687 protein-coding genes, 5 tRNA genes, 27 pseudogenes and 2 riboswitches (1 of these 721 only partly in view) are annotated in these 796,943 nt (G+C 58.8%); of the genes and pseudogenes, 414 read left to right on the plus strand and 305 right to left on the minus strand.

Annotation, left to right across the window (positions count from 1 at the left end; all coding sequences use genetic code 11):
- From AC07V0_RS00225 to AC07V0_RS00235, 3 genes are all read left to right on the plus strand, one after another.
- Positions 1–41 carry the 3' end of a fumarylacetoacetate hydrolase family protein gene (locus AC07V0_RS00225; protein ID WP_495019211.1) on the plus strand. Its footprint begins 811 nt before the window's first position, so the window shows 41 of its 852 coding nt (coding positions 812–852); the start codon falls outside the window, past its left edge; it ends in the stop codon at positions 39–41.
- Positions 42–81: 40 nt separating this feature from the next.
- The gene (locus AC07V0_RS00230; RefSeq protein ID WP_223545249.1) at positions 82–642 is read left to right on the plus strand and encodes a VOC family protein; all 561 of its coding nucleotides are present in this window, start codon (positions 82–84) and stop codon (positions 640–642) included.
- Between the two features lie 124 nt (positions 643–766).
- On the plus strand, positions 767–2,404 hold the full coding sequence (locus AC07V0_RS00235) for a bifunctional 3-(3-hydroxy-phenyl)propionate/3-hydroxycinnamic acid hydroxylase (RefSeq protein ID WP_495019212.1): 1,638 nt from the start codon (positions 767–769) through the stop codon (positions 2,402–2,404).
- Between the two features lie 140 nt (positions 2,405–2,544).
- Here the strand turns inward: AC07V0_RS00235 and AC07V0_RS00240 are convergent, their stop codons facing one another.
- Positions 2,545–3,231 carry a GntR family transcriptional regulator gene (locus AC07V0_RS00240; RefSeq protein ID WP_116264904.1) on the minus strand — a complete coding sequence of 229 codons (687 nt, stop codon included), beginning with the start codon at positions 3,229–3,231 and terminating at the stop codon, positions 2,545–2,547.
- Positions 3,232–3,665: 434 nt separating this feature from the next.
- Between AC07V0_RS00240 and AC07V0_RS00245 the strand changes: the two genes are divergently transcribed.
- The 5 genes from AC07V0_RS00245 to AC07V0_RS00265 all read left to right on the plus strand — a co-directional run bounded on the left by AC07V0_RS00245 (position 3,666) and on the right by AC07V0_RS00265 (position 10,828).
- Positions 3,666–4,082, plus strand: a complete 417-nt coding sequence (locus AC07V0_RS00245; protein ID WP_495019213.1) for a GlcG/HbpS family heme-binding protein — start codon at positions 3,666–3,668, stop codon at positions 4,080–4,082.
- 107 nt (positions 4,083–4,189) lie between these two features.
- Entirely contained in the window at positions 4,190–5,842 is a 1,653-nt protein-coding gene (locus AC07V0_RS00250) for a DUF1302 domain-containing protein (RefSeq protein ID WP_495019214.1), read from the plus strand.
- A gap of 24 nt (positions 5,843–5,866) precedes the next feature.
- Complete coding sequence (locus AC07V0_RS00255) at positions 5,867–7,216, plus strand: DUF1329 domain-containing protein (RefSeq protein WP_495019215.1); 1,350 nt, start codon at positions 5,867–5,869, stop codon at positions 7,214–7,216.
- Between the two features lie 157 nt (positions 7,217–7,373).
- On the plus strand, positions 7,374–8,429 hold the full coding sequence (locus tag AC07V0_RS00260; protein ID WP_495019216.1) for a WD40/YVTN/BNR-like repeat-containing protein: 1,056 nt from the start codon (positions 7,374–7,376) through the stop codon (positions 8,427–8,429).
- Complete coding sequence (locus tag AC07V0_RS00265) at positions 8,426–10,828, plus strand: efflux RND transporter permease subunit (protein WP_495019217.1); 2,403 nt, start codon at positions 8,426–8,428, stop codon at positions 10,826–10,828. The genes AC07V0_RS00260 and AC07V0_RS00265 overlap by 4 nt, the downstream gene beginning before the upstream one ends.
- Positions 10,829–11,207: 379 nt before the next feature.
- On the opposite strand, the gene AC07V0_RS00270 is transcribed toward AC07V0_RS00265, so the two are convergent.
- Genes AC07V0_RS00270 through AC07V0_RS00280 form a run of 3 tightly spaced genes read right to left on the minus strand, consistent with a single transcriptional unit; the run spans position 11,208 to position 13,216 of the window.
- Positions 11,208–11,699 (minus strand): MaoC family dehydratase, encoded by a 492-nt coding sequence (locus AC07V0_RS00270; protein ID WP_495019218.1) that lies wholly within the window; start codon positions 11,697–11,699, stop codon positions 11,208–11,210.
- A gap of 30 nt (positions 11,700–11,729) precedes the next feature.
- Entirely contained in the window at positions 11,730–12,572 is an 843-nt protein-coding gene (gene panB, locus AC07V0_RS00275) for a 3-methyl-2-oxobutanoate hydroxymethyltransferase (RefSeq protein ID WP_495019219.1), read from the minus strand.
- Between the two features lie 26 nt (positions 12,573–12,598).
- Positions 12,599–13,216 (minus strand): LysE family translocator, encoded by a 618-nt coding sequence (locus tag AC07V0_RS00280; RefSeq protein ID WP_495019220.1) that lies wholly within the window; start codon positions 13,214–13,216, stop codon positions 12,599–12,601.
- Positions 13,217–13,363: 147 nt separating this feature from the next.
- Here AC07V0_RS00280 and AC07V0_RS00285 point away from each other — a divergent pair, with 147 nt between their 5' ends.
- Complete coding sequence (locus AC07V0_RS00285; protein WP_008004522.1) at positions 13,364–13,816, plus strand: Lrp/AsnC family transcriptional regulator; 453 nt, start codon at positions 13,364–13,366, stop codon at positions 13,814–13,816.
- Between the two features lie 14 nt (positions 13,817–13,830).
- Here AC07V0_RS00285 and AC07V0_RS00290 read toward each other — a convergent pair whose 3' ends face one another.
- Positions 13,831–15,045: an MFS transporter gene (locus AC07V0_RS00290; protein ID WP_495019390.1), complete on the minus strand. Its 1,215-nt coding sequence runs from the start codon at positions 15,043–15,045 to the stop codon at positions 13,831–13,833.
- Between the two features lie 125 nt (positions 15,046–15,170).
- On the minus strand, positions 15,171–16,343 hold the full coding sequence (locus tag AC07V0_RS00295; RefSeq protein ID WP_495019221.1) for an NAD(P)/FAD-dependent oxidoreductase: 1,173 nt from the start codon (positions 16,341–16,343) through the stop codon (positions 15,171–15,173).
- 345 nt (positions 16,344–16,688) lie between these two features.
- Here AC07V0_RS00295 and AC07V0_RS00300 point away from each other — a divergent pair, with 345 nt between their 5' ends.
- From AC07V0_RS00300 to AC07V0_RS00395, 20 genes are all read left to right on the plus strand, one after another.
- Positions 16,689–17,426, plus strand: a complete 738-nt coding sequence (locus AC07V0_RS00300; RefSeq protein ID WP_495019222.1) for a helix-turn-helix domain-containing protein — start codon at positions 16,689–16,691, stop codon at positions 17,424–17,426.
- 338 nt (positions 17,427–17,764) lie between these two features.
- Entirely contained in the window at positions 17,765–18,880 is a 1,116-nt protein-coding gene (locus AC07V0_RS00305) for a branched-chain amino acid ABC transporter substrate-binding protein (protein ID WP_495019223.1), read from the plus strand.
- An 80-nt stretch (positions 18,881–18,960) separates the two neighbouring features.
- On the plus strand, positions 18,961–19,875 hold the full coding sequence (locus AC07V0_RS00310; RefSeq protein ID WP_495019224.1) for an ABC transporter permease subunit: 915 nt from the start codon (positions 18,961–18,963) through the stop codon (positions 19,873–19,875).
- 2 nt (positions 19,876–19,877) lie between these two features.
- Positions 19,878–21,209 (plus strand): high-affinity branched-chain amino acid ABC transporter permease LivM, encoded by a 1,332-nt coding sequence (gene livM / locus AC07V0_RS00315; RefSeq protein ID WP_495019225.1) that lies wholly within the window; start codon positions 19,878–19,880, stop codon positions 21,207–21,209.
- Entirely contained in the window at positions 21,209–22,084 is an 876-nt protein-coding gene (locus AC07V0_RS00320) for an ABC transporter ATP-binding protein (RefSeq protein WP_495019226.1), read from the plus strand. The genes livM and AC07V0_RS00320 overlap by 1 nt, the downstream gene beginning before the upstream one ends.
- Positions 22,081–22,797 (plus strand): ABC transporter ATP-binding protein, encoded by a 717-nt coding sequence (locus AC07V0_RS00325; RefSeq protein WP_492583416.1) that lies wholly within the window; start codon positions 22,081–22,083, stop codon positions 22,795–22,797. Before AC07V0_RS00320 ends, AC07V0_RS00325 begins: the two co-directional genes overlap by 4 nt.
- 95 nt (positions 22,798–22,892) lie before the next feature.
- Positions 22,893–23,669 (plus strand): SDR family NAD(P)-dependent oxidoreductase, encoded by a 777-nt coding sequence (locus tag AC07V0_RS00330; protein ID WP_492583414.1) that lies wholly within the window; start codon positions 22,893–22,895, stop codon positions 23,667–23,669.
- A gap of 9 nt (positions 23,670–23,678) precedes the next feature.
- On the plus strand, positions 23,679–24,347 hold the full coding sequence (pxpB, locus tag AC07V0_RS00335) for a 5-oxoprolinase subunit PxpB (RefSeq protein ID WP_495019227.1): 669 nt from the start codon (positions 23,679–23,681) through the stop codon (positions 24,345–24,347).
- Positions 24,344–25,294: a 5-oxoprolinase subunit C family protein gene (locus AC07V0_RS00340; RefSeq protein WP_495019228.1), complete on the plus strand. Its 951-nt coding sequence runs from the start codon at positions 24,344–24,346 to the stop codon at positions 25,292–25,294. The genes pxpB and AC07V0_RS00340 overlap by 4 nt, the downstream gene beginning before the upstream one ends.
- A complete protein-coding gene (locus AC07V0_RS00345) occupies positions 25,294–26,103 on the plus strand; it encodes a LamB/YcsF family protein (protein ID WP_492583408.1) in 810 nt (269 codons plus the stop codon). Before AC07V0_RS00340 ends, AC07V0_RS00345 begins: the two co-directional genes overlap by 1 nt.
- A gap of 11 nt (positions 26,104–26,114) precedes the next feature.
- Positions 26,115–26,621: an acetyl-CoA carboxylase biotin carboxyl carrier protein gene (accB, locus tag AC07V0_RS00350; RefSeq protein WP_492583406.1), complete on the plus strand. Its 507-nt coding sequence runs from the start codon at positions 26,115–26,117 to the stop codon at positions 26,619–26,621.
- Positions 26,622–26,625: 4 nt separating this feature from the next.
- Positions 26,626–27,984 (plus strand): acetyl-CoA carboxylase biotin carboxylase subunit, encoded by a 1,359-nt coding sequence (gene accC, locus AC07V0_RS00355; RefSeq protein WP_492587431.1) that lies wholly within the window; start codon positions 26,626–26,628, stop codon positions 27,982–27,984.
- Entirely contained in the window at positions 27,981–28,376 is a 396-nt protein-coding gene (locus AC07V0_RS00360; RefSeq protein ID WP_495019229.1) for a biotin/lipoyl-containing protein, read from the plus strand. The genes accC and AC07V0_RS00360 overlap by 4 nt, the downstream gene beginning before the upstream one ends.
- Before the next feature lie 18 nt (positions 28,377–28,394).
- Positions 28,395–29,000 (plus strand): TetR/AcrR family transcriptional regulator, encoded by a 606-nt coding sequence (locus tag AC07V0_RS00365; protein ID WP_495019230.1) that lies wholly within the window; start codon positions 28,395–28,397, stop codon positions 28,998–29,000.
- The gene (locus AC07V0_RS00370; protein WP_495019231.1) at positions 28,997–30,274 is read left to right on the plus strand and encodes an aspartate aminotransferase type Ic; all 1,278 of its coding nucleotides are present in this window, start codon (positions 28,997–28,999) and stop codon (positions 30,272–30,274) included. Before AC07V0_RS00365 ends, AC07V0_RS00370 begins: the two co-directional genes overlap by 4 nt.
- Before the next feature lie 29 nt (positions 30,275–30,303).
- Positions 30,304–30,879 (plus strand): adenine nucleotide alpha hydrolase family protein, encoded by a 576-nt coding sequence (locus AC07V0_RS00375; protein ID WP_495019232.1) that lies wholly within the window; start codon positions 30,304–30,306, stop codon positions 30,877–30,879.
- Between the two features lie 86 nt (positions 30,880–30,965).
- Positions 30,966–31,760: an NAD(P)H-dependent oxidoreductase gene (locus AC07V0_RS00380; protein ID WP_495019233.1), complete on the plus strand. Its 795-nt coding sequence runs from the start codon at positions 30,966–30,968 to the stop codon at positions 31,758–31,760.
- Complete coding sequence (locus AC07V0_RS00385; RefSeq protein ID WP_492583394.1) at positions 31,760–32,212, plus strand: VOC family protein; 453 nt, start codon at positions 31,760–31,762, stop codon at positions 32,210–32,212. Before AC07V0_RS00380 ends, AC07V0_RS00385 begins: the two co-directional genes overlap by 1 nt.
- 231 nt (positions 32,213–32,443) lie before the next feature.
- Positions 32,444–32,959 (plus strand): thiamine pyrophosphate-binding protein, encoded by a 516-nt coding sequence (locus AC07V0_RS00390; protein WP_415769031.1) that lies wholly within the window; start codon positions 32,444–32,446, stop codon positions 32,957–32,959.
- 8 nt (positions 32,960–32,967) lie between these two features.
- Positions 32,968–33,573 (plus strand): thiamine pyrophosphate-dependent enzyme, encoded by a 606-nt coding sequence (locus tag AC07V0_RS00395; RefSeq protein WP_492583392.1) that lies wholly within the window; start codon positions 32,968–32,970, stop codon positions 33,571–33,573.
- Between the two features lie 329 nt (positions 33,574–33,902).
- On the opposite strand, the gene AC07V0_RS00400 is transcribed toward AC07V0_RS00395, so the two are convergent.
- Entirely contained in the window at positions 33,903–34,670 is a 768-nt protein-coding gene (locus AC07V0_RS00400) for a helix-turn-helix domain-containing protein (RefSeq protein WP_492583390.1), read from the minus strand.
- Between the two features lie 753 nt (positions 34,671–35,423).
- Here AC07V0_RS00400 and can point away from each other — a divergent pair.
- The gene (gene can, locus AC07V0_RS00405) at positions 35,424–36,062 is read left to right on the plus strand and encodes a carbonate dehydratase (protein ID WP_492583388.1); all 639 of its coding nucleotides are present in this window, start codon (positions 35,424–35,426) and stop codon (positions 36,060–36,062) included.
- Positions 36,063–36,353: 291 nt separating this feature from the next.
- On the opposite strand, the gene AC07V0_RS00410 is transcribed toward can, so the two are convergent.
- Positions 36,354–37,931, minus strand: coding sequence for an APC family permease (locus AC07V0_RS00410; protein ID WP_492583386.1), 1,578 nt, complete (start codon positions 37,929–37,931; stop codon positions 36,354–36,356).
- A gap of 628 nt (positions 37,932–38,559) precedes the next feature.
- On the opposite strand from AC07V0_RS00410, the gene gabD reads away from it, so the two are divergent.
- The 3 genes and pseudogenes from gabD (at position 38,560) to AC07V0_RS00425 (ending at position 41,073) form a co-directional block, all read left to right on the plus strand.
- A complete protein-coding gene (gene gabD, locus AC07V0_RS00415) occupies positions 38,560–40,002 on the plus strand; it encodes an NADP-dependent succinate-semialdehyde dehydrogenase (protein ID WP_495019234.1) in 1,443 nt (480 codons plus the stop codon).
- 169 nt (positions 40,003–40,171) lie between these two features.
- A pseudogene (locus tag AC07V0_RS00420) lies at positions 40,172–40,289 on the plus strand (DUF7740 domain-containing protein); the annotation flags it as partial.
- Between the two features lie 151 nt (positions 40,290–40,440).
- Positions 40,441–41,073 (plus strand): alpha/beta hydrolase, encoded by a 633-nt coding sequence (locus tag AC07V0_RS00425; RefSeq protein WP_495019235.1) that lies wholly within the window; start codon positions 40,441–40,443, stop codon positions 41,071–41,073.
- Positions 41,074–41,212: 139 nt separating this feature from the next.
- On the opposite strand, the gene AC07V0_RS00430 is transcribed toward AC07V0_RS00425, so the two are convergent.
- The 5 genes from AC07V0_RS00430 to AC07V0_RS00450 all read right to left on the minus strand — a co-directional run bounded on the left by AC07V0_RS00430 (position 41,213) and on the right by AC07V0_RS00450 (position 46,889).
- Positions 41,213–42,049 carry an HpcH/HpaI aldolase/citrate lyase family protein gene (locus AC07V0_RS00430; RefSeq protein WP_495019236.1) on the minus strand — a complete coding sequence of 279 codons (837 nt, stop codon included), beginning with the start codon at positions 42,047–42,049 and terminating at the stop codon, positions 41,213–41,215.
- Positions 42,050–42,177: 128 nt separating this feature from the next.
- Positions 42,178–43,380, minus strand: a complete 1,203-nt coding sequence (locus AC07V0_RS00435; protein ID WP_495019237.1) for a CaiB/BaiF CoA transferase family protein — start codon at positions 43,378–43,380, stop codon at positions 42,178–42,180.
- A 102-nt stretch (positions 43,381–43,482) separates the two neighbouring features.
- Positions 43,483–44,832 carry an MmgE/PrpD family protein gene (locus AC07V0_RS00440; RefSeq protein WP_492583376.1) on the minus strand — a complete coding sequence of 450 codons (1,350 nt, stop codon included), beginning with the start codon at positions 44,830–44,832 and terminating at the stop codon, positions 43,483–43,485.
- A gap of 10 nt (positions 44,833–44,842) precedes the next feature.
- On the minus strand, positions 44,843–46,006 hold the full coding sequence (locus AC07V0_RS00445) for an acyl-CoA dehydrogenase family protein (RefSeq protein ID WP_495019238.1): 1,164 nt from the start codon (positions 46,004–46,006) through the stop codon (positions 44,843–44,845).
- Positions 46,007–46,061: 55 nt separating this feature from the next.
- Positions 46,062–46,889 carry an HTD2 family dehydratase gene (locus AC07V0_RS00450; RefSeq protein WP_495019239.1) on the minus strand — a complete coding sequence of 276 codons (828 nt, stop codon included), beginning with the start codon at positions 46,887–46,889 and terminating at the stop codon, positions 46,062–46,064.
- Between the two features lie 127 nt (positions 46,890–47,016).
- Between AC07V0_RS00450 and AC07V0_RS00455 the strand changes: the two genes are divergently transcribed.
- Complete coding sequence (locus AC07V0_RS00455; protein ID WP_495019240.1) at positions 47,017–47,940, plus strand: LysR family transcriptional regulator; 924 nt, start codon at positions 47,017–47,019, stop codon at positions 47,938–47,940.
- 314 nt (positions 47,941–48,254) lie between these two features.
- Here the strand turns inward: AC07V0_RS00455 and AC07V0_RS00460 are convergent, their stop codons facing one another.
- From AC07V0_RS00460 to AC07V0_RS00475, 4 genes are all read right to left on the minus strand, one after another.
- On the minus strand, positions 48,255–48,464 hold the full coding sequence (locus AC07V0_RS00460; protein WP_495019241.1) for a hypothetical protein: 210 nt from the start codon (positions 48,462–48,464) through the stop codon (positions 48,255–48,257).
- Between the two features lie 267 nt (positions 48,465–48,731).
- Complete coding sequence (locus AC07V0_RS00465) at positions 48,732–49,991, minus strand: cation:dicarboxylate symporter family transporter (protein ID WP_495019242.1); 1,260 nt, start codon at positions 49,989–49,991, stop codon at positions 48,732–48,734.
- Between the two features lie 93 nt (positions 49,992–50,084).
- Positions 50,085–51,293 carry a pyridoxal phosphate-dependent aminotransferase gene (locus tag AC07V0_RS00470; protein WP_495019243.1) on the minus strand — a complete coding sequence of 403 codons (1,209 nt, stop codon included), beginning with the start codon at positions 51,291–51,293 and terminating at the stop codon, positions 50,085–50,087.
- Positions 51,294–51,303: 10 nt separating this feature from the next.
- Positions 51,304–51,969 (minus strand): RraA family protein, encoded by a 666-nt coding sequence (locus AC07V0_RS00475; RefSeq protein WP_495019244.1) that lies wholly within the window; start codon positions 51,967–51,969, stop codon positions 51,304–51,306.
- 128 nt (positions 51,970–52,097) lie between these two features.
- Between AC07V0_RS00475 and AC07V0_RS00480 the strand changes: the two genes are divergently transcribed.
- The gene (locus tag AC07V0_RS00480) at positions 52,098–52,994 is read left to right on the plus strand and encodes a LysR family transcriptional regulator (RefSeq protein WP_495019245.1); all 897 of its coding nucleotides are present in this window, start codon (positions 52,098–52,100) and stop codon (positions 52,992–52,994) included.
- Between the two features lie 34 nt (positions 52,995–53,028).
- Here the strand turns inward: AC07V0_RS00480 and AC07V0_RS00485 are convergent, their stop codons facing one another.
- Positions 53,029–53,238: a hypothetical protein gene (locus AC07V0_RS00485; RefSeq protein WP_495019246.1), complete on the minus strand. Its 210-nt coding sequence runs from the start codon at positions 53,236–53,238 to the stop codon at positions 53,029–53,031.
- 469 nt (positions 53,239–53,707) lie between these two features.
- On the opposite strand from AC07V0_RS00485, the gene AC07V0_RS00490 reads away from it, so the two are divergent.
- Positions 53,708–55,093: a hypothetical protein gene (locus tag AC07V0_RS00490; protein WP_495019247.1), complete on the plus strand. Its 1,386-nt coding sequence runs from the start codon at positions 53,708–53,710 to the stop codon at positions 55,091–55,093.
- Between the two features lie 242 nt (positions 55,094–55,335).
- Here the strand turns inward: AC07V0_RS00490 and AC07V0_RS00495 are convergent, their stop codons facing one another.
- Entirely contained in the window at positions 55,336–55,527 is a 192-nt protein-coding gene (locus AC07V0_RS00495) for an antitoxin Xre/MbcA/ParS toxin-binding domain-containing protein (RefSeq protein WP_495019248.1), read from the minus strand.
- Positions 55,528–55,748: 221 nt separating this feature from the next.
- Positions 55,749–56,894: a hypothetical protein gene (locus tag AC07V0_RS00500; RefSeq protein ID WP_495019249.1), complete on the minus strand. Its 1,146-nt coding sequence runs from the start codon at positions 56,892–56,894 to the stop codon at positions 55,749–55,751.
- Between the two features lie 270 nt (positions 56,895–57,164).
- Here AC07V0_RS00500 and AC07V0_RS00505 point away from each other — a divergent pair, with 270 nt between their 5' ends.
- Positions 57,165–57,617, plus strand: coding sequence for a hypothetical protein (locus tag AC07V0_RS00505; RefSeq protein ID WP_495019250.1), 453 nt, complete (start codon positions 57,165–57,167; stop codon positions 57,615–57,617).
- A 707-nt stretch (positions 57,618–58,324) separates the two neighbouring features.
- Here the strand turns inward: AC07V0_RS00505 and AC07V0_RS00510 are convergent.
- Positions 58,325–58,618 (minus strand): hypothetical protein, encoded by a 294-nt coding sequence (locus AC07V0_RS00510; protein ID WP_495019251.1) that lies wholly within the window; start codon positions 58,616–58,618, stop codon positions 58,325–58,327.
- 469 nt (positions 58,619–59,087) lie between these two features.
- On the opposite strand from AC07V0_RS00510, the gene AC07V0_RS00515 reads away from it, so the two are divergent.
- From AC07V0_RS00515 to AC07V0_RS00525, 3 genes are all read left to right on the plus strand, one after another.
- Positions 59,088–61,157 carry an ATP-dependent nuclease gene (locus tag AC07V0_RS00515; RefSeq protein ID WP_495019252.1) on the plus strand — a complete coding sequence of 690 codons (2,070 nt, stop codon included), beginning with the start codon at positions 59,088–59,090 and terminating at the stop codon, positions 61,155–61,157.
- Positions 61,154–63,157 (plus strand): UvrD-helicase domain-containing protein, encoded by a 2,004-nt coding sequence (locus AC07V0_RS00520; RefSeq protein ID WP_495019253.1) that lies wholly within the window; start codon positions 61,154–61,156, stop codon positions 63,155–63,157. The genes AC07V0_RS00515 and AC07V0_RS00520 overlap by 4 nt, the downstream gene beginning before the upstream one ends.
- Positions 63,158–63,546: 389 nt before the next feature.
- Positions 63,547–63,762, plus strand: a complete 216-nt coding sequence (locus AC07V0_RS00525; protein WP_495019254.1) for a hypothetical protein — start codon at positions 63,547–63,549, stop codon at positions 63,760–63,762.
- Positions 63,763–63,806: 44 nt separating this feature from the next.
- On the opposite strand, the gene AC07V0_RS00530 is transcribed toward AC07V0_RS00525, so the two are convergent.
- Both AC07V0_RS00530 and AC07V0_RS00535 read right to left on the minus strand, forming a co-directional pair.
- The gene (locus AC07V0_RS00530; protein ID WP_495019255.1) at positions 63,807–64,229 is read right to left on the minus strand and encodes a hypothetical protein; all 423 of its coding nucleotides are present in this window, start codon (positions 64,227–64,229) and stop codon (positions 63,807–63,809) included.
- Positions 64,230–64,255: 26 nt separating this feature from the next.
- Positions 64,256–64,708 carry a hypothetical protein gene (locus AC07V0_RS00535; protein ID WP_495019256.1) on the minus strand — a complete coding sequence of 151 codons (453 nt, stop codon included), beginning with the start codon at positions 64,706–64,708 and terminating at the stop codon, positions 64,256–64,258.
- Between the two features lie 196 nt (positions 64,709–64,904).
- Between AC07V0_RS00535 and AC07V0_RS00540 the strand changes: the two genes are divergently transcribed.
- Both AC07V0_RS00540 and AC07V0_RS00545 read left to right on the plus strand, forming a co-directional pair.
- The gene (locus AC07V0_RS00540) at positions 64,905–65,882 is read left to right on the plus strand and encodes a 5'-nucleotidase (RefSeq protein WP_495019257.1); all 978 of its coding nucleotides are present in this window, start codon (positions 64,905–64,907) and stop codon (positions 65,880–65,882) included.
- 100 nt (positions 65,883–65,982) lie between these two features.
- Positions 65,983–66,612 carry a DCL family protein gene (locus tag AC07V0_RS00545; protein ID WP_495019258.1) on the plus strand — a complete coding sequence of 210 codons (630 nt, stop codon included), beginning with the start codon at positions 65,983–65,985 and terminating at the stop codon, positions 66,610–66,612.
- Between the two features lie 367 nt (positions 66,613–66,979).
- On the opposite strand, the gene AC07V0_RS00550 is transcribed toward AC07V0_RS00545, so the two are convergent.
- Complete coding sequence (locus AC07V0_RS00550; protein ID WP_495019259.1) at positions 66,980–68,611, minus strand: hypothetical protein; 1,632 nt, start codon at positions 68,609–68,611, stop codon at positions 66,980–66,982.
- A 667-nt stretch (positions 68,612–69,278) separates the two neighbouring features.
- Positions 69,279–69,461 (minus strand): ATP-binding protein, encoded by a 183-nt coding sequence (locus AC07V0_RS00555; protein WP_495019391.1) that lies wholly within the window; start codon positions 69,459–69,461, stop codon positions 69,279–69,281.
- Between the two features lie 177 nt (positions 69,462–69,638).
- On the opposite strand from AC07V0_RS00555, the pseudogene AC07V0_RS00560 reads away from it, so the two are divergent.
- Positions 69,639–69,765, plus strand: a pseudogene (locus tag AC07V0_RS00560) (hypothetical protein); the annotation flags it as partial.
- Positions 69,766–69,898: 133 nt separating this feature from the next.
- Here AC07V0_RS00560 and AC07V0_RS00565 read toward each other — a convergent pair.
- From AC07V0_RS00565 to AC07V0_RS00590, 6 genes and pseudogenes are all read right to left on the minus strand, one after another.
- Positions 69,899–70,018 (minus strand): annotated as a pseudogene (locus tag AC07V0_RS00565) (hypothetical protein); the annotation flags it as partial.
- Between the two features lie 108 nt (positions 70,019–70,126).
- Complete coding sequence (locus tag AC07V0_RS00570) at positions 70,127–71,512, minus strand: GntP family permease (protein WP_032833722.1); 1,386 nt, start codon at positions 71,510–71,512, stop codon at positions 70,127–70,129.
- Positions 71,509–71,652: a hypothetical protein gene (locus AC07V0_RS00575; protein ID WP_155944795.1), complete on the minus strand. Its 144-nt coding sequence runs from the start codon at positions 71,650–71,652 to the stop codon at positions 71,509–71,511. Before AC07V0_RS00575 ends, AC07V0_RS00570 begins: the two co-directional genes overlap by 4 nt.
- Before the next feature lie 156 nt (positions 71,653–71,808).
- Positions 71,809–72,654: an amidohydrolase family protein gene (locus AC07V0_RS00580; protein WP_495019260.1), complete on the minus strand. Its 846-nt coding sequence runs from the start codon at positions 72,652–72,654 to the stop codon at positions 71,809–71,811.
- A gap of 28 nt (positions 72,655–72,682) precedes the next feature.
- On the minus strand, positions 72,683–73,972 hold the full coding sequence (locus tag AC07V0_RS00585) for an MFS transporter (RefSeq protein ID WP_495019261.1): 1,290 nt from the start codon (positions 73,970–73,972) through the stop codon (positions 72,683–72,685).
- Between the two features lie 136 nt (positions 73,973–74,108).
- On the minus strand, positions 74,109–74,840 hold the full coding sequence (locus AC07V0_RS00590; RefSeq protein ID WP_495019262.1) for a GntR family transcriptional regulator: 732 nt from the start codon (positions 74,838–74,840) through the stop codon (positions 74,109–74,111).
- A 216-nt stretch (positions 74,841–75,056) separates the two neighbouring features.
- Here AC07V0_RS00590 and AC07V0_RS00595 point away from each other — a divergent pair.
- A pseudogene (locus AC07V0_RS00595) lies at positions 75,057–75,191 on the plus strand (OprD family outer membrane porin); the annotation flags it as partial.
- An 80-nt stretch (positions 75,192–75,271) separates the two neighbouring features.
- Here AC07V0_RS00595 and AC07V0_RS00600 read toward each other — a convergent pair.
- From AC07V0_RS00600 to AC07V0_RS00645, 10 genes and pseudogenes are all read right to left on the minus strand, one after another.
- Positions 75,272–76,015, minus strand: a complete 744-nt coding sequence (locus AC07V0_RS00600; RefSeq protein ID WP_495019263.1) for a proteasome-type protease — start codon at positions 76,013–76,015, stop codon at positions 75,272–75,274.
- An 80-nt stretch (positions 76,016–76,095) separates the two neighbouring features.
- A complete protein-coding gene (locus AC07V0_RS00605; RefSeq protein WP_495019264.1) occupies positions 76,096–76,893 on the minus strand; it encodes a transglutaminase family protein in 798 nt (265 codons plus the stop codon).
- Positions 76,890–77,840 (minus strand): alpha-E domain-containing protein, encoded by a 951-nt coding sequence (locus AC07V0_RS00610; RefSeq protein ID WP_019578892.1) that lies wholly within the window; start codon positions 77,838–77,840, stop codon positions 76,890–76,892. Before AC07V0_RS00610 ends, AC07V0_RS00605 begins: the two co-directional genes overlap by 4 nt.
- Before the next feature lie 3 nt (positions 77,841–77,843).
- On the minus strand, positions 77,844–79,253 hold the full coding sequence (locus tag AC07V0_RS00615; protein ID WP_007938225.1) for a circularly permuted type 2 ATP-grasp protein: 1,410 nt from the start codon (positions 79,251–79,253) through the stop codon (positions 77,844–77,846).
- A 939-nt stretch (positions 79,254–80,192) separates the two neighbouring features.
- Positions 80,193–80,951, minus strand: coding sequence for a phosphoenolpyruvate mutase (gene aepX, locus AC07V0_RS00620; protein WP_026331642.1), 759 nt, complete (start codon positions 80,949–80,951; stop codon positions 80,193–80,195).
- Positions 80,935–81,084 (minus strand): hypothetical protein, encoded by a 150-nt coding sequence (locus AC07V0_RS00625; protein ID WP_231380574.1) that lies wholly within the window; start codon positions 81,082–81,084, stop codon positions 80,935–80,937. Before AC07V0_RS00625 ends, aepX begins: the two co-directional genes overlap by 17 nt.
- 69 nt (positions 81,085–81,153) lie before the next feature.
- Positions 81,154–82,396: pseudogene (locus tag AC07V0_RS00630) on the minus strand (MFS transporter).
- A gap of 64 nt (positions 82,397–82,460) precedes the next feature.
- Entirely contained in the window at positions 82,461–82,694 is a 234-nt protein-coding gene (locus AC07V0_RS00635; protein ID WP_156043939.1) for a hypothetical protein, read from the minus strand.
- Between the two features lie 17 nt (positions 82,695–82,711).
- Positions 82,712–82,948: pseudogene (locus AC07V0_RS00640) on the minus strand (hypothetical protein); the annotation flags it as partial.
- A gap of 34 nt (positions 82,949–82,982) precedes the next feature.
- Positions 82,983–84,194, minus strand: coding sequence for an MFS transporter (locus tag AC07V0_RS00645; RefSeq protein ID WP_495019265.1), 1,212 nt, complete (start codon positions 84,192–84,194; stop codon positions 82,983–82,985).
- 95 nt (positions 84,195–84,289) lie between these two features.
- On the opposite strand from AC07V0_RS00645, the gene AC07V0_RS00650 reads away from it, so the two are divergent.
- Positions 84,290–85,189 carry a LysR family transcriptional regulator gene (locus tag AC07V0_RS00650; protein ID WP_495019266.1) on the plus strand — a complete coding sequence of 300 codons (900 nt, stop codon included), beginning with the start codon at positions 84,290–84,292 and terminating at the stop codon, positions 85,187–85,189.
- A 129-nt stretch (positions 85,190–85,318) separates the two neighbouring features.
- Here AC07V0_RS00650 and AC07V0_RS00655 read toward each other — a convergent pair whose 3' ends face one another.
- Positions 85,319–85,516 carry a YbdD/YjiX family protein gene (locus tag AC07V0_RS00655; RefSeq protein ID WP_007938220.1) on the minus strand — a complete coding sequence of 66 codons (198 nt, stop codon included), beginning with the start codon at positions 85,514–85,516 and terminating at the stop codon, positions 85,319–85,321.
- Between the two features lie 14 nt (positions 85,517–85,530).
- Entirely contained in the window at positions 85,531–87,588 is a 2,058-nt protein-coding gene (locus AC07V0_RS00660) for a carbon starvation CstA family protein (protein ID WP_495019267.1), read from the minus strand.
- A 242-nt stretch (positions 87,589–87,830) separates the two neighbouring features.
- Here AC07V0_RS00660 and AC07V0_RS00665 point away from each other — a divergent pair, with 242 nt between their 5' ends.
- Both AC07V0_RS00665 and AC07V0_RS00670 read left to right on the plus strand, forming a co-directional pair.
- Positions 87,831–89,192 (plus strand): cache domain-containing protein, encoded by a 1,362-nt coding sequence (locus AC07V0_RS00665; RefSeq protein WP_018925860.1) that lies wholly within the window; start codon positions 87,831–87,833, stop codon positions 89,190–89,192.
- Positions 89,193–89,225: 33 nt separating this feature from the next.
- The gene (locus AC07V0_RS00670; protein WP_018925859.1) at positions 89,226–89,858 is read left to right on the plus strand and encodes a response regulator; all 633 of its coding nucleotides are present in this window, start codon (positions 89,226–89,228) and stop codon (positions 89,856–89,858) included.
- A gap of 6 nt (positions 89,859–89,864) precedes the next feature.
- Here AC07V0_RS00670 and AC07V0_RS00675 read toward each other — a convergent pair whose 3' ends face one another.
- Positions 89,865–90,386 carry a transporter suffix domain-containing protein gene (locus tag AC07V0_RS00675; protein ID WP_019578884.1) on the minus strand — a complete coding sequence of 174 codons (522 nt, stop codon included), beginning with the start codon at positions 90,384–90,386 and terminating at the stop codon, positions 89,865–89,867.
- 203 nt (positions 90,387–90,589) lie between these two features.
- On the opposite strand from AC07V0_RS00675, the gene AC07V0_RS00680 reads away from it, so the two are divergent.
- From AC07V0_RS00680 to AC07V0_RS00690, 3 genes are read left to right on the plus strand one after another with little or no spacing between them, the layout of a single operon-like run.
- Positions 90,590–92,128, plus strand: a complete 1,539-nt coding sequence (locus tag AC07V0_RS00680) for an efflux transporter outer membrane subunit (RefSeq protein ID WP_495019268.1) — start codon at positions 90,590–90,592, stop codon at positions 92,126–92,128.
- On the plus strand, positions 92,121–93,260 hold the full coding sequence (locus tag AC07V0_RS00685; protein WP_018925856.1) for an HlyD family secretion protein: 1,140 nt from the start codon (positions 92,121–92,123) through the stop codon (positions 93,258–93,260). Before AC07V0_RS00680 ends, AC07V0_RS00685 begins: the two co-directional genes overlap by 8 nt.
- Positions 93,250–94,281: a DUF2955 domain-containing protein gene (locus tag AC07V0_RS00690; protein WP_495019269.1), complete on the plus strand. Its 1,032-nt coding sequence runs from the start codon at positions 93,250–93,252 to the stop codon at positions 94,279–94,281. Before AC07V0_RS00685 ends, AC07V0_RS00690 begins: the two co-directional genes overlap by 11 nt.
- Here AC07V0_RS00690 and AC07V0_RS00695 read toward each other — a convergent pair.
- A complete protein-coding gene (locus tag AC07V0_RS00695; protein WP_064617823.1) occupies positions 94,266–94,718 on the minus strand; it encodes a YMGG-like glycine zipper-containing protein in 453 nt (150 codons plus the stop codon). The genes AC07V0_RS00690 and AC07V0_RS00695 overlap by 16 nt on opposite strands.
- Positions 94,715–95,641, minus strand: coding sequence for a helix-turn-helix domain-containing protein (locus AC07V0_RS00700; protein ID WP_019578879.1), 927 nt, complete (start codon positions 95,639–95,641; stop codon positions 94,715–94,717). Before AC07V0_RS00700 ends, AC07V0_RS00695 begins: the two co-directional genes overlap by 4 nt.
- Before the next feature lie 162 nt (positions 95,642–95,803).
- Between AC07V0_RS00700 and AC07V0_RS00705 the strand changes: the two genes are divergently transcribed.
- The 7 genes from AC07V0_RS00705 (at position 95,804) to AC07V0_RS00735 (ending at position 103,241) form a co-directional block, all read left to right on the plus strand.
- The gene (locus AC07V0_RS00705) at positions 95,804–97,162 is read left to right on the plus strand and encodes a glutamine synthetase family protein (protein WP_018925852.1); all 1,359 of its coding nucleotides are present in this window, start codon (positions 95,804–95,806) and stop codon (positions 97,160–97,162) included.
- Positions 97,163–97,212: 50 nt separating this feature from the next.
- Positions 97,213–98,301: a polyamine ABC transporter substrate-binding protein gene (locus AC07V0_RS00710; protein ID WP_018925851.1), complete on the plus strand. Its 1,089-nt coding sequence runs from the start codon at positions 97,213–97,215 to the stop codon at positions 98,299–98,301.
- A complete protein-coding gene (locus AC07V0_RS00715) occupies positions 98,298–99,599 on the plus strand; it encodes an NAD(P)/FAD-dependent oxidoreductase (RefSeq protein ID WP_495019270.1) in 1,302 nt (433 codons plus the stop codon). Before AC07V0_RS00710 ends, AC07V0_RS00715 begins: the two co-directional genes overlap by 4 nt.
- 174 nt (positions 99,600–99,773) lie before the next feature.
- The gene (locus AC07V0_RS00720) at positions 99,774–100,370 is read left to right on the plus strand and encodes a paraquat-inducible protein A (protein WP_019578875.1); all 597 of its coding nucleotides are present in this window, start codon (positions 99,774–99,776) and stop codon (positions 100,368–100,370) included.
- Entirely contained in the window at positions 100,367–101,035 is a 669-nt protein-coding gene (locus AC07V0_RS00725; RefSeq protein WP_086944304.1) for a paraquat-inducible protein A, read from the plus strand. The genes AC07V0_RS00720 and AC07V0_RS00725 overlap by 4 nt, the downstream gene beginning before the upstream one ends.
- On the plus strand, positions 101,016–102,671 hold the full coding sequence (locus AC07V0_RS00730; RefSeq protein WP_064617817.1) for a PqiB family protein: 1,656 nt from the start codon (positions 101,016–101,018) through the stop codon (positions 102,669–102,671). The genes AC07V0_RS00725 and AC07V0_RS00730 overlap by 20 nt, the downstream gene beginning before the upstream one ends.
- A 15-nt stretch (positions 102,672–102,686) precedes the next feature.
- Positions 102,687–103,241 (plus strand): PqiC family protein, encoded by a 555-nt coding sequence (locus AC07V0_RS00735; protein ID WP_495019271.1) that lies wholly within the window; start codon positions 102,687–102,689, stop codon positions 103,239–103,241.
- 7 nt (positions 103,242–103,248) lie between these two features.
- Here the strand turns inward: AC07V0_RS00735 and AC07V0_RS00740 are convergent, their stop codons facing one another.
- Positions 103,249–104,520 (minus strand): sensor histidine kinase, encoded by a 1,272-nt coding sequence (locus AC07V0_RS00740; protein ID WP_064621274.1) that lies wholly within the window; start codon positions 104,518–104,520, stop codon positions 103,249–103,251.
- Between the two features lie 298 nt (positions 104,521–104,818).
- Here AC07V0_RS00740 and pmrG point away from each other — a divergent pair, with 298 nt between their 5' ends.
- The 3 genes from pmrG to AC07V0_RS00755 all read left to right on the plus strand — a co-directional run bounded on the left by pmrG (position 104,819) and on the right by AC07V0_RS00755 (position 108,965).
- Positions 104,819–105,499 (plus strand): lipopolysaccharide core heptose(II)-phosphate phosphatase PmrG, encoded by a 681-nt coding sequence (gene pmrG / locus AC07V0_RS00745; RefSeq protein WP_495019272.1) that lies wholly within the window; start codon positions 104,819–104,821, stop codon positions 105,497–105,499.
- Positions 105,500–105,686: 187 nt separating this feature from the next.
- The gene (gene arnT / locus AC07V0_RS00750; RefSeq protein WP_064617811.1) at positions 105,687–107,408 is read left to right on the plus strand and encodes a lipid IV(A) 4-amino-4-deoxy-L-arabinosyltransferase; all 1,722 of its coding nucleotides are present in this window, start codon (positions 105,687–105,689) and stop codon (positions 107,406–107,408) included.
- 27 nt (positions 107,409–107,435) lie between these two features.
- The gene (locus AC07V0_RS00755) at positions 107,436–108,965 is read left to right on the plus strand and encodes an ArnT family glycosyltransferase (protein WP_495019273.1); all 1,530 of its coding nucleotides are present in this window, start codon (positions 107,436–107,438) and stop codon (positions 108,963–108,965) included.
- Between the two features lie 3 nt (positions 108,966–108,968).
- Here the strand turns inward: AC07V0_RS00755 and secF are convergent, their stop codons facing one another.
- The gene (secF, locus tag AC07V0_RS00760; RefSeq protein ID WP_495019274.1) at positions 108,969–111,542 is read right to left on the minus strand and encodes a protein translocase subunit SecF; all 2,574 of its coding nucleotides are present in this window, start codon (positions 111,540–111,542) and stop codon (positions 108,969–108,971) included.
- A 188-nt stretch (positions 111,543–111,730) separates the two neighbouring features.
- Between secF and AC07V0_RS00765 the strand changes: the two genes are divergently transcribed.
- The 14 genes from AC07V0_RS00765 (at position 111,731) to AC07V0_RS00830 (ending at position 128,581) form a co-directional block, all read left to right on the plus strand.
- Positions 111,731–112,396 carry a response regulator transcription factor gene (locus AC07V0_RS00765; RefSeq protein WP_495019275.1) on the plus strand — a complete coding sequence of 222 codons (666 nt, stop codon included), beginning with the start codon at positions 111,731–111,733 and terminating at the stop codon, positions 112,394–112,396.
- Positions 112,386–113,801, plus strand: a complete 1,416-nt coding sequence (locus tag AC07V0_RS00770; RefSeq protein WP_495019276.1) for a sensor histidine kinase — start codon at positions 112,386–112,388, stop codon at positions 113,799–113,801. Before AC07V0_RS00765 ends, AC07V0_RS00770 begins: the two co-directional genes overlap by 11 nt.
- Before the next feature lie 265 nt (positions 113,802–114,066).
- Positions 114,067–115,083: an iron ABC transporter substrate-binding protein gene (locus AC07V0_RS00775; protein ID WP_495019277.1), complete on the plus strand. Its 1,017-nt coding sequence runs from the start codon at positions 114,067–114,069 to the stop codon at positions 115,081–115,083.
- 3 nt (positions 115,084–115,086) lie between these two features.
- Positions 115,087–116,685 (plus strand): ABC transporter permease, encoded by a 1,599-nt coding sequence (locus tag AC07V0_RS00780; RefSeq protein ID WP_111453405.1) that lies wholly within the window; start codon positions 115,087–115,089, stop codon positions 116,683–116,685.
- A complete protein-coding gene (locus AC07V0_RS00785) occupies positions 116,682–117,752 on the plus strand; it encodes an ABC transporter ATP-binding protein (protein ID WP_018925836.1) in 1,071 nt (356 codons plus the stop codon). Before AC07V0_RS00780 ends, AC07V0_RS00785 begins: the two co-directional genes overlap by 4 nt.
- Before the next feature lie 415 nt (positions 117,753–118,167).
- The gene (gene arnB, locus AC07V0_RS00790; RefSeq protein ID WP_018925835.1) at positions 118,168–119,316 is read left to right on the plus strand and encodes a UDP-4-amino-4-deoxy-L-arabinose aminotransferase; all 1,149 of its coding nucleotides are present in this window, start codon (positions 118,168–118,170) and stop codon (positions 119,314–119,316) included.
- Complete coding sequence (gene arnC, locus AC07V0_RS00795) at positions 119,313–120,332, plus strand: undecaprenyl-phosphate 4-deoxy-4-formamido-L-arabinose transferase (RefSeq protein ID WP_018925834.1); 1,020 nt, start codon at positions 119,313–119,315, stop codon at positions 120,330–120,332. Before arnB ends, arnC begins: the two co-directional genes overlap by 4 nt.
- Positions 120,329–122,323 (plus strand): bifunctional UDP-4-amino-4-deoxy-L-arabinose formyltransferase/UDP-glucuronic acid oxidase ArnA, encoded by a 1,995-nt coding sequence (gene arnA / locus AC07V0_RS00800; protein ID WP_018925833.1) that lies wholly within the window; start codon positions 120,329–120,331, stop codon positions 122,321–122,323. Before arnC ends, arnA begins: the two co-directional genes overlap by 4 nt.
- Positions 122,323–123,207, plus strand: a complete 885-nt coding sequence (gene arnD, locus AC07V0_RS00805) for a 4-deoxy-4-formamido-L-arabinose-phosphoundecaprenol deformylase (protein WP_064617800.1) — start codon at positions 122,323–122,325, stop codon at positions 123,205–123,207. Before arnA ends, arnD begins: the two co-directional genes overlap by 1 nt.
- Complete coding sequence (arnT, locus tag AC07V0_RS00810) at positions 123,204–124,859, plus strand: lipid IV(A) 4-amino-4-deoxy-L-arabinosyltransferase (protein WP_495019278.1); 1,656 nt, start codon at positions 123,204–123,206, stop codon at positions 124,857–124,859. The genes arnD and arnT (AC07V0_RS00810) overlap by 4 nt, the downstream gene beginning before the upstream one ends.
- Complete coding sequence (arnE, locus tag AC07V0_RS00815; protein ID WP_018925830.1) at positions 124,856–125,200, plus strand: 4-amino-4-deoxy-L-arabinose-phosphoundecaprenol flippase subunit ArnE; 345 nt, start codon at positions 124,856–124,858, stop codon at positions 125,198–125,200. The genes arnT (AC07V0_RS00810) and arnE overlap by 4 nt, the downstream gene beginning before the upstream one ends.
- Complete coding sequence (gene arnF / locus AC07V0_RS00820; protein ID WP_019578860.1) at positions 125,197–125,610, plus strand: 4-amino-4-deoxy-L-arabinose-phosphoundecaprenol flippase subunit ArnF; 414 nt, start codon at positions 125,197–125,199, stop codon at positions 125,608–125,610. The genes arnE and arnF overlap by 4 nt, the downstream gene beginning before the upstream one ends.
- Entirely contained in the window at positions 125,607–126,986 is a 1,380-nt protein-coding gene (locus tag AC07V0_RS00825) for a UDP-glucose dehydrogenase family protein (protein ID WP_018925828.1), read from the plus strand. The genes arnF and AC07V0_RS00825 overlap by 4 nt, the downstream gene beginning before the upstream one ends.
- A complete protein-coding gene (locus AC07V0_RS00830; protein WP_495019279.1) occupies positions 126,959–128,581 on the plus strand; it encodes an ArnT family glycosyltransferase in 1,623 nt (540 codons plus the stop codon). The genes AC07V0_RS00825 and AC07V0_RS00830 overlap by 28 nt, the downstream gene beginning before the upstream one ends.
- Positions 128,582–128,723: 142 nt before the next feature.
- On the opposite strand, the gene AC07V0_RS00835 is transcribed toward AC07V0_RS00830, so the two are convergent.
- Complete coding sequence (locus AC07V0_RS00835; protein WP_495019280.1) at positions 128,724–129,689, minus strand: LysR family transcriptional regulator; 966 nt, start codon at positions 129,687–129,689, stop codon at positions 128,724–128,726.
- 296 nt (positions 129,690–129,985) lie between these two features.
- Here AC07V0_RS00835 and argH point away from each other — a divergent pair, with 296 nt between their 5' ends.
- The 11 genes from argH to AC07V0_RS00890 all read left to right on the plus strand — a co-directional run bounded on the left by argH (position 129,986) and on the right by AC07V0_RS00890 (position 141,955).
- Positions 129,986–131,413: an argininosuccinate lyase gene (argH, locus tag AC07V0_RS00840; protein WP_138867517.1), complete on the plus strand. Its 1,428-nt coding sequence runs from the start codon at positions 129,986–129,988 to the stop codon at positions 131,411–131,413.
- Positions 131,414–131,558: 145 nt separating this feature from the next.
- Positions 131,559–132,437 carry an amino acid ABC transporter permease gene (locus AC07V0_RS00845; protein WP_105346141.1) on the plus strand — a complete coding sequence of 293 codons (879 nt, stop codon included), beginning with the start codon at positions 131,559–131,561 and terminating at the stop codon, positions 132,435–132,437.
- Positions 132,438–132,447: 10 nt separating this feature from the next.
- Positions 132,448–133,212, plus strand: coding sequence for an amino acid ABC transporter ATP-binding protein (locus tag AC07V0_RS00850; RefSeq protein ID WP_018929141.1), 765 nt, complete (start codon positions 132,448–132,450; stop codon positions 133,210–133,212).
- A gap of 39 nt (positions 133,213–133,251) precedes the next feature.
- On the plus strand, positions 133,252–134,076 hold the full coding sequence (locus tag AC07V0_RS00855) for an ABC transporter substrate-binding protein (RefSeq protein ID WP_028940620.1): 825 nt from the start codon (positions 133,252–133,254) through the stop codon (positions 134,074–134,076).
- A 77-nt stretch (positions 134,077–134,153) separates the two neighbouring features.
- Entirely contained in the window at positions 134,154–135,002 is an 849-nt protein-coding gene (locus tag AC07V0_RS00860) for a polysaccharide deacetylase family protein (RefSeq protein ID WP_495019281.1), read from the plus strand.
- On the plus strand, positions 134,995–135,882 hold the full coding sequence (locus AC07V0_RS00865) for a polysaccharide deacetylase family protein (protein WP_495019282.1): 888 nt from the start codon (positions 134,995–134,997) through the stop codon (positions 135,880–135,882). The genes AC07V0_RS00860 and AC07V0_RS00865 overlap by 8 nt, the downstream gene beginning before the upstream one ends.
- Positions 135,883–135,899: 17 nt before the next feature.
- Positions 135,900–137,258 carry an MmgE/PrpD family protein gene (locus AC07V0_RS00870; RefSeq protein WP_495019283.1) on the plus strand — a complete coding sequence of 453 codons (1,359 nt, stop codon included), beginning with the start codon at positions 135,900–135,902 and terminating at the stop codon, positions 137,256–137,258.
- A gap of 55 nt (positions 137,259–137,313) precedes the next feature.
- Complete coding sequence (locus AC07V0_RS00875) at positions 137,314–138,492, plus strand: MFS transporter (protein WP_495019284.1); 1,179 nt, start codon at positions 137,314–137,316, stop codon at positions 138,490–138,492.
- A gap of 160 nt (positions 138,493–138,652) precedes the next feature.
- Positions 138,653–139,348: an HPP family protein gene (locus tag AC07V0_RS00880; RefSeq protein WP_026286646.1), complete on the plus strand. Its 696-nt coding sequence runs from the start codon at positions 138,653–138,655 to the stop codon at positions 139,346–139,348.
- A gap of 345 nt (positions 139,349–139,693) precedes the next feature.
- The gene (locus tag AC07V0_RS00885; RefSeq protein WP_477743127.1) at positions 139,694–140,800 is read left to right on the plus strand and encodes an enoyl-CoA hydratase/isomerase family protein; all 1,107 of its coding nucleotides are present in this window, start codon (positions 139,694–139,696) and stop codon (positions 140,798–140,800) included.
- Positions 140,801–140,803: 3 nt separating this feature from the next.
- Complete coding sequence (locus AC07V0_RS00890; RefSeq protein ID WP_018929133.1) at positions 140,804–141,955, plus strand: acyl-CoA dehydrogenase family protein; 1,152 nt, start codon at positions 140,804–140,806, stop codon at positions 141,953–141,955.
- A 108-nt stretch (positions 141,956–142,063) separates the two neighbouring features.
- On the opposite strand, the gene AC07V0_RS00895 is transcribed toward AC07V0_RS00890, so the two are convergent.
- The 6 genes from AC07V0_RS00895 to AC07V0_RS00920 all read right to left on the minus strand — a co-directional run bounded on the left by AC07V0_RS00895 (position 142,064) and on the right by AC07V0_RS00920 (position 149,009).
- The gene (locus AC07V0_RS00895; protein WP_028940625.1) at positions 142,064–142,837 is read right to left on the minus strand and encodes an enoyl-CoA hydratase; all 774 of its coding nucleotides are present in this window, start codon (positions 142,835–142,837) and stop codon (positions 142,064–142,066) included.
- A gap of 30 nt (positions 142,838–142,867) precedes the next feature.
- Positions 142,868–143,995, minus strand: coding sequence for an acyl-CoA dehydrogenase (locus AC07V0_RS00900; RefSeq protein ID WP_019649660.1), 1,128 nt, complete (start codon positions 143,993–143,995; stop codon positions 142,868–142,870).
- 180 nt (positions 143,996–144,175) lie between these two features.
- Positions 144,176–145,369 (minus strand): acetyl-CoA C-acyltransferase, encoded by a 1,194-nt coding sequence (locus tag AC07V0_RS00905; protein WP_018929130.1) that lies wholly within the window; start codon positions 145,367–145,369, stop codon positions 144,176–144,178.
- Between the two features lie 12 nt (positions 145,370–145,381).
- A complete protein-coding gene (locus AC07V0_RS00910) occupies positions 145,382–146,143 on the minus strand; it encodes an SDR family NAD(P)-dependent oxidoreductase (protein ID WP_018929129.1) in 762 nt (253 codons plus the stop codon).
- Positions 146,144–146,159: 16 nt separating this feature from the next.
- Positions 146,160–147,824 (minus strand): AMP-binding protein, encoded by a 1,665-nt coding sequence (locus AC07V0_RS00915; protein WP_018929128.1) that lies wholly within the window; start codon positions 147,822–147,824, stop codon positions 146,160–146,162.
- A gap of 168 nt (positions 147,825–147,992) precedes the next feature.
- Positions 147,993–149,009, minus strand: a complete 1,017-nt coding sequence (locus AC07V0_RS00920; protein WP_064617772.1) for an AraC family transcriptional regulator — start codon at positions 149,007–149,009, stop codon at positions 147,993–147,995.
- Between the two features lie 182 nt (positions 149,010–149,191).
- Here AC07V0_RS00920 and efeU point away from each other — a divergent pair, with 182 nt between their 5' ends.
- From efeU to efeO (AC07V0_RS00940), 4 genes are read left to right on the plus strand one after another with little or no spacing between them, the layout of a single operon-like run.
- Positions 149,192–150,037 (plus strand): iron uptake transporter permease EfeU, encoded by an 846-nt coding sequence (gene efeU, locus AC07V0_RS00925; protein ID WP_064617770.1) that lies wholly within the window; start codon positions 149,192–149,194, stop codon positions 150,035–150,037.
- A gap of 8 nt (positions 150,038–150,045) precedes the next feature.
- The gene (gene efeO / locus AC07V0_RS00930) at positions 150,046–151,245 is read left to right on the plus strand and encodes an iron uptake system protein EfeO (protein WP_495019285.1); all 1,200 of its coding nucleotides are present in this window, start codon (positions 150,046–150,048) and stop codon (positions 151,243–151,245) included.
- Positions 151,246–151,263: 18 nt separating this feature from the next.
- Positions 151,264–152,562, plus strand: a complete 1,299-nt coding sequence (efeB, locus tag AC07V0_RS00935; RefSeq protein ID WP_495019286.1) for an iron uptake transporter deferrochelatase/peroxidase subunit — start codon at positions 151,264–151,266, stop codon at positions 152,560–152,562.
- Positions 152,563–152,588: 26 nt separating this feature from the next.
- On the plus strand, positions 152,589–153,413 hold the full coding sequence (efeO, locus tag AC07V0_RS00940; protein WP_495019287.1) for an iron uptake system protein EfeO: 825 nt from the start codon (positions 152,589–152,591) through the stop codon (positions 153,411–153,413).
- 89 nt (positions 153,414–153,502) lie between these two features.
- Here efeO (AC07V0_RS00940) and pssA read toward each other — a convergent pair whose 3' ends face one another.
- Entirely contained in the window at positions 153,503–154,846 is a 1,344-nt protein-coding gene (gene pssA, locus AC07V0_RS00945; protein ID WP_495019288.1) for a CDP-diacylglycerol--serine O-phosphatidyltransferase, read from the minus strand.
- 228 nt (positions 154,847–155,074) lie between these two features.
- On the opposite strand from pssA, the gene AC07V0_RS00950 reads away from it, so the two are divergent.
- From AC07V0_RS00950 to AC07V0_RS00960, 3 genes are all read left to right on the plus strand, one after another.
- Entirely contained in the window at positions 155,075–155,638 is a 564-nt protein-coding gene (locus AC07V0_RS00950; RefSeq protein WP_495019289.1) for a TetR/AcrR family transcriptional regulator, read from the plus strand.
- 56 nt (positions 155,639–155,694) lie between these two features.
- Complete coding sequence (locus AC07V0_RS00955) at positions 155,695–156,171, plus strand: nuclear transport factor 2 family protein (RefSeq protein ID WP_018929120.1); 477 nt, start codon at positions 155,695–155,697, stop codon at positions 156,169–156,171.
- Between the two features lie 133 nt (positions 156,172–156,304).
- A complete protein-coding gene (locus AC07V0_RS00960; RefSeq protein WP_019578834.1) occupies positions 156,305–157,084 on the plus strand; it encodes a TSUP family transporter in 780 nt (259 codons plus the stop codon).
- On the opposite strand, the gene nudC is transcribed toward AC07V0_RS00960, so the two are convergent.
- Complete coding sequence (gene nudC / locus AC07V0_RS00965) at positions 157,052–157,882, minus strand: NAD(+) diphosphatase (protein WP_018929118.1); 831 nt, start codon at positions 157,880–157,882, stop codon at positions 157,052–157,054. The genes AC07V0_RS00960 and nudC overlap by 33 nt on opposite strands.
- Positions 157,883–157,888: 6 nt before the next feature.
- Positions 157,889–158,701, minus strand: a complete 813-nt coding sequence (locus AC07V0_RS00970) for a crotonase/enoyl-CoA hydratase family protein (RefSeq protein WP_018929117.1) — start codon at positions 158,699–158,701, stop codon at positions 157,889–157,891.
- A 229-nt stretch (positions 158,702–158,930) separates the two neighbouring features.
- Here AC07V0_RS00970 and pncA point away from each other — a divergent pair, with 229 nt between their 5' ends.
- Positions 158,931–159,560, plus strand: coding sequence for a bifunctional nicotinamidase/pyrazinamidase (gene pncA, locus AC07V0_RS00975; protein WP_111453290.1), 630 nt, complete (start codon positions 158,931–158,933; stop codon positions 159,558–159,560).
- Between the two features lie 182 nt (positions 159,561–159,742).
- On the opposite strand, the gene AC07V0_RS00980 is transcribed toward pncA, so the two are convergent.
- Both AC07V0_RS00980 and AC07V0_RS00985 read right to left on the minus strand, forming a co-directional pair.
- Positions 159,743–161,044 (minus strand): ATP-binding protein, encoded by a 1,302-nt coding sequence (locus AC07V0_RS00980; RefSeq protein ID WP_018929114.1) that lies wholly within the window; start codon positions 161,042–161,044, stop codon positions 159,743–159,745.
- 3 nt (positions 161,045–161,047) lie between these two features.
- Positions 161,048–161,749 carry a response regulator gene (locus AC07V0_RS00985; protein WP_018929113.1) on the minus strand — a complete coding sequence of 234 codons (702 nt, stop codon included), beginning with the start codon at positions 161,747–161,749 and terminating at the stop codon, positions 161,048–161,050.
- 222 nt (positions 161,750–161,971) lie between these two features.
- On the opposite strand from AC07V0_RS00985, the gene AC07V0_RS00990 reads away from it, so the two are divergent.
- From AC07V0_RS00990 to AC07V0_RS01005, 4 genes are all read left to right on the plus strand, one after another.
- Positions 161,972–163,129 carry an efflux RND transporter periplasmic adaptor subunit gene (locus AC07V0_RS00990; protein WP_138867501.1) on the plus strand — a complete coding sequence of 386 codons (1,158 nt, stop codon included), beginning with the start codon at positions 161,972–161,974 and terminating at the stop codon, positions 163,127–163,129.
- Between the two features lie 14 nt (positions 163,130–163,143).
- Positions 163,144–166,242, plus strand: a complete 3,099-nt coding sequence (locus AC07V0_RS00995) for a multidrug efflux RND transporter permease subunit (RefSeq protein WP_495019290.1) — start codon at positions 163,144–163,146, stop codon at positions 166,240–166,242.
- 160 nt (positions 166,243–166,402) lie between these two features.
- Entirely contained in the window at positions 166,403–167,044 is a 642-nt protein-coding gene (locus AC07V0_RS01000) for a DUF1345 domain-containing protein (RefSeq protein WP_019649642.1), read from the plus strand.
- A 200-nt stretch (positions 167,045–167,244) separates the two neighbouring features.
- A complete protein-coding gene (locus tag AC07V0_RS01005) occupies positions 167,245–167,697 on the plus strand; it encodes a hypothetical protein (RefSeq protein ID WP_111453287.1) in 453 nt (150 codons plus the stop codon).
- Positions 167,698–167,773: 76 nt separating this feature from the next.
- Here AC07V0_RS01005 and AC07V0_RS01010 read toward each other — a convergent pair whose 3' ends face one another.
- The 3 genes from AC07V0_RS01010 to AC07V0_RS01020 all read right to left on the minus strand — a co-directional run bounded on the left by AC07V0_RS01010 (position 167,774) and on the right by AC07V0_RS01020 (position 173,081).
- Positions 167,774–169,981, minus strand: coding sequence for an autotransporter outer membrane beta-barrel domain-containing protein (locus tag AC07V0_RS01010; RefSeq protein WP_495019291.1), 2,208 nt, complete (start codon positions 169,979–169,981; stop codon positions 167,774–167,776).
- 492 nt (positions 169,982–170,473) lie between these two features.
- The gene (locus AC07V0_RS01015) at positions 170,474–172,603 is read right to left on the minus strand and encodes a hypothetical protein (RefSeq protein WP_495019292.1); all 2,130 of its coding nucleotides are present in this window, start codon (positions 172,601–172,603) and stop codon (positions 170,474–170,476) included.
- On the minus strand, positions 172,587–173,081 hold the full coding sequence (locus tag AC07V0_RS01020) for a hypothetical protein (protein ID WP_495019293.1): 495 nt from the start codon (positions 173,079–173,081) through the stop codon (positions 172,587–172,589). Before AC07V0_RS01020 ends, AC07V0_RS01015 begins: the two co-directional genes overlap by 17 nt.
- A 240-nt stretch (positions 173,082–173,321) precedes the next feature.
- Here AC07V0_RS01020 and AC07V0_RS01025 point away from each other — a divergent pair, with 240 nt between their 5' ends.
- From AC07V0_RS01025 to AC07V0_RS01045, 5 genes are all read left to right on the plus strand, one after another.
- Positions 173,322–174,347, plus strand: a complete 1,026-nt coding sequence (locus tag AC07V0_RS01025) for a LacI family DNA-binding transcriptional regulator (RefSeq protein ID WP_495019294.1) — start codon at positions 173,322–173,324, stop codon at positions 174,345–174,347.
- Positions 174,348–174,429: 82 nt separating this feature from the next.
- On the plus strand, positions 174,430–175,212 hold the full coding sequence (locus tag AC07V0_RS01030) for a sugar phosphate isomerase/epimerase family protein (protein ID WP_495019295.1): 783 nt from the start codon (positions 174,430–174,432) through the stop codon (positions 175,210–175,212).
- Positions 175,205–176,245 (plus strand): sugar kinase, encoded by a 1,041-nt coding sequence (locus tag AC07V0_RS01035; RefSeq protein WP_495019296.1) that lies wholly within the window; start codon positions 175,205–175,207, stop codon positions 176,243–176,245. Before AC07V0_RS01030 ends, AC07V0_RS01035 begins: the two co-directional genes overlap by 8 nt.
- 52 nt (positions 176,246–176,297) lie before the next feature.
- The gene (locus AC07V0_RS01040) at positions 176,298–177,596 is read left to right on the plus strand and encodes an MFS transporter (RefSeq protein ID WP_192350449.1); all 1,299 of its coding nucleotides are present in this window, start codon (positions 176,298–176,300) and stop codon (positions 177,594–177,596) included.
- A 12-nt stretch (positions 177,597–177,608) separates the two neighbouring features.
- The gene (locus AC07V0_RS01045; RefSeq protein ID WP_495019297.1) at positions 177,609–178,586 is read left to right on the plus strand and encodes a 2-hydroxyacid dehydrogenase; all 978 of its coding nucleotides are present in this window, start codon (positions 177,609–177,611) and stop codon (positions 178,584–178,586) included.
- Between the two features lie 50 nt (positions 178,587–178,636).
- Here the strand turns inward: AC07V0_RS01045 and AC07V0_RS01050 are convergent, their stop codons facing one another.
- From AC07V0_RS01050 to AC07V0_RS01065, 4 genes are all read right to left on the minus strand, one after another.
- Entirely contained in the window at positions 178,637–179,824 is a 1,188-nt protein-coding gene (locus tag AC07V0_RS01050) for a pyridoxal phosphate-dependent aminotransferase (RefSeq protein WP_018929091.1), read from the minus strand.
- 40 nt (positions 179,825–179,864) lie between these two features.
- Positions 179,865–181,490, minus strand: a complete 1,626-nt coding sequence (locus tag AC07V0_RS01055) for a methyl-accepting chemotaxis protein (RefSeq protein WP_495019298.1) — start codon at positions 181,488–181,490, stop codon at positions 179,865–179,867.
- A 359-nt stretch (positions 181,491–181,849) separates the two neighbouring features.
- Positions 181,850–182,992 (minus strand): glycerate kinase, encoded by a 1,143-nt coding sequence (locus AC07V0_RS01060; RefSeq protein WP_495019299.1) that lies wholly within the window; start codon positions 182,990–182,992, stop codon positions 181,850–181,852.
- A 258-nt stretch (positions 182,993–183,250) separates the two neighbouring features.
- Positions 183,251–184,381, minus strand: coding sequence for a sugar diacid recognition domain-containing protein (locus AC07V0_RS01065; RefSeq protein ID WP_064617724.1), 1,131 nt, complete (start codon positions 184,379–184,381; stop codon positions 183,251–183,253).
- A gap of 169 nt (positions 184,382–184,550) precedes the next feature.
- Here AC07V0_RS01065 and AC07V0_RS01070 point away from each other — a divergent pair, with 169 nt between their 5' ends.
- Positions 184,551–185,861: an MFS transporter gene (locus AC07V0_RS01070; protein ID WP_495019300.1), complete on the plus strand. Its 1,311-nt coding sequence runs from the start codon at positions 184,551–184,553 to the stop codon at positions 185,859–185,861.
- Positions 185,862–186,085: 224 nt separating this feature from the next.
- Here AC07V0_RS01070 and AC07V0_RS01075 read toward each other — a convergent pair whose 3' ends face one another.
- The 3 genes from AC07V0_RS01075 to AC07V0_RS01085 all read right to left on the minus strand — a co-directional run bounded on the left by AC07V0_RS01075 (position 186,086) and on the right by AC07V0_RS01085 (position 187,876).
- Complete coding sequence (locus AC07V0_RS01075; protein WP_495019301.1) at positions 186,086–186,445, minus strand: DUF6124 family protein; 360 nt, start codon at positions 186,443–186,445, stop codon at positions 186,086–186,088.
- A gap of 343 nt (positions 186,446–186,788) precedes the next feature.
- Positions 186,789–187,163, minus strand: a complete 375-nt coding sequence (locus tag AC07V0_RS01080) for a VOC family protein (protein WP_495019302.1) — start codon at positions 187,161–187,163, stop codon at positions 186,789–186,791.
- Positions 187,160–187,876 (minus strand): SDR family oxidoreductase, encoded by a 717-nt coding sequence (locus tag AC07V0_RS01085; protein WP_495019303.1) that lies wholly within the window; start codon positions 187,874–187,876, stop codon positions 187,160–187,162. The genes AC07V0_RS01080 and AC07V0_RS01085 overlap by 4 nt, the downstream gene beginning before the upstream one ends.
- 100 nt (positions 187,877–187,976) lie before the next feature.
- Between AC07V0_RS01085 and AC07V0_RS01090 the strand changes: the two genes are divergently transcribed.
- From AC07V0_RS01090 to rarD, 3 genes are all read left to right on the plus strand, one after another.
- On the plus strand, positions 187,977–188,876 hold the full coding sequence (locus tag AC07V0_RS01090) for a LysR family transcriptional regulator (RefSeq protein ID WP_018929083.1): 900 nt from the start codon (positions 187,977–187,979) through the stop codon (positions 188,874–188,876).
- Between the two features lie 68 nt (positions 188,877–188,944).
- Positions 188,945–189,958: an aldo/keto reductase gene (locus tag AC07V0_RS01095; RefSeq protein WP_018929082.1), complete on the plus strand. Its 1,014-nt coding sequence runs from the start codon at positions 188,945–188,947 to the stop codon at positions 189,956–189,958.
- Between the two features lie 206 nt (positions 189,959–190,164).
- Entirely contained in the window at positions 190,165–191,052 is an 888-nt protein-coding gene (rarD, locus tag AC07V0_RS01100; protein ID WP_026286642.1) for an EamA family transporter RarD, read from the plus strand.
- A 67-nt stretch (positions 191,053–191,119) separates the two neighbouring features.
- On the opposite strand, the gene hppD is transcribed toward rarD, so the two are convergent.
- Positions 191,120–192,196, minus strand: a complete 1,077-nt coding sequence (gene hppD / locus AC07V0_RS01105) for a 4-hydroxyphenylpyruvate dioxygenase (RefSeq protein ID WP_007935668.1) — start codon at positions 192,194–192,196, stop codon at positions 191,120–191,122.
- Between the two features lie 246 nt (positions 192,197–192,442).
- Positions 192,443–193,390 (minus strand): DMT family transporter, encoded by a 948-nt coding sequence (locus AC07V0_RS01110; protein ID WP_018929079.1) that lies wholly within the window; start codon positions 193,388–193,390, stop codon positions 192,443–192,445.
- A 78-nt stretch (positions 193,391–193,468) separates the two neighbouring features.
- On the opposite strand from AC07V0_RS01110, the gene AC07V0_RS01115 reads away from it, so the two are divergent.
- The 3 genes from AC07V0_RS01115 (at position 193,469) to AC07V0_RS01125 (ending at position 196,579) form a co-directional block, all read left to right on the plus strand.
- Complete coding sequence (locus AC07V0_RS01115) at positions 193,469–194,341, plus strand: LysR family transcriptional regulator (RefSeq protein ID WP_495019304.1); 873 nt, start codon at positions 193,469–193,471, stop codon at positions 194,339–194,341.
- A 103-nt stretch (positions 194,342–194,444) separates the two neighbouring features.
- Positions 194,445–195,980, plus strand: coding sequence for an EAL domain-containing protein (locus tag AC07V0_RS01120; protein WP_495019305.1), 1,536 nt, complete (start codon positions 194,445–194,447; stop codon positions 195,978–195,980).
- Between the two features lie 233 nt (positions 195,981–196,213).
- Entirely contained in the window at positions 196,214–196,579 is a 366-nt protein-coding gene (locus AC07V0_RS01125) for a histone-like nucleoid-structuring protein, MvaT/MvaU family (protein ID WP_007935661.1), read from the plus strand.
- A 174-nt stretch (positions 196,580–196,753) separates the two neighbouring features.
- Here AC07V0_RS01125 and AC07V0_RS01130 read toward each other — a convergent pair whose 3' ends face one another.
- Positions 196,754–197,278, minus strand: a complete 525-nt coding sequence (locus AC07V0_RS01130) for a DUF4946 domain-containing protein (RefSeq protein WP_495019306.1) — start codon at positions 197,276–197,278, stop codon at positions 196,754–196,756.
- Positions 197,279–197,412: 134 nt separating this feature from the next.
- Between AC07V0_RS01130 and gloA the strand changes: the two genes are divergently transcribed.
- Positions 197,413–197,934, plus strand: coding sequence for a lactoylglutathione lyase (gene gloA, locus AC07V0_RS01135; protein ID WP_007935657.1), 522 nt, complete (start codon positions 197,413–197,415; stop codon positions 197,932–197,934).
- 107 nt (positions 197,935–198,041) lie between these two features.
- Here gloA and ahpF read toward each other — a convergent pair whose 3' ends face one another.
- From ahpF to AC07V0_RS01150, 3 genes are all read right to left on the minus strand, one after another.
- A complete protein-coding gene (ahpF, locus tag AC07V0_RS01140; protein WP_064617701.1) occupies positions 198,042–199,604 on the minus strand; it encodes an alkyl hydroperoxide reductase subunit F in 1,563 nt (520 codons plus the stop codon).
- A 145-nt stretch (positions 199,605–199,749) separates the two neighbouring features.
- Positions 199,750–200,313 (minus strand): alkyl hydroperoxide reductase subunit C, encoded by a 564-nt coding sequence (ahpC, locus tag AC07V0_RS01145; protein ID WP_105345993.1) that lies wholly within the window; start codon positions 200,311–200,313, stop codon positions 199,750–199,752.
- Between the two features lie 138 nt (positions 200,314–200,451).
- Positions 200,452–201,390 carry a site-specific integrase gene (locus tag AC07V0_RS01150; protein WP_018929072.1) on the minus strand — a complete coding sequence of 313 codons (939 nt, stop codon included), beginning with the start codon at positions 201,388–201,390 and terminating at the stop codon, positions 200,452–200,454.
- A gap of 178 nt (positions 201,391–201,568) precedes the next feature.
- On the opposite strand from AC07V0_RS01150, the gene AC07V0_RS01155 reads away from it, so the two are divergent.
- A complete protein-coding gene (locus AC07V0_RS01155) occupies positions 201,569–202,588 on the plus strand; it encodes a DNA-binding protein (protein ID WP_086945543.1) in 1,020 nt (339 codons plus the stop codon).
- On the opposite strand, the gene gorA is transcribed toward AC07V0_RS01155, so the two are convergent.
- Together gorA and galU are read right to left on the minus strand one after the other, a co-directional pair.
- Positions 202,585–203,943 (minus strand): glutathione-disulfide reductase, encoded by a 1,359-nt coding sequence (gorA, locus tag AC07V0_RS01160; protein WP_086945542.1) that lies wholly within the window; start codon positions 203,941–203,943, stop codon positions 202,585–202,587. The genes AC07V0_RS01155 and gorA overlap by 4 nt on opposite strands.
- A 129-nt stretch (positions 203,944–204,072) precedes the next feature.
- The gene (gene galU / locus AC07V0_RS01165; RefSeq protein WP_003182953.1) at positions 204,073–204,912 is read right to left on the minus strand and encodes a UTP--glucose-1-phosphate uridylyltransferase GalU; all 840 of its coding nucleotides are present in this window, start codon (positions 204,910–204,912) and stop codon (positions 204,073–204,075) included.
- A 280-nt stretch (positions 204,913–205,192) separates the two neighbouring features.
- Between galU and AC07V0_RS01170 the strand changes: the two genes are divergently transcribed.
- Positions 205,193–205,381: a hypothetical protein gene (locus AC07V0_RS01170; protein WP_258614270.1), complete on the plus strand. Its 189-nt coding sequence runs from the start codon at positions 205,193–205,195 to the stop codon at positions 205,379–205,381.
- A gap of 140 nt (positions 205,382–205,521) precedes the next feature.
- The gene (locus AC07V0_RS01175) at positions 205,522–205,803 is read left to right on the plus strand and encodes a hypothetical protein (protein WP_018929069.1); all 282 of its coding nucleotides are present in this window, start codon (positions 205,522–205,524) and stop codon (positions 205,801–205,803) included.
- Positions 205,804–205,816: 13 nt separating this feature from the next.
- Here the strand turns inward: AC07V0_RS01175 and AC07V0_RS01180 are convergent, their stop codons facing one another.
- Positions 205,817–206,047 carry a hypothetical protein gene (locus AC07V0_RS01180; protein ID WP_007935641.1) on the minus strand — a complete coding sequence of 77 codons (231 nt, stop codon included), beginning with the start codon at positions 206,045–206,047 and terminating at the stop codon, positions 205,817–205,819.
- 72 nt (positions 206,048–206,119) lie between these two features.
- Complete coding sequence (locus tag AC07V0_RS01185; RefSeq protein ID WP_018929068.1) at positions 206,120–206,476, minus strand: hypothetical protein; 357 nt, start codon at positions 206,474–206,476, stop codon at positions 206,120–206,122.
- A gap of 212 nt (positions 206,477–206,688) precedes the next feature.
- Here AC07V0_RS01185 and AC07V0_RS01190 point away from each other — a divergent pair, with 212 nt between their 5' ends.
- The 5 genes from AC07V0_RS01190 to ada all read left to right on the plus strand — a co-directional run bounded on the left by AC07V0_RS01190 (position 206,689) and on the right by ada (position 209,861).
- The gene (locus AC07V0_RS01190; RefSeq protein ID WP_007900033.1) at positions 206,689–206,991 is read left to right on the plus strand and encodes a DUF1883 domain-containing protein; all 303 of its coding nucleotides are present in this window, start codon (positions 206,689–206,691) and stop codon (positions 206,989–206,991) included.
- Positions 206,992–207,019: 28 nt separating this feature from the next.
- On the plus strand, positions 207,020–207,190 hold the full coding sequence (locus AC07V0_RS01195; RefSeq protein WP_086945763.1) for a hypothetical protein: 171 nt from the start codon (positions 207,020–207,022) through the stop codon (positions 207,188–207,190).
- Between the two features lie 129 nt (positions 207,191–207,319).
- Positions 207,320–208,030 carry a 2OG-Fe(II) oxygenase gene (locus AC07V0_RS01200; protein ID WP_018929065.1) on the plus strand — a complete coding sequence of 237 codons (711 nt, stop codon included), beginning with the start codon at positions 207,320–207,322 and terminating at the stop codon, positions 208,028–208,030.
- Positions 208,020–208,700, plus strand: coding sequence for a DNA oxidative demethylase AlkB (gene alkB / locus AC07V0_RS01205; protein WP_495019307.1), 681 nt, complete (start codon positions 208,020–208,022; stop codon positions 208,698–208,700). The genes AC07V0_RS01200 and alkB overlap by 11 nt, the downstream gene beginning before the upstream one ends.
- An 87-nt stretch (positions 208,701–208,787) precedes the next feature.
- Entirely contained in the window at positions 208,788–209,861 is a 1,074-nt protein-coding gene (gene ada / locus AC07V0_RS01210) for a bifunctional DNA-binding transcriptional regulator/O6-methylguanine-DNA methyltransferase Ada (RefSeq protein ID WP_495019308.1), read from the plus strand.
- Here the strand turns inward: ada and AC07V0_RS01215 are convergent.
- Both AC07V0_RS01215 and acuI read right to left on the minus strand, forming a co-directional pair.
- Positions 209,825–210,313 (minus strand): GyrI-like domain-containing protein, encoded by a 489-nt coding sequence (locus tag AC07V0_RS01215; RefSeq protein WP_086945548.1) that lies wholly within the window; start codon positions 210,311–210,313, stop codon positions 209,825–209,827. The two genes, ada and AC07V0_RS01215, sit on opposite strands and share 37 nt — an antisense overlap.
- A gap of 61 nt (positions 210,314–210,374) precedes the next feature.
- Entirely contained in the window at positions 210,375–211,358 is a 984-nt protein-coding gene (acuI, locus tag AC07V0_RS01220; RefSeq protein ID WP_086945549.1) for an acrylyl-CoA reductase (NADPH), read from the minus strand.
- Positions 211,359–211,572: 214 nt separating this feature from the next.
- Here acuI and AC07V0_RS01225 point away from each other — a divergent pair, with 214 nt between their 5' ends.
- From AC07V0_RS01225 to AC07V0_RS01255, 7 genes are all read left to right on the plus strand, one after another.
- Positions 211,573–212,637 carry an NAD(P)H-dependent flavin oxidoreductase gene (locus AC07V0_RS01225; protein WP_495019309.1) on the plus strand — a complete coding sequence of 355 codons (1,065 nt, stop codon included), beginning with the start codon at positions 211,573–211,575 and terminating at the stop codon, positions 212,635–212,637.
- Positions 212,638–212,788: 151 nt separating this feature from the next.
- The gene (modA, locus tag AC07V0_RS01230) at positions 212,789–213,541 is read left to right on the plus strand and encodes a molybdate ABC transporter substrate-binding protein (protein WP_370741127.1); all 753 of its coding nucleotides are present in this window, start codon (positions 212,789–212,791) and stop codon (positions 213,539–213,541) included.
- The gene (gene modB / locus AC07V0_RS01235; protein WP_018929058.1) at positions 213,542–214,222 is read left to right on the plus strand and encodes a molybdate ABC transporter permease subunit; all 681 of its coding nucleotides are present in this window, start codon (positions 213,542–213,544) and stop codon (positions 214,220–214,222) included.
- Between the two features lie 3 nt (positions 214,223–214,225).
- Entirely contained in the window at positions 214,226–215,305 is a 1,080-nt protein-coding gene (gene modC, locus AC07V0_RS01240) for a molybdenum ABC transporter ATP-binding protein (RefSeq protein ID WP_086945552.1), read from the plus strand.
- 81 nt (positions 215,306–215,386) lie between these two features.
- Positions 215,387–215,647 (plus strand): hypothetical protein, encoded by a 261-nt coding sequence (locus AC07V0_RS01245; RefSeq protein WP_018929056.1) that lies wholly within the window; start codon positions 215,387–215,389, stop codon positions 215,645–215,647.
- A 132-nt stretch (positions 215,648–215,779) separates the two neighbouring features.
- On the plus strand, positions 215,780–216,028 hold the full coding sequence (locus tag AC07V0_RS01250) for a hypothetical protein (RefSeq protein WP_018929055.1): 249 nt from the start codon (positions 215,780–215,782) through the stop codon (positions 216,026–216,028).
- 298 nt (positions 216,029–216,326) lie between these two features.
- Positions 216,327–216,611: a hypothetical protein gene (locus tag AC07V0_RS01255; protein WP_018929054.1), complete on the plus strand. Its 285-nt coding sequence runs from the start codon at positions 216,327–216,329 to the stop codon at positions 216,609–216,611.
- Here the strand turns inward: AC07V0_RS01255 and AC07V0_RS01260 are convergent.
- Together AC07V0_RS01260 and AC07V0_RS01265 are read right to left on the minus strand one after the other, a co-directional pair.
- Positions 216,589–217,518, minus strand: a complete 930-nt coding sequence (locus AC07V0_RS01260) for a LysR family transcriptional regulator (RefSeq protein WP_086945553.1) — start codon at positions 217,516–217,518, stop codon at positions 216,589–216,591. The genes AC07V0_RS01255 and AC07V0_RS01260 overlap by 23 nt on opposite strands.
- A gap of 100 nt (positions 217,519–217,618) precedes the next feature.
- Positions 217,619–218,818: an MFS transporter gene (locus AC07V0_RS01265; protein WP_495019310.1), complete on the minus strand. Its 1,200-nt coding sequence runs from the start codon at positions 218,816–218,818 to the stop codon at positions 217,619–217,621.
- A 377-nt stretch (positions 218,819–219,195) separates the two neighbouring features.
- On the opposite strand from AC07V0_RS01265, the gene AC07V0_RS01270 reads away from it, so the two are divergent.
- The 4 genes from AC07V0_RS01270 to AC07V0_RS01285 all read left to right on the plus strand — a co-directional run bounded on the left by AC07V0_RS01270 (position 219,196) and on the right by AC07V0_RS01285 (position 224,362).
- Positions 219,196–220,395, plus strand: coding sequence for a cytochrome c (locus tag AC07V0_RS01270; RefSeq protein ID WP_245846265.1), 1,200 nt, complete (start codon positions 219,196–219,198; stop codon positions 220,393–220,395).
- Positions 220,392–220,865 (plus strand): (2Fe-2S)-binding protein, encoded by a 474-nt coding sequence (locus tag AC07V0_RS01275; protein ID WP_086945556.1) that lies wholly within the window; start codon positions 220,392–220,394, stop codon positions 220,863–220,865. The genes AC07V0_RS01270 and AC07V0_RS01275 overlap by 4 nt, the downstream gene beginning before the upstream one ends.
- A complete protein-coding gene (locus AC07V0_RS01280) occupies positions 220,862–223,099 on the plus strand; it encodes a xanthine dehydrogenase family protein molybdopterin-binding subunit (protein ID WP_495019311.1) in 2,238 nt (745 codons plus the stop codon). The genes AC07V0_RS01275 and AC07V0_RS01280 overlap by 4 nt, the downstream gene beginning before the upstream one ends.
- Before the next feature lie 150 nt (positions 223,100–223,249).
- Positions 223,250–224,362, plus strand: a complete 1,113-nt coding sequence (locus AC07V0_RS01285; protein WP_495019312.1) for an alkene reductase — start codon at positions 223,250–223,252, stop codon at positions 224,360–224,362.
- A gap of 114 nt (positions 224,363–224,476) precedes the next feature.
- On the opposite strand, the gene ydiJ is transcribed toward AC07V0_RS01285, so the two are convergent.
- Entirely contained in the window at positions 224,477–227,506 is a 3,030-nt protein-coding gene (gene ydiJ, locus AC07V0_RS01290; protein WP_495019313.1) for a D-2-hydroxyglutarate dehydrogenase YdiJ, read from the minus strand.
- 159 nt (positions 227,507–227,665) lie between these two features.
- On the opposite strand from ydiJ, the gene AC07V0_RS01295 reads away from it, so the two are divergent.
- On the plus strand, positions 227,666–228,550 hold the full coding sequence (locus AC07V0_RS01295; RefSeq protein ID WP_086945559.1) for a LysR substrate-binding domain-containing protein: 885 nt from the start codon (positions 227,666–227,668) through the stop codon (positions 228,548–228,550).
- Positions 228,551–228,658: 108 nt separating this feature from the next.
- Entirely contained in the window at positions 228,659–229,345 is a 687-nt protein-coding gene (locus AC07V0_RS01300; protein WP_086945560.1) for a phytanoyl-CoA dioxygenase family protein, read from the plus strand.
- Positions 229,346–229,461: 116 nt separating this feature from the next.
- Here AC07V0_RS01300 and AC07V0_RS01305 read toward each other — a convergent pair whose 3' ends face one another.
- Both AC07V0_RS01305 and AC07V0_RS01310 read right to left on the minus strand, forming a co-directional pair.
- Positions 229,462–229,953 (minus strand): helix-turn-helix domain-containing protein, encoded by a 492-nt coding sequence (locus tag AC07V0_RS01305; protein WP_064617675.1) that lies wholly within the window; start codon positions 229,951–229,953, stop codon positions 229,462–229,464.
- A gap of 99 nt (positions 229,954–230,052) precedes the next feature.
- Positions 230,053–230,889 carry an AraC family transcriptional regulator gene (locus AC07V0_RS01310; RefSeq protein WP_495019314.1) on the minus strand — a complete coding sequence of 279 codons (837 nt, stop codon included), beginning with the start codon at positions 230,887–230,889 and terminating at the stop codon, positions 230,053–230,055.
- A 382-nt stretch (positions 230,890–231,271) separates the two neighbouring features.
- Between AC07V0_RS01310 and AC07V0_RS01315 the strand changes: the two genes are divergently transcribed.
- Together AC07V0_RS01315 and AC07V0_RS01320 are read left to right on the plus strand one after the other, a co-directional pair.
- Positions 231,272–231,985, plus strand: a complete 714-nt coding sequence (locus tag AC07V0_RS01315) for a class I SAM-dependent methyltransferase (protein WP_064617671.1) — start codon at positions 231,272–231,274, stop codon at positions 231,983–231,985.
- 168 nt (positions 231,986–232,153) lie between these two features.
- Complete coding sequence (locus AC07V0_RS01320) at positions 232,154–232,321, plus strand: hypothetical protein (protein ID WP_488175612.1); 168 nt, start codon at positions 232,154–232,156, stop codon at positions 232,319–232,321.
- Between the two features lie 166 nt (positions 232,322–232,487).
- On the opposite strand, the gene AC07V0_RS01325 is transcribed toward AC07V0_RS01320, so the two are convergent.
- Positions 232,488–233,423: an AraC-like ligand-binding domain-containing protein gene (locus AC07V0_RS01325; RefSeq protein ID WP_018929040.1), complete on the minus strand. Its 936-nt coding sequence runs from the start codon at positions 233,421–233,423 to the stop codon at positions 232,488–232,490.
- Between the two features lie 352 nt (positions 233,424–233,775).
- Between AC07V0_RS01325 and AC07V0_RS01330 the strand changes: the two genes are divergently transcribed.
- The 8 genes from AC07V0_RS01330 (at position 233,776) to AC07V0_RS01365 (ending at position 240,606) form a co-directional block, all read left to right on the plus strand.
- Positions 233,776–233,955 carry a hypothetical protein gene (locus tag AC07V0_RS01330; protein ID WP_192350397.1) on the plus strand — a complete coding sequence of 60 codons (180 nt, stop codon included), beginning with the start codon at positions 233,776–233,778 and terminating at the stop codon, positions 233,953–233,955.
- A 21-nt stretch (positions 233,956–233,976) separates the two neighbouring features.
- A complete protein-coding gene (gene oxdA, locus AC07V0_RS01335; protein WP_086945563.1) occupies positions 233,977–235,035 on the plus strand; it encodes an aliphatic aldoxime dehydratase in 1,059 nt (352 codons plus the stop codon).
- Between the two features lie 85 nt (positions 235,036–235,120).
- Positions 235,121–235,987 carry a transporter gene (locus AC07V0_RS01340; RefSeq protein WP_477743167.1) on the plus strand — a complete coding sequence of 289 codons (867 nt, stop codon included), beginning with the start codon at positions 235,121–235,123 and terminating at the stop codon, positions 235,985–235,987.
- Between the two features lie 153 nt (positions 235,988–236,140).
- Positions 236,141–237,655: an amidase gene (locus tag AC07V0_RS01345; protein WP_495019315.1), complete on the plus strand. Its 1,515-nt coding sequence runs from the start codon at positions 236,141–236,143 to the stop codon at positions 237,653–237,655.
- Positions 237,656–237,732: 77 nt separating this feature from the next.
- On the plus strand, positions 237,733–238,326 hold the full coding sequence (gene nthA, locus AC07V0_RS01350) for a nitrile hydratase subunit alpha (protein ID WP_086945566.1): 594 nt from the start codon (positions 237,733–237,735) through the stop codon (positions 238,324–238,326).
- 41 nt (positions 238,327–238,367) lie between these two features.
- Positions 238,368–239,030 carry a nitrile hydratase subunit beta gene (gene nthB, locus AC07V0_RS01355; protein ID WP_018929034.1) on the plus strand — a complete coding sequence of 221 codons (663 nt, stop codon included), beginning with the start codon at positions 238,368–238,370 and terminating at the stop codon, positions 239,028–239,030.
- On the plus strand, positions 239,027–240,295 hold the full coding sequence (locus AC07V0_RS01360; RefSeq protein WP_495019316.1) for a GTP-binding protein: 1,269 nt from the start codon (positions 239,027–239,029) through the stop codon (positions 240,293–240,295). Before nthB ends, AC07V0_RS01360 begins: the two co-directional genes overlap by 4 nt.
- 92 nt (positions 240,296–240,387) lie before the next feature.
- The gene (locus tag AC07V0_RS01365; RefSeq protein ID WP_237229614.1) at positions 240,388–240,606 is read left to right on the plus strand and encodes a hypothetical protein; all 219 of its coding nucleotides are present in this window, start codon (positions 240,388–240,390) and stop codon (positions 240,604–240,606) included.
- A 112-nt stretch (positions 240,607–240,718) separates the two neighbouring features.
- On the opposite strand, the gene AC07V0_RS01370 is transcribed toward AC07V0_RS01365, so the two are convergent.
- Positions 240,719–241,570 carry an amidohydrolase family protein gene (locus AC07V0_RS01370; RefSeq protein WP_495019317.1) on the minus strand — a complete coding sequence of 284 codons (852 nt, stop codon included), beginning with the start codon at positions 241,568–241,570 and terminating at the stop codon, positions 240,719–240,721.
- Positions 241,567–242,706, minus strand: coding sequence for an FMNH2-dependent alkanesulfonate monooxygenase (ssuD, locus tag AC07V0_RS01375; RefSeq protein WP_495019318.1), 1,140 nt, complete (start codon positions 242,704–242,706; stop codon positions 241,567–241,569). Before ssuD ends, AC07V0_RS01370 begins: the two co-directional genes overlap by 4 nt.
- A gap of 635 nt (positions 242,707–243,341) precedes the next feature.
- On the opposite strand from ssuD, the gene msuE (AC07V0_RS01380) reads away from it, so the two are divergent.
- From msuE (AC07V0_RS01380) to AC07V0_RS01390, 3 genes are read left to right on the plus strand one after another with little or no spacing between them, the layout of a single operon-like run.
- On the plus strand, positions 243,342–243,905 hold the full coding sequence (msuE, locus tag AC07V0_RS01380; RefSeq protein WP_495019319.1) for an FMN reductase: 564 nt from the start codon (positions 243,342–243,344) through the stop codon (positions 243,903–243,905).
- Positions 243,906–243,915: 10 nt separating this feature from the next.
- Positions 243,916–245,103, plus strand: a complete 1,188-nt coding sequence (locus AC07V0_RS01385) for an acyl-CoA dehydrogenase family protein (RefSeq protein WP_018929028.1) — start codon at positions 243,916–243,918, stop codon at positions 245,101–245,103.
- 8 nt (positions 245,104–245,111) lie between these two features.
- Positions 245,112–246,215 (plus strand): sigma-54 interaction domain-containing protein, encoded by a 1,104-nt coding sequence (locus AC07V0_RS01390; RefSeq protein WP_018929027.1) that lies wholly within the window; start codon positions 245,112–245,114, stop codon positions 246,213–246,215.
- Between the two features lie 10 nt (positions 246,216–246,225).
- Here AC07V0_RS01390 and AC07V0_RS01395 read toward each other — a convergent pair whose 3' ends face one another.
- The 8 genes from AC07V0_RS01395 to msuE (AC07V0_RS01430) form a co-directional block, all read right to left on the minus strand.
- The gene (locus AC07V0_RS01395) at positions 246,226–246,996 is read right to left on the minus strand and encodes an ABC transporter ATP-binding protein (RefSeq protein ID WP_018929026.1); all 771 of its coding nucleotides are present in this window, start codon (positions 246,994–246,996) and stop codon (positions 246,226–246,228) included.
- A 148-nt stretch (positions 246,997–247,144) separates the two neighbouring features.
- Positions 247,145–248,470, minus strand: a complete 1,326-nt coding sequence (locus tag AC07V0_RS01400) for an ABC transporter substrate-binding protein (RefSeq protein WP_018929025.1) — start codon at positions 248,468–248,470, stop codon at positions 247,145–247,147.
- 80 nt (positions 248,471–248,550) lie between these two features.
- Positions 248,551–249,618, minus strand: a complete 1,068-nt coding sequence (locus tag AC07V0_RS01405; protein ID WP_018929024.1) for a branched-chain amino acid ABC transporter permease — start codon at positions 249,616–249,618, stop codon at positions 248,551–248,553.
- An 11-nt stretch (positions 249,619–249,629) separates the two neighbouring features.
- Positions 249,630–250,511: a branched-chain amino acid ABC transporter permease gene (locus AC07V0_RS01410; protein ID WP_428633328.1), complete on the minus strand. Its 882-nt coding sequence runs from the start codon at positions 250,509–250,511 to the stop codon at positions 249,630–249,632.
- A gap of 69 nt (positions 250,512–250,580) precedes the next feature.
- Entirely contained in the window at positions 250,581–251,372 is a 792-nt protein-coding gene (locus AC07V0_RS01415; protein WP_086945573.1) for an ABC transporter ATP-binding protein, read from the minus strand.
- A 14-nt stretch (positions 251,373–251,386) separates the two neighbouring features.
- Positions 251,387–252,541, minus strand: coding sequence for an AMP-binding protein (locus AC07V0_RS01420; RefSeq protein ID WP_495019320.1), 1,155 nt, complete (start codon positions 252,539–252,541; stop codon positions 251,387–251,389).
- A 15-nt stretch (positions 252,542–252,556) separates the two neighbouring features.
- Positions 252,557–253,657, minus strand: a complete 1,101-nt coding sequence (gene sfnG / locus AC07V0_RS01425) for a dimethylsulfone monooxygenase SfnG (RefSeq protein WP_086945575.1) — start codon at positions 253,655–253,657, stop codon at positions 252,557–252,559.
- A gap of 46 nt (positions 253,658–253,703) precedes the next feature.
- Entirely contained in the window at positions 253,704–254,267 is a 564-nt protein-coding gene (gene msuE, locus AC07V0_RS01430) for an FMN reductase (protein WP_018929019.1), read from the minus strand.
- Positions 254,268–254,659: 392 nt separating this feature from the next.
- On the opposite strand from msuE (AC07V0_RS01430), the gene AC07V0_RS01435 reads away from it, so the two are divergent.
- Positions 254,660–255,898, plus strand: coding sequence for an acyl-CoA dehydrogenase family protein (locus AC07V0_RS01435; RefSeq protein WP_086945576.1), 1,239 nt, complete (start codon positions 254,660–254,662; stop codon positions 255,896–255,898).
- A 103-nt stretch (positions 255,899–256,001) separates the two neighbouring features.
- Here the strand turns inward: AC07V0_RS01435 and AC07V0_RS01440 are convergent, their stop codons facing one another.
- Together AC07V0_RS01440 and AC07V0_RS01445 are read right to left on the minus strand one after the other, a co-directional pair.
- Positions 256,002–256,235, minus strand: a complete 234-nt coding sequence (locus tag AC07V0_RS01440; RefSeq protein ID WP_225609182.1) for an NIL domain-containing protein — start codon at positions 256,233–256,235, stop codon at positions 256,002–256,004.
- A gap of 104 nt (positions 256,236–256,339) precedes the next feature.
- Entirely contained in the window at positions 256,340–258,466 is a 2,127-nt protein-coding gene (locus tag AC07V0_RS01445; RefSeq protein ID WP_495019321.1) for a TonB-dependent siderophore receptor, read from the minus strand.
- Between the two features lie 215 nt (positions 258,467–258,681).
- Here AC07V0_RS01445 and AC07V0_RS01450 point away from each other — a divergent pair, with 215 nt between their 5' ends.
- Entirely contained in the window at positions 258,682–258,906 is a 225-nt protein-coding gene (locus AC07V0_RS01450) for a site-specific integrase (protein WP_477743175.1), read from the plus strand.
- On the opposite strand, the gene AC07V0_RS01455 is transcribed toward AC07V0_RS01450, so the two are convergent.
- Together AC07V0_RS01455 and AC07V0_RS01460 are read right to left on the minus strand one after the other, a co-directional pair.
- On the minus strand, positions 258,890–259,117 hold the full coding sequence (locus AC07V0_RS01455) for an RHS repeat domain-containing protein (protein WP_237229612.1): 228 nt from the start codon (positions 259,115–259,117) through the stop codon (positions 258,890–258,892). The two genes, AC07V0_RS01450 and AC07V0_RS01455, sit on opposite strands and share 17 nt — an antisense overlap.
- Positions 259,112–259,195 (minus strand): annotated as a pseudogene (locus AC07V0_RS01460) (terminase small subunit); the annotation flags it as partial. The gene AC07V0_RS01455 and the pseudogene AC07V0_RS01460, both read right to left, overlap by 6 nt.
- 314 nt (positions 259,196–259,509) lie before the next feature.
- Between AC07V0_RS01460 and AC07V0_RS01465 the strand changes: the two are divergent.
- Together AC07V0_RS01465 and AC07V0_RS01470 are read left to right on the plus strand one after the other, a co-directional pair.
- Entirely contained in the window at positions 259,510–260,031 is a 522-nt protein-coding gene (locus AC07V0_RS01465) for a GNAT family N-acetyltransferase (RefSeq protein WP_495019322.1), read from the plus strand.
- A gap of 183 nt (positions 260,032–260,214) precedes the next feature.
- Positions 260,215–260,790: pseudogene (locus AC07V0_RS01470) on the plus strand (tyrosine-type recombinase/integrase); the annotation flags it as partial.
- Positions 260,791–260,920: 130 nt separating this feature from the next.
- On the opposite strand, the pseudogene AC07V0_RS01475 reads toward AC07V0_RS01470, so the two are convergent.
- Positions 260,921–261,160, minus strand: a pseudogene (locus AC07V0_RS01475) (VOC family protein); the annotation flags it as partial.
- Positions 261,161–261,173: 13 nt separating this feature from the next.
- Here AC07V0_RS01475 and AC07V0_RS01480 point away from each other — a divergent pair.
- The 3 genes and pseudogenes from AC07V0_RS01480 to AC07V0_RS01490 form a co-directional block, all read left to right on the plus strand.
- A pseudogene (locus tag AC07V0_RS01480) lies at positions 261,174–261,338 on the plus strand (GNAT family N-acetyltransferase); the annotation flags it as partial.
- A gap of 2 nt (positions 261,339–261,340) precedes the next feature.
- Complete coding sequence (locus AC07V0_RS01485) at positions 261,341–261,826, plus strand: proline dehydrogenase family protein (RefSeq protein WP_495019323.1); 486 nt, start codon at positions 261,341–261,343, stop codon at positions 261,824–261,826.
- Positions 261,827–262,014: 188 nt separating this feature from the next.
- Positions 262,015–262,821, plus strand: a pseudogene (locus tag AC07V0_RS01490) (site-specific integrase); the annotation flags it as partial.
- A 93-nt stretch (positions 262,822–262,914) separates the two neighbouring features.
- Here AC07V0_RS01490 and AC07V0_RS01495 read toward each other — a convergent pair.
- The 3 genes from AC07V0_RS01495 to AC07V0_RS01505 all read right to left on the minus strand — a co-directional run bounded on the left by AC07V0_RS01495 (position 262,915) and on the right by AC07V0_RS01505 (position 264,414).
- A tRNA-Leu gene (locus AC07V0_RS01495) sits at positions 262,915–263,001 on the minus strand.
- A 195-nt stretch (positions 263,002–263,196) separates the two neighbouring features.
- Positions 263,197–263,270 (minus strand) — tRNA-Cys (locus tag AC07V0_RS01500).
- 241 nt (positions 263,271–263,511) lie between these two features.
- Positions 263,512–264,414 carry a helix-turn-helix domain-containing protein gene (locus AC07V0_RS01505; RefSeq protein ID WP_018929012.1) on the minus strand — a complete coding sequence of 301 codons (903 nt, stop codon included), beginning with the start codon at positions 264,412–264,414 and terminating at the stop codon, positions 263,512–263,514.
- A gap of 300 nt (positions 264,415–264,714) precedes the next feature.
- On the opposite strand from AC07V0_RS01505, the gene AC07V0_RS01510 reads away from it, so the two are divergent.
- Positions 264,715–266,025 (plus strand): ABC transporter substrate-binding protein, encoded by a 1,311-nt coding sequence (locus AC07V0_RS01510; protein ID WP_086945579.1) that lies wholly within the window; start codon positions 264,715–264,717, stop codon positions 266,023–266,025.
- A 100-nt stretch (positions 266,026–266,125) separates the two neighbouring features.
- A complete protein-coding gene (locus AC07V0_RS01515) occupies positions 266,126–266,899 on the plus strand; it encodes an L-iditol 2-dehydrogenase (RefSeq protein ID WP_086945580.1) in 774 nt (257 codons plus the stop codon).
- Between the two features lie 30 nt (positions 266,900–266,929).
- Here the strand turns inward: AC07V0_RS01515 and AC07V0_RS01520 are convergent, their stop codons facing one another.
- The 5 genes and pseudogenes from AC07V0_RS01520 to nirB form a co-directional block, all read right to left on the minus strand.
- A complete protein-coding gene (locus AC07V0_RS01520) occupies positions 266,930–267,916 on the minus strand; it encodes a methyl-accepting chemotaxis protein (RefSeq protein WP_370741128.1) in 987 nt (328 codons plus the stop codon).
- Positions 267,917–268,033: 117 nt separating this feature from the next.
- Positions 268,034–268,543: pseudogene (locus AC07V0_RS01525) on the minus strand (MCP four helix bundle domain-containing protein); the annotation flags it as partial.
- Positions 268,544–268,718: 175 nt separating this feature from the next.
- Positions 268,719–269,114, minus strand: a pseudogene (locus AC07V0_RS01530) (CBS domain-containing protein).
- Between the two features lie 31 nt (positions 269,115–269,145).
- Positions 269,146–269,532 (minus strand): nitrite reductase small subunit NirD, encoded by a 387-nt coding sequence (gene nirD, locus AC07V0_RS01535; protein WP_018929007.1) that lies wholly within the window; start codon positions 269,530–269,532, stop codon positions 269,146–269,148.
- Positions 269,532–272,093 (minus strand): nitrite reductase large subunit NirB, encoded by a 2,562-nt coding sequence (gene nirB / locus AC07V0_RS01540; protein WP_495019324.1) that lies wholly within the window; start codon positions 272,091–272,093, stop codon positions 269,532–269,534. Before nirB ends, nirD begins: the two co-directional genes overlap by 1 nt.
- A gap of 863 nt (positions 272,094–272,956) precedes the next feature.
- Between nirB and AC07V0_RS01545 the strand changes: the two genes are divergently transcribed.
- The 3 genes from AC07V0_RS01545 to AC07V0_RS01555 all read left to right on the plus strand — a co-directional run bounded on the left by AC07V0_RS01545 (position 272,957) and on the right by AC07V0_RS01555 (position 275,145).
- Complete coding sequence (locus tag AC07V0_RS01545; RefSeq protein ID WP_086945583.1) at positions 272,957–273,562, plus strand: SCO family protein; 606 nt, start codon at positions 272,957–272,959, stop codon at positions 273,560–273,562.
- Entirely contained in the window at positions 273,562–274,050 is a 489-nt protein-coding gene (locus tag AC07V0_RS01550; protein WP_018929004.1) for a copper chaperone PCu(A)C, read from the plus strand. The genes AC07V0_RS01545 and AC07V0_RS01550 overlap by 1 nt, the downstream gene beginning before the upstream one ends.
- 168 nt (positions 274,051–274,218) lie before the next feature.
- Entirely contained in the window at positions 274,219–275,145 is a 927-nt protein-coding gene (locus tag AC07V0_RS01555) for a bifunctional 5,10-methylenetetrahydrofolate dehydrogenase/5,10-methenyltetrahydrofolate cyclohydrolase (protein WP_495019325.1), read from the plus strand.
- A 162-nt stretch (positions 275,146–275,307) separates the two neighbouring features.
- Here the strand turns inward: AC07V0_RS01555 and AC07V0_RS01560 are convergent, their stop codons facing one another.
- Positions 275,308–275,826, minus strand: coding sequence for an SgcJ/EcaC family oxidoreductase (locus AC07V0_RS01560; protein WP_064617629.1), 519 nt, complete (start codon positions 275,824–275,826; stop codon positions 275,308–275,310).
- A 172-nt stretch (positions 275,827–275,998) separates the two neighbouring features.
- On the opposite strand from AC07V0_RS01560, the gene AC07V0_RS01565 reads away from it, so the two are divergent.
- Genes AC07V0_RS01565 through AC07V0_RS01580 form a run of 4 tightly spaced genes read left to right on the plus strand, consistent with a single transcriptional unit; the run spans position 275,999 to position 280,615 of the window.
- A complete protein-coding gene (locus AC07V0_RS01565) occupies positions 275,999–277,183 on the plus strand; it encodes a sensor histidine kinase (RefSeq protein WP_086945585.1) in 1,185 nt (394 codons plus the stop codon).
- Complete coding sequence (locus AC07V0_RS01570) at positions 277,180–277,830, plus strand: response regulator (protein ID WP_086945586.1); 651 nt, start codon at positions 277,180–277,182, stop codon at positions 277,828–277,830. Before AC07V0_RS01565 ends, AC07V0_RS01570 begins: the two co-directional genes overlap by 4 nt.
- Positions 277,827–280,154 carry an ATP-binding protein gene (locus tag AC07V0_RS01575; RefSeq protein WP_086945587.1) on the plus strand — a complete coding sequence of 776 codons (2,328 nt, stop codon included), beginning with the start codon at positions 277,827–277,829 and terminating at the stop codon, positions 280,152–280,154. The genes AC07V0_RS01570 and AC07V0_RS01575 overlap by 4 nt, the downstream gene beginning before the upstream one ends.
- Positions 280,151–280,615, plus strand: a complete 465-nt coding sequence (locus AC07V0_RS01580; RefSeq protein WP_018928998.1) for a response regulator — start codon at positions 280,151–280,153, stop codon at positions 280,613–280,615. Before AC07V0_RS01575 ends, AC07V0_RS01580 begins: the two co-directional genes overlap by 4 nt.
- On the opposite strand, the gene AC07V0_RS01585 is transcribed toward AC07V0_RS01580, so the two are convergent.
- Positions 280,592–281,512 carry an alpha/beta fold hydrolase gene (locus AC07V0_RS01585; protein ID WP_086945588.1) on the minus strand — a complete coding sequence of 307 codons (921 nt, stop codon included), beginning with the start codon at positions 281,510–281,512 and terminating at the stop codon, positions 280,592–280,594. The genes AC07V0_RS01580 and AC07V0_RS01585 overlap by 24 nt on opposite strands.
- Before the next feature lie 285 nt (positions 281,513–281,797).
- Here AC07V0_RS01585 and AC07V0_RS01590 point away from each other — a divergent pair, with 285 nt between their 5' ends.
- Positions 281,798–282,478, plus strand: coding sequence for a glutathione S-transferase family protein (locus AC07V0_RS01590; protein ID WP_018928996.1), 681 nt, complete (start codon positions 281,798–281,800; stop codon positions 282,476–282,478).
- Between the two features lie 120 nt (positions 282,479–282,598).
- Here AC07V0_RS01590 and AC07V0_RS01595 read toward each other — a convergent pair whose 3' ends face one another.
- From AC07V0_RS01595 to AC07V0_RS01605, 3 genes are all read right to left on the minus strand, one after another.
- On the minus strand, positions 282,599–282,928 hold the full coding sequence (locus tag AC07V0_RS01595; protein ID WP_018928995.1) for a hypothetical protein: 330 nt from the start codon (positions 282,926–282,928) through the stop codon (positions 282,599–282,601).
- Positions 282,929–283,003: 75 nt separating this feature from the next.
- Complete coding sequence (locus tag AC07V0_RS01600) at positions 283,004–283,684, minus strand: phosphoribosyltransferase (RefSeq protein WP_086945590.1); 681 nt, start codon at positions 283,682–283,684, stop codon at positions 283,004–283,006.
- Between the two features lie 65 nt (positions 283,685–283,749).
- Positions 283,750–284,637, minus strand: coding sequence for a universal stress protein (locus AC07V0_RS01605; RefSeq protein ID WP_018928993.1), 888 nt, complete (start codon positions 284,635–284,637; stop codon positions 283,750–283,752).
- A 261-nt stretch (positions 284,638–284,898) separates the two neighbouring features.
- Here AC07V0_RS01605 and AC07V0_RS01610 point away from each other — a divergent pair, with 261 nt between their 5' ends.
- Positions 284,899–286,122 carry a DUF3422 domain-containing protein gene (locus AC07V0_RS01610; RefSeq protein WP_495019326.1) on the plus strand — a complete coding sequence of 408 codons (1,224 nt, stop codon included), beginning with the start codon at positions 284,899–284,901 and terminating at the stop codon, positions 286,120–286,122.
- Between the two features lie 18 nt (positions 286,123–286,140).
- Here AC07V0_RS01610 and cobF read toward each other — a convergent pair whose 3' ends face one another.
- Together cobF and AC07V0_RS01620 are read right to left on the minus strand one after the other, a co-directional pair.
- Complete coding sequence (gene cobF, locus AC07V0_RS01615) at positions 286,141–286,896, minus strand: precorrin-6A synthase (deacetylating) (RefSeq protein ID WP_495019327.1); 756 nt, start codon at positions 286,894–286,896, stop codon at positions 286,141–286,143.
- Positions 286,896–287,468, minus strand: coding sequence for a histidine phosphatase family protein (locus AC07V0_RS01620; RefSeq protein WP_495019328.1), 573 nt, complete (start codon positions 287,466–287,468; stop codon positions 286,896–286,898). The genes cobF and AC07V0_RS01620 overlap by 1 nt, the downstream gene beginning before the upstream one ends.
- A 514-nt stretch (positions 287,469–287,982) precedes the next feature.
- On the opposite strand from AC07V0_RS01620, the gene AC07V0_RS01625 reads away from it, so the two are divergent.
- The 8 genes from AC07V0_RS01625 to AC07V0_RS01660 all read left to right on the plus strand — a co-directional run bounded on the left by AC07V0_RS01625 (position 287,983) and on the right by AC07V0_RS01660 (position 296,187).
- Entirely contained in the window at positions 287,983–288,837 is an 855-nt protein-coding gene (locus AC07V0_RS01625) for a MurR/RpiR family transcriptional regulator (RefSeq protein ID WP_018928989.1), read from the plus strand.
- A 2-nt stretch (positions 288,838–288,839) separates the two neighbouring features.
- Positions 288,840–289,484: a cysteine hydrolase family protein gene (locus tag AC07V0_RS01630; RefSeq protein WP_064617612.1), complete on the plus strand. Its 645-nt coding sequence runs from the start codon at positions 288,840–288,842 to the stop codon at positions 289,482–289,484.
- A complete protein-coding gene (locus tag AC07V0_RS01635) occupies positions 289,481–290,812 on the plus strand; it encodes a type I glutamate--ammonia ligase (RefSeq protein WP_495019329.1) in 1,332 nt (443 codons plus the stop codon). The genes AC07V0_RS01630 and AC07V0_RS01635 overlap by 4 nt, the downstream gene beginning before the upstream one ends.
- Entirely contained in the window at positions 290,796–291,548 is a 753-nt protein-coding gene (locus AC07V0_RS01640; protein WP_086945595.1) for an N-formylglutamate amidohydrolase, read from the plus strand. Before AC07V0_RS01635 ends, AC07V0_RS01640 begins: the two co-directional genes overlap by 17 nt.
- A 53-nt stretch (positions 291,549–291,601) precedes the next feature.
- Positions 291,602–292,951: an APC family permease gene (locus AC07V0_RS01645; RefSeq protein ID WP_495019330.1), complete on the plus strand. Its 1,350-nt coding sequence runs from the start codon at positions 291,602–291,604 to the stop codon at positions 292,949–292,951.
- 119 nt (positions 292,952–293,070) lie between these two features.
- Positions 293,071–294,087: an arginine N-succinyltransferase gene (locus AC07V0_RS01650; RefSeq protein ID WP_064617605.1), complete on the plus strand. Its 1,017-nt coding sequence runs from the start codon at positions 293,071–293,073 to the stop codon at positions 294,085–294,087.
- 61 nt (positions 294,088–294,148) lie between these two features.
- Positions 294,149–295,183, plus strand: a complete 1,035-nt coding sequence (gene astA, locus AC07V0_RS01655) for an arginine N-succinyltransferase (protein WP_086945598.1) — start codon at positions 294,149–294,151, stop codon at positions 295,181–295,183.
- Positions 295,184–295,317: 134 nt separating this feature from the next.
- A complete protein-coding gene (locus AC07V0_RS01660; protein WP_018928982.1) occupies positions 295,318–296,187 on the plus strand; it encodes an isocitrate lyase/PEP mutase family protein in 870 nt (289 codons plus the stop codon).
- 51 nt (positions 296,188–296,238) lie between these two features.
- Here AC07V0_RS01660 and hcnC read toward each other — a convergent pair whose 3' ends face one another.
- From hcnC to AC07V0_RS01680, 4 genes are all read right to left on the minus strand, one after another.
- On the minus strand, positions 296,239–297,498 hold the full coding sequence (gene hcnC / locus AC07V0_RS01665) for a cyanide-forming glycine dehydrogenase subunit HcnC (protein WP_018928981.1): 1,260 nt from the start codon (positions 297,496–297,498) through the stop codon (positions 296,239–296,241).
- Complete coding sequence (gene hcnB / locus AC07V0_RS01670; RefSeq protein WP_086945599.1) at positions 297,491–298,900, minus strand: cyanide-forming glycine dehydrogenase subunit HcnB; 1,410 nt, start codon at positions 298,898–298,900, stop codon at positions 297,491–297,493. Before hcnB ends, hcnC begins: the two co-directional genes overlap by 8 nt.
- Positions 298,897–299,211: a (2Fe-2S)-binding protein gene (locus AC07V0_RS01675; RefSeq protein ID WP_018928979.1), complete on the minus strand. Its 315-nt coding sequence runs from the start codon at positions 299,209–299,211 to the stop codon at positions 298,897–298,899. The genes hcnB and AC07V0_RS01675 overlap by 4 nt, the downstream gene beginning before the upstream one ends.
- Positions 299,212–299,498: 287 nt before the next feature.
- Positions 299,499–299,819: a YdcA family protein gene (locus AC07V0_RS01680; protein ID WP_018928978.1), complete on the minus strand. Its 321-nt coding sequence runs from the start codon at positions 299,817–299,819 to the stop codon at positions 299,499–299,501.
- Positions 299,820–299,979: 160 nt separating this feature from the next.
- On the opposite strand from AC07V0_RS01680, the gene AC07V0_RS01685 reads away from it, so the two are divergent.
- Both AC07V0_RS01685 and AC07V0_RS01690 read left to right on the plus strand, forming a co-directional pair.
- On the plus strand, positions 299,980–300,663 hold the full coding sequence (locus AC07V0_RS01685) for a response regulator transcription factor (protein ID WP_064617594.1): 684 nt from the start codon (positions 299,980–299,982) through the stop codon (positions 300,661–300,663).
- A complete protein-coding gene (locus AC07V0_RS01690) occupies positions 300,641–302,035 on the plus strand; it encodes a sensor histidine kinase (RefSeq protein ID WP_018928976.1) in 1,395 nt (464 codons plus the stop codon). The genes AC07V0_RS01685 and AC07V0_RS01690 overlap by 23 nt, the downstream gene beginning before the upstream one ends.
- A gap of 100 nt (positions 302,036–302,135) precedes the next feature.
- Here the strand turns inward: AC07V0_RS01690 and AC07V0_RS01695 are convergent, their stop codons facing one another.
- Both AC07V0_RS01695 and AC07V0_RS01700 read right to left on the minus strand, forming a co-directional pair.
- Positions 302,136–302,642 carry a DinB family protein gene (locus AC07V0_RS01695; RefSeq protein ID WP_018928975.1) on the minus strand — a complete coding sequence of 169 codons (507 nt, stop codon included), beginning with the start codon at positions 302,640–302,642 and terminating at the stop codon, positions 302,136–302,138.
- Between the two features lie 223 nt (positions 302,643–302,865).
- Positions 302,866–303,984 carry an NAD(P)/FAD-dependent oxidoreductase gene (locus AC07V0_RS01700; protein ID WP_495019331.1) on the minus strand — a complete coding sequence of 373 codons (1,119 nt, stop codon included), beginning with the start codon at positions 303,982–303,984 and terminating at the stop codon, positions 302,866–302,868.
- Positions 303,985–304,436: 452 nt separating this feature from the next.
- Between AC07V0_RS01700 and AC07V0_RS01705 the strand changes: the two genes are divergently transcribed.
- The 3 genes from AC07V0_RS01705 (at position 304,437) to AC07V0_RS01715 (ending at position 307,016) form a co-directional block, all read left to right on the plus strand.
- Entirely contained in the window at positions 304,437–304,733 is a 297-nt protein-coding gene (locus tag AC07V0_RS01705) for a hypothetical protein (RefSeq protein WP_018928973.1), read from the plus strand.
- A gap of 199 nt (positions 304,734–304,932) precedes the next feature.
- On the plus strand, positions 304,933–306,603 hold the full coding sequence (locus AC07V0_RS01710) for a Na/Pi cotransporter family protein (protein ID WP_086945601.1): 1,671 nt from the start codon (positions 304,933–304,935) through the stop codon (positions 306,601–306,603).
- A gap of 95 nt (positions 306,604–306,698) precedes the next feature.
- Positions 306,699–307,016 carry a DUF2388 domain-containing protein gene (locus AC07V0_RS01715; protein ID WP_026286632.1) on the plus strand — a complete coding sequence of 106 codons (318 nt, stop codon included), beginning with the start codon at positions 306,699–306,701 and terminating at the stop codon, positions 307,014–307,016.
- A 35-nt stretch (positions 307,017–307,051) separates the two neighbouring features.
- Here AC07V0_RS01715 and AC07V0_RS01720 read toward each other — a convergent pair whose 3' ends face one another.
- Entirely contained in the window at positions 307,052–307,999 is a 948-nt protein-coding gene (locus AC07V0_RS01720) for a pyridoxal-phosphate dependent enzyme (protein ID WP_064617590.1), read from the minus strand.
- Positions 308,000–308,165: 166 nt separating this feature from the next.
- Here AC07V0_RS01720 and AC07V0_RS01725 point away from each other — a divergent pair, with 166 nt between their 5' ends.
- Entirely contained in the window at positions 308,166–308,825 is a 660-nt protein-coding gene (locus AC07V0_RS01725; protein ID WP_086945602.1) for a methyltransferase family protein, read from the plus strand.
- A gap of 25 nt (positions 308,826–308,850) precedes the next feature.
- Here the strand turns inward: AC07V0_RS01725 and AC07V0_RS01730 are convergent, their stop codons facing one another.
- Together AC07V0_RS01730 and AC07V0_RS01735 are read right to left on the minus strand one after the other, a co-directional pair.
- The gene (locus tag AC07V0_RS01730; RefSeq protein WP_018928968.1) at positions 308,851–309,519 is read right to left on the minus strand and encodes an HAD-IA family hydrolase; all 669 of its coding nucleotides are present in this window, start codon (positions 309,517–309,519) and stop codon (positions 308,851–308,853) included.
- 58 nt (positions 309,520–309,577) lie between these two features.
- Positions 309,578–309,985, minus strand: coding sequence for a response regulator (locus AC07V0_RS01735; protein WP_018928967.1), 408 nt, complete (start codon positions 309,983–309,985; stop codon positions 309,578–309,580).
- A gap of 204 nt (positions 309,986–310,189) precedes the next feature.
- Here AC07V0_RS01735 and AC07V0_RS01740 point away from each other — a divergent pair, with 204 nt between their 5' ends.
- Positions 310,190–311,128, plus strand: a complete 939-nt coding sequence (locus AC07V0_RS01740; RefSeq protein ID WP_086945603.1) for a class I SAM-dependent methyltransferase — start codon at positions 310,190–310,192, stop codon at positions 311,126–311,128.
- A gap of 242 nt (positions 311,129–311,370) precedes the next feature.
- Here AC07V0_RS01740 and AC07V0_RS01745 read toward each other — a convergent pair whose 3' ends face one another.
- Entirely contained in the window at positions 311,371–312,024 is a 654-nt protein-coding gene (locus AC07V0_RS01745) for an NAD(P)H-dependent oxidoreductase (protein WP_086945604.1), read from the minus strand.
- A gap of 100 nt (positions 312,025–312,124) precedes the next feature.
- Between AC07V0_RS01745 and AC07V0_RS01750 the strand changes: the two genes are divergently transcribed.
- Together AC07V0_RS01750 and AC07V0_RS01755 are read left to right on the plus strand one after the other, a co-directional pair.
- A complete protein-coding gene (locus AC07V0_RS01750; protein WP_086945605.1) occupies positions 312,125–312,757 on the plus strand; it encodes a TetR/AcrR family transcriptional regulator in 633 nt (210 codons plus the stop codon).
- Between the two features lie 113 nt (positions 312,758–312,870).
- Positions 312,871–314,634 carry an L-lactate permease gene (locus AC07V0_RS01755; RefSeq protein ID WP_495019332.1) on the plus strand — a complete coding sequence of 588 codons (1,764 nt, stop codon included), beginning with the start codon at positions 312,871–312,873 and terminating at the stop codon, positions 314,632–314,634.
- Between the two features lie 28 nt (positions 314,635–314,662).
- On the opposite strand, the gene AC07V0_RS01760 is transcribed toward AC07V0_RS01755, so the two are convergent.
- The 3 genes from AC07V0_RS01760 to AC07V0_RS01770 are packed head-to-tail and all read right to left on the minus strand — an operon-like array spanning position 314,663 to position 320,390.
- Complete coding sequence (locus tag AC07V0_RS01760; protein ID WP_086945607.1) at positions 314,663–316,048, minus strand: efflux transporter outer membrane subunit; 1,386 nt, start codon at positions 316,046–316,048, stop codon at positions 314,663–314,665.
- The gene (locus AC07V0_RS01765; RefSeq protein WP_495019333.1) at positions 316,045–319,191 is read right to left on the minus strand and encodes an efflux RND transporter permease subunit; all 3,147 of its coding nucleotides are present in this window, start codon (positions 319,189–319,191) and stop codon (positions 316,045–316,047) included. Before AC07V0_RS01765 ends, AC07V0_RS01760 begins: the two co-directional genes overlap by 4 nt.
- A gap of 2 nt (positions 319,192–319,193) precedes the next feature.
- A complete protein-coding gene (locus AC07V0_RS01770; protein ID WP_086945609.1) occupies positions 319,194–320,390 on the minus strand; it encodes an efflux RND transporter periplasmic adaptor subunit in 1,197 nt (398 codons plus the stop codon).
- A 113-nt stretch (positions 320,391–320,503) separates the two neighbouring features.
- On the opposite strand from AC07V0_RS01770, the gene baeS reads away from it, so the two are divergent.
- Positions 320,504–321,922: a sensor histidine kinase efflux regulator BaeS gene (baeS, locus tag AC07V0_RS01775; protein WP_086945610.1), complete on the plus strand. Its 1,419-nt coding sequence runs from the start codon at positions 320,504–320,506 to the stop codon at positions 321,920–321,922.
- A 3-nt stretch (positions 321,923–321,925) separates the two neighbouring features.
- Complete coding sequence (locus tag AC07V0_RS01780) at positions 321,926–322,609, plus strand: response regulator (protein WP_018928958.1); 684 nt, start codon at positions 321,926–321,928, stop codon at positions 322,607–322,609.
- A gap of 74 nt (positions 322,610–322,683) precedes the next feature.
- Here AC07V0_RS01780 and AC07V0_RS01785 read toward each other — a convergent pair whose 3' ends face one another.
- The 4 genes from AC07V0_RS01785 to AC07V0_RS01800 all read right to left on the minus strand — a co-directional run bounded on the left by AC07V0_RS01785 (position 322,684) and on the right by AC07V0_RS01800 (position 327,401).
- Positions 322,684–324,810, minus strand: a complete 2,127-nt coding sequence (locus tag AC07V0_RS01785; protein WP_086945611.1) for a TonB-dependent siderophore receptor — start codon at positions 324,808–324,810, stop codon at positions 322,684–322,686.
- Positions 324,811–324,901: 91 nt separating this feature from the next.
- Complete coding sequence (locus tag AC07V0_RS01790; protein ID WP_086945612.1) at positions 324,902–325,351, minus strand: hypothetical protein; 450 nt, start codon at positions 325,349–325,351, stop codon at positions 324,902–324,904.
- A 107-nt stretch (positions 325,352–325,458) separates the two neighbouring features.
- Positions 325,459–326,721: a HAMP domain-containing sensor histidine kinase gene (locus AC07V0_RS01795; RefSeq protein WP_018928955.1), complete on the minus strand. Its 1,263-nt coding sequence runs from the start codon at positions 326,719–326,721 to the stop codon at positions 325,459–325,461.
- Complete coding sequence (locus AC07V0_RS01800; protein ID WP_018928954.1) at positions 326,718–327,401, minus strand: response regulator transcription factor; 684 nt, start codon at positions 327,399–327,401, stop codon at positions 326,718–326,720. The genes AC07V0_RS01795 and AC07V0_RS01800 overlap by 4 nt, the downstream gene beginning before the upstream one ends.
- Before the next feature lie 223 nt (positions 327,402–327,624).
- Here AC07V0_RS01800 and bamA point away from each other — a divergent pair, with 223 nt between their 5' ends.
- The 11 genes from bamA (at position 327,625) to AC07V0_RS01855 (ending at position 342,094) form a co-directional block, all read left to right on the plus strand.
- Positions 327,625–329,991: an outer membrane protein assembly factor BamA gene (gene bamA / locus AC07V0_RS01805; protein ID WP_064617559.1), complete on the plus strand. Its 2,367-nt coding sequence runs from the start codon at positions 327,625–327,627 to the stop codon at positions 329,989–329,991.
- Positions 329,992–330,211: 220 nt separating this feature from the next.
- On the plus strand, positions 330,212–331,204 hold the full coding sequence (locus tag AC07V0_RS01810) for a SphA family protein (protein ID WP_495019334.1): 993 nt from the start codon (positions 330,212–330,214) through the stop codon (positions 331,202–331,204).
- Between the two features lie 54 nt (positions 331,205–331,258).
- Complete coding sequence (locus tag AC07V0_RS01815) at positions 331,259–332,440, plus strand: MFS transporter (protein WP_495019335.1); 1,182 nt, start codon at positions 331,259–331,261, stop codon at positions 332,438–332,440.
- A 62-nt stretch (positions 332,441–332,502) separates the two neighbouring features.
- Positions 332,503–333,954 (plus strand): carotenoid oxygenase family protein, encoded by a 1,452-nt coding sequence (locus AC07V0_RS01820; RefSeq protein WP_064621263.1) that lies wholly within the window; start codon positions 332,503–332,505, stop codon positions 333,952–333,954.
- A gap of 317 nt (positions 333,955–334,271) precedes the next feature.
- Positions 334,272–335,123: a fumarylacetoacetate hydrolase family protein gene (locus AC07V0_RS01825; RefSeq protein WP_086945614.1), complete on the plus strand. Its 852-nt coding sequence runs from the start codon at positions 334,272–334,274 to the stop codon at positions 335,121–335,123.
- 3 nt (positions 335,124–335,126) lie between these two features.
- Positions 335,127–335,948, plus strand: a complete 822-nt coding sequence (locus AC07V0_RS01830; RefSeq protein WP_018928948.1) for an IclR family transcriptional regulator — start codon at positions 335,127–335,129, stop codon at positions 335,946–335,948.
- 24 nt (positions 335,949–335,972) lie between these two features.
- Positions 335,973–337,619, plus strand: coding sequence for a bifunctional 3-(3-hydroxy-phenyl)propionate/3-hydroxycinnamic acid hydroxylase (locus AC07V0_RS01835; protein ID WP_086945615.1), 1,647 nt, complete (start codon positions 335,973–335,975; stop codon positions 337,617–337,619).
- A 24-nt stretch (positions 337,620–337,643) separates the two neighbouring features.
- Positions 337,644–338,492 (plus strand): VOC family protein, encoded by an 849-nt coding sequence (locus AC07V0_RS01840; RefSeq protein ID WP_086945616.1) that lies wholly within the window; start codon positions 337,644–337,646, stop codon positions 338,490–338,492.
- A 76-nt stretch (positions 338,493–338,568) separates the two neighbouring features.
- A complete protein-coding gene (locus AC07V0_RS01845; protein ID WP_086945617.1) occupies positions 338,569–340,047 on the plus strand; it encodes an aldehyde dehydrogenase family protein in 1,479 nt (492 codons plus the stop codon).
- A gap of 88 nt (positions 340,048–340,135) precedes the next feature.
- Positions 340,136–341,113, plus strand: a complete 978-nt coding sequence (locus AC07V0_RS01850) for a helix-turn-helix domain-containing protein (RefSeq protein WP_495019336.1) — start codon at positions 340,136–340,138, stop codon at positions 341,111–341,113.
- A 216-nt stretch (positions 341,114–341,329) separates the two neighbouring features.
- Positions 341,330–342,094: a substrate-binding periplasmic protein gene (locus AC07V0_RS01855; RefSeq protein ID WP_495019337.1), complete on the plus strand. Its 765-nt coding sequence runs from the start codon at positions 341,330–341,332 to the stop codon at positions 342,092–342,094.
- Between the two features lie 29 nt (positions 342,095–342,123).
- On the opposite strand, the gene AC07V0_RS01860 is transcribed toward AC07V0_RS01855, so the two are convergent.
- The 4 genes from AC07V0_RS01860 to AC07V0_RS01875 are packed head-to-tail and all read right to left on the minus strand — an operon-like array spanning position 342,124 to position 346,432.
- Positions 342,124–343,659 carry an amino acid ABC transporter permease/ATP-binding protein gene (locus AC07V0_RS01860; RefSeq protein ID WP_086945619.1) on the minus strand — a complete coding sequence of 512 codons (1,536 nt, stop codon included), beginning with the start codon at positions 343,657–343,659 and terminating at the stop codon, positions 342,124–342,126.
- A gap of 49 nt (positions 343,660–343,708) precedes the next feature.
- Positions 343,709–344,506 (minus strand): transporter substrate-binding domain-containing protein, encoded by a 798-nt coding sequence (locus AC07V0_RS01865; protein WP_018928941.1) that lies wholly within the window; start codon positions 344,504–344,506, stop codon positions 343,709–343,711.
- Positions 344,507–344,532: 26 nt separating this feature from the next.
- Positions 344,533–345,582 carry an isopenicillin N synthase family dioxygenase gene (locus tag AC07V0_RS01870; RefSeq protein WP_192350314.1) on the minus strand — a complete coding sequence of 350 codons (1,050 nt, stop codon included), beginning with the start codon at positions 345,580–345,582 and terminating at the stop codon, positions 344,533–344,535.
- Positions 345,575–346,432, minus strand: a complete 858-nt coding sequence (locus tag AC07V0_RS01875; protein ID WP_230139083.1) for a sugar phosphate isomerase/epimerase family protein — start codon at positions 346,430–346,432, stop codon at positions 345,575–345,577. The genes AC07V0_RS01870 and AC07V0_RS01875 overlap by 8 nt, the downstream gene beginning before the upstream one ends.
- Positions 346,433–347,681: 1,249 nt before the next feature.
- On the opposite strand from AC07V0_RS01875, the gene AC07V0_RS01880 reads away from it, so the two are divergent.
- The 3 genes from AC07V0_RS01880 to AC07V0_RS01890 all read left to right on the plus strand — a co-directional run bounded on the left by AC07V0_RS01880 (position 347,682) and on the right by AC07V0_RS01890 (position 349,822).
- Positions 347,682–348,248 carry a methyl-accepting chemotaxis protein gene (locus AC07V0_RS01880; protein WP_495019392.1) on the plus strand — a complete coding sequence of 189 codons (567 nt, stop codon included), beginning with the start codon at positions 347,682–347,684 and terminating at the stop codon, positions 348,246–348,248.
- A gap of 86 nt (positions 348,249–348,334) precedes the next feature.
- Positions 348,335–348,892, plus strand: coding sequence for a hypothetical protein (locus AC07V0_RS01885; RefSeq protein WP_064621261.1), 558 nt, complete (start codon positions 348,335–348,337; stop codon positions 348,890–348,892).
- Positions 348,893–349,003: 111 nt separating this feature from the next.
- The gene (locus AC07V0_RS01890) at positions 349,004–349,822 is read left to right on the plus strand and encodes a DeoR/GlpR family DNA-binding transcription regulator (protein WP_018928936.1); all 819 of its coding nucleotides are present in this window, start codon (positions 349,004–349,006) and stop codon (positions 349,820–349,822) included.
- Positions 349,823–349,826: 4 nt separating this feature from the next.
- On the opposite strand, the gene otnI is transcribed toward AC07V0_RS01890, so the two are convergent.
- The 6 genes from otnI to AC07V0_RS01920 form a co-directional block, all read right to left on the minus strand.
- Positions 349,827–350,609 (minus strand): 2-oxo-tetronate isomerase, encoded by a 783-nt coding sequence (otnI, locus tag AC07V0_RS01895; RefSeq protein WP_064617537.1) that lies wholly within the window; start codon positions 350,607–350,609, stop codon positions 349,827–349,829.
- A 103-nt stretch (positions 350,610–350,712) separates the two neighbouring features.
- Positions 350,713–352,173 (minus strand): GntP family transporter, encoded by a 1,461-nt coding sequence (locus tag AC07V0_RS01900; RefSeq protein WP_018928934.1) that lies wholly within the window; start codon positions 352,171–352,173, stop codon positions 350,713–350,715.
- A gap of 204 nt (positions 352,174–352,377) precedes the next feature.
- Positions 352,378–353,016, minus strand: coding sequence for a 3-oxo-tetronate 4-phosphate decarboxylase (gene otnC, locus AC07V0_RS01905; protein WP_007941469.1), 639 nt, complete (start codon positions 353,014–353,016; stop codon positions 352,378–352,380).
- Positions 353,013–354,311, minus strand: a complete 1,299-nt coding sequence (gene otnK, locus AC07V0_RS01910) for a 3-oxo-tetronate kinase (protein WP_495019338.1) — start codon at positions 354,309–354,311, stop codon at positions 353,013–353,015. Before otnK ends, otnC begins: the two co-directional genes overlap by 4 nt.
- Before the next feature lie 10 nt (positions 354,312–354,321).
- Entirely contained in the window at positions 354,322–355,227 is a 906-nt protein-coding gene (ltnD, locus tag AC07V0_RS01915) for an L-threonate dehydrogenase (RefSeq protein ID WP_018928932.1), read from the minus strand.
- Between the two features lie 165 nt (positions 355,228–355,392).
- On the minus strand, positions 355,393–355,725 hold the full coding sequence (locus tag AC07V0_RS01920) for a hypothetical protein (RefSeq protein ID WP_018928931.1): 333 nt from the start codon (positions 355,723–355,725) through the stop codon (positions 355,393–355,395).
- 103 nt (positions 355,726–355,828) lie between these two features.
- On the opposite strand from AC07V0_RS01920, the gene AC07V0_RS01925 reads away from it, so the two are divergent.
- The 12 genes from AC07V0_RS01925 (at position 355,829) to AC07V0_RS01980 (ending at position 371,682) form a co-directional block, all read left to right on the plus strand.
- Positions 355,829–357,715, plus strand: a complete 1,887-nt coding sequence (locus AC07V0_RS01925; protein WP_495019339.1) for a 3-dehydroquinate synthase — start codon at positions 355,829–355,831, stop codon at positions 357,713–357,715.
- Positions 357,712–358,602, plus strand: a complete 891-nt coding sequence (locus AC07V0_RS01930; protein ID WP_086945626.1) for a UbiA family prenyltransferase — start codon at positions 357,712–357,714, stop codon at positions 358,600–358,602. Before AC07V0_RS01925 ends, AC07V0_RS01930 begins: the two co-directional genes overlap by 4 nt.
- Positions 358,599–359,372: an EboA domain-containing protein gene (locus AC07V0_RS01935; RefSeq protein WP_019651673.1), complete on the plus strand. Its 774-nt coding sequence runs from the start codon at positions 358,599–358,601 to the stop codon at positions 359,370–359,372. Before AC07V0_RS01930 ends, AC07V0_RS01935 begins: the two co-directional genes overlap by 4 nt.
- Before the next feature lie 36 nt (positions 359,373–359,408).
- A complete protein-coding gene (locus AC07V0_RS01940) occupies positions 359,409–360,293 on the plus strand; it encodes a TatD family hydrolase (protein WP_064617525.1) in 885 nt (294 codons plus the stop codon).
- A complete protein-coding gene (gene eboE, locus AC07V0_RS01945; RefSeq protein ID WP_086945627.1) occupies positions 360,290–361,522 on the plus strand; it encodes a metabolite traffic protein EboE in 1,233 nt (410 codons plus the stop codon). The genes AC07V0_RS01940 and eboE overlap by 4 nt, the downstream gene beginning before the upstream one ends.
- Positions 361,512–362,957 carry an alkaline phosphatase family protein gene (locus AC07V0_RS01950; protein ID WP_086945628.1) on the plus strand — a complete coding sequence of 482 codons (1,446 nt, stop codon included), beginning with the start codon at positions 361,512–361,514 and terminating at the stop codon, positions 362,955–362,957. The genes eboE and AC07V0_RS01950 overlap by 11 nt, the downstream gene beginning before the upstream one ends.
- Positions 362,936–364,075 (plus strand): hypothetical protein, encoded by a 1,140-nt coding sequence (locus AC07V0_RS01955; protein WP_019578685.1) that lies wholly within the window; start codon positions 362,936–362,938, stop codon positions 364,073–364,075. Before AC07V0_RS01950 ends, AC07V0_RS01955 begins: the two co-directional genes overlap by 22 nt.
- Before the next feature lie 12 nt (positions 364,076–364,087).
- Positions 364,088–366,472 carry a hypothetical protein gene (locus tag AC07V0_RS01960; protein ID WP_086945630.1) on the plus strand — a complete coding sequence of 795 codons (2,385 nt, stop codon included), beginning with the start codon at positions 364,088–364,090 and terminating at the stop codon, positions 366,470–366,472.
- Between the two features lie 61 nt (positions 366,473–366,533).
- Positions 366,534–367,451, plus strand: a complete 918-nt coding sequence (locus AC07V0_RS01965; RefSeq protein WP_028940750.1) for a hypothetical protein — start codon at positions 366,534–366,536, stop codon at positions 367,449–367,451.
- A 19-nt stretch (positions 367,452–367,470) separates the two neighbouring features.
- Complete coding sequence (locus tag AC07V0_RS01970; RefSeq protein ID WP_086945631.1) at positions 367,471–368,781, plus strand: hypothetical protein; 1,311 nt, start codon at positions 367,471–367,473, stop codon at positions 368,779–368,781.
- A 3-nt stretch (positions 368,782–368,784) separates the two neighbouring features.
- Positions 368,785–370,593, plus strand: a complete 1,809-nt coding sequence (locus AC07V0_RS01975; protein WP_495019340.1) for a hypothetical protein — start codon at positions 368,785–368,787, stop codon at positions 370,591–370,593.
- 33 nt (positions 370,594–370,626) lie between these two features.
- Positions 370,627–371,682, plus strand: a complete 1,056-nt coding sequence (locus tag AC07V0_RS01980; protein WP_064617515.1) for a hypothetical protein — start codon at positions 370,627–370,629, stop codon at positions 371,680–371,682.
- 71 nt (positions 371,683–371,753) lie between these two features.
- Here the strand turns inward: AC07V0_RS01980 and AC07V0_RS01985 are convergent, their stop codons facing one another.
- From AC07V0_RS01985 to AC07V0_RS02005, 5 genes are all read right to left on the minus strand, one after another.
- Positions 371,754–372,839, minus strand: coding sequence for a 2,3-butanediol dehydrogenase (locus AC07V0_RS01985; RefSeq protein ID WP_225602761.1), 1,086 nt, complete (start codon positions 372,837–372,839; stop codon positions 371,754–371,756).
- Positions 372,840–372,933: 94 nt separating this feature from the next.
- Positions 372,934–374,046, minus strand: coding sequence for an acetoin dehydrogenase dihydrolipoyllysine-residue acetyltransferase subunit (locus AC07V0_RS01990; RefSeq protein ID WP_086945634.1), 1,113 nt, complete (start codon positions 374,044–374,046; stop codon positions 372,934–372,936).
- On the minus strand, positions 374,043–375,062 hold the full coding sequence (locus tag AC07V0_RS01995; protein ID WP_018928915.1) for an alpha-ketoacid dehydrogenase subunit beta: 1,020 nt from the start codon (positions 375,060–375,062) through the stop codon (positions 374,043–374,045). The genes AC07V0_RS01990 and AC07V0_RS01995 overlap by 4 nt, the downstream gene beginning before the upstream one ends.
- 32 nt (positions 375,063–375,094) lie before the next feature.
- A complete protein-coding gene (locus AC07V0_RS02000; RefSeq protein ID WP_018928914.1) occupies positions 375,095–376,072 on the minus strand; it encodes a thiamine pyrophosphate-dependent dehydrogenase E1 component subunit alpha in 978 nt (325 codons plus the stop codon).
- Between the two features lie 33 nt (positions 376,073–376,105).
- The gene (locus AC07V0_RS02005; RefSeq protein WP_086945636.1) at positions 376,106–377,164 is read right to left on the minus strand and encodes an ATP-NAD kinase family protein; all 1,059 of its coding nucleotides are present in this window, start codon (positions 377,162–377,164) and stop codon (positions 376,106–376,108) included.
- A gap of 346 nt (positions 377,165–377,510) precedes the next feature.
- Between AC07V0_RS02005 and AC07V0_RS02010 the strand changes: the two genes are divergently transcribed.
- Positions 377,511–379,397, plus strand: coding sequence for a sigma-54-dependent Fis family transcriptional regulator (locus AC07V0_RS02010; protein WP_086945637.1), 1,887 nt, complete (start codon positions 377,511–377,513; stop codon positions 379,395–379,397).
- A 120-nt stretch (positions 379,398–379,517) separates the two neighbouring features.
- On the opposite strand, the gene AC07V0_RS02015 is transcribed toward AC07V0_RS02010, so the two are convergent.
- Complete coding sequence (locus tag AC07V0_RS02015) at positions 379,518–381,071, minus strand: carbohydrate porin (protein ID WP_086945638.1); 1,554 nt, start codon at positions 381,069–381,071, stop codon at positions 379,518–379,520.
- 167 nt (positions 381,072–381,238) lie between these two features.
- Here AC07V0_RS02015 and AC07V0_RS02020 point away from each other — a divergent pair, with 167 nt between their 5' ends.
- The 6 genes from AC07V0_RS02020 to AC07V0_RS02045 all read left to right on the plus strand — a co-directional run bounded on the left by AC07V0_RS02020 (position 381,239) and on the right by AC07V0_RS02045 (position 388,064).
- The gene (locus AC07V0_RS02020; RefSeq protein WP_086945639.1) at positions 381,239–382,513 is read left to right on the plus strand and encodes an ABC transporter substrate-binding protein; all 1,275 of its coding nucleotides are present in this window, start codon (positions 381,239–381,241) and stop codon (positions 382,511–382,513) included.
- Positions 382,514–382,534: 21 nt separating this feature from the next.
- Entirely contained in the window at positions 382,535–383,497 is a 963-nt protein-coding gene (locus tag AC07V0_RS02025; RefSeq protein ID WP_086945640.1) for a carbohydrate ABC transporter permease, read from the plus strand.
- Complete coding sequence (locus AC07V0_RS02030) at positions 383,494–384,336, plus strand: carbohydrate ABC transporter permease (protein WP_086945641.1); 843 nt, start codon at positions 383,494–383,496, stop codon at positions 384,334–384,336. The genes AC07V0_RS02025 and AC07V0_RS02030 overlap by 4 nt, the downstream gene beginning before the upstream one ends.
- Before the next feature lie 27 nt (positions 384,337–384,363).
- Entirely contained in the window at positions 384,364–385,497 is a 1,134-nt protein-coding gene (locus tag AC07V0_RS02035; protein ID WP_086945642.1) for an ABC transporter ATP-binding protein, read from the plus strand.
- Positions 385,494–386,996 (plus strand): glycoside hydrolase family 32 protein, encoded by a 1,503-nt coding sequence (locus AC07V0_RS02040; RefSeq protein ID WP_495019341.1) that lies wholly within the window; start codon positions 385,494–385,496, stop codon positions 386,994–386,996. Before AC07V0_RS02035 ends, AC07V0_RS02040 begins: the two co-directional genes overlap by 4 nt.
- A 75-nt stretch (positions 386,997–387,071) precedes the next feature.
- Positions 387,072–388,064, plus strand: a complete 993-nt coding sequence (locus AC07V0_RS02045) for a LacI family DNA-binding transcriptional regulator (protein ID WP_086945644.1) — start codon at positions 387,072–387,074, stop codon at positions 388,062–388,064.
- Between the two features lie 37 nt (positions 388,065–388,101).
- On the opposite strand, the gene AC07V0_RS02050 is transcribed toward AC07V0_RS02045, so the two are convergent.
- A complete protein-coding gene (locus AC07V0_RS02050; protein ID WP_018928904.1) occupies positions 388,102–388,737 on the minus strand; it encodes an FMN-binding negative transcriptional regulator in 636 nt (211 codons plus the stop codon).
- Between the two features lie 109 nt (positions 388,738–388,846).
- Here AC07V0_RS02050 and pdxR point away from each other — a divergent pair, with 109 nt between their 5' ends.
- The 15 genes from pdxR to AC07V0_RS02125 all read left to right on the plus strand — a co-directional run bounded on the left by pdxR (position 388,847) and on the right by AC07V0_RS02125 (position 408,575).
- Complete coding sequence (gene pdxR / locus AC07V0_RS02055; RefSeq protein WP_086945645.1) at positions 388,847–390,400, plus strand: MocR-like pyridoxine biosynthesis transcription factor PdxR; 1,554 nt, start codon at positions 388,847–388,849, stop codon at positions 390,398–390,400.
- Positions 390,401–390,865: 465 nt separating this feature from the next.
- A complete protein-coding gene (gene rfaH, locus AC07V0_RS02060; protein WP_086945646.1) occupies positions 390,866–391,387 on the plus strand; it encodes a transcription/translation regulatory transformer protein RfaH in 522 nt (173 codons plus the stop codon).
- 235 nt (positions 391,388–391,622) lie between these two features.
- Positions 391,623–392,783 carry an outer membrane beta-barrel protein gene (locus AC07V0_RS02065; protein WP_026286627.1) on the plus strand — a complete coding sequence of 387 codons (1,161 nt, stop codon included), beginning with the start codon at positions 391,623–391,625 and terminating at the stop codon, positions 392,781–392,783.
- Between the two features lie 11 nt (positions 392,784–392,794).
- On the plus strand, positions 392,795–393,328 hold the full coding sequence (locus AC07V0_RS02070; RefSeq protein ID WP_028940768.1) for a polysaccharide biosynthesis/export family protein: 534 nt from the start codon (positions 392,795–392,797) through the stop codon (positions 393,326–393,328).
- Between the two features lie 3 nt (positions 393,329–393,331).
- Positions 393,332–395,578, plus strand: coding sequence for a GumC family protein (locus AC07V0_RS02075; RefSeq protein ID WP_086945647.1), 2,247 nt, complete (start codon positions 393,332–393,334; stop codon positions 395,576–395,578).
- A gap of 142 nt (positions 395,579–395,720) precedes the next feature.
- The gene (locus AC07V0_RS02080; protein ID WP_086945648.1) at positions 395,721–397,112 is read left to right on the plus strand and encodes an undecaprenyl-phosphate glucose phosphotransferase; all 1,392 of its coding nucleotides are present in this window, start codon (positions 395,721–395,723) and stop codon (positions 397,110–397,112) included.
- Positions 397,113–397,122: 10 nt separating this feature from the next.
- A complete protein-coding gene (locus AC07V0_RS02085) occupies positions 397,123–397,830 on the plus strand; it encodes a WecB/TagA/CpsF family glycosyltransferase (RefSeq protein ID WP_018928897.1) in 708 nt (235 codons plus the stop codon).
- Positions 397,831–397,839: 9 nt separating this feature from the next.
- Positions 397,840–398,919: a glycosyltransferase gene (locus tag AC07V0_RS02090; RefSeq protein ID WP_086945649.1), complete on the plus strand. Its 1,080-nt coding sequence runs from the start codon at positions 397,840–397,842 to the stop codon at positions 398,917–398,919.
- Positions 398,916–400,025: a glycosyltransferase gene (locus AC07V0_RS02095; protein WP_086945650.1), complete on the plus strand. Its 1,110-nt coding sequence runs from the start codon at positions 398,916–398,918 to the stop codon at positions 400,023–400,025. Before AC07V0_RS02090 ends, AC07V0_RS02095 begins: the two co-directional genes overlap by 4 nt.
- Positions 400,025–401,338: an O-antigen ligase family protein gene (locus AC07V0_RS02100; RefSeq protein WP_086945651.1), complete on the plus strand. Its 1,314-nt coding sequence runs from the start codon at positions 400,025–400,027 to the stop codon at positions 401,336–401,338. The genes AC07V0_RS02095 and AC07V0_RS02100 overlap by 1 nt, the downstream gene beginning before the upstream one ends.
- A gap of 17 nt (positions 401,339–401,355) precedes the next feature.
- Complete coding sequence (locus tag AC07V0_RS02105) at positions 401,356–402,309, plus strand: glycosyltransferase family 2 protein (protein ID WP_086945652.1); 954 nt, start codon at positions 401,356–401,358, stop codon at positions 402,307–402,309.
- Between the two features lie 13 nt (positions 402,310–402,322).
- Positions 402,323–403,741 (plus strand): oligosaccharide flippase family protein, encoded by a 1,419-nt coding sequence (locus AC07V0_RS02110; RefSeq protein ID WP_086945653.1) that lies wholly within the window; start codon positions 402,323–402,325, stop codon positions 403,739–403,741.
- A gap of 83 nt (positions 403,742–403,824) precedes the next feature.
- Positions 403,825–404,889, plus strand: a complete 1,065-nt coding sequence (galE, locus tag AC07V0_RS02115; protein ID WP_064617481.1) for a UDP-glucose 4-epimerase GalE — start codon at positions 403,825–403,827, stop codon at positions 404,887–404,889.
- The gene (locus AC07V0_RS02120; RefSeq protein WP_495019342.1) at positions 404,886–406,358 is read left to right on the plus strand and encodes a family 16 glycosylhydrolase; all 1,473 of its coding nucleotides are present in this window, start codon (positions 404,886–404,888) and stop codon (positions 406,356–406,358) included. Before galE ends, AC07V0_RS02120 begins: the two co-directional genes overlap by 4 nt.
- A 219-nt stretch (positions 406,359–406,577) precedes the next feature.
- Positions 406,578–408,575, plus strand: coding sequence for a peptidase U32 family protein (locus tag AC07V0_RS02125; RefSeq protein WP_086945655.1), 1,998 nt, complete (start codon positions 406,578–406,580; stop codon positions 408,573–408,575).
- Between the two features lie 171 nt (positions 408,576–408,746).
- Here the strand turns inward: AC07V0_RS02125 and AC07V0_RS02130 are convergent.
- Positions 408,747–408,821 (minus strand) — tRNA-Gln (locus AC07V0_RS02130).
- 224 nt (positions 408,822–409,045) lie between these two features.
- Between AC07V0_RS02130 and AC07V0_RS02135 the strand changes: the two genes are divergently transcribed.
- From AC07V0_RS02135 to AC07V0_RS02160, 6 genes are all read left to right on the plus strand, one after another.
- Complete coding sequence (locus tag AC07V0_RS02135; protein ID WP_086945656.1) at positions 409,046–410,158, plus strand: CapA family protein; 1,113 nt, start codon at positions 409,046–409,048, stop codon at positions 410,156–410,158.
- A gap of 154 nt (positions 410,159–410,312) precedes the next feature.
- Entirely contained in the window at positions 410,313–412,052 is a 1,740-nt protein-coding gene (locus AC07V0_RS02140; protein ID WP_495019343.1) for a dipeptidase, read from the plus strand.
- Between the two features lie 157 nt (positions 412,053–412,209).
- Complete coding sequence (locus AC07V0_RS02145) at positions 412,210–414,186, plus strand: metallophosphoesterase (RefSeq protein WP_086945658.1); 1,977 nt, start codon at positions 412,210–412,212, stop codon at positions 414,184–414,186.
- A gap of 211 nt (positions 414,187–414,397) precedes the next feature.
- Positions 414,398–418,594 carry a DUF5801 repeats-in-toxin domain-containing protein gene (locus AC07V0_RS02150; RefSeq protein WP_495019393.1) on the plus strand — a complete coding sequence of 1,399 codons (4,197 nt, stop codon included), beginning with the start codon at positions 414,398–414,400 and terminating at the stop codon, positions 418,592–418,594.
- Positions 418,595–418,900: 306 nt separating this feature from the next.
- Positions 418,901–424,930, plus strand: a complete 6,030-nt coding sequence (locus AC07V0_RS02155) for a DUF5801 repeats-in-toxin domain-containing protein (RefSeq protein WP_495019344.1) — start codon at positions 418,901–418,903, stop codon at positions 424,928–424,930.
- A 287-nt stretch (positions 424,931–425,217) separates the two neighbouring features.
- Complete coding sequence (locus AC07V0_RS02160; protein ID WP_495019345.1) at positions 425,218–431,277, plus strand: DUF5801 repeats-in-toxin domain-containing protein; 6,060 nt, start codon at positions 425,218–425,220, stop codon at positions 431,275–431,277.
- 119 nt (positions 431,278–431,396) lie between these two features.
- Here the strand turns inward: AC07V0_RS02160 and AC07V0_RS02165 are convergent, their stop codons facing one another.
- The 4 genes from AC07V0_RS02165 to AC07V0_RS02180 all read right to left on the minus strand — a co-directional run bounded on the left by AC07V0_RS02165 (position 431,397) and on the right by AC07V0_RS02180 (position 437,188).
- Complete coding sequence (locus AC07V0_RS02165) at positions 431,397–432,113, minus strand: response regulator transcription factor (RefSeq protein WP_086945660.1); 717 nt, start codon at positions 432,111–432,113, stop codon at positions 431,397–431,399.
- 623 nt (positions 432,114–432,736) lie between these two features.
- On the minus strand, positions 432,737–434,116 hold the full coding sequence (locus AC07V0_RS02170) for a TolC family outer membrane protein (RefSeq protein ID WP_018927964.1): 1,380 nt from the start codon (positions 434,114–434,116) through the stop codon (positions 432,737–432,739).
- A 2-nt stretch (positions 434,117–434,118) separates the two neighbouring features.
- Positions 434,119–435,432, minus strand: coding sequence for an HlyD family type I secretion periplasmic adaptor subunit (locus AC07V0_RS02175; RefSeq protein WP_018927963.1), 1,314 nt, complete (start codon positions 435,430–435,432; stop codon positions 434,119–434,121).
- A complete protein-coding gene (locus AC07V0_RS02180; protein ID WP_086945661.1) occupies positions 435,410–437,188 on the minus strand; it encodes a type I secretion system permease/ATPase in 1,779 nt (592 codons plus the stop codon). The genes AC07V0_RS02175 and AC07V0_RS02180 overlap by 23 nt, the downstream gene beginning before the upstream one ends.
- Before the next feature lie 199 nt (positions 437,189–437,387).
- On the opposite strand from AC07V0_RS02180, the gene AC07V0_RS02185 reads away from it, so the two are divergent.
- The 3 genes from AC07V0_RS02185 (at position 437,388) to AC07V0_RS02195 (ending at position 440,876) form a co-directional block, all read left to right on the plus strand.
- The gene (locus tag AC07V0_RS02185; RefSeq protein WP_495019346.1) at positions 437,388–438,101 is read left to right on the plus strand and encodes a class I SAM-dependent methyltransferase; all 714 of its coding nucleotides are present in this window, start codon (positions 437,388–437,390) and stop codon (positions 438,099–438,101) included.
- 32 nt (positions 438,102–438,133) lie between these two features.
- Positions 438,134–439,543 (plus strand): FAD-binding oxidoreductase, encoded by a 1,410-nt coding sequence (locus AC07V0_RS02190; protein ID WP_495019347.1) that lies wholly within the window; start codon positions 438,134–438,136, stop codon positions 439,541–439,543.
- 292 nt (positions 439,544–439,835) lie between these two features.
- The gene (locus AC07V0_RS02195) at positions 439,836–440,876 is read left to right on the plus strand and encodes an ABC transporter substrate-binding protein (protein WP_102667182.1); all 1,041 of its coding nucleotides are present in this window, start codon (positions 439,836–439,838) and stop codon (positions 440,874–440,876) included.
- Positions 440,877–441,058: 182 nt separating this feature from the next.
- Here AC07V0_RS02195 and AC07V0_RS02200 read toward each other — a convergent pair whose 3' ends face one another.
- Positions 441,059–441,931: a DNA/RNA non-specific endonuclease gene (locus AC07V0_RS02200; protein ID WP_018927953.1), complete on the minus strand. Its 873-nt coding sequence runs from the start codon at positions 441,929–441,931 to the stop codon at positions 441,059–441,061.
- Between the two features lie 370 nt (positions 441,932–442,301).
- Here AC07V0_RS02200 and AC07V0_RS02205 point away from each other — a divergent pair, with 370 nt between their 5' ends.
- Complete coding sequence (locus AC07V0_RS02205; protein ID WP_086945662.1) at positions 442,302–442,922, plus strand: glutathione S-transferase family protein; 621 nt, start codon at positions 442,302–442,304, stop codon at positions 442,920–442,922.
- 117 nt (positions 442,923–443,039) lie between these two features.
- On the opposite strand, the gene AC07V0_RS02210 is transcribed toward AC07V0_RS02205, so the two are convergent.
- Complete coding sequence (locus tag AC07V0_RS02210) at positions 443,040–443,636, minus strand: TetR/AcrR family transcriptional regulator (protein ID WP_018927951.1); 597 nt, start codon at positions 443,634–443,636, stop codon at positions 443,040–443,042.
- A 532-nt stretch (positions 443,637–444,168) separates the two neighbouring features.
- On the opposite strand from AC07V0_RS02210, the gene AC07V0_RS02215 reads away from it, so the two are divergent.
- The 8 genes from AC07V0_RS02215 to AC07V0_RS02250 all read left to right on the plus strand — a co-directional run bounded on the left by AC07V0_RS02215 (position 444,169) and on the right by AC07V0_RS02250 (position 455,168).
- Positions 444,169–445,182 (plus strand): SDR family oxidoreductase, encoded by a 1,014-nt coding sequence (locus AC07V0_RS02215; RefSeq protein ID WP_086945663.1) that lies wholly within the window; start codon positions 444,169–444,171, stop codon positions 445,180–445,182.
- Positions 445,183–445,262: 80 nt separating this feature from the next.
- A complete protein-coding gene (locus tag AC07V0_RS02220) occupies positions 445,263–446,783 on the plus strand; it encodes a class I adenylate-forming enzyme family protein (RefSeq protein ID WP_064617441.1) in 1,521 nt (506 codons plus the stop codon).
- Positions 446,773–447,384, plus strand: a complete 612-nt coding sequence (locus AC07V0_RS02225) for an HAD-IB family hydrolase (protein ID WP_018927948.1) — start codon at positions 446,773–446,775, stop codon at positions 447,382–447,384. Before AC07V0_RS02220 ends, AC07V0_RS02225 begins: the two co-directional genes overlap by 11 nt.
- A gap of 3 nt (positions 447,385–447,387) precedes the next feature.
- Positions 447,388–449,151, plus strand: a complete 1,764-nt coding sequence (locus tag AC07V0_RS02230; RefSeq protein ID WP_018927947.1) for an FAD-dependent monooxygenase — start codon at positions 447,388–447,390, stop codon at positions 449,149–449,151.
- A 118-nt stretch (positions 449,152–449,269) separates the two neighbouring features.
- Entirely contained in the window at positions 449,270–450,355 is a 1,086-nt protein-coding gene (locus AC07V0_RS02235; RefSeq protein ID WP_018927946.1) for an acyl carrier protein, read from the plus strand.
- A gap of 83 nt (positions 450,356–450,438) precedes the next feature.
- A complete protein-coding gene (locus AC07V0_RS02240) occupies positions 450,439–453,849 on the plus strand; it encodes a beta-ketoacyl synthase N-terminal-like domain-containing protein (RefSeq protein WP_495019348.1) in 3,411 nt (1,136 codons plus the stop codon).
- Positions 453,850–453,908: 59 nt separating this feature from the next.
- Entirely contained in the window at positions 453,909–454,385 is a 477-nt protein-coding gene (locus tag AC07V0_RS02245; protein ID WP_019020906.1) for an SRPBCC family protein, read from the plus strand.
- A gap of 84 nt (positions 454,386–454,469) precedes the next feature.
- On the plus strand, positions 454,470–455,168 hold the full coding sequence (locus AC07V0_RS02250; protein WP_086945666.1) for an outer membrane protein: 699 nt from the start codon (positions 454,470–454,472) through the stop codon (positions 455,166–455,168).
- A 74-nt stretch (positions 455,169–455,242) separates the two neighbouring features.
- On the opposite strand, the gene AC07V0_RS02255 is transcribed toward AC07V0_RS02250, so the two are convergent.
- From AC07V0_RS02255 to AC07V0_RS02305, 11 genes are all read right to left on the minus strand, one after another.
- On the minus strand, positions 455,243–455,941 hold the full coding sequence (locus AC07V0_RS02255; protein WP_086945667.1) for a lysophospholipid acyltransferase family protein: 699 nt from the start codon (positions 455,939–455,941) through the stop codon (positions 455,243–455,245).
- Positions 455,938–456,975: a hypothetical protein gene (locus AC07V0_RS02260; RefSeq protein WP_086945668.1), complete on the minus strand. Its 1,038-nt coding sequence runs from the start codon at positions 456,973–456,975 to the stop codon at positions 455,938–455,940. Before AC07V0_RS02260 ends, AC07V0_RS02255 begins: the two co-directional genes overlap by 4 nt.
- Positions 456,972–458,183 carry a beta-ketoacyl-[acyl-carrier-protein] synthase family protein gene (locus AC07V0_RS02265; RefSeq protein WP_086945669.1) on the minus strand — a complete coding sequence of 404 codons (1,212 nt, stop codon included), beginning with the start codon at positions 458,181–458,183 and terminating at the stop codon, positions 456,972–456,974. The genes AC07V0_RS02260 and AC07V0_RS02265 overlap by 4 nt, the downstream gene beginning before the upstream one ends.
- A complete protein-coding gene (locus AC07V0_RS02270; protein ID WP_086945670.1) occupies positions 458,180–458,434 on the minus strand; it encodes an acyl carrier protein in 255 nt (84 codons plus the stop codon). The genes AC07V0_RS02265 and AC07V0_RS02270 overlap by 4 nt, the downstream gene beginning before the upstream one ends.
- Before the next feature lie 22 nt (positions 458,435–458,456).
- On the minus strand, positions 458,457–459,071 hold the full coding sequence (locus AC07V0_RS02275) for a methyltransferase family protein (RefSeq protein WP_192351282.1): 615 nt from the start codon (positions 459,069–459,071) through the stop codon (positions 458,457–458,459).
- Positions 459,052–459,957: an NAD-dependent epimerase/dehydratase family protein gene (locus tag AC07V0_RS02280; RefSeq protein WP_086945672.1), complete on the minus strand. Its 906-nt coding sequence runs from the start codon at positions 459,955–459,957 to the stop codon at positions 459,052–459,054. The genes AC07V0_RS02275 and AC07V0_RS02280 overlap by 20 nt, the downstream gene beginning before the upstream one ends.
- 16 nt (positions 459,958–459,973) lie before the next feature.
- Positions 459,974–460,546, minus strand: coding sequence for a histidine phosphatase family protein (locus tag AC07V0_RS02285; protein ID WP_086945673.1), 573 nt, complete (start codon positions 460,544–460,546; stop codon positions 459,974–459,976).
- Positions 460,543–461,271 carry a diacylglycerol/polyprenol kinase family protein gene (locus AC07V0_RS02290; protein WP_207247653.1) on the minus strand — a complete coding sequence of 243 codons (729 nt, stop codon included), beginning with the start codon at positions 461,269–461,271 and terminating at the stop codon, positions 460,543–460,545. Before AC07V0_RS02290 ends, AC07V0_RS02285 begins: the two co-directional genes overlap by 4 nt.
- A 90-nt stretch (positions 461,272–461,361) precedes the next feature.
- Entirely contained in the window at positions 461,362–462,516 is a 1,155-nt protein-coding gene (locus tag AC07V0_RS02295) for an aminotransferase class I/II-fold pyridoxal phosphate-dependent enzyme (protein WP_086945675.1), read from the minus strand.
- 7 nt (positions 462,517–462,523) lie between these two features.
- Positions 462,524–463,570 (minus strand): GNAT family N-acetyltransferase, encoded by a 1,047-nt coding sequence (locus AC07V0_RS02300; RefSeq protein ID WP_158245719.1) that lies wholly within the window; start codon positions 463,568–463,570, stop codon positions 462,524–462,526.
- A gap of 33 nt (positions 463,571–463,603) precedes the next feature.
- Complete coding sequence (locus AC07V0_RS02305; RefSeq protein ID WP_173861140.1) at positions 463,604–464,380, minus strand: acyl-homoserine-lactone synthase; 777 nt, start codon at positions 464,378–464,380, stop codon at positions 463,604–463,606.
- A 223-nt stretch (positions 464,381–464,603) separates the two neighbouring features.
- Here AC07V0_RS02305 and AC07V0_RS02310 point away from each other — a divergent pair, with 223 nt between their 5' ends.
- From AC07V0_RS02310 to AC07V0_RS02360, 11 genes are all read left to right on the plus strand, one after another.
- Positions 464,604–465,317, plus strand: coding sequence for a LuxR family transcriptional regulator (locus AC07V0_RS02310; RefSeq protein WP_495019349.1), 714 nt, complete (start codon positions 464,604–464,606; stop codon positions 465,315–465,317).
- Between the two features lie 385 nt (positions 465,318–465,702).
- On the plus strand, positions 465,703–466,872 hold the full coding sequence (bcsQ, locus tag AC07V0_RS02315; RefSeq protein WP_086945679.1) for a cellulose biosynthesis protein BcsQ: 1,170 nt from the start codon (positions 465,703–465,705) through the stop codon (positions 466,870–466,872).
- Entirely contained in the window at positions 466,869–469,100 is a 2,232-nt protein-coding gene (bcsA, locus tag AC07V0_RS02320) for a UDP-forming cellulose synthase catalytic subunit (RefSeq protein WP_018927940.1), read from the plus strand. The genes bcsQ and bcsA overlap by 4 nt, the downstream gene beginning before the upstream one ends.
- The gene (gene bcsB / locus AC07V0_RS02325; RefSeq protein ID WP_256580704.1) at positions 469,097–471,400 is read left to right on the plus strand and encodes a cellulose biosynthesis cyclic di-GMP-binding regulatory protein BcsB; all 2,304 of its coding nucleotides are present in this window, start codon (positions 469,097–469,099) and stop codon (positions 471,398–471,400) included. Before bcsA ends, bcsB begins: the two co-directional genes overlap by 4 nt.
- Before the next feature lie 7 nt (positions 471,401–471,407).
- On the plus strand, positions 471,408–472,649 hold the full coding sequence (gene bcsZ / locus AC07V0_RS02330) for a cellulose synthase complex periplasmic endoglucanase BcsZ (RefSeq protein ID WP_086945681.1): 1,242 nt from the start codon (positions 471,408–471,410) through the stop codon (positions 472,647–472,649).
- Positions 472,625–476,485, plus strand: coding sequence for a cellulose biosynthesis protein BcsC (locus AC07V0_RS02335; RefSeq protein WP_495019350.1), 3,861 nt, complete (start codon positions 472,625–472,627; stop codon positions 476,483–476,485). The genes bcsZ and AC07V0_RS02335 overlap by 25 nt, the downstream gene beginning before the upstream one ends.
- Before the next feature lie 17 nt (positions 476,486–476,502).
- Entirely contained in the window at positions 476,503–477,171 is a 669-nt protein-coding gene (locus AC07V0_RS02340; RefSeq protein ID WP_026286561.1) for an SGNH/GDSL hydrolase family protein, read from the plus strand.
- The gene (locus tag AC07V0_RS02345; RefSeq protein ID WP_018927935.1) at positions 477,168–477,842 is read left to right on the plus strand and encodes an alginate O-acetyltransferase AlgF; all 675 of its coding nucleotides are present in this window, start codon (positions 477,168–477,170) and stop codon (positions 477,840–477,842) included. Before AC07V0_RS02340 ends, AC07V0_RS02345 begins: the two co-directional genes overlap by 4 nt.
- 18 nt (positions 477,843–477,860) lie before the next feature.
- Complete coding sequence (locus AC07V0_RS02350; protein WP_086945683.1) at positions 477,861–479,270, plus strand: MBOAT family O-acyltransferase; 1,410 nt, start codon at positions 477,861–477,863, stop codon at positions 479,268–479,270.
- Positions 479,270–480,424: an alginate O-acetyltransferase AlgX-related protein gene (locus AC07V0_RS02355; protein WP_064617408.1), complete on the plus strand. Its 1,155-nt coding sequence runs from the start codon at positions 479,270–479,272 to the stop codon at positions 480,422–480,424. The genes AC07V0_RS02350 and AC07V0_RS02355 overlap by 1 nt, the downstream gene beginning before the upstream one ends.
- A 244-nt stretch (positions 480,425–480,668) precedes the next feature.
- Positions 480,669–483,092, plus strand: coding sequence for a glucose/quinate/shikimate family membrane-bound PQQ-dependent dehydrogenase (locus tag AC07V0_RS02360; protein WP_086945684.1), 2,424 nt, complete (start codon positions 480,669–480,671; stop codon positions 483,090–483,092).
- A gap of 104 nt (positions 483,093–483,196) precedes the next feature.
- On the opposite strand, the gene pcaG is transcribed toward AC07V0_RS02360, so the two are convergent.
- The 4 genes from pcaG to hpaR (AC07V0_RS02380) all read right to left on the minus strand — a co-directional run bounded on the left by pcaG (position 483,197) and on the right by hpaR (AC07V0_RS02380) (position 486,136).
- A complete protein-coding gene (gene pcaG / locus AC07V0_RS02365; RefSeq protein ID WP_018927931.1) occupies positions 483,197–483,802 on the minus strand; it encodes a protocatechuate 3,4-dioxygenase subunit alpha in 606 nt (201 codons plus the stop codon).
- A gap of 11 nt (positions 483,803–483,813) precedes the next feature.
- The gene (pcaH, locus tag AC07V0_RS02370) at positions 483,814–484,533 is read right to left on the minus strand and encodes a protocatechuate 3,4-dioxygenase subunit beta (RefSeq protein WP_018927930.1); all 720 of its coding nucleotides are present in this window, start codon (positions 484,531–484,533) and stop codon (positions 483,814–483,816) included.
- A 103-nt stretch (positions 484,534–484,636) separates the two neighbouring features.
- Positions 484,637–485,566: a pca operon transcription factor PcaQ gene (gene pcaQ, locus AC07V0_RS02375; RefSeq protein WP_086945685.1), complete on the minus strand. Its 930-nt coding sequence runs from the start codon at positions 485,564–485,566 to the stop codon at positions 484,637–484,639.
- Positions 485,567–485,713: 147 nt separating this feature from the next.
- A complete protein-coding gene (gene hpaR, locus AC07V0_RS02380) occupies positions 485,714–486,136 on the minus strand; it encodes a homoprotocatechuate degradation operon regulator HpaR (RefSeq protein WP_026286558.1) in 423 nt (140 codons plus the stop codon).
- Between the two features lie 254 nt (positions 486,137–486,390).
- Between hpaR (AC07V0_RS02380) and AC07V0_RS02385 the strand changes: the two genes are divergently transcribed.
- Positions 486,391–487,647, plus strand: a complete 1,257-nt coding sequence (locus tag AC07V0_RS02385; RefSeq protein WP_018927926.1) for an OprD family porin — start codon at positions 486,391–486,393, stop codon at positions 487,645–487,647.
- Between the two features lie 115 nt (positions 487,648–487,762).
- Here the strand turns inward: AC07V0_RS02385 and hpaA are convergent, their stop codons facing one another.
- Positions 487,763–488,665, minus strand: a complete 903-nt coding sequence (gene hpaA / locus AC07V0_RS02390) for a 4-hydroxyphenylacetate catabolism regulatory protein HpaA (RefSeq protein WP_018927925.1) — start codon at positions 488,663–488,665, stop codon at positions 487,763–487,765.
- 189 nt (positions 488,666–488,854) lie between these two features.
- On the opposite strand from hpaA, the gene AC07V0_RS02395 reads away from it, so the two are divergent.
- The 9 genes from AC07V0_RS02395 (at position 488,855) to AC07V0_RS02435 (ending at position 497,779) form a co-directional block, all read left to right on the plus strand.
- Entirely contained in the window at positions 488,855–489,511 is a 657-nt protein-coding gene (locus AC07V0_RS02395; RefSeq protein WP_028940811.1) for a fumarylacetoacetate hydrolase family protein, read from the plus strand.
- 11 nt (positions 489,512–489,522) lie between these two features.
- Complete coding sequence (locus tag AC07V0_RS02400) at positions 489,523–490,293, plus strand: fumarylacetoacetate hydrolase family protein (protein ID WP_018927923.1); 771 nt, start codon at positions 489,523–489,525, stop codon at positions 490,291–490,293.
- Between the two features lie 5 nt (positions 490,294–490,298).
- Complete coding sequence (hpaE, locus tag AC07V0_RS02405) at positions 490,299–491,759, plus strand: 5-carboxymethyl-2-hydroxymuconate semialdehyde dehydrogenase (RefSeq protein ID WP_064617391.1); 1,461 nt, start codon at positions 490,299–490,301, stop codon at positions 491,757–491,759.
- A gap of 108 nt (positions 491,760–491,867) precedes the next feature.
- Positions 491,868–492,725, plus strand: coding sequence for a 3,4-dihydroxyphenylacetate 2,3-dioxygenase (hpaD, locus tag AC07V0_RS02410; protein ID WP_018927921.1), 858 nt, complete (start codon positions 491,868–491,870; stop codon positions 492,723–492,725).
- 201 nt (positions 492,726–492,926) lie between these two features.
- Positions 492,927–493,319, plus strand: a complete 393-nt coding sequence (locus AC07V0_RS02415; protein WP_018927920.1) for a tautomerase family protein — start codon at positions 492,927–492,929, stop codon at positions 493,317–493,319.
- A 49-nt stretch (positions 493,320–493,368) separates the two neighbouring features.
- Entirely contained in the window at positions 493,369–494,673 is a 1,305-nt protein-coding gene (locus tag AC07V0_RS02420; RefSeq protein WP_018927919.1) for an MFS transporter, read from the plus strand.
- 12 nt (positions 494,674–494,685) lie between these two features.
- Positions 494,686–495,489, plus strand: coding sequence for a 2-oxo-hept-4-ene-1,7-dioate hydratase (hpaH, locus tag AC07V0_RS02425; protein ID WP_018927918.1), 804 nt, complete (start codon positions 494,686–494,688; stop codon positions 495,487–495,489).
- An 18-nt stretch (positions 495,490–495,507) separates the two neighbouring features.
- Positions 495,508–496,308, plus strand: a complete 801-nt coding sequence (gene hpaI, locus AC07V0_RS02430; RefSeq protein WP_086945686.1) for a 4-hydroxy-2-oxoheptanedioate aldolase — start codon at positions 495,508–495,510, stop codon at positions 496,306–496,308.
- A 16-nt stretch (positions 496,309–496,324) separates the two neighbouring features.
- Complete coding sequence (locus tag AC07V0_RS02435; protein ID WP_086945687.1) at positions 496,325–497,779, plus strand: NAD-dependent succinate-semialdehyde dehydrogenase; 1,455 nt, start codon at positions 496,325–496,327, stop codon at positions 497,777–497,779.
- A 63-nt stretch (positions 497,780–497,842) separates the two neighbouring features.
- Here AC07V0_RS02435 and hpaR (AC07V0_RS02440) read toward each other — a convergent pair whose 3' ends face one another.
- Complete coding sequence (hpaR, locus tag AC07V0_RS02440; RefSeq protein WP_495019394.1) at positions 497,843–498,265, minus strand: homoprotocatechuate degradation operon regulator HpaR; 423 nt, start codon at positions 498,263–498,265, stop codon at positions 497,843–497,845.
- 232 nt (positions 498,266–498,497) lie between these two features.
- On the opposite strand from hpaR (AC07V0_RS02440), the gene AC07V0_RS02445 reads away from it, so the two are divergent.
- The 6 genes from AC07V0_RS02445 to AC07V0_RS02470 all read left to right on the plus strand — a co-directional run bounded on the left by AC07V0_RS02445 (position 498,498) and on the right by AC07V0_RS02470 (position 503,416).
- Positions 498,498–499,796: an NAD(P)/FAD-dependent oxidoreductase gene (locus AC07V0_RS02445; RefSeq protein WP_018927914.1), complete on the plus strand. Its 1,299-nt coding sequence runs from the start codon at positions 498,498–498,500 to the stop codon at positions 499,794–499,796.
- 53 nt (positions 499,797–499,849) lie between these two features.
- Entirely contained in the window at positions 499,850–500,215 is a 366-nt protein-coding gene (locus AC07V0_RS02450) for a cupin domain-containing protein (protein WP_018927913.1), read from the plus strand.
- A gap of 52 nt (positions 500,216–500,267) precedes the next feature.
- Positions 500,268–500,933, plus strand: a complete 666-nt coding sequence (locus tag AC07V0_RS02455) for a helix-turn-helix transcriptional regulator (protein ID WP_018927912.1) — start codon at positions 500,268–500,270, stop codon at positions 500,931–500,933.
- Between the two features lie 93 nt (positions 500,934–501,026).
- Complete coding sequence (locus AC07V0_RS02460) at positions 501,027–501,848, plus strand: molybdenum cofactor biosynthesis F family protein (RefSeq protein ID WP_086945688.1); 822 nt, start codon at positions 501,027–501,029, stop codon at positions 501,846–501,848.
- A complete protein-coding gene (locus AC07V0_RS02465; protein WP_086945689.1) occupies positions 501,841–502,641 on the plus strand; it encodes an SDR family NAD(P)-dependent oxidoreductase in 801 nt (266 codons plus the stop codon). The genes AC07V0_RS02460 and AC07V0_RS02465 overlap by 8 nt, the downstream gene beginning before the upstream one ends.
- On the plus strand, positions 502,634–503,416 hold the full coding sequence (locus AC07V0_RS02470; protein WP_028940817.1) for an SDR family oxidoreductase: 783 nt from the start codon (positions 502,634–502,636) through the stop codon (positions 503,414–503,416). Before AC07V0_RS02465 ends, AC07V0_RS02470 begins: the two co-directional genes overlap by 8 nt.
- A 59-nt stretch (positions 503,417–503,475) precedes the next feature.
- Here AC07V0_RS02470 and feaR read toward each other — a convergent pair whose 3' ends face one another.
- The 3 genes from feaR to AC07V0_RS02485 all read right to left on the minus strand — a co-directional run bounded on the left by feaR (position 503,476) and on the right by AC07V0_RS02485 (position 506,634).
- The gene (gene feaR / locus AC07V0_RS02475; protein ID WP_495019351.1) at positions 503,476–504,438 is read right to left on the minus strand and encodes a transcriptional regulator FeaR; all 963 of its coding nucleotides are present in this window, start codon (positions 504,436–504,438) and stop codon (positions 503,476–503,478) included.
- Positions 504,439–504,557: 119 nt separating this feature from the next.
- Positions 504,558–505,154: a DUF3156 family protein gene (locus AC07V0_RS02480; RefSeq protein WP_495019352.1), complete on the minus strand. Its 597-nt coding sequence runs from the start codon at positions 505,152–505,154 to the stop codon at positions 504,558–504,560.
- Positions 505,135–506,634 (minus strand): APC family permease, encoded by a 1,500-nt coding sequence (locus tag AC07V0_RS02485; protein ID WP_018927906.1) that lies wholly within the window; start codon positions 506,632–506,634, stop codon positions 505,135–505,137. The genes AC07V0_RS02480 and AC07V0_RS02485 overlap by 20 nt, the downstream gene beginning before the upstream one ends.
- Before the next feature lie 305 nt (positions 506,635–506,939).
- Here AC07V0_RS02485 and AC07V0_RS02490 point away from each other — a divergent pair, with 305 nt between their 5' ends.
- Positions 506,940–508,268 (plus strand): alginate export family protein, encoded by a 1,329-nt coding sequence (locus AC07V0_RS02490; RefSeq protein WP_086945692.1) that lies wholly within the window; start codon positions 506,940–506,942, stop codon positions 508,266–508,268.
- A gap of 39 nt (positions 508,269–508,307) precedes the next feature.
- On the opposite strand, the gene AC07V0_RS02495 is transcribed toward AC07V0_RS02490, so the two are convergent.
- The 3 genes from AC07V0_RS02495 to AC07V0_RS02505 form a co-directional block, all read right to left on the minus strand.
- Positions 508,308–509,213, minus strand: a complete 906-nt coding sequence (locus tag AC07V0_RS02495; RefSeq protein WP_495019353.1) for a methyl-accepting chemotaxis protein — start codon at positions 509,211–509,213, stop codon at positions 508,308–508,310.
- 145 nt (positions 509,214–509,358) lie between these two features.
- The gene (locus tag AC07V0_RS02500; RefSeq protein ID WP_086945694.1) at positions 509,359–510,315 is read right to left on the minus strand and encodes a p-hydroxyphenylacetate 3-hydroxylase reductase component; all 957 of its coding nucleotides are present in this window, start codon (positions 510,313–510,315) and stop codon (positions 509,359–509,361) included.
- Positions 510,316–510,383: 68 nt separating this feature from the next.
- Entirely contained in the window at positions 510,384–511,553 is a 1,170-nt protein-coding gene (locus AC07V0_RS02505; protein WP_495019354.1) for a p-hydroxyphenylacetate 3-hydroxylase oxygenase component, read from the minus strand.
- Between the two features lie 274 nt (positions 511,554–511,827).
- Between AC07V0_RS02505 and AC07V0_RS02510 the strand changes: the two genes are divergently transcribed.
- The 3 genes from AC07V0_RS02510 (at position 511,828) to AC07V0_RS02520 (ending at position 515,437) form a co-directional block, all read left to right on the plus strand.
- Entirely contained in the window at positions 511,828–513,315 is a 1,488-nt protein-coding gene (locus tag AC07V0_RS02510) for an aldehyde dehydrogenase family protein (protein ID WP_086945697.1), read from the plus strand.
- A gap of 128 nt (positions 513,316–513,443) precedes the next feature.
- Positions 513,444–514,490, plus strand: a complete 1,047-nt coding sequence (locus AC07V0_RS02515) for a Rieske 2Fe-2S domain-containing protein (RefSeq protein ID WP_086945698.1) — start codon at positions 513,444–513,446, stop codon at positions 514,488–514,490.
- A complete protein-coding gene (locus AC07V0_RS02520) occupies positions 514,487–515,437 on the plus strand; it encodes a PDR/VanB family oxidoreductase (protein WP_086945699.1) in 951 nt (316 codons plus the stop codon). Before AC07V0_RS02515 ends, AC07V0_RS02520 begins: the two co-directional genes overlap by 4 nt.
- 10 nt (positions 515,438–515,447) lie before the next feature.
- Here the strand turns inward: AC07V0_RS02520 and AC07V0_RS02525 are convergent, their stop codons facing one another.
- From AC07V0_RS02525 to AC07V0_RS02545, 5 genes are all read right to left on the minus strand, one after another.
- Positions 515,448–516,161, minus strand: a complete 714-nt coding sequence (locus AC07V0_RS02525) for a GntR family transcriptional regulator (RefSeq protein ID WP_018927894.1) — start codon at positions 516,159–516,161, stop codon at positions 515,448–515,450.
- A 77-nt stretch (positions 516,162–516,238) separates the two neighbouring features.
- Complete coding sequence (locus AC07V0_RS02530; protein ID WP_064617348.1) at positions 516,239–517,480, minus strand: thiolase family protein; 1,242 nt, start codon at positions 517,478–517,480, stop codon at positions 516,239–516,241.
- The gene (locus AC07V0_RS02535) at positions 517,477–519,360 is read right to left on the minus strand and encodes a feruloyl-CoA synthase (RefSeq protein WP_086945767.1); all 1,884 of its coding nucleotides are present in this window, start codon (positions 519,358–519,360) and stop codon (positions 517,477–517,479) included. The genes AC07V0_RS02530 and AC07V0_RS02535 overlap by 4 nt, the downstream gene beginning before the upstream one ends.
- A gap of 143 nt (positions 519,361–519,503) precedes the next feature.
- Positions 519,504–520,952 (minus strand): aldehyde dehydrogenase, encoded by a 1,449-nt coding sequence (locus AC07V0_RS02540; RefSeq protein ID WP_019578622.1) that lies wholly within the window; start codon positions 520,950–520,952, stop codon positions 519,504–519,506.
- A gap of 129 nt (positions 520,953–521,081) precedes the next feature.
- Positions 521,082–521,912 carry a p-hydroxycinnamoyl CoA hydratase/lyase gene (locus AC07V0_RS02545; protein ID WP_086945701.1) on the minus strand — a complete coding sequence of 277 codons (831 nt, stop codon included), beginning with the start codon at positions 521,910–521,912 and terminating at the stop codon, positions 521,082–521,084.
- Positions 521,913–522,124: 212 nt separating this feature from the next.
- Between AC07V0_RS02545 and AC07V0_RS02550 the strand changes: the two genes are divergently transcribed.
- A complete protein-coding gene (locus tag AC07V0_RS02550) occupies positions 522,125–522,613 on the plus strand; it encodes a MarR family winged helix-turn-helix transcriptional regulator (protein ID WP_018927890.1) in 489 nt (162 codons plus the stop codon).
- A gap of 6 nt (positions 522,614–522,619) precedes the next feature.
- Here AC07V0_RS02550 and AC07V0_RS02555 read toward each other — a convergent pair whose 3' ends face one another.
- Positions 522,620–523,930, minus strand: a complete 1,311-nt coding sequence (locus AC07V0_RS02555) for an OprD family porin (protein ID WP_495019355.1) — start codon at positions 523,928–523,930, stop codon at positions 522,620–522,622.
- Between the two features lie 332 nt (positions 523,931–524,262).
- On the opposite strand from AC07V0_RS02555, the gene mhpT reads away from it, so the two are divergent.
- Entirely contained in the window at positions 524,263–525,489 is a 1,227-nt protein-coding gene (gene mhpT / locus AC07V0_RS02560; protein WP_495019356.1) for a 3-(3-hydroxy-phenyl)propionate transporter MhpT, read from the plus strand.
- Positions 525,490–525,547: 58 nt separating this feature from the next.
- On the opposite strand, the gene AC07V0_RS02565 is transcribed toward mhpT, so the two are convergent.
- The 10 genes from AC07V0_RS02565 to AC07V0_RS02610 form a co-directional block, all read right to left on the minus strand.
- Positions 525,548–527,008 carry an amidase gene (locus AC07V0_RS02565; protein WP_086945703.1) on the minus strand — a complete coding sequence of 487 codons (1,461 nt, stop codon included), beginning with the start codon at positions 527,006–527,008 and terminating at the stop codon, positions 525,548–525,550.
- 16 nt (positions 527,009–527,024) lie between these two features.
- Positions 527,025–528,272, minus strand: coding sequence for an MFS transporter (locus AC07V0_RS02570; protein WP_086945704.1), 1,248 nt, complete (start codon positions 528,270–528,272; stop codon positions 527,025–527,027).
- A 10-nt stretch (positions 528,273–528,282) separates the two neighbouring features.
- Entirely contained in the window at positions 528,283–529,218 is a 936-nt protein-coding gene (locus AC07V0_RS02575) for a SphA family protein (protein ID WP_495019357.1), read from the minus strand.
- Between the two features lie 78 nt (positions 529,219–529,296).
- The gene (locus AC07V0_RS02580) at positions 529,297–530,280 is read right to left on the minus strand and encodes a helix-turn-helix domain-containing protein (protein ID WP_064617340.1); all 984 of its coding nucleotides are present in this window, start codon (positions 530,278–530,280) and stop codon (positions 529,297–529,299) included.
- A gap of 144 nt (positions 530,281–530,424) precedes the next feature.
- The gene (locus tag AC07V0_RS02585; RefSeq protein ID WP_086945706.1) at positions 530,425–532,848 is read right to left on the minus strand and encodes an efflux RND transporter permease subunit; all 2,424 of its coding nucleotides are present in this window, start codon (positions 532,846–532,848) and stop codon (positions 530,425–530,427) included.
- Positions 532,849–532,900: 52 nt separating this feature from the next.
- Positions 532,901–534,001, minus strand: a complete 1,101-nt coding sequence (locus tag AC07V0_RS02590) for a WD40/YVTN/BNR-like repeat-containing protein (RefSeq protein ID WP_086945707.1) — start codon at positions 533,999–534,001, stop codon at positions 532,901–532,903.
- A 70-nt stretch (positions 534,002–534,071) separates the two neighbouring features.
- Positions 534,072–535,433, minus strand: a complete 1,362-nt coding sequence (locus tag AC07V0_RS02595; RefSeq protein ID WP_018927881.1) for a DUF1329 domain-containing protein — start codon at positions 535,431–535,433, stop codon at positions 534,072–534,074.
- 15 nt (positions 535,434–535,448) lie between these two features.
- Positions 535,449–537,098: a DUF1302 domain-containing protein gene (locus tag AC07V0_RS02600; protein WP_018927880.1), complete on the minus strand. Its 1,650-nt coding sequence runs from the start codon at positions 537,096–537,098 to the stop codon at positions 535,449–535,451.
- A 185-nt stretch (positions 537,099–537,283) separates the two neighbouring features.
- Complete coding sequence (locus AC07V0_RS02605) at positions 537,284–538,051, minus strand: coniferyl-alcohol dehydrogenase (RefSeq protein ID WP_086945708.1); 768 nt, start codon at positions 538,049–538,051, stop codon at positions 537,284–537,286.
- 71 nt (positions 538,052–538,122) lie between these two features.
- Positions 538,123–539,598 carry a benzaldehyde dehydrogenase gene (locus tag AC07V0_RS02610; protein ID WP_018927878.1) on the minus strand — a complete coding sequence of 492 codons (1,476 nt, stop codon included), beginning with the start codon at positions 539,596–539,598 and terminating at the stop codon, positions 538,123–538,125.
- A 293-nt stretch (positions 539,599–539,891) separates the two neighbouring features.
- Here AC07V0_RS02610 and AC07V0_RS02615 point away from each other — a divergent pair, with 293 nt between their 5' ends.
- Together AC07V0_RS02615 and AC07V0_RS02620 are read left to right on the plus strand one after the other, a co-directional pair.
- Complete coding sequence (locus tag AC07V0_RS02615) at positions 539,892–541,667, plus strand: sigma-54-dependent Fis family transcriptional regulator (protein ID WP_086945709.1); 1,776 nt, start codon at positions 539,892–539,894, stop codon at positions 541,665–541,667.
- A gap of 217 nt (positions 541,668–541,884) precedes the next feature.
- Entirely contained in the window at positions 541,885–542,496 is a 612-nt protein-coding gene (locus AC07V0_RS02620; protein WP_028940835.1) for a TetR/AcrR family transcriptional regulator, read from the plus strand.
- A 91-nt stretch (positions 542,497–542,587) separates the two neighbouring features.
- On the opposite strand, the gene AC07V0_RS02625 is transcribed toward AC07V0_RS02620, so the two are convergent.
- From AC07V0_RS02625 to AC07V0_RS02635, 3 genes are all read right to left on the minus strand, one after another.
- Entirely contained in the window at positions 542,588–543,691 is a 1,104-nt protein-coding gene (locus AC07V0_RS02625) for a polyamine ABC transporter substrate-binding protein (protein WP_495019358.1), read from the minus strand.
- Positions 543,692–543,730: 39 nt separating this feature from the next.
- Entirely contained in the window at positions 543,731–545,068 is a 1,338-nt protein-coding gene (locus AC07V0_RS02630; RefSeq protein WP_018927874.1) for an alginate export family protein, read from the minus strand.
- A 117-nt stretch (positions 545,069–545,185) separates the two neighbouring features.
- Positions 545,186–546,448 (minus strand): serine hydrolase domain-containing protein, encoded by a 1,263-nt coding sequence (locus AC07V0_RS02635; RefSeq protein ID WP_086945711.1) that lies wholly within the window; start codon positions 546,446–546,448, stop codon positions 545,186–545,188.
- 388 nt (positions 546,449–546,836) lie between these two features.
- Here AC07V0_RS02635 and fdhA point away from each other — a divergent pair, with 388 nt between their 5' ends.
- Positions 546,837–548,036, plus strand: coding sequence for a formaldehyde dehydrogenase, glutathione-independent (gene fdhA / locus AC07V0_RS02640; protein WP_018927872.1), 1,200 nt, complete (start codon positions 546,837–546,839; stop codon positions 548,034–548,036).
- 50 nt (positions 548,037–548,086) lie between these two features.
- Here fdhA and AC07V0_RS02645 read toward each other — a convergent pair whose 3' ends face one another.
- Entirely contained in the window at positions 548,087–550,456 is a 2,370-nt protein-coding gene (locus tag AC07V0_RS02645; protein WP_086945712.1) for a hypothetical protein, read from the minus strand.
- A 61-nt stretch (positions 550,457–550,517) separates the two neighbouring features.
- Positions 550,518–551,093: pseudogene (locus AC07V0_RS02650) on the minus strand (ABC transporter permease); the annotation flags it as partial.
- Between the two features lie 123 nt (positions 551,094–551,216).
- Here AC07V0_RS02650 and AC07V0_RS02655 point away from each other — a divergent pair.
- The 5 genes from AC07V0_RS02655 (at position 551,217) to antC (ending at position 555,474) form a co-directional block, all read left to right on the plus strand.
- On the plus strand, positions 551,217–551,558 hold the full coding sequence (locus AC07V0_RS02655; RefSeq protein ID WP_086945713.1) for a hypothetical protein: 342 nt from the start codon (positions 551,217–551,219) through the stop codon (positions 551,556–551,558).
- An 8-nt stretch (positions 551,559–551,566) separates the two neighbouring features.
- Complete coding sequence (locus AC07V0_RS02660) at positions 551,567–552,391, plus strand: DUF4198 domain-containing protein (protein WP_086945714.1); 825 nt, start codon at positions 551,567–551,569, stop codon at positions 552,389–552,391.
- Positions 552,392–552,548: 157 nt separating this feature from the next.
- The gene (antA, locus tag AC07V0_RS02665) at positions 552,549–553,934 is read left to right on the plus strand and encodes an anthranilate 1,2-dioxygenase large subunit (RefSeq protein WP_086945715.1); all 1,386 of its coding nucleotides are present in this window, start codon (positions 552,549–552,551) and stop codon (positions 553,932–553,934) included.
- Between the two features lies 1 nt (position 553,935).
- Positions 553,936–554,424: an anthranilate 1,2-dioxygenase small subunit gene (gene antB / locus AC07V0_RS02670; protein WP_018927825.1), complete on the plus strand. Its 489-nt coding sequence runs from the start codon at positions 553,936–553,938 to the stop codon at positions 554,422–554,424.
- Positions 554,425–554,442: 18 nt separating this feature from the next.
- Positions 554,443–555,474, plus strand: coding sequence for an anthranilate 1,2-dioxygenase electron transfer component AntC (gene antC, locus AC07V0_RS02675; RefSeq protein WP_086945716.1), 1,032 nt, complete (start codon positions 554,443–554,445; stop codon positions 555,472–555,474).
- Between the two features lie 112 nt (positions 555,475–555,586).
- Here antC and AC07V0_RS02680 read toward each other — a convergent pair whose 3' ends face one another.
- On the minus strand, positions 555,587–555,799 hold the full coding sequence (locus AC07V0_RS02680; RefSeq protein ID WP_018927823.1) for a DUF3079 domain-containing protein: 213 nt from the start codon (positions 555,797–555,799) through the stop codon (positions 555,587–555,589).
- Positions 555,800–556,023: 224 nt separating this feature from the next.
- On the opposite strand from AC07V0_RS02680, the gene AC07V0_RS02685 reads away from it, so the two are divergent.
- From AC07V0_RS02685 to AC07V0_RS02700, 4 genes are read left to right on the plus strand one after another with little or no spacing between them, the layout of a single operon-like run.
- Positions 556,024–556,548 (plus strand): iron transporter, encoded by a 525-nt coding sequence (locus tag AC07V0_RS02685; protein ID WP_018927822.1) that lies wholly within the window; start codon positions 556,024–556,026, stop codon positions 556,546–556,548.
- Positions 556,549–556,881: a cupredoxin domain-containing protein gene (locus tag AC07V0_RS02690; protein ID WP_018927821.1), complete on the plus strand. Its 333-nt coding sequence runs from the start codon at positions 556,549–556,551 to the stop codon at positions 556,879–556,881.
- Between the two features lie 22 nt (positions 556,882–556,903).
- Positions 556,904–557,758 (plus strand): FTR1 family iron permease, encoded by an 855-nt coding sequence (locus tag AC07V0_RS02695; RefSeq protein WP_086945718.1) that lies wholly within the window; start codon positions 556,904–556,906, stop codon positions 557,756–557,758.
- On the plus strand, positions 557,746–559,125 hold the full coding sequence (locus AC07V0_RS02700) for a 4Fe-4S binding protein (RefSeq protein ID WP_086945719.1): 1,380 nt from the start codon (positions 557,746–557,748) through the stop codon (positions 559,123–559,125). The genes AC07V0_RS02695 and AC07V0_RS02700 overlap by 13 nt, the downstream gene beginning before the upstream one ends.
- A gap of 16 nt (positions 559,126–559,141) precedes the next feature.
- Here the strand turns inward: AC07V0_RS02700 and AC07V0_RS02705 are convergent, their stop codons facing one another.
- The 11 genes from AC07V0_RS02705 to AC07V0_RS02755 all read right to left on the minus strand — a co-directional run bounded on the left by AC07V0_RS02705 (position 559,142) and on the right by AC07V0_RS02755 (position 573,860).
- On the minus strand, positions 559,142–559,837 hold the full coding sequence (locus AC07V0_RS02705) for an anaerobic ribonucleoside-triphosphate reductase activating protein (RefSeq protein ID WP_173861141.1): 696 nt from the start codon (positions 559,835–559,837) through the stop codon (positions 559,142–559,144).
- The gene (nrdD, locus tag AC07V0_RS02710; protein WP_495019359.1) at positions 559,834–560,001 is read right to left on the minus strand and encodes an anaerobic ribonucleoside-triphosphate reductase; all 168 of its coding nucleotides are present in this window, start codon (positions 559,999–560,001) and stop codon (positions 559,834–559,836) included. The genes AC07V0_RS02705 and nrdD overlap by 4 nt, the downstream gene beginning before the upstream one ends.
- Before the next feature lie 32 nt (positions 560,002–560,033).
- Positions 560,034–562,049, minus strand: a complete 2,016-nt coding sequence (locus AC07V0_RS02715; protein ID WP_495019360.1) for a ribonucleoside triphosphate reductase — start codon at positions 562,047–562,049, stop codon at positions 560,034–560,036.
- Between the two features lie 327 nt (positions 562,050–562,376).
- On the minus strand, positions 562,377–563,369 hold the full coding sequence (gene moaA, locus AC07V0_RS02720; RefSeq protein ID WP_086945721.1) for a GTP 3',8-cyclase MoaA: 993 nt from the start codon (positions 563,367–563,369) through the stop codon (positions 562,377–562,379).
- Positions 563,370–563,394: 25 nt separating this feature from the next.
- The gene (locus AC07V0_RS02725; protein ID WP_495019361.1) at positions 563,395–564,357 is read right to left on the minus strand and encodes a peptidylprolyl isomerase; all 963 of its coding nucleotides are present in this window, start codon (positions 564,355–564,357) and stop codon (positions 563,395–563,397) included.
- Positions 564,358–564,367: 10 nt separating this feature from the next.
- A complete protein-coding gene (narI, locus tag AC07V0_RS02730; RefSeq protein WP_018927813.1) occupies positions 564,368–565,048 on the minus strand; it encodes a respiratory nitrate reductase subunit gamma in 681 nt (226 codons plus the stop codon).
- On the minus strand, positions 565,041–565,796 hold the full coding sequence (gene narJ, locus AC07V0_RS02735; protein ID WP_018927812.1) for a nitrate reductase molybdenum cofactor assembly chaperone: 756 nt from the start codon (positions 565,794–565,796) through the stop codon (positions 565,041–565,043). Before narJ ends, narI begins: the two co-directional genes overlap by 8 nt.
- Before the next feature lie 2 nt (positions 565,797–565,798).
- Positions 565,799–567,337, minus strand: coding sequence for a nitrate reductase subunit beta (gene narH, locus AC07V0_RS02740; RefSeq protein ID WP_028940869.1), 1,539 nt, complete (start codon positions 567,335–567,337; stop codon positions 565,799–565,801).
- 1 nt (position 567,338) lies between these two features.
- Entirely contained in the window at positions 567,339–571,112 is a 3,774-nt protein-coding gene (locus AC07V0_RS02745) for a nitrate reductase subunit alpha (RefSeq protein WP_086945723.1), read from the minus strand.
- A gap of 68 nt (positions 571,113–571,180) precedes the next feature.
- Positions 571,181–572,578, minus strand: coding sequence for a NarK family nitrate/nitrite MFS transporter (locus AC07V0_RS02750; RefSeq protein ID WP_064617234.1), 1,398 nt, complete (start codon positions 572,576–572,578; stop codon positions 571,181–571,183).
- On the minus strand, positions 572,556–573,860 hold the full coding sequence (locus AC07V0_RS02755; RefSeq protein WP_018927808.1) for an MFS transporter: 1,305 nt from the start codon (positions 573,858–573,860) through the stop codon (positions 572,556–572,558). The genes AC07V0_RS02750 and AC07V0_RS02755 overlap by 23 nt, the downstream gene beginning before the upstream one ends.
- A gap of 303 nt (positions 573,861–574,163) precedes the next feature.
- Here AC07V0_RS02755 and AC07V0_RS02760 point away from each other — a divergent pair, with 303 nt between their 5' ends.
- The 4 genes from AC07V0_RS02760 (at position 574,164) to AC07V0_RS02775 (ending at position 577,832) form a co-directional block, all read left to right on the plus strand.
- The gene (locus tag AC07V0_RS02760; protein ID WP_086945724.1) at positions 574,164–575,966 is read left to right on the plus strand and encodes a HAMP domain-containing protein; all 1,803 of its coding nucleotides are present in this window, start codon (positions 574,164–574,166) and stop codon (positions 575,964–575,966) included.
- Positions 575,963–576,610: a two-component system response regulator NarL gene (narL, locus tag AC07V0_RS02765; RefSeq protein ID WP_018927806.1), complete on the plus strand. Its 648-nt coding sequence runs from the start codon at positions 575,963–575,965 to the stop codon at positions 576,608–576,610. Before AC07V0_RS02760 ends, narL begins: the two co-directional genes overlap by 4 nt.
- An 86-nt stretch (positions 576,611–576,696) precedes the next feature.
- Positions 576,697–577,371: a Crp/Fnr family transcriptional regulator gene (locus tag AC07V0_RS02770; protein WP_064617229.1), complete on the plus strand. Its 675-nt coding sequence runs from the start codon at positions 576,697–576,699 to the stop codon at positions 577,369–577,371.
- Positions 577,372–577,445: 74 nt separating this feature from the next.
- Positions 577,446–577,832 (plus strand): putative zinc-binding protein, encoded by a 387-nt coding sequence (locus AC07V0_RS02775; RefSeq protein ID WP_064617227.1) that lies wholly within the window; start codon positions 577,446–577,448, stop codon positions 577,830–577,832.
- Positions 577,833–578,145: 313 nt separating this feature from the next.
- On the opposite strand, the gene ubiT is transcribed toward AC07V0_RS02775, so the two are convergent.
- The 7 genes from ubiT to norR all read right to left on the minus strand — a co-directional run bounded on the left by ubiT (position 578,146) and on the right by norR (position 584,851).
- The gene (ubiT, locus tag AC07V0_RS02780; protein WP_018927803.1) at positions 578,146–578,616 is read right to left on the minus strand and encodes a ubiquinone anaerobic biosynthesis accessory factor UbiT; all 471 of its coding nucleotides are present in this window, start codon (positions 578,614–578,616) and stop codon (positions 578,146–578,148) included.
- Positions 578,610–579,500 carry a U32 family peptidase gene (locus tag AC07V0_RS02785; RefSeq protein ID WP_018927802.1) on the minus strand — a complete coding sequence of 297 codons (891 nt, stop codon included), beginning with the start codon at positions 579,498–579,500 and terminating at the stop codon, positions 578,610–578,612. Before AC07V0_RS02785 ends, ubiT begins: the two co-directional genes overlap by 7 nt.
- 10 nt (positions 579,501–579,510) lie before the next feature.
- Positions 579,511–580,506: a ubiquinone anaerobic biosynthesis protein UbiU gene (ubiU, locus tag AC07V0_RS02790; RefSeq protein ID WP_018927801.1), complete on the minus strand. Its 996-nt coding sequence runs from the start codon at positions 580,504–580,506 to the stop codon at positions 579,511–579,513.
- Between the two features lie 122 nt (positions 580,507–580,628).
- Entirely contained in the window at positions 580,629–581,861 is a 1,233-nt protein-coding gene (locus AC07V0_RS02795) for a molybdopterin molybdotransferase MoeA (protein ID WP_495019362.1), read from the minus strand.
- Complete coding sequence (gene moaB / locus AC07V0_RS02800) at positions 581,858–582,412, minus strand: molybdenum cofactor biosynthesis protein B (protein ID WP_018927799.1); 555 nt, start codon at positions 582,410–582,412, stop codon at positions 581,858–581,860. Before moaB ends, AC07V0_RS02795 begins: the two co-directional genes overlap by 4 nt.
- Positions 582,413–582,574: 162 nt before the next feature.
- Positions 582,575–583,222 (minus strand): pyridoxamine 5'-phosphate oxidase, encoded by a 648-nt coding sequence (pdxH, locus tag AC07V0_RS02805; RefSeq protein ID WP_086945768.1) that lies wholly within the window; start codon positions 583,220–583,222, stop codon positions 582,575–582,577.
- A 99-nt stretch (positions 583,223–583,321) separates the two neighbouring features.
- Positions 583,322–584,851, minus strand: coding sequence for a nitric oxide reductase transcriptional regulator NorR (norR, locus tag AC07V0_RS02810; protein ID WP_086945769.1), 1,530 nt, complete (start codon positions 584,849–584,851; stop codon positions 583,322–583,324).
- Between the two features lie 154 nt (positions 584,852–585,005).
- Here norR and ytfE point away from each other — a divergent pair, with 154 nt between their 5' ends.
- Complete coding sequence (gene ytfE, locus AC07V0_RS02815) at positions 585,006–585,680, plus strand: iron-sulfur cluster repair protein YtfE (RefSeq protein ID WP_086945726.1); 675 nt, start codon at positions 585,006–585,008, stop codon at positions 585,678–585,680.
- A gap of 75 nt (positions 585,681–585,755) precedes the next feature.
- On the opposite strand, the gene AC07V0_RS02820 is transcribed toward ytfE, so the two are convergent.
- A complete protein-coding gene (locus tag AC07V0_RS02820; protein ID WP_086945727.1) occupies positions 585,756–586,193 on the minus strand; it encodes a hypothetical protein in 438 nt (145 codons plus the stop codon).
- A gap of 28 nt (positions 586,194–586,221) precedes the next feature.
- The gene (locus AC07V0_RS02825) at positions 586,222–587,412 is read right to left on the minus strand and encodes an NnrS family protein (RefSeq protein ID WP_086945728.1); all 1,191 of its coding nucleotides are present in this window, start codon (positions 587,410–587,412) and stop codon (positions 586,222–586,224) included.
- A gap of 584 nt (positions 587,413–587,996) precedes the next feature.
- Between AC07V0_RS02825 and AC07V0_RS02830 the strand changes: the two genes are divergently transcribed.
- On the plus strand, positions 587,997–588,680 hold the full coding sequence (locus AC07V0_RS02830; protein ID WP_018927791.1) for a Crp/Fnr family transcriptional regulator: 684 nt from the start codon (positions 587,997–587,999) through the stop codon (positions 588,678–588,680).
- Positions 588,677–588,871 (plus strand): hypothetical protein, encoded by a 195-nt coding sequence (locus AC07V0_RS02835; protein ID WP_018927790.1) that lies wholly within the window; start codon positions 588,677–588,679, stop codon positions 588,869–588,871. The genes AC07V0_RS02830 and AC07V0_RS02835 overlap by 4 nt, the downstream gene beginning before the upstream one ends.
- Before the next feature lie 77 nt (positions 588,872–588,948).
- Here AC07V0_RS02835 and AC07V0_RS02840 read toward each other — a convergent pair whose 3' ends face one another.
- From AC07V0_RS02840 to AC07V0_RS02865, 6 genes are all read right to left on the minus strand, one after another.
- Entirely contained in the window at positions 588,949–590,790 is a 1,842-nt protein-coding gene (locus tag AC07V0_RS02840; protein WP_495019363.1) for a nitric oxide reductase activation protein NorD, read from the minus strand.
- Between the two features lie 78 nt (positions 590,791–590,868).
- Positions 590,869–592,296 carry a cbb3-type cytochrome c oxidase subunit I gene (locus AC07V0_RS02845; protein WP_018927788.1) on the minus strand — a complete coding sequence of 476 codons (1,428 nt, stop codon included), beginning with the start codon at positions 592,294–592,296 and terminating at the stop codon, positions 590,869–590,871.
- A 3-nt stretch (positions 592,297–592,299) separates the two neighbouring features.
- Positions 592,300–592,740, minus strand: coding sequence for a c-type cytochrome (locus tag AC07V0_RS02850; protein ID WP_018927787.1), 441 nt, complete (start codon positions 592,738–592,740; stop codon positions 592,300–592,302).
- 258 nt (positions 592,741–592,998) lie between these two features.
- Positions 592,999–593,256 carry a cytochrome C oxidase subunit IV family protein gene (locus AC07V0_RS02855; RefSeq protein ID WP_064617215.1) on the minus strand — a complete coding sequence of 86 codons (258 nt, stop codon included), beginning with the start codon at positions 593,254–593,256 and terminating at the stop codon, positions 592,999–593,001.
- An 11-nt stretch (positions 593,257–593,267) separates the two neighbouring features.
- Positions 593,268–593,855, minus strand: a complete 588-nt coding sequence (locus tag AC07V0_RS02860) for a cytochrome c oxidase subunit 3 (protein ID WP_064617213.1) — start codon at positions 593,853–593,855, stop codon at positions 593,268–593,270.
- Positions 593,839–594,621, minus strand: a complete 783-nt coding sequence (locus tag AC07V0_RS02865; protein WP_370695265.1) for a CbbQ/NirQ/NorQ/GpvN family protein — start codon at positions 594,619–594,621, stop codon at positions 593,839–593,841. The genes AC07V0_RS02860 and AC07V0_RS02865 overlap by 17 nt, the downstream gene beginning before the upstream one ends.
- Before the next feature lie 7 nt (positions 594,622–594,628).
- Here AC07V0_RS02865 and AC07V0_RS02870 point away from each other — a divergent pair, with 7 nt between their 5' ends.
- The 12 genes from AC07V0_RS02870 to AC07V0_RS02925 all read left to right on the plus strand — a co-directional run bounded on the left by AC07V0_RS02870 (position 594,629) and on the right by AC07V0_RS02925 (position 604,064).
- Complete coding sequence (locus AC07V0_RS02870) at positions 594,629–594,847, plus strand: hypothetical protein (RefSeq protein WP_064617208.1); 219 nt, start codon at positions 594,629–594,631, stop codon at positions 594,845–594,847.
- Positions 594,831–596,522: a cytochrome D1 domain-containing protein gene (locus AC07V0_RS02875; RefSeq protein ID WP_495019364.1), complete on the plus strand. Its 1,692-nt coding sequence runs from the start codon at positions 594,831–594,833 to the stop codon at positions 596,520–596,522. Before AC07V0_RS02870 ends, AC07V0_RS02875 begins: the two co-directional genes overlap by 17 nt.
- Positions 596,523–596,546: 24 nt before the next feature.
- Positions 596,547–596,861 carry a c-type cytochrome gene (locus AC07V0_RS02880; RefSeq protein WP_019649087.1) on the plus strand — a complete coding sequence of 105 codons (315 nt, stop codon included), beginning with the start codon at positions 596,547–596,549 and terminating at the stop codon, positions 596,859–596,861.
- Positions 596,862–596,876: 15 nt separating this feature from the next.
- On the plus strand, positions 596,877–597,203 hold the full coding sequence (locus AC07V0_RS02885; protein WP_018927781.1) for a c-type cytochrome: 327 nt from the start codon (positions 596,877–596,879) through the stop codon (positions 597,201–597,203).
- Positions 597,200–598,378 (plus strand): cytochrome D1 domain-containing protein, encoded by a 1,179-nt coding sequence (locus AC07V0_RS02890; protein ID WP_495019365.1) that lies wholly within the window; start codon positions 597,200–597,202, stop codon positions 598,376–598,378. Before AC07V0_RS02885 ends, AC07V0_RS02890 begins: the two co-directional genes overlap by 4 nt.
- A gap of 1 nt (position 598,379) precedes the next feature.
- Positions 598,380–598,838: an Lrp/AsnC family transcriptional regulator gene (locus AC07V0_RS02895; RefSeq protein ID WP_086945732.1), complete on the plus strand. Its 459-nt coding sequence runs from the start codon at positions 598,380–598,382 to the stop codon at positions 598,836–598,838.
- Positions 598,835–599,350, plus strand: coding sequence for a siroheme decarboxylase subunit beta (ahbB, locus tag AC07V0_RS02900; RefSeq protein WP_086945733.1), 516 nt, complete (start codon positions 598,835–598,837; stop codon positions 599,348–599,350). The genes AC07V0_RS02895 and ahbB (AC07V0_RS02900) overlap by 4 nt, the downstream gene beginning before the upstream one ends.
- Positions 599,343–599,786, plus strand: a complete 444-nt coding sequence (locus AC07V0_RS02905) for an Lrp/AsnC family transcriptional regulator (RefSeq protein ID WP_086945734.1) — start codon at positions 599,343–599,345, stop codon at positions 599,784–599,786. Before ahbB (AC07V0_RS02900) ends, AC07V0_RS02905 begins: the two co-directional genes overlap by 8 nt.
- Positions 599,761–600,276: a siroheme decarboxylase subunit beta gene (ahbB, locus tag AC07V0_RS02910; RefSeq protein ID WP_018927776.1), complete on the plus strand. Its 516-nt coding sequence runs from the start codon at positions 599,761–599,763 to the stop codon at positions 600,274–600,276. The genes AC07V0_RS02905 and ahbB (AC07V0_RS02910) overlap by 26 nt, the downstream gene beginning before the upstream one ends.
- Positions 600,277–600,488: 212 nt before the next feature.
- The gene (nirJ, locus tag AC07V0_RS02915; RefSeq protein ID WP_086945736.1) at positions 600,489–601,667 is read left to right on the plus strand and encodes a heme d1 biosynthesis radical SAM protein NirJ; all 1,179 of its coding nucleotides are present in this window, start codon (positions 600,489–600,491) and stop codon (positions 601,665–601,667) included.
- 70 nt (positions 601,668–601,737) lie between these two features.
- Positions 601,738–602,574, plus strand: coding sequence for a uroporphyrinogen-III C-methyltransferase (gene cobA / locus AC07V0_RS02920; RefSeq protein WP_018927774.1), 837 nt, complete (start codon positions 601,738–601,740; stop codon positions 602,572–602,574).
- On the plus strand, positions 602,571–604,064 hold the full coding sequence (locus tag AC07V0_RS02925) for a cytochrome D1 domain-containing protein (protein ID WP_086945737.1): 1,494 nt from the start codon (positions 602,571–602,573) through the stop codon (positions 604,062–604,064). The genes cobA and AC07V0_RS02925 overlap by 4 nt, the downstream gene beginning before the upstream one ends.
- Before the next feature lie 186 nt (positions 604,065–604,250).
- Here AC07V0_RS02925 and AC07V0_RS02930 read toward each other — a convergent pair whose 3' ends face one another.
- From AC07V0_RS02930 to moaC, 7 genes are all read right to left on the minus strand, one after another.
- Positions 604,251–604,994, minus strand: a complete 744-nt coding sequence (locus AC07V0_RS02930) for an SDR family NAD(P)-dependent oxidoreductase (protein WP_018927772.1) — start codon at positions 604,992–604,994, stop codon at positions 604,251–604,253.
- A 39-nt stretch (positions 604,995–605,033) separates the two neighbouring features.
- Positions 605,034–606,422, minus strand: coding sequence for an oxygen-independent coproporphyrinogen III oxidase (gene hemN, locus AC07V0_RS02935; RefSeq protein WP_086945738.1), 1,389 nt, complete (start codon positions 606,420–606,422; stop codon positions 605,034–605,036).
- The gene (locus tag AC07V0_RS02940) at positions 606,406–607,791 is read right to left on the minus strand and encodes an oxygen-independent coproporphyrinogen III oxidase (protein WP_086945739.1); all 1,386 of its coding nucleotides are present in this window, start codon (positions 607,789–607,791) and stop codon (positions 606,406–606,408) included. The genes hemN and AC07V0_RS02940 overlap by 17 nt, the downstream gene beginning before the upstream one ends.
- Before the next feature lie 119 nt (positions 607,792–607,910).
- Positions 607,911–608,354, minus strand: coding sequence for a CopD family copper resistance protein (locus AC07V0_RS02945; protein ID WP_018927767.1), 444 nt, complete (start codon positions 608,352–608,354; stop codon positions 607,911–607,913).
- Between the two features lie 54 nt (positions 608,355–608,408).
- Complete coding sequence (gene moaE / locus AC07V0_RS02950) at positions 608,409–608,855, minus strand: molybdopterin synthase catalytic subunit MoaE (RefSeq protein ID WP_018927766.1); 447 nt, start codon at positions 608,853–608,855, stop codon at positions 608,409–608,411.
- Between the two features lie 4 nt (positions 608,856–608,859).
- Positions 608,860–609,105 (minus strand): MoaD/ThiS family protein, encoded by a 246-nt coding sequence (locus AC07V0_RS02955; RefSeq protein WP_018927765.1) that lies wholly within the window; start codon positions 609,103–609,105, stop codon positions 608,860–608,862.
- On the minus strand, positions 609,102–609,575 hold the full coding sequence (gene moaC, locus AC07V0_RS02960; protein WP_026286545.1) for a cyclic pyranopterin monophosphate synthase MoaC: 474 nt from the start codon (positions 609,573–609,575) through the stop codon (positions 609,102–609,104). Before moaC ends, AC07V0_RS02955 begins: the two co-directional genes overlap by 4 nt.
- Before the next feature lie 296 nt (positions 609,576–609,871).
- Between moaC and AC07V0_RS02965 the strand changes: the two are divergent.
- The 3 genes and pseudogenes from AC07V0_RS02965 to AC07V0_RS02975 form a co-directional block, all read left to right on the plus strand.
- A pseudogene (locus AC07V0_RS02965) lies at positions 609,872–610,144 on the plus strand (PAS domain-containing protein); the annotation flags it as partial.
- Between the two features lie 219 nt (positions 610,145–610,363).
- Complete coding sequence (locus tag AC07V0_RS02970) at positions 610,364–611,437, plus strand: methyl-accepting chemotaxis protein (protein ID WP_419554981.1); 1,074 nt, start codon at positions 610,364–610,366, stop codon at positions 611,435–611,437.
- Positions 611,438–611,591: 154 nt separating this feature from the next.
- Positions 611,592–611,804, plus strand: a complete 213-nt coding sequence (locus AC07V0_RS02975) for a hypothetical protein (protein WP_018927761.1) — start codon at positions 611,592–611,594, stop codon at positions 611,802–611,804.
- On the opposite strand, the gene AC07V0_RS02980 is transcribed toward AC07V0_RS02975, so the two are convergent.
- Together AC07V0_RS02980 and AC07V0_RS02985 are read right to left on the minus strand one after the other, a co-directional pair.
- Complete coding sequence (locus AC07V0_RS02980) at positions 611,801–614,821, minus strand: EAL domain-containing protein (RefSeq protein WP_495019366.1); 3,021 nt, start codon at positions 614,819–614,821, stop codon at positions 611,801–611,803. The two genes, AC07V0_RS02975 and AC07V0_RS02980, sit on opposite strands and share 4 nt — an antisense overlap.
- Positions 614,809–615,828, minus strand: a complete 1,020-nt coding sequence (locus AC07V0_RS02985) for a substrate-binding domain-containing protein (protein ID WP_018927759.1) — start codon at positions 615,826–615,828, stop codon at positions 614,809–614,811. Before AC07V0_RS02985 ends, AC07V0_RS02980 begins: the two co-directional genes overlap by 13 nt.
- 657 nt (positions 615,829–616,485) lie before the next feature.
- Here AC07V0_RS02985 and AC07V0_RS02990 point away from each other — a divergent pair.
- The 8 genes and pseudogenes from AC07V0_RS02990 (at position 616,486) to AC07V0_RS03025 (ending at position 625,138) form a co-directional block, all read left to right on the plus strand.
- A complete protein-coding gene (locus tag AC07V0_RS02990) occupies positions 616,486–618,687 on the plus strand; it encodes a type VI secretion system Vgr family protein (protein ID WP_018927758.1) in 2,202 nt (733 codons plus the stop codon).
- A gap of 11 nt (positions 618,688–618,698) precedes the next feature.
- Complete coding sequence (locus AC07V0_RS02995; RefSeq protein ID WP_028940907.1) at positions 618,699–619,145, plus strand: DUF6484 domain-containing protein; 447 nt, start codon at positions 618,699–618,701, stop codon at positions 619,143–619,145.
- Positions 619,146–619,160: 15 nt separating this feature from the next.
- A complete protein-coding gene (locus AC07V0_RS03000) occupies positions 619,161–620,273 on the plus strand; it encodes a DUF2169 family type VI secretion system accessory protein (protein ID WP_086945742.1) in 1,113 nt (370 codons plus the stop codon).
- Complete coding sequence (locus AC07V0_RS03005; protein ID WP_086945743.1) at positions 620,273–621,310, plus strand: 3-oxoacyl-ACP synthase; 1,038 nt, start codon at positions 620,273–620,275, stop codon at positions 621,308–621,310. Before AC07V0_RS03000 ends, AC07V0_RS03005 begins: the two co-directional genes overlap by 1 nt.
- Positions 621,310–622,464, plus strand: a complete 1,155-nt coding sequence (locus AC07V0_RS03010) for a PAAR-like domain-containing protein (RefSeq protein ID WP_086945744.1) — start codon at positions 621,310–621,312, stop codon at positions 622,462–622,464. The genes AC07V0_RS03005 and AC07V0_RS03010 overlap by 1 nt, the downstream gene beginning before the upstream one ends.
- 18 nt (positions 622,465–622,482) lie before the next feature.
- Positions 622,483–623,412: a WD40/YVTN/BNR-like repeat-containing protein gene (locus AC07V0_RS03015; RefSeq protein ID WP_495019367.1), complete on the plus strand. Its 930-nt coding sequence runs from the start codon at positions 622,483–622,485 to the stop codon at positions 623,410–623,412.
- Positions 623,413–623,649: 237 nt separating this feature from the next.
- Positions 623,650–623,796: pseudogene (locus AC07V0_RS03020) on the plus strand (IS5/IS1182 family transposase); the annotation flags it as partial.
- Between the two features lie 79 nt (positions 623,797–623,875).
- Positions 623,876–625,138 (plus strand): TIGR02270 family protein, encoded by a 1,263-nt coding sequence (locus AC07V0_RS03025; RefSeq protein WP_086945746.1) that lies wholly within the window; start codon positions 623,876–623,878, stop codon positions 625,136–625,138.
- A gap of 139 nt (positions 625,139–625,277) precedes the next feature.
- Here the strand turns inward: AC07V0_RS03025 and AC07V0_RS03030 are convergent, their stop codons facing one another.
- Positions 625,278–626,210: a helix-turn-helix transcriptional regulator gene (locus AC07V0_RS03030; RefSeq protein ID WP_495019368.1), complete on the minus strand. Its 933-nt coding sequence runs from the start codon at positions 626,208–626,210 to the stop codon at positions 625,278–625,280.
- 584 nt (positions 626,211–626,794) lie between these two features.
- On the opposite strand from AC07V0_RS03030, the gene AC07V0_RS03035 reads away from it, so the two are divergent.
- The 4 genes from AC07V0_RS03035 (at position 626,795) to AC07V0_RS03050 (ending at position 630,728) form a co-directional block, all read left to right on the plus strand.
- Positions 626,795–628,144: an MFS transporter gene (locus tag AC07V0_RS03035; protein WP_019649133.1), complete on the plus strand. Its 1,350-nt coding sequence runs from the start codon at positions 626,795–626,797 to the stop codon at positions 628,142–628,144.
- Positions 628,145–628,242: 98 nt separating this feature from the next.
- Positions 628,243–628,935 (plus strand): fumarylacetoacetate hydrolase family protein, encoded by a 693-nt coding sequence (locus tag AC07V0_RS03040; protein ID WP_086945747.1) that lies wholly within the window; start codon positions 628,243–628,245, stop codon positions 628,933–628,935.
- 43 nt (positions 628,936–628,978) lie between these two features.
- Entirely contained in the window at positions 628,979–629,737 is a 759-nt protein-coding gene (locus AC07V0_RS03045; RefSeq protein WP_019578530.1) for an SDR family oxidoreductase, read from the plus strand.
- Positions 629,738–629,771: 34 nt separating this feature from the next.
- Positions 629,772–630,728 carry a 2-hydroxyacid dehydrogenase gene (locus AC07V0_RS03050; protein WP_086945748.1) on the plus strand — a complete coding sequence of 319 codons (957 nt, stop codon included), beginning with the start codon at positions 629,772–629,774 and terminating at the stop codon, positions 630,726–630,728.
- Between the two features lie 98 nt (positions 630,729–630,826).
- Here AC07V0_RS03050 and AC07V0_RS03055 read toward each other — a convergent pair whose 3' ends face one another.
- Both AC07V0_RS03055 and AC07V0_RS03060 read right to left on the minus strand, forming a co-directional pair.
- Entirely contained in the window at positions 630,827–633,976 is a 3,150-nt protein-coding gene (locus AC07V0_RS03055; RefSeq protein ID WP_495019369.1) for an efflux RND transporter permease subunit, read from the minus strand.
- Positions 633,973–635,082, minus strand: a complete 1,110-nt coding sequence (locus AC07V0_RS03060; RefSeq protein WP_495019370.1) for an efflux RND transporter periplasmic adaptor subunit — start codon at positions 635,080–635,082, stop codon at positions 633,973–633,975. Before AC07V0_RS03060 ends, AC07V0_RS03055 begins: the two co-directional genes overlap by 4 nt.
- Before the next feature lie 219 nt (positions 635,083–635,301).
- Between AC07V0_RS03060 and AC07V0_RS03065 the strand changes: the two genes are divergently transcribed.
- The gene (locus AC07V0_RS03065) at positions 635,302–636,762 is read left to right on the plus strand and encodes an efflux transporter outer membrane subunit (protein ID WP_495019371.1); all 1,461 of its coding nucleotides are present in this window, start codon (positions 635,302–635,304) and stop codon (positions 636,760–636,762) included.
- Positions 636,763–636,900: 138 nt separating this feature from the next.
- Positions 636,901–637,686 (plus strand): SDR family NAD(P)-dependent oxidoreductase, encoded by a 786-nt coding sequence (locus tag AC07V0_RS03070; protein WP_138867303.1) that lies wholly within the window; start codon positions 636,901–636,903, stop codon positions 637,684–637,686.
- A gap of 111 nt (positions 637,687–637,797) precedes the next feature.
- On the opposite strand, the gene AC07V0_RS03075 is transcribed toward AC07V0_RS03070, so the two are convergent.
- Entirely contained in the window at positions 637,798–639,069 is a 1,272-nt protein-coding gene (locus tag AC07V0_RS03075; RefSeq protein WP_495019372.1) for an OmpP1/FadL family transporter, read from the minus strand.
- Positions 639,070–639,267: 198 nt separating this feature from the next.
- Entirely contained in the window at positions 639,268–639,894 is a 627-nt protein-coding gene (locus tag AC07V0_RS03080) for a TetR/AcrR family transcriptional regulator (RefSeq protein WP_018927737.1), read from the minus strand.
- 38 nt (positions 639,895–639,932) lie between these two features.
- On the opposite strand from AC07V0_RS03080, the gene AC07V0_RS03085 reads away from it, so the two are divergent.
- The gene (locus AC07V0_RS03085) at positions 639,933–640,274 is read left to right on the plus strand and encodes a hypothetical protein (RefSeq protein ID WP_140393613.1); all 342 of its coding nucleotides are present in this window, start codon (positions 639,933–639,935) and stop codon (positions 640,272–640,274) included.
- Positions 640,275–640,280: 6 nt separating this feature from the next.
- Positions 640,281–641,456, plus strand: coding sequence for a PAS domain-containing sensor histidine kinase (locus AC07V0_RS03090; protein WP_096480413.1), 1,176 nt, complete (start codon positions 640,281–640,283; stop codon positions 641,454–641,456).
- Positions 641,457–641,937: 481 nt separating this feature from the next.
- Here AC07V0_RS03090 and AC07V0_RS03095 read toward each other — a convergent pair whose 3' ends face one another.
- The gene (locus tag AC07V0_RS03095) at positions 641,938–642,864 is read right to left on the minus strand and encodes an AraC family transcriptional regulator (protein WP_086945770.1); all 927 of its coding nucleotides are present in this window, start codon (positions 642,862–642,864) and stop codon (positions 641,938–641,940) included.
- 166 nt (positions 642,865–643,030) lie between these two features.
- Between AC07V0_RS03095 and AC07V0_RS03100 the strand changes: the two genes are divergently transcribed.
- From AC07V0_RS03100 to AC07V0_RS03110, 3 genes are all read left to right on the plus strand, one after another.
- Positions 643,031–644,080, plus strand: a complete 1,050-nt coding sequence (locus AC07V0_RS03100) for an NAD(P)-dependent alcohol dehydrogenase (RefSeq protein WP_086945755.1) — start codon at positions 643,031–643,033, stop codon at positions 644,078–644,080.
- A 44-nt stretch (positions 644,081–644,124) separates the two neighbouring features.
- The gene (locus AC07V0_RS03105; RefSeq protein WP_086945756.1) at positions 644,125–645,147 is read left to right on the plus strand and encodes an alpha/beta hydrolase; all 1,023 of its coding nucleotides are present in this window, start codon (positions 644,125–644,127) and stop codon (positions 645,145–645,147) included.
- An 89-nt stretch (positions 645,148–645,236) separates the two neighbouring features.
- Positions 645,237–646,415 carry an MFS transporter gene (locus tag AC07V0_RS03110; protein ID WP_495019373.1) on the plus strand — a complete coding sequence of 393 codons (1,179 nt, stop codon included), beginning with the start codon at positions 645,237–645,239 and terminating at the stop codon, positions 646,413–646,415.
- Positions 646,416–646,517: 102 nt separating this feature from the next.
- On the opposite strand, the gene AC07V0_RS03115 is transcribed toward AC07V0_RS03110, so the two are convergent.
- Together AC07V0_RS03115 and AC07V0_RS03120 are read right to left on the minus strand one after the other, a co-directional pair.
- Complete coding sequence (locus AC07V0_RS03115; protein ID WP_018927732.1) at positions 646,518–646,706, minus strand: hypothetical protein; 189 nt, start codon at positions 646,704–646,706, stop codon at positions 646,518–646,520.
- Between the two features lie 139 nt (positions 646,707–646,845).
- Complete coding sequence (locus tag AC07V0_RS03120; protein ID WP_019578517.1) at positions 646,846–647,277, minus strand: Lrp/AsnC family transcriptional regulator; 432 nt, start codon at positions 647,275–647,277, stop codon at positions 646,846–646,848.
- Positions 647,278–647,477: 200 nt separating this feature from the next.
- On the opposite strand from AC07V0_RS03120, the gene AC07V0_RS03125 reads away from it, so the two are divergent.
- The 4 genes from AC07V0_RS03125 (at position 647,478) to AC07V0_RS03140 (ending at position 652,242) form a co-directional block, all read left to right on the plus strand.
- Complete coding sequence (locus AC07V0_RS03125; protein ID WP_018927730.1) at positions 647,478–648,197, plus strand: YczE/YyaS/YitT family protein; 720 nt, start codon at positions 647,478–647,480, stop codon at positions 648,195–648,197.
- A gap of 100 nt (positions 648,198–648,297) precedes the next feature.
- Complete coding sequence (amrS, locus tag AC07V0_RS03130) at positions 648,298–649,782, plus strand: AmmeMemoRadiSam system radical SAM enzyme (protein ID WP_258673617.1); 1,485 nt, start codon at positions 648,298–648,300, stop codon at positions 649,780–649,782.
- A complete protein-coding gene (locus AC07V0_RS03135; protein WP_018927728.1) occupies positions 649,779–650,924 on the plus strand; it encodes a trans-sulfuration enzyme family protein in 1,146 nt (381 codons plus the stop codon). Before amrS ends, AC07V0_RS03135 begins: the two co-directional genes overlap by 4 nt.
- Positions 650,925–650,985: 61 nt before the next feature.
- A complete protein-coding gene (locus AC07V0_RS03140) occupies positions 650,986–652,242 on the plus strand; it encodes an aminotransferase-like domain-containing protein (RefSeq protein ID WP_495019374.1) in 1,257 nt (418 codons plus the stop codon).
- A gap of 84 nt (positions 652,243–652,326) precedes the next feature.
- Here AC07V0_RS03140 and AC07V0_RS03145 read toward each other — a convergent pair whose 3' ends face one another.
- Positions 652,327–652,959, minus strand: a complete 633-nt coding sequence (locus AC07V0_RS03145) for a LysE family translocator (protein WP_018927726.1) — start codon at positions 652,957–652,959, stop codon at positions 652,327–652,329.
- 337 nt (positions 652,960–653,296) lie between these two features.
- On the opposite strand from AC07V0_RS03145, the gene AC07V0_RS03150 reads away from it, so the two are divergent.
- The 13 genes and pseudogenes from AC07V0_RS03150 to AC07V0_RS03210 form a co-directional block, all read left to right on the plus strand.
- Positions 653,297–653,518: a hypothetical protein gene (locus AC07V0_RS03150; protein ID WP_018927725.1), complete on the plus strand. Its 222-nt coding sequence runs from the start codon at positions 653,297–653,299 to the stop codon at positions 653,516–653,518.
- Positions 653,502–654,902, plus strand: coding sequence for an MATE family efflux transporter (locus AC07V0_RS03155; protein ID WP_495019375.1), 1,401 nt, complete (start codon positions 653,502–653,504; stop codon positions 654,900–654,902). The genes AC07V0_RS03150 and AC07V0_RS03155 overlap by 17 nt, the downstream gene beginning before the upstream one ends.
- Positions 654,899–655,171, plus strand: coding sequence for a hypothetical protein (locus tag AC07V0_RS03160; protein WP_457327035.1), 273 nt, complete (start codon positions 654,899–654,901; stop codon positions 655,169–655,171). The genes AC07V0_RS03155 and AC07V0_RS03160 overlap by 4 nt, the downstream gene beginning before the upstream one ends.
- Before the next feature lie 20 nt (positions 655,172–655,191).
- Positions 655,192–655,497: a hypothetical protein gene (locus AC07V0_RS03165; protein WP_495019376.1), complete on the plus strand. Its 306-nt coding sequence runs from the start codon at positions 655,192–655,194 to the stop codon at positions 655,495–655,497.
- 60 nt (positions 655,498–655,557) lie between these two features.
- Entirely contained in the window at positions 655,558–656,046 is a 489-nt protein-coding gene (locus tag AC07V0_RS03170; RefSeq protein ID WP_457327033.1) for a hypothetical protein, read from the plus strand.
- 310 nt (positions 656,047–656,356) lie between these two features.
- Complete coding sequence (locus AC07V0_RS03175) at positions 656,357–656,845, plus strand: hypothetical protein (protein WP_457327032.1); 489 nt, start codon at positions 656,357–656,359, stop codon at positions 656,843–656,845.
- A 335-nt stretch (positions 656,846–657,180) separates the two neighbouring features.
- A complete protein-coding gene (locus tag AC07V0_RS03180; RefSeq protein ID WP_457327031.1) occupies positions 657,181–657,846 on the plus strand; it encodes an RHS repeat-associated core domain-containing protein in 666 nt (221 codons plus the stop codon).
- Entirely contained in the window at positions 657,803–658,375 is a 573-nt protein-coding gene (locus tag AC07V0_RS03185) for a hypothetical protein (protein WP_495019377.1), read from the plus strand. The genes AC07V0_RS03180 and AC07V0_RS03185 overlap by 44 nt, the downstream gene beginning before the upstream one ends.
- A gap of 280 nt (positions 658,376–658,655) precedes the next feature.
- Positions 658,656–658,709 (plus strand): annotated as a pseudogene (locus tag AC07V0_RS03190) (hypothetical protein); the annotation flags it as partial.
- Between the two features lie 6 nt (positions 658,710–658,715).
- A complete protein-coding gene (locus AC07V0_RS03195) occupies positions 658,716–658,967 on the plus strand; it encodes an NlpC/P60 family protein (protein WP_495019395.1) in 252 nt (83 codons plus the stop codon).
- A gap of 103 nt (positions 658,968–659,070) precedes the next feature.
- Positions 659,071–659,487: a hypothetical protein gene (locus tag AC07V0_RS03200; protein ID WP_018927722.1), complete on the plus strand. Its 417-nt coding sequence runs from the start codon at positions 659,071–659,073 to the stop codon at positions 659,485–659,487.
- 373 nt (positions 659,488–659,860) lie between these two features.
- Positions 659,861–660,466 carry a hypothetical protein gene (locus AC07V0_RS03205; protein WP_457327029.1) on the plus strand — a complete coding sequence of 202 codons (606 nt, stop codon included), beginning with the start codon at positions 659,861–659,863 and terminating at the stop codon, positions 660,464–660,466.
- An 892-nt stretch (positions 660,467–661,358) separates the two neighbouring features.
- A pseudogene (locus tag AC07V0_RS03210) lies at positions 661,359–661,805 on the plus strand (AraC family transcriptional regulator); the annotation flags it as partial.
- Between the two features lie 18 nt (positions 661,806–661,823).
- Here AC07V0_RS03210 and AC07V0_RS03215 read toward each other — a convergent pair.
- Entirely contained in the window at positions 661,824–662,567 is a 744-nt protein-coding gene (locus AC07V0_RS03215) for a YkgJ family cysteine cluster protein (RefSeq protein WP_086946335.1), read from the minus strand.
- 496 nt (positions 662,568–663,063) lie between these two features.
- Here AC07V0_RS03215 and AC07V0_RS03220 point away from each other — a divergent pair, with 496 nt between their 5' ends.
- The 4 genes and pseudogenes from AC07V0_RS03220 (at position 663,064) to AC07V0_RS03235 (ending at position 666,952) form a co-directional block, all read left to right on the plus strand.
- Complete coding sequence (locus AC07V0_RS03220; protein ID WP_086946329.1) at positions 663,064–664,131, plus strand: alkene reductase; 1,068 nt, start codon at positions 663,064–663,066, stop codon at positions 664,129–664,131.
- 241 nt (positions 664,132–664,372) lie between these two features.
- Positions 664,373–665,746 (plus strand): annotated as a pseudogene (locus tag AC07V0_RS03225) (transposase).
- Between the two features lie 312 nt (positions 665,747–666,058).
- Positions 666,059–666,324 (plus strand): annotated as a pseudogene (locus AC07V0_RS03230) (site-specific integrase); the annotation flags it as partial.
- A gap of 253 nt (positions 666,325–666,577) precedes the next feature.
- Entirely contained in the window at positions 666,578–666,952 is a 375-nt protein-coding gene (locus AC07V0_RS03235; protein WP_086946327.1) for a winged helix-turn-helix transcriptional regulator, read from the plus strand.
- Positions 666,953–667,156: 204 nt separating this feature from the next.
- Here AC07V0_RS03235 and AC07V0_RS03240 read toward each other — a convergent pair whose 3' ends face one another.
- The 6 genes from AC07V0_RS03240 to AC07V0_RS03265 form a co-directional block, all read right to left on the minus strand.
- The gene (locus AC07V0_RS03240; protein WP_102667178.1) at positions 667,157–668,452 is read right to left on the minus strand and encodes an OprD family porin; all 1,296 of its coding nucleotides are present in this window, start codon (positions 668,450–668,452) and stop codon (positions 667,157–667,159) included.
- Positions 668,453–668,735: 283 nt separating this feature from the next.
- Positions 668,736–669,431 (minus strand): DUF4286 family protein, encoded by a 696-nt coding sequence (locus AC07V0_RS03245; RefSeq protein WP_086946326.1) that lies wholly within the window; start codon positions 669,429–669,431, stop codon positions 668,736–668,738.
- A 21-nt stretch (positions 669,432–669,452) separates the two neighbouring features.
- The gene (locus AC07V0_RS03250) at positions 669,453–670,346 is read right to left on the minus strand and encodes a fumarylacetoacetate hydrolase family protein (RefSeq protein WP_495019378.1); all 894 of its coding nucleotides are present in this window, start codon (positions 670,344–670,346) and stop codon (positions 669,453–669,455) included.
- A 3-nt stretch (positions 670,347–670,349) separates the two neighbouring features.
- A complete protein-coding gene (locus AC07V0_RS03255; RefSeq protein ID WP_086946324.1) occupies positions 670,350–671,150 on the minus strand; it encodes a 2-keto-4-pentenoate hydratase in 801 nt (266 codons plus the stop codon).
- Positions 671,147–671,953: an IclR family transcriptional regulator gene (locus tag AC07V0_RS03260; protein ID WP_086946323.1), complete on the minus strand. Its 807-nt coding sequence runs from the start codon at positions 671,951–671,953 to the stop codon at positions 671,147–671,149. Before AC07V0_RS03260 ends, AC07V0_RS03255 begins: the two co-directional genes overlap by 4 nt.
- Positions 671,954–672,240: 287 nt before the next feature.
- Positions 672,241–673,419: a fumarylacetoacetate hydrolase family protein gene (locus AC07V0_RS03265; RefSeq protein ID WP_086946322.1), complete on the minus strand. Its 1,179-nt coding sequence runs from the start codon at positions 673,417–673,419 to the stop codon at positions 672,241–672,243.
- A gap of 120 nt (positions 673,420–673,539) precedes the next feature.
- Between AC07V0_RS03265 and AC07V0_RS03270 the strand changes: the two genes are divergently transcribed.
- The 7 genes from AC07V0_RS03270 to AC07V0_RS03300 all read left to right on the plus strand — a co-directional run bounded on the left by AC07V0_RS03270 (position 673,540) and on the right by AC07V0_RS03300 (position 682,734).
- Positions 673,540–674,517, plus strand: coding sequence for a LysR family transcriptional regulator (locus tag AC07V0_RS03270; protein ID WP_086946321.1), 978 nt, complete (start codon positions 673,540–673,542; stop codon positions 674,515–674,517).
- Positions 674,518–674,650: 133 nt separating this feature from the next.
- Positions 674,651–676,198: a UxaA family hydrolase gene (locus AC07V0_RS03275; protein WP_086946320.1), complete on the plus strand. Its 1,548-nt coding sequence runs from the start codon at positions 674,651–674,653 to the stop codon at positions 676,196–676,198.
- Between the two features lie 60 nt (positions 676,199–676,258).
- Positions 676,259–677,839: an aldehyde dehydrogenase (NADP(+)) gene (locus AC07V0_RS03280; protein ID WP_086946319.1), complete on the plus strand. Its 1,581-nt coding sequence runs from the start codon at positions 676,259–676,261 to the stop codon at positions 677,837–677,839.
- 307 nt (positions 677,840–678,146) lie between these two features.
- On the plus strand, positions 678,147–679,589 hold the full coding sequence (locus tag AC07V0_RS03285) for an MFS transporter (protein ID WP_086946318.1): 1,443 nt from the start codon (positions 678,147–678,149) through the stop codon (positions 679,587–679,589).
- A 151-nt stretch (positions 679,590–679,740) separates the two neighbouring features.
- Positions 679,741–680,565, plus strand: a complete 825-nt coding sequence (locus AC07V0_RS03290) for a shikimate dehydrogenase family protein (protein ID WP_086946317.1) — start codon at positions 679,741–679,743, stop codon at positions 680,563–680,565.
- 309 nt (positions 680,566–680,874) lie between these two features.
- Positions 680,875–681,882 carry a Gfo/Idh/MocA family protein gene (locus AC07V0_RS03295; RefSeq protein ID WP_086946316.1) on the plus strand — a complete coding sequence of 336 codons (1,008 nt, stop codon included), beginning with the start codon at positions 680,875–680,877 and terminating at the stop codon, positions 681,880–681,882.
- A 45-nt stretch (positions 681,883–681,927) separates the two neighbouring features.
- Positions 681,928–682,734, plus strand: coding sequence for an IclR family transcriptional regulator (locus tag AC07V0_RS03300; protein WP_086946315.1), 807 nt, complete (start codon positions 681,928–681,930; stop codon positions 682,732–682,734).
- Positions 682,735–682,908: 174 nt separating this feature from the next.
- On the opposite strand, the gene AC07V0_RS03305 is transcribed toward AC07V0_RS03300, so the two are convergent.
- The gene (locus tag AC07V0_RS03305) at positions 682,909–683,718 is read right to left on the minus strand and encodes a sugar phosphate isomerase/epimerase family protein (protein WP_457327026.1); all 810 of its coding nucleotides are present in this window, start codon (positions 683,716–683,718) and stop codon (positions 682,909–682,911) included.
- A gap of 274 nt (positions 683,719–683,992) precedes the next feature.
- Between AC07V0_RS03305 and AC07V0_RS03310 the strand changes: the two genes are divergently transcribed.
- Positions 683,993–684,784: an SDR family NAD(P)-dependent oxidoreductase gene (locus AC07V0_RS03310; protein WP_086946313.1), complete on the plus strand. Its 792-nt coding sequence runs from the start codon at positions 683,993–683,995 to the stop codon at positions 684,782–684,784.
- A gap of 624 nt (positions 684,785–685,408) precedes the next feature.
- Here AC07V0_RS03310 and AC07V0_RS03315 read toward each other — a convergent pair.
- The 7 genes from AC07V0_RS03315 to AC07V0_RS03345 all read right to left on the minus strand — a co-directional run bounded on the left by AC07V0_RS03315 (position 685,409) and on the right by AC07V0_RS03345 (position 691,630).
- Positions 685,409–685,663 carry a substrate-binding domain-containing protein gene (locus AC07V0_RS03315; RefSeq protein WP_086946312.1) on the minus strand — a complete coding sequence of 85 codons (255 nt, stop codon included), beginning with the start codon at positions 685,661–685,663 and terminating at the stop codon, positions 685,409–685,411.
- A gap of 331 nt (positions 685,664–685,994) precedes the next feature.
- Complete coding sequence (locus AC07V0_RS03320) at positions 685,995–687,323, minus strand: LLM class flavin-dependent oxidoreductase (protein ID WP_495019379.1); 1,329 nt, start codon at positions 687,321–687,323, stop codon at positions 685,995–685,997.
- 36 nt (positions 687,324–687,359) lie between these two features.
- On the minus strand, positions 687,360–688,199 hold the full coding sequence (locus AC07V0_RS03325) for an ABC transporter substrate-binding protein (protein WP_495019380.1): 840 nt from the start codon (positions 688,197–688,199) through the stop codon (positions 687,360–687,362).
- A gap of 115 nt (positions 688,200–688,314) precedes the next feature.
- Complete coding sequence (locus AC07V0_RS03330; RefSeq protein ID WP_495019381.1) at positions 688,315–688,998, minus strand: ABC transporter permease; 684 nt, start codon at positions 688,996–688,998, stop codon at positions 688,315–688,317.
- Positions 688,998–689,627: an ABC transporter permease gene (locus AC07V0_RS03335; protein ID WP_086946308.1), complete on the minus strand. Its 630-nt coding sequence runs from the start codon at positions 689,625–689,627 to the stop codon at positions 688,998–689,000. Before AC07V0_RS03335 ends, AC07V0_RS03330 begins: the two co-directional genes overlap by 1 nt.
- Positions 689,624–690,655 (minus strand): ABC transporter ATP-binding protein, encoded by a 1,032-nt coding sequence (locus AC07V0_RS03340; RefSeq protein WP_086946307.1) that lies wholly within the window; start codon positions 690,653–690,655, stop codon positions 689,624–689,626. The genes AC07V0_RS03335 and AC07V0_RS03340 overlap by 4 nt, the downstream gene beginning before the upstream one ends.
- A 30-nt stretch (positions 690,656–690,685) precedes the next feature.
- A complete protein-coding gene (locus AC07V0_RS03345; protein WP_086946306.1) occupies positions 690,686–691,630 on the minus strand; it encodes a fatty acid desaturase in 945 nt (314 codons plus the stop codon).
- Positions 691,631–692,151: 521 nt separating this feature from the next.
- Between AC07V0_RS03345 and AC07V0_RS03350 the strand changes: the two genes are divergently transcribed.
- From AC07V0_RS03350 to AC07V0_RS03360, 3 genes and pseudogenes are all read left to right on the plus strand, one after another.
- Positions 692,152–692,526, plus strand: coding sequence for a LysR substrate-binding domain-containing protein (locus AC07V0_RS03350; protein ID WP_495019382.1), 375 nt, complete (start codon positions 692,152–692,154; stop codon positions 692,524–692,526).
- 302 nt (positions 692,527–692,828) lie between these two features.
- Positions 692,829–693,138 (plus strand): annotated as a pseudogene (locus AC07V0_RS03355) (DUF3158 family protein); the annotation flags it as partial.
- Positions 693,135–693,570, plus strand: a pseudogene (locus AC07V0_RS03360) (single-stranded DNA-binding protein). The pseudogenes AC07V0_RS03355 and AC07V0_RS03360, both read left to right, overlap by 4 nt.
- A 380-nt stretch (positions 693,571–693,950) precedes the next feature.
- On the opposite strand, the pseudogene AC07V0_RS03365 reads toward AC07V0_RS03360, so the two are convergent.
- Positions 693,951–694,049, minus strand: a pseudogene (locus AC07V0_RS03365) (Tn3 family transposase); the annotation flags it as partial.
- A 56-nt stretch (positions 694,050–694,105) separates the two neighbouring features.
- A complete protein-coding gene (locus AC07V0_RS03370) occupies positions 694,106–694,591 on the minus strand; it encodes a winged helix-turn-helix transcriptional regulator (RefSeq protein ID WP_457327024.1) in 486 nt (161 codons plus the stop codon).
- A 304-nt stretch (positions 694,592–694,895) separates the two neighbouring features.
- Between AC07V0_RS03370 and AC07V0_RS03375 the strand changes: the two genes are divergently transcribed.
- The 6 genes from AC07V0_RS03375 to AC07V0_RS03400 all read left to right on the plus strand — a co-directional run bounded on the left by AC07V0_RS03375 (position 694,896) and on the right by AC07V0_RS03400 (position 698,982).
- Positions 694,896–695,291, plus strand: coding sequence for a nuclear transport factor 2 family protein (locus AC07V0_RS03375; protein ID WP_192343066.1), 396 nt, complete (start codon positions 694,896–694,898; stop codon positions 695,289–695,291).
- Between the two features lie 54 nt (positions 695,292–695,345).
- Complete coding sequence (locus tag AC07V0_RS03380) at positions 695,346–695,813, plus strand: nuclear transport factor 2 family protein (RefSeq protein WP_457327023.1); 468 nt, start codon at positions 695,346–695,348, stop codon at positions 695,811–695,813.
- 87 nt (positions 695,814–695,900) lie between these two features.
- Positions 695,901–696,314: a tautomerase family protein gene (locus AC07V0_RS03385; RefSeq protein ID WP_123585015.1), complete on the plus strand. Its 414-nt coding sequence runs from the start codon at positions 695,901–695,903 to the stop codon at positions 696,312–696,314.
- Positions 696,315–696,544: 230 nt separating this feature from the next.
- On the plus strand, positions 696,545–697,165 hold the full coding sequence (locus AC07V0_RS03390) for a flavin reductase family protein (protein WP_086946296.1): 621 nt from the start codon (positions 696,545–696,547) through the stop codon (positions 697,163–697,165).
- A gap of 101 nt (positions 697,166–697,266) precedes the next feature.
- Positions 697,267–698,163, plus strand: coding sequence for an alpha/beta hydrolase (locus AC07V0_RS03395; RefSeq protein ID WP_495019383.1), 897 nt, complete (start codon positions 697,267–697,269; stop codon positions 698,161–698,163).
- Positions 698,164–698,193: 30 nt separating this feature from the next.
- Positions 698,194–698,982: an enoyl-CoA hydratase/isomerase family protein gene (locus tag AC07V0_RS03400; protein ID WP_495019384.1), complete on the plus strand. Its 789-nt coding sequence runs from the start codon at positions 698,194–698,196 to the stop codon at positions 698,980–698,982.
- Between the two features lie 539 nt (positions 698,983–699,521).
- On the opposite strand, the pseudogene AC07V0_RS03405 reads toward AC07V0_RS03400, so the two are convergent.
- From AC07V0_RS03405 to AC07V0_RS03435, 7 genes and pseudogenes are all read right to left on the minus strand, one after another.
- Positions 699,522–700,345, minus strand: a pseudogene (locus tag AC07V0_RS03405) (tyrosine-type recombinase/integrase); the annotation flags it as partial.
- Between the two features lie 285 nt (positions 700,346–700,630).
- Positions 700,631–700,706 (minus strand) — tRNA-Gly (locus tag AC07V0_RS03410).
- Positions 700,707–700,769: 63 nt separating this feature from the next.
- Positions 700,770–701,330 carry a CDP-diacylglycerol--glycerol-3-phosphate 3-phosphatidyltransferase gene (pgsA, locus tag AC07V0_RS03415; RefSeq protein WP_007933765.1) on the minus strand — a complete coding sequence of 187 codons (561 nt, stop codon included), beginning with the start codon at positions 701,328–701,330 and terminating at the stop codon, positions 700,770–700,772.
- A 33-nt stretch (positions 701,331–701,363) separates the two neighbouring features.
- Positions 701,364–703,187 carry an excinuclease ABC subunit UvrC gene (gene uvrC, locus AC07V0_RS03420; RefSeq protein ID WP_007933764.1) on the minus strand — a complete coding sequence of 608 codons (1,824 nt, stop codon included), beginning with the start codon at positions 703,185–703,187 and terminating at the stop codon, positions 701,364–701,366.
- A gap of 2 nt (positions 703,188–703,189) precedes the next feature.
- Positions 703,190–703,831 carry a response regulator transcription factor GacA gene (gene gacA, locus AC07V0_RS03425; protein ID WP_008015884.1) on the minus strand — a complete coding sequence of 214 codons (642 nt, stop codon included), beginning with the start codon at positions 703,829–703,831 and terminating at the stop codon, positions 703,190–703,192.
- A gap of 127 nt (positions 703,832–703,958) precedes the next feature.
- On the minus strand, positions 703,959–704,402 hold the full coding sequence (locus AC07V0_RS03430) for a GNAT family N-acetyltransferase (protein WP_018927675.1): 444 nt from the start codon (positions 704,400–704,402) through the stop codon (positions 703,959–703,961).
- Positions 704,403–705,161: a carbon-nitrogen hydrolase family protein gene (locus AC07V0_RS03435; RefSeq protein ID WP_457327019.1), complete on the minus strand. Its 759-nt coding sequence runs from the start codon at positions 705,159–705,161 to the stop codon at positions 704,403–704,405.
- 645 nt (positions 705,162–705,806) lie between these two features.
- Between AC07V0_RS03435 and AC07V0_RS03440 the strand changes: the two genes are divergently transcribed.
- The 11 genes from AC07V0_RS03440 to AC07V0_RS03490 all read left to right on the plus strand — a co-directional run bounded on the left by AC07V0_RS03440 (position 705,807) and on the right by AC07V0_RS03490 (position 720,140).
- Entirely contained in the window at positions 705,807–706,886 is a 1,080-nt protein-coding gene (locus AC07V0_RS03440; RefSeq protein WP_064617101.1) for a 3-deoxy-7-phosphoheptulonate synthase, read from the plus strand.
- 285 nt (positions 706,887–707,171) lie between these two features.
- A complete protein-coding gene (locus AC07V0_RS03445; protein WP_018927672.1) occupies positions 707,172–708,053 on the plus strand; it encodes an esterase/lipase family protein in 882 nt (293 codons plus the stop codon).
- Between the two features lie 95 nt (positions 708,054–708,148).
- On the plus strand, positions 708,149–708,430 hold the full coding sequence (locus AC07V0_RS03450; protein WP_007933754.1) for a peptidylprolyl isomerase: 282 nt from the start codon (positions 708,149–708,151) through the stop codon (positions 708,428–708,430).
- 135 nt (positions 708,431–708,565) lie between these two features.
- Positions 708,566–710,434 carry an extracellular solute-binding protein gene (locus tag AC07V0_RS03455; protein ID WP_192351078.1) on the plus strand — a complete coding sequence of 623 codons (1,869 nt, stop codon included), beginning with the start codon at positions 708,566–708,568 and terminating at the stop codon, positions 710,432–710,434.
- Positions 710,434–711,495 (plus strand): microcin C ABC transporter permease YejB, encoded by a 1,062-nt coding sequence (locus tag AC07V0_RS03460; protein ID WP_018927670.1) that lies wholly within the window; start codon positions 710,434–710,436, stop codon positions 711,493–711,495. Before AC07V0_RS03455 ends, AC07V0_RS03460 begins: the two co-directional genes overlap by 1 nt.
- Positions 711,495–712,517, plus strand: coding sequence for an ABC transporter permease (locus AC07V0_RS03465; protein ID WP_258613852.1), 1,023 nt, complete (start codon positions 711,495–711,497; stop codon positions 712,515–712,517). The genes AC07V0_RS03460 and AC07V0_RS03465 overlap by 1 nt, the downstream gene beginning before the upstream one ends.
- A 14-nt stretch (positions 712,518–712,531) precedes the next feature.
- Complete coding sequence (locus AC07V0_RS03470; RefSeq protein ID WP_018927668.1) at positions 712,532–714,112, plus strand: ABC transporter ATP-binding protein; 1,581 nt, start codon at positions 712,532–712,534, stop codon at positions 714,110–714,112.
- A gap of 44 nt (positions 714,113–714,156) precedes the next feature.
- Complete coding sequence (locus tag AC07V0_RS03475; protein ID WP_258613851.1) at positions 714,157–715,572, plus strand: sigma-54 interaction domain-containing protein; 1,416 nt, start codon at positions 714,157–714,159, stop codon at positions 715,570–715,572.
- 287 nt (positions 715,573–715,859) lie between these two features.
- On the plus strand, positions 715,860–717,251 hold the full coding sequence (locus tag AC07V0_RS03480; protein ID WP_495019385.1) for a GntP family permease: 1,392 nt from the start codon (positions 715,860–715,862) through the stop codon (positions 717,249–717,251).
- Positions 717,252–717,258: 7 nt separating this feature from the next.
- A complete protein-coding gene (gene hbdH, locus AC07V0_RS03485) occupies positions 717,259–718,032 on the plus strand; it encodes a 3-hydroxybutyrate dehydrogenase (protein WP_018927665.1) in 774 nt (257 codons plus the stop codon).
- Between the two features lie 152 nt (positions 718,033–718,184).
- Positions 718,185–720,140 (plus strand): acetoacetate--CoA ligase, encoded by a 1,956-nt coding sequence (locus AC07V0_RS03490; RefSeq protein ID WP_457327016.1) that lies wholly within the window; start codon positions 718,185–718,187, stop codon positions 720,138–720,140.
- 60 nt (positions 720,141–720,200) lie between these two features.
- On the opposite strand, the gene AC07V0_RS03495 is transcribed toward AC07V0_RS03490, so the two are convergent.
- Positions 720,201–721,310: a PilT/PilU family type 4a pilus ATPase gene (locus AC07V0_RS03495; RefSeq protein ID WP_086946288.1), complete on the minus strand. Its 1,110-nt coding sequence runs from the start codon at positions 721,308–721,310 to the stop codon at positions 720,201–720,203.
- Between the two features lie 119 nt (positions 721,311–721,429).
- On the opposite strand from AC07V0_RS03495, the gene AC07V0_RS03500 reads away from it, so the two are divergent.
- Together AC07V0_RS03500 and AC07V0_RS03505 are read left to right on the plus strand one after the other, a co-directional pair.
- Positions 721,430–723,967, plus strand: coding sequence for a PAS domain-containing hybrid sensor histidine kinase/response regulator (locus AC07V0_RS03500; RefSeq protein ID WP_064617094.1), 2,538 nt, complete (start codon positions 721,430–721,432; stop codon positions 723,965–723,967).
- A gap of 66 nt (positions 723,968–724,033) precedes the next feature.
- Positions 724,034–724,309 carry a peptidylprolyl isomerase gene (locus AC07V0_RS03505; RefSeq protein WP_007933743.1) on the plus strand — a complete coding sequence of 92 codons (276 nt, stop codon included), beginning with the start codon at positions 724,034–724,036 and terminating at the stop codon, positions 724,307–724,309.
- A 94-nt stretch (positions 724,310–724,403) separates the two neighbouring features.
- On the opposite strand, the gene AC07V0_RS03510 is transcribed toward AC07V0_RS03505, so the two are convergent.
- The 8 genes from AC07V0_RS03510 to AC07V0_RS03545 all read right to left on the minus strand — a co-directional run bounded on the left by AC07V0_RS03510 (position 724,404) and on the right by AC07V0_RS03545 (position 730,941).
- Positions 724,404–725,339, minus strand: a complete 936-nt coding sequence (locus tag AC07V0_RS03510; protein ID WP_457327015.1) for a sugar kinase — start codon at positions 725,337–725,339, stop codon at positions 724,404–724,406.
- 13 nt (positions 725,340–725,352) lie between these two features.
- A complete protein-coding gene (locus AC07V0_RS03515; protein ID WP_018927660.1) occupies positions 725,353–726,570 on the minus strand; it encodes an amino acid deaminase in 1,218 nt (405 codons plus the stop codon).
- Between the two features lie 37 nt (positions 726,571–726,607).
- The gene (locus AC07V0_RS03520; RefSeq protein WP_258613847.1) at positions 726,608–727,372 is read right to left on the minus strand and encodes an IclR family transcriptional regulator; all 765 of its coding nucleotides are present in this window, start codon (positions 727,370–727,372) and stop codon (positions 726,608–726,610) included.
- A 126-nt stretch (positions 727,373–727,498) separates the two neighbouring features.
- Positions 727,499–727,888: a RidA family protein gene (locus AC07V0_RS03525; RefSeq protein WP_305477914.1), complete on the minus strand. Its 390-nt coding sequence runs from the start codon at positions 727,886–727,888 to the stop codon at positions 727,499–727,501.
- 30 nt (positions 727,889–727,918) lie between these two features.
- On the minus strand, positions 727,919–728,710 hold the full coding sequence (locus AC07V0_RS03530; protein ID WP_457327014.1) for an amino acid ABC transporter ATP-binding protein: 792 nt from the start codon (positions 728,708–728,710) through the stop codon (positions 727,919–727,921).
- The gene (locus AC07V0_RS03535; RefSeq protein ID WP_018927656.1) at positions 728,707–729,369 is read right to left on the minus strand and encodes an amino acid ABC transporter permease; all 663 of its coding nucleotides are present in this window, start codon (positions 729,367–729,369) and stop codon (positions 728,707–728,709) included. Before AC07V0_RS03535 ends, AC07V0_RS03530 begins: the two co-directional genes overlap by 4 nt.
- A gap of 8 nt (positions 729,370–729,377) precedes the next feature.
- Complete coding sequence (locus tag AC07V0_RS03540) at positions 729,378–730,040, minus strand: amino acid ABC transporter permease (protein ID WP_018927655.1); 663 nt, start codon at positions 730,038–730,040, stop codon at positions 729,378–729,380.
- 52 nt (positions 730,041–730,092) lie between these two features.
- A complete protein-coding gene (locus AC07V0_RS03545; RefSeq protein WP_018927654.1) occupies positions 730,093–730,941 on the minus strand; it encodes a transporter substrate-binding protein in 849 nt (282 codons plus the stop codon).
- A gap of 340 nt (positions 730,942–731,281) precedes the next feature.
- Between AC07V0_RS03545 and AC07V0_RS03550 the strand changes: the two genes are divergently transcribed.
- Positions 731,282–731,737, plus strand: a complete 456-nt coding sequence (locus tag AC07V0_RS03550; protein ID WP_086946285.1) for a thioredoxin family protein — start codon at positions 731,282–731,284, stop codon at positions 731,735–731,737.
- Positions 731,738–731,800: 63 nt separating this feature from the next.
- On the opposite strand, the gene AC07V0_RS03555 is transcribed toward AC07V0_RS03550, so the two are convergent.
- The 5 genes from AC07V0_RS03555 to cobW all read right to left on the minus strand — a co-directional run bounded on the left by AC07V0_RS03555 (position 731,801) and on the right by cobW (position 740,225).
- Positions 731,801–733,447 carry a phospholipase D-like domain-containing protein gene (locus tag AC07V0_RS03555; protein ID WP_457327013.1) on the minus strand — a complete coding sequence of 549 codons (1,647 nt, stop codon included), beginning with the start codon at positions 733,445–733,447 and terminating at the stop codon, positions 731,801–731,803.
- Between the two features lie 82 nt (positions 733,448–733,529).
- On the minus strand, positions 733,530–734,069 hold the full coding sequence (locus AC07V0_RS03560; RefSeq protein WP_064617089.1) for a vWA domain-containing protein: 540 nt from the start codon (positions 734,067–734,069) through the stop codon (positions 733,530–733,532).
- A 119-nt stretch (positions 734,070–734,188) separates the two neighbouring features.
- The gene (locus AC07V0_RS03565) at positions 734,189–735,196 is read right to left on the minus strand and encodes a magnesium chelatase ATPase subunit I (RefSeq protein ID WP_495019386.1); all 1,008 of its coding nucleotides are present in this window, start codon (positions 735,194–735,196) and stop codon (positions 734,189–734,191) included.
- A gap of 184 nt (positions 735,197–735,380) precedes the next feature.
- Positions 735,381–739,154, minus strand: a complete 3,774-nt coding sequence (cobN, locus tag AC07V0_RS03570; RefSeq protein WP_457327011.1) for a cobaltochelatase subunit CobN — start codon at positions 739,152–739,154, stop codon at positions 735,381–735,383.
- Positions 739,155–739,157: 3 nt separating this feature from the next.
- Positions 739,158–740,225, minus strand: coding sequence for a cobalamin biosynthesis protein CobW (gene cobW, locus AC07V0_RS03575; RefSeq protein ID WP_026286539.1), 1,068 nt, complete (start codon positions 740,223–740,225; stop codon positions 739,158–739,160).
- Positions 740,226–740,327: 102 nt separating this feature from the next.
- Positions 740,328–740,540, minus strand: a riboswitch (cobalamin riboswitch).
- Positions 740,541–740,796: 256 nt separating this feature from the next.
- Positions 740,797–741,024, plus strand: a riboswitch (cobalamin riboswitch).
- 122 nt (positions 741,025–741,146) lie between these two features.
- Here cobW and AC07V0_RS03580 point away from each other — a divergent pair.
- From AC07V0_RS03580 to cobM, 4 genes are all read left to right on the plus strand, one after another.
- Positions 741,147–741,350: a CbtB domain-containing protein gene (locus AC07V0_RS03580; protein WP_018927647.1), complete on the plus strand. Its 204-nt coding sequence runs from the start codon at positions 741,147–741,149 to the stop codon at positions 741,348–741,350.
- An 11-nt stretch (positions 741,351–741,361) separates the two neighbouring features.
- Positions 741,362–742,066: a CbtA family protein gene (locus tag AC07V0_RS03585; RefSeq protein WP_111454625.1), complete on the plus strand. Its 705-nt coding sequence runs from the start codon at positions 741,362–741,364 to the stop codon at positions 742,064–742,066.
- Positions 742,063–742,476 (plus strand): cobalamin biosynthesis protein, encoded by a 414-nt coding sequence (locus AC07V0_RS03590; protein ID WP_064617086.1) that lies wholly within the window; start codon positions 742,063–742,065, stop codon positions 742,474–742,476. Before AC07V0_RS03585 ends, AC07V0_RS03590 begins: the two co-directional genes overlap by 4 nt.
- A gap of 82 nt (positions 742,477–742,558) precedes the next feature.
- Positions 742,559–743,305 carry a precorrin-4 C(11)-methyltransferase gene (cobM, locus tag AC07V0_RS03595; RefSeq protein ID WP_064617085.1) on the plus strand — a complete coding sequence of 249 codons (747 nt, stop codon included), beginning with the start codon at positions 742,559–742,561 and terminating at the stop codon, positions 743,303–743,305.
- A gap of 204 nt (positions 743,306–743,509) precedes the next feature.
- On the opposite strand, the gene nfuA is transcribed toward cobM, so the two are convergent.
- Entirely contained in the window at positions 743,510–744,094 is a 585-nt protein-coding gene (gene nfuA, locus AC07V0_RS03600; RefSeq protein ID WP_007946504.1) for a Fe-S biogenesis protein NfuA, read from the minus strand.
- A gap of 106 nt (positions 744,095–744,200) precedes the next feature.
- Positions 744,201–746,486, minus strand: a complete 2,286-nt coding sequence (locus AC07V0_RS03605; protein ID WP_018927644.1) for a fatty acid cis/trans isomerase — start codon at positions 746,484–746,486, stop codon at positions 744,201–744,203.
- Positions 746,487–746,641: 155 nt separating this feature from the next.
- Between AC07V0_RS03605 and metH the strand changes: the two genes are divergently transcribed.
- The gene (gene metH / locus AC07V0_RS03610) at positions 746,642–750,352 is read left to right on the plus strand and encodes a methionine synthase (RefSeq protein WP_018927643.1); all 3,711 of its coding nucleotides are present in this window, start codon (positions 746,642–746,644) and stop codon (positions 750,350–750,352) included.
- A gap of 185 nt (positions 750,353–750,537) precedes the next feature.
- The gene (locus tag AC07V0_RS03615) at positions 750,538–750,768 is read left to right on the plus strand and encodes a DUF2970 domain-containing protein (RefSeq protein WP_018927642.1); all 231 of its coding nucleotides are present in this window, start codon (positions 750,538–750,540) and stop codon (positions 750,766–750,768) included.
- A gap of 6 nt (positions 750,769–750,774) precedes the next feature.
- Here the strand turns inward: AC07V0_RS03615 and AC07V0_RS03620 are convergent, their stop codons facing one another.
- A complete protein-coding gene (locus AC07V0_RS03620) occupies positions 750,775–751,860 on the minus strand; it encodes an ABC transporter substrate-binding protein (protein ID WP_457327492.1) in 1,086 nt (361 codons plus the stop codon).
- A gap of 522 nt (positions 751,861–752,382) precedes the next feature.
- On the opposite strand from AC07V0_RS03620, the gene AC07V0_RS03625 reads away from it, so the two are divergent.
- Together AC07V0_RS03625 and AC07V0_RS03630 are read left to right on the plus strand one after the other, a co-directional pair.
- Positions 752,383–754,041, plus strand: a complete 1,659-nt coding sequence (locus AC07V0_RS03625; RefSeq protein WP_018927640.1) for a nitrite/sulfite reductase — start codon at positions 752,383–752,385, stop codon at positions 754,039–754,041.
- The gene (locus AC07V0_RS03630) at positions 754,025–754,519 is read left to right on the plus strand and encodes a DUF934 domain-containing protein (protein WP_018927639.1); all 495 of its coding nucleotides are present in this window, start codon (positions 754,025–754,027) and stop codon (positions 754,517–754,519) included. The genes AC07V0_RS03625 and AC07V0_RS03630 overlap by 17 nt, the downstream gene beginning before the upstream one ends.
- A gap of 42 nt (positions 754,520–754,561) precedes the next feature.
- Here the strand turns inward: AC07V0_RS03630 and AC07V0_RS03635 are convergent.
- Together AC07V0_RS03635 and sohB are read right to left on the minus strand one after the other, a co-directional pair.
- A pseudogene (locus tag AC07V0_RS03635) lies at positions 754,562–758,394 on the minus strand (leucine-rich repeat domain-containing protein).
- Between the two features lie 189 nt (positions 758,395–758,583).
- Positions 758,584–759,606 carry a protease SohB gene (sohB, locus tag AC07V0_RS03640; RefSeq protein WP_018927637.1) on the minus strand — a complete coding sequence of 341 codons (1,023 nt, stop codon included), beginning with the start codon at positions 759,604–759,606 and terminating at the stop codon, positions 758,584–758,586.
- Positions 759,607–759,936: 330 nt separating this feature from the next.
- Here sohB and AC07V0_RS03645 point away from each other — a divergent pair, with 330 nt between their 5' ends.
- The 7 genes from AC07V0_RS03645 (at position 759,937) to AC07V0_RS03675 (ending at position 768,462) form a co-directional block, all read left to right on the plus strand.
- Positions 759,937–760,647 carry a histidine phosphatase family protein gene (locus AC07V0_RS03645; protein ID WP_457327493.1) on the plus strand — a complete coding sequence of 237 codons (711 nt, stop codon included), beginning with the start codon at positions 759,937–759,939 and terminating at the stop codon, positions 760,645–760,647.
- 64 nt (positions 760,648–760,711) lie between these two features.
- Complete coding sequence (locus AC07V0_RS03650) at positions 760,712–761,026, plus strand: SCP2 sterol-binding domain-containing protein (protein WP_007941766.1); 315 nt, start codon at positions 760,712–760,714, stop codon at positions 761,024–761,026.
- 305 nt (positions 761,027–761,331) lie between these two features.
- On the plus strand, positions 761,332–763,179 hold the full coding sequence (locus tag AC07V0_RS03655; RefSeq protein ID WP_064621239.1) for an amidohydrolase: 1,848 nt from the start codon (positions 761,332–761,334) through the stop codon (positions 763,177–763,179).
- 198 nt (positions 763,180–763,377) lie between these two features.
- Positions 763,378–765,096, plus strand: a complete 1,719-nt coding sequence (locus tag AC07V0_RS03660; protein ID WP_457327494.1) for a hydrogenase maturation protein — start codon at positions 763,378–763,380, stop codon at positions 765,094–765,096.
- Between the two features lie 157 nt (positions 765,097–765,253).
- Complete coding sequence (locus tag AC07V0_RS03665; protein WP_007941771.1) at positions 765,254–766,117, plus strand: LysR family transcriptional regulator; 864 nt, start codon at positions 765,254–765,256, stop codon at positions 766,115–766,117.
- 114 nt (positions 766,118–766,231) lie between these two features.
- Positions 766,232–767,377, plus strand: a complete 1,146-nt coding sequence (locus AC07V0_RS03670; RefSeq protein ID WP_457327495.1) for an SRPBCC family protein — start codon at positions 766,232–766,234, stop codon at positions 767,375–767,377.
- Complete coding sequence (locus tag AC07V0_RS03675) at positions 767,374–768,462, plus strand: SMP-30/gluconolactonase/LRE family protein (RefSeq protein ID WP_018927631.1); 1,089 nt, start codon at positions 767,374–767,376, stop codon at positions 768,460–768,462. Before AC07V0_RS03670 ends, AC07V0_RS03675 begins: the two co-directional genes overlap by 4 nt.
- 136 nt (positions 768,463–768,598) lie before the next feature.
- Here the strand turns inward: AC07V0_RS03675 and AC07V0_RS03680 are convergent, their stop codons facing one another.
- From AC07V0_RS03680 to AC07V0_RS03710, 7 genes are all read right to left on the minus strand, one after another.
- Complete coding sequence (locus AC07V0_RS03680; RefSeq protein ID WP_019649197.1) at positions 768,599–768,841, minus strand: DUF465 domain-containing protein; 243 nt, start codon at positions 768,839–768,841, stop codon at positions 768,599–768,601.
- A gap of 175 nt (positions 768,842–769,016) precedes the next feature.
- Positions 769,017–771,128, minus strand: a complete 2,112-nt coding sequence (locus tag AC07V0_RS03685) for a hybrid sensor histidine kinase/response regulator (protein WP_495019387.1) — start codon at positions 771,126–771,128, stop codon at positions 769,017–769,019.
- A 180-nt stretch (positions 771,129–771,308) separates the two neighbouring features.
- Positions 771,309–774,407: an error-prone DNA polymerase gene (locus tag AC07V0_RS03690; protein WP_495019388.1), complete on the minus strand. Its 3,099-nt coding sequence runs from the start codon at positions 774,405–774,407 to the stop codon at positions 771,309–771,311.
- On the minus strand, positions 774,383–775,798 hold the full coding sequence (locus tag AC07V0_RS03695; RefSeq protein ID WP_457327497.1) for a Y-family DNA polymerase: 1,416 nt from the start codon (positions 775,796–775,798) through the stop codon (positions 774,383–774,385). The genes AC07V0_RS03690 and AC07V0_RS03695 overlap by 25 nt, the downstream gene beginning before the upstream one ends.
- A 7-nt stretch (positions 775,799–775,805) precedes the next feature.
- Entirely contained in the window at positions 775,806–776,423 is a 618-nt protein-coding gene (imuA, locus tag AC07V0_RS03700; protein ID WP_457327498.1) for a translesion DNA synthesis-associated protein ImuA, read from the minus strand.
- Positions 776,423–777,040, minus strand: coding sequence for a transcriptional repressor LexA (gene lexA, locus AC07V0_RS03705; RefSeq protein WP_018927624.1), 618 nt, complete (start codon positions 777,038–777,040; stop codon positions 776,423–776,425). The genes imuA and lexA overlap by 1 nt, the downstream gene beginning before the upstream one ends.
- 38 nt (positions 777,041–777,078) lie before the next feature.
- Positions 777,079–777,996 (minus strand): LysR family transcriptional regulator, encoded by a 918-nt coding sequence (locus AC07V0_RS03710; RefSeq protein WP_018927623.1) that lies wholly within the window; start codon positions 777,994–777,996, stop codon positions 777,079–777,081.
- 103 nt (positions 777,997–778,099) lie between these two features.
- Between AC07V0_RS03710 and AC07V0_RS03715 the strand changes: the two genes are divergently transcribed.
- On the plus strand, positions 778,100–779,842 hold the full coding sequence (locus tag AC07V0_RS03715; protein ID WP_457327499.1) for an amidohydrolase: 1,743 nt from the start codon (positions 778,100–778,102) through the stop codon (positions 779,840–779,842).
- Between the two features lie 104 nt (positions 779,843–779,946).
- Complete coding sequence (locus AC07V0_RS03720; protein ID WP_019649203.1) at positions 779,947–780,684, plus strand: TorF family putative porin; 738 nt, start codon at positions 779,947–779,949, stop codon at positions 780,682–780,684.
- A gap of 100 nt (positions 780,685–780,784) precedes the next feature.
- Here the strand turns inward: AC07V0_RS03720 and AC07V0_RS03725 are convergent, their stop codons facing one another.
- Entirely contained in the window at positions 780,785–781,672 is an 888-nt protein-coding gene (locus AC07V0_RS03725; RefSeq protein ID WP_457327500.1) for a Dyp-type peroxidase, read from the minus strand.
- A gap of 230 nt (positions 781,673–781,902) precedes the next feature.
- On the opposite strand from AC07V0_RS03725, the gene AC07V0_RS03730 reads away from it, so the two are divergent.
- Both AC07V0_RS03730 and AC07V0_RS03735 read left to right on the plus strand, forming a co-directional pair.
- Positions 781,903–783,528: an NADP-dependent glyceraldehyde-3-phosphate dehydrogenase gene (locus AC07V0_RS03730; RefSeq protein ID WP_457327501.1), complete on the plus strand. Its 1,626-nt coding sequence runs from the start codon at positions 781,903–781,905 to the stop codon at positions 783,526–783,528.
- An 87-nt stretch (positions 783,529–783,615) separates the two neighbouring features.
- Positions 783,616–784,635, plus strand: a complete 1,020-nt coding sequence (locus AC07V0_RS03735; protein WP_019578458.1) for an FUSC family protein — start codon at positions 783,616–783,618, stop codon at positions 784,633–784,635.
- 8 nt (positions 784,636–784,643) lie between these two features.
- Here the strand turns inward: AC07V0_RS03735 and AC07V0_RS03740 are convergent, their stop codons facing one another.
- A complete protein-coding gene (locus AC07V0_RS03740; protein WP_258613782.1) occupies positions 784,644–785,537 on the minus strand; it encodes a DMT family transporter in 894 nt (297 codons plus the stop codon).
- Positions 785,538–785,672: 135 nt separating this feature from the next.
- On the opposite strand from AC07V0_RS03740, the gene AC07V0_RS03745 reads away from it, so the two are divergent.
- Positions 785,673–786,110: an Lrp/AsnC family transcriptional regulator gene (locus AC07V0_RS03745; RefSeq protein ID WP_007941786.1), complete on the plus strand. Its 438-nt coding sequence runs from the start codon at positions 785,673–785,675 to the stop codon at positions 786,108–786,110.
- 88 nt (positions 786,111–786,198) lie between these two features.
- Here AC07V0_RS03745 and AC07V0_RS03750 read toward each other — a convergent pair whose 3' ends face one another.
- A complete protein-coding gene (locus AC07V0_RS03750; RefSeq protein WP_018927616.1) occupies positions 786,199–786,870 on the minus strand; it encodes a Bax inhibitor-1/YccA family protein in 672 nt (223 codons plus the stop codon).
- Between the two features lie 123 nt (positions 786,871–786,993).
- Between AC07V0_RS03750 and AC07V0_RS03755 the strand changes: the two genes are divergently transcribed.
- From AC07V0_RS03755 to AC07V0_RS03770, 4 genes and pseudogenes are all read left to right on the plus strand, one after another.
- Positions 786,994–787,081: transfer RNA gene (locus AC07V0_RS03755), tRNA-Ser, on the plus strand.
- Between the two features lie 205 nt (positions 787,082–787,286).
- A pseudogene (locus AC07V0_RS03760) lies at positions 787,287–787,495 on the plus strand (hypothetical protein).
- 418 nt (positions 787,496–787,913) lie between these two features.
- Entirely contained in the window at positions 787,914–788,306 is a 393-nt protein-coding gene (locus AC07V0_RS03765) for a winged helix-turn-helix domain-containing protein (protein ID WP_477748916.1), read from the plus strand.
- A 22-nt stretch (positions 788,307–788,328) separates the two neighbouring features.
- Positions 788,329–788,517: pseudogene (locus AC07V0_RS03770) on the plus strand (integrase); the annotation flags it as partial.
- A 1,118-nt stretch (positions 788,518–789,635) separates the two neighbouring features.
- Here the strand turns inward: AC07V0_RS03770 and AC07V0_RS03775 are convergent.
- The 3 genes from AC07V0_RS03775 to AC07V0_RS03785 form a co-directional block, all read right to left on the minus strand.
- On the minus strand, positions 789,636–789,803 hold the full coding sequence (locus AC07V0_RS03775; protein ID WP_158245530.1) for a hypothetical protein: 168 nt from the start codon (positions 789,801–789,803) through the stop codon (positions 789,636–789,638).
- Positions 789,804–790,042: 239 nt separating this feature from the next.
- Positions 790,043–790,579, minus strand: coding sequence for a dihydrofolate reductase family protein (locus AC07V0_RS03780; protein WP_457327502.1), 537 nt, complete (start codon positions 790,577–790,579; stop codon positions 790,043–790,045).
- Between the two features lie 167 nt (positions 790,580–790,746).
- Positions 790,747–791,346, minus strand: coding sequence for a TetR/AcrR family transcriptional regulator (locus AC07V0_RS03785; protein WP_457327503.1), 600 nt, complete (start codon positions 791,344–791,346; stop codon positions 790,747–790,749).
- Positions 791,347–791,495: 149 nt separating this feature from the next.
- Here AC07V0_RS03785 and AC07V0_RS03790 point away from each other — a divergent pair, with 149 nt between their 5' ends.
- From AC07V0_RS03790 to AC07V0_RS03810, 5 genes are all read left to right on the plus strand, one after another.
- Positions 791,496–792,596 carry an alkene reductase gene (locus tag AC07V0_RS03790; RefSeq protein WP_086946261.1) on the plus strand — a complete coding sequence of 367 codons (1,101 nt, stop codon included), beginning with the start codon at positions 791,496–791,498 and terminating at the stop codon, positions 792,594–792,596.
- 52 nt (positions 792,597–792,648) lie between these two features.
- Positions 792,649–793,437, plus strand: coding sequence for an SDR family NAD(P)-dependent oxidoreductase (locus AC07V0_RS03795; RefSeq protein WP_019649210.1), 789 nt, complete (start codon positions 792,649–792,651; stop codon positions 793,435–793,437).
- Positions 793,438–793,518: 81 nt separating this feature from the next.
- Positions 793,519–794,388 (plus strand): alpha/beta fold hydrolase, encoded by an 870-nt coding sequence (locus tag AC07V0_RS03800; protein WP_457327504.1) that lies wholly within the window; start codon positions 793,519–793,521, stop codon positions 794,386–794,388.
- Positions 794,389–794,447: 59 nt separating this feature from the next.
- Complete coding sequence (locus AC07V0_RS03805) at positions 794,448–795,446, plus strand: NADP-dependent oxidoreductase (RefSeq protein WP_457327505.1); 999 nt, start codon at positions 794,448–794,450, stop codon at positions 795,444–795,446.
- A 349-nt stretch (positions 795,447–795,795) separates the two neighbouring features.
- Positions 795,796–795,957, plus strand: coding sequence for a hypothetical protein (locus tag AC07V0_RS03810; RefSeq protein ID WP_018927603.1), 162 nt, complete (start codon positions 795,796–795,798; stop codon positions 795,955–795,957).
- 269 nt (positions 795,958–796,226) lie between these two features.
- Here the strand turns inward: AC07V0_RS03810 and AC07V0_RS03815 are convergent, their stop codons facing one another.
- Positions 796,227–796,796 carry a DJ-1/PfpI family protein gene (locus AC07V0_RS03815; RefSeq protein WP_082920838.1) on the minus strand — a complete coding sequence of 190 codons (570 nt, stop codon included), beginning with the start codon at positions 796,794–796,796 and terminating at the stop codon, positions 796,227–796,229.
- Positions 796,797–796,943 lie beyond the last annotated feature (147 nt).

A 796,943-nucleotide genomic window follows, 5' to 3' on the forward strand; every position in this document is an offset into this window, starting at 1 on the left:
AGATCGGGACGCTATCGAACGGCGTTATTGACGAAGCCTAAGCGTTGTCCTCTACACAATCATAAAAACCGGAGGTTCCATATGCCCGCATTACCCACTATCAATTTCACCCACACCGGCGTGTTTTGCGCAGACCTTGATCGTATGGTCGATTTTTACTGCCGTACCCTGGGCTTCATCGTCAGTGACAAAGGTGTCGCTTCTACAGGGCATCGGTTGTTTTTTATGACGCAGAACCCCGAATTGCATCACCAGGTTGTGCTCTTCGACGGTAAGCCTGTCGACCTACCATTCAACCCGATCAACCAGCTTTCGTTTCTGCTGAACTCTCTGGATGACCTGAAGGCCTATTATCAATTCGCCAAAAAGAGCGGCATCGAAGGGATTGCTCAGGTGGATCACGGCAACGCCTGGTCGATGTACTTCAAAGACCCTGAAGGCAACCCCGTCGAAATGTATGTCGATGCGCCGTTCTACACCGCACAGCCTTGCAAGGAACCACTAGATCTCGAGTTGCCGACTGAAGTCATCCTGGCCCAGACCGAAGCCATGTGTAAGCGTCGTCCCGGTTTCCAGACACGAGAGCAATGGATGGACTCCATTCGGGCGAGGATCGAAGAGCAACGGGTTCGAATCGGTTAGTCGTGTAGGGAAGGGCCATCGGGCCGTTCTGAATGTTGGATGCCGAGGTCTGGTGGGTGAGCGTGCGAAAGTCGGTTCATCGGCCAGACGTTGCGATAGATAAAAACAAAAAGCGGAGTAGACGATGGACTACGATGTCATCATTGTTGGAATGGGGCCGGTCGGTGCTCTGTGCGCGAATCTCGCCGGCATGTGGGGGCTGAAGGCTCTCGTCGTGGACAAGTCCGAAACGGTGTACACCAATCCAAGGGCTATGGGCTTTGACCACGAGGTGATGCGTGTCTTCGGCAACATTGGCTTGGCCGATGACATTGCCGAACATGTCATGCCTTATCGTCCCTCTGAGTACCGTACTACCGGTTCTCAGCTGATCAAACGCATTGATGCCGCCAAACCTCCATTTCCGTTGGGTTGGGCACCAAACTACGTGTTCTCGCAGCCACCTGTAGAGCGTGCGCTGCGTAAAAAAATTTCGAGCTTCAAGTCTGTAACGGTAGAACTCGGCTCAGAGGTTTTATCGGTTGACTCCAAAGATGTACAAGCTGATGTTCGCATCCAAGCTAAGGATGGAACTGAGCGCACTGTGTCTGCGGACTATGTCTTGGCATGTGATGGGGGCACCAGCCCGATCCGAACCCGTCTAGGGTTAAAAATGGAGGATCTCGCATTCGATGAGCCGTGGCTCGTCGTCGACGTAATCCTGAATGAAGGGGCGGGTGAGCACCTGCCAAAGACGAACGTGCAGTTTTGCGAGCTGGCCAGACCTTGCACCTTTGTCGTAGGCCCGGGTCAACATCGGCGTTGGGAGTTCATGATCAATCCTGACGAGCAACCGACGGAAATTTCCCAGCCCGAAGTGATCAAGACGTTGATCTCCCGCTGGTTGCCTCAGGGCGACTATCAGCTATGGCGAGCCTCTGCTTACCGATTCCATGCACTGATTTTGGAGCAGTGGAAGTCCGATCGAGTATTTTTTCTAGGGGACGCCGCGCACATGACGCCTCCATTCCTGGCTCAAGGCATGTGTCAGGGAATCCGCGATGCGCTGAACCTGGTCTGGAAGCTCGCGCTGGTAAAAGGAGGTCTGGCAGCACCGGCATTCCTGAATACCTACCAAACTGAACGGATTCCTCACGTCCGCCAAACCACCCTGGCAGCCAAAGAATTTGGTGTAGTGATCTGTGAGCGTGATAACGAGAGAGCAGCGATCCGGGATACGCGATTAATCCAGCAGATGACGGAAAATCCGGGAGGTACGATCAGACAATCGCTGATTCCTGGGCTGTCGCGAGGCTTTGTCTCGCAAGTCGCTCCTGCCGGTGAGCTGTTTCCTCAGCCAATGGTCATCAACCATACGGGTAAAAAAGCACTGCTGGATGAATTTACCGGGCAATCCTTTCGAGTGGTGGTTGCGCCTGGATTCGACGCTAGCGCGTTACTGAGATGTCTGCGCAGTAGCCAATCCCTTAAAGGTCTGCCCATTCAGGTCGTGCGATTGGTCAGCCCTCAGCAGACTGCTGCTCGCACTGTTGATGATTATGAAGAGGTCGACGGCGTACTGACACAATGGCTTGAGAGTCGAGGCTGCAATGTGGTCATCGTGCGGCCGGATCACTACGTGTACGGCGGGGCAGTCACTGTCGCCTGGGCGATGGAACTGCTAGAGGGAATGGAGCTTGCCTTGTGGTGCAAGGAACCTGAACAGGCTAGGCAGAGTAGCGGCGGAGCGTGCGACACGACAAACAGGTTTGCGCAGGTGTAAACCTACAAGGGGCTGTAGAGCCTTCGCATTGCACTGTCCACGAAAGCAGTTGCGATGCGAAGGTTTTTTTGAGTTTGAATTGGACGCGGAGAACATCGAGTGTCGCCCCGAATGGGGGGGGCGACAGGCTATCGATTTAGTTATTGGAGCGTGGCTTGTTGGCGTTCGATAGCTTCGACAGTTCGGCCCAAAGTCCCTTGGATGTGATTGCGCAAGAGCGTCACCGCTTTGTCTGAATCGCGTGCAAGCGCAGCATCCATTAACTCTTGATGTTCATTTCCCTTGTGCCTTGGAGTCTGCCGCTGCTTGGCTGAGAAGCGTCTGTAGCGCTCTGCTCTGTCGAACAGGGAGTCAACCATCTTCAACATCAACGGTGACGGGCAGGCCGCGAACAGCGCAAAGTGGAAAGCCTTATGCCGGATAGACCACTCATCATCGAGTACGAGCACGCCGCTACCAAGTTTTTTCTCAATCAGATTCAGGCGGTGAAATGCACCCAGCACATCGGCTTCCCAGGCATCGTCGCCATACTGGATGGCATCGCTTAGCGCTTCGCACTCGAGCAGGCAGCGCAATCGCGTAATGTCGCGAAAGTCTGTCGTGGAAATCGGAGCGACCCTGAACCCCTTGTTGTCGCTGGCTTCGACGACACCGTCCTGAGTCAGTCGATTGAGGGCTTCACGAATAGGGGAGCTACTGAGCCCATACGTTTTGGACAGTTCGGCCACTTTGAGTTTTTCGCCCGGGGCCAGCTCGCAACAAACAATCGCTTTTTTCATCTTCGTCAGCGCGACATCGATCAGCGGACTGCCGGGTGAGGTGATCATGGTCGGAGTCATCCTAAAATTTGCACTAAATCAATTTTATGCGCAAAACCTTCTTTAGTGCAAAGGTTGAATGTCAGAATTGCGCATAATTTTTAACGGGCCGCAAGCAGGAAAACGTTGACCATTCTTTCAACGGCTTTGATTCGCCGTTCGCCCTATAACTGCTAGCTGTTCCCCCCCTCCAGATTCACCTCTCCTGTTGCTTTCAGCGCTCTCCGTCCTTTGAGCCCCCCAGACGGCTGATACCGGATGCCCATTTACGTCTCACCCGAATCGATGCGTAGAAATGCTTGCGCTCGAGAATCTCCTTGACTTTAAATTTGCCCAGGATTACGTTTTGTGCACAAAGTAATTTGTAGTGCAGTAAATGTATTTTTACGCACGATAACCCCATGTGTCGGCTGACCACAAACCATAGGCTCAAGAGGTGCGTGATGAAAACGAAGCGGGTACTCGAGCTGGCCGACGCCGAATTGATGCTTGTGGCCTCCATGGAAAAAGCCACCCGGGAAAACTGGAAGGTTTCCATGGCCGTGGTGGATGAGGCGGGCTGCCTCATGTCGTTCAGAAAGCTTGATGGCGCATCCGTCTCGTCCGTCCAAACGGCCATTGGAAAAGCCCGCAGTGCAGCTGTCACACGCCGACCGACGAAGTTTTTTGAGGACATGGTCGCCGAAGGCAGATCTGGCACTTCGATGATCCACGGGGTCTTTCCCATCGAAGGCGGGCTTCCGATCGTTGTCGAGGGTGAGGTCGTAGGAGGTTTTGCTGTCAGCGGGTTGAAGTCTCAGCTGGACATCGTCCTTGTGGAGACCGGCTTACAAGCGCTGGCAGCTCATCAGGAACGGTAGGTGGGTAAGGAAGAAGCCGAGAGCGTCACGCAGTACGCGGATGTATTCGCAGCTGATGCTGCGAGTTGAAGACCTTTTACAAAAACAAAAAAATCAGGAACATCTTCATGAAAACAGCTAACCAGCGGCTCTGCCCGTTGCCGGTTTCAAGCATTGCCTGTGCAGTCAGCGCAATGGCGCTGTTGAGCCTTTCTGCTCAATCGCAAGCCTTTCAGATCGATACTGGTAACCCCGATCTTTCGGCGACTTGGGACAACACGATCAAGTACAGCAATGCATGGCGCGTGAACAAGCTTGATCACAAGGTCGCGGCTGGCCCAGGCTCTTCCAACAGTAATCCCAACCTGGATGACGGCGATCGAAACTTTGATCGTGGGCTCATTTCAAATCGCCTGGATCTCCTGTCCGAGTTCGACATCAAGTACAAAGATGTTGGTGCCCGTCTCAGCGCGGCCTCCTGGTACGACAATATCTACAGTCATGACAACGATAACGACTCACCGGGCACCGCCAACCCGGTGAGCGTCGACCACGATCAGTTCACCAGCGACACACGTCGGATCCACGAAACGAACACTGAAATCCTCGATGCCTTCGTCTATGGCTCGAAGGAAGTCGGCAGTACTTCGTTGTCTGGCAGATTGGGGCAGTTCACCCAAATTTACGGCGAAAGTCTTTTCTTCGGTGCCAACGGTATTGCGAATGCGCAATCCACCGTTGACCTGGTGAAGCTGCAGTCAGTACCCAGTTCCCAGTTCAAAGAGATTCTGATGCCAACAAAGCAGGTCTCGGGCAACTGGCAGTTGAGCGATACGGTCAGTATCGGTGCCTATTACCAATTCGAGTGGAACAAAACCCGTCTTCCTGCAGCGGGAAGCTACTTCAGCGGTGCGGACTTCGTCGGCGACGGAGGCGAACGCGTGTTTTTCCCTACCGGTGCGCTACGTCACGGCAAGGACATTGATGCCAAGGACTCAGGCCAGTTTGGTGCTCAGCTGAAGTTCGCTATCGAGGACTGGGAGTTCGGTCTATACGCCGCCAAGTATCACGAAAAAACTCCGGTTTTTTACTTCCGGCCAGCGGCACTGGTGCCTGGAGCAGATGACACTTTCGTCAACGTTTATCCCGAGGACATCAAAGTCTTTGGCGCAAGCTTCAGTACTTTGGTCGGCGAAGCCAACATTGCCGGCGAAACGTCGATCAGGGTCGATACACCGCTGGCAGGTGTCGGTGGCACCATCATTACCGGCCTGGATTCCGACAACGACTCCAATCCGGCTTACCCTATTGGTCGCTCGTGGCATGCCCAGGTGTCGATGGTCAATGTCTATGGCGGAACGGCACTTTGGGATGGTGCTTCATTCGTCGGCGAGCTTGCATTCAACCGTCGGTTGAGCGTGACCAAAAATGCCGATCAGCTGGATCCCAACACAACGCGTGATGCCTTCGCACTGCGGTTCACCTTTGAACCTCAGTACTTTCAGGTCTTCCCTGGCATCGACGTTCAAGCCCCAATCACCATTGGTTACAACCCGTCCGGGCGCTCTTCAGTCACACCTCAGGCATTTGGCCCAGAGCATGGTGGGGATCTGACACTAGGTCTCAAGGCTGACTACAAGAAGCAATGGTACGCGTCCCTGAGCTACACCACTTTCTTCGGTGAGGCGGGGCCTGTCATCAACTCTTCCAACTCGTTTACCTACCAGCAAAACATGAAAGACAGAGATTTCGTGGCGTTTTCGATCCAGCGAACCTTTTAAGCAAAGAAGAGGCGGGCCCTGATAATGACAAAAATTAAACTGCTGCTTTCCACCCTGTCTATCTCAATGTGTGCCAGCACCGTGTTCGCCGCGGTGCCCCCCGACGAGGCGGCAAAGCTCAAGACTACATTGACTCCCATGGGCGCCGAAAAAGCCGGCAATGCCGATGGCTCCATTCCTGCCTGGACAGGCGGATTGACCAAGGATGTCGCCGGGAAAAAGATTGGCGATATGCCGGCTGATCCATTCCCCGGTGAGAAGTCTGTACTGCAGATCACCGCTAAAAACGCTGCGCAGTACGCGGACAAATTGAGCGAAGGTACAAAGGCACTGCTGGCCAAATATCCAGACACCTTCCATTTGGATATTTACCCAACCCACCGTACTGCTGCAGCACCGGATAGCGTGTATCAAAATACATTCGCCAATGCGACCCGTTGCAAGACAACCAGCAACGGTTTGTCAGTGGAAGGGTGTTACGGTGGCATTCCGTTTCCTATTCCAAAAACCGGTAATGAGGTCATCTGGAATTTCCTTCTGCGCGTAGAGGCGGAATCAATTCAGATGGGGTACGCCAACGTCATTGGTAATGCTGACGGAACCAGGACGTTAGCAAGCCGTGGGGTCGAAAATTGGCAGTACCCGTATTACTTCAAAGACGGAAGTGCTGATAAATGGTCAGGGCAGTATGCGCTGCTGCGCTTTTTGACCAACGAGCCACCGTTTAAAGCGGGTGAGTCGCTTGTGACGCACGACAGTATCAATGTCCAGGAGCCACGAGAGGCCTGGCAGTATCTAGTCGGTCAACGCCGTGTGCGACGTGCTCCCACTGTCGGCTATGACACCCCCGATTTTGTAGCCTCGGGCGCTAACTACTTTGATGAGGTGCATGGCTTCATCGGCCATCCGGATCGCTATGACTGGAAGCTCGTTGGCAAAAAAGAAATGTACATCCCTTACAACGACAACCAATTCAACGCAGAAAAACGAGACGACGCCTTCGTGGCCAATCACCTCAATCCAGACAAATTGCGCTGGGAGCTGCATCGCGTCTGGGAGTTGGAGGCCACGGTTGCACCGGGCAAACGCCATGCAGTACCCAAGCGTAAATTCTTCATTGATGAAGACAGCTGGACGGTGTCGCTAGTAGACGGATATGACGCTGAGGGCAAACTGTGGCGTGTCTCACAAGTGCTGCCATTTGTTGTGCCTTCCATTCCGGCGGTGGTGGTGAAACCGGTGGTGATTTACAACCTGCAAGCCAAGACGTACAGCGTCGTGCAGGGCCTGAACGGCGAAACCTATAGCATTATCCCGCGCAAACCAGAGAACTTTTTTACTGGTAATGCGGTAGCGTCCGGGTCGGTGCGCTGAACCTCGAAACAGCTTATTCACACATAGGTTCCATGGACGCTGGGGCACTGACGCGGCGTCCACTGAACTGCATCATCGAGGCTCGCAAATGCGTAATCAAACACCAAAGTTTTTCGCTGGTCATCCGCTCAAGGCACTGCTGTTGAGCGCGTCGGTCATGGCGGCGTTCCTGAGCACTTCAGCATCCGCACAAACCGATGGTTTGCCAATGCAACCATCGATCATCAGTTCAATGGCCACCCAATCGGTCATGCTCAGCGTTGCGCGCGCTGGGCATCGTTTGGTGGCTGTCGGCGAACGCGGGTTCATCATTGTCTCCGATGACAATGGCACCACCTGGAAGCAAATCAGTTCCCCGGTCAGCATGACGCTGGTCAAGGTTCGCTTCATTGATGAGCGCCAAGGCTGGGCGGTCGGGCATGCCGGGGTTGTCTTGCACAGCCAGGATGGCGGCCTGAGCTGGCGCAAACAGCTGGATGGCGTCCTGGCGGCCGAAATCGAATTACAGGAAGCCAGGCAGGCCACTGAAGGTTCCGAGGACACTGAAAAGGCGCAAGAGCGTTTAGCTCAAGCACAGCAACTCGTGGACGATGGCCCCGACAAACCGCTGCTCGATCTTCTCTTCCTGGATGCTAAAAACGGACTGGTGGTGGGCGCTTACGGTCTGGCGTTTGTCACCCATGATGGCGGGCTCAGCTGGCAATCGATCCGTTCCCGTCTCGATAACCCGAACGGATTGCATCTCTACAGCATCGAGCGGGTAGGGACGGATCTGTTCCTCGCCGGCGAACAGGGCACGCTGTTGCGCTCCAGTGACGAGGGACAAACCTTCGAGGCGCTGGCGTCGCCTTATGAGGGCACGACCTTCGGGCTTCAGGCGACCGGCAGCGGGGCGGTTGTGGCATTCGGGCTTCGTGGCAAAGCCTTCGAGTCCCGGGATCGCGGCGCTAGCTGGCAGTCTCTGGACACGTTGCAACCCGTTACATTGACCAGTGGCCTGAGGCTGGACGACGGCTCGGTACTCCTCGCCGATGAGTCGGGCAGAGTACTGCGTTTTGCGGGCGGCGATACCAAGGCCGCCGTCCTTCAGATACCTGAAACCAGTTACTTCACAGGCATGGCGCAAGCCGCGAACGGTGACCTGATCATCAGTAGCGCGCGCGGCATGCTGTCGTCCGCGTTGGCAGTCGAATCGCCGGAGCACGATCAATGAGCAGCTTTACCCGTTCTGCCGAGCATCACGTCATCCCTAAGCCAGATGTATTCGATCCTTCCTCCGGCACGCTGGTTGAACGGCTGTTGTTCAATCATCGCAGCATCGTCTTGGGCATCTGCGTACTGCTGAGCCTGGTGCTCGGCTATCAGGCGTTGAGTTTGAAGCTCAATGCTGCCTTCGAAAAAATGATCCCGACCGATCACCCGTATGTGCAGAACTACCTGAAAAATCGTGGCCAGCTGGGCGAGGGTGGCAACACCTTGCGGATTGCGATCGAGGCCAGGCACGGCAGCATTTTTGATGCCGCCTACCTGGAGACGGTCAAGAAAATCAACGATGAGGTGTTTCTGCTCCCCGGCGTAGACCGCTCATACATGAAGTCCCTCTGGACTCCGGCAACCCGTTGGATCGGTGTGACGGAGGAGGGTTTCGATGGCGGGCCAGTCGTACCTGACGATTACGATGGTTCTGCCAAGAGTCTTGATCAGGTTAGGCAAAACGTCGATAGGTCGGGAGAAGTAGGTCGGCTCGTGGCGTCCAATTTCAAATCCAGCATCGTGCTTTTGCCTCTTCAGGACATTACATCGGACGACGGCAAGCCTCTGGATTACAACGCGCTTTCAGGCCAGCTCGAGCAGATTCGGGCTAAGTACGAAACCGACAACATCAAAATCCATATCACCGGCTTTGCCAAAGTCGTCGGGGATCTGATTGACGGCATGCGGCAGATGCAGCTGTTTTTCGCAGCGACGCTGGTGATCTGCGGCATCGTGCTGTTGTGGTACACCCGTTGTGTGCGCAGCACATTGCTGGTGCTGCTGTGCTCGATCATCGCCGTTGTCTGGTTACTGGGATTGCTCCCTACCCTGGGCTTTGATCTTGATCCGTATTCGATCCTCGTCCCGTTTCTAGTGTTTGCCATCGGGTTGAGCCATGGCGCCCAAAAAATGAACGGCATCATGCAGGACATCGGGCGCGGCGCAGACAAGCTTGTGGCAGCGCGCTTCACCTTTCGCCGGCTGTTTTTGACCGGGCTGATGGCACTGGTGGCGGATGCTGTGGGTTTCGCCGTGTTGATGATCATCAAGATCCCAGTGATTCAGGATCTGGCGGTGACCGCGACGATGGGCGTGCTGGCGTTGATTTTCACCAACCTGATTCTGTTGCCGATTCTGTTGTCGTACACCGGTGTCAGCAAAGCGGCGGCGCATCGTGAGGCGGCTAACGACAAATTTTCGAAACTGGACGCTCACCACATCCGGCATCCGTTTTGGGCTTTTCTGGATCGCTTCACCGAACGCAAATGGGCGAGCGGTGCAATCATCGTCGCCCTGATGCTTGGGGTGGCAGGGTTTGCCGTCAGCCTGCAGGTGAAGATCGGTGACCTGAACCCCGGGGCACCGGAACTGCGTCCTGAGTCGCGCTACAACAGCGACAACCGCTTCATGGTCAGCAACTTTTCCGCCAGTAGCGACAAGTATATAGTGATGGTGAAAACGCCCCAATACTACTGCGCCAATTACCAGACCCTGGTGTCAGTCGATGCGCTGGAAGCGCAGCTTCAGCAGTTGCCGGGCGTGGTGTCCACAACGTCTTTAGCGGCGCTGAGCAAGCAGGCGGCGGCCGGCATGAATGAAGGGAGCATGACCTGGTACGAGATACCCCGTAACCAGGGATTGTTGAATGCAATCATCACCCGGGCGCCGCGAGAACTGTTCAACCAGAATTGCGATCTGCTGACGGTGTATGTCTATCTGAAGGATCACAAGGCGGACACGCTCACCAGCGTGGTTCAGACCGTCGAACAGTTCGCGGCGAGCCATAACACGGATCAGATCCAGTTCCTCAATGCGGCGGGCAATGCTGGTATCGAAGCGGCCACCAACATCGTCGTGAAGCGGTCGAACGTTCAGATGCTTTTCATGGTGTACGCCGCTGTCATCGCGCTTTGCTTCATTACGTTCAGATCCTGGCGTGCGGTCGTGTGTACGGTTCTGCCTCTGATGCTGACCTCCATTTTGTGCGAAGCCTTGATGGTCGGGCTTAACATCGGCGTGAAGGTCGCGACGCTGCCCGTGATCGCTTTGGGGGTGGGTATCGGTGTGGACTACGCGTTGTACATCCTCAGCGTGACACTCACCAATTTGCGAAATGGCAGAAGCCTTTCTGACGCTTACTACCTTGCGTTGCTGTCTACCGGCAAAGTGGTGGTGATGACGGGTATTACGTTGGGCATTGCAGTGCTCACCTGGGTGCTTTCACCCATCAAATTTCAGGCTGATATGGGCATTTTGCTCGGGTTCATGTTCATCTGGAATATGGTTGGAGCCTTGATACTGGTTCCGGCGCTCGCGCATTTCCTGCTAAAGCCAAAACCTTTGCCTTTGCCGGCATAATTTCCGACCACAATGACGTTTTAAGCAGCGCTGGATCGGTCTTTCGCGGTGCAACTCAATTTCTGGTCTGATGAATTGAATAACCAAAGCAGCAGTAAATCCCTTTCTGCTTTTTACTGAATGGACTTTCGAGGAGCGAATGCAAGGAGTGACGCCGTAGAGTTCAGTTTCTGCGAGGCATGACTGCATTGGAAATAACTGGGCACGTGATCGTGTATCCACCAGAAACTATCCTCGATAGTTGAGTCTTGGCTGAACAAGTGATTTTGGCTGGAGTACAAAAAGGCCCTCTACAGGGCCTGTTTTTTTGGGTTACGAATTGGGTGTAAGAGATTGAGCGCAGGGAGCCCCCGTAGAACATGCAGATAGCCGTAGATATTCAAAGGCTAACTGAGCAAGTCGACGCGCCGTTGGTGGGATCTCCATCAGCGAGCATCTGTTTAAGGCGTTCACGCTCTTCAGTTCCAGGTAGTACGCCAGAAGTCGTCGCCTCCAGCACTGTGATGCCATGGGCATTAACTATCCTGACTTCGGCTTTTGCGTGCCCCCGTTCATCAATATCAACGATGAGCCAGTGGCAGGTGATCTGTTGTCCCGCGTAAGCGGGATGCTTGAACTCGAAACTCATCCCTGTCGCCAGCCAACCAATTTGCCCGCCAATTTCGGTGACCAGGCTGGCAGTCAGGAGACCATGTGCAATGGTTGCCTTGAATCTACGCAACTCTGCATATTTTGCATCGCAGTGAACCGGATTGTAGTCTCGTGAAATCTGCGCGAATTGACGAATATCGTCATCTGAAAAACAGCGGACTATCGTGAACCGGTCTCCGACCTCAAGACCTTCGGCAGCACGCTCTCTTGGACTTTTCATCACAGCTCCTTGGAAGGTGAGGGGACGCATCTAAAAAGTATGTTCGGGGCCTGGAAATGTTCCTGCATTTACCTCTAGCGCAAAATCCCTGGCTGCCGTGTGAAGTACCGATCGAAGATCTGCGTATTGTTTGACGAATCGCGGCAGACGACCGCTGCGCAATCCGGCCATGTCCTGCCAGACGAGCACCTGAGCATCACATTGATTACCCGCGCCAATCCCGACAGTCGGAATCGAAATGGCTTCAGTAATTGCTCGACCCACATCACCGGGCACCATTTCAATCAGTACAGCAAAGGCACCGGCGGCCTCAAACGCTTTGGCACTGTCAATCAGGCGCTGCGCATCTTCTCCTCGGCCCTGAACACGGTAACCGCCCAGTTGATGTTCCATCTGAGGGGTAAAGCCAATGTGCGCCATGACGGGTATGCCTGAGCTCACGAGCTTCTCTATCTGAGGCAACATTTCGATCCCTCCCTCGAGCTTGACCGCATGCGCACCAGCTTCTTTCATGAACCGTACGGCTGTGTGGAAGCACTGCTCCGCAGATGCCTGATAGGAGCCGAATGGAAGATCGGCAATTACCAGTGCTCGTTGTGTCGAATGGCTGACTGCACGAACCAGAGGGATCAGTTCGTCAACGGTAATGGATAGCGTGGACTCATTACCGTAGACATTGTTGGACGCTGAGTCGCCGACTAGCAGGACAGGTATTCCGGCTTCTTCGAAAATAGCTGCGCTGTACATGTCATACGCGGTGAGCATCGCCCATTTCTGTCCCTCTACTTTCATCTGTTTCAGATGCGGAATCCGGATTCGTGGCGCCTTGGAGACTTGAGAGGCGCCGCCATACGGTGAAGGTTGATCGGTCATGGTGTTTGCCTCGTTTAGAAAATGGATCAACCCAGCACCTGCTCGGTGAGCAGAACGACCGCGATGATGATCATAGCCGCGCCGGAGAAACGGCTGACGAAACGAGCTGCGACTGGACGTGCTTGCAGTACCACCTGCGAGCCAAATCCGACCAGCAGATAGATCGCGCCGCAGCTGACAGTGTGGATGAGCCCCAGTGCAATCATCTGCGTCGGAACAGGCCAGGCAGCTGTGGCGTCGGTGAACTGAGGCAAAAGCGCCAGGAACAGAAGGAACACCTTCGGATTCAGTCCGCTCACGCAAAGCCCCTTGATCGCCCAGCGCTTCCAGGAATTCGACGTCTGAACATTATCGGAATGTGGTGTAGCGGGGTGGGTAAGCATATTTAGACCTAACCAAAGCAGATAACCCGCCCCGGCAACGGTTAGTACGGCCAAGGCAGTGGGGTGGTTGGCCACCAGCGTGCCGACACCGCCGGCAACGATCATTGTTGCGATCAAATGGCCGGACAACAGCCCGCCCACGGCGGGTATGACCACTCGGCCCTTCAGGCCGGCCGAAATCGCATAGGCCCAATCTGCGCCCGGTGTGATGACGAATAGAATTGACACTGCCCAAAAGGCAATAAAAACGCTCAAGGTCATGGTGCTACCCACCTCTGTTGCTGACACACCGCGTGCTGCATCGTCCCGCTCCGGAATTTAATGGTGCGTGGAAGAATAATGAATTCTTGTTAGAATTTACTTCCAAAGATAATCAACAGATTGCTGCAAGCGGGGAGATTCTTCTAAGTGGACAGGATTGATCGCAAAATTCTTTCTGAGTTGCAAAAGGACGGTCGCCTTTCGGTTACCGAACTCGCCGAGCGTGTAGGGCTGAGCCTTTCCCCTTGCCATCGACGGGTACGGGCACTGGAAGAGTCAGGTGTGTTGCTCGGCTATCGGGCACAACTTGATCCAGGTGCATTGGGCCTTAACTTTTCCGCCATGGTGTTTGCCACATTGCGTGAAGGTGACAGGCAAGCGGTTGAGGCCTTCGAGAGAGCACTTGTTGATATCCCGCAAGTGGTCGACGCTCAACGATTATTTGGCGAGCCCGACTACCTGTTGCACGTTATTACTCAGGATTTGCCTGCGTTTCAAAGGCTCTACGATGAGAGCCTTTCGACGTTGCCCAACGTGCAACGTCTGACCTCAACGCTTGTAATGAAACGGGTCGTTCAGGACAGACCTCTTCCTTTGTGATCGGGGCCAGAGCGTCAGGATTGGCTGGCCGCCTCTTGAGTGAGTTTCAGTGAGACCAGAAGGGAAACGGTCAGCAGGCCAGAGATGAAAAGTCCCACGCCGAGCCAGTGAGCATGCTGCCAGAACATCCCTCCCCAAGTACCCGCAACGCTGGCTCCTATGTAGAAGAAAATCTGATAAAGGGAAGTAGCTTGTCCTTTTGCAGTCTTCGCGCATCGACCGATCCAACTGCTGGCAACAGCATGAGAACCAAAAAAACCGAAGGTGAAAATCACTGTGCCAATGACGAGCGTATAGAGGTTGTTCACTAGCGTGAGCACTACGCCGATCAATGTCAGCAGAATGATCTTCCAGAATACTTTTGGTCGTCCAACTCGGTCTGCCAAAGAGCCAATTTTGGCCGAGCTGTAGAGGCCTGTCAGGTATACAAAAGACAACAGACTGACTGTCTGCTGGCTGAGAAAGTACGGGCCTTGGAGTAGGTGGTAACCGATGTAGTTGAAAAAGGTTACCAGGCTGCCCATCAGCAAGAATGCTTGGAGGAAGAGGAGGCGCAATGCCGAATTTTGGAAGTGGAGAAAAAACCCTCCAACTAAATTTTTCGTGTTGATCGCGCGCGATGTGAAGTGCCTGGACTCCGGCAAATAGCGCCAGAAAAGTACTGCGGCAACTACACCAACTATGCCTATCGCACCCACGGCCATGCGCCATGATCCGTCCTCCAGAATCAGACCACTGACCAGACGTCCTGACATACCTCCAATCGCACTGCCGCCAATGTATAAGCCGACCGCGACGCCTATGTTGCGGGGATGAATCTCCTCGCTCAGGTAGGTCACAGCAAGCGCCGTTATGCCGCTAAGCGACAACCCGAGTAGCGCACGCATCACTAGCAAGCTTTGCCAGTTTGGCATCATCGATGCCAGGATCGTGCATAGCGCAGCCGCCATCAACGCGACCACCATCACAGGCTTTCGACCTAAGGCATCTGAAATTGGGCCAGTAAAAAGGAGGCCAATTGCCAAGGTAATGGTTGAAACAGACAAGATGAGACTGCTCTGGGCTGCACTGATTGAAAAATCCTCTGAAAGAGCAGGCATCATCGGTTGAACGCAATAAAGCAGAGCAAAACTGGAAAACCCACCGGCTAGAAGTGCCCATGAGGTCTTACGAAACTGAGGGGTTCCTTTCTCGATGTATCCCGAGGCAGGTGGTAAGTCCGATGGCACTTGGTTTTGCTGAAGGGAAGAGGAGGAGGGGATGAGTGCTTTCGAGACAACTGTCACGTTCAATTCCGCTAGGTAACCGAGGATGCATCGCATAGCGAGCCGGACGATACCGGCTCGCGCAGGAGTTAGTAGATAACCGACTCAACGATGGGCTGATTGTGACGTATACGCTCATAACCCAAGGGCGACAGATCCAGTGTCTGGTATTTGCCGTGAACGATCAGTTCAGCGACTCCGCGGCCAGTTGCGGGGGAATGCATGACTCCGTGGCCCGAGAAACCGGTTGCGAATATGAAATTGGTGATTTGGTCGTGCGCGCCAACGACGCCGTTGTGATCCAGTAAATTCATTTCATAGTGACCTGCCCATGACCGCTGCAGGCGAATCTGTTCCATCTCAGGGATGCGGTGTGCCAAAAGTGGCCACAGTGTTTCTTCGAGCAAATGATGGCTCGGCTCAAAGTCGCCCTCGGCGTGTACATCCACGGGTTCTTCGAGAGCAATCCCGGCAATGAATCCATCGCCTTCCGGACGGATCCACGCACCCGAATTATCAAAAAGCATTGGAAAGCCTTCAGTCGGCACCGGCGTTTTGATGTGAAAGACCGTTCGCTTACGGGGCTCTACCGGCAGGTCAATCCCCAGCCAACTCGCAACTTTACCGCTTGCCGGCCCGGCAGCGTTGACGCACCAGGTGCACGGCAAACTGGTGCCGTCTGTGAGTTGGACGGACTCGACTTTACCGCCATTCTGGGTGATACCGCAGGCTTCCCTTTGTACATATTCAACGCCAAGTTTTTTGGCTTCACGGCGAACCAATTGCAGTAGCGCCCAAGCGTCAAACCAGCCTTCGTTGGCGGCTCCATAGGTTGCGATACCAAGGTCTTCGGCGTTAATCCAGGGGAAACGTTCTTTGGTTTGTTCTGGGGTCAGAATATCAACCGTGGCGCCATGCTCGCGCTGCATCAAGGCTGTGGTGCGTTGCACATCGGCTCCGTCTGGCGAACCGAGCATGAGATAACCGCGCTCCTCAAAACCAATGTCGGCATCTTCGCCAAACCACGTCTTGATATCTTTGAAAACTCCGGCACTAAAAAGACTCATATTGATGTTGAAAGGGCAGCCGAATTGGGTGCGGATCGAAGACGCCGAAAGAGCAGTGGAGGAGAACTGATAGGTGCTGTCGCGCTCGATAACTTTGATCGAGCCTTTATGGCCCTCACGTCGTAGAAAATAAGCGACGAAGCTGCCGATGATGGCGCCGCCGATGATGACAACTGAATCGGTTGGGTGGGTCACGGGAAAATCCTCAAGTAGCGAACTCGGCACAGTCTGCTGTAACCAGGTTGCGGTGGCTTGTGATTTACTCCGTGGATTTTTACGGCTTTCTGCATAGTGATTTTTTGCTCACGCGATCGCTGATTTTCATGGTGAGTTAGGGGGAAATCTTACTCGGCTTATATGTTTGCTAGCCTTTCTTGACCATGTTCGGTGCGCGCTTGGTAGATGACGACCCAATGGAGTGCAGTATCCTCAGCGGTTTTCTAGCGGGAGGTTGCACAATGAGGCGCCTTGATTTTCCCCTATGCGCCTGGCTAGGCTGGTGTAAGGTAGATCCCTGTAAACGTTGGATCGGATGTAAACATGTTCAGGTGTGATGATTTGCTACGTAGCGCCGACGAAAACCTACCATTGCTGGAGCAGGTTTTTGATCGACTCCCTGATGTGATGTTCTTCGTCAAGGACAGCCAAGCCCGCTATGTAATGGTCAACCAGGCGATAGTTGATCAGGCCGGGATGCGCAACAAGCAGCAGGTTCTAGGTCTAACCGCCGATGAGCTTTTTCCTGGAACAGGCCACAACACTCTGGCTCAGGACATGAGCGTGATCAACGATGGAAAAAAAATCGTGGATCTGCTTCGTTTGTATTTCTCTGCCGACGGAAGGAAGCAATGGTGTCTCAGCTCTAAGTTTCAGCTCAAGGATCCGGAGACGGGAAATTTTGGCCTGGTCGGGGTATCGCGAATTTTGCCCAGACCGGATGAAAAAAAAAGCAGCTATAAAAGGCTGATGGATTTCATACGAATTCTGGAAACTGACAGCGATCAAAAGCTGCTTATTTCTGAGGTGGCCCAGAGCGTTAATCTGTCCGTTGATACGCTGGAGCGTTTAACAAAAGAGATCTTTCAGCTTACACCCAAGCAGATGCTCATCCGGATTCGTATAGACAAGGCCTGCCGATTGTTGGAGGAGTCGCAAGCCAGTATCACCGACATTGCTGGCGAGTGTGGCTATGCCGATCACAGCGCATTTTCTCGTCAGTTCAAAGCCGCAACGCACTTCACCCCTCAGCAGTATCGATCGAGTCTTCAGGCTCAGTAACTCCTCACCTATCCATCTTTTTCCATATTGACGCTGCTTTTTCCAAGCGGGGAATTTCGCGCCCGCTTGCCCGCATGCTATGCAAAAAACCGCATCGAATCGGCTGTGTTAGTGCAAGCCAGTGTCCGCATCTTGTCGGCAAAATGAGCACACATGCCAGGGCCGGCACCCGTACGAAGATCAATAAAATAAGCCCTTGATGTTGGCGGGCGGCTTTCCGGAGTTTGCCAACTTTCTTCTGCTGATCCCTTAAAGGCCTTCTTTTTCAGTCGTGTTGTGCAGTTTGCGGTTTGGAACTGAGGGTCGCAATAGAGCTGTTCTACCTTGGAGCGAGCGATATGAGTGGTAAAGCAAAACCGTTTTTGGTGAGTGCATCGTTGGCCACTGCGTTAGTCAGCGGTGTCGTTCATGCTGATGTTGTGATCGGTGTGGCTGGGCCCTTCACGGGTACCTATGCGGCTTATGGTGATCAGGTCTGGCGGGGAGCTCAGGCTGCCGCAGAAGCCATAAATAACGATGGCGGTATCAATGGCGAGAAAATTCGCCTCGTTAAGGGCGATGACGCTTGTGACCCAAAACAAGCTGTCGCTGTAGCGAACCGGCTGATCGAGTCAGACAAAGTGGTCGCAGTGGTCGGTCACTTCTGTTCGTCCTCGGTTATTCCGACGAATGAGATTTACGCCGATGCTGGAGTCATCAGCATTAGTCCGGCAGCAACCAACCCTAAAGTGACTGAGCGTGGGTTGCCGACAGTTTTCCGCAACTGCGGACGCGATGACCAACAAGGCATTGTCGCTGGGGATTACATCGCTGATGTCCTCAAAGCCAAGCGAGTTGTGATCATTCATGACAAGGACACTTACGGTCAGGGCCTGGCCGACGCGACAAAGGTTGAGCTCAACAAAAAGGGTGTGAAGGAAGTGCTTTACGAGGGTTTGACCCGTGGAGAAAAGGACTTCAATGCCCTCGTTACAAAGATTCGTTCGACTGATCCCGAAGTGGTCTATTTCGGTGGTTTGCATCCAGAAGCTGGCCCGCTTGTACGGCAGCTGCGTGAGCAGGGTGTGACAGCGAAATTTATTTCTGGCGACGGCATCGTGACCGATGAATTGGTCAGCGCCGCAGGCGGGGCGCAGTACGTGAATGGCGTGCTGATGACATTCGGAGCCGATCCACGTAACAACCCTGCCGGTAAAACGGTCGTTGAAAAATTCCGGGCCAATGGCTACGAGCCGGAAGGTTACACCCTGTATTCCTACTCTTCGGTACAAGCATTAGCGGCAGCGTTCAGTGCGATCAAAAGCACCAACGGTGAGAAGGCTTCTGTTTGGTTAAAGAGCCATCCGGTGCCTACTGCGATTGGCAACAAAGAGTGGGACAAGAATGGAGATCTGAAGGTTTCCGATTATGTGATGTACCAGTGGGGCCCTGACGGCAAATACAAACAAATTTGACCGGGTGCTCACTTGCCTCGACCCGTTAGCGGGTCGAGCGCAGGGTGCGTGTTTCTCAATTCACTGACGGAACTCTAATCGTGGACGGCATCTTTCTTCAGCAGATGGTGAATGGCCTGACGCTTGGCTCTGTGTATGGGCTGATTGCGATCGGATACACCATGGTCTACGGCATTATCGGGATGATCAACTTCGCCCATGGCGATGTGTATATGGTCTCTGCGTATTTAGCTGCAATCGGGCTAGCCGTATTTTCTTTCTTCGGTGTCCAGTCATTTCCCTTCCTCATTCTGGGCACCCTGGTTTTCACGATCGTGGTCACCGGTGTGTATGGGTTAGTGATTGAGCGCGTGGCCTATAAACCGCTGCGTAACTCGACGCGATTGGCGCCGCTGATCAGTGCCATAGGCATGTCTCTGATCCTGCAGAACTACGTGCAAATAAGCCAAGGGGCGCGTCAGCAGGGCGTGCCTACTTTGCTTGAAGGATCGATGAGGTTTTCGATCGGCACCGGCTTTGTTCAGCTTACCTACACCAAGATTTTCATCCTGATTGCAGCTTTCATCGGCATGGCGATCCTCACGTGGCTAATCAAGTGCACGAAGCTTGGACGGATGTGCCGCGCCGTGCAGCAAGACCGAAAAATGGCATCGATTCTGGGGATCAATACGGATCGAGTTATTTCTTACGTGTTCATCATTGGCGCTGCCATGGCTGCTTTGGCAGGTGTTCTGATCACCATGAACTACGGCACGTTTGATTTTTATGCAGGTTTCATCATCGGCATAAAGGCATTCACAGCAGCAGTACTCGGTGGGATCGGGTCGTTACCAGGAGCCATGTTCGGTGGCTTGATATTGGGTGTCGCTGAGTCGCAATTCGCAGGGATGGTCAACAGTGATTACAAGGACGTTTTCAGCTTCGCGCTGCTGGTACTCATCCTGATCCTGCGACCACAAGGCCTGCTTGGCCGTCCCCTAGTTACAAAGGTGTGAGCATGTCTTCCATAACCCTGAATAAAGCACTAGGGAATGAAGCGCATCGCTTCAAATCCTACGATATCAAAAAAAGCCTTATCGAGACGTTGGTCGCTGGCCTCTTGGCGTTGATCGTTTTTGGCCCGGTTGTGGGTGTCGTTCTGGACGGTTATAGCTTCAACTGGCAACCCGCTCGAGTAGCCTGGATGACAGCGATTGTCATGGCTGGACGTTTGGCGTTGAGCCTGTTCCTACAAACTCAAACAGGGCAGCGGTTATCCCATCGTTTCACTCACGCCGACAGCGGTGTGCAAGTCTTAAAGCCTGATCACAGATCACGCCTGCTCTGGATCATGCCATTGGTGGTGGTCGTCGCTCTGATCTTTCCAGCCTTCGCTGACAAGTACCTGATTACAGTGGTCATCCTTGGTCTGATCTACGTTCTTCTGGGTCTTGGCCTGAACATCGTGGTCGGTCTGGCAGGTCTTCTAGATTTGGGTTACGTCGGCTTTTATGCGATCGGGGCTTATGGCCTGGCATTGGGATATCAATACCTGGGGCTCGGGTTCTGGTCTGTGTTACCACTGGCCGCTATTGCTGCTGGGTTCGCGGGTTGTCTATTGGGCTTTCCGGTTTTGCGGCTGCATGGCGACTATCTGGCCATCGTGACCTTGGGCTTCGGTGAAATCATTCGACTGGTGCTCAACAACTGGCTGTCCTTCACTGGCGGCCCCAACGGTCTACCAGTTCCAGCACCTACATTCATGGGAATTGAGTTCGGCAGGCAGGCGAAAGAGGGTGGGATACCGATCCACCAATTACTGGGTATGGATTACAACCCCAACCTCAAATTCATCTTCATTTACGTCGTGCTGTTCCTGGTGGTTCTGGCTGTGTTGTACATCAAGCATCGCCTTACCCGCATGCCGATCGGTCGAGCATGGGAGGCCTTGCGTGAAGATGAAATCGCCTGCCGCTCCATGGGCCTGAACCATGTTCTGGTCAAGCTCTCGGCATTCGCTATTGGTGCCTCCACCGCAGGTCTAGCGGGTGTGTTTTTTGCCAGCTATCAAGGCTTCGTCAACCCGACCTCGTTCACCTTCTTCGAGTCTGCGCTGATTCTCGCCATCGTTGTACTCGGCGGCATGGGCTCCACGGTTGGCGTGGTGATTGCGGCGTTCGTGCTGACCGTGGCGCCAGAGATGCTTCGCAGCTTCGCTGAGTACCGCGTTCTTCTGTTCGGCATCCTGATGGTGCTTATGATGATCTGGCGGCCCCGTGGCCTGATCCGTATCAGCCGTATCGGAATCCGCCCACGCAAAGGTGTACTGACGAAAGTGGGGGGCGTGTAATGAACGACGAAATCGTTCTTTCCGTCGAGCACCTGGTGATGCACTTCGGTGGCATCAAGGCCCTCAGCGATGTCAGCTTGGAGGTGCGCCGCAATTCGATCTTTGCCTTGATCGGCCCCAATGGTGCTGGCAAGACCACCGTATTCAACTGCCTGACGGGTTTCTACAAGGCAACAGGCGGGCGCATAGAACTTAATGCTCGCGGCAAGAAGACCAATGTCATTCAGTTGCTCGGTGAACAATTTCTCCCCACCGACTTCATCTCGCCCGGTCGCTTCGCCAGACGTCTGTTCTACAAGATGTTCGGCGGTACGCACTTGGTAAACCGTGCAGGGCTTGCACGGACATTCCAGAACATTCGTCTGTTCAAGGAGATGTCCGTTATCGAGAACCTTTTGGTCGCCCAGCACATGTGGGTCAACCGCAGCATGGTTGCAGGGATCCTCAATACCAAGGGTTACCGCAAGGCTGAGGAAGACGCCATGAATACCGCTTTCTACTGGCTGGAAGTGGTCGATCTTTTGGATTGCGCCAATCGGTTGGCTGGTGAACTTTCCTACGGTCAGCAGCGCCGTCTGGAAATTGCCCGTGCCATGTGCACGCGTCCACAGGTGATCTGTCTGGACGAACCTGCTGCAGGCCTTAATCCACAGGAAACTGAAGCACTCAGCGGCATGATTCGCTACCTGCGTGACGACCATGACATGACCGTCGTGCTGATCGAGCATGACATGGGCATGGTTATGGGGATTTCCGACGATATCGTCGTGATCGACCACGGCAATGTAATTGCCAAGGGCAAGCCGGAACAGATCCGCAACGATCCGAAAGTGATTGCCGCGTATCTGGGCGCAGATGAGGAGGAATTGGCATGACTAAGTCGATCCTCACACTGAAAGACATCGATGTGTACTACGGGCCGATTCAGGCTCTGAAGAAAGTCTCGCTAGAAATTAACGAAGGCGAAACTGTCAGCCTGATCGGTTCAAACGGAGCAGGTAAGTCGACGTTGCTGATGTCGATCTTCGGCCAACCACGTGCAGCAAACGGGCAGATCGTCTTTCAAGGTACCGACATCACCCACAAGTCGTCGCACTACATTGCCTCTAACGGCATTGCTCAATCGCCAGAAGGACGCCGTGTGTTCCCCGACATGTCGGTGGAAGAGAACTTGATGATGGGCACCATCCCGATTGGGGACAAGTACGCCAACGAAGATATGCAACGCATGTTTGAACTGTTCCCGCGCCTCAAGGAGCGTAGGAACCAGCGTGCGATGACTATGTCCGGCGGTGAGCAGCAAATGCTGGCCATTGCACGTGCCCTGATGAGCCGCCCCAAGCTGTTGCTGTTGGATGAGCCAAGCCTCGGGCTGGCGCCAATCGTCGTCAAACAAATTTTCTCCACACTGCGTGAGCTTGCGAAAACAGGCATGACGATCTTCCTGGTCGAGCAGAACGCCAACCATGCGCTGAGGCTGTCGGATCGTGCCTACGTAATGGTTAACGGTGAGATTCGTTTGACAGGCACCGGGCACGAGTTACTGACCAACGATGAAGTTCGCAACGCATACCTGGGCGGCCACTGACTGTGTCGCGCTAACTCGTAAATCAGTGCGTTGAGGTCTCTACCACCAAAACTTCGAATTGAGTTTTTGATTATCCAAAGTAAACGGGAGTAGCTATGAAACACGCAAACAAGGTCGCATTGGTAACTGGCGCTGCACAGGGATTGGGTTTGGCGTGTGCCGAGCGTTTTTTGGCTGACGGTGCCAAGGTAGTGTTGGTCGATGTGCAAGAGGAAAAAGTTCGTGCACAGGCCGAGCGTCTCGGCGAAAACGCAACTTGGTACGCCGCGGATTTGAGCGATATTTCCTCATCAATGGCCAAGGCGATTGTAGCAAAGGCAGTGGATCACTTTGGCTCGCTGGATATTGTCGTAAACAACGCCGGAATTATCATCACCGCGGACTTCGTTGACTATCCCGAAGATGCCTTTGATAAAACTCAGCGCGTTAACCTGAAGTCTCCTTTTTTGATCGGCCAAGCTGCAGCCCGCGTCATGATCGAGAAAGGGATCAAAGGTTCGATCATCAATATGTCGTCCATCAATGCTGTACTCGCCAACCCTACAGCGGTTGCTTACGCAGTTTCAAAAGGTGGCATCAAGCAGCTGACAGCCGTTATGGCCGTTGGTTTGATCTCGCATGGAATTCGGGTCAACGCGATCGGCCCAGGAACGATTGCGACCGATCTGGTGATGAACTCGGTAATGGCCAGCCCTGCACAGCGGCACACCGTGCTGTCTCGCACTCCAATCGCACGCGTAGGTCAAGCGTCAGAGGTGGCCAGTGTTGCGTCATTCCTGGCGAGCGAGGACGCGTCTTACATCGTCGGCCAGACCATCTATCCCGATGGCGGTCGCCTCATCCTGAACTACACCGTTCCTGTTAACGAGTGAGTCACTGACATGTCCTCTCTCGATCCCATGCCAAAAGTCTGCATTGCAGGCAGCCAAGGTTTGTTTCTTGATGCCGCCTCAATTGGATTCAGTGAGCCAATACAGCAGCGAGTGCTTGCAACGGCGAATCTGGTTGCTCATTTGCCCGGCGTACGCGAAGTCGTACCTGGGATGAACAATCTGCTGATCGTTTATTCACCGACTGAAACTTCAGTCGGTGTGCTAACCGAGCAACTACTTCATGCCTGGTCGCATGTGACTGTTGATGAGCACGTGGGGCGAGAGATCGATGTACCAGTTATCTATGGCGGGCAACAAGGTGAGGATTTGGCCGTCATTGCCGAGCTGGCAAATATGGATGTTCAAACCTTCATAGGGTTGCACAGCGAGGCGGTTTATCGGGTTGCCTGTGTTGGCGCTATGCCAGGTTTTCCATACCTGTCTGGGTTGAACCCTAGACTCGCAACTCCCCGTCGCTCAGTGCCTCGGATGCGTCTGGAGGAGGGAGCAATCATTATTGGTGGTGCCCAGGCTGGGATCATGCCGTGCTCGGCCCCTTCCGGTTGGCACGTCATTGGCCGAACAGAACTGAAATTATTCGACCAGCGGCGTGAGTCGCCTTCGTTCTTGCAACCAGGCGATAGCATTCGCTTCAGCATTGCTGGAATTGAATCATGATCGAAATTCTATCTACTGGTGCCTTGAACTCTGTTCAGGATTTGGGGCGCAAGGGTTACCTCAACATTGGCGTAGGCCAATCTGGCGCTATGGATAGGTTTGCGCTCAGCACGGCCAACATCATGGTCGGCAACCCTGCAGATTTCGCAGGACTGGAGATCGTACTTTTCCCTGCGCGTCTGAGATTCATAACTGACAGTCGATTTGCACTAACTGGCGCGGATGCGCTGGCTCATTTGGATGGTTTTGAGTTGCCACCGAACTGGGCCTGTGAAGGCAAAGCTGGTCAGACATTGATTATTCAAGCCCCACGACGAGGTGCCCGGGTTTACCTGGCCTTCGCAGGTGGAATCGATGTTCCAGTGCTATTGGGCTCACGTGCGACGGATTTGAAAAGCGGTTTTGGTGGGTTTGAGGGCCGTGGGCTTTCTCGCGGTGATCAACTGGCATTGAATCTACCTCGGACAAAAAACACCGGCAGCTGTGGGCTCGCTGCTGCTCGTGAACTGCCATCTCTGACTACAGAAACCACCATTCGCGTATTAGCTGCTGCTCAGTATGAAGATTTCGAGGAGGAGGCCCGCGAGCGTTTTTTCTCTGAGCCCTGGCAGGTCACTCAGGAGACAAATCGCATGGGCATGCGACTGAGTGGGTCGGTGCTCAAGTTGCGCAGTCGGTTGGAGCTTCTGTCGCACGGAATTCTCCCCGGCACCGTTCAAGTACCTCCATCTGGCCAACCCATTATTCAGATGGCAGAGGCCAATACGTGTGGTGGCTACCCAAAAATCGCCAACGTCATCGACGCGGACTTATCGCTGCTTGGTCAAGCACCGGTCGGCAGCAAACTGCGTTTTTTGGTGGTTGATCTGGCAGAGGCAATCGAAGCTCAGACGCAGCAGGATCTCGAGCTTAACAAGTTAGAGCGGACGTTGGGCCTGACCCTTTGATGGGCCGGCAGGCCCACAATTTTTACGAGAGTATTTTCATGTCACAGCATTCATTGACGGTCGATTTGAACTCGGACATGGGCGAAGGTTTTGGCGCATATTCGATGGGCGATGATGAGGCCATTTTGAACATCGTCAGCTCTGCCAATGTCGCTTGCGGCTTTCACGGTGGCGACCCCGATATCATGGCTGCCACTTATGCGATGGCAAAAGAACGAGGCGTGGCCGTGGGCGCGCATCCCGGCTTTCCTGATCTCTGGGGTTTTGGTCGCCGGAATATTCCTTTCTCGGTGTCAGAAATAGAGCGGTTAGTGGCGTACCAGATTGGTGCTTCACAAGCGATGGCGAGCTATTCCGGCCATACGCTCACGCACGTCAAGGCTCATGGAGCGCTTGGAAATCTGACGCAAACTGACCCAGACGTTGCTGCTGCGGTGTGTCGCGCTATACATGCCGTAGACCCTTCTTTGATCTGTCTGGTCATTGCCCTGGGGCACCAGGCGCGCATTGCCTCCGAAATGGGCCTTGAAGTGCGCTCAGAGATTTTTGCCGATCGTGCTTATACCGAGGACGGGCATCTCGTCTCGCGCAAGTTACCTGGCGCGGTAATCCACAATCCTGACGAAGCTGCAGATCGGGTTGTACGAATGGTGCGTGCTCAAGGTATCGAAACCATCTCGGGCAAGATCATTCCATGCCCCATCGATTCAATTTGTGTCCATAGCGATACACCGGCTGCTGTCGCAATCGCCGCCCATGTGCGAAGCACTCTGGAAACCCAAAACGTTGTCATTGCCAGTTTCGTTTGAGCGTTAAGCGAATGACTGACGGTATCGTCAAAGCGAGAAGAGATATGAACATAGAGTTTATCGAGCGCCTGATTGAAATTGTCGAACGCTCGGGAGTCGCGGAGTTGGAATACAGCGAGGGGGACTGTCGCGTCCGTCTCGGCTTGCACGGTCTGACTGTTGTCGCTTCAGCACAGCGTGGACTGGTTGCCACCAACATCATTCCTGCGAGCGCTGCGACTGAAGATAGCTCAATAGCAGTCCCGCCTGTGTCATCAGATAAACCCGGCTATTCAGTGTCGTCCAGCTTGGTCGGAATTTTTTATCGTTCGCCTTCACCAGACAAGCCACCCTTTGTTGAGGTGGGAGATGTTGTCGAAGAAGGGCAGACGCTGGCAATCGTTGAGGCCATGAAGATGCTCAATCCCATTGAGGCAGATCGCAGCGGTCGCATTGTGGCGATCCTTAAAAGTGACGGCGAGATGATTGAAGCCGGTAGCCCTTTGTTCACAATCGAGGCGATGGACGATCATGAGTAAGCCGTTGTTTGACAGTGTACTTATCGCCAACCGCGGTGAGATCGCGTTACGTGTGTTGCGAGCTGCTAGGGATATAGGGGTGCGCACAATTGCGGTGCACTCCCAGGCTGATGCAGGTCTGCGCCATGTGGCATTGGCTGACCAGGCCATTTGCATAGGCCCGGCTGCAGCAAGTGAAAGTTATCTGAACTCCAAGCGCTTACTTCAAGCGGCGAAGCTCACAGACGCGGGAGCTATCCACCCGGGCTATGGCTTTTTGGCTGAAAACGCTGGCTTTGCTGCTGACATCGAAGCAGCAGGACTCGTATTTGTTGGGCCCAGCTCTGCATCCATCCGCTTGATGGGGGACAAAGTTTCGGCCAAGCAAGCGATGCTGGAGGCTGGTGTTCCGTGCGTCCCTGGCTCACCAGGCGCGCTGCCAGATGATGTCGAGCAAGTTCGCCACATTGCTGAGACGTGTGGATACCCACTCATCGTAAAAGCATCTGGAGGTGGTGGAGGGCGCGGCATGCGCATTGTCCGCACACCTGCTGAGCTGAATGAATCTGTGGCCATGACGCGTGAGGAGGCCGGGCGAGCCTTTGGTAATCCTGAGGTGTATCTGGAAAAGTTTCTAGAGCATCCCCGTCATATCGAAATCCAGATTCTGGCTGACAATTTTGGCAACGCCGTGTGGCTTGGCGAGCGTGACTGCTCAATGCAACGACGCCACCAGAAGATTATCGAAGAGTCTCCGGCTCCAGGCGTCGATAGAGAGGCTATTGCATTCATCGGCGAGCGCTGTGTGAAGGCATGCCAACTGATAGGTTACAGGGGCGCCGGCACGTTCGAATTCCTCTATGAGAACGGTGAGTTCTTTTTCATCGAGATGAACACCCGAGTTCAAGTTGAACATCCGGTTACCGAATTGGTAACAGGGGTGGATATCGTGCGTGAACAACTGCTGATTGCTCAAGGTTTCCCTCTGTCGATCGATCAAAGCCAAGTCACACTTCGGGGGCATGCGGTCGAATGCAGGATTAATGCTGAAGATCCGTTCAGTTTTGTCCCAGCCCCAGGGACAGTGAAGTCTTGGCTTCCACCTGGAGGGCCAGGTATTCGCATTGATAGCCACCTGTATTCTGGATATCAGGTACCACCCCATTATGACTCGCTTGTCGCCAAGTTCCTCGCCCATGGTTCCACCCGAGAGGAGGCTATCAACCGTATGGCCGGTGCCTTGGGAGAGGCGCAGCTCACTGGTATCAAAAATAATATCCCGCTGCATCAACGCCTCATGAGCGAACCAGGTTTCGTTCAAGGGGGATTCGACATTCACCATCTAGAACGCTATCTCGATCAGGATAAGGAGACGTCGAAATGAGCCCCGAATTCATCGAAAAGGTTGTGATTCTGCTTCAGAAACACTCTCTAAGAGCGTTTGAATTTGAGCAGGCGGGAGCCTGTTTAAGTCTGAGGTTCGACGCCAAGGCGAACGGCACCTCATCATCTGCTCACATTGAGAGGGTAGAGGAGGAACCGTGCAAAATTATCCTCTCGCCGTCCATGGGCGTTCTGCGCCTCACTCATCCTCAGCGAGAAGAGTCGTTCGTAAAGGTTGGAAGTGAGATCAAGGAAGGCCAGATCGTTGCGTTTCTGCAGAACGACGACCTGCTGGAGGAGGTTAAAGCAAGTTGTACAGGAGTGCTGGTCGCGGCTGTTGCTGAAGAAGGGCAAGTCATTGGCTTCGCGCAGCCCCTGTTTGAACTCCGTTAACTCAAGGTTTTTATCCATATGCACCAGGCAAATGCGGTAACAACTGAGGTGGGCTCTGATCAGCTCATTGTGAACGCTGCCATTGATTTGATTATGGAAGGCGGCTTTTCTGCAATGTCGATGCGTAGTCTGGCCAGAAAGGCGGGCATGCAGGCGGGGAGCCTTTATTACCACTTTCCAAGCAAGATTGATGTGCTCGAAGAAGTGCTGGATTCCCTGCTCCAGCAACGCTTGAACGACTGGCTGTCCATCAAGCCAAAACGTGCCAGCGCGTTAACGCAGCTCAATGCCTTCATCTCGTTTCACGTGGGGCGCGTATTGCGAAACTCTAGAGAGGAAGACTTGGTGATGCTCGAGCTCAAAAATCTAAAAGGGGCCCAGCGCGCGACGGTTGTTGCTCAAGATGAGCTGTACCGCAAGGAGCTCATTGCGATTATCAAGCGAGGTGTCTCAACTGGCATTTTCAATGTTTTGGATGTCGATATTGCGGCTCGGGCGCTGATGGGATTGTTGACCGGCGGAGCGACTTTTATAGCTGATTCCGAATCACTCGCTGTACAGACGCTTACCGAACTGTCCCGACGTTTGCTGGGTATTCAAAATAGTCAGAGGCTTAACAAATGAAACTGGATGATCTCTCCAGGGAAGATCTTTCGCAGCTGCATGCGCGTGCGCAGAATGATTATATTCGCCTTTGCGAGTTGAAATTGTCGATCAGCATGGCTCGCGGCGTTCCCAGCAGTGAACAGCTTGAACTCTCTAACAAGTTGCTGGAGCTACCAGGGGTTGGGGATTACATAGCAGAGGATGGTACGGACTGCCGAAACTACATGGGGCAGCAAGGTATCCCTGAGGCTCGTAGACTGTTTGCACCAGTGCTGGGTGTGCCTGAAAGCCAGGTAGTGGTCAGCGGAAATTCAAGCCTTGCGCTTATGTACGACTGTCTGTCGTTCGCCATGCGCGGAGGAGTGCCAGGATCCATTCGTCCATGGCAGCAAGAAAAGGAGACAGTGGCCTTTCTCTGCCCTGTTCCGGGATACGATCGTCACTTCACTCTCTGCGAAGCTTTTGGCATTCGTTTGATCCCCATCCCAATGCTGGAAGATGGCCCGGACATGAGTGCAGTTCGTAGCTTGGTTGCTCGGGATGCTTCTATTCGAGGGATGTGGTGCGTTCCGAAGTACAGTAACCCTACGGGCACTATCTACAGTGAGTTGGTTATTGAGGCGCTCGCGTCGATGCCTACAGCTGCGCCTGACTTTCGATTGTTTTGGGATGACGCTTACACCGTGCATCACCTGACCGACGAAGATGTTCAGATTGAAAACATTTATGAAGCGTGCACGCGAAATGGTTATCCAAATCGTGCGCTTGTCTTTGCTTCGACTTCCAAGGTCACCCAGGCTGGTGCGGGCCTCGCCATGCTTGGTAGCTCGGGAGACAACATCAAGTGGTGGTTGCAACACGCTTCGGTGCGGAGTGTTGGGCCCGACAAAATAAATCAGCTCCGCCATGTCCGGTTTCTGCGTGATCTGAATGGCCTCAAAGCGCTGATGGATTCCCACAGGGGGCTGCTTAAACCTCGTTTCGACGCAGTGCTCGAAATCCTGGAAGCCAAGCTCGGCCAACACGGCTTTGCACAGTGGAGTACACCTAAGGGTGGGTACTTCATCAGCGTAGATGTTTACCCAGGAACCGCGAAGCATGTCGTCGCGCTAGCCAAGGCAGCGGGTGTTCAGATGACAGATGCGGGGTCGTGTTTTCCCCATGGAATTGACCCGCACGATCAGCAGTTGCGCATAGCGCCATCGTCACCTGCTGTTGAGGCATTGCGGACGGCATCAGAAGTTATTTGTGCATCGATATTACTAGCGGCTTGTGAGCAAAAGCTGTCTTAAGCACTTGGTCAAAACTCACGGATTACCAAATGAAGCTTCTGGTTTTGGCTCAGTATGCCGACGGTGCTTTAACCCTGGAAACGCGCGCAACAATTGCCGCTGCACAGTTGCCAGGCGCTGAAGTGTATTTGCTACTGGCGGGTGAAGCAGTGAGCGAGATTGCGTTTCAAGCTGCCCAAGTCTGCGGGATTAAAAAAATTTGGCTGGCTCAGCATCCGGCATACGAGCATTCGTTGCCGGCGAGCCTCGCCGCACTCATCGTAAGAGTCTTTACACATGAGGTGCTTGCCTGCAGCCATATCCTTTGCGCTTCAACTGAAGCAAGCCAACAGATCATGGCGCATGTTTGCGCAATGCTGGACGTCGATCAACCTCTAGAAGAAAGCACTCCCGAGTCGGTTCCAATCATCTTGGCTCGTCCCACCATGCAGCTCTTGCTGCTGGCACCTGGGAGTATTCAGCCGGTTGCTGCTACGGGCGGTGCTACACCTGTGCAGTGGGTTCCCGGGGGCTGTGCCACCAGTACGGAGTATCTTACGGGGAAGGAAAAAACACAGACTATGCAAAAAACCGCAGAAACTGGTCGAGGATCATCAAGACACTGAACCCTTTGCGGCCTAAAGTTGATCACAGATGATTCGTTTGGGCTGTTTTTTAGGCCTCCTTTTTTTCAGATCCAGAGTGGTAGTAAATGAAAGCTCTCATCGTTTATGCACACCCAGAGCAGGCATCGTTCAACGCAGCGCTTAAGAACACAGCTGTGGAAACATTGACCCGCTTAGGTCACGAAGTTGTCGTCAGCGACCTCTACGCAATGGGGTGGAATCCAGTGCTGTCGGCAGCAGATTTTGCTGAACGCGAGAATGCGGATTTCTTGGATCTGTCTCGTGAGCAAGAACACGCGTTCGCACAGAATAGCCAGAGTGCTGACGTTGTTCGTGAGCAGCAGAAAGTTGCTGAGGCTGACCTTGTGTTGTTCCACTTTCCAGTGTGGTGGTTCTCCATGCCTTCGATCCTGAAGGGGTGGTGCGATCGGGTATTCAGTCGTGGCTTTGCCTATGCTGCCGGCCGCAAATACGACTCGGGCTTGTTCAAAGGCAAGAAGGCAATGCTGTGCCTGACAACAGGGACTGCATCGACACTCTATGAGCCCAACGGGATCGATGGGGATTTGCTGCATGTACTTTGGCCAATTCACAACGGCCTCCTGGCTTATACCGGCTTCTCCGTCCTACCGCCATTTGCGGCATGGATGCCTGGCCGTGTGACTGCTGAAGAGCGAGTGGCTTACCTCGCGGACTATGCGGAGCGTCTAGAGACGTTGGAAAGTGCCGAGCCCTTGTTCATGCACCCATGGAGTGACTACGACGAAACTCAGCGCCTTAAACCAGGTGTAGAAGCTAAATCTGGTGTGCAATGGAACCCGTTGATTGGTCAGAGCTTTGTCGAATCTGCTGATGCCTTTGCGAAAAAACAGGTGAAGTGATGAGCGACACAAGCATCTTCAAAACTCTCCATCATGTCTGCGTAATTGTTCGCGACATGGATAAGGCTGTCGCCTACTACGAATCTCTCGGAATAGGCCCTTGGAATCAATTTCCTTCATTGGAAGCTTTCAAAGGGGAGTTGCTTGCTCCGAATGCCGAAGACTTTGTGAAGCTGCACTACAAATATGCCAATCTCGAAAATTTTCAGCTTCAATTATGTGCGCCACCCGAAGGAAATACTCTTCAACGTCGCTTCCTTGAGGAACGAGGTGAAGGCGTGTTCCATCTAGGGTTCACAGTTCCTGACTGCGATGTTGCGGAATCAGAGGCATTTGCTGCCGGGTTGACGCCTATTCTTCGCGGTCGTTTGCCTAACAGAAATGGGTTTACGTACTTTGACTCTGCGGAGCATGGTTCAGGAGTAACCCTCCAGGTTCGCGCAGTTAAGTAGTATAAAACTTGATTGATACTAGCGAGACTTAAAAAGTCTCGCGACGGAGGCTTGCCGTGGAAATTAAAGCAAAACTTTACTGTCTGGCTGATCGCGTCTTATCAGCTTTCAGGCTGCCCGAAGGCTTGTATATTGATGTGCCCGTAATTTATTAAGCGAAAATTTGCTACCACACCCCGTGATGGTTGCATGCTTTTTCTTGCCAAAAATAACAACTGGAGTTGAGCAGACGTGACGATAAATTGGCCAGAGCAAATATTTGCTGAATTTAAGAAGCTGGATGTGAAGCAAGTTGTTTATGTTCCGGATGCTGGGCATAGCAAGTTGATCCAGATGTGTGATGCTGACCCGGAAATTCACTCCGTTTCGCTGACCACAGAGGAGGAGGGTGTTGCTCAACTAGGTGGCGCTTGGGCAGGAGGGCAACGTGGCGTTCTTCTTGTTCAGTCAAGCGGTGTAGGTAACTGCATCAACATGCTTTCCTTGCAACATGAAACCCGAATGCCACTCTTCATGATTGTTACCATGAGGGGGGAATGGGGCGAGTTCAACCCATGGCAGGTAGCTATGGGTAAGTCCACTCAAGAAGTTTTGGAAGCGTCTGGTGTGTATGTGTACCGCGCCGATTCTGCCGAAGAGGTCGAGGCGACGGTTAGCGCTGGCGCACGTTTCGCTTACCAGACCGGCCGTATGGTTGCAGTCCTGATTGGGCAGCGCGTCATCGGCACCAAAAACTTTAATAAGTGAGTGTGATCATGCAGGCTATTCAGAAGATTAAACCGACTCTCAATCGACGTGAAGTCGTGGCCCGGATTCTAAAAGATCGCGGCGATGCGCTAGCTGTCACAAGCCTCGGCAACCCCACTTTCGACGTCGCTGCTGCAGGCGACTGCGCCCAGAATTTTTACCTGTGGGGGGCAATGGGGGGGGCAGTGATGTTCGGTATGGGCATCGCTCTGGCTCAACCGACAAAACGTGTCATCGTATTTGTCGGTGACGGCGAAATGATGATGGGCCTTGGCTCTCTGGCTACAGTTGCTTGTCACAGCCCTGACAACCTCAGCATTGTTGTAATTGATAACGAGCACTATGCCGAAACAGGGATGCAGCCAGCCCATGCTGGCCGTGGTGTCAGTATCAACGCCGTCGCTACAGCAGTGGGCTTTGGCCAGAGTATTCTCGTGAACGACCAGGATGGTCTTGAGAGTGCAATCGACACACTGTATAGCCACCAAGGCCCGGTTACGCTGTGTGTGAAGGTTACGACAGACCCAGCACCGACTGCGTTGCCACCTCGCGATGGCCCGTATCTGAGAAGCCGTTTCAGAGAGGCCCTTATGGGTAGCGCCAGTCACGTTTAATGACCGGCGAACTCCGAACTGTATATGCATTGATGGCGTGCCTGTGCCATCAATGCATTTGGTTCGATTGTGGTGACTTAATTCGATTCTAAAAAATATAACTTTTTTACAGATTAAAAAGGGAGGCCGTTGGCGCCCTTATCACCGCTGGATCGAATTGTTAACGCTTCTCAGGTGGAGACAATAATGATAAGAAAATCCTGGTGCATTCGTTTCAAACGTTGGTGTGTCGATATTGTGGAGCGCTTAGGAGAGCTTCCAACCTACTAAAGTCATAAATATCCGCGATATTGATGTTCAATGATCGCGGATGATTGTAGGGTTTACTTTTATAGCGCTGATACTAAATTATCTTGCGCTATATTTTTTATCGTTGTGCTGCGGTATTGCTGTGGCGTGCAGTGAAGCGTAGCCTTGAACTGACGACTAAATGCACTGTGATCCGAGTACCCGCACTCAGTTGCGATATCAGTAATACTCGCCTCACTGTGTTCGAGCATGTCACACGCCTTCTCGATTCTTGCCTTCATCAAAATCTGCTTCGGCGACAACTGAAAAACCTCTCGGGTTAATCGCTGCAGAGTATCCATTGAGAGATCAACTTCCCTCGCAATATCGGCAATGAGCTGCGGCTGAGCAAGGTTTTCTTTAACTAGCCTTGAAAACTCCATTAGCCGTTTATATCCCAGGTGCTTTTCATCCGGGCGTGCCAGAATTCGAGATATGCCTACCAATCCTGTAGTCTGATCGTTAGCATCAACAATCCCGAACTTTGAACTCAGACACCATTGTCGATGGCCATCGGCAGAGCGAAAAAGCCGTAAGGCATCGATGATTTCTTTTCCTGTGTGAATGACGCTCAAATCTTGTGCGACTATGCTCGAGCTTGTGATCGGGAACAGATCGTCAGCTGTCAGGCCGATGACATCTTGTTTATTTCGCTTTCCGCTGTACCGGACGAGCGTCTGGTTAATTACGACGTAACGCCCCAATGTATCCTTGACGTAAAACATCAAATCAGGCATGCGATCAAAGATCTTGTCCATCAACGAAAGATCCCTGTCGATCCAATGTAGCAAATCTTTACTGTCGATCATTTAAAGCGCCGCTCTAGTAAGAAGCCGAGGTGTTAGTTTACTCGCCAAGCATGAGATTAATTTGTGAAGATTCGGGCTGCTATGCTAAATGCCGCAAAATATCACGGAGAGATCATACAGCGAATGAATATGGGGCGCTGTATGATTTAGCAATGTTTTCGAAGGCTGAAGATTATCCCAGCTGCGATAGTAATGCTTGCTTTTGCAAAGCCATAATCTTCGCTATGCACAACACGGTATGGTTGACGAGTAACTTTGAACTATTGGCTTGCGCTTGGTCAGCGCTTTTTACCGCTTGGTTAGCAAATACCAAGCGGTTTTTTTATGCGTCGAATTTTGTTTACTTAGGTGTGGCCAAGTGAGTTTCTGATGCTCGTGGAAGCAATGATCCAAACGCACCACGCTTGACCCAAATGTGAAGGGGTGACGCTAGGCTCGTTAATATCGCAATGCCGCAAAATTGCACGACAATTGACTACCAGAAGCACTTCCGTTGACCAGGAAATTGCGTTTGCACTGACTTGCTACGATGCGATTAGGTTATACGGGAACATGCAAATTTGCAGAGCGACTGAATCGCCATTGGGAGAAGCGACCTGGTTATGACTACTTCTCATACTTGGGCCTGTATTTCAAAATAGGCCCAGCACTCAACGTGAGAGATCGGAGACTTTGCCCGCGACTCGCGAATGGAAACGTGACCTCGGGCGCTTGCCGCGCGCCAAAGCTGCGGATCATTTATGAGGTTTGAACATGAACGATCTACAAATACTGATCGATAACAACGAACGTTGGGCCGATGCAATTAAGCAGGAAGATCCTGATTTTTTCGCAAAACTGGCACGTCAGCAAACCCCCGAATACCTCTGGATCGGTTGTTCGGATGCGCGGGTGCCTGCCAACGAAATCGTAGGCATGCTCCCGGGCGATTTGTTCGTACATCGCAACGTGGCCAACGTGGTGCTGCATACTGATCTGAATTGCCTGTCGGTAATCCAATACGCCGTGGATGTGCTCAAGGTCAAACACATACTGGTCACCGGGCACTATGGTTGTGGCGGTGTGCGTGCGGCGATGCAGGATCGCCAGTTCGGGCTGATCGACGGCTGGCTGCGTTCGATTCGCGATCTTTATTACGAAAAGCGCGAAGAACTGGCCAAATTGTCGACTGAAGAAGAACGGGTCGATCGCCTCTGTGAGCTTAACGTGATCCAGCAAGTGGCCAACGTCGGCCACACCAGCATCATCCAGAACGCTTGGAGCCGCGGTCAGAACCTGTCGATCCATGGGTGCATTTATGGCATCAAGGATGGCCGCTGGAAGAGCCTGAACTCAACCATCAGTGGCTTTGAGCACCTGCCGCCGCAATATCGCCTGCGGCCAATCAACTGAGTCGGCCTAAGTCGCTTCCTTCTGTCTCAGAAGGGAGCGACTCACGGGCCCGGTCGCTCATGTGATCTTGGTCTGAGCTCTAATTTGTTGAACTGCTGGTGAGTGCGAATCCCACCTTGGTCAAACAGTACGCAACCAGGTGGTCAATTCAATGCGGCGATGCCAGATGTAGCATCGACTCTGATTCACAGATCCTAACTCACGAGGCGCTGAGTATAAGGTATGGAAAACAGTAGGCTTCACATGTGCCAAACCGGCCTGTTGGCTGGCTTGGCATCAGTTCATGGTTGATTAAACGGTATGCGGTTTTAAGTCCCCAGATGGCATAGCAAGCGAGTCCGTCTTCTCGGTGAGGGGATAACAGCTTGTGGCTCCCCAGAAGTAAATAGCAGTCGAGAACATCGCCAGGATCGAAATTACGGTTACTTCACTTACTTTGCCAGGCCCGATTGCCCAGGTAAGCCCCATCATCCCAGCGTAATAAACAACCAGCCAAAGTGATGATCCGATTTCCCTATGCATCGTCGAACGTGTACCGCTCATCGATTTAAGCACCAACTGCACGATGAAGATCAGGATCTGCAAGCCGGCGAGCCAAGAGATGACGCCCCAACCAGACCACAATACCAGCAAGCTGGCCACGAAGAACGACAACGGCCCGAGCAAGAAAAGAGCTTTTACCTTGAATGGCCGAGAGAATTTCCGCTGCCGCAATGCTGCAACCGAAATTGGCGCGATTGCGTAACTAAGCACGAGCGCTGCTGAAACGACGCTGATCAGTTTTTCCCAGGATGGGAAGGGCAGCGTCCAGGCCACCGAGAGTACGAATGCCAGCCACAATGCTCGGCGAGGGATACCGGATTTTGGATCGACCTTGGCAAAGCCATTCAGCAGAGTTGTCGACCCTGCCCACCCACAAGCAATTCGTGATGTGGAGTTCATGAAAATGTTGCCGCAACCGGTGGGGGACACCACTGCATCAGCAACCACAATCGTCGCGAGCCACACTGCCCCAAGCAGCAACGCAATGTCACGGAAGGGGAGTGGAAGCTTGCTACCCAGATCACTCCAGCCATTGGCGAGCATCTCAGTGGGCAGGCTACCCAAGAAGGCTATTTGTAAAAGCAAATAGATGACGGCTGAGCAAGCGATGGAGAGCATGAGAGCCAGTGGAATATTACGTTGAGGATTCTTCACCTCGCTCGCCGCGGAAATGATTGGAGTCAACCCGAGGTACGCGAAAATAATGCCGCCTGCGGAAATCGCGGCACCAATCCCTTCAACGCCATTTGGAGCGAATCCAGACTGGGTCAGGTTTTCGCTGTTGAAGTGTCGGAATAGCACCACGACTACGCAGATCGGCACTATAAACTTGAACAGACTGATGATGTTGTTTGCCAGGGCGAACGATTTGATGCTGAAGTAGTTCGTCAACATGAACAAACAAAGCAAGCAGAATTGAACCATCCACCCCAGCATTGTGGGAGAGCTTGAGCCTACTTCAGTCAAGGATGGAAACCATGCGCTTGCGTATTGTCTGGCTGCTACCACCTCGATCGCTACGACGCTGGAATAAGCAACCAGCGTAATGAAACCCATCATGTACCCGAGCATTGGGCCATGGCTGATGATCGGGTACTGCAATATCCCACCAGTGGTTGGCATCGCTGCCCCAAGCTCACAGTACATAAGGCCCAGGAGAAACACGGCAGCAGCACCAATTATCCAGGAGATGATGCCCGCTGGGCCGGCAATGGCTGCAACGTGGCTTGATGCGAATAGCCATCCAGAACCGAACGTGGCTCCCAGTCCTATGAGCGTGAGATCCAGTAGGGATAATTTGCGTTTGAGATTATTTAGGTTTGACATTCTTTTCTTCCATTCGAAAGCGTGAACAAACAGCGGCCACGCACGAGGTGTGACACATCATTGGCGCACAACGTTAGAGGTAGGGCAGTAAGGACAACATGTATCTAGGCGGGACATGCCCGCTTTGTAATCAACTGAGCTTTTTCTTGTTGTTGGATCAGTCAGATTTCCGCGGTGAGCGGGATCTTCGAGTGGAATGGTCAGTCTATCCGCCACTCTTGGTGGCGGCTTGCAGGAATACAGTCAGTTAGTCGCCGGTTTCTGCATAATGCCGGTCAGATCGTCAGACGTATAACCATTGAAATGAGTATTCCACCTAAGAAAAGTAATAGTTGCTTGCCCAGATTACGGCCGTGGATTGAGCGAACTCCGAAGGGAACTATTTAAAACTAACGGTTGATTTTATTTCGGTGAACGGGGGCTTCGGAAAATGTGAATGCGCGAAAAAACAGGCCGTTAACTTTTGGAGATAGGATTGAAGCTGCTTCGTGTCTGTGACGCTAGGAGCAGGCTTTAATGGCCCCTCCCAAGTAGCCACAGTGACCATATTTCCCTCGTTGAACTCCAGCGATGATGGCCAATTCACCGGAGCAGTTTTCGACACAAAATCATAAGACGGGAAGTGATCATGCAGCTCAAAGACTCCAATTTGTTTCGACAGCAAGCCTATTTAGATGGCGTGTGGGTTGATGCCGACAGTGGCCAGACGATCAAGGTGAACAATCCAGCCACCAATGAGATTCTTGGCACTGTGCCTAAAATGGGCGCAGTCGAAACTCGGCGTGCCATTGAGGCTGCAAACCGCGCACTTCCAGCTTGGAGTGCTCTGACTGCCAAAGAGCGTTCAAGTAAATTGCGGGCCTGGTTTGAGCTGATCATTGCAAACCAAGACGATCTCGCTCGTCTGATGACGCTCGAGCAGGGCAAGCCTTTATCTGAAGCTAAAGGGGAAGTTGTTTATTCGGCGTCCTTTCTTGAGTGGTTTGCTGAAGAAGCGAAACGAATTTATGGCGATGTGATCCCGGGCCACCAACCGGACAAGCGATTGATCGTTTTAAAGCAGCCCATCGGTGTTACTGCCGCCATTACACCTTGGAACTTTCCGTCGGCGATGATCACTCGCAAGGCTGGCCCCGCACTGGCCGCCGGTTGCACCATGGTGCTCAAACCCGCTTCGCAAACCCCCTATTCAGCGCTCGCATTAGCGGCACTTGCAGAGCGTGCAGGAATTCCTGCTGGTGTATTCAGCGTAGTCACTGGGAGCGCTGGCGATATCGGCTCAGAGCTGACCAGTAATCCGATCGTGCGTAAGCTTTCGTTCACTGGCTCAACCGAAATTGGCCGGCAGCTGTTGGGTGAGTGTGCCAAGGACATCAAGAAGGTTTCTCTTGAGTTGGGCGGTAATGCACCGTTTATTGTGTTCGATGATGCCAACCTTGATAAAGCCGTTGAGGGCGCGATCATTTCCAAGTATCGCAACAACGGGCAAACCTGTGTGTGCGCCAACCGGATCTACGTGCAGGATGCTATTTATGATGCCTTCGCAGAAAAGCTAAAAGCAGGAGTGGCTAAGCTGAAGGTCGGTAACGGTCTGGATTTGAGTACTACCACTGGGCCAATGATCGACGAAAAAGCTGTGGCGAAGATCAAAGAACACATCGCTGACGCAGTGAGCAAGGGGGCCAAGATTCTTTCGGGTGGGAACGGCCTGGAGGGGAATTTCTTCGAGCCAACTATTTTGACTGATGTGCCCACGAATGCCGCCGTGGCAAAGGAGGAGACTTTCGGGCCACTGGCACCGCTGTTCCGTTTCAAAGACGAAGCTGAAGTCATCGCGATGGCCAACGATACGGAGTACGGCTTGGCTTCTTACTTCTACGCCCAGAACATGAGTCGAGTGTTCCGCGTCGCTGAAGCGCTCGAGTATGGGATGGTTGGCATCAACACTGGGCTGATCTCTAACGAGGTTGCCCCATTTGGCGGTGTTAAAGCCTCCGGGTTGGGACGAGAAGGCTCCAAATACGGTATTGAAGACTATCTGGAAATCAAATACTTGTGCCTTAGCGTCTAGGCCCATTACTCGGTCAATGAGCCAGCACGATGCTAGTTCTGCTGCGTCGTGCTGAGCAACACATGAGCCTGATTTTTAATTTTGATAGCGTATCTAGTAATGAACTACCGGAAAAACGGTGTCTACTGGACGTCATAAATCCTGCTGTAGCTGTCGAGACCAACGTTTCATGAATATGATCGATGCAACTATCTGTCTACTTCTGGCGGCCAAGATTCACGGGACGGATCAAGCGCTCAGGGACACGGCCAAGAGCCTTATCAAGAAATTGCCCAGAAGCGCCAGGGGTATGATGTTTGCCATTATAAATAGCAAAAAACCAATGGTACTGCTGTCGCGCGTTATTGAAGATGTACCTGTCCCAGAACTAAGCCCCCCGACGGGCGCTGACGCGAGCTCCCAGGTAGAGGGACGCGTAAACTAGCTGCGGTGTTTTCCATGGCAACAAGTGAATTTTTTGAAGTATCCAATGGCGTCACAGAGGTACTGAGCGACTGTCTGGCATCACCTAAAGCGGTAGCGTTGATTGCCCATCCTCATCCGTTGCTAGGGGGTAATGCTAATCACAAAGTCCCCTTTACGATGATGCGCGCCGCTAACGCGCTAGGTGTGAGTGTCTATCGTCCAAATTTTCGAGGTGTCGGGAAATCATCAGGTAAATATGATGGTGGAGTTCTTGAAACTCAGGACATCATCGATTTGATCAATCTGCTGCGCGAAAGGGAGGGCAGGGTGCCCTTCATTCTGATGGGATTTTCCTTTGGTGCCTTCATTGCGGCTCGAGTAGAGCAGGCATTGGCGCAGGCCTCTCTATCCTGTGATGACGTTATTCTCTGTGGGCTTCCAGATGGCGAGGTTCCAGGCAAGAGAAACTACGCGACACCAGTAGTCGCTGAAGCATGTTTGATACACGGGGAGATGGACGAAAGCGCTCCGCTATCGCAGGCTCTTCGGTGGGCTGAGCGGAGTAACGCGTCAGTAAGAGTCGTACCAGGTGCGGATCATTTTTTCACTGGGCGCCTAGGTGTGCTCTCAGCGTTGATTTCTGAAAGGATCAAGTCGAAGATCTAGCCGAACTCAATCTGTGTTCGGGCGGTTCATTATCTCAAAGCAAAGCCAAGTCATATGTGCACGGCATTCTACCTCCGCGAATTTACTGCGAGGGTTCATGCAGTGCACACAAGATTGGATGCTTAAGAAAGTCTCATCTTCATCGATGAGCGTTCGGATTGATAGAACCCATCGCGAGTATCCGTTGCGCACGGATCAACACTGGCGCGTCGACCATCTGCCCATCAATTTGAAAGGCGCCGCGACCATGTGCGCTGGCGTCAACGACTCGTTGCGCCCAAGCTAACATATCCGCACTCGGGGCCAGAGCACGCTGAATCACAGGAATTTGCTTGGGATGGATACACATAGCGCCAGCGAACCCCATTTCATGGGCGTGACAGATAGCTTGATGCAGACCTTCCAGGTCATCAATGCCTGGGTAGACACCATCCAGCGGCGGCAGCAAGTTAGCGTCCCGTGAATGCAGTAGCAACGTCACGCGTGCTTGATCGAGCACGAAATGACCCGCGGGTGAGCCTAGGTTCAGGTTCAAATCCAGTCCGTAATCCAAGGCGCCAAATGCCAAACGTTGAACACCCTGTTCGGCAGCAATTTCAGCGAGTTTTAAAACCCCGCGCGCACTTTCTATGATTGGCCATATCGGTTTGTCTGTGGCAGCAACCGCGGCGACCTGAGCCGCACTTTCGGCCTTCGGCAGCAGGACTCCGGCGATGCCAGATTGCTGTTGGCAAAAGACGATATCGGCGGCATGTTCAGGGTGCTCGGGAGCATTGATTCGCACCCAGACCGATACTTGTGTTTCGGCTTGCAGAAATGCCGCGAGATTGTCCCTTGCCTGACGTTTGAGGGATTCTTCGACAGCGTCTTCAAAATCGACGATAACCGCATCGGCACCCGCGGACAGTGCTTTGGCAAAGCGTTCAGGGCGGCTGCCAGGCACGAAGAGTGCGGAGCGAATCGTAGAACCGGACATGGAAGGCTTCCTTTGTTGTCATTGTTTAGCGGTTGGATTGCTTCATCGACCTCTGTTAGAGCCAGCTTGTTGGCGAGTCTTTATCTGACACACTGCCAACAAGTCGGCTCCTGAACAGAACCTGGGGCTCAGATGACCCCTGCTGCCTGCATTCGCGCCTGGTCTTCGTTAGAGAAACCCAACTCAGCGAGAATGCCTATGTTGTGTTCTCCCAATCCCGGCACCGAGTCCATGCGTGGGGTGAAGGATGTGTTACGCCCAGGTGGCAATAGCGCGGGCAATTTTCCGGCAGGACTGTCGATTTCACGCCAACAGTCGCGGGCTTTAAGTTGTGGGTGATCCCACACGCCTTGCATATCGTTGACCCTGGCGCTGGCGATTTGCGCGGATTCCAGTCGGGCCACCACTTCGTCGACGCTCAGTTGCGAAAATCCGTCAACAATGATCTGGCGTAGCGCTTCGCGGTTGCCCGAACGTTTGAAGTTCGCCGAGAAGCGTTCATCCGTCGCCAGTGCTGCATCCAGCAACACTTTTTCGCAGAACAGCGCCCACTCGCGCTCGTTCTGCAACCCAAGCATCACGGTATCGCCGCCTTTGGTAGGGAAGGGGCCGTACGGGTAAATCGTCGCATGGGAAGCGCCTGCACGAGGCGGGGGCGCCGCACCCTCGAACCCGTAGTACATCGGGTAACCCATCCACTCCACCAGGCTCTCGAGCATGCTCACATCAATGCGACTGCCAACCCCGGTTTTATCGCGCAGCATCAACGCAGACAAAATCCCGGTGTAGGCGTACATGCCTGCAGCGATATCAGCGATGGAGCAACCAGCCTTAGCCATCTCATCTTCACCCGGCCCGCCTGTCACAGAGAGAAACCCGCCCTCGCTTTGAATCAACAGGTCATAGGCTTTTTTCTTCTCATAGGGGCCGCCTTCGCCATAGCCTGAAATGTCACAGACTATCAGGCGAGGAAAACGCTCCTGCAACGCTTCGAACGACAAGCCCATCCGCGCCGCGGCACCCGGCGCCAGGTTCTGAACCAGCACGTCGGCTTTTCCAAGAAGACCCATAAGGATGTCTCCTGCCTCGTCCTGTTTCAGGTCAAGGGTAAGGCTTTCCTTGGAGCGATTGGCCCAGACGAAATGCGATGCCAGACCGTTTACCCGTTCATCATATCCTCGGGCAAAATCACCGCTGCCAGGGCGCTCGATCTTCACCACGCGAGCGCCGAGGTCGGCCAGTTGCCGGGTACAGAACGGTGCAGCAATCGCGTGTTCGAGGCTGATAACAGTGATGCCGTCCAGTGGACGCAAGTTATGCTGGGTGGTCATTTTTTGTACCTCGGATGATGCCACACCTGTAGGAACTGCCTTAGGCGGCACGACCGATTTCCGGCCGATCACACCTAGGGCAGCGCTTACATGGGCTGTCTTCTAGTTCAGGTTGTTCAGGGATGTGGCATTGCGCAGCTGCCATACCTGTTCGATCAAGGCTTTGCCCTGGTCTACTGTTCGCGCTCCGGAGAAGGCCAGGAGGCGCTGGAATTTGTCTTCCAGTTCAGGTCGAGACAGAGTGTTGCCCGGATCGCCCTTGGGTTCGTCAATGGCAGCTGACAGCGTGCGACCGTCTGTAGTGGTGACGATTACTCTTCCCAGCCAACGAGCCGGATAGGCGCCATCAACTTCGCTGTCGAGTTCCATGCTGACTTTTTCGCGAAACGCGGCCACGGCAGGGTCGATCAATGCCTGTTGCTCAAACTCGATTAATTGCGCGCTGCCGTGTACAGCAATTAAACCCAGCACCGCGCCCATGGAAAACTTGGCCTGGTGTACGGTTTGTGGAACCACCACACGACCTAGCACGTCGATGGCTGCTTGGTGAACAAGGGTTCTGACATTGGCGATCTGCTCGTGATGCAGGTCTTCGCGTTGCATAAGGTGCAGGAGGGCGTCGGCCGCAGGATGGGTGTGACGGCAAGACGCGTGAAATTTGAACGAGGTTTCAGCCAGCGCCCAGCGCGTACCCAGTCGGTCAGATAATTTTCCTGGATTGGAGTCATGGGACATTCCGGCGGCCAAACCTTGGTCGCCTTCGAGAATATTGCGTGCACCGGTCAGACCATCGAGAGTCATGTACGCAGCGAGCAAACCATCAGCTGCCGCCTTAGCCGTGTGCAATTGCTTGGAGTCAGCAGCATCGCGCAAAAACTCCCACAGCCCGGCAGCCTGAGTACCAGCGCTGCCTAGTACGTTGATAAATTTCTCTGTATCGAAATCAAGCAACTTACCAACGGCGACCGCAGCTGCCAGCGTGCCGACGGTGGCAGTGGTATGAAACACCGTGTAATGCGAACGGCCCAAGAATTCGCCGATTCGGATACCCGCTTCATAGCCGGCAACTGACGCCAGCAGCAAGTCACGTCCGGACTTACCCAAGTCTTGAGCGGCTGCCAATACTGCGGGAAACACCACGGTAGCCGGGTGCAATACCGAACTGTTGTGCAGGTCGTCCTGCTCAACTAAATGCGACGACGCAGCGTTCACGAATGCAGCGAAATACGCGGACGTCCCAAGGCCATTGACCAGGATTTTCGAAGGGCCATCACTTGGCCCCATACGCTGCGCATAGCGCTCGAACAGCGGAATCGGGTGCGAACCTTGACTGGCCAGCGCAGAGCCAAGCCAGTCAAGAAACAGGTCTTCCGTCCGGTCGAGAACAGAATTGGGAATGTCGTCGTATTTCAGCTCGGCCAGGAAACCGGCCAGGGCTTGGGTATGGCTCATTATTGTGTCCTCAGAAGCTGCGCGGCAGTTCGAGCAAGTGCTCGGCGACGTACGAAAGAATCAGGTTTGTTGAGATCGGCGCGACTTGATAAAGGCGCGTTTCACGGAACTTGCGCTCGACGTCGTATTCGCAAGCAAACCCGAAACCGCCGTGGGTCTGCAGGCAGGCGTTGGCCGCTTCCCAGGAGGCTTTTGCCGCCAGGTACTTGGCCATGTTGGCGCTGGCTCCTGCGTTGATACCGCTGTCGTATTCCTCACAAGCACGCCAGCGCATCAGGTCGGCCGCTTCGATTTCGATATGGGCTTCGGCGATTGGAAACTGCACACCTTGGTTCTGCCCGATTGGACGACCAAACACCACGCGGTCGCGGGCATAAGCGCTGGCCTTTTCGATGAACCAGCGACCGTCGCCAATGCACTCGGCGGCGATCAAGGTACGCTCGGCGTTCAGGCCGTCGAGGATGTACCGGAAACCTTTGCCTTCCTCGCCAATCAGGCTGTCTGCGGGGATTTCCAGGTTGTCGAAGAACAACTCGTTGGTCTCGTGGTTGACCATGTTGGCGATCGGTTGCACGGTGAGACCGTTACCGATGGCTTCGCGCAGATCGACCAGGAAGATCGACATGCCTTCGGATTTCTTCTTCACCTCGGCCAATGGCGTGGTGCGCGCTAGCAGGATCATCAGATCGGAATGCTGAATACGCGAGATCCAAACCTTCTGCCCATTGATCACATACTTGTCACCACGCTTTACCGCGGTGGTCTTGATCTTGGTGGTATCGGTACCAGTAGTGGGCTCGGTCACGCCCATCGATTGCAGGCGAAGTTCACCACTGGCCAGCTTTGGCAGGTAGTAGCTTTTCTGCGCCTCGCTGCCGTTACGCAGCAGAGTGAACATGTTGTACATCTGCCCGTGAACAGTGCCGGAGTTACCACCGCAACGATTCACTTCTTCGAGAATCACTGAGGCTTCTGCCAGTCCCAGACCTGACCCGCCATATTCTGTCGGAATCATCGCAGCCAACCAGCCAGCATCGGTCAAGGCTTTGACGAAAGCTTCCGGGAAACCTTTTTCTTCGTCGATTTTGCGCCAATAAGCGGCATCGAATTCGGCGCACAAGGCGCGCACGCCTTCGCGGATGGCATGCAGTTCTTCGTTATCGTTCGGGTTCATTATTAGGTTCTCAGTAGGGGCAGGCAGGGGCACATTTTTAAAAAAGGTAACGGTGTCAGTCGAACAGGAGTTCTGCGGCTTGAGCGATTCCGGCATCGTTGCCCGCCCACAGCTGCGCTTTGCCGGGTTCGATGATTCGCCCGCCCACGTTGAAAGGCTGAGGTGCGATCAGAGGACGAACACCGCGATAGGAGAGGTGGCGAAGACGCGCCTCGGGATTGGCGCGTGAAAATGCGCGTAGGTTAAGGGTGGCGATCATAGGCCCGTGGACTACCAGTCCGGTGTAACCTTCAGTTTCGGTGACGTAGGGGTAGTCGTAGTGAATACGGTGGCCGTTGAAGGTCACGGCGGAGTAGCGAAAAAGCAGCGTTGGAGTGGGCTCGATACTTTCAGTCCAGTCACCCTCATCAAGCGCATGGCCGCTACTCCCCTTGGGTGGATTCGGCTCTCGGTAAACGATGTCCTGCTCTTCGCGAATCGCTAAACGACCGTCTTGGGAGTACTCGTGGCGCACGGTAACGAACAACAGCGCGCCTGTACGGCCGATCTTTTCTTCGATATGGGTGATGGTCGATAAACGATGGGCCTCACCGCCGACTCGCAGTGGTTCGATAAATTCGATGCGGCCACCAGCCCACATGCGGTTTCGGTTGTCAGCCGGAGGCAGGAATCCACCGCGTGCTGGGTGACCGTCCGTGCCAAGTCGAGACTCCTCGACTGGCTCTTGAAAGAAACACCACTGCCAAAGCGGCGGAAGTGCCGCGCCGGTAACTGGAGTGTCTTCACCAAAAGTAGCGGCGATGCGCTTGATCAGGTTTCGGCTCAAATGATCCTGAACCTCTTCTGTGCGTCCCAGCCAAGTAGAAAAATCTGCAGCACCCATGCGGGATACCCTCGCCAGTTGTTGTTCTGGGAGGGATCATGCAAGGTGTTCCGCATTCTGAGAATTTGCATTTCCGTATACCGGCGTTCATGTATGCTGAACACTCAGTGTTTTCCTGGAAACGATCATGCACTTCGATCTGGCCGACCTGCGCTTGTTTATACACATTGGCGAATCACCAAGCCTGACCCAAGGTGCGCGCCGGGCTTTCCTGTCACCGGCGGCGGCCAGCGCCCGTATCAAAGCGCTAGAGAACCAACTTGATACACGTTTGTTGTACCGGGACAGCAGGGGCGTCGAGTTGACTCCCGCCGGAGAACGCTTACTCAAACATGCGCGACTGATCATGCGGCAGGTGGATTATCTGAAATCGGAGTTCACCACCAACGATGCCGACTCGGCCGGACATATACGAATTTTCGCCAACACTACGGCAGTGACCGAATTTCTTCCGGAAGTACTGGCAGGTTTTCTGGCTAAGCGGCCTGCGGTCACGGTTGATCTCCAGGAGCGTATGTCGCGAGATATCGTGCGAGGGGTCTTGGACGGCAGCACTGACATGGGGATTATCGCTGGGCCGGTGGAGGCTACGGGACTGCAGGTGATGCACTTCAGTACCGATCGACTGGTATTGGTAGTGCCTGCGGGACATGCGTTGGCTGGGCCGAAACCGGTGAAGTTGAAACAGACATTGGCGTTTCAGCACATTGGCTTGCATGAAGGCACCACACTGCTTAGCTTTCTACGTGACCATGTGGAGCGGCTCGGGCAGAACTTGTCTTTACGGATTCAGGTTTCGAGTTTCGAGGCGATTTGCCGGATGGTCGAGGCCGGTGTGGGGATCGGGATTATTCCCGAGTCTGCCGCGCTTCGGCACAGTCGTACTATGAAACTCGAGATCGTTCAAATTGATGAACCTTGGGCGATTCGTGAACGAAGTATTTTGGTCAGGGAGTTAGATGCGTTACCGGGAGCTGTTCGGGCGTTGATTGCGACACTGATGCCCGCGGTTGCGGTGGAGGGAGGACTGACGCCGTCGGATCCATCGTGAATGAATTCGTGAGCGGGGCCTATCACTTTAGGACGCTTGGTTTTGCTCCGTATAGAGGTTATTGCCGATAGGAAGGTAGCGAGGGGATGTCTCGTGCGCGTGACTTTGGCGAAGTTGGAGGCTGGAACTCACACGAGGGTATTCGACATTTTTATCCAGCGCAGGAGTCGATATAACGTAGCCCGGGCAGATGTGACATCGCCGCTGTCCATCTCATGTTTCATCTGGATGTAAATATTTGGGGGGAAGTGCCTTGAGGCATAGAGAGCGCCAGCTCCGACCATAGCGAGAAAGGCCCAAAGTTTGAGAGCTACTCACTCAGGCATCATGAGCACCGCTAACGTCATGTTAATGAACTCTTCGTTCTTATTGATTGTGTCCAAAGCGCCGCGAACGTTGCCGGCGACCTCCGCTGATCCGGACTGTTCGACCCACAGTGTCAACTCCATGATTGCGGCTTCGAGGGCGAGTTGGTTCTGATTGATTTTGAAGAGTAGGGAAGGGAGTAGGTCTGCGTTCGACATTGTGATTCCTCCGTGGAAGAGGTCAGCGTAGCAAAGGTCTGAATCAGCCGAGCACGGTTTAGACGCTGTTGAATCCTGGTGACCAAGTGATCCTGATTTGAGTGCAAAAGGGCCCTTCGAGGGCCCTTTTTGTTGATGGCTTTTTGCGAATTCAGTCTGAGTTGAAGGGCACAGTGCCTAACGTTTAAGGGCTCAGAGCTGTTGGTCTATGTCCGGATTTAGTGAGTGAACTACGCCACTACTTCATCGAACTATTACGGTGTAAATCTAAGCAGGCGTGACCTTCAGGCAATGTGCGACGCGTCCCTCCCATTTGGCGATTACCAACGGTGCTAGGGCATTACCCAATACGTTCAAAGCAGTCGTCGGCATTTCCATCAGTCGGTATACACCTGCGATAAAGGCAATCCCCTCCAGAGGCAGACCAGCACTGGCCAACGTGGCTGACAAAATCACGAACATGAACCCTGGTACTCCGGCAGCCCCCTTGGATGTCAGCACCATGGTGACCACGAGCAAAGCCTGATCACCAAAGCTCAGGTCGATGCCGTATAGCTGAGCCACGAACAAGGTGCCGATACCAAGGAACAGCGAGGCACCATCAAGGTTGAAGGAATACCCTACCGGTACCACGAAGCTCACGAGCGATGATGGTACGCCGTAGGTTTCCAGTTTCTTCATCAATTGGGGCATCACGGCTGCCGAGCTGGCACTAGAGAAGGCCAAGATTAATTCATCTTTGATGTGGCGCATTAGTGCGAACAGATTGATTCCGCAGAATCGTGCAACCAGGTTTAGTACCACCAGTACGAAGAAGGCAATGGCAACGTAGCTGACCATGATTAGCTTGGCCAATGGCAGGAGAGAGCTGAAACCGAAATTGGCCACAGTCACGGAGATCATTCCGAACACGCCGATAGGCGAGTAGGCCATGATCATTGATGTGACCTTGAACATCGCCTCCGACACCCCACGCAGAAGTGAAATCAATGGTTCCTTGCGTTCGTTGCTCAATTTGGAAACGCCCAGGCCAAACATCACGGCGAAGAACAGCACTGAAAGTAGGCTGCCTTGGGCCATGGCATTGATCACATTGTCGGGGATGATTCCGACGATAATCTGCCCAAGACTATGACCGGCTCCGTTGCTGGTAGGGAGCGTGATTGCAGCGGCTTTAAGGCTCGCCAGATCGGTGCCGGCTCCGGGCTTAAGCAGGTTGCCAATCACCAGTCCGACGATGATCGCCAAGGTAGTAATGCTGAAAAAATAGGTCAGCGATTTAACGCCGATGCGGCCAAGGGATTTGCCGTCACCGTGACCGGCGATACCGACCACCATGCAGGAAAAAACGATGGGGACGACGATCATTTTCATCAGCTTAATGAAGATGTCGCCCGCCGGTTGTAGAAGGTTGTCGACCAGCCACGGACGGGACTCAGGAAAACGGTGCAGCAGGGCGCCGATGGCAATGCCGGCGAGCATGCCAATCATGATTTGCCATACCAGCGCGATACGGGGCTTGTGCATGGGGATGCCTCATTAGATGACAATGATTATGAGTGTTGTTCTAGGCAGTCAATGAGCAGCCGTCCGGTGGCTGTCGAGTGTTGCAATTAACCGTCAGCGCAATCGTTGGCACGCTTCTTTGAGGCGACGACAGCCTTCTTCGATGACGTCCAGGGAGCTGGCGAACGACAGCCGGATGTAGGGCGACATGCCATACGCCGCGCCGCTGACCGTGGCCAGTCCGTGCTCTTTGAGTAGGTGGGCGACCAGTTCTGAGTCGTTCTGGATGGTTTCGCCACTTTCAGTGGTCTTGCCCATGAGCCCGCTGACATTGGCGAACACATAGAACGCGCCATCCGGCGGCGTGAAACTCAATCCCGTTATCGACGACAATAGTTCCAGCATGCGATCTCGCCGGTGCTGATAGACCTCACGCATGCCGGCAATGGGTGCCTGATCGCCAGCAAACGCCGCCACCGCTGCGGCCTGGCTGATCGAGCTGGGGCAAGTAGTGGTCTGCGACAGCAATTTACCGATGGCCCCAATCAACCACGTAGGCCCTGCACCAAATCCCAGCCGCCAGCCGGTCATTGCGTAACCCTTCGATGCTCCGTTGACAATCAACGTGCGCGCTTTGAGGTCTGGGGCGAGTTTGGTCAGCGACACGTGACGGGTATCGCCATACACAAATTGCTCATAGATCTCGTCGGCCATGATCAGCACATGCGGGTGCTTTCGCAGCACGGCGGTAAGTGCCAGCAGCTCGGTTTCGTTGTAGACAGCGCCGCTGGGGTTGTTTGGGCTGTTGAGAATCACCCATTTGCTGCGCGGCGTGATCGCCTTCTCCAGCGCTTCGGGCGAGAGTTTGAAGCCGTTGCTTTCGTCACCGGGGATGATGACTGGCGAGGCGTCGTTCAATCGTGCGATGTCAGGGTAAGACACCCAGTAAGGCGTATGAACGATCACTTCATCACCTGGGTTCAAAGTCGCGGCTAGGGCGTGGTAAATGATGTGCTTGCCGCCGCAACCTGCGACCACTTCATCCAGTGCGTAATACAGATCATTGTCGCGCTCAAGCTTGCGGCAGATCGCCTGGCGAAGCGCTAGTGTGCCGTTAGTTGCGGTGTAGTGTGTGTCGCCGGCGTGCATCGCGGCACTGGCAGCTTCGAGGATATGTGCGGGGGTGTCGAAATCCGGTTCGCCCACTGTGAAATTGACGATGTCCCGGCCTTGGGCGCGTAACTCGGTCACCAATGCATTAGCAGCAATACTCGGTGAGGGCTCGATGCCCAGCACCCGATCAGACAAAAAGACAGTGCTCATGACGTTCTCCTCAATCGGCCAGGCCGGCTTGTTGCAAGACCTTGTCCATCCAGCTTTGGCGGACAGCACCGGTTGCGATTTCGGCTTTGACGTCTTCTTCGTGCGCTGCGTATTGCGCGGCGCGTCGTAGAACCTCGGCAGCATCCGCTTGGGAAAACGCCACGAGACCGTCTTCATCGCCTACCAGCAGATCACCTGGCTGGATCAGCATTCCGCCAATTGACACCGGCACGTTGATTTCGCCTGGGCCACTCTTGTAAGGGCCGCAGTGCACGATGGCGCGGGCATAGCAGGGCGTATCGTCGAAGCTGGCGACATCACGAATCGCCCCGTCAATGACGAAACCGACGCAGCCGCGTTGTTGGGCATATAACTTGACCAGCTCGCCGATCACTGCGTTGTTGCTATCGCCCTGAGCGTCCACCACCAGCACATGGCCGGGTTGGAGCATGCTCATGGCTTTGTAGATGAGCAGATTGTCGCCAGGGCGGGTTTTAACGGTCAGGGCGGTGCCCACCAGCTTTCCGCTGCGGTTGTAACGAGTTAGGCCGCGAGCGCCGATGTGGCGACCCAGGTTGTCGCTGATGTGTGGCGTCACCACGTTGGCGAATGCTTCCAGCACTTCGGCATCGGCTAGTGGTGGATTGGGAAGAATGCGCGAACCGGGCAAGGACATAGCTGATCTCCGAAAGTTTGAGGTAGCAGCCGGTCAGGGCTGTGGCTCGATCTTAGGAGTGATGAAGAAACAGTTTTAGCGATATTTTATTATGAAGTAGTATCGCTTTTTTTCATGTGGGTTTCTTGATGATCACCTTCAAGCAAATTGACGCGTTGTACTGGATTGCCGAGTTGGGCAGCTTTGAAGCAGCAGCGAACAAGCTGAACATGTCTCAGTCGGCTATTTCCAAGCGCATCCAGGAGCTGGAAGAGACCTTCGATGTTGAAATTTTCGACCGCAGCAAGCGGAATGCTCGGTTGACCGAAAAAGGCGGGGAACTGCTGGATTACGCCAAGGACTTGCTGGAGCGTCGCGACTATTTACTGGAACGCGTGAGTGCTCGTGAAGTCTTAGTGCGAAGGTTTCGCCTCGGTGTCACCGAACTCACCGCTCTGACCTGGTTGCCAGCACTCGTGGAAGCAGTGCGACAGGCTTATCCCAAAGTGCAGATCGAACCGTCGGTGGAACTGAGCAGTGAGTTGTTCCGCAAACTGGAGAATGATCAGCTAGATCTAGTCATCGTGCCGGATGTTTACAACGATGCTCGATTCGTAAGCACGCCACTGAAATGCGTTGAGAATGCCTGGATGTGTGCTCCGAGTCTGATCTCCGATCCTGATCCTGTGAGAATCGAAGTCTTGGCCGGGTGCACGGTGTTGACCCAAGGTTCACAGTCGGGCACAGGCTTGATTTACGAACGTTGGTTGGCCTCTCACAACGTGCAGATGCCCAAGACCCTCACCAGCCACAACTTACTGGTGCAGGTAGGGCTCACTTTGTCGGGGGTGGGGGTCAGTTACCTCCCGAAGGCCTGTCTATCCCACTTGATCGACCAAGGTGCGTTGCGAGCATTGGTCACGACACCTGGGCTGCCAAGAATTCGCTACACCGCTCTTCACCGCACTGATCGCCAATTTGGATTGAATCAAAACGTGGCGGAGTTAGCGGTTGAATGCTGTGATTTTTCAAAACTATTGCTGTGAGCATTTGAAGTGGGAGGAGCTTAGGCTGTCCAGCTCAATCAGGCGTCATCAGCACCGCAAGCGTCATGTTGATGAACTCTTCATTCCGACTGATTGTGTCCAAAGCTCCGCGTACGTTGCCGGCGACCTCCGCTGATCCGGACTGTTCGACCCACAGTGTCAATTCCATGATTGCGGCTTCGAGGGCGAGCTGGTTTTGATTGATCTTGAAGAGTAGGGAAGGGAGTAGGTCTGCGTTCGACATCGTGATTCCTCCGTGGAAGAGGACAGCGTAGCAGGAGGGTGTTATTCCCGTTCAAGCTGCTTGGCGTCTGCGGTCACCGCTTCCATTATCGAAACCAATTCTGCAGCGGATGATTCGTCAATGCTGTTCGTCCAGCACACCATCTTTGATAGGAATGGGGGCGCCGGTGCCAAGAGCTTCTGACCCACCATGGAAAGCTCAACGACTGTTTCTTTGAGACAAGAGGCAAGGTGTTCATCCTGGCCGGTCGAGGTGCGCGGGAAGATGTGAGCGTTCAGGCGGTCAATGCACTCCGAGCGTACGGATGCGTCTGATCCTTAACCAATTCCTTACGCGATAACAAGTCTGACGCGAGCGACCTTTGCTCACGTTATTGTATTCGATGCGGGACGTCGGTTTTTTAGCGCTGTACTGGCAGACGAATATCTGGACGGAGTAATGTCCCATTTCCCCACATGGAGATACGGCAATGGATGTCCGCAGTCGGGTTGAACGTGAGAGAACGAAGGCCTTCTATGACCTGCTGGTGGAGAGGCTCGGCGAGGACGTTTGGGCAGAGCGCAAAGCGGCCTATGTGAAACGGATACGCGAGCAAGAATCGCAGTTCAACATCAAGCTACCCGTCGAACCGCAGCTCTTCTCGCCTGCAGAGGACGACATTGATTGGTACATCCTCGCGTCCCACTTGTCGCACAGCTTCCCCTACAGCGATTCTGCCTACAGCAGCAGGCGGATCTATCCCTATGCTATGGCGATTGGCGCTGTTGCACGCGAGCTTAGCAGCGTGTCCTACGTTGATGATGTCCTGGACAAGATGCTGGCGAACAACAATCAGCCTGAAAAGCAGATTTTCGAATTACTCACGGCCTCGTTCTACATCAAGAACGGTTACGAGGTTTCCTTTATCCCCGAAAACTCAATCTCGTGGCCCGACGGTAAGACCAAAAAGTCGCCGGACATGCTCGTCAAAACAGGCGACGTAGAGTTCTATGTTGAGTGCAAGCGGGCGGATAAGCAGACCAAGTATTCACAGGCTGAGGAGCAGGCCTGGGCCGGCATCTGGACTCAGCTGAGTCACCACATGTTGAAAGTGGCGCCGTGGTGCACTGTCGACATCACCTTCCATGAACCCGTCGCGGGTGTCGCCGCTGAAGAGGTGACCAAAGCGGTTGATCAGGCGTTCATGGATCGGCTGGGTAGAGCGACAGGAGACTCGCTTACAGTCAAGATACGAGGCATCGACAAGCAGGGTCTCAAACGTCATTACCGCAAATTTTCGGTCAGAGCCAACAGTCCACAACAAGAGCTTCTGGTGTTCGGGGACATGGACAGCAACGAGAAGCGCAGTATCGCGACCTTGGCTAAACGCGTCATCCGGCCAGGTACGAACCACGACCTACTAAACTTATACGTGAAAGACGTGGCCAGTTGCGTAGGCGCCCAATGGCGTTGCGATCATGAAGATTCGCTACGGCTGCGCTCCAGGCATTTCAAGGGCCTGGTGCATGACGGCGTTTCGCAAATTCCTCCTGGAAAGGCCGGGGTTGTACATATCTGGTACGAAACCCGCGACGGCATCGAAATTGAAGAGCTGAGAAGAGACAAGAATATCGAAAACATCTCGGCCTTCGATGCTTCGGGAACATCGGCGCTGGGTGTTTTGCTCCATGGAGTGAACTACTATCCGTTCGAGGACGATTATGAGTGGGCTGAAACCGTTGACAATTTCGGGCGAATGCCTGGTCTTTTCGACCTCTATCCTCGTCAGACATTGATGATCGCAGCCGACCCGACGTTGGAGATTCCGGATATCACCCATTGGCAGCAGGATAAGGCGGCGAGGGAAGCGCGTTAACGGTGGTTTGAGTGGGGAGGTGTTGATGAACACCTCCTTGTTGGGAGTGCGCTGGCGCCTTCCAGATTCGACACCAAAGCTTCTTTCAATTCGAGCAACGCATCTCGCAATCGAGTGTCTTCGCGCGCGTCACCTGAGCTCGGCCTGAACTCTTCAACGTGATGGAGCAAGGATTCGGCATCGTTTGTGTTGAGATCAAAAACAATCATGTTGAGTCCGAGGCTTTGGAGGAGGGGTTCACATTAGCAGGCGAACCCGTGGCTTAGCCTTTCGAGTTCAGCCTTCACGAGTTCGTAGCCCTCTTCAGTGTGAGCGAGCTCCAATGGTGTGCTATCACCAAAGATGTTTTTTTGTTGGGTCAGCCACGTGCCGGCTTTCTCTTTGCTGCCAAAGATCTGTTCGGCTTGGCATTGGATCAACTCAACGTAATTCATTTTTGGCCCTGGCGCGCATTCGGTTTATCCGGTTGCTGTGGTCGGTGCTCGTAAGCAACCATGATAGCGGGCTGATCCTTTTTCTTTCCATGCAGTACTCTCAGCTTGTGCGGATAGTGCTTCGGGCGGGTAGCTGCTGGGGTCTTCTGGAGAGGATGAATTCAACCAGTTGCTCAGGGCCTTTCCGCTTCGATGCTATAGGGCATCTACTGGAAGACCTCTTACACCTCATACGTCTGAACCTTTGCCCATCTCTTCTTTGCTTGTTTTTCTGGAACACGCTTCGCCGTTTTGGTGTCCGTCACCAGACATGCAGGAGAGCGTGCTGGCCACTCTGCCAACTCTGTGGTGACCAGGTTAGCTGGACACAGGATCAATAGGTCGCCCAAGCTAAGCAGAGGAAACCCTCTAACTACGGGGCGGTCTTTGTCGATGCTTACTTTGCCCCAATCCGTATCGAAATAATCGACCGAGTAGGTATCCGTTATCAGATACGGGGTGATCGTCGTGTCCCTGAGCCCCATCAAGTAGGCCGTTCGGTAGACCATAGCTGGGAAAGTCCGAGGCGCCATGGTCAGCATGGCTACCGTCATGATCATCAGGACGGCCAGCGTATTTCTGATTTTGGCTAGCAGATTTTCTCCAAAGGCAAAGAAGATAATCGCCGGTACGAGCGCCAAGAATGAAACGAAGATCGCCATCCCGGCAAGTTTGAGCGAGCTTTCAATGTCAGTCGGCGCAGGGTAAGTCGACAACACTAGCTGTACTGGAAACACAGCCGACAATACTGTTGAAAACACAACGATGAACAGTGGGATTAACGCTCCAAAGCGTGCCTGCCATTTCATGCCCTCCTCGGGCCGCGCCATAAAGCCTACTACGTGAATCGCAACCCTGAATCGTTCTGACTTCATCAGGATAAAGAAGATGACGATTTCTGCCAGCGCTGACGCCAAAATGGTGAGCAGCGGATGGATGTCCCACACTATGGTGCTCATCTGCACCGAGATTCCGACTAACACAGGTATCGCGAGTAGCCTGACCATTTTGGTTTGCGCATAGGGTTGCTTGTTAAACAGGGTTGCCCCGGACGCGAAAATCATCGAGTTCATTGTCAGTACGAAGATGTAGGCGATGAGCAACAATGCAACCAGGAGCATCCAGGGCACGAGAGCAGCCTTGGTGTCCAGGGCGGAGGGAAACAATCCTGGGAGACCGATCGCATTCAGGTAAGTGGACAAGATAGCGAAGCCGAAAAGCGTGCCTGCACCGCTAAGCATCAGACTTACAACAACCCAGTGGTCGACGATGCGTTTTAGGTTTTTCTTGATGGCGCCGTTAGGGATGGAAAAAGGTGATGTCGTCATGAAGAGCGTAGGCCTTGGGCATCAACGGATAAAGTGCAATACACTTCATCCCGTTTACGGAATGGGCATGGGGTATAGAGGTCAGTCGCAAAATCTTTCCGCCAAACCGGAATGTTACATCGAACGACTCGGTTCTGGGGGCGGGACACTTCAAATCTGATGAGGCATCAACTGCTCTATCGTCGATGTCTTGGACAGATTCGGGCTCGCCATTGCGGACTCGACCGTCAGCCGTTATCGTTGGTGCCGGGACACCTCAAGAGAATCCCTATGGTTGATCACAATCCACTGGAAGAGCTTAGGCCACATTCAGCGCAAGCTGACGATGTGCTCGATGCTCTCACCCAAGAGTTGAAGATTGAACTTGCCCGTGTTGAGCGGGAGAGGGCGGGCGCGGCTGAAGTTCGTAAAGAGCTTCTGATTGACTCTCTAGCCATTCAGCGTGCCAAAGCTGCACTAGACATGCTCGACCGATATGAGCCAGGGCAAAGACACGGCCTGGCTGTTGGAATGCTCGGAGCCTTGGACATTGTCCTCGCAACGATCGGCTCGAATGAAGTCTTCACCCGGCACCGCAAACTCCTCACTGAGTTGATTGCCGATCTGCGCGAGCAGCGTCGAAAAGCCAGAGCGTTGATGGTTCGCGCAATGCGGGCCGTGTTCAACATCCCCCTCTTCCTGGACGGCCCAGAGCTCAGCGGCTTCCGCCACCGCCTGCGCTAATTCCCCTTCGAAAGCTTTTTTCTACTCCGAAAAACTCGAAAGGGATCATTTATGACGCTTGCAAAACGCTGCACCTGTTCCGCATGTTCCAAAAAGCCTGGGGCCGCTGAACGCTGCCTGTCTATTCACCCTCCAGAGTCTTTGAGCGTCTGTAACTGCCGATGCGGTGAGCATCCACGCTCCAAACGAAGTGAAATTGTGGGATGGGTCGTGGATGCTCTGAAGATAGGGGCGGCAGTCATCAGCATTGCCGTCGCCTTCTGGAAGACCTGATCAGATAAAGGGTGATGCTGACTTGCCTCGCTTGTTTGGCGGGGCAAGAACATTCAGATTCAAGTCGGGGCGCAATTCTGGTGACGCCTCACATTGGGCTCTGGAACTCCCTGCATCTTGGCAACCTCGACCCGGCTCTGGTTGGCATTTTTCAGCGCTTGAATTGTTGCGGTGACCTTTGCGGTCTCGGCAACCCAGGAGAGAAGTTTCTTCTCAGGTGTCGCATTGGGGGGGCTTTTCGCTGAAGTACACGTGGCCCATAGTTCTGGGGCTGTCCTGGCTGGCATTGATGCCTGCATTCAGAGTATGGTTCAGTGAAGACAACTATGCTCTTTTAGACCCGGTCTGGGCTAGGTTCGTGGGTGTGGCCCTCGGTACACTCATCGGCTCGCGGATCAAATCACTGGTTCCGTGAGGCATATCGTCGATCTAATCTACGAACAGCGAAGTGCTGCTGTCCACGCCAATTTGGTGGGCTCGTCGGCAAACTGCAGCGCGCCTTGGTACCCTTGCCTGAAACGGCTATCAAGCCATTGCTCAAGTGGCAGGCTTAGACAGGAGAGCAGGTTGGCGATTGTGCGGGGAGGGGATCCAGGCTCCAGCCACCAGAGCAATGCGCTGGCCTGGCGCAGAAGGTCGTGCCGCTCGGCGTGCTGATGGGCATCGAGCTGCGCCGCCTTCACGATCAGGCTAAGCAAGCGTTGGGCGTTGCTGTCCACTGAGTCCATAAGCCCCCCTTGAATTGGAAGCATGCGTCCCTGCGGAGCATCGAGCTCGCACTTCTTACTACCTGATCAAGCAGGCTGGCCCAATATATCGGTTACCGCAAGACAACCGGTCGGGCCGCGTTATGTGGACTGGCCCCAGCGACTGCGCAAAGTCCATGTTGCCTGGCTTGCTGCCCCGTTTCGGTTTCATGTCGGGAGGGTAAGTTCCGATAAATGGCGAGGCAAGGGTGATGATGGCGATCGTTTACCACACCGCCGTTTCCAGAGTGAGGAAGCATGTTGCTGTATGTTCGCCCGACACCAGGACACTGCATCGTCTTGGGCTAGCAGGATTCAACGCGGCCGAATCGAGTAGCCTTCGCCAGGCTTTCGTGGCATATAACTTTTACATTCAGGGAGGAATGGTTTTAGCCAGGCTGGCGCTGGGCAAACCCTCTCCCTGCCACGGAATCAGGATGGGGGCAGCGCTGTGTACCTTTCGGCTTTGAAAATCGAAAATTTCCGCCAGTTCGGCCATGACAATCATGCGTTGAACATCCAATTCAATGAAGGCGTGACTGCTCTCGTAGGTGAAAACGATGCGGGTAAAACTGCCGTCATTGATGCGATCCGGTACGTTTTGCAGACCCGGGATGCTGAGTATCTTCGATTGCAAATCGAGGACTTCCACATTGCCAACGATGGCACTCAGGCGGAGACCATCACCCTCAGATGCACCCTGGAAGGCCTAAGCCTGGCGGAACTCGGCGCTTTCGCTGAGTACGTGACTTACTCCGGTGGCGTGGGGCGGCTGTACGTTCACTGGTCGGCTCGCCGCGTCGTTGCATCGGCCTCGACCCGCAAATGGGTCGATATCTCGGTTCGATCGGGTGAGAACGGAGAAGGCCCGGCTCTGGATGTGGGTGTACGGCAACTGTTAGCCACTGCATACCTGAAACCGTTGCGGGACGCTGAGCGGGAAATGTCCCCTGGGCGCAATTCCAGGTTGTCCCAGGTATTAAGCAGTTTCCCTAATATTGATACGGGCAACTCGTTCGATCCCGCGGCACTCCCGGTCGACCTTCCTGACGCAGAAGCGCTCAGCATTGCCGGCATGGGCGATTTCCTTCGCCACTTGGTGAACCGTCACGGCGCCATCATTTCCGCTCAGAAGGAGATCAACGAAACTTACCTTCGCCCACTATCACTCGCTGGCCAGCCCCTCACGAGTCGCATCGGCTTTGGGGAAGCCGGAACTGATCCAGCCAAGCTCAAGCAGATCCTGGAGCGATTGGAGCTGGGGCTGCTGGATCATGCCACTGGAGAGGCGCGAGGCATCTACGGGCTGGGGTCAAACAACGTGTTGTTCATGGCCTGCGAATTACTGCTGCTCGGTAAGGAGCCGGACGGACTCCCGCTGCTCCTCATCGAAGAGCCAGAAGCGCACTTGCACCCGCAACGTCAGCTCCAATTGATGGAGTTTCTCGAAGCGGCAGCGAGACCTTCCGAAGGCTTAAGACCGGTACAGGTCATCCTCACCACCCATAGCCCCAACCTGAGCTCGAAGATACCGTTGCAGAACCTGGTGCTGATGCAACGGCAACAGGCCTTCTCGCTCGCGGAGAGTCAAACCTGTCTGGCGCCTGATGATTATCGCTTCCTCAGCCGCTTCCTGGACGTCACCAAGGCGGGGCTGTTCTTCGCAAAGGGCTTACTTGTCGTAGAAGGTGATGCGGAAGCAATTCTACTGCCTTCGCTCGCTCGACGGTTGGGCAAGGATCTCACCAAGCACGGCGTATCGATCATCAATGTGGGCGGTGTGGGGTTGCGGCGCTACTCAAAAATCTTGCAACGCAAAGATGCTTCAAAAGGCGAGATCACCGTGCCTACGGCATGCATCACCGACATGGACGTGATGCCGGACTGCGCGCCCGAGATTATGAGCCTGAAGGGGGTAAAGGGATCGGTCTGGCCAGACAAAGCTGACCGGCGCTGGCGCGCCATGAAAGACTTTGGTATCACACCGCTCGACCTTGAAAAAGGTCTCAAGGAGCATCGCGACAAGCGAACCGAGAGTGATGGGCAATGTGTACGCACGTTCGTTGCCGACCACTGGACGCTCGAATACGACCTGGCGTTCAAAGGCCTCTCGAGGGAAGTCCATCATGCCGGATACCTGGCCATCAATGAGGACAAGATCGATGAAGGCAAGGAAACCAAAGCCAGCCTGCTGAAAAAGGCAGACACGGCCTTCGCTAAAATCCAGTCCACCCATGCCACCGAGGAAGCTCGGTGCTCCGCGATTCAAAAGCTGTTCAAAAGGGCCTCCAAAGCGATCGCAGCACAGCACCTGATCGACTTGATCGACCAACGTTTCGATGACCGCACCCTGGATGCCACGACGCTGCGAGGACTGCTGCCCACATACGTTGTCCACGCCATCGAGTATGCGACGCGGGGTTCAGCATTAGCCACTACCTCCAGTTCGGCTCATCCCGTGATGGTACCCGCCGCATTGAATCCAGGATCTGCTGACCCGGTGGAGGAGGTCGCCAAATGACGCTCAGCCAACTGGTTGCCCCCATCACTGACGCCGATGTGGACTGGGTCACGGAGCTGATGGGGCTTGAGGCGCTAGACGAGCCCCGTCGAGATTTTCTGAAGTCCATGGATACCGTTGATGTCGCGGCCTGTCCCGGCAGCGGCAAAACGACCTTGGTAGTGGCAAAGCTCGCGATTCTGGCACGCCACTGGAACAGCCGTATGCAAGGAATCTGCGTGCTATCGCATACCAACGCGGCTCGAGAAGAGATCGAAAAACGGCTAGGCGGCACCGAGGTGGGGCAACGGCTGCTGCGTTTTCCTCACTACATCGACACCATCCATGGTTTCACCGGCCGATTCCTGGCCTCGCCATGGTTACGCTCGAAAGGGATTGCGTTGCAGGCCATTGACGATGAAGCCACGCATAAAGCACGCCGAAGGGAGCTGACGTACCGCGAGCACTTAGGTGCACAAGCCGCCTTCGAGAAAAAATTCAAAAGTCTTCACAGCTTGCGGATCCGGTCTGCCGATTTCGACCAACCGCTCGGCGCTGAGGATATTGGTTTTGCGCCACACACGGCCACCTACAAGAGTGTGGTGAAATCGCTCAGTGGCGCAGCCAAGGCTGGCTACTTCTGCTTCGATGAGGTGTTCGTGCTGGGCCACGCCCTACTCGATCAGGAGGCGGGCGTGGGCGCTGCATTGCGCCTGCGCTTCCCTTGCGTCTTGATCGATGAAATGCAGGACACCCAACCTGACCAGGCGGGCGTGCTTCAGCGTGTCTTTCCCCACGATGACCCAGACGTCCGAGTCATTCGCGTCGGCGATCCAAACCAGGAAATCTTCGAGAAGAAGACGCCACTGCAGGATCCGTTCCCTGACCCGGGGCGTCAGCTGGAGATCGCCAGCAGCTTCCGCTTTGATCAGGCCATTGCATCGATCGCCAACCCCTTTGCGTATGTCCCCATCACGAATGGTTTGATAGGACTTCGGGCGCCGCGTGCCCCAGACAGTTCCCCCAACACGATCATCGTATTCCCTGACGAAGATGCGACCCGGGTGCTGGATGAGTTCGGAAAGCTGGTGCTGAAGCATCTGCCGACGGAGACCCGCAATGCGGGTGTGTTCGCCGTCGGCGCCGTGCACCGGCTTGAGAACTTCAAAGCGAACCAGTACCCGAAGGCCCTGGAGCATTACTGGCCATCCTATCGGTCTGATACGACCAAGACATCGTTTAAGCCTCGCACGTTCGCCGAAGGTGCACACATTGCTCGGCGTTACGCGATGCGAGAACCCACAGCCGCTTCAGCCGTTGAGTTGCTCGCCTCGTGCCTGGCCAACCTAGGCGTATTGGCGTTTCCTAAAAGCCTGGTGCAACTGAGAGGCCGGCACCAAGCCTCAATTGGAGAGAAACTCACGACCAAACCTGAAGCGTTCGCTCAATACCGCGAGTGCATCCAGCAGATTCTGTTCGTGCCATCGGAGGTCACAGAGCAGGATTGGGTTAAGGACATCTCACCCAAGCTCTTGCTGCTAGCAGCTGCGCTTCATGACGCCGAGGGTGTAGTAGCTGATCTTCAAGGCCACCAGTACCTCGCCTGGGAGCCTGCCCCAGCAGCCACTGAAGCTGAAGAAAGTGGCGGATCACTGATCAATACCTACCGATTCCAGGATGGCGCCGACGGCGTCGATATCCGGATGTCATCCATTCATTCAGAAAAGGGCAAAACCCACTCTGCGACGTTGATCCTGGAGACCTTCAGGAAAACGCATTTCATTCAAAAGCTCATGCCGTGGCTTGAGGGCAAAGCAACGGCTGCCAAGAGACCCCAGGAAACCGCTAAGAAAGACATGATGCTGATGTATGTGGGAATGACCCGGCCGACTCACATGCTGTGCCTGGCCATACGTCAGAGCTCATTGGGGGAGGGCGCTGCTGGTGTGAAGCGCAGGGCGGCGCTCAAAACAGCCGGGTGGTCGATTTTGGAACTGACAGCTCAGGCTCCAGTGCCATAGCTATTCCGCTGCTCACGTTAAGCGCGGGGCAAAAAAGCCTTAAGCTATGAATAATTAAGAGCAGGCTGGAGGGTTAACATCCAGCCGGCTAAAGCGCATTTTCCGCCTGCACAGCCCAATGCGAAGCTTCAAAGTCTTCTTGACTGGCCAAGCCGGATTGCAGGGCGCTGAACAGGCGGCTACGCGCTTGAAGGGCCGGTCGGCTTTTACTCTATACTCGCGGATGATGCATACGGTGGCGGGGCTTCTAACTAACTTCATGAGCTGAACTACGTGTCGACCTTTATGTGCTGCAGCTTTCAAACATGGCCGCTTACGTGCACTCGCTGTCCGGGCTTATTCTCGAGCCCAGGCGACCATCGGAACCCTTGATCCTAGGTAACCACCAAATGAACTCATCTGGAAAAACACTAGCAGAGCGCGAAGGGCTGCAATCGGTGATCAATAGTGCGCGCAAATCAGCTGCGGCGGGCTATCCGGATTTTACCGCGGATGACCCTGCGACCTACGTTGCGGATTTTCTCATTCAAAAGGAGAGGGAGGGCATGTGCCTTGACCAGGCGCTTGAGGCACTGGTCGCATTCAAGCGCAATCGGATGTCATGAGGATTCAACCTGGCTTTATTGGCATATATTTGATGCCGATCCAGTCAATCTGGGCTGTTCAACCATTTTTCGACCTGAAACTCCCAGTCCTTAGCGCAAAAATCAAGTGTCGGCCAATAGTTCTGGAATTCGCTATAATCTAGTTTTAACGCCTCTGCTCTTGATTTTTTGTCGATAACGATCCAGGCGCAATACATCCTCTCTTTCCAACTGTCCGCAGAGAGCAACACATCTCCTATATCAAGTTTGCCTCCTAATCCGTACAGTCGAGAATTGAAAAACTCAATTGCAACGTGAGCATAGTTAGGTTGACGGAGGGCAACTGCATCGGCCATGTGATAGAGCAAGCCGATGCCTTGGAAAATCGAACGTGTGATCGATTCTTTTTTTTCTGTGGTGTGCTCTGCTTCTAACACGCGCCCAGCATTATTTTGTAAAAGACGAACATCGATGGAGAAGGTAGACATGATCAGATCCTCGTTCAATTAGCAGCTTACTCGCTACATGCTTTCCTACGGTTCCGGATTGGAGATTTCCGCATAAAATCGTGAAAAATCATGTTGAAGGAGTCAAAGCCAGGCCAATAATTTTTATTTTCCTCGTCGTCATAGTCATAACCGAGTGCAAGTTCTTGGTCTTGATAGCTCAATAGCGGCCAAATAAGGTTGAAACGCTCACGCCAGGTTTCAGCTAGCACGAGAGCACACGCAGTGTCCCATTCCAATGCCGCCAGATTCGTCAGCGCATCGGAAACATTGCTTTCACGGATAATTTCGTCCCACTCATCTACGAGCGTTCGCATTTTGTCGAACACATATAATATCCAGCCGATAGTTTGGAATCTGCACTCGCGAACTGACTGCGGAACTTCACCTAGGTCATTGAAGACCACAAAAGCCAATTTCGTATTTTCTAAATGCTCAACGTGAATGCTGTAAGATTCCATTGCATAAACTCTTTTTTGTTGTCGTATTAACAGGCTAGCATGGAGCTTTTTTATTTAACAAGAGGTATTCGATTGACAAACACCAAGTGTTATATATACAAATAGCAACTCAAGACCTGCGCGTGAGCGAGAGGCTGATTAAACGAAGAAGATTGCACTCCCCCTTGTAAGACTGATTTTTAGATGAGTGATAAGAATGCCCTATGACCTAGAAAATCGTTTGGTAATAGGCGTGGCTTCCAGCGCCGTGTTCGATTTGGTGGCTTCGGATGCCGTGTTTCAGCGCCAGGGAGAGGAGGAGTACCGCAAATTTCAGCAAGAAAACCTCCACGTCCCGCTTCCAAAAGGGATAGCGTTCCCTTTCATCAAACGTTTGCTGTCGGTGAATGACCTGAGCGTCGATCCTGAGGATCCGCTTGTCGAGGTCATTCTTCTTTCGCGGAATGATCCTGACACAGGGCTACGCGTATTGAAGACGATCGAACATTACGGGCTTGGGATGACCAGGGCGATTTTCATGCAAGGAAAGTCTCCTTACGAGTACATACCGGCGCTAAATATCGCTCTGTTTTTGTCTGGTGACAAAAAAGACGTCGAAGCAGCTATTAAAGCCGGGTATCCGGCGGGCCAAGTACTCGACTCGAAATTCGAAGACGACGAAGCTGACAAAACCCTGCGTATCGCTTTCGACTTTGACGGCGTACTTGCCGGCGACGAATCTGAAACAATAATGCAGGCCTCTGGCTTGTCAGTGTTTCATGCCCATGAAGTGAAGAACGTCATGGAGCCGCATAACCCTGGGCCGTTGAAGGAGTTCATGGTGCGGATTTCCAAGATCCAATCGGTCGAGGAGAAGCACAAAAAGCAAAATCCGAAGTATGAAAACCGTATTCGCGTTTCGATCGTAACGGCGCGGAATGCTCCGTCTCATGAGCGTGCGATGAATACCCTCAAAAGTTGGGGTGTCATGGCCAACGACGCTTTCTTCCTGGGTGGCATCGAGAAAGGCAAAATTCTGGCCGTGTTGAAACCGCACATTTTCTTCGATGACCAATCCGGGCACCTTAAATCGACCAGCGCGGTTGCTCCGTCTGTGCACATCCCTTTCGGTATTACCAACAATTTTCCAACGGAGGCTGTGCTCGCGACTGAGGTTGATCAGGTAGTGGTGTAGGACTACGACCTGATGTTTATTTGCGGCTCCTCTGACGGGGTGACACCCAGCGTCTTGTGATCGCGACTCGGATTAATCGATGAGGTAGGGAGACTTCTGAATGTTCTGGTTGGGGCCGTTTGAGTACAAATCAAAAACAGAACTGCTGGATCGACTCAAAGACTATCTGCAAAACGCACCAATAGGCGTGATCACCAACAAGCTAGCAGTCAAAAAAATGCACCTGCTCATAGCAATGCATCCGGAGGCGAGCAGAAAAATTGGTGTCGGGATCGACCACTTCAAGATCGTGAGAAATGCCTTGGGAGCGGGTAGGGGGATCAAACTCGTTCGCACCGATGGCAGTGAAGATGGTTTCTCCTACAAACGCTGCATCACCGGCGTCATCCAATCGCCCCATGGCAAGGTATGCGAGGCATTGAGGTTTGCTGTGCGCTCTCAATTGATCGCATTTCGTGACGCGCTGGGCATGCCGGTAAGTTGTGCGGTGAGCGGGGCGATCATCGAAGATAGAGACGCTCGTCCCAGCCGCGCAGTCGGCTTCCCCCCCCTTCGAATCTGCAGGTTTGGAGTGTCGTGGCCGATCAGGACGGCGAGCGTAAGAATCGGTTATCGGCACTTGCGGGTAATAAAGCCTACGTTCGCCAGGTGCAGTTGTTCTTCGTGTGGCTTGCTGACATTCCCAGAGTTTCACGAATTGCGCTTCATCACCTGGAAAGCCTGTTGCTAGGGACGATTGACGCAACCCTGGCCGCCCAGATGCCGTGGTAGCACTTGAATCGCTTGGCCTCGGTAGTGTGTCAACCACATCGAGGGCATTGCCTAAGAACTAGAATTGCCCCCCAGGCCCATCCAATTTTCGGGCTATGCGTTGGTTACCCGTCGAATAAACGGCCGGCAAAGGTGAGCCGAGATAGCCTCAAAGCACTGTACTTCATCACGAAACCCACTCGGCCGCCGGCGAGGAGGGCGTGCTCGCTGAATACGATGAGCACTAGAGTGCGTTCTAACAGCGTGATGGCAGGGGCCGAGGAGGGGGACTTATCCGGTCATCAACTACCGAAGGACGTCTTTCACGACTCATTTAGCTAGCAGCCCTAGTCCAGCAGGCCAGAAAAAATATTAAGCTTGACCGATTCAATCACCAATAACGAATTACAAACGTTATCGCACCAGTCCATGATTCGGCCTGCCCGAATGATCCTTGCTTGATCTCCGCCAGAGATTCGGACAAACGGAGCCCAATCTGGATTTGGCAGTACGCCTGTAACTCCCACACCCAGCCTTGACTGCCCATAATTGCCAGTCCAGCTCGAAGGTGGTAGGAGACAGAATTCGTAAAACTCCCGAGCATCGAGCGGGGCCAACGAGTAGAAGCTTTTATGTTTGATATAAACTGACCACAGTAGCAATTTCTCAAGTGCCACCAGCTTTAACCGATCAGCACTACATGATCGGTATGCCCGAAGTACCTCTAAAGACTCCAGTGCAATCTGGAAACGATTAGTTGGAAAAAACCCTGATATATAGGCTTGCCCCTGAACCGATGAAAGAAGGAGTACCTCTCTTTGTTGCATACCAAATAATGGAGACGGGCGCTCCTGAGTATGATAACCAGTGTCCAGACCCGCATGGTCTTGGTGATCGACAGACCCAAGTGCTTTCGAAGCCTGCTTACGCTTCCAACTCAATCGGTACTGGCGCGAGCTTTCGCTTCTTGAGATACGAGCTTGTGCTGGCGTATCAAGTTGAGTGATACGAAAACCCACGGCTCGATCAAGCAGTTGGCTAGGAGAGCGTCCCAACCCCGGCATTTTGGGGAGTCTCCACATTAGCTTGCCGAGCAAGGATTCCGTGAGTATTGGATCGCTTTCGTCCGAGGAAGGTATGGAGCTCAAGCCCAGACCATGCCTGTATCTGATTATCGAGTCTATGAGGGCCTGGGGGATCGCGATGTTGTAGCCACGAAGATGACCTCGCATGATGAAGCGCGGATCGCTGGAACCTATCGATGAAAAGCACGCCATTGAAAAGTGACTACGCTCTGAGCGCCACTCTTTGAAGCTGAGGCAAAGGTGATAGCAGACCGAAAACACGAACAAACTACGCTCAGAAACCTTAGTGGCTGGCGTCAGGTTTGTGAGGTATTGAAGGTATTGCTGGGCTTGGGAGTCATCATGGCTACTGAACGGCGCTCGCGGTGCTTTATAAAGCTCAGAGCTTGACAGCCTGGGCTGTACACCTAAGTCCGAGCTTAAATACTTGAAGAATCGGTTAGTCACGTATCCAAGTACCGGATCTGCGATCGACTGTGCGAATGGCTTCCAATCTTCGTTATGGCGTTCGATACCTTCACTGATGACAAATCTTGCCTTCCGAGCGCCAACCCAGGCCACCGGGGGCCGCGCGCAGAAGGATCTAAAGTCCCTGAGATCTTGTGCGGCAAAGTCGCTCAATGGCTTCCTTGCGATGCAAATCGCCCAGAGGACGAATTTTTCGAGGAACAACATGATGCTTGATTTACTGCGGATAGAAGCAGGAAGGGTATCGGCGTAGCGACAAAAATGCTCGTAGGTTTCGACTGCGCCTGTCTCGGCTGGGTACGAGGACAGGTAGTTCAAAATCAGGGTCGATTGGGATGTGGATGGCTCGTCGGCCCCGGCGTTACAGTTGGCTTTGGTACGATGTGCGGTTTCACCACGGTCTGTCAGGATTGATCTCGGGAACACCTTTACGTCCTTGAAGGGGTCGTTGTGAACGATGTACCGGCATCAATGTAGCGAAGTTAGCAGGTTTGGCAATCCTAAAAGACGAGCGCATGGCTAAGCGCAATATTTTTCCGTTTTGGTTCCGACCGCAACGCCTAGCCGCAGAAAACGCGTTTCTAAAAAAATCATTCATTTCAAAGGTTAAGAGTGGCGGAGGTTGGGGGTCGAAAAATTTTTCCGTTTTGGTTGCGTCAGTTAGGGACGGTAAAAAAGTTGGGATTGCGTCGATCAAGCTATTAAACGTTCCGCTTTAATCCCGACAGTAGTCGGCCCGAATCTCAGATATTACATGAACTGCTACAAGCAACACGTTGAGGAAGCAACGTTTCCGGTGGTGCGACAGGATTCCGTTTTATTTTCAACGCTTACAGCCCGTTGAGAGAATGGATGCCAGAAGCAGATATGTCGAATCAGTGCCTTACGAGACTCATGAACATTTTTAACATAGCACCTCGTTTAACATAATATACATTACACGTAACATTATGTTTCAAGATTAGTCCAGCGGACGCAGGTTTTCGAGGATCCCTTTCATTCGATGCTCTTGCTTGTGGTGGAAAATGCAGGACGATCTCTGATGAATCAACCTATGTGCGTGCGGTGTGTCGATTTTACTGTCGATGGAAAACTACACGCTATCGGGAAGCTGCAAGGTGAAGCGGCTACCGCCATTCGGATTGGGCTCATGTCGAATGCCCCATCCAAGGTGATCTACAACACGTTCGACGGTGGATAGGTCCAAGCCCGAACCACCCGTGAAATCATCAGCGCCCCTAAAGCCGATTTGGGATTTGACAGGCATTCCTCGCATTTCTGATTGAGCTGTTCCCTTCAACGCCACCTTGGGATGAACTAATCAACAAAGTCGTGGGCGCGAGGCAGGAAAAAGGCATTTTGACGGTTTCTGAATGATCTGGCCCAGAGTGTGTAAAAACGCCGTCGCGAACACTTGCTATGGTTTTTGAGGGTTTCGTCGCAGGGATCGCCTATGAAGCGCTTTATCCAATGTGAACATCGAGGCCAAGACACCTTTACTTCCCGAGAGCCTTGATGACTATGCCCACGATGCCAATCCGGTTCGCGTAGTCGACATCTTGGTCTACGATCTCGACCTCCACCGTTATCGTTCCTGCCCCCTCTTCACTCTACTAATACCGGGACAGACCACATGCGTAGGCTCTGAGGTATTGTCCCTCCTGAGTTGACAGTAAAACCGTTTCCACCCCCTTTTCCTTTTTTCATAGATCATTAATCTGAACAATTTCGAAAGCGCATACAACAAAGGGCCCTTGAAGGGCCCTTCGTTTCTACAACTTCGCCTGTGTGAGGTTTTTTGTAGACCTTCACCTGGCGGGGCTTATGCGTGCCGACACTTTAGGGTTAGAGCCGAGTAAAACACCCTGTGGAGCGTAACTCTATCTCCCCCCCTCGGCTAACTCGTTCGGGCAGGGTTACTAACTGCGAACAGATCCTGACTCAAACCACCGTGACAGCCGCATTCAACATCAACACCACAATCAAACCGACCACGGCTACGATGGATTGAACCACCGAAATGGTCTTGGTGGCTTCGCCCATAGTCATGCCGAAGGATTCCTTCACCATCCAGAAGCCCGCATGGTTCGCATAGTTGAAGAACAGCGAGCCGCAGCCTATGGACAAGGCAAGCAGAGGCAGGTTGAGGCTGGGATCAGCACCTGCAAGCGGCGCCAGCAAGCCAGCAGCACCAACGATACCGACAGTGGCAGAACCGGTAGATACCGAGAGCAACATCGCGATCAACCAACCCAAGATCAGCGGAGGGAACGCAGACTGCTGAGTCAGGTGCACAATGGCATCGCCCACCTTGGCGCTGGTCAACAGCTCCTGAAAGGCACCACCGCCGGCGATGATCATGATGATTGAGGCGATTGGCTTGAGGCTCTTGCCCAGGGATTCGCGCAATTGCCCCGCATCGCCGCCCCGCGCGAGTACCAGACTTGCCCCTGCGAACAGCACGCCCAGGAGCATGGCGATCAGGGGATTGCCCAAGAAACTAGCCATTTTCAGGATCGCATTGTCCTTGGGTAATACCATCTCAGCGACGGCATGAATCAGCATCAGGATCGCCGGTAGCAAGGCTGCCAGCACGCCAAGGCATACGCTGGTGCTTGGTTGATCGTCGGCTTTTTCAGCCAGGGTGAACTGATCTAGCAAAACCTGATCGGGCCGAGTGCTCATGCGCGGCGAAATGAATGCGCCATAAAGCGGGCCGCCTAAAATCATTGCAGGAATAGCCGCAAGGAAGCCATAGAGCATTGTGGGCCCAACCGAGGTTTTGAGCGCGGCGATGGCCGTCAAGGGGCCAGGGTGCGGCGGTACCATCCCGTGCATGGCTGCAAGTGCCGCAATCACCGGAACACCCACATACACATAGGCTGAACCTTTGAAGCGAGCCTGGCTTTCCAGCTTTCGCGCCACGCTGAATATCAGCGGCAGCATGATCACCAAGCCCACCTCGAAAAACATGGGAATGCCAATTACAAATGCAACCATCATCATGGCCCAAGGTATCATCCGATCCGATGTTCGCTTGAGGATGACCTCGGCGACCTGCTCTGTGACACCTGCGTCAGCAAGAATTTTGCCTAGCATCGCTCCAAGCGCGATTACGACCCCTACTGCCCCCAGTGTCTTTCCGACGCCGGTGATCAAGTGGGAGACTATGGTTTCTGGTTCCATACTGGTTGCAAAGCCAACGCCAACGGAAACTACTAGCAAGGCCAGGAGCGGGTGCATTTTGAGACGCGACACGATGAGCGCCACCAGCACCAGGACGCTCACCAATGCGGTCAGTAAGAGGTCTACATCTAAGGGAGTCATGAAAGGATCTCGGCTGGGCTGGCGCTCAAACTGCACTCAGATTTGAAAGAGAAGTTTGAAACCGTAACGCCTGTCGGCGCACGCAATAAACCAAACATCGTTTGGGTGCTTTCAACTTCGGCATTGGATGACGTGTTCATGGAATCTACTCTCTTGTAATTGGAATATGCTGCTATTACACAGAACTCTCGATGAGCCACGATAGGTTTTACTGCAACGGTCGCACTTCGAATGTTCTGTATGTATTCGTTTAAATGGGTGAGATGAATGGTCATCTGCAAATGCAGGCGTAAATTTCAGCTTTCGCCTTTCGCAAAACCGAATAACCTTCGAGGGACTTGCACCAGCAACGAATAGCTAACCTGCGTCGAACACTCCAGGGCTTGCAACTGATCGACTACGGTGCTGAAACCGATGCTTTGCTCATGCTGCGTATGCGGCCAGTCGCTGCCCCACACCAACTGGCGAAGGCCGAAACTTTGTTCCAGCAGCGGTAATGCTATTCGAGCGAAATTGATGTTCTGTTGCGGCGTACCTCCCAAACGATAGATTCCCGATACCTTCATCCAGATCGAACCTTTCGATCCCAACTCCAGTAACTCGCAAAAGCCGGGCTGATCGACGCCCGAATTGGCATCCGGCCGACCAAAGTGATCAATCACCAACTTCAAACCGAACGGCGTCAATTGATGGATCAGTCCCGGCAGATCCTTTACCTCCCTATGCAACTCGACATGCCAGTCAAGATCAGCAATGTGGCTGAAAAACTCTCTCCAGGCACTGTTACGAAAATCAGGTAACGCCTTACCCATCAGGTTCAAGCGAACGCCGACTACGCCCAGGTGATCCATGTCATTCAACATGGCGCGACTGACGCCTGGCTCCAGCACAACCACGCCTCGCAACTGCTCCGGCGCTTGCTTCAACGCCGCCAGCAAGTAGCTATTGTCGGTGCCGAGAAAGCTCGGTTGCACCAATACGCCATGACTCAGACCATGAGCGTGCAAGTGCGTCAGATACTGCTCAAGCGTGGCGTCGTAATCAGGGGTATAGCGTCGTGCACCGACCAGATATAGATCACGGCTAAACACATGAGCATGGGAGTCGATGCCGGTGATCGGCGTAGAACAGGTGTCAGTCATAGCGTTCATCTATAGAAGGTAAAGGGCATCAGGCCCGCGCACTCTCGTTGCCGTTGACCGTTGCTGGCACCGATGCACTCGAGGCTTCGAGGCTGCGTCCACGGGTTTCCGGCAGACAAAGTGCCGCGATCACCGCCACGCCATAGGCAATCCCGGCGTCGATACCAATCGCAGACCCAAGCGACATGGAGTCGCTCATGTGACCGACCAGGAACGGGAACACCGCGGAAAGCACTCGGCCAAAGTTGTAGCAGAAGCCGACGCCGGCGCCGCGCACGTCTGCCGGGTACAGCTCGTTGAACAACGCGCCGAGGCTCGCTGGAATACCGGCCGCGAAGAAGCCGAGCGGGAACCCCAGGAAGAGCATCTGGGTATTCGTCAGCGGCAGGAACTCATAACACTGCACGGTGACGACACAGCACAACGCGAACAACACGATGTTTTTGCGGCGGCCAATACGGTCGATCAAGAATCCGCTAACAACGCAGCCACACCAGAAGGCAAAGATGATCACGGCCAGGTAGCCACCGGAGTTCAGCACCGACAGGTTGCGTTCGGTCTTGAGGAATGTCGGCAGCCAAGTCATCACCGCGTGGTATCCGCCGTGTGCGCCCAAGCCCAACAACCCGCCGAACAGCGTTACGCGGAGCAGTTCAGGTCGGAAAATACCGGCCAGGGATTTGAAGAAGCTCTGCGGAATGGCGTGTTCTTTCTGCAAACGTTGGAAGCTGTCAGGCTCCTCGACATTACGCCGTACCCAGAGGATCAGGAACGAGGGCAGCAGGCCTACGATAAACATCACACGCCAGGCCATGTCTTGCGGTACGAACGTATAAATCAGCGCAAATACCCCGACCGCCAGCCCCCAACCGACCGCCCAGGCACTTTGCACAGTGCCCATCACTTTGCCGCGGTATTTCGGGTTGATGGTTTCGGCCATCAATACCGCGCCGGCGGCCCACTCACCGCCAATGCCGAAGCCTTGCAGTGCCTTGACCATCAGCAACTGATGGAACCCTGTGACGAAGGCGGACAGAAAGGTGAAGAAGGAGAACCACAGAATCATCCACTGCAACGTACGCACCCGGCCGTAGCGGTCGGACAACGTCCCCCCTACCCATCCGCCGATGGCCGAAGTGACCAGCGTGACGCCGCTGATCAGCCCGGCATCGCCCTTGGTCAGTGCGAACGCAGCGATCAACGCCGGAATGGCCAGGCCGAACATTTGTACTTCCAGAGCATCCAGCGACCATCCGCCGAAGCAGGCCCAGAACGTTTTGCGCTCCCGAGGAGTGACTTGGCGATACCAGCTGAACATGATTTCTTATCCTTATAAGTGAAACGTGAGGCAGCCGAAAGCGAACCGCGCCGCTACGAGGCCAGGCATGGCAAGCAAGACGATGAAGACGGCGCAGATCAGGCGCCGATGAGCGATCCGCTATTGAGGCAAGGCGCTAGCGAATATCCACGCTGTAACGGAAATGCTGGGCATGACCACGGGAGCGACGCCATTCCAGAGGCGTCCCGGCGTAGTCACGCGCCAGACGCTCGATCACCACCACGGGACTGTTGACCGCTACTTGCAGCAATCGCGCATGCACGTCGTTTACAGACTCGGCGGTGAGTGTTTCTTCGGCAGAAGCGACGACCTGACCGCAGACTTCTTCGTAAATCGGATACAACAGCGGCCCTTTTCGACTCAGGTCGATCTCCAGCAGCGGCTGAAACCGGCTGCGAGGTAGCCAGATTTCTTCGGCAAGTACCGGCTGAATATCGAGAAGACGTACGCGAACAATGCGAATAACCGGTGCGTCGATTGGCAGCCCTAACGTTTGGGCCACCGCCGAGGGTGCGGCCACCGGCTCAATCGACAAGATGCGACTCTCCGGCACCTGGCGCTCGCCCGCAGCGGTCTGGAAGCGGAAAAATCGGAACAGTGACGATTGAAACTGCGGCCGGCGAACGAAGGTGCCTCGACCTTGCTGACGCTCAAGAACGCCCTCACTGACCAGCGTGTCAACCGCTTTGCGTACGGTGCCAGTGGACAGTTGGTACTCCGCTGAAAGTGCAGCCTCGGTGGGAATGGCCTCCCCGGGACGCCAACGATTGTTGGCAATCTGTTCAGCCAACTGGTCTCGCAGGCGCTGATAAAGCGGTAGCCGGACATCGCTGGATAAGGAGTTCATCGACTTTATTCACCTTGTTATCTAGTCATATATATGAATCTTGGGGCGAGTATTCTCCTGATGCATTTTTCTGTCAACAAGGGTTGCTGATCTCGCTGACGAAAGGTGGGTGAGCCTAGGTCAACTGGAATGCCCCTCTGCCTCAATCCGAGAGAGCCCTACCCGCTCAGCCTGTTCTAAAATCTCCTCTGGCGTCGCGTCCGTAGTGGGCATGATCTGAACTATGTGATTCAGTCCGGCATGCTTAAAGGTGTCGGATTTGGATGGCGCAACGGCAAGTCCAACAGCGAGGCGGCGCGTGACCAGAACCAGAATCGCTTGATCGTGAGCTACAGCATTCCGCTGCTTTAGCCAATCGACATCACGATATCGCGCACTTGGTAATCGCTGGCCCGGCCGCTTTACTTCAGCGCTGATGCAGAGTCAGCGCTTTATTGGCAGCCCCCCGACATGTAAGCGTCAGGCGGCTCCGGCAATGCGGCAAGCATGTCTTGCAGTCCGGCAGCCCACTGCATACGGATACGCATGAAATACGGGTCATCAGCCGTAATGCGATAACTTTTCGCGCTGGCAAAACTGTCCTTTCTGAACACCAGCAGGTCCAGCGGCATACCCACCGACAGGTTGCTGCGCATGGTCGAGTCGAACGAGATCAGCCCGCAGCGCAGGCCCTCTTCGAGTGATGTGCGGTACGTGAGGTTGCGATCGAGTATCGGTCGGCCGTACTTGCTTTCACCCAATTGCAGGAATGGCGTGTCCTCCGTCGCCTGAATGAAGTTGCCTTGCGGGTAAATGCTGTACACATCCATCGCCCCCTCCGCGATCTGCCCGCCAACCAGAAAAGAGCAACTCAAGTCGGTCTTGCCGGCCAACTTGGTACGGTCCCGGGCGACGACTTCGCGAACGGTTTCGGCCACCAGCACAGTGGCGTCATAGAGTGTGCGGACATTCAACAGGTGCGAGCCAGGCCCGCTGCAACGCTGCTTGAGCAAGTTCACCACCGATTGCGAGGTGGCCAGATTGCCCGCGGTCTGCAACACAATCAGCCGTTCGCCCGGCGTGCTGAAAATAAACAACTTACGAAACGTTGAAATCTGGTCGATACCGGCATTGGTCCGTGAGTCGGAGATGAACACCATCCCGTCGGCCAGGTGCATAGCGACGCAATAAGTCATTTGCGCTTACTCGTGAATTCTGGATGAAAGGCCATACCGTCTCCCCGACGGCATGGCCAATTACGATGAACGTTTCAGGCTTATTGGTGCTGAACCTGAAACAGCGACGTTACCTGTACCCGCGCCAGCATCGACTCGGCCCCGCCACCACGACGCATGCCACGTACCGGGCAGGCGTCGAGGTAGTCCAGGCCCACCGCCAGTTTCAGATGGCGTTCGGGCCGGGCCAGCCGGTTGGTGACATCGAAGCTGTACCAACCATCGTCGAGCCAGGCTTCGGCCCAGGCATGGCTGGCCAAGTGGTTTTCATCTTCGGTGCACAAGTAACCGGAGACATAACGCGCAGGAATCCCCAGGCTACGGGCGCAGGCCAGGAAGGCGTGAGTGTGGTCCTGACAGACCCCGCCTCCGACCGCAAATGCCTCGGCGGCCGTAGTGTCCACAGTGGTCGCGCCCGGGTTGTAGACCATATGGTCGGCCAGGCCGTGCATCAGGTCGATCAACGCCGTTCGATCACGGCGTATGCCGCAGTGCTGCACGGCGAAGGCATTCAGGGCATCGTCCGCAATCGTCAGCTTACTGGTGCGCAAAAACGGCAAAGGCGATTGGCTGTCGCGCTCCAGCTCACGGTCCGAGTCGATATCCACCTGACCATAAGCTGTCAGTACCAAGGCCCCATGGGGTTCGTCCATCGTCAACACATGCAGGATGTTGCCGTACGGATCAAACTGGCTGCGCACCAGGCGCGGCAGTTCCAGGTGCCATTCCAGGATGCGCTGGCGTTCACTGTTCTGCGGCGTCAGACGCAGGAACTGAATGCTGGTGCAGACTTCATCGGCGTAGCTGTAGGTGGTGTCGTGACGTATGGACAGTTTCATACGGCCTCCAGATAGGACTCGTGAACGGTCTGGCCGAGATGGCGAACCTGGGAGATGAAGTCAGTCAGCCAAAGGTGCAGACCGAAGCCGAGAATCTCGTCGATACCGGTGTAGCGCAGCCGAGCATTCAACTCGGCGGCCAACCGCTGGGCGGCCCGCCCGTTGCTGCCCGGCAGGCTGGCGAGGATATGGTCCAGTTCCTCGATACAGGCATGCAACGAACGCGGGACGTCGCTGCGCAACAACAGCATCTCGGAGACCTGCTCGGCGCCCGGCGCATTGCGGTAGATCTCGTTGAACGCCTCGAAGGACGACAAGGCCCGCAGCAAGGCACTCCACTGGTAGTAGCCGCGCGCGGAGTTGTCACTCACCTCCTCCGACTCCTCGCCGAACATTTCGTAGCGTGCATCCAGCAGGCGCAGCGTGTTGTCTGCCCGCTCAAGGAAAGTCCCCAGGCGAATGAAGCAGTAGGCATCGTTGCGCATGATGGTGCCCGAGGTCGCACCGCGGAACAGGTGCGAACGCTCCTTGACCCACTCGCAGAAATGGCTGATGCCATAGCGCGCCAGACCATTGCTGGCGATGTTGCGCATCTCCAGCCAGGTGGCGTTGATGTTCTCCCACATGTCGGCGGTGATGCGTCCGCGCACGGCATGAGCATTGGCTCGCGCGGCTTGCAAACAGCAATAGATACTCCCGGGGTTGGTTTCATCCAGCGCGAAGAAGTGCAACATGCGTTCGGTGTTGAGCTCTCCATAACGCTCGTTGTAATCGTCCAGCGTACCGGCGGCGAGCAGCGACATTGCCAGTTCGGCGCGGCCATCGGTACGCCCCGCCTGAGGCATCAACGACAACGAGTAACTGACTTCGAGCATGCGCGCCAGGTTTTCGGCGCGCTCCAGGTAACGGGACATCCAGTAGAGGTCCGAAGCGGTTCTTGAAAGCATGTCTTAGTCCTCCACTACCCAAGTGTCTTTGGTGCCGCCGCCCTGAGACGAGTTCACCACCAGCGAGCCTTCGCGCAATGCCACGCGGGTCAGGCCACCGGGCACCAGACGGGTTTCTCTGCCCGACAGCACAAACGGGCGCAGGTCAATGTGGCGTGGAGCGATGCCGTTTTCGACAAAGGTCGGGCACGTCGACAGGCACAGGGTTGGTTGGGCGATATAAGCTTCGGGGCGTGCCTTGAGGCGCGCGCGGAAGTCTTCGATTTCCGCCGCCGTGGCCGCCGGGCCGACCAGCATGCCGTAGCCACCGGAGCCCTGGGTTTCCTTGACCACCAGCTCAGGCAGATTCGCCAACACATGGGACAACTCTTCCGGTTTGCGGCATTGCCAGGTAGGCACGTTCTTGAGGATCGGTTCCTCGGCAAGATAGAAGCGGATCATGTCGCCGACATAGGGATAGATCGACTTGTCGTCGGCCACGCCGGTGCCGACGGCGTTCGCCAGCACCACGTTGCCTGAGCGGTAAGCGGCAATCAGGCCTGGTACGCCAAGCATGGAGTCCGGGTTGAACGACAGAGGATCGAGATACGCATCGTCGAGACGGCGGTAAATGACGTCCACCTGTCTGGGGCCTGCGGTGGTGCGCATATAGACGTGGTCGTCGCGGACAAACAGATCAGCGCCCTCCACCAGTTCCACGCCCATTTCACGGGCCAGGAACGCATGTTCGAAGTAGGCACTGTTGAAGCGGCCCGGGGTCAGCACCACGGTCGTGGGATTGTCCAGCGGACTGGAGCTCCTCAAGGTGTCCAGCAGCAGGTTCGGGTAGTGATCGATGGGCGCCACACGCTGGGCGGCGAAGAGTTCGGGGAACAAACGCATCATCATCTTGCGGTCTTCAAGCATGTAGCTGACGCCGCTGGGAGTGCGCAGATTGTCTTCCAGTACGTAGTAGCTGCCATCGCCGTCGCGGACCAGATCGACCCCGGCGATGTGGGCGTAGATGCCCCGGTGCAGATTCAGGCCCTGCATGGCGACCTGATACCCCTCGTTGGCCAACACCTGTTCGGCCGGGATGATGCCTTCCTTGAGAATACGTTGCCCGTGGTAGATGTCGTCCAGGAACATGTTCAATGCCTGGACCCGCTGAATACAGCCACGCTCGACCATTTGCCATTCGCTGGCCTTGATGCTGCGCGGAATGATGTCGAACGGAATCAACCGCTCGGTGCCCTGCTCGTCCCCGTATAAGGTGAAGGTGATGCCGGCTCGGTGGAACAACAGGTCGGCTTCGCGACGACGTTGATCCAGCAACTCCAGAGGTGTGTCCGCCAACCAACGCGCGAACTCCTGGTAATGTGGGCGGCAGCCACCACTCGCATCATACATTTCGTTAAAAAAAGCTCGGGACATACCCTACTCCTTGCCGCGATACAGACGGCATTTTCTTATAACTTCGCTATTTCAATAAAATCAGGCCTTACGTTGTTTTAGTGAGTACTGTTTCTGTAGAGCACCTCAGTGTGCGTCGTTAACTTCCTGTCTCATTTGGAAACAAATTCCGCGTGAATTCGGCAACCTGTTGACGCGTTCCGACGCCAGAGACTTGGCCTTTGCGGTTTGATTTCTGGCGCCCCATTTATAACGTTTCCCCATAATTTTTTTTCGATGAAAAACCACACTAGCGGTGGTTTGAAAGTACTTTTGCAAGGGCTGTGCCCAACTATTGTTACGACCGATAAAAACCTTAAAAACCCTCCGACAAGCCTGAATTGCGACACATCATTTCATTTTTGAGACGAAAATCGATAAGACTACTGAAACGGTTTTTCCACTTGTAACTTGCACAACTCTGGATCGGACGAAAATGGTGCATTTGGCAACTGATTTGAGTTTTATGCCCTACAAGCGGGAAATTCCTACTCACTGTTTTTATTCTGCTTGTAATACAAGGCGTCCAGCGCGGCGCGTCGATTAATACCGATGCACTATTAATTCTCATGAAAATGCACCAAGAGATGACACCGGCAGCGAAAGTGCCAAGTAGTGATGCAAAAATTTAATGCTGGAGAGGACGGCCTGACCCCGAGCCACGAGTCCACAATCAGGTGGGCATATCGGCAGAACAAAGCCAAGGATGCTGCGGTGGCAGGAGCGGTCGTCGGCGGATCACGGCAACGTCAGGAACGCCGCGAGGACCGCCGAAGTGCGGAGTAGAATACGGCCGCCGCTTCTTCCGCCTACAGCCGTTGCATGCAGCAGCGTGGTTATCAGAGCGTCCGATAATATCGAGTGTCCTGGAGAGACCGGTAATCAACCGAAGCGAGCCGTTGCCTCGGTGAAGCCCCTGAACTATCGGGTGCCAGGCACCAGATCGAGTATTTCATTGATCCCGAGACAACGAGGCTCCATCTCCAGCGTTCGACCATTGGCCAGTATTCCATTGGCAACCTCTCTCATCGCCAGGTACGCACTGCGCAACATGTGATTGGCATAAATCACCGCGTTGAATCCCGCTTTCTCCAGCTCGTCAAATCGCAGGTGAGCGTAACTGGTCGGCACGCAAATCAGCGGCACCTTTGCGCAGTACAAGCGAAACAGCCGGGCAAACTCGAGGATTTCCAGACCGTCCTTTTTCCGGCTGTGAATCATGATTCCATCAGCGCCCGCCTCCACATACGCCAAACAACGCTCGATGGCGTCCTCCATGCCCCGATCCAGAATCAGGCTTTCACATCGCGCAATGATCATCAGGTCCCGATGGCTTCGACTGGCGCAACCCACGCGGATCTTCTCGCAGAACTCTTCGATAGAGTCTTGCTCCTGGCTGACGGCATTACCAAACAACGAGTTCTTCTTCAGTCCGCATTTGTCTTCGATGACCACCGCCGAGACGCCGGCACGCTCGAGCATTTTGATGTGAATCGCAAAGTGCTCCGGTTTGCCGCCGGTATCACCGTCGAATATCAACGGCAACGAGCAGACATCAAAAATCTCGCGAATACCGTGTAGACGGTTACTGGGAGAGAGAATTTCGATGTCAGGTAAACCTCGCTGTGTCGAGTCCGTCAACGAACTCGACCAAATGGCGTCGTTACTCGCCGGCTGCAAAGTTAATCACGTTGACACCGCTTTCTTTCAAGGCATTCGCTTTACTGCGCATGCTCGATGTTCCTGGCGCGCTGAGATCAAGAGCGCGACGGGATAACGAAAACCGGATTGCAGAGGTCTCGCTGTTATTCATTTTTTTACCTGCGAAAACGATTAAAGAACGGCGACTCGGGGCTTCTTGATCGAACCTGCAAACGGTCGATCAACCCGCGTTCTGATAAAGGTGGGCATCAGCGTCCAGGCCTCGTTGCACATACCAGGACAAGGGCAGTGTCAACAACAGTGTGGCGGCCAACATGATCACAGCAGCAGGAATACCTGTGATGTCGCCCAGGCTGCCAAACAATACCGGTGCCAGCGCCCCGCCACCGATGGTGCCGGTGTAGAACACAGCGAAGGCGTGCTCTCGTTTGCCTGGGCCAGCCAGGTCCGGCACGGCGCCATACAGCACCGACGATGTTCCGTTCAATGCCAGCCCCAGCAGCGGCAACACCGCCATCAGGCCGAACAGCGGCAGGTACACCGACAGGATGATCAACACCGCGGTGGTGAACTCGGTTAGCCATACGGTTTTCATCATGCCAATGCGCGCGCCCAGATAGCCGCACAGCAACTTGCCGAATGCCCCACCCACAAACAACATTGTCAGCGCCAGACCTATGCCTGCCATCCCGGACCCCTTCTCTTTCAGCAGGAACGGCAAGAAGGTGAGAAACCCCATCCGTACCGCACTGTCCAGTGTGCCGGTCACAATGAGCGCCCGCAGCCCGCTGGCGGAGCCGTTTCCCATGATTGCCCTGGAGGCCTTGCCCTGAGCGGATGAAGTCACCGCGCGCGCCGGAATCAGCCACCACAGCAGACCGGCGGCGGCCAGACCGAGCAGGCCTATCAGCGTGACACTCGCGCGCCAGCTGATGACCGTCAGTAACAGGCCGACCAACCCTGGTATCAACGTTTTGCCGATGTCTCCGGAGAAGTTGTACTGCGACAATGCTTGTTTGACACCCCCCCCCGCCCTCCTCGTGCGTATCGGTGATCAACGAAGATGCCAGTGGGTGTTGGGTGCTAGCGCCCAATCCGCCCAACACCAGCGCCAACAACAACACCGTCGGGCCGCCAGCCTGACCTGCCAGCAAGTAAGCCAACCCCGCGAGCGCGGTCCCCCCCACCAGCAAACGCTCTCGCCCCCATCGCCTGGCGGCCCGGCTTGCCAACAGCTGGAAACCGGCCATCATCCCGGAGTAAGCGCCACGCATCAGGCCAATTTGGGCGTAGCTCAAGGCAAACTGCGCCTGCCATATCGGCAACAGCACATAGATGACGTCGGTCAGGCCGTCATGCACGGCGTGTGCGCCGCAGCCAGCCAGCAGAGAGCGTCGACGTACAGAGGCATCGGTCGATTGCGGCCCCTGCAAAGAAGATACTTCGTCTTTCAAATCGTTCATGGTTCCGCCATTACTGCAACAGTTGCGCACAATCTTTCATCCGCCGGATTTGCGATGCAGATACTCAGCGAAAATCTCCCAGACGATTTCCAGCACCAGGTGATTTCAGGATTACACCTGAAGGTTTTAACGTACGACTTGCACGCTGACGCTTTACTTCACCGTCTGACAAAGAGCGCAAAAAAATTCGCATCACGCTACTAACAAGGTCGTCAACATCCAGAAACTCAGAGTTAATCCCGCTAGTTAGCTCCCGCTGCACGTCAACACGCAGTTTTAAATAGTCAGTCCGTTCCATTAGCACTCCATCTACTCGACAGTAGAAGCCGAGTTGTTGGTCTTGGAGCAACTGGCGAAAAATTTGCGCAAGGCTGCCGGCGGATGGCGGCGTGAAGTGAGTGCCTCAAAGGCATTTTCGATGTCCACAAGCGCACCCTCTTCACTCCAGAACGCTTCGAACAGCGCATGCTTCAAGACGCTGGCAGGCATGTCGTTCAACGCCGGTTCGACGATCTTCAACAACTGGCTCTGGCGGGTCAGTACGTTACTCATGGTCACCTCTTATATTCCTTTATTGGATGATGATTCAGGCAGGTTCACCGGTTCGTTTGGAACCGTTACGGTCGTGCGCGACCGGCATATCGGGTTCAAGGGGTTTCCAGCCGGTCAAGGCGATCAGCAGCGACAACAACTGGACGCCGATGATCAGCGCCACACACCCCTGCCAACCCCAGCGATTCCAGATCATCGCGGGGCCGACGGCGCCGAAACTGCCTCCCAGGTAATAACCCGTCAGGTACAGCCCCACCGCCCCGGCTTTGTTATGTCGGGCCGTGGCTGTAATAAAGGCATTGGCGCAGGCCTGGGCCAGAAACACGCCGGTTGAGCTCAGGGCCAGGCCCAGCACGATCAGCCACAGCGAGGGCAGCAGCGTCAGGAGCGAGCCACAGACGCCCAGTAACACCGCGGCCACCAGCAACTCGGATTGCGGTCGCGATTTGCTCAAGCGTCCGACGATGGGGATCACCACCAGTGCCAGCAGGAACACCGCATAGATCGTCCCGAGGGCCGCAGCGCCGAGATTGAAAGGCGTCTGGCTGAGGTACAGTCCGGCGTAAGTGAAGGTCGCGACTTGCGAAAACAACACACAAAAGCCCACGCCATACGCCGCCAGCAAGGGTTTGCGGCACAGATCGCGAAGGGCTTGCAGACGCAGTGGCGAATTCTTGGTAGCCAACACCGGATTGGCCGGCAGCAGAAAGTGGATGGTCACGCCGACGAACACGCTCATTGCTGCCAGCAGTTCAAAGGCCTCACGCCAGCCCACATATTCGGTCATGAGCCCGGTCACGAAGCGCCCGGCAAACCCACCCAGTACGGTACCGGCCACGTAGAGGCTGGTGACCACCGTGACAGTGCCACCGCTCCAGCGGTCGCCGATGTAGGCTACGCTGGTGGCGAACACCACCGGAATCAACATGCCTTCGACAAAGCGCCAGACCAACAGCTCGCTAAAGCTGTCGGCATGGGCTGTCAGCAGTGCCGGCACCGCCAATAGCGTTGCCGCGCCGACAATCACCGAGCGTTGTTCAAAGCGACGGGTAAGACGGCTGACAAAGGGGGCGGTGATGGCGACCGCCAGGGTGGTCACCGTGATGCTCCATCCCGCCTGCCGGGCGCTCACCTGAAAACTCAGGGCAAATTCCTGAAAGATACTCTGGGTTGAATACAGGTTGAGGAAGGCCGCGCAACCACACAGAAACAAGGCGATGCGAGCACTCTGCAGACGCGAATTCATGAGGCCTCTCGTTTTATGACAGGAGGCCTTTATAGAATACGCGGGCTGCCGAAGACCAATACCGAATTCGGACCGATCAATACCCAAGGAACAGGATGCTGGATCTACGCAAGTTACGTTACTTTTTGACGGTCGCCGAAGAGCTGCACTTTGGTCGCGCGGCACTGCGTCTGCACCTCGCCCAGCCGCCGTTGACCCGGCAGATTTCCGCTCTGGAAGCCGAGCTGGGTTTTCGTCTGTTTGACCGCACCAGCCGCACGGTGTCGCTCACGGCCCAAGGCCGGCATTTTCTGCCTTATGCGCGCGCCATGCTGGAGCAAGCCGACCTGACCGAAATCATCGCCGGCAAGCTGGCCGCTGGCTCGACCGGGCAACTCGTGTTGGGCTACGCCAGCTCGATTGCCCTGTCAGACCTATTCAGCCAGGCCATTCAAGCTTTTGCCCAACGCTTTCCAGAGGTTCAACTGACTCTGGTGGAAGGTGCGTCCAGCAGTCTATGGTCACAGGTCGCCGATGGTCGTATCGATATTGGTATGAGCCGGTTGATGCCTCAAAACGGGCAAGCCGAGGTCCGGGTACTATCCCTGGGTGAAGAACCCTTAGTGGCAGCCCTTTCCAGTGACAACCCGTTGGCCGGCCAGGCCGAGGTCAACCTCGCCCAGCTCAGCGCGTACCCCTTGATTTTATTTCCGGTCGATTACGGCTCGGGGCTCAACGAATCCATTCAACAACTGTACCGACGCAACGGGTTGCCCCTGCGCCCAGGTCCATCCGGACGGCAAATTACCTCGATCATCGCGCTGGTGGCCGCCGGGCAAGGCGTTGCGCTGGTTCCCCAGTGCACCCAGACGTTGGTAAAAAAGGGGGTGACCTACCGCCCGCTGGCTGACTCCGAAGCTCGCGCGCAACTGCTGATACTGACGCGAGCCCAAGGGCGCAGCCTGCTGGTCGAGGCCTTCATGGGGGTGATCGACGAACTGATGCCAGTCAGTTAAAGCACAATCCATGTGGAAGCGAGCCTGCTCGCGATGACGGCATAACATTCAACGTTGCAGTTGACTGTCAGACCGCTATCGCGAGCAGGCTCGCTCCCACGAAAACCACTTCAACATTACATCAGCGGGTCAACAGCACTTCGGCCCTGCCTTACCGCCGTAACGAGCCTCCTGACGTTCGCGGAAGAACATCTCGTAGCTCATCACCGGCTTGTCCGGGTGTTCGGTTTGCATATGCTCGACGTAGTTGTCGTAGTCGGGCATGCCGACCATCAGGCGCGCGGCCTGACCGAGGTATTTACCGAGGCGACTCAGGTCATTGAACATGCTGCCCTCCTCGATCAAGCATCTGGCAGCGCATGGAATGGCGCTTCTTTATCCGTACGTTCTTTGGTGCCCCAGGCGGCAATGCCGACTTTAAGCGCAAAGAACAGGATGCTGAACACCACGAGCAGGAACAACACCGTCAGCGTCGCGTTGGTGTAGGCGTTGTAGATCACGTGCTGCATCTGCTCGATGCTCTTGGCCGGTGCGAGCACCTGACCATTGGCCAGGGCATCGCTGTACTTCTTGGCCAGCGCGAGGAAACCGATCGCCGGGTTGGCGTCGAACAGCTTGATGAAGCCTGCAGTGGTGGTGCAGATCAGCAGCCATACCGCTGGCAGCATGGTCACCCACACATAGCGTTGGCGTTTCATTTTGATCAGCACAACGGTTGCCAACATCAGCGCGATACCGGCCAGCATCTGGTTGGAAATACCGAACAGCGGCCACAAGGTGTTGATCCCGCCCAACGGGTCGATCACGCCTTGGTACAGCAGGTAACCCCACATCGCCACGCAACCGGCGGTGGCGATCAGGTTGGCGGTCCAGGACTCAGTGCGTTTCAGCGCCGGCACGAAGGAACCAAGCAAGTCCTGCAGCATGAAACGTCCGGCACGGGTACCGGCATCGACCGCAGTGAGGATGAACAGCGCTTCAAACAGGATCGCGAAGTGGTACCAGAACGCCATGGTGTTTTCACCCGGCAGCACGTGGTGCAGGATCTGCGCGATACCGACCGCCAGGGTCGGCGCACCGCCGGCACGGGCCAGGACGGTGGTTTCACCGATGTCCTTGGCCACCGCTTGCAACGCTTCCGGGGTAATCGCGAAACCCCAGCTGCTGACTGTCTGTGCAACCGAAACAGCATCGGCGCCGACAAGGGCCGCCGGGCTGTTCATGGCGAAATAGACACCCGGTTCGATCACCGAAGCGGCCACCATCGCCATGATCGCCACGAAGGATTCCATCAGCATGCCGCCATAACCGATGTAACGGGCATGGCCTTCGCTGGCGAGCAGCTTCGGCGTGGTGCCGGAAGCGATCAGTGCGTGGAAACCGGACACTGCGCCACAGGCAATGGTGATGAACAGGAACGGGAACAGCCCACCCTTCCACACCGGCCCGGTGCCGTCGATGAACTGGGTCAATGCCGGCATTTTCAGCTCGGGCATGGTGATCAGAATGCCGATCGCCAGCGCAACGATGGTACCGATCTTCAGGAACGTGGACAGGTAATCACGTGGCGCCAGAATCAGCCATACCGGCAACACCGCCGCCACGAAACCGTAGCCGATCAGCATCCAGGTAATCTGCAGTCCAGTGAAGGTAAAGGCTTTGGCCCAGACCGGGTCAGCAGCAATTTGCCCGCCCAGCCAGATCGAACCGAGCAGCAACGCCACGCCGATCACCGAGATTTCACCAATACGGCCCGGACGGATGTAGCGCATGTAGATGCCCATGAACATCGCGATCGGGATGGTCGCCATCACGGTAAAGATGCCCCACGGGCTTTCGGCCAGGGCCTTGACCACGATCAGCGCCAGCACCGCGAGGATGATGATCATGATCAGGAAGCAGCCGAACAGCGCGATGGTCCCGGGGATGCGGCCCATTTCTTCACGGACCATATCGCCCAGAGAACGACCGTTGCGGCGGGTGGACATGAACAGGACCATGAAGTCCTGAACCGCACCGGCCAACACCACGCCGGCAATCAGCCACAGCGTACCGGGCAAATAGCCCATCTGCGCTGCCAGCACCGGACCGACCAGTGGCCCCGCGCCAGCGATGGCCGCGAAGTGGTGACCGAAGAGCACATGTTTGTTGGTCGGCACATAGTCCAGACCATCGTTGTTGATTACGGCGGGAGTGGCTCGATTGGGGTCGAGTTGCATCACCTTGGTGGCGATGAACAGGCTGTAATAGCGGTATGCGACGAGATAAATAGCGACGGCTGCGACTACGATCCAGAGGGCGTTGATGGCTTCGCCGCGGCGCAGGGCCACGACACTTAGCGCAAACGCTCCCAAGACAGCCACGGCAAACCAGGCGAGGTGTTTAGCCAGACGGGGCATAGCGTGTCTCCTGCCGACAGCCAGTGACTGCGGCGGTAATTATTATAATTGTGTCCGCTTTGCGGAGCGGGCCCAATATCCACCCATGCTGTCGACAAATAAATCCGCGTTACTACGTACGTGGCGCCTACGTAGTTCTACGTAGACGGTTTGTCATTCTGTCCAGCACTGCTACTGGAGGCGCGTATCTTTGGCATATGATGCCGGGCCTTCGCCCTCCCTCGGTCTGGCCAGGAGTAGAGATGCAGCTCAAACACAAAATCGTCGCGCTCGGCATTCTGCCGCTGGTGTTGGCGATCGCGGTCATCTGCGCGCTGGTGATTTCCCTGAACCGCCAATTGGGTGATCAACAGGCGCAACTGATCGAAGACAGCATTCTGGCCAGCAAGCGCGCAGAGCTGAAAAACTACGTTGAAATGGCACAAAGCCTGATCGCGCCGCTGTACGACAACGGCCGTGGTGACGAACACGCACAGCAACAAGTGCTGGAAGAACTGCGCAAGCTCAGTTTTGGCATCAATGGCTACTTCTTCGTCTACGACCGCGAAGGCCGCAGCCTGATGCACGCACGCCAGTCAGAGCTGGTGGGCCAATACCTGTGGGACATGAAAGACCCTCACGGCCTGCCGGTAATCCAGGCGTTGCTCAAAAGCGCGGCATCCGGCGAAGGCTTTCAACGTTACGCCTGGAACAAACCCTCTTCCGGCCAAGTGACCGACAAGCTCGCCTACGTAGTGATGCTCGATCGTTGGGGCTGGATGCTCGGCACCGGCATCTACCTTGAAGACGTTGAGCGCGCCACCCAACAAGCGCGTGCCGAGGTGGCTCAGGGCATCCGCACAACCATGCTGGCGATTGCCGCGGTGGCGCTTGTAGCGGTGCTGTTTGTGTTCGCCAGCGGCATGACGCTGAACGTCAGCGAACATCGCCTGGCCGACAAAAAGCTGCAGCGCCTGACCCAACGTATCGTCAGCCTGCAGGAGGAGGAGCGTTCGCGGGTTTCCCGAGAGCTGCACGACGGTATCAGCCAGTTGCTGGTCTCTATCAAGTTTCAGTTCGAACTGGCCAGCCATGTACTGGAGAATGGCCAAGACAAAGGCTTGAGCATTTTAAGAGACGCCACCGAGCGCCTGGGGGAAGCGATCGGCGAGGTTCGCAGCCTCTCCCACGACCTGCGCTCATCATTGCTCGACACCCTCGGCCTGCCGGCGGCAATCGGTCAACTCGCCGCCGAGTTCGAGCAACGCAGCGGTCTTGTTGTAACCTTCAACGATAACGAATTCGACTGTCACCTGGCTGATGGCGCCGCCGCCTCGCTGTTTCGCATTGTGCAAGAAGGCCTGACCAACATCGAACGCCACGCCCAGGCAAAACACGTCATCATTACCCTGCACGGCTGCGAAAAGTCCGTACGGTTGACGGTGATCGATGACGGCATAGGTTTCAATGTCGCCCAGGTCGAACGTCGCCAGGCCGGCATTGGTCTGCGTAATATCCGCGAGCGAGTCGAGCATTTTGGCGGTCGATTCGACCTGACCTCGATGCCGGGAAGAAGTGAGCTGGACGTGCTGCTGCCGATGAAGCCACCCGGTACAGAACGCTGACTCACCCCATAACAATTAGAGTGAATGCCTGCGATGAACCTGCCCTACCCGATCCGCGTCGCCCTGGTCGACGATCACTCCCTGGTCCGCGATGGCATCAAATCGCTGCTGGCGGTCATGGCGCCGCTGGAAGTGGTGGGCGAAGCCGAGAATGGCGCCGATGCCATTGAGATGGTCGGGCGCTGTCAGCCGGATCTGTTGCTGGTCGACATCAGCCTGAAGGATATCAACGGGCTCGAGCTGACCCGGCTGTTACGCAGCCAGTACCCGTCGCTCAAGGTGCTGGTGCTGAGCATGTACGACAACTACGAATACGTCAGTGAATCGGTTCGCTCGGGGGCTAGCGGCTATGTACTGAAGAACGCGCCTTCACGGGAAATCATTGCGGCCATCGAAGCCATTGTCAGTGGCGGGACGTTCTACAGTGCCGAAATCGCCCAACGGCTCATCGCCGATAAAAGTACCGACAACGAACTGACACCACGCGAGAGCCAGGTGCTGTACAAAATGGCTCAGGGGTTGAACAACAAGGAAATGGCTCGCGAGCTGGACATCAGCGTCCGCACAGTGGAAACCCATCGCCTGAGCATCCGCCGCAAACTCAACATCGACAAACCCGCCGCCCTCGTAAAATACGCGATCGATCACGGGATCATCTCTCGTTAGAAGCACTCACACCGTACTCACGTTGACCACACGCGCCGTGCGGATAAACAAAGCACGCACCTTGTCCCAGAAATTCCCGCCCAGTACGAAAAAGCTGCCGACCAACATGGCATCGCCCAGCGCCTGGACCTGCCAGAGGTTCGGTCTCAGCCCCGGCCACAGTGTGTCCACGTAAGGCTCGAGAAAGGATGAAATCAGTGGCAGGCAAAACATCACCAGGCCAATTCGATGGCGAGCCGGGCCTACTTCCAGTTCAGTCGGTGCGAGCGTGGAAACATAGCCAAACACGCTGCGCTTGAGTTGCTGAAAACCAGACTTGCCCATGACGGCGATGGCGAGGATCAGCAGAATCTTGTTGCTGATAAACAAAATGCCTGTCAGTGCCGCGATCTTTGGGCCGGGCACATCCGCAGCGGCGGCGAGCGGCACCAACAGCCAGGCGAGCACTGTCAAACTGAGAATCCCGATGCCTGCTTTGAAACGCCAACCGGTGGAGCTGGGGGCAATCTCGTCCTGGGGACTGGTCATGGTCTTCGTACCCTTCTTTTTCACCCGAATGAATAACTTTCAAAAGCGTAGCAGTTGCTCGGTGCCCTGTTTGTCAAACATGACCTTGTGTTTGTCTTGGCTGTACTAACCTAAGCGGAACCGGTTCAAGCCCGCACAGCCAGGGCATTCAATATTGGGGACGCTAGGATGACGTTTTCCCGTGACCAACTTACAGTGCTGCGATGCTGACGCGCCCGGCTCCGCTGCTTCTACTGGGGGCCCTCGCTCTTGGCGGCTGCGTGCGTCTGGGACCGGATTTCCAGGCCCCGGGCGAGGCCTGGACAAAACTCTGGAGCAGCCCTGCGCTTGAACAGGCCAGCCAAAGACGCGCCTATCCCGATGTGCGCCAGTGGTGGCAAGTGTTCGCCGACCCGGTCCTCGACGGGCTGATCGCCGAAGCGGATGCGCACAATTCCAACCTGAAAATTGCCGGCCTTCGCGTCATGGAAGCCCGTGCCCGGTTGGGGATAGCCCAAAGCGGACGCTATCCGCAACTGCAACAGGCCAGTGCCGAGAGCCTGTACTTCAACCGCCGGCAATCCGGCGGCAGCAATCCGCAAGACAGCCATTTCTGGCAACACAGCGTGGGCTTTGATGTCGGTTGGGAGCTGGACTTCTGGGGACGTTTCAGTCGGGCCATCGAGTCGTCAGATGCCAGTTACTTTGCGGCTCAAGCCAATTATGAAGACGTACTGGTACTGCTGCGTGCTCAAGTGGCCGACACTTACTTCTCATTGCGCACCACCGAAGCGCGTTTACGCGTCGCCCGGGAAAACGCCGAACAGCAAAAGCGCAACTTTGAAATCACCGAGAAACTGTTCAACAGCGGCCAGAGCGCCGAGCTCGATTTGCAACAAGCCAAGACCCAGTACCTCGGCACCTTGAGCAGCATTCCGGAGCTTGAAGGGCAAGTACTGCGCACCCGCAACGCATTGGCCGTACTGATCGGACAGCCGCCCAACGCCCTGCCCCGATTGCTCGAAAACCAGGGACTGATTCCGCTGGTAGACCGTGCCGTGCTGCAAGACGTACCCGCCAGCCTGCTGTTGCGTCGACCGGACGTACGCGCCGCCGAACTCAACGTCGCCGCCCAATCGGCACTGATCGGCGTGGCAGAAACCGATTTCTATCCGTCGCTGACCTTGCTCGGCAGCATCGTCTGGTCGACCGACACGCTGAAGGGCACCTCCAACAGCCTGGACCTGATCGGCGGCCCCAGTTTGCGCTGGAACCTGTTTGATCACGGTCAGATCAGCAACAACGTGCGGGTGCAGGATGCGCGGTTGCAGCAGCTGATCGAGGTTTATCGCGACAAAGTCCGCGAGGCTGCACGCGAAGCCGATGATGCCGCCAGCGGCCTGAGCAAATCACTGGAACGCGAGCGCATCCTGAGCGAAGCGCAGGTCGCCGCCAAGCGCTCGCTGAGCCTGGCCAACAGCCAATACCGCGAAGGCTACTCGGACTTCCAGCGGGTGCTGGATGCCCAACGCGCATTGCTCGAACAACAGGACAATTACCTGGTCAGCCGCAGCAATGCCGTGAGCAACCTGATCGCCCTGTACAAAGCCCTCGGCGGTGGCTGGTACAGCGCCCAGCCGACTGTCGACCCAGACACACGCCAACAAATGGAACACCGCACCGACTGGGGCAACCTGCTGAATGAACCGGCCCCTTCGCGAGCCCCCTCTTCCACGCCAGACAAGGTCAAAGCCGATGAGTGAACCCTCACCGCCCGCCACTGAAGCGCCCTCTTCCAAGGCGCCCGAACCGGCTGCCGATCCGGCAAAAAAAGGCATCAAATGGGTGCTGCTGCTGATCGTCCTGAGCCTGGCCTGGTATCTGTTGGCTGACCGTTTCACGCCGTATACGCAACAGGCTCGGGTCGGTGCCTTTGTGATTCCGGTGGCGGCTGAAGTGGCCGGTCAGGTGATCCGCGTGAATGTGCGCAACAACCAGGACGTCAAGGCAGGCGATGTGCTGTTCGAAGTCGATCAGCAGCCCTATCAGATAGCCGCCGACCGCGCACGCGCAGATCTTGAGTCTACCCGCCGGCAGATCGGTGCCAGCACTGCCGGCATTGCCTCCGCGCAAGCCTCGTTGCGGGCGGCTCAGGCCAATGAACTCAAGGCCCGGCAGGATAACGAACGCCTTGAAAGCCTGTACCGCCAAGACCGCGGAACCATTTCCGTGCGCCTGCTGGAAGCTTCGCGGGCCAGCCGTGAGCAGGCCGTCAGCCAAGTCGCCGCGGCCCGTGCTGAAGTCCAGCGAGCACGGGAACAGGAAGGCGGCAGCGAGGAAGACAACGCGCTGTTACGCAGCGCCGCCACGGCGTTATCAAAAGCCGAACTCGACATGGCCAACACCCAAGTCCGCGCGCGCTCGGCGGGTTTGATAACTGACCTGCGCACCGACGTCGGGCAATTCGCCTCGGTCGGCACGCCGGTCATGACCTTGATTGCCATCCACGATGTGTGGATCAGTGCGGACATGACCGAGAACAACCTGGGGCGGGTCAAGCCTGGAACTCCGGTGGCGATCGTGCTGGACGCGCTGCCGGGCGAGGTCTTCGAGGGGCGGGTGCGCAGCGTTGGCTACGGCGTCAGCGTGGGGCAGACGCCGGCGCCGGGCACCTTGCCCAGTGTGCAAAACAGTCGCGACTGGTTGCGTCCGGCCCAACGCTTCCCGGTGATCATCGAATTTTCTGACGAGGCGATGCAGGTGCTGCGTGACAGTCGCGCCATTCGTGCCGGCGGCCAGGCCGAAGTCATGGCCTTTCCTGCGCAGAATAATCCGCTGAATCCCTTGGGACGCCTGTTTTTCTGGCTGATGAGTTGGTTGTCTTATGCCTACTGATCGCCCGCCCGGATTCCAACGGGCGCCGCGTCTGGCCGTCGGCACGGCGCTGTGCCTGGCCACCAGCTTCGGCCTGGCACTTCCGATTCCGTTTATTGCGCCGGTGCTTTGCGTGTTGCTGTTGGCCACGCTTAACAAACCCCTGCCATTCAAGGCCGGCGTGATGCTGGCAGTGGTTGCGATGCTGACCACCGGCATCGGGCTGTTACTGATCCCGGTCCTGCGTTATTACCCCCTCAGCGGCGTGCTGCTGATCGGTGTCGGTCTGTTCCTGGCCTTTGGTTTCGGGCTGCGCGGCGGCAACACCTTGGTCGTGACCTTTCTGATCATCGGCCTGACGATGATTTCCTCGGCCGGCGTTGCCGAGTTCGATCTGGCGATAATGGTCATCGGTGCCTTGGTCAAGGCCTTGCTCCTCGCCGTCATCGTCGTCGCGATCAGTCACTGGCTGTTTCCCGACCCGGCCAATGCACCCTTGCCACCTGCCGCCAGCGCTATGCCGGCGCAAGAAGTGCCAAGGATAGCACTGCGTGCCACCCTGATCGTGATCCCAGCGTTCTTGTTGGCGCTGATCGACCCGGCCAGCTATCTGCCGATCATTTTGAAAGCGGTCAGTCTGGGCCAGCAGAGTTCGACGGTAACGACGCGCAACGCCAGTCGCGAACTGCTCGGCTCGACCTTGATGGGCGGGCTGTTGGCCATTATGTTCTGGTGCGCGCTCAGCCTGTTCGTGCACTTGTGGATGTTCTTTCTGTGGATGCTGCTGTTCGGCTTGCTGTTGGCGCGCAAGCTCTATGCCCTGAGTCCGACTCGACAAACCCCGGGGTTCTGGCTCAACAGCCTGGTCACGCTGATCATCCTGCTGGGCCAGTCGGTGCAGGACAGTCTTGCCGGCAAAGACGTCTATACCGCCTTCGCCGTGCGCATGGGGTTGTTTATCGCCCTCACGCTCTATGCCGACCTGATGGTTCACCTGATTGAACAGCGGCAGAGAACGCCCGGTGCTCAGGGCGTTACCTGATAACCCCGCCCTTGCAGGCAGCTGGTATAGGCGGTTGAACTGGTCGACGCGTTGGTCTTTTGCTGCGCCCGACGCTCCTGACGCTGGCGCGCGCCACCAACCACTGCGCCCGCCGCTGCGGTTTGCCCGGCCCGGTTCTGGCGATATTCCTGTTTCACATCGTCGTCGACCCCCTCGTAAAACTCGTCATGCTGACGCCCCCGGACCTCAGCGCCCACCGCCCCGGCAGCAGCCCCCACCGCAGCACCGCGCAAGCGCCCGCCCGAGGGTGGTGGTGTTGAGGAACTCTGACTCGCCGCGACGTTGCGGCAATCGTTGATGTCCAGCTGGGTTTGTTGCGAACTCTGCCCTTTCAACGGCACAACCGTTTCGGCCTGGACCTGCGTACAGGCCATCGACACTACGACACACAGACTGAAAGACGATAACCGACTCATGATGACCTCCGACAAGGTCCACTGTGTTGGCGGGCGAGCGTCTGGCTGGGAAGCTCCTGGAACAACGCTCGATAACTGCTGGAAAACCGCCCCAAATGCCAGAACGACCAGTGCATCGCCACTTGCGCGACTGTCGTGTCGCTGGCCGTTCGGCTGAGCAACTCACGGCGCGCACTGTTGAGCCGGCGCAAACGCAACCAATGCGAGGGCGTCATCCCGGTGTACGCCTTGAACGCGTGCTGCAACTGACGCAACGAAACCCCGGCCACCTGGGACAGTTCCAGCAAGTTGAGGGTTTCTTCCGGGGTATCGGCGGCCCATTCGGCGACGCGCTTCATGATCGTTCGCTCTTCGGCCCGACGCTGCAAGCCTGCGCGATCCAGGCACACACAAGCGTTATCGAGGATGAACAAACAGTCCTCCAGCAACTGCTGGGTCAATGCCTCTTTGCTCGGCGGATCCAGCGTCTGCTCCAGTCGCGTCAAGGTGCCGCTCAACCAGCGGCTGAACAGCGCGTTCTGCCCGCAATTGAGCGGCGACATGAACAAGCCTTCGAGCCGCGCCACGTCCAGGCCATGCCGTTGAACGAATTGCGGCCCGAACACCACGGCGATTTCCTGGTAGTTCTCCGGGGTGATCCAGATGTTGCGGCTCTCGCCGTTCAACATGTACAGCGAGTTGTCGTTGCGATCGAAACAGAACGCCAGTGAACCTTCGGGGGCGCTGAAATTCTGCTCGACCCGGGTGTTCATCTGCTCTTCGTAAATCTCCACGCCTTGCAAGTCCAGATAGCGCACCCGCCCGGCGAAATGCCCCGGTGACATCTGCTGATAGTGCTGCACCCAACCCGGTGTGGCGCGGATCTGCTCAGCCACGTCGGCGGTGTTGAAGGCTTGAACCTGTAACGGATTGCACGCTGTCATGGGGTGACCTTACGCACTCGTTTGGTGCGTTTTGGTGCTGCTTAAAGTGGATAGATGGAACGCCACGGCTCACCCAAGATAGTCGTCAACGCGCCACAGGGGAAGTGTCCGGTGGATGAAGGCGCCTTCCCCGGCGTAATTCAAACCAACAATGAGGTCTTTATGAATGTCCCTTTCGATCAGCTGTTCACGTGGCTGAAAGATCACAAGATTACCGAGGTCGAGTGTGTGGTCAGCGACTTGACCGGCATTGCTCGCGGCAAGATTGCACCCACCAACAAGTTCCTGCATGAGCGAGGCATGCGCCTGCCGGAAAGTGTGCTGTTGCAAACGGTAACCGGGGACTTTGTCGACGACGACATCTACTACGACCTGCTCGACCCGGCCGACATCGACATGGTCTGCAAACCTGTCGCCGACGCGGTTTACGTGGTGCCGTGGGCCATCGAACCCACCGCCATCGTGATCCACGACACCTTCGACAAGTTCGGCAACCCCATCGAACTGTCGCCGCGCAACGTGCTGAAGAAAGTGCTGCAGCTTTACACCGACAAAGGCTGGCAGCCGATTGTCGCGCCGGAAATGGAGTTCTACCTGACCCAGCGCTGCGAAGACCCGGACTTGCCACTCAAGGCGCCGCTGGGGCGTTCTGGCCGTGCGGAAAGCGGTCGACAGTCTTTTTCCATCGACGCCGCCAACGAGTTCGATCCACTGTTTGAAGACGTCTACGATTGGTGCGAACTGCAGGGCCTGGACCTCGACACGCTGATCCACGAAGACGGCCCGGCGCAGATGGAAATCAACTTCCGTCATGGCGATGCGCTGGACCTGGCGGACCAGATCACCGTGTTCAAACGCACCCTGCGCGAGGCGGCACTCAAGCACAACGTGACTGCGACTTTCATGGCCAAACCCATTGGTGACGAACCTGGCAGCGCCATGCACATCCATCAAAGCGTGGTCGACATCGCCAGCGGCCAGCCGATCTTCGCCGATGCCGACGGGCAGATGAGCGAGCTGTTCCGGCACCACATCGGCGGCCTGCAAAAGTACATCCCCAAAGTGCTGCCGATGTTCGCGCCCAACGTCAATTCGTTCCGCCGCTTCCTGCCCGACACCTCGGCACCGGTCAACGTCGAATGGGGCGAAGAAAACCGCACCGTCGGCCTGCGCGTGCCGACCTCGAGCCCCGACGCCATGCGCGTGGAAAACCGTTTGCCGGGTGCCGACGCCAACCCTTACCTGGCGATCGCCGCGAGCCTGTTGTGCGGCTACCTGGGCATGGTCGAAAAGGTCGAGCCGAGCGCCGCGGTGCAGGGTCGTGCCTACGAGCGACGCAACCTGCGCCTGCCGATCACCATCGAGGACGCACTCACGCGCATGGAAGAGTGCGAAACCATCAAGCGCTACCTGGGCAGCAAATTCGTCCGGGGGTATGTCGCGGTCAAGCGCGCCGAACACGAGAACTTCAAGCGCGTGATCAGCTCCTGGGAGCGCGAGTTCCTGCTGCTCAGCGTCTAAAAAACACACGCCCGCTCCCACAAAGCCAAATAACTCAAAGAGGTGTCGATATGCGTCTATTGAAATCCGTGGTTCCGGTCGCGCTGGCGGTATTGTTCAGCGCCGGGGCGCAGGCTCAGCCAAGCGTCAGCGTCTACAACTGGACCGATTACATCGGCGAGACCACCCTCGCCGACTTCCAGGCAAAAACCGGGATCAAGGTGATCTACGACGTATTCGATTCCAACGAAACCCTGGAAGGCAAACTGCTCGCCGGCCGCACCGGGTATGACGTGGTGGTGCCGTCCAACCACTTTCTCGCGCGCCAGGTGAAGGCCGGTGCGTTCCTCAAACTGGATCGCTCGCAGCTGCCCAACTTCAAAAACCTCGACCCGAAACTGCTGACGCTGCTGGAGAAAAACGATCCGCAGAACGCGCATTCCGTACCGTATCTGTGGGGCACCAACGGCATCGGCTACAACGTCGACAAGGTCAAGCAAGTGCTGGGCATTGATCACATCGATTCCTGGGCCGTGTTTTTCGAACCCGAGAACCTGAAGAAACTCAGCCAGTGTGGTGTGTCGATGATGGACTCGGCTGATGAAGTATTCCCGGCAGTCCTCAACTACATGGGCATGGACCCACGCAGCGAAAACCCTGAGGACTTTAAAAAAGCCGAAGCCAAACTCTTGAGCATCCGGCCTTACATCACCTACTTCCATTCCTCCAAGTACGTCTCGGACCTGGCCAACGGCGACATCTGCGTGGCCTTCGGTTACTCCGGCGACGTGTTCCAGGCGGCCAATCGCGCCAAGGAAGCGAAGAACGGCGTGAACATCGCCTACTCGATCCCGAAAGAAGGCAGCAACCTGTGGTTCGACCTGCTGGCAATTCCCGCCGACGCCAGCAACCCGAAAGAAGCCCACGCCTTCATCAATAACCTGCTGGACCCGCAAGTGATCGCCAAGGTCAGTGCCTCGGTGGGCTATGCCAATCCGAACCCGGCGGCCAAGGCCTACATGGAGGCTGAGTTGGTCAATAATCCTGAGGTCTACCCACCCCAGGACGTCCTCGACAAACTCTACATCTCCACCACCCCGCCCCAGGCGATCATGCGTCTGATGACCCGTTCCTGGAGCAAAGTGAAGTCCAACCAATGAATCAGCATGACAAGCAACATGCCCGCTCCTATTACGCGGCATCGGCCAATGGCATGGCACCCTACCCTACGCTGGATTCGGACCTTGAAGCCGATGTCTGCGTGATCGGTGGCGGGTTCACCGGGGTCAACACCGCGATCGAACTGGCACAGCGCGGGCTCTCGGTGATTCTGCTGGAGGGCCGGCGGATCGGCTGGGGCGCCAGCGGTCGTAATGGCGGGCAGTTGATCCGTGGCATTGGCCATGACGTCAGTGGGTTCGCCCGTTATGTCGGCGAGGAAGGCGTGCGTTATCTGGAGCGTGCGGGCATCGAGTCCGTGGAGCTGGTGGGCAATCGCATCCGTGAACATGGCATCGATTGCGACCTGCGCTGGGGCTTCTGCGAACTGGCCAATACCCCGGCGCAGTTCGCTGCGTTCAAGGCTGAGTTGCAAAGCCTCGCCGAGTTGGAGTACGCCCATGAAACCCGACTCGTCGGCCCCGAGCAGATCCGCCAGCAAGTGGTGGGCTCGGACCTTTATGCCGGCGGCCTGATCGACATGGGTTCGGGTCACTTGCATCCGCTGAATCTGGTGCTCGGCGAAGCGCGGCTGGCGCAATTGCTCGGGGTACGGATTTTCGAGCAAAGCCCGGTGCTGGAGTTGGTCCACGGCAGCTCCGTGCAGGTTCGCTGCGCCGGCGGCTCGGTGCGTGCCGGCAGCCTGGTGCTGGCGTGCAACGCACATCTGGAAGAACTCGAACCGCGCCTGAGCGGTAAGGTGCTACCGGCGGGCAGTTACATCATCGCCACCGAACCGTTGGCACCCGAGGTGACCGCTCAGCTGATCCCGCAGAACCTGGCGCTGTGCGACCAGAAAGTCGGTCTTGATTACTACCGGCTCTCGGCGGATCGACGCTTGTTATTCGGCGGTGCCTGCCATTATTCCGGGCGCGACCCCGTGGACATCGGCGCCTATATGCGGCCGAAAATGCTCAAGGTCTTTCCGCAACTGGCGGATGTGCGCATCGACTATCAATGGGGCGGCAAGATCGGCATCACCGCCAACCGTTTCCCCCAGGCCGGCCGCCTGAGCCAGTACCCGAACGTGTTCTACGCCCAGGGTTATTCCGGCCATGGCCTGAACGTGACCCACTGGTGCGCCCGGTTGCTGGCCGAAGCGATTCAGGTCGGCCACAGCCGGGGGCTGGACGTGTTCAGCGCCGTGCCGCATATGACCTTTCCCGGCGGACGAACCCTGCGCTCACCGCTGCTGGCGCTTGGCATGTTCTGGTACCGGTTGCGCGAATTGCTTGGCTGAGATTCGTGGTAATGGCTTTGCACATACCCTGAAGCCGAAGTGCAGTCTGCTACAAATGCCCTCTAGTGCCGCATTCGGGTTATCCCTGGAGTAGCCTTTAGATTTGCTCAATCGCAAGTCACTTCTATATTGAGGGAGTGCTCTGACTTTTCTGCCTCCCGGCGAGTGCTGCCCATGGCGACGACTGCTCCATTGATCATCTGCGAGCACTGCGACTGCGTGTATGAAAAAGTCACGCTCGCCAAACATCAAAAGGCCCTGTGTACACGTTGCGGCGGTGTGCTTGCGCGTTACAACGGCTTGTCGGTGCAGCAACGCCTGGCGCTGAGCTTCACGGCGGCCGTGCTGTGGACTTTCTCGAATTTCTATCCGGTCATGACCATCAGCCTCAAGGGCATGAAGAACAGCGCGACGCTGTGGGATTCGGTGGTGGCGCTGAGCCAGGGGCCGATCACTTTCATTGCGTTAGTGGCGGCGATTTCCATCATCATCGCGCCGATGTTCCAGCTGCTCCTGTTGATCTGGGTATTGAGCTTTGCCCTCACCTCCCGACGTTCCCCAGGCTTCAAGCTATGCATGCGCTGGCTGGAAACCCTCAGGCCCTGGAGCATGCTGGAAGTCTGCCTGCTTGGGGCGATGGTCGCGGTGTTCAAACTCGCCGGGCTGCTGGATGTGCTGCCGGGTATCGGCATGTTTGCCCTGGCGGTCCTCAGCCTGTTGCTGATCCGCATCGCCGGGCGCGATGTACGTGATTTGTGGGACACCCTATGAACAGGCCACCGCTCGCCAGCGAACTCAACCTGTGCCTGTGCCACAGTTGTGGCATGGCCTGCGACATGACCGATCAACCTCACGAATGCGAACGCTGCGGCGCGCCGTTGCATGCCCGCAAACCTGACTCTCTGACCCGGACATGGGCCTATCTGCTGGCCTCACTGGTGTTTTATATCCCGGCCAATCTGCTGCCGGTCATGAACACCAGTCTGTTCGGCAACGGCTCCGACAGCACCATCATGAGCGGTGTGCTGGAGTTCTGGGCACACGGTGCATGGGACATTGCGCTGATCATTTTCATTGCCAGCATCGCGGTGCCGGGCATCAAGTTCGTTGCTCTCTCCCTGCTGCTGATCACGGTGCAACGCGGCAGCTTCTGGGCGCGCAAGGAACGTTCGAGGCTTTACCGTTTTGTCGAGCTGATCGGCTACTGGTCGATGCTCGACGTCATTGTCGTTGCGCTGGTGGCGGCATTGGTGAAATTCCAGGCCCTGGGCGATATCGAACCGCGCCCGGGCATTCTGTTCTTTGGTCTGGTGGTGGTGTTCACCATGCTGTCGGCGATGAGTTTCGACCCGCGGCTGATCTGGGATAACGAGCGGGATAGAGCGCTGCAAAACCCACAAGATGAGGAGCCCATGGATGAAGTCCCAAGCCACTGACGGTCCGCAAGCCCCTGGCCAAGCCGCGATCAAGACCCGTCGCTTCAGCGTTTCGCTGGTATGGATCGTGCCGATCGTAGCGGTGTTGGTGGGGATTTCCCTGGTGGTGCACAGCTGGCTGCAGGAAGGCCCGACCATCACCATCACGTTCAAGACCGGTAGCGGCCTGGTGGCCAACAAGACCGAGGTCAAATACCGCAATGTGGTCATCGGCCGCGTCTCGGAGGTGAAACTGAGCGGCGACCAGAAACGCGTCGACGCCACGATCCAGCTCGACAAACAGGCTGAAAGCTTTACTCGTGCAGACTCGCAATTCTGGGTTGTGCGGCCGCGCATCGGTGCCGGTGGCGTTTCGGGCATCGATACCTTGCTGTCGGGCGACTACATTGGTGCCGACATCGGCCAGGCCGATGCCCGCTCCAAACACTTCACCGGGCTGGAAAACCCGCCGCCCATTACCTATGGCGAGCCGGGCAAACGCTTTATGTTGCACACTCAGGACCTCGGTTCGCTGGACATCGGTTCCCCCGTCTACTACCGCAAGATCCCCGTCGGGCAAGTGGTGGCGTATGAACTGGATGCCGACGGCAAAGGGGTGAACATCGAAATCTTCGTACACGCACCCAACGATGCCTACGTTACCGAGAACACCCGGTTCTGGAACGCCAGCGGTATTGATGTGAATGTCGGCGCCAACGGTTTTTCGGTGAAGACCGAGTCCCTGTCAGCCTTGTTGGTGGGCGGCGTCGCCTTTCGCGCGCCGGAATACAGTCCCAACGATGAAGTGGCCATCGAGGATAAAGCCTTCGACCTGTTCGAGGATGAGCACACCGCCCTCGCCCCGCCCAACGGCAAGGCACAGTTCCTGAGCTTGCGTTTCGATCAGGCGTTGCGCGGGCTCAAGGTTGATGCACCGGTGGAGTTTCTTGGTGTGGAGATCGGCCGGGTGGTGGCAGTCAATCTGGATTTCGACGCGAAAAAACGCAGCTTCCCGGTCAATGTCGGCATCGTGATCTACCCGCAACGCCTCGGTAAGGCTCACATCAAAATGCTCGAGGCCTTGAAGCATGACCCCAATGACGAAACTGCAACCGTGCGTCTGCTAGGCTCCTTCATCGAAAACGGCCTGCGAGCTCAGGCCCGTAGCGGCAATCTGTTGACCGGTCAGCTTTACATTGCGCTCGACTTCTATCCCAAGGCGGAGAAAGTCGCGTTCGATCCGGCTGCCCGCCCTATCTCTATTCCAACCATTCCCGGCAGTCTTGAGCAGTTGCAGGAAAAACTGGAAAGCATGGTCAACAAAATCAACCAGCTGCCTATCGAACGCATAGCCGGCAACCTGGACAGCAATCTCGTCGAACTGCGCAAAGGCTTAGCGCAATTCAACGCCAAGACCCTGCCCGGCGTGCAAACCACCCTGTCGGACGTCAGCAAGACCTTGCAATCGGCCAGTTCGACCCTCGCCGAAGATTCGCCGCAACGGGAACAACTGAGCCAGACCCTGGACGAGCTTGGACGCATGTCGCGCTCGTTGCGTGAACTCTCGGACTACATGGGACGGCATCCGGAATCGCTGATTCGCGGCCGCCCCGACAATGCCGCGCCGATGGATCTGCAAGGGCCACCGCGCAACTGACCACAGGAGCTACCCATGGCATTTTCGCTGAAGATCACGCTGGTCACTGCGTTGTTGCTACTCGCCGCTTGCCGCAGTGAGCCGATTCAATTCCACACCCTGACCCCGGCTCAACCGAGCGGTGCAAGCGGCGGAGCGGACATCCAGATCGAAAGCATCACCGTGCCGCCCCAGGTCGACCGTCCGCAGATCGTCATTCGTCAAGGCAACGCCGGCCTGGCAATCCTCGAAACACAATGGTGGGGCGCAAGCCTGTCGGAGGAACTGCGCAGTGCCCTGGTCGATCAACTGGTCAACAGTAACCCGCAGCGCAAAGTGTCGTTGCGCCTGGACGTTCAGCGTTTTGATTCGATACCCGGTCAGTACGCATTGATCGACGTCAAATGGCGCCTGCGCAAACTCGGCGAAGGCGATGCTGCATTAGTCACCTGCCGCAGCACCTTGCAGACGCCTTCCGGCACGAGTATCGATGAGTTGGTGGTGGCTCATCAGAACAATGTGAAGCTCTTGGCCGCCACCATCAGCCAGGCTACCGCCGGCACATCGAAAAGCTGCCCGGCAACTAAATAAACAGTCATCAGACGCCTTCCAGTTCAATGGTGAAACAACTGCCGTTGGGCTGAAGGCTGCTGTGTTCCACTCGCCAATTCTGATGGGTGCAAATCCGTTGGACCAGTGAAAGCCCCAGTCCCAGGCCTTCTCCCCGGCGCTCGTCACCGCGAACGAACGGTTGAAACATCGTATGGCGTTTTTCTTCCGAAATGCCTATGCCACTGTCTTCGACGCTGAAACCGCGCGCCCGCAGGGTCAGGCGAATGTAGCCGTGATCGGTGTAATGCCAGGCATTGCGCAGCAAATTGCCCATGACCGATCGCAGGAACGTCAGGTTATGGCGATCCGACGAAACCTGTTCATTGTCGTAGATAAACTCGATGCCTTTTTCCCGGATCAGCGGCGCCCAGATATCCACGAGAGCATCGGCGACTTCTTTGAGCGTCGCACTTGCTGCGGTATCAGAGTCTTCCCGATCGCGAGCCAGCATCAGAAACGTATCGACCAATTGCCGCATTTCGTCGCTCGCGCGGGCAATTCGACTGACTTGAGCCACGGAGCGCCGGTCAAGCGAGGGATTGGCTAGCAGCAATTCGCAGGAACTGCCCAATACCATCAATGGCGTGCGCAGTTCGTGGCTGACATCGCTGGTAAAGAGTTTTTCCCGGTCCAGTGCCTCACGCAACCGGCCCAGGGTCTGATCGAAGGCAAGTGCCAGCGCTCCCACTTCGTCGGCCGCGTAGTCGGGATGAAGCTCAGGGGCCAGTTCCAGCAACTGCTCGCGTTGACGCACCTGGTGCGCCAGACGAATGACCGGCGCCATCACACGCCTGGCCAGCATCCGGCCTAACAAAACCGCGAGCAGGATGCTCAAGACGAACCCGACGATCACCACCGAGAATAACGCCTGTTCACGCTGTTCGACGCTTCGCCGGTCTCGCAACAAAACGTATTTGCGACCGCCCACCAGGCTTACCATGGCGTAGTACTTAGAACCCGCGTAGAGCGTTTCCTGAAAACCTGGTGCAAGCGCCGCCAGTTCCTTATCCAGCGCCATCGCACCCGGACCTTCCTGGATGAAAAACAGTTCGTCTTTCTCCGGCTGATGGCTCCACCCGGCGCTGTTTTCCATCGACAGCAAGCGGTGCAGCCCTCCCACCAGGCGGGAAGCCGTGATATTTCGATCCACCACATGCACAGTCGCGACGATGCCCATCGCAAATACGCCCGCGACCAAGGTACTCATCAAGGCAAATACGATGACAATCCGTTTATTCAGACTCAGTTTGAAATCCATTCTGTTGCTTGGCTCCACTGCCGGTTCAAACCGCGCCATCTGCTGAATCGGGCCGATGCCGCAGAGCCGAGACGCGAACCAAAGATAGACCATAGACCACTGTACGTGGTGTTCAAGACAAGCGCTGCAACAACCAACTAAAAAAAGTACTGAAATTTTTCTACGCAAATTTTTCACATCCCTTTCACCACTCCGACACCTGCCTTGAACTAGTGTCTTTCCAGGCCCCTTCAAGCGTTGTTACGCTGGGTTGTATTTGAAAGTTGTTCTCTATTGCGTACCGACGGGTAAACAAAACATGGTTGATCATGTATCGCGCAAACAGCCAGCGGCACGAATCGTTAAGTCGCGGCTCGGCAAACTGGTCGCGACAACGGCCGCTCTGGTTATCGCGGCACTCGTCACGGGGTTTGTCTGGTGGCCCAGATCTCCGATCAACCTGGCGACCGCCGGGTCCGAAGCGACCAACAGCCTGGTCGATCGCTGGCAAGCCGGTGAAGTGGTGGTACTGGTTCGCCATGCGGAACGCTGCGACCAGTCCAGCAATCCGTGCCTTGGCCCCGCCGACGGTATTACCCGAGTCGGCAGCGAAGCCGCCACAGCCGTGGGCCAAGGCTTTGTGCAGCTGGGCATGACCCAGACCGATGTGCTGAGCAGCCCAACCACCCGCACGGCGCAAACCTCGCGTTACATGTTCGGTAAAGACGCGGCGACCCAGGAATGGCTGGTCAGTTGTGGCAAAACCATGCGTAACGATGTGGTGGCGCACAAGCAAGCCCATCGAAATCTGGTGCTGGTCACGCACAGCGGTTGCATCAGCGACTTCGAAGCCCAGACCGGTTTCAAGCACGCGACGACCAGTAAGTATGGCAGTGCCTTGTTCGTGCAAATTGCCGCCGACGGGCAACCTCAGGTACTCGGCATTGTGAATGCCACTGACTGGCAGACGCTGTTGCACGGCAAAGCCTTGAAACAATAATCGCGGAAAAAAAAGTCGAAGCCGAGAAAGCCTTTTTGCTCGGGCAGACTATAACTAGTCCGTAACCATTAGATGGCTGACGCAACTTCTGTAGTCCACATCGCTATTGTGTTGCTTTATGTAAAAAGTTCCGCTAGTGCAAGCGTGCACCTGGCGGAGCAACATCCTTCTGCGCCAAGGTCGAGTCATGACGTCCAATAACTTGTTGCCCCACCCCGACGGCTCTTTATTGCGTGGCACCGCGCGTGCGCTGCCCATCACCGAACGCTGGATCGTGCCCGGCTTGCTGCTGGCGTACGTGGTCTTCTACCTGCTGCCGCTAGTCACCCATGGTCTATGGATTCCCGATGAAACCCGCTATGGCCAGATCAGTCAGGAAATGCTGCTGAGCGGTAACTGGGTGTCCCCGCACTTCATGGGTATCCGCTACTTCGAGAAACCCATCGCCGGTTACTGGATGATCGCCATCGGTCAAGCGGTGTTTGGCGACAACCTGTTTGGTGTGCGTATCGCTTCGGCGCTGAGCACCGGGCTGAGCGTCTGGCTGACTTACCTGATTGCTCGCCGATTCTGGAATGATCCGAGCAAGAGCTTTATCTGCGCCTTGCTCTACATGAGCTTCGGCCTGATCGCCGGGCAAGCCGGATACGCCAACCTCGATCCGCAATTCACGCTCTGGGTCAACTTGAGCCTGGTCGCGTTGTGGTTTGCCATCGATAGCCATTCCTCCCGCGGCAAACTCGGCGCTTGGGCGCTGTTGGGTTTTGCCTGTGGCATGGGCTTCATGACCAAGGGCTTTCTCGCCTGGTTGTTGCCGGTGTTGATCGCCCTGCCCTACATGATCTGGCAGCGACGCCTGGGCGAGCTGTTGCGCTACGGACCACTGGCGGTGGTCGTGGCCGCGGTGGTCTGCCTGCCGTGGGTGCTCGCCATTCACCATCAGGAACCGGATTTCTGGCGGTTTTTCTTCTGGCACGAACACATCCGCCGTTTCGCTGGCGAAGATGCGCAACACGCGCGCCCGTGGTGGTTCTATTTGCCGCTGCTGGTCGCCTCGAGCCTGCCGTGGGCTGCCTTGTTGCCAACGACACTCGTCCAGGCCTGGCAGCAAAAGCGCCAGCCCGTAATCGGCTTTCTGTTGCTCTGGATGCTGTTGCCGCTGGCATTCTTCAGCTTCAGTAGCGGCAAACTGCCGACCTACATCATGCCGTGCCTGTTGCCTCTGGCGTTGCTGATGGGACACGCAGTGATGGAGCTATTGAATCAAGGACGAGGCCGGATCATTCGCATCAACGGCGTGATCAACGTCGTCATCGCCACCAGCGCCCTGATCGCCCTGCTTTATCTGCAAGCCACCAAGGAAGTCTACGAAAACACCGAGATGTTCACCCTGTCCCTGGCGTTCATCGTGTTGCTCGGCTGGATCATCACCAACGCCTTGCAGGTGCTACGTCCATTGATATTCTGGGCCATGCCGGCACTCGGCATCTGGCTGCTGGTAGCGTTGTTGCCGGCAGCGATGCCGGCGCAGATCGTCAATAGCCAAATGCCTGACCAGTTCATCGCCGAGCATCTGGATGCCTTGAGTCAGACGACATCGTTGCTCAGCAACGATCTGGGCGCGGCGTCAGCCTTGTCGTGGCGCCTGAAGCGACCTCAGGTCGATCTGTTCAACACTGTCGGCGAGCTGAAATATGGCCTCGACGATCCCGCCATGGCGTCACGTAAAGTCACCCTGGACAACGTCGGGCAATGGATGACCGAGGCCCGCAAAAAAGGCGCGGTCGGCGTGGTGATGCGGGTTAACAGTGTCGCGGAGATGCAGGAAGTCGAGATGTTGCCCATCGATGGCAAGCGCTATCAGCGCGGCCACCTGGAAATTCTGATATTCCCGCAGAGCCAACCCTGACACCGTTCTTCCTACAGGAAACCCGCTATGAACCTTCGGGCTAGTGACAGGGGCGCCTTGGCGCTCCTGCTCGGCGCCTCTGCGCTGATTTTGTTGTTGGGCCTGGGCACGCGGGAGTTATGGGGGCCGGAAACCCGCTGGGCCAACATCGCGTTGCAAATGCTCCAGAGCGGTGACTATTTCGATCCCTACCTCAAGGGCGGGCCGTATTACGACAAACCGCTGCCCTCCTACTGGCTGATCACGGCCACCGCCTGGCTGACCGGCGGTTTAGGGCACTGGTCACTACGCTTGTCTTCGGTGGTTGCCGCCTGGCTGAGCGTCTGGCTGGTGTACTTGATCGGCGAGCAGCTAATGCGCAAAGGCACCGGATTGATTGCCGGGTGGATGCTGGCGACCACCTTTTATTTCGTGTTCTGGGCACGGGTCGCCACCGCCGACATCCTCACCGTCTGCGGTGTGCTGGCGGCGGTGTGGTGGTATTGGCGCGGGCCGCAAGACACGCGTTTCAGCCGTTACCTGGTGTTTTTCCTGCTGTTGTCCCTGACCTCATTGTTCAAAGGCCTGATCGGCTTCATTCTGCCGGGCTTGCTGCTATTACCGCATGTGGTGCAGGACGGTCGCTGGAAAAGCCATCTCAATCTGCGGCTGTGCGGCGCCCTGGTCATCGCCGGGGCGTTTTACATGACGCCATTCATATTGTCGCACCTCTACGGCGCGCCGACTTATGGCGAAAGTGGCCTGGGCCTGGTGCTGCGGGAAAACGTCGTGCGGTTTTTCCAGCCCTTCGACAACATCGGACCGATCTACACCTATTTGATTTACCTCCCGGTCTACACTCTGCCATGGGCGCCTTGCTGGATGCTGGGGTTGTGGTTTGCGCTGCGCCACTGGCGCAGCGTCGAACCCAATACGCGCTGGCTGGTTTGTGGGTTGGGTCTGTTGATGCTGTTTTTCACGGCCAGCGGCAGTCGACGCAGTTACTACGTATTGCCCCTGGTGCCCTTCGCCCAGTTGCTGGGCGCCTGGTGGATCACCCGGCGAATGGCCGAACGCAACGCCACAGACAGGTTCGGTAGTCGCCGATTGAAAATCGGTTTCGGCCTGACCGCTGTGTTGTTGATGGCGATACTCGGTGTGTTCTATCCCTGGACCAACGGCGGTGGCGGCGTGGTTCAGTTCGGTGAGACGGTCAGGCTTGAGGCCAGCAAATGCGCACCGCTCAATACATGGCGCATGGTGATGATCGAGGTGGACAACAAAGTGCCGATGTACCTGCAAACCGGCGGCGCCCCCTTCTATTACGTGCAGCAAAGCCAGGACTTTCCTCGCACCGGCGATACCGCCGCGCTGATGACCTGGCTGGACAACACCAGCGGCCAGCACTGGGACCCGCAACGCACCATCGTTATCACCCAGTACCGCAACGGTGATGCAGTACCGCTGGACTACCTGAGTGCCGACCATCAGGTCATCACCACCACGCCCACCAACGGCGAGCGCATATTCCACGGCCGTGAAGACCAGAGCGTGGCGTATATTCCCCGGGCCGAATAGGTGTCAGTGCAGGCGCTTGCTGTCGATCTTCGTCGCCAGGGTTTCCAGCGCCTCAGTACACGCAGTCAGATCCGGCGACCCGGTTCTGACTTGCTTCAACGCCCGGTCCAGGGACTTGTCGATGGAGGTCCAGCCTTCAGGATCAATCGGTCGCAGTTGTTCCTCGTTTTGGTCCCAGGCACTTTCCAGGTCAGTGATCCTGGCCCTTGCACCTTTCATGTCGCCACTGCCCAGTAGCTTTTTGGTGTCGGTAATGATGGCCATCAGGTAGGACAGATCGCCCATCGACCCGGCGGGAGTGGCTGCTACGGGGATGGCGGCACTGATCTGCTTGCTATCAAACTTGGCCAGCAGAGTCTTCAAGGCTTCGGCACAGGCTTGCGGATCCGGGTTGCCGGAGCGCAGTTGGGACAGTGCACGGTCAATCGATTTATCGACCGAAGTCCAGTCAGCCGGCGACTTCGGCTGCAAGGTTTCTTCGGCTTGATCCCACGCTGTTTCCAGATCGGTGATGCGAGCCTTGGCTGCTTTCAGGTCGCCGGCGTCCACTAAACGGGCAGTGTCTACGGTAATCGTCCGGAAACTCGACAAATCGCCAAGGGAACCGGTCACCGTCGAGGCGCTCACCGTCGTTTTACCGGCCGTTGCCTGAGCCGGCACCCAGAACCACCCACCGACGCCGACCGTGCAGACGAACAGCAGTGCCCCCAGGAACGGCGTGGACGCCAGATGCGGGACACGCTTGGGGCTGAGTTTCAATGTTGAACCAACCTTCGCCACCCGAAAGCTTCGCCGGGAAAGCGTCAGCCAGATAGCGCTGGACATGAAAATCGACGACACCGCGCCGGATATCAGACCCAGCACCAGAGCCAGCGAGAACATCTGCAACGGTTCGCAGGCAAACAGATACAGGCAGGTCGACGCCATCACCACTGTCAGCACGGTGTACAGCGAACGCCTCAGGGTCTGGCTGATGCTCAGGTTGATCAGGCTCCACAAGGCCAGCGCATCCACCGGCGGGGACTTTTTCACGTTTTCGACAATGCGTCCGAAGATCACGATCTTGTCGTTCAGTGAATAGCCGATGATCGTCAGCAATGCAGCGATGTAAGTGACGTCGATCTCGAACTTGAACAGCGAGAAGATTGCCGAAACGATGAGGATGTCCTGAACGATCGGCAGCAAGGTTGCCAAGGCGATGGCCCAGGAGAAACGCAGGCCGATATAGATTGCGATGCTGGCGAATGCCGCAATCACCGCATAAATGGCCCGAGTGGCAAAATCCCGTGCAACGCCCGGGTCTGCGGTGTTTTCCTCGTACTCTACGGTCTGATACTTACCCTTGAACGCAGTAATGATCTGCTTCAGATCAGCGGGCTTGAGCACTTCATCGAAGCGTACGGCGATGTGCTGATTCTGTGCACCGCCCACGGCCACGGTGGCCGGGATGGTGCCCGCCCCGGTCATGATTTGCGTGGCGGTTTCCTGAGTGATCGCACGGTCGACGTCGATGTCCAGCGCAGTGCCAGCGGTAAAATCAATGTCCAGGTTCAGGCCGTGAGCGCGGTAATACAGCGAGCCGGAAACGATGGTCAGCAACGAGACCACAATCGCCGTTTTACCCAGACCCACGAAGTTGAAACGGCGAGCCTTGGTGGCGCGCGGCTTGCCCTTGCCGATCAACCAACGCTGGCTGACCCACTGGGTATCGACCAGCCACAGCATCAGCTGGCGAATCAGCAAGAAGTTAGTGGCGACACTGATCACGATGCTCACCAGCATGGTCAGCGCAAATCCTTGAATCGGCCCGATGCCGGCCGCGAACAAGGCAATCATCGCCAGCACGGTCACCAGGTTTGCATCACGTATCGTCGGCAGCGAGCCTTTGAAACCGTTATCCACCGCTTCGCGCAGAGACCGGCCAAGGTCGATTTCCTCGCGAATACGTTCCAGGCAAATGATGCTCGCATCCGCCGCCATGCCAATGCCCAGCACAAACGCGACCACCGCCGACAGCGACAAGGTGGCACCCGAGGCGGTGAACACAATCAGCAATAGCCACAGGTAGACCAGCGTACAAAACGCGGCGATCAAACCGGCAGTGCGGTACAGCCCCACCAGCAACAGGAAAATACAGGCGATGCCGATCAAACCTGCCTGAACGGTTTCCGCCAGCGCGGTTTTGCCGAGTACGCTGCCGACGGTCTGGGTGTATTTCTCGGTCAGCTGCGTGGGCAACCCCTGCGAACTTCCGAGCAGCGAGCGTGATTCTTCGGCGGACGTCAGGCCTGCCAGTTTCACCCGAATATGGTTGGCGCCCTCGACCCGGATGTCCGGTTCGGTAATACCAATGCTGTCGGCGCGTTTACTCAGGATCGCGACCGTCTGCAACAAGTCATCCTTGGCGAGCCGGGTTTTGCCCGGTGCCGGGTTCACAACGTAATAAATCTCGTAACCACCGCGAAACTCCAGCCCGAAGCGCACATGAGTGGCCAGGCTGGAAAATGTCGCAGCCACCAGACAGGCCAGCAGCCCCGTCAGGAGGATGAACGACAGGCGTCGACTGGAAAGGCTCATGGAAGAAATCCAGAAAAGGGACTGAAAAGCGAATCGAAGCCGAAGGGCTCGCTCACCACTGGCGGGCAGTCTAAAGAAGCGAAAATGAACCGCTTGTTAACGAAGTCACATGGCTGTGCGACGGCTTGCCAGTGCGTGCCGGACATGCAATGAATGCACGCCTGCAATGCCTGATCAGGAAGCGAGCGATGAAGGTTCTGGTGGCCGAAGACAATGCCCTGCTGGGTAACAGCATCAAGCGCGGGCTTGAGGAAGAAGGCTGGGTGGTGGATCTGGCCAGGGACGGCAAAGAGGCCTTGTACTATGCCGATGCCAGTGAATACGACGTGTTGGTGCTGGACTGGATGCTGCCGCAGATATCGGGTCTGGAAGTACTCAGCATGGTGCGCGGCAAGGGCAACGACGTGCCGGTGATCATGGTCACGGCCAGAAGCGAAGTAGTGGATCGGGTGCAGGGCCTGGATCGCGGCGCCGACGATTATCTGAGCAAACCTTTCGAAATGATCGAATTGGTGTCGCGGCTCAATGCCCTCTATCGGCGCTCGATCGCCCGTGGCTCGAAATCGCTGACACTGGGCAATCTGAACATCGAACTCGACACCTTGCGGGTCAGCATCGGCGACCGTCCGCTGGATCTCACGGGCATGGAATACAATCTACTGGTGGCGCTGGCCGGCAAGGCGAATCAGTTGCAGACCCGCACGGTATTGCTGGGGTTGCTCTACCCTTTCGACAGCGAGCCGGACAGCAACAGCCTGGACGTGCTGCTCAATCGCCTGCGACGCAAGTTGGCTGGGGCCGACGTCGAGATTGAAACCGTTCGCGGCAAAGGGTTGATCCTTCGTGTGGCGTAACCTGGCACTGAACATCAAAATCGCGCTCACGCTGTTCGTGGTTCAGGCGTGTGTGTTGCTCGTCGGCTATGTGTGGCTGAGTCATTGGGTGCAAACCACCCGGCTCGATGAACTGCGGCACCATCTCGATACCCAGTCGGACGTCATCGAGTCGCTGATCAGCGTCGAAAACGCGCAGTTGGTCTATCAGCGCCAGGGTGAATTCGCCTCGGAACTGGATCACGATCACGACCTGTTTTTTGACTTGTCATCGATATCGGGTGAGATGCTGCAAGAATCCTGGGGACCAACGCCGTCAATGCGCAAAGCGCTTCGCGAGGCCATGAGTCAGGTTCGCGCGGGCGACGAAGAGACGTTCCTGTTCGATGTCGGTCACGAGAAATGGATCGCACAGATGGGCGACCTTGAGCGCGCGAGCCCCGAAGGCCCGCTGAAAGCCAGGCTGCTGGTGGCCACCAACGCGCAACCGGTGCTCAATGCGGTCGACGCCTTCAAACGGGTGGTGGCGCTGGCCGCGATAGGGATATTGCTGTTGACGACGCTTGGCAGTTTTATCGTGGTATCGCTCTCCACCCGCAACCTTCGCCATTTCGCTCGACAACTGCGCACCTTGAAGCCGCCGGAATTCACCCGCCGGGTGGTGTTCGAGGCGCACTCGGCGGAAGAAAAACTGCTGTTCGACAGCTACGCGCAAATGGAAGCGGCGGTTCAGGAGGTGCTGGAACATCAACGGCTGTTTATCGCCAACGCCTCCCATGAACTGAAGACGCCGATTGCTGCCGTGACCTCTGCGCTGGAGGTCATTCTGGCGCGGCCACGGCACGCCGAAGATTACGCCCAGACCTGTCGTGATGTGCTGGCCGAAATGCAGGTGCTCAAGCGCCTGTCTCTCGGCCTGTTGGACCTTGCGCAACTGGAGGGCACCGCCGAGATTGCCGGGCAGGCAAGTGGGTTGAATGACAATGCACTCAATGCTGTCGAGCGTTGGCGCAAGGCTGCCGAACTCAAAGGTCTCAGTCTCTCCCTGCATCTGCTGGAGGATTATCAGGCCCAAGTCGCCGGAGGACCGGAACAGTGGGAGGTGGTGTTTGGCAACCTGCTGGACAACGCCATCAAGTACACCCCGGCCGGCGGCGCCGTCGACGTCACGCTGGACGAACAACCGGGCAGCGGTTTGATCATCAGGATCACCGATAACGGTGCAGGCATGTCCACGCAAGAACTCCGGCAATTGGGGCAAGTGTTTTTCCGTGCCGACGCCGCACGGTCGCAATCATCGTCGTTCGGGCTTGGGTTTGCCCACTGCAAGCGGATTGTCGAAAGACTGGGTGGACATCTGACGGTTCAAAGTACGCCGCAGACAGGAACACGCGTGACCATTGCCATGATGCGTTATAAGCCTTGAGCCCGGCGTCACCTCAGACCAGGCCAAAGTTCAGCCAAGGGGCTCAAAGCCACACTCCGATCGAAGATATCGTTTGAAAGTTGCCCACCACCGTGTCGGCTCAAGTTTTCCGTCGACAGTGAAATGACATCTATTTACGATTTTTTTGACGTTTTTTTCTCATTTGGCGCTCTACATTCGCGGCGACTCAAACATGCAAATGATTCGCATTGTTCCAATAATGAATCTGCGCGTGTTGACTAAAAAAACAGGAGCCGTCGACAGAATGATTTCCCGTATCCCCTCGTTCCTTAAAAACGCATTGCTGACCACTGCTTTCCTCAGCGCCGGTCACGTGTATGCCGCTGCGCAGACGGAGGGTATCGTGGTCTACAACGCTCAACACGAAAGCCTGACCAAATCCTGGGTCGAAGGCTTCACCAAGGAAACCGGCATCAAAGTGACCGTGCGCAATGGCGACGACACCGAGATGGGCAATCAGCTCGTGCAGGAAGGTGCAGCCTCCCCGGCCGACGTGTTCCTGACCGAAAACTCCCCGGCGATGGTGCTGGTCGACAACGCGGGGCTGTTTGCACCGGTTGCGCCGAGCACGCTGGAACAAGTGGGCGCGGCCTATCGTCCGGCGCATGGCAAATGGGTAGGGATTGCCGCACGCTCCACGGTGTTCGTCTATAACCCAAGCAAGCTGGCTGAAGCAGACTTGCCAAAATCGTTGATGGACCTCGCCGCACCGAACTGGAAAGGTCGCTGGGCCGCTTCGCCAGCCGGTGCCGACTTCCAGGCCATCGTCGCAGCGGTACTGGAACTCAAGGGTGAAGCCGCCACCCTCGACTGGCTGAAAGCCATGAAAACCAACTTCACCGCCTACCGGGGCAACAGCGCCGTGCTCAAGGCGGTCAATGCCGGTCAGATCGACAGCGGCGTGATCTATCACTATTACAGCTTCGTCGATCAGTCCAAGACCGGCGAGAACAGCAAGAACACCTCGCTGAGCTACTTCAAACACAAGGATCCAGGTGCCTTTGTCAGCCTGTCCGGCGGTGGCGTCCTGGCCTCCAGTCAACACAAGGAACAGGCTCAGGCATTCCTGAAATGGATTACCGGCAAAGACGGCCAGGCGATCCTCCAGAACGGCAACTCGTTTGAATACGCCGTGGGCAAGAATGCAGAGTCCAATCCGAAACTGGTGCCGCTGCAGCAACTCGACGCTCCGACTGTCGACGTCTCGAAACTCGACAGCAAAAAGGCGGTTGAGCTGATGACCCAGGCCGGGTTGCTCTAATTGTTGCCTGAAACGCTACCGGCAGAGGTCGCTGCGGCGTCCTCTGTAAACTTGCGCGCACGCTCTCGCGGCGTCTTCTCGGGCCGCGGCGGCGCCTGGGTGATTAGCCTGTCGGTGCTGATGTCGTTGCTGGCGTTGCTGCCGATTGCTTTCGTGATCGGCGTATCGGTGCAGACTGGCTGGGCGACGCTGGTGACGCTGGTATGGCGCCCACGCGTCGGCGAGTTGCTGATCAACACCGTGCTGCTGGTGGTGCTCACCATTCCCTTGTGCATCGCACTGGGTCTGGCGCTGGCCTGGTTGACGGAACGCACCAACTTGCCGGGGCGGCGCTGGTGGTCGCTGTTGGCGACGGCGCCGCTGGCGGTGCCGGCATTCGTGCACAGCTATGCGTGGGTCAGTCTGGTGCCACCGATTCATGGGCTGTTTGCCGGCGTTCTGGTGTCGGTCATCGCCTATTTCCCGTTTCTTTACCTGCCGATAGCAGCGACTTTGCGCCGGCTCGATCCGGCCATCGAAGATGTCTCCGAGTCGTTGGGGCTCAAGCCCTGGGCAGTGTTCTTTCGCGTGGTGCTGCCGCAGTTGCGCCTGGCCATCTGCGGCGGTGCCTTGCTGGTGGGGCTGCACCTGCTGGCCGAGTACGGTCTGTACGCGATGATTCGCTTCGACACCTTCACCACGGCCATCTTCGATCAGTTCAAGTCCACCTTCAACGGGCCTGCCGCCAATATGCTGGCCGGCGTCCTCGCGCTCTGCTGCCTGGCCATGCTGACGGCCGAGTCGGCTGCTCGCGGCACGGCGCGTTACGCCCGGGTCGGGTCGGGAAGCGCGCGCGAACAAAGGATTGTGCGCTTGAAGTTGCGCACCACCCTGCTCGCGCTGACGCTGCAAGGCATGACCTGTGTGCTGGCACTCGGTGTGCCGTTGATCACCCTTGGCAAGTGGCTGATCGACGGTGGCGCGCAAGTCTGGAACCTGAGCGAACTGCTGCCGGCGCTGGAGCAGACGCTGATGCTCGGGGCCGCCGGCGCGCTCATTACCACATGCGCGGCCATCCCGATCGCCTGGCTGTCGATTCGCTCACCGGGCCCGTTGCAACGTGTGCTGGAAAGCTGCAACTACATTACCAGCGCGTTGCCGGGGATTGTCGTTGCGCTGGCGCTGGTAACGCTGACGATTCATTTTGCCCGGCCGATTTACCAGACCACCATCACGGTGCTGCTGGCGTATTTACTGATGTTTTTGCCCCGCGCCCTGGTGAGTTTGCGCGCAGGCATCGCCCAGGCGCCGGTGGAACTGGAGAACATGGCGCGCAGCCTCGGCCGTTCGCCTGGTCGGGCGTTGTGGCTGATCACTCTGCGCCTGGCCGCACCCGGTGCTGCCGCCGGCGCTGCGCTGGTGTTTCTGGCGGTCAGCAATGAGTTGACCGCCACCCTGCTGCTCGCCCCCAATGGCACGCGCACCCTGGCTACCGGTTTCTGGGCAATGACCAGTGAAATCGACTATGCCGCCGCGGCGCCCTATGCCTTGCTCATGATTCTGCTGTCGCTTCCGTTAACCGGACTTCTTTACCATCAATCCAAACGCACGGCTGGCCGATGAACGCTCTTGAACTCCACTCGATCTGCAAGTCCTACGGTTCTCACCGAGCCCTGGAGAACATCAGCCTGTCGGTGCCGACGGGAAGCCGTACGGTGATCGTCGGCCCGTCCGGTTCGGGCAAGACCACCTTGCTGCGAATGATCGCCGGTTTCGAGTTTCCGGACTCGGGCAGCCTTGCGCTCAATGGTCAAATGCTGGTCGACGGCACCCGCGAGGTCCCCGCGCATCAACGCTTGATCGGCTATGTTCCGCAGGATGGTGCGCTGTTCCCGCACATGACCGTAGCCGCCAACATCGGTTTCGGGCTGGCGGCCAAGGGCGTTGCCAAACAGGAACGTGTCGCCGAGTTGATGGACAGCGTGGCACTGGACTCGAGTATGGCCAATCGTTGGCCGCACGAACTCTCCGGCGGCCAGCAACAGCGTGTCGCGCTGGCCCGGGCCCTGGCGCAACAACCACGGCTGATGTTGCTGGACGAGCCGTTTTCGGCACTCGATACCGGTTTGCGCGCCGCCATGCGCAAATTGGTCGCAAGGCTTCTGGCTGACGCCGGTGTCACGACCATTCTGGTGACTCACGATCAAAGTGAAGCGTTGTCATTCGCCGATCAGTTGGCGGTGATGCGTCAGGGCCGGCTAGTGCAATCCGGACATCCGCTGGACCTTTACCGCTATCCCGCCGATGAACAAACCGCCCTGTTTCTCGGGGATGCCGTGGTCATGCCGGCCAGAATCGAAGCGGGTTGGGCTCATTGCGATCTGGGTCGCATACCGGTCAACAACCACAGAAACAACCGATCAGCGCAAATCATGCTGCGCCCCGAGCAACTTCAGCTGATCAGCGCGCCCCACGGCCTGGAGCAACAGGACGGCTGTCGCGGCGTGGTCACCGAATGCGACTTCGGCGGTAATACCTGCACATTGACCGTGGAATTGCAGACGTTGAACGCTGATGACCGTCCGGGGCGTTCATTGCTGGTGCGCAGTTCCGGCATGCATGCGCCACCCGCTGGGAGCGAGGTTCATGTGTCGACCATCGGCCATGCTCATGTACTGAGCGAACCTTAAGCTTTTGAATCGGTAACGGGCGAGAAACGAAATCGCCCCCGAATATAACAATTCAAAAAAACAACTAAGCAATGCAGCGCAAGTCCATCAAGGCAGACACTTCTGTACGCCTTTCCCTACAAAAAATGCGATGAGCCGGTAGAAGCCTGAACAGTGCCTGTATGGGCTTGAAATAAAACGAATCACCTACCGGTTTTTCATGTTCCTTTCACAAAATCGCGCTTACCCTCAACGGATCACAGATGGCGTCTTGATAGCGTCCAACCCGTCGGGCATGACAAGCAAAGTCAACCGATGTAATTTGTCACAAATTACTGGCAACTGCTTGATGCCGCTTTTGTTTTAGCGTCTACGCTGATGTTGGATCCAACGTTCAAGCCTGATAGTCTAATTTTTTTTCAGTTCCGAGGTGCCCATGAGTCAGGCGTTTCTCCCCTTCTCTCGCCCGAGTATCGGCGATGAAGAAATTGCTGCGGTAGAGCAAGTACTGCGCTCTGGCTGGATCACTACCGGGCCGAAAAACCAGCAACTGGAAGAACACTTCGCCAACTATGTCGGCTGTCGGCATGCCGTCGCATTGTCCTCGGCCACCGGTGGCATGCACATTACTTTGTTGGCCTTGGGTATCGGTCCCGGTGACGAAGTCATCACTCCGTCCCAGACCTGGGTGTCGACCGCCAACATGATCTGCCTGCTCGGTGCGACGCCGGTTTTCGTCGACGTTGACCGCGACACGTTGATGAGCGACCTGGAGAGCATCGAAGCGGCGATCACGCCTCGCACCAAGGCAATCATTCCGGTGCATTACGCCGGCGCGGCATTCGACCTCGATCCGCTCTACGCTCTGGCCGACAAACATGGCATCACCGTCATCGAAGACGCGGCTCACGCGGCGGGCACTTTCTATAAAGGTCGGCATGTCGGCGCCCAAGGCACGGCGATCTTCTCGTTCCACGCGATCAAGAACATGACCTGCGCCGAGGGCGCAATGTTCGTCAGCGACGATGAAGCCCTGGCCAATCGGGTACGCATGCTCAAGTTCCATGGCCTGGGCGTCGACGCCTACGACCGCCTCACCCACGGCCGCAAACCCCAGGCCCAGGTGATCGAACCCGGCTTCAAGTACAACCTGGCCGACATCAATGCCGCCATCGCCCTGGTTCAGCTGGAACGCCTGGACGCGATCAACGCCAAGCGCACAGAGCTGGCCCAGACCTACCTGCAACGCCTTGAAGGCCTGCCGGTGCAACCGCTGGCCATTCCGGCCCATGCGCAACAGCACGCCTGGCATCTGTTCATCCTGCGCATCGACGCCGAACGTTGCGGGCTGGATCGCGAGGCGTTCATGAAGGCGTTGCAGGAACAGAACATCGGCACAGGTATTCACTTCATCGCCACCCACCTGCACACTTACTACCGGCAGCGTTTCCCCAACATCTACCTGCCCAACACCGAATGGAACTCGGCGCGGCTGTGTTCGATCCCGTTGTTCCCCGACATGACCACCGATGATGTCGATCGTGTCGTCGGCGCCATTGAAAAAACACTGGACAGAAGCCTGTGAAACCTTATCCGATCCGTTGCGTATCAATCGTCATCCCGGTCTATAACGAGGAGGACAGTCTGCCCGAGTTGCTCCGGCGCACCGAAGCGGCGTGCCAGCAACTGCACCATGACTACGAAATTGTGCTGGTCGACGACGGCAGCCGCGACAACTCGGCGCAAATCCTCGAGGAGGCGGCCAGTCTCGACGGCAGCCCGGTGGTGGCGGTCATTCTCAACCGCAACTACGGCCAGCACGCGGCGATCATGGCAGGGTTCGAACAATGCAAGGGCGACGTGGTGATCACCCTCGACGCCGACCTGCAGAACCCGCCTGAAGAAATCCCGCGGCTGGTGGCTCAGGCCGAACTGGGCTATGACGTAGTCGCCACGGTGCGCAACAACCGTCAGGACTCGGCCTTGCGTCGCTGGCCGTCGAAGCTGATCAACCTTGCCGTGCAACGCTCCACCGGTGTTGCCATGAGCGACTACGGCTGCATGCTGCGCGCCTACCGCCGCACCATCGTCGACGCCATGCTCGCCTGCCGCGAACGCAGCACGTTCATCCCGATCCTGGCCAACAGCTTCGCCCGGCACACCACGGAAATTCTGGTGACCCACGCCGAGCGTGAACACGGCGAATCCAAATACAGCCCGATGCGCCTGATCAACCTGATGTTCGATCTGATCACCTGCATGACGACCACGCCCCTGCGATTGCTGAGCATCGTCGGCTTCGGCATGGCCGGCCTAGGCGTGCTGTTCGCCATCGCGTTGATTGTGCTGCGCATGGCTTTCGGCGCCGGTTGGGCGGGCGGCGGTACGTTCGTCCTGTTCGCCGTACTGTTCGTTTTCACCGGCGGGCAATTCATTGGCATGGGCCTGCTGGGCGAGTACCTGGGTCGCATGTACAGCGACGTCCGGGCACGTCCACGGTTTTTTATCGAAAAAGTTTTACGTAGCACCCCTTCTGCTCCTGCCCCCGTTGTCACCGTTGACGGTCTCACTTCCACTTCTTCAGATCAGGTTCTCTCATGAGTGCAAAAGCTGTTGTCTTCGCTTATCACGATATTGGCTGTGCCGGCATCGAATCCCTGCTTGCCAGCGGTTTCGAGATTGCAGCCGTGTTCACCCATCCCGATGACCCGAAGGAAAATGCGTTCTATGGCTCGGTTGCGCAACTGTGCGCCCGTAAAGGCATCCCGGTGCATGCTCCGGAAGACGCCAACCACCCGCTGTGGATCGAGCGCATCAGCAAACTCAATCCCGAGTACCTGTTTTCGTTCTACTACCGCAACCTGCTGAGCGAACCACTGTTGGCCACGGCCAGCAAAGGCGCCTTCAACCTGCACGGTTCGTTGCTGCCTCGCTACCGTGGCCGCGCACCGGCCAACTGGGTACTGGTCAACGGTGAAACCGAGACCGGCGTGACCCTGCACCGCATGGTCAAACGTGCCGATGCCGGCGCCATCATTGCCCAGGAGCGGGTAGCGATCGAGCGCGCCGACACCGCGCTGACCCTGCACGCCAAATTGCGCCAGGCCGCCAGCGATCTGCTGCGCGACACCTTGCCTGCCTTGCTTCAGGGCAAAATCAGCGAAACCCCACAGGACGAATCCAAAGCCACAGTGTTTGGCCGTCGCACCCCGGCGGACGGCAAACTGGTCTGGAGTAAACCTGCCGAAGAACTGTTCAATCTGGTCCGCGCCGTGACCCAACCTTACCCGGGCGCGTTCTGTGCCGTGGGCGAGCACAAGTTGATTGTCTGGAGCGCGGATGTCGTCAAGGGCAACGAAGGCCAGGCACCGGGCCGGGTTATCAGCGTCGATCCGCTGCGCATCGCCTGCGGCGAAGACTCGCTGGTGGTCAACGCCGGCCAACGCAACGACAACGGCCTGTACCTCAGCGGTCCACAACTGGCCAATGAGCTGGGGCTGGTCGACGGTTCTGTGCTGCGTGGCGCCGAATCGGGCCGTGCACCGCGTCGCACCCGCGTGCTGATCCTTGGCGTCAACGGCTTCATCGGCAATCACCTGTCCGAGCGCCTGCTGCGTGACGACCGCTATGAAGTGTACGGCCTGGACATCGGCTCGGACGCCATCGAGCGCCTGCGCAGCCATCCGAACTTCCACTTCGTCGAAGGCGATATCAGCATCCACTCGGAGTGGATCGAGTACCACATCAAGAAATGCGACGTGGTCCTGCCGCTGGTGGCGATCGCCACGCCGATCGAATACACCCGCAATCCGCTGCGTGTATTCGAACTGGACTTCGAAGAGAACCTGAAGCTGGTTCGCTACTGCGTCAAATACAACAAGCGCGTGATCTTCCCGTCGACCTCCGAAGTCTATGGCATGTGCCAGGACGCCAACTTCGACGAAGACAGCTCCAACCTGGTGGTTGGGCCGATCAACAAGCAACGCTGGATCTACTCGATCTCCAAGCAGCTGCTTGACCGAGTGATCTGGGCTTACGGCCAGAAAGGCCTGAACTTCACCCTGTTCCGCCCTTTCAACTGGATGGGCCCACGCCTGGACCGTCTGGACTCGGCGCGTATCGGCAGCTCCCGGGCCATCACCCAGTTGATCCTGAACCTGGTGGAAGGCACGCCAATTCGCCTGTTCGACGGCGGCGAACAAAAACGCTGCTTCACCGACATCGCCGATGGCGTCGAAGCCCTGGCGCGGATCATCGACAACGACAACGATGTCTGCAACGGCCAGATCATCAACATCGGCAACCCGGACAACGAAGCCAGCATTCGTCAGCTGGGCGAAGAACTGCTGCGTCAGTTCGAAGCTCACCCGTTGCGCGACAACTTCCCGCCATTCGCCGGTTTCCGCGATATCGAAAGCAAGGCTTTCTACGGCACTGGCTATCAGGACGTGTCTCACCGCAAACCGAGCATCGCCAACGCCAAGCGTCTGCTTGACTGGGCACCCACCGTGGAGATGAAGGAAACCATCGGCAATACGCTGGACTTCTTCCTGCGCGAGGCCATGCTCGAAATCGCGGACAAAAAACGTTGATGCAGGCAGGCCTTCGAATCGATGTCGACACCTACCGAGGCACCCGTGAAGGGGTGCCGCGGTTACTCGAAATACTCGATGAAGCACAGGTCAAGGCGACGTTTTTCTTCAGCGTCGGGCCAGACAACATGGGGCGCCACTTGTGGCGCCTTATCCGTCCGCAGTTTCTCTGGAAGATGCTTCGTTCCAACGCTGCCGGCCTGTATGGCTGGGATATTTTGTTGGCAGGCACTGCGTGGCCGGGCAAACCGATCGGTCGGGACCTCGGGCACCTGATGCGTCAAGCCCAGGCGGCTGGGCATGAAGTCGGCCTGCACGCCTGGGATCACCACGGCTGGCAGGCCAATGCCGGACGCTGGAGCCAGGCGCAACTGATCGAGCAGATTCGTCGTGGCGTCGACAGCCTCAGTGACATCCTCGGCCAAAAAGTCGAATGCTCGGCTTCCGCCGGTTGGCGGGCGGACGAGCGTGTGATCGAAGCCAAGCAAGGTTTCGGCTTTCGCTACAACAGCGATTGTCGGGGCCAGCACCTGTTCCAGCCAATCCTGACCAATGGTAGTCTGGGCGCACCGCAGATTCCGGTGGACCTGCCGACCTTCGACGAAGTGGTTGGCCCGACCGTTGCAGCCAAAGACTTCAACACCTTCATTCTTGAGCGGTTCTCCCCGCAAAAACTCAATGTCTACACTGTCCATGCCGAAGTAGAAGGGATTCTGATGGCCAACGATTTTCGCCAATTATTGGCCGATGCTCGCCAACGTGATATTCATTTCCAACCCTTGGGCAATTTGCTTCCCGACGCCCCCGCCATCTTGCCTAAGGGCCGGGTCGTACGCGGAACTCTTGAGGGTCGCGAAGGCTGGCTAGGGGTTCAAGGCGCATGAGCAAACCCTGGGCATTGCCGTTATTACTGGTCGTTCTGGCGCTGGCGTACCTGCTGCCGCTAGGCTCTCACGGCCTTTGGATTCCCGACGAAACCCGTTACGCCCAGATCAGCCAGGACATGCTCCTGAGCGGTAACTGGGTGTCGCCGCATTTCATGAGCCTGCGTTACTTCGAAAAGCCCATCGCGGGCTACTGGATGATCGCTATCGGCCAGGCGCTGTTTGGCGACAATCTGTTTGGCGTACGTATTGCCTCGGTGCTGAGCACCGGGCTGAGCGTGTTGCTGTGCTACCTGATCGCTCACCGGCTGTGGAACGAGCCGCGCAAGAGTTTTGCCTGTGCGCTGCTGTACATGAGCTTTGCGATCATCGCCGGGCAAGCCGGCTACGCCAACCTCGATCCGCAATTCACCTTCTGGGTAAACCTGAGCCTGGTGGCTTTGTGGTTTGCGCTGGACAGCACCAGCCGTGGCCCGCGTCTGCTCGGCTGGACAGTACTGGGGCTGGCCTGCGGCATGGGTTTCATGACCAAAGGCTTCCTCGCCTGGGCGTTGCCGGTGTTGATCGCCCTGCCCTGGGTGCTCTGGCAGAAACGCTGGCGGGAACTGCTGACTTACGGCCCGGTGGCGATTATCGTCGCCATCGCGGTGAGCCTGCCGTGGGCCTTGGCGGTGCACGCGCAGGAACCCGATTACTGGCGGTTCTTCTTCTGGCACGAACACATTCGCCGCTTCGCCGGGGATGACGCCCAACACGATGCGCCATGGTGGTTCTACCTGCCGCTGCTGGTGGCGTTCAGCCTGCCATGGGCGGCGTTGCTGCCATCGGCGCTGAAACAGGCCTGGCAGACCCGGCGTCAGGCCAACATCGCTTTCCTGCTGCTATGGTTGCTGATGCCCTTGCTGTTTTTCAGCCTGAGCAACGGCAAGCTGCCGACCTACATCATGCCCTGCCTGCTGCCTCTGGCGTTGTTGCTGGGCCATGCCCTGGCGGACCGACTGAAGCTGGAACAAGGCCGGGTGCTGGGGATCAATGGCCTGCTGAACATGACGCTGGGCCTGATCGTCCTGATTGCGCTGGTTTATCTGCAACTGAAAAAACCGCTGTACACCCACGAACTGCACAACCTGGTATTGGTGTTCATCGGGTTGATCGGCTGGATCATGGCCAACCTGCTGCAGGCCTTCCGTCCCTTGCAATGCTGGGCGGCACCGGCTTTTGGCAGTTTGCTGCTGATCGGCGTGCTGCCGGCCGGCATGCCGGATTCGGTGGTGGCTAACAAGATGCCCGACCAGTTCATCCTCCAGCACGCCCCGGAACTGGCGCAGACCGACAAGCTGTTGAGCAACGACCTGGGCGCTGCCTCGGCCCTGGCCTGGCGCTTGAAACGCCCGGAGGTGGCGTTGTACAACACGATAGGCGAATTGAAATACGGCCTCGACTATCCTGATCCAGATGCAATACAGCAGCGGGTCGATCTCGAGCACGTGCAACAGTGGATGCGCGAAGCGCGCCAGAGTGGTTCGGTCGGCGTGGTGATGCGGGTCAAAGGGGATGACGAACTGCAAGAAATCGAACTGCTGCCCAAGGATGGCAAACGTTATGAACAAGGCAACCTGGTGATCCTGATCTTCCCTCGGGATGCGTCATGAGCCTGTTGCTGCTCCTGACCGCCTGCCTGCTGACTTGCCTTGGCCAGATCGCCCAGAAGTACGCCGTGGAAAGCTGGCGTGGCAAGACCTCGGGTTGGGGCGAGAAACTGCGTTCGCCTTGGCTGTGGCTGGCGCTCGCCTCTCTGGGGCTGGGCTTGCTGGTCTGGCTGCTGGTGTTGCAGCGCCTCGAAGTCGGTATCGCCTATCCCATGCTCAGCCTGAATTTCGTGCTGATCACACTGGTCGCCCGTTTCGTCTTTCACGAAGTCATCGACCGCCGTCACTGGTTGGGCGTGGCGCTGGTGATTGGTGGCGTGGCGTTGCTGGGACAACACGCATGAGCCTGCGTCGCGGAATCGCCTTTGCCATGGGCAGCGTAGTGCTGGGCACCGCCGCGCAGTTGGGCATGCGCTGGAGCATGACTCGCTTGCCACATCCCGAACAGTGGTTAGCGGCCTTGAGTAGCGGCAGCGTCGATATGCCCGCTGTGATTGTCGTACTGGCCGCCATCCTCGCCTATGCCGTGTCGATGCTCACCTGGCTCGCGGCCCTGCGGGATGTGCCGCTGGGTCGGGCCTATTCGCTGCTGAGCATCAGCTACGCGCTGGTGTATGTGCTGGCCGCCAGCCTGCCACTGTTCAACGAATCCTTCAGTCTTTCAAAAACCCTGGGAGTGGCGCTGGTCATCCTGGGGGTCATTACTATTAATTCTCGACCTGCTCGCGCGCCCGAACTTAGGAGTGCATCATGAAAATCAGTGTATTTGGTAGCGGTTACGTTGGTCTGGTGCAAGCCGCCGTCCTGGCTGAAGTCGGCCATGACGTAGTGTGCATGGACATTGACGAGAAAAAAGTTGCGTTGCTGCAACAAGGCCACGTCAGCATCTTCGAGCCGGGGCTGGCCAGCCTGGTGCGTGAAAGCCTGGATGCCAAGCGGCTGCACTTCACCTCGGACGAAAAGTTCGCGGTGCAACATGGCCAGGTGCTGTTCATCGCCGTCGGCACGCCGTCCCGGGAGGATGGTTCGGCGGATCTGCAATACGTGTTGTCCGTGGGTGAAGCGGTCGCGCGTCATCGTGAACAGCCGGTGATCCTGGTGGAGAAATCCACGGTGCCGGTGGGCACCGGCGATACGCTGCGCGCCCATATCGACCAGTACCTGCTCAAGGCCGGCCGTCAGCTGCAGTTCGATATCGTTTCCAACCCGGAGTTTTTGAAAGAAGGTTCGGCCGTGGCCGATTGCCGGCGCCCGGACCGCATCATCATCGGCTGTGAAGGCGATGAAGTGCGCGACGTGATGCGCGACCTCTATGCACCGTTCAACCGCAACCATGACCGCGTCATGTTCATGGACCTGCGCAGCGCCGAGCTGACCAAATACGCCGCCAACTGCATGCTGGCGACCAAAATCAGCTTCATCAACCAGATCGCCGAACTGGCCGAACACCTGGGTGCCGACATCGAATCGGTACGGCTGGGCATCGGTGCAGACTCGCGTATCGGTTACCACTTCATCTACCCCGGCTGCGGTTACGGCGGCTCGTGTTTCCCCAAGGACATGCGCGCTCTGATCCACAGTGCCGAAGAAGCCCACTGCAACAGCGACCTGCTGCAAGCGGTGGAAGCCATCAACGAGCGGCAGAAACACAAATTGTTCGAACGCATCAACGCGTTCTACAAGGGTGATTTGCGCGACAAGACCTTCGCCGTTTGGGGCCTGGCCTTCAAGCCCAACACCGACGACATGCGCGATGCGCCGAGCCGGGTGCTACTGGAATCGCTGTGGGCTGCGGGGGCCAATGTACGGGCGTTCGACCCGGAAGCCATGCAGGAAACCCAACACCTTTATCCTGACGAACCGAAGCTGATGCTCATGGGCACGCCGGAATCAGTCCTTTCGGGTGCCGACGCCTTGATCATCTGCACCGAATGGCAGCAGTTCAAGGCGCCAGACTTCGACCTGATCCAGCAACGCCTGAATGCACCGGTGATTTTCGACGGACGTAACCTGTACGACGCAGAGCGCCTGGCCCGCAGCGGCTTCCTGTATTTCCCGATGGGCCGTGGTGAATCCCGCAAATTGCCAATTCCCCTTCAGCAATGGCCATCGGCCTCAGGCGTCGCGTGAGTACGGTATCGCCCGGCATTCGTCGGCAGTCCTTAGGGCTCGGGCTGCTGACGTTCATGCTGTTCATCGCAGGGGTCTATCAGCAAACAGCAATCGGTTTCGATTCGCGGTTCGTGCTGTTCGCCCAGGAGATGCTGCGCCACGGGCCGTCGTTTTTCCCGACCACCTATGGCCAGCCCTATGCCGATTACTCGGCGCTGTCTACGGTGTTTGTCTGGCTGTTGTCCCTGCCGTTCGGTCAGGTCAATAGCCTCACCGCGTGGTTGCCGACTGCCATCGGCGCTGCGGTGATCGTCACGTTGATGTACCGGTTGGTCGCGCCCTGCTCCACACGCTGGGCGCTGCTGAGCATCGCGTTGATGTTGCTCACCAGTACATTTGTCACTGAAACCCGTGCCGTGTCCCAGGACCTGATGCTGGCGGCCGTGGCCTTTTCGGTGTTCTACCTTGGGTACGCCGCCGATCATTTCGCGATGCCCCGTCGGTGGCCGCTGATTTTTGTGCTGCTGCTGTTGGGCTTCGGGATTCGCGGGCCGATCGGGCTGGTTATCCCCACCGGTATGTTGTGCAGCTACTACCTGCTCAATCGCCAATGGTCACGGTTGTTCGGTTTTGGCCTGTTGGCGGCGGTGTTGTTGGTGGTGTGCGTCGGCGCGCTGCTGTGGCTGGCCGAAGCCAGTGGTGGAACGGCCTTCATGCATGACGTGGTGCGCATGCAGTTCATGGGGCGCATGGACGGCAGTGAAGGCGTCAGTGGTTCGCTGTATTACTTCACCGCTTCGTTTGGCAACTATGCGCTCGCTTATCCATTGGCACTGCTGGTATTGGCCGCGGTCTGGCTGACGAACCCACGGCAGGCAGGTCCGGCATTACGCTTGTTGCAATACTGCACGGCGGCCGGGTTGATCGTGATGATTGGCTTATCGATTCCCCAGGCGAAAAAGGCCCGTTACCTGCTGCCGATGCTGCCCATGGCAGCGATCATTGCGGCGTACCCGTTTCAGGTGGCGCAAGGTCGGGTTTTCGGTTGGTTGCGGGGTTTGATGCAAGGGCTGTGGTTGGTGATACCAGGGGTGTTGATTGTCGCATTGCTGATCATTCAGCGGCGTCTGCCAGCACAACCTCCTGCCTTTGTGCCGGTATTGATCGTGCTTGCGGCTCTGCAAGTCATCACACTGGCGGCTTGGTTCCGCGCTCACTGGCGAGCCGAGGTGCTGGCCTGTTGCGCAGTCCTGGCGCTGTGGTCGGTTTATATCCTGGTGTATGAACCGGTCGAACGTCAGCTTTACGACACGCAAGCCTTCAGTCGAGCCGCGTTCGCAGAGATTCAAAAAGCGCCGGCGCCGTTGGTGCTGCACGGCATGGGCAAAGACGCCAAGGCGATCAAGTTCATGGTCAATATCGAGCAGGACTTTCAACCGGTGTTCACCGAATCGACACAGGAACTGGAAGCCCTCTCGGGGCCGGCCTGGCTGATGATGGACCGAAACGACTACAACGCCCTGCAAGGCACTCCGCTGGGTGCCCAGCCACCGGTATTGAGCGGACGTTTCGATAAGAACGATTTCGTATTGCTGCACACGCCGCCCTTGTAGGAACTGCCGTAGGCTGCGATCTTTTGATGGTTTCGATGTTGCTGAAGAGCAAGATCAAAGATCGCAGCCTGCAGTAGCTCCTGCGTATCCATGTATTGTCCTTTAGTTACTGTTAACCACACTTGAACGCCTACGTTTGAGGTTAAACCGGCGCCTTCAAATCCACCCCCAGCGCCTGGGCAAACGCCTTCACCAACGGACTGCGCACAGTGTTGTGGCGCAGGATCAGATTGAACGGCGTGACGATGTTGATCAGGTCCGGACGCACCGCCCGAAACTGTCCCTGAGCCACCAGGTTTGCCGCGTAATGCTCGGGCAGAAAACCGACGAAACGCCCCGTCTTGACCAGCAGCGCCACAGCTTCCACTTGAGTCGCCGAAGCGGAAAAGCTGTCGTAGCGGGCAAAGTTCAGTTTGTCCCGATGGATCGCGTAGCGGTGGTTGATGCACTCGAAATCCTGCAGCACATTGCCGCCCATGTCCGCCTCCGGCACCGAGAACAGTGGATGACCGACGGCGCAATACACATACGAGCGTTCTTCATACAGCGGGAAGTAATCGAACTCTTCTCTTTTTTGATAAACCGGCACGATCCCGGCCACTAACCGCCCCTCGACCACACCTCTTTCCACCTCATCTAACTGGGAGGCCTGAAGTTGAAATCTTACTTTCGGCGATTCTTCATTTATCCTTCTAAGCGCCGCAACTAACGGAGAATTCGAGTCCGTAATTGTATTATCAATGACGCCCACCCCAAGGTCGCCAATAAGTTCATTCTGCGCCGAACTAAGCCGATCACGAAAGTTATCGACCGAGGCAAATAAATCGATCGACGCCTGATACACCAGGCGCCCTTCTTCGGTCAGGTGAAACCCTTCCCGCCCCCGGGTACACAGGCGCATGCCGATGCGAATCTCAAGGTCGGAAATTTGTTTGCTGATGGCCGCCAAGCCCACGTTCAGCTCATTCTGCGCCGCACTGAAGCCGCCAGCCTCGACCACGGCCTTGAATACTTTGAGCAGTTTGAAGTCCAGGCCGCTGAGGGCCAACGGCGCCCGATGTACCGTTTTTAACGGCGGGTTTCCGGAATTGGAAAGTGGGGTTTCCATAATGCTTATTTACCTCTGGCGCCCTATTCAACAACCTGTGTCCAACAACAAAAACAGTGCTGGCTAATAATAATGAACACAGAAAACAAGGCTTGGCAACCGTTAATAAATCCCGCCGATCAGTGCCAACTCACTGATTTCGAACTATTAAAAGCTGACACTTCGATCAGTTCTCGCCCTTTAGCAACTGCCCTCTTGAACACTGCTTGGCCATGACCACACCCGAATAATTTCCGGGAAGTGTTTCAGGCTCTGCACACCGATATCAGTTCGCGTTACCGACGAGGAAAACAACAATGTCTCAAACCACCGACCGTCTCTGGGGTGCCCGCTTCAAGAGCGGTCCGTCCGAAGCCTTGGCGGCGCTGTCCCGTTGCCCCGAGCGCTACTTTCGCCTCACCCCGTACGACCTCGCCGGTTCCAAGGCGCATGCCCGGGAATTGCAGCGCGCCGGTCTTCTGAGTGAGCAGGAAACCCAGACCATGCTCGACGCCCTGCAGCGCATCGGTGATGACTTCCGTGCCGGCAGCATCGCGCCGACCCTGGACGACGAAGACGTGCACACCTTCATCGAGCGCCTGCTGACCGAACGCCTCGGCGCACTGGGCGGCAAGTTGCGCGCAGGCCGTTCGCGCAACGACCAGACCGCCAACGACCTGCGGCTGTTCCTGCGTGATCACGTCCGTACTTTGGCCGTTGAAGTGCTGGCCTTGCAGCAAGCGCTGGTGGAGCAGGCCGAGCAACACGTCGAAAGCATCTGCCCGGGCTTCACTCACCTGCAACAGGCCCAGCCGATCGTCTTCGCTCATCACTTGCTGGCCCACGCCCAATCGATGCTGCGCGATGTGCAGCGTCTGGTGGACTGGGACGCGCGCACCTCGCTGTCGCCACTGGGTGCGGCGGCCATGGCCGGTTCCGCCATCGCTCGCCTGCCGCAGCAGTCGGCCAAGGAAATGGGCTACAGCGGCGTGTGCGAAAACTCCATCGACGCCGTGGCCAGCCGCGATCACGTCGCGGAATTCCTGTTTATCGCCAGCATGCTCGGGATCAACATTTCCCGCCTCGCCGAAGAATTCTGCCTGTGGTCGTCGCGACAATTTCGCTGGGTCGCGCTGGACGATGCCTACGCCACCGGCAGTTCGATCATGCCGCAGAAGAAAAACCCGGACATCGCCGAACTGGCCCGGGGCAAGGCTGGCCGCTTGATCGGCAACCTGACCGGCCTGCTCTCGACGCTGAAATCCCTGCCGCTGTCCTACAACCGTGACTTGAGCGAAGACAAGAACGGCGTGCTCGACAGCGTCGACACCCTGCTGCTGGTGCTGCCGGCCATGGCCGGGATGGTCGCGACCATGAAGGTCAACGTCGAAGAACTGCGCCGTCAGGCACCACTGGGTTTCACCCTTGCCACCGAAGTCGCCGACTGGTTGGCGATGCGCGGCGTGCCGTTCAAGGAAGCGCATGAAATCACCGGCGCATTGGTCCAGGCCTGTGAGAAACACGACATCGAACTGTGGGAAGCCTCGCCGGCGCTGCTGGCCGAGATCGATCCGCGCCTGACACCTGAGGTGCGCGATAGCCTGACCCTCGAAGCCGCCATCGCCGCCCGCAGTGGCTGGGGCGGTACCGCGCCGCAACAGGTGCGCGAGCAGATCGGCCGACTGAAAACCGCCCTTGTCGCGCAGCAAGAGTGGACCGAGAACTATCAGGGCTTCCGCCTCTGATAGACAACGCAAAACCTTGTAGGAGCCGGCTTGCTGGCGATGGTGTGTCAGCTGAATTGATGTCGACTGACACTCCATCGCCAGCAAGCCGGCTCCTACAAGGGGATTGTGCTTGATCTGAAAGAACAGTGTACGGAGAACCAACATGAGCCAGACACAGGCAGAACGACTCCAGGCGGAGCGCAAACTGGCGGAAAACCAGTTCGATATCACCCAGTATCAACACGTGCCACGGCGCTACTACGGGCGGATTTTTTTCGCCACCGTCATCGTGATCGCGATTATCGGCCTGGTACGAGCCTTCGCCGAAGGCAAGATCGAATGGTCGTACATCGGCCAGTTCCTCACTTCGCAAGCGATCATGTGGGGCTTGCTCAACACCATCGTCATGGCGGTGCTGGCGATGGCGCTGGGCATTGTCTTCGGGGTGATCACGGCAATCATGCGCATGTCGGCCAACCCGATCCTGCGCTATGTGGCGCTGACCTACACCTGGCTGTTCCGTGGCACGCCGCTGATCCTGCAGCTGTTGCTATGGTTCAACCTGGCGCTGATCTTCCCCACCATCGGCATCCCCGGCCTGTTCGAAATGGACACCGTGAGCCTGATGACGCCCTTCGTCGCCGCCCTCCTCGGCTTGAGCATCAACCAGGGCGCCTATACCGCCGAAGTGGTGCGTGCCGGCCTGTTGTCGGTGGACACCGGCCAGTACGAAGCCGCCAAGTCGATCGGCATGCCGCGCCTGCAAGCCCTGCGCCGGATCATCCTGCCCCAGGCCATGCGGATCATCATTCCGCCGGTCGGTAACGAATTCATCGGCATGGTGAAAATGACCTCCCTGGCGAGCGTCATCCAGTACTCGGAACTGCTCTACAACGCGCAGAACATCTACTACGCCAACGCCCGTGTGATGGAGCTGCTGATCGTCGCCGGTATCTGGTACCTGGCCACCGTCACCGTCCTGTCCTTTGGTCAAAGCCGTCTGGAGCGTCGTTTCGCTCGCGGCGCCGGCAAGCGTTCTTGAGGAGCCCAACATGAGAAGCATCGTCAAGGCCGTGAGCCTGAACAAGTATTACGACCATTTCCACGCGCTCAAAGACATCAACATCGAGGTCGAGCAAGGTGAAGTGCTGTGCATCATCGGCCCGTCCGGCTCCGGCAAAAGCACCCTGCTGCGCTGCGTCAATCAGCTGGAAAAAATCGACAAGGGCGGCCTGTGGGTCGACGGCGAACTGGTGGGTTACCGGATCGTCGGCAACAAACTGCACGAGCTCAACGAGTCGCAGATTGCCCGTCAGCGCCTGGCCACCGGCATGGTGTTCCAGCGTTTCAACCTGTTCCCGCACATGACTGTGCTGCAAAACATCATCGAAGGGCCGTGCCAGGTACTCAAGCGTTCGCCCAAAGAGGCGCACGAAGAAGCCGTGGAACTGCTCGCTCGCGTTGGCCTGGCCGACAAGCGCAACAGCTACCCGATCGAATTGTCGGGTGGTCAGCAACAACGTGTCGCCATTGCCCGTGCATTGGCCATGCGCCCCAAGCTGATGCTGTTCGATGAACCCACTTCGGCACTCGACCCGGAACTGGTCGGAGAGGTGCTGTCGGTGATGCGCGATCTGGCGCAAACCGGCATGACCATGATCGTCGTCACCCATGAACTGGGCTTCGCTCGCGAGGTTTCCAACCGCATGGTGTTCATGGACGGCGGGCAGATCGTGGAGGCTGGAAGCCCCGAAGAAATACTAATAAGTCCGCAAAACCCACGCACCCAAAGCTTCATTTCTGCCGTTCGAACCTAAGCGCCCTTTGGCGCTCACAACACTCATAAGAGAACGACCATGAAGAACCTAGTAATCCCTGCAGTACTTGCCAGCGTCCTGGCATCCGGTTTCGCCTTCGCTGCCGAGTTGCCGGCCAGCATCAAGGACAAAGGCGAGATCGTTGTTGCGATCATGCCGAACTACCCGCCGATGGATTTCAAGGACCCGGCCACCAACACCCTCACCGGCCTTGACTATGACCTGGGCAACGCCCTGGCCGAACGTCTGGGCGTGAAGATCAAATGGCAGGAAACCGGCTTCGAGCAAATGATCAACGCGCTCACGACCGACCGCGTAGACATGGTGCTCTCGGGCATGACCGACACCGCCGAGCGTCAGGCCAGCGTGACTTTTGTCGACTACTTCACCAGCGGTCCGCAGTTCTACACGTTGCAGAAAAACAAGGACACCAACGAGATCGTCGACTTGTGCGGCAAGAAAGTCGGCACCAGCCGCCGTACCACCTTCCCGGCGGAAATCGCCGCGTGGAGCAAGGAAAACTGCGAAGCCGCCGGCAAACCCGCGATCAACGTGATCGGCACCGAAGGCTCGGCCGACGCCCGTGCGCAATTGCGTCAGAGCCGTATCGACGCGGCCATGCAAGGCAGCGAAACCCTGCCGTACCTCAAGACCCAGGAAAAGGACATGTACAAAACCGTGGGCCTGCCGATCTCCAAGCAGTTCTCGGGCATGGGTGTGAGCAAGAAAAAACCTGAGCTGAGCGAAGCGGTGAAAGTCGCGTTGCAAAGCATGATCGATGACGGCAGCTACCAGGCAATCCTGAAGAAATGGGACCTGGAACTGGGCGCGATCAAGACCGTGACCATCAACGCCGGCAAGTAACACGGTTCGTAGCAGCTGCCTCGCGGGCTCGGCAGCTGCTACGGGTGTTTCAACTATTAATTCTGGAGCGCCATACGATGTCCTCCTCGCTGCAACCCACCTGGCCCGACCAGCACCAGGCCTGCCTCGCCCTGGCCTTCGACCTCGATGGCCCCACCGGCGATGCCATGCTTAACGGCTCGATCTGGCGCAAGCCCGAGTATTTCGGTTTCGGCGGTTACGGCCCCTATCGGGCGCTGCCGCGGATTCTCGATCTGCTGAATGAGTTCCGCATCCCGACCACGTTTTTCGTTCCGGCCTGGGTCGTGGAGAACTGGCCGAAACAGTGCCAGGCGATTGTCGAGCGCGGGCATGAGGTGGCCTATCACGGCTACAAACACGAATCTTTTTACGCCCTGACGCTGGAGCAGCAGAAGGACGTGATGCACAAATCCCGCGAGGTGTTCTGGAAGTACCTGAACATCCGCGCTGAAGGTTTCCGCACGCCGTCCGGCGACTGGCGGGCCGAAACGCCGGCCATGCTGGTGGAAGCCGGTGTGACCTATTCCAGCAGCATGCGCGGCGATGACCGGCCCTACCTGGTCAAGGTGCCGGGCTTCGATACACCACTGGTGGAAATCCCCGGCCGCTGGGAAATGGACGACTACGCCTCCCTCGCCTACACCCGCGCACCGGACTTCCCTTCCGGGCTGGACCGAACCGCCAGCTACGAACTGACCCTCGATAACTGGTGCCGCGAGTTCGATGGCGCCATGGCTGAAGGCCTGTGCCTGACCACCCTGTTCCACCCCAAGATCACCGGCAAACCGGGCCGCATCCTGTTGCTGGAAAAACTCTTCGAACACATGCGCCAACGCGATGACGTGTGGTTCGCCACCTGCCGCGATGTCGCCCACTGGTGGCTGAAGGAGCATCACCATGGCTGATTCCATTGTCTGGCCCAACGGCTACCGCTGCGCCGTGGTGCTGACCGTCGATTACAACGACATCCACGGCATCCTCACCCAGGCGCCGGAAGTCGCCGGGCGCGACAAGACCTTGTCGGTGTGGCGCTACGGCACCCAGCGCGGGGTCGAGCGTTTGCTTGGCGTGTTCGCAGAACTGGGGGTTTCCAGCAGCTGGTTCGTGCCCGGCATCGTTGCCGAGGAAAACCCGCAACACCTCCGGGCGATCCAGGCCGGCGGGCACGAGATTGCCTGCGCCGGCTACCGCCATCAGCACTACGACAACCTGACCCTGGCCGAGCAAAGCGCCGATATCGCCAAGGGCTGCGCGGCCTTGAGCGCGCTGACCGGTCAGCGTCCGACAGGCTTTCGCATTCCCGCCGGCAATGGCGCACCCGGCTTCATCGAGGCGTTGCGCGAGCACGGTATCCGTTGGTCCTCGTCATGGCGCGGCGATGATTTGCCCTTCGCCCACCCGACGGCGCCCGAGGTGATCGAACTGCCGTTGCACTACGAACTGGAGGACGAGCCCTATTTCGCCTTCAACCTCAGCCCGGCGGTGCCACCGGCGCAATCGCGCATCGCCTCTTACAGCCACACCCTTGGCAATCTGAAGATGGACTTCGCCGGGTTTCACCGATTCGGCTTGTGTTACGTGCTGCGGCTGCACCCGGAAATCATCGCCACGCCAGGGCGGATCGGCGTGTTGCGCGAATTGCTGCAAAGCATTCAGCAGCACGATGACGTGTGGATCGCCACCGGTGCCGAAGTGGCTCAGTGGTGGGCAGAGTCGGCGGCGCCGGTGACCGAGGATCACCCGGCCGCTGTGTACGAGCGTCATTATCGGGATTACGGCGTATGAGAGATCAGGATGGGGTTATGCGAATGGCGCGGCTGGCGCAGTTCTGCGTCGATACCCGTTTCGAAGATTTACCCGCCGAGTTGGTGGAGCAAGCCAAACGACACATCCTCGACACCTTCGGCGCAGCCCTGGCCGGGGCCCGCAGCGATGTCGCCAGACAGGCGCATGAGGTGTTCAAGGGGGAAGCCGGCAGCACGTTGGTCTGGGGCACCGGTCAGCGAGTCGGCGCGGCGCAAGCCGCCATGCTCAACGGTATCGCCGCGCATGCCCTGGAGCTGGACGATACCGGCGGCTGCGACCATTCCGGCGCGGTGGTGCTGCCGGCGGTGATGGCGGCGCTGTCGATGTCGACGCTATCGGTTTCTGAAGCGTCAATTGATGGTCGCGAACTGATCACTGCCGTGGTGATCGGCTACGAAATCGGCCGTCGGGTGCTCGAAGCCTGCGGCAGTTACTCGGCCCATAACGGCGCCGGTTGGCACTCCACGGCGACGTGCGGAGTGTTTGGCGCGGCGGCGGCCAGTGCACGGATTCTGGGGCTGGATGCACAACAAACCTTATCGGCACTGGGCATCGCCGGCAGCTTCAGTGGTGGTCTGTGGGCGTTTATCCATGACGGCTCGCAAAGCAAAAGACTCCACAGCGGACGCGCCGCCGAAGGTGGATTGCTGGCCGCGCGGTTTGCTCAACAAGGCATCACCGGCCCGACAAAACTGTTCGATGACGTCTGGGGCGGTTTCCTCAAGACCCTCGCGGCGGACACCGCCGCGCCCGAGGCGTTGGACGCCGAACTGGGCCACGTATGGAAACTCGCGCGCTGCTCGATCAAGCCCTATGCGGCTTGCCGTGGGACCCATTCGGCGATCGACGCATTGGGCCTGTTGCTCGATCAATTGCAGGTCAGCGCCGAGCAGGTCGAGGACGTTCAGGTATCGCTGTGCGGATTCCTTCAAGACATGTGCGGTGGCCAGGACGTCAGCACGTTGCCGGCGGCGCAGATGAGCCTGCGTTATGCCCTGGCGGCCCGGCTGCTCCATGGGCATTGCCGATTGGAAGCCTACGACGATGAACAGCGCCGCCACCCGCGGATTGCGCACTGGATGTCGCGTATTCGCCTTGAAGTCGACCCGCAACTGTCCGAGGATGGCGAGCCTGTGGTCAGCGTGCGGACCGTGGACGGTCGGCAAGCAAGCCTGTGCGTTGAGGTGCCGTTGGGGGCGCCGAGCAATCCGCTGAGTGATGGGGCGCTGGAGGAAAAATTCTTCAGCCTGGCCGGACGGGTGATACCGCTGCAGCAGGCAAAAGAGCTGCTGGAGCAGTTGTGGCGGCTGGAAGAACTGGAGTCGGTTCGGGCGCTTGATCGGTGGCTGAGTTGAGCCTGGCGTTGCGCGTCGAACACCACAGAATCTGAATAAGGACATTTGCCCCACCGTGGCCACTTACTCCCTCGTTATCCGCCGGCTGATGATCTGCTCGCTGACCATCGTCGTCAGTCGCGCCATCACCAGCCCGTTGCTCACGCTGTTCCTGAGCACCAAGCTCGGCCTCAACCAACAGGACGTCGGCCTGCTGCTCGGGATTGCGGTGTTCATCGCCACCCTGCTCGCGCTCTATGGTGGTTACATCATCGACCGCCTCGAAAAGCGTCGGCTGTTGATCCTGGCCATGCTCTCCAGTGCCATCGGCTTCGTGCTGCTGACCTTTGCCGAAAACCTCTACCTGACCACCGCCACCCTAGTGATCACCGAAACCGCCTCGGCGCTGTTTCTGATCGGGTCCAAGGCGATTCTCAGCGACAACCTGCCCATGGGCCAACGCGCCAAGGCTTTTTCGCTGCGCTACACCCTGACCAACATCGGCTACGCCACCGGCCCGATGCTCGGCGTGGTGATCGCTGGCGTGTACCCGATTGCGCCGTTCCTGATCGCCGGCGGCATCGCGTTCTTCAGCATTTTCCTGATGAGCGGCATTCCCAAGGACCCGGCCCAGACATCCGCCATCGGCCAGCCCCAAAGCTTTCTCAAAACCCTGGTCACCCTGAAAAACGACCGCACGCTGATCATGTTCACCTGCGGCTGCCTGCTCAGCACCGTGGTCCACGGTCGTTTTACCTTGTACCTGTCGCAATACCTGCTGGTGACCCACGACTCCAAACGAGCGCTGGAAACCATGGCCGCCCTGCTCGCCTGCAACGCCATCAGCGTGATCCTGCTGCAATACCAGATCGGCCGGTTTCTCAAACGCGAACAACTGCGTTACTGGATTGTCGGCGGCAGCAGCCTGTTCATCCTCGGCTTGATCGGTTTCAGCCTGGCCGACAGCCTGGTGAGCTGGTGCATCGCAATGTTCATTTTCACCCTCGGCGAAATGATCATATACCCGGCCGAATTCCTCTTCGTCGACACCCTGGCCCCGGAAGAACTGCGTGGCAGCTACTATGGCGCGCAGAACCTCGCAGCCCTCGGTGGTGCGCTGAGCCCGGTGATCTGCGGCTTCCTGCTGATGCACACGCCCGCGCCCACCATGTTCTACGCCCTGAGCGCATTGACGGCGATGGGCGGTTTTCTCTGTTTCATGAGCGGTCGACGCGTCGCGATACTGCAAAAATAATGCATTGAAGCTGCATTAATATGAATTTGTCAGCATCGGTAATGACCGGCACACTGTGCGCCGTTCCTCCCCCAATAGTTGGAACCACTTCAAGGGCTTTCCGGGTATCCGGACAAGCCTTTTTTTTGCCCTGGTTTTTGTCAAAGGATCGATGTTCGTCATGCTCGCTCACTGGTTGCCCGCCGCCATCAACACCCGCCCCTCCGAATGGAGCCGTGCCGCCATCGGCATGGCCATGGGGACGATGTTCAGTGTCTGGTTGTGCGGCCAGGTGTTCGGCATCGACGTGGCGCTGCATCTGATAGGTCCGTTGGGCGCGTCGGCGGTATTACTGTTCGCCGTGTCCTCAGGTGCGCTGGCCCAGCCGTGGTCGATTCTTGGCGGTTACCTCTGCGCGGGGGTGATCTCGCTGCTGGTCGCTCACGTACTCGGCCGCACCCTCGGCAGCGCCTGCCTCGCGGCGGGCATGGCGCTGATTCTGATGTGCTGGCTGCGTTGCCTGCACCCACCCGCCGGGGCGCTGGCGCTGCTGATGGTGCTGGCAGACCCGGCGACCATCGCCATGGACTGGAAAGCCCTCGGCCCGGTAATGCTCAGTGGCTCGACGATGCTGCTCAGCGCGTTGGCGTACAACAACTTCACGCGCATTCGTTACCCCAAGCGTCCCGCCGAACCGGCCCCTCTAATGCCCGCGGCCGACAGCCAGGCGATCACCGCCGAAGATCTGCGACGGGCACTCGCCGACATGGAGGCCTTCTACGACGTCACCCCTGAAGACCTCGAGCAGTTGATTCATGCCAGTGAATTGCATGCCAAGCGCCGCAGTATCGGTGAAGTGCTGAGCAGCAGAACCTAAAGGCATCTTTGTGGCGAGGGGGCTTGCCCCCGTTGGGTCGCGAAGCGGCCCCAAAACCTGCTAACGAATTTTTCCAGGCATAGCTCATTGCCCTTATCTGCGGCTGCTGCGCAGTCGAACGGGACGGTGCGGCGATCCGACAAGCCCCCTCGCCACAAATTCAAGGTTGATTCAAAACGGAGTCAGGCTGCCGAAGGCTGCGATCTTTTGATTTTGCACTAAGGTAAAAATGCAGAAAGAACCTGCACGTATCTCGGTTGTACAGGGCAAATTTGCACTGTTACGATCCTGCATCGCTCGCGCGCGAGCTTCTCTATAAAGAACAATAAAAGCAGGGAGTTAGTGATGACTGCTCAGGTTTCATCCCCGGGGACACCGTCCATGGATGCCACGCAAAACGAAGTGTTGGCCGAGGTTCGCAATCACATCGGTCACCTGACCCTCAACCGCCCCGCCGGCCTCAACGCCATTACCCTGGACATGGTCCGCAGCCTGCAACAGCAACTCGATGCCTGGGCACAGGATCCGCAGGTGCATGCGGTGGTGTTGCGCGGTGCTGGCGAGAAAGCCTTCTGCGCCGGCGGCGATATCCGCTCGCTGTACGACAGCTTCAAAAGCGGCGACACGCTGCACGAAGATTTCTTCGTCGAGGAATACGCCCTCGACCTCACGATCCATCACTACCGCAAACCGGTCCTGGCCTTGATGGACGGCTTTGTCCTGGGCGGCGGCATGGGGCTGGTGCAAGGCGCCGATTTGCGGGTGGTCACCGAGCGTAGCCGTCTGGCGATGCCGGAAGTGGCCATCGGTTATTTCCCGGACGTCGGCGGCAGCTACTTCCTGCCGCGCATTCCCGGTGAGCTGGGCATCTATCTCGGCGTCAGCGGGGTGCAGATCCGCGCCGCCGATGCGCTCTATTGCGGCCTGGCCGACTGGTATCTGGAGAGCGCCAGACTGGGCGAGCTGGACGAGCGACTCGACCATCTGGAATGGCACGACACCCCGCTCAAGGACCTGCAAGGCGCGCTGGCGAAACTCGCCGTGCAGCAACTGCCGGTAGCGCCGCTGGCGGCGCTGCGGCCGGTCATCGACCACTTCTTCGCCCTGCCCGATGTGCCGAGTATGGTGGAACAACTGCGTGCAGTGACCGTCGCCGACAGCCATGAGTGGGCCATGGCCACCGCCGACTTGCTGGAAAGCCGTTCACCGCTGGCCATGGGCGTGACCCTGGAAATGCTGCGGCGCGGTCGGCACCTGAGCCTGGAACAGTGCTTCGCCCTCGAACTGCACCTGGATCGCCAGTGGTTCGAACGTGGCGACCTGATCGAAGGCGTGCGCGCCTTGCTGATCGACAAAGACAAGAACCCGCGCTGGAACCCGCCGACCTTGCAGGCGCTGGACGCCGAGCACGTCGCGAGTTTTTTCACCGGGTTTGACCAGAGCGGGAGCTGAGCCATGCACGATATCGAATTGAGCGAAGAACAAGTGATGATCCGCGACATGGCCCGGGATTTTGCCCGCGGCGAAATCGCGCCCCACGCACAAGCCTGGGAAAAGGCCGGCTGGATCGATGACGGTCTGGTGGCGAAGATGGGGGAACTGGGTCTGCTGGGCATGGTGGTGCCCGAGGAATGGGGCGGCACCTATGTCGACTACGTGGCCTACGCGCTGGCGGTGGAAGAGATTTCCGCCGGTGACGGCGCCACCGGCGCGCTGATGAGCATCCACAACTCCGTGGGCTGCGGGCCGGTGCTGAACTACGGCACCGAAGAGCAAAAACAGCAATGGCTGCCGGACCTCGCCAGCGGCCAGGCCATCGGTTGCTTCTGCCTGACCGAACCGCAAGCCGGTTCCGAAGCCCATAACCTGCGCACCCGCGCCGAACTGCGCGACGGCCAGTGGGTGATCAACGGCGCCAAGCAATTCGTCAGCAACGGCAAACGGGCGAAGCTGGCAATCGTTTTCGCCGTGACTGATCCAGAGCTGGGCAAGCGTGGCATCTCGGCATTCCTGGTGCCGACCGAAACAGCGGGGTTCATCGTCGACCGCAGTGAACACAAGATGGGCATCCGCGCTTCCGACACCTGCGCCGTCACCCTGAACAACTGCACCGTCCCTGAAGCCAATTTGCTGGGTGAACGCGGCAAAGGCCTGGCCATCGCCCTCTCCAACCTCGAAGGCGGCCGCATCGGCATCGCTGCGCAAGCCCTGGGCATCGCCCGTGCGGCGTTCGAAGCGGCGCTGGCTTACGCGCGGGATCGGGTGCAGTTCGACAAGCCAATCATCGAACACCAGAGCATCGCCAATATGCTGGCCGACATGCAGACCCGACTGAACGCCGCGCGCCTGTTGATCCTGCACGCCGCTCGCTTGCGCAGTGCCGGCAAGCCGTGTCTGTCGGAGGCTTCACAGGCCAAGCTGTTTGCTTCGGAGATTGCGGAGAAAGTCTGCTCGTCGGCGATTCAGATTCATGGCGGGTATGGGTATCTGGAGGACTACCCGGTGGAGCGTTACTACCGGGATGCGCGGATCACGCAGATTTATGAAGGGTCGAGCGAGATACAGCGGATGGTGATTGCCCGGGAACTCAAGAACTACCTGATCTAAAAAGCTTCGCGGGCAAGCCTCGCTCCTACAGGGGAATGCATATCCTCTGTAGGCGCGAGCGGTGCGGCGATCCGACTTGCCCGCGAAGACGTCCGTGAGGACGCTACATCACTTGCCTTGGAATTCGGCCTCACGCTTGGCAATAAATGCCGCCATCCCTTCTTTCTGATCCTGCGTGGCAAACGCCGCATGGAACACCCGGCGCTCAAAACGCACGCCTTCGGACAGGCTGACTTCAAAAGCGCGGTTGACGCTTTCCTTGATCATCATCGCAATCGGCAGTGATTTCTTCGCAATCAGCGCCGCGACTTTCAGCGCTTCGTCCACCAGCTCATCCGCCGGCACGATACGCGCCACGATCCCGCAACGCTCCGCTTCCACCGCATCGATCAAGCGCCCGCTCAGGCACATTTCCATGGCCTTGGCCTTGCCCACGGCGCGGGTCAGGCGCTGGGTGCCGCCCATGCCCGGCAATACGCCTAGGTTGATTTCCGGTTGGCCGAATTTTGCATTGTCGCCGGCCAGGATGAAGTCGCACATCAGCGCCAGTTCACAGCCACCGCCCAAGGCGAAACCGTTGACCGCGGCAATGATCGGCTTGCGGCGGTTGGCCACGCGATCGCTGTCGCTGAACAGATCATCGAGGTAGATCTGCGGGTAAGTCAGCTCGGCCATTTCCTTGATGTCGGCACCGGCGGCGAAGGCTTTTTTCGAGCCGGTCAGCACGATGCAACCGATGTTCGAATCGGCTTCCAGGCCATCGAGGGCGTGGTTCAGTTCACTGACGATTTGGGCATTCAACGCGTTCAAGGCTTGCGGACGGTTGAGGGTGATCAGGCCGACACGGCCGTGGGTTTCCAGCAAAATCGTTTCGTAGTTCAGCTCTTTATTGCTCACAGACGGGACTCCTTCTCAAAGATTGCGCGAAATGACCATGCGCTGAATGTCGCTGGTGCCTTCGTAGATCTGGCACACCCGCACGTCGCGGTAGATACGCTCCAGCGGGAAGTCGTTCAGGTAACCGTAACCGCCAAGGGTTTGCAACGCCGAGGAACAAACCTTTTCGGCCATTTCCGAGGCGAACAGTTTTGCCATCGACGCTTCGACCAGCGCCGGTTTGCCGCTGTCGCGCAATGCCGCCGCGTAATGCACCATCTGCCGGGCCACGGCGATCTGGGTGGCCATGTCGGCCAGGCGGAACGCTACCGCCTGGTGCTCGATGATCGGCTTGCCGAAGCTCTCGCGTTCGCGGGCGTAGTCGCGGGCCGCTTCGAATGCGGCGCGGGCCATGCCCACCGATTGCGAGGCGATGCCGACACGTCCGCCTTCGAGGTTAGCCAGGGCGATCTTGTAGCCTTCGCCCTCCTCACCCAGTCGATTGGCCACCGGCACTTTCACATCCTCGAAGAGGATCTGGCAGGTATCAGAGGCGTGCTGGCCGAGCTTGTCTTCGACCCGCGCGACTTTATAGCCCGGCGAATCGGTGGGCACGATCAGCGCGGTGATCCCGCGTTTGCCGGCACTCGGGTCAGTCACCGCAAACACAATCACCACCCCGGCGTTTTGCCCGGAAGTGATGAACTGCTTGCAGCCGTTGAGCACGTAGTGATCGCCTTCCAGCCGGGCACGGGTTTTCAGGCTGCTGGCATCGGAGCCGGCTTGCGGTTCGGTCAGCGCAAACGCACCGAGCATCGCGCCGCCGGCCAGCGGTTTGAGGAAACGTTCTTTCTGGTCGTCGTTGCCGAACTTGAGGATCGGCACGCAACCCACCGAGTTGTGCACGCTCATGATGGTCGAGCAGGCGCCGTCGCCGGCAGCGATTTCTTCCAGGGCCATGGCGTAAGCCAGGTATCCGGTGTCACAACCGCCCCACTGCTCCGGCACCAGCATGCCGAAGAAGCCCAGGTCAGCCATCTCGCTGATGGCTTCCTTGGGGAAGCGATGTTCGCGGTCCCATTCGGCGGCGAACGGTTTCAGCCGTTCCTGGGCAAACTGCCGGGCCGCGTCGCTGATCTGAAGTTGTTCGTCGTTGGGGATCATGCCAATTCCTTAAAAATCAAGTTGAAACGCAAGACCTGTGGGAGCGGGCTTGTGTGGCGAGGGAGCTTGCTCCCGTTCGACTGCGCAGCAGTCGCAAAGCTTTTGGGGCCGCTTCGCGACCCAGCGGGAGCAAGCTCCCTCGCCACATAAAACCCACACACAGGTTGCGCCTCATTAGCCTCAGTACAGGCATTCAACGGCCATGGCCGTCGCTTCGCCGCCACCGATGCAGATCGCTGCAACGCCACGTTTCAGGCCTTTCTGGCGCAGGGCCGAGAGCAAGGTCACGAGGATCCGCGCGCCGGATGCACCAATCGGGTGGCCCAAGGCACAGGCACCGCCGTGGACGTTGATCTTCTCGTGGGAGATTTCCAGCTTGGTCATGGTCACCAGGCTCACCACGGCGAAGGCTTCGTTGACTTCGAACAACTCGACTTCATCCAGCGACCAGCCGGTTTTCTTCATCAATTTCTTGATCGCGCCCACCGGTGCCACCGGGAACAGCCCCGGGGTGTCGGCGAACGCCGCGTGGCCATGAATCACTGCCAGTGGTTTCAAGCCTTGTTTCTCGGCTTCGGAACGGCGCATCAGCACCAATGCCGCCGCGCCGTCGGAAATCGAACTGGAGTTGGCCGCCGTCACCGTGCCGCCCTCGCGGAACGCCGGTTTCAGCGAAGCGATCTTGTCCAGTTTGGCTTTCGGCGGTTGTTCGTCGTGGCTGATCAGCACTTGCTGTTTGCCGACCGTCACGGTGAGCGGCACGATCTCGGCGTTAAAACTACCTTCCTCGATCGCCTGTTGGGCGCGGGTGGTCGACGCGATGGCAAACGCGTCCTGATCTTCACGGCTGAAGCCATTGGTCTCGGCGCAATCCTCGGCAAAGGTGCCCATCAGGCGGCCCTTGTCGTAGGCGTCTTCGAGGCCGTCGAGGAACATGTGATCGAGCACCTGGCCATGGCCCATGCGGTAACCGCTGCGAGCGCGGTCCAGCAGGTACGGCGCGTTGGACATGCTTTCCATGCCGCCAGCGACCACCACGTCGGCGCTGCCGGCGATCAGCATGTCGTGGGCCAGGATCGTCGCTTCCATGCCCGAGCCGCACATTTTGTTCAGCGTCGTGCAGCGGGTCGATTTATCCAACCCGGCGCCCAGTGCCGCTTGCCGCGCCGGGGCCTGGCCGAGGCCGGCGGAGAGCACGCAGCCGAACAGCACTTCTTCGACGGATTCAGGGGCGATACCGGCGCGTTCGACCGCGGCACGAATCGCAGCAGCGCCCAGTTGCGGTGCGGTCAGGCTTTTCAGTTCGCCCTGGAAACCGCCCATCGGGGTGCGGACGGCGCTGACAATAACAATCGGATCGTTGGACAGTGTCATGACAAATACTCCTTATTTGGCGGCCATGCGCAAGGCACCGTCGAGACGGATCACCTCGCCGTTGAGCATACTGTTTTCTATGATATGCCTGGCCAACGCGGCGTACTCGCTCGGCTTGCCCAGGCGTGGCGGAAACGGCACCCCAGCGGCCAGTGAATCACGTACTTCCGGGGTCATGCCGGCCATCATCGGCGTTTCGAAAATGCCCGGTGCGATGGTCATCACGCGGATGCCGAAGCGCGCCAGCTCACGGGCGGCAGGCAAGGTCAGGCTGGCAATCGCGCCTTTGGACGCCGAATACGCGGCCTGGCCAATCTGACCATCGAAGGCCGCCACCGATGCGGTGTTGATGATCACCCCGCGCTCGCCGTCTGCATCGGCTTCGGTCTCGGCAATCGCCGCCGCAGCCAGGCGCAACATGTTGAAGCTGCCGATCAGGTTGACGTTGATCACCTGGCTGAAACTGGCCAAGGCATGGGGTCCGGTCTTGCCGAGGATCTTCTCGCCACGCACGATGCCGGCGCAATTGACCAGGCCATTAAGGCCGCCAAACGCTTTGACCGTCGCCTGCACCGCCGCTTCTGCCGCCGCTTCATTGCTGATGTCGGCCACCACGCTTTGCGCGCCAAGACGTGCAGCCTGCGCCGCGACAGCTTCGGCATTCATGTCCACCAGCATCACCTTGGCACCGGCCGCCACCAGCATTTCAGCGGTGGCGGCACCGAGGCCGGAAGCACCGCCGGTGACGAGAAAAACCTTGTTTTCGATCTGCATCATTGTTTCCTTGGATTCAAGCTGAAACGTTCTTCGCGGCGGCCTCTTGAGCCTTGGCGATTTCCTGGTTGCGCAAGATAAAGCGCTGCAATTTGCCGCTTGGGGTTTTCGGCAATTCGCTGACAAATTCGATTTCACGGGGGTACGAGTGCGCCGCCAGACGCTTGCGCACGTGTTGCCGCAGTTCTTCGGCCAGCGCAGGCTCGGCGCGGTATTGCGGGCTGAGCACGACGAAGGCTTTCACCAGTTCGGTGCGCTCCGGGTCGGGCTTGCCGATCACCGCCGCCTCGACCACCGCCGGGTGTTCGATCAGCGCGCTTTCCACGTCGAACGGGCCGACGCGGTAGCCCGAGGTGGTAATCACGTCGTCGCTGCGGCCGACGAAGCTGATGCTGCCGTCCGGGTTCCACTCGACGGTGTCGCCGCTCAGGTAATAATTGCCGACGAACGCTTTGGTCGGTACGCCTTCGTAACCACCGAACCAGCACATCGGCGACTGGGTGCGGTCGATGGCCAGGATTCCTGGCTGGCCGACGCCGAGTTCTTTGTATTCCTCATCCAGCACCACGATACGGTGGCCCGGCGAGGCAAAACCGGCGGCGCCCATGTGGATCGGATGTTCCAGGCCATGGTGATTGCACAGGACCATGCCCAGTTCGGTCTGGCCGTAATGGTCGTGAATCACCACGCCGAGGTTGTCGGCGAACCAGCGGATCACTTCCGGATTCAGCGGCTCGCCGGCGCTGCTGACGATGCGCAGCTTGCCCTTGATCGAACGGGCGAATTCATCGCCACCGGCAATCAGCAAGCGATAGGCGGTCGGTGAGCCAGTGAGGTTGGTAATCCCGTATTTGTTGATCACCCGGCAGGTGCTTTCGAGGGTGAACGGGCCATCGTAAAAGGTGATCGGATGCCCCATCGCCATCGGCCCGGTGACACCGAAATAAATACCGTAGGCCCAACCCGGATCGGCGACGTTCCAGAAGGCGTCCTCGGGGCGCAGGTCTACAGCGTCGCGGGTGTAACTCTGGAACGCAACGATGGCCTTGAGCGGCACCGACAGCGCTTTCGACGGGCCGGTGGTGCCCGAGGTGAACATCAGCAGGAACGGGTCTTCGCCGGTCAGCAATACCGGTTCGCAGATGCTGGAGTAGTTGGCCAGTTCCGCCCAGAAACTGAAATCACCCCGAACAATACCTTGGCCTTTCGCGCCGCCGACGGTGACGATGGTCGGGCAGTCGGCCACTTCAGCCAGTTTCGGGCGATTGACCGCATCGGTGACCACCACTTTGGCGCCGGAACTGTTCAGACGGTGTTCGATGGCTTTGGGGCCGAAGGCGGTGAACAGCGGCTGATAAACCGCCCCGATACGCCAGGCGGCAAACACGGTGATCAGCAATTCGAAGTTGCGGGGCAGCAGGCCTGCGACCTTGTCGCCCTTCTTCACGCCCTGGGCCACCAGAAAGTTGGCGAAACGCGCGGCCTTGTCCTGCAAGTCGCTGAAAGTATAGGTCGCGCTGCTACCGTCGCGGCCTTCCCAGAACAGCGCAATGCGCCCCGGCAAGGCATGCCGGTCGCAACACTCGACGCAGGCGTTGAGCGCTGTCAACGACCCTGTGAGCGCGGCATCGACGGTGTGCTGATAGTTGAACTGTGACGTAGCAGACAAATAATCGCGCATTGCCAGAATCCCTCTGTATTTTTATTAGGTTGGGGGAACCGTAATCAACAGGGAAATACTCGCTCTGCGCGGGGAGCGGGACAATGGTCAAAGCTATCAAGTTGCGTGACTGGTTTGGCCAAGGTTCAAGGGCGTGCCCGCGATGGCGTCAGCCCCCCAGGATCCGGATCAGTCCGCCTCGTTCAGAATCAAACTCCGATAATGCCCAGGATTGGACCCCGACCATTTGCGAAACGCCTTGTAGAACGAGCTGGCATCGGCAAACCCCAAACGGGTGGCGATTTCAGCGAAGCTGATGGCCGGCTCGGCCAGCCAGACGATGGCCAGTTCCTTGCGCACGCTGTCCTTGAGCCCCTGATACGTCTGCCCTTCTTCGGCCAGGCGGCGGCGCAACGTTGAGGCCGACATGCACAGTTGCTGCGCCAGCGCTTCGGTTTCCGGCCAGCGCTCGGCGGGCAATTGCCGCAGATCGTGCTTGATCCGGCTGGCCAGGCTCTCGGGGTCGCGGTACTTGACCAGAATGTTCGCCGGTGCATGGGCCAGAAAGCGCTTGAGCTCTTCAGCGCTGCGCTTGATCGGCAAATCCAGGCAGTCGGCGGAGAAAATCATCCGCGTACGCGGCCGGTCGAATCGCAGGTTCTCGGAAAACATCACCCGATAGTCATCGCAAAAATCCGGCTCCGGGCAACGCAACTCGATGGCCAGGATCGGAATCCGCCGCCCCGCCAGCCAGCAAGCAACGCCGTGCACGATCATCCAGTAAGTGAAATAGGTGAAGGCGCGGCGTGGTTCTTCGTCCTCCTCCAGCAGGACGATTTCCGCCAGGCTTTGCTGGCGAACCAGTTGTGCGGGCAGGCGTTCGAGCATCAACGACAGAAAGCTCAGGCCCGAGGTCAGCCCGACGGCCAGGCTCGGCTGAACCATGGAGCAGCGACAGAGAAACTCCAGGCTGCCGGACTTGAGCTTGCGTGGGTCCATGCCGAAAAATTCATCGTCTCCGCGCCGGGCCAGCAAACGCCACAGACGCGCATAGGCGGCGGCCGGGACACGCGCGTCGGTGCTGTCCAACAGCGCTGGATCGATGCCGACCTTGTTCAACACCTCTGCGGTGGCAGCGCCAGGGGCGCAACTTTGCAACAGTGCTTCACGCACCAGTTGAATGGCGATGGTGTCTTTTTCCGACATTGACCGGGGTGAGCCTTGTTATTGGAGTGGTGGGCATATTAGCGCACCGCTCGCTCCTAAGGGATGGTGGGATCTTCAGGGTTGTTCAGCTTAGGTTCAAGCAATTAGCAATAACTACCATATGAGAATGAGTTTCATCATGTTACAAATTAGCACCCTATCTAATTACTCCCCGGTGCTGAATGCTCGTTCCTTTTCTGATCATGCTGCGCGAAGGCATCGAAGCCGCGTTGATCGTTGGCATTATCGCCAGTTACCTCAAGCAGACCGGTCGCGGCCAATGGATGCCGGCAGTGTGGGTCGGTGTATTCCTCGCCGCCGCGCTGGCCCTGCTGGTCGGCGGTGGCCTGGAACTGATCAGTGCTGAATTCCCGCAAAAGCAGCAAGAGCTGTTTGAAGGTGTGGTCGGTTTGCTGGCCGTCGGCATTCTCAGCTCCATGGTGTTCTGGATGCGCAAGATGGCGCGTTCGATCAAGCATTCGCTGCACGTTTCCCTCGATCAGGCGCTGACCGGCTCCAGGCATCAAGTGACCGCGCTGATCGCCATGGTGTTTTTCGCCGTCGCCCGGGAAGGCCTGGAAACGGTGTTCTTCCTGCTCGCCGTGTTCCAGCAAAGCGAAGGCCCGGCCGCACCGCTCGGCGCCCTGCTCGGCCTGGCCCTGGCGATCATCGTCGGCTTCCTGATCTACACCGGCAGCCTGCGCCTGAATCTCTCGGCGTTCTTGCGCTGGACCGGTCTGTTCATTCTGGTGGTAGCCGCCGGGATTCTCTCCAACTCGGTGCAAGCCCTGCATGAAGCCGGCGTGTGGAATCACCTGCAAACCGTGCTCTTCGATTTCAGTGCCACGCTGCCGATGGACGGCCCGCTGGGCTCGGTGCTGGCCGGGATGTTCGGTTACCAGGACGCACCGACGGTCAGCACCCTCGGGGCATATCTGACTTATCTGTTGGTGGCGCTGGTGATGTTTTTTCTCCCAGCTCCCGTAGCCACGTCTGCGCAAACACCCTCCTCCGTTTCCAGCCAGTAAGGGCCTTCATGTCAACGCCAGTTCCTCCAGTGGCTTCACCTCCGCGCGCCTTGCGCTGGGCGGTAGCCGGCTCGGTGATCGTGATGATCGCCGCCGGCGGCCTGTTCTACTACGCCTCGAAAATGGCCGCCGCCAAGCGCCAGAGCAACCAAGACCAAGTGCTGGTCACCCTTCACCCGCACAGCTGCGAACCGAATGCGCTGACGGTTCCGGCCGGTCGCACCAGTTTCCGTATCGTCAACCGCTCGGACCGTGCCGTCGAATGGGAAATTCTTGACGGCGTGCTGGTGGTCGAAGAGCGGGAGAACATCGCCCCTGACCTGAGCCAGGTGATCAACGCCAACCTGTTGCCCGGCGACTACACCATCACCTGCGGCTTGCTGAGCAACCCGCGCGGCACCTTGCATGTCACCCCGACCGCCGCGTCCGATGCGGCGACCAAGGCGCGTCCGTCGATGGTGGCGTTCATTGGCCCGCTGTCGGAATTTCGCGTGTACCTGAGCAGCCAGAGCACCGCATTGATCAAAGCCGTCGCCGCGCTTGAGCAAGCGATCGAGGCCGGCGACCTGAGCCAGGCACAAGCCTTGTATGTGCCGGCTCGTGCGGCCTATCAACGGTTGGCTCCAGCAGCCCAGCGCCTCGCGGAGCTGGACAACGCGATCAACGCCCGCGCCGATTACTTCGATAAGCGCGAGCAGGATCCGGGCTTCGTCGGCTTCCACCGCCTCGAATACGCGCTGTTCCAACAACGCAACCTCGACGGTCTGACGCCTGTTGCACAACGCCTGAGCATCGATGTCGCCAATCTCAAACAGCAACTGCTGGCCCAGTCGCTGCCACCGGAACAACTGGTGAGCATGCTGGTGCGCAACCTCAACAGCCTCGCCGAGGTACGCGCCAGCAGCGGCGAAGAAGAACGCTACAGCCACTCCGACCTGAACGGTTTCGCCGCCAACCTCGACGCGACCCGCAAAGTCGTCGGCCTGTTGCGGCCATTGCTGAGCAAACCTGCCGCTGAACTACTGGCGAAAATCGACAGCGCGGTCACGGCCTTCGACGCCGAACTCAACGGTTTCAAGGTCAAGGATGGCTACGCCAGCTACGACACTGTCAGCGCCGAACAGCGCAAACGTATCGCCGACAAGGCCAAGGTTCTGGCCGATGCACTCGATGGAATCGATCCCGCCCTTGGCCTTTCCGGCCTGTAAGCAGAAGACCTCAGACAGATGAACGACTCAGAACAGTTTTCAGCACAACGCCGTCGTGTATTGATGGGTATGGGAGCCGCCGGTGTGGCGATAGCCGGTTCGGCCCTGAGTTGCCCGGTCATGGCCGCGACCCCGGCGCAAGTCACCGAAGCACCGAGCAGCGACAAGACCGAGGACCGCCACGCCTTCCACGGCCCGCACCAGACCGGCATCGTCACCCCGCGCCCAACATCCGGCATGCTGGTGTCGTTCGACGTATTGGCCAGCGACCGCGCAGATCTGGAGCGGCTGTTTCGCACGCTCAACGAGCGTATCGCGTTCCTGATGCAGGGCGGTCCGGTGGCGCAGGTAGACCCCAAACTGCCGCCGCTGGACTCGGGGATTCTTGGCCCGGTGGTCACACCGGACAACCTGACCATCACCGTATCGGTGGGCGAGTCGCTGTTCGACGAGCGCTTCGGTCTGGCCGGCGCCAAGCCCAAACGGCTGATCCGCATGGTCGGTTTCCCCAACGACGCACTGGAGGCCGACTGCTGCCACGGCGACCTTAGCCTGCAGTTCTGCTCCAACACCGCCGACACCAACATCCACGCCCTGCGCGACATCGTGAAAAACCTGCCGGACCTGTTGCTGGTGCGCTGGAAACAGGAAGGCAGCGTGCCTCCGCAAGCCCCGACGAAACCCGGTGTGCCGGCGCAAAGCGCACGCAACTTTCTGGGTTTTCGCGACGGATCGGCCAACCCCGACTCCAACGACGCCAAGGCCATGGACAGCATCGTCTGGGTCCAGCCCGGCAGCGACGAACCGGCCTGGGCGGTCAACGGCAGCTACCAGGCGGTGCGGATCATCCGCAACTTCGTCGAGCGCTGGGACCGCACTCCGCTGCAAGAACAGCAAAGCATTATCGGCCGGGTCAAGAGCACCGGTGCACCGATGGATGGTGCGCATGAAACCCAAGTCCCGGATTACGCCAAAGACCCGAAAGGCAAGCTGACCAAACTCGACGCCCACATCCGCCTGGCCAACCCGCGCACCGCCGCAACCCAGGCCAACCTGATCCTGCGCCGACCGTTCAACTACTCCAACGGCGTGAACAAGAACGGTCAGCTGGACATGGGTTTGCTGTTCATCTGTTACCAGGCGGATTTGCAAAAAGGCTTCATCACCGTGCAGACCCGACTCAATGGCGAGCCGTTAGAGGAATACCTGAAACCGGTTGGCGGCGGGTACTTCTTCACCCTGCCGGGTGTGACCGGCGACAAGGACTTCATCGGCCGCTCGCTGCTCAACGCCACACAACCCAAAGCCTCAGTCTGACCCTTACCACTCCACGGAACCGTCCCATGAAAAAGTCGCCCCTCGCGTTACTGCTGACCCTTGGTTTGCTCAACACCCCGTTTTCGGCTTTCGCGGCGACGGCGCCACTGGAGTTGGTGGGGCCGATCTCTGACTACAAGATCTACGTCACCGAACAACTGGATGAACTCGCCAGCCACACTCAGCAATTCACCGATGCAGTGAAAAAAGGCGACCTGGCCACCGCGAAAAAGCTCTACGCACCGACCCGCGTCTATTACGAGTCGATCGAACCAATTGCCGAGTTGTTCAGTGACCTCGATGCGTCCATCGACTCCCGGGTCGACGACCACGAAAAAGGCGTGAAGGCCGAAGACTTCACCGGTTTCCATCGCATCGAATATTCATTGTTTTCAGAGAGCAGCACCCAGGGTCTGGACAAGCTGGCTGACGACTTGAACAAAGACGTGAAAGACCTGCGAACCCGCGTCGCCGGCCTGACCTTCCCACCGGAAAAAGTCGTCGGCGGCGCCGCTGCGCTGCTTGAAGAAGTGGCCGCCACCAAGATATCCGGCGAGGAAGATCGCTACAGCCACACCGACCTCTATGATTTCCAGGGCAACATCGACGGCGCGAAGAAAATCGTCGACCTGTTCCGTCCGCAGATCGAGAAGCAAGACGCGGCATTCATGGCCAAAGTCGACAAGAACTTCGCTACGGTGAACAAGACGTTAGCCAAGTACAAAACTACAGGGGGTGGTTTTGAAACGTATGACAAGGTGAAGGACAGCGACCGCAAAGCGCTGGTCGGGCCGGTGAATACCTTGGCTGAGGACTTGTCGATGTTGCGGGGGAAGTTGGGGTTGAACTGAATATCGGCGTTGTCTGTGAAAAGATCGCAGCCTTCGGCGGCGCCCACAGGCGCGGAGCTGCCGAAGGCTGCAATCTTTGCTTTTGAGCCCTACAAAATCCGATACAACAACCGCTCGATCCGCACCCGACTCACACGCTTGAGAAACTTGGCCACTCCCGCCGGGTAATCCGGCAGCGTTTGCAGATCCAGGTAACGCTCAATACGGCGGGTGTGCTGGAAAATCTCTGCCAGTTCCTTGCCACGCGGCTCCAGCAACTCGCCTTTCGGATCATCAATCAGCAACGCATTTTCCAGGTCGAGACGGAACGCCCGTGGATTGAGGTTGTTGCCGGTCAGCAAGGTGTAGCGCTGATCGATCCACATGCCCTTGAGATGATAGGTGTTGTCACCATCCTTCCACAGATGCAGGTTCAGCTTGCCGCTGTCGATGTTGCGCTGATGGCGCTTGGCGAAACGTCGCAGGCTGATTTCGTAGAGGTATGGCAGCGCCGCGATCACCTTGAACGGCTCGCTGGGCGGGATGTAGAAGTCGTTGGCGGTCTTGTCGCCGACGATGATGTCGATCTTCACGCCGCGAGCCAGGGCCCGATTGATTTCCCGGGTCACCGCCAGCGGCAGGTTGAAGTACGGCGTGCAGATGGTCAGCTGATGCTGCGCACTGGCGATCAGCTCGCAGATGACTCGACTCAACGGGTTGTTCTTGCCCACACCGAGCAACGGACTGACCGATAAACCGCCCTTTGCCGTGCTGCCCGCCGTGGTGTCGTACGCCGCGTGCTTGAGACGGCTGCGCAGGTCGCCGATGTCATGGCGCAGACTGCGGGTGGTCGGCAGGTTCGGCAGGTCTAGGCGATGCACCGCTTTGGAGGTGATCAAGCCGTGCTGGATCAAGTGATGCATCGAATCGGCGAGCGCCTGATTCTGCAGCAGGTGATAACGGTCGAAGCGGTACTTGTCGAATTTGTGCAGGTAAACGTTGTTCAGGCTCGCGCCGCTGTAGATCACGCAATCGTCGATCACGAAGCCTTTCAAATGCAGTACGCCGAACAGTTCGCGGGTCTGCACCGGCACGCCGTACACCGGCACTTCGCTTTCGTGGGTACGGGTGGTTTCCTGATACCAGGCTGAGTTGCCCGGTTGCTTGCCGGCACCGATCAAGCCGCGCTGGGCGCGCAGCCAGTCCACGACCACCACCACGTCCAGTTCCGGATGTGCCAGTTTGGCCGCGTGCAGCGCATCGAGGATTTCCCGGCCGGCCTCATCCTGTTGCAGGTACAGCGCAACGATATAGATACGCCGGGTCGCCTGAGCGATTTTTTCCAGCAGGCAACGACGGAACTCGGCAGCGCCAGAGAGGATGGTGACGGCATCGGCGGTCAGCGGAAAACTGCGCAATTTAGGCAGCAGAGAACGTTTGAAAAGCAACGGCATAGGGCTCGCAAAGGGTCGAATCCGAAGAGCCTGAGAGCTTACACCATGGATGGGTTTGGGTCTTGTTACTGTCTGTAAAGACCTCTTCGCGGGCAAGCCTCGCTCCTACGGTTTTTCGTCGTTTGGAACACAAATCCTGTAGGAGCGAGGCTTGCCCGCGAAGGCAATTTCATAGGCGCTACAAATAACTACTTGACCATGAAGAACGATCATTCTACTGTTAGCCACATGAACGAAATCATTAGCAACGACACACGCGACATCATTCTGGATGTCACCGAAAAGTTGATCTACAAAAGTGGCATCGCTGCCACCGGCATGGATCTTCTGGTGAAAACCGCCGGCGTCTCCAGAAAAAGTATTTACCGTTACTTCGCCAACAAGGAGGAGCTTGTCGTCGCGGCCCTGCAACGCCGCGATGAGCGCTGGATGCACTGGTACCGGAGCGAAGTCGGCAAGGCCCAAACCCCGGCCGAGCGGCTGCTCAACCTGTTTACCGTGCTCAAGGCCTGGTTCGTCTCCGAAGGCTTCCGCGGCTGTGCATTCATCAATACCAGCGGCGAAACCGGCGACCCGCAAGACCCGGTTCGCCTGGTCGCCAAAGACCACAAACAGAAACTGCTCGACTACGTGCGCGAGCTCTGTACCGAATATGGCGCAACAGACCCGGAGACGCTGGCCAGACAGCTGCTGATCCTGATCGACGGTGCCATTACCGTAGCGCTTGTGATGGGTGATCACAGTGCCGCCGATAATGCGCAATGCATGGCGCGAAAGTTATTGGACCTGTAACACTTTAAATAAGCCCGACAACTTGCTTGAACGTTAATTTGATAGGGAGACTTAATATGTCTACTGCCGAAGTTCGTCCGCCATTGCCGCCGTTTACCCGTGAATCGGCCATCGAAAAAGTTCGCCTGGCCGAAGATGGCTGGAACTCCCGTGACCCGGAACGGGTGTCTCTTGCCTACACCCTGGACACCCAGTGGCGTAACCGCGCCGAGTTCGCCCACAACCGCGAAGAAGCCAAAGCTTTCCTGACCCGCAAATGGGCCAAGGAACTGGACTACCGGCTGATCAAGGAACTCTGGGCCCACGGTGACAACCGCATCGCCGTGCGTTACGCCTACGAATGGCACGACGATTCGGGTAACTGGTTCCGTTCCTACGGCAACGAAAACTGGGAGTTCGACGAGAACGGCCTGATGTTCAACCGCTACGCCTGCATCAACGACCTGCCGATCAAGGAAAGCGAGCGCAAATTCCACTGGCCACTGGGTCGCCGGCCGGATGATCATCCAGGTCTCTCCGATCTAGGCCTGTAGACACAATCCCCCTGACCGATCGTTCCCGCGCTCCCGCTTGGGAACGATCGGCTGTACCCGGATAACTTTATGGGTAAGATACCGGCCTTTCCCCGCAGCCCTCTTCTGCGCCCTGCCGAATAAGCCCCATTCCATGCCTTTCGAACTCAGCGTTGACCTCACTACCCTGGCCGTTCTGGCTCTCGTCGCTTTCATTGCCGGTTTCATTGACGCCATCGCTGGCGGTGGCGGTCTGTTGACCACCCCGGCACTGCTGACCGCCGGCCTGCCGCCGCATCTGGTACTGGGCACCAACAAACTCAGTTCGACCTTTGGCTCGGCCACCGCCAGCTTCACCTTCTACCGCCGCAAGCTGTTCCATCCACGGCAGTGGATGCACGCCATCGTCGGCACGTTGGTTGGTGCGCTCAGCGGCGCCATCGTCGCTCATTATTTGCCGGCGGAATGGCTGAACAAGATGCTGCCGGTAATTGTGTTCGCCTGCGGCCTGTACCTGTTGTTCGGCGGCACACCGAAAGCGCCGCTGGACAGCGATGCACCGATCAAGAAAAAGTGGCAATCGAGTCAAGGCTTCAGCCTCGGTTTCTATGACGGCGTGGCCGGCCCGGGAACGGGGGCGTTCTGGACCGTCAGCAGCCTGCTGCTCTACCCCATCGACCTGGTCAAGGCCAGCGGCGTGGCGCGCAGCATGAACTTCGTCAGCAACATTGCGGCGCTGTCGGTGTTCATCTTTTCCGGGCAAGTGGACTGGATTATCGGCCTGAGCATGGGCCTGTCGGTGATGGTCGGCGCCTTCTTCGGCGCGCGCACCGCCATCAGCGGCGGTGCGAAATTCATTCGTCCGGTGTTCATTACGGTGGTGCTCGGCCTGACCGTGCGCCTAGCCTGGCAGCACTGGTTCAGCGTGGCCTAAGCGCCGCGCCACGTAGACGTCGATCAGGTAGCGGGCAATCGAGCGTGACGCCGGCAACGGCGGCAGCTCGTGCACGTTGAACCACTGGGCGTCTTCGATCTCGTCTTCCTGACAGACAATCTCGCCACCGGCGTACTCGGCATGAAAACCGAGCATCATCGAATGCGGGAACGGCCAGCACTGACTGCCCATGTACTGGATGTTCTTGACCTCGATTTGCACCTCTTCGCGAACCTCGCGAATCAGGCAATCTTCGGCCGACTCACCCGGCTCGGCAAACCCCGCCAACGTGCTGTAGACCCCGGTGACAAAACGCGGCGAACGGGCCAGCAGAACCTCGTCGCCACGGGTCACCAGCACAATCATGCTCGGCGAAATACGTGGGTAGCTGCGTAAATCGCATGGCTCGCAGTACATTGCCCGCTCGCGCGGCACCTGGATCATCGCCTGCCCGCAGTTGCCGCAAAAACGGTGCTCACGGGCCCAGGTACCGATTTGCGCGGCATAGCCCAGAACCTTGTAGACGGTGTGATCGCCCTCGAGCATGAACGCCCGCAGGCCTTTCCAGTTACAACCCGGCACGTCGCTGTGACTGCGCAGTTCCAGCAGGTACACCGGTTCGCCATCCAGGTGACCGATGCCGTGCTCGGCAAGAACCGACAAGTCCTGACGCTTGAGCCATTCCCGTGGAAACAGGGCGCCATTGTCATCGAACAAAAAGCCTTCGGGGCTGCGCGCCACGGCCCAGCCGCCGGGTTGATCGGTGTCCAGTACTGCAGTGGTCCAGCGTGAAGTCATGGTTAATCAATCCAGAAATTCGGGTTTCTGTTTGCTCATATGGGCGGCCATGGCCACGCGCAGATCGGTGGACTGCAGCATGGCGGCGTTCCACGTGGCGACGTATTCAAGGCCGTCGTCGATGCGATGGTCGCGCATGTAGCTGATCATCTCTTTGGTACCGGTGATGGCAATCGGCGACTTGCCGGCGATTTCGCGGGCAATCCCCATCACGCCTTCAAGCAGGCTGGCGGTGTCGCTGTAGACGCGATTGACCAGGCCAATGTTACGCGCTTCTTCGGCGCCAAAGGTGCGACCAGTGTAAGCCAGTTCACGCAGCATGCCGTCACCGATGATCCGCGGCAAGCGTTGCAAAGTGCCAACATCGGCCGCCATGCCGATATCGATTTCCTTGATGGAAAATTGCGCATCTTCAGCCGCGTAACGCATGTCGCAGGCGGAAATCAGGTCGATGGCGCCGCCCAGGCAATAACCCTGGACCGCCGCCAGCACCGGTTTGCGGCAGTTGTCGACGGCGTTGAACGACGCTTGCAATGCCAGGATCTTGCGCCGCAGCAGGCGCGCATTGCGGCCGACGTCCTTGCCCAGCTCATTGGCCACACCGGCGAGCATCATCAGGTCGATACCGGAAGAAAAATGCTTGCCGGCGCCACTGAGCACCACCACCCGGACTTCATCGGTATCATCGATCCACTGGAAAATCTCGATGATCTCGCTCCAGAACGCGGCGTTCATCGAGTTGATCTTGTCCGGACGGTTGATCTGCACATGGGCGATGTTATCGGCCAGTTCGACACTGAAGGCGGTGTATTGAGACATGGCAGTGATCCTTTACCGGACAGAAAATGAAGCCCGAACTATAACAAGGCATCTGTGTCGGCAGTAAGGCAGCGGTTCGGCCAAATGCGGGACTGGCTTCTGGATTTTCAGCGTCTGAACGGGCCTGCTCGCGATTGGCCGTACCACCGAAATTGTTAGAAACCGTCTTGGCGCGTGAACACAGTTGTCACTATGCTTGCGCCTGACTTTCCAAGGAGGAACCCTACCCATGCCGATTTCTTCACGCGCTGCCTTACTGGTCATCGACGTACAAAACGACTTCATTCCCGGCGGTCAATTGCCGGTGCCGGAGGGTGACCTGATTGTGCCCCTGATTAATCGTCTGGGTCACCAGTTCAAACAGGTCATCATTGCCCAGGATTGGCACCCGCCCGGCCACGCCTCGTTCGCTTCCAGCCACCCTGGGCACAAGCCTTACGACGTGATTCAGTTGCCTTACGGTGAACAGACGCTGTGGCCGGAGCATTGTGTTCGCGCCACGCCCGGCGCCGAGTTCCACCCGGAGCTGGACCTGCCCCACGCCCAATTGATCATCCGCAAGGGCTGCAACCCGGACATCGACAGTTATTCGGCGTTTCTGGAGGCGGATCGAACCACAACCACCGGTTTGGCCGGGTACCTGAAAGAACGCGGCATCGACACGGTTTACATGGTCGGACTGGCACTGGATTTCTGCGTGATGTTTTCTGCACTGGATGCGCGGGCTGCGGGGTTCAATGCGTTTGTGGTGATGGATGCTTGCCGCGCGATTGATCTGGAAGGGTCGCTGGCGGCGGCGATTGAGCGGATGCAGGTGGCGGGGGTTGGGTTGATTGAGTCAGCCGAACTGCTCGACTGAACTGCAGATCGTTCCCTCACCTGGCTCGTAGCAGCTGCCGAGCCCGCGAGGCTGCGTCCGAGGACGCAGTCCTCGCAAGTCCTGCGAATGCGGTTTTCCTGGAAGAACCGGTTGCCTGGTTTTACGAGTGCTGCGCACTCGAACGCAGCCTCGCGGGCTCGGCAGCTGCTACAACGAATGCGTCAGGCCGAGGTGGGCAGCCACAAACGGAACCGTGCGCCGCCCAATGGTGATGCCTGCGCGGTCAGCGTGCCGCCCTGCGCTTCCAGTGCTCGGCGGCTGATTGCCAGCCCCAGGCCAAACCCGCCTGTGGCGCGATCCCGACTGCGATCCAGCCGATAGAACGGCTCAAAGATCCGCTCCCGCTCTTCATCGGGAATGCCAATGCCATCGTCGTCCACCCAGATCTCACAGCCTTTGGCGCACACCTGCACACCAATCTGAATCCGCTTCTCGCAATAGCGCATGGCGTTGCGCAGCAGGTTCTGGATCGCCCGGGCGGTCAATCGCGGGTCCAGCGAGAAGCGTTCGAGCTGACCGTGCAGCAGCACATCAATGACGATTTCCGGTGACTCAAGCTCTTCATCGACGCTGCCCAAAATACTGTCGATGAATTCATCCAGCGACACCTCGACCTGATCCGGCAGCCGAGCCGGGTTTTGCAATCGGCTGTAGGACAGCAGCTCCAGCACCAGCTCATCCAGTTCGCGAATGTGCGCGACCAGGCCTTGCAGGCGTTCCCGGCTGGTGGCGGGCAAGTCGTCGGACAGCGCCAGGGCCAGGCCGAAATCCAGCCGCGTCAACGGCGTGCGCAATTCGTGGGACACGGCGTTGAGCAAGTCGCGCTGCTGGTTGAGCAGGTTTTCGATGTCGCCGGCCATGGTGTCGAACACGTTGGCCAGGCTGCCGATGTTGGAGCTGGGGGAAATCTGCGTGCGCTCGCTCAGGTGGCCCTTGCCGAAGCGTTCGGCGGTGCTTTTGAGACGTTCCAGGTCGCGCCAGTGCGGGCGCAGCCACAACAACAGGCAGGCCAGCATCGTCGCACCGATCAGCACGTTGATGCTCCAGTACAACCAACTGACATCCGTGGGGTCCGGTGGTACGACCATCTCCACCACCATCTGCTCGTTCAACGGTGTCACCGCCAGGGTGCGCCAGCCCCAGTCGCCGATGCGTACCACGTTCTCCCCGCGCTGCAAGCGTTCGCGCTCATCCAGGGTAAATTCGGTATCGTCGTTGCGGGTCAAAATGATGTGCAGCGGCTGGAACTCCTTGTCCATCTCCGCCGCCAGCGCCGGCCACTGCTCGACAGGCACCGTACGAAACTGTTTGACGATCAGCGTTTGCAAACCTCGGGAGTAATCGAGGTTGTAGGTCACAAAACGCTCATGGAAGACCTTGATCACCAGGTCCGGCACCAGGTAGATCGCCGCGCTGAACGAAACGATGGTCACCAGATACAGACGAAACAGGATTCTGAACATGGTTCAGCATTCCCACTCGGAGCGGCTGAACAGGTAGCCCTTGCCCCACACGGTCTTGATCTTGCGCGCCTCGCCGGCGTGGTCGTCGAACTTGCGTCGCAGTTTGGAGATGGCCACATCCACTGAGCGGTCGGTACCGTTGAATTCGATACCGCGCAGGCGTTGCAGAATCTGATCGCGGCTCAGCACTTCGCCGGCATGCCGGGCCAGCACCACCAGCAAGTTGTATTCGCCGCTGGACAGCTCGACCAGTTGCCCGCGCCAGGTCACAGTGCGCTCGGACAGGTCGATGCACAGGTTGCCCATGAGAATACGGTCATTAGCGGTCTGCGGTTCGCTGAGGCTGCTGCGACGCAACAGCGTGCGTACGCGGGCCAGCAACACACGGGGCTCGCAAGGTTTGGTGACGTAGTCGTCTGCGCCCATTTCCAGGCCCAGCACCTGATCGTGGCTGTCGTCACGGGCGGTGAGCATCAGGATCGGCAACGTCGCCGAATCGGCCCGCAGCAAGCGGCAGACCTGCAAGCCGTCGAGCCCCGGCAGCATCAGATCGAGAATCACCAGGTCCGGCGGACTGACCCGCGCGCGTTCGCGTACATGATCGCCGCGGCTGATCACGCTGACGGAATAACCGTTGCGTTCCAGGTAGCTGGCAATCAGTTCCGAGAGTGCGGTGTCGTCTTCGACCAGGAGGATGTTGGGCATGGGTGTTTCCAGAAAGTGCTGTGGCGACTGGCGGGGCCTCATCGTGGGCTTGCCCGCGAAGGCGGCCTGACCGTCGCAAAAAGTTTCAAGCTGCGAAGGATATACGCCCTCATGCATACGCGAGCAAAACCCTTACACAATTTCACACAGCACCAACAAAGCTTCACCGCTACCCTCATCGACTCCCCGTAGGATGCGGGTAGTCATTATTGGGGTATTTCCATGTCAAAGAACCTGCTTGCCACGCTCAGCCTGATTGCCCTGGCGTTGGCGCTGAGCGCTTGTGACCAGTCTTCGACCGCCGAAGAATCGGCACCGCTGGCCACGGTGCGCATCGAAACCGTCGAAGCTCGTCCTCTGTCAATCAGCAGTGACTTGAGCGGGCGGATTGCCGCGCCACGAATTGCCGAAGTGCGTGCCCGGGTTGCCGGCGTGGTGTTGCAGCGGGTCTTCCGCGAAGGCAGCGACGTGAATAAAGGCGACGTTCTGTTCCGTATCGACCCGGCCCCCTTCAAGGCCGACCTGGACAGCGCCGAAGCCGCGCTGCGCAAGGCCGAAGCCAACGCGTTCCAGGCCAGATTGCAGGAGCAGCGTTACGCCCAGTTGATCGAAGGCAACGCCATCAGCGCTCAGGATTACGACAATGCCCGAGCCAATGCCCGGCAGACCGCCGCCGATGTCGCCGCCAACAAAGCCGCGGTAGAGCGGGCGAAACTGAACCTCGGTTATGCCACCGTCACCGCGCCGATTTCCGGGCGCATCGGCCGCGCGCTGGTGACTGAAGGCGCGCTGGTGGGGCAGAACGAAACCACGCCGCTGGCGCTGATTCAGCAGTTGAACCCGATCCACGCCGACCTGACCCAATCGACCCGTGAACTCAACGACCTGCGCCGGGCCTTCCGTTCCGGCCAACTGAAGGAAGTGGGCCAAGGCCAGGCCAAAGCCACACTGATCCAGGACGACGGCAGCCTTTATCCATTGCCCGGCAAGTTGTTGTTCACCGACATCACCGTCGACCCGGGCACCGGTCAGATCATTCTGCGCAGCGAGTTCCCCAACCCGGACCTCGACTTGCTGCCGGGCAGCTTCGTTCGCGTACGTCTGGAGCAAGCGTTCAATCAGCAAGGCATCAGCGTGCCGCAACGGGCCATTCAGCGTGACAGCGCCGGTGTCGCCCAAGTGCTATTGCTCGACGCCGAACAGCGGGTCGGCCAGCAACCGGTAGAGCTGGGCCCGGTGCAGAACGATCGCTGGATCGTCACCCGCGGCCTCAAGCCCGGTGACCGCATCGTCACTGAAGGCCTGCAACACGCGCGCCCCGGTGAGAAAGTCCAGATCGACAACACCCCTCTTCCACTTGCCCAGGTTTCTGGCCAGTAAGCAGGACGCTTTTTATGCCGCAGTTCTTTATCGATCGCCCGGTGTTCGCCTGGGTGGTTGCCCTGTTCATCCTGCTGGCCGGTGCGTTGGCCATTGGGCAGTTACCCGTGGCGCAATACCCGAACGTTGCGCCGCCGAAAGTCGAAATCTACGCCACCTACCCCGGCGCTTCGGCGCAGACCGTGGACGAAAGCGTGGTCAGCCTGATCGAGGGCGAACTCAACGGCGCCGACCATCTGCTGTACTTCGAATCCCAGAGCAGCCTCGGCAGCGCCACCATCACCGCGACGTTCCAGCCGGGCACCAATCCGGAAATGGCCCAGGTCGATGTGCAAAACCGCCTCAAAGCGGTTGAGTCGCGCCTGCCTCAGGCGGTCACCCAGCAAGGTTTGCAGGTGGAGAAAGTCTCCGCCGGTTTCCTGTTGCTGATCACCCTCACCTCCAGCGACGGCAAGCTCGATGACGTGGCGCTCAGCGATTACCTGGCGCGCAACGTGATGAACGAGATCAAGCGTCTGGACGGCGTCGGCAAGGCCCAGTTGTACGGCGCCGAGCGGGCGATGCGGATCTGGATCGACCCGCAGAAGCTGATCGGCTTCAACCTGACCCCGGCTGACGTCAATGCCGCCATCGTTGCGCAGAACGCTCAGGTTTCCGCGGGCAGCATCGGCGACTTGCCGACCCGCACCACTCAGGAAATCACCGCGACCGTTCTGGTCAAAGGCCAGCTGTCGACGCCTGAAGAATTCGCCGACATCGTGCTCAAGGCCAATCCTGACGGTTCTACCGTGCGCATCCGTGATGTAGCGCGGGTCGAGATCGGCAGCCAGGAATATCAGTTCTCCACACGCCTGAACGGCAAACCGTCCACCGCCGTCAGTGTGCAACTGTCGCCGGGCGCCAATGCCCTGAGCACCGCAACGCTGGTGCGGGCAAAGATGGACGAGCTGGCGCGCTATTTCCCGGCCGGTGTCGAATACAAGATCCCGTACGACACCTCACCCTTCGTCAAGGTCTCGATCACCAAAGTGGTTTACACCCTCGGCGAGGCGATGGTGCTGGTGTTTGCGGTGATGTTCCTGTTCCTGCAGAACATCCGCTACACGCTGATCCCGACGCTGGTGGTGCCGGTGGCGTTGATGGGCACGTTTGCGACCATGCTCGCGCTGGGCTTCTCGATCAACGTGCTGACCATGTTCGGCATGGTGCTGGCGATCGGCATCCTGGTGGACGACGCGATTGTGGTGGTGGAGAACGTCGAACGAATCATGGCCACCGAAGGCCTGTCGCCCAAGGAAGCCACGCGCAAGGCGATGAAGCAGATCACCGGCGCGATCATCGGCATCACCCTGGTGCTGGTGGCGGTGTTCATTCCGATGGCGTTCATGCAGGGCTCGGTCGGGGTGATTTACCAACAGTTCTCGCTGTCGATGGCCACGTCGATCCTGTTCTCGGCATTCCTCGCCCTGACGTTGACCCCGGCGTTGTGTGCGACGCTGTTGAAGCCGATTGCCAAAGGCGAGCATCACGAAAAAGCCGGACTCTTTGGCTGGTTCAACCGGCGCTTCGAACAACTGACCGAGCGTTATCAGGGCTGGGTCGCCTATGCGTTGAAACGCACCGGTCGTTACCTGTTGATTTATGGCGTGCTGCTAGTCGGCCTGGGACTGTGTTTCAGTCGTCTGCCCTCCTCGTTCCTGCCGGTGGAAGACCAGGGCTACACCATCACCGACATCCAACTGCCACCGGGCGCGAGCAAGAATCGCACAATAAATGTGGTGGAGCAGATCGAAGCACACAACGCCACCGAACCGGGCGTCGGCGACAGCACAGTGATTCTCGGCTTCAGTTTCTCCGGTAGCGGGCAGAACGCTGCGCTGGCGTTCACCACGCTCAAGGACTGGTCGGATCGGGGCAGCGACGACTCGGCGAGTTCCATCGCCGATCGCGCCAACATCGCGCTGAGCCAGATCAAGGATGCCATGGCTTTCTCGGTGCTGCCGCCGCCTGTTGACGGTCTCGGCACCTCCAGCGGTTTCGAGTTCCGCTTGCAGGACCGTGGCGGCCTCGGCCATGCCACGCTGATGCAGGCGCGTAGCCAGTTGCTGGCGGCCGCCGAGAAGAGCCCGATCCTGATGAACGTGCGCGAAAGTGCCCTGGCCGAAGCGCCACAGGTTCAGCTGATCGTGGACCGCAAGCAAGCCAACGCCTTGGGCATCTCCTTTGCCGACATCGGCAACGTACTGTCCACCGCTGTGGGTTCGGCTTACATCAACGACTTCCCCAACCAGGGGCGAATGCAGCGAGTGGTGGTCCAGGCCGAAGGCGATCAACGCAGCCAGGTCGCCGATCTGCTGAAGATTCACGTACGCAACAACGCTGAAAAAATGGTGCCGCTGTCGGCCTTCGTCCGGGCCAACTGGACCCAGGGCCCGGCGCAATTGACCCGATACAACGGCTACCCGGCCATCAGCATTTCCGGTGAACCGGCGCCCGGTTACAGTACTGGCGAAGCCATGGCGGAAATCGAACGGCTGGTGGCGCAAGGCCCGGCGGGGTTGGGTCAGGAATGGACCGGGTTGTCGTTGCAGGAACGCTTGTCCGGCAGTCAGGCGCCGATGCTGCTCGGTCTGTCGCTGCTGATCGTGTTCCTGTGCCTGGCGGCGCTGTATGAGAGTTGGTCGATTCCGACCTCGGTGCTGCTGGTGGTGCCGCTGGGTGTGCTCGGCGCGGTCCTGGCTGTGACCCTGCGCGGGATGCCCAACGACGTGTTCTTCAAGGTCGGGCTGATCACCATCATTGGCCTGTCGGCGAAGAACGCAATCTTGATCATCGAGTTCGCCAAAAGCCTGTATGACGAAGGTCATGACCTGATCGATGCCACGCTGCAAGCGGCGCGCCTGCGGTTGCGGCCGATTGTGATGACATCGCTGGCGTTCATTCTTGGGGTGGTGCCGTTGGCGATTGCTACCGGAGCCAGTTCCGCAAGCCAGCAGGCGATCGGCACCGGGGTGATCGGCGGGATGATCACGGCGACATTGGCGGTGGTGTTTGTACCGGTGTTTTTTGTGGTGGTGATGAAGTGGGTGCGCAAATCCGCCAAACCCCACTGACTCCACCTGTAGGAGCTGCCGCAGGCTGCGATCTTTTGACTTTGCTTTTAAAGATCAAGATCAAAAGACCGTCCGAACGCGGCCCGAGCCTTCGGCAGCTCCTACAAAAGCGACGTCGCGTGCGCTATGGTGCTGGAACGCACCATCAAAGTGAGTCTCCATGCCCTTCCTCGCCCGCACCCACCCTCGCCTGTCCGCCGCCGCCACCCTTGGCGTCGCGGCAGGCATTCTGGCTCCGGCCGATTCGATCCTCGGCAAAATCCTCATCGGCTGGAATGCCGGGGTCTGGACGTATCTGGCCCTGATCATCTGGCTGACCATGCGCTCCAAAGCCGACGACGTGAAACGCATTGCCGAAGTCGAGGACGAAAACGCCGGGCTGGTGCTGTTCACCGTGAGCATGGCTGCACTGGCCAGCCTCGCCGCCATCACCCTCCAACTAGCAGGCAGCAAAGATCTGGACACCTATCACCGGCTGTTGCACTACGGCTTTACCGGGATGACCGTGATCGGCTCGTGGCTGTTGATCGGGGTGATTTTCAGCGTGCATTACGCCCGGTTGTATTACACCTGGGAAGGCAAGGAACCTGCGCTGCGATTTGCCGAAGGGCTGACAACCCCCAATTACTGGGACTTCCTGTACTTCTCGTTCACCATCGGCGTGGCGGTGCAGACCGCGGATGTCGGCGTGGCCACGCGGGAGTTGCGCAAGATCGTGCTTGCGCAATCGTTGATCGGGTTTGTGTTCAACACGGCGATATTGGGGTTTTCCATCAACATTGCCGCCGGTTTGTTCAGCTGACGACCGCACCCTGCTCTGTTCAGCCTGGATACCAGCGTTTTGTGCCTGCATGCTGAGGCCATCCATTCACAGATTTTGACAGCTGTAACCTGTCAGGTTTGACAGTTTACAACCCGTCAGGAAAACGCTTCCATGGTGCATCCAGAGTTAGGGTCGGACGGCCTTTGGATACTTCCTTTTAGTGAACGGAGATCCTATTCATGAACGCTGTAATCAAACAAATCAGCTTTGCCCCAGGTAACTATGTTACTGCGAAGGCTTACGCCAACACTGGTACACCCTTCGAGGATTTCATTGCCACTTCCCGACTGATAGACCAGGTAAAAGTCGGCGTTCAACAACTTGATGCCGTACAGATTACGGCCATCGATCGACCCGCTTCGAATACTAAAGCCAAAAGCTATCCGGCACGTGAAATTATCATCATCCTCCCCAAGGACTTCCCGGTGGGCAAACATGCGATCAAAAGCAGTCCCGATGTGGCACTCAGCTTTAAAGACGACACCGTGGTAAGTGAAGCCATTTCAGGCGAAATCGAAATCGAACCGGCTGTCGACAGCGCTAACGTCAAAGCCAGGTTCAAGGTGGTCGTAGAGAATGCCGACGAAACTACATTTCAGCTCAATGGTGATTTTCAAGTTTTGAAATATTAACCGCTGTGTAAACCTTATTCAGGACGGGACACACAGTCAAAAAAAGGGAAGCCAGCGCTTCCCTTTTTCATTCGCGTCAGAACTTGTAATGCGCCCCCATGTTCACGCCAAAGTCCTTGGTAACGCCATCGCCCTTGCTGGTATCCAGTTCCGCGTGTAGCTGCCAGCGGTCATTGAGGGTCCAGGATGCTCCGGCGGCAACCTCCAACTGATTGCCGGACAAGTTATTGTCGAATTCATTGTTATTGACGCGCACCTTATTGGTCTTCACGAACTCATGAACGCCAGCAACACGCACATGAGGTTGCAGGACGCTGCCGTCAGACAGCGTCATGCCACGTCCCAGCGTTACACCCGCCTTGCCAAGCACGGAACGTGTGGTGTCGGCGTCGACCTTCAGGCCATTGTCCAGACTGAAGTCCTTGCCTTGCACGGAGGCTGCCTGCCATTGAGTGAACACCTCTGCGTAATAGCCGTCCTTGAAGTCGATGCGCTTGCCGAACTCGACCGATGCACTGGCCCCCAGATTGTTGTAGTTGCCTTTGGTTTTGGTGTTATCGCTCAGTGCCACATTGGCTTCATTGCGGAAGTGATTGAGCTTGGCCACCGTATCCAGGTAATAGCCACTATCACCCAGCCAGGTGCCATAAACGCCGAGGGATGTACTGCCGATTTCACCGGAGCTGCCACGGCTCAGATCGAGATCGGACTTGCTGTAACCGGCAAACACACCCAGCAACACGCGCTCGCCCGCGATCTCCACCGGGGTATCGACCCCCATCGACAACCCGTACTGCCGCTGGCTATAGCCGTTCCCGTAGGCATTGTTGCCGATGCTGTACCGACTGCCGAAAGACCGGACCCATCCGCCGGTTTGCCCGCCATTGACACGTAGATCGCCCATCCGGTTGTTCAATAGAGCCATTTCGCCGTAGGTCACCGCAGGCGTCGTGCCGGTAATCGCCAATATCGAGCGGGTCGGTGTGCTGACGACTTCCTTGTCGGGCTGCAAGTACCAGTCATTCCCGTCCTTCACCAGTCTATAGGTGAACGCCCCGACATCGACCTGGTTGTTGACGAGGCCGTATTGCGCGTTTGAAGCAACGCTCTGCACCACCTTGATCGAAGCATCATTGACCGGATCGAAACCCGAACTGCGAACCAGCAACTGATGATTGCCGGCAGCGCTTGCAGTGATATTCAACAAATCACTGATGCCCTGGTTGAAATCGGTACTCATCCTGAATGTACCGTTGCCCGCCAGGTTGGCCACGTTCAGTTGAAAATATTCCTGATTAGTGCCTAATCGGACTCCGCCGCCATTGCTGAGTGTCAGGTTGTTCACCGACTGGCTGCCGGTCATCTGCCAGAGCGCCTGATTACTGATGGCGAAATTGGCGACGTTGTTCACTTGCCCCGTCAGGCTCGCCCCGTTATCCAGTGTCAAGCCAGAAGCACTGCCCGTCGCAGCGTTGACGTTGCCGGTCATGATGCTCTGGTTGTTGATGGACACGCTGGCGACATTGTCCAGGTTACCGCTCAGTGTCGAACCATTATCAAGCGCGACACTTGAAGCACCCAGCACGTTACCGGTCATACGTGCCTGATTATTTAACACGGCGGTCGTGACGTTTTGCAGGTCCCCGGTCAACGATGCATTGTTCTGCAGCGTGACGTTGGCGGAACTGCCGGAAGCCACCGTTACATTACCGGTCAATGCGCTGTTATCCACAAGGAAACCAGCCGAGGCGCCTCGCCTGACTTCCAGCAACGTATTGTTGCCTGAGACCAGGCTCGAGCCATTACGCACTTCGATGTTGGCCACGGTCGGAAAGTTCGGCGCGTTGATGCCGACCACCAACGCCGACCCTGTCTTGCCTTCGACACGGGTAGCGTCCAGAACGATGGTGGTTGGAATGACAGTCGATACTTGCGTGTCGGTGCCCACCGTCACGCCATTGAGGCCGCCGGTGATCGTACTTCCGGTGGCCGACAGTGAACCCTCCAGCATCCGAATCCCGAAACTGGTGGCGCCAGTCCCTTCAACAGTGGAATTTCGCAGATTGAGGACGCTGAACCGGTTGCCCGCGATACCTCCTTGCGAACCTCGAACGACAGACCCATTGCGCAATGTCACATTCGAACCACCGACGCTGGCGACGTTTCGTACCGCAGAGATGCCGATGCCGGTGGCACTGTTGACGCTCGAGTTGTCCAGGTTGGCGCTGGCGTTGGTCAGGGAAATACCTGAACCCGTTGCGGCGCTGACGTTTGAGCCAGTCAAGTTGAACACACCACCAGCAGCACTGGTCATCTGCAGTGTTGTGGCATTGGTGGCGTTCAACGTAGCGTTGCTTTGAAGCTACCAGGTTTGCAGGGGTGTCGTGGCGTCGATGGCTTGAGTGGTGCCCGCCGGAACAGTGGCAGCCTGAGTCATCGATGAATTCATCAGAAGAGGCATCAGGGTTGCCACCCAGAAGCTGATCGATGATTTCAAAAAAGGAAATTGCGACTTTGGCAACATAGTTGAGTCCTACTCGATTGCATTCCATCAGGAACGAGTTTCCGACTCAAACGGTGTGCGAGCCGGACTAAAACGGTCGCCAGACTACGGATAACTTTCCCGGGGATATGTAGGATCAATCTCCGTCTTTGTACGATTTATCCCCTTGCTTCGTAAGCTCGTACGTATCTGACTTCACCTCCTCGGATGAGGACGACAATTGCTGTCGCCCTTATCCTCGGAAGTTTCATTCGAAGCGCTGCTGATCCGTTATCAAGGACGGTTCTGCTCGCAATACACCAGGCTCGAGTTCAAGAGCGCCACGGGGACGATGACCTCGGAAGTGATTCCGTTGACCGTATACGCGATGCGCGCAAAACGGGTGGCAGGTCGCTGACCCGGGCCGGGGCTTGGCAGCTGGATCGTCCTGATGGCGGTGTAGTCCGTCAGGTTGAATTCCAGCACTCCGGTCGCTGGCATAGGCCTCGAATCCGTGATCTGAGTGCCGGGAATTGCAGCCCCACCCGCCGTGTTGGTGACCCGGCCCTCAAATTCCAGGTTCACTATTGCGCCTGTAGGGATATTGGGATCGCGCAGGATCCTGATCCGCAGGCTGCGCGCCGCGTAAGGCGGCATCGGCCCGTTCGCTACAGTCGGGTGATCCATGCTTGGACAGTTGATGGAAGTCGCGACACGCTCCGGCACCAGGGTCCCGGTGGCTGTTCTGAAGGCTGAAACAATGATCTGTGGCGCCGGGAGATCGATCACGACCGCCGTTACGTTAACCGGGGTCACCGGTGTCTGCGTCATCACGTTCGCGCTGCCAGGGTATCCGATGGTGATGTAGGCTTCTCGCGCCATTGCACCGCTGCCATTGCCTTCGGCCAGGATCGTGTCCCAAGGCAATTGCGTGGTGACCGTCGTATCCCCAGCCTGCACGCCCACCGGGCTCCCTACTTGCTTGCCCTGGTAGTAGAACGTCACGATTTCACGCCCTGTCACCAGTCGGTCTGGATCTGTCCACAATGTCCAGGTCATGGTGGCGGCAAGCCCTGCCTGGGCCGGGCCGAGTGTGTTCGGAGCGGGCACCGGAGCGCCTGCGCCCTGAACCACCACCGGCACAATGTTGGGGTTGGTCAGATCTGGCAGGTTCGGTTGCTCAGGCCCGGCGTACGAAAAATCGACAACGCCAAATTGCTGCGGCTGCGAAACCGGGTTGACCGGAATCGTAGGGCGACTCAATTCGTACCAATACTCAAACTGCTCCTCGTCCTGTCTGTTGGGGTTACCAAAAACTTGCGCCCAGAAGTCGTAGTCAATCACGAACGTCAATGGACCTGGTGTACCGGCAGGTGGAATTTGCTGTTCAGGCAGATCGTAGACATTACCGTCCGAATCGGAGATATGCGGGATGATCCGGTCACCTGGACGCGAGTTGAGCGGGAAATCGATTTCCATCACGGCTTTGGAAGGAGGAGGTGCCACCGTCGCAAAAGTGATGGGCGTTTGCCCGTTGGGGCCGGTGACCGGGATCCTTGGAATGCCCAGTACCGGGGCGGGGGCACTTACCCGACTGAACAGCAACGTGATGGCCGAGTTGTTGCTGATATTTCCTGGCGCATCCTTGAGGTTATAGGAATAAAAGTACGAACCATCCCTCAACGCCTGCAGATCGGCCAGAGGAATGTTGATGACCCCGCCAACCGGCAGCGGAAAATCGATGACAGAGGCTCCGTTGACGTCGCCCTGCATCCCTGTAAATGTTGTTTGCGTAGAAACATAGATACTGACGCGATCGGTTAACGCTTCGAATTTTGTATAGCCGGTAGGAATGGGCAAATCGAGACCGCCGGCGTTGGCGGGATCCGCCAGCCAGGCGTCGTCAATCCTCGTAGGCAAGCCAGTCTGGCTGATCAACACAGGCCGTGTGCCGGTGCCGTTGCCCGTACCGGGTTGGCGCTGGTAAGGCGCGGTCAGATCGACTTTGAACTCAAGAGGTGGATCAGATATATCGGGGTTGGTGTGGGCGTCATAAATAATGAATGTCGCGCCGTATTCCGCGTATTCGCCGTTCATATCAAACCTGTCGACCAGTCGATCGAGTGCAGCTCCAGTCACGTCAAAATCGATCGGAAACGTCCAGTCAGCCGCTGGCTGATTGGCTTTCAACAACTCCAAAACCACCCATGTCGGGTCGAACTCTATGGGCTTGACCCCTTTCGGGTGCACGTGAAGTTCGATTCTGTGAGCGCCTTCAGGCGTTTTGTCATCGACATCGGCCAATTGAAATTTGACCCGTCTGTCGACTTTCAGTTGTTGATAGGGAATTCGGCCATCAGGCAACACACCGACAATAGTCGGAGGCAAGGCAAGGACACCGCCAGATTTAACCTGCATATTCATGTTTGTATGCTCCATGGATGACCCAGATCGCTGGAGACGTCCTGCAATTCAGGTAACCCCACAAGGTTGCGTTGGGAAAGACCGGTTCCTTCAGGTTGACCGGGACCGGGCGTTTGAGGATGAACACCTGCGCCACCGAGTCATCCTCGTTCTCGGTATCTCCAGACGTCACCTTGTAGGTCAGAGTGATTTCACCTATCAGTTGCAGGAACTGCGAGGGCAAGTGGATCGAGGTCGGAAACACCACCGGGACGGGAAAAAGGTTGTTGTAAAAACGAGTGTCGGACGTTGCCCCAGGCTCTCGAATCCAGATCTGCAGCAAATCACTCTTGCCAGGTTCGAGCGAAGGTGCGAGCCAAGGGGGGATTCGCAGTGTCACGCCATTGAGGTGCGCGTCCGGCGGAAGCACCTTATCGGCACCGACACCGTCAATGCTTAATGGCGCGGCGAATATTCCGATGGGTGTCGTTGTGCTCATTCGCCGTTCTCCAGAGGCCTTGAAAACCCTTTGCTTCGGGAGAAATTAAACGCAGTAATCGCGATCTCGCCTACTGTCAGATCTGACAGGTTTAACTACCGCTGGTCGGAATACTCCGGCCCTGTCGTCGGGTTCAGATCTTTTCAAGCTTGACGAGCCGATGGGTTATGCGGTTACCTGAAACCGGTTTCAGACCTTGCGGTCGCCCCTGAATAATTCCAATAAGAAGGCTGTCTATCCGTGAACGACTTCTCCGCCGCCCAGCGCAGCCGCGTCACCATGCTCGACGTCGCCGAACACGCGGGCGTCTCCAAGGCCAGCGTCTCGCGCTTCATCGGCGATGACCGCGCCCTGCTCTCCGATGCCACGGCCCTGCGCATCGAGCAGGCGATTGCCGAATTGGGCTACCGCCCTAACCAGATGGCCCGCGGCCTGAAACGTGGGCGCACGCGTCTGATCGGCATGTTGGTGGCCGATATCCGTAACCCTTATTCGATTGCTGTGATGCATGGCGTGGAAACCGCCTGCCGTCGGCACGGCTACAGCCTGGTGGTGTGCAACACCGATCGCGATGACGAGCAGGAACGTCAGCACCTGGCGCTGCTGCGCTCGTACAACATTGAAGGCTTGATCGTGAACACCCTCGGCCACCACGTGGATGAGTTGCGCGAATTGCAGCAGGAAATGCCCATGGTGCTGGTGGATCGCAAGGTCGAACAGTTCGATAGCGATCTGGTGGGGCTAGACAATCCTGCCGCCGTTGAAATGGCCCTCGCCCACCTGCAAGAGCGCGGTTATCGCGATGTGCTGTTGGTGACCGAGCCGTATGACGGCACCAGTTCACGGATCGAGCGGGTCAGCAGTTTCAAGGCGCAGATTGCGCAACGTCCGGCGCTCTCAGGCGCGGTAGTTGAAACCGGCGGTGATCTGACCAGCCGCTTGAAAACCTTTCTTGAAACCCCTGGCCCTGGCCCGAAAGCGCTGTTTTGCGCCAACGGCATCGCTGCGCTGGCCAGCACCCATGCGTTGCGTGAATTGAAGTGCAACCTGTTTGAGGATATCGGGCTGATCGCCCTGGATGATCTGGATTGGTATCCGTTGGTGGGTAGCGGGATTACCGCCCTCGCCCAGCCGACCGAGGACATTGGCGCAAGTGCGTTCGAGTGTTTGCTCAAGCGTTTGCGCGGGGATGGCGGGCAGGTGCGGACTTTGGATTTTGCGGCGCGGTTGATCGTGCGGGGGTCGACTCTTGGGCATTTTCGGTGACTGAAAGAACGGCATCGACCACTGATATTTCTTTGAACATTTTTTTTGAACAGAAATGAAACCGGTTTCAGAGGTGATAACAATGAACAAACCACCCGTTTCCATCAGCCTGTCCAGCTACGGCGCCGAGCTTGTGCGCCAACGCGGCCAGGGCAGTTTTGTCGAGGTGCTGGCCGCTGCCGGCGCCACGCACATTGAATGGCGCGAAGAGCTGCTGACCCTTGAAGACCCCGCGCAATTGGCCGACGCTACGCAATCCCGGGGCCTGGAAAGCGTGTATTCCTCGCCGCTGGAGTTGTGGCTGGCCGGGCAATCGGCGCCCAACCCTGAATTGCTCTCGACCCTGCAACGCGCCGAGGCATTCGGCGCCCAATGGCTGAAAGTCTCCCTGGGTTATTTCACCGATAACAATGACCTGCAAACACTGGCGCATGTGTTGCAGCAGAGCCCGGTGCAATTGCTGGTGGAAAACGACCAGACCTTGCACGGCGGCCGCATCGAGCCGTTCCAGCGTTTCTTCGCCGACGTCGAGCAGCATCCGTTGCCAATAAAAATGACCTTCGATATCGGCAACTGGCAATGGCAGGACCAGTCCGCCGCCAGCGCCGCGCGCATGCTCGGTCGACATGTCGGCTACGTGCACTGCAAAGCAGTGGCGCGTCGGGTCGACGGCAAACTGGTGGCGATACCACCGGCGGCCAGTGACTTGCACCTGTGGCAACAATTGCTGCGGCACATGCCCCAGAACGTGATGCGCGCAGCGGAGTATCCGCTGCAAGGCGATGACCTGGTGCAGTTAACCACCGAACACGTTGCTACCCTCGCCTGCCTCGGCCAATCCCGCCTGGAGCCTGCGCATGTCTGAGATCGAGATTCTGTCGTTCGGCGAGACCATGGCGATGTTCGTTGCCGAGCAGAACGGTGAACTGGCCGACGTCGGCCACTTCCACAAGCGCATTGCCGGGGCCGACAGCAACGTCGCCATTGGCCTGTCGCGATTGGGCTTTAACGTCGCCTGGCTGAGCCGGGTGGGCGCCGATTCTCTCGGCCGTTTCGTCATCGATACGCTGAAGAAAGAAGGCCTGGATTGCAGCCACGTCGACATCGACCTGGCCCACCCCACCGGGTTTCAACTCAAATCCCGCGCCGATGACGGCAGCGATCCGGTGGTCGAATATTTCCGTCGCGGTTCGGCGGCCAGTCACTTGTCGGTGCAGTCGATTTCCCCGTCGCTGCTCAACGCCCGGCACTTGCATGCCACCGGCATTCCTCCGGCGCTATCCGCGTCGGCCCGGGCAATGTCCTTCGAACTGATGACCCGCATGCGCGATGCCGGGCGCAGCGTGTCGTTCGACCCCAACCTGCGCCCGAGCCTGTGGGCCAGCGAACAGCAGATGATCAGCGAGATCAACCGCCTCGCCGCCCTCGCCCATTGGGTACTTCCGGGTTTGAGCGAAGGACAGTTGCTGACCGGTTTCGAAGACCCCGCCGATATCGCGGCGTTTTACCTCGACCAGGGCGCCGAAGCCGTGGCGATCAAGCTTGGCCCGCACGGTGCGTATTACCGCACGCATCAGGATGAAGGTTTCGTTGCAGGCGTACCCGTGGCAACAGTGGTCGATACGGTCGGTGCCGGTGACGGGTTTGCCGTCGGCCTGATCAGCGCCCTGCTGGAAAACCACAGCGTTGCCCATGCCGTACAACGTGCCAACTGGATCGGCAGCCGCGCGGTGCAGAGCCGTGGGGATATGGAAGGCTTGCCCACCCGGGCCGAAATGGATGCTGAATTTGAGGACGCCGTTCGCGGGCAAGCCTCGCTCCTACAGGGTTCGGGGTGTACGCCCGTAGGAGCGAGGCTTGCCCGCGAAGGGGCCCTCACCATTAACGTAAAAATTTGAATCAGACTCCGTTACCTGCTGCGACAAAAACAACAAGCTCAGGAGCATCACTATGAAAACCGCAACACTGGCCACCCGCCGCTGGTGGTACATCATGCCCATCGTGTTCATCACCTACAGCCTGGCGTATCTGGACCGCGCCAACTACGGGTTCGCCGCCGCCTCCGGGATGGCCAAGGACCTGATGATCACCCCGGGGTTGTCTTCCCTGCTCGGCGCACTGTTCTTCCTCGGCTATTTCTTCTTCCAGATCCCGGGCGCGATCTACGCCCAGAAGCACAGCGTGAAGAAACTGATTTTCGTCAGCCTGATTCTCTGGGGTGCCCTGGCGACCTTGACCGGGATCGTCTCCAACGCCTACTGGCTGATCGTCATTCGTTTCATGCTCGGAGTGGTCGAAGCTGCGGTGATGCCGGCGATGCTGGTGTACCTGTGCCACTGGTTCACCCGTGCCGAACGCTCGCGCGCCAACACCTTCCTGATCCTCGGCAACCCGGTGACCATGCTCTGGATGTCGGTGGTCTCGGGCTACCTGATCCAGCATTTCAACTGGCGCTGGATGTTCATCATCGAAGGCTTGCCGGCGGTGTTGTGGGCGTTTATCTGGTGGCGTCTGGCCGATGACCGTCCGGCCCAGGCCAAGTGGCTCAACGACCAGGAAAAGCAGGACCTGGAAAGTGCCCTGGCCGCCGAACAGGTCGGCATCAAGGCAGTGAAAAACTACGCCGAAGCCTTCCGTTCGCCAAAAGTCATCATCCTCGCCTTGCAGTTCTTCTGCTGGAGCATCGGCGTCTACGGTTTCGTGCTGTGGCTGCCATCAATCCTCAAGGCCGGCGCGCAAATGGACATGATCGAAGCCGGCTGGCTGTCGGCGTTACCCTACCTGGCGGCAGTGATCGGCATGCTGCTGGTGTCCTGGGGCTCGGACAAACTGCAGAAGCGCAAACGCTTCGTCTGGCCTCCGCTGCTGATCGCCTCGATTGCGTTCTACGGCTCCTACGCGCTGGGCGCGGAGCATTTCTGGTGGTCCTACACCCTGCTGGTGATTGCCGGTGCCTGCATGTACGCCCCGTACGGACCGTTCTTCGCCATCGTTCCGGAAATCCTCCCGGCCAACGTGGCCGGTGGTGCCATGGCGTTGATCAACAGCATGGGTGCGCTCGGTTCGTTTGGCGGCTCTTATCTGGTCGGTTACCTGAACAGCTCCACCGGATCGCCCGGTGCGTCTTATCTGCTGATGAGCGGCGCGTTGCTGGTGTCGGTGGTGCTGACGATTTTCCTCAAGCCCGGCGCCAGTGACCGGGTCGTGGCCAAAACCGCCGCGCCCCGGCCGGTGCCGGCTCATTCCTGAATGGATGTTGATATGAAAAAGCAGGTTTTGCTGTACAAGAAACTCTCGCCGCTGCTGATGGCTCGCTTGCATGAGCAGACCGAGGTGACGCTGATCGACAGCCTCGACGCCGAAGGCCTGGCCAAGCTGCGCCAGGCCCTGCCCCGTGCCCAAGGGTTGCTCGGCGCCAGTCTGAAACTCGATGCCGGGTTGCTCGACCTTGCACCGAACCTGGAAGCGATTGCCAGTGTGTCCGTCGGCGTCGACAACTACGACATCGACTACCTGACCGAACGGCGGATCCTGCTCAGCAACACCCCCGATGTGTTGACCGAGACCACCGCCGACACCGGTTTCGCGCTGATCCTGGCCACCGCCCGACGCGTGGTGGAACTGGCGAACATGGTTCGCGCCGGCCAGTGGAACCGCAACATCGGCCCAGCGCATTTTGGTAGCGATGTACACGGCAAAACGCTGGGCATCATCGGCATGGGGCGGATTGGCGAAGCGCTGGCGCAGCGTGGGCACTTCGGCTTTGGCATGCCGGTTGTGTATCACAGCCATTCCCCGAAACCGGCGGTGGAGCAGCGCTTCAATGCGCAATACCGCAGCCTGACCGAGTTGTTGCAGCAGGCCGATTTCATTTGCCTGACCTTGCCACTGACCGCTGAAACCGAAAAGCTGATCGGCGCCAGGGAGTTCGCCTTGATGCGCCCGCAGAGCATCTTCATCAACATTTCCCGGGGCAAAGTGGTGGACGAAGAGGCGTTGATCGAGGCGTTGCAGCAGAACCGGATTCGCGCTGCCGGACTGGATGTGTTCGAGCGCGAACCGTTGCGCCATGACTCGCCGCTGTTGCAGTTGAACAATGTGGTGGCGACGCCGCATATCGGCTCGGCGACCCATGAGACACGGGAGGCTATGGCGACTTGTGCGGTCGAAAATTTGTTGGCGGCGTTGGCGGGTGAGCGGCCAGTGAATCTGGTGAATGCCGGAGCGTGGAAGGGTTAAGGGATTGATCGTTCCCATGCTCGCGTGGGAACGATCATGAAATGGCGCGATCAGGCCCGTCGCATCTGCAGCAAATCCGCCGCACAGGACGCAATCCGCCGACACGCTTCCGCCAGCTTCACCTGGTCCACCACCAGCCCGATGCGTATGTGCCCCGCCGCACTCGGCCCGAAGGCTTCGCCGGCCAGCACCGACACGCCATAACCTTCCAGCAGCCGCTCGGCAAAATCCTGGGCGCCGAGCCCGGTCTGGCGCACATCGAGCATCACAAACATCCCGCCATCGGGCTTGATCGGCCGGATACCGGGGCAACCGCTCAACCTCGCGCACACCAGATCGCGTCGCTGGCGATACTCCTCACGCATCAGCGCCACTTCCGGCAAATCCTTATCGAGTGCCGCTTGCGCGGCTTTCTGAACGAAATCCGGAATGCCGAACAGCATGCACAACGACAGATGCATCACATGATCGGCCAGTGGTTTCGGGCCGATCATCCAGCCTACCCGCCAGCCAGTCATGGCATGGGATTTGGACAAACTGTTGAGGGTCGCGGTGCGCTCGGCCATACCCGGCAGGCTGGCCGGGCTGATGTGCTCGCCCTCATACAACAGGTCGCTATAGACCTCATCGCTGATCAGCCAGAGGTCATGTTGCACACAGAGCGCCGCCAGTTCCTGCCAGCTTTTCAAGGAAAGGCTGGCACCGGAGGGATTGTTCGGACTGTTGAGCAGAATGACCCGGGTTTTAGCGGTGATCAGCGCTGCGACATCCGCCGGCTCGACCCGAAAGCCGTTCTCCGGACGCACCGCCACAGGCACCACGCTCGCCCCGCAGGCACCGAACACGCCTTCATAAGTGACGTACATCGGTTCAGCGATGATCACTTCGTCACCCGGGTCGAGCAGGCACTGGGCAACCGAATACACCGCGCATTGAGCGCCGGGCAACACGATCACATGGTCGGCGTCCACCTCCTGGCCGCAGCGCTGCTGGTGACGGCTGGCGATGCTGCTGCGCAATGTACGGGTGCCGCGCACATCCGAGTAATGGGTGTCGCCGGCCAGCAGGCTGTCGATGGCCGCGTGGACGACCGGCAGCGGCGTATCGAAGTCCGGGTCGCCGACCGACAGCAGCAGCACGTCGACGCCCTGCTCGCGCAATTCCAGCGCTCGATCGTGAATCTTCCAGGCTGCCGCTCCATCACCGTCGATTCGTTGGGTCAAGGCTGAATAGCGCATGTACTTCTCCTAACGCGCGAGTTCCAGTTTCAACCCTATCTCAAATCACGAAACGCGCCACCATTGCATTCAAATCTACCGCCAGTCGTGACAGTTCATGGGTGGCGGCGCTGGTCTGGTTGGCACCGGCGGCCGACTGGGTGGCCAGGTCGCGGATGTTCACCAGGTTGCGGTCGACTTCACGGGACACCTGGGCCTGTTCTTCCGAGGCGCTGGCGATCACCAGGTTGCGTTCATTGATCAGCTGAATCGATGAAGTGATCTGTTCCAGGGCGACACCCGCCGCACGGGCCATTTCCAGGGTGCTTTGGGTGCGCTGATTGCTTTGCTGCATCGACGAAACCGCTTCACCAGTACCGTTCTGAATGCCGGCCACCATTTTCTCGATTTCCTGGGTCGATTGCGCAGTGCGATGAGCCAGCGCCCGGACCTCGTCCGCCACCACCGCAAAGCCACGCCCGGCCTCCCCGGCACGGGCCGCTTCGATGGCAGCGTTGAGGGCCAGCAGGTTGGTCTGCTCGGCAATGGCGCGGATCACGTCCAGCACTTTGCCGATGTCGCGGCCCTGAGTGGCCAGCCCCTCGATCATCAGTGCAGTGTTTTGCACGTCGTGGGTCATGGTCTGGATCGCGTCGACGGTTTCCACTACTCGGTCACGACCTTCACGGGCGGCCGCGGTCGACTGGTTCGAGGCTTCGGACGTCGATACCGCATTGCGTGCCACTTCTTCCACGGCGGCGGTCATTTCGTTGACGGCGGTGGCGGCCTGTTCAATTTCGTTGTTCTGTTGTTGCAGGCCACGGGACGCTTCTTGGGTCACGGTGCTGAGTTCTTCGGCGGCGGCGCCCAGTTGCGTCGCGGAGCCGGCGATCTGTTCGATGGTCTTGCGCAGGTTCGTCTGCATGGTGGCCAAGGCGCCGAGTAAACGCGCCGGTTCGTCGTTGCCATCGACTTCGATGACCTTGCTCAGGTTGCCGCTGGCAATGGTTTCGGCCGCAAGCACCGCACGGTTCAGCGGCGTGACGATACTGCGGGTCAACAGCCAGGCCAGCAGCACGGTCATCAGGGCAGCGACCGCCGAGACCACGATGATGCCATTGGTGGCAAAGGCAAACTGCTCTTTGGCCTGGGCGTCGGCCGCAGTCGCGCCAGCCTTGTTGATGGCAATCAACTTGTTCAACTGCTCGCCCATCTGATCGGTTCCATCCTTGATCCGGGTGTTGATCAGGTTGAGCATTTCATCCAGTTTGTTCTGCCGCGAAAGCTCCATCATCTCGCGCACCGCTTGCAGGTATTTGTCCAGCGTGGCCGAGAATGTCTTGAATAACGCCGCTTCCTCATCGCCGGCCGGCAATGCCCCATAAGCAGCCTGTGCCTGCTTGACCTTGTCCACCAGTACCCCGATCCGGGTTTCTGCTTCTAGCAGGCTCGCGGGCTCACGGTTCACCAGAACCCGGAACGAGAGAATTCGCAGACGCAGCACGTTTTCGGTCATGACACCCAGGAAGCCGACGCTGGGTAGCTGATTGCTTTCCATATCCACAGAGGCCTGTCGGATGATCGACATGCGATTCGCCGCAAACACACCCAGCACGATGACCAGCAAGGCGATGAAAGCGAAACCGAGGAAAGCTCGAGGCGCGATTTTCAGATTACGCAGTGACATAGGATGATCTCGGTAATTGAGGCGGCGAGCATCCTTGCCATGATCACTGGCGGGCGGGCGATGGCGCGCACCTTTCAGTTTGGCGCCACTGTTGTAATTGGTTTGTGTACGCCTATTGGCTGTATCGGCCGGGGTTTAGGATTTTTGCAGGGGTCTGGAGAAATATTTTTCAAGGGCGGCAGAGTGTTTCAGCGGTGAAACAGATGTTGCGCGGAGGTCGGCTTTGCGCAGTAGCCTTTGTGGCGAGGGAGCTTGCTCCCGCTGGGCTGCGTAGCGGCCCCAAAAAATTTACGGCTGCTGCGCAACCGAGCGGGAGCAAGCTCCCTCGCCACAGAGATTTCTTTTTACTGAAGACAGTGTCAGGCCTTGCGGGCGGCCACTCGCCACACCCGCGCGATATCACTGGCGCGCTCACGCAACAATCGCGGCGCCTCGGCGCAGGCCTGTTCCAGGGTCATCGGCCCGCTCGCCAATGCAAAAGCCGCATCAATGCCATGCTCGTACAGCGCCTGATACCCCTCGCCCAAGGTGCCGGCGATGACGATGACCGGCACGCCCTGCTGCCGGGCAATGCGCGCCACGCCAAACGGGGTTTTGCCGCGCAATGTCTGGGCATCGAAACGACCTTCGCCGGTGATCACCAGGTCGGCGCCGTTGACCGCCTCGGCCAGCCCCACCAGTTCGGCGACCACTTCCACACCGGCCTGGAATTGCGCGCCAAGAAATGCCTTCGCGGCAAACCCCAGACCGCCCGCCGCGCCGCTGCCCGGTTCATCGCGCACGTCCTTGTCCAGTGCTTGCGCGCAGAGCTCGGCAAAGTGCCCGAGAGCAAGGTCCAGTTGCTGGACTTGCTCGGGCGACGCACCTTTCTGCGGGCCGAAAATCGCTGACGCCCCCTGAGGACCGCACAGCGGATTATTGACGTCGGCGGCGATGTCGAAACGCACGCCGGCCAGACGCGGATCAATGTCGCTCAAATCGAGACGGGCCAGTTGCGCCAGCGCCAGACCACCCGGCGCCAGGGTTTGGCCCTGGGCATCCAGCAGTTTCACCCCCAAGGCCTGCATCGCCCCGGCGCCGCCGTCATTCGTGGCACTGCCACCAATCGCCAGAATCACTCGTTGCGCCCCGGCATCGAGCGCAGCGCGGATCAGTTCGCCGGTGCCGAAGGTGCTGCTGGTACAGGCATCGCGCAGGTCAAGCGGCACCAGTTGCAGGCCACTGGCCTCGGCCATTTCGATGATCGCGGTATGACTCTGCGGCAACCAGCCCCAGGCGGCATCGACCGTGGCGCCCAACGGCCCGCGAACACGGGTGCGGCGCAGTTCCCCATCGCACGCGGCCAGAATCGACTCGACCGTGCCTTCGCCACCATCAGCCATTGGGCACTTGAGCAATTGCGCGTCTGGCCAAACCTGCGCCAACCCCAGCGCTATGGCCTCGGCCACACCCTGGGCACTCAGGCTGTCCTTGAACGAATCGGGGGCAATGACGATTTTCATGCGAATTCTCCAGTTCCAATGCGTCCATGCTGCCAGCAGGCCTGAACAATAACGCCGGTCCGCTGCACAAGCGGCCATGTGGATTATTGTTCATTTCCACAAAACCCTTGTCCGCACTGTTCGTCGTAGCAGCTGCCGAGCCTGCGAGGCTGCGTTCGGCGGCGAAGCCGTCGTGAAATCATGCGGCGCGGTGTGTCAGGTAAGCCGTATTTATAGAATTTACGACGACTGCGTCGCCGAACGCAGGCTCGGCAGCTGCTACGGAGCGGTGGTCGGCAGCTCGGTTTGTGGCAGGAGCTGGACGCCAAGGTACAGTGCGAGCATTCCGTCGAGCTTCAGCGGGTCGACGCCGCTGAGTTCGGCGATCCGCTCCATGCGATAACGCAAACTGTTGCGGTGGATGCCCAGGGCATCGGCGCAGGCCTGGCTCTGGCCGTCGTGTTCGCACCAACTGCGCAGGGTGGCCAGCAATTGCCCGTTACCGTCCTTGGCGATGACTTTACGCAGCGGCCGCAGCAGTTCATCCAGCGCATCATCGTCGCGGTGCCGCCAGAGCATCACCGGTAGCCGATAACGGTTCAGGATCAGCAAGCGCGAATGCGGCAACACATCGCGCCCGTAGGCCAGCAAATCGCCGACCCGTCGATAGCAGCGACGCAACCCCGACAAGCCGTCGGCCTGCCCGCCCACGGCAATGCGCAAAATGTTCCAGCCCAGGCCATCGAGCTTTTCCAGCAATCGTTCGTTCTCGACCGCAGGCGTCGCCGGGCGGCACCAGAGCAACGAAGATTTGGCCGAGCTCACGCACCAACTGTCCGGGTAGCGCGACATCAGCCAGGCGCTGAGCGCTTCGACGGTCTGGCTCGGGCCGTGTTCGATGCCCAACTCGAACAGATACGGCACTCGTGTCAGCTGCGGCTTGAGCCCCAGTTGCTGCGCTTCATCCAGCAACCGTGGCGAATCCCCTGCTTCGCTCAACAGCAATGCCAGCAGATCGTCGCACCGTTGGCGCCGCCATTGCTGCTCGGCCTGCTGATTGCGCTGGGCCACCAGCATCTCGGCGGTCATGCGCACCAGTTCGGCGTAGGTGCGCAATTGCTCCGGTTCGCCAGTAATGCCCAGCACGCCGATCAAGCGCTGATCGAGCAACAGCGGCAGATTAATGCCCGGCTGCACGCCTTTGAGATGAATCGCCGTTTGCGCGTCGATCTCCACCACGCGCCCGTTGGCCAGCACCAGTTGCGCGCCTTCGTGACGGGTGTTGATGCGCTCCGGCTCGCCGCTGCCAAGAATCAGCCCCTGACTGTCCATGACATTGACGTTGTAGGGCAGGATGGCCATCGCCCGGTCGACGATGTCCTGGGCCAGGTCGTGATCGAGTTCAAACATAGCGGGGATCCTTGAAAGCGTGATGGGGCGGCTTGTTCAGCCGCACAGGCCAGGGTCGCAAACCCTGTGCTCAGGCACAAAGACAACCACCCAAAGGGTGGCCGAGACTCACCGGGCGATCAACGTTACCCTTGCGTCGCAAAAAATCATAATAAAGAGAGAGCCCGCCATGTCACAGAGCGCCACCGCTACCCTGGCCAACGCTGACGACAAGAACGCCGTCTACAAACGCATTACCTTGCGTTTGATCCCCTTCATCTTCATCTGCTACCTGTTCAACTACCTCGACCGGGTGAACGTCGGGTTTGCCAAACTGCAGATGCTCGACGCGCTGAAATTCAGCGAAACCGTGTACGGCCTCGGTGCCGGAATCTTCTTTATCGGCTACGTATTGTGCGGCGTGCCGAGCAACCTGGCCCTGACCAAGTTCGGCCCACGACGCTGGATCGCGTTGATGATGATGACGTGGGGCACGCTCTCGACGTGCCTGCTGTTCGTCACCACACCCACCGAGTTCTACACCCTGCGCCTGTTCACCGGCGCCGCCGAAGCCGGGTTCTTCCCGGGCGTGGTGCTTTACCTTTCGCAGTGGTTCCCAACGTTCCGCCGTGGCCGCATCATGGCGCTGTTCATGTCGGCGATCCCGGTATCGGGCCTGCTGGGCAGCCCGTTTTCCGGCTGGATCCTCAACCACTTCGGCGCAGGCCAGGCCGGTTTGGCCGGCTGGCAGTGGATGTTCCTGCTGCAAGGCATTCCGACCGTGATCCTCGGCGCCCTCGCCTATTTCCTGCTCAGCGACAGTTACGCCAACGCCAAGTGGCTGACCCCGTACGAGCGTTCGGTGCTTGAAGCCGACCACGCCGAAGACCTGGCCAGTAAACCGAAAACCACCACTGACTCCTTGCGGGCAGTGTTCAAGAACCCGGCGATCTGGGCGTTCGGCCTGATTTATTTCTGCATTCAGAGCGGTGTCTATGCGATCAACTTCTGGTTGCCGTCGATCATCAAGAACCTGGGTTTCAGCGATAACCTGGTGATTGGCTGGTTGAGCGCGATTCCGTACCTGCTGGCGGCGGTGTTCATGTTGATGGTGGGCCGCTCGGCGGACCTGCGCAAAGAACGTCGCTGGCACCTGGTGGTGCCGATGCTAATGGGCGCCGTCGGCCTGCTGATCGCGGTCAACTTCGCGACCACGCCAGCTCTTGCGATTCTCGGCCTGACCCTCGCCACCATGGGCGCCCTCACCGGCTTGCCGATGTTCTGGCCGGTGCCGACGGCGATGCTCAGCGCCGGTGCGGCGGCCGGTGGCTTGGCGTTGATCAACTCCATGGGGCAGATGGCGGGGTTCCTTAGCCCGTATCTGGTGGGTTGGGTCAAAGACAGCACCGGGTCGACCGATGCGGCGTTGTACCTGCTGGCGGGTGTGATTGTGTGCGGGAGCTTGCTGGCGTTGCGCATGACGCGGACCTTGCGGGTTTAAGGTGCAGCGAAAACAAAAGCGGCCCTCCCGGGCCGTTTCTCATTCCATGCATTCGCAATTGCTTCTGTGGCGAGGGAGCTTGCTCCCGCTGGGTTGCGAAGCGACCCCAATCCCGGTGATCGCGGTTTTTCAGACATACCGCATGCCCAGGCTTTGCGACTGCTGCGCAGCCGAGCGGGAGCAAGCTCCCTCGCCACAAGGAGTGCTCTCACTACAGACTTTCGTCAGCCTTGCGGATCGAGGTTATCCAGCACTCGGTTGACGGCCAGTTCCCCAAGCATGACCACCGATTGAATCCCCAACATCATGTTGCGATGCGGCATGTCCATCAATCCGGCGAATTCAGTGAGCATCATGCTCGCTGACGCCAGGGATTCGCAGGCGTTGACCAGCAGGGTTTCGTTATCGACTTTCTCACCGACATGGTAAATGGTGCTGGGTTTGCGCTTGGTAGTTTTGGGGGTGGGTGGTTTGAGGTAATGATCGAGGGCGCGCTCGGCGGCTTCGTTGAGTTTTTTGGAATCGGGGGTTTCGTAGGGGGAAACGTCGTCCGCTTCTGGTGGATTTGGCGTTGGTTTGAACATAGATGAAACTCCTAAAGCGCTTAAAAGGAGCCATCACCCTCGCTACCAAACGATGGGTGGAGGCCATACGCAGGTTGGTAGACCGGGCTCTAGGAAAACGGCGCACCCGAAGGTGCCCTGCGCATGACCACCATAAAGACGAGACGAAAAGGCTCGGCAAAAGGCAGTGCTTTGCAATTAGAGACCCGGGCTACCAAACCCGATCGCTGTTTTTCAGCGACGGGGAAACGATAAAACCCAGGCCCAAGGCGCACAAGCCGGCGGATTCTGGCGCAGTCGTAGGCAGCGGCGCAAGAATATGTAGCCTTAGTGAGTATCTGGAAATGTCTTTTAAACATCGTCCTTAAACGCCCACCAGACTCCCCGCCTTGGCATCCAGCTCAATCAGCAACCCACCCGGCATCTGCACGAAAATCTGCCAGATCCCGTCTTCCGGCACCTGCGCCACCTGATACCGCAAACCGCTGGCCTGCACCCGCCGCAACACCGTGGCGGCGTCCTCATCGGTGCGAAAGGCAATGTGGCTCAACGCCGTTTCATCGAACGCCGGCTGTTCGATTACATGCACCAGCGCCTGCGCATCCTGATACAACCAGCGTCCGGGGAACGGGAATGGCGGGCGGCGTCCCGGCGCCAATCCCAACAACGAACCGAAGGCCTCCTGCAACGGTTGCCCGTCGGGGGTGTTGAAGGCCAGATGATCAAAGTGCCAACTCATAGCAACCCTCCTCCGTCGACGTCGATGACGGTGCCGCTGATAAAGTCGTTTTCCATCGCCAGAATAAACGCTGCCGCCAGATCTTGTGGGGTGCCGACCCGGCCCACCGGCAATGCGGCGGCGGTACGGGCAAACATCGCGGCGCGTTGCGTTTCGTCCATTCCGGCGTAAGCCTCGGTGTCGGTCACGCCAGGGCTTACAACGTTGACCCGGCGCGGTGCCAGTTCCTTGGCCAGTTGCTTGCCCAAAGCCTCCAGCGCCGCATTCAAGGTGGTTTTGATGAACTGCCCGGCGACAAATTTGCGCGATAACAAACCCGAGGTCAGCGTGATGCTGCCACGTGCGCTCAGGTATGGCAGCGCGACCTGGATCGCCCGCAGCGCGCCCCAGAATTTGACATCGAAGGCCTGTTGGGCGTGCTGCAAATCGCTGTCGGCCAGCGGTCTGGCACTCACACTCGGACCGGCCGTGATCACCAGATGATCGAAAGGGCCGATACGCTCGAACAGCTGTCGCAACGACGCTTCATCGGTGACGTCCGCCGCTTCGTGTCGAATCTTTGCATCATGGTCGACCGCTGGCTGGCGGCGACTCACCGCGACTACACGGGCTTCACGCTCGGCTGCGGCCCGGACGACGGCGGCGCCTATTCCACTGCTGCCACCGATCACCACGACGGTCTGATGGTGCAAGCAAGCGTTGAGTTGTGTCATGAGCTGATCTCCGGTCGGGTTAGGGAGATTCAATCTTCTCCGGTTGCCAATCGAAGAAAAATCCCGGTAAATCAGAAGGATCTTTAAAGGATTTTTACCAATGAGCTCGATTCTCGACCTGGAGATCTTCGTCCGCACCGCCGACTCCGGCAGCATTTCCGCCGCCGCCCGCGCCCTGGAGCTGACTCCGGCGGCGGCCAGCATCGCCCTCAAACGCCTGGAAACCCGTCTCGGCATCCGCTTGCTGGCCCGTTCCACGCGAAGCATGCGCCTGACCGAAGAAGGCCGGCGCTATCTGGATAGCGTGCGCCTGGCACTGGCCGCGCTGGCCGAAGGTGAGCAGGCGTTGAAGCAACAGACCCAAGGCTTGAGTGGTGTACTGCAATTGGCGGCGCCGTCGGACTTCGGGCGCAATGTGCTGTTACCGTGGCTAGATGATTTCAAGCGCCAACACCCCAACATTCAATTGCAACTATTGCTCAACGATCGACATGCCGACCTGTTCCGCGAGACGGTCGATGTGGCCCTGCGCTTCGGTGTGCCGAGTGACTCGACGCTGGTGGCGCTACCGATTCTGCCGCAGCATCGGCGCGTGGCCTGTGCCAGCCCCGAGTACCTGACCCGCCGTGGCACGCCGCAGCATCCCGAGGAACTGGGCGAACACAGCGCCCTTCTCTACCTGCGCAATGGCCGACCCTACAACCATTGGCGTTTCAGCCGTGGCGATGAGGTGCTGGAGGTTGATGTGCATGGCGACTATCTGAGCGATGACGGCGAAGTTGCCCGCCGCTGGGCCCTGGCCGGGCATGGCATCGCCTACAAGGCCTGGCTCGACGTCGCCGCCGATGTGCAGGCTGGGCGGCTGGTGACGCTGTTCGATGACTGGCAAGGCGAAAGCGTGCCATTCAATTTGCTCTGCCCGCATCGGGTGCAGGTCTCGGAGCGGGTCAAGGTGTTGCAAACGTTCTTGCAGGAGCGTTGTGAGGCACTGCGTCGATAATTCAGATTGCTCCGCGCAGCGGTTCTGGTATTTGATTAGGGCTTTCTGACCGGTAAAAGGATTTCGTCATGAGCTATCGCACGCTGGGTCATTCGGGTTTACAGGTGTCGACCCTCACATTGGGCACCATGATGTTCGGCGAACAGACCAGCACCGAAGATTCCCTGCGGATCATCGGCAAGGCCTGGGACCAGGGCATCAACTTCATCGACACCGCGGACGTGTACACCAACGGCCGCTCCGAAGAGATCGTCGGCGAAGCGATCGCCAGCCACCGCCACGAATGGGTGCTCGCCACCAAGGTCGGCTTCGGTCCGGTGGACGGTGTGCCGAACCGCAGCGGTTTGAGCCGCAAGCACCTGTTCAATGGCATCGACGCCAGCCTGACGCGGTTGGGCACCGATTATCTGGACATCTATTACCTGCACCGCGAAGACCACAACACGCCGCTGGAAGTCACGGTGTCGGCCATCGGCGATCTGATTCGTCAAGGCAAGATCCGCTACTGGGGCCTGTCGAACTACCGTGGCTGGCGCATCGCCGAGGTGATTCGTTTGGCCGACAAACTCGGCGTCGACAGGCCGGTGATCAGCCAGCCGCTGTACAACATCGTCAACCGTCAGGCGGAAACCGAGCAGATCACCGCCGCGCAAAACTATGGCCTCGGCGTGGTGCCTTACAGTCCGCTGGCGCGCGGTGTGCTCAGCGGCAAGTACGCGCCGGATGTGACACCGGACGCCAACAGCCGCGCCGGTCGCCAGGACAAACGCATCCTGGAAACCGAATGGCGGGTTGAGTCTTTGCGCATTGCCCAGCAGATCCAGCAATACACCCGGGACCGTGGCGTGGGCATCGTCGAGTTCGCCATCGCTTGGGTGCTGAACAACAGCGCCGTCACCTCGGCCATCGTCGGCCCGCGCACCGAAGAACAGTGGGATGGGTACACCAAGGCGCAAGCGGTGAAAATCACGGCGGAAGATGAAGCCTTTATCGATTCGCTGGTGACACCGGGGCATGCATCGACACCGGGGTTCAATGATGTGAGCCATTTTGTGCCGGGACGCAAACCGCGTTCGGCTTGAGATTTATCGCGGGCAAGCCCGCTCTCACAGGTTCTGTGTCGATCTGCTGACTATGCTTCGACGAAGTTACTTTTGGGAGCTGGCTTGCCCGCGATAGCGATTCAACATCCCTCGCGATGTTGAAAATATCGATCACTTGGCCAATATTCAGCACAAAAACCACGTATCCTGCGCGCCCCGTTTGACCTTCAACCCGCGAGGACAGTTTGTCTAAAGGTATCGCTCTATCGGTCACAGCCTCGATGCTGTTTGCCGTCATGTATTACTACACCTCACTGCTCTCCCCCTTGAGTGGCGTGGAGATTTTCGGTTGGCGGATGTTGCTGACCGCGCCATGCATGACCGTGTTCATGGTGGTGTCCGGCGAATGGAAACGCGTGGTCGAGATTCTTCGGCGGCTGGCCGCCAAGCCGAAGTTGCTCATCGCCCTGATCGGCTCGGCAGTGCTGCTGGGCCTGCAACTCTGGTTGTTCATGTGGGCGCCACTCAACGGCTATAGCCTTGACGTGTCGCTGGGGTATTTCCTGTTACCGCTGTCCATGGTCCTGACCGGGCGAATCGTCTATGGCGAGCGCCTTTCCTATCTGCAGAAAATAGCCGTGTTCTTCGCCAGCCTCGGCGTGCTCAACGAGTTGTATCAGGTCGGCGGTTTTTCCTGGGCGACGTTGCTGGTGGTGATCGGCTATCCGATCTATTTCATCCTGCGCAAACGCCTGGCCACGGACAACCTTGGCGGGCTCTGGCTGGACATGGCGTTGATGCTGCCGGTGGCGTTCTGGTTCGTGCAGGGAGGTGAACAAGGTTTTGGCGTGTTCGATCAACATCCCTGGCTGTCGCTGTTGATTCCCCTGCTCGGGGTGATCAGCGCTTCGGCGCTGGTGGTCTACATCATTGCCAGCCGGCTGCTGCCGTTCAGCCTGTTCGGGTTGTTGAGTTACGTCGAGCCCGTGCTGTTGCTGGGCGTTGCGTTGCTGTTGGGGGAAAGCATCAAGGCCGGCGAATGGCTGACTTACATTCCGATCTGGCTGGCGGTGGCGGCGTTGGTGTTTGAAGGGTTCAAGCATCTGGTCCGGCAACGACGCCGGCCAATGTAATTGCATGATTCAAAAAAAAGCCCGGCCAGCATTGCTGCTGACCGGGCTTTTTCACATCAGGAACGGCTTAATCGGTGGAAAGCACACCGCGACGAACCTGATCGCGCTCGATGGATTCGAACAGAGCCTTGAAGTTGCCTTCGCCGAAACCATCGTCGCCTTTACGCTGGATGAACTCGAAGAACACCGGCCCCATCAGGGTTTCCGAGAAAATCTGCAGCAGCAGGCGCTTGTCGCCAGGTTCGGACGAACCGTCCAGCAAGATGCCCCGTGCTTGCAGTTGATCGACCGGCTCGCCGTGGTTCGGCAAACGGCCTTCGAGCATTTCGTAGTAGGTGTCCGGCGGCGGCGTCATGAAGCGCATGCCGATTTTTTTCAGGCGGTCCCAAGTATCGATCAGGTTATCGGTGAGGAACGCCACGTGCTGGATGCCCTCGCCGTTGAACTGCATCAGGAACTCTTCGATCTGCCCGGCGCCTTTGGACGACTCTTCGTTCAGCGGGATGCGGATCATGCCGTCCGGCGCGGTCATGGCTTTGGATGTCAGGCCGGTGTATTCGCCTTTGATGTCGAAGTAACGGATTTCGCGGAAGTTGAACAGCTTCTCGTAGAAGTTGGCCCAATAGGCCATGCGACCGCGATACACGTTGTGGGTCAGGTGGTCGATGATCTTCAGACCGGCGCCGACCGGGTTGCGGTCAACGCCTTCGATGAACACGAAGTCGATGTCGTAGATCGAGCTGCCTTCACCGAAACGGTCGATCAGGTACAGCGGAGCGCCGCCGATGCCTTTGATCGCCGGCAGGTGCAATTCCATCGGACCGGTTTCGATGTGGATCGGCTGGGCGCCGAGTTCCAGGGCACGCTTGTAGGCCTTTTGCGAATCCTTGACCCGGAACGCCATGCCGCACACCGACGGGCCGTGCTCGGCCGCGAAGTACGAGGCCACACTGTGGGGTTCGTTGTTGAGGATCAGGTTGATCGAGCCCTGGCGATACAGGTGCACGTCTTTGGAGCGGTGGGTCGCGACCTTGGTGAAGCCCATGATCTCGAAGATCGGCTCCAGGGTGTTCGGGGTCGGCGATGCGAATTCGATGAACTCAAAGCCCATCAGGCCCATTGGGTTTTCGTATAAATCTGCCATTTTGGCGCCTCATCATGCTTTTAGAATTAACGGATCGTTAGTTGCTAGCAATGCTGAGACCGGCGGGTGGCGCGCAGGAGATGCCCCTCACGCTGCGGGCGAGGAAGTCACCGTAGATCAATTGGAACCCAAATATCTTCATTGTCGACCCAAGGCTCTTGCGGGCGAGGCTTCTGCTGCCAGAAGACGATTATTCTTATATGCGTAACCGGATTCTACACAGCGTAAATCAGTTTGTCCGCCTTCTTATACAATCCCCTTTTTCGTGGCCTGCGCAAGCGGTTTGTTGCACAGGAAAATCCCCGCCAGGATCAGCCCGCCGCCCAGGCACATCGCCAGTGTCAGCTGCTCGCCCAGCAACAACGCGCCGAGAAGAACAGCAGTCAAAGGGTTCAAGGCGATGAACACGCCCGAGCGCGTCGCACCGATTTTGCGGATGCCGTCGTAATAACCAATGTAGGCCAATGCCGAACCCAGCACGCCCAGGTACATCAGGCTCAACCATTGTTGCGCGCCGAGCCCGGTGAGCGCCGCGACACTCAACTCGCCCCGCACGGCGCTGGTCACCCAGAGCATCAGCGTGCCGAGCCAAATCGAGTACGTCACCGTCTGCACCGGCCCCAGTGTTTGATTCAGGCCTTTGGAGAACAGCGAATAAATGCCCCAGCCGAGCACGCAGCCGAAGATCAACAGATCGCCGATCCAGGCATCGGCATTGCCGTCCAGTAACTGCGGATTGCGGCTGACGATCACCAGGCTGGCGCCAGCAATGCAGATCGCAATACCAGCCACTTTCGCCCGACTCAGCCGCTCCTTGAACAACAGCCAAGAAGCCAGGCCGATCACCGCCGGGTTCAACGCCACGATCAAAGACGCCCGGGACGCGTTGATGTAATGCAGCCCGTAAAAGAAGCACAGGTTGTAGAAGAAAATCCCGAAGAATCCCAACAGCGCCAATTGCAACCATTGCCTGGGGCTGGGTCGCACCAAGGGCACCCGCGCCAGCAGCAGGAACACCAGCAACGCCACGCTCGCCAGCAGGAACCGCAGACTCGCAGCGAATAACGGACTGAGGCTGTCGGCCAGAAACCGCCCGGCGACGAACGTCCCGCCCCAGATCATGGTGACCGCCGCCAGTTTCAGATAAACCGGCACATCCGAAGAGTTCGCAAGGGTCTGTTCACACGTAGTCATAAGTCTCCACCACCAGAAATCGGGCATGTGGCGTATCATTCGACTAATGATCGATCATCGTAAAATGAGTAAAAGCTCATGACCCTCACTCAACTCGAGATTTTCTCGCTGGTGGCCGAACTGCGCGGCTTCACGGCGGCCGCCCATCGTTTGGAGATTTCCCAGTCTGCGGTCTCCCACGCACTCAAGTCGCTGGAGCAGGAGTTGGGTGTCGAGCTGCTGCGCCGGCATCAGTCCCAGGTCGAGCTCAGTGATATCGGCCAGCAGCTATTACTGCGCGCTCGGGCAATGCTCGGGCTGGCCAACACTTTGCGCCAGGAGGCGGCCGATTCACGCGGGATGAAAACCGGAACTCTGCGTATCGGCTCGTTCGGCCCGACCTCATCGATCAAGCTGTTGCCCAGGATCTTGCAGCACTACCGCGCCTCGCATCCGGGCATCGAGGTTCATATCGATGAAGGGCCGGATCGTCAGGTGATTCAGTGGCTGGAAGAACGGCGTATCGACATCGGCTTCGTGGTGTTGCCCCAAGAGCGTTTCGACACCGTGGCCTTGATCGAGGACCAGATGGTCGCGCTGCTGCCTGTCGACCATGTACTGGCCGGTCGCGGCAGCTTGCGCCTGAACGATTTGTGCCACGACCCTTTTGTGCTGACCGAAGCCGGGTCTTCGGAGCTGGTATCGCGCCTGTTCAATACGGCGCGATTGACGCCGAACATTCGTTATCGCTGCTCGCAGTTGCTCAGCACATTGGACGTCGTAGGCCGTGGCGATGCCTTGACTGTCGTCGCCGAAAGCTCACTGCCTGACGACAACGACAACCGCTACGTGAAAAAACCGCTGTCGCCCCCCATCAGCCGCCAAGTCGGTCTGGCGGTGCTCGATCAGCGTCAGTCATCCCCCGCGACGCTGGCCTTTATTAAACTGGCCTCAAGATTGATTAAAGGTTGAGCGGCATAAGGGCCGATAGCCAACTATCATGGCTGAACTCTTTTGGGAGGCATGTCGACCTGCCAACCTTTGAGAGCCCTCTTTTATCGCGATGGATTTGCGAATGCCACTGAACGTCAAAAGTCGCCGCAAGCGTGGCACCCGAATCACTGTGACTGTTTTGAGCGGATTGCTCCCGGTGTTGCTGGGAGTCGCCATTCTCTATCTGCAGGCTGAACGTACCCTCAAGCAAAGTACTGAACTGACTGGCGAAGAATCCATTCGCCAGTTCGAACTGATGCTCGACAACACCGCCCAAGCGGCGCAGGAGCTCCTGCCGCTGGCTGGCAAAAACTGCAATGACGTCAAACTGGCCTTGCGCGAACAAGTTACGCGCCGGCCCTTCGTGCGCTCGACCAACCTGGTGTGGGACGACAACCTCTATTGCAGTTCGTTGTTCGGTGAATATCAGGAAAAGGTTAATCCCGGCGACTACACCCAAGGCCAGTTATGGCTCATGAACGGCAACCCGGTCACGCCCAATACCGCGCTGTTGGTGTACCGGCTCAGCGAAGGAAATAAAGGGGCATTGACCACGCTGAACGGTTATCACCTGAGCAATGAATTGCGCCTGATCGGCCGCAAGACATTACTGTTGCTACAAGTCGGTCCCAACTGGATGTCTGCCGACGGCAAAGTTCACGAGGACGCCCTGCCCGCCTTGCCAGTAGCACAAAGTACGCTGACGTCCTCGCGTTATGCCTTTACGGTGGCCGCAGGTTTCCCCGAAGGAGAAACCTGGCGTTACATGCGTAGTGAGTACCCGCCACTGTTCAGTCTGTTGATGTTCTTCGGCGTGGTGTCAGGTTCGATCGGGCATGTGCTGCAGAAGCGCTCGATGTCGCCCAGCCGTGAAATGCAGCGGGCGCTGGAGGCAGCAGAATTCATTCCTTACTTTCAGCCCGTGGTGCATGGCGACAATAAGCTGTGGTCCGGCACCGAAGTATTGATGCACTGGAAACATCCCAGGGAAGGCCTGGTGCGTCCGGATCTGTTTATCCCGTTTGCCGAACATTCCGGTCTGATCGTGCCGATGACCCGCTCGCTGATGCAACAGACCGCCACATTGCTGGCGCCCTTGTCGGCATCGTTCGAGGGGCCATTCCACATTGGCATCAACATCACCGCCAGTCATTGCCGGGATCTTGCGCTGGTCGAAGACTGCCGAGAATTCCTCAGTGCTTTTGCACCGGGCAGTGTCCATTTAGTGCTGGAGTTGACCGAGCGCGAACTGGTCGAACCGACAGCCATCACCCTGCAGTTGTTCGAACGGCTTCGCGCGCTGGGCGTGATGATCGCCATCGACGACTTTGGCACCGGCCATTCAAGCCTCGGTTACTTGCGTCAGTTCAATGTGGACTTCCTGAAAATCGACCAGAGCTTTGTCGCCATGATCGGTGTCGACGCCCTCTCCCGGCACATTCTGGACAGCATCATCGAACTCTCGGCCAAACTCGATCTGGGCATCGTCGCCGAAGGGGTGGAAACCGAGGAGCAAAGTGACTATCTGACTGCCCATGGCGTGAACTTTCTGCAAGGTTATCTGTTCGGCCGGCCGATGCCCGGCGCAGAGTTCATTAGAGCATTAAGTGATCATTAACTAACCACGTTAAGCGCCGGAATCATGATGATGCGCGCCAAATTGAATCAAAAGACTACTCTTGTTACATGAAGAAAAAGTCAGGATTTACTCTTGGCCAATTAACTACTACAATTTTTCATACCTGTGCAAAATCGGCAGGCGTGCCATTATCACCGAGTCGCTTCAAGGCTCTTGGCTTATAGCTTTGTTTGCGGTTGGTTTCAGCCAAACACACTATTGGAGTAAAGATATTGTCCAGACTCGCTGAATTCCGTGCAGCTGAAAAGGCCCTTCAAGAACAGCTCAAGCAGTTGGAATCTTTGAAGAACGATGCCGGTCTCAAAAAAGAAATCGAATTCGAAGAAAAGCTCCAGGGGCTGATGAAAACCTACGGCAAGAGCTTGCGCGACATCATCGCCATCCTCGACCCGCACCCGGCGAAATCCGGCCTGCAGCAGGCAACCGCCCCTAAAACCCGCCGCGCTCGCGTGGTCAAGGTTTATCAGAACCCGCACACGGGTGAACTGATTGAAACCAAGGGCGGCAATCACCGCGGCCTGAAAGCCTGGAAGGAACAATACGGTGCAGCCACCGTTGACTCCTGGCTGCGTGCCTAAGCGCTCACGGTAATAAAAAAGCCCTGCCAATGCAGGGCTTTTTCATGGATGCCGTCTAAAATGCGACGATAGTCGCCGATCAACTCGCTATAGACTGACTAACTTTGTGCTTAATCCGTTTGGCTATCTAAAAATCCGGGCCATGCTCAAAAGCGTGGGTACAGAAACCTTAAACTAAAGTTTCAAGCTGTTTCGAGCTGCCTCTATGTCGCCCTGACTTGCCTTATAAACCTCAGCCTGCCCCGCGTAGGAAAGAACATAGGCTTTATCGCCGTCCACTGCGGCGACCAATGTTTGAGACAACACATGTCGACCGTTCTGGGTAATGGTGCAGGTAGTTTCCAGCGCCGATAACCGGCTCAAGGCAGTCGGATGAATTTTGTTGCAGACGCTCTGATAGCCGCCCTGAAAAAAGTCTTTCTGCACGGACTTGCGCATTTCCAGTAACACACCTTCCAGATTCACCTGATGACCGCTTTCCACTTGAGTCATGGTCAACTCCATCACCATTACCGGTGTCCCGTCCTGGTCGTTTTTTACCCCGCGCTGGCGGGAAACCTGAGGTTTGGCCTCGTCTTGCGGCACGGTCTCGACAGTCCATCCATTGGGCCAGGTCACGACCGGAGCTTCTGCATCAGCACGGGTAACACCTGAAAGCAGACACATAAGGACGAACATCAATTGACAGGGTCGGATCATTGTAATGAACACTCACGGATTGAGCCGCGAAGTCTGAGCTTCACCCGCCCGGCAGGCAAGCCTGCGGTTTTGGTTTGGCGATGCCAGGGCCCTTGCGTATCATTGTGAGCATTCTTGGAATTTCCGGAGGGCCCATGAGCCTGCACGAACTCAATACATTTCCTGGTGTGACCGCCCAACCTGACACCGCCACCCAGAAGTTCGTCTTCAACCACACCATGCTGCGGGTCAAGGACATCACCCGGTCGCTGGATTTCTACACCCGCGTCCTGGGTTTCTCGCTGGTGGAAAAGCGTGATTTCCCGGAAGCCGAGTTCAGCCTGTACTTCCTGGCGCTGGTCGATAAAAACCAGATCCCGGCCGATGCCGCTGCCCGCACCGAGTGGATGAAATCGATCCCCGGCATTCTCGAACTGACCCACAACCACGGCACCGAGAACGACGCGGATTTCGCCTATCACAACGGCAACACCGACCCGCGCGGCTTCGGCCATATCTGCATCTCGGTCCCAGACATCCGTGCCGCGTGCGAACGTTTTGAAGCGTTGGGCTGCGATTTCCAGAAACGCCTGAACGACGGTCGCATGAAGAGCCTGGCGTTCATCAAGGACCCGGATGGCTACTGGGTTGAGATCATTCAGCCGGCACCGTTGTAAAACGATCGCAGCCTTGATCGTTCTCACGCTCTGTGTAGTAAAGATCAGTGCAAGACACAAAAAACCCCATGATCGCTCATGGGGTTTTGTGTTTTCAGCTTCGGCGTTTATGCCGGCGCCGAGGTGCGAATCAAGTGATCGAATGCGCTCAGGGAAGCCTTGGCGCCCTCGCCCACCGCAATCACGATCTGCTTGTACGGCACGGTGGTCACGTCGCCGGCCGCGAACACGCCGGGGATCGACGTCTCACCACGGGCATCGACAATGATCTCGCCGCGCGGCGACAGCTCGATGGTGCCTTTAAGCCAATCGGTATTAGGCAACAGACCGATCTGCACAAAAATCCCTTCCAGCTCGACAGTGCGCAGCTCGTCCGACTGACGATCCTTGTAGCGCAGGCCGTTGACCTTCTGGCCATCGCCGGTCACTTCAGTGGTTTGCGCACTGGTGATCACGGTAACGTTCGGCAGGCTGTGCAACTTGCGCTGCAGTACCGCGTCGGCGCGCAGTTGCACGTCGAACTCCAGCAGGGTTACGTGGGACACGATCCCCGCCAGGTCGATGGCTGCTTCGACGCCGGAGTTACCGCCACCGATCACCGCCACACGCTTGCCTTTGAACAGCGGACCGTCACAGTGCGGGCAGTACGCCACACCCTTGTTGCGGTATTGCTGCTCACCCGGAACGTTCATTTCACGCCAGCGCGCGCCGGTGGCGAGGATCACGGTCTTGGCTTTCAAGGACGCGCCGCTGGCGAAATGGATTTCGTGCAATTCACCGTTTTTTCCCGGCACCAGCTTGTCGGCGCGTTGCAGGTTCATGATGTCCACGTCGTATTGCTTAACGTGTTCTTCCAGTGCCACGGCCAGTTTCGGCCCTTCGGTTTCCTGCACGGAGATGAAGTTCTCGATGGCCATGGTGTCGAGCACCTGGCCACCAAAACGTTCAGCCGCCACGCCGGTGCGAATGCCTTTACGAGCGGCGTAAATTGCCGCTGAAGCACCGGCCGGGCCACCGCCGACGACCAGTACGTCGAAGGCTTGCTTGGCGCTGATCTTCTCGGCCTGACGCTCGATGCCGCTGGTGTCGATCTTGGCGAGGATTTCTTCCAGGCCCATGCGACCCTGGCCGAAGTTCACGCCGTTCAGGTAAACGCTTGGCACGGCCATTATCTGGCGCTCGTCAACTTCGGCCTGAAACAGCGCGCCGTCGATGGCGACGTGGCGGATGTTCGGGTTCAGCACAGCCATCAGGTTCAGCGCCTGAACCACATCCGGGCAGTTCTGGCAGGACAGCGAGAAGTAAGTCTCGAAGTTGAACTCGCCTTTGAGCGAGCGGATCTGCTCGATAACGTCGGCACTGGCTTTCGATGGGTGGCCGCCGACTTGCAGCAAGGCCAGCACCAGGGATGTGAATTCGTGGCCCATCGGGATGCCGGCGAAACGCAGGCTGATATCGGCTCCCGGGCGATTGATCGAGAACGATGGTTTACGCGCATCGTTACCGTTGTCGAGCAAAGTAATCTGGGTGGAAAGACTGGCAACGTCTTTGAGTAACGCGAGCATTTCCTGGGATTTCGCACCGTCGTCGAGGGATGCAACGATCTCGATCGGCTGAGTGACCCGTTCCAGGTACGATTTCAACTGGGCTTTAAGATTGGCGTCCAACATACGGGCGATTTCCTTAGATGCTGTTTGAATAGAGAGCAATCAGACATAAAAAAACGCCCGAGCGAATCTCGCCCGGGCGTTTTATGGGGCGGTGCAGCTTACTTAGTAGGTGCGGAGCTCCGCCCTGATGAAGCGCGTCACAGACTTAGATCTTGCCGACCAGGTCCAGGGACGGAGCCAGAGTGGCTTCGCCTTCTTTCCACTTGGCTGGGCACACTTCGCCCGGGTGAGCGGCGACGTATTGAGCGGCCTTGATTTTGCGCAGCAGCTCGGAAGCGTCACGACCTACACCGCCATCATTGAGTTCAACGATTTTGATCTGGCCTTCAGGGTTGATCACGAAAGTGCCACGGTCAGCCAGGCCAGCTTCTTCGATCAGCACGTCGAAGTTGCGGGAGATGACATGAGTCGGGTCGCCGATCATGGTGTACTGGATTTTGCCGATCGCTGGCGAAGTGTTGTGCCAGGCAGCGTGGGCAAAGTGGGTATCGGTGGAAACGCTGTAGATCTCGACGCCCAGTTTTTGGAACTCGGCGTAGTTGTCAGCCAGGTCTTCCAGTTCGGTCGGGCAAACAAAGGTGAAGTCAGCTGGGTAGAAGAAAACGACAGACCACTTGCCTTTCAGGTCAGCGTCCGACACGTGTACGAAGTCGCCGTTTTTGTAGGCGGTAGCTTTGAACGGTTTAACTTGGCTGTTGATGATAGGCATCGGTGACTCTCCGTCAGGGGTTAAGAAGTTGATGTGGTGAATCCTACCCACCCGATCGCCAGTTGGCTCATTGGCAAACCTGATGTTGCTGATTTGTTTTCGCTATTAGCTGAGCGTATTAATAGAAGAAAACGTGATCTACAGCGCCAACGGCTTTTCAGCGATTCGGGTCATCCCGAGAAATGGGCTGGCTTCAACATAGCGCATGGCTGACTTCACATCCTTCCAGCCCACGTAATTCATCAACGACTTCAAATCCCAACCGCTCTGATGGGCCCAGGTGGCGAAGCCACGACGCAGGGAGTGACTGGTGTAGTGCTCGGCCGCAATGCCGGCGCGCTCCAGTGCCTGGCGCAACAACGGGATAACGCTATTGGCGTGCAAGCCCTCCTCGCTCAAATGGCCCCAGCGATCGATGCCACGAAACACGGGGCCACGGACCAACGCGGCTTCGGTAATCCATTCGATGTAGGCCTGTACCGGGCACAGGCGCTGCAAGGCGGGTGTCTGGTAGGTCTGGCCGAGGTTCTCGCGATCGCCCTTGCTGCGTGGCAAGTAGAGGGTAATGCCTGAACCGGCGCTGGCTTGTACATGCTCGATCTGCACGCGGCACAACTCATCACTACGAAAACCACGCCAGAAGCCCAGCAGGATCAGTGCGGTGTCGCGCTTGGCTCTCAGCAATCCCGCGCGATCGCCCTGCGCCCTGGCGGATTGTGCTTCCTGCTCCAGCCAGGCGATCACTTGCTCCAGATGTTGAAGCTGCAAGGGTTCAGCCTGTTTTTCCTGGGCCGGGTGCAGCGCGCGAATGCCTTTGAACACCTTGCGCACCACCGGCGCCTTGGTCGGATCGGCGAACCCCTGGCTGTTGTGCCACTGCGCCAACGCGGACAAGCGCAACTTCAAGGTATTGATCGACAGCACGCCCGCATGTGCAACCAGGTACCGCGCAACGCTATCGCTGGTCGCCGGGAGGAACCCACCCCAGCTGACTTCGAAGTGCTCGATGGCCGCGCGATAGCTGCGACGGGTGTTGTCGCGGGTAGCGGCTTGCAGGTAGCGATCCAGATCGGTCATGGGCTCAGTGCTCGAAAACGTACCGCGTTGGCGATTGAAAACCCGGTCTACAGCTCATCACACGGGGTAATACCAGTATATCCCGCATTAGTTATCACAAGTTTTTAACTTTATTCACGGCATGGTACATTGCTCATATTAGTGGTACGTACCACAGTATCAAATCGTAGGAGAACACATGGCACGTGGCGGCGTAAACAAGGCACTGGTGCAAGCGGCACGCTCGGCAATCCTCGCCCGGGGCGAACACCCGAGCATCGACGCAGTGCGGATCGAAATGGGTAATACCGGCTCGAAAACCACGATCCATCGCTATCTGAAAGAGCTCGATGACGGCGCCGAACCCGCGCCAGCACCTTCCGAACCGATCGATGATGAGCTGACAGCGCTGGTGGCGCGACTGGCGCAACGCCTGAAAGAACAGGCGCAAGAACCCATCGACCAGGCACGCGCGCAGTTCGAGCAACAACGAAAAGAGCTGGAAACCCAGCTGCACGAGGCCCGCGAGGCCAATACCGAATTGCAACAGCAATACGAAATTCAAAGCCTGGCGCTGACCCAGGAATCGGCGGAACTGCACGACACCCGCTCGATGCTGCAAACCGAGCAAACCCGCAACGCCGGGCTGAACCAGGCACTGGCCGATTTCGAATTGCGCTTGCAGGACAAGGACGAGCAGATCCGCTCACTGGAAGAAAAACACCTGCACGCCCGCGAAGCACTGGAGCACTACCGCAACGCCGTCAAAGACCAGCGCGAGCAGGAACAGCGACGCCACGAAGGCCAGGTGCAGCAGATTCAGATGGAGTTGCGTCAGGCCCAGCAAAGCGCACTGGTACGCCAGGATGAAATCACCCAACTGCATCGCGACAATGAGCGTCTGCTGACCGAAAACCGTGGCACGCTGCGGGAGTTGAGCCTGTTGCAGGAGCAACTCAAGCACACCAACAGCCGACAGGATCAGTTACTGGAACAGGTCACCCGCATCGACAGCGAACGCACCCTCCTCCAGGAACGCTTGCGCATTGCCTTGCTGGAAAGCCAGTCTCTCAAGCAGAACATTGACGAGCAGTCGCACATCAACAAAGCGCTGGAAGTTGAACTGATCAAGTTGCAGGCAAGCCTGGATGAAAGCGTGCGCCTGGCCGCTGTCGTTGCGACAGCGCCAGACGCATCAGCGCCACAGAAGAACGATTAACCCGCGACTGGCGTACGCATGGTGACGAACTCTTCGGCGGCCGTCGGATGCACACCTATGGTTTCGTCGAAGTCGCGCTTGGTCGCGCCCGCTTTCAGGGCAATCGCCAACCCTTGCACGATCTCGCCAGCGTCCGGACCGACCATGTGGCAGCCCAGGACCTTGTCGGTCTTGGCGTCCACCACCAGTTTCATCAAGGTGCGTTCCTGGCATTCAGTCAGGGTCAGCTTCATCGGCCGAAAACGGCTTTCGAAGATCACCACATCGTGCCCAGCCTCGCGCGCCTCTTCTTCAGTCAGCCCGACAGTGCCGATGTTCGGCAAGCTGAACACGGCGGTCGGGATCATCTTGTAATCCACCGGGCGATATTGCTCAGGCTTGAACAAGCGCCGCGCCACGGCCATGCCTTCGGCCAGAGCAACCGGCGTGAGTTGTACCCGACCAATCACATCACCGAGGGCCAGGATTGACGGTTCAGCGGTTTGATACTGTTCATCGACCTCGACAAAACCTTTCTTGTCGAGTTTGACCCCGGTGTTTTCCAGCCCCAGGTTGTCGAGCATCGGACGCCGACCGGTGGCGTAGAACACGCAATCCGCCTCCAGCTCACGACCATCCTTGAGCGTCGCCTTCAGGCTGCCATCGGCCTGCTTGTCGATACGTTCGATGTCGGCATTGAATTGCAGGTTCATGCCGCGCTTGGTCAGCTCTTCCTGCAAATGTTTGCGCACTGCGCCGTCGAAGCCACGCAGAAACAGATCACCGCGGTACAGCAGCGTTGTCTCGGCACCCAGCCCGTGGAAAATCCCGGCGAACTCCACCGCAATGTAACCACCACCGACCACCAGAACGCGCTTGGGCAGCTCTTTAAGGAAGAACGCCTGGTTGGAGCTGATGGCATGCTCGTGCCCCGGAATCTGCGGGATCTGCGGCCAACCACCGGTGGCAATCAGGATGTTTTTGGCGGTGTAACGCTCGCCATTGATCTCAACCTGATGCGGATCGACGATTTTCGCGTGACCTTCATGCAAGGCCACACCGCTGTTGACCAGCAGATTGCGATAAATGCCGTTCAGGCGATTGATCTCGCGATCCTTGTTGGCGATCAGCGTCGCCCAGTCGAACGTCGCTTCACCCGGAGTCCAGCCAAAACCTTGCGATTGCTCGAAGTCTTCGGCGAAGTGCGCACCGTAGACCAGCAGTTTTTTCGGCACACAGCCAACGTTCACGCATGTACCGCCCAGGTAGCGGCTCTCGGCCACGGCGACTTTCGCACCAAAACCGGCCGCGAACCGCGCAGCCCGCACACCGCCAGAACCGGCACCAATCACATATAGGTCAAAATCGTAGGCCATTACTATCTCCTCGGCAGGACACCAGCATACCTGCGAGCGCCCTTTGGGCAAGCGTTGCAAACTATTTGGGGCCGAAAAATGAAAAAGCCACCCGAAGGTGGCTTTTCAATACAAGCAGCTCAGGCGCTATCAGTAAGCCTTGCCAGTCTTGTAGAAGTTCTCGAAGCAGAAGTTGGTTGCGTCGATGTAGCCTTCGGCGCCACCGCAGTCGAAACGCTTGCCTTTGAACTTGTAGGCCATGACGCAGCCGTTTTGCGCTTGCTTCATCAGGGCGTCGGTGATCTGGATTTCGCCGCCCTTGCCTGGCTCGGTCTGTTCGATCAGGTCGAAGATGTCCGGGGTCAGGATGTAACGGCCGATGATCGCCAGGTTCGACGGTGCATCTTCAGGTTTTGGCTTCTCGACCATGCTGTGAACGCGATAGATGTCGTCGCGAATCATCTCGCCGGCGATCACGCCGTACTTGTTGGTTTCCTGAGGATCGACTTCCTGGATGGCCACGATCGAGCAGCGGAACTGCTTGTACAGCTTGACCATCTGGGTCAGTACGCCGTCGCCTTCGAGGTTGACGCACAAGTCGTCCGCCAGTACTACGGCGAAAGGTTCGTCGCCAATCAGTGGACGGCCGGTCAGGATTGCGTGGCCCAGGCCTTTCATTTCGGTCTGGCGAGTGTAGGAGAACGAGCACTCGTCGAGCAGTTTACGGATGCCGACCAGGTATTTTTCCTTGTCAGTGCCCTTGATCTGGTTTTCCAGCTCGTAGCTGATGTCGAAGTGGTCTTCCAGGGCGCGTTTGCCGCGACCGGTAACGATGGAGATTTCGGTCAACCCGGCATCCAGTGCTTCTTCGACGCCGTACTGGATCAGTGGCTTGTTTACCACCGGCAGCATTTCTTTGGGCATGGCTTTAGTCGCTGGCAGGAAGCGAGTACCGTAACCGGCTGCTGGGAACAAGCATTTCTTGATCATATAAGTCCTTGAAAGGGCTGTGTGTACGAGTTTCGGCGCAGTCTAATCAGGCGGCGTGCACCTTACAATGCCCCGCACTGGCTAACCGACGCCATCATAGAGAAATATTCTGATGGATAGTTCCGCAGATAAGCTGCACAACGTCTTATAGATAGCAGAGATCGACGACCTGCGCGGCCATCAGTCTAGCGACAATCTGCCCCACCCTACACCCATCGGCACCCGTTGAGGGCATTTGGCGCTATCATTGCGCACCTGAACCAGCCAACGAGGCAGATAGATGTCGGCAGCAAAAAGCGTCAACGGGTACCTGATCAATCAGGCGAAAGACGGCCAGTGGTGGATAGACAGCGTCGGCGGCGAGAATATTGCCGGGCCGTTCCCTACAGAAGCGTTGGCGATTGAAGTGGCATCGGTGTTGCAGGATCAACCCACAGCACCCAAGCGGCGCGGCAAGGACAAGCCTTGAGCTGAACCTGGCGCGACCGCAGCCCTGTCTTTGCGCAGGGCTTTTTTGTGAATGCCTGCAACGAAGTGGCCAATCGCTATAACCTTTCGTTGCAGCCGCTGTCATAGCGTTTAGCCCCCATCACTGACGACGACCACGACATGAAAAGATTCTTGCCACTGATTGCGGTACTGGCCCTGAGTGGCTGCGCCACGTCAGAAACGACTTACCTGAAAAATGGCGAGCAAGGCCTGACCATCGACTGCTCCGGGGAAGCCAACGCCTGGGCCAGTTGCTACGAAAAAGCCGATGCCTCTTGCGCCGGTACCGGCTATCGGATTGTCGGTACCGACGGTACACCTTCGACCAAGGAAAGCGACAAAACCCTGGGCGTCGACGTCGGCAATTACAAGAACCGCAGTGTGGTGGTGGTCTGCAAGTAGGGCACCCATTGCCCTACATATGGATTTCGGCGAACTTGATCCCGAGCCCGCGTACCGTCTCGATCAAATCGTCGAGGCGGCTGAAGGACTCGACTTCATCGTTGTCATCCACCAGGAAAAAACTGCGCCCGGCGCTTTTCTTGAAAAATACGATCCACTCCCCCGGATTCGCCGGGTTCTGAATCACATGGGTGGCAGAGATATGACCCTCTGCGTGGCGCTCCCGCACCTGCTCTCGTTTCATGCTCGACTCCAGAAATGACAATGCCGTCAAAGTGCGACTTTGACGGCATCGATGCTGACCGGGGGTAGTCTATCAGCCGGAAATGCACGCGGTGGCGGCATTGCGTACATCCCATGGGCGCAACGGCACATTGGAGATGCGCTCATGCAGTTTGATGCTGCTGCCACCGGAGCGGTCTTCAATGTCAAACACCGCTGCCGGCCCCGAGGAAAACTTCTGCGGCACAATCACCCGCATGCCATCCTTTTGCGGCTCGACTTGCAAGGCCCCACGGCTACTGGCCAATTTCTCGACCAGGCACTGGGCGTACTCATGGGGTTTCTTGCCTGAAATCACGTTCATGGTAGGCAACGACGCAGTGATGTCCGAGACCGTCGCACATCCACCCACTGCCAATACAAACGGCACGACCAGAACACCCCATTTCATATGAAACCTCCGATAAAGACCCTCCGACAGCACAAATGCTGTTTTTCTCCAAGGCTCCCTGCATTTATCGCTCATAGAATTCCAAATAACTGTTTTTAATTGTCAAAGCGGACCCCGACAGCCAGATAATAACCTGTTCGGGCTGATAAACTGCGCCAATCGCCCATGCTATCGTTTTGATTTTGTAGAAAAAGCCCTTCTGGAGGCGCCTCATGAAATTTATCCACCAGCGCGAGCACCTCAACGAAGACGACATCGTCGTCATTCAGTGCTCCCAAATGTGCAACATCCGCTTGATGAACGACGCCAACTTCCGCAGCTTCAAGAACGGCGGCCGTCACACGTATCACGGTGGCGCATTCGATACCTTCCCGGCCCGGATCACCGCGCCGAGCACCGGTTTCTGGAACATCACCATCGACACGGTCAACCGCCGGCCGATCAGCGTGACCCGCAAACCGACCCTGACGCACTCGATCAAGATCATCCGCCGCTCCAGCTCGAAGCTGAGCTGAACCCACACCAGAACAGGCAGGTATGACCGTGGCCCAGACGACCAAATACGTCATCAAATACAAACTCAACGGCGAACGTCGCTTCGAATTCGCCCAGCTTGAAAACGGCACTGCAGAAGAAGCCAAGGCTGCGCTGGACAAGCTGCATGGCCAGAGCGAAGACGTCATCAGCGAGATCAGCGTCAGCAAAGCGCTGTAACGCGATCTGGAGCGACAACATGGACGTCTGCTCCCCTCTCGCGAATTCGACCGCAAGCGCCGGAGTGCCCGCTCCCGCAACGCTCTCTAAACTGGCCGCCTCGACCTTTTGGTCAAGGAGTCAGAACCCTTGCTTACCGATCCGATTCACCACGATGCCCTCGACTGGGGCAAACTTACGCAGCAACTGGACCAGGATGGCTGCGCGATCATCAAATCGCTTTTAAGCCATAAGACCTGCGATGAAATAAGCGCCCTGTACGACTGCCCCGAACCCTTTCGCTCGAAAGTGGTGATGGCGCGCCACGGTTTTGGCCGTGGCGAGTACAAATACTTCAGATACCCGCTGCCGGATCCGGTGGCCCGATTGCGCAGCGCGCTCTACCCTCGACTGGTTCCCATCGCCAATCGCTGGTACGAATGCATGGATTTGCCGACCCGTTTCCCCGAATCCCACGAAGCGTTTCTGCAACGCTGCCATGCCGCCGGTCAGGAACGCCCGACACCTTTATTGCTGCAATACGGCCCGCAGGACTACAACTGCTTGCATCAGGATCTGTACGGCGAACACGTGTTCCCGCTGCAAGTGGCGATTCTGCTGTCAGAACCGGGAGAGGACTTTACCGGGGGCGAATTTGTGCTGACCGAACAACGCCCACGGATGCAATCGCGCCCGCAAGTCATCGGACTGAAGAAAGGTGACGCGTTGATTTTTGCCGTGAATCAGCGCCCGGTTAAAGGCGTTCGCGGCTATTACCGAGTGACCCTGCGTCATGGGGTGAGTCGCCTGCACAGTGGAAAACGGCATACCCTTGGAATCATCTTTCACGATGCGTTATGAGCCCATGAACCCGATTACCTTCGATCTGTTTGCCGACGCAGAACCCGAGCAGCAGCCCAGGCGCGAGCAGATCGGCGAACAATCCTACGTCCTGAGGGGCTTTGCCCTGCCCTGGCTTGACCGGTTACTACCGGCGCTGGAGGCGGTTCTGACAGCGGCGCCGTTTCGGCAGATGGTCACGCCCGGTGGCTTTACCATGTCGGTGGCCTTGAGCAGTTGCGGCACCTGGGGCTGGACCACCGACCGCAACGGCTACCGATACACCCGCAACGATCCGCAGACCGGCGCGCCCTGGCCTGAAATGCCCGAGGTGTTTTTCGAACTGGCCCAGGCGGCGGCGCGAGAAGCAGGGTTTATGGCGTTCGTACCGGATTCCTGCCTGATCAACCGCTATGTTCCCGGGGCCAGGATGTCGTTGCATCAGGACAAAAACGAAAACGCCTACACCGCCCCCATCGTGTCGGTGTCTTTGGGGTTGCCGGCGACGTTCCTGTTCGGCGGCTTCGAACGCAGCGCCAAAAGCCAGCGAGTGCCGCTGTTTCACGGTGATATCGTGGTTTGGGGCGGTGTGGACCGTTTGCGTTACCACGGCGTATTGCCGATCAAGGAAGGCCAGCATCCGCGGCTGGGCGAACAGCGGATCAATTTCACTTTTCGTACTGCGCAATGATGCAGTCGAATTCGACCGCAAGACCCGGAGTGTGGCGTCGGTGCCGGCTGGTTAATCTGCATGAAACGGGTCAACGGACATGAAGCCATGACAACTCAATCGCCAACAATCGCCACCGAAAACGATCCTCGCTGGGCCGCCGTGGTGGCGCGCGATCCACGTGCCGACGGGCAGTTTGTGTATGCGGTGAAAACCACCGGTATCTACTGTCGCCCCAGCAGCCTGGCACGCCTGCCGAAACCGCAGAACGTCGAATTCTTCGACACGGCCGAGCAAGCTCAGGCGGCGGGTTATCGCCCCAGCAAACGGGCCGCGAAAGATCACAGCGACGTCGCCGCGCAACATGCCGCGACCGTGGCTGCCGCGTGCCGTCAAATCGAATCCGCCGAAACGTTGCCGGCGTTGAATGAGCTGGCGGATGCAGCCAGTTTGAGCAGTTTCCACTTCCACCGCGTGTTCAAGGCCATCACCGGCCTGACGCCCAAGGGCTACGCCACCGCCCATCGTTCACGCAAGGTTCGCGAGCGCCTGACCGATGGCGGCACGGTTACCGATGCGCTGTATGACGCCGGATTCAATTCCAACAGCCGTTTCTATGAGGCAGCGGATCAATTGCTCGGCATGACACCCGGGGACTATCGCGCGGCTGGACAGAACAACGACATTCGCTTTGCCGTCGGCCAGTGCTCTCTGGGAGCGATTCTGGTGGCACAAAGTGAGCGCGGAGTCTGCGCGATTCTGCTGGGCGACGACCCGCATCAACTGGTCTGCGACCTGCAGGACAAGTTTCGCCGCGCCAACCTGATTGGCGCCGATCATGAGTTCGAGCAGTTGATCGCCAAGGTCGTCGGCTTTATCGAAGCCCCGGCCCTCGGCCTGGATTTGCCGCTGGATGTACGCGGCACAGCGTTTCAAGAGCGGGTATGGCAAGCCCTGCGGGAGATTCCCGCCGGTAGCACCGCCAGTTACGCCGATATCGCTAAGCGCATCGGCGCGCCGAAAGCCATGCGCGCCGTGGCCCAGGCCTGTGGCGCGAATAGTTTGGCGGTGGCGATCCCTTGCCATCGCGTGGTGCGCAGCGACGGCAACCTGTCGGGCTACCGCTGGGGCGTGGAACGCAAGCGTCAGTTGCTGGAACGTGAAAACGCGTCCGGGTCCTGAATGCCGATATAGACCGCCACGGACTCAGGCCCGGTGTAGACCTCGAAGTCCGTGGCGAACTTGCGGCGAACCAGCGGGTTGTCCTCGAAGTAGGCCCAGATAAAGCCCCAGGCCTGAATGACGCTATCGGGCATCGCCCCTTTGGCGCTGAACACCAGGTAATCGCCGCCCTCAACCTGAATTTGCGCAAAGCCCTCGGAGGGCGCGGTGACTGCCACTCCCGCGGTCACATCGAAGTGGCCCGACGCGTCGGACTCGTAGTTGGAATACACGCCGTACATAAAGGAATCCGGTTGCTTGTGGGCGATCTTGTCGAAAATATCCTCGACGAAAAACCGTTCCCACATAGGGCCGATACGTGCGGTATCCGGCTGCTGCTCTGCTGCATTGCGGGTTCGCACCTGCAAACCCGAGACGCTGAAGGGCTGCACTTCGCGCAGTTTTACATCCATTGGTCGATATTCCTTGTCGCTACAGTTTGTCTGTTTGATTGATTGATTGATGCTGAAACGATCAACGATTGACGTCGACCACCACCCGGCCGCGCAACTGCCCGGCAAGCAAGCGCGGCGCGGCGTCGATGGCTTCGCTCAAGCCAATTTCGTGGCTGATCAGCGGCAGCAAGGCGAAATCCAGGTCCTTGGCCAGGCGATTCCAGGCCAGTATCCGCCGGGCTTTGGGTTGGGTCACGCTGTTGATCCCGGCCAGGGTCACGCCGCGCAATATGAACGGTGCGACGGACGCCGGGAAGTCCATGCCCTGGGCCAGGCCGCAGGCGGCGACGGTGCCGTTAGCCTTGGTGCTCGCACAAGCGTTGGCCAGTGTGTGGCTGCCGACCGAGTCGATCACCGCTGCCCAACGCTCCTTGGCCAACGGTTTGCCCGGCTCCGATAACGTGGCGCGATCAATGATTTCACTGGCGCCCAATTGCTTGAGGTAGTCGTGTTCGGAGGTGCGGCCAGTGGAGGCCACCACCCGGTAGCCGAGCTTGCTCAGCAGCGCGATGGCGAAACTGCCTACACCGCCGTTGGCGCCCGTCACCAGTACGTCGCCCTGTTCGGGACTCACGCCGTTGTGCTCCAGCGCCAGGATGCTCAGCATCGCCGTGTAGCCGGCCGTGCCGACGGCCATCGCTTGCGCGGCGGTGAATGCCTTGGGCAACGGAATCAGCCACTCGCCATTCAAGCGAGCTTTCTGCGCCAATCCGCCCCAATGTCCTTCGCCGACGCCCCAGCCATTGAGCAGGACTTGATCACCGACCTTGTAGTCCGGATGACTGCTGACTTCGACGGTGCCCGCCAGATCGATCCCCGGCACCATCGGGAACTTGCGCACCACCGGGCTGCTGCCGGTGATCGCCAGGCCATCCTTGAAGTTCAGCGTGCTGTACGCCACACGCACCGTCACATCGCCCTCGGGCAATTGATCGTCAGCAATCTCTTGCAGCGTGGCCCGGTAACCGCTGTCATCTTTGTCGATCAGAATGCCTTTGAACATCACTGCCTCCTGGTGGAATCGTTCAGTTGTCGTGCTGTTGAAATAACACAGGGAACCCCATCACCGTACCCGACTTTAAGCCAATCCCCATCGGCTGGCGCCTTGCGGATCATCCTGTACGCATTAAAAACTCGACTGGCCTTGCGCCAGGCATTACTGATACAAACTTGCTTCTACCGTCCCTGCCCTGTTTCTACGTCGGAGAACACTGCACATGAACCAATGGCCAGACACCCGCATTCTTGACCTGCTCAGGATCGAGCTGCCGATCATCCAGGGCCCTTTGGCCGGCGCGACGACTTCGGCCATGGTGATTGCTGCGTGCAACGCTGGTGGCCTGGGTTCGATGCCTGCCGCGATGCTGAGCATCGAGCAGTTGCGCGAAGAACTGAAGACGATTCGCCAACACACCCAGCGCCCGTTCAACGTCAATTTCTTCTGCCACCAACCTCCGCCGCCGGATGAGCAGCGCGCCCGGGAATGGAAGAATCTGCTGGAACCGTACTACCGGGAATTGGGCGTCGACTTCGACGCACCGACGCCGGTGTCCAATCGCGCGCCGTTCGATAACGCGGCCTGCGAAGTGATCGAAGAGTTTCGCCCCGCAGTGGTGAGTTTTCACTTCGGCCTGCCGGAAAAGTCGCTGCTGGATCGGGTAAAAGCCACCGGAGCGAAAGTTCTCTCCTCAGCGACTACGGTCGAAGAAGCCATCTGGCTGGAGCAGCATGGCTGCGATGCGATCATTGCGATGGGTTACGAGGCTGGCGGCCACCGGGGCATGTTCCTCAGTGATGACTTGAGCAGCCAGGTGGGTACTTTCGCGCTGGTGCCGCAGGTCGTTGATGCGGTGAAAGTGCCAGTCATTGCGGCGGGCGGGATTAGCGATGCGCGTGGCGTCGCAGCGGCTTTCATGCTGGGCGCATCGGCGGTTCAGGTAGGTACGGCTTATTTGTTCACGCCAGAGGCCAAGGTCAGCGCGTCCCACCACAAGGCGTTGCGCACGGCCAAGGAAAGCGAGACAGCGGTCACCAACATTTTCACCGGGCGCCCGGCGCGCGGGATTCTCAATCGGGTGATGCGTGAACTCGGGCCGATGAGCGCCAAGGCACCGGCCTTCCCCTTGGCGGGCGGTGCGCTGATGCCATTGCGGGCTAAAGGGGAAGCGGATTTCAGCAACCTTTGGGCCGGGCAGGCGTTCACCCTGGGCGTTGAACTGACTTCGGCAGAGCTTACCCGGCGTTTGGCGGATGAAGGATTGGCCAAATTGCTTCACCGCTAGGACGGGGGCCCGTAGCAGCTGGCTGCGCCAGCTGCTAGAGGGCGCGCGTGAATTCCGACGTGCACATCCCATTCGTTCCGTTTACAGGCATTTCGCTATATATTCTGATATATAGCGTATCACTCGCCTACCACGGAGCCGTTTCATGACCATGCGTGCCTCACGTTTTGCCCCTGTGTGCCTGTTCAGCGTGTTCGCTTTCGGGTCCGCCCACGCGGATGAAGTCCAGGTCGCCGTTGCCGCGAACTTCACCGCGCCGATCCAGGCCATCGCTGCCGATTTCGAGAAAGACACCGGGCACAAACTGGTCACCTCCTTTGGTGCAACCGGCCAGTTCTATACCCAGATCAAGAATGGCGCGCCGTTCGAAGTGTTGCTCTCGGCGGATGACACCACGCCACAAAAACTCGAGACCGAAGGCGACACCGTCAAGGGTTCGCGCTTCACCTACGCTATCGGCACGCTGGCGCTGTGGTCGGCCAAGGAAGGTTATGTCGACGCCAAGGGCAAGGTTCTGAGCGACAACCAGTATCAGCATCTTTCCATCGCCAACCCGAAAGCCGCCCCGTACGGTCTGGCTGCCACTCAGGTGCTGGCCAAGCAAGGCCTGACCGACAAGGTCAAAGGCAAGATCGTTGAAGGCCAGAACATCACCCAGGCTTACCAATTCGTGTCCACCGGCAACGCCGAACTCGGTTTTGTGGCCTTGTCGCAGATCTACAAAGACGGCAAAGTGACCAGCGGTTCGGCCTGGATCGTTCCGGCCAACCTGCATGATCCGATCAAACAAGACGCGGTGATCCTCAACAAGGGCAAGGACAACCCGGCCGCCCAGGCATTGGTTGACTACCTCAAAGGGCCGAAAGCGGCCGCCGTCATCAAGTCCTATGGTTACCAACTCTAAATGACGCTATCGAGTGCCGATTACTCCGCGATCTGGCTGACCCTGAAACTGGCGTCCCTGACCACGGTCATCCTGCTGATCATTGGCACTCCGATTGCGTTATGGCTGTCGCGTACCCAATCCTGGTTACGCGGCCCGGTCGGGGCGATCGTCGCCCTGCCCCTGGTGCTGCCACCCACGGTGATTGGCTTTTATTTACTGTTGGCGCTTGGCCCGAACGGGTGGATCGGCCACTTCACCCAATCGCTGGGACTCGGCACCCTGACCTTCAGTTTTGCGGGGCTGGTGATCGGCTCGGTGCTGTACTCGATGCCGTTCGTGGTCCAGCCGCTGCAAAATGCCTTTTCCGCCATCGGCACTCGCCCATTGGAAGTGGCCGCCACCTTGCGCGCCAACCCCTGGGACACGTTCTTCAGCGTGATTGTGCCGCTGGCCCGTCCCGGTTTCATCACCGCGGCCATTCTCGGTTTCGCCCACACCGTCGGCGAGTTCGGCGTGGTGCTGATGATCGGTGGCAACATTCCCGACAAAACCCGCGTGGTCTCGGTGCAGATCTACGATCACGTCGAAGCCATGGAATACGCCCAGGCCCATTGGCTGGCCGGGGCAATGCTGGTGTTCTCCTTTGCAGTGTTGCTGGCGCTCTACTCCAGCCGTAAAACCAAAGCGGCCTGGAGCTGACCCATGATTCAAACGCGCTTGAAACTGAGCTATTCGGGATTTGCCCTGGATATCGACCTGCAATTGCCCGGCCGTGGAGTGACTGCGCTCTATGGTCATTCCGGTTCAGGCAAAACCACTTGCCTGCGCTGCATCGCCGGTCTGGAACAGGCTGAGCAGGGTTTTATCCAGATCAACGATGAGGTCTGGCAGGACAGCGACAAGCGAATTTTCGTCCCGCCGCATAAACGCGCCCTGGGTTATGTTTTCCAGGAAGCCAGCCTGTTTCACCATCTGTCGGTGCGGGCCAATCTTGAATTCGGCCTCAAGCGCATCCCTCGCCAACAGCGGCGGGTCGACATGGCGCATGCCACGGAGTTACTGGGGATTGGCCATTTACTCGACCGCAATCCGCAGAATCTTTCAGGCGGTGAGCGCCAGCGTATCGGCATCGCCCGTGCCCTGCTCACCAGCCCCAAACTGCTGCTGATGGACGAGCCACTCGCCGCGCTCGATACCCAGCGTAAAAACGAAATCCTGCCTTACCTGCAACGATTGCACGATGAGCTCGACATCCCCGTGCTGTACGTCAGCCATTCCCAGGATGAAGTCGCGCGGCTTGCCGATCACCTCGTCCTGCTCAGCAACGGCAAGGCTTTGGCCAGCGGCGCCATCGGCGAAACCCTGGCCCGGCTCGATCTGCCGCTGGCGCTGGGCGATGACGCCGGCGTGGTGATCGAAGGGCACGTCAGCGCCTATGACGCCGACTACCAGCTGCTGACCTTGCAACTGCCCGACACCGACCTGAGCATTCGGGTCGCCCACGCGCCGATGACCAAGGGCCAGGCATTGCGCTGCAAGGTTCAGGCGCGGGATGTCAGCCTGAGCCTGCAAGGCGTCGAACAGAGCAGCATCCTCAATCGCCTGCCGGTCACGGTGATCAGTGAAATCGGCGCCGACAACGCTGCTCACGTACTGATCCGCCTGAATGCCGCCGGCACACCGCTGCTGGCGCGAATCACCCGCTACTCCCGGGATCAACTGGGCGTGCACCCCGGCCAGCAACTCTGGGCGCAGATCAAAGCGGTGGCGGTGCTGGCCTGAACCCGTCGCCGAGACGTATTCAAGGGGGCACTGAACCGACGAACGACCCACCAGTTTTTTGCATGATCGCAACGGGCTTCTATGCTTGATCTGAACACGAATAGCTTCGGTGACGCCATGGAAGACATTTTCGTTGTGAAACGCTGCAACAAGATCATCGTTCATGGCCGCCGGGCCGGAGAAACCGGTCACCCACCGCCCGACGCCGCCGTCTGGTATCGCATCATCGATACCCGTACTCGCGGCTTTATCGGTGACGGTTACGATCTTGAAGAGGACGCCAGGCGCGAATGTCGCAGGCTTAACGAGGCCAGTTCGCCGGTCTCGCACGGGTTGGCTTGACGCCGGCCACTTTCATTTTCCGGGTCTATACTTGAAGGAGCTGAAGGACCAGCGACCCATCGGCAGAAAGCTCGCTCCCCCGCGGGCTTTTTGTTGCCCTTTAGCCGATTTCCTTGAACGGAGGTGATTGTCATGTCCGAGAAAGAGTCTATCGCCACCCTGCTCACCCTGCTTGACTCCCGTCAGGCCCGCCTTGCTGCTGCGTGCAAGGAGATCGCCGACTGGGTCGATCATCAAGGGGGGCATCCGACAGCGCTCAGGATTCGTGACCGCTTGAACGACATCGAGAAGGACACGCCGCAGATTCGCAGCGCGTTGTCTGCACTCAAACATGTCGAGCCGCCACTGCCTCGGTTCAAATCAGGCGACCGCGTTATTTGAGCCAGGGACAGAGTCCAATTCAGCACACCTGAGCGGTGACCTCTTCGTCACCGTGGTTATGCCTGCCTGCCAGACTCGCGCTACATCCCAACCCGGCCCAGTTTGCCGGGCTTTTTTTATACGTGCCTTCGGCCATTTCACACCGTCTTCACAACCGAACTCCTACAGTTCACTTGCTCCTTTGAAAACATCCCCTGGCCCGCCCGCATGCGGGCCATTTTTTTGCCTGCCGTAACGCGAACGAACGCCCTCACCCGCCAGGTGTCGAACGCTTACACATCACGAAGGAGTATGTCCCATGGTCACTCACTTCAAAGTCGGCGGGCACCTGGCCTGCGGGCACAAAGGCAGCAACCTGACTTCCAGCAGCATATTGAACCGGGTGAAATGCAGAAGCTGCCGCAACACCGATGCGTACAAGGAAGCACGCAAAGCCGAACGCAACGCCGCACGTCGGGCCGCACGCAAAGCCAAAGCCACCCATGCTGCCAATGACTGGCGCACAGAGTGGACCCAACGGCTGATCGAGATGCCCGGACTGCAACGGCTACCGCGTGGCTTTACTGGCCAGCCATTTGTATAGCTGACACGCCAGGCGTGAGGATTTCCTCTAGAAAATCGATAAACACATTGATCCGGCTAGAGCCCCGGTGATTGGGCAAGTACAGCGCATTGATGCAACTGCTTGCACTGCCGGGGTTGACTTCGTAATGCTCCAACAACCGTGTCAGCCGGCCTGCGGCGACATCGTCGCGTACCAGCCAGTCGGCCAACAGGGTCACCCCGCCGCCGGCGATTGCCGCTTCGCGCAGGATGTCGGCGTTGTTGCTTTGCAGGCGGCCGTGCACATTGAGCTGGATGGTTTCCTTGTCGCCCTGGAACGTCCAGCACTGGTGCGAACCAGCGTAATCAAAGCGCAGGCATTGGTGCTCGAGCAAGTCGCGAGGATGACACGGCGCCGTGTAGCGGCTCAGGTAATCCGGGCTGGCCACCACCCAGCGCTGGAAGGCCCCTACCCGTTTACTGACGATGTCTTCACTGACCACCGACGATCCCAGACGCACCGACACGTCGATCTGTTCGCTCAGCAGGTCGCTGACCTGATCGCTCAACGACACGCTTATTTCCAGTCCCGGATGGCGCTCGAGCAATCGGCCCAGATGCGGCGCGATGATCCGCCGACCAAACTCGACGGGCACACTGATCCGCAGGCGTCCTTGCGCCTCGCTGCCACGGTCGGCAACCACGGCATCGGCTTCGTCGATGGCGTCAAGAATCGCCACAGCCTTTTCGAAATAGGTTTGCCCGGCGACGGTCACGCTGGTGTTGCGTGTCGTGCGGTTGAGCAGGCTGGCGCCGAGCTCGTTTTCCAGCCCCGCCACCTGGCGAGTGACCGAAGACGTCGAGATGCCGAGCTTGCGCGCCGCGGAGGAATAACCGCCGCAACGCACGGTTTCAACAAACATCTTCAGTGCCAGCAACTTGTCCATAAGCGGAATCCGGTCAAAAAGAAACGGTGATGATAGTGCATCACCGTTCGCCAGCCGTCTTGTATGACCGTGCTTCACCGGACTCCCCCGCACCCGGCGCTCAGGCAATGGCCTTGCGGCCGAGGAACATCACCAAAGCCAGGGTCGGGAGCAATGCCACCGATGCGGCAGACAGGTTCCAGCCGAAGTGCTCGTAGAGCGGGCTCGCCACCAGCGATCCCAAGGCACCGCCAACGAAGATACTGGTCATGTACACGGCGTTGAGGCGTGCCCGGCTGTGCGGGTCGATGGCGTACACCTCGCGCTGGCCCAGCACCATGTTCAGTTGCACGGCGAAATCCAGCAGCACCGCGCACACCACCAACCACAGGTAGCTGCTGCCGGGCAGCGCAGCGATCAACAATGAGGCCGGTGCCAGCAGCAGTGCGACCCGTGTTCCGCGGTGGCCGTGGCCGGCATCGGCCAAGCGCCCGGCAATCGGCGCAGCGACTGCACCTACCGCTCCGACCAGGGCAAAAATCGCCACCTGCGCCTGGCTGAAACCGTGGTGACGCATCAGCTCAATCGGCGCAAGCGTCCAGAACAGGCTGAAGCTTGCGAACAACAATCCCTGATACAACGAACGTTGACGCAGCACCGGATGGCGACGAGCCAGGGTAAACACCGAGCCGATCAGCGCGGCATAAGTCGCCTGATGCGTCGGCACACGGCGCGGCAGCGCAGCCGCGGTGATCAGGGCGATGACGGCCATCAGTGCCGCCGCGCTGTAAAACACCCCGCGCCAGCCGAACACTTCCACCAGCAGGCTGGACAGCGGACGCGACAACAGAATGCCCAGCAGCAGCCCGCTCATGATATTTCCCACCACACGACCGCGCGTGGCTTCGGGTGCCAGATGCGCCGCCAATGGCACCAGAATCTGCACCGCAACCGAAGTAAGGCCGATCAGCAATGAAAACACGAGGAACATCGACGGCGAGTGTGTCAGCCCGGCACACAACAGCGTAACGCTCGCCGCGAGGGTGAAACCCACGACCAGACGCCGGTTTTCCATCAGGTCGGCCAGCGGCACCAGCAACAGCAGACCCAGCGCATAACCAAACTGTGTGAGTGAAACGATCAGGCTGGCATTGGCGCTGGACAGGCCGATCTGCGGCGCGATCAATTCGACAATCGGCTGGGCGTAATAGAGGTTGGCCACGACCGCGCCGCAGCAAAATGCCAGGAACGCGACCATCAGGCCGGAGAGTGAAGCAGGCTGTTCGGCCTTGGCCGCTGCTGCGGGGTTACCCGTGAGCATGATGACACCTCGTTGAGTTCGGGAAAGTGATGCAAAGGCTAAGGGCTCGGGTCGATGCAGAGAATCCGTGCCCCCGGCAACGGAGTGATGCGCCATCCGCAACGGTGCCGGCGTTGCTGTTGGCGCAATGCGCTATTGCGCGACCTGGCAATACTCCGGCGCTTGCGCTTTCTCTAACCTTGGGCACTTGGCGCAGGGCTCTCCATCAGCGCCCTTCCCCGGTTGCTCAAGGAGCTGTTCATGATCCCGAATCCCTCATCGATGCGCATTGCGCGCCTCTCGCGTTGCAAATCCTCATGAAGGGCAACTTCCTGAGATCCAGCCTCCTCTGGATCAGCACGGCCGTCCTCGCTTCGATAGGCGCAATCGGCGCAGCGATGCTGATGTGGCGCCCGGCGATAGCACCGATTGAGCGCCCGCGAACGTTCGATGCCGCGCAATTGCAGCGCGGTGCGCGGGTGGTCGAAGCAGGCGATTGTGCGGTGTGCCATACGCGTCCGGGCGGTCAATACCTGGCGGGCGGGCTGCCGCTGGTGACGCCGTTCGGTACGCTCTACAGCACCAACATCACACCCGATCCGCAGACCGGTATCGGCCAATGGTCACTGCCGGCGTTCGAGCGGGCGATGCGTGAAGGGATCTCCCGCGATGGCCACTTCCTGTACCCCGCCTTCCCGTACGTGCACTACCGGCGCATGAGCGAAGGCGACATTGCCGACGCGTATGCGTACTTGATGAACGGCCCTGCCGTGAACTCACCGGCCATGCAAAACCACATGAATTTCCCGATGAACATCCGGCCACTGGTGTCGTTCTGGAATCTGCTGTTCCTGCATGCAAAGCCGCTGACACCTGTGGCGCAGCAATCTGAAGCGTGGAATCGCGGACGTTATCTGGTTGAAGGCCCCGGCCACTGTGCGGGCTGCCATTCACCGTTGAACCTGATCGGTGCCGAGAAGTCCGGCGAAAGCCTCGCGGGCGGAGAGGTGGATGGCTGGGAGGCGCCTTCGCTGCTCGGCATGGCCCGTCGCGCAAACCCGTGGAGCACTGAGCAGTTGGTCCACTATCTGCGGGCAGAAGTGGTGGACGGGCACGGCACAGCCGCGGGCCCGATGCGCCCGGTCAGCCTCAGTCTGGCTCGCTTGCCGGTCAGTGACGCCGAGGCGATTGCCGAGTATGTGCTAAGCCTGCAAACCAGGGCTGCGATCACCGAAATCCAACCCGGCGCCGGGAACGTTGAGACCTTGGACCAGACCAGCGGCGCCCTGCTGTTCGCCAGTGCCTGCGCCGGTTGTCATGCCCCTGCGGCGCCGATGCGCGAAATCGACGGGCGTCCGGGGCTGGATCGCACCTCGGCACTGCAAGCCCCAAGCGCACGCAACTTCCTGAAAACCGCGCTCGAAGGCGTGCCAGCAATGCCGGGCGTGCCCGGACCGGTCATGCCGCCGTTTGCCGCCAGCCTGGACAACGTTCAACTCATCGCCCTGGCGTCATACCTGCGCCAGCAAGCCAGGCCTGACCAACCCTGGACAGAGCTTTCTTCCACTATTGAAGCGATCCGTCAGGAGACGAAATGACCCAAGTCACGCTCAACGTCAACGGCTCGGCCCAAGCCTTGGAGCTGGAACCTGACATGCCGCTGCTCTATGCGCTGCGCAATCATCTGGGGCTGAACGGCGCCAAGTACGGGTGTGGCTTGGGGCAGTGCGGCGCCTGTACGGTCATCGTCGATGACAAACCGGTCTTTTCTTGCGTGACGCCCTGCGCGGGCCTTGAGGGCAAGAAGGTTCGAACGGTTGAAAGCCTCGGTTCTGCCGAACGTCCCAGCCCTTTGCAGAAAGCCTTTATCGACAAACAGGCGGCTCAATGCGGCTACTGCATCGCCGGCATGCTGATGCGCGCGCAGTCATTGCTGGAAAGCAATCCGCACCCGGACGAGCAGACCATTCGCGAGCACATGGCAGGCAACCTGTGTCGTTGCGGCACCCACCTGCGGATTATCGAGGCAATTAGCCTGGTGGCCGGGCAAAACGGGAGCGCGACATGACCGTGGAGAAAAAAGTCGACCACAGTCGCCGGGCTTTCTTGCGTGGAGGCGCCTTGCTGGTGGCGTTTACCCTGGTGCCGGCGGCGCGTCGTGCATGGGCCGACACCGAAGTGGATACCCTCGGCACGGTGGTGCTGGCGCCTGATCTGCCCGGCAGCCTGCGCACCAATCCCTACCTCGATGCGTGGATTCGCGTGGGCCCTGAAGGCATCACCGTCTACACCGGCAAGGTCGAATTGGGCACTGGCGTCAAAACAGCCTTGCTGCAAATTGCCGCCGAACGTCTGGAGGTTTCGCCGACGGCGATCAACCTGCTGACGGCCGACACTGCCCTGACGCCCAACGAAGGCTACACCGCCGGCAGCCATAGCATTTTCGACAGCGGCACCGCGCTGTTCAACGCGGCGGCGCAGGTGCGTGAGTTATTGCTGCAGTCGGCCGGGCGCAGCTGGGAGGTGGCACCGCCACTGTTGACGACACAGGAAGGCGTCATTCACGGCCCTGCCGGACAACGAATGTCCTACGCTGACGCCGTCAAAAACGTCGATCTGCACCTCTATGCCAAGTCCGAATCGCCGGCAATGCCCGCGACGGGCTTCAAGCTGATCGGTCATTCGCTGCAACGACTGGACATTCCGGCAAAAGTCAGCGGCGGCCCTGCATTTGTTCAGGACATTCGTCTGCCGGGCATGCTGCACGCTCGGGTCATTCGCCCTCCTCGTCCCGGCTGTACGCTGGAGGCCTTCGACGCGGAGTCGATCAAAACGTTGGCCGGGGTTGTGCAGGTGATTCGCGACGGCAATTACCTTGCCGTGGTGGCGCGTGATGAATGGCAAGCGATCAAGGCCATGCGCAGCGGATATGAATCGGCGCGCTGGAGCGGTGGACAAGCGATACCCGAGTCACGGGACATCCACACATTGCTCGAGCGCCTGCCTTCACGCCGCTACCCGATCAGCCATGAGGGCACCCCACAGGTGGCGACCGACAAGAGCTATCGAGCGCGCGTGACCAAGCAATACCTGATGCACGGATCCATCGGCCCGTCCTGCGCCGTGGCCTGGTTCAAGGACGGCACCCTCACCGTCTGGACCCACACCCAAGGCGTGTATCCGCTGCGCGCCGGGATCGCCGAAATGGTGCGGCTACCGCCCGAGCGCGTTCGCTGTATCCACACCGAAGGGTCCGGTTGTTACGGCCACAACGGCGCAGACGATGCAGCGGCCGACGCGGCGTTGATTGCCATGCGAATACCGGGCACGCCGGTGCGAGTGCAGTGGATGCGCGAGCAGGAAAATCTCTGGGAACCCTACAGCTCGGCGATGGTGACTGAAGTGCAGGCCAATCTTGATGCGCAAGGTCGACTGCAGGACTGGAACTATGAACTGTGGACCACGCCGCATAACGAACGCATCGTCAACGCGGGCCGGTTGCTGCCGGCGCGACTGCTGGCCCGACCGTTCATCTCTGCGCCTTCGGTGCCCATCGCTCAACCTGAAGGCGACGGCGATCGCAATGCCGTGCCGCTGTACACGCTGGCATCCACGCGCATCAACATGAACTTCGTCACTGAGATGCCGTTTCGCACCTCTGCCATGCGCTCGCTGGGCGCGCACATCAACATCTTCGCAATCGAGGCGTGCATCGATGAGCTTGCCGCCAGGGCCGGGAGCGATCCGGTGGCCTTGCGCCTTGCGCATCTGGCAGATCCCCGGGCGCGGGCCGTGGTGGAGCGCGTGCGCGACGCCATCGGCTGGCCGCAAAAAAGCAGCGAACCTGGCGCGGGCATCGGCTTCGCGTTTGCCCGCTATAAAAACATCATGGGCTATTGCGCGATCGCGGTGCGCTTGCGCGTACATCCGCAGACCGGCGAGGTGCAGGTCGATCAGGTCGTCACGGCGGTAGACGTCGGGCAAAACGTCAATCCCGATGGCCTGCGCAACCAGGTGGAAGGCGGGATCGTGCAGTCCACCAGTTGGACGCTGTATGAAAAAGTCGCCTATGACGCCGGGGGCATACGCAGCTACGACTGGAGTGGCTACCCGATCCTGCGCTTTTCGCAGGTGCCGAAAAAGGTCGACGTGCACCTGCTCGACCAGCCGGGACAGCCGTTTCTCGGCGCCGCCGAAATCGTCCAGGGACCGATGGCCGCCGCCCTCGGCAATGCCGTGGCGAACGCTACCGGCCGACGCTGGCTGAACCTTCCTTTGACCCGCTCGGAGCAACCGTCCTGACCCTGCGCAGCGTTGCGTTTCACGCAATGCAGCGTAGAGGCTGATGCGGATTATCAAGCGGCATGCAGCGGATTAACTTACGGCCATACGGTGCCTGGCCAAACGTCCATCGCCGCCCTGCTCCCTCTTTTCGAAATCTGGAGAAACTCTATGACGCAGCAACTGTTCCAACCCATCGCATTGGGGCCGTACACACTCCCGCACCGAGTGGCGATGGCGCCGCTGACCCGCTCACGCGCCGGGCAACCGGGCGATGTCCCGACGGCCATGAACGCCGAGTATTACCGTCAGCGTGCGAGTGCCGCATTGATCATCACCGAGGCGACGCAAATCTCCCGACAGGGCCAGGGCTATGCCTGGACCCCGGGCATCTACAGCGATGAGCAGGTACAGGCCTGGCGCGAAGTCAGCAGCCAGGTGCACGAGGCCGGCGGTTTGATCTTCATGCAACTCTGGCACGTGGGCCGCGTGTCGCACCCAAGCTTTCAGCCCGACAACGCCCTCCCGGTGGCCCCGAGCGCATTACCCGTGCCGGGCAAGACGTTCATCGTCGACGCGGATGGCAACGGTGTGTGGGGCGATGTGCCGGTTCCGCGGGCACTGGAAACCTCGGAGATCGCTGACATCATCAACGACTACCGCCGGGCCGCGCGCAATGCGCTGAACGCCGGGATGGATGGCGTGGAAATTCACGCAGGCAACGGCTATCTGTTGGATCAGTTCATCAACAGCAACAGTAACCAGCGCAAGGATAGCTACGGCGGCAGCCTGGAAAACCGTGCGCGCCTGTTATTGGAAGTGGTGGCGGCCGTCGTCGACGAAGTCGGTGCGCAGCGCGTGGGCGTACGCCTCACGCCGATGGGACGCTTCATGGGCATGGGCGATGAGACGCCGCAAGCTACGTTCAGCCACATCGTGCGTTCGTTGAACCAGTGGAATCTGGCCTACCTGCACCTCGTCGAGCCTGCCGTCGTTGGCACCGTCAAGGACGAGAACTTCGATCCGCGCTGGGATGCAATCATCGGCCAACTGCGTGCAGCGTGGGACGGCGTGCTGATGATCGCCGGTGGCTACGACCCCGAGACGGCGGAACAGGCCTTGATCGACGGCCGCGCGGACATCATCGCGTTCGGCAGACCGTTTCTGGCCAACCCTGATCTGCCACGACGAATTCGCGACGGGTTGTCGCTCAATGCGCCGGATCCGAGCACCTTCTTCGGTGGCGATCAGCGTGGATACGTGGATTACCCGGCTCACTCCTGACAGGTGAATCCAGACCATCAATGCACCTTGGCGCGCCCGTGGGCGCCTCGTCCGACGGGCAGGAGCGCCGCGCCAAGGAACTGATGCTGCGTGCAATCAGCCGCAGCGTTTGCATCAGCGAACTGGCTGAACAATGCGCTCTAGCACAACCTCCAGTGGATGGCGCAATTGCGTGTTGGCGAAGCGCTTCACCTGACTGCGGCAGGAGTATCCCGTCGCCAGCGCCTCATCCTTTTTGTCCAGCTTGCCGGCCCATGACTGCTCGAAAATGGTCCGCGAGGTGTCCTGGTTCCGGGCTTCATGACCGTAGGTTCCAGACATGCCGCAGCAGCCGGTCGCCTCAGTCGTCAACTTGAGCCCGAGCCGGGCAAAAACGGTTTCCCATTGCGAAGTGCTGGCCGGGACATTGGTTTTCTCGGTGCAGTGCGCCAACAAACGGAAGGTATCAGTCGCCGGATGCGGATTTTCCGGTAACGCATCGCAGAGCCATTCCTGGGGTAGCAGGACCTTTGGGCAATCGTTGAGCCCCGGTACTTTCTGATATTCCTGGCGGTAGACCAGGGTCATCGCCGGGTCCAGCCCCACCAGCGGCACTCCACAGTCGGCGAGCGTCTTGAGCTGATGGGCGTTGCGGATCGCCGCCTTGGCGAAGGCACCGAGGAAACCCTGCACATGCAAAGGCTTGCCGTTGGCGCTATAGGGCGCCAGAAACACCCGATAACCCAGCTGATGCGCCAACTGGATGAAGCTCGCCAGCAACGGGGTTTCGAAGTACCGGGTGAAGGCGTCCTGCACCAGCACCACGCTGCGCTCGCGTTGCGCGACAGTGAGCTCGCGCAAGGCTGGCACACTGGCGACAGCGACCTTGCAGCGGGTCAGCGTGGCCTGCAGGTTATGGCGATTGATCAACGGACTGTCGAGCATACCGACCTGTCGCTCTAGCAGACGGCTCACCCATTTCGAGCTCATCACCGCGTTGTACACACTTGGCGCGTAGGCCATGTAAGGCAGGGTGAACTCCAGCGAGCCGATCAAATAGTCGCGCAGCGGGCGTTGATAACGACCGTGGTACAGCTCCAGAAATCGCGAACGGAATTCCGGCACGTTGACCTTGACCGGGCATTGTCCCGCACAGGATTTACAGGCCAGACACCCCGCCATCGCGTCGTAGACCTCATGGGAGAAATCCGCCTCGCCACGCGAGCGCGCCAGGTTGTTGCGCAACCGCGTTGGCAACCCGCTCAGCCACGACAATTTGCCTCGGGCCGCTTGCAGTACATCGATATTGGCCGCGCCTTGCAGACGCAACCATTCGCGAATCAATGAGGCCCTGCCCTTTGGCGAATGCTGGCGTTCACGGGTGGCTTTCCACGACGGGCACATCGCATCGTTGGGATCGTAGTTGTAGCAGGCGCCATTACCGTTGCAGTGCACGGCGGAGCCGAAGCTTTGCCACACGCGCTCGTCGATTTGCCGGTCCAGGTCACCACGCAGCGTGACTTCGTTGACCTTGAGCAAGCCTTGGGCGGCGTCCGGCGGAGTGCAGATTTTGCCGGGATTGAGCTGATTGTGCGGGTCGAACGCGCCCTTGAGCGATTGCAGCGCCGGGTACAGCTCGCCAAAAAACTCGGGGACATATTCCGAACGCAATCCTTTGCCGTGCTCACCCCACAGCAGCCCCCCATAACGCCGGGTCAGCTCGGCGACGGCATCGGAAATCGGCTTGACCAGAGCGGCCTGCGCCGGATCTTTCATATCCAGCGCCGGACGTACATGCAACACACCGGCATCGACGTGACCGAACATGCCATAGGCCAGGCCATGGCTATCCAGCAAGGCGCGGAACTCAGCGATGTAGTCAGCCAGTTTCTCCGGCGGCACGGCGGTGTCTTCGACGAAAGGCTGCGGGCGAACCTCGCCGTCGACGTTACCCAGCAACCCGACCGAGCGCTTGCGCATGGTGTATACGCGAGTCACGGCTTCGGCCCCTTCGGCCAGGGTGTGGCCCAGTCGCTCAATCGTCGTGTCGGCCTGCAGATGCTCCACGAACGACGCCACGCGAGCATTTACGTCCGCCAGGTCTTCCCCGCTGAACTCCACCAGGTTGATGCCCAGCGTCGCGCGCCCGGCGTCCGTCGGGAAGTACTCGGCGACGCTGTGCCAGACGATGTCTTTCATCGCCAGCATCAACACTTTGGAGTCCACGGTTTCGATGGACAACGGCTTGTGCGCCAATAACGCATTAGCGTCGCGCAACGCATCCATGAAGCTGCTGTAGCGCACGTTCACCAACACCGAATACTTGGGAATCGGCAGCACGTTGAGCTTGGCCTCGACGATGTAACCCAACGAACCTTCCGCACCGCACAGCACACTGTTGAGGTTGAAACGCCCGTGCTCGTCACGCAGGTGCGCCAGGTCGTAACCGGTCAGGCAGCGGTTGAGTTTGGGGAAGACCGACTCGATCAGGTCGGCCTGGGTTTCCTGAATGTGCCGCGCCGTCCGGTACACCTCGCCGATGCGGCCGGATTGCGTGCATGCCACTTCCAGTTCCGCGTCGGACAGAGGCCGGCTGTGCAGACGCTCGCCACCGAGCAGCACACTGTGCAGTTCCAGCACGTGATCGCGGGTCTTGCCATAGGTGCAACTCCCCTGGCCGCTGGCGTCGGTGTTGATCATGCCGCCGACGGTGGCGCGGTTGGACGTCGACAGCTCCGGGGCGAAGAACAGCCCATGGGGTTTGAGCGCGGCATTCAGCTGGTCCTTGACCACGCCCGCCTGCACCCGCACCCAACGCTCGGCGACGTTGATTTCCAGGATGGTGTTCATGTGCCGCGACAAGTCGACCACGATGCCATCGGTCAATGACTGGCCGTTGGTGCCGGTGCCGCCGCCTCGCGGGGTCAGCTTGATCTGGCGAAAGCGTGGTTCGGCCATCAAGGTCGCGATGCGTGCGATGTCGTCCGCGTCCATGGGGAACACCGCCGCTTGCGGCAGGCGCTGGTAAATCGAGTTGTCGGTCGCCAGCACGGTGCGGGTGGCGTAGTCGGCGCTGAGCTGGCCACGAAAGCCGCTGGCGCGCAGGGCCTGAAGAAATTCCGGGTAGTCTGCCGCGAGTGCAACGGTGGGCAACTGAGCGATCATCGCAGGCTGTTCTCTTGTCGGTCTAATCATGGGAAAAATCAAAACACTTGTCGCCTGAGCATTAATGGGTCAGCCTCAGGTCGTCGGCTACGCCAATGATCCTGTAGGCTCTGGCGCCGGACAAACGGATAATCCTGCCGCTATCGATGACTTTTACGAATGAATTACCGTCACCTCACGCCCTCGATGTCGTTGCTGCTGGCCTTTGAGGCCGCCGCCCGCCATGAAAGCTACACCCGCGCCGCGATGGAACTGTCACTGACCCAAAGCGCCGTGAGCCGGCAAGTCCAGGCGCTGGAACAGCAACTGGGCCTGACGCTGTTTCGCCGTGAAGGCCGGCAAGTGCAGTTGACCGATGTCGGTCGTCTCTACCAGCGGGAAATGAGCGAAGCCCTCGGACGCATCCGCAGCGCCACGTTGCAAGCCATGGCTTATCAATCCGGCAGCGGCACCTTGCGCCTGGCCACCTTGCCGACCTTCGGCTCGAAGTGGTTATTGCCGCGCCTGCATGACTTCTACAAAACCCATCCCGGCATGCTGGTGCACATCAATTCCCGGATCGACGCCATCGACTTCGAAACCAGCGGTATCGATGCCGCGATCGTCGTCGGCAATGCCGATTTGCCGGGTCTGATCAGCCATCGCCTGCACACCGAAGAACTGATGGTGATCATTTCTCCAGAAGTGGCCGAGCTCCACGACGCCTGGACGCCGGAGCGCATTGGCGCACAGACACTGCTCAACGTCGCAAACAACGCCAACGTCTGGGGCGAGTGGTTCAGCCACCACGCCCTGCCCCATCGAATGATGCGGCTGGGGCCGAGTTTCGAACTCACCTCGCACTTGATCCAGGCCGTCAGGGCTGGCATCGGCATCGGTTTGGTGCCACGTATTCTAGTGGCCGACGAGTTGGCCAACGCAGAGCTGATCAGCCTCGACCAGCCGTTCGCCAGCCAGCGCAGTTACTACCTGACCTACCCGCCGCGCAACGAGATGTTGCCATCGCTTATCGCGTTCCGTACCTGGCTGCTGGAACAGATCTGAACGAGCGCGAAGAACAGGCTGTCCACTTTGTTCTTCTATGATGTCCATCAGTTGCGCGCGCAACTGCAGGATTTTTGATGCGTTGGTGGCAAGGGAATTGAGGAATCCATGACTGACCGCGAACAACTCCATCGAGATGGCTTTGCGCTGCTCCGTCGAGCGATCCCGGCCGAGTGGCTGGGTGACCTTCGTGCCGTGTTCGATGCGGGCGTGAAGCCGGCGGACCAATGGCCAGTGCCGCGTGGCATGGATTGGCGCCATTCGCTGCTGGATTCTGATTCGAAGATTCAGGCGGTGTGTCGTCTGCCGGAGCTGCTGACGGTGGTTGGTGAGCTGATCGGAGAGCGGTTTTTCCTCTCGCAGGTGGAGGGTCGCGAGCCCCTTGCAGGTGGCGGTCATCAGCAGCTGCACCGCGACTTGTCGGCCCAACGGCCCGGCGACATTGTGAACGCCATTGCTTACTTCGACGATTATGGCCCCGAGAACGGCGCAACACGTATCGTCCCCGGCAGCCATCGCCCTGACCAGGAAGCGCCGCCATTCGACTTCAATGACGAGTCCCGGTCCGTGCAGCTTTCAGGCTCCGCGGGTGACATCCTGGTGTTTGATGCCGATTTAGTGCATGCGGGCAGTCTGAACTCGATCGGCGCACGCCGGCGCTCCATCCTGATCAGTTATTTTGCAGAGACGTTATACGCGTCACACCTGGAAACGGTGAGCCTGCGCAGTATCCGGATGGACACGACCGATCGGTTCGACCCTTCGGACTTTACCTGCTCAAGCCATCAAAAATAGCGGACCGAAAACCAACAAGGAGTGCCTGCTATCAATGGCAGCCCCCACCACACCCGTCCAACTGACAATCGGACGGGTGTGGTGGCCTTGATGGATTCTCCAGGGGGGATCCACCCCTACAGCTGGGACTTTTTTTGTGTCCGCCACTTTCCTGGGGGCATATTGAATTTACTGGAGAACATTCGGGTGAAATGGGCTTGATCAGCAAACCCGCACTCCAACCCCACTTGAGAAATAGAAAAATCAGTTTGCTCAAGGAATTCTTTCGCTCGGGTTAATCTTGCAAGCTGAAGCCAATCACGTGGGGAGTGGCCCGTAGCATTCTTGAAAGCTCGGGAGAAGTGACTTCGTGACAAGGAACACTCCTTGGCTACGGCCGAAACCTGAATGCCGCAATCAAGGTTTTCCATCATGACTTCTTTTGCTTTTCGCTCCTGCCAATAACTCAGTCTGCCCGGCCCGTTATTGGTCGCTATGAGTCGCAGATTGGCGCATGCCATCGTCATGATCGGCTCAGCGCCAAGCCCGGCGGCACCGATTGCGATGGATACCCGTTTGTCGCCTCCCTGGCTGGACTTGAAGACTTCTACAACGTCCACGTCGTTCATTGTGACCTCTCAATGTTGGAGACGAGGTCTATTGTGGCCAGCATCATTTTGGCGGAAGCGCTTGATCGGGCCGTCCATGCGCTCGTTTGGGCCAGATCGTTAGCGGGGTTTGCGTAGCCCGCTTGGGGTTAGGCCCAGGTGGCGCTTGAACAGTCGAGCAAGGTATGAGGGGGAGTCCAGGCCTACCGCGAGGCTGACTTCGAGGATCGATAGTGAAGTGCATGAAACAAGCCGGGCGGCCGTTTCCACTCGGGTGCGGTTGGTGAAATCCAGCAGGGTTTCGCCCGTAATGTCTTTGAAGATACGAGTAAGGTGACGCCGTGACAGGTGGAACTCATGCCCAATCGACTCAATATCCAAATCTGTTTCCAGATTCTCCTGAATGTAGCGCTGTATGTCGCGAACCAGCGTCGCCTGCTGCTGATGTTCACTCGGCTGCGGCTGAGTCTGCTGACAAGCGATAACCCGAGCGCACTCCTCGAAGAGCAGATGATTGAGATGGGGTAATTGGCGCTGAAAGGCCTCCGCAGATGCACTGCCTTGCAGTTGGTCGTACAGGCGCAAGATACTTTCCAGCGTCTCTGTTCCTTGCCAGATCCCCGATCGATTTACCTGTTTGGCGAAACCGCTGTAACCGTTCATCTGTCCTTGATGCTTGATGTAAGAGGGATCGACATACAAGGTCATATGTTTCTCCCGCCCCGGAGCCGCTTGGGTTGCGTGTGCAAAGTCTGCCGGCACAAAGGAAAACAACCGGGGCGAAACGTGAGAAGTCTGGCTGCTTTCGGTCGACAGGAATAGCCCACCCTGGCGTGGTAACAGCAGCATATGACAGTTATGGGCGTGCCAATCCACGGCGTAGCCACCGGTGTCGCTAGTCTCCAAGTGAAACACTTCGGGCGACTGACCACTGAGCTTGGACGACATGTAGGCCATAAAATAGACCCCTTAATACAAGTGCACCGCTGCAATAGCCTCGTCGGGGCGGTTCTGAGCGGCGGATGGGGACCATCGGTAACAATAGATGCGTCATCATACATACCTTCCCAACGCCGCACGACCAGACCAAAGCGTCCCTCCCCCCCCTTGACTTGCGCCCGACCCACGCGCACTGCCGATCGCTGTGGATGACCCGGATCATCTCTCCATCAGGCAATACGCTCGAATAGTCAAAACATGGGTAACAGCCATTGGACTTGATCCGACGATGCAATTTTTTGAGGTATGCATTCCCTTCAGGAATGCTCCACATAAAATTAATGAATTTTTATTATTGCTGTGTCTGGCGTAGCTTGATTTCAGGACATGGAGAACCGCCTTGAAATCATCCCCTCTCAACTCAGAAAAATTTGATACCTCACGAGCCAACGAGTACGGACGACAGAGCCGTATTGCGCTAGCAGGATATGACGCCTGCCAAGACTTGGCGGCGTGCATGCTGGCGGCAAGCCTGGGCACTGCACGTTCGGCAAAAATACTTGTAGTTGGCGCTGGCGGTACGGCGCAGGAAATTGTTGCTATGGCCAAGCTTGAGCCGGGTTGGCGCTTCACGGCCGTTGATCCGTCCGAGCCGATGTTGGAGGCTGCAAAGCAGCAATTAGAGGCAAACAACTTGCTTGAAAGAACGGCCATGCATCTTGGGCATGTTGAAGACCTGGCAGCAGACGAGTCATACGACGCAGCGACCTTGATCGGGGTACTCCATCATCTCGATGGAGATGAAACCAAGCGACAAATTTTACGATCCATTCGGGCTCATCTAAAACCGGGGGCGCCGTTGATTGTCGCGGGGAATCAATACGCTTATGCCAGCCAGCCGCTACTGCTTGCGGCTTGGGGGCAGCGGTGGCGGCAGCATGGAGCCAGCCCGGATGAAGTGAAGGTCAAGCTTGGGAAAATCCTTCAAGGTGCTGATCCTCCACATTCCGAGGCGGCGGTTCAAAAACTCTTGCATGACGCCGGATTTGGAGACGCTACCCGTTTCTTCAGCAGCCTTTTCTGGGGGGCGTGGTTGACGTGCAAAGTGGTCTGAACATGATTGAAAGTATTAGATATACGTCGACCGTAACAGACCAATGGCGGGAAATCTATAATCACCAACGTCCACACCAAGCTCCGGATTTTAACGTTCCTGCCTCCCGGCATCGGCAAAGTGAGCTGTGCTATCAGGAGGTACCGGCGGAACTGGAGTACGGCGATGATGACGAAGTGCGAACAGTGCAAGCCAACGGGGAGCTCAACTGGTGAGGGTAGGAGCTCAAGCTGGGCCCGGGCGTTTACCGGTGAGCGTGTGGGCTTGCGCAGGACCTTGGAGGACGGCAAGCACGATGTCTACTGGGTAGGCATCGCGTTGCACAAATTGAGATGAACGCCCGATCCGTAATATCAGGTAAACGGCTTCGTTAACTGTCCACTATGTCTCCGAACATGTGTCCACCATGTCCCCCGGTCCAAACAGAACGCCCCGCAGGAATCACCCTGCGCTTTCACAGAAGAGCGTTCAAGCGCAAGGGCACTGTCCTTCGGGGCATCACTCAATTTCGATGCAACAGGGTATTGGGCGCAACGCCAAATGCTTTGCGAAACGCATGGCTGAAATGGGAGAAGTCAGAAAACCCGAAGTCCAGCGCCGCCTGGGACACACTGCGCACCTGACCGCGCTCGATCGCTTCACGGCTGGCATTCAGGCGCTCTTTCCAGATTTCTGCCACGGGGGTCTTCTGGTAGCGGGCGAAGGCTCGGGTGACGGTGCGGGTGGACACATTGTGGGCCTGCGCGATGACTTCAATCGACAAGTCCGGCTCGGTCAAGTGCCGTTGAATGTACTTCATGATGCGGCCGTAGAGATCCAGCTCATCGTGACTGATCTTCAAGTCCTGGAGTTCCAGGCTGATGACAAGGAGGTCGAGCAAAGCGCTGGAGTAACGGTTCGAGATGGCCTCATCCTGCAACGATGCCGGCGCACTCGCGGCCTGACGCAACATTTCACGCAATGGAATGACTCCCGGACGCCGCTCGTCGAGAACCATCGCGGTGTAATCGGCGATACGTGGCAGGCGTTCGACGAGCAAGGCTCGCGGAATGCGCACCAGGTGGTTTTCAGTGCCACCGAAGCTGAATCGAAACGCCTGAGTTGCGTCATAAAGAAACAAATTGCCCGCCGCCAGGTTGGCTTTTCTGCCGCCTTGTTCAATCTGGCCGTGGCCATTTCGAGAGAACCCCAACCATAAATCTTCGGAAGGACCACTGCGCAGATGCTGCTCGGAGCGTTCCCAGTAATGCAGGGGTGCAGACAGCGAACAAATGTCCAGATCACCCACGGTATTGACTGCAAGCGAGCCATCAAAACTGCTCTGGGACAAAGGTTTGCTATCGGCCGCCAGGCAATGGCGGCAGACCACTTCCTTCCAATAATCAAAGCGGCGCGGGGCCGCGACAGCGAGGGTCGAATATTGAGTGCTTGGGTTCATGCCACGGACCTCAGTACAACCTTGCAGTAAGAGCGCGAGAAGTTCTAACGGCTTTATCGCAGCAATTAACAGGCCAAGCGCATTCATGCCGATCCTGAAGGGCTCTGCGAAGTGACTGCCATCGAGGTTTTCGCCCGGCCAACGTGACGCGAGAACACCTCAAAATCCCCACTTAGAGGCAGAGTGCCTGACGTATTCGGCGTGGGTGCACCAATGCCGATCATGGCCGCGCCGCGTGTGTCGGCGTTGTCTTTTACAACCAAACGGTTGTCCTGACGAACAAAGCGGCCTATCGCCGTCCAGCCTAATTTTCACCTCACAGCAGCTCATCCCCCTGCTGATGAGGCCTCCCATGGACCGACAATATTCAAAACAATTGCCTGACTCATCCTGGCTTCTGCACATGCGCGATCTCGTGCCTGAGGAGTCGGTTTACTGGTTGATTGAATGGGGAGCCATGAAGCTGCTGCATCGACGGCAGGTCGCCAAGCGCACCCCGCCGCCGAAGCGTGAATCCAAACCGCTTGCCTGAAAAAAAAACGAGGAGCTCAAGATGGAATCTGCAATCGACAAACATCTCAAATGCCCACGCACCCTGTCCCGCCGCGTGCCCGATGAGTATCAGCCGCCGTTTCCGATGTGGGTGGCACGCGCTGACGAGCAACTGCAACAAGTAGTGATGGGGTACTTCGGCGTGCAGTATCAAGGCGATGCACAGCGCGAGGCCGCGTTGCAGGCGATGCGTCATATCGTCGGCAGTTTCAGCCTGGCCAATGGCCCGCAGAACCACGACTTGACCCACCACACCGACAACAGCGGCTTCGACAATCTGATTGTCGTCGGGTATTGGAAAGACCCGGCGGCCCACTGTCGCTGGTTGCGTTCACCGGAGGTGAATGACTGGTGGGCTTCGTCGGATCGGCTGAGTGATGGCCTTGGCTATTTCCGTGAAATCAGCGCCCCGCGCGCCGAGCAGTTTGAGACCCTGTACGCCTTCCAGGACAACCTGCCCGGCGTCGGCGCGGTAATGGATACGACCAGTAGTGAAATCGAAGAACACGGCTACTGGGGCTCGATGCGCGACCGCTTCCCGATCTCCCAGACAGACTGGATGATGCCCACCAGCGAGCTGCAAGTGGTCGCGGGTGATCCCGCCAAGGGTGGCCGGGTGGTGATCATGGGGCATGACAACCTCGCCTTGATTCGCTCAGGCCAGGACTGGGCGGACGCCGAGGCTGAAGAACGTTCACTGTACCTCGACGAGATCCTGCCGACCCTGCAGGACGGCATGGACTTCCTGCGTGACAACGGCCAATCCCTGGGCTGCTACAGCAACCGCTTCGTGCGCAATATCGACCTGGACGGCAACTTCCTCGACGTGAGCTACAACATCGGTCACTGGCGCTCGATCGAGAAGCTCGAACGCTGGGCGGAATCCCACCCCACCCATCTGCGAATTTTCGTGACCTTCTTCCGTGTCGCGGCGGGCCTGAAGAAATTGCGGCTGTACCACGAAGTGTCGGTGTCGGACGCCAAGAGCCAGGTGTTCGAGTACATCAACTGTCACCCGCAGACCGGAATGCTGCGCGACGCGCAATCGCCTGCATCCTGAACCTGGCCGGCGTCTAAAACCCCGAATTTCTGCCGTTTTGCCGCCCTGCCCGGGCGGCACGGCCTTGCCGTGCAAGGAATAAAAGATGAATAAGATCCGTCTGCTGACACTCTCCACGCTGTTGCCCGTACTCCACGCGAACGCTGGCGAGGTGGCCCCTGGCGATTACGAGCAATACCCGGTCGGCGCTACCATCGGCGCGATTTACTACCAGCACTCCACCACAGACTCGGCCTACGCCAATGGCCATAAGGCCAGCTCGGACTTCAGGTTGAGCTCGGACGTCGGCATCCTGCGTCTGCTCCATGTGTACGCGCTGAGTGAAACGGTCACCATCGACCCGCAATTCCTCCTGCCCTTCGGGCACGTTTCCACTGGCGGCGATGCCTCGACACTCGGCAGTACCCGGGGCGTCGGCGACTTGATCCTCACCGCGCCGGTCAAGTGGCGGCTCAATGAAGCCCGCGACACCCTCAGTATCGCCCCCTATGTGTATGTCCCTTCCGGTACCTACGACAAGAACGACGCGCTCAACCTCGGTGAGAACCGCTGGAAATTCGAGCTGCAGAGCGCCTACGTCAAGCACTTCACGGAGAAGTGGGCAATGGACCTGGTCGGCGGTGCCACCTGGTATGGCGATAACACCGATTACGGCGCCAATGGCGACCGCCTCAAGCAGGACGTGTCCTACGCTGCCCAGGTGATGGGCCGTTACATGCCAGACCCCACCACGGCATTCGGCGTCGGCTTCGGGCGTACCTGGGGCGGTGAAACCAGCGTCGCGCGTGTCAACCAGGACGACGAAATGGGCACCACCAACTTCCGCCTGACAGCCACCAAATTCGTCACCCCCCAGGACCAGCTCCAGCTGCAGCTGGGCAAGGACCTTTCAGTGGATAACGGCGCCAAAGAGGACTTCCGCATGAACCTGCGTTACGCGCACGTGTTCTAGCCAACCGTCCAGCAGACAGCCGCCGGACACCCTTCCTGCGCCTGGCGCAAGGATGTCCGGCTCAACCAAGTCGGTGTCTTTTTCAACCAAGCCACCGCGCAGAGGCACGGATTATCTTGAACCCCAGGCCACCACGATAAGGACAGCCCCACCATGGCAATCGTTCGTCCCACCCTTGAACACTTACTGGACATCGCGAACGGCCTGCACATGCAGCTCAGCCGTGAACAAGCCAGTGAATACCTGGCCCTGATGCAGTCGAGCTTCGACGCCTACGACCTGATCGACGAGCTGCCCGATTGCGTGCCGCCCGTCCGTTACGAGCGCAGTTCCGGCTACCGCCCTTCGGCGGCCCACAACCCCTTGAACGCCTGGTATTACCGCACCGAAGTCAACGGCGCACCGCAAGGCAAGCTGGCGGGCAAAACCGTCGCGCTCAAGGACAATATCGCCCTGGCCGGCGTCCCCATGATGAACGGTGCCGCGCCACTCGAAGGTTTCGTCCCGTCGTTCGATGCCACCGTGGTCACGCGCTTACTGGATGCGGGGGCGACCATTCTCGGCAAGGCCACGTGCGAGCACTACTGCCTGTCCGGTGGCAGTCACACCTCTGACCCCGCACCGGTACACAACCCCTATCGTCAGGGTTTCGCCTCCGGTGGTTCCTCTTCCGGCAGCGCGGCACTGGTGGCCGCCGGCGAAGTGGATCTCGCGGTCGGCGGCGATCAGGGCGGCTCCATTCGGATTCCTTCGGCATTCTGCGGTACTTACGGGATGAAGCCGACCCACGGCCTGGTGCCCTACACCGGGATCATGGCGATCGAAGCGACCATCGACCACGCCGGGCCCATCACGGCCAACGTGCGCGACAACGCGTTGATGCTGGAAGTCATGGCCGGCGCCGACGGCCTCGACCCACGCCAGGCCGCGCCCCGGGTCGACACCTACAGCAATTACCTGGACCGTGGCGTGCAAGGGCTCAGGATCGGCATCCTGCAGGAAGGTTTCCAGCTGGCCAACCAGGACCCGCGCGTAGCTGCATCGGTGCGTAACGCCATCGCCCAGTTTGAGCGGCTCGGCGCGCATGTCGAGGAAGTCTCTGTGCCAGAGCACAAGATCGCCGGCTCGCTGTGGCTCCCCATCGGCTGTGAAGGCCTGACAATGCAGATGATGCACGGCAATGGCGCCGGTTTTAACTGGAAAGGCCTGTACGACCTCACGTTGCTGGACAAGCAAGCCGGGTGGCGCGAGCAGGCGGATCAGCTGTCCGCGTCTCTCAAGCTGTGCATGTTTGTCGGTGAATACGGCATCAAGCACTACAACGGCCGTTTCTACGCCAAGGCGCAGAATCTCACACGCATGGCCCGGGCCGGTTACGACGCGGCGCTGGCGCGCTACGACTTGCTGGTGATGCCGACCGTGCCGATCATCGCCCAGCCTCATCCGGAACCCGGTTGCTCGATCACGGAATACGTGGCCCGGGCGCTGGAAATGATCGGCAACGCCTCAGCCCAGGACATCACCGGCCATCCGGCCATGTCGATTCCCTGCGGGCTGGTGGACGGCCTGCCGGTCGGGCTCATGCTGGTGGGCAAGCACTATGCCGAAGGCACGATTTACCAGGCGGCCGCGGCGTTCGAAGCGTCCGTTGACTGGAAAAACAGTTAACCGGTCGGTCCCCGCGCAGCGCACAGAAACAAACACCCCAGGCGCTGCTTAAACGCTCAACGATGAGGAGTTAACTGATGAACACCGATGAAAAAACCACCTCGACCCCAGGCGAGCGAGCCCGCGCCCTATTCCAGGTGCTCAAGCAAAAGGAGCTGATTCCCGACGGCTATATCGAACAGCTGACCCAACTCATGGCCCACGACTGGAGCCCGGAGAATGGCGCTCGCGTGGTGGCCAAGGCCTGGGTCGACCCGCAGTTTCGTGAACTGCTGCTCAAGGACGGTACCGCTGCCTGCGCGCAATTCGGCTATACCGGCCCACAAGGTGAATACATCGTCGCCCTGGAAGACACTTCCACGCTGAAAAACGTGATCGTCTGCAGCCTGTGCTCCTGCACCAACTGGCCCGTCCTCGGCCTGCCGCCGGAGTGGTACAAGGGCTTCGAATTCCGTGCCCGCCTGGTCCGCGAAGGGCGCACCGTTCTGCGGGAACTGGGCACCGAGCTGCCAGAGGGAGCCACCATCAAAGTGTGGGACACCAGTGCCGAAAGCCGCTATCTGGTGCTGCCGGTACGACCCGAGGGCAGTGAGGGCATGGATGAAGAGGCCCTGCGGGCCCTGATCACCAAGGACGTCCTGATCGGCGTGGCGCTGCCGCAGGTAGCGTAGCCAGGGCGCTGGGTTTCTTTCACTTTTCAGAGGTGTTCACAATGGATGGCTTTCACGATCTCGGCGGTTTTCAAGGCTTTGGCAAAGTCCCGCACACCATCAATAGCCTGAGCTACAAACAGGTGTTCAAGCAGGACTGGGAACACCTGGCCTACAGCTTGATGTTCATCGGCGTCGATCACCTGAAAAAATTCAGCGTCGACGAAGTGCGCCACGCCGTCGAACGCCTGGATGTTCGCCAACATGTCGGCACGCAATACTACGAGCGCTACATCATCGCCACCGCGACCCTGCTGGTAGAAACAGGCGTGATTACCCAGGCAGAACTTGATGAGGCCCTAGGCTCTCACTTCAAGCTGGCGAACCCCGCCCACGCGGGGGGTCGCCAGGCGATCACCGGTCGGCCCCCCTTCGAGGTGGGCGATCGGGTGGTCGTTCGCGACGAATATGTGGCCGGGCATATCCGCATGCCGGCCTACGTACGCGGCAAGGAAGGCGTGATCCTGCACCGCACGTCAGAACAGTGGCCCTTCCCGGATGCCATCGGCCATGGCGATGTGAGCGCGGCGCATCAGCCGACCTACCACGTCGAATTTCGTGTGAAAGACCTTTGGGGCGACGCGGCGGACGATGGTTTCGTGGTGGTCGATCTTTTTGAAAGCTACCTCGACAAGGCGCCCAGCGCAAAAGCGGTGAACGCATGATTGACGGCGCCCAGGCGGACCGACTGCCGGTGACGGTCCTTTCGGGCTTCCTCGGTGCCGGCAAAACCACCCTGCTGAACCATATCCTGCGCAATCGCGAAGGCCTGAGAGTCGCGGTCATCGTCAACGATATGAGCGAAGTCAACATCGATGCCGAAGCGGTGCAGCGCGACGTGTCGCTGCACCGTGGTCGCGATGAGTTAATCGAGATGAGCAACGGCTGTATTTGCTGCACACTGCGCGCCGATTTGCTGGAGCAGATCAGTGATCTGGCACGTCAGCAGCGTTTCGACTACCTGCTCATTGAATCCACCGGGATCTCCGAGCCGATGCCGGTGGCGGAGACGTTCGCCTTCCTTGACACCGAAGGCTTCAGCCTCAGCGAACTGGCACGCCTGGACACCTTGGTGACGGTGGTCGATGGCAGCCAGTTTCAGGCGCTGCTCGAGTCGCCGGATACCGTGGCCCGTGCGGATGCCATGGAAGACGCGCCGGAGCGCCATCTGGCCGACCTTCTGATCGAGCAGGTGGAGTACGCCAACGTTATTCTCGTCAACAAACTGGACCTGATCGATGACGCCGGTTACCAGGCACTGCACGCCATTTTCGCCGGCCTGAACCCCGGCGCGCAGATCCTGCCGATGACCCACGGTCAAGTCGCGCTGTCGAGCATCCTCGGCACCCATCTGTTTGATTTACCCAGCCTTGCCGCGTCGCCGGGCTGGATGAGGAAAATGGAGGCGACCGACGCGCCAGCCTCCGAAGCGGACACCTACGGTGTGACATCCTGGGTCTACCGTGAGCGGACACCCTTTCACCCACAGCGCTTGCTCGACTTTCTCCAGCGCCCCTGGCGCAACGGACGGCTGTTGCGCAGCAAAGGCTATTTCTGGCTCGCCAGCCGGCACCTGGAAACCGGCATGCTGGTGCAGAGCGGCGGGCAGTTCCAGTGGGACTATGTCGGCCACTGGTGGAACTTTATCGATCCGTCGCAATGGCCATGGGATGAATACCGGCTCCAGAGCATCATGGCCAAGTGGGACAACGTGGTCGGTGATTGTCGCCAGGAATTGGTGTTCATCGGCCAGGGCCTCGACACCGAGGTTTTACAGCGCGAGCTTGACCACTGCCTGCTCAGTACCCGGGAAATCGCCGCCGGCCCACTGGCCTGGCAAGCCCTGCCGGGGGCGACAGTGTTTGATTCGCAGTCGTTGTCGGTACGTCCACCGCAGCCCCTGGCGGCTGACATCACTTCACTCAGGTAGAGGTGCTCCATGTTTTTTTCAGCCGGACAACCCACTGGTTATTGGCTCCGCTCGCCGACAGACTGGACCAGCCTGACCAGGCGAGCACGCCGTTGTCGTCGAACAACCCGTTGTTGCGACGCATCCTGACCAGCGTCGAGCAATTGCTGCAAGAGCGTCGGATGCAGAAAGACGAGGTGCGCGCACTGAGCCTGGAAGTCGCCGAACTGAACGAGCGCCTGGCCTGCCGCGACAGGCTGTTGCGCCAATGGGAGGCTCGCCAACAGCTTATCGCTCAAGGCGCCTTGTCCTGGATCTTTCCATCGGTTTGACACAGCCAATTGCCGTCGGCGTCAACGCGCTGCTGGGCGACCCGCGCCATTACCTCGCCGACTTCTATAGCCCGATTGGGCGTCCGTCGAAACGGCAGGCGTCGATTCAAGGCTACCTCCTCAACCCTAACAACCGCGCCGCATTCCCATAAAGCAACTTATCCAGCACCTGATCCTTGAACCCCAGCGCCTGAAAATCCTCGATCGACTGGCGGATCGGCCGGAACGGGTAGGACGAGCCAAACAACAGTTGGTCGCCCAGAAAGCCATTGGCTGCTGCGACAAAGGCCTCGCTGCCCGGCAGGAACAGGTACATGTCTGGCACGGCGAAGATGTTTTCATAGCGAAAAGCTACGCCCAGCAGTTGCGCCACGTTCGGCCAGTAGCCGTGGTAACAGACTATTTTCAGTTCGGGAAACGCTCGTGCCACCGCTGCCAGGCGGCCAGGGTCGTTGAAGGCCGGATCCGGCGTGGTCGGTCCGCTCATCAGGAACAGCGCAATGCCACGGCGCGACAAGTGTTCGTAGAGGGGAAAGTACAGCGGGTCATCCGGATGCCGTGCCGGCACGGCGAAACCCGGCTCCAGGCCGATACCGACCAGACCGAGTTGATCAATCACCCGGTCGATTTCGGCAATAGCGCCATCGATACCCTGCAACGTCGGGTCAACCCCGGCGATACCCAGCAGCTCCTGATGGGGATGGGTGATTTCGTGGATGAAATCATTCGGCAGGTGTTGCCCAGGGGTGTGTCGCCCCACCACCACCGCCTGGCTCAAACCGGCTTCTCGGACTTCGGCAATAAAACCCTCTGGCGTCAGCGAGCAGGCAAAATGCTCGTCGCTGCCGCGAGCTCCGACGCGGCGATTCAGCCAGCGTGCGGTGGCGTAGCCCGCCGAGCCCGGGTTGGCGCCAAAGAAATCGTGCAGATAGGCCGGCCGGCAGCGCATGTCGATCACTTTCATACCGCGGTTTCCTCTTGTTTGGTCTTGGCTCGCACATCGAAGGCTCCGCCCGTGAGCACCTCATTGACGGTCACCGCCTGTTTACCGGGCAACGACGGGAACACCAGTTCGGCGAAGCGGTAGGCCTCTTCCAGGTGCGGATAACCTGAGAGCACGAAGCTGTCGACGCCGAGGTCGACGTATTCCTGCAGCCGGGCGGCGACGGTCTGAGGGTCACCGACCAAGGCAGTACCGGCACCGCCGCGCACCAGGCCGACACCGGCCCACAGGTTGGGACTGACTTCCAGCTGATCGCGACAGCCACCGTGCAGCGCAGCCATGCGGCGCTGGCCTTCGGAGTCCATGGTCGCGTAGTTGGCCTGGGCCTGGGCGATGGTCTCGTCGTCCAGGTACTGGATCAGTTCGTTGGCAGCGGCCCAGGCTTGCTCGTTGGTTTCACGCACGATCACGTGCAGACGTACGCCAAAACGCACTGTGCGGCCGTGCTTCGCGGCGCGGGCACGTACATCGCCGATCTTCTCGGCCAGCGCGGCCGGTGGCTCGCCCCAGGTCAGGTAGGTGTCCACGTGTTTGGCGGCCAGCTCGTGGGCGGCCGGCGAAGAGCCACCGAAGTACAGCGGCGGATAGGGCTTCTGCACCGGCGGGAAGAAATTCTGCGCCCGCTTCACATGGATGTGCTTGCCCTCGAAGTCGACCGTTTCACCCTGCAATACCCGACGCCAGACGGTGAGGAACTCATCGGCGGCCTCATAGCGCTCATCGTGCTTGAGGTACACGCCCTCGGCGGCCAGCTCGGCCGCATCGCCACCGGGGACCACGTTGAGCAGCAGGCGCCCACCCAGGGCCTGGTCGAGGCTGGCAGCCTGACGTGCCGTTACGGTCGGGCTGCTGATTGACGTGCGCAAGGCCACCAACAATTTAATCCGGCTGGTCACTGGTACCAGGCTGGCAGCGGTGACCCAGGGATCAAGACAACTGCTGCCGGTGGGAATCAACAGGCCGTCGTAGCCAAGGCTTTCCGCAGCCACAGCAATCTGCCGCATGTACTGGTTGGTGGCCGGGCGGCCGGACTCGGACTTACCCAGGTAGCGGGTGTCACCGGAGGTGGGGAGAAACCAGAAAATATCCAAATTCATGGTACGGGCCTCAGGGAGTGATACAGGGCTGGATCACAAGGCGCACGGCACATCGGCCGGCAGATATAGGAAGCGAGCACTCTGTGGCGCCCTGATCAGCACTGTTGCTGGAGAGTCAGGTGCCTGAGCAAGAGCCATACCAGAAGCCCTGAAACCCTGCGTTGCGGGCTGCAGGCAGCGTGCACAACCACCTGAGCGGCGACGGTGGAAGGTGAATGCCATGCGCTTTGGTCCACCCACTGTTGCCCACCCAACAGTGATGTTGAACCGCTATTGTCTGAGCAACACTTGGCCGATTCGAGAGGCATTACCCACTGATTTCGGCCGGCTAAAGCCAGCCAAAAGCTGCTCGCCTGGCACTGACAGCCCGACAAAGCCTTAAGCTAATAACCAAAAAGTATTTATTAGATGTTTTTTAGATCACTTACATTCAATTCATGGATACCACAGTGTTGCCCGACAAACAGCAGCGCCATTGCTGCTCACGCAACAGTCGCTCAACAGTTAGCTGCCCAGACAACAGCAGTCGAGACCAAGCAACAGACTAACTTATTGTTTTTCATAGCTCTTTTAACCATGGAACAACTCTTGCTCTGATGGCTGCACATCCCGCAACTCGAACAGGAACAGACCCCATGAGCACTCCACTTAAAGTCGTCGCCGTTTCCGGTGGAGCCTATCGTCCGTCGCGCACCCTGGTACTGGTCCAAGCCATCGTTGCTGAGCTGAGCCAGTACCTGCCAATCGAAAGCCGCATCATCGAGCTGGGTGACATTGTCCGCCCGCTGGGCAGCGCCATATCCCGTCGGGAGCTGCCGGAAACTGTTGAGTACGAGTTGAATGCGATTGAGTCGGCGGACCTCTTGGTGGTGGCCGCACCGGTCTACCGTGGTGCCTACCCGGGCCAGTTCAAGCACCTGTTCGACCTGATTGGCCAGGACGCATTGATCGATACCCCGGTGTTGCTGGCCGCCACCGGTGGCAGCGACCGGCATGCGCTGGTAATCGATCACCAGTTGCGCCCGCTGTTCAGCTTCTTCCAGTCGGTGACCCTACCCCTGGGCGTGTATGCCTCGGAGGCCGATTTCACGAATTACCAGATCAGCAGCGAAGCGCTGAAAACACGCATCCGCCTGGCAGTCGAACGGGCCGCTCCGCTGTTCACCGCCAATGCCGCCGACCTGCGGAAAACAGCCTGAGGAACAGCCTGTGACCGCTATCCATACATCCAAACTTGAAACCCCGCTGCAGATCGCTCGGACGCTCGCCGCCGAGTTTTCCCGAACCGCCGCCGAACGCGACCATCTGGGCGGCACGCCGAAAGCCGAGCGCGACGAGTTGCGCCGTAGCGGTCTGCTGGCGATGAAAATTGACCAGCAATACGGTGGCCTTGGCGCCAGCTGGAGCGACACCCTGGAAGTGGTGCGCGAATTCGCCAGGATCGACAGCTCGATCGCCCACGTGTTCGGCTTCCAGCACTTGATGCTGGCCACGGTGCGGCTGTTTTCCCGGCCCGAACAGTGGCAGCCCTGGTTCGAACAGACCGCGCGCAACAACTGGTTCTGGGGTAATGCCCTTAACCCGCTGGACACCCGCACCCTGTCGAAAAAGTTTGCCGGCTATCGCGAGTTTTCCGGGCGCAAGAGTTTCTGCTCCGGCTCCGCCGATTCGGAAATGCTGATTGCCTCGGCGCTGGATGAATCCACCAGCGGCAAGCTGTTGATCGCCGCCATTCCCAGCCACCGCACCGGCATCACCTTGCACGGCGACTGGGACAACATCGGCCAACGGCAGACCGACAGCGGCAGCGCCACCTTCGAACGGGTGCGCGTGGAAGAGAATGAGCTGCTGCTCGATCCCGGCCCGCTGAGCACGCCCTTTGCCTGCCTGCGCCCGCTGATCGCCCAACTGACCTTCGTCAATATCTTCCTCGGCATTGCCGAGGGCGCGTTCGAAGAGGCCCGCGATTACACCCTCAAGGAAACGCGCCCCTGGTTCAAGGCCAACGTCAGCCAGGCCAATCAGGACCCCTATGTCCTGCGCCATTACGGCGAATTCTGGGTCGGGCTGGAAAGCGTGCGCCTGCTCACTGAACGAGCCAACGCCCTGCTCGACCAAGCCTGGAGCAAGGAGCACCAGCTCGCCGCCGAGGAACGTGGCCAACTGGCCCTGGCCATTGCCACCGCCAAGGTCGCCGCCACCCGCACCGGCCTGGACCTGACCAGCAGCCTGTTTGAAGTGACCGGCGCCCGCGCCACCCATGCCGCGCTGCGCCTTGATCGTCACTGGCGCAACCTGCGCACCCAGACCCTGCACGACCCCGTGGACTACAAGCTCCATGAACTGGGTGACTGGGCGCTCAACACGGCGCTGCCCACTCCGTCCTTTTACTCATAGGCCCGACCATGCAACTACTCACGCTGCCGCCCTCACCAGCCTTGGCCACCTCCATACGCGCCACCGCGCAAGTCTTCGAAGACCCGAAATCACAGGCGCTGCTGGCGCACCTGCAACAGGTTGCGCCCAGTGATGCCAGCGTGTTGATCATCGGCGAAACCGGGACCGGCAAGGAGCTGGTGGCCCGTCACCTGCACAACCTCAGCGCTCGTCGCAACAAACCGTTTATCGCGGTCAACTGCGGCGCGTTTTCCGAAAGTTTGGTGGAGGCCGAACTGTTCGGCCACGAAAAAGGCGCCTTCACCGGCGCCCTGAGCGCCAAAGCCGGCTGGTTCGAGGAAGCCAACGGCGGCACGCTGTTCCTCGACGAAATCGGCGACTTGCCGATGCCAATCCAGGTCAAGTTGCTGCGGGTGCTGCAGGAGCGTGAAGTGGTTCGCCTGGGTTCACGCAAAAGCATCCCAATCGATGTACGGGTGCTGGCTGCGACCAACGTGCAGCTGGAAAAAGCCATCAACGCCGGGCACTTTCGCGAAGACCTCTATTACCGGCTAAACGTGGTCAGCCTGGAACTCAGCCCGCTGCGCGAGCGACCGGGCGACATCCTGCCGCTGATCCGCCACTTCATCGCCGAGTACAGTCGTCGGCTGGGCTATGGCGAAGTGGTGCTGGATACCGAAGCCGAACAGAAGCTGGTGAATTACTCATGGCCGGGCAATATTCGCGAGCTGGAAAACGTCATTCACCACACCTTACTGATCTGCCGTAACAATCTGATCCGCGTCCAGGACTTGCACCTGTCCAACCTGCGTATCGAACGCCTGGACGCCAGCAATACCGTCCAGGACGACAGTGCCGACGCCCTGTTGCAGCAAGCCTTCAAGAAGCTGTTCGAGGAAGAAAGCGGCGCCCTCCACGAGCGGGTCGAGGAAGCGCTGTTGCGCGCGGCCTATCGCTTCTGCCACTACAACCAGGTGCACACCGCCAGCTTGCTGGGGCTGAGTCGCAACATCACCCGCGCGATGCTGATCAAGGTCGGTGAACTGGTGGTGAACAAACGCCGCCCGGTACAGGACGCCCAGACGGTCAAAGTGGTCAATCTGTCGATCTGACTGGTGGCGGTCAAGCAGCAGCTCCTTTACCCGCTGTCCCGCCCCCCAGGTAGAAGTCCTGAATATCACTGCGCGCGGCCAACTGCCCGGTCGTGCCTTCGCTGACAACCCGGCCGCTTTCCAGCACGTAGCCGTACTGGGCGTAACGCAGGGCCAGGTTGATGTTCTGCTCGGCAATCAGGAAGCTCACGCCGTCGCGCTGATTGAGCTGCTGGATGATCTCGAAGATCTCCTCGACGATCTGCGGTGCCAGGCCCATCGAAGGTTCGTCCAGCAATACCAGCTGCGGCCGGGCCATCAGCGCCCGCCCGAGCGCAACCATCTGCTGTTCACCGCCGGAGGTGTAGCCGGCCAGGCTTTTGCGCCGCAGCTTGAGGCGCGGAAACTGGCTGTAGATACGCTCAAGATCGGCCTTCAGTTGCCCGCGGGACACCTGACGCGCAAAGGCACCCGTCAGCAAGTTTTCTTCCACTGTCAGTTGGGCAAAGCAATGCCGGCCTTCCAGTACCTGCACCAGGCCGCTGGCCACCAGGCTATGGGGCGTGCTACGAGTGACATCCTCGCCTCGATAGAGGATCCGCCCCTGCACTACCTCGCCCCGCTCGGCGCGCACCAGATTGGAGGCGGCCTTCAAGGTGGTGCTCTTGCCGGCACCGTTGGCCCCCAGCAACACCACGATCTGCCCTTGCGGTACCGCCAGCGATACCCCGCACACCGCGAGGATGGCCTGTTCGTACAGGACTTCAATCGCGTCGATCCGCAAGATCGGTACTTGGTTCATACGCCTATCCCCATGCTCTTCAATTAATAAAAGCTTGAAACAAGTGACTTGTGGCGAGTGACTTGCTCCCTCGCCACGGGATGTGTATTGAGCAGACATTGCCTTAACGGAAAAGCATTGGGGACGCCTCCCCGACCCGATTCACATCTCAGCTGTCCTGGCTGCAATCGCGCGGTGTGATGCCTTTTTCCTTGGCGTACTGGTGCGACGAGGCTTCGATGATCGGCCTGAGCAAGGCACGGTCGGCCTGTACCCAGTCACTGATCAGTTTCCACTGGCTGCCATCCCACTGCTGGAAGCGCACGGCACCGCCCCCTTCATGGTCCGAGCACGACAGCTGCAATGGTTGCACCAAGCCCAGTGCACCCAGCTCCTTGAGGCGGGCATCGTCCAGTTTGAGGTGCTCGAAGCCCCAGCGCACCTGCTCGCCGGTGAGCGGTTGCTTGCCGAATTTCTCCTGGGCAATGCGCACCGCTTCGACATTGAGAATGCCGTTCACCACACCGAGGTTGTAATACACGGTGCCGAAGCGTTTCGGATCGGCCAGGTCACCATTGCCCCTGGCCACCACCTGCTGCTGGATGCCTTGCAGGACCGGGAAATCGGTGCCCGTGGGGTGCGTGGTGATCGCGATAAAGCCTTTGGCGGCGGCACCGGCCGGTGCGGCATCGTCCTCGGAGTTACTCCAGATGTTGCCGATGATGTGATCCGCCGGGAAGCCGACTTTCTGCGCGGTTTTCAACGCCACCGGGTTCATCACGCCCCAGCCTCGCAGAATCACCCAGTCGGGTTTTTCCCGGCGAATGTTGAGCCATTGCGACTGCTGTTCGTTACCCGGATGGGGCACTTCCAGCAGGGTCAGCTTGAACCCGTACTTGTCGGCCAGGGTCTGCAACACCTCATTGGTTTCCTTGCCGTAGGGCGAGCCATGATACAGGGTGACTATCTTCTTGCCCTTGAGCTGGTCCAGCCCCCCGGCCTGCTGGCCGATGTAGTTGATGATCGCCGAGACTTCGGAGTACGGGTTCAGCTGCAACGGGAAGACATAGGGGAAAACGCTGCCGTCAGTGGAGTCGGTGCGGCCGTGGTTGATGGTGATCAGCGGCAGTTTGTCCGCGGTCGAGCGCTCCAGGGTGGCATAGGCGATTCCCACCGACAGCGGGTTAGTGGCGGCAGCCGGCGCACCATTGAGGCCTTTTTTCAGACGCTCGTAGCACTCCACGCCCTTCTCGACCACGTATTCGGTTTCGCACTCGCTCCAGGTCAGCTTGACGCCGTTGACCCCGCCATTGGCATTGACGTACTTGAGGTAGTCGATAAAACCACCAAAAAACCCGGTACCACCGGCGGCATAAGGACCGACCCGATAGCTCTGCAGCGGGAAGTACTGTTCGTTATCCGCCTGCGCAGTCAATGTGGCAACGCTCAGGCTGACGGCCAGGGCGAGGCTACTGAGTAGAGATCGTTTCAACATCGGTATTTTCCTTATCAATGATTCAATCGCACGTTTGCCGCAGGAGGATCGAAGCGCAGTCCATGCCTGCGCCGGTTTGCTCAGAAGCGCAGGGGCCACAACCGAGCGCGCTCGCGGAACTTCTGCCAGAGGCGCGCCAGGCCCTCCGGCTCCTTGACCAGGAACACAATGATCAGGGCGCCAAATGCCATCTTCTGCAGGTTTTCTATCTGCCCGGCATCGATCAGCCCGGCCGGCAACAAGGCCACCAGGTTCGACAGCAGCACCGGAAACAGCACAATGAACGCCGCGCCCAGGAAGTTGCCGAGGATGCTGCCCAGGCCACCGATAATGATGATGAACAGGATCTGGAAGGACCGATTCAGATCGAAACCGTGGGGCTCCACAGTGCCCAGGTAAGTGAAGGCCCACAGCGCTCCGGCCACCCCGAGAAAGAAGCCGCTGATGGCAAACGCCAGCAGCTTGGTCTTGAGCAACGCAATGCCCATCACTGCAGCGGCCGTGTCCATGTCACGCACGGCCATCCAGTTGCGTCCCAGTTCACTGCGCACCAGGTTCTTGCCCAGCCAGAACAACGCCACCACCACCCCCAACGTCAGCAGGTAACGGCCCACCGGTGAGTTCAAATCCACCCCGAGTATCTCCAGGCGCGGTGCACTGATCACCCCCGAGGCGCTGTTATTGGAGAACCAGCTGAAGCGGGTCAGCGCCCAGGTCACAAAGAACTGTGCCGCCAGGGTCGACACCAGCAGATAGAAGCCCTTGATCCGCAGGCTCGGCAGGCCGAACAGCACCGCCACCAGCGCTGCCACTCCCCCGCCCAGGGCCATGCTGAGCAATAACGGCGAGCCCGGCACCCGCAGTTCAACGTTGTAAGTAGCAAAGGCGCCCACAGCCATGAAGGCCGCCGAGCCCAGCGACAACTGCCCGGCATAGCCGGTCAGCAGGTTCAGCCCCAGCCCGGCCAGTGATAGCACCAGAAACGGAATCAGAATGGCGCTGAACCAATAGTCGTTACCCAGATACGGCACACCTACAAAGGCCAACAGCAGCAAGGCAACCAAGCCGTAACGGTCCTGCCGCAGGCGAAACACCCGGCGGTCCTGGGCATAGCGAGTACTGAACTGACCAGCTTCCTGATAAAACATCACGCCTCTCCTTAAACCCGCTCGATCGCGCGATCACCAAATAGCCCGGCCGGCCGCACCAGCAGGAACAGCAACGCCAGCACATAGGGAAACCAGTTCTCGATACCGCCGCCGATGACGGGGCCCAGGTACACCTCGGCCAGCTTCTCCGAGGCGCCGACGATCAAACCGCCGACAATCGCCCCGCTGATCGAAGTAAAACCGCCGATGATCAGCACCGGCAATGCCTTGAGTACCACCAGCGACAGCGAAAACTGCACCCCCAGCCGCGCGCCCCAGAGCAGGCCGGCCACCAGACCGACAAACCCGGCCACCGCCCACACCAGCACCCACACCCGTTGCAGGCGGATGCCCACGGCCAACGCCGCCAGCGGGTCATCGGCCACGGCACGCAACGACAAACCGATACGGGTCTTGTTGAACAGCAGCGACAGCGCCAACACCAGCAGCGCGGCGGCCACGGCGGCAAAAATGTCGAACTGCGACAACAGCATGCCGCCCAGTTCCAGTGGCTCGTCACTGATGCCCAGTTCCAGGCCATGCACCTGGGCACCCCACAGCGCCTGGGCGCCCCCTTCGATCACGTAGGACAAGCCGAGGGTGGCCATGAACAAGGTGATTGGCGAGCGGTTGACCAGCGGACGCAATACCACCCGCTCCACCGCCAACGCCAGCAGCACCATCGCCGCCAGGCTAATGACAAACGCCAGCCAGAACGGCACCCCGCGTTCCAACAGGCTGACAAAGGTCAGCGCCGAAAACAGCACCATCGCCCCCTGGGCGAAGTTGAAGACGCCGGAGGCCTTGTAGATCAGGACAAAACCGATGGCCACCAGGGCGTACATCACCCCGGCCAGCAGCCCACCGATCAACACCTCTAAGAAAAATTCCATGGGCCTTCCTGTTTTGCGGGCAAAGGGTTCCTGGCCACCAGGCGGCTGGCGGCGCTATCGACCAAGGGGTTAGTGGCGCATGCCGAGGTAGGCGGCGATCACCTCGGGGTTTTGTCGCACTTCTTCGGGTGGGCCGTCGCCGATCTTGCGGCCGTAGTCGAGCACCACCACGTGATCGCAAATGCCCATGACCACGCCGATGTCGTGCTCGATCAACACCACCGTAGTGCCCAACTCACGGTTGATGTCGACGATGAAGCGGCTCATCTGCTGCTTCTCTTCGGCGTTCATCCCGGCCATTGGTTCGTCCAGCAACAGCAAACGCGGTTCGGCGGCCAGGGCACGGGCGAGTTCCACCCGTTTCTGCAAGCCATAGGGCAGCTTGCCGACAAGGGTGTCGCGCCAGGGCTGGATGTGCAGAAAGTCGATTATCCGCTCGGCGGCCTCACGTTGGCGGTCGTCCTCGCCAGCGGCGCGGCCGATGCGCAGAGCCTGCTCGATCCAGCTGCTGCGACGCTTGAGGGTGCGTCCGGTGAGCACGTTGTCGAGCACACTCATGCCTTTGAACAAGGCGATGTTCTGAAAGGTGCGGGCAATGCCGCGCACCGCCGCATCATGCGGGCTCATGCGCCGGCGCCCTTCTCCGGCAAAGCGGATGCGCCCCTGCTGGGCCTGGTACACGCCGTTGATCACATTCAGCAGTGAGCTTTTACCCGCGCCATTGGGGCCGATCAAGGCGCAAATCTCGCCGGCGGCCACGGCAAAGCTGATGTCGGTCACCGCCTTGACGCCCTTGAACGACAAGCCAATATTTTCCAACACCAGCAGATGTTCAACCTTTGTCGCCTGTGTCTGTGCCATGAGTCATGTCCTTGTCAGGCCGGTTGCGTGCTGTCTTCGATCCAGCCGTTGACCAACGGGGCTGGCCAGCGCGCGGGCCGGTGCCACTGTGCCGGGTCAGGCCAGGTGCGTACTTCAATCGCCAAGGCCTGGAAAAACGCCTGGGTGTGTGGCGCCAGCGCCTCGCCCACCACCAACGGCGCGCGGGTGCGGGAAAAGCCGAGGATGTCGCGCAACGGCCGGCGGATCAGCCAGTACCCCAGATGCCGTTGCAGCGCACCGGGGTGTGCCACCAGCGCCCAGTCCACCAGACGCCGACGCCAGCTGCCTGGCTCCGGCAAGCGGGCCAGGACCTGGGCATGCAGGCGCTCGTAGGTTTCCCGGGTGCCGGCCACCAGCGTCGGGCCCAACTCGCGACGGTCCTGGTCGCGAGTCGCCAGGTTCTCCGGAAAATTCAGTCGAAAGCCGGCAATCAACCAAGGCGCCAGCAAGTAACGCGCTTGACTACCCGCGGCAAACGCTCGCGCCGCCAGGGCTTCTTCCTGCCGCCCCAGCTGCTCGCTGTGCACCAGGCGCCGGCCTTCCTTTAGCAACTCGGCGTGGCTAATGCGCTGCTGCTCGATGCGCTGCCCCGCACCCAAACGGTAGAAGGTAAAAGCTGTGCGCTCGGCTCGGGCCTGGGGTTCCAGCCGGTGATCGCTGCCCAGCAGCAGTTGTGCGAACGCCAGGGTATCACCGGCCTGACTCACCTCAGCCATGCCGCGGCCGTCGGCGTAAATCAGCAGCCTGGGCGCCAGTCCGGCGGCGCGCAGGCGCTGAATCTCCTCATGGCCTTCGGCGAACACCCATTCACTGTGCAGCTCACGCAACAGCGGCACCTGTGCAGCCGCAGCCTCCAGCGGATCCAACAGCGCGGCCACCCCGCCCAACCACTGTGCCGCCAGTACAGCAATCAACGCCTCCGGCCGCGGGCGGCTGACAATCACCAAGCTCGCGCCAGGCACAAAACCACGCACCTGCAAGGCCATTGCCAGGTGTTCAACCTCAGCGGCCAGTTGGCGCCAGGTTCGCACCTGCCACCCCCCCAGGCGCTTATGTCGCAGGGCAATGCCCGTCCCTTGCTGACGTGCCTGCTGTTGCAGCCACTGCGGCAAGGTGTCGGATTGCGTGTTATCAGTGAATGTCGCCATGACCTTTCCCGTCCTTTAGGCGAGCGCCGCAGCCTTGGCCGCGACCGCCTCGCGCTCCAGCTCACGCACCAACGGCAACACCTTGCGGCCGAAGTACTCCACTTCTTCATGAAAGTGCAGGAAGCCAGTGAGCACCAGGTCCACGCCCACCGCCTTGAGGGCGACGATGCGTTCGGCAATCTGCTGCGGCGTACCGATCAGGTTGGTCTTGAAGCCATCGTTGTACTGCACCAGGTCTTCGAAGGTGGACTTGGCCCAGTTGCCTTCGCCTTCAGGGCTGGAGGCGCCGGCGTTCTTCGCCTCGCTGCCGAAACCGTTGACGGCCTCCGGATCGGCCTTGGCGATAATCTCCTGCAATACCGCTCGGGCTTCAGCCTCGGTTTTGCGGGCAATGACAAAGGCGTTCACCCCAACTTTCACTGAGTGGCCATTGATCGCGGCCTTGGCCCGAATGTCGTCGACCTGGGCCTTGATGCCTTCGACGCTGTTGCCGTTGGTGAAGTACCAATCGGAAACCCGCGAAGCCATGTCCCGCGCCGCGCGCGAGCTGCCACCCTGGAAGATTTCCGGGTGCGGTTGCTGCAGTGGCTTGGGTTTGAGGGTGTAGTCATGGAAGCGGTAGAAATCGCCATGAAAACTGAAGTTGTCCTGGGTCCAAATGCCCTTGAGCGCCTGGATGAATTCTTCCGAGCGACGATAGCGCTCATCGTGGTCCAGCCACGGCTCGCCAATGGCCCGGAACTCGCCCTTGAACCAACCCGACACGATATTCACCGCGACCCGACCGTTGGTGAACTGGTCGATGGTGGCCAGCTGTTTGGCCGCCAGCACCGGACTCCAGGGCCCAGGCAGGATGGCGGCGATCACCTTGAGCTTCTCGGTGGCGGCCAACAGCGCGTGGCTTATGGTCACCGACTCGTGCTGGTTTTCGGCGCCATAACCGGCGGTAAAGCGGATCTGTGACAAGGCGTATTCGAAGCCGGCCTTTTCGGCGATTTGCGCCAGCTTGCGGTTGTAATCGATGTCCCAGCTGGTGTGCTGTTCGATCTTGCTGACCACAAGGCCACCGCTGACGTTGGGAACCCAATAGGCAAACTTGATGTTGTCCTGGCTCATTGTACGTACTCCATTGACTCGTTGAAATGAGGGTTGACCCGGGACGTCAGGCAGCGCTGGCATCCCGGTGAACTTTCGGATTGAGGCTCAGGACCGCCGACTCGACAGCGCGCTCGATGCGTTCGAGCAACTGGGGGCTGGTGATCTGGTAGTCGGTGAAATCGGCTTCGGCGGCATACACACCGATGGGCAAGCTCAGGGCCTGGAAGAAACCAAACAGCGGGCGCAACTGGTGATCGATGATCAGGGCGTGGCGGTCCGAGCCACCGGTGGCGGCCAGTAACACTGGCACGTTGTTCAACGCCTGGTGATGGACGAAATCGAACAGGTGCTTGAACAGTCCGGTGTACGAGGCGCGGTACACCGGGCTGGCAGCAATCAGCAGGTCGGCCGTTTCAATGGCCTGCAGATCGGCCTCTACCGCAGCGGGCAAGTCTTCACGGCACAGCACCCCGGCAAACTGCGGGCCGACCTCGGACAACTCGATGAGGTGCAGCGCGATCGGCAGCTGTTGCGCAAGACCGGCGACCAGAGCCTTGAGCAGCACCAGGGTGCGCGTAGGCCGCTGCACGCTCCCGGATACCGCGACCACTTTCAGTGTGTTGCTCATTGCCCGTCCTCATGGTGGCAGAGGCCACCGCGGCACCTGCACAAGGAATAGAGCAGCAACCGTGCCATCTCTATAATTCAATATAAATCAATAAGTTATACGGTTTTTCGTAAAACGCCGCAGTGTCGTCCACCGGGCAGGCTGTTGATCAACTGTTGCGCTCACAACAGCTGCCTCTCTGCCCATGCCATGCAGCGCGCCCAGGTCGCTGTTGCCGGGCAGTCAGCGCTTCAGCAAGTTGCCCGGCAGACGACAGCAACCACCCTGGCGAACAGCCCTGCGCGCCCGATTAAACGGCTTTTGCAGTGCCAGGCACGACCTGTGCACTGGCAGTAGTACGCAACAGATCGACTGCACTGTTGCTTCTCTTGCCTTCCATAAGGAGCTGCACCATGACTGTCCAGCAACAGCACCTGCCACACCCCCTCTCCAGCGGTACCGACTACCAGGCCCTGGCCGAGCGCTTCCGGCCGATCTTTGCACGCATCGCCGCCGGCGCACTGGAGCGCGAGCAAACTCGCAGCCTGCCCTTTGAACAAGTGAAGTGGCTGAAGGAATCCGGCTTTGGCGCCGTGCGCGTGCCGGTGCAGTACGGTGGCGCCGGCGCTTCCCTGCCCCAGTTGTTTGAGTTGCTGATCGAACTGGCCGAAGCCGATTCCAATCTGCCGCAGGCGTTGCGCGGTCACTTTGCCTTTGTCGAAGACCGCCTCAACGCCCATGCCGATGCGCCCCAGGACACCTGGTTCAAGCGTTTTGTCGACGGCGATCTGGTGGGCAACGCCTGGACCGAAGTCGGCAGCATCAAGATCGGCCAGGTTGGCACCCGTGTCTCGCGTCTGGGTGAACAATGGGTGGTCAACGGCACCAAGTACTACAGCACCGGCAGTATCTTCGCCGACTGGATCGACCTCTATGCCCAGCGCGATGACAACGGCGCCGATGTGATTGCCGCCGTTCGCGTGCAGCAACCGGGTATTGTGCAGAGCGACGACTGGGATGGCTTTGGTCAGCGCACCACCGGCAGCGGCACCTCGGTATTCGAGAACGCCGTGGTGGAGCCCGAAAACCTGCTGGACTTCACCACCCGCTTCAAATACCAGACGGCCTTCTATCAACTGGTGCTGTTGGCGGTCCAGACCGGTGCCGGCCGTGCCGCGGTGCGCGACATCACGGAAGAAGTACGCAAGCGCACGCGCATCTTCAGCACCGGCAACGCCAGCCACGTCAGCCAGGATGTCCAGGTGCAGCAAGTGGTGGGCAAGGCTTCAGCGCAGGTCTATGCCGCACACGCCACCACCCTGCGCGCCGCGGCTGCCTTGCAGGTGGCCTACGAAAGCCGCTTCGCCCATAACGACGAAGCCGAACGCGATGCCAACATCGCCGCCGAACTGGAATCCGCCCAGGCCCAAGTGGTGATCGCCGACCTGGTGCTACGCGCCACCAGCGACCTGTTCAACGCCCTCAGCGCCTCGGCCACCAGCACCGGCAAAGCCCTCGATCGTCACTGGCGCAACGCTCGCACCGCGGCCTCGCACAACCCGCTGATCTACAAGGAACGCATCATCGGCGACTGGGAAATCAACGGCACCGAACCGCCCTACGTCTGGCAGATCGGTGGAGGATCGAAGTAAGTCGACATCACGCGGGTGCCAGATACCCCGGCACCTGATCGGCCAGCGACGAAGCACGGGCCAGCAACGCGCCTGGCCCCTGGCTCGTCGCTACGCCCAGGAGTCAACGTCCCTGGGCGCGGCTCTGGATACGCTCGATCCCGCCATGCAGCAAGCTGACCTGCCCACCCAGTGCCTGGGCGATGCCCAGCAGATCGGTCGCCACGGCCGGTGACACCTCGTGTTGCGGGTCACCAAAAATCTGCCACACCTCGCCCTGCTCCACGATTCGCCCACGGTCCAGCACCAGGCACGAGCGACCTGAGATAAGCTGACGGCTGACCTGTCTGTAGCTCAAATCTGCAACTGTCGCCTTTGCAGGATCCACAGACTCTACTGCTGACGCACATCGCCTCACTTCCAGCGTTATCGCGCTTGCTCAGTGTGCACCAGCAGAACGCACTACAACGTGTAGGAAATACCGACTTGCACGGTTCGTGGCGCACCCGGATAAGCGTAAACATTGCCGAACGCGCCTTCTTCATAATCGCGATCAAACAGGTTTTTCACGTCAAGATTGAGCCGCACCTTGTCATTGATCTTGTAGAAGCCAAGCAAGTCGACAACGGTGTAGCTGCCCATCGAAAACGCAGTGTTGGCGGTTTGTCCGGCGCGCTCGTCGACGTACTTGAATCCGGTGCCCAAGCCCAATCCCTTGAGGGTGCCGTCCTGGAATTCGTACATATTCAGCAGGCTGAAGCTGTTTTTCGGGATGTTCAGCAGCCGCGTGCCAGAGCGCAGTACGTTGTCTTTGGTCACTTCGGCATCGACATAGGCGTAGCCGCCAATCACGCGCCATTCGGGAGTGAGGTTGCCGGCAACGTTGATATCGAAACCACGGCTTCGCACTTCACCGGCAGCAACGCTGAAGGTGGAATCGACAGGGTCGGTGGTCAGCACGTTACGCTTCTCGATCTGATAGATCGCCGCATCGACACTCAACCGCTGATCCAGTGCTTCCCACTTGATACCCATTTCGTACGACTTGCCCTTCTCCGGCGCAAACCCTCCCCCGAGGCGGCTAGCGCCGGTGTTGGGCTTGAACGAGCGCGCGGTGTCGGCATAAACCGCTAATGTCTCGGTCAAATCGTAGGTCACGCCGATGCGCGGAGTTACTGCGTTGTCACTCGCCTGCCAACTCTTGCCGCCCGGGACAAAGGTTTCGTAGTCATGTTCGAAGCGTTCGAAACGCGCCCCTGCCAGCACCTTCAGTTTGTCGGTCAGTGCCAATTGATCCTGCACAAACGCGGCATAAGTTTTGAGGTTTTCCTTGTCGTGGGTCGGCGTGCGAGTCAGTGCTGGACGCGACTGGCCGTACACCGGATCGAAGATGTCGATCGGATACGCATCGACAGCACCGCTGGAGCGTTGAATGATCGACTTGTAGTCATAATCTTCGTACTCGATACCGGTGAGCAACGTGTGCTGCAAACCAGCGGTATCGAAATGGCCGGTCAGATTGAGCTGGGTATCCTTGTCGGTCCACTCCAGCTTGCGATAGTTGAAGTTGCGCCCCAAGGTGCGGCCGTCAGCGGCAATACCGTTGGCCTCGACTGCGTTGCCCTTGAGCGAACCATCGAGCCACTGGAAGCCACCACCCAGCGTCCAGTCGTCATTGAGCATGTGCTCGAAACGCAGCTGCGCCATGTTATTGTCGTTATGCAGTTTGCCAGCGTCTTTTTCGCCGAAAAAACTGTCGCGAGAGGCGGTACCCGTCTGCCTCGGGTAACGTGTAACGCCTCGATCCAGAGGCGCGTTGTTACGCATGAAATCGCCTTCGAAAATCAGCTTGGTCGCGTCGGTTGCCTGCCACGTGAGCACCGGCGTGATACCGTAGCGCTCGGTTTCGACGTGATCGCGGAAGGTGTCGCCGCCCTCGCCCACTACGTTCAGTCGATAGGCCAGGCGCCCTTCTTCGTCGAGCGGGCCGGAAGCATCCAGCGTGCCACGCTTTATGCCCTGATCGTTCAGTTGACTGCCCAAGGTGACGGTGCGCTCGGGCAACGGCTGTTTGGAAATCACGTTGAACGTGCCGCCAGGATCACCCCGACCGTAGAGCATGGTTGCCGGACCGCGTAGCACTTCGAGTCGCTCGATAGTGTTGGCATCCGGCATGTTCGGATAGCCGCGGTTGATCGGAAAACCGTTGCGATAAAACTCGCCAGTGGTAAAGCCACGAACGGTAAACGTGGTCAGACCCTGTCCACCAAAATTGTTCGCCCGCCCCACGCCCCCAGCGTAGTCCAACGCGTCCTGCAAACGGGTGGCTCCCAGATCCTCGACCGCATCTTTCGAGACCACACTGATCGATTGCGGGGTTTCGTGGATCGACGTGTCGGTGCGTGTGGCGCTGGCCGAGCGCGTAGCCAGATAACCCTGCACCGGGCCGTCCGCCCTTTCGTAATTCGCAGTACCGATAACATCGGTTGCGTCCAGCTCAAGCGTTGAGGGTGACACCTCCGTTTGTTCAGCCCATGAGGTAGACGACAATGCTTGCAGCACACAAATGGAAAGCAGGGTTCGACGCATGAAGAGAAAAACCTTTACGAATAGGCCAATGCAGGGAGTGAAACCGCCAAAAACTGCGGCGCATGCTATACAAAACCATTCGTAATTAACACTGATTCCCATTAACAAAAACAGTCTTCGATAAAGTCATCACTTCATTCAAGCAATGGCCATTGCAGCATCATCCGCGCCACGGCCGAGATCATCCAGCGCTGCCGACCTTGGCGGTGTAGCCGATGACGCCGAGCATGCTCCGGAAGTGGTTTGATAATGCCCCGAAGTTTGCCGGCATTCCCAAGGCTGATTTTCAAATGCGCGTACGGACGAAGGCCGCGACGGATAAGGAAGAATCGACACGCAACATTCGTGCTGCACGCGATCAACTTGGGCACACCACCGTAGGCATGACAGAGAAGTACATTCGAATGCGTAAAGGGATGAAAGTCACGCCCACAAAATGACCAGTGGTAGCGAATTGCGGAGCAGAGATAGATTTTTGCGGTGGTACTCGATGCTCTGCCCCGCCGCGTCGGTAAAACAGATCATCAGGCCGCGCTCGTCGTATTCCCAAGCACTGGTTTTGCCGGAGCAGTCGGTATATTTCACGAGTTGGCCAGCGTCGTTGTATTCGAGCTCTTTCTCGTTGCCGTTTGCATCCTTAATAACGATCACCAACCTGCCGTTCGTCTTCAACCAGGTGATGGTGCTCGGCGACCTGCCGATCCGTGCCGCGAAGGCGCTCTTGTACAGGTAGTCGAATACGCTTAGGAGCTCTCCTTTTCAGCGGCTTCTCAATGAATCCTTTCAAGATTTCAGTGATTGAAATTTCAGTAAGCTGGCAGGCCTTCCACTAACAAGATCCCGCGGGTTTCCGACCCCGTGTCCTTTGCAAGTCCCCAGGGGCCCCGCCGGTTTTCTGCCTGGCCGGCTACCGAAGCCGGACAGGTCTGACAGTTCAAGCAGTGACATAGGAGGGCGTGGCCTGTTCATGGGCTACCTAATACTTGAAATACTGGCGCGTTGTAGGTATTGGTCGAGATCAACTCAACGCAAGGAGCGAGACAGTGATCAAAATTCGAGAGGCGACCATTGAGGATATCCACACACTTAGTGATATCGGTATAGAGACGTATCGAGACCACTTCTCCGACATATGGACCCCCTCAGGCATGCAGCATTTCTTGAGTGAAGACTTTTCAGTCCTGGCGCTTCAGGAATCGATAGGGGCACCCGCACGTCACTGTTGGCTCATAGCACTCGATGAAGACGACAGAGCGGTAGGGTTCTCAAAGGTTAACTGGTCGAAGCCGATGCCTATTTCCGGCAAGGCCGGTGCGGAGCTCCAAAAAATTTACTTCCTCAAGACCCAAGCAGGCAAAGGCTACGGGAAACAGCTTCTGCAATTCATCCGTCAACTGGCCGAAGATCGTAAAGAGCATTTCATTTGGCTCGACGTACTCAAAACCAACGCCAGTGCGAGGCGTTTCTACGAGGGCTTCGGCTTCGAAGTACTAGGCGAGATCCCATTTGCCACCGACAAGACCGAGATCGGAATGGTTGTGATGTGCTGCGACATTTCCCGGTAGGCGCACTCGATCGACTCCCAGTTGCTTGGTTGTCATATTTCGTTACCTGTTAAGCCTAAAGCAGGGATTGAACTAGCGGCGTGTTGCCGATATTGGTGCTGACCCAACTCAAACCAAGGAAAGCAACATGTCAGACTTCTCTAAGTACACTTTAAACGCGTCGTAGTATCAGAATGAGGGTCCAGCCCTCTAGAAACGATCGAACCTCTGCACGTTCGCCAGTACCTAACCTGGCGCAATTCAGCGCCGGTCCGAGCGAACCGTGAAAAGCCCCTCCTCAGGGCGATCTGGAACTACGCGCGGGACAAAGGCTACACATCGCTGGCCAATCCTTGTGCCGGCATCAAGGGCAATAAAGAAACTGGACGAGACACGTACGCCGAGGGGCAAATTTGGATTCTGCAGGGGAAAACAAAGGCGAAGCGCCGGATTGAAGTCACTGGCGAGCTGAAGTTTTGATTGATCGAATCATGCCCCGAAAGTCAGAAGGTCCGCTCGACACGGCTGATCGTTACAGAGGATGGCACACCAATGACGGTGGCGATGTTACGGAGAAGGTTTGATTTGACCAGAGAAGCGGCCGGCGTCCAGAAATCTGAATTTCAGATGCGGGATTTACGCGCCAAAGCAGGTACAGATAAAGCCGAATCCATCGGTGACATCTTACAGGCGAGAGATCAACTTGGGCATACGACGGTGGTGATGACGGAGCAATACATCCGTCATCGCCTTGGCAAGAAAGTCACTCCTACCAAGTGAATTGCGGAGCAACTCCAAAATAGCGGACCAGAAACAAACAAGGGTTTGCATTAGCTTTCGCCCGCAAACCCTTGATTTTAGATGGTGCCGAAGCCGGAATCGAACCGGGAATGCGACGCGCCTATGAGGCTTACTCAGCCTTGAAGCAATACGCGGCCAGCTTGTTACCATCCAGGTCTCGCGCGTAAGCCGCATAGGCATTGGGGGCCCAGCCTCGCGGACCTGGCGCACCTTCATCGGTGCCTCCACTGGCCAGTGCTGCGGCGTGGAAAGCATTGATGGCGGCACGATTCGGTGCTTCGAAGCTGACGGTAACCCCGTTACCCACGCTGGCCGGTGCGCCGTTCGCCGGCTTCAGTACGAAGAAAGACGTGGACATCAATGGGACTGTCGTTGGGTTTGCCAATTTCTATCGAGCTGAACGCAATGGCGTTTGCTGTATTGGCAATGTCATCGTCTCGCCGAGCGCTCGGGGCGAAGGAGTGGCCACGTTTATCGTAGAGACGATGACTGGCTTGGCGTTCGGGCGTTACGGAGCCAACGAGGTCGATTGAGGAGAGACCATGACAATGTTGGGCTGGCATTGCAGGCTTATTTGAAGCGTACTTATCAGGATATTGAGGTGCTCACACGCGAAACAAGCACTTTGCGCATCTGCAAGGGTATCTATGTGGAGGAGCGATCGCACCTTGTGAACGGCTCATGGAGTGACCGTACCGCCATCAACAAGCATATTTTGGATCACGTCATGCGCTGCTTTAACTCCGGCAGCTTCGTCGGTGTGGCCACGCACGACGCTGCACTGATCGAGCAAGTTATTGCTCTGGCCCGAGACAACCGTATCGACAGAACCCAGTTTGAATTCCAGATGCTGCTAGGCGTTTGCGAACCCTTGCGTGACAAGGTGTTGAAAATGGGATTCAGCGTGCGCATTTACGTACCTTTTGGTATGGATTGGTACGGTTACAGCACGCGCAGACTGAATGAGAATCCTAGTATCGCGGGCCATGTCGCCAAAGCGCTTATCGGTCTCTGACGACCTAGTAAAAGTACACAACAGGATCGCTGCATTCAGTAAGTGAACTCCTAGGTTCGATCAGTTTGATTTGAGCAGAGATCATTTCCTGACGTAATTTGTGATGGGATGATTCCCTCCAGTGAAAACTGGAGGGAGGCATCGCTTTTCGTGGAGGGGTTTTGTGAGCATCTGCCCATCACGCCAGCTATATGAAAGAGGTAGTCCCAACCAAAGCCCATGCCACCCAAAAGGACAACGCGCGCGAACTGAAAAACCTACTGTCGTTCTTCAACGATCCGCCCGCCCCGCTTGAAGCAATCGAACCAAAGCATGTCAGTCAGTACCTTCGTCATCGGGGTAAAACAGCACCAATTCGCGCGAATCGAGAAAAGGCGTTACTCAGCTCCATTTGGAACTTTGCTCGCGAGAATGGTTACACATCTCTGGCGACCCCTTGCGCCGAGATAAAGGGCAATAAGGAAACTGGTCGCGACGTATATGTCGAAGACGACGTACTTGCCAAAGCCTATCAATATGCCGATCAACCATTGAGAGATGCCCTGGGCCTGTTCTATCTGACAGGTCAAAGGGTGGCTGACACATTGAAGATGGATGAGCGAGACATAAAAGACGGAAAGCTTTCCGTCCAGCAGGGGAAGACTGGTGCGAAACGAAGGATCGAGATTATTGGAGAGCTCAAAATCGTAATAGACCGAATCATGGCTCGAAAGGCTGGCCACAAAATCAGATCAACACGCCTGGTGGTAATCGATTCTGGACAGCCGATGACGACGAGCATGCTCAGGAAAAGGTTTGATGACGCCAGGGAAGCAGCCGGGATTCCGAAAGCAGAATTTCAGATGCGGGACTTACGAGCAAAAGCGGCAACGGACAAAGAGGAGTCAACAGGGAGCATCCGCGAAGCTCGGGACCAGTTGGGACATACAACCGTTGGGATGACAGAGCAGTACATCCGAATGCGAAAGGGCTTGAAGGTAACCCCTACGAAGTGACTGACGGTCGCGAATTGCGGAAAAGTTTTTTTGATTGCGGAAAAAAGAACTAAGGGCTTGCATGAGGTATGTCATGCAAGCCCTTGATATTCATGGTGCCCGAAGCCGGAATCGAACCGGCACGCCCTTACGAGCGGGGGATTTTAAGTCCCATGCGTCTACCAGTTTCGCCATTCGGGCGGTAGCGCGGTAAGCAGTCTGAAGACTATCCAAATAACGATCTGGCAGTTCTGACGCTTGTGCAACAGAGGGGGAAATATATACATCCCGCCCCGGTGAAGCAAGTTCGCAAATCCCCTTTTCAAGACTAAATCTTGCAGGACTGCGAAAATAAAAAAGCTCCGTAGATCATGGATCTACGGAGCTCGTTTAAAGTGGAGGCCGAAGTCGGAATCGAACCGGCGTAGGTGGATTTGCAATCCACTGCATAACCATTTTGCTATTCGGCCTCAAACATCTGATGTTCAGTAGCGCAACATCAAACGTGTAAACTCGTATCTGGAAACAAGATTCTAATCTAGCTTCCAACCCTTTGAAATCTAAGGGGTTTTCGTGTTCCTGAATCAGGAATGGACGCAATTCTGGACTGGTTCGAAAGGCATGTCAAGAACTGGAAGAAAATAATTCCAGATGCGCTAACGCCACTACCCGGTTGCTTTCGAGACTAACACTTCAGCGCCACAGAAAGCGCTACCCACCGCAAGATGCGCGCTGCAACCGCTGCCGATACTCGCTGGGTGTCTCATGCATTTCATGGCGAAAGTGCCGATTGAAATTCGACAAGTTGGCGTACCCCACCTCAAAACAGATATCGGCAACGCTGAAACTGCTTTGCGCCAGCAAACGGCAGGCGCGCTGGACTCGTAGTTTGCGCGTCAGGTCGACGAAGGTATGGCCGGTGGCGCGCTTGAAGAATTTGGAGAAGGCCGGCTCGTTCATGTCCAGCCGCTGGGCGATGACCGACATCCGCAACTCGTCAGCGAGGTCGTTCAGGATGTAGTCGAAGACAATGCTCATGCGCTGAGCCGTCAATGCGTCGAGCATGGGCGCGTATTGCAGGCTGGCGAGCGTCTGTCTCTCGCTGTCGGGGGCCGATGCCAGCAGTTGCAGCAACGACAGGAACAGGCACAGTCGCTGCAAGCCATGGCACTGGCCGATCTCTTCCAGCAGTCGGGCCGCCTTCTTGCGGGTGTTGCCATGAAATTCGATGCCCTGCGCCGCCTGGCGAAACAGGCTTTGTAACTCGCTGAGTTCCGGGACCTTGTCACGCAGTTGCATCAGCATCTGGCCATCGAACTGCAAAACGACGTCACGGCCGGTAATCACCTCGCCTTTGCCCAGATCGCTGATCCAGTCGTGAGGCAGGCCCGGGCCGATGAGGGCGACATGCCCGGCTTCGAATACGCCGATGTAGTCACCAGCCAGTAGCCGACCGCTGCCTTCGCGGATCAGGTGGATCTCGAACTCCGGATGATGGTTCCAGCGCGCCAGGTCGAAGGGATAGTCGTGCTCATACCAACGAAAGCTGTGCTGGGGCTCGTTGAGGATGACTTCAAGCGCTGGTGGCTTGTCTGCGGTTACGTGATGGTTCATCACCCTGGCGATTCCGTTTTTGTTGGTTTTATCAAGGTACCGCGAAGCCCGGGACGAGTCGAAGTCTCGGGACGCTGACATGAGACTCGCACTAACGACGCCCGGCGCCTAGCGCGTTACATGGCGCCCACTGATACTTTTTTCCACGGTCAAAAAAGTATCAGCGGCGCGTATGCCATTCATTTGTTCGCTGCTTGGGTAGCTGCAATTCTGTAGTCAACCCGGTGCGGCTATGACCCGCCTCGTGGATTACAACAACAATAAAGCTTCTGCCGCCCCAGGCGCAGAGCGGAGATCACGATGAAGATCATTCCAAGCGCGCTTTTTCTGTCCGCCGGCCTGGGCTCTGCCCTGCTCTGCCAGGCAGGTGAAACGGTGACCATCGCCACCGTGAACAACAGCGACATGATCCGCATGCAGCGACTGTCCAAAACTTTCGAACAGCTGCACCCCGACGTGAAGCTCAACTGGGTGGTGCTTGAAGAGAACGTGTTGCGTCAGCGCCTGACCACCGACATTGCCACTCAGGGCGGCCAGTTCGACGTGCTCACCATCGGCACTTACGAAACACCCTTGTGGGGCGCCAAGCATTGGCTGGAGCCAATAAAGGACCTGCCCGCCAGCTATGACCTCGAAGATATTTTCCCTGCGGTTCGCCAAGGGTTATCGGTCAACGACACGCTCTACGCCCTGCCGTTCTATGGCGAAAGTACCGTCACCTATTACCGAACCGACCTGTTCAAGAACGCCGGCCTGAGCATGCCCGAGCACCCGACCTGGACGCAGCTCGGCGAGTTCGCCGGCAAGCTGCACCAGCCGGATAAAGAACAGTATGGGATGTGCTTGCGCGGCAAGGCCGGTTGGGGTGAGAACATGGCGCTGCTGACGACCATGTCCAACGCCTTTGGCGCGCGCTGGTTCAATGAGCAGTGGCAGCCGCAACTCACCGGGCCGCAATGGACTGCTGCCGCCAACTTCTACGTCAACACCCTGAAGCAGTACGGCCCACCGGGTGTGTCGAGCAATGGCTTCAACGAGACGCTCGCCCTGTTCAACAGTGGCAAATGCGCAATCTGGGTCGATGCCAGCGTCGCCGGCTCGTTCATCACCGATACAACGCAAAGCAAGGTGGCCAATGATGTTGGTTTCGTCGCCGCGCCAACAGAAGTCACCGACAAAGGCTCGTCCTGGCTCTATGCCTGGTCACTGGCCATCCCGGCGACATCCAAACACAAGGAAGCCGCCAAAGCCTTTGTGACCTGGGCCACCTCCAGGGAATACATCCAACTGGTTGCCGAGACGGATGGCATCAGCAACGTACCACCGGGCACCCGCATGTCGACCTACAGCGACGCCTATTTGCAGGCTGCGCCCTTCGCCGGTGTCACGCTGAAAATGATGCAGAACGCCGACCCGGCGCACCCTTCGGTCCAGCCTGTGCCCTACGTCGGTATCCAATACGTGACCATTCCCGAATTCCAGGCGATTGGCACGTCGGTCGGCAAGCTGGTATCCGCGGCGCTCACCGGGCAGATGCCAGTGGAACAGGCCCTGGCCTCCGCGCAGCAAAGCACCGAACGCGAAATGAAGCGCGCCGGTTATCCCAAGTAACAACGGCGTGGCGCGATCACTGCGGGGGCTTCGCAGACTAACGACCATTTTTAATGCCCTCAACGGGCAACTCTTTAGCTCTTACGATTGGATGGGAACAATGAAACGTCTAGAAGGAAAAAGCGCCCTGATTACCGGTTCCGCCAGAGGAATAGGCAGGACATTCGCGCAAGCCTACATCCGCGAAGGCGCTACGGTCGCGATCGCCGACATCAACCTGGAGCGTGCCCAAGCCACGGCAACCGAGTTGGGGCCCAATGCTTATGCAGTCGAGATGGACGTGACCGATCAGCAATCCATCGACGCTGCCATCGCCACGGTGATCGCCACCACAGGCAAGCTCGACATCCTGATCAACAACGCGGCGCTGTTTGATCTCGCGCCGATCACAGAGATTTCTCGCGACAGCTACGAACGACTGTTCTCGATCAATGTTTCCGGCACCCTGTTCACACTGCAGGCCGCGGCCAAGCAGATGATCCGCCAGGGCCACGGCGGCAAGATCATCAATATGGCCAGTCAGGCCGGTCGGCGCGGTGAAGCGCTGGTCGCGGTGTATTGCGCGACCAAGGCGGCGGTGATCAGCCTCACGCAATCGGCCGGTCTCAATCTCATTCCCCATCGCATCAACGTGAACGCCATCGCGCCGGGGGTGGTGGACGGCGAGCATTGGGACGGCGTCGACGCGCTGTTTGCTCGCTATGAAAACCGCCCGCTCGGGGAAAAGAAAAAACTGGCGGGACAGGAAGTGCCGTACGGGCGCATGGGCACGGCGGATGACCTTGTCGGCATGGCGATCTTCCTGGCATCGGCCGAAAGCGATTACATCGTGGCGCAAACCTATAACGTCGATGGCGGCAACTGGATGAGCTGACTGGCCCTGATATCAGGGCCAGCCAATGCCTCAAAGGCGAAACCGATCCACCGACTGCGAGAGCTGTCCGGCCAGGCTGGACAGTTCATCGGTGGTCGAGGCGGTCTGGTTGATCACCTTGCTGTTGCCTTCGGACATGCCGGCAATCATTTCCACCTGATGTGCGATTTCGTTACTGGCCAGGCTCTGTTCGCCGATCGTGCGGCTGATGTCATTGACCAGCTCCGTGGTATTGAGCGTGGCCTGGAGGATTTCGCGGATGGCGCGCTCGACGTCGGCGGTCACCGCCATGCCCTTGTCGACCTGCGCGACGCCCGCCTCCATGCTGCTGACCGCCTCGCGGGTGCTTTGCTGGATACGCGCGACCATGGTGGCGATTTCCTGGGTGGAGGCGCTGGTGCGGCCCGCCAGACTACGCACTTCATCGGCGACGACAGCAAAACCACGGCCCTGCTCACCGGCACGGGCGGCCTCGATGGCGGCGTTAAGCGCCAACAGGTTGGTTTGATCGGCGATGCCCTTGATCACCTGAATGATGCTGAAAATCCCCTCGGACTCCTTGTCCAGGGTGCGGATCACCTGGGCCGACTGCTGCGCCGAACGGGCAATCCCGTCCATGTCGCTGACCACTTGATGAATCACCCGACCGCCGTCCTTGGCCAGTTCCTCGGCCTGGTTGGCCATGTTCAGTGCACGCTCGGCATGCCGGGTGATTTCCTCGATGCTCGCAGTCATTTCGCTGGCCGCCGCGGCCATGGTGCTGGCGGCAACGCTTTGCTGCTGGCTGCTGCCCGCGACCTGATGGCAGCCGCTGCTCAACTGCTGGCTCATGCCACTTACGCCGTGGGCGTTGCTGCGAACCACTTCAATCATGCCGCGCAGGTCACGCTGCATGGTTGCCAGGCTGCGAATCAAGGTGCTGGCTTCATCCTTGCGGGTGGGTTCGACGATAGCCTCGCTCAGGTTGCCATGGGCGATGCTGTCGGCAATCCGGCTGGCGATCTGCAACGGCCCCATGATGCTCAGGATGACCGAGCGTCCCAGGGCGAGCAGCAGCAACAAGCTGGCAATGAGTACGACACCGAGGGTGAAGTTGGCACTGCTGATGGTTTGCCGAGTGCCCGCGCTGGTCTGTTGAGTGTTGGTTTCGATCAGCTCACTAAGGGTGGCCATCTGGCTTTCCAGTTGGCTGAACGCGTTATTGAACGTGCCCAGTTGCTGTTGTGCGGAATCCGGATTATCCAGCGCCAGCCCGACAATGCGCTCGGCGGCACTGATGTACGTATCGAGGCTTGGCTTGATCTTGTCCAGCGCGGCCTTGAGGGTGTCGTTGACCGGCAGCTTGAGGTTGTCACCGAGCATCTCGCGAAAATGCGCGGCATGCTCATTGAGTGAACTGCGCACCTCGGCCTTGCTGCTGGGGCTCTTGCCCAACCCTACCAGCATCGCCGACAGCACATCGGCGCGCAGTGCATCGTGCATCATGTCGGCTTCGAGGTGGTTGCGCAGCGCGGTCATACTGACCTCGTTGTCACTCACCGCTTCAGCCATCCGAGTGTTACCCACATAGCTGACCAGACTCACGATCAGGGCGGTGAGCAAGCCAGTGCCGATCAACAAGATCAAACGTAATTTTATGGACACTCGATGGTTCCCCTGTCGGCAGGTGCGCGGTCGGCTAATTGCCTACTGCTGGGGTTATCGACTGTTCCAACCGGTTACTTAGGTTTATTTCCACGCCAGCCGATTTTTGCGACCTACGGTATGCGCGGGCTCAATGCCCGCGAATGTAGTGCTCAAGTTGCCGTATCAAATCGGCCTACTCGACGATGGCTTCCTTGACCAGATCGCCGATCGACAGCAGCCCGATCAGTTCCCCGCCTTCCAGCACCGGCAGATGACGCAAATGGCTGTCGGTCATGACCTCCATGCAGCGCTCGATGCTCTACAAACTGTCGGCAGTCACCACCGGTGCGCTCATGATCTCGCGCACCGGCGTGCCGACAGAAGAACGCCCCTGTAGCACTACCTTGCGCGCATAGTCGCGCTCGCTGATGACGCCGACCACCTGCCCTTCTTCGATCACGGGCAGCGCGCCGACGTTCTTCTCGGCCATCATTTTCAGGGCGTCGAGCACCATCTGATCCGGTGCGATGCTGTGCACCTGCTGGTTTTGCACGATCTTCAGTTTCAGCAACTGTGCGGCTGTTTTCATCAACGTTCTCCGATACGGTCCAGGGCGACGGTCAAGCCGCCGCGACTTCCACGACGCCGGCGTTCAGACGCACCGGCCACACCCGCAGGCGCTGTTCGGGGTACTCCAGGCAGCTGCCGTCTTCAAGACGAAAGTGCTGCTTGTAGATCGGCGACGCCACCACCAGATCACCCTTGAGACTGCCGATCAGTCCGCGGCCAATGACGTTCGCGCCAGATTGCGGATCATGGTTGTCGATGGCGTATAGGGTGCGGCCTTCGGCTTGTGGCAGGTAGAACAGCGCGACCTGGGCACCGTCGAGCCAAACGACGACGCCGGAGTTGCTGACCAGATCCTGCTGGCTGCACACCGCCTGCCAGGCTTGGGCATTGGCTGCGGTGGCAAGGGCATCGACACGCTGGGTATTGGACTGGCTCATCAGGCATTCTCCTCGGTGACAGGGATAAGGTTGAGTTCGGCGGCCATGATCGGCCGGCGCTGACCGCGCTCCTGGACAAAATGGATGTCCGGGTCCGGGCGCTGATCGTTGACGAAGGTGCGGAAGCGCTTGAGTTTTTCCGGGTCTTTGAGGGCATTGGCCCATTCGCATTCGTAGCGGTTGACCACCAGTTGCATCTGCGACTCAAGTTCTGCGCCAAGCCCCAGGCTGTCGTTGATGATCACGTCCTTGAGGTAATCCAGCCCGCCCTCCAGGCTTTCGCGCCACACCGAGGTGCGCTGCAATTTATCGGCGGTGCGGATGTAGAACATCAAGAAACGGTCGATGTAACGGATCAGGGTTGCATCGTCCAGGTCGGTGGCGAACAACTCGGCGTGACGCGGACGCATGCCGCCGTTGCCGGCCACATAGAGGTTCCAGCCGTTCTCGGTAGCGATCACGCCCACGTCCTTGCTCTGCGCCTCGGCACATTCACGGGTGCAACCGGAGACGGCGAACTTGAGCTTGTGCGGCGAGCGCAGGCCTTTGTAGCGATCTTCGAGGGTCAGGGCCATTTTCACGCTGTCCTGCACGCCGTAACGGCACCAGGTGCTGCCCACGCAAGACTTCACGGTACGGGTCGACTTGCCGTAGGCGTGCCCGGTTTCGAAACCGGCCTCGATCAGCTCGGACCAAATGTCCGGCAACTGATGCAACTGCGCGCCGAACAGGTCGATCCGCTGGCCGCCGGTGATCTTGGTGTAGAGGTCGTATTTCTTCGCCACCACGCCGATCGCGATCAGTTTGTCGGCAGTGATCTCACCGCCAGCAATGCGCGGCACGACCGAATAGGTGCCGTTTTTCTGCATGTTGGCCATGAAGGTATCGTTGGTGTCCTGCAACGGCACCAGCGAGGCGTCCATGATCGGCTGGTTCCAGCACGAGGCGAGGATCGAGCCCACTGCCGGTTTGCACACGTCGCAACCGGTGTGTCCACGGCCGTGCTTGGCCAGCAGCTCTTCGAAAGTGATCACCCCTTCTACCCGCACCAGCGCATAAAGCTCCTGACGGGTGTAGGCGAAGTGTTCGCACAGGCTCTTGTCGACGCTGACGCCACGGGCAATCAGTTCATGCTCGAAGACTTGCTTGAGCAGCCCCGCGCAACCGCCGCAACCGGTGCACGCCTTGGTCTGCGACTTGAGCAGGCCCAGGTCGGTGCAGCCGCCATCGATGGCCGAGCAGATCGAGCCCTTGGTGACGTTATGGCACGAGCACACCGTTGCCGACTCGGGCAACGCGCCCGGGCCCAGGGTTGGCGCGCCGGCGGACGACGGCAGAATCAGGCTGGCCGGTTCCGACGGCAAGGCAATGCCGTTCTGCATGTATTGCAGCAAGGTGTCGTAATAGCTGTTGTCGCCGACCAACACTGCGCCAAGTACACGCTTGCTGTCGGCATCCACCACCAGGCGGCGATAGCTGGCCGTCGCTTCATCGATGAACTGATAACTGCGCGCGCCCGGTGTCTGCGCATGGGCATCGCCGATGGAGCCGACGTCAACCCCGAGCAGTTTGAGCTTGGTCGACATGTCGGCGCCCTGGAACGGCTCGGCGGCTTGATTGCACAGCAGCGACGCCACGCCACGGGCCATCTGGTAACCGGGGGCGACCAGGCCGAAGAGGCTGCCATTCCAGGCGGCACACTCGCCGATGGCGTAGATGTTCGGGTCGCTGGTCAGGCACTGGTCGTCGATCACCACGCCGCCGCGAGGACCAATGTCCAGCGCGCATTGGCGGGCCAATGCATCTTGCGCACGGATGCCGGCGGAGAACACGACCAGGTCGGCTTCAAGAAATTCGTCGTTGGCAAAATTCATCCGGTAGCAGTACTGCTCGCCGGCACTGATCGACTGCGTGCCACGGGACAGGTGCACACCCACACCGAGCCGCTCGATTTGCGCCTTCAGCGCCAGACCGCCCTGCTCGTCCAGCTGCACCGGCATCAGGCGCGGGGCGAATTCCACCACATGGGCTTCCAGGCCCAGGCTTTTCAGGGCGTTGGCGGCCTCCAGACCGAGCAGGCCACCGCCAACCACCACGCCACGCCGGGCATTGGCCGCCGCAGCACGAATCGCGTCGAGGTCTTCAAGAGTGCGATACACCAGGCGCGAGTCGCCTTCGGCACCTTCAATAGGTGGCACGAAAGGATAAGAGCCGGTGGCCAGAACCAGTTTGTCGTAGGCGACGCAACCTTGCGCGGTAATCACCTGGCGCCGGGCGCGGTCGATTTCCAGCACCGGCACACCCAAATGCAGGGTGACGCCCGGCGTTTGATACAGGGAGGCTTCGCCCAGGGCCAGCGATTCGGCATCGCGACCGCCGAAATACTCGGACAGATGCACACGATCGTAGGCACGCATCGGCTCTTCGCTGAAGACATGCAGGCGGTAATGGTCGAGGGCGCCGCGCTCGATGAGCTGCTCGACACAATGATGTCCGACCATGCCATTGCCGATCACGATCAGCGTTTGCAGTTTGTTCAATGCGGCAACATTGGAATTCATAGTAAGCACCCAGCCAAAGCCAATCACGGATAAAAAAGCAAAAAAAAACGCCTGAAACCTCTCGGTTTCAGGCGTCTTTGCCTGTTCTTCGCGGTGTTCGACCTGGCGCCTTCGCCTGATCCACCGATGTTGCCCACGACCTGCCCGGCCGGTCGATCTTCGTTGATCGAGTGGGCTGCCCCTCTTTTTCAGATGAGGCTGAAGGGAGAATGCAGCCTTTGTGCCAGTCCGTAGCGCATGACTTCCTCAGTTCTGGAAAACCGCCGGCTGAACGATGGGAGAGTTTGATAAAGACCGCGCCCCGGGCGGGTCTCATCAGGCGCGAGTCAACTTTGCAGCCCCCCGCGAGCGGGTGGGCGGACGTTGGGACTGAAGGAAGGAACAGCTCAGGAAACCGCTTCGCACTGGTGCATGTTGTCAGGCGTGGCTCTTTAAAAGTGCATGCGCTACACCCTGCCGGGCATTTCCCGGTGCCATTCGGGCAAGCGTCAATGCCGATCTGTAGCAGCTGCCGAGCCTGCGAGGCTGCGTTCGGCTGCGCAGCAGTCGTCAAATCAGTAATTGCGGTGTGTCAGGCAGACCGCGTCAGCCGGACTTACGACTGCTGCGCAGCCGAACGCAGCCTCGACAGCTGCTACAGCGAGCTCGTCGCTGCTCAACTTACCGGCCCGGGCAAGCGTTGCCTTCAGCAGCATCGCGTATTTGTATTTTCAGATATATCGAGGCCGCGACCTTTTGGCGCATGCCGCCAAGCCATCGATTAAGCGTCACAGGGCAACAGTTTGTTAACATCCATGCGCTTTTTTTCGTCTGATTGATCAGCCACTGTAGATTCCCGGTCGCTACACAGGATGCTTTTGTTCATGAGTACGTTGTATACCCGTCGCACGGTCCTGCGCGGCATGAGCCTGCTGAGCCTCGGCCTGCTCGCTGGCTGCGATGACAGCAGCAAGCTGTCGTTCAAGTACGGCAAGGACCTCAGTGACAAGATCATGGGGCGTACCTTCAAGCTCAAGGACGCCCAGAGCGAATCCCGGATGCTGACCAGCTATCGGGGCCTGATGCCGATGGTTTTTTTCGGTTTCACCCAATGTCCGGCGGTCTGCCCGACGACGCTGGCCCGTGCGGCACAGGCGAAAAAACTGATGGGCCGCGATGGCGAACGCCTGCAAGTGATCTTCATCACCCTGGACCCCGAGCGCGATACGCCACAGATGCTCGACGCCTACGTCAAGGCCTTCGATCCGAGTTTCGAGGCACTGTACGGTACGCTGGAAGAAACCGCCGCCACCGCCAAGGAGTTCGGTGTGTTCTATGAAAAGATCCCGAGCGGTTCGACCTATACCCTCTCCCACACCGCGACCAGCTTCGTTTTCGACTCCCGAGGCAATTTGCGCCTGGGGCTGTCCGCGTCCCTTACCGCTAAAGAGTGTGCAGAAGACCTGCTCACCGTCATGGAGGTCTGCTGATGACTTCGATTTGCGCACCACGTATTAAACAGCTGGGTATCAAGCAACTGGTCCTGGGTCTTTCCCTGATTGGCATGGCCTGGCAGGTGTCCGCTCAAACCCAGGTGAGCGACGCCTGGGTCCGCGCGACGGTGGCCGGTCAGCATTCGACCGGCGCCTTCATGACCCTGCAGGCCGACAGCGATAGCAAACTGCTCAGCGTGCAGTCGCCGGTAGCGAACACCGTGCAAATTCACCAATCCAGCATGAAAGACGATGTGATGAGCATGAGCCAGGTCGAGTCCGTCGCGCTGCCGGCCGGCAAACCGGTAAGCTTCGATCCCCATGGCTATCACATCATGTTGATGGATTTGACGGCCCAGGTTAAGGAAGGCGGCAAAGTGCCCCTGACCCTGACCGTGGAAAACGCCAAGGGCGAAAAAGAGACGATCACGGTTGACGCCGAGACTCAGGCGCTCGGCATGCCTGATCACAGCAAGATGCATTGAGAGCTCGATCCCAGCCTGTCTGATCGCTGGCTGGTGTTCCGGTGGCGTATGCCTGCCCTCACCTGATAGCCTGAGCACCCTGCCTGCATGTCTCTGATGGATCATCGGCGCGTGAAGACGCCGCGATGATCACTTCACCCCCATTCAATCAAGACAACGGTGACTCTCTTGATCAGCAGCACCCCCACATTTGCCCGCGATATCGACGGCAAAGCCATTTCTGCCAAGGTTCTCGACGAGGTCCGGGAAGAGGTTCTGGCCCTGGCTGGCCAACAGATCTACCCCGCCCTGGCGGTCTTGTTGGTCGGCGACGACCCGGCCAGCCATGTGTATGTGCGCAATAAACTGCTGCGCGCCAAGGAAGTCGGTATCCGCTCCCTGGAATACCGCCTGCCGGAAACCGCCAGCCAGGCCCAGGTCCTGGAACTGATTGCACAACTCAATGCCGATCCCACGGTGAACGGCATCCTGGTGCAACTGCCCTTGCCGGCCCCTATCGATGAGCAGGCAGTGATTCATGCCATCGACCCGATCAAGGACGTGGACGGTTTTCACCGGGAAAACGTTGGCGGGCTGGTGCAAGGCATCGAAGTGCTGACTCCGTGCACGCCCAGCGGCTGCATGCGCCTGTTGTACGAAACCTGCGGTGATGACTTGAGTGGTTTGCACGCGGTGGTCATCGGCCGGTCGAACATCGTCGGAAAACCGATGGCGACCTTGCTGCTGCAGGCCAATTGTTCGGTCAGCGTGGTGCACTCGCGCAGCGTCGATGCCCCGGCGTTGTGCCGGTTGGCGGATATCGTGGTCGCGGCGGTGGGCCGGCCAGCGTTGATCGATGCCAGTTGGCTCAAGCCCGGCGCGGTGGTGATCGATGTCGGCATCAACCGCATCACCAGCGAGTTCGGCAACCGTCTGGTGGGCGATGTCGACTACGCCAGCGCCCGCACCGTCGCCAGCGCGATCACCCCGGTTCCCGGTGGCGTCGGGCCGATGACCATTGCCTATCTGTTGAAGAACACCTTGATCGCCAGCCGGTTGCAACGCGCGGCACAGGCTCGCGGGCAGCAGCCTGAGGACGATCTGGCGTTGAACTGAGCATTGATCTGACCCCAAAATCAGGATTGGTGTCCAACTTTTGGGGGCAGATCAACCTGTAGGAGCGAGGCTTGCCCGCGAAGCTTTTGGCGTACTTGAGAACGCCTTCGCGGGCAAGCCTCGCTCCTACAGTGGGCCGTGTCGGTCTGGCACATCCTCTTTTTATTTCCCCGCGTGCAACACCTGCGTTTGCGGCATCGCCGAAGAGTGGTGGTTGAGAATCTTCCACTGACCGCCCACCTGCTCATAAACGAAGGTGTAACGCGCCTGCACCTGACGGGTCTTGCCATCGGCTTCGGTCAACGTAAAGGTGTAGACGCCACTGTCCATGGCCACGTTGGCGCCCAATGGGCGGATCTCACGGAAGTTGATCAGCCCTACCGGCTTGAGCGCCATGAAGTGATCGAAGTAGTCCTTGATCTGTGCCGGCGTGGTGCGCACCTGATTGGAAACCGTCGGTTGCAGCACCGCGTTCGGCGCATACAGGTCGACCACGCTCTGAACATTGCCACTCTTCAACGCGCTGTTCCAATGGTCAAACAGGGCGGCGATTTCACGATCCTTCGCGCTGGTCGGTTGCTGCGCCACGCTGCTGTAAACGTAAGGCACCGCTTCCAACGCCTGAGCCAACGGGGCGGTCAGGGCGAATAACAGGGCGATGGTCGAGGTCTTGAATTTCATTGCGCTATTCCAATGATGGTCGATGGGCACACTGTGCCGCCCTGAACGCGGCCCGCCATCGGCCAACCGGAGCCATCTGCCTATGCCATTCGGCAGATAGCGCCCTGCCCCGCTAACAAGGTTTAATGACGCCCCTGCCCGAACGGGCGTGCCGGCGCCGGAACCTGCCCCCATGCAAAACCCTGATCATGACCCCGGTAGCGCCCTGGCCATTCGCACTCAATATCGGCAGTCGCAAAGTCGCGCCGCGCGGCTGCGGCTGCTGGTGGATACCGGCCAGGAGCTGACCCAACTGGCTCCCGAGGCCATGCGCCAACGGGTGCTGCAACGGGCCTGCGCCTTCCTGGCCATGGACCACGCGCTACTGCTGGAATGGGACGTGGATGCGCAGGTCCGGACCACCGCCAGTCACGGCAGCCGTGATCGTTTGCACAGCCTCGAGCACCTCGCCGACACCGCGATGTGCGCACCGCAATGGCAGGAACAGCCGAGCGCGGATCTGCCCAATGTGTTGCGGGTGCCTTTACGCGGTGGCGATGGTGCCGCCTTCGGTGCGTTGGTGCTGGCCAACAGCGTCAGCATCAGCGCACCGGACACCGAAGACCTCGAATCCCTGCAACTGCTCGCCACGCTGCTCGCCGCGCACCTGGAAAACCAGCGCTTGCTCGACGCATTGGTGACCCGCGAGCGCACCATGTCCGATCTGGTCCACCGACTGTTCCGGGCACAGGAAGACGAACGCAAACGCATGGCCTACGACCTGCACGACGGCCTGGCACAAACCCTCGCCGGGCTGCATCAACGCCTGCAAGGTTTTGCCGGCCGCTGCCCGCCATTGCCCGACGAACTCAGTGCGGACTTACAGACGATTCTTCAACTGGCCCAGCATTGCGTCGGTGAAGGCCGGCAATTGATCCGTGGCCTGCGTCCGACGGTGCTCGACGACTTTGGCTTGCTGAAAGCGGTCGACAAAGAGGCCGATCGCCTGCGCGAGGCCGGGATCAAAGTGAACTGGAGTGCACGTTGCGAAGCACGTTTGCCCAGCCAGGTGGAGATCGCCCTGTTCAGGATCGCCCAGGAAGGCATCAACAATATTCTCAAACATGCGCAGGCCAGCCACGTCGTGCTGGCGCTGCAACTGCATGACGGACACGCCTCGCTGCGGGTGGACGATAACGGCCAGGGCTTTGCCATGGAACAACCCCTCGATACCTGCGGCGCCCGGCACCTGGGGCTTGCCGCGATGCAGGAACGCGCGAGCCTGCTGGGCGGCGAGTTCACCTGCATCAGCCATGCGCACGGCGGAACGCAACTGCGCGCCACCGTCCCCTCCGGCCTGAATGGAACCCCTCAATGACTGACGTTATACGACTGGTGGTCGCGGACGACCATGAAGTCACGCGCACCGGCTTCGTCTCGTTGCTCGCCGGCCTGACGCAATTCGAAGTGGTCGGCCAGGCGTGCAATGGCCAGCAAGCACTGGACTTATGTGAACGTCTTTTGCCCGACATCGTCATCCTCGACATCCGCATGCCGGTGCTCAACGGGCTGGGCGCCGCACGCCTGCTTCAAGAGCGCCTGCCGAACCTGAAAGTGATGATGTTCACCATGGACGACAGCCCCGATCACCTTGAAGCCGCCATGAACGCCGGCGCCGTGGGCTATCTGCTCAAGGATGCCAGCCGCCACGAAGTAATCGACGCCTTGCAACGTGTCGCCGCCGGCGAGCAAGCCCTCAACAGTTCTGTCAGCGCGCAGTTGCTGCGCCGCCTGACCGAGCGCAACGCCAGCGGCGCCGCCCCCGTAACCCTGACCCCACGGGAACGCCAGGTGCTGGGGCTGGTGGCCAGCGGCATGAGCAACCGTGAAATCGGTGCAAAACTCGGCATCACCACCGGCACGGCCAAAGCCCATGTGGAACGGGTCATCGGCAAACTCGGCGCCGCCGACCGCACCCAGGCCGCTGTGCGTGGTATTGCGCTGGGTCTGGTGACCCAGTCATGAAAGTGTCAAACGCCCGCCGCTGGGCCGATCTGCCGTTACGCGGCAAAGCCCTCGTGGTGATTTCCCTGCCGTTGGTGATTCTGTTGCTCTCGCTGGTGCTGATCTACACCACCGAACGGCAGACCGCACGCGCGGAAGAGGACGTGCGCCGCGTGTTGCTGGTGCAAGGCGATATTCAGGCGGTGCACACCCTGCTCGCCGAGGCCGCCGCCAGCGTGCGCGGCTATCTGCTGACCCATCGCGAGGATTTCCTGCCAGGTTACCGGCAAGCCAAGCCCTTGATCGAATCGGCCCTGCAGCGGCTCGACCGCAACGTTCGCGATCAGCGGGTGCGTAAACATCTGGAGGCGATCACGCCGCTGATCGACACCAAGGTCGAAGGGCTGGTTGAACTGCTCGATGATCGCAACGCAACCCCAGAGTCGATCACCACGATCCTGATCAACAACAAACATGTCCTCGACGAATTACGCGAACGCATCAGCGCCATGCGCACCCTCGAGGACACCCTGCTGGCCGAGCGCACCGCAGCGGCGGCCTCCACTCGACAGCGCCTGTTGTTCTCCACCTTGCTGGCCGCCGTTTGCGGGTTGTTCGGCGCCATTGTCGCGGTGCTGTTTCTGTCCAAAGGCATCGTCGCCCGGGTGCAGCAGGTTCAGCGTAACGCCCAACGGCTGGCACTCGGTCAGCCGTTATTGCCGCAACCGCCGGAGAACGATGAGATCGGTCAATTGGGCACGCGCCTGGTCGAGGCCGGGCTGTTACTGGCCGAACGAGAACGAGCCTTGCGCGACAACGAAGAACGCTTGCGGCTGATCATCGACGGGGTGAAGGACTACGGTATTTTCGCCCTCGACACACGCGGCTTCGTCACCAGTTGGAATGCCGGCGCCGAACGGATCAAGGGCTACACCGAACAGGAGATCGTCGGCCAGCATTTCTCGGTGTTTTATCTGCCGCAAGAATGTCCGCAGCATCCCGACATGGCGTTGCGCGAGGCCACACGCAATGGTCATTACATGGAGGAGGCCTGGCGTTGCCGCAAGGATGGCAGCCGATTCTGGGCCAGTGTGGTGATTACCGCGCAGTACGACAGCAGTGGCGCCCTGCGCGGGTTCTCCAAGATCACCCGCGACATCACCGATCGCCGTGTTGCCGAGATCGCGCTAAGTACTGCGCGGGAAGAAGCGGAACGCGCCAGCCGCGCCAAAAGCGAGTTTCTGTCGCGCATGAGCCACGAACTGCGTACTCCGCTCAACTCGATTCTCGGCTTCGCACAACTGCTGGATATGGATTCGCCCAAAGGGCAGCGGGCGCAGATCGGTCACATCCTGCGGGCCGGGCAACACCTGCTGACCCTGATCAACGAAGTGCTGGACATCGCCAAGATCGAAGCCGGGCGGCTGCCGCTCAACGTTGAGGCTGTGCCCCTGGCGGTGGTGCTGCAAGAAGCCCTGACGCTGGTGTCGCCCATGGCCTGCGACGCCGGCATTCAACTGGTGGAACTGCCGATGCTGGCCGCCGACAGCGGGATCGTCGCCGATCGGCAACGGCTGGTTCAGGTGCTGCTGAACCTGTTGTCCAACGCGATCAAATACAACCGGCCCCAAGGTCAGGTGCACATTGAAGTCAGGGTTCATCAACAACGAATTGCGGTATCGGTCTGCGATACCGGCAAGGGCATTGCGGCTGATCGGCAGGACCAACTGTTCAAGCCGTTCGAGCGCCTGGAGACCGACCCGAACGTGGAAGGCACGGGCCTCGGCCTGGCGTTGAGCAAGAGTCTTCTGGAAATGATGAACGGCAGCCTGACCGTCAAAAGCCAACCCGGCAACGGCTCCAGTTTCACCCTGGAGCTACCCTTCGAGCGATTGCCGTCAACCACTGAGCCACCCGCGGCACTGATCAGCCCGCCAACCGCAACGCCCGCCCTCGCCGCCCCCGATTACCAGGGCAAAGTGCTGTGCATCGAAGACAATCTGTCGAGCCTGGCCCTGATCGAAACCCTGCTGCAACGACGGCCACACATCCAGTTGCTCTCAAGCATGCAGGGGCAAATGGGCCTGGACCTGGCCCGGCAACATGCGCCGCAGCTGATTTTGCTGGATGTGGCGCTGCCGGATCTTGATGGTTTCAACGTTCTGCAGCGCTTGCGTCTGTCCTCCAGCACCCGCGCCACGCCCGTGCTGATGATCACCGCCGATGCCAGCGACCTCACGCACCAGGCCTTGCTGGAAGCAGGAGCGACCGCGGTGCTGACCAAGCCGATTCATATTCCTTCATTCCTCGCCCACCTTGACCAGCACCTACCGGAGCCCGTGTGAACACCGACCTGCGTATTCTGATCATCGACGACCAACGACCCAACCTCGATTTGATGGAGCAGTTGCTGGTCCGCGAAGGCCTGACCAATGTACTGAGCAGCACCCAGCCGCTGCGAACCCTGGACCTGTTCAACAGCTTCGAGCCGGACCTGGTGATTCTCGACCTGCACATGCCGGAGTTCGACGGCTTTGCCGTGCTCGAACAGCTCAACCGGCGCATTCCAGCCGGCGAATACCTGCCGATCCTCGTGCTCACCGCCGACGCCACCCGCGATACCCGCCTGCGCGCGCTGGCCCTGGGCGCCAAGGACTTCATCAGCAAGCCATTGGACGCCCTGGAAACCATGCTGCGGGTCTGGAACCTGCTAGAGACCCGCGCACTGTATAAAGCCCTGCGCACGCTGGTCCCTGCGGATCAAATCGAGTTGCTGCGTCAGTTAAGGCCGCAGCCAGTTAGCTGATTGCAGGGGCGGAATCACTGACGATTTGCCGCTGAAAGCCGGATTGCGTAGCTGGCTTGGCGTCTTCACGACTGGCGGCTGCAGAAAGCCCAGCAAGGCCCGCTGCGTGTCATGCCAGGCCGTGGGGTGTTCCATGTCAAGGAAGTGCCCGGTGTTCTCGATGGTCTGAAACTGCGCCTTGGGGGTATGCGCCGCAAACAGACGGGCGTCTTCCACCGAGGTGTACTCATCCCATTCACCGTTGATAAACAGCAGCGGGACTTCGATGGCATCGGCACAAGACACGTAGCAGTGAGTGTCCTGGGTCAACACCTCATTGACGTGAAAATGCATCTGCCGGTATTCGTGTTCGTCCAGGCTGCTGACATGGCGCTCATTGAAACGCTTGAACAGCGACGGCAGGTGTTTGCCGATCGTGCTGTTGATCAAACGCCCGACGTTGCGTCGATCGCAGGCATGGAGAAAGTGCCTCCCGCTCTCCAGATACTCACGCATCGGCGTGTTGATCCGCGCGGCGAATGAACTGATCACCGCCTTTTCGATCCGGCGGGGCCGCTGGGCCAGCGCTACCAAGGTCGCCGCGCCGCCCCAGGAAAAGGACAGCACATGCTGGGCGCGAAAGTGCTCGATCAACTCCAGCAGTATTTCGGCCTCGTCTTCCTTGCGGATCGGTTGGTCATGCCGGTTGTGTTGTTTCGATTGACCGGCGTAGGGCTGATCGTAGAGAACCACATTGAAGCGTGGCCGCAGGTAACGCACCGTTTGCGCAAAGGATGCGGTCGTTGCCAGCGAGCCATTGACCAGAATGATCGTCTTGTCAGCAGCGGCGTTGAGATAGTGCTCGGTATAAACCTTGTACTTCTTACCAATCTCGACGATGGCAGTTTTCGGCATCATTTCATTCTATTCCTTGAACAAATTGGACCAGACACACAGCGTGGTCAACTGTCCGGCTTCCTCCGGACAAGCCTGACAGCACAAACCAGCGACAACGGTACAAGGGCGCTGAGATGAACGCCATGACCAATGAGTCACAACCCGACCAGCGGTTTCCAGTTAAGCAGGAATTCTCCCGTGTGCAAGCTCACAAGCTCGAAAGCATCTGCCCAGACGCTTCGCCGGCATCAGCCTATGCTTGTTGATTGCCCCACCCTTTTCATCTGCCCAACAAGGAGTTGAAAAATGTCGCTAACGCTTTACTACCATCCGCTGTCGTCGTACTGCCACAAAGTGCTCATCGCGCTCTACGAAAACGGCATCGAGTTCGACAGAAGAATCATCGATCTCACGGACGCCGCCGACCGCGCAGAGCTTCAGGCATTGTGGCCCATCGGAAAATTCCCGGTACTTCGCGATCATGCTCGTCAACGTAATCTGCCGGAGTCCAGCGTCATCATCGAGTACCTGGATCGCCTGTATCCAGGTGAACAGCGCCTGGTTCCGGACGATTGGGAGACCGCGTTGGAGGTGCGCTTATGGGACCGGTTTTTCGACAATTATCTACAAACGCCGGTCCAACAGATTGTCAGTGATCGACTACACGCGACCAACGGTGATTTGACCAGGGAACGGGCCACACTTGCGACGGCGTACAGCATGCTCGAGCGCCGAATGGCGTCCAGGATCTGGGTGGCCAGCCCGGACTTCAGCCTGGCCGATTGTGCCGCCGCCCCGGCGCTGTTCTATGCCTGCACACTGGTGCCGTTCCCCGACGACTACCAGCACTTGAGCGCCTATTTCGACCGGTTGATCCAGCGACCGTCATTCCTGCGAGTGATCGACGAAGCCAGGCCCTGGTTTTCGTTCTATCCGTTTGCGGATCGCCTTGCACAACGGTTTCGTGAGGCGCCGGATAATGCATGACCAGTCATTGGCCGCAATGCGATCTGTAGACAACCCGGCGTTTGCGATGTTGCTGGAGGGGATTCGCAAGGCTGTGCGGGAGGGATGGGGGTCGTAGGAACGGCCCCTGCGACCGGCGGTTTACCGTTGCGCCAACTCATGCCGGATGCATTGCTCATAATACGTTTGCTTGATGCCGGCAGGCTTGAGACGCGAAGGGCTGTTATAGGTTTGCTCCGTGATGCCCATGGCCGTCATGCGCATCCACGGCCGGGGAAACTTGCGCGATTGCAGCTTCTTGCGTGCTCCGTAAAGCGTAAGCCCGGAAAGTTTCGAGGCTTGCGCGCCCTCGGCTATTTCCGAGCCCCAGCTGCATACATAGCGAGAGTTCTTGCTCAGTTCCTTTGCCTGGGCTCCAAACGAAATAGCCACCAGGACAAACGTTGCAGTCATCCATACCAAAGTCCGCATATCGCCAATGCCTAACCTGCTGAAAAGAAAGCAAGTTTGACAACGAACCGAAGATCGGGGGGCCAGCAGTTTGCCTCATTTCATCATTGATTCTCTCTGCCAGGCCCGATGTAAAAGATCAATGACCTCTTCATCCGACGTCTGAGTGAAGTCCGTGTACCAATAGCCGATCGATACCAGCCAATCGGGGGTGAGCGGGCAAATCAGCTCGTCCACTTCGTCGCGCAGTGCCTCTGCCGTTTCCATGGGGGCCACCGGCACGGCGACGACGATGCGCGATGGTGCTTGCAAGCGCACGGCCTGTATCGCGGCCATCATCGTGGCCCCTGTCGCCAGGCCGTCGTCGATCAGAATCACCACTTGATCCTTGAGTGCCAAAGGCTCGCGGGATGCCCGGAATAGCTGCTCGCGACGCAACATTTCCTGCGTTTCCTTCGCCACCACAGCGTCGAGCGTACGCTGGTCGATGCCATTAGCCCGCAGCGCATCGTCATTGACGATTTGAATGCCACCGCTGGCGATAGCGCCCATGGCGAATTCCTGGTGGGACGGCACGCCCAGCTTGCGGACCAGCATCAGGTCCAGGCGAACCTCCAGGGCCGTGGCCACTTCATAGGCGACCGGCACGCCGCCACGGGGTAAGGCCAGGACGATGACATCGGCTCTTTTGGCGTATTTAAGCAACGGTTCCACCAGGCTTCGGCCGGCATCAACCCGGTCATGCAAGATGGTTTGCAATGAAGGACTGTGATTCATCTGAAAACCTCCCTGGGGCGGGAACCCCGAAACGGGCAAGTCAATTTCGCCAAGGATGCTTGCGACTACACCGCCAGAACGCTGCAAGGCACCTGGTACAGAATATGTTCGGTCGTGCTGCCGAGCAGTTTCTCCAGGCTGCCGTACTGCGTTCTACCCATCACGATCACATCTATCTGGTGTTCGTGGGCGAACTCACTCAGCGCCGACACCGGATGCCCTGTGATGAAATGCCGGCATTCAGCGGGCACGCCGAACCGGGCGGCCAACTTGAGGAATGAGGTTTCCAGGTCCTTGCGCAATTCCCGGGTAAGCTCCGATAGCGTCAGGCCACCGCCCAGATCCGCCAGAAAAGCAGCCGGAATGTCACACGCGTACAGCAGATGCAACTCGGCATTGCATTGCAGCGCAAGGGCAGACGCCTGCAGGATGATCCGGTCATTGAGTTCGCTGTTCGAAGGCTCGGTATCGCCAACATCAACCGCGGCCACCACCTTCTGCGGCAAGGCATGGCTTTCGGCGCCCACCAGATAGACCGGCACCGGACAATGGCGCAACAAACGCCAGTCCAGCGGCGTAAAGAACGCGCGCTTGAGCACTGGCTCATGCTGGACTTGCTTGATCAACAGATCGGGTTGCATTTCCGTGACGTGATCAAGGATGTCCTGGCGCATGTTGTCGGCCCAGGCGACCTCGGTTGTCACCTCGATCCCCCTGCCCTGCATTTTTTCCGCCTGTTCCTTGAGCCAGTCGCGGTGTTCCTGCAGGTAGTTCGCCCGAGCCACTTTCCGGTCGCCCTCTTCGAGCAACGACAGAATGTCCAACGAGGGGATCAGCGCCGCAATATGCAAACTCGCCCCGCTGGCCTTGGCCACGGCAGCGGCATGGTTGAGCGCGGGAGACTGGCGCAGGAGCGGGTTGATGATCAGTAATAACCGTTGATACTGGCTCATGATCTGACTCCAGACAGCGATAGCGTTTTCGCCAGGTCAACACAACCCGGCTTCAGCCCAGACTCCCCCCTTAAAGTCTCTTGGGCCTTGATATATATCAATCCCCTGTGGGCGTCATTGAAGGTGCCCACTTGGGAAAGAATAGTTCACAACGGTGTTGTGGAAATGCCCACCGGATGGTCGATGGCTCGGGTTTGTTTGTGACTCAAGAATCGGTCACCCAGTCCCAAGAACAAACAACTCCAACATGGCCTCGACAGCATGCACCCGCAAAGACTGACCCTGCACAATGAGTTGCACGCGCGCCCTTCGCTGTATTTCGACGAGCCCGCCCACGTGTTTCATTTGGCGTTTCTGGCTAATGACGGGCAATGCGACACCCTGCTGAGTCGCTGCTGCCCCGGCCCCGTCGACCCGGATGCGGCACAGGGCATCACCAGGTTGGAGGGGCATGCCTTGAAGTGGGAGCGGCACGCGGAGTTCCTGACGCTGACACTGGTGGTGCCCTCCTCCAGTCAGGAGCCTGACTGGAGCCAGCCCCCCAAGACCTTGATGGACCGCGTCGAACCCTTCATGCAGCACGTGATCAACGCCGTGCAGATTGTGGTGCGCAACGATGCGTCGCTTTCCGGCGATCTGTCGGCTTATGGATTCAAAGACCCTTGCGGCTCATGCATCGGCGGTGGCGATGCGACGGTCTGGAGCGATTTTCGCCTGAGCGAGGACGGCACTAACCGTTTCCTGTTCGTCAACAAGCGCCTGAATGCCTATCGCCAAGGCCGGATGATCCGCCGCCTGCTGGAAATCGAAACCTACCGCATGATGGCGTCGCTTTCCCTGACCACCGCGAAAACCTTGAGCGCTCAGCTCAACGTCTTCGACAAGACATTGGTCAACCTTTCGGAACGTAACGCCGGCCCCGATACCGGCAATGCGAAAGCGTTGTTGACCGACATCGCCAGTCTGTCTGCGCAAGTGGTCAGCAGCACCGCGAAAACCCGACACCGCTTCAGCGCCACCCAAGCGTATGCCCAGCTGGTTTTCGAGCGTTTGGGCGAACTCAGGGAAACTCACGTGGGCGATTGCCAGCGACTCGGGATCTTCATCGAAAGACGCTTCAAACCTACCGTCAGGTACTGTGACGTCACCGAACAGCGCCTGGAGCAGCTGGCCAAAAGCGTGGCCAACCTCGGGGATCTGCTGCAGGCGCGGGTGCAGGTTGAAATGGAAGAACAGAACTCGGAAATCCTGAGCAGCCTGAACGCTCGCGCCGATACCCAAATCAAAATCCAGCGCGCGGTCGAAGGCTTGTCGATTATCGCCATCACCTATTATTTGCTGAGCCTGTTCAAGCTGTTCTACTCGGGCCTGCACACCCTGGGCGCGGACATTTCCGCGCGGGACGCCATGCTGGCCATGACCCCGCTCGCGCTGTGCATCCTGCTGTTTATTTTGATCAGGATCAGAAAAGCTAAAGAACATTGATCGATCGGCTGGCGGCGTTCAAGGCTTGCGCAACAGGTAGGTATCCATGATCCACCCGTTGGCCAACCGCGCCGCCTTGCGCACCCGCTCAATTTCATCGGCCACGTCTTTGAGCTTGCCGCTGATCAGGATTTCATCCGGCGTCCCCAGATAGGCCCCCCAGTAAATGTCTGTCTCCTGATCAGCCACGTGATGGTAGGCATCTTGCGCATCCAGCATTACCACCAGGCTGTCGGCATCGCTTACCTGGCCGGCCGCCAGCCGTCGGCCGGTGGTGATTTCAATCGAGCGGCCGATGCTGTTCAGCGGCACCTTATGCTGCGCCGCCAGCGCCTGCACGCTGGTGATGCCGGGGATCACCTCGAACTCGAACACACAACGACCTGACGCCAGAATCGCCTGCAGGATCCGAATGGTGCTGTCGTACAACGCCGGATCGCCCCACACCAGAAAACCGGCGCACTGATCGTCGGTCATTTCCTCATTGATCAACCGCTCGAACGTCTGCTGCTTGGCACGGTTCAGGTCTTCGACGCTGGCGTTGTAGTCCACATCCCCGCGCTCACGCTCCGGGCTGTGGGCTTCAACGAAGCGGTAGTCGCGGTCGGTGATGTAGCGCTCGCAGAGCTCGCGGCGCAGGTCGATCAGTTTGTCTTTGCTCTGGCCTTTGTCCATGAGGAAAAACACGTCGACCCGGTTCAGCGCTTTCACCGCCTGCATCGTGATGTAGTCGGGATTGCCCGCGCCGACACCGATAACCAGAAGTTTTTTCATCACAGCACTCCTTCAGGGTCCATGCCCGTCAAGCGTAACCGCCAGCGACCGTTGAACCGCAATTCGATGGCCGACAACGGTTCGACGTCGATCTGGTTGAACGCCGCACCCTGCAACACCTGCATCAGCGCGGCGCGAATGACAAACGGATGGGTGATGGCAACGATATGCTCCGGTGTCGCCTCCAGGGTCTTCAGCCATGCGGCTACCCGCTCACCGAGCTGCGCCACCGATTCTCCACCGTGGGGCGCCGACGTCGGGTCACTGAGCCAGGTCTGAAGCGTCTCGGGTTCGGATGTTTGCAAGTCGTCGATCGACGTGCCTTGCCAGCGTCCGAAATCGCAATCCCCCAGTGCCGTGACAATCTCCACGTTGTCGCCAAACAGCTCAGCGGTTTGCCGGGTCCGCAGTTCAGGGCCGCAGAGTAAACGGGGGGCTCGCTTGAACAGACGACAGCGCGAGCCCTTCGCCGATTGCCAATCCATTTCCACGGGTTCATTCGTAGGAAAACGCGCCAGTTTCTGTGCGACGGTTCGAGCGTGGCAAATCAGGGTCAAGCGGGTTGCCTGCACGAAGGTTCTCTCTGTCGATGGGATGAAAGATGGCACGATGCCGCGAACAATCGGTTCATTGTGCCGCAAGAAACGCACTCTGGGCGCCTTCCTTGTAGCAGCTGCCGAGCTCGCGAGGCTGCGTTCGGCCGCGTAGCGGTCGTAAAATCAGGCACTGTGATCCGTCAGGCACACTGTGCACTCAGGGTTTACGACTGCTTCGCAGCCGAACGCAGCCTCGCAGGCTCGACAGCTGCTACCAGCGAACGCAGCCTCGCGAGCTCGGCAGCTGCTACGGCGTGGGCTCACAACGCCCATTTTATTCCTGAGCTGGGTCGATATCTCACACCTCTATGGGCGATGTCCTACAAAGCCTGTCGACATCCACTCAGCCCCGCACGCACGGGGGTTTTGCCCCATTTTAGTGCTTTCAAAATCCGCACAAAAATTAACTAGACATGTAGCACACGTTACATAAATACTAATTTAGCGTTTTATGAAATGAAACCGACATACCCATCCAGCAGGAGCCCGGATGCCCCCTCTCAGAGACCTGATCACCGAGCCCGGCCTGGACTTCACGCCGTCGGAACGCAAAGTCATACGTGCCTTGCTGGACCAGTACCCGCGTAACGGACTGGGCCCGATGTCACGCTTGGCCGAACATGCCGGTGTCAGCGATCCGACCATCGTGCGGCTGGTAAAAAAGCTGGGTTTCAGCGGTTACGCCGATTTTCAGGAAGCCTTGCTCAGTGACATGGATCACCGCCTGCGCTCCCCCAGCACCCTGTTGCAGCCCCGCGCCCAACTCAAGAAAGATGACCCCTGGAGTCATTATCTGGCAGACAGCCATCGGGCACTGGTAGAAACCCAGGCGCTGACCCAGCCCGAAGATGTGCGGATTCTGGTGGAGTGGCTGCTCGACACCCGCCACCAGGTCCACTGCTTTGGCGGTCGCTTCAGCAGTTTCCTCGCCAACTATTTGCTCAATCACCTGCGCCTGTTGCGGCCCGGCTGTTTCGCCCTGGAAGACAACGCCCAGTTACCGGACCGGTTGTTTGACGTGCAGCGTCAGGACGTATTGCTGGTGTTCGACTATCGCCGCTATCAGTCCCAGGCCCTGCGGGTCGCCAATGCCGCGAAGAGCCGACATGCGCGCGTCGTGTTGTTCACCGACATCTACGCATCACCGCTGCGGGAAATAGCCGACCTGATCATCAGCGCACCGGTGGAATCGGCGTCGGCCTTCGACTCGATAGTGCCGGCGCTGGCCCAGGTTGAAGCACTGATTGCCTGCCTGACCCTGCGCAGCCCCGATCTGGCCGATCGCCTGGAAGGCATCGATGCCCTGCGAGCCGACTTCGACACTCACCTGCTGGAGGATAAATAAGGATGTTCATGCTCCCCCACCATTCGCCCCGGGACTTGCCGTTTGCCGCCGACCACACCGCGCTGTTGCTGGTGGACATGCAACGTGCCTGGCTCGAACCGCAGTTCGACCCACACCTCAACGAACCGGATGCCGACTACTTCCTGACCCGCGCCCGCACGCAGGTGGTGCCCAATCAACGCAGGCTGCTCGATGCCTTTCGCAGCGCCCGGCAAAACGTGTTGCACACACTCATCGAAAGCCTCACCGCCGATGGCCGCGACCGTTCGCTGGACCACAAACTCTCGGACATGCACCTGCCCAAGGGCAGCCCGCAAGCGCAAATCATCGAAGAGCTGACGCCGACCGAAAACGAAATCGTGCTGCCCAAGACCTCTTCCGGGGTGTTCAACTCCACCAGCATTGACTACGTGCTGCGCAACCTTGAAACCCGCCACCTGATCATCGCCGGCATCGTCACCGACCAATGCGTCGACATGGCCGTGCGCGACGCCGCCGACCGTGGCTACCTGGTAACGCTGGTCGAAGATGCCTGCGCCACCTACACCGAACAGCGGCATCACGCCTGCCTGAACGCCATCAAGGGCTACTGCTGGATCACCGACACCCAGACTGTGCTTGGCCGGTTGCAGGAGATGCAGCCATGAGCGAACGCCTGTCACCCCTGCCCATGACCACCATTGTCACCACCGACCTGATCGGCGTGACACGCGGCCGTTCCTTCCCCACCGACGAACTCGATGCCTATCAAGTGGCCGGTTGCGGCTGGGTGCCGGCCAATAGCGCCCTGACCCCGCAAGACATCATCGCCGCCAGCAACCCTTGGGGCGCTTATGGGGATTTACGGCTGATTCCAGACTTGAGCAGCCGGGTGACCGTCAACAACGGCCCGGATGCCGACGCCCCGGCGCTGGACTTCATTCACGGCGACATTCGCGAAACCGATGGCCGTCCGTGGGGCGCCTGCCCTCGTACGCTGTTGCGCAACGAGGTGGCGCGCTATCGCGATGAGCTGGGGTTGCAGGTCAACGCCGCGTTCGAACACGAATTCAACCTCGACAGCGGCGCGACGGAGCACCTGGCGTTCTCTCTGGAAGCCCAGCGCCAAGGCGCCGAATTCGGCGGCTGGCTGCTCAGTGCACTGCGAGCCGGCGGCGTCGAACCGGAAATGTTCCTGCCGGAATACGGCAAGCACCAATACGAAATCACCTGCCGCCCGGCCCTTGGTGTCGCCGCCGCCGACCGCGCGGTGAACGTGCGCGAGATCACCCGTGAGATTGCCAGGCAAATGGGCCTCAGCCTGAGTTTCGCCCCCAAGACGGCCGAGCATGCCGTGTGCAACGGCGTGCATTTGCACGTGAGCCTGCAAGACATGGCCGGCCAACCGGTGATGTATGACGCTGGCACCGCCAACGGCCTGTCGACCCTCGGCCAGCATTGGGCCGCCGGCGTTCTGCATTACTTGCCGGCGCTCTGTGCGTTCACCGCCCCAACGCCGGTTTCCTATGAACGCTTGCAGCCCCACCACTGGAGCGCTTCCTACGCCTGCCTCGGCCAACGCAACCGCGAAGCGGCGCTGCGGATTTGCCCGACCGTCAGCCTGGGCGGCAAATCCGCGGCGATGCAGTACAACCTGGAATTTCGCGCCATGGACGCCACCGCCTCACCGCACCTGGCCATGGCTGCATTGCTGATCGCCGGGCGCCTGGGTATCGAGCAGCGCCTGGCGTTGAACGCCATCACCGATGAAATCCCTGACTCCCTGAACGAAGAGCAACGCCATGCCCGCGGCATCGTCGCCCTGCCCGCGTCGCTGTCCCGGGCACTGGATTGCCTGCGCAACAGCGAGGCGCTGATCGAAGCCCTGCCGAGCGCATTACTGGACACCTACTTCGCCCTGAAAACCGAGGAACTGACGCTGACGGAACAGCTCTCGCCCGCCGACCTCTGTGAGCACTATGCGCGCCTGTACTGAATCCGCCGAACTGGGCCTCTACACCCGGCCTGCCTACACCCTGAGCCGGGAAGCTTCCGAGCACCCGCTGATTCTGGTGTGTGAACACGCCAGTCGTTTTATCCCGGACCGGTTAAACGACCTGGGCCTGAGCGAGGAGGCCGCCCGCGAACACATCGCCTGGGACATCGGCGCCCTGGCGCTGGCCGAGGGTTTGGCCGAAGCACTGGGCGCGACCCTGTTGGCGGCCAACTATTCGCGGCTGTTGATCGACCTCAACCGCCCGCGCCACGCGCCGGACAGCATTCCGTTGCAGAGCGAGATTTATCAGGTGCCGGGCAATCGCGATCTGGACGAGGCCACCCGTGAATACCGCCGGTACTGCCTGTTCAAACCGTTTCATGCACGCCTGCAAACCTTGATCGACGCCCGTGTGGAGCAAAATAAACCGGTTCGAGTGGTGGGGATTCACAGTTTCACGCCGATATATTACGGCCAGCCGCGATCGCTGGAAGTCGGCGTGTTGTACGGCCAGGCCACGGAGTACGCCCAGCGAATGATCGACGGCCTGAGCCAGCACCCATTGAAAGTCGCCGGTAATCAGCCATACAAAGTCGATCCGCTGGGTGACATGACCGTACCGGTTCACGGCGACGCACGCGGGCTGGACTCGGTGCTGATCGAGGTGCGCAACGACCTGCTGCGCACCCCCGAGGACGTCAGTCGCTGGACCGACTATCTGGCACCGCTGCTATAGCAACAGCTTCAAACTCGCAGCGTGTAGCTGCTTATATCAAGGAGAACGGCTTCATGGACATTGAAGAATTCGGCTACAGGCAAGAGTTGAAACGTAGCCTGTCACTGACCGACCTGGTGGTGTACGGGATGATCTTCATGATCCCCATCGCTCCGTTCGGCGTGTATGGTTACGTCAACGCCGAAGCACCCGGCATGGTGCCGCTGGCCTACATCATCGGCATGGTGGCGATGCTGTTCACCGCCCTCAGTTACGGCAGCATGGCCCGGGCCTTTCCGGTGGCGGGCTCGGTGTATTCCTACGCACAACGCGGCCTCAACCAACATGTCGGGTTTATCGCCGGCTGGCTGATGCTGCTCGATTACCTGCTGATTCCGCCGCTGCTCTACGTATACGCGGCGATGGCGCTGAATCATTTGTACCCGGACATCCCGAAAGTCGGCTTCATCCTGGCTTTTCTAGCCAGCGCCACCTTCGTCAACCTGCGGGGCATCACCTTCACCGCGCGGATGAACATCATCTTCCTGCTGGCGCAACTGGTGGTGCTGGGGATCTTCCTGCTCTACGCCTGGACTGCCTTGCACAGTGGCGGCGGTAACGGTCAGCTGACTCTGGCGCCGCTGTACAACCCCGAAACCTTCAACTTCGCCCTGCTGATGCAAGCGGTGTCGATTGCGGTGCTGTCGTTCCTCGGTTTCGATGCCATTTCCACCCTCGCCGAAGAGATCAAGGGTGATCCGGGCCGCAGTGTCGGCAAGGCTGCGCTGATTACGCTGCTGGTAATGGGCGTGATCTTCGTCGTGCAGACCTGGATCGCCACCGACCTGGCCGCCGGCCTGGGCTTCAAGTCCGCCGACACCGCGTTCTATGAAATCGCCGAAATCGCCGCCGGTAGCTGGCTGGCCACCCTGACCGCCGTGGCCACCGCGCTGGCCTGGGGTGTGGCGGTCGCCATCACCTCCCAAGCGGCGGTTTCGCGACTGCTGTTCGGCATGGCCCGAGACGGCAAACTGCCAAAAGTGCTGGCCAAAGTGCACCCGAAACACAACACACCGTACTTGAGCATTTATCTGGTGGCGGTGCTGTCGCTGGTGATCTGCTACCTGTTCATCAACTCGGTGGACACCCTCACCTCCCTGGTGAACTTCGGCGCCCTGAGCGGCTTCATGCTGCTGCACCTGACCGTGATCAACTACTACTGGCGCCGGCAGCAATCCGGCCAGGTGATCCGTCACCTGATCTGCCCGGTCATCGGCTTCATCATCGTCGCGGCCATCATGTACAACATGGGCGTCGATGCGCAGAAACTCGGCCTGATCTGGATTGCCCTGGGCCTGGTTTATCTGTTCTTCCTCAACAAACTGGGTGCCAGCACGGCGCTGCCCGACCCAAGCAATGGCTGACAAGAAAAAGAGCAGCGTCTGACACGATTTCAGGCGTGCGCCGATTTAACGCGTGGAAACCGACAGTGATAGTCAGGTTCGGTGCAAGCCGCCGAACCATTTGATACAGGAGTATGTCCATGCTGGTCTTACGTCCAGTCGAGTTAACCGACCTGCCCCAGTTGCAGCAGCTGGCGCGCGACAGTCTGGTGGGGGTCACGTCCTTGCCGGACGACACCGAACGCCTGAGGGAGAAAATTCTCGATTCCTGTGCTTCGTTCGAAAAAGACGTCCAGGGCCAAGGCCCGGAGAACTATTTCTTCGTGCTGGAAAACCTGACGACTCGCCGTCTGGTCGGCTGCTCGGAAGTGCTCGCCACCGCCGGGTTCGGCGAACCGTTCTACAGTTTGCGCAACCGCCATTTCACCAGCGCCTCACGGGAGCTGAACATCGAGCATGGGGTGCCGGCGTTGTCGTTGTGCCAAGACCTCAGCGGTCACTCTTTGCTGCGCGGTTTCCATATCGACTCGGCACTGGAGCGCACGCCATTTTCCGAGTTGCTGTCCCGGGCGCGACTGCTGTTCATCGCCGCCCACCCGGCACGTTTTGCCGAAGCGGTGATCACCGAGATCGTCGGTTACAGCGACGAACAGGGGCAATCGCCGTTCTGGGATGCGCTGGGCAAGCATTTCTTCGATTTGCCTTACGTCGAGGCCGAGCGGCTTTGCGGCCTGCAGAGCCGGACATTCCTCGCAGAATTGATGCCGCAATACCCGATCTACGTGCCGATGCTGTCGCAGGCTGCGCAAGATTGCATCGGCCGGATCCACCCCGATGGCCAGGAGGCCTTCGACATTCTGGAGCGCGAAGGCTTCGAGACCAACAGCTACATCGACCTGTTCGACGGCGGCCCGACGCTGTACGCCCGCACCTCAAGCATTCGTTCCATCGCCCAGAGCCAGGCCGGCACGGTGCAGACGGGCTCGCCCATCGACGCCCGTGGCAGTTACCTGGTGAGCAACGATTCGTTGAAGGACTACCGCGCCATCGTCGCCGAACTGGACTACTGCGCCGGGCAACCTATCGCCTTGAGCGCCGAGATGTGCGCGGCCTTGAACGTGACCGACGCCAGTGCGATCCGGCTGATCGCCCTGTGAGTGGCAACCGGCCCCGAGCCCAACGACAGCGCCCGAGCAGGCGCGAAGAAGGAGCTGCATCATGATTTTGCGCCCGGTTCAAATGACCGACCTGCCCGCTTTACTGGATTTGGTACAACGGGCCGGCCCCGGGTTCACTACCCTGCCAGCCAACGAAGAGCGCCTGACCCACCGGGTGCGCTGGGCCCAGCGGACTTTCGCCGGACAGGTCGAGCGCGCGGATGCCGACTACCTGTTTGTGCTCGAAGACGATGATCAGCAAGTGGTCGGCGTCAGTGCCCTGATCGGGGCCGTCGGTCTGCGAGAGCCCTGGTACAACTACCGGGTCGGGCTCACGGTCAGTTCATCGCCGGACCTGGGTATTCAGCGCCAGATCCCCACGTTGTTCCTCAACAACGAAATGACCGGGCAATCGGAAATCTGCTCGTTGTTCCTGCGACACGATCAACGTTATGGCAGCAATGGTCGATTGCTGTCGCTGGGGGGGCTGCTGTTCGTTGCCGAATTCCCCCAGCTGTTCGGCGACAAGCTCATCGCCGAACTGCGCGGCAGTGCCGACGAACATGGCTGCTCACCGTTCTGGGACAGCCTGGGCCGGCACTTCTTCAAGATGGATTTCAGCCATGCCGATCACTTGTCGGGGCTGGGCAGCAAAGCGTTCATCGCCGAACTGATGCCGCGCCAGCCGCTCTACACCTGCCTGCTCACCGAACAGGCCCAGGCGGTGATCGGCAAGCCCCACCCCAACACCGAACCGGCGCTGAAGATCCTCACCGCCGAGGGGTTTGCCCATAAGGGTTACATCGACATCTTCGACGCAGGCCCGGTGATCGAAGCCCCGGTGTCGAGAATCCGCGCGGTGCGCGACAGCCAATCACTGGTGCTGGCCATCGGCACGCCCGACGACCAGGCCCCGGTATGGCTGATCCACAACCGTCGCCTGGAAAACTGCCGCATCACCACCGCCCGGGCGCGGCTGGTGGGCAATAGCCTGGTGGTCGACCGCCTCACCGCCAAACGCCTGCAATTGCAACCCGGCAGCTCGGTACGCGCGGTGCCGCTGCTCAACCAACAGCAGCAAGCGGTAGCGGCGTGAGCGGAAAAGATCTTGCGTTCACTTGCCAAAAAAATTCGTCATCATCCTTTACCCGCCCGCGTGATAGCCTTTTGTTCCTTCGGCGTTGACACTTTTGCTCAAGCCCTTCCATTCCTTTATATGGTGGAACTCGTATGTCCAGGCTTTCTCACCAAGATTTACGCCGTAATTTCCGCCAACTGCTCGCTTCCGGCATCTGCTACCACACGGCCTCTGTCTTCGACCCGATGTCGGCACGCATCGCCGCCGACCTGGGTTTTGAGGTGGGAATCCTGGGTGGTTCGGTGGCGTCGTTGCAGGTATTGGGCGCCCCCGATTTTGCGTTGATCACCCTCAGTGAGTTCGCCGAACAGGCCACCCGCATCGGCCGAGTGGCGCAATTGCCGGTCATTGCCGACGCCGACCACGGCTACGGCAACGCGCTCAATGTCATGCGCACCATCGTCGAACTCGAACGCGCCGGCGTGGCCGCCCTGACCATCGAAGACACTCTGCTACCGGCGCAATTCGGTCGCAAGTCCACCGACCTGATCACGGTCGCCGAAGGTGTCGGCAAGATCCGCGCGGCGCTGGAAGCCCGGGTCGACTCGGAAATGGCGATCATCGCCCGCACCAACGCAGGGATCCTGCCGGTCCAGGAAATCATCAGCCGCACCCAGCATTACCAACAGGCCGGGGCCGACGGGATTTGCATGGTGGGCGTGCAGGATTTCGATCATCTGGAACAGATCGCCGAACACCTGAGCGTACCGCTGATGCTGGTCACCTACGGCAACCCGCTGCTGCGCGACGACAAACGCCTGGCCGAATTGGGCGTGCGAGTCACCATCGACGGCCATGGCGCCTACTTCGCAGCAATCAAAGCCACTTATGACAGCCTGCGTGAACAGCGCCAAATCTTCACCCAAGCCTCCGACCTGAACGCCACCGAACTGACGCATACCTATACGCAGCCGGAGGACTACATTCGTTGGGCCAAGGAGTTCATGAGCGTTAAAGAGTGACGGCACAAGCGCCCTCACCACAGCGCTCGCGCGTCTGTGGTGAGGTTGAGGTCAAGCCATGTGCGCTTCTTTCGATTCGACCTCCGGCGTCACTTCAAACCGATCCGCCAGAAACGGTGTGATATCCAGCGGCAACGGCTCGTTATTCACCAGTTTGTCCAGCACCACGCCGGTAATCGCCGAGGTCAGGATGCCGGTGCGGAAATGTCCGCAGGCATTGAGGTAACCCTGCACGCCTTTCATCGGCCCGAGAATCGGCAGTTCGTCCGGCGAACCAGGACGTAACCCGGCCCAGCAACGTTTAAGGTTGATGTCAGCGAGCGCCGGAATGCAGCGCACTGCGCCTTGCACCAGGCTGCTGATTTCCGGGTAGGTGGTGGTCACGTCAAAACCTTTGTCTTCGGTGGTGCTGCCGATCAGGATTTCGCCATTGTCTTTCTGCGCCACGTAACAGTCGCTGGTGGTCAGGCAACCGCGCAGGATCTTCGGCATGCGCTCGGTCAGCAGGATCTGGCCCTTCACCGGTTTCACCGGAATGCGAATGCCGGTGGCCTGCTCGCTGAGGTCGGCGGCCCACGCACCCGCAGCGTTGATCAGCGTATCGCAACGGAACACACCGGCCTCGGAGGTCTGCACGCCAGTGACCTGCGAGCCGTGATGCAGCACCCCGGTGACGTTGGTGTTGAAGTACAGGTCCACACCGTTTTGCCGCGCGCCTTCGGTGTAGGCATCGGCCAGGCGGAACGGGCTGACCTGATGGTCGCAGAGAAACTCCAGCGCCCCCCTCGCCTCATGGCTGACACTTGGCTCGGCTTCGCGCAGTGCCGCTTGATCGAGCCAGCGCACCTGATCCGCCAGGTGCGGAATGCACGCCACGATGTGCTCGGCGTAGAGCCGGTCTTCATCGTCGTAGATCACGAATTTCAAGCCGGTCCTCTCGAACTTGAAATCCATCCCGTGATTGTCCTGCAGCTCCCGGTGCAAATCCGGGTACATCGCGTTGGACTGCAAGGCGAAATCGAAGAACGACTGCGGCAGGATATGCGGCGTGCTGGAGTCCACCGCCACCGCCGCGCCCTGGGCTTCGCGCTTGCGATTGGCCGACATCATGCGGAAGAAAATCACCCCGCAGCCCAAGCCCACCGACTCACCGATCGCCCACAAGCCCCCGGCCGAAGCACGGGTCGCGTTGCCGGGTCGCTTGGCGTCGATCAGCGCGACTTTCAGGTGTTTGCGCTTGGATAACTGATAGGCGCAGGACGCCCCGATCACACCGCCGCCGGCGATGATCACGTCGTAGAACTTACTCATGGCTTGCAGCCTCCGTGCCGACAGACTGGAATGCTGAAAAAGGAATCGGGTCGACGGGAAAGCGCGGTCGCAACCAGCCCACATCTTGCCGCCCGGTGGCTTTGCGCAAACGGTCCGTGCAATAACCGACGCACATCCGCCCCTGACAGTCGCCCATGCTCACGCGGGTGCGCATTTTCAGGCTGGCCAGGTCTTGCACACCCTGCTCCAGCGCCCGATCGATGTCGGCGCGGGTCGCGTGCTCACAGCGGCAAATCACCGTGTCGGCGACCGGCAATGCGGTCTGCCCGGCACCGCGTTCGGTGTAACGGTCGACGGCGGCGCGAAAGCGCACGATGGACTTGAGTTTCGAAAGGTAGCGGTCACGTCTGACCCGCGCCAACTCCGCATCCAGCACGTCACGTTGCAGCAGGATCGACACTGCTGCGATTCGTCCCGCGAGCATGGCCGCCTCGCCTCCGCGAATTCCGCCCATGTCACCGGCCAGATGCACATGGGGTTCGCTGCTTTGCTGCCAGACATTGGCGCTGGCCCGCAGGTAGCCGTCATCGCTGAAGCCGTGGTCCAGGCCCATTTGCTGGCTGAGTTGAGTGCGAGGAATGAAGCCATAGCCGACCGCCAGGGTCTGCGCGGCAATCCGTTCGGCGCGGCTCAGGTCTGGCTCCCAGGTGCTGGAGTACGGCGCGACAGTCACCGAACTCAACTCATCCTCGCCCTGTGCGTCGACCACGCCCCAGCCATAGTGCATGGGAATGCCGTGCAGTTTCAGGTACGCGAGCATGCTCAAACCGTCGAGGAACAACTGTGGCTTGTTCAATAGCGCGAGGCTTTCCCGAGCGATCTTGCCGAACCCGCACGCCTCGTAGACTCCGGCGACGCTCACCCCCGAAGCGTGTAGCTGGCAGGCCACCAGCGGCAACAGCGGACCGGTGCCGGCAATCACCACCGGCCCCTGGGGTTGAACGACGCCGCTCTTGATTTGCAGTTGCAAACCACCCAGCAGAATCACCCCAGGCAAGGTCCAGCCGGGGAACGGTACGCTGCGCTCATGGCAACCGGCAGCCAACAGCAGCTGCGGGTATTGGACCTCCTGCAAATGCTCATTGACGTCCAGCACCACCAACGCCCGGGTACCTTCGGCGCCGACCACGCGGTGGTTCAAGCGCACGTCGATCAGGCCCGACTGCTCGTGGAATTCTCCATGCAGTTTGGCCAGCACTTCCGAATAGCGTGGCCCCAGGTAATCCAGTTGCACGTTATCGCGCAAGGGGCCGCGATAGACCACCCCGCCAAGACGCGAAGCCTCTTCGAGCAAGGTACAACGCACACCATGGCGCGCCAGTTCAATGGCCGCGGCCATACCCGCCGGCCCGCCGCCGACGATCACCGGTTGCAGGCTCATAAAACCTCCTGCCCGGCGATACGGTTGACCCGGGTTTCGATGCGCATGCCCTCACGCACGATCGTCTGGCAGGCACGCCGTTTGTGGCGCCCATCGATTTTCACCAGGCAGCATTGGCACACGCCCATGCCGCAATAGGCACCGCTGATTTGATCGTGATCGTTACGGGCCACCTGGCGGATGCCCAGTGACTGAATGACCGTCAGGACGGTTTCGCCGATGGCGGCGCTGACAGTCTGGCCATTGATGCACACAGTCATATCCGCCCGCACCAGTGGCTGGATATCGAAGGTTCGGTTTATGCGTTGCATTGCGATTGTTCATCCGTGAAAGGTTCAGGTGAGATTCTTCAGCTCCATGCTGCACTACACCTTGCGGGCCACCTGACTAATAACAACGAGAAGGTCTGCACTGGTACTTCGACAACGCATCAGCTGCGCGTCCAAGCAATGTAGTCAATACCGCGAGATGGGGCTGGATCTTTTTATGTTAGGAAATATCGCCGAAGGAAATATTGATCCAGGCCAGTGAAAACACCTGCGTCCTATCCAACATCGACGCTAAGCATTGCGCTAAGCGTTTTTTGGCTGCAAACGAATTACTTGCGCTTGTAACTCTTGTTGCCGCTGGGCGTCAGGCAATACACCCCGCCTCTTGGCCCGGTGCAGAACGTACCGGTACCGCAGGCGCAGCCATCGGTTTCCTGTAACAGCGTCTGCGGCCGCGCCTGGCTTTTAGTGCCAAACATCGCCGAACAGCTTTTCTTTGAACCGCTGATGGAGCCGTCATTGCACAGGAACAGATCGCCGTCGCAACGATCGATACCGCCCTTCTTCCCCGAACACGGCGTATTGGCAGCCCAGGCGGATGAACCGAACAGGCACAACAGCACAAATATTGGCATCCAGCCACGAACCATTAAAGTGCGCACAGTGCAGCTTCCATTTAGAGTCATGGCTGGATGATATCAATGTTGCGACCAGCCTCACGAGACCACATGAAAGTTAATTTAATCAGCCGCATGTAATTCTTGGCAAAATGCCTCAACTTCGTATTGAACCGATTATCAGGCAAGCCCTATGACCCGTATTTTGACCATCGAAGACGACGCCGTGACCGCCCGGGAAATCGTCGCCGAACTGAGCAGCCACGGCCTCGAAGTGGATTGGGTCGACAATGGCCGCGAAGGCCTGGAGCGCGCCGTCAGCGGCGACTACGACCTGATCACCCTCGATCGCATGCTGCCGGAGCTCGATGGCCTGGCGATTGTCACCACCTTGCGCACCATGGGCGTGGCCACGCCGATTCTGATGATCAGCGCCCTCTCCGACGTCGATGAACGCGTGCGTGGCTTGCGCGCCGGCGGCGACGATTACCTGACCAAACCATTCGCCACCGATGAAATGGCCGCCCGGGTCGAAGTCTTGCTGCGCCGGCAGAACACCGTGACCGCCCAGGCCACCACGTTGCGCGTGGCCGATCTGGAGCTGAACCTGATCAGCCACGAGGCCAGACGCAACAGCCAGTTGCTGACGCTGTTGCCCACCGAGTACAAGTTGCTGGAATTTCTGATGCGCAACACCGGGCAGATTCTGTCGCGGATGATGATTTTCGAAGAAGTATGGGGTTATCACTTCGACCCCGGCACCAACCTGATCGACGTGCACATCGGCCGTCTGCGCAAGAAAATCGACCCGCCAGGCAAAGCCCCACTGATTCGGACCGTGCGAGGCTCGGGTTATGTCATTGCTGAACCCCTCTAAAGGCTGGCGTTCCTCCAGCAGCCGTTTGCTGGCGCTTTACAGTTCGCTGTTCGTCGCCTGGAGCGCGATTCTCATGGGGGTCATGTATTACGAGGTGTCCAACTACCTCGACACCCTGGCCAAACACTCGCTGATGCAACGTCAGCATCTGTTTTCACGCTTCCAGGGCGAGCAACTGGTGGATGCCCTCGCCGCCAGCATGACCTTCGACATTCGCGGCATCGATGCCTATGGTCTGTTCGATGACCAGCAGCGCTACCTCAGCGGCGCCTTGCGCCAGATCCCCGAAGAACTGCCGCTGGACGGCAAAATTCACATGCTCGGCGATTGCGCCGAATCCGACGACCCGACCCTGCCCGCCGACAGCTGCGACGCCGTCGCGACCCGAACCCTGGACGGCCGCTGGCTGGTGCTGGTGCGGGACAACGGTTCGTTGTTTGCCGTGACCCGGATCATCCTGCACGCGCTGTTGTGGGGCGTGTCGCTGACGATTTTGCCGGGCATCGCCGGCTGGCATTTATTGAGACGGCGCCCGCTGCGGCGGATCCGGGCGATCCAGGCCAGCGCCGAAGCCATCGTCGCCGGCGACCTGACCCGGCGCCTGCCGTTGTCCAATCGCCGTGACGAACTGGACATGCTCGCCGCCATCGTCAACGCCATGCTCGAACGCATCGAGCGCTTGATGCATGAGGTCAAGGGCGTGTGCGACAACATCGCCCATGACCTGCGCACGCCGCTGACTCGTCTGCGGGCGCAGCTGTACCGGATTCAGCAGCAGGCCGATGAAGGCTCGACGCTGGCCGTGCAACTGGATTCGGTGCTCGGCGAGGCGGACACCTTGATGGCGCGTTTCCGTGGCTTGTTGCGGATTTCCGAACTGGAGGATCGCCAGCGCCGTTCGGGGTTCGTGCGACTGGACCCGGTGCCGTTGCTGCGGGAGTTGCATGACTTTTATCTGCCGCTGGCGGAAGAAGGCGAACTGACCTTTGAACTGCAAATGCCCGAATCCTTGCCCGGGCTCAACGGCGACCGCGCTCTGCTGTTTGAAGCCGTGGCGAACTTGCTGAGCAACTCGATCAAATTCACCCCGCCAGGTGGCCAGGTGATTTTGCGTGGGGTGAATGACGCGGGGCACACGCGCATTGAAGTGCTCGACTCCGGCCCCGGGATTGCGCCGGCCGAGCGCGAGGCAGTGTTTCAGCGTTTCTATCGCGCCGAAGGCGGCAACCCGCAAAGCGGATTCGGGCTGGGCCTGTCGATCGTAGCCGCGATTGCCAGCCTGCATGGGTTTACGCTGGAGGTGGACAGCAGTGAGTTAGGGGGTGCGCGGTTGGTGCTCGATTGCCGGCAGAACCTGATTCCCCAGGCTTGACCCAATCTCCATAACAAAGAAGATCAATGTGGGAGCGGCCCCCTCGCCACAGGGCCACTTCCCACAGCGGATTTATGCTGTTATCGGGCCAGGGCTCGACTCAATACCCGGGAACCTCGCGCAAAAACTCTGACAGGTCGGTGATCGGCGGTATGGCCGGAATGTCGAAGTACATCTGAATCACCCAGCCCCGGTGATAGCTGGCGTGGTTGACCACATGCAACAGCATGGCGCCGGCACTCATGACCCCGCTTTCCCCCGACATGGAGGTGAATTCGATGGGTTTATCCAGCGACTCCTCGGTCTGGGCCGAGCTCCAGCCACAGAACCATTGATCAATCTCCTGTTGCGCCATTCGCAACTCGGCGAGCTCGGTATGGAGCAGGCCATGGGAGGTCTTGAAGTCGTGCCCCCGGCCCTCCAGATGAGCTTGCCAGATGCAATCCACCACATAGGTGTGGTTCAAGGCGCCGATCATGTTATTGAACACCGACACCCGTTTGCGATTGAGTTCCTCAGGTGGCAGCGCCATGAGGCTGTCGAAGAGTCGCTGATCGGCCCAGCGCTTGTAATCGGCGAGCATGCGGGCAGTGCGTACGTTGATCATCAGAGATCTCCCATGGCGATGGGCGCATTGCCAAGAATAGTCCTCGCAGCTGGTTGCAGCCTAAACCCTGATCATCGGTTGCGCCGCACGACTTTGTAGCAGCTGCCGAAGGCTGCGTTCGGCTGCACAGCAGTCGCTAAACCATACGCTGCGGGTGGGTCAGATAAACCACGTGCGCAGGATTCACGACTGCTGCGCAGCCGAACGCAGGCTTCGCCAGCTGCTACAGCGTTTCATTGCGAATTAAACGCTGCACCACCCGTTCGGCCAGCGCCAGGCAACTGGTCAGCCCCGGCGATTCGATGCCGAACAAGTTAACCAAACCCGGTACGCCGTGAACGTCCGGGCCGCTGATGATGAAGTCGGCGGCCGGCTCGGTCGGCCCGCTGATTTTCGGGCGGATGCCGCTGTAGGCCGGTTGCAGACTGTCATCGGGCAACGCCGGCCAGTAGCGCCGGATCGCCTGATAGAAGCCTTCGCCACGATGGGGGTCGACGCGATAATCGATCTGCTCGACCCATTCGACATCCGGCCCGAAACGGGCCTGACCACCCAGGTCCAGGGTCATGTGCACGCCCAGCCCGGCGCTTTCCGGTGCTGGATAAACCAGATGCCGGAACGGCGCCTGGCCGCTGAAACTGAAGTAGCTGCCCTTGCACAGCCAGGCCTTGGGCACGTGCCGCGCCGGCAAGCCTTCGATCCGGCTCGCCACCTCTGGCGCAGACAGTCCGGCGCAGTTGATCAGTTCACGACAGCTCAAGGTCATCGGCTGAGTCCCCCCCATGTGCAGCTCGAAACCCTGTTCGGTACAACGGGCCGATGTAAGCGGCGTATGAAAGGCCACCGAGGTGCCCCAGGCTTCGGCATCGGCCTGAAGCGCCAGCATCAAGGCATGAGAATCGACAATCCCGGTAGACGGTGACCAAAGCGCTGCAACACAAAACAACGCCGGCTCAAGCGCTCGTGCCTGACCGGCATCCAGTAATTGCAGGTCATCGACACCGTTGCGCCGGCCTTGCTCCAGCAACGCCTGCAAGGCATGGCGCTGACGGTCATCGGTGGCCACGATCAGCTTGCCGAGGCGCCGGTAATCGACACCGCGCTCATCGCAGAAGGTATACAGGCGTCGCTTGCCCTCCACGCACAATTGCGCCTTGAGACTGCCGCTCGGGTAATAGATCCCGGCGTGGATCACTTCCGAATTGCGCGAGCTGATGCCCACGCCAATCCCCTCGCCCGCCTCGACCAGGATCACTTCTCGTCCGGTCCGGGCCAAGGCTCTGGCCACCGCCAGGCCGACCACGCCAGCCCCGACTACCACGCATTCGATATCGACGCTCACCTGCCCTCCACTCATTCAAGCCAGCCCTGGATGCGATAATCGATCAGGCTGGAGGATATCGCCAGCATGACTTCATACGGTCTGCTACGTGGCGTTCACACTCTATGTTTAATTTCCCATTTAACGATCATTCAAAATAACAATTAACTGTCATTGACCTGAACACTTTCCAACTTCCCCCCTTCAACACAACCTTAACCGGCTATCGGCGATTGACTTTGCCAACCTGCCTGAGTAAATTGCGCCGACCGATAACAACGGCTTTTTTCAACTCACAAAAGAATTCAATGGACACAGTATCTAGTCGCTGTCGGATGACTGCTCACACGCAGGATCTGGCACATAACCCAGACAATGACGGGCCTCGACTTTTCGGTCGGGTGAGCTGCGCTAGAGCTTGAGGCTCCACCGTAACTTGCCTCACCGGAATCATTCCGGCCCAGAGGCATGTTATGAACTTCAAAACCACTGTACTGCCGGGCGTACGCGCCTTTGCATCGACCATGCGGGTCAAGCCCTGCCGTGAGCGTCTGCCGACGACTCGGCTCTGCGCCCCGTTCTCCGCCCCTTCTACCCACGCCAAGGTGCGCCCTCGTGCCAACTGGCGTGTCTGCCCAACGACGGGCCGGCTTCAGCAACGCTGGAGCTTCGACGACAGTCAGGACCCACAAAGTCGGCGCATCGCGCGCCTCTTCCAGCAGGCGAGCCTGATGCTCGGCCTGTCTATCGGGGCATGCATTTTCAGTTGATCTGAAGGCACTTCAAAGTCCTTCCAGAACGGTTTCCTTAAACGGGAATCCGACAACTTCTTATTGCCCGTAAAAAATCTGAATTATTGGAATTAGTTGCGGACCATCAAGTAACACCACAATCACGGGTGTTATTCAGATACCACGAGCCGGGTTCCGGGCCTTCAATAAATGCAATACGAAACAAGGGAGAGCCCTCATGTCGGGAACTACTCTACTGATCAACCTCGCCGGCTCCATTGCCCTGTTGCTATGGGGCACTCATATGATTTCTTCGGCGCTGTTACGCGGCTTCGGCACGCCGCTGCGTCAGTGGCTGGGCCACAACCTGAACAACCGCTGGATGGCGTTGCTGTCGGGGATCGGTATCACCGGGGTCTTGCAAAGCAGCACCGCCGTGAGCCTGATGGCGACCTCGTTCACTGCCGCCGGGACGCTGGGACTGGCGCCGGCCCTGGCGGTGATGCTCGGCGCCAACATCGGCTCGACGTTGGTGGTGCAATTGCTCAGCGTTGATGTGTCGATGCTCACGCCCAGCGTTTTGCTGGCGGGCCTGATCGTCTTTCGTCTGCGCGATGACTCGCGCTACGAAAGCGTCGGTTGTGCACTGATCGGCCTGGGGCTGATGCTCCTGGCCTTGCACATGCTCGGCTCCACATTGGCGGAAGTCGAAGGCACGCCGATTTTCCAGCTGATCATGCAGAGCCTCGAGGGCGATCTGGTCATTGCACTGCTGGTGGCGCTGATCCTCACCTGGCTGTGCCACTCCAGCGTGGCCGTGGTGTTGCTGATCGTCTCGCTGGCCGCCACTGGCATGCTCTCGGCCAGCACCATCGTCGCGCTGGTGCTGGGGGTGAACATTGGCGGTGCGCTGCCCTCGGTCATCAACGCCGGATCGAGCGTCGGCCGACGCCTGCCGCTGGGCAACCTGCTGGTGCGTGCGGTCGGTGCTCTGGCGGTCTTGCCGTTTGCCGGGTTGCTCGCTCAGGCGCCGCTCGCGCCCTCGACCCTGGTGGTGTGCCTGCACACCGGTTTCAATCTACTGCTGGCGTTGGTGTTCATCGGTCTGACCGACGTACTCGCCAATGCCCTCACCCGACTGCTGCCGGCACCTGAGCGGGATGTCGATCCCGGCATGCCGTGCTATCTGGACGAGGCCGACCTGGAAGTGGCCAACATCGGCCTGTCGAATGCCGCTCGCGAAGCGTTGCGCATGACCGACATGTTCTCGACCATGCTCGGCCGGATGCTGCAGCTGTTCCACACATCGCTACCGGCCTGCGCCGATGAAGTGCAGCGGATCGATCAATCCCTGGACCTGCTCAGCGCGGCGATTCGCGCTTATCTGGCCGACATCGGCAAGGAAGGCATCAGTGATAGCGATGCCGATCGTTCCCAGGAAATCCTCACGTTCGTGATCAACCTCGAACATGCCGCGGACATTCTTTCCAGCAGCCTCACGCAGTTGGCCATGCGCCGCTTGCGTCGGGGTGAACAGTTCTCGGCCTTCGAACTGGGCAACATCGCCCCGCTGCACGACGCCGTTCTGGAAAGCCTGAGCCTGGCGATCACCGTGTTCCTGCGCGAAGACATCGCCACCGCCCATCAACTGATCCAGCGCAAGGAGACCGTCAGAAGGCTCGAAGCCTGCGCCAGCCGCGAGCACTTTCGCCAGTTGCAGGAAGACAAAAGTACCTGGGCGCAATCCGGTGATATTTTCCAGCGGGTACTGCGTGATTACCGGCGCATGCATCACCACATCGCCGCCCTGGCGTATCCGCTGCTCGAACGCGCCGGTGAGCGCTCGGTCGAGAGCATCGATGCTCCCGCTACGGGTCGCATGACGGTAGATCTGGCTGGAATTGAGTGAGGCATATGTCGATCGGCAGGGAACTCCTGACCACCGCCGGGCATCCTAAATTATGTGTTACTTCTTTTACGCTTCACGCTTCGGAGGACGCCGTCATGCGCCGTCTGTTTTTAGTATCTTCACTCGTGCTTTGCTTGCCCTTTGGCTCAGCCATGGCCCGTGTGGATGCGGGCGATGTCGCCACCTCAGCCGGGGTATCCGCATCGCTGTACTCAACGTTCAAGGATCACAAAATGGTCATTCCCGCCCGGGATGACGCCTCCAGTTTTGTCGCCAGCGGCGGCACGATCCGTGGCGTTTACCTGGAGTCGGTATTGAAGGAAATTCGCCAGAATCATCCCGACCTGAAGGCCAGCGATGAAGACCTGGCCAGAGCGATCCTCGTTCAAGAAGGTGTTCCAGCCGGTCAATAAAGTCTGAAACGTAAGCGGTAGGGCTAGTGACAGCCCTACCTTGCTTCAACGCTGTGTTTTTCGACCCCGGCAGACAGGCGTGCCCAACCGGCGACCAACTGCGCGCTGATGCTGACGCCGCCGCACACCACAATCACTACGTCATGGGCCTCGGCAATTGCCGGATGGTCGAGGTAGGCAATCGCCAATGAAACGCCACACGCCGGTTCGACCAACTGGCGCAGGTCGTTGGCGTAACGAACCACGCCCATGATCGCCTCATCATCGCTGAGCACCACGCATTCATGCGGGAAATCAAGGATGTGCTGCACCGGCCAAGCGGCCACTTGCGCGGCGCCGAGTGACGTGGCAACGGTGTCGATGCGCGGCAGTCTGACCGGGTGCCCGGCAGCGATGGCGGCAGCGAACGACGCCGCCCCTTGGGTTTCGCATGCAACGATCCGACAATCCATGCGCTGATGACGGATCAGGCCGGTGAGCAGGCCCGCCAGCAAACCGCCGCCCCCCACGGATGTCACCAACGCATCGACTTGAGGGCAGTCCTCGAGGATTTCATCGACCATCGTACTGTGCCCTTCCCACAACACCGGGTGATCGAAAGCCGGCACGTATTCGGTGTCTGCGCCCTTCGCGAGTTCTTTCGCCCGCTGATTGGCCTCGTCCCAGACCTTGCCATGGACAATCACCTCGGCACCGGTTTTCCTGATCCTGGCGCGGGTGGTTTCCGGGGTCGTGTTCGGCACCACGATGCAGGCTTTCAGCCCAAGGTTGGCGGCGGCCACGGCCGTGGCCAAACCGGCATTGCCACCGGAAGGACAGACGACTTTGCGCTTGCCCTGCTCTGCCGCCTGACTGCATAACAGGCCCATGCCGCGCAGTTTGAACGAGCCGCTGGGTTGCAGGTTTTCCAGCTTGAGCCAGATTCGCCGGGTCGGAGTCGACAGACCCGGGTGCAGAATCAGGGGCGTTCTGATGTGAAGCATCGTGTGCTCCTTGTGACAGCACCGGCGCGTTGAGATCTTTCAACGGGCCGGAAGTGAACGGACAGGCTCATCCTTATCCAAGCTTAGTTCACCCTGCTCGACGACTACCGCTCTCATAACGGACTGCCCTCTACACTGGTGATATGCCCTTTTTGCGAGATCAGTTATGAAAATCTCAGCCAAACTCGCGTTTTTCGCCCTCGTCAGCACCCTTGCCTACCTCGCTCTCGCGGTGTTCGGGCTGGGCGGGTTGGCGGCGTTTTTCTCGCATCCACCGCTGGTGGTCATTGCGCTGGCAACTCTGGTGATGACGATCGTGTCGTTATTCAGCGAAGTCAATTTGAGCTCCGGCGAACGTGAAGACCGGGCCAATCGCTGGGTGCTGCCGGTTTTCGGGGTGCTCGGGTTGTTGAGCGGATATCTGCCGGCCTACACCGACCGGATCGACTTCTGGACCTTCGGTGGCGAGGGCGTGCGATGGCTGGGTGCGCTGCTGTTCATTGGCGGCGGCGCGTTGCGGATGTGGCCGGTGTTTGTACTGGGCAAGCGCTTCAGCGGATTGGTGGCAATTCAACCTGGACACCGCCTGGTCACCGACGGAATTTATCGGAATGTGCGCAACCCCAGCTACCTGGGGCTGCTGATCAATGGCGTGGGCTGGGCGCTGGCCTTTCGTTCCGGTGTCGGGTTACTGCTGGTGGCGCTGATGTTGATACCGCTGATCGCCCGCATTCGCTCTGAAGAAGCGCTGTTACGCTCGCAGTTCGGCAACGAATACGAAGCTTATTGCGCCCGTAGCTGGCGATTGATTCCGGGGATCTACTGAACTGACCGCATCAGGGCCGTGTCGATTACAAAAAGTGTAAACGGATCAGGTTATTGGCATCCACATGGCTCGTGACCGAGTCATAACTGGCCAGTGTGGCGTGCCGGGTCTGAAGGGGATGAACGTGGGTCGCGGTGATGACCATGATGTTGGCACCCGCCGCTTCACCTGCGCGAATTCCGACGTCGGCGTCTTCGAAGATCAGGCACTCGGCTGGGTCCACCTGCAGTCGACCAGCCGCCAGCCGATAGCCCGCAGGATCGGGCTTGCCGGCGCTGACATCTTCAGCGGTAACCATCACGCCAGGCTCGGGAATACCGGCCGCGGCCATTCGGCGCAACGCCAGGGCCCGCGGTGCAGAGGTGACGATGGCCCATTGGTGGGCGGGCAGCGACTTGAGGAAATTCGCCGCGCCGGACACCTCGACAATCCCCTCCACATCATCGATTTCCGCCTCGGTGATCCACGCCGCTTCAGCTTCGGCATCTACCCCTGGCAACGCCAGGCGATTGATGGTGTCGATGGCGCGAACGCCATGGATGGTCGGCAGAAAGGTTTCGACATCGACGCCGTGGCGCACGGCCCAGGTAGTCCAGATCCTCTCGGCGGCGGCGATGGAGTTGAGGACGGTGCCGTCCATATCGAACAGCAAGCCACGGAATGACCTGTTGAGCAGGGATGTTTTGACAGACAAAGGGCGACGTCCTTTTGCAAGAGCCAGGCAAATGTTGTCAGCTAATGTACACCAGCGCCTACAGGGTTCGGGTCGACTGCAAGGCGCGTTGCACACAATCGAGCAACTGCCCCACCGCCCAGGGTTTCTTGATGAACGAAACCGGATGCTTGACCCCGGAGCTTTTCGGAGTTTCGAAGCCGGACATGATCATGATCGGTTTGTCTGGCCAACGGTCGCCAAACTGATTGGCCAGGTCCGCGCCATTGAGTTTGCCCGGCATGGTGATGTCCGTCAGCAACAGCCCCACCTCCGGCGCGTGCTGCTCCAGAAACTGCGAAGCCGCATCCGCGCTGATCTGTGGTTTCACCGCAAAACCTTCCTCCTGAAGAATTTCGCAAAGAAACTCGAGGATCAACGGGTCGTCCTCAACCACAAGAATCAAACCGTCAGACAAATGCGCGCCCGCCGTCGATACTGGACTCATCACTGTGCCACTCCCTGATTGTTTCATTGGTTGCGCGGGCTCAAATCCGCCTCCTATTCAGGTATGAGCAGCGGACTTCGCGGAAAATTCATTTTTGATGCGGTTGTCCTGGAGATTCTCTGTTCAAGCCGACATACACGACCGTTTGTCAGCGCGTAATTGTGGTTAAAATGCCGCCCCCTTCTACATTGCCGACCTTGCCCGATGAATCCAGACGCCCTCTCCATCCTCCACGACCATTTGCTGACAGCACTTGCGGCCGCCCCCGCAGAAACCCGTCGGCTGTTTCACGGCCGTGGGCGCTGCTGGCCGGGGTTGGAGCAATTGACCGTCGACTGGCTCCAGGGCGTGGTGCTGGTCTGCGTATTCAAGGAGCCGCAAGCGTCGCAACTGGATGATTTGAAGCAGCGACTGATGGCGATCACGCAGGCGCCTGCGTGGAAAGCCTCAGGCGCGCATACCTTGCTGCTGCAACATCGCTATTTGCAGGAAAGCACCACCGAATGGCTGATCGGGGAGCCTATCGAGGAAATGACGATCACCGAGGGCGGCTTGCAGTATCGCGTGGACCTGGGCCGCAAACAGAACACCGGCCTGTTTCTCGACATGCGCTACGGCCGCGATTGGGTGCGGTCCAATGCGGATGGCAAGCGGGTGCTGAACCTGTTTGCCTATACCTGCGGGTTTTCGGTGGCCGCCATCGCGGGAGGCGCTACCCATGTGGTCAACCTGGACATGTCCCGCGCGGCCCTGAGCCGTGGTCGCGACAATCACCGGCTCAACGGCCATGACTTGAGCAAGGTGAGCTTTCTCGGCCACGACCTGTTCAAGTCCTGGGGCAAAGTGATCAATAGCGGCCCTTATGATCTGGTGATCATCGACCCACCTTCCTTTCAGAAAGGCAGTTTCCTGCTGACCAAGGATTATCAGCGTGTGCTGCGCCGTCTGCCGGAGTTGCTCAGCCCCCAGGGCACGGTTTTGGCCTGCATGAACGACCCGGCTTTTGGCGCGGACTTCCTCATCGACGGCGTCACCCGCGAAGCACCGAGCCTGCGGTTTGAGCAACGGTTGGAGAATCCGCCGGAGTTTCCCGATGCCGATGTTGAGTGTGGGTTGAAGGCGTTGGTGTTCAGGCAGGGGTAGTTGAAAATCAAAAGGGTGATTCAACACCAGGCAGGCCGGCCAGACTCAGTAGACTAATGGTACTTGAGCCCGAACCCGCGGCTTCCTACGATGATGATACGCAGCGGTTGGAGGTTTAAGCCGTTGCGTAAGTGGTGGGTGAACTGAACCCCAATAAGCCCACCCCTTGTTTCATGCGCATCTTGAGCCTCTCGGCTCTACTTCCTCCCCATCAAAGAGCTTTGAGGCTCTTTTTTTGTCTGTCAAAAAGCCTCGGCGCTGACCGCTCGGCAACGCTGAACATCCTGCTCCGCGTCGCAGCGTCCGGAGGCAGCGAAAAGCTCACGACCGATCGCGCGCGCAGCCTGCAGATGAACCGTCGGTTCCTGGATTTCCGATTCGAGCAGCAACTCGGACGTCACCACGCAAGCACCGCAATAATCGAAGATCCCATGGTCGATCTGCGTCTTCATGGCGTCGGCATAACCGTGGCGCGCATAGGTTCCTGCGTCGGCACCGCCAACACCCACCAGATGAACCCGCAGATGGCGAAGCTTCTTCTCCAACGTGGCATCCGCCGCGAAATCGAACGCCCAGCCATTGGCGAACACACGGTCGATCCAGCCTTTGAGCAGCGCCGGCATCGACCACCAATAAACCGGATAAACCAGCACCAGCGCATCGGCGCGATCGATTCGCGCCTGCTCGGCGGCCACATCGGCGGGCGGCGGTGCTTCACGGTGATGGACGGCGAGATCGGCCGCGCCGAATCTCGGATCGAACCCTTGCGCCCAGAGGTCCGCAATTTCGAAAGAGTGGTCGGCATCCGCCTCGGATACACCTTCAGCGACGTGCCTCGCGAGGCTATGGGTAAGCGATTGGGGGTCATGGTGAGCCACAACGATGAGCGCGTGCATAACAAAATCTCCTGCTACGGAATGAGTGATTGAGGGTGAAAGACGAGCCTTATATACTCTTGGTAAGTTACGTTCAGTAAGCTACTTTTGGTATATAGCCATGTCAAGCACCGAAACACCCGAGCAAGATTCCAGTCCGCAACCGCGCCGGCGGATGTCGCGGGAGGAGCGCCTGCGCCAGTTGCTGGATGTCGCCTGGCAACTCGTTCGAGAGGAAGGTACGGACGCGTTGACGCTTGGCCGGCTCGCCGAACAGGCGGGGGTCACAAAACCGGTGGTTTACGATCACTTCACCACCCGCCCCGGGTTGCTGGCGGTGCTCTATCAGGAGTTCGACGCACGTCAGACCGCGCTCATGGATACCGCGCTCGAAGCCAGTGAACCGACACTGCCCAGTAAGGCAATGGTCATCGCCTCGTCTTATGTCGACTGCGTTCTGCTTCAGGGCCGCGAGATCCCGGGTGTGATCGCGGCGCTGACGAGCTCGCCCGAGCTGGAAAAGATCAAGCGCGAGTACGAAGCGATCTTCATGGGCAAGTGCCGCAACGCCCTGCTCCCCTTCGCCGGAACCGGTGATATCGCGCCAGCGAGTCTTCGGGCGATGCTCGGTGCCGCCGAGGCGCTGTCCCATGCCGCCGCGACCGGAGAAATCACCGCGGAGCAGGCACAGGACGAACTCTTCGAAACGATCGTGGCGATGGTCGAAAGGAGCGCACGCTTCAGGAGGGTCTAGAAACCTAACGCGCATCGTAGGGCTGGCAAGCACCCGCCAGGACAGCAGCGTATTGCCACCTATACTCAAGCCACCTTCCCCGCGCTACCCACAATAAAAAGCAGAGGTGGAAAATGGTCTGGCAGCAAATCTACGACCCCTTCGGTAACCCGGTGCTATCAACCCTCATGGCGGCGACGCCGGTGGTGGTGATGCTGGTTTCCCTGGCGTTTTTCCACATCAAGGCGCATCTGGCGGCGTTGTTGGCCCTGGGTTCGGCCTTGCTGATCGCGATTTTCGCCTTCGGCATGCCCGCGAACATGGCGGGCTCGGCCGCACTGTTCGGCGCCGCCAACGGTCTGTTGCCGATTGGCTGGATCGTGCTCAACATTATTTTCCTGCATCGGCTGACCACCGAGAACGGCTCGTTCAAAGTGCTGCAAGACTCCCTGGCGCGCATCACCGACGACCGACGTCTGCAATTGCTGCTGATTGCCTTCTGCTTCGGTGCCTTCTTCGAAGGGGCCGCCGGTTTCGGCACTCCCGTGGCGGTAACCGGGGCCATTTTGATCGGGCTGGGTTTCTCACCCCTGGCCGCGTCTGGCCTGGCGTTGATTGCCAATACCGCGCCCGTGGCGTTCGGTGCTCTGGGCACGCCCGTCATCACCCTGGCCAAAGTGACCGGGCTGGATGAAATGGAGCTGTCGATGATGGTCGGTCGGCAGTTGCCGTTCTTCTCGGTGATCGTGCCGTTCTGGCTGATCTGGGCCTTCGCCGGATGGCGCAAGATGCTGGAAATCTGGCCGCCGATTCTGGTTGCCGGCGTCAGCTTCGCCATACCGCAATTCCTCGTCTCCAACTACCACGGGCCAATGCTGGTGGACGTCATCGCGGCACTGATTTCCATGGCCTGCCTGACTGGTTTCCTCAGGGTCTGGAAACCAGCCACGGTGCATACCTCGGCCGCCCTGTCAGGGCGAGTCGACAACTCCAAAATAGCCCAGGAGCATGACCAGAAACCCGTCGCCAGCGCGACCTTTGCCAGCGATGCAAAACCCGCGGTTATGCGCGCCTGGATGCCGTGGATCATCCTCACGGTGTTCGTTTTCGCCTGGGGCACCCAGGGCTTCAAAAACTTGTTCGATACCCGCCCGGCCATGGATCCGCAAATCCACTCGGCCAAGCTTGATCCGCAGGGCAAACCGATGCGCGAGGCCAATCCGATCTTTGCCCCGGGCGTGACCTTCACCACGATTCATCAACAGATCGAGAAGGTCCCGCCGGTGGTGCCCGCACCGAAAGCCGAGGACGCGATCTACAAGTTCACCTGGTTCACCAGCACCGGTAGCGGCATCTTGCTCGCGGCGATCCTCGGCGGGCTGCTGATGGGTTATTCCATCCCGCAACTGCTGAACCATTATCTGCGAACGCTGTGGGTGGTGCGCTATTCGCTCACCACCATTGTGGCGATGCTCGCCCTGGGTTTTCTCACCCGCTATTCGGGCCTCGACGCCACCATGGGCCTGGCCTTCGCCGCAACGGGCATTTTCTACCCGATGTTCGGCACCCTGCTCGGCTGGCTCGGCGTGGCCCTGACCGGCTCGGACACGGCCTCCAACGTGCTGTTCGGCGGCTTGCAACGGGTGACCTCCGAGCAACTGGGCCTGAGCCCGGTGCTGATGGCCGCCGCGAACAGTTCTGGCGGGGTCATGGGCAAGATGGTCGACGCCCAGTCGATCGTGGTCGCGTCCACCGCCACCCGCTGGTACGGCCATGAAGGGGAAATCCTGCGCTACGTGTTTTTCCACTCCGTGGTGCTGGCGATTCTGGTCGGCGGGCTGGTGACGTTGCAGGCGTATGTGGCGCCGTTTAGCCATATGGTGGTGGGTGGGCACTGATCCAGGGGGGCGGGCCTGATCGCGAACATTAATTCCAGCCGCCCCCCATTACCTTGTACAACGTCACCCGGTTGCTCTGCTCGGCCAGACGCAGGGTGATCAGGTCCTGTTGGGCGCTGTACAACGAACGCTGGGCGTCCAGCGCTTCGAGGTAGCTTTGCGAGCCGCCGCGATAGAGCGCGTCGGCCAGTTCAAAGCTTTTACGGCTGGCGTCGGTCAAGGCTTGCTGGGCCGTCAGACGTTGGTCCAGGGTGCTGCGCACCGCCAGGGCATCGGCCACTTCCTTGAAGGCGGTCTGCAAGGTTTGCTGGTAGGTCTGCACCTGAATTTCACGCTCGACCTTGGCCGCATCCAGTGTCGCGCGATTGCTGCCGGCATCGAAGATCGGCAGGCTGACGCTCGGGGCGAAGGTCCAGGCGCCGCTGCCGGACTTGAACAGGCCGGACAAGGCCGAACTTGCAGAACCGGCATTGGCGGTCAGGCTGATGCTCGGAAAGAACGCCGCCCGCGCCGCGCCGATATCCATGTTGGCCGACTTGAGGGTGTGTTCGGCGGCCAGCACATCCGGGCGCCGTTGTAACAGACTGGACGGTAACTCATCCGGCACCTGCACCAGCAGCGCGACCGATTGCAAACTCGCACCGGGAAGCAGCTCATCGGGAACATCACTGCCGACCAGCAAGCGCAAGGCATTGCGGTCCTGGAGAATCTGACTGGCGTAGACCGCCACATCGCCTCGGGCCGACTCCACAGTAGTTTGTGCCTGGGCCAGGGCCAAGCCGGAAGAACCGCCCAAGGCATGGCTGCGTTGGGTCAGTTCGTAGGTTGCCTGTTGGCTGCGCAGGGTTTCCTGGGCCAGTTGCAAACGCTCGTTGTCCGCCGCCAGCGTCAGCCAGGCCGTGGCCACTTCAGCCACCAGGCTGATCTGGGTGCTACGCCGGGTTTCGGTCAGTGCCAGATAGTCTTCCAGCGCTTCGTCCTGAAGGTTCTGTACTCGCCCGAACACATCCAGTTCATAGCTGCTCAGCCCCAGTTGCGCACTGTACTCATGACTGGTGCTCGCCGTGCCGCTGCTGGACGTGCGGCTATGTGTGCCGCTGACTCCGGCATCGATGGTGGGAAACGCCGCCGCCCGTTGAATGCGATATTGAGCCTGGGCCTTTTCGATGTTCAGGCTGGCCAGACGCAAATCACGGTTGTTGGTCAGCGCCAGGGTCTGTAAGCGCGCCAGGCGACTGTCGGTAAAAAACTGCTGCCAGTGAATATCCGCCGCCGAATCGCCTGAGGCCACGCTGGTCGACGGCAACCATTGCCCGGCGACCGGCGCTTCGGGGCGCTGATACTGCGGCGCCAGATTGACACAACCACTGAGCAACACCAGAGCAGCCAACAAGGGCCAATGAAACTTGATCATGCATCACCTTTCTGCGCGGTTGGGTTGGCGGTTGTTGCGGTGGATACGCGACCGAAACGACGACGGATCAGCACGAAAAACAGCGGCACAAAGAAGATCCCCAGCACGGTGGCGCTGAACATGCCCCCCAGCACGCCAGTGCCGATGGCCTGGCGCCCGGCAGAACCGGCGCCGGAGCTCAATGCCAGTGGCAACACGCCGAACATGAAGGCCAAAGACGTCATCAGGATCGGTCGCAGGCGTTGGCGCACGGCAGTCAGTGTCGCGTCCCGCAGACTGTTGCCCTGCTCTTGCAGGTGCTTGGCAAACTCAACGATCAGAATCGCGTTCTTCGCCGCCAGTCCCACCGTGGTCAACAGCCCGACCTGGAAGTACACGTCGTTGCTCAAACCACTGAAGCGGGTCGCCAGCACCGCGCCGACCACCCCCAGCGGCACCACCAGCATTACCGAAAACGGCACCGACCAACTCTCGTACAACGCCGCCAGGCAGAGGAACACAAACAACACCGAGATCCCGTACAGCAGCGGCGCCTGGGAGCCGGACAAGCGCAGTTGATATGACTGCCCGGTCCACTCGTAGCCGATGCCTTCGGGCAGTTGTTTGATGATCGCTTCCACCGCATCCATCGCAACCCCGGCGCTCACCCCCGGTGCCGGATCACCGACCACCTCCAGCGAGGCGTTGCCGTTGTAGCGTTCCAGCAACGGCGAGCCATAGCTCCACGCGCTGCTGGCGAACGAGGAAAACGGCACCATCTCACCTTTGCTGTTGCGCACGAACCAGTGCTCCAGGTCGGCCGCCTGCATCCGCGCCGACGCCTCGCCCTGCACGTAGACCTTCTTCACCCGCCCCTGGTTGAGGAAGTCGTTGACGTAAGTGCCGCCCAACGCGGTGGACAAGGTGCTGTTAATGTCGCTGGTGCTCAGACTCAAGGCGCCGGCCTTGCGATCGTCGATGCTGACTTTGAGCTGCGGTGTATCGTCCAGGCCATTGCTGCGTACTCCCAGCAGCCGCGGGTCTTTCTTCGCCAACTCGATGAACTGCTCCCGCGCGGCGACCAGGGCGTCATGCCCCAGCCCGCCAAGGTCTTTGAGTTGCAGGTCGAAACCCGAACTTTGCCCCAGGCCACGTACAGCGGGCGGCTGCATGACAAACACGTTGGCATCGCTAATGCTCGCCAACGCCAGGGTTGCACGTTGGGCAATAGAAGCCGCGTCCTGCCCTTTCCCCGATCGCTCGCTCCAGTCCTTGAGTTTGATGAAAGCCCGGCCGGTATTCTGGCTGTTGCCACCCATGCCCAAACCGCTGATGCTGATCAGCGCCTCGACTTCCGATTGTTCGAGCATGTAGCTCTCGAACTGCTTCATCACGGCCTGAGTACGGCTATCGGTGGCGCCCACCGGCAATTGGATCTGCGCCATGAGGATGCCTTGGTCTTCGTCCGGTAAGAACGAAGTCGGCAGGCTGGCATAACCAGCACCCATCGCCAGCAAAATCACCCCGTACACCAGCAGGCTCCTACGCCCACGCTGCAAAATGCCGCCGACCCATTGTTGATAGCGCAAGGCGCTGCGTTCGAAGCTGCGGTTGAACCAGCCGAAGAAGCCGCCTTGCGCACCATTGCCCTGGGCATCGGACGGCTTGAGCAAGGTCGCACACAAGGCCGGCGTCAGGGTCATCGCCACCAGCACCGACAGGAGCATGGCGGAGACGATTGTCACCGAAAACTGCCGATAGATAATCCCGGTGGAACCACCGAAAAATGCCATGGGAATAAACACGGCGCTGAGCACCAGAGCGATGCCGATCAGTGCACTGGTGATTTCCGCCATGGACTGGCGAGTCGCCGCCAGCGCCGAAAGTCCCTTCTCACTCATCACCCGCTCGACGTTCTCCACCACCACGATGGCATCGTCCACCAGCAGTCCGATAGCCAGGACCATGGCGAACATGGTCAGGGTATTGATTGAATAGCCGAACAGCGCGAGCACGCCGAAGGTGCCCAGCAATACCACCGGCACGGTGATCGCCGGGATCAGCGTGGCCCGCAGATTCTGCAGGAACAGGAACATGATCAGCACCACCAGCACGATCGCTTCGCCCAGAGACTTGACCACTTCTTCGATGGACAGGCTGACAAAGGGGGTCGTGTCGTAAGCGATCACGTTCTTGAGCTGCATTTGCGCAGGGTAGAAAGGCTCCAGTTCCTTGAGTTTGGCCTTCACCGCTTCACCCACGCTCAGGGCATTGGCCCCGGCGGCGAGCTGCACGCCCATGGCGGCGGCAGGTTTGCCGTTGAGGGCAGAACTCACGTCGTAGCTTTCGCTGCCCAGTTCGACCCGCGCCACGTCCCCCAACAGCACCACCGCCCCATTGCTGGTGGACTTGACCACCACGTTGCGAAATTCTTCGGCGGTTTGCAGCTTGCTGCGGGCACTGATAGTGGCGTTCAACTGTTGCCCGGCCACCGCTGGCAAGGCACCGAGCTGGCCGGCGGACACCTCGGTGTTTTGTGCTTCCAGGGCGCTGCTGATGTCCGAGGGCATCAACGCATACTTTTCCAACAGGGCCGGGTCCAGCCAGATGCGCATGGCATAACCCGAACCGAGGGTCTGCACGTCGCCGACGCCATCGATTCGACTGATCTGGTCGAGCAAGGTGCTGGAAATGTAGTCGCCGATCTGGGTGCCGGTGACGCTTGGGTTGTCGGAGGCCAGGGCGGCAATCATCAGAAAGTCCGAACCGCCCTTGGTCACGGTCAGGCCTTCGCTCTGCACCGATTGCGGCAGTCGCGATTCAGCCTGTTGCAGTTTGTTCTGCACCTGCATCTGCGCCACATCCGGGTTAGTGCCGGCGGCAAAGGTCAGGCTGATGCTGGCGCTGCCCGCCGAACTGCTGGAGGCCGACATGTAGGTCAGGTTATCCAGCCCTTTCATCTGCTGTTCGATGACCTGCGTCACCGAGTTTTCCACGGTCTCGGCCGAAGCGCCGGTGTAGGTGGCGGAGATCCGTACCGTTGGCGGCGCGATGTCCGGGTACTGTTCGAGCGGCAGTTGGCTGATGGACAAGGCGCCGGCGAGCATGATGACGATGGCGATGACCCAGGCAAAAATCGGTCGATCGATAAAGAACCGCGCCATGCTCAACCCTCCTGCGCAATGGCAGTCGGCGCCGATTGCCGCGTGCGGCTGCGAGTGCCCGTGTTTTGCGCCAGCACCGGGGCGCCAACCCGGACTTTCTGCCCGCCTTCGACAATCACCTGGTCACCCGCCGTCAGGCCGGAGGTGACCCACCACTGGTTGCCCACGGCGCGATCGATGGTCAGCACGCGCTGTTCGACCTTGCCATTGACCACCAGCAACACCGACGTCACGCCACTGGCGCTGCGGGTCACGGCTTGCTGCGGAATCAGGATCGCTTGATCGTCCCTGGCCTGCTCCAGCACCGCCCGCACATACATGCCCGGCAGCAACAGCCGGTCCGGGTTGGCAATTTCCGCCCGCAGGGTCACGGTGCCGGTGCCCTCATTGACGCTGACCCCGCTGAATTTCAAGCGGCCCTCATGGGCGTAGGTGCTGCCGTCGTCGAGCTTGAGACTGATCCGCGCTTCGCCCTCGCCGTTGCTTTGCAGCACACCGCTGGCGAGGTCGCGCTTGAGGCGCAACAGCTCAGTGGTCGATTGCGTGATATCCACGTAGATCGGGTCCAGTTGCTGCACCGTGGTCAGTGCGCTGTCCTGATTGGCCACCACCAATGCGCCAGGGGTGACCGTCGAAGTTTCGATACGCCCGTTGACGGGCGAACTGATGCGGGTATAGGCCAGGTTGATGCGCGCCGTATCCACGCCGGCCTGGGCCACTTGCAGTTCAGCCTCGGCGGTCAGCAGACTGGCCTGGGCATCCTCGTTGTCCTGCTGGCTGATGGCATCGATCTTCGCCAACTGGGCATCACGCCTGGCTGTGGCCTGGGCCGACTTCAACGTGGCGCGAGCTTTGGCGAGGGTCGCCTGTGCTTCAGCCAATGCAGCTTTGTATGAGGACGCGTCCAGCTGATACAGCGCCTGCCCGGCCTTGACCTCGGCGCCTTCGACAAACAGCCGTTGCTGGACGATACCGCCGACCTGCGGGCGAATCTCGGCGATCATGAACGCCTGAGTGCGCCCGGCCAGCTCCGTGGTCAGCGCCTGGCTTTGAGGTTGCACCGTGATCACTGACACTTTGGCCGGTTCGACCACGGGCGCGGATGCGCCGGGGGAGCAACCGCTCAACACCACCAGAATGATCAAGGACAGTAAAACCGCGGCGGTTACCAGGGATTTGGCGAGAATTTTGGTCGACATAAATGCCTCTGCAAGACGGGGTGGCTGAAGCCAGACGCCATACTGCGAGGCAAATGTGCAGGAAAATTGAAGATTGCCTGCCGCCCTTGAATCTTCGTCGCGCCAGGGCCTAAATGGGCGGGCCATTCACCGACCTGCCCGAGCCCATGAAACTGAGTATCTCCACCAAACTGTTTATCGCGGTACTGGCCAGTGTGCTGTTTGTCATCCTGAGCATGGGGCTGGCCAACGGCTGGAGCTTCGGCAAAGGCTTTCTCGATTACCTCAACGAACAGGCTCTGTTGCGCATGACCCCAGTGCTGCCGCGCCTGGCCAGCGCCTATGAGCGCGAAGGCAGTTGGGAATTTCTGCGCAACCAGCCGGATCGCTGGTTCGAACTCATGCGACCGGAGCCGGGCGTAGACTTCACCAACCCGCAGCAGCCGACCCTGCCCACGTCTGACCTGACCGGCGCGGTGTTTCGCATCGCTCTGTTGGACCAGCAAAAGCAGTTGGTCATGGGCTACTCGGCGATTGCCGACGACGCCCTGATGCGCCCGATCGAGGTGGCCGGTAAAACCGTCGGCTGGCTGGCGGTAACGCCGTTCCAGAACGTGACCGAAGCCGGCGGTGAACGCTTTCGCCTGTACCTGTTGCGCACCAGTCTGGCCGTGGGCGTGTTCTCGTTGCTGCTGGCAATGCTGATCGCCTGGTGGATCGCCCGCACTTTGCTTGACCCGGTCAAGCGAGTAGCCGCCGCCACGCATCGATTGGCCGCAGGCGAGTACAGCAACCGGGTGGCGGTGTCCTCCAATGACGAAGTCGGTCAGTTGGCCCGCGACTTCAATCAACTTGCGTATACGCTGGAGCGCAACGAAAAAATGCGCCGGGAGTTCATGGCCGATGTGTCCCATGAACTGCGCACCCCGCTGTCGGTGTTGCGCGGTGAGCTGGAGGCCATCGAGGACGGTGTGCGCACCCTCGATCAGTCGTCGATGAAATCGCTGCAAGGCGAAGTCGGCATGCTCAGCAAACTGGTGGATGACCTGTATGAACTGTCCCTGGCCGATGTGGGCGCGCTGACCTACCGCAAAAGCGAATGCGATCTCAACGATCTGCTGCAAAGTTGCGTGGCGATGTTCCAGGAGCGCTGCAATGCCCGGCACTTGCGCTTGGAGCTGGAGCTGCCGACACCCCCCCTAAGAGTGGAAGCCGACCCCAAGCGCTTGCAGCAACTGTTCGGCAATCTGCTGGAAAACGCCGTGCGCTATACCGATGAAGGCGGTGTGCTGCGTATTCGTGCGGCCAGCGATGGCGACGACGTACGCATCGATTTCCTGGATTCCGGCCCCGGGGTCGACGCGGATCAGTTGCCGCGTCTGTTCGAGCGTTTCTACCGTGGCGAAACCTCACGCAACCGTGCCAGTGGTGGCGCCGGTCTGGGGCTGGCGATCTGTCACAGCATCGCCCTGGCTCATGGCGGCAGCCTCAGTGCCGATCACTCCCCGTTGGGTGGCCTTTGGCTGACCCTGCGCCTGCCACGGAATGCCTGAACCATGGTCAACGACAACCCAATCCTGATCGTCGAAGACGAGCCCAAACTGGCCGCGTTGATGCGTGACTACCTGATCGCCGCTGGGTATGCGACCCAATGCCTGGACAACGGGCTGGAGGTAGTACCGGCGGTCCGTGCCCGCGAGCCACGGCTGATCCTGCTCGACCTGATGCTGCCTGGACGCGATGGCCTGCAAGTGTGCAAGGAACTGCGCAGCTTCAGTGCCGTACCGATCATCATGATCACCGCCCGCGTCGAGGAAGTGGATCGCCTGCTCGGACTGGACCTGGGCGCCGACGACTACATCTGCAAACCCTTCAGCCCGCGTGAAGTGGTGGCCAGGGTCAAAGCCATCCTGCGACGCAGCCCGCAGCTTTTGACGTCCGCACCACCGCGTCTACAGATTGATGAAGAACAGTACCTGGCCTCCCTCGACGGCATAACGCTGGACCTGACACCACTGGAATTGCGCCTGCTAAGCACCCTCGCCCGCTCGCCGGGACGTGTGTTTTCCCGGGATCAGTTGCTCGACCGGATCTACTCCGATCACCGGGTGGTCACCGACCGCACGGTCGACAGTCATATCCGCAATCTGCGGCGCAAGCTCGAACAGGCCTGCCCGGGGGAGCATCCAATTGAATCGTTGTACGGGGTGGGTTATCGGTTTCAGCTCGCCGACGCCTGAAGCGTCGTCGAGATGAAGGAAGACTACCGCCCCGTTCCACGGGCAGAACGGGGCGGCACATCAAGACAGTGCGATCAGAACGTCACGCTGGCGCTGAGGCGTGCCGTGCGCGGCTCGCCGACATTGACCGCCAGTTGGCTGCCGGTGGAGGACGGGTAGTACTGTTTGTCGAACAGGTTGTCGACGTTGAACTGCAGCGAAGTCTTGTACCCGAACATCGGCGCCTCCCAGCGCACGAAGGCATCGGCGACGGTGTAGCTGCTCAGCCAGAAATCGTTGGCATTGTTGGCCGCACGCTCGCCGACATAACGCGCACCGCCGCCCGCATGCCAGGCCCCGAACTCCGTAGGCACATTCAGGTGATGGGTAAGGTACAGGCTTGCGGTGTGCTTCGGCGCATCGGCGAGGCGGTGACCTTCGTCATCCGGGTCGTCGAGGATTTCCGTGTGAGTGTAAGCGTAGGTGCCGATCAGGTCCCAGCGCTCGGCCACACGCCCGGTGATGTCCAGTTCCAGGCCCTGTGAGCCGACTTTGCCCGCCGCCTCCGAGAGGCTGACGCCACCGACCGTCTGGGTGGTCACGACGTTTTTCTTCTCGATGTCGAACAGCGCCAGGTTGATGTTCAGCCCCGGCAGCGGATCGTACTTGGCGCCGACCTCATAACTGCGGCCCTCCTCCGGATCGAAGGTATGGCCGGCATCGTCGACTTGGGTATTGGGCTTGAACGAACGACTGTAGTTACCGTACAGCGACAAGCTATCGGTGGCTTTGTAGACCAGCCCCACGAACGGTACGAAAGCATCACCGTTATTGTCGCGGTTGACGGTGTAGCTGCTGCCGCGGCCCTGATCGCTGTACTGATCGTAATGCTGCTGGCGACCGCCGAGAACCAGGATCCAGCGGTCATCGAGGTGCCAGTTATCCTTGAAGTACACGGAGCTGGAATTCAGCTGGTTGCTCAGGTCACTTTGGCTGGCACTGACAAGGCTCGGCTCGGCCAGACGACCATAAACCAGCGAGGTGATGTCGAAGCCTGACTGCGCGGTATTACGGTAGGTTTTGCCACGGAATTGGTCGGACGCTTCGGTGTCCGCGCCGATCAGCAAGTCATGGCGCTGGCCGAACAGCTCCTGCTGGCCGATGAAATCCCAGCTGGCGTAACGGGTTTCATCGTCGTAGTGAGCGCCGTTGGCAGCACGTCGCAGGTTGTTGCCGGTCAACGAACTCGGCTGGGCAATCGAGAGGCTGTAGCGGTCGTTGTTCCAGCCGTAGGTAACGCGGGTTTTCCAGTCGTCACTCAGCTGATACTCGAAACGCGCGGTAGCCAATTCACGGATACCGACGCTTTTGGCCCATTTTTCGTCGAGGCGCTTGTCGTAGTCGATGTCCGCCGGATGACCATTGGTGAACACCGTGCCACGGTCGAAGGGTTTGGAGTAATCGTTGTATTCGTAGCTGAGGGTCAGGCTGGCACGGTCGCCCGTCCAGGTCAGCGAGGGTGCAACCAGGGTGCTTTCATTCACGCCGTAATTGCGCCAGTAATCCTCGTGGCCGCGTTCGGCAATCAGGCGATAGGCCAGGCCGGTATCGCCCAGCGGCCCGGTGGTGTCCACGGCCATGGTGCCGCCGCCTTCGCTGTAGGCCGAGCCGCTCAGGGTCGTGCTCTGGGCGTATTCAGGCTTCTTGCTGATCACGTTGATCAACCCGCCGGGTTCCAGCGCGCCGTACAGCATCGACGCAGGCCCTTTGAGCACTTCGATGCGATCCGTCGTGGCGCTGAAATTTTTCCCCAGGTTGGAACGCACGCCATCACGCAGGATCGAGCCGTCATCGTTGGTGCCGAAACCGCGCTTGACCAACGAGTCCCGGGAACCGCCCAGGGTGTTGCCCTGGCTGACGCCGCTGACGAACTTCATCGCGTCGTCCAGCGAGCGCACCTGATAGTCGGCCAGGGTTTGCCGGGTTACTACATTGACCGATTGCGCCTCCTCCTTGATCGGCACATCGCTTTTGCTCGCGGTGCTGGCTTGAGAGGTGGTGTAGCTGGTGTCTTGACTGACGCGGCTCGCCTGAATATCAGTGGTCGGCAGCTCGATCAATTCCTGTGCCCACAAAGGACCGGCGAACATCACGCAGGACAGTGTCGGCAGCGCGTGTTTGATGAAAACCTTGCGGCGGGCAAAGAGGTGGGGATGGCTCAAGACGTTGCACTCAATGAGTTAGTAGTAATGATTCTCATTGTATGGTGCGATGTATTTCCAGTAAACACCTTCGCGGTTATTAACTAACGAGTTATTGCTCTGCCGCATAGATGATGGTTTGCGCGCTGTCTGCTGTCGCGGGCGGCCGGGTGAAGTATGTGTCGCCGTCATCCGTGAGGATCTCGTATTGCACCTTGCCGGCGACACGGCTCGATACAGCGGCATGCTTGATGATTTTCAGCACCCGCTGAAATTTCACGCTTTGGGTGCCGTTCTGGGCAGGCCCGGTGAGCACATTGACCGTTTGAAACCAGCCAGCATTTTTTTTGTTCGATACCAGGGTGCTGGTCAGCGCCTCGAAACGCTCCAGTCGGGTGAAGCCCCAGAGCGTCTGTTCCTCGACCGTTTTGCCCTGCGCGGTAGAACCCGTAAACACAAACAGATTGATGGCCGGATTGTCTTCACAAAAGAAGTCATAGGGCACCAGCCCGTCGACCATTTTCTTGCCGGAAACGAAGCCCTTTTTATGAACCAGAAACATGCCCACCTCCACGCTGAAACATCAGCAAACGCTGCGTAAGTTTGAGCGGGAAGTCTACTGAGGCGAGGCGTACAGAGCCGTCAAGCCAATGTAATATCGTGTAAAGATCACGCCTGACGGGGCAAGCTGATTTCCACGGTCAGCCCAGCGGACGGCTCGTTGCGCGCCACAATCGTGCCGCCGTGCATTTCCACGGCCCTTGAGGCGATCGCCAGGCCCAGGCCGAAACCGGCACTGGCCTCGCTCAAGCCACGCTCGAACGGGTGGAAAATGCTCAGCAGCCGCTCGTTTTCAACACCCGCCCCCTGATCGGTAATCCGCACCGTCAGGCAGTCTGCTTCGAGATTGACCTCAGCCGACACAACAACCGCCGTCATCGGTCTGGTATGGCGCACCGCGTTGCGAATGACGTTCTCGAAACACCGATACAGCAACTCGCCGCTGACCCGACTGACAAAGGCCGGGCACGCCTGCAGACTGACCCGGCAACCTTTCATTCCCGCCTCGAATTGAGCGTCCTCGACGATCACCGCCAGCAACTCGATGATGTCGAGTGGCTCGCGGTCGATACTCTCGGGCCGGCCCTGCATGCGCGCCAGGGTCAACAACGCCTCGATCAACGTATCCATTCGCACCGATTCGCGCTGGATGCGCTCCACCATTTCCTGGCGGGCCGGTTCTTGCTGCAACAGCCCGATGGCAGCTTGCATGCGCGTCAACGGTGAGCGAAGTTCGTGAGAGATGTCATGCAACAGGTGTTGCTGGGCCTCCACCAGCAGTTTCAGCTGGTTGGCCATTCGGTCACAGTCCCCGGCCAGATCGACGATTTCATCGCGGCGCCCGCCCATCATCGGTTTGACCCGGGTTTCGAAGCGCCCCTTGGCCACATCGCTCATCGCCCGCCGGAGATAGGCCAACGGCCACGCCAGGTAATACGCCATATACCCGCTGAACAGCGCACTCATCACCGTGCCGATGATCAGCGGGATCGAACGCCCCGGCCCTTGCTCACCTTCTTTGCCAAGGGGCTGTGAGGATCTGAGCGAGAGGGCCAGACCGTCCTTGCTGATGACCGTTCGCTCAAACGCTGGCCGCGGAACCGGCGACCCAGCCAGCAGTTGACCGGCACTGTCATAGACACCAATGGTTTCGTCACCGGGGTGCCGCCACACTGTCAGCAATTGCCTTCCCGACTCGACGCCGAATTGTCGCAGCAGCTGTTCCTCGCTGGCCAGGATGGCCTCCAAATGAGGATCGCCAGGCCCGTGATTACCCAGTACCAGAATGCCCACCCCGACCAGAAACGTCAGGCTCGTGGCGAGCCAAAACGCCAGGAACAGTTTCCAGAACAGCCGACTGGGTTTCATCATTCGGCGATCAACAGATAACCGAGGCCACGCACGCTCTGAATCCAGGCCTTGGCGTCAGGGCGCGGACCGAGCTTCTGGCGAATGCTGCTGATATGCACGTCGATGCGCCGGTCGTAGCGGGTCAAGGGACAGCCCAAGGCATTGAGCGACAGGTCCTGTTTGCTCACCACCTGCCCGGCACAGCGGGCCAGTTCTTCGAGCAGGCTGAACTCGGTACTGGTCACCCCCAGCTCGCGCCCCTGCCACTGGGCCTGGCGCTTGCCGGGCCACAAGACCAGCGGGCCGGTCCTGATCACTTCGGTGGTGGGCTGATCCGCCGGTTGCACCCGGCGCATGATTGCCCGCAAACGCGCCACCAGTTCCCCCGGTGAACTGGGTTTGGGCACGTAGTCATCGGCCCCCAGTTCCAGGCCGGTGATCTTGTCGATGTTATCGCCACGGGCCGTGAGCAACACCACCGGTACCTGGCTCACGGCGCGAATGCGCCTGAGCACCTCGATACCCGACAGGCGTGGCAGCATCACGTCCAGCACCACAATGCTGTAGCGCCCGGACAGTGCTTGAATCTCGCCCTCCTCGCCCGTGTGCACGGCGGTCGCCTCGAAGCCTTCACGCTCCAGGTATTGGCTGAGCATTCCAGTCAGTTCCTGGTCATCGTCGACGAGCAATACAGAGATCATGGCGGGCTCTTGAGTGGGGGCCGCGCATTATCGCCCTTGCGCTGCACAGCGTCATCGCCCCGGGCAAACCTTTACCTAACTTGACACTTGGTTAACCGCACCAAACGCACCGAGCTTTTATGCTTCACCTCCACCAGCCTGCTCGCTTCGCGGTAACTCGTCTTGCTGTGAGATATCCGCGCCCGCCTACGCTGCTTGTCGATGTGTTCTGGATAAGATCTTGATGAATTTTTCGCGCCTGCTCTGCTCGGCTGCACTATTGCTCAACGCCACATTTGCGCACGCCCAAGGCTTCAAAATTTCCGATATTCGCATTAATGGCCTGCAACGGGTTTCCGCCGGCAGCGTGTTCGGTGCATTGCCGTTGAACGTCGGTGATGAAGCGGATGATCGTCGTTTGGTGGAGTCCACCCGTGCGTTGTTCAAGACCGGTTTCTTTCAGGATATCCAGCTGGGGCACGACGGTGACGTGCTGATCATCACGGTGGTCGAGCGCCCCTCGGTCGCCAGTATCGAGATCGAAGGCAACAAGGCGATCTCCACTGAAGACCTGATGAAGGGCCTCAAGCAATCCGGGCTGGCCGAAGGCGAGATCTTCCAACGCGCCACCCTTGAAGGCGTGCGCAACGAACTGCAGCGCCAATACGTCGCTCAGGGCCGCTACTCGGCGTCGGTCGATGCCGAAGTGATCCCACAACCGCGTAACCGCGTGGGCCTGAAAATCAAGATCGACGAAGGCTCTGTCGCGGCGATCCAGCACATCAACGTGGTGGGCAACACGGTCTTTGCTGATGAAGACCTGATCAACCTGTTCGAACTCAAGACCAGCAACTGGCTGTCGTTCTTCAAGAACGATGACAAGTACGCCCGCGAAAAACTCTCCGGTGACCTGGAGCGCCTGCGCTCCTATTACCTGGATCGCGGCTATATCAACATGGACATCACCTCGACCCAGGTGTCGATCACCCCGGACAAGAAACACGTCTATATCACCGTCAACATCAACGAAGGCGCGAAGTACACCGTTCGTGACGTCAAGCTCAGCGGTGACCTGAAAGTGCCTGAAGACCAGATCAGATCGCTACTGCTGGTTCAGAAAGGCCAGGTGTTTTCCCGCAAGCTGATGACCACCAGCTCGGACTTGATCACCCGTCGCCTGGGCAACGAGGGTTACACCTTTACCAACGTCAACGCGGTCCCCAACCCGAATAATGACGACCATACCGTCGATATCACCTTCGTGGTCGACCCGGGCAAGCGGGCCTACATCAACCGCATCAACTTCCGTGGCAACACCAAGACCGACGACAAAGTGCTGCGTCGCGAAATGCGTCAGATGGAAGGTGGCTGGGCATCGACCTACCTGATCGACCAATCCAAGACCCGTCTGGAACGACTGGGCTTCTTCAAGGAAGTCAACGTCGAGACGCCGGCTGTAGCGGGCGTCGACGACCAGGTTGACGTGAACTACAGCGTTGAAGAGCAGGCCTCCGGTTCGATTAGCGCTAGCGTCGGTTTCTCTCAGAGTTCCGGCCTGATCCTCGGAGGTTCGATCACTCAGAACAACTTCCTGGGCACGGGCAACTACGCCAGCCTGGGCCTGACCCGCTCGGACTACCAAAGCAAGTACAACTTCGGTTTTACCAACCCCTACTTCACGCCGGACGGGGTGAGCCTGGGCTACAACCTGTTCTACAACGCCACCGACTACAGCGATTATTACAGTGACGGCGTTTCGTACTACTCCATCAACAGTTATGGCGCCGGCACTTCACTTGGCTACCCGATCAATGAAACCTCACGGCTGAGTTTCGGCCTGACCGTGCAACACGACAACATCGAGCCAGGCACCTACAGTGCTGATGAGATCTACGATTTCATTGCACGCGAGGGCAAGGAGTTCAACAACTTCAAGGCCAACCTCGGCTGGTCGGAATCGACCCTGAACAAGGGCGTGCTGGCCACCCGCGGACATTCGCAGAACCTCAACCTGACGGTGACAGTGCCCGGCAGTGATCTGAGTTTCTACAAGATCGATTACACCGGGCAGACCTTCCTGCCACTGAGCAACGCCACTTCGCTGCGTTTCCACACCAAGCTCGGTTATGGCAACAGCTACGGCTCGACCGACGGCCTGCCCTTCTATGAAAACTACACGGCCGGTGGCGAAGGTTCGGTGCGCGGCTTTGAAAGCGGCACACTCGGCCCGCGCAACACCCCGGCCACCGGCACCTATGCCAGTGCCGGCCAGGCGTATTATTCGGATCGGGACACCGACGCATTGGGCGGCAATATCCTCATTACCGGCGGGGTCGAATACCTGTTCCCGATGCCCTTCATCAAAGACAACAAATCCCTGCGCACTTCGGTTTTCTGGGACGTCGGCAGCGTCTACTCCAACAAGTGCTACCTGAGCACCACCCAGGGTTGCGACGGTGTCGACCTCGGTCAACTGGCCAGTTCCGTGGGGGTCGGCGTCACGTGGTACAGCCCGATGGGACCGTTGAGTTTCAACCTGGCCTTCCCGGTCAAAAAGCCTGAGAACGCTGATACGCAAGTGTTCCAGTTCTCCATGGGGCAGACTTTTTGAACCGGTGAGTCCGCAAGCATTCCACTTCGTTGGCGCACTGACACGATGTGCAGAATGTGGGACAAGCCCGCCCCCACAGGTTTCGCGCTGCCCCCCTTGCATCATGGCGCTCTCAGTCAACTCTGGCCGCTGTGCTCAAGCATCACGAACGTCCGGGAATTAAAGTCGAAGTGCCAGGGGAGCTACCCCGGCTCACAATTCCAAGAATAGAGCCACTTCGATGAGCCTGAAAAAATCCCTGCCAGTATGCCTGGCACTCAGCTTCGCATCGCTTGCCGTACCAGCAGCAGAGGGCCCTCCACCACCGTCGGTGAGTGAACCCAGCGGTATCAATCTGGGCGGCACCAGTTTCTACGACGGTTTCGCGGGGCCGCCCGGTCTGTCCCACCTGACCTATCTGAAATTCAGCACCGCACGCAGCATCAGGGACAATGCAAGCAAGGATAATGGCGCCTTCGACAATCCGAAGATCAACGTCATCTCGCTGATCAACCAACTGAGCTATTACTCACCCGACACCATCGGCGGTGGTGCACACCTGGGCTGGAGCTTATTGGTGCCCATCATCTCCCTGGACGGTGACTTTGGCGACAACGGTGCCAAGCTCCAGGATAACGGCACAGGGCTTGGTGATGTCACGGTAGGGCCGCAGATCCAGTTCGACCCGATCGTCGACGCCCACGGCAGGCCCGTGTTTGTGCAGCGTCTGGCTTTCGACACCATCCTTCCAACCGGCAAATACGATAAACATAAAGACCTGAACCCAGGCTCCAACTACTTCTCTCTGAACCCCTACTGGGCCGCGACCTGGATGCCGGCGCCTCGTTGGGAAGTGAGCTGGAGGCTGCACTACCTGTACAACTTCAAGAACAACGATCCGGCGAGCAGTTCGACGCAACTTTTCGAGGGCCAGCCTGTGCGCGACACCCGGGCAGGACAATCGGCGTGGGCCAACTTCACGGCCTCGTATGAAGTGGTCCCCAACGTATCCGTCGGGATCAACGGGTACTACTTCAGGCAAATATCAGATGACGAGGTTAACGGAGGTCGGCTGAGCAACTCTCGGGAAAAGGTGCTGGGCATCGGCCCGGGCCTGTTCTGGAAAATCAGCGATGGCCAGGGCTTCTGGCTAAACACCTATAAAGAGACCGGCGTCGAGAACCGCGCGCAAACGGATTACGCCGTCCAGATCCGATACGCCCACACATTCTGACCGATGTGCGCCCACTCGTGCATGAGCGGGCCCTTTTACCCGAGGTGATGTTTCATGAACGCGCTCGACTCCATTGACAGTAAAAAATCATTGGCCGCTATCTGCCTGATGATGGTCATTTCCTTAGGGACGTTGCAAATCCAGCCTATTCTGGGCGGAGCCTTTATCGACCAACTCGGTTTGCCACTGAATGCCATCGGCGCCATTTTTGCGGCAGAACTGATTGCGATGGCCGTCGCCTGCGGCGTTTGCGCCATGTTGATGGCCAGCGTCGACCGGCGCCGCTTTGCCCTGATTGCCTTGCTGATGCTGGTACTCGGCAATCTGGCCAGTGCTCAACTGCATAGTCAGGGTTTGCTACTGATCTGCCGAATGATATGCGGCGCAAGCGGTGGCGCGGTCATGGCCGTTGTCTACGCCACCGCAGCCCTGCGCACATCCAAGGATTCGACGTTCGCGGTGATAAACATCGGCAACCTGCTCTGGGGGATGCTGCTTGTGAGTTCCATGCCGGTGATTCTGAAATCATTCGGCGTGGCCGGGGCGTTTTATCTCTTGGCCATCGCCAGTGCCCTGGCGATGTTTGGTAGCTGGAGAGTGCCGAGGAGCTACCCCGAGGCACATCGGGCAGCGAGCGGCTCGATCCCGCCTTTCGGGCTCACATCGATCTTACTGCTGATGCTTTTTACGCTGCTGTTTTTTGGCCATTCCGCACTGTGGGTTTACCAAGAGCGCATCGGTAAAAGCATTGGCCTGGAACCGCAACAGATCGGTGGAATACTGGGGGGCAGCATCCTTGCCGGTGCCCTTGGAGCGGCACTGGCCGGACTTATCGGCAGACGCCTTGGGTTGCTGTTTCCGCAACTACTGAGCTTCGGCACGGCGCTGATTGCGACTCTGGTCATGGTCTATGGCAATACCCCTGTCGCATTTGCGGTCACCGCCTGCCTGATCCATGCAGTATGGTTTTTCAGTCTGCCTTACTTACTGTCCATGGCGGCCGAGCTGGACCCTTCCGGCCGACTGGCCGGGCTGGGTAACGCCTCGATTTTCGTTGGTCAGGGGCTCGGCCCGTTTGGCGCGGCACTCGTGGTAGGCGAAGGGCAATTCCGCGCCGTCGGATGGCTGGCGGCCTCGGCCTACCTGACAGCCCTGGTTATCTCGTGTCTGCTCGTTGCACGTTTTCGTCGTGACGCGAAGCCTTGCGCAACAGCACTGTCGCCTCAGTCGACCTGACCTGATATCAAACAGGAACCCCGTCAATGAACAATCGATACCCATCTTCAGAGGTTATGCCGATGACCACCCCGTTTCCCCAAACCCCTGAATTTTCAGGCGCGCTCTATGCACCCAGTCGGATAGAAGCCGAGGTGTTCGACCTGGAGATTGAAGGCACCCTTCCCGCTTCGATCCGTGGCGCTTTTTATCAGGTTGCGCCAGACCCGCAATACCCGCCGATGCTGGGCTCGGATATTTTCTTCAATGGCGACGGAATGGTCAGCGCGTTCTACTTTGCCGATGGCAAGGTGTCGATACGACGTCGCTACGTAATAACCGACCGGTTGATGGCTCAGCGCCGCGAAGGTCGCTCGCTCAATGGAATCTATCGCAACGTCTACACCAATGATCCACTGGCGGCGAAGAACAACACCACCGCCAATACCAGCGTTGTCGCTCATAACGGTGTGCTGCTTGCACTCAAAGAAGATGCCATGCCCTGGGCAATGGATCTTGAAACACTTGAAACCCTCGGCGAGTGGCATTTTGACGGGCAGATCGAATCAGCGACGTTCACCGCCCACCCCAAGCTCGACCCGGTAACAGGAAACCTCTTGGCCTTCAGCTACGAAGCCAAAGGTGACGGCACACCTGACCTGGCCTATTTCGAACTGTCGCCCGACGGAAAGCTGTTGCACCAAATCTGGTTCCAGGCGCCGTACGCGGCCATGGTTCATGATTTCGCGGTGACTGAACACTACGTGGTGTTCCCGCTGATTCCGTTGACGACCGACCTCGAGCGTATGAAAAAAGGTGGCCAGCATTTCCAATGGCAACCCGATCTGCCTCAGCTCTTCGCCGTCGTACCACGCAATGGGCGCGCGGAGGACGTTCGATGGTTCAAGGGCCCCAAGGACGGTTTCCAGGGCCATACGCTCAACGCGTTCGATGAGGGCGACAAGGTTTACGTAGACATGCCGGTCACCGGCGGGAATATCTTTTACTTCTTTCCCCAGGCCGACGGTCATGTCCCGCCACCCGAAACACTGGCGGCCAGCCTGATGCGCTGGACCTTCGACCTGACCAGCACGCAGGAGGACATTCAACCGCAGCCATTGACGGATTACCCCTGCGAATTCCCAAGGTGCGATGACCGCTACATCGGTCGAAAATATGAGCACGGCTTTGTGCTCGCGTTCGATCCAGAGCGCCCGTACAACCCCGCGAATGGGCCGATTCCGTTTCAATTCTTCAATCTGCTGGCCCATGTGAACCTGAAAACAGGCACCACCGATGCCTGGTTTCCCGGTGACAGCGGATGCTTCCAGGAGCCCATTTTCATTCCGCGCTCCCCTGATGCGCAGGAGGCGGATGGCTACGTCGTTTCCGTTCTCAATCACATCGCGGACGGTCGCAGCGAGCTTGTAGTTCTGGATTCTCGTGACATGGAGAATGGCCCCATTGCACGAATCAAAGTGCCGTTCCGGATGCGCATGTCGCTACATGGTTGCTGGGTGCCGAGCAAACAATGAACCCATGGGCGACCCACTGAAATGACAGGAAGCCTGTGATTCACCAGGCCGGGATACGGCTCCTGCCCTGACCTTCCAAACACGTCACTGTCTCGTATTGCCTGTTCCGGAGGGTCGGCAAAATGCTGCCAAAAATACATAAAAAAGCATAATTCCTGCATTTTGGGATTTTTTAATAAATCCCGCTTTACAGGATTAATACCCACAACTAGATTGAACCTCAACCGCCGCGGCTTACCTGCCGCCATAGCTGCATGAGCAGTGCCGAGCTTCTTTGCTCCCTGCGCATGCGCTGATCCTCTATCAAGGAGCACTCAATGAAACTCGCGAGCTTTATTGTTCAAGGCCGTAGCACCTACGGCGTCGTCGATGGCGAGCATGTCATTGATCTGGAGTCGGTCAAGCAAACCTTCGGCACCGATCTCAAGCAGGCTATCGCCAACAATCGCCTGGCCGAACTGAGTCACGAGGTCCTGGCGAGCCTGCCTCGTATCCCATTGGCTGAAGTAACTTTTCTACCCGTCATCCCGAACCCGGGCAAAGTGCTGTGCATTGGCATCAACTACGCCACACACGTACGTGAAACCGGTCGTGAGATGCCGACCTACCCGATGATTTTCACTCGTTTCGCTGACAGCCAGACTGCCCACCTGCAACCCATCGTTCGCCCGAAGGCCTCGCACAAGCTTGATTTTGAAGGCGAGCTGGCGGTGGTGATCGGCAAACCGGCGCGTCACGTCAAGCAAGCCGACGCGCTGGACTATGTCGCCGGTTACGCCTGCTACAACGACGGCAGTGTCCGCGACTGGCAGAAACACACCATTCAATTCGTGCCGGGCAAGAACTTCCCGAACACCGGCGGCTTTGGACCTTGGCTGGTCACCCGCGACGAGATCGGCGATCCGCAGGACCTGGAACTGACTACCCGCCTCAATGGCGAAGTCATGCAGCACACCAGCACCAGCGACATGATTTTCGATGTCCGCGCGCTGATCGAATATTGCTCCACCTTCACCGAACTGGCCCCCGGCGATGTGATTGTCAGCGGCACCACCGGCGGCGTCGGCGCGTTCCGTGAACCGCCGGTATGGATGAAACCGGGCGATGAAGTCGAGATCGAAATTTCGCGAATCGGCATCCTGCGCAACAGCATCGTCGACGAGCAGTAAGCCATGGCCACACTACGCGAATCAGAACAATTGCCGGCGCAGGATATCGACAGTAAAGGTTCTAGCCTGGAGCGCATGCTGCGGGTACTCGATCTGTTTACCGAAGAGAGTCCGATCTGGGCTGTCGATGACATGGGCGGTGCATTGGGGTTTACCCGTTCAACCATCTACCGCTATGTGCGCGAACTGGCCGAGGCCAACTTGTTGTTCCAGGTCGGGGCCGGACGTTACGCCCTGGGCGCGAGAATCATTACCTGGGACCGTCAGTTGCGACTGAGCGACCCTTTGGTGCGCGCCGCACAATCATTGGAACCAAGCCTCCCACGCTGGAGCGAGCAACAGATCTGGCTGATCTGCCGCCTGTTCAAGGACCAGGTGGTCTGCATTCATCAATACGGCGATTTGTTCAGCGAGGTCAGCTACTCACGCGGCTCACCGAGGCCGTTGTTCCTGGGCGCGACCTCCAAGGCCATCCTCGCCAACATGACCTCGCGTCAACACAGCCAACTCTTCCTGGAAAACCCCGATGAGGTGCGCGCCAGCAACCTTGGTCAGACCTGGGAACAGTTCCGCCGCTCGCTGCAGCGTCTTCGTCATCAGGGCTATGTGGCCAGCGCCGGCGAAGTCGACGCTGGCGTCTATGGCCTCGCCGCTCCGATCTTCGATGGCGATGGCAAAGTCGTCGGCAGCATCAGCTGCGTGCGCCCGATTCAGGAACGTGACAGCACTCAGGAAGAACAGCAAGGACAGCAGGTCCTCGCCCTGGCGCAAAACCTGTCGCAACTCATGGCTGCACTCGCCAACCGCCCCAAGCCATTGGACTGAGCCATCCGGAAGGGAACAACAACAATGACACCCCTCAAAAAAATCAGTACACACGTCTTGATCATCGGCGCCGGGCCCACCGGGCTGACCCTGGCCAACTTGCTTGGCCAAGCCGATGTGGACACCTTGATCATTGATCGCAAGCCGGACACCGTGACCGAGCCGCGGGCCGTTTCGATAGATGACGAATCCTTGCGCACCATGCAGGCCGTCGGACTGGATGAAGCCGTGTTGCGAGATGTAGTGCCGGGCTATGGCGTGCACTACTTCACTCGGCCCGGTGGCCGCTGCTTCGGCAAAGTCGAGCCCACCGGCAAGTTGTATGGGTTCCCCAAGCGCAATGCATTTCGCCAGCCACTGTTTGAACACACCCTGAAAATGGGCCTCGAGCGCTTTGCCAACCTGAAGGCACGGTTCAGCCATGAGCTGCTGGAATTCAGTCAGGATAAGCATGGCGTGCGCGCACTGATCCGTGACGCAGACGGCGAAACTGTCGAAGTCCATGCGGCCTATCTGGTCGCCTGCGACGGTGGTCGTAGCCCGGTGCGCAAGCAACTCGGAATCGAGATGGTTGGCTCGAGCTTCTCCTCGCGCTGGCTGGTGGTCGACACTGATCAGGATGACGATCCGTTCTGGCAAACACGTGTGTACTGCGATGCACGCCGTCCCGTCGTTGAAGTACCCGGCCCCCACCGCACACGCCGCTTCGAGTTTCTGCTCAAGCCGGACGAAACCGATGAGCAGGTACTCGGCGATGCTCGCCTGCAAGCGTTACTTTATCCCTTCAAGGGCAACACCCCGGCGTCCATCGTGCGCAAGACCGTTTATACCTTCCACGCCCGGGTTGCCGAACGGTGGCAAGTGAACCGCGTGTTTCTCGCCGGCGATGCCGCGCATCTGACTCCGCCTTATGCCGGACAGGGCATGAACAGCGGTGTTCGCGATGCCCATAACCTGGCCTGGAAACTGATCGGCGTGCTGAAGGGCAAAATGGCTGAAACGGCTCTACTGTCTTACGAAAGCGAGCGTCGCGATCACGCCTGGGCATTGATCAGACTGGCCTTGAACCTCGGCGTGGTCATGGCGCCGGCAACTGTCTTGCGCGCTCATTTGATCAGCGGTGCATTTGCTTTGATCGGCCTGCTGCCGCCGTTGCGGGACTATTTCCTGCAAATGCGCTTCAAGCCTAAACCCCGATTCACCAAAGGGCTGGTACTGACCGAAGGTAAAGCCGGGAAACTGTCCTGCGGACACATGTTCCCTCAACCGATGCTCACCGATGCTCAAGGCCAGGAAATTCTGCTCGATGACTCGATCGGTGCCGGCTTCGCCTTGATTCAGTACGGCGATTACAGCCGCCAACGCATCGACGAACTCCAGCATGGCTTGTGGTTCCACCTCGAAGCCAAGCGCATTCTGATCCTTCCCGAGCCTGTCAAAAACATGCCTTCGATGCCTGGCTGCACGGTGCTTCATGACCGCCAGGGTTTGCTCAAAGAAATACTGGGCGATTCAAACACGTTCTTGCTGCTGCGCCCGGATCGCTATATCGCCGCCATTTTCGATAAGGCCGGCGAAACAAAGGCTGCCGAATCTTTGCAGTTGCTGTTCGGCATCGCACAGGCGCGAAACCAAAAAGCCGAATCAAGCATCGCGCCAGTCTTTCCCTGAATTCTTAAAGCCACGGAGGTGTTTATGCAAACCCTACAGACCTGCACCCCTGCACGCCTGTGCTACCTGCATCTGGCGAGCAAAGAGCCGCAACGACAAATCGATTTCTACCGGCGCATGCTGGACATGGACAGCCTGGCACAGCCCGATGGCAGCTGGATACTCAGTGGCCCGCAACGCGCCATGCTCGTGTCGCCCGCCGATCACAGCGGCCTGCTCGCGGCGGCCTATGACCTGGGCGATCAGGCTCGGCTGGGAGAACTGCGCGCCCGCCTGAACGAGAACGGCTGTGCTGTCGAAGACATCGACTCGCCGTTGCTCGAACCGGATGCCTTTGTGCTTCGTGACCCTCAAGGCCGACAAACGATATTTGGCGTGTCCCGCATTGATCCCGGTGTCGACCGTCAAGGCATGCCGGGCCGCTTGCAGCACGTGGTATTCCAGACCACTGAACTGGAAGCCATGATCGATTTCTACGTCAATACAGTCGGGTACACGGTGTCGGACAACGTCGTCGACGAGCAGACCGGCCAGCTCATGACGTGTTTTCTGCGCTCCGACGATGAGCATCATTCGCTGGCGTTTTTCCGCGGTTCGAAAAACGAATGGGATCACCACTGTTACGAAACCAATGAATGGAACGACATCCGTGACTGGGGTGATCGCTTCGCCAAGGAACGTATAACCCTCTTTTTCGGCCCCGGCCGACATGGCCCTGGCAACAATTTGTTCTTCATGGTGGTCGATGCCGATCGCAACCGTCTGGAGTTTTCCGCCGAACTCGAAATAACCGATGCCGCCCGCCAACCCGGTGTCTGGCCGCAGGAGGAGTACACACTCAATTCCTGGGGGCGCGCCTGGATCAGAAGCTGAGCACATTTCTTCAGACAAGTTTTTGCATCATCCATGTCCTTAATCGACGCGGCCACCTGCCTCCAAAGGTAAGACTATGACGACTCAACATTTGCCCCTCTACGCCATCAACGGCGACCAATACATCAATGGCACCTGGCGTACAGGTCGTTCCTCGCGGCGCCTGGATGACCGTAACCCCTTCAATGGCGAGCAACTGCTGGAAATGCCACTGGCCTCGATTGCCGATCTCGACGATGCCTATCAGGCTGCATATCGTGCGCAAACAGCGTGGGCACAGCTGCATCCGACACAGCGCAGCGCGCAACTGGAGAAACTCGCTCACGTCATCCTGAACCGCCGCGATGAAATCATCGACTGGCTGATTCGTGAGTCCGGCAGCACGCGCATCAAGGCGAGCATGGAATGGCAGTTCACCCTGAACCTGGTGCGTGAGTGCGCAACGTTGCCGATGCAGGTTGAAGGACGGATCCTGACGAGCTACAAGCCCGGTGAACAGAGCTTTGTCTTCCGTGAACCGCTGGGTGTTGTCGGGGTGATCAGCCCATGGAATTTTCCGTTGTACCTGAGCATGCGTTCGGTGGTCCCGGCACTCGCGCTTGGCAACACAGTGGTGCTTAAACCCGCCAGCGACACGGCAGTAACAGGCGGCCTGCTGATTGCTCATTTGTTCGAAGACGCAGGCTTCCCGGAGGGTTCGCTCAATGTCGTGGTCGGTGCAGGTTCGGAGATCGGCGATGCCTTCGTCGAACACCCGGTGCCAAGCCTGATTTCCTTCACCGGCTCAACCGATGTCGGTCGCAATGTCGGCCGGATTGCGACTGGCGGCAAACACATCAAGCGCGTTGCGCTGGAGTTGGGCGGCAATGCTCCACTGGTGGTCCTGGATGATGCGGATATTGATATAGCCGCGCACGCAGCAGTGGTCGGGCGTTTCCTGCATCAGGGCCAGATCTGCATGAGCGTCAACCGGGTGATCGTCGACCGCTCGCTGTATGCGGACTTCACCGCGCTGGTGGTGGAGCGAGTGCGCAAGCTCAAGACCGGCGACCCGGCCCACGCAGACACCGTGATCGGGCCGGTGGTCAATCAGAACCAGCTCGATGGCCTGTTGCGTAAAATCGATGCCGCCGAGAATGCGGGCCTCAAGCGGTTGTGTGGCGGCCCAGCGTCCGGGTTGGTGTTGCCTGCGCATGTCTTCGGTGAAGTCGGGGTCGATCAGGAACTGGCACGTGATGAAACCTTCGGGCCGTTGCTGCCGCTGCTGATCGCAGAAAACGAAGCGCATGCGTTGGAGTTGGCCAACGCCAGCGAATATGGCCTGTCCAGCGCGGTATTCACCCGGGACATGGCCCGAGGCTTGAACTTCGCCCGTGGCATCGTGGCCGGGATGACCCATATCAACGACATCACCGTCGACGACCAGCCCAATGCGCCCTTCGGCGGCGAAAAGAACTCCGGCCTCGGGCGTTTCAATGGTCACTACGCCCTGGATGAATTCACCCGCGCCCATTGGGTCACCTGGCAACCGGGGAGCCACCACTACCCTTTCTGATTCTTGATCGATACTGACCGGACTAAAATTGGGCAAGTGTTGACCCATTTGCCCAATCTACAAAAACAATAAGAAAAGAGGCGAAAAAATGAGTCATTTAGCCTGTGTGTCCACCGATCAGGTTGTTCGCTCCGACCGGCTGATGAAGTGGAAAGAGTTCATGAGCGATCACTTGGGGCGCACGCCGGACTACATCAAGCGTCTGGAATCGACATTCATCGACCCGTTGCATAACAGCAACTTTCAAGGCCGGCTGGAATATGGTGATCTGGGTCAGCTCGGCTTCTGCCGCATGACCGCCAGTGCCCATCGCTACTCACGCCATCTGAGCAAAGCGGTCGACTCACCCGATACGCCGCGCATGCTGATTCTGCAGATCGCCGGCGTCAGTCATTTCGAACAAGGTCGGCACAGCAGCGCGTTAGCGCCTGACGAGATGCTGTTGGTCGACAGCGGCCAGCCCTTCAGCGTCACCAGCACTCAAGGTTGCGAACATTTTATCCTGCTCTTCAAGGGGCCGGCCCGACAGCCACCGCAAGCAGGCGATGTTCACCTGAACGGGCGCAATGGATTGGGCCGCATGTTGATGCATCTGATCAGTGATGCGTACAGCCAGTACCCACTGCTCAACAATCATTCGGCCGAACTGATCGGCAACAGCATCGTGGGGCTTCTGGATAACGCCCTGAAGAACAAACAGGAAGAAAAGCAACTCGAACACGACTTCCGTTTCTTCAAGCAAAACCGCCTCAAAGCCTATATCGAACGTCACCTGGCCGACCGCGACCTGACCATCGAGCGCATCGCCAGCGTCGAGCAATGCTCGGTGCGCAGTTTGCACCGCGCATTTCAGGAAGAGCTCGGCTGCAGCATCAGCGAATACATCTGGCAACGGCGCCTGTCGCGCTGCGCCGAAGATCTGCGCAGCCGGGAACATGCCCATCGCTCACTCACCGACATCGCCTTTGCCTGGGGCTATGGCAGCAGTGCTCATTTCAGCAGACAGTTCAAATCGGCATTCGGCATATCGCCCAAGCTGTTCCGCGATACCCAGGCCCGATCCTGACGCCACCTGCTGCTCGCCCATTGTGATGCGGGTGCACAACAGGTACTGGCCCCGCAAAACACATTCACTTGGGAGGTAGATGTGTCCCGCCACAAAGTCTGCGTAAAATACGGCGTCGATGCCGAATCCAATACAAAAACAGACTCATCATCCCTGTGATCAATACCACCGGTGAATTGTGGCTCCCCCCTACTTTCAATGCCTGAATGATCAACCATGAGCGGGAGTTCACGGATCTCAACTGCCCGTACAAAGACGCTTTGCAGGTTGTGCCTGTCGATCTCGCTGCTGATTGCCAGTCACGCGAGTGGCGCGCCCTTGCCGCTCGAACTGTATATCCCGGACGCTCCACCCCTGACGTTCGTCGATGGCTCCAAAGGCCACGGCATGGTCGGCGAGGCCGTGATGACCGCCATTGCCAACGCCGGCTATGTCGCGCATGTCCATGTGCTTCCCTGGGCCAGATCGCAGAAACATGTCAGCGAGACTCAGGACATCCTGATCGCCCCTTTGTCACGCACGCAGGAACGTGAAGATCGCTTCACCTGGATCGCGCCCATCATGCCCATGGAGCGTGCTTTTTTCAGCCTTGACCGGCCGGTGAGCAGCTTCGAGCAAGCGAAACAAACCTACCGGGGGATCGGCGTCGGCCTGGGCAGTGCGCAGGAGGAAATCCTCCGTGAACAAGGCTTCAGCGACGAGCAGATCCACCCTCTGACCATTGGCGACAACCCCGCGCAGATGCTCTTGAAAGGTCGCATCGATGCCTGGTTCAACGGTGTCCCGGAGAGTCGATACATCTGGCCGAAAGTGTCTGAACATACACTGCACATGAGCCCCGTCATGAGCAGTGTGGACCTCTACCTGGCTTGCTCGAAGCAGTGCTCCGCCCAACTGGTGCAAGACTTGCGCGCGGCGGTTGAAACGCTTCGCGATGACGGCACCCTGGCGCGCATACAAAAGCGCTATTTGTCGCCATAGGAATTCTGAGGGCACACGGCTAAACCCATTCAAGGCAGGCATCCCTCCTCCTCTGGCACCTGCAATCCCATGAACCGCCGCACTCTATGAGCCTCGGGCTGCTCGCGGATCGCCTGTGGCGAGGCATCCAGCTGAATGTGGCCGTTTTCCATGAAGATCACCCGGTCGGAAATCGACAGGGCAAAATCCATCTCGTGGGTGACAATCAGCAGGGTCATGCCTTCGCGGGCCAGGTGGCTGATGACCGTGAGTACTTCGCCGACCAGCTCCGGATCCAGCGCCGAGGTCGGTTCGTCGAACAGCAGGATATCCGGGTCCATGGCCATGGCCCGGGCAATCGCCACGCGTTGTTGCTGGCCGCCGGACAGTTGATGCGGATATTTGTGGACGTGTGCCAACAGGCCGACCTTGTCGAGTAACTGGCAGGCGCGTTGCTCGCTCAACACACGACCGACACCGTGATAACGGGGAGCGAGGCTGATGTTGTCCAGCAGTGTGCGGTGCGGGAACAGGTTGAAGCTCTGGAACACCATGCCGATGCGCCGTACGCCCTGACGAATCCGACGGCTATCCGGTTTGTCCCAGGCATTGATGAAGCCCTCGCCGAACAACAGGATTTCGCCCTGATCGATGCGCTCCAGGCCATTGACCGTACGAATCAGCGAAGTCTTGCCGGAGCCGGACGGGCCGATGATCGAAATCACCTGGCCACTTTGCACCTTCAGGTCGATGCCCTTGAGCACATGATGATCGCCGTAGCGTTTGTGCACGCCCTGCAGTTGCAGGGCCGGGGCGGCGCCTTTGGATGGGGGCTTGAGCTTGCTCGATAGCACAGGTGCCAGGCTGTCACGCAGCGCTTGTGTCGAGGCGCTGTCGAGGGTTTGCGGCGTCCGCAGGTTGAGGTCCAGGTAGTGTTCCAGACGCTGCAGGGCAAAGCCGAACAGCGTGACGATCAGCACGTAGTACACACCCACCGCCGCCAGGGTTTCCATTACCAGGAAGTTCTGCGCATACAGGCGCTGGCCGACGGTCAACAGTTCGGTCAATGAAATCACCGAGATCAACGAGGTCAGTTTGACCACCGTGATGTATTCGTTGATCAAGGTCGGCAGTGAGATACGAAATGCCTGGGGAATCACAATCAGCCGTTGCAGGCCGAGCAGGCCGATACCCAGGGCGCGGCCGGCTTCCTTCTGGCCCTTGGCGACCGAGATCAGCCCGCCACGATGAATTTCGGCCATGTAGGCGGCCTCAGTGACCACCAGCGCCAACAGGCCGGAATAGAACGGTACCGACAGCACCGGCCCGGCACCGGGCAGCAACTGCGGCAGGTTGTAGATGAAGACCACCAGCACCAGCAGCGGAATGCTGCGAAAGAACCAGACGTAGAGTGACGCCGGCAGGCGCAGCCAGGGCGAGCCGGACAGCTTGGCTGACGCCAGGACGAAGCCCAGCAACATCCCCAGGAACCAGGCCAGGGCGCTCAGTTCGATGACGGTCAGACTCGCCGCCCAGAAGTCAGTCTTGGAGAACAGCGAAATAAAGTAAGACCAGTCGAATTGCATAGACACCTCGTGCACGCCGCGCCCTCGACCGAGGGCGCGGCTTCAGCCATTACTCGGAGACCGGTTCCAGATCGTATTTTTTGAGAATGGCGGCGTACTCGCCGTTGGCTTTGCTGTCAGCCAGGGCCTTGACCAGCGCCTGATAGGTTGCCTCGGCGTCTTTCTTCACGTAGATGCCCAAGGTCTGCGGGTAAACCAGCTTCTGCGAGCTGACCACGACCCGCCCGTTGGTGCGCTGGGCGATCATGTGCGCGGCACCGGCGATTTCCACCTGGGCCTGGATGTTCTTCGACAGCAGCGCCTGCGTCACTTCGGGAGCCGAGGGGTATTCGTTGACGGTGATCGCGCCTTTGTTGTTCGGAACGCAGTAGTCGCTGGACAACTGGTTGAACTTGGCGACCCAGGTGGTGCCCTGCTCCAGGCCGATCTTCAGGCCGCACAAGTCCTCGGGAACCTGCGGGCTCAACTCACTGCCCTTGGGCACCATGATCGCCGCGCCGGTATTGGCGTAGGCGATAGTGCGGGCCTGGAGCTGGCGCTCGGGGGTGATGTACATGCCGGAAATGATCGCGTCGTAATGCCCGGCGTTGAGGCCGTTGATCAGATTAGGGAACTTGGTGTCGACGAAGTTGGCCTTGACGCTCATCGCCTTGGCCAGGGAGTGGGCCAACTCAGGATCAGAGCCGACCACATTCTTGTCAGCGTCGTAGGACTCGAACGGCGGGTAAGTGATTTCCATACCGACTTTCAACACACCGGGGGTCGCGGTGTTGGCGAAGGCAGCATGGGCGCAGAACAGGCCGGCGGCGAGCAGGCTCAGTTTGGTCAGGGCGTTGTGGCTTTTCATGGTGGGAAGCTCCGTGGGTTGTTTTTTTAGGAATGAGAGGTGGTGTTCTTCAGGTGGCCGAAACTCGATGGCTTTCGGGCCCGGGACGGCAACTCAAGCTCGCCGTTCTCCACGCGTTTGCGCAGGTACTGGTAGGTCTGTAAGGCCTGGCTCCACATGTGTTCGCCAATCGCCAGCGCCTCGTACTCCCGGTCATCCCTGGCGAAGGCCGGCAGCGGCTTGATCAGCGTGTGATAGTCGCAGGCGTAGAACAGCGGGAAGCTGTAGCGCTCCTGCGCGACCTTGCGCACCCGGTGGGCAGTGGCCACAAAGGCACCCGCGGTCATGACTTCCAGCATGTCGCCGATGTTCACCACGAACGCGTCGGGTAGTGGCGGCGCATCAATCCACTGCCCCTGATCATTGAGCACCTCCAGCCCCGGTTGATCGGCGTGCAGGATGGTGAAGCACTCGTAGTCGGTATGCGCGCCGATGCCCGGAGCGTCGACGACATCGGCGTCGAAGGGGTAATGGATCAGCCGCAATTTGGAGGGCGGGCGAGTCACCAGCGCGTCGAAGTACCCCTCCTCCAGCCCCAGGGCCAGGGCGAAGCCATCAAACAGCCGGCGGCCTAACGCGAACACCGCCTGATAGTAGTTCTGTACCGCGCTCTGGAAACCCGGCACGTCGGGCCAGTGGTTCGGCCCCAGCAGCGGTGTACGGTTGAGGAACAGCGGGTCATCCGCTGGCACTTCGAAGCCGATATCGAACGCTTCTTTGTGATCCGGCTTGCCCTTGGAATACACCTCCTCGCCTTCGGGCACGAACCCCTTGTGGCTTTCCGAGGCGCCGATGTAGTGGCGCATCTTGGCGTCCAGCGGTTGCGCAAAATAATCCCTGGCCGCCTGGCGCAGGCCCTCGATCAGCGCCGGATCGATGCCGTGCCCGGTGATGTACAGAAAGCCCACATCGCTGGCGGCGCGGCCCAGTTGCTCGGCCACGGCCAGGCGGTGCTCCAGTTCGATACTGAAGAGCCCGGCGATGTTCACCACCGGAATGCTGTTGAAGTTGGCTTGGGTTGGCGAGGTGTTACGCATGGCGGGCTCCTTCACGGGTGAAACGGTCGAAGTGTTCGCGCTCGGTCCGGGCCATCCACTGGTTCAAGGTCCAGAGGTCGGCCACCGGCATGTTGGTGAAGGGCAAGTGGTGCAGATAACCGTCGGCACCGAACTCCGGGGTCAAGGTGCTGACCGGGTAGCCACGTTCGCGCTGAGCGGTCCAGACGGCCTCCCAGTGGCGCTGATGGAACGCCAGTTCACGGGCATATTCCGGTGCGGCGGGATGGGGGACTTGCGGGCCTTGGTCGTAGCCGACCCGAGCCTGGATGTGATGCACGCGTTCGACGAAAGCCGAAAGATCGTCGGCCGGATCGTCCAGCAGTCGCTCACAGCACACCACCCAGTGGCTGACGTCACTGGTAAAACGCAGGCCCGGCAGTTGGCGGATCAGCTCCAGGGTCACCCAAGGGCTGTAAAGGGAACGGGCGCGATGCGTCTCGAAACTGCAGAACACGCCATGCCTGGCGGCCAGTTCCATGGCCTGGCCGAAAAATTCGACCTGCAATGCCTGCGGCCAGCGGTCGTTGCCTGCCAGCAGATTGACGAAACGTGGGGTCAGCTCCGAGGCCCAGCCCAGTTTGCGATCAATGTCGGCCAAGTGTTGGGTGGGCGTGGCGTTCTGGTCGGGCAATACATCGTAGGCACTGAACAGTGTGCAGATGTAGGGAACTTGATTACTGCGCAGGAAAGCGCCGAACTCGCCACGCTCATCGGCCTGCAGTGGCAGGCGCGCTTCGAGGCCATCAAAGCCGGCGGCGAGCAGTTCATCCAGGGCCTGTGCCTTGCTGGCGGTATAGCCCCATAACGTGCGGAAAATTTCTAGCTTCATGCATTCCTCTCGGCTGCGTCAGGCCACCCGCTATTGGGCTGGCGTTACTGGGCAGTCGAAAGAAGTTGCTGCGGGCCGCGGCTCTGATGGCAGCGGTCCCGTGTGACGAATCCTAAGGCTAGGGCGACAAGCGATTGAATAGGCTGCAGCAAATAGTTAGTTCAGAAATTCATGAACTAATTTGCGACGAAAATCCTGTAGGAGCGAGGCTTGCCCGCGAAGAATGCACCGCGGTTTTTCAGGTGTTACGCGTCATCGTTCTTCGCGGGCAAGTCGGATCGCCGCACCGCTCGCTCCTACAGGTTATGCGTCTTGACTTACTCGACCCAGAACAGAGCACGGCGGCTCTGCCATTCCCGCGACTGGTGCGTTGCTCGCCTGTGCGGCCTTCACAGCCCTGTAGCCATCAGATGCAATTCTCCTTCCACCGCGGGGTGACAGGCTGATCCGTTGTCGAACGCAAAGGCTGGCAAACAACTTGCTTAGGCTTTTGATCAGGCTTGAGCCATCAACACCGATGGTTTGGCAAACATCTCGGACAACGGCGTCCGCTCCCCTGCCCATTGCGGCAGGAGAGCGTGCGCCGTTTTTGCTTTCATCCCGGCATCAGAAGGAAATCCTCATGTCCGCTCAAGGAATGCACCCACCGGGTCACGCCATCGTTCATCTGCGCAGCGATGGCGGCACATCGCACCCGGCCGGCACATCATTCGCCAAAGCCTTGTTCGAACCTGGCAGAGCCCTGCTCGAACGCAGCAGGATCGGCTTCTGGCTACCGCTCGGAATAGCCCTCGGCGCCTGTGGTCTCGCACTGGCCGAACAGCCCGCAAGCGCATTGGCCCTGATACCTGGCGTGCTGTACCTGGGATGCGCCTGGCAGCTGCGCGAGCGTCATCAACGCCAGCTACAGATATTCTGGGACACGGAACTCGCACAACTGCTGCGCAGTTCCCGGGATGCCGACCCCGCGACGCTGCTGGTGACCGCCAGCTTGCAACTGCGCAACAACGAACGCTTGCGCAGCGAAGTGCAGTTCGCCAGCCGTGCCCTGGAGCAGATGGCCCAACAGGCCCGCGACCAGGGAGCGGAACAGAGCCAACGCATTGCCATGATCGCCGCCGCCAGCGAACAGATCGATCAGACCCTGCACAGCATCGATGCCTTGGCCAAGGGCGCGCTGGCAGCCTTCGCCAACGCTCACACCCAGAGCGAAACCGGTTGCCTGGAGGCGCGCTCAGTGGGTGACAGCATGCGCGCCATTCAGCACCGCCTGGGCAATACCGCGCATACCGTGGACGCGTTGCTGCAGCGCACGACCGCCGTGGAAAGCACGGTCAACAGCATTCAGGCATTGGCCAAACAGACCCAGTTGCTGGCGCTCAATGCCTCCATCGAGGCGGCCCGTGCCGGCGAGCACGGGCGCGGTTTCGCCGTGGTCGCCGATGAGGTCCGCAGCCTGGCCCAGGCCACCGACCGGGCGACCCATGAAATCACTACCGCCGCGACAGCGATCGCCATGGCCGTGCGCCAGGTGGATGGCGAGGTCAAGGAACACCGCGATCTGCTGGCCGCCGGGAGTGAACAGAGCGAGCAGCTCGCCGCCAACCTCGACGACCTGGCGCAACATAGCCAGAGCAATCTGCAACACCTCGGCGCCATGCAACAGGCGCTCAGCGAGCATCAGCTAGCCAATCATGCCCTCAGCGAACAGTTGCAACAGGTCAATGGCGCGGTACAGGAACAGAGCACGCAAACCAATGCGCTGCACGACCTGACCCGTTATCTCAACCAGCTCACCGTCGGAAGCCGCCCATGAATCCAGCACTCGCCACAGCATTCGACGATGGGCCATCCCGCCAAGTCCGTCTGCCACAGGGTGATACGGGACTAAGGCAGGCGCTGTTGCTCGGTCTCGACCTGCTGCAAGGACTACAGCAGCATCGCGGTCTCGGCGGACAAGTCACCCGCGAGGCGCAACAACGTTGCCAGGCATTGGGGCACGCGCTCGACCAACGCTGGAGGGAGTGGCCGTATTCCGCACAGTGCCAGGCCTGGGGCGCGTTACGTCGCGACCCGGCGGATTTCGATGGCCATTGCCGATTGCTGCAGGACCTGCTCGGCGCCATCCAGCACCTCGAACTGCAACGCTGTGCGCTCAGCCTGGCGCGCCCGAGCATCGCCGCGCGCTGCTGGGAACTTGAAGAGCTGGGACGACTGCGCGGGCTGTCGGTACGCGCCGCCGCCCATCGAAGTTGCCCATTGGAAATGCTGATTCAATTGCAGTACCTGCACGAACGCTTGCTCAAGCACGCTCCCCATTCGCTGCACACTGCGCTCGAACAACTGCAACGCTGCCTGATCGGGACAACCACCGTGTCCATCACCCCGGCGCAGTGCTACGCCCTCCTCACCCCATTGCTCGACGAACGCCTGGACGCTATCCGCCGGGATCTGGATTGAGGCTGCCGTCACCAGAACAGAGATCCGCAACAGCTCGTTCCTTTACCGTAGATTCGCTACTATGTTTGCACCGCTTTCCTTGTCGGCGGATTTCTTCACTCTGGAGCCCGAATGCCTAGTCAAAAGGACATCGCCGCCGAAAGCGGCGCACCGATGATTCCTGAACAGCGCCGTGAATTGATGCTGCGCCAATTGCGCAAGCATCAGGTGCTGAGCGTTCATCAGTTGATGGAAATGTTCGACTGCTCGCACATGACCATCCGCCGCGATATCGCGCTGCTTGAACAGGAAGGCCGTGCTTACTCGGTCACTGGCGGCGTGCGAATTGCCAGCCAGCTCCACAGCGAGCCCAGTCATCAGTTCAAGGCGGTGGTCGAGTTGCCGCAGAAGCAGGCGATGGCCAAGCTGGCCGCGCGGCTACTGCATGCCGATATGACGGTTTATCTGGATGCGGGGACCAGCACACTGGAAATCGTCCCGTACATCAAGGCGCTGTCGGGAATGACCGTGGTGACCAACGACTTCGGGATTGTCCAAGCGCTGATCGATGCGCCCCATGTCACGGTGATTCACACCGGCGGGCAACTGGATCATTCGAATCAATCGTGCGTGGGTGGGCTGGCGGTGGCCACCTTGCGTCAGATCGTCACCGATATCGCTTTCATTTCCACCAGCTCCTGGGATTTGCGTCGCGGCCTCACCACGCCGTCGGCGCTGAAGGTGGAGGTCAAGCAAGTCGCGATGCAATCGGCCTCGCAAGTGGTGCTGGTGGCCAGCAGTTCGAAGTACGGCACGTTCAGCATGTACCGGATCGCCGGGCTCGAGCAGTTCGACATCATCCTCAGCGACGACGCACTGACCCCTGCCGCGGCCGATAGCATCCGCAAGCAGGGTGTCGAACTGCTGTTGCCTTCCGATAACAACCTGTAAGGCGTTAGCGCGCCTTCCAGTCCCGCAGCCACTGCAAGCCGGCCGACGTGTTGCCACGGGGCCGGTATTCGCACCCTACCCAGCCGTCATAACCCAACTGGTCGATCAACTCGAACAGATAGGGATAGTTGACTTCGCCCAGGTCCGGCTCATGTCGATCCGGTACGCCGGCGATCTGGATATGACCGATGCCGGCGAAATCCCGACGCAGTTTAGTGGCCAGGTCACCTTCGACGATCTGGCAGTGGTAGCAATCGAACTGAACCTTCAGGTTACTGGCGCCCACTTCCTTGCAGATGGCCTGGGCCTGATCCTGGCGGTTGAGGAAAAAGCCCGGCATGTCGCGCGTGTTGATCGGTTCCAGCAGCACGGTGACACCGACCTTGGCGGCCTGCGCGGTGGCGTAGGCCAGGTTCTCCAGGTACGCGCCGTGATGCCGTGGTCGATCGTTTTCCGACGGCAGCAGCCCGGCCATCACATGGATGCGTGAGTTGCCCAGGACGGCGGCGTATTCCAGTGCGCGATCGAAACCGCTGCGAAATTCACTCTCCCGGCCCGGCAACGATACCGTGCCCCGCTCGCCTGCCGCCCAATCGCCGGGCGGTGCGTTGAACAGCGCCTGCACCAGGCCGTTATCGCTCAAGCGCTGTTTGAGTTCCTGGGCGCTGTAGTCGTAGGGGAACAGGTATTCCACCGCTTCAAAACCATCGGCGGCCGCGGCGGCGAAACGATCCAGAAACTCATGTTCCGGGTAGAGCATGCTGAGGTTGGCAGCAAAACGAGGCATGGTAGCTCCTATGTATGTTTTTTGTAGGAGCCAGGCTTGCCGGCGAAGGCGCTCTTAAAGACGCCTTCGCCGGCAAGCCTGGCTACTACAAGTCGACAGTTCGTTAGACAAACGGCCAGATCAGCAAGGTAATACCGAAACCCAGCGTGCCGAGCAAGGTGGTCAGCACGGTCCAGGTACGCAGGCCATCGGCCACGTTCAGCCCGGACAGTTTGGTGAAGATCCAGTAACCAGCGTCATTGATGTGGGACATGGCCAACCCGCCACCGCCCATGGCCAGGCACAGCAGCGCCATGTGATTCGCGGTGAGGTTGAGGGTCGCGATCAGCGGGCTGATGATGCCGGCGGTGGTCACCAGCGCCACCGTGGTCGAGCCCTGGACCGCACGCAACAGCATGGTCAGCAGAAAGCCCAGCGCGAGCACCGGCAGACCGGTGGTGCGCAACAAATCGGAGACCACCGCGCCGATGCCGGTATCCACCAGCACCTTGCCGAACACACCGCCGGCACCGGCAATCAGAATCACCATGGCCACACCTGGCAAGGCCGAACCGATCACGTCAGACACCTGGGTACGACTCCAGCCCCGACGCGAACCCAACAACCAGGCACACAGTAAGGTGTCGATCAGCAGCGCCACCAATGGCGCACCGAGCACGGTCATGATGCCGCGCAGGACCGAGTCGGCAGGCAGCAACGAGTTGGACAGTGTTCCCAGCAGAATCAGAATGATCGGTAGCGCGATCAGGCTGACGATCATGCCAAAACCCGGCGCGGGTGCCGGCGGCAACTTGGAAACGATCGCGCTGGTGGACTCTTCCAGGCCCATGTGCGACGCGGCCACGGCAGCTCGTTCAGCGCTCTTACCGTTGCCATTGGCCCAGGCGACCAGGTCTTCGTTGGTGACATGCGGGCCATAGACTTCGGCGCGGATATCGTCGGTCATCGGGTACACCCGACGGGTCATGCGCCCGGCCACGCGGTAACCGACATAGCAGAGGAACGCGGTGATCGGCAGACCGAACATCAGCACGCGACCGAGGTCGGCACCCAACTGACTGGCAGCGGCCACCGCGCCGGGGTGTGGCGGCAGGAAGGCGTGTACGGTCAGCAACGCAGCACACATCGGCAGCGCAAACACCAACAGTGGCTTGCGTGCACTGCGGGCAACGCCATAGGCCAGCGGCATCAGGATGATCACACCGACCTCGAAGAACACCGGCACCCCGACCATGAACCCGGCAATCGTCAGCGCCAGCGGCGTGCGTCGATTGCCGAAACGGCTGATCAGCGTCTTGGCCAGCGCCTCGGCACCACCGGAGAGCTCGATGATCCGCCCGATCATCGCGCCCAGGGCAATGATGATCGCGATGTGGCCTAAGGTCTTGCCCATGCCGCCTTCGATGGTGGCGACCAGGTCGGCCGGTTTCACCCCGGCCACCAGCGCCACCAGAATGCTCACCAGCATCAACGCCACGAACGGCTGGAACTTGTACTTGAGCACCAAAAACAACAACAGAGCGATCCCTAGCCCCGCGGTAACCATCAGGATTAACGGGCTCATTTCACAAGCCCTCCGCGCCGGGTGAACACAAGGGTGCTGCAACCGGGTCTGAAAATGCCGCAGTGAAGATGAGTCATGCCTGGATGTCCTCTTGTTATTGTATTTTTCAGGCAAGCCGGGGTTGCGGGAGCCGTTGCGCGTCTCCCGAACGGGGCCTGCTTTATCGGTCTTTCGTGTTCTATCGTTTGAAGAAAAGTCAGCGCCCTACCAGTGCACACCGAAAGCCGCTCGCAGCTCGTCCAGTGCTGCCTGATCGAGCGGTTCGGGCTTGGGATTGCTCATCAGCCACAACCGCGCGGTTTCTTCGAGCTCCTCCAGGGCGTAGCTGGCTCTGGACACCGAACTCTCCCAGACCACCGGCCCCAGCCGTTCGAGCATCACGCCGCGAACACTGTTGGCCAGTTGTGCGACCTGTTCGGCCACCTTTGGCGAGCCGGGACGCTGGTAGCTGATCAACGGGATATGCCCGACTTTCATCACCTGATAGGGCGTCAATGGCGGCAGGATGTCGTTCGGCTGCCAGACACCTGCCAACGTCAACGCCACCAGATGAGTGGAATGGGTATGCACCACACCACCGACACTCGGGTTGCGGTCGTAGACCTGGCGATGCAACGCCAATGTCTTCGACGGCTTGTCGCCAGACACCCATTCGCCAGCCAGATTGACCTTGGCGATGGTCGCCGGATCGAGGCGGCCGAGGCAGACATCGGTCGGCGTGATCAGCCAGCCATCGTCCAGCCGTGCGCTGATATTGCCGGCGCTGCCGACGGTGTAACCGCGCTCATACAGGCTGCGGCCAACGTCGCAGATTTCTTCGCGCAGGGCGTTTTCATTACTCATTGCGCACCTCCGGTCTGGGCCAGTTGCTTCAGCGCTTTGCTGAAGAAATCCCGACCACCGAAGTTGCCCGATTTGAGCGCCAGGGCCAGAGGCTCATCGGTGCTGCTGACGGTTGCCGGCACACCCGGATCAATCTGCGCGCCAATTTGCAGCAGTTGTACGCCCAGCGCCTGAACCACCGCGCCCGAAGTTTCACCGCCGGCGATCACGAAGCGCCGCACGCCGCTCTGACGCAAGCCTTGGGCAATTTCGCCAAAGGCGTTTTCCACCAGACTGCCGGCCTGTTCGACGCCGAGCTGCTGCTGCACGGCCTTGACCTCGTCCGGTGCGCTGGTGGCGTAGATCAATACGGTTTGTTCATTGTTCTTGGCGAAGGCCAGAGCCTGGGCCACCACGGGTTCGCCAGCCGCCAGGGCCAACGGATCGATCCGCAGCGCGGGTCGACCGGCTTCTAGCCAGTCTGCGACTTGGCCATTGGTGGCGATCGAAGCGCTACCGGCCAACACCACTTCACCACCGGCCACCGCCGGGAGTTTCGAGGCATCGAGGTCGCGCAGTTTACCGGCACGACGGAAGTTTTCTGGCAAGCCCAGGGCCAGCCCCGAGCCGCCAGTCAACAACGGCAAGTCGGCACAGGCGGTGCCAAGGGTGTACAGATCCTGATCCGACAAGGCATCGGCAATCGCCATACCGATACCTTGAGCCCGCAGTTCGGCGATGCGCCCGCGTACCTTTTCGGCGCCTTGGGCAATGGTGTCGTAGCGCAACAGGCCGACGTTCAGACGGGTCTGCGACTGCAGCACCCGCACCAGGTTGGCATCGGTCATCGGCGTCAGCGGGTGATGCTGCATGCCCGACTCGCTGAGCAGTTGATCCTGGACGAACAAGTGACCGCGAAAGATCGTCCGGCCATTCTCCGGGAACGCCGGGCACGCCAGGGTGAAGTCGCTGCCCAGCGCCGCCAGCAGTGCTTCACTGACCTGGCCGATATTGCCGGCCGCGGTGGAATCGAACGTCGAGCAGTACTTGAAGAAAATCTGCTCGCAGCCTTGCTCACGCAACCAGGCCAGCGCGGCAAGGGATTGCTCGACCGCTTCGGCGACTGGAATGGTGCGTGACTTGAGGGCGATGACGATCGCATCGGCATCGAGCCCGGCCGCCACTTCGCTGCTCGGAATGCCAATGCTTTGCACGGTGCGCATACCGCCGCGCACCAGCATGTTGGCCAGGTCCGTGGCACCGGTGAAATCGTCGGCGATGCAGCCCAGCAATGGGCGTGCAGGGGTAGTGTTCATTGGGTGTTCCTCAAACCGGCTCGGTCTTGGCAGTCGGCAACTCGATGCCGGGGAAAATCTTGATTACTGCCGAGTCGTCCTCACGCCCGAAGCCGGCACTGGAAGCCTGCATGAACATCTGGTGGGCGGTGGCCGACAGCGGCAGCGGGAATTTGCTGGCCCGTGCGGTATCCAGCACCAGGCCCAGGTCCTTGACGAAAATATCCACCGCGGACAATGGCGTGTAATCAGCCTTGAGAATGTGCGGCACGCGGTTTTCGAACATCCAGGAATTACCGGCGCTGTGGGTGATCACTTCGTAAAGCGCGTCGGCATCGACCCCTTCACGCAGGCCCAGCGCCATGGCTTCGGCAGAGGCCGCGATGTGCACACCGGCGAGCAACTGGTTGATGATCTTGACCTTCGAACCCAGGCCATGGCTGTCGCCCAGGCGATAAACCTTGCCGGCCATGCCTGCCAGGACGGCTTCGGCCTTGGCGTAAGCGTCGGCCGGGCCGGACGTCATCATGGTCATTTCACCGGCAGCCGCCTTGGCTGCGCCACCGGAGATCGGGGCATCCAGATACAGCAAGCCCTGGGCGGTCAGGCGCTGGCCCAGGTCGACAGCGTAGGTCGGGGCCACGGTGGCACAACCGATCACCAGGCTGCCCGGGCGCAACGCAGCGACGGCGCCACCCTCGCCAAACAATACGGTTTCGGTCTGCTCGGCGTTCACCACCACGGTAATGATCACGTCGCACGCCGCGGCCATCTGCGCGGGCGAAGAGCACGCCACGCCGCCCTCCCCGGCAAACTGTTCAGTCACCTGCGCACGCACATCACAGGCATGCACATTGAAACCACTGCGCAACAGTGAGCGGGCAATGCCCAACCCCATCGCGCCCAGACCGACAACACCGACATTCTTGTTATTCATGGGGTACTCCTGAGGGAAGCAACGGCCTGTTCCACGCCGGTAAAGCGCAGGCGGCGGGCCGCGATGTAGAGATGGGCACCGGCGGCATGGCCAGCGGATCGCCCAACACAGTGGCAGCTACGATCGCTTGGCACTGGTTGAGCAGATAATCCATCAATGAACAGATTATGTGAAGTATTTTTTTAAAATAACATTTTTTAACATCGACTCAGATGCATCGATAGCCGCGACGCGCTTTTTTGTAGCAGCTGTCGAGCTCGCGAGGCTGCGTTCGGCTGCGCAGCAGTCGTAAAACCAGAACTCGCGGTGCATCAGGCAAACCACGTCAGCCGGATTCACGACGGCTGCGCCGCCGAACGCAGCCTCGCAGGCTCGACAGCTGCTACGGGTCGCGTTCACGCAGGTGAAAAAAGTCAGATCGCCATCAGGCCGCCTTGCAAAAACACCACGACCGTCTAAGTTCAGAACTATCTCTACAGGCGTAACCAAACCGTACATAAACCAGCCCTTCAGGCGAGAGAACCTATCGATCCAATACCAACCAGACGCTGCTTTTAATTACTGACACGGAATCAGTCATAAAAATAAAGAGGGATGCTTGATGAAGCGCAGCCATGGGTATCGTGCGTTCTCGCAACGGGGGCCTGCCGGTCATTTCTGGATTTCATTGCTTTGCTTCTCAGGCTTGGTGATCGCCAGCTTTCTGTTGTTCGAACAACAGATCCAGGACTTCCTGACCCATCTCAACTTGTACCAGCCTTCCACTCCCACCCAAAAACTCAACCTGGCCCTGCTGCTGATCGCCCTGCTCGCGCTGGACGTGGTGCTGCCGGTGCCTTCGAGCATGGTCGCGCTGCTGGCCGTGGCCATGCTCGGCGCTGTTGGCGGCTACCTGGTGATTTTCGTGGGGCTGTGCCTGGGGGCCGGACTGGGGTATGCGCTGGGGGCGGGCTATTTTCGGCTGCTGTCCGGCCGCCTGGGCCTGCATCAGCGCCAGCCGGGGCAACTGGCATACAAGCTGGGCACGCTGTCGTTGATCTGCCTGCGCGGCGTGCCGGTATTGGCCGAAACCTCGGTGGTGGCCGCCGGGATGCAACGTTATCCGCTGCCCGCGTTCGTGTTAGTGACCACCCTGGCCAATGCCGGTCTGGCACTGGCCTACAGCGCCATCGGCATCTACCTCGTCGAGCAGAACGCGCTGCTGGTGACCCTGCTCGCCAGCATGGTGTTGCCCGGGCTGTTTATCGCCGGGTACAGCCTGTTCAAAACCTTGCGCAAGCAAAACGCCGAGCATTACCTGCACGGGCGTTTCGAGGTCCGTTACGACTACCCGGTGGTGTTCACCGATCACCTGTTCGAGCCGTCTAATCCGTGTCTGCACCGCCAGCTCACCGCAAGACTCACCCCACAGCACCGGGGCCCGGTGACGGTGCTGGTGTTCGCCGATGAACAACTGCTGCAAAGCGCCCCGCACCTGCTGGAACAGATCGACGCCTACTTTGCCGCCCATGCGGCGGACCTGCATTTGCAGGCCGCGCCGATTGCAGTGCCGGCCGGCGAACTGAGCAAGGATTCACAGGTGTTGCAGCAGCTTTACACCGATATGCTGCAGCATGGGCTGGACCGGCATTGCTATGTGCTGGCCCTGGGCGGCGGTGCGGTGCTGGATGCGGTGGGCTACGCCTGCGCCACTTTCCACCGTGGCATTCGCCTGATCCGCATCCCGAGCACCGTGCTGGCGCAGAACGACGCGGGCATCGGAGTGAAAAACGGCATCAATGCCTTCGGCCAGAAGAACCTGCTGGGCGCCTTCTACCCCGCCACCGCGGTAATCAACGACTTCCAGCTGCTGACCAGCCTGACTCGCCGCGACCAGATCGCCGGGCTGGCCGAGGCGGTAAAAGTGGCGCTGATCAAAGACCAGCCCTTCTTCCAATGGATGGAACAACAGGCCGACGCCCTCGCCCACTTCGATCACTCGGCCAGCCGCTATGCCATTCGCCGCTGCGCCGAACTGCACCTGGCACACATCACCGGTGCCGGCGACCCCTTCGAGCGCGGTAACGGACGGCCACTGGATTACGGGCATTGGGCCGCGCACAAACTGGAAAACCTCAGCCAGCACCGACTGCGCCATGGTGAAGCCGTGGCGGTGGGCATGGCCCTGGATGGGCTCTATGCCAATGCCCTGGGGTTGTTGAGCGATGCCGACACCGAACGGCTGCTGAACCTGTTGCTCAAGCTCGGCTTCAGCCTGAGCCCGCCGGAACTGACCTTGAAAGATGCACAGGGACGCTCGCTGGTTCTGCTCGGTCTGGAGGAATTCCGCCAGCACCTGGGCGGGCAACTCTCCATCCCCATGCTCAGCCGGATCGGCGAGTCGGTGGACCTGCACGAGATCGATGCCGCGCGGATGGAACAGGCGCTGCAACGGCTGTCGACCCGCATCGATCCGGCGCTCACCCTCAGCGAGGGCTGCGCGCAATGAGCCAGACACCACTGAACCTGAAAACCTGGATGACCCTCGGCCGGGTATCCAACCTGCCCACCGTGTGGACCAACACCTTGGCCGCCGCCCTGCTCGCCAGCAGCGCTGGTGCCCTGGCGCCGCCGTCGTCGCTGGTGTGGATCCTGCTGTTGGCCGCGCTGTCGTTGCTGTATCTGGCCGGCATGTTATTGAACGACCTGCTGGACGCCGACTGGGACCAACAGCACCACAATCCCCGCCCTATCACGTTGGGTCTGGTCAGCCGCCAGCAAGTGGGGCTGGCTACTGCGCTGTTGCTGATACTGGCTGCGGCCTCGGTATTGGGCCTGAGCCGGTTGATCGATCAACCGCACTGGTTGCTGGGTAGCGCCACCCTGCTGGTGGGCTGCATCCTCGGCTACAACTTGCTGCACAAGAAATACGCCCACAGCGTCTGGCTGATGGGCGCCTGCCGCTCGGCCCTCTACCTGACGGCGGCGGCCAGCCTGGCGGTGCCGCCGGAGCCGATCTGGCTGTGCGCCATGTTGCTTGGCGTCTACATCAGCGGCCTGACCTACCTGGCTCGTCAGGAGCACAACAACCAGTTGCTCAGCCGCCTGCCTCTACTGCTGATGTTGAGCCCGCTGGCGCTGGCGATCTATTCCGACAACGCCTGGTTCTGGCCGGTGCTGCTGCTCTGGCTTGGCTGGCTGGGCTGGCATTACTGGCACCACTTGGCCAACCCGCAGCAACGGCAAGTCCGTGCCTTTATCGGCGCTGGCCTGGCGGCTCTGCCACTGTTTGATGCCCTGGTGCTGGCTGTGGCCAACCAGCCGCTGGGCAGCCTGTTATGCGTTCTGGTGTTTTTCCTGCTTCCACACTTCCAGCGCTGGATCAAACCGACATGAACATGGACGTCACTGCATCGCCATCGGCGGCTCTCGAAATACGCCACGACTGCCTCGCCGAACAACACCAGGCCCTCACCCAACAGCTCGATGACACCGAGCTGCAGTGGTGGCGCCAGGCCCAGGAGCAGCTTGCCCAACGCCCGGACGGCAATACCGCGGCGCTGTTGAGCAGCCAGTGCAAGCGCAACCTCAAGGAGCAATCGCTGCCCCACAGTCCCGACTGGAGCAGTGTCCAACTGGCGCGGGCATTGTTGCTGGCTCAGGTCCTGGAGCAACAGCCCCTCGCAGGGCAACTGCCGTTGCTGCGCCAACTGTTCCTGTGGGGTGACGATCAAGAAAAAATCGCCACCCTGAAGGCCCTCGACTGGCTCGACAGTCGCGGGCTTTGCGTGGAACTGGCGCTGCAGGCCGGGCGTACCAGTAACAGCCAGGTGTTCGCCGCCCTCGCGCTCGACACCCTTTACCCATCGCGCCATTACAGCGAACGGGCCTTCCATCAATTGGTGCTGAAGGCGCTGGGCATGGGGCTCGATATACGACGCCTGATCGGCCTGACCCAACGACACAGCGTCACCCTCAACCAGCTGGCCCTCGACCTGCTGGACGAACAGCTCGCCGCCGAACGAACGGTGTCCGCCGGGCTGCCCCGAGTGATTGCCTTCGACCTGCTCAGCCCGGCGCAACACCAGCGCCTGGCCGGCCTGAGTCAGCAGCAACGCTTGCCGCCTGAGTGGCATGAGTACTTGGCCGGCACCTCACAGAACTGACACTCAACGACTCCTTTTCCTTGACGAGGATTTACCATGCTCAAGTACTTCGACCCGCATATTCATATGGTCAGCCGCACCACCGATGACTACCAGAACATGGCCGCCGCCGGCATCACCGGGGTGATCGAACCGGCCTTCTGGCAGGGTCAGGCCAGGACCAGCGTCGGCAGTTTCATCGACTATTTCGACACCCTGTTGGGCTGGGAGCGCTTTCGCGCCAGCATGTTCGGCATTCATCATTTCTGCACCATCGGCCTCAACCCCAAGGAGGCCAATGACCTGTCGGTGGCCAATGAAGTGCTGGAGATTCTGCCGCGCTACCTGGTGAAAGACGGCGTCGTGGCGGTCGGCGAAATCGGCTACGACGACATCACCCCGGAGGAAGATCGCTTCCTCGCCGCTCAGCTGGAGCTGGCCAGACAATTCAATTTGCCGGTGCTGGTGCACACCCCGCACCGCGACAAGATCGGTGGCACCAAACGCACCCTGGCGGTGATTCGCGAAGTCGGGATTGCCGAGCACCTGGTGATCATCGACCACCTCAACGAACTGACCCTGCCGCTGGTGCTGGACAGCGACTGCTGGCGCGGCCATTCGATCTACCCCAACACCAAGATGTCGGAACAGCGCATGGTCGCCCTGTTGCAGCAGTACGGCACCGAGAAAATGGTGGTCAACAGCGCCGCCGACTGGGGCATCAGCGATCCGCTCAAGGTGCCGAAAACAGGCGAAGCGATGCTGGCTGCCGGCTTCAGCGAAAGCCAGGTCGAACAGGTGCTGTTCCACAACCCCGTGGACTTTTTTGCCCAAAGCGGCCAACTGGACAAGACCCTGGTCAGCACCCCGCTGCCCATCGACCAGCGTCGGCAGTGGCAGGAGAACTCTGCCCTGCGTGGCCAGGAACCGGTGATCAAATGAGTGCCGGCACGGGTTGGGCTGCCGCGCAGGTCGGTTATTGCAGCAATGTGCACCCGACCCGTGACCTGGCGGGACTACGGTCATCCATCGAATGGCATTTCCGGGGTGTGCGCACCCTGCGCGGCCTGAACGAGCAAGACAGTGGGCTGTGGATCAGCGCCCTCGCCGCGGCCGAACTACAGCAGGCGTCAGCTCGCGCGGACTTCCTCAGCCTGCTGCAACGCAGCGGGCTGCGGCTGACTTCACTTAACGGCTTTCCCTATGGCCAATTTCATCAAGGCGCGGTGAAAGCCGACGTCTATTTGCCCAACTGGACTGATCCGAAACGGCTGGCGTACAGCCTGAATCTGGCCCGAATCCTGGCACACGCCCTGCCGTCGGATTGCCCCCAAGGCGTGATTTCCACCGTACCGCTGGGCTATGCCGCCGACTGGAACCCGCGGCGACAGCAGCGTGCCGAACATCTGCTGCGCCAACTCACGGCTTCACTGGCCAGGCTGCATCGGGAGACGGGCAAGAAGATCGTGTTCTGCCTGGAGATGGAGCCGGACTGTGTGCTGGAAAACACCGACCAGGCCATCGCCTTCTTCCACCGCTACCAAGCCAGCGATCCGCACCATGACTATCTGGCGCTGTGTTTTGATGTCTGCCATCAGGCTGTGGTTTTCGAACACTGCTATCAGTCGCTGGAAAAGCTGCGCCAGGCCCGGGTGCCTGTCGGCAAGATCCAATTGTCCAACGCGCTGATTTGTCGCCTGCCCGCTGAAGACCACAGCCGGCGCGAACATGTGCTCAAGACCTTGAGCGACTTCGCCGAAACCACCTACCTGCATCAAGTCAAAGCCCGAGATGCGCAGGCGCGGTTATCGGGCTGGGCCGACCTGCCCGCCGCCCTCGACGATTGCGCCAATAACCTGGGGCAGTACCCCGAACTGCGGATTCATTTCCACATCCCGCTGTTCAGCGAACACTTGCTGCTGCCTGAGCTCAGCGGCAGCCAGATCGCGCTGTCGCAGACTTTCGACTTTCTCGCAGACCATGGGGATTTTCGTCCCGTGCTGGAAGTGGAAACCTACAGCTGGGGCGTCCTGCCCGCGCAACTGCGACCCAACACCGAGCACGCCCAACTGCAGGGAATCGCCGCAGAACTGCACTGGGTCGAAGAACAACTGCGCCAGCGTCAATTGCTACAACCCCAAGTGCGGGAGGCGTACGCCGATGCCCTCTGATCACCCGCGTCAACCGCTGCTGCTGATCAACGTGGTCGGGCTGACCCCCGCGCTGCTGGGGCCGGCAACGCCGCACATCAATGCCCTGCTGAAAACCGCAAAAATGGCCAGCCTGCAACCAGTGTTTCCGGCCGTCACATCGACGGTGCAGGCGTCGATTCTCACCGGCCTGTCGCCGTCGGAACACGGCATCGTCGGCAATGGCTGGTATTTTCGCGACCAGGCCGAAGTGCGATTCTGGCTGCAACCCAACGCACTGATCCAGGGAGAAAAGGTCTGGCAGGCGCTCAAGCGTGAGCTCCCCGGGTTCCGCTGCAGCCAGTTGTTCTGGTGGTACAACATGTATGCGGACGTGGATGCGGCCATCACCCCACGCCCGCACTACCCGGCCGATGGCCGCAAGATGTTCGGCCTGTATTCGTCACCGGCCTCGTTGCATGAGCGTATCGAGCAGCAGATCGGTGAATTTCCGTTTCCGGGTTTCTGGGGTCCGGCGGCCGGCATCGCATCGAGCCGCTGGATCGTCGACTGCGCCATCGCCGAGTTCCAGATTGATCGACCCGATCTGCAATTGGTTTACCTGCCGCATCTCGACTACTGCCTGCAGCGACTGGGCCCCGATCATCCGTCGATTGCCGACGAGGTGCGGGCCATCGACAGTGAAGTGGGTCGCCTGCTGGCCTTTGCCCAGGAGCAAGGTGCGGCGGTGATGCTGTTGTCCGAATATGGGATCGAAGCGGTACAGCAATCCGTATCGATTAACCGGCTGTTGCGCTCGGAAGGCTTGTTGCAGGTGCGCCAGTCGCTGACCTGGGAGTTGCTCGACCCCGGCGCCAGCGCGGCCTTTGCCGTGGCCGATCATCAGATCGCGCACATCTACGTGAAACAGGCGCAAGACATTCCTCGCGTCAAAGCGCTGCTGCAGCGCCAGCCCGGCATCGAGCAGGTGCTGGATAAAGCCGAACAACGGGCCTGGCAACTGGATCATCCGCGCAGCGGCGAGCTGGTGACCGTGGCCGCGCCGGGTTACTGGTTCGATTACTACTACTGGCTCGACGATCGCAAGGCACCCGACTTTGCCCGCACCGTGGACATCCATCGCAAGCCCGGCTACGACCCGCTGGAACTGTTCATCGACCCGGCCATTCGCTTCCCCAAATTGAAAGTGGCGCGCCGCCTGCTGCAGAAAAAGCTCGGCTTTCGCTACTACATGGACCTGATTCCGCTGGACACCCGCCTGGTCCGTGGCAGCCATGGTCGCCTGCCCGACAGCGAGAACACCGGCCCGCTGCTCATCACCAATTGCGATCTGCCGTTGCCCCAGCGCCTTGCGGCCACGGCAGTGAAGCAACTGCTCCTGGAACACTTCCTGGGGCATTCACACACCGACCCGGCCAATGCCAAGGAGCTTCCATGCGGCGAGCCATTTCTATAACAGTTCTGAGTGCCTTGGCCGGTTTGGCTCAGGCACAGGACACCAACAACTTCAACTGCAGCAACTTCCTGCAATTTGGAATCAGTGCCGACCAGACCCGTACGGCGTTCAACAAGCACCCCGAGACCATGGCCTGGAACTGGTTCGTCTGCCTGAACCAGCCCGACGCCCAGGGTTACAACCGCGTGTGGGAGTCGTTCAAGCCTTCCGACCAGGTCTACCTGGCCAATGGCGTCAACCCTGGCTCGTATGACAGCCGCATGAAGCCGCCGGACGAGGTGCTCAAGCAAGCCAAGGCCCTGGGGCTGGACGCGAACCGTCTGCTGCACAACCTCAATGCCACGCAGCAGGTCGACGGGATGAGCCTGGAAATGGGCGGTACCGTCGTGCCTGAGGCACAGCGAGGCCAAGTCGTGCGCTTTCAACTGCTGATGTCCCAGGACACTTATAACTACATCGTCAAGAACAATGTCTACAACGTAGATGGCCAGGAGGCCCTGACGAGCAACCTGAACTTTCCCGCCACGGCCTGGGAATTGAAAGCCGCCTGGCTGTGGATCGGCGCGGACATGGACTACAAGAAGAAGCTGGAGAACGACGGCTACTACACCGCCCAGGCCTATTACCAGCAGGGCACCGACTACAGGGTCGGCTATGCGGCGTTGAGTGGCTTGCATGTGGTCAACAAACTGGACTCCAGCTGGGTCTGGACCACCTTCGAGAACGTCAACAACAGAAAGTACACCGTGACCAAGGGCCACCCGCCCCGGCCGATGACAAACAGCACCGGACCGACATCGGATGCCATACCGGTCAATACGCAGTTCCAGGCCAACAACCCGACGCTGTCGAAATACGAGTTGATCGGCGTGGAATATCAACCCAAGACCCAGGTGCTGGCGAACTCGCAGCTGGAATCGGCGTTCCAGGACACCTCATCCTGCCTGGCCTGCCACGGCACCGCCGCCTACTCGAAGACCGACGGTTACTTCAATTTCGCCATCCCGACCCAGGGCGGTCTCACCTACCCCACTACACCGCTGCCGGACAAAGACTTCAACGGCTACAAAAAACTGGATTTTGTCTGGTCGCTGAAACGCGCCCAGTGGAAACGCTAAGGAGAGCACGACATGAGCGTATTGAATTTTCCCCGCATCTACCTCAACGGCCAGATGTTCTGGAACCCGCCAACAGCCAACAACAACGACATGTTCCCGCTGTATGACGCGGTGAACACGGACATCAACTGGTCGTTCATGACGCACTTCGGCATCGACCGGAACAATGCTCCCGACACCCTGATGCCATGGGCCATCTCGACGCAGTACATGGCTGGCATGCCGACCTATGTACAGCAGGTGCCAAACAATATCAATCCGAAGCATGACCCGTACATGCCCGCCGAATGGGATCTGTTTGGCGACAACGGTTGCGGCCTGGTGAACTACGGGAAAACCAAGTCGACCGTTATCGGCGGCGAAGTGCAGCCCAATAGCTACATCGATAAGGATGCACTGATCGGCGCGCAATACCACTTGCTCGGCAGCCCCTTGGGCAGCAATACCCCGACCGCGGCGCGCTTCGTGGATATCAGCCCATGGCAGAACACCTTCACGGCGCTGTACTTCGACAAACTGGTGTTAGGGGACGCGAACTGCGGCCTGACCCTCAACCGCAAGTACCGGATGATGGACCGTTTCCTGAACTTCAGTTGGGGAGCCCTGGGTGGCCTGGTGAACGTCAGCACCACCTGGCAGACCTGCTTCCCCAAGGAGAATCTGGAATGGGCGCTCGGCAACTCGTCCCTGCTGGCCAACCTGAAGCAGCAGATGGAGCAGCAAGGGGCACAGGGCCTGATGTTCCGCTTTTGCGTCTACCTGACCTGCTATGACAAGAACGGGATATTCAACGATTACCCACAGCGCCTCGACACCCGTTCCAACAACCCGAACGTCATGGCGAAAGTGCGTGACCTCTACAGAAAGGGCTTGGACAACGTCAACGAGATTTTCTTCAATCCTGCCTACAGCCGCACCTCGGCGGTCCTGGGGCTGTGGTTCGCCGGTGAATACCCCACCGCGCCCGCCGGAAGGCGACTGGTGGCCAATGAGGCGGTGTCGATGAGCCAGCTGTATTCCCAGGAGACACAACAAGTCAAGTTGGGGGTGATTTCGGCACAGATCAACGACTACACCCTGTCACTTGACCTGGGCAATACCTTTCCGAGCTATCCCGTGGATGCCACGGCTGATATCCCCGTCCCGGAAAAATTCAATGCCGGTACCTACCATTTGGGTGCCGAGAAGGATGGAACATTCAAGCCGGCGGTCATCTTGAACTTCGCGGACTATCGGCAGTCGGCCTTCAACCAGCGCTCGGGTATCCTCGATGTTCCCCTCGATGACTATACCAAGGGTGTATTGGAATCCGGTCCCCTGATTCTACGTCGGTTGGGCCTGTACAGCGCTCCCCAGACCGTCGCCGCCACCCAGCAGACATGGACCGCCGAGGTGATCGAAAGCGGCAGCTTCATCGACGTCGGCGACTACAAGAAGCTGACCATCATGGTGCAGAACAATGGCCAGCCGGCCGCCAACACGACACTGTGGGTGGCCGAGTACAACAACCCCTACATGGTGACCAGCAGCGACTACTACCTGGCATTCAGCAACGCCGCCGACTTCACGCTGTTCTACGACAACCCGGCGGACCGCAGCAAGAACACGGCCGGTCTGCCGCAGTTCACCGACGCACCCTCGGTCGGCCTCTACCGCAGCACTGGCAGCGGCCGCCGACTGACGGACCTGCAGGACGTGCCTGAACCTTCTGGAACCCCAGTCGGTTATCAAGAGTTCCTCACTGTTTCCGGTAAACCGGTCGCGGTGAACCTGCGCCCCTGCCTGACCCTGGACAAGCCCATCGGTCGCACCGGTACGCTGAACGACGAGAAGGGCAACTCCGTCAATTACACCTATGCCGTCATCACCACCAACGCCCAAGGTATCGCTCAGATAGGCTGCAAGGCAGTCGCGCCAGGCTTCCCCACCCTGCGCTTCTTCGTGAAGGAAGGCGATAAGGATCCGACCATCCCCTTCAGCTTCCCGCTCTCCGAGGCCTACGTCGACTTCCTTGCCCCGCTGCGGGTCCTGCCGCTGGACATGAAGTTGCAACAGGACTTCATCGACACCTGGAACGGCATGTGCACCTCCACGCAAGCTCCGGAAGAAATATGGAACACGTTCATCTTTCCAAAGGTGCTGCAGTCGTTCTATTACCTCTACCCCATCATGAACAAGTACATGCCCCTTGATTCACGCACGCGGGTGGAGGGCGCCGTCGACCAGTTACTCATATTGATCAACAAGGACAACCAGGACGAAAGCACCCTGGCCATGCCGATCACCCGAGACCTGTCGCAAAGCCGCCGCGCCGTGCTGCAGCTGTGGGCCAAACGCCTGGTGAAACTCAACTTCCCACCCAGGAAACTCTCCATGAGCGACTACAACGACCTTTGACGTTTCACGCCGGATTACCGGGTGGCGAGTCCGCCACCCGGCACTTCACAGGAGGTGTCCCATGAAAATCATCTTGGACCGGTTGTTGCTGCTGATCCTGCTGCTCAGCCCGCCTGTTTTCGCCCAGGACAGCGAGGCCATCTACTTCAGCATGGGGGTGCACAACAACCTGGGGTGTAACGAAAAGAACGGCAACTGCATCGCCAAGCGTTCCGTGGGCGAGCCTTCCGATCCATTTTTCCCGGCCTACTGGATCAGCGACTGGACCATGTACCGGGTGATGCACAACTACGAGAAAAACCCGCCGCCCTACAGCAATCCACCCACCACCCTGACCCCGGCGGACTACACCGTCTCTCGCGGCACCAGTTACTACGACACCGCCTACATCCCGCCGGATGGCGACGGCTTCGGCGCGATGATGGAACACTACGAGAAATACTGCCTGCCGATCTTCCCGATCAAGAACAACAACTACACCTGCTCCTTCGTGTCGCTGGGCAACAAGGCCTACTTCCTGACCTATCCCCAGGACCGTCCCAAGGACATGCCGGCCTGCTGCATGTTCTCGCCGATGAACCACCCACCACGGCAGGATTTCATCAAGCACCTGCCCTACAGTGCCGCGCGCAGCCAGAACCTCAATGGCAGCGTGCAAGCCTATGCCCTGGATGTCGACTCGCCACAAGGCCCGATCCTGTTCGGCTACGCCTTCTACAAGAACGTCACGGGACAACCGCCCTACCGGCATCCGCAATCGTTCTATTTCTCCGGTGATGCCAGCGTCGCCAACGCCCCCATCGTCAGCCAGAACTACACCAACTTCCGCATCGCCAAACCGGACCCGGCCCAGACCTGGGCGCAAGTGGCCGCCATGTGCCCGGCGAATCCGCCGCCCTGCCAATTGTTCGAGCCACCGGCGTCACAGAGCAACGGCCAAAAGGCGCAGTGGAACAAGCTCATGCAACGCAAACCCTGAATAACGACGAAGGATCGCCATGAAAACCACATTCCGTTTCTGCGTGATGTTAGTGGGCCTGGCCAGTCTGCCGGCCTTGATCCTGGAGCAGGCCCTGGCCCGAGAACAGGCCATGCCGTCGACGCAGGCCAGTAACCTGAGTTGCCAACCCCCCAGCACCGCGCCGGTCGCCACCGCCAGTCAGGACCAGTTCGATCAATACAGCTGGCAGATGTTCATCGCTTTGAACTGGCCCGCACAGGATGGGCAACGAGGTGATCCCGACTGCGCCAAACAGCTTGGGGATCCCGGCTACACCGTTTGGCAAACCTACAAGACCGTGGAGGAAATCTTTCTGCCGAGGGGTGCCAATCCTGGCCCGTGGAATACCCCGCAGACCGCCAAAAGCCTGGGCATCATCAACATCGCCGCGCTGAAGAACAGCACCCAGGTGAATGCCGTCGACCAGGCCGTCGGCGGCTGGCTGATCGACCAGGCAGGTAACCCGACCTACTACGACATCTCGGCCAACGAGACGTCCTACGACTACATCGTCAACAACAACTTCTATAACGCCGACGTCGTTTCCAAAGCCAATAACATCAACTTCCCCAATGGGGTCATCGAGGTCAAGTCGAGCTGGCGCATCCTCACCCCCAACGACAATGCCAGCCACTACCTGACCATGCTGGCGCGCGTAGCCACGTTCAACGACCAGGGCCAGCGCAGCGGTGTCACCGAGGCCTACCTGGGCCTGGTGGGCCTGCACATCATCACCAAGGTCAATGGCTATCCACAGTGGATCTGGTCGACCTTCGAGCAGATCGACAACGTTCCGCCCAAGGAGCTGGTGCACGGTCAGTGGGTCGATCAGCCGACACCCGGCACAACCTACTCCTACTTCAACCCCACCGCGCCCCTCGTCAGCCTCAACCAGTCACCCTGCGACTGGCAGACTCAGGGCGGACAACTGGTCTGCGTGCCCAAACCCGGCACCACGTTCCAGACCCCGAACCCGCTGAACCGGGTCACCCCGATTGCCGAGATCACCAACGGGGTAAACACCAATTACCGCACCAACCCGGACGTGCAAAAAAGCGTGTTGAAGTACTACCAGCTCATCACCACCCAGCGTCCGCTGATGCCGGACAACCCCAGCAATCCACTGGGCCAGCCGACCCCGTCGCTCTCGGCCAACGTCACCATGGAGAGCTACATCCAGCCCAACAGCAGCTGCATGAATTGCCACTCCATGGCGACACCGGTCAAAAGTCCCTACAAGGCCGATTTCTCCTACATGTTCAAATTCGCCAACGCGCCTGTCGGCAAAACCACCAAGGACGAGGAATAGATCATGAGCATTCTCAATGGACCACGCCTGAATTTCTGGGGCGGCATCCGCACGGACGTCAGCCTGCCAAACAACTCCCCCACCATTCCTTACGACGGCAATGAGGAATGGCCGCTCTTCGACCTGACCACCTCGACCCTGGCGCCGACTGCTCAGTCTTATACCGACGATCAGCTGAACAACATGATCAACGCGCCCGACGGCGACTACTACACCGCTGGCGGCTGGAATCACTATGGGCAGCATGTCGTCGACATGCAGAACGCCTTGATCAGTTCCCAGGGCAATCCGGGCAGCATCAGCACCACCGGCGACATGGTGGGCCAGCCGGTTTATCTGCTCGGCTCGGTGGATCCGGTGACCGGACAAGGCCCCGTCTCCGGCCCGATGATGGTGGACCTGGACCCCACCTCCTCAACGACCACCCAGATATTCGTCGGCGGCCTGCAGATTGGTGGTAACAGCGACATCCAGTTGCTGATTCGCAGTAATACCGTGTGCAGCAGTTTCGACGTGGCGGGACGTGTGCTGTTGCCCGCGAAAATGGATGCGCCGGGATCTTTCCACGCCAGCGGTACGTTTCAACTGACCTTCCCTTTGAGCAGCATCGTCAGCTGGAACCAGAACAGCAGTGGCCTGCGCTCGATCATCCAGGCGCCGGGTGCGACCGGCATTGTCCTGCGTTTCGTCATGTTCGAAATGTGCCCCACGATGACCACGGAACAACTGGACGCCGATTATGCCGCCGGCCGATACACCCCCAACCCGAGCATCGGCAGGGTCATCGGTACACTGGCCCCGGCCTTCGCCGACGAGCCGCTGAACTGCCAGCCGGGCCGGCAACTGGTCAACCAGAGTACGGGGAATGCCGGCTATGCCGACCTGGGCGGCAACGGTTACCTGAGCATCGACATGGTGAACGTCATTCCGAAGCAAACCTTCAGGGCCGTCAGGGACGATATCACCAGCCCTATCGGACCGAACGCGAACTACGGCCCCGTCACCATCACCGCAGGCAGCACTGAACTGGCCACCCTGGACCCGACCAACCGCTTTTTATTCGACTACTACGTGTATGGCGGCATCGTCGACCTGCCCCTGACCGCCAACCAGCTACAGGCAGTGCAGACCGCCGCCCTGGCGATCAACGCGCCCGGCAAGGTCGCCGGTACCACGTTGCAAGCCACCGAATCGACCTATCGGGTGTATGCCGATCAGCGCAACGTCTACCTGGAGGACTACCCCAATGGCCTGTCAATCACCTTGCAGGTCAGGTACTTGGGCGGTCCGGTCCCCAAAGCCACCGAAATCGACCTGCAGGCTGCTGCTCCTGCTGTTTACGATGAACCGCAATACTGGGATTTCCTCGATTTTCCTGCATCGCTGACCGTTAACCCTGGCCAGCTCGCGATCAGTTTCCCGGTCACCGTCAAAGCGGGTTCTGCCGCCCAGGCGGGCTTTGTCGCCTTGACCTGCACGGCCAATGGCCTTCCAAGCAGTGGCTACTTCACCAGCTTCCGCAAATACGCACAGACCGACTTCGGCATCCCCGCGGGCACCCACATCACCTGGGAGCTGATGTACCCGAACGTCCTGCGCTTTCACTACCTGGCCTTCCCCGCCATGTCGCGCTACATCCCGCTCAATCAGCCCGACGCGGTCATGGGCGCCAAGAACCCCATCCTCGCCCGAACTTCGGATGCGTACAAAGGCACCACGCTGTTCATGCCTGTGGTGCGCTCGATGTCGCCCTGCCAGCGGGCGCTGCTCCGGGCTTATCTCACCGGTGAACCGTGGCAACCGCCGCAGTAACCGCATCCATCCGTTATTCATGGAGAGAGCCCTATGCCCATTCCCATTAATATCCCTGCGCGGCCCAGCGAAACCCTGTGCCCGAGCACCATCATCGCCGAAGGCCTGCTGAACCCTCGGGGCATTTGCGTGCAGGCCGATGGCAGCCTGCTGCTGACCGAAGCCGGCTCGGGCCTGCCGGAACAGCCCTTCAGCGGTCGTATCAGTCGACTGCGACCGGATCCGCACAAGCCCGGCGCCTATCTGCCCGGCGAGATACTGGCGCAAGGTTTTCGCGCCATGAACATGCAGGCTCGCATGCTGCGCGATGAAATCATGGGGCTGTCGGACATCGCCTGCGGTGACGGGCGCTGTCTGGTCAGCCAGACCGATTACGTCGAGGGTTCCAAACTGCTGGACCTGCAATTCACACCGCCCGAACCGGTGTTTCACAGCCGTGGCAATCTGAATGCGCTGTGTTACCACCCGACCCGCCGCAGTTGGCTGGCGGTCAAGCCCGATACCAATCAGTTGGTGGAATTCGCCAGCGGACAGGACGAACGCGTGCTGGTCCGGTTGCCCGAACTGGACCAGGGCCAGGAAGCCGTCCCGGTGACCCTGGTGTACGAACCGGCGACCGACGCAGTGCTGATCAGTCTGTTTTCCGGAGAGTTGCAGGGCGACCCGACGCGCAAGGGCATCGACTTCGCCGAGAAGGCCGGCCAGGTGATTCGGGTCTGGCCTGACAGTGGGCAAGTCGAGCTCCTGATTCGCGGCCTGCAACTGCCCACCGGACTGGCGCTGTGTCCGAAGGGCAACGTGCTGGTCCTGGAACTCTGCGACCGCCTGCAGCAACCCTTGCCACCCGACTGGAACGGCGAACCGCTGCATGGCGGCTTTACCCGTTTTACCGGGCGACTGCTGAGCTGCAACTTGCATACCGCCCAGGTCGCCGTGCTCGCCCGCGACCTGGATACCCCTTCCAACCTGTGTCTGCTGGAGGATGCGGTACTGGTGAGCGAAGGCATGGGTTTGACCGGCCGGCCACTGCCCATGCCAGACAACACCGTCGTCCCGTTGAGCGGCAGGCTGCGGCGGGTGCAGCTCTGAAAAGGTGGGCCACACGTTGCCTGAACATTACCTGCCCCGAATTCGGCAGGAATGTTCAGGCTCGGTTCGCGTCAATCGCTTTCTGAGGCGTCTCGGATTCGAGCGGGTGACACGATGATTTTCACGTTGTGTTCCTTGTTGTTAACCAATTGCTCAAAGCCCTGCCCGACAATCTGTTCCAGCTGAATACGCCCGGTTATCAGCGGCGTGATGTCCAGCCGACCGTCGGCGATAAAGGCGATCACGTCTGCGAACTCCCCGTTATAGGCGAGTGCACCCAGCACCTGTTTTTCGGTGGCGACCAGCTCGAAGAAATTGAACTCGCTGGGCTCCTCGAAGATGCCCACCAATACACACGTGCCGGCCTTGCGGATGAGGTCGATGGCGAGCTTGGCCGTGTGTTTGTTGCCGATGCATTCGAAACTGACATCAGCGCCCAGCCCACCGGTCAGTCGCCGCACCTCTGCCAAAGCATCGCACTCATTGGGGTCCAGCACCTGGCTCGCCCCCACCTCCAGGGCCTTGGCCTTGCGCGCTCCCGACATTTCCAGAGCAATAACCTGGGCCGCGCCAGCCGCCTTGGCGCACATGATGGTGCACAGGCCGATGGTTCCCGCGCCAACCACCACCACATTTTTCCCCAGCAAACTCCCGGCCTTTTTCACCGCGTGCATGCCCACTGCCAGCGGTTCGATCAACGCCCCGGCTTCGGCGGGAAAGTTGGCCGGCAACTTGTAAAGCAGGTTGGCCGGTACGTTGACCAACTCGGCGAACGCGCCATTGTTCATCAGCCCGGTGAACGCCAGGTTCTCGCAAATGTTGTACAGCCCATGGGTGCAGTAATAACAAGTGCCACAGTGCTGACAGGCATCGGCTGCCACCGGTTCGCCCACACTGAACCCCTGGACCCCGGCGCCGATTTCGACGATCTCGCCACAGAACTCATGACCGAGAATGCACTGCCCCTTGATGCCGGTCAGCGGGTGCGGCGCATCCACCGGAATGAACACTGGCCCGGCCACGTACTCATGCAAGTCGGAGCCGCAAATACCGCACCATTGCACGCGAATCTGCACCCAGCCCGCCGGTGGCGAGACGGGCAACGGCACATCTTCGACGCGGATATCGTGACGACCATGCCAGACAGCGGCACGCATGCTGCGGGTCGGATCAATTGGAAGGCTCATGTTGGAATCTCCTTGAAATCGTTGGCCTTGGCGCCCGGCAAATGGCCGGCCGCCAAGGGAGGCATCAGTGTTGTTGGACAAAGTCCAGAATCAGCCGATTGACCTGCTCGGCCGCTTCCATCTGCACCATGTGCGCCTGACCCGGCAGGATTTCGACCTGAGCAGCCAGGCCAGCGCTGTGGGTCGCAGGAATGATCGCGTCGTCACTGCCCCAGATCAGCAACACCGGTTGCCGGTTTTCTTGCACCACGCCACGCAGATCGAGTTGTTGCCGGCCTTCTTTGAACAGCCCCGCAACCAGCAGGCGCAGGGCCGCATCCACCCCTTCCAGGCGCTTGTACTTGAGCATGTCTTCGAGCATCTGCCGATTGACCAGTTCGGGGTCGGAGAACAGTTTCACCAATTGTGGTTTGAGGGCATTGCGGCTGGCTGCCTCGACAAAACCTTGCAGGTAATCGCCGTTGATTTCCGCACCCAGGCCGGCGCTGCCGATCAAGCTCAGGGAACGCACCCGCTGGGGAGCCAGGCGCGCCGTGTTCAGCGACACCGCCCCGCCCATGGAATGCCCCACCAGATGCGCCACGGGAACATCAAGATGATCGAGCAGAGCCAGCAGCACCCCGCTCAACTCATCCAGAGTTCCGTGCTCCAACTGTTTGCCCGACTCGCCATGGCCCGGCAGATCCAGAGCAATCACCCGGCGCCCGGCGGCCAATGCTTCATGATTGAACATCCAGTTATTCAGGTCACCGCCGAACCCGTGCACCAGCACCAACGGCACCCCGCCTTCGCCACGCTCGAAGTAACGGATCAGTCGCCCGTCCAGTTCGACCTTCTGCGGCTTCGGCCCACTGTCTTCCTCGGCACCGTCACCTGGCACGAACGCGGACTGGAACTGCTCGATCACCGCATCGATCTCGGCCTCGCTGGCTTCGCCGTCGACCACGATGCCTAGCAATGCACCGACCGCGAGGGTTTCATCCTGGCGCGCGATCTGCCGGCGCAGCACACCGGAAAACGGCGCTTCGACACTGCTGGAAATTTTGTCGGTTTCTACGTCGAGCACTTCATCGCCCTTGGCGATCGCCTGGCCCTCCTCCTTGAGCCAGACATCGACCCGGCCTTCGGTCATGGACAAGCCCCACTTGGGCATGGTCAGGGTATGGATCTGGCTCATGAACGCTTGCTCCACTCGATCAGCTTGAGCACGGCGTTTTCGATCTTCGCCGCGTCGGGGATATAGAGGTCTTCCAGAGAGTCGGAGAACGGCACCGGTGTGTGCGGCGCGGTGACCATCTCGATGGGCGCCTTGAGCGAGGCGAACGCTTTTTGCGCCACCAGGGCCGAGATGTCGGTGGCCATGGAACAGCGCGGGTTGGCTTCGTCGATCACCACCAGGCGCCCGGTCTTTTCCACGCTTTCCAGAATGCTGTCTTCGTCCAGCGGGCTGGTGGTGCGCAGGTCGATGACCTCGCAGTCAATCCCCCGCCCTGCTAGGCTGCGGGCTGCATCCATCGCCGTATTGACCGTGCGCCCATAGGAAACCAGGGTCACGTCCTTGCCGTCGCGCAGGAAGTTGGCCTCGCCGAACGGGATGGTATAGAGCTCTTCCGGCACCTCGCCCTGCATGCTGTAGAGCAGTTTGTGTTCGCAGAAGATGACCGGATCGTTGTCGCGGATGGCCTGGATCAACAGGCCCTTGGCGTCATAAGGGGATGACGGGCAGACAACTTTCAGGCCGGGGATGTGGGTCCACAGCGACGTGAGCATTTGCGAGTGTTGGGCGGCGGCCCGCAGGCCCGCGCCGACCATGGTGCGAATCACCAACGGGGTGGAAGCCTTGCCCCCGAACATGTAGCGAAACTTGGCCGCCTGATTGAGGATCTGGTCCAGGCAGCAACCGGCGAAGTCGACGAACATCAACTCACACACCGGGCGCACGCCGCAGGTCGCTGCGCCTACCGCGGCACCGACATAACCCAATTCCGACAGCGGCGTGTCCAGCACGCGGCCGGGAAATTGGTGGTAGAGGCCCTTGGTCACGCCCAATACCCCGCCCCAGGCGTCATTTTCACCAGGAGCACCGGCACCGCCGGCGACGTCTTCCCCCATGATGAACACGCTGGGGTCGCGACGCATTTCCTGAGCCAGGGCTTCGTTGATTGCCTGCTGATAACTGATTTTTCTCGCCATGATAAAAGTCTCGATTCTTGTTATAGGGGCGTTCAGGGATAGGAAACGTAGACGTCGGTGAGCAGGTCGGCGGCGCTTGGCTTGGGGTCGGACTTGGCCTTGCGCACGGCATTTTCGATCAACAGGTCCACTTCGCCATCGATCTGGTCCAACTGGCTGGCATCGATCAAGCCGGTCCGAGTGGTGCGCTCGCGAAACTGCATCAGGCAGTCATTGTGTTCGCGGAAATACTTGACCTCGTCCGGTGCCCGATAGGTCTGGGCGTCGCCTTCAAAGTGACCGTAGTAGCGGGTCAGCTTGACCTCGATCAACGACGGTCCTTCACCGGCTCGGGCGCGCGCCACCGCGGCACCGGCGGCTTCGTGAACGGCGAAAAAATCGAAGCCGTCGACGGTGACCCCAGGCATGCCGAAACCGGCTGCGCGGTCGGCGATGTGATCGCAGGCCACTGACCAGTTGGACGCCGTGGCCTCGGCGTAACCGTTGTTCTCGGCAATGAACAGGCACGGCAGGTTCCACACCGAGGCCATGTTCATCGCTTCGAACACGGCCCCTTCGTTGGAACCGCCGTCGCCGAAAAACGCTACGGCGACGCCGTCGGTCCCCTTGAGTCTGGCGGCCAGGGCCGCTCCTACCACCAGCGGTGCACCGGCACCGACGATGCCATTGGCGCCGAGCATGCCTTTCTCGAAATCGGCGATGTGCATGGAGCCGCCCTTGCCCTGACAGACTCCGGTTTTCTTACCGTAGATTTCGGCCATCATCCCGTGCACATCAACGCCCTTGGCGATGCAATGACCGTGGCCACGGTGGTTGGAGGCGATACAGTCGTCATCCCTCAGGTGAGCCATGACACCGGCGGCCGAGGCCTCTTCACCGGCATAAAGATGGACGAAACCGGGAATCTCGCCGGTGGCGAACTCCACATGCAGGCGCTCTTCAAAGACGCGGATGGTGCGCATCACCCGATAGGCATGCAGCAATTGATCAGCAGTCAGCTGTGTCGACATTTTTATTCTCCAGGGTGTCTTGAGGCTCAAGTTTCAAAGTGCAAGGTTCAAAGGGTGTTGCGGGTGTTCACGACCGATGGCCAGCAGCCGCTCTTGCGCGGCATAGGCCAGCGCCGCATTGACATCGATGCTCAACGGGCCGCCGGCATCGAGGGTCACGGTGGGCAAGTCATGGGCGTTGAATTCGATTTCCCGTTCACCATCCAGGGCCAGGGTGCCGTTGCTCAGGCACAGGCGATGGGCAACACCGGGTTCAAGGCTGCCGGCCGCGAGCACGCCGCAGCCTTGCAACAGGCCGGGTGCCAGGGGCACCAGCAAGGCTTCGGACGATTGCGGATCAAGGCGCATCCAGGCACCGTTGGGGGCTTGGCGCGAGACCGGAAACCACAAGCCGCAGAGGGCCGATATGCCAATGGACTGAGGTTCCGCGAAGGTGACGAACACCTCCGCCAGATCGATCCCACGGCTGATTGCACGGACGCCGATGAAGGGCAGCGAGGACACCGCCACGTCCACCAGCGCCACTTCGCACAGGTCGCGGCGCGGAATCCGCACCAGCAGGCGTTTATTGCGACGCAAGGCAATTTCGGGTGGGATCCGGCCGCTGGAGAATAGCCCGCCGGCCAGCCCGGCGCTGGTGGCCTCACGCAGTTCCGGGAAGGCATTGTTGGTCCCCGTCGACAGGGTCAGCAGCGGAATGTCGCCGACTTCGGCAGCCACCGCTTTGTGGGTGCCGTCACCGCCGAGCACGGCAATCAGCGACACGCCGCGTTCAGCCATCCAGCGCGCGGCCTGGCGAGTGTCCGCCACGCTCTGGCGCAAGGTCAGTTCCAGGAACTCCAGAGTTGGCCAGTGGCTGTCACGCGCCTGGCGGCCATGACTGTTCTTCTTCACCGCCGCCGCGATGCCGGTCATGTCGGTGGGCATCAGCACGCGCTCGACACCGGTGGCGCCAAAAGCCGCCAGCAGCCGTTGGATCACCGAGACCTTGTCGGTGCTGGAAAACAACCCGGCATTCGCCGTCAGGCGCCTTACGTCCCGGCCGGACGCCGGATTGGCAATGATGCCGACGGTCAGGGGCAAGCGACTCATGTCGCCACCACGGGTACGGCAAAGTAAAAGCCTCGGCAGGAGGACATAGGGCACCTCTTGTTATTATCGGGTTGCCAGTCGTGCTGGTTGCCAGGGTTAGAGCAAGGCCGGTGCCAGAATCGCAAAATATCGCCGTAAAGCCCGTTCCAGAGCGGTTTTGACTACATTTCCAAGTAATGGGATCCCGCTCGATTGAGACGTCCCATGTCAGCCTGCACGGGTTAGCGGCCAGACCTTGAGACGTCGCGTCTCAGCTTCGCAGTGGGGTGAACCGATGCTTGTCGACCGTCCGTGAACGGCGCTTAATAGCCCGCACAACTAAAAGAAGATCGAACCGGAGGCCCTAATGCTTTCCGCACACTCGAAGGCGCATGTGGATTGCGTCAGCCGTGTTTTGAAGAACGCAGCGCACCTGCCGCAACTGCCGGTGCCGGACTTGATCCTGGATTCCTGGCGCCGCTCCATGGAGCAACACCACTTGGACCCTGGCTCATTACAAGGGCCGCGGATCCTGTCCCAGAACGTGCTGCAAGAGTGTCGAGAACGCTCCGAACTGTTCCTGCGCATCGCCAGCGAAGAAGTCGCCCGGCTCCATGGTCGTGTGCGCGATGCCGACTACTGCGTGTTGCTCACCGACGCCCAGGGCCAGACCATCGACTATCGCGTGGAAACCTCCATCCGTAATGATTGCCGCAAAGCAGGCCTGTACCTGGGCACCTGCTGGTCAGAAGGTGAGGAAGGCACCTGCGGGGTGGCTGCGGTGCTGACCGCACGAACACCGGTTACGGTGCACAAGCGGGATCACTTCCGCGCGGCTTTTATCGGACTTACCTGCTCCGCCGCTCCGGTCTTCGACCCTCGAGGGGAACTGCTCGGGGTGCTCGATGTGTCTGCGGTGCGTTCGCCGGACGACCGTCGTTCGCAGCATCTGATCCGGCAAATGGTGGTGCAGAGCGCACGGGAAATAGAACAGGCGTTTTTCATGAACAGTGCCCAGGGTTACTGGGTGCTGCGGGCCCACAACAGCCCGGGCTACGTCGACAGCCAGCCCGATTACCTGCTCGCCTGGGACGACGACGGCCAACTGCAGGCACTCAACCCCGCGGCGCGGCAGTGGCTGTCGCAAAGTTTTGGTCAACTGCCGGACCACATCGGCCAAGTGTTCGATCAGCAGTTATTGCATCGCGCCAAAGACGAATCACTCTGCCTGTTTCACTGCCGGGGTGGCCGCCATGTCTTGCATGGGCGACTCAGCGCGCCACGGCAAGTGAAACGCAGCCCGGCTCGGCGGGTACTGTCACCCGCCGAACTCGACCCGCGACTGGAAGAAAGTTTGCGCCTTGCGGTTCGGGTCAAAGACCGTAATCTGCCGGTGCTGATCCACGGCGAAACCGGCTCCGGCAAGGAAGTCTTCGCCCGCCAGCTGCACCAGGCCAGTCTGCGCCGTGATCGACCTTTTATTGCGGTGAACTGCGCAGCGATTCCCGAAAACCTGATCGAAAGCGAGCTGTTTGGTTATGCAGCCGGCGCCTTCACTGGTGCTTCGAATAAAGGCATGCAAGGCCTGCTGGAGCAGGCCGATGGCGGCACCCTGTTTCTCGATGAAATCGGCGATATGCCCCTGACCCTGCAAACCCGGCTACTGCGGGTTTTAGCCGAGGGCGAAGTGGCGCCCCTGGGAGCGTCAAGAAGCAAGGCGATAGACATTCAGGTGGTCTGCGCCAGCCACCGCGATCTGGAAGCCCTGGTGTCCAGCGGGGAGTTTCGCGAGGACTTGTACTTCCGCCTCAGTGGTGCGCGATTCCAATTGCCGCCGTTGCGCGAACGCAGTGATCGACTGGCATTGATCAACCGGATACTCGAGGAAGAATCGTCGGCCTGCGCGATGGCGATGCAACTGGGAAGCGCCGCACTGGAATGCCTGCTCGGCTATCGCTGGCCGGGAAATGTGCGCGAACTGCGGCACGTATTGCGTTACGCCTGCGCGGTGTGCGAGACCGACTTGATTCTATTAAGTGACTTGCCTGAGCATCTGCCCGGCCGTCGACTCAACGATCCGGCTTCAGCTGACACCATGGAACGCTGCGCCAGTCCTGAACGCGAGGCACTCATCGATGCCCTCGTGCGTCATCGCTGGAAACCCACACCAGCGGCCAAGGCTTTGGGCATCTCCCGGGCAACGCTGTATCGACGGGTGCATCAACATGGCATCGACATGCCTGGCAGGGGCTGACCACGAGTTCATCCGGCGGCCCCGCTTAATGAGCGTTGGCCACCGGACAGCACAATGGACTTGCATCGATCACAGTATTGGTGAACGGCATCGAATAAATGTGGAAGCAAGCCCCGGCTATTAAAACCAGGTCTCCATCTGTATCCCGTATTGCCACACACCGCCGGCGTTGAAGTCGGTCTTGCCAAAGTTGTCTGTGGAGCTGTATCGGTCCAGGTCCGAAGACCAGTTCATGAAGCTGGCGAACACTCGCAACTCGGGGCGTGTGAGTAGGTCTCCAACGTCGGGTTTGAAGGTCGGGGCGATGGTGAATTTCCAGAAGTTGCCGTCCACCGCATTACGTTGCAGGTAACCCTTGGGGTCGAGGTTCATGGTTTGCCAGCTCATTTCGTAGGCCATCTCGAAATTGCTGTTGATTTCATTGGCCAACCGCATGTTCAGGGTCATCCAGCGGTAGTCGTCACCCTTGACGTAGCGATCCTTGCTTTGTTCGGCCAGCAGACTTGGACCGATGCGCCAGTGGGGTGCAATCGGTGTCTCGCCGTACAGCGCCAGGCGCAGCGCACGGGCGTCGTCGATCAGTTCGCCGTCCGAGCCGATGTTCTTGACCTCGGCCCCCAGCCCTTGCCCGTAGAGCAGCGCCGTCTTGAAGAAGCCTTCCCTGCCGAAAAAGTTTTTCTGATGATTTGCGATCATGCTGTGCAAGCCGGAGTCCGCAGGCTTCAGGCCCGCTTCATTGGTGCGAGTGCTAAAGTCGTTTTTCTTTGAGCCAATGCCATTGAACATCCACTGCCACTGACCATTATCGAAGAACTGGTTGGAGGTGAGGATGTAGCTTTCCACATCGGCATTGACACCGCCCTCACTGAAATCCCCGTAGTTACGCCCGATCAACGAGTAATTCGAGCGCCAGTTCTTGTTCATCTGCACGTCGTAGATACCACCCCCGGTGCCGGCCAGAAAGACGACGTCCGAGTCCAGCCAATGGATATCGAAGTTGTCCCTGTCGAATCGCTTGCCTGCCCACAGGGTGGCGTTCTCGAACGTCGAATTGCCCTTGAATGCGGCGAGATGATCGAGTTCCGTAAATACCTGGCGCACATTCAGGTTACTTTCGGCGGCCGTCCAGTCATTGGAGCTTTCCACTCCATCGGCGATGGAAACCGTGAATTTGGAATGGGTGCCGTTCTGCGCATAGGCTTCTTTCGACAGGTCTATACGCATGTACGTGTCGTCTTCGTTACCGAGTCGGCCGACGGCGCCACCGACTGAACCGGCAGGCGTTGTATAAGGACCGCCCCGCCCGCCCCCCAGGCCATCGTTGATCAGCAATCCCGAGCGGGCGTAGCCCTTGAAGCTGAACCCGTCGGTGAGGTGTCCGGTACTGCCCTCCTTCTCCAGGCTTTGCTGACGGGCTTCGAGTTTTGCCAACCGCGTATCCAAAGTGGGCGCCGCAGTGGACGCAACAGGCTGCAAGGCGGGAGTGGACTGTTTGAGCTGCTGCAATTCCCTGGCGAGCGCCTGGGTTTGTTGTTCGGCGGCGGCTGCACGTTTTTCCGCAGCGCTGGCGCGGGCTTCAAACGCGGCCATGCGTTCTTCCAGAGTCGCGGCCTGAGCAGTGGCCGCCGAGGTGCCGAGTACGCCTGCGAGTAGCCAGCTTGATGCTTTCTGCATGGGGGATTTCCTGTTTTGTTTTTATTTTTTGTCCTGCGACCGGCCTTTTTTTCGTGAATTGTTAATTGTCAAAATCCACGAAAAAAAGGATGCCTCATCGCAAATACGCTGCTACATTTGGCGATGTTAACGTTAACTTTTCTAAAAACAAAAATAAAGAGGGCTTTATGAAACAGCTCAAATCACTCTTTCCAGCAGCACTGCTTGCCCTTTGCGCCGGGCTTCCATCCCTCTCCAGCGCAGCCAATCTGACGATTTCCTGCGGTGCGGTGGGCGCGGAATTACAACTGTGCAAAGAGGCCGTCGAGGCGTGGTCTCAACAGACCGGCAATCACGTCGAGGTGGTGTCCACGCCTAACTCGGCAACCGAGCGGTTGTCGTTCTATCAACAGATCCTCAGTGCGCAGTCCAGCGACATCGACATCATTCAGATCGACATGGTGTGGCCGGGGATGCTGGCCAAACATCTGCTGGATCTGCGCGAGGTGCTGCCCGCCGATGCAACCCAAGGCTACTTCCAGGCACAGGTGGACAACGCCACGGTGAACGGACGGCTGGTGACGATGCCGTGGTTCACCGACTCGGGCCTGCTGTATTACCGCAAGGACTTGCTCGAGAAATACAACAAGCAAGTCCCCCAGACTTGGGAGGAAATGACCGCTACCGCCAAGGATGTACAACAGGCCGAGCGCAATGCCGGCAACGCCAACGCCTGGGGGTACATCTTTCAAGGGCGTGCCTACGAAGGCCTGACGTGTAATGCGCTGGAATGGATCAGCAGCCAACCGGACGGAGGGCTGGTCAATCCACGAGGCGACATCGTGGTCAACAGCCAGGCCTCAAGAGCGGCGTTGACCCTGGCCAAAAGCTGGGTAGGCGACATCTCCCCGCGTGGCGTGCTCAATTACACCGAGGAAGAAGGACGCGGCGTATTCCAGTCGGGCAATGCGTTGTTCATGCGTAATTGGCCTTATGTCTGGGCCCTGGTGCAAAGCCAGGACAGTGCGGTAAAAGACAAGGTCGGGGTCGCTCCCCTGCCCCGCGGCGGCAGCACCGGCACCCATGCCTCCACCCTCGGCGGGTGGGGTTTGGCGGTATCGCGTTACAGCGCCAACCCGAAGCTTGCCGCCGAACTGGTGAGCTACCTGAGCAGTGCCCAACAGCAAAAACATCGTGCGCTGATTGGCGCCTATAACCCGGTGATCGAGTCGCTCTACCAGGATCCCGAGCTGCTCGCGGCCATGCCTTATTACAGTCAGCTGCACAGCATTCTCAACGATGGCGTCATGCGCCCCGCTTCAATCACCGCTGCTCGTTATCCGCGGGTTTCCAATGCGTTCTTCGATCAAGTGCATGGCGTGCTGGCCGGCGAGTTGCCGGTCGATCAGGCGCTGACCGAACTGGAAGGCGAACTCACGCGTATCAAACACCGGAACTGGTAAGCCACAAGGAAGAAAATCACCATGTCTGTCTCTACTGCCCATGCTCCCTGTGACGAGCTCCTGCTCACCAGGGAAACGCCGGTACAGCGTCGCCGAGTGCGCGCTGCCTGGCTATTTCTGACGCCGATGTTGCTGTGTCTGGCCCTGGTGGCGGCCTGGCCGTTGCTGCGGACATTCTGGTTCAGCCTGACCGACGCCAACCTGGCGGACACCGCTGGCGGCACCTTCGTTGGCCTGAGCAATTATCTGTTCCACAACGGTTCCAGCTGGTCGGGCATCCTGGTCGATCCGCAATGGTGGAATGCAGTGCGCAACACCTTGCATTTCACCGTGGTGTCGGTGGGGCTGGAAGTCGTGCTGGGGCTGCTGGTGGCGTTGCTGCTGAACATCCAGTTCGCCGGCCGTTCCCTGGTGCGAGCGTTGATTCTGATTCCGTGGGCGATTCCGACCATTGTCTCGGCGAAGATCTGGTCATGGATGCTCAATGACCAGTTCGGCATCATCAATCACCTGATGCTCAGCCTCGGCCTGATTACCGCGCCTCTGGCCTGGACCGCAGATGCCGATCTGTCGATGTGGGCGGTGATTATCGTCGACGTCTGGAAGACCGTGCCGTTTGTCACCCTGCTGATGCTCGCCGCCTTGCAGATGTTGCCGAGTGACTGCTACGAAGCCGCCAGGGTCGATGGCATTCATCCACTGAAGGTGTTCTGGCGGGTCACGCTGCCACTGCTGATGCCCGCATTGCTGGTGGCGGCGATCTTCCGCATCCTCGACTCCCTGCGGGTGTTCGACGTGATTTATGTGCTGACCTCGAACTCATCGAGCACCATGAGCATGTCGGTCTACGCCCGCCAACACCTGGTGGAGTTCCAGGACGTCGGTTACGGCAGCGCCGCCTCGACCCTGCTGTTTCTGGTGGTTGCAGTGATCGCCATGCTTTATCTCTACCTCGGACGCCGTCAACTGGAGGTCCGGTCATGAGCCCTCGCCTACTGAAAAAAGCACTGTTGCGCTTCGGTTTCTGGTGCCTGATCGGGGTGTTGCTGCTGTATGCGGTGTTCCCTTTCTACTACGCCATCGTCACGTCGCTGAAGCCGTCCAGCGCCTTGTTCGAGGTGAGCTACTGGATCAAAAAACCCGACTTCTCCAATTACGCGGCGGTGCTTAACCAAGCCTCATTCCTGCGGGCTATCGGTAATTCACTGGTGGTCGCGCTTAGCGTAGTGACGCTGGCGCTGTTCCTCAGCCTGACCGCCGCTTATGCCTTGGGCCGGGTGAAATTCCGTGGGCGTGGCACGGTATTGATGATGGTCCTTGGCGTGTCGATGTTTCCCCAGGTCGCGGTGTTGTCGGGGCTGTTCGAGGTGATCCGTGCCTTGGGCCTGTACAACACGTCCTGGGCGTTGATTCTCAGCTACACGATTTTCACCCTGCCCTTCACCGTTTGGGTGCTGACCACGTTCATGGGTCAACTGCCCCATGAACTGGAAGAAGCGGCAATCATGGATGGCGCCTCACCCTGGATCACGCTGACCCGGGTGCTGTTGCCGCTGCTCTGGCCCGCACTGGTCACCACTGGCTTGCTGGCTTTCATCGCGGCGTGGAACGAGTTCCTGTTTGCCCTCACTTTCACCCTCACCGACACCCAACGCACGGTGCCAGTGGCCATCGCCCTGATTTCCGGCGGCAGCCCCCATGAGTTGCCTTGGGGGTTGTTGATGGCGGCATCGGTGCTGGTCACCGTCCCACTGGTGATTCTGGTGCTGATCTTCCAGCGCCGAATCGTTTCCGGCCTCACTACCGGCGCGTTAAAGGGTTGATGCCCGACAACTACAAGGAACAGCATCGTGATCAAGTTGAAACTGGATAACGTGAACAAACAATTGGGCGGCGCGCGGATTCTGCGCGACGTCAACCTGGAGATCGCTGCGGGTGAGTTCGTGGTATTCGTCGGCCCTTCGGGCTGCGGAAAATCGACCCTGCTGCGCCTGATCGCCGGACTGGATTCGATCTGCGCCGGCGACCTGCTGATCGACGGGCGTCGGGTCAACGACCTGGAGCCGCGCGAGCGTGGCGTCGGCATGGTGTTTCAGTCTTATGCGCTGTACCCGCACATGAGCGTCTACGACAACATCAGCTTTGGTCTGAAGCTGGCCAAGACCGAAAAGACCAGCCTGCGCGAGCGCGTACTGAAGACCGCGCAAATCCTGCAATTGGACAAGCTGCTGCAACGCAAGCCAAAGGAGCTGTCTGGCGGGCAGCGTCAGCGTGTCGCCATGGGCAGAGCCATGGCGCGGGAACCGGACATTCTGTTGTTCGATGAGCCGCTCTCCAACCTCGATGCGTCCTTGCGGGTGCAGATGCGCAACGAAATCGCCCGGCTGCATGCCCGGCTGGGCTCGACCATGATCTACGTCACCCACGATCAGGTTGAAGCGATGACCCTGGCCGACAAAATTGTCGTGCTCAATGGCGGTCGCGTCGAACAGGTCGGCTCACCGCGCGAACTCTATGAGCGCCCGGCCAGTCGCTTTGTCGCCGGCTTTCTCGGTTCACCCAGAATGAACTTTCTGCTGGCGCGCTTGCAGGCGCCGGGCGAAACCAGCCTGGTCGACAGCCCCGTGTTGGGGATGACGTCCCTGCCCTTCGACAGCTCGAACCTGGCGGCGGGCACGCTGCTGAGCCTGGGCATTCGCCCGGAACACGTGTCGCTCAAGGCAGCGGAAGGAGCCGCCGGCATCGTGGTGACCGCGGTCGAATACCTGGGCAGTGAAACTTATGTGCACCTCGAGACAGGTCAGGACGAGCCACTGATCAGTCGTTGTGAGGTCCACGCCGGATGGCAGGTGGGCGATCGGGTCGAGCTGCAGCTGGACATCGACAACCTGCACCTGTTCGACGCTGACGGCACAGCTTTGAAGCGTCACCCACATGCCATTGAAACCGTCCCTCTGCGCCCGGCACGAGCAGGCGCCCTATGACTTTGTCTTTGAATACCATGAGCGATCCAATGCCTGACTCCCTTGACCTTGCGCAACAGGCGCTGAGTGACGGCCTGTCTCGGGTCATCCACGATTACCGCCCCGGTTATCACATTGCCCCCCCGACAGGCTGGATGAACGACCCTAACGGGGTGGTGTACTTCCGTGGCGAGTATCACGTTTTCTATCAACACCACCCCTTTGACGCCAAGTGGGGCCCGATGTATTGGGGGCATGCCAAGAGCGCCGACCTGGTCCATTGGCAGCATCTGCCCATTGCCCTGGCGCCCGGCGATGACTTCGACCGCGACGGTTGTTTTTCCGGTAGCGCGGTAGTGTGTGGAGACACCCTGGCGCTGATCTACACCGGGCATACCTGGCTGAAGGACGTGGGTGATGAAAGCTCGATCCGTCAAGTCCAGTGCCTGGCCACCAGTGTCGACGGCATTCGCTTCGTCAAGCATGGCGCTGTCATCGACACCGCGCCGCAAGACTCGATCATGCATTTTCGTGACCCCAAGGTCTGGCAAGCGGACGACTATTGGTACCTGATTGCCGGCGCACGTCTGGGCGATCAACCGCTGCTACCGCTGTATCGTTCCACCGATCTGCACACCTGGGAGTTCCTCGATTATGTAGCCAGCGGCAGCGAGGGCGATGGCTATATGTGGGAGTGCCCGGATCTGTTTCGCCTGAACGGGCGCGACGTGCTGCTGTACTCCCCTCAGGGCATGCAACCCCACGGTTACGAACGGCTCAACAAATACCAGACCGGTTATCGAGTGGGCCAACTCGACAGCCAATGGCACTTCACCGGCGGGCCTTTTATCGAGCTGGATAACGGCCACGATTTCTATGCCGCGCAAACGCTGGTGGCCGACGATGGTCGGCGCCTGGTGTGGGCGTGGCTCGACATGTGGGAAAGCCCGATGCCGAGCCAGGCCCATCACTGGTGCGGCATGCTCGGTTTGCCGCGCGAACTTGAACTGCATGACGATCGCCTTTGCGTGTATCCGGCACGGGAGCTCACCGCGCTGCGCGAGGCGCCATTGCCGAGTACGCCTTGGCGGGATGAGTCGGGAACCTGTTGGGTGCCGGAAGTGAATGGCGACCTGCTGGAAATCCATGTGCATCTGGATTTGCGCGGCTGCACCGACGGCCACCTGGGCATCGCCTTGCGCTGCAGCGACGATGGCCTTGAAGAAACCCTGCTCTATTACGATGCGGCATTACAGCGCCTGGTGCTGGACCGCAGCCGCTCGGGTGCGCAAGTCAGCGGCCAGCGCAGTGTGCCGATAGACCCGACACAAGAGCGACTGGAGCTGCGCGTGTTTCTCGATCGCTCGTCCATCGAGGTGTTCGACGAAAACGGCCGCTTCAGCCTCAGCAGTCGCCTCTATCCGCGGCCCGACAGTCTGGGCGTGAAGTTGTTTAACCACGGCAGTAGTGGGCGTGCATCGATTCCGAAGGCGTGGCCTCTCGCTTCAGGTTGGGTATGAGCGCTGTCATTCGAGTCGCGAGAAACCCGGGCCCTGTGTCATGATTCTGCGTCAACCTGACCGGGCTCGCCTCGTATGACTTCAGTGAAAGACGTTGCACAGCTGGCCGGCGTGTCCTTGATGACGGTTTCTCGAGCGCTCAACAACCCGGAAAAACTGAGCCCCGAAACCCTTCAGCGGGTGCGTCGCGCCATTGATGAACTGCAATTCGTACCGAGCCTGTCGGCGCGCAAGATGCGCGGCGACAACCTCCAGTCGCGCACCATCGGTGTGTTCGCGCTGGACACCGCGACCACACCGTTCGCGGTGGAGCTGCTGCTGTCCATCGAACAGACCGCGCAACAGGCCGGCTGGAATGTCTTCATCCTTAACCTGTTGAGCAACCCGCCCACTGACCAGAACATCGACCTGATGCTGTCGCACCGCCCTGACGGGCTGATCTTCAGCGCCATGGGCTTTCGCCACGTCAGCATTCCCGAGCGCTTGAAGAGCAAACCGCTGGTACTCGCCAATTGCCTGGCCGATGACAGTCACCTGGTCAGTTACGTACCGGACGACGAAACGGGGCAGTATCGCGCCGTGCATCACGCGCTGAGCCAAGGCTATCGGCGCCCGCTGTGCATCAATCTGCCCAAACAGAGCCTGGCCTGGGGGCTGCGACAAGAAGGCCTGCTGCGCGCCTGTCAGGCATTCGGGCTGGCGCCTGACGCGCTTCTGCAATACGACCTTTCCGAGCATGACGCCTACGGTGAAACCGCCGCCATCCTCGACCGGCACATTGTTGAGGGTCGCCCACAATTCGACATTCTGATCTGTGGCAACGACCGGATTGCGTTTTGTGCCTATCAGCTGTTGTTGAGCCGAGGCCTGAAAATTCCCGGCGATGTCGCCGTGCTCGGCTACGACAACATGATCGGTATCGCCGAACTGTTCATCCCGCCGCTGACCACGGTGCAACTGCCGTACTACGAGATCGGTCGCCAGGCTGCCCGCCACCTGATCGAAGCCCTTGAGGTAGAGGGAGCCCAGCCGGTTGATTGTCCATTGGTGGTCAGGGCGTCGCTATGAGTGCGAGCGCCGCAGACCAGCCGGTGCAGGAGGTGCCTCAGGATTCGGCATCGACACCCGCGAGCATTGCCTCTCCCAATACGATTTTCCCGCTGTCCTTGAGTGCCTGACCTGCACCACGGATGTCTCTCGCTTCCTTGTTCTGGCCCAGCTTGAATTTACCGACCAGGCGAGTGATCTCGATCTCTACCCCAACGATCGCTTTAAGCATTGAGGCGATGTAGTCCTTCGGGGCGTCCGTCATTTTCCATGGCTCGGGCTGGGAGGACTCATGGGTTCGGGTCAGGAGCGCCACCAACCCACGGACATAGCGCTCATCATCATGAAGGGTGATCCTCCCATGGGCGTGCACCACCTTGTAGTTCCAGGTCGGAACCTGTTTATGGGTTTCGTGCTTGCTCGGATACCAGGTGGGCGAGATGTAAGCCTCGGCGCCGCGAAAAACCACCAGCACTTCGTCCCCGTCTTTCACGTCTTGCCAGACTGGGTTGGCGCGCGCGACGTGCGCCTGGAGAACACCGAACTGCCCCTGCGCAGCCTTCAACTCGAAAGGAATGTGGTTGGCATCCAGTCCGCTTTCACCGTTGGTAAACAAAATGCCCAGTGGGTGCTGCACGATCAGTTCATGAAGGGCTTCGGCGCGAGGCTCATCAAAATGGGCAGGTACGTACATATCAACTCCTTCAATCGTTCAGGGGTGAGGTGGCCTTCATGTGAATTGTGTTGATGAACTGGCCCATGGTATAGAGCCAATATCCAACAGAATCACTGAGCCAGAATTGATGGCACGTAAAGCCAACGTTGTTGAAATTCCATCGCTGGGCACGCTGGATCGAACCGCCGGTCAATTGGGACGACAACTTGCTCAAGCGCTCAGGTCCGCGATCCGCAGGGGCGACCTCAAACCTGGTGAGCTGCTGCCATCGACGCGCATTCTCGGCAAATCGCTGACGATTGCCCGAGGCACCGTTATCGAGGCCTTTGAGCAGTTGATTGCCGAGGGCTTCCTGGAATCCCAAGGCAGAGCAGGCACGCGGGTGGCCCGCTCTTTGGCAGATGCGTCGCCAACCACCCGGCAGGAGCAAGGTCGACCCACCGAAGCCAGGTCGTGGACGCCCTCTGCGCGAATCGAACGGTTCGCTCAGGTGGCCCGGCAATTTGCAGCGGCTGCGCAGATTCCGTTCTCGGTCTCGGTGCCGATTGGCAAAGCGGCGCCTGACGATATCTGGCGTCGCCTTGGCAATCGCATCAGAGCGCGAGGGGCTGGAGCGCCCTCGGGATACGGCGATCCACAAGGTGCGCTTGAGTTACGGGAAGCGGTAGCGGATTACGTGCGCAAGTCACGCTCTGTGCGCTGTGAAGCGAGCCAGGTCATCATTACATCCGGCACGCAACAGGGCCTGTATCTCGCCTGTCAGGTGCTGCTCGATGTGGGAGATTTTGCGTGGGTGGAGGATCCGGCGTACCGGGGTATCACCGGGATTCTGGAAAGCGCGGGCCATAGCGATCAAATGATCCGCGTCCCGGTTGATGCCGAGGGTCTGAATGTTGAAAGCGGCATAGCGCAATGCCCCCAGGCACGAGCAGCCTTCGTGACCTCGTCACATCAATATCCACTCGGCATGCCAATGAGCATGGCCAGGCGCGATGCCTTGCTGGCATGGGCCCGGGCGTCTGATGCCTGGATCGTCGAGGACGATTACGACAGTGAACTGCGTTACGCCGGCCACCCTTTTCCATCCTTGCAAGGGCTGGACCCCGACCGGGTGATCTACCTGGGGACGTTCAGCAAAATACTGTTCCCCTCGTTACGACTCGGCTACGCAATCGTTCCGCCCTACCTGGTGCAAGCCTTTTGCGGTGCGCGAGCCCTGATGGATCGGCATCCCGCTAATGCCGATCAGCACGTGCTCGCAGCATTCATCGCAGAAGGACATCTGGACCGGCACATCCGGCGAATTCGCGGCGTGTACGCAGACATCCACAAGCAAATCATCGAGGCGGTTGCCAGACTGATTCCTCGCGAACTTGCATGGCTGGAACCGAGCGATCAGGGCATGCATCTGGTGCTTTGGCTGGCGGAAGGTATCGACGATCAGTGGGTCGCCGCCAAAGCTTCCGAAGCTCAGGTATCGGTACGTGCCGTGTCGCCGATGTATGCCGGCGGCAATGGCCGTTCGGGATTGATTCTGGGCTTGGGCGGTTTCAGTGCCGAAGACATTGATTCCGCGACCAGGCGCCTTGCGCAGGTCATCACGTTGGCCGCGAAGCCGTCGGCCGCAGGATCATGCCAATTGCCACAAACATTTTTAAAACAATTAGTTGGACAACCTTAATAACTTATTGGACAGAAGGCTTTATTTTTGACTAGTGACATTTGACAGGTCACCTTGAGTGATCAATACCTAACAGGGTCGACACCTGACAAAGGCGACGATCCAGTGGATGAATATCCATTGTCGACTGCATTGTAATTAAGGCTTACGAACGAAAGTACTTATTCTTATAGGGCCGAAGGTTCGGACCGTGCGGTAGCTTTGGCCATCGCAAAGTACCGGCGTCATTTCGTGCCCGAAGGCGATATCATGCACAGCGTTAAGTAAGGTTTACACATTCCAATTTGCAATCACTTTGAAATCACTTTACCGTTTCCCGGGCGTTACATGCTTCATCATTGATACACCGTTTTAAAAGCTTAACACTTTCGCGACTTCCACAACCTCATTGCGTTCACTGGAAGGATAACGGCATCGCTGATACGCAACAGGCATGCTTAAACCAACGTTACGGAGCTTGCCAGTATGCTGACGACTACCCAAGCCTCTAACTGGTATCTTTTGCAGTGCAAGCCACGTCAGGACGAACGGGCGAAAATCAATTTATTGCGGCAAAACTATGTCATATTTTGCCCGCAAACCGTTAGCCAGCGCTGGATACATGGTAGCCCCCATCAATCCCTTGAGCCTCTCTTCCCGGGGTACCTTTTCATTCAGTTAGGCCGTGACGACAATTGGGCGCCTTTGCGCTCTACCCGTGGCGTCAGCCGAATCGTCGATTTTAATCACGGACCGGCAATGGTCCCCGACGATGTCATCGAACACTTGCAAGAGCGGTGCTATAAACCACCGGAAATTCTTGCACCTCACTCGTTCAAACCCGGCGAAAAACTGCAAATAACCCGAGGGCCGCTGTCGACACTCGAAGGTATTTTCCTGAGCATGTTAGGTGACGAGCGAGTTATGATCCTGCTTCACTTTCTAAATAGAGAGCAGCCGGTTCGTATTCCACTGACTGATATTGAGCGAGCACGCATCCATCTTTAAGCCCTTATTCAACCTGCTTCAACAACGAACTTAAACACACTCACCCAACTTTAAATTCAAACAAAGTTTTATGCCTTTTTTTATTTCATGGAGTATTTCCAGGCGCGTGATTACTCACACTTACGGACTCCATTCGCATCAAGAAATCACTGACATCGGCCGATATTACATCGCGCACATTCGGCCCTGTTTTTCCGGTCTATAGTCATTGGATTCATCCCCAAGGAGCAATGAGATGACCCTTAAGACCCATGGCCCCTTCGCACTGATAGTGATCTCTCTATATCCCGGAGCGGCCTGGAGTCTCGACCCCCAGGCCATTAACATCTACGGATTCGACTTCACACCCACGTTGTTATTTTCAGAGAGCTACGATGACAACTTCCGGGAGCTGGATCGGGGACGTCAATCTTCCATGGTGACCAAGGTGGCGCCCTCTTTCGAACTCAAGGCCGAAGATCGAAACAGTGCCACGCGACTTATCTGGCAGCCTACCCGCTACATTTATCATGATCATCCGGACGCCTCGAATACGGCACAACGTGTGCGGCTCGACAGCATCATGGAGTTCACCGACCGCCATCGCCTGAAACTTGAAGGGGAAGCGCGTAAATACGAGCGCACGACATCGACTGCTGTCGATGGCATCAATGACAAGATCCGCACTAATCGCGTCAATGGTCTCTATACCTACGGCGCCAAGAGCGCTGCCAATCAGATCGATCTGGGCGCAAGTTACGCTCAACTTCGTTACGACAACTCCGACGGCATCAATAAAGACAAAGAGCGCAATACCACCGGCCTGACCACCACCTGGTACCACCGTATAGGCAGCAACACCCGCGGCTTGCTGGAGTACGACCATACCGTCTTCGACTACCTGCTCTCCGACAGCCGTCTCAACAGCACATCCAATGCGGTCCTGGCCGGTGCCGAGTGGGACTTCACCGCACGCACCACCGGCAAAGTACGCCTTGGTTATGAGCGTAAGAACTTTGATGACAGCAGTGTCAAAGACCTCAGTAACCCGACCTGGCAGGTGGACCTGCGATGGAAACCACGAACCTACTCGACCTTTTCGTTCGTTGCTCGCCAGGCGCTGGCCGAGGGCGACGACGGTGCTGACGCCGTCAAGACCAGCTCTGCCCTGTTCGGCTGGCGTCATGGCTGGACCGAACGGATCACAACCGTAGCCGAAGCAGGGCTGGCCCGCTATGAGTACGAGGGGCAGAACCGCACCGACAACCTTCGCGACTACAACTTCGCCGTGGAATACCAGATGCGCCGCTGGCTTGATATCGAATTGGGCTATCGCCACCGCAACGACAATTCCGACGCCGACAACCATAGTTTTGAACGCAACATCTTCCTGCTCAGCTTCAACGTAAGTCTCTAAGAGGTCCCCCCATGAACTCGCGAATGCTTGGCTTGTTGTTCGTGCCGTGGCTGTTGCCCGTGACTTTTGCAGCGGACACCGGCGCCCAGTACAAACTGGCAGCCGGCGATGTATTGCGCATCACCGTATTCGGAGAACGGGATTTAAGCTTCGACAAAATCCGCCTCAATGACGCCGGTACATTTTCCTATCCGTTCCTGGGTGAGATCTCCGCCAAGGGGCTCACCCCCAATCAGGTGGAAAAGATCATCGTCGACGGGCTCAAGCAAGGTTACCTGGTCGACCCCAAGGTCAGCCTCAACCTGATCGTCTACCGCTCGTTCTACATCAATGGCGAAGTACAAAAGCCCGGCAGCTATCCATACGAGCCCGGGCTGACACTGGAAAAAGCCATTGCACTGGGCGGTGGCCTGACCGAACGGGCCTCGATCAAGCGAGTGACCATCGTGCGCGGCGATGGCTCACCACCATTGACCGATACGGTCACGCGCAGCACCGCCATCGCTCCCGGTGACACCATCTCCATTGCACAAGGCTTTTTCTAAATCATGGATAACAGCCCAAGCATCTACGTTGAACATCCGCTCCAGGCGCATCTGCCCCAGCACCAGCAGCATGGCGAGGAGAAGGACACCATTGACCTGCTCAAATTCTGGAGGGTGATCTGGCGTGCTCATTGGAAAATCGCTGGGTTGGTGCTGCTTGCCTGTGCGCTTGCGATGGCCATTCTGTCATTCATTCCCGCGCAGTACATCGGCAGCGCCACCCTGCTGATCAAAGAAAAAACGCCACCACTGCTGACCTTCCAGCAAGTCACGGACTCAAGCTCCGGTACCGTCGATTACTTGCAGACGCAATTGGCGCTTCTGCAATCGCGGGACTTGGCCGAACGCGCCGTCAAAAAGCTCAACCTCACCACTAACCCGGTGACCGATCCCCGCCAGCAGCCGCAGTCATGGTTTACGCCACGCGAATGGTCGGCAAACCTTGATCTTGGCCAGTGGTGGCCGGCACTGGACTTTTTGATACCCCAACAGGTAACGCCCACTGAAACCGACATTTTCAATGAGGTCACGCAGAACCTCATGAAGCGCACCGACGTCAAATTCGTCGGCAAGAGCCAACTGCTCAACATAGAGGTGTTGCTGCCCGACCCTGACCTGGCGGCCGCAACCGCCAATGCGATTGCCCAAGGCTTCATTGATAGCCAGTTCGACAATAGCCTGAAGTCCTCGCAGACCAACGCCAGTTGGATGAATTCACGCCTGGTCGAATTGCGCAATAACCTGCGCATTGCCGAAGACAAGCTTCAGGCTTATCGGGAAGAACAAGGCCTGGTCGATGTCGGCGGTGTCGCCACCATCAGCGCCAACGAACTGGAAATGACCGGCAACCGCATGATCGATGCCCGCCGTAACCTGGCGGAAGCCGAGAGCCGGTACCGTCAGGTCCAGGCCCTGAGCAATGGCGATCTGAGCAGACTCTCCAGTGTGCCCGCCGTCTTGAGCAACGCTTTGGTGCAGAAATTCCAGGCACAACAGGCCAAGGCTCAAGCCAAGGTCGAAGAATTGTCCGGGCGTTACGGTCCAAAACATCCGACCCTGATCGCCGCCCTCGCCGAGTTGCGTACGGCCACCGACAGTTTGCGTCTACAGGTTCGACAGGTGGTTGCCAGCATCGAACAGGATTACCAGCTAGCCAAGGCCAGTGAAAGCTCACTGCATAAATCATTCAACAGCAACAAGACGCAGATACAGGATATCTCGCGCAAGGAGTTCCAGCTGCGTGAGTTACAGCGAGAAGTCGACAGCAGTCGCGCGTTGTATGAGACCTTCATCACTCGCTTGAAGGAAACTGCGGCCACCTCAGACATGGATTCCACCAAAGCGCGTATCGTCGACCCAGCGATTGTGCCTTTGGAACCGAGCAAACCCCGTAAAACACTGATCATGGTGATTGTCGCCATCGCGGCCGCGCTGATCGGCATGGCGCTGGCATTAATATCCGAAGCCCGGAACAAAACCTTCAAGACCGACGAAGCGGTCGAAAGCATGCTTAATATCCCCCTGCTCAGTGTGGTGCCGCTGGTCACGAAGAGAAGCCGCCGGCAACTGGCGCGATTGTTCGACGACAACGAGCATCCGCGTTTTTGCGAGACCATTCGCAACTTGCGCACCTGGCTGATGTTGCACAGTGGAGAAAAGCCGTCGCAGGTAGTGCTCGTTGCCTCGACCATGGCCGATGAAGGTAAAAGCACCATTGCCAACAACCTGGCTTACTCGCTTGCATTGCTGGAGCGGGTCCTGTTGATCGATGCCGACATGCGCCGATCCAGCCTTTCGCTCAATTTCGATTTTCCGGCAGACAGCCCGGGGCTGGCCAATGTCCTGGCGGGTACTGCCCGACTCGAAGATTGTATCCGGACTGTCGGCAATCTAGACATGTTGCCGGCCGGCAAGCTTGCGCCCCCGCCGCTTGATCTACTTAGCTCGCCGTGCCTGGCGCCCCTGCTCGAAGCGCTGAAGTCGCGTTACCAGCGCATCATCATCGACTCCCCGCCTGCGCAAATGGTCAGCGACGCGCTATTGCTGGCCAAGCATTCGGACGCGGTGATCTACGTGATCAAAGCCGAAAGTACACCGGTCAGCCAGGTGCAGAAATGCCTCGCCATTCTGCAACAGAGCCACGCGCCGGTGTTCGGTGTAGTGCTCAATCAGGTTGACCTGCGCAAGGCGCGCAAGCAGGGCTACAGCCATAGCGATACGTTCCAGAACTACGACTATCTGACCCGGTAAACCCTTGCGCCTGTCTCTTGAGTAGCATCTTTCCAACAACCACCAAAAACTGCTTCATCCCAGTCGATCGATACCAGCGTGCGGGAACGAGGGCGTGCAGAATTCGACGCCGATGTCCAACCCATGCCTGGAGGTTGAGCCGATGACATCGCTATATACCGCTCAAATGATGCACCGGCGAGGTCTGACTTTCTGGGGCCAATGGGTGTGTGCGCTCAGCCTGGTCAACCTGCTATTGATATTGCTGGTGCATTGGAGGATCGGCAGCCTGACCAGTGAATACCGCATCCTGATGGTTCTCACTGTGCTCGGCTCGATTCCGATCTACAGCGTCATGCAGGTTTACCACAAGCGTCATGAGTGGTTGTCGGGGCTCGGTCGTTTGCTGGCGGCCTGGCTGATTCTGCTGGCCGTTCTGATCAGCATCGCCTTTGTCACCCAGACCAGCGCGATTTTTTCGCGTCAAGTGATCATCGTCTGGACCGTATTGGGTTACCTGATCCAGGCTGCGAGCTTCCTGCCCTTGCATTACCTGGCTCGATTGCACTCGCGCAAGCTCTGTAACGAACGCCGCGCGGTAATCATCGGTACTTGCCCGACCGCATGCCGGCTTGCAAGGAAACTGTCCAGACCGAACCGCGTACCCGTACTGGGGTTTATCGCGACCGCCGAACATACCGGCCCGGCACCGAGCATTTTGCCGCTGCTGGGCCGCATCGACGAGATTCGCGAGATCATCACCCACCTGCACGTACGCCGGGTCTACATCGTCCTGCCGTTGGCGCAGGCAGCCATCATTGAAGCCCTGTACATCGACCTTCTGGACATGAATGTCGACGTGGTCTGGATTCCTGATTTCGGCAGCATGGTGCTGCTCAATCAATCGATCTCGGAAATAGAACGAATGCCGGCCATCTACCTCAATGAAAGCCTCATCAGTTCGCACCCCGGCAGCCTGCTCTGCAAAGAGCTGTTCGAACGTAGCCTGGCCGCCGTGGCCATTATTGTGCTCAGCCCCTTGCTGCTGATCGTGGCGGCAGCGGTCAAGCTCTCTTCGCCCGGCCCGGTGTTGTTCAAACAAGATCGTTACGGCTGTAACGCCGAGGTGATCAAGGTCTGGAAGTTCCGCTCGATGCATGTGCATGACGACAGCGAAGTGCGCCAAGCCTCTCGCGAAGATGAACGCATCACCCCGCTCGGGCGCTTTTTGCGCCGTAGTTCGATCGATGAGCTACCGCAGCTCTTCAACGTGCTGTTCGGTGAAATGGCCCTTGTCGGCCCGCGACCGCACGCGGTCACTCACAATATTTACTACACCGGCAAAGTACGCGCCTACATGGCCCGTCATCGCCTCAAGCCAGGCATCACCGGGCTGGCCCAGATCACCGGGCATCGCGGTGAAACCCAGACGCTGGAAAAAATGCAGCAGCGCGTCGCCCAGGACCTCAACTACATCAACCAATGGTCGCTGTGGCTGGACATCAAGATTCTCGTCAAGACCCCTTTCACGTTGTTCTCAAAGGACATTTATTAAGGAGTCAGCCATGATAGATCTGGAACTGATCGGGCATTTCGCACCGAACCTGCTGGACGCCAACAAAGCATTTTCCTTCATTAACTTTGCGTCCATCGGCAGTCTGTTCGATCGGAGTCCGACGTCCATCGCCTATTTTTGCGATGGAATGTTGATGTCTACCTTCATGTCGCGCATCACCGGCCGGACGATCGGTCGGGTCAGCTTCGACTTCACGTCCATCGCCGACGCTGTCTTCAGTTGCGCCGAGAAACAAGGCAAGCGCATCTATTTTGTCGGTGCCAGGCAAACCGAACTGGATCTGTTCATCAACAAGATCAAGGGGCGCTACCCGGCGTTGCTTATCGCCGGTCATCACAACGGCTATTTCGATGCACCGCAGGCCGCGTGTATTCAAGCGGACATCTGCCGCAGTGAAGCCAACATCCTGATCGTCGGTCTGGGCGCCGGGCTTCAAGAGCAGTTCGAACAGGATGCCCTGCGTGCCGGCTTCAACGGTGTGGCATTCACCTGTGGCGGTTTCATACGCCAAGAGGCGACGGCCACACACCATTACTACCCTGAGCTGATCAACCGCCTGCATCTGCGCGCGTTCTATCGGATGTACCGCGAACCCCACACCATCAAGCGCTACCTGGTCGATTACCCGACCAATTTTGTTCATCTTCTGGCGATGATCGTCCGGCGCCAAGTGACGATCCATATCACTTATCCCTGAGCGCCAACCATGCATATCCTGTTCATCCTCAAGGACTTCAAGCCCGATGGCGGCCTGGAGCGTGTCCAGCAGCGCCTGGCCCGGCAGTTTCTCAAGGATGGCCAGCGGGTCAGTTACTTCGTCATGAACGGCGATACCGCGGACGACGAAGAAGCGGCCACCTTCAATGGTGGCGGCAATGGATTCTTCGGTCTGCTCAAGTCGATCGGAGTGCTGCGTCGCCTTATCCGTCGTGAGCGTGTAACCCACCTTATCGCCGCCAAGGAACAGGCCAACCTCTGCACCTGGTTTGCCACCCTGGGTCGCTCATGCAAGGTCATCTACGCCCGTCACGCGGCACTGGATTGCGGCGAGCAGAAAATCGGCCTCACTACCCTGCGCCTGCTCTATGGGTTGTACCTCTGCGGCAACGATCAGGTGGTGGCGGTATCCAAAGGCCTGCATCAGGCCCTCGCCGATCTGGTGCCCTGGGGTCGCCAGCGTATCCGTTATTGCCCCAATGCGGTGGTCACCGAACAACTGCTCAGCGCCGCGCAGACGCCCCTGCTCAGAGGGTTGCCGACCGAGTTCTGGTTGGCAGTGGGCCGGCTGGTGGAACCGAAGGGCTTCCATTTGCTGCTCGATGCCTATGCCATGGCCTTGAGCAGCGCCGCGCTGCCGGATCTGGTGATCATTGGCGATGGTCCGCAACTCGCCGCGCTGACATTGCAGGCAAACCACCTGGGCATCGAGGACCGTGTGCATTTCACTGGTTTCCTGAGCAATCCCTACCCATTGATCAGGCATGCACGACTGCTGATCCTGAGTTCCTTTCATGAAGGCTTGCCGACCGTCCTGATCGAGGCCCTGGCGCTGGGTACGCCCGTGCTGGCCTGCGACTGCGAGACCGGGCCCAGGGAGCTGCTTGATAACGGCCGACTCGGCCAACTGGTCAAGGTCAATGATGTACCGGCACTGGCCGAAGGAATGCTGCGCAGCCTGGCCTCACAAGACCAGGCTGCGCCAAACGCACAAGTGGCCGCTGATGCAGTCCGCCAGTACACCAGTCAATACGCCGCGCAGGCGTATTACCAGGTATGGAATCAATGAAAAAATTGCTGATTATTCTGCAGGACTTGGGTGGAGGCGGTGCCGAAAAAATGATGGCGCGCCTCGCTGGAGCGCTGACTGATGCTGGCAATGACGTGACTTTACTGATGCTCACTGGCGCCGGCGTGAACTCGGCGCACCTCGACCCACGGGTAAAACAGGTCGAGCTGCACAGCGTGCGCAGCTCCAGGGCCGTGCCGGCGCTGGCACGCTTTCTTCGCCACAATCGCTTTGATGCGCAACTGGCCGCCCTCACCCATGTCAACGTCGTGGCCATCGCCGCCGCCGCGCTGTCAGGTACGCTGGCGCGCCTGCATGTCAGCGAGCGCAACGCGTTTTCCCATGACAAATATGTCAACCCCACGCTGACGGTGCGCACAGCGTATCTGTTGGCACCATTGCTGTATCGACTGATCCCCAATCCGGTGATCTGCGTCTCGCGCGGCGTCGCCCAGGATCTGATCGACACCACCATAACCCGCCCCCAGGATGTCACCATCGCCGACAATCCGGTGCTCGACAACGATTTTCGCGACAAGGCACCGGCGCGTCCAAACCACCGCTGGCTGCAGGAAAAGTCCACCCCGGTGATTGTCGCCGTGGGCCGCCTGGCGCGGCAAAAAGGCTTTGACGTATTGATCGATGCCTTCGCCCGACTGCCTGATCCCAGCGCCCGATTGATCATTTTCGGCGAAGGCGCGCTCAGGGCCCAATTGCTCGAACAAGCGGTTGCTGTGGGCGTGGCCGACCGGTTCGATTTACCAGGCTATACCAGTGATCCGATGGCAGAAGTGGCGGCGGCCGATTGCTTTGTCCTGTCGTCGCGTTTCGAGGGCAGCCCCAACGCACTGGTCGAGGCCATGGCCACTGGCACTCCGGTGGTATCGACTCACTGCCCCTATGGACCGCAAGAGATTCTCGGTAATGGCGCGATCGCTCCGCTGGTGGCCGTCGACGACCCTGACGCGCTGGCGCAGGCCATCACGATGCAGCTGACGTTGCCGCGTGATGTAAATCGCCAGGCCCGCATCGATGCCGCCGCCCGTTTCGTGAGCGCTTGCGCGGCGAAAACTTATCTCGATGCGCTACTCGGGAGCCAGTCGTGATGAACACACTGGAAGTCAGGTACAGCACGCTGCGCAACGCCTTCACGCTGTTCGGTGTGCTGTTCTACATCCAGGTGATCGGATTTTTTTCCGGGCTGGCGGATACGTCAAATCTGGACTTGGCCGAAAAAGACCTCGAAGGCAACGCGGTCAATCAGATTTGCGGTCTGATCACCCTGCTGGTACCGCTGTTCTTCTTCATCCGCAACAAGGTCTTCCTCAGCAAAAGCTTTTACAGGAACAACGCCTTCTTGCTGGTGTTCATGCTCTGCCTGGCGGTATCGATCAGTTGGTCCCACGACCCGATGTTAAGTTTCAAACGTTTTGTGGCGCTGATCAGCGTGGTCTTCTTTGCGGGTTTCATCGCCTACAACTACAGCCTCGAGAAAATTGCCTTCATGCTCGGCTGTCTCATCGGCGCCGCTGCGTTGTTCGGCTTGATACTGGCGCTTGTCAGGCCCGATGTCGCCTTCATTAACGGCGGTGTTCGCGAGGGTGCATTCAAAGGGATTTTCCCGGATAAAAATGCCGGCGCCCGGATCAACGCGATCGCCATTTTGCTACTGCTGCCGATGATCCGTCAGGGCAATCCCTGGGCCATCATCTGCTCGTTGTTCTCGCTGATCGCGATTGCACTGGCCCAATCCGCCACCGCCACAGCACTGATTGTTGCCGGCACTGTGAGTTACTGGTACTTCCTCACGCTGATCCGTTTGCACATCAACCGTTCATGGCCCGCATTCCTCGGCACGACGATCGTCTATTTGCTGATCTGTTTCTTTCTCTACGGCAACTACACGCTGCTGCTGGAGCTGACCGGTCGCGATCCATCACTCACCGACCGCACGTTGATCTGGGACCTGCTCACACCGCTGATCGACGCCGAATTCCTCAAGGGTTACGGCTTCGGCGCCTTCTGGTCCAGCCCCAGCGCCGAGGTCTTTATCAGCCGCTGGGGTTACATCGGTAATGCCCACAACGGCTACATCGAAACCTTGCTGAACGGCGGTATCGTTCAGTTGATAGCGCTGGTCCTCATGCTGATCGAGGCACTGCTAAAACACTATCGGGCCGTGATGGCGGACCAATCGGCACGGTTTCATGTCAGCGCGATGGTCATCGTCGGATCATTCATGCTCACCAACTATGTAGCGTATGTCGTGCCCAACTACCGCTCGGCGGAATTTCTGGTGTTCTGCGTCCTGGCCCTGTCCTTTCGGCATCACCACGCGAAATACCCCGTGTTGTCAGCAGCAACCCTGCGTCAGCGTCCGTCCGGCGAGGCATTGCCGCGCGATTCAGCCAAGGCGTAACGAAAGGAGAAATAACCATGCCAGACCAAGCCCACCCTTCACCCAATACCGTGTGCGTCATAATCGCGATGTACAACGGCGCCGACAGCATTGAGCAAACACTGGCGTCCGTGGCCGGGCAAACGCGACTGCCCGATCACGTCATCGTCATCGACGATGGCTCCACCGATGATGGACCCCAACGGGTCAGGGACTTCAAGGCGCCGTTTCGCCTGACGCTGTTGCATCAAGCCAACGAAGGCCAGGCCAGCGCCCGCAACCACGGACTGCAGCACACTGAAGAGACTCTTGTGGCGTTTCTCGATGCCGATGACAGATGGTATCCGCGAAAGCTGGAGCAACAAGTGGCACTGTTTGAAGAACTGGATCGTCAGGGACGGCCGGTGGGGCTGATAGATTGCTACGTGCATAACGACTACAGCGACGGCAGGCGAATACTGGAAGACCGGCAAAAAAACGGTAGGCATTTCGACGATTTCATCCGCGCCAACGTCCTCAATGGCGTGTCCTCCGCGATGGTCAAACGCGACGTGATCATGCAACTCGGCGGCTTCAATGCCAGCCTGCGTTACTCCGAAGACCGCTTCATGTGGACCCGGATCGCCGAACACTGGGAGGTCCATACGGTGCCAGAGGTGCTGCTGCAGCGCATGGTCAACAGCGCCAACATGACCGCGCAACCGACAAGGTACTACCCGCACAAGATCAGGTTCATCGAAGAGTACCTCGCCCACTTTGGCCCGCAGCTCAGCAAGCAGCAACGGATCGATTTCGCGCTGGGCAGCCTCTCCGACTTTCTCGAACTGTTTTCCCGCAGAGGAGAGCATGCCCAAGTGATCGGTGTGTACCGGCGAATGCTGGAGTATTCCTGGCAAGCGCTGATCTTCAGGAACGGCAAACCGACATTGCGCTTCCTCTATGCATGCGTCCAATCATTGCGCAAGGCACCTGCGTCCACCACCGCTCATTGAGCCGGTATCCGCCATGGCCAATCATCGTCTGGTTAAATTGATCTGGATTTTCACCGAGAAATTCGGCCTGATTTTCCTGTCGATGATTACCTTTGTCGCGTATGCCAGGCTGCTGTCGCCCACAGAGTTGGGTGTGGGCACGGTCATCATTGCCGTCGTCGAGTTGATCGGGATGATTTATTCCTCGGTTCTGGAAGACCCGCTGGTACGACTCGAACGACTGGAAGACAAACACATCGCCACAGCCTTCTGGGCGTCGGTACTCGTCAGCCTGCTGTCCATCGTCGTCATCTCGGGCGCGGTAACGCTGTACACACCCGACCCGGTGCTGCGATGGATGACGGCGGTGGCCTCGGTGAAAATCCTGTTCACCATGATGGCGCGGGTCTATGTGGCGCAAATGCGCCGTAGCGGCAACTTCAGGATGTTGGCGTCGCGCACGTTACTGGGCAAAGTGTGTGGTGGCGTGGGTGGCATCGCTGTCGCGCTTTGGGGGTTGGGGGCCTGGGCGGTCATTGCCCAGGTACTGATCATGGAGTTCGTGTCCATTGTCGTATTGATGCGTGCAGACCCGCGCCGCATTGCCTTTTACATTGACGGCCCGCTCCTGCGCGAACTGTTGAAGGCCGGCGCACCGGTTGCCATCAACGCGCTGAGTTCGCAAACGCTACAACGCGGGGTCACCGTCATCCTGGGCATGACGGCCGGTAGCAACGCGGTGGGCATGTTCAACATGGCGATGCGCATCATCGATCTGCCGCGCACGGCGATCTATCACGGCCTGATCAGCTATGCGCTGCCGGTGTTTGCCCGGCGCAGCGCCGATCCCTCGCGGTTGCGCGCGATCATCAGCGATTCGACCGCCGTCAGCGGCTTCCTGCTGACGCCCCTGTTCATCGGCATCGCACTCACGGCGCATGACCTGATCCTGTTGATCTTCGGCGCCAAATGGACCGAGGCCATTCCCCTGCTGCAAGTGCTTGCGTGCACGGCAGCCATCGGCAATACCGCCATGTACGCCACAACCGCACTGGTCGCGGTCAATTGCAGCCACCTGACCATCAAGGCCGAAGTGGCAACCACCGTACTGGCACTGGCGCTGGTCTATAGCTTCGGCAGCCTTTATGGCGGCATGGCCGCCGCCCTCGCCCTGCTAGCCCGGATGGCGATCATCACGCCACTGCAAATCCGTGGGTTGAACCGCGCAATCGGCTATGACTGGCGGCTGTTTTTCGAAACCAACTATCGCAGCGTGGTTGCCTCGTTGGTCATGGCTGCGATCGTCCTGATGGTTTCTTCCCGATTGAGTGTTCAAGGCTACCTGCACCTGTTCTGCAGCATCGTGGTTGGCGCGCTGAGCTATGCCGTGGCGTACAGCGTGATGCATCCGCGCTGGCTGCAAGAATTCAAATCGGTTTTCACCACCCGCTGAGAGGACGCAACCGACAACCTTTCTCCTACCCGGCCCACATTCTCCTGACTCGCGCAATTTCCTTGTGACAGGAACGCCTCATCATGCACAAAACCACGTTGATTACCGGCGGGGCCGGATACATCGGCTCGCATACCACCCTGACCCTGATTGACGCCGGTCAACAGGTGCTGGTCCTCGATAACTTGTGTAACAGCTGCCGCGAATCGCTCGCGCGCCTGGAGTATCTGACTCGCAAGCGAGTCGACTTCATTGAAGGTGATATCCGCGATAACCACCTGCTCGATGAAATCTTCAGCCGCTACGACATCGATGCCGTGGTGCACTTTGCCGGTCTCAAATCCGTGGAGGAAAGCATTCGAAAGCCGCTCGACTATTACGCCAACAATGTCATTGGTACGCTCAATCTTTGCCATGCGATGGCCCGATTCGAGGTCTTCAAACTGGTGTTCAGCTCATCGGCCACGGTGTATGGCATTCCCCGACAGATACCGCTCATTGAAGATCTAGGCACAGGCAAACCGATCAATCCCTATGGTCGTACCAAGCTGCTGATCGAAGAGTTGCTCACCGACTTGTGCCTGTCCGATCCGCAGTGGAGCATTGCGGTGCTGCGCTACTTCAACCCGATTGGTGCTCACGATAGCGGGCTGATCGGGGAAAACCCCAATGGCAAGCCCAACAATCTGCTGCCTTGCCTGACACGAGTCGCGATGAGGCAAATGCCCGAACTCACCGTATACGGCAGCGACTATCCCACTGTCGACGGAACGTGCGTGCGCGATTACGTCCATGTGGTCGACCTTGCCGAAGGCCATCTCAAAGCGTTGCGGGCGTTGCAGAACAGAAACGGTATCCACGTCTGGAACCTGGGAACAGGCATTGGCCACAGCGTGCTGCAAATCATCCGCAGCTTCGAGGACATTACCGGTATTACCATCCCGTTCCGGTTCGCGCCGCGCCGTGTCGGCGATATCCCCGAATGTTGGGCCGACCCCACCAAGGCGGGGCGTGATCTGGGCTGGTACGCACAGCGCGACCTGATGCAGATGATCATCGACACCTGGCGATGGCAAATGTGTAATCCGCACGGATACCGCTCCCAACCCGGATTGGCCGCATCGATTGTGTTAAAGCAATGGGTATGAGCAGGTACATCCTTTTGGCAGCCCTGGTATCGGTTGTGTGCTACGCGTCGGGGGGCACTCCCCCGCCGCTGGCCAACGGCCTGGTGCTGTGGCTTGACGCTGCCGATGCTTCAAAAATGACCTTCGATGCCCAGAACCACCTCCTGCGGTGGCACGACAAGTCCGGCAAATCCAATGACGTTACCGTAGACGATGCCGCAGGCGCCGCACTTCCGCTGCGTGTGGAGGACGCCATGAATGGCCATTCGGTGGTGCGTTTGAGTGGCTCGTCGGCGTTCCTTGGCAAGACAATTCGTGCCGCAAAAGGCCCCATGACCTTATTGATCGTGTCACGCAGACTGAACGGGCAAAGCGGCGGCGAGACCTGGCAGCGGCTGTTCAGCTCGCGCCCGTGGATCGCTGAAAACGACAACGTGGCACCAAATTTCGCGATCAGCGTGCAACAGCCCTCCGCCTACGCCCCGGCCCTCTTCGTTCTGGAACTCAACGACGTGCCTATAGGCCCGTTTGCGGTGGGGCGCAATGTGGTCGGTAGCACTGAAGACTTGCGTGGCGACATCGCGGAAGTGTTGGTGTACGACCGTCACCTGGCCTCTCTGGAGGAACGGCAGCGCGTGTTTCAGTATCTGGCGCAAAAGTGGTCCGTCGCTATCCCCAAGGCTGCCAATTCCTGGACCCGTATCGGCCCCCTGGACGCTGTACCGCAGCGGATCAATGCCGAACTGCCGTTGTCCGATCAGGCCAATGTCGGCCAATGGAGGGTGGACAGCCAATTTTCCGACGACTTCAACGGTGCGACCCTTAACACCAGTCGCTGGCACGTCAACAATGCCACGGGCACCGAATCGCTCGGGCGTAAACCGGCGCTGTTCACGCCGAACAATGCCTACCTGAGCGATGGCCATCTGAACATCGTTTTCCGCAAGGAAAACGTGCCGCAAAAGTACGTTCGGCTGGGTTACCAAGGCTATAGCTCGGCGATGGTCCGCACGATCAAGCGCAGTTTTTACGGCTACTACGAAGCCCGCGCCAAACCCATGGAATCGGCGGGCTCCAGCGCCTTCTGGCTAGCGTGGACGGGGCTTGCCGACAATGCCACGGAGATCGACATATTCGAGATAGGCGGCAAGACCAAGGGCGCTGCCTTCGACCGTCTATACAACATGAACGCCCATGTCTGGGCCACGCCACAAAGCACCGCCCACCTCAGCGACGGCAGCAGCTGGATCGCCCCGTGGCGCCTGGCCAGCGACTTTCATGTCTACGGTTTTGACTGGCAACCCGACACCTTGCGCTGGTACGTAGACGGCGTCCTGGTGCGAGAGGCCAAAAACACCCACTGGTTCTTCCCGATGCAAATCAACTTTGACAGCGAGGCCATGTGGAATTGGTTCGGCGTTGTCGACGACGCCGATCTGCCCTCCACTTTCAGCGTGGACTACCTCAAGGTGTGGCGGCGCGGTCGATAGCCGGGTCTTGATCCAGCGTCTTTGAATTTGATCCTTCCCCTTCCATCCTTGCTCAGCGGCAGATTCACTACATCAGCCATCGGATTCGGCCAAGGGATGAAGCCGATGGTTATTCGTGTTGCTCAGCGGACAAACGCCATCGGGCAGCACATGGGTGCCGGTCAGGCGTTTCGCCGCTACAATGCGCACCTTGACCGTGACAAGCCAGACTAAAAAAACATGTCCCTACCCAAGCATCACCTGGAATTGCTCAGCCCCGCCCGCGACGTGGCCATCGCCCGCGAGGCCATCCTGCATGGCGCCGACGCGGTGTACATCGGCGGCCCGAGCTTCGGCGCCCGCCACAACGCCTGTAACGAGGTGAGCGATATCGCCCAATTGGTGGAATTCGCCCGTCGCTATCACGCGCGGGTGTTCACCACCATCAACACAATCCTGCATGACAATGAGCTGGAGCCGGCGCGCAAGCTGATCCACCAGTTGTATGACGCCGGCGTCGATGCGCTGATCGTCCAGGATCTGGGCGTGATGGAGCTGGACATTCCGCCGATCGAGCTGCACGCCAGCACCCAGACCGACATCCGCACCCTGGCGCGGGCAAAGTTCCTCGATCAGGCCGGTTTCTCGCAGCTGGTACTGGCCCGCGAGCTAAACCTCCAGGAGATCCGCGCGATTGCCGACGAGACCGACGCGGCCATCGAGTTTTTCATCCATGGCGCGCTGTGCGTGGCGTTCTCCGGCCAGTGCAACATCTCCCATGCGCAGACCGGCCGTAGCGCCAACCGTGGCGACTGCTCCCAGGCCTGCCGCCTGCCCTACACCCTCAAGGACGAAAAAGGCGGTGTGATCGCCTACGAAAAACACCTGCTGTCGATGAAGGACAATAACCAGAGCGCCAACATCCGCGCGCTGGTGGAAGCCGGTGTACGCTCGTTCAAGATCGAGGGGCGCTACAAGGACATGGGCTATGTGAAGAACATCACCGCCTACTATCGCCAGCGCCTGGACGACGTCCTCGAAGACCGTCCGGACCTGGCTCGCGCTTCCAGCGGCCGCACCGCGCACTTCTTCCTGCCCGATCCGGACAAGACTTTCCATCGTGGCAGCACCGACTACTTCGTCAGCGAGCGCAAGATCGACATCGGCGCCTTCGACTCGCCGACCTTCACCGGCCTGCCGGTGGGCGTGGTGGAGAAAGTCGGCAAGCGCGACCTGCTGGTGGTCACCCACGAACCGCTGTCCAACGGCGACGGCCTCAATGTGCTGGTCAAGCGCGAGGTGGTGGGCTGGCGTACCAACATCGCCGAACCGAAAGGCGAGTTCGAAGAAGACGGTGAAAAGCGCTACCGCTACCGTGTCGAGCCCAACGAAATGCCAAAGGGGCTGCACCAGTTGCGGCCGAATCACCCGCTGAGCCGCAACCTCGACCACAACTGGCAGCAAGCCCTGCTCAAGACCTCCGCCGAGCGCCGGGTGGGTCTGGCCTGGGTCGCTCGCCTGCGTGAGGATCGCCTCGAACTGACCGCCACCAGCGAGGAAGGTGTCAGCGCCAATGTCGCCCTCGACGGTCCATTCGGCCTGGCCAACAAGCCGGAACAGGCCCTGGAGCAACTGCACGACTTGCTCGGCCAATTGGGCACCACGCAGTACCACGCCACGGATATCAAGCTGGATGCACCGCAGGCGTATTTCATCCCGAACTCGCAGCTCAAGGCTTTGCGCCGCGAAGTCATCGAAGCGCTGACCACGGCCCGCATCGAAGCCCACCCACGGGGTGGTCGCAAGGCCGAGACCAATCCGCCACCGGTGTACCCGGAGTCCCACCTGTCGTTCCTGGCCAACGTCTACAACCAGAAAGCCCGCGACTTCTATCACCGCCACGGCGTCAAGCTGATCGACGCGGCCTATGAGGCTCACGAGGAGACCGGCGAGGTGCCGGTGATGATCACCAAGCACTGCCTGCGCTTCTCCTTCAACCTCTGCCCCAAGCAGGCCAAGGGCGTCACCGGCGTGCGCACCAAGGTCGCGCCGATGCAGCTGGTGCACGGTGACGAGGTATTGACGTTGAAGTTCGACTGCAAGCCTTGCGAGATGCACGTGATCGGCAAGATGAAGGGGCACATCCTTGGTCTGCCGCAACCGGGCAGCGTGCAGCCGGTTGTCGGGCACATCAGCCCTGAAGACCTGCTCAAGACCATCCCTCGCGCGCCCCACTGAGTGACGGGCGAGCGCGCCGCTACGGCGTCGCGCTCGCTGTGTTCGGAGGGATATTTAACCGACACAAAAAAACGCCAGGCCGAATCGGCACTGGCGTTTCTCGTAAACACGACCATCCAGGACTCGCGCAATACCGCCGACTGAGTCATGACTGGATGAGTGTAAGGAAAATGGCAGGGGCGGCTGGATTCGAACCAACGCATGGCAGGATCAAAACCTGCTGCCTTACCGCTTGGCGACGCCCCTGTAGCTGTTGCGACGAGTGCCTGGCACTCTCTTTCTGAATGTGCAGCTTGCGAGCAATATCGAGCTGCTGCGTCCCTACGCTGCAAGCCCCGTAAGGGCCTCTGCAAGAACGCGCGGAAATTTATCAACTTTCGCTGCATCTGGGAAGCCCAAAAACAAACTAATTTGTTTTAAAACAGAGATTTACTGTTGATCCAGGCTATTCGGGATATCCGGAGGGTGCCATGGCAGCCGTTACCGATACGCTGAAGCTGTTTCTCACCGGCGATGTCATGACCGCCCGAGGCATCGACGCAGTGCTGCCGCATCCTGGCGATCCACGGCTTTACGAAGACTACGTCAAGAAAGCCGGCGATTACGTCCGGTTGGCAGAACGACACAATGGCCCGATTCCCCGCCCGGTCGATTTCACCTATATCTGGGGCGTTGCGCTGGATGAGTTCGAACTTCGCCAGCCACACGCACGCATTATCAACCTGGAAACAGCGGTGACCCGCCGCGGACGACCGGAGCCAAAGGGCATCAATTACCGCATGAGCCCGGGGAACTTCCCGGCCATCAGTGCCGCCGACATCGATTGCTGCGTGCTGGCCAACAACCATGTGCTGGACTGGGGCGTGCCTGGCCTGGCCGATACGCTGGCCACCCTGGCGAACAACGGCATGTGCAGTGCCGGCGCCGGGCTCAACCGACAATCTGCCGAAGCGCCCGCCCTGCTGCCGTTGTCTGGCGGACAGCGCTTGCTGGTGTTTGGCCTCGGCGCTCCCGACAGCGGCATTCCACCGCAGTGGGCCGCCACGGATAGCCGCGCGGGCGTCGCGCGGCTGGAAGATCTGTCGATGCAAAGCCTGCGCCCTGTGGCCGAACGAATTCTCAAGTACAAAAATCCGGGGGATCGGGTGGTGGCCTCCATTCATTGGGGCGGCAACTGGGGGTTCGAGATCCCGCAGGAGCAGGTCCGGTTCGCCCATGCCCTGATCGATGAGGCCGGAGTTGACGTGGTGCATGGCCATTCCTCGCACCACGTCAAAGGCATCGAGGTGTACCGCGAGCGCCTGATTCTCTATGGCTGCGGGGATCTGCTGAGCGATTACGAAGGCATCGAGGGCCACGCAGATTATCGCGGCGACCTGGGGCTTCTGTACTTTGTCTCGCTGGCCCCGGACGGACGCCTGCAGACGCTGGAGCTGATACCCACTCGCCTGCAGCGCTTTCGCCTCTGTCGCGCCGAAGGGGATGACCGTCAATGGCTGCAAGACACCCTTTCTCGCGAGTGCAAACGCTTGGGCAGCAGCCTCCAGACGGGCGCGCAAAATACCTTCGAGTTGCGTTGGTAGGCTTTTTCATTTCTGCGTCGCTTTTGCATTTCTGTGCGACAGATCGCACTTCAGGTACTCCCGTACTACTCCCTCTTGGTGTTAATTTGGAAAAGTTTCTGACTAATCAATCAGATATTTCCTACCAACCACCTGCAAAGGAATGCCCCCAGCAATGGACTTTTCACTTAAGCAACTGGCTGCGACAACCCTGATGCTGGCCAGCCTTTCGTCGTTCACCACCTCAGCGCACGCCAACATTACCCCGCAACAGAGCGCGACCATCCTCAAGACCTTCAGCGATGCATCGGTAACGGATTTCAGGCAGTTCCTGGAACGCCTGGCCAAGAGCGAGCTTGCCAAAACCGGCAACCTCGGCCCGACAATCAGTGCTTTCCAGGGCAACAAGCCCCTTTCCGCTGAACAGCAGAACGAGATTCATCGCCTGCTTGGCCTCTATGCGCGGGTGAAGTACGGCAACGCTGCTACCGAGACCTTGCGCGAACTGGTGGCAATCCCGACCTTCCGCGTAGACGGCGTGGCCCAACACGACAACCCTGAATTCATCAAGATCGGCGACAAGCTCAAGGGCCTGGCCCAGGCCTTCAACCTGAACTTTCGCAATATCGACAACCGAGTCTATGAAATATCCCTCGAAGGGGCTGGCGACGAAATCGTGGGCATTCACGCACATGCCGATGTGGTGCCCGTGACGCCGGAGAACTGGGTCTTGAAAGACGGCACCCGCCTCGACCCGTTCAAGGTCACCCTGGTCGGCGACCGTATGTATGGCCGAGGCACCGAGGATGACAAAAACGGCATCGTGGTCGCGCTCTACGCCATGAAGATCATCAAGGAAGAGAAGCTGCCGCTGGCTCGCCATTTCAAGCTGCTGGTAGACACCACCGAGGAAACCACCGGCGACGCCATCCCCTATTACTTCGAACACAACCCGACACCCAACTACAACCTGGCGCTGGATGGCGGCTACCCGGTGGTGATTGCCGAGAAAGGCTACGGCACCGTCATGGCGAACTTTGCCCTGCGGAGCGCTCAGGGCAAGGGCGCCGAAATCACCTCAATGACCGGCGGCCTGGCAACCAACCAGATTCCGTCAACGTCGGTCGCTACCCTTGTGACTGACAAGCCCGCCGAACTGGCCGCCAGCCTGCAGAAGGCAGGTAGCGATTATGCCAAGCGCAATGGCGGCAACTTCGAGGTGACCGCCAAGCTCGTCGGCAAGGACGTCAAGCTCACGGTCACCGGCGTTTCCGCCCACTCCTCCGAGCCCGAGTCAGGCATCAACCCGGTGGCACGGATGCTGGGCTTCATCAACAGCCTCGACGGCAAGGTCGCGCTCAAGCGCAACCACATTACCGACGCCGCCCGTTATGCCGTCGACAACTGGGGACTGGACTACCTGGGCGGCAAGTTGGGGGTCGGTTTTTCCGATGCCTTCATGGGGCCGCTGACCACCTCCCTGACCTATGTCGGGATGGATGAAAAAGCCTTCAAGCTTGCGGTCAACCTGCGCGTGCCGAAGGGCAAGTCCCCGGAAGCGCTCAAGGCTGAAATCGCCGAAAAGCTGGGTGCCTGGAGCAAGAAGACTCACATTGCAGTGGCCTTCGACTACAAGATCGCCGAGCCGATGTACCGCAACCCCGAAGGTGAATGGGTCAAAGCGCTGTTGGCGGTGGCCAGCGAGAACCTTGGCATGGAACACAAGTTCGGTACCTCAGCCGGCGCCACTTCGGTCCATGAGCTGCCCAACGGCGTGCAGTTCGGCTTGGCCAGGCCCGAGCTCAAGTACACCGGCCATAACGACAACGAGTTCAAGACCGTCGACCAGTTCCTGCTGGACCTGCAGATCGTGACCGAGATGATGGGTCGCATCGGGCAGTTGCCGACACTCTGATCCCCCGTCCGGACCCGCCATTCTGGCGGGTCCATCGTTTTTATCGTCTTGCCATGAACCGGCGGTTATCGCATAACTGACCTATTCTGAATCAACCGACAAGAAGTCAAACCCCACCTGATGTACCCGGACTCTTTACAGCAATGGAGGCTAGGCGATGAAGGAGCAATCGATTGAGTTCCGCCCTGGAGAGGGACACTTTGAAGAGGGGCACTCTGCGCTCCTCGCCATGACCCACGCCACCCAATCTTCTACGACCAATAGCCGCATCGAACTTTACACCCAGGAGTCGATGGTCAACTGGTTAGGCCCGTTTCAGCTCATGCGCACGGGCATGCAATCGGCCGCCGCCACCACCATGGGTGCCTTCGCGGACCCTCGCGATGTGCTGGCCATGCTCAACCCCCGGGGCTCTAACCCACCCATTCAGGTGGCTGCCGACGGTGACGTGTGGATCGACTATCTGGCGGATACCGGCGATGGCTGGGACTCCACCTATTCCATGGCGCTGTGCGTCAGCCAGGATGTCAAGTTGCCGGAGCTCACGCTGCCGCGCGGCGACGTGCTGCTGCTCGGCGGCGATCAGGTCTACCCCACACCGGCCCAATCCGGCTATCGCACCCGCTTCCTCGATCCCTTCCGCGCGGCCTTTCCCGCGCCGGTCCCCAAGGTTCGCCCGAATGAGCAGGACCAGCCCGTGCCGCAGCCAGGTGCACCGTGGATGGTGGCGACGCCCGGCAACCACGATTGGTATGACGGCCTGCGCGGGTTCTCCCAACTGTTTTGTGAGCAGAAGCCCATCGGCGGCTGGGAAACCCGTCAACACACCAGTTACTACGTGCTGCAGCTGCCCAATGGCTGGTGGATCTGGGGCCTGGACCTGCAATTGGAGTCGATGATCGACCGCCAGCAGAAGCAGTACTTCGAAGAGATGCGCGCCAAACTGCAGCCAGGCGACCGCGTGATCCTCTGTACACCCGAGCCGAGCTGGGTGGATGAGGCCGAACGACTCGCACGCGTGGGGCGCAAGACCCTGCCCTCGATCGAGACCCAGACCTTGCGCTTCAGCAGTCTGCGCGAGATCGAGCAGCTCTTGGGTGACCACTTGGCGGTGGTCCTGGCCGGAGACTCGCACCACTACGCGCGCTACCAGCCAAAAGCCGGCAGCCAGGCACCGCAACGCATCACCTGCGGAGGCGGTGGCGCCTTCCTGCATGGCACTCATCAACTTCCAGATCCGCCCGAGCCGATCAGCGTCGGCGGAACGCCGCAGCACTACGAGCTGGCGGCAACCTACCCGGATAAAAAAACCTCCGAGCAGCTGCGTAACCGGGCATGGCGGCTACCCACCCACAACCTCTCGTTCTGCGGCATGCTGGCGATCTTGTACTTGCTGTTCGACTGGATGGTAGAAAGCGCCAGCAAGGTGCCCCATCCGGCGCGCGATAATCGCAGCCTGGTCGAGGTATTGTCTGGCCTCGAAGCCTCTATTCCCAACCTGCGCGAGGTATGGCGACAGCTGGTCCTGGTCCTGGCACACAGTCCTTCGTCGGTGATGCTCGCCGTGACCATTGTGCTGGGCTGCGCAGTGCTCTCAGCCGCCGGGGTCAAACGCACCCGAAAGCTTGCCTATGGCGTCGGGGCCGTTCACGGGTTGCTTCACCTGGGACTGGCGATCGGGCTGCTGTGGCTCATGGGCCGTATCAACATCCACTACTTGCAGTTCGAGGTAGAAAACCTGCTCCAGGTCTTGTTGTTCCTGGTGGGGACACTGGTGCTCGGTGGTAGTTTGGGAGGCCTGCTATTCGGTGCCTGGATGGTCATGGCCAACACTTTATGGGGGCTACATAGCGAAGTGGTTTTTTCCTCGCAACGCATCGCCGACCACAAATGCTTTCTGCGCATGCACTTCAACGGCGACCAACTCACCCTCTACCCGCTCAAACTGGAGAAGGTCTGCCGGCGCTGGTCCGTGGCGTCGGGAGTCGCCAAACTGGCGAAGGTGCAGCGCACCTGGAGGTTGCGGGCAACGCCTGAAAGCACTGGCCCGCGCTTCGTGCCGGCCTCGGGCGAGCTCGAACTGCGGCTGATCGAGCAGCCCATCGTGATTCGGCGTGGAGGAACCAGCTCATGAGGTCGCCCCCGCCGCCGTCTTGTGCTCATTCACAAACGTAATATACGACGTTACTCCTTCGCGCCCTCCTCCTCTTTCCCCTCCCAAGTAGTCTGAAACTCCCATCCCGCATGGGAGTTTCGGCCGATGCGCAATCCCCGGCGCTTCTCCATAGTTGCGACCAAAGGTCAACGGTCAGGCCTCGATGACCGCAATTGCTCTGGAGAAAGTCATGGCTACCGGCGAGCAAAATTCATCGCTAACGGGCGATCCGACCCCCCTATACATTCCGACCCTCGACTCAGTGGTCAACGCTCTCAGCGTTGTGACCTCTGGCGCGAGCGTTACGCTGGACGAAACGGCCGGGTTGCAAAACAGCACCGCCACGCCAAGCCCCGCGGGAGACGCTGACGACAATGACATTTTGCTGGCCTCCCTGCCCTCGACTTTCTCTACCCGTTTGACCGCACTGGGTGCAGGTACCGCAATGGGTGCGGCCTTGAGTGGCTATACCGGCGCCGTGGGCAATACCGGCAGCAATGCGTTCAGCGTCACCGCCGACCCTGGAGCAACCATTACCAACGTCAGCTTCGTCGACAGCACTGGCGCACTGCTCAATGGCGTGGACAGCGGACTGGACACCCTCGATGGCACCAGCATCCTTCTCTATACCGATACGAGCAACGACAACATCCTGGTGGGCCGAGCCGGGAGCGCAAGCGGCGCAATCGTGTTCGCGGCCTATATCGAAGAAACCGGATCGCCACTCTCGGGCGGCAAGATCTGGACCGTGGAGTACCAACCGCTCAAGCATCCAGATGCGACGAACCCCGACGATGCGGTCAATCTGCTGAATAAGGTGTTCATCGGAGCCGGTCAGGACGCGGAATTCAGTCTGGCCAATGCGCCGTCGGGTCAGCAGTTGTTCCTGATGTTCACGACCGCGGGCGCGACGGCCGATGCGAACGGCCGGATTCCCGGCGTCTCGATCGTCGTCACCGGCAGGGATCCGCTGGATCAGTCGGCAAGCAGTGCTGCCATCACCAGCGCCGACACGGTTAACAGCAGCCAGGGCGGCGGCAGCACAACCCTGGGCACCAACAACCAGGCGATCACCGAACAGGAAGGCCTGCGCTTCAGCTTCGTCACCGGTGCCAAGGCGGACTTCACAGTCCCCAACCTGAGCCCGGGCGAAGCGGGTGTCGAACAGAACATCGACTTCACCCAGTACTTCGGCGCCCGCTCCGCGACCTTCAAGATCGTGCAGGAGACGGGCGGCACGACTGCGAAGCTCTTGCTCACCGCCGTCAAGAACGCCGACAACGTCAGCGGGTCGCAGAGCGGTGTCAACTTCGTCAACAGCTACGCCAACGACAGCACCGAAAAGGTCGCGATCACCAACGGCAGCGTCACCGTCAAGACGTTCGCGGGCGCCACCGTCAGCACCGCCGTCATCACCTACAACGCCGACGGCACGGTGCTGATCACCGGCGTTCCGACCGACTCGCAGATCACCTACAGCACGGCGACCGACCACAACCGCGTGATGATCGAGAACGCCGGGTTGCTGACCGACAAGAACGGCGACAAGACGCATGCTGACTTCGACATTGGCGGCTTCAAGGTGCTGCAGTCCAGCACCTCAACCGCCGAAATCGGCTCCAAGATGATCTTCGAGGACGACGGGCCGAGCATCAGCACCACTGGCACCGAACCGACGCTGACAGTCGATGAAACGGTGCTGGCGACCAACGATACCAAGAGCTTTGCCGCCAACTTCACCTCGGCGTTTGGCGCTGATGGTGCGGGCACGCTGACCTATGCCCTGGGCGTGGTCGCGGGAGGCTCAGGGCTGACCGACACGGCCACCGGTGAGGCAGTCAACCTGTCGCTCAACGGCGCAGTGGTCGAAGGTCGCACGGCCACCACCAACCTGCTGGTGTTCACGGTCAGCGTGGCTGCTAATGGCGACATCACCCTCGACCAGATCCGCGCCGTGGTGCATCCCGACGCGACCAATCCCGATGATTCGAAGACGCTGACCTCGGACAGCCTGGTGACGCTGACGGCGACCAAGACCGATGGGGACGGCGACAGCGTCCATGCCACCCTCAATATCGGGCAGAACCTGGTGTTCAAGGATGACGCCCCCAGCATCAGCACCACCGGCACCGAGCCAACGCTGACAGTCGACGAAACGGTACTGGCGACCAACGATACCAAGAGCTTCGCCGCCAACTTCACCTCGGCGTATGGCGCTGACGGGGCTGGCACCCTGACCTATGCGCTGGGCGTGGTCGCGGGCGCCTCAGGGCTGGTGGACACAGCCACGGGCGAGGCGGTGAACCTGTCGCTCAATGGCGGCGTGGTGGAAGGCCACACAGCCACCACCAACCTACTGGTGTTCACCGTCAGTGTGGCCGCCAATGGCGACGTCACCCTCGACCAGCTCCGCGCCGTGGTGCATCCCAATACCACCAATCCCGATGATTCGAAGACCCTGACCGCGGACAATCTGGTGACGCTGACGGCAACCATCACTGACAAGGACGGCGACAGTGCCCAGGCGACCCTCAACATCGGCCAGAACCTGGTGTTCAAGGACGACGGACCGAGCATCAGCACCACCGGCACCGAACCGACGTTGACGGTGGATGAGACGGTGCTGACCACCGACGCCACCCAGAGCTTCGCGGCGAACTTCACCTCGGCGTATGGCGCCGACGGTGCGGGCACGTTGACCTATGCGCTGGGCGTGGTGGCGGGTGCCTCCGGGCTGACCGACACGGCCACCGGTGAGGCAGTCAACCTGTCGCTCAACGGCGGCGTGGTGGAAGGCCGCACAGCCACTACCCATCTGCTGGTGTTCACCGTCAGCGTGGCCGCCAACGGTGACGTTACCCTCGACCAGCAACGGGCCGTGGTGCATCCCGATCCAACCAATCCGAATGATTCGACGAGTCTGTCCTCGGACAATCTGGTAACCCTGACGGCGACCAAAACCGATGGAGACGGCGACAGCGCCCATGCCACGCTCAACATCGGCCAGAACCTGGTGTTCGAGGACGACGGCCCTACACTTGCCTTTGGCAACCTGATCGGCACCGGTAGCATCCTTCCACAAACAGGGTACTGGGATCACTCGGCCGGAGCCGACGGATTGGGGGCAACCGGACTGGATATTTCGTTGGTGAATAACCAATTCACCCTCGTCCGGCCAGACAACACGACCACCACCGGCACCGGCACGCTCACCGAGCAATCGCCGTCACCGGACGTCAACGGCGCCTACCATTTCGCAGGCACGTTGACCGGTGATTTCGACAACAACGCCGCCACCGCGAATACCAGCGTCGACTACACGCTGACCGCCTACACCAATGGCAGCTATACACTGGACCTGGTGCAAGGCTTCAGTTCGCAGATCGTGCTCAGTAGTGCCGACGGCTCGCTCAGTGCCGGCGGCCCGGATCCGGTGCGCACCTTGTTGATTCCGACGACGAATGACCCGACCATTCCTTCGGCCTCCGAGGAGATTGTGTTCTTTTCCGCCAAGGCGACGGCGTCGACTTCGGACATCCTGACCGGCATCGGGCTAGGGAAACCCGACCCCACCGAAGCCCAGCTACAGACCAATCCCCTACCGTCGTACATTGACCCGGCCGCCATGAACGTCAGCACGTCCGGCATCGGCGTCGGCAATAACATTCTCCAGGGAGATAACCTGGCGGCCATCAGTTCTGCCGATGAAAGTTTCGTGATCAATCCGGAGACCCTGCTGGCGGGCATGAAGATCTTCATCGACAACTCCGTGGGAGGTTACAACACGGCAACCGAAGACCTGTACTACAGGGCCTACTATGAGGATGGCACGTTCTCGGCCCTCACCGAGGTGAACACCGTGACGCCGGAGGCCGGTGGACAGGTGTCCTTCCTCGTTCAGCAACAAGGCACGAAGTTGATTGATGCGGTTCAGCTCACGATGGGCCGAGGCGATGTCAAGATCCCGGTGATCCAGTTCATTCAGCCGACCGAAAGCCTGGCCAGCGATATCAAGCTGGCGTTCAACGCGACGCTGACGGACAAGGATGGGGACTCGGCGACGAGTGGTTTCGACGCCAACCTGTTCGCCAACGACTTGGGCGCCACCTTCGACTTCACGCTGGTGGGCACAAGCGGTGAGCGGGATGCCTTCAACGTCGATTTGTCACTCACCCAGAACAAGTACCAGATCACCGGCTTCGATGCGAGCGCAGGGCTGCGCGACACGCTGGTGCTCAACGGCGACCAGAGCGCCGTTGTGCAGTCGATCGACAACAGCGGTGCAAACAGCATCGTGACGATTGCCGAAACGGGCGGACAAATCACGACCATCACCTTGGTCGGGGTTGATGTTCTGAATACCGACATTGTCCATGGCAGCGCCTGAGGCAGCGCGTGTGTGAAAGGATGCGAGGGTGACGAAAGTCACCCTCGCATTGTTTTTGCAGTTCCAAAATGAGATCGGCACGGATCGCATTCGCTGTGGATCCTGGAGCACCACAAGGCTTAAACACAGCGGGTAAATACGCGCCTACGCGGCAGAAACCCTGCGGCAGACGACCGGCGAGGACGGCTAGGCCGAAACTCCTATCCCGCATGGGAGTATCGGCCAATGTTCAATCTCCAGCGCTTAGTCATAGTGGTAGAGGTCAATGGTCAGGCCTCGATGACCGTAATTGCTCAGGAGAACGTCATGACTATTCGCGAGCAAAACTCATCGCTAACGAGCGATCCGACCTCCCTCAACTTAATGTCGATTACAGCCAACGCCCTGAGCGTGACGCCCGGCGCAAACGTTACGCTGGACGAAACGGCCGGGCTACAGAACCTCACCGCCACGCCAAGCCCCGCGGGAGACGCTGACGACAACGACATTCTGGTGGCCTCCCTGCCCTCGGCCTTCTCTACCCGTTTGACCGCACTGGGTGCAGGTACCGCAACGGGTGCGGCCTTGAGTGGCTATACCGGTGCCGTGGGCGACACCGGCAGCAATGCATTCACCCTCACCGACCCGTCCGGCGTTACCGATATCCGCTTCGTCGACAGTGCTGGCGCACCGCTCAATGGCCTGGATAGCGGACTGGATACCCTCGATGGCACCAGCATCCTTCTCTATACGGATACGAGCAACAATAACATCGTGGTGGGCCGCGCCGGGGGCCCAGCTGGCGCGATCGTGTTCGCTGGCTATATCGATGAAACCGGATCGCCGGTCTCGGGTGGCAAGATCTGGACAGTGGAGTACCAACCGCTCAAGCATCCAGATATGACGAACCCCGATGATTCGGTCAATTTGCTGAATAAGGTGTTCATCGGAGTCACTCAGGACCTGGGATTCAGTTTGACCGGTGCGCCATCCGGTCAGAACCTCTTCCTGATGTTCACGAAAGCGAATCCGACCGTTGTCGATGATGGTGGTGTTATGCGGATCACCGATCCCTCCATCATTGCCACCGGCAAGGACCCCGCAGACCAGTCAAGTGGCGCCAATATAAACACTGGTGACACGATCAATACCAGCCAGGGGGGCGGCCCAGCCACCATCGGCACCAACAACCAGATGATTACGGAACAGGAAGGCATCCGCTTATCGTTCGTCACCGGCGCCCGGCAGGATGTGACCGTTCCCAACCTTAGTCAGACAGAAGCCGATGTTGAGTCCAACATCGACTTTACCGGCGTTTTCAATACGAAGTCGGCCAGTTTCGACGTCGTGCAGTTACAAAGCGGCAAGAGTGCGGTCGTACAAATCAGCGCATTCAACACTGCTGCCGAACCTGGCGTGAACTTCATCAATGGATATACAAATGATACGTCGGTGGCCATCAACAGCGTTCGCGTCATCAACATCAGCACCGGCCAGGTGATCGAGAATTCAGACGGTTCGGTGAATGACCCGGCCATTACCATCAGCTTTACGGGTGGGGTTGCGACCGTCACCGGTGTTAAAGCCGGTTACCAGATTGAATACACCACAACCTCGGATCACAACCGCGTACTCATCGAGAACGGCGCGGCCCTCGACGCCAAGGGCGATAACCACGCCGATTTTGATATCGATGGCTTCCATCTGCGCCAAGCCTCTACTTCGACCGCCGAAATCGGCTCCAAGATGATCTTCGAAGACGACGGGCCAAGTATCAGCGCCACTGGCACGGAGCCAACACTGACGGTGGACGAAACGGTACTGACCACCGACGCCACCCAGAACTTCGCCGCCAACTTCAGCTCGGCGTTTGGCGCTGATGGCGCGGGCACATTGACCTACGCACTGGGTGTGGTGGCGGGCGGCTCCGGGCTGACCGACACGGCGACCGGTGAGGCCGTCAACCTGTCGCTCAACGGCAGCGTAGTGGAAGGTCGAACGGCCACCACCAACCTGCTGGTGTTCACGGTCAGCGTCGCTGCTAATGGCGACGTCACCCTCGACCAGCAACGGGCCGTGGTGCATCCCGATGCCACCAACCCCGATGACTCGACAAGCCTGACCTCGGACAACCTGGTGACCCTGACGGCCACCATCACCGACAAGGACGGCGATAGCACCCATGCCACCCTCAACATCGGGCAGAACCTGGTATTCAAGGATGACGGACCAAGCATCAGCACCACCGGCACCGAGCCAACACTGACGGTGGACGAAACGGTACTGACCACCGACGCCACCCAGAGCTTCGCGGCTAACTTCAGCTCGGCGTTTGGCGCCGACGGTGCGGGCACGCTGACCTATGCGTTGGGTGTGGTAGCCGGTGCCTCCGGGCTGACCGATACGGCCACCGGTGAGGCAGTCAACCTGTCACTCAACGGCACCGTGGTCGAAGGCCGTACCGCCACCACCAACCTGCCGGTGTTCACCGTCAGCGTGGCGGCTAATGGCGACGTCACCCTCGACCAGCAACGGGCCGTGGTGCATCCCGATCCAACCAATCCGGATGATTCGACCAGTCTGACCTCGGACAATCTGGTGACCCTGACGGCCACCATCACCGACAAGGACGGCGACAGTGCCCATGCAACACTGAACATCGGCCAGAACCTGGTGTTCAAGGACGACGGGCCAAGCATCAGCACCACCGGCACGGAGCCAACCCTGACAGTCGACGAAACGGTACTGACCACCGACGCCACCCAGAGCTTCGCCGCTAACTTCAGCTCGGCATTTGGCGCTGACGGTGCGGGCACCCTGACCTATGCACTGGGCGTGGTCGCAGGCGGTTCCGGGCTGACCGATACGGCCACCGGTGAGGCAGTCAACCTGTCACTCAACGGCACCGTGGTCGAAGGACGCACGGCCATCACCAACCTGCTGGTGTTCACCGTCAGTGTGGCCGCCAACGGTGACGTCACTCTCGACCAGCAACGGGCCATAGTGCATCCAGACCCAACCAATCCGGATGACTCGAAGACGCTGACCTCGGACAATCTGGTGACCCTGACCGCCACCATCACCGACAAAGATGGCGACAGTGCCCATGCAACACTGAACATCGGCCAGAACCTGGTGTTCAAGGACGACGGGCCAAGCATCAGCACCACCGGCACGGAGCCAACCCTGACAGTCGACGAAACGGTACTGACCACCGACGCCACCCAGAGCTTCGCCGCTAACTTCAGCTCGGCATTTGGCGCTGACGGTGCGGGCACCCTGACCTATGCACTGGGCGTGGTCGCAGGCGGTTCCGGGCTGACCGATACCGCCACCGGTGAAGCGGTCAACCTGTCGCTCAACGGCACCGTGGTCGAAGGCCGTACCGCCACCACTAACCTGCTGGTGTTCACCGTCAGCGTGGCGGCTAATGGCGACGTCACCCTCGACCAGCAACGGGCGGTGGTGCATCCCGATCCGACCAATCCGGATGATTCGACGAGCCTGACCTCGGACAATCTGGTGACCCTGACCGCCACCATCACCGACAAGGATGGCGACAGCGCTCATACGACCCTGAATATTGGACAGAACCTGGTGTTCAAGGACGACGGACCGAGCATCAGCACCACTGGCACGGAGCCAACCCTGACGGTTGACGAAACGGTACTGACGACCGACGCCACCCAGAGCTTTGCAGCGAACTTCAGCTCGGCGTTTGGCGCCGACGGTGCGGGTACGCTGACCTATGCGTTGGGCGTAACTGCCGGCCCGTCGGGACTGACGGATACAGCCACCGGTGAAGCGGTGAACCTGTCACTCAACGGCACCGTGGTCGAAGGCCGCACCGCCACCACCAACCTGCTGGTGTTCACCGTCAGCGTGGCGGCTAATGGCGACGTCACTCTCGACCAGCAACGGGCGGTGGTGCATCCCGATCCAACCAATCCGGATGATTCGACGAGTCTGACCTCGGACAATCTGGTGACGCTGACCGCCACCATCACCGACAAGGATGGCGACAGCGCTCATGCGACCCTGAACATCGGCCAGAACCTGGTGTTCAAGGATGACGGACCGAGCATCAGCACCACCGGCACGGAGCCAGTCCTGACGGTCGACGAAACGGTGCTGGCCACCAACGACACCCAGAGCTTTACCGCCAACTTCAGTTCGGCATTTGGCGCCGATGGGGCCGGCACGCTGACCTATGCACTGGGTGTGGTAGCGGGCGGCTCCGGGCTGACCGATACGGCCACCGGTGAAGCGGTCAACCTGTCGCTCAACGGCAGCGTGGTCGAAGGCCGCACGGCCATCACCAACCTGCTGGTATTCACCGTCAGCGTCGCCGCCAATGGTGACGTCACTCTCGACCAGCAACGGGCCATAGTGCATCCAGACCCAACCAATCCGGATGACTCGAAGACGCTGACCTCGGACAATCTGGTGACCCTGACCGCAACCATCACCGACAAAGATGGCGACAGTGCCCATGCAACACTGAACATCGGCCAGAACCTGGTGTTCAAGGACGACGGGCCAAGCATCAGCACCACCGGCACGGAGCCAACCCTGACGGTTGACGAAACGGTACTGACCACCGACGCCACCCAGAGCTTTGCGGCCAACTTCACCTCGGCGTATGGCGCCGATGGCGCCGGCACGCTGACCTATGCGCTGGGCGTGGTGGCGGGTGCCTCCGGGCTGACCGACACGGCCACCGGTGAGGCGGTCAACCTGTCGCTCAACGGCAGCGTGGTGGAAGGCCGCACAGCCACTACCCACCTGCTGGTGTTCACCGTCAGCGTGGCCGCCAACGGTGACGTTACCCTCGACCAGCAACGGGCCGTGGTGCATCCCGATCCAACCAATCCGAATGATTCGACGAGTCTGTCCTCGGACAATCTGGTAACCCTGACGGCGACCAAAACCGATGGAGACGGCGACAGCGCCCATGCCACGCTCAACATCGGCCAGAACCTGGTGTTCCAGGACGACGGCCCTACACTTGCCTTTGGCAACCTGATCGGCACCGGTAGCATCCTTCCACAACAGGGATACTGGGATCATTCAACCGGAGCCGACGGACTGGGTGCAACCGGTCTGGATATTTCGTTGGTGAATAACCAATTCACTCTCGTCAGGCCAGACAACACGACCACCACCGGGACCGGCACGCTCACCGAGCAATCGCCCTCGCCGGATGTCAATGGCGCGTTCCACTTCGCAGGGACTCTGACCGGTGATTTCGACAACAACGCCGCCACCGCGAATACCAGCGTTGACTACACGCTGACCGCCTTTGCCAATGGCACTTATGCCCTGGACCTGGTGCAAGGCTTCAGTTCCGAGATCGTGCTCAGCAGTGCCGACGGCTCGCTCAGTGCCGGCGGCCCGGATCCGGTGCGCACCTTGCTGATCCCACCGCAGAATCCGCCGACGATTCCTTCGCCATCTGAGGAGATTGTGTTCTTTTCCGCGAAAGCAACGGCGTCGACTGCGGACATCCTGACCGGTATCGGGCTTGGAGCCCCCGACCCCACCGAAGCCCAGCTACAGACCAACCCCCTGCCGTCGTACATCGACCCGAGGGCCATGAACGTCAGCACGTCCGGCATCGGCATCGCCAATAACCTGTTCCAGGGAGACAACCTGGCGGCCATCAGCAATGCCGATGAAAGCTTCGTGATCAACCCGGAAAGCCTGCTGACGAGCATGAAGGTCTTCATCGACAACTCCGTGGGGGGTTACGACACGGCGACCGAGGACCTGTACTACAGGGCCTTCTACGAGGATGGCACGTTCTCGAACCTGATCGAGGTGAACACCGTGACACCGGAGGCCGGTGGACAGGTGTCCTTCCTCATTCAGCAGCAGGGCACGAAGTTGATCGACGCTGTTCAGCTCACGATGGGCCGAGGCGAGATCAAGATCCCGACGATCGAGTTCACTCATGAGACCGAGAGCCTGGCCAGCGATGTCAAGCTGGCGTTCAACGCGACGCTGACGGACAAGGATGGGGACTCGGCGACGAGCACGTTCGACGCCAACCTGTTCGCCAACGACCTGGGCACCACCTTCGACTTCACGCTGGTGGGCACAAGCGGTGCGCGGGATGCCTTCAACATCGACTTGTCACTTCCTCAAAACAAGTACCAGATCACCGGCTTCGATGCGAGCGCAGGGCTGAGAGACACGCTGGTACTCAATGGCGACCAGAACGCCGTGGTGCAGTCGATCGACAACAGCGGCGCAAACAGCGTCGTGACAGTTGCCGAAACGGGCGGACAAATCACGACCATCACCTTGGTCGGGGTCGATCTGCTGAATACCGACATAGTCCATGGCAGCGCCTGAGGCGGCGCATGCATAAAGGATGCGAGGGTGGTGCAAAACCACCCTCGCTTTTTTTTTGCAGTTCCAATACCAAATCCGCACGGATCGCATTCGTTGTAAGCACTCGAGCACCGCAAGGCTTGAACCCAGGCCCTCCCTGCAACGGGCCTGCGACGAGGAAGACTAGTCTGAAACTCCCACCCCGCGTGGGAGTTTCGGCTGATGTGCAATCCCCGGTGCTTCTCCATAGTTGCGACCAATGGTCAACGGTCAGGCCTCGATGACCGCAACTACCCCAGGAACAAGTTATGACTATTGTCGAGCAAAATTCATCGCTGCCGGGCGATCCGACTTCCCTCTACACTTCGACCCTCGACCCATCGCTGACAACGTCGATTACGACCAACGCGCTGAGCGTCGTGGCCTCCGGCGCGAGCGTTACGCTGGACGAAACGGCCGGGCTACAGAACCTCACCGCCACGCCAAGCCCCGCGGGAGACGCTGATGACAACGACATTCTGCTGGCCTCCCTACCCTCGACTTTCTCTACCCGTTTGACCGCACTGGGGGCAGGTACCGCAATGGGTGCGGCCTTGAGTGGCTATACCGGCGCCGTGGGCAACACCGGCAGCAATGCGTTCAGCGTCAGCGCTGACCCCGGAGCAACCATTACCAATATCAGCTTCGTCGACAGCACTGGCGCACTGCTCAATGGTGTGGACAGCGGACTGGATACCCTCAATGGCACCAGCATCCTTCTCTATACCGATACGAACGACAACATCCTTCTGGGCCGAGCCGGAGGTCCAACCGGCGCAATCGTGTTCGCGGCCTATATCGAAGAAACCGGGTCGCCGCTGTCGGGCGGCAAAATCTGGACCGTAGAGTACCAACCGCTCAAGCATCCAGATGCGACGAACCCCGACGATGCGGTCAATCTGCTGAATAAGGTGTTCATCGGAGCCGGTCAGGACGCGGAATTCAGTCTGGCCAATGCGCCGTCGGGCCAGCAGTTGTTCCTGATGTTCACGACCGCGGGCGCGACGGCCGATGCGAACGGCCGGATTCCCGGCGTCTCGATCGTCGTCACCGGCAGGGATCCGCTGGATCAGTCGGCAAGCAGTGCTGCCATCACCAGTGCCGACACGGTTAACAGCAGCCAGGGCGGCGGCAGCACAACCCTGGGCACCAACAACCAGGCGATCACCGAACAGGAAGGCCTGCGCTTCAGCTTCGTCAGCGGTGCCAAGGCGGACTTCACGATCCCCAACCTGAGCCCGGGCGAAGCGGGCGTCGAAGCGAACATCGACTTCACCCAGTACTTCGGCGCCCGCTCCGCGACCTTCAAGGTCGTGCAGGAGACCGGCGGCACCACCGCGAAGCTCTTGCTCACCGCCGTCAAGAACGCCGACAACATCAGCGGGTCGCAGAGCGGCGTCAACTTCATCAACAGCTACGCCAACGACAGCACCGAAAAGGTCGCGATCATTAACGGCAGTGTCACCGTGAAGACGTTCGCGGGCGCCACCGTCAGCACCGCCGTCATCACCTACAACGCCGACGGCACGGTGCTGATCACCGGCGTTCCGACCGATTCGCAGATCACCTACAGCACGGCGACCGACCACAACCGCGTGATGATCGAGAACGCCGGGTTGCTGACCGACAAGAGCGGCGACAAGACACACGCTGACTTCGACATTGGCGGCTTCAAGGTGCTGCAGTCCAGCACCTCAACCGCCGAAATCGGCTCCAAGATGATCTTCGAGGATGATGGGCCGAGCATCAGCACCACCGGCACGGAACCGACCCTAACGGTGGACGAAACGGTACTGGCGACCAACGATACCAAGAGCTTTGCCGCCAACTTCACGTCGGCGTTTGGCGCTGACGGTGCGGGCACGCTGACCTATGCCCTGGGCGTGGTCGCGGGTGGCTCCGGGCTGACCGACACGGCCACCGGTGAGGCAGTCAACCTGTCACTCAACGGTGCAGTGGTCGAAGGTCGCACGGCCACCACCAACCAACTGGTATTCACGGTCAGCGTCGCCGCCAACGGCGACGTCACCCTCGACCAGATCCGCGCCGTGGTGCATCCCGATGCGACCAATCCGGATGATTCGAAGACGCTGACCTCGGACACCTTGGTGACGCTGACGGCAACCAAGACCGATGGGGACGGCGACAGCGTCCATGCCACCCTCAATATCGGGCAGAACCTGGTGTTCAAGGATGACGCCCCCAGCATCAGCACCACCGGCACCGAGCCAACGCTGACAGTCGACGAAACGGTGCTGGCGACCAACGACACCCAGAACTTTGCCGCGAACTTCACCTCGGCGTATGGCGCTGACGGGGCCGGCACGCTGACCTATGCGCTGGGCGTGGTCGCGGGAGGCTCAGGGCTGGTGGACACAGCCACGGGCGAGGCGGTGAACCTGTCGCTCAATGCCGGCGTAGTGGAAGGCCACACGGCCACCACCAACCTGCTGGTGTTCACCGTCAGTGTGGCCGCCAATGGCGACGTCACCCTCGACCAGCTCCGCGCCGTGGTGCATCCCAATACCACCAATCCCGATGATTCGAAGACCCTGACCGCGGACAATCTGGTGACGCTGACGGCAACCATCACTGACAAGGACGGCGACAGTGCCCACGCCACCCTCAACATCGGCCAGAACCTGGTGTTCAAGGACGACGGGCCGAGCATCAGCACCACTGGCACGGAACCGACGCTGACAGTCGACGAAACGGCACTGGCCACCAACGACACCCAGAGCTTTGCGGCCAACTTCACCTCGGCGTATGGCGCCGATGGCGCCGGCACGCTGACCTATGCACTGGGCGTGGTGGCGGGTGCCTCCGGGCTGACCGACACGGCCACCGGCCAAGTGGTGAATTTGTCGGTTAACGGCGGCGTGGTCGAAGGCCGCACGGCGACGAGCAACGATCTGGTATTCACGGTCAGCGTCGCCGCCAACGGTGACGTCACCCTCGACCAACTCCGGGCCGTGGTGCATTCCGACGCAAGCAATCCGGATGATTCGAAGACGCTGACTTCGGACAGCCTGGTGACGCTGACAGCGACCAAGACCGACAAGGACGGCGACAGCGCCCAGGCCACCCTCAACATCGGCCAGAACCTGGTGTTCAAGGACGACGGGCCAAGTATCAGCACCACCGGTACAGAACCGACGCTGACAGTGGACGAAACGGTACTGGCGACCAACGATACCAAGAGCTTTGCCGCCAACTTCACCTCGGCGTATGGCGCCGACGGTGCGGGCACCCTGACCTATGCGCTGGGCGTGGTCGCGGGAGGCTCCGGGCTGACGGATACGGCCACGGGCCAGGCGGTCAACCTGTCGCTCAACGGCGGCGTGGTGGAAGGCCACACGGCGATTAGCAACGACCTGGTGTTCACGGTCAGTGTCGCCGCTAATGGCGACGTCACCCTCGACCAGATCCGCGCTGTGGTGCATTCCGTCACGACCAATCCCGATGACTCGACGAGCCTGACCTCGGACGATCTGGTGACCCTGACGGCGACCAAAACCGACAAGGACGGCGACAGCGCCCAGGCCACCCTCAACATAGGGCAGAACCTGGTGTTCAAGGATGACGGGCCAAGCATCAGCACCACCGGCACCGAGCCAACGCTGACGGTCGACGAAACGGTGCTGGCGACCAACGATACCAAGAGCTTTGCCGCCAACTTCACCTCATCGTTTGGCGCTGATGGCGCCGGCACGCTGACCTATGCCCTGGGCGTGGTCGCGGGAGGCTCAGGGCTGACCGATACGGCCACCGGTGAAGCGGTGAACCTGTCGCTCAACGGCGCAGTGGTCGAAGGTCGCACGGCCACCAGCAACCTGCTGGTGTTCACGGTCAGCGTCGCCGCCAATGGCGACGTCACCCTCGACCAGATCCGCGCCGTGGTGCATCCCGACGCGACCAATCCGGATGATTCGAAGACCCTGACCTCGGACACCTTGGTGACGCTGACGGCGACCAAAACCGATGGGGACGGCGACAGCGCCCAGGCCACCCTCAACATCGGCCAGAACCTGGTGTTCAAGGATGACGCCCCCAGCATCAGCACCACCGGCACCGAGCCAATCCTGACGGTCGACGAAACGGTACTGGCGACCAACGATACCAAGAGCTTCGCGGCTAACTTCAGTTCGGCGTACGGCGCTGACGGGGCCGGCACCCTGACCTACGCACTGGGCGTGGTCGCGGGCGGCTCCGGGCTGGTGGACACGGCCACGGGCCAGGCGGTCAACCTGTCGCTCAACGGTGGCGTGGTCGAAGGCCACACGGCGATTAGCAACGATCTGGTATTCACGGTCAGCGTGGCCGCCAACGGCGACGTCACCCTCGACCAACTCCGGGCCGTGGTGCATCCCGTCACGACCAATCCCGATGATTCGAAGACCCTGACCGCGGACAACCTGGTAACCCTGACGGCGACCAAGACCGATAAGGACGGCGACAGCGCCCAGGCGAGCCTGAACATCGGACAAAACCTGGTGTTCAAGGACGACGGACCGAGCATCAGCACCACCGGCACGGAGCCGACACTGACGGTCGACGAGACGGTGCTGGCGACCAACGATACCAAGAGTTTTGCGTCTAACTTCAGTTCGGCGTTTGGCGCCGACGGTGCGGGCACGTTGACCTATGCACTGGGCGTGGTGGTGGGGGCCTCCGGGCTGACCGACACGGCCAGCGGCCAGGCGGTGAACCTGTCGCTCAACGGCGGCGTGGTCGAAGGCCGCACGGCCACCAGCAACTTGCTGGTGTTCACGGCCAGCGTCGCCGCCAATGGCGACGTCACCCTCGACCAGCTCCGTGCCGTGGTGCATCCCAACGCCAGCAATCCCGATGATTCGACGACGCTGTCGGCGGACAACCTGGTGACGCTGATAGCGACCAAGACCGATGGGGACGGCGACAGCGCCCAGGCGACCCTGAACATAGGGCAGAACCTGGTGTTCAAGGACGACGGCCCATCACTCGCCTTCGGCAACCTGATCGGGACCGGTAGTGTCCTTCCACAAACAGGGTACTGGGATCACTCGAACGGAGCCGACGGACTGGGTGCAACCGGGCTGGATATTTCGTTGGTGAACAACCAGTTCACCCTCGTCCGGCCAGACAACACGACCACCACCGGCACCGGCACGCTCACCGAGCAGTCACCCTCACCGGATGCCAATGGCGCCTACCACTTCGCAGGCACGTTGACCGGCGATTTCGACAACAACGCCTCCACGGCAAATACCAGCGTCGACTACACGCTGACCGCCTATACCAATGGCAGCTACACACTGGACTTGGTGCAAGGTTTCAGTTCGACGATCGTGCTCAGCAGCGCCGACGGCTCGCTCAGTGCCGGCGGCCCGGATCCGGTGCGCACGTTGCTGATCCCGGCGCAGAATCCGCCGACTATTCCTTCACCCTCCGAGGAGATTGTGTTCTTTTCCGCCAAGGCAACGGCGTTGCCTTCGGACATCCTGAGCGGTATCGGGCTCGGTAAACCCGACCCCACCGAAGCCCAGCTACAGACCACCCCCCTGCCGTCGTACATCGACCCGGCGGCCATGAACGTCAGCACGTCCGGCATCGGCGTCGGCAATAACATTCTCCAGGGAGACAGCCTGGCGGCCATCAGCAACGCCGATGAAAGTTTCGTGATCAATCCGGAGAGCCTGCTGACGGGCATGAAAGTCTTCATCGACAACTCCGTGGGGGGGTACAACACGGCGACCGAGGACCTGTACTACCGGATCTACTACGAGGATGGCACCTTCTCGAACCTCACCGAAGTAAATACCCTGACGCCGGAGGCCGGCGGACAAGTGTCCTTCCTCGTTCAGCAACAAGGTACGAAGTTGATCGATGCGGTTCAGCTCACGATGGGCCGAGGCGATGTCAAGATCCCGGTGATCCAGTTCATTCAGCAGACCGAGAACATGGCCAGTGATATCAAGCTGGCGTTCAACGCGACGCTGACGGACAAGGATGGGGACTCGGCGACGAGTGGTTTCAACGCCAACCTGTTCGCCAACGACTTGGGCACCACCTTCGACTTCACGCTGGCTGGCACGGCCGGTGTGCGGGATGCCTTCAACGTCGACTTGTCATTCACCCAGAACAAGTACCAGGTCACCGGCTTCGATGCGAGCGCAGGGCTGCGCGACACGCTGGTGCTCAACGGCGACCAGGGCGCCGTTGTCCAGTCGATCGACAACAGCGGCGCCAACAGCATCGTGACGATCGCCGAAACGGGCGGACAAATCACGACCATCACCTTGGTCGGGGTTGATGTTCTGAATACCGACATTGTCCATGGCAGCGCCTGAGGAAGCGCACGCGTGAAAGAATGCGAGGGTGGCGTAGAAACCACCCTCGCATGCCTTACAGGTCTGATATGGGATTCACGGACGGCGACACAGTGACGGCCTGGGCGCCCCAAAGAAATTCAGCGCAGTTCCACCCAAGTGGACTCGGGCGGTTCTTCGTTGTTGGTGAGCCCGTGCTTCTGTGCGTATATCAGCAAGTCGATACGGTTAACGAGATTAAGCTTTTGATAAATATTACTGAGGTGGTTGTGCACGGTGTGCTCGCTGATACCCAGGCGCCCGGCGATGCACATGTATTTGGCAGACGGATCCCCCACGATGGCGCGAATCAGTTCCTTTTCACGCAGCGTCAGCCGCGCCTGTTTCGCCTGCTCCGAATTGCATTTCAAAGGTATATGCCCGGTCGCGGCATAGTCGGAAAGCCCACCGACCCAGGCTCTATCCAGCCCGATGTCGCGATGGTGGACCTGGATGATGGCTCGGATGATCGATTCCGTCGGGTCTTCCGCCAGCACGACGCCGCGTGCGCCCGCCTCTATCGCCTGGGCAACAGGGACGGTTTCGTACAGGCTCTTGAGCACCAGGACTTTCATTTCGGCGCTGCGGGCGAGCCCCGCGACGACCGCCAATGGGTTCAGCGCATCCGGAAAGAAACTGAAAAAAATGACATCGGGACGCAACTGATCGGCAAGATCCAGCGCTTTGGTATAGGTGGTGGCCTGCCCGCTCACTTCCATCTGAGGCTTGCGGGCATTGATCAAGTCTTGAAGGCCCATAAGAACAAGAGGACGACAGTCGATCAGCATCACGCTTATTGGTTTTATTTGGGTCGTCATTACCGTCCTGACTCCCTTGAAAAATGAACGATGGCCTCCACCCGCTGGCCTTCCTGGATCAACAGCTCATTCACCTGTCCATCACGATTGATGGACAGATACGAGCGCCGTCAGGCCTTGACAGTGCCCGCCCGGGTATTAGCCCTGAGGGACACTTCCACCCGTTGCACCGGCAGGGATTGCGGACGTTCCCAGAAGCCGGGCAAAAGCCATCGAAACAACAAAAATAGGAATAATCATCAATAGTTTGCGCTTGATGATGTGCTCCCGCGAACCGCTCAACTGAGTCTAGGCCAGCCCGGCGCGCTGCCGGCCCAGCCATCCGCCAGTCGTCGACTCAACCTCACGCGGATAGCCCGGCTGATGTTCCCAACGGTGCCATCTCCCCTAGAAAATCAAGGTCTTAGGCTCGCCACCGGCGATCTGCGGCTGAAGTCTGCCCCGATCAAAATCGTCAATTAACCGACGAGTGGCGTGCAGCAAAGCACGACAATAAAACCAGCGTCAATTTATCGGCGAAACCCACCTCGCCGAGCCACCCAAAAGCCGGCCCCAGGCCGTGGGCAGGCACTGAAAAACCAGCCTGGCGTGGAGGGTCTACAACGGTGGTATTGCTGGCAAGTTCAGGGGGATGTGAGTTTTTGGCTGGAGCTGCGGGGGCTCAGCCAGGCATTGACGTTTTCGACACTCTCGACAGGCGGCTTGCCCGCCCAGCGATTGAGCGTGAAGACATTGGTGACGAAGTCGTATTGGGTCTTGAGCAGATCACGACGAGCCCGGAATTCGTTGCGTACGCTAGTCAGTACATCGACGGCATTGACCATTCCGTAACTGAGTCCTTTTTCTGCCGCCACTCTGGACAGCTGTGCCGAGGCCAGGGCATGCCGGCTCGCACTGATCTTTTCTGCGCTCGAGTTGGCCGTCAGGTAAGCGGTGGTGATCTCCTTGACCACCTGGCGCTGGACTGCTTCCAGTTGCTGCTCCGCCACAATCTGATCCTGGTAGAGCCCCCGCACCCGCGCCGAGGTTGAACCACCGCTGTATATCGGCACTTGCACGCCAATACCGGCGACATAGCTGTCGGTACGCGGCGCCAGGGAGTTGTTGTAGCCCTCGTTGGTCTGTTGCGCGCTCAGAGACAGGCTCACGGTCGGATAGTGCCCGCCCTTGCCGCCGCGCAACGCAGCGCCTGCGGCCTCGACACCACTTTCGTTGGCTTTGAGCGCCGGGTTTTGCGCTATACCCTCGCGAACCCACGTTTCAAGACTCTGCGTCGACACCTGTAGTTGTACGTCATCGCGAATCCGGTTGAGCTTCTCCTTGACCGGCCGACCGACGATTTCCGCCAATGCCTCGCGGGTGATACTGGCCTGGTTCTGGGCATCCAGCTCCTGCGCCGCCAGCAAATCGACCCGGGCCTTGAGGTCGAGTTGATCGGTAATCATTGCCAGCTGCTTTTCGTACAACGCATTGACCCTGTCCAGGCTCTTTTGCGTGGTTTGACGCTCCGCCTTTACCAACTCCAGTTCATCCTCGGCCGCCAATGCGGCGAAGTAACGCTGGGCTAAATCCACTGTGGCCTCGGCCTGGGCCTCCTGCGCTTCTGATTCGGTTTGCTTGGCCAGGCTTTTGAATCTTTGGTAGTTCTCCCACGCGGCCTTGTTGTAAAGGTATTGACGCAGCACCAGGCTGTAGATTTCGCTATCGTAACTGCGCTGCACCAGGTCGCTCTCCTGATGAATCCGGTTCTGCCCGGCGTTGAGCGATACCTGTGGTAACAGCGAGCCCAGGGCCTCGCGTTGATGTTCCTCGCCCGCCTTCGCTCGCGCATACGAGGCCAACACTCGCGGATCTTCCAGCCGGGCCTCGCGATACAACTGCATGAGGTCAGTGGAGTACGTCGAGGCACTGACCCCGGTCGGCTTCGCTTCAGTGGTTTGCGCCAGAACGGCACCCGCGGCAAACATAAACGCCCCGCCCAGCAGAACTGTCGACGCTCGCATGATCACTCCTCGATCAACGCTTGAGAGATGACATTGCGGGCCGGCTGCAGAAGGTATTGCAACAGCGTGCGTTGCCCCGTGATGATCAACACGTCCGCAGGCATCCCTGGCAGTAATTTGCGATCACCCAAGGCGCGCACACCGGCTTCGGTGACCCGGACCCGCGCCAGATAATAGGGAGTCCCGGTCTTTTCGTTGACCAGCCGGTCCGCCGAGACACTGATGACCTCGCCCTGGATCACCGGCGTGGTCGCACTGTTGAACGCGCCGAAACGGATATCGGCACGCTTGCCGATGGCGATGCGATCGATATCGACCGGCGCCACCTGGGCCTCTATGACCAGTTCAGAAACCGAGGGAACGATGTCCAGCAAAGGCGTCGCCGAGCGCACGACGCCGCCAATCGTGTGCACCGTCATGCCAATCACCATGCCCGATTCGGGTGCGCGGATGATGATATGGCTGAGCCGGTCTTCCAGGGCGGAAGCCTTCTCTTGCAGGTCGTAGATTTTGGTCTGGACATCGGCCAATTGTTTGGCGACATCGGCATTGAAGTCTTTATCGACTTGTAGAATCTGCAGCTGTGTTTCGTTGATCTGCAGGCGCGTCCTGGTGATGGTCGAACGATGGTCGGCCAATTCGGATTTGACCATTTCAAGCTTGCGCTGCTGCTCAAGCAGACGTTGTTTGTCGACGAACCCTTGTGACAACATGTCTGTCAATTCAACGATTTCACCGCTGTAGGATTTATTCAGTTGGCTCTTGACACCAATCATCGCCTCCAGCCCCTTGATCTGTTGATTCAACTGACCAATGCGCTCTTGCAGCACCGATATCTGGCCCAACCGTGAGCCCCGTCGTGCGTTGAATACCTGGGTCTCGCCCTGGCGCGCCTCGGCACCTCGCAGACTGTCGGCATCGGTCATGACGTCAAAGCCAATGACTGGCAGATTGTCCCGCTCAGCCTTGAGTCTTGCCTCCATGGCTCTGGCGGCAATGAGCTGGCTTCGGGTCATCTCGTATTCGGATCGCAGCTGGGCATCATCGAGAATAATCAGCGGGTCATCCTGCTTGACGATGTCACCGTCATGGGCCAACACCTCTTTGACGATGCCACCTTCGAGGTGTTGTACCGTTTTCCGATAAGCCTGCACGGTGACCACACCAGGCGCGTAAGCCGCGCCATCGATCGGTGCGACCGCCGCCCAGGTGCCGAACACCCCGAAGGTCATCAATAAAATGCCAAAACCCAGGCGACGGATCTTTCGATCAGATACCGCCAGGTCGGCGAAGTTATCTGTTTGACGACTGAGCATCGTACTGTTCATCGGCATCACCCTTGCGAGTAGCCACCGAAGCCACGCTTGCGCCTGCTTGCGTGGCGTGCTTTTGTGCCCGCTGCGCGAGTTCGGCCAGCACTTGTTCGCGTGGTCCATAGAGACTGATGGCGCCATCACTCATCACCATCAGCCGGTCAAGTTGGGACACAATGTTGGTTCGGTGGGTAATCACAAAAACGGTTGCACCTGTCAGCTTGAGCTGCTGGATGGCCACCGCCAGGGCACGATCACCGACTTCGTCGAGATTGGAATTGGGCTCGTCGAGGATAATCAGCCGCGGGTTGCCATACAGGGCACGGGCCAGGCCGATGCGTTGGCGCTGCCCTCCCGACAGCATGACGCCATCGCTGCCAATGACGGTGTCATAGCCATCGGGCAACAGCAGAATCATTTCGTGAACGCCGGCAGACTTGGCCGCCAGAACGACTTTCTCGGAGTCGACCTCGGCGAAGCGGGCAATGTTCTCGCTGACGCTGCCTTCGAATAATTCAATGTCCTGGGGCAAGTAACCTATGTACGGCCCGAGTTCATGTTTGTCCCACGCGCTGATGTCCGCGCCATCGAGCCGGACCACCCCATGCTGCGGCGCCCATACCCCCATCAGTGCCCTGGCCAGGGTGGACTTGCCCGCGGCACTTGGACCGATGATTCCGACAATGCAGCCGGCAGGTACGCTGAAACTTATGTTTTTGATGATCGGGGTTTTCGAGCCAGGTGCCGCGACGATCAGATTCTCCACCTGCACATGCCCCTGAGGCGCAGGCAGTGTCATACGCTCGGGCTGAGCCAGCTGTTTATCGAGGATGTCGTTGAGACGGCGGTACTGCGAGCGGGCCGCAATAAAGCCCTTCCAGCTGCCAATGATCAGATCGATGGGAGCCAATGCGCGCCCTAGCAGCACGGACCCGGCAAACACCATGCCTGGCCCCACCTGGTGATCCACGGTCAGGTACGCCCCCAGCCCCAGGATCAGCGATTGCACCAGGATCCGGAAGGACCTGGAAAGCGTGCTGATGATGCCACCTCTATCGCTCGCCCCGGACTGCAGCATCAGGACATGCCTTTGGCGACGCCCCCAACGGTCCATCAGGGTTTCAAGCATGCCCATGGACTCGATGACTTCAGCGTTGCGCAGATTTTTCGTGGTATGGAGCGTCGCGCTGATATGTTCCTTGTTAGCCTGGGCAAGTGCCGGCCCCGTCAACCTCTCATTGAGAAACGCGAGAAATAACAACAACAACGCACTGCCCACCGCTACCCAGCCATACCAAGGATGGAACATGAACATCACAGCGACATAGATAGGTAACCAGGGCGCATCGAAAAAGGCGAACAATCCATTACCGGAGAGAAACTGTCTCAAGCCCGTCAAGTCGTTGAGCGACTGGGCCGAGGCATCCATGCCGCCACTTTCCAGCGCCCGTTTGAAACTGGCCTTATAGACCTGGCGACTCAGCAACACATCCAGCCGGGTACTGACCCGAACCATGATGCGTGAACGCACCCATTCCAGAGAACCGAGTGTGACCACCAACCCGGTCATGATCAGCGTCAGCATCGCCAGGGTCGTCAGACTTCCGCTGGTGACCACTCGTCCATACACCTGAAGCATATAGAAGGTAGGAACGAGCATCAGCGCGTTGATGAAAAAGCTGAAAAAGCCAACAGAAACAAAGCTGTCTCTACAGGCTTTCAACGCTATTTTCAGACTGTTTTCAGGTGTGTTTCGCATGGAAACCCCTGCTCGGAAAGTCATACCTTGAGGAGCTTAGATCATGCCGAACGACTGTGCGCAGCCGTTGGCCAGATCGCCCCGGACAACGGGTTTCACCCCCGTTTTCGACTGGATGCAAGTAAAGCGTCACCGACAAGATCCGTTCCGCCAGTACTTGTCCTATCCTTCCCTCCAACCCATCACTGCGGACATCGAAATGCCCAGCCCCGAATCCACCCTCCTCCAGAGCTGGCACCACAACGCCAAGCCCTGGATCGAGGCTATCCGCACCGGCACCATCGAAAGCCGACTCAAAGTCACCGACCAGGCAATCCTGCTGGCGATACTGGGCCGCCAACCCGAGCGCGTGCTCGACCTGGGCTGCGGCGAGGGCTGGCTGTTGCGTGCGCTGGCTGAACGGGCCATCGAGGCGGTCGGTGTGGATGGCGATGCGACACTGGTCGAGGCAGCTCGGGCGGCGGGCTCTTCGCGGGTGCATTTGGCGAGCTATGAGGAGTTGGTAGAGGCGAAGGTGGACATCGGCAGCGACTACGACCTGATCTGCGCCAACTTCGCCCTGTTGCACCAGGACATCATCCCCCTGCTCGCCGCCATGAACGCCCTGCTCGCCCCCGGTGGCGCGCTGGTGATCCAGACGCTGCATCCGTGGACCGCGGCGGCGGGCGACTATCAGGACGGTCGGCGGGAAGAAACCTTCGCCGGGTTCAAGGGGCAGTGGCAACCCATGCCGTGGTACTCGCGCACCTTGTCCAGTTGGCTCAACGCCCTGGACATGGCCGGTTTTCGGCTGGCCGCCCTGCAGGAGCCGCAGCACCCGCAAAGCCCGGTGCCGCAATCGTTGTTGTTGGTGGCTGAGCGATGGGATGTCTCGGGAATAGAGCAGCCTCAGGCGAGGCGTGGGGCACAGTGAAGTTCACACGGCGCAAACTACTCGAGGCTGGCATGACCTGCATAGCAGTCAATGCACTGTCGCCTTGGCGGTTATGGGCTGCGTCTTCAGGCGTCCTGGTTAACGACGTCACGCTTCTCAACCCGATTTGGGTTAACCGTCTCCTCACCCCGCATACGACAGATGATATTCGGCAGGCGCTCGCCGCAGGGTCTGGCCCGGTCTGCATTGGTGGTGGCCGCTATAGCATGGGCGGACAGATTGCCACCGAGGACAGCCTGCACATCGACATGCGTCAGTTCAATCAGGTGATCCATTACTCGCCCGAGAGCAGGGTCATACGCGTGCAAGCGGGATTGCGGTGGCGTGACCTGCAGTCGGTTATCGACCCACACGATCTATCGGTAAAAATCATGCAGAGTTATGCCAACTTTACCGTCGGCGGGGCGCTGTCGGTCAATGCGCATGGGCGTTATGTCGGCGCCGGCCCGGTGATCAACTCGGTGCGTGCCCTCCAGTTGGTGCTCGCCGACGGTTCGGTAGTAGAAGCATCCCGCAGCGCAAATGCCGACTTGTTCCACGCAGCCATCGGTGGCTATGGCGCGCTGGGGGTCATCACTGAGGTCGAATTGGACCTTGCGTCCAATGTCACGATGGAACGTCAGGTACACCGACTGTCAGTTGCCGATTACCCGACATTTTTCAACGAACAGATCCGCGGGAACGAACAGGCAATCCTGCACAACGCCGATTTGGCTCCCCCCTACTTTGACCAGGCTACTTGCGTCACCTGGCGCACCACGGACAAAGAGCTGACAGTCGCAGACAGGCTGATCGCACCGGGGCAATCGTACAAATTCGACCAGATCGCCATGTGGAGTGTGGCCAAACTTCCCGGCGGCCCGTTGATTCGCAAGGATGTGATCGATCCACTGCGCTATCTCAGCCACCCGGTTGTACGGCGCAACTATGAGGCCAGTGCGGACGTCGCCTCGCTCGGGCCTATCGCAACCCGAAACAGCACCTACGCGTTGCAGGAGTATTTTGTACCGGTCGCCCGGTTCTACGCGTTCGTACAGCAATTGACCACCATCCTGCAGGCGCACCAGGTTGAAGCGGTCAACGTCTCTATCCGGCACTCGCCGGGCGCCCCCGACTCGTGTCTGTCTTGGGCACGCGAAGAAGTGTTTTCATTCGTACTCTATTACTGGCAGCACGTCAGCGTGGCTGACCGTGAGGAAGTCGGCGCGTGGACACGCGAACTTATCGACGCCGCGTTGTCGCTTGGGGGACTTATTATCTGCCCTACCAGCTGCATGCAACTCGAGAACAGTTCACACGCGCCTACCCCAACGCGCGACGCCTGTTCGCACTCAAGGCGCAATACGATCCGGGCAAGCGATTCCGCAACAAGCTCTGGGACAAGTACTACATGGGGTAGCGCGAGGCCCGAGGCTTGCTAGTACGTCCACATGCCAGTGTTCGGGCCAGGCCGACGCTCCGCTGTACGAATCAGCAGTGCCCACTGCTGAAGAGCTTTTTTATAGCTCCCAAGCATATTTTTAATAATTTTCCTCTTCCGATTGATGCCGCACTATCAAACCGCACTGAGCACCTCTGGTCCGGCTTTCCCGGATGAAAGCTTTTTTCATAACGATGCCGGCCCCAAGAGCCCGGCACGGTGGAACCTTATCGGCCTCTGGCCAGCACTGCCCGGCTTTACACCATTCTAAAAACCAGCTGTGGGAGCGTTCCATGTCTTTATCCTTACGTACCTGTGTTCCTTTTTCCCTGGCCCTGTTGTGCACCGGCGTGTTCGCCGAGCCTCAGGCCCTGACCGTCATTTCGTTCGGCGGCGCCACCAAGCAGGCCCAGGACAAGGCCTATTTCCAACCCTTCAATGCAAGCGGTGCAGGACGCATCGTCGCCGGCGAATACAATGGCGAACTGTCGAAGATCAAGGCCATGGTCGATGTGGGCCATGCCACCTGGGATGTGGTCGAGGTGGAGAGTCCGGAACTGTTGCGTGGCTGTGATGCCGGCTTGTTCGAGCGACTGGACAAGGCCAGTTTTGGCGACCAGGCCCAGTTCGTACCGGGGACCTTGACCGAGTGTGGTGTGGCCACCTACGTCTGGTCGATGGTCATGGCCTTCAACAAGGACAAGCTGGCCAAGACCCCGACTTCCTGGGCGGATTTCTGGAACGTAACCGACTTTCCGGGCAAGCGCGGCCTGCGCAAAGGCGCCAAGTACACCCTGGAAATCGCTCTGCTGGCCGATGGCGTCAAGCCTGACCAGCTCTACAAAGTGCTGGGCACCCCCGAGGGCGTGAACCGTGCCTTTGCCAAGCTCGACAAGATCAAGTCGAGCATCCAGTGGTGGGAGGCTGGAGCCCAACCGGCGCAGTGGTTGATCGCCGGTGACGTGGTGATGAGTGCCGCCTACAACGGTCGTATCGCCTCGGCGCAAAAAGAAGGTATGAACCTGAGCATCGTCTGGCCCCAGAGCCTGTACGACCCGGAATACTGGGCCGTGGTCAAAGGGTCGCCGAACAAGGCGCTGGCCGAGCGTTTCATCGCGTTTGCCAGCCAGCCGCAGGCCCAAAAGGTTTTCTCGGAAAACATCCCTTACGGCCCCGTCCACCGCCAGGCCCTGGCACTGCTGCCGGAGCCAGTACGCCAGCAATTGCCGACGGCCGAAGCCAACTTGGCCAAGGCTCAGTCGGTAGATGCGGAGTTCTGGGTGGACCACGGCGAGGAGTTGGAAGAACACTTCAATGCCTGGGCGGCGCGTTAGCCGCGACACACTCTCTGTAGCAGCTGCCGAGCCTGCGAGGCTGCGTTCGGCTGCGAAGCAGTCGTGAATCCGGCTGACGCGGTCTGCCTGATGCACCGTAAGTTCTGGTTTTACGACTGCTGCGCAGCCGAACGCAGCCTCGCCCCGGCTCGACAGCTGCTACGGATTAATCAATCAAGCCATCAAGAACGCCCCACGGAACCTGTGACCGGTAGATTCCCCAGCAAGTTGAGCCCGGTACTCTTCACGAAAGCGTCATAGTCCATCGGTTTCTCGATGCGGGTTTCAGCGTTGGGCAGTACGTAAGCCCAGGCACGCTTGGACGATGCGTCGTAAACCAGTTTGAACAGGCGGGTCGGCACCCAGACCTTGTTGTCGCCGACGGTGCCGTGGCCTGAATCAAAGAGCGGGCCGGTAAAGACAAAGACATTGCCATCGGCTCGTTTGGCAAACTTTCTGACATCGGACTCGACCTTACTCCAGATCTTCCGGTTGTTGGTTGGGTCTTGCGGCACCATGTTCGACAGCGCAAAGGATTGGGCCATTGCATTGGGGTTCGGTGCATCGGCTGCCGGGGATTGATGGCCACGGTCCACGGCCGGATGTTGGCTACGGTAGTCGCTCAACTCTGCCCGCCCACTCTTGGGAATGCGTGGGTCCGGATAGAACTGGTTGGTGCGCTCCTCCCCTTTGGCATCCTGCAGCTGGGCGGCATTAAGGCGTTCGACCACTACCAGCGGTGTCTTGCTGGTTTGCGAGTACAGCACCGCGAAGTTATCGGAACACAGGGCCAAGGGTTTCATTGTGGCAGGCACAGTGGCCATGTTGATCGGTTTCGCGGCCGGGAACAGATCCGCGCAGCCGTCAAACGATGCCTGTTTCTGTTTGTTTGAATAGAGTTCCAGCGCCGCGCTCTGGCTGATCGAGCCCGAGTGGGAGGTTTGTTGCTGATGCTGGGTGGGCGGCTTGATGAAATCCAGCAGACTGCGGGCTTGTGCCCCGGTCGAGAGCAAAACAAGGGCCGACAGCCCAACTGCAATTTTGCGTAGGTGCATGCTTTAAATCTTCGAATTGGATTGAGGGGTAAACGTACGACGAGTCCCGATTTACGAAACCAGGTAGAAGCGGTTGCGGATTATATTGCGGTGAGCATGCTTTCACTGTCCTTGATCAAATTGCCGATGCGGATCCGGTCGGCGCCAGGCAGTACGACCGCTGACGGTCGCGCGGGGTGTATTGACCATCACAAGTCACATTAGTGCTGAGCGGCGTACACATTCTACTTGGCCATGCTCGTCGAATGGGCATACCTAAGCGGACTGGTTAACTGACGCGAAACGTTGTGCGTACTCCTTGTAGACAGGCGCGTATGCCGCTTTTCACTTAGCATCCAATAATCATCCATTCATTTTCAGGGAGTGTCTGATGAGCCCGAAAATAGAGCTGTATGGCGCTCCTACCGGCAACAGCCTGAGGGCTGCAATAGCCTTGGAGGAAGCAGGTATTCCCTACTCCGCACGAAGACTGAATTTGCAGGCGAATGAGCAACGCGACTTGTCGTACCTGGCGCTTAATCCGGCAGGAAAAGTCCCAACCCTGGTCGACCATTCATCGACACCCCCGCTGGTCATTAACCAATCGAACGCAATCATTCAGTTCGCTGATGCAAAAGCTCCGGGTCGGCTTGCACCTGCGCATCGTGGACCAAAACGCGACCGGGTGTTTGATCGTTATTTCTTTTTCGTAACGGACGTCATCGGGCCCAGTCATGCTGCATTTTCCCTGCGCCAGGCAGGATTTAATGATGCGGCCACAGTTATCGATCAACGCGTCATTGAACAACTCGTCTACGCAGAACGGTTTCTTACCGACGACTTTATGGCCGGAGATCAGTTCTCCATGGCGGACATCTCCGCTTTCACCATTGCGGCATCATTTCGTGATCGGCTGGATTGGGCAGTGCTTTCACGCTTATCACGCTGGTTCGACGCGATCGAAGCCAGGCCCGCCGTACAACGAGGATTGAAAACGTTCCAGAATCACTGAGCGCTACTGCGCAGACCTTATTGTGTGCGCTAAAGATGGGCATGGCTGCTCGCATCCTGCCCGAGGTCTGAGCCCCGGACATGCGAATATCGTATGTATCACAAGAATGGCAGCGTTCTATAAGGGCTCTGCTGTCTGGATAAGCGAGTTCAACACCAGTTTTATTTCAGAGGCTGGATCTTTATGCCCTTGCAGTATCAAACCTTCCGACAAAGCGGTGAAGGTCCTTGCAAGAGCGGCATTCGCCAAAGGAGGCTTCTTGCCTGCATGATTAAATATGATGGTAATCAACTTACCCAAGGCTTCACTATTTTCCTGATGCAGATCGTAGTAATGCGTTGAGAACTCTTCATCACGCAAGGCGATCAGTTGCAACTCAGCATCAAGAATCGCGCAACTGGTATTATTTTTAAGCGTGTCAATATAGGCATTCAATCCATGGGTCAGCTCTTCCGATGAATACCCTGAAGTCAGGGTGACACTCAATCGATCAATCTCAACTCCCTTGAATCTCTGAGTTAACTGCAGAAGCAAGTCCGACTTACTTGTAAAGTTTGAAAAGAAGGCCCCCTTCGAAAAACCGGCCTCCTCGGAAATAGCGTTGACACTGGTGGCGTGAAAACCTTTTCTCACCATAAGGTCAGTGGCGGTATCGAATAACTTATCCCTTGTTATTTGCTGACTTTCTTCTCGACCTAATCTCTTTTTAATCACGCCTTCGGCTCCTTTGGCCAAACAAATCTATTTGTAACTGGATGCAACGGACCTGCCACTCACTGCGCAAACCTGTTTTAACTATCATATCTTATACTAAGCCCTCTTAATCACTTTGCATTTAAACTTTTAAGGAGTGCCATGTAAATGCCATGTATTGGGCCCCGCACGTTCAGGCGCCTTGGTATCCAGCCTGACGCGCGCGCCCTGATGAATCGAGTCAGCAAGGGTGTCTTTTGACTCCCCCCAGAAGGCAGGCGACGGACGGCAAAAATGTCTAGCGATGACCTCAATCCGCCCGATCCCGGTGAATGCCTGCTGTCGACAACGCTCTAAACCACAGGATTTTCGTGTTTCAGGTCGGGTTCAAGGACGTCGACCTTGTGGCGACTGTTAAATACCGCTTGATTTCCAGATACCGAATGGTTTTTACTTGCCGCCGTTGACGCCCCCTGCCTGGTCAAAGCATCGAGCGCGGTGACATCAATCTCAATGCAGTAGCAGGTTACCACCCCACAGGAGCTGGATTTTAATGGAATATGCCTTTGTTACAGGCGCTACAGGCCTGCTCGGCAATAATGTGGTTCATGCGCTTTTAAAGCGAAACATCAAAGTAAAAGCACTGGTCCGCTCCGTCGAAAAAGCCAAGAAGCAGTTCGGCAATCTGCCTGTCGAATTTGTCGAAGGCGACATGCTCAATGTCGACGCCTTCAGCCATGCCTTGCAAGGCTGTGATGCCTTGTTTCATACGGCCGCCTATTTCCGCGATAGTTACAAAGGTGGAAAGCACTGGCAGAAACTGTATGACACTAACGTGACCGGTACCGAGCGCCTGTTGCAGGCCGCTTATGCCGCAGGCATTCGTCGTGCAGTCCATACCTCCTCCATTGCCGTCTTGAAGGGCGATAAAGATCAGGTGATCGATGAAACAATGTCTCGCAGTGAATCGGAGGCTGACGATTACTACCTGAGTAAAATATTGTCTGAACAGAAAGTTCAGGAATTCCTGGCGCGGCATCCGGACATGTTCGTCGCCATGGTATTGCCTGGCTGGATGTTTGGCCCTGGGGACATCGGCCCGACCTCATCAGGACAGTTCCTGCTCGACTTTGTCGGACAGAAATTGCCCGGCGTACTGCCTGGAAGTTTTTCCGTTGTCGATGCCAGGGATGTAGCAGAGCATCAACTCGCGGCGATCACACGCGGCCGATCCGGAGAACGCTACCTGGCAGCCGGCAATCACATGGACATGAAAAGCATTTTCCAGGCGCTCTCCAGTGTCAGCGGCGTAAAAGCGCCGGAGCGCAAAGTGCCACTGTTCATGCTGCGTATAATTGCCTTGATCTATGAAGGTTATTACCGAATCACGAAAAAGCCGGTGCTCATCAGCACTTCCACTGTCAAACTCATGAAACAAGAGCAAGGGCGCACCCATTTCAGCCACAACAAAAGCCTGAAAGAATTGCAGTGCAAGTTCCGCCCCGTGACGGAAACATTGACCGATACCCTGGATTGGTATCGGAAAAATAACTACATCGATGCTTAATTGAAACAATTTATATATAGCCTGCCTCTGTAGTACTTTTTTGTCTGACCATAAATTCAAGGATTGAGAGAGGTTGGTAAATGAAAAGCCTTTCATCTAAAGAAGGTTTTCTGCATCGGTTCGTCGGTTTTTCAGAGTCGTTCCCTGAGCACATTGCCATCAGGAACCTGGACGCGGAAGAAGATACCGTCACTTACCGTGAGTTGCGTATAAAGGCTGAAGAGTGCAATGGCGCACTCTCAGCATTAAATGTATTGCCTGGCGACAAAGTAGCGCTCGTTCTACCCAATGGGGTGGAGTTCATCGCTTACTATTTGGCGATCATCGGTCGCGGTGCGGTTCCGGTCATTCTCAACTACAAACTGACGCCATTCGAAATGAACAGCGTCATCAGCATCGCCAGACCGACGCTGGTAGTGACCACCGAAACGCTGTTCGAGCAGCATAGCGAGACATTTCAGCCTGACTACGGCGTTAAGCACTCCTTGGTGTTGAACGCCGCAAGCGAGCCGTCATCGCCCCTGCCCGACAACGCAACGGCGGACTCTCGGCTTCCCCGACAGACCGAGCCCTTGTTACTGCCCGAAGGCAATCCGATTGTCTCGGTACAGTTCACCTACCGGGGCATCGGTAAACCGCTGGCCGTTTCTCACCGCTACCTTGATTTGACGCAATCGAGTGATGGCCTGCATGAGCAGTTTCATCTTCAAGGTGTCGGTTCCGTTCATCTGGTGACGCTGCCGCTGTATGCCATCTTCGGCCTGTCGGTGATGATGGTTTTCCCCTTGAGCGTGGGCGCCACACTGTTAATGACTAACACCCTGCTCAACAGGGATCTGGCAGAAGTCTTGTCCCAGCATAAGGTCACCTTTGCCTGCCTGGTGCCCGACGTCATTCGCTACTTCAATACACGACTGGCCAAACGCAAGGGCGCGCTGTTGCCGTTGCACCCTCACCTGATGATTTATTCGGGTGGCAGCCATTTACCCGCAGACGAAGCCGAGAAACTGGGAAGACTGCTGGGGTGCAATCCGGTGCTGCAAGGCTATGGATTGACCGAGAGCATGCCGGTGATTGTCCAGAGCTCGATTGGCAAGGTCCATCGCGGCGCCATGGGACAACCGATCAGAGGCGTAGAACTACGGGTCGTCGATGCCGAAGGGCGGGATGTCGCACCTGGACGCATTGGCGAACTGCTGATTCGCGGTTCGATGGTGATTGACGGCTATAACGATGCAGAGGACGCCAATGCCCGGTTCTTCCGTGATGGTTGGCTACACACGGGTGATCTGGTCTGGCGGGACGACGACGGGCATGTGTTCTTCTATTGCCAACGCCTGCGAATCTCGAAGATCAAAGCGCAAATGGTCGACCTGACTGAAATCGAATCCATTGCCCTGAAGCACCCGGATGTAGTGCGCGCGAAAGCTTACATCGTCCCGGACAACAAGGAGGTCAACGTACTGCACCTGTGCGTTGAAGGGAGCGGCGACCTGACCCAGAGCGCTGTCTCTACCCTGCTCTCGCGCTACCTCTCGGGCTTCAAGTTGCCCAAAACCATCGAGATCATCTCTCTCAAGGAAGAGATTCATGCAAGCTAATGGCACACAACCGGTACTGGCCGTGTTTGACTTTGACGGCACATTGACCGACAGACATACGTTCTGGCGCTACATGCGTTATATCGTGGGAACCCGATCGTTCTGGCTCAGGATCATTCCCCTGCTGCCCAAAATGCTCAGTGTAATCGTTGGCATCACGCCATTGATGCAAGCCCGACTGGCATTCATTGCCTGTTATCTGGGCGGTCTGTCCGTTGAGCAAGAGCGCGAGCATGCCAAGTATTTCATCAGCGAGCTGCTACCGCTCTGGCTCAGGCCCGAGGCCCTGCGCCGGCTGCAATGGCATCAGTCCATGGGGCATGTCACTGCGCTGGTCAGCAACTCGCCGGAAAACTACCTGATTCCCTGGGGTCAGGCAGCGGGTTTTGACTATGTCTGCGGCACTCGCCTGGCGACGGCGAAGAACAAACTGACCGGAGGAATATCAGGTACCAACTGTGTTGAGAGAGAGAAAGTCACACGGCTCAAGGGCTGCCTGAGCAACCTTGATGACTTTTACATTTATGCCTACGGGGATTCATCCGGTGACGATGCCCTGCTCGGCATTGCCAACTCTCCCTTCTACAGAAACTGGTACTAACCGATGAACACTCTGAGCACTTTGGCCCCCAAGCACTTCAGCCAACCCGGTAATACCCCGACAGTCATGATCGTAGGCGCCGGCCCGATTGGCCTGTCCCTGGCAATCATGCTGAAGAAGTGGGGCGTCTCTTTTCGCATCATTGAAAAGAATGCCGGTCCCTCGACCGCTACCAAAGCGATGGCCATCCATTCCAGAACCCTGGAAATTTTCCGAGATCTGGGAGTTGCCGATCAGGCCATCAGCGACGGATTCACTATCAACCAGTTTTCGGTGCAATCGAACGCCAAACGGGTGCTGAACTACAACTTCTCCTACCTGGACGCCACCTACCCCCTGCTCCTCAGCCTGCCACAACCGCAGACAGAGAAGATTCTGCTTGAGCGACTGAACAAGTTGGGAGCAGATGTTGAATGGAATACCGAGCTGGTCGATATAGAAAACCAGCCGGGCTCGGTGCAGATGACGCTTCAGCATGCGGACGGCAGCGCCGAGTCCTTTTCCAGCCGCTGGGTGGTCGCGTGCGACGGTGCTCGCAGCAACATCAGAAAACGTCTTGATATGACCTTCGAAGGATCGTCCTACGACCGCTTCTTCATGCTCGCCGATGCCGATATCGAGTGGTCTGGAAGCAAGGACGAAGGCGCTTTCTTCCTGGGTGCACAGGACGGTTATGTCGCGGTCGCGCCGATCAGCGCTCAATCCCGTTATCGACTTTTCATCGAGATGCCCTACAACCTGCCGCCAGAAGGTGAACGCCCTTCCTTGAGCCTGGAGAACTTTCAGCGGTTGTGCGAAGGACGCGGGCAAAAGATGACGTTGTCCAATATTTCATCGACCACCATCGCTTCTTTCCAACATCGCCGCGTGCAGTCGTTGCAGCAAGGCTCTGTGTTTCTGGTGGGCGACTCGGCTCATATCGGCAGCCCGATCGGTGGCCAATGGATGAACCTGGGGGTTTCCGAGGCCTATAACCTGGCGTGGAAAATGGCCTATGTCGATCAGGGCCTGGCTGATCCATCGTTGCTGGAAAGCTACAACGAAGAGCGCTACCCGGTGGCCCTGGAAGTCGAGAACACGGCACATCGACTGACCGGACTGATTACCGTCAAGCATCGCGCCCTCGTTTGGCTGCGCGACAATGTTCTGCCACTGATAAGCAACAGGCGCAAGGTTCAGCGCAAACTGCCGTCGATGATTTCCGGTCATCAGTACCACTACGGCAAGAGTGATTACATCCAGGAATCGCTGACGAAAAAGCAGCGCATGAATTGGGATAAAAAAGGCAAGAAACCCGAATTCCAGACGTCGGTGCCTCGCGCCGGGCAACTGGCACCCGATGTCGAGTTGTGGCAACTGCAAGGTATGCCGCCAAAGCGCTTGATCGACTTGTTCCACGGAACGTTCACGCTGTTGATTTTCAGCGCAGCCGATCAGTTTTCCCCGTTGTTGCCGGGCTATTACTCGCTGGCCGAGTCGGTGGAGAAGGACTACCCGGGCATCAAGGCTTATTGCGTTATTGATGCCCTGAGCAGCGCCGAACTGCCTTCCTGGCACTCGACGTTGCTGGACCCCGATTGGCGGCTGCACAAGCGTTACCATGCCAAAGCGGGCACGTTGATGTTGATTCGTCCTGACGGCTACATCGCTTTCCAGGGAGCCGATGCAATAACGCTCTTCACTTATCTGAACGTAAGATCCGGGCTGCTCAAAGGAGCCAGAAAAACAACATCTTCCGAGATCGACGCAGTGGAACTCCAACTTTAAGTCGCTATATGGCTACTGCCAACCTGGTTCATTGATTCACACAAGGCCCAACCCTGGGCCAAGACTTGTTATTTCTTGTTTGTAGAAAACATATACCGACTTTGGTTAGGAGAACCTCATGCGCTTCCAACTCAACGATGTTGTGCAGGAATTCATCGTGTCCAATGGAAAAATAGCCAACAGCTATTTTTCTCTTTCAGAAAAAATCATTGATTCACTGTGCGAGTCCAATATCGCAAAAGAATCAATATTGATGCGTTTGCTGGAGCAGGCCGAATCCGTCACTGCGCACTACTTCAATGCTCATCAACAAGTCCTCGAGGGCGTTTATGCCAATGGGATTGAAGCCCCCGTCAATAAAAACCTTGCGGTGCTGGAGCCCGTACACTCGAACCCGGTAATACTGGAATCGACACCTGTTGCGGAACAAACACCCGCACTCAACTACGGGCAATGGCTGCGCGCCGAAATAAGTACGGTCACAGGATTCAAAAAAGAACAAATCGACTTCGATCAAAGTTTCGAAAGCCTGGGTATCGACTCTCTCGGCATGGTCGATATTTTCGAATCCCTGGCCCAGCACTTCCCGGAAAAGAAAGAGCTCACCTCGCAGCTCTTTGATGCCCCCACTCCTACCGCCTTGCTGGCGCGGCTTGAAGCCGATCCGCAGGCACCTGCCGTGGATGTCGAAGCATGGGTACTGGAACAACTGGCGAATATCACCGGTTTTACGGTTGACCAGATCGACCAAAAACAAAGCTATGAAAGCCTGGGCCTGGACTCCCTCGTGCAGCTGGACTTCCTGGAGTCGGTCGTCGCATTGTGGCCGCAACTCAAGGCCAACAGCACTGAGCTGGCCAACGCCAAGTATCCGCAGGCAACAATCGCCCTGATTAAAGCCGCCCTGGCCGCCCCCGAGTCGACATCAACACCCGCTACCGAAGTGCAAGCACCTGCCACAACGGACGACCAAGGGCAGGCAAGCAACCTGCTTTTCAACTCCCTGTCACCCCTGATCCCGGACGCGCCACAGTCGATCGACATTGAGACGCCCTTTGCACAGTTAGGGCTCAACGGTTTTGCCCGAGAAGCACTCTGCCAATCAATGGCGCAACAGTGCTCTGCCAGCGAGTTTGCCGGTGAAGCACTGATGTCGCGTCGTACGCCGCAGGACGCCTTGTCGCTTCTGGCACGACTGAGCTGAAGCACTGAGCCGCTGTAAAAAATGGCATGGAATCCGGGTGATCGGACAGATCACCCAGCATTTTGGCGATCAGGAGACAGGGTATGAATGGCGCGGTAACAACAGAGGGCGACTTTTGCTTCAGCGCGATGGCCGGCGAGTTTCCCGGGGCACCGTCAACGGATGCGCTTTGGCATTTGCTGACGCAAGGACAGATAGCACCTATCAATTCGATGCTGACACGCTGGGAACTGGATAAGGCGTCAATCTATTCAGCAAAGGCAGGTGAAAAGGATCGCGTTTACCTGGACAGCGCTTTTTGCCTGACCGATGACGCATCAACCCCTTCACGGCATGAAGGACGGCAGGTCGCCATCGGTAAGAAAGTACTGCAGACACTCCTCGCCCAGCTTGCCGGACAAGGCTCGACTCTGATCAAGGAACGCACCGCATTGGTGGTCGCAACATCCTGGAGTGACGAGAGTTATTTCGTCACCGGCATGTCCGGAAAAACCGAAGCACCACAGGGCTACACGCCGGGTGAACAAGTGGCTGAACTGGCGGCGGCTTTTGCCTTCGGTGGCCCGGCGTTATCGGTCGACACCGCCTGTAGTTCGTTCCCCTATGCAATCGACATGGCTCAGGCCCTGGTCAATAGCGGACAGGCGGATAACGCGATTGTCATGGCACTGAACACCGTGCTGCCACCGGCGCTGTTTCTGGGCTTCTCGCAGTTGACCGCCTTTTCCGCCCGGGCCCAAATGCAGGCGTTCGGCCAGGACGCTGACGGCATTGTGCCGGGCGAATGTGCAGTCGCCTTTTTGGTCGAACCTGTATCGCAGGCCCTGATTGCGCAGCGCCGTCCTCTGGGTGTTTTACGGGCATTGGGAATGTCCGCCGATGGCGCCGAAGGTTCAGTGTTTGCACCTGGCAAACAGGCCCAGTACACGGCTTACCAGCGTGCCTATATCGGTCTTGATCCCAATGACGTGGACTACATCGAAACCCATGGCACCGGTACTCCGCTGGGTGATGCGACAGAGCTGGACTCGCTGAACAGCTTCTTCGCCCCCCACTGCACAGACGGCAAAAAAATCACCATCGGTTCGATCAAGTCCGTCATTGGCCACCCACTGGCCGCCGCTGGAGGCGCTTCGCTCGCCAAGGCGCTGATGATCTTGCGTCACAAAGGGATTCCACCTCAGCCCGACTACCGTACCAGCGCAAAAGTCGACGAGACCAGCCTGCGACTGGCCACAAGGCAGATACAGCCCCTCGCGGACCGGCAGTCAGCGATCCGTATAGGCATCTCGAGCTTTGGCTTTGGCGGCGCCAATGCGCATCTGGTAGTCGATGAATATATTCCCGATAACCGCCCTGTCGCCCCTCACGCCAACCCCGGCGTGTTAATGCTGGACCTTGCGATTGTCGAGGCTGAAGCAGCGATCGGCAGTCACGGCTCATTGCAGTCATTCAAGCAACAGCTCGATCGGCCGGCAGCGCCATCAGTCAGTTTCCCTTATGGGCGTTTCGTTGATTACACCCCTGCCCCAGGTCAGCCGTTACTGGGCCAATTCCTGGCGCAGGATCGCGTCATTGATATCGACGGTTTCGGCATGGGTCCCAAACCTCTGGCCCATGTCGATCCGTTCAAGCTGTTGATCACCGATCGCGTCAATCATTTGCTGCGACGCCTGCCGGGCGTGGCCGGCTCACCTGGCACGGCAATGGTCATGTGCTGCAACATGGGCGGGGAACGCTTCAGCAATGCGTACAGCAGCGCTCACAGCTTCTACTCCCAGGCTCAAGGCACGCCACCGGGCGTGGAAGTAGCGGACGTGGCAACCATGTTGCCGAACATGTTGTCCGGTTACCCGACGCAGATTTTTGACTTCAAGGGTTTCCATCAAACACTGGTCGGCACCCCGGGTCTGTTCTGGCAAACCTTGCTGGCATCGCAGCAATGGTTCAAGAACGGCATAACCACGCTGTTGCTCGGTGCAGGGCGCTTTATCAGCGGTGAAATCGAGATCGAGCGCGCCCGACATTCAGCGACGGTGCAAGGTGAAGGACTGGGGCTGATTGCGCTGCGTCCCTATCAACCAGACGCCAGCGACAAACCTTTACTGGTGATCCGCGCGGCGGTCCTCGCCCATGCCGCGAACTCGCTGGAAGAGGCTTGCCAACTGCTGGGCAAAGAGCGGAGTCAATACCAGAACATTGAAGTCTGCGAGCTGCAACCTGACGCGACTCATGCCAGTGGATCTCTGCAAGAGATTACCGGTTTCCTGGCTGAAGCCAGTGGCATCGAAACCCTGCTGGCGGTGATGTTGAGTGCATCGGCTCACACGGTGATCGAGGTTCGCGAAGCCGGCAAGGCAGTGATGTGGTTGTTTACTGAAAAGCTTCGGGAATGGAGCACGGTGGCCGAACCCGCTCCTGCCATCAAGCATCCCTTTACCCTGCGTTTTGCTCACTCGGCCCACCATGAACTGCAACCGGTGATCCCGCCTGCCCGTCCTGTCAGCCTTGTCCGCGAACCACAAAACGACGGCGTCGACGTGCTGCAACTCAGCGACATGCTGACCAACACTCTGCTCTCAGGGCTGCGTGTCCGGGTTCGCGCCATGGAGAGTCTTTTCGCCCTGCACCGTGGCACTGAAGTCCAGCGCCCGGCGCACTGGCAACGTTGCCCGGAAAACGTCGTAATCACCAACGTCCAGCGCGGCCCCCAGTCACTGCGTGCCCAGCTCGTGGTGAATGAAGCGCACCCTTATTTCTTCGATCACCCTCTTGATCACATCCCCGGCATTCTATTGCTCGAGGGCGTGTTGCAACTGATTGAACTCGCCATGCCGCCACTGAGTGGGCGAGTCGCGTATGTCAAAACCCTGAATATCAAGTTCCAGCAATACGTACAAAAGGAGGGTGTGATTGATCTGCATCTGGAACAGGAAAAAGACTCCCAGGTGTTCAATGCCAAGGTCATGCAAGCCGGAAAGCTGATGTGCACCTGCGTCCTTGGGATGGCCTACAGCTCGGCGTTCGAGAAATCGCCCGCCGGCGAGTTCACGGCCACTCGCTGCCGTGACAAGGCCTTGCTGCACAAGGCCAGGGAAGAAAACGTCATCGTCAGTGACATGAGCGGCATCGCTCAGGGATTGAGCGTGGACACGCTCAAACTGCCGGATGAGCACTTCTTCCAGGAGGGCGACCCCGAGCACCATTCGATGGTGTATTTCCTCGAAGTTGCCCGCCAGTGCTACATGCAGATTGCCCACAGTCATCTGCGGATTCCACTCAACACCCCGATGAACCTGCTGGCCTTGAGTTTCACCCTGGATCGGCCAATCCCCAGGAACAGTCCGCTGTCATTGGCACCGCAAGCGGGTTTTGACGCACAACAGCCGTTCAAAACCAACCGCATCTATATCGACCTGTTCAACCGGGGCGAAAAAATCGGTCAAGCCAGCATTACAGCTCAGGTGCTGAGTCAATCCGCACCTGCGGCCTGAGGCACTCAATTGATCCCACTCACCCGCATGACCGTGCCCCCAACAATCAAGGTGTCGCCGTGAACGATGTCAAAGTGCAAGTCATAGTCAAATCGCCGCGTGCTGAAATCTGGAATATCTGGAGCAATTTTTCAGAAGCGCCGCTATGGGATACCGACGTTCGCCAGTGTGAACTCAATGGCCCGTTTCAACCTGGAACGCGAGGCAAATGCGTCCTCAAAAATGGCCTGAACATGCCGCTGAAACTGGAAGCAGTGAAGCTGCATGAAAGCTATCGGAACACGGCAAGACTGCTGTGGATCGACCTTGAGTTCGATCACCAGATGCGCAGGCTTTCCCCGAATGAAACCCAAGTCATCCATAGCGCAAAGATCTCTGGCCCCTTGAGTTTTTTATACCGCGGGCTGCTACGCAAAATGCTGACCGCGGCAATGACCACGGCACTGCGCAACCTGTGCACGCTGGCTGAACAACGAGCGAATGCCATCAGTACCCCAGGGCTCGAAAAACCTGGAACGCATTTGCACCGTGTATGAAATATCCCGGGAGGGAGCGTGTTGCACGCTCGCTCCCGAACACCCCCCGCTTACTTATCGATAACGGCACACTTTGGACCGAGCATGAACCTATTTAAAAAACCTCTGTATCTCATGATGGGCGTCATTGGCATGGGCGTTATTGCCCCTGAGTCCAGTTCCGCCGACACGCTCGGCCCTTACGTCAGCGTCATGGGTGGTCTGAACTGGGTGGCTCCGCAGGACCTTAACCAAAACAACCTCGACTTTGTCGAGATGGAATTCAACCAACCGTTACACTCCGGCTACGCCACCGGACTCGCACTGGGCTGGCGATTCCCCATCGGGCTCAGACCCGAAGTGGAACTCAGCTACCGCAAAAACACCCTGACCCAGTTCAATAACCGGGTCTACGAAGGCGGCGGGAGCATCGACGGCAAAGGCGAAGAGGAAGCCACCAGCGTCATGGCCAACCTCTGGTATGACGTCTTGAACCTGCCAGCCCCCTTCAATCGGTTCACCCCTTACATCGGCGGCGGCCTGGGTTACACCACGCTGTCGGTCAGTGGCCTGGAAGCCGGCGGCGTCCAGTTCGGCAACACTCATCGCGACACTGTATCGGCCTATCAACTCGGCGCCGGGGTAGGTTACGAACTCACCGAACAATGGTCCATGTCCCTGGATTATCGATACCTCAAGACTCGCGATGCGCACTTCGGTGACATTCAGGGCCTGCCCCAAGGCGATGTGCGTACTGACTACAGCGCCCAGTCATTAATGCTCGGCCTGCATTATTGGTTCTAAGCGGGAAACTCCTCGATAGGTGCAGTTTCACCTATCGAGGAGTCCGGGGGTCCCACCGTATCCCGTTTTTTCGACTAAATAACCGGAATCATATTGTTGATAATCTCACGCGTGTAGCTTGCCAGTTCTTTGGCGCTCATACGCGCGACCTCATCCGCCTCGATGGGTTGATGGGCGACGATACTGACTTCAGTAGGGCGCAATGAGTTGTAGGCAATGTCCCCGACAGCAGGACTGATCGTGACTGGAACGATCCCTACTCCCATCTCCTTGGCAATCCGAAAGGCCCCCGCCTTGAAAGGCAGCATATCCCCACCTTTGTTTCGGGTGCCTTCAGGAAAGATCCAGATGGAAGTATTGTCTGCGACAACACTCTTGGAAATCTTGCGCAAGCTCTGGATAGAAGCCCGGGGGCTGTTTCTGTCAATGAACAGGCTCCCCGTCAGCCAATACAGTTGCCCGACCAGAGGCAACCACCTAAGCGATTTTTTACCGACAATAACGGTGCCTGGTTTCAACGCCTCAGCAACAATCAGAACATCATAATTACATTGGTGGTTGGCCACATAGATATATGGCTTAGCAGTGGAGATAGTATCGAATCCATTCACAGCGACACGAACCGAGAATATTTTATTAATCACTGAATATGACCGACAGGCCACATGCAGATTCCTGTTCTTTATAGGATTGATTAACATGTATACGCATAAAAAAGGAAAACTCAGGACAATGAACAGCAACACCAACAACCATCTTACAAACGAAATCATAGGTTACCCGCCTTTTCTGAATCACTTGAGCCGGTGAAAAAACCCTCTCGAACATCATTACGTTCAATCAGCGCGACACCATAAAAACCTTCATCATCAACACACGCCATCACACCAAAATTTTGGGCCGGAACACCATTCGCCATTTCGGCCAATTGATAGGCGCCCACCAGAGACAGACTCAGAGCCTTCGCCCGATCCAGCATCTCGAACCGCGCCCCGAAGGCACGATTCAGGCTGCTCAAGGACATCTGCCAGGAATCCGCAGCAGCGAGGTTCACTCGACTGACCTGATCAAGTTCAACACCCTGTCCTGCCAGAAATGTGAGTATCAGGTCGATCAGGCCGGCCGAGTCAGAGGAAAATAGACGCCCCGTCATGCATGACCTGACGATCAATCCCTGGACCTTCAGGTCAGCAACTGCCTGAAAGCTGAAAATCGCCGCCGTATCCAGTCGTTTTTCAGCAGGCAGATTAATGCTCTGTGCGTAGAGCGTTCCAAACTCACCGCTAAACGTTTCAATCGCCGTCGTGTAGATATAGTCAGACTCGCCTCGCATGGCAATTCTTAACCCCTGAACTAATGCGTGATAGAAGCTCAACTCTTTCGCGCACAGAGAAACGTTCGGTCCTTTAATGCCATATTTGATCGCCAACTGACCCAATGAAGAATTTATGACGGTATTGGGGATTTGTGCCGGATTGACCTGAAATGCAAAACGACTCTCGTTCGACTCTTTTATCAGTTGAATAACGGTGTCGATGGAACCATTGGATGTTGCACCGATAATGGCTGAACCCGCCAGGGAGTCTCCGTCATTGCCATCCTCGATCAACGACATCGCCGCCAATAGCAACAGGGATTGTCGATCGAAATTTTTCAGCTCACGGCTCGGCACAAGTTCGCCGGAAGCCAGGTCCCACGCAGGTCTTTTTCCGCGATGTAACTCCACGCCCCCTTGCTCGAATACACCGGGCATTTGCAACATGACCCAATCGTTTAAAACCAATGCAACGATAGCGTCACCCGTCATTTGAGATTACCGAATACCAAAATTGAATTATTCCCGCCAAAAGCGAAAGCATTATTGACCGCCACATCGACTTTTCCGGCTCTGAAGCCCTCCGCGACGATGTCGATGGGTATTTCAGGGTCCTGTTCAGAAACATTGATCGTAGGAGGCAATCCCTCGCTTAGCGCAAGCATGCAGGCAATTGCTCCAAAACCAGCCGCCGCCCCCATGCTGTGCCCCATCATTGACTTAATGGAACTAACCGGCGGTGGCGAATGGCCAAAGACCCTCTCAATTGCCATGTATTCATTGCTGTCATTGGCAACCGTACCGGTACCGTGAGCGCATATATAGCCAACCGCTCCAGGCGCGACCAATGCATTTGCAAGCGCCGACTCCATGCAATCGCCAACACTATGATGATTGAGTCTCACCATATGGTCGGCATCACAGTTCATCGAAAACCCGAGGACTTCGGCATAGATAGGTGCCCCGCGACGTATTGCCCGATCGTAATCCTCAAGGACCAGTGCACTACCACCTTCTGCGGTCAAAACGCCTTTGCGGCCTGAATTGAAAGGCGTGCAGTTTTGGTCTGTCATGCTGCCCAATCGATGGAATGTTGCAAACGTGGCCTTGTAGATCGCATCGCTTCCACCGCAAATAGCAAGTTCGCAGTCCCCGGCCTTGATGGCCTCGTAACCGAATATCAACGCGGTGTTACTGGCTGAACACGCATTGCCAATCGTGACTGACTCACCGGTGGAACCTATCGATCTCAAGACATCGCGGCTTATTTCAGACGCAAACGTATGCTGCACTGATGCGTGCAGGCCTGGCTGAGGTTCGGCCATTGCCGTAACCATGTTGTCAATCAGATTGGACTCACCATAGGTCGTGCCGAAATAACAATTCACTCGCTTGCCGGAAATCGCTGCCCGTTCAATTGCCGCATCCGTTAGAGCGAGCTCGGTGGCGGCAAGCGCAAAATGGCTGGGAGTCCCGGAGAGAGCGAAAGAGTCAAAATCCGGAATCAATGTGCTGATGCTGGATTTCACCTCACACCCATACTTTCTTTCAAACCGGTCGGTATCGATTTTTGAAAGCAGTCCCGTGCCGTTTACCCCAGTTTTCAACGCATGAAAGAACGCGTCTTTCCCAATTCCGATCGGGCTGACCGGCCCCAAGCCAGTGACGACAACCCTTCTGCCCTTGCCGGAGCTCATCATGCACACTCAGCCTCAAGCAGGGTCTTGTCGATAAACGAGAGAATTGAATCCACGCTGGTTATCCGTGGAATGTAAGCTTCATTGACTCGGACCTGAAAAGCGCCCTCGATACCGGCCAGGATTTCTATTCCTGACATCGAATCAGCACCGTAAGCCTCTATGAAGTTTTCGTTGTTGCGGATCTCTCCGACGCTGACGCCCAAGACCTGAGAAACAATCTCTTTGATTTTTTCTTCGTGAACGTGAGTCATATAATCTCCTGAAATGACGTTATCAGATAATAAAAGGAATTACTTTGTAGCTGTCGAATTGGTACTGGGTGTAGGCTGCGCCAAAATAATCAACCAACATTTTCTCTTCGCCATGGATTCGTTTAAGAACCAATAAAAGTGCGACAGAGAAGACAATCAACGCGGCATAAACGCTCGTATAGAAAGCGAAACCCGTGACAATAAGCAGCGTTCCTAGATACGCCGGGTGCCTGATGTACTTGAAGGCGCCGGCCTTGACCAACTCATGATCGGTCAGCAATCGCAATGAGTGCGAAAAATGCCGTCCCAGTATGATTTTTCCATGAGCCCGCAGACCGATGCCACACAAGATCATGAATGAACCCACCATTTGAAATAAGAATTCACTGCGCATCAGCAACTGCAACAGCATGACAATCGATATCGCGCACGACACCAGAAATCCACTTTTGATGCCTTTATCGAAAGCGCTATCGCTGTCTGTCTCTTGTAGAAAATACAGTTCTGAACACAACAGAACACTCGCCATGATGATCGGCGGAAGCAACGCTAAACCCGAGTAATAAAGCAGTACCATAGAAGAGCACAACAGTGGTACCAACAAACTGGCGGCGACATCAACTCTGAATGCTTTCAAAATATCCCTCTACCAATACCGATAACTTCGTCCGAGTCAAGATCACGCTCACACCCTTTTCGATATGCCACGGGCAAATGAAAAGATCGTTGAAGCGCGCCCATGGAAATAATTTTCTTTGGCGCCTGAAGAGGTCCATAAAAGACAGAACTTTGTAAATCCTGAACAAGGAGCGTACTTTCACTCTCCGCAACCTGGCATTGTCCTCTGCCGTCTGGAGCCTGCCGTACACTTCGCCGACCAGATCGTTATAGGTCACCGTGTCCTCGCTGAGGAGATAACACGTTTGCAGTGCCTGATCAGGGCTGCGCGCCAACCATTGGATAATGCACTGGGCAATACTTTCCACACCAATGACGTGCAGCGCCGGGAGGTCATCTGTCACCAATGGCAGTAGTTTCAACTTGCACAGTGAAATCATCGGCAACAGGTTCTTATCATGACGACCCAGTACGGTCGGCACCCGCAAAATCACCCCTTGCACCTTGTTGCTATTTGAATGGATAACTTGCTCTGCCGCCCACTTATCATCGGCGTACGCATCCAGTCTTTTTTCAGGGTTGTGAGCCTTGACGCTACTCAAGTGGAAAAAATTCTTCTTGTCAGCGGTACCGGCATGAATCGACACCAGTATCTGTTCCGTGAGTACCTTATTACTGTCGGTGCGCGCGCCCAGGCGACTAAGACCGATCCCCGTGCAGTTAACAATAAAGTCACTATCGTTAACTAATTTTATAAACTCCGCAGAGCCGATTTCGCAAACATCATAACCAGCCCTCGGCAAGCGTGAATGGCGGATAAGCTGGATATCCCTCACCTGGCTTAGGACCTCGTAGACGCCCTGTCCGATAAAACCGCTGGCCCCTAAAAGCAGTAACTTCTTCACGTGTACGCAATCCCTTTCATGGTGTTAAAGATTCAACCGTGAAACACCCTGAGCGATAAACCGTGTGAGCCTGCATGCCCTGTTTTTGCAGTGTTTTCCTGACGGTTCTGAGAAACATACCGTGGGATACGACAATCATCGTCTTCCCTTTCCCGGCGCTGGATTTGTAAAGCTCACCGGCGACACTTACAGCCCGAAGGTGTTCTGCTTTTCGGGAGACAGCTCCCAACGAAATCCCCAGCAACCACAGAACTCTGTGCAGAGCGAACCATTGCCTTAACCCCAATCTCAGGAAAGGAATGGCGCTTACCCGCAGGTCGTACTCCTGTAATCGACTATCTTGTTGAATACGCGAAACTTTGAATAATTTGCACGCCGTTGCATAAGCTCTGTTGACCGGCGAGGAAATGACGGTGGCCTCGGACGCCAAAAGTGGCTGCGACAAATCCGGACGCGTCAAGAAGCCTGTAACTTCATCCTCATCGATATTTGAGGTCTGGTTATATTCTGCCAGAAGCACTTTCGCCGAGGCGGCATTGCAACGCCCGTAATTGACCAACGGTGAGGCGTGACGTATTAAATAAATCACAGCAGATAGACTCCCGTTACAATCGCATTACCGACAATAAACAGAAACGGTGTATCCCACGTATGAGGGGACTTTGCCTCCGTCAAGGTAAGGGCAAGAGGATAAACAGCACACAGCAGTACAAACTGATGCCATTCAAAATAATCCTTGAACAACACACAAAACAACATCGACATCACGAATACGGTTGCAGACCCTTCCAGGGTTCTTTTGAATTTCTTGTCAACAAAAAATCCTTTGGCAACATACTCGTGTTTTCCAAATCGGATACCGACAGGTTCTGCCAAGCCATCACCAAAGGTGGTGGCTAAAATGGTGATGTAAATCAACTCAATCGGAACACCGACTGCCAACCAGACATATTGCGTCACCCACAATACCAGCAAGCCCGCCACGGTTTGGCTTACCAACCAGGAAAGTGTATGCGGCGAGTCTTCCGGACGATCAATACTCGCAAACATATGCTGTGCAGTCAGATAACGACGACGCGCCCACCCGCACATGCCCAAGAATAAAATAGCCGTGGACACCACAGACAACAGTAATCGCTCATGGGTACTTTGAATGTTGAATAACACAAAGAAAAGGCTGGGCAGCAAGAACATCGCAAAATGCCCAACCTTTCTCGTATAGTTAACCCGCACTCCTTTATTCAGGACTAAAAGCCCCAAACCCTTGCATAGCATAAAATAGAAAAGAACAATCCCTAACAGAGCCGCACCCACCTGGACCATTTCATTACCACTTCATCGACGTCTTAAATAGTAGGCGGGCCTGCACCGCACCGTTACGACTACTGGATAAATACGAGCTGTTTAAATAATCTTTCGCAATGCATCAATACAGTGATCCACATCGGCAATCGTGTGGTTGTACGTCAGGCATAACCTGATCCTGGATTGATGATTCGGCACAAAGGGCGGTACGAACAGTGAGCCCATGATCCCTTTGCCGACCAACTCGGCATTGACCCGGGCGGCTTCCATCGGGTCTTTGAATACCACTGGGATCACGGCAGTCTTCGAATAGAGCTTATCGACACCCAGTGAGTCAATTTGCTTATGTGCGTAGCGGGTGAGCTCAGCAAGTTGAAGCCGACGCGCAGCCCCTTCCGTAGCGTTGATCTCTAGCGCGGTGCATGAGGCCGAGGCGACACCCGGTGAAACCGACCGTGAAGCATTATAGGTAGGGCAGCGGAACCGGACTCTTTCAGCGAACGCCTCATCCTTGAATACAACGAACCCACCGGATGAGCCAAAAGCTTTGCTCATGGTACCAACTATGTAATCGATCTCTGAGACCACTCCAGCCGATTCACAGGCCCCTTGGCCTGAACCGCCCAACATACCGACACCATGAGCGTCATCGATGTAGATTTCGAGGCTCGGATGGATCTGTTTCAACCGAGCGATCTTGCCGAGATCAGCGACATCACCGTCTGCCGAGAAAACCCCATCGGTAATGATCAAAATTCTCTTGTCTTGATTCAGTCGGACTAATTGCTCCAGCATTTCGACGTTGGCATGACTGTAGGCCCTGAATGGACGGCCCGACAATTTCACACCGTCCCAGATCGACACATGTGACAATTTATCCAACAGAATCAGATCAGCATGCTCAGCTGCCAACGGGATAACACCAAAATTCGCCTGATAAGAGGTGGTAAACATCAGCGATGTTCGCCCTGCATACAAATCGCTAAAGCTATTTTGCAGGCGCTCATGGTATTCGGTGAAGCCACTGAAAATCATCGGGCCGCCGATGTTCGAACCGTACTGCAGGATGGCGGCAATAGCCGACTCCTTCATGCGTTCGTGATTTGAAAGCCCCAAATAGTCGCACGATGCAAAGTTCAACATTTTCCGACCATCCGCGAGCGTCATATCCCGACCGCAGGCAGAACGTACTTGAGGAAAATATGTGTAATAACCCAGCTCTTTCGACTTTAATGCAACATCATCAATACGCATAAGACTCTCATTCTACCGGCGCAGTATATCTATAAATGCGATAGGCTCTTTCGTGACAAATACCGTCCCGGGTGAGATGACGCATAGTTCGAAGAACCATGACATTATCTTCCAGCATCCAAGACACGCTAATTCTGCTACGACCGACCTTGCTCAGCGCGATGGCGGTCAACTTTAAAGTGAGCGCTATCGACAATCCTTTACGTTGATACTCAGGAGCGACGCCAGTAAAAAAAGCGCGGCCGTACAACCCCTGCTCATTCATGGCGGGTGCAAACATAGTAAAGCCGACAATTTTATCGTCATGCTCGGCAACCAACGCCGATATGTTTTTAATATTACGCGAGGCTATTTCAAACTGTTCTTTTGACGCAGGGCTGTAACCCCAATTTCGCTCCCAAGATTGATTATAACAGTCTGCTAACAATTGGCTTCTGGCAACCAATTCGTCTTGCCCGTAGTGATGGAACTCAATACCCGTCAATCGCTGAGTGAGCTTTTCTTCCAAGGCATGCTGTTGATACCCTTGAGCGGGCGGTTGAAAGACAATTTCAACCAGGTCTTTTTCCTTTCGGAATCCTGCCTGCACCAAGGCGTCAGTCAACTCAATCGTATTTGATGGCAACGAAAACACATTGAAATCGGACTCAAATGTGCGCAGCCCTCGCTCAATCAAGAATGAACTGTGGATAGGGCCTACCAAGTCAGACACCCGCCGAGGCAGCAACCGAGTACTGTTTATATACTCAATTGCACAGCGCATCAGCTGCTGGAGGACACTCGCCACCGGCACTACTATCAGCGTTGAAAAGTACGCACTGCCAAGCCCGTTGACCTTGCTCTGCTTGTCGAAATGCACGATGCAAAAAGCGACTATCTCGCCACTCTCGTCCTTCCAGGCTATCGGTACATTATGCTCAGTTGCGGAGTGCTCGCAGGCCGCTGTCACTCGCTGCTCAAGCTGTTCCTGAGTGCGGCCCACCACCGAAATACGTTCGTCCAAGCACTTCAGGGCATACCAATCGCATGCCGCCAAACCTATGACTCTACTCATCGGCATTCTCGACTATCATTCGCTGTAAAGTTTTTAGGCGGCCAGACGCAAAGCGCTAGTGGTTTTGTCGTCGATTTCGATCCAGAAGGGAACGATACTTTTGTTGTCTATCAGCCGCGGCGGCGAAATCCTGCATGTATTGACGCCCATCCGTTTTAGCAAACGCTCATTGCCTACAGCACTGAACGCGATCAATCGAAACGCGCCTTTTGAGCGTGCGACGTCAATCACTTCCCTCACCAATTTCACCGTATTTTTCCAGGCCTGTTCAGCACTCAATACCTGGCCTTTCGGGTGGCTAATAGCGAACCGGGAGAGCTCCCATATACCCGCAGAGAACGGCGGAGGGTTCCCTCCCATTAAGTGAGGGAATACATCCCCCAGCAGGTATGGACGATTAGTAGGAATTAACCGAGCGCAACCAAATATCTCGTGATTATGATCACAGGCCAAAACATATACCGTATCAGGGCGATCGAAATCATCTAACTCAACCCCCTCCTCACAACGTAGAGGCCAGCCTAACTCTTTAACGAATACCTGATACCTATATTTAGCGAGCGCACATGCCATCCCAGGCAAAAGATCATTAACAGTCCCTGTTATAACAGTTAGCATGACAACCTCTCGGCAAATGTTATCCGGCCAGTACAACAAATCGAGAGCTGTATTAGTAGCTGCCCAAATGGGCAGGTTAATTAAAACCGCATCCAACAATGATGCAACATCAACGGTTAAACAATTGACAATTTTTATCTGACTGAGTTGAAAGTTGCGCCCTCCCTGTGGCGAGGGTAAAAATCCAGGCACTTAGAAATATCGACTTTCTAGCACTGACGTACTAAAAAATACAGAGAGCTACTGCGTCCTTGCGGGAGATTTATCTGTGCTACGGACCTTACCGGACGTGGTATTGCCGCTGTATTCAGCAAATATTGATACACTCCAGGGCTACCTCCCTGGCACGCTCCAATTCTGTATAATAGCCCCCCGCCCTTCTCACTGGGGGCGCTGACCACGGAAGGTAGTATTGGTGAAAGAATGGCGCGAAGACTTCATTGAGTTAGTTTCTGGCTGCACTTCTGAAAATGAATTATTCAATGAACTGGTTAAAATAACTTCCAACCTGGGATTCGAATTCTGCTCCTACGGACTAAAAATCCCCTTATCGTTAACATCCCCGCAATATTTTCTACTTTCAAATTACCCTACCCCCTGGGAAGAAAAATATGTAGCCGAACATTATTTTTCCCAAGACCCCACTGTCAAACATGGGTTAACACGGTCCATTCCCTTGCGCTGGTCAGCGGAGCAGCAAAGTCAAAGTCTGAAATTCTGGGAAGAAGCGCGGCATTACAACCTAAATCATGGATGGTGCCTTTCATCGCAGCGCGGATTCAACAGTATCGGCTTACTCTCTGTTTCCCGCTCCAGCGAATATATTTCACCGACAGAACTGGAGAGTAAAGAGACCAAGCTAATTTGGCTGACTCAGTTAGCGCATGAATCCATGACGCGTTTCTTTTCCGAAAAAAACATACCCGAAATGTATAAACCACTGACCGCTCGAGAAAAAGAAACCTTAAAATGGACGGCCATTGGAAAAACTTATGTTGAAATCAGCATTATTCTAAATATTGATATTCGGACCGTGAAATTTCATTTAGTCAATTCCATGCGTAAACTTCAAGCATCAAACAAAGCCGAAGCAGCGGTCAAAGCATCCTTGATGGGTTTGCTGTTCTAAGCACAATATGCCACAACGCCTGAGACCTGTATTTTTCAACCGGTCAACCTTCGTGCTCGGCAAATGAAAAAATGCTCCGTATCTTTCGATACGGAGCATTTTTTTAGCACCGTGCTTCAAACACATCAGCCAACTTATTTATTACATAACCCAGTCTCTAACTATCGAACGCGATCGACACTCACACTGCCCACACACAAACATAACACTTCAACAAGATTCAGACTAACACTAACGAGCCTCGCTGACTTTTTATAACATTCATTGACACGCAAACGCAGACCTCCTAGATTACTGGCACTCTGCCAACGCCAAGACTACGCATAAACTTTGTTAAGTTAATGGAATGCTGAGTTTCTGAGTTATTTCATTCCTGGTACAACGCATGAAATATGTAGACGATATTACGAAACTCTTTACACGTTTTGGTGCCAATGCGGAAACTTACCAGGAAATACAACCAAACTATAAAGATTTCAAAGACGACCCGATTACATCTGCAATGGCTGAGCCAGAACCAGAGTCGGCGGCCTTGTCTCCCACAACGCCAACGTCTCCTGTGTTTCAACTGGACGAGCCACAGTCTTCTTTATTGACTGGCGCGCCGATCGAGCCTGTGAAGAATGTTTTCCTCCCGCTGCCTTCGCCCAAGTCCCCTCCCCTGACTGAGCCACCTGCGAGTGCTGCTGCGGATGACCGTCAGCGATTGAGCGACCTGTTGCGTGAACTCAACCAGGTTCGTCGGGACGGTCTGCCAGAAACGATTCGCAAGCGGACCAAGGCGAAGGTCATTGCCATCGTTTCAGCGAATGGCGGGGTGGGTAAAAGCACCATCGCCGCTGGCCTCGCGAAAACACTTCGGCACCCTGGCGGGCGAGTCATCGCGATTGATCTGGACCCTCAGAACGCGCTGTCCAGCCACTTGGGTATCACCAGGCCGGCTCCCGGGCTGATCCAACTCAAAGAGCAGGACGCCGACTGGGGCGCTCATCGCCTGCCGGGCTTTAGCGACAGTGAGTGCCTGCCCTTCGGCACTGGCGAGCTGAACGATCGCCGATTGCTCAGGCAGATGCTGCTTGAAGATGCTGACTGGTTGAGCCAGCACCTGGCGTCAATGCACCTCAGCGAAAACGATACCGTGATCCTGGATACGCCTTCGGGTGCGACCGTCTATTCGCAACAGGCACTCGACGCTGCCGATCTGGTGCTGGTGATGACGGTGGCCGACGCGGCCTCCTACCTGGCACTGGACACCATGACCCAGTGGCTGGAAACCAGCCCGCGACGCGCACAGCAGCAGCGGTATGTGCTCAACCAATGGGATGACTCCCGTGCGTTCAGCAGGGACATGGGCGTGCTGTTTCGGCGACGGCTCGGCGCTAACCTGATCGGGACGATTCGCCTCGATCACCAGTTCAACGAGTCGCTGGCCTATGGTCGGGACCTGTTGCAGCACGCGCCTGAGAGCATTGGCTGTCAGGACATTCTGTCGCTATCAGGCGCGGTCCATGCCCTGCTTTTCACGGATGCTTCCAGCCAGCAGGGCACGCTATGACCGTCCAGCTGAATCAGCTACCTGCAAAGACCTGGTGGTTGCAGAAGCTACTGGATTCTTTCCAGGATCGCTTCAGTCAATGGCCCCTGCGTTGGCGCCTGGGCCTGAAAATTTCAGGCGGGCTGATTGCAGCATTGTTGGTGCTGGGTATCCTCACTGCACCGCAGAATCTGTATTCCCAAGCCGTGTTTGCCTCCGTCTGTTTTGCCGCCAGCCTGATCATCCGCAAGCAAACCGGGCGTCTGGCGATCCTGACCCTGATCACCCTCTCGCTGATCGCTTCGTTGCGTTACATGTACTGGCGCCTGTCCGACACTCTGGACTTCGACAACTGGCAGGATGCCGTATTTGGCTACGGGCTGGTGCTGGCAGAACTGTATGCCTTGCTCGTCCTGGTCTTCGGCTATATACAGACCGCCTGGCCGTTGCAACGTAAGCCGCAGTTTCTGCAACAGCCACCCGCTGAATGGCCGACGGTGGATGTGTTCATTCCCACCTATAACGAAGCATTGGGTATCGTCAAACTGGTGGTACTCGCGGCTCAGGCCATTGACTGGCCCGAGGGCAAACTGCGGGTGCACGTGCTCGATGACGGACGCCGGGAGGAATTCAAGGCTTTCTGTCAGCAGATTGGTGTCAACTACATCACCCGCGACAACAATCAACATGCCAAGGCCGGCAACCTCAACGAGGCACTCAAAGTCACCGATGGCGAGTTCATTGCCATATTCGACGCCGACCACGTGCCCACCCGCTCCTTCCTGCAAATCACCATGGGCTGGTTTTTAAAGGACCCGAACCTGGCGTTGCTGCAAACGCCGCATTTTTTCTACTCACCCGATCCGTTCGAAAAAAACCTCGATACCTTTCGCTCGGTACCCAATGAAGGTGAGCTGTTCTACGGCCTGGTGCAGGACGGCAACGACTTGTGGAACGCGGCATTCTTCTGTGGCTCCTGCGCGGTCATCCGGCGGACTCACTTGCTGGAAGTCGGCGGCATCGCCACCGAGACCGTGACCGAAGATGCGCACACGGCACTCAAGCTCAATCGCCGTGGTTTCAACACCGCTTACCTCGCCATTCCACAAGCGGCGGGACTGGCCACCGAAAGCCTTTCCCGACACATCAGCCAGCGCATACGCTGGGCACGGGGCATGGTGCAGATTTTTCGGACCGACAATCCCTTGTTTGGCAAAGGGCTGAACCTGGGGCAGCGCATCTGCTACCTCAATGCCATGATGCACTTTTTCTACAGCCTGCCCCGCCTGGTGTTCTTGACCGCACCATTGGCCTACCTGTTTTTCGACGCGCAGATTTTCCATGCCTCGGCGTTGATGGTCACGGTCTATGTACTGCCGCATATTTTCCATTCCAGCCTGACCAACTCCAGCATCCAGGGGCGCTTCCGCCATTCCTTCTGGAACGAAGTGTATGAGTCGGTGTTGGCCTGGCACATCATGCGACCGGTCCTGCTGGCTCTAATCAGCCCTTCGCTGGGCAAATTCAACGTAACCGACAAGGGCGGCACCGTCGAAAAGGACTATTTCAACTGGAAGCTCGCGCGGCCTTACATCGTCCTGTTGACCTTGAACATGATCGGTCTGGCGATCGGCGTGGTGAAACTGGTCGGGAGTGATTCGGCCGAGGTCACTACCCTGCTGATCAACCTGATCTGGACCGTGTACAACATCATCATCGTCAGCACCGCCGTGGCGGTGGCCACTGAGTCCTCTCAGGTGCGCAACGAGCCCAGGGTGCCCGCGGATCTGCCCGTGCGCGTCTATCGCGAAGACGGCACATCGTTCGATTGCATAACCCGGGACTTCTCACAAAACGGCGTGGGTCTGGCACTGCCACCGCAAGTTCAGCTCAGCGCCAAAGAGAAGCTGCGGCTGTGCATTCTGCGCACACCTCCCTCAAGCCTCTTTCCCGCAACAACGATCTTCAGCAACGACAACGTGGCAGGCGTGAAATTCGAGGGTTTGACCCTGCGCCAGCAAAGTGAGCTGGTGCGACTGACCTTTTCACGGGCCGACACCTGGGCCAACACGTGGGGCAACGGCCGCCTCGACGCGCCAATGTCAGCGTTGCGCGAGGTCAGCAGCATTGGCTTGCGCGCCATCCTGCGCTTGTTCGTTGCCACCCTAAAGGACAGCCAGGCGCTGCTGCGCAAACGCCCGGCCACTCCATCACCCATCGACCCCACCGCGGACACGCAACGATCTTGAAGCCTTCCACTCGCAGGACCTTTCCTCCTCGTCGCTCACTCATGCTGCTCGCCTGCTCACTAGTGGGCTGGAGCGACTGGGCGTTGAGTGCTGCCACCCCCATCAGCGCCACAGAGCCGGCGGTGATGCCGGTCGCATCGTTGCCCGGGACCGATGCCCCGAGCAACAGCTATACCCGCACCCTCAAGGAGCTCGGCAAAAGCTATTCGATGAACCTTAAAGGCGTGGAGGCTACCGACAGTGTGAACTTCAATGTGCGCGCCGATGAAGTCGTCACGGCTGCGCAGGTCACGCTGCAGTACAGCTATTCACCGGCGCTGCTGGCCGACCTTTCGCAAATCAACGTGCTGATCAACGATCAAGTGGCCGCCAGCCTGCCCCTCCCGAAGGAAGAGGCCGGTAAATTGCAGACCCGGACCGTGCAGATTCCGCCGCAGACCATCACCGAATTCAACCGGCTCAGCCTGCAGTTCATCGGTCACTACACGATGCAATGTGAAGACCCTCTGCACTCCAGCCTGTGGGCCAAGATCGGCAACGAGAGCCAGCTGAGCCTCCAGGTGTCCTCGATTAAACAGCCCAACGACCTGTCCGCTCTGCCTCTGCCCTTGTTCGATCGTCGAGATGCTTCGCCCCTGAAGCTGCCCTTCGTGTTCACTGCGCGCCCGGGCGGCCCTGAGCTTGAGGCCGCCGGTATCCTGTCGTCCTGGTTTGGCGCCCTGGCCAGCTACCGCGGCGCAACCTTCCCCGCCAGCCTCACCAGCCTGCCGGCCAAAGGCAACGCCGTGGTGTTTGTCAGCAGTGGCGAATCGACGGCCTTGAGTGGCTTGCCGATCAAAGCGGCCACGGGGCCGACATTGACACTCGTGAGCAACCCGAATGATGCTCAGGGCAAACTGTTGATCGTCTCCGGGCGCGATGGCGCCGATCTCAAAGTCGCCGCGACCGCGCTGGCCCTCGGTGGCTCGGCTTTTTCCGGGCAGAGCGTGGTGATCGACCGGATCGACTCGCTCAAGCCACGCCGACCGTACGACGCGCCTAACTGGCTGCCCTCCGACCGCCCGGTTCGCCTGGGTGAACTGGCGAAGCCCGCAGAACTCAATGTATCGGGTTACAACCCGGGACAAATGACGGTTGCGCTGCGCTTGCCACCCGACCTGTTCAACTGGCGTGAACCCGGCGCACAACTTGACCTGAAATACCGCTATACGCCGCAGCCGGTCTCCACCAATTCCTCGTTGCTGGTCCACTTCAACGATACCTTCATCAAGTCGATCGATCTGCCTTCGATCGAGAAACTCGGCAGCAGCGACAGCCTGCTGGCGATGCTCAAAACCGACGACAGCCTGGCCCGCACGTCGCGCATGCTGTTGCCGCTCAATTCCGTAGCGCTGCAATCACGCCTGCAATTTCGCTTTATGTATGACTACATCAAACAGGGCGACTGCCGCGACATCATCATCGACAACATGCGCGGTGTGATCGACCCGGACTCGACCCTGGACCTCAGCCAATACGAACACTTCATGGCCATGCCCAACCTCGGGGTATTCAAGGACAGCGGCTTCCCGTTCACCCGCATGGCCGACCTTTCTGAAACATCGGTGATCCTGCCCAACGAACCAGGCCCGGCCGATCTGAGCGCCTATCTGACCGTGCTGGGCCGCTTCGGCGACTCCACCGGTTATCCGGCCACCGGCGTCAAGGTGGTCCACGCCGACCAGGTGGCCGAGCAACGCGACCGAGATCTGCTGGTGCTCGCCTCGGGCAACAATCAGCCGCTGCTGGAGCAATGGCAAAACCTGCTTCCGGCCAAGGACGAAGCTGCTGCGCAGTACTTTGAACTGTCTGACCTGCCCTTGCGTCTGCGTAACTGGATCAGCCCGGATACGAAAACCAATCTGCGTGAAGCGCGCAGCAGCTTCAGGTTCAGCGCTGACGACGGCAGTGCTTATCTGACTGGATTCGAATCGCCGCTCAAGAGTGGGCGCAGTGTGGTGTTTATCGCCAGCGCAAGGCCCAACGGCCTGGCCGACGTGACCAACGCCCTGCTCAGCAGCGAAGAAAACGCCCACGAGTTGCAAGGCAGTCTGGTGGTGGTCAAGGGCAAGCATGTCAAATCGCTGGTCGCCGAACAGGACTACTACGTCGGGAGCCTGGGGCCATTGCGCTATCTGCAGTGGTACCTCTCGCAAAACATAATGGCGCTCATGCTGTTCACGCTCCTCGGGGTCCTGCTGCTTGCTTCGATGACTTACCTGGCCCTGCGCTTACGGGCCAAACGTCGTCTTGGCCAATGAGCTGCGCATGCCTATGTCGTCCATGAGCAGCCGGGCGGTTTCACTTCGCCAGTGCCTGCGCGGTAACGTGCGCAGGTTGAGCGTTGTGCTTGCGCTCGCCCTGCCGGTGCCTGCGATAGCCGCCACAACTCCCTGTGAGTTGCCGGCCTGGCCACTGTGGCAAACCTATGCAACGCGCTTCGTCCAGGCCGACGGCCGGGTTCTGGAATCGAGCCTGGAGAACAATCACAGCACTTCTGAAGGGCAATCCTACGGCATGCTCTTCGCACTGATCGGCAACGATCAGGCACGCTTTGACAAACTCTGGCGCTGGACATCAGCCAACCTCGCAGGCTCCGCCACCGCCACTCGCCTGCCAGGCTGGTTATGGGGGCAAGGCACGGACGGTCAGTGGCGCCTGCAGGACGCCAACTCGGCTGCCGACGCCGACCTGTGGATCGCCTACGCCCTGCTCGAAGCCGCACGCCTGTGGCATCGGCCGGACTATCGCCAGGATGCCCTGCACCTGATGGCGACGATTGAAGTGCAATTGGTCGTCACGCTGCCCGGGCTGGGTCCGATGGTATTGCCTGGACCACAGGGCTTCGTCCTGCCGGATGCTCTCTGGCGCCTGAACCCCAGCTACCTGCCACTGCCACTATTACGGCGGCTGGCCAAGGAAGCTCCCAACGGCCCCTGGCAAGCGATTGCCAACAACACCGCGACGATGATTGCCCAATCAAGCCACCACGGTTTTGTCGCTGACTGGGTCGGTTATCAAGGCACTTCAGCGCAATCGGGTGTCTTCGTCAGCGACCCGATCAACGGCGACACGGGCAGCTACGATGCCATTCGCGCGTACCTCTGGCTGGGCATGAGTGACACCTCCGAACCGCTGGCAGCGCTCCTGCTCAAACGGCTGGACGGCATGGCCCGCAGCACTGTCGCGACGGGCTCCCCCCCGGAAACAGTCCGAATTCTCCACGGCAGTGTCCAGGGTCAGAGCCCGTTCGGATTCTGGGCTGCACTGATTCCCTACCTTGAGGCCAAGGGGCATCCCCGGTTGGCCGATCAACAACGACAGCGCGTGGAGCTCGCCTTGCAAGAGGCGCTGGCCAGGCCTGATACCGACGCCAGTCCGCCGCGTTACTACAACTTCATGCTTAGCCTGTTCGCGCTCGGCTGGGCAGATAAACATTACCGATTCCGGGAAGACGGAACGCTGAAACTCTCCTGGGAGACCGCATGCACGCGCACCACCGCACGCTAGCCATCGCCGTCATGAGCGCATGGACGGCTGCTGCACACGCTCAAAGTCCGACGCCACAGACGTTACTCGTCGAGCAAGGGCATTACTGGCAGTCGCACAACAACCCTCAACGCGCTGCGGAAGTCTGGCAGAAAGTCCTGCTGCTGGACCCGGTCGAGGTTGACGCACTCTATGGCCTGGGCTTGATCGGCGTGCAACAGGGCAAGCCACAACAGGCGCAGCAATACCTCGCCCGCTTGCAAGCCATCCAGCCAACGCCTCGACAGGCCCTGCAATTGGCGCAGGACATCGGCGTGGCCCAACCGCAGAACCAGCAGCGCCTGGAGGAGGCTCGGCGCCTCGTCGATGCCGGTGAGCGTGACAAGGCGACCGCCGTGTTTCGCTCGCTGTTCGATGGCCGCCCACCTCAAGGTACGATCGGCCGCGAGTATTACAACAACCTTGCCTTCAATCAGGCTGACTGGGCTGAAGCACGCAGCGGATTCCAGCGCCTGCAACGTGAGATGCCCAACGACTCGATCGTCGCGCTGTTTTACGCCAAGCATCTGGTCCGTCGTGAAGACAGCCGTGCCGAGGGCATTCGTGCACTGGCCGCGCTGACCCAGCGTACCGACATTGCCGGTGATGCCGACGAAAGCTGGCGCCTGGCACTGACCTGGATCGGTCCGCCCAATCCGGCACAAGTACCGTTGTTCGAGGCGTACCTCAAGACGCATCCGGATGACGTGGAAATCCGCGCGCAGATGAACAAGGGCAAGCAACAGCCGGCAACGACGGCCAGCAAGGAATGGCAACCGCCCGCCGAAGTCGCGCGCGGCCTGAAGGCGCTCAAAGCAGGCGACCAGGCCACCGCCGAACAGGCGTTTCAAGCACGCTTGAAAACCCAGCCCGATGACGCTGACGCGCTGGGCGGCCTTGGAGTTATTCGCCAGCAGCAACAGCGACTGGCCGAAGCGGAAAAGCTCCTGGGGCAGGCCACGCGACAACACAACGGCAGCCGCTGGCAAGTGGCGCTGAACGAAGTGCGCTACTGGTCTGCGTTGCAGCAGGCCCGCGATGCCCAGGCCAAAGGCCAGACAGCCCAGGCACAGGCCTTGGTGAACCAGGCGCTGCGGCAGAATCCAAACGGGGCGGATGCTCTCCTCGCCCTGGCGGATATTCAGGCCAGCGCGGGCCAGTTCGATGAGGCTCAGCGCAACTATCGGCAAATTTTGAATCTGCGCCGCGACGACCCTCGAGCACAGGAAGGGTTGGTCAATGTGCTGCTCAAGAGCGGCAAGAACGATGAAGCCCTGCAACTGATCAACAGCCTGCCAGCCACCGGACAGGCAAAGACCGGCCAGTCCGCACGCCTGCAAGCCTTGCGCGCGACACAACTGGCCGCCCTCGCCGAACAACGCAACGACCTGCCCGCTGCGCGCAACGCCTTGCAAGACGCGCTGCGCGTTGAGCCGGACAACGTCTGGACACGTTTCGCCCTGGCCCGCCTGAACCTGGCGATGGGCGAACCGCAAAAGGCTCGGGACCTGATCAACACCATGCTCCAGGCCCACCCCGACAATGCCGATGCGCTTTACGTCAGCGCCTTGCTGTCGGTCCAGATGGGTGAGTGGAAAGCCGCCCAGGCAACCTTGGGACGCTTGCGCCCCGACCAGCGCACCCCGGACATGGAAGCACTGGCCGCTGATGTCAGCCTCAACCTGCAACTCAGCCAGGCGATCGGGTTGGGCAAGCGCGGACAGCGCCAGGAAGCCCTGACCTTGCTCGATCGTACTCAGCCGGTGGCCAACAACAGTCCAGATCGCACGGCGAGCCTGGCCTCGGCCTATGTCGAGATCGGCGAGCCGACCCGAGCGCTGGCCCTCATGCGCGGCCAGTTGCAACACACCGCTGCGCCCTCGGCGGACTTCATCCTGCAATACGCCTCGGTCCTGCTTGAGTCCGGGGAAGACGCCCAGGTCAACGAGATTCTGCGCGACCTTCAGAACAAGCCCTTGAACGCACCGACTCGCAAGCGTTTCGACGACCTGCTCCATCTCTATCGCATCCGCCAGGCTGACCATCTACGCGAACAAGGCAATCTGGCCAGCGCGTATGACACGCTGGCGCCCGCGCTGGCGCAACGTCCCGGTGACAGCGCCGCCGTCGCGGCGCTGGCGCGAATGTATTCGGCCAACGGCGACACGACAAAAGCCCTCGAACTCTACAAGCCGCTGTTACAACGTCAGCCAAACGACCCACAACTGCTGTTGGGTGCCGCCGACGCGGCAGTGTTGGCACATGACACAGGCTTTGCCGAACAGGTACTGCAACAGCTGCTCAAGACCGAATCCGGCAACCCTCAAACGCTGACCGAGGCCGCCCGCCTCTACCAGAACATGGGCAAGACCGGCATGGTGGCCGATCTGCTGCGCAAGGCAGTGGCCATCGAACAGAGCGAGAAACGCAGAAACCAGAGCGGCCAACTGGCCGGGTCGACGGTGGCACCCAACCCTTTTGCGGGGGTGTCGGGGCCACGTAGCGAGGTCAGTCGCGACGCCTTGCTGGCAGCGATCCCGCCACCGGCTCAGGAAATGCCGGGCAGCGTGAGGTCTACCTCCCCTTTTGGCATCGACGCCCTGCCAAGGCCCCAGCAGGCGAGCAATCCATTCGAGTCGCAGCTGCCGCGCGCAGCACTGGTGAGTGAAGACATCAGCCCCGCGCAACTGGCGCTGAATAAAATCCTTCAGGAGCGCAGTGCCTACGTCACCCAGGGCGTGAGCATTCGCAGCAACAACAGTGAGTCGGGGTTGAGCAAGCTGACCGATATTGAAACGCCGCTGGAAATCAATATCCCGCTGGATGAAAGCCGTGTCGCCCTGCGCGTGACGCCGGTCTCGCTGAACGCCGGCAGTGCCAGCGGCGAAGCACTGCAGCGCTTCGGTAGCGGTGCGCAGAGCGAAGGCGCTGGCTCGCAAAAAGCCGAGGGTGTCGGTCTTTCCGTCGCTATTCAACGGCCCGCGGATGGGCTCAAGGCCGATCTCGGCACCACCCCGCTCGGCTTCAAATACTCCACCGCCACGGGCGGCATCAGCGTTGATCGCCCCATAAGCGACTCTTCTAATGTCCGCTACGGGGTGAGCGTTTCCCGGCGTCCGGTGACTGACAGCGTCACCTCGTTTGCCGGCACCACGGACAAACGCAGCGGGCAGTCCTGGGGCGGTGTGACCGCCAACGGCGGGCGCGGCCAGTTGAGCTATGACGACAGCGAAGTCGGCGCCTATGGCTACGCCTCCTGGCACCAGCTATTGGGCAACCATGTCAAATCCAACAGCCGCAGTGAACTGGGCAGCGGCATCTACTGGTACCTGCAAAATGCAACGGACAGCAAGCTGACCGTCGGCCTGAGCATGACCGGCATCAGCTACGCGAACAATCAGGACTATTTCACCTATGGCCACGGCGGCTATTTCAGTCCGCAGACGTTCTTCGCCCTGGGCGTACCAGTGACCTGGGCACAACGCACCGGGCGCTTGACGTATCAAGTCAAGGGCACGGTCGGCGTGCAGCATTTCGAGCAAGACAGTGTCGACTATTTCCCGACCGACAAAGCCCTGCAGGCGGCCTCGGGCCTGCGTTACGCCGGGCAAAACAAAACCGGGATCGGCTACAGCGTCGCCGCAGCGGCTGAATACAAGGTCGCTTCGAACTTCCTGCTGGGCGCCAATCTGGGCCTGGACAACGCCCACGACTACCAACAATTCAGCGGCGCCCTGTCTTTGCGTTACCTGTTCGAGGACATCAGCGGCCCCATGAGCTTGCCGGTCAGTCCGTACGCCTCACCTTATTCCAACTGATCATTCTGGAGTTTCCGATGCCCACTTCTGCCCTTGCCGGCCTGACGCTCCTTGTTCTTGGGGAGAGCCATATGAGCCTCGCGGACCATTTGCTGGAGCCGCTGCACGACAACCTGACTCGCCAAGGCGCCCTGGTTCACTCCATCGGTGCCTGTGGCGCCAGCGCCGGCGACTGGCTGATCAGTAAAAAGGTCGACTGCGGTGCCGAGCGCAAAGGCAACGACAAGATGGTGATCAAGGGTCGTGACGCCACCACCACACCGATCCAGGACCTGATCGCCGCCGACAAGCCCGACCTGGTGGTACTGGTCATCGGCGACACCATGGCGTCCTACGACAAGCCCGTGTTTCCGAAGGCCTGGGCATGGCAAAGCGTCACCGGCCTGGCCAAGGCCATCGCGGCCACCGGGACCCGTTGCGCCTGGGTGGGCCCGGCCTGGGGCAAAGCCGGTGGCATGTACCAGAAGAATGATGCCCGCACCCAGTTGATGTCGCAGTTTTTAGCCGCGAACGTGGCGCCTTGCACCTACATCGATTCGCTGACGTTCTCCAAACCCGGGCAGTGGATCACCACCGATGGGCAGCACTTTACCGTTGCCGGTTATCAAGCCTGGGGCACTGCGATTGGTGGTGCGTTGGCCAAGTTGCCCGCCGACACCGTCAGCAGCACAGGAGCCGGCAAATGACTCGATCCGCATGTGGCTGGGCGCTGTTCGCGCCCTTGATGCTGAGCCTGCACGCCCAGGCCGCCGACATTGCCCTGTACCCGACGGGCCCGGATCAGGACTCGGCCTTCTTGCGCTTTATCAACGCCGCCGACCGCCCCTTGCAGCTGCTGGCCGAAGGCTCGCGGGCCAGCCTCAGGCTCGAGGGTTCGAATGCCGTGTCCGACTACCTGCCCGTGCCCGCCAACCAACCGATCAAGGGCACCCTGGAACGCAACGGCAAAAGCCAGCCGCTGGACATCCAGGTGGCAGCAGGCGAATTCGCCAGTGTGATCGCTTTGCCAGATAGCGCTCAAGGTATCCGTCAGGTCGTCATCCGTGAGCAACCCGACGATTTCAATAGCCTGAGAGCCTCGCTGGCGTTTATCAGCGCCGATCCAGCGTGCACCCAGGCCGGTTTGCGTGCTGCGGGGAAAAACACCGACCTGTTCAAGGAGGTGGCCGACGGCAGCGTGCAACGCCGAGCGATCAACCCGGTCACCCTATCGGTTCAATTGGTCTGCGCCCAAACCAATGTCGGTGCGCCACTCGACCTCGGCCAGCTCAAGGCCGGCGAGCGCTACAGCGTTGTGCTGCTACCTGGTGCAAATGGCCCGCACCTGTTGCTCGCGACTGACGTCCTGGCCCACTGATCGGATCGCGCCACCACCATGGTTTTTGCCTCTCTCGAGTTTCTGACGTTGTTCCTGCCGCTGTTCTTGTGCAGCTATGCAGTGTGCCCAGCCGCCTGGCGCAATGTCACGTTACTGATCGGCAGCTGGCTGTTCTATGGCTGGTTGAGCCCTCGGTTCCTCGCAGTGCATGTGGTGCTGACGATCACGGCGTGGGCCGGCGGCTTGCTGATTGACGCCTTGCGGGAAAAAGACAAGCGCCGCGTGCGGCTACTCGTGACATTGATCGTGCTCAACACGGCGGTGCTGTGCTGGTACAAGTACGCCAACATCGTCGCCGGTACGTTGATCGATGCCCTTGCCTGGTCTGGCGCCATGCCGCTGGACTGGCAGCGAGTCATCATGCCGGCCGGGCTATCGTTTATCGTCTTGCAGGCGATTTCCTATCTGGTGGATGTACACCGCCGCACCGTGCCGGCCGAACGCAGCTTAATTAATTACGCCACCTATATTTCGATGTTCGGCCATTCGGTCGCCGGTCCCATCATTCGCTATGACTGGGTTCGGCGTGAGCTGAATCAGCGTCACTTCAACTGGCAGAATTTCTCGCTGGGCGCACGCCGGTTCATGGTCGGGATGAGCATGAAGGTCCTGGTGGCCGACACCCTGTCGCCGGTGGTCGATGTGGCGTTCAATGTGCAGAACCCAAGTTTCTCTGACGCCTGGATCGGCTGCCTTGCTTACTCCTTGCAACTGTTCTTCGACTTCGCCGGCTACAGCGCCATGGCCATTGGTCTTGGATTGATGCTGGGCTTCCACTTTCCCGAGAACTTCAACCGTCCCTATCTGGCCAACAGCATCCAGGACTTCTGGCGCCGCTGGCATTTGTCGCTGTCCAGCTGGCTGCGTGACTATCTGTATATTTCGCTGGGTGGTAATCGCAACGGCACCTGGAAAACCTATCGCAACCTGTTCCTGATCATGGCTATCGCCGGCCTCTGGCACGGTGGCGATAGCTGGAATTATCTGCTGTGGGGCAGCGCCCATGGTATTGCGTTGTGTGTGAATCGTGTCTGGAACAGCTCTACCCTGCCCCCGTTACAGCCAGTGTTTTCCCATGGGCTGACCCTGCTGTTCGTCTGCCTGGCCTGGACACTGTTCCGCGCCCCCGACTTTCACAGCGCGCTGAGCCTGTATGCCGGACAGTTCGGCCTGCAAGGCATTGCCCTCGGTGACGAACTGTCCGCGACCCTACGCCCGGTACACGGCCTTGCGGGTTTGCTGGGGGTGTTCGGTGTCGTTGCACCGTTGTTGCACCCTTACTGTGAGAAACGACTGGGCGGCCTATTGCTCCACACCACCGCCCTTTGGCCCATCGCCGGTTTCATGCTGTCGTTCGCACTGATCGCCAGTCGCGAAACCGTACCCTTCCTGTACTTCCAATTCTGATGACAACCCTAAAGCCTCCCCCGCTCCCTACTCAGCCAGATGATTTGGCGATTCGCAGCAGTCGGTTGGCAGGCGTGGCGCTGCTGATATTCCTGTTCGTCGGACTGCTGTCCTCTGGCCGTCTGATCGTTTCAGGGCAGATCTCACTGTTACCCGGTGAAGTGCAGACCTCGCAGATTCTTGACGGCGATATCACTCATCGACTCGCCAAGGAACTGTCGAACGCTCACCTCCCCACGACCTTCGCCAAGCTGGAGCGCGGAGTCAGTTGGCTGCTCCTCAGTGACACCGGGCCGAGGGTTCGCTCAGGTTGTCCTGGCTGGTTGTTTTTGGCCGATGAGCTCAAGGTTAATCATCAAGCGCAGCGCAATGCCGATGCCAAAGCCCAGGCCGTGATTGATCTAAAGCAGCAGCTCTCCCAGCGTGGTATCAGCCTGCTGGTGGTCATCGTTCCAGACAAGAGCCGCATCGCTTCCGAGCAGCGTTGCACACTGCACCGCCCAGCCGCTCTCGAAGGACGCATCCAGGCCTGGACCTCAAAGCTGGATGCGGGCGGCGTGTCGAATCTGGACCTCACCGCTGCGCTGACGCCACTGGGGGCCAGTGCCTGGTTGCGCACCGATACGCACTGGAGCGAATCCGGCGCGAAAACGGCGGCCGATGCCATCACACAGCGCCTGAAGACCCTGGGCATCAGCGCCACGCCAAGCAGGTCGTTCAATGAACGTCATGCCCCGCTCGCGGTTCGACCTGGCGATCTGGTCCATCTGGCGGGAATCGACTGGCTGCCGCTCAAATGGCAACCCGCACCCGACATGGTCGCCCAAACCAGCACCCACGAACTTCCCGTTACGTCGGCCGCCAACCCTGACACTGAGGCAGACCTTTTTGGCGATGCCGACCTCCCCAACACCGCGCTCATCGGCACTTCATTCTCACGCAACTCCAACTTCGCAGGGTTTCTGCAGCAGGCACTGGGCGCCCCCGTGGGTAACTTCGCCAAAGACGGTGGAGCGTTCTCTGGCGCTGCAAACAGCTACCTCAACAACCCGGCTTCCAAAGAAACGCCGCCAAAGCAAATCATCTGGGAAATCCCGGAGCGGGACCTGCAATCGGCGTACGTCGACCCCATTGCCTATCGCTCTTTGCGGTAGGCAATCACACCTGGCTGAAGGCAATCTTCGCCAGCTCGCCCCGTGTGTTCAGGGGCATTTCTCTCGATTGTTACCATCTTCGCAACAGTGTTTCTCCTTTCCGGCAAATGACAATTTGTCGCAGGGCTCGCTTTTTTTGATATCTTTGCGCAATTAACCAAATAGTTAACAACTATTTTCAGACTTGCCTTCACTGCTCTTAACCCTCCCCACAAACGTTCATGCGTCAGTAGGATCATGCAACATGACTAAGTCTCGACCTTCGGCATCCGTCAGCCGCTGGCCCATCTGGGTCGTCGCCTTCGGTGTGCTGGTATTTGGATTATTCTTCGCAGCAGGTGGTGGCTACCTCGCCACGCTGGGTGGCAGTTGGTACTTCCTGCTCGCCGGTTTCGGTTTGATCGTCTCTGCCGTACTGCTCTTCAAGCAGCGTCTGCAAGGTGCCTGGCTGTTCGCGGCGGTGATGGTGCTGACCGTGATTTGGGCGCTGGCGGATGTCGGACTGAACTTCTGGCCACTGATCTCTCGCTTGTTCGCCCTGGGCGTGCTGAGCCTGTTGGTGGCATTGGTCTACCCCCATCTGCGCAAGGCCAATAGCCTGGCCAGCGGCCGCAGTGGCTACGCTCTGAGCGGTGTGCTGGCAGTCGCCATCGTTGCAGGTGGTGCCGGTATGTTCGTTCCCCATGCCCCTGTTTCGCCGACCGGTGACGGCCCAGGGCTGACCAAGGTCGACCCCGCCAAGGCCCAGAAAAACTGGGAACACTACGGTAACGACGAAGGCGGCGGCCGCTTCGCCGCTCTGGACCAGATCAACCGTAGCAACGTCTCGAAGCTGGTGCCGGCATGGACCTACAATACCGGGGACATCGCGATCAGCGACGGCAATGGCGCCGAAGATCAGATGACGCCGTTGCAGGTTGGCGACAAGGTGTTCATCTGCACACCGCACAACAACCTCATCGCACTGGATGCCGACACCGGTAAACAGCTGTGGAAAAACGAGATCAACGCCAAGACCCGTGTTTGGCAACGTTGCCGCGGTATCGCCTACTTCGACGCTACCGCTGCGCTCGCCCAGCCTGCTGACGGCAGCACACCTGTCAAACCCGTGTCGATACCGGCCGGCGCCAACTGCCAGCGCCGTCTGCTGACCAACACCATCGATGCGCGCCTGATTGCAGTGGACGCCGATACAGGGGAGTTCTGCCAGGGCTTCGGTAACAACGGCCAGGTTGATCTGAAAGCAGGTCTTGGCGACGTCCCTGATTCCTATTACCAGCTGTCATCGGCACCGCTGATGGCCGGGACCACCGTGGTCGTCGGCGGCCGTGTCGCCGACAACGTCCAGACCGACATGCCAGGTGGCGTGATCCGTGGTTTCGACGTCGTCACCGGCGAGATGCGCTGGGCATTCGACCCGGGCAACCCCGAAGACAAGCAGGCTCCGGCGGCCGGCAGCACCTACGTGCGCAGCACGCCCAACAGCTGGGCACCGATGTCCTACGACCCGGTAATGAACACCGTGTTCTTGCCGATGGGCAGTTCGTCCACCGATATATACGGTGTGGAACGTACGGCACTGAACCACAAGTACGGCGCTTCCGTTCTTGCACTGAACGCAACAACCGGCGAAGAAAAGTGGGTCTACCAAACCGTCCACAACGACCTGTGGGACTTCGACCTGCCCATGCAGCCAAGTCTGATCGACTTCACCAAAGCCGACGGCAGCAAGGTGCCCGCCGTAGTGATCGGCACCAAAGCCGGCCAGATCTTCGTGCTAGACCGCGCCACCGGCAAGCCGCTGACCAAGGTTGAAGAGGTTCCGGTCAAAACCTCGAACATCCCGAACGAACCTTACTCGCTGACTCAGCCGAAATCGGTGGGCATGCCAGCGATCGGCGCGCAAACGCTGACCGAGTCGGACATGTGGGGGGCAACGCCGTTCGATCAACTGCTCTGCCGTATCTCGTTCAAGAAAATGCGTTACGACGGGCTGTACACTGCACCAGGCACCGATATCTCGCTGAGCTTCCCGGGCTCGCTGGGAGGGATGAACTGGGGTGGTATCTCGACTGACCCGGTACACGGTTTTATCTTCGTCAACGACATGCGTCTGGGCCTGTGGATCCAGATGATTGCGGCGCAGAAAGATGCCAAGACCTCTTCCGGTGGTGAAGCACTGAACACCGGCATGGGCGCAGTACCGCTCAAAGGCACCCCGTATGCAGTGAACAAGAACCGCTTCCTGTCGGTTGCCGGCATCCCTTGCCAGGCACCGCCTTTTGGCACACTGACCGCGATCGACATGAAAACCCAGAAAGTCGCGTGGCAAGTGCCGGTCGGCACCGTCCAGGACACTGGCCCATTGGGTATCAAGATGCATCTGCCGTTGCCGATCGGCATGCCGACGCTGGGTGGTACGCTCTCCACCCAGGGCGGCCTGGTGTTCATTGCCGGTACACAGGACTACTACCTGCGCGCCTTCAACTCCGCCAACGGACAAGAGGCCTGGAAAGCCCGGCTACCCGTGGGCAGCCAGGGTGGCCCGATGACGTATGTGTCGCCGAAAACAGGCAAGCAGTACGTTGTCATCACCGCGGGTGGTGCGCGTCAGTCGCCCGATCGCGGCGATTATGTGATCGCTTACGCGCTGCCTGATAGCAAGTAACCTGTAACAACAAAAAGCCGCTGCCGCCCTGTGAGGGTGGCAGCGGCTTTTTGTTGTCTGCACGCTTGGCCCGTTGAACTCGCTGGCTCGGCGCGAAGCGGGTTTTAAAAATCGAAGAACACCGTTTCACCCTCCCCCTGAATACGTATGTCGAAACGATAAGCCGCCTTGCCATCCACCTCGCAACGCTGCGCTATCAGCGTTTCGCGACGCTGCGGTTGCTCGATCAGATTAAGCACCGGGCACGTCGCGTTGGCTTGTGGCTCATCGGCAAAGTACAGCCGGGTTTGCAGGTGAATATTGATCCCGCGGGCAAACAGCGACACATTGATGTGAGGCGCCATCGGCACCCCGGCGGCATTGTTCACCACGCCAGGCTTGATGGTGTTGAGTGTCCACTCCCCTGCATCGAAGGTGGTGGCGGTTCGGCCGAAACTGTTGAAGGTTTTTTCCGAGTCGAAGACCGGGTCATAAACCCCTTCATGATTGGCCTGCCAAAACTCCAGAAACGAGTCTCGCACCAGGTGACCGTTGCCGTCATAGACATGACCGATCAGCAGAATCTGTTCGCCCTCGGCACCCGGCTTGGCCATCTGATTCCAGATTTCTTCCGGCCGTGTCGGGTTGCCGGCAGCCTCTAGGGCCAGACCGATATGCACATAGGGGCCGGCCGTTTGCGAAGGGGTTTCGGGTAGCAGTTCGATAGGCATGGACGGACTCCTCAGCAGTTTTCGAAGTGGGTCTTGCGCTGGCCGCGCAGCACGATGTCGAAGCGATAGGCCAGGCAATCCATCGGATTGGCATTACCCATGTCGAGCCGGGCGATCAGGCTCTGTACCGCCTCTGGATTGGCGATCGACTTGACGATCGGGCACATCGGGATCAGTGGATCGCCTTCGAAATACAGCTGGGTGATCAGGCGCGTGGCGATCGATGGCCCGCTGATGGAGAAATGGATGTGCGCCGGGCGCCAGTCATTCGGACCGTTGCGCCAAGGATACGGACCGGGTTTCACGGTGCGGAAGCTGTAGTAGCCGTCACGGTCGGTCAGAGCCCGGCCGACACCACCGAAATTCGGGTCCAATGGTGCCAGGTAGCGATCATTCTTGTGCCGGTAGCGACCACCGGCGTTGGCCTGCCACATCTCCACCAGGGTATGCGGGATGGGCTTGCCATATTGATCACAGACCCGGCCGGAAACGATGATCCTCTCTCCCACCGGCAACCCACCATTATTGAAGTTGAGTAGCAGGTCGTTATCGAACCGGCCCATTTTCAGGTGAGAGAAATCCGGGCCGCTGGTTTCGCTGGCCGACTGGGGGATGCTCACCAAGGCTTGGCGTGGAGAACGGGCGACAGAGGTTTTGTAATCAGGGGTCAGGGCTTTGGGGTGCCAATTACGGTCACGAATAACGAAACGACTGCTGTCTGCATCAGACATGTCGATCTCCTGTTGTTTGATTTATGGAGCACTACCTGCGCAGTTTCAAACAACAGAAGGCTGGGGAATATTGAAAAGCCACCTTCAACACATAACCAAATGGTTATGGATAAGACCCTTCGCGATACGCCTGCCCTACCTCGCGCAGCACCTCGACGCACCACTGGGCCGCCAGTGACAACGGCAAGCTGGCGTTACTGGAAATCCCCACCGAACCACCCGGTTCGCGCTGCCCCAGGTTGATCTCAAGCAGTTCGCCGCTTGCCAGATCCAGGCGCACGGCATCCAGAGGCGCGATCCAGATCGCCTCGCTGGACAACACATAACGACGGCTCAGGGTCACGGACAAGGTTTCCAGACGCTGCCGCGACTGGCTGATGCCGCATTGCACGAACAGGCTATCGGCATATTTGCGAATCGTCGTTCCTGCCAGCGGCAGCACCAGCGGGAAATCTTCCAGGGCGCTACGCTCCAGTGGCTCGGCCAGCAAGGGATGACCGGGACGCACCACCAGCGTCATGGATTCACTGTACAGATGCTCGAAGGTCAGCCCCTGAATCTCCGGGCTATCGGTCATACGGCCGACCACCAGGTCCACATCGCCCACCCGCAACTGCGACAACAAATAGGCGCTTGGCCCGGTCACCACACTCACCACCAGCGCCGAATGACGCTCGTGCAAGCGCCGTACAACCTCAGGCACCAGCAAACTTTCCACTGTCGACAACACGCCGAGTCGAACCGTGCCTGCCGCATATTCGCCACCGCGCAAGGTGTTCACCCCATCACGCAACGCCTGCACCGAAGGCCCGGCATAACGCAAAAAGGCAACCCCGGCTTCGGTCAGGTTCACACCACTTTTACTGCGTATAAACAGACTTGCCGCCAGCAGCTCCTCCAGCTCCTTGAGCGTCTTCGACATCGCTGGCTGACTCACCGCCAACACATCCGCCGCCCGCGCCAGACTGCCCTGACGAGCCATTTCGAGAAAGCACACGAGGTGACGGAATTTGATGCGGGTGTCGATGTTCACTACGGAGCCCCGTGAGGTTGCCTCATTGGTATCGAAACGTTTGCAGGCAATCTTAGCGTGCGCTCAATTTCCTGGTGATCGGATGGTGGCAATGGACTTTTTTTTGACTTGCTCGGAGGGGATGTCAAATACAGGACATTGCGTCAATCAGGGCTTGATGTTCTTCAATTTATTGAGCAGTTCCAGCAACTGCTCAAGCGACTCCGCGCCGAACTGCTCCTGAATCTTCAAGTAGTTGCTTTCCATCCCCGCACTCATGTCGACGAAACACTGCTGCCCCTGCTCGGTCAGGGCGATGAATACCCGGCGCTGATCTTCGGACGACTTCCTGCGCCGGACGATACCGTCGCGCTCCAGCCGGGACAGCACGCCGGTCATGCTCGGTTTGAGGATGCATGCCAGATTGGCCAGTTGATGGCTTTCCAGTTCGCCGTGCTGACGCAAGATACGGATCACCCGCCATTGCTGTTCAGTCAGATCATGTTCGTTGAGCAACGGCCGGAAAAATGCCATGGCTGCTTCGCGGGCCTGCAACAAGGTGAGCGTAAGGGACGGTCTGGGGGTCGGCATGGTTCACGCGGAAAAAGAGGTCGAAGCGTCAAAGCTTAGAGTCGGCACAGAGTGCATGCAACATCCCCTCTGCAGCACATCATTAACTTATAAACAAATCAATGATCTCAGATAAAAAATAATCGCCACCACCCCTATTTCTTCTGAAAAAACTGAAAAAAACGCTACGAAAATAATAGATAAGATGTTAACTATATGACACCCCTTACCGAATAGGGGGTGATACCTACAAAAACAACAAAAGGACCCCCCTCATGCATTCGTGCCTCCTTCGCACGGCGGCAAGCGTTGCCCTGTGCGCCGCGTTTAGCCCGTTTAGCGCTCACGCTGATTTTGTCCAGGACAGTAAAGCCAGTTTGGACCTGCGCAATTTCTACATGAACCGAGACTTTCGTCAGAGCAACGCACCACAGAACAAGGCCGAAGAGTGGGCCCAGGGTTTTGTATTACGCCTGGAGTCGGGCTACACCGACGGCATGGTCGGTTTCGGGGTCGATGCCTTGGGCGAACTCGGGGTGAAACTTGACTCCAGTCGCGATCGTCGAGGCACCGGCTTGCTGCCCTTTGGCGCCAGCCAGCAACCAGAGGACAGCTACAGCGAATTGGGCCTGACCGCCAAGCTGCGAACATCGAAGACCGTGCTCAAACTCGGCACCCTACAGCCGCAACTGCCCGTGGCCGCCTATAACGACACCCGACTGCTGCCCTCAACCTACAGTGGTGAGCTGGTCACCTCCCAGGAAGTCGACGGCCTGACCCTGAATCTGGGCCGCCTGGAAAAGCAGAACCTACGAGACTCCTCCAGCAATGACGAGATGAGTTACGCCGGTGTGCAAAGCAGCCATCTCGATCTGGCCGGTGGCACCTACGCGATCAATCCACACCTGGCAGCGACCTATTATTACGCCCGGATGCAGGACATCTACAGCCAGCACTTCATCGGTCTGGTGCATGAATTGCCCTTGGCAGAAGGTGTGAATCTGCGCAGCGATTTGCGCTATTTCGATACTCGCGAACAAGGCAACCATGAATTGCGCAGTCCATCCAGGGTCGATGGCGGCAAGATCGACAACCGTTTTTTCAACGGCATGGTAAGCCTGTCGATGGGTGCCCATAAATTCGGCCTGGGGTACCAGAATCTCTCCGGAGACGGCGACTTCGCCTTTCCGGGCCTGGACCCATATTCAGTAAACCTGGTGACCATCAACGTCTTCACCAAGGCCGAGACCGACGCCTGGCAGGCGCGTTACGACTACAACTTCGCGGCCCTGGGCCTGCCTGGGCTGACCTTCATGACTCGCTATGTCGACGGCTCTCATGTGCAAACCTCCACCGTGCGCAACGGTCGGGAATGGGAGCGTGACACCGACCTGGTTTACACGGTGCAGAGTGGTCCGCTGAAGAACGTCAATGTGCGGCTACGCAACGCCACTCTTCGCTCAAGCAACGGCCTGACCAGCGATATAGACGAAAACCGGATCATCATCGGCTACAGCCTGGCCTTGTGGTGAGCCGCCCATGAAAAGTGCAATCGGTTCCCTGTAAAAGCCATTTTTCAGGGCACCGGCTGCGACCATGATTGCTCGACAAACACTCGGCGCCTATCGAGAAGCAAACATGGCTACCTCAGCGCAAACCCGACTGCCGCAGGCGGTACTCCCCAGGGGTCACCAGCGCATAACGCTGGAAAAACCGACTGAAATAGGCCGGGTCCTTGAAGCCCAGCTGGTAGCAGATTTCATTGGCCGAACTGCCAGTGAACAACAACAGACGCTTGGCCTCCTGCATCAGCCGTTCAAGGATCAAACGTTTGGACGGCAGGTCGGCAATGCGCCGGCAGACATCATTGAGCCGTGCCTCGGTAACACCAATGCCATCGGCATAGCGCGACAGCGGCCAGTGCTGCAGGTAATGGTCTTCGATCAATTCGTTGAAGCGGTGGAAGATCCGCAAGTCTTCATGGCGTGCCGGGCGGGCTTCCAGGGAATTGGCGCACAGCCTGAGCAGGCTGATCACGATCAATCGCGTCAGGCTCTCCAAGGCCGCCCCCCGCCCTGGCTTGTCGCCGTTGATCTCGTTGCACAGTTCCTCGAACAGAAACTCCAGTCTCCTGACCTCGGGCTGGAACTGTGGTGCCAGCCCCGCCAATGCCACGCAAGCCGCTGGCAACTGCGAGCCCGGCGCCAGACTCGGATCGGCATCGATCAACTGCCAGACCAGTTGCTGGCGCACCGTCAACACATGCCCGTCGGCGTCCGCTTCGGTGACGAAGGAATGGGCCACCGTCGGTGGCGTGAGGAAAAACATCGGTCCCGACTCGAGGTATTGCTGGTCATCCAGATAGACCCGCACCGCACCGCTCTTCACGTAATGCACCTGGAAGAACCGGTCGTGTCGGTGCACGGGCATATTGCGGCCGAAGAACTCAGCCAGATTGCCGAGTTTGTCGTAGTGCACTTCGGCATCGCTGTAACGCTGGTCGTAGACCTGACCGATGTTGATATTGGGGATCGGCTGACGATCGATCATCGCTCGGTTCTCTTTCTTGTTTGCGTGTTGGCAGTGCAAGGACTTTCATCCTGCGCCGGTTTGCGGCGGCTAACCACTGCCAGCGCATTTTGCCACGCTTGACGATTGTTAACATATTAATTATAACGTTAACAGGTTAACGAATATTTCGCGAAGCAGTCACTGCTCCGCCACTGCCAGGAGAAAAGCATGAGCCGTGCCCTGCATGATGTTGCGAACGGCACCCTGTTCGGCGTTGCGCTGAACTATCAAGGGTTGCTGAACCAACGTATCGCCGAATTCGGGCAAGCGCCTTACCAGAAACCGCCGGTTAAACCGGTGCTGTTCATCAAGACGCCCAACACCCGCAATGGCCATGACCGCGCGGTGATTCATCCGCAAGGTGAACGCCTGCAACCGGGGCCTGCACTGGGTGTGGTGATCGGTAAAAGCGCCAGCCGGGTCAGCATCGAGAATGCGCTGGAACATGTGGCCGGCTACACCATCGTCAATGAGTTCAGCCTGCCGGAAGACAGCTACTACCGCCCGGCGGTGAAAGCCAAGTGTCGTGACGGCTTCTGCTCGCTGGGCCCGGAATTGGTGGGCCGTGACCAGCTCGCCGATCCGCATCAGTTGAGTCTGAAACTGTTCGTCAACGGTGAACTGCGCCAGGAAAACTCCACGGCCAACTTTGTCCGCAGCATTCCCCAGTTGATCGCCGAAATCAGCGAATTCATGACCCTCCACGAAGGCGATGTGCTGATCACAGGCACCCCTGAAGGCCGTGTCGATGTCCAGCCCGGTGACACCGTCGAAGTCGAAATCAGCGGCCTGGGCCGCCTCGTCAACCACATCGTGGCCGAGTAACAGGAGCTTCCATGAAACACGCCCGTATCCGCTTTGAAGGTGAAGTCCACCTCGTCCATGTCGAAGAGCACAACGCCGTGCGCCTGGCCGACGGCCGCCTGCTGGCCGAAGAACAAGTGCAATGGCTGCCACCGGCCACCGGCAGCATGTTCGCCCTGGGCCTGAACTACGCCGACCACGCCGCCGAGTTGGCCTTCAAGCCGCCCACCGAGCCCCTGGCGTTCATCAAGTCCCCGGGCACCTACACCGGCCATAACCAGGCTACATGGCGCCCGGACAACGTCGCCTATATGCACTACGAGTGCGAACTGGTCGCCGTCATCGGCAAGCCCGCGCGTAACGTCAAGCGTGAAGACGCCCTCCAGTACCTGGCCGGCTACACGGTGTGCAACGACTACGCGATCCGTGACTACCTGGAAAATTACTACCGGCCCAACCTGCGGGTGAAGAACCGCGATGCCACGACGCCGGTCGGTCCGTGGATCGTCGACGTCGCCGACGTGCCGGACCCGAGCAACCTGAAACTGCGCACCTGGATCAACGGTGAGTTACGTCAGGAAGGCTCGACCTCCGACATGATTTTCGACATCCCTTACCTGATCGAATACCTGTCCAGCTTCATGACCTTGCAGCCCGGCGACATGATCGCTACGGGCACGCCGGAAGGTCTGGCCGATGTGGTTCCAGGCGATGAAGTGATTGTGGAAGTGGAAGGCGTGGGTCGCCTGGTTAATCGAATTGTTAGCGAAGCGGAATTCTTCTCCGCCCGTAAAGAGGCTTGAGCAGCATGATCAAACACTGGATCAACGGCCGTGAGGTCGAAAGCAAAGACGTTTTCGTCAACTACAACCCGGCCACCGGCGAAGCCATCGGTGAAATCGCCAGCGGCGGCGCCGAAGAAGTCGCTCAGGCCGTAGCCGCGGCCAAGGAAGCCTTCCCCAAGTGGGCTAATACGCCAGCCAAGGAACGTGCCCGACTGATGCGCAAGCTCGGTGAGCTGATCGAGCAGAATGTCCCGCGTCTGGCCGAACTGGAAACGCTGGACACGGGCCTTCCGATCCATCAGACCAAAAATGTGTTGATCCCCCGCGCTTCGCACAACTTCGATTTCTTCGCCGAAGTCTGCACCCGCATGGACGGTCACTCTTACCCCGTCGACGACCAGATGCTCAACTACACCCTGTATCAGCCGGTGGGTGTTTGCGGTCTGGTGTCACCGTGGAACGTGCCGTTCATGACAGCCACCTGGAAAACCGCGCCGTGCCTGGCACTGGGCAATACTGCGGTGCTGAAGATGTCCGAGCTGTCCCCACTGACGGCCAACGAACTCGGTCGTCTGGCTGTTGAGGCCGGCATTCCCAATGGCGTGCTCAACGTCATCCAGGGTTACGGCGCCACCGCCGGTGACGCGCTGGTTCGGCACCCGGATGTGCGCGCAATTTCGTTCACCGGAGGTACCGCCACCGGCAAGAAAATCATGCAGACCGCCGGCCTCAAAAAATACTCCATGGAACTCGGCGGCAAGTCACCGGTGCTGATCTTTGAAGATGCGGACCTGGAGCGCGCCCTCGACGCCGCACTGTTCACCATCTTCTCGCTGAACGGCGAACGCTGCACCGCTGGTAGCCGGATCTTCATTCAGGAAAGCGTTTACCCTCAGTTCGTCGCCGAGTTTGCTGCCCGCGCCAAACGCTTGATCGTCGGCGATCCACAGGACCCGAAGACTCAGGTCGGCTCGATGATCACTCAGGCCCACTACGACAAGGTCACTGGCTACATCAAGATCGGCATCGAGGAAGGCGCCACCCTCCTCGCCGGTGGTCTGGAACGTCCGGCCAACTTGCCGGCGCACCTGAGTAAAGGCCAGTTCATTCAGCCGACGGTGTTCGCCGACGTGAACAACAAGATGCGTATCGCCCAGGAAGAGATCTTCGGTCCGGTGGTGTGCCTGATTCCGTTCAAGGACGAAGCCGAGGCCCTGCAACTGGCCAACGATACCGAGTATGGCCTGGCGTCTTACATCTGGACCCAGGACATCGGCAAGGCCCATCGCCTGGCCTACGGCATCGAAGCCGGCATGGTGTTCATCAACAGTCAGAACGTGCGGGACTTGCGTCAGCCGTTCGGTGGTGTGAAAGGTTCCGGTACCGGACGCGAAGGCGGCCAGTACAGCTTTGAGGTGTTCGCCGAAATCAAGAACATCTGCATTTCCATGGGCAGTCATCACATCCCGCGTTGGGGTCTCTGAACAAGCGATGGTCGCTGCTGAAGGCAGCGATGGGCCGCGCATCGGCTCATCGCAGCCTTCACTGGCCACCAGATTGAATCGAATAACAACAATTTCAGGAGAATCATCATGGGCGAAGTCGTCCTGGCCGCGAAAATCTGCCATGTACCCTCGATGTACCTGTCGGAACTGCCCGGCAAGCATCACGGTTGTCGCGAGGCGGCAATTGCCGGACACAAGGAAATCGGCCGTCGCGCCCGCGAGCTCGGTGCCGACACCGCCGTGGTGTTCGACGTGCACTGGTTGGTCAACAGCGGCTATCACGTCAACTGCGGCGAGCATTTCAAGGGCATCTACACCAGCAACGAACTGCCGCACTTCATCAAGAACATGGAGTACGAGTACCCGGGTTGCCCAGCGTTGGGCGAGCTGATCGCCACCGAGGCCAATCAGGCCGGGGTGCGCACCATGGCCCACAACATCCCGAGCCTGGAGTTGGAATACGGCACTCTGGTACCTATGCGCTACATGCACATGGGCGTCCCGGACGAGCAGAAGTTTGACGTGATCTCCATCGCCGCGTGGTGCGCCTGGCATCGCCTGGAAGACAGCTTCGCCTTCGGCGCCGCCGTGCGCCGGGCCATCGATAGGAGCGACCGCAAGGTGCTGGTGCTGGCCTCCGGCTCGCTGTCCCACCGTTTCTCCGACGACCGTGAAGCCGAAGCCAACATTCACAACTGGACCCGTGAATTCGACAAGCAGATGGACCTGCACGTGGTCGAGATGTGGAAGCAAGGTCGCTTCAAGGAGTTCTGCGCAATGCTCCCGGACTACGCCGAGCACTGCTTCGGCGAAGGCAAGATGCACGACACCGCCATGCTCCTCGGACTGCTTGGCGGGCCCGAGTACAACAAACCGGTGGAAGTACTGACCGAGCCCTTCGGCAGTTCAGGCACTGGCCAGATCAACGCCATTTTCCCTCTCTGAGGTACCAGACAGGAACTGGCGTAGCAGCTGTCGAGCGGAGCGAGGCGGCGTCCGAGGACGTAGTCCTCGTAAAACCGGTGCTCTCGATTTACCTGAAACACAGAGGTGTATGGGGTTACGACTGCTTCGCAGCCGGACGCTGCCTCGCTCCGCTCGACAGCTGCTACGCGATGCGAAACATCAACGTTACGGGAGACTCACATGCCTCATTTCATTGCTGAATACACCGACAACATCGAACAACAAGCCGACTTGCCCAGCCTGTTCGAAAAAGTCCACGCCTCCCTCGGCGACAGCGGCGTGTTCCCCCTGGGCGGCATCCGCAGTCGTGGAGTGCGCCTGGACACCTGGCGCATGGCTGATGGCAAGCACGATTACGCCTTCGTCCATATGACCCTCAAGGTCGGTCACGGACGAGATCTGCCGACCCGGCAGACAGTCGCACAAACACTGTTCAACGTAATCACCGAGCACTTCGCCGAACTGCAGTCGCAACGGCTGCTGGCGCTGTCGTTCGAGATGATCGAGCTGCACCCCGAACTGAATTTCAAGCAGAACAACGTGCATGCCTTCTTGAAGAACCAGGCGGGCTGATTCACGCCCTCCTTCCGCCAACGGCCACTCAAACAAAAAGTACAACATCATGAGCACAGCCAATACCGCTGACAGCATCACCCTTGCCGAGCACGATCGAACCCACAGCACCGTTACCTGGCGCCTGATGCCATTGCTGTTGATCTGTTACCTGTTCGCCCATCTGGACCGGATCAACATCGGCTTCGCCAAGATGCAGATGAGTACCGACCTGCACTTCAGCGACACCGTCTACGGCTTCGGAGCCGGACTGTTCTTCATTGCCTACGCGCTGTTCGGGGTACCGAGCAACATGGCCCTTGACCGGGTCGGACCACGGCGTTGGATCGCCAGCCTGATGGTGGTCTGGGGCGTACTTTCTGCCAGCATGTTGTGGGTCGAAAGCTCCAGCGGTTTCTATGTCCTGCGCTTTTTGCTGGGCGTAGCCGAAGCCGGCTTCTTTCCCGGGATCCTGGTGTTCCTCAATCGCTGGTACCCGGCCCGGCGCCGGGCTCAAGTCACCGCGCTGTTTGCCATTGCCGTGCCGATGGCCGGAGTCATCGGCGGACCGCTGTCCGGGGCGATTCTGGAAAACCTCCATGACTTCGGTGGACTGCGCGGCTGGCAGTGGATGTTCCTGATCGAAGGGGCGCCGGTGGTCTTGCTGGGCCTGGTGGTGCTCAAGTGTTTGCCGGATAACTTCGAAGTCGTGAAGTGGCTGAACCCGGCGCAGAAACAGCAACTGCGCGCGCAACTGAGCAGCGAAGAACAGCGTAAATCCATCACCTCCTTCGGTGGGATTGTGCGCGACCCACAGGTCTGGCTGCTGGTGGCGATCTATTTTGCGGTGATGCTGGCGGTCAACACCCTGGCCTTCTGGATGCCAACACTGATCCACGGCGCGGGAATTGGCAGCGACGGCAAGGTAGGCCTGCTCAGTGCAGTGCCCTATCTGGCCGGGTGTTTCTTCATGATCGGCTGCGGACGCTCGTCGGACCGTAACCGCGAACGCCGCTGGCACCTGTGTGTGCCGCTACTGATGGCCGCCGCCGGTATCGCAGTGGCGGGCCTGGCGCCGGGCAACCCGCTGTTGGTGATGGGCGGCTTGACCGTCGCTGGCATGGGTGCCAGCGCCGCGTTGCCGATGTTCTGGCAACTGCCTCCGGCCTTTCTCTCCAACTGCACACAAGCCGCCGGCATTGCCCTGATCAGCTCGTTCGGCAGCATCGCCTCGTTCCTCGCGCCTTACCTGATCGGCTGGATGCGCGACACCACTCAGAGCGCCAGCCTGGCCCTGTATGTCCTGGCGCTGTTAATCGCTCTCGGCGGCTTCCTGGTGCTGCGCACCAATGCGGCCATCGTCAATCCACAATAAGAGATCTTCGTCATGCTCGATCAACAGCAAATCCTTCACGCCGCCGCACAACTGGATCGGGCTGAACGCTCCAGGGAGCAGGTCCGGCAATTTTCCCTCGATCACCCGGCTATCACCATCGAAGACGCGTATGCCATCCAGCGCGCCTGGGTCGCCCAGAAAATCAAGGACGGGCGCAAACTGGTCGGGCACAAGATCGGTCTGACCTCGCGGGCCATGCAAGTGTCCTCGAACATCACCGAGCCGGACTTTGGTGCCTTGCTCGATGACATGTTCTTCGACGAGGGCACGGACATTCCGTTCGAGCGCTTCATCGTGCCGCGGGTGGAAGTGGAGCTGGCGTTCATCCTTGGCAAGCCGCTCAAAGGTCCGAACTGCACGATCTTCGACGTGCTCGACGCCACTGAATGGGTGATCCCGGCGCTGGAAATCATCGATGCGCGAATTCAGCAAATCGACCCGCAGACCAAGGCGACACGCAAGGTGTTCGACACCATTTCCGACAACGCCGCCAACGCTGGCGTGGTCATGGGCGGTCGTGCCGTGCGGCCGACCGAGATCGACCTGCGCAAGGTGCCTGCGGTGCTCTACCGCAACGGCGTGATCGAGGAGTCCGGGGTGTCGGCCGCCGTGCTCAATCATCCGGCCAAAGGCGTGGCCTGGCTGGCGAACAAACTGGCCGCCTACGACGTCACCCTGGAAGCGGGCCAAATCATTCTCGGCGGCTCCTTCACCCGCCCGGTGGCGGCCAACCCCGGTGATACCTTCCATGTCGATTACGACATGCTGGGTTCCATCTCCTGCCGCTTTGTTTGATCCCTGGAGGACTGTTCCATGGACATGCCCATCAACCGTTTCAAACAACGCCTCAAAAGCGGCGAAGCTCAGATAGGCCTCTGGCTCGGTCTGGCCGACGCCTACTGTGCCGAGCTGGCAGCCAATGCCGGTTTCGATTGGCTGCTGATCGACGGCGAACATGCACCCAATGAACTTCGCGGGTTGCTCGGCCAGCTTCAGGCAGTGGCGCCCTACCCCAGTCATCCGGTGATACGCCCGGTGATCGGCGATATCGCGCTGATCAAGCAGGTGTTGGATATCGGCGCCCAGACCCTGCTGGTGCCGATGGTCGAAAGTGCCGAACAGGCACGGGAACTGGTGCGTGCGATTCACTATCCGCCCCAGGGCATACGCGGTGTCGGCAGTGCGCTGGCCCGTGCGTCACGCTGGAACAGCATTCCCGGTTACCTCGACAAAGCGGATGAACAAATGTGCCTGCTGGTACAGATCGAGAACCGCGAAGGCCTGGTCAACCTGGATGCCATTGCGGCGGTCGAGGGCGTGGACGGGGTGTTTATCGGCCCGGCGGATTTGAGCGCGTCCATGGGCCATCGCGGCAATCCGGGGCATCCCGAGGTGCAGACGGCCATCGAGGACGCCATCGTGCGGATTCAGAAGGCCGGCAAGGCCGCAGGCATTCTCAGCGCCGACGAGACACTCGCCCGGCGCTATATCGAGTTGGGCGCGGCATTCGTTGCCGTGGGTGTCGACACCACCGTGCTGATGCGTGGCCTGCAAACCCTCGCCGGCAAATTCAAAGATGCTCCGGTGCCCACCAGCTCCGGCGGCGTGTACTGATTTTTCGAGAAGCCCGATGAAACTTAACGATTTGAAACTGCTGCGCGAGCAGGCTTACATCAATGGCCAATGGGTCGACGCCGATGACGGTTCACGCTTCGCGGTGACCAACCCGGCGGATGGCGAAGTCATCGCCCAAATCAGCTCCCTCGGCCAAGCCGAAACCGCCCGCGCCATCGCCGCGGCCCAGGCTGCCCTGCCCGCCTGGCGCGGCAAAACCGCCAAGGATCGCAGCAAGGTATTGCGCACATGGTTCGAGCTGATCATGGCCCATCAGGAAGATTTGGCTCGCCTGCTCAGTTGGGAACAAGGCAAACCGCTGGCCGAGAGTCGTGGCGAAATTGCCTATGGCGCGAGCTTTATCGAGTGGTTCGCCGAAGAGGCCAAGCGGGTCTACGGCGATGTGATTCCTCATGACAAGCAAGGTCGGCGGCTGGTGGTGATCAAACAAGCCATCGGGGTGGTGGCGGCCATCACACCGTGGAATTTTCCCAATGCAATGATCACCCGCAAGGTCGGTCCGGCGTTGGCCGCCGGTTGCACCGTGGTGCTTAAACCGGCTTCAGAAACCCCATTGTCGGCTTTGGCCCTGGCTGAACTCGGCGAACGCGCCGGCATTCCGGCGGGTGTGCTGAACGTCGTCACCGGCACCCGCTCCCGGGAAATCGGTGCAGAGCTGACGGGTAACCCGGCAGTGCAAAAACTCTCGTTCACCGGCTCCACCGGCATCGGCAAATTGCTGATGGCCCAGTGTGCGCAAACCATCAAGAAAGTCAGCCTGGAACTGGGCGGTAACGCGCCCTTTATCATCTTCGAAGACGCCGACCTGGATGCCGCCGTGGAAGGTGCGATCGGCTCGAAATTCCGCAACAGCGGCCAGACCTGTGTCTGTACCAACCGCTTGCTGGTACAAAACAGTGTCTATGACGAGTTCGCCCGCCGCCTGGTGCTGGCGGTCAACACCCTCAAGGTCGCCCGGGCCGAAACCGAAGGCGCGCAACAAGGGCCGCTGATCAACGCCAAGGCGGTGGCCAAGGTCGAGGAACACATCAACGACGCACTGGCCCAGGGCGCGACGCTGCTGGCCGGCGGCAAACCCCACGCACTGGGTGGCAACTTCTTCGAGCCCACGGTCCTCGGCGACGTCACCCCGGCCATGCTGGTGGCCCGGGATGAGACCTTCGGCCCGCTGGCACCGCTGTTCCGTTTCGACACCGAAGCCGAGGCAATCGCCATGGCCAACGATACCGAGTTCGGTCTGGCGTCCTATGTCTACACCCGCGACCTGGGCCGGGCCTGGCGCGTCAGCGAGGCGCTGGAGTACGGCATGGTCGGAGTCAACGAAGGACTGATCTCCACCGAAGTGGCGCCGTTCGGCGGGATAAAGCAGTCAGGGTTGGGCCGCGAAGGTTCCAAGTACGGGATCGATGATTACATCGAGCAGAAGTACATGTGCCTGAGCATCAAATAATCTCTGTACAACGCGTCATTCGATTTCGCGAGCAAGCTCGCTCGCGAAATCGCTCCGATATTGTCAGCGCTTGATGGTCTTCAACTCGTTGAGCAGCCCGAGCAACGTCTGCAACTTCTCCTCTCCCAACTGTGCCTGCAACCGTTGGTAGTTCTCTTCCATGCACTGGCTCATGGACTCAAAGCACGCCTCGCCCTTTTCGGCCAGGGTCACCAGCACCCGTCGCTGGTCCTGCTCGGCCTTGCGCCGATGGACCATGCCGGCCGCCTCCATGCGCACCAGCACACCGGTCATGCTCGGTTTGAGGATGCACGCCAGTTCCGCCAGCCGGTAGATTTCCAGCTCGCCGTGCTGATTGAGAATGCGGATAACCCGCCACTGTTGTTCAGTCAACCCGTGCTGGTTGAGCGAGGGACGAAAAAAACTCATGGCTGCTTCACGTGCTTGCAGCAGGGTCAAGGTCAGGGATTGCCGGGGTTTGAGCATCGGAGTCAGGATCACGGTTGATTTAGTTAATAATTTAACGAAACTCTATCATCCTGTCCCCCCGAACGCGCCATAACTTCTTATCGCAAAGGCCTTCTGGCGCGCTGAATCAAAAATCCCGGCATAGAGAATCAAGACATCCACCGAGCCAAGGCTCTTAATAGGAGTCATCCGGTACAGAGCTAATCAAAGGCCCTGCGTTGAGTTTTTCTTCACTTTTTCAGGCTGCGCCATGATCAATATCGAAACGCCCACCTATTACACGGCCACCAAAAAATACAATCTCAGCTTCCCGACCCTGGAACAGGATGTGGAAGCCGACGTTGTGGTCATTGGCGGTGGTTTCTCCGGCATCAATACCGCGCTTGAGCTCGCCGAAAAAGGCATCACCAACATCGTTGTGCTGGAGGCGCGTTACCTGGGTTTCGGTGGCACCGGGCGCAATGGAGGGCAGATCATGGCCGGCATCGGTCACGACCTGGAGAAGATCAAGAAGGACGTGGGTGAGGACGGTCTGCGCCAGGTCTTCGAGATCAGCGACCTGGGCGCGGACATCATCAAGGACCGCATCGCCAAGTACAACATCGATGCCGACTTCTGCCACGGCTACGGCTACATGGGCTTCAACGCTCGCCAGGAAAAGACCCTGCGCGCCTGGGAAAAAGACTTCAAATCGATCAACAGCAAACACGAGATTCGCTTTCTCGGTGGTTCGGACGTCAAGCAAATCATCGGCTCCGATGCCTACAGCAGCGCATTGCTGCACATGGGCGGCGGTCACGTCCATTCGTTGAACCTGCTACTCGGTGAAGCCAAGGCACTGGTTGGGCACGGCGTGCGGATTTTCGAGAACAGTCCAGCGCTGGAAGTCAGCTATGGCGAGCGCATCACCGTGCGCACCGGCCGTGGTTCAGTAAAGGCCAGCAAGCTTCTGTGGGCCTGCGACAGTTTCCTCAACAAGCTGGAACCGGAACTACACCGATCGACCATCAACACCTACGCCTTCCAGATGATGACCGAGCCACTGTCGGACGAGTTGATCAACCGCATCAGCCCGATTCGCGGCGCCTACAGCGACATTCGTCCGGTGATCGACTACTACCGCGTCACCAACGAAAACCGTCTGTTGTTCGGTGCGGCCACACCGCTGGTCGAGCACATTCCCCTGGACCTGAAAGCCTGGAACCGCAACCTGATGCTGAAAATTTTCCCGTACCTCAAGGACGTGAAAATCGATCTGGCCTGGGGCGGTCCGATGGCCTGCAGCCCGAATCTGTTCCCGCAGATCGGCACCCTGCCCGGTCGCAGCAACGCCTTCTTCGTTCAGGGCTATTCGGGCTTCGGCGTCACCCCCAGCCACATCATCTGCAAGGTGCTGGCCGAAGGCATGAGTGAAGGCTCGGCGCGCTATGACCTGGTCAGCTCGATCCACCGCCCTACCATCCTTGGCAAAGATGCGTTTCGCCCACTGTTGCTGACCGCCGGCAAGTCCTGGCACCAGCTGTCAGGTTATTGGAACGGGCGTCGGTAACTGCCAAGGCGCTCTTCCCTTTTCTGTTTTTTTACTCATCAGGAGCAACTGCCATGACCCTTACCACCCTCAAGAAAGACATCCAGCTGTCCGAACTGGACGCCTGGGGCTCCGTTGCCGACCTCGGCTCGGAAATCCTCGAAGGCGAAGTCAAAGCCTTTGGCAAAATGACTTTCGGTGCACCGACCGACCCGGTCAGCAGTGCCTATTTCGGCACCACCCAGGGCAAGTTCCGCATGGTCTATCCGTTCGCCGAACAAGCTACGGTGGTTACCGGCGAAGTGGTCCTGACCAACGAATCCACCGGCCAGAGTGCTCGCTACAAGGCCGGCGACAGCTGGTTCGTGACCAAAGGCACTCCCGTGCTGTGGGAAGTGGTCAGCGAAAGCTTCGTCAAACACTACTTCGCTGTCGCTTGACCGATTCGGGTTGCCGGCGAACAGCCGGTAGCCCCTTGGCGAGGTACCGAACATGAATGCCCTCCCCACCCAGGAAATCGCCGGCCATTGCCTGCAAGCTTTCACTCAACTCGTACCTGCCAGTCAGGCGGCGTTCTACTGTGTCGACCGGCAACTGCAAGCCCGTGACTTCCGGCTGCATTGCATGAGCGATGAGATGCATCGCGACTATCTGGACAACTACCGTCGGTTCGACCCTTTGCAACCGCGAAATTGCCTGTCCAGCGGGCGAGCCGTGGTGCCTCTGGGTTTTGCCATGGCCCGACAGCCGACACGGGACAGTCGGCGCTATCGGGACTTTCTGCAGCGCTATGGCATTGTCGATGTGGTGGAAATCCTCGCCCATCGCGCCGGCCAGCCTCAGGCCGCGATCTCGATGTTACGCACCGCCGAACAAGGCGCCTTCACCACCGACCAACTGGCCCAGCTCAATGCCTTGCAGTCCCTGCTGCAACTCGCCGTCGCGAACATACAGCCCTGCGAAGATCCGCTGACCGGCCTGACGCCCAAGGAGCGGCAGATCGCGTTGTTACTGCGCCAGGGCGCCAGCAACAAGCAACTGGCCCTGGAACTGAAAGTCGGTCTGCCGACCATCAAGACCCACCTGATCAACCTGTTTCGCAAGACCGGCGTCAGCAGCCGCACCGAGCTGGTCGGAACCCTGTTTCTCCAGCTCTGATTTTTTAGCCCGGCTCAACCATCCGGTTGATAGGCGAGCTTGTTTGCGAACCGCATGCTCCAGATTGTTATTTCACTCAACTGGAGCATTGCAATGACAACATCATCCGACTGGATCACCGTTGGCGCCCTGGCCGACGGCTTCGCCCCTGAAGCCTTCATCCTGCCGAACCTGGCCGACCTGAACGGCAAGGCCTTCACGCTGAACTTCGCCAATGGCTGGCAGATCGAACATCGTTTCGACACCGAAGTCCTATCCTGGACCGCTGCCGATGGGCACTCCACGGGCACTGCAAACTATCGAGCCACCTCAGTGCGTCCAGGTCTGTACCTGGTGGACTTCATCAAGCACGAAGGTGGTCAAGCCTGGTCGATCAGCCTGGTGCTCGACACCGTTAGCGCTGCATTCACCGCTGTGATCGGCCGCATGCCGACCCAGGAGCAAACCTGTGAAGGCCTCTACAGCCGTGCGCTGGCGGGCAAGCACCTGACCTCGGTCGAAGTCGAGTTTTTGCATGGCAGCCTTGATCGTCCGTGGCAGGAAGGCCAATGCCCTCACGCACCGACCAGCGAACTGACCGGCCTGCGCAACCTGTATCGCTACAGCCCAAGTGAAGTCTACGAACACATCTACCTCAACGATCAGTTCTATTCCTGGCAGTGCCTCAAGGGCGTCGAGCAAGGCCTGTGCGACACCGACCGCTGCCACTACTACAAGATCGCCGATCAGCTGTACCTGTTCGTCTGGCGCGAGAAGATCATCCCGACCCTCGGCCTGGTGCTGATCGACCTGCAACAGCACCGCAGCGACGGCAAGATCTTCGGTTATGCCGGGTCGTCCTTCGATGAACTGTCAAACTTTCCGATCAGCTCTTACTGCCAGGTTCTCAACCGGACGGAGTATCCCAATGCCTGAGCCACGTACCGTTGCAATTACCGGTGCCGGGACGGGTATCGGTGCTGCCTGTGCCCGGCTGTACGCAGCCGAAGGCGCCAGTCTGGTGTTGATCGGCCGCCGCCGCGAGCCCCTGGAGCAAATTGCCCGGGAAACCGGCGGGCTGGTTTTGGTCGGCGATGCCGCCTGCCCGGACACCTGGGCAGGATTCGTGGCACAGATTCGTCAGCGCTACGGGCGCCTTGATGTACTGCTGGCCTGTGCCGGCGGCCTTGGCCTGGGCAGCGCCACCGACACCAGCCCGCAGACCTGGGAAGCGGCGTTGCGCAGCAACCTGGACAGTGCCTTCTACAGTGCCCGGGCCTGCCTGCCTCTGCTGCTGGAAAGTACCGGCAACATCGTGCTGATCGGGTCCATTGCCTCACTGGCGGCGGGCCCCGAAGTCTGCGGCTACACAACGGCCAAGCACGCGCTGCTCGGCCTCAACCGCTCGCTGGCCAGGGATTACGGCCCGCGCGGTGTACGAGTGAACGCCGTCTGCCCCGGCTGGGTGCGCACGCCCATGGCCGATCAGGAGATGCAGCCGCTGATGGACTTCTATGGCGAAACGCTGCAGCAAGCCTATGACCGGGTCTGCACCGACGTGCCGTTGCGACGACCGGCCAGCGCCGAGGAAATTGCCAGGGTTTGCCGCTTCCTGGCCTCTAGCGAAGCATCGATTATCACGGGCGCAACCGTGGTGGCCGACGGCGGCTCGAGCATCGTCGATGTGCCGACCCTGGCCTACACCCACATGGAGCAAACTCATGTCTGAAGGCTGCGCTTTCAAAGATCTTGATTTCAGCGGAAAAACCGTCCTGGTGACCGGCGGAGCACAAGGCATTGGGCGGGCGATCGTCGAAGCTTTCGCCGTGCGAGGTGCTCATGTGGTAATCGCCGACCTTCAACTGCCGCTGGCCCAGTCGCTGGCTGTCGAATTGTCCGCGCAATCGTGTCAGGTTGAAGCCGTGTGCGTCGACCTGGCCGAATCCAGGGCGGTGTTCGAACTGATTCAGGCGCTTGAACAGCGTTTGGGGCAACTGGACGTTCTCGTGCACAACGCCGGGTATTTTCCGCTGACACCGTTCGCCGAGATTACCCCTTCCATTCTCGACCGAACTCTGGCGGTCAACCTCTCGGCGCTGTTCTGGCTGACCCAGGCGGCCTTGCCGATGTTCCGCCGTCAGGGTCAGGGTTGCGTGCTGGTGACTTCATCGGTCACCGGCCCACGAGTAGCCTACCCGGGGCTGAGCCATTACGCGGCATCAAAAGCCGGGGTCAACGGTTTCATCCGCAACGCGGCACTGGAACTGGCCGGACACAACGTGCGGGTCAATGGCGTCGAGCCGGGCATGATCGCGACGCCAGCTATGGGCAATCTGGGGGACGACCAACTGAACGAAAATATCGCCAGTCGAGTGCCCCTGGGACGGCTTGGCAAGGCGGCGGATATTGCCGGAGCCATGCTGTTTCTAGCATCGGATCTGGCAACTTACATCACCGGACAGACGCTGGTGGTCGATGGCGGCTCGACCTTGCCAGAGGTTTGATGTAGCGTTTTTTCATGCTGGAAGGGGGCTTTGAAAAGCCCCCTTTTTCATTCAGAGAGTCAAGCCGTCCCCACCGCCTGCTGCAAATGACTGGAACGAAAATCCTTGGGTGACAGCTCGAACTGCTTCTTGAACGAGCGGCTGAAATGCGCCGAGTCGGTGAAGCCCCACTTGTAAGCGATTGAGGTGATCGATTCGCTACGCAAGAACGGATTGGTCAGGTCATCGGCGCTGCGCTTGAGCCGCGCCCGTTGAATGTAGCGGCAGACGCTATCGTCCTGCTCTTCAAATAACCGATACAAGTGCCGCACTGAAATGTTCAATCGATTGGCCAGCCCGACGGGACTCAAGCCCGGCTGGGTCAGGGACTCGTCGATGACTTTCTGCACATAACTGCGCAGGTTGTTGCCCTGCAACGAAGTAACGTCATCCCCCGACACCTGATCCTGATCGAATGCCGAACCCAGCAACGATACAAAAGCCGATTGCAACGCCTCACCCTCACCGACTGCGCCCTCGCCCACCCACGCGTCCTTGCACAGCTGATCCACCAGCACATGCAGCATCCGCCCACAGGCCTTGCTCGAGGAAATCTTGCCGAACGTCCGGGACTGGCTGCCAAGCTGTTTGCACACTTCGTTGCGGGACAAGGAGACCGAGACATGCTCGATCAGCCCGAATGGGCTGATTTCAATGGAACCTGCCGAGTCTATCAGCAGCAGGTCCCCGGGTGCCAACTGGATGCTCTGTCCGTACTGGGTGATCTGGCAGTAACCGCTGCGCTGGCTGACCAGGAAACAATCCTGTTCGTTGTCGTGATCGGCGTTGGGCTTGTCGCGCTTGATAAGCCCTGCGTTGGTACGCAAGTTCGCCAAGGACAGACCGCCCCGGGAACACTCGGAAACCTCACCAATGAACAGCGAACGGTTGTAGGCCAATTCTGTGTCGAAATGACCACAGGCTGCTCGCAGATCCCGGGTCCAGGTTTCCAACCCGTCTTGCACAGACTGATGGACGCTCATGGGGCTCTCCACAATGGCTTTTTGTTTTTGTTGCGCAATAGTTAACATGTTATCTATATGCGCGCAACAAGTACGTGTCTGCCAAAGTGGGTAGCACTAATGATGCCAAAAATCGCGAATCAGAGCGTGCGCAACAAGCGCTGCAATCCAGTCAACGCTTCAAGCAGCCAAGCGCGTTGATCACGGCTCAAAGCGATGTAGCGACGAAAGGCCGGCATGCGGTTGACCACCTCGCTGCCACCCATATGCTCCAGCCGTACGCACCACTGATGCCCTTGCAGATCGATGCGCAAGCGTTTGAAGTCCAACGGCATCAAGGCCTGGTGCAGCGCACTGTCCTCCTGCAACCTGGCCTGCAACCTGGCCTGCAACCTGGCTAATAGCGCGGCGTCTCCAGCACGCTGCCGACAGCGGATCCCGGTCCGTCGAACAGCCCCGCTATGGTGCAGTTCGAAGCTCGCCGCGCCCTCAGTCGAGGCAGGCACCCGGATCACGAACTCGGTCATGACCAGGTGCATCAACAGCTGCGACTCGGTGCGCTCGACAATCTCCAATTGCAGGCTGCCATCGTCCAGCGAAGCCCGGGCCGCTGTCGGCTCTGTCTGCTCGAAACTGGCCAGACCGAGGTTGCGCCGCAGGTGCTCAAGCGTCACCCCCGGCCGATAACCGGCCGGGGTGCGATGGGCACTGAACAGCTCAGACAGTTTTTGCAGCATGGTCGATATACCCGTTGTGAGGGTGCCCCGGCTCATTGGAAAACTCCTTGGCCAGCACTTCTTCCACCGAAGCAGGCTTGAATGGATTGACCTTCTGCACGACTAACGTCCAGAACAGCGCGTACACCGCGGTGCCACCAAGCATCACCGCGAACGGGACATAGATATCCGCGGGGTTCATGCCGGGCGGCGTGATAAACCACATGCCCAGCAGGATGCCGACGCTGGAAAGGATCTGTGGCAACGGGAAGAAGGGCGAGCGATAGGCCCGTGGCAGATCGGGACGACGGATGCGCAGCATTACCACCGACAGCGTCACCAGCAGATAGGCAAAACTCCAGGCACAAACGGCGGCCAACACCAGATGCATGATGTTGTCAGTGTTACCGCCCAGATACAGCGCATGCAGGCAAGGAATCAGCATCGCCACCAGAATGCACAGCAGCGGCGTCTTGAAGCGTGGGTGCAAGTAGGTGAAGACCTTGGGCAACGCGCCGTCGACTGCCATGCCGTAAAGAATCCTCGGCACACCCGCCATCAGTGTATTGATGGTCGCCGCCCCGGCAAACAGAAAGCCGATCCCCAGCCACATCGGACCGATATTGCCCATCACCTGCTCGGCGAACTTTGGAATGGCCATCGGTGTATCGAGCAGATGCACGCCACCGGCGGCATCAAGCAACACGTTCTCCACTTGACGCTTCATTGCCGCGCCATAGATGAACATGCACGACGCAACGCTCAACAACCCCAGAATCATCGCCTTGGGCATGACCTTGGCCGATTGGCGCAAGTCCGGCGCCAGAGGGGTGACGAACTCACAACCGACGAACATGAACATGGCCATGCCCACCAGCGACAGGATGGTGATCAGGTCAGTACCCACAAGGGATACACCGAACCAGCCATCCAGTTGCACCGCTGGCGCCGCGATCAACCCCAACACGCCAAACACCATCAATGTGGTCCACATGCCGAAGGTCAGAATGATCTCTGCCCTGCCGAAGGCGCTGACGCCGAAGGCATTGAGAATCCCGAACACCACGACGAACCCAACCCCAAGCAACCAGGAACCACCGGCAGATTCTGCCAAGGTATTGAGGTGCTCGAAGTTCACCAGGGCCATGACCCCGGAAAGAATGGTCTCGGCAGTGCCTGCGAACACATGCACGATCAGGTAGGCCGACAACGTGCCAGTGATAGCAAAGAAGCGGCCCATGCCGCAATTGATGTAGTCGTAGACCGAACCGGTAGTCGGCAGGATCGATGCCGCTTCAGCGAAGGTGGTCGCCTGGGCCAACATCATCACCACGGCAATCAGCATGGCCACCGCGAAGGCGCTGCCGCCGATGCCAAAGCCCATGGTCGCGGTGAGAATCACCGGGCTGGCCATGATCAGACCAATGGTACTGGCGAGCGCAGTGGGAAAACCGACCGTGCCCCGGTTCAAATGCTCGGTGAGTCTGTCATTGATCGACATAGTGCAGATCCTCAAAAACGGATTTTTATAGTGGATGTAACGAGCCGTTCAAGGAGCTGGCGACAAAGCCCTCCCCAGCCAGTCCCTGAGCGAAACGGCGCCGTGTGCAGAGTGACTGTGCTCCTCTGCCACCCAGATCGTCTTGCCCATGTCTGCCGCCGGTCTTGTTGCTCCCTGCCATGCTTCACCGCGTGGCTGACAGGATCAAATGCCTGGCACGCAGGTGAAAGACTTCCCCCACCTCCAGTCGCCCTAATGCGCACTCGACCTATCGAACTGTCCAACAAAAGCTGGGGAAAACAACAATGGAGCAAACACTGAAAGCACGAGCGCTGCCCAAGGCCGTTGGTCTGGGGATCGCGCTCTTGATCGCCGACTCGTCGGCCCAGGCGTACGAGCTGTATGCCGATAACGACACCAAGGTCACGGGCAACTTCCTCGCGGTCTATGGGATGTTCAACAGTCGCAAGAACTATGACGGCACCACAGGCGGGTCTAGCTGGCGCGAAGGATTTATCAAGTATGGCTTGAGTGTCGAGCAAACGCTCGGCGGCCTGGGCAGCGCCTACGGCACGGCCAATATGGTCAGTTCCGGCACCTGGGGCGATGGCGATGCCGCGGGCATCACCGACGGTACCGAACGAACCACAAAGTTTGATGAAGCCTTCGCCGGCTGGCGTTCCGGCGACCTGTTCCCGGTACTTGGCAAGGATGGCGTGGATGTGTCGTTTGGGCGCCAGGTCATTACTCTCGGTGACGGTTTCATCATCAACGACGACGGCCTGAACCTGGGTAAAGGTGTGGCGGATGGTGAGTTCAACCGAGGTGGTGCCTATTATCTCGCGGCGCGCCACGCATTCGACGAAACGGCCGTCCTGCGCCTGGGCGGCAAGGAAGGCGTGCACGGCAGCCTGATGTGGATCAAGTCGGACAACCGCGCCCAGGCCAAGACCGAGATGGCCGCCAGCACCCTGGAATACACCGCCGCGCCAGGTACCCTCGGGCTGACGTATATTCACGGCATTGACGTCGATGATCGTTATGCCAGCGACTTCCAGAAGCAACGTGAAGGCATGAACATCTATAGCCTGCGGGGCGCTGGCAATGCCGGAATAGAGAACGCTCACTTTTCCTTCGAATATGCCTGGCAGGACAAGGACGCCGGCCCGGAAAAAGCCTGGTACACCGAAGCCGGCTACACCTTTGCCGACCTGCCATGGTCGCCGGACCTGACGTACCGTTACAGCCGCTATTCCAAAGATTGGGATTCGATGTTCAACGGTGTCAACCGTGGCTACGGCACCTGGTTCCAGGGTGAAGTGGCCGGTAATTATTCGGGCCCGTTCAACAGCAACACCGCGATCCAGCATGTGGCGCTCAAAGTCAAACCACTGGAGCCAGTGACCGTTGGCGTGCTGTTTTTCGACTACAAGACCCTGCACAAGAACAATGCGCTGGACCTCGATGGTCGTGAACTGGACCTGTATGCCGAATGGGCGGTGAACGAGCACCTGATCGTCACCCCGTTGGTGGGCCTGTATAAGCCGGAAAAGGATGAAAGCAACGGCGGTAATCAGGTTGGTGGCAACGGCACTAATGTCTACAGCCAACTGACCGTGGCCGTGCCTTTCTAATCCATGTCAGGAGCTGCCTGGCGCAGCTCCTGACGCGGTTTACTGTTTGTGCTGATGCAACATCGTCTGAATCTGATGAGTCGCCTGGCGGGTATTTTCCGCCAGTTTGCGCACTTCATCGGCCACCACTGAAAACCCGCGCCCGACCTCGCCCGCCCTGGCCGCTTCGATGGCGGCGTTCAAGGCCAGCAAGTTGGTCTGGTCGGCGATGCCTTTAATGACCCCCACCACCGTTGCGATCTGGCTATAGGTCGCCTGATTCTGCTCGAGCATTTGATGATGGGTCGCCTTGGCCGAACGCTCATCGCTGATGTCGCGTACCGCACCGATCACACGACAAAGCTTTGCGTGCTCATCACGTACCGCACGACCACGCTCGCGGCACCAGATGTAGTCGCGGGTCTTATGGAGCATCCGGTATTCAAAGACGTATTCGCCGCTGCCGTGGGGTCCGAGAATTTCCCGGTCGAAGATCGACATGATTTTCGGCAGATCATCCGGGTGCGTGATGCCGACTTGTGCATCCCAGCCGTCGGGCAACTCGTGGGAGGCATATCCCATCAGGATGCGGAACTGATTGGAGAAACGCATGCAGCTGGCAGGGTCTTGAACATTGCCGTTGACCACGGTGATGTCCCAGCAACCCTCGGTCAGCGTTGACTGCAACAATTCCCAGATCTGCGCCTCCTGCTGATGATGATGGGACAGCTGCACGTGCCGGCTCAACTCGACTTCAAGCGCTTGCTCGCGGCAGCGGGCCTGTTCCAGTTGCTGGCGAAGCGTTTCAAGCGCCTGCTCGTTACGTTCCAACTGGAAAGTTTGATTCCTGGCCAGTTCCTCGGCCACCCGCAGCCGCTGCACGATTTGGGCTTTTTCTTGCGTGAACTGTTCCAGTTGCAAGGCATCAGCGAGCGCCTGCAGCTGTTTACGTTTCTTGAAGAACATCAGCCTGTCCTTTGTTCATCGAGTCGAAACACTGGATCTGATAGCAAATTGAAGGTGATTGCTTGTAGGAGGCTGCCAGGTGTTTGCTTCTGTGTGCCATCAATAAAAACGGCGCCCAAAGGCGCCGTAAAAGTGTGATCAATTATCAGCAGTTGCTGATCAACCTCTTCAACACCGCCTTGAAGGTGTCGATCTGCTCTTCATTGAAATCGGCGAACACCTTGTCCTGCTGCTCCTGGGCGATCGCCCAGAGGTCTTCAGTCTGCTCGATACCCGCTGCGGTCAGGCGCACGCGACTGTCATCGTCGTTGACCAGCCCTTTGCGCTTGAGGTTGGCCACCGCCTCATCGATTTCCCGCACCGGCATTGCCACCTCCCGCAACAGATCGTTCAGGCCCAGCCCAGCGTCACTTTCCAGCACCATCAGCATGCGCGCCTCGCTGGTGCGCAGGCCGGTGGACAGTTGCCGTGGCTGGTAGCTGGACTGGTAGGCCCGCACCGCCTGGGTCATCAGGTAATACAGATTGTGGCTGAGGCGCCCCTGAAAATGGCTGCTCGGCGGCTGGCTTTCATCGCGTTTAGTCATGCGGGTATGGGGCAAGACCATGGAATAGGCGCCCTGGTGATAGAGCAAGGGCGAGCGACCGAAATCATCGAACGCCACCACCTTGCCGATCATGATCCAGTGATCGCCGCCATCCACCTGCTGGTACTTCTCGCAGTGAAAACGCGCCGAGCAATCGGCGAACACCGGTGCCCCGCCCTCGCCCGGTTCGAACTCGATCTCGGCGAAGCGATCTTCCTTGGGCCGGGCGAAATTATTGGAGAGGTCAATCTGGTCCGCCGCCAACACGTTGACCGCGAAATGGCTGGCCTGCTCGAACACCTCGTGGCTGTTGGAACGCTTGTCGATGCTCCACAGCACCAGCGGCGGATCGAGGGATACCGAGTTGAAGCTATTGGCGGTCACCCCGACTTTGCGCCCGGATGCACTGGCGGCAGTCACCACCGTCACGCCGGTGGCGAAATTGCCCAGCGCCCGGCGAAAGGCCCGTGGGTCGAAGGTCGTTTCAGTAGCTGCACAAACGCTGTTATCAGACATGCAAGACTCCCGGACTGCTTTCAGGAGCAGTCCTGATTGTTGTTATGGGGACGCGGTGACGATCTGGCTCAGATCATGCTCGGGTCGGGCTCCAGACCCATCAGCTCGCGGCCGAGGATCTGCGCGCAGACGTCGTAGTCGGTGTAGGCATGGGCCCCGGTCATGTGCGAGTCGCGGAACAGACGTTGCATCTCGTTGTGCTCGAACCAGGCATTGCCGCCGGCGGCCTCGAACAGACGGTCCACTGCCTGGATGCACATCTTGGTGGCGTAAGCCTGGTTGGTGCGCCAGAACGCCAGGGTTTCGCGGCTTGGGTATTCATGTCGTTCGCTGTGCTCGGCATGCTCCTGCCAGGTCTTTTCGAGAAAGGCCCGGGCCGCTGCTACCTGATGGGTCGACTCGGCCAGGCGCATCAACGCCGGGGTCGCGGCACCGACCGCCGCACCGGTGTAGGCACGCACGCGGGTTTTGGTTTTTTCACGGAACACCTCCAGCATGCGCTCGGCGACACCCAGGTTCACCGTGGAGAAACCGCTGGCAAAGTAAGGACGGTATGGCGAGTAGAAGATCTTGCTGTCCGGGTACAGACCGAAACCCGCGGACTTGCCTTCCATCATGTCTTTGGCTTTCTGGATGCGATGTTCCGGTACCAGCACATTGTCGATGATCAAGGTCTTGGTGCCACTGCCTTTCATGCCAGCGGCGAACCAGTCGTCACGGATCTGGTAGTCGCTGCGCGGCAGCACCGCGAAGCAGTAGTCCTGGGTACCCTCGGCATTCTTGCGACGGAAACCGACAATCGCCCACTCGGCATGGTCGCAGCCGCTGCTCCAGCCCATTTCACCGCTGAACAGCACACCGCCTTCGGTCTCTTCGGTACGGCCGAAAGGCGCGATGCTGCTGCTGGCGGTGGCATCCGGGTTGGTGCCCCAGACTTCCTGCTGCAATTTGGCCGGGAACATCGCCAGTTGATGGCTGTGAGTACACAGCAGACTCATGGCCCATGCCGTGCTGGCACAAGCGCCGGCGAGCAAGGCAATGCAGTCGGCAAATTGCGGCAGCGATATTTCCATCCCGCCGAACTGCTTCGGCTGAAAGGCACGGTGCATGCCGATGCTTTTGAGCAGCGAAATGTTCTCGTCGGGGACCTTGCGGTTCCGCTCGGCCTCAAAGGCATTGGCAGCGATGGTTGGCAGAATGGACTTGAGGTCTTCGAGGAGCGGGTTTGGCTTTTTCATGGACGGCCCTGCTTATTATTGGATGTCCGCTCGGGGCCGCGAATCGAGGCACGGCGCCGGATACAGGGCCAGTATGGAACCCGCCATCGCGATAGAAAATGCACCTTCCAGAGCCAAGATTGTACTTTTCAAAGGCAATGGCCCAATCATTCTGCCCACACTTGAAGCCGTTCTGGCACCCACGGGCATGTAGCACGGCAGGCACAGTCAAGCCACGCATGCCCCCACGGATTAACCTCGGGTTTTTCTCTTGTTCGCGATCAGGAAAACCCCCATGAGCGATATTGCGCTGCTGCCTCAAGTTGAAGCCTTCCTCCGTCGAAGCCATGCATTGTTTATCGACGGCGGCTACGTCCAGAGCCGTTCCAGCCAGACACTGGAAGTGATCAACCCTGCCACTGGCAAAGTCATTGCCCAGGTCGCCAATGCCGATCCAGCCGATATCGACGCGGCGGTGGAATCGGCCAAACGTGGCTTCAAACAATGGTCCCAGGCCACACCGGCGACGCGGGGCAATGTGCTGCTGAAACTGGCGGACTTGCTGGAGCGCCACCGCGAAGAACTGGCACAGATCGAAACCTGCCAATCGGGCAAGATCATCCATATTTCCAGGGCTTTCGAAGTCGATCAGGCCGCTCACTTTCTGCGTTACTACGCTGGCTGGGCGACCAAGATCAGCGGCCAGACCATCACCCCGTCATTGCCCTCCTTCGCCGGCGAACGCTATACCGCCTATACCTTGCGCCAACCCGTCGGGGTGGTGGTCGGCATCGTGCCGTGGAACTTCTCCACCATGATCGCTATCTGGAAACTCGCCTCGGCACTGGTGACCGGTTGCAGCATCATCATCAAACCCAGTGAGTTCACCCCGCTGACCATCCTGCGGATCGCCGAACTGGCCATTGAAGCCGGTCTCCCGGCCGGCGCACTGAACGTACTGACAGGGGGCGGGCTGGTTGGCAAAGGGCTGATCGAACACCCGGGCACCGACAAGGTGTCGTTCACCGGCTCGGTGCCGACCGGCATTGCCGTCGGTCAGAGCGCCATGGGTGCCGGCCTGACCCGCGCCACCCTGGAGCTGGGCGGCAAAAACTCGGCGGGGTTCCTGCGCGACGTCGATCTGGATAAAGCGGTCAACGGCATCATCGAAGCCGGCTTCCTGCATTCCGGGCAAATCTGTGCCGCTGCCGAACGGTTCTTCGCCCATCGCTCACAGATCGAGCCAATCATGGACAAACTGGCCCAACGTTTGAGCACGCTGAACATCGGCTCGCCCCTGGACGAGCGCACCGAATTCGGCCCGGTGACCAACCGCCAGCATCAACTCAAGCTCGGCGCGTTTTTCGACAAGGCCCGTGCTGAAAACAACACCATCATCTGCGGTGGCAACCTGATCGACCGCCCCGGCTGTTATGTCGAACCGACGGTGATCCTCGCCAACACCGTCAACGACTCCCTGCTCAACGAAGAAACCTTCGGCCCGGTCGCCACCTTCTACCCCTACGACACCGAAGACGAGCTGCTCGAACTGATGAACAACACACCGTACGGCCTGAGCGCGAGCCTGTGGACCAACGATTTGTCCAAAGCCATGCGCATGATCCCGAGCATCGAAGCCGGCACCGTCTGGGTGAACATGCACACCCTCCTCGACCCGGCAGTACCGTTCGGCGGCATCAAGTCTTCAGGCATCGGCCGTGAATTCGGCGGCGCGTTTATCGACGACTACACGGAGCTGAAATCCGTGATGATCCGCTATTGATTCGGAGGATTCCAAAGTCACCAGTGGATCCACTAAATCGTTAATAAACAGAATCAGCTTGACAAAACCTCAATAAATCACCATTAATGGATCCACTAAATAAAAACAAACAACCTTGGAGAATCTCCATGTACCCCAAAAACACCTGGTACGTCGCCTGCACGCCCGATGAAATCGCTGGCAAGCCATTGGGCCGTCAGATCTGCGGTGAAAAGATGGTTTTTTACCGTGGCCACGAGGGTAAGGTGGCGGCTGTCGAGGACTTCTGCCCTCATCGCGGCGCGCCGCTGTCCTTGGGCTATGTGGAAAACGGCAATCTGGTGTGCGGCTATCACGGCCTGGTGATGGGGTGCGACGGCAAGACTGTGGAAATGCCCGGGCAGCGGGTTCGCGGCTTCCCGTGCAACAAGACCTTTGCCGTGGTCGAGCGCTACGGCTTTATTTGGGTCTGGCCCGGCGATCAGGCGTTGGCCGACCCGGCGCTGATCCATCACCTGGAATGGGCCGTCAGTGACGAGTGGGCCTATGGCGGCGGCCTGTTCCACATCCAGTGCGACTACCGCCTGATGATCGACAACCTGATGGACCTGACTCATGAAACCTACGTTCATGCGTCCAGCATCGGCCAAAAGGAAATCGACGAAGCGCCGCCGGTGACCACGGTCGACGGCGACGAGGTGGTCACCGCCCGCCACATGGAAAACATTATGGCCCCGCCCTTCTGGCGCATGGCCCTGCGTGGCAACAACCTGGCCGACGATGTGCCGGTGGACCGCTGGCAGATCTGCCGCTTCACCCCGCCCAGCCATGTGCTGATCGAAGTCGGCGTGGCCCATGCCGGCCATGGCGGTTATCACGCTCCCCAGCAGTTCAAGGCGTCGAGCATCGTCGTCGATTTCATCACGCCGGAAACCGAGACCTCGATCTGGTACTTCTGGGGCATGGCGCGCAATTTCAATCCGCAGGATGAAGCCTTGACCGCGAGCATCCGCGAGGGCCAGGGCAAGATTTTCAGCGAGGACCTGGAGATGCTCGAGCGCCAGCAACAGAACCTGCTCAGCCATCCCGCGCGCAACTTGCTCAAGCTCAATATCGACGCTGGCGGCGTGCAGTCGCGTCGCGTTCTGGAGCGCCTGATCGCCAGGGAGCAAGCCCCGCAGGAGTCAATGGCATGATCGAAGTGCTGGTGGTATCGCGCAACAACGAAGCCCAGGACATCTGCAGCTATGAGCTGGCCAGTGTCGATGACCGACCGCTGCCGGCCTTCAGCGCCGGTGCGCATATCGATGTGCACCTGCCCGGCGGCTTGATCCGGCAATACTCCCTGTGCAACCACCCCGAAGAACGCCATCGCTACCTGATCGGCGTGCTCAAGGACCCCACCTCCCGCGGTGGTTCACTGGCCATGCACGAGCAGATCCACCCCGGCACCCGCCTGCCGATCAGTGAACCGCGCAACCTGTTCCCGTTGGTCCATGAGGCCAGGCGCAGCCTGCTGTTCGCTGGCGGTATCGGGATCACGCCGATCCTGTGCATGGCCGAACGCCTGGCACACAGTGGCGCGGATTTCGAGCTGCATTACTGTGCCCGATCACGGGACCGTGCAGCCTTTGTCGAACGCCTGCAGCACTCGCCTTTTGCCGACCGGGTGTTCCTGCATTTCGATCAGGAACCCGACTCCGCGCTGGACGCGGCCAAGGTTCTGGCCACGCCGCTGAACGACGTTCATTTATATGTGTGTGGCCCCGGCGGCTTCATGCAGCACGTGTTGGACACGGCCAGGAAGCAGGGCTGGCAGGAGCAATGCCTGCACCGCGAGTACTTCGCCGCCGCGCCCGTCGACACTGGCGCCGATGGCAGTTTCTCGATCAAGGTCGCCAGTAGCGGTCAGGTCTTTGAGGTGCCGGCCGACAAGAGCGTGGTGCAAGTACTGCAAGACCACGGCATCGAAATCGCCATTTCCTGTGAACAAGGCATTTGTGGCACTTGCCTGACTCGGGTTCTGGAGGGGGTGCCGGAGCATCGCGACCTGTTCCTCACCGAGGATGAACAGGCCTGCAACGACCAGTTCACCCCTTGCTGCTCGCGCTCGAAAACGCCGCTGCTGGTGCTGGATATCTGATAAACCGCGCTTATTCCGAGCGGAGAATGACCTTCATCCGCTCCTCGGCCGTCGCTGAGCCGAAGACCTCGGCGTAGCGCAACGTGGCGTTGGCGTGTTCGCGCATGATCGCTTCGGCACGCGCGCCCTGGCGGTTGACCAAGGCATCGAACACCGAATGGTGTTGCATGTGGGCATAGTTGAAGCGTCGGTATTCCCGGACCATGTCGTTGCGGTCCACGGCCAGGGCAGTCACCGAAGCGAAGGGCAAATGATCGTTGCGCGCCAGGGCATCGGCGATCGCCGGGTTGTGACTGCCTTCGACGATCACCTGGTGAAAACGCATGTTGAGGTCGTGATAGACCTCCAGGTCTTCTATGGTCACGTACCCTTTATCGAACAGCTGATCACCCTGCATCAGGCACTGTTCGAGGGTCGCCCGGGCTTCGTCCGAGAGCCCGCGCTCGGCGGTCTGACGCGCCGCCAGGCCTTCGAGTACGCCCCGTACTTCGACCGCACCGGCAATGTCATCGGGGCTGACCGAACGCACCTGAAACCCGCGCCCGCCAAAACGCACCAGCAAGCCTTCCTGCTCCAGCGTGCGGAACGCCATGCGCACCGGCATCCGCGAAACACCGAACAGCTGCGCCGTGGGGATTTCCATCAACCGCTCGCCCGCCGCCAGTTCGCCCGAGGCGATCATCTTGCGCAATGCGACCAACACCGTTTGACCGGGCTTACTCATCCAGGCAACTTCCAGAAAGGTGGGCCTGCATAGTAACGCAAGAGAGAGACGCCAGGTTTGGGCAGAGGTCGCGGTGTTCAGCCTTGATAGGCCGGATTCTCGATCAGCAGTGCCATACCCTGTCCTCCGCCAACACACGCGGCGGCAATGCCATAACGCAGATTGCCCTCGCGCAGTTGCCTGGCCAGGGTCAGCACCAGACGCAACCCGCTGGCGGCCAAGGGATGCCCCAGGGCGATGGAGCCGCCCCGCCGGTTGAGGCGGTCGCCGTCCAGTTCAAGCACCTGCGCCACGGCCAGCACCTGTGCCGCCTGGGCTTCGTTGATTTCCAACAAGCCGATGTCGTCAATGGCCAGGCCGCTGCGTTGCAGCAGCAACTGGATCGCCGGCGCCGGGCCGATGCCCATGAACTCCGGTGCCACGCCCACCACGGCACTGGCCAGCAAATGGGCCAACACCGGACGCCGAGCCGCAGAGGCTCGCCCCACCAGCGCGGCCGCCGCACCATCGACCACCGCGCAACTGTTGCCGGCCGTTTGCACACCGCCGGCATGCACCGACTGCAACCGGCCCAAAGCGCTCAGGTCGGTAGGTCGCGGGTGGCTATCGTGCGTTACGCGGTCCACGCCCCGTGGCAACTGAATATTGCGTGGCTGATAGCCGGCCAACTCAAAACGCTCATTACCAATCGCTACCAGTTCCGGTTCGAACCAGCCGTCGGCTTGCGCCTGCAAAGCCAGTTGATGACTGCACAGAGCGTAGCGATCCACTTCGTCGCGGCTCAGGCCATGCCGCCGGGCCAGGTTGTCGGCGGTGGTGATCATGTCTACGCCCGGGGCCGGGTCGTAGAGGGCTTCCCAGAGAAAGTCCTTGAACGCCACCTCGGCACCGAGCCGGAAACCGCTGCGGTGGGTGTAAGCGGCAATCGGGTTGCGTGACATCGATTCGGCTGCCACACACAGGGCCAGCTGCACGCCGTCATCCAGCTGCCTGGCGGCCTGCCGCAAGAGTTCGAAACCGGTGGCGCAGATGCGCTGCACCCCCAGCGCCGGAGTCTCTTGCGGCACACCACTGTAAAGGCCGATATGTCGAGGCAGCAGGTAAGCATCGAAACTGGCCTGAGCCACGGAGCCGGCGAGCACGCTGTCCACCGAGGACGGATCGAGAGCGGCGCGGGCCAATACCTCGCGCCCGACCTTGATCCCCAGATCGATCGGCGAGACCTGAGCCAAGTCCCCGCCAAGGTCGACCCAAGGCGTGCGCAGGGCTTCGAAAATCGCCACATCGCTAAAGCTCGAATACTGCCCCGCACCGTTCACAGCAGAGGTCCGGCACGCAGGATGGAAGGCTCTTCACCGCGATACAGCGCCTCGACCTTGTCGGCACGCCACTGCAACACCGCACGCTGATTGATCGAGCCCTTGTCGGTGATTTCACCACGGTCGATGGAAGCTGGTTCGTCAAGCAGCGCGATCCATTCCAGGCGGCTGGCATTACCGGTGGCGTCGCGGTTGAGCCGCTGCAGCCAATCGCCGAACCACTGACGCACCGGCGCGCTGGCCAAAACCTCGGCATCGCTGGCGTGGGCACTCAAACCCGCCAGACGTCGGCATTCATACAACCGGGGAAAGACCAGCGCCCCCAGGCACTCGCGGTCCGGTGCGGCCACCACCAGGTCCTGAACATAAGGAGAACCTTCGAGCACCGCACGATTGCGTAGCGGACCGACACTGACAAACACGCCGGAGCTGAGCTTGAAGTCCTCGGCGATGCGCCCGTCGAACATCAGCCCGAGTTGCGGATCACGGGGGTCAGCCAGCTTTAACGCATCGCCAGAACAGTAGAAACCCTGTTCGTCGAACACCTCGGCGGTCTGCTGCGGCGCGCGCCAGTAACCCGGCATGATGTGTGGCCCGCGAAAACGCCCTTCCAGCTTGCCGTCCACCGGCACCAACCGCACTTCGCAACCGGGTGCCGGCAGGCCGATGTAGCCGGCCATGGACAATGGCCCGGTGGTGAACGTGCAGGACGGCGACGCCTCGGTCATGCCAAGCCCGGCCATCATGCGAATGCGTTCGCCACAATGCTGTTCAGCGACCCGGTCCAAGCGATCCCAAACCCGTTGCGACAAACCGGCGGCAGCGAAAAAGAACAGCTTCATGCGCGAGAAGAAACGCTCGCGCAACTCGCCATCCTGCTCCAGAGCGTTGACCAGCTCTTCCCAGCCCTTGGGCACGGTCAGGTAGGCGGTGGGCGATATTTCCTTGAGGTTGCGCAGTGTTTCAGCAAAACCCTGAACGGTCGGCTTGCCGTCGTCCAGGTAAAAAGTGCCGCCGTTGTACAGCACGATGCCGACGTTGTGGCTGCCACCGAAGGTGTGATTCCACGGCAGCCAGTCCACCAGCACCGGAGGCTCTTCGCCGAACACCGGGAAGGTTTGCAACAGCATCTGCTGGTTGGCGCAGAGCATGCGCTGGGTGGTGACCACCGCCTTGGGAAGTTTGGTGGAACCTGAGGTAAACAGGAATTTGGCGATGCTGTCCGGCCCGGTAGCCGTGAAGGCGCAATCGGCCTCGGCACCGCCGGGCCGTTCCAGCAGGCTGGCAAAACTCGCCTGACGGCGGCCCGGTACTTGGCCATGCACGGTAACCAGCGGCGTATCGGCCGGCAGCACCGCCTCAATCGCCCGCTGATAGGTCGCGGCGTCGCTGACGAACACCAGCCCCGGTTGCAGCAGGTCGCAGACATGCCTCAGCTTGGCGAAATCCTGGGACAACAACGAATAGGCCGGGGAAATCGGACTATAGGGAATGCCGGCGTACATCGCGCCCAGGGCCATCTGCAAATGCTCGATGTCGTTGCCCGAGAGGATCGCCAGTGGTCGCTCGGACGACAGGCCGTAACTCAGCAGGCTCTGGGCAATGGCGCGGACGCTGGTCAGCATGTCGGCGTAACTCACCCGGCGCCAGTCGCCGCCCTCCAGGCGAGCGGCAACAAAGGTCTGTTGCGGGCGCACCCGTGCCCAATGCACCAGGCGATCGAGCAAGCGTACGGGCAACTCGGCCAAGGGTTCCAGGGAGCGCATATGCAATATGCCCTGCTCTTCGCTGACTTCGACCGCAGGACAGCCAATGGATACCTGGCGATAGCGCGGTGCACTGGCTTCGGTCTGGGGTGGCGATCTGAATTCGGAACTCACGTGCTTGTTCTCCATCAAGGCACGCCACCGGTCCGCTGCGAAGCAGTCAACTGGGGCATGGCAGCCTTGTTATTGTTATTTCTGGCCTGCACGCGGGCGACGGGCGCTCTCAAGCGTACGTCGCCCGACGCTGCGACAGCTGCTCAGATCGGGTAGTGCCGCGGGCCGTTCTGCAAGGTCACCCAGCGCAATTGGGTGAAGTGCTCGATGGACGCCTTGCCGCCAAAACTGCCATAGCCGCTGGACTTGACCCCGCCGAAAGGCATCTGTGCCTCGTCGTGCACGGTCGGGCCGTTGATGTGGCAGATGCCCGACTCGACCCGCTGGGCCAAGGCCAGAGCACGGCCGGTGTCACGACTGAAGATCGCCGCCGACAAGCCGAACTCGGAATCATTGGCCAGACGCAGCAGCTCTTCATCGCCCTCACCGCGCAGCACCACCGCCACCGGGCCAAAGGATTCTTCGCGGTACAGGCGCATGGCATCGGTGACGCTATCGAGCAAAGTCGGCTGCAGAATACTGCCCTCCAACCGGCCACCTGCGACCAGGGTTGCGCCCTTGTCGAGAGCATCGTCGATCATCAGTTTGATCCGTTCGCCGGCGTTGCTGTCCACCAGGGAACCCAGCACCGAACCTTCCGCATTGGGGTTGCCGGCGGGTAAGGTGGCGATCTTCGCCGCCAGTTTGGCGACAAAGGCATCGGCCACCTTGGCATCGACGATCAGGCGCTCGGTGGACATGCAGATCTGTCCCTGGTTGAAGAAGGCACCGAAGGCTGCGGCCTCGACTGCCGCATCCAGGTCGGCATCTTCCAGCACCAGGAACGGCGCCTTGCCGCCCAGTTCCAGCAACGCCGGCTTGAGATGACGCGCCGACAACTCACCAACGATGCGCCCGACATGGGTCGAGCCGGTGAAGTTGACCCGACGCACCGCCGGGTTGGCGATCAACCGTTCGACAATCGCCGCGGCATCCTGGGGCGCGTTGCTGATGACGTTGACCACGCCGTCACCGAGGCCGGCGTCCTGCAACACCTGGCCGATCAGCCTATGCACCGCCGGGCTCAGTTCCGACGCCTTGAGCACCACGGTGTTGCCGCAGGCCAGCGGCATGGCGATGGCGCGGGTGGCGAGGATGACTGGGGCGTTCCACGGCGCGATGCCGAGCACCACGCCACACGGTTGACGCAGGGCCATGGCGAAGCTGCCGGGCACATCCGAAGGAATGACTTCGCCGGTGATCTGGGTGGTCATGGATGCCGCTTCACGCAGCATGTTCGACGCCAGATGCACATTGAAACCGTACCAGTTGGCCATGGCGCCGGTCTCGCCAGCGGCGGCGATGAATTCTGCGCTGCGGGCCTGCAACTGCTCGGCGGCGCGCAGCAACCGGGTGCGTCGTTCATTGGGGGCCAGGGCCGCCCAGATGGGGAATGCCGCTTTGGCCGCAGCCACGGCGGCGTCGGCATCTTCCAGGGTGGCGGCGGCAACCCGCGACACGATTTCGCCGGTCACCGGATTACGCCGTTCGAAGGTTCGACCGTCTCGGGCGGGGCACGACTGGCCGCCGATCAGCAGGGGCACGTCCAGCATGGTGATTCCTCTTTATTGTCTTTATCGGGAATACGTTCGAGGGGCTCACAGTAGCGCCGAGGCGCCGGGGCGAACAGCTGGCGGACGCTCGATCGCCCGGCCAGCTCGCCTTGTTCTAAACGTCAGGGCTCAGCGTTTGTAAGCCTGCAAACCGGGCTTGATGCTCTTGTCGTCGAGGAACTGCTTCATGCCCTGCTCGCGGCCACCTTCGGTGTCCAGAAGACGCGACTGATCGAGCTTGGCGTACAGGTAATCTTCATTCTGCTCCCAGGTGAGTTCGCGGCAACGCTTGAAGCCGTGCTTGGCTGCGCGCAGCACCACCGGGTTTTTCTCCAGCAGGTTACGCGCCAGCTCGATCGTCACCTCACGCAGTTGCGCCAGCGGCACGCTCTCGTTGACCAGGCCCATCTCGGCGGCTTTCTGCCCGCCGAAGGTCTTGCCGGTCATGATGTAGTACAGCGACTGGCGATGGCCCACGGTGTCGGCCATGGCCTTGCTCACCAGGTTGCCCGGCGGAATGCCCCAGTTGATTTCCGACAGGCCGAAAGTCGCTTCATCGGCGCAGATCGCCAGATCGCAGGCCACCAGCGGGCTGAAACCGCCACCGAAGCACCAGCCGTTGACCATGGCGACGGTCGGCTTCGCGTACATGCGCAGCAGTTTCCATTGCCATTGAGAGGCTTCGCGGCGGATTTTTTCCTGAAGGATTTCCGGGCCGGCGTCCACTTCGCGGAAGTATTCCTTGAGGTCCATGCCTGCAGTCCAGGCTTCGCCCGCCCCCGTCAGCACCAGGACACCGGCGTCCGGATCCTGCTCCAGGGTTTCCAGAACGTCGATCATCTCGCGGTTCAGGGTCGGGCTCATGGCGTTGCGTTTTTCCGGACGGTTGAGGATGACCCAAGCGATGCCTTCCTCGATTTCCACTTTGACCGTTGTCCAGCGACCTTCGTAATTGCTCATGGCGATGCTCTCTTGTTCTTGGCTTGACGATGGGTAAAAACTAAACCGCAAATATAGTTATGTCAATTAACTATTAATAAAATTAACCGAGTTGTTTTCGTGCCTGAAACGGGCGCAGCGCCCAGAAATCTGAAAGAGGTCGTGGCTATCCCCGGCCAATCTCGGCAAACTAGATAGCCTTCTTAACCGCCAGCCCGAGGATTCACCCTGCAATGGCCAAGTCTTCCAAGATTGCCGCCGCCCCCGAGGCGCCTGCCGACAGCCCCGAAACCCAGGCGTCGCTGGACGCAGCCCTCGACGACCTGATCGGTTACGCCATGCGCCGGGCGCAACTGAAACTGTTCCAGAACCTGATTGGCCGGCTCTCGGCCCACGACTTGCGCCCGGCGCAGTTCTCGGCCCTGGCGATCATCGACCAGAACCCCGGGCTGATGCAGGCCGACCTGGCCAAGGCACTGGCCATCGAGCCACCGCAAGTGGTGCCGCTGCTCAATAAACTGGAAAGCCGGGCGCTGGCGGTGCGAGTGCGCTGCAAACCGGACAAACGCTCCTACGGGATTTTTCTCAGCAAGACCGGCGAAACCCTGCTCAAGGAGCTGAAACTGATCGCTGCCGAGAGCGACATGGATGCCACGTCCGCCCTCGACAGTCAGGAACGCGAAGAACTGCTCAGGCTGCTGAAGAAGGTCTATCAGGCCTGAAACGACTTACCAGATCGGCACGGTGTAGAGCACCAGAAAGCGGGTCTGGTTTTCATCGCGAAACGCCGCGCCGGTGGGGAAGTCATTGCGATAGATCGACTTGCGCGCCATCAGCCCGACGTTCTTCAGCGGGCCACTCTGGATCACATACCCCAGCTCCATCTGGAACTCCCGCTCCTTGCGGTCGTCGGCGTTCAGCGCCGCCAGTTCGATATGGTCACCGCGCACATAACGCAGCCGGCTCTTCAGGCCGGGCACCCCGGCGGCGGCGAAGTCATAGTCGTAGATCGCCTGCCAGGTTCGCTCCTTGGCATTGAGAAAGTCTGAGCTCATGGTCAGCTCACTCATGCCCATCAACTCGGTGCCCGACACGTAAGGCGTCGCGGTGTCACCACTGGAGTGCATATAACCCAGGCTCAGGCGATGGCCGCCAAAGCGATAACCGAACAACGCCGAGAGGTTGCGGTTGTCCACCTTGCCGGCCTTGGCGCTGCCGTCCTCGTCGCTGAAAAAACTGCGCAAGTCAGTGGTCAACGTGCCCTCGCCTACCTGCAGCGTGTGCAGCAAGGCCAGGGTGTTCTGCTGATACAGATCCGCCACTTCGGCGTGATAGGCACGCAGGCTCAGATCCTTGTTCACCTGGTAATCGCCACCGACATAGGCCATGTGCGATGAGGTGGCCGCGCCGTTGAAACGCCGGTTCGGCGAGGCGATGCTCATCGGCTGGTAGTTGGTGGAATCGCGCTTGTTGATGCGATCGATGTAGCCAGTGTTGAAGGTCAGCCCGTCGATGTCCTTTGAACTGAGGGTGGTGCCACGAAACGTCTGTGGCAGCAGCCGTGACGGACTGGCGAAAGCGAACGGCAGGAAGATCGACACATCGCCGGTCTTCACCGTGGTCTGGGCAAAACGCATCTTGGCGGTCATGGCCAGGCGCAAATACTCGTCCGCCGCACGCTTGTCGCTGGCGGACACCGGCAACAACTCGGTGCCGCTGCGGTCCGGTGACGAGTCCAACTTGACGCCCATCAGGCCGCGAGCGTCCAGGCCAAAACCAACAGTCCCCGGAGTAAAGCCCGACTCCATATTCATGATGAAACCCTGGGCCCATTCCCGGGCCGCGGTCTTCGCCCCGTCGTCCTTGTAGTCCCGATCCAGGTAGTAATTGCGCAGGGTCAAGGTGCCGTGACTGTCATCGATAAAGCCTTCGGCCAGCGCCGGAGTGGCAATCACACTCAAACCCAACAGGGCCAGATGACGTGCGCGAACAGGTAAGGTTGAGATCGCCACGAGGGCGTCCCGAGGGAGATTTGGCATGTTCGATGTCCACTTATTGTTGTTGTTTTTTTGAACGGGATCGTCGGGTTGCCCCAAGGATCTCCGGTCAGAGAATGGAAACGCCTGAGGGTGGCGTCAATCCACAATGACCGATAATCGAACATTAATATTATTATCTATTTTTTAAATACACCTTCAACCTTACGTCATCACATTGATTTAAATGAAATTAATGGCATTTTTCAGCAAAAAATCTTGGTCATTCATTTTTTAGTTATCTTTGTTAATCTTAATTTCAGCCTGCTATCGCCTACAGCAATCAGGCTCGCGCTCCCCCGTAAGCCCCAACAAAAACAATAATGAGGTTCGCCATGGACACCCCATCACGTCGCACGACGCTGACCATCGCCCTGTGTTTTATCGTTGCACTGATCGAAGGCTTCGACCTGCAAGCCGCTGGCACTGCCGCCGCAGGCCTGCGCCAGACCTTTGCCCTGGACCCGAAAATGATGGGTTGGGTATTCAGCGCCGGCATCATCGGTTTACTGCCGGGTGCCTTCTTCGGCGGCTGGATCGCCGATCGCATCGGCCGCAAGAAAATCCTCATCGGCGCGGTGCTGCTGTTCGGCGTGTTCTCCCTCAACACGGCCTATGTCAGCAGTTTTTCCGGCCTGCTGCTGGCGCGCTTCATGACGGGCCTGGGCCTGGGTGCCGCCCTGCCCAACCTGATCGCGCTGTGTGCCGAAGCCGTGGGTGAGCAACGTCGCGGCACCGCGATCAGCATCATGTATGCCGGCGTGCCGTTGGGCGGCGCGCTGGCGGCGGTGGTCGCCATGCTGTTTGCCGAGCATTGGCAGATGACCTTCATCATCGGTGGTCTCGTGCCCTTGCTGGTGGTGCCGTTGATGGTCCTGCTGCTGCCTGAGTCCAGCGCCTTTCGCCAGCAACAAGGCAGCGTCAACGTGGCGCGCGCGTCAACCGGCCAGGCGCTGTTCGGCGAAGACCGGACCCGCGTCACCCTGGCGTTGTGGCTGAGCTACTTCTTCACCCTGACCGTGATGTACATGCTGCTCAACTGGCTGCCATCGCTGTTGCTGGAACAGGGTTTCAGCAAACCCCAGGCAGGCCTGGTGCAGATGCTGTTCAACATCGGCGGCGCCCTCGGTTCCCTGCTCGGCGGGCTGCTGCTGGATCGCTGCAACGGCATCAAAGTGGTGCTGTTTGTCTACGCCGGGTTGCTGGCGGCGCTGGCTGGAGTCGGCCTGTCGGTGGGCATCGTCCCCATGGCCATCGCCGGTTTTTCTGCCGGGTTGTTTGTGATGGCCGCGCAGCTGGTGCTTTACGCCCTGACACCGCCGTCGTACCCGACCTCGGTGCGCGCCACCGGCGTCGGCGCTGCGGTGGCGATCGGTCGCCTCGGATCAGTAGCCGGGCCGTTGGCCGCCGGGCAGATTCTGGCGGCCGGGGCCGGCACCACCGGAGTTTTGCTGGCGACCTCGCCCGGGCTGCTGATTGCAGCACTGGCAATCATCAGCGTGATTGCCCGCTCGGCCGAGCCGCCGTTGCGTACGGCGAACCCGGTTGCGGATAAAACCTGACCGGGGTGCACTCCTTGTAGCAGCTGCCGAGCCTGCGTGGCTGCTGCTACAGATCGTGTTACGGCGTGGTGCGCAGGCACGCATTCACCGGCGGTACGCGCTGCCGCCAGGGCTGAGCCTGCTCCAGTTGTGCGGCCAGGCTCAGCAAGGTCGCCTCTTCGCCGAAGCGGCCTGCGAAGTGCGCGCCCATGGGCAAGCCTTGCGGGCTCCAGTGAAGCGGTACCGACATTGCCGGTTGCCCACTGGCATTGAACAACGCGGTAAACGGCGAGTAACTGTGGAAGCGCTCGATCAATTCATCGAGACTCAAGCGGTCGTCCCGCAGGTCCAGCTCGCCGATCGGTACCGGTTCACGGGTCAGGGTCGGGCTGAGGATCAGGTCGTAATCCTGCATGAACAGCGCCAGTTGCCGGCCCAGGGCATGAATCCACTCCACTGCTGCCGCGTATTGCGCGCCACTGACCCCGCCCTTGTCGCGCAGAATGATCCGCGTACGGGCTTCCAGCTCCTCGGGCTGTACAGGCGCGCCACGCAATTGGCCCAACAGGTCGACGTAGTTTCGCGTGCTGGCACCGATGATAGTGAACACCTGGTCAAGAAACTCAGGCAGCACCACCGGTAACCGGGCGGGTTCTACCCGATGCCCCAGCGACTCACACAGGCTCGCAGCCTGACGCACCGCCTCCAGGCTTTGTGTGGAAGTCGGCCAAGACCCGATCTGCTCCACCAGGGCGATACGCAATGGCTGCGGAGTCTGTTGTACAGCAGTCACATACGGTTGCGCCGACAGCGGCGCAGCATAGGGCGCACCCAAATCGATTCCCGCCGTGGCGTCGAGCAAAGCCGCGCTGTCACGTACCGATAAGGTGATGCAGTGGTTGGTGCCCATGCCCGCCCAGCCCTCGCCTATCATTGGCCCGGAGGGCAGCAAACCACGGCTGGGTTTGAGGCCGAAGACTCCGCAGCAGGACGCCGGCACTCGCAGCGAACCGCCGCCGTCATTGCCGTGGGCAAAAGGTACTACCCGCGCCGCCACCAGGGCCGCCGCCCCGCCGCTGGAGCCGCCGGCGCTGTGCTCGGTGTTCCACGGATTGCGGGTGGCGCCGAAACGTGTCGACTCGGTGGAATAGGATGTGCCGAACTCTGGTGCCGTGCTGGTGCCGACGATCAGGCAACCGGCGCGGCGCAGGCGGATCACCACCTCGGATTCGAAATCGGCGCGGGCCCCGCCCAGCGCCAGCGAACCATTGGTCATTGCGGCACCCTGCACCGGCGCGAACAGGTCCTTGATCAAGGTCGGCACACCGGCAAACAGTCCGTCCCGAACCTGAGGTTCGAGCGCTGCCTCGCGGGCCTTGTCGTAGAGCCGCTCGGCCACTGCGTTGAGTTGCGGTTCAACCCGCTCCAGTCGCTCGATCACTGCGTCGACCAGCTCCACGGGCTGCACTTCACCACGCCTGACCCAAGCGGCCAGGCCGGTGGCGTCTTCCTTGTCCAACAACTGCTGGATGTCTTGCATGTTTGATACTCCGGATCTATTTCAATGACGAATGGGTGGATGGCACGGAAGAGTTCGAGCGGCGGCGCGATAACCCGGCGATCGCCCAAAGCAACGCGGCAGCAAGACTGGCAAAGGCCAGCCATTCGATGGCGTGACGCAGGTCGCCGGCAAATGCGCCGAGCATCGCCACCACCAAGGGGCTGACGAACTGACCGAAATACAGGCACGCGGTGAAGCCTCCCAATCCCCGACCACGGGTTCTAGCACTCAAGGCCTCCATCATCGGCGCCATGACATTGGGCACCAGCAATCCCGCGCCCAGGCCATGGATCACCACCGCCAACACCACTTGGTTGTAGCTTTGCCCGCGCATCAGCAACCACAACCCGAGCGCCAGCAACAGCAGCAACACCGCATTGGTGCCGGCGATCCCCAAGCGTCGACGCAGCAGCGGCCAGGCCAGGGAACCGCCCAGGGTGGCCAGCAGGCTCAAGCCGGCGGACAGGCCAATCAGGGTGCTGGATGTGACCCCGAGACCCACCAGCAAAATGGGCGTCTGTACCGGCACCACAAAGCTCAGCACCATGCCGACGAGAATCAGCAGATAACCCAACACCAGCGGCAGAATCGCCACCCGCTCCGGTCCCTGAACCTCAACGGACGGCTGCGTACGAACCGGCTCCCAGAGCACCTTCACCATGGCCGGCACCAGCAGCAGCGGCAGCAAATAGAGGAGGAACGGCAAGCGCCAGGAGTGCTCGCCCAAAGCGCCACCAACGACGAAGAACAACGCACCGACCAAACCGATGGTGACCACCTGACGATTGATGTAGCGCAAGCGTTCCTCGCCCTGCCAATAGTCGCCGATCAGGGTCGCGCAACAGGTCATCACCGCCGCCTCGGCCACCCCGAACAGCAGGCGCACGGCGACGATGGACTGCAGATCTCCCAGCACCGCCGGCAACGCGCCGAGCAAGGCATAGAGCAAGGTGGCGATCACCAGCAACGCCTTGCGCCCGACTCGATCGGCGAGCCAACCGGCCAGAGGCGCGCACACCGCAATCGCCAGCGCCGGTCCGGTGACCGCCAGTGGCACCAGCAGGTCGGCCCGGGAAGTGAGCGGCCCGAACTCGGCACCGAGTTTGGGCAGGATCGGCGCGATCATCACCGAGCCCATGATGGTCAGGCTGCTGCCCAGCACCAGCACCAGCCCTTCGCGGCGTCCCGTGGCCTGACGCACGACAGGCGTCGCCAGGGTTGAAGCGCAATGCACAGAAGTCATAGTCCGGTCCTCAGAAACTTTGGGAAACGCGCAAGGCGACGGTGTAGCCTTCGGCGCGGTTGCTCGCGCCCTGCTCTTTGTAGAGGTGCAGCCAGACCGGCGGCAGGCCCGGTTTGACGTAGCTCACCGCTGGTCCCACAGCCAGCACCCTGGCGCGATTGCCACTCGTCAGGCCCGGGGCGTCGTCATCGGTGAACTGACGGTAGTAGTACCCGCCGATACCGGCGGTCCAGGGGCCGAAGTGCTGGCCCACGGCGAACTCATGCCGGTACTCCACGCCGTTCTTGTAGTCAGTGGCAGGGTTGCGCGTGTTGATGTCCACCTCGAAGCTCGATGACACCTCGAAGCCGGTGTCACTGATGTAAGTGGCATTGACGATGGGGGAAAAAGTCCAGTGGGTGAGCCCGGGGGAAATCAGCCGGTTCTTGTCGTAGTCGCCGGTGGGGGTCTGGATCTGAAACTGGGTGTTGACGAACAGGTTGGGCGACAGGTTCCACTGCAGGATCAGCGGCAGAAACTGCACGTCTGCCAGGCGGAACGGATCGGCCTCAAGCTTCAACGGACCGCCTGGCGTCGGCACCTCCAGGGAAGCATCCATCTTGAAGAAAGGCACCACCGTGCCGAAACCGTATTGGGCGCCGAGGACGCTGTAGTCCGTCATGCGCATATAGGCCAGGCCGATGGACAGCACGTCCAGGGAGAGATTGTTGTCCAGAGAACGACCGTGGCGGTCCTTCTGCACGTTGGCCGAATAGTAGGCCGTGCGCAGGCCCAGGGTGCCGAATGGCGTGGCCGGCGGCATCATCCCGGCGCCGAAGTCATAGACGCCCACTGCGGTGGTCGGCGCCCCGTTTTCAGTGGCCTGTGCGCCGGCGCACAGGCCGAACAGCCCCAGGGTGAATACAGTGACGCGGCTGATGCTTGAGTTGTTGTTCTTGTGATTCATCGAATGCCCCTCCCAACCAAATGGTGTGGGCCATCCTAGTAACGACTCCGGTAGGCGGGTTATCCGTTTTCAGCACAGTTAATGGCGACGCAAGGTCTGTGAGGGCGTCTCTCCGAACAGTGTGCGGTAATCGCTGGCAAAGCGACTCAGGTGCCAGAAGCCCCAACGCGCCGCCACCTCTTGCACCCCATGTTCATGGGGGCTGTCACGCAGTTCACGACGCACTGCATTGAGGCGCAACGCCCTTAAATACGCCACCGGATTGATACCCAGGGTTTCCTGGAAACAGTACTGGAGTTTGCGTCGGCTGGCGCCGATGTGATTGCACAGATCGAGGATCGACAATGGTTCGTCCAGATGCCCCAACGCGTATTCCCTGGCACGATCGACCATGCGTTTGCGCGCCGTCGGGTTAAGGGGCGCGGCCTGATCCGGCGCGACCAGCTCCAGCAGTTGCACCATCACGGCATCGCGAATGCCATGACGGATCGCCTCATAGCCCAGCAGGCTGTCGTGGCCCTGATCGGCAGCGGCCAGCTCGTCGAACAGCGCCGCCAACTCAGCCTGCACCGAGGAAGCCCCCAGACGGTAACACTTGGGAAGATCGGTAATTCGAAACCGGGCGCCCTGGCGCTCCAGCACATGTTCAAGGGCCTGGACATCAACCGCCACCCCCAACAGATCCAGATGTTCGGGCGTGCGCAGATCGGGCAAGTGATCACCATGGGCCACCAACAGGCTCGCATCATGAATCGGATGCCCCGCACAAAACACCGCCCCCTGAGCGCTCAGCGGCACGCTGAAGGTGATGGCTCCCTTCCAGGCGCTGCCACTCTTGAGCATCGCCTGATTAGAGCGGTCGCGCGCCAGTTGCATCCATCCGGCGCGAAACTCGATCAACTCACCTTCGAAGCGACCGGGCGTCAGCTGGTCATAGCGTACCTGCCAGCCGTCCATGTTCTGTGCGTGCTGATCGATGTCGTTGGTGCGATAACGATGAATCGCCGCAGTCATGTCCGGCGTACCGGTGGCGCCTTCCACGCTAGGGTTATTGTTATTCATGGACCTTTCCTGTTGGGCACACAAGGCTTGCAGGCCGTTGGGGAGGCAAGTTCCATTCCGCCGTAACAGGCATTGGCGCAATTGTGCCGAAAACAGCTAGTCGGTCCTCACTGTCCCCGTCCTCGTGTAGCGCTTGCCGAGTCCTCAGCCCTCCTTGACCAACAGCCCATGCCGGCTCGCTTCAGGCTTTTTTGCGAAGACCTTCTGCGGCAGCAACAGCCAGGCCAGGGCCGGCAGCAGGATCAGGGCGCCGAGCATGTTCACCAGGAACATGAACGCCAGCAGAATCCCCATGTCGGCCTGGAACTTGATCGGTGAGAACGCCCAGGTCGACACTGCGACCGCCAGGGTCATGCCGGTCAGCAACACCACTTTGCCGGTGAACAGCAGCGCCTGGTAATACGCCTGGGCCAGGGTGTCGCCGGCACGCATGCGAGCCAGGATTACACTCAAGACATACAGCGCGTAGTCGATGCCAATGCCCACGCCCAATGCGATTACCGGCAGTGTCGCGACTTTGACCCCCATGCCCAGCCCCACCATCAGCGCCTCGCAAAGAATCGAAGTGAGCATCAGCGGCAGCATCGCGCAAAGGGTTGCGCGCCAGCTGCGGAAGGTCAGCAGGCACAACAGGCTGACGGCGCCGTAGACCCAGAACAGCATCTCGCGCATGGATTTTTTCACCACGATATTGGTCGCGGCTTCGATCCCGGCGCTGCCGGCGGCGAGCATGAATTTGACCTCTGGGATCTGATGCTCGCTGATGAATTTCTCGCTGGCCTCCACCACCCGATTCAGGGTATCGGCCTTGTGATCGGCCAGGTAAACGTACAGCGACAACATCGAACAGCCCTGATTGAACAGCTCCCGCGGAGCACGGGTTTGCACGGCGCCCAGCGCACCGTCATTGGGGATCAACTCATACCATTTGAAGTTGCCTTCGTTGTAACCGGCCGTGGCGATTTTGCTCAGCGCCACCATCGAGGTGGTCGACTCCACGCCGGGCAATTGCTCCAGCCGCCAGGCCAACGCATCCACTGCCGACAGGCTCGCGTAACGGGTGCACTGATCTTCCGGAGTCTTGATCATGACCACGAAAATATCCGAGCTGGCCGCATAGTTCTGGGTCATGAACAGCGCGTCGCGGTTGTAGCGCGAGTCAGCCCGCAACTCCGGAGCGCCGGGGTCGAGATCGCCGATCTTCAGGTGCAGGCTCACGGCAAAACCGAACGCTGCCAGCAGCAGAGCGCCCAGCATGGCGCCCATGGCCCAGCGCCGTTGGGTGAACAAATCGAGCACGCGCCACAACGGATGCTTGATCTGTGCCTGCAGTTCGGCGTTTTCCGAACTCAGGCTGCGTTGCGCCGCTGCCGGGCTGACACCGATATAGCTGAGCAGGATCGGCAACAGAATCAGGTTGGTGAAAATCAGCACCGCCACGCCGAGGCTGGCGGTGATCGCCAGATCCTGAATCACCCGGATATTGATCAGCAGCAACACCGCGAAGCCCACCGCATCACAGAGCAACGCGGTCATGCCGGCCGCGAACAGTCGGCGGAAGGTATAACGCGCGGCCACCACCCGGTGGGTGCCGCGACCGACGTCCTGCATGATGCCGTTCATCTTCTGCGCGCCGTGGCTCATGCCAATGGCGAACACCAGAAACGGCACCAGCGCCGAGTACGGGTCCAATTCACAACCGAGGATGGCGAGCAGACCCAGCTGCCAGAGCACCGCCACCAGCGAACACGTCACCACCACCAGCGTGCTGCGCGCGCAGCGGGTATAGCCAAACAGCACCAACACCGTCACCAGTACCGCCACCACGAAGAACAGCAAAACTTGAGTCAGCCCCTCGATCAGGTCGCCGACGATTTTGGTGAAACCGGTGATGTGAATCCGCAGGTCATCGCTCTGGTACTTGTCCCGCAGGGCTTCCAGTTGCCGGGAAAACTCGCCGTAGTCCAGGGCCTTGCCGGTCTGCGGACTGATGTCCAGCAATGGCACGAAGATCACGCTGGACTTGAAGTTGCCGGCCACCAATTGACCGACCTCACCGGAACGCGCGACGTTGGTCCGCACCTGTTCGATACTGGCCGCCGAGCCATCGTAGTCGTCGGGGATCACGGTGCCGCCATCGAGCCCCTCCTCGGTCACGGCGGTCCAGCGCGTGGTCGGGGTCCATAACGATTTCATGTAGGGCCGGTCGACACCCGGCAGCAGATAGAGCTCATCGTTGAGCCTGGCCAGGGTGTCGAGATAGTCCTTGGTGAAAATGCTGCCTTGTTTGACCTCCACGGCGATCCGCAGCGAGTTGCCCAGGCCGCTCAACTCACTGCGATTCTCCAGGAAGTTGGCGACATAGGGATGCCCCGTGGGAATGGTTTTCTCATAACTGGCATTGATGCCGATGCGCGTGGCTTGCCAGCCGAGCACCAGCGTCACCAGCAGACACAGCAGGATCACCAGCGGTCGATGGTTGAAGATCGCCCGCTCGGCGAAGTTGCCCGACGCCTGGTCGAAGTCTGCCAGGCGGCCGATCACGGTTTGGGTTTTGTCGTCTTTCAAGTCTGACTCCTGTTGCACGGGCCGTGGCCCGATAGCGCTGCACCGTGAAGATTCAAGGTTTGCCAGAGGCTCGTGGATCCTGGTCAGCGGCCACACCGCTCAAACCAACGCTGGCCAGACTGCCATCGGCCGCCTGTTGCACGGCAGCGACAGTCCCGCCGCTGCGGCTCTGGCGTTTGTCGAAGCTACGACCCTGGTCATGGCTGAATAAAAGCTCGCCGCCCTGGCTGGCCAACAGCAGGCTGCCATCGCGCAGTTCGATGGCGCTCGACAGTGTTGATTCGATGCCGGTGTCGAGGCGTCGCCAACTGCCGCCACGGTCATCGGACCACCAGGCGTTACCGCGCAAACCATAGGCAATCAAGGCGCCGCCGCGAGTGCCGAGCAGGCCGAAAAAGCTGCCTTCATAAGGTGACTTCAAGGCCTGGAATGAATGCCCGGCATCGGTCGAACGCAACAGCAAACCGCGCTCCCCCACCAGCAGCAAATCGTTGCCCGAGACGCGAATGCCATACAGGTTCAGGCCCTGCGGATTGTCCACATGCTGCATCCACGGCTGCCAGCTTCGCCCGCCGTCGTCGGTACGGTAGATCTGGTTGTAGGCGCCAACGACGTAGCCGTGCAGGTGGTCACTGAAGTACAGGTCGAGAAACGGTTTGTCCGGTCCGTCGTCGAGCATATGCCGGGCCTGCGCCAGGTTGCCGGCACCGCCCGGTTGATCGGCATCGCGCTCAGCAGCCTGCACCGCCAGCGCGGCGGCGCGTTCACCGTCGAGTTGCTTGTGCCAGGTTTCACCGCCGTCCTCGGTGTGCAACACCACGCCCAGATGACCGACTGCCCAACCCTGCTCGGCATCGACGAATTGCACCGCCGTCAGGCTGACGCTGACCGGCACACTGGCCTGGCGCCAATTGACTCCAGCGTCATCCGAGAGCAGCACGATCCCGCGCTCGCCGACCGCCACCAGTCGCTCGCCGGCCCGGGTCAGCCCGAGCAATGCCGCGCGCTGGGCCTTGGCGGTCGACAGTGCCGGCTGCTGCAGTACGGCAAACGTGCTCGCCTGGGCGCTGAACACACACGCCATCAAACCCAATGCCAGGACGCAGGCGCCCCGGCGCAGGCCAAAGCCTGCATAGCGTTTTTGCCCCATCATGTCTTTATCCCACTCGCAAAGTCACAGGCGACCGCAGCGCGCACCCTCACCCGCCGCGGCCTCCCCAGGTTCAACGCATGTTTTCGTTGGCCATGGCATCCGGTGTGAAATAGGACGCCGAAGGTTTCGCGACTTTCTGGTACTGGACCGCCAGATCGTTGCTCGAGGAGTTGAGGAAGTAAGCCCCGGTGTCGAGGTTGTAGCTACCCCACATGACCTGCGCGGTAAGGGCCGGCAGGTCCGGCGCCAGCAGCGTCAGCGAATACATCTGCCGTCCAAGCTTGCCCTGGGCGTCATACCCGTCGGCCATCAGGATCTGCCAGGAATCTTCGTCGATGTAGTAGGTGCGACGCGGCACCACATGGCGTTTGCCGGATTTGAGCGTGGCCTCGACCACCCAGACCCGATGTTTCTCCCAACGCACCAGGTCAGGATTGAGGAAGTTCTGCTTGACCAGGTCGTCGCTCTTGGCCAGGCCGGCGCGGTTATTGTTGTAGGCGACGATCAGTTCTTTCTTGCCCATCAGCTTGAGGTCATAGCGATCGGTAGGCCCGAACAGCATGAACGCTTCGTCGAACAGACCGACCCCCGAGGTCACGAAGTCCGGGGTGTCGTAGGCAATGTTCGGCGCACGACGCACCCGGCGCTGGCCGACCAGATACTGCCAGGCCGCGCGGTTGGCCGGGTCCAGGTCCCAATGGGTCATCAGGCCTTCACCGGCCTTGGACGATGGCAACTCGGTCAGCAGCTTGCCCACCAGGTACTTGCCGGAAAAGTTTTCCAGGCTGCCGTCTTCGACGTAGTAGGGAAACTGGTAGGTGTACTGGGCGCGGGTTGCCTGGACCTTCTTGCCGCCGGCGGTCATCAGCCAGGTATCGAAAGGCGAGCTGATGGTGTCGCCGCCCTGCCAGGACAATCGATAGTTCCACAGCACTTGCGTACCGTTTTCCGGGATCGGGAACGGAATGCCGCCATAGGCGCCGGTGACTTTCTCGCTCGCCACGTCCAGCGTGGCGCGGGTGGCATTCTTGCCGGTGTTGTCATACACCCATTGCGGGGCTGCCGCCGAGCGATGGGTCGGGTAGACGTCCAGGCGATAGTCCGGGTATTTCTTCAGCAGCAGTTTGGTGCCTTCGGCCAATACATTGGCGTACTGCTCCATGTTCGAGGCCTTGATCGAGTACAGCGGTTTTTCACCGGCGAATGGATCGGGACGTTTGTCACCCGGTTTGTAGCCCGGCGCGACCTTGGTGTAACCGCCTTGCCAGGCCGGGATGCTGCCATCGGCGTTGCCGGCGCGCTCGCCACCAAGGGGTGTCAGTTCAGTCTTCAAACGTGCAGCCTGCTCAGGCGACACGGCCGCCTGCGCCAGGCTCATGCCGGCAAGGGCCAGGGTGAGGACGCAAGTGTTGAGAAATGCTTTGTTCTGCATGGCGAATCCACCTTATTAGAATGAGGTTTTCACGTAGAGCGAGACGAAGTCGCGGTCGGCCAACGACTGCCCGTAACTGAAATTGCCGTCCTCGCGCAGCCCGGCTTTTGGGGCACCGAAGAAGTTCACGTAGTTCAGGCCGACATCCCAGCGCTGCAGGTAGGTGGCCTTGAGCCCGACACTCCAGTCGCCGGAATGGGTATTGCCGAAGCCCGATTTGTTGACCGCCGAAGAGCGCCCATCGAGTACCACACCCATGCCGATCGGCACGGTCAGGTCGATCCCGTCGACAATCTGGAAGTACGCCGGCTCCACCAATACCCGCAGTGCCGTAGCATCGCGGGTGGTGTTGGCATCCAGCGCGGCGGCGTTCTCGGTCACGCTCAGGGTGCGGTTCCAGGCCAGCTCGGCCAGTGCCGAGCCGCCATCCCAAAATGCGGTGGGCGATAACAGGTAAATCGCCGACAGGTTGGCGTGAGCGGTTTTGCCCCTGGCAAACAGTGAGTTATCGTCGCCATCGGCCGCCACGCCAGGGGCCACCACTTGCAGATTGCTCACCAGCGGCGCGTTCCAGCGCACGGAAGTTTCACCGGCAAAGTTGAACGGCCCATAAGCGGTGGAGAAGCTGACGCCGGCAGTCTTGATGTCTTCGGCGTAGACCTGACGATAGGAACTCAGGATCGGCAACCCCGTGGCGGCCGCAGCCGCACCGTCGAGGTAGGCGTACAGGCCGGTCGGGGTTTTGTCGTGATACTGCGCAGCGTAGAAACCCAACTCCAGCTCGGTGCCGGTCGGCTTGAAGCGGATCTGCATACCGCCCTGCCCCGAATTTCGCGGTTTCAAATCACCGCCATTCACCGTGTCGTTGCCGAACACTTCGCGCAGTGAACCGCTGCCGTAACCGATGGCATCGATATCGCTCAGGTAGCTGCCGGCGCCGGGCACATTGGAGCGTTCCCACTCAAACTGGTAGTAAGCGCCCACCGACAACTGCGGGTTGATCTGCAACTGCCCGGAGATCTGATTGACCGGACGCAGGATCTCCTTGAACTGGGTCCCCGGCACGCTGAGCAACTTGACCACATCGGTCGGGCCCTGGGCATTGGCAATGCCGTTGCCACCGTAGAACAGGCTTTCGCCGTAGATCAGGCTGTGTCGGCCCAGACGCACCACGCCCTGGGAGTCTTCACCGAGGTCACCACGCAGGAACACGAAGGCGTCGAGAATTTCCGCGTCGCGACCGTGGAGCTTGCGGGTTTCGCTGAGGAAATGCGTTTGCTCGCTGCTGTCGGTGCCCTTGTTGTAGATATCGTCGTACCAGGCTGCGCCGCTCACGCGCAGGCCATAGTTTTGCCGGCTGAGGTCCATTTCGGAAAACAGGTCCAGACGATTGGAGACCAGGCCACTGCTGAAGTTTTTATCGCCCTGACTCTGGATCGAGGGATACAGGCCGTTGGCGGTCGGTGCGTTGACCAATCGGCTGTCCTGCCCCTGAAGACGCCAGGCCTGGCTGTACTTGATGGTGTTGTCCCAACGCAGTTTCCAGTCGGAATCACCAAGATCCATTTGCATGGCCTCGACCCTTTCGACCATCACACCGGCGCTGCATAACGCCAGAAACAGGGCGCAATGCTTGAAACGAAAGCAACGTTTAACGTTGTCCATGGACGCTCCTCATTATTTTTATTTTTGCCTGTGCATCTGTGGCGAGGGGGCTTGTCGGAACGCCGCATCGCCCCGTTGGGGCGCGCAACGGCCCTCAAGTAGAACCGGTGCACCGGTTTACGACTGCTTCGCAGCCGAACGGGAGCAAGCTCCCTCGCCACAGCCGCTGTCTACAGGTGTGCATTTCAGATGTAGGTGGAGGCCAATCCGCCATCGACGGCCAGGTTGACGCCGTTGATCCAGCGCGACTCGTCGGCACACAGGAAAGCGATCACCGCCGCTACCTCATCGGCATAAGCGGGGCGTTTCATGCGATGGGCATCGGCCTGGGTTCGGGCCTCACCGAGCATGCTCACGAAGTCGCCGAGGATCGGCGTGAAAACCGGACCTGGCGCGACGCTGTTCATGCGCACCGAATGTTCGAGAAACCAGGGTTGGGCCTGCAGGTAATTCCAGACGATCAAGGCTTCCTTGAAATACTGGTAGCAGGTCTGGTCCGGTACCGGGTGCTCGGCCAGCCAGGCCTGCCCGGCGGCGAAACCTTCGATGCGCGCCAGCGCCTTGTGCTGTTCCAGACGTAACGGCCACTCGGCGCCGAGGATCGAGGCGATATTGACGATGCTGCCGCCAGCGTTGATGCGTGGCAGCAACGCGCTGCTCAAGTGGCGCAATCCCAGGTAGTTGACCCGCGCCAACAGTTGCGGGTTTGCAGTGCCCGGCACCCCGGCGATATTGCACAGGCTGTCGATCCGTGCCGGTAGCTGCGCCAGCAACCGGTCGATGTTCTCGGCACTGCTCAGATCGCCCTGAACAAAACCATCCAGGGTCATGTGCGGCGCCTTCAGGTCCACGCCAATCACCTGGGCGCCGTGGCTGCGCAGCAGGCTTGCCGTGGCCGCGCCGATACCCGAAGAGACGCCAGTCACCAGCACAATCTTGTTGTCGAGTTTCATGTTGAGTCCTCTTATTATTTTTGTGTACTCGGTGAGCCGACCTACCTTGTCGGCCCGGCAAAACCGGCCCGTCAGAACGGGTAACGCGGCGCCTTATCCTTGACCGTCACCCATTGCCATTGGGTGTATTCATCCCAGTCGGCCGGGCCGCCTACGCTGCCGGCATTTCCTGAGCTGCCGCGTCCGCCGAAGGGGTTGATGCATTCGTCGGCCACTGTCTGGTCGTTGATGTGCAACAGCCCGCAATTGAGTTGCTCGCCCATCGCCATCGCGTGCCCGACCGAAGGCGAAATGATCCCCGCGGACAAGCCATACTCGGTGCGGTTGGCCAGGTCGATGGCCTCATCGTCGCTGGCAAAACTCACCACCGTGGCCACCGGGCCGAAGATTTCCTCGTCGAACGCGCGCATGCCCGGGCGCACACCGGAAAGCACCGTGGGTTGGTAGAAGAGCTGCTCATACTCGCCGCCGGCTTGCAGAGTTGCCCCGGCCGTCACACTCTCCGTGACGATTTCATGCACTCGCAACAGCTGGCGTTTGTTGATCAACGGCCCCAGCACCGCCTCACCGCGAGCGGCATTGCCGACCGTGATTGCCCGTGCCTTTTCTGCCAACCGGCGGACCAGTTCTTGTGCAATCGACTCATGGGCCAGGATGCGTCCGGTGGCCATGCAAATCTGCCCCTGATGCAGCCAGGCACCCCACGCGGCGTTGCTGGCCGCCAGTTCGAGATCGGCGTCTTCGAGCACGATCAACGAGTTCTTGCCGCCCAGCTCCAGGGCGACTTTTTTCAGATGACGCCCAGCCAGCTCCGCGACTTTGCGCCCCGCTGCGGTGGAGCCGGTGAACGCGATCATCCGCACATGCGGATCGCGGCACAGCGCTTCTCCGGCTGGCGCTGCACCCGGCAACACCTGCAGCAAGCCCTTGGGCAGACCGGCCGCCTCGAACAACCGGGCAATGATGAAACCGCCACTGACCGGGGTCTGCGGATCGGGCTTGAGCACCACGGCGTTGCCCGCCGCCAGCGCCGGCGCCACCGAACGCAGGGACAACACCAAGGGAAAGTTGAACGGCGAGATCACCCCGACCACGCCATGGGGCAACCGGCGTGCATAGGACAAGCGCCCCGCTTCGCTCGGCAGAACCAGACCATGGGGTTGCGACAGCAGCCCGGCCGCCTGATGCAGCAACACGATCGCCTCACGGACCTCATGTTCACCCTTGAACAGGCTGCCGCCACTTTCCCGGGCGATGTACAACGCCAGTTCGGCAAAGTGTTGCTGGGCCAGTGCGGCAGCTTTACGAAAGATCTCTGCGCGTTCCCGTGGCCCCAATGCCGCCCAGGCCGGTTGAGCACGAGCGGCGTTCAGGCTGGCAAACGCGATGTCCGCTGCATCGGCCAAACCGGTGACGGTCAACACCTCGCCGGTGGCCGGTTCAATGACGCTATGGCTGCCGCCCAATGGACGTAGCCAGTCACCATTGAAGATGCGTTCACGCCATGGCTCGTCCCGCAGAAAATCAGATGGTTCACTTACCGACATTTCGGTCTCCCGGCTCTTGTGTTTGTCATTGCCTGACGCGGCCTTGCTAAAACGATGCAAGGCGTCTGCGTGGTGAAAGCGCTAGAGCAAGGGCTGTGCCGACTTCCTGCGTCGCGCCGCATTTCAAGTGGCGAAGGCTCTGGCTTGCGGGCTGTAGAGGGGTGTTTGCGAATAGGACAAGGTGCTTGGCGTACAGCCGGCAGCTCGCCACTTGTCCAAATGATAAAGTTATGTTTAATAACTGTTTTGCTAGTTGATCATTTCGATCAGTCGACTCGCTCAGGGGCATAACAATGAACAATCCCCATTCGCTGCTTCCTCATCTTGCCGTGCAGGAGGAGCATTTCTCGCCCCGAGGCGACAGTACCCAACTGGCCGAAGGCAACTCACCGACCCTGGCCGAGTTGACCGAATGCCTGTTCTTTTCCCCTGTTGACGGACGTATCTGGCTCAACGACCAGCGCATGCTGCTATTGCACAGCTCATCCTTCGGCGCGCTGCGACGAGAAATTATCGAGCGCCAGGGACTGGAACAGAGCCGCGGCCTGTTTACCCGCACCGGCTATCTCTCCGGCGCGCGCGATGCGCGGCTGATCCGCGAGCGCTGGCCAGACGCTGACGCCGCGGCGGTTTTCTCGGCCGGCACGCGTCTGCATACACTCGAAGGCATGACCAAGGTCGAACCCCTGCACTTCAAATTCGACGCCGACTCAGGCTTCTATGAAGGTGAATTCCTCTGGCACCACTCCTGTGAGGCCGACGAACATATCGCCGCCTACGGGATCGGCCAGGATCCGGTGTGCTGGACCGAACTGGGCTATGCCATCGGTTATGTCAGCGGGCTGTTCGGCCGTCTGGTGATCTTCCGCGAAACCGAATGCCGGGGCATGGGCCATGAGAGCTGCCGGGTGATCGGCAAGACCGCCGAGCAATGGGGCGATGTCGAGCAGGACCTGAGTTATCTCACTGCCTCACCCTCAAGCGCCGAGCCCAAACAGCCTCAAGCCCCGGCGCCCGCCCCCCAGGATGACGACAGCGAAAACCCCGGCGGGCCAAAACCGATTGGCGCCAGCGCGGCCTTCAATGCCGCTACCCTCGCCTTGCAGCGCGTGGCGCCGACGCCCGCCACGGTGTTGTTCAGCGGCGAGTCCGGGGTCGGCAAAGAGTTGTTCGCCCGTCAGTTGCACCAGTTCAGCCCACGCCATCGAGCACCTTTCGTGGCGCTCAACTGCGCCGCCATCCCGGACAATCTGATCGAGGCTGAGCTGTTTGGTGTCGAACGTGGCGCCTACACCGGCGCGACCCATTCGCGCCCCGGACGCTTCGAGCGCGCCCAGGGCGGCACGCTGTTTCTCGACGAAATCGCCAGCCTCAGCCTGCCGGGTCAGGGCAAGTTGCTGCGTGCATTGCAGGAGCGGGAGATCGAGCGCATCGGCGGTGGCCAGCCCATCAAGGTCGACGTCCGGGTGGTGGCGGCCACCAATGTCGACTTGCGCAAAGCCGTGGCGGCCGGAGAATTTCGCGAAGACTTGTTCTACCGGCTGAATGTCTACCCCATCGTGCTGCCACCGCTGCGCGAACGTCGCGACGACATTCCGTTGCTGGTCAACGCGTTCCTGCGGCGCTTCTGTCAGGCCTACGCCCGCAAACCCGCCGGCCTGACCATGCGCGCACTCAAGGTGTTATTGCGCTATGACTTCCCCGGCAACGTACGGGAACTGCAGAACCTGGTGGAGCGCGGCCTGATCGCCAGCGAAGACGGCCAAGCCATCGATCTGATCCACCTGTTTCGCAACGAACCCATGCCGCAGGATGCGTACTCTCTGGACGACAATGGCAGCCTCGCCGCAACTGACCAGAGTCCCGCCGGCACACAGCCTCGCCCGGCCTTGCTGGAAACCCTGGCTCGCCTGGAACACGGCTTCTCCATTGAAGGGCTGGAGTCGCGCCTGATCGATGAAGCGCTGCAAAAAAGCCAAGGCAATCTGGCCGCTGCCGCGCGACTGCTGGGTTTGAGTCGTGCGCAGTTTGCCTATCGACTGAAAAAATACCGACAGGCATCGGCTTGATTCAGGCGGGTCAATGCATGGTGAGCAGCGCTTAAAAGATTAATGAAATTAACTATTAAGCCTGAGGACTCTCGCCATCAGCCAACGAGACTTTTCGCTTCCGGGATAAACGCGCACTACAGAAATTAGCGCTTTAAAAGTTTTACCCGATTAAGTATTTTGCATGGATGATTGGGCGACATGCGCCCCCTTTATTCATAGCGACAAGGGATCAACCGTGAGCGGACTGCGTGAACGTCAGAAAGTCGAACGACGCCAAGCCATCAGCAAGGCAGCGATCGAACTATTCGAGCGTCAAGGTTTCCAGAACACCACCATCGAACAGATCGCCAACCAGGCTGGGGTGTCGGCGCCCACCGTGTTCAAGTACTTCGGCAACAAGCAGGAAATCATCCTGGAAATCCTGCACGACGCCGACCAGCGCGCCCTTAAGGACACCCGCAACCAGATCCCTGAAATAGAAGATCCGGTCGAGGCCCTGTGCTACCTGGAACGCCTGCTGACCGGTTACGCCCTGGAAGTCATGCATCCCAGTCTCTGGCGTGAACTGCTGCCGTTGATTCTATTTGGTGGTGATAACGGACTGCCCGAAGGTTATCGGGCCATGAACGATGCGCTCAGGGCCGAAATCAGCGGTTTACTCAGAGAACTGCAACAGGCCGGCAAGCTACGCGCCGACCTCAACGTCGACCTGGCCGCCTTCCTGTTGAACGACTACTCACACCTGCAGTTGTTCAGGCTGGTCAACCAGGAACAGCCGGACATCGAGTCACACTCCGCCCAGGTAAGGCGTATCACCGAGCTGCTCTTTTACGGAATGCGGGCCTGAGAACGCCAGCCTCCTCCCAGACTGGCTGCATGCCATAGCCGAGGCGCGTCATTGCTGGCGAGCCCGGCGTCACGACGCCGGGCCACGATGATCAGCGGTTGGTCTTGATGGTGGTCCAGGTGCGGGTGCGGATCCGCTCCACGGCTGCCGGCATGGGCTGCAGAGCGAACAGTGTTTTGCGCGCTTCGTCCGGCACATACATGTTGGGGTTATTACGGATCTCGGCGTTCACCAGTGCGGTGGCGTCCTTGTTCGGATTGGGGTAACCGATCTTGTTGCTGATCCGGGCAATGACGTCAGGGCGCAGGATGTAGTTGATGAACTCATAGGCCTCTTTGGTATGGGGGGCGTTGGCCGGCACCATCATCACATCCGACCACATCGGCGCACCTTCCTTGGGTAACGCCATCTCCACCCTGACGCCCTTGCCGGCCGCATCGGCCAGTTGCTTGGCCAGCGCCACGCCACCCGACCAGCCGACGGCTACGCAAATGTCACCGTTGGCCAGGTCCATGCCGTAGCGTGAGGAGTTGAAGTAGGTGATGTGCGGGCGAATCTTCATCATCGCCGCCTGGGCCTGCGGGTAGTCTTCGCGCTTCTGGCTGTTGGGGTCGAGGCCCTTGTAGTGCAAGGCGATGGGCACGATTTCGTTGGCTGCGTCGAGGAAACCGACACCGCAACTGGCCAGCTTGGCGAGGTTCTCTTCCTTGAAGATCATGTCCCAGGTGTTCATCTGCACATTGGCGCCCAGGACTTGCTGAACCTTGTCGACGTTGTAGCCGATCAGCGTGATGCCCCATAGGTACGGTGCTGCGTAGCGGTTGCCCGTATCACCGGCAGCTTCCAGGGTTTTCATGAACTCCGGGTCCAGGTGCTGCCAGTTCGGCAGCTGGTTGCGGTCCAGCGGCTGGACGGCACCGGCGGCGATCAGGTGACTCAGGTTGGCGCTGCCGGGGTACACCACGTCATACCCGGAATTGCCGGTCAGCAGCTTGGACTCCAGGGTTTCGACACTGTCAAAAACGTCGTAGACCGGACGGATGCCCGTTTCCTCCTGGAAGCTCTTGAGCACTTCAGGTGGCAGGTATTCGATCCAGTTGTAGATCCGCACCGTGCGCTCTTCAGCCAGGCACACACCGCTGGCCAGCAACGACACTACAGCGCCCAATAAGGTGTTACGCAAAAACATGTTCATGGTTAAGCACTCCTGCGCGGCCGCGAAGGCTCGCGGCACTTAATAGCGGTAGGTGAAGTACAGTTCCAGCGCGCTGAATTTCTGGTCATCGCCGAACACCTGCCTGGCGGCGGCCAGCGGCTTGACCCAGTTATAGGAGAGCGACGTATAGAACGACGGCGTCGGGGTCCAGTCGAGGAAAACCACACTCTCGTCCGCAAAGCGCCGATCGCTGACCTGCGCACCCATGTAGTTTTTCTCGTCCAGCCAGAACTGATAGTGGATCGCGCCGAGGGTCAGCGTTTCATTGAGGTGGGTCTTGAGCGAGAACTGTTGGACGTTTTCGTTGCTGTTGAACAGCAGGTAGTTGCCGACGACATCCCCCACCAGCCAGGTGCTCCAGTCGACGAAGCCCTTGCTCAGTGACTCCCAGGCTTTCTGCCGGTTGTCGGCCAGGTTGTCGTCGCCGGAAAAACTGGCGTAGCGATAGCCGATCACCGGGGTCAGCGGCAACGTGTTGAAGGCGTAATCCGCCTGACCGTACCAGGCGTTGGCATCGTAATCCACGCCTTCACCACTGCCCCGCTCCACGGCGTATTCGGCATTCAGGGTCAGGTCCGGCACGCCCGGTACTTTGGCCTTCAACGCACGCACGTTGTACACCTGCATCCCGTCCCGGCGTCGTGGCAGTGTACTGCCCTTGGGCCCCAGCGCGTTGACCTTCATCGCCATGGCCCCCAGTGTCACCTGGTCGTCGAGGTTGTAGTCCAGGTTAGCGCCGGTCATGCGGAAGTCACCCAGATCGTCATCGACCCGCAAGGTGAAGGCCTGGGTCTTCAATGCGCCATGATCCCAGGCCAGGATGGCCGAATCCTTGAAGGCGGTTCTGGGGCCAAGCCAGTAGGCGCCGTCCTTGAGTTGGTCGAGGTTACCGTCCATGACGATGAAGCCGGTCCCGATCATGTAGTTCTGGCGACCGGCTGTGAGCGTCCACTCCCCGGCCCGGAAACCACCGTAGAGTTCTTCGGTGGCTACATCACCATCAGAGCTGCGGGTGAAGCCGCCGGCATCGCCGTCGCCAAAGGTGGTCGCCGCCACCAGCGAGCCACCGGCCAACAGGCTGAAGTCTGGCTGCAGGGCGTATTCCAGCTTGACGCCGGGCTTGACGTAGAGCTCCTGCCAGTCGATTTTCGTACCGCCATTCTTGCCACTGCGCGCATCGACGCGGCCGCTGCCGAAGTTGACGTTACGGGTGGAAAGGGTCGCACCGCCGGCAGTGAAGTTGACCTCACCCTTGAGGTTGCCATCCTCGAAGGTGTAGCCCGCCAGCGCGACTTGGGCGGTCAGGGGTAAGCCGACCGCTAAGAGCGTTCGAGAGAAACGCGTCATGAGAACCATATGAAGCTCCTGTGTGATTATTGTTGTTACAGGGCAGTGAATGGCGGCGCAAAGCGCCGCCAACACCTGGTCGAGCCAGGCGAATAGGTCGCAAACTTCTTGTCGTTATGAGGCGTTTCAGTGAGTAAGGTGCGCGGCGATGGCACGCAGCATGCGCACGCTGTCAGCATCGAACGGGCTGACAGCCTCGGTCAGCGATGACTGCTTGACGATCACCACACCGGACGGCTTATCGACGAACAGGTACTGGCCGTGGATACCGCCGGCCATGATCGCCTGGGTGTGGTCGTTGAAGACGTACCACTGGCTGCGGTAGGAAGCGTCAGGGGTCCATTGGGAGAACTCGGAGTTTTTGGCGTAGATCGCGGGATCGGAGCCGGCGCAAATGCGTGCAACCGTCTCGGTCGACAGCAATTGCAGCCCATCATGGCGACCGTCGTTGGCCAGCAGCCGACCGAACCGCGCCATGTCTCGCAAGGTGGCGTTGAAACCGGCACCGGCAACGCTACGCCCCCAAGGATCGGCCATGAAGTAGCCGTCGCGCTCACACCCCAACTGGCTCCAGATGTCTTGCAGCAATTGATTGCAAGCCTTGCCCGAAGCGCGCTCCATGACCCAGGCCAGGGCTTCGGTGGTGGCGGTCACGTAATGGAAAAAGCCGCCATGACTGCCGCGTTTTTTCAGCGACGGCAGGTACTGATACAGCGACTCGAACTGAGCGTACTGCGCAGGTGCCGGCTGGAAACCGCAGGCATAGCCGTACTGCGAGCTCTCGGAGTTGGGATCGTCATAGACTTCGCTGTAGTCGATGCCCACGGCCATGTCGAACAGCTGGCGCACCGTGGCATCGCCAAACGCGCTGCCCAACAGTTCGGGCACGTAAAACGCCGCCGGCAACTCCGGATTGAGGATGCCATCGCAGACCAGTTGCTCCCCCAGGGTGCCGATCAGCGACTTGGTCACCGAGAACATGACGTGCCGGTCCCGGGGACGCTGGCCGTTGAAGTAACGCTCGAACAGCACGGTGTCGCCCTGCATCACCAAAAAGGCGTCGGTCTGACTGACCACCAGATGATCGATGACACTGACGCTCAAGCCACATTCACTGTCGAAGTGCAGTTCATCCAGCGCTTGTGGCGCTTCCTTCAGGACACTGACCGGTCCGCCACCCGCCTCCACATCAATGGAGGGACGCAGGCGCGCCAGATTGCGGAACCCCCACTGATTGAACGGTGGACGCATCCAGTTGTTCCAGGTGACGCGGCGTTTTGGCTCGGCCGGAAAACCCTGCATAAACAAAGGCGCCAAGCGCCTGTCGAGTGACGATTCATTCGTCTCGATGTAAAGACTGGCCAGCAACGGCACGGTGTTCTGACTCATCGGGTTTCCCCTGCAAAATGACTCTGCGTGAAAGCAGATGCAGGGAAATGATTACCCGGTATTATTTTTTAGTCAATAAAACATTTATCAGATAAAAATATTTTGGCGCTGTGCTTTGATGGGGGGCAAACACGGCGTTCAGCGCCCGCTACTCCTGCGTCAGCCCTGCCAACCGGTGGGGTAATTGGGTGCTAAATGCCCTCGCAGGGTGCTGACACCAGGCGTAGGATCGATACGATGACTGCTTATCACGCATCGTTGGAAGGTGACTTCCAACCCATCTGCATTCACGTGCAAACGCAAGACATTTACCGCCGCACTGTAAGGCCGCGCGACCCTTCGCAGTACAAGGGCCGTGTTCTCACAACAACAAAAGCGAGGTGAAATCATGTCTGGTAATCGTGGTGTCGTGTATCTCGGCGCAGGCAAGGTCGAGGTGCAAACCATCCCCTATCCGAAAATGGAAGACCCGCGCGGCAAGCGCATTGACCATGGCGTGATCCTGCGCGTGGTTTCGACCAATATCTGCGGCTCCGACCAGCATATGGTGCGTGGCCGGACCACGGCCCAGGTCGGGCTGGTGCTTGGCCATGAGATCACCGGCGAGGTCATCGAGAAGGGCCGTGACGTGGAAAACGTGCAGATCGGTGACCTGGTATCGGTGCCGTTCAACGTCGCCTGCGGCCGTTGTCGCAGTTGCAAGGAGCAGCACACCGGCGTCTGCCTGACGGTCAACCCGGCGCGCCCCGGCGGTGCCTATGGCTATGTGGACATGGGTGACTGGGTTGGCGGCCAGGCCGAATACGTGCTGGTGCCGTATGCCGACTTCAACCTGTTGAAGCTGCCCGACCGCGACAAGGCAATGGAGAAAATCCGCGACCTGACCTGCCTCTCCGATATCCTGCCGACCGGCTACCATGGCGCGGTGACCGCCGGTGTCGGCCCTGGCAGCACGGTGTATATCGCCGGTGCCGGTCCGGTCGGACTGGCTGCTGCCGCCTCCGCCCGTCTGCTGGGTGCGGCGGTGGTGATAGTCGGCGACGTCAATCCGCTGCGCCTGGCGCATGCCAAGGCCCAGGGCTTCGAGATCGCCGACCTCACCCTGGACACTCCGCTGCACGAGCAAATCGCCAACCTGCTCGGTGAGCCGGAAGTCGATTGTGCGGTCGATGCGGTCGGCTTCGAAGCCCGTGGCCACGGCCATGACGGCGCGCAGCACGAGGCCCCGGCCGATGTGCTCAACGCGCTGATGGGCGTGGTGCGCGTCGCCGGCAATATCGGTATCCCCGGTCTGTATGTCACCGAAGACCCGGGTGCGGTCAATAAAGCCGCCAAGCATGGCAGCCTGAACATCCGTTTCGGCCTCGGCTGGGCCAAGTCCCACAGTTTCCACACCGGCCAGACCCCGACGATGAAGTACAACCGTCAGCTGATGCAGGCGATCATGTGGGACCGGATCAAGATTGCCGAGGTCGTCGGCGTGCAGGTGATCAGCCTGGACGACGCGCCGCGTGGCTACCACGAGTTCGATGCCGGGGCGCCGAAGAAATTCGTCATGGATCCGCACAAGCTGTTTACCGCGGCCTAAGGAATGGGTTGGGACAAGGGCAGCTTTGAGCTGCCCTTTTTTATGGCCGTTTATAACGTAAGAAACAGCGCCGAGGTCCAGACTCGGGATTGATCGCGCTGCCGGGCGCAGATGAATAATGGATGTTCACGCCCCTGCTCCAGATTCAACCGGGCAAGCTCGATTTGCCCTTGCAGTTCACGAGGCAGCGGCGCAGCGGTTGTCCTTTCGAGGGACACCTTCAACTCCGCGCCCGGCAACTCTTCACTCACTTGCGATTGCACCAGCAACTCATCGCCGGACAACTCCATCAGCACCGTCGGCGCATGCACGTAAGGTTGCGGTTCAGACGGGTCGCCGACCTTGATGTAGTTATCGATGCGGCTATGAACCTGCAGCGTGGCGCCGGCCAATTGCGACAAGTCGATTTCGATGCTGTCGGTGTCGCCGTTGGTGTCGGTGCGAAAGGCCAGAACCGTTGCATCCTTGCGCCATACAGTTTGTTCGGGGTGATCGAGACCCAAGGCGCGAAAGCCGTTGATGACCGCACCCGTCACGCGAATCTCGCCGGTCCAGTAGGCGCCGCGATAACGGTCCTTGATCCTTGCGCCGCCCAGGCGCAGACGAATACGTTGGCTGGAAAAACCCAATTCCTGATGCAGGTTGCGCGACCAGATCAGTTTGTCGCCATCGAACAGATCGACCTGCTCCCAGCCCGCCTCTCCGAGCAGTCGATAGTCCAGCGTGGCATTTGCATCGGCGGTGAACACTTCACCCATGAAATGCTGGCCCTGGCGCAGGCTGGCAAATGAACGCTCGCCGGTGGTGGCAAAAGTGCGACGGGCGCGAAGTGCCTTGCCAACACTGGCTCGATCGAAGGCCTCGGCCACCACGCCAGTCAGCCCGCCGCGAGAGCCGAACACCGCCGTGGCCGGAACACCACCGCCACAACGCCCCTGATGCTCATCGCTGTTCGCCGCGGCACCCACCCGATAGCCACGCTGAAGCGCTTCGGCGTAGACCCAATGGAACTGCCCCCAGGCCGAGCCGACCTCGATCAGGCGCTCCAGCTCCGGATGGTGCCAGTCGAGGTTGCAACGGCGTCCGCCGACGTGAGGCATCATCAAATGCCCTTCGGGGTCCTTGGCATAGGCGGCATACAACTCATCCACCGGCCAGGCACCCGGCTTGATGGTGCCGGCGGTGAACTCGTTCCACTCGAAAGAACGCACCAGCCGACCTTGATTGTCGAAGGGAAACTCGGGTTTGCGGTCATGCAGGAACACCACATTACGGTCGCCGCCCGCGCAAGAGTTGCCGCACCATTCGGTGCCGGGATAGCAAACAAATCGTCCTGGTTCATTGAGTTCGTGAATCAGGTTGACCGCCTGATCCCAGCGCTGCTCAGTGATATTGAAATCATTGGCGGTGTAACCGAGGACATCGAGCCCGGCGACATCGCGACCGTAGCTGAGGTTGTACAAGGTGTCGTTGGTGCCCACCGTGTCATCGGAGTGCACATGCAGGTCGGCGTACAGCGGGCGCAATGCAGTGCCAGCCGGATCGACCGTGACAAACGCCCGAGCGGCACGCACAAAAGGTACCGCCACCTCGGCCGACAAGCGCCACTCCCCCACCGCACCAAGATCAAAACCTTCAAGCCGGGCAGTCGCCCAACCTTCAGCCGCCAGGGTGAACGGTTGTTGTCGCTCCCCCCCTTCGGGATCAACCAGAGTCAGGACACCTTGGAGCGGTAAGTTGCGGCAGGTGTTGCCCCAGGCATCATCCACCCTGAGCAGTACGTCGAACGCCTCACCCGCGCTGACCAGGCGAGGCACGATCAACTGCACGCTTTGCGCCGGTCCCGGCACGATGTTCAGCAGCGGGTCACCCGGCACCTCGGCAAATTTCGAGCTACCCAGCGGGTCGATGAACAAACGGAAACGGAAGTCCTTCTCGACAAAACTCTGCAGCCGCGTACCCGCGCCGCCCTGACGACGATCGCCCAGGCGAATGATTATTTTGTCTCCCGGATTCAGGTAACCGTCGATGATGTCGATGATGATCGCTTTCTGAAACGGCCGTTCATGCCCCTTCTGGTCGAAGCGCACTTTCAGATGCTGCACAGAGGCCTGGCTCTGGCCAGGGACCAGCTCGCCTGCCTGATATTCGGCGCTGACATAGTTGGGGCCAGTCGGATTCGAGGTCTGGAACAAGGCCCAGTCGGAGTAGAACTTGAAGGCCAGTTTCAACCAGGCGCCGTCTGCGAGGCCGCTGCCGCCGACCTCGTAGACCAAGGTGATTTCATCCCATTGGCCAGCAATCAGCGTGTCACGATCACAGTGGATGCTGCCCAGAAACGGGCGTTGTTTGTTGCGTTCGTAGAGGCCTTGAGGGGCAATGTAATACCCGGCTTCGCGGGGATCGAAAACGTTACTCACATGACACCTCGTGCAGTGGTCCACTGAAGGTTTGAAGGGGGTTGAAGTCAAATGACGATGCTTACTGCACTCGCCATTTCTGGTAATGACGCTCGATACGCCTGAACACAAAACTCTCCATCAGCCAGGCAATCAGGCCGATCACCACAATGCCCAGCAGCACCTGGCTGCTGTTGCCGATCTGCCCACCCGTCGACACCATCCAGCCGATGCCCTGGGACGCACCGATCATTTCCGCCGCGACCAATGCCCTCCAGCCCTGGCTGAAGCCGATGCGCAACGCCGCCGTCACGAAGGGCAGCGAGGCCGGCAGGTAAACGTGGGCCAGCAGTTGCCAGCGGTTGGCGCCCAAGGTGCGTGCCGCACGGACTTCACCGCCGCGGATACTCTGCACGCCCTCCTGAATGGTCACGGCCATGGGGAACATCGCGGCGATGAAAATCACCAACACGATGGAGACATAGCCCAAGCCAAAAATGATCATGATTAGCGGTGCCCAGGCGATCGGCGGGATCGCCATGAACAGGCTGTTGAGCGGCGAGATGAAATCGCGAAAACGCGAGGACAGGCCACCGGCAGTACCCAGCAGAATCGCGACGATCACCGCTGCGCAAAAGCCGCCAACCTCTTCAAGGACGCGGCCAACGGGTACGAAGCACTCCTGAGTTCGAACCTGGATTCCTTACTGACGGCCTTCGCGCCACCTGGCCCCAATACGAGCGGCGATCACAAATCGCCGCTCCAATGATCAACCTCGACCGTGGAGATCGAAGACCTTATGAAACCCCCAGGTTCAGCACATCGGATACTGATCGCCGGCGCCCTGGTGTTCTGCCAGGCAACCTTCGCTCATGGCCCCGTCTTCGACTGCTACATCGAGAGCGATGATCTGGTGAAGTGCGAGGCGGGTTACACCGACGGCAGCTCCGCCGCTGGCAGAAAAGTCCATGTCCAGGACACCAGCAACAAGGTGTTGCTCGAAGGAAACGTCGGCACCGACAACACCTACGCATTCCAGCCCCCAGCCGGGAAATACTCCGTTGTGTTCATGGGCGGAGACAACCATCAAGCAACGATTCAGTCATCCGACATTTCAAGGTGAAATCGACCATGCCGATCAAACGACGACTGCTCCAGGCACTTGCCGCCGTTACATTAGGTTGCCTGACAGGCGCTGCACAGGCCCATTTCCAGATGCTCTACGTCGAGGAAACGGCGCTGCCGCGTGCGGATAAACTGGAGTTCGCGCTGGTGTTCACGCATCCCTTCTCCGGCGGCCCCACCATGACCATGGATGAACCCCGCGCCTTTAGCCACATCAGCTCGCACGGCGGGGAAAAAATCGATCTGCGCCAATACTTGCGCCCTGTCCAGTGGCAGAGTCGCGATAACCAAACGACTGCCTATCGTGCGTCGATTCCGCGGGAGTTGGTTCGCTCACTGGGTGACCATATCTTCGTACTCGAGCCCGAGCCCTACCTGGAAACCGAGGAAGACGTCTACATCCAACAGTTCACCAAGCTGATCGTGAACGTGGGCGGAGTACCCGGCAACTGGGCAGAACCACAAGGGTTGCCGGTTGAGATCCAGCCACTGAACAAGCCTTATGCAAACTGGACAGGCGGAGTGTTCCGCGCCTTGGTGCTGGCCGATGGCAAGCCCGTTCCGTTCGCCGAAATCGAAATCGAATACATCAACCATTCCGTCGATATCGAGAAAAACGCCTTCGGCCAGCAAGACTATGTAACGGCACCTCAAGCTTCATTCAAATCCCTGAGCACCTACACGGACGCCCAGGGCATCGTGACCATCGGCCTGCCCCGGGCCGGCTGGTGGGGTATTGCAGCGCTCGACATCGGGACAACCAAAACCCACAAGGGCAAGCCCTTGTCGCAAGACGCGGTGCTGTGGGTGCAGGCCAGGGATATGAAATGAAAAGCGCATAAAGCAACCGCGCCTGATGGTCCTCACGAAAAGCGCCCCCTGCCCCCCCCTCAGAAATGGATAGATATCGCCTCGAATCCGGATAGATGCACCGCACAGAAAGGCTTTCAATCGGGTCGTGCCTAAAACTACAAAAAGGGTGTACCTGATGAACAGCTCTAGAAGCATTGCGCAGTGGCAAGATTACATTCAGGGTTGCCTGGATTTTCGGCCGGCCGAAGGTATTTACCGCGTCGCCCGTGACATGTTCACAGAGCCGGAACTGTTCGACCTGGAGATGGAACTGATCTTCGAGAAGAACTGGATCTACGCCTGCCACGAGAGTGAAATCGCCAATCCCAATGATTTCCTGACGATGCGCGCAGGTCGTCAGCCGATGATCATCACCCGCGATGGGAGCAATCAGCTCCACGCGCTGATCAACGCTTGCCAGCACCGGGGCGCGACCCTGACTCGCGTCAGCAAAGGTAACCAATCTACCTTCACCTGTCCGTTCCACGCCTGGTGTTACAAAAGTGATGGCCGCCTGGTCAAGGTCAAGGCTCCGGGGGAATACCCGGAAGGTTTCGACAAAGCAACCCGCGGCCTGAAGAAGGCCCGGATCGAGAGCTACAAGGGTTTCGTCTTTATCAGTCTGGACGTCAATGGCAGCGACTCGCTGGAAGACTACCTCGGCGATGCCAAAGTGTTCTTCGACATGATGGTCGCGCAGTCTCCGACCGGCGAACTGGAAGTACTGCCCGGCAAGTCGACCTATAGCTATGACGGCAACTGGAAACTGCAGCACGAAAACGGCCTGGATGGTTATCACGTCAGCACCGTGCACTACAACTACGTCTCCACGGTGCAGCATCGCCAGCAAGTCAACTCGGCCAAGGGCGGCGGCTCCGACACGCTGGACTACAGCAAGTTGGGCGCCGGAGATGCCGAAACCGACGACGGCTGGTTCTCGTTCAAGAATGGCCACAGCCTCTTGTTCAGCGACATGCCCAACCCGACTGTACGCGCCGGGTATGCCAGCGTGATGCCGCGTCTGGTGAAGGAATACGGCCAGCAACAAGCCGAGTGGATGATGCATCGTCTACGCAATCTCAACATCTACCCAAGCCTGTTCTTCATGGATCAGATCAGCTCGCAGCTGCGTATCGTGCGCCCAGTGGCCTGGAACAAGACCGAGATCACCAGCCAGTGCATCGGCGTCAAGGGTGAGTCCGACGCAGATCGGGAAAACCGGATCCGCCAGTTCGAGGACTTCTTCAACGTTTCAGGCATGGGCACTCCCGACGACCTGGTGGAGTTTCGCGAAGCCCAACGCGGATTCCAGGCCCGCCTCGAGCGCTGGAACGAAGTGTCCCGCGGCAGTGAGAAATGGGTCGAAGGCCCCACCCCGAACAGCGAGGCTCTGGGCATCAACCCGGTACTGACCGGCACCGAGTTCACGCATGAGGGGCTCTACATCAATCAGCACGGGTCCTGGCAGCGCTTCCTTCTGCAAGGTCTGGCACAAAAAGCCCTGAAGTTGAAGGAGGTGTGAAATGAGCGCACTACAACATTCCGTCGAACAATTCCTCTACCGCAAAGCCGAGCTGTGTGATCAGCAGGATTGGGACGCCTACATCGCCCTGTTTGATGAACAGAGCGAATTCCACCTGCCGCAATGGGAGTCGGAGCATGTGTACACCACCGATCCCAAGCGCGGCATGTCGCTGATTTACTACTCGAACCGCTCCGGCCTGGAAGACCGGGTATTTCGTCTGCGCACAGGCAAGTCGGCAGCTTCAAACCCGATGCCGCGCACCTTGCATCAAATCAGCAATGTGCGAATCAAGGAGATCGATAACGGCTTGCTTGAAGTCAAGGCCGCCTGGGTCACGCTCTACACCCGGCAAGGGCTGTCCGAGCAGTTCTACGGCCATGTGACCTACCACCTCAAAGCGGACGCCGACAGCTGGAAGATCACCCGCAAGCACATCGTGCTGCTCAACGACACGATCAACTCAGTGCTTGATTTCTATCACCTGTGAACTGTGGGGCACGCTGTCATGAACCATAAAGTCGCTTTCAGCTTCGCAGATGGCAAGACCTCGTTCTTCGAGGTCAAGCCCAACGAACTGCTGCTCGACGCCGCGCTACGCAATGGCGTGAACATCCCGCTGGACTGTCGCGAAGGTGTCTGTGGCACTTGCCAGGGTCGCTGCGAATCAGGCCAATTCACTCAAGACTACGTCGATGAAGAGGCTCTTTCCGAGCAGGATCTGGCGCAACGCAAAATGCTCTCTTGCCAGACCCGCGTGCAATCGGATGCGTCGTTCTATTTCGACTTCGATTCGAGCTTGTGCAACGCTGGCGCAACCCGGTTACTGCAAACGGTGATCACCGGTGTAGAACAGGTGTCGGCCACCACGGCGATCCTTCATCTGGACGCTTGCGCCCACCAGCAGCAATTGGACTTTCTTCCGGGGCAATACGCTCGACTGCATGTACCGGGCACCAGTGAGTGGCGCTCCTACTCATTCGCCAACCGCCCCAACCCCACCAACCAATTGCAGTTTCTCATCAGGCTCCTGCCTGATGGCGTGATGAGCAACTTCATCCGTGAGCATTGCCACCCCGGTCAAACACTCGAGCTCGAGGCCCCATTGGGGAGCTTCTATCTACGTCAGGTGACCAAACCTCTCGTACTGGTGGCAGGAGGAACCGGCCTGTCGGCCTTCCTCGGGATGCTTGATAACATTGCAGAAAAAGGTGGCTGCGGGCACCCGATCCAACTGTTCTATGGCGTCACGCAGGACAATGACCTGTGCGAAACTCAACGCCTGGCTGATTATCGCGACCGCATCGCCGACTTCGACTATCACCTTGTGGTTTCAAAACCCTCCGTGGATTGGCAAGGTAAAACCGGGTGGATTCCTGATCACTTCGACCGTCAGTCGTTCGACGCCAACCCATTCGACATCTACCTGTGCGGTCCTCCGCCCATGGTCGACGCGATTAAAACCTGGTTCAACGATCAGAAGATCGAGCAGTTCCAGATGTATTACGAGAAGTTTATCGATAGCAATTCCAAACATTGAGCAACAGGGAAATATCCGGAGAAGCATCCAGATATTTCCCTGTTTTTTTTATCGCCTGATTACGTCGCAGCCAATCTCACTTCCTCAAAGAATCTGCGAAGTTTGGCGCGCACTAGACACCATCATCCGCTGTCTTGTCTGTGACGATGAGGGGCTCGATGCCCCAGTCGCCAGACAAATACCAATCCTCTCCGAACATCTCGGCCGGATGCATCGTACGGTCGGAGCCATTGCCGCATGCCAGGGACTTGGCCGGACAATACCGGTCGCACCCCCAACAGATCCGCTCGGGGTGCTTGGGGTTGACGGGGAAGTTCTTGGCCATTTCGATCTCCGGTCATTGAGAGACGTTCTTGCAACCTACAGCCATTGTGCAAAACCATCCTTGATGGATATCAAGAATCGACATCTAGCGACTGCTCTCCCTATCGCGATCCTGGAGCTAAGCTTCTAACGGTTTAATTGATCAAAACTTGATAACAATCATTATTGTTCGCAGCAAAGCTTCCTAGACTCGGGCTCCTACTCGTCAGTGCTCAGGAAGACATTATGCGTACCCACCTCTCACTCGCCCTGCTCTTGCTCGTACCGCTGGCTCACGCAAAGGAATACCCGATCGGGGAGCCACAGCTGTGTCAGGGGCTGGAAGTCGGGGCGGTGTATCTGCAACCGATCGAAATGGCCCCGGCTGGCATGATGCGCGCTACTGTCGATTCTGATGTTCACCTGGAAGCCGACATTCGGGCCACCGCGGACAATCGACAGGGCTTTCAGGAAGGCAGTTTCGTGCCTTACCTCAATGTCTCGTTCAACTTGAGCAGAGCGGGTAACCCGGACGAAATCAAGGGCGACTTCCATGCCATGGTCGCCAATGACGGCCCGCACTATGGCGACAATGTGAAGCTGCTGGGGCCGGGCAAATATCGGCTGACGTTCACCGTGCTACCACCCACCGGTCACGGCTCCCTCGGGCGTCACACCGATAAGGAAACCGGTGTGGCGCCCTGGTTCGAACGCTGCGAACTGCACTACGAGTTCATCTACGCCGGCATCGGTAAAAAAGGCGGCTATTGAATGAAGCGCCTGCATCTTGCCTGGCTGATCGTGGCCGCAACAGTTGCGCCGTTGACGGCCCATGCCGAGTTGCCGAGCTTTGAGCTGACCCTGCGCGATGGCCACTTCTCCCCTGCCTTGCTTGAGGTCCCGGCCGGACAGCGCTTCAAGATCGTCCTGAAAAATAGCGGTCAGGGGCCGGCCGAGTTCGAGAGCACGCCGTTGCGGGTTGAAAAGGTACTGTCGCCGGGCGTGACAACCTTCGTCGTCATTCATCCGCTCAGGCCCGGCCACTATCCCTTTTTCGATGAGTTCAATCCGCAATTGCCCGAGGGCGGCATCCTCGCGAAATAACCTGTTAGCGCACGGAGCTTCCATGAATCAATCAATGTTCATCGTCTGGCGCGAAAGCGTCGAGGCGTTGCTGGTGATCGGCATTCTCCAGGCCTGGGCCAGCCAACAAGGCCAGCGTCATCGCTTGGTCAAATACCTGTGGGCGGGTGTGATGCTGGGGTTGATGCTCTCGGGCCTGCTGGCGGTGTTGATTCTGTTTGCCGGTGAGGCCATGAGCGGGTCGGCCAGTGAATGGTTCCAGGCCGCACTCGCACTGTTTGCCAGCCTGTTAATGGTGCAAATGGTCGGCTGGATGCACCGTCACGGGCGCACCCTCAACCACGATTTGCGACGGCACGCCGATAGCCACCTGGCCCGCCAAGGAGGCGCAGGTCTACTACTGCTGGCCATGCTCGCGATCAGCCGTGAAGGCAGCGAAACGGTGGTATTTCTCTATGGCGCCGGCGCCCGATTGCGGGGTCCGCAGCTCGGTTTGTTTGCCGTCGGCGGCGTGTTGGGGCTGGTGCTGTCCGCGCTGACCATTACGCTGTTGCACAGCAGTCGCCGCTTCATTTCATGGCAACGATTCTTTGCCATCAGTGAAGTCATCTTGCTCATGCTCGGCGCAGGGTTGCTGGTCAGCGCCACCGAGCGAATCGGCGGCCAACTGCTCGCCCTGGATGTGCCGAACGTGGTTTACAGCCTCGTAGGCGAATCGCTTTGGGACAACAGCGCGTGGCTGAGCGACAGCCATGGATTGGGTGGCTTTCTGGCCAGTTTTGTCGGTTATCGCGCAACGCCCAGCGGCATGACCTTACTGGTGTGGGTCGGTTACTGGCTGGTCGTCAGCACCTGGCTACGCCAACGGGCTGCGGAGAAAGTCCCATGCCTGACCTGAGCCGGCACAATCGATGGCTCCAGCGCCTGGGTGACGGGATGCGTCGCCATGCGTCCGTCATCCGTGCGCTGCAGTGGACTGTCGTAGTGTTTTACGCAGTGCTGTTGGTGACCCCGGCGCTGTTGCCGTTGCCGGACAGCCAGGCACGGATACTCGACAACCTGACCTTGCTCGCGCAGTTTTTATTCTGGGGAATCTGGTGGCCGTTCGTGTTGCTGTCGATGGTGTGCTTCGGTCGACTCTGGTGTGGCGTTCTGTGCCCGGAAGGTTCGCTCAGCGAATGGGCCAGTCATTACGGCAAAGGCCTGGGTGTGCCGCGTTGGTTGCGTTGGGGCGGTTGGCCCACATTGGCGTTCTGCCTGACGACCCTCTACGGCCAATTGATCAGCGTCTATGACTACGCCCAGGCCGCACTGTTGATTCTGGGTGGCTCGACCGTCGCAGCGGTCATCGTCGGGTTGTTGTTCGCCCGGGGCAAGCGGGTCTGGTGCCGTTACCTGTGCCCGGTCAGCGGGGTTTTCGCCCTGCTCGCAAGGCTGGCCCCCGTGCACTTTCAGGTCGATGAGCAACGCTGGATAGAGAATGCCGCGCCACGCCTGCCGCCCCCCAACTGCGCTCCCCTGCTCGATATCCGTCGCCTGCAAGGCGCCAGTGATTGCCACGCCTGCGGACGCTGCAGCGGGCAACGCGGCGCCGTGCAGCTGATCGCCCGCTCCAGCAATCAGGAGATTCTTCACGCAACCGCGCAGGCGCTGTCCCCTTGGGATACACGCTTGCTGCTGTTCGGCGTGATCGGCTTGGCCATGGGCGCGTTTCAGTGGACGGTCAGCCCATGGTTTATCGCCCTCAAACAAACCCTGGCCCAGTGGCTGGTGGAACACAACCAGCTCTGGGCCTTACGGGACAACGCCCCCTGGTGGTTGCTGACCCATTACCCGCAACTCAACGACAGCTTCAGCTGGCTCGACGGCTTCAGCATTGTCGCTTACTTGAGTGTGAGTTCGATCATGCTCGGCACGGCGTTGATGCTGCTCCTGCGCCTGACGGCCCGACTGGCGCGAGATCGCGCACTGTATTGGCCTCTGGCGCTGACACTCACGCCTGTGGGTGGTGCCGGACTGTTTCTCGGGCTGTCGGCCACCACCGTCAAATTACTGCGTTATGAAGGTCTGCTGCTGGAGTGGGTACAACCCGCCAGGGCCTGCCTGCTATTGGCCGCCATGGGGTGGAGCCTGCTACTGGGTTGGAAACGGCTGAAACACGAAGGTATTCCCCTGGCTCGGCGCGTGTCGGGTGGAGTTTGCCTGTTCCTCGCCAACGCCCTGATCGGGTTTGGCTGGTGGTTGCAGTTCTGGGGCTGGGCTTGAGTTTCCCCAGCCCCCGTTACCCCCGCAGCACGAAGGCTGGGAACAACTCGCGCATGGCCTCCCACAACTCTGGCAACAAGGCTTGTGCCGAAATGCTTGGCAGTAGCGGATCGAACATCCGCTCAGTGCGGACCAGTTGCACGGCGAAGCGTTTGACGCCGAGCGCACTCAAGCGTTTTGCCAGGATCAGCAGACGCGCCGGCTCGAACAGATGCCAATGCACTGTGGTGCGACATTCGTAGTCCACACCACTGGCCAGCAGATGCTCAAGGCTGCGCCAGTTAGCCGTTCCACTGCCCTCGACCCGGGTAATGGCCAGGCAATCTTCGGGCAACGCCTTGACGTCGAAACCGACCCAATCCGCGCCCGTGAGTGCCTTGGCGAAGGCGGCAGGCTTGATGCCGGCGCTGTGCAAGCCGATGCGAAATCCCATCGCCCGCACTTCATCCATGGCGCCGAGCAAGCCGTCCTGCAGGGTCGGCTCACCGCCGCTGAACACCACGGCATCGAGCAGGTCCTGACGACGTTGCAGAAACACCAACACCCGCCGCCAATCCACTTCCTCACTGCCACGAGGCGGAATCAGCTGCGGGTTATGACAGTAACGACAACGCCAGGCGCAACCCTGGCAAAACAGCACACAGGCGAGCTGTCCCGGATAGTCGATAGTGGTCAGGGGCACCATGCCCCCGACCCGAAGCATTCGACTCATTGGCGCCCGGCCAGGGCTGCGCCTTCAGTGAAGTGCACCCGCTCGCGGTGCTCCGACTGTTTATCTGGATTGAACGCTGATACAGGACGGTGATAGCCCATCACCCGGGTCCAGATTTCGCAGCGTTGGCGTTGAGCCTGGGGCAGAGTTTGCGATGCAGTCATGGTGAAGCTCCTTGCGGTTGAGTGGATCAAAATCAATGAACGGTGCCAGCCTTCTGTTCTTGCAACAGCAGGACCTCGTCACATTTGGGGCAGAACTCATGTTCGCCATCGAGGTAGCCATGCACCGGGCAGATGGAGAAGGTCGGGGTCACGGTCAGGTACGGCAGGCGGAAGCGTCCAAGGGCCTTGCGCACCAGTTGCTTGCAGGCCTGGGTCGAGGAAATCCGCTCGGCCATGTACAGGTGCAAGACCGTGCCGCCGGTGTATTTGCATTGCAGTTCGTCTTGAAGTTCCAGGGCCTCGAAGGGGTCTTCGGTGTAGCCCACGGGCAGTTGCGAGGAGTTGGTGTAATACGGTGCCTGCGCACTGCCCGCCTGGAGAATGTCCGGATAGCGCTTGAGGTCTTCCTTGGCGAAGCGGTAGGTGGTGCCCTCCGCCGGTGTCGCTTCCAGGTTGTAGAGATGACCGGTTTCCTCCTGGAAACGCAGCAAGGTGGCACGTACATGGTCCAGCAGATTCAGGGCAAACTGTCGGCCATGTTCGGTGTGCATGCCCTCCTCGTCGCCGGTGAAATTGCGCAGCATTTCATGCAGGCCGTTGAGGCCGATGGTGGAAAAATGGTTACGCAAGGTGCCTAGGTAGCGCTTGGTGTAAGGGTACAAACCGGCATCCATGTGGTGCTGAATGACCTTGCGCTTGACCTCCAGGCTCTCCATTGCCAGCTCCATCAGCGTGTCCAGGCGTCGCAACAAGCCACTGGTGTTGCCCTTGAACACATAGCCCAGGCGTGCACAGTTGATGGTCACCACGCCGAGCGATCCGGTCTGTTCCGCCGAACCGAACAAGCCACCGCCGCGCTTGAGCAACTCGCGCACATCGAGCTGCAACCGGCAGCACATCGAACGCACCTGATTGGGCTGCATGTCCGAATTGAGGAAGTTCTGGAAATACGGCAAACCGTAACGCGCCGTCATCTCGAACAGACGGTCGGCGTTGTCACTGTCCCATGGAAAGTCATGGGTGATGTTGTAGGTCGGGATCGGAAAGGTGAACACTCGCCCTTTCGCGTCGCCAGCCTGCATCACCTCGATGTACGCGCGGTTGAGCAGGTCCATTTCGACTTGCAGATCACCATAGGCAAACGGCATCTCCTCACCGTCGATGACGGGTATCTGCTCACGCAAATCCTGCGGGCAAACCCAGTCGAAGGTCAGGTTGGTGAACGGCGTCTGGGTGCCCCAGCGCGACGGCACATTGAGGTTGTAGATGAACTCCTGGATCGCCTGGCGCACCTCCTGGTAACTCAGCTGGTCCTTGCGCACGTAAGGCGCCAGGTAGGTGTCGAATGAACTGAACGCCTGGGCACCGGCCCATTCGTTCTGCAGGGTGCCGAGAAAATTCACCATTTGCCCCAGGGCACTGCTCAAGTGCTTTGGCGGACCGGCTTCGACACGCCCCGGCACACCGTTGAGCCCCTCGTGCAACAGAGTACGCAGCGACCAACCGGCACAGTAACCGGCGAGCATATCCAGGTCGTGCACATGCAAATCCGCCTCGCGATGGGCCTGGCCGATGGCCTCGCTGTACACCTCGTCCAGCCAGTAGTTGGCGGTGACCTTGCCCGACACGTTCAACACCAGCCCGCCCAGGGAGTAGCCCTGATTGGCGTTGGCCTGGACCCGCCAGTCTTCACGGTCCAGGTACTCATTCATAGAAGTCGCCACCTCGACCATGGTCCGGCGGTCACGACGCAAACGCCCGTGCTGTTCGCGGTAGACGATGTAGGCGCGCATGGCGAAGAAGTAACCGGCATCCATCAATACCCGTTCGACCCGATCCTGAATCTGCTCGACGTGCAACCTTGGCAGCCCTTCCAGTCGGGCGAGTACCGCCTGAAGCAAGCCTTCAACCTCAACCTCGGTGTACTCCCCAGTCGCCTTGCCGGCGGCGATCAATGCCTGACGGATCTTGTCGGCATCGAAGGCAACCAGACTGCCATCGCGTTTGTGCAAGCGGTTACATCCCACTGAGATCAGCGTGCTCTGCATTTGGCCTCCAGATACTACATATAGTTGCTCATACACAAACAAACACAACATGCAGTGAAGACTACGGACAAAGTGCTGTTCTGCAATTGATCGACATCAAGATTTGCCGGTGAAAAAAACCGCCCGAAGGCGGTGAAGGAAAAATCGGTGCGAACACTGTGGCGAGGGAGCTTGCTCCCGCTCGGCCGCGAAGCGGTCGCAATCCTGCAAGCTCGATTTGTCTGAATAATCGTGGTGCCTCATTTAGGGTTGCTTCGCAACCCAGCGGGAGCAAGCTCCCTCGCCACAAGTATTGTGTTTAGCAAACTCTTTCCTTAACAGAACAGCTCAACCGCCACTCATGTTCATGAACCGCACAATCTGCACCTCCCCTTCGGGGTTGAAGTCGTGGCGCAATGGCTTGCCGCGCAAAGCCTTTTGCACCGCATTGATCAGCGGCTGGTCGTCCAGCGGATAACGCCGCAACAATCCACGCAAATCCAGCGCGTCGTCCTGGCCCAGACAGAGCAACAGCTTCCCTTCAACGGTCATCCGCACCCGGTTGCAGGTGCCGCAGAAGTTATGGCTGTTGGGTGAAATGAAACCGATCCGGGTATCGGGATGGCGTTCCAGACGCACATAGCGCGCCGGTCCGCCGCTGTTTTCCGTACTGTCGAGCAACCGATGTTGAGCGGCGATCGATGCCCGCACTTCATCGCTGGAACAAAACGATTCACCCCGTGACCTGCCGACATCGCCCAACGGCATTTCTTCGATGAAACTGATATCGATGTGCTGATCGATGGCGTACTGCACCAACGCCAGGACTTCATCGAAGTTGCGCCCCTTCATCACCACGCAGTTGAGCTTGATCCGCTCAAACCCTGCGTCCCGCGCGGCTTCAATGCCACCCAGCACCTGATCGAGATCGCCGTTGCGGGTGATCGCGCGAAACTTCTGCCCGTCCAGGCTATCGAGGCTGATGTTCATCCGCTTGACGCCTGCCTCCGCCAACGGCCGGGCCAGACGGCCCAGCTGCGAGCCGTTGCTGGTCATCACCAGTTCGCGCAAACCGGGCAATGCGGCGATGTTGCGGCACAGTTCGACAATGCCCGGACGAATCAGCGGCTCGCCGCCGGTGAGGCGGATTTTGCGGACGCCCAACCCGACGAACAACGTTGCCAGGCGCTGCAATTCCTCCAGCGTCAGGACCTGCTGACGCGGCAGGAAGGTCATGTTTTTCGCCATGCAATACACACAGCGAAAATCACAACGGTCCGTCACCGACATCCGCAGATAATCGATCTGCCGTCCAAAACCATCCTGCATGACAGCGTTCATCACATCTCCCGGTTTGTCTCGATGCTCACTGCACCAGCGGTGAGTCGGCGCCCTGCAAGTGGATGCCACGAATATCCGCCGCTCCGATCAGGGTTTGCAGGTACTGCACCAGCGCTTTTTGCCAGACGCCCTGCTGCAACTGCGTGCGGATCGCCGTCGACACCACTTCATAAGGCAACGGCATGCCTTCAATCCGCTGATCGACACTCACCACATGCCAGCCGTAGCGACTTTCCAGCGGTTTACTGGCCAGGCCGGGCGCCAGCGTGAACAGCTGACGCTCCAGTTCCGGCACGGTCTGGCCCTTGCTGATCTGCCCCAGAGAACCGCCTTGAGCCTTCGACGGGCAGGCCGAATATTTCACCGCCAGCTCGGCGAAACTGCCGGGGAAATCCTCCAGACGTTGCAGCAATATCTCGGCCTGAGCATGCGCAAGGCTGCGAGCCTCGACATCATCCGGCGCGCACTCGAGCAGGATGTGTCGCACCGCCAGCAACGGCGCGCTGTGAAAGCGCCCGCGATTGTTTTCGTAGTAGCGCAGGCTGGTTTCCTCGTCGCACTGCGGCACGTGCACCTCGCGTTCGAGCAACAAACGCGTGGCCGCTTCTTCTTCGTTCTCACCAGCGCCGATCTCCAGCGCCAGGCCGAGTTCGGCAATGCGCTGCTGCAACAATTCGCGGATCACCAGTGCCCTGGCGGCCAGATAGACCGCCTCTTCACGGCTTTCGGCCGGGTGATATTGCAGCTCCTGGGCCATTGCCTCAGGCGTGATCGACACCCCGTTGACGCTGATGATCGGCCACTCCTGTTCGCTGCTGGCGATCAACTGCACCGGGGCGTCTTCGGCCGCCGCCGGCTCGACCGGCAGTGCTTCAAACTGCGCGATGTCGACAACTTCCGGCACCGTAAGCTCTGCATTTTTAGAAGAACCGCAGCCACCGCTGCCGCCGTTACCGCCGCCACATCCACATCCACATCCACCTGACATGATGTTCTCCTCAGACTTTCTGCCGAACGATTTGATAACGACGCCCCAGGTACCAGATCGGTGCACTGACGATGTGTACGAGACGGGTGAAGGGGAACAACACGAACAGGGTCAAGCCTAGAAACACATGCAGCTTGTAGGTCAGCCCGACCGGCGCAATGGACGCCGCCGCTTCCATCGGCCGCAACAGCACGGTGTTCTGCGCCCAGTCGGCGAGCATCACCATCACCGAACCGTCCATGTGCGCGGTGGACGCTGCAATCGTCAGCAAACCGAGCAGCAACTGCACCAGCAGCACCAGCAGAATCAAAATGTCCGAAGCGCTGGAGGCGGCACGTACCCGAGGATCGGTGAGCCGCCGATTGACCAGCATCAGCAAGCCGATCAGGCACAGCAGGCCGAAGAGCCCGCCGGAGACCATCGCCAGCAACTGCTTGTTCTCGGTGCTGATCACATGGTGATAAACCGATGCAGGCGTCAGCAGGCCGACGAAATGCCCGGCCAGTACAAACAGCACACCGATGTGGAAGAGGTTGCTCGCCACGCGCATGCCGCGCTGGTTGAGCATCTGGCTGGAGCCAGCCTTCCAGGTGTACTGCGACAGATCGAAACGGGCCCAACTGCCAATCAGGCAAATCGCCAAAGCGACATAGGGATAGATCCCGAACAACAACAGGTTCCATTTAGACATTGCCTACCTCCTTGGCTGGCACGGTGGCCAACCCTTCATGCTGAAAATCCACCCAGTGCAACGGCACGGCGCTTTCTTCCCGGGCCTTGCCCGGGGCGCCAGGCAACGAACTGCAACGGTCTTGCTGTTCGGCCTGGAGAAAGTCCACGGCCTCCTCTTCCCAGATCTTGTCGAGGGCTTCGAGGGAGTCGTCGCGCGGTTCCGCCGCCACCTGCGCCCGCAGGTCGGCCACCGCCTGATGCGGCTCGGCCCCGGCGATTTGCAGCAACGCCCGGAAGCAACTGGCATAGGCGCTTTCGCGCTCTTCCAGACGCGCCGCGAGCAAGGCCAGCAAGTGCGAAACATCCGCCAGGCCCTCGCGGGCCTCGAGGTCTTCGCGGGTGGACAGGAACTCCAGGTACAGCGGGATATAGTCCGGCAGCTCCTTGACGCCGATGGCAAAACCGGCGGCTTCGTATTGCGCCATCATGTCGACCATGGCCTGGCCACGATCGCGGGATTCGCCGTGCACATGCTCGAACAACAGCAACGACAGCGAACGCCCCCGGCCGAACAGCGCGCCGTAGTGCTCCTGCCCGTCCATCAGGTCATTGGCGCAGATCAACTCCAGCAATTCGAACAACGCACCGCGCTGTTTAGGGCTGATTTCCCGTGACTGGATAATCGCTTGCTCCAGTTCGTCGCGCCCGCCAATCAGCGTCTCGGTCGGATAGTCGAGCAGCAGCGAAATCACTTTGAGAATTTGCATGCTCATTCCTCCCACAACTGGACGGTTTTCAGGACGTCGCGGCGGTTGGCTTTCTTCGCACCGAACATGTTGGTGTCGGAGCTGCCGCTGCAACCGCTGCCGAAACTGAAGCCGCAACCGGAGCGCTCGGCAAAGGCGTCGCTCATGGCGTCTTCACGGTGGGCACTCGGTACCACAAAGCGGTCTTCATAGTTGGCAATCGCCAGGTAGCGATACATCTCTTCGACCTGGGCCACGCTCAAGCCGACGTCCTTCAACACTTGCAGGTCCTGAACGCCATCGACTTGCTCGGAGCGTTTGTAGGCGCGCATCGCCAGCAAGCGTTTAAGTGCGCGCTTGACCGGTTTTTCATCGCCCGCTGTCAGCATGTTCGCCAGGTACTTCAGTGGAATACGCAGGCTGTCGACATCCGGGATCACCCCGTTCATGCCCACGGTGCCAGCGGTAGCGGCGTTCTGGATCGGCGACAGCGGCGGCACGTACCAGACCATTGGCAAGGTGCGGTATTCCGGGTGCAGCGGCAGTGCGAGTTTCCAGTCCACGGCCATTTTGTAGACCGGCGAACGCTGGGCGGAATCAATCACCGACTGCGGTACGCCATCGGCCAGGGCCTGGCGAATCACTGCCGGGTCATTCGGATCGAGGAAGATCTCCAGTTGTTTCTCGTACAGGTCTTGCTCATTGGCGGTGCTCGCCACTTCGCTGATGCGGTCGGCGTCATACAGCAGCACACCGAGGTAACGGATACGCCCGACACAGGTTTCGGCGCAAACAGTCGGCATCCCGGCTTCGATACGCGGGTAGCAGAAGATGCACTTCTCGGACTTGCCGCTTTTCCAGTTGAAATAGATCTTCTTGTACGGGCAGCCGCTGATGCACATCCGCCAGCCACGGCATTTTTCCTGGTCGATCAGCACAATGCCGTCTTCTTCACGCTTGTAGATCGCCCCGCTCGGGCACGACGCTGCGCACGCCGGGTTGAGGCAGTGCTCGCACAGGCGCGGCAAATACATCATGAAGGTGTTTTCGTATTCGCCGTAAATGTCCGCCTGGATCTTGTCGAAGTTCTTGTCCTTGCGGCGCTTGGCGAATTCGGTGCCGAGGATTTCTTCCCAGTTCGGGCCCCATTCGATTTTCTCCATGCGCTTGCCAGAGATCAGCGAACGCGGGCGCGCAGTGGGCTGATGCTCGCCCAGCGGCGCGGTATGCAGGTGCTGGTAATCGAAGTCGAACGGTTCGTAGTAATCGTCGAGGCTCGGCAGGTCCGGGTTGGCGAAAATATTCGCCAAGACCCGGAATTTACCGCCGATGCGCGGGTTGATCGTGCCGTTGGCATTGCGGATCCAGCCGCCCTTCCACTTGTCCTGGTTTTCCCATTCTTTCGGGTAACCGATGCCGGGTTTCGATTCGACGTTGTTGAACCAGGCGTATTCCATGCCTTCGCGGCTGGTCCAGACGTTCTTGCAGGTAATCGAACAAGTGTGGCAACCGATGCACTTGTCCAGGTTCAGCACCATGCCGATCTGTGAGCGAATCTTCATCTCAGTTCTCCTCGATATCGGTCGGCAGAGGACGCGGCAGGTCATCGCCGTTTGAGCCATCGAGCCAGTCGACTTTGGCCATTTTGCGTACCACGACGAATTCATCGCGGTTGCAACCGACCGTGCCGTAATAGTTGAAACCGTAGGCCTGCTGTGCATAGCCGCCGATCATGTGGGTCGGTTTGAGCACCACGCGGGTGACCGAGTTGTGGTGGCCGCCGCGGGTCTTGGTGGTTTCCGAACCAGGCACGTTCACGATCCGTTCCTGGGCGTGGTACATCATCACCATGCCGTCCTTGACCCGCTGGCTGACCACCGCTCGTGCGGTCAGCGCGCCGTTGGCGTTGAAGCATTCGATCCAGTCGTTGTCTTCAATGCCGGCGCGTTTCGCGTCGTTCTCCGAGAGCCAGACAATCGGCCCGCCGCGGCTGAGGGTCAGCATCAGCAGGTTGTCGCTGTAAGTGCTGTGGATGCCCCATTTCTGGTGCGGAGTAATCCAGTTCAGGACGATTTCGGTCTCGCCGTTGCTGCGCTTGCCTTTCACTCCTGCAATGGTGCGGGTGTTGACCGGCGGGCGGTAACTCATCAGTTGCTCGCCGAATGCCTGCATCCACGGGTGATCCTGGTAGAACTGCTGGCGACCGGTGATGGTGCGCCATGGGATGGCTTCGTGAACGTTGGTGTAGCCGGCGTTGTAGCTGACGTGATCGTCTTCGAGACCCGACCAGGTAGGGCTGGAAATGATCTTGCGCGGCTGCGCCTGAATGTCGCGGAATCGGATCGCCTCGTGTTCCTTGGATAACGCCAGGTGGCTGTGATCGATGCCGGTAAATTCCGACAACGCAGCCCAGGCCTTGACGGCGACATGGCCATTGGTTTCCGGCGCCAGGGACAGAATCACTTCAGCAGCATCGATCGCCGAGTCGATTTTCGGCCGACCATGACTGATCCCGGCAGCCCCTTCGCGGTGATTGAGCGCACCGAGGAATTTCACTTCGGCGTCGGTGTTCCAGTTGATGCCCTTGCCACCGTTGCCGTGTTTTTCCAGCAATGGTCCCAGCGAGGAAAACTGCTTGTAAATATTCGGGTAATCACGCTCCACCACATGCAGGTTCGGCGCGTTCTTGCCTGGCACCGGGGCCACGCCGGCGCTTTTCCAGTCGGTGCCGCCAAAAGGTTGAGCCAGTTCACCGACGCTGTCGTGCATCAGCGGGATGGTCACCAGGTCCTTCTCAACGCCCAGATGCCCTTCAGCCATGCTGGAAAAGGCCTTGGCGATGCCTTTGTAGATTTCCCAGTCGGAACGCGATTCCCACGCCGGGTCGATGGCGGCCGACAGCGGGTGAATGAACGGGTGCATGTCCGAGGTGTTCATGTCGTCCTTTTCGTACCAGGTCGCGGTCGGCAAGACGATGTCGGAATAGACGCAGGTCGAGGACATGCGGAAATCCAGCGTGGTGACCAGATCGAGCTTGCCGATGGCGCCCTCGTCCACCCATTCGGCTTCTTCGGGTTTGCAATCCCCGACCTGGCCGATGTCTTCGTTCATCACCCCATTCTTGGTGCCGAGCAGGTACTTGAGCATGTACTCGTGGCCCTTGCCCGAGGAGCCCAGCAGGTTGGAACGCCAGATAAACATGTTGCGCGGGAAGTTCACCGGGCTGTCCGGCTGTTCGCAGGAGAAGCGCAGCGAGCCGTCTTGCAGCGACTTGACCACGTAGTCTTTCGGGTCCATGCCGGCTGCCGCGGCATCGCGGCAAATGTGCAGCGGGTTGGTGTTGAGTTGCGGTGCGCTGGGCAACCAGCCGGCGCGTTCGGCACGGATGTTGTAGTCCAGGGCATGCTCGGGGAATTGCGACTTGTCGGCCAACGGCGAGAGCACATCGTGCATGCTCATTTTCTCGTGGCGCCATTGCGAGCTGTGCGCGTAGAAGAAGCTGGTGCCGTTCATCTGCCGTGGCGGACGGTTCCAGTCCAGGCCGAACGCCAGCGGCAGCCAGCCGCACTGCGGACGCAGCTTTTCCTGGCCGACGTAGTGCGCCCAACCACCACCGGTCTGACCGACACACCCGCAGAGCATGAGCATGTTGATCAGCCCGCGGTAGTTCATGTCCATGTGGTACCAGTGGTTCATCGCCGCGCCGACGATGATCATCGAGCGCCCCTTGGTCTTGTCGGCGTTATCGGCGAACTCGCGGGCGATCTGGATCGCTTTCTCACGGCTGACGCCGGTGATCTGCTCCTGCCAGGCCGGGGTGCCAGGTACGCTTGCGTCGTTGTAGTCCTTGGCGACGTTAGCGCCACCCAGGCCACGATCGATCGCCAGATTGGCGGCCGACAGGTCGAACACAGTGGCGACTTTGGCCACACTGCCATCGGCCAGTACCACGTTGTGCACCGGCACGCGGCGGTATTGCACGGCATCGCCAGCGACGTGCTGGAAGTGCTCGTGGGACTCGCCAGCGAAATACGGGAACGCCACTTCGGCGACGTCATCGCCGATCAGGCTCAGCTTCAGATCGATCTCACGCCCTTCGCCGCCTTCACGAGGCAGGATGTTCCACTTGCCCTTCTCGCCCCAGCGATAACCGATGGAGCCCTGAGGAGAAACCAGTTCACCGCTGACATCCAGCGCGATGGTTTTCCATTCCGGGTTGTTTTCCTGGCCGAGGTTGTCGGTAAGGTCCGAGGCGCGCAAGAAACGGTCCGGCTGGTAACCGGCGCCCGGCGCCTTGTCGACCATTTGTTTGAGCAGCACCAGCACCGGCAAATCGGTGAAGCGCTTGGCGTAGTCGGTGAAATACGCGCTCGGTTTGTCCAGGTGAAACTCTTTGAAGATCACATGATTGAACGCCTGGGCCAGCGCCGCATCGGTACCCTGCTTGGGGTTGAGCCACAGGTCGGTGAGCTTGGCGACTTCCGAGTAGTCGGGGGTGATGGCGACGGTCTTGGTGCCCTTGTAACGGACTTCGGTAAAAAAGTGCGCATCGGGGGTACGGGTCTGCGGGACGTTGGAGCCCCAGGCAATGATGTAGTTGGAGTTGTACCAGTCGGCCGATTCCGGCACGTCGGTTTGCTCGCCCCAGACCATCGGCGAGGCCGGTGGCAAGTCGCAGTACCAGTCATAGAAACTCAGGCACGCACCGCCGATCAGCGACAGATAACGCGAACCCGCGGCATAGCTGACCATCGACATGGCCGGAATCGGCGAGAAACCGACGATCCGGTCCGGGCCGTATTGCTTGATGGTGTAGACGTTGGACGCGGCAATGATCTCGTTGACTTCCTCCCAGTTGGAGCGAATGAAGCCCCCCATGCCGCGCTTGCTTTTATAGGAGTCGGCCTTGGCCTTGTTCTCGACAATGCTGGCCCAGGCTTCCACCGGCGCCATGGTCTGCCGCGCCTCGCGCCAGAGCTTGAGCAACGGCTTGCGGATTTTCGGGTACTTGAGGCGGTTGGCGCTGTAGATGTACCAGCTGTAACTGGCGCCACGCGGGCAACCGCGGGGTTCGTGGTTAGGCAAATCGTTGCGGGTGCGCGGGTAATCGGTCTGCTGGGTTTCCCAGGTGATCAGGCCGTTCTTGACGTAGATTTTCCACGAGCACGAGCCGGTGCAGTTCACCCCATGGGTGGAACGCACGATCTTGTCGTACTGCCAGCGCGAACGGTAGACGTTCTCCCAGTCGCGAGACTCTTTGCGAGTCTCTCCATGACCATCGGAAAACTCGTTTTGCTTGCGATTGAAAAACCGCAGTTGATCCAGTAAATGACTCACGGTGTGTCCTCTCAGGCTTGCTGCGGGGTTCTGCGCCCCGCCCACGCAATGGTTGGATTCAGGTCGTCTCAGCAGGGTGTCGCGGCGCCTTTGCGCGCGTACCACCACCAGGTCACCACGATGCAGCTCAGGTAAAAAACGACGAACATGTAGAAGGCCATCTCAGGGCCGCCGGTCTGGGCCATCGAAGTGCCGAAGGATTTGGGAATGAAGAACGCACCGAAGGCGCCCATGGCCGAACTGAAGCCCAGGACGGCGGCCGATTCCTTGCCGGCATCCTTGAGCGCCTGTTCACGCACGGCTGGCGATTTCCCGGCCGAGGCTTTTTCGTGCTGCGTGCGGAAGATCACCGGGATCATCCGGAAGGTGGAGCCGTTGCCCACGCCAGTGGTGATGAACAGCAGCATGAACAAGCCGAGGAAGCCGTAGAAGCTTCCGCCCGCGCCGTTCTGCGGCAAGAAGTGCATCACGCCGAAGACCATCGCGATCATCGCCACGAAGTTCCACAGGGTCACTTTCGCGCCACCGAGCTTGTCCGCCAGCCAGCCGCCCAATGGCCGTACCAGCGCACCGACCAATGGGCCAAGGAAGGCGAATTTCAAGGCGATGACATCCGGAAAGGAGGTTTTGATCAGCAGCGGAAACGCGGCGGAAAAGCCGATGAACGAACCGAAGGTCGCCAGGTACAACCAGCACATCAGCCAGTTGTGCTTGCGCTTGAAGATCACCGCCTGTTCGCTGAACGAGGCCCGGGCGCTGGACAGGTCATTCATGCCGAACCAGGCCAACACTGTCACCAGGACGATAAATGGCACCCAGATGAACCCGGCGTTCTGCAGCCACAACTGACCGCCGTCCGGCAACGCTTGCGGCGAGCCGCCCATGAAGCCGAACACACCGAAGGTAATCACCAGCGGCACACAGAACTGCATCACCGAGACGCCCAGGTTGCCCAGTCCGGCGTTGAGGCCCAGAGCGGTGCCCTGCTGGGACTTGGGATAGAAGAAGCTGATGTTGGACATGCTCGAGGCGAAGTTGCCGCCACCGAAACCGCAGAGCAAGGCAATCAACACGAACACGCTGTATGAGGTGCTCGGGTCCTGCACGGCGAAGCCCATCCAGATCGATGGCAGCAGCAGCGACGCAGTGCTCAGGGCGGTCCAGCGCCGGCCGCCGAAGATCGGCACCATAAAGGAATAGAAGACCCGCAAGGTCGCACCGGACAGCCCCGGCAATGCCGCCAGCCAGAACAGTTGGTCGGTGGTGAAGCTGAAGCCGATGGCGTTCAAGCGCACAATCACCGTGCTCCAGACCATCCACACCGCAAAGGCCAACAACAGCGCAGGAATGGAAATCCACAAGTTGCGAGTGGCGGTCTGTTTGCCGCTACTTCCCCAGAACGCGGGGTCCTCGGGGCGCCAGTCATGAATGACCGGGCCTTTGTCAGGCGTTTGCAGAACGGACATGTTCTTCTCCTTGGGCAATGCTGGAAATCGGGGACGGGATCAGCAGCGGCTCTTTACCAAGCACCGGGCTTTTGCGTATTTCGCTGAAGTACATCCAGGTGAGGGAGACCCAGACCACGCCGTACATCAACATGAAGCAGGAAGAACGCACGCCGGTGAGGTCCACCAGGGCGCCGAACAGGATCGGCAGCACGAAACCGCCCAGGCCACCCGCCAGGCCAACGATGCCGGACACCGCGCCCATGTTTTTCGGGTATTCATTGGCGATGTATTTGAAAACCGAGGCCTTGCCGAATGCGAAGGCGATGCCCATGACGAACAGCAGCACGGTGAACAACGCGGGGCTCAGGCCAATGTGGAAATCCAGCGGACCGTCGATGGTCTGCACTTGCAGTTGGGTCTGGGGATACGAGAGCAGGAACAGGCAGATCCAGCTGACCCACAACACCCACCAGGTCACGCTTTGCGCCCCCCAGCGATCCGACATCCAGCCGCCGACAGCACGCAGTACGCCGCCGGGCAGGGAAAAACAGGCCGCCAGCAGCGCCGCGCTTTGCAAGCTGAAACCGTATTCCTGCACGTAGTACTTGGTCATCCACAGTGCCAGGGCAACGTAGCCGCCGAAGACGATCGAGTAGTACTGGCAGTAGCGCCACACCGCAGGATCCTTCAGCGAGCGCAGTTGCTCACGCAAGCTGGCGCCCGTGGCACTACGATGGCCCTTGTTTTCTGAGGTCAGGAACCAGAACAGCAGCGCAGTGATAAACAAGATCGCACTGAAGACTTTCGGCACCAGCTGCCAGCTGCCGGCGGCGATCAGCGCCGGGGCCAGGAACTTGGTCACCGCCGACCCGGCGTTACCGGCACCGAAGATGCCCATGGCGAAGCCCTGGTTCTCCTTGTCGAACCATTTGGCGACGTAGGCAATCCCAACGGAAAACGAGCCACCGGCCAGGCCGACGAACAAACCCAGTACCAGGAACTGCCAGTAGGCGGTGGCGTGACTGATCAAGTACAGCGGCGTGACGCAAGTCAGCATCAGCAGGAAAAACACGCTGCGCCCGCCAAATCGGTCGGTCAGCAACCCCAGCGGCAAACGCACCAGCGAGCCGGTCAGCACCGGGGTCGCGGCCAGCAGGCCGAATTGGGTTTCGTTGAGCTGGAGCAATTCCTTGATCGGCACGCCGAGCACGGCAAACATCATCCAGACCATGAAGCACACAGTGAAGGCCAGCGTGCTCATGCCCAGCACCAAGCCTTGTCGTACACGCGGTTGGGTCACAATGCTCTCCCGTCAATTAGCCATGGCGGCAGACTAGAGAGGCAAACCCCGCAAAAACTTGACCCAGGTCAACGATGCCCATGTGGCCCTAAGCCTATGCTTAGCCCGCCTACCTCCAAGGAGGTAGTGCTAGAAAACCTTGAAAACCTTTATTTATCAGCTTGTTAAGGGTTTCAACCCACGCTTTTGCCGACAAGGAACTGTCGACAACTCTTTAGAGGTAGCTCGCCCAGGAACGGCGGCAAAACCCCACGCTGGAACGTGCATGCTCTGTTTTCTTATCGCTTTCCCGGACCTGCGCCGATGATCCGCTGGTTGCGCAGCTCCCTGCCCGCTCGCGCCGGGCTGGCGGTGATCCTGATCGCCGTGCTGGCGCTCGCCAGTTCATTGAGCGCCGGGCTGATCGCCTGGTTCAGCCAGGGCGATGCCGCTGCCATCAACACCGCAGGCTCGGTGCGCATGGAGACCTATCACCTGAGCTGGAAACTCGCCGCTGGCGTCGCCGACGAAGAAATCACCACCATCATCGACAGCCTGCAAAACCGCTTGGACAGCCACTCTCTCAAAGCGGTACTGGAAGATGGCCCGACCACCGCATTGCAACTCAGTTATGGGCAAATCCAGCAACACTGGAATGAGGATTTGCGTCCGGCACTGGAGCGCGGCGATGCGGCGGCCTTTCAGGCCCAGGCGCAGTCCTTCGTTGAGCAACTGAACCAGTTCGTCGATCTGTTGCAACGCCAAAGCGAACAAAAGCAAGGCTGGCAACAGGCGATCCAGGGCCTGGCCCTGTTCACCACCATGATCGTCCTGCTGCTCGGGCTCTACGAACTGCAGTACGGCGTCGTTACCCCTTTGAAGGAGTTGGTGGATGCAACCCAGCGCTTTCGTCGCGGCGACTTCAAGGTGCGGGTCAACCATCAGTCCGAGGATGAGCTGGGCCAGTTGGCCATGAGTTTCAACACCATGGCCGAGACGATCGAAGAGTCGCATCGCACCCTGGAAAGTCAGGTCCGGCAAAAAACCCTGAACCTGCAACAAGCCAATGCCGCCCTGGAGCTTCTGTATCAAAGCAGCCGAAGCCTGGCCACACGCCTGGCCAATGCCGAAGGCCTGGATGAGTTGATTCGGCGCTTCCAGCAACGCCTGCCCGGCTTGCGCCTGTCGCTGTGCCTGCAAGGGCAGATGCAGGCACCGGCCCAGCAGCTGCTCGCCCTGCATGGCGCGAACATCCGGGAAGTCTGCGCCAGTAGCGACTGCGCCACGTGCCAGCGACACCCTAAAACCAACCCGCAAATCTTCAGCATCAGCAACCAGGGCAGTGAACTGGGGGAACTCAAGGCGCACTTTGTCGACGGGCACCCCATGCAAGCCTGGGAAACCCAACTGATCCAGGCCCTGGCCAATCTGATCGGCACCTCGCTCTCGCTCAAGCGTCAACGGGAACAGGATCATCGCCTGCTACTGCTCGAAGAACGCACGATCATCGCCCGCGAGCTGCACGATTCACTGGCCCAGGCCCTGTCCTACATGAAGCTGCAAGTCAGCCGCATGCAAACCCTGATGCGCCGGGGCGAACCGGTCCAGACCCTGGAAACCGTCACCAGCGAATTGCGCGAGGGACTGAACAATGCCTATCGCCAGTTGCGCGAGTTGCTGACCACGTTTCGCTTGCAGATTCACGACGCGGGACTGGTACAGGAACTCAAGGACACGGCCGAGGAGTTTTCCCGTCGCGGAGAATTTCAGGTGCACCTGCACGTCGACACGCTGGCCTTTCAGCTATCGGCCAGCGAACAAATCCACATTTTGCAGATCACCCGCGAGGCGCTCTCCAACTGCCTGCGCCACGCCCATGCGCAAAACGCCTGGCTGCAACTGCGCCAGGATGGCGAGACCGTAAGGTTGTCGGTCGAAGACGACGGGCGTGGGTTCAGTGGCAATGTCGACCAGCGCGAACACCACGGCCTGAACATCATGGATGAGCGGGCTCGCAGCCTGCGCGGCCAACTGCAGATATTTTCCAGGGAGCCCCAAGGCACCCGTGTCCAACTGGAATTCCACCCGGAGTTTCTCGGGCAGCAAACAGAAGGTAGCGCCACATGACCCCGTCCCCACAACACAAAATCCTGCTGGTAGACGATCACCCGATGATGCGTCACGGCATTCGCCAGATGCTCGAACTCGAAGATGATTTCCTGATCGTCGGCGAAGCCAGCCAGGGTGAAGAAGCACTCAGTCTGATTGAGCCGCTTCAGCCGGACCTGGTTTTGCTCGACAACAACATGCCGCAAATGAATGGCATCGAAACCCTGCGCCGGCTACGAGCCATGCACTACACCGGCAAAGTCCTGCTGTTTACGGTATCGGACGCCGAAGACGATATTCGCGATGCATTGCGCCTGGATGCCGACGGCTATCTGCTCAAGGACATGGAGCCCGAATTGTTGATTCAGTACATCCGCGATGCCCTGAACGGCGCGCTGGTGATCAGCCCGGGACTGACCCAAGTCATGGCGCAAGCACTGCGTGCTCCTGCGCGTCAGGCCGTGGTGGAACTGACCGAGCGTGAGCGTCAGGTGCTGAAAACCATCGCCAGCGGCTTCAGCAACAAGGTCATCGGGCACAAACTGGGCATCACCGAAGGCACGGTCAAGGTTCACGTCAAAAACCTGTTGCACAAACTCGGCTTGCGCTCACGAGTAGAGGCGGCGGTGTGGGCCATGGAACATCTGCGCAACGCCGGCTGAAGGGTATTCCTCTTTGGAGGTAGGCCTGCAGAGGCATAGGTCATCGAGCCTGCGCTCTCTACTATGGTCGTCAGCGGAGGTACGCCATGCTGACTCACCCTTCCATCGTTTTAACGTTGCGCCGTCATCATCTGTTCAGCCAACTGCCGGAGAAAGTCTTCGAGGAAGTCTGCGGCCTGGCCATGCTCAAACGCCTGAGTTGTCACAGTACGCTCATGCATCAAGGGGATCCGGCCAGGCGTTTTTTCCTGCTGGTCAGCGGCCAGGTCAAGTTGTACCGGCTCACCGGCGAAGGCCAGGAGAACCTGGTGGAGATCATTCAGCCCGGCCAGACTTTTGCCGAAGCCTTGCTGTTCAGCCAGGCTCGTCTGTATCCGGTGAGCGCCACCGCGCTGAAGGACAGCGTGCTGGTGAGCATCGACGGCAACCATTACCGCAATGCCCTGGAGGACCAGCCGAGAGTCTGCCTGGCCATCCTGGCGAGCATGAGCGTTCACCTGCACCTGCGTCTGCGCGATATCGATACCTTGACCATGGCCAGTGCGAGCCGTCGGGTGATCAATTTCCTGTTCCAGGAACGCCACCCGGTAACCGGCCAGATTGTCTTGCAGATGTCCAAACGCCTGGTGGCGTCGAAGCTGGGAATTCAGCCGGAAACCTTTTCGCGGATACTGCATCGCCTGGTGGAAAGCGGCCTGATTGCCATGGAACGACGCCACATCAGCATCCTCGCCGAAAAGGAACTGGCCGCTTTCCAATAGTCGGAATTGACCGTCATCAAGGCGCCCATCCACACCTCTTGCACACTGACAGAGCCCATCCACGGAGAGTGCAAATGCCCCGTTCAACCCTGCCTTTGGTTTACTCCTGCTCAGGCTGCTCCAACGTCGCCCAACTGGCCAACACCCTGGCCGTGCGCCTGGATCGCAGTGGTCTCGCTGAAATGTCCTGCATCGTTGGTGTCGGCGGGCATGTGGCAGCGCTGGTCAACAAAGCGCGCTCGGGGCGCCGGATCTTCGCGCTGGACGGCTGCCCGCTGCAATGCGTCGAGAACTGCCTCAAGCAACATGGCCTGCACGCGGACGTGCACCTGATCCTCAGCCACTACGGGCTGCGCAAACGCTATGGCGAGGACTGCACGCTGGCGCAGAGTGATGAGTTGTTTGAAGGGATCAGGCAGTTGATTGCCAGTGATGCCCGACAGCACGGAAGCCGCCAGTAAACGATTAATGCTGTTCACTTAAGCAATTTCAGCCGCGACGCATTCTTTGTAGCAGCTGCCGAAGGCTGCGTTCGGCGGCGAAGCCGTCGTCAAACCAGTGATTGCGGCGTGTCAGGCAGACCGCACTAGCCGGATTCACGACGGCTTCGCCGCCGAACGCAGCCTCGCAGGCTCGACAGCTGCTACAGATCGCATTACGGCTTAAGTGAACAGCATTACAGTAAACGATGGCCTGAGGGCCAACGAAAATCCAACTGTGGGAGCGGCGGTGCGACGATTCGACCTGCTCGCTCCCACATTTAATCTACGTTGGTCATCCCGCCGCCAAGCCCTTCCCCGCTCGCTCCAGATTGCGCCACAACCACACGGGCAGAACATCGGGATCAAGGCTGTCAATCAGGTTCTTCAGCGCCAGCCCCAGTTCGGTATCACCCTCGATGACCAGCCGCCGGCGAAAGAACAACGTGTCGGGATCTTCCTGACGGCTGGCCAGCAATAAAAATTCGCGCCAGTTACCGCTGATGGTCACGTTCGCCGTAGCGTGCTCGGCAATCCGCAAGCCCTGACGACTGAGCGTCAGGTACCAGGACAAACCCAGGTCCGGAATCCGCAAGCACAGCCAGCGCCCGCGCAGCACTTCGAACTCGCCCTCGCGCAATGGCTCGGCGAGGCAGCGATTCAGCGTCTGCTGCAACGCCAGGCGCTGCACGGCAAAAGGCACCCGGCGCACCAGTGGCAACAACCGGTCGGCGCCTTTCAACAGCCACTTCTTTCGATTCAGCACAGGCCAACCTCCTCGACGCGCAGCATGCCGGCCTGACCATGCCAATAGCCATTGCAACCTTCGACGAACAGCGGCGGTGTTTCGCCCAGACGAACCCGTTGATAGGCCGCGATCACTTCGTCCATGCCCTGAGCACGAGGGCTCAAGCGCAACAGATCGGCACCACAGGCCACCAGTCCGGCGTAATCGGCCAGCAGGTTGGTCACCTCGGCCGACATCGTTTGAATACCGTTAAGGGTAAACAGTGGTTGCCCCTCCTGGCTGGTCAGCGCCAGGCCATCGGGGTAGTTGATGCAGCAGAACCGGCAGTCGTCCTTGGGCCGGTTTTCTGCACGGGCAGTGAAGCAGCGGGCGGAATAGGCCAACGGCAGGTGCCCATAGGCGAAGATTTCAACTTCCGGCACTGCACGGCCCAGCTCGCGCACTTGCCCGATCACGTCGCTGATCAGCGTCGCCGAACACTCCACGGGCGGCACCCAGCGAGTCATTCCGCTGTCGAGTAATTGTGCCAATGAGTGGCCGTTGTACAGATTGAGCGCCGGGCCGCCCACGAACGGTAACTTGCGCTCGGCCAGGAAATGCACCGCGCCCATGTCGTTGGCCTCCACCAACAACTCGCCGTTGTCGCACAGCCGGCGCAGGCTGGAGAGTTCGGAGGCAGCCTCGATCAGCGTCAGGCTGGAAAGCACCAACTGTGCCTGGCTGCATTCCTGTAACTCGCGCCCCAGCCCCAGCCATTGATCCAGGGAAAAGGCCCGGCGTTTGGAGCACACGGTTTCCCCCAGATAAATCACGTCCAGGGGCAAGGTCGACATGTCGGCGTAAAAGTTGCTGAGTTGCTCTTTGTCCCAATAAAACAGGACCGGTCCCAGGCTGAGCTTCATGTCGCGTCCCTCATTGCCATGATCGATGATAAGCGCCCAGGGTGGTCTGGCTGCCTTCGGACAAACCGGCCAGCACCTGACGCCATTCTTCCTTGACCCGAAAACTGCCGGGCGCGCCACGGTGAGCGTCCAGTGCCGCGCGCCAGACCCGGGTGACTTGTTCGACATACGCCGGGCTGCGTTGGCGGCCCTCGATTTTCACCGCTTCGACGCCAATGGCCGTCAATTCCGGGAGCAAGTCCAGGGTGTCGAGGCTGGTGGGCTCCTCCAGCGCATGAAAGCGTTTGCCATCGACCAGAAAACGGCCTTTGCACAAGGTCGGGTAACCGGCCGATTCGTCAGGGGTGTAGCGATCGATCAGCACTTCGCTGAGGCGCGCGCTCAAGCCTTCGGCGTCCTCGCTCCAACGCACGGCTTTGGCTGGCGAACAGACACCGCACAGGTTCGGCGACTCACCGGTAATGTAGGAAGACAGGTGGCAACGCCCTTCGGCCATGATGCACAAGCTGCCGAAGCCAAAGACTTCGATGGGCACCGAGCTGCTGGCGGCGACTTGACGTACCTGCGCCAACGACAACACCCGTGGCAATACCGCGCGACGAATGCCGTAGCGCTGCGCATAAAATTCCAGCGCCGCGGCATGGGTTGCCGACCCCTGAACCGACAGGTGCAGGGCCAATTGCGGGTGACGCTGACTGGCATAGTCGAGCACCCCGGGGTCGGCGGCGATCAGCGCATCGACGCCGAAATCGGCGGCACGATCCACCGCCCGTTGCCAGCGCTCCCAACCCTTGGGTTGTGGGTACGTGTTGACCGCGACGTAGAGTTTGCGTTGATGTTGGCGGATGTGGGCGACGGCGGCGTCGAACTGTTTGTCGTCCATGTTCAACCCCGCGAAATGCCGGGCATTGGTGTCATCGCGAAAGCCGACATACACGGCATCGGCGCCTTGGCGCACCGCCGCTTTAAGCGCAGGCAGATTCCCTGCCGGGCAGACCAGTTGCATGGGTAATCCTCATGAAATTACGCGTCCGGGGCAGCGCCCGGCGTCTGTGGCGCACCCTTCGAAAAAGGCGCTGCCAGTCTAGCCAGACCGGCAGGCACAGCCTTGACGGCAATCAATTGCCATCACTGCATCAGGTCGGCGAAGGACAGGAACATCACGTTGTCGTGCTTGAGCACTTGCTGCTCGCACTCGATCACCGCCAGCCCGTCGGCCCAGCACGCGGCGGTCAACATGGCCGAGCTTTGCTGAGGGTGCAGTTCCACACTCAACTGGCCATCGGCACCGGGAATCAACCTGGCCCGCAGGTATTGTCGACGCTTGTTACGCTGCAACCAGTCGAACCCGGCGGGTACAGCCAACGGCACTGGCAGCACGTCAGTCACGCCCTGGGCCCGGAGCAGGAACGGACGCACCACCAACGCGGTAATCAGCGCCCCTGACGGGTTTCCCGGCATACCGATCCACGGTTTACCGGCCACTTCGCCATAGGCCAATGGCTTACCCGGCTGGATGGCCAGCCGCCAGAAATCCACACTGCCCAGTTCCTCGATGGCCTGTTTGAGGTGATCTTCCTCGCCGACCGACACGCCACCGGAGCTCAACAGCAAGTCGCATTCCGAAGACGCCAGGCTCAAGGCATGCCGGCTGGCCACCAACTCATCGGCCATGACGCCATAGTCGTGCACCTCGACGCCCCAGCCGCGCAACAACGCGGCGAGGCAATACCGATTGCTGTTGTAAATTTGCCCCGGCGCCAAGGGATCGCCCGGCTCACGCAGTTCGTTACCGCTGCTGAGCAGGCACACCTGCAACGGCCGATAGACCTCGACCCGGGCGATCCCGGCGCCGGCCAGCAACCCCAGTTCTTGCGCGCGCAGGCGTTTGCCGGCCTTGAGCAACAGATGCCCGCGGCGAACTTCCTCGCCCTCCTTGCGCACGTGATCGCCAACAGATACCGGCGGGAACCAGACGCGCTCGCCCTCAACCCGGCAGCGCTCTTGCGGCACCACGGTATCGGCACCCGGTGGTAATGGCGCGCCGGTAAAGATCTGCACCGTTTGCTGCGCAAGCAAGGGCGAGCGCGCCTGATCCCCCGCCGCAATTCGCCCGCCAATCGTCAAACAGCCACCTTCCGCTGGCAGGTCACCAGCCCTGAGGGCATACCCGTCCATGGCACTGTTGTCCCAGGCCGGCAGGTTCACCGGGCAATGAATGTCCACCGCCAGTACCCGCCCCATGGCTTGGTCCAGACGGACCATTTGCGCCAGGGGTGGCGGTGGTGCCTGGTCGAGCAGACGGCTGATGGCCTCGTCCACGGGCATCAGGTTGCCGAGGTCGCACACCCGGCCGCTCATGAGCGTGTCTCGCAGGCGTCGATGACCCGCTGTGCTTGCGCTTTCAAATGCGGGGCGAAATTACACGGGCCGGTGCGACTGTCCAGTTGCTCGAGCAGAATCTTGTTCCAGGCAGTCCGGCAGGCACCCGGCGAGCCAGGAACGCAGCACACCAGAACACCGTTACTCATCCCGGCCAGTGCCCGGGACTGCAGACTGGACATGCCAATCTCTTCCAGCGACACCTGGCGGAACAATTCGCCGAAGCCTTCCACATGTTTGTCCAGCAGTGGCAGCACCGCTTGCGGTGTGTTGTCACGAGCGGTGAAACCGGTGCCGCCAGTCATCAATATGACTTGCACCCGGGGGTCGGCGATCCACTGGGAGACCGTTGCGCGGATCTGATAAATGTCGTCCTTGACCAGGCCACGATCGATCAGCACATGCCCGGCGGTTTGCAGCAAATCCGCCAGGGTCTGTCCTGAAGTGTCGGTGTCAAAGGTGCGCGTATCGCTGATGGTCAGCACGGCAATGTTCAGGGGTTCGAAACTGCGTTGCGTCAGATGGGCCATATCCAGGCTTTCCCGTAGATGAGGGTATGGCCCAAAGCCTGAACCGGAATAGCGAACGAGCCTATTCCTCCAAGGAGGTACCTCGTCGGGGTCTATGGATTAATGGGGGACTCAAGCCCGTAGCAGCTGCCGCAGGCTGCTACGGGGGAACTTACTCGTCGCTCAAGGCGCCAAGCGGCGCCGTTGCCATGCACCATCTCGCAACCGGTAATCGAGACGGTCATGCAAGCGGTCGGCACGGCCCTGCCAGAACTCCAGACGTTCAGGGTGCAGGCAGTAGCCACCCCAATGCTCGGGACGCGAAACGGTCTGGCCAACGAAGCGCTTGATGGTCTGCGCCAACATCGACTCCAGCGCGGCACGACTGGCCAACGGACGGCTTTGCGGTGAAGCCCAGGCGCCCAGGCGACTGGCCATCGAGCGGGAATCGAAGTATGCATCCGAGAGTTGCGGGTCGAGCCTGGACACCCGGCCTTCGATGCGCACTTGACGCTCCAGCCCCGGCCAGAAAAACGTCATGGCGGCATAGGGATTGACCGCCAGCTGCTGCCCCTTGTCGCTCTGGTAATTACCGAAAAAAGTAAAACCTTCATCGCTCAAGCCTTTGAGCAACAGCACACGGCAGTGCGGCCGCCCTTCATCATCGACCGTCGCCAGCACCATGCTATTGGCTTCGACAGGTGCGCACTCGGTGTCGCGGGCCTGTTGCAGCCATTGCCGGAACATCGCCAACGGATCGTCCAGCGCAGCCTCATCTTGCAGGCCATTAAGGGTGTAGTTACGGCGCATTTGGGCCAGGGACAGGGGCATGACGGTGATCTCCGGAAGGTTTTGCGCAGTGTGCGAGGCACTGCGCGATACCACCTTGACCGCCATCAACACCGAGGGTCGAAGCGACAACGCCCTGACCTACTTCAGACGCAGGCGCCGCGCCAGTTTGTGCAAATTGCTGGGGTCGACTTCCAGCATCCGCGCGGCGCTGGCCCAGTTGTCCCCGGACAGGCTCAGGGCCTCGAGGATCTTCTTGCGCTGGTAATCATCGACGGCTTCGCCCAAGGGCTGGAACGGCAGATCAGCCGTAATGTCCCGGGATGGCTCGACCTCTGCCCCCGATGCTGCCATCGGGCTGTCGAGATCGAGAACCTCTGGCTCCAGCGTCATGATCGATGTGCGACTCGTCCCGCGACTGAGCTGCTTCAATGCGGCCCGACTGATGACGTGCTCCAGTTCGCGCACATTGCCCGGCCAGGTGTATGCCAGCAAGGCTCGCTCCGCCGCCGGCGACAAACGCAAACCTCGCAGGCCGAGCCGTGCCCGATTGAGCTCCAGAAAATGCCCGGCCAGCATCAACACATCGTGACCACGCTCGCGCAGCGCTGGAATCGGCACCGGGTACACCGAGAGGCGGTGATACAGATCGGCGCGAAACAAGCCATCGCGGATGCTGTCCGGCAGGTGCCGATTGGTGGCGGCGATGATGCGCACATCGACGTGCAACGGCTTGTCGGCGCCCAGGCGCTGGATCTCGCCGTTTTGCAGGGTGCGCAGCAATTTCGCTTGCACACTCAAGGGCAACTCCCCGACTTCATCGAGAAACAGCGTGCCACCGTTGGCGGCGTCGAAGCGTCCGGCACGGTCACTCGTAGCACCGGAAAAGGCGCCTTTGACATGCCCGAACAACTCACTCTCTGCCAGCGACTCCGGCAAGGCTGCGCAGTTAACCTGTATCAGCGGTTTGTGGTGGCGCCTTGAAAGACGATGCAAGCGCCGTGCGAACAGCTCTTTGCCGACGCCGGTCTCGCCCAGCAGCAATACCGGCAGATCGGAATCGGCCAGTACATCCAGCTCATTGAGCAACTGATGCAACACCTCACTTTGCCCAAGGATCTCGCCTTCTCCGACGGGCACGCGCAAGTCCTGAGGATCGCTGCGGGACAGGCGCAAGCTGCGGTTTTCCTGCTCCAGGCGGGTGACCCGCACGGCGGCTTCGATCTGCAAAGTGCAACGCTTGAGTTCTTCCCGCGCCCGGTTGTCAAAGGTCCCGGCGTGCAGCGCATCGAGGGTGATCGCGCCCCAGATCCGCCCCTCGACATAGAGGCTCACGCCCATGCAGTCATGCACCGGCAGCGGCTCGCCGACATGGTTGTCGAGCAAGCCGTCGTAGGGGTCCGGCAGGCGGCTGTCGGGCTCGAACCAGGTCGGCTCGCGCGACGCCATGATTGCCGCCAGCCGAGGATGCTGGGCAATGACGAACCGGCGCCCCAACGCTTCATGAACCAGCCCCACCGTCGCAACGGGCCTGAGGCTGTCGTCATCCAGACGTAACAACCCCACGGCGCCACTGTTGAAGTATTCGCGCAGGGTCTGGACCAGTCGTTGCAACCGCACGGCATTGGGCAACTCGACGATCAGGTCGGCCGCCAGGCTTTCTCGCAGCATGGTAGTCATCACCCTCTATGGTTGTATTTACCCTGAAGCATCAGGGTGAATATCACCACAACTAAAAATTAATCCATGTTTTTCAATACGTTAAAAATGGCATGCCGAGTGCAATGAGCCTGGGGAACCGTTGAAACCCAAACAAGGAACCCTGATGAGCCAGCCCCTATTGGAACAAAGCCTCGGCCAACTGGCCTGCGACATTCCCGGTGCCACCCGGATCTTTCACACCTTCAAACTGGACTTCTGTTGCGGCGGGCATAAAAGCCTGCGTGACGCGGCCCTTGGCAAAAACCTCGATCCAGTCCTCATTGCCGACGCCCTGCGGATTCTGCAAGACGCCGGCGAAACCCAGCACGACTGGCGCAACGAACCGTCGGAACTGCTGATCGCCCACCTTCTGACGCGCTACCACGCCCGCCACCGCGAGCAACTGCCGGAGCTGATCCGACTGGCTCGCCGCGTCGAGCAGGTCCATGGCGCGCGCAGCAGTTGCCCCAACGGCCTGGCCGATCTGCTGACAGACATGCAGCAGGAACTCGAAGGCCACATGCTCAAGGAAGAACAAGTGCTCTTCCCGATGCTGCAACAAGGCGTTGGCCCTCAGGCCGCACCGCCGATCCAGGTGCTGCGTTTCGAACACGATCAACATGGTGAAGCGCTGGAGAAGATGCTCGCCCTGACCAATCACATCATCCCGCCCGCCGATGCCTGTAACACCTGGCGTGCGCTCTACCGTGGGCTGCTGGAGTTCAAAGACGACCTGATGCAACACATCCACCTGGAAAACAACGTGTTGTTCATTAATGCCCTGAACCCCCGCCATTGATCGATTACCGGCCACCCCCAACCCGCGCCATCCAACCGGATGACGCGGGTTTTGTTTATGAGGGACGTATTGCGATCAGCCGTGCCAATAGAACATGGCCTTGGCCAGGATCACGATCAACACCATGTGCCCGAGAATGCTGCGGCGAATCCAGCTTGCGCGGGTCGCGGTCAGGCGCCCGTGGGTCAGCCAATAGGCCAGCAGCAAGTAATGACCAATGATGCTCAAGGCCAACAGGATTTTCAGGCTCAGCAACGTACCAAAACTGCTGGCCAGCGGCTGACTCAATGCGCCACGGTACTGCCACGCCAAACCGATGCCGGCGCCATACAACAGCAACACCACGCCGTGCAGAACCTTACGCGAACGCAGGGCAATCCCCTGATCCGCCGTCACTTGCGCAATCTCCGTCAACGGCTGGCGGGCGCGATGCCAGATGACCACCTCGAAAAACAGCGTGCCAATGAAGGCGATTGCTGCCAGCAGGTGTGCGACCAGAAAAAACGGATACATCAGCGGCAGCCTCTGTCAGTGTGCGTGCTCATCCCGGATGACCGTCAACCCGGGCCCGCAGCAGCATCGGCCCGTAGCGCCAGGTATACAGCGCAAACGCCAGCGCCCAGCACAGACCGGCCAGCCACAATGCGGCCAACGGCAAGAACAGGATCAACACCACCCGGCTCAGACACGCCAGGTTGAGCAGAATGAACGCCAGGGTCATGCCCGATGGCGGTTCCAGGGGGCGACCGGTGTGGCCGAGGCTGACCCGCGCGATCATCGCCAGCACCAGGCCAGCCATGGCTCCGATGGTCAGGCAATGCACCGCCAGACTCGGGTTAACCGGCACACCGAAATGCCACAGCGCCATCCCGAGACACGCCACCGCCAACCAGCCATAAGCCAGATGCAGCGACCACAGCAACGGCACGCGCCAGAGTGCCCGGTCATGCCAGCGCACCAGGCGTACCAGATGCCCTGCCGCCAGCACCGCGAACAGCAGGCCCACCCAGACATTGGGGGCGAGCGCAGGTCCTGCGGCATACAACAACGCCACCAGCGGCGAACCGACCAACAGCAGTCGATCCAGCCAGGGCCAGGCGGCAACGCCGTCCACCCGACCAAGGCCGCGCTGGGTGAAGAACGGAATGACCCGCCCGCCGATCAACCCCATCATCGCCGCCACCAGCCAGAGGCCGCTCAGCACGCCCTGGCGTTGCCAGCCTTCGTGCCCCTCGACCAGGCCATACAGAGACAACCCGTCAGCCAAGGCCAATAACATCAAGACCACCACAATCGGGTAGTTACGTTTCTGCCGCACTTTCCACAAGGTGAAGCCCATGAGTACCGCCACCGCCAACGGGAACGCCAGTTCCAGCACGGCGAGCAACGGCCATGGCGCATTGGCCAGCCAGGCCACCCGCGCCAACAACCACAGCAACGCCAGCGCGGCCAACGGTTTGCTGCTGAGGCCGGGGCGACCGGTCCAGGTCTGCACCGCCGTCAACAGAAAGCCCGCGATAATCGCCAACCCGAACCCGAACAGCAATTCATGCCGATGCCAGCCCAGCCAACCGCCCGCCGGCTGCCAGTTGGAAATCGAACCACTGAAGGCCGCCAGCCAGAGTGGAATGACCAGCACTGCCAAAAGGCAACCGGCGAGGAAAAATGGCCGAAAGGCCAGCCGAAACAGCGGCGTGATTGCCATCGCTTTACGGCGGTCAAGCACTTGCATAAAACCACTCCTCTACCTTGTTGCCGACCTGACACCAACCCGCAGGCGCCGAGGTAAATCCAGGGGCAATCATCGGGTATTACCGATCCATTGCCGTTGTCGCAGATCAAGTGTGCAAGGGGCGTGCCCTGATGCTTTCTCGTATTCCTGTGGCGAGGGAGCTTGCTCCCGCTCGGGTGCGCAGCAGCCGTAAAACCGGCGAATGCGTTCTATCAGACATACCGCGTAGATCGATGTTGGGAGTGCTTCGCACTCCAGCGGGAGCAAGCTCCCTCGCCACAGGGCATTCCGGATCAGGGTACAAATGACCATTAAAGGGTTATTTTCACCCTAATCCTCAGGGTCTTTTTTACCCTCACGCCTGAGAACCCCGCTAAATAAAGGCCTCCAAGCCTGGCCCATGTCTTGCTCAAGCTTGTGGAAATCAAACAAACCGATCCCAGGAGTCGTCATGAAAAAAGTCATCCAGCCACTGGCCTGGTTCGTGGTGTTGACCTCAATCCTGGCCGTGGCCAGTGGCGTTTCCCTGGGCCTCGTCTGACTTGATCACCAGCCCCCCTTCTCAATCTTCAGGATGAATTCTCATGGTGCTTCACCGCGTCCATCACCAGATTCTGCGCAGTCATCATCTGTTCGAGCCGTTGAACGAAGAACAGCTGGACGAATTGATGAGTACCAGCCAATTGCTGAGCATCGACAAAGGCGAGCCGTTGTTCCGTCAGGGGGAGCCGGCCGATGCGTTCTACTTCGTGATTGCCGGCGCGGTAAAAATCTACCGGCTGACACCGGATGGGCAGGAGAAAGTGTTCGAGGTCATCAGCGAGCGGCAAACCTTCGCAGAGGCGATGATGCTGATGGACACCCCAAACTATGTGGCCTCGGCCGAAGCGATCTGCCCCACCCAGCTCTATCGTTTATCCAACAGCACCTACATGCGCCTGCTGCAGAGCAATAGTCGGTTGACCTTCGCACTACTGGGCAAGCTCTGCGTTCGCTTACATCAACGGGTCAACGAAATCGAAACCCTGTCGCTGAAAAACGCCACCCACCGGGTCGTGCGTTATCTGCTGACGCAACTGGTGCGCCAGCAAACCGTTGACTGCCAATTCGAACTGCCGATGGCCAAGCAACTGATTGCCGGGCATCTGTCGATCCAGCCAGAAACCTTTTCGCGAATCATCCGCCGCTTGATCGATGAAAACATCATCACTCAGGACGGCCGTCAGATCGCCATTCTTGATCGTCTGCGCCTGGAACAGTTCGAGTGAGTGCCATGCCCGTCTGCCTGTATTGCCAACATGCCAACCCTTCACAAGAAACCGAGTGCCACCAATGCGGCATGCCCCTGCCGGCACTGGCTGAACACGCCGGGGAACGTCGGCAGCGCCGATTCATGTGGTTCTGCGTTGGCCTGACGGTCTTTTGCGTGGTGATGTTTTTCTGGCTGCCGCGCAGCTGAAGATCGCACATATCCCTGTAGCAGCTGGCGCAGCCTGCGTTCGGCAGCTGCTACAGGGACGCAGGTGGTCAAGGACATCACAGTTGGGTCAGCTGGCGGTACAACTGCGGCAAGCGCAGGGGCAGTTGTTCGGGCTGGCGGATCAAGGTGTAGCCATTGGCGCCGAACATGTATGGCAGGTAATCCCCGGCCTCGCGATCGATCGTGATACAGAACGGCGTCAGCCCCTGACGCCGTGCCTCCAGCACCGCCTCGCGGGTATCTTCAACGCCGTAGCGCCCCTCATACAGATCCAGATCATTCGGTTTGCCATCCGTCAGCAGCAACAACAGTTTGCTGCGCCGCTTGCTCGTGCCCAACAGTTGCGTGGCCTGGCGAATGGCGGCGCCCATACGTGTGTAATACCCCGGTTTGAGACCTTGAATACGACCTCGGGTGGTGTCGTCATAACGCTGGATGAACGACTTGAGTTCCTGCATGCGCACTTGCTGACGACGCAACGAGGAAAACCCGTACAGGGCGAAATCATCACCCAGCACCGACAAGGTTTCGCCGAACAGCAGCAGGCTGTCGCGGATCACGTCGATAACACGATGCTCATCGTTCAGATGGGCGTCGGTGGACATCGATACGTCGGCCAGCAACAGGCACGCCAGGTCGCGGCGAGTCTGCCGCTGCTCCATGAACAAACCGCGTTCGGCGCACTGGCCATGCTCGCGATCAACGTGAAAATCCAGCCAGGCCTGCATGTCCAGCTCTGATCCCTGAGGTTGTTGGCGTAACCATTGACGATCATTGCGCAGGTGCTCGAACTGACGCCGCAAGCGGTGCGCCGAGGCCTTCAAGCGTAGCGGCAGCGGCTGCGCCTCACAGTTTCGGGGCACCAGCATTTGCAGGTTGACGAAGCTGTCCTGCATCTGTTGCTTGCGATAGTCCCACTCCGGCAACTTGAGGCCCTCGCCGAGGGGAATATCGTCGACATCGGCCGGTGGTAAATCCAGATGCAGCTTGAGACCGCCACCCTTGCGCAGGCGTGTGCGCGACAGCGTCAACTCATCCAGGTCGTCGGCGACTCGGGCAGCGTCAGGGTCTTCGCTGTCATCCGACCAGCGATCCAGGTCCACGTGCTCGGTCCAGCTGAACAGGTTCTCCAGACGCACCACCAGCAACCCGCCTTCACGGGTGCTTTCATCGATCCGCGTCGCGCGCTTACGCCCGCCTTTCTGCTCGCCGGGTGGCGTGGTCAAAGACTCTTCGGACTCATCGCCCAGATCGGCAGTCTGCGGGCTGGCAAGGTTTTGCGGCGGGTACAACCACAGCGGCAGCGGCCACGCGGCCCGTTCGCTACGGGGAAAATGCTCGACACTGCCGGGCTCGCGCAACGCCTGGCATAACGCCCGCTCCAGGGCCGCTTCGCTGGCGTTCAACGAGGCCGGATCGGGGCGCAATTGCAGATGGGCATCGACCAGTCGTTGGTACCGAACACGCAGCGCCGGATAGCGTCGCAGCAGCTGTTGCGTCCAGCGTTGATTGTCCCGGCCCCAGTGGCGCATCTGCCCGGCCTGCGCCGCCAGCAACGCGAGCCACCGATAGAGTTCCTCATTCAGTGCCACGTCAGGAAACACCGCCAGGCTTGACGGCAGTCTTAGGTTAGTCGCGTCGCACCATGCCAGTGGCACTTGCTTGCAGGTGCCGGCGATTTGCTGCAACAGGTTACGCCGCAGCAGCAGATCGCGGTCGCTGGCGGCTTCCACACCGACGCCATTGGCACCGCCCATGGCGCGGAACAACAGCGCCAGCGGGCGTTGCTGGCTGGCCAGTTCAACCCGTGCTTCGGGGAAATCAGGGCTGGCGCGCCGGGTGATGAAACGATGCCAGACACTGCCAACCCACTCTTCCAGTTCGACGGTAAACGCCATGATGCTTGCCCTTGCTGGAAACCAAAAAAACGGCCCGCTGTATCAGCCGGGCCGACCTTTTCTAGCTATTGCACTCGTTCATGAAGGCACAACCGCAGCCGGAGCGCGCAAGGCTGCGCGGCCACGTTGCTTGAAGCTGAACAGGTAACAGAGCAGCCCGGCGAAGAAGCCGATACCAGCACCCAGACGCGCCCAGAACAGCACTTGCAGATGTTCGACCGTGGCCATGAATGGCAACGCGATCCCATCGGCCTGCCAGCGTTGCAGGTAAACCTGTACGACACCGGCCGCGGTGAGGAACAGCGTGATCATCACCATCGACAGGGTCATTAACCAGAAGCCCCAGACTTCGAGGGTCTGTGAACGCTCGTCACCCGCTTCACCCAGCCCGCGCAGGCGTGGCATGGCGTAGCTGATCAAGGTCATCACGATCATCGCGTAAGCACCGTAGAAAGCCAGGTGACCGTGCGCTGCCGTCAATTGCGAACCATGGGTGTAGAAGTTGACCGGCGCCAGGGTATGCAGAAAGCCCCAGACACCCGCACCGAAGAACGCCGTGACCGTGGTGCCCTTGGCCCACAGCGTGGCGGCACGGTTCGGGTGTTGCCGCCGACGGTTCTTCACCATGCTGAAGGCAAAGATCACCATGGCCAGGAACGGCAGCGGTTCGAATGCGGAGAAGATCGAGCCGACCCACAGCCAGACCTCGGGCGCACCGATCCAGAAGAAGTGGTGACCGGTGCCGATGATCCCGGTAATCAGCGCCATGGCGATGATCACGTAGAGCCATTTCTCCACGACTTCCCGGTCGACACCGGTGATCTTGATCAGCACGAAGGCGAGCATCGAGCCCATGATCAGTTCCCACACGCCTTCCACCCAAAGATGCACCACCCACCACCAGTAGAACTTGTCGCGGGCCAGATTACCGGGGTTGTAGAAGGAGAACAGGAAGAACACCGCAAGGCCGATCAACCCGGTCATCATCACCATGCTGACGGTGGTCTTGCGACCTTTGAGCAAGGTCATGCCGATGTTGTAGAGAAAGCCCAGGCACACCACCACAATGCCCATCTTGGTGATGGTCGGTTGCTCCAGGAACTCCCGGCCCATGGTCGGCAGCAGCTCGTTATGCGTCAGTTTGGCCAGGCCCGCATAAGGCACCAGCAGATAGCCGAGAATCGTCAACACACCAGCAGCGGCGAATACCCAGAACAGAATGATCGCCAGCTTCGGGCTGTGCAGTTCGCGGTCGGCCTCTTCCGGAATCAGGTAATAGGCGGCGCCCATGAAGCCGAACAGCAACCAGACGATCAGCAGATTGGTGTGCACCATCCGCGCCACGTTGAAGGGAATGATCGGGAACAGAAAGTCTCCGATCACGTATTGCACCCCCATGATCAAACCGAACAGCACCTGACCGAGAAACAGCATCAGGGCAAACACGAAGTACGGTTTGGCCACGGCTTGCGAGGCGAATTTCAGATGCGGATTAGCGATGCTCATCTCTTAGCCCTCCTTGTTTGGCGGCCAGCCATTGGTGTTGATGTTCGAGCTCCATTTGAGGAACTCGGCGATGTCATCCACCTCTTGCTCGCTCAACTTGAACTGCGGCATCGCTCGTCGGCCCGGTACGCCCAGCGGCTGCATTTTCATCCAGGCATGTAGAAAAGGTTTAAAGCCCTCCTCCCCGCCGCGCCGCTGGAATACGTTGCCCAGCTCTGGCGCAAAGTAGGCGCCCTCGCCCAGCAACGTGTGGCAGCCGACGCAGTTGTTTTGCTCCCAGACCGTCTTGCCGCGAATCACTGATTCGGTTAACTGCGCTTCGTTGCTGCGCACTGGAAAGGTCTGTTCCGTGTGATAGGTCAAGGCCAGGAATATCAGGAAGAAAAAGACGCTTCCCCCGAAGTAGATATTCCTGGCCATGCCTTTGGTGAAGGTCTCTGACATGGTCGCTTCCTCTTTGCTTGGCGTGCTCATGATAGAAAGCGAGGGGGTAAAACCTGCTTGATGGCGATCAAGAAAGGCAGATGGTTTTGGTCGGGTATCAGGGCCAACCTGTAGCAGCTGCCGAAGGCTGCGTTCGGCTGCGCAGCAGTCGTAAACCCTGCCCCCTCAATCATCCTGAAACACCGCGGCGTCTGACTTTGCGACTGCTTCGCAGCCGAACGCAGCCTTCGGCAGCTGCTACAGGGTTCGCATAACGACTTAGCGGAACGACGCCAGCGTCAGCCCCACTACTGCCGCCAACACCAGCGCCCAGCTCACCATCAACCGGCGCCACAATCGCGGCGCATGGCGCATCTCCATGAAGCCATCGGTGATCAGCCAGGCCTTGCCAACCGCCACCAGCAAAATGGCAATGGACAACAGCCACGTCGCGCCGACTTGTGACAACACAACGGTGCACACGCTTAATGTGGCCAACGCTGCCCAGCAGACGAGCAACAACCTGGAAGCCGACATCAGAACCTCCGTCAATTCAGCACGTACACCAGCGGAAACAGCACGACCCAGATCAGATCGACCATGTGCCAATACAGCACGCCCGATTCAAACCCGCTGCGGTTGGCGGCGTTGTACAGGCCTCGACGGCAGCGCTCGGCCAGCCATCCGAGAATGACCATGCCGAGCAATACATGGAGAAAATGAAAACCGGTGAGGATCCAATAGAGGGTGAAAAACGTGTTGTGCTCCATGCCCAGCCCCGAGGCCAGCAAGTGCCGGTATTCGGTAAGTTTCAACACCACGTAGACGCTGCCGGCAAGCAACGCGGCCAGCAGAAGTACGGCGCCGTGGCGGGACCGGGAACGCCTGACCTGCTCCTGAGCCAGCGCGGCGAACAGCCCGGCGGTGAGCAGGCTCAGGGTCATCGCCAGGCCGGTAGAGGTGTTGAGCAATTGACGGCTTTCACCGAACAACTGCGGCTTGAGTGCCTGGGTCACGGCGAACGCCAGAATCAGGATGGCGAACACCGACAACTCGGCCAAAATGAAAAACCACATCGCCAGATCGCCCGGCAGGTGGCCACGCGCAACGCCCCTGGACTCAGCCGAAGTGGACATCAACCACGCCCATCAGCGCCGCAACCGTCAGCGGATCATCGCTCAGCGGCTCGGCCAGGCAAGCCATGCACGCTTCACGCGGGCTCATGCCGGAGCGGATCATTCGCGCAGTAAAAATCAGCAGCCGTGTCGAGGCGACTTCCTCAAGATCATGTTGATCCAGCCTTCGCAGGGCCTGCCCCAGCCTGACCACTTGCGCCGCCAGCGCGCTGTCCACCTGCGCTTCCCGGCTGACAATACGCTCTTCGTCGGCCACCGGCGGATAGCCGAAACGCATCGCCACGAAACGTTGTCGGGTGCTGGGTTTCATGCCTTTGAGCAGGTTCTGGTAGCCGGGGTTGTACGACACGACCAGCATGAATGAGGACGGCGCCTGCAACACTTCGCCGGTGCGCTCCAGGAACAACTCGCGACGATCATCGGCCAGTGGGTGCAGTACGACCACCGTGTCCTGCCGCGCCTCGACCACTTCGTCCAGATAACAAATGCCGCCTTCACGCACCGCGCGGGTCAGCGGCCCGTCCTGCCACCAAGTGCCTTGGGCGCCAATCAGATGACGGCCAATCAGGTCGGCGGCACTCAGGTCGTCATGGCACGCCACGGTGTACAGCGGCAGCTTCAGCCGATGGGCCATGTGCTGGACGAAACGGGTCTTGCCGCACCCCGTCGGGCCTTTGATCAGCACCGGCATGCCGTGTCGCCAGGCTTGCTCGAACAGCGCCTCCTCATTATTGAGCGGTTGATAGAAGGGTTCGCAAGACTGGATTCGGTCCATGGGCTGTCTGTTCCAAAAAGCGGATTCAAGTCACACGCTACGGGCGCCTGCGACAACCTGGCAAGTGACATGGCCGGCAAACTTGATCGCGGTCAAGCAAGCATTGGCCTGCTCGGGCATAGCCTTGCACGGCACTAAGAACCTGCGTTCTGCGCTGCCGTTCCAGCACATCGCAAAGGTCTTGCCTGAGGAGAAATGGAATGCTGATCAGCAATAGAAAAACGTTTGCTCTGACTGTCGCCACATTGTGGTCGGCGCTGGCCCTTGCGGTGACTCACGCAGCCAGAGCCGAGGAACCCACCACTGCCGCGGCCAGCCCGCTGATGGTCAAAACCGCCGGAGCGCCCGACATGAGTCAGGCCGAGTTCGACGCGTCCAAGGAAATCTACTTCCAGCGCTGCGCCGGCTGCCACGGCGTGCTGCGCAAAGGCGCCACGGGTAAACCACTGACGCCGGACATCACCCAGTCTCGCGGTCAACCGTATCTGGAGGCGTTGATTACCTTCGGTTCACCAGCGGGCATGCCGAACTGGGGAACATCCAATGCGCTGACCAAGGATCAGATCACGGCCATGGCCAAGTTCATTCAGCACACACCGCCCACGCCACCGGAATGGGGCATGGCCGAGACGCTGAAAACCTGGAAAGTGCTGGTCAAGCCCGAGGATCGTCCGAAGAAGCAACTGAGCAAACTCAATCTGCCGAACCTGTTTTCGGTGACGTTACGCGATGACGGCAAGATTGCCCTGATCGACGGTGACAGCAAGAAAATCGTCAAGCTGATCGAGACCGGTTACGCGGTTCACATCTCGCGCATTTCTGCCTCCGGTCGCTACCTGCTGGTGATTGGTCGAGACGCCCGGATCGACATGATCGACCTGTGGCCGGTGGAGCCGACCAAGGTCGCCGAAGTCAAAGTGGGCATCGAGGCGCGCTCGGTGGAGACTTCCAAGTTCAAGGGTTACGAAGACAAATACACGGTCGCCGGCTCCTATTGGCCACCACAATTCACCATCATGGATGGTGAAACCCTGGAGCCCAAACAGATCGTCTCGACCCGCGGCATGACTGTCGACAAGCAGGAATATCACCCAGAACCCCGGGTCGCGGCGATCATCGCCTCCCACGAATGGCCGGAGTTCATCGTTAACGTCAAGGAAACCGGCAAGGTCATGCTGGTCAATTACCAGGACATCAAAAACCTCACCATCACCTACATCGATGCTGCCCCTTTCCTGCATGACGGCGGTTGGGACAGCACCCATCGCTACTTCATGACCGCCGCCAACAACTCCAACAAAGTCGCCGTGATCGACTCCAAGGATCGCAAGTTGGCCGCCCTGGTGGACGTCGGCAAAACCCCTCACCCGGGTCGTGGCGCCAACTTTGATCATCCTGTCTACGGCCCGGTCTGGGCCACCAGCCACCTGGGAGACGACGGTATCTCGCTGATCGGTACCGACCCGGCCAAACACCCGCAATACGCCTGGAAACAGGTCGCCTCGCTCAAGGGCCAGGGCGGCGGTTCGTTGTTCATCAAAACCCACCCCAACTCGCGCCACCTGTATGTCGACACCACCCTCAACCCGGACGCCAAGCTGAGCCAGTCGGTGGCGGTGTTCAACCTCGACAAACTCGACGCCGGCTACACCGTGCTGCCCATCGCCGAGTATGCCGGCATCAAGCAAGGCGCCATGCGGGTCGTGCAGCCGGAATACAACAAGGCCGGCGATGAGGTCTGGTTCTCCGTGTGGAGCGGTCAATCAGAGGAGTCGGCACTGGTGGTGATCGACGACAAAACGCTGAAGCTCAAATCGGTGATCAAGGACAAACGCCTGATTACCCCCACCGGGAAATTCAATGTCTACAACACCCAACACGACATTTATTGAGCTCCATCAATGCAAGGAACGACCATGAAAAATACTCTGCTTTCACTGTTCGCCCTGACCGCTGCGCTGAGCGTGCAGCCGGTTGTGGCCCAAGATGCGCAGGAACTGTTCAAGAGCAAACCCTGCGCCGCCTGCCATTCCATCGACACCAAGCTTGTCGGCCCGGCGCTCAAGGATGTCGCGGCCAAGAACGCTGGCGTACCCGAGGCCGTCGACACCCTGGCCAACCACATCAAGAACGGTACGCAAGGCAACTGGGGCCCGATACCAATGCCGGCCAACCCGGTGACGGATGATGAAGCGAAGACACTTGCAACTTGGGTCCTGAGTCTCAAATAGCCAACGGAGGGCGCCATGATGGTTCATCGACACGCAGTGGTTCTGGCGGCCCTCCTCCTTTTTTGCGCGACCTCGGTTGCGGCGCCGAACGCCAAGCGTCAGGCCCAACTCGAGCACCTGCTGGCCCAGGATTGCGGCGCCTGCCATGGACTGCACATGACCGGCGGGCTGGGTCCCGACCTGACGCGCGCAACGCTGGCAGGCAAGTCCCGCGACAGCCTGATTGCCACCGTCACCCAAGGTCGCCCCGGCACCGCGATGCCCGGTTGGGCCCCGTTGCTCAGCCCGGACGACATTCGTTGGCTGGTTGATCTTCTTCTCCAGGGATATCCCGCACCATGATCCGTTCAATCCTGCTGTCAGCGGCGACCGGGCTGTTGTTGTCCGCCTGCGCTCAGTCACCCTTGCGTGGTACCGGCGATCTGGGCGTGGTGGTGGAGCGCACCACCGGCAGCGTGCAAATCATCGAAAGCGATACCCGCACGGCACTGGCCCGACTCGAAGGCTTCGGCGATCTGTCCCATGCCTCGGTGGTGTTTTCCCGCGACCAGCGTTATGCCTATGTGTTCGGCCGCGACGGCGGGTTGAGCAAAATCGACCTGCTGACCCAACGCATCGACCATCGCGTCATCCAGGGCGGCAACAGCATCGGCGGCGCCATCAGTCAGGACGGCAAGTTGATCGCAGTCTCCAACTACGTGCCCGGCGGCGTGAAGGTGTTCGATGCCGTCACTCTGCAACAGGTGGCCGATATTCCCGCGACACCGCTCGCCGATGGCAGCAAACGCTCACGGGTGGTCGGCCTGGTCGACGCGCCCGGACAGCGTTTTGTGTTCAGCCTGTTCGATACCGGCGAGATCTGGACCGCCGATTTCAGTCAGGGCAGCACGCCACGGATCAGCCGCTTCACCGACATCGGCCAGCAACCCTACGACGCGCTGATTACCCCCGATGGTCGCTATTACATGGCTGGGCTGTTCGGCGAAGACGGCATGGCGCAACTCGACCTCTGGCACCCCGAGCGCGGGGTGCAGCGAGTGCTCGGTGATTACGGACGCGGCCAGGCGAAGTTGCCCGTCTACAAGATGCCGCATCTGGAGGGTTGGGCCGTTGCCGACAACCAGGCCTTCGTGCCCGCCGTCGGCCGTCATCAGGTGCTGGTGATGGATTCCCGCACGTGGCAGCAGACCGCTGCCATCCCGGTGGCCGGCCAACCGGTGTTCGTCACGTCGCGGCCGGACGGTCGGCAACTGTGGGTCAATTTCGCCTACCCGGACAGCGATCGGGTCCAGGTCATCGACACCGAAACCCGTGCCGTAGTCGCCGATCTGCGACCGGGGCCGGCGGTGCTGCACATGGAATTCACCGCGCGCGGCGACCAGTTGTGGCTGTCGTTACGCGATGGCGATCAGGTTCAGGTCTGGGATCCGTACAGCCTGAAGCAGCTGAGCACCCTTCCCGCCACCGCGCCGAGCGGCATCTTCTTCAGCAGTCGCGCGCAGAAAATGGGCTATTGAAATGAACCTCGACCTGCTCAGCCGCCAACTTATCGACCGCTTCCAGCACGGCATGCCATTGTGCCCGGAACCTTACAAGGAGATGGCCCGGATTCTCGGTTGCCGCGAGGCCCAGGTGATGGATTGTCTGGAAGCGATGGCTCAGGCCGGCACCCTCTCACGCATCGGCCCGGTGTTCGAACACAGCCGCGCCGGGGCCAGCACCCTCGCCGCCTTCGCCGTGCCCGCCGAACGTCTGCAACAGGTCGCCGAGTGCGTCAGCCAGTATCCCGAGGTCAATCACAACTACGCACGGGAGCATTTCTACAACCTGTGGTTTGTGCTGACCGGGCCTGATCGCCCCCACATCGAACGTGTTCTCGAAGCACTTGAGAACGAAACCGGCCTTGTTCCGCTGGATCTGCCGATGTTGACCGCTTACCGCATCGACCTCGGTTTTGCCTTGGGAGAAGGCCCATGAAGACGGGATTGAGCCCCGAACAGACACAAGCCTTACGAAGGCACCTGGAAGACGGATTACCGCGTGTTTCGCGCCCCTATCAAACCCTCGCGGAACGGATAAACGCCGACGAAAACCAGGTGCTCGCGCAGATGCACCAGTGGCACGAACAGGGGCTGTTTCGCCGGGTCGGCCTGGTGCTCAACCATCGCGCCCTGGGCTTTACCGCCAACGCCATGCTGGTGCTGGATGTTCCGGACGCGCTGATCGACGAAGTCGGCCAGCGCCTGGGGCGAGCGTCCGGTATCACCCTCTGCTATCAACGGCCACGGCGCCTGCCGCAGTGGCGCTACAACCTGTTCTGCATGGTTCACGGACGCCAACGCGCGCAGGTCGAGGCGCAGATCCAGGCGTTGCTGGGAGAACACTTGCTGAGTGACCTGCCCCATCAACTGCTGTTCAGCACCCATGCCTTCAAACAATGCGGCGCACGCTTTGTCGCCTCCTCAACGGGAACCAAGCCCCATGGATGATCTTGACCGTCGGTTGATCAACCGCTTGCAACTGGGCCTGCCACTGGTGCGTAACCCCTGGCAGGCGCTGGCCAGCGAACTGGACAGCAGCAGCCCTGAATTGCTCCACCGCCTCCACGAACTGCTCTGTGAAGGAATACTCACGCGCTTCGGTCCGATGTTCGACATCGAACGCCTCGGTGGCGCCTTCACCCTCGCGGCGCTGGCAGTGCCGGAAGAACGGTTCGAAGAGGTCGCCGAGCAACTGCACGCCCTGCCTGAAGTGGCGCACAACTATCGACGCGAACACGCCTGGAACATGTGGTTCGTGCTCGCCTGCGCTACCGAACAAGACGTCACCGAAACCTTGCAATACATCGAAACCCTGACCGGTTTGCCGCTGCTCAACTTGCCTAAAGAGGAGACTTACCATGTCGGTCTGTACTTCCCGGTCTGAAGACACCCTGGCGCACCGGCTGATTGAACTGACCCAGGCCGGCTTGCCGCTGCTGGATGACCCGTGGGCCTGGCTCGCCGAACAGCTGGACCTGAGCATCGAATCCACCCTGGATCTGCTCAAGCGCCTGCAGGCCGAGGGCGCGATCCGGCGCATCGCCGCTGTCCCCAACCACTATCGCCTGGGCTATCGCTACAACGGCATGACCGTTTGGGATGTGCGCGACACCGACATGCCGCGCCTCGGCGCGCTGATCGGCGCACAGCCTTTTGTCAGCCACTGTTATCGACGCCCGCGACGAACCGCGTGGCGCTACAACCTGTTCGCCATGGTGCACGGTCGCAGCCGCGAGGAAATCGACAGCTACCGCGAACACCTGCGCTACTTGCTGGGCGACGCCTGTGTCGCCGACGAGATGCTGGTGAGCAGTCGCATCCTGAAAAAAACCGGTGTGCGTTTAATGCCGCTCAGTTCAACGCATACCTTGTAGCAGCTGGCGAAGCCTGCGTTCGGCTGCGAAGCAGTCGTGAAATCAGGCGATACGGTGTTTCAGATAAACCTTGCACACAGGTTATACGACTGCTGCGTCCGATCGCGGCCCGAACCGAACGCAGCCTCGCAAGCTCGACAGCTGCTACGGGCATCAGGCTTGCGTTTGCTTATTGCTTCGCGCTGAACACACCCTGACTCAAGGAGAGTTGCATGTTGAGGATCAGCCAATACCTGCGTGCCCTGACCGGCCAGGTGCCCGCCCCCAGAACCAGCCCACCGGGCAGCAACCGGCCGCCGGTGGTGATCTGGAACCTGCTCAGGCGCTGCAACCTGACCTGCAAACACTGCTACGCCACGTCCGCCGACAGCGTCTTTCGCGACGAACTGGATACGCCCGCCGCGCTGACCGTGATCGACGATCTGCACGATGCCGGCGTGAAGGTATTGATTCTTTCCGGCGGTGAACCCCTGCTGCATGACGATCTGTTTGTGCTCAGCGCCTATGCCCGCACAAAGGGTTTCTTTGTGGCTTTGTCCACCAACGGCACATTGATCGATGAGCAGAACATTGCGCAGATCCGCGCAGCGAATTTCGACTATGTGGGGATCAGCATCGATGGCCTGGAAGCCACCCACGATGCGTTCCGCCAACTCAAGGGCAGCTTCGCCAGTTCCATGCGGGCGATCCGGCTCTGTCGCGAACAGGGCATTCGCGTCGGCCTGCGCACCACCCTGACCCAGGAGAATCATGCGCAGCTGCCGCAATTACTGGCACTGATGCGCGAATACGACGTGCAGAAGTTTTATCTGTCGCACCTCAACTACAGCGGTCGCGGCAAACGCAGCCGCCAGCTCGACGCCCGACAGCAGATGAGCCGCGAGGCGATGACGCTGATCTTCGAACGGGCCTGGGAAGATATCCAGCACGGTCGCGACAGCGATTTTGTCAGCGGCAACAACGATGCCGACGCGATTCTCCTGCTGCAATGGGTAGGCCTGCATCTACCCGAGCATTACCGGCGCCTGGAACACATGCTCCGCGCCTGGGGCGGCAACGCCTCGGGCAGTGGCATCGCCAACATCGACAACACAGGCGAAGTGCACCCCGACACCTATTGGTGGCAGCACTCGGTGGGCAATGTCCGGCACACGCCGTTTCGCACGCTGTGGCTGGACCGCCCGGACGCCTTGTTGCAGCAACTGCGCGCGCATCCTCGCGCCGTGGGTGGCCGTTGTGGCCAATGCCGCTGGCTCAGCATCTGCAACGGCAATACCCGCACCCGCGCCTGGGCCGAGGGTGATCTCTGGGGCCAGGACCCCGGTTGCCACCTCAGCGATGAAGAAATCGGCGTGTCGCCCTTACCGACCATCCCTTGCGTCATGCACTGAAGCACCCGCCTGGCGAGCCATCTGACAAAGGATGGGGCCGGCCCACCTGATGAAGTACCAAGGACGTCCCATGCATCCATCGATTATTTTACCGGCTGCACTTGAGTCCCCGTTCAGACCGGGCGAAGTTGCCCTGGTCGGCGCTGGCCCCGGCGATCCACGCTTGCTGACCCTGCGCGCCTGGAGCCTGTTGATGCAAGCCGACGCCGTGGTTTACGACCGCCTGATCAGCCCCGAGCTGCTGGCATTGATCCCCCTCACCTGCGCCCGGCATTACGTCGGCAAGGCCAGCGGCTGCCACAGCCTGCCTCAGGATCAGATCAACGAACTACTCGCCGACCTCGCCGATCTGGGGCAGCGTGTGGTCCGGCTCAAAGGTGGCGACCCGTTCATCTTCGGCCGTGGCGCCGAGGAACTGGAGTACCTGCTGCAACGCAACATTGACTGCCAGGTGGTCCCCGGCATTACTGCCGCCTCCGGGTGTAGCGCTTACGCTGGCATTCCACTGACCCATCGGGAGCTGGTCAACTCCTGTCGATTCATCACCGGGCACCTGCAACACGATGGTGAGTTGCAATTACCCTGGAGCAGCCTCGTCGACAGCAGCCAGACCCTGGTGTTTTACATGGGGTTATCCAATCTCGGGATTATCGCCCAGCGCTTGATCGAAGCTGGAATGCCCGCCGAGACACCGGCGGCGCTGATCAGCAATGGCACGCGTCCCGACCAGCATGTTGCACGAGGCAGGCTGCACCAATTGCCGACCCTGGCGCGGGAATGCCCACCTGGCATTCCGACGCTTGCGGTGATCGGCAAAGTGGTCGATCTGTTCGCTGCCCAACAACAGGAATTCCCGGCGCGCTTTTACCCCGCAGCGCTGCAACGCCAGCGCAAGGTGGCGATATGAGGCGCATGGTGCTTGGCCCATTGTTATGGATCGGTGCGGCTCACGCCGGTGCAGCGACTCCGCCCTCCGACGCGGCCGCCAACCTCTACCAACAGCATTGCCAGAGCTGCCATGGCGCCAACCGTTTCGGCGGTGCGGGGCCGGCCTTGCTGCCGGAAAGCCTGAGCCGGATCAAACCCGACGAAATCCGCAGCGTGATCCAGGACGGTCGCCCCGCGAGTCAGATGAGCGGGTATGCCAACGTGTTCAACGCCACGCAGATCGACGCGTTGGTGGACTACCTCCAGCAACCACCCGCCACCCCACCCACCTGGAGCAACGATGACATTCGCGGCAGTCATTCGATTCTCGCCGATATCAACAAACTGCCCGACACGCCCCAGCATCGCGCCGATCCCCTGAACCTGTTTGTGGTGGTGGAAGCCGGTGATCATCACATCGACATCCTCGACGGCGACCGCTTTGAAGTGCTGGCTCGGTTCTCTTCGCACTTTGCAGTGCATGGCGGGCCGAAGTTTTCGCCGGACGGACGCTTCGTCTACGTGGCTTCTCGCGATGGCTGGATCAGCCTGTATGACTTGCATAACCTGAAACTGATCGCCGAGGTCCGCGCCGGGCTCAACACCCGCAACCTCGCGGTGAGCAAGGACGGCCGATGGGTGCTGGTGGGCAACTACCTGCCTGGCAACCTGGTGGTGCTCGATGCCCGTGATCTGTCATTGGTCAAAACCATTCCGGCGATCGGCCAGGACGGCACCGCGTCACGGGTCAGCGCGGTCTACACCGCGCCGCCACGGGACAGCTTCATCGTGGCGCTCAAGGACGTGAAGGAAGTCTGGGAACTGCCCTGCACCGGCACACCGGATTTCGAACCGCGACGGATCCACGCCGAAGATATGCTGGACGACTTTTCCTTTTCACCGGACTACAAGCAACTGCTGGCCACGTCGCGCGCGGCCAAGGGCGGCCAGGTGATCGACCTCGACAGTGGCAAGGTGGTCACCGACATTCCACTGCCGGGCATGCCGCACCTGGGGTCCGGGACCTACTGGAAACGTAACGGTGAGTGGGTGTTCGCCACGCCGAACATCAGCAAGGGCCTGATCTCGGTCATCGACTTCAAGACCTGGAAACTGCTCAAGGAAATACCGACCCTGGGGCCGGGCTTCTTCATGCGCAGCCACGTCAACTCGCGGTATGCCTGGACCGACGTGTTCTTCGGCCCCGACAACGATGCGATCCACCTGATCGACAAACAGACCCTGGAAATCGCTCACACCCTGCGCCCGATGCCCGGAAAGACCGCCGCCCACGTCGAGTTCACCCGCGACGGTCGCTACCTGCTGCTGAGTATCTGGGCCACTGACGGTGCGCTGATCGTCTACGACAGCAACACCCTCAAAGAGATCAAGCGCCTGCCGATGAACAAGCCGTCGGGTAAGTACAACGTGGGCAATAAAATCGAGTTTGCCGAGGGTACGTCGCACTAGATTTTGTGTCTGAACATCGAAATACACATCGCACTTGTGGCGAGGGAGCTTGCTCCCGCTGGGGCGCGAAGCGGCCCTAAAAGCAGTCACTGCGTACATTCAGATTAAACGCAGGTGCTGATTTTACGACTGCTACGCAGCCGAGCGGGAGCAAGCTCCCTCGCCACAGGGTTTGTGTTCACCTCTTCAGCTCAGGGTATAACCGTTATCGACTTTCCAGTCCTGACCATAAACACCCCGCGCGCCTTGAGACAGCTGAAAGACAATCACGTTGGCCACCGCAGACGCATCGAGGAAATGACCGGGCAGCAGACGTTTGCCGAGGGTGCCGGCAACGTCGTCGAGTTCCCCGTCGCTCAACCCCAGGTTGTCCCACATCGAGGTCGCGGTCGGCCCCGGGGAGACCAGATTGATGCGCACGTCATAACGCGCGAATTCCACCGCCAACGTGCGCGCCTGCGCCGCCAGCGCGGCCTTGCTGGCAATGCAGGCGGCCAGACCGGGAAAGCTCGAGCCGGTCAGGAAGCTGCCGACAAACACCACCGAAGCCGGACTCGCCAACTCCCCGCGTAACGCCGCCAGGGTATTCAACGCCCCGGCGCCGTTGACCGCCCACTGACGCTGGAAGGCCGGCATGTCGAGGCTATCGGCCATTTCGGCGATACCCGCGTTGGGCACCAGATAATCCACCTGGCCCAGTGTCGACGCACGTTGGGCCAGCGCCTGCAGGTCATCCTGACAGGTCACGTCACCGGCACACCATTGCAGGCGCTCGCCATAGATCTGCTGCAAGGCCGGCAATTCCCCGATTTTCCGTGACATCGCCAGCACCTTGACCCCGCGCGGCAACAGCGCCGCACACAGGGCCAGGCCTATCCCGGAACTGGCACCCGTGACCACCGCCAAACGATCCTGAAACTCGGTTCTCATCATTTCCTCCTGGCATCGCGGACGCCAGCACTGGGGACTTCAAACGGTACGTGAAAACCGGCCTTTTTGATCAGCGCCCAAATAGGCATCAAACGCCATCGCCGCGCTGCGCATCATCAAATGCCCGTGGGGCAACAACACCAACGCGTCTTTGTGAATCTGCAGCAAGCCATCGCGAACATGCTCGTCCAGTTGCATCAGCGCATCGGCAAAGTAATCGGTAAAGCAGATGTCATGACCCGCTTCAAACTTGCCGAAGTCGATCCGGCCGTGGCACATCAGATCGCTGATCACTTCTCGGCGCAGCCGATCATCGGCGCTCAACCGGTAACCCCGATGCACAGGCAACAAGCCTTGATCAATACGGGCGTAGTACTGCGAAAGCTCCTTGACGCTCTGGCTGTAGCTGTCGCCGACCTTGCCGATGGAAGACACCCCGAGACCGATCAAATCGCAGTCGGCATGGGTGGAATAACCCTGGAAATTGCGTTGCAACGTGCCATTGGCCCGGGCCAGCGCCAACTCATCGTCCGGCAAGGCAAAATGGTCCATGCCGATATAGATATAACCGGCCTCAGTCAGACGACGGACAGTCAGTTCAAGCAATTCCAGTTTGCGCTCCGGTGGCGGCATGTCGGCCGAACGAATCAGCCGTTGTGCGCGCACCAGTTCCGGCAGATGGGCGTAGCTGTAGGCGGCAATCCGGTCCGGACGCAGCGCGATGATTTTGCCGAGGGTGACATCGAAACTCTCCACGGTTTGCAATGGCAGGCCGTAAATCAGATCGACACTGATCGATTTGAATCGCGCTTGGCGCGCCGCAGCGACCAGCGCATGGATTTGCTCTTCACTTTGCTGCCGATTGACCGCTGCCTGCACGTCGGGATCGAAGTCCTGTACGCCAAAGCTCAAACGATTGAACCCCAACTGACGCAACAACTGGATCTGTTGCGTACTGATGGTGCGAGGGTCGACCTCGATGGAAAACTCATGGTCATCGCTGTCATCCATGTCGAACGCCTGGTGCAGGCAGTCCATAAGGTCAGCCAGTTGCTCGCCGGTCAAATAGGTCGGCGTGCCACCTCCCAGGTGCAGTTGTGTGAGTTTGCGGGTGCGGTCGAACAAGGCAGCCTGCATCACGATTTCGCGCTTGAGGTACGTCAGGTACTCGACGGCGCGGTGGGTTTTCCGGGTAATGATTTTGTTGCAGGCGCAGTAGTAACAAAGGCTCTTGCAGAACGGGATGTGGATGTACACCGACAGCGATTTTGGCGTTGTCGCCTGGTTGCTGTCCGAGGCCGCACGCTGATAGTCATCGACGGCGAACGCCTGATGAAACTGCGGCGCGGTCGGGTAAGAGGTATAGCGCGGCCCCGGGAGGTCATACTTTTCGACCAGGGCACGATTGAAATCAAATGAAGTTGTCATGATCAATCCATTCGTAATGGGGTTCATGCCCCGCACCGTCCGAATCCTTTTCAAACAGGTTGCAGACGGCATCCACGTGCGGCCGACCGGCCGGAAGAATGCTGATGAAACGGTCAGACAGTTCAATCAACCCGTCACGGCTCAATTGCTCAAGCACAGGCCAGGCGGTGAAAAAGTACTGGCGAAAAATGACTCCATGACGCCTCTCGATTGCCTGGATATCCAGCTCCAGATCACACGCCAGGCGTTCCATGACCATGTGCCTGACCTGATCCCCTTCCTCACAGCGCCAGCCACGACTCGTCGGCAGTTGGTCCATGTCCAGTTGCTTCTGGTACCGTTCCAGTTCGTCGGTGTTTTGCGCATACAAACCGTCGATCTGACTGATAGCGCCCAAACCGAACCCGATATGGTCGCAATGCCCGTGACGGGTAAACCCCTCACAATTGCGACGTAATCGGCCGCGCTCCTGAGCAATCGCCAAATCGTCATCGGGTCGGACAAACTGCCCCAGGCCAATGTAGTGATAACCGGCGCCGATCAACTGTTCAAAGCAGATCCGGCGCATGGCGCCTTTATCTTCCTCGCTGCAAAACGCCCCGATTGTGTCTGCAGTCTTTGGCCGATAGCGTTGGGGTGGCCGGGCATAGTCAAACACCAGCAGCCGGTCCGGCTCCAGTTCGATGATGGTCGCCAGTTTCAGCGCAAAACTTTCTGGCGTCTGCCAGGTATGGCCATAACCCAGATCGACATTGATGGATCGATAGCCGAAGGTACGAGCGGCATCGATAAGCGAATGGATCGGTGCCGGATTCTGGTAGCAGGCCACCGACATCGCACGGTCGGCACCGATGTCCGGAACGCCGATGCTGACATGGTTGAACCCCAGGTCACGCAGCATGCCCATGGTCGACCAATCCGTATGGTGAAGGTCCACTTCTATGCTGTAGTCACCGCACTCATGTCCAAGAAAGTTGAATCGGCCACGAAGGTGATTCATCAGCCGTCTCAGTTGGGCGATGGCGGGTGTTCCGCCCCCCAGATGGAACTGCTCGACCCGCTGCCCGGCTCCCAGATGACAACCGACGAGGTCGATCTCATGTTGCAGACGCTGAAGATAGTGTTCGACACCACTGTGCTCGCATGAAGTTTCGCGAGGGGACCACAAGGCACGCTTGAGGTTAGAAGGCAGTTGCACGTTCAGCGACAGCGGACGGCACTTCTGACGGCTGACGCGCAATGCACGATGCAAATCCAGAGAGCCGATGCCGTCGTGAAATTTTTCAGTGTCGACATGGCCGTTGGGGTCGAGCACGCCTTGATCGCACCGGACGTTCAGCTCTCCAGGGCTGTGAAACGAATTGAGCATAACGGGTCTCCGAGACTGGCTGCGGACCGCCAGTGTCGGAGCCTGGCGACCCATGCTCCTTGATTTGCATCAAGCGCGAGCAAAGTGCTTGTCGCGCAACGGACACCAGGCATGCCCAGTCACCACGTCAGGTAAAACATCCACTTGGCCAACAGCACAATGACAACCATGTGGCAGAACAGGCTGCCATGGATGAAATGCAGGTATCGAGCACTCATCCGGCCACTTTTGAACAAAAACATGGCGACCAGGAAATGCAGCAGTACGCTGACGGCCACCACGATTTTCAACATCAGCAACGTGCCAAACGATGAGGCCATTGGTGTGGCAAGGACCGGTAAATAGCGCAGCCAGACCATCCCCAACCCGGCACCGAACAACACCAGCAAGACCCATGGAATCAAGGTGCGTGCACGTCGACCGACACCCTGCTCGACCAGTAACATGACCTTGACCGGCAGTTGTTTGCGGATACTTTCAAGGAACAGGACTTCGAAGAATACCGTGCCGATGAAAATCATCGCGGCAAACAGGTGCAACGTCAGAAACAGCGGATAGAGCATGGGATTCTCGCTCTCAATACAGCTGAACACGTTCCACTCACCGCGAGGGAAACGTCACTCCCATCGTTGCGCCGCCTCGCGATCACTGTGGCGAGCCTCGACCCAATGGGAACTCTCGGCCACCTGTTCTTTCTTCCAGAATGGCGCTCGGGTTTTCAGGTAATCCATTACAAACGCACAGGCATCAAAAGCCGCTTGACGATGACTGCTGCTGACGCCGACAAAGACAATGGGGTCTCCCGGTTGCAGCGCGCCGATTCGATGGATCAGCACCAGTCCGAGCAACGGCCAGCGCTGCCGGGCTTCGTCGGCGATCTTGCCCAGGACCTTTTCGGTCATACCGGGGTAATGTTCAAGAAACATCCCGGCGACTTCTTGTCCGACGTTGGTGTCACGTACATACCCGACAAAACTCACCACGGCACCGACATTCAGACTCAAAGCCTGCAGGGCATTGATTTCGGTGCCGGGTTCGAAGCGCTCTGTCTGCACTCGAATCATCGAATCACCCTCCCGTTACGGTTGGGAAAAAACCCACTTCATCACCGTCTATCAACGGCTCATCGAGCCCACACATGTCCTGATTGCGGGCACACATGAGGTTCTGTTCGGCCAGCACCTGCCAGACGCCAGAACGATGTATCAGGTGCTGACGCAACTGATCGACAGAAGTGAAATCACCTTCAATCGTTTCATCGTCAAGGCCAAGCGTTTCGCGGTACCGCGAGAAATACAAAACATTCAGCTTCATTGTTGCGGCGCCTGATACCAGCCACTTTTACCACCCTGCTTCTCCAACAGCCGCACCGATTCGATACTCATTCCCCGGTCCACGGCCTTGCACATGTCATACAGGGTCAAGGCCGCCACACTGGCGGCGGTCAGTGCCTCCATCTCGACGCCGGTCTGTCCGGACAGCTTGCACCGAGAAACAATGCGTACGCGTTGGTCACCTTCAAAACTCAACTCAACGTTAACACTGCTCAGAAGCAGCGGATGACAGAGCGGAATCAACTCGCTCGTGCGTTTGGCCGCCTGAATGCCGGCGATCCGCGCTACCGCAAATACATCACCTTTAGGGTGAGCACCACTGGCAATCAGTTGTCGGGTCTCGGCAAGCATATGAACCCATGCCTCAGCCACGGCTTCTCGGGACGTCACGCATTTATCCGTAACATCGACCATTCGCACGCGTCCCAGTGAGTCGAGGTGAGTCAGCATCAATTCAGTCATGAGCAATAAGCCTTGCGCTACCAACAGTCGGTTTCAGCGCAGAATACAGCGCAGGCCGACACAGGCGGTTGACGTCAATCAAGTAATCCAGACAAGGCCATTCCTACAACCTTGCGTAAACCTGGATGTCGAGGACGGACCTGGAAAAAAATCCATTCGGGACCCGATCTCCAATGAGCAAAATTGATGTAACTCATTGTTGTTAAATATAATTTTAAAAAAATCACTCACATTTTCCTGGCGTCTGCCGATGGCTTTTTTACCGGACCCAGGGAGCTGCAGGAATGAGGAACAACCAACCCGTTACGCAACGTGAGGTCGCGCTTGCACCTCAACAGAAACTCATCTCGACAACAGATGCTCGAGGAGTCATCACTTACTGCAATGACGCCTTCGTAGAAATCAGTGGCTTCCACAGAGCCGACCTGATTGGCGCACCGCAAAATATCGTCCGCCATCCCGATGTGCCTCCTGCCGTATTCGCCCATATGTGGGGCGCTCTTAAGCAAGGCAACCCGTGGATGGGCATTGTCAAAAACCGCTCCAGAAACGGTGACCATTACTGGGTCAATGCCTACGTCACACCGATTTTCGAAGGCAGCCAAGTGGTTGGCTATGAATCGGTCAGGGTCAAACCCACTGCCGAACAAGTTCACCGCGCCGAAGCCCTCTACAAGCGCATCAGTCAGGGCAAGGCGGCCATCCCCGCGCGTGACAAGTGGCAACCGGCCCTGCTTGGCTGGTTGCCATTCCTGGTTATGGGCTTGGCGGGGGCTTTGAGTGGTGTCTTACTCAACACCTTCGTGGCCATTGCCATCACCGCAGCTGTCTCTGCACCGCTCGGACTGATCGTCACGCGCTGGCAAAAGCAGGGGACATTGCGCTTGCTACAGATGGCTGAACCCTCCACCTCCGATCAACTGATCGCGAAAATGTACAGCGACGAGTGTGGCCCTCAGGCACGCCTTGAAACCGCCTTTGTGAGCCAGGCCGCGCGCCTGAAGACCTGTCTTACACGTCTGCAGGACACCGCGGAGCAACTCAGCGGACTAGCCGGGAGGTCCGACGTATTGGCCGCCGACAGCTCACGGGGTCTTGATCGCCAGCGTGTCGAAACCGAACAAGTGTCCGCAGCGGTCAATCAGATGGCGGCGACCACACAAGAAGTCGCCAGCCATGTCCAACGCACCGCTGACGCCTCCCAAGAAGCTAACTTGCTGACCGGACGCGGACGCGATGTGGCCCGAGATACCCGCGAAGCGATCCAGCGACTGTCCGCAGTGGTTGGCGAAACCGGGCAGACGGTCGCGCAGTTAGCCAAGGACAGCAATGAAATCGGAACCGTGGTCGATGTCATCAAAGGCATTGCCGATCAAACCAACCTACTGGCCTTGAATGCCGCGATCGAAGCTGCGCGCGCTGGTGATATGGGTCGAGGCTTCGCCGTGGTGGCGGACGAGGTGCGTCAGTTGGCGCAGCGCACCTCTGAATCCACGACGCAAATCCATGGCTTGATAACCAAGCTCCAGATGTCTTCCGATAACGCCGTGCAGACGATGGAAAGTGGTCGCCGTCAGGCCGAAGAAGGTGTGGTGTGGGTGCTTGAGGCAGACAAAGCGTTGGTAGGTATCAGTGAAGCGGTCGCCAATATCACTGACATGACAACCCAGATTGCAGCGGCCACTGAAGAGCAAACCGCCGTTGCAGAGGAAATCAGCCGTAATATCACCACCATCGCGCACCTGGCAGATCAGACGTCGGAGCAGGCCCATCATTCGGCAGAGTTAAGCAAGGAATTGACCCGGACAGCTAATACTCAGTATTCATTGGTCGAGCGTTTTAATCGATAACTAGAGGTGTTTGAGCTGACCGAAGAAGCTCGCAGTTGACCGGCGAAAATACGGGAGAGCACCGACCTCAAGTGGTTTGCGCCACAATCGGCATGGGGACGGCCTTCATAGGTCGTTCCCCTGCCACACTACCCGGCTCATCGAGATTGGCACCATGGTTCATGCCAGATGCAAGTTTTCTCTCTTGCTGAATGCCGAGCGTGCCATGCCACAGTCCATCAAAAATGCTGAAGCGAAATTCCGTCGTCCGGTGCTGGCCACTCTGGTGGTTTCTCTGGTCACCAGTTGGGTGAGCAGCAGAAAGTCGCCGATGTCTTTTTTGCCGCAGGTCGACACAGCAGCGTTTTACCGTACGCCAAGTCATTAACGCCCGGGCATTGGACTGCGTGGACGTTTTACATCGCGTTTTCGCCTTACCGTGTCAGGGCTGGTAATGCAGCTCGATTGAGGCAATCGGGGTGTACGCAGTAACAGACTGATTTCCTCTGCGCTGACCGCTCTGCTGAAAAAGTGGCCCTGAATTTCATCGCAGCCGTTTTCACGCAGGAAGGTTTGCTGCTCTTCGGTTTCGACACCTTCGGCTATGACCTTGAGGTTCAGTTGGTGCCCCAACGAAATCACTGCGGTAGCGATGGCTTTGTCGTTCTCGTTGTCGGGCAGATCGTGCACGAAAGACTGGTCGATCTTGAGTCTTGCGATGGGGAAGCTTTTCAATGCCGCGAGGCTGGAGTAGCCGGTGCCGAAGTCGTCGATCGACAGACTGATCCCCATTGATTGCAGTTCCTTCATTTTGCTGATGGCTTGCTGAAGGTCTTGCATGATCAGACTTTCGGTCAGCTCCAGCTCAAGGTACATCGGGTCCAGTCCGGTCTCTTGCAAGGCATGCCTCACCCGGTCGATCAGGTCCCTTTCGATGAACTGGCGTGCTGAAATATTCACCGACATGGTGATCGGCGGCCAGCCCGCATCCTGCCAGTCCTTGTTCTGTCTGCACGCGGTATGAATCACCCAATCGCCTATGGGCACGATCAACCCGGTCTCTTCGGCCTGCGGAATGAATTTGACTGGAGACACCATGCCGAGTTCGGGATGCTGCCAGCGGATCAGTGCTTCTACGCCGATAATCTGACCTGACTGCAAATCCACCTGTGGCTGGTACAGCAGCAGGAACTCGTCATGGTTGAGTGCGTTTCGTAGCCCGTCTTGCATGGCGAGCTTGCCCTGATCCTTGTTATTCATCTCGCTCGTATAGAACTGGTAACTGTTGCGACCCAGTTCCTTGGCCCGGTACATGGCGGCGTCCGCATTGCTGAGCAACGTGTCGGTATCGCTGCCGTCGGCTGGGTAGGTAGCCAACCCCATGCTGCAGGTGACGTGGAGTGTATGCCCGCTGAGCTGAATCGGCTGCAGGATGGCTTCCTGGATCTTGTGCAGGGCTGGAGTAACGCCGTCGAGGTCTGAGGGCTGGTCGAACAGGATGATCACAAACTCGTCGCCACCCAGTCGCACGACGGTGTCGGTGCGGCGCACACATTCCTGCATGCGCTGGGCGACGGTTCTCAGCAGTACGTCTCCAGCGCTGTGCCCAAGGCTGTCATTCACCAGTTTGAATTTGTCCAGATCGAGAAACACCACCGTCACCAGCCGGCTGTAGCGCTGGGCATACAGTATTGCCTGCTTGAGACGGTCCTCGAGCAAGGTGCGATTCGGCAGCCCGGTCAGTGCGTCATGGTCGCCCATATAGCGAATGCGCTTTTCGGTCAGTTGGCGTTCTATCGCAATACCGGCAAGAGGTGTCGCCATGTCGATCAGTCGCGTCTCGGTCGAGCTAGGGCTGCGGACGGTGTTGGAATACAAGGCAAACGTACCCAATACCTTTCGCTCATGGGACAGAATCGGCGTCGACCAGCAGGCGCGAAATCCATAGGGCGCAGCGGCTGATCGGTACTCCTCCCACAGCGGGTCCAGCTCGATATCCGTGACGATGACCGGTTCTCGTCGATACACCGCGGTGCCGCAAGAGCCGACGTTTGGACCGATCGCAATCCCGTCAATGAGCTGGTTATAGGCTTTCGGCAAACTGGGGGCAGCCCCGTGCAGCAGGTGTTTGCCATCCTCATCCAGCACCAGGATGGACACCATCATCCCCTCCAGTTGGGACTCGACCAGGTGAGCCAGACTCTCGAGGACTTCTGCAAGCTCGGTGCTCCTGGCGATCAGCTCCAGGACATGACCTTGTCCGGCACGGATGATGGCTTCTTGCTCTAATCGGTTGTTTTGCAGGGCGAGCCGCTCTGTGGCGATACTCAATTGGACCGTCTTTTTTTCCAGCTGAAGACGGTCTTTGAGGAATTGATTCACCGCGCGAGCCATGTTGCCGATCTCGTCTTTCCCATGTTCCACCATCATCAAATGCGTTTTGTCAGTGCGTTCCTGACGCAATTGCCGGCTTATTTCATTCAGGCGCACAAGCACATGACGGCCCATGAAGACCCGGGTCACGAACCAGGCGAACACCAGGCTGGCGCCCAACATGATCAGCACCCATTGCTGGCTACGATTTGAGGCCTCGACCAGGCGCTGCACGGCTTCGCGATAGTCTTCGGTGTAAGCACTGGATTGCGCACGGGCCACCGCGACCAGAACCCCGGCCTCATTCTTCAACTCCTCATTGAAGCGCTGGATGACGTTGTGCTGATTGATGAGTCTCAGGCGCAGGGAGAAGAGATCGGGCGTTTCCCCATCAGCGTCGGGTAACTTGCCAGCGGCGCGTGACAGGCGCTCATATCGGATCCGCAGCCGTTGCACGGCATCACTGTCATTAGCCTGCGGCAGATCGAAAAGTAACACCGCCAGTTCCAGGCTGGACCGGGACTTGGTCGCGGTTAACCGGGCAGCGTGATCCTCCAGGGCTTGCTCGAAGGTGACCTCGGTCTGCAACAGGCTTTCTCGCAGTTGCGCAACGATGTTGGCGGTATTGCGGAACATCTGACTCGACTGATGCATGTCGAGTATCGCCTCGCCACTGTTCGCGGCAGTCAGCTCCTGCACCAGTTGATCAAGGGCTTCAAGCTGTTCGACGGTCGCCGCATAGCTTGAACGCAGGGCGTCAGGGGAACGGGTTGTCAGAAGCTGATCGGTCTGGCGTTCGATCAGCAAGGTCCGCTGCACCATGTCTTGCCCATTTTGCATGCGCACCAGTCGTTCATCCGTCAGCTGGCGGGTGGCGCTGTTTGACGTGCGCAACGCGTAGACCGCTGTGGCACCACCCGCCAGGATCAGCAGCGCCAGCGTCAAGAACGCCAGTGTGAACTGTGCGCGCAACGACTGCGGCAATAGCCGGCGTCCGAGCCGGGAAGTAACGTCCAATGTCATGGATTCCATTGGTGGCGATAGATGTCTCGATAACCATTGTCAGGGTCGTACTGGAATTTCTTCCCGCCGTCGAAAGCAATATTGTCGGCATTGACCAAGTGAATCGGTGCTACGAAGCCGCTCACCGGCTGCCCTGCAAACAACCGGTTCAATTCATCCATCACTTGCCAGCCATGCAGGTTGAGCGGCTCGGCCACGGTGACGGTCTGGTAGGTTTTTGCCTGTATGCGCAAGAAAGCCGAGGCGCTGCCATCACCGGCAGATAACAGACTGATGCCGTCACTGGGCATTGCGGCGTTGGTCAATGAGGCAATCGAGTAGTCGAAATAGATATCGTTGATGGCCAGCGTGTGGGTCCAGCGCTTGCCATAGCGCTGAAGCAGCTCCTTGGTGAGCGCCGGCATCTTCTCGCCACTTTCGGAGATCGCCACATCGCGCACTTCCAGCAACGTACATTCTCGACAGGCCCGAATGACGTTTTCCATGGCCTTGGCTTTCGCCATGGCGATGCTGTACTTGGAGTCGGTCAGGATGACCACGCCGGCGTGTCCGTTTGACTGTGCCACTGCCGCCATGGCCGTGAGGCGAGCCACTTCGAGCGGGTCGGTCGTGACGTTCATGGCCACCGGCGTGCCGTCAATCGGCCCGGGGCGTGCCCCGGCGTGCCAGCCAACCACCGGCACATCCCTGTTGGCGAAGAGGATCAGCGCCGCATTGTTCTCAAGGGCATCGGAACCGCACAGAATGAGGCCGTCGGGCTTCTCTGCCAGCGCATCGGAGAAGGCCTTTGCGCGCCCGGCCGATGATCCAGCGCCATCGAATATCTTCAGCGTCCAGCCCATCGCCTTGGCTGCCTCGCGAGCGCCCTGCGCGACACCGACGATGCCTCCGTTACGCAAATCCTCTGCGACAAGGGCGATGCTCTTGCCCCGCTGGGCTTTCGGGCCGGACTCAGGGCCGCTCCAGCGAACGGCTTCAAGGGTGGCCCTGGAAACGATTTCCTGCGCTTGAATCACCGTTACCGTGGCGTTTTCGACACCTGCCGCGGTTGGCAGGTTCTGGCCGTATCCGGGCGTTGCCGTGAAAAGACAGAAAACCGTGATTGAAGCCATCCGGAGTAGCCAGGGCCTGAGTAACCAGGGCCCGATCAGACAGGTTCGATCACCGTATGTAATGCCGGGTGTGGAGCCGATGGCGCGATCATAGTCTGGCATGGCGTCCCTTTTTGCCAAGAGTGCAGCGTTCACTATCCGAAAGGATAGTCGGTTCTGCTGTCATCAGGTCTTCGGTGGTTAAAAGTGCGCGAACTTTAGTTTTACAGTACTCATCCTTTACGCAACTTTGAAAGATGCTCTTCATAAGCACGATTGAATTCGCGCCTGAATAAATTGCGCGGGTACTCACTTTTTAGAATAAAGCCTATAACCAAAGATACTAAATAATGACCTCCGATCACCGATCTTGAAACGCCTCGGTGTTCACCCCACTGGTCGGAGAGTTTCTTGACAAGAATTGAACAGCGCTAACACTTCCTTGAATTGTAAGGATTAGAGATAACGCCAAAGAGGCGTTGGGCAAAAGGTTAATCCGCTGGAAACGGATTCAGTCGTACGTTGCGTTATGTATTCGAGACGGCCGACTGACGCCCAAACACGAGGCAGAGGAAGCCGTGCATGGCAATCACGCAAAACAACCGTTTGGTGCAGGTCAACTGCCCCCTCGGCGGCGATGTCCTGCTGCTGCGGAGCATGGAAGGCAACGAAGAATTGGGGCGGTTGTTCCACTACGAATTGAACCTCACCTCCGAAGACCGGGCGATCACGTTCGACCATTTGCTGGGCAAGCCGATGGGCCTGACCCTGGAACTGCACGACGGCGGCAAACGCTACTTCCACGGCATTGCCTGCAGCTGTCGACAACTGACCGGCCATGGCCAGTTCGCCGGCTACCACGTCAGCCTGCGGCCCTGGTTCTGGCTGCTCACGCGCACCTCGGATTGCCGGATTTTCCAGAACAATACGGTGCCGGACATCATCAAGCAGGTGTTCCGCGACCTCGGTTTTTCCGATTTCGAAGACAGCCTGAGCGGCAGCTACCGCCAGTGGGAATATTGCGTGCAGTACCGCGAAACCAGCTTCGATTTCGTCAGCCGCTTGATGGAACAGGAAGGGATCTATTACTACTTCCGCCATGAGCAAGCGCGTCATGTACTGGTGTTGGCCGACGCCTATGGCGCCCACTCCACGGTGGCAGATTACGACTCAGTGCCGTTCTACCCGCCCGATCGGCAAATGCGCGAGCGCGATCATTTCTACGATTGGCAACTGACGCGGGAAGTCCAACCCGGTTCGCTGGAGCTCAACGATTACGACTTCCAGCGACCCCGCGCCAACCTTGAGGTGCGCTCCAGTGTGTCGCGCAGCCACAGCAACGGCGACTACCCGCTCTACGACTACCCCGGTGAATACGCACAGAGCAACGACGGCGAGCACTATGCGCGTACCCGCATCGAAGCCATCCACAGCCAGTTCGAGCGCGTACAACTGCGCGGCCGTGCCCGCGGACTGGGCTCCGGCCACCTGTTCTCGCTGACCGGCTATGAGCGCGAAGACCAGAACCGCGAATACCTGGTGGTCAGCGCGCGCTACCACATCCACCAGGAGCCCTATGAAAGTGGCACCCAGGATCTCTCCGAGCAGTTCGTGGGCGAACTCGCTTGCATGGATGCCAGCCAGGTTTTCCACCCCCTCCCCCTGACCCCCATGCCGATTGTCCGAGGGCCACAGACCGCGGTGGTGGTCGGCCCCAATGGCGAGGAGATTTGGACCGACCAGTATGGCCGGGTCAAAGTGCACTTCTACTGGGATCGCCACGACCAATCCAACGAGAACAGCTCCTGCTGGATGCGCGTCTCCCAGGCCTGGGCCGGCAAGAACTGGGGGGCGATGCAGATCCCGCGAATCGGTCAGGAAGTGATTGTCAGTTTTCTCGAAGGCGACCCGGATCGGCCGATCATCACCGGCCGCGTCTACAACGCCGAACAGACCGTGCCCTACACGCTGCCGGCCAATGCCACCCAGAGCGGCGTGAAGAGCCGTTCAAGCAAGGGCGGCTCACCGGCCAACTTCAATGAAATCCGCATGGAAGACAAGAAAGGCGCGGAGCAACTGTTTATCCACGCCGAGAAGAACCAGGACATCGAGGTCGAGAACGACGAGACCCACTGGGTCGGCCACGACCGCAGCAAGAGCATCGACAACGACGAAACCGTGCACGTCAAACACGACCGCACCGAAACCGTCGATAACAACGAGACCATCACCATTGGCGTCAACCGTACGGAACGCGTCGGCAGCAACGAGACCATCAACATTGGCAGCAACCGCACGATCAGCGTCGGCGCCAACGAAACCGCGACCGTGACCCTGCAGCGCACCCATGCGGTAGGTATCAACGAGACGATCGCCATCGGCGCAGCGCAGGAAGTTGTCATCGGTGCCTTTCAAACGGTGAATGTCGGGGCCTACCAAAACGTCAATGTGGGCCTCTACCAGTCGACCAATGTGGGCGCCAACCGCTCGGTGGACGTGGGTGCCAATCTTTCAACCACAGTAAAGGCAAACGAATCGCGCAAGGTCGGTGCAGGACGCACGACCGATATCGACAACAACGATGCGCTGACGGTGGGCAAGGACCTTGTCATCGATGCCGGTGACTCGGTGACCATCACCACCGGCAAAGCCAGCATCGTCATGAAGAAGGACGGCACCATCAGCATCCGCGGCAAGGACATCACCATAGACGGCTCTGGTGCGATCAACATCAAGGCCAACAAGAACGTGGTGATCAAGGGACGCAAGATCCTGCAAAACTAGGAGTCACGCGTATGACGGTTCAATACCCACTACCCACCCAGGCCCGCATCGATGGCGTGGTCATCGGCGTCCTGCTCGACCTGCCGCAAGCCAGTGCGCCCCTGGTGACCTACCCCGGTTGCCCCGAGGAACAGAGCATCGCCGCCCGCAGCACCACCCTGCTCGCCCCTGCAGACATCGGCACCCAGGTGGCGCTGATGTTCGAAGATGGCGACCCTTTCCGCCCGCTAGTGATCGGCCGCCTGCTTGGCCAGACCGCGGCGCCCGCACCGGTTGCCTGCGTGCAACTGGACGACCAGCGCCTGGAATTGAGTGCCGAACGCGAGATCGTGCTGCGTTGCGGCAAGGCCAGTATCACCCTGACCCGCGCAGGCAAAGTGATTATCCAGGGCGCCTACCTGTCCAGCCGCTCCAGCGGGGTCAACCGCATCAAGGGTGGTTCGGTGCAGATCAACTAGACAGGTATTCGGCCCATGGAACTGCTCAACGCCAGCAAACTGCTTGCTGCCTATACCCAGGGCATGGAGCCCGATGGCCGCGAATCCCTGGTGGTGGTGGCCAAAGGCACTTTCAATCTACCGCTGGACGGCCGCGCGGCGACCCTCGCCGACAGCCAGCAACCGCTGCTGATGGCCGATACCTTCCTCGGCGAGCCTGGTCTCAGCGCCCCGCTGCAGGAAATGGACTTCGCCCCGATCAAGCCATTCTGCGATGTGCTGGTGCGCGGCAAGGCCTATGCCCCAGGCGGGCGGCCCGTGAGGCAGCTGGCTGCGGGCATTCGCGTCGGTCAGATGAGCAAAGCCTTTTCCGTCCTCGGCCCCCGGCAGTGGCAACCGGGGCTGTTGGGCGTTTCTCCCGGCTTGCCGCAGCCCTTCACCGAGCAGCACATCTCTTATGCCCAGGCCTTTGGCGGCAGTCATCCGATGGCCAAAGACTCCGAAATGCGTCACTGCTACCTGGACAATCCGACCGGTTGTGGCTGGTTCCCACGCCATATGGGTAGTGCTGATATCGGTGGCATGCCGATGCCGAACACCGAGGAATTGGGCAAGGCGATCGACAGTCCCTCTGGCGACTACCGTCCGATGGCCCTCGGCCCCATCGGCCGTAGCTGGCCGCAACGCGCCCGCTTCGCCGGTACTTACGACGAGGCCTGGTTGGCCGACTGCTTTCCGTTTCTGCCGGGTGATTTCGACCGCCGCTACTTTCAGGCGGCCCCTGACGATCAGCAGATCCAGTATCTGCGAGGCGGCGAGGACGTGCTGCTGCTCAACCTCACACCCCAGGAGCGCGCCGGCTTTCGCATCCCCGAAATCGACGTGCCGGTGACCTTCTTTCTGAAAAAAGGTGGTCATGAGACTGTGCAGGCGGTGATCGACACCCTGCTGATCGACACCGACGCGCTCCAGGTGCAACTGACCTGGCGTGTCGCCCGCCCGCTACGGCGCAACATGTTCGAGATCGCTCAGGTGCTGGTCGGCACGATGTCCACGGGCTGGTGGCGCGCCCGTGAACTGGGCAAGGATTACTACCCGTCGCTCTCCTCCCTGGTAAAAGACAAGCACGCACCCGAGGAGACGGACTGATGACCGTGCTTTGCATCATCGGCTCCGGCATGGTCAGTGCTGTCGGCCTCAGCGCACCCGCGAGCTGCGCGGCGATCCGCTGCGCCATCGACAATTTCCAGGAAACCCGCTTTATCGACCAAGGCGGCGAATGGCTGATTGCCGCCAGCGTGCCTTTGGAACAGCCCTGGCGCGGCCGCACCAAGCTGATCAAGATGGCCGCCCGGGCCATCGCCGAGGCGATACAAAGCACCCCCAACGTCGACCCGGAAAAGACCCCGCTGCTGCTGGGGGTGGCGGAAGTCGAGCGCCCCGGCCGCCTCGATGGTCTCGATAAGGGGCTGCTGCACGCCATCGAAGCCGAACTGGGCCTACGCTTTCATCCCGGTTCCAACGTCATTGCCCGTGGTCGGGTCAGCGCTGCGGTGGCCCTGCTGAATGCACGCACGCTGATCTACCAGGGCGGCCATCGCCATGTGCTGATTGCCGGCGTCGACTCCTTCCTCAGCGGACCGACCCTGGCCGCTTTCGAAGCACGCGAACGCCTGCTCACCAGCCAGAACTCCAACGGATTTATCCCCGGCGAAGGCGCCGCCGCCGTGGTGCTGGCCGCCCCCGTTGCCAGCAAAGAGCCGCAATTGGCCTGCATCGGCCTGGGGTTCGGTATGGAGAAGGCCACGGTGGAGGCCGAAGACATTCCCTTGCGCGCCGATGGCCTGACTCAAGCCGTACGCGCCGCCCTGAGCGAAGTCGGCTGTGGGTTGGAGCAAATGGATTATCGGCTCACCGACATCTCCGGCGAGCAGTACTACTTCAAGGAAGCGTCCTTGGCCCTGAGCCGCACCCTGCGCGTGCGCAAGGAGTTCTTCCACCTCTGGCACCCCGCCGACTGCATCGGCGAAGTCGGCGCCGCCATCGGCCCGGCGATGCTCGCCGTGGCCCTGGCCGCCAGCCGCAAGGGCTATGGCGAAGGCCCGAATATCTTCTGCCACTTGGGCAACGACGCCGGCGAACGCGCCGCCGCGATGCTCAGTTACCAGACTGTGAGGGCTGCGTGATGGCGAATGAGGTCTTTGCCAACAATATGGAGATCTCCTGCAAGGCGGCGGATGGCAAGTCGGTGGCCTGCTTTCCGGATGTCTGCTTCACCCCGCCCCAGGCGCCACCCACGCCAACCGGAGTGCCCATCCCCTATCCGAATACCGGTATGGCCAAGGACACGACCAAGGGCAGTCGTACGGTGAAGATCAGTGGTAAGGAAGTGATGCTCAAGAACAAGAGTTACTTCAAGACCAGCTATGGGGATGAGGCCGGTTGCGCGCCGAAGAAGGGCGTGATCACCAGTAAGATCAAGGGCAAGGTGTACTTCACCTCCTGGTCGATGGATGTGAAGTTCGAGGGGGAGAATGTGGTTCGGCATATGGATATGACGACCCATAACCACGCTTCCGATCCGGGTAATACTGTACCTTGGACATACTTGGACCGCATGGCGCTCGGCATGAAGACGGGCCAGTGCAACAACGAGATCGACGCTGCAAAGAAGGCCTGCGGGGACGATCTGAACCGGAAGGCGACCTGCCCGCCTGAGGGCCAGCAGGTGGCCGATGAGCGCAAGAAATTTGACAGGGAGCGCAGGGGTGGGGCGAACAAACAGACGCTGGATAATATCCGTAAAGACATTAGGCAATTAGAAAGGCGGCTGGGCGGCGCCTCGCAGAGACCCTGCCAGCGGGCAATGCGTTGCTTTCTCACCCCCTACGACAGCGGCCATTGCTGTCCCGGCCAGACGCCCGACCACCTCATCGAAGTGAAATGCATCGTCGAGGCCGGAGCGGACCGTCAGAGTGGTGGAAAAAGACCGGGCTGGGACAATTACGACTCCAACAAGGCACCCTGTCTGTGCGCCGAAGGCGAAGCGGCCACGGTTAGCACTCACGGGGTGCTCTCGGCAAGACGCAAGGTGGCGATGAAGGCCCGTGGATCTAGCGAGATGAGCCTAGATGAAGCCGCAACCATAGGTGCGAAATCAGCCTCCACCACTTTCAAGGGCTGCTCGGAAGCATGCCTCAAGGCACAACTCATGGACTACCATCAGGAGGCGCGGACCGACCCGAACGCGACCTTACGCCCTTCCTCTTACGGGATGGGGAAAACAGGCAGGGCGAAGAAAGGCGTGCTGGCGCGGTCCACCGCGTTAATGAACGGTTAGATAGGGAGATCGCCCCCCATGCCATTACAGATTCCAAGACAGATTCCTGGCATGACGCTTGTCGATGCACGGCTCGTCGCGCCCGGCAGTGGCGCCTTGATCGTCTCCGTCGATGAGCTGTTTCAACAGGACGAACCCAATGCAGTGCTCAGCTGGCTGGAGGCCGGCAAGCTAACCTCCATTCCTGTCGAGTGGAACGCCTGTTCGGTCGATATCCGCCAGATCCGTCCCTATCCACAAGCCATCTATCTGGGAGAGGCTGGGCAGCTCGTTCGGTTCGACGGCCAGAGCTTCCATGAGCTTCCGTCCATCGAGGGGGTGGAGCCGCAGGGCCCGCTACGCTCAATCAGGACTATAGGCGCGGATTTTACACTGGTGGTGGGTACGGTCCTACAGGTGTACTGCAGCCGCGACTGGACCCTCTGGGAAGCGGAAACGATTCCCTTACTACCAGGCGAACAAGCCTTGGATCTGGCCGTGGAAGCGGTGGCGGCCTTTTCCAGCGATGAGCTGTATGCCGTCGGCTGGCAAGGATTGCTCTGCCGACGAACAGCAGACGGCTGGGAACGACTGGACGCCCCGACCAACCTGGACCTTTTCGATCTAGTCTGCGCCGAGGATGGCTCGGTATATGCTGTGGGCGACGAGGGCGTCATTCTCAAGGGACGCGGTGATGTCTGGACCCTGATCGAGCAGGACGAAACGTGCGAGAAGCTGTGGGGTGTCGCCTCTTTCGCCGGGCGCGTGTTCGTATCCGATATGCGTCGGCTCTATGAAATCGTCGACAATGAACTGATTCCCCTCGCGCCACCCGATGATGAGGTATTCCCCTCCTCCACTTACCGCCTGAGAACCACTGAAGAGGGGCTCTGGTCGGTCGGAGGCAAGGAATTGTTCGAGTTCGACGGCCAGCGCTGGAAACCACTGCTGAGCTTCTTCGACCAGTGAAGGAGACTTAGGGGGGAGGGACTCCCACGGTAGGCGCTCGGCAATTTTCCGCTCCTCTTCCTAAACACCTAGTGGAAATTGGAAAGGTCGTTGAAACCTAGCAACAAGGTGGTTTCAGGCAGTGGCAGTTGCCGAGGTGCACGAGAGAGTCGCTTCGCTTTGCTTTTCCGCCTGTGTTAGACCTGAAGAGATCACGTTTCTGGTGAAATACGCCGACTCCGCTATCCCAGTTTAGCCATGAAGCAGATGACCTTCGTCGGTGCTGAGTGCGCCGCCAAGCGCAAGCAGACCCGCAAGGAGTTGTTCCTGATCGAGCCGCACTACTCGACAGGTGAAGGCGGTCATCCGGGTTATCCGCTGATGGCAATGTTGCACATGCATCTTGGGCGCAGGTTATATATCCAGATAACATTTAAACGCTTTCAATTTTAAAATACGCCACTCCATAACTGAGAAGTCCCTATTGAAAATAGTCTCCTTGGTGATCGATCAACACGCCGACGAAGCCGGTTTTCTCGTTGATCTTCGTGACCATGCCGTGTGTGCCCCGCACTACAGCCTGAACGACCTGCACACCCTTGAACGGCGTATCGAGGCCCATCTCGATGGCCTAAGGGTCGCCGGTTCAGCCGGTCTGGAGACTCTGCTGCAGTTCCGGCCGAATACCCGCGCAGAAGTCTTTGCCGCCGTCGTGCTAGCCTTCGAGTCCGGCAATAGCGTCGCACTCTACAAGCTCAGTGTACATCTGCACGAATACCCCGAAGCCGAGCGCTTTTTCTCGGCCGCACTCGGTTGGCTGGAGTGGGAACTGATCTCGCCCTGGATCGACCGCATGCTCGCCTCCCCTGACCCCCTGTTCCGCCGTCTCGGCCTGGCCGCCTGCGGTATGCACCGCCACGATCCCGGCCCCGCCCTGCTTACCGGACTTTCCGATGCCGACCCAAGCGTGCTGGCACGTGCCGCCCGCACTGCCGGCGAGCTGCGTCGTCGTGACCTGATGCCAACAATTCGTGCCCACCGTCTACACCCGGATCCAGCCACGCGCTTCTGGGCCAACTGGGCCACCGCCCAGATGGGCGATGAGCACGCCCTGGAACCGCTGCGCCAGTTCGCCGAGCAACCGGGCGAGTTCCAGTACCGCGCGCTCTGCGTATTGCTGGCCTGGCAAAAGCGTGAAAACAGCATCGCCTGGATACGCCAATTGATAGAGAACCCTGAGCAACAGCGCATCGGCATCCAGGCCATCGGGCTGCTGGGCGACCCGTTCAGTGTGCCCTGGTTGATCCTGCAGATGAGCGACCTGCCTCATGCCCGCGTCGCCGGCGAAGCCTTCAGTCTGATCACTGGCGCTGACCTGGCGCTGCTCGACCTGGAATTGCAGGACCTGCCGGATTTCGATGCCGGCCCGAACGACGATCCTGAGGACGCTAATGTCGCCATGGACCCCGATGAAAACCTGCCCTGGCCCGACCCGCAATTGATCGCCGCCTGGTGGCAGGCCCATGGAGGCGATTTCCAGGCGGGCATGGGCTATGTGCTGGGGCTACAGCAGAGCGAGAACAGTTACCGGCGCGTCCTTGTCCAGGGCCAGCAACGCCAGCGTATTGCGGCCGCCTTCGGCGTTGCTCGCTGGCGACCGAACGAAGTGCTGTTCCCCACCAGCGCACCCGCCTGGCGGCAAAAGATGTTGTTGGGGGAGCCGGCGCCGCCCGTTCGGCGCCTCTGAGGTTTTGCCAAAATAGAATGCAGCCCCTAAGCCAGGCAGTATGGCTTGATCAGCACGGAGCCAGCGTTCGGCATGCAGGGTTCTTCATGATTACGGAGACTGGCTGCGCCCCCTGCGCTGCAATGTGAACGATGAACAATCACGTGTTGGACGGTGATTGCGGCGTATCAGGATTGAGTTGCTGACGCCTGAATTGCCCTGGAGGCTGGCCGTGGATCTGGCGGAAGCGTCGCGAAAAATAAGCCTCGTCAGCGAAACCGCACAACCTTGCCACCTCCCCCACTGGTCGTGTCCCATTGAGCAAATAATTGCGTGCCGCGTGCATCCTGCGCTCGAGCACCAGCTCAGTGAAGGTCTTGCCGATTTCCTTGCGCAACCAGTGCGTCAGGTACGTCGGTGACAGGTAAGTCGCAGCAGCCACCTTGATCAGGTTGAGGTCGGGATCGGCAATGTTCTTGCGCAAGTATTCGGACATCCTGCTCAGCGCATCGCGTCGGCTGACTTCGGCGGCATTCTCTTCGGCCAACCGTTTGAGCGGCTCGGCATACAAGGCACAAACGCTCCCCACCAGTTGCAGCAACAACCCCTTGAGCATCTCGCGAGTGCCGAACTGACGGTTTGCATCGAGCACGCGCATCTGTTCGATCAGGGCACAGACTTTGCTGAAATCTTCATCGGACAGAATGAAATCCAGATGCTCCTGAAAGCGGAACGGCGACAACTCGGGTGCCAGCAGAATCGAGACTTCCTCCAGGTCCATCGGGTCGCACTGCAAATGCGGCAACAGGAAGGTCTGGGAAAAGTTGATCACCATGAAATTGCTGTCGGCCGGATGCGGAATCACGTGCACGCGATGCGGCAGGATGAAGGCCAGCGTGTTGCGCGGAAACGGCCGCTCTACGTTGCCGATGTGCTGCACGGTATCGCCACCGAGGTTGACCTGGATCTGGAAATACTCATGGCGATGCGGGCTGGTTTCGGCGCGCCGGCCCTTTTTGTCGCGGATGTAAAAGTCCGTCAATTCGCTGCGTTGCTGCATGACGTAAGTGGGTACTCGACTCGGTGACGACATCGCCTGAGGATCCTCGACAGGTACATGGACAGGTTGTCGTCGCGCCGCGACGCAGGCGGCGACCGCAGTGATTGTGAAGGCAGACACCGCTGGCCTCAACATGTCATAGGATGACAATGAAACACAGAGAACTAATTGTATCCGTGTGTGATGTGTCGCCTGTCCAAAAAAATAAGAGCACACGAAAATATTTAATCCTTTAAAAACATCAACTTATTAAGTGAATAAAGCATAACGAAGGAAATGAGCCGATTTGATTTCTCTTGGACACCTGCATGAATCACCTTTTACAGGAGAAAAAACGATCTAACGCCTCCGTTGATTTTGAGAGGTTGTACGACCACTGTAACAACCAATGCAGCCCGACCCTTCCAAAAACAATCAAAAGGTGCGCTCGTGATGAACCTGCTTTTTTCCCTCGCCAACCCTCCCCCGACCGAGCCAGTCCGAAGGCGTATCTGAGCGCCTGACAGTAGCTGTCCGCGCCCTCATTCAAGTAGCGATTGCCCTGCCCCGGCACTGGGGGCATCGGCTTCGGCTGCGCGCGAACATCTCGATTCTCCTAACAATAAGAAGGTCTACCCATGTCGAATTCGCAAACCTCCCCGTCCACCGCGCCGTCGGTGAGCGCCGGCGCCCGGGACGCCCTGTTGCCTCAGCGACTACCGACGCGTCGGCGCTGGTTCATGCTGTCATTGCTGCTGATTGCGACCATCATCAACTACATCGACCGCGTAAATATCTCGATTGCCGCACCGTTCATGGCCAAGGATCTGGGCCTGGACAAGATCGAAATGGGTCTGATTTTTTCCGCGTTTGCCTGGACCTACGCACTCGCTCTGGTCCCCGCCGGGTTCATCGCCGATCGCTTCGGTTCCCGGTTCACCTATGGGGTGTCGCTGATCAGTTGGTCGACGGTCACCGTGTGCCAAGGCTTTGCCACTGGGTTCGCTTCGCTGTTCGGGCTGCGACTGGCTGTCGGTGCTATGGAGGCTCCAGCATTTCCGGCCAACAGCCGTGCGGTGACGGTATGGTTCCCGGCCCGCGAACGGGGCCTGGCCAGCAGCATTTACGTGTGCGGCCAGTATCTGGGCACGGCATTGTTTACCGGCATGTTGTTATGGCTGGCCACGACCTATGACTGGCGCCATGTTTTCTACAGCACCGGGATACTCGGCATCGTGTTTGGTGTGATCTGGCTCTACGTGTACCGCGATCCGCTGAGCTGCAAGAACGTCAGCCAGGAAGAACTGAAGTACATCGAAGCCGGCGGTGGACTGGTCAAGAGCAGTCAGGAGCGCACCCGGTTCAACTGGCGGCAGATCGCCGAGCTGTTCAGCTATCGGCAGATCTGGGCGATTTGCATCGGCAAGTTCGCCAGCACCTCGGCGTTGTACTTCTTCCTGACCTGGTTCCCGACGTACCTGATCGAAGAACGCAAGCTGACCATGATCAAGGCCGGGGTCTTCGCCGTGCTGCCGTTCGTAGGTGCAACGGTCGGCATTCTGCTGGCCGGCATCGTCTCCGACTTGCTGATCCGTCGTGGTTACTCAATGTCCTTCGCTCGCAAGTTGCCATTGGTGGTCGGCTCGATGCTGGGTATGTCGATCGTGCTGGTGAATTTCACCGACTCGAACGTGATCTGCATTGCCGTGCTGACCATGGCCTTCTTCGCCCAGGGAATCGCCTCCTCGTCGTGGGCGGCGGTGTCGGAAGTCGCGCCGAAGGAGTTGATCGGATTGACCGGCGGGGTCACCAGCCTGGCTGCCAACATCGGCGGGATCGTCACCCCGATTGTGATTGGCGGAATCGTCCACGCAACAGGCTCGTTTGCCTACGCCTTCTGGTTCATTGGCGGCGTGGCACTGATGGGGACCTTGTCCTATTCGTTGCTGCTCGGTCGCTTGTATCGCATCGAACTCAAGGCGCGCTGAGCCAAGAAACCGTTTTTCTCCAACACGAGGCGGCTTTCGTCCAACTTTGCAAAAGATTGCCGCCGTACGCTGACGCTTCAAACAGGACGACTACAAAAATGACGATGACCGAGTACGTGTTTACCCCGGACCTGCCCGTGACCTTGCCAGTCGTGGGCAGCCTGCAACGCTTTCCCGTTGGCCGAGTATTTTGCGTCGGCCGCAACTACCCTTGGCCAGACACCCAAGGCCAGTCCCGCCAGCCGCCGGTGTTCTTCATGAAACCGGCGAGCAACGTGGTGGATGCGACGGGCGAAGTGACTTTCCCGCCATTGACCGAAGAGTTTGTCCACGAAATCGAATTGGTCGTGGCCATCGGCGAAGGCGGCGCCAATATTCCGGAGAGTCAGGCGCTGGCCTATGTCTGGGGCTATGCCGTCGGCCTTGACCTGACCCGCCGTGATGTCCAGCGTGCGGCCAAAAGCAATGGCTTGCCGTGGGAAGGTGCCAAGGTGTTTGACGGCGCCGCGCCGATGACCGCCATCGTGCCGGTGACTCGCGCCGGACACCCGGACGGTGATTTGTGGCTGAACGTCAACGGCGAAGAGCGCCAACGCGACAGCCTCGACAGCCAGATCTGGTCGGTCAGTGAAATCATCAGCCGCATCTCGCAATCGGTAGCGCTCCGGGCCGGTGACTTGATCATGACCGGCAGCCCGGCGGGCGTCGATGCGCTGCAACCGGGCGACATCATCAATGCCGGGATCGACGGCATCGGCCAACTGGAAATGCGCGTCGGTCAGCGACCTTGAACCCGACGTACGCTCTCGTGAATCGAAAAAAGGAGATAACAACATGTCCAGTCCTTTGAAAGTGGCCCTGGTCACCGGCGCCGGCAGCGGAATCGGCCGCGCCGTGGCGCTGGCTCTGATGGCAGACGGATTCACCCTGGTGTTGGCCGGTCGCCGAGCGGAGCCTTTGCAGGCCTTGGTCGAATTGGCGCTCAGCGAAGGACACGAAGCGTTGGCGGTGCCCACTGATGTGCGCGACCCGATCAGTGTCGATGCGCTGTTTGCCACCATCACCGAGGTATACGGACGCCTCGACGTGGTGTTCAACAACGCCGGGGTCAACGCCCCTGCAGTGCCGCTCGATGAGCTGACGTTCGAGCAGTGGCGAAACGTGATCGACACCAACCTCAACGGCGTTTTCCTCTGCGCCCGTGGTGCCTTCGCACTGATGCGCCGGCAACAGCCACAGGGCGGACGCATCATCAATAACGGCTCGATCTCGGCGCATACCCCACGCCCCTTCAGCAGCGCCTACACCGCCAGCAAACATGCGGTGCTGGGGCTGACCAAATCCCTGGCCCTGGACGGGCGTGAATTCAACATCGCCTGCAGCCAGATCGACATTGGCAACGCCCTGACCGAAATGTCGGTGCGCATGACCAAAGGCGTGCGCCAGGCCAACGGCACCATCGCCGTGGAGCCGATGGTGGACGTCAAACATGTGGCCGATGCCGTGCGTTACATCGCCGGTCTGCCGCTGGAAGCGAACGTCCTGAACATGACCGTCATGGCCAGTGCCATGCCGTTTGCCGGTCGCGGTTAAACCGGCCTTCTTAATTCCGCTACACGAGGTTTACATGAAGTCAGAAGTCTTGCAGCTCAGCCCGATCCTGATCCCTGAAATCAACGCGCGGCTCGATGAGCTGTTTACCGTCAGACGTTACTTCCAGCAGGCCGACAAGCAGGCTTATTTGCAGGAACACGGCGCGAACATTCGCGGGGTGATCACCGGCGGGCATACCGGAATCAGCCAGGCGCTGATGGCGCAACTACCGAAACTGGAAGTGGTGGCGGTCAACGGCGTGGGTACCGATGCGGTGGATCTGGCTTACGCCCGGGATCGCGGAATCCGCGTAACGGCAACCATCGGAGCGCTGACCGAAGATGTCGCCGACCTGGCCATCGGCTTGTTGATTGCCGTGTGCCGGGGTCTGTGCACCAGTGATCGTTATGTGCGTTCGGGCCAATGGCCCCATAGCCCGACGCCGTTGGCTCCGTTGCCGTTGGCACGTCAGGTGTCGGGCATGCGCATCGGCATCGTCGGCATGGGCCGGGTCGGCCGTGCCGTGGCGACCCGGGCCGCGGCGTTCGGCTGCCCGATCAGTTACACCGATCTGCAGCCGATGAGCGATGTGAACCACACGTTCATCGCCGATCTGAAGCAGCTGGCCAGCAACAGTGATGCACTGATTCTCGCGGCCGCTGCCGACAAGGCTGAAGCCATCATCAATGCCGAGGTGCTGCACGCACTGGGCAAGGACGGGTATCTGATCAACGTGGCGCGCGGCAAGTTGGTCAACGAGGTCGATCTGGTGACGGCACTGGCCGCTGGAGAGATCGCAGGTGCGGCACTGGATGTGTTTGTCGATGAACCGAACGTCCCCGAGACACTGTTTGCCAACGAGAACGTGGTACTGCAGCCCCATCGCGCGAGTGCGACGCTGCAGACTCGCACGCGAATGGGAGAGATGGTAGTGGCGAGCCTGGTGGACAGTTTCGCCGGGAGAATACCGCAGGGGTCTGTGACTGACTGAACGTTGGCCGCCGAGGAGACGTTGCGTCCCCTCGGCGGTTCGGTGTCAGGTAAACAGCCACGTCGACGCCCACTAAAGCAGCACGCTATGGCCTACGGCTAAAGCTCTGTGGTTTGGTGAACGTCGAGAGGACGAGGTGGCGTCCTATCCACCAGGCTTGCTTGCTTATTGGCTGGTTCAGTTTTCCCCGCATGGTCAGGACGGATCTTGAACCAGATGGAGTACATCGCTGGCAGGAACACCAGCGTCATGATGGTTCCGACGAACGTGCCTCCGATCAACGTGTAGGCCAGCGTCCCCCAGAAGACGGAGTGTGTCAGGGGAATGAATGCCAGGATCGCCGCCAGCGCTGTCAGCAGTACCGGGCGGGCACGTTGGACCGTGGCTTCGACCACCGCGTGAAACGGATCCAGCCCTTCTTGGGCGTTGTGATGGATTTGCCCAATCAGAATCAGCGTATTGCGCATCAAAATGCCTGAAAGGGCGATTAGACCTACCAGAGCGTTGATACCAAACGGCTGCTGGAAGATAAGCAGTGTCGGCACCACACCAATCAACCCCAGTGGCGAGGTGAGGAACACCATGACCATCGCCGAGATCGAACGTACCTGCAGAATAATGATCAGCAGCGTCATGGCAATCATGATCGGGAACAGCGGCAACATCGCTTTACCGGCTTTGCCCGACTCCTCGATTGCACCCGCCTGCTCGATCCGGTACCCGTCAGGCAGCTGGTCGATGACCGGCTGCAGCTCTTTCATGATCACGCTCGAGACGTCCGGTGGCTGCAGGCCTTCGGCAATGTCACCGCGCACGGTAATGGTCGGCGTGCGGTCACGACGTCGGAGGATCGGATCCTCCATACGAACATCGACCTCTCCCACCTGAGACAGCGGAATCCGCTGACCCGCCGTGCCCACCAGCGTAAAGCCTTCTATCCTGGCGGGATCGAGCCGGATATCACCCGCTGCGCGACCGACCACCTGCACCGAGCGAATGTCCTCACGAACTGCGGTGATCGGTACTCCGGTCAACAGGAATTGCAGTTGCTGCGCGACTGAGTTTGACGTCAACCCCACCGCCTCCAAGCGATCCTGATCCAGGGCGAAATGCAGCGTCGGCGTCAGTGGCCCCCAGTCAGTGTTGACGGTTCTCATCATCGGGCTCGACTGCATCACGTCCAGCACCTGGCCCGCGATCTCGCGCAATTTTGACGGATCAGGCCCCATCACCCGATAGGCAACAGGGAACGGCGAATATGGACCAAACACAAGCTGAGTCACCCTGACACGCGCTTCTGGGGCAAGTCCCTCAGCAGCGGCCTCGCGGAGACGGAACTTGAGGGCCTCGCGCTCCTCCTGGCTGTCCGTCAGCACCACAATCTTCGCAAACGATGGATCAGGGAGTTCCGGCGCCATCGCCAGATAGAAACGCGGCGCGCCTTGCCCGATATAGGCCGTGACGATTTTTGCCTCACCCTGCTTTTGCAGCCAGGCCTCTATCTTGGCGGTGGTGGCGCTGGTCTGCTCAATGGAGGTTCCATAAGGCATTTGCACTTCAATCAATACCTCTGGACGGTCCGAGGTAGGGAAGAACTGTTTCTTGACCAGGCTCATGCCGAGAATCGCCACGCCAAACATTGCGATAACAGTACCGGCTACCAGCCATTTGCGAGCGATGACACGCGTCAACACCTGGCGGAAGCGGTTGTAATTTCGGGTGTTGTAGATGGCCGCATGACCACCCTCCACCTTCTTGATGTTCGGCAACATCTTCACACCCAGGTACGGGGTAAAAGCTACCGCAACCACCCAGGAGGCAATCAGGGCAATGCCCACGATCCAGAACATGTTGCTGGTGTACTCGCCGGCTGTCGACTGCGCGAAACCGTTGGGCATAAAGCCGATAGCCGTCACCAGCGTACCGGAAAGCATCGGCGCGGCTGTATGACTCCAGGCGTACGCGGAAGCTTTGATGCGGTCGTAGCCCTCTTCCATTTTCACCACCATCATTTCGATAGCAATGATGGCGTCGTCCACCAACAGTCCGAGCGCCAGAATCAACGAGCCAAGGGTGATACGGTCAAAGTTCTTTCCAGTGGCCGCCATCACCACAAACACCACAGCCAACGTCAACGGCACAGCCGCAGCGACCACAACGCCTACACGCCAGCCCATGCTGAGAAAGCAGACGAGCATCACCACAAGCAGCGCGACGAAAAACTTGACCATGAACTCGCCGACGGCCGAACTGATATTTACAGATTGATCGGTGACCTTGGAGAGCGTCATGCCCAACGGCATGCCTTCATTGATCTTGACCGTCTCCGCGTCCAGCGCCTTGCCCAGGTCAAGACCGTTCCAACCCTCACGCATCACGATCCCCAGCAACAAGGCCTCTTCACCGTTATTACGCACGAGAAAGGTTGCCGGATCTTCATAACCACGTTCGATCGTCGCCACGTCCGAGAGCTTCAGCGTCCGCCCCTGAACCGCAATGGGTGTGTCACGAATCTTCTGCACCTTATCGAAGGCGCCATCCAGCCGAAGAAAAACCTGCGGCCCGTCGCTTTCGATCGAGCCGGCAGGCGTGAGCACGTTCTGATTATTCAGCGCGGCAAAGATGTCCTGAGGCGATACGCCCAAGGTGGCCAGCCGATCATGGGAAAAGGAAACAAAGATGCGCTCGGGTTGCTCCCCAATGATGTTGACCTTCTTCACGCCCGGCACATGCAACAGTTGTTGGCGCAACGACTCTGCATCACGCACCAACAGTCGCTGCGGTTCGCCTTTGGCTTTCAGGGCGAACAGTGCAAATGTCACGTCCGAAAACTCGTCGTTGACCATTGGCCCGATGACACCCGCCGGCAGCTTCCTGGCCTCATCGTCGAGCTTTTTACGCGCCTGATAGAACTCCTCCTGCACTTGCGAGGGCGGCGTGCTATCGCGTAGTGACACCATGGTGAAAGCGAGGCCAGGACGGGTGTAGGTTTCCGTGCGGTCGTACCATTTCAGTTCTTGCAGGCGTTTTTCAAGTGGCTCTGCTACCTGATCCTGCATCTCCTGCGCCGTGGCGCCCGGCCACGCGGTAATGACCGTCAACTGCTTGACCGTAAACGGAGGATCTTCCGCACGCCCCAGTTGGAAGAACGACAGGATGCCCGCAACGGCGATCAGGAAGATCAAAAACACCGTGATGGAGCGCTCGCGAACGGCGATCGCGGAGAGATTGAAGCGCCCCTCGCTCATGGATGACTCCCTGCGACCTTGACGCCATCCGGTTGAGCCAGCCTCACCTCCTCACCATCGCGCAGCAGATGCGCGCCTAACGCTACAATCTGCTCGCCGACCTTGAGATCGCCTGCGACTCGCGCTGCGTCGTCGCTCAAGCCCAAGATTTGAACAGGTCGCCAGGCCACCTTCGCAGGTGTACCGGCAATGACCCACACGCCAGTGCCTTGGCCTGGGTCATAAACGGCAGCGATCGGCACTTGCAGCCCCTGCCCTTGCGTGGTGCTTTCAGCGATCCGAAGCGTGACGGTCGAACCTAGCGGTGCATTGGCCAGCGCGCCCTCAAGCACATACCGCGCCTCGAAGGTGCGTGTCATTCGGTCGGCCGAGTCAGAAAGCAACCTCAGCTTCGCTGTAACAGCACCCGTGGTATTGCCATAAAGCGTCGCCTGCGCGGTGGATCCTGCTGTGGGGCGTAGCGTCTCGGGCAGATGCACGATGGCTTCACGTTGCCCTGCCCGCGCCAGTCGAACCACGGGCTGTCCCGGGCTGACGACTTGTCCGGGCTCGGCGAGCGTCTCCACCACTACGCCGTCGGAATCCGCAAACAGCACCGCATAACCAGAAGCATTGCGGGCTACATCAGCCTGCGCTTCAGCGGCGCTGAGCTGCGCCTTTGCGGTATCCGCTGCGGCTTTGATCTGGTCGTAAGCCGATGCGGAAATAGCGCCTGCGGCGACCAGGTCGCGATATCGCGCCTCGTCATCTGCAGTCTGCTTGGCTCGGGCCCGAGCGGCGTTGACTGACTCTTGCTGTGCTCGTGCCTGCAACCCCAGGTCGATTGGGTCGAGACGCATGAGTGGCTGACCGCGCTTAACGGTCTGACCGGTGTCAACCAGACGCTCAAGCACCTTGCCTGATACCCGAAAACCCAGATCGCCCTGGACGCGGGCAGCCACGACGCCCGTGAAAGAACGTGAGACGTCGGACGAACCCTGAACCGCAGAGGACCTCACCAGAGGGGCATGCGTGCGTGGATCTTCAACGGTGGATGAGTCGCCACACGCCGTCAGGACGAGAGGCAACAAGCAAGCGGCAATGGGGACAGGTCGAAGCCGGCGCATAGGTTCCCTTACTTAAAAAATAGGACATGCACCACATTCTCAGTCTAGTGACCATACCTGTCAATGGTCACGAATCATGAAGTACCGAACCCCATGATCTCAGCACTAGTATTGCCGAATACTGCTGGCCAACCTCGAGCTCAGCCCAAAGAGCGTCGATTGACAGAAAGTGACCATAACGTAATATGGTCACAAACATCCTCAATTGAAGGAACTTCAATGCCTACCCTCCATCCCGTTGCTCTCTTGGTGAGTGCCAGCTTGATGACAGGTTGCGCGGTCGGTCCGGACTATCACCGTCCGGACGCCCCACTGTCGGACCATTACTTGGGGCAGTCTTCTGTCGAACAGAGGCCTGGGGCGACGCCGGCCAGTCTTGTCGCCTGGTGGGAAGGCTTTGGTGATCCGCTGTTAGCCGACTTCGTCTCCAAGGCACTTGAGCAGAACCTGGATCTGGCGCAGGCGTCGGCGCGAGTCACGCAGGCGCGGGCCGGACTGGGCGCCGCAAATGCCGCTTTACTGCCCTCGGGGAACATCAGCGGACAGGCCGCGCGCTCCTACCAGTCAATCGAGACTCCGCTCGGCCAGGTGTTGAACTCAACGCCTGGCTATGACCGGTACGGAAGTTCCTACGAGGCCAACCTCGATGCCAGCTGGGAGGTAGATGTCTTTGGCGGATTGCGCCGCGGACGCGAGGCTGCTCTGGCCGAGTACCAGGCTTCCCAGGCGGGCGCCGCTGCCACACGATTGGCCGTCGCTGCACAGACCGCCGATGTCTACATCACTATCCGCGGACTGCAGACCCGGCTGGACATTGCGAACCGACAAGTCAAAACACAGCGAGAGCTACTAGAGAAAGTCCAATTGCTCTACAGCAAGGGGCTCGCCGCCAACTATCAGGTTCGCCAGGCCGAAGGGGCGCTATCGCAGGTCCAGGCGACAGTGCCGGTCCTGCAGACCGGTCTCGATGCTGCCATGAATGCGCTGGATGTCATGCTCGGCACGCCGCCAGGCACTCACCGCACACAACTGGCCAGTGCGGGGAGCATTCCTGTAGCGCCGCAGTTAAAGACGATGGGAACGCCGGCCGATTTGCTGCGCCGCAGGCCAGACCTCATTGTGGCTGAGCGCCGTCTTGCGGCTTCAAACGCACGCATCGGGGAGGCGATTGCTGAGTACTACCCGAAATTCTCCCTCAGCGCATTGCTGGGTAGTGCTACGGCTGTATCCGCAGGCAATCTTTTCACCAGCGGCGCCAGCCAGTCAGCGGGCGTACTGGGCCTGCACTGGAGACTCTTCGACTTCGGTCGCATAAACGCCCAAATCGACCAAGCCAAGGGACAGGAAGCCGAAACCCTGGCCGCTTACCGTCAGTCTGTGCTGCGCGCCACCGAGGATGTGGAGAACGCGCTCTCCTCACTGGTGAATCGGGAAGCTCAAGCAACCACCCTCACCGGGGGAGAGGTGTCTCTGACACGGGCTCGCCAATCTTCGTTCATTGCCTATGAGAAAGGCACGGCCAGCCTGATCGATGTCCTGCACGCCGACGAGACGATGCTGCAGGCTTCCGATGCTCGGGCACAAGCACGAACGGAATCGGCACGGGCGGCGGTTGCGGCATTCAAGGCGCTCGGTGGTGGCTGGCAGCCTCCTGAAACTCAGCCTGTTGCGACACGATGATTTAACCAGGTGACGTAGCACTTGATGCACGCACCTCCCCCCTCTTTCAGCTACTACCCAATCCGAGAGTGGGTTCGCTCACCGACTGACGCGGTCAGCAGCCAATTGCTCAATAGAAACCAACCGGAGTAAAGCGAAATGAAGTCGAACGAAAATTCCTGGGTGCTCATCACCGGCGCATCAAGCGGATTTGGCGAGGAGTTTGCCCGGCAATATGCAGCGCAGGGAAAATCGCTCGTTCTGGTAGCAAGAAGGCTGAGTAAGCTCGAAGCGCTATCGGCGCAGTTGCGCGAACGCTTCGGCGTTGATGTGATCGTCGAACAAGTAGACCTGTCCTCGATCCCGGCGATCATCGGACTGCATGAGCGACTCAGCGAACGCAATATAGTGATCGATGTGCTCATCAACAATGCGGGTCATGGATTGCAGGGGCCTTTCCTGGATCAACCTCTGGATGAGTCCCTGACCATGATTGATTTGGATATCGCCAGCCTGACAGCCCTGACACGCCTTTTCGCGGCCGACATGCGAGCCCGCAAACGTGGGCACATCCTGATGGTCGCCAGCTTGCTGTCCTTCCAGGGCGTGAAGAATTTCGCCGTTTACTCTGCCGCGAAAGCCTATGTTCTTCGCTTCTCTGATGCGCTTCATCGCGAACTGAAAAATGACGGCGTCGTCGTTACCGCACTGTGCCCAGGAATGTCGGATACCGGATTTGCAGAAAGCGCCAAGCAAAAGATCACGCCGGTCTTGAAAAGGGTGATGATGCAGCCCCAACCCGTCGTACGTGCAGGAATCCGTGCGCTGCAAGCCGGACGCATGAGCGTGGTGCCGGGTTTTGGCAACAAGGCCATTACTGTCTTGACTTGGGCCACACCTCGTCGGTTTCATCAGGGCCTTATGGCGCAGGTGATGGGAGTCTGAGGGGGCGACAAAGAGGCCTTTTACCTCAGGGGAAAGGCCCGAGATGTGTTCCTAAAGGTCGGGAGGCAACGCGTGCTCCCGACAGGACATTCATCGTGTAACAGCACTCAATTAGAAGCGGTAACTCACAGACGTACCGAGCCCGTTCGCACTGTTCTTGAATTTGGCACTGTATGCACCTCTGTTCGCAGAGGCGTCGTTGATCCGCACGCTCTCCTCCCATAGGTAGGAATAAGCAACATCGATCGTGACATTGTCCGCCGGAGTCCAGCCAGCACCGAAGCTGATAACCTTCCGGTCACCCGTAGGAATACGTGGTCCACGGTTGGTGTTGTTGGTGGGAGACTGGTCGACCGAGAAGCCTGCGCGAAGTACCCATTGGCTGTTCAATTTGTACGCCGTGCCGATAGCGTGAGCCCACGTATCATGCCAGTTCTGTTCTTCGGTAATCGTGCCCAGCGAGCCGCTCAACAAAGGGGGTAAACCCGTGTTCTCGATGGTTAATTCTTTAAAGCGACTCCAGCGTGTCCAGGTACTCCCCAAATATAGAGTCCAGTCATTATTGAGCTGATGAGTCACCGAGAAATCCACTGACTCTGGGGTATCCACATCCAGTGAAGCGTCATAACTCCGACCGCTGCCCCCCAACACGCTAAAGATGCCGTCGGTGACCTTGGTCTTGGCGTCCAAGTGGTAACTGACCTTGGAATGGTAAGTCATGCCCAAGCGAGTTTGGTCTGTAGCCTGCACCAGGATACCGGCGTTGAAACCGAGGGCCGTGTCATCGCCCGTGCTTTTGAGTTTTCCGTCATTGCGACCTGGGCTAAGTGGATTGGGCACCATCCCGGACAGCTCACCGGTGATGCGGTTGATGGTCGGACCGAAGCCGATCGAAACTTTGTCGTTGAAGGCATAGCTGATGGTGGGCTGGAACGTAAGGGTCGTGACCTCACTTTTGTTGGCGTAGTAACGCCCGGCAAAACCGCTGCCATAGTCAGTCATCAGACCGAAAGGTACATAAAACCCTACACCGAACGCCCAATGCTCATCGATGGGTTTGACGTAGTAACCCATAGGCACTGTGGTGGTTGGCACCATGTCGCCGTCTTCCTGACCTCCGAATGTACTGCGGGTTTGGCTTATGTCGGTCTTCGCGAATAGAGTCGCCGCGCCCACGCTGACCTGCTCTCTTTTCAATCGAGACATACCCGCCGGATTACCGAAGACCGTGCTCGCATCTTCAGCGGATGAGGAGCGCCCGGCAAACCCGGACCCCATCCCACTGACGCTTTGTTCATTGAGAGCGAAACCGCTTGCAAACACATTTGAAGATGCGAGCACGACAGCGAGGCCAAATGGGCTCTTGAGCAACATTTTTTTCATTGTTTGAACTCTATGGGATCACTGAGATGAAGCAGTAGAAGTAACGGCTCACCATATTTATTCATGTGACCAATTCAGTCAACGGTCACAATGCGAATAAATGAAATGCCCTTCGACGACTGGAAGAAGGGCAAAGTGAAAAGCCGTTTTGGTGATGTGTCGCTTACACAGGCGTGACGTAAAACCGTTAGCCGAAGGTCAAGGCATGAGGCTACGCAAAATGAGGTTGGCGGTGAGCGTGGGCGCCTCCTCGACATAATCGAGGTTGTACTGCAGGAGTAAAGGATTGACGAAAGGCCGCAAAGCCAGATGTATCGCTTCTACTGTTTCGTCCAGGGGAGTCTTGCGTTCAAATTCGCCGATCTCTCGCCCTTCCCGCACGATTTGCAACACGAAGCGTTTGATCTGTGCGTCATAAGCCTGCGTACTGGGCCAGCTTTCCGACGCCGCAAATGCTGCTATGTCATAGAGTTTTCGGTCGTTAAAGAACAGATTCACGCCTGTGGCGACCACAGTTTTGACCAATCGTCGAAAGCGTTCCGTCGGCGACAGGTCTTCTACATTGATCGCCTGCTCCACAGCCGCGACGATTTCTGCCAGACAATTTGCACAGATGGCTTCACCAATCGCCTGCTTGGAATCAAAAAATTTGTAGATGTAGGCCTTGGAAAACCCAATGGCCCTGGCCAGGTCGGAAACCGTGGTTTTGCCGTAGCCGTACTGACTGAAGTGTTCGTTGGCCGCCGCAACAATCTGGTCTCGAATGTCGTGATCGGCTGGGCCACGGGGGCTGGGCGAAGCTGAAGATATTGATGGCTGATTCATGGGAACAGCTTACTCACCCAATCGCCGACTGACAACTTGTGACCGATAAGATATCTAGTCACGAATCGGCCATTTTGAACGACTTTTCCGAGCGCCCACAAACTTCATCACTTGAGCCGGTCGACAGTGGCTGCCTCGAAGAGTTGCTGCTGCGCGACACACGACTGATTTATTGGAGAACATTATCTGATAGTCCTTCAGTGGTGAGTGCGGCCGCCCTTGACACCGTTAACGATCGGCTGTGGATTCAACCGGTCGATGCAACAGATTGGCTAACCCTCCGTATGTCGAGACCAAGCACTGCAAAAGGAGTAAATTTTGAGAGTCCTTGCCCAAGTGGTGTCTATAATTTTTCAGATATCGGCCCCATTGGTCAGTGAATACAAATGCCCGCAGATGACGACTCGCTGCCCGGTTCTGAAATTCTCTTCGATGAAGCTGATTGTGGCTTACTGCTTACCGCAGAAAATGGCCAGATCGCACAGGTCAACCTCACCTTCTGCCGCTGGATTGGCTACCGCAGGAGTGAGCTGGTCGGTCGTCACATCCAAGACCTGATGAGCCCTGAAGGGAGGACGTTTCACAGGACGTACTGGGCGCCCCTTATGCAAATCCAGGGCGTGATCGCTGATGTCAAATTCGATCTCGTTCACTACAACGGACATTCAATTCCGATGATGCTCAGCGCCGTCCGTTGTGAGAGTTCTGCTGGCATATTTCATGAAATGACGCTGTTCAAAGCCGAAGATCGGCAAAGATACGAGCGTGAGCTGCTCCATGCCCGAATGCTCGCAGAAAGACATTTGGCAAAACACCTCAAGGATCAACGGGTGATGGATATCACCCAAGACAAGCTGCGCATCACTTACGCCGCGGCGGAAGACCGTGCCCTGTTCGCCGAGCAGCTTATCGGGATTGTCAGTCACGACCTGCGCAACCCATTGTCGGCGATAAAAATGGCAACAGAACTGCTGGGCCGCAGGGAGATGGATGCTAAGCAGGCACAAATCCTTGGCCACATCACCCACTCCGCAGAGCGCGCGCAGCGTCTGGTGGCCGATCTGCTGGATTTCACCTTGACGCAGGTCGGGCGAGGTATCGCAGTTCTGCCCAAACCCGTCGATCTACACGAACTGGTGGCCGACTGTCTGGACGAGTTGAGTCTGGCGTTCCCCGGGCATGAATTGACCCACCTGCGTTATGGGCAAGGTGACTTTACTGCCGACAGTGATCGACTCTATCAGCTCATCGGCAACCTGGTCGCCAATGCAGTCGCCTACGGTGCTGCCGATAGCGGAGTCACCGTTTCTTCGCGCATCGAAGATCCAGCGGTCATTATTACAGTCCACAACCTTGGCACACCCATACCACCTGAGTTGCTCAAGGACCTGTTCGAACCGATGATCCGCGGCAGTCATGACAATGCTGAACTTAGAAGTGTCGGGCTGGGTTTGTTCATTGTTCGTGAGATCGCCAGGGCGCACCACGGCGACGTGGCTGTAACGTCTTCTCTAACGAGCGGAACAACATTCACTGCAACCTTTCCTCGCACCATAAATTAGCTTGGGTTGACCTTCGCTCAACCCCGTCGCCCTCCTTTGCTAGCCGTCGATAGCGTGGTGTGTTGCTTGCCAATCTGGTCCGCGAAGACTGGTGCCCTTCAACGACAAAACGCCTACCAGTTTACTGTTTGCCCGCAAATTGCCCAATCGCTCAGGCTGGGAAAACACTGGAGTAAGCCGAACGGGGTGTGTCCTGCAGCCACGGCGCACTCCTCGAGCACATGCAAATTAGCCGAGGTTGCCGCGAGGTGCCGCCGTCGAGACTGGTTCGGGGAACGGAACTGCGAACGAAGGTGTCATCTGTATTAGGCACCATGGTGTCGCAATCCTGTTGGGATAGAGAGGTGGTTTTCATGAACAATATTATCTACATCGTCGGGGCAGTTGTGATTGTCCTGGTTATTCTGTCGTTTGTCGGCCTTGTATAGCCTTAGCTGCCAGCTGAGAACCGTCCTGATGGCGCCTGCCTGACAGGGTGTATTTATGTTGCTACCCCCTGCCCTCGCAACATCGCAATATCCCGCTTGGGGGGTACGCCAAACAGACGGCTGTATTCGCGGCTGAACTGCGATGGGCTTTCATAGCCGACCTGGTAGGCTGCGCTTGATACTTCCTGATGCTCGTTGAGCATCAATCGCCTCGCCTCGTTCAATCGCAACCACTTCTGGTACTGCAACGGGCTCATCGAGGTGAGCTGGCGGAAGTGGTGATGAAAGGTGGGTGTGCTCATCTGCACTCGCGCCGCAAGTTCTTCGACGCGAAGCGCCGAGGCGTAATTCAACTTCAGCCAGTCGATGGCTTTTGCGATGCGATAACCCTGGCCATCGACCGAGGTAATCTGCCGCAACCTGGCAGCCTGATCACTCTTCAAGAGACGATAGTGAATTTCGCGCTGAATCAGGGGCGCAAGCACAGGGATGGCTTCAGGCTCATCGAGTAGCGCCAGCAAGCGCTCGAACGACGCCAACATGGCAGGCGTTACTGAACCAATCCCGACACCTTTCACCACTGATCGATCACGGGTTGGCGGCAAGTCACCCTGCACTATCAGCTCAGCCAGCATGCGCAGATCGAGCTTCAAAGTCAGCCCCAGGCATGGCTGCTCCGGGCTTGCCGCCAGCACCTCAGAATTGGCGGGCAAGTCCAATGAGGTGATCAGAAATCGCGACGTGTCATACGGGTAGCCCTCGCCACCTACCCACAGCTGTTTCTCACCTTGGGCGACGAGGATGATGCTTGGCTCGACCATGCAGACGACGGGCGGCGACGGATGTTCGCGCCTGAAAAAGCCCAGGCCCGCAATGGGCGTTCCGTAGTCACCTGGTTTCGGGATCTGCTCGCCAATGATCCGCGCAAGCGTTTCTTGTGGCGACAGGTGTTGAGCAGCGGTGTCGTGTTTGATCGTCATGTTCGCCTTGTACCTCATCGCTGAACTCTAACTCGCCCGCTCGTGACCGTCCTGCAAAAAAAACAGAGACTCATAGAATCAGGCAAGTAATCCAGCGCAATGCACTACAGGGAGTCTGGGCAGAGCCGGAAAATGTTCATCCGACAAAGCCATTGAGGACTCTCCCATGCTTGTACAAGCCTATGGTGCTCATGCGGGCGACAAGCCCCTTGAACCGTTGCAAATCATTCGCCGTACACCCGCCGCCCATGACGTTCAGATCGATATTGCCTTTTGCGGCATCTGCCATTCGGACTTGCACCAGGTGCGCGCCGAGTGGGCGGGCACGCAATTTCCCTGCGTACCGGGGCACGAAATTGTGGGTCGTGTATCGGCGGTCGGCGCGCATGTTGTGGATTTCAAAGTCGGCGATCTGGTCGGTGTCGGTTGCATCGTCGACAGCTGCAAACACTGTGAAGACTGTGCCACGGGGCTGGAAAACTATTGCGACGGCATGGTCGGCACCTACAACTTCCCGACCCCGGACGCACCTGGCTGGACGCTCGGCGGCTACTCACAAAACATCGTGGTGCATGAACGTTATGTTCTGCGTATCCACCATCCCGAAGAACAACTGGCCGCCGTCGCACCACTGCTGTGTGCGGGCATCACCACCTACTCCCCACTCCGTCACTGGAACGCCGGTCCGGGCAAGAAAATCGGCGTGGTCGGCATTGGTGGCCTGGGCCACATGGGCATCAAGCTGGCCCACGCGATGGGCGCCCACGTTGTGGCGTTCACTACATCCGAATCCAAGCGCGAAGCGGCGAAGGAGTTGGGCGCTGACGAAGTGGTGGTATCGCGCAACGCTGAGGAGATGGCCGCGCATGCCAAGAGCTTCGACTTCATCCTCAACACCGTCGCAGCCCCCCACGATCTCGATGCCTTTCTGGTTCTACTCAAGCGCGATGGTGCGCTGACCCTGGTCGGTGCACCCGCCTCGCCGCATCCATCGCCCAATGTGTTCAACCTGATCATGAAACGACGAACGATTGCCGGCTCGATGATCGGCGGTATCCCCGAGACGCAGGAGATGCTGGATTTCTGCGCCGAGCACGGCATCGTCGCCGACATCGAGTTGGTCCGGGTCGATCAGATCAACGAATCCTATGAGCGGATGCTCAAGGGCGACGTCAAGTATCGCTTCGTGATCGACAACGCCACATTGGCTGGCTAAGCGAAAGGCGCCAGCGAATAACCACTCATCAAAAGGACTATCCAGTGAAAGGCATTTTGCTTGCCCTAGGGCTGCTTGTTACCTCTTTTTCTTCAACGGGAGCCGATTTGTCGAACGGCGCGGACAACTTCTACAAAAGCGAAAAAGTGACGGTAGAAAAGGTCACCTTCAAGAATCAATACGGCATGAAGGTGGTGGGCAATCTGTTCATCCTGAAGAACCTCAATCCTCAATCGAAGAATGCCGCGATCATTGTCGGTCATCCAATGGGGGCAGTGAAGGAGCAGAGTGCAAACCTCTACGCCACAAAAATGGCCGAACAGGGATTTATCACACTGTCGCTGGACTTGTCCTTCTGGGGTGAAAGTGAGGGCACGCCTCGCCAGGCCGTTTCGCCTGATATCTACGCCGAAGACTTCAGTGCCGCCGTGGACTTTCTCGGCTCTCGCCCATTGGTCGATCGTGAACGTATCGGCGTCATCGGTATTTGCGGCAGTGGCAGCTTCGCCATCAGTGCGGCCAAGATCGATCCGCGTCTAAAGGCCATCGCCACCGTCAGCATGTACGACATGGGCGCCGCCAATCGTAATGGCCTCAAGCACAGTGTAACGATCGAACAACGCCAGCAAATCATTCGCGAAGCGGCGCAGCAGCGCAACGCCGAATTCTGGGGTGGCGAAGTCCGCTATACCAGCGGCTCACCACTGAAGCTGACCGGCAACGCCGTGGGTGACGAGTTCTACGATTTCTATCGCACACCGCGTGGTGAGGTCACCCCTGCCGGCGCATCGGCACAGACAACCACCATGCCGACGCTGACCAGCAACGTGAAATTCATGAACTTCTATCCGTTCAACGACATCGAGACGATCTCCCCTCGCCCACTGCTGTTCATTGCTGGCGCCCGGGCACACTCACTCGAGTTCAGCGAGGATGCCTACAAACGCGCGGCAGAACCTAAAGAACTGCTCATCATTCCAGATGCCGGCCATGTGGATCTTTACGACCGGGTCGACCTCATACCATTCGCCAAGTTGACCACGTTCTTCAAAAGCAACCTGAAGTAGCACTGAGCAGTGCCCTGGCCGGGCATCCGTTCTCACGCGCGGCCTCGTTCCCGGGGCCGCGACGCTTCGCGCATTACGGGATTCAATCAATGATCCAACACACGCTCTCAGCCCCGCGAAAACCTGAACAATCATGGGGTGCCGTATTCGCCATGTCGCTCGCCGCCTTCGTCCTGGTGGCATCGGAGTTCATGCCCGTCAGCCTGCTGACACCGATTGCCGCCGATCTGCATATCACCGAAGGGCAAGCGGGCCAGGGCATTTCAGTCTCTGGGCTGTTTGCGCTATTCGCCAGCCTCCTGACCGCTTCGGTGGCGGCGCGGGTCGACCGCAAGCCACTGCTGTTGTCCCTGACCCTGCTGATGATCGTTTCGGGAACCGTGGTCGCGTTCGCGCCGAACTACTGGGTGTTCATGGCCGGCCGCGCGCTGATCGGCGTAGCAATTGGTGGTTTCTGGTCATTGTCGGCGGCAACTGCCATACGCCTGGTGCCTGACGACCAGATCGCTCGCGCCATGGCAGTCGTCAATGGCGGCAACGCTCTGGCGACAGTGATTGCAGCACCTCTGGGCAGTTTTCTCGGAGCCTTCATCGGATGGCGCGGCGCATTTTTGTGCGTCATCCCGGTCGCGGTAATCGCCAGTCTCTGGCTTTGGGCGAGCCTTCCTGCGATGAAGTCGCAAAGCGGTTCAGGCACTGGAAATGTTTTCAGGCTGATGAAAAGCACACCGGTCGCGTTAGGCATGGCGGCGGTCAGTGTCTTTTTCATGGGCCAGTTCATGCTATTTACCTACCTGCGCCCGTTCCTTGAAACGGTCACGCACGTCAGTATTTCCATGCTGTCACTGATGTTGCTCGTCCTCGGCCTGGCAGGCCTCGCGGGAACCTTCCTGATTGAAGCATTCTTGAAAAATGGCCTGCATCGCACCCTCATCGTCATCCCGATATTGATGGCGGCGATCGCACTGGCACTCGTTTCGTTCGGCAGCTCTGCGACTACCACCACCGTCTTGTTGGGCCTCTGGGGGCTGGTTGCGACCGCGGCGCCGGTGGGATGGTGGACATGGCTGGCCAGAACATTGCCAGAGGATGCTGAAGCCGGAGGCGGCTTAATGGTGGCGATCATCCAACTGGCCATTGCATCCGGCGCAACCGTTGGCGGGCTGGTCTTTGACTCGAACGGCTATCAAGCGACTTTCGAGTTGAGCGCCACGCTGCTAGGCGTGGCGGCAGTTCTTGCCTTCCTGGCGGCACGCGCTGCCTCGTGAGAACCTGTTGCATCGGAGAGCATCGCTTGAAAAAACACAAGACATGCCAAGGCGAGTCTTGTGTTCCCTGTGGGGCAATCGGTTGCAGACTGGACGGTAAAATCAGCGTGCGCTGTCGATGATTTGGCCACCGTCAGGCGTCAGGCTATACCCCGTCAAAAATTGCCCATCCTTGCTGGCGAGAAACAGCACTACCGGTGCGATGTCCTCTTCGGGTGATCCATAGCGGCCAAGTACGTTAGTGGGCGCAGGCACATCGGCCGCAATACCCCAAGCGTCTGCGACCGGCATGACATTGTTCACCGTTCCTCAAAGGGCCGTGGACGTTGATTACTAATTCAGGGGCAGATGAATCGCTGCTGGCGCCGTTCCGGGCAAACAAAATGATCACCCTTGAAATAGCTGACAGCCGACTGTTCTATGTACAGGCTCAAGGGACAAGCTTTCTTCTCTCGATAGGGACAGACAAGACAATGCTTGTACGTGTCTCACCGTACGCGTTGATCTTCGCAATGATATTTTCGATATCGGCCATTGACCTGGCATAGATCCTGATCAGGTAGGAGTCGTTACCCGTGACGTGCAGGCACTCAACGACTTCGGGTATGTCGTTGAGCGTCGCTATCAATTTGGATTTCGCAGGCTTGAGGGTGGTCATGCCGACGACAGCAGATATGCCGAACCCTAGTTTGGTTGGATCTAACTGAGCGCTATATCCCTTGATGACCCCAGAGTCTTCGAGCTTTCGCAACCGATCAGTGGTGGCGGGAATAGAAAGACCTGCGTGCTTGGACAGCTCCGTGATGGAAATGCGACCAAAGTCCTGCACCTTCCCCAAGATTTTGATGTCTATACGGTCCATGTAAGCTCCCACAGCAAAAAGTATAAATTTTAATGAAAAGCACCCGGTTTTCATTAAAAAATAATGCACCAAAATAAAGCAGAGTGCTAGTCTATTTGCAGCCCGGTAAAGCCTAACAAGAACCCGGGTAATCAATAGCTCTGAATCCTTAGCGTTACGCACTGCATAATAAAATATTCTCCTCCAGGGATGGTGTTCGTATGGAAGATGAAAAAATAAAGTGTGAAAAAAAATCCTATCCATCATTCGCGAATTATATTGGAACGCAAGTCCTAAGTTTTCGTGATTTCAAGATGGATCAGATTTTTATGTATCTGGCTGGCGTCGCCCTTTTCTCGGTGGGGGCCAAGTTTTTCATAGTCAGTCAACTGGGGACTGACCCCTTAGATGTCCTGATCATCTCGATAAATAAAATACTCATGCTCGGAATGGGCGTTTGTTCGGGTATCGTTTCTCTATTCTTTCTGCTGTGGTGGATGCTCTGGAACAAGAAATATCCTCCGATAAGCCCATTTGTTACAACCACACTTACAGGTCTGTTGATTGACCTCTGGTCCGTGCTGGGGCTTGGAGAGTATTTGATTGTCAGAGTGAATGAGTACACGATATTGGCGATGGGTCTGGTGCTGTGTGCTTATTCGTCTGCACTGATTATCATGAGCGGTATTGGTATCAGAATCATGGACCTTGTGGTGCTTACCATGGTGTCCAAATGGGCGTGGTCATTCACCAAAGCCAAAATGATAATTGAAATTGGCATCTTTTCAACCGGATGGCTTCTAGGCGGGCCCTTCGGTATGGGAACCATTGCATTCTTGTTGGTCATAGGCCCTCTTATACAGCCATTCATGAATATAAACGCCAGGCGTTTTTCACTTAAGAATTATGGATTGACCAGCGTTTCTTCCGCCTATCAATAACTACTAGGGGATTGCCGCCACTGTGGCGGCGGGGTTGTTTCGCCTCGACTATTTAAACCGATGATATTGACAGCAACTTCCGTGAAATGAGGAGTGAGAGATGGACACTACAAAAAATAAAAACTGGACCTTGGAAAGCACGCCTGCAAAGTTGGAAGAAATACTCCCGAACGGCGTTGTAAAGTGTCATCTTTCTCCCCGAAACTGTGTCATTCAGGAGGGTAAAGTAGGTTTTTGCAAGGTGCGCGGAAACAGAGGCGGCCGGTTAGTTACATTGAATTATGGCAAAGGCGTTCACAGCACCGAAGAGACCATCGAAACCGAGGCGGTATTCCACTTTGCTCCCGGAGAGCGAATCCTTTCCCTAGGCAATATCGGCTGCATGCTTAACTGCGGCTACTGCCACAATTGGAAGACCTCTCAGGCCAAGTATGTGACAGACAAAGATGTTTACTACTATACGCCTGAACAGGTTGTAGAAACCGCCTTAAAGCACGGTATACGCGTTATCTCCTGGACGTATAACGACCCTGTTGTCTGGCATGAATTCATCCTCGACACGGCAAAGCTGGCAAAGGAAGCGGGCTTAATCAATTTATATAAATCAGCTTTTTTTATCAGTGAAGAAGCCATTGATGAACTATTGCCCGTCATCGACATATTCTCGATTTCGCTAAAATCCATCTCCCCCGAATACTATCGAAAAGTCACAACAGGCTGGGTAGAGCCCGTTCTGGCTGGCATCAAGAAAGTATACGATGCTGGTAAATATGTTGAAGTCAGCACCTTGATGGTTACCGATATCAGTGACGATGAGGATACCGCCAGGAAAATCAGCCAGTGGGTACTGGATGAACTGGGCCCGAATGTACCTCTCCACTTTGTAAGGTTTCACCCTGATTATAAAATGAGTAATAGCATCAGGACGCCCGTGGATAGACTCCTGAAGGCCCGGGACATTGCCCGGAGCATGGGGGTTGAGCATGTTTATCTGGGTAACGTAAATGATGTCGAGGGCACCAATACCAACTGCAATAATTGTAACGCTCTACTCGTTACCCGCTACGGTTTGAATGCTGAACTGATCGGATTGGATAGCAACGGTTGCTGCACCCGGTGTGGGCACGACGCACACTTCAAGTTACTGGGCGAACACAAAGCGAACACGCCTGTTGAACTGCGAGAGGCTGCATTGACCTCTTACGAGAAGCGAAAGTTCGAGTGGCATGGGGATATCGTATCGCTGCACGCCCAAGTGCTGAATACTGAAGACTTTGAACAGACCGTCTACCTGCGGCGCAACTATACCGACGGGCTCAACAGTGATTGGAAATCACTGACATTGCGGCCGTATGAAAGCTATCGATTTATTATTGCCAAGGCACGAATTGATGAATCAGGCCCTGAAGTCTGGCTTCCCAAAGGGGTGAACTCAAATCTTCATGAAGTATTCGACAGGGCTCACTTCCCAACCGAGTCGATTGAAGAGATTGGTATTTCGCAAAACGACATCACGCCGACCATTGGGTATGAAGGCAAGCAGAACATGTATGAGCAGGTTATCAAACTGGTGAGCAAATCATGAGCGTGTCTACTGAAATACTCCACATCAGGGTCGATGACCGAGAGGCCCACCCATCCGTGACGCCTATTTATCAGTGCAGCGCTTTTAGCGCTGACTCGGCGTTCTTCTACTCGAGAAAAGCCAATCCCAATGTGACTGAGCTGGAACAGGTTGTCGCTGCACTGGAAGGAAGCGAATACGCCTTGGCCTACAGCACCGGAATGAGTGCCATCTACATGGTGCTGGAGCTGCTGAAACCCGGTGGGTCGCTGGTGATCAACAAATATATCTATGGCTGTTCTTATAAGCTGTTTCAGCGATATGCGGCACGTATCGGTGCGAAACTGACGATTCTGGATCTCACCACGGAAAGTGGATTGAAAGAGTTGCCGTCGGACGTGGACATGGTCATTTTCGAAACACCGACCAATCCCTTTCTGAAAGACATTGATATTCATGCGGTCAGCAAGGCGGTTAAGCAAAACAACCCACACGCTCTGGTGGTCGTTGACAACACGTGGGCCACTCCGATATTTCAAAAGCCTCTGAACTTCGGCGCGGATATCTCTCTGTACAGCGCAACGAAGTATTTCTCCGGGCATAGCGATGTCATGGGTGGCCTGGTACTCGTCAACAATGAAATGATTTATACGCGCCTCCTCGAAGGCCGCTTTTACTCAGGCTCAATATTAGCGCCTAATAGCGCATGGCTGCTTCGCAGAAGCATGCAGACATTTAACCTGCGCATGGAGAAACACAGCAACACAACCTCCAGCATGCTCAACTATCTACGGGAACTGCCCTTCATTGAGCATGTATATTATCCACGAGTCGATGGTAAACAATTGACCGGCTACGGTGGCATTGTGTTTGTTGATATTCGGCCCGATCTGGTCCCCTTTTACAAAACCTTCACCAGCTCCCTCAAATGGTTTGGAACGGGTACGGGAATGGCCTGTGTCACGTCAATGGTTGCGCAACCCTTTAGTGGAAGCCATGCCTCGATGACTGAGCAGGAAAAAGCGGATATGGGGATTGAAAAGGGGTTGGTACGATTGTGTTTTGGTTTAGAGGCCCTTGAGGATCTTAAAGAGGATCTGCTTCAGGCATTTGTGGCCATGGAAAATATGGCCAATCAAAAAAGTGCACTTAAACCTGCGTAACAGATGTTAATCATGAGCAACGAGCCTTCAACGGCTCGTTGCTTTTTATGGAGAAGCGAGATTGCCCAGCGTACTCGAAAAAACGATATTCGAAGACCCTACTCTGAACGTTATCCATCTTCTAAATTCCATTTCCAGTGAAAATCCAGAGGCAATCTCTCTGGCGTCCGGTCGACCTGACGACGAGCAATGCGACCTGTCCCTCATCGATAAAGGGCTGGCCAGCTATGCACGATACGCCGTCGATACGGAACACTCGCTTGCGACACTACTTTGCCAATATGGAAAAACCACCGGAATTATCAACGGCATAATAGCCGAACACTTGCAGGTGGATGAAGGCATAAAAATTTTCAACCCTGAAAGTATTGTCGTGTGTATGGGGTTTCAGGAAGCTGCGACCTTGACACTGCTATCAATTTTTGAAGGAAGTGGTGTTTTATTAGTGCCTGACCCTGTGTTTTCCGGAATAACGGGGATTGCGAAATTATTAAGAATAAAAATTGTACCCGTTCCCGAGGACACCTTCCTCGATCCATCTGCCCTGCGCAAGGTAGCTGAAGATCTTGAGTCCAGGGGGGAAAAGGTAAAAGCGCTGTACGCGATTTCAGATTTTAGTAACCCTACTGCTAACAGCCTGTCCTATGAAGACAGAAAGGCTCTGCTCTCCTTGGCCAATGAAATGAATTTTTTTATCCTGGAGGATAATGCCTACAGCTACTTCAGGTACGAGGGAGATAAAATCCCCTTGATGAAGTCGATCGACAGTAGTCGAGTATTCCTTCTTGGCTCTTTTGCAAAGTCAATTTTTCCGGGATTGCGTATGGGCTATGTAGTCGCCCCGGAGAACGCTGGGGTGATTTCCTTTAGCGCCAGGTTATGTAAAGCCAAAAGCTTGATCACCGTCAATACACCTGCCCTGTGCCAAGCGATTGTCGGAGGTTTGCTGATAGAGAACAATTACTCTTTAAAACAGCTTAATCAACCAAGAGCGTTGTCTTACAGGCAAAAAAGAAACCATATGATTGAATGCCTTGAACGTGAATTCCCGGTCAAGGCTGGTTCTGAAAGAAGTGTCACCTGGAACCATCCAGAGGGAGGTTTTTTCATCAATGTACAGTTGCCCTTCACCTTTGAATGTTTTGAAATGTGCGAGTGCGCCAGGAACTTCAAGGTTATTGTATTTCCCACTTCCTTGTTTTCGCTGACGAATCAGGCTGTCACTCAGGTTAGATTGTCGTTTAGCAATGCGACAGAATCAGAAATCAAACAAGCGATAGGTAGCCTCAGGGCGTACATTGAATCCAGAATTCAGTAAAGCATCCTCCCGTCAAACCGTAGGGGATTGATGCCAAGGCTTACTCATCAGCCAATAAGAAATAAGCCTTGCCTCATTTCCCTATTAAGCTGCTGTGGCGAGCATAACGCCAGTGGCTACTTGGTAGGCACCCAGAATGGTGATGGTTGACCCGGAAAAATAGTTGATCAACCTGAGCTTTGATTGGGAGATTCTGGTCTTGAATATGGAGGAGAATCCGCTCAATCCCAGCCACCAGACAGCCGAGCCTAGAAATATACCTGTCACCATAGGCAGCACTGAGTGCTGACCGCTTTGATCATTAGCCATGCCATCGCTCATGGCAGCAAATATCGCAATAAACGACAGGATGGTCATTGGGTTCGACAGTGTCAAAAACAGTGTACTCAAGTAGGCTTTTAACAGGTTGGCTCGTTCACCCGCCAGGGCTGTTGAGCTCGCTTTCGATTTTATTGTTTGATAACCAATGTACGCGAGGAACATCCCCCCCAAAATACACAACCATGGCTTAAAGCTAATGAGTGTCGCTATGATGACTGTGATTCCCAGCGCACCGACAAATCCATAGATCGAATCGGCTGTGGCCGCCCCTAACCCTGTCGCGAAACCTGCTCTCCATCCAAGCGCAAGGCTCCTCTGTATGCACAACAGCCCAATGGGTCCCACAGGGGCTGCGATACAAAGCCCAATGATCATCGACTTAATGAAAATCAACATAAATGCACCTCCGCAATTGATGCTTAAAGGTTAGGAGAAGTACATTTTTTTATGAATTAATTATTAATTCCCATAGAGGTTTTTTTGATAATTTTGTAAGAAGTATTCTTATCTTTCCTTCATTATTAAGGTGCACTCTGTGATGAGCCTTACTAAACACGATCGGGATGCCATTCGCCTTCGACGATGACACCGGCCAGGACGTTGCAGGCATTCCTGGACGACTCGGGTTTTGAAGGGCTTTGGATAAGAGGTTCGTTAGCGCATGGCGATCCGCTTGTGAGGCTAAAAATGGTGTCCACTGGGTCCATCCATATGACAGGATAGTTCGCGCAACTTGCACCGGGATCTGTTTACCAACGCATTCAAGATCGGCCCGCAAGCCCCAGAACCGCTCATGCATTCAGCCTGCGTCGCCTTCGGCATGGAGCGTCTGCTGTTGTCGCTGCTGGCGCAGATTGGAAATCCCGACACACTGCTGGCTCTTTTACGCGATGTGTTGGGCGACCATTGCGGCAGCCGCGAGACAAAGGAATGTGAATATGCGGCACTGGTTTGACGCAGGGGTGGCGAAAAGCATCGCCATCGTCTCGTTTCCGTTGATGGGGACGATGGTCGGCAATTTATTGATGATGCTTGTCGACAGGCTATGCCTGGCACACTCCTCACAAGATACGCTGACCGCCTCCGGTCCAGCAGTATTCACGAGCATGGCGATCATCGCTTTCTTCTGTAGCACCGTAGGCGTGTCACGTTCCTTTATTGCACAGGCGAATGGTCGATCGGGGCTCAGCGAGGCTTGGAATGAAGCCGCACTGGGGCTGCTCCTTGGTATTGCCTGCGGTGCCCTGCTGTTTGTCGCCGCCCCGTTGATCGCGATGATCCCACAGCTCAGCTCCCGCCCACCGCAGATTGTCAGCCTCGAATCGCAGTACATGCTCTGGGCGGCGATCTTCGGCGGCGTAATGACGATCGACACAGCGCTGTCCTCATACTTCAACGGTGTGGGTCGAACCCGCGAAACGCTCATGGTCGGCATCGTTGGTCAAGTAGTCGACTCAATCTTCACCGTCGGCCTGGTCTTCGGAAAGTTCGGGCTGCCCGAAATGGGAATGGCCGGAGCCGCTATCGGTACATTGATCGGCACTCTGTCCATGCTGACGTGCTACGCAGTAATGCTGCCTCGAGAAATCTGGCTTGAGTTGATGAACATCTTCATTGCCCGTAGCGAGCGCCTACTGCCTCGGCTGTTTTTCCGGCTGCGTAGAGGTGTTCCCAGTGGCTTATCCGCCGGAGTGGATCAGCTCGGCAACACTGCATTCATCTGGATAGTCGCGGTACTGGGCTCTAGCGCGCTAGCGGCAAACAACGTCAATCTGACGATCAATTACCTGGGCATCATCCCGATCATCGGTTTGGGTATTGGTTGCAGCATTCTGTGCGCCACTGCAGTGGGCAAGGAGCAATACACTGAGTTGGCAACGATCCTACGGGTGACCGTGACCATCGAGCTGTTCTACGTACTGCTGGTTTCCACCGTTCAAATCACTTTGCCACAGGTCTTGCTCAAGGCTTTCGGCGACCTGGGGCACAATCCGGAGATCGTCGCCCTGGCCATCGATACACAACGCGTACTGTGGACATTCTCCGCCGCCTTTGTCTTCTCTATGACGGGCGCAGCCGTCTTGGAGAGTATTGGCATGGCCAGATTTTCGCTGGTCGTGCGCCTGATTCTGATGTGGTTTATAAGCATTCCGTTGATCTATTACGTCGCAATGAGCAATCGCGATGTGCCGTCGTCGCTGATGACATGCTGGGTCATCGGTTCGGTGTTCGAATTTTCGATTGGCGCAATTTATTTCTGGCGAATCGCCAAAGCCATTCGAGGGGCCGAAAACCGTCTTCACGCCGATCCTCATCCGGCGAGCGAGAGCGCCCTATGAACCTGAATGAAGTCATTCGTTTCGCACCTTTAGCGATCAACTGCTTTACAGGAAGTCTGGCACAACTATCCAGACGAGGCGGTGTCCTCATCAATGAAGCACAACTGCTTGAGGCCAGCGACGGCTACCTCTGTACCGCGCAGGCCTCGATGAATGAATACACCTTCGCGGTTGAGAACGTCGGGCTTCGTGCTTGCAAGGCATTAGGCGCGCATGTGGCGCGATTGCCGATCGGTACAGATGGGTCACGCAACTCAAGACGCTACTGATCGAGCACGCCGGCGTAGTCGTGTGGGTCAACTCTGCCTATCTGGTGGATTACGCGCCGGTCTACGGTAGCGACCCGGGTTATATGCACGCAGTGCTAGTGACTGGCATGAACGACACGTCCACCCACGTGAAGATTTTCGACTCACTTATCGTTGATCGCGAACCCTATGGTTGCAAGGTGTGGCTGTCGCTTGAGGCGTTCACCAGTGCGCACACTGATCGAGTGCGCACAGAGACCTACGACCAGGCGCGGGTATCGGCAGCGCGATTGCCGGCTTGGCGCAGGGCGAAGGAATCGCCGCTGCCATCCTCAGTGGAGAACTAGGCTTTATGGGCGGCGCTGCAGGAGCCGGCATCTGTAATCAGCTTGGAAAATAATTCCACCATGAATACTTGGCATGATAAGACGTTTGGCAGGACCGGCATATGGATTTGGCTTCCTGGAATAAGCCCTATTGTTCTTTTGGGAGTTTTTATTTTTCTTGCTTCTCCATACTATTACCTACAGGACTTTATAGGAGGTGGGATATTATTAGGCCTGCCTGCTGCTTGGGGTATATTCTACATTTCCCAGGTCCGAACAGTACTGCAAGAAATTTCGCTGGATGATGATCGTATTTTAGGGAGGTTGTATTTCGGTAGACACATAGAGATCAAGGCGCCTGACATTAAGTCAATATCTTATTATCCGATGACGTGGAAAATCCGACAAGTCAACCTATTTGACCGAAATAAGCCCGGTATCAATATTGAGCTTCACAATGGCAGAATACTGCGAATAAATGCAAAAACCGAAGGGTTCGCCAGTTTGGTAGAAACATTAAAGGCGTTTGCTAAAGCATCCGACCAATTTTTTTTGCAGCCTATAAAATAACTGTGATTTCTCCTCTGCACCACTCATATGGTGTCGTTCATAAATGTCGCAATTCCAAATCCAATAACGGGTACGGTTTTTGGCTGGTCGGGAACTGCTAGTTTAGATCGACATGGGAGCTGGTACGAGAGTGTATTAGGTGCAGGACTTGGAAAGTCTGCTAATATTATAATTGGAAGTATTACTGCATATGGAATTCGTGCATAATCTCATAACACCTCCCCAGCAACATCCATGACTGCTATCATCAATAACGTCAATACTCCTCAGTTTGGTACGCAACAGTAGTGTGGTCGACAGGGTGATAATCATGATGCTCACCAGATTCGTATGTACTCGCTCCCTGATCTTCTTAGTCTTGTTGTTCGGACTTGGATTGGGATGTGTGTCACTCTCTCAGGCTTCGGCATACGGAAACTGCCCTCCCGAAATGAATAGCCAAGCAGGGTCTTTTTTAGTTGATGCACGTGGAGATTGGCCCTCCCTTTTCAAGCATCAGAGAGTCTTCGCTTCTTGTGATGATGGTGAGCTTGGCGAGGGCTATTCTGAAGCAGTGGCGAACCTCTTCGCCCAAGGATGGGATCAGTTCGATACATTTGTTGCACTTGCAAAAACACACCCTGACTTTCAAAATTGGGCGATACGACATATCGATGCGACTGTCTCAGATGACGACCTAAATAGAATCATATTAAATTCCAATACATGCATTAATAATGCACCGGTGGAAAAACTTTGCAGGGTTATTCGACAGAGTGCTGAAAATGCCCTGATGGAATCTGCACGGATGCGACGATAAAATTTGGGGATAGGTTCTACGCCTATGTCAGCGGCATCCTTGCTGTATGACGCCAACGGCAATATGACCAGTGACGGCAACAATACCTACACTTGGGATTCGCGCCAGCGCCTGAGCACACTCAAAGGCACCACGTCCGGGAGCTTCAATTATGAGGCGGCCAACAGACGCAGCCAGAAGACGATTGCCAGACAGACCACCGGGTATGTTTTCGATGGCCTCAACCTGGTGCAAGAGCTGACCGGTGCCGTCCCCCCGACGGTGCGAGCCAATCTCCTCACGGGCGGTCTCGATGAAATCTTCAGCCGCCCCGAGGCGGCAGCACCTACAGCTACTTGGTTGATGCACTGGCTTCAACTCAGGTTCTCACCGACAGCAGCGGAGCGCTCACCACGCAATACACCTATGACCCCTACGGCAAGACCAGCAGCAGCGGCTCCACCAGTGCTAACAGCCAGCAGTATACCGGGCGGGAAAATGATGGCACGGGAGTCTATTATTATCGGGCACGGTATGACTCTCCTAGCTTTGGACGGTTTATCTCAAGAGACCCGACTGGCTTGGCTGGAGGGCTTAATATCTATGCATGTGTTCGTGGGAATCCGTTGAGTGGAATTGATCCATTAGGTCTTTTCGCTATCCTCGCTTATAGCCAATGGATGAATTATCACGCACATACAAGTTCTCAGCATCAATGTGCGAAGTATGTTCGGCGAGGTCTCGAAGCTGGAGATGCAGATATTACTGGGCACCCTAGTGATGCGAAAAATTATGGGCTGATGTTGACAAACAATGGGTTTACGCCTATTCCTTCAGAAAATTACACTCCTCAAGCAGGTGATACCGTAGTATTTCAACCACATCCTGGCGGAAATCCGCCTGGATATATTGAAATATTCATTAGTGATCAATGGGTGTCGAACTTCAACAAAAATCATTTCTCACCAGGTATCGGACATGAAAACTCGACATATCAAATATATCGAGCACCAAATCAATAATATAAAATCTATAACATTAGTCTATTTGCAAAACCTGGTATTCCTGCATGTCGCTGGAGTGCCGCTTCTATTTGCACAACCTGCCTACCCACAAGATGTCGAATCGACAGATATTGTATATCAACTATATAAGAATTATGGTTGGGAGGCGCTATTCTCATCTCCAGATGATGCCAAGAAGAGCATTGGAGACCCTCTTCTAATGCAATCGAAGGAAGAGCTCGAGAAGTATTTTGATGACAAACTTGTGCACCTCATTTTAAAGGAGGCAGACTGTATTGCAAAAAATCCCGGCGAGATTTGCAAGTTAGAGTTTAATCCAATATTTGCCTCACAAGATGCTTCCGCATCAGAATTAAGCATAAAGAGCATCAATCCAATGCGCGTTGACGTGCAATTTGTTTATCCATCAAATCATGAAAAAATCAAGCTTTCGTATGTAATGATTGATTCTCCGAAAGGATGGAGAATTGCAGATATTAAATATATTGACAGTCATGCATCACTGAAGAATCTTCTGGAAAGATAAGGTAATGTAACCCCCACGGTACAGGCCAAATCTCCTCACGGGCGGCTTGGATGAAGTATTCAACCGCACCGAGGCCAGTGGCAGCACCTACAGCCACGTGGTTGATGCGCTGGGTTCAACCCCAAGCACTTGCCGACAGCACTGGCGCGCTCACCGCGCAATACACCTATGACCCTTATGGCCAGACCAGTAGCAGCGGCTCCGCCAGTGTTAACAGCAGCAGTACACCGATCGAAAAAATGATGGCACGGGTCTCTATTACTATCGGGCACGGTATTACCAACCAGGTTTTGGGCGTTTTATCTCGGGAGATCCGATTGGTCTTGCGGGAGGGATAAATATATTTGTCTATGTATCGGGAAACCCGACAAATTTCATTGATCCATATGGTTTAGAACTTACCCCAGTGCAGCAGGCAGCTGTGGAGCTAGCAGCCCAAGACTGGTCAAGTTCCAACGCCCCATATGTCTGGGGCGGCGCTACGAAGACTGGGGCAGATTGTTCAGGATCCATTTCATTGATCTACAAACAAGCAGATATTGATATTGGACGAATGACAAGTGGCCAATTCTCTAGTAGCTTCCTCAAATAGAGATGTATGGAGCGCCTCACACACAGGAGGGCCAGTTTTTGGTCCCGCCAAAAGCTTCTGGTACGGCGCGCCGACTTTGTATCGTTACAAAGGAAATTAACCGATGAGCATTCCAAACATTAAGATCTTCATGATTGCAATTTCGTGCCTATTGCCGCCATTGACTGCATGGGCCAAATCACCCTGTGATGGTATTGACCGACGTTTAAACTTATCTGAAATACCGAAGCTACGCATAGAGGTGGGACATCAATTAAATGTCGACAACGTAGAGATTTTACAATCTTTTAAAAGCCTTAGCTGGACGATTTTGTATGCAGCCTCAGATGAGACTGACCCTGCATTTTTATTTTATTCAGACAACCCAATCAACCATCACTTTATAACTCTATGGAGTGGCGGAGCGAAGCCTGATGAGGAGCAAGCTATTAGTTCATGGCTTCAGAAAAACGCCAAAGGCATTCCTACCAATCTAGCGCAATGTTTTGTATGGCATGTGACGAAAGATCGAGACATGTAAACAAATCTCCGCTCGAAAAGCTAAAACATCTTTCCCCATGCTGGGGGGGGAAGATCGATAATTTAGGCCACATCAAACAAGGTCAAGCCCGACTCCCCACATTGCTTTACGGTGAGGGCGGCAGTTGTCAAATATACGCCCCCAAGCGACAATCAGTTGCACTGGCAGCTAATGCACCCGATTAGCCCCGAAACTCCGCATTCCACCGATCGCCTTGGTGACACAATAAACACCATGAATAGAACCAACAACATTATCAGCCCTGATGGAACTGGAAGAATTACAGCATCTGTTAGTCCAATCGAATGACTTGTTTTACGACGAATGAGAACACCCTGCGTACGGGGGTAATTCTCTTGAAAGGTGGTGCGCCATGATCATAAAAAAGTCGACACTTGAATTTTTGTTTACGCTACTCATACTTACAAGCTTAGGCATGCCAGCTTCGGGGAGTGATAGTTCACCCCATTGCCGAGAGGCAGTCATGATGTTTTTAACCACTCCAGAAAAGCGTACTCTTATTGCATTATCAGAAGCTAGCGAAACTGAATGCTGGTCGGTTATCGAGCAGTCGAACAGCAACCTCAACCAATTGATGCATTTGGTTGAACAAGGAAATGATTGGAGCGCTCAGTATTTAGTTGAGCACTTAAGAGTGCTAGATGGCGGAAATTTAGAAGACTCACTTATAGCGCTTGGGTTATTTTCTGACCACCATATGGAACGCTTATTGATTTTCGCGAAGAAAGGACAGCTCTCAAAGCAGGAACTCAGTGACACCTTAACCATGCTTCCACTTTCATTAAGTGATAATCCAGCGGGCCAATTGGATTATCTAAAGGCAAGAAGAAATCGAGTGATGCGCGTAACGAGAAAAAATCTATCTGAGCAAAAGACTCTAGCACTAAGCGCTATCGATAATTTTGAGTCCGAGATCAGGTCAAAAAACCCGCAACTCATTGAAAATCCTCAGCATTAGATTAGTGCTTTCATCACCCCCAAGCTCTACATCAAACTGGGCCGAGCCTCAATGTAACCACCTTGAAGGTTCGCCAGGCCAGAAAGACTGCTGTAAGAGAATTCTCGCCAGCAGCCAAGGCAGTGAGACGATCCTCTCTTCGAGCGGTTCGAGGATTAATCCCCTTTCGCATTTTCAGTCAAAGGCATATGTACATCTCCTCGTCTCGATCGATTGAGGAGAGATGTACGGGTTCCAGCAATGCGTCATCTATCTGAAAACCGGCATGCCCTGGGACCGGATTTCGACGTACGTTTTAATGTACAAAAAAGCGTGGCTGGGGGTGGTTCTCAGTAGAAATCACTGGAACGAAAAAAAGAGGCAAAAGCCTCTTTTTTCAATGCTGACAACAAAATACCGCGCAAAAAAAACGCCACTCAATGAGTGGCGTTTTTCTGTATTTGGAGCGGGAAACGAGACTCGCATCTGGCGTCCTACCCATTGAAATCTAAGGGGTTTCTTTTCTTGCCGGAGCAGGAAAAGACTCAATTCTGGACTTGTTTGTGGGGTGTTTCAAGAGCGAAAAAAGGGGTAATTCCAAGCAAGGTTATTGGATTCTACCCATGGAAGTGCAGTTGCACTTGCCTAATGACTTATCATCGACCTGACCCAAAGGTTTAACTGGCCATGAACAGCGAGGTAAAGCGCTTGAGCACGGCCATGTAATCATCTACGAAGAAGGCCCCCCCAGAGGAGCCCTTTGTACTCAAACCGCGCACCATTGGCGTACTTCATTTCCTCTGGATTGAACACACTTTAACAGTCTATCGCGATATAGCTTTATGTTTTGGACGGGCAATAAAAAGAGCCTGCACCTGAGGCCAATACCTGTTTGGGGCGAGGAGTTACTGTAATGACGACCTTCAACTCCGGGGCGAAGCCCCAGAACCGTGCGCCTCAATCCATCGGCTTTTTGCTGTTGGACAATTTCACACTGATTTCTCTGGCTTCCGCGGTGGAGCCTTTGCGCATGGCTAACCAATTGTCCGGTCGCGAACTGTATCGCTGGACGACCCTCACTGCCGACGGAAACAGGGTCTTGGCCAGCGACGGCTTGCAGATCACCCCGGACACCTCGATGCACAATGCGCCTGCCATGGACACCATCTTTGTTTGCGGTGGTGTCGGTATTCAACGCTCCGTAACCCGCGCGCATGTATCGTGGCTACAGAGTCAGGCGCGTCAGTCCAAGCGCCTGGGCGCCGTGTGCACCGGCAGCTGGGCCTTGGCGTGCGCCGGTTTGCTCGACGGTTACGATTGCAGTGTTCACTGGGAGTTTCTGGCGTCCATGCGCCAGGCAAATCATTAAGCTCTCCGATTAAATCGAGTGAAAGATATATTCAGTCTGTGCGCGAAGATCCAGTTCAACACCTGCCCCACGCAGACGAGTCTGAAGGTCAGCATCATCGACACGTACTTTCCAAGACACATTTGCCGGTACATCGCCCCCCGCGCGAACGAGACTGATGGCCTGCTGCAATTGCGTACGGTCGGCTAAGTAAACAGCCAGCGCGTTGCCTTTCCAAGCGGCAACACTCATCCCCATCGCCGCGCATAGTAAAACTTTAGCCTTGGCATCATCACGGTCAGCCTGCCGGGAGCGTTGAATCTGATCGTCCAAGACAGGATCGACTATACGGTCAGAACATAACACCTCTCCCGCCTCCCAGACTTCCGGTGGGCAGACCTTTTCTGCGGGGCGCACGGTTAGAAATGGATTGATTTCCATCGGATAGATTCGACAGACCAGCGGTCGATCTTCATAGATCTCGCAGTGGTTATCCTCCCCTAAACTTGGACACTGTGTCAGTGCGTTGCCCGCAAAAATGGCTATTACCTGAATACGTGCATCTCCACTGACGACGTCTACCGCGCGTTGCACGCTGTGGGCGTAATGCTCTGGCAGGGGGAAGACTGACGTGTCAAAAGCTTCAAGTATGACTGCGATGTTCCCACCGCGATTTAACCATTCCTCGGCCTCTTGAAGAGTCAGAGGGATAAGACGTTCTTTACAGCAAGTTCCGCACCCGTTGCAGGTAAACCTCGTGACGTTGTTTTTTATGAGCGTCACTGATTTGCTTATAGGCGTCATGATCAGTCCTGTTCCGTACACCCAAACTTCAAGTAGAGGCGATGGCTAAAGAAACCAATGATATACACTGTATACCTGGTTTCAATTAGGCACCAAATCCCAACTAGGTATACTTGAACACACCTTCCCCTGGCCGGTCGCCACCCCTTGCCAGTTCGTTCATCACCCAGCGTTTGTCGACGGCTCGACAGCCCATGCGCTGCCGACTATTTCCTGACAGTAGGTATCCTCAAACCTACTAGGTCTACGAATAGTGCCTAATTGACACTAGGTTTATTATTGATACCTTGTCAATTGTCCTCACTTGAGGGAAGCGGTCCGAACCGGACCCTTCGTTCGCCACTCTTGCCGGCGGGTTGCAGCCAGCCAATCGAGCATCCGACAGGAAGCATTTCTTTGGTCAAGCCGCACTTGAGAAATCGTTAAGCGCGGGCGGACATTCAATAAAATTTATTCTGAGGAAAGTATGGAAAATTCTAAGCTTCTAACCCCCTTGAGCAACGAAGAGCTCACTTTCAAGAATCGGGTGTTCATGGCGCCGATGACAAGAGGTCGATCCAAGGATCAGGTGGCCAACAAATTGACTGCGACGTATTACGCACAGCGCGCATCGGCGGGCCTTATTTTTACGGAAGGCACCCAGATCAGCGCCCAGGCCGTCGGCTGGACGAATACCCCCGGAATCTATACTCCTGAACAGATTGCGGGCTGGAAGAAGGTAACCCAGGCAGTTCATGAAGCCGGTGGTCTCATTTTCGCCCAGCTCTGGCATACCGGAAGAGCATCTCATCCTGATTTTCATGGTGGAGAACTCCCGGTCGCGCCATCGTCAGTTCCCTTCAATAGCCAGGCGTTCACGCCAGAAGGCATCAAACCCTCGGTGACCCCACGCGAACTGACCATTGATGAAATCAAGTCCACCATTGCGGACTACGAAAAAGCTGCACAGGCCGCGAAAGATGCGGGCTTTGATGGTGTAGAGGTGCACGGTGCCAATGGTTACCTGCCCGCGCAGTTTCTGGAAGACGGCTCAAACAAACGCACCGACGAGTATGGCGGCACCGTTGAGAAGCGGGCGCGGTTCCTGCTTGAAGCCACTGACGCGGCAATCAAGGTCTTCGGACCGGCCCGTATCTCGGTCAGGCTGTCGCCGCGCATTCCGTACAATGACATGGGCGACTCCAATCTCGAGCAGACCTACATGTACGCGGTAGAAGCGCTGGAAAAGAAAAACGTTGGAATTCTGCATTTCATGGAACCGGGGACCCTGCCGGAAGGCGCGAAACCCTTGGCGCCCGGGGCTCGCAAGCGGTTCTCAGGGATTTTCGTGTTGAATGTTGGTTATGATCAGAAGTCTGCGGAACAGGCCCTGCAAACCGGCCTGGCCGATGCAGTCACATTTGGCACGCTGTTCATCAGCAACCCTGATCTGCCGGAACGCTTCTTCCTGGACGCGCCGCTGGCCACCGCGGATGCCTCCACTTTTTACAGTGGTTCGGAAGAGGGCTATACCGACTACCCGCCGCTGGCCTAGGGGGCGACGAGGTTTAGCTGAGCAATGGCGGTGAACTATCTGATCGATACCGAGCATGGCGCAATCGTGGATTGTCGAACCAGCGCCGGCTCATCGAACGGTTGAGGTGAAAAGCACCAAGTGAATCGCCCCTACTCCAGCCTGCCCGATCGGCAGAAGTCGGCCGATTCTGTTGAAAAAGTAGCTCTCCTGTCTGGCCTGCGGCAAAATCTCTGCATTGGCCAGCAGGGAAGCACGCAGCATGATGGGACAGTTATCGAGTGGGCAGGAGCGGCTGTTTTACTCGTTCAACCTTGAAGATCACATTCCAGCCAATCACCTTCTGCGCAGCATTGATCAATGTCTCGATCTGAGCGACCTGTGCCATTACCTCGCCGATTTCTATAGCCCGATTGGGCGTCCGTCGATTGATCCCGAACTGATGATCCGCATGCTGATCGTCGGCTATTGCTACGGCATTCGCTCAGAGCGGCGGTTGTGCTAAGAGGCCCATTTGAACCTGGCGTATCGCTGGTTCTGCCGGTTGAGCCTTGAAGACGAAATCCCCAACCACTCGACCTTTTCCAAAAATCGACACGGCCGTTTTCGGGACAGTGATCTGTTTCGCTGGTTGTTCAATGAAGTGCTGCGTCGCTGCATGGACGCCGGTCTGGTCAACGGCGAAGGCTTTGCCGTGGACGCCAGCATCATCAAAGCGGATGCGAGTCGGCAGCGCGGCGTACCGGGAGATGAACCGGTCAACTGGAGCGATCCATCCCTGAGCACCCGCGCCGTGCGTGAGTACCTTGAGGGACTCGATGTAGAGGCTTTGGCCGAAACGCTACTGAAGCGCCTGTTGCTGACGGATCCTCAGGCCCGCTGGACCGCTGCTTCAGGCGGCCCAGCTTTCTACGCTTACTCCACGAATTATCTGATCGATACCGAGCACGGCGTGATCATGGATGTGGAACCCACACCGGCTCATCGAACCGCAGAAGTCGAGAGCACCAAGACCATGATCGAACGGGTCGAAGCGCAATTCGACATCAAGCCGGAGCGCCTCATTGGCGATACCGCTTACGGTACAGCGCCGATGTTGGCCTGGATGGTGGAGGAAAAAGACATCGAGCCACATGTGCCAGTGTGGGACAAAACCGAGCGCAAGAACGACAGTTTTTCGAGCAACGATTTCCACTGGAATGAAGCGGCTGAGGAATACTCCTGCCCGGCCGGCAACGCATTGCGCAGCGAATGGCGAGCCTTCAAGAATGAGCGTTCGCACGTCACCAAAGCCAACACTATCATCTTCCGATCCAGACAGACCGACTGCGCGACGTGTCCGATGAAAGCCAAGTGCTGCCCGAACACTTCGATTCGCAAGGTCGTCCGCAGCGTCTATGAAGCCGCTCGGGATGTGGCTCGGCGCATTGCAGCAACGCCGGCGTATCAGCGCTCTCGCCACGAACGTAAAAAGGTCGAAATGTTGTTTGCCCACCTCAAGCGCATCCTGAAACTGGATCGCTTGCGACTACGTGGCCAGAGTGGCGCGACTGATGAATTCACGCTGGCCGCTGCGGTGCAAAACCTGCGACGGCTGGCCAAATTTTCATCTCAAGGGCCACCAGTCACGGGATAGGTGCGCCTGCACCAAGCAAAAAACCTCAAACTAACCCAATAACAGAGCAGCAAAGGTCGCCGAAGGGCCGAAAAACCACTCAATGTGGTGAGTAGGTTCTCCAGTGGTGGTCGTGCCTGAGTTCAGGCGATCTGAAAATCCGACTTTTTCAACAGAATCGGTCGGATTGCGCCCCTCACTCACTGTGACTGATCCACCCTTATCCTCCCTCAACGTGGAGGACCAGCCATGAACACTAATGCCACACACAGCCATCAGCCTTGGAACAAGGGAAAGCTTGGCGAGTAAAAAGCTCCGCTTCGAGTCAGAGATATCTGGGCCATTCGGGTCAGACTCCAGCTCGCGGAGAAGACACGGGACTTGGCACTGTTCAACTTGGCTATCGACAGCAAGCTGCGTGCCTGTGACTTAACCAAGCTGCGAGTGCGAGATATAGCCCATGGAGAACATGCGTCGTCACGGGTTATCGTGATGCAGCAGAAAACCCAGCATCCAGTGCAATTTGAAATCACTGAGCAAACCCGAACGGTGCTGGAGGCTGGATGCATCGGGCCCACCTTAGAAGTGAGGACTTCTTGTGCTGCCGGGCGCAGATGAACAATGGATGCTCACGGCCCGGCTGCAGATTCAGCTGCGCCAGCTCGATCTTCCCTTGCAGCTCCGGTTTTTCAGTTCAAGCGACCGGATGGAAAACGGACGAAATAAAATGCTGGTATCAGGGTTTGACATTGGATGGACTCCATTTGCTTTTGGAAGCCATACAAGTATATTTTGTAAACCAAATGTCAATTAGGCACCTAGAGTCGCCTAGGTATACCTGAGGAAACTTCGATGCTGGAATTAAAGCCGCAATGTTTTTCGTCGGAGTGCCCAAGCCGGGCGCTGTTCGACCAAATCGCAGACAAGTGGTCGATGATGGTTCTGGCGGTACTTGATGACGGGCCGCACCGTTTTAACGCCATCAGGCGTCGCCTGGAGGGCGTCACTCAGAAAGCACTGACACAGTGCCTGCGTCGACTGGAACGAAATGGACTCGTCTCGCGCCAGGTCATCTCGTTCTCGCCCGTGGCAGTCCAGTATGAGATCACCCAACTTGGTCGAACACTGCAGCAGCCATTCCGCGAATTGCATAAATGGACGCTCGACAAATTGCCTGAGGTTGAAACGGCCCGGTTGAAGTTTGATGAGGCCGCGGAGGGAAGCTGACGATGCGAGTCTTTTTATTGACTCGCCGCCACTGCCTCCCCTGCAACGCATTACTTGATAGATCTGCTGGCGGTATCCCTAAACCTACCAACGCTACATTGAGTGCCTAATTGACTCTAGGTTTATCTGCAACCGCCTGATGAGGTTATTGCTGGCTCAGGCGATCGCAGAAGCTGCCAAGTATTGAGCGTGCAGAATATTTCGTCACAATAACGATATAGGATAATTAATAAAAATCCGGTTTTCATCAAACTCATTGGCGCTGAAATCTCTGCGAACACTCGAATTTCGCCATCTAACGCTGAGATTTTTCAGCACACCGGACTGCACGACGTAGGCCAATTCTGATTCTCGGCCCCATTCTTTACCATCTGTGATCGAACCTGTATGGACATTATCACCGCTGATATATCGGTTCATTAATGTCAGTCCCGGGATACCGAGCACAACGAAGTTAAAGTCATGACGTACCTGCCATGAGCGCTCCTGAGCGTTATCAAAACTGGCGTTATAACTATCGTTGGCCAACGTTCCGCCACTGGTGCCGTTGACCCGCATCCACGCGCTGTCGCCGGTGAGTTTTTGCAGGCCCACGTAAAAGGTGTTGCCGCCGTATTTGGCCGAGAGCAGGGCGAATGTGGTTTTGTTGTCGAGGTCACCGGCCAGGGCGCTGCCGTCTTCTTTGCCGTTGAAGAAACCGAGGTTGGCCCCCAGGGTCCAGTCGCCCACGGGCTGGCTGTGGGTGAGGTTGACGTATTGTTGCTGGTAGATGTCGGTGAGCTCGGCGTACCACAGGCCGACCAGGGTGCGCTTGTCGTTGAAGCTGTATTCGCCGCCGCCGAAGTTGAAACGGTCGGAGGTGAACGCGGCCTTGCCGTTCATGAACATGTCTTCCATGCTCGCGTCGTTACGTGGGCTGTTGGCACGGAACTGGCCGCCGTAGAGGGTCAGGCCGGCGATTTCACTGGAGGTCACCTGGCCGCCACGAAAGGTCTGCGGCAGAGAACGGCCATCGTCAGAGCGCAGGATCGGCAGCACGGGCATCCATTCACCCACCTTCAACTCGGTTTTTGACAGTTTGGTTTTCAGAGCCAGCCCGAGGCGGCCGAAATTATCGGCTGGTCGGCCGTCATCGTGGATTGGCAACAGTTGGGTACCGCCGGTGCCTTTGCCACCATCAAGCTTTTGAGAATAAAGACCCAATACATCAACACCAAATCCTATCGGCCCGGCGGTATAACCAGAGCGAGCGTCAAGGATGAAGCTCTGTGTCCACTCCTCGGCTTTGTTCTGTGGTGCAGCGCTGTTGGGATAGGCAGGATTGATGAAGTTACGATTGATGTAAGCGTTGCGCAAATTGAGCGTGGCCGTAGCGCCATCGACAAAGCCGCTACTCTGATCGGCTTGAACAGCCACTGATGACCCTGCGCAGACCACAAGAGTCAGACTGATCAGAGATTGGTGTGCAGGCACGCTGCGGGAAATAACAGGGTAGCGCATGATGTTTTCTCACAATGAGTTATTATTGTTTTTGTTGCGATTTTTATCTCGTCATTCAACTTATGCACGCAGCTAGAAAAGCTAACTACCGAGCGACTGCGGGCGTCCCTTATCTCTCTTGTAACAACCCGTATTGAACAGTTTGATAATTAATTAATATCGCCTTAAGCAAAACCCGAGCGTGCGCAGACGCGAGCCTAACTCAATGCCTGTATTGGCACGCTCGTGGGGAATTGCGTAATAACAATGACTGGAAGTTAAAACGTGCTCGAACGCTCGGCGATCAACCCGCACTCCCCGGCGTTTTGCAACGTGTGTATTCCAATTGATAAAGCGTGGTTTCTGGTCCCATCGATTGCCCCTCCAACAGCCGTTGCAGCTCAGCCACGAAAGACTCGCCGGCGACACGAACGTAGTCAGGCGCACAACCTTCGATCATGACGATCCAGGCCGGTATCTGGGTCCCTTCGGAGCGGGCCTTTTTCTCTGCGGTTTCAACTTTGCTCACAGCCTCATCAGCCACACACAAATGCACGCCCGTAATACCCTGTTTATCAGCAAGGGGAGGAAGCACGCGTTGGCGCAATGCGTCTGACACCGATTTATGCCGCCCTTCGATAACATCGAAACGTACCGTTAACAAATACGCGCCCTGCCCTACACCGCTGGTGTAAGTGACCTCGCAAATGGATCGCGCGACGTTGCGATAGGACTGCACCGACTGCTGGGTCCATGCCGTCGGACTGTTGAGACGCGACAAGTAATCCTGCCCTCCCAGTACCTGCACGGTGTCAGCCTCATAGAGGTTGAAATAGGTCGGCCCTGCATCCAAAGCGATGTATCGGCGCCCCCGCAAAAACCCCGGAATTCCTGCCCGCTCAGGCATGTGTTCACGGTTATGCCACTCATAGAACTCGTCCCGCGCTTCGGGCAAAAGATCATGCCAGATCGCGACTACACCTGTTCCTGCAAAGCTCATAGCGTTTTCCTCTAGCGATAGTCAGTCAACGTTGGGATGGCGACCGGCGACCCACGCAGCCCCCATTTCAGCAACGTAAGGAACCACGGTCTGAAATTGTTCACCCAGGCCTTGGCCACCAACACGCATGGTGTCACCCGCCTTGAGGAATACCGGCGGCTTCTGCCCGAGCCCCACACCTGGTGGCGTACCGGTAATGATGACGTCACCCGGCATTAGCGGCATGAAGCGACTGAGGTACGCGACAATATGTGCAACGCTGAAAATCATCGTACGGGTATTGCCGGTCTGAAGACGTTTGCCGTTCACGTCGAGCCAGAGGTCAAGTGCCTGCGGGTCGGCAATTTCGTCACGGGTGACCAGCCAAGGTCCCAGAGGAGCGAAAGAAAAACCGCTTTTCCCCTTGGCCCACTGGCCTTCGTACTCAAGCTGATAAGCCCGCTCGGAAACATCATTGGCCAGGCAATAACCGGCAATGTGATTCAATGCCTGCGACTCATCGATCTGCCAGGCAGCCGTACCGATGACGATGGCCAGTTCGACTTCCCAATCCAGCTTCTGAGCGCCCGTTGGTAAAATGACCGGGTCATTGGGTCCGCTGATGGACGCGGTGTGTTTGTTGAAAACCACCGGCTGGCTCGGGATAGGTGTATTTGTTTCAGCCGCGTGATCGGAGTAGTTCAGGCCGATGCAAATCAGGTTCGGTACGCTGCCTACGCATGGACCAAGACGTGTGCCAGGCGCCACCGCCGGCAGCTTTTCAACGTCAACAGCACGCAGTTTTTCCAGCACTGCCGGGCTCAGGGCCGACGCATCGATGTCGTCGACAATGCCCGAAAGGTCTCGCACGATCCCTTGCGAATCCAAAACTCCCGGCTGTTCCTGCCCCGGTAAACCAAAACGAACTAAGCGCATTTGTTACTCCTCCAGCGTTGAGAAATGGACAGACAATGAGCCTGCTTCGCCGAACTGGACATGCAGTGGCTGGTTAACGGGCACATCGAGAACACCTGCATAGGACCCGGTGATAATCACCTGCCCTGCTTGCAGCCCTATCCCTTGTGTAGACAGAAAATTGGCCAGCCAGACGATCGGCAATAACGGATCCCCGTCCGGATGGCGGCCCTTGATATTCAGAGGCTCCGACGTTGCATCGCTCAGGGTGATATCCAGTTCAGAGGGCATGCTGGCAGGGTTCGCCAGCGCGATTGGCGCCCCAAGTACCAGGCCGTGATTGAATAGACCGTCCGCGAGCAATTGCTCGAACGGCAGTGTGTGTGGATCGGTGTAACGGCAGTCGATCACTTCCAATGCCAAGTGCACGGCGCTGATCGCAGCAGCGATCTGTTCAGTGGTATAAGGCACGACACGAGCCGGCAAATCATGGGCCAGGACGCACGCCAGTTCAGGCTCGATGCGCGCCTTATCGGCGTCGGCGGCCAGTTGGTAACGTTCGCCTTTTACAATGCTGTCGCTGTAGATCGGGGCGACGATCCACTTGCCAGCCGGGGGTAAGGCACACTTCCACCCCCCCACGGTTTTTCCAGCCAATGGCCCCACATGCTGCTGGATGGCAAAACCTTGTGCGAGGCTGCTTGGCAGGTTCGGGCCTGGCAAGGATGCCAGCCGAACACCCTCTAGCCGTGCAAGGACCAGAGCGGCAGCGGCGACTTCCAACCCTGACCCCGCCTCGGTCCATGCAGGTGCGAGCTGACTCATACGTTCTCCGCCTGCACGCTGTTCTGGCGCGGCCAAACCGTACCCAGCTTGTTGGCTGCATCTTCCAGCAGTGCATGCAATTCGTCATAACGTTCAGGCTGCATGCGCAAGACCGGGCCGGCGATACTCATCGTGCCGACCACAGTGCCGGATGGAACCAGCTTGACCGGTACGGCAATCGCCCAGACACCCACCTCGGCTTCTTCAATGACCAAGCCATACCCGCGCTTGCGGGTCAGTGCCAGCTCGGCCAACAAGCCTTCGATGCTGTTGATCGCTTTCGGCCCGTGCCCCATCCCCGCGTCAGCTTTCCCCAACCCGCTACGCAGCGCATGCTCAATGGCCAGCTCATCGGACATTGTTGCCAGCCAGGCTTTGCCATTGGCGGTGGCATAGAGATTGATCGGTTTATCCATGGCCGGCGAATACATAAGCCCCGGCGCGGCGCCTTGGGCCGAAGACAACCAGGACAAGGTGCTCTCGTTGACCACCGTCAGCCGCACCAACTCATGACATTGAACAGCCACTTGCTCGATGATCGGCTGGACCAATTCAGGCAAGCCAATGCCATGTAGATAACGCTGCCCCAACAGTGCCAGCTTCAGTGTCAAGCGGTACTGCGACGTGGCTTCATCCTGCTCCGCCCACCCTTGCTCGACTAATTGAGCAAGCACTCGATGGGCGGGCCCCTTCTCCAAGCCCAGCTCGGCCGCGATATCGGACATCCGCATCCAGCGAGCCTCACGGGCCAGCAGTTCAATCGCCTCCAGGCAACGGTCAACAGCACCTTTAACGACTCTCATATTTTTCTCGACTTATCTTTGACAATGAGGTGGATTCGAGCAACATTGTTCGTACTGGAACCATGTTCCAATAGTATGCAGGCACCCCCGGATAAGTCAAACCCGCTTGCACCGGGTTGGCCTTATCCAGACAGAGCGGGCCACGCAGCCGGGTATCCGGGACGTGGGACGCCTGACGGAGATAAAAACCGAACCCTTCGGGTCCGGCTCTTTATCCATAGACAAGCGCCTGTGCATGTTCAATCTTTGCGGAAGAACGCCCAATGCATCTCACCACCCTGCCTTACCTACAGCAGTCCGCGGGCAGCAAGATTGCGCATCATCGCTCGCAAGCCGAAAGTCCAGGGCGCAGCTTCATGGCTGTAGGTGACGGTGTTGCGCAGTGTGCCCAGCAACGGACTACCGATGCTGACCTCATCACCCTGCTTATGAGTGAAGCCGCTTCCCGGCTCCTCACGGTCCTGGGTAGGCGCAAACAAGGTCCCGAGAAAAAGCATGAAGCCATCCGGGTATTGGTGATCCCCGCCGACCGTCTGGGCCACGAGATCCAGCGGGTCACGGCTGATCAGAGCCATGGAACTGCTGCCTTCAAGCGTAAAGCCATCGTTACCCTGGACTTGCAAATCCACGACGCAGTTGCGCACGTCATCGAGCGTAAACGCTTCATCGAACAGACGAATAAATGGACCGATAGCGCAGGACGCATTGTTGTCCTTGGCCTTGCTCAACAGCAGTGCGCTGCGGCCTTCGAAATCACGCAAATTGACGTCATTGCCCAAGGTGACGCCATGCACTTGGCCTCGACTGTTCACCGCCAGCACAATTTCCGGTTCCGGGTTGTTCCATTCAGACTTGCGATGAATTCCGATTTCGCTGCCGCTGCCCACTGCGGCCAGAACCGGTGCCTTCGTGAAAATCTCCGCATCCGGGCCGATACCGACCTCCAGGTATTGCGACCACATGCCTTGTTTGATCAGCACAGCTTTAAGGCGCGTCGCTTCTGGCGAGCCCGGCTTGATTGCCCGCAAGTTATCGCCTATTGCGTCGTGCACCAAGCGGCGAACACTTTCAGCTTTGGCAGCATCGCCTCGGGCCTGCTCCTCGATGACCCGCTCAATCATGCTGGACGCGAACGTCACCCCAGCCGCCTTGATGACTTGCAAATCCGCCGGGGGCAACAGCGATGCCTTGTCGGGATCGGCATGGCTGCCGGTGTTCCCAAGCAACGCCTCGACAGTCCCGATGTATCTGCCAGGCGCCTGACGAACCGCCAACAACGGCGAGGCGTGTTCCAGCAGTTCGCTGATTGTCGAAAAGGCTTCAGAAAGATCAAACACTCCTTCATCGCGCAACACCACCGGCGAGGGTCCTGCAATCGCCCCCGGGATCCAGGCACGGCCGATCAGCGTTCCGGCCAAGCCATCCACTGGCAGTGTGTTTTCGCGCGTCAGTTTCAAATTAGCCATAAAGCTTCCAGATCAGTCAGCCATCAGAGCCGTCAAGCTAATGGACCGCCCCCGCAAATCCCAATGAAAGAATCTCACTCATCAATGCTGTTTCGTTATCGACAGACAAGGCCTTATCCAATGGAAAACGATCAGATTACTTTTGGCAGTGTCACCCGATGGCTGAAGATCAAACATTTGGTACTGGTCAATAGCCTGGCCAAGACCCGCAATATGCACACCACCGCAGAACACATGAATGTTACGCAACCGGCCATCAGTAAATTGCTTCGCGATCTGGAAGTACTCTTGGGTTTCCCCTTGTTCGAGCGCCAAACGCGTAACCTGGTCCTGACTGAACTGGGGGAGTTCGTGGCCCGTTATGCACGCATTACCCTGGAAGACACGGAATCGTTCGTCGACCAGGTCAACAAGTTGCGTAAAGGCGGGCATGGCCATTTAAAAATCGGCACCATTTTCGCCGCGACATCCGTGGTGCTGCCTGAAGCGATCGCCAGCATCAAGCGGGAGCGTCCGCTCCTTTCTCTCGAGGTGATCGAACAAACCAGCAATCACCTGCTGGAAATGCTCGAACAAAAAAAGCTCGATTTGATCATTGCACGCTTCACGGATGAGGATTGCCAGCCTTTCGAATTTACATCGCTGGGACCTGAACCCTTTTGCCTTGTCGCGAACAGCACACATCCCTTGTGCCGACTCGAGGAGGTCCCCACTGAAGCACTCAGCGAATGGCCATGGGTCATGTACCCCTTTAATACGCCGATCCGACAACGCATGGAGCGGGCTTTCACGCTGTTCAAGATCGCCCCGCCAACCAACACAGTGGAGACGATTTCCATGCAAACCTTCCTGCAGTTGCTTCAGTCTGGCCCCATGCTCGCCATGCTCCCCGAGTCCATGGTCCAGTCGCAACTGCAAAACGGCCAGCTGAAAATCCTCAACACGCCCTTCAAGGTTGAATCCCAGGATTACGGTGTGATCACTCGCAAGGACGAGCCCCTGTCAGAGCCAACGCGGAGGTTTGTCGCGACTTTATTAGCGTTCGCCAGACAACGGCAAACGGCTACAGAGAAGAGGGACTGCAAGCACCCCCAATAAAAGTCGATGAGGCAAAGTTATCGAGCAATCGAAAGCTCTCATTAGGCAGCCATTTCCATGAATCCTATAGTGCCGGCACAAAAGTGCGGCGCTATTAGCGACCGCCCACCACCCAGCAGCCCGTGAGGATGCGATGGAACTGATCATGAAAACCGGTGCAGCAGCTGTGCTGCGCTTGAACCCGCTGGACGATGTGCTGATTGCACGCCGACCGCTACTCGCCGGGGAAATCCTTGAGCCAGAAGGCATAACCATCCGCCAAGCGATCGTCCCGGGCCATAAAGTCGCCTCCCGCCGTATCGAAGCCGGTCAACCGGTGAGGCGCTATGGGCAAATCATTGGTTTTGCTGTTGTCGACATAGAAGCAGGCGAGCACATCCATGTGCACAACCTGGCCATGGGGGAATTCACTCGAGATTATGCTTTCAGCGTCGATGCGAAGCCCAGCGTCAAGCCGAGTGAAGCCCCATCGTTCATGGGTATCGTACGCCCGGATGGACGCGTCGCGACGCGCAACTACATCGGCATTCTTACATCAGTGAATTGCTCTGCCACAGTCGCCCGGGCCATCGCAGACCATTTTCGTCGGGACATCAATCCCGCCGCACTGCAAGCGTTTCCAAACGTCGACGGTGTTGTCGCTCTCACGCATTCCGCCGGCTGCGCCGTTGATCCTGCGGGCGACGGTTTGAGCATGTTGCGCCGGACATTGGCGGGATATGCGACCCACGCCAACTTTGCGGCCGTGTTGGTGATCGGGTTGGGCTGCGAGACGAACCAAATCGACTCATTACTCACGACGCAAGGACTCACCCGTAGTAATACCCTGCGCACCTTCAACATCCAGGACAGTGGCGGTACGTCCAAGGCCATCACCAGTGGCATTGGCCACGTGAAGGAATTGCTTGGCGAGGCCAATCGGATTCAGCGTGAGTCGGTTAGCGCCCGCCATCTGATCGTTGGGCTTCAGTGCGGTGGCTCGGATGGCTACTCCGGCATTACTGCCAACCCTGCGCTGGGCAACGCGGTGGATCGCCTGATCGCCTGCGGCGGTACCGCGATTCTTTCCGAAACCCCTGAAATATACGGTGCCGAACACTTGCTGACACGGCGGGCTGTGAGCCGTGAAGTCGGCGAAAAACTCATCGCTCGCATTCATTGGTGGGAACAGTACTGCGAGCGTATGGGGGCCGAACTAAACAATAACCCCTCTGCCGGCAACAAGGCAGGCGGCTTGACCACCATTCTGGAAAAGTCGCTGGGCGCGGTGGCAAAGGCTGGCTCGAGCAACCTGATGGATGTCTACGAATACGCTCAGGCCGTCACAGCCAACGGGCTGGTTTTCATGGACACCCCAGGCTATGACCCGGTCTCGGCAACCGGTCAAGTCGCCGGTGGTGCGAACCTGATTGCATTTACCACCGGTCGCGGATCGGCCTATGGCTGTGCCCCTGCCCCATCAATCAAACTGGCGACCAATAGCGCCTTATGGGCGCGTCAGCGAGAAGACATGGACATCAACTGCGGCGAAATAGCCGAAGACACTTTGACCATCGAGGCGTGCGGCGCAGCGATCTTTGAAACCATGCTGCGCATTGCCTCGGGCGAACGCAGCATGAGCGAACAACACGGATACGGACAAAATGAGTTCGTGCCGTGGCAGATCGGCGCCGTCACCTGATTTTCAGTCCTGGGAACGCCTTGCCCTTCTATCACATGCACATTCAATCTGGAGACAACCATGTCCCTCATTACCGGCCAGAATTTTATCGGCGGTCAGCGCAGCGCCGCCGGCAGTATCATCGTCAAGAGTGTGGATGCCAGCACGGGGGAGACCTTACCCTATGCCTTTCACCAGGCGACCCCGCAAGAAATCGAGGACGCGGCCCATGCAGCGTGCAGCGCTTTTTCCAGCTACCGCACCCTAAGCGCGAGCAAACGGGCTGAATTTCTCGATGCCATTGCGCAAGAGCTAGAGGCTTTGGACGATGAGTTTATTGCGCTGGTTTGCCGTGAAACAGCATTGCCTGCAGCTCGCATCCAGGGCGAACGCGCACGTACCAGCGGTCAAATGCGCTTGTTTGCAAACGTACTGCGCCGTGGTGACTTCTATGGGGCTCGCATCGACCAAGCGTTACCCCTTCGCAAACCGTTGCCGCGCCCTGACCTTCGCCAGTACCGCACCGCAATCGGTCCGGTTGCTGTGTTTGGTGCCAGTAATTTTCCGTTGGCTTTCTCCACGGCCGGCGGCGATACCGCCTCGGCCCTCGCGGCGGGTTGTCCGGTGGTATTCAAAGCCCACAGCGGCCACATGGCCACTGCAGAACAGGTCGCCAACGCGATCATCCGGGCGGCCGAGCGCAGCGGCATGCCCGCCGGTGTCTTCAACATGATTTATGGCAGTGGCGTAGGCGAAGTCTTGGTAAAACACCCGCTCATCAAGGGCGTTGGTTTTACCGGCTCGCTCAAAGGCGGTCGAGCGTTGTGCGATATGGCCGCCGCTCGCCCCGAACCCATTCCAGTCTTCGCCGAGATGTCGAGCATCAACCCGGTAGTGATCCTGCCTCAGGCACTCTCGCGTCGAGCCGACAGTATCGCTCACGATCTTGTCGCCTCGGTGGTTCAAGGTTGTGGGCAGTTTTGCACTAATCCTGGACTGGTGGTTGGCATTCGTTCGGATGCTTTCACTGCTTTTCAGGACAGAGTGGCAGCGTTGATGAACGACCAACCGGCACAGACAATGCTCAGTTCGGGCACCCTGCGCAGCTACGCGGCTGGCTTGCAGAACCTGCATGCGCACCCCGGCATCGTGCACCTGGCTGGCAGCGACCAGCAGGGTCACCAGGCCCAGCCACAGTTGTTCAAGGCCGACGTTGCGTTGCTGCTTAACGGCGACAAGGTTCTTCAAGAAGAAATCTTCGGCCCCACGTCCATCTTCATCGAGGTCGCTGACGAGGCCCAACTCAACGCTGCCATCAATGCCCTTCACGGACAATTGACCGCAACCTTGATTGGCGAGCCAGAAGACCTTACGCAATTCGCAGAGCTGACTGCTTTGTTGGAGATGAAGGTTGGTCGCATCCTCATCAATGGCTATCCAACGGGTGTCGAGGTCTGTGATTCAATGGTGCACGGCGGCCCTTATCCTGCCACGTCCGATAGCCGTGGCACTTCGGTCGGCACCTTGGCCATCGACCGCTTCCTGAGGCCGGTGTGCTTCCAAAACTACCCCGACGCGTTGCTTCCCGATGCGCTCAAGAACGCGAATCCGTTGAACATTTCGAGGCTCGTCGACGGTTGTCTCTCGAGAGATCGCTTGTAGGTTGGCAAATGTGAAAGGCGGCGTACTACGACGGTAAAATCTGTCGTTGGCGTCATCGCTCTCCGTAGGAAGCCATAGTGCCGAGAGCTTGACGCTTCGAAGCCTGTTCATCCTCTTAACAACTATTCGCTCTCTTGCATGAGCGGGCTCCAGCGTGCTCGCTCCAAGTGGCGACGCACCTCGCAGATAGCCAGCGCCATGCCTTGATCGACCAAGGAAACTCCCTTGACAAGGCAGCGAATCTGGTAACAGAATTACTGATGGAACGACGTTACAATAACAACAATTAAGAATCCGGAGACATGTCATGAGCCAAAGCATCCAGGGCGATCCACATTCCAAGCGTCAGTCAAGAAAGGCCGCTGCGAGCGGCTGGATAGGCTCAGCGCTGGAGTACTACGACTTTTTTATCTATGCCACCGCGGCAGCACTACTTTTCCCACAGCTGTTCTTTCCGTCAGACAACCCAACAGTTGGGATTATAATTTCGCTGGCTAGCTTCGGCGTTGGTTATATCGCCCGGCCGCTAGGCGCTGTGGTCTTAGGGCACATGGGCGACCGGCATGGACGCAAGACGGTGCTCGTCTTCTGCATGTTCATGATGGGCGCGTCGACGATGTGCATCGGTCTGCTTCCTACGTATGCACAGATTGGTATCTGGGCTCCTGCCCTATTGATACTGTTGCGTCTGATTCAAGGCTTTGCGGTCGCGGGTGAAGTGTCTTGCGCAAGCTCCATGACCCTGGAACATGCGCCTGATGGACGTCGCGGTTACTTCGCAAGTTTTACCCTTCAAGGCGTCCAAGCCGGGCAACTTCTAGCCGCTGCGGTTTTCCTGCCTCTTGCCCAGTTCATGCCAGCCGATCAGTTTGCTTCTTGGGGTTGGCGGATTCCATTCCTGCTCAGCGCAGTGGTGCTCGTCATAGGGTGGATCATCCGGCGTCAGGTTCATGAGGCTCCGGTCTTCACTGAGGCGCAGACACAGACCGAAACCCGCAAGCTACCTGTGGTCGAAGTTCTCACGCAGAGTTGGGGAGATCTGCTACGAGTCATCTGCATGGCGCTCTCTGCGGTACTTGCAATCGTCGCCTCTGTATTCGGTGCGACCTATGCAGTGCAGCCCGCCTACGGCATTGGATTTCCTTCCGGCTTATTCATGTGGATACCGGTGTTAGGCAATATATGCGCAGTCATACTTATCCCCTTCGTTGGTAAACTCTCCGATAAAATTGGCCGCAAGCCTCCGGTGATTGTTGGCGTTCTGTGCGGCGGCATATTGTCATTTGGCTACCTCTATGCGATCAGCATTCACAATATGTGGCTTTCGCTGATTCTATCGCTGCTCATGTGGGGTGTGGCTTACCAAGGCTTTAATGGTGTGTTCCCGAGTTTGTTCCCGGAACTGTTCCGTACACGAGTGCGTGTTACCGGCATGGCCATTGGACAGAACATAGGTGTGGCATGCACAGCGTTTCTGCCGGCCCTTTTCGTATCTGTTGCGCCTCCCGGTAGCGATAATATCCCTCTAAAAATTGGGGCACTGACTTTTGGCATCTGTGTAATCTCCGCTATCGCCGCTATTACTACCCGGGAAACCTTCCGGATTCGTCTGAAAGACCTCGGTGACCCCAATGCTGTCCCGATGTCAGAGGAGGAATACGAACTGGTGCGGGAAAAATCCAATCCCAAGTCAAACGCCAATGCCTCCAATCCAGCGTTTAAAAAATCAGCGCCAGTGATGCGCTCCTGACGACCGCCCCCTTCACCACCGCCGTGCTGCTCAGTTTTCTGCGCAGCGCTTCGAACAGCACGGCAGTGAATACGCACGCCCTGTCAGGGGTGGATTCCGATATCTGCATACCGGCAACTGACGTGCAATACCCAACTACAAGTAGGTTGACATGCATCCACGCATCACAGGCACCACGCGTATATATGGATTGATAGGTGATCCACTCAAGAGCGCCAAGTCTCCAATGCTGTTGAATAAGCTGTTTGCCGAAGCACAGGCTGATGCCGTCTGCATTCCATTGGAGATCGGCGCGGGGGGCCTGACTGAGTTTGTCAGAGGCGTGCGAGCCGTGCGCAACCTCGCTGGACTTCTGGTCACCATGCCGCACAAGCAGAGCATGCTGGACATCGTGGATGTGCTCCACCCTACTGCCCGCCAGATCGGCGCAATCAACGTCGTTCGTTGTGACAATGACGGGCGCTGGGTGGGCGCCGTGTTCGACGGACTTGGTTGCGTACTTGGCATGCAGCGCCAGGGAGTTTCCCTGGTGGGGAAATCTGTTCTGCTTATAGGAGCTGGCGGCTCGGGACGGGCAATCGCGTTTGCCATTGCCGCTGCTGGCGCACGATCATTGGTCATTTCAGACCTGGATCCACACCGCGCCTCGGACCTTGCGCAGCGCGTAGCCAAAGAAGGGCCGTGCGCTGTGTATGTAGGCCCAGCTGACCCAGCAGGTCATGACATCGTTATCAATGCCACCCCACTCGGCATGAACCCTGATGATCCAATGCCTATAGACGCAACGCGGCTGGACCCAGCGACGGTGGTGGTCGATATCATCACCAGGTCCGAGCCGACTGCCTTGCTGCTTGAGGCGCAATCGCGCGGCTGCCAAACCCTCGATGGTCAGCCTATGCACGTAGGCCAAGCCCTGCTGGCATTGAGCTTTCTAGGTTTCGAAGATATCGAGCGTCGCTACTCGACAGGATTGTAAGGGGCCCGTACAACCTACCCCGGCTATCACACTGCACCACCTCTTCATAACCCCGAACCGAAACGGCTAACGATGTGCACTGCCCCGGCATGTGCACATTTTCGTGCGCCTGTTGAAACTGCTCCTCACCTCAGACGCCACACGCCGCCCCTCAGCAAAACGAAACTAACTTCCGTTCGTAATCAGGTCATGCTAGCCTACTACGCACCCTCGGAAACGTGGCTCGCGCGCAGTTATGTTCGGGCTTGATCCGTACCCCGAGGGCACCGGCAAGTTCGTCAAACATACTTGTTTATAAGGAATGAATGTTTGAAAGTCGTTCTTCTGGAAGTAAGCCACTGGCACACCCCGCTCTACCTTGATGCCCTTGAGCGTCTGTCTGATGTGGCCGTCACGGCGGTATCCGACGCTACCGGGTCGCGTGGTCCCGCCCTCGCCCAGCGCTTCGGAGCGCGACGCTACGATCACTGGAAAACCCTGCTCGATAACGAAGGGGCTGATTTCGCCTTCGCCTTTGGCCCGCACGACGAGTTGTATGCCATGGGCAAGGCATTGGTCGAGCGCAACATTCCGTTCGCGATGGAGAAGCCCTGCGGGCTTACCCAGCATGAAGTACTGGACCTGCACCGACGCGCCGAAACCGCCGGCGTGTTCGTGGCGGTGCCGTTGGTTTGGAGGCACAGTGAATTACTGAACCGCGTCAAGCATGCGGCATTGCAGAGTGGCGCCAAATGGAGAACCCAGTCGTTTCGATTCAACGCCGGCCCGCCCGGACGCTACTTGACGAACAGCTGCTCCTGGATGCTTGACCCGAAACGCTCGGGTGGCGGATGCACGATCAACCTTGCCCCTCATTTCGTCGATCTGGTGCAGCAAATGTCCGGAGAGCGCATATGCAGCGTGTCCGCCGTAATGCATCGCGCCCCGCAGCTGACCGCCGTAGAGATCGCCTCAATGATGACCTTGGTGACCGAGAGCGGCTGCATCTGCACCATCGAAACTGGCTACAATTACCCGGCCAACACGCCCGAGCAACGGGAGTACTCGTTTTCATTGTCAACCGATCAGTTCTACGTGCGCTCGACCCCGGATGGCTTGCGGCTGATCGACGCGGTTGGAGAGGCAAGTGACCTGACCATGAGCCTGAACTCTGACGTGTATTACGACAACTTCGTAACCGATGTCCTCGCCCCTGGCCGTGAGACAGCGTATACCGGTGCCGGACTTGCAACCATGCACCACGTCATGCGCATCATCGAGGCGGCCTATGAGTCAGACCGCCTCGGTGGCATTCCCATCACGCTCCAGCACCCCTGACACGACGTTGGCTGGCCATTGCCGGCAAAAAAGAGGACTTAAAAATTGTCACACATTGGCCGCTACTTCAACACCTTGGAACTGCTGCTGTCCCACCCGGACGGTCTCTCCCTGTCTGAAATCGGCGAGCAGACCCAAGTTGCCATGGCCACGGCCCACCGCATATTGAGCGCGCTGCGAGAAAGAGGCTACGTTTACCAGGACGAACAAGATCACTACCGCCTGACGCTGAAAATCCCTAGCATGGGCGTGAACTTCATCTCTGAAACGGGCTTCGCCAGGATCATGCAACCCTTGCTCAACGAGCTGGCCAGCGAAACCGGCGAGCACGTCCGGTTGGCGGCAGTTGCAGAGGATCATCTGACCTGGGTGCTGCAAGCCACGCAAAACACCAGAGGGCTTCAGTACCGCCGAGCCCTGGATGAAAAAATCATTCCCCACACAACCGCGGCGGGCAAAGTATGGCTTTCCACTATGCGCGATGAACGCGCCATGCGAATTCTCGCCGCCTGGGACATCGAGAACAGCCGAGACTACGCGGGGCCCAATGCGCGCGTTTCTATTCGCGACATCTTTGACGACATCGCTCAGATCCGCAAAGAGGGGCACGCGGTTGTTCGAGAAGAAGGTGAAGTGGGTGTGTGTGTCGTGGCGGTTGCTGTATTCGATACCTCGCGGCCAGACAACTTGGGCCCGGTGGCCACCCTGAGCGTCGCCGGTCCCATCGCGCGCATGCGGGAGGAAACCCTGAGTGCTCATATCGAACATTTGAAGCGCTCGGCAATCAGGGTAGGCGAATGTTGGTCGCTCTGGACTTCAGTCAGTGGTGATGATTCGCTACCTCTGCGGTAGTACCGCGCACACCGTCGCGATCATGACTGGCTCCAGCAGGCCGAAGCCTGCGAAACCCCTATGATTGCGCGCGTGTATTGCTGGTGTAAACGCTGTCACCTGGACCCGTTGCGGGCCTCAAGGCCCCTTGAACTATCCGGTCGCAGGCGGTAGCGACAAGCGACCGGTAGCCGATTACGGAATTTTCCAGCCCTTGGCACGCAGATCCTGCACGCCCTTGTTCAGCTCATACAAAGCATTTTCTTCGCGGATGATTTCCAGTACGCAGTTTTCAATACCGCAGGTCGCGTGAACGGCCTCGCCCAATCCGATGAAGTCCACGACACCGGTGCCCACCGGATCATGACCCCACACATCCATACCGGTGTCGGACACATGCACAAAGTCGATGGCGGCATGGTAAGACAGCAGACTCGCGACAGGGTCTTCACCGATGTAAGCGGCATTAGCGATGTCGTAGACGACCTTGACCACATCGTCATTGAGGGTGCCTACAACCTGCGCCAGTTCCGGCATGGTGGGGGTAAAGCAATACGGAGTATTTTCCAGTAGCAAGCGTACGCCAGCCTGTTTCGCCATCGGAATCAGGACTGCCAGGCTCTCGTACATCCAGTCGTAGGTCTTTTCAAGCGGTGGGGAAATCATGGGGCGCCTGGTACCGGGGGATATCACCACTTCCTGGGTACCCCAAACTGCAGCCAGGTCAATCACCGATTTGATGTGCTCGATGCTCTTGTGACGCATATTTGCGGCGGGACTGGCCAGATTGATGTCATAGCCGCCAGCGTTGAGAGACCTGATCTTTGCGCCGTACTCATGAAGACGCAGGCTTACGGCAGAACGTTCCGCCGTCGAGATTTCTACCGGCCAGCAATGTGGCGAGCTGACGGGCACCTCAAACACGCGATGCCCGTGCTCGGCCAGTTGCGCAATTGCATCAATTGCCGTGGATGACCATAGATAGGAGAACGTGCTGATGATCATATCGAAACATCCTTTCAGTTGAGTATTCGCTGGAGTGAAAAGGGCCATTCGTATTGTGGATTTTGTACCTGGACCACTATCGCTAGCGGGAAGACGCGACGATGGATGGATAGATCTGGGTAGCGATAGCCACTGCACTGGCAAGGGTATCCGACCGCGAAAAAAACGATATCGGAATCAAATTCCATTGTCAATTTGATTGCAAATAGAATCCTATTTTTGTATTTTACAAACCTCTTCTACCTCAATGTCTAACTATAAAAAGGAGTGTCCAATGAGAGCTTTGGTCAGTGGTGGTAGTAGCGGTATCGGTGCGTCTACATGCCTGAGGATCGCGGAGGCGGCCCTTGCCCGGGGCTCGCAGCCGAAAATTGCGGTATGCGGACACACACTCACTACTACGCAGGAAGAAGTCGTTCAATCCATCAAGGCCATGGGCGGTATCGCCATCGCATTGTCCGGAGATCTCGGCAACCCTGAGGTGCCGAGCCAGCTGGTGGCGGCTGCAGTGGCGGAGTTCGGCGGGCTCGACGCGTTGGTGGCGAATGCCGGCATCGCCAGCCCTGGCGCGATCTGTGATTTGTCCATCGAGGACTGGGACGATATGTTCTCGGTCAATCTTCGCGGCGCCTGGTTGCTTGCCAAAGCCAGCTACCCGTATTTACGCGAGAGCAGAGGCTCGGCGTGCTTCACCTCGTCGATGTCTGGCCAGCTTCCGCATGCCGGCTCAGGCGCGTACAGCCCCACTAAAGCGGCATTGACAATGCTCGCCCAGACACTCGCGCTGGAGTGGGCACCTGACGGAGTCCGTGTAAACGTGGTGTCTCCGGGCATGACCCACACGCCGATGTCCGAAAAAATGTACGCCGATCCCCAGATCAAGAAAGCACGGGAAGCAATCATCCCGCTGGCGAGAATCGGCGAGCCCGTGGATATCGCGAACGTGATCGAATTTCTCGTTAGCCCTTTATCCGGATATGTCACGGGACAGGATATCTGTGTCGATGGTGGCTTCTCCAAATCGATACTGAGTCATATCCCGGGCCGACCAGGCTCCAAATCCTAAGCACGATTGCTTTACCGTGGGTTCAGCACTCAGGTCGGAAGGTGTGTCAAAGGCACAGCGTGAGACACACTGCCTTGAGTGTAGGCGAGGCCGTACGGGCTTGGAGTGACGTGCGGCTTCGACCTACATTGTGTGTTTTACGCGTTATCGCCGGAGCTCACACCTGAAGTACATGTGGTCATTGGCCGCCGCACTTCGAATCATCCAGAACAGCCGAATAGCTTTGCCTCCCTCTTCTACAGACGTTCCGCCGGGCTCATACCCTGCGTTTCGGAGACTCGAATTGTCTGAGAGTCAAAATCTAAAAAACCGTTTAATAATATTAATTTATAGCTGAAACACATCCTCGCCTCTCATCTGACTGCGGTAAATTCCAAAGCGCTCCAGGGCAAATTTCGGTTACTAAAAAACCACGCCACCATCGATGCCCCAGTTTCAAGCGAGGTGACACTGATTTCGATACCCGCGATTAATCAAGGCAAATGGCCGCTGTTTGCGTTCATCTATACAGTCAAACCTTGCTACTCGCGCTTACAGTGGTGGGGAGGACGCACGCATTGATAGCCAGTACGAGATCCATTTGATCCGTTCAGGACACAAAGAGGTACTCCGCGTATCGCGTCGTTACATGTCAGAACCTGAGGCACTGTTATCTCTCGCAAGATAGTCGTAGGTGACGCTGTCGATGGAAGCCAAATCACCCTCGCCCTCTTTCAGCCTTCGCATGTTCTCCCTGTGGGATCCGGTGAAGGTGAGTTTCGAGAAAAAACCTCGGTCGCTGATCCTGGCCAGCGTGCGGCGCAATAAATTCATTCCCGAGTTGGAATCCCGGGCGTTGATCAGGCCATGGCAGCCCTGGAAACCTGCCAGATCAGTCACGGCCGAATCAGCTCTACAGAGCAGCAAACTGCAATGGTCACCCCCCGAGCTATGGGCAAGCTCATAGCTCGGGCGCCCTATCAGCCTCACCTTTCCCCGCAGTAGGTGACGAATGGATAGCCGCAGGTCTGGGATAACAACAGATCAGGGCAAAGCCACTGTGATGCGGAAACAACGACCTGTTTTTGCGCACGGCGCTCGCGCAGAATATCCAGGATGCGCTCAAGCCAAACGTGCTACGCCTGTAAACCCTGGCAGGAGCGAGGTACATGAATAAATCACTGGTCATATGGAATCCAGTCAGGGGAGATGTTTAGCGCTTGGCCCCAGATCACAGCAAGAAGCTGTTAACAGGCTTTTTCAAGCCCAACCGGTCCCTCAGCGTCCCAGGTTCATATTCCTTGCGGAAAACCCCTTTGGCTTGCAGCAAAGGCACCACGCCGCGTGTGAATGCTTCAAAGTCCGTTGGCAAAAACGGAAACATGAGGTTATAGCCATCAACGGCATTCGACTCGTACAGCGCTGAAAGCTTATCGGCAATATGCTCCGCCGTTCCGATCAGTAGCCAGGTACTGGAACTCTTGACCAACCGGCGCCCTATTTCGCGGATGGACAAGGAGGTGTCGTACTTCTTGAGCAGGGCCAGCTCAGTTCGAATGCCATCAAACTCAGACTCATCCGGCAACGCTGGCAATGGGCTGTCCGGCGAAAGTCCTGTCAAGTCGAGACGGGTGTAACTGGAGACCAGATCGATCGCCACGGCATCGATGATGAGGCTGTCCTCCAGTTGCCGGCGTCGCTCCTCCTCAGACTCATCCTCGAGCACCACCGGAAGCACACCAGTGATGATTTTCAGATCACTGGAATGCCTGCCCTTCAACTCGAGTCGGCGATTCAAATCGGCCCTATACGCCAGCCCCTCTTCGATCGAGTTGATGAAACAGAAGTGCACGTCCGCATGCGCAGCGGCCAGGTTCTTGCCCGCTTCAGAAGACCCCGCCTGGGCAAGGACCGGATGTCCCTGAGGTGGACGCGGCACATTAAGCGGCCCACGTACGCTGAAATGTGCGCCTTTGTGATTGATCGAGTGAATCTTCGACGAATCGGCAAAGTCGCCGGTGCCCTTGTCAAATTCAAGCGCACCGTCCTCCCAGGAGTCCCAAAGCTGCTTGACGACGTGGATGAATTCCTCGGCCCGCAGATAACGATCGCCGTGCTTCGTCACGCCTAACAATCCGAAATTCGAAGCCTCTTCTTCCAGCCAGGAAGTCACGATATTCCAGCTGGCTCGCCCTGCGCTGAGATAGTCCAACGAAGCAAAATATCGCGCGAGGTTGAACGGCTCGTTATAGGAAGTTGAAGCGGTGCCCATCAGACCAATGTGATCAGTCACGGCAGCCAGTGCGGACAAGAGCGTAATAGGTTCAAGGCGTGCGTTGGCATAGTGCCTCAACCCACTGGCCACGGAGTCCCAGACCGCGACGTGATCCGCTACAAAAACCGCATCGAACTTCGCCGCCTCGGCCGCCTGCACCAGTTTTACGTAGTACTTGAGCGTGAATATTTCCTGGGTCGGTGACAGCGGGTGGCGCCAGGAAAAACGATGATCTCCTTGGGGGTTAAAAAAGAACAAATTCAAAATCATACTTTTATTGGACATAACGCCTCCGCGACCTTACCAACGTCGCATTCATTTTCACTGGGCCGTCTTGACGGTATGTTCGGCGACCCACTGCGCCGCGACTTTTGCGGGATCCTTGTGATCGATATCAACAAGGCGATTGAGTTGCTTGAGGTCGTCATCGGTCAGTTTTGCAGAGACCGCGTTGAGCACCTGGGTGACTTCCGGGGTTAGCAACGCCTTGCGACCCAGTGGCGTGATGTTTTGCAGCGGCTGTTGATGCTTGTCGTCCTCGAGGACAACCCAAGGCTCCTTAGCCAGGATGCCTTGCGTGGAGACCACCGTGGCGACGTCGATAGCGCCTGAGTTCAACGCCAGCCGCGACAAGGGCCCGCCCATGTCCAGCGATTTGATGCTCTTGAAGTTAATGCCGTAGACCGCCTTCAACCCGGGCAGGCCTAAGGCAGCAGTGGCGACTTCGGGAGGCCCGCCCAACGTGAAATCACCCGAGATGGGCGCCAGGTCGGACAAGGTGTGCAAGTTGTACTTTTCTGCGGTTTTCTTGGTAACAGCCCAAGCGGTAATAGAGCCCGCGGACGAAGGCTCAAGCAGCTGGAGGTCCGCCGGCAACTTCTGTTGCAAAGCGCTGAGGATCTCCTTTTGGGTGGTCAGGGCGGTCTTGTCGTCATAGAAACTCAACAGCGATCCTATGTATTCGGGTACGACGTCTATATCCCCGTTTTCCAGCGCCTGGGCGATGATCTGGCGATTGCCCAGATTGAGTCGGGTCTTGACATCTATCCCTTGATTTTTCAAGGCTGACGCATAGATGTTAGCGAGAATCGTCTGCTCGGAAAAATTGGCCCCGCCTATGGTGATGGACTGAGCACTGGCAAACGTGCTGCCAACCAGCAAGCCTAGCCCCAGCAACAATGAAACCGAGTGCGCTGAGCGAGCCTTCGAACGTTGTTTGTTTTTCATTTGGGTTTGCACCTCTGCAGAGTAAATACACACTTTCAAATGCCCCAGGTCATGTAGCACTTAGTTCGACATTTCCCACCCGCCATTTTCTAACTATGAGTGTTTCTATCATTGAACAAACCCACTCACTGACAATCGCAAGTGTCGACACCATCAGTGCGCCGCCAATAATTTGCGGCGTATCATTTCGGCCCAGTCCATCAATAAGAAACCTGCCCAGCCCGCCGAAGCCGGCATACGCGGCGATGGTGGCCGTGGCGATAAGTTGCACCAGGGCTGATCGGAACCCTGAAAAGATCAGCGGAAAAGCCAGCGGCAACTCGAGCTGAAAAAACATCTGCCCTCTGCGCATGCCCATCGATCTGGCAGCCTGCTTCAGAGATGAATCCACCTGATCGATTCCAACATAGGTATTGGTTAATATCGGCGGGATGCTCATGGTCACCAACGCGATAATCACCGTGCTGGTTTCATAGCCAATGAGCATGATTGCAAGTATCACAATACCCAGAGAAGGTAATGCTCGCCCAATATTGAACAGCCCTATCGCCACCTGCGCGCCTTTGCGGTAGTTAGCCAGAAGTACGCCGAGCGGCAACGCTATTGCACAAGCAATAGCCAGGCTCAAAGACACATAATAAATATGCTCTGCCAGCCGAGTCAGTATTCCGTTTTCACCCAACCAATTGTCAGGAAGAGAAAACCAAAGGTAGACACCTGCGATCATGTTCATCAGCGCACCCAAGGGACCAGCCATTTATTTATTGAATAAAACAGAAAATCAAAACATAACGCCAACATCACCGTCAGGACCAGGCTGACCGCCACAGGAGTAGTGAAACTTTGAGCCAGCCCGGTAATGAACATCTGGCCTAATCCGCCTTGACCAATCAAGGCAGTAACGGTCACCAGCCCCACCAAGGTAACCGAGGTCGTTCGCAAGCCTGCCAATAACGAAGGCAGCGCCAGTGGAAGTTCAACCCCGAGGAATCTCTGCATGCGCGTATACCCTAGCGCACGGGCTTCCTCCAATACGTCCGGGGGATTACTCGCAAGCCCCGCCAAGGTGTTCTGTAACACAATAAGCAAGGAATACAGGCTCAAACCAATCACCGCCGTCGTCTTAGATAAGCCGGTAAAAGGCATTATCAAAATAAACAGCGCCAGGGACGGAATGGTAAAGAGTATGCCGCTGACATAAATCATGGGGCGCGCCAATCCTGGCTGCCACAACGTCAAGAGCACCATTGCGCCCGCTAATAGCATCCCAATACACAGGCCCAAGGTCACCAGCTGAATATGATCAAATAACAGCTGGCCGATCTGCTGCCAGTTTTCAACGATCCAGGACCAGTCAATCATTGCGCACTTCCGAAGCGGCGCTCATTGAGTGCGCTGTGAAGGCTGGCAATCGAGAGGCAACCTTCGTAACCGCCCGCCTCGTCCACGCGAACAATCACACCGATCGGCGCCGTTAGAATTTTAACCAGTGCGTGATGCAACGAGTCGTTACTCGACACCGTTGTCAGCTCGGGAATAGGCGCGTCCGATTCACTGACCCACTTCAACGGGTTGGACTTATCATCCAGCAGAAGTTTGAATTCGCAATCGACTTCATCCGCTGGAAGATCAGAAACCTTCATCAGCGAAAGTCTTTTTAACAGCGGATCTTTGCCGATAAAGTTCTTCACAAACTCGCTGGCAGGATGGGCAAGGATATTGTGAGGCGTATCGAACTGAACAAGCTTTCCTTCGCCCTCGAAGATGGCAATCCGGTCCCCAATCTTGATGGCCTCCTCCATATCGTGGGTCACCAGAATAATGGTTTTATGCAAGCGTCTCTGAAGCGCAACCAGTTCATCCTGCAGTCGCTCGCGTATCACCGGATCAAGCGCGGCAAAGGGTTCGTCCATCAATACAACCGGTGGGTCCGAGGCCAATGCCCTCGCCAGAGCGACGCGACTTTGCTGCCCGCCCGACAGCTGATTAGGGTAGCGCTCAAGAAATTCCGGCTGAAGTCCAACCAGGGAAATGAGTTCGCTCACGCGCTGGCGGATTTTATGTTTGCTCCAGCCCAGGAGCCGCGGTACTGCGCCAATATTTTCTGCAACCGTCTTATGAGGAAATAAGGCTGCGCTCTGCATCATGAAACCAATGCCGCGGCGCAGCGTAACGACGTCAAGCTCATCGGTCGCCACGCCGTTGACACAGATGCGGCCACTGTCCTGGGTATCCAGCCTGTTGATCATGCGCAAAATGGTGGTTTTGCCACACCCACTGGGCCCGACAAATACACAAATCTCACCCTCCCGGACGTGAAGCGTCAAATCGCTCACGGCCATTCGCGGGCTGCCTTTATGAGTTTTCTTGATGGCTTCAAAACGTATCATTTTCCGACGCCCAGATTAGCTTGCATATTCTTAGTACTCGGCAGGATGGCGAGGACAATCCACGGGACTGACCAGATGTCTCTGCAATAACTGGAAGTAGCCATGAATGACATAGCCATTGTTTCGCGCGATCCATTGTTCACGCCTGGCTCTATACACCCGGGGTAAGTAAAACCAGGGCAAACCGGGAAGATCGTGATGAACCAAGTGAAGATTGAGGTTAAGAAACAGCCAACTCAACAGCCCTGATGATTCATTGATAACTGTGCGGTGTTCCGGAAGCGTTGACGGACGATGTTCGTAAAACGACCTGATCATGGCAATCGACAAGGCCGGCAGCGAAACTAAGAATATGTACTGTATGGCACTGATAGCGCTGTATTGCTCAACCAGGACCAGCACTACGCCAACACTTAGTATATGAGCAGCCCACATCCGCCAAGCGATTCGCCCGGTGTGAAATAGTCCTCCAATCTCACTGCCCACGAGAGCTATTACCGCCAACGGCGCGCCCATAAGCAAACGACCACCCAAGGTCTTGTTTACCCATAACAACGTTCTGATATACCGAGGCGAGCGCAACCAAAAAGCACCGGTGACATAACGACTTTCCGGATCTTGACCCGGCACCGTCAACACCTCGTCGCGGTGATGCGCCAAATGTGTGTCCCTATAAATGTCGTAGGGGTACCACACGGCAAATGGCAGAAATCCCAAGGCTTTATTTATGCCAGGCCAACGCGTTGGATGACCGTGGATAAGCTCATGCTGAATCGACAGCCAGAGCACGACCAATGGAATAAACAGAACAATGGTGAATACTTCGCCAAATGCTTGCCCATAAAAAACAATAACGGCCCAGGCCAGATAAAAACCAACCAACAAAAGCCAGGTGGGCCATTCGGTTTGACTGGTAAATGTAGTACTCAGCTTAACGATTTCAGCTCGATGAGCTTCATCCAAATAGTTTGGCATTGTTGTTAGTCATGATAGATCTTGCTCGGAACAAGCGTCCAATCACTCACACTTCAAGCTGCAACCCCACACACCGGGCATTATCTTAAGATGATTGGCTGGACTAACGGTATGGAAGTACCCAACAGCGATGATTCACATGGCGTAGAGCAGAAATGCCAAGCCTTCGCTGATTGCACTGCAGGCTTCGCTGTTGGCCTGACAAGGGAGAGGTTTGCCGGTAACGAATGGAACGGCAATGGAGGCACAAGGACTGATGCGGATACTGCCGGCGTGAGAAATCGCGACATGAGCTCTGTCATAAGACAGAGCCTCAAGGCTGATTTGGAAGATTCGGGCGCCGGACATAGTCGTACCATAAGAATAGGATTGAACATATCCGGCGGTCCGGTGACAGCAAGGTAGCATGGTGACCACTGTGATCAAGGAATATATTTTATTATGCTTATTCCATAAAGGAATAAGCTTGCGATCTTCGACACTGAGGTGCCGGGTTGGTATGAAGCTTCGACGACCTGGCGGTGCCCAACGGCGATCCGCTGGCCGACCGCCAATCGGTCAAATTCAGCGAAACTCTGGAACACGAATACATCGCCTTGCGCAGCGGCACTCACCTGAATTTTCAGTTGATCAAGGCGGCCAACGACCTCGGACGCTCGCTGAAAATACGTATGGAAGTCTCCAGTTACGACGCGCTGTGCCTGATGGTTCAGGCCGGGTTGGGCATTGGCATCATGCCCGAGGGGAGTGCGGCGATTTACAAAATGGACGGTGCGAAGGCGATCAGGCTGGATGAGCCATGGGCCTCCCGCGAACTCAGCGTGTGCGTGAGGTCGCGAGCGGCGTTGTCGGTCGCGGCGGGATTGTTCCTGGAGCACTTGCTCGAAATGGAGTAAGCGATATCAGGCTCAAAGGCTCGAAGGTAAAATCACCCGTTGATTCATCGATCATGGGTTTCGGCCAAACGCAGCACTGGCAAAGTCCAGAAAGCTTCGCAGCTTGTAAGTCAACCGACGGTCACGCGCATATAGAAGGTTCATGGGTGAGACGTCAGTAGATTTGATGCCAGTGGCATCAAATCTACTGAGCTCTACTGTGGGATCGCAAAGGGCCGAATCTGCGCAATCCGACCGATACAGCCATCGCCATCCCTGGAAATGATGCCACCGGCATCACTCACGAACGTCTCCGAAATTACCCTTACTCACTACTGGATATTCGATTAGTGCTGCAGAACACCAGCGCTGGCAGCACCTTTTTGCGTTGGCGCACCCGTGACTTCGCCCGCATGGGGGGTTGCGGTCTGGGAACACCAGGTCTGCAACAAAGCCCTGCCGCAGGTCGTACGCGAGGGATTGCACCGTTTCGAATGCAATCGCATCGCACTGAACCTGCAGATGAGTGTGGTGCATTCGCTCTACCGCCAGGCCACCACCTGCGCGATCAAAATGGACAGCGCCGAACGGCTGCTGCGCCAGTTCACAACCGCAGTGGAGGTATCACGATGAGTACTTTTTTCGTCGGCGAAGGCAACATCGGCAGTGCGCCAGAGTTCCAAGAATTCGCCTCAGGCAATGACGAGCCACGGCGTTTACTGCGGCTGAATGTGTGAAGATCGAGGCGGCTATTGGGCGCCGGTTGAGCTCTGGCACCGCGATGTTGAACACTGGAGTACGCTGTACCAGAAAGGTATGCGCGTGCTCGTCGAAGGTCGTACGGTGCGCGATGAATGGGAGGACAGCGAAAATAACGCGCGGGTGACCTTCAAGATCGAGGCCCGTCGCGTCGGCATCCTGCCTCATCGGGTGCACGGCGTGGCCATGCGGGAACGCTCCAATGAGCTGGCGGCATCTGCGACACACGCAGGATATGATCCAGAGCAAACCAGTTCACCCGCGTCGAAATCTAGGAAACGCAGAGGGCAACCAACGTCGGACTGACAACTCAGGAAAAAACGTGTTCGCTATCAAGCCTTTAGTGCGACCGGACAGCAGCGAAAAAACCCATATGAGGCAATGAGTTAGACCAGATTCCAGTCGCCATGCACACATCGCAGAGAGGTCCCCAGATTGAAGAACAGCGGGGCGGAATTGCCCGCTACCTCTGGATCGCGGAGCAGCGCAAGCGTTAAGGGAGTAGTGACGGCCGCCAGGACGCAAGGCGTGCGCAGCCCTTGACGGCGAGAATGCCGTGGTACGGTAAAGGGAACATCAAGACCGCCTCACGCCATCACTCACACACCTGCCTAAGGCAAGTGCCCAGCACGCACAGGCCTACAAGGGCAGGAGCCGCACCGCCAAGCGCAGAAAAAAAGGGCAGGCCCTGCATTCGCTTGACGGCGGAGTTCCACACTTTGAAGCCAGTCCAAAATGAACAGCGTGCGCTCGATGCGCCCTATCTCGCACAGGGCTAAGGCTATTCAGGCGTGGCTAGCTTTGCACCACATGGTGGATGTCATGACGCCACAGATTGGTACTAAGTAGCAATTGCCTGCTCGTCGTCGGCCCGAAGCTTGTCCAATACTGAGCGCGCCGGACGCGGTGCACCGAGATGCAGATAACGTAGCTCATCCATAAAGGCACTCCAAAGTGAAGGGCCGCCCTTTTCCAGCACCTCCGCGCGCAAAGACGCTTCCTTGCTCGGATGCGTATGCCGAGCGCCCCAGGCAGCCATATGTGCGAGCAGAGGTACAAGCTGTATTGCCGCTTCCGTGAGGCTGTAAATTCCTTTCTGCTGATGTTTCGGATCCGGACATCGTGTCAGCAGGCCAGACGCGGTCAAGTGCTTCAGCCGACTTGCGAGGATGTTCGTGGCGATGCCTTCCTGGTTTTGCTCCAGCAAGGCGCCATAACTGCGTCTGTTCTCGAACATAACATCGCGGATAACGATCAGGCTCCAGCGGTCGCCGATCTGCTCAAGCGTCAGGTTGATCGGGCAGCCCGATCGTCTTGTTTGCTGCACTGCTATTCCCCTTAAATTTCTACTTGCATTATGCAAGTGGCGCAAATACTATTCAACCACTTGCACTTTGCAAGCGCTAAAGAATCGAACATCTGGGTTTTTCAACACGGGTAACAGCGGCAATTCGGTGCTGCGTATGGCCGAAATGACGGTAACAGCGACATGGCACGATGAGCTGGCGTTTCGCCGAAGATCATTACAGTTGTACGGACCAACATACCCCACCACACAGCCGTGGGAGATGGCGAAATTTAATCCGCCTACCCTCCCTCAACCCAACAGATAACGAAGAGAGGACAAACCAATGAGCACCGAAGAGAGAAACAGGAATTTCGTGCTGGAAGCGTTTGATACGCTGTTCAACAAGCGCGACTATGCCGCGGCCGAACGCTTCTGGTCGCCCGACTATATCCAGCACAGTGCCTATATCGCGCCCGGTCGCGAAGGCCTGTTTGATCTCGTCAAGGCAGCGCCCGCCGAGTTTCGCTACGAAAATGGGCTGGCCGTGGCCTCGGGCGATTATGTCGTACTTCATGGCCGCTTCTCAGGATTCGGCGCCCCGACAAACTGGATCGTGGTCGACATAGTCCGCATCGAAAACGGCCAGCTCGCCGAACACTGGGATGTTATCCAAGACGAGGCCACGCGCGACGGTTCGAAAAGTGGGCTCCCAATGTTTGGCGACAGCTTTCCGAACTGATCCTACTGCGCCGCCCCTGGCGGCGGCCGCCAATTTTTCCTGAGGAAAATGACCATGACTGATGCAAAAACATTGCTGTTAGACCTTCTTGCCGTTGTCCCCGACGGCAAGAAATGTGCTGAGCTGTTCGCCGAGGACGGCGTGCTGGAACTCCCATTCCTCCATTCGCTCGGTATTCCGACCCGCCATCAGGGGCGCGAAGCCATCGCGAAGCTCTATGATTTTGTCGGTGGCAACCTTTATCCCGGCTTCAGCTTCAAACCCGAAAATACCACGGTGCTGATCGACACGAAGGATCAGGTGTACGCCGAATATCTGGCGGAAACGCGCGCGGCGTCGACCGGACGTCTCATCCATCACTTGTTCACGGGATACCTCGTTGCCGAGGGCGGCAAAATCAAGTTGCTTCGCGAGTCTCTTAACACGGTGGCCGCGGCACAGGCACTCCACCCAAACGGCGCTGCTGACCTGCCGCCACCGGAGGCGGAGATTTTCTCGGTTCCTCCGGGATATGAAAGCTAGGGTTGCCGAGGCCGCTGAGGCAGCGCACACATCGAAACGCACTTCATCGCCTCATTTAACCTGAACAACACCACCGAGGAAACACTCATGCCAATATTCCACGCCCACATTCCAGCTCAAAAATTCTCTAGCGAAGAGAAACGCGCGCTGGCGGATGCCTTGAATCTCGCTCTTCATGAAGCCATGGATACGCCCAAGGATGACCGTTTCGTCATCATCAGTGAGCACAAGGACGATGAGCTTTTCATCCATCCGACTTTTCCTGACATGAAGAGATCTGACAAGCGCATGGTCGTAACGGTGACGATAGGCACGAGCAGGACAGTGGAGCAGAAACGCAAGCTCGCGGAGCTGGTCACCCGTTACGCGGTAGAAAAGGTGGGCGTCAGCCAGGACGATATCAGCCTGATCATGTATGCCGTTCCCTTGGAGAACATGAGCTTCGGCGGTGGCAAGCTGGTCTCTGACATTGACCTCTCCATGCCTTGGGTAAACAAGTAAGAAATACGAAACTGCCCGGTTCTTGGAAACGGTGCAGCGGAATTGACTCGAAACGAATGTCTCGTTCGTTTCTCAGGCGTGGCGCTCATGTGGCTCCGATCCGACACCATGCTCTGGACGGGTATCGGGATGAATGCAGCCATCACTTCGACCATGGTGTTGCGCACGCGCACCGAGCCGGAGGCACTGTAGGCGACAGTCCTTGCGCTCGTCCCCAAAGAGGTAAAGCTATGACCGATTGGCATTTCTACGAACCGGCGCAGGGACATTCCCTGCGGCACGATCCGCTCAACGCCATCGTCGCTCCGCGCCCGATCGGCTGGATCAGTACTGTCTCCAACGACGGCGTACGTAACCTTGCTCCCTACAGCTTTTTTAACCTATTCAGCTACAAGCCGCCGATTATCGGCTTTTGCTCGCTTGGCGCGAAGGACTCGCTCGCCAATGCGCGTGCGACCGGCGAGTTCGTATGGAATCTGGCGACGCGAGAACTCGCCGAGGCGATGAACGCCTCTGCGGCGATGGCGCCAGCGGACGTCGATGAATTCGAGTTGGCCAATTTGGAGACGCTGCCCTCCGCAAAAGTACGGCCATCGCGCGTTGCGGCTAGCCCGGTGCAGTTCGAGTGCGTGGTCACCCAGATCGTGCAGCTTGAGGCGCAAAGCGGTGCTGCGCTCCCGGCGTGGCTGGTGTTGGGCGAAGTAGTAGCGATCCACATTGACCAGCAACTGATCAAAGACGGCGTGTATCAGACTGCGCATGCGCGCCCGATCCTGCGCGGAGGTGGGCCGGCCGACTACTTCGAAATCGGCGCGGAGCAGCTCTTCACGCTTGAGCGACCAGGCAATTGACCTGGCATCGAGTGACCGAGGCAAAAGGGTGGAAGGCATGAACTGCCGCTGCGCATAGGGTTTACGGCGCCGCCTGACCTCTTTCTACAAGGAGAACTTCCATGTTTCGACGTACCGATATCGCGTTCGAAGCCGAGGGCGGCGTCACGCTGCGCGGCTGGCTCTATATTCCCACCGGCGGCACCGCCCCCTATCCTGCCATCACGATGGCGCATGGTTATGCCGGCGTGAAGGAGCACGGCCTGGAGCCATTCGCAGAGAAATTTGCCTCCAACGGCTTTGTCGTCCTCCTGCACGATCACCGCAACTTCGGCGCCAGCGAAGGCACGCCGCGCCAGGATATCGACCCATGGAGTCAGATCGCCGATTGGCGGCGCGCGATCAGCTTCCTCGAAGACCAGGACGCCGTCGACGCGAAGCGCATCGGCTTATGGGGCACGAGCTATTCCGGCGGTCACGCACTCGTGCTTGGCGCAACCGAACGCCGCTTGCGTGCGGTCGTCGCGCAGGTGCCGACGATCAGCGGCTTCGAGCAAGGACTGCGCCGCATTCCGCCTGATGCTGTCGCCGCCATCGAGGAGGCCTTCACGGCGGACGAGCGCGCGCAAGCACGCGGCGAGCCGCCGCGTAGGCAGGCAATCGTCAGCGCCGATCCGGCCGTCCCTGCTTCGTACCGCACCAAGGAAGCCATCGAGTTCTATCTGCAGCCCGTACCCGACGGAGCCTGGGAGAACAACGTCACGGTGCGCTCGACGCGCGCTGCGCGCATGTACGAACCGGGCACGTGGATTGCGCGCGTGTCCCCCACGCCGCTGCTGATGATCGTCGCGCTGCAGGACACGATCACGCTGACCGATCTTGAGCTGGCCGCCTACGAGCGTGCCGTTGAGCCAAAGCGCCTCGTGACGATTCCCGGCGGCCACTTCGATCCGTACATCACCAGATTCGATCAATCAAGTACCGCCGCGCTGGACTGGTTCAAGGAACACCTCTCCTAACCTCAACTTGCGACAACGCAGGAGCCCGACATGTCTCATCTCACCCATACCATCGAGAACGGCATAGCAACGATCATTCTTGATCGCTCGCCGCAAAACCGCATTGACGACCAGATGGTTGACGAACTGGCTACGGCAGTCAGCGCGATCGAACGCAGTGACGCACGCGTTGTGCTGGTGCGCGCCGAAGGCGAGAGCTTCAGCTTTGGCGGCGACATCATGTCCTGGCCCGATGACACCCCCCGCCAGTTGCGTGCACGCTTCGAGGGTTACATGGACGTCTTCAATCGCTTCGAACGTCTGCCCCTGCCTGTCATCGCCGTGGTGCAAGGCTTGTGCGCAGGCGGTGGTTTCGAACTGGCGTTGCGTGCCGATGTAATCTTTGCCGCCGAAAGCGCAACATTCTGCCATCCGGAACAGTCGCTTGCCTTAGTGACCCTGTTGGGCGGCATCTACCGCGTCGCCGAACGTGCAGGACGCGTACGAGCCATGGAATGGGCGCTGACTTCCGAGCGTGTCCCCGCCGCGACGATGGAGCGCTTCGGCGTAATCAACCGCGTCGTCGCCGATGCCGAACTGTTTGCAACGGCGCATGCGTTCGCCGCGAAGTTTGTGCATGGCCCCACACGCGCCCACTCAGCTCACAAAGCCTTGCTGCGCGCCTGGGCAAACGGCGGTATCCAGGCGGCCGACGATGTGATGTTCAACATTGCCATGCCCTTGTTCGAGACAGAAGACGCGAAGAACGGGCTTGCTTCGGCCATCAAGGCCCTGAAGGCCGGTACGCCGCGTCTGGAGCTCGAATTCAAGGGTCGTTGATTTCCGCTACGCAAACCGAGTCAAGGAACGGAACATGCAGGAATTGCTGGCGCGGGTGGTCGAGGCGCATGAGAGGATCGGTGCGCTGGAAGCGGCATGAACCGCACAGCGTCACTATCGTTACCGGGGCGCACTACGGGCGCTGAAGGCACTGGTTCATGATGTCAATACGCGTAAAGTTTCTGTGCGCATGCGGGTAGCGGTTGAACCGCTCCGGGTTGAAGTCGTGCAAGAACGCAGGGATGCGCGGTTCCGCTGCATCGTGCCGATTTAGCAACTACACCTCGCTGTTCTACCTGAGGACTCCCTCCTTCATGGCGATGTCCGGCCTCGAACTGACGGAAATCTAGCCATGTAAAGAAAGGTGGCCAAACCTGACGCGGATTGCGAACACGCTTTCCAGGGGCGCAATAGAAGTCTGTTGCCGACCATCTCCGACACCTCAGGCGACTTGTGAAGTCCACGCCTCCAGGAGCAGCCCGCGCTAGATGGTTCCAAGCAAGCAGCAGCATCCGTTATCACCGCAAGATGACAGCACCTCAGCTTGAACCCAGGGCACTGCAAACGATTCGTGCAGTCACGTCGAAATTTTCCAGAGTGAGTACGTCGATTGGCGAACGACCTTTTAATCGCTCATGAGGCTTACAAAGCGCGCGATAAAGCCTCCATGCATCCACATCCGGAGACCGCATCAACACCGCGAGCACCAACTTGTGCCGCAATGGATCAAGCTGCCAATCGGGAATGCGCTGTCCGCGATTCCCCAGGCTCAGGGACAGTAGGCGCCGGGCCTTGATCTCGCGATTGATTTGATCGCGGGATTTACCTGCCAGTCTGGCGAAGACCAGCAGCGGCAAGTTACTTGAAGCCTCAAACGTGGCCAACATTTCGGCCCGTTCACGCTGGATGTCAGACACGTGAGAGTTGTGAGTTTTTCAGTTTGCGCTGGAGCGGGCACGACAGGCAATTGGATAGACCCAATGGGGTCTTTCTCGCTACTGACCAGCATCGTCGATGGGGCGGTCGCCGGTGCAAAGCTGCTGCTGTACAGAACGGCATTTCCCTTCGCGTTTTCCAGTAAGGGCAGCGAAGCTGCGCCCTCTAAACGAATGGTTAGGGGAGAACTTGCTGCTTTCGGTTTGCCCTGCCCCCAAAGGTCCAATCTATTCGCCCAATCCTGCATCATGGTCCGGCGCTGCTCGACGTATTCCGCGTGATTGTAGGCCGCACTCACCTTGTCCGGATCCGCATGAGAAAGCTGCGCGTCGACCCATACCTTGGGGTAGCCAATCTCATTAAGCGCCGTCGAAATCGTCGCCCTCATCCCATGACCGGTCAGTTGGTCGGCATACCCCATTCGTTGCCGGTGATTCTGGCTTGCCGAACGGTCGTATCCGAGAGTGCCATAGCGAGCTCCTGATCAGAGTCAGGGCCAGGGCCAGATGCTCATCTCGCGATCCAAGCTGCTCCAGCAACAAACCGATTCAGTGCGCGTCCGAATTCAAGACTCTCATTCGGGACTCAATTCAGGACTCAAAAGCACTGGATGGTGCTGGATTTCAGTGGTTCCCGCCGGAACGAAAAAAGGACCCGAAGGTCCTGATTTCAATCACTTACAGAATTCAGTAGAACTCTGCAGTGCAATATTTGGAGCGGGAAACGAGACTCGAACTCGCGACCCCGACCTTGGCAAGGTCGTGCTCTACCAACTGAGCTATTCCCGCGTCTTGGTGAGGCGCATTCTATAGAATCCAGATGCCCCGTCAACCCCTTGATTCAAAAAAGTTTTATTTCTTTTCCACATCCGTCTTCAGATGCGGCCAGGCGGCCCGCAAGTACTGGACCATGGACCACAAGGTCAGGCCAGCGGACACCATCAGCAAAGCGTAGCCCATCAGGACCCAGAAGCTGAAGTCCGACGGATTGGCCAGCAGGATCACCAGCGCCAGCATTTGCGCGGCGGTTTTCCATTTGCCCAGGTTCGACACCGCCACATGGGCACGGGCACCGAGTTCGGCCATCCACTCGCGCAGTGCCGATACGACGATTTCACGACCGATGATGACGGCGGCCGGCAGTGTGAGCCACAGGTTGCCGTGTTCTTGCACTAGCAGCACCAGCGCAACGGCGACCATCAGCTTGTCCGCAACAGGATCGAGGAAAGCCCCGAACGGTGTGCTTTGTTCCAGACGTCGGGCCAGATACCCGTCCAGCCAGTCGGTCGCGGCGGCAAAGGCAAAAACCGAAGCCGACGCCAGATAGCTCCAGTGGTAAGGCAAGTAAAACAGCAAAATGAAGATCGGGATGAGCAGGACGCGTAGAACGGTAATCAGATTAGGGATATTCATCGACACAACTGGCTACGAGGTGAGTTGGGCATTCTACTCGCTGTGCAGATTTGCATAAATCAACTCTGCGAGCTTTTTACTGATCCCGGGTGCTTTGGCGATCTCTTCGATGCTGGCACGAGACAGCTCCTGCAATCCACCAAAATGTTTCAACAAATCCCGTCGACGTGTCGGTCCTACACCGGCAACCCCCTCAAGCGTCGAGGTGCGGCGGGTTTTACCGCGCCGTGCACGGTGCCCGGTGATGGCAAAACGGTGAGCTTCGTCGCGGATCTGCTGGATCAAATGCAGCGCGGGGGAATCACCGCGCAAGGTGAATTCATGGGCCGCATCGTTGAGGTACAAGGTTTCGAAACCGGCCTTGCGCGTCGCCCCCTTGGCCACGCCCAGCAGAATCAGGTCGGGCACGGCCAGCTCATTGAGCACGTCACGGGCCATCGACAGCTGACCTTTACCGCCGTCGACCAGCAGAATGTCCGGCAGTTTGCCCTCCCCGTCCTTCAACTTGCTGAAGCGTCGGGTCAGGGCCTGGTGCATCGCGGCATAGTCGTCGCCCGGCGTGACGCCTTCGATGTTGTAGCGGCGGTAGTCGGACTTGATCGGGCCTTCCGGGCCGAACACCACGCAGGACGCCACGGTGGCCTCGCCACTGGAATGACTGATGTCGTAGCACTCAAGACGTTGCGGCGGCTCGTCCAGGCTCAGTACTTCGGCCAGGGCATCGAAACGTGCCGCGACGTGTTGCCGGTTCGCCAGACGTGCGCCCAGCGCCTGCTCGGCATTGGTGACCGCCAATTGCTGCCAGCGCGCTCGGGTGCCCCGTACACGATGACTGATGGTCAGTTCACGACCGCGCAGCTCTTCAATGGCCGCAATCAGGGTCGGAAAGTCTTCGTGAACCACGTTGACGATCAGCTCGCTCGGCAAGTCGCGCTCGGGACTGCTGATGAAGTACTGGCCGAGAAACGCCGCCATGACTTCGGAAACGTCTTCTTCAATACCCACCTGCGGGAAGAAGTTCTTGCTCCCCAACACCCGACCGCCGCGTACGCTGATCAAGTGCACACAGGCGCCACCCGGATTGACGAACGCTGCGATCACATCGACATCGCCCGTCCCGCCTTCCATGCTCTGCTGGTCCTGGACCCGGCGCAGCAATGAGATCTGGTCGCGCAATTCGGCGGCCCGTTCGAACTCCAGATTGACCGCCGCTTCCTCCATGGCCGCGGACAACTCGTCCGCCAACGCGTTGCTGCGCCCTTCAAGAAACATCACCGAGTGGCGAACATCTTCGGCATACACTTCGGGCTCGACCAGGCCGACACACGGCGCCTTGCAGCGCTTGATCTGGTATTGCAGGCAAGGTCGCGTGCGGTTCTTGTAATAGCTGTCTTCGCACTGACGTACAAAAAAAGCCTTTTGCAGCAGGCTCAGGCTTTCGCGGATCGCTCCTGCGCTGGGGTAAGGGCCGAAATACTTGCCCTTGGCCTTTTTCGCTCCGCGATGGATGCTCAAACGCGGGAACTGGCCATCCGAGAGAAAGACATAAGGGTAGGACTTATCGTCGCGCAGCAGGATGTTGTACGGCGGGCGCCATTCCTTGATCAGCGTCTGCTCGAGTAGCAAGGCCTCTGTTTCGTTGGCCGTGATGGTGGTTTCGACCTGGGCGATACGCCCTACCAGCGCGGCGGTCTTGGGAGCCAGACCGGTTTTGCGGAAGTAGCTCGCCAAGCGTTTCTTGAGATTCTTGGCTTTGCCGACATAAAGCAGACGGGCATCGCTGTCGAACATGCGATAGACACCCGGCCGCCCACTGACCGTCGACAGAAAAGCACTTGGATCGAAGGTTTCAGTCATTTTCAGAGGCTGGCATCAACCATGCCGTGACGAACCGCCAACAGCGTCAACTCGACATCGCTGCTGATCGAAAGCTTTTCGAAAATACGGTAACGGTAGGTATTCACTGTTTTTGGCGACAGGCACAGTTTGTCGGAGATGATCTGCACCTTCTGACAGCCGACAATCATCAACGCAATCTGGATTTCCCGCTCAGACAAGGCGTCGAACGGCGAATCGTTGGTTGGCTGGAACGACTTGATTGCCAGTTGCTGGGCAATTTGCGGGCTGATATAGCGTTGCCCGGCAAACACCAGGCGAATGGCCTGGACCATTTCCGGCAATCCGGCGCCCTTGGTCAGGTAGCCCGCGGCACCTGCCTGTAACAGGCGGGTTGGAAACGGATCTTCTTCGCACACGGTGACCGCGACGACTTTGATGTCGGGATGACTGCGCAGTAATTTGCGCGTGGCTTCAAGACCGCCGATCCCGGGCATCTTGACGTCCATCAGCACCACATCGGGTTTCAACTCACGCGCTTTGAGCAGGGATTCCTCTCCCGACTCGGCCTGACCGACTACTTGCAGGCCATCGATGTCAGCCAGCATTCGTGTAATGCCTGTACGAACGAGATCATGGTCATCGACTACTAGCACCCTAATCAAGCAGACACCTCGCGATTTGGTCTTATTGGGTTGCCGGACACCTTAGCAAAAAGCGACTGGCAGACCTAGCGGAAAGCAGCATATAAAAAGTGTCAATTCTTCTGGCGAGGCTTGCTGGCAGTGTGTTTCAGCGATGCAGTCCATTGATATCACGCTGCATTCTCAGGAAACACTGGTCCTTGCCGACCACCTTCAGTCCTTTTCTCTCGTAAAGTATTTTTGCCGGATTATTTTCAAATACGGTCAGACGCAATGCCGGGCGCCGTTCCTTGCAGGCCATGGCGAATACCTGATCGATCACCCAGGAGCCAGCACCCTGCCCCCGGTACGCTTCAAGTAAATGCAATTCGCGGATATACAAGGCGCTGGCGTCACGGCTCAGGCTGACATACCCCATCAGTGTGTCATCACGCACAATCAGCCAGTTTTCGCGTCCCTCCCAAGCAACATCGAAAGCCTCATCCAGCCACAACAGTTCATGTTGAATGTAGTAGCGCAGCATATTTCGACAAGTCAGGTCACGCGCGAAGTCCAGGTCACGAGACGTTGCCGGGCGCAATTCGAACCCCATTCAAGCCTCCGCGACAGTCACGATTTGCCCCTTCCAGCCGTCAGCATTGCGACGAGCAACCACCATGAGATTCCCCGTCCCCGGTGCCGCCGCAACCAACGAGCCGTCCGCCGCCCAGATTGCACTACGCCCTGCCGACTCCCAGCCACCCGTTGCGCCACCATGGTTGGCCATCAGTACCGCCATCGAGTGGGTGCGGGCATAACCTTGCAACAATGCGGTATCTGGAGCGTAGCCGCTTTCTGTAATCAACACGCCCGCGGCATAAAGATCAGCGCCCTGCCGTGCCGCGGCGGCTGCATGACTGGCGTGAGAAAAATCGGCGCATACCGCCAACGCGACGGTGTCGGTGCCGATCTTCAATGTCGAACCGCCTGTTCCCGGGGCAAATGCCACCTCCTCCCCTGGGTGCAAATGCTGCTTGCTGTAGATCTCGAGCGAACCATCGGCCCCCAACACCAGGGCACCGATCAACACCGGCGAATCGTCCGACAGACGAATCGGCATCCCGACGACACTGGTCACACCGACCTCCCGCGCGAAATCGCGCAGAGGTTGCAGCACTCTGGCGTCTGGCGCGATGGTCAGCTCCGCTGCCAGACCGCGCTCGTAGCCGGTCAGCGACAGTTCTGGAAACACCAGCAATTGCACGCCCCGCTCCGCGGCAACCTGCATGAAGCGCAGGTGCCGGGCAATATTGGCGGCAAGATCACCGGCGACGGAGATCGATTGTGCGGCGGCGATGGTCAGCGTCGTCATGGTTCGTCCCTCTGAGGTTGATGGTTTGGACGCCGGTTACACGCCGCCCGTTGCGTAAAGTGTGTCACAACTCCCGACGCACCCAACCGATAGAAACGTCCCGTGATGCCCGATAGCATTTTCTGATTGAATCCGCGTACCGGCCTCTAGTAAGCTCGGCTCATTCTTCGGAGACAGACCATGTTCAACGCCCTCTCACCGCTTCGTACCGCCAGCGCCCCGCGCTCGGTTGCGGCTGCCCGGGCGAATGACGTTTGTGCTTCGGTCAGCTTTTATTTTGGGTATTGGTTTAGCCACTGGCGCGCCTGATACCCACACGGCGCCCACTTTAAACGGGTCGCCACCAGAGAATTCTCAACCCCCGGTCGGCCTCCCGACCGGGGGTTTTGTTTTTTCAGCCCTGAACATTTTTTGCGTTACACCAGACAACTTGAGGATTTACGACATGAATTACGCCACTTATTACCGTTACGACACTTTTACCGCCTGGCGATTTACCAGCTGCCGCTCGGGACAGCCTGCCGCCTCCGATCGGTCACCCACAGGTGGCAAGCACACACACGCAGCCAATCCGGCCAATTGTCGAACACCCCACTAGGGCCGAGCGCGCGGGACGAACCCGCCGCCAGCCCAGGAAGCCCGAATATGAACTCGTCCGTCTCTGCTCTGCCGCTGTCCACCTTGAGCCCTGCCAATGAAGCGCTGACCTTGCGTCTGCCCAGCTCATTGCAACTCAAACAGCAACTGCCACTCAGCAATGCCCTGACCCAACAAGTCGCCGCCCACCGCCAGGCCGTCCGCGCGATCCTCAACGGTGAAGACTCCCGTCTGCTGGTGATCGTCGGTCCCTGCTCGATTCACGACCCTCGTTCTGCCCTCGAATACGCCGCCAACCTGGCCCGTCTGTCTGCACAAGTCGGCGACGAGATGCTGCTGGTGATGCGCGCCTACGTCGAAAAACCCCGCACCACGGTCGGCTGGAAAGGCCTGGCCTACGACCCGCACCTGGATGGCAGCGATGACATGGCGGGCGGTTTGACCCTGTCCCGCGAATTGATGCGCGAAATGCTCCAACTGGGCCTGCCCGTTGCCACCGAGCTGCTGCAACCGATGGCCGCCGGTTACTTTGACGACCTGCTGAGCTGGGTCGCGATCGGCGCCCGCACCACCGAATCGCAGATCCATCGGGAAATGGCCAGTGGCCTGAGCATGCCGGTAGGGTTCAAGAACGGCACCGATGGTGGTGTGGCTGTCGCCAGCGACGCCATGCGCTCGGCCGCTCATCCGCACCGCCATTTCGGTGTCGACAGCCAGGGCCATCCTGCGATTATCCAGACACCGGGCAACCCCGACACTCACCTGGTATTGCGCGGTGGCCATCGCGGGCCGAACTACGACCGCGACAGCATTGCCAAAGTGCACAGCGACTTGACCAGACTCAAGATTCCGGCGCGGATCATGGTCGACTGCAGCCACGCCAACAGCGGTAAAGATCCGTTACGTCAGCCCGCCGTGTTCAACGACGTGCTGGAACAACGCCTGCAAGGTGATCGCTCGCTGGTCGGCATGATGATTGAGAGTCATCTGTTCGAAGGCTGCCAACCGTTGAGCCCTTCGTTGCGGTACGGGGTGTCGGTAACGGACGGCTGCCTTGGCTGGACCGGGACGGAACAATTGTTGTTGCAGGGCGCCGAGCGACTTCGTGCACAACGAAGCACTCAGTAGCCAAAGTAAGCGGTGGCACCGAGATCCGCGATGCAGGGCGATCGGGTCGGTTTACACGGAAAAATGACCTACCAGCGGTAGGTCATCGAAAGAAATATCTCGGCCATCGTTAAAAAGATGTCCGGATATTCCGACCAAGACCTCACGCTCATTCGAGTTTTCGTACGATTTCTATTCCGTTTTCATCAGGTTACAGCGGCTTTTTCATACATCGCCGAGCGGTGGGTGTGCTTTAGAGTGCCCCCTTGAGCACACACCTGACCTACTCCGAAAAAGGAAATGTACATGCTACGGAATGCAACCACTGACTATCCGATCCTGCTGGTCCACGGGCTCTTCGGCTTTGATCGCATCGGCAAACTCGAACTGTTCCATGACGTCAAACAGGCCCTGAGAAGCGCCGGTGCGAGGGTTTTCATCCCGCACCTGTCGGCGACCCACAGCAATGAAACCCGTGGCGAACAGTTGCTGGTGCAGATCGAACGGGTACTGCAAGGAACCGGTGCAAGCAAAGTCAACCTGATTGGTCACAGCCAGGGCGCACTGGCTGCACGATATGCGGGGGCGCTGGCGCCACAGATGGTCGCTTCAGTGACATCGGTCAGCGGCCCGAACCACGGCTCGGAACTGGCCGACTTCCTGCGCAAGGCGCTGACGCCCGGGCGCCTGCCAGAACAGGTCGCCGGGGCGGTGGCCACCCTGTTCGCCGACTTCCTGTCGTTGCTCAGCGGCAACCGGCACCTGCCGCAGAACGCCATCGCCGCACTCAACGCGCTGACCACCGAAGGCGTTGGTGCCTTCAACGACAAGTACCCTCAAGGGTTGCCGAAAACCTGGGGCGGCAAGGGTCGCGAACTGGTGAACGGCGTACGCTACTACTCCTGGAGCGGCACCCTGCAGGGAAACATCCTCGACGAAGGGCTCTATGCGCTCAACCCGCTGCACGGGTTCCTGCGGGCGTTCTCCCACTACTTCACCACCGAAGCCGAGCAGAATGACGGCATGGTCGGCCGGTTCAGCTCCCATCTGGGTAAAGTGATCCGTTCCGACTATCCGCTGGATCATCTGGACAGCCTCAGCCAGACCACAGGTCAAGTCCGCAAGGGCATCGACCCCATTGACCTGTATGTGCAACATGCCGAACGCTTAAGAAATGCCGGGCTTTAGACAATGCCTTAAGCTGGACGGCATTTTGAGAAGAAATAGCCCTCTGAATCCGGTAGGCTCCGCACTTTACTGAACATTGAATGGAGTATTTTCCCATGGCCAAAGCCACCGCCCGCCACATCCTGGTTTCCAGCGAAGCCAAGTGCAACGAACTCAAGGCCCAGATCGAAGCCGGCGCCGATTTCGCCGAAGTCGCCAAAGCCAACTCCAGCTGCCCATCAAGCCGCCAGGGCGGTGACCTGGGTTCGTTCGGTCCAGGCCAGATGGTCAAGGAATTCGACACCGTGGTTTTCAGCGCGCCAATCAACGTGGTGCAAGGCCCGGTCAAGACCCAGTTCGGTTACCACCTGCTGGAAGTGACCAGCCGTCAGGACTGATCAACCCCTGAGTTTTCTCCACAACGGCCCGCCTTTTGGTGGGCCGTTGTGTTTTCGTTACGTGATACGGCTGGCGAGGGACGCGCCGCTAGCGTACAAATTGTGCTTATCGATCACCCGGCTCTAAGGCTGACAATGCGACTGGCTTTCCCCACTTTACTGTTCACTGCCGTGGCCCTGCTGTTGGGCGCCGCCGGTGTGAGCGCTGCACCGCAACAGGCGTTGACCGTGTACGGTGAACCGGCGAAGTATCCCGCCGGTTTCAGTCATTTCGACTACACCAACCCGCAAGCGCCCAAGGGCGGCACGATGCGTCGCTCGGCGCTGGAAATCGGTCATTTCGACCACATCCTGCCGTACATCGACAAAGGGATTGGCGTCACACAAGTCGATGGCTTGATCTACTCGCCCCTGGCCGTGCGTTCACTGGACGAACCCTACACCGTGTACGGCCTGGTGGCGCAGCAGATGGAGCGTTCCGACGATGGACTGTCCCTGCGTTTCTACCTGAACCCGAAGGCCCGTTTCGCCGATGGCAAGCCGATCACCGCCGAAGACGTGCGCTACACTTTCGACCTGCTGATGACCCAGGGCAGCCTGCGCTATCGCACGCAATTCGCCGACGTCAAAGGCGTCGAAGTGGAATCACCGCAAACCATTCGGTTCGACTTCAAGAGCAACGAAAACCGCACCCTGCCCCTCGACATCGCCACTTTGCCGGTGCTTCCCGAACACTGGTGGAAAACCCGCGACTTCGCCAACGGTGGCGGTTACGAGCCGCCGCTGGGCAGCGGGCCGTACCGCGTGAGCAAGGTCGACTCCGGGCGCAGCATCACCTTCGAGCGTAACGCCGACTGGTGGGCCAGGGATTTACCGGTCAGTCGCGGCCTCTACAACTTCGATCATTTCAGCATCGAGTACTTCGGCGACACCGACGTCGCCCGTCAGGTCCTGCGTGGCGGCGCCTACGACTACAACCGCGAATTCTCCGCCACCGCCTACTCCATCGGCTACGAGAGCCCGGCCTTGCGCGACGGTCGTCTGCAAAAAGCCCACCTGGCAACGCAGGCACCACAACCGTCCCAGGGTTTTGTATTTAACTTGCAAAACCCGATGTTCCAGGACCGCCGCGTGCGCCAAGCGCTGGCCATGCTCTGGGATTTCGAATGGAGCAACCGGCAGATGATGCGCGACCTGTACATCCGCCAGCAGAGTTTCTTTTCCAACACCGACCTCGCCGCCCGACAACTGCCCGACGCGGGTGAGCGGGCGATTCTCGAACCGCTGCGCGGGCAGATCCCCGACGAAGTCTTCACTCAGGTCTTCGAAGCACCGAAAACCGATGGCAGCGGCGTGATTCGCGACAAACAGTTGCAAGCCCTGGACCTGCTCGAACAGGCCGGCTGGAAACCCGATGGCGATCAACTGGTCAACGCCGAAGGTCAACCGCTGAGCTTCACCTTCCTGATCAGCCAGAACGGCATGGACCGATTGCTGCTGCCTTACAAGCGCACCCTGAAACAAATCGGCATCGACCTGAACATTCGTCGCATCGACGCCTCCCAGTACGTCAACCGCCTGATGTCCCGGGACTACGACATGATCGTCACCGGCTACCCGGTCACCAACTCGCCGGGTAACGAGCTGTACAACTACTTTGGCTCGGCAGCGGCCAGCGATCCGGGCTCCAACAACTACATGGTGCTGAAGAACCCGGCGGTCGATACGTTGATCAACGGCCTGGTCCGCGCCAACACCCAGGCCGACATGCTGCGCTACGCCCATGCCCTGGACCGTGTCCTGCAATGGAACTTCTATTGGATTCCCAACTATTACCCGCCCGGCAGTTCGACCGTGTGGTGGAACCGCTTCGGCATTCCCTCTGTACAAGCAAGCAATGACGAAGCCATCGAGAGTTGGTGGGAAGTCAGCTCCACCCCCCTGACCAACGAACAGATGACCGCCGAACTCATCAAGCGCGGCAAATCCGGAGGGTCGCACTGATGTGGGCTTACGTACTGCGGCGCTTGCTGCTGATCATCCCGACTTTAGTGATCATTCTTCTGGTCAACTTCGCCATCGTCCAGGCCGCGCCCGGTGGCCCGGTGGAACAGGCCATCGCGCACTTGCAAGGCATCGGTGGCGCGAGTGTCGGCGGCGGTTCCAGTGAGACCATGCACGGCAGCTCTCGGGCCAGCCGCGGGCTCGATCCGCAGCTGATCAAGGAGATCGAAAAGCAATACGGCTTCGACAAGCCGGCGCCGGAACGCTTGTGGCTGATGCTCAAGAGCTACGCCCACCTCGACTTCGGCAAGAGCTTTTTTCGCGGTGCCACGGTCACCGACCTGATCCTGGATAAAATGCCGGTGACCATTTCCCTCGGGCTCTGGGCGACGTTGATCACTTATCTGGTGTCGATTCCGCTGGGCATCCGCAAGGCCGTGCACCACGGCAGCCATTTCGATATCTGGAGCAGCACCGCGATCATCATCGGTTACGCGATGCCGGCGTTCCTGTTCGCGATGTTCCTGATCGTGGTCTTCGCCGGTGGCACCTCGCTGAACTGGTTTCCGGTGCGCGGCCTGGTCTCGGACAACTTCGATTCGCTGTCGACGGTGGGCAAGATCGCCGATTACTTCTGGCACCTGGTACTGCCGGTAACGGCGCTGGTGGTCGGCGGCTTTGCGACCCTGACCATCCTCACCAAAAATTCCTTCCTCAATGAAATCACCCGCCAGTACGTGGTCACCGCCCGGGCCAAGGGCTTGAGCGAACGCCAGGTGCTTTACGGCCATGTGTTTCGCAACGCCATGCTGCTGGTGGTCTCGGGAATTCCCCAGGCCTTTATCAGCGTTTTCTTCGCCGGCTCGCTGCTGATCGAAGTGATTTTCTCCCTCGATGGCCTGGGTCGCATGAGTTACGAAGCGGCAGTATCGCGGGACTATCCGGTGGTATTCGGTTCGCTGTTCATCTTCACCTTGTTCGGCCTGCTGATAAAAATCATCGGTGACCTGTGCTACACCCTGGTCGATCCGCGTATCGACTTCGCCGCGAGGAACGCCTGATGTTCAAACTCTCGCCGCTGGGCCGTCGCCGTTTTGAACGCTTCAAGAAAAACCGCCGGGGCTGGTGGTCGTTGTGGTTGTTTGTCGGTTTGTTCCTGCTGACCCTGGGCGGCGAACTGATCGCCAATGACCAACCGCTGGTGGTCAGTTATCAGGGCTCGCTGTACTTCCCGGCGTTCAAACACCACACCGAGCAAGAATTCGGCGGCCAGTTGCCGTTTCAGGCCGATTTCCGCAGCGATTACGTGCAGAAGCTGATTCACAAGGGCGACGGCTGGATGCTGTTTGCGCCGATCCCGTTCAGCGACGACACGCCCAATTACGATCTCAATCAACCGGCGCCAAGTCCGCCGTCGAAGGTCAACTGGCTGGGCACCGACGATCAGGCCCGGGACGTGCTGGCGCGAGTGATTTTCGGGGCACGGGTGTCGATCCTGTTTGCGCTGATGCTGACGTTTATCAGCGCCTTGATCGGTATCGCCGCCGGTGCATTGCAGGGCTATTACGGCGGCTGGGTCGACTTGCTTGGTCAGCGCTTGCAGGAAGTCTGGTCGGGGCTGCCCGTGCTGTACCTGCTGATCATTCTGTCGGGCTTCGTCGAGCCGAACTTCTGGTGGCTGTTGGGGATCATGGCGTTGTTTTCCTGGCTGGCCCTGGTGGACGTAGTGCGCGCCGAGTTCCTGCGCGGGCGTAACCTGGAATACGTCAAAGCCGCCCGTGCGTTGGGCCTGACCGACCGCAAGGTGATCGTGCGACACATTCTGCCCAACGCAATGAACGCCACCCTGAGTTATCTGCCGTTCATCCTGACCGGGGCGATATCCACCCTCACGGCGCTGGATTTCCTCGGTTTCGGCATGCCGGCCGGCAGTGCGTCCCTGGGCGAATTGATTGGCCAAGGCAAACAGAACCTGCAAGCGCCGTGGCTGGGGCTGACGGCGTTTTTCACCCTGGCGCTGATTCTTTCTTTGCTGGTGTTCATTGGCGAGGCGTTGCGTGATGCCTTTGACCCTCGTTCTTGAAGCGGACTGGTGAAATGACTGACAACCTGATCGAAATCCGTGACCTCAATGTGGCCTTCAGTGGCCAGACCGTGGTGCGCAACCTATCTCTGGACATTCGCCCCGGCGAATGCCTGGCGCTGGTCGGCGAGTCCGGATCCGGCAAGTCGGTGACCGCCCACTCGATCCTGCAACTGCTGCCCGAAAACGGTACGCAAACCACCGGCAGCATTCGCTATCGCGGCCAGGAATTGATCGGCGCCGACGCTAACGTCTTGCGCGAACTGCGCGGTAACCGGATCGCGATCATATTCCAGGAGCCGATGACCTCCCTCAATCCGCTGCACAGCATCGAGAAACAGATCGGCGAAACCCTGCTGCTGCACAAAGGGCTGGGTGGCAAAGCGGCGCAAGCGCGGATTCTGGAATTACTGCAACTGGTGGGCATCCAGAAGCCCGAAGAGCGGCTCAAGGCCTACCCTCATCAACTGTCCGGCGGCCAGCGACAACGGGTAATGATCGCCATGGCCCTGGCCTGCGAACCGGAATTGCTGATCGCCGACGAGCCGACCACCGCGCTGGATGTGACGGTGCAGCGCAAGATCCTGCGGCTGCTCAAATCCCTGCAACAGCAGCTTGGCATGTCGCTGCTGCTGATCAGCCACGACCTCAATCTGGTGCGCAGCATGGCCCAGCGGGTGTGCGTGATGCACGCCGGGGAAATCGTCGAGCAGGCACCTTGCGAAACGCTGTTCACCGAGCCGAAACACCCATACAGCTGTGTGCTGCTGAACGCCGAACCGGAAGGTGAAGCCCTGCCCCGGGACGAGCGTGAAAACGTGCTGGAAGTGGAGAATCTGCAAGTGCAGTTCACCCTCGGTGGCGGGCTGTTCCAGCGTAAGACGTACCTGCGCGCAGTGGACGGCATCAGCCTGAACGTTCAGCGCGGCAAGACCCTGGGCATCGTCGGTGAGTCCGGCTCAGGCAAGTCCACGCTCGGTCAGGCGATCCTGCGCTTGCTTGATTCCGAAGGCAGCATTCGCTTTCAGGGGCAGGCGTTGGATGGCCTGACGCAAAAGCAACTGCGGCCATGGCGCAAGAAGATGCAGGTGGTATTCCAGGATCCTTTTGGCAGCCTCAGCCCGCGAATGTCCGTGGCGCAGATCATCAGTGAAGGCCTTGAGGTCCATAGCCAGTCCACCCCTGCCCAATGCGAAGCCCAGGTCATCCGGGTGCTGGAAGAAGTCGGCCTCGATCCGCAAAGCCGTCATCGCTACCCGCACGAATTTTCCGGCGGGCAGCGCCAACGCATTGCCATTGCCCGCGCGCTGGTGCTCAAACCGGCGTTGATCCTGCTCGACGAACCGACCTCGGCCCTCGATCGCACGGTGCAAAAACAAGTGGTCGCCCTGCTCCGCCAGCTTCAGGAGAAATATGGCCTGACCTACCTGTTCATCAGCCACGACCTGGCGGTGGTGCGTGCCCTGGCCCACGACATGATCGTGATCAAGGACGGCAAAGTGGTGGAAAGCGGCGCTAGCCACACGGTGTTCGAATCACCGCAACACCCATACACCAAAGAGCTGTTGGCGGCGGCGCATCCGGGGTTGGCATAATCCCTGCGATCTTTTGATCTTGATTTCCAAAAATGGACACTCCGATGAACACCACCGAAAGCCTCAAGGACTACCAGCGCGTTCGCACCCTGGCGATCCGCTCGCTGTTCGAGATCATCGAGCAATCGAGCGAAGGCACGGTGATTGTCGACCGCGATGCGAACATTGTCTGGATGAACGAGCGCTATGCCCGGCGATTCGGCCTGGAGTCGGCCGCAGGCGCCATCGGCAGGGCCTGTGAAAGCGTGATCCCCGGCAGCCTGTTGCGCGAGGTGGTGCGTACCGGACGGCCGATTCTGCTGGACATGCAAGACACCCCCAAGGAACCGCTGGTGGTGATGCGCCTGCCGATTCACGACGATGCCGGCGCGGTGATCGGCGCCATCGGTTTTGCCCTGTTCGACGAATTGCGCAGCCTGTCGCCAATGCTCAAGCGCTACCTGAGCATGCAGGAAGAACTGGCGTCCACCCGCTCGCTGCTGCGAGCGCGACAGACCAAGTACAACTTCGCGCACTTCATCGGCACCAGCGCCGCCAGCCTCGAAGTCAAACGCCGCGCCCGACGCAGCGCCAGTGCAGAGTCGCCGGTGTTGTTGCTCGGTGAAACCGGCACCGGCAAGGAACTGCTGGCCCAGGCGATCCACGGCGCATCACCCCGGGCGCATAAAGCCTTCGTCAGCATCAACAGCGCAGCGATTCCCGAGTCGCTGCTGGAAGCCGAGTTCTTCGGCACCGCGCCCGGCGCGTTCACCGGCGCCGATCGCAAGGGCCGCGCCGGCAAGTTGCAAATCGCCCAGGGCGGCACGCTGTTTCTCGACGAAATCGGCGACATGCCGCTGCCGTTGCAAAGCAAGTTGCTACGGGTGTTGCAGGAGAAGGAATTCGAACCGGTGGGCTCCAACGAGGTGATTCAGAGTGATGTGCGAGTGATCGCCGCCACCTCCACCGATCTGGTGGCGGCGATCAAACGCGGCGAGTTTCGCGCCGATCTGTATTACCGCCTCAATGTGCTGCCGATCCAGGTCCCGCCCCTGCGTGATCGCCTCGACGACCTGCCGGCCCTCAGTGAAGCGATCCTTGAGGAACTGCGCAGCCAGCACGAATTGAACCGCGAAGCCCTGGATTTGTTGGGGCAACACGCCTGGCCGGGGAACATTCGTGAACTGCGCAACGTGCTGGAGCGGGCGGCGTTGCTCAGTGATGACTTGATGCTGAACGCGGCGGATATCCGCGCGGCGATTGGCAGCTTTACCCCGGTGGAGCGTGCGGCGCCTCTGCCCCTTGAGCCGATTGCCCATGAAACCTTCAGTGAGGCTCGCGAACGGTTTGATCGGCAGTTGATTGAATCGACCCTCGCGCAATGCGGTGGGAAGGTAATCGAAGCGGCGGCGCGGTTGGGGCTGGGGCGGTCGACGCTGTACAAGAAGATGGCGGCGCTGGGGATTGCTGAGTCTCTATAAAGAGACATGCATCTCTATTGGTAGATAGGGCCTCTTCGCGGGCAAGCCTCGCTCCTACGGGTCGTGCAATTTCGTAGATAACCACACTCCCGTAGGAGCGAGGCTTGCCCGCGAAAGCGTCAGCACAATCGCCAGAAATCTCAATACAGAGACAAAAATCACCAAAATCACTTCACAAACAAATAATCTCCTTATATTTCAATAGCTTAGATAGCTGGCACGAAAGCCGCTATAGCCCTCCCACCAAGCTTCACCCTACAAAAATAACAATCCTGGAGAGACACACCATGAGTGTGATCATTGCCTTGGCAGCCCTCGCGCTGCTGATGGTGGCTGCTTACCGTGGCTACAGCGTTATCCTCTTTGCCCCGATCGCCGCCCTCGGCGCCGTCCTGTTCACCGACCCTTCCGCCGTAGCCCCCGTCTTCACCGGGGTGTTCATGGAAAAGATGGTCGGCTTCGTCAAACTGTATTTCCCGGTGTTCCTGCTCGGCGCGGTGTTCGGCAAGCTGATCGAGTTGTCGGGATTCTCCCGCTCCATCGTCGCGGCGGCGATTCGCTTGCTCGGCACCCGTCAGGCGATGCTGGTGATCGTGCTGGTCTGCGCCCTGCTCACGTACGGCGGTGTGTCGCTGTTTGTGGCGGTGTTTGCGGTGTACCCGTTTGCCGCCGAGATGTTCCGCCAGAGCAATATTCCCAAACGCCTGATCCCGGCGACCATCGCCCTCGGCGCGTTCTCGTTCACCATGGACGCCCTGCCTGGCACGCCGCAGATCCAGAACATCATCCCCAGCACCTTCTTCAACACCACCGCCTGGGCGGCGCCGTGGCTGGGAGTGATCGGCACGATTTTCGTGTTCAGTGCCGGCATGCTGTTTCTGCAGCGCCAGCGCAACAAGGCCCAGCGCACGGGTGAAGGTTACGGTTCAGAACTGCGCAACGAACCGGAAACCGCACCGGACATCAAACTGCCCAACCCGTGGATCGCGCTGTCGCCGCTGTTGATGGTGGGCCTGATGAACCTGCTGTTCACCCGTTGGATTCCTGTGTGGTACGGCAAGACCCACAGCCTCTCGCTGCCGGGCATGGCCGTTCCGGTGACCACCGACATCGCCAAGCTGACGGCGATCTGGGCGGTCCAGGCAGCCTTGCTGGTGGGCATCGTCATGGTGCTGGTGTTCGGTTTTCAGGCTATTCGCGGCCGGTTGGCCGAAGGCAGTAAAAGTGCGGTCAGCGGCGCATTGCTGGCAGCGATGAATACTGCATCGGAATACGGTTTCGGGGCGGTGATCGCCTCGTTGCCAGGTTTTCTGGTGCTGGCCGACTGGCTCAAGAGCATTCCCAACCCGTTGGTCAATGAAGCGATCACTGTGACCTTGCTGGCCGGCATCACCGGCTCGGCGTCAGGCGGGATGAGCATCGCTTTGGCGGCGATGTCCGAGAGTTTCATCAGCGCTGCCCACGCCGCCAATATTCCCCTGGAAGTGCTGCATCGGGTCGCGGCGATGGCCAGTGGCGGCATGGACACGCTGCCGCACAACGGCGCGGTGATTACCTTGCTGGCGGTCACCGGGTTGACCCACCGCGAGGCCTACAAAGACATTTTCTGTATTACGCTGATCAAGACACTCGCTGTTTTTGTGGTGATCGGTACTTTCTACGCCACTGGCATTGTGTGAGGTATTCATGACGACTCTTTCGGGCAAGACCGCACTGGTCACCGGTTCCACCAGCGGCATCGGTCTGGGGATCGCCCTGAGCCTGGCCAAGGCTGGCGCCAACCTGATCCTCAACGGTTTCGGCGATGCGTCGACGGTGATCGCTGAGGTCGAGCAATTCGGTGGCAAGGTCGGCCATCACCCGGCCGACGTCAGCGACCCGGCGCAGATCGCCGATATGATCGAGTACGCCGAGCGTGAGTTCGGCGGCGTGGATATCCTGGTCAACAACGCCGGCATCCAGCACGTGGCGGCGGTGGAAGATTTTCCGGTGGAGCGCTGGGACTCGATTATTGCGATCAACCTGTCGTCGGTGTTCCACAGCACCCGCTTGAGCCTGCCGGGCATGCGTACCAAGGGCTGGGGACGCATCATCAACATCGCTTCGGTGCACGGCCAGGTCGGTTCGGTGGGTAAAGCGGCGTATGTCGCGGCCAAGCATGGCGTGATCGGCCTGACCAAAGTGGTCGGCCTGGAAACCGCCACCACCAACGTTACCTGCAACGCCATTTGCCCAGGCTGGGTGCTGACGCCGCTGGTGCAGAAGCAGATTGATGATCGCGCCGCGACCGGGATTGACCCGCAGCAGGCGCAACACGATTTGCTGGCCGAGAAACAGCCCTCCCTGGAATTCGTGACGCCGCCGCAGCTGGGTGAGTTGGTGCTGTTTTTATGCAGCGAAGCCGGTAGCCAGGTGCGTGGCGCAGCGTGGAATATAGATGGTGGGTGGTTGGCGCAGTAGCCTGCCGCCGGCCCCTGTGGCGAGGGAGCTTGCTCCCGTTCGGCTGCGAAGCAGTCGTAAATAGGTTTTGGGACAGCTGCGCTGTCCAGCGGGAGCAAGCTCCCTCGCCACAAAAGCCTGTGTGTGATGCATAAACAAGAAGAGGCCAAGCCATGTCCGACATCCTCTGGCAACCCGGCACCGAGCGCATCGGCAAGAGCCGCATGGAGGCCTTCCGGCGTTTCGTCAATCAGCGACACACCCTTGGGATCGCCGACTACCCTGCCCTGCACCAATGGAGCATCGACCAGCGTGAAGCCTTCTGGCAGGCCATCGTCGATTTCTTTGACATCCGTTTTCACGATCAGCCAGACGCGGTGCTGATCGAAGGCGCGCAAATGCCCAGCGCGCAGTGGTTCCCCGGCGCTACCTTGAACTTCGCCGAACACCTGCTGCGCCGTCGTGACGATGCCGTGGCCGTGGTCGCCATTGGTGAAAGCGGCCAACGGGAACAGCTGACCTGGGCCGAACTGGCAAGTCACGTCGCCGGTTTTCAAAATAGCCTGAAAGCCGCCGGTGTCGGCCTCGGCGACCGCGTGGCAGCGTGTATGCCGAACACCTGGCAGACCCTGGTGGCCATGCTCGCCACCACCAGCCTGGGTGCAATCTGGTCCTGTTCTTCACCGGACTTCGGCACCCACGGGGTGATCGATCGCTTCGGCCAGATCGAACCGAAAGTGCTGATCACCTGCGCCGGTTACCGCTACGCCGGCAAAGAGATCGACCAGACCACCAAGGTCAATGAAATCCTCGGACAGTTGCCGTCCTTGCAGCAATTGATTGTTGTGCCTTATGCGCGTCCTCAAGCGCGCATCGAGGATTTCCGCTGCCAGGCCAACGTGACGCTGTGGGACGATTTTTACGACCCGGGCGGCGAGCCGCAATTCGTTCCCGTGCCTTTCGCCCATCCGCTGTACATCCTCTACTCCAGCGGCACCACCGGCGTACCGAAGTGCATTGTGCACGGCACCGGCGGCGTGCTGCTGCAACACGTCAAGGAACATGGCCTGCACACCGACCTCGGTGCCGGTGACCGTTTGTTCTACTACACCACCTGCGGCTGGATGATGTGGAATTGGCTGGTCTCGGCGTTGGCCGTCGGCAGCGCCGTGGTGCTGTATGACGGCTCGCCGTTTCATCCAGGGCCGGAGCGCTTGATCGACCTGATCGACGACGAACGCCTCAATGTCTTCGGCACCAGCCCGAAATTCCTCACAGCGCTGGAAAGCAACGGCTTGAAGCCGTGCGAAAGTCATGATCTGAGCAGCCTGAGAACCATCCTGTCCACCGGCTCGGCGCTGTCGCCGCAAAGCTTCGATTACGTCTACCGCGCGTTCAAGTCCGACCTGTGCCTGTCTTCGATGTCCGGTGGTACCGATATCGTTTCGTGCTTTGTGATTGGCAACCCGGTCCTGCCGGTGCGCCGTGGTGAGATGCAATGCAAGAGCCTGGGCATGGCGGTCGAAGTGTGGAACGACGATGGCAAGCCTGTGATCGGTGAAAAAGGCGAACTGGTGTGCACCCGACATTTTCCGGCCATGCCCATCGGCTTGTGGAACGACCCGCAACAGGAAAAGCTGCGCGCTTCGTATTTCAGCCTGTTCCCCGGCGTCTGGGCCCAGGGCGATTACGCCGAGCAACTGCCCCATGGCGGCATGCTGATCCACGGCCGCTCCGACGCGGTGCTCAACCCCGGCGGCGTACGCATCGGCACGGCGGAAATCTACCGTCAGGTGGAGAAAATCCCGCAGGTGCTGGACAGCGTCGCCATCGGTCAGCAATGGCAGGATGACGTGCGAGTGGTGCTGTTCGTGCGCTTGCGCGAAGGCGTCGAGCTGGACGAAACGCTGCAACAACAGATCCGCCAGGTCATCCGCGCCAACACCACGCCACGGCATGTGCCGGCGAAGATTGTCGCGGTGACGGACATTCCGCGGACCATCAGCGGCAAGGTGGTCGAGTTGGCGGTGCGCAACGTGGTGCATGGCCAGAAGGTGAAGAACACCGATGCACTGGCCAACCCCGAAGCCCTGGAGCAATTTCGAAACCGCCCCGAACTGAACGACTGACGCCGTAGATCTACTGTGGGAGCAAACCCGCTCCCGCATTTTTGAACAGCGTCGTCCCCTTCAGTCCATCAGCCCCCATTCACCCGGCGGCGTATGGGGGCCGGGTGTTGCCTCGGCGTGCATTTTCAGGCGCAAGCGCAGATTGTTCACCGAATCAGCATGTTTCAACGCCTCTGCCTCATCGATTGCGCCCTCGGCAAACAGCGCGAACAGCGCCCCGTCAAACGTCTGCATTCCCACCTCTGAAGACTTCTCCATGATCCCCTTGAGTTCGCCAAACTCATTGCGCCGGATCAGGTCGCCGATGGTTGGTGTGCCCAGCATCACCTCCACCGCCGCCCGGCGCTGCCCGTCGCGGGTACGTACCAGACGCTGGGACACAAACGCCTTGAGGTTGTTACCCAGGTCGTTGAGCAACTGCCCCCGGCGCTCTTCGGGAAAGAAGTTAATCACCCGATCCAGCGCCTGATTGGCGTTGTGCGCATGCAACGTGGAAATCACCAGATGACCGGTATCGGCAAACGCCAGCGCATGTTCCATAGTCTCGCGGTCACGGATTTCGCCGATCAACACCACGTCCGGTGCCTGGCGCAACGTGTTTTTCAGCGCAGCGTGGAAACTGCGGGTATCGACGCCGACCTCGCGCTGATTGACGATCGACTTCTTGTGCCGATGGATAAACTCGACCGGGTCTTCGATAGTGATGATATGGCCACTGCTATGGCGGTTGCGGTAATCGATCAGCGCTGCCAGCGAGGTCGACTTGCCCGAGCCGGTCGAACCGACAAACAGCATCAGCCCTTGTTTGAGCATCACGGTTTCGAGCAGCACCGGTGGCAAGTTGAGGTCTTCGAAGCGTGGAATGTCGAGCTTGATGTTGCGCGCCACGATGGACACATCATTGCGCTGCTTGAAGATATTGAGCCGGAAACGCCCGACCCCGGGCAGGGAAAGTGCCAGGTTCATTTCCAGGTCCCGATCGAACTCCAGGCGCTGTTCGGCGTCCATGATGGACGCGGCAATGGCCGCCACTTCTCCCGGCTTGAACGGTTGATCGGTCAGGGCTTTGAGCACACCGTCAAATTTCGCGCTGGGTGGCGCGCCCGTGGACAGGTAAAGATCGGAGCCATGGCGGCTGGCCAGAATCTGCAACAGTGCATCGATTTCCATGGCAAAAAGCACCCGCGAAGCATTCAATGAAAAAAATGACCCCATGCGGGTCATCCAGCGTCTACCGCCTTGCAAGGATAGTAGACGCCGCCACACTGACTCATGCGCAGGACATGTAGATGAACGCACCACCGACCGCCAGCGATGCCCAGGCCTTGATTGCCCGACTGGACTGGACAAACAACCCGCTGGGCGCCGCCGAAAACTGGCCGCAGAGCCTGCGCACCGCGGTGGACATCGTGATCCACTCGCCAATGCCGATGCTATTGCTGTGGGGCCCGCAGCTCACCCAGATCTACAACGACGGCTTCGCCTTCCTCGCCGGCAGCAAACACCCTCACGCTTTCGGACAACCGACGCACCAGATCTGGCCGGAACTCAAAGACTTTACCGACCCGATTTACAGCGCCGTCCTACAGGGTCAGGTGCGGACCTACAGCGAACAGCGCTTCACCTTGCAACGCGACGGTCGGGATTCCGACTTCTGGCTGGATTTGACCTACAGCCCCATTCGCAATGAAAGCGCCGAGGTTGCCGGGATTCTGGTCACGGCCATCGAAACCAACGAACGCCGCCGCATCGCCCTCGAACTGGAACAACGCTCCGCCGCCAGCCTCAAGGCCCAGCAAGACACCGAGCAGCGCCTGCAACTGGCACTGGCCGCCACCGATGCCGTCGGCACCTGGGACTGGGACATTGGCGAAGACCGTTTCATCGCCGATGCGCACTTCGCGCAATTGCATGGCGTCGATCCGGCCATGGCCAGCCAGTTGCCGATCAGCGAATACCTCCACGGCGTGCACCCGGAAGACCGCGCCATGATCGCCCGCAGCATCAAGCACTGCATCACCCATGGCAGCGAGTACGCCGAGGAATATCGCTTGCTGCAAGCCGATGGCCAGTTGCGCTGGGTGTTTGCCCGGGGTCGTTGCTACAAGGACCACCATGGCCGGCCGATCCGCTTTCTCGGCGCCGCGCTGGACCTGACCGAACGCAAACACATCGAACAGGCCTTGCGCCAAAGCCAGACCGAGCTGCAACTGATCATCAACGCGATGCCGATCCTGATCAGTTATGTGGACCGCGAAGAGCGCTTTCGCCTGAACAATGCCGCCTATCTGGAATGGTATGGCCTCACGCCCCAGGAGCTTTACGGCCGCACCATTCGTGAAGTGCTTGGCGATGAAGCCTATGCCCTGCGCGCCGAATACATCGCCGAGGCGCTGAAAGGCAAGACCTGTTGTTTCAGCATCAGCGCCGATCACCGCGATGGCAGCACCCGCCAGGCCCTGATGAACTACCTGCCACGCCACGGCGCAGACGGCGCGGTGAATGGTTTCTACATCTTCGTGATCGACGAGACCGAGCGCAAACAGACTGAAGAGGCGCTGCGCAACCTCAACGAAACCCTGGAAGAACGCGTGAGCGCTCGCACCCAACAACTGGCCGAAGCCAACCAGCGACTGCAGAACGAGATGTTCGAGCGTGAGCGTGCCGAAGACGCCTTGCGCCATGCGCAGAAAATGGAAGCGGTCGGCCAGCTCACCGGCGGCATCGCCCATGACTTCAACAACATGCTCACCGGGATCATCGGCAGCCTCGATTTGATGCAGCGCTACATCGCCGATGGGCGCGCGGCCGAGATCGGTCGCTTCACCGAAGCGGCGGTGTCCTCGGCCCATCGCGCCGCCGCCCTGACCCATCGGTTGCTGGCATTCTCAAGGCGTCAGTCACTGGATCGCAGGCCACTGGACGCCAACCAGCTGGTGCATTCCCTGGAAGACTTGCTCAGCCGGACCAAGGGCGATCACATCGAGCTCAAACTGAAGCTGGCCGATGAGGTCTGGCCGGTCAGTACCGATGTCAGCCAACTGGAAAACGCCTTGCTCAACCTCGTGATCAACGCCCGGGATGCGATGCCCGATGGCGGCGAGTTGTTGATCGAAACCGCCAATGTTCACCTCGACGGCAGCGACGTCACTCCGCTGGAGCCAGTCAGGGCCGGGGATTACCTGATGATTGCCGTCAGCGACAACGGTGCCGGCATGACCCCATCAGTACTGGCCAAGGCCTTCGATCCGTTCTTCACCACCAAACCCATCGGCCAGGGCACCGGCCTTGGGTTGTCAATGATCTATGGTTTCGCCCAGCAGTCGGGCGGGCACGTCAGCCTGCACAGCCGGCCTGGCCAGGGCACCAGCGTTCGCCTGTATTTGCCACGGTTGCACGTCGCCCTGCCGGAACACGCGCAGCTGCCGGTCACCGGCGAAGCACCGCCAGCGGTTGCCGGTGAAACCGTGGTGTTGGTGGAAGACGATCCGGCGGTGCGCATGCTGGTGCTCGACCTGCTCAAAGAGTTGGGTTATCACGCCCATGAAGCCGAAGATGCGCAGAGCGCCCTGCCCTTGCTGGAGTCCGACCTGCGGGTCGATCTGCTGGTAACCGACGTCGGGCTGCCGGGCATGAACGGTCGGCAACTGGCGGAAATCGCTCGTCAGCACCGCCCGGAGCTCAAAGTGCTATTCATTACCGGTTATGCCGAGAAAGCCGCCGAACGCCAGGGCTTCCTGGAGGAAGGCATGGACATGGTGGCCAAACCCTTTTCCATGGACCTGTTGGCCAACAAGATTCGCACGATGATCGGCCAAGCCGGCTGAGTTAAGGCATAATCGCGCGCCCCACGCTGGCACCAACATAGCCACCACCGTTGCAAGGTACGCCCAATGAAAGCCCAAGCCCGCCATATTCTGGTGAAAACCTCGGAAGAAGCCGAGCAGCTCAAACAACGCATCGCCAAGGGCGAAGCCTTCGATGTGCTGGCCAAGAAATACTCCACCTGCCCGTCCGGCAAACGCGGTGGGGATCTTGGCGAAGTGCGGCCCGGGCAGATGGTCGGGGCGATCGATGCGGTGATCTTCAAAAAACCGCTGCGGGTGGTGCATGGGCCGATCAAGAGCAAGTTCGGGTATCACCTGGTGCAGGTGTTTTACCGGGACTGATCGGTTGGCTCGATGTACAGGGTGAGGCTTGCCTGTGGCGAGGGAGCAAGCTCCCTCGTCACAAAAAATCACAGCATCCCCCAAAGATTGCATTTCAATCTTTGGGGATCAGTGCCCCCGGCACTTGAATCACCCGACTCGCCAAGCGATGCCCCGCTTCAGCAGCCTCGACCGGGCTCCCACCCTTGAGGCGGCAAGCCAGATACGCCGCGCTGAACGAATCTCCCGCCGCCGTGGTGTCCACCACCCGTTCGACCACTTGCGCCGGCACTTCGAACGACTCGCCGTCACAGCGAATCAGACACGCCTCGGCACCGCGCTTGAGCACCACTTCGGGCGTGCCCATCTGCTCGTAAGCGGCAAACACCGCCGCGCAATCGGAAAAGTGGAACAGCGCCTGCTCGTCATCAACCGTCAGCAACGCCAGGTCGACATAGGGCAACACTTCGCGATAAGCCGCTCGTGCGTCCTCGACCGAAGCCCACAGGCGTGGTCGATAATTGTTGTCGAACACGATCCGCACATCCCGCTGTCGGGCTTCGATCAGGGTGTCCAGCAGTTTCTCCCGGCCCTGTTCACCGAGCACCGCCAGGGTAATGCCGCTGAAATACAGCACGTCGTAATCCGGCAGCGCTGCCAGGATCGGCGCGGCCGCCGGGGTGGTAAAGCAATCGCGCACGGCCGCTTCATTGCGCCAGTAGAGAAAACGCCGCTCGCCGGCCGCGTCGGTCTGGATGCAATACAGACCGGGCAAGCGACCGGGCAAACGCTGGACCATGCCCAGGCCGATGTGTTCGCTGGCCCAGCTCTGGCACATCGCATCGCTGAAACTGTCATCACCCAGGGCAGTGACGTAATCCACCGTGCCGCCATCGCCCAGTTCACGGGCCAGATAGACCGCGGTGTTCAGGGTATCGCCGCCGAAGCTCTGTTGCAGAGAGCCGTCGGCGCGCTGCTGCAGTTCGATCATGCACTCGCCGATCAGGGCGATGCGCGGGATGTTGGGGCCCAGAGGGCTGATGTTGTTCATGTTGTGGGGGCTCTTAGAAACAGGTTTCCATGGTTTCGATGACATTCAGCTGCTCATCCACCAGACACCCGATACGCCACTTGTCGAACGTCAAACACGGGTGCGAAGTCCCGAACGAAATGATATCGCCCACCCGCAACTCAACTCCCGGCGCCACGGTCATGAATGCGTGCTGGTCCATCACCGCCGTCACCTTGCAGGCACTCACATCATCGCCGGTCGCCGGCACCACGCCGGCCTTGTAACGCAGCAACGGCACCGGCAAACCGGCGTCGTAGGCCACGTCGCGCTTGCCCAGGGCGATCACCGCAAAACCCGGTTCGGGCAACGACTGCACATGCGCCCAGACTTCCAGCGCCGGGCGCAAACCTTCGTGCAGGTCGCTGCGACGGTCGAGCACGCAGCATTGCGCTTCTTTGTAGATGCCATGGTCGTGGGCCACGTAACTGCCGGGGCGCAGCACGCTGAGGAAACGCCCGCCGGCATTCTGCGCTTCGAACGACTCGGCGATCAGGTCGTACCACGCCGACCCCGACGCGGTGATGATCGGCTTGGCAATCGCGAACGCGCCACTGTCCTGCAACTGCACCGCCAGACGCACCAGGGAGGCGGCGAACTCGCGGATGCCGCTCACCGCATGATCACCGTGAATCACCCCTTCGTAGCCCTCGATGCCGGTCAGCGCCAACGCCGGTTGAGCGTTGATAGCCTTGGCCAGCGCCAGCACTTCGGCTTCGGTGCGGCAACCGCAACGACCGCCGACCACGCCGTACTCGATCATCACGTTCAGGCGCACGCCCCGCGAGGCGAAAAACGCGCCGAGGTCGGCGACGTTATCCGGGTGATCGACCATGCAATAGAAATCGAAAGTCGGGTCAGCCAGCAGGTCGGCGATCAACGCCATGTTCGGCGTGCCAACCAGTTGATTGGCCATCAGCACCCGGCGCACGCCATGGGCGTAAGCCGCGCGGGTTTGCGTGGCACTGGCCAGGGTGATGCCCCAGGCACCGGCGTCCAGTTGGCGACGAAACAGCGCCGGGGTCATGCTGGTTTTACCGTGAGGTGCCAGTTCCGCGCCGCTGTGGCTGACGAAGTCCTGCATCCAGCGAATGTTGTGTTCCAGCGCGTCGCGGTGCAGCACCAGCGCCGGCAGACTGACGTCCCGCACCAGGTTGGCGCCGGTCTGGGCGGCGCCCTTTTCCACGGCGGCGGTATTGATGGCAGTAGACATGGTCGATCTCCTCACACACGGCCGCAGGCAGCCGCTGTTATTCGTTGATACGCCGGGCGAGGCTGTTGGCGCTGTCGATCAGCACCCGGCGATAGTCGTTGTAATTGTTCTTCGCATCGGCCCGTGGGGCGACGATGCACAGGGTCGCGATGGCCACGCCGCTCGGGTCTTTGACCGGGGCGGCGAAGCAATGGGTAAAGGTGTCGGCGACGCTGTCGAAGGAAAAGAATCCGTCGATGGCGGCCTGGCGGATTTCCTCAAGAAACTGCTCCAGTGGCAGGCGTTCGCCGTCGGGCAGGATGAAGTCGTCGGGGTCGATCAAATCAACAATTTGCTGATCGCTCAGGTGCGCCAGCAGCAGGCGCCCGGAAGCGGTCCAGGGGATCGGCGCGTTTTCGCCGATGTCCGAGGAAATGCGAAAATGCCGCTCACCCTCTTTCATCAATGCCACGGTGTATTTGCGCCCGTTGAGCAGGCACATCTGCGCGGTTTCGCGGGTCTGGCTGACGATTTCCTGCAAGGCGTGATCGGCCTCGCGGGACAGGTCGAAATGACGCAAATGCGCCTGTCCGAGGAAGTACAGCTGACGACCGAGGTAAACGTGACCTTCCTTGCCCACGGGTTCGAGGATGCGCCGCTCCAATAAGGACGCAACCAGTTCGTAGACCGTGGATTTCGGGCTGCCGATGCCGCTGGCGATTTCGTTCGGGCGCAGGGGCTGGCCGATTTCCTTGAGGAAATCGAGAATGTCGAACGCCCGGTCCAGACCGCGAGCCCGGCGCTTGATGGTGTCTTCGGTCATATCTTCAGGTTCCCATTCAGAGTGCCGGGAGTTTACCCAGAAGGCCGCCTTCGCGGGCAAGCCTCGCTCCTACAGGATTTCGCCGTTTGTAGGAGCGAGGCTTGCCCGCGAAGAATTCACTGCGGTTCAGGCCTTTTTCTTGTACGCGATGCAATCAATCTCGACCTTGCAATCGACCATCATGCTCGCCTGCACGCAGGCCCGGGCTGGGGCGTGTTCGCTTTTGAAGTACTCGGAAAACACCTTGTTGAAACTCCAGAAGTCCCGCGGGTCTTCCAGCCACACGCCCGTGCGCACCACGTCTTCGAGCCCGTAACCGGCCTCTTCCAGAATCGCGATCAGGTTTTTCATGGTTTGGTGAGTCTGCTCGACAATCCCGCCCACGATGATTTCACCATCCACCGCCGGCACTTGGCCGGACACGTGCAGCCAGCCATCGGCTTCGACGGCGCGGGCAAAAGGACGGGGCTGGCCGCCACCGGCGGTGCTGCCGGTGCCGTAACGAGTAATGCTCATGGGTGTTTCTCCTGATTAAAAAGTGAAGGCTTAAAAGCGGGTGCTCTTGAGAAATTCCGCCAGTCGCGGCGACTGCGGGCGCTCGAACAGTTCCTTGGGCGGCCCCTGCTCTTCGATCCGCCCCTGATTCATGAATACGATCTTGTCCGAGACCTCGAAGGCAAAGCGCATTTCGTGGGTCACCAGCAGCATGGTCATGCCATCCTCGGCCAGGCCCTTGATCACGTTCAGCACTTCGCCCACCAGTTCCGGATCGAGGGCCGAGGTGACTTCATCGAACAGCATCAAACTCGGGTTCATCGCAATCGCCCGGGCAATCGCCACGCGCTGTTGCTGACCACCGGACAACTGACCGGGGTAATGATCGCGGCGCTCCAGCAGGCCGACCCGCTCCAGCCATTTCTCCGCCAGTGCTACCGCCTCGTCCTTGTGCAACTTTTTCACCTTGAGCAAACCGAGGGTGACGTTCTGCAACGCGGTGAGGTGCGGGAACAGATTGAATTGCTGGAAAGCCATGCCGGTCATGGCGCGATGGCGGGCGATGACTTCTTCCGGGTGGCGCACGCGCTTGCCGTTGACCTCGTCATAGCCAATGGATTCACCGTCGAGCAGAATCTGCCCGCCCTGGAACTCTTCGAGCATGTTCACGCAGCGCAGCAGCGTGGTCTTGCCCGAGCCGCTGGAGCCGATCAGCGTGACCACATTGCCGCGCTGCATGGTCAGGTCGACACCCTTGAGCACTTCGAGCGGGCCGTATTGTTTGTGCAGGCCGCGGATGTCCAGCAGCGCTTGGTTCTGGGTCGAAACTTGAGCTTGTGTCATGGCAAGGCCACCCGCTTTTCAATGTGCCGGCCGAGTAATTCGATGGCGTAGTTGATGACGAAAAACAGCAATCCGGCGAACAGGTAAAACTCCAGGGTCATGAAGGTCCGGGCGATGATCTGTTGAGTACTGAGCAGCAGCTCGGCGACGCCGATCACCGACAACAAGGTCGACGCCTTGACGATCTCGGTGGACGAGTTGACCCAGGTCGGCAAGATCTGCCGCAACGCCTGGGGCAACAACACATAACCCAGTGCCTGGTAAAACGTCAGGCCGATGGCCTTGCTCGCTTCCATCTGACCGCTGGGCAGCGCTTGCAACGCACCGCGCACGATCTCGGCGACATGGGAACCGCAAAACAGCGTCAGGCCCAAAGTGCCAGCCCCGAAGGCGCTGATCTGCCAGCCCAGTGCCGGCGCCATGTAGAAGCAGGCCAGTACCAATACAAACACCGGCGTGCCGCGAATGATGTCGACGTAGAACCGGAACGGCGCGCGCATCCAGAACGTGCCGTAAGTGAGTACCAGGCCGGCGACGATGCCGACCAGCGTGCCCAGCAAAATCGCCAGGCCCGAGCACTGCACACTGGTCAGGAAGCCCTGCCACAGGACATCCCGGGCCACCCATAACTCATGCAACCAACTGGGGGATTCGTACATGGGGCCTCCTAACGGCGAATCGCCAGACGCTGTTCGAGGTAACGCAGCATCATGGCAATGAGGTAACAGGCCGCAACATAGAGCGCTGTGGTCACCAGCCAGGTTTCGATCACCCGGTAGCTCTCGACATTGATCTTGCGCGCGTAATAGGTCAGCTCCGGCACGGCAATCGCCGCCGCCAGCGAGGTGTCCTTGAACAGCGAAATGAAGTTGTTCGACAGCGCCGGCAGCACATTGCGCAGCATCACCGGCACGGTGATGTACGCCTTGACCTGCCACTCGCCCAAGCCAATCGCCAACCCGGCTTCACGTAGTCCCTTGGGAATGCTCAACAGCCCGCCGCGAAACACTTCGGTCAGGTACGCCCCGGCATACAGCGACAGGGTGATGATGAACGAGGGGATCTTGTCCAGACGAATGCCCAGGCTCGGCAACGCGAAGTAGATCAACAGAATCAACACCAGAATCGGCGTATTACGGATCACCGTCACATACACCGACGCCAGCCCCCGCAATGCGCGGTGCTTCGACAGCAAAGCAAACGCCATCAGCAGGCCGATCACGCAGCCGATGGCGATCGACACCAGCGCCAGCTCAAGACCCAGACCGAGCCCCGCCAGCAAGGTGTCGAAGTCGCGCCACACGGCGGCAAAATTCAACTGATAGTTCATGGTCAGCAGTACCTTGAGCGGGGCGATGTATCACCGCCCCGCTCTCACGGGATCATTTGAATTCGACTGGGAAACCGATTGCAGGTGTAGGCAGGTCGACACCGAACCACTGCTTGAACGACGCCGCGTAAGTCGGGAATTCAACGCCAGTCATGCCTTCATGCAGCACGGTGTTGACGAAGTTCAGCCAGTCCTGGTCGCCGCGTTTGACCGCACAGGCGTAGGTCTGCGGGCTCCAGGCGTAGGTCGGGCTGCGATAACGGCCTGGGTTCTGCACCATCAGGTATTTCACCGACGACTGATCGGTGGCCGCCGCGTCGGCACGGCCGGAGTTCACCGCCTGATACATCAGATCCACGCTGTCGTACTGATCGACCTTGGCCTTGGGCAGCGCCTGATGCACCAGTTCTTCGGCGTACACGTTCTGCAGCACCGCCACGGTCACGCCGTCGGCGGCGGCCCTGAGGTCTTCGATTTCCTTGTACTTGCTGTTGGCCGGCAGCAACAGGCCAACACCTTCACGGTAGTACGGCAGCGTGAACGCGACCTGTTGGGCCCGGCTGGCGGTCACGGTGATGAACTGGCAACTCATATCGACCTTGTCGGTCAGCAGGTTCGGAATCCGCGCATCGGACGACTGCACCACGAACTCGACCTTGCTCGGGTCGTTGAACAACCCCTTGGCCACCATCCGCGCGATATCGATATCAAACCCCTGCAACTTGCCGTCGGCTCCCTGGAAGTGCCACGGCGCGTTGGTACTGCCCGTACCCACGATCAGTTTCCCACGGGCCAGCACGCTGTCGAGCTTGCTGTCTGCCGCTTGAGCGACACCCACGGCAGCGGCCGAAGCCGCGAGTACGAAAACACACGCTTTAAACAAGGAAAGTCGACGATGCATGGCAAGCACTCCAGGGCTGTGTTTATTCCGCTATACCGGAATTTGGTATGTAACAACGGAATAGACAGCAGAAAGTGTGCCACAGGATGTGGGCGGAATCTCGGAGGATTTGAAAAGTGTTTTGAATCAAATGGATGCGCACAGGCGCGAAGAAAGTGTTACGAAAAGACAGCTGGCTGAACGCTACCGTTGGCTACAGGCTGTGTGTGGTTGAGTCACATTGCGGTGCATTGCAGGTCAAAAAGAAGCAGAGCACACCTGTAATTTCTGACAGTAGACCCACCCGCTCGCCTCCTTTAACGTCAAAGGGCCTTCGATAGTCTTTGAAAAGGAGATTTCAATGAGTTCGATGTCCACCCAGTCATTGGATCCGGCCTACCGCAAAGCGCTCAACACTTGGCGCCCGGTGATTCTGTATTTCGGCAACGACCACTGTCCCGCCTGCGAATGGGCCGGACCGGTTTTCCGGGCCATTGCCGAGAAGTACAAAGATCATGCGTGCATCTATATGCTGGATACGAGCAAGTCCCCTCGGCATCCGGAAGTCAAAGGCACACCCACTTTGCTGTTCTACGAGGAGGGGAAGCTGCTGACGAAGCTCAAGGGCATAGGCACCCCGGAAACCCTGGAAGAACATTTCAAAAAGCACATCGGCAAGCTCAGGCCCAAACAGATTGCCCACAAACCCCGCCACGACTTGCCGTGGTTGCAGAGAACCCTCAGCACTTTATGCACTGCGCCTCGGGCACGGGAGCGGTTGAATGCACGTTTGATGAGTAATGCAATGGGCAAATAACTGACCTGTAGCAGCAGCCTTGCGCTGCTCGGCAGCTGCTACAAAAAGTGCCCGCCGGTGTGTTTATCGTCCGGAAAAACGCAGCCGCGACAACATCCGCAGGTCGCCCTCGCGGTAATAGTCATCGGTCCAGCTGTCATCCGCCGCCAACGGCCGGACCTGCTTGAGTTGCAGTTTCTTTGCGAAGTAGCGGAACCGGTAATGTTCGTAGAAGCGCAGCAGTTCCAGCCCGTAACGATCGGCCAGGTCGGTGTCGCCACGGATGATCAGGTAGTTTTCGTCATTGCCGTTGCTGGCCGCGTCACTGAGGTTGTGGCTGCCGCTGATGATGGTCGGTGAATCGCTGGTGAAGTCGACGACGATGGCTTTGGTGTGCACCAGCAGGTTGCCCTTCTGGCCTTTCATGTTTTCCTTGAGCCAGCCCTCCAGGCCGGTGTTGAGCAGCGCGGTGGCGGCGAATTCGGCGGTGCGGTCGGCATGGAAACCGGTGATGTTGCTGACCGTGTTTTGCAGGCCGTAACGCAAGATGTCGTCGTGGGGTTGGCCGAGCAGCGCGTTGAGTATTTTGTCCGGCAAGGTGAATGCGGTGACAAACAGCAGGTCTTTTTTGGCGGCGTTGATGATCTTGATGAACTCACTCAAGTCGCCCTCGCCCGAGCGCGGTGAAAAGCCGGCGAACAGCGGCTGGTCAGGCTGCATCGGATTGTGTTCCGTGAGCCAGTCCCGCGTGGCGCCGACGTCCGTCGGTGTGGCCCAGACCTGCTCGAAGGTTCGCAGGTAAGTGGCGCCGATCCGAGCGTCGTCCAGCACATGCACGACGTTGGCCTGACGGTAGACGCCGTTGGCAGTGAAGTTGGTGCTGCCGCAGAGTACCGCTTCGGGCTGATGCTGCCCCGCCGCATCGAGCCGGCTCAGGACCATGAACTTGTCGTGAAAGATATTGTGGGTGACTCGCCCGCGTTTGTTCGCCGCCGGGATTTTTTCCAGGCTGGCTTCGTTCAGCGCCGTGGTGTCTTCGCCAGGTTGGGCGTGGTACAGGATCCGAACCTTTACGCCACGCTCGAAGGCGGCGTTCACCGCATCGACGATCGCCTGCAGCTGGTATTCATAGATCGCGATGTCCAGCGCCCACTGGCCATCCACGGCACGCTCGATAAACCCGAGCAAGCGTGCGAGCAGACCATTTTCCAGCCATTGGCGCGGCGCATCGGGCCACTCTTCGATGGGCAGTGTCTTGTTGACGCTGAGTAGCGCATCGAGGTCGGCGAATTTGCGCTGGAACGCCTGACTGGCAGCCACTGCCCGGTTGAATATCACGTTCTGCCCCTTGGGCAGGCCATCGTCCGTGGTGACCGTCACTTCCAGGCTTTCACCCAACTGTGGCGCATCGGCAGTGCCATAAGCCAGGTGAACCCGATAATGGATCGTTACACCCGGATTGACCGCGTAATCGGCCCAGCGAAATTTCTGCAAAGGCGCGGCATCGCTGGGGGTGGCGTGAAACTGAGGGAACGTATGATCCTTGCCGGGGAAGGTCAGGCTGTTGAACAGAAACAACCAGGGTTTGTCACCTTGCTGTTTTTCGATGGCAAACCCCAACAGGCCTTTGCGGCGGGGTTCGGCCAGGTCGATGGCCAGCAGCACACCGTTGGTGCCAGCGTAGGCTTTGACGCGGAAATCGTCCTGATCGTTGCGGGCTAGAACGCGCATGGGTCACTCCTGTGATGGGTTTGCTTACAGAGCATAGGGCAGCGATGCGATGGGGCCAGCACTGTCAGCACAAAATTCAACCTTAAATCAGCTCATCGATATGCCGATAATCAATCTGTAACTGAGCTGCCAACACCTTTGCCCGCCCGAGCCGAATCGGACCGCGCTCGATGTCGATCAGCAACCCCGGACAATCCAGCTCCGGCAATGTCGACCAGTCCTTCAACCGTCCATCTGTCACTAGCAGCAGCCGCTGCTGTTCGGCCGGAAAACGCTTTTGCCGGACCGCCAGCCAGCGCCCCGCCTCGCCAAGCGCCGCCAGCATCGGCGTCCCGCCGCCGGCGCCCAATCCCTCAAGCCAATCGCGTAAGCCCGCAGAAGCTTTCAATCCCTGCACCTGCCACTTCGGCAGGTGACCGCTGGCGGTCAGCAAAGCCAGGCGTGCGCGCTGGCGATAGGCATCGTCGAACAGTTGCGCCAGCAAGCCCTTGGCATCGCTCAACGCCTGATGGCGCCGGGTCGAAGCCGAGGCATCGACGATCACCAGCCACAGTTCATGCGGGGTGCGGGTCCGCAGATGGAACAATAGGTCATCGCGTTGACGCGGTCGGCCATTGAGCAAGGTGCCGGGCCAGTTGACCGATCCGCTACGGGCGGCGTGACGCTTGCCCTGTTTACCGTGATCCAGCCGGCCTGCGCGGGGTCTGGCATTCGCCCCCGCGTCTGATCGAGGGCGAATGCCTAGGGCTTTTTTGGCCAGCTCGGCACTTCACGTCGAGCACCGACCGGCAGCGCCTGGGCGGGCATTTCGCCCCACTGGCCCTGACCTTCGTTCGGGTTGGGGGTTTGCGCAGGGGATTGCTGTGGCGCTTGGGAGTTTTGCGGCGCAGAGGTCGAATGCTCCCGACGACGATGACGCAAGGAAAATTCGGCGACCGCGTCGATATCCTCTTCGGCAATGGCGTTCGCACCGCGCCAGGCCGCATGTGCCCGCGCCGCGCGCAGCCAGACCAGGTCGGCCCGCAAGCCGTCGACACCGGCAGCAAAGCAGAGCTCGGTGATCTGCGCCAGTGCGGCATCGTCGAGCGGGATACTCGCCAGGGCCGCACGCGCCTTCTGGCAACGCTCGCGCAGGGCGTGTTGCTGACTTTCCCACTCGGCGCAGAAGCCTTGCGGATCGCTGTCGAAATCCAGTCGACGACGGATGATCTGGCCGCGCTCGGCGGGTGCAGTATGGCCACTGAGGGCGACGTTCAGGCCAAAGCGGTCGAGCAGTTGCGGGCGCAGTTCGCCCTCTTCCGGGTTCATGGTGCCGATCAGCACAAACTTCGCCGAATGCCGATGGGAAATCCCGTCGCGCTCGATCAGGTTGGTGCCGCTGGCGGCCACATCGAGCAGCAGGTCCACGAGATGGTCGGGCAGCAAGTTCACTTCATCGACGTAGAGCACACCGCCGTCGGCCTTGGCCAATACACCCGGAGAAAACTGTGCGCGCCTTTCGCTCAAGGCCGCGTCGAGATCGAGGGTGCCGACCAGCCGTTCTTCGGTGGCGCCCAGGGGCAAGGTAACGAATTGACCGCTGGCCAGCAGGTCCGCCAGGCCTCGGGCCAGGGTCGACTTGGCCATGCCGCGCGGGCCTTCGATCAGCACGCCTCCGATTTTCGGGTCGATGGCGGTCAGGTACAGGGCGAGCTTCAAGTCATCGGCGCCGACCACGGCGGAGAGCGGGAAATGGGGGGTGTCGGTCATGTTCAAATCTCGGTCATGGTCGGTGATTACTCTGTGGCGAGGGAGCTTGCTCCCGCTCGGCTGCGTAGCAGTCGTAAAACCTGAAAATGCGGTGTGCCTGACAGAGCCTGGTTTTTTGTTTTGGGGCTGCTGCGCAGCCCAACGGGAGCAAGCTCCCTCGCCACAAATTTCCTTTGCTCACCGGCTAACTGTCTTCTTCTATGTCCAGCAACAAATTCTCCAGCGCCTCGCGGTATTCACCCGGCTCCTGCCACATCCCCCGTTGCTGCGCTTCGAGCAGGCGCTCGGTCATGTCGCGCAAGGCGTGGGGATTGTGTTCGCGAACAAACTCCCGGGTCGCCGGATCAAGCAAATAGGCGTCCGCCAGCAACGCATACTGGTGATCGTCGATCAACTGCGTGGTGGCGTCGAACGCAAACAGGTTATCGACCGTCGCCGCCAGTTCGAACGCGCCTTTATAGCCATGACGCTTGATCCCGTCGATCCATTTCGGATTGGCCGCCCGGGAACGGATCACCCGGTTCAGCTCTTCCTTCAATGTGCGGATCTTCGGCAAGTCCGGCTGACTGTGGTCGCCGTGATAACTCGCCGCCGCTGCGCCGCCGAGGCTTTCGACGGCCGCCAGCATGCCGCCCTGGAACTGGTAATAGTCGTTGGAATCGAGCAAGTCGTGCTCGCGGTTGTCCTGATTTTGCAGCACGGCCTGCACCTGGCTCAGACGCTGGGCGAACTGCTCGCGTGCGGCGGTGCCTTCATCGGAGCCGCCGTAAGCGTAGCCGCCCCAGTTCAGGTAAACCTCGGCCAGGTCTTCGCGGCTCTGCCACAAACGACCGTCGATGGCACCTTGCACGCCGGCACCGTAAGCACCCGGTTTGGCCCCGAAGATCCGCCAGCCGGCCTGTCGCCTGGCCGCTTCTTCATCCAGACCGGACGTCAGCAGCGCTTCGCGCTCGGCACGAACCTTGGCTGCCAACGGGTTGAGATCGTCCGGTTCATCCAGCGCGGCGACCGCTTGCACGGCGGCGTCGAACAGCCGGATCAGGTTGGCAAAGGCATCGCGGAAGAATCCGGAGACGCGCAAGGTCACGTCCACCCGCGGCCGGTCCAGCAGGCTCAACGGCAGAATCTCGAAGTCGTCGACCCGCTGACTGCCCGTCGCCCACACCGGCCGCACACCCATCAAGGCCATGGCCTGGGCAATGTCATCGCCGCCGGTGCGCATGGTCGCGGTGCCCCAGACCGACAGGCCGAGCTGACGCAAGTGATCGCCGTGATCCTGCAAGTGCCGCTCAAGAATCAGGTTCGCGGATTGAAAACCGATGCGCCACGCCGTGGTGGTCGGCAGGTTGCGCACGTCCACCGAATAGAAATTGCGCCCGGTGGGCAACACGTCCAGCCGTCCACGGCTGGGCGCACCACTCGGCCCGGCCGGGACGAATCGCCCGCTGAGGGCGTCCAGCAGGCCGCGCATTTCCGCCGGGCCGCAGGCGTCCAGGCGCGGGGCGACGACCTCGCGCAAACTGTCGATGATCGCGCTCACGTCGGACCAGCCTGGCTGGTTCAACGGAGCAATTTCAGCGCTCAAGGCTTGCTCGATCAACTGCGCGGCGAACAGTTCCAGACGCTCACGGGTATCCCCCGCCGTGCGCCACAGCTCATCACTGACCGCCTGCAAGGCATCCGGCCGAGGACCGTTCCAAGGATCAGCCAACACGCAATCCAGTGGATCGAAGCCCAATTCGAACGCCTTGGCCAGCGCCCGCAGCACGCTCGATTGCGCGCCACGACCGTCACCGCGAGGAATGCGCAGCAAAGCCAATAAAGTGTCGATGCGCAATCGCCCGGTCGGCGACTCGCCAAACACGTGCAGGCCATCGCGGATCTGCGATTCCTTCAAGTCACACAGGTAAGTGTCCAGGCGCGGCAACCAGATCGCCGCGTCGGCATCGCTGTCGAGCTTCTCGTCCAGCTGCAGTTCGCGATCAATGTGCGTGTCGCGCACCAGTTGCAGAATGTCGCGTTGCAGTTCCCGGGCGCGGCGCGGATCGAGCAACTGCGCTTCGTAATATTCGTCAGCCAACAACTCAAGGTTGCGCAGCGGGCCGTAGGTTTCGGCGCGGGTCAGCGGTGGCATCAGGTGATCGATGATCACCGCTTGCGTACGGCGCTTGGCCTGGGCACCCTCGCCCGGGTCGTTGACGATGAACGGATAGATGTTCGGCAGCGGTCCGAGCAGCGCGTCGGGCCAGCAGTTTTCAGATAACCCGACGCCCTTGCCCGGCAGCCATTCGAGGTTACCGTGCTTGCCGACATGGATCACGCCGTGGGCTCCGTAGGTGTTGCGCAACCAGAAGTAGAACGCCAGATAGCCGTGGGGCGGCACCAGGTCCGGGTCGTGATAGACCGCGCTCGGGTCAACCTGATAACCCCGCGCCGGTTGAATGCCGACGAAGGTCAGGCCGAAGCGCAACCCGGCAATCATCACTCGCCCGCCACGGAACATCGGATCGCTTTCGGGCGTGCCCCAACGTTGCAGCACCGCCTCGCGATTGGCTTCGGGCAGTGCGTTGAACATCAAAAAGTAATCATCCAGCGCCAGGCTTTGCTGGCACGGACGTTGATCGATAGTGTCCAGATCATTGCTGACACCACCAAGCAGTTGCTGGATCAGCGCGGTGCCGCTGTCCGGCAACTCGGCCGGCAACGGATAACCTTCGGCGTACAGGGCACGCAGGATGTTCAGCGCCGCGGCCGGGGTGTCGAGACCGACGCCATTACCGATGCGTCCATCGCGAGTCGGGTAGTTGGCGAGGATCAGGGCGATGCGTTTTTCGCTGTTGGGCAGCCGCGCCAGATCGATCCAGCGCCGCGCCAGTTCAGCGACAAAATCCATGCGTTCCGGTTGTGGTCGATAGCAAACCACGTCGGACTGACTGCGCTCGCTGCGCCACGCCAGATCCTTGAAGCTGATCGGCCGACTGATGATTCGCCCGTCCAGCTCCGGCAGCGCGATGTGCATCGCCAAGTCACGGGGACCGAGGCCTTGCTCGCTGGCACGCCAACCGGGCTCGTTGTCCTGGGCGCAGATCGCCTGAATCACCGGGATGTTGCGACGAAACGGCCGCAGATGCGGCGCTTCAGGGCTGGACTGGGCGAAACCGGTGGTGTTCAGAATCACCCCCGCCTCAACTTCATCCAGCCAGTCCTCGACCACCGCCAGGCAGCCTGGCTCTTTCAGACTGGCCAGCGCAATCGGCAACGGGTTGAGCCCTGCCGCCTGCAAACGCTGGCAGAAAATATCGATGAAACCGGTGTTCGCCGCCTGCAAGTGCGAGCGGTAAAACAGCACCGCCGCCACCGGCTGATCGGCCTGCCAATCGGCTTGCCAATCCTGAAGGTGCGCGGGGCTTTTTTGCGGGTGGTAGATCGCGGTGCGTGGCAGGGTTTGCGGCTCGGACCATGGATAATCACGACCCAGCCAACGACTGGCAAGGCAGCGAAACAGGTCGAGCGCATTGGCCATGCCGCCCTGACGCAGGAAGTGCCAGAGCCGGTCGCGGTCTTCGGGGGCCACGGTGCTCAGATCGCTGAGTTCCGGGTCCGGGCGATCGTCACCCGGCACCAGAATCAACTGCACACCGCGCTGGGACAACTCCACCAGACGCTCGATGCCGTAACGCCAATAGGCGATGCCGCCGTGCAGCGAGATCAGAATCACCTTGGCGTGGCGCAGCACTTCGTCGACATAAAGATCGACCGAGGCGTGATTCTGCACCTGCATCGGGTTGGCCAGGCGCAGGCTCGGGTAATCGTCGGGCAGCTGCTGCGCCGCCTCGGCGAGCAACGCCAGACTGGAATCGCCGCTGCACAGGATCACCAGCTCGGCGGGGGTTTGTCCAAGGTCGGCAATGTTGTCATCCGACACGAAACCGCCGGGCTGGGTCCTGAGCAGGTGCATGGGTTAAACGCTGAGCGCAGCGCGCAATTGCGCTTCGAGTTGAACGGCGTCCAGCGCCTGACCGATCAACACCAGACGGGTGGTGCGCGCTTCCTCGGCGCCCCACTGACGGTCAAAGTGCTTGTCGAAACGCGTGCCCACGCCCTGAATCAGCAGGCGCATCGGCTTGTTCGGCACCGCCGCGAAACCCTTGACCCGCAGAATACCGTGCTGCACCACCAGTTGCGTCAGCGCGTCCATCAGCAGGCTTTCGTCGGCTTGTGGCAGCTCGATCGAGATGGAGTCGAACGCGTCATGGTCGTGATCGTGGTCGTCTTCACCTTCATGGTGATGATCGTGATGGCTGTGACGGCTGTCGATGTGTTCTTCGGAACCGGCACCGAGGCCGATCAGCACGTCCAGTGGCAAGCGACCGCTGCTGGCTTCGATGACTTTCACCGCCGGTGGCAGCTCTTCGGCGACTTCCAGGCGCACGCGGGCCAGGTCTGCGGCGCTGATCAGGTCGGCTTTGTTGAGGATTACCAGGTCGGCGCTGGCCAGTTGGTCGGCGAACAGCTCGTGCAGCGGTGATTCGTGGTCCAGGTTCGGGTCGAGTTTGCGCTGGGCGTCCACTTGATCCGGGAACGCCGCGAAGGTGCCGGCGGCCACGGCTGGGCTGTCGACCACGGTGATCACCGCGTCAACGGTGCAGGCGCTGCGGATTTCCGGCCACTGGAAGGCTTGAACCAAAGGCTTTGGCAGGGCCAGGCCCGAGGTTTCGATGAGGATGTGGTCGAGGTCGCCGCGGCGAGCAACCAACTCGCGCATCACCGGGAAGAATTCCTCCTGAACGGTGCAGCACAGGCAGCCGTTGGCCAACTCGTAGACGCGGCCGCTGGCCTCTTCTTCGGTGCAGCCGATTGAGCACTGCTTGAGGATCTCGCCGTCGATTCCCAGCTCGCCGAACTCGTTGACGATCACCGCGATGCGACGGCCCTGGGCGTTGTCGAGCATGTGCCGCAGCAAGGTGGTTTTGCCCGAACCGAGGAAGCCGGTAACGATGGTGACGGGGAGTTTGGCCAGTGTTTTCATCGGATGCCCTTTGGCAAGGTGGCGGGCATACGGGACGACAACCGGCAACGCGGGCACGCGTGCCTGAAGAGTTCGCCACCGGATCACCCCGCCCGGTTGAAAGTGAGAATCTGTGTCGAGGCAGGTCTCCTGGCTGACGGTGCGCCGGGCGTTGGCCCGGCATTCGCTGCGCCTTCCCGCGAACCCGTTGCACAGGGTTTGCAGTGGCGTGGCAGCGAACATCACCGTTCACAGTTGCGGGGGCAGCCGCGGCATCGACCGCGTTCCCTTCTTAGCTTCGACAGACGCCGAAGAACCTCGAAAGCGCAAGGCTACGCATCGTGTGGGGGCGGGTCAATGTCTTGTCGGCGAATGCGATCACCTGTGGCGAGGGGGCTTGCCTGTGGCGAGGGAGCTTGCTCCCGTTCGGCTGCGAAGCAGTCGTGAAACCATGCACTGCAAATCTTACAGACAGACCGCATGAATCCGATGCGACCGCTATGCGCTCGAGCGGGACCAAGCCCCCTCGCCACAGATATTGGGTGTTAGTGAGAACCCCTGCCAATTGACTCCCCGCCCTCGCCCATGCTCTCCTACACGCCTTGTTACGGGTGCCCTTCACAGGGTGAAACGGGAAACCGGTGAATCATGTGCTTTACTCTAAAGCCATGTCAGTCCGGTGCTGCCCCCGCAACGGTAAGCGAGTGAAGCGTCAGATCCACTGTGCCGGTCATATGGCATGGGAAGGTGATGCTTGCAGGTCCAGGCGCAAGCCCAGCCCCTCGCGAGCCCGGAGACCGGCCCGCAACACAAAGTGACTTTTACGTTCACTGAATAACAAACCCGCGGTGGGCGGGCGCTGTTCGAAATCTCTGCGAGCCCTTGGCGTGCGGAGATTTTCATGCGCTCTATTCACCCGCTGACAGACCAGAGGGAAGCGCCATGACGATCATCAGCAGCACCGCCAGCAACACCGACAAGAGCATCGCCAGCACCACCACGACCCTGACTCAACGCCTGACCGCCGCCGTGTGTGCGTCGATCCTTGGCGCCAGCCTTGTGTATTTCGCCGGTTTCTCGCACATCGAAGCGGTGCACAACGCCGCGCACGATACCCGTCACAGCTCCGCCTTTCCGTGCCATTGAGACCTGCTGAGATGATCAAGCGTATTGCGCAAACCGCAGGTTTCACCGGGCTGCTGGCCGCCCTGCTATTGACCCTGCTGCAAAGCTTCTGGGTCTCCCCGCTGATTTTGCAGGCCGAGACCTACGAAAAATCCGAGCCGGCTGCTGTTGAAATCCACGAGCACGCCGCGGGCGCAGTCGCTCATACCCACGATGCCGAAGCCTGGGAACCGGAAGACGGCTGGCAGCGCGTGCTGTCTACTACCGGCGGCAACCTGGTGGTAGCCGTCGGTTTCGCCCTGATGCTCGCCGGTCTTTACACCCTGCGCGCACCGACCAAAACCTCTCAGGGCCTGCTCTGGGGCCTGGCCGGTTATGCGACGTTCGTGCTGGCTCCGACTCTCGGCCTGCCGCCTGAGCTGCCGGGCACTGCCGCGGCAGATCTGGCGCAACGGCAAATCTGGTGGATCGGCACTGCCGCGTCCACGGCCGTCGGCATCGCGTTGATCGTGTTCAGCCGTCACTGGCTGATGAAAGTTCTCGGCGTGGCGATCCTGGCCGTGCCGCATGTGATTGGCGCACCACAACCGGAAGTCCATTCGATGCTGGCGCCGGAAGCCCTGGAAGCGCAATTCAAAATCGCTTCGCAGTTGACCAACGTGGCGTTCTGGCTGGCCCTGGGCCTGATCAGCGCCTGGTTGTTCCGCCGCAAAAGCGATGGCCATTACAGCGCATGACTGAAAACGGCACAGTGCCGACCCTGGTGGTCGGCCTGGGCTGCCAGCGCGGCTGCCCCGTCAGCACGCTGCGGGCGCTGCTCGATCAGGCGCTACAGGCCCATCAAATCGAGCTTCGTGAGATCAAGGCCCTGGCCAGCATCGACCTCAAGCGCGATGAACCTGGCCTGATCGAACTGGCCGAACAGCTGGCATTGCCGCTGATGTACTTCAGCAGCGAACAATTGGCGACCTATCAAGCACAACTGAGCCACCACTCGGACATCGCGTTTGAACGCACCGGTTGCTACGGCGTGGCGGAAAGCGCTGCGTTGGCCCTGGCCGAACAATTGGCCCAGGCACCGGCAAAGTTGCTGATTCCACGACAAAAATACGCCCAGGCCACCCTGGCATTGGCCAGCGCCGCGTAAAATCCCCGATAATCCTCGCCTTCGATCATGAGCATTCTTCATCTGAAGCATGCCCAGGCCCTATTTCTGACAGGAAACGACGATGACCGTCTACTTCATTGGCGCCGGCCCCGGCGACCCGGAACTGATCACCGTCAAAGGCCAGCGGCTGATTCGTAGCTGCCCGGTCATCATCTATGCCGGCTCCCTGGTCCCCGCTGCCGTGTTGGAAGGCCACCGGGCCGAACAGGTGGTCAACAGCGCCGAACTGCATCTGGAACAGATCGTCGAGCTGATCAAGACCGCCCACGCCAACGGCCAGGACGTGGCCCGGGTGCATTCCGGCGACCCGAGTCTGTACGGCGCGATCGGCGAGCAGATTCGCTACTTGCGTGAACTCGACATCCCTTTCGAAATCATTCCCGGCGTCACCGCCACCGCCGCCTGCGCGGCCCTTTTGGGGGCCGAACTGACCCTGCCGGACGTGTCACAGAGCGTGATTCTGACCCGTTACGCCGACAAGACCGCCATGCCCGCTGGCGAAGAACTGGGCAGCCTGGCGCAACACGGGGCGACCATGGCGATCCACCTGGGGGTCAATCATCTGGAGAAGATCCTTGCCCAATTGCTGCCGCACTACGGCGCCGACTGCCCGATCGCGGTGATTCACCGGGCGACCTGGCCGGATCAGGATTGGGTGGTGGGAACGCTTGCGGACATTGCGCAGAAGGTACAAGCCAAGGGTTTTCGCCGAACGGCGCTGATTCTGGTGGGTCGAGTGCTGGGCAGCGATCACTTCAGTGAATCGTCGCTGTATCGCGCGGGGCATGCGCACCTATACAGACCCTGAAGCACTTGTGGCGAGGGAGCTTGCTCCCGCTGGACCGCGCAGCGGTCCCAAAATCAGCCAACGCATTCATCACTGGAAAATGCATCGGCTGGATTGCGACTGCTTCGCAGTCGAGCGGGAGCAAGCTCCCTCGCCACAGGTTATCGATCATCCATAAAAAAACGGTGCTCACGGGCACCGTTTTTTTATGTCGCAGCGAACACCTTAGTAGTAGGCGTTTTCTTTCTGCGTGTGGTCCGTCACGTCACGTACACCCTTGAGCTCGGGAATACGCTCGAGCAAGGTGCGCTCGATGCCTTCCTTCAGGGTGACGTCTGCCTGGCCGCAGCCCTGGCAACCGCCGCCGAACTTCAGCACGGCGATGCCGTCTTCGACCACATCGATCAGGCTGACCTGACCGCCGTGGCTGGCCAGCCCCGGGTTGATCTCGGTTTGCAGGTAGTAGTTGATGCGCTCGTTGACCGGGCTGTCGGCGTTGACCATCGGGACTTTGGCGTTTGGCGCCTTGATGGTCAGTTGGCCGCCCATGCGGTCGGTGGCGTAGTCGACTACCGCATCGTCCAGAAACGCTTCGCTGAACGAGTCGATATAGGCGGTGAAGCTTTTGAGCCCCAGCGCTGTATCTTCAGGTTTTTCTTCGCCCGGCTTGCAGTAGGCAATGCAGGTTTCGGCGTACTGGGTGCCAGGCTGGGTGATAAAGACGCGGATGCCGATACCCGGGGTGTTCTGCTTGGAGAGCAGATCGGCCAGGTAATCATGGGCGGCGTCGGTAATGGTAATAGCGGTCATGGAAACTCCTCGCAGGCTTGGACGCAGTTTACGCCAATCGACGCGCCGCACAAAGTCCTAGTATTTTTGTCGGGAACTGTGGCTCCCACACCGGGTTGCAGGCATTTCAGAGATTCTCGTAGCGATTCATGTCCAGCACGCCCTCTTCCACTGGGTCGGTGTCGTGGATGTACCGGCTCAGATCATGGAAATACTGCCAGAATTGCGGATGACTGCGACGAATGCCCCAGCGTTCGACGATTTTTTCGAAACTCGCGGCGTCTTTGGCATTTTCCATCTCGTCGACAAACGCCGGCACCTGCCCGGCCGGAATGTTGAACATGAAGTTCGGGTAGCTGCTCAGAACACCCGGATAGATCGTCAACGTGTCGAGCCCCGGCTGATAACGCAGCGACTCCCCGAGCAGGAACGCCACGTTGCTGTGGGCGCGGTTACGCAGCAGGCTGTAGACCTCACGCTTGCCGCTTGAGGTCTCGATGCGCAACATCGTGGCCTCCGGCAACTGATCGATGACTTTCAAACCGGCGGCCGGGCGCGACGTCAGGCGGCTCAAGGCTTGCTCGGCGTTCTGCAACGCCGGATCAATGTTCGGCCGCGAGCAGTAAGCGCCGTCGCAGCGGTTGATCGGATCGGGCCTGGCATTAAGTTCGCCGTAACGGGACAGCAGCTGCAAGGCGAAATCGCGTTTCGGGTCGTTTTCGTCCAGCGTCAGCGCCGTCGGCTTGTCGTTGTCGATGTCCTCGTAATCCAGCCACATCTTGAACTTGCCGCTGTTCTGGTACCAATCGTCGAGATAGCCGTCCCGTGAGCTGGCCGGCATCAGGCGCAGGAAGTTCTGCTCGGCGCCGTTGCGGATCAGGTCGAAGTACAGCCGGGTCTGGGCCTGATGGGACACGTTACCGAACACATCGAAGTTGACCGCCAACTGGTAATACGTGCGTTCCAGCAACGGGTAATCGAACAGCCACATCGTCTGCGGCACATCGCCGATCAGGCCCTTGGTCACCGAGGCGCTGTCGAAATGCCGGAAGATACTCAGCAACGCATTGTCATTACCGGCCCACAGGGTCGACCAGCTCGGCGCTGGCAAGTCGGCATAGCTGTCCCGGCGCAGGGCCTCATATTCGTTGCGTTTGTTGCGGTAGTCGTGCCACAGGCTCAGGACACTGCCGACGTCATCGTTCTGCCCCGGCATCGCCAGCAACGGCGTAGCCTTGCCGCGATATTTCGGGTCGGTGATGTAAAGGTCATGTTCCGGGGCCTGGAACAGTGCCCAGAAGTTGTCGCGAATCACGTCGGTGGCGATCTGGCCCCGGCAGACCGGGCCGCGAATAAAGGTACGCACGAAGTATTCGGCGTTATCGAGCATGAACTGGTAACGCGCCTGGGCCGGGATCGCTTCGAACGTGGCAAACGGATTGGCCCGCCGCTCCGGCCCATAGCCCGGTAACGCGTTGACCTGCCAGTTACCGTTGTAAAACAGGCTCTTGATCCGCGCCATCTTCGCCGCGCTCAGCGGGTAGGTGATGTGGGTCTTGTGCACGATCACGCCTTGCACCGGCCACAGACGGTAATAGACCTGAGTGCCCGGATCATCATTCGGACGGCGGGTGTTGATCAGGTCGATGGGCTGCCCCGTCGGCGTGCGCGAACGTACCCACTGAAAGAAATGCCCCGGTTCGCCGTCCTTGAAATAGATATGGGCCAAGAACCAGTGCTCGAACAGCCAGCGCCCGACCAGGCTCTCCCGGGCGCCCGGCGCATTCAGCAGGTTTTCCCACTGCACCACTTCCAAGGCTTCCCTGGCGCTGGGCACCAGGCCCTGCTGATCGATCGGCGCGCCGGAAGCCAGCCAGCGCTGCAGCGTCTGGTATTGCTGATCGGTAAGACCGGTGACCGCTAGCGGCATGCCCTCCTTCGGATGAGAGCTGGCGTAACCGTCGAACTCCGCCGGCATGGCGCACAGCGTTTCCCGGTTCAGGCCCAGGACGATCTCTTCCGGCAATTTGGCGTTGGGTTGTAACGGCGTTCTATGGCCTAGTTCAAGCATCCGCGCCATCAGTGCCGCCTGGCTGCCTTGGGCGTCGAGCACTGAATAGAAGCCCTTTTGCTGCCAGGCACGTTTGCCGAAGGCATCATAAAACAACCGGGTCGGCGCGGCGGCCTTGCTCCGTTCGCCGTCATAGACCGGCGCCTTCGTCGCACCTCGGGACGCCCCTTCGCCACTGCCCAGGTTGAGCTGACAGGCGGAGTCGTAGCAGGCATGGCAGGCCACGCACTTTTCGGTGAAGATCGGTTGAATGTCGCGAACGTAGGAAATGTCCGGACCTTGCGCAGCGGCGCCCCCGCTTAAAAACAGCATCAATAGGCTGGTGACGACGCGATACGACATATCCCTGGTCCTGATCATGAGAAAACGCCGCGATTCTACCGGTCCGACCCGCGCACCAACATGAACGATATTCATGCAAAACCGGCATATGCTCCAAAAGCACACAGGTTTGTTATTATCCCGGCCCTTCGTCATGGCCTTACCGAGTAGTCCAAATGTCCGATCGCAGCGTTCGCCTTCAAGCTCTCAAGCACGCCCTCAAAGAGCGCATCCTGATTCTCGACGGCGGCATGGGGACAATGATCCAGAGCTACAAGCTCGAGGAACAGGATTACCGTGGCAAACGCTTCGCCGACTGGCCGAGCGATGTCAAAGGTAACAACGACCTGTTGGTGCTGACCCGCCCGGATGTGATCGGCTCTATTGAAAAAGCCTACCTGGATGCCGGCGCCGACATTCTGGAAACCAACACCTTCAACGCCACCCAGGTGTCCCAGGCCGACTACGGCATGCAAGGCCTGGCGTACGAACTCAACGTAGAAGGCGCACGCCTGGCGCGCAAGGTGGCGGACGCCAAGACCCTGGAAACCCCGGACAAGCCGCGTTTCGTCGCCGGCGTGCTCGGCCCTACAAGTCGTACCTGCTCGCTGTCGCCCGACGTGAACAACCCCGGCTACCGCAACGTGACCTTCGATGAACTGGTGGAGAACTACACCGAGGCCACCAAAGGCCTGATCGAAGGCGGCGCCGACCTGATCCTGATCGAAACCATTTTCGACACCCTCAACGCCAAAGCGGCGATCTTCGCCGTGCAAGGGGTTTACGAAGAGCTGGGCGTCGAGCTGCCGATCATGATTTCCGGCACCATCACCGATGCCTCTGGCCGCACCCTCTCCGGCCAGACCACCGAAGCGTTCTGGAACTCCGTGGCCCACGCCAAGCCGATCTCCGTCGGCCTGAACTGCGCCCTCGGCGCCCGTGAATTGCGCCCATACCTGGAAGAGCTGTCGAACAAGGCCAGCACCCACGTGTCGGCGCACCCGAACGCCGGCCTGCCGAACGAATTCGGCGAGTACGACGAACTGCCGGCCCAAACCGCCAAGGTCATCGAAGAGTTCGCCCAAAGTGGCTTCCTCAACATCGTCGGCGGCTGCTGCGGCACCACGCCGGGGCACATCGAAGCCATCGCCAAAGCGGTCGCCGGTTACGCCCCGCGTGAAATTCCGGACATCCCCAAGGCTTGCCGCTTGTCGGGCCTGGAACCGTTCACCATCGATCGCAGCTCTTTGTTCGTCAACGTCGGCGAGCGGACCAACATCACCGGTTCCGCCAAGTTCGCCCGCCTGATCCGTGAAGACAACTACACCGAGGCCCTGGAAGTCGCCCTGCAGCAGGTCGAAGCCGGCGCCCAGGTGATCGACATCAACATGGACGAAGGGATGCTCGATTCGAAGAAGGCCATGGTGACCTTCCTCAATCTGATTGCCGGCGAACCGGACATCTCCCGCGTACCGATCATGATCGACTCCTCCAAGTGGGAAGTGATCGAAGCCGGCCTCAAGTGCATCCAGGGCAAGGGCATCGTCAACTCCATCAGCATGAAGGAAGGTGTCGAGCAGTTCATTCATCACGCCAAACTGTGCAAACGCTACGGCGCCGCGGTGGTGGTGATGGCCTTCGATGAAGCCGGCCAGGCCGACACCGAAGCGCGCAAGAAAGAAATCTGCAAACGCTCCTACGACATTCTGGTCAACGAAGTCGGCTTCCCGCCGGAAGACATCATCTTCGACCCGAACATCTTCGCCGTGGCCACCGGTATCGAAGAACACAACAACTACGCTGTGGACTTCATCAACGCCTGTGCCTACATCCGCGACGAACTGCCCTACGCCCTGAGCTCCGGCGGTGTGTCCAACGTGTCGTTCTCGTTCCGTGGCAACAACCCGGTGCGCGAGGCGATTCACTCGGTGTTCCTGCTGTATGCAATCCGCAACGGCCTGACCATGGGCATCGTCAACGCCGGCCAACTGGAGATCTACGACCAGATCCCGGTGGAGCTGCGCGACGCCGTTGAAGACGTGATCCTCAACCGTACTCCGGAAGGCACCGACGCCCTCCTCGCCATCGCCGACAAGTACAAGGGCGACGGCAGCGTCAAGGAAGCCGAGACCGAAGAGTGGCGCAACTGGGACGTCAACAAGCGTCTGGAGCATGCGCTGGTCAAGGGCATCACCACGCACATTGTTGAAGATACTGAAGAATCGCGGTTGTCGTTCGCGCGCCCGATCGAAGTCATCGAAGGCCCGTTGATGGCCGGCATGAACATCGTCGGCGACCTGTTCGGCGCCGGCAAAATGTTCCTGCCGCAAGTGGTGAAGTCCGCCCGCGTGATGAAGCAGGCCGTGGCCCACCTGATCCCGTTCATCGAACTGGAAAAAGGCGACAAGCCGGAAGCCAAGGGCAAGATCCTCATGGCCACGGTCAAGGGCGACGTGCACGACATCGGCAAGAACATTGTCGGCGTGGTGCTGGGCTGTAACGGCTACGACATCGTTGACCTCGGCGTGATGGTGCCGGCGGAGAAGATCCTGCAGGTCGCCAAAGACGAGAAATGCGACATCATCGGTCTGTCCGGCCTGATCACGCCTTCGCTGGACGAAATGGTTCACGTGGCCCGCGAAATGCAGCGTCAGGACTTCTATCTGCCGCTGATGATCGGTGGCGCGACCACCTCCAAGGCGCACACGGCGGTGAAGATCGAGCCCAAGTACAGCAACGACGCGGTGATCTACGTCACCGACGCCTCCCGCGCCGTGGGCGTGGCGACGCAGTTGCTGTCCAAGGAACTGAAAGCCGGTTTCGTCGAGAAGACCCGCCTGGAATACATCGACGTTCGCGAGCGCACCGCCAACCGCAGCGCCCGCACCGAGCGCCTGAGCTACCCGGCAGCCATCGCCAAGAAACCGCAGTTCGACTGGGCCAATTATGAGCCGGTCAAACCGACGTTCACCGGCGCCAAGGTACTGGACAACATCGACCTGAAGGTTTTGGCCGAATACATCGACTGGACACCGTTCTTCATCTCCTGGGACCTGGCCGGCAAGTTCCCGCGCATCCTGCAGGATGAAGTGGTCGGTGAAGCCGCCACCGCGCTGTACGCCGATGCCCAAGAAATGCTTGCCAAGTTGATCGACGAGAAGCTGATCAGCGCCCGTGCGGTATTCGGTTTCTGGCCGGCCAACCAGGTGCGCGACGATGACATCGAAGTCTATGGCGACGACGGCAAGCCATTGGCCAAGCTGCATCACTTGCGCCAGCAGATCATCAAGACCGACGGTAAGCCGAACTTCTCCCTGGCCGACTTCGTCGCGCCGAAGGACAGCGGCGTGACCGACTACGTGGGTGGTTTCATCACCACCGCCGGGATTGGCGCCGAAGAAGTGGCCAAGGCCTATCAGGAAGCGGGCGACGACTACAACTCGATCATGGTCAAGGCGTTGGCCGACCGTCTGGCCGAGGCGTGCGCCGAGTGGCTGCACCAGCAAGTGCGTAAAGACTACTGGGGCTACGCCAAGGACGAGACGCTGGACAACGAGGCGCTGATCAAAGAGCAATACACCGGCATCCGCCCTGCTCCGGGCTACCCGGCGTGCCCGGATCACACCGAGAAAGCCACGCTGTTCAAGCTGCTGGACCCGGAAGCGGAAGAGCTCAAGGCCGGCCGCAGCGGCGTATTCCTCACCGAGCACTACGCGATGTTCCCGGCGGCGGCGGTCAGCGGCTGGTACTTCGCTCACCCACAGGCGCAGTATTTCGCCGTGGGCAAGATCGACAAGGATCAGGTGCAGAGCTACACCTCGCGCAAAGGCCAGGAGTTGAGCGTGACCGAGCGCTGGCTGGCGCCTAACCTGGGTTACGACAACTAACCCCTTCCCCTGTGGGAGCGAGCCTTTGTGGCGAGGGAGCTTGCTCCCGTTGGACTGCGTAGCAGTCCCATTTTTTGGGGCCGCTTCGCGACCCAACGGGAGCAAGCCCCCTCGCCACAACGGCTCCCACAGAGTTCGAGTCTGTTGTCTATGCTTGCCTCATACACATTCGTGACGGGGGATTTATGGACGATCCAGTCGACAACAATAATCACAACAAGCCGCCGACCTTCTGGCAGATGCTGCACAGCGTCATGGCGGCGGCGTTCGGGGTGCAGAGCGGGAAAAACCGGGCCCGGGACTTCACCCATGGCAAGCCCAGTCATTTTGTGATTCTGGGGATTCTATTCACGGTGGTGTTCGCCCTGACGCTGTTCGGCATCGTCAAACTGGTGTTGCATCTGGCCGGAATCTGAGCCGGCTCAATGCATCAGGGTTTGCAGGCTGAACGGGTAGCGGTACGACGTCGGCCGCCCCTTGGCCGAGAGCTTTTGAAAATCCACGTCGTAATCCTGAGTGGCGCTCAAGCCCAGCAGTCGCCGGGCTTGCGCGTGGTCGATCAACTGCAATAAGGGGATCTGTCGGTCGCGCCCGCCGTACTGGCTGACATCCACCCCCTGATCGTAGTCATGCAACTGCACAAGAGCCCAGCCGCCCAGAGTGAAGTGCCCGCCCAACAACACGCTTAGCCGCCCTTCCAACAGCGCCTGCAACGCGGCCGGTGAATTGTTGATGGCACTGAACAGCACACCCTTGCCCGGCTGGCCTCCCGTTTCGGCGTATGCCTGCATGGCACCGAACGCCATTTCATCGTTGGCCGACCAGACCAGCGATGTTTGCGGGTAACGCTTGAACAATAACCTGGCCTGTTCATAGGCGCGCTCGCGGGTCCAGCCGCCGTACACCAACTGGCGCAACCGCACTTCGGGGTGTTCGGCCAATGCCCGCATCATGCCCTGCTCACGCTCTTGCGCGGCCGGCGTGATTTTCAGGCCGGAAAAGGCCACCAGTTCAATGACCTCACCGGGTGCTACCGGGCCATGCAGGCGAATCAGTTCCTTGAGCATCAGGTAGCCGCCCTCCTCATTGTTGGGCACCAGGCTACCCAGCCAGTCGGGATACTTGTCCGGCTGGGCGCCGAGCAGACGCATCTGGTCGGCGGTCAGGCCGTTGTTGACCAAAAACAGCTTCACACCGCTGCCTTGAGCCAGGCGCAGGATTTCGGGGGCGACATACAGTTCGTTGGAGAACACCAGATAGTCCGGCCGACTCGGCCCTTGCAGCGCTTCGCGGGCCTGTTTGAGTGTGGTCTCGGCGTTTCGCTCGGCATACTGGATTTGCAAATCCATGCCCAGGTTCTTGGCCGCGGTCTGCATGAACTGCGAGTAACTGACCCAGAACGTCTCTTGGCTGGTCCCGGGATTGAGGAACAATACGGACGCCGCCTGGGCACACGGCCCCAGGACCACGCCAAGCGCCAGCACTACACCATAGAAGAACTTCAACATTGATCGTCCGAGCCCCCGAAAATCCGCCGCGCATTATAGCCAGCGAAGTCCCTGGAAACGGCGCATATTCCGGCTTTTTGTCCGACAATCGTCGGCGCCGGGCCCGGACGGGGTCGTTTATTGATGGCTGACCCAGAATACCGCCGTACCCACGACCAGGATGATCAGGAACAGAATCGCCCAGGCATCGACCGTGCTATCGCTTTTCCTTGCTTTGGTTGGGTTGCTCATTGCATCGCCTCTTGTCGGTTTTATCGGTGATTGCATAAAGACTCGAGCACAGTTAAGACGATGATTGCCCGCACGACAAATGAGGGTTTTATCACAACGACTTTCATTAGTCGTTTTGGTTCTTTGCATATACTCAAACATCACTTTTGCGCATAACTGCAAACTGGTATCTTGCGTCGGCTCCGTTGGGAGTGCGCGGCCGTGCGCGCAGAATTGCCGAGGCAGAATCGGATGAAAGCTTGCGAAAACGCAGCTGTATCCGACCGGCCCAAGCCTGAGAACAGGACTTATATGTACGTATACGACGAGTACGATCAGCGGATCATCGAGGACCGCGTCAAGCAGTTCCGTGATCAGACCCGACGCTATCTGGCAGGCGAGCTGAGCGAAGAAGAATTCCGCCCCCTGCGCCTGCAAAATGGCCTTTATATCCAGCGCTTTGCCCCGATGCTGCGGGTGGCAGTGCCTTACGGCCAACTCACTTCGCGCCAGACGCGAATGATGGCCAAGATTGCCCGCGACTATGACAAGGGCTACGCCCACATCAGTACCCGGCAGAACGTGCAGTTCAACTGGCCGGCCGTGGAAGACATCCCGGACATCCTGGCTGAGCTGGCGACCGTGCAGATGCACGCGATCCAGACCAGCGGCAACTGCCTGCGCAACGTCACCACCGACCAGTTCGCCGGTGTCGCCGCCGACGAGTTGATCGACCCGCGGCCATGGTGCGAAATCGTCCGTCAGTGGACCACGTTCCACCCGGAATTCGCTTACCTGCCGCGTAAATTCAAAATTGCCATCAACGGTTCGACGTCCGACCGTGCGGCCATCGAAGTCCATGACATCGGCCTCGAGCCGGTGCACAACGCCGCGGGCGAACTGGGCTTCCGTGTGCTGGTCGGTGGCGGCCTGGGCCGTACTCCGGTGGTGGGCGCGTTCATCAACGAATTCCTGCCGTGGCAGGACCTGTTGAGCTACCTCGACGCCATTCTGCGGGTCTACAACCGCTACGGCCGTCGCGACAACAAGTACAAGGCGCGGATCAAGATTCTGGTCAAGGCCCTGACGCCTGAAGTGTTCGCGCAGAAAGTCGATGCGGAAATGGAACACCTTCGCGGTGGCCAGACCACGCTGACCGAGGCCGAAGTACATCGCGTGGCCAAGCACTTTGTCGATCCGGACTACAAGGCTCTGGACAATCAGACGGCCGAACTGGCCGACCTCGACAAGCAACACCCGGGCTTCGCCCGCTGGCGTGCCCGCAACACCCTGGCCCACAAAAAGCCGGGTTACGTCGCCGTGACGCTGTCCCTGAAACCGACCGGCGTTGCACCGGGCGACATCACCGACAAGCAGCTCGATGCCGTTGCCGACCTCGCCGACCGTTACAGCTTCGGTCAGCTGCGCACCTCCCACGAGCAGAACATCATTCTGGCCGATGTCGAGCAGAGCCAGTTGTTCGCCATGTGGGGCGAGTTGCGCGAGCAAGGTTTCGCCACGCCGAACATCGGCTTGCTGACAGACATCATCTGCTGCCCTGGCGGCGACTTCTGTTCCCTGGCCAACGCCAAGTCGATCCCGATCGCCGAATCGATCCAGCGCCGTTTCGACGACCTGGACTACCTGTTCGACATTGGCGAGCTGGACCTGAACATCTCCGGCTGCATGAACGCCTGTGGTCACCACCACGTCGGCCACATCGGTATTCTCGGAGTGGACAAGAAAGGCGAAGAGTTCTATCAGGTGTCCCTGGGTGGCAGCGCCAGCCGCGATGCGAGCCTGGGCAAGATCCTCGGCCCGTCCTTCGCCCAGGAAGCCATGCCTGATGTGATCGAGAAGCTGATCGACGTGTACATCGAACAACGTACCGAAGACGAACGCTTCATCGACACTTATCAGCGTATCGGCATCGACCTCTTCAAGGAGCGCGTCTATGCAGCGAATAATTAAGAACAACGAAGTCGTCGACGAAACCTGGCACTTGCTGCCGAAAGATTTCAACATCGACGAGATCAGCAACTGCGACGACCTGATCGTCCCGTTGCACATGTGGCGCGAACACAGCCGCATGCTCATGGCCCGCGATGGCGGCCTGGGTGTATGGCTGGATGCCGATGAAGAAGCTGAAGAAATCGGTGATGACGTGGCGAACTTCCAGGTCATCGCCCTGAACTTCCCGGCCTTCACCGATGGTCGCAATTACTCCAACGCCCGTCTGCTGCGTGACCGCTATGGTTTCAAAGGCGAACTGCGGGCAATTGGCGATGTGCTGCGCGACCAGTTGTTCTACATGCACCGCTGCGGTTTCGATGCGTTTGCCATTCGCGCCGATAAAGACCCCTACGAAGCCCTTGAAGGCCTCAAGGACTTCTCGGTGACCTATCAGGCCGCCACCGACGAACCGCTGCCGCTGTTCCGTCGCCGTTGATCGTCACACCTTGAACCCCTTGCGGGGTTCAAGGTTTTTCCCTTACTGCGTGCCTATCGGAAACGGTCGCCCCATGGCCTCCCAGTTCCGATAAAACCGGGCACGGTCCTCAAGTGCCGTGAACAGCGCAAACGGGTTTTCAGGATCGACCTCGGCCGATTCAATATCCTGGACCAGTCTTTCCCAAAGCGCTTGCGAAGCATCGGCTTCACCGAGCAGTCGCCACACCCTCGCCTGAAGCGGCAGATAATCGACCCGGAAGTCCGCCGTCAGGCTCAGTCCATCCATTACCCTCAAGAACTGGGCGCCAAGGGGCCTGGCTGCCAGCCTCTGCCAGATCAATCGTCGCGTCGCTTGCAACTCTCCATCGCCTTCGTGCAACCACTCGATGACATTCCCGTAATTAACCCCGAGATCACTTAACCACAGGTTGATACCCGTTCGCCGCCGATGATCGACAATGCGCAACAAGGTGTCCTCATCCGTCAATGGATTGCCCTGCAGCAGCACACGGTCCCTCGAGATAGCCTGGTTCAGCACTGCTGGCGGCACTCGGGTTATCTGGTTATTACGCAGGTCCAATGACGTCAGATAGGGCTGCTCCATGATTCCGACTGGGCAACCAGTGATCCCGGTGTTGCTCAGGTTCAGCCAGCGCAAGTCGTGCATTCCGAGCACCAAAGGCGGGACGCCCAGCGGGTTGTTGCTCAGGTCCAGCGTCTGCAAGTGTGTCAACCCGGTCAATTGAGAGGCGGCGCGCTCATTGAACGTCAGATTCGTCGACCTCAGATTCAGCGAAGAGAGACGCGCCATCTGGTTGATCGAAGGAGGCAATGCACACTCCGCAAGGCCGCCATGGTTGAAGTGACTCAGGTCGACATTTTCCAGGTTCAGCACTTCAAGATTTGGAAAACACTCGAGAAATCCGTTCAGACTTTCTTCTTCAGTCAGGTGAAAGCCGCGCATCGATAACTCGAGAATATTATTGAACCGGACATTCAACGTGGGTAACCGGTGATAATTCTCGAAGTCGAGATCCAGCCTGACGCCGCGAATCTGATCAGCAGGCAGTAACGGATCCTGCAGCGCCCTGCGTCGTTGCCAGATGGAGACCAGCTCCTCGGCCAACTCATTTCGAATCGCTCGCTCCTGTTGCATTTCGGTCTTCACCAACTGAACGTTATAGGCCTCGATTTGTGCAGCGCTCAATCCCGCTGCTTCGGGATCATTCGGGGCCAGGAAATCGATAGCCATGTCATGAATGTCATCCGCCACCTGATCTACCCAGGCGGTCAGGTCGATGTCGAGTTGCTGCAGCTGTTGCTTCAACCACTCAATGTGCGCCTGCGCGTTTACACCTTCGCGTTGAAGAACCGCATCTGCCTGGGCATCGGTGAAGTCTGGATAGACCTCTTTGAGTTGCAGCCTCATCATCTGGTGCGTCAGCGCCTCGGCCTGGGGCGTTCCCGGAAAACCGCCGCCGCTGAGCCCGTGGGCATCGAACGGCAACCCACCGTCCATTCTTCGCAGCCCGAGTATCACCTGTGATCGAGGCAACGCCTGGTCGCTGATGGCGAGTCGTAGTTCGTCGACTGAACCAGGCGACGTCAGGAGCAGCGCTGAACGGTCGTCGTCCGTCAACACACCGAGAAGCGCCGTATAAAAGTCTGTTGGCGAGGCCTGATGCAGATAGTGCTGTCCGACTCTGACCAAGCGCCGGACCTCCGTGGCATCCTGCGCGCCGATGCGGTCCAGCACTCGCCCCGCGACGGATTGATCAAGGACATCGATCCGCAGGTTCCGCGGCCAGCCCGGCAGGTTTTGCAGCGAGTGCAAGGCCAGGATGTCCGAGTCCGGGCTCGCCACCGAACGCAGATAAAGACCTTCATAAGCGCGATTGAGCCGCACATGCTGCTGGTACTGCCGCGCCTTGCTGTCCAGACGCGTGAACACTTGCCTGACCTCGGTCACATCGGGGGCTTGCTGGATATCCACGCCATAGCGGTCGAGCATTTGTTCGATGGCACCTTTGGGCAGCGTCGGGTATTGCTGCTGAAACAGCCGCACCCACTCATGTTCCGACTGTTGAAGTGCGGCGTAACGCCTGTTGAATTGCTCAGGCGTGCCGGCCGCCCCCAGATCCTGATCGATCTTGAAGCGACTGATCGTATCCGTCAGTAAAGGCGTTGGTGGACGCCCCGTTTGCATCAGTCGCAGCATGTCATCGTCAATCACACTGACCTTGCCGATCTGTGCCAGGACTTCATCGCTGAAAGACGCCACAGTCGGGCCGATTCCGCGGATCAGCTCCACGCGGGAGGACAGTACGGAAACCGGTGGCTCGGGCGTCGGGGCAACGGCGATTTGCGAAGACGGACGTACTGACTCGACAGCCGCTTCATCCTTCAGCGCCGCTTGTGCGCCGATCGGCAGCGCATTAAGCAAACCGAACACGGTGCGCGACACGCCCTCCGACCGTTCACGTGGTGTCTCACCGTTTACTGCCTGATCAAGACCGTAACCGGCGTCAATAAGCCCGGCCAGCGCCAATATGCCTTCGCCTCCCGGGACGAACAACGCCAATGGCCCGAACCGGTTGATCCATTGCACCACCGGTTCGACCACCGCACTTAAATTGTCACGATTGACCTGTGCATCGGTACGAATGCTTTCGATACTGGCGTGGGCGGCCTGCTTCATCGTCAGCACCAGTTGCGCAAACGGATCGGTCGTCGATGGCGGATTGTCGTAGCCAATGTAATCGGCGGGGTCCCAATAGCCGTCGTTATTGAAAAAACCGGCATTGTTGGTCAGCCGATGCATCGCGGGGTACTGCGCCATGCCGTCCAATGCCGTCAGCACCCCCGCATGAAACGTACCGTCCTCGCGATCATCTTCGGCAAAATGGGCGGCCAATGCCTGTTTTGTCTCGCTGAGCTTGCCCTGCGCGACGACCCATTGGTGCAGTTGAGTGGCATCGGTGAATTCGTGCAGCGGGGAAGAGTTGCCTGGGATGTACAGCAGCACTCGGGTACTGGCAGTGTCACGGAACGCCCAGATATCTGTTGCGGTGTAACGGTATAGCTTCAAACGGCCGGCCCTGACGGACAAAGGGGTGCGCGTCGCCGCTTGCAGTTGTTCGATGGTCAGCGTTTCCCATGCCTGACCGGGCGGCAAGCCAGCCGCCTCCATCGCGAGCTCAAGTCCTTTTTGCGACAGGCAGCGCTCCTTGAACTGCAACCAGGCCGTCATCACAAACGCTGCCTTGACCGATGTCCTCAAGGCGTACGGGCCGGACGCAGTGAGCACCTCGTCAGAGGGCCAGACCTTTTCAAGATAGGTCTCGTACACGTGCTTGAAGTCCAGCTCCCAGACCCATTTCTTGAAATCGGCCGGCCTCAGCTTCAGTTGTGAGGCGGGACCGTAAGTCTGCGGCGTCGTTTGCCGATAGATGCCTTCATAGGTGTCGTGATTGCCGCTGCCGTAATCAGCGAACTCATCGACATGCTCGACAATCCGCACCCTCGGGCCGACGTCCGGCGGTGTGTACAGACCAAAGGCGGTTTCAGCAAAACGGCCGTCCCCAACCGTCTGGTAATTTGAAAGCAGCGCTTGCAACAGCGACCGCGAGTTCGCCACCTGGCCCTGCTGGAAACCGTTCTCTTCAGGGTGGCCCTTGTAGTGGTAATCGAGGGTGACCATCAAGGTCGTCTGCGGGTCGATGTCCTGCCCCCCCATTTTTCCTTGATCAGGTGTGCGCCCAACTGGCCGGGGGTTTGGGGGAGAGCGATGTCCAGTGCAGCTTTCAGTTCGTCGCGCATTCGCAACGATGGGGCTGGATGAGGTGCGGCAACGTGGTGAAGGAGCTCATTCATGGTGCAATCCATTGCAGTCAATTCAGGCCAGTCACCCTACCCCACCTGACTCCACACGAAAGCGCGACCGATCGACAATGGCATTAGGAAAATTCGTTATTTCTTGAGGGTGAGTGGACACTTTCTGAAGGTCAAAAAAAAACCGTGGGCAATCCACGGTTTTTTTACTGACGGTGATGCCTGGTACGGTTACCAGAAGCGTTGCTGGGTCAACCGGCTCCACCAGCTCAGCAATACGCGATCGATCGAACCGCTGGCCGCCATGCCGATGCGCTCCTGCAGGGTTTTACGTTCGGCGTAATGCAAATGATAGAGCTCGGACTGTTTAGCGCGCTCAGCGAGGTATTCGTCGCTGGTCTTGAGCTCGTCCACCAGTTGCTTGTCGAGTGCCGAAACACCGAGCCAGATTTCACCGGTGGCCACTTCGTCGATAGCCAGTTGCGGGCGATAGCGCGAAACGAAGTTTTTGAACAGTTGATGGGTGATGTCCAGCTCTTCCTGGAATTTCTCCCGGCCCTTCTCGGTGTTTTCGCCAAACACTGTCAGGGTGCGCTTGTACTCACCGGCCGTGAGCACTTCGAAGTCGATGTCATGCTTTTTCAGCAGGCGATTGACGTTGGGCAACTGCGCCACCACGCCGATCGAGCCGAGAATCGCGAACGGTGCGCTGATAATTTTCTCGCCGATGCACGCCATCATGTAGCCGCCGCTGGCCGCGACCTTGTCGATGCACACGGTCAACGGCACGCCGGCCTCGCGAATGCGCGCCAGTTGCGAAGATGCCAGGCCATAGCTGTGAACCATGCCGCCGCCGCTTTCCAGGCGCAGCACCACTTCATCCTTTGGCGTGGCGAGGGTCAGCAGCGCGGTGATTTCGTGGCGCAGGCTTTCAGTGGCCGACGCCTTGATGTCACCGTCGAAATCCAGCACGAACACCCGCGGCTTGGCCTCGGGTTTCTTCTTTTGCTTTTTCTCGGTTTTAGCCTGGGATTTGCGCAAAGCCTTGAGCTGGTCCTTGTCGAGCAAGGTCTGCTCCAGGCGTTCGCGCAGCCCTTTGTAGAAATCATTGAGTTTGCTGACTTGCAGTTGGCCGGTCGACTTGCGCCGACCTTTACTGCGCAAAGCCGCAAAACTGGCCAGGACCACCAGAATGGCGATCACCAGTGTCACGGTTTTAGCCAGGAAACTGGCGTACTCGGACAAAAACTCCACAGAGACTCCTTCAACACGATGCGCGGCATGAACACGCGCGGGATACCTTCAGCATACCCATGAGCCGGCCCGGCGACCAGTCGTGAAACCTCGAGTGTCCTGTCTCACAAATACTGTTCCCTTTTTACGGCGTCCGTTGCCGTCATGCTGCGTTGCCGCTCCTCGCCTGACGACAACAGCCACTCGTCAAAAGAGAAACGTATTTGTGAGACAGGACACTAGCAACAGGCCTGTAACGGGCATTTCAAACAAGCGTATGTTTTTTCATTGACAGCTCACCGTCATCCTCATAACCTCGCCAAACCTTCAACGTACCGGGATGACGCGGACGTGGGCAGCATCTATTTGATTCGACATGGCCAGGCCTCCTTTGGTGCAGACGACTATGACGTTCTGTCGCCGACCGGTATTCGCCAGGCAGAAGTCCTTGGCCAGCATCTGGCCGAACTCGGTGTCAGCTTCGATCGCTGTCTGTCGGGCGACCTGCGCCGTCAGCAACACACGGCCACCAGCGCGCTGGAACAGTACGCCACCGTCGGTTTGCCGGTGCCGCCCCTGGAAATCGATTCGGCCTTCAACGAGTTCGACGCCGACGCGGTGATCCGTGCCCTGCTGCCCGCCATGCTGGAAGACGAACCCGAGGCGCTGGAGATCCTGCGCAACGCCGCGCAAAACCGTGCCGAGTTCCAGCGTATCTTCGCCCTGATCATCGAGCGCTGGCTCGCCGGTACCTATGACACACCGGGCCTGGAAAGCTGGCTGGGCTTCGTCGATCGTGTGCAGGCTGGCCTGCAGCGGCTGCTCGAACATGCCGACAACACCCAGAAAATCGCCGTGTTCACCTCCGGCGGCACCATCACTGCCCTGCTCCACCTTATTACGCAAATGCCTGCCCGGCAGGCCTTTGAGCTGAACTGGCAAATCGTCAACACCTCGCTCAACCTGCTCAAGTTTCGTGGTCGCGAGGTGGCCCTGGCTTCCTTCAACAGTCATACACACCTGCAACTGCTGAAGGCCCCGGAACTCATCACGTTTCGCTGATTCCGGACTATTGTGACCCTGGCTGTATTCACCCAGCTCTTATTACCCAAGAAAGGATCGAACCATGACCTCCGTAGCTGATGCCGTACAAGCAATGAAAGCCAAGTTCAACCCAGCCGCTGCTGCCGGTCTGGACCTGGTATTCGGTTTCCGCATCGACGACACCAAGAACTTCTCGTTGATCGTCAAAGACGGCACCTGCGAGCTGCAAGAAGGCGAAAACCCGGACGCCCAGGTGACTCTGGTGATGGACGGCGAAACCCTGGAAGGCATCGTCGACGGTTCGACCGACGGCATGCAAGCGTTCATGGGCGGCAAGCTGCGCGCTGAAGGCGACATGATGCTGGCCATGAAACTGTCCGAGCTGTTCCCAGGCTAAGACGACGGCTCCCGCTCTCGGGAGCCTCTCTGGCTGCATGCGAATCCCGCCCCTCGTGGCGGGATTCGTCGTTTTTCACCCTCGGAAAACGGCTATCTGTGGATATGCCGTCTATATTCCTTCTGGCCGCATGCGTCAGACATCGGCTGTTTGCCCTCGCTTCTTTTATGAAGAACTGTGTGGAGAGCACTGCCATGAGCCCACCTGACGAGCACAATGACTTCAGTCGCCGCCGTGTACTGCAAGGTCTTTCGGCAGGCGCCATCGGTGCCTGGATCAGTCCGCTAACCGCAGGGAGTAAAACCATGCCCGACACCCCCGCCGACCTGATTCTGTACAACGGACGCCTGCACACCGTCGACCGCAAGAAACCCCAGGCCAGCGCCGTCGCGATCAAGGACGGGCACTTTGTGGTGGTCGGCAGCGATGCCCAGGCCATGGCCCTGCAAGGCCCCGGCACGCAAATCGTTGACCTGCATGGGCGCACGGTGATTCCCGGCCTCAACGACTCCCACTTGCACCTGATTCGTGGCGGCCTCAATTACAACCTCGAACTGCGCTGGGAAGGCGTGCCGTCCCTGGCTGATGCCTTGCGCATGCTCAAGGATCAGGCCGACCGCACCCCTACCCCGCAATGGGTGCGGGTGGTCGGTGGCTGGAATGAATTCCAGTTTGCCGAAAAACGCATGCCGACCCTTGAAGATCTGAACAAAGCCGCGCCGGACACTCCGGTATTCGTCCTGCACCTCTACGACCGCGCCCTGCTCAACCGTGCCGCACTGAAAGTGGTCGGCTACACCCGTGACACGCCGAACCCGCCGGGCGGCGAGATCCAGCGCGATGCCAATGGCGACCCCACCGGCATGCTGATCGCCCGCCCGAATGCGATGATCCTCTACTCAACCCTGGCCAAAGGGCCGAAGCTGCCGCTGGAGTATCAGGTCAACTCGACCCGCCAGTTCATGCGCGAACTCAATCGACTGGGCATCACCAGCGCCATCGATGCCGGCGGCGGTTATCAGAATTACCCGGACGACTATCAAGTCATCCAGCAACTGGCCAAAGATCAACAGCTCACGGTGCGCATTGCCTACAACCTGTTCACCCAGAAACCCAAGGAAGAACTGACCGACTTCAAGAACTGGACCAGCACTTCCCATTACGGCCAGGGCGATGACTTCCTGCGGCACAACGGCGCCGGCGAGATGCTGGTGTTCTCGGCAGCGGATTTCGAAGACTTCCTCGAACCACGCCCCGACCTGCCGCAAACCATGGAGCAGGAACTGGAACCGGTGGTGCGCCATCTGGTGGAACAGCGCTGGCCCTTCCGCCTGCACGCCACCTACAACGAATCCATCAGCCGCATGCTCGACGTGTTCGAGAAGGTCAACCGGGATATTCCGTTCAACGGTTTGCCGTGGTTCTTCGATCACGCCGAAACCATCACCCCCCGTAACATCGAACGGGTCAAGGCCCTGGGCGGTGGTATCGCCATCCAGGACCGCATGGCGTTCCAGGGTGAATACTTCGTCGACCGTTACGGCGCCAAGGCGGCCGAAGCCACGCCACCGATCGCACGCATGCTCGCCGAGGGCGTTCCAGTGGGCGCCGGCACCGATGCCACGCGCGTCTCCAGCTACAACCCCTGGACCTCGCTGTACTGGCTGGTCAGCGGCCGCACCGTCGGCGGGCTGGCGCTCTACCCACAAGGCTTGAGCCGCGATACGGCGCTGGAACTGTTCACCCACGGCAGCGCCTGGTTCTCCTCCGAACAGGGCAAGAAAGGTCAGATCAAAGTCGGGCAACTGGCGGACCTGATTGCGCTGTCGGCAGATTACTTTCACATCGAAGACGAAGCCATAAAGTGGATCGAGTCGGTGCTGACCATTGTCGACGGCAAGATCGTCCACGGTAGCGTCGAGTTTGAAAAACTGGGGCCACCGCCAATCCCGGTGGTGCCTGAGTGGTCGCCCGTGGTGAATGTACCGGGGCACTGGAAACCCCTGGCGCCAATGACCGCGCAAGTGCACCAGTGTGTGGGCGCTTGCGCGGTGCATGCCCATAGCCATGAACGAGCGCGATTGTCGTCGGCACCGGTCAGTGACTTTCAAGGGTTCTGGGGGGCGTTTGGCTGTTCGTGTTTTGCGTTTTGAAAAGAGAAAAGATCGTCCGAAGGCGCGGGACGCGTTCGGACGATCTTTTGATTTTGAGCCTCTGCAACACTCGCTGACACAAGCTTGATCTCGATCAGTTGCCCTCCCCCCCACACTCTCTACTATCGCTCTTCCATCGAAGGCCAAGGACGGCTCATCGGGAGCCTGCGGCCGATCATTCTCAAGGAAGAGTCAATCATGCGGTCATTTAAGATCATTCTGCTGGCATCGGCGTTCAACGGCCTGACCCAGCGGGCCTGGCTGGACTTGCGTCAGGCCGGCCACTCGCCCAGCGTGGTGCTGTTCACCGATGAAGACGCGGTGTGCGAACAGATCGAGCATTCCGGCGCCGATCTGGTGATCTGCCCGTTTCTCAAGGATCGGGTACCGCAGCAACTGTGGAGCAATCTCCAGCGTCCTGTGGTGATCATTCATCCGGGTATCGTCGGCGACCGTGGCGCCAGTGCGCTGGACTGGGCGATCACCCGTGAACTCAGCCGTTGGGGCGTGACCGCGTTGCAAGCGGTGGAGGAAATGGACGCCGGGCCGGTCTGGGCCACTTGTGAATTCAACCTGCCCCAGGGTCTGCGCAAATCCGAGTTGTACAACGGGCGCGTCAGCGACGCGGCAATCACCTGTATCCGCGAAGTCGTGGAAAAGTTTATCGACGGTTTCGAGCCAGTGCCTTTGGACTACAGCCAACGCCATGTGATTGGCCGCTTGCAGCCGAACATGAAGCAAGCTGACCGGATCTTCAGCTGGCACGACAGCGCGCACTTCATCAAACGCAGCATCGACGCCGCCGACGGTCAGCCCGGCGTATTGGCCAGCCTGGCCGGCGGTCAGTATTACCTGTATGACGCTCATCTGGATTCGCGCAGCGGCACGCCGGGAGAGATTCTCGCGGTGCACGACGATGCGGTACTGGTCGCGACCGGTGATCACAGCCTGTGGATCGGTTCGCTGCGACGCAAACCCCGGCCCGGCGAAGAAACCTTCAAGCGTCCGGCCCGACATGTACTCGCCGAACAGCTTGCGCACGTCCCAACCCTTGATTGGTCGATCGCCTCTCAGCCGTTTAACAACGAAAGCTATCAACCGATCCGCTATCGCGAGTCGGGGCATGTCGGCGAGCTGACCTTCGAGTTTTACAACGGCGCCATGAGCACCGAACAGTGCCAACGACTGGTGGAGGCCCTGCGCTGGGCCAAGTCCCGGGGCACCCAAGTGCTGCTGATCAAGGGTGGACGCGGCAGTTTCTCCAACGGCGTGCACCTCAACGTGATCCAGGCCGCAGCGGTTCCGGGGCTGGAAGCCTGGGCCAATATTCAGGCGATCGACGACGTCTGCCAGGAACTGCTCAGCGCCCGGCAACTGGTGGTCAGCGGCCTGACCGGCAATGCCGGGGCCGGTGGCGTGATGCTGGCGCTGGCTGCCGATATTGTTTTCGCCCGCTCCGACATCGTGCTCAACCCCCATTACAAAACCATGGGCCTGTACGGCTCCGAATACTGGACCTACAGCCTGCCCCGCGCCGTCGGCCCGGCGATGGCGGAAAAACTCACTGAAGACTGCCTGCCGATCAGCGCCCTCCAGGCCTTGCAGTTAGGCATGGTCCAGGAAATCGGTCCGCGCTGCCCGGATGAGTTTGGTCTTTGGTTATTGCAGCGTGCCAATGGTGCGTTGAGTGATCCGGCGTACCAGGCGATACGTGAGCGCAAAAGTCAGCTCGATCCTCAACTGATGCAGCACTGCCGTAATGCCGAGCTGGAAGAAATGCATCAGGACATGGTGCAAAACCGTAAACAGTTCGCCGAGAAGAGCAAAAATTTTGTGCTTAAGCGCAAGGCGTGTGGCACGCCGCAGCGGTTGGTAGCCGATTGGGCGGTGGTGAGGGAGGTTGAGTTGGCGGACTGATTGTTTGGCACGGGTGATCAGGCCGGACAGTGAACTCTGTGGCGAGGGAGCTTGGGGCCGCTTCGTGCCCCAGCGGGAGCAAGCTCCCTCGTCACAGACGGTATCGGAAGACCATGGCTGCTCTTACAATGCCCGCACCTCCCACATCGGCCTGCCCATGGACATCGACCTCGCCCGTACCTTTCTGGAAATCGTCCGCCACGGCAGCCTGGCCGCGGCGGCTGAAAAGCTGCACGTCACCCAGACCGCGATCACTGCCCGGGTGCAGAAGCTCGAAAGTCAGCTGGGCAGCACGCTGTTTGTGCGCAATCGCGCCGGCGCGCGCCTGACGCCGAACGGCGAGGCCTTTGTGGTTTACGCCAATCAACTGGTGCAGACCTGGGAAGCCGCACGCCGGGACTTGCCGCTGCCCGAGGGCTACCGCGACGTGCTGCACATCGGTGGCGAGGTCAGCCTGTGCAACCCGTTGATGCTCAGTTGGGCCGGGGAACTGCGCGAGAAGATTCCCAGCCATGCCCTGCGCATGGAAATCCGCGATGGCGAAAACCTGCTGCGCCAACTGGAATTGGGGGTGTTGGATGCGGCGCTGGTCTATCAGCCCGAATACTGGCCACGCCTGCAAGTCGAGCAGGTGCTGGAAGAAAAACTGATCCTGGTACGCTTGGCCGGAAAACCCGATCCTTACGTGTATATCGACTGGGGCCCGGATTTCCGTCGCCAGCACGATGCGGCGCTGCCGGAAAAAGCCAAGGCAGCCCTGAGCTTCAACCTCGGCCCGCTGGCCTTGCAATACATCCTGGAAAACGGCGGCAGCGGCTATTTCCGCACTCGGGTGGTCCAGAGTTACCTGGAAAACGGCTTGCTGGAACAAGTGCCCAAAGCTCCGGAGTTCAGCTACCCGACCTATCTGGTTTACTCCCGGGACCGCGATTCGGCGACCCTGCAACGGGCGTTCGACCTGCTGCGGGAAGTGATCAAGACGGACGACGACTGGTCCCAGCGCTGGAACCCGCTGACCTGACACCATACGGGCGTCTTGCACCGGAGCGTGGCGCTTGTGTCCTCAAGGTTCGGCCTGCCTGTGCGGCGGGATCGGCTAATCTGCTGGTTATAACAATAACCACAGGTGAACCCAGTGAGGCAGACCACCGAAGCGTTCCGCGCGCGCTACCGTGCCGACATACATCCGCTCTACAACCCTTGGTTGCACGGCGCCTTTGTGTTGCTGTTCGGGTTGCTGGTCATCGGTGGGTTCTGGAGCACGGTGCATCAGGTGCAACCGCTGGAATGGCTGGCGGTGCCGCTGACCCTGTTGTTTTTCAACTTCGGCGTGTACGTCGTGCATCGGCATCTGGGGCACCACAAAAAGAGCCTGGCGCGGATGTTCTACGCCCGTCACGCCGGTGACCATCACAGCTTTTTCACCCCCGGCCACATGACCTGTGACAGCGCCCGGGACTGGCGGGTGATTCTGTTTCCAGCCTGGCTGATCGTGTTGCACACCCTCGTCATCACGGCGCCTGGCTGGTGGCTGCTGGCTCAGTTCAATAGCAACGTCGCGGGGCTGTTTGGCGGCTGCATGGTGCTCGGTTACCTGACCTACGAGGTGTTCCATGCCTGCGAACATCTACCGCCCGGCAACCCAGTGACGCGTTTGCCGTGGATCCGCCAGATGCGCCGTCTGCATGAGCTGCATCACCGTCGTGAGCTGATGCAGGAACGCAATTTCAATATCGTGTTGCCCCTGATGGACTACCTGTTCGGCACCCTCTACTGGGAACCGGAGCAAGCGCCCCCGCACCTGACGAGAACGTCCATGACCCGTATGCAGCATGTGATCGACATCGCTGGAAACCCAGTGGCTGTGCTCGCCTACGCCAGCACCGCGACCCATTGGCCGCAGTGGCATCCGTCCTCCCTCAAGGTCGACGGCCAGAGCGGCCCGCTGTATGTCGGGGAGCGATTCGAGGAAGACATTCGGGCCGGCGGGCGTGAGGGGCATTTGAGCTGGGAAGTCGACGAATACCTGCCCGGACGCCGCTGGAGGGCTCGGGCCCGGGGCGATCATGGTCTGTCGTTGGTGGTGACTTACGAGTGTGAGGTTGAGGGCGATGACACGCGGTTTGTCCGTACTCTGGAATACAGCTTCAGCGGCCTGGCAATGCGCATTGCCAATCGTCTGGTGCTCAAGCGGCGCATCGAGCGCGAATCGGCGGAGTCGATGCTGGCGTTACGCGAGATGGCGCAAAAACATCTGGCCCTGACAGGAGTCAGCGCATGAAAAGACCCCTCAAGTTTCGGCATTGGTTGCTGCTGCTGATCATCGTGATCAGTGCCTTGCTGTTTCTATTGCCGACCAAGGTTCAACCGGTAGCCTGGACACCGCCAACGGCGCCCTCCCTCGTCGAGGGCATCTACGCCGACAATCAGCGACTCAAAGGCGTGAAACGGGTCGGTGCTGCTGACATCGACGGCCCTGAGGCGTTGCTGCTGGAGAAAGACGCCCTTATCACCGGCCTGCATGACGGCCGATTGATTCGCACCAGCCTCGACGGCAAAACCACCCAGGTGCTGGCTGATACCGGTGGCCGGCCGCTGGGCCTGGCGCGGCACCCCAATGGTTTGTTGGTGATCGCCGACGGGGTCAAAGGCTTGCTGTCGCTCGACGCTCAGGGCCGGTTGATTCCATTGACCACCACGGCCAACAACCTGCCCTTCGGTTTTACCAATGACGTGGCCATCGACAAGCCCGGGCATTACGCTTATTTCAGCGACTCCTCCAGCCGTTGGGGCTACGGCAAGGACGGCGAGGCGATCATCGAGCACGGTGGCGACGGCCGTTTGCTGCGTTATAACTTCCAGACAGGCAATACGGCGGTCCTGCTGGACAAACTGGAGTTCGCCAACGGCGTGACACTGGGGCCTGACGACGCGTTTGTGCTGGTCAATGAAACTGGCGCCTATCGCATCAGCCGCTATTGGCTGACCGGGCCGAAAGCCGGCACCCACGATCTGTTCATCGACAATTTGCCGGGGCTGCCGGACAACCTGGCATTCAATGGCCGCGACCGTTTCTGGGTGGCGCTGTATGCACCGCGCAATGCACTGCTCGACACCACGGCGCCCTACCCTCTGGTACGCAAAATGATCGTGCGGGCGATGACTATTCTGCCCAAACCCCTGGAGAAGCGCGCCTTCGTCCTGGGACTGGACCTCGACGGCAAAGTGATTGCCAATCTGCAGGACGCCAGCAGCGGCAACTACTCACCCATCACCACCGTGCGCGAATATGGGGACTGGTTGTATCTGGGGTCGCTGAAAGCCCGGCACATGGCGCGGTTGCCGTTGAGTGCCGCATTGAAATAGAGGGTGTAGCCAAAAGATCGCCCGAAGGTTCGGACCGCGTTCGGACGATCTTTTGATTTTGAATCAACGCAGATCTCGTATTGATCCCCGTTCCAATTGTTCAGTCACCGGTCGTCGGTGATTCTGCACAGCGTCCTCAGGACGGTGTCTTAAGTCGCTCAGCGATCTTGTCCTTGACCTGCACACGCTTCTCCTTGAGCTTCTTCAGTACCTCATCGCTGGGCGCATCCGATTGTGCGGACTCGGCCTTCACCACCTCTGCGTCCGCCTGGATGTACTTGTTGAGCAGTGAATCCAGTAACGGATCCTTGGTGCGTTTTTGCTGGATCTCTTCCTTCGTGCAGCGCAAGTCCTGATAAAGGTCATGGGTCACCGGCATGGAACACCTCCGTTTGTTAATCGGTGGCAAACGTGATCGATGGCGTTCGCCAATTATCAGAATGGCCTCGCTTACCCGGTTCTGTCGACCGTCTATCAGACCAGCGGCGTCCGTTCGTCGTCCTGTCGCAAACGCGATACCCCCTTGCCCGAGCGCCTGGAAAGCCCCCCTTGAATCAACCACCGAGTACCGTACGAACCATTCGTGTCAGCGCCTCGGGACCATAAGGTTTGCTCAGCAAATAAGTGTCAGAGCTGAGTTGGTGATCGCGCGAAATGATGTCGCGGGTGTGTCCGGAGGTAAACAACACCGCCACCGGAGGGTTTTGCACCTTGGCCCAGGCGGCCAGGTCCGAGCTTTTGATCAAGCCGGGCATGACCACGTCGGTAAAGATCAGGTCCACTGTCGCACCGTCGAGCAACATCTGCATCGCCAGGTCACCGTTGGCCGCGGTCAGTACCTGATAGCCCTCTTCGCACAACAAGTCCACGGCCGAACTGCGCACCGCTTCGTTGTCCTCGACCACCAGAATGGTTTCATGCCCGCCCCGGTGCTGCGGAGCATGGCGCATTGTTTCATCAGGCAACGGGCGCAAGCTGCGAGGGAAATACAGCCGCACCCGAGTGCCCCGCCCGACGACGCTGGAAATCTCGATATGCCCGCCGCTCTGTTTGACGAACCCGAACACCATACTCAAACCCAGGCCGGTGCCTTGACCATCAGCCTTGGTGGTGAAAAACGGCTCGAAGGCCTGTGCAAGCACTTGCGGCGGCATGCCGACGCCCGAGTCCGCCACCGTCACGCAGACATAATCGCCAGCGACGATGCCCTTGCCGGCGCAAAACTTGCGGTCGAGGACGATGTTCTCTGCGCTGAGGGCAATGGTCCCCTCGCCGTTCATGGCATCTCGGGCGTTGATCGCAAGGTTGAGAATGGCGTTTTCCAGTTGATTGCAGTCCACGTAGAGGTGCCATGGATCGTCAGGTGCGGACACCTTGATCTGGATCGTCTCTCCCAGCGCGCGCTGCAATAATTCCCCGAGGTCTTCGAAGATCTGCCGTGGGTCGCATACGGCCGGTGACAACGGCTGACGTCGGGCAAAGGCGAGTAATTGCGAAGACAATTTGGCCCCGCGCTCGACTGCGGCAATCGAGGCGCCAACCCGGCGCTGCACGTTGGCGTTGTCCGGCTCATGACGCGCCAGCAAGTGCAGGTTGCCGGCGATCACCTGCAACAGGTTGTTGAAGTCATGGGCCACCCCGCCGGTGAGACCACCAATGGCTTCGAGCTTCTGTGATTGACGCAGCTGCTCTTCGGCCGCCAGCCGCGCCTCGACTTCTTCAGCGACTCGTTGCTCCAGGTTGCGGGTGAACTTGAGCAAGGACTCTTCGGCAATCTTGCGTTCGTGGATGTCGATCAACACCCCTGGAAAGCGCAACGCTTCACCTTGCTCATTGAGCTCGCAACACCCGCTGGCGAGCACCCACAGGTAACTGCCATCGGGACGCAGGACCCGATATTCGGCGTTATAGGGCACGCCGGTTTCCACCGACTGATTCATCCGCTCCCGGGCCCAGCTGCGATCATCGGGATGAATCTGCATTTGGGCGATGGCTGGTGGCAAGTTGGCCAGGTCCTGGCCTGGCGGATAGGAAAACGTGCGGGCGAATCGCTCGTCGCCCGATAGCACATCAGCCTTGATGTCCCAGACAAACGAGCCGAGCAAAGCCCCGGCATTGAGGGCCAGGCGAACCCTTTCATTATCGGCACGATAGGCGTTTTCGGCTTCTTGGCGTCGGCGTTCGGAAATCACATGGTCAGTGGTTTCGACCACCATTGCCATGACCCCGGCGGGACACCCGTCATCATTGGAGACAGGACTGTAGTAAAGGTCCATCCAGACGTCTTCGGGAACGCCGTCGCGCAGCAATACCAGGGCTTTGTTGTGATAAGACAAGGTGCCGCCCGCAAGACAGGTGTCCACCACATGCCGATTGAATTCGGCGACCTCCGGCCAGCCCAACTCCACCGGGGAGCCCAGCAGGTAAGGATGGCGGCCACCGGCAAATCTTGAGTAGGCGTCGTTATAGATCATGTAACCGGGGCGGCCCCACAGCATCACCATCGGCAGCGGTGAAGCAAGCAGTAACTGCACCGCGCTGCACAGACTCCCGGGCCAGGTGTCGATGCGTCCGAGTTCGGTCAGGCTCCAGTCGAACGCACGAATGCGTTCGGCCATTTCGCCGCTCCAACCGGTACAACCGTGGCTATTGTCTAGAAACTGCATCGACTGGCCTATGTCTTGTGAATGACATGTTTTCAGGCAGTGCAACAGCATGAGGAGACGGTGCCTGCCCGTTTGTTTCGAGCACTGCCGACGCCAATGGTTTCATTGAGGTATAGCTGATTCTCGACCGGCCCCTGCGACAAGCTGCTCCTGCGCAGGTGACATATCCACCGCCAAGGCTCAGTGGAAATCCCGACTGCGCACATGGATACCGTCGAGCAATGAACTCAGGTCGCTCAAGCGTCCGGCAATCAGGTGCCGCACCTCGCCCACCTGTTCCCAGCGCCCGTCGACCTTGAGCAATTGCGAGCCGACCAATACCTGCCGTTGCCGTTCGGCCAGATCGCGCCAGACCACCACGTTGACGTTGCCGAATTCGTCTTCAAGTGTCACGAAGGTCACACCGCTGGCGGTTCCCGGACGCTGTCGACCGGTGACCAGCCCGGCGACGCTGACCGGACGCCCATGCTCGACCATCAGCAATTCCCTGGAGCTGCGACAGCGCCGGGCCTTGAGTTCCCCCCGCAGCAACGCCAGCGGATGCGGGCCGAGGGTGGTGCCAACACTGGCGTAATCGGCTTGCAGGTCCTCGCCCACGGTGGGTTTAGGCAGATCCACCGCCGGCTCTTCCTGACTCGGCAGACCGGCAAACAAACCGAGCTGCTTATGCACCCCCGCCACCTCCCAGCGCGCCCGATGCCGGTCACCGGCCAGCCCGCGCAGCGCACCGGCATCGGCCAGTTGTTCCTGGGCGCGGGCATCGAGTCGTGCCCGTTCGCCGAGGTCGGCGATGTCGGCAAACGCCCCTTTCGACCTTGCCGTCTCGATACGCCGGGCATCGTCTTCGCGAAAGCCCTTGATCATCCGCAGCCCCATGCGAATGGCCGGCTGCGCACCGGTGATCGGTTCCAGGCTGCAATCCCAGTCACTGGCCCGCACGTCCACCGGGCGAATCTGCAAATGATGGCGGCGGGCGTCCTGGAGAATCTGGTCCGGGCTGTAGAACCCCATCGGCCAGCTGTTGATCAGCGCACAGGCGAAAGCCGCCGGCTCGTGGCATTTCAACCAGCAACTGGCGTAGGTCAGCAAGGCGAAACTGGCGGCGTGGGATTCGGGAAAACCGTAATCGCCGAAGCCTTTGATCTGCTCGAAGATCTGCGCGGCGAACTCCGCCGTGTAGCCGTTTTTCTTCATTCCGTCCGCCAGGCGTTCCTTGTGCGGTTCCAGTCCGCCGTGGCGTTTCCAGGCCGCCATGGAGCGGCGTAACTGATCAGCCTCGCCGGGGCTGTAGTCGGCGGCGACAATCGCGATCTGCATCACCTGCTCCTGAAACAGCGGCACGCCCAGCGTACGTTTCAGCACCGCTTCAAGTTCTTTCGACGGGTATTTCACCTCTTCTTCGCCCTTACGCCGCCGCAGGTAGGGATGCACCATCCCGCCCTGAATCGGCCCCGGACGAACGATCGCCACCTCGATCACCAGATCGTAGAAGTTCTTGGGCTTGAGCCTGGGCAGCATCGACATCTGTGCCCGGGACTCGATCTGGAACACCCCGATGGTGTCCGCATGGCCAATCATCTCGTAGGTTTGCGGGTCTTCGGCCGGCACCGTCGCCAGGCTCAGGTCGCGGCCCCGGTGCCGACGCAGCAGATCGAAACAACGGCGAATCGCGCTGAGCATGCCCAGCGCCAGAATATCGACCTTGAGCAGCCCGACCGCATCCAGATCGTCCTTATCCCACTGGATGATGGTGCGCTCGGCCATGGCGGCGTTTTCCACCGGCACCAGGCTGTCCAGAGGCTGCTCGGAAATCACGAAACCGCCAGGGTGCTGGGACAGGTGCCGGGGAAAACCGATCAGTTGCTGGGTCAGGCTCAGCACTCGACGCAACACCGGGCTATCGGGGTCGAAACCACCTTCACGCAGGCGCTCGACGGGCGGCGCCTGATTACTCCAGTGGCCGCAACAGTCGGCCAGGGCGTTGACCTGATCCGGCGGCAAACCCAACGCCTTGGCCACGTCGCGGATTGCGCCGGCACCGTGGTAAGTGCTGACCACCGCCGTCAGCGCCGCACGGGCCCGGCCATAACGCTGAAACACATACTGCAGGACTTCTTCGCGCCGCTCGTGCTCGAAATCCACGTCGATGTCCGGCGGTTCGTTGCGTTCCCTGGAGAGAAAACGCTCGAACAGCAGCGTGCTGCGTTCCGGGTCGATCTCCGTGATCCCCAGCACGAAGCACACCGCCGAGTTGGCGGCAGAACCGCGGCCCTGGCAAAGGATGTGTTGCTGGCGGGCGAAATTCACAATGTCGTGAACCGTCAGGAAATAACTCTCGTACCCCAGCTCGGCAATCAGCTCCAGTTCCTTGTCGATCTGCGCCAACACCTCGGCCTTGGGGCTTTTTTCCCAGCGCCAGCGAATCCCCTTTTCTGCCAGCACCCGCAGCCAGGACGTGGCCGTGTGCCCCTCGGGCACCAGTTCCCGGGGATATTGATAACGCAACTGACCGAGGTCGAAAGTACAGCGCCGGGCGATGTTCAGCGTCTCGTCGAGCAGCGCCTGCGGGTAGAGATCGCGCAAGTCGTCGAGGCTGCGCAAATGCCGTTCGCCATTGGGGTGCAGACGCAACCCGGCCTCGGCCACGGGAACGTGATGGCGGATGGCGGTCATGGTGTCCTGCAAGGCGCGCCGGCCGCGGGCGTGCATATGCACATCGCCGCTGGCCACCGCCGGGATCCGCAGTTCCCGCGCCAGGGTCAGCAGTGCCGCCAGTCGCCGAGTGTCGTCCTGCCCGCGATGTAACTGAACGCTCAGCCACAGGCGCTCGGCGAAGCTCTGCTTCAGCCAATGGCCCTGCGCAAAATCATCGACGGCGTCCGGCGCCCACAACGCCAACAGCCCCGGCAACGGCTCGCTGAAATCCTCCCGCAGCACCTGATACTGGCCTTTCTGCGTGCGGCGTCTGGCGCGGGTAATCAGTCGGCACAGGGCTTGATAACCTTCGAGGTTTTCCACCAGCAGCACCAGTTTCGGGCCATTTTCGATACGTATTTCGCTGCCGATGATCAGCGGCAGCTCCACGGTCTTGGCCGCCTGCCAGGCACGGACGATACCCGCCAGGGTGCATTCGTCGGTGATCGCCAGCGCCTGATAGCCCTGCTTTTTCGCCCGTTGAAAAAGCTCAAGCGCACTGGAGGCACCGCGCTGGAAACTGAAGTTGGACAGGCAGTGCAGCTCGGCATAGTCGACGCTCATGCGAACCAGCCTTGCAGCCACAACGGACCGTCTTCGCCCACCGCCCGATAGGCCCAGCCCTGCTGACCGGAACGGGTTTCGATCAGGTAGTAATCGCGGCGCACGTCGCCGCCGTCCCACCAGCCGGACTCGATGCGCTCCGGCCCCATGAGGATGCGCGTCGAGCTTTCGTGTACCGCCTGCGGTTCAGTCAGCAACCAGCCCGGGCGTTGCACGGCAGGCAGCCCCCCGCAGGCCTGGCTGTCGACAGTGGTCTGCCACGCGCATTCCGGCCGGTGATCGGCCTGGAAGCGCAAGCCCTGCACCGCGTCATCCCCCAGCCGTGCGCGCAAGCGTTCACGCAGTTGCTCCCAGGGCAAGGACTGCTGCGGACGGTCGTCGAACAGCTCCTGACGCTGGGGCACGAAGGCCGGCAGATCTTCGGCGCGCAGACGAAAACCGCGCACCGGCGCCTCGACCTGAACCTGTTCCAGCCGCCCCCGGGCCAGTTCGAACAGCATCGCCGGATCGCGCTCGGCGCTGAGCAGGCCGACCTTGATCACGGTGTCCGGCAAGCCGGCGTGTTCCAGGTGCAAGTCGAAACGTTGCACGCCGCTGTCCCGGCCGCAGAGGAACGCCGACAGATCGCCGGTCAATCGTCTTAAAGGAAACAACAATGCCTGATGGGATTGCACATCGAAATTGAGTTCGATGCGCACATCGAAACGGTCCGGCGGCAGGTAAAACGCCAGTGCCAGCCGCCGCTCACCGAACAGGCTGTCCAGATGCTTGAGCACCTGGGCCTCGAAACGCCGGGCCAGGCTATGCCGGGGCAGCGCCTGCACCTGACTCAAGGTGCGCAGCCCCATGCGCGATAACGCCGTAGCAACGCTGGGCTCCAGGGCAATGCGATCGACGGGCAGTTGCCCGAGGTGATGCTGCAAGGCTTGATTGTCCGGCACCACCAGACCGTCATAAACGTTGGCCAGCACCCGCGCCGCCACCGGATTTGGCGCGGCGACAATCCGATGGCGAAACCCCAGCTCAGCGAGCTCGGCGCGCAGCCGCGCCTCGAACTGCGGCCAGGGCCCGAACAAGCCCAGGCTGGATTCGATTTCAAACACCACGGCACGCGGGTAATGCACGCTGACCTGGGAGCTGAACCGATAGGCCCAGGCGGCCAGGAACTGCTGCCAATGTTCGATTTCGGCGGCATCGTATTCGACGGTGACGAACCCTTTGCTCAGCGCCTGGGCGGCGGTCATCGACTGACCGGGTCGCAAACCCAGCGCCCGCGCCGCACCGTTGACCGCCTGCAGCACCCGCCGCTGGGCCGGGCCGGTCAGCAGCGCCAACGGCTCATCGGGGTCGGGGCGCTGACGCAGTACCGCGTCCAGCGCCAATTGTGGGAAGACAATGCACACCCAGCGCATGGCAACCTCAATGCCCCACGGCAAAGGCAATCGGCGCCGAACGGGCCAGCCCGCCCCGGCACTTGAGCACCCGCAACTGAGCAGGCTTGGCGTCGATGGCGATGCGCAGGGCCGCTGGCGACGGGTTGATGGCTTCACTGAGCGAGCGATAGGCGAACGCCAGGGTCTGCCCGGTTTCGGCCGCCACCTGCAAACGTCGCAACGCCCGGTCATCGGCCTTGTGCGGCCAGCACAACACCGCCCCGCAACTGCCCGAACGCAGGCATTGTTCCGCCGCCCACAGCGCATCGCGCTCGCTGGCCTGGATGATCGACAACTGGCGCAGATCGACCCCGGCGTTCTGCCAGGCCTGGGGATACGGCACGTAGGGCGGCGCCACCAGCACGATGCGCTCGCCCGCCGCCGACAGCCGTGCCAGCGTCGGCCACACCAGTTGCAACTCACCCACGCCCTGCCCGGCCAGGAGGATTTCGCTCAGCGCCGCTTCCGGCCAGCCACCGCTCGGCAACGCCGCATCCAGCGCCACATGCCCTGTGGGTTGCGGGCTGACGGCCGGTGGCGCAGGTCGGCCCTTCCAGACCTGGCCGCCATTGAACAGCGTATCCAGCGCAACGACGGCGCCCATCACCCTTGCCTCACCAGACCACAGAACACGCCTTCGATGGCCAGCTCCTGATCAGCTCGAACAATGATCGGCTGGTAAGCCGGATTGCGAGGCAACAGGCGAACGGCATCGCCGACCCGCTCGAAACGCTTGATGGTGACTTCGCCGTCGAGCCGCGCCACCACGATCTGGCCGTTGAGCGCTTCAGGATTGCGCCGCACGCCCACCAGATCGCCGTCGAGAATGCCGTCCTCGATCATCGAATCACCCTGGACCCGCAGCATGTAATCCGGCACCCGCGAGAAGATCGACGGATCGAGCAGCAAGCGGCTGTGGACCTCGGCATCGGCACCGATCGGCGCACCGGCCGCCACGCGGCCCAGTACCGGAACGTCCAGCAGCTCGGGCCGCGGCGGCTGGTTCAACAAGCGGATGCCGCGCGCCTGATGCGGATTGACCTCGATGAAACCCGCCTCGGTCAGCGCCAGCACGTGCTTGCGCGCCACGCTACGGGAGGCGAAACCGAAGGCCTCGCTGATTTCAGCGAGGCTCGGGGGCTGACCGTGTTCGGCGATGCGATCGCGGATGAAGGTCAGGATGGCGGTACGGCGGGGAGTTAAAGTCGTCATGGAGTACATTTGTACTCTTTCGGCTTTTTCCTGGCAAGGACCGCCAGTCAGCTCAGCCCGCGAGAGGCCAGAAACCCGGCGATGTAATCGATAAAAGCCACGACTTTGGCGGTCGCTCGCCGATGGCTCGGGTACACCGCCAGAATGTGCGGGCCAAAGCTGTCGGGATCGATGTCGTAGTCCGCCATCACCCGCACCAGTCGACCGTCGGCCAGATACGGCGCAGCGCTCCATAGCGGCGTGTGCAACAACCCGCGTCCGGCCAGCGCATTGGCCAGCAGCAAGTCGTAATTGTCGCTGCGCAGCCGTGGCGCCTGGGGTTGCGGCAGGCTCAAGCGCTGCCCATCGCGCTCGGCCCACCAGAATTCGCGGCTGAGCAAGGGATGGCGATACAGCAACCATTCGTGCTCATCGAGGGTTTGCGGGGTGACCGGCAACGCCTTGCGCGCCAGATAGGCCGGGCTGCCACACAACGCCAGACGATTGCTGCCAACGACGCGGGCGATCAGCCCCGGCAGGTCGTCATGGCCTTCGCGCAGGGCCAGGTCGTAGCCGCTTTCCAGCAGATTGACGAACTCATCGCACAGGTCCACTTGCAGATTGATCTGCGGATACTGCTCCAGAAAACCGCCACACACCTGATCGAGAAAGGCATGCCCATAGGCCAGTGGCGCGGTGATTTTCAGATTGCCGCGCAGGCCATGCTGCAACTGCTCGATTTCCTCACCGGCCTCGTCCAGCCGCTGCAACACCTGACGCGCGGTTTCCAGGTAGAGCCGCCCCACTTCCGTCAGCAGAATCCGCCGGGTGCTGCGCTCGAATAGCCGGGCACCGAGCTCGGCCTCCAGGTGATTGACCGCTTTGGTCAGGGCCGACGGGGTCTTGCCCAGTTGCTCGGCGGCGCGGCTGAAACTGCCCAGTTGCGCCGTGACCACGAACATTTTCAACGCACCCAACTTGTCCATTCTTTTTCCATTCCGGCAAAAACGTTTTTCGTGAGTGAGGCGTTCTGTTGAGCATAAGCAGCCACTAATCTGGCCATCAGACGCAATAACAAGGAAACATTCAATGAAAAGATTCCTCCCGAATCTATTGATGGCCGCTGTGGCTTTTGCCTCGATGGAAGCCATGGCAGCGACCGATCTGGTGCTGCTCAACGGCAAGATATTCACCGCCGACCGCAACCAGCCCAAGGTGCAGGCCCTGGCGGTGCAGGACGGCAAAGTGCTGCAAGTTGGCAGCGATGCACAGATAAAAGCCTTGATTGAATCGCAAACGAAAGTGATCGACCTCGGCGGCAAGACGTTGATGCCCGGCCTGATCGACAGCCATTCCCACGCGATTTTCGGCGGTCTGGAAATGGCCTCGGCCAATATGGAAGATGAGGTGGTCGACCTCGATGAGCTGGAAAAACGCCTGCGCGGATGGCGTGATGACGGCAAGGCGAAACACGGCGATGTGCTGAGCGTGGCCGGCATGAGTTCGGCGTATTGGGCCCAGGCCGAGGCCCTCGGCAAAAAATTCAACAGCGGCGAATGGGCCAAGGTGCCTGTGGTGTTCACCGGCAGCGACCACCACACCGCCTGGGCCAACAACGTCATGCTCGAACGCGCGGGCATCGACGCCATCCTGCTGCAAAACCTGCCGGCCGCCGAACTCGACACCATAGGCAAGCTTGCCGACGGTAGCCCCAACGGTTTTCTGGTGGACGCCGGTTGGGATCGGGTTGCGTTAAAAATGCCCGCGCCCAGTGCCACCGACATGCTGCGCGCCGCGCAAACCGCCGTGCGCTACAACAACAGCCTGGGCATTACGGCCTGGATGGACCCCGCTGCCAACGCCGCCCCCGGCGAGCCGGTGTTTGCCCTTAAACCCACGGAGAAAACCGTCGGCGTACTGCCGGTGTACAAAGCGCTGTCGCAAAGCGGTGGCATGACCGCCCACGTCGCGGCCCTGCTGGTGGCCAATCCGAAAAGCGTACCGGCCGATCTCGACACGCTGGACAAGGTCCGCCAGCAATTCCAGGGCATCCCCAACCTGACCCTGCCCGGTATCAAGATTTTTGCCGACGGCGTGATCGAATACCCGGCCCAGAGCGCGGCGATGATCGATCCTTACACCAACTCGCAAAAACAGGGCGAGTTGCTGATCGATCCGAAGCACTTCGGCGAACTGGTCAGTGCCATCGATCAACGCGGCTGGCGGGTGCACATCCACGCCATCGGCGACCGCGCGGTACGCGAATCCCTGAACGGCATCGCCCAGGCGCGCAAGGATCGCCAGAGCGGCGTGACTCACTCGATCACCCACTTGCAAATGGTCAACCCGAAAGAGTTTGCGCGGTTCAAACCGCTCAACGTCATCGCCTCCATGCAGTTGCTCTGGGCCTCCGCCGACGATTACACCCTGGACATGATCAAGCCTTACGTCAGCGCCCTCGCCTTCCGCTATCAGTACCCGGCGCACTCGCTGCTCAAACAGGGCGCGACGATCGCCGGAGCCAGCGACTGGCCGGTGTCTTCACCCAATCCATGGAACGCCATCGCCCAGGCGATCACCCGAAACGGCCCGTTGGGTGTGTTGAACGCCGACGAACGCATCGACCGGGAAACGATGTTCTACGCCTACACCCTCAACGCAGCCCGCACTATCGGTCTAGAGAAGCAAATCGGCTCGTTGAGCCCCGGCAAGCAAGCCGATTTCATCGTGCTGGACCGCGACGTGTTCAGCGTCGATGAGAAAGCCCTGCACGACACCCAAGTGCTGCAAACCTGGTTCGCCGGTCGCGAAGTCTACGCCCCGACACTCTGAGAAAAATCGCCTGTACACGCTGCCCAACTCCGCGTTCATCGCTGGGGTCTGGAGCAGCGTTGTCTCAAATCTGCCCATAACAATCACAACAAAGGCACTGCACCATGAAAGCGTTCACCCTGTTCGCCCTCGCATCCTTCAGCCTGTTGCCCCTGGGCAGCCAGGCCCTGCCCTTGAATGACGACTTCGCCGTGCTGGTCGACCTGACCCTGGCCAGCGACTATCGCACTCGCGGGATTTCGCAAACCCAGAACGACCCCGCCGCGCAAGCCGGTGTAACCCTGGCCCACAGCAGCGGCCTGTACCTGGGCGCCTGGAGTTCGAACGTCGATTTCGGCGGTGGCCTGAAAACCCGCCAGGAAGTCGACTACTACGGTGGTTGGCTGTGGCAGGCGACCGACGCCATCAGCCTGGATGTCGGCTATCTCAAATACGCGTATCCAAAAGAGAGCCAGTTCAATCAGAGCGAGGTCTACGGGATTCTCGACGTCTATGGCGTGAAACTCGCGGCCTATTACTCTGCCGATGCACCGGGCATCGACAGCAAACAGAGCACGTTGTACCGCTACGTTGGCTACGAAACCGAGTTGCCCTATGGGCTGGGGCTGAAACTGCGCTACGGCGAAATGGACTTCAAAGACCCGCGCCTGTATTCGGCCTCGGGGCATGGCGAGGAGGCTTATCACGAGTGGGAAGCGAAGCTGACCCGCGAAGTGGCCGGGGTGCTGCTGGGGTTGAGTTACATCGACACCGATTTGTCGAAAAGCCAATGCATCAGTAACTGGGGGTTCGACGATGTGTGCAGCGCGACCCTGGTGGCGAGTGTCAGCAAATCCTTTTGATGGTTTTTTGTAGGAGCGAGGCTTGCCCGCGAAAGCGTTTTACCTGACACACCGCCTTCGCGGGCAAGCCTCGCTCCTACAGGTGTACGCGATCCGCTATTTAGCCGACACGCAATGCGCGCAGGTCGAGGCGACCGTCCTTGAGCGGCGGGCACCAGTAGTAGCCGCCAGTGATCGGTCGGCTGATGCGGTACAAACCGTCGGTGATGCCGTCCTCCAGACCGCTCATGCGTCGCAGTTGGGCTTCGAATGCATCGAGGGAAAAACCGAATGCCAGGAACATCAGGCCGGCGCGATCGCCTTCGATCCACGGCATCGAGCGACGGACCACGAAGGCTTCCGGTGCGAAGCTTTCCTGGGCGGTGCGTTTGACGTGGGCAGAGATCGGCGCGTCGTCGAGTTCTTCGTTGTCGCTCAGGCGCCGGCCCATGATGTTGTCCTTCTCGTGGGACGGCATCGCGTGGAAGCCTTTCAAGTCATGCTGCCATTGCTGGATCGCGGCGAAGCTGCCACCGACCAGCCCCTCAGCGCCCTGGCCCAGCAGCGCGGCGGCGACAGCGGCTTCATCGTGAGGGTTTTCGGTGCCGTCTTCGTAACCGGTCAGGTCATGGCCAGTCATGTGGCGGAAGGTTTCGTTCATCTGCACCAGACGCAGGGCCGGTGCCAGCGCGGCTTCGATCGCGTGGCTGCGATTGAGCAACTCGCCACGGTCAACACCGTGCAACCAGCACCAGAGCGCGTGTTGGGTCGACGGGTTGTCGACGCCGACACCGACCAGCGCAGGAAAGGCGCGCAAGCCGTCGATCTGCGCGTGCAGCGCCTTGACCAGGGACTCGCCGAAACCCACCACCGCCGATTTTCCGTCCACCAGGCGCGTCAGGTTATCCAGCGCTGCCGGCAGTGCCTCGGCGGATTCGAGGGCGAAGAACATATGACGAGCTTGAGGCGGAACTGGGGTGGCGAGGATGCCCGGCTGGTAGTAACTCATATGAACTCCTTTGAGAAAGAGCGCGAAGTTTAACCGGCGGATCGTTACTTGTGTGTTTTCAAGGGCAAAAGATCGCAACGGCTACAGGCGCTTTCATGAGCAGATGGGCCGACAGATTCTCGATCCACAACGTCGAGTCAAAAAAACCATAAGATGAGCCATGACAAGCCAGGCCGAGGTCTGCTAAAACGATTCATCAGTGCATCACCCAATCCAGACGGGGTAGCGACATGACCACAGCATCGATCCTTGGCAACCTGTTTCCCACCGCCGACGGCATCCCGGAAAAGTATCGCCTCAACGGCCAGACCGAACAGCGCGAATACCTGGTCGACGGTGAACTGAAAACCTGGTCCGGGCCCCTCGCCCAAGTCCGTAGCCCGGTGTACCTGAGCGGCGCGAATGGCGACGAACAAGTAATCCTCGGCAGCACACCGCTGCTCGATGCCGATACCGCCCTGACCGCGCTCGACGCGGCTGTCCGTGCCTATGACCGGGGCCAGGGTTTGTGGCCGACCATGCGCGTGGCCGAGCGTATCCAGCATGTCGAGACCTTCCTCGGTCGTATGCGCGAACAGCGCGAGGCGGTGGTCAAGTTGCTGATGTGGGAGATCGGCAAAAACCTCAAGGATTCGGAGAAAGAGTTCGACCGCACCTGCGACTACATCGTCGACACCATCAACGCCCTCAAGGAACTCGACCGCCGCTCCAGCCGATTCGAACTGGAACAGGACACCCTCGGCCAGATCCGCCGCGTTCCGATGGGCGTGGCGTTGTGCATGGGGCCTTACAACTATCCGCTGAACGAGACTTTCACCACGCTGATTCCGGCGCTGATCATGGGCAACACCGTGGTGTTCAAGCCGGCCAAGCTTGGGGTGCTGTTGATTCGTCCGCTGCTGGAAGCCTTTCGCGACAGCTTCCCGGCCGGGGTGATCAACGTCATTTACGGCAGTGGCCGCGAGACCGTCAGCGCACTGATGGCCAGCGGCAAGATCGATATCTTTGCGTTTATCGGCACCAACAAGGCTGCCAGCGACCTGAAAAAGCTCCACCCAAGGCCTCACCGCTTGCGTGCGGCACTGGGCCTGGATGCGAAGAACCCCGGCATCGTGTTGCCTGAGGTGGATCTGGACAACGCGGTCAGCGAAGCCGTCACCGGCTCCCTGTCGTTCAACGGTCAGCGCTGCACCGCGCTGAAAATCCTCTTCGTCCATGAAGACGTGGTCGAAGCGTTCATCGAGAAATTCAACGCCAGGCTCGCCTCACTGAAACCCGGCATGCCGTGGGACAGCGGCGTGGCCCTGACACCGCTGCCGGAGGCGAGCAAAGTCGATTATCTGCATTCGCTGGTGGCGGACTCGGTCAGCAAAGGCGCCGCCGTGGTCAACCCCAATGGTGGTGAGTCCCGGGCATCGTTCTTCTACCCGGCCGTGTTGTACCCGGTGACACCGCAGATGCGCGTCTATCAGGAAGAACAGTTTGGCCCGGTCGTGCCGATCGTGCCTTACCGTCATCTGGACACCGTGATCGATTACGTCCTGGAATCCGACTTCGGCCAGCAACTGAGCATCTTCGGCACCAACCCGGTGGCGGTCGGCAGGCTGGTGGACACCTTCGCCAACCAGGTCGGCCGGATCAACCTCAACGCCCAGTGCCAGCGCGGCCCCGACACCTACCCGTTCAACGGCCGCAAGAACTCCGCCGAGGGCACGTTGTCGGTGCATGATGCGCTGCGGGTATTTTCGATCCGGACCCTGGTGGCGACCAAGTTCCAGGAAAGCAGCAAAGAGCTTCTCAGCGAGATCATCAGCGGCCGGAAGTCGAGCTTCCTGACCACCGACTATATTTTCTGAGGACACCAAAATTTTCTGAGGACACCAGACCTGAGCATCATCAAAGGCCTTCGACTGCCACCGCTGTTGCGCCGAATACTGCGTCCATTGCTGGACCCGTACCGGCGCTACCGCCACGCCAAACTGATCCATGCGGTGCGGGTTTCGTTGGGGTTGCTGGCGACGATTCTGCTGACTACCGGCATCCATCTGCCCCATGGCGAATGGGCGTCGGTGACCATGCTGGTGGTGATCGGCGGTTTGCAGCACCACGGTAACATCGGCAAAAAAGCCGCCGAGCGAGCCATCGGCACCTTGATCGGGGCCGGTGTCGGCTTGTTGCTGGTGGCGCAACAGGCCTGGCTCGGGATGCCGTGGCTGACCTATTTCGCAATGTCAGTGGTGTGCGGGTTTTTCTCGTACCACGCCATCGGCAAGGGTGGTTATACGGCGCTGCTGTCGGCGATCACCGTGTTTATCGTTGCCGGGCACGGTGACAACCCGGTCACCGATGGCCTGTGGCGCGGGGTGGATATTCTGATCGGCATTGCCCTGGCACTGGCTTTCTCCTTTGCCCTGCCGCTGTACGCGGTGTACTCCTGGCGCTACAACCTGGCCGATGCGTTGCGCGACTGCGCGGCAATCTATGGCCGTATCATCAACGGCGAGTCCGTCGCCGCTGACGAGCACTTGAAGCTCATGAATCGCTTGAACGCAGTCATGGTGCAACTGCGCTCACTGATGCCCTCTGTGTCCAAGGAGGTGCGGGTTTCCATGACCGAACTCGATGCGATTCAGCGCAACCTGCGGATGTGCGTCAGCATCCTGGAAATCCTCGGCAATAGCCGGCCGAATGCCGATGACTCTGAGGCAATGGCCCACCTGCAATCGGCATTGAAAACCGAGCACCGACAGATCCGGGTGCAACTGATCGGTATGGCCCGGGCATTGAAATCGGGCGCTTCACAACGGCTCAGCCGGCCAGCCGAACCGCCATTGGACTCTACGCTTGATATGCCGGTCTACAGTCCACTGGATGGCTACCGATTGCTGACCCGACAATTGGCCGCGAACATCGGCGAGATGCGCCAGCGTCTGGCGAAAACCGCACCGCGCTGGAACATCTGAGAGGCCGTTTATTGTGTAGCCACCCGCCGAAGCTTCAGGCCCCAACCCTGTTGCATCCCGGCGGCGGCCAGCAGAATCGCGGCGACACCGATCCATTGCAGCGGCTCCAGGCGATGACCGAAGGCAAACCAGTCCACGAAAATCGCCGCAATCGGATAGATGAACGACAACGCGCCGGTCAGGGCGGTCGGCAGCTTTTGAATTGCCCCGTAAAGCAGCACATACATCAAACCGGTATGCACGATACCCAGGGTCACCAGGCTGGCCCAGGCACTGGGCGCTTGCGGCATCGCCGAGAAGTGCGCAAAGGGCGCGAGCAACAGCACGCCGGTGCAGACCTGGATCAACGCGATCAGATGCGGTGGCGTGCCGGTCAGGCGTTTGATGATCAATGCGGCAATCGCGTACAGGAAGGCAGCACCCAAGGCCAGAGCGATCCCCATCAGGTAATCGTTGCCACCCTCGCCTTGCTCACCATGTGCGCTGACAATCGCCAGCATCCCGAGAAACGAAATGCCCAGCCAGAACAGTTTTTTCAGGGTGATTTTCTCCCCGAGAAACAGCGCGGCCAGCCCCACCAACATGAACGGCTGGACGTTATAAACCGCCGTGCCGATGGCAATCGAGGCGCGAGAATAGGACGCGAACAACAACACCCAGTTACCGACAATCGCCACACCACTCAGTACGGCCAACACGAAAGTGGTGGACGTCAAAATGCCCGGGCGCAGAAAGCCGAACGCCGCGCAAATCAGCAACAAGGTGGCGGCACCGAACACACAGCGCCAGAACACCACGTCCAGCACCGGTTGCCCGGACACCAGCACGAACCAGCCAATGGTCCCGGAAATCAGCATGGCGGCGGTCATCTCGAATGAGCCGCGACGTAGTGTTCTGTCCATCATCAACCTCCTGTGTTTGAGGCCAAAGTATGCCAATCCGCCGAGGGGCTTCTCCAGCGCAAAAAGCAGGCTAAACTCGGTATCTGCCTTTTTTATCAAGGCTTATCCAGCCGATTGCCTAACAGGGGATTCGCCATGACCGACGACATCGACCAAGTGCTGATCAGCGCATTGATGGAAGACTCCCGCCGCTCGCTCAAGGCCCTGGCACAGATCAGCGGCCTGTCCTCGCCCAGCGTTGCCGAGCGCCTGCGCCGCCTCGAAGAACGCGGCGTACTCAAGGGCTATACCGTCGAAATCGACCCTAAATGCTTCGGCTATCAACTCCAGGCCATCGTCCGCATCCGCCCGTTACCGGGCCAGTTGCAGGAAGTGGAACGGCAGATTCAGGCGATCCCCGAATTCACCGAGTGCGACAAAGTCACCGGCGACGACTGCTTCATCGCCCGCCTGCATGTGCGCTCGATGGAACAACTGGACACCCTCCTCGACCGCCTCAACACCCACGCCGAAACCAACACCGCCATCGTCAAGAAAACCCCGATCAAACGCCGGCTGCCACCGATGGCGTGAGTGCTGTTTGGTTCGCAAAGACGTGGATACCCCGATTCCCAGACGATAAAAAACCCGCCGAAGCGGGTTTTTTACTCAAGGCTGGCGATCAATCATCGCGGCCCATGATGCCGAACAGCTGCAGCAAGCTGATGAACAGGTTGTAGATCGATACATACAGGCTGATGGTCGCCATGATGTAGTTGCGCTCGCCGCCGTGAATGATGGCGCTGGTCTGGAACAGAATGCAGACCGAGGAGAACAGCACGAAACCTGCGCTGATCGCCAGTTGCAGACCGCTGATCTTGAAGAAGAAGCTCGCCAGCGTCGCACCCAGCAACACGAAGAAACCGGCCGTGATGAAACCACCCAGGAAGCTCATGTCCTTACGGGTGATCAGCACATAAGCCGACAGGCCGCCGAACACCAGCGCGGTCATCGCGAAGGCCGAGCTGACCACTTCCGCGCCGCCCTGCATGCCCAGGTAACGGTTGAGGATCGGGCCGAGCAGGAAACCCATGAAACCGGTCAGCGCGAACGCAGAAACCAGGCCCCACGCCGAGTCACGGAGTTTGTTGGTGAGGAAGAAAAGGCCGTAGAAGCCGATCAGCACCACAAAGACGTTCGGGTAACCGACACGCATCTGCTGTGCGACAAACGCCATCACGCCGCTGAATGCGAGGGTGAGGGCGAGTAGGCCGTAAGTGTTGCGCAGGACGCGGCTAACCTCTAGCTGCTCAGCCTGCACGCTGTTATTAACTGCGTAATCCTGTTCGCGCATGGCGACACTCCTGTTGGTTTGAAACGTTCAGTCGCAAAGATCATAACAGACGCTCTGTAACAAGCCATGCAGAGAGTTTGACAGTGTGTTTCATTCAGGTATTATGGCGCCCGCAACGCAAACGGAGGTGTGGCCGAGTGGTTTAAGGCAACGGTCTTGAAAACCGTCGACTGTAACAGGTCCATGAGTTCGAATCCCATCGCCTCCGCCATCTTTATACGACAAAGCCCTGATTTTTCAGGGCTTTGTCGTTTCTGGGGTTTGGTGAAAATCTCGGCTCTCGGCATGTGTTCCATAACTATTATGGACGTGTTCCAGAACTCAGCGGCTGCCCCCCCTCCTCCGGCGTCCTGCTGATCGTTAAAAATCCTTCACGTAAGGTGATGCTACGCTGTCCTCAAAACCGAGGATTTGCGATGCCACATTCGGACCTTCCCCCTCCCTGCTGTACAAGATCAACGAAAACCAACTCGCGCTCGAAGCCGCCATCATGGAGCTTTCCAACTGGGTCGAAGCCCGCGGCTCAGCCGACGTCGCCGACAACGTGCGCGGCGCCTTGGACACCATCGACAAGAACGAAGAGTTCATCAAGATGACGCTCGCGGTACTGATGACGCTGGAGTGAATTAGCACTGCATCTTATCGCTACCCCGCTACCACCTCGCCTCAAATACTGAGGCGAAACCGTGGATCCGTACGAAATCGAAGACACCCGCAACTGGCTGGAATGTCCTTAATCCTCCCTATCAAAACCAACGTACGTTCGATCTTTTTAAAGATTTTATGATTGCTGAAACGTATCATCACCGAAATTAGCCGGTTTTAACCGAAATACACCCTGCATTGCACTGCGCCATCTCCGCTGACCTAGGAATTTCTCTATTTCGAGCCAGCTAGCGGAAGAGCAATACACCCAAAGAAACATCCTCACTTAGATGAATATCGATACGCCCCCCTCCAGACGACCCTCCGCTTTCGAGGCGCACGCCCCCGTTGAAAAGAGTATGTTCAACGCAATACGCGCACAAAGTTCAAATGCATGGATGCTAGTCGAGCCTCTGCGATTACTTACTAACAATGAAAAAACTATCAATCTAACCAAGATGGAGTACGCAGTACTCGACTTGTTAATAAGCAGCACAGAACGGATAGTAAGTAATGATGCCATTGCCAAAAAACTAAACAAAAACCTTGACCACTATAAGGGACTGGTGATGTGCCTCAGCAGGCTACAAGCGAAGTTCAAGAGGTCCGCTAGAGGAGATAACCTTTTCCGCTCGGTGAGAAATCGCGGCTACTGCATCGTCCAAACAATACACATTGAGAAGGACTTATCTAACAGGCATACCGCATGCGATGAAAAAACCTGGAAGCGCTGCTCGCCCCCCCCGCCACAGCATCTACTTGCTAGCCGATGCATCTGCCTATTGGGTTGACGTATGTAGCGGCTCTGGCACGGAGGAGGTGCCGAGCTTCCATGAAGTGCGGGCGCGGTCGCTGCACCTGTAGAAGAACGCCGGAAACGATGGACAGAAGATCGCAGGGCACGCGAGCGAGGGCATGACCAAAAACTACCAGCGGGACCACGAGAAAATCGTCCGGCCTGAGGCGATACCGGATCTGAATATCAGCGAAATCACTGGGTAGTTTTGCGTAGTCCTGAAACGAGAAGGGGGACCAAGCCACTAAGCGCTTGATCTCCTCACGAAATATGGTCGGGACGGAGTGATTCGAACACTCGACCCCTAGCACCTCATGCCGGGGACTGTAACGACCTAAGCTATTGTTTTAGAACGAATATGACCACCTTTAAGAGTGGCAAAACATTCGATTTTTTGTGCTTATGCAAACGGAAACACGCGGCCTCCAGAGGAGGTTTTGCGCAAGCCACCGCAGGAGAATGACGAGGTGACATTGCGAAACTTTCTGCATCCGCTAGAACTTCGAGATGGCGTAGAATTGTCTGCCCGTCACCTCGAGGAAGGGACATGGCTGTAATCACGAAGAGTGACTTGGTGTACAAGTACACTTGGTCGGCAGATCAAGGCGACAACCCGCATTACACCGGGTTGCTGGATCGCGACAAGGTAGACCGGGACGAGGGACACGAGGTTGTACATTTTCCGACAGTAGTGCCCTCCCTTCCAGGCGTTCTGCCGACCTGAACCCCAAGCCCCTAGTTTGCCCCTGCCCTTACGCACCAGCCAAAAAACCGAGTATTCAGCGTGTTTTTTCCTCCTAAAGACCAAGCGCCGGACATGTATTAACCCTGATACATGAAAGGTTATTATTTGACGCTTTTCTAACAGAGGCACATTGCTATGATCCCGGCAAACTCCACTGCTAGAGGCTCTGAAGTGAAATTAACACCTGCCGAAAAGACCAAGTCTCGGGGTTGGGAATGGGCCTATAAAAAAATCCGGAGTCTTGGTTGCTCTCGAAGAACGGCCCTCTACAGGGCAAGCCTCTATGCTCTTCGAGGTGACTCGGGAGGTTTCTCAAGCGAGCGGAGCTTGCAAAGATTCCGACTACGGCGTTAACCAAGCTGGTCATCACCGGTACGCCATGGCTCGACCCGACCCCCCTTCGGGCTGCAGGGCTGCGGCCACAAAGACAACCCTGACTACAAGACCGGCGCCTGCAAGATCACCATCAACTGCTAAGACAAGCGTTGGAACTCCTTCTCGGGGCGGCATGGGGCGGCATGGGGCGGCATGGGGCCGCGTACGGTGGCCGAGTAGGTCCCTTGATCTCCCCCGACGGCCTCACGCTGGCGTCACACATTCCGCCGCCGACGATGACACCCCGCCCGAACCAATGACATGCATGACCGACTCGACCTGCCAAAGTCTGTTCGCGCTGGCGCGATGGTTGCGCACATCGATCCGCCCCTCGGCGACCATTCCAGGCGTCAGCGGCCGAGTGATGGACATGGTCGATCTGAGCCACGCCCCTGGGCACCACCACCAGGCGACCGTCGACCGGCTTCGCCACGGCGCCCAGTTCACGTGCCAAACGCGTCAGTAGGTTCATATCGGATTCGGCGCGCTGGTCGATATGGCTGAAAACATGCTTTGCCAGCTCCGGCGCTACGGCCGCAATGTAGCATGCTCCTTGGCCATCTTGGCGACCAGAGCGCCCAGCGTTTTGGATCGGGCCTCCCTCCGGAAAATCAAGGAACCAACTGATAGGTTGACTGCACTAGACCGGAAGGAAAACACCGGCTATTTACTAGCTTCAATTCAATGTCCTGCGTAAGGGCCCCGAACAATGGTCTTCCCGACCCAATCAGCACGGGAACAGTGGTGATCACCATATCGGCGACTAACCCGTCACGCAGGAATGACTGCACCAATTGCCCGCCATCGACATAGACTCGATGCACACCTTGCCTCGCCAGTTCCGCCAGCAGGTCTGAAGGAGTGAGGTTGGAAAAACGCACTTTTCCCTCTAGCGCATTAGGCACCTGTGAATCGGCCAACTGTTGAGACAACACGATTACTGGCAGGTCGTAGAACCAAGTGTCGAAGGTCAGCACTTTCTCATAGCTCCCCCTCCCCATCACGATAGCATCCTTATCGGCGATGAAGCCCAGGTAGCCGTGATCCTCACTCTGATCATCGCGCTGCAATAGCCAGTCAATGTCACCGTCGGACCTGGCGATATAGCCATCTAGACTGATGGCGATGAAAACATGTGCAGTAGCCATAGAAGTTTCCTTATTCAGACGACGCATGACTGACCGCAAAGAGGATAGCAAAACTAATATATAGCTAGATTTCTTAGCTGGTTTTCTACAAATCCGGCTCAAATCAAATTGGTCAAAAAAGTGTGTAGCGTATTTTGATCGCGCGGATAGGCGGTTCACGCTTTGAATTAATCTCCCTTCAACACCGGTTCAACTTCATCGACCGGCAACGAAGCAAACATTTCAGCGCGACAAACCTCAAGGATCTCATCCGCGAGCGCAGAATCATCCGGGCAGGCACGCGACAAAATAATCGCGCCGACAGCGCGAGACAGAAGGTCGATCATTTTCTTTCTCCCCTCTCCCGCCTCGGCATCCGGTCCCGTCGGATATTTCTCTCCCAGCGTTTGCAGGGTGTGTTCAATGCCTTCGGCAAATGTCGTTTTCACATCATCCGATTGACGCGCCGCGTCGCTGCACAACGCGGCCATGGTGCAACCGCTGCCACTTCCGTCCCGATGTTCTCGGGTCACATAGACGTTGATGAAGCCCGGAACATCGAGCGCTTGGGCGCCAGTCAGCGATTTGGCAAGACTGCAGGCCGAGGCTTCGGCCATCAGGTCGGCCTTCGACCCGAAGTGTTTGTAGAAGCCTCCATGGGTGAAACCGGCAGCCGCCATGAGATCCGCCACACCGACGCCGTCAAAGCCGCGCTCACGGAACAGCTCTGAGGCCGTTTCAACGATGTGCTCTCGATTGGCCTGCGCCTGGGCCTTGGTCACTCTCACGTGCAATACCTCGTGTTTACCGGGAAATCATGCGTCCAATCATACATAGATGCTGGTCATAATCAAAACCGTTGACAGTTTAGATTTCGATCATCATCCTAATTGCACGCAACACCGATCTCCATCAACGGGCACGGAAGAAATACCAGATGACCAATCAGAATCTGTTCACCCCTTACACCCTTGGCAGCCTAACGCTGTCGAACCGGGTAGTCCTTGCGCCGCTGACACGTAACCGCGCAGGCCAGGGCTTCGTCCCCAGCGAGTTCGCGGCCACCTATTACAGCCAACGCGCCAGCGCCGGCCTGCTGATCAGCGAAGCCACGCAGATTTCCCGACAGGGCCAGGGCTATCAGGACACCCCCGGGATCTACACGCAGGCGCAGATAGACGGCTGGCGCACCGTGACCGATGCCGTCCATGCCAAGGGCGGAAAAATCTTTCTGCAACTGTGGCATGTCGGCCGCGTGTCGCATGTTGATCTGCAAGAAAACGGCGCCGCTCCTGTGGCCCCTTCTGCACTGCGCGCCGCCACCAAAGTGTTCGTCAACAACCGTTTTGAAGACGTCTCCGAGCCGCGCGCACTGGACATCAGCGAACTGCCGGGGATCGTCTCCGATTTCCGCCAGGCCGCGGCAAACGCGGTCGCCGCCGGGTTCGATGGTGTGGAGATTCACGGTGCAAACGGCTATTTGCTGGATCAATTCCTCAAGGACAGCGCCAATCTGCGTACCGACGCTTACGGCGGTTCGATTGAAAATCGTGCGCGCCTGTTGCTCGAAGTGACGGCGGCGGTTGTCAATGAAATCGGCGCGGATCGCACCGGTGTGCGCCTGTCTCCCGTTTCGCCGGCCAATGGCGTATCCAGCAGCGATCCGCAGGCGCAATTCGATTACGTCGTTGAACAACTCGACGCCCTCGACGTGGTTTATCTGCACGTGGTCGAAGGCGCGACCGGTGGCCCGCGCGACGTGGCGCCCTTCGATTTCGGCGCCCTGCGCCAGCGCTTCAAAAACACCTACATCGCCAACAACGGCTATGACCTGGACCTGGCGACTTCGAAGCTCGCTGCAGACCAGGCCGACCTGATCGCCTTCGGTCGCCCGTTCATTGGCAATCCGGATCTGGTGGAGCGCCTCAAACGTGGCGCGCCGTTGTCCGCGTTCAATCCCGCCACCCTCTATGGCGGCGGTGCGGCTGGCTACATCGACTACCCGACGCTGGCTGAATCGAGCGCTATCGCAAGCTGAGCCATCAGTGATCGCGCTTTCTGTTTCTCACATCCTGAAAGAGAGATAACCCATGAGCACTCGCCCTACTGTTCTCATCACTGGCGCCTCCACCGGCATTGGCGCGGTCTACGCCGAGCGCTTCGCGCAACGCGGCCACGATCTGGTACTGGTCGCCCGCGATCAGGCGCGCCTGGATGCACTTGCAGCGCGCTTGCGCAGCGAACACGACGTCGCCGTCGATGTCATTGCGGCGGACCTGACCCAACTCAGCGATCTGACAACCGTTGAAAGCCGCCTGCGCGACGACGCCCGCATCGGCATCCTCGTCAATAACGCCGGCGCCGCGCTGTCCGGTAACTTCATCGACCAAAGCACCGACAGCGTTGCGCAACTGGTCGCCCTCAACACCACGGCGCTGGTGCGGCTCGCCAGCGCCATCGCCCCACGCCTGGCCAAGGCAGGCGACGGCGCGATCATCAACATCGGTTCGGTGGTAGGCCTCGCGCCGGAGTTCGGCATGACGGTCTACGGTGCGACCAAGGCATTTGTGCTGTTCCTTTCCCAGGGCCTGAGCCTGGAACTTTCGCCTCAGGGCGTCTACGTGCAGGCCGTGCTGCCCGCCGCCACCCGCACGGAAATCTGGGATCGCTCCGGCGTCGACATCAACACCTTGAGCGAAATCATGGAAGTGGGCGATCTGGTGGATGCCGCTCTAGTCGGTTTTGATCGTCGCGAACCGGTGACCATCCCGCCGCTGCACGAAGCGGAACGCTGGGATGAGCTGCAGAGCGCACGTCAGGGCCTGCTGGGGCAAATCCGCCAGTCTGCAGTCGCCCAGCGCTACCAGACCCAACCGTGATCTTTTGGTAGCGAGCATTCGCGCCGGATTCGATGCAGGCGCAGGGCACTGCATCGAACCCGGCCACTGTCCGGAGTAGCAATGAATTCAACGCAGACAAGTACGCCCTCGGGTTCACAGACGTCGTTCATCAATGCGACGAACCAGACGATCACGGTCAACGGCATTCCCTTTGCCTATCGCGATACCGGCCCAGCAACCGGTGTGCCCCTCGTACTGTTCAACCATTGGGGCGCGGTGCTGGACAACTTCGACCCCGCGATCATCGATGGCCTTGCACAAACCAGACGCGTCATTACCACCGACTATCGCGGCATCGGCGGCTCTGGCGGAAGCGCACCACTGACCGTCGGCGAAATGGCTGACGATGCCATCCAGCTGATTCATGCGCTGGGGTTGGAAACCGTTGATGTGCTCGGTTTCTCCCTCGGCGGCTTCGTCGCTCAGGACATCGCCCTGAAGGCGCCTGATTTGGTGCGGCGTTTGATTCTGACCGGCACCGGACCAGCCGGCGGCAGCGGTATCGACAAGGTCGGCTCGGTGACATGGCCATTGATGCTCAAAGGCTTGCTGACCTGGCGCGATCCGAAGTTCTACCTGTTCTTTACTTCGACGCCCAATGGCCGTCGATCCGCCTCGCAGTATTTACAACGCCTGAAAGCACGCAAAAAAAATCGCGACAAAGGCCCGACGCCCAGCGCTTTCCTGCGGCAGTTGAAAGCCATCACTGCGTGGAGCAAACAGGCGCCACAAGACCTCAGGCGCTTGCGGACGCCGACGCTGATCGTCAACGGCGACAACGACATCATGGTGCCCAGCGTTAACTCGAGTGCACTGGCAAAGCGTATCCCCAACGCACAACTGGTGATTTATGAGGATGCCGGGCACGGCGGTATTTTCCAACACCACGCTGACTTTGTGGCCAAGGCACAGGCGTTCCTCGATGCCTGACAATACGGCGCAGCAACGCACCGGCTACCCTCCTTACAATCGAAAAGAGCCGCACCACGATGAAAGCATTTCTAATTGATCGCTATGGCAAGAACCCCGGGCGGATTGGCGAAGCGCCCGCCCCCGCAGTGGGTGCCCACGACGTTTTGATCGAGGTACACGCCAGTAGCGTCAACGCACTGGATTCGAAGATCAGCAAAGGCGAATTCAAGCTGATCCTGCCCTACTCATTTCCGTTGATCCTGGGTAACGATCTGGCAGGCGTCGTGATTGAGGTGGGCTCGAAGGTGACACGCTTCAAACCGGGAGACGAAGTGTACGCTCGCCCACCGGAAGCGCGGATCGGCACGTTCGCCGAATTGATCGCCGTGAACGAGAACGCGATCGCCCTGAAACCTGCCAATACCAGCATGGCACAAGCCGCGTCCCTCCCCTTGGTTGCACTGACCGCCTGGCAAGTGCTGGTCGAAACCGCCCAACTGAAAAAGGGTCAGAAAGTGCTGATTCACGCCGGCTCCGGCGGCGTCGGCACCCTCGCCATCCAGCTCGCCAAACACCTCGGTGCGTTTGTCGCTACAACCACCAGCACTGCGAATGTCGAATGGGTGAAGGCATTGGGGGCCGATTTGGTGATCGACTACAAACAGCAGAACTTCGAAAGTGTCTTGCACGACTACGACGTAGTGTTGAACAGTCTCGGCGCCGATGTCCTGGAGAAGTCACTCAAGGTGCTCAAGCCAGGTGGCCAGCTCATTTCCATCTCTGGGCCACCCACTGCGCAGTTCGCGCAGGAGCAAGGATTGTCCTGGCCATTGCAACAAGTCATGCGCCTGCTGAGCCTCGGTATTCGGCGCAAGGCCCGCAAGCAAGACGTCAGCTACAGGTTTGTATTCATGCGGGCCAACGGCGCCCAACTACAACAAATAACCGCGCTCATTGAGGCCGGCATCATCAAACCGGTGATTGACCGCGCCTTCCCCTTTGAATCAACGGCAGAGGCGTTGAAGTATGTCGAGCAGGGACGAGCCAAAGGCAAGGTCGTTGTTTCGATCAAATGACTACGCCGCCTATCGATGAGTCGACCAAAGAGCCCGAGCAACTTTTAGCACACCAGCATTCTTCATCCGGGCTGAGCGAGTTGACGACACTAGAGTTGCCGAAACCGGAAGCGCAGCAAACGGACGTCGTGCCTGTAGCACCAACTGTGATCCTATGGCGCAGTTTGATGCTTAAGCAGTAGATCTCGGCCTCGCCACAGCCACCGTACAAAGCACATTCATAATCAGTTTGGCGACTCTCCCCGTAGCACAATTGACGAACCCGAGGATGAATATACGTTCATCAAAAACATTGTTCTATGCGTCTAGCCTGTGGGTTCCGACATAGTGAATACAGGAGTAACCCACCATGTTCTCGCACGAAAGCATCCCGCTGATCATCATTTTCATCATCCTGCTGCTTGGCGTGCTTACCGCCGTCCTCCATCCGGTACATGCGTTCTATAGCTGGCTTCAGAGGCGCAGGGAAAAATCATCCGTCGAGATCGCGAAAGAGGTGGATTCGCGCTGAATTTTTTTAACGAGCCCGGCTAAGTCCGGGCATTTTTTTGAAGCTTTCGGGCCGATTCTGTTGAAAAAGTCGGCCTTGGTTTGCGCATCAGAAAAGTACGCGTCCGAGATTGAAATCCGAGTCCTGAACCTTCTGCCCAAAACACAGATTTAAATCTCAGGCACATACTTTTCTGCCGTGGAAACCGAAGCCGACTTTTTCAACAGAATCGGCCAAGAGCGGACACTCGAGCACATCACCTGGTTGGCTGTTTTTTCAGGACGAAGCGGTCACCCGTGTTCTGCTGCCAACATTGACCTGAACTGAGAAATGATCTCTGAAGATAACCCGGCAGCTTCGAACACTGCGCAGGTAAAGCTAACGGGAGCAGGACCTGGCGCAGTTATGATGCGGTCAGCAACCACAGCTACTGGACTGCTTCGATAAAGCGAGGACCCTTCATAACCTGCGGCATTCTGTTGTAAAAAGTCAGCGCTGTTCGAGGTATGAGAAACCGTGTCGAGAAGCCCGGCTCTCGCAAGTGCCAGCGTTCCCCCACAGATACCGGCAATTGTCGCGCCACTTGAACGACTAGTATGAAGAAAGTCCCGAATATCCGGTGCATCTGCACGTTCCCAGATCATTCCACCGATGACGACAACAACGTCCGGTTTCCAGTCCAGGCATTGTTGCAAGCTGCAATTCACAGTTACTGCCAATCCACCCTGCGAGCGGAACTGTCCCGTAGTAGAGGCGAAAAACCTAACGTCGATCCCGTAGAACGGGGATGCGGTTCCTGCAATGAAAGCATATTCCCAGTCCGCAAAACCGGGTGTCAGTATCAATCCCACGCGTGCCATCAGTCAGAATCCTCCATGAAAACGAATAACATAAAGCGACAACACATAGGTCTCAACGGCTGCCTTGGGTCCAGGCTGTGTGAAAACGCGCTAAATACGTCGAGAACTGAGAGGCGCGAGGATTGCCTGTGAAATCAGCGGGCGGAA

The sequence above is a fragment of the Pseudomonas sp. GW821-FHT01E10 genome (assembly GCF_059422365.1).

Bases quoted from the DNA above. Each gene is read 5' to 3' on its own strand.
- fdhA (WP_018927872.1), top strand. From the start codon at position 546,837: ATGTCTGGTAATCGTGGTGTCGTGTATCTCGGCGCAGGCAAGGTCGAG.
- AC07V0_RS01860 (WP_086945619.1), bottom strand. From the start codon at position 343,659: ATGCAATTCGACTGGTCTTACTTTATTTCGCTGTTCTCCAAGACTGAC.
- AC07V0_RS03005 (WP_086945743.1), top strand. From the start codon at position 620,273: ATGACCGTGCTTTGCATCATCGGCTCCGGCATGGTCAGTGCTGTCGGC.
- arnB (WP_018925835.1), top strand. From the start codon at position 118,168: ATGAGTCAGGCGTTTCTCCCCTTCTCTCGCCCGAGTATCGGCGATGAA.
- AC07V0_RS00865 (WP_495019282.1), top strand. From the start codon at position 134,995: ATGGCTGATTCCATTGTCTGGCCCAACGGCTACCGCTGCGCCGTGGTG.
- AC07V0_RS00245 (WP_495019213.1), top strand. From the start codon at position 3,666: ATGAAAACGAAGCGGGTACTCGAGCTGGCCGACGCCGAATTGATGCTT.
- AC07V0_RS03775 (WP_158245530.1), bottom strand. From the start codon at position 789,803: ATGTCCATCACTCGGCCGCTGACGCCTGGAATGGTCGCCGAGGGGCGG.
- AC07V0_RS03465 (WP_258613852.1), top strand. From the start codon at position 711,495: ATGTTCAAACTCTCGCCGCTGGGCCGTCGCCGTTTTGAACGCTTCAAG.
- AC07V0_RS02340 (WP_026286561.1), top strand. From the start codon at position 476,503: ATGCCCACTTCTGCCCTTGCCGGCCTGACGCTCCTTGTTCTTGGGGAG.
- AC07V0_RS03205 (WP_457327029.1), top strand. From the start codon at position 659,861: ATGATCATAAAAAAGTCGACACTTGAATTTTTGTTTACGCTACTCATA.
- AC07V0_RS00465 (WP_495019242.1), bottom strand. From the start codon at position 49,991: ATGCACAAGCCCCGTATCGCGCTGGTATGGCAAATCATGATTGGCATG.
- cobM (WP_064617085.1), top strand. From the start codon at position 742,559: ATGACCGTCTACTTCATTGGCGCCGGCCCCGGCGACCCGGAACTGATC.
- AC07V0_RS01245 (WP_018929056.1), top strand. From the start codon at position 215,387: ATGCTTGATCTGAACACGAATAGCTTCGGTGACGCCATGGAAGACATT.
- AC07V0_RS02065 (WP_026286627.1), top strand. From the start codon at position 391,623: ATGACCCTTAAGACCCATGGCCCCTTCGCACTGATAGTGATCTCTCTA.
- rfaH (WP_086945646.1), top strand. From the start codon at position 390,866: ATGCTGACGACTACCCAAGCCTCTAACTGGTATCTTTTGCAGTGCAAG.
- AC07V0_RS01980 (WP_064617515.1), top strand. From the start codon at position 370,627: ATGCCCATTCCCATTAATATCCCTGCGCGGCCCAGCGAAACCCTGTGC.
- AC07V0_RS02040 (WP_495019341.1), top strand. From the start codon at position 385,494: ATGACTTTGTCTTTGAATACCATGAGCGATCCAATGCCTGACTCCCTT.
- AC07V0_RS02595 (WP_018927881.1), bottom strand. From the start codon at position 535,433: ATGCAGAACAAAGCATTTCTCAACACTTGCGTCCTCACCCTGGCCCTT.
- AC07V0_RS01770 (WP_086945609.1), bottom strand. From the start codon at position 320,390: ATGTCGACCAAAATTCTCGCCAAATCCCTGGTAACCGCCGCGGTTTTA.
- AC07V0_RS02010 (WP_086945637.1), top strand. From the start codon at position 377,511: ATGCTTTCCGCACACTCGAAGGCGCATGTGGATTGCGTCAGCCGTGTT.
- AC07V0_RS00635 (WP_156043939.1), bottom strand. From the start codon at position 82,694: ATGGAACGGACTGACTATTTAAAACTGCGTGTTGACGTGCAGCGGGAG.
- hcnB (WP_086945599.1), bottom strand. From the start codon at position 298,900: ATGAGCCTGCAACCGGTGATCGTCGGCGGCGGGCCGGCGGGTATGGCC.
- AC07V0_RS01720 (WP_064617590.1), bottom strand. From the start codon at position 307,999: ATGCTTCACATCAGAACGCCCCTGATTCTGCACCCGGGTCTGTCGACT.
- AC07V0_RS03510 (WP_457327015.1), bottom strand. From the start codon at position 725,339: ATGAACAACATCAGCCCTCTGGGCCCCAACATCCCGCGCATCGCCCTG.
- ahpC (WP_105345993.1), bottom strand. From the start codon at position 200,313: ATGCCTATCATCAACAGCCAAGTTAAACCGTTCAAAGCTACCGCCTAC.
- AC07V0_RS02470 (WP_028940817.1), top strand. From the start codon at position 502,634: ATGTCTGAAGGCTGCGCTTTCAAAGATCTTGATTTCAGCGGAAAAACC.
- AC07V0_RS03805 (WP_457327505.1), top strand. From the start codon at position 794,448: ATGAAAGCATTTCTAATTGATCGCTATGGCAAGAACCCCGGGCGGATT.
- AC07V0_RS03470 (WP_018927668.1), top strand. From the start codon at position 712,532: ATGACTGACAACCTGATCGAAATCCGTGACCTCAATGTGGCCTTCAGT.
- hpaA (WP_018927925.1), bottom strand. From the start codon at position 488,665: ATGATCGATCGTCAGCCGATCCCCAATATCAACATCGGTCAGGTCTAC.
- AC07V0_RS01935 (WP_019651673.1), top strand. From the start codon at position 358,599: ATGAACATGGACGTCACTGCATCGCCATCGGCGGCTCTCGAAATACGC.
- pdxH (WP_086945768.1), bottom strand. From the start codon at position 583,222: ATGCCCCTGTCCCTGGCCCAAATGCGCCGTAACTACACCCTTAATGGC.
- AC07V0_RS00365 (WP_495019230.1), top strand. From the start codon at position 28,395: ATGCACCAGGCAAATGCGGTAACAACTGAGGTGGGCTCTGATCAGCTC.
- AC07V0_RS00590 (WP_495019262.1), bottom strand. From the start codon at position 74,840: ATGAACTCCTTATCCAGCGATGTCCGGCTACCGCTTTATCAGCGCCTG.
- galU (WP_003182953.1), bottom strand. From the start codon at position 204,912: ATGATCAAGAAATGCTTGTTCCCAGCAGCCGGTTACGGTACTCGCTTC.
- AC07V0_RS03075 (WP_495019372.1), bottom strand. From the start codon at position 639,069: ATGAAAAAAATGTTGCTCAAGAGCCCATTTGGCCTCGCTGTCGTGCTC.
- AC07V0_RS01070 (WP_495019300.1), top strand. From the start codon at position 184,551: ATGTCACAGAGCGCCACCGCTACCCTGGCCAACGCTGACGACAAGAAC.
- AC07V0_RS02455 (WP_018927912.1), top strand. From the start codon at position 500,268: ATGAATGCCCTCCCCACCCAGGAAATCGCCGGCCATTGCCTGCAAGCT.
- AC07V0_RS03625 (WP_018927640.1), top strand. From the start codon at position 752,383: ATGTACGTATACGACGAGTACGATCAGCGGATCATCGAGGACCGCGTC.
- AC07V0_RS03055 (WP_495019369.1), bottom strand. From the start codon at position 633,976: ATGAGCGAGGGGCGCTTCAATCTCTCCGCGATCGCCGTTCGCGAGCGC.
- AC07V0_RS02875 (WP_495019364.1), top strand. From the start codon at position 594,831: ATGCTGATCAGCAATAGAAAAACGTTTGCTCTGACTGTCGCCACATTG.
- AC07V0_RS01930 (WP_086945626.1), top strand. From the start codon at position 357,712: ATGAGCCAGACACCACTGAACCTGAAAACCTGGATGACCCTCGGCCGG.
- AC07V0_RS02190 (WP_495019347.1), top strand. From the start codon at position 438,134: ATGACCTGCATAGCAGTCAATGCACTGTCGCCTTGGCGGTTATGGGCT.
- AC07V0_RS02660 (WP_086945714.1), top strand. From the start codon at position 551,567: ATGCCGATCAAACGACGACTGCTCCAGGCACTTGCCGCCGTTACATTA.
- AC07V0_RS03585 (WP_111454625.1), top strand. From the start codon at position 741,362: ATGATCAAGCGTATTGCGCAAACCGCAGGTTTCACCGGGCTGCTGGCC.
- AC07V0_RS02600 (WP_018927880.1), bottom strand. From the start codon at position 537,098: ATGGACAACGTTAAACGTTGCTTTCGTTTCAAGCATTGCGCCCTGTTT.
- AC07V0_RS01000 (WP_019649642.1), top strand. From the start codon at position 166,403: ATGCCCTTCCTCGCCCGCACCCACCCTCGCCTGTCCGCCGCCGCCACC.
- arnT (WP_495019278.1), top strand. From the start codon at position 123,204: ATGAGCAAACCCTGGGCATTGCCGTTATTACTGGTCGTTCTGGCGCTG.
- narL (WP_018927806.1), top strand. From the start codon at position 575,963: ATGACCCCGTCCCCACAACACAAAATCCTGCTGGTAGACGATCACCCG.
- AC07V0_RS03145 (WP_018927726.1), bottom strand. From the start codon at position 652,959: ATGTTGATTTTCATTAAGTCGATGATCATTGGGCTTTGTATCGCAGCC.
- AC07V0_RS00530 (WP_495019255.1), bottom strand. From the start codon at position 64,229: ATGTCTACCTTCTCCATCGATGTTCGTCTTTTACAAAATAATGCTGGG.
- AC07V0_RS01115 (WP_495019304.1), top strand. From the start codon at position 193,469: ATGACCCTCACTCAACTCGAGATTTTCTCGCTGGTGGCCGAACTGCGC.
- arnF (WP_019578860.1), top strand. From the start codon at position 125,197: ATGAGCCTGCGTCGCGGAATCGCCTTTGCCATGGGCAGCGTAGTGCTG.
- ahbB (WP_018927776.1), top strand. From the start codon at position 599,761: ATGTCGGTCTGTACTTCCCGGTCTGAAGACACCCTGGCGCACCGGCTG.
- cobA (WP_018927774.1), top strand. From the start codon at position 601,738: ATGCATCCATCGATTATTTTACCGGCTGCACTTGAGTCCCCGTTCAGA.
- AC07V0_RS02005 (WP_086945636.1), bottom strand. From the start codon at position 377,164: ATGAGTCGCTTGCCCCTGACCGTCGGCATCATTGCCAATCCGGCGTCC.
- AC07V0_RS02090 (WP_086945649.1), top strand. From the start codon at position 397,840: ATGCATATCCTGTTCATCCTCAAGGACTTCAAGCCCGATGGCGGCCTG.
- arnD (WP_064617800.1), top strand. From the start codon at position 122,323: ATGCAGGCAGGCCTTCGAATCGATGTCGACACCTACCGAGGCACCCGT.
- AC07V0_RS02220 (WP_064617441.1), top strand. From the start codon at position 445,263: ATGAAAAGCCTTTCATCTAAAGAAGGTTTTCTGCATCGGTTCGTCGGT.
- AC07V0_RS02300 (WP_158245719.1), bottom strand. From the start codon at position 463,570: ATGAGTAGAGTCATAGGTTTGGCGGCATGCGATTGGTATGCCCTGAAG.
- AC07V0_RS01830 (WP_018928948.1), top strand. From the start codon at position 335,127: ATGGCCACACTACGCGAATCAGAACAATTGCCGGCGCAGGATATCGAC.
- AC07V0_RS02870 (WP_064617208.1), top strand. From the start codon at position 594,629: ATGGGCTGTCTGTTCCAAAAAGCGGATTCAAGTCACACGCTACGGGCG.
- AC07V0_RS00580 (WP_495019260.1), bottom strand. From the start codon at position 72,654: ATGACTGACACCTGTTCTACGCCGATCACCGGCATCGACTCCCATGCT.
- mhpT (WP_495019356.1), top strand. From the start codon at position 524,263: ATGGACACCCCATCACGTCGCACGACGCTGACCATCGCCCTGTGTTTT.
- AC07V0_RS03810 (WP_018927603.1), top strand. From the start codon at position 795,796: ATGTTCTCGCACGAAAGCATCCCGCTGATCATCATTTTCATCATCCTG.
- AC07V0_RS03790 (WP_086946261.1), top strand. From the start codon at position 791,496: ATGACCAATCAGAATCTGTTCACCCCTTACACCCTTGGCAGCCTAACG.
- AC07V0_RS01675 (WP_018928979.1), bottom strand. From the start codon at position 299,211: ATGCAACGCATAAACCGAACCTTCGATATCCAGCCACTGGTGCGGGCG.
- AC07V0_RS03090 (WP_096480413.1), top strand. From the start codon at position 640,281: ATGCCCGCAGATGACGACTCGCTGCCCGGTTCTGAAATTCTCTTCGAT.
- baeS (WP_086945610.1), top strand. From the start codon at position 320,504: ATGGGCGGGCCATTCACCGACCTGCCCGAGCCCATGAAACTGAGTATC.
- AC07V0_RS02200 (WP_018927953.1), bottom strand. From the start codon at position 441,931: ATGCACCTACGCAAAATTGCAGTTGGGCTGTCGGCCCTTGTTTTGCTC.
- AC07V0_RS03765 (WP_477748916.1), top strand. From the start codon at position 787,914: ATGCTAGTCGAGCCTCTGCGATTACTTACTAACAATGAAAAAACTATC.
- AC07V0_RS01405 (WP_018929024.1), bottom strand. From the start codon at position 249,618: ATGTTTTATCAGGAAGCTGGTCAGTTCAGTACTCGCTATGCCCAGGAC.
- AC07V0_RS03795 (WP_019649210.1), top strand. From the start codon at position 792,649: ATGAGCACTCGCCCTACTGTTCTCATCACTGGCGCCTCCACCGGCATT.
- AC07V0_RS00980 (WP_018929114.1), bottom strand. From the start codon at position 161,044: ATGTTCAGAATCCTGTTTCGTCTGTATCTGGTGACCATCGTTTCGTTC.
- AC07V0_RS01690 (WP_018928976.1), top strand. From the start codon at position 300,641: ATGTCATTGCTGAACCCCTCTAAAGGCTGGCGTTCCTCCAGCAGCCGT.
- AC07V0_RS00785 (WP_018925836.1), top strand. From the start codon at position 116,682: ATGAACGCTCTTGAACTCCACTCGATCTGCAAGTCCTACGGTTCTCAC.
- ahpF (WP_064617701.1), bottom strand. From the start codon at position 199,604: ATGTTGGACGCCAATCTTAAAGCCCAGTTGAAATCGTACCTGGAACGG.
- AC07V0_RS00870 (WP_495019283.1), top strand. From the start codon at position 135,900: ATGCGAATGGCGCGGCTGGCGCAGTTCTGCGTCGATACCCGTTTCGAA.
- pmrG (WP_495019272.1), top strand. From the start codon at position 104,819: ATGGTTGATCATGTATCGCGCAAACAGCCAGCGGCACGAATCGTTAAG.
- AC07V0_RS03745 (WP_007941786.1), top strand. From the start codon at position 785,673: ATGACCGACGACATCGACCAAGTGCTGATCAGCGCATTGATGGAAGAC.
- AC07V0_RS00755 (WP_495019273.1), top strand. From the start codon at position 107,436: ATGAACCTTCGGGCTAGTGACAGGGGCGCCTTGGCGCTCCTGCTCGGC.
- AC07V0_RS02260 (WP_086945668.1), bottom strand. From the start codon at position 456,975: ATGACGGGTGACGCTATCGTTGCATTGGTTTTAAACGATTGGGTCATG.
- AC07V0_RS02990 (WP_018927758.1), top strand. From the start codon at position 616,486: ATGGCAATCACGCAAAACAACCGTTTGGTGCAGGTCAACTGCCCCCTC.
- AC07V0_RS00645 (WP_495019265.1), bottom strand. From the start codon at position 84,194: ATGAATTCGCGTCTGCAGAGTGCTCGCATCGCCTTGTTTCTGTGTGGT.
- AC07V0_RS00995 (WP_495019290.1), top strand. From the start codon at position 163,144: ATGCCGCAGTTCTTTATCGATCGCCCGGTGTTCGCCTGGGTGGTTGCC.
- AC07V0_RS03555 (WP_457327013.1), bottom strand. From the start codon at position 733,447: ATGCGCGTTCTAGCCCGCAACGATCAGGACGATTTCCGCGTCAAAGCC.
- AC07V0_RS00270 (WP_495019218.1), bottom strand. From the start codon at position 11,699: ATGAAAAGTCCAAGAGAGCGTGCTGCCGAAGGTCTTGAGGTCGGAGAC.
- AC07V0_RS01570 (WP_086945586.1), top strand. From the start codon at position 277,180: ATGACTGACGTTATACGACTGGTGGTCGCGGACGACCATGAAGTCACG.
- AC07V0_RS03815 (WP_082920838.1), bottom strand. From the start codon at position 796,796: ATGGCACGCGTGGGATTGATACTGACACCCGGTTTTGCGGACTGGGAA.
- AC07V0_RS01865 (WP_018928941.1), bottom strand. From the start codon at position 344,506: ATGAAAAGCCACAACGCCCTGACCAAACTGAGCCTGCTCGCCGCCGGC.
- AC07V0_RS02850 (WP_018927787.1), bottom strand. From the start codon at position 592,740: ATGTCAGAGACCTTCACCAAAGGCATGGCCAGGAATATCTACTTCGGG.
- AC07V0_RS02860 (WP_064617213.1), bottom strand. From the start codon at position 593,855: ATGTCCACTTCGGCTGAGTCCAGGGGCGTTGCGCGTGGCCACCTGCCG.
- AC07V0_RS02880 (WP_019649087.1), top strand. From the start codon at position 596,547: ATGAAAAATACTCTGCTTTCACTGTTCGCCCTGACCGCTGCGCTGAGC.
- AC07V0_RS01020 (WP_495019293.1), bottom strand. From the start codon at position 173,081: ATGAGCACAACGACACCCATCGGAATATTCGCCGCGCCATTAAGCATT.
- AC07V0_RS02750 (WP_064617234.1), bottom strand. From the start codon at position 572,578: ATGTCCGTTCTGCAAACGCCTGACAAAGGCCCGGTCATTCATGACTGG.
- AC07V0_RS02545 (WP_086945701.1), bottom strand. From the start codon at position 521,912: ATGAGCAATTACGAAGGTCGCTGGACAACGGTCAAAGTGGAAATCGAG.
- hpaR (WP_495019394.1), bottom strand. From the start codon at position 498,265: ATGCTCAAACCCCGGCAATCCCTGACCTTGACCCTGCTGCAAGCACGT.
- AC07V0_RS01735 (WP_018928967.1), bottom strand. From the start codon at position 309,985: ATGAGTCCAGTATCGACGGCGGGCGCGCATTTGTCTGACGGTTTGATT.
- AC07V0_RS02930 (WP_018927772.1), bottom strand. From the start codon at position 604,994: ATGAGAACCGAGTTTCAGGATCGTTTGGCGGTGGTCACGGGTGCCAGT.
- AC07V0_RS01815 (WP_495019335.1), top strand. From the start codon at position 331,259: ATGAACGCGCTCGACTCCATTGACAGTAAAAAATCATTGGCCGCTATC.
- AC07V0_RS00455 (WP_495019240.1), top strand. From the start codon at position 47,017: ATGCACTTCGATCTGGCCGACCTGCGCTTGTTTATACACATTGGCGAA.
- AC07V0_RS01640 (WP_086945595.1), top strand. From the start codon at position 290,796: ATGCGCGCCTGTACTGAATCCGCCGAACTGGGCCTCTACACCCGGCCT.
- AC07V0_RS02510 (WP_086945697.1), top strand. From the start codon at position 511,828: ATGAGCGATATTGCGCTGCTGCCTCAAGTTGAAGCCTTCCTCCGTCGA.
- AC07V0_RS02885 (WP_018927781.1), top strand. From the start codon at position 596,877: ATGATGGTTCATCGACACGCAGTGGTTCTGGCGGCCCTCCTCCTTTTT.
- AC07V0_RS00730 (WP_064617817.1), top strand. From the start codon at position 101,016: ATGAAGTCCCAAGCCACTGACGGTCCGCAAGCCCCTGGCCAAGCCGCG.
- AC07V0_RS00885 (WP_477743127.1), top strand. From the start codon at position 139,694: ATGACTGCTCAGGTTTCATCCCCGGGGACACCGTCCATGGATGCCACG.
- otnK (WP_495019338.1), bottom strand. From the start codon at position 354,311: ATGAACACTACCCCTGCACGCCCATTGCTGGGCTGCATCGCCGACGAT.
- efeO (WP_495019285.1), top strand. From the start codon at position 150,046: ATGTCAACGCCAGTTCCTCCAGTGGCTTCACCTCCGCGCGCCTTGCGC.
- AC07V0_RS01400 (WP_018929025.1), bottom strand. From the start codon at position 248,470: ATGTTGAAACGATCTCTACTCAGTAGCCTCGCCCTGGCCGTCAGCCTG.
- AC07V0_RS00475 (WP_495019244.1), bottom strand. From the start codon at position 51,969: ATGTCCTTGCCCGGTTCGCGCATTCTTCCCAATCCACCACTAGCCGAT.
- narH (WP_028940869.1), bottom strand. From the start codon at position 567,337: ATGAAGATTCGCTCACAGATCGGCATGGTGCTGAACCTGGACAAGTGC.
- AC07V0_RS00665 (WP_018925860.1), top strand. From the start codon at position 87,831: ATGCAGCTCAAACACAAAATCGTCGCGCTCGGCATTCTGCCGCTGGTG.
- AC07V0_RS01155 (WP_086945543.1), top strand. From the start codon at position 201,569: ATGGCACGTGGCGGCGTAAACAAGGCACTGGTGCAAGCGGCACGCTCG.
- AC07V0_RS02905 (WP_086945734.1), top strand. From the start codon at position 599,343: ATGGATGATCTTGACCGTCGGTTGATCAACCGCTTGCAACTGGGCCTG.
- AC07V0_RS03400 (WP_495019384.1), top strand. From the start codon at position 698,194: ATGTCTCATCTCACCCATACCATCGAGAACGGCATAGCAACGATCATT.
- AC07V0_RS03345 (WP_086946306.1), bottom strand. From the start codon at position 691,630: ATGCCAAACTATTTGGATGAAGCTCATCGAGCTGAAATCGTTAAGCTG.
- AC07V0_RS01765 (WP_495019333.1), bottom strand. From the start codon at position 319,191: ATGGCGCGGTTCTTTATCGATCGACCGATTTTTGCCTGGGTCATCGCC.
- arnA (WP_018925833.1), top strand. From the start codon at position 120,329: ATGAGTGCAAAAGCTGTTGTCTTCGCTTATCACGATATTGGCTGTGCC.
- AC07V0_RS03265 (WP_086946322.1), bottom strand. From the start codon at position 673,419: ATGGCTAATTTGAAACTGACGCGCGAAAACACACTGCCAGTGGATGGC.
- AC07V0_RS02020 (WP_086945639.1), top strand. From the start codon at position 381,239: ATGAAACAGCTCAAATCACTCTTTCCAGCAGCACTGCTTGCCCTTTGC.
- AC07V0_RS03340 (WP_086946307.1), bottom strand. From the start codon at position 690,655: ATGATACGTTTTGAAGCCATCAAGAAAACTCATAAAGGCAGCCCGCGA.
- AC07V0_RS02610 (WP_018927878.1), bottom strand. From the start codon at position 539,598: ATGTCGGTAAGTGAACCATCTGATTTTCTGCGGGACGAGCCATGGCGT.
- AC07V0_RS00470 (WP_495019243.1), bottom strand. From the start codon at position 51,293: ATGAGCACTGTCTTTTTGTCTGATCGGGTGCTGGGCATCGAGCCCTCA.
- AC07V0_RS00520 (WP_495019253.1), top strand. From the start codon at position 61,154: ATGACGCTCAGCCAACTGGTTGCCCCCATCACTGACGCCGATGTGGAC.
- AC07V0_RS02955 (WP_018927765.1), bottom strand. From the start codon at position 609,105: ATGAAGCTGAATGTTTTGTATTTCTCGCGGTACCGCGAAACGCTTGGC.
- AC07V0_RS02635 (WP_086945711.1), bottom strand. From the start codon at position 546,448: ATGAGTCAGAACACCGTGCCGTTGCTGGCCAGTCTTTACATCGAGACG.
- modA (WP_370741127.1), top strand. From the start codon at position 212,789: ATGCGTGCCTCACGTTTTGCCCCTGTGTGCCTGTTCAGCGTGTTCGCT.
- AC07V0_RS00775 (WP_495019277.1), top strand. From the start codon at position 114,067: ATGATTTCCCGTATCCCCTCGTTCCTTAAAAACGCATTGCTGACCACT.
- AC07V0_RS01635 (WP_495019329.1), top strand. From the start codon at position 289,481: ATGAGCGAACGCCTGTCACCCCTGCCCATGACCACCATTGTCACCACC.
- AC07V0_RS02045 (WP_086945644.1), top strand. From the start codon at position 387,072: ATGACTTCAGTGAAAGACGTTGCACAGCTGGCCGGCGTGTCCTTGATG.
- AC07V0_RS03155 (WP_495019375.1), top strand. From the start codon at position 653,502: ATGCGGCACTGGTTTGACGCAGGGGTGGCGAAAAGCATCGCCATCGTC.
- AC07V0_RS02505 (WP_495019354.1), bottom strand. From the start codon at position 511,553: ATGAAAAAGCCAAACCCGCTCCTCGAAGACCTCAAGTCCATTCTGCCA.
- AC07V0_RS02625 (WP_495019358.1), bottom strand. From the start codon at position 543,691: ATGAACATGTTTTTGCGTAACACCTTATTGGGCGCTGTAGTGTCGTTG.
- antC (WP_086945716.1), top strand. From the start codon at position 554,443: ATGAACCATAAAGTCGCTTTCAGCTTCGCAGATGGCAAGACCTCGTTC.
- AC07V0_RS01285 (WP_495019312.1), top strand. From the start codon at position 223,250: ATGACGCAGCAACTGTTCCAACCCATCGCATTGGGGCCGTACACACTC.
- amrS (WP_258673617.1), top strand. From the start codon at position 648,298: ATGGACACTACAAAAAATAAAAACTGGACCTTGGAAAGCACGCCTGCA.
- AC07V0_RS02150 (WP_495019393.1), top strand. From the start codon at position 414,398: ATGGCTACCGGCGAGCAAAATTCATCGCTAACGGGCGATCCGACCCCC.
- pxpB (WP_495019227.1), top strand. From the start codon at position 23,679: ATGTCCTCTCTCGATCCCATGCCAAAAGTCTGCATTGCAGGCAGCCAA.
- AC07V0_RS00305 (WP_495019223.1), top strand. From the start codon at position 17,765: ATGAGTGGTAAAGCAAAACCGTTTTTGGTGAGTGCATCGTTGGCCACT.
- AC07V0_RS02820 (WP_086945727.1), bottom strand. From the start codon at position 586,193: ATGTATCCGTTTTTTCTGGTCGCACACCTGCTGGCAGCAATCGCCTTC.
- AC07V0_RS03620 (WP_457327492.1), bottom strand. From the start codon at position 751,860: ATGTTGAAGTTCTTCTATGGTGTAGTGCTGGCGCTTGGCGTGGTCCTG.
- AC07V0_RS02515 (WP_086945698.1), top strand. From the start codon at position 513,444: ATGTACCCCAAAAACACCTGGTACGTCGCCTGCACGCCCGATGAAATC.
- AC07V0_RS00680 (WP_495019268.1), top strand. From the start codon at position 90,590: ATGCTGACGCGCCCGGCTCCGCTGCTTCTACTGGGGGCCCTCGCTCTT.
- AC07V0_RS01370 (WP_495019317.1), bottom strand. From the start codon at position 241,570: ATGAAAGTGATCGACATGCGCTGCCGGCCGGCCTATCTGCACGATTTC.
- narJ (WP_018927812.1), bottom strand. From the start codon at position 565,796: ATGCAAATTCTCAAAGTGATTTCGCTGCTGCTCGACTATCCGACCGAG.
- AC07V0_RS02170 (WP_018927964.1), bottom strand. From the start codon at position 434,116: ATGCGAGCGTCGACAGTTCTGCTGGGCGGGGCGTTTATGTTTGCCGCG.
- AC07V0_RS03335 (WP_086946308.1), bottom strand. From the start codon at position 689,627: ATGATTGACTGGTCCTGGATCGTTGAAAACTGGCAGCAGATCGGCCAG.
- AC07V0_RS00855 (WP_028940620.1), top strand. From the start codon at position 133,252: ATGAAGAACCTAGTAATCCCTGCAGTACTTGCCAGCGTCCTGGCATCC.
- AC07V0_RS02825 (WP_086945728.1), bottom strand. From the start codon at position 587,412: ATGCAAGTGCTTGACCGCCGTAAAGCGATGGCAATCACGCCGCTGTTT.
- AC07V0_RS01870 (WP_192350314.1), bottom strand. From the start codon at position 345,582: ATGCGTAACACCTCGCCAACCCAAGCCAACTTCAACAGCATTCCGGTG.
- narI (WP_018927813.1), bottom strand. From the start codon at position 565,048: ATGTCTAAATGGAACCTGTTGTTGTTCGGGATCTATCCCTATGTCGCT.
- AC07V0_RS02795 (WP_495019362.1), bottom strand. From the start codon at position 581,861: ATGAGCGGCCGGGTGTGCGACCTCGGCAACCTGATGCCCGTGGACGAG.
- AC07V0_RS02215 (WP_086945663.1), top strand. From the start codon at position 444,169: ATGGAATATGCCTTTGTTACAGGCGCTACAGGCCTGCTCGGCAATAAT.
- AC07V0_RS01435 (WP_086945576.1), top strand. From the start codon at position 254,660: ATGACTGTCCAGCAACAGCACCTGCCACACCCCCTCTCCAGCGGTACC.
- AC07V0_RS01515 (WP_086945580.1), top strand. From the start codon at position 266,126: ATGAAACGTCTAGAAGGAAAAAGCGCCCTGATTACCGGTTCCGCCAGA.
- AC07V0_RS02895 (WP_086945732.1), top strand. From the start codon at position 598,380: ATGAACCTCGACCTGCTCAGCCGCCAACTTATCGACCGCTTCCAGCAC.
- AC07V0_RS02435 (WP_086945687.1), top strand. From the start codon at position 496,325: ATGAAACTTAACGATTTGAAACTGCTGCGCGAGCAGGCTTACATCAAT.
- AC07V0_RS03060 (WP_495019370.1), bottom strand. From the start codon at position 635,082: ATGCGCCGGCTTCGACCTGTCCCCATTGCCGCTTGCTTGTTGCCTCTC.
- AC07V0_RS02995 (WP_028940907.1), top strand. From the start codon at position 618,699: ATGACGGTTCAATACCCACTACCCACCCAGGCCCGCATCGATGGCGTG.
- AC07V0_RS01095 (WP_018929082.1), top strand. From the start codon at position 188,945: ATGAGCTATCGCACGCTGGGTCATTCGGGTTTACAGGTGTCGACCCTC.
- AC07V0_RS00410 (WP_492583386.1), bottom strand. From the start codon at position 37,931: ATGTCAAACCTAAATAATCTCAAACGCAAATTATCCCTACTGGATCTC.
- nirB (WP_495019324.1), bottom strand. From the start codon at position 272,093: ATGAATTCCAATGTTGCCGCATTGAACAAACTGCAAACGCTGATCGTG.
- AC07V0_RS03100 (WP_086945755.1), top strand. From the start codon at position 643,031: ATGCTTGTACAAGCCTATGGTGCTCATGCGGGCGACAAGCCCCTTGAA.
- AC07V0_RS00345 (WP_492583408.1), top strand. From the start codon at position 25,294: ATGGGCCGGCAGGCCCACAATTTTTACGAGAGTATTTTCATGTCACAG.
- ytfE (WP_086945726.1), top strand. From the start codon at position 585,006: ATGAGCCAGCCCCTATTGGAACAAAGCCTCGGCCAACTGGCCTGCGAC.
- AC07V0_RS03010 (WP_086945744.1), top strand. From the start codon at position 621,310: ATGGCGAATGAGGTCTTTGCCAACAATATGGAGATCTCCTGCAAGGCG.
- AC07V0_RS02000 (WP_018928914.1), bottom strand. From the start codon at position 376,072: ATGTCGACACAGCTGACTGCTGATCAATTGCTGCATGCCTATCGGGTG.
- AC07V0_RS02690 (WP_018927821.1), top strand. From the start codon at position 556,549: ATGAAGCGCCTGCATCTTGCCTGGCTGATCGTGGCCGCAACAGTTGCG.
- ahbB (WP_086945733.1), top strand. From the start codon at position 598,835: ATGAAGACGGGATTGAGCCCCGAACAGACACAAGCCTTACGAAGGCAC.
- AC07V0_RS03280 (WP_086946319.1), top strand. From the start codon at position 676,259: ATGTCCCTCATTACCGGCCAGAATTTTATCGGCGGTCAGCGCAGCGCC.
- AC07V0_RS03250 (WP_495019378.1), bottom strand. From the start codon at position 670,346: ATGCGCTTAGTTCGTTTTGGTTTACCGGGGCAGGAACAGCCGGGAGTT.
- AC07V0_RS03305 (WP_457327026.1), bottom strand. From the start codon at position 683,718: ATGATCATCAGCACGTTCTCCTATCTATGGTCATCCACGGCAATTGAT.
- AC07V0_RS00545 (WP_495019258.1), top strand. From the start codon at position 65,983: ATGTTCTGGTTGGGGCCGTTTGAGTACAAATCAAAAACAGAACTGCTG.
- AC07V0_RS00655 (WP_007938220.1), bottom strand. From the start codon at position 85,516: ATGTTCAATGACCTGAGTCGCCTCGGTAAATACCTCGGTCAGGCCGCG.
- AC07V0_RS00985 (WP_018929113.1), bottom strand. From the start codon at position 161,749: ATGCCCAACATCCTCCTGGTCGAAGACGACACCGCACTCTCGGAACTG.
- AC07V0_RS02445 (WP_018927914.1), top strand. From the start codon at position 498,498: ATGATCAATATCGAAACGCCCACCTATTACACGGCCACCAAAAAATAC.
- AC07V0_RS00300 (WP_495019222.1), top strand. From the start codon at position 16,689: ATGTTCAGGTGTGATGATTTGCTACGTAGCGCCGACGAAAACCTACCA.
- AC07V0_RS02270 (WP_086945670.1), bottom strand. From the start codon at position 458,434: ATGACTCACGTTCACGAAGAAAAAATCAAAGAGATTGTTTCTCAGGTC.
- AC07V0_RS02580 (WP_064617340.1), bottom strand. From the start codon at position 530,280: ATGAATAACAATAACCCTAGCGTGGAAGGCGCCACCGGTACGCCGGAC.
- AC07V0_RS01005 (WP_111453287.1), top strand. From the start codon at position 167,245: ATGAACGCTGTAATCAAACAAATCAGCTTTGCCCCAGGTAACTATGTT.
- AC07V0_RS02460 (WP_086945688.1), top strand. From the start codon at position 501,027: ATGACAACATCATCCGACTGGATCACCGTTGGCGCCCTGGCCGACGGC.
- AC07V0_RS02255 (WP_086945667.1), bottom strand. From the start codon at position 455,941: ATGATTTCGTTTGTAAGATGGTTGTTGGTGTTGCTGTTCATTGTCCTG.
- AC07V0_RS03285 (WP_086946318.1), top strand. From the start codon at position 678,147: ATGAGCCAAAGCATCCAGGGCGATCCACATTCCAAGCGTCAGTCAAGA.
- AC07V0_RS01390 (WP_018929027.1), top strand. From the start codon at position 245,112: ATGCAACTACTCACGCTGCCGCCCTCACCAGCCTTGGCCACCTCCATA.
- AC07V0_RS01275 (WP_086945556.1), top strand. From the start codon at position 220,392: ATGACCCAAGTCACGCTCAACGTCAACGGCTCGGCCCAAGCCTTGGAG.
- AC07V0_RS01610 (WP_495019326.1), top strand. From the start codon at position 284,899: ATGCACCCGCAAAGACTGACCCTGCACAATGAGTTGCACGCGCGCCCT.
- AC07V0_RS01600 (WP_086945590.1), bottom strand. From the start codon at position 283,684: ATGAATCACAGTCCTTCATTGCAAACCATCTTGCATGACCGGGTTGAT.
- AC07V0_RS03110 (WP_495019373.1), top strand. From the start codon at position 645,237: ATGATCCAACACACGCTCTCAGCCCCGCGAAAACCTGAACAATCATGG.
- lexA (WP_018927624.1), bottom strand. From the start codon at position 777,040: ATGTACTCCATGACGACTTTAACTCCCCGCCGTACCGCCATCCTGACC.
- AC07V0_RS01710 (WP_086945601.1), top strand. From the start codon at position 304,933: ATGTCGGGAACTACTCTACTGATCAACCTCGCCGGCTCCATTGCCCTG.
- AC07V0_RS03530 (WP_457327014.1), bottom strand. From the start codon at position 728,710: ATGACACAAGCTCAAGTTTCGACCCAGAACCAAGCGCTGCTGGACATC.
- AC07V0_RS00880 (WP_026286646.1), top strand. From the start codon at position 138,653: ATGCTCGCTCACTGGTTGCCCGCCGCCATCAACACCCGCCCCTCCGAA.
- pncA (WP_111453290.1), top strand. From the start codon at position 158,931: ATGCCGATTTCTTCACGCGCTGCCTTACTGGTCATCGACGTACAAAAC.
- AC07V0_RS02680 (WP_018927823.1), bottom strand. From the start codon at position 555,799: ATGGCCAAGAACTTCCCCGTCAACCCCAAGCACCCCGAGCGGATCTGT.
- AC07V0_RS01705 (WP_018928973.1), top strand. From the start codon at position 304,437: ATGAACTTCAAAACCACTGTACTGCCGGGCGTACGCGCCTTTGCATCG.
- AC07V0_RS00250 (WP_495019214.1), top strand. From the start codon at position 4,190: ATGAAAACAGCTAACCAGCGGCTCTGCCCGTTGCCGGTTTCAAGCATT.
- AC07V0_RS01045 (WP_495019297.1), top strand. From the start codon at position 177,609: ATGAAAAAGCAGGTTTTGCTGTACAAGAAACTCTCGCCGCTGCTGATG.
- AC07V0_RS00400 (WP_492583390.1), bottom strand. From the start codon at position 34,670: ATGATCGACAGTAAAGATTTGCTACATTGGATCGACAGGGATCTTTCG.
- AC07V0_RS02565 (WP_086945703.1), bottom strand. From the start codon at position 527,008: ATGCAAGACATCCAGCAGTTGTTGGACAAGGAAGACGCCACCGGCCTG.
- AC07V0_RS02420 (WP_018927919.1), top strand. From the start codon at position 493,369: ATGAGCACAGCCAATACCGCTGACAGCATCACCCTTGCCGAGCACGAT.
- AC07V0_RS02185 (WP_495019346.1), top strand. From the start codon at position 437,388: ATGCCCAGCCCCGAATCCACCCTCCTCCAGAGCTGGCACCACAACGCC.
- AC07V0_RS01050 (WP_018929091.1), bottom strand. From the start codon at position 179,824: ATGCGCTATTCAGCCTTGACCCAACGAATCGACGGTGATGGAGCGGCA.
- AC07V0_RS00480 (WP_495019245.1), top strand. From the start codon at position 52,098: ATGATCACCTTCAAGCAAATTGACGCGTTGTACTGGATTGCCGAGTTG.
- AC07V0_RS03750 (WP_018927616.1), bottom strand. From the start codon at position 786,870: ATGCGCGAACAGGATTACGCAGTTAATAACAGCGTGCAGGCTGAGCAG.
- AC07V0_RS02125 (WP_086945655.1), top strand. From the start codon at position 406,578: ATGTCCCTACCCAAGCATCACCTGGAATTGCTCAGCCCCGCCCGCGAC.
- AC07V0_RS00490 (WP_495019247.1), top strand. From the start codon at position 53,708: ATGGATGTCCGCAGTCGGGTTGAACGTGAGAGAACGAAGGCCTTCTAT.
- nirJ (WP_086945736.1), top strand. From the start codon at position 600,489: ATGTTGAGGATCAGCCAATACCTGCGTGCCCTGACCGGCCAGGTGCCC.
- AC07V0_RS01685 (WP_064617594.1), top strand. From the start codon at position 299,980: ATGACCCGTATTTTGACCATCGAAGACGACGCCGTGACCGCCCGGGAA.
- bcsA (WP_018927940.1), top strand. From the start codon at position 466,869: ATGACCGTCCAGCTGAATCAGCTACCTGCAAAGACCTGGTGGTTGCAG.
- AC07V0_RS02135 (WP_086945656.1), top strand. From the start codon at position 409,046: ATGGCAGCCGTTACCGATACGCTGAAGCTGTTTCTCACCGGCGATGTC.
- AC07V0_RS01795 (WP_018928955.1), bottom strand. From the start codon at position 326,721: ATGATGAAACCCAGTCGGCTGTTCTGGAAACTGTTCCTGGCGTTTTGG.
- AC07V0_RS01960 (WP_086945630.1), top strand. From the start codon at position 364,088: ATGAGCGTATTGAATTTTCCCCGCATCTACCTCAACGGCCAGATGTTC.
- AC07V0_RS01950 (WP_086945628.1), top strand. From the start codon at position 361,512: ATGCCCTCTGATCACCCGCGTCAACCGCTGCTGCTGATCAACGTGGTC.
- secF (WP_495019274.1), bottom strand. From the start codon at position 111,542: ATGAGCCTTTCCAGTCGACGCCTGTCGTTCATCCTCCTGACGGGGCTG.
- AC07V0_RS03540 (WP_018927655.1), bottom strand. From the start codon at position 730,040: ATGAACTATCAGTTGAATTTTGCCGCCGTGTGGCGCGACTTCGACACC.
- hpaH (WP_018927918.1), top strand. From the start codon at position 494,686: ATGCTCGATCAACAGCAAATCCTTCACGCCGCCGCACAACTGGATCGG.
- AC07V0_RS00830 (WP_495019279.1), top strand. From the start codon at position 126,959: ATGGCCATCGGCCTCAGGCGTCGCGTGAGTACGGTATCGCCCGGCATT.
- AC07V0_RS03590 (WP_064617086.1), top strand. From the start codon at position 742,063: ATGACTGAAAACGGCACAGTGCCGACCCTGGTGGTCGGCCTGGGCTGC.
- AC07V0_RS02575 (WP_495019357.1), bottom strand. From the start codon at position 529,218: ATGAATCACAAGAACAACAACTCAAGCATCAGCCGCGTCACTGTATTC.
- AC07V0_RS03220 (WP_086946329.1), top strand. From the start codon at position 663,064: ATGGAAAATTCTAAGCTTCTAACCCCCTTGAGCAACGAAGAGCTCACT.
- feaR (WP_495019351.1), bottom strand. From the start codon at position 504,438: ATGAGCGTCCATCAGTCTGTGCAAGACGGGTTGGAAACCTGGACCCGG.
- AC07V0_RS00445 (WP_495019238.1), bottom strand. From the start codon at position 46,006: ATGAACCCGAACGATAACGAAGAACTGCATGCCATCCGCGAAGGCGTG.
- AC07V0_RS01840 (WP_086945616.1), top strand. From the start codon at position 337,644: ATGCAAACCCTACAGACCTGCACCCCTGCACGCCTGTGCTACCTGCAT.
- AC07V0_RS00970 (WP_018929117.1), bottom strand. From the start codon at position 158,701: ATGTCTCAATACACCGCCTTCAGTGTCGAACTGGCCGATAACATCGCC.
- AC07V0_RS02540 (WP_019578622.1), bottom strand. From the start codon at position 520,952: ATGCTGGACGTGCCCCTGCTGATCGGCGGCCAGTCGTGCCCCGCCCGA.
- otnI (WP_064617537.1), bottom strand. From the start codon at position 350,609: ATGCCTCGTTTTGCTGCCAACCTCAGCATGCTCTACCCGGAACATGAG.
- AC07V0_RS02345 (WP_018927935.1), top strand. From the start codon at position 477,168: ATGACTCGATCCGCATGTGGCTGGGCGCTGTTCGCGCCCTTGATGCTG.
- AC07V0_RS01990 (WP_086945634.1), bottom strand. From the start codon at position 374,046: ATGAGCCAGATCCATACCCTGACCATGCCCAAGTGGGGCTTGTCCATG.
- AC07V0_RS02555 (WP_495019355.1), bottom strand. From the start codon at position 523,930: ATGCCAAATCTCCCTCGGGACGCCCTCGTGGCGATCTCAACCTTACCT.
- AC07V0_RS03565 (WP_495019386.1), bottom strand. From the start codon at position 735,196: ATGACCGACACCCCCCATTTCCCGCTCTCCGCCGTGGTCGGCGCCGAT.
- AC07V0_RS00525 (WP_495019254.1), top strand. From the start codon at position 63,547: ATGAACTCATCTGGAAAAACACTAGCAGAGCGCGAAGGGCTGCAATCG.
- AC07V0_RS00555 (WP_495019391.1), bottom strand. From the start codon at position 69,461: ATGCGAGGAATGCCTGTCAAATCCCAAATCGGCTTTAGGGGCGCTGAT.
- AC07V0_RS00540 (WP_495019257.1), top strand. From the start codon at position 64,905: ATGCCCTATGACCTAGAAAATCGTTTGGTAATAGGCGTGGCTTCCAGC.
- AC07V0_RS02490 (WP_086945692.1), top strand. From the start codon at position 506,940: ATGGAGCAAACACTGAAAGCACGAGCGCTGCCCAAGGCCGTTGGTCTG.
- AC07V0_RS00915 (WP_018929128.1), bottom strand. From the start codon at position 147,824: ATGCGCGATTATTTGTCTGCTACGTCACAGTTCAACTATCAGCACACC.
- AC07V0_RS00235 (WP_495019212.1), top strand. From the start codon at position 767: ATGGACTACGATGTCATCATTGTTGGAATGGGGCCGGTCGGTGCTCTG.
- AC07V0_RS01150 (WP_018929072.1), bottom strand. From the start codon at position 201,390: ATGACCGATCTGGATCGCTACCTGCAAGCCGCTACCCGCGACAACACC.
- AC07V0_RS00765 (WP_495019275.1), top strand. From the start codon at position 111,731: ATGAAGGTTCTGGTGGCCGAAGACAATGCCCTGCTGGGTAACAGCATC.
- AC07V0_RS03525 (WP_305477914.1), bottom strand. From the start codon at position 727,888: ATGAGCATTACTCGTTACGGCACCGGCAGCACCGCCGGTGGCGGCCAG.
- AC07V0_RS00860 (WP_495019281.1), top strand. From the start codon at position 134,154: ATGTCCTCCTCGCTGCAACCCACCTGGCCCGACCAGCACCAGGCCTGC.
- AC07V0_RS01030 (WP_495019295.1), top strand. From the start codon at position 174,430: ATGAACAAACCACCCGTTTCCATCAGCCTGTCCAGCTACGGCGCCGAG.
- AC07V0_RS02050 (WP_018928904.1), bottom strand. From the start codon at position 388,737: ATGTACGTACCTGCCCATTTTGATGAGCCTCGCGCCGAAGCCCTTCAT.
- AC07V0_RS02295 (WP_086945675.1), bottom strand. From the start codon at position 462,516: ATGCGTATTGATGATGTTGCATTAAAGTCGAAAGAGCTGGGTTATTAC.
- AC07V0_RS00375 (WP_495019232.1), top strand. From the start codon at position 30,304: ATGAAGCTTCTGGTTTTGGCTCAGTATGCCGACGGTGCTTTAACCCTG.
- AC07V0_RS02235 (WP_018927946.1), top strand. From the start codon at position 449,270: ATGCGCTTCCAACTCAACGATGTTGTGCAGGAATTCATCGTGTCCAAT.
- AC07V0_RS00280 (WP_495019220.1), bottom strand. From the start codon at position 13,216: ATGACCTTGAGCGTTTTTATTGCCTTTTGGGCAGTGTCAATTCTATTC.
- AC07V0_RS00570 (WP_032833722.1), bottom strand. From the start codon at position 71,512: ATGACTCCCTTAGATGTAGACCTCTTACTGACCGCATTGGTGAGCGTC.
- AC07V0_RS00610 (WP_019578892.1), bottom strand. From the start codon at position 77,840: ATGCTTTCAAGAACCGCTTCGGACCTCTACTGGATGTCCCGTTACCTG.
- nrdD (WP_495019359.1), bottom strand. From the start codon at position 560,001: ATGACTGCATCGCAAACTCTGCCCCAGGCTCAACGCCAACGCTGCGAA.
- antA (WP_086945715.1), top strand. From the start codon at position 552,549: ATGAACAGCTCTAGAAGCATTGCGCAGTGGCAAGATTACATTCAGGGT.
- AC07V0_RS03450 (WP_007933754.1), top strand. From the start codon at position 708,149: ATGGCCAAAGCCACCGCCCGCCACATCCTGGTTTCCAGCGAAGCCAAG.
- hbdH (WP_018927665.1), top strand. From the start codon at position 717,259: ATGACGACTCTTTCGGGCAAGACCGCACTGGTCACCGGTTCCACCAGC.
- AC07V0_RS02110 (WP_086945653.1), top strand. From the start codon at position 402,323: ATGGCCAATCATCGTCTGGTTAAATTGATCTGGATTTTCACCGAGAAA.
- AC07V0_RS00715 (WP_495019270.1), top strand. From the start codon at position 98,298: ATGAATCAGCATGACAAGCAACATGCCCGCTCCTATTACGCGGCATCG.
- AC07V0_RS01505 (WP_018929012.1), bottom strand. From the start codon at position 264,414: ATGAACCATCACGTAACCGCAGACAAGCCACCAGCGCTTGAAGTCATC.
- AC07V0_RS02480 (WP_495019352.1), bottom strand. From the start codon at position 505,154: ATGCTGCAAAAACTGTCTGAGCTGTTCAGTGCCCATCGCACCCCGGCC.
- AC07V0_RS01650 (WP_064617605.1), top strand. From the start codon at position 293,071: ATGCTGGTCTTACGTCCAGTCGAGTTAACCGACCTGCCCCAGTTGCAG.
- AC07V0_RS00495 (WP_495019248.1), bottom strand. From the start codon at position 55,527: ATGAATTACGTTGAGTTGATCCAATGCCAAGCCGAACAGATCTTTGGC.
- AC07V0_RS02230 (WP_018927947.1), top strand. From the start codon at position 447,388: ATGAACACTCTGAGCACTTTGGCCCCCAAGCACTTCAGCCAACCCGGT.
- AC07V0_RS02715 (WP_495019360.1), bottom strand. From the start codon at position 562,049: ATGCAGAGCACGCTGATCTCAGTGGGATGTAACCGCTTGCACAAACGC.
- AC07V0_RS01330 (WP_192350397.1), top strand. From the start codon at position 233,776: ATGGACCGACAATATTCAAAACAATTGCCTGACTCATCCTGGCTTCTG.
- AC07V0_RS00340 (WP_495019228.1), top strand. From the start codon at position 24,344: ATGATCGAAATTCTATCTACTGGTGCCTTGAACTCTGTTCAGGATTTG.
- AC07V0_RS02725 (WP_495019361.1), bottom strand. From the start codon at position 564,357: ATGTCAGGTGGATGTGGATGTGGATGTGGCGGCGGTAACGGCGGCAGC.
- nirD (WP_018929007.1), bottom strand. From the start codon at position 269,532: ATGAGCCAGTCCAATACCCAGCGTGTCGATGCCCTTGCCACCGCAGCC.
- AC07V0_RS03395 (WP_495019383.1), top strand. From the start codon at position 697,267: ATGTTTCGACGTACCGATATCGCGTTCGAAGCCGAGGGCGGCGTCACG.
- AC07V0_RS00230 (WP_223545249.1), top strand. From the start codon at position 82: ATGCCCGCATTACCCACTATCAATTTCACCCACACCGGCGTGTTTTGC.
- AC07V0_RS03185 (WP_495019377.1), top strand. From the start codon at position 657,803: ATGAAAACTCGACATATCAAATATATCGAGCACCAAATCAATAATATA.
- AC07V0_RS03655 (WP_064621239.1), top strand. From the start codon at position 761,332: ATGCCCGACACCCCCGCCGACCTGATTCTGTACAACGGACGCCTGCAC.
- AC07V0_RS02760 (WP_086945724.1), top strand. From the start codon at position 574,164: ATGATCCGCTGGTTGCGCAGCTCCCTGCCCGCTCGCGCCGGGCTGGCG.
- moaC (WP_026286545.1), bottom strand. From the start codon at position 609,575: ATGCTGACTCACCTCGACTCACTGGGACGCGTGCGAATGGTCGATGTT.
- AC07V0_RS01395 (WP_018929026.1), bottom strand. From the start codon at position 246,996: ATGAACCAAGTACCGATCTTGCGGATCGACGCGATTGAAGTCCTGTAC.
- AC07V0_RS02205 (WP_086945662.1), top strand. From the start codon at position 442,302: ATGAGCCCGAAAATAGAGCTGTATGGCGCTCCTACCGGCAACAGCCTG.
- pcaG (WP_018927931.1), bottom strand. From the start codon at position 483,802: ATGCCTATCGAACTGCTACCCGAAACCCCTTCGCAAACGGCCGGCCCC.
- AC07V0_RS02075 (WP_086945647.1), top strand. From the start codon at position 393,332: ATGGATAACAGCCCAAGCATCTACGTTGAACATCCGCTCCAGGCGCAT.
- AC07V0_RS01410 (WP_428633328.1), bottom strand. From the start codon at position 250,511: ATGGAATTTTTCTTAGAGGTGTTGATCGGTGGGCTGCTGGCCGGGGTG.
- AC07V0_RS02980 (WP_495019366.1), bottom strand. From the start codon at position 614,821: ATGGAATCCATGACATTGGACGTTACTTCCCGGCTCGGACGCCGGCTA.
- AC07V0_RS00600 (WP_495019263.1), bottom strand. From the start codon at position 76,015: ATGACTTATTGCGTCGCTATGCACCTGGCCGACGGGATGGTGTTCATC.
- AC07V0_RS03630 (WP_018927639.1), top strand. From the start codon at position 754,025: ATGCAGCGAATAATTAAGAACAACGAAGTCGTCGACGAAACCTGGCAC.
- AC07V0_RS00325 (WP_492583416.1), top strand. From the start codon at position 22,081: ATGACTAAGTCGATCCTCACACTGAAAGACATCGATGTGTACTACGGG.
- argH (WP_138867517.1), top strand. From the start codon at position 129,986: ATGTCTCAAACCACCGACCGTCTCTGGGGTGCCCGCTTCAAGAGCGGT.
- AC07V0_RS02415 (WP_018927920.1), top strand. From the start codon at position 492,927: ATGCCTCATTTCATTGCTGAATACACCGACAACATCGAACAACAAGCC.
- AC07V0_RS01040 (WP_192350449.1), top strand. From the start codon at position 176,298: ATGAAAACCGCAACACTGGCCACCCGCCGCTGGTGGTACATCATGCCC.
- pcaH (WP_018927930.1), bottom strand. From the start codon at position 484,533: ATGTCTGATGCAGACAGCAGTCGTTTCGTTATTCGTGACCGTAATTGG.
- AC07V0_RS02770 (WP_064617229.1), top strand. From the start codon at position 576,697: ATGCTGACTCACCCTTCCATCGTTTTAACGTTGCGCCGTCATCATCTG.
- AC07V0_RS03545 (WP_018927654.1), bottom strand. From the start codon at position 730,941: ATGCATCGTCGACTTTCCTTGTTTAAAGCGTGTGTTTTCGTACTCGCG.
- AC07V0_RS01170 (WP_258614270.1), top strand. From the start codon at position 205,193: ATGTCGGCAGCAAAAAGCGTCAACGGGTACCTGATCAATCAGGCGAAA.
- gloA (WP_007935657.1), top strand. From the start codon at position 197,413: ATGAGCCTGCACGAACTCAATACATTTCCTGGTGTGACCGCCCAACCT.
- AC07V0_RS03235 (WP_086946327.1), top strand. From the start codon at position 666,578: ATGCTGGAATTAAAGCCGCAATGTTTTTCGTCGGAGTGCCCAAGCCGG.
- AC07V0_RS03475 (WP_258613851.1), top strand. From the start codon at position 714,157: ATGAACACCACCGAAAGCCTCAAGGACTACCAGCGCGTTCGCACCCTG.
- AC07V0_RS02975 (WP_018927761.1), top strand. From the start codon at position 611,592: ATGGTTCATGCCAGATGCAAGTTTTCTCTCTTGCTGAATGCCGAGCGT.
- AC07V0_RS01080 (WP_495019302.1), bottom strand. From the start codon at position 187,163: ATGAGTTGGCACTTTGATCATCTGGCCTTCAACACCCCCGACGGGCAA.
- AC07V0_RS00920 (WP_064617772.1), bottom strand. From the start codon at position 149,009: ATGTCGGAAAAAGACACCATCGCCATTCAACTGGTGCGTGAAGCACTG.
- AC07V0_RS00700 (WP_019578879.1), bottom strand. From the start codon at position 95,641: ATGACAGCGTGCAATCCGTTACAGGTTCAAGCCTTCAACACCGCCGAC.
- AC07V0_RS03480 (WP_495019385.1), top strand. From the start codon at position 715,860: ATGAGTGTGATCATTGCCTTGGCAGCCCTCGCGCTGCTGATGGTGGCT.
- AC07V0_RS03515 (WP_018927660.1), bottom strand. From the start codon at position 726,570: ATGTCTACTGCCATCAATACCGCCGCCGTGGAAAAGGGCGCCGCCCAG.
- AC07V0_RS02095 (WP_086945650.1), top strand. From the start codon at position 398,916: ATGAAAAAATTGCTGATTATTCTGCAGGACTTGGGTGGAGGCGGTGCC.
- AC07V0_RS03660 (WP_457327494.1), top strand. From the start codon at position 763,378: ATGCGGTCATTTAAGATCATTCTGCTGGCATCGGCGTTCAACGGCCTG.
- ada (WP_495019308.1), top strand. From the start codon at position 208,788: ATGACAACTCAATCGCCAACAATCGCCACCGAAAACGATCCTCGCTGG.
- AC07V0_RS00725 (WP_086944304.1), top strand. From the start codon at position 100,367: ATGAACAGGCCACCGCTCGCCAGCGAACTCAACCTGTGCCTGTGCCAC.
- AC07V0_RS03000 (WP_086945742.1), top strand. From the start codon at position 619,161: ATGGAACTGCTCAACGCCAGCAAACTGCTTGCTGCCTATACCCAGGGC.
- AC07V0_RS03375 (WP_192343066.1), top strand. From the start codon at position 694,896: ATGAGCACCGAAGAGAGAAACAGGAATTTCGTGCTGGAAGCGTTTGAT.
- AC07V0_RS00960 (WP_019578834.1), top strand. From the start codon at position 156,305: ATGCCTTTCGAACTCAGCGTTGACCTCACTACCCTGGCCGTTCTGGCT.
- AC07V0_RS01780 (WP_018928958.1), top strand. From the start codon at position 321,926: ATGGTCAACGACAACCCAATCCTGATCGTCGAAGACGAGCCCAAACTG.
- norR (WP_086945769.1), bottom strand. From the start codon at position 584,851: ATGCTGCGAGAAAGCCTGGCGGCCGACCTGATCGTCGAGTTGCCCAAT.
- AC07V0_RS01260 (WP_086945553.1), bottom strand. From the start codon at position 217,518: ATGGACAAGTTGCTGGCACTGAAGATGTTTGTTGAAACCGTGCGTTGC.
- AC07V0_RS03310 (WP_086946313.1), top strand. From the start codon at position 683,993: ATGAGAGCTTTGGTCAGTGGTGGTAGTAGCGGTATCGGTGCGTCTACA.
- AC07V0_RS01120 (WP_495019305.1), top strand. From the start codon at position 194,445: ATGCCACTGAACGTCAAAAGTCGCCGCAAGCGTGGCACCCGAATCACT.
- AC07V0_RS01550 (WP_018929004.1), top strand. From the start codon at position 273,562: ATGACTTCGATTTGCGCACCACGTATTAAACAGCTGGGTATCAAGCAA.
- AC07V0_RS00690 (WP_495019269.1), top strand. From the start codon at position 93,250: ATGCCTACTGATCGCCCGCCCGGATTCCAACGGGCGCCGCGTCTGGCC.
- AC07V0_RS00370 (WP_495019231.1), top strand. From the start codon at position 28,997: ATGAAACTGGATGATCTCTCCAGGGAAGATCTTTCGCAGCTGCATGCG.
- AC07V0_RS01270 (WP_245846265.1), top strand. From the start codon at position 219,196: ATGCTGATGTGGCGCCCGGCGATAGCACCGATTGAGCGCCCGCGAACG.
- AC07V0_RS02605 (WP_086945708.1), bottom strand. From the start codon at position 538,051: ATGAAACTCGACAACAAGATTGTGCTGGTGACTGGCGTCTCTTCGGGT.
- gorA (WP_086945542.1), bottom strand. From the start codon at position 203,943: ATGGCCTACGATTTTGACCTATATGTGATTGGTGCCGGTTCTGGCGGT.
- AC07V0_RS00990 (WP_138867501.1), top strand. From the start codon at position 161,972: ATGTCAAAGAACCTGCTTGCCACGCTCAGCCTGATTGCCCTGGCGTTG.
- can (WP_492583388.1), top strand. From the start codon at position 35,424: ATGAACGATCTACAAATACTGATCGATAACAACGAACGTTGGGCCGAT.
- AC07V0_RS02845 (WP_018927788.1), bottom strand. From the start codon at position 592,296: ATGAGCATCGCTAATCCGCATCTGAAATTCGCCTCGCAAGCCGTGGCC.
- AC07V0_RS00535 (WP_495019256.1), bottom strand. From the start codon at position 64,708: ATGGAATCTTACAGCATTCACGTTGAGCATTTAGAAAATACGAAATTG.
- AC07V0_RS03035 (WP_019649133.1), top strand. From the start codon at position 626,795: ATGTCGAATTCGCAAACCTCCCCGTCCACCGCGCCGTCGGTGAGCGCC.
- nudC (WP_018929118.1), bottom strand. From the start codon at position 157,882: ATGACTTCACGCTGGACCACTGCAGTACTGGACACCGATCAACCCGGC.
- AC07V0_RS02945 (WP_018927767.1), bottom strand. From the start codon at position 608,354: ATGCTCTATCCGCTGTTTCTGACGTTGCACCTGTTTGCCGCGATGATT.
- AC07V0_RS02100 (WP_086945651.1), top strand. From the start codon at position 400,025: ATGAACACACTGGAAGTCAGGTACAGCACGCTGCGCAACGCCTTCACG.
- imuA (WP_457327498.1), bottom strand. From the start codon at position 776,423: ATGGGCGCCGTCGTTGCGCTGGATACGCTGTTCAATGGCGGCCAGGTC.
- bamA (WP_064617559.1), top strand. From the start codon at position 327,625: ATGAATTTTTCGCGCCTGCTCTGCTCGGCTGCACTATTGCTCAACGCC.
- AC07V0_RS03435 (WP_457327019.1), bottom strand. From the start codon at position 705,161: ATGACGACGCTGACCATCGCCGCCGCACAATCGATCTCCGTCGCCGGT.
- AC07V0_RS01995 (WP_018928915.1), bottom strand. From the start codon at position 375,062: ATGGCGAGAAAAATCAGTTATCAGCAGGCAATCAACGAAGCCCTGGCT.
- hppD (WP_007935668.1), bottom strand. From the start codon at position 192,196: ATGGCAGATTTATACGAAAACCCAATGGGCCTGATGGGCTTTGAGTTC.
- AC07V0_RS03080 (WP_018927737.1), bottom strand. From the start codon at position 639,894: ATGAATCAGCCATCAATATCTTCAGCTTCGCCCAGCCCCCGTGGCCCA.
- AC07V0_RS01810 (WP_495019334.1), top strand. From the start codon at position 330,212: ATGAGCCTGAAAAAATCCCTGCCAGTATGCCTGGCACTCAGCTTCGCA.
- bcsZ (WP_086945681.1), top strand. From the start codon at position 471,408: ATGCCTATGTCGTCCATGAGCAGCCGGGCGGTTTCACTTCGCCAGTGC.
- cobF (WP_495019327.1), bottom strand. From the start codon at position 286,896: ATGAAAAAACTTCTGGTTATCGGTGTCGGCGCGGGCAATCCCGACTAC.
- AC07V0_RS03800 (WP_457327504.1), top strand. From the start codon at position 793,519: ATGAATTCAACGCAGACAAGTACGCCCTCGGGTTCACAGACGTCGTTC.
- AC07V0_RS03290 (WP_086946317.1), top strand. From the start codon at position 679,741: ATGCATCCACGCATCACAGGCACCACGCGTATATATGGATTGATAGGT.
- AC07V0_RS01920 (WP_018928931.1), bottom strand. From the start codon at position 355,725: ATGTACGGTTTGGTTACGCCTGTAGAGATAGTTCTGAACTTAGACGGT.
- AC07V0_RS01725 (WP_086945602.1), top strand. From the start codon at position 308,166: ATGAAAATCTCAGCCAAACTCGCGTTTTTCGCCCTCGTCAGCACCCTT.
- AC07V0_RS02165 (WP_086945660.1), bottom strand. From the start codon at position 432,113: ATGACGACCCAAATAAAACCAATAAGCGTGATGCTGATCGACTGTCGT.
- AC07V0_RS03605 (WP_018927644.1), bottom strand. From the start codon at position 746,486: ATGTCGTATCGCGTCGTCACCAGCCTATTGATGCTGTTTTTAAGCGGG.
- AC07V0_RS03320 (WP_495019379.1), bottom strand. From the start codon at position 687,323: ATGTCCAATAAAAGTATGATTTTGAATTTGTTCTTTTTTAACCCCCAA.
- AC07V0_RS01185 (WP_018929068.1), bottom strand. From the start codon at position 206,476: ATGAAATGGGGTGTTCTGGTCGTGCCGTTTGTATTGGCAGTGGGTGGA.
- AC07V0_RS01180 (WP_007935641.1), bottom strand. From the start codon at position 206,047: ATGAAACGAGAGCAGGTGCGGGAGCGCCACGCAGAGGGTCATATCTCT.
- AC07V0_RS00905 (WP_018929130.1), bottom strand. From the start codon at position 145,369: ATGACACTGTCCAACGATCCGATTGTTATTGTCAGCGCCGTCCGCACC.
- AC07V0_RS02195 (WP_102667182.1), top strand. From the start codon at position 439,836: ATGTCTTTATCCTTACGTACCTGTGTTCCTTTTTCCCTGGCCCTGTTG.
- AC07V0_RS03730 (WP_457327501.1), top strand. From the start codon at position 781,903: ATGACCACAGCATCGATCCTTGGCAACCTGTTTCCCACCGCCGACGGC.
- AC07V0_RS01760 (WP_086945607.1), bottom strand. From the start codon at position 316,048: ATGATCAAGTTTCATTGGCCCTTGTTGGCTGCTCTGGTGTTGCTCAGT.
- AC07V0_RS03380 (WP_457327023.1), top strand. From the start codon at position 695,346: ATGACTGATGCAAAAACATTGCTGTTAGACCTTCTTGCCGTTGTCCCC.
- ubiU (WP_018927801.1), bottom strand. From the start codon at position 580,506: ATGCAACTGGTCTGCCCGGCAGGGAATCTGCCTGCGCTTAAAGCGGCG.
- AC07V0_RS01035 (WP_495019296.1), top strand. From the start codon at position 175,205: ATGTCTGAGATCGAGATTCTGTCGTTCGGCGAGACCATGGCGATGTTC.
- ltnD (WP_018928932.1), bottom strand. From the start codon at position 355,227: ATGAATAACAAGAATGTCGGTGTTGTCGGTCTGGGCGCGATGGGGTTG.
- AC07V0_RS03330 (WP_495019381.1), bottom strand. From the start codon at position 688,998: ATGAACATGATCGCAGGTGTCTACCTTTGGTTTTCTCTTCCTGACAAT.
- AC07V0_RS00505 (WP_495019250.1), top strand. From the start codon at position 57,165: ATGGTTGATCACAATCCACTGGAAGAGCTTAGGCCACATTCAGCGCAA.
- AC07V0_RS00910 (WP_018929129.1), bottom strand. From the start codon at position 146,143: ATGCAGATCGAAAACAAGGTTTTTCTCGTCACCGGCGGTGCTTCCGGC.
- AC07V0_RS01625 (WP_018928989.1), top strand. From the start codon at position 287,983: ATGCCCCCTCTCAGAGACCTGATCACCGAGCCCGGCCTGGACTTCACG.
- AC07V0_RS03725 (WP_457327500.1), bottom strand. From the start codon at position 781,672: ATGAGTTACTACCAGCCGGGCATCCTCGCCACCCCAGTTCCGCCTCAA.
- hpaE (WP_064617391.1), top strand. From the start codon at position 490,299: ATGATCAAACACTGGATCAACGGCCGTGAGGTCGAAAGCAAAGACGTT.
- AC07V0_RS00825 (WP_018925828.1), top strand. From the start codon at position 125,607: ATGAAAATCAGTGTATTTGGTAGCGGTTACGTTGGTCTGGTGCAAGCC.
- AC07V0_RS03665 (WP_007941771.1), top strand. From the start codon at position 765,254: ATGGACATCGACCTCGCCCGTACCTTTCTGGAAATCGTCCGCCACGGC.
- pssA (WP_495019288.1), bottom strand. From the start codon at position 154,846: ATGCCGTTGCTTTTCAAACGTTCTCTGCTGCCTAAATTGCGCAGTTTT.
- acuI (WP_086945549.1), bottom strand. From the start codon at position 211,358: ATGTTCAAAGGCATTCTGATCGACAAAGATGACAGCGGTTACCGGGCC.
- AC07V0_RS02180 (WP_086945661.1), bottom strand. From the start codon at position 437,188: ATGCGAAACACACCTGAAAACAGTCTGAAAATAGCGTTGAAAGCCTGT.
- AC07V0_RS01325 (WP_018929040.1), bottom strand. From the start codon at position 233,423: ATGAACCCAAGCACTCAATATTCGACCCTCGCTGTCGCGGCCCCGCGC.
- AC07V0_RS01075 (WP_495019301.1), bottom strand. From the start codon at position 186,445: ATGTTCAAACCAACGCCAAATCCACCAGAAGCGGACGACGTTTCCCCC.
- AC07V0_RS03715 (WP_457327499.1), top strand. From the start codon at position 778,100: ATGAAAAGATTCCTCCCGAATCTATTGATGGCCGCTGTGGCTTTTGCC.
- AC07V0_RS03460 (WP_018927670.1), top strand. From the start codon at position 710,434: ATGTGGGCTTACGTACTGCGGCGCTTGCTGCTGATCATCCCGACTTTA.
- AC07V0_RS03200 (WP_018927722.1), top strand. From the start codon at position 659,071: ATGAGCATTCCAAACATTAAGATCTTCATGATTGCAATTTCGTGCCTA.
- AC07V0_RS01890 (WP_018928936.1), top strand. From the start codon at position 349,004: ATGCCTAGTCAAAAGGACATCGCCGCCGAAAGCGGCGCACCGATGATT.
- nthA (WP_086945566.1), top strand. From the start codon at position 237,733: ATGAACACCGATGAAAAAACCACCTCGACCCCAGGCGAGCGAGCCCGC.
- AC07V0_RS01055 (WP_495019298.1), bottom strand. From the start codon at position 181,490: ATGTCACTGCGTAATCTGAAAATCGCGCCTCGAGCTTTCCTCGGTTTC.
- nfuA (WP_007946504.1), bottom strand. From the start codon at position 744,094: ATGACCGCTATTACCATTACCGACGCCGCCCATGATTACCTGGCCGAT.
- AC07V0_RS01850 (WP_495019336.1), top strand. From the start codon at position 340,136: ATGAGTCATTTAGCCTGTGTGTCCACCGATCAGGTTGTTCGCTCCGAC.
- hpaI (WP_086945686.1), top strand. From the start codon at position 495,508: ATGGACATGCCCATCAACCGTTTCAAACAACGCCTCAAAAGCGGCGAA.
- AC07V0_RS00430 (WP_495019236.1), bottom strand. From the start codon at position 42,049: ATGTCCGGTTCTACGATTCGCTCCGCACTCTTCGTGCCTGGCAGCCGC.
- AC07V0_RS01630 (WP_064617612.1), top strand. From the start codon at position 288,840: ATGTTCATGCTCCCCCACCATTCGCCCCGGGACTTGCCGTTTGCCGCC.
- AC07V0_RS03455 (WP_192351078.1), top strand. From the start codon at position 708,566: ATGCGACTGGCTTTCCCCACTTTACTGTTCACTGCCGTGGCCCTGCTG.
- AC07V0_RS01745 (WP_086945604.1), bottom strand. From the start codon at position 312,024: ATGCACGCGCTCATCGTTGTGGCTCACCATGACCCCCAATCGCTTACC.
- cobN (WP_457327011.1), bottom strand. From the start codon at position 739,154: ATGCACCTGCTCAGGACCCAGCCCGGCGGTTTCGTGTCGGATGACAAC.
- AC07V0_RS00685 (WP_018925856.1), top strand. From the start codon at position 92,121: ATGAGTGAACCCTCACCGCCCGCCACTGAAGCGCCCTCTTCCAAGGCG.
- AC07V0_RS01510 (WP_086945579.1), top strand. From the start codon at position 264,715: ATGAAGATCATTCCAAGCGCGCTTTTTCTGTCCGCCGGCCTGGGCTCT.
- AC07V0_RS01130 (WP_495019306.1), bottom strand. From the start codon at position 197,278: ATGATCCGACCCTGTCAATTGATGTTCGTCCTTATGTGTCTGCTTTCA.
- AC07V0_RS01750 (WP_086945605.1), top strand. From the start codon at position 312,125: ATGTCAAGCACCGAAACACCCGAGCAAGATTCCAGTCCGCAACCGCGC.
- moaB (WP_018927799.1), bottom strand. From the start codon at position 582,412: ATGGCCCATCTGACGCAACGCAGTTTCGAACCCCTGAACATTGCCGTG.
- uvrC (WP_007933764.1), bottom strand. From the start codon at position 703,187: ATGACTGAAACCTTCGATCCAAGTGCTTTTCTGTCGACGGTCAGTGGG.
- AC07V0_RS02250 (WP_086945666.1), top strand. From the start codon at position 454,470: ATGAACCTATTTAAAAAACCTCTGTATCTCATGATGGGCGTCATTGGC.
- AC07V0_RS00695 (WP_064617823.1), bottom strand. From the start codon at position 94,718: ATGAGTCGGTTATCGTCTTTCAGTCTGTGTGTCGTAGTGTCGATGGCC.
- AC07V0_RS01295 (WP_086945559.1), top strand. From the start codon at position 227,666: ATGAATTACCGTCACCTCACGCCCTCGATGTCGTTGCTGCTGGCCTTT.
- eboE (WP_086945627.1), top strand. From the start codon at position 360,290: ATGAGTGCCGGCACGGGTTGGGCTGCCGCGCAGGTCGGTTATTGCAGC.
- AC07V0_RS00950 (WP_495019289.1), top strand. From the start codon at position 155,075: ATGAACGAAATCATTAGCAACGACACACGCGACATCATTCTGGATGTC.
- AC07V0_RS01645 (WP_495019330.1), top strand. From the start codon at position 291,602: ATGGACATTGAAGAATTCGGCTACAGGCAAGAGTTGAAACGTAGCCTG.
- AC07V0_RS03505 (WP_007933743.1), top strand. From the start codon at position 724,034: ATGAAAGCCCAAGCCCGCCATATTCTGGTGAAAACCTCGGAAGAAGCC.
- galE (WP_064617481.1), top strand. From the start codon at position 403,825: ATGCACAAAACCACGTTGATTACCGGCGGGGCCGGATACATCGGCTCG.
- AC07V0_RS00500 (WP_495019249.1), bottom strand. From the start codon at position 56,894: ATGACGACATCACCTTTTTCCATCCCTAACGGCGCCATCAAGAAAAAC.
- AC07V0_RS02160 (WP_495019345.1), top strand. From the start codon at position 425,218: ATGACTATTGTCGAGCAAAATTCATCGCTGCCGGGCGATCCGACTTCC.
- AC07V0_RS03500 (WP_064617094.1), top strand. From the start codon at position 721,430: ATGAACGCACCACCGACCGCCAGCGATGCCCAGGCCTTGATTGCCCGA.
- AC07V0_RS01340 (WP_477743167.1), top strand. From the start codon at position 235,121: ATGAATAAGATCCGTCTGCTGACACTCTCCACGCTGTTGCCCGTACTC.
- AC07V0_RS00510 (WP_495019251.1), bottom strand. From the start codon at position 58,618: ATGGACTCAGTGGACAGCAACGCCCAACGCTTGCTTAGCCTGATCGTG.
- efeO (WP_495019287.1), top strand. From the start codon at position 152,589: ATGAAAAAGTCGCCCCTCGCGTTACTGCTGACCCTTGGTTTGCTCAAC.
- AC07V0_RS01755 (WP_495019332.1), top strand. From the start codon at position 312,871: ATGGTCTGGCAGCAAATCTACGACCCCTTCGGTAACCCGGTGCTATCA.
- AC07V0_RS03070 (WP_138867303.1), top strand. From the start codon at position 636,901: ATGAAGTCGAACGAAAATTCCTGGGTGCTCATCACCGGCGCATCAAGC.
- AC07V0_RS01820 (WP_064621263.1), top strand. From the start codon at position 332,503: ATGACCACCCCGTTTCCCCAAACCCCTGAATTTTCAGGCGCGCTCTAT.
- nthB (WP_018929034.1), top strand. From the start codon at position 238,368: ATGGATGGCTTTCACGATCTCGGCGGTTTTCAAGGCTTTGGCAAAGTC.
- AC07V0_RS01360 (WP_495019316.1), top strand. From the start codon at position 239,027: ATGATTGACGGCGCCCAGGCGGACCGACTGCCGGTGACGGTCCTTTCG.
- metH (WP_018927643.1), top strand. From the start codon at position 746,642: ATGTCCGATCGCAGCGTTCGCCTTCAAGCTCTCAAGCACGCCCTCAAA.
- AC07V0_RS03030 (WP_495019368.1), bottom strand. From the start codon at position 626,210: ATGTCGTCACCGAGTCGAGTACCCACTTACGTCATGCAGCAACGCAGC.
- AC07V0_RS02265 (WP_086945669.1), bottom strand. From the start codon at position 458,183: ATGATGAGCTCCGGCAAGGGCAGAAGGGTTGTCGTCACTGGCTTGGGG.
- AC07V0_RS00660 (WP_495019267.1), bottom strand. From the start codon at position 87,588: ATGCCCCGTCTGGCTAAACACCTCGCCTGGTTTGCCGTGGCTGTCTTG.
- hcnC (WP_018928981.1), bottom strand. From the start codon at position 297,498: ATGAGTAAGTTCTACGACGTGATCATCGCCGGCGGCGGTGTGATCGGG.
- AC07V0_RS01880 (WP_495019392.1), top strand. From the start codon at position 347,682: ATGCGCGCCATTCAGCACCGCCTGGGCAATACCGCGCATACCGTGGAC.
- AC07V0_RS00485 (WP_495019246.1), bottom strand. From the start codon at position 53,238: ATGTCGAACGCAGACCTACTCCCTTCCCTACTCTTCAAGATCAATCAA.
- AC07V0_RS01575 (WP_086945587.1), top strand. From the start codon at position 277,827: ATGAAAGTGTCAAACGCCCGCCGCTGGGCCGATCTGCCGTTACGCGGC.
- AC07V0_RS01965 (WP_028940750.1), top strand. From the start codon at position 366,534: ATGAAAATCATCTTGGACCGGTTGTTGCTGCTGATCCTGCTGCTCAGC.
- livM (WP_495019225.1), top strand. From the start codon at position 19,878: ATGTCTTCCATAACCCTGAATAAAGCACTAGGGAATGAAGCGCATCGC.
- AC07V0_RS02570 (WP_086945704.1), bottom strand. From the start codon at position 528,272: ATGACTTCTGTGCATTGCGCTTCAACCCTGGCGACGCCTGTCGTGCGT.
- AC07V0_RS01845 (WP_086945617.1), top strand. From the start codon at position 338,569: ATGACGACTCAACATTTGCCCCTCTACGCCATCAACGGCGACCAATAC.
- AC07V0_RS00360 (WP_495019229.1), top strand. From the start codon at position 27,981: ATGAGCCCCGAATTCATCGAAAAGGTTGTGATTCTGCTTCAGAAACAC.
- AC07V0_RS03040 (WP_086945747.1), top strand. From the start codon at position 628,243: ATGACGATGACCGAGTACGTGTTTACCCCGGACCTGCCCGTGACCTTG.
- AC07V0_RS01695 (WP_018928975.1), bottom strand. From the start codon at position 302,642: ATGATCAACGTACGCACTGCCCGCATGCTCGCCGATTACAAGCGCTGG.
- moaA (WP_086945721.1), bottom strand. From the start codon at position 563,369: ATGAACGCTGTCATGCAGGATGGTTTTGGACGGCAGATCGATTATCTG.
- AC07V0_RS00735 (WP_495019271.1), top strand. From the start codon at position 102,687: ATGGCATTTTCGCTGAAGATCACGCTGGTCACTGCGTTGTTGCTACTC.
- AC07V0_RS03675 (WP_018927631.1), top strand. From the start codon at position 767,374: ATGAAAAGACCCCTCAAGTTTCGGCATTGGTTGCTGCTGCTGATCATC.
- AC07V0_RS00255 (WP_495019215.1), top strand. From the start codon at position 5,867: ATGACAAAAATTAAACTGCTGCTTTCCACCCTGTCTATCTCAATGTGT.
- hpaD (WP_018927921.1), top strand. From the start codon at position 491,868: ATGGGCGAAGTCGTCCTGGCCGCGAAAATCTGCCATGTACCCTCGATG.
- AC07V0_RS02940 (WP_086945739.1), bottom strand. From the start codon at position 607,791: ATGCTCAATTCGTTTCACAGCCCTGGAGAGCTGAACGTCCGGTGCGAT.
- AC07V0_RS00575 (WP_155944795.1), bottom strand. From the start codon at position 71,652: ATGAACACGTCATCCAATGCCGAAGTTGAAAGCACCCAAACGATGTTT.
- AC07V0_RS00320 (WP_495019226.1), top strand. From the start codon at position 21,209: ATGAACGACGAAATCGTTCTTTCCGTCGAGCACCTGGTGATGCACTTC.
- AC07V0_RS03390 (WP_086946296.1), top strand. From the start codon at position 696,545: ATGACCGATTGGCATTTCTACGAACCGGCGCAGGGACATTCCCTGCGG.
- AC07V0_RS02080 (WP_086945648.1), top strand. From the start codon at position 395,721: ATGACATCGCTATATACCGCTCAAATGATGCACCGGCGAGGTCTGACT.
- AC07V0_RS02630 (WP_018927874.1), bottom strand. From the start codon at position 545,068: ATGGTTCTCATGACGCGTTTCTCTCGAACGCTCTTAGCGGTCGGCTTA.
- AC07V0_RS03050 (WP_086945748.1), top strand. From the start codon at position 629,772: ATGAAGTCAGAAGTCTTGCAGCTCAGCCCGATCCTGATCCCTGAAATC.
- modB (WP_018929058.1), top strand. From the start codon at position 213,542: ATGACGCTATCGAGTGCCGATTACTCCGCGATCTGGCTGACCCTGAAA.
- AC07V0_RS02485 (WP_018927906.1), bottom strand. From the start codon at position 506,634: ATGTCGATCAATGACAGACTCACCGAGCATTTGAACCGGGGCACGGTC.
- AC07V0_RS01310 (WP_495019314.1), bottom strand. From the start codon at position 230,889: ATGGCCTACATGTCGTCCAAGCTCAGTGGTCAGTCGCCCGAAGTGTTT.
- AC07V0_RS00650 (WP_495019266.1), top strand. From the start codon at position 84,290: ATGCTGGATCTACGCAAGTTACGTTACTTTTTGACGGTCGCCGAAGAG.
- AC07V0_RS03255 (WP_086946324.1), bottom strand. From the start codon at position 671,150: ATGAGTCAGCTCGCACCTGCATGGACCGAGGCGGGGTCAGGGTTGGAA.
- AC07V0_RS01090 (WP_018929083.1), top strand. From the start codon at position 187,977: ATGAGCTCGATTCTCGACCTGGAGATCTTCGTCCGCACCGCCGACTCC.
- AC07V0_RS00740 (WP_064621274.1), bottom strand. From the start codon at position 104,520: ATGGATTTCAAACTGAGTCTGAATAAACGGATTGTCATCGTATTTGCC.
- AC07V0_RS00435 (WP_495019237.1), bottom strand. From the start codon at position 43,380: ATGACCACCCAGCATAACTTGCGTCCACTGGACGGCATCACTGTTATC.
- AC07V0_RS01305 (WP_064617675.1), bottom strand. From the start codon at position 229,953: ATGAACGACGTGGACGTTGTAGAAGTCTTCAAGTCCAGCCAGGGAGGC.
- AC07V0_RS03045 (WP_019578530.1), top strand. From the start codon at position 628,979: ATGTCCAGTCCTTTGAAAGTGGCCCTGGTCACCGGCGCCGGCAGCGGA.
- hemN (WP_086945738.1), bottom strand. From the start codon at position 606,422: ATGACAACTTCATTTGATTTCAATCGTGCCCTGGTCGAAAAGTATGAC.
- AC07V0_RS03385 (WP_123585015.1), top strand. From the start codon at position 695,901: ATGCCAATATTCCACGCCCACATTCCAGCTCAAAAATTCTCTAGCGAA.
- AC07V0_RS01060 (WP_495019299.1), bottom strand. From the start codon at position 182,992: ATGAAAATCGTCATTGCCCCCGATTCGTTCAAGGACAGCCTGAGTGCC.
- AC07V0_RS03260 (WP_086946323.1), bottom strand. From the start codon at position 671,953: ATGAGAGTCGTTAAAGGTGCTGTTGACCGTTGCCTGGAGGCGATTGAA.
- AC07V0_RS03240 (WP_102667178.1), bottom strand. From the start codon at position 668,452: ATGCGCTACCCTGTTATTTCCCGCAGCGTGCCTGCACACCAATCTCTG.
- AC07V0_RS00450 (WP_495019239.1), bottom strand. From the start codon at position 46,889: ATGGGTGCTGCAGATTTTTCTACTTGGCTGGGACGCACAGAAGAGGTT.
- AC07V0_RS00705 (WP_018925852.1), top strand. From the start codon at position 95,804: ATGAATGTCCCTTTCGATCAGCTGTTCACGTGGCTGAAAGATCACAAG.
- AC07V0_RS00675 (WP_019578884.1), bottom strand. From the start codon at position 90,386: ATGACCAGTCCCCAGGACGAGATTGCCCCCAGCTCCACCGGTTGGCGT.
- AC07V0_RS02385 (WP_018927926.1), top strand. From the start codon at position 486,391: ATGCATTCGTGCCTCCTTCGCACGGCGGCAAGCGTTGCCCTGTGCGCC.
- hpaR (WP_026286558.1), bottom strand. From the start codon at position 486,136: ATGCCGACCCCCAGACCGTCCCTTACGCTCACCTTGTTGCAGGCCCGC.
- AC07V0_RS01250 (WP_018929055.1), top strand. From the start codon at position 215,780: ATGTCCGAGAAAGAGTCTATCGCCACCCTGCTCACCCTGCTTGACTCC.
- AC07V0_RS01015 (WP_495019292.1), bottom strand. From the start codon at position 172,603: ATGAATATGCAGGTTAAATCTGGCGGTGTCCTTGCCTTGCCTCCGACT.
- AC07V0_RS01225 (WP_495019309.1), top strand. From the start codon at position 211,573: ATGAACCAATGGCCAGACACCCGCATTCTTGACCTGCTCAGGATCGAG.
- otnC (WP_007941469.1), bottom strand. From the start codon at position 353,016: ATGAGTAATGAAAACGCCCTGCGCGAAGAAATCTGCGACGTTGGCCGC.
- AC07V0_RS01280 (WP_495019311.1), top strand. From the start codon at position 220,862: ATGACCGTGGAGAAAAAAGTCGACCACAGTCGCCGGGCTTTCTTGCGT.
- AC07V0_RS03740 (WP_258613782.1), bottom strand. From the start codon at position 785,537: ATGGACAGAACACTACGTCGCGGCTCATTCGAGATGACCGCCGCCATG.
- msuE (WP_018929019.1), bottom strand. From the start codon at position 254,267: ATGAGCAACACACTGAAAGTGGTCGCGGTATCCGGGAGCGTGCAGCGG.
- AC07V0_RS02700 (WP_086945719.1), top strand. From the start codon at position 557,746: ATGCCTGACCTGAGCCGGCACAATCGATGGCTCCAGCGCCTGGGTGAC.
- AC07V0_RS01255 (WP_018929054.1), top strand. From the start codon at position 216,327: ATGGTCACTCACTTCAAAGTCGGCGGGCACCTGGCCTGCGGGCACAAA.
- AC07V0_RS02240 (WP_495019348.1), top strand. From the start codon at position 450,439: ATGAATGGCGCGGTAACAACAGAGGGCGACTTTTGCTTCAGCGCGATG.
- AC07V0_RS01585 (WP_086945588.1), bottom strand. From the start codon at position 281,512: ATGATGCCGAAAACTGCCATCGTCGAGATTGGTAAGAAGTACAAGGTT.
- AC07V0_RS02705 (WP_173861141.1), bottom strand. From the start codon at position 559,837: ATGAGTCGAATGCTTCGGGTCGGGGGCATGGTGCCCCTGACCACTATC.
- gabD (WP_495019234.1), top strand. From the start codon at position 38,560: ATGCAGCTCAAAGACTCCAATTTGTTTCGACAGCAAGCCTATTTAGAT.
- AC07V0_RS02145 (WP_086945658.1), top strand. From the start codon at position 412,210: ATGAAGGAGCAATCGATTGAGTTCCGCCCTGGAGAGGGACACTTTGAA.
- AC07V0_RS01975 (WP_495019340.1), top strand. From the start codon at position 368,785: ATGAGCATTCTCAATGGACCACGCCTGAATTTCTGGGGCGGCATCCGC.
- AC07V0_RS03175 (WP_457327032.1), top strand. From the start codon at position 656,357: ATGATGCTCACCAGATTCGTATGTACTCGCTCCCTGATCTTCTTAGTC.
- AC07V0_RS02155 (WP_495019344.1), top strand. From the start codon at position 418,901: ATGACTATTCGCGAGCAAAACTCATCGCTAACGAGCGATCCGACCTCC.
- AC07V0_RS03115 (WP_018927732.1), bottom strand. From the start codon at position 646,706: ATGCCGGTCGCAGACGCTTGGGGTATTGCGGCCGATGTGCCTGCGCCC.
- AC07V0_RS02070 (WP_028940768.1), top strand. From the start codon at position 392,795: ATGAACTCGCGAATGCTTGGCTTGTTGTTCGTGCCGTGGCTGTTGCCC.
- AC07V0_RS03015 (WP_495019367.1), top strand. From the start codon at position 622,483: ATGCCATTACAGATTCCAAGACAGATTCCTGGCATGACGCTTGTCGAT.
- AC07V0_RS00380 (WP_495019233.1), top strand. From the start codon at position 30,966: ATGAAAGCTCTCATCGTTTATGCACACCCAGAGCAGGCATCGTTCAAC.
- AC07V0_RS02855 (WP_064617215.1), bottom strand. From the start codon at position 593,256: ATGTCGGCTTCCAGGTTGTTGCTCGTCTGCTGGGCAGCGTTGGCCACA.
- AC07V0_RS02520 (WP_086945699.1), top strand. From the start codon at position 514,487: ATGATCGAAGTGCTGGTGGTATCGCGCAACAACGAAGCCCAGGACATC.
- pdxR (WP_086945645.1), top strand. From the start codon at position 388,847: ATGGCACGTAAAGCCAACGTTGTTGAAATTCCATCGCTGGGCACGCTG.
- AC07V0_RS02830 (WP_018927791.1), top strand. From the start codon at position 587,997: ATGGTGCTTCACCGCGTCCATCACCAGATTCTGCGCAGTCATCATCTG.
- AC07V0_RS03550 (WP_086946285.1), top strand. From the start codon at position 731,282: ATGAGTTCGATGTCCACCCAGTCATTGGATCCGGCCTACCGCAAAGCG.
- AC07V0_RS01955 (WP_019578685.1), top strand. From the start codon at position 362,936: ATGCGGCGAGCCATTTCTATAACAGTTCTGAGTGCCTTGGCCGGTTTG.
- AC07V0_RS02500 (WP_086945694.1), bottom strand. From the start codon at position 510,315: ATGTCTGATAACAGCGTTTGTGCAGCTACTGAAACGACCTTCGACCCA.
- AC07V0_RS02615 (WP_086945709.1), top strand. From the start codon at position 539,892: ATGAACAATCCCCATTCGCTGCTTCCTCATCTTGCCGTGCAGGAGGAG.
- sfnG (WP_086945575.1), bottom strand. From the start codon at position 253,657: ATGAGCCAGGACAACATCAAGTTTGCCTATTGGGTTCCCAACGTCAGC.
- AC07V0_RS01875 (WP_230139083.1), bottom strand. From the start codon at position 346,432: ATGAAGCTAGAAATTTTCCGCACGTTATGGGGCTATACCGCCAGCAAG.
- AC07V0_RS02105 (WP_086945652.1), top strand. From the start codon at position 401,356: ATGCCAGACCAAGCCCACCCTTCACCCAATACCGTGTGCGTCATAATC.
- AC07V0_RS01265 (WP_495019310.1), bottom strand. From the start codon at position 218,818: ATGCTCACGGGTAACCCCGCAGCAGCGGCCAAGGCCGAACAGCCTGCT.
- AC07V0_RS00670 (WP_018925859.1), top strand. From the start codon at position 89,226: ATGAACCTGCCCTACCCGATCCGCGTCGCCCTGGTCGACGATCACTCC.
- AC07V0_RS01800 (WP_018928954.1), bottom strand. From the start codon at position 327,401: ATGATCTCTGTATTGCTCGTCGACGATGACCAGGAACTGACTGGAATG.
- AC07V0_RS01545 (WP_086945583.1), top strand. From the start codon at position 272,957: ATGAGTACGTTGTATACCCGTCGCACGGTCCTGCGCGGCATGAGCCTG.
- AC07V0_RS01560 (WP_064617629.1), bottom strand. From the start codon at position 275,826: ATGAAATTCAAGACCTCGACCATCGCCCTGTTATTCGCCCTGACCGCC.
- AC07V0_RS02140 (WP_495019343.1), top strand. From the start codon at position 410,313: ATGGACTTTTCACTTAAGCAACTGGCTGCGACAACCCTGATGCTGGCC.
- AC07V0_RS03445 (WP_018927672.1), top strand. From the start codon at position 707,172: ATGCTACGGAATGCAACCACTGACTATCCGATCCTGCTGGTCCACGGG.
- AC07V0_RS03535 (WP_018927656.1), bottom strand. From the start codon at position 729,369: ATGTACGAATCCCCCAGTTGGTTGCATGAGTTATGGGTGGCCCGGGAT.
- AC07V0_RS02450 (WP_018927913.1), top strand. From the start codon at position 499,850: ATGACCCTTACCACCCTCAAGAAAGACATCCAGCTGTCCGAACTGGAC.
- alkB (WP_495019307.1), top strand. From the start codon at position 208,020: ATGCGTTATGAGCCCATGAACCCGATTACCTTCGATCTGTTTGCCGAC.
- cobW (WP_026286539.1), bottom strand. From the start codon at position 740,225: ATGAAAACACTGGCCAAACTCCCCGTCACCATCGTTACCGGCTTCCTC.
- AC07V0_RS02225 (WP_018927948.1), top strand. From the start codon at position 446,773: ATGCAAGCTAATGGCACACAACCGGTACTGGCCGTGTTTGACTTTGAC.
- AC07V0_RS02525 (WP_018927894.1), bottom strand. From the start codon at position 516,161: ATGAGTAAGCCCGGTCAAACGGTGTTGGTCGCATTGCGCAAGATGATC.
- AC07V0_RS03685 (WP_495019387.1), bottom strand. From the start codon at position 771,128: ATGCAGTTTCTAGACAATAGCCACGGTTGTACCGGTTGGAGCGGCGAA.
- AC07V0_RS02495 (WP_495019353.1), bottom strand. From the start codon at position 509,213: ATGTTCTTCAAGAAACGTAAACAGCTGCAGGCGCTCGCTGATGCCTTG.
- AC07V0_RS00265 (WP_495019217.1), top strand. From the start codon at position 8,426: ATGAGCAGCTTTACCCGTTCTGCCGAGCATCACGTCATCCCTAAGCCA.
- AC07V0_RS03160 (WP_457327035.1), top strand. From the start codon at position 654,899: ATGAACCTGAATGAAGTCATTCGTTTCGCACCTTTAGCGATCAACTGC.
- AC07V0_RS03270 (WP_086946321.1), top strand. From the start codon at position 673,540: ATGGAAAACGATCAGATTACTTTTGGCAGTGTCACCCGATGGCTGAAG.
- AC07V0_RS03695 (WP_457327497.1), bottom strand. From the start codon at position 775,798: ATGCGCTGGGTGTGCATTGTCTTCCCACAATTGGCGCTGGACGCGGTA.
- AC07V0_RS01660 (WP_018928982.1), top strand. From the start codon at position 295,318: ATGTCCAGGCTTTCTCACCAAGATTTACGCCGTAATTTCCGCCAACTG.
- efeU (WP_064617770.1), top strand. From the start codon at position 149,192: ATGCTCGTTCCTTTTCTGATCATGCTGCGCGAAGGCATCGAAGCCGCG.
- AC07V0_RS00615 (WP_007938225.1), bottom strand. From the start codon at position 79,253: ATGTCCCGAGCTTTTTTTAACGAAATGTATGATGCGAGTGGTGGCTGC.
- AC07V0_RS00385 (WP_492583394.1), top strand. From the start codon at position 31,760: ATGAGCGACACAAGCATCTTCAAAACTCTCCATCATGTCTGCGTAATT.
- AC07V0_RS01450 (WP_477743175.1), top strand. From the start codon at position 258,682: ATGACGCCGAGCATGCTCCGGAAGTGGTTTGATAATGCCCCGAAGTTT.
- AC07V0_RS01715 (WP_026286632.1), top strand. From the start codon at position 306,699: ATGCGCCGTCTGTTTTTAGTATCTTCACTCGTGCTTTGCTTGCCCTTT.
- AC07V0_RS01215 (WP_086945548.1), bottom strand. From the start codon at position 210,313: ATGGATGTAAAACTGCGCGAAGTGCAGCCCTTCAGCGTCTCGGGTTTG.
- AC07V0_RS02350 (WP_086945683.1), top strand. From the start codon at position 477,861: ATGGTTTTTGCCTCTCTCGAGTTTCTGACGTTGTTCCTGCCGCTGTTC.
- AC07V0_RS00835 (WP_495019280.1), bottom strand. From the start codon at position 129,689: ATGGAAACCCCACTTTCCAATTCCGGAAACCCGCCGTTAAAAACGGTA.
- AC07V0_RS00330 (WP_492583414.1), top strand. From the start codon at position 22,893: ATGAAACACGCAAACAAGGTCGCATTGGTAACTGGCGCTGCACAGGGA.
- AC07V0_RS00395 (WP_492583392.1), top strand. From the start codon at position 32,968: ATGCAGGCTATTCAGAAGATTAAACCGACTCTCAATCGACGTGAAGTC.
- AC07V0_RS01595 (WP_018928995.1), bottom strand. From the start codon at position 282,928: ATGCGGACTTTGGTATGGATGACTGCAACGTTTGTCCTGGTGGCTATT.
- AC07V0_RS01680 (WP_018928978.1), bottom strand. From the start codon at position 299,819: ATGGTTCGTGGCTGGATGCCAATATTTGTGCTGTTGTGCCTGTTCGGT.
- AC07V0_RS01300 (WP_086945560.1), top strand. From the start codon at position 228,659: ATGACTGACCGCGAACAACTCCATCGAGATGGCTTTGCGCTGCTCCGT.
- AC07V0_RS00425 (WP_495019235.1), top strand. From the start codon at position 40,441: ATGGCAACAAGTGAATTTTTTGAAGTATCCAATGGCGTCACAGAGGTA.
- AC07V0_RS03680 (WP_019649197.1), bottom strand. From the start codon at position 768,841: ATGCCGGTGACCCATGACCTTTATCAGGACTTGCGCTGCACGAAGGAA.
- AC07V0_RS02840 (WP_495019363.1), bottom strand. From the start codon at position 590,790: ATGGCGTTTACCGTCGAACTGGAAGAGTGGGTTGGCAGTGTCTGGCAT.
- AC07V0_RS03710 (WP_018927623.1), bottom strand. From the start codon at position 777,996: ATGGACAAGTTGGGTGCGTTGAAAATGTTCGTGGTCACGGCGCAACTG.
- AC07V0_RS01985 (WP_225602761.1), bottom strand. From the start codon at position 372,839: ATGCGTGCCGCTGTCTGGCATGGTCGTCACGATATCCGCGTCGAAGAT.
- AC07V0_RS00955 (WP_018929120.1), top strand. From the start codon at position 155,695: ATGTCTACTGCCGAAGTTCGTCCGCCATTGCCGCCGTTTACCCGTGAA.
- AC07V0_RS03430 (WP_018927675.1), bottom strand. From the start codon at position 704,402: ATGGGGTTCGAATTGCGCCCGGCAACGTCTCGTGACCTGGACTTCGCG.
- AC07V0_RS02030 (WP_086945641.1), top strand. From the start codon at position 383,494: ATGAGCCCTCGCCTACTGAAAAAAGCACTGTTGCGCTTCGGTTTCTGG.
- AC07V0_RS02465 (WP_086945689.1), top strand. From the start codon at position 501,841: ATGCCTGAGCCACGTACCGTTGCAATTACCGGTGCCGGGACGGGTATC.
- AC07V0_RS01900 (WP_018928934.1), bottom strand. From the start codon at position 352,173: ATGAGCCCGTTAATCCTGATGGTTACCGCGGGGCTAGGGATCGCTCTG.
- AC07V0_RS03125 (WP_018927730.1), top strand. From the start codon at position 647,478: ATGGAAGATGAAAAAATAAAGTGTGAAAAAAAATCCTATCCATCATTC.
- AC07V0_RS03440 (WP_064617101.1), top strand. From the start codon at position 705,807: ATGAACTCGTCCGTCTCTGCTCTGCCGCTGTCCACCTTGAGCCCTGCC.
- AC07V0_RS03520 (WP_258613847.1), bottom strand. From the start codon at position 727,372: ATGACCGAAGACACCATCAAGCGCCGGGCTCGCGGTCTGGACCGGGCG.
- AC07V0_RS02550 (WP_018927890.1), top strand. From the start codon at position 522,125: ATGGCCAAGTCTTCCAAGATTGCCGCCGCCCCCGAGGCGCCTGCCGAC.
- AC07V0_RS02025 (WP_086945640.1), top strand. From the start codon at position 382,535: ATGTCTGTCTCTACTGCCCATGCTCCCTGTGACGAGCTCCTGCTCACC.
- AC07V0_RS01190 (WP_007900033.1), top strand. From the start codon at position 206,689: ATGAAATTTATCCACCAGCGCGAGCACCTCAACGAAGACGACATCGTC.
- bcsQ (WP_086945679.1), top strand. From the start codon at position 465,703: ATGAAATATGTAGACGATATTACGAAACTCTTTACACGTTTTGGTGCC.
- AC07V0_RS01065 (WP_064617724.1), bottom strand. From the start codon at position 184,381: ATGTTTGAACTCGATCACGACCTGGCCCAGGACATCGTCGACCGGGCG.
- AC07V0_RS03120 (WP_019578517.1), bottom strand. From the start codon at position 647,277: ATGGACCGTATAGACATCAAAATCTTGGGGAAGGTGCAGGACTTTGGT.
- AC07V0_RS00890 (WP_018929133.1), top strand. From the start codon at position 140,804: ATGCACGATATCGAATTGAGCGAAGAACAAGTGATGATCCGCGACATG.
- panB (WP_495019219.1), bottom strand. From the start codon at position 12,572: ATGACCGATCAACCTTCACCGTATGGCGGCGCCTCTCAAGTCTCCAAG.
- AC07V0_RS02360 (WP_086945684.1), top strand. From the start codon at position 480,669: ATGACTAAGTCTCGACCTTCGGCATCCGTCAGCCGCTGGCCCATCTGG.
- AC07V0_RS01940 (WP_064617525.1), top strand. From the start codon at position 359,409: ATGCTCAAGTACTTCGACCCGCATATTCATATGGTCAGCCGCACCACC.
- AC07V0_RS02175 (WP_018927963.1), bottom strand. From the start codon at position 435,432: ATGCTCAGTCGTCAAACAGATAACTTCGCCGACCTGGCGGTATCTGAT.
- pgsA (WP_007933765.1), bottom strand. From the start codon at position 701,330: ATGAATATCCCTAATCTGATTACCGTTCTACGCGTCCTGCTCATCCCG.
- AC07V0_RS02775 (WP_064617227.1), top strand. From the start codon at position 577,446: ATGCCCCGTTCAACCCTGCCTTTGGTTTACTCCTGCTCAGGCTGCTCC.
- AC07V0_RS00585 (WP_495019261.1), bottom strand. From the start codon at position 73,972: ATGTTCAGCTGGTATCGCCAAGTCACTCCTCGGGAGCGCAAAACGTTC.
- AC07V0_RS01415 (WP_086945573.1), bottom strand. From the start codon at position 251,372: ATGGCACAGACACAGGCGACAAAGGTTGAACATCTGCTGGTGTTGGAA.
- AC07V0_RS03580 (WP_018927647.1), top strand. From the start codon at position 741,147: ATGACGATCATCAGCAGCACCGCCAGCAACACCGACAAGAGCATCGCC.
- msuE (WP_495019319.1), top strand. From the start codon at position 243,342: ATGAGCACTCCACTTAAAGTCGTCGCCGTTTCCGGTGGAGCCTATCGT.
- ssuD (WP_495019318.1), bottom strand. From the start codon at position 242,706: ATGAATTTGGATATTTTCTGGTTTCTCCCCACCTCCGGTGACACCCGC.
- AC07V0_RS01520 (WP_370741128.1), bottom strand. From the start codon at position 267,916: ATGGGGCCGTTGCAGATCGCCAGCCGGATTGCCGACAGCATCGCCCAT.
- AC07V0_RS02890 (WP_495019365.1), top strand. From the start codon at position 597,200: ATGATCCGTTCAATCCTGCTGTCAGCGGCGACCGGGCTGTTGTTGTCC.
- AC07V0_RS01605 (WP_018928993.1), bottom strand. From the start codon at position 284,637: ATGAGCCAGTATCAACGGTTATTACTGATCATCAACCCGCTCCTGCGC.
- AC07V0_RS01790 (WP_086945612.1), bottom strand. From the start codon at position 325,351: ATGTTTCTGGTTCATAAAAAGGGCTTCGTTTCCGGCAAGAAAATGGTC.
- AC07V0_RS03490 (WP_457327016.1), top strand. From the start codon at position 718,185: ATGTCCGACATCCTCTGGCAACCCGGCACCGAGCGCATCGGCAAGAGC.
- AC07V0_RS02685 (WP_018927822.1), top strand. From the start codon at position 556,024: ATGCGTACCCACCTCTCACTCGCCCTGCTCTTGCTCGTACCGCTGGCT.
- ydiJ (WP_495019313.1), bottom strand. From the start codon at position 227,506: ATGATCGCTCAGTTGCCCACCGTTGCACTCGCGGCAGACTACCCGGAA.
- AC07V0_RS02335 (WP_495019350.1), top strand. From the start codon at position 472,625: ATGCACGCGCACCACCGCACGCTAGCCATCGCCGTCATGAGCGCATGG.
- AC07V0_RS02400 (WP_018927923.1), top strand. From the start codon at position 489,523: ATGAAACACGCCCGTATCCGCTTTGAAGGTGAAGTCCACCTCGTCCAT.
- AC07V0_RS00440 (WP_492583376.1), bottom strand. From the start codon at position 44,832: ATGAGCCATACCCAAGCCCTGGCCGGTTTCCTGGCCGAGCTGAAATAC.
- AC07V0_RS01925 (WP_495019339.1), top strand. From the start codon at position 355,829: ATGAAGCGCAGCCATGGGTATCGTGCGTTCTCGCAACGGGGGCCTGCC.
- AC07V0_RS02590 (WP_086945707.1), bottom strand. From the start codon at position 534,001: ATGATGGGGCAAAAACGCTATGCAGGCTTTGGCCTGCGCCGGGGCGCC.
- AC07V0_RS01110 (WP_018929079.1), bottom strand. From the start codon at position 193,390: ATGACTACGTGTGAACAGACCCTTGCGAACTCTTCGGATGTGCCGGTT.
- AC07V0_RS03615 (WP_018927642.1), top strand. From the start codon at position 750,538: ATGGACGATCCAGTCGACAACAATAATCACAACAAGCCGCCGACCTTC.
- AC07V0_RS00625 (WP_231380574.1), bottom strand. From the start codon at position 81,084: ATGAATAACAGCGAGACCTCTGCAATCCGGTTTTCGTTATCCCGTCGC.
- antB (WP_018927825.1), top strand. From the start codon at position 553,936: ATGAGCGCACTACAACATTCCGTCGAACAATTCCTCTACCGCAAAGCC.
- AC07V0_RS01175 (WP_018929069.1), top strand. From the start codon at position 205,522: ATGAAAAGATTCTTGCCACTGATTGCGGTACTGGCCCTGAGTGGCTGC.
- arnT (WP_064617811.1), top strand. From the start codon at position 105,687: ATGACGTCCAATAACTTGTTGCCCCACCCCGACGGCTCTTTATTGCGT.
- AC07V0_RS01085 (WP_495019303.1), bottom strand. From the start codon at position 187,876: ATGACACAACTCAACGCTTGCTTGCACCATCAGACCGTCGTGGTGATC.
- AC07V0_RS01345 (WP_495019315.1), top strand. From the start codon at position 236,141: ATGGCAATCGTTCGTCCCACCCTTGAACACTTACTGGACATCGCGAAC.
- AC07V0_RS03275 (WP_086946320.1), top strand. From the start codon at position 674,651: ATGGAACTGATCATGAAAACCGGTGCAGCAGCTGTGCTGCGCTTGAAC.
- AC07V0_RS00240 (WP_116264904.1), bottom strand. From the start codon at position 3,231: ATGATCACCTCACCCGGCAGTCCGCTGATCGATGTCGCGCTGACGAAG.
- AC07V0_RS01825 (WP_086945614.1), top strand. From the start codon at position 334,272: ATGAAACTCGCGAGCTTTATTGTTCAAGGCCGTAGCACCTACGGCGTC.
- AC07V0_RS02120 (WP_495019342.1), top strand. From the start codon at position 404,886: ATGAGCAGGTACATCCTTTTGGCAGCCCTGGTATCGGTTGTGTGCTAC.
- AC07V0_RS00710 (WP_018925851.1), top strand. From the start codon at position 97,213: ATGCGTCTATTGAAATCCGTGGTTCCGGTCGCGCTGGCGGTATTGTTC.
- AC07V0_RS00460 (WP_495019241.1), bottom strand. From the start codon at position 48,464: ATGTCGAACGCAGACCTACTCCCTTCCCTACTCTTCAAAATCAATCAG.
- AC07V0_RS00900 (WP_019649660.1), bottom strand. From the start codon at position 143,995: ATGATCCCCAACGACGAACAACTTCAGATCAGCGACGCGGCCCGGCAG.
- AC07V0_RS02395 (WP_028940811.1), top strand. From the start codon at position 488,855: ATGAGCCGTGCCCTGCATGATGTTGCGAACGGCACCCTGTTCGGCGTT.
- modC (WP_086945552.1), top strand. From the start codon at position 214,226: ATGATTCAAACGCGCTTGAAACTGAGCTATTCGGGATTTGCCCTGGAT.
- astA (WP_086945598.1), top strand. From the start codon at position 294,149: ATGATTTTGCGCCCGGTTCAAATGACCGACCTGCCCGCTTTACTGGAT.
- AC07V0_RS01445 (WP_495019321.1), bottom strand. From the start codon at position 258,466: ATGCGTCGAACCCTGCTTTCCATTTGTGTGCTGCAAGCATTGTCGTCT.
- AC07V0_RS03065 (WP_495019371.1), top strand. From the start codon at position 635,302: ATGCCTACCCTCCATCCCGTTGCTCTCTTGGTGAGTGCCAGCTTGATG.
- AC07V0_RS00720 (WP_019578875.1), top strand. From the start codon at position 99,774: ATGGCGACGACTGCTCCATTGATCATCTGCGAGCACTGCGACTGCGTG.
- AC07V0_RS01565 (WP_086945585.1), top strand. From the start codon at position 275,999: ATGCAAAACCCTGATCATGACCCCGGTAGCGCCCTGGCCATTCGCACT.
- AC07V0_RS00845 (WP_105346141.1), top strand. From the start codon at position 131,559: ATGAGCCAGACACAGGCAGAACGACTCCAGGCGGAGCGCAAACTGGCG.
- AC07V0_RS01740 (WP_086945603.1), top strand. From the start codon at position 310,190: ATGAATCCAGACGCCCTCTCCATCCTCCACGACCATTTGCTGACAGCA.
- AC07V0_RS01320 (WP_488175612.1), top strand. From the start codon at position 232,154: ATGACGAAGTGCGAACAGTGCAAGCCAACGGGGAGCTCAACTGGTGAG.
- AC07V0_RS02085 (WP_018928897.1), top strand. From the start codon at position 397,123: ATGATAGATCTGGAACTGATCGGGCATTTCGCACCGAACCTGCTGGAC.
- AC07V0_RS02785 (WP_018927802.1), bottom strand. From the start codon at position 579,500: ATGAAGCTCAGCCTGGGACCGGTCCTGTTTTATTGGGACAAAGAGCAA.
- AC07V0_RS03650 (WP_007941766.1), top strand. From the start codon at position 760,712: ATGACCTCCGTAGCTGATGCCGTACAAGCAATGAAAGCCAAGTTCAAC.
- arnE (WP_018925830.1), top strand. From the start codon at position 124,856: ATGAGCCTGTTGCTGCTCCTGACCGCCTGCCTGCTGACTTGCCTTGGC.
- AC07V0_RS03135 (WP_018927728.1), top strand. From the start codon at position 649,779: ATGAGCGTGTCTACTGAAATACTCCACATCAGGGTCGATGACCGAGAG.
- AC07V0_RS02695 (WP_086945718.1), top strand. From the start codon at position 556,904: ATGAATCAATCAATGTTCATCGTCTGGCGCGAAAGCGTCGAGGCGTTG.
- AC07V0_RS01970 (WP_086945631.1), top strand. From the start codon at position 367,471: ATGAAAACCACATTCCGTTTCTGCGTGATGTTAGTGGGCCTGGCCAGT.
- AC07V0_RS03495 (WP_086946288.1), bottom strand. From the start codon at position 721,310: ATGGAAATCGATGCACTGTTGCAGATTCTGGCCAGCCGCCATGGCTCC.
- AC07V0_RS01835 (WP_086945615.1), top strand. From the start codon at position 335,973: ATGACACCCCTCAAAAAAATCAGTACACACGTCTTGATCATCGGCGCC.
- AC07V0_RS02355 (WP_064617408.1), top strand. From the start codon at position 479,270: ATGACAACCCTAAAGCCTCCCCCGCTCCCTACTCAGCCAGATGATTTG.
- AC07V0_RS02925 (WP_086945737.1), top strand. From the start codon at position 602,571: ATGAGGCGCATGGTGCTTGGCCCATTGTTATGGATCGGTGCGGCTCAC.
- AC07V0_RS02015 (WP_086945638.1), bottom strand. From the start codon at position 381,071: ATGCAGAAAGCATCAAGCTGGCTACTCGCAGGCGTACTCGGCACCTCG.
- oxdA (WP_086945563.1), top strand. From the start codon at position 233,977: ATGGAATCTGCAATCGACAAACATCTCAAATGCCCACGCACCCTGTCC.
- AC07V0_RS01855 (WP_495019337.1), top strand. From the start codon at position 341,330: ATGAGCGGGAGTTCACGGATCTCAACTGCCCGTACAAAGACGCTTTGC.
- AC07V0_RS01420 (WP_495019320.1), bottom strand. From the start codon at position 252,541: ATGGCGACATTCACTGATAACACGCAATCCGACACCTTGCCGCAGTGG.
- AC07V0_RS03095 (WP_086945770.1), bottom strand. From the start codon at position 642,864: ATGACGATCAAACACGACACCGCTGCTCAACACCTGTCGCCACAAGAA.
- efeB (WP_495019286.1), top strand. From the start codon at position 151,264: ATGAACGACTCAGAACAGTTTTCAGCACAACGCCGTCGTGTATTGATG.
- AC07V0_RS03170 (WP_457327033.1), top strand. From the start codon at position 655,558: ATGAATACTTGGCATGATAAGACGTTTGGCAGGACCGGCATATGGATT.
- AC07V0_RS00850 (WP_018929141.1), top strand. From the start codon at position 132,448: ATGAGAAGCATCGTCAAGGCCGTGAGCCTGAACAAGTATTACGACCAT.
- AC07V0_RS00260 (WP_495019216.1), top strand. From the start codon at position 7,374: ATGGCGGCGTTCCTGAGCACTTCAGCATCCGCACAAACCGATGGTTTG.
- moaE (WP_018927766.1), bottom strand. From the start codon at position 608,855: ATGATTCGAGTGCAGACAGAGCGCTTCGAACCCGGCACCGAAATCAAT.
- AC07V0_RS01590 (WP_018928996.1), top strand. From the start codon at position 281,798: ATGTCGCTAACGCTTTACTACCATCCGCTGTCGTCGTACTGCCACAAA.
- AC07V0_RS03245 (WP_086946326.1), bottom strand. From the start codon at position 669,431: ATGAGCTTTGCAGGAACAGGTGTAGTCGCGATCTGGCATGATCTTTTG.
- AC07V0_RS00605 (WP_495019264.1), bottom strand. From the start codon at position 76,893: ATGAAACTGTCCATACGTCACGACACCACCTACAGCTACGCCGATGAA.
- AC07V0_RS03780 (WP_457327502.1), bottom strand. From the start codon at position 790,579: ATGGCTACTGCACATGTTTTCATCGCCATCAGTCTAGATGGCTATATC.
- accB (WP_492583406.1), top strand. From the start codon at position 26,115: ATGACTGACGGTATCGTCAAAGCGAGAAGAGATATGAACATAGAGTTT.
- AC07V0_RS03720 (WP_019649203.1), top strand. From the start codon at position 779,947: ATGAAAGCGTTCACCCTGTTCGCCCTCGCATCCTTCAGCCTGTTGCCC.